This is a genomic window from Streptosporangium sp. NBC_01755 (assembly GCF_035917995.1).
Lineage (GTDB): Bacteria > Actinomycetota > Actinomycetes > Streptosporangiales > Streptosporangiaceae > Streptosporangium.
The window spans coordinates 7413640-8149094 of sequence record NZ_CP109131.1 but is presented as its reverse complement, the minus strand read 5'-3'; the positions used below and the strand labels follow the sequence as shown (position 1 = coordinate 8149094).

The following is a 735455-nucleotide window of genomic DNA, read 5'->3' as shown; positions in this document are numbered from 1 at the left end:
GATCAGCAGCACGAGGTCGAAGGTTCTCGGCAGGGCCAGGGTCTGGATCGGGGAGCACACGGTCTCGGTGCCGCGGATGTGGGCGAGCATCTCGGGTGACTCGTCGACCGCGACGACCTCGTGTCCGAGTTCCAGCAGGCGGTGGGTGATCCGGCCCACGCCCGCGCCGAGCCGGCTCCCTCAACCCCTGCACCAGTCAAGCCGCGTCATATGGTCCGCTGGATCATAGCGAACTTCGACCTCCTACGTGCCATGGCTCTCCGCAACTGATCACCGAACGTGATCGCTCCCCATAGATCGCGCTAGGGCCCAATTGGGCGACCGCTGACACTACCGGCTCTGCCATGTGGGGGTGTCGTCCTCGTCCCACTCCAGTTCGTCGATCAGGTCGACCACCCCGTGGACCCGCAGTGCCATCCGGGCCGCGATCAGTGTGTCACTGCGCCGTGCCATGCGGCCGCTCAGCTTCGCGATGCCCTGGTGCACCGTGACCTTCACCTGGGAGGTGTCCACCCACAGGGAGTGATCGAGAACGTCCTCCCTGATCTCGCGGGCGATCTCGTCGTCCTGACGCAGGAACACCTTGAGCAGGTCCTGACGGCTGACGATGCCCTCCAGCCTGCCCTCCCGGTCGACCACCGGCAGGCGCTTGACGCCGTGCTCGTCCATCAGCCGCATCGCGGACACCACCGGGGCGTTCGGGGCGATGGTGACGGCGGGCGCGGTCATCAACTCGGCGGCGGTGTCGCCGTGGGCCTTCTGCTCGGCCGAACGCCCCTCACGGCTGAGCCGGTACCGCAGCCGGGCGCGCAGCGGCGGCCGGTAGCCCTCGCGGTAGTACTGCTCCTTGAACTCCTCCTTGGCCAGCAGATCCGCCTCCGAGACGACGCCGAGGACGTGGTTCTCGGCGTCGACGACCGGCACCGCGCTCACTCCATGGGCGATGAGCACCTCGGCGACGTCCTTGAACGGCGTGCTGCCGTTGACCGACGCGACAGCTCGCGTCATGACCTCGCTCACCTTTACGCGCATCGTTTCCTCCTCAAAGGGTGGAAGCTCCTCTTTCATTGGACAGCGGCACCCGTCCCGTGTTGAGGGTCGGAAGTCCTTCATCGGCGGTCTTTCGGTCCTGGTACCGCGGTCGATGTTCGGGGCTGATTGACAATACGCAAAATGTGATGTGCAATATTTTGCATGCCGGTCCCGAAAAGCCGAGGTCTCGTCGCCAAGTCCCTGTTGCGGGAGGACGCCTACCGCGCCCTCCGTGACGCGATCGTCGACGGCACTCTCGCGCCCGGCGAACGCCTCAACGACGCCGACCTGATCAGCTGGCTGGGCATCAGCCGCACACCGATCCGCGAGGCACTGGTCCGTCTCGAACAGTCAGGTCTCGTACAGACGAAACCGGGCCGGTTCACCATCGTCAGCCCGCTGGACGACAGAGAGACCCGCAGCGCCCAGTCCGTCGCCGCGGCCATGCACGAACTGGCCGTACGCGAAGCGGTGCCGGTGCTGTCGGACGGGGAACTCGATCTGATGCGCCAGGCCAACGAGCGATTCGCCGTGGCGCTGCGGCGCGGTGACGTCGACGGGGCGCTGGCCGCCGACGACGATTTCCACGCGGTCGCCGTCACGGCGTGCGCGAACAACGTGGTCGGGTCGGTGCTTGAGCAGGTCACTCCCGCGCTGCGCCGAGTCGAGCGGCTGCGCTTCTCCTCGCTCACCGGCCGGGGGTCCGTGGAAATGCACGACGAGATCATCGCGCTGTGCGCGGCCGGGGATGTCGAAGGCGCCGCGCTGGCCGCGCGGGCCAACTGGCAGACCCTCGCACCGCTGCCGGACTCGGCGACCGGGGACACGGCCGGCAGCACGTGGAAACTCTCAAGCTGAATCACCCCGGAAATCCAAGGAGCACGACATGTCCCTCGCGGACTTTCCCCGCCATCCCCTGCTGTTCGGGCCGAGCCCGGTGCACCCGCTTGATCGACTCACCGCGCACCTGGGCGGAGCGCGAATCTGGGCCAAGCGGGAGGACTGCAACAGCGGTCTCGCCTTCGGCGGCAACAAGACCCGCAAGCTGGAATACCTGATCCCCGAGGCACTCGCCCAGGGCGCCGACACCCTGGTCTCCATCGGCGGTGTGCAGTCCAACCACACCCGCCAGGTCGCGGCGGTCGCGGCCAAGCTGGGGCTGAAGGCCCTGCTGGTCCAGGAGAGCTGGGTGGACTGGCCCGACTCGGTCAACGACCGGGTCGGTAACATCCTGCTCTCCCGGATCATGGGTGCCGAGGTACGGCTGGTCGACGAGGGGTTCGACATCGGCTTCAGGGACAGCTGGGAGCAGGCCCTCGCGGAGGTGCGGGAGGCGGGGGGCGTACCGTACGCGATCCCGGCAGGGGCATCCGACCACCGCCTCGGCGGTCTCGGCTTCGCCAACTGGGCCTACGAGGTCCAGCGGCAGGAGCGGGAGCTCGGCGTGTTCTTCGACACGATCATCGTCTGCAGCGTCACCGGTTCCACCCACGCCGGGATGATCGCCGGCTTCGCCGGTCAGGAGCGTCCCCGCCGGGTGATCGGTATCGACGCCTCCGCCAAGATCGAGGCGACCCGGGCGCAGGTGGAGAGGATCGCCCGTAACACCGCCGAGCTGATCGGCCTCGGGCGTGACCTGCGGGAAGACGAGATCACCGTGCTGGAGGGCTGGGCCGGTGACCTCTACGGCATCCCGGTCTCCTCGACGCTGGACGCGATGCGGCTCACCGGTGGCCTGGAAGGCATGATCATCGACCCGGTGTACGAGGGCAAGTCCATGGCCGGGCTCATCGACCTGGTCAGGAGCGGTGAGATCGGTCCGGACTCCAACGTTCTCTACGCCCACCTAGGCGGGCAGCCCGCCGTCAACGCCTACAGCGCCCTCTTCCGCTGACCTCCGCGTCCCCTGACGACCCGGCTTCCGGAAACGGAAACCTCGTCGCACAGGTCCAGGAACGCCGGGCGCGGCCGGAGAGCACCGTGCCGATGCTTCCCGGGTCACAAAGTCAGCAGTGCCGCGTAACGGTCGAGGTCGACGTTGCCCCCACTGATGATCACGCCGACCCGCCGCCCGCGCAACTGGGGGGCGAGGTTGCGGACGGCGGCGAAACCGAGGCATCCGGTGGGCTCGACGACCATTTTCATGATGGACCCGAAGATCCGCATGCCCTCGACGAGTTCGGCATCGGTGGCGGTGAGGATGTCGTCGACATCGCGGCGGATGATGTCGAACGGGTAGGTGCCCAGGTGCTGGGTCTGCGCGCCGTCGGCGATGGTCTTCGGGGTGTCGATGTGGACGATGCTGCCCTGGCGCAGCGATCGCCGGCCGTCGTCGCCCGCTTCGGGTTCGACGCCGTACAGCGCGCACCCCGGTGACAGCGCCCGGGTCGAAAGCGCCGTGCCGGAGAGCAACCCGCCGCCGCCCAGAGGTACGAAGAGTGCGTCGAGCTCACCGACCTCGTCGAACAGTTCCTTGGCGGCGGTGCCCTGACCGGCGATCACGTGAGGGTGGTCGTACGGGGGGATCAGCGTGAGGCCGCGGTCGGCGGCCAGCGCGCGGCCGATCTCCTCCCGGTCCTCGGTGTAGCGGTCGTAACGGACGACCTGCCCGCCGTAGCCCTCGGTGGCGGTCACCTTCGCGGCCGGCGCGTCGTGCGGCATGATGATCGTGGCCGGGATGTCCAGCAGCCGGGCGGCCAGGGCGATCGCCTGGGCGTGGTTGCCGGAGGAGTAGGTGATCACGCCGGAGCGTCGCTGGTCGGGGGTGAACCGCGACAGGGCGTTGAACGCGCCGCGGAACTTGAACGCGCCCACGCGTTGGAAGTTCTCGCACTTGAACACCACGTCGGCGCCGACGCGTTCGTTGATCAGTCGCGAGCGCAGCACCGGGGTGCGGTGGGCCTGTGACGCGATGCGGGCGGCGGCGCTCCGGACATCGTCATAGGTCGGCGGCTGGGGCATCGGCTGGCTCTTTTCTGTCGGACACGGCTGGGGCCACACCTTGACGACCTGGGGCCGGGGGTGATCCGCGTTCCTCCTGCAAAGGCAGGATCTTACCCAGAGCGCGGAAAGCGCCCCTTCCACTCCCTATGGTGGTGACAAGCTTGACATGTTCTCGATAGTCAATCGAACGTATTTCCCGAAATGCGCGCTCACCGCTCAAGCGCGTTCTAATATTTCCTGGCGCGCTCAGAGGCGGCCCCCATGCGGTGAGCACCAAACCGCCGCGCGATGTCGACTCCACCGTCCCGGCGAAGGACCAGACCCAAGGAGAACCGCATGATCGATGTCACCCGGCAGATCAATGCCGTACGGCGACAGGTCGGCAGCCGCGTGCTCGAGGCGGGTGAGGCGCGTGTCGTGACCGTCAGCCAGACATACGAAACCGAGATCGAAGACCTCTGGGACGCCTGTACCAATCCCGAACGCATCCCCCGGTGGTTTCTGCCCATCTCCGGTGACCTGCGGCTCCACGGCCGCTATCAACTCCAGGGCAACGCGGGCGGAAGGATCGAGCGTTGCGACCCGCCCAAGAGCTACGCCGCCACCTGGGAGTACGGCGGAGACGTCAGCTGGATCGAAGTCCGGCTGACGGCCGAGCCCGGGGGCGGGACGCGTTTCGAACTGGAGCACACCGCTCATGTCGACGACGAGAGGTGGGAGGAGTTCGGGCCCGGCGCGGTCGGCGTCGGCTGGGACATGGGACTCATCGGCCTGGCCGTCCACCTGTCGTCCGGACAGGCCACAGACCCGCAGGAGGTCGCGGCATGGGCGGCCTCCGACCAGGGCAGGCGGTTCATGTCGCTCAGCAGCCTGGGATGGTACGAGGCGGATGTCGCGGCAGGAGCGGACGAGGCCGGCGCGCGGGCCGCGGCGGATCGGGTCACGGCCGCCTACACCGCCCGCTGAGGGATCGGGCGAGCCCTGACGCGTCGGGCCCGGCCGGGAGATCGGCGAACGGGTGGTGAAAGCGGCAGAGGTGGACGTGGACCGATGCGCGCGGTGCGCCGTCCGGGCTAGCATCGGGTCGTCCGGTCTGAACGGGTGGGGCGGATCCGGCCCCTCGGCGGGTCCCGGCATGGGCGGCCGGTGCCGGAACCGCCCCGTGGATCCGGTTGTGGGGTGCCCGAGCCGGTCGGGCGGTGGGAAGGTCGATTGATGAGGAGGAGAGTGGTGATCCGGCGCGGCAGGCAGGCCGGATCCTTGGGCCGGAGGGTTCCGGCAGGATCAGATAGAGCGTTGCGATTCTCTGTGTAGGTGGTGTTGTGGTGGCAGTCGGTACGATCCTTCGTTTCGACGAGGTACGCGGATACGGTTTCATCGCCGCTGTCGGAGGGGGCGAGGATGTGTTCTTCCACGCCAACGACTTCGGTGAGAACCGGCATGTGGTTCAGCCCGGTCTCCGGGTGGAGTACGAGGTCATGGAGGGTGAGCGCGGCCTGAAAGTGTCGACGGTCAGCCTCGTGGACCCGCCGCCGACGCGGCGGCCGGTCGCGGTGACGCCGTCCTCGGTCGCCTCCCAGCAGCTCGGCGACGACGACGGCGTGTGTGACGTGCTGTCGGCGAAGTCCTTCAGCGGTGCGGTGACCGAACTGCTCATCGAGCACGCGCCCACGCTGACGGGCGCGCAGATCGGGCAGGTCAGGCAGCATTTCCTGGCGTTCGCCCGATCCCACGGCTGGGTCGACGACTGACGCCTCTCGCGGTGGGTCCTGCGCGTCCTCCTGGATGCGCGGGCCGTGGCCGGTTCGGTTGCCGAACGAGAACCAGCCGATGTCGGCGAAGCCGGTGGGGTGCCCGCCGGTGAAGATGGGCCGGGCCGTCTCTCCGCTTCGCGGACTGAGCGGCGGAGCGAAGATCATCAGGGCGCCGATCCCGGCGTGGCCCGAGATCCGGTCCGAGATCCGGTCCGAGATCCGGTCCGAGATCCGGTCCGAGATCCGGTCCGAGATCCGGTCCGAAACGGCAGGCGCCGTGGCCCGTCGGGTGTTAGGAGGGCCGAGGGGTCTCCGTCGAGGGCTGCACGACCACCAGGGACCTGTCCACCGGGATGGAGGCGACCAGGAGCCGGGTCGCCGCGGCGTATCTGGACAGGACGACCACCTTGTTGCTCTTCACGTCGATGTAGCGGACGCTTCCTCCGGTCGGGTGGTTCGGCAGAGACTCGTCGAGTTTCTGTTTGATCGCCCTGAGCTTCGCGAGCGACGCGGTAACGATCTTGGGTTGGGCGCCCGCCGCGACGATCCGGGGGATGTCGGCTGTGCTGGTGGTGGCCACCACGAGGGTCTCGGAGAGGGTTCCCATGAGCCAAGATCCGCCGAAGCAGTCGCGGAGCATGTCGCGGAGTCCCGCCTCGACCACCGTCAGCCGGGCCTCGTTGCGCAGCCGGGTCTCTGCCTGTTTCCTGGTGAGACCGAAGTCGCGTTGGAGTGCTTCGATCACGCCCGGTGGTAGCCGGTCGATGGGATCCGGCGGTGGCTTCCGTTTCCCGGCGGTCAGGACGGCAACGGCGCCGGCTTCCCGGACCGGGACGACAGCCGGGATGACCGACGGCGTAAGCGCGGTGAGCGTCAGAACGCACCCCGCGGTGACGATGTGCCTACGGGACATGAGTCTCTCCTCGACCCCGGCTTCTCCGGACGTGAGGGGACCCCGTATCCGCGGTCAACGACGCGATACGGGTGATGTAACTCTAATTCAGCCGTCGCCGGTCACGACCGCAGGGGTCGGACGCCACGCGGGTGGCGATTTCGAACGGAGCCACCGGCGCGTCGCGGCTCCCGCGGGGAAAGCCGGCCTGCCGGTCGCCGCCGGAGACTCCCCTCGGGGGCGGCGACGCCACGCCACGCCACGCCTGAACAGCGCGGATGCCCGCCTGGGGAGTCCGTTTCACGCACACTGTGACTGATCCGTTGGAACAGGTCGGGGCTGCGCCGTGCCGTGGGCTCTCGCTGATCGGTGTGGAGTGGTTCGATGAGCTTGTCCAGGCGTGAGATGGTCGCCGGGCTGGGTGTGCTGGGCCTGCCCCTCGCCCCGCGGCCGCCGGTCCCGCCCTCAGCGGAGCCCCGATCGACGGCCGCCGCCCTACCGGTCGTTCCCGCCGGTGTCGCTCCCGAGCGGCTCGCCCGGGACGAGGGCTTCTGGAACACCGTGGCGCGGCAGTACCGGGTCAGCCGGGATTTCGTCAACCTGGAGAACGGCTACTACGGGATCATGCCCGAGCCGGTGCGCCGCGCCTACCATCGCAACACCGACCACCTCAACGAGGTGAGTTCCTACCTGCTGCGCAACACCTACAAAGGGCAGGCGGACCAGGTCAGGAAACGCATCGCGACCATGCTCGGAGTCTCCATGGAGGAGATCGCGCTCACCCGTGGCGGTACCGAGGCCCTGCAACTGCTGATCGCCGGCTATCTGCGGCTGCGCCCCGGCGATTCGGTGATGTACGCCGACCTGGACTACCACAGCATGCAGTACTCCATGAACTGGCTGCGCGACCGGCGCGGCGTCCGGGTGGAGCGGCTGGTCATCCCCGAGCCGGCGACCCGCCAGGCGGTGCTGGACGCCTACGCCCAGGCGTTCCGCGAGCATCCTCGGGTCAGGCTGCTGCTGCTCAGCCACATGAACAACCGCACCGGGCTGGTGGTGCCCGTGCGTGAGATCGCCGCGATGGCCCGCGAGCGAGGCATCGACGTGATCGTCGACGCCGCTCACTCCTGGGGGCACCTGGACTTCACCCTGGGCGACCTGGACGCGGACTTCGCCGGGTTCTCCCTGCACAAGTGGATGGGTATGCCGCTGGGAGCGGGGTTCCTCTACATCCGCAAGGATCGCCTGGCCGACATCGACGTCGCCTTCGGCGACGAGACCTTCCCGCGTGACGACATCCGTTCCCGGGTGCACGCCGGCACCCTGAACGTCGCCCCCGTCCTGACCGCCGACGCCGCTCTGGACTTCCACGACACCTTGGGCGCCGCCGCCAAGCAGGCACGGCTGCGCTTCCTGCGCGACCGCTGGGTGGGCCAGGTGCTCGACATCGACAACCTGGAGATCCTCACCCCCGAGGAGCCCGCCATGTACGGCACGATCACCGCGTTCCGGATCACCGGGCGTACCTCCGAAGCCGAGAACGTCGCGATCGCCACCGACCTGATGAAGCGGTACCGGATCTTCACCGTCAACCGCGGCGGCCCGGCCAGAGGCTCCTGCGTGCGGGTGACACCGGCGCTCTTCAGCACCTGTGACGACGTCGACCTGCTGGCCGTGGCGGTGCGTGACATCGCGGGGCGGATGCGCGGCTGAAGGTCTTCGCGGTCTGGAACATCGCCGGCACCGCCAACGCCTGCCACTCCTGCGCCGACCTGCGGCGCTGACCCGTTCCCCGACCCGCTCCCGCTCCCGCTCCCGCTCCCGTTCCCCGACCCGCTCTCGCCGCGGCCCGGTGGGAGCGGGACGGGTCCGGTCATCCCGGCCGCCACTCGTGTTTCCCGCAGTGGGCGAGTGACCCGGCCGTGCCCTCCGGGGCCCTGCCCTGCCGGGCGGCGCGCAGGGCGTCGGCGAACCGGGCGAGGTCCAGTTCCCTGGCGGGCAGGTCACCGTTGACCACCGCGCGGGCGCATCCGCGAAACACCTCACTGAAAGCGGAGTAGTAGGAGTACTGCGGCCGCGATTCGGCCTTGCACAGGGCCTGGTGGATCTTCCCGGCCAGCTCCTGAAGCATGGGGGCGGTGATCTCAGGGTTCTCACCGAAAGGTCCGGCGGCGCTGTCCGCCCCCGCCGTGGGACTCACTCCCGCCCTCGTCGTGCAGTCTTTTCTCCCGGAGAAGCCCGTTTCCGTCCCGGGGGAGGTGGACAGCTGGTCGCAGGTGCGCGGGTCGCGCCGGTACTCCTCGTAGACGGACTCGAGCACGGGCGGATAGCCGCTGCAGGCGAACAGCCGAGCCTGGGCCTGGTGGCCGGTCAGGAAGTCGATGAGCATCCGTGCTTTTTCTGGATTGTCGGAGTGTGCGGAGATCGCCAGGTTGAAACCACCGAGGATGCCGACGCCGGGGAGTGCGGCCATGCCGAAGCGCAGGCGCCGGTGGCCGTCGTACATCGAGCGGTCTGTGGCCAGGCGGTGGAACGCGAACGGCCAGTTGCGCATGTAGGCCGCCTCCTCGTCGCGGAACGCCTGCAGGCTGCTCTCCTTCGCGGAGTCCTTCGGGCCTCGCGCGAGGAATCCGTCCCTGAAGGCGTCGAAGGTGTCCTGCTTGGAGAAGTTCTCCGCCCCGCGTGTCAGGGTGCCGTTCTCCAGCAGCGCTCGCCAGCGCGCGAGCGCCTCGCGCACCCGCTCGCCGTGTACTCCCTCGTCCGCCACGATCCGGTCACCGTCGGTGATCCTTCCGCCGGCGGACCGGACCGCCTCCAGCAGGTTGACGGTGCCCCCCTCGTAGTCGCCGAGCTGTACGGCGTACCCGCCGTTCGCGGCGGCGTACTTCCAGAGCTGCTCCGTCGTGGTGGGCACGGGCACGCCGCGGCGGTGGAACAGCAGGGGCACGTCGGTGACGAAGGGCACCGCGTACTGGACGCCGTCCACCCGGCCCGTCTTCAGGTGACAGGGTTTCGGGGACGGTGCCTTGGCATGAGATGAGCGGGGAGCGGCTTTTCCCGGCTCGGCTCTGGCCGCGTCAGATCCTAATCCGAAGGTCCGTCGAATGCGGCGGATACCTTGATTTCGCTGTCTTTTTTATCGAAACTAAACATTGATTCGGACACGCGGTATTCTGCTCGGCTTATAGCCGCATTTAGTGACAGGGGAAGCGTTTGCGGCAAACCACTGTCCGCGGCCTGGCCGTGCGCGGCGGCCCTCTGGGAGGGCCCTGGCCGCTGAGGGGCGTGGCCGGCCCGGCCGGCGACTCGAAAGAGATGGCCGAGGGTGATCGTGGCGACACGGAAAAAGATCTTCGTTGAATGTGAGTCGGAATGGCCGGTGTCGGTGCTGCGGACATAGCAGCGCAAAGCGTGAAACACGGCTTTCTGTGCGCGCGTTAATTACCTGAACCTCGGTGATTCAACTCAGCGGCAATGGGGAACAGATATCGTGCGTCCAGGGTTCCCAGCGCCCGTCGGGGCAGGGGTAAGCACTGTCGAGGTGATCGTTGGCTCGTCGCACAAAAAAACTCGCCGATATGGCAACGGCACTTCTGGTAATTGTTGGAATCCTGGTCGGACTGCCAGTTGGAATGGTCGGAGAATATTTCCCGGAAACGGTGGCCGAGCACCGGATAACATGGGTCGCGATTTTCGGATTGACCGCCTTCCTCATCGTCCTGCTGACCCGGCTGACGCCGGGACTGGTGAAGTCGCGCGCTCGCGGCGGGCTCTTCCAGGCGCCCGAGAGGAAGGCGGGGTGGGTCCGCAGAACCGAGTTGGACGATGTGGTCTCCACCCTGACGATGAGGAGTTCGGGAACGGTCGGCCTGACCACCGGCATCGCGGGGGCGGGCGGTTTCGGTAAGACGTCCCTGGCCGTGGAGGCGTGTCACAGCGGAGAGGTAAGGAAGCGGTTCAAGGACGGCGTCATATGGGTCACCGTGGGTCGCGACCGCGCCGGTGTCGACATCGCGGCGCTGGCCAACGACGTCACGGAGGCCGTGACGGGCAGCCGGCCGGAGTTCTCCAGTCCCGAGCAGGCCGGCCACCGGATGGCCGAGATCCTGGCGGAGCGGGGCCAGGTGCTGCTGGTGGTCGACGACGTGTGGAGCCTGTCGCAGCTGAGACCCTTCCTGGCCGCGGCCGTGCGGTCCCGGGTGCTGGTGACGACCCGCCTGCCCAGAGCCCTTCCCCCGAACGCGATCGCGATGATCGTCGACGAGATGGCGCCGCGGGTGGCCGTCCAGTTGCTGAGCCGCGGGCTACCGCCGATGAACCCCGGCGTCGTCAACAGCCTGATGGGCCTGACGGGAAGATGGCCACTGCTCCTGGACCTCGTCAACGCGCGCCTGCGGGACGAGCACGGCAGCGGGATGAACGCCGACGTCGCCGCCCGCCGGGCGGTCGAGCGGCTCGGCCGGGCCGGACCCGCCGTCCTGGACGTCACCATCCCCCGCCGGCGGGAGACCGCGGTGCGCGTGACGGTCGAGTACGGCCTCGAAGCTCTCGGCGCGTTCGACCGTGCTCGCTTCCTTGAGCTGGGTGTCTTCCCACAGGACGCCGACATACCGGTCGGCACCGTCGAGCTTCTCTGGCGCGCCACCGCCGGACTGACCTCCGAGCAGACCGAGCATCTCTGCGCGAGGCTGCACGACCTGTCACTGATCGGCAGGCAGCAGGCTGAGGGAACGGTGCCGTCGATCACCGTCCACGACGTCATCCGTTCCCACCTCCGCTCGGAGTACGGGCTGGGAAGAGAACGCGTCGAGGCGGCCAACCGGGACTTCCTCGACGAGGCCCGAAACCTGGTACCCGGCGACGACCCCGCGGCGGACGCCGAATGGTGGAGGCTTCCCGGGGAAGTGCCCTACCTCTGGGACCACCTGCTGTTCCACCTCGCCGAGGGGAGAAGACATCGGGAGCTGGAATCGCTCCTGCACGACGTGCGATGGTTCGTCACCCGGATACGCGCGTCCGGGGTGGCCGCGGCGGAGTCGGATCTGCTGCTGTCGACCTCCCGCTCCGTCGCCGGGGTCCGGCAGCTGATCGCCCGGAGCACCCACCTGCTCGCCCCCTTCGAATCGGATGCCGTCTCCACCGCGAACCTGCTGGCCCGTCTGTACGCGTTCCCGCCGATGCGGGCGTCGATCGAGCGCTACAGCCAGGAGACCGAGACTCCCTTCCTGAGAACCCGCTGGCCGCTGCCCGACATCGGTGCCACCTGCCTTTTGAGAACACTGACCTCGACGACGAAACGGCTGAGGGACGTGTCGATCACACCGGACGGATCGAGATTCGTCGTCCACGGCCGCGACGGTGTGCAGGTATGGAAGACCGACGGCACTACCCGGACAACGCTGGCCACGCACAAGAAGCCGGTTCACGAGGTCGCCGCCGCGCCGGACGGCTCATGGCTGGTGACCCGTTCCGGACGCCGGAGGGTGCAGGTCTGGGGGATCGACGGCACCCAGAAGGCGCTCCTGGAGAACGGCCTCGGCAGGCTTGCCGGGATGGTGGCCGCGCCGGACGGCTCGTGGCTGGCGACCCTCTCCGCGAGGGGAAGGGTCGCCCTGTGGAACGCCGACGGGAGCAGGCGTGCCGTCCTGAAGAGCGGGATCGGCAGGCTTGCCGGGATGGTGGCCGCGCCGGACGGCTCGTGGCTGGCCACCTTCTCCGCGAGGGGAAGGGTCGCCCTGTGGGACCCCGACGGGAAGAAGCGCCTGACCCTCAGGAGCCAGGTCCGGGTGAGAACCAAGTCGCGAACCCTGAGGGACGCCCTGCTGATGCGCGGCTGGAACCAGGAGAACGAGAAGGTCTCCGGCCGCAGCAGACCGATACGCGAGGTCTCCAGGATGGCCGTCTCGCCTGACGGCGGCTGGCTGGCGACCCTGTCCGGAGATGGGAGCGTGCGCCTGTGGGGAGTCGACGGCGACGAGCGGGCCGTCCTGACCGGGCACACCGGAGCGGCACCCGGGATACGCATCGCCCCCGACGGCACCTGGCTGGCCACTTGGACGTCCACCGGCCCGGTCCGTCTGTGGGAGTCCGACGGCAGGCAGCGGGCCGTCCTGACCGGGCATGCCGATCCGGTGCGTCAGGTGGTGATCGCCCCTGACGGCGGCTGGCTGGCGACCCTCTCCGAAGATCGGAGCGTGCGTCTGTGGGAGTCCGACGGCAGGCAGCGGGCCGTCCTGACCGGGCATGCCGATCCGGTGCGTCAGGTGGTGATCGCCCCTGACGGCGGCTGGCTGGCGACCCTCTCGGGGGAACAGAGCGTGCGGTTGTGGGAGTCCGGCGGCAGCGAACGGGCAGCTCTGACCGGGCATGCCGATCCGGTGCGTCAGGTGGTGATCGCCCCTGACGGCGGCTGGCTGGCCGCCTGCTCGCAGGACGGGGAGATCCGGATCTGGCAGTCGGAGCGCCCCGGGCGGCAGAGCCGCAGGGGCCGGACCGGGATGGTGCGCCGGGTGACGATCTCCCCCGAGGGGAGCTGGATCGCCACACACTCCGGCGACGGGTCGGTGAAGCTCTGGAACGGGGACAGGATAGAAGGGGCGACCCTCACCGTTCCCATCGAGGCCGGCCATTACGGCACGATCTCGCCGGACAAGACCTGGCTGGCCGTCTGGTCCGGCGATCACGTGATCCGGATACGCGGAGCCGGTGGCCGCAGGCGGGCCATTCCGACGGAGCACACCGGACGTGTGCGAGGAGTGGCGATCGCCCCCGACAGCACCTGGCTGGCCACCTGGTCGGCCGACCGGACCGTACGGCTCTGGGGCGCGGGCGGCAGCAGGAGGGCGGTGCTGACCGGTCACACCGGGCCGGTGCGCGAGGTGGTGATCGCCCCCGACAGCACCTGGCTGGCCACCTGCTCGGAAGACGGCACCGCGCGTGTCTGGTGGGCCGACGGCACCGAGCGGGCCGTCCTGATCGCGAACGTCCGGGCGACCGCGCACCTCCTCATCTCACCGGACGGCGCCTGGCTCGCCACCCTGTCCATCTACGGAAAAATCCAACTCTGGAAACCGGACGGCCGGCGGTACGCCACCCTGAAAAGCAGGGTGGAGGCCATGGACGAGATCACCGTGGCCCCCAACGGCAGGTGGTTCGCCATCGTCTCGGTCAACGGGGCGGCGGGCCTGTGGGGAGCCGACGGAAAGCTGCGGGCCTCGCTCAAGGGATGCCCGGGGGCGGCACGGCAGGTGGCGATCGCCCCCGACGGCACCTGGCTGGCCGCCTGCTTCGAGAACGGCGCCGCACGCGTGTGGTCGGCCGGCGGCAGGGACCGGGCGACGCTGCCCACCGGCCTGGGAAAGATCCGCGGCGTGGCCGTCTCCCCGGACAGCAACCTGCTCGCCACCTGCTCCGACGACGGCACCATCCGGCTGTGGGACAGGTACGGAGAGTCGGTCGGCGCCGGCACCCGCGTCGAGGCGGGCCTCAACTGCCTGGCCTGGTTCCCCACCGGCTTCGGCCTGGCGGCAGGCGGCGACCAGGGCCTGTACGGCTTCGACCTCTACCCGCCACCCGCCTGAACCAGGGGCGAACGGCTTTCGGCGGAGGTGATCGCGGCGCAGGCTGGATCAACGGAAGGTAGAGGTCCGGTGGAGCACGACGGTGGAGATACGCCCGGCCACCTCGGCGACCAGCGGCCCATAGGAGGCGCGAGTGGTCTCGTCGAAGCGGGTGATCGGGCCGCAGATGGAGACCGAGCCGAACACCGTGCCGTCCGAGCGGAGTACGGCCGCCGCCACACTGCCGGCGGCCGACTGGCGTTCGCCGGCGCTCTCGGCGTGGCCCAGGCGGCGGATCCGCCCGACCTCCGCCAGCAGGGCTTCCAGGCGCCCGCGTATTACACGGGATACGACTTCCACCGCCAGGACGGCGGCATCTGGCGCGACGACCGCGGCGCGCTCGTCTACGCCCTCGGCGCCCGTCTCGTGCACGCGGGCCGGCGTGCGCCCTCGGCTCTGCACGACGCTCTGACCGCCGCGATCCCCGAGGATCTCGCGCCGCGCCGGGTGATCGATATGGGCTGCGGGTTCGGCAAGACCACCTTCTCCCTGGCCCGCCGCTATCCCGACGCCCAGGTCTCCGGTGTGGACCTGTCGCTGCCCGTGCTGCGGCTCGGCCGCAAGATGGCGACCGAGGAGGGACTGGCCGTCGACTGGGTTCAGGCGGACGCCGAGGCGCTGCCCGGCCCCGAGGGAGGCTCGGACCTCGTGGTGGTCTCGATGGTGCTGCACGAGATGCCGCTCTCGTCCGTCGAAGGGGCCATGCGTGAGGCCAGGCGGGTGCTGCGGCCAGGCGGGGTGTTCGTCGCCCTGGAGACCAGGTTGATCGGCGACCCGTTCCGCGACGTGCTCGGCGCCTACCACAGCGAGATCACCGGCGAGCCGTACATCAATGCCTTCCGGGCGCGTGAGTTCGGTTCCTTCGCCCGCGCGGCGGGCTTCGACGACGTGACCGTGCGCGGTTTCGCCCCGCCCGGCGCGCCGGAAAAGGTGGACCGGCACATTTGGTCCACTCCGTGGGCGCTGCTCACCGCCCGTAATTAGGCGCGAACCAATGAACGAACGAGACGATGAGAAAGGCGCAGCGGTGAATTTGCCGAGAGGGGACGCCGAGAGTGATCGACTTGATCTCGCCGGGGTCGAGCCCCCGCGCCCGCAGTGCCAGGGCCGCGTCGATGGCGGTGTGGGTGAAGTGGTTGGCCGGGTACGGCTTGAAGAAGATGCCGGGTACGGCCCATGCGGTGCCCAGGCCGCAGGTGATCTCCTCGGCGTCGAACTCGCCGCGCAGGAAGGCGGTGAAGAAGCCGAACCTGCCTTCGAGGACGGTCGGCGGCCCGGTGATGCCCCGCTGGACGAGCTGGGTCGCCGTCACCCCGGAGTGCGCGGCCCAGCCGCAGTGCGTGCGCTTGACCGTGCCGCCGGTGCGGTTGGCCTCGATGATCCCCGAGGACATGGTTGGCCAGCGCCGCGAGCGCGGCGGGCACGGGCTCGGGCTCGCCGATCACGTGGCTGTCGCGCCGCCCGCCCTGGTCGGTGACATATCCGAGCACCGCCTGGCTGGAGGGCAGGCCCCTGGCCGCCAGGCACAGGCCGAGGATGTCGAGGACCCGGCTGCGGACGCTGTCGGTCACATCGGGGGGCAGTTCGTCGTAGCGGCAGGCCGCCGCGAAAGCGGCGATCCGCTCCGCGAGGGTCTTCTCACTCACCGATTTCTCCAGAGATTGTTCCGATATTTGTAACCTTGTACCACTATGCGGACCGGGGGCAAGGTGGCCACTAGATCACACCCTGGTCCCGGAGCCCGCTCAGTTCCCCGGCCGACATGCCGAGGCGTTCGCCGTACACCTCGTCGTTGTGCGCGCCGAGCGCCGGCCCGGTCCACCGGATCGAGCCTGGCGTCCGTGACAGGCGGAACAAGACGTTCTGCATTCTGATCGGCCCGAAGTCGGGGTCCTCGACCGTGGTGATCGAGTCCAGCGCCTGGTACTGCGGGTCGGCGAAGACGTCGCGGATGTCATAGATCGGGGCGACCGCCGCCTCGGCCTTCTCGAAGGCCGAGACCACCTCGGCGACATCGCGGGCGGCGATCCAGTCGCCCACGTGGGCGTCCAGTTCGTCGCCGTGCTCGGCGCGGCTCTTGCCACCCTTGAACCACGGCTCGTCGATGACCTCGGGATGGCCGACGAGGCGCATCACCCGCTCGGCGATGTTCTGGGAGGAGGTCGAGACCGCCACCCATTTGCCGTCGCGGGTCTTGTAGGTGTTGCGCGGGGCGTTGTTGATCGAGCGGTTGCCGGTGCGCGACGGCACCTCGCCGAGCTGGTCGAACGCGAGGGGCTGCGGGCCGAGGATGGTCAGCAGTGGCTCGATGATCGCGAGGTCCACCACCTGGCCCTGGCCGGAGCCGTGGTCGCGGTGGTAGAGCGCCATGGTGATGGCGTTGGCGCAGACCAGGGCCGATATGCCGTCCGCCAGGCCGAAGGGCGGCAGGGTCGGCGGGCCGTCGGGCTCGCCGGTGATCGCCGCGAAGCCGCTCATCGACTCGGCCAGCGTGCCGAAGCCGGGCCGCCGGGAATAGGGCCCCTCCTGTCCGAACCCGGTGACCCGGGCGATGACCAGGCCGGGGTTGATCGCGTGAAGCTCGGCGGGGGACAGGCCCCAGCGCTCCAGCGTGCCGGGCCGGAAGTTCTCGATCAGCACATCGGCCTGCTCCACCAGCCGACGCAGCAGCTCGACCCCCTCGGGCCGGCCGAAGTCGCAGGTCACCGCCCTCTTGTTGCGGGAGAGCATCTTCCACCAGAGCCCCACGCCATCTTTGGCCGGGCCGTGCGATCGCGAGGGGTCGCCCTTGGCCGGGTGCTCGACCTTGATGACGTCCGCACCGTAGTCGCCGAGGATCGTGGCGGCGAGTGGTCCGGCGAAAAGGGTGGCGATGTCAAGGACGACGACGCCGTCCAGAGGGCCACTGGCCATGTTGGGCCTCCTAATGTTCCTTTTTTTGGAATATTGTTCCGAAATATACTGAGATGCTGATGGCGTGCACGACGCGCGGCCCGATGCGAAGATCTGTTGAGCCCCTGTGAAAACGGAGTCAGCCCATGTCCGAAGACGACCCGGCCCAGCCCACGAGTCAGACGGCATCGACGGTCGAGCGGGCGGCCGACGTGCTCGTGCTGTTCGCCGAGTCGGCCACGCCTACCCTGGGCGTCACCGAGATCGCCGACCGGCTGTCCCTCTCCAAGGCCGCCGTGCACCGGATCCTCGCCTCGCTGCGCAGCCGTCAGCTGATCGAGCTGGACGAGGAGACGCGCAGATACTCGCTCGGCGTGATGTCGATGCGACTTGGCCTCGCCTACCTCGACCGTATCGATATCCGGGGCGTCGCCGCCCCGGAGCTCGCGGCGCTGTCGGCCGAGACCGGGGAGACCGCGACGCTCTCGGTGCGCAGCGGCAAGGGCCGGATCTACGTGGAGCAGGTCACCCCCGCACGCGAGGTCCGCATGTCGGTGACGCTCGGTGTGCCGTATCCCCTGCACATCGGGGCCTCCTCCAAGGTATTCCTCGCCTTCCTGCCGGACGCCGAGCGCGACGGCTATCTCTCGCGGCACGCTTCCGGCGAGCAGACCACGCTGCGGGAGCAGCTGGAGCACATCCGCCAGGTGGGTTACGCGGTCTCCTACGGTGAGCGCCAGCCCGGCGCGGGCTCGGTGGCGGCCCCGGTCTTCGACCACGCGGGGCGCCCGCTCGCCGTCATCAGCGTCTGCGGACCTCTTGAGCGGTTCAGGAGCGAGGCCGACGGCTGTGCCGACGCGCTGGTCAAGGCCACCGCTCGCGTCTCCGGCCGACTGGGGTACATGTCCTGATCCGCGGCTCACGGTCTAGAGCACCGGTCAAGTAAGGACCAAGCGGTGTCCGGCCTTCGGGTAAACCCCGGGTCGCAACAGGTCGGCCTGGCCGCATCTGGTGTTGATCAACGCTCCGTGCGGTTACTTGACCGGCTCTCTAGGCCAAGGCGGACGTCTCGACGACGGCCAGTGCCATCTTGAACCCGGGATGGTTCGGCGAGGTGGGCATGCCAGGCTCCAGCGGCTGGGATAAGTCGAAGATCCGCACTCCTCGCCGGGTGATGTCCAGCAGCCCGCCGGGCATTGTCGATCTCTCGTGCGCCATGTCCCTCGTGCTCAAGACTCAGCTCGGCCATGACCGGTTTCTCCTTATTTGGGGGGTATGCCCTTTCGGTCTGGCACGGATGGGCTCAAATATGAAACACTGTTCCTATAAGAGGGACGGTCGGGCTAAGAGGAGCGGCTGGGTTAGGAGGAGCGGTTTAATTAACTTCCGGGGGTGAGGACTCGCACACGCTCGTCGCCCTGTTCAGCGGCCTGGCGCAGGTGCTGCCCGCCGAGGGCCTGGCACGTGCTGCCCGCCGAGGGCCTGGTCGGCGAGGAGTTCCCGTGTCAGCGCGCCACTGGGCCGCCGGAGCTCACCGCACTGCTCGTCGGGTACCCGCCGGACCGGGTGGCCGCTCTTGCAGTGAGCCCGGCCGGTGCCTCACGGACCAGACGCCTCCCACACCTCGTATGCGATGCTGACGTCGCTCAAGCACGGTGCTTCCCGGCCACGAGGCTCAGGGGCAGGGACGCTCCCCATGGGTTCGATGCGAGAAAGTCGCAGATTGCGGGGTAAGTGTGTCGGTCGGAGGGAATTCGCAGACGGCGAGGGGAGAGCCACGGCTGTACGGTCGGATGATCGTGCTGGCCGCGGTGGTCCTTCTCGCGGACCAGGCTTCGAAGGTCTGGGCGATCTCGGCGCTTTCGGGCGGCGAACGCATCCCGGTGATCTCACAGCTGATCCAGCTACGGCTGCTGTACAACCCCGGTGCTGCGTTCTCGATCGGGACGGGGGCGACGTGGGTGTTCGCCCTGGCGGCGGCCGTCACGGTCGCCGGCATCCTGTACGCCGGGCGGCGGCTACGCTCGCCTGCCTGGACCGTCGCGCTGGGTGGGCTCCTGGGCGGCGCCTTCTCCCACCTACTCGACCGCCTCTTGCGTTCCCCCGGGTTCGGCCGGGGTCATGTCGTCGACTTCATCGACTATGGCGGACTGTTCGTCGGTAATGTCGCCGACATCGCTCTCGTGGGAAGCTGTGCCCTGCTCGTGCTGCTCAGCCTGCGTGACGTCCCCCTCGGGGGCATAGCCGACAAGGGGCATGCCTGAACCACGTCCTCGATTCTCGTCGGGGACTCCGCTGGTCAGGACGGTTCGGATCGGTGTTTCGAGGCTGCCCCGGGCGAGTCGTGGGGTGATGGTGACCTTCAGTTCACCCGGCACCTGCGGGCCGCCTGCATGTCATGTGGTGGCGTGTCTGCTCCTAAACTCCAAGGTGTGACGAAATACCTTGATGTGCATCCGGACGATCCGCAGCCTCGGCTGATCCACCAGGTGGTCGAGCTTTTGCGCGCGGACGGGCTGATCGCGTACCCGACGGACTCGTGCTACGCACTGGGATGCCGACTGGGCAACAAGGAGGGCATCGACCGGATCAGGGAGATCCGCCAACTGGGCAGTGACCACCACTTCACCCTTGTCTGCGGGGACTTCGCCCAGTTCGGCCAGTTCGTTCATGTGAGCAATGCGCTGTTCCGCTCGGTCAAGGCGGCGACACCCGGCGGATACACGTTCATCCTGCCCGCGACCAAGGAGGTGCCGCGACGGTTGCTGCACCCCCGGAAGAAGACGGTCGGCGTTCGGATCCCCGACCACGTCATCACACAGGCGCTACTGGCCGAGCTCGGCGAACCGCTGCTGTCGAGCACCCTGCTGCTGCCCGATGAGACCGAGCCCCTGACGCAGGGCTGGGAGATCAAGGAGAGGCTCGACCACGTGGTGGACGCCGTCATCGACTCAGGCGAGTGCGGAGCCACCCCGACGACGGTCGTCGACCTTTCGCAGGGCGAGGCTGAGATCCTCCGCCGGGGCACCGGAGACCCGTCCCTCTTCGAGTAAGGCGACCGGCACCATTCGTCCCATGTCTCACAAGAGTTTGACAGAGAGGGTGATGGAGGCCAGAGCGTTGGCCGCGTGAGCATACAGCTCGTTGTGCCCGGCCTGGTCAGCATGTTCGAGAGCGTCGATGGCGTAGGCATGGGCAGCGGTCGAGTTGCCCAGTTCGTGAGCCAGCCAGGCGAGCTCCTGCGAGAGCCAACCGGCGTACACGTACAGCTCGCGACTTTCCTTGAGCGTGTGCAGGCTGCGGATGAGCTGATCTATCCGTTGTCGGTAGGCGTGGGCCACTGTGAACATGTCGGCGGGTGAACTGCGGTTGACGTTTGTGGCGATGTCGGTGATCACGACCTCAAGATGATCCAAGGTGCTCTGCCCGACAGCGGACTGGTCGGCGCGGCGGGTGAATTCCATGGCCTCGTCGGCGGCGTCGCCCAGGACTCGTCCCATCGCGGCGGCCAGGCCGACTCTGAGCACGTCTCGGCGGTTCGTAGGATCACCTTCTCCCTCGACAGGTTGGTGCTCGGGTACCGCGCAGATGTCACGGTGGCCGGGTGAGTGGCTGCGAATTCCCACTGTCTCGACCGCACGGGCTCCTACGAGTCGGTCGACGTATCGGCCGTTCCCGATGAGACGATCTTCCCGGGACCGGCTTCCAAGACCGTGGAGTTCCATTCCGAGCCGTTCCGGGCGATGATCTGGTGGACATCGGCACCCTCCGGAGCCTTCCAGATCGTCCAGCGGCGCCAGTCCGGCTGGGTCGACTGGGGGACGAACGGCGAGAACGAATGCCCGGAACTCCCGGGGGGCGTCGAGATCAAGACCGCGTACGGCATGTTCAAGAACTTCTGGAGAGACGTGGCAGACCAGCTCGAAACCCCTCCCACGGTGACGACGGCCCATCCGGGATCGGCGACCCGCGTGCCGGGCGGCACGCCGTGATCAGCGTCATCGGCGAGTCGGTCGTCGACATGGTCGCCGAGGACGACGGCCGGACCTACACCGGGCATCCGGGCGGCAGCCCGCTCAACGTCGCGGTCGGTCTGGCCCGCCTGGGCGACCCCACCGCGTTCGTCGCCCGCCTCTCCTCGGGGGTGCTGGGCCAGACGCTGCGCGCGCACGCCGCGGCGAACGGGGTGGACCTGCGCTGGGCGGTCACGGCGAGCGAGCCGGCCACCCTCGCCATCGTCTCCGTCGACGAGGCGGGCCAGGCCGCCTACGACTTCTACGTCGAGGGCACCGCCGACTGGCAGTGGCGGGACGGTGAGCCGCACCTGCCGGCGGAGACCCAGGTGGTCCACACCGGGTCGGTGGCCGCCTGGCGGCCGCCCGGCGGTGACCGGATCGCCGACGCCGTCGCGCGGGCAAGGGCCGAAGGCCGCGTACTGATCAGCTACGACCCGAACATCCGGCCCGCCCTGCTCGGCGACCCGGTCTCCGCGCGTCCACTCGTCGAGCGGTATGTGACCCTCGCCCACGTGGTCAAGGCGAGCGAGGAGGACCTGGGCTGGCTCTACCCGGAGCGGCAGGCGAGCGAGGTGGCCGAGGGATGGCTGGCCCTGGGCCCCGACCTGGTGGTGGTCACCTACGGTGGTGAGGGCTGCCTGGGGCTGACCCGAGGCGGCCACGCGCTCCGGCGACCGGCGATCCCGGTCCAGGTGGTGGACACCGTCGGTGCCGGAGACGCCTTCACCGCCGGCCTGCTCGACGGGCTGCTGCGGGGCGGTCGTGCCACCCCGGCCCTGATCGGCGAGTTGTCCGAGGCGGAACTGGTCGGCATCCTCGACCGGGCGACCATCGTGGCGGGCCTCACCTGCAGGCGCGCCGGAGCGAACCCGCCGACCCGCGCCGAACTGGAGGCCGCCGGTTGGGCGACGACCGTCCAGAGGACCTTCAGCTGAGAGCCTTCTCCAACTGCGCCTTGCTCATGGTCGAGCGGCCCTTGACGCCGCGGCGCCTGGCCTCCGCGTAGAGCTGCTCCTTGGTACGGCCTCCGGCCCCGGAGTGCGAGCGCAGTCCGCCGCGCCGGGACGAGGAGATGTCCTGGGTCGAGGTACGGCTCGCCGTCCGGGACTCCCCGGCGCGGGCACGTTCCTTGTTGACCGTCCGGGCCGCGATCTCCTCGGCCCGGCTCTTCTTCTCCCCGCGCCGCAGCGCGCTCTCCTTGACGCGCTTGTACTGCCGCTCGCGCTTGGAACTGGAACCACGCGGCATGGCGATCACCTCTTCGCATCGTTCACTTATGCCTTACCACTCCGCTACCCGCGCCGTCCCGCCTGACACCGGTATCACCGCCGTCCCAGACCGACTTTTGACGATGACCATTCCGCGCACGGAGACGTGAAGAACTCTCGCTACGTGATCAACACATAGTCAGTCACCGGACGTGCGAACGCCCGAGGTCGGTTGCCGGATGCAGGCCACCGGGTGCCCCGTGCCCCGTTCGATCAACGCCGGTGGGTGCTCCGCGCAGGCGTCGACGGCTTGCCGGCACCGGGGACGGAACGAGCAGCCGCTGAGCGACTTCATCGGGCTTGGTGGATCGCCGCGCAGGATGATCCGCTCACCCCGGTGGTGCGGATCCGGTACCGGCGCCGCAGACAACAGAGCACGCGTGTAGGGGTGTGACGGCTGCTCGAAGATCTCGGGTGCCGTGCCGATCTCCACGATTTTTCCCAGGTACATGACCGCGACCCGGTGCGAGATGTGCCGCACCACGGCGAGGTCGTGCGCGATGAAGACGTAGGCCAACCCGAGGTCGCGCTGCAGTTGCCGGAGCAGGTTGATGATCTGAGCCTGGATCGACACGTCCAGTGCGGACACCGGCTCATCGCACACAAGGACATCGGGACGCAGCGCGAGGGCACGTGCGATGCCGATGCGCTGCCGCTGCCCACCGGAGAACTGATGCGGGTACCGGTCGATGTGTTCGGGGTTGAGCCCGACCGTCTTCAGCAGCTCCCGCACCCGGCGGCGCCGGTCGGTCGGTGCCGGCTCGCGGTGCACCGCGAACGGCTCCGCGATGATCTGGCCGACCGTCATCCGGGGATCCAGCGACGAGTACGGATCCTGGAAGACGATCTGCACCTGGCGGCGCAGGTCGCGCAGTTCCCGCCCGCGCAACGCCGCGATGTCGGTACCCCGATACCGGATGTGCCCATCGGTCGGCTGCTCCAGCCGGATGAGCAGCTTCGCGAGGGTCGACTTGCCGCACCCGGACTCGCCGACGATGCCCAGCGTTTCCCCCGCCCGCAACTCGAAGGACACGCCGTCGACCGCCTTGAGCACGCCGGCCGACCGCTTGATGATCTGCCCCCGGCGTATCGGGTAGTGCTTGGTCACTCCCTCGACCGCCAGCAGCTCCTCGCCCGTCACGACGCGCTCCGGCGAGGCCGGCCGATGACGAACCGGATATCCATACCGGTGACCACGTGGGCGTGGATGGCGACGTCCGACCCGTCGAGGTCGGTCGGCACCGGGTACCGGAACAGCTCGCGCCGCCCGGCGGCGCCGCGCAGGGGAGAGGACATCAGCGTCACATCCTTTCGACAGTCAGGTGCAGGCAGGCGGCGAGGTGCCCGGCGGACACCTGGCGCAGGTCGGGCTCGCTCTCGGCGCACTCGGCGGTACGGATCGCGCAGCGGGGCGCGAACGCGCAGCCGGCCGGCAGCGCGGTCATGGTCGGTGGCGAGCCGGGGATCGCCCACAGCTCGTCGTCGGCGGGCCGGTCCAGCCGGGGTATCGAGTCCAGCAGGCCACGGGTGTACGGCATGGCGGGGTGGTCGAAGACATCGACGGCGGTACCGGTCTCCACCAGCCGGCCCGCGTACATCACCGCGATCCGGTCCGCCACCTGGGCCACGATCCCCAGGTCATGGGTAATCAGCAGGATCGCCGCCCCGGTACGTTCCCGGACGGCGCGCAATGCCGCGAGCACCTGCGCCTGTACGGTCACGTCCAGCGCGGTGGTCGGCTCATCGGCGATGATGAGGTCCGGATCATTGGCGATCGCCATCGCGATCACCACCCGCTGGCGCATCCCGCCGGAGAACTGGTGCGGGTAGTCGCGCAGCCGGTTGCGGGCGTCGGGTACGCCGACGACATCCAGTAGTTCGACGGCCCGGTCGCGGGCAGCGGCCCAGGAACAACCCTGGTGTACCCGGACGGCCTCGGCCACCTGGTCGCCGATGGTGTGCACCGGGCTGAGCGAGGACATCGGGTCCTGGAACACCATCGCGACGCGCCGGCCGCGCAGCCGCCGGTACTGCGGCTCCGCCAACCCGATGACCTCCTGCCCGGCAAAGCGAATGGAACCGCTGACCGTGGCGGTGGGCGGCAACAGACCCATGATCGCGGCGGCGCTGACCGACTTGCCTGAGCCGGACTCCCCGACCAGGCCGACCACCTCGCCCCGGCGTAGGTCCAAGTCCAGCCGGCGGACCGCCGGCACGTCACCGCCGTCGGCTGCGAACACCACCCTCAGGTCCCGAATGGACAGCAACACCTCATCGGGTATCACGTCGGTGCGCTGCGCCGGCTGGGCCAGGTACCGGCGCCGACGCGGACCCCTCGTGTGCGCCGGGTCCAGCGCGTCACGCAGCCCGTCCCCGATGAAGTTGATCGACAGGGCGATCAGCAAGATGACCACACCCGGCGAGTAGAACAGCCAGGGCCGGGTACCCACCGCGGACTGGGCGTTGGCGATCAGCAGGCCGAGCGAGGTGTCCGGCGGCTGGACACCGAAGCCGATGAACGACAGCGCGGTCTCGGCGAGGATCGCGCCGGCGACCAGGATGGTCACCGACACGATGATCGGACCGGCCACGTTGGGCAGGATGTGCGAGGCCATGATCCGGACGTTGGACGCGCCGAGCGAACGGGCGGCCGCCACGAACTCGCGTTCCCGCAGGCCGAGCACGACCCCCCGGACCACCCGGGCCACCGTGGTCCACATCAGGGCGGCGAGCACCGCGGCGATGAGGAACCAGCCGCTCTCGCCGGCGAAGTTGTGCCCGAGCACAGCGGCGACCGCGATTGTCGGGACGGTGAGGAACAGATCCACCACCCGCATCAGCACCGCGTCGGTGCGGCCTCGGTAGAAGCCGGCGACGATGCCGGTCACGGTGCCGATCAAGGCCGCACCCAGGGCCACGCTCAGCGCGATGAGCAGCGACTGCTGGGTACCGCGCATCACCTGAGCCAGCAGGTCGTGACCGAGCGAGTCGGTACCCAGTGGGTGGGTCGCCGACGGCGGCTGCGAGTTGTCCGGGGTGATCTGGTCGTACCGGTAGTGCCACAGCAGCGGTCCGACAAAGGCGAACAGCGCGACGAGCACGAGCACCACGAGCGAGACGACGGCGAGCCGGTGCCGGCGGAACCGGGCGATGACGGTGCGCCACTGGCCGGGCTCGGCACCGGCCGCGGGCATCGGTGAGGATTCAGCGGACACTACGGATCCTCGGGTCGAGAGTGGCGTACAAGATGTCGGCGAGCAGGTTGAACACCACCACCGCCAGGGCCGCCACGAGCAGCCAGGCCATCACGGCGTTGACATCCCGCGCGTTGATGGACGACAGCAGGTAGTCGCCCATGCCCCGCCACTGGAAGACCGTTTCGGTGATCACCGCGCCGGCGAACACCGCGGTGAAGTCCAGCGCGATGATCGTGATCAGTGGGGTGAGCGCGGTGCGCAGCGCGTACTTGCGCAGCACCGTGCGCCGTGGCAGTCCCTTGGCGGTGGCCAGCTTGACGTAGTCGCTGTTGAGGACCTCGAGCATGGACGAGCGCTGGAACCGGCTCCACACCGCGAAATGGATCAGCACCAGGGTGATGGTCGGCAGGATCATGTGCCCGGCGATATCGGCTATCTGTGCGCCGAGGGTAGGCGGTGGTGGCACAGACCTGTCGCCGATCATGTAGAAGGTCTCCGTGCCGGTCGCCCGGTTGAACTGGATGCCGCCCTGCTTGAGCAGGATCGCCAGCCAGAACGACGGCATCGCCAGGAACAGGAAGCCGGCCGAGGTGAACAGATAGTCCAGCCAGGAGTACTGGCGGACCGCGCTGACGACCCCGACCAGGATCGCCAGCACGGCCGCGATCAGCATCGCGATGAGCACGAAGCGCATGGTCATGCCCAGGCGCGTGCCGATCTCCGTGGCAATGTGGGCGTTGCGGTTGACCGACGGACCGAAGTCGCCCTGCACGACTCCGGTCAGCCAGTGCCAGTACCGCTCCAGCACGGAGTGGTCCAACCCGAGCCGCGTTTCCTCGGCGGCGATCGTTTCCGGCGGCACCGGTGGTTGACGCTCCCGGAGCTCGGCCAGCGGGTCACCCGACCCGGCGACTGTGAGGAAGATGAGGAACGTCGACACGAGCAGCACCGGGATGGCGACCAGCAGCCGCCTCAGGGCGAAGCCCAAGATCTCCATGAGGAATCTCCGCGCTCGTTATCCGTTAGCCTTCGCCGCCGGTGATCTTCCGGATCCGGCCCCAGTGCCAGAACGGCACCCGGAAGTCGATCTGGTCGGCCCACCCGGAGAACTCGTTGCTGCGTAGCAGGTAGATGCAGTACCAGAAGAGCGGGATCACGCTGACGTCGCGCGCCCACACCTCCTGCAGCCGCCAGTAGTGCGCGATCCGCTCGTCCTGGTCGATGGTGCTCCGGGCGGCGGCATAGCAGGCGTCGGCGTTCGGGTTCGACAACTTCAGGTGGTTGCGCTGCCCATCGGTGGCCAGCCGGCTGGCGGTGATGTCCGGGTCGGGCATCATGTTGCCGCCGCTGATCGTCAGGTCGAAGTCGCCGATCGACATCCTGTGCGGCCAGAACAGACAGGACGGCGGGACGATCCGACTCGACGGCCGCGTACTGAGTGGTCGCCCGGGGCGCCGCAGCCGGATGGGTCTGGCGCGCACGTTCCAGCAGCCGCAGGTCGCCGATGACCTGACCCTTGCCGAGAACATCAGCGTCGGCCTCGCCGGGAGGGAGCTGCCCGGCCTGCTCCGGATCCTGTCCCGGATGGGGCGCGACCTCTTCCTCCCCGCCCGGCGGCTCGACCCGCGCGTGCGGGCCGCCGCCGAATCCGTCGGTCTGGAGCAGCTCGACCGGCTGGTGGGCGGTGTCTCCTTCGGCGAGATGCGCCTCGTCGAGGTCGCGCGGGCGCTGGTCGCCGAACCGGCCCTGATGATCCTGGACGAGCCGTTCCCCGGTGTGGGTGACCGAGGTCTCGAGTCGACCCTGGCCGCACTCCGCGGGCTCCGCGAGGCCGGTCACAGCGTGCTGCTCGTGGACCACAACATCGACGTGGTCCTCGACCTGGCCGACCAGGTCAGCCTCCTCGCCAACGGGCGGATCGCGTTCGAGGGGACGCCAGAGGCGTGCCGGTCGAGCCAGGTCTTCAGGAACGTCTACCTGGGGGAGGTCCCTGCATGAACAGCACATCACGCCTCGAGGCAGAGAACCTCGTCGTCACCTACGGCCGGGCGCGCGCCGTGGAGGGGGTGAGCTTCACGCTCATCCCCGGCAGTACCACGGCCCTGATCGGACCCAACGGCGCCGGCAAGTCCAGCGTGCTGCACGCGCTGGTCGGATCCGTCCGCGGTGCCTCCGGGCACGTCCGCATCGGAGGTGACTCCCTTGACGGGCTGGACCCCAATGGGCGCGCCGCACGAGGGCTGACCCTCGTGCCCCAGGGGCGCCACGTGTTCAAGACACTCACCGTCGAGGAGAACCTCGCGGTCATCGCCGACTCCCAGCGGCTTGATCGCAGCACGGTCGACGAGGCGCTGAACCGCTTCCCCATTCTGAGGCAGCGGCGCAAGATCCATGCCGGGCTGCTCAGCGGCGGCGAGCAGCAGATGCTCGCCATCGCCCGCGCACTCATGTCGAAGCCGCGGGTACTCCTCCTCGACGAGCCTGCCCTGGGCCTTGCGCCGGGCATCGTCGACGAGCTGATGTCCACTGTCGCGGCGGTGGCCGGGGCGGGGGCCGCCGTACTGATCACGGAACCCTCCACCGCCACCCTCCGCACGCACATCGACCATGGTCTGGTGCTGCAGCGCGGCCGCCTCGTCGGCAGGTGCGGGGGGGAAGAGCTGGCCGAGACCTACCACCGCGCCCTGGGCAGGCACGTCTGACCGGGACACCAAAACCGGCCGAGACCTACCACCGCGCCCTGGGCAGGCACGTCTGACCGGGACACCAAAACGCGCAGCGCGACAGGGCTGCGAGGAACATCCACAGAAAGCAGAGAAAGTCATGGCGCTCGCCATCAACGGAGTGAACATCGCGGTCAAGGACCTGGCCGCGGCGACCGAGAAGTATGAGCAGTTGTTCGGGGTGAAGGGCGAGTACGTCGGAGAGGGCGGCTTCGCCTTCCCCGGTCTCAAGGGGACCAGACTCGACATCGGCGGCTTCGTCGTCAACCTGATAACCTCCGACGTCGAGGACACCTCGGTGAGCCGGTTCCTCGAGCGCAAGGGTGAGGGCTTGTTCCTCCTCTCGGTCAAGGTCAACGACATCGACAAGGCAGTGCAGGCAGTGTCGGAGCAGGGGATGTCACCGCTACTCGAGAAGTCCGCCCGCGGCTCCTACGGCGCCGTCAACTTCGTCCACCCGCGCGACATGAACGGCGTGCAGCTCGAGCTGATCGAGCTCCCCTGACAGATTCGCACCGGCCGTCCATCGGGGCCGCCCGGGCGGCCCATCGGCGCTCGGCGAAGCGGAGAGGCGGTTCGGCGCACGCGGTCAGGCGCGTACCCGCGCACGCCGACCGGCTGCGCGAGGCCGGTCACCACGCAGAGGAGGAGCCAGAATGTCGGTCCGGAACACAGTGATGCGCGAACGCATCACCAGCGCTGCAGCCCGGCTGTTCCAGTCCGAGGCATCGGCGGCGTGAGCATGCAGGAGGTCGCCAAGGAGGTTGGTCTCTCGAAGGCTGCGCTCTACCACTACTACGACAGCCGTAACGACCTGCTGCGCCACCTCTTCGGCGACTGGGCACGCCGTGAGCTGGAAGGGGCGCGCAAGATTGCGGAGTCTGAGGCTGACCCCGGAGCCAAACTCACCCAGTTCATCACGCTCCACCTCAACTCGATCGCCGACAACCTCGACCTCTACTCGCTCTCCTTCCGTGAGGAGGAGCAGTTGCCCGACGACGTGCGTGAGGAGTTCCGTGGCCTCAAGCACGAGAACGACCTCCTGGTACGTCAGATCATCCGGGAGGGCGTCGAGGCGGGTGCCTTCGAGCCGGTCGACGAAACGCTCACCGTCTTCGCCATCATCGGCATGTGCAACTGGCTGTGGAAGTGGTATCGCCCCGATGGTGCCAAGCGGCCTGACGAGATCGCCGAGACTTTCTCCCACCTCGTCCTCCGCGGGCTCATGTCGACCGATCACGAGCTCGCCGCCCACGCCGATCAGGGTGAGGCCCCGATGGCCGCGGCGACCTAGCAGGTGAGGGTGACGTCTTCATCTCCGCCGGTGTCGAGACCGTCAGTCGCTTCGGCAAGGGCATGGCCGACGACATGCTCGACACCCACAACCCCGTCATGGGCGGGGCGGAGCAGCGTACGGCCGCACTTGCCGAGGGGGCCGCACCTGGGTCGACCCGCGCGAGCAGGGACTGCTGCCCGATCTCTACATCGCCATGGGACAGACCGCCGAGAACGTCGCCCAGCACACCGGCGTGAGCCGCGACGACCAGGACGAGTTCGCCCTGCGCAGTCAAAACCGCGCCGAGAAGGCCATCGCCAACGGCTTCTTCGCCCGCGAGATCACCCCGGTCACCCTCCCCGACGGGTCGACCGTCTCCGCCGACGACTGCCCCCGCGCGGGCGTCACCAAGGAAGCCGTCGCCGGCCTCAAGCCCGTGTTCCGCCCCGACGGCACCGTCACCGCGGGCAACTGCTGCCCGCTGAACGACGGCGCTGCCGCACTGGTCATCATGAGCGACACCAAGGCCGCCGAGCTGGGGCTCACCCCGCTGGCTCGTATCGTCGCCACCGGCGTGTCCGGTCTCTCACCCGAGATCATGGGGCTCGGTCCGGTGGAGGCCAGCCGGCGCGCTCTTGCGCTCGCGGGCATGACCATCGACGACATGGACCTGGTCGAGATCAACGAGGCGTTCGCCGCCCAGGTGATTCCGTCGGCGCGCCAGTTGGGTATCGACTTCGACAAGCTCAACGTCAACGGTGGTGCGATCGCACTGGGGCACCCCTTTGGCATGACCGGCGCCCGGATCACCACCACGCTGCTCAACGCGCTACAGGAGCGGGATAAGCAGTTCGGCCTCGAGACGATGTGTGTCGGTGGCGGCCAGGGCATGGCGATGATCCTGGAGCGACTGTCGTGAACGCACTCACCTTCGACTTCACCGGCCGCACCGTGCTCGTCACCGGGGCCGCCCGCGGCATCGGACGTGCCATCGGCGAGTTCTTCGTGGCAGCCAAGGCGGACGTGTACCTGCTCGACTTCGACGAGGCCGAGGTCAAGACCGCCGCCGACGAGATCGGGGCACGGGCGATCTGCTGCGACGTCTCGCAGACCGACTCGGTGGAGGCTGCTGTCGAGCAGGTCGTCCGCTCCACCGGCCGCATCGACGTACTCGTCAACAACGCCGGCATCCTGCGCGACCGGGTCCTGTGGAAACTCAGTGACGACGATTGGGAGCAGGTGCTCGCAGTGCACGCGGGCGGCACCTTCCGGATGACCCGGGCCTGCGTGCCGCATTTCCGCGAGGGCGGCTTCGGACGGGTCATCAACGTCACCTCCTACAGCGGCCTTCACGGCAACACCGGCCAGGCCAACTACGCGACGGCCAAGGCGGGCATCCTGGGCTTCACCCGCACCGCGGCCAAGGAGCTCGCGCGCTTCGGCATCACCGTGAATGCCATCTCGCCCAACGCCGAGACCCGGATGATCTCCTCGATACCCGAGGAGAAGAAGGCCGAGATCGCCGCCACCATCCCCATGGGCCGTTTCGCCGACCCCGGTGAGATGGCCGCAGCCATCGGCTTCCTCGCGTCGCCGGAGGCCGGCTACATCACCGGTGCGGTCCTGCCGGTGGACGGAGGGCTGTCGATGTGACCGCCCGACGACTCGAAGGCCGGACCGCGCTGGTCACCGGCGCCAGCCGCGGCATCGGTCTCGCCATCGCCCACCGGCTCGTCGACGAGGGCGCTCGAGTCTGCATCACCGCCCGCAAGGAGACGGCGCTCAAGGAGGCCGTCGAGGAGCTTGGCCCTGACGTCGCCTTCCACGTCGCCGGCTCCGCCGCCGACCCCGATCACCAGCAGGAGGCCATCGACCGCGCTGTCGAACGGTGGGGCGGTCTCGACCTGCTGGTGAACAACACCGGCATCAACCCGGCATACGGCTCACTGCTTGAGCTTGAGGATTCCGCGGCGCGCAAGATATTCGAAGTCAATCTCCTCGGCACGCTCGGTTGGACACGCCGGGCCTGGCATACGGTGCTCGCCGACCGGGGAGGTGCCGTGGTCAACGTCGCCTCCGTCGCCGGTCTCCGTCCCGCCGGCGGAATCGGCTTCTACGGCGCGACCAAGGCAGCCCTGATGCACCTCACCCAGCAGCTCGCCGTCGAGCTCTCGCCGACCGTGCGGGTCAACGCCGTCGCGCCCGCCGTCGTCCGCACCCGCTTCGCCACCGCACTCTTCGAGGGCAAGGAGGACGAGGTCACCGCCGCCTATCCGGTCGGACGCCTCGGCGAGCCCGAGGACATCGCCGCAGCCGTGGCCTACCTCGGCTCCGACGACGCCGCCTGGACGACCGGCCAGACCCTCGTGCTCGACGGAGGCCTCACTCTCAACGGAGGAGTCTGATGACCACCCTTGACGACACCGCCAGCTGAGGGAGCACCACCGTGGAACATGAGCTGCTGTCACGACGAGACCTCGACTTCCTGCTGTACGACTGGCTCGACGTCGAGTCCCTGACCCGATGCGAACGCTTCGCCGACCACTCTCGCGACACCTTCGACGCCGTCCTCGACCTCTCCCAGGAGCTCGCGGCCGAGCAGTTCGCCACCCACAACGCCGCTAGCGACCGCACCGAGCCGGTCTTCGACGGCGAGACCGTCACCGTCATCCCCGAGGTCGGCCAGGCGCTCAAGGCGTTCGCCGACTCTGGGCTGATTGCCGCGGCCATGGACGCCGACGCCGGTGGCATCCAGCTGCCCTACATCGTGCACCAGGCATGCTTCGCGTGGTTCCAGGCCGCCAACATCGCCACCGCCGCATACCCCATGCTCACCATGGCCAACGCCAATCTGCTCCAGGCGCATGCCTCCCCCGAGCAGGTCGCGAGGTTCGTGCCGCCCATGCTCGAAGGACGCTGGTTCGGCACCATGTGCCTCTCCGAGCCGCAGGCCGGCTCCTCACTCGCCGACGTGGCGACCCGGGCCGTGCCGCAGGGCGACGGCACCTATCGCCTCTTCGGCAACAAGATGTGGATCTCCGGCGGCGAGCACGAGATGGGCGACAACATCGTCCACCTCGTGCTCGCCCGCGTCGAAGGCGCACCCACCGGGGTCAAGGGGCTCTCGCTCTTCGCCGTACCCAAGCGGCTGGTCGGCGCCGACGGTGAGTTCGGCGAGCGCAACGACGTCGTGCTCGCCGGCATCAACCACAAGATGGGCTACCGCGGCACCGTCAACACGGTGCTCAACTTCGGTGAGGGACGACATCGCCCCGGCGGCTCCGCCGGTGCCGTCGGCGAGCTCGTCGGCGACCAGGGACGCGGGCTCGCCGTCATGTTCCACATGATGAACGAGGCCCGCATCGGCGTCGGCGCAGGCGCCGTCGCGCTCGGCTACGCCGGTTATCGCACCGCACTCGCCTATGCGAAGTCGCGTCGGCAGGGCCGACCGCTCGGCGCGAAGGACCCGTCGAGCGCCCCCGTGCCGATCATCCGGCACGCCGACGTGCGTAGGATGCTGCTCGCCTCGAAGTCCTACGTCGAGGGCGGGCTCGCGCTCGTGCTCTATGCCGCCCGCCTCGTCGACGAGCAGCGTACGGCCGAGACTCCTGCCGAGCGGGCGGCGGCCGGTGAGCTGCTCGACGTGCTCACCCCCATCGTCAAGAACTGGCCGTCGCAGTGGTGCCTCGCCGCCAACGACCTGGCCATCCAGGTGCACGGCGGCTACGGCTACACGCGCGAATATCCTGTCGAGCAGCTTTATCGCGACAACCGGCTCAACCTCATCCACGAGGGCACCCACGGCGTCCAGGCCCAGGATCTCCTCGGCCGCAAGCTCGTCATCGACGGGGGCCGCGGTCTGCGGGTCCTGCTCAAGGCCGTCGACGGCACCGTCACGCGTGCACGGGCCGCCGGGCTCGAGGTCTACGCCGATGCTCTCGCTGCGTACACCGCCGGGCTCGGCGACCTCGTCGGCGAGGTGTGGGCCGAGGGCAAGCCCGAAGAGGCGCTGGCAAATGCCTCGACGTTCCTCGAGGCCGCCGGCCACATCGTCGTCGCGTGGATCTGGCTTGAGCAGCTGGTCGCGGTGGGGGAGCGCGAGGGGGACTTCTTTGCCGGGAAGCGTGCTGCGGGGCGTTATTTCCTGACCCACGAGCTGCCGAAGGTCGGCCCGATGCTCGATCTCGTCGGCAGCGGGGACCAGCTGTTCAACGAGATCCGGGAGGCGTGGTTCTGACTCGCGGCGTCCGACACGGCCGTGGTCGCGGATGTTCGACGCCGTCATCACGTTCAACGGCGAGCGCCACCGGCGGTCCCGCAGGCTGCTGATGCCGATCGTGCACAGGACCGCGTTGGAGCACTACCGGGAGGTCTTCGCCGACACCTTCAAGCAGTCCCGGTTCGCGTCGGCGGACCGCGAGCCGTTCGACATGGTCGCCGAGTTCCTCCGCATCACCCGGGCCAACCTGCTCACCTGCCTGCTCGGGCTCGAACCGGACAGGAGGAACGTCGCCCTCGCGCAGTCCGTCAGCGACCTGTTGCAGGCCACCCTGAACCCGATGGTGTTCATGTACCAGAAGGACCGGGACTGGACGCCCTACGGCCGGTGGGTGCGGCGGGTCGCCGGGGTGTACGACGGGTTCGAGGCGATCATCGAGCGTAAGCGGGCCGAGGAGCCCCGGCCGGACGCGCTGTCCATCCTGTGCCACACGACCGATGAGGACGGCGACTCACTCAGCACGCCGGAGATCGCGGGGGAGTTACACGGGTTGTTCGCCGCCGGGTTCGAGACGACCGCGATGTCGATGACGTGGGCCATGCTCACCATCCTCGGCACGCCGGAGCTCACGGTCTCCGACGAGGAGACGCTGGACACCGTCGTCAAGGAGTCCCAGCGGCTCATCCCGACCGTTCCGCTCTCGTTACCCCGGCGGGTCATGCGCGAGGTGGAGATCGACGGCTCGCCGCCGATCCCGCGGGGCGCGCTGGCGTTCGCCGCGCCGTTGCTGGAGCATCGCGATCCCGCGGCGTTCCCGGACCCGGACGTCTTCCGGCCGTCGCGGTGGGCCGACTCCCGGCCCTCGCCGTACGAGTTCCTGCCGTTCGGCGTGGGACAGCGCCGCTGCCTGGGCGCGTCCTTCGCCGACCTGCAGATCCGGACGACCCTCGGCATGGCGCTGGAGTACGGTACGCCGGAACTGCTCACCACCGAGGTCGACTACCGCATCAAGTCCGGCGCCACCGCGTTCCCGAAGAAGCCGATCATGATCGGGGTAGGCCGGGACGGGTCCTTCGCCCAGCCGTGTGTCACCGGCAGCGTCACCAAACTCTGGAACCGGCTCCCGCCGCCGTGAGCGCGGTGGCCGACGATAAAAGCCTGTACTGTCCTTCCTGACACCGATATCACCGCCCTCTCAGGCCAACTCTTGACGATGACCATGCTCTGAGCCGAGGTCCATCAGGCCTGCCGCTGCAGGCCGATTGCCGAGCGGGTTGGCGGGCGCCCTGCCGTGAATTTTGGTGATCCGGGACATCGACTCGGCGTACGACCGTGCCTTCACCCCGGCAGCCAGAGCATCACCGGCTTGATTAAGTCGCCCCTTCTCGGCCTGCCGCTTTAAAGCGGACGGTACAAATATGTTGCCGGTGGCACAAGTGATTCACAAGTCTGTTCCAAGCTCGCGCTCAATCGCATGTGCAATCCTCCATCGCAACGGCGAAAAGCCAGCGGGGATGGCGGCCGAAATGCATCCTGCTCGCGACCGGAGACGTCACGGTCCGCGACGAAGGGCAATTTTGAGCTGCTGGCTCATTGGTTCCCAGCCGGATCTCGTTCATTGTTTCAGTCCCATGGAGGGTAATTAATGCGGGCATCCAAAATGCTGGTGGCGACTTTGGCTGCGACGGCGGTGGTCACCGCCGGAGCCGTACCGGTCCACGCCGCCGGCATTCGGCCGGTCACCGCGGCCGAGGCTTCGAGCACGCTGCCGTCCTATGACGGAAAGACCGTCTATCGCGGCCTGATCCTCGGAATCGGTCCGGTGGCCGAGAAGTTCCCCGAGATCGCGCGCCCGGCCGGTCCGATAACCGCCGCACAGGAGAAGTTCGCCAACGCGGTCGTCGCCGCGGTCGACGCCAAGGACCCGGCCTTCCTGACCTCGTTCGGCCTCGACATGACCAGCGGCGACCGGGTCCGGGTCGACCGGGCGTTCGTCGCCGCGCAGAAGATCACCCGCGAGGTGCTGACGGAGCGCTTCGGGTTCCGTGCCGACTCGTCGGCCACCGACCAGGCAGCCGGCCTGGCGTTCTTCGTGTTCGCGATCTACCTCGGCAACGTCTACGAGATCGTCAACGTCTACAAGGTGGCCAACGCGGTCCGGGAGTCCAACGTCTACGAGATCGAGAACTGGACCGAGTCCATGGTGAGCAAGGACATGGCCAGGATCGACCGTGAGCGCTTCGTGAACCTCGTCGCCGAGCGGCTCGCCGCCTGACCTCCGGCCCCCGGCCTGGCGTCCCGGGCCGGGGGCCCCATCAACTCACGGAGCCTCCGTTGACCGAAAACACCATGGCGAGGCGTCTCGGGTGGGCCCTCGTCGCCATCGTCGCCTTCTGGGTATCAGTGATCTTCTACGTGGTCCACTCCCAGCTGCCGAGCAATGCCATCCGGCTCCCGGGGCAGGAGCAGTCAAGGCTGACCATCACTACCCTCACCCCGCAGGGCTGGGCCTTCTTCACCAAATCACCACGCGAACCACAGATCGGCGTATGGCGGCTCGCGGGCGCGAGTGGCTGGCAGGACGCGCGCCTCGGCCCGCACTCCGAGCTCTGGAACGTCCTGGGATTCGACCGACGGTCCCGGGCCCAGGGCCTGGAGCTGGGCATCATGCAGACCGCCGTTCCCCAGGGCAAATGGACGCCCTGTGACGGCGCCGACGTCCACGCCTGCCTCGCCCGGACGCCCAGCGTCGTGACGATACGCAACCTCGCGCCGAATCCCATCCACTGCGGCTCGATCGGCCTGGTCCAACGCGAGCCGCTGCCCTGGGCGTGGGCCGGAAGCCGGACGGTCATGCCCGCCACCGTCGCCCGTTTGGAGGTCACATGCTGACCAGAGTCGGCCTCGCGGCTGCGCGCCTCACACGAGTGTCGCCCTGGACGAACGTCTACGGCCTGGCCCGTACCCTGATGGCGCTCGGCACGCTCGGAACACTCCTGTTCAGTCACAGCAGTTCGATCCTGCGCCCCGCGCAGGGAATGCCGACCTTCCCCAACTGCGAGGGCCTGGCCCGGTTCAGCGTCTACTGCGTGGTCCCCGACGGTCAGCTGGAGCTCGCTCGTTTCGTGTCGATCGGCCTGCTCCTGCTCGTGGTCATCGGCTGGCGGCCCCGTTTCACCGCTCTCGGGCACTGGTGGGTCACGGTCAGCCTGATGGCGTCGGCCACCATCCCCGACGGGGGCGACCAGATCAGCTCGGTCATCACCCTGCTACTGCTCCCCATCGCGCTGCTGGACGGGCGCAGGTGGCACTGGGGGCCACCCGTCGACGTGGCCGACCGCCCGGTCCGCTCGCTGCTGGCCTGGAGCACCTTCTTCGTCATCCGCCTCCAGGTCGCCGGACTCTACTTCCAGGCCTCGGTGGCCAAGCTGAGCCACACCGAATGGGCCGACGGCACGGGACTGTGGTACTGGCTCACCGACCCGTTCTTCGGCATGCCGAGCTGGGCCAAACCCTGGCTCACCCCGGTCCTGGTCAACCCGGTCGGCGTCACCGCGATGACCTGGGGACCGCTCGTCATCGAGTTCGCGCTCGCGCTCGGCATGATCGCCCGCCGTCCGGTCAGGCCGTACCTGCTGGCCGCGGGATTCGCCTTCCACATCTCGATCGGGCTGCTCATGGGCCTCGGGAGCTTCATGTTCGCGATGCTCGCCTGCCTGGTGCTCCATCTACGCCCGGTCGACCTCCCGGTCCGGCTGCCCCACCTCGCCCTCCCCGACCGGGTATGGGCGGCATGGCCGGCCTCGCCCCGCCCCGCGATCGCCGCCGCCGGTGACCTCCCAAGCGTGACCGAGCCGTCTCCCGCCGTCCCCGCCCAGGTCGGCCCGGCTGTGGAAGGACGCCCATGACGCCGGACCCCCTCCTCGTCTACGACGGAGACTGCGGCTTCTGCGCCGCCTCACTGCGCAGGCTCCGCCGTACCCTCCCCGCCTGGCCAAGGACCTCCGCCTGGCAGACCCTCGACCTCGAAGAACACGGCCTCTCCCCGGAACAGGTAACCAGGGCCGCCTGGTGGATCGAACCGGGAAAAGCCCCGGCCGGCGGCGCGAGGGCTTTCGCCGCCCTGCTCACCTGGCAATCTTCCCGCAGGTGGCGCGGGATGGGGAGGCTTCTGTCGACCCCCCCGGCCTCCTGGGCCGCCGAACTGGTCTACACGGCGGTGTCTCGCTCGCGGCACCGCTTGCCCGGCGGCACTCCCATGTGCTCGGTACGCGGGGACGGTCGGGAACCGTAGGCCGACCTCGTTGACGCCATGATCACGGCATCTAGGTCGTACGTGGCCACGTGGCCGTTGACATTTTTGACCGGCTCGCTGTGGGCGGATTCCAGCGATCATTGCAACACGTGATCATTTGACTGTTGCGACGAGCTTAGCGAAGAGCTCGGCGGGCGTTCGCCAGCCGAGGGTCTTGCGGGGGCGGTTGTTGAGTTCGGCGGCGAGGGCAGCGAGCTCTTCGGCGCTGTAGACGGACAGATCGGCGCCTTTGGGGAAGTACTGGCGGAGCAGGCCGTTGGTGTTCTCGTTCGAGCCGCGCTGCCAGGGGCTGGCCGGTTGAGGTCTGAGCTAGCCGGCAGGGTCGCCCATCAGCCGCAGGTAGTCGCGGATGTAGTCGGCTTGGCCATGAGCAACACAGAGCCCAGTCGTCGACACTGTAGTTGTTGGAGCCCGCCTTGAGGTCGACCGTATGCAGTTCGAGCAGCGTCTCGATCAGCACCGACGGGAGCCGTCGACTGCCAAGGTCGCCTCGGACGGGACGTCAGGCGACGCTCCCTCGCAGAGGTCTTCACCTTGTCGATTGATCCTCGATCCCGTGATTGTGGACCGCTGGGCAGCTCTCGACGTCGACGAGCAGGTGCTCTGGAATGGGCACACAACGGGCGCCTGGTCGGCTGGCTGAGCGCAGGCGCAGCTGCTGTTCGGTCTTGACCTCCGTGGAGTCAAGCACCCGGTTGATGGGCAGGTCGAACTCGGCGGCGAGTGCCACCACCTCTCCTGTGCTTCGCAGTGCGAACTCCTGCTCCAGCCGGCTTCTGACGCCTTCCGCGTCGGCTTGCCTGGCTCGATAGTGCTCCAGATGGTGCTTCGCCGACCAACTCGTCAACCTGAGCGCCCGACACAGACGCACCCACATGTCGTCCTCAAGGAGCGCCAACACGAACACGTCCCCATCGCGCGACATGAAAGTCCCGTAGCTGGGCTCGATGTCGGACACGGCGCGTGGCTTTACCGCCGCCCACGAAGCAGCCAGGTCGAGCATGGCCAAATCCAGATGGACGCCCACGCCTGCGTGCCAGTATGCGGCGATCGCCAAGGCGGCTGTGGTGGCCGTTCCGAGGTCGACCCAGGGCACGCCGATACGGTCCAGCCGGGCGAACCTCGGTATCGCCCCAACCATGGCTTGGAGGTTGAGATCGTGGGTCGGATGCCCGGCCAGCGGGCCCTTCTGGCCATAGCCGCTGATCGAGCAATAGATAAGAGAGGGGTTCAACGCGTGCAGATCCATGGCGGAGCACCCCAGCCGGTCCATAACCCCTGGGCGGAAGCCCTCGATGAAGACATCCGCGCTGGTCATCATCCTGTGTAGGGTCTTGCGGCCGACATCGGACTTGAGGTCCAGGCGCACTGAGACCTTGCCATGATTGACGGCCTCGAACATGTCAGGGTCCAAGCTTCTTGCCGCGTCTCCCCAAGGTGGCTCAACCTTGGTCACATGGGCGCCGAGCGAGGCCAGGAGCAGGCTCGTGTATGGCCCGGGCAGTTGTTGCGAGAGGTCGACGACCCGCATGCCCTTCAGCGGTCCGGTGGGGTCCTGCACGTCACAGCACCGCCACAGGACACACCGGTGCCGCGGTCGATCCTTGGAGCGGCAAGGGTGCGACGACGAGTGCGAACACCGATCGCCCGCGTTGACGAAGCGCCTCGGCCAGGCGGCTTAGGTCAAGGTTCTCGAGCATTGGCACACCAAACTTATGCAGCAAGCAGAGATGGACCGGAAAGGAAGTGCCAGGCGCGCTGGGCTGCTGCTCGATCGCGTAGTTGTCCGCGCCGACCAGGCTCACGTCCTGCTCAGCTAGGAACCAAGCCGCAGCGAGGTCGATCCCGGGCTCGGCCCGGTGATAGACCTCGGCGCTCAGGCCTCTCTCCCACCATCCGGTCCTGATCAAGACGGCGTCGCCGGGTTCCAGATGCACGCCGCGCTCGTCCAGGCACAACCGGAGCAACTGGGCGGTGACGGCTTCACCGGCTTCCAGGGGGCGGCCCAAGTGCTCCTGCATATCCACCAGGACCCCCCGCGTGACGACCGGTCGGAGAGCCTCGGCCCCACAGCGGTCGGCTCCGCGCGTCGACCTGACACCGCTGGCGGGATGACCATTGTAAAGAGCATCTCCCTCCCACACATGGCACAGCGCGTCGAGATGGGTCCCGCTGTGGGTCGGAAGCTGCACGGTGTCCTCGGCGAACCTAAACCCATGAGGGGCACGAGCACCCAAGGCGTAGTCACCGGCGTCTCTGTCCATGAACCGCGCAGGCCGACGTCGATGCGGAGATACCATCCCGTCCGGCCCGCATGGCTGCGCGAGCGATACCACCTCCCCGTCGGTCGCCGCCTGTATCGCCACTCGGACCTGGGCTGCTTGAACAAGGTTGAGCGCACCCGCCTCGTCCTCGGTGCCCCAACGCCCCCAGTTACCGACACGGCTACGCACTCGGTCGTCCGCACTGTGGCCGGGCCGCAACTCAGGCAACGGTACGCACCACCTTCCGAGCCTCGTCCAGGAGCGCCTTGCGCGCGAGCTTGCCGGTGGAGGTGAGCGGGAGTGCGGGCACCAAGACCACTCGAGCGGGCATCTTGTAGGAAGACAACGCGTTTCGACAATGCTCGGTCAATTCGGCCTCGCTCGTAGATCCTGACGTTACGACAAAGGCGATCGGCACCTCGCCCCGCCGCGGGTCCGGCGCCGCGACCACGGCAGCCTGGACCACAGCTGGATGGGCGCGCAGATGGGCCTCGATCTCGGCGGGCGAGATATTGATACCGGACGTCTTGATCATCTCGGAGTGCCGCCCGACAAAGACCAAACGTCCGTCCTCCCGGATGAAGGCCGTGTCACCCGTGTCGTACCAACCATCACTCGTGATTGGGTCCGGAACCTGCTGCCCGTCTGCGGTAGGCAGATAGCCGGGCATGACCCTGCCACGGACCTGGAGATGCCCCGGCTGGGTCCTGGGAACCACTGCTCCGCTCTCGTGGTCGACTACCCGAATCTCCACTCCTGGCAGTGGTAACCCCTGCGAGACCATACGGATATCGAGAGGGTCGTCCGCATCGGTAACACAGCAGTTGCCGTAGACCTCCGTTGAGCCGTAGATGTTGCAAATAGATTTGATGCCGAGCTCATCCACGATGCACTTCAGTTCGTCGGGGCGACCGATGGTCAGCCCAGTACGAAGGTGGTCGAGCTTCGCGACGACGTCGCGCGCACTGCTCCGGATGGACTCCACCATTGCCGGCAACAGATACGCCACCGTACAGCGTTCGCGACGCATCGTCTCCGCGGCCCGCTGGGCATCGAACCGGTCCTCGAGCACAAGGCAGGCCCCGTGAGTGAAGGTGGCCATAGCCGCGTTAGCGATGCCGTAGCTCCAGAAGAGAGGACTACCGAGCCACACCCGGTCGTCGCGCCTGAGGTGCATGCGGGTCCCTATGGCAAAGCCGTTCTCGATCATGTCGAACTGAGTGAGCGGCACGGCCTTGGGAAACCGGGTCGACCCGGAGGTATAGACGACGACGGGTGCCTCCGTCGGACGACTGTCATCTGCTCGGAGCGGGTCAGCTTGTCCCGCGAGTGGGCCCCAGCACTCGAAACCGCTTACTGAGCACTCCCCGTCAAGGATCGCGACAGTCCTCAGATGAGGGTACCTATCACTGGACCAGCCACCTGGTGCGTCTAGCTGCGCCTCCTGGAGCAGTCCGGCCAAGGTGCCGAGGATGTCGTTCGAGGCGAAGCCGGCAGCGCTGACCAGGAGCTCGGCCCGTGACGCTCTGAGCAGGTAGTCCAGCTCGCTCGGCTTCACCCAGGTATTGAACACATGGACCTGAGCACCGGCGCGTACGGCGCCGATGGTGAGCGCGAGCCAGTCGACAGAGTTGGGGGCGAGCAGTCCGACGACGCTGCCGCGCCCAACCCTCAACCCCCTGAGGGCAGCGGCAACCCGCTGGCTGCGCTCCGCGAGCTCACCGTAGCTGATCTCGCGTCCCTCGAACACGACAGCCGGCCGATCCCCGTGGGATTCGGCGAACGAGTCAATGAGTCCGGGGAGGGTTGAGATTGCCGGTCGCGGAGCCGTCGCGGGCCACTGTATCGGACCGACATGGCTCAGTGCCGGTGACGCCGAGCTAGCCATTGGCCCCGACACTCGGGTCGGCGGAATCCGTCTCGAGCTCGAACCAGTAGTCGGCGACACTGCCGACCGAGTTCTCGGCGAAGGCGACCCGGACCCGCGTTCCGATGGCCAGCGTCTTGGTCACCGCCTCGACGTCGGTCAGGTCGAGGCCACGGACATAGCCGGGGAGCGCGGTGTCCGCTCCGTCGAGCATGACGTACGCGAGAGCGTACGGCGGTTCGGGAAGCCCGCGGAAGGGTTCGTATACCACGGTGAACATCTCGATGACGCCGCTCGTGCTCACCTGGAGCCAGTCCCCGGTGGCGCGGTGGCAACGGTCGCAGAACGACCGTGCAGGGACAAGCACACGCCGACACTGAGAGCACGCGCGTCCGTACACCCGGCCCGCGGCCAATCCGGCAAGGAACCTGGAGGTGGTGTTACCGAGTGCGTGCCGGTACGACAGGTCCCAGGTCTGCTCGTAGAAGCGAGGGCCGGTGGACGGCTCGGGAATTACAACCGCCTGTGACCGGGGGGTGCTGGTCATGCGATCTCCTCCAGGGAGTTGGAAAGAACCATGGTCGAGTAGAACTGGTGGTCGCCACCGATGGCGCTGGCGATCGCGGTGGTGGCGCCAGGCACCTGGCGCTCCCCTGCCTGGCCGAGGACCTGCAGCGCGGCCTCACCCACCCGGATCACGCCGGTGACGGTGATCGGGTTCGAGCACTGGGTTCCGCCCGAAGGGTTGACCACGGGCCCTGCCGAGCCGAGGGTGAACTCACCGGCCGCGAGCCGCTTCGGGGCCTGGCCCTTCGCGGCCAGTCCGGCGGCCTCGATGACATGCAGTTCGACACTTGAGAACGGTGCGTAAATCTCGGCCGCATGGACCTGGGAGCGCGGGTCGGTGAGCCCTGCCATGTCGTAGGCACGCTGGAACGCCGTCGCCAACGCGTCCGCGTCGGCGTGGTCCCCCTGGGCCTTCGGGCCGACCCGGTCACCCATCCAGAACGTCTCGGTGTTCTGCCCTATGCCGCGTATCCAGGCCGCCCGGTGTCCGTGTGCCTTGGCGTAACGCTCGGAGACCAGGACCACGCCGGCCGCGCCCGTGGAGGCGGGACAGGCATCGCCGAGCTTGATGGGCCAAGCCAGCTGCCGGCTGTTCAGGACCTCCTCGATCGAGATCCGGTCGCGTAGGTGCGCGTACGGGTTCAGACTCGCGTGGTACCGGTTCTTGACGCTGACCCGCGCCATGTCCTCCTCCGTGGAATCGTAGAGGTACATGTAGCGAGCCGCGGACAGCGCGAGCATCGTGATGGTGTTGAGCGGCAGCGGCCGTTCGTAGCCGACGTCCCACATCTTGTTCAGAACGGACTGCGCCGAGCCGGACTCCGAGACCCGGTCGGCCCCGGCCACCAGCACCACGTCGAACATCCCGGAGGCGATGTGCGTCCAGGCGGTGAGGACAGCGCTCATGCCCGTGGCTCCGCCGTTGTTCACCCGCATAAACGGCTTGCCGACAGCTCCGACGGCGTCCACGCACCACCGTTCGCCGTTGCCGACGCCGACGAGCGCATCAGGAGCGAGCGGGAAGACGACCGCGTCGACATCATCGATGCCGATGCCGGCGTTCTCCAGCGCGAGGTCCGCTCCCTCCTTCACCAGCTCCGGGAATGTGACGTCCTCGCGGCGAGTCACATGCTTGGTTTGACCGAAGCCAATTATGCCCACGTTGCTCACAGGTTGCCTCCCTTCCCACCGAAGACCATGACTGCTGCTCCTTGTCCGGCGAATCCCTGGAGCCCGATGCCGGCGGAGATCGAGCCGGCGGGCTGGGAGTCGAGCGCGTCGACGGCTGCGATGAACCGTCCCAGACCGGACGTCGACGACGTCGACATGAAGTCCGCAGTGCTGCCGGCCGCGTTGATCCGTACGTCGTCGCGGAGGCCTAGCTTGCCGACCACCGCCCTCGTGGCCACCTCGCTCGGTGCGGCAATCTCGACGATGCTCCACCGGGCCGCACCGGGCACCCCTCGCTTCTCGATCTGCTGAAGCGCCGCGGCAAGTGCGGGCATCTCGGCGACGTCCCGGGTACCCATGTCATAGCCATCCATGGCCCAGCCCGCCCCGAGCACCCAGGCCAGCTCGGTTTCCGGCTCAAAGCTGCCTTCGGCAGCGAGGATGGCCGCGTAGACCACGTCGTTATCGGCAGGGAGGTCCGCGGCCGTCAGGGGCCATGCGGTAGCGCGCCCGGTTGCGGCGGTCGTCGTCATCCGGGAAGCCTGGAGCGCGGCTGCGATCGTGTCGTTCATCCCTACGCGCCGGAGCAGATACGGCTCGGCACTCACCAACTGCGCGTGCTCAGGTGACACGCCCTCGCTCGGTTTGCCCCAGCCGACCAGCAGGACGTTCTGGTCCTGACCGGCCAGCAACCGGAGATAGGCATAGATGAAGGCGTGCTCGCCCGATGACGCGATCATCGTGACGTCGCGGTCGACGCCGCCGGCTGGACCTGCACCGACCATGCACGAGATAACTCGCCCGTTCATCTGGTCGTTGCCGTAGAGGACAATGCTGCCGACAGTGGAGGCCTGGAGCCCAACCGCACTCAACGCCGCCGCGGCAACAGCAAAGATCATCTCTTCGAGACTGCGGTCGTCCTCCCGCGGAACAGCCAGCTGCCTCGTGGCCAGGACGGCGACTCTGGGCCGTTCGGGGGCTTCTCTAGGGCCGGTCGAGCTCCGCATCTCTTCTCCATCCATTCGTTTCTCCAAGCTTCAGGTGACCTCGTGGGGGCACATACTTCAGCGACGGTCGAATCCGCACGACTCCTGGGCCTCGAACACCTCGGTCCTGCTCTCGCCGTAGTGCAGCCGCTCCAGGACGTCGGCGCTCGCGAAGAAGCTGCGCGCGTCGAAGGGGTTGTCGAAGTACAGCTCCACGACGTGGTGGAAGGTCGGCACAGCGACGTACCGGTCCGAGGGCACGACCGCCTGGCCGACCGTGGTGCTCTCCACCTCGCCTATGACCTGGTTAACCAGAGCGAGCCTGCAGCCGACTGCGGACGATGCCGCTTCCATGAACTCGTCGACGGCGGCGCTCCTGCCCGATGCCATTTCACCCGCCGACGCGAACGCGACGACGTACTTGTTCAACGCGCTCTGGGCTCCCAGGGAGTCGTGAACGGTGACCTCACGTGCTTCGAGACGAGTGATCGCCGACAGGAAGTTGGGGTGGTCGAGTTCGACGACACGTTGCAGCTCGGGGTTGTTCGGACGGAAGGCGCGGCCGCCGCCCGCCTCCTCAGCCACCCCTCTGAGCAGCACAAGGCGCCAGCGGTCAGGCCGCTTGCTGAAGCCGCCCAGGGCGTCGTAGCCGGCGACGAGGCGGTTCTGGTAGTAGCTGACCCACCGCGGATCCTCTCTGAGGGTGCGCGCGATCAGCGGCACGTGCACCGTGCGGTAGTACTCCTCGCAGTAGTCCTCGGCCCCCGCGATGGGCTCGACGAAGTTGAGGATCTTGATCGTTTCTGACATCGTCCGATCCGCTCGTCAGGGCGCTCAGGCCCGGGTCGTCATAGGACGGGCTCGCCCGGCATCGCGTCGCGCGCACAGCGGAAGCCCATGTGCCCCGTGCTGCTGTCGGGGGTGTTGCCGCTCCTGGCCGCCGGCCGGTAGCGGAAGCAGTACGAGTCGTGGCAGAGATAGGAACCGCCTTTGATGACCCTCGCGGTTCCCTGCGGAGGGCCTGCCGGGCTTCGGCGCGTGTGTGGACGATCGACGGCGTGCCAGGTGTCGCTGAACCAGTCGGCGCACCATTCCCAGACGTTGCCGCACGTGTTGTAGAGGCCGTGCCCGTTGGGCTGGAAGGATCGCGCGGGGGCCGTGCCGACGTACCCATCGTCGGCCGTGTTGGCGCCGGGGAACTCGCCCTGCCAGATGTTGCACCGGTGCTCACCGCCCGGTGTCAGCTCGTCCCCCCATGGATAGACCGCGCCGTCCAGCCCGCTCCGTGCGCCGTACTCCCACTCCGCCTCGGTCGGCAGCCGCTTTCCAGCCCATCGGCAGTACGCGTTCGCGTCGTTCCAGGACACGTGCACGACGGGATGGTCCGCAAGCTCCTCCACCGGGGAACCATGGCCGTGAGGGCGCCGCCACGAGGCACCCTCGACGGCGACCCACCAGCGAGGCACGACACCGGGAGCGGCCTCCAGGCGCCGAGCGACTCGCCGGTCGACGAACCGCTCGAAGACAAAGCTCCAGCCGAACGCCTCCGCTTCCGTGACATAGCCGGTCTCCGCCACGAACTCCGCGAAGTCGGCGTTGGTAACGGCCGCCACGTCGATCCAGTACGGATCGACGATCACTCGCCGCGCCGGCGCCTCCCCGTCCCCACCGGGTCCGAGGCGCCGGTCGTCACCCATGGTGAACGCAACCCCGCCGAGCTGGACCATTCCCTGTGGATGCGGCCCGCAGTAGTCCCGGTCGGCAGGGCCGACAACACCGGACTCGGTTGCCCACAGAGAGGCCGGGGTGTTCGGGACAGACTCCCCACGGCCGGGGCTACAGCAGCTCGTCATCGTCGTACCCGGAGACGCCGTGACCGGCTAGCTCCGTGCTCCTTCCGCCACATAGTCCTCGTAGGTGATCGGCTTCTTGATCAGCCCCGTCTGGACGAGGTAGTCGAACGCCCGCTCGACTCGATCGCGGCGCAGCTCGAATCCGAAGACATCGATGTTCGTCTCCAGGAGTGTGTCCACAAGCTGGGCGTTGTCGGAGATGCGCTTCATGGCGATCTCTTTGACCTTCGGGCGGTTCGTGGGATCCGCCATGAACGCGAAGACGTCCTTCATGGCCGCCTGGAAGGCACCGATGGTGTCTCGTTTGGCGTCAACGGTCTTCGTGATTGAGGCCCACTGGTTGTAGGGCCAGTCCAGCTCGGTCAGCTCGCCGGGCAGCGGCGTCTTGCGAAGGTCGAGGACGACCTTCCCGCTCTGGTCGAGCGAGGTCAGGCTCGCGGCAGGCTCAATGGACATGTAGGCGTCGATCTGGTTCGCCTTCAGCGCCGGGACACCGGTGGCCGGCAGGCCGGCGCTGACCAGCGTGACATCCTTGTCCGGGTCAACCTTCGCGGCCTTGAGGACGTAGCGAAGCATCTGCTCGACACTGCCGCCCGTCGCCATCACGCCGATCTTCTTGCCCTTGAGGTCCTGCACCGAGCCGGGGAACCCGGCCTCCGCGTTCGGGGTGGCCAGCTTGGACCCTGCGAGCAGCGTGAAGACCGGACGCACGGTGTTCCCCGCGACGGCGACGATCGGCTGACCCTGCTCGATCACCAGGGCGTTGTTGTCGATACTGTTGAGCTCGATGTCGATACTGCCGCTCACCACGGCGGAGGTCATATTCCTGCCGTCGGAGATGTCGACCAGATCGACGTCGAGACCATGTTTCTTGAAGAGGCCGGCGTCGGCGCCGACGTACGCCGGCAGACTCATCAAGGCGCCCGGGTAAACACCGATTTTGAGGCCGGACGTGCTCGCCGTCTCACCGCTGGAGCCGCAGGCGGACAGAAGGGCCGAGGTGACGACAAGGGCGACGAGCGCCCCGGTCAGGGACCGTGGTCGTGACCGACGGGCTCCGCCCGTCGACGTGAGTGCGTGCATGTGTGGTCGTACCTTTCCGATGGGGCTGCGCTCTGGCCGAGGCCAGAGCGGGCTGCGTCGGGGCGGTCTAGAGCCGCCCGCGGTCCTGCCAACGCAGGAGACGTCGTTCGAGGAGCACCGTCGCGGTGTTCATGGCGGCCGCGATGAGCGCGAGCACGGCGAGCACCCCGAGCACGCCGGCTGTGTTGAACTGGCCAGAGTAGAAGGCGATGCGTTGGCCCAGCCCCGCCTCAGCCGCGATCATTTCGCCCACCACGACACCGAGAAGCGAGTAGATGACGGCCAGGTGGAGCCCGGCGGCGATGCTGGGTACGGCCGCCGGCAGGATCACCTTCAGAAAGAGCCGCCAGCCGCCTCCACCCAGCAACCTCGACACGGTCACAATGTCCGCCTCGACGTTCCTGACACCGGCCCGGGTGTTGATCAGGAGGATGAAGAACACCAGGCTTACGGCCAGCGCGACCTTCGACGCGCCGCCCAGACCGAACCACAGGAGGAACAGCGGGGCCAGGGCGACCCGCGGAAGCGAGTTGAGGATCGTGAGGAACGGGTCGAGGAGTTCGTTCAGCCACCGCACACTCGCCAGCACGAGACCCGCGGCAATCCCTGCAGCGCTGCCAATGATGAATCCGAGCAGTGTCGCCTGCAGCGTCACCCAGAGATGATGCCAGATGTCCCCGGAGCCGACGAAGTCGCGCAGGAACTTCCAGATCGCCTCCGGACTGCTTATGAACGCCGGGTCGAGCCAGCCGATCTCCACGCCGAACTGCCAGACGGCCAACACCGCTGCAGCCAGACCCAGGCGCGCGGCGGACAGCGTGACGATCCGAGGCACGGCAGGCAGCCAAGCCGGAGGAGCCTCCAGGGACGCTGTTGCGGTCTTCTCAGTCATCGTGTGAAACCTCGTCCTTCAGGGCATCCCAGATCTGGTGCGAGATCTCCTGGAACTTGGGGTCGAACCGGAGGCCGTCCAAATCGCGTGGTCGGTCGAACGGCATCATGAGATCTGCCTTGATCCGGCCCGGAGAGGCCGTCATGACGATCACCCGGTCGGCCATCGCAGCGGCCTCGACCAAGTCGTGCGTCACGAAGACCACCGTCTTCCCGGTGCCCTCCCAGATCCGGATAAACAGCTCCTGGATGACCAGCTTTGTCTGCGCGTCCAGGGCGCCGAACGGCTCGTCCATCAGCAGGTAGTCGGGGTCGAGGACCAGCACACGCGCCAACGCCACTCGCTGGCGCATGCCCTGGGAGAGCTCCGAGGGCAGTGATGCCTCGGACTTGGATAACCCGACCTGACGGAGCAGCTCACTGGCCATCTCCCTCGCGCGGGACTTGCTCACGCCGCGAAACTCCAGCCCCAGTTCGACGTTGCCCCGCGCGGTCCGCCAGGGCAGCAGGCCGGGACGGGCGAACATGTAACCCACGTTGCGGGCCAGCGAGGTGGCGGGGCGGCCATCGCGCGTCACCACTCCCGACGAGGCCTTGATGAGGCCGGCCATCATGTTCATCAGAGTGGTCTTGCCGCACCCACTCGGGCCGACGATCGCGAGGAACTGGCCGCGAGGAACAATCAGGTTGATGTCCTCGAGCGCGTTCATCCGCCCTCGGGACGTCGCATCGCCCCTGGATCGGCCGAACTCGTGCGTCACGCCACGAACAGTGATGGCTCCCTGCGCATCGTGGTTGTTGTTGTTCACGGCTCGATCTCCATGGTCTCGGGTGATCAGCACACTCACGGGCGCCTTTTCCGATATTTCGGAACTTTCTTCGTTGTACCGGAGAGACTAGGTTCACGAAAAGTGGCTGTCAATGCCTGATTCGATCGGTATCGACCCGTTGACGCCTGACAGTACTCAGGCTACGTTCCGAATATTCGAATGAGTGCTTCAGATAGCTGAAGAAGGGTGCCAGCAGGCATGAGCGGTGACAAGGTGGACCGGCTCGTCCGGGTCCTCGACTATGTGCTGAGGCAGAACTATGCTGGCGCTCCGCTCTCGCAGATCGCCGAGTCCGTGTCAGGGCCGTTGAGCAGCACGCACGACCTGCTTCGCTCCATGGTGAACGCTGGACTCCTGGTCATCGATGACCGGAAGCTCTACCGCGCCGGTCCGGTCTTCGTGCGACTCGCCGTGGCGGCCATCGAGCAGGTCGACCTGGTGAACGCGGCGCGACCACATCTGAAACGTCTCGTGCAGTCCATTGAGCACGATGCCTACCTGGCCGTGCGTGTCGGCAACACGGTGACCTACGTCGAGCGCGTTCCCGGTCTGCACCGGGCCGGTCTGGATATTCGACTGGGAGATCCCGTGCCGCTGCACTCCAGCGCAGTCGGCAAACTCTTCGCCGCCTACGACCCTGAGTTGGAGAAGGTCGCGACGTCATCGGATCTGGTGGCCTTCACTCCCAACACCATCACAACCAAGTCGGCGCTTCGATCAGAACTCGAAGCCATCCGGGAACGTGGCTTCGCCATGAGCATGGAGGAGACCATCAGCGGGATAATCGGCTTCGCGGCCCCCGTCCACGATCGCAACGGGGTCCTCATCGCAGCCGTGCACGTATCGGCCTTCAAGGACTACCTGGCCAACGCCGACATTCCTGAGATCACGCGCCAGGCAAAGCACTGTTCAGGAGCCATCCAGGAGCTGTTGACCCGAACCTCGGCCCCGGAGGAATGAGTGCCTGTCACCGGCTTCATCATCGACGGTTATATCGACGGCAAGGTCAGCAAGCTGTCAAGCAGAGAGCGGCTCGACACAATCAACCCGTCCACCGGCGAGGTACTCGCGGCGGTAGCGCACGGCTCCGCGGAAGACGTCGATGTCGCGGTGCGGTCTAGCGATCGCGCCCACCGGGCTTGGCGCAGGTGGAAGCCGTCGGCGCGCGGCCGCATCCTCCAGACGATCGCCGGCCAGCTCCGCGAGAAGCGCCAAGAGTTCGCACGCGTGGAGAGCCTTGACACCGGCAAGCCCCTGTCCCTCTCGCTAGGCGACGTTGAGGTCGCGGCCCGGTACTTCGAGTTCTATGCAGGAGCGGCGGACAAGCACCACGGGGATGTCATCCCGCTCGGGGCCGAGTGGCACGCCTACACCAGCCACGAACCCTACGGCGTCGTGGGAGTGATCCTGCCTTGGAACGCCCCCCTCCAACAGGCGGCCAGAGGCCTCGGTCCCGCCCTGGCAACTGGTAACACGGTCGTGGTCAAACCCGCCGAGGACGCACCGCTCACCTGCCTCATGCTGGCCCGGCTGGCCAGCGAATGCGGCCTCCCCGACGGTGTCCTCAATGTGGTCCCAGGCGACGGCCCGACCACCGGGCAGGCGCTGATCCATCACCAACTGGTCCGGCGGGTCATGTTCACCGGCTCCGCCGAGGTCGGCCGACTCGTCGCCCACGCGGCAGCGGACCGGCTCATCCCGGCCGGACTCGAGCTCGGCGGCAAGAGCCCCAACATCGTCTTCTCCGACGCCAACCTCGACGCTGCCGTCGAAGGATCCTGTCTGGCGATCACCTACAACTCCGGCCAGGCATGCTCGGCGGGAAGTCGACTCTTGGTGCACTCCACCGTCTACGACGAGTTCTTGTCCCGTCTGCAGTCGCGGCTGAGCGATGTCCGGGTCGGACACGCCCTCGACGACCCGGACATCGGGCCGATCGCCACCAAGGAGCAGTACGCCCGGGTCCAGGGTTACCTCGACCAGATCACCTCTTCCGGGGCTACTGCCCTGCTCGAGGGGCCGCCGAAGGTGCTCGAGAACTACCCGGGCGGGCTGTATGTAGCACCGACCCTGCTTGAGGCGCCGCACGGATCCCTGCTCACGCGTGAGGAGATCTTCGGGCCTGTCCTGGTAGCAACCAGGTTCAACGACGAAGACCAAGCCGTCGCCCTCGCCAACGACACGGACTACGGGCTCGTATCGGGTTTGTGGACCCAGGACATCGACCGGGCCCACCGCGTCGCGGCACAGCTGGAGTCGGGTCAGGTGTTCATCAACAACTGGTTCGGCGGCGGCGTCGAGACACCGTTCGGTGGCTACAAGAACAGCGGCATCGGCCGTGAAAAGGGCTTCGAGGCCCTGGCGCACTACACCCAGGTCAAGACAACCATCATCAGGCTCGCAGGCAAGTGAGGACACGTGACATGACAAAGCTCCTGCACGGAAAGATCGTTATCATCACCGGGGCGGCCTCGGGGATGGGCCGGGCCGGAGCCGTGCTCTTCGCAGCCCACGGCGCGAAAGTCGTGGTCGCGGACCTAAACACCGACGGCGCCAAGGAGACGGTCACCCAGATCGAGGAAGCGGGCGGACAGGCCAGGGCGTTCACCTACGACGCGACGAACGCCGCGGACAGCTCCGCCTTGGTCGACTTCACCAACGCGACCTACGGCCGCATCGACGGCGCGTGGGCCAACGCCGGTCTCCCTGCGCCTTTCTCAGCCTTGGAGGACTATGAGGAGTCTTTGTTCGACCGCTTGATGGCCGTCAACGTCAAGGGGCCGTGGCTGCTCGCGAAGTACGCCGCAGGGGCCCTCGAGGCGTCCAGGGGTTCCTTCCTCATCACCGCATCCCTATCCGGATTGAAGGGCCGGGCCCACCACTCGGGATATCAGGCATCTAAGGGCGGCACCGTCATGCTGACCCGGTCGCTTGCCAAGGAGTTCGCCCCGCGCGGCGTGCGCGTCAACTCTATCTGCCCCGTCGCCGCCGACACTCCCATGCTTCCCCAGTTTGTACCGGTCGAGGCGGCCGACCTGATGGACCGGGAGCGGCTGACAACCGACATCCCGATGGGACGGCTGGCTACCGCCGACGACGTCGCAAAGGCGGCTCTCTTCTTCTTGTCCGACCTGTCGGCGTTCGTCACCGGGGTCAACCTGCCCGTGGACGGCGGTGTGAGCGCTTGAGCAACGTCCTGCCCTCGTACAACGAACTCCCCCCGTCGACCGCGGCACCGAACTGGCGCACCGCCTGGGGCGTGTTCGGCGACCGGTCGCAGCTCGGAACGCTGGAGCTGCTGACACCCGAACGCCGGGCTCGGGCGCTCAGGCTGGCCACCGAGGGAATCTGCGTCAACCTCGACCACCCGTTGAGCATCCCCCTGTCGATCTTCAAGCATCGTCAGCAGTTCGTACACGACGTTTTCGAGATCATGCCGGGCTACTACGACGAGACCCTGGACAACTTCGCCCCGCAGTTGTCCAGTCAGTGGGACGGCCTACGCCACGTCCGCGGGCCCGACGGCTTCTACAACGGCCTGCTCCCTGACGATCGGGCGCTCGCCCCCGGACACAACTCTCTCGGGATCGACCAGGTGGCCGAGCGGGGCATCGTGGCGCGCGGCGTGCTGCTGGACCTGGAGCGGCACCTGCGGGACACACCGGAGGCGATCGAGCCGAACACGCGCAGGGAGATACCGCCCTCGCTGTTGGACGAGGTCGCCGCCGCCCAGGGTGTCCGCATCGAGGAGGGCGACGTACTGCTCCTGCGGTTCGGCGTCGACGCGTTCATCCGCAGCCTCAGCGACGGCACGACGACGACCGAGATGCGCTATGCGGCCCCAGGACTCCAGCAGGACGAGGAGACCCTGCAGTGGCTCTGGGACAAGCACATCGCCGCTGTGTGCGCGGACAACATCGCCGTCGAGGTGACGCCTCCGCGTGGTAAGGACACCAGACTCCACCCGGCTCTGCTGGGCTTGCTCGGTCTGACGCTAGGCGAGCTCTTCGACCTTGTCGAGCTGAGCGAGGCGTGCGCCGGACGCCACCGCTACGAGTTCTTGTTCATGGCGAAGCCCGTTCGCCTCCCCGGAGGCCTCGGCTCCCCGGCCAACGCAATGGCGATCTTCTAGGAGCGGACCAGCATGACCGATTCCCGACTCTCCAGAACCCACCTTCCGTCCCAGGAGGCCTACGCCTCCCGCATCGCCGAGACGACGGCCGCCTCAGTCCCGCACTTCCCCCGCTCGCTGACGGCCCCTGACGGCGCTCCCAATGTGGTCGTCGTGCTGCTCGACGACGTGGGCTTCGGCCAGCCCAGCGCGTTCGGCGGTCCGGTGGACATGCCCAACCTGGACGCGCTGGCCGGGCGCGGCCTGCGGTACAACCGGTTCCACACTGCGGCGATGTGCTCCCCGACGAGGGCGGCACTGCTCACCGGCCGCAACCATCACCAGATTGCGAACGGCGCGGTCGCCGAGATGGCCACCGGCTATCCCGGATACAGCACGATCTGGCCGCGCAGCGCCGCGTCCGTCGCCGAGGTCCTCCGCCTCAACGGGTACTCAACGGCAGCGCTCGGCAAGTGGCACAACACCCCGGAGTGGGAGATCAATCCCAACGGACCGTTCGACCGCTGGCCCACGGGTCTCGGATTCGAGATGTTCTATGGCTTTATGGGGGCGGACGCCAATCAATGGGAGCCCACGCTCTACCGGAACACGACGCCTATTGACACGCCCTACACCCCTGAGGAGGGCTACCACCTCGACCGGGACCTGGCCGACCAGGCCATCTCCTGGGTGCGCTTGCAGCGCTCCGTCGCCGCGCACCGGCCGTTCTTCCTCTACTGGGCCCCCGGCACGGCGCACACGCCACACCACGCCCCCCGCGAGTGGATCCAGAAGTACGCCGGCAGGTTCGACGCTGGTTGGGATCGGATCCGGCAGGAAACATTTCAGCGGCAGCTCGAGCTCGGCATCATCCCGGCTGACAGCCAGATCTCAGAGCGGCCCAAGGAGATCACCGCGTGGGACTCGCTGTCCGACGACGAGCACAGGCTCTACGCGCGGTACATGGAGGCATTCGCCGGCGCGTTGTCGCACTTCGACCATCAGTTCGGGCGGTTCGTCGCCGCCCTGGAGGAGCTCGGAGAGCACGACAACACACTGATCATCTTCGTTGCGGGAGACAACGGACCGGCCGCCGAGGGCACCCCCACCGGGCAGTTCAACAAGTGGTCGGTCATCAACAGCCTCCCGGAGGACCAGGCGGAGAACCTCCGCCGCATCGACGAGATCGGCAGTCCGACCAGCTACAACAACTACCCCGTCGGCTGGGCATGGGCCGGCGCGACCCCGTTCCCGTGGTTCAAGCAGATCGCCTCGCACCTCGGCGGCACCAGGAACGGAATGGTGCTGTCCTGGCCCGCCCGGGTGTCCGCGCGGGGCGACCGCAGCCACTTCGGACACGTCGTGGACCTGACGCCCACCATCCTCGACGCGATTGGGATCCCACGGCCGGAGGCGGTGCACGGAGCGGAGCAGTTGCCCTTCGCGGGGATCTCGCTGCTGCCCTCCGTCGACGACGAGGCCGGCTCCTGGGCGCCGCCACGCACGCAGTACTTCGAGATCCTCGGCAATCGGGGCGTCTACCAGGACGGGTGGATGGCGAGTGCGCGGCACGGGCGCCTTCCCTGGCAGTACACAGGTGGCTCCACCGGAATCTTTGAGCACGACCGCTGGGAGCTGTACGACCTGTCGTCGGACTACGCCCAGAGCCGAGACCTGTCCGCCGCGCAGCCTGGACGTCTGGAAGAACTCCGGAAGGTCTGGGACCAGGAGGCGCGGGACAATTTCGTCTATCCGCTGGACGACTCCCTGGGCGAACGGCTGGCGGTGGACCACAAGCCCAACCCCGGGAATGCGCGGCGGTCGTTCACCTACTACCCGGGCGCGGTGCGCATCCCCGAGGGTTCCGCACCCAACGTCAAGGGCCGTTCTCATCGCATCACCGCGCGCGTCACGCACGGCGCCGGCGACCGGGGCCTGCTGCTCTCCGCCGGGGGCCGGTTCGCCGGCTACTCGCTGTTCGTGGACGAGAACCGCTTGATCTACGCGCACAACGTGGCCGGCCGCGCAACGTTTGAGTTCGTCTCCGGCGTCGAGCTGCCCGGGGGTGAGCACACCCTGTGCTTAGACTTCGTGACGCACCGGCCGGTGCTCGGGTCGGGCGGTACGGTGCGGCTGCTCGTCGACGGCACCGAGGTCGTGGTGGGAGACCTGCCGCAGACCGTGCCGTATCGGTACTCCTACGCCGAGACGTTCAACGTGGGCCGCGACAGCGGGACCCCGGTGTCCTCACGCTACTCGGGCGCGTTCGAATACTCTGGAGTCATCCGCCGGGTCGACGTGGAGATCCTGTCGGAGCTCGGCGCCGTGGAGTCCGGACACGAGAAAAGCAAGGCCCTCGAACTTGAGATCGAGTCGCACTGAGCGGCATGGCGACGGTGATTCAGGTGAGGTGGACGGCGACGTGAGATTCGGGCTCTTCATTCCCAACTTCATGGCTCAGGGCATCGACGTGCCCGAGCTGACACGGCTCGCGGAACTGGCCGACAGGGCCACACGGTTCGACGACATCTGGGTGGGCGACCACATCGTGCTCGCAGACCGCATCCGATCCCGGCATCCGAACTTCGGCCGTGCCGTGCCCTCGGGGGCCCTGGAGGACTTCACCCAGGTGGGGCTGGGAGGCATGCCCGCCAGTGACCCTGTATTCGAGCCGTTGACGTTGTTGTCCTACCTCGCCGGGCTCACCTCGCGCGTCCGCCTTGGTATCGGGATTATGGTCACTCCGCTGCGCCATCCCGTGCTGGCGGCCAAGATGCTCGCCGCGATCGACGTGCTGTCGAACGGCCGGCTGATCGTCGGTACCGGGACGGGATGGCTGCGCGAGGAGTACGACGCCGTCGGCGCCACCTGGGCAGGGCGCGGCCCGCGGACGGACGACTACATCAAGTGCATGCGCTACCTGTGGGGCCCGTCGACCGACGAAGGCTTTCATTCTCCATCGGTGCGCGTCTCACCGGGCGTGCAGATGTATCCCAAGCCTCCGCAGGGCCGCGAGCTGCCGGTGTGGATCGGGGGCAACAGCGAGCCGGCCCTGCAGCGGGCTGCGCGCCTCGGGTCGGGGTGGCATGGGGCTCAACTGTCTCCAGACGCCGCTAAGAAGGCGGTGACTCGCCTTCGGGAGCTGCTCGAGGAGAACGGGCGACCTTCGGATGCGCTGACCCTCTCGCTCCGGCTGACGTCTTGGGTGCAGGCGCGGGCCAGGAGGGACAGCACCAATCCACTCGTCGGCAGTGAGCAGCAGATCCTAGAGGTCCTGTTTGAGTATCAACAGGCAGGGTTGCACCACATCCAGCTCGCGCCACCGCCAATGGTGGACCTGAAGGACCTCTCGGGCCAGACCGAGCGGCTCGACCGGATTACAGCCGAGTTTCGAGCGAGCGACGGTATCACTTCGTAACTAATTGCCGGTCAGTGACTCAGCCTGGCCGCATGGCGTCCTCCAGCGCTGCATGGGCTTCCTCCATCTGGGCGCGGGCCACCGACAGAGCCCCGCCGTGGAGCCAGGCGGGCGCCCGCTCAGCCAGCATGTCTGGGTCGACGTCGTCGAACATCTCACGCAGCCGCTGTTGTAGGTCGCCGGGAACATGGGTGCCCTTCTCCTGGATGGCCTCCAGAGTCTGGACCCGCACCGACGGCCGCTGTGCGGCCTCGAGCACCGGATGGGCGGAGCGGCCGAACCTGGCGGCGTCGTCGACCAGGACTTCGTCGACGGCGAGGGCGCGGACCAGCGCCAGCAGGGCTTCGACACCGGGACCGGGCTTGCCGACGTCGTAGCACTCGGCGTGGACGGCGCCTTTGCCTTCGCCCTCGATGTGGGCTCGTAGTTCGGCGAGCCGTGCCCGTACGGTGGCGGGCGCGGCCGCGCAGGTGTACAGGGACCTCGACCATCTGGCGGAGGTGTTGCGGGGCGCCGGAGTCGACGTGGACGGCCGCGTCGGCCACAACTCGGTCGGCGTCGCCTTCACGAACGCTCGGGCCGCGCTGGTGGGCCTTCACGACGCGCTGATGCGGGACTGGGACGAGTCCGTCGCCGACATGATCTAGACGCAGTCCCGGTGCTTCGCCTGCCAATCTCGGCTCCTCGGTGGTCGCCGTAGAGTGGGCCGGTCCGCAAGACTATTTCCTACGAATGGGTCGAAACTCATGGATAACGAGTTGACGTTAATGGCCGTTCACGCCCATCCCGACGATGAGGTGCTCGGCACAGGCGGTGTCTTCGCCAAGTACGCAGACGAGGGCGTCCGCACCGTCCTAGTCACCTGTACCAACGGTGAGCAGGGCGACGGCCCCGGTGGGGTGAAGCCGGGGGATCCTGGCCACGACGAGGCGGCGGTGAGCGCGCGGCGGCTGGACGAGCTCCGCGAGTCCGTGGCCCATCTAGGGATCGACCACTTGGAGTTGCTCGGCTACCGCGACTCTGGCATGGTCGGCTGGGCCGCCAATAAGGCACCGGATTCCTTCGCTAACATCCCGTTCGAGCAGGCCGTGGGCAGGCTCGTCGCGCTGATGGAGCATTACCGCCCGCAGGTCGTCGTCACCTACGACGAGAACGGTGGATACGGTCACCCCGACCACATCCAGGCACACCGGATCGCGGTCGCCGCGGCCGAGGCCAGTGGAATTCCCGGCAAGCTCTACTACACGGCGGTGCCCCGCGAGCGGATCGCCGAGATGTTCGCCTATCTCCGCTCGACCGGTGAGGCCCCCGAGGACCTGGAGCTTCCCGACGACTTCGGCGTTCCTGAGGAGGAGATCACCGCCGTGGTCGATGTGTCGGACCAGGTGGAGCGCAAGCGCAAGGCGCTGGAGGCGCACGCGAGCCAGGGCGAGAACATCTTCCTGCTGCGTATGCCCGCCGAGGCGCAGCACCAGGCGTTCGCGTACGAGTCCTTCATCCGCCACATCAACCGTGTCCCGGCCGCCGCCGACCGCGAGGACGATCTTTTCGACGGTCTCCGGTAGCCACGCTCCGGTACCGAAGTCCAGAAAAGCCTGGTTCACCACTGGTCATCACCTTTACGATCTTTTCGCTGGTGAGCAACCGTGGAAACCCAGGGGAGTAAACGGTTATGCGGGATCGACGGCTCCTCGTGCTGGCAGCCTCGGCGGTCGCGATCGTCGCCTTCGGTGTGTACGGGGTGATGGCGGCACCGGGGGCGGTGGTGGCCTCGCCGTCGCCGCGGTCCACCTCCACCGAGGAGTCGCGGCCCGACCAGAAGCTGACCCTGTCCGATCCGGCGCCGGTCACACCGACCCCGGTCACACCGACCCTGGTCACACCGACCCCGCAGGACGGTCCCGGGCAGGCCGGGGCGAGATACCTCACCGCCTGGCAGTCCGGTGATCTCGCCACCATGGCGGACCTGGTCGCCGATCCTCCGGCCGACTTCGCCGACCGGCACCGCCGGTTCGACGCCGATCTGCGGGCCTCGTTGTCCTCCCTCGCCCCCGGCGAGCTGCACCGTGAAAGCGAGGCGGCCGAGTTGTCCTTCACTGGGGTGAGGGAGGTCGCGGGTCTGGGCCGCTGGCCGTTCACCTCGGTCCTGCGCCTGGTGATGCGGGCGGACACCTGGAAGGTGCTCTGGAGTCCGGAGACGATGCACCCCGCGCTCAAGGACGGGGGGCGCCTGGTGCTGAAGGAGACGGAGGTCCGGCGCCCGGCCACGCTGACCCGCGAGGGGGTGCCGTTCCCCCGCGACAGCAGGGCGGGCGACTACTTCACCGGGCTGGGTGACACGGTCCTCGATGCGAAGCTGGAGGAGGAGAGCTCCGGCCGGGTGCTGCTGGCCTCCTCGCCCCGGCCGCCCTCGGGGAAGAAGACCACGATCTCCCAGCCGGTCCAGGCAGCTGCCGCCCGTGCCCTGGACGGTGTCGAGCAGCCCGCCGCGATCGTGGCGGTGGACATCAAGACGGGCCAGGTGCGCGCGGTGGCGGACGGGCTGGGCGGCAGGGAGGCGTTCAACGGCCTCTACCCGCCGGGCTCGACGTTTAAGGTGGTGACCGCGGCCGCGCTGCTGCGCAACGGCATGACTCCGGAGTCGCAGGTGGCCTGCCCGGCGGGCTACACGATTCCGAACGGCAGGAGTTTCACCGACTCCGACGGTGTCGACCACGGCACCGTGAGCCTCAGCACGGCCTTCGCGCTCTCCTGTAACACCACCTTCGCCCAGCAGGCGTACGAGCGGTTGCAGGACGACCGGCTGCGCGCCGAGGCGGCGGAGCGGTTCGGGTTCCGGGAGAAGCCGGGGTTGAGCTCCTGCCGGATTCAGCCGTACGAGGGCCCGGACCAGCTGGGTTCCGACGCCATCGGCCAGAACTCGGTGCAGGCCAGCCCGCTCTGCATGGCCGAGGTCGCAGCCGCGGTCGCGAGCGGCGTGTGGAGACCCGCGATCACGACCGCCGAGCCCCCTGCGGACTCGCCGCAGCCGGTGCCGCTGGACGAGGGGGTGGCCTCGGGCCTGCGGACGATGATGGGCGCCGCGGTCAGCCGGGGTACGGCCGCCGGGGCGGGCCTCCCACCGGACACCGCGGGCAAGACCGGCACCGCGGAGGTCGTGGACGGCGGGGACCACGCCTGGTTCATCGGCTACCGGGGCTCCCTGGCCTTCGCGGTGTTCGTCCGGCACGGCGGCGCCGGGGGCACGATCGCGGCGCCGATCGCCGCGAGGTTCCTGAATGCCCTTTGACGCTCTGGCCGTCCCGGCGTCAGGGGCGGGAACCCTGCCGTCGGCCGGTCGCGGGCGGAGAACGGGCTAACGTACACAGGGTGTATGTGAAGATCTGCGGGCTGCGCGAGCCCGGACATGTGACGGCCGCCGTCGAGGCGGGCGCCGACGCCATCGGATTCGTCCTCACCAGGAGCTCGCGACGGGTCACCCCAGCGCGGGCGCGTGAGCTGGCCTCGGCGGTGCCGCCACACGTGCTGACCGTGGCGGTGTTCGCCGGTGAGCCCTCCGAGGAGGTCAGGGCGGCCACCCTGGAGTCAGGGGTACGCGCCGTCCAACTGCACGGCGAGCACCCGCACGCGGACTTCACCGCGCTGAAGGACCTCGGCGTCATGCTGGTCCGCGCCGGGGCCGCGAGCACCGACCTGCGCTGCGGCGCCTTCGACGAGGACCTGCTCATTGTGGACGCGCCCAGGCCGGGCTCGGGGGAGCCGTGGGACTGGGCGGCCGTGCGCGGACGCCCGGAGGGCCGCTGGATGCTGGCCGGGGGCCTGACCCCGTCGAACGTGGCCGAGGCGATCACCGCGGCCAGGCCCTGGGGGGTCGACGTGTCGAGTGGCGTGGAGGTCGCCCCGGGGGTGAAGGACTCCGGGCTCATCAGGGACTTCATCGCCGCCGCCCGCGCGGGGTGAGATCGGCGGGTGCACGCTTGATCGTTTATGTTGATCGTTATGACGACTCACGAAGACATGTCCACGCGTGCCACCGTTGAGGAGTTGTGTGCTTTTGATGAGGAATGTCGCACTGGAGCGCATTCCCGTATCGGGGTGTTCGGCCATGGGGGACATCCGGTTGCCTGGTACAGCACCTCTGGCTGGAGTCGAACCAGCGGCCTCCTCCTCCGCAAGCAGTCAAAACACCTTTGTGTTCAGCACCATCGAGGGGGCCCACCTGCGAGAGCGGTCCGTGAAGGACCGTGAGAGTCCGCCGCCGTTCGCCATGGTTGTCACGCGCTTAGTCACGCAGAGCTGTGCCATGGTGATGTGGCTGTGGGACCCGCAATGAGGCCCGGCGGTGAAACCGGGATGGAGCCTCCGCGTCGCGGTCCTGGATGCCCTGTCCAAGCGGGTCCCGCAATGAGGCCCGGCGATGAAGTCGGGATGGAAAGGCTACGGGATTTCTGCGACGGACGCGGAGAAGGCGATCCCGCAATGAGGCCCAGCGATGAAGCCAGGTTGGAGGGTCGATTTTCTTGGTGCGGATGTTCCCGCAATGAGGCTCGGCTGGGAACGTGGGCCGGGGCCGCTTCTCCCGTCATGACGGTGAACGTGCGGCGTACCCCACAATGAAGGGGATGTCCTCTGATTTTCTTGTGCGTGCCACCGCGTCTCTTCACGGCCTGGCTCTGGGCGACGCCTTCGGTTCCCAGTTCTTCGTTCCGGCCAACCAGCATGCTCTGTCCGGCCGTCTGCTCCCGCCCGACCCGTGGCAGTGGACCGATGACACCGAGATGGCGTGTTCCGTCTACCGCGTCCTGGCTGACCACGGCACCGTCGACCAGGATCGGCTCGCCGCCGGCTTCGCCACCCGTCACGACTTCGACCGCGGGTACGGCCCGGCCACCAACCGAATGCTCCGCCTCGTCCGTGAGGGCGGTGACTGGCGGATGCTCTCGGCCGAGCTGTTCGACGGCAAGGGCTCATGGGGCAACGGCGCCGCGATGCGGGTGGCGCCGCTCGGTGCCTGGTTCGCCGACGATCTCGCGAACGTCGTCCACCAGGCCGCCCTGTCGGCACAGGTCACCCACACCCACCCTGAAGCGGTGGCCGGCGCGATAGCCGTGGCCGTGGCCGCGGCGACGACTGCCACGGAGCCTGGTCTCTCGCCAGGGGGGTTCCTGGACAGGATCAGGGAACACGTGCCCGCGAGCATGGTTCGCGACGGCATCGCCGAGGCCAGGCGACTCCTCACCATCAGTGATCCCGGCCTCGCCGCCACGATGCTGGGTAACGGGCGACAGGTCAGCGCGCACGACACGGTGCCCTTCACCCTCTGGGTCGCCGCTCGCGAACGCCAGGACTTCGAAGCGGCCATGTGGACCACCGCAGCGGCAGGTGGTGACATCGACACCACCTGCGCCATCGTCGGCGGCATCATCGCGGCTTCAGGGAGCGCCCGTCCGCCTTCGGAGTGGAGGAGGCGATGCGAGCCTCTACCGGCCTGGGCAGGCGCCCCCCTCGGCCGTGAGCCGGGTGCCTCGGACGGTTCTCAGACGTAGGGCTGGAATGCTGGGGGAGCGATGATCGATCCTGATCCCGTGGGAAGGCATTGGGAAGGATCAGCCGCAAACGCCCGGCGCCAACTGTAGACGGCCGGACATGAAGAACCCTCGCGTGCCTGCGTCGCCGCAGGTCAGGCAAGGGTTTTCGCTGGTCCTGATCGCGCACCCTGCAGGATTCGAACCTAATGACTTCGTACGGCCCCGAGTTTCCCGGCTCGGGGGCTCATCCCGCTGCGACCGTCGGATTAGAAGTCCGATTCCATGCCGTTTCTATTGTTGCTTACCATGATCTAACGGTGCCAAAAACCCTGGTTATTGCCCTTTTGCGTTGCCTACCGAGACCGAGGATTACCGACCGGCGCGCTCCCGTCTCCGGGCCACGCGCGCCTGCGGCCGCCGACATCTGCCCGGTCACCGGCCGCGGCCGGCTGTCCTATCCGCGGGCCGAGTACCTGTTCAAGACCGCTTCCGCCGAGCTCGACCCGCACGGCCAGGGCTGGAAGCTGCACCAGCTGCGCCACAGCGCGCTCCAACATCTGGCCCAAGCCGGGCGCACCGCGCCGGAGTTGCAGGCCAAGAGCCGCCACCAGCACCTGGCCAGCCTCGGCCGCTACGTTCGCCTGGGCGAGGAGACCTCCGCCCGTATCACCGCCGAACACGATCCGGCAGCACGCCGACGCTCCCGCTGACGACCTCCTCCAGTCTCAATGCTCGAGGCTTGGGGGTGAAAAGGCGAGCACATCGGGAAGGGGGCTGTCGTAGCGCTCAACGTCGACCAGCGCACTGAGAGCACTCGGTCCTTGGGACAGGCGCGAGCACGGCCGATCCGCGGTGAGAACGTTCGGATTACCGTGGCGGTCCAATCTGAGGTGCTCCAGAGATTCCGGACAGGCCGCTCGCTAGGGTGGTAACAGTCCGAAGGAGATAGAAACATGCCGAAAGGTTCCAGGCGTAGGTTCAGCCAGGAGTTCAAGGACGAAGCTGTGCGCATGGTCCTCGACGGCCCCCGTACGATCGCCGAGGTCGCCAGAGAGTTCGGCGTCCACGACACCACGCTCGGCAATTGGGTGAACACCTACAAGCGAACGCGCGCGGAAGAAGAACCGCACTCCCTCAGCGGCCCCGAGCGCGCCCGGCTGCGCGAACTCGAGCGAGAAAACTCCGAACTCCGCGAGAAGCTTTCCTTCCTAAAAAAAGCCGCGGCCTTCTTCGCGGCCGAGAACAATCGGTGACCGCGAAGTTCGAGTTGATCGACGCGGAGAAGGCCAACCATAGGATTGTGAAAATGTGCGACTGGCTGGAGGTGTCCCGCTCGGGGTATTACGAGTGGCGCGACCGGCCCGCCTCGGCGACCGCGCAGCGTCGCGACCTGCTCCAGGACCTGATCGCGGGCATCTTCTACGAGCACGAGGAGGTGTACGGCTACCGGCGCGTCCACGCCGAGTTGCTGCGCCGCGGTGAGCGCTGTTCGGCTGAGTTGGTGCGGGTGTTGATGCGCGAGCTGGGCCTGCTGCCGGCGCAGGTGCGGCCCTTCACGCCGAAGCTCACCGAGCAGGGTGCTTTCCGGGGCATTCCCGACCTGGTCAGACGCGATTTCACCGCCGTCCGGCCCGGCGTCAAGCTGGTGGGCGACATCACGTACATTCCGACCTGGGAGGGGTTTTGCTACCTGGCCACGGTGATCGACTGCTACAGCAAGGCCGTGGTGGGGTGGGCGATGGCCGATCACTACCGCACCGAGTTGATCACCGAGGCGATCGAGAACGCGGTACAGACCTTCACCATCGAAAAGGACGCGATCTTCCACTCCGATAGAGGGTCGAACTACACGTCCGATGAATTCGGCACCGTGCTGAAGAGGCTGGATATCCGGAGGTCCGTTGGCCGTACCGGCATATGTTACGATAATGCCATGGCCGAATCGTTCTTTTCGGCATTGAAGAATGAATGGCTGAAACGGTACGTTTTCACCAGCCGGGCGAAGGCTCGCCGGGCCGTGATCCGTTATATCGAGGGCTTCTACAATCGGCGCCGACTTCATTCATCCGTTGGTTACCGGACACCGTTCGAAGTCCTCGACGAGTACACAGCGCTTCAGTCGGTTGCGTAGTTCGCAGCCGCAGATTCCGCTGTCCGGAATGATCTCAGCCCCTCACCCGGCCAAGCCAGGGGTTACGTGGACAGGGTGCGCGCCCCGTCCGGCCGGATGCCCTTGGCAGAGTCCGTCGGCCGGACGCGGCGCCTTCCACCAGACTGATCCGCCGACATCTGCGAAGGTAGTGAGAGGTTCCCGCCCCGCATGGGCGACCTGGTCGCCCGCAGCGGGCGCCCAAGCCGCCTTCAGACGGGGGTTTGACCGCATCACGCGGCAGGCAAGCAATCTTCGACAGCGCGCGGCGCATCCAGCGTCCAGGCCCGTGGCACCCCGGCGGAGGTAGACGTGAGCGTCCAGTCGACGAGGCGATCAAACCCGGTGCACGGCATCTCCTGCGGCCGAGCCCAGCGCGAACGCATACTCGGCCAGGCAGGATCCCCCGACCCTGTGCCCTCAGCACTGGTCGCGGTGATCGCCGCTCAGATCGCCGAGCACTGCGGGCACCGGCTCCTCAAATGCCGCCGCCTGGCCATGGGCTGGACAGTCGCTCAAGCCGTCAAAGCCACCCACGATTTCGTCGAACAGGAGTGCCTGACCAGCGTCGGGTTGACCGTGCGCTCATGGAAAGACTGGGAGGCAGGCCAGCCGCCCAACCCTGACTACCAGGACCTGCTGTGCCACCTGTTCACCACCAACCCGGTCGAGTTGGGCTTCGCCCGCGACTACTCTCCTGCCCCGCCGCAGCACAACAGCCCGCATTGGAACACGGTACGAGGGGATATAACACTTTCAGAAGGAGGGGCCGACCACGCCGGCATGGGACCGCAGACCATGGAGGTGGAGGAGACGAAGCGTCGTGACGCGCTGAAGTTCGCCGGGCTGGCCCTGACCGCCCCGGCCGCCGCAGCGCAGATCTTGCAGCAGGCCGCCACCGAAGCGATGGAGTTCACCCGGCAGGCCGAGGCAAGCGCGTTGGGCTCCGGAACCCTCGACCACCTCGACCTCGCGGTCACCGAGTTCAACCACGCCTACTCACTCAAACCTCCCCAGCAGGTCTTCGGCGCCGTACTGGACTACCGGCGCAAGGTCGACGGCCTGCTCAAAGGTAAACACACCCACCCGCAAGGCCGGGAACTACTCGCCTTCGCCGGGTGGCTGTCGGAACTGCTGGCCTGGCTCGCCCACGACCTGGGCGACGCCCACACCGGCCTCGCTTTCGCGAACGACGCGTTCATCCACGCCCAGCAGGCCGGACATGGCCAGCTGTGCGCATGGGCGATGGACGCGGCCGCCTCCATCAACCTGTACGAACAACAGCCCGGCAAAGCCCTGGCCGCCGCCCGCAAGGGCCTGGCCGAAGCCCCCGTCGACCATCCGCTGACCGTGCGGCTACACGCCCAAGCCGCCCGCGCGGCCGCCGCCGCCGGAGACACCGCAGGCTTCACGGCTGACTTCCAAGCAGCCGAGGACGCCTATCGGCTCCTGCCGCCCCGTTCACCCCGCCGGTTCGGCATGGATGTGCTGCCGCTGGCCGACTACGCACTCACCTCTTACCCCGCGACCTCCTTCATCTGGCTCGGCCAGGCCGAACAGGCCCGCCGACATGCCGAACACGTTCTGTCGGTATACGAATCGGCTCCCGAGACGTCCCGATCGCCCAGCCGGGAAGCCATCGCCCGTATCGACCTCGCCCTTGCCCACGCCCAACTCGGCGACCCCGACGACGCCGTTGCCCTTGGCCACCAAGCCCTCGACTCCACCCGCATCGTCGGCTCCGTCTTGGGCCGGGCTGGCGACCTCACGTCCTTCCTCGCCCGCCGATACCCCCGCCAGGCGGCCGTGGAAGGACTGCGTGAACGCCTGGCCGCAACCGGCGCGGCCGCCCGTCCCGTAGCCCGACCCTGAGAGTGAAGGAGACCAATGGCTTCCCAGCGGCCGCAGCCTCACGAGTACTCGATCACCATCCGCAGGCCGTACTTCGAGCTGATCGCCAAGGAAGCCAAGACCATCGAGGTGCGCGTCGGCTACCCCAAGATCCGTAAAATCTCCGCTGGAGACACGCTGTGTTTCGTCTCCGGGGAGGACTCCTTACGCGTCCGGGTCACTGCGGTGAAGGAGTACCCGTCGTTCGAGGCGATGCTGGACGCCGAGGACAACACCATGATCGGCGGCCAGGGCATGACCCGCGACCAGCTGCTGGCCGCGTGCCGTGACATCTACCCGCCTGAGAAGGAAGCCCTCGGCGTCTTCGCCATCCACCTGGCACCGCTGCCCGACGCCTGATATCCGCCCGAGCACGTGGGTGCGGCCCTCGCCTCCGCGGGGTGAAGCGAGGTCCGCCCGGCCTGGGGGCCGGTCAAACACGGTGGTCTTCACCCCGGGAAGGTGAGGCAGGACCACCGGCCCTTGCCGCCACGTGACCTGAACGACGCGGCGGCCGGGCGATGTGAGGCGCGGCGGCACGGCATGGGGGTCCGACGCCGCCGCGCCGGCTTAAGCGGGTGCAGCCGAGGTCAGGAGTTGACGCGCAGGACGCGGGCGATCGCGTCAGCGGCGGGCCCGATGTCCTCGCCGGCACCGAAGCGCTCGGTTTCGGGGTCGCCGGCACTGCGGAACTCGCTTCCCCAAACCCATGACCAGGCGTAGGCACGTGTCTCGCTGCGTCGTTGGGAGTCGGGGGTGAGGACGACGGTCTGTGACAGGGCCGGAACGTTGGCGAGTCCGCCTTCGATGGTGTCGCCGCCACCAGAGGCCGCTGGTTGGATCACGTGCAGGATGACGGCGTTGGTGGTGTGTTTGCCTTTGACCTGCAGGTCTCGCCTGTGGAGTTCGGAGATCAGCGCGGTGACCAGCGCATGCGGGTTGCGAGGGTCTACGGCCTGTATGGGCCTTTCAGCCGCGGTCATGAGAGGGTTCCTTTGATGGGCTGTCTGTCCCCGGGGAACTGCTCACTGAGCGTATTGACGCGACTGCGCAAAGAAGGGGCAGGGTTTCTGCCCCTTCGATGAGGTCAGACCAGAAGCCCGATTCGGTCCGCGAGACTGCGCGCCTGCGCCTGAAACGCCGCAGGGCCTTCGGCGAGTTCCAACAGCATCCGCCGCGCATACCCGTTGTACCGAATCGTCTCCGGGGCGGCCTGCTGGGCCAGCTGCAACGTGCCGAGCACCGCCGCGTGATCACGCTGCAAATGGTGAGCTCGGGCGACCTCGATCAGATGGCGGCCCCGGCGCGGCCGAGACGGGATCGGCGCCGCCAGCGCACCACTGGCCTGCCGGGCCGACTCGCCGCCCTGGTGCAGCTCCACGGCGATCGTGACGGCGTGCGGCGCCATGATGACCTGCGAGAAACTGGTCCACGGCTGGTAGTAGCCCTCGGGGAGACGTTCGGCGATGCGCGCCGCCTCCTCCCAGTGCATCCAGGCGTCGCCGGCGTCGCCGAACCTCGACGAGGTGTGCGCCAGCTCGAAGTTCAACGCCCCCACATCGCCCGCAGGTCGACGCCCGCCTCGTCCATCGCCGGGGCGAGCGCCGTCATACCGTCCTCGTTGATGTCGTGGGCGGCCTCCAGATCACCCGCGTCCCGGTGCGCCGCGGCGAGGAACCACACCGCGCACGACAGGGCGAGCGGATCCTCGGACTCCTGAGCGGCCAGCAAAGCCCGATCAGAGACGCGCCACACCAGATCCCGGGCGGGCTGGAAGGCCAAGAACATCTGAGACAAGCCGTAGGTCTCGGCGAGCAGGGCGTTCGCGCGCCGCCTGTTGGCGCCGTCGTACATGGTGGCGGCGAGTTGCATATCCCGGATGAGGTCGGGCAGGAGTGCGCCCAGCGCGGTCCGGTGATCAGGGGAGGAATGCCGGGTCCGCCAAGCGGCATCCAGGCGAGCCTGCGGCGTGACCAACGGTTGCACGGTGCCAGCCGGCAGGAGTAGCGCGGTGGCGTTGATCGCCGCCCGGACTGCGGGGAGCGCGGGGTGGCCGGGGCCGGTGAACATGCGTACCGGGACGGACTGGTCGCCGGTCAGTTCCGATAGATCCCGGACGCGGAGAGCTCCGGCGAGAGGGAAGGACGGCCGTGCACGACATACTTTCAGGACACAACGAATCACATCACGGACCGGCCGCTCACATGTCGCGAGTTAACCAGCAGGGTCTAGCACCTCTGGCTGGAATCGAACCAGTGGCCTCCTGCTCCGCGAGCAGGCGCGCTCTCCACTGCGCCACAGAGGCTTGGTAGCGGGTGCGGGAATCGAACCCGCCCACAGCGGCTTATGAAACCGCCGAGCACACCAGCGCCCTCACCCGCTCCAAGGAAAGAGCCGTCTCGGACCGTGCGGTCCGGGACGGCTCGCGTCGTGACGGCGGGTGTCAGACGCGAGCCTCCCGGGGCATGCGCATACGGCGACGAGCACGCATGACGCGACGGCTCCGACCGTGATTGCGGCGCATGATCCCTCCTGGTGAAGCTCGACTGACCTGATATGAGGATGCCGGATCTCCGGAACCGGCCGCAACGCGTTTTCTCCAGGAGCCCCGGCGGAAGAGGAGCAGGCCTTGTCGGCGGCCGGAGCCCGGCGGGCTCCGGCCGCGCCCACTCCTCATCGGTCAGATCGTGCCGCTTCAAACGGTCCTCAGTCACGGAGCGGACCTATCAGACGAACCCCACCAGGATCTACTGAACAGGCCCCGGTCGAACCCTCGCTGCCTAGAACTCACTGTCTTCTGAAGTGCTCAACCAGGCGTGAGTAGCCGTCGTTGGCATGGCCCTCTGCGACGGCCTTGGCCACCAGTGCCCGGGTGTAGCCGGGAAACTCATCATTGATGCTTCGCGCCCGGCTCTCCCGGACCAGGTCCTCGACCGACGGCAGGTGATGCTGGAGCGCCCCGTACTCCGCCGCGTGTTCGCCACGATCGACCTCATCGGCGATCGACGGCAAGACTGCCGACAGCGCGGAGATCGATGCGCCGGCATGGTCCAAGAACCGCTTCACCTCTATGCCCTCGCTCGACAGCAGCGCGGCCGCGTGCAGGAATCCGTCGAGCGTTCCCCACATGGTGCCGTGCACGGCCATCTACAAGGCCGGTATGCCGGCACCGGCCGCGATCAGGCCCCCTCGGCCACCGAGAAGCCGAAGCGTCGAGCGATAGCGGTCGTACACGGCGCCCGCGCCGCCATAGAACACCACTGTCTCCGGGTGCCCGACACCCGGGGCGATCGTCATGATCTGTCCGTGGAGGTACTCCGTTCCTTGGTCCGCGGCCCACTCGGCCACTGCCCTGGCCTCCGCTGATGTCCCATCCGTCAGGTTGACCACGGCGCGGCCGGCAAGAGCGTCGCCCGCCGATTCCAGGATCCGACGGGCGGCGGCGTTGCCCTTCACACTGATGATCACGAGCGGGCCGGCGGCGACCGCATCACGGACGGTCGCGGCCCATCGCGCCCCCTTGGCGACCAGAGCGTCGGCCTTTCCCGGCGTACGGTTCCACACCGTGGTCGGGTGCCCGCTGTCCAGGAACACCCCCGCAAGCGCAGAGCCCATCTCCCCCAAGCCGATCACAGTCACGGCCGATCGAGTGCTGGTATTTCCAGAGGTAGTGGTCATGAATGTTGCTTTCTCTCGAGTTGCCGGGGCGCCGGTTCCCTGTCCGGGGTCACTGCGGCCTGTCAATCAAGAACCACGCTAGAAACTCAGCCACACTTGAGGTCAAGGGCCGATCTTGGGCAGGAACCCTTGGGGGCGTCGCTTTCCTCCGGGTAGCGCATCGCGGCCGGCGGCCAGGTATGCCAGGTCGACGCGGCCGAGGCGTTTGAGCGCGCCGCGAGCCAGGATGTACGCGTCGGATTCAGGTTGGAATTCGGAGCCTTCTCCGTGCGAGGGCTTGGTGGTTGTGGCCACCTCGGAAGACGTCGATGTCTCCGTAGGGGAGTCCGGCCTCGATCATTGCCAAAGTCGTCAACCATGTTTACTATATAGACAACCGTGTTGACGATATTGTCTCAGCGTGCGTCCGCCGGGCCCGTCTTCGGCGTGCCCGGAGAATCCAGAGAGAAGGTCCCCGTGTCCCACGACGTCTTCGTCACCCACACCGCCGAGAGCGCCCCTGCCGACGCCCGCGCCACGGTCGAGGGAGTGGAGCGGAAATTCGGCTTCATCCCCGCGCCGGTCGGCCGGATGGCCACCTCCCCGCAACTACTCAAGGGGTTCCTGACGGCCAGCGCCGTCTTCGAACAGACCACCCTGGCCCCGATCGAGCGCGAGATCGTCATTCTGACGGTCGCCACCCGCAACGGCTGCCATGTCTGCGTGGCGATGCACACCGTCACGCTGGTCAGGCTGGAGGCTCCGGCCGAGGTCATCGAGGCACTGCGGGCACAGAAGCCCCTCGCGGACGCCCGCTCGGAGGCGCTGCGGTCGTTCACCCTCGCGGTGATGGATCACCGCGGCGCGGTCGGCGACGAGGAGACGCGGGCGTTCCTCGGCGCCGGCTACACGCCGCAGAACGCCCTTGAGGTCGTCCTCGGTGTCGGTGCCTACACGATCTCCACGTTCGCCAACCGGCTGATCGACGCCCCCCTCGACCCGCCGTTCCAGGCCTACGCCTGGGACGGCGACGACGCGTAAGAGTCCCTCCGATTCGACCACTGTGCGCACCGGGGAATCCCACGATGTGTGAGGGTATTGCCGCACTGAATTAACGTGATCCGACCTGTCGGGAAATCTGGCCTCCCTAGTTTATGGCCCATGGATACGGGGCTGTATACAGAGCGGGATACGCCGATCAGGCTGCGCCGTGATCAGGTGTACGGCGAGCTGCGCCGCAGGCTCATGCTGGGCGAGTTCGCGATCAGGACCCGGCTGGTCGAGGAACGGGTCGCCTCGCTGCTCGGGGTCTCCCGGACCCCGGTGCGCGAGGCCCTCGTCCGGCTGCTCGCCGACGGCCTTGTCGAGCGTGGCTCCGACGGCGGCTACTACGTCGCCCAACCCGACCTGTCCGATCTCAGAGATCTGTACGAACTGCGGATCACCCTGGAGCTGCGCGGGATCAGCCGTGCCCTGGATGCCAACGTGCAGGGGCATGACGCGGCGATCCTGGAGCCGCTCCGGGACCAGTGGCGGGCGATGCGGGACGACCAGCCCGAACCCGACCCGCAGTTCGTGCTGATGGACGAGGACTTCCACATCACGATGAGCCGCGCCTCGGGGAACGCGGCCCTGACCGGCACCCTGGAATCCGTCAACGCGCGGATCCGGGCGGTGCGCATGTACGACTTCCTCACCGCGGACCGCATCACCCTCACGATCCTCCAGCACCTGGAGATCGCCGAGGAGGTTCTGGCCGGGCGGCTCGCCGAGGCCCTGACCGCGATGCACCGCCACGTGGGGGAGTCGATGGACGTCGTGGAGCGGCGCGCCGCTCACGCGATCACTCAGATGGCCCTCAACCGAGGCAGGCGCCATGACCCTGACCGAAGCTAGTCCCACCGACATCATCGACCTCCCCCTGCTCGCCGTGCGCGGACTGACCCGCAGGTTCGGCGAGGTCCTGGCCAACGACGCGATCGACTTCGACGTGCGGGCCGGGGAGGTGCACGCCCTCGTCGGGGAGAACGGCGCGGGCAAGAGCACCCTGCTCAAGCTCGTGTACGGCCTGCACCGCCCCGACTCCGGGGAGGTCTCCGTGGACGGCGCCCAGGTCCGCATGACCAGCCCGGCGCGGGCCCGCTCGCTCGGCATCGGCATGGTCTTCCAGGACCTCCGCCTGGTCCCGGCCCTCACCGTCGCGGAGAACATCGCCCTGGCCCTGCCGGGCAGGCCGAGACCGGCCCGGCTGTCCAGGCGGATCACCGAGGCCGCCGCCGAACACGGGCTGGCGGTCGACCCCCGGGCCCGGATCTCCCACCTGTCGATCGGGGAACGGCAACGTGCCGAGATCCTCAAGGTCCTGATGACCGGGTCACGCGTGGTGATCCTGGACGAGCCGACGAGCGTGCTCGCGCCACAGGAGGTCGGCGCGCTGTTCACGGTGGTACGGCGACTGCGTGCGAGCGGCTACGGAGTGGTGATCGTCACGCACAAGCTGAACGAGGTGCGGGCGATCGCCGACCGGGTGACGGTGCTGCGTGCCGGCCGGGTCGTGCTGAACGGTGTCGATCCGACGGCGTACGACGACGCCGAGCTGGTCGAGGCGATGGTCGGCCGGGCCGTACCCCCGCTGCCGGACAGCCGCCCGGCACCGCGGGACGCGGGCCCCCCGGCCCTGCGCCTGGCCGGGGTCAGCGCGTACGGCGAGAGCGGGGTGCTGCGGCTGCGGGATGTCAGCCTGGAGGTGATGCCCGGCGAACTCGTCGGGGTGGCCGGCGTGGCGGGCAGCGGGCAACGGGAGCTGTGCGAGGTCGCCTGCGGGCTGCGGCCGGCCGCCTCGGGCACCGTGACAGCGGCCGGAACGGGGCTGACCGGGCCCCGGCAGGCACTGGCGGCCGGGGTGGCCGACGTGCCGGAGGACCCGGTCGCCGACGCGGTGGTTCCGGGGCTGAGCGTCGTGGAGCACATGGCGCTGGGCCTGCCGGAGATCCCCCGCCGGTGGCTGAACGTGGACTGGCGGCAGGTCGGCACATCGAGTGACGAGCTGGACGGGCGGGTCTCGCTGCGGATGGCCCCCGGGCATCGGCGGGTGGCCGAACTGTCCGGCGGCAACATCCAGCGGGTCATGCTCACCCGGGCGCTCGGCAGGAAGGACACCGTGCTGGTGGTGGCCGCCTACCCGAGCCGGGGACTCGACGTCGCCACCACCCGGCGCACCCAGGAACTGCTGCTGGAGCGGCGGAACGCGGGGGCCGGAGTGCTGGTCGTCTCCGAGGACCTGGACGAGCTGATCGCCATCAGCGACCGGATCGCGGTGATGCACAACGGGGAGATCGCCGGAATTGTCCCCGCCGGGGACGCCGACCGTCAGGAGATCGGCCGGCTGATGCTGGGTGGGGTGTCGTGACCGCCGCCGGGACGAACCGGAAGGACGGGGTCCGATGACGGTGACCCTCACGCCCGTGGAGCCGGCTCCAGCCCGAACCGCCGATGCCGTGCGGGCGATACGGCGATGGGTGGGGGCCCTGGCCGGAGCGGTGGCGATCTTCAGCGTGCTGTTGCTGGTCAAGGGGGCCGATCCGGTCACCGCGCTCGCCGACATGGTCGTCTCGACCTTCACCGCGGCCGGCGTCGAGCAGATCGCGATCAAGGCGACCCCGCTGATCCTCGCGGCGATGGCCGTGGTGCTGCCCGCACGGGCCGGACTGGCCAACGTCGGCGGGGAGGGGCAGGTGATCATCGGGGCGGTGTGCGCGGCGGGGGCGGGCCTGGCGTTCGACTCGACCGGGCCGGTGGCTCTGGCCGCGATGCTCGTGGCCGGGGCCCTCGGCGGGGCGCTCTGGGCCGGGATCGCGGCGGTGTTGCGGCTCACCGTCGGCGTCAACGAGGCCGTCACGACCCTGCTGCTCAACTATGTCGCGCTGGACGTGATGCTCTACCTGATCTACGAGCCGTGGAAGGACCCCGCCGGCTCCGGCCAGCCGGCGACCAGACCGCTGGAGGTCGCGGCGAGGCTGCCGCTGCTCGGCGGCACGGCGGTGCACGTGGGCCTCGTGGTCGCGGCGGTCGCGGCGGTCGCGGTCTGGCTGGTACTGCGCGGCACCGCCTTCGGATTCCGCCTCGGCGTCATCGGGGGCAACCCCGAGGCGGCGCGGCGGGCCGGGCTGCCGGTGAAACGGCTGCTGCTGACCGCGATGCTGCTCGGCGGGGCGCTGGCCGGGCTGGCGGGCATGGTCCACCTGGCCGGGGTGGAGTTCAAGCTCCGCCCGGGGCTGACCGCGAACATCGGTTACATCGCCTTCCTGGCCGCGTGGCTGGCCAGACACCAGCCGCTGCCCGCCGTCGGCGGGGCGTTCCTGCTGGCCGCGATCAGCATCGGCGGGGACAGCCTCCAGCTCGACAGCGGTCTGCCCGCCGCCGCGGTGAACGTCCTGATGGGCCTGGTACTGCTCGCCGTACTCGGCTGGGCTGCGAAGGGAACGGGAAGAGGGACGGATGCTCTTCGTTGACGTGCTCGCGGGCGGCGTCCGCGGCGGAACCGCGATCATGTTCGGTGCGCTCGGGGAGACGGTGTCCGAGCGTGCCGGGGTGGTGAACCTCGGCACCGAGGGATGCATGCTCGTCGGTGCACTCGGCGGGTACGCGGTGGCCGCCGAAACCGGAAGCCCCTGGCTGGGAATACTGGCGGGTGCGGCGACGGGCGCGCTGCTCGCCTTGGTCCACGCCCTCCTGGTGGTCTGGCGGGGAGCCGACCAGTTCGCCACCGGCCTGACGCTGATGTTCCTCGGCCTGGGCCTGACCAGCCTGTACGGGGCGGCCTACGTAGGCGAGGCCGCCCCGGGCTTCGCTCCCGTCCACGTGCCGCTGCTGGCCGACCTCCCGGTGGTCGGCGAGGTGCTGTTCCAGCACGACTGGATCACCTACCTGTCCTTCGTCGCGGCCCCGGCGCTCTGGTGGTGGCTGCGGAGCACGAAGGGCGGACTGCTGTTGCGCACCGCGGGGGAGCGTGCCGACGTGCTGCACGTCCACGGCTACCGGCCCGGCCTGATCAGGGGCCTGGCGGTGGTCGCCGGAGGCGCGCTGGCCGGGATCGGCGGCGCGCAGCTGTCCACGGCCTACGCGCACGCCTGGTTCGAGGGGATGACGGCGGGCCGGGGATTCATCTCCGTCGCCCTGGTGATCTTCGCCGCGTGGCGGCCGCTCTGGGTCATGGCGGGTTCCTACCTGTTCGGGACGGCGCTCGCGCTGGCCCCCGCCCTGCAGGCCCGGGGGTACGCGCTCAACCAGTTCGCGCTCGACGCCCTGCCCTTCGTGATCACTCTGGTGATCCTCGCGGTCCTCGGCAAGCGCACGCTGCGCGCGGCCCCCGAGGAACTGCGCCGTGTCTTCGAATCCGTTTCATCCAGGTAGGAGAGACCCCTTATGCGAAAGATCGTTACTCTCGGGGCGCTGGCCGTGCTGGCGACCGCCTGTTCGGCCAACACCGCGGGAACCACCCAGGCCGCACAACCCGGCGGGGCCACCGGTGCCCCCGGCAAGGACGCTACGTCCGTCGGCTTCGTCTTCGTCGGCCCCAAGGACGACTACGGCTACAACCAGGCGGCCTACCAGGGCAGCCAGGAGGTGGCGAAGGCGTTTCCCGACCTGGAGGTCATCACCGCGGAGAACGTGCCAGAGGACGACAACGCCGCCCGGGTGATGAACTCGATGATCGCCAAAGGCGCGAAGATAATCTTCGCCACCTCCTACGGACACCTCGACGCGGCGCTCAAGGTCGCCGCCGAGCACCCGGACGTGGTGGTGGTCCAGCAGGGCAATCTGATCACCGGGGCCGCCCCGAAGAACGCGGGCACCTTCTTCGGCACCGTCTACGAGCCGGTCTACCTGGCCGGGATCGCGGCGGGCAAGGCCACGAAGACCGGCAAGCTCGGCTACGTCTACGCCTTCCCGATCACCCAGACGATCGACAACATCAACGCCTTCCAGCTCGGAGCCCAGTCGGTCAACCCGTCGGTGAAGACCTACACGGTCAACACCTCCTCCTGGTGCGACCCGGCCAAGCAGGCCGAGGCGGCGGCGAACCTGCTCAAGCAGGACGTGGACGTGATCACCCAGCATCAGGACTGCACCGCGACGGTCATCAAGGCCACCGAGGCCGCCGGGAAGTTCACCGTCGGCTACCACGCCGACGCCTCCTCGATCGCCCCCAAGGGCTGGCTGACCGGTTCCCAGTGGAACTGGGGCCCGCTCTACGCCGACATCGTGAAGACCGCACGGGCCGGGACGTTCACCGGGTCGAAGTACAACGCCAACTTCCGGGTCGGCTACAAGACCGGGGACAACCCCTTCGTGCAGTCGCCGTACGGACCGCCGGTCGACGCGGAGACCAAGGCGGCGATCGAGAAGGCGAAGGACGGGCTGGCCGCGGGTTCCCCGTTCGCCGGGCCCGTCGTGGACCAGACCGGCACGGTCCGCGTCCCCGAGGGCACCATCCCCGACTACGAGGTGATCGAGAAGATCGACTACTTTGTCGCCGGTGTCGTCGGCTCCCTGCCGAAGTCGTGACCTTCGTCGAGGGGACGACCCCGTACCCGTGGCCCTGGGACGGCGGCCTCGACCCGGCACGGCTGGCCCTGCTGGTCGTGGCCTGCCCCCTCCACCCGGGACGGGAACGGCCCACCGACGCCGATCACCCGGCCGAGACGCTGGCCGCGGCCGTGCGGCGGGCCGGAGGGCGGGTGCTCTCGGTAGGCGTACGGCCCCCGATCCAGATGTCCGTACGGCCGAGGCCCAGGCCGGTCGCGCCGGGGACGGACGATCCCGTGCTTCACCCCGGCCGGCTGATCCGGGCGGCCGGGTGGGACGGCTTCCACGGCAGTCGTCTGGACGCCGTGCTCCGGGGCGCCCAGCGGGATCTGCTGCTGATCGCCGGGTGCTGCCTGGAGACCGGCGTGCACTCCACGATGCGGGCGGCCAACGACCGAGGCTACGAATGCCTGCTCGTGACCGACGCCTGCACGAGCGCCGAGCCCGATCTCACGGCGGCGGCACTGTCCACGATCGAGATGTCGGGCGGGATCTTCGGAGCGGTCGGCGACAGCGGGGCCGTCGTGGAAGCCCTGCACACCCTGATGACCGAGAGGACGACCTCATGAGATATCCACAGATAGAGGCGGAGCCCTACGGCTGGCCGTTCAACGGAGGGCCGGACCCCGCCACCACTGCGGTGATCTGTATCGACTGGCAGGTCGACTTCTGCGGCCCCGGCGGTTACGTCGACCGGATGGGCTATGACCTCTCTCTCACCCGGGCAGGCCTGGAACCCACCGCCGCCGTGCTCGCGGCCGTACGGGAACGGGGCTTCCTGGTGATCCACACCCGTGAGGGCCACCGTCCCGACCTGTCCGACTGCCCGCCCAACAAGCTCTGGCGGTCACGCAGGATCGGCGCGGGGATAGGTGACCTGGGACCGTGCGGGCGGATCCTGATCAGGGGCGAGCCCGGGTGGGAGATCGTGCCCGAGGTGGCCCCGATCGAGGGCGAGCCGATCGTCGACAAGCCCGGCAAGGGCGCGTTCTACGCCACCGACCTGGATCTGCTGCTGCGCACCCGCGGGATCACCCACCTCATCCTGACCGGCATCACCACCGACGTGTGCGTGCACACCACGATGCGGGAGGCCAACGACCGGGGCTACGAGTGTCTGCTGTTGACCGACTGCACCGGAGCCACCGACAAGGGCAACTACGAGGCGGCGCTGAAGATGGTGACGATGCAGGGCGGGGTCTTCGGCGCGATCGCGCCCTCGTCGGCTCTGCTGCGGGCGCTCGGGGCGGGGGAGCGTGTCGGCTGAGCACGGGAGAGTCCGCGGGACCGGAGAAGCCAGGGAAGGCGGAAGGGCCGCAGGGACCGGGGAGAGCCTGGAGGTTTGGAAGGGCATGAAGGCCCAGACGGCGAGAAGAGGCGGAGAGGACCTGGCGGCCAGGGTCACCGAGATCTTCCGGAGGATCAAGGAGCGAGGCGACGACGGGGTGTGGATCACACTCAGGCCGGAGGAGGAGGTCCTCGCCGACCTGGCTCGGCTCGACCCCGACGGCCCGCTGTACGGGGTGCCGTTCGCGGTCAAGGACAACGTCGATGTCGAGGGACTGCCCACCACGGCCGCCTGCCCGGCCTTCGCCTATCATCCGGCACGTTCCGCTCCCCTGGTGGAGCGGCTGGTCGCGGCCGGGGCGCTGCTGATCGGCAAGACCAATCTCGACCAGTTCGCCACCGGGCTGTCCGGCACGCGCAGTCCCTACGGGGCGTGCGAGTCGCCGCTGGTGGCCGGGTTGATCTCAGGCGGATCCAGTTCGGGATCGGCGGTCGCGGTGGCCGCGGGGCTGGTGGACTTCGCCGTCGGCACGGACACGGCGGGTTCGGGCCGGGTCCCCGCGGCGATGACCGGGACGGTCGGGCTCAAGCCGTCCCGAGGTCTGGTCCCGACGGTGGGCGTGGTCCCCGCGTGCGCGTCGCTGGACTGCCCGAGCGTGTTCGCGAACTCGGTGTCCGTCGCGGCCGCCGCGCTCGCGGTCATGGCCGGGCCGTATCCGGGCGCCCCCTGGTCCCGGGAACTGCCCTCGCCCGTCCCCGTCGCCCCCGCGCGGGGGCGACGGATCGGCGTGCCCCGGAGTCCGGAGTTTCTCGGCGATCCGGGCGCGGCGGCGGGCTTCACCGAGGCGACCACGCGCCTGGCCGAGCTCGGTCACGAGATCGTCCCGATCGACCTGACGCCGTTCCTGGAAGCCGGGAGGCTGCTCTACGAGGGACCATGGCTCGCCGAGCGGTTCGCCGCGGTGGGGGACTTCGTCGCCGCGTATCCCGACGAGGTGCATCCGGTGACCCGGCAGGTGCTCGGATCCGGCTGGGAGATCACCGGGGTGGAGGTGTTCCGCGGGCTGCACCGGCTCGCGGAGTTGCGCGCGGAAACCGCCCCGGTGTGGCGGGAGATCGACATGCTGGTCGTGCCGACCGTGCCGACCACGTTCACCCTGGCCGAGATGGCCGAGGACCCCATCCGGCGGAACGCCGCCCTCGGTCTCTACACGACCTTCGCCAACCTGCTGGATCTGGCGGCGGTGGCCGTACCGGCGGGCATGACCCCCGCGGGCAGGCCCCACGGAGTGACCCTGCTGGCCCCCGCGGGCTCCGACGGTCTGCTCGCGGGTCTCGGCGCGGCCTTCCTCGACGAGCCCGCGGAACCCCTCGGTCCCGCGAAGTCCCTCGGGCCTTCCCACCAGGTGACGGAGACCTCCGCCTTCCCGGATCGGGTGGCCGTGGCCTCCCTCGCGAGCCGGACTCCGCCGGAACCGGCGGACGTCACGCTGCTGGCGGTGGTCGGCGCCCACCGCACCGGCCAGCCCCTCCACCCCCAGCTCGTCGCCCTCGGCGCGGTCCGCCACGGCCTGGCCCGTACGGCCTCCGCCTACCGTCTCCACGACCTGGGCGACCGTCCCGGAATGATCAGGGATCCCGCGGGAGCCCACATCGAGGTCGAACTCCACCGGATGACCCCCGAGGCTCTCGGCAGGCTTCTGGTGCGGATCCCGCCCCCGCTCGGCCTGGGAACCGTGGAACTGGAGGACGGCCGTCAGGTTCACGGCTTCCTCTGCGAGCCCCACGCGCTCACCCACGCCCCGGACATCACCGCCCACCAGAGCTGGCCCGCCTACCTTGATTCACGCCTTTGAGCCGCGCGGGCCGATCACCGCCGAGGGGGTCGACCACCTCCGGCCTCGGCCGGTGGGGGAGACGGCGGTCGTGCCCCCTCCGCTGTGAGACGGGTGAACGAACGCGGGCCGGTCAGAGCGGGGAACCGGACGGGGCGGGCGGCTGCCCGCCCGGTTCCCCCTCGATGTCGCGCCTGGCGAGCAGGGCCGCGTGGGTGGGGCCGTCCGGCACCTCGGCCGGCCTGCCGGCGGCGAACTCCCCGCGCAGTACCGGGACGACCTCCTCGCCGAGGATGTCGAGTTGCTCCAGCACCGTCTTGAGCGGGAGCCCGGCGTGGTCCATCAGGAACAGCTGACGCTGGTAGTCGCCGAAGGACTCCCGGAAGGTCAGGGTCTTGTCGATGACTTCCTGGGGGCTGCCCACAGTTACCGCCCACCGCCACCGTCGCACAGGCCACCACCGCCAGGACCCAGGTCAGTGAGTGGCGTCGTCCGCGCCGCGAGCGCGGATCGCAGATCAGCGCGAACCGGTCCAGAAGCTCCAACCGAGTGACGGCGGGTCAGCGCCTACTGGTCCTCCTCACGGGTAGTCGCGGTCAGATGGATCTCCACGGGAATGCCGAACGGCAGCGATGCGACGCCGATCGCGGTCCGGCTGTGCGCCCCACGGTCAGGCCCCAGGACGTCGATCAAGACGGCCGAAGCCCCATCGGCGACCGCAGGATGCTCGGTGAAGTCCGGTGTCGAGCGCACGAAGACCTGGACGTGCAACATCTGCTCCACGAGGTCGAGAGAGCCGAGTTCCTCATGCAGGCTGGCCAGCACCAGGAGCATCGTCGACTCGGCAGCAGCACGCCCCTGCTCCACGCTCAGGTCGAGGCCCAGGGTGCCCACGGTGGCCACTCCTGGCCCATCCACCGGCCCGTGACCAGAGGTGGCCAGCAGCTTCCCCGAGCGAGTGATCTCCTGGTACCGCCCCGCAGGGCGGGCAGGGGGCGGCAGGGTCCAGCTCCCTGTCGAGGTGACGACGGTGATCGGCTCGGGGTTCATCTGGCCCCCTCCATGAGGGGCCGCCAACCGAGCTCGCGGGAGAGCTTCCCCGCGAACTCGCAGACGGTCCCAGCGTGCTCGGCGACCTGATCCGGGCTCATCTGGTCGGTCACGAATGTGATGCCCAGGGCGGCGACGGGCTGAGCCTCATGGTCGTAGACGGCTGCCGCGACGCAGGTGATCCCGGCGGTGGTCAGGCCCGACTCGAGCGCATAACCCAACTCCCGGACCTGTCTCAGATCCTCGATGAGCTCGCTGACCGTCCGGGGACCCAATGTCGTGCGTCGCGGGAAGGGGTAGTCGCGGTAGAGGTCGCGTAGCTCCGCATCACTCGACGTTGCCAGCAGGGCTCTGCCAACAGCGGTCAGGTGGGCGGGCAGCCGGATGCCGGTCTCGGTGACGAGCTGGGTCATCGCGCTCCCGGTACGTTGCTGCTGCTTGTCGATGTAGAGCACCTCGGCCCCGTCGCGAACTGCCAGGTGAGAGGTGGTCGAGGTCGCCTGGCACACTTCGATCAGGATTCCGCGGCCTATCTCCTCCAACGGCCTACCCCGGCGATATGCGGCACCGAGCTCGAACAACGCCACTCCCAGCGCCCAGGTGCGCTTCACCGGGTCGTAGCGCACGAAGTTGCGGGTAGCCAGATAGTTGAGCAGCTGATGAGTGCTGCTCTTCGGGATGTTGCAGGCCGCGGCGATCTCCAAGGCTGTCAGCTGCGCATCCCTGTCTCCTAGGAGGGTCAACAGGTCGACGATGCGCTCAGCGGTACGCGACGTCGCCGGCGCTGCGATCTTCTGGGGCACACCACTCCTTAGGTTCGCGGGGACGATTGACCTGCCCGGTTTGTCCTGTCTAGGATTGCGGAGTCTAGTCTAACATTTGAGACAGTCTGTTCGAGACAGGGGAACCCAATATGACACGCCAGCTGACCGGCTTCGGAGGTCCGCTCATCGATGTACGTGGGGCGATCGACATGCACGTCCATTCGCACCCCGACATCTTTCCCCGACTTGGTGACGACATCGATCTGGTGACCGCGGCCCGCGACGCAGGACTCCGGGCGATGGTGATCAAGTGCCACCATGAGAACACCGTCAGTCGCTCCTACTTCGCCAACGGGGCCGTCCCCGGGATCGAGGTCTTCGGGGGCGTCGTGCTGAACTCCTATGTCGGGTTCGCGAACCCTGCAGCCGTCGAGGTGGCACTCAAGCTGGGCGGGAAGTTCGTCTGGATGCCGACCGTGGACGCCGCCTACCACGCCGAGGTCCACGGCGGCACCGGCACGCTGGTCGGACTCAGCGGCGGCCGAGTCGGCGGGCCCACCTATACCGTGCTCGACGAACACGGTGCCCTCAAGCCGGAGGTCATCGAGATCATCGGCCTGATCGCCGAACACAACGGCGTTCTGGCCACCTCGCACCTCTCCCCTGCGGAGATCAAGCCACTGCTGATCCGCGCCAAAGCCGACGGCGTGGCCAACGTGGTCATCACCCACCCCTTCTACAAGGCACCCGGCCTGTCCATGGACGAGCTCAAGGAACTGGTGCAGCTCGGCGGCATTGCCGAACTCGGCTACTGCGACTACTCGGCGATGTGGCATGTCGGCCTCGTCGAGGAGGTCGTCGAAGCGGTCAACGTGCTGGGTGCTGAGAACTGCGTGCTGGTCTCCGACTGCGGCCAGCGACACAACCCCCTGCCGAGTGAGGCGCTGCGCATCTACGCCCAGACGGTCTTCGAGAAGGGCGTGTCCGAGGAGGACGTCTACACGATGATTCGAGACGTGCCGGCTCGGATCCTCGGACTCGACAACGGCGCTCAGCCGCCGCGCCCAGCGGTGCCCTACTGGAGCCATGACGAGGACTGACTGTCGACGATCGCGCCAGAGCCCAATATCGAGATAGTTGACAGACCTGACTCCTCCCGCCCGGCCGGCTGCCCACCCGCCAGAGTCCGACGGGTGGACAGCCACGCTCAGCCGTCGGCACCCAGATATGCCCGGGCGATCAGGTCAGCGGTGGTCGGCCACACCTCGGCGTCGGCCATCACCACTGACAGCACTTCTTCCAAGTAACGATGCCGAGAGGGCTGGTTGGCAACGAAGGGGTGGATCGGCAGCGGCAGCACCCGCCCCGTCTGCGGCAGGTCGAGCTTGAGCTGGTCCAGCCAGTCCAGACACATCCGCACGTACTGCTCCCCGGGCATCGCCTTGTCCAAGAAGACGCGAATGTCATTGAGTTCCACCGAGTACGGCACCGTCACGAACTCCCTGAGCCCCGCGACCGCTCCCGGCTGATCATCGTGACACCAGTCCAGAGTGTAGTTCAGACCCAGATCGGCCAACAGCGGCAGCGTGGCCTCGGTCTCGGTTAGGGCGGGGCCGAGCCAGCCCATTGGCCGCGCCCCGGTCGCAGCGCAGAGCACGTCCAGCATCTGCTCGAGATGGGCTCGCTCCTCTGCGGGTGAGGAGAAGCCGGTGTGCAGCCGCGAGCGCGACGTGCCGTGCGCGACCCAGCACCAGCCGCGCTCGATACCGGCCTCGATCACCTCTGGGTAGTGCGCGCAGACATCGGAGTTGACGATCGCGGTCACCGGCACGCCCAGCCGGTCAACGGTCTCCACCAATCTCCAGATACCGACCCGGAGTCCGTAGTCACGCCACCCGTGGTTGAGGGGGTCGACAGGCAACCCGGCGGTCGCCGGGACGATCGAGGTCGACGGCACCCCCGGCACGAAGTGCTCCAGGTTGACTGCCAGATAGAACGCCACACTGGCACCCCCTGGCCAGTCCAGCCGCGGACGCGCCGGAAGCGCGGAGTAACGGTACGGCGGAAGCGAACCTGCGGGGATCTCCGACTCGGGATTCATCCATGACTCCAAGGGCGTCGGCACCGGTCCAGCCGCGACGACGACCGGACACAGGTGATTTCGAGGGTTGACCGGCCACCACACCACGGTTAGCCTGGGCGCCTCAGTCCAGAATGTCAGGCTTTTATCTAGAATATCAGACACTTGGGGTCGAGAGAAGGAACCATGCGTCCACGCCTTTGGGTCACCGCCCTCACTGCTGCAGTGCTGGTGATCTCACTCACCGCCTGCGGCGGTACCGAGAAGAGCTCCTCGGAGAAACTCACTGATATCGGGTTCCAGACCTCCTTCCTCTTCGGCGGCTGGGACATCCCGTTCTTCCTGGCCCTGGACAAGGGCTACTACCGGGACGAGGGGCTCAACGTGACCATTCGCGAAGGCACAGGCTCCTCGGCCTCGATCCAGTCGCTGCTGGGCGGCGCCAACCAGATAGTGGAGTCCGACGGAGGGTCGACGGCGATCCTCGCAGCCGAGGCCGGCGGGTTCGTCTCGGTCGCCACCTTGGCGGACAGATTCGGCTCCACCATCGTGTCCTACAAGTCCGACGGCATTCAGGAGCCGGCCGATCTCAAGGGCAAGAGCATCGGCATCTCGATGGGCGGCACCGACGCCAAGCTGCTGGACTCCTTCCTCAAGGTCAACGGGGTGGATCCGTCGACCGTCACCATCCAGAGCCTGCGACCCGACCAGAAGGCTCAGTACCTCAAGGCCCGCAAGGTCGACGCGATCACCTTCGTGGACTACTCCGCAGTCAGCATCGAGCCGTTGGAGAAGCTGAACCTGATGCGACTCTCCGAGCACGGGATCAGCCAGACCGGGCTGAACCTCGTCGTACGCAACGACTGGCTTGAGGAGCACCCCGACGCCGTGCGCGGCTTCCTGCGCGCCACCGCCAAGGCGTTCGCCGAAGCTCGTCAGGACCCGGGCCCCGCTGTCGACGCGCTGATGAAGCGGAGCCCGGTCATGCCTGCCGCGGCGGCCACCACACAGTGGAAGCTGTATCAGGAGTCGTTCGATCTGGATCCGGAGTCCAAGGAGAAGGGCTTCGGCCGGCAGTCCGACACCAGCTGGTCGGCCATGCTGGACAGCCTGCTCGGCGCCAAGCTCATCTCCACCACGAAGCCGCTGAGCGACTACTTCACCAACGACTACCTGTCGGGTGAACGATGAACCCGACCATCCCAGAGACCTCCGATGACGGCGGGCACTCGCTGATCGTCATCGGAGCCGGCACCGCAGGTCTTCCCTGTGCGATCGGCGCCGCCGCTGCCGGAGCCAAGGTACTCGTCATCGAGAAGAGCCACCGTATCGGCGGCACCCTGCACTACTCGACCGGGCATCTGTCTGCCGCCGGCACCTCACTGCAACGCAAGCGCGGGATCACCGACACAGTTGAAGACCACCTCGCCGACCTTGACCGGATCAGCCACTGCCTGTCCAGGGCCGACCTGGTCCGCCAGGCCGTCACCGCGGCGCCCGACGCCGTGGAGTGGCTGCTGGATCGTGGCTTCGACGTCGACCCGGAAACACCACGAATCCTCTACGGGCACGAGCCTTACTCGATCCCGCGCACCTACTACGGCCGTTCGGGAGGGCTCTCGATCCTGGAGGTTCTCCACGGCGAACTGGAGAAGTGGCAGCGGCGCGGTTCGATCGAGGTCTGGTTGGCGACCGCCGTAGTGGGCTTGCGAGCCACCGCCTCCTGCATCGAGATCGAAACCGAGGGACGCCACGGCAGTCGGCTTCTCACCGCCACCGAGGTGGTGCTGGCAACCGGTGGGTTCGCCAGCAGCCCCGAACTCCTTGCCGAGTTCGACGGGGCCCCGGCAGCCGTCTCCGCCGCCTCGCCGACCTCTACCGGCGACGGCCTTCTCCTCGCCCAGGAGCTTGGCGCTGCCGTCGCGAGCACCGGACGACAACTGCCCGGCTTCGGCTGCCTGGAGCATCCGGGGACTTCCGGCCGGATCGACCGAACGGTCGAGCGCGTCGCTTTGATCGCCCAGGAGCGGGAGCCGGCCGAGATCTACGTGACCGAACAGGGCCGCCGGTTCATCGCGGAGGACGACCCGAGCATCGATCGCAAGGAGCGTGCTCTCGCGGCACTTCCCGGCTGGCAGTTCTGGGCCGTCTTCGATGCCGCCGCACTGGAGCTGCCGGGGCCCCGGCTGGTCCCCGGCTGGTCGGTGGCGGACTTCACTCGCCACGCGAACACCCGGCCTGACCTGGTCATGGCCGACTCCATCCCCGGGCTGGCCGAAGCAGCCGGTCTCCCCACCGGACGGTTGAACACCACGATCGAGGACTTCGATCGGTTCGCCGGCGGAGCCGCCGACGATCCGCTGGGCCGCCTGCGCGGACGTCACCCGATCGGCCGGGCTCCGTACTTCGCACTGCGCCTGCGCGGACAGGTCTCGGTCTCCTTCGCCGGCATCGATGTCGACTCCCAGCTTCGGGTCAGGCGCACCGACGGCAGCATCATCCCGGGCCTAAGCGCAGTCGGCGAAGCGATCGGATGCGGCGCCACCGGGGGTGACGCCTACTGCGGCGGAATGATGGTGACTCCGGCGCTGAGCCTGGGCCGCGCCCTGGGAGAACGATTGGCGAACCGAGCCTGCGCTCCTCGGGACCGTTCGGTCGCCGACCTCCAGACTCCACCAGAAGAAAGAGCAGACCGATGAGCTATTCCGATCCGAGCGCGGTCGCCTTGGTCGAACGCTACCTCCAGCACTACGAGGACCGCGATCTCGACGGCGTCTTGTCGTGCGTCAGCACCGATTTCACCATCGAGTTCCCGGGTCCGGTGCTGTTCGGCTCCGTGGCACACCTGATGCACACCGCCGCACAGATGTTCCGCAGCCTGCGCAAGCATCGAGATCACTACGCCTGCGGCACCGACGACCAGGGGCGGACGGTGGTGACCTCGCGGGGCCGACTGTACGGCGAGTGTCATGACGGCAGCCGGATCGACGACGTCCGCTACTGCGACGTGTTCCTCGTGGCTGACGGCCTGATCGTGCAGCAGTTCGTCTTCAACGACATGGCCGTGGCCGCCCCCGGGTCCGTGCTTGGCATCGACCCGGCCTAGCTCCGTGCGTCCGACGCACGTTGGCACAGAAAATCCTATAAGTCTATTTTTGTGCTTATATGTCTGATATTTCAGATCTTTTGGAGAGGAAGTCCATGAATGCGGTAACCGGAGTCGGTGGCACCGACGACGGCAAGCACGTCGAGGTCGCAGACGACATCGTGACCCTGTCGGAGGTGTCGAAGACCTACCGGACGGCGACCGGCATCACTCACGCCCTGTCGCCGACGACACTGAACATTCGCCGCGGCGAGTTCTTGTCGGTCGTGGGCCCCTCAGGATGCGGCAAGTCCACCTTGCTTACGATGATCTCCGGTCTGGTGCCACCGAGCTCCGGCGAGGTCCGTATCGATGGTCGGCTCATCGACAAGCCCTACCACCAGTGCGGGATCGCCTTCCAGACCTCCGTGCTCCTGGAGTGGCGCTCGGTCCTGGACAACGTCCTGCTCCAATTCGAGATGCGCGGCATCGACCCGGCGCCGCATCGGGACAAGGCAATGGCCTTGTTGGACTCCCTCGGCCTGGAGGGCTCGGCGCGGCTCTACCCGCGCGAGCTCTCGGGCGGAATGAAGCAGCGGGTCAGCATCGCCCGCGCCCTGATCCATGATCCTCAGCTACTGCTGATGGACGAGCCGTTCTCAGCGGTGGACGCCCTCACCCGCGACCAGCTCTCGATGGACCTGCAACAGGTATGCGTGGAGCGCGGCCGCGACCTGACGGTGCTGTTCATCACCCACCACATCGAAGAGGCGGTCTTCCTCGGCGACAGGGTGCTGGTGATGACCCCCCGGCCGGGCATGATCGCCGAGATCATCGACATCGACCTTCCCCGGCCGCGTCGCCTCGAAGACACCGGGCGCGAGAAGCAGGCTCAGTACGCCGCGCACATTCGCGAGACCTTCACCCGAGTCGGGGTCTTCCGTCAGGCCAAGACCGAGCAGCCCGAAGGAAACACGGCATGACCGAGGAAGCCCGCCTGCGCAGACGCGCCAAGATCATCAATCTTCTCTCGACTACGGGCTATCCCACCGCGCTCTGCCTCGTCCTGCTGGTGCTGTGGCAGATCCTGGTACCCGCCTTCAACGTCAAACCGGCGATTCTGCCGGTTCCCAGCGACATCGTCTCGGCGGGTTGGGAGAACCGGTCCCTGATCCTCGAGCACACCTGGCCGACTCTGATCGAGACCGTTGCCGGCTTCGTGATCGCGGCCGTGCTGGGCATCATCGTCGCGGTCGCCATCACCTCCGTACCGGCTATTCACAAGACCATCTACCCACTCCTGGTCGGCTCCCTGGTGGTGCCAAAGATCGCCGTGGCTCCGTTGTTCGTGATCTGGTTCGGCTTCGGCTACACCTCGAAGATCATCATGGTGGTGCTGATCGCCTTCTTCCCTGTCGTGGTGGACATGGCTCTCGGCTTGACCTCCATCCCGTTGGAACTGCGGATGCTGAACCGCTCGATGGGCGCCAGCCGCTGGCGGGCGTTCTGGAAGATCTCGTTCCCATTCGCTCTCCCGAACCTCTTCGTCGGTCTGAAACTCGCGATGGCGCTGGCCATCATCGGCGCGATCGTCGCCGAATTCGTCCAGTCCTCCCAGGGCCTCGGGTACCTGCTCCTGCAGGCCAACAGCACCCTGCAGACCTCGTTGTTCTTCGCCACCATCGTCGCGCTCACTGTGCTGGGCGTAGCTCTCTACATGGTGATCGAGGTCCTCGAGTCAATCATCCTGCGCACCCGTAAGCGCTGAGTCGCACAAGAAAGGCACACATGAACATCATTGGGTCTACCCAGGGACCGGTGCGGCGTGGCACGACGCTGCTCAGGACCCTCCTCACCGCAGTGTTGGCGCTCGCCCTCACCGCCTGCGGCAGCGGGAACAGCGAAGGCGCCACCAAGATCGGCTTCCAGACCAGCTTCTTGTACAACGCTTGGGACGCCCCGTTCTTCCTGGCGCTGGACAAGGGCTACTACAGCGACGAAGGCCTGGACGTGGAGATTCGCGAGGGCCAGGGCTCCGGCGCGGCCATCCAGTCGCTTCTCGGCGGCGCCAACCAGATCGTCGAGGCCGAGCGCGCGGCCATGTCGATCCAGGCGACAGAGGTGGGCAACCTGGTTTCGGTGGCCGGCCTCAAGACCTCCAACGGGTTGGCGATCGTCTCCAACAAGGACCGGGGCATCAAGACTCCGGCGGACCTGCGCGGCAAGACGATCGGCATTACCTTGGGCAGTAGCGAATCGGGCATCTTGCCGGCGTTCTTGAAGCAGAACGGCATCTCCCTGGACGAGGTCAAGATCGAGAATCTCGCTGCCAGCCAGAAGGCCCAGTTCCTCGCCGCGGGCAAGGTCGACGCGATCAGCTTCGTGGACTACTCCGCGGTGAGCATCGCTCCACTCGACGAGCTGAACATGATCACCTTCACCGACTACGGCCTGACCCTGCTAGGGACCGGCTTGATCACCACCACCGAGTTCGCCAAGGACCATCCCGACGCCGTCAAGGCATTCAACCGAGCCACGATGAAGGCGTTCAACGAGGCGATCGCCGACCCGGATGCGGCCATCGACGCCCTCCTCAAGCGCACCAAGGTGCTCAGCCGCGACGCGGCCATGACCCAATGGACGCTGTACGTCAAGGGGGCACCGAAGCCCTTTACCGGCGCCCAGGACGCGGCTGAGTGGACCGCGATGCTGGCCAGTCTCAAAGACGCCGGAGTGATCAAGGCGCCGAAGCCGACTGATCAGTACTTCACCGACGACTTCGTCTCCTAGCCCCGGCCTTCCGACTTCCGCCGGACTTATCCACCATCCGGCCCGTTCCCTGGGAGGAACCCGTGTCCGCTCTGCCCTTGTCATTCGCCTGCGGCTCCTACGACCGCACTCGCGCCCTGCGCGACGGCCGAGTGCCGGTGCATGGAATCGACCTGAACTCGATGGAAATCGGCCCGGTCGAACTGTTCTGGCGGCAACTGCGCCATCTGGAGTTCGAGATAGCCGAGATGTCCCTTTCGGCGCACATCATGGCCACCGCGAACGGCACCTCGCCGTTCGTCGGGCTGCCTGTCTTCCCTTCGCGAGTCTTCCGCCGCGCCTACGTCTTCCTGCACGCCGACGCCGGGATCACCCGCCCCGAAGACCTCGCCGGCAAGACCATCGGCGTCCCGGAATATCACATGACCGCAGCCCTGTTCATCCGCGGCTTCCTCAGCGACGACCATGGTGTCCGCGCCGAGCAGGTCCAGTGGGTGCAGGGCGGCCAGGAGGTTCCCGGACGGCTTGAGCGGATCGAGCTGAACCTGCCCGCGTCGATCTCACTGCGGCACGAGCCCGACCGCGGTCTCGACGAGATGCTCGTCGACGGCGCCATCGACGCGTTGATCACCGCATCTCCCCCACCGAGCTGGCTGGCCGGGAACCCAGCGGTCACCAGGCTCTTCGCGGACCCGCGGGCCGCCGAGGTCGAGGCGTATCACCGTACCGGGATCTTCCCGATCATGCACATGGTCACCGTCCGCCGAGACGTGGTCGAGCGGGCACCCTGGGTGCCGGGCAACCTGGTCACCGCCTTCGCACAGGCCCGCGACCTGGCCTACCAGGAGAGCCGCGATCACGGAGCATCCTCGAACATCCTGCCGTTCTACCAGCTCGAGCACGAGCGGACGCTCCGCGAGTTCGGCGAGGACTACTGGCCCTACGGCGTCGAGGCCAACCGGGCGACCCTCGAGGCCGCCGTACGGTACTCCTACGAGCAGGGCCTCTCCCAGCGGATCTGCGACATCGAAGAACTGTTCAGCCCGGCGCTGCTTGAGAAGCACCGGGTATGACCGAGAGCAACGGCTGGATCCATGGTGACCATCAGGCGAACGTACGCCGCACGTTGGCGGCGGTGGAGCACCTCGAGGACCGGGTCAGCGCGTGGGCGCACCTGGACCGTTCCGGGCTCCTCGCGCAGGCCGATCGCCTCGGCCAGGACAACCAGCCATCGGCCGAGCAAGGACTGCTTCGCGGCCTCCCTCTGGGTGTCAAGGACACCATCGACGTCGCCTCGATGCCCGCCGAGCGCGGCTCTGCCGCCTTCGCCGGCCGACGCCCGGAACATGACGCGGAGGTTGTGCGCCGTGCGCGCGCCGCCGGCGCGCTGATCGCCGGCAAGACCGTCACCACCGAGCTCGCGGTCACTTTCCCTGGCCCGACCACCAACCCGCATGACTCCGCCCGGACACCCGGCGGCTCTTCCAGTGGTTCTGCCGCGGCTATCGCGGCCGGCATGGTTCCACTCGCGCTCGGCACCCAGACAATCGCTTCGACTCTTCGTCCGGCGTCGTTCTGCGGCGTCGTCGGATTCAAGCCGACCCATGGCCGAGTCCCGATCGACGGAGCCTTGTCAATGAGCCCAGAGGTCGACACCATTGGGCTGCTAGGGGCGGATGCCACCTTGGTATCGGCACTCTTCAGCGCGGTAGCCGACTCAGTGCGGGATGTGTCACCGATGCCACGACACCCAGTGGTCGGTGTGCTGCGGACCCCCTGGTGGCACCATGCGGAGCCCAGCTCCAGGGCTGCTGTCGACGACACCTGCGACGCGCTGGCCGAGACCGGCGCCCAACTGCGGCAAGTGGATCTGGACGCCGAGCTTGTCGCCGTCATCCCCGCTCATTGGGACGTGGTGCGCAGCGGCATCGCCCGGCAGATGGGGGCGGTCGCCCGAGCACAGCCTGAGCTGCTGAGTCCGGAGCTGCGGCAGGTCGTTGACCTCGGTGCCGCGATCGACCGGCGAGTGCTTGAAGGCGCGCGACGGACGCTGAGAGATCTCGCCACCACAGTCGCCGACCGACTCGGGGAGTGCGACGTGGTAGTCACGCCCTGCGTCGTCGGTGAGGCTCCCCGCGGGCTGACCTGGACAGGCGATCCGATCTTCTGCCAGCCCTGGTCCGCCTTCGGGTTCCCGGCCATCTCCCTCCCCCTGGCTGTCGGAAGCGCGGGACTGCCGATCGGCGTACAGTTCGTCGCCGCTCCCGACCGGGATGAACACCTGCTCGCCTTCGCACGGGCATGGATGGAACGTGATCCGAGGATGGCACGCCGATGACCCTAGCTCCGCGCCCCTGGATCTTCGACGTGCCGGCGTACGTGCCCGGCCGCCCCGCGAGGGACGAGGAAGGCTCGTTGGCCTCCAACGAATCCCCCCTCGGCGCCTCACCCGAGGTGGGCACGTCGATCGCTCGAGCGATCCGTCGAATCCACCGCTATCCCGACCCATTGGCAAGCGAACTCAGGTCGGCATTGGCCGACTACCATCGCGTCGACCCCGAGCAGATCCTGGTCGGCAACGGCTCCGACGAACTGATCGTGCTCGTCGCCACGGCGTATCTCGCTCAGGGTGGGCACGTGGTGACCGCAGATCCTGCTTACCGGATCGACGAGATCAGCGCCAGGCTGGTTGCCGGCACGGTGACCGGCGTGCCCCTGGTCAACGGGGTGCACGACCTCGACGCGATGGCCAAAGTGGAGGCCGACATCGCCTATGTGGTCAACCCGCACAACCCGACCGGAACCGCTCACCAACGACCGGAGATCGAGAACTTCCTGCGAGCGGCACGCTCTACGTTCACGATCGTCGACGAGGCATACATCGACTTCTGCGACGAGCCCGAGAGTGCCTCGGCGGTAGGTCTGCTGGATCTCGGCGGCTTCGCCGTGCTGCGTACCTTCTCCAAGGTGTACGGCCTGGCCGGTCTGCGAATCGGCTACCTGATCGCGCCGACCGAGGTGATCTCGATCCTGCGGCGCGTACGCACGCCGTTCTCTGTCAACAGCCTGGCGCAGGCAGGTGCTCTGGCCGCGCTGCGGGATAGGGCGCACTTCACCCGAGTGCGCGAGCATGCGATCAAGGCGCGTCTGGAACTCGTCGACGAACTCCGGGCCATTGGCCTCCAGCCCTACCTCTCCCAGGCGAACTTCGTCTTGGTACCGGTTCCGGACGAGAGCGCCGCAGCGGCCCACCTGGGCAGCCACGGGGTCCAGGTCAGACCCGGCACCGCATTGGGCGTTCCCGGCCACCTCCGGATATCGGTCCCGACGCCGCGGGGAATGGACCGCCTCCGCGCGGCTATCAGGACTTTGTCAGTTGGAGGTCTCAGGTGAGACGATCTCCGGGCGGCTCCGGCTGAGTCGACTGAGGCGCGTGGCCGTCTCAAGGACTTCGCAGGCGAAGCGTTCACCGCGTTCACCCGTCGCGACCGGCGGGCCAACGGCGGGTTGTACCTGCTTGGTCTGATCCTGGATGGCCGGCGCAAGTCAATGGTGCCGATGGCTGAGCGGCTGGGGGGATCACCGGCGGCTGCAGTAGTTCATCACCTCCTCGACCTGGGACTACACGGCGGTACGGCGTCGCCTGGCGGGCTGTGCCGCCGACCTGGTCGGCGCGGGCATCCTGGACAGCCGGAGCGTCAAGACCGTTACCTGCCCCCGCCGCCTCAGATACGGCGCTGCCCGGCCCGCCAGACGGCGGCGACGAGGGGGACGCCGGGGCGGTAGGCGAGGTGGACGTGGGACGGGGCGTCCAACAGGACGATGTCGGCGCGGGCGCCGGAGGTGATACGGCCAACATCGGTACGGCGTAGGGCCGCGGCACCACCGGCGGTCGCCGACCAGACCGCCTCGTCCGGAGTCATGCCCATCTCCCGTACCGCCAGGGCTATGCAAAAGTGCATGGAGCTGGTGAACGACGAGCCCGGGTTGCAGTCGGTGGACAGGGCGACGGTGACGCCCGCGTCGAGGAGACGACGCGCATCCGGATACCGCGCACGCGTGGAGAACTCCGCTCCGGGAAGGAGCGTTGCGACGGTGTCGCCCTGCGCAAGGGCGTCGACGTCGGCATCGGCGAGGTGGGTGCAGTGGTCGGCGGCGGCCGCCCCGAGTTCGACGGCGAGTTGGATGCCGGGACCATAGGACAGCTGGTTGGCGTGGATCCTCGGCATGAGCCCGCGGCCGGTTGCGGCCCTGAGGATGGCCCGGGCCTGGTCACCGTCGAAAGCGCCATCCTCACAGAAGACATCGGCCCAGCGGGCGTGCGGCGCGCAGGCGTCCAGCATCGGGCCGGTCACCAGGTCCACGTAGGCGGCCGGGTCGTCCGCGTACTCGGGAGCGACGATGTGCGCGCCGAGATAGGTGAGCTCTTCGGTGTGAGCGGCAGCGATGCGCAGAGCACGTGCCTCGTCCTCGACCGTGAGGCCGTAGCCGGACTTGCACTCGATGGTCGTCGTTCCCTGGCGCAGCGCTTCGGCGACGTAACGGGCGACGTTGGCGTCCAGTTCCGCGTCGGTCGCGGCGCGCGTGGCGGCGACGGTGGAGCGGATGCCGCCCGCGCTGTAGGGACGGCCGGACATTCGGGCGGTGAACTCAGCGGTGCGGTCGCCCGCGAAGACCAGATGCGCGTGAGAGTCGACGAAGCCGGGAATGACGGCGCGGCCGTCGGCGTCGACGTGGTCGTCGGAGGCCGGGGCATGGGCCGTCGGGCCGACCCATGCGATGAACTCACCGTCGATGACGACTGCGGCGTTCTCAATCGTGCCCAATGAAGGATCGTTGGTGAGCAGGCTGCCAATGTTGGTGATGGCGGTGGCCATGGGCAGGTCTCCGTTCATCCGCGGCAGGCTTGGGCGATCGCGTCAGCCAGGGCAGCGGGGACGTTTTCGACGAGCTGGTGGATGCCGTCGCGGACGATGGTGCGACCGCCCACCACGACGTGGCGCACGTCGGCAGCGGACGCGGCGAAGATGGCGATCTCCGCACCGAGTCCGGGCGGCGGGCCGGCGGTGCGTACCGAGTCGAGGGCGATGGTGGTGAAGTCGGCGAGCGCGCCCGGTTCGAGTCGGCCGGCTTCGTTCCAGCCCAGGGAGGCGTGCCCATCCTCGGTGGCGGCCCGCAGGAGCTGGGCAGCGGTCCAATGGCCGCGGCGCCGTATGCGCAGCCGTTCGTTCAGCTCCACCGCCCGCGCCTCTTCGAAGAGGTCGATAACCGCGTGGCTGTCGCTGCCCAGGCTGAGCGGCGATCCCGCATGGGCGAGGGCGGCAGCCGATCCTATCCCGTCCGCAAGGTCCCGCTCTGTTGTCGGGCACATGCAGACAGTGGTGGAGGACTCGCCGAGCATGCGGACGTCCTCGTCGGTGAGGTGCGTGGCGTGGACGGCCGAGGTGCGGGGTCCGAGCACCCCGTGGTCCTCCAGAAGCCGCGTCGGTGTGCAGCCGTAGGCTTCGAGGCAGGCTTCGTTCTCGGCGGTCTGCTCGGAGAGGTGAATGTGCAACGGGGCGTCGCGGTCGCCGGCCCACCGGGTTATCGTGGCCAATTGGCTCGCGGGCACAGCGCGCACCGAGTGGATCGCCGCGCCGACCCGAGCGTGCTCGCGCCCCTTGAGTGTTGATGCGCGCGCTGCCCAGCTCTCCGCGTCGCCGTCACTGAACCGGAGCTGATGCTCGTTCGGCGCGGCACCGAAGCCCGAGGACAGGTAGCACGTGTCAAGGAGCGTGATCCGGATGCCGGCCTGGGCGGCGGCCTCGATCAACACCTCGCCCATCGCGTTCGGGTCGGCGTACGGCATGCCTCCCGGCGCGTGGTGGAGATAGTGGAACTCCCCTACGCAGGTGATGCCGGCGAGCGCCATCTCGGCGTAGACCGCGCGGGCCAGGGTTAGGTAACCTTCCGGGTCGAGACGGCTTGCCACGCCGTACATGATCTCGCGCCAGGTCCAGAACGTGCCGGAACGCCCCTGCGCGGTGCCGCGCAGAGCGCGGTGGAACGCGTGCGAGTGCGCGTTGGCGAGACCGGGGACAGTCAGGCCGCGCAGGACGACGGCACCGGGCGGCGGCGCCGCGACGCCCTTGCGCACGGTGGTGACGCGACCGTCGGCGACCTCGATGACGACACCGGATTCGACGGCGGCGCCGACCCATGCGTGCTCGGCGAAGTACGTCACCCGCATGCGAGGCCCTCCAACACGTCGGCGAGTGCGGCGACCCCGGCGAGACAGTCATCCTCCAGTGCGCTCTCTGCCGGGGAATGGGAGATCCCGGTGGGATTGCGCACGAACAGCATGGTGGTGGGGATGGCCGCGGACAGGATTCCCGCGTCGTGTCCGGCGCCCGTGGGCAGGACCGGCACCTGGTACGGCCGGCGCTCGGCCAGTAGTCCGGCGACTTCGTCCCGCAGCCTGTGTGCGAACTCCACGAGGGGCGTGAACGACTCGCGGGTGACCGCCACATCGATCCCGTCCCGCTCACCCCATTCCAGCGCTGCACGCTCGATCCCGGCGACGACGGCGGCCAGGGTCTCCTCATCGGCGGCGCGGGAGTCGAGCCAGCCACGCACCAGACTCGGGATGGCGTTGACGCCGTTGGGCTCGACGGACACCTTGCCAAAGGTGGCCAGCGCCCTCGCCGCCCGGGCCTGGGCCCGGGCGGCGAGGACGGTGTTGGCGTAGGTCAGCATCGGATCGCGCCGGTCTTCGATCCGAGTGGTTCCGGCATGGTTCGCCTCACCGCGGAAGTCGAACCGCCAACGCCCATGCGGCCAGATCGCGGACGCGACACCGACCGGTGAGGGCGTCTCCGCGAGGTAGCGACCCTGCTCGATATGGAGCTCGACGAATGCGCCGATGCGGGAGAGCCGTTCGGGGTCCGGGCCGATGGCGTCGGGGTCGTAGCCCGCGCGCTCCATCGCCTGGGCGAGCGTGACTTCGTCGTCGTCCCGCAGCTTTCGCGCCTGCTCGGGGGTGAGCTGTCCGGCCGTGAGTCGCGAGCCGACGCAGGCGAGACCGAAACGGGCGCCCTCTTCGTCCCCGAAGTTGACGACCGCCAGCGGCCGGTTGAGCATGGCCCCGCGCAGGCGCAGCTCATCGAGCGCGGCGAATGCGGACACGACGCCGAGCGGACCGTCGAACGCGCCACCGTCCGGCACCGAGTCCAGGTGGGAGCCGGTCACGACCGCGTCGCCGGCTGCGGGGTCGCCAAGCCACGCCCACTGATTGCCGTTGTGGTCGACCTCGTAGGTGAGCCCGCGCGCCTGCGCCTGGGCTTGAAACCAGGCGCGGCAGTCCGCGTCGGCCGCCGTCCAGGCGAAGCGGCGGTACCCGCCGGAGGCGGAACCGCGGCCGATCGGCAGCAGCTCCGCCCACATCTGGTGGAACGTGGCGGACATCAGCTCTCTCCCATGGGCACGCGGACTCCGCGCTCGGTTGCGACCTCGTTCGCGCGGTCGTAACCGGCGTCGACGTGCCGGATGACGCCCATGCCAGGGTCGTTGGTGAGCACCCGGCGAATCTTTTCGCCGGCCAGGGAGGTGCCGTCCGCGACGGTGACCTGGCCGGCGTGGATCGAGCGGCCGATGCCGACTCCGCCGCCGTGATGGATGGAGACCCAGGACGCACCGGAGGCAACGTTGACCATGGCGTTGAGCAGCGGCCAGTCGGCGATGGCGTCCGAGCCGTCGAGCATTGCCTCGGTCTCTCGGTACGGCGAGGCGACCGAGCCGCAGTCGAGGTGGTCGCGGCCGATGACGATGGGGGCGCTCAGTTCACCGCTGGCCACCATGTCGTTGAACCGTTCGCCGGCCTTGTCGCGTTCGCCGTAGCCCAGCCAGCAGATGCGCGCGGGCAGGCCCTGGAAGCGGACCTTCTCTCTCGCCATCGCGATCCAGCGCGCGAGCGACTCGTTCTCGGGGAAGAGGTCGAGGACAGCGCGGTCGGTGGCGGCGATGTCCTTCGGATCCCCCGACAAGGCCGCCCAGCGGAACGGGCCCTTGCCCTCACAGAACAGCGGGCGGATGTAGGCGGGGACGAAGCCGGGGAACGCGAACGCCCGATCGTAACCGGCGAGCTGTGCCTCGCCGCGGATCGAGTTGCCGTAGTCGAAGACCTCGGCACCGGCGTCCATGAAGCCGACCATGGCCTCCACGTGCCGGGCCATGGACTCACGGGCCCGCTGCGTGAAGTCGGCCGGCTTCTCGGCCGCGTACGAGGCCATGTCGTCGAAGTCGACGCCGATCGGGAGGTAGGACAGCGGGTCGTGGGCCGAGGTCTGGTCGGTCACGATGTCGATCGGCGCGCCGTCGGCGAGCAGGCGCGGCAGCAGGTCGGCGGCGTTGCCGAGCAGGCCGATGGACAGCGGGCGCCGGGCGTCACGCGCCGTAGTGGCGAGTTGGAGGGCGTGCTCCAGACTCTCGGCGCGCACATCCAGGTAGCGATGCTCGATGCGCCGTTCTATGGCACGCGGGTCGCAGTCGATGCAGATGGCGACGCCGCCGTTCATGGTGACGGCGAGCGGCTGGGCTCCGCCCATGCCGCCCAGGCCGGCGGTCAGGGTGATCGTCCCTGACAGAGAACCGCCGAACCTTTTCGCGGCGACGGCCGCGAAGGTCTCATACGTGCCCTGGAGGATGCCCTGGGTGCCGATGTAGATCCAGGAGCCGGCCGTCATCTGCCCGTACATCGTGAGTCCGAGCTGCTCCAGACGCCGGAACTCCTCCCAGTTCGCCCAGTCGCCCACCAGGTTGGAGTTGGCGATGAGCACGCGCGGCGCCCATTCGTGGGTGGTCATCACGCCGACCGGGCGGCCGGACTGGACCAGCATCGTCTCGTCCTGCTTGAGCGTCCGCAGGGTGCGGACCATTGCCTCGAAGGATCGCCAATCACGGGCGGCCTTGCCCGTACCGCCGTAGACCACCAGATTGTCCGGGTGTTCGGCGACCTCCGGGTCGAGGTTGTTCTGCAGCATTCGCAGCGCGGCTTCCTGCTGCCATCCCTGAGCGGTGAGACCCGAACCACGAGGAGCGCGGACTGGGCGGGCGCCTTTCATAGTGTCTTCCCTGTCTGAACTTTCATAGTGTCTTCCCTGTCTGAAGTCGAAAGAGTTTTCAGTGCAGCGGTCCGGTGACCGACTCGGCCGCGGCGAGCGCCTGGCCGGAGGCCACGTAGCCCACGGTCGATTCGATTTCGGGAGCGAGATAGCGGTCGGTGCCGGGCCCAGGCACGTGCTGCCGAAGTCCGGCACGCACCGCCGCCGTGGCCGGCGCGGGAGCCAGGGACGCGCGCAGGTCGAGGGCGCGGGCGGCGGTGAGCAGCTCCACCGCGATCACCTGGGTGAGCCCGTCCACGGCACGACGCAGCTTGCGCGCCGCGGACCACCCCATCGACACGTGGTCCTCCTGCATTCCGCTGGAGGGAATCGAGTCGGCCGATGCCGGTACCGCCAGGCGCTTGAGTTCGGAGACGATGGCGGCCTGGGTGTACTGGGCGATCATGTACCCGGAGTCCACTCCCGGATCATCGGCCAAGAAGGCGTTCAACCCATGGTTGCGCGCCACGTCGAGGAACCGGTCGGTACGCCGCTCCGCGATGGAGGCGACGTCGGCGGCCGAGATCGCGAGGAAGTCCAGGACGTAGGCCACCGGGGCGCCGTGGAAATTGCCGTTGCTCTCCACCCGGCCGTCCAGGGTCACCACCGGGTTGTCAATGGCGCTGGCCAGTTCCCGGGACGCCACCAGTTCAGCGTGCGTCAGGGTGTCCCGGGCCGCGCCGTGCACCTGCGGCGAGCAGCGCAGCGAATACGCGTCCTGCACCCGGGTGCACTCCGGGCCGCGGTGGCTGGCCACGATCGCCGAACCAGCCAGCAGGGCGCGCAGATTGGCCGCGCTGGCGGCCTGGCCCGGGTGCGGGCGCAGCGCCTGCAGATCGGCGGCGAACACCGCGTCGGTGCCCAGCTGCGCTTCGACACTCATGGCCGCGCTGATATCGGCGGTTCGCAGCAGCTTCCGCAGGTCGTGGCAGGCCAGCACCAGCATGCCGAGCATGCCGTCCGTGCCGTTGATGAGGGCGAGGCCCTCCTTTTCCCGCAAGGTGACCGGCTTCAGGCCCGCAGCGGCGAGGGCCTCTCCGGCCGGGCGCAGCACGCCGTCGGCATCGCGTACCTCGCCCTCCCCGGTGAGCGCGAGCGCGCAGTGCGCGAGCGGGGCCAGATCGCCGGAGCAGCCGAGTGAGCCGTACTCGCGCACCACCGGGGTGATGCCGGCGTTGATCAGGTCGGCGTAGGCGCAGGCGGTCTCCAGCCGAACCCCGGTTCTTCCGGTCGCCAGAGTCGACAGCCGCAGCAGCATCAACGCCCGCACGACCTCGCGTTCCACTTCGGGCCCAGAGCCCGCGGCGTGCGACCGTACCAGGCTGCGCTGCAGCTGAGCGCGCAGCTCCGCCGGAATTTGCCGGGTAGCCAAGGCCCCGAAGCCGGTCGAGACGCCATAGTGCGGCTTGGCATCCTCGGCGAGCCTCTCAATCACATTACGGCTACGAGTGATCTCGTCCCCCGCCTCGGGCGTCAGAACCACTCGTGCGCCGTGGCGGGCGACCGACACGACATCGTCGGCGGACAAAGGGCCGACTCCTATGACAACTTCAGGCATGAGTCCATGAAACGACAGGTCACAGCCCTGATGTCACGGCCGAGATCGACCCTCTGTCTGGGATCCAAGACATTAGGGTTATTCTTGGAAAATGTCCGTCGTTCCCGCCGCCGCCCAGGTGCTGGCCATCTTGCGCTACCTCGCGGGTCAGGCCGGCCCGGTGTCGGCCGCCGCCATCAGCCGTGACGTGCGCCTGCCCCGCTCGACGACGTACCACCTGCTGGATACGCTGGCCCGCGAAGGATTCGTCGTGCATCTGCCCGAGGAACGGCGCTACGGCCTGGGCGTGAGTGCCTTCGAGCTCGGTTCCGGATACAGCCGACAGGCCCCGCTCCAGCGGCTGGCCCGGGTGCCGCTGGCCGGGCTCGTCGATCGCACCGAGCACAACGCGCACCTCGCCGTACTGCACGGCCGTGAGGTCATTTACATCATCGAGGAACGTGCACCCGGGCGCGCGCCGCTGGTCGTCGAAGTCGGGGTACGGCTACCGGCGCACCTGACCGCCAGCGGCCGGGCCATGCTGGCGTGTCTCTCGCAAGCCCAGGTGCGGGCGGTGTTTCCCGATCCCTCGGCTTTCATTATGCGGACCGAGGTCGGACCACGCTCACCGTCCGCGCTCCGCCACCTGCTGGTCGACGTACGGCGCCGCGGGTATGCGACAGAGGAAGGGGAGGTCACGACAGGCTTTTCTTCCGTCGCCGCCGCTGTACTGGACCACAGGGCCTACCCGATCGCGGGAATAGCGGTCACTTTCCCCGTCGGCGATGTCGAGTCGGCGCAACGGGAGGAGATCGCGGGCCAGGTCGGGCGGACCGCTCACGAGCTGAGCCGCCGCATCGGAGGCATGGCCGACACCGTGAGTCGCATGCGAAAGTGAGAAGCGAGGGGGAGACGGGGGCGGAACCGGATCTGGACGCCTGGTGCCGTGCGCGACTGCCCGCCTACATGGTCCCGGCGCACCACGTACCGCTGCCCGCGATCCCGCTCAACGCCAACGGCAAGGTCGACCGCAAGGCGCTGCCGGAGCCGGGCGACCTCGGCCGACGGAGCACGTCGCCCCGCGCACCGACGCTGAGCGGCGCGTCGCCGAGCTCTGGGCCGATGTGCTCGGCGTCGCCGAGCCCGGCGTTACCGACGACTTCTTCGCTCTCGGTGGTCACTCCATCCTCGTGGTACGGATGGTCGCCCGGCTCAGGGAGATCTTCGGGACGTCGTATGTGGTTCTTGTTGCTGGGGGTGGGGTGGGGTGGGGGAGGGGGAGTTGCTGGAGTGGTTGCGGGGGCGGTTGCCGGAGTATTTGGTGCCGTGGCGGGTGGTGGTGGGTGGTGTTCCGTATGTCGACCTTCTCGTCCGTATCAGCTCCACAGTGGGCTCAATGTAGCTGTGCTGCGGCGGCCGCGGCCCCTTTCGCGGCCAACGCGGCAAGTAGTCGCCAGGCCTCTGGTAAAGGGCATCGGACCTGGGTAAAGTGCCGCACCGGCCCCGTTCCCGAGGCGGCGGGGTGTGAGCAGGTGGCGGCCGCCGACCCGGCGTTCTTCCGAAAACGCGAGGTGGGTCCGAGCAGGCCGTACCGGCACTGCTCGGACCCACCTCGTGCCCCCCGCCCGGGCCCCGGGCGTTCGCGACCCTCAGGTGGCGCCGGCCCGGTCCCGGGGTTCCGTCAGCGGCGGCGGAGAGCGGGATTGGTCAGGGCGGGCGGCAGGTAGCCGACGTCGTCGGGGCTGATGTTCGTCCCCGGCGGGACCAGCTCGTCGATCGCGTTGAGGATCTCCGGTGACAGCCGCACCTCGTCCGCGCCGAGCTGGCTGGTGAGCTGCTCCAGCGTGCGCGGGCCGATCACCGCCGAGGTGACGGCCCGATGGGAGAGCACGAAGCCCAGGGCCAGGTGGATCATCGAGATGCCCGCCTCGTCGGCCAGGACAGCCAGCTTCTCGGTGACGTCGAGCTTGCGGGCGCGGACCTCCTCGGCCTTGAAGTCGAAGTGGTCGCCGTTGCGGGAGGCCCGGGAGCCGTCGGGCAGCGGCGCGTCCCGGCGGTACTTGCCGGTCAGCCAGCCACCGTTCAGCGGGCTCCAGACCATCACCCCCAGGTTGTGGCGCTCGGCCACCGGCAGGACGGCGGCCTCGGCGTGCCGGGCGAGGATCGAGTACGAGGGCTGCTCGGTCGAGAACCGCTCGCGCTGCCGGTGGTCGGCGACCCACTGGGCCTCGACGATCTCCTCGGCGGGGAAGGAGGAGGTGCCGATCGCCCGCACCTTGCCCTGGCGCACGAGGTCGGACAGGGCGCCGAGGGTCTCGTCGATGTCGGTCTGCGGATCGGGACGGTGCACCTGGTAGAGGTCGATCCAGTCGGTGCCCAGGCGGCGCAGGCTGTCCTCGACGGCCTGCATGATCCAGCGGCGGGAGTTGCCACGCCGGTTGGGCGAGTCGCCCATCTGGTTGTGGAACTTCGTCGCCAGCACGATCTCGTCCCTACGGCCCTTGATGGCCCTGCCCAGGATCGTCTCGCTCTCGCCGAACGCGTACACGTCGGCGGTGTCGATGAAGTTGATGCCCGCGTCGAGCGCGGTGCCGACGATGCGCTCGCACTCGTCGTAATCGGTGTTTCCCCAGGCCCCGAGCATCATCGTGCCGAGACAGAGCGGGCTGACCTGGATGCCGGTGCGGCCAAGCGTGCGATGGTTCACGGCCCGATCCTGCCAGTCGGCCTTCGGCCACCTTCGCGCAGGGGTCGTATGTACCATCCTGTGCCGTTTCGGGGGGATCGTGTGGCAGAGCTGTCCGACATCGGACACCGGTTCCGTTCACCGGGCAGGGGGCCAACAACGCCGCCAAGTGCGCGGCCTCCTAACCGGATCGCGCGACATCCGGACCAGCACTGCGAGACCCGCCACGAGCAGCAGTGACCAATAGAGATGGGCCACCACCCAGTCCTGTGGCCGGAGCGTGGACATCGCGACCGGCCCCGGCAGAATGAAGATCAGTAGCCATGCGCCCGCCGCACCGGGCGCCGCCACGACACCCGGCTCCCGCATGCCGAGCCTCCCGGCCAGCATTGCGGCGCCTGCCAGCCCTGTGGCGAGCAGTCCCGCCGGCTCCACCGTCGACCACAGGACCCACACCGCCGACATACGCGGTGCCAGAACCAGCAGCGATACCCCCCACACCGGAACAATCCAGACCAATGTGAACCCCACCCGCGGCGCGGTCCGCGCCCCCAGCGGCAGCGGCATCGGCGCCAGCACGTCGGCCGCCGCGTTGTCCAGCACGAACACCGCGGCCAGCGTGACCAGAACGGAGATCACCCGCAGCGACCAGACCGCGCCCTTCCACGTGAGCGGTTCGTCATGGGGCCAGGCCAGGACCACGCCGCTGAACAGGAGCGAGTCCAGCATCGGCTGCCATCGGACCACTCTGCCGCTCAGCCGCGTCATGGCGATGGACCTCGTACTGTGGTCTGACTGTCCTCCGCGAGGCCACTCGGAAGACGCGGAAGCGGTGGAACAGCTCGTAGGCGCCGAATGCCCTGAAGGGGTCATCCGCAGCATCGCCGTAGTGCCGACAGGTGAGATCGCTTACGCAAGGTGCCGTCCACATCGTCGCAGCCGATGGGGACTGCGGGAGACTTGGGAGGTGACAATCGAGAACGCCCGTCCAGGTCCGCCGGAGACCAGCCCTTCCATCGTGCTGCTCACGCTGGCGCACCGGATCGAGTCCGAGCTCGGTGCCGCCCTCGCGCCGATCGGCCTGACGGTCAGCAGGCTCGGCCTGCTCGGGCACATCGCCGGTGTGCCCGGCGCGTCGTTCAGCGACTTGGCGCGGATGTCCGGAATCACCGTGCAGAGCGTCCATACGGCGGTGAAGGCGCTGTCCGGCGCCGGGCTCGTTCGGGACAACACCGCCCGTGCGGGGTCCGCTTCGGCCATCGAGATCACACCTGAAGGCGCACATCTCATGCAGGAGGCGATGAAGGCCGTGGCGGTGGTCGACGAACGGCTGTTCGGCCCGGACGCCGATCCGATCCAACGTCAGATCGCCGACGCCGTACGCGCCGCGTTCGGGGGCCGTTCACCGCTCTGACCTGATGGGTGAGAGGCCCCAGACGGTATGGGGCACAGCTCCGCTGCAACCTTCAGACAGACTGAAGCCTATGTTAGGCTTCAGTCTGTCTGAAGGTAATGGAGAGGGGTGCCTGTGGAAGGCGTGTTGTTGTCGGTCCATGTACTGGCCGGCATTGTGTTCGTCGGAGGATCGGCCGTCGCCGCAAGCCTGTTCCCCCGCTATGCCCCGGTCGCCACGAGCGTCGCGGCCGGCCCGGCCACGGCGGGTGCGCTCCTCGACCCGCAGCTGGAGACCCAGGGAGACCGCAATCGGGCCGTGGCTGTCGCGCTGCACCGCATCACCCGCGGTTACGGCGTCTTCGCTGTCGTCGTGCCCGTCGTGGGGATCGCCCTGGCTTTCGTCCAGGGCAGGATGGGCGAGATCTGGATCAACATCTCCATGGTCCTCACCACCGCCGCGGGCGGGTTGCTCGCCCTGCAGATCTATCCGCGCCAACGTGATGCCCTCGCCGCCCCCGACGACGGCAAGCGGCTGCGTACCTTGAGCATGCTCGCCGGAATCTACAACCTGCTGTGGGCGATCGTCGTGGTCCTTATGATCGTCCGCCCAGGGGCCTACTCTTGAGCGCCTGCCCCGGCACGAGGCCAAGTCTCCCGATGACTTCGTGCTGGACCAGAGCGATCTCGATGGACGGGTGCTCTGGACCTGTGTTCAGCAGATCGCGGACTCGCGGGTGAACCCGCCGGAGGCCGTAGACGATGTGCTCGACGCTTTGGAGAAAGCAGGTCTGGTCGAGTCGGTCGCCGCCCTCCGGGCTGGTTGGCGGATCGTCGAGGCTGGGGTGACAGTCGGTTTCCGAGGAATCGAGGGGATCACATATCCATCATTGTTCTCTGTGGGTACGTAACGTATGTTCCGGCTGTATACCGTCGATAGTCAGGGAGAAGTCGTGTCCGAAATCGTGGCTCCCCAGCTCGTCGTCAACAGCCGGATGATCTACTTTGGCTGGGTGCCGGCCGATCCCGAAGCCGTTGCGGCCCTGGTGCCTGACGGTCTGAAGCCCATGGCCAACCGCCAGGTCTTCATGAACCAGTACGTCGTCGACCGGCCTGAGCAGACTTCAGGCTTCGGCGCGTACTCGCTCACCTACATTGGGCCGGACCTGGAGGACGCCTACGCTCCCGACGGTGTGACCCCCGGCCGCTGGTGGACGCACTACTTCAACTCCAGTGTGGCGGTACGTGAGTACGCGGCCGCCCGAGGTGTGCCCGCCACCGCGGGCCGTACCACGATCGAGGTCGAGGGCAGGGATCTGGTCGCGACGACCGAGTCGGACGGTGTGCCGGTGATCCGTACGACTGCGCGGGTCGGTGACACCGGTATGGCGGTCAACCGTGGCCAGTTGCGCTACATCACCGAGGTCGGCGGGCAGAAGCTCAGCGGGATCTATCCGTTCGTGGCGGAACCGGTCGACCCGTTCGAGATCGTGTCACTGGAGTTTCTGGAGCCGAGCCACCCCGTCTATGCTCTCCGCCCCGCCGAGCCGCTGCAGATCGTGTGGGGCTTTTACTCGCCTCGGTCGTCCTTTGCCTATCCCGGTGGGGAGTCGGTAATGGTCTGACGCCCGTCACCGGGTGAAAAGCAAAGCCAGGTCATGACAGGTCTGTGATGCCGCCGCGGGTGGTCTGGGGAGTGCTCGTCGCGCACGAACCTTGTGGCTACCGCGGTTTCGATGGGACCGGGGTTGCGTGCCCCGCGAGACCGACCTCCGGCGACGCGTAGACCTGCGAAGACAGCCGAAACTTGGCCCAGGTCGGCCCGGTCCATCCGGTGTCGATTTGGGACTGGTGTCGTTTTCGGCGAGGAGTTTCATTACAGGGTTGAAGGCGCTCCGCCTGTGGCGTCTCGCCGCGCGTCAGGCGGTCGACGACCGTGCTGCGGTTCTTCGGCCGGTCGCAGCCGGCGCCGCCCACCATCCCTTTAGGGGCTCTTCGATGTTGAGGGTGAACATCCCCCTCAACATTGAAGAGCCGGATTGCCGACTCCTGAAAAGAATCTTCCCGGTGCGGTTGAGGATATGCTGGCCAGTCTTGAAAGAAACGGCCTTGTCCAGTCGGTCGCCGAACCGAGGGCTGTCTGAGAAAAACCGACTCTCCGCAGGTGGGCAACATTTTTCGAAGTGCAGCGGTCACTACGGCCTCGGCGGAGCCGGTGTGGCCGGTCCTGTCGGCCTCAGCGCAGACAAGACCGGCCATTCCGCAAGCGCATCATTCACAACGTCAGACACGTCGAAACCGAGCAACTGATCCGAGTCGGACAGTGACCGACTGTGAAGACCAAGCCTTGTGAAGGTGTTGCCCCGCTGGAGGGGTGATCGGTTGGAACGGTCGTGGCGCGCATGGCCATGCCCCTGGTGACATGCCTTCACTGAACCTGAAAGCTCGACGTGACACGCGATCATGCCTCTGACCTGCAGTGACAGGCGCGTTCCGGGTGGCGTCGACCTTTGATCATCAGTAAGCGTCACCTCAAGAGTTTTCGCAATAAAGCAAGTCCTGTGTTCCTGGTGGAGTAATCGTCTGTCGACCCCCGGAAAGGGAGACGAGTTATGAAGATCGATATCAAGTTAGTCGTCGGGCTGGTGGGCCCGCTGGTCATGGCCACGGGGCTCTGGCTGGTGGCCGGCGGCAACGAGGGCATGGGCCTTGGGAACGGCGCCGACACCGGCGGTTACGGAAACAACGGCGGGGACAAGGAGGCGAGAGACCTCAAGGGCTTGAGGATGGTGTCCGTGTCCGCTCCCGCACCGGTCATGACCGTGCCGACCGGCCCCGGCATGGTGCGCTGCCCGCAGCCGACCAAGACCGTCGGCAGCGCCGATGAGCTCCAGCAGGCGCTCAGGTCGGCCCGGGCGGGCGACGTCATTCGACTGCGCCCGGGCACCTACAGGGGCGAGTTCGTCGCCCAGAGGTCAGGAACACGGGGTAAGCCGATCTTTCTGTGCGGCACCGCCCAATCGGTTCTGGAGGGCGGCGGCATCAAGAAGGGCTACGCCTTCCACCTCGACAGGGCGAGTTTCTGGCGGTTGGTGGGCTTCACCGTTCAGAACGCGCAGAAGGGCGTCATGGCGGACAGGACCAACGGCTCGATCATCCAGGGCCTCACCGTGCATGACATCGGCGACGAGGCCGTCCATCTGCGCAATTTCAGTACCGGCAACATGGTGCAATACAACAAGATCTACAACACTGGCCTGCGCCGTGCGAAGTTCGGCGAGGGCGTCTATCTCGGATCGGCAGAGTCGAACTGGAAGAAGTATTCCGGCGGGCAGATGGACAAGAGCGACAACAACCTGGTACGCGGAAATGTGATCCGGGCCACGGCTGAGGCCGTGGACATCAAGGAAGGCACCAGCGGGGGCCACATCGTCGGCAACGTCTTCGACGGGTCGGCACTCGGCGGGGACAAGCTCAACGACTCCTGGGTCGACGTCAAGGGCAACAACTATGTGATCGAGGGCAACACCGGAAAGAAGACGCCGCAGGACGGCTTCCAGACCCACGAGATCGTCGATGGCTGGGGCACCGGCAACGTCTTCCGCAAGAACACCATCGATCTCGCCGGCGGCAGGGGCGTCGGCATCAACGACACCGTGGGCGGCAACACGATTGCCTGCGACAACAAGGTCATCGGCGGTCAGCTCACCAAGAAGGGCAGCTGTTCCTGACGCTCCGGCGGCGGCATCGGGCTGAGGTGATGCACTGGTTCTGCAAACCTCGCCCGAGCCACCGCACGCATCAACTCCACCTGGTTCCGTAGGGGGAGCGCAGGGCCGCCAGGCCCGAGCACCGGAAGCGGGGTGAGCCTATACCGGCCGCCTCCCAGGCTGCCTGAAGTCTCCTCCGAGGGCGCGGGTGTCTACTCGGTTGACGTCGGCGCGTGGGAGGCGTGGCCGCGACCGGCCGAAGAGCAGCAGCGCGGCTGGCATCCGCCCGCCTGCGGCGGGTCGCCGCAGGCCGCGGTGCCCGGTACGTTCGGGCACACGTAGCGCGGCACGCCGGAGCGGGGGCGGCCGTTCATCCGCCGGCCGCACCGGCCGCACCGCAGAATCCCGGACAGTAAATAGGTCCGCCCGGTGGCGGCCTGGGCACGGAAGTCACGGGCCGGATCACTCAACAGGCTGCTAAGCCGATCCGAATCGGTGGCACTGATGATGGCGGGCCAGACGGCGTCGGCCACGATCTCCCCCAGCAGTGGGCGCGTGGTCTCGGAAGTGCTGCGGGGTGTGTGCTCGCGTCGTCCGCTGATCCGCGCCGACGCCAGCAGCCGATGCAATGTCGTCGGGATCCAATGACCCCCGGTAGGAGTCGTGATCTCACGCGTGCGGAAGTCTCGACACACGCTCGACAGCGACTCTCCGGCGAGCAACCGTCGAGCGGCCTCCCGGATCACCTCGGTTTCCTTGTCGATGACCGTGACGCGGTCCTCGGCGTAGCCGTACGGGCGCATCCCCCGCCGGAGACCTTGCCCGCCTCGGCACTCTGGCGCCGCTGACGCCTCTGCCGCTCGGCCTTGTGCTCGGCCTCCTGGCGGGCGACGCCCAACCCTGCGCCCTCGCGGTCCTGGCTGATCCGGCAGTAAATCGCGGCTCGTCACATGGGTCACATAGATACACGTTGGTAGGACCGGGCGTTGCCGGACCCTTCGTGCGGAAAACGGCTCCCGAGGTGACGCCGAAAACAGCGGGTATATGGTGGAAAACGGGCAGAGAACCATTGTCTCCGGTCCGGACTCGGCCGTCACAGCCCCCTCGCAGGTCCCCTCGCGGGCGACGACCGGCTGCTCCACGAGCATCACGCGGAAGGGCGCCACGAGGAAACACGGAGGACGTCATGCCGAGCAACAAAGCCGTCTCCTACCAGGGACCGGGCAAGGTGGAAGTCCAGAACATCGACTATCCCGAGTTCGTCCTCAAGGACGGGCCGGGGGTCAACCCGGCCAACGTGGGCCGCAAGGTGCCGCACGGGGCGATCGTCAAGACCGTCGCGACGAACATCTGCGGCAGCGACCAGCACATGGTCCGTGGCCGTACCACCGCGCCCATCGGTCTCGTCCTCGGCCATGAGATCACCGGCGAGGTCGTCGAGATCGGCGGCGACGTGGAGTTCACGAAGGTGGGCGACCTCGTCTCGGTGCCCTTCAACATCGCCTGCGGCCGCTGCCGCAACTGCAAGGAGGGCAAGACCGGGATCTGTGAGAACGTCAACCCCGACCGGCCTGGCTCGGCGTATGGCTACGTCGACATGGGCGGCTGGGTCGGCGGGCAGGCTCAGTACGTCCTGGTGCCCTATGCGGACTGGAACCTGCTCAAGTTCCCGGACAGGGACCAGGCGATGGAGAAGATCCTCGACCTGGCCATGCTCACCGACATCTTCCCGACCGGCTTCCACGGTTGCGTCACCGCCGGGGTGAAGCCGGGAACGACCGTCTACATCGCGGGCGCGGGCCCGGTCGGGCTCGCCGCGGCGGTCTCGGCGTTTCTCCTCGGGGCCGCCGCGGTCATCGTCGGCGACCTGAACAAGGACCGCCTGGAGCAGGCTCGCAGCTTCGGCTGCGAGACCGTCGACGTGTCGCGGGGTGAGCCGAAGGACCAGATCGAGCAGATCCTCGGCGTGCCGGAGGTCGACTGCGGCGTCGACGCCGTCGGCTTCGAGGCGCGCGGCCACGGCGCCGACGCGGCACAGGAACGCCCGGCCACCGTGCTCAACTCGCTCATGGAGATCACCCGCGCGGGCGGCGCGCTCGGCATCCCCGGCCTGTATGTGACCGGTGACCCGGGTGCCCATGACGAGGCGGCGAGGCAGGGATCGCTCTCCATCCGGCTCGGCCTCGGCTGGGCCAAGTCGCTCTCCTTCGGCACGGGGCAGTGCCCCGTCATGCGCTACAACTACTACCTGATGCAGGCGATCCTGCACGACAGGGTGCAGATCGCGAAGGCGGTCAACGCGGTGCCGATCCCCTTGGAGCGGGCGCCCCAGGGGTACGAGGACTTCGACCAGGGCGCCGCGTCCAAGTTCGTGCTCGACCCCAACGGCGTGCTTGGCACGACGGGCTAGCGATCCGTCATCGACGCCGGATCCCGCGTGCGGGCGGGGTGAACCGGCAGATCATCCCTCGATGACGGGTCACCGGCCCCTTTCTCGCGCGTGCCGTGTCACCGCTTCCGGTGGTCGCTTGGGGGCGAGTCCCGGATTCAGAGGGCTTCGACGAACAACTCGGCCTCGCGCTCGCCCATGCCGGTCTCACCGCGCACCAGATAGACCGCCTGCTCTGCGCGGCCGGCGGCCTTGAGCTCGCGCACGCGGGTGGCCAGGTCGGGGACCGCGGCACCGGCGTGCGGCAGGGCCGTGGGCTGGGAGGGCTTGAACCGGGCCATGGCGGGTTGGCTCCACAGATCGTGTCCCATGGCCACGTCGTCGACGATCATCTTTGATTCTCGCAGGCTGAGCCCGGTGTGGTGGCGCAGCTCCTTGATCGCCTCGATCTTGCGTCCCCGGCGCGTCAGCTCGGTGACGAGCTCGTGCAGCCCCTGCGGCGTCGCCATCGGTATCGGCATCGGCATCGGCACCCGGCTGCCCTTTCTGGCGGCCATGACGACCCCGATGACGATCACCAGGATCACCGCGAACAGGACGGCGACGACCAGCAGTTCCATTGGTCCGATGTTCGGCATGTGCGGCATCGTACGACGCGTTCGCGCGAGCCGTACAGGTGACGAGGGAGGGCGGAGACCGCCCTCGGGTGCCGATGGGACACCCGCGGGCGGTTTCTCCTCCGGTTCCCCGCTCCCTTCCCCGCTCCCTTCCCCGCTCCCTTTTTCCGCTCCCTTTTCCGCTCCCCGCGAATTTCGCCGGGCCGTCAGAGGTCCAGGACCAGGCTGGGCGACGACGAGCGGCCGACGCAGATCATCATCGTCCGGCTCGCCTCCCGCTCCTCGGCGGTCAGCAGCGAGTCGCGGTGCTCGGGCGTCCCCGCGAGCACCCGGGTCTCGCAGGCGCCGCAGTACCCCTTCTCGCAGTCGTAGGAGAGGCCGGGGGCGACCTCGCGGATCGCCTCGATGAGGCGCTGGTCGGACTCGACCCGTACGGTCTGCCCCGTCCTGGCGAGGTGGACGTCGAAGGCGGTGTTGGCCGCCGGGTCTGTGACCACCTCAGGGGCGTCACCGGCGGTGAAGCGCTCGACGTGCAGCCGGTCGCCGATGCCCAGCCGCTCGCAGGCCCGCTCGACGGCCTCGATCATGCCGGAAGGGCCGCAGCAGTAGATCGCGGTGGCCGGCCCCGCCGAGGCCAGGATCACGTCCAGGTCGGGAAGGCCGAACTCGTCCTGTGGCACCAGTTCGGCGCGCTCGCCCGCGCACTCCACCAGTTCGTCGCCGAAGGCCATGGACGTGCGGGACCTCCCGCCGTAGACGGCGCGCAGGGCGCCGCCCCGGCGGGCGACGGCACGGGCCATGGCCAGGATCGGCGTGATGCCGATGCCTCCGGCGATGAACAGGTAGTCCTCGGCGGTCACCAGGGGGAAGTGGTTGCGCGGTCCCCGCACACCGACGGTGACACCCTCGCGGGCGATCTCGTGCAGCTCGGCCGAGCCGCCGCGGCCGTTCTCCTCGCGCAGTACCGCCACCCGGTAGCTGTCTCGCCGCCCGGGGTCGCCGCACAGGGAGTACTGCCGGACGCGGCCCGACGGCAGGCGGAACTCCAGGTGCGCGCCGGGCTCCCAGGCGGGCAGCTCGCCGCCGCCCGCCCTGGCCAGGGTCAGCGCCAGCACACCGTCGGCGACCGGCTCGGCTCGGGTGACGACCGCCTCGAAGGAGGCGGCCGGGGTGAAGGCCGACTGGGTGCCGGGCGCGGATCCGGCACCCAGCCGGGGTCCCGGCGGGAAGATCGCGGGGATCGCGTCCCAGCCGGACTGGTTCCCCCGCGTGGGGTAGGCGACGAGCCCGTCCTCGAGCACCTGGAATTCCGGCAGCCTGGTCAGCACCTGGGTGATCATCTCGCGGAACATGGCGCGGGCCAGGTGGGCGCCGGCGCAGCGGTGCGTGCCGATGCCGAAGCTGAGGTGCCTGGTGGCGTCCCGGTCCAGGCGCACCTCGGCCGGGTCGGGGAAGACGGCCGGGTCGTGGTTGGCGGCGACCCACGGGATCAGCACGCGCTCACCGGCTCGCACCGGGCACCCGCCGATCTCGGTGTCGGCGCGTACGGTGCGCGCCATGGACTGCGAGGGGGCGAACGCCCGCAGGAACTCCTCGGTGGCCGTGTCGAGCAGGTCGGGCGACTCGATCAGGCGGCGCCGCTGCCCGGGATTACGGCTCAGGTGCACGAGGACGGAACCGGTCAGCGACGTGGTGGTGTCGACACCGCCCGCGATGAGCAGCCCGATCACCGACACCAGTTCGTCCTCGCCGTACGGGGTGCCGTCGGGACGGTGCTGCGAGGCCAGGACGCTCGTCGCGTCCGAGGTGGGCTCGGCCCGGCGCAGCCGGACGATCTCGCGGATCCGCCGTTCCATGTAGGCGAGGCCCTCGGCGCCCTTGCGGGCCCTGTCGCTGTCGGCGGGCGCGGCGAAGATGTCGTGGATCGGCCCGGCCAGCCGGGCCCAGTCCTCCTCGGGGAAGCCCAGCCAGTCCAGGGTGACCGCGGCGGGCAGCGGGTTGGTCAGGTCACGGACGAAGTCGGCCGAGCCGTGTTCGATGAACGCGTCGACGACGCGCGTCGCGTGCCTGGCGATCATCGGCCGTAGCCGGTCGACGGCGTCCGGGGTGAGCAGAGGGTTGATCAGGTCGCGGTACCCGGTGGCCTCTGGCGGGTCCAGTTCGATCGGGTACTGCTCCAGGCCCGGCCCGCTGGGGATGACGATCGCGACCCGGTCCTCGCCGGAGGAGGCCCGGGAGGAGGAGAAGGTGTCGTCGTCGCGGGCGATCCTGGTCACGTCGGCGTAGCGGGTCGTGTAGACGAAGCCGCCGTGGGCCGAGGTCCGGCCCACCGGGCACTGCTCGCGGAAGGAGTCGTAGTAGGCGACCGGGTCCGCGGTGCACGCCGCGGAGTGGTGGTCGAAGTCAACCTGCTGGGTCATGGCGCACAGGCCCCATATCCATACGAACGATGCGCGGTGTTGCCCAGCCGCGCCACTGGGTGTCTGGGTGCCGGAAGTCTACTCACGTGCGGATCACGAGACAATGTCTCGTATATCGCAGCGATGTCTCGCGGTCTCCGGCGAAGAGCGCGAGGTCAGAAGGTTAGGACGGCCTTCGCTGTCCTGCCGGCGCGCAGGTCGGCGATCGCCTCGTTGATCTGCTCGAAGGGGTAGGACGTCATCATCCTGTCCACGGGGAACCGTCCCGCGACGTACAGATCGAGCAACTTGGGCAGGAACACCTGGGGGAGGCTGCTGCCGCCGATGATCCCGGTGACGGTGCGCCCGTTGAGGATGCTGCGCCAGTCGAAGCTCATCTCCTCGCTGGGGCCGACGCCGATCACGCCGCACCGGCCGAGCGGGCCGAGTGCCTCGACGGCGGTGCGCAGCACGTCCTGGCGGCCGGTGGTGTCGATGACGAAGTCGAAGCCGTGCGGTGCGATCTCGCGCAGCGCCTCGGCCGAGCCGGAGGCCGAGGAGTCGACCGTGTGCGTCGCGCCGTAGGAGCGGGCGGCCTCCAGCTTGGCGGGGTTGACGTCGACCGCCGCGACGATCGAGCAGCCGCTGATCGCCGCCGCGATGATCGCCGCTACCCCCACCGCGCCGGCCCCGAAGACGGCGATCGAGGAGCCGGGGGACGGGCGCAGCACGTTGAACACCCCGCCCGCTCCGGTCTGCAGGCCGCAGCCGAACGGGCCGACATGGGTCAGGTCGATGCCCTTGTCGATGGGAACGACGGCGCGCTCGGTCGCCACGACGTGTGTGGCGAAGGACGACTGCCCGAGGAAGTGGCCGTTGACCGGCGCGCCGTCCAGGGAGAGCGCCGAGGAGCCGTCGGGCCGCCTGCCGCCGAAGTTGAGGGCGTCGAAACTCCGGCAGTAGGCGGGGGAGCCGGTCAGGCAGAGGGGGCAGGCCCCGCAGGAGGTGAAGCTCATCGCCACATGGTCGCCGGGGGCCACCGAGGTCACCCGCGGGCCGACCCGCTCCACGACCCCGGCGCCCTCGTGGCCGAGCACCGCGGGGGTGGGGAAGAACGTGGCGAACTCCAGGTCGGTGCCGCAGATGCCGGTGCTGCTCACCCGGACCAGTACCTCGTCGGGGCGGGGCTCTTCGAGTTCTGTCTCCCGGAGGGAGAAGGACCCTCCGGCGGTCTCCAGAACGGCGGCGGTGATACGCACGGGTCCTCCACAACTATTTTCATAAAACGAGATGGCATCTTGACATGCAGAACGAGGGGGGTCAAGGATTCCGGCATGGCCGAACTTGCGATCCCTTCCGCCCAGCAACTGATCGACGGAGAGTGGGCAGCCGCTCATGACGTCGGTGAGCTCCACGTCGCCGACCCCGCCACCGGCCAGACCATCCAGACGGTGGCCTGCGCGGGCCGAGCGGACGTCGACGACGCGGTGGAGGCCGCCAGGCGGGCCTTCCCCGGCTGGGCCGCGACCTCGGCCTCCGAGCGTGGCAGGCTGCTGCGCCGCTGGTCGGAGCTGATCGGTGAGCATGTCGAGGACCTCGCCCGCTTCGAGGCCCGGGACGTCGGCAAGCCGCTGTCGGGCGGCCGGACGAACATCTTCATCACCCAGGGCATCGTCGAGTACTTCGCGGGCGCCGCCGACAAGCTGACCGGAGTGACGCTCCCCACCCGCACCCCCGACTATCTTGGGTACACCCTGCAGGAGCCGTACGGCGTCTGCGCGGTCATCATCCCTTGGAACGTTCCGGCAGTGCTCACCGCGGCCAACGTGGCCCCCGCGCTGGCCGCGGGCAACACGGTGGTGCTCAAGCCCTCTGAGGTGGCGCCGCTGGCGCCGTTCGCGCTGGCGGAGCTGGCCCGGCGGGCCGGTTTCCCGCCGGGCGTGCTCAATGTGCTCACCGGAGTCGGCGCCGACGCCGGTGCCGCGCTCACCTCCCACGCAGGGGTGAACCACATCAGTTTCGTCGGCTCCACGACCACCGGTCGCGCGATCATGCGGGCCGCGGCGGAGAACCTGGTGCCGGTCAAGCTGGAACTGGGTGGCAAGTCGCCCAACGTGCTCTTCGCCGACGCCGATCTCGACGTCGCGATCCCGGCGATCGTGGGCTCCATCACCGAGAACGCCGGGCAGAACTGCTACGCGGGGTCGAGGCTGCTCGTCGAGGCGTCCATCAGGGACGAGGTCGTGGAGCGGGTGGCGGAGCGGATGCGCGCCGTGCGGATCGGCCCGTGGGACGCCGACCTCGACATGGGGCCGCTGGTCAACGAGGCGCAGTACCGCCGGGTGCTCGGCTTCCTGGAGGGCGCCCCCGCCGAGGGGGCTCGCCTGGTCACCGGGGGCGGGCCCGCCGAACGGGCGGACGGCGGCTGGTTCGTCCCGCCGTCGCTCTTCGACGGCGTGGACCCGCGCTCCCGGCTGTCCAGGGAGGAGGTGTTCGGCCCGGTGCTCGCCGTGCAGGAGTTCTCCGGCGCCCGGCAGGCGGTGGAGATGATGAACGACACCGACTTCGGACTGCTGGCGTGCATCTGGACGAGCGACGTCTCCCGGGCGCTGCGCCTGGCCCAGGAGGTGCGCTCGGGGCAGGTCTCGGTCAACCAGTTCGCCGACGCCGGGGTCATCGGCTTCCCCTTCAACATGCAGAGGGACAGTGGCTTCAGCCGTGGCGGCGGGTACGCCGCCATGCGGGAGTACACGCAGGAGAAGGCTGTCGCGGTACGTCTGCTCGACCGGTCACCTGTGGAATGAACATGGCAGCAGCGGGGCGGCTGTTAAATGGCAGCGTTCCAACCTGCACATATTCACGCCACGAGGCACGCAGGTAACAAGCATGTGACGCGCGGGGCAGTTGGCTCCGGGGGCATTGACACGCCTATCGGAGCGGCGGCAGAGTACGACGCGTTACGGGCGATGAATCACAATGCGAGATGCCATCGTGAATAACGATCGCTTGGAGGGGTAGAGTTGCGAGCACTTGTCCAGACGGCCTTCGGAGGCCCGGAGGCGGTGAGCGTTCAACAGGTCGCCGACCCCGAGCCCGGTCCGCGCGACGTGGTCGTCAAGGTCAGCGCCTGCGCCCTCAACCGGCTCGACCTGCTTCAGCGGCGCGGTCCCGGAGTGCTCCCCGGCTTCAGTCTGCCGCACATCGCCGGCATGGACATCGCCGGCCACGTGGCGGCGATCGGATCCGCGGTCACCGACCGTCAGGTCGGTGACCGGGTCGTGATCGATCCTACGATGGGCTGCGGATCGTGCTCGCACTGCCTGGCCGGCGACCGCGGCCACTGCGCCCACCTGCGGGTCATCGGCGGGAACGTGCCGGGCGGCTACGCCGAGTTCGTGGCGGTCCCCGCCAACCTGGCGCACCCGGTGCCGGGCCACGTCGACCTCGACGAGGCCGCGGCCCTGCCCACCCCGTGGAGTACCGCCTGGAACGCCACCTACGCCGTCGGGGAGGTGGCCGCCGGTGACTGTGTGGTGATCCAGGGTGCCGCCGGCTCCGTCAGCATCGCCGCCGTCCAGCTGGCCAGGCGGGCCGGTGCCCGGGTGGTGGCCGTGGCCGGCAGCGACGAGAAGCTCGCCGTCGCGGCCGGGCTCGGTGCCGACCTGCTGCTGCGCAACGACGCCCCGATAGCCGACGCCGTCCGCGACTACACGGGCGGCAGGGGTGCCGACGTCGTCCTCGACCACGTGGGCGCCGCCACCTGGCGGCAATCCCTGAGCTGCCTGCGGATCGGCGGCAGGCTGGTGACCTTCGGCAACACCAGCGGCGACCAGGTCGCCCTCTCCCTCGCCGAGATCTACCACCGAGGGCTCCGCCTGCTGGGCGCCGGCGCCTATGCCCCGGCGGACTTCGCCGCGATGCTCGACGCGTACTTCGCAGGAGGCATGCGCACCCTCCGCGCCGCCGAGTGCGGCCTGGGAGACCTGCACGAGAGCTTCGGGCTGGAGCGCTCACGCGATCTGGTCGGCAGGGTGCTGGTGCGGCCATGACGGCAGGACAGGCAGGACAGGCAGGACAGGTGGAACAGGCGGAGCAGGCGGAGCGAGCGGGTCGCGACGACGTCCTGCTGATCGTCGGCGGGGACGTGGTGACGATGTCGCCGCGCCGGGAGGTGGTCACCGGCGCCACCGTCGCCGTCACCGGCGGGCGCATCGCCGCGATCGGTCCCGCCGTCACCCTGCGGAAGGACTTCCCCGGCGCCGCCGAACTCGACGCGAGCGGCTGCGTCGTCATCCCGGGCCTGATCAATGCCCACCAGCACACCACCACCGACCCGCTGGTACGCAGCATGATCCCGGAGGACATCGACTCCCAGGAGGCGATCTTCGACTGGGCCGTCCCGCTGCACGGCCAGGTCACCGGCGACGACGACGAGCTGTCCGCCACCCTGACCGCCGTCGAGTCGCTCCTGCGCGGGGTCACCACCATCCTGGAGCCGGGCACCGTCGCCCACCCGCTGCGGGTGGCGGCGGGGCTTCGGGCAGCCGGCATCCGCGGCCGGGTCGGCAGGTGGGGCTGGGACGTGCCAGGCGCCCCCCACGCGCTGCCCGCGGCGGAGACCCTGGCACTACAGGAGGAGACGGTACGCGCGCTGCCGCCGGGCGGGACCGTCACCGGCTGGGTCACCCTGGTGGGGCATGACCTGGCCAGTGACGAGCTGTTCACCGGTGCCGCCGAGCTGGCCGAGCGGCTGGATGTCGGCCTCACCTGGCACATCTCGCCGGGCGAGGCGGACGTCCACGCCTACGCGCGGCGCGCGGGAAGGCGACCGGTGCTCCACTTCGAGCAGCTGGGCGTGCTGGGCCCGAGGCTGGTGCTCGGCCACGCCGTCTGGCTCGACGACGCGGAGCTGGACGCCCTCGTCGAGACGCGGACCGCGGTGGCATCCTGTCCCGGGGCGTACCTGCGCCTCGGCCAGGGTTACACCCGCGCCGGCCGGCACGCCGAACTCGTACACCGAGGCGGCAGGGTCGCCCTGGGATGCGACTCCCACAACGCGGGCGACGTGCCCGATCTGCTGCGTGCCGCGTGGCTGCTGACCGCGCTGGAGCGCGACCGCGACGTGCGGCCCGTCCTCCGCGCCGACCAGGCGTTCGCGCTGGCCACGATCGACGGCGCCGCCGCGGTGGGCCTGGGTGACCTCGTCGGCTCGATCGAGGTCGGCAAGGCCGCCGACCTCGTGATCCTGGACACCGGGGACCCCGTCTGGGCCCCGCGCGGTGACCTCGCGACCCATCTCGTCTGGGGCGCCCCGAGCCACACGGTCCGGGACGTCCTCGTCGACGGTCAGGTGGTCGTGCGCGACCACCAGATCACCACCGTCGATCTCGAAGCCCTGTCGGAGGAGGCGGAGGCACGGTCCGCCGCGCTGCTCCGCAGGACCGGCATCGACGTTCCCCACCGCTGGCAGGCTCTGTCGGCGGAAGAGTACCTCCAGGGAGTACGCGGATGAGGATCATCGATCTCGCAGACAGGACGCCGGCGCAGAAGCAGGGACTGCTCTCCCAGCTCGTCGTGCCGCGCCCGATCGCGATGATCACCACGGTGGACGCCGAGGGTGGTGTGAACGTCGCCCCGTTCAGCTACTACATGCCGGTCTCCGGGGAGCCCCCGCTCGTCGCGGTCACGGTGGGCTCGGTCAGGGAGGCGACGGACGAGCCCAAGGACAGCTGGGTGAACCTGAACGCCTCGGGCGAGTTCGTGATCAACGTGACCACGACCGCCCTGGCCGACCACATCGAGACGGTGGCCAGGGAGTATCCTGCCGGCGTCGACGAGGCCGGGCTCGTCAGCTGGCGGACCGTGCCGTCGCAGGTCGTCCGGCCCCCGTCGCTGGCCGACAGTCCGGCGCACCTGGAGTGCCGGGTGCGCGAGGTCATCGACCGGGGGGATCCGTCCTCCTGCTTCTCCGGTGTGCACATCGTGCTGGCCGAGGTGGTCTGCATAACTGCGGACGAGTCGATCATGGCGTCCCCTACCAGGATCGATCCGACCAAGGTGCACGCGGTCGGCAGGATGGGCTTCCCGTGGTTCGTCGCGGCGTCGTCGGAGTCGACCTTCAGCCAGGATCGCATCGCCTACGCCGACCTGCCGGGTGGCGAGGAGGTGCTCGCCTGACCTGCCGCGCGGGCAGGGGAGAGGCTCCGCTGAAGCCCGCACCCCCGCCGGCGATCAAGATTCGTCCCCCACTCGCGCACCGTGGGCGGTGCGCGAGCATTCAGATCGAGAGGATCGTCATGGCCGCATACTATCGAAAGGGCCGGGCCACGGCCGCACTGACCGCCTGCCTGAGCGCGCTGGCGCTCGCCGGCTGCGCGAGCAACGACGCCACCGCGCCCCAGGCCACGGCACCCGCCCCGGCCGACGCGAGCGCGAAGACCGACGGCGGCAACGTGCTGGCCGGTCAGCCGGACATCAACGGCGACGGCAAGGTCGTCATCGGGGTGCTGAGCCCCGGTGACATCAACGACAAGGGCTACTACCAGAGCTTCGTCGACACGGCGGAGCAGTTCGCCACCTCGAAGGGCTGGACGATCATCAAGCGCGGCAGCGTCAACACCAGCGAGGCGCTCAACGCCGCGCGGGCGCTCTGCCAGCAGAAGGTCGACATGGTGGCCCTCGGCGCCTCGGAGCTCAGGGACGCGATCCCGGCCTCGGAGGAGCCGGTGTGCGCCAACACCGCCTGGTACGTGCCGTCCTCGGCCAACATCCTGCAGACCCCGAAGATCATGCTCTCCACCGACCGGGCCGACCAGAGCATGCTGGCCGCGGGGTACGCGGCGGGCCTGGTCATGAAGGACAACGGGGACACCAAGGCCGGGTTCGTGACCGGCCCCGAGGCCGACTTCACCACCACCGCGGCCGCCGCGTTCAGGGCCGGCATCCGGCTGGTGATCCCGGAGGCCACGATGACGACCACCTACAGCGGAGACCTCAACGACTCCGCCAAGGCCAAGGAGGCCACCCAGGCTCAGATCAGCCAGGGCGTCAAGGTCATCTACCCCTACCTGGGCGGTGCCACCGACGCGTCGGCGGAACTCGCCAACGCCAACGGCGTCCTCACCCTCACTCCCGGTACCGACCGGTGCGACTCCACCAAGCCCAAGTTCGACATCTCGGTGCTCTTCAGCCCCGGAGACTACTTCAAGGCCGCACTGGAGGAATTCGCCGCCGCGAAGCTGCAGATGGGCGTGGAGAAGGTCTGGACGCTCGGCGTCGACGCGTTCCCGACCGTCAAGATCTGCAACGGCACGCCCGAGCAGAACAAGAAGCTGGAAACCTTCATGGCCGATGTCGGCAGCAAGAAGATCGACACCCAGGCGACAGTGAAGAAGCTCGGCTCCTGAGATGACAGAGGACGAACGGGCGAGGGAGCTCACCCCGCCACCGGCGCCCGCGCTACGGCTGCGGGGAATCAGTAAGAGCTACGGTCCGGTCGTCGCCTGCGACGCCGTGGATCTCGCCGTGCACCAGGGCGAGATCCACGGTCTGCTCGGTGAGAACGGGGCCGGCAAGTCGACGCTCATGAAGATCCTGCTGGGCCTCGTCCAGCGGGACGCCGGGACCGTGCTGCACCACGACGGGCCCGTCGAGATCGGCAGCCCGCAGGAGGCCGTGGCGCTCGGCATCGGCATGGTGCACCAGCACTTCAGCCTGATCGAACCGTTGGCCGTCTGGGAGAACGTCATCCTGGGCGACACCGGGAAGATCGACAAGGCGGCCGCCTGCGACCAGGTACGGGAGGTCTCCCGGCGCTACGGCCTGCCGATCGACCCGCTGGCCAGGGTCGCGAGACTCTCCGCCGGCGAGCGGCAGCGGGTCGAGCTGATCAAGTGCCTGCGCAGGGATCCGTCGGTGCTCATCCTCGACGAGCCGACATCCGTGCTGACCCAGGCGGAGTCGGCCGAGCTGTTCGGCGTGCTGCGCCGCGTGGTCCGCTCGGAGAACCGCGCGGTCATCCTGATCAGCCACAAGCTGGCGGAGATCACCGCGGCCACCGACCGGGTGACCGTGCTGCGCAAGGGGAAGGTCGTCTTCCATAGCGCGACCGCGGACACGGGTCCGCAGGAACTGGCCCGCCAGATGGTCGGCAGGGAGGTCTCCCTGGGCACCGAGGCCGCCGCCCTCGGCCTGCTGCCGGTGGAGGCCCCGGAAACCCGCGAATCCGAGGCCGGTGCGCCGGGTGCGGAGAAGGCGGCCGCGCTGCGGCTGCGCGGCCTGACCGTCACCGTCGACGGTGTGCGCGTCCTGTCGGACCTGGACCTGGACGTCGCCCCCGGCGAGATCGTCGGTCTGTACGGGGTCGAGGGCAACGGCCAGTCGAACCTGGGCAACGTGCTGTCCGGGCTCGTCCTGCCGGACTCCGGGTCTGTCGAGATCTCCGGCAGGCAGGTCGACCTGAACCGGCCCGGGGCCCTGCACGCGGCTGGGCTCGGCATCGTGCCGGAGGACCGGCACAGCTCCGGGGTGGTGCTGGACATGAGCGTCGCGGAGAACCTGGTCATGAAGTCGCTGGACGCCGTGAGCGGCCGCGGCTTCGTCAGCCGGAGTAAGGCGCACGCCGTGGCCCGCCGCCTGGTGGCCGAGTTCAACATCGTCACCCCGTCGATGGACACCCCGGTGCGCAGCCTGTCGGGAGGCAACCAGCAGCGGGTCGTGCTCGCCCGCGAGCTCTCGGCGGGACCGCTGGTGCTGGTCGCCGCGCAACCCACGCACGGGCTGGATGTGGGCGCCATTGAGGACATGTACCGGCGATTGCGCGACGTCGCGTCAGGAGGGGTGGCAGTGCTGCTGATATCCACCGAACTGGAGGAGGTCATGGCGCTGTCCTCCCGGATCGCGGTGATCTCCTCCGGGAGGATCACCGGAGTGCTCTCCACCGGTGAGGCCACGGCCGAACGGCTCGGGATGCTGGTGGGCGGGGTGGCCGCATGAACGAAGTCCGCCAGGAATCGCTCGATCGAAAGCCCGGCCCGGACGCGTCCGGGCGTCGTCTGCTGGCCTTCCTCACCCCGAGAGGGGGCGGCTGGCAGACCGGCCTCGCGACCACCCTGGGCGTGGTCGTGGCGCTCGGCCTGTCGTCGCTGCTGATCGCCGTCACCGGCGGATCCCCCCTGGCGTCGGTGCAGGCGCTCTTCGAGGGCAGCATGGCCACCTGGACGGCCTGGACCTCCACCCTGCTGTACGCGGCGCCGCTGCTGTTGGTCGCCGTGGGCGCCTGCGTCAGCGCCCGATCGGGCACGTTCAACATCGGCCAGGAGGGCCAGGTGCTGATCGGCGCCCTCTTCGGGGCCTGGGTCGGCCTGCGCCTGGCGCTCCCCGGCCCGCTGCTACTGGTGATCGTCCTGGTGGCCGCCGCGCTGGCGGGCGGCGCGTGGGCGGCCCTCAGCTCGCTGATGTACCGGATCCGCGGTGTCAACATCGTGGTCAGCACACTGCTGATGATCTTCATCGCTCAGCAGGTCGTCGCGTTCGCGGTGAACACGCCGTGGCTGCTGCAGGAGTCGCGGATCGGGGACGCCATCGTCTCGCCGCAGTCCAACCCGCTGCCGGCCGGCGCGCTGCTCGGCTCGGTCGGTGAGTACCCCAACCTTCAGGTCAACGGGGGTCTGCTGCTGGCGCTGGTCGGCGCCGTGGTGGTCGCGGTGGCGCTCGCCCGCACCCGGTGGGGTTTCCGGCTCACCATGCTCGGTCTCAACCCGCTCGCCGCCAAGCACGCGGGGGTACGCGTCAACGCGCTCGGCGGTATGGCGCTGGCCATCTCCGGCGCCTTCGCCGGCCTGGCCGGGGCTGTGCTGCTGGCCAGCCCGGTGGGAGTCAACCGGCTGCAGCCGGGCATAGCGATGAACATCGGCTGGGACGGCCTGCTGGTCGCCCTGGTCGCCCGCAACCGGCCGCTGCTGACCATACCCGTCGCCCTGCTCTTCGGCGTGCTGCGTTCCGGCGGAGGCTTCCTCGCCGCGACCGGTGTGCCCCCGTTCCTCGTGGACGTGGTCAAGGCCCTGCTGGTGCTGGCCTTCGTCGCCCCACCCGTCGTCATCGCCATGATCCGGCGTCGCAGGGCCGGTGTCCGTACCGCGCGCGCCGAGTCCCGGCCCGCGCCCGTCGCAGAGAGGGTCGCCCTGTGATCGGCGCAGACGACATCTCCACCATCCTGTCCAGCGGGATCAGGCTCACCGTTCCGCTGGCCTTCGCGGCGTGCGGGGAGTACCTCGCCGAGCGGGCCGGCGCCATGAACATCTCCGTCGAGGCGATGATGCTGGGCGCCGCGTTCGGCGCGGTCGCCACGGCCAGTGCCACCGGCAGTGCCACCACCGGGCTGGTCGCGGGCGTGCTGATCGGGCTCCTGATCGGGTTCGTGCACGGCAACCTCTCACATCGGCTGGAGATCAACACCTTTGTGATCGGCCTGGTGCTGAACGCGCTCGTGCTCGGGCTGACCAGCTACCTGATCACGATCAGCTCCTTCGACTCCCACCAGGTGTCGCAGGTCAGCATCCCCTGGCTGCGCGACATCCCGGTGATCGGCCATCCGTTGTTCGTCGAGCGCTGGCCGGTCTACCTGCTGATCGTCATCGTCCCGCTGACCTGGTGGCTGGTGGAACGCAGCAGATGGGGCCTGGAGTTGCGGGCGGTCGGCGAGCAGCCCCAGGCCGCCGACGTCACCGGCATCCGGGTCAACCTGCGCCGCCGCCAGGCGCTGCTGTGGTGCGGCGCGCTGGCCGGGCTGGGCGGCGCGTACCTGGCGGTCGGCGAGGTCGGCTCGTTCAACCAGAACATGACCGCCGGGCGCGGGTACATCGTCATCGCGGCGGTGATCTTCGGTGCCTGGCGGCTACGGCGGACCCTGATCGGCTGCGCGCTCTTCGGGCTGGCCGACGCCATGCGCCTGGCGCTGCCGGCGCTGGGCCTGACGATGAACTCGCAGCTGCTCGTGGTGGCGCCGTACCTGTTCGCGCTGCTGGCGATGCTGCTCTTCGCAAACCAGAACCGTGAACCCAGGGCGCTCGGCCAACCCTTCGAACGGGGATCCACCTGACGAGTGGGCCGAGCCCCGATGACCATCCGTAGTGAAACACCCGATATTTGGAGGAATCAATGAGTAACCTGACCCAGGCGAGATGGACCCACGTCGCGCTGCCCACCGGCGATCTCGACAAGGCGATCGAGTTCTACACGTCGCTGACGCCACTGGTGGTCGTCGAGCGTTTCCGCGACGCCGACGGCGAGAGCGCCTGGCTCTCCAACGACAAGCAGGTAGAGACCCCGATGGTCCTGGTGCTCGTCTCGTTCAACAAGGACAAGGGCGGGCAGCTGGGGCTGCTGACGCCGTTCGCGCACATCGGCATCGAGGTGCCCGAGCGCACCGACGTGGACGGTGTCGCCGAGCGGGCGCGCGAGCTGGGCTGCCTGCACTGGGAGCCGCGCGACATGCCCGACCCGGTCGGCTACATCTGCGCGCTGAAGGACCCCGACGGCAACGTCATCGAGATCTCCCACAACCAGCAGGTCTTCAACACGGTGCGCAAGCTGTGGGCGAACCCCTCCTGAACGGAGAGCTCACCCGGGCCGCGGTCGCACGGTACGTCGAGGCGCTCAACGCGCACGACGCCGACGCGATCGCGGCCTGCGTGAGTGAGGACTTCGTCAACGAGCACACCTCGGTCCTGGGGCGGAACGTGACCGGCAGGCACCGCTACCGTGCCAACCTCACCGGTTTCCTGGCCGATTTCGTGGACCTGCGCTACGAGGTCGAGGACCTCCTCGTCGAGGGCGACCGGGCGTCGCTCGCCTACCGGATGTCGTTCCGGCTGGCCTCGGCGGGTGGCAGACCGGTGGGGGTACGTGGGGTGTTCAGGTTCCGGGTCGACGCCGACGGCATGATCGCACACCGCATCGACTACTGGGACAGCGGCGAGGTACGGCGACAACTCGACACCTAACCCTAAACGCCCCTAAATCGCCCGTGAGGGTTTATTGAGGCCTCAGGGGCTTGCCCCGCCGGAACAGGCGCCGGCAGCCCCCTGAGAGGTTCCGGGGGTCGTAAAAGGCCCTGAACGAAAGACGGCCGGTGGGAAGAACCCCACCGGCCGTCTCCTCCGTATGGCGCGGGTCAGTTGCCCCAGTCCTGGTTGGGCACGACCGCCTCGGAGATGCGGAAACTGCCGCCCGGCAGCGGCTTCTTGTCCTCCTCGTCGCCCCGCGCCTTCACGACGTTCTTACCGAACCCCGCCACGAGCGGGCGGCCCACGTCGCGCTTGAGCCACAGGCGCAGCAGGTGCCGGCGGCGCTCCGGCTCGGGCCAGTCGACGTAGCCGGTCCGCGAGTGCAGGGCGGCGTAGTTCAGCAGCCACTGGACGTCGCCCGGCTGGAAGTCCATGTCGAGTGCGAGCCCCGGCTCCTGGGTGATCTCGTCATAGAGGTGCAGCAGCTCGATCTGCGCCTCGGTGAGCGGCGGCACGCCGGGGTACTTCTGGGCGGAGAAGATCATCGTGCTGCCCGCGTAGGTGCTGAAGATCCCGTCGACGTGGCTGCAGATCGGGGAGACGTAGGTGTCCGCGAGGGAGTCGGGGTCCTGGCCCCGCCAGTCCCAGTGCCAGGGCTCGAACAGCAGGGGAGCGAGGTCGGGGCGTCGGCGCAGGACCTCGTTGTAGATCGTCGTGCCGCTCACCAGACTGCTGGAGCCGCCCTCCTTCGACGCGCGCAGGCACATCAGCGCGACCACGTCGGAGCTGTCGGAGTGGAAGGGCAGCCGGTCGCGTACCCGCGACGGCAGCGCTCCGGGATCGTCGAGCGTCTTGTTGGAGGTCGCGATGACGTGGTCGAGCACATTGCCGAGCTGGTTCTGCTCCATCGGCGTGCCGAGGTGCAGGCCCATCAGGAAGAAGATCGCGCCGGCCAGCGTGTCACCGTACTCCTCGGTGCGCAGGCCTCGGACCAGGATGAAACCGCGCCCGGCGTCCATCTGCCGTGCGCACTCCTCGATCATGCCGCGCGCGGCGACGAGCGGGTAGCTCTCGGCGGCCACGTTGCGCAGGTCGGGGTCGTCCTCGACGAACCGGCGGCCGAGGGTTTCCAGCTCCTCGCGCTCGGCGTCACCGAGAAGGTAGATCCACTGGGTCGATCCGGCCAGTTCGTCACCGCGCCAGGCGGAGGGGCCGGTGATGGGGGATGGGGAAAGGTCTGTGGTCATGATGCGCTCCGAGTGCTCAGGGTCGTCTCAGAAAGTGCTCGCCGGGGCGATATACGCGTGATCCGGGAGGAAACGCGACGGGAGAGGCCGCACGAACCGATCGTGCGGCGGACCCGCCGCGACGCCAGGGTCAGAAGGGAGTCTGTGGATCCCCGGCGGCGGTACCTGGGCGCAGGCCCTTGCGCGGCGGGCTGATCCGCATCGGATCCCTACGGCAGGGCAGGCTGGACCCGGAGCCTGGCACGGCTACCTGGGTCATGGTTCTCTCCTGCGGCTGGTGGTTCTCCCGCCACGCTAGACCGGTCCCGGAGGTTCCGTCAATAGAGATGTCGTCTCGCCCTCCGTTACGCCTGTGTGCTGTCGACCGCTGCCTGCGCGCCTCGTCGGCCCTCCAGGCGGTGACGGCTTCGGGCAGGCGGACTCCGGTCGCGGGGGAGGGGTCAGCGGGCCTCTCCGGCGCGGCGCTCCCGCTTTCCCCGGACGATCTCGGTGCCCAGGGCGTCGAGGTGCTGGGTCCAGAAGTGCCGGTAGCGATCAAGCCACATGTCCACCTCCCGCAGCGGGGCGGGGTCGACGGCGTACAGACGCCCTGTTCCCTGGGCACGCACGGTCGCGAACCCGTTGTCTCGGAGCACGCGCAGGTGCTGCGAGACACCGGGCTGGGAGATCCCGAACTCCTCCTGCACCACGGCGCTGATCTCGCCGGCCGCGCGCTCGCCGTCGGCGAGCAACTCCAGGATCCGGCGCCGGACCGGGTCACCGAGAACGTCGAGTGCGTGCATGGCCTCACTATCTCAGCGTCAACTCATCTGAGGGAATTCCGGAGCCGACTAAACCGTCCAGCCGACCTCATTGTGCCCCCCACCTGGACGTATGCGTCACAGGATGGTGCCATGGAAGGAGAGGATGCCCGGAGAACCGGCACCTGCGATCCAGGAGGCCACAGTGAAGGCAACCATAGGTGACAAGCTGATCGTGGAGGGCACTCACAGCGGCGATCCCCGCAAGGTCGGGTGCATCGTCGAGCTCCATCACCAGGACGGGAGCCCGCCCTACGTGGTCCGCTGGGAGGGCGACGAGCACGAGAGCCTCGTCTTCCCGGGGCCTGACGCCCATGTGGTGTCCAAGACGCCGGACTAGGCGGCGTTTCACACCCGATTGGGGAAAATTTCCTATGGCGGAGCGGCCGGGACCGCTCCGCCTCGGGGCCTCTCCGCCCCGGGCGCCGGTGATCCCGCGGGCCGGCTCCGGGCGCACCCGGCCATGCGGCTGGTGCGCCTGCGTCCGGCCGTCAGGGAAGCAGTGCCCGGCGCAGCACGACCATCCGCTCGTCGGCGGCCCGGCGACTGATCTCCGCCTGCGGAATCATCCCGTCGAAGCCGTGGAAGGCACCCGGGTAGAGGTGGAACTCGGTGGAGACGCACGCCCGGACCAGCCGCAGGGCATAGTCGATGCACTCGTCCCTGAAGACCTCCAGCTCGCCGACGTCGATGTACGCCGGGGGCAGCCCCGACAGGTCGGCCGCCCTGGCCGGGGCCGGGGAAGCGGTGAACGGTGAGCGGGCGAGGTGAATTCCATGCCGGCCGCGGCGGCCACCGCCGGAAAGAAACCCCGGTGAAAATCATTGGCGCCGGGGGCCGCCTTTGCCCTTCAATGAACAAAGGCCGGGACGCCCGTTCCGGCCCAGGAAAAGGAGTAACCGTGAACCACGGCGCATCGCCGGCGTGGCAGGAGAAGCTCTTTGAGTTCCCCCTGTTCGGCAACTTCGGCCATGCCCCAGGGTGGTCAGGCGGATAATCTTCGCGAGAGAAACCGTCGAGCCGCCCATTCGCAGGCGGCTTCTCCATTTCCGCAACCGGGTACCACCGCTTTCACGGCGATAAGCCGGATCGCTGTTTTCCGAGATTGACAACTGCACAGCGCAGCACTTTGAACGCGAATCCGTTCGGCCTCCCTTCGAAAGGGCGCGAAAGGATTCACGCCCGGGATCTTCCGGGAGACACGCCGCAGAGGCCGAACAGGTAAGGCAGCCGGCTTCCACCCGGCAGGACGGGGTTCGAGGCCCCGCTGCGGCTCCGCCCTGAAAGAAGAGGGCCATGGGACTGGGACTCGGCGACGGGAGTGGCGACCCCCGCCCGGTCGGCAGGCCCGCAGCGCGTCCGGTACGGCCCACGCCAACCGGCCCGGACGCGTGACGGGACGTAGCTCAGCAGGAAGAGCATCCGGCCAGGGACCGGAAGGCCGCAGGTTCGAGCCCTGCCGTTCCGACGACGCCGTGTCACCGCGACACGGCGACCGCCACGGAGAGCGGACCTGTGGGTCTGTGGACCTATACCCGCTCACCCCCGCACGGCGGCGGGAGCCTGTGATCGGGTGTCAAGCGGTCGTCAAGGTCTGCCGGGCACTGTGTGGGGGAGGCGTCAAGCCTGGGTGCTGGGGCTTATGGAAACCGTCAAGAGGCGCAATAAGCACAGAAAACAGCGGTTTTATTGCATGTGCCTCGCCCGTCGGGTGGTGGTGAGAACAAATCCCGGATGCGAGGAGTGGGGATGGCAGACGTCATCTTCGTCGCCCTGACGATCGCGGTCTTCGCGATCCTCGGGCTGGTCGTCAAGGCGGTGGAACGGTTGTGAGCGCCGTCAACGCGGCCGGTCTGGCCGTGGTCGTCGTTCTGGTGGTCTTCATGGTCGCGGCACTGCTCTTCCCGGAGCGCTTCTAATGTCGTCGAGCACAGCCGGAATCCTGTTCATCGGATCCCTCGTCGTCGCTCTCGCGGTGGTCCACCGGCCGCTGGGCGACTACATGTACCGCGTCTACCACGACACCGGGCACCTCGCCCCCGAGCGGGTGATCTACCGGTTCGTCGGCGTCCGGCCGGACGCCGAGCAGAGGTGGGACCTCTACGCCCGCAGCCTGCTGGCGTTCTCGGCGGTCTCCGTCCTGCTCCTCTACGGGCTGCAGCGGCTGCAGGACAGGCTGTTCCTGTCGCTGGGCCTCCCGCCGGTGACCGACCACGTCGCGTGGAACACCGCGGTCAGCTTTGTCACCAACACCAACTGGCAGGCCTACGCCGGTGAGTCGACCATGGGCCACCTGGTGCAGATGTCCGGCCTGGCGGTGCAGAACTTCGTGTCCGCCGCGGTGGGCATGGCGGTGGCGATCGTGCTGGTCCGCGGCCTCGCCCGCAGGAAGACCGAAGAACTGGGCAACTTCTGGGTGGACCTGGTCCGCGGCACCTTCCGCGTCCTGCTGCCGCTCGCCCTCGTCGGCGCGGTCGTGCTGCTGGCGGGCGGGCTGGTGCAGAACCTCGCCTCCCCGCACGAGGTGACGACCCTGACCGGCGGCACGCAGGCGATCACCGGTGGCCTGGTGGCCAGCCAGGAGATCATCAAGGAGCTGGGCAACAACGGCGGCGGGTTCTACAACACGAACTCGGCCCACCCATTCGAGAACGCCACGAGCTGGACCAACTGGGTGGAGATCTTCGCGATTCTGCTGATCCCCTTCGCGCTGCCCCGCACCTTCGGCCGCATGGTCGGTGACAGACGGCAGGGCTACGCGATCGTCGCGACCATGGGGATCCTGGCGCTGGCCGGCGTCGCGCTGCTGACCGGGCTGGAGGTCGCCCACGGCGGCACGGTCCCGCAGGCGGTGGGCACCGCGATGGAGGGCAAGGAGGTGCGCTTCGGCGTGCCCGGCTCCGCCACCTTCGCCGCCGCCACCACCCTGACCTCCACCGGCGCGGTGAACTCCTCCCACGACTCGTTCACCGCGCTCGGCGGCATGATCGCGATGTTCGACATGATGCTGGGCGAGGTCGCCCCCGGTGGCGCCGGCGCGGGCCTGTACGGCATGCTCGTGCTCACGATGATCACGGTCTTCGTGGCCGGGCTCATGGTCGGCCGTACCCCCGAATACCTGGGCAAGCGGATCGGCTCCCGCGAGATCAAGTTCGCCGCGCTGTACTTCCTGGTCACGCCGGTGCTGGTGCTGACCGGCACGGCACTGGCGATGGGCTCGGCCGAGCGGCGGGCCGGCATGCTCAACAGCGGCCCGCACGGCTTCTCCGAGGTGCTGTACGCCTTCACCAGCGCGTCCAACAACAACGGCTCCGCGTTCGCCGGCCTCGCCGCCAACACACCCTGGTACGACGTGGCTCTCGGCCTGTGCATGGCCTTCGGCAGGTTCCTGCCGATCATCTTCGTGCTCGCCCTGGCCGGTTCCCTGGCCGTGCAGGCGCCGGTGCCCGTCTCCGCGGGCACGCTGCCCACCTACCGGCCGCAGTTCGTCGGCATGGTCGTCGGCGTGACGGTGATCCTCGTCGGGCTGACCTTCCTGCCCGCTCTGGCGCTCGGCCCGCTCGCGGAGGGACTCCGATGATGTCCGCCCAGACGCTCCAGAAGCCGGGCCGTGCACCCACCCCCGGGAGTGGCGGCACCCTTCTCGACCCCAGGCAGCTGATCACATCGCTGCCCGAGGCGCTCAGGAAACTCAACCCGGCCACGCTCTGGCGCAACCCGGTGATGCTGATCGTCGAGATCGGCGCGGTCTTCACCACGGTGCTGGCGGTGGTGACCCCCTCGTTCTTCGCCTGGGCCACCGCGGCGTGGCTCTGGCTGACCGTGCTCTCCGCCAACCTGGCCGAGGCCGTCGCCGAGGGGCGCGGTAAGGCACAGGCGGCCACGCTGCGCGCCGCCAAGCGCGACACCACGGCGCGGCGGCTGCGCGGCCGCGACTCCACCGAGTGGGACGTCGTCGAAGCTCAGGAACTGCTGCGGGGAGACTTCGTCGTCGTGGAGGCCGGGGAGATCATCCCCGGTGACGGCGATGTGGTCGACGGCATCGCCTCGGTGGACGAGTCGGCCATCACCGGCGAGTCCGCCCCGGTCATCCGCGAGTCCGGCGGCGACCGCTCGGCGGTGACCGGCGGCACCAAGGTGCTGAGCGACCGGATCGTCGTGCAGATCACCCAGAAGCCGGGAGAGAGCTTCATCGACCGGATGATCGCCCTGGTCGAGGGCGCCGACCGGCAGAAGACGCCCAACGAGATCGCGCTCAACATCCTGCTGGCCGCCCTGACGATCATCTTCCTGGTCGCCACCGCCACCATGCAACCGCTGGCGATCTACGCCAAGGCCCAGAACCCCGGCGTGCCGGACTCACCGGCCCTGACCGGGGACGGCGTCACCGGTGTCGTGCTGGTCGCGCTGCTGGTCTGCCTCATTCCGACAACCATCGGGGCACTGCTGTCGGCGATCGGCATCGCCGGCATGGACCGCCTGGTCCAGCGCAACGTGCTGGCGATGAGCGGCCGCGCGGTCGAGGCCGCCGGCGACGTCAACACCCTGCTGCTGGACAAGACCGGCACCATCACACTGGGCAACCGGCAGGCGTCGGCGTTCCTGACCGCCCCCGGAGTCTCCGCCGACGAGCTGGCAGAGGCCGCACAGCTGGCCAGCCTCGCCGACGAGACCCCCGAGGGCCGCTCCATCGTGGTCTACGCCAAGCAGGAGCACGGGCTGAGAGAGCGCCTGCCGGGAGAACTCGCCCGAGCCCAGTGGATCGGGTTCACCGCGCAGACCCGGATGAGCGGCGTCGACCTCGAAGGCCGTCAGGTCCGCAAGGGCGCCGCCACCGCGGTGATGAAGTGGGTCCGCGACCACGGCGGCCATTCCGTCGAGGCGGTCGGCGGCATCGTCGACGCCGTCTCCGGCTCCGGCGGCACCCCGCTGGTCGTCGGCGAGATCGCCGACGGCACGGCGCGGGTGCTGGGGGTGATCCATCTCAAGGACGTCGTCAAGCAGGGCATGCGCGAGCGCTTCGACGAGATGCGCCGGATGGGCATCCGCACCGTCATGATCACCGGTGACAACCCGCTGACCGCCAGGGCCATCGCCGACGAGGCCGGCGTGGACGACTTCCTGGCCGAGGCCACCCCCGAGGACAAACTCGCCCTGATCAGGTCGGAGCAGGAGGGCGGGCGGCTGGTCGCGATGACCGGCGACGGCACCAACGACGCCCCCGCGCTCGCGCAGGCCGACGTCGGGGTGGCGATGAACACCGGCACCTCGGCCGCCAAGGAAGCCGGCAACATGGTCGACCTGGATTCCAACCCGACCAAGCTCATCGAGATCGTGGAGATCGGCAAGCAACTGCTCATCACCCGGGGCGCGCTGACCACCTTCTCCATCGCCAACGACGTCGCCAAGTACTTCGCGATCATTCCGGCGATGTTCGCGGCGGTCTATCCGGGCCTGGACGCGCTGAACGTCATGCGCCTGTCCAGTCCGCAGTCGGCGATCCTGTCGGCGGTCGTCTTCAACGCGATCATCATCGTGGCGCTGATCCCGCTCGCGCTGCGCGGGGTGCGCTATCGCCCCTCCAGCGCCTCCAAGCTGCTCAGCCGCAACCTCTACGTATACGGTCTGGGCGGCATCATCGTGCCGTTCATCGGCATCAAGCTGATAGACCTGCTCATCCAGTTCCTTCCGGGGATGTCGTAATGGAACGCCTGCCCAGCTGGCTGCGCCAGCATCTCGCCGCGCTCCGCGCGCTGCTCGCCCTGACCCTGCTCACCGGTGCCCTCTACCCGCTGGTGGTCACCGGCATCGCCCAGGTCGCCTTCAACGGCGGGGCCAACGGCTCCCTCGTGGAGAAGGACGGAAGGGACGTGGGCAGCGCGATCGTCGGCCAGAACTTCACGGACGCCGGAGGCAGGCCCGTCGGGAGGTACTTCCAGAGCCGGCCGTCCGTGGCCGGTGACGGTTACGACATGCTCTCCACCGCCGGGAGCAACCTGGGGCCCGAGGACATCGTGGACGTCCTGCCCGTCCCGGGTGCCGGGGGCGGCGAGGGCAGGCGGAGCCTGCTCACCCAGGTCTGCGCCCGGTCCAAGGCGGTCGGGGAACTGGAGGGCGTCTCCGGGGCCAGGCCGTACTGCACGCCGGACGGCGTCGGCGCGGTGCTGAAGGTCTTCCCGGCGGTCGGCACCCCGACCAGGGCCGTCAGCGTCAACCAGGCCTGCCCCACGCCCCCGTTCGTCGCCGAGTACCGTGGTGTCAGGGTCGAGTGCGGTAGACCCGGCGAAGACTACGCGGTCGGCCGCACCGTTCCGGTCCGCGGCACGACGGCCCTGGCGGTCGTGCCCGCCGACGCGGTCACCGCCAGTGGCTCCGGCCTCGACCCGGACATCTCGGTCGCCTACGCCGAACTCCAGGCGGCCCGCGTGGCCAGGGAGCGCGGAGTCCCCGTGGCGAGGGTCAGGCAGCTGATCGCGGAGAACACCACGGGCCGTTCCCTAGGCTTCATGGGCGAACCGGCGGTGAACGTCCTCGCGCTCAACCTGGCGCTCGACCGGAGTTGACCTCCTCCCCGGGCCGAAGACCCGAGGTCGCCACGCTCAAGGAGATGTGATGAACAAGAGAAGGGGGCGGCTGCGCATCTATCTCGGAGCCGCCCCGGGGGTCGGCAAGACCTACATGATGCTCTGCGAGGGCCACCGCCGTCTCATGAGAGGCACCGACGTGGTCGTGGGCCTCGTGGAGACCCACGACCGTCCCCGTACCGCGGAGCTGCTCAAGGACCTGGAGATCATCCCACGCAGGAGCATGGCCCACCGCGGGTGCACGTTCACCGAGCTCGACGTGGACGCCGTCATCGACAGGAGGCCCAAGGTGGCGCTGATCGACGAGCTGGCGCACACCAACGTGCCCGGCTCGCGCAACGCCAAGCGCTGGCAGGACATCGAGGAGGTCCTCGACGCGGGCATCGACGTCATCTCCACGGTCAACATCCAGCACCTGGAGTCGCTCAACGACGTCGTCCAGGAGATCACCGGGGTGGCCCAGCGTGAGACGATGCCCGACGAGGTGGTGCGCCGGGCCGACCAGGTGGAGCTGGTGGACATGGCCCCGGAGGCGTTGCGCCGCCGGATGGCGCACGGCAACGTATACGCGCCCGAGAAGGTCGACGCGGCGCTGTCGAACTACTTCAGGGTCGGCAACCTGACCGCGCTGCGCGAGCTGGCGCTGCTGTGGGTCGCCGGCAAGGTCGACGACCAGCTCGACCGCTACCGCGCGGAACACGGCATCTCCGGCACCTGGGAGACGCGGGAGCGCGTCGTGGTCGCGCTGACCGGCGGCCCGGAAGGCGACACGCTGGTGCGCCGGGCCGCCAGGGTCGCGGCCAGGAGCAAGGGAGCCGACCTGCTGGCCGTGCACGTCACGCGCGCCGACGCGCTGGCCGGAGCGGATCCGGCGAGCATGGCCCGCCAGCGCACGCTGGTGGAGGACCTGGGCGGCACCTACCACCAGGTCGTCGGTGACGACGTGCCGCGAGCCCTGCTCGACTTCGCGCGCGGTGTCAACGCCACCCAGCTGGTGCTGGGGGCGTCCCGGCGAGGCAGGTTCGCCCAGATCCTCTCCCGGGGGGTCGGGGTGACCACGATCGCGCAGTCGGGGTCCATCGACGTTCACATGATCACACATGAGGAGGTGAGGAGAGGGCGCGACCGCGCCCCGTCGCAGGCCGCGCTGACCCGCCCCCGGCGGCTGGCCGGCTGGGCGCTCGCGATGCTCGGGCTGCCGATCCTGACCCTGGCGCTGTACCTCTTCCGCAATGATGTGAACCTGCCGAGCGACATATTGCTCTTCCTGCTCACGGTGATCCTGGTCGCCCTGGTGGGCGGCATGTGGCCGGCCGTCACCGCGGCCGTGTTCGGCTTTCTGCTGCTCAACTACTTCTTCACGCACCCGCTCGACGGCTTCACCATCGCCGACCCGGAAAATCTGTTCGCGCTGAGCGTCTACGTGCTGGTGGCCGTCATGGTGAGCGCCGTCGTCGACCTCGCCGCCCGCCGGACCCGGGAGGCGGCCCGAGCCCGTGCCGACGCGGAGGTCCTCTCCACCCTGGCAGGACACGTGCTCCGCGGCGAGCATGTGCTCGCCTCGCTGCTCGCCCGGCTGAGGGAGACCTTCAACCTGGCCTCGGTCACCCTGCTGGAACGGACCGGAGAGCCGGTGCCCGAAGACCAGTCCGACCCCGAGGCGTGGCGGATCGTCGCCGCCGCCGGCGTCGACGTGCCCTGCACCTCGCCGGGCGCCGCGGACACCGACGTGGTCATCGACGAGCAGCTCGTGCTCGCCATACGGGGCAGGCTGCTCGAGGCCTCCGACCGGCGGGTGCTGGAGGCGTTCGCCGCCGAGGCGGCAGTGGCCCTGCGGCAGGACCGGTTGGAGGAGGAGGCGGAGCAGGTCAGGCCGCTGGCCGAGGCCGACAGGATGCGCACCGCGCTGCTCGCCGCGGTCAGTCACGACCTGCGCACCCCGCTCGCCTCGGCCAGGGCCGCCGTGGAGGGCCTGCGAGCCACCGACGTCGACTGGTCCCCCGAGGACAGGGAGGAGTTGCTCGCCACCGCCGACGAGTCCCTGGTCAAGCTGGACCGCCTGGTCGCCAACCTGCTCGACATGAGCCGGCTGCAGGCGGGGGTGCTCGGGGTGACACTGGAGGCGACCGCACTGGAGGAGGTCGTGCCGCGCGCCGTCGACGACCTCGGCGACCTGTCCCGGCGGATCGAGTGGGACGTCTCCGCCGAGCTGCCCGAGGTCGTCGCCGACCAGGTGCTGCTGGAGCGGATCCTGGTCAACCTCATGTCCAACGCCGTCCGCTACAGCCCCGAGGACACGAAGGTCCTCGTCACGGCCAGCAGGCACGGCGACCAGGTGGAGATCCGCGTCGTCGATCGCGGCACGGGCATACCGTCCGAGGCCTACGGCCGGGTCTTCATGCCCTTCCAGCGGCTCGGCGACCGCGACAGCCACACCGGTGTCGGCCTGGGCCTCGCACTCTCCCGGGGGTTCGCCGAGGCGATGACCGGCACCCTGCTGCCCGACGAGACGCCCGGAGGCGGTCTCACCATGATCGTGACGCTTCCCGTCTCTCCGGACTCGCGGGCGCACCTCGTCGAGGAGGACCTGTGATCCGCGTCCCGGTCGCCAAGGGCCGCCCCTCCCCGGCATGGACGGGGTGGACGGCCCGCGCGGCCGGGCCGGCGTTCCGCTAAAGCGGGCCGGCGTTCCGCTAAAGCGGGTCGGCGCTGCCCGTCTGGGACTGTTTCGACCAGGCGAGCTGCTCGTTCCTGCGCAGCTCCTCCTCGGTGGTCTGCTCCACCCTGGCCATGGCCCAGCGCAGGATCGGCGGAGCCATGAGGGAGGTCACGATCGCCACCAGCACCACGATCGTGTAGACCTCGACGCTGAGAATGCCCAGCCGCAGGCCCACCATGGCCACGACCACCTCGATGACGCCTCGCGCGTTGAGCCCGGCGCCCAGGGCCAGGGCCTCCCACCGGTTGAGCCTGCTCTTATGCCGCAGTTTTGTGCGAGGTATCGCCTCATTGATCACACTTCACATGCCGGTTCCGGTGGAGGTGTGTTGGGGCTCGACACCGTCAGCCTGGCCACCCTCCTGTCGCCGGTGGTCGAGGGCGTGAGGCGACGCGGGGCCTGACGGCGGATATCAACCGAGATGACAGCGCTTGTGAGACAAAGGTGTCCACGAGTTGAGACGCCTTACCCGAAACGTGACTTGACGGCACCTTGAAGTTCAATCACTATAATTCCTATCAACAGAGTAGGGAAAATAGGAAGGGGGGCGTCGTGCGTGCGCTCATCCTCTTAGGCCTGGTCGGCTTCGCGGCGCAGCTCGTCGACGGCAGCCTCGGCATGGCCTACGGTGTCACCTCGACGACGCTACTCCTGGCCATCGGCACCAACCCCGCTGCCGCCTCGGCCACCATCCACCTCGCCGAGATCGGCACGACCCTCGCATCCGGCGTGTCCCACTGGCGCTTCGACAACATCGACTGGAAGGTCGTCGCCAAGATCGGTCTCCCCGGCGCCGTCGGCGCGTTCGTGGGAGCCACCTTCCTGTCCGGCCTCTCCACCGAGGTCGCCGCCCCGGTCATGTCGATCATCCTGCTCGCGCTGGGCGTCTACGTCCTGATCCGCTTCACGGCCTTCGGCCTCCCGCGCGGCAACCTGGGCAAGCCGCTGCGCAAGCGCTTCCTCGCCCCCCTCGGCCTGGTGGCCGGATTCGTCGACGCCACCGGCGGCGGCGGCTGGGGTCCGGTCGGCACCCCGGCGATCCTGGCCAGCGGCCGCCTGGCACCGCGCAAGGTGATCGGTTCCATCGACGCCAGCGAGTTCCTGGTCGCCGTCGCCGCCAGCCTCGGCTTCTTCGTCGGCATCGGCTCGGAGAACATCGACTTCTCCTGGGTGGCCGTCCTGCTGCTCGGCGGCGTCATCGCGGCCCCCATCGCCGCCTGGCTGGTCCGCCACATCCCGCCGCGCATCCTGGGCTCCGCCGTCGGCGGCGTCATCGTCCTGACCAACGTGCGGACCCTGCTGCGCAGCGACTGGATCGACGCCTCCGGCGGCGTCCAGGCGGCCGCCTACATCACCATCGCCGCCATCTGGGCCGCCGCCATCGCCTACTCGCTCCGTGAGTACCGCCGTGACCGCGACAACGAGATGGCCGAGGCGCTCGAGGCAGAGGAGCGGCGCCGCACCGAGGAGCAGGAGACCGCCGGCTCCCCCAGCTGAGCCCGGCGGCGCGAATCCGGCCGTGGTTCCGCGTGAAGGCCTCCCTCGCATGTGGCGAGGGAGGCCTTCCGCGTGCCGGGCCCCGGTCGAGCGCCGCCGGTGCCGGGCGTCGCGCGAAGGTCGTACGCCACCCGTACGAGGTCGTACGAGGTCGTACGAGGAAGCCGGAGGTGTCAGCCAGGGAAGGCGGAGAGGCCCTGCGGGCGGCGCTGGTGCCGATCTCACTGCCGATCTCATGCACATGAGGGATTACCTCCCGGCGGCGTGGTGCGGGTGCGCGCTTCATGTGGCGCGGGCCGATCACCAGGCGTCGCAGGAAGGGGCGAGCGGCCGGGGCAGGTGCTGGAATGTCGCGTGGGCTGAGCCGTACGGCAGAGCGGGGCAGGGCGGTCGGTGCGGCGGTGGCGCGGGGCCGGTCGCCGGGGTCCGTACGGCGGGGCGGGCACCTCGGATCGTCGCCGTGAGGTGCCCGCACGCTTCGGGGTCAGGGGGTGATGGCCACCTTGACCGCTTCGGAGTCAGGGGGTGATGGCCACCTTGACCGCTTCGGGGTCTTCGGTGGCGTAGGTGAAGGCCGCGTTGATCTCAGCCAGGGGGAAGCGTCGTGAGACGGCGCCGCCGAGCCGTACGGTGCCGTCGTTGATGAGCGCGGCGGCCTGGGCGAACTCCTCGTCGTTGTAGCCGAACGAGCCGCTCACCTGCACCGGGTGGGTAAGGGTGGGCACCGGGGCGGGGCCCAGGGCGGTGATGGAGATCCGCCCTCCCGGCCGGGTGGACTCGATGGCCTGGCGCAGGGCGGCGGGTGTGCCGGCGGCAATGACGGTCCAGGGGTATCGGCCGGTGAGGTCGTGGGGCAGGTGGACCGCCGAGGCGCCGGCGGCGTGGGCGGTGGCGTGGCGGGCCTTTCGTGGTTCGACGACGGTCACCTTCAGTCCGCGCGCGGCCGCGGCGGCGGTGGTGCAAAGGCCGAGAGGTCCGGCGCCGATCACCAGGAGCGGGTCTGCGGGGCGCGGGCCGCCCAGGGTGTTCAGGCTGTGTACGGCCACGGCCAGCGGCTCGGCCCACATGCCGTCGGTGATATCGGCTTCCTCGGCCAGGGGTAGGGCGTCGCCGGGTTCGGCGTCGCGCAGGATCACCTCCTCGGCGAAGCCTCCGGGGCGTTGGAAGGACAGGGTGAGTTCTTTGGAGTGGTCGCACAGGTGGGTGTGGCCGGAGGCGCAATACCAGCAGCGGTGGCAGGAGCGCATGGGGCGCAGCATGACCCTGGTGCCGGTGGGCAGGTCGGTGGCGCCGCCCGTCTCGGTGACGTGCGCGACGATCTCATGGCCGAGCACCTGGTGGGGGTCGGCGTCTCCGCTTCGGTAGGTGGCCAGGTCGGTGCCGCAGATGCCTGTGGCGAGTACGGCAAGGCGCACGTCGCCGGGTCCCAGTGGCGTTTCGGGGCCGGGGCCGACCTGGAACCTGCCGGGGGCGGCCAGCAGTGCCCGGCGGGGGCCGTGGTCAGCCATGGAGTTCTCCTGAACGGGTGAGGGCATCGGTGAGCGGGGCGATGGCGCCGCAGGGGTCGCGCAGGGACACGATGCTCACTTCGCGGGTGACCAGGGTGTCCAGGGCGGGCATGATGGTCTCCCCCGCGCAGGTCAGGCTCGCCACGCGTCCGCCTCGTCGTACCCAGCGGGAGGCCAGGTCGAGCCGTCCCCGCAGGGAGACGATGGTGTCGGCGCGGCCGGTGCCGCTCTGTCCGGCCATCGCGGCCCTCGCCGCCGCGAGGGAGAACTCGTCGTCGCCGGTGAGGGTCTCATCGGCGACGTGTACCGCGCCGATGCGGGCGTGTGCCAGGACCACACGCAGGGGTGTGAGCACCTGGGCCGGCCCAAGGACCAGCAGTGTCGTGTCGCCGGGATGGGCCGTGGTGTCCTGGGCGAGGATGTCCAGGCAGCCCAGGGCCGCGGCCAGGGCGTGTTCCATGCGCGGACGGTGGGGCACGTGGGGGGCGAGGGGTTGCCAGTGGCCGGGCGCCGGTGCGGTGGTGCACCAGGCGCTCCAGCCCGAGCGGCAGTTGTCGCAGGCGGAGCAGGCGCCGCACCAGGCGAAGGCGCGCCGGTCGCTGTCGATGCGGACGGCGGGCAGTGATCCGGGGGCGCTCATCGAAGGCCCGCCAGCAGTTCCTCGGCGCGGTTCATCATGTACGGCGCGGCGTCGCCGAGTACTTCCCAGGCCGGGTCGGGGCGGCGGCCGGTGCGGTGCAGGCGCAGGCCCATCGCGGTGATGCAGCTGAGGCGAAAACCCGCCAGGGCGCGGAACCAGTCCAGGTCGGGTACGGCGGGGCCGCCCGCGGCCAGGTAGGCATCGACGAGGAAGTCCGGTTCGGGTGACCACTGGGACCATTGGTGGCGGGCCGGGCTCCAGCTCTTGGGGTCGTACATCATGCAGATCCACCCGATGTCGAGTCCGGGTGATCCGATGGAGGCGATCTCCCAGTCCAGGACGGCGGTCAGGCTTCCGTCGGCGAACAGCCAGTTGTTGGAGTAGAAGTCGCCGTGGACGATGCTCATGAGGGGGGTGTGGGGTCTGGTGGCCAGGAGCCGGTCGTGGATCTGCATCCCTTGGGAGATCCATTGGGGGTCGTCGGATTTGAGCAGGCTGGGGGTCCAGAAGGAGATCTCGGCCTCCAGGTCCCTGGGGGTGGACCAGCCGGGGAGCTCACGCCGCCAGTCGATCTGGTGGATGGCGGCGAGTACGCCCATCGCTTCGACGAATACCGGTTCGAGGCCGGTGCCGTCGATCTGTTCGGCTCGTCCCTTGTCGAACATGTGGGTGGAGGTGCCGCGCATGTGCTCGACCATGTGGTATGGCACGCCGAACCATGACTCGTCCTCGTCGTACCAGCGGACCTCGGGCACGGGCAGGCCGGCCCGTTTGAGCGCCTGCAGCAGCGGGACTTGGCGCATGATGTCGGTGTTGCCTTGCCGTACGACGCCGGGTGGGGTCAGGCGTACGACCAGGCCCTCGCGGTCGCCGTGGTGGGTGATGTCGAATCCGTAGCTGATTCCGGAGTTGCCCGGCATCCGGCGTACGTCGCCTACCACCGCTTGTGGCCCGTAGTGGGTCTGTGCCCACGTGCTGAGCCGTTCGGTGAAGATGGCTTGGTCGGTCGGTGTTGCGCTCACGGACAGCCTCTTTCTTGGTCTTTGAGCCACGCCCTCGTCTCTTTTCCGGTGCGGGCGAAGCGCGGTGATCGCGCCGTGAAGCGGTGGCCGAGGTGTGCGCGGGCCACCGCCGGGCGATGGAGCGGCGAAGGCGCCGGGCTGCGGCGGTTCTTCGTCCTCGTCGTCGATCGTCATGTTCGGTGCGGTCATGAGGGCGCCCGGATCCGCCGGCACGAATCGATCGCGGGTGCCCGCGCTGCGCGAGGGCAGCGAAGTGGTTGTCAGGGAGTGGTTTTTCAGTAGGCGAGGAGTCGTTCGACGGCGCGGATGACTGCGGCCTGGTCAGGCAGCCACAGGCGTTCCAGGCCGGGCGCGTAGGGTGCGGGCATGCGGGTGGCGCCCACGCGGGTGATGGGCGCGTCGAGCAGTTCGAAGGCGTGCTCGCCGATGTGGGCGCTGATCTCGGCGCCGACGCCGAAGTCGGTGATGGCCTCGTGGGCGATGAGCAGGCGGGAGGTCTTGGCCAGCGAGTCGATGATCGTCTGGTAGTCCAGGGGGGTGATCGTGCGCAGGTCGACGACCTCGCATTCGATGCCGCGCCCGGCCAGTTCTTCGGCCGCCGCCAGGCAGACCTGGGCCATCCGCGAGTAGCTGACGATGGTCACGTCGGCGCCTTGGCGGGTGATGTGCGCCCGGCCCAGTTCGAGGTGTTGGCGGCGGTCGGGTGCGGGTCCGGAGGTTTCGTACAGGAGCCGGTTTTCGATGAAGACGACGGGGTTGGGGTCGCGTACGGCGGCGCGGAGCAGGCCGTAGGCGTCGGCGGCGGTGGAGGGCATGACGACTTTGAGGCCGGGGATGGCCGCGAGCAGGCCTTCCAGGCTCTGTGAGTGCTGGCTGCCCGAGGAGCGTCCGGCGCCGAACTGGGTGCGGATGGTGAGGGGCACCTGGACGGCGCCTCCGGTCATGAAGCGCATCTTGGCTGCCTGGTTCATGATCTGGTCCAGGCAGACCCCGACGAAGTCGAGGTACATGAGTTCGACGATGGGCCGCATGCCGGACATGGCCGCTCCCACGCCCATGCCCATGACAGCGGTCTCGGAGATCGGGGTGTCGATGAGGCGGCCGGGGAAACGTTCGTGCAGTCCCCGGGTGAGGCCGAAGACGTTTCCTCCGGCGGCCACGTCGATGCCGGCCAGGAAGACCGTGGGGTCGGTGGCCAGTTCGTCTTCCAGGGCGGTGCGGATGGCGCGGCTGGTCTTGATGGTGGGGGTCGGTGCGGCCGCCTGTGCGGGGACGGGCAGCGGGGATCTGGGGCCGGGGTCGGCGTAGACGTGGTCGCTCAGGGTCTCTGGGGCCGGCGGCGGGGAGGAGCGGGCGAAGGCGATGGCCTGCTCCACCTCGCGTTCGACCTCTTCGGTGATCTTGGTGAGCAGGTGGCCGTCGCCGTCGGCGTTGATCCGTGCGGCCAGGATGGCCAGCGGGTCGTTGGTCTCGCGGGCGGCCAGGTCCTCAGGTGCGCGGTATCTTTGCTGGTCGCCTTCGTAGTGGCCGCGCGCGCGGTAGGTCTCGGCCTCGACCAGGACGGGGCCGGCGCCTGAGCGGGCGTGGGCGATCTGGCGGGCCATGACGGCGGCCACGGCCTCCACGTCGTTGCCGTCCACGTGGGCATAGGCGATGCCATAGCCGCGTGCCCGCCCTTTGAGGGAGATCTCGCGGATGATGCTGGCGTCGGAGAACTCGGCGAAGTGGTTGTTCTCGCACAGGAAGACGATCGGGAGGTCTTTGACCGAGGCCAGGTTGACCGCTTCGTGGAAGGCGCCTTGGGCCACCGCGCCATCGCCGAAGAAGGCCACGGCGACCTGGGGGCGCTCGCGCAACTGCATGGCGGTGGCCGCGCCCGCGGCGATGGGGAGGCCGGCGCCGACGATGCCGTTGGCGCCGAAGACTCCCACGGCCAGGTCGGCGATGTGCATCGATCCGCCGCGGCCGCGGCAGCTGCCGTCGGCGCGGCCGAACAGTTCGGCGAACATTTGGCCCATGTCGGCGCCTTTGGCCAGGACGTGTCCGTGGCCTCGGTGGGTGGAGGTGATGATGTCGTGGGTGCTCAGGGGTGCGCAGGCGCCGACCGCGACCGCTTCCTGCCCGACTGAGACGTGGACGAAGCCGGGGATCTGCCCGTCGCGGTAGAACTGCGCGGTGCGCTCTTCGAAGCGGCGGATGCGCAGCATGCGCCGGTAGAGCTCGGCTCGTGGGAGGGATTCGTTCATGAGGGCGCCTCGCTTTCGCCGGGTGTGGTCTGGTGGATCGTTCCGTCCCCGGCGAGGTCGTCGATCTCGGCCTGGGTCAGTCCCCAGGCGGTCAGCGCGGAGACGGTGTGCTCGCCGGGCGAGGGGGGCGGTGTGGGCGTCTGGGGGACGGTACGGCTGAAGCGCGGCGCCGGCGCGGGCTGCGTGGCCGAGCCCACGCGCACGAAGGAGTCCCGTTCGAGGCTCAAGGGGTGCTCGGCCACCTCGGCCAGGGGCACGACCTCGGTCAGGCAGGCGTCGGTGCCGGCGAACACCGCCAGCCACTCGGCCTGGGGCCTGCTGCGGAACACCTCGGCCATGCGCTCGCGCAGATGCGGCCACAGGTCCTGGCGGTGCTGGCCGTGGGCGAACTCGGGATCGGTGTCGAGTCCGAGGCCGGTCAGCAGCCGGTGGTAGAACTGCGGCTCGATCGCGCCCGCGGCGACGTGGCGGCCGTCGGCGCATTCGTAGACGTTGTAGAAGTGGGAGCCACCGTCGAGCACGTTGGTGCCGCGTGCCGGCGACCAGACACCCTGGCCGGCCATGGCGTGGAACATGGTCATCAGGATGGAGGCGCCGTCCAGGATGGAGGCGTCCACCACCTGGCCCTGGCCGGAGGCGCGGGCCTCGTACAGGGCGCAGACCAGGCCGAAGGCCAGCAGCATTCCCCCGCCGCCGAAGTCGCCGGCGACGTTGAGCGGAAGCACGGGGGTCTTGGGGGTGCCGATGGAGTCGAGCAGGCCGGTCAGGCCGATGTAGTTGATGTCGTGGCCGGCCATGGGCGCGTGCGAGCCGTGCTGTCCCCAGCCGGTCATCCGTCCGTAGACGAGGCGGGGGTTACGCGCGGCGCAGTCCTTGGGCCCGATGCCGAGACGTTCCACGACGCCGGGGCGAAAGCCTTCGAAGATGATGTCGGCCGATTCGACGAGCCGAAGCACGGTCTGGGCACCGCGCGGGGATTTGAGGTCGATCGCCACCGACCGGCGTCCCCGGTTCATCAGGTCGGCCTGGGGCGGCAGCAGGTTGGCCGGGCTGTGATAGCCGGGCCGGTCCACGCGCAGCACCTCGGCGCCCATGTCGGCGAGCATCATCCCGCAGAACGGTCCTGGACCGATTCCGGCGATCTCGATGACCCGCACTCCGCTCAGCGGTCCTGCGTTCACAATGTCCACCCACCATCTGCACTCAGCACCGTTCCGGTGCAAAACGTCGCGTCTTCCGCGAGAAAGACCGCGGCGCGGGCGATCTCCTCGACCGTGCCGAAGCGGCCGAGCACGGTACGGTCCAGAATCCGGTTCCGTGCCTGTTCGCTGATGTCGGCCGTCATGTCGGTCTGGACGAATCCGGGTGCCAGGACGTTGACCCGGGTTCCTCCGGCGTTCTCTTTGGCCAGTGCGCGGGCCAGGCCGGTCATGGAGGCCTTGGCGCTGGCGTAGGCGCTGTCGCCGGGGAAGCCGATGATCCCCACGGCCGAGGACACGAACACCAGCGATCCGGCCGCCGACTGCCGCAGCAGGGGCAGTACGGCACGGGCCAGCAGATAGTTGCCGCGCAGGTTGGTCTCCACGACCCGCCACCATTCCTCTGGCGGCAGCGTCTCGATGCGTCCGCCCTGCCACATGCCGGCGTTGAGGATCACGATGTCCAGCCCGCCCAACCGCTGTTGGCAGCGGGCGGCCAGTGCCTGGGCGTCTCCGCCGAGCAGGTCGTACGGCTCGGCCACCACTGTGGCGGTGTCGCCGTCGTGGACGTCGGCCACGGCCTGGGCCTGGGCGCCGGCCTGCCGGTAGGTGAACATGACGTCCACGCCACGGGAGGCCAGTTCGGCCACGATCGCCTGGCCGATCCCCCGTGCTCCGCCCGTCACCAGAGCACGCCGGCGTGCGGGGCCCACTACCGGCCCGCCATGCCGTTGAGGATCAGTGTCAGCAGTCGTTCGGCTATCTCATCGACCGAGGTCGGGCCTTTGGGGTCCAGCCAGACGTAGGTGTAGTTGAGCATGCCGAGTACGCCCATGACGTCGATGGGGCTTGCGGCGTGAAAGGTACCGGCGTCGGTGCCTCGTGCGAAGACCTCCTCGAACAGGTTCTGGTATTCGCGGCGCAGGGCGCGCAGCCGTACGGCGCGCTCCCCGGTCAGCGAACGCATCTCGTGTTCGGCGACGATGACGTCGTCGCGGCGTTCGGCCAGGGTGTTGAGGTGGGCGTGGACGAGCCGCCGCAGTTGTTCCTGCGGCTCGTCGGCGCTGTCCACCGCGGCCCGGCCTCGGGCGAGGGCCTCATCGACGTGGCGTTTGCACAGGTCGAACAGCAGATCTTCCTTGGATCCGATGTGGTAGTAGAGGGCGCCGCGTTGAATGCCCGCTGCCTCGCCGAGTTCGGACATGCCCGTCCCGTGGTAGCCCTTTTGGGCGAAGATCCGGGTCGCCGCTTGCAGGATGCGGTCGCGGGTGTCCATGGGTTGGGGTGGCTGGCCGGACAAGGATGCGTCCTCCGTCTCGTCGGGATGCTGGGTGGTCATCGGTCAGTGGGCCCTCGTCGCGGTCTCGGGCACGGTCGCGGACGGGACGGGGTGGGTGGCGGTATGGGACTTCAGCACGGCGCGGGCCACCGACTGGCGGTGGACCTCGTCGGGGCCGTCGTAGATCCTGGCCGACCTGGCGCGGCGGTACATGTCCTGCAGGGGCAGGTCGGTGGTCAGGCCCAGCGCGCCGTGCACCTGCATCGCGCGATCGATGACGTCGTGCAGCATCTGGGCGCCGCGGAACTTGATCGCGCTGATCTCGGTGCGGGCCTCCTTGACACCGTAGTTGTCGATCTTCCAGGCGGCGTGCAGGGTCATCAGGCGGGCCGCGTGCAGGTCGGCCCAGGATTCGGCGATCCAGTTCTGCACGGTCTGCTTGTCGGACAGCAGGGAGCCGTGGCTGTAGCGGGTGAGCGCGCGTGCGCACAGCAGTTCCAGCGCCCGGCCGGCCTGACCGATCCAACGCATGCAGTGGTGGATGCGGCCCGGCCCCAGACGTTCCTGGGCGATGCGGAATCCCTGGCCGCGGGGGCCCAGCATGGCGTCGGCGCCCACACGGACGTCCTGCAGGATCACCTCGCTGTGGTTTTCCAGGCGTCCCCATTCGGGGCGTGAGTCCTCCAGGGTGCCGATCTCCCGGACGATCTTCAGGCCTGGGGTGGTGGTGGGAACGATGAACTGGCTGGCGCGTTCGTGGGGCCGGGCGTCGGGGTCGGTGACCGCCATGACGATCATGAAGTCGGCGGCCGAGGCGTTGGTGATGAACCATTTCTCGCCGTCCAGGCGCCAGCCGCCCTCCACCTGGGTCGCCCGGGTGGCCAGCAGGGTGGGGTCGGCTCCGGCGCCGGGTTCGGTCATGGCGTAGCTGGAGCGGATGCGCCCGTCCAGCAGCGGGACCAGCCACTGTTCACGCTGTTGCTCGGTGGCGTGCAGGGCGAGGATCTCGCTGTTGCCCGAATCGGGTGCCTGGTTGCCGAACACGTAGGGCGCCACGACGCAGCGGCCGATGATCTCGTGCATGAGGCCGAGCTTGAGCTGGCCGAAGCCGCGCCCGCCGAGCTCGGGGGAAAGGTGAGCGGCCCACAGACCGCGTTGCTTGACGGTCTCTTGCAGCGGGACGATGAGTTCGGCGAACTCCTGCCGGTCGGGCCGGTGGGACTCGATCGGCACGATCTTCTCGTCGACGAAGGTCTTCATCCAGTCGAGTTCGGCCTGGAACTCGGCGTCGGTCTCAAAGCTCCACATGTGATGTCCCCTCCGTCGCCGGGATGCTCCGCAGCGTCGACTTCTGTACCTTGCCCGAGGTGGTCCGCGGCAGCGGTTCCGGTCCGATCGCCCACACTCGGGGCACCTTGTAGCCCGCCAGGCTTTGCCGTACGTGGTCTTCCAGGTCGGCCGCCGTCGCGTTCTGGCCGGGGGTGAGCACGACGTGGGCCCGCCCGACCTCGCCGAACCGCTCGTCGGGGACGCCGACCACGGCGACCTCCCGCACGGCCGGGTGGGTGAGCAGGACCCGTTCGATCTCGGCGGGATAGACGTTCAGGCCACCGGAGATCATCATGTCCTTGGCGCGGCCGGCCACGTAGAGATATCCCTCGGCGTCCAGGGAGCCGTTGTCGCCGGTGTGCATCCAGCCCTCGTGCAGGGTCTGCGCGGTCTGGACCTCGGAACGGTGGTAGCCGATCATCGATCCGGGTGACTGTACGACGATCTCGCCGATCTCGCCCACGTCGGCGGTGGTGCCGTCGGGGCGCCTGATCTGGATCGTGGTCATCGACATCGCGCGCCCGGCTGAGCCGCGTTTGCGGACGGCGTTGGCCTGATCGAGGAATGTCATGATCATCGGCCCCTCGGTCATACCGTAGCATTGCGACACCCGGCATCCCGGGAGCGCCGCTTCGAACTCTTCGATGAGTTCCACCGGCAGCAGTTCACCGCCGGACATGAGCAGCCGGATCGTGCCGCAGGCGGCGGGCGAGACCAGGCCTGAGCGCAGCACCATGCGCAGCACCGAGGGCACGAGGACCACGATGGTGACCTGGTGGCGTACCAGCAGGTCGCAAAAGGCCGCGGGGTCGAAGGAGCGGCTGGGCATGAGGCTCACCCGTCCCCCGGTCCACAGCAGCGGCAGGGTGAAGTCGTGGAACCCGGCCGCCCAGCACAATGCGGGGACGCACAGGTAGGAGTCGCTTTCGGTCAAGGAGAAGTCGACGACCTGCTGGACCATGTTCCACATCAGGCTGTTGTGGGTGTGCACCGCGGCCTTGGCCAGGCCGGTGGTGCCTGAGGTGTATTGCAGCAGCAGCACCTCATCGAGGGCGATCAGCGGCCGGTGCTCCAGGGTGCCCGCGCCGCGCAGCACCTCATAGTCCTGGTGGCCGGATCCGGGCTGGGCCGCGCCCCGCGTGAAGACGCGCATGCGTGACAGTTCCGCCTGCTCGATCCCGGCCAGGCGGTCGGTCATCGAGGCGTCCACGACGATCCAGCCGGCCTCGGAGTCGTCACGGATGTGACGTACCTCCTCGGCGCTGAGCAGGTAGTTGACCGGGACGATGACCCCGCCCAGGGTCGCGATCGCATAGAACAGTTCGACGTATTCGACGCAGTTGGGCAGCACCACCATGACGGTGTCGCCCCGCTGGAAGTCGAGCACGGCCAGGCCGGCCGCGACCTGGTCGATGCGCGTGCCGAGCTCACGGTAGGTGATCTGCTGCTCTCCGAACGTCAGGGCCACCCCGTCGGGTGAGCGGGCGGCGCCCACGTCGAGTGTGCCGCGCATCGTGAAGCCGCTCATCGTTGTCCTTTCCGTTGGCGCGTCGTGGTCTTGTTCCGCGCGTTTCTCAGTGCACGGCCGCGAACATGACCGATTCCTCGGTGGCGGTGTCCGGGGAGAACTCGGCCACGATCCGGCCACCGCGCGCCACCAGGATCCGGTCGGACAGGGAGAAGATCTCCGGCAGATAGGACGAGATCAGCACGACCGCGACGCCTTGGTCGGCGATCTGGCGGATCAGCTGGTGGATCTCCTCGATCGAGCCGACGTCCACTCCCCGGGTCGGTTCGTCGAAGATGACCACGCGCGGGTCGCCGGTGAGCGACTTGGCCAAGACGACCTTCTGCTGGTTGCCGCCCGACAGTTCGATCACGCGCGCGTTGGGGTTGATGGCGCGGATCTGGAACCGTTTGATGAACTTGGCCGCGACCTCCTTGACCCGGCGCGTGCCTCGTAGCAGGGCCAGTCTCTTGGCCGAGGCGGCCTCACCGATCGCGATGTTCTCGGCGATGGACATGGTCTCGAAGAAGCCGTTGACCTTGCGGTCTTCGGTGATGTAGACGATGCCGTCCTGGATGGCCTGGCGCGGGACGCGGTAGCGTACGGGCCGCCCGTCGAGCAGGACTCTGCCGCCGTTGACGCGGTTGCGTTTGAGCGCGCCGGTCACCACCATGCAGGCTTCGGTACGGCCGGAGCCCACCAGGCCCGCGATGCCGACGATCTCGCCGGCGTAGGCGGAGAAGGACATGTTCTTGACCGTGGTGCCCATGGTCAGGTTCTCCACGCTCAGCACCTTGGGGCCGCGTACCGTGCCTTCTTCGGGCGGGCGGCGGGCGTATTCGACCGACCGGCCGACCATGAGGCGGATGATCTCGTCGCGGCCGATGTCGGCCGCTGCGGTGGTGAGCTGGTGGCGGCCGTCTCGCAGGATGGTGACCCGGTCGGCGATCTGCAGGGATTGTTCGATGGCGTGGGAGACGAAGATGACTCCGGCGCCGGAACGGGTGAGCTGGCCGATGGCGCCGAACAGTTGCTCGGTCTCTTCGGGGGTGAGGGTCGCGGTCGGCTCATCGAAGATCACGATCTTGGCGCGTCGGCGGATCGCGCGGGCGATCTCCACCATCTGCTTTTGCGCGCTGCCCAGTGAGGACACCAGCGAGGTGACCTGGACGGGGAAGTTCATCGACCGCATCAGCTGGCGGCCTTCGATGTTGAGCGAACGAAAGCGTGACAGCAGGGCCTCATCGCCCAGCCGCAGGTTCTGGGCCACGGTCATCGTGGGGACCAGGCTGGTCTCCTGATAGACCATCGCCACACCGTCGCGCAGGGCCTGGCTGGGATGGGTGTACTCCCGCTTGCGGCCCTCGATGTCCAGCCGCCCGCCGTCGAGCCGGACGGCGCCCGCGATGACCTTGCACAAGGTCGATTTGCCCGCGCCGTTCTCCCCCAGCAGCGCGTGCACCTCGCCGGGGTAGAGGGTGAAGTCGATGTCCTGGATGGCCCGCACACCGGCGTAGCTCTTGGATCCGGCGCTGATCTCCAGCAGGGGTTGTGGCGTCATCGTGGCTCCTCCTGTTCGGCGAGCACCATCCGCCCTCCTTTACTGACCATGACGATCCGGCCGCCGACGGCGTGGGCGGAGGTGATCCCGGTGCGGGCCGACCCCGTCCGGGCGTGCCAGCTTCGGGTGAAGGTGCCGTCGGGCTCCATCTGTGCCAGCAGGCCGTAGGCGCGTGAGGGCGCCCAGGGTTTGGTCTGGTTGAGATGCTTCATGGAGCCGATCTGCAGCGGCTCCCACCGCTCTCCCGTCGAGCGCAGCGCGGGTGAGATCCAGAACTGCGGCGGGACGGTGCGCACCATCTCCTCGCGGAAATAGTCCTCCCGCAGCACGAAGTCGATCAGGTGGGTGCGCAGCGCCATGAAGGCGAGCAGATATCCGCCGCGGCCGTCAGGTGACAGGCGCATGGGGTAGCCGGGCAGGTTCGGCAGCAGCGTACGGCCCGCGCCGCCGTTGAGGTCGAACGTCAAGACGCGGTGGCGCCAGGACTCCGACACCAGCAGCGTGGAGCCCGTGGGCCCTGCGGTGACCCCGGCCGGCCAGGCCAGGCCCGAGGCCAGGGTCTTGGCCCGCCCGGAGGAGAGGTCGATGCGCAGCAGGCTGCCCGAGGCGCCCTTGCTCATCAGGTCGTGCGCCCACTGCTGCGCGGAGAACCCCGTACTGCCCTGGGTGACATAGACCGAGCCGTCCACGCAGGTGAGGCTCGTCGCGCAGGACAGGGGGTGTTCGCTGACGCGCGTGACCCGGCCGTCGCGGGCCGTCAGCCGGTGAAGGCCTTCGCCTTCCACGGCCACAAAGTGGCCGCCGCTGCCGTCGGCGCAGATCGCCGAGGCCGGGCCGGGCAGCGAGGCGACCTGGCTGGTCTGCCCGGATCGCAGGTCCAGGCCGTGTACGGCGCGGCCCACGGTGAACAGCACCGAGTGCTCACCGGCGGGCGCCATGTCGTCGGGTTCCTCCTCGGTGCTCGACCAGTGGGCGCGCAGGGAGTCGATGGCGTCGTTGGCGGCCAGGCCTCCGTCCAGGGAGGGGATGGCGCGGTTCTCCGCCCGTGAGGGCATGAGGAACTCGGTGACGATGTTGAGGCTGCGGCGCAGCTCGGCAGTCAGATTCACGGGGTGCTCACCGCCCGCGCGTGACGCCGGGCGCCGTTTCGCTCTTGTGCGGTCAGCCGTACCCGGCCCAGGCGGTCGTTGGTGAGCCCGCCGAGGTAGAGGTAACCCTCGTGTTCGCGCATGGAGGTGATCACGGCGTGATCCTTCTGTTGTCCGTCCCACATGGACTCGACCACCTCTCCCTCCTCGGTGATCTTGATGACGCATGACGTGTTCAGGTTGGGGACGAGCCATTCGTCGAAGGGCAGTTCCTTGACCATGCGCCTGCGGAACTTGGGCATGGAGATGGCCAGGTCCCACACCGGTGTGCGCATGCCGGCGAAGGCCACCCAGTAGCCTCCGTCGGAGGCGCGGTTGATGTTGTCGGGGATGCCCGGCAGGTTCTCGATGAACGGCTCCAGCCGGCCCGCCTTGGGCCCGGCGATGTAGAAGCGGTCGATCCGGTAGAGGTTGGAGGAGTTGATGAGCACCGACATGCCGTCGTGGGAGACGCAGATGCCGTTGGGGAAGGCGTAGTTGCGCAGCGCGACGCTGGTCTGGCGGGTCTTGGGGTCGTAGCACAGCAACCGGCCGTTGGGCCGCGACTCGATCAGGTCCAGGAAGTACTCATCACCGTCGAACCTGGTGCTGGCGTCACTGAAGTAGATCTTGCCGTCGGGTGCCATGTCCAGGTCGTCGGCCAGTCGGATCGCCGAGTCGTCGTTGATGCGGTACCAGGTGCGTTTGACGTCGGTGGCCAGCGGCTTGACCTCGCCTTGCGGGCTGATGCCGTACAGACCCATGCCTGCCACGCAGATGGCCACATCGCCGCCGGCGTCCATGACCACACCGAGCGGGTGCCCGCCGATGCGGGCCACCAGTTCGGGCTTGGCGGCCGGGTCGTCGATGCGCCACAGCCAGCCGCGCCGGTCACCGCAGTACATGCGCCCCTGGTCGTCGACCACCACGTCCTCAGGGCCGTCGAGTTCCCCGGTCCCGATGGCCTCGGCCCCGGTGAGCCGGTCGTTCAGTGCCCACACGCTGCCCTTCTCATAGATGTCGGGCGAGGCTTTGAGCCGGAAGCGGCCGGGCGCCATGTAGATCTTCTGGATGGCCTTGCCGCGGTTCTTGCCCCATTTGAGGTCGAAGGCGGCGAACAGCAGCAGGATCACGGCCAGCACCATCGAATACACGTAGCGCGGCTGGGCCTGCAGCGTCAGTCCTTGAGAGATCGCGACCACGGCGAGCGCGCCGATGAGGGCGCGCATGGCCGTACCGCGGCCTCCGGCCAGGCTGACGCCGCCGAGCACGACGGCCGTAAGGACCGCGAACTCCATGCCCACGCCGGTGGAGGCCGAGCTCTGCTCCAGCCTGCTCGCGGTCAGCAGCCCGGCCGCGCCGGCCAGCGCGCCGGCGGCGGCGTAGGTGCTGAAGGTGATGCCGGGAAGGTTCATACCGGCCCGGCGGGCCGAGGTCCTGGAGGAGCCGATGGCCGTGATCCGCCATCCCCAGCGGCTGCGGCTGAGCAGGACGTGCACCACCATGGCCACGACGATCAGCCACACGAACTGGGTGGTCAGACCGGCGATCTGTCCGGCGCCCAGCATGTCCCAGGCGGGGTCGATCCGAGTGGTGGTGGTCAGTTCGGGACTGTAGGTCGCGTCGATGTACTCGGCCACCGTGCGATAGGCGAGCAGGGTCACCAGCGTGGTGATGAAGGGCCGGGTCTTGGCGTAGGCGATCAGCAGGCCGTTGACCGACCCGAGCAGCGCGCCCAGCGCGATGGCGGCGACGGCGACGACGGCGACCGGCCAGCCGAGCAGCTTGTAGCCGATCAGCGCGAAGCCGTTGACGACCGCGAAGACCGAGCCGACGCTCAAGTCGATGCCGCCGCCGATGAGCACGATCGTCATGCCGAGCGCGACCAGGCCGAGCTCGGCGAAGTTCTGGGACAGCGTCGAGGCGTTGTCCGGGGTGAAAAAGCCCTCGGTGGTGATGCTGAAGTACGTCAGGACACCGACCAGCAGCAGGCAAGGGACCACCGCCTCCATCCAGCGTTTGCCGAGAAGTTCGGCAAGGGATCGCTGGAAGGAGAACCTGTGTCGCCAGGACATACCGGTGAGAGCGAATGCATCCTTGGGCACGTGTCGTTCCCCATTCGTGAAGCGTGAATACCCCCAAAGGCCCGCAGGTGGAAGGGCGCCCACCCGCGGGCCCACCCGGGGGCCGGGTGGCGGTGGGGGCTACTGCGCCGTCGCGGCGTAGCAGGAGCCGACGCGCTGGTAGTTGGTCTTGTCGATGATCTGGGTCGGGGTGAACAGGGCGGTCTTGACGCCGCCGGGGGTCAGTCCGCTCTGCAGCAGATACTGGGTCAGGGCCACCGCGTTGTCGCCCATGGTGGTTCCGCCGCCGTAGTTGACCGCGGCGGCCATGGTGCCCTTGCCGATGCCGTCGCAGGCGACCTGGCTGGAGTCGGTGGTGTAGACGCCGACCTGGCCGATCTTGCCGGCCTGGGCCACGGCGTTGGCGGCGCCGGTCATCATGCCGTCCCAGTTGCCGAGGACCGCGCACAGGTTGGGGTGCTGCTGCATCAAGGTACGGGTGATCTCGTTGGCCTTGGTGGGGTCGTATTGGCCGGGCTGGCTGGCCACCAGGTTCATGCCTTGTTCCTTGAAGGTCTTGGTGGCCGCCTCGACCGTCAGCAGCGAACCGGTGTCGGATCCGAAGCCGTTGATGATGGCGACGTCTTTTTTGTTCATCGCCTTGCAGTCCGAGGAGGCGCGTTCGGCCAGCTCCGACACCATCGATAGCCAGTTGGGGCCGATGTAGGCGTCGCTTTGGGCGTTGGAGCCGAGGTTCATCACGATGACGTAGATGCCGCTCGCCTGGGCCTGCTGGATCAGTTTGGCCAGGCCGCTGAGGTCGGCGTTGTGCAAGATGAGGGCGGCGGGCTTTTGGTCGATCGCCGTCTGCACCTGCTGGGCCAGGACCTGGGTGTCGAAGTTGGCGGTGATGGCGGTGAAGTCGACGCCGACCTCCTTGAAGCCCAGTGCGGCGCGTTCACGCCAGGCGCGGGTCAGCGGGGCGCCGTCGCCGCTGATGGTGATCATCTGCACCTTCTTGCCGCGCATCGCGTCCAGCGACTTGGCGATGACTTCTTGGGGGGCGGCGACGGCGGGCAGCCCGCCGGTCCCGCTCGCCGGGGTTCCGTTCGCCGGGGCGGGGGAAGCGGCGTCTCTAGTGGTGGTGCAGCCTGTCAGAGCGAGCGTCAGGACCATCCCCGCGGCGATGGTCGCCGCGCGTGCCTTCTTACGGATGCTCATTGCTACCTACCTCTCCAATGAGCTGAGTTGCCCTGGCGGGGCCTTGCTACATATCTCCGACTCGTGCGGTCTCTTCATCACGCGGATGCAGGAGACTGTCGAGCACGATCGCCAGAAGGACGATGAACGCCTTCGACAGGGACTGTTCGATGACGCTCATGTTGAGCAGGGTCATGGCGTTGCCGATGACCCCGAGCAGGAGTGCGGCGCACACGACGCCGCCGATGCTGCCTCGCGCACCCGCGAGGCTCACTCCGCCGATGACCACGACGGCGATGACGTCGTAGAGCGTCGTGCCGGTGGCCGCCGCCCGCAGGTCATAGGCTCCCGCCACCGAAACCCCCACCACGCCGGCGATGAACGCGGCGCTCGCGGACACGAGGTAGGTGGAGACCAGCAGCGGGCGGGTGGGCAGGCCGAACAGCGAGGCAGCGGCGGGGTTGTCGCCTTGCGATCGCACGAAACGGCCGTAGTTGCGGGACATGAACCAGGTGGCGGCCGCGGCCGCCACGGCCAAGACCAGCACCGGGCTGGGGATCCCAAGCACCGTTCCATTGCCGAGCCAGTTCATGGCCGTGGCGCTGGAGAGGATCGCCTGTTGGTCCTTGGGAAGGAAGAAGATGCGGAAGAAGCCGAGGTAGAGCAGGCTGGTCGCCAGGGTGACGAACAGCGGAGGCACCTCGACATAGGCCACCAGGAGACCGTTGATGAGCCCCAGGGTGAGCGCGATGAGCAGGCCGGCGGCCAGCGAGACGAGTTCGCCGTGACCGGCGATCATCAGCTCCACGGCCATGGCGCAGCTGACGCCCATGATGATGACGACGGACAGGTCCAGGCCTCGTGCGATGACCACCACGGTCATGCCGATGGCCAGCAGCCCGAGCGTCGAGGCGCTTCTGGCGGCGTTGAGCAGGTTGTCGGTGGAGGAGAAGCCCGGCAGCGTGACGGAGAACAACACCACGAGGGCGAGGAGTACACCCGCGACGATGTATCCCTGATCCATCGAGGCGAACCGTCGGCGGACGACGCCGAGTGGGGACTTGGAGATCGTTGAGCTTGTCACCTTGGGCTCCTTGGACGTCCCAATGTACTGACTGATCGGTACACATCATGTGGCGCTTTTCGGCTGGACCGCAATAGCACCTTGTGGCCGTTATGTTTTCGTTGTTTTTCGGGGAATTGCCGGCCCACGGCTACGCCCACGGAGGCCCCGACAACCTCCGTGGGCGCTTCTGAACCGCGGGTTCAGAAGTGGTAGCCACCTCCGCAGACGAGCGTCTCGCCGCTGACGTAGTCGGATTCGGGCGAGCAGAACAGGTAGACCGCGCCGGCGGCCTCCTCCGGAGTGCCGGCACGTCCCATCGGGATGGCCTCCTCCAGCATCGAGACACGGTCATCGGTCATGCCGACACGGATGTCGTGCCCCTCCACGCTGATGTGGCCGTCGGCCACCGAGCGCGCCTGGGTGAGACGGGTCTGGATGTAGCCGAAGGCGACCGCGTTGACGGTCACGTCGTAGCGACCCCACTCCTTGGACAGCGTCTTGGTGAGACCGACCACGGCGGCCTTGGCGCTGGAGTAGTTCGCCTGGCCCGGATTGCCGTCCAGCCCCGAGATGGAGGAGATGTTGACGACCTTGCGCGTACGGCGGACCCCGGCCTCCCGCTCCGCCTTGTGCATCCGGCTGATCAACGGCTGGGCGGCGCGCAAGATCTTGAACGGCGCGGTCACGTGTACGGCCAGCATCGCCTCCCACTGCTCGTCGGTCATCCGCTGGATGACCGCGTCCCAGGTGTATCCGGCGTTGTTGACGATGATGTCCAGGCCCCCGAAGCGCTGCATCGCCGTGTCGACGAAACGCCCGGCGAAGCCCTCCTCGGTAACGCTGCCCACCACCGCGACCCCGGCCGCACCGGTCTTGGCGACGGCCTCCACCGTCTCGTGCGCCGCCTCGGCGTCGATGTCGTTGACCACGACCCGCGCGCCCTCGGCCGCCAGCTTCAGGGCGATCGCGCGCCCGATCCCTTGGCCTGCCCCGGTGACCAGAGCCACCCTGTCTTGAATCGAACCCACTGATGTTCTCCTCTTGGCCCGCCTTGCCGCGGGCCCGTTCCGATCCGCCCCACCGCGCCGGGTGGCGCCGCCGTGGGTGTCGTGCTCTGGCTAGCCGAGCCGTTCGATGATGGTGGCGTTGGCCATACCGCCGCCCTCGCACATGGTCTGCAGGCCATACCGGCCGCCGGTCTGCTCCAGGTGGTTGACCAGCGTGCACAGCAGGCGTACGCCCGAGGCGCCCAGCGGGTGCCCCAGCGCGATGGCGCCGCCCCGGGGGTTCAGTCGTTCAAGGTCTGCGCCCAGTTCATGGGCCCAGGCCAGCGGCACCGGCGCGAACGCCTCGTTCACCTCGAAGGCGTCGATGTCGGCCATGGACAGGCCGCCGCGCCGCAGCACCTTACGTGTGGCCGGAATGATCGCCGTCAGCATCTCCACCGGATCATCGCCGGTGACGGAGAAGGAGTGGAACCTGGCGCGCGGGCGTAGGCCCAGGCGCTCGGCCATCACGTCGGTGGTGATCAGCGCGGCGGCGGCGCCGTCGGTCAGCGGGGAGGAGTTGCCCGGGGTGATCCGCCAGTCGTCGATCTCGGGGAACCTGCACCCCATCGCCTCGTCCTGGAACGAGGGCCGAAGGCCCGCCAGGCCGTCCGCCGTCGTGGTCGGCCGTACCGTCTCATCGGTGACGTGCACGGTCTCGACGCCGTCCTCGCCGGTCACCGTCAGCGGGATGATCTCCCGCTCGAAGCCGCCCGATGCGGCGGTCCGGGCGGCGAGTTCATGGGAACGCGCCGAATACTCGTCCAGCATCCGGCGGTCCAGCTTCCAGCGCGCCGCGACGAGTTCGGCCGAGATGCCCTGCCCCACCAGCCCATCGGCGTAGCGGGCGGCCAGCCTCTCCCCGTAGGGGTCCTCGCCCATCTTGCCGGCGAACATCGGGACCCGTGACATGGACTCCACGCCGCCCGCGATGACCATGTCATAGGCGCCGGCGAGGACGCCCTGTGCGGCGAAGGCGACGGCCTGCTGACCCGAGCCGCACTGCCGGTCCACGGTCGTGCCCGGCACGCTTTGGGGCAGCCCGGCGGCCAGCGCCGCGTTGCGGGCCACGTTGACCGACTGCTGGCCGGCCTGGGTCACACATCCGGCGATGACGTCGTCGAGGGCGCCCGGGTCGATGCCCGTGCGCTCGACGAGGGCGGATATCACGTGGGCGAGCAGATCGGTCGGGTGCACGCCTGACAGCGCACCGCCAGGCTTTCCACGGCCGGACGCCGTCCGTACGACGTCGACCAAGACGGCTTGAGGCATGAGGTCTCCCTATGAGGGGTGGGCGCCGGGTACGGCGATCGAGCCCGGCGGCACTCACGGGCCCGTTGACTTAACGGTCGCTAAAGTAGCCTGAACAATGTTCTTCGCACAAGACCCGCCCCGAAGAGGCGGCACAATTGACGGGGAAGCAGATCAGGGCCGGGGACGCCTGCCCGGACGAGGAAGAGAGTGGACCAGATGGAGCTCGTGGAAGAGTCGGCGCACGTGCAGGACTCACTGCCGCCCATCGGCCACTGGCGCGACTTTCCCCCGTTGGAGTTGCCGGGCATCCTTCTCGGCGCCCTTGAGGTCTTCACCGCGCGCGGATATCACGGCAGCTCCGTACGCGACCTGGCGAGCAAGGCCGGGGTGACGGTGCCCGGTCTCTACTATCACTACCCGAGCAAACAGGCCGTGCTGGTCGCCCTGCTGGACACCTGCATCAGCGAACTCGTCGCCCGGGCCAGGGCCGCCCACCAGGCGGCCGAGGACACCCCGCGCGCACGTTTCGCCCACGTCGTCGAGAGCATCGTGCTCACCGTCGCCCACCGGTCGTCGCTGACCGTCCTTGACTCCGAACTGCGTTACCTCGATCCGGAGAACCGGCGCTACTACGCCGGCATGCGCAAGGAACTGGAGAACCTGCTGCTGGAGGTGGTCCGGGCCGGTCAACGCGATCACAGCTTCGCCGTCTCCCTGCCCGAGGACACGACCAGGGCCCTGCTCGGCATGTTCCAGGCCGTCGCCACCTGGTATGACCCGGACGGCCCGCTCCCCCCCGAACAGATCGCCCGGCGCTACGTCACCATCTCCCTGCACACAGTCGGCGCCCGGCCCCCCGCCTAGTCGGCGGTTTGTTGACGTGGGGCTGATGCCGCAGTAAGCCAGTGGATAGGGCTTGCGGTCGCGGAGCATGGCGTGGGTGACGTCTGAACGGCGACGGGCGAGGCAGATCAGGGCGGCGTTGTGCTTTTTGCCCTCGACGCGCTTCTTGTCGTAGTACTCCCTGCTTTCGGGGTTGGACAGGGACGCGAACGCGGCGAGGAACATGGCCCGTTTCAGTACGACAGGGGCAATCGGTCATGCCGGGCCGGGTGACCTGGCTCCCCGACTCTCATCGGGGAGGATCAAAAAGGTAACAGGACAGTTGTCAGCCGGTCCCCGCGGTGTCGGAGCCGAGGGTCTTCTCGAACCAGTGGTGGGCGTAGGTCTCGTCGTTGAACGCGTCCACCTCGCGGAATCCGGCCGTGCGGTAGAGCCCGATCGCTTCGGACAGGGCGCGGTTGGTCTCCAGTCGGAGAGTGCGCACGCCGTGGACCGCGGCCTGAGCCTCGAGTTCGGCGAGGAGCCGACGGCCCAGTCCCAGCCCGCGCACGGTGGGGGAGATCCACATCCGCTTCACTTCCGCGGAGGTGTCGTCCTGGTGGAGCTTGAGCGCGCCGCAGCCGACCGGGTCGCCGTGCAGTGTGGCGACCAGCAGCAGGCCCGCCGGTGGGGTGAGTTCCTCATCGTCGGCGGAGATGCTGAGGTCCGGGTCGAAGCCGCTGTCGAACCGGTGCGCCAGCTCGGCGAAGTAGGCGCGGAGGCAGTGGCGGGCGTCCGGGTGGCAGGGGTCGACGACGGCGACGTGAACCTGGGACGCGGCCAGCAGGCGCTCGACCTCGGCCATGGCGGCGACGAGCCGCTCGCGCTGGTGGCCGGTGAGCGGCTCGAGGATGGACGTGGCCAGATCGTCCGAGCATCGGTCCAGTTCGGCTCGCTCGGCCAGCCCCGCCCGCGTGAGCCGTGCTGTGCGTACCCGTCCATCGGCGCCGTTCGCGTCGACCGCGACCAGCCCGTCGGCTTGCAGGGCGCGTAGCAGCCGACTCAGATAGCCGGAGTCCAGGCCGAGTCGCGAGCGCAGCGACCGCACCTCACTTCCCTCGGCACCGATCTCCCATAGCAGGCGCGCCTGCCCGAGCGGGCGGCTGCGAGAGAGGAACGTGTCGTCAAGGGCACCTATCCGCTGGGTGACGGTCCGGTTGAACCGTCGCACCCGATCGATCAACATGGATTCCATTCTCTGACCTTAGTCAGAGAATTGAATCCATGTCACCCCGCATCGCTCGCTAATCCGGCCTTGCCGGTGGGAACTCGACCGGCGTTGGCCTGCCCGCCGGGGGCGGGGTGCTTGCCGCCCAGAGAGAGTCGAACAGGCCGGACTACAGCTCGGCGTACTCACTGCTGTCGATCATCATGGCGAAGTTCTCGCGTCGTGAGGAGATCACCGCCACCGAGTCGGAGCCGATGTGGGCGAAGAACGCGGTCGAAGGAAGATCGCCGTGGCGGCCGTCCAGGCGGCACCCGTATTCCTCGACGTCGAACGGACCCTGGACAAAGTGGCGGAGCTGGTCTCCGCGGCATCGCATCAGGGCGCCGATCCTGTTGCCTCCGGCGAGAGCTTCGTCGCTGGATACCCGCTGTGGGGCGGGGTCCTCCCGGCGGTTCGGCAGCACACGCTCTACGAGGAAGAGGAGGGTGAGGCGACCTCACCCTCCTACTCGATCCGGGCCCCGGTCGATCGCCGCCGGTTCCGGGTGCCCGCGCGAAGGTCGTACGCCGCTCGTACGAGCGTTCCACCGGGGCGTCGAACGCGTCGACTTCGCCGTCGCCGGTGGATGGTCAGTGCATGTGCCGCCTTGAAGTAAAGGTCAAGCACCGGACCCCGTACAGGCTCTGTGCGCCAACCCAGGGCGATGGCACCGGCCGTAGGATGGTTCAAGAACTGAAACATTGTGGGGCAGGGGGATCGTGTCGGAGACGCGCATCGAGTGGCCGGATCCCGAGGGGCAGGAGATCGTGGAGCGGCTGTTCGCCGCGGATGTGGCCCTTCGCGCGCACTTCGAGGAGACCGCCGCCGCCGTCGGCCTCAGCGTGCCTCAGGCTCACACACTGCTCCAACTCCAAGAGCCCCAGCGTATGGGGCAAATAGCCGGACAGCTGCGATGCGAGCCCTCGCACGTTACCGGGCTCGCGGACGCCCTTGAAGAGTGCGGTTTCCTGCGCAGAGAGCCCGACCCAGACGACCGCCGAGCAAAACGGCTGACCCTTACGACGCGAGGGCAGGAGCTCAGAGACCGTCTCCTGAGTCGTTTGTTCGACACGGCGCCGATCATCTCGGTGCTCGACGCGGAGCAGCGGGCCAACCTGCTGGCGCTGTTGCGGGTATCTCAATCAGCGACCGGGCACGACACCCGGCGCTGACTTCCGGCTACGGCCGCGGCTGCCCCCTCTCCGCGTCTCCCTTCCGATAACAGCGGACGCGCGCGGCGTTGGCCGTCCTGCCTCGGCTGCCCCGCGGTGTGCCGCACCCATGCCCGCCAGTCGGCTCTCACATCTCGTCAACGGTGACCCCTCGTCTGCGGCCCGAAATTATTTCTGCTAAAACATAGTTCATTCGCTGAAGTATATCGTCAGCCGCGAGGAGACCACGATCATGTTCATAGCCATAGCCGTCTTGTCCGTCCTGCTGGCGCTCGCCTTCGCCGGAGCCGGTTTCCCGAAACTCTCCGGCAAGAAGGACATGGCGGCTCAGCTCGCCCAGCTGGGTGTGTCCGCCGGGCTGATGCGTGTCATCGGTGGGCTGGAGATCCTTGGAGCCGTTGGGCTGGTCATCGGTCTGTGGATCGAAGGCCTCGGCATCGCGGCCGCGGCCGGCCTGGCGCTCCTCATGGCCGGCGCCGTCCTGTACCACGTCAAGGCCCGCGACACCGCGAAGAACACATCGGCATCGCTGGTTCTGCTGGTGCTCAGCGTGGTCACGATCGCCCTCAGGCTGGCCAGCCTCTGAAGCGCCACCGGGTGACGCCGATGCTTTCGCGATCGGTGTGTCAAGCCCCGGCCCGTCACGCCGCCTAACACAAACCAACACGAAGGACTGTGATGACCACTCCGACCACGACCGAGACCGGCCTCGCGATCGACACCCGGTTCCAGCGGCCCGCGACGGAGGAGCGGCTCCAGCGAGCAGCGGCCGCTCTTCGCGAGAAGGGTTATGCCGTCGAGATCGTCGACACCCCGGCGGAGGCCCGTGCCGCCGTCAACCGGATGCTGCCCGACGACGAGAGCATCCTCACCGTCTCCAGTGAAACGCTCCGCACATCGGGCCTGGACGACGACATCAACACATCCGGCCGGTTCGATGCCGTACGCCCCAAACTCATGCGACTCCGGGAAGAAGAGCGACTCCACCAGATGCGCGCCATCGGCGCCGCCCCCGACGTTGTCGTCGGCAGCGTCCACGCACTGACCGAGGACGGGCGGCTGCTGACCGCCTCGGGTAGCGGAAGCCAGCTCGGCCCCTACAGCTTCGGCGCGGGCCGGGTCATCTGGGTCGTCGGCTCCCAGAAGATCGTGCCCGATCTCGATACGGCACTGCGCCGCATCGAAACGTACGCCTACCCCCGCGAGGACGTACGCGCCCGCGAGGCCTACGGCGTACCGGCCACGCTCTCCAAGATCCTCATCGTCAACAACGAGATGTTCCCCGGCCGCATCACCGTAGTCCTTGTCCGCGAGCCCATCGGCTTCTGATCACGTACATCCCTGAACGAGGACTTCATGACTGACTTCCCCCGAAACCACGCGATGCCGATCGACGTCCACTTTGAAGATCCGGTCCGATCGGCCGACGTCAGGAGCCCGATCGGCGGACGGGCAGGAGTCGTACCGTGTTGAGACGGGTGCCGTACAAGTGGCTGGTCGCCACCGCGTTCGTGTTCGGGCTGTTCATGGAGATCCTTGACATGACGGTGCTGAACACGGCGTTGCCCGCGCTGGGCCGGCATTTCGGCGCCGGGACCGAGACTCTGCAATGGCTGGTCACCGGTTACCTGGTGAGTATGGCGGTGTTCATCCCCGCCTCGGGGTGGGTGGCCGACCGGTTCGGCACCAAACGCACCTTCCTGTTCGCGCTGGCGGTCTTCACCGCGGCCTCGGCCTGGGGCGGTTTCGCCGGCTCCCTTGGCGAGCTGATCGTGGCCAGAGTCGTCCAAGGCGTCGGCGGCGGACTGCTCACCCCGGTCGGCACCGCGATGCTGTTCCGTGCCTTTCCCCCGGCCGAGCGGGCCAAGGCGTCGGCGGTGCTGTCCATACCGACCACCATCGCCCCGGCCTTCGGCCCGGTGCTCGGCGGGTGGATGGTCGACAACATCAGCTGGCGGTGGATCTTCTTCCTCAAGGTGCCGATCGGCGTGCTCGGTATCCTCTTCGCGGCGGTGGCACTTCGCGAAGAACGTGCGGACCATCCTGGTCGCTTCGATGCCGCCGGGTTCCTGTCCGGCGGCGCCGCGCTCGCGCTGCTGCTCCTCGGCCTCGACCGTGGCGCCCGAGAGGGATGGGGTACCCCCGCAGTGCTGGTGCCACTGGGCGCCGGCCTCGCACTGGCGGCGGCGTTCTGCGTGATCGAGTTGGCCCGTGCCGAGCCGATGATCGACCTGCGCCTGTTGAAGGACCGGCTGTTCCGGACCGGCAACCTGCTGATGCTTCCGGCGTCGGGAGCGCTGATGGGCGCGTTGTTCCTGGTGCCGCTGCTTTTGCAGTACCAGATGGGTGTCGACGCGACAGGCTCCGGCCTGGTCACGATGTTCCAGGCACTGGGAATGGTGGCGCTCCTTCCGCTGGCAGGCCGCCTGTACCCGAAACTCGGACCACGCCGCCTGCTGGCGACCGGATTCGCCGTCATCGCCGCGGCACAGGCGATACTGATCACGGTGGATCCCGGCACGACCCTATGGGTTGTCCGGCTGTCACTCTTCGTGATGGGCGCGGGCATGGCACTCACCGTCATCCCGCTGCAGGCCGCCTCCTTCGCCACGATCACACCGGCGGCGATCACACGAGCCTCATCGGTGTTCTCCACCACCCGCCAGGTCGCCAGCGCCGCCGGCGTGGCCGTGGCCGCCACCCTGCTCACCACGAGAACCGACTCCAGACTCGGCGACCTCGGCGACCGCGCCGCCGATCTCACCAGCAGGCAGGGAGCGCTCTTCGCCGCCTACCACGACATCTTCCTCGTCACCACCGCGCTCGCACTGCTCGGCTTCCTCGTCGCTCTGCGCGTTCGCGACGCCGACGCCATCACCAGCATGCGTCCGGCCCCGGCAGTGACGGGCGCCGACCGGTAGGTACCCGACGGTGAGCGCTCGTTGTCCCGAGGGACTCCGAGCGCTCACGGCGGCCTGGGAACATCCGTATCCCGCACGTGCGCGACCGCGTCCGGGTCGGCGAACGTGCATGATCGGCCCAGGTCGGGACTTCCGGCCTCGCGGCGCCCCGGCCACGCCTCGCACGAGACGGCTCCGGGTCCGAAGTACGCAACCGAGCTCTTGCGGCTCGCCGAGGCGGGTGGGGTCAGGTTTCGTAGTGCACGACGACGGAGACGCAGCGGACGATGCCGTCGGTCATGTTCCTGTACTGATGTGGGGTCGCGGGGTTGAACGCCAGGGAGTCCCCGGCTTCGAGTACGTAGGTCTCGAAGCCGATGTCCGCGTGCAGAACCCCCTCCAGTACGAGTTGGTACTCACGTCCATCGTGGCGGATCGGATATCGAGAGTCGGTGGAGCGCCCGAACGGCTGGTACACGACTTCGAGGAAGTCGACCTGTGCGTCTTTCTGCGGGGTGAGGCGCTCCCAGCGGACACCGCTGGCAAGGTCGATCGTGTGTCGAGATCCGCCGAGCTGCAGGATGCTCGTGACCGCCGGCGGGAGTTCGGGGCCAACAGACATCGTCGTCGCGGCTGTGTGGCCATTGAGGGGTGCCCGGTCATGGTTCTGCTCGGCTGTCTGTACGGCTGAGAGCAGCTGAGGGAACTCGGAATGCCCAGGGGAATCACCCTCACCCGCGCCGAACAGGTAGCCCAGCGGGATGTCCAGTTCGTTGGCCAGTGCGTACACCACGCCGGCGGATGGAACGGTCTGGTCTCGCTCGACCTGCGAGATCAGGCTGGCGGAACAGCCGGCGCGCTTGGCGAGCTCGCGCAGGGAAAGTCCGCGTTGCATGCGAATGTTCCGTAGCCGCTTACCGAGCCCGGAACTCCCCCTGGCCTTGGGAGAGTGCATCAAGCCTCCTCAGGCATGAACGATCCAATCATAGGGACACCATCGAACCGTACAAGATCCTGATCGCGGGCACATGTCTGTGCACGGCCGAAACCCCCTCCAGTCTGCGACCAAAACGGTCAATGTTCAACTATTGACATCGATACTGCACATGCGTTCACTATAACGCACAAGCTGTTTACGAGATCACACAGAGCCCCCACGGCTCTGCGGAGGTGCTTGCGGTGTTGTACAGAGGTTCACTACGCGATACCGGTACGGCCGGCCGCAGGGTGTTGATCGGTCTGTGCGGAGTGATGGCCGCCACCGTCCTGGCGGGGTGTGGTGGTGCGGACCCGGCCTCGCCGCCCGCGGCCGTGTCGGGGGAGGGCCCAAGCGGAACCCTCCGGTTCGGCACCAACCAGCGGCTGGACGACTGGGAGACCATCACCAAGCAGAACGCGACGTACACCGCGCTCGTCTATGAGGGCCTCCTGTCCCTCGCCAAGGACGGCTTCACCATCGCGCCCCAGCTCGCGACGGGCTGGAAGGAGAGCGGTCGCGAGGTGACGTTCACGCTCCGCGAGGGAGTCTTCTTCCACGACGGTACGCCATTCGACGCGGACGCCGTGGTCAAGAACCTGGAGCGGGTCAGGAGCACACCCAGCGCGTACCGAGGGGATCTCGAAGAGATCACCAGCGTGACCGCGACCAGCCCCACGGAGGTGGTCATCAAGCTCAAGCGGCCGGCGCCCAGCCTCCTGACGAACCTGGCCCGCCTGGGCACGTACATGGTGTCGCCCAAAGCGCTGGACGACGGCAGCTGGAAGACGAACCCGAGCGGGACCGGCCCGTGGAAGTTCGATCCGAAGGGGTCGGTCAGGGGGCAGAAGGCCGTCCTCACCTACTTCGACAAGTACTACGACCCAAAGAGCGTGGGCGCCGCCAAGGTTCAGGTCACCTATATCAACGACGCCGACAGCCTGTATAACGCGCTGCGCACCGGCCAGATGGACGTCGTCTGGACCACTCCGACCCTGGCCGCCAAGGCCGAGACGGAGGGGCTCAAGTCGGAGTGGTTCCCCTCGGTCCTCTGGCACCCCGAGATGTTCGACACGGTCAACACGTTCAAGGAGAAGAAGCTTCGTCAGGCCATGTGCTATGCGCTGAACCCCAAGGACTACATAGACGCGGTCCTCGGAGGCAAGGGCAACGTGCATCTGCAGCGGTTCAGCGAGGGACAGCCGGGCTTCAACCCCGACGTTCCCGGATATCCGTTCGACCTGATCAAGGCCAAGCAGCTCATGCAGGAGCTGGGCAACCCCAAGGTGTCGTTCACCCTGATCAGCTGGGACACCCAGCGTCCGATCGCCGAGCTCTTCCGCAGCCAGCTGGCCCAGATCGGCATCGACGTCAAGCTTGAGGTTCCGACCTTTCCCCAGTTCCTGAGCACCTACGAGAGCGGCAAGTACCCGCTCGCGATCCTGTCGGACGGCTCGCGCGCCGGCGTGGACGACTACTACAACAAGAAGTTCGCCCCCGACGCCTCGGGCAACCCGTTCAAGGTGAAGTACCCCGAGATCACCGCGGCCGTCGAGGAGGGACTGAACGCCGAGACGCCCGAGGCCAGGGACGTGGCCTGGCGCAAGGTCACGAAGATCGTCTATGACGAGGCCCTCGACTGCGGCTACTTCGACTACACCGCCTTCTGGGCCTACAACCCGAAGAAGGTCGGCAACATCGTGTCCACGAACAATGACGTCGCGGTGTTCCGTTACAAGGAAGCCCAGGTCAAGGAGTGACCGCCACAAGCGGTCATCCCACTCGTCATCACAACCAAGACGGAGACACCATGGTTCTGCCCTCGCCTGCGCACCATACGCCCGACCTGATAGTCGTCAACGGCCGGATCACCACGATGGCGGCCGGTGACGACCCCGCCGAGGTGGAGGCCGTCGCCGTCGTCGGCGACCGCATCTCGGCCGTCGGAACCACGGACGAGATCAGGAGTCTGGCCGGACCGGCCACATCCGTGGTCGACGTCCAGGGCAGGCGGGTCATCCCCGGCCTCATCGACTCGCACGTCCACATCATGCGAGCCGGACGCACCTGGAACGACGAGGTGCGCTGGGAGAACGAGCAGACCCTCGACTCGGCTCTCGACGCCATCCGGCGGCGGGCCGCCGCGCTGCCCCCCGGCACCTGGATCAGGACCATCGGCGGCTGGCACCCCGGACAGTTCTCCGAGGGACGCGGCCCGACCCGTGAAGAGCTCGACGCCGTGGCCCCCGACCACCCGGTCTACGTGCAGTTCCTCTACGACTGGGCGGTCCTGAACACCGCGGCGTTGAGGGCGATCGACCTCGACGACGAGCTCGTCCGCGAACTCGGCGCCGAGCACTTCGAGACCGACGCGGACGGCGAGCTGACCGGCAAGGTCACCGGCACGCAGATGATGAAGTGGTTCTACCGGAGGATGCCCACCCCCACCTTCGAGGAGCAGATCGCCTCCACCGCGGCGATGGCCCGCGAGCTGAACAGGCTCGGCATCACCGGAGCCATCGACGGCGGCGGCATGAACAGCGGCCCCGACACCTACCGGGCGATCTACGAGACGTGGCGGCGTGGCCTGCTGACGGTACGTACCCGCCTGACCGTGCATCCCTCCGAAGCCGGCACCGAGTTCGAGGAGTTCGCGGGCTACCAGCGGTTCACCCCGCTGGACCTGGGCGACGGGATACTCAGCGTCCTCGGCGCGGGTGAGCTCATCCTGTACCGCTCACTCGACAAGATCAGCCAGCCCGCCGACGTCGGCGAGGGCGCCCGGCACGATTTCCTTCAGATCTTCCGCGACCTGGCCAGGAGCCGCTGGACGATCCACGCCCACGCCCACCAGCACGAGACCATCGACGCGATCCTGTCCGCCTGGGAGAAGGTGCACGCCGAGTACGACATCAGCGGCCTGCGCTGGTCTCTCGTGCACGCCGAGCCGCTCAAGCCCGTCGACCTTGAGCGGCTGAAGGCGCTCGGTGGCGGCGTGCTCGCCCAGGGCCTCTTCCGCTTCCAGGGCGAGGACGCGCTGAAGATCTGGGGAGCGGAGGTCGTCGCCGAGGCGCCGCCGTTCCGGAAGATGCTGGAGATGAGCCTTCCGGTGGGCCTCGGTTCTGACGCCATGCGCGTCGCGTCCTACAACCCCTTCACCACGCTCGCGTGGTTCCTCACCGGTCTCACCGTCCACGGCAACCGGACACTGGCCCCGCACAACCTGCTCTCCCGCGAGGAAGCACTGCGCGGCTACACCGCCTCCGGTGCCTGGTTCAGCTTCGAGGAGGCCGAGCGCGGTCGCCTCCAGCCCGGTTACCTGGCCGACCTCGCGGTCCTCAGCGAGGACTACTTCGCAGTCGAGGTGGAGCGGATCCCGCTCCTTGAGTCCCTTCTGACCATCGTCGGCGGCCAGGTCGTGTACCGCGCCGAGCCGTTCGACAACCTGCCCGTCACCACCGTGACCCGACCCCTGGGAGTGTCTCGTGTCTGAACGTCGCCTGCTCGTCAAGGGCGGAATCGTCCTCACCATGGACCCCGTGCTGGGAGACGTCCTGGGTGACGTCCTCATCGAGGACGAGCACGTCACGGCGGTAGGCTCCGGCCTGTCCGCGGAGGGCGCCGAGGAGATCGACGCCCGAGGCATGATCGTGCTGCCCGGTCTCATCGACACGCACATGCACTCGTGGCAGACGCCGCTCAAGGGGCTCTACGCGAGCGGGTGGACCTCCGAGGACTACCAGGACAACGTGTTCTCGCTGCGGGAGAGCTTCACCCCCGCCGACATGTACGACGCCACGTTCGCGGCGGGCGTCGAGATGATCGACGGCGGCGTGACCGGCGTGCTCGACTTCTGCCACAACATCATGTCGCCCGAGGCCGCGGACGCGTCGCTCCGCGCCCACCGTGACAACGGCCAGCGCGCCCTGTTCGGCTTCGGCATGCTGGGCAGCTTCGACCAGCTCGGCGTCGACCACCAGTGGCGCCTGGACAAGGTCCGCGACCTGCGAGGCGAGGTGGGCACCGACCCCGCCTCGCTCATCCGGATCGGCATGGCCGTGTCGTCCATGGAGTACCGCTCGGTCGAGCAGGTCGAGGCCGAGGTCTCGATGGCCCGCGAGCTGGGCCTGCCGATGACCTTCCACCAGAACGTCGGCGGCCAGATCCGCGAGCTGCACGGCCTCGGCCTGCTGGGCGGCGACATCCTTCCCGCGCACGCCAACGTCGCCGCCGACGACGAGCTGGAAATGCTCGCCGACTGCGGAGGGGGCATCTCCTTCACCCCGGAGGGCGAGTTCGGCGGTGGGCGCTCCATGACCGTAATCGGCCGTGCCCTGCGCGCCGGGGTCACCCCGAGTCTCGGTGTGGACACGGCGGCGCGGAGCAACGTCGACCTGTTCGCCCAGATGCGGCTCACCTTCGCGCTGATGCGCTGGATCCAGGCCGCTGAGGAGCGCGAGGCGGGCCGGCCGCAGACCAGGCGGCCCGGCGTGCCCTTGGTCGACCCCCGGCACATGCTGGAGTTCGCCACGGTCAACGCCGCCCGTGCCATCGGCCTTGGCGATCACCTGGGCAGGCTGGCCCCCGGCTACCTGGCCGACCTGATCGTGGTGGACCCCGGCCCCTACGGCATGGGCCTCGGGGACCCGGCCGACCACGTCGTGCTGCGGACCTCCCCGGCCGACGTGGACAGTGTCGTGATCGGTGGCGTCGTGCGCAAGCAGGGCGGAAAACTCACCGACCTGGACGCGGGTGACGCGGGCGCGGCCGTGCAGCGAGTCAGGAAGCGGGTGCTCGGCGAGAGCCACCGCGCCATGCCGCCACACCTCAGGAAAGAACCGGTCGCGTGATCAAGTTCGTCGCCGGACGGCTGCTGTCGGCCCTGCCCACGCTGCTGCTGGTCTCGTTGTTCGTGTTCCTCCTCGTCCACGCGGCGCCGATCGACCCGGTCGCGCAGATCCTTGGTGAGGGGGCCTCGATCGAGGACAAGCGGATGCTCGCCGAGCAGCTCGGCCTGGGCAGGCCGGTCGCGGAGCAGTATGTCTCCTGGCTGCTGTCGGCACTGGGCGGCGACCTCGGCGCATCGCTCTACACCAGCCTTCCGGTGTCACAGTCGATCGCCGACGGCATCGGCATCACGCTCTCCCTCGCCGTGGGGGGCATGGCCATCGCGCTCGTCATCGGCATTCCCCTCGGTGTCCTGGGCGCGCTGCGCCCGGGCAGCCCGGCCGACCGTCTCCTGACGGTGCTGGTCTCGGTGGCCCTGGCCGTCCCGAGCTTCTGGCTGGCGCTGCTGCTGGCCCTTGTCTTCGCGGTGAACCTGGGGTGGTTCCCGGTCATCGGATACACACCGCTCACCGAGGATCCGGTGGCCTGGCTCATGGGCCTGGTGCTTCCGACGTTCGCGCTGGGCGTGCACACAGCCGCGGTCATCGCCCGCCAGGTGCGCAGCGCGATGATCGAGGCCCTGGACTCGCCCTACGTGCAGACCCTGCTGGCCAGAGGGATCCGCCGGAGGACCATCGTCCTGCGCTACGCGACGAAGAACGCGATGGTGCCGGTGCTCGCCGTCGTCGCCATCCAGATGTCGGTGCTCGTCGCGGTCAGCTTCGTCATCGAGCGCATCTTCGCCGTCCCCGGCCTGGGGACGCTGCTCATGGACAGCGTCGTACGGGCCGACTACCCGGTGCTGCAGGGCACGATCGTGGTGGTCGCGGTCATCGTCCTGCTGGTCAACCTCGCCGCCGACATCGCGTACGGCCTGATCAACCCGAAGGTGAGGCCACAGTGACCACAGAACCCGTCGCCCTCGCCGCCGCCGGCGCGACCTCCGGCGACGCCCCGGACGTCCCGCGCACGTCCGGAATGTTGCGCCGGGCCCTTCGGCAGCCGGTCACGCTCGTCTGCCTGGCCATTCTGGCGCTCCAGCTCGTCCTCGCCGTGGCGGCTCCGCTGGTGGCGCCGTACGACCCCCTCCAACCCGATGTCCAGCACAGGCTGGCAGGTCCCAGCGGCGTCCATCTGCTGGGCACCGATGACCTCGGCCGGGACACCTTGTCGCGTCTTGTATACGGCACCCGGACGGCGCTGATCGCCTCAGCGCAGAGCGTGGCGATCGGTCTCGTTCTGGGGGTGGGCCTCGGCATCTTCGTGGGATACCGCGGAGGCTGGTGGGACCGGGTGGGCATGCGGATCGCGGACGTCATGCAGTCGATACCCGCGCTGCTCATGGCCCTGGCTCTAGTGGCCGTCATCGGCAACGGCCTGGGCAAGGCGATGCTCGCCGTGGGCATCGTCTTCGCGGAGAGTTTCATGAGGATCTCCAGGGCGGTCGTCCTCGCCGAACGCGAACGGCTCTACGTGGACGCGGCCAAGGTGGTGGGCCTGCGACCGTCGGCGATCATGTTCAGGCAGGTGCTGCCCAACATCGCCCCGCCGCTCATCGTGCAGGCCTCGATCGCCCTCGGTACGGCCCTGCTCATCGAGGCGACCCTGAGCTTCCTGGGCATCGGTGTCGACTCCACCCAGGTGAGCTGGGGGTCGATGCTCGACGCCGCGCGACAGCACGTCAGCGAGCAGCCACTGCTGGCGATCCTGCCCGGGGTGGCCATCACCCTCAGCGTGCTCGTGTTCAACCTGCTGGGCGACGGCCTGCGCGACGTCGGCTCCCCGCGCGGCTCCGCCACCCCCGTCAAGAAGGCGCGGCCGCTGTCGGTGAAGGAGCGGCCGGCCGAGGCCAGGACCGCAGCCGACGCTCCGCCCGCCGACGCGCTGCTCGCCGTCCAGGGGCTGACCGTCACCGGCGGCGCGGGCGCCGAGCTGGTGTCAGAGGTGTCGTTCCACATCGGACGCGGAGAGACCTTCGGCCTCGTCGGAGAGTCGGGGTGCGGCAAATCCATCACCGCTTCCGCCATCCTCGGGCTGCTGCCCAAGGGCGTCGCCGTCTCCTCGGGGTCGGTCAGGCTCGGCGGAACCGAGCTCACCGGGCTCGATGGCGACGAACTCCGCCGGACCCGCGGGCGCCGGATCGGCATGGTGTTCCAGGATCCGATCTCGGCGTTGTCCCCGGTGCACACCGTGGGGCGCCAGCTCGCGGACTCGATCCGGGCGCACAGTGACATGTCCCATGCCCAGGCGGAGGAACGGGCGGCGGAACTGCTCGCACTGGTCGGCGTTCCCGCACCGCGCAAGCGGCTGCTGGACTATCCGTACCAGTTCTCGGGAGGCATGGCCCAGCGCGTCGTCATCGCCGGTGCGCTGGCCTGTGACCCCGAGCTGCTCATCGCCGACGAACCGACCACGGCGCTCGACGTCACGCTCCAGGCGCAGGTGCTGGATCTGCTGGCCGAGCTCCGTGAACGCCTGTCGATGTCCGTCCTGCTCATCACCCACGACCTCGGAGTGGTGGCGGACCTGTGCGACCGGGTCGGCGTCATGTACGCCGGGCAGGTCGTCGAGGTGGGCACCGTGAGAGGGACGTTCACACAGCCCCGCCACCCCTACACCGAGGCGCTGCTCGCGGCCATGCCGCACGGTGACGGCCACGGCACGACGCTCGCCACCATTCCGGGACGGGTGCCACCCGCCTGGGCGTGGCCGCAGGGCTGCCGGTTCCACCCGCGTTGCGCGTACGCGGTCGAAACGTGCGCGACCGACGCCGTACTGCTCGACGACGGAGTACGGTGCCGCAGGACCGCCGAGCTGAAGCTGGCAGGTGCTCGATGAGTGGCGAACCCTTGCTGTCCGTTCAGCACCTCACCGTCAGATATCCGCTCGGCCGGAGCATCGTCGGACGCTCCACCACCCTCACCGCCGTACGCGACGTCAGCTTCGCCATCGGGAGCGGGGAGACCCTGGGGCTCGTCGGGGAGTCCGGATCCGGCAAGAGCTCAATCGGCCGGGCCATCCTGCGGCTGGCTCCGATCTCCGGGGGGCGCGTCGTGTTCGACGGAAACGACGTCGCCGCCTTCGGCCGCAGACCCCCGCTCTCCTTCAACCGCGACGTGCAGGTGGTCTTCCAGGACCCGATGTCGTCGCTCAACCCCCGCCAGACGATCGGCGTGACCATCGGGCAGGTCATGCGACGTCACCGACGTCTATCGAGCCGGGAACGCGACCGCGAGGTCGTCTCCGTGCTCGACAGCGTCGGACTGCCCGCCTACCACGCACACCGCTACCCGCACGAGCTCTCGGGTGGGCAGCGCCAGCGCGTGGCCATCGCGCGAGCGCTGGCGACCAAGCCCCGGCTCATCGTCTGCGACGAGCCGGTCAGCGCTCTCGACGTCAGCACCCAGAGCCAGGTGATCAACCTGCTCATGGATCTCCAGCGGGATCTGGGCGTCAGCTACCTGTTCATCGCCCACGACCTCGACGTCGTGCGCCACGTCAGCGACACCATCGGTGTGCTCTACCTCGGGCGCCTCGCCGAGCTGGGACCGGCGAAGCAGGTCTACGACACCCCGGCGCACCCCTACACACAGACGCTGCTGGCCTCGACCCTCGTCGCCGACCCTGACCGCCAGGCAGAAAGAACGGCCCGGCGCAGGGAACTGGGGCCCGGATCCGAACCCCCCAGCCCGCTCGACCCCCCACCTGGCTGTCCCTTCCACACACGCTGTGCCTGGGCCGATGACGTGTGCAGGACGACGGCACCGCGTCCGGAGGCCTTCGAGTCACCGGACCGCCTGGTGGCCTGCCACCACGCCGCCCTCGTACGCGGCTGATCACCCGATCGACAGAAGTACGGTCCGTGCCGGAAGACCGGCACGAGCCGTGCGTCTTCGCCAATCCCTCAGGAGATACATATGACCGTTCCAAGCATGCCCGTGGCTCCGGCTCCCGGTCACGCGCTCGTCGACTTCGAGGAGCGCGTCAACTTCGACCGGCTCCGGCGCTACCGGATCGAACGTATCCAGCAGGCGCTGGAGGCGTCCGAGCTCGGCGCGGTGCTGGTGTTCGACAACAACAACATCCGCTACCTGACCGGCATCGCGATCGGCGAGTGGACCAGGGAGAAGCTGTCCCGTTACGCCGTTTACACCCGTACCGGCGAGCTCATTCTGTGGGACTTCGGATCGGCCGCGGTGCACAACCGGATGTATGCGCCGTGGATGAAGCCGGAGAACTGCCTGTCGTCGTGGACCACCATGCGCGGCGCCGTGCCCCCGGCGGCCGATCTGATGGCGAACGCGGTGCGGGAGATCAAGGGCCGTCTCGCAGACGCGGGAGTGGGCGGGATGCCGATCGGCGTGGACATCGTCGACATGCCGATGCTGACCGAGCTGGGTCGGCAGGGCGTCGAGGTGCGCGACGGCCAGCAGGTGATGCTCGACGCTCGCCAGATCAAGAACCGGGACGAGATCACCCTGCTGTCGATGGCCGCCGCCATGGTCGACGGCGTCTACCAGGACATCGTCGAGGCGCTGAAGCCGGGCATCCGTGAGAACGAGATCGTCGCCCTGGCCAACAAGCGTCTGTACGAGATGGGCTCCGACGACGTCGAGTCGATCAACGCGGTCTCCGGAGAGCGCTGCAACCCTCATCCGCACAACTTCTCCGACCGTATGATCCGCCCCGGCGACCAGGCGTTCTTCGACATCATGCACTCCTACAACGGCTACCGGACCTGCTACTACCGCACGTTCAACGTGGGCCGGGCGACCTCCGCGCAGCGGGACGCCTATGTCCGGGCGCGCGAATGGATGGACGTCGCGATCGATGCGATCAAGCCGGGCGTCTCCACCGCCGACGTCGCCCGGCTGTGGCCGACCGCCGCCGAGATCGGCATGGAGGACGAGAAGACCGCCTTCGGACTGCTGTTCGGGCACGGCCTCGGGCTCGCGCTGCACGAGCGGCCGATCATCAGTCGCCTCACCTCGCTGGAGAGCCCCATGCAGATCCAGGAGGGCATGGTCTTCGCCCTGGAGACCTACTGCCCGGCCACAGACGGGGTGTCCGCCGCCCGGATCGAGGAGGAGGTCGTGGTCACCGCCAACGGTGTCGAGGTGCTGACGAAGTTCCCAGCTGAAGAGCTCTTCATCGCCAACGAGTACTGATCGGAGCAGACGCAACCATGTTCACCGACGCCACGCACACACCCGCGGGTACGGACGACGACGAGGCGATCTCGACGGAGATCGCGCTGGCCATGTACCGGACGATGAGCACCGCCCGCAAGTTCGAGAAGCGGGCCTACGACCTCTTCCTGCAGAACCTGGTGAAGGGCACCACCCACCTCGGGATCGGGCAGGAGGCCGTAGCGGCGGGTGTGGCCGCCGCCATGCGGAAGGACGACTACTCCTTCATCACCTACCGCGGCCACAACCACCTCATCGCGCGGGGAACGCCCCTGCCTCCGCTCATGGCCGAGCTACTCGGCCGGGACAACGGCCTCATGCACGGCAAGGGCGGGTCGATGCACCTGATCGACGTCGAACGCGGGATCCTCGGCTCCTACGCGATCATCGGTGCCCAGCTGGTCATCGCCAACGGCGCGGCATGGTCCGCCCAGTACCGGGGGAGCGGGCAGGTCACCGTGTGCTTCTTCGGTGACGGCGCCACCAACATCGGGGCCTTCCATGAAGCCCTCAACTTCGCCGTCATCTGGAAACTCCCGGTCGTCTTCGTCTGCGAGAACAACCTCTACATGGAGTACACGAGAATCGACGGTGTCACCGCGGTCGCCCACCCGGCGGCCGACCGCGCGAGCGCCTACAACCTGCCCTCGATCCTCATCGACGGCAACGACCCCGACGAGGTCTACCTCACCGCGAAGCGGGCCGTCGACCAGGCGCGAGCCGGTGGCGGGCCGTCCCTCATCGAGGCGGTCACCTACCGGCACGGCGGGCACTCCAGGGCGGATCCGGCCAAGTACCGCGATCCGGAAGAGGTACGTGACTGGCTGACCAGAGACCCGCTCCCCGCCTATCGTTCGAGGCTCGTCGCGAGCGGTGTCCGGGAGGCGGTGCTGGACGCGATCGACGCAGAGATCATCACGCAGGTCGACGAGGCGACCGAGCAGGCCAAGGCGGGGGCATGGCCCAGGCCGGAACGTCTCCACACCAATGTCTGGAGTGATGGTGGAGCGACCTGGCGTAACTGAACACCGGGCGGGCGGCAGGCCATCCTCACGGCCGGGCCGTACGTCCGGCCGCAACATGAAAGTGGGACACACACCGTGACTTTGCTGACCTACCGGAGCGCTGTCGCCCGCGGCATCGCCCAGGAGATGCGCCGAGACCCCAACGTGGTGTTCTTCGGCGAGGACGTCGCCGCCGCCGGCGGCGTTTTCAAGACGACCGTCGGCCTGCTGGAGGAGTTCGGCCCGGACCGCGTCCGCGACACCCCGATCAGCGAGCAGGCCATCCTCGGCGCGGCCATGGGCGCGGCCATGACCGGTCTGCGGCCGATCGCCGAGATCATGTACAGCGATTTCTTCGCGGTCTGCTGGGACCTCGTCGCCAACGAGATCGCCAAGAGCAGGTACATGTCCGACGGGCAGGTGTCCTTTCCCCTGGTGATCCAATGCGGCAACGGGGCCGGGCTGAGGTTCGGCGCCCAGCATTCGCAGTCGATCGAGAACTGGGCCATGGCCATCCCGGGCCTGAAGGTCGTCGCCCCCGCCACGGCCGCCGACGTCGTGGGCCTGATGGCAGCGGCGGTCCGTGACGACGATCCAGTGATCTTCTTCAACCACAAGGCCCTGTACGCCTCCAAGGAGGAGGTTCCTGATGGGGAGATCGTGGACCGGCTCGGCCGGGCCGTCGTCCGGCGCGAGGGCGGCGATGCCACCGTCGTGGCGCTTGCCGCGATGGTCCCCAGGGCGCTGGCCGCCGCGGAGCGCCTCTCCAGCGAACAGGGCATCGAGTGCGCGGTCGTCGACGTGCGTAGTCTGGTCCCACTGGACACCACGACCATCCTGGCGGAGGTCGCCAAGACCGGGCGCCTGTTCACGGTGGAGGAGAACCCGCGGCTGTGCGGCTGGGGCGCTGAGATCGTCTCCATCGCCACCGAAGAATGCTGGGCGTCGCTGACCGGCGCACCGGTACGGATCACCACCCCGCACATTCCGCTGCCCTCCGCCGATTCTCTGGAGGATCTCGCGATCCCCTCGGTGGACCGGATCGTCGACACGGTCTCCACAGCACTGTCCCGATGACCCGGGCGCTTTCCACACAACGCAGATGACCGAACGTAAGGAACGAACGATGAACAGCAATTTCTCTGACAGGCTCGGCTGGCTCGGCACCGGGCGCATGGGCGCCGTGATGGTCGAACGCCTCCTCGCCGGGGGCGCCGACGTGACCGTCTGGAACCGTACCCGGGCCAAGACCGAGCCCTTGGTCGCCAAGGGGGCCAAGGCCGTCGACGTGAAGGGCGATTTGCGAGACGCGGACATCGTGTTCGTCATGGTGTCGGCATCGGCCGACCTCCTCGACGTGACTCTCGGCGAGGGCGGGCTGCTCGACGGCGAGCGGCTGCCGGCCGTCATCGTCGACTGCTCCACCGTGTCCGCCGAGGCGTCGGCGGAGGTACGGCAGGCCGCCGCGGAGCGGGGTGTGCAGTTCCTGGCCTCCCCGATCAGCGGCAACCCGCACATGGTCGCCGAGGGCGGCGGTGCCATCGTGACCTCCGGTCCCGAGGAGACCTTCGAGCGCGTGCTGCCCTACCTGAAGCTCATCGCCCCCACGGCCGTCCACGCCGGTCCGGACGAGCAGAGCAGGCTGGTGAAGATCTGCCACAACCTCATGCTCGGCATGATCACCCAGTCGCTGGTGGAGGTCACCGCGCTTGCCGAGAAGGGTGGCGTGCCCCCGGCGGCGTTCGTCGACTTCATCAACGGCTCCGTGCTCGGCTCGGTCTTCATCAAGCACAAGGGCAGGGCGATCGTCGAGCGCGACTACACCCCGACCTTCAACAACAAGATGCTGCGCAAGGACTTCGACCTCGGCCTTGGCGCTTCCCGCGCTCTGGAGGTTCCGATGCCGGTCGGCGCCATCGTCCACCAGCTCATCCAGACGGCCATCGGCCACGGGTTCGCGGAGTCGGACTACGCGGCCCTGTACGAGGTCGAAGCACGCGCGGCCGGCCTGCGCCCGCAAGAAGCCCGATAGGCGACGCCGGAGGTCGGCGTCGAAGCGGAAGGACCAGAGATGACCCGCAAGCCTCTCGGGGGTATCGCCGCGATGTCTCGCGGGAGTCCTGGTCACCGCATGTTCCGGTGCCGACGGCGGGTCCTCGCCAATTCGTGACAACCCCGTGGAGGCGCGGTGCCGCAACCCACCCGGGCCGGGGCTTCGGGCGAACGACCGCGGTCGCCCGGAGCCCCAAGGAGGACATATGACAACAACCGATCCGTACTCGCCGCCCGCCTCACCAGCGGGCGCCACCGGAATGGACGTGGAACGATGAGCACACTGAACGCGCTGGAACGGTGCCCCACCGAGCTGCTCATCGACGGTGAGTGGCGCCCCTCGTCCGACGCGCACCGCCTCGACGTCGTCGACCCCGCCACCGGCGAACGCCTCGCCGAGGTCGCCTCGGCCTCGCAGGACGACGCGGTCGCCGCCGTGGACGCGGCCTCGCGTGCTCTGCCGCGATGGGCGAAGACGCCATCGAGGGAGAGGTCGGTCATCCTGCGCCGTGCCTTCGAGTTGATGACGGCACGCGCCGAGGAGTTCGCGACCCTCATCACCCTGGAGAACGGCAAGGCGCTCTCGGACGCCCGCGCGGAGGTGAGCTACGCGGCGGAGTTCTTCCGCTGGTACTCAGAGGAGGCCGTACGGCTCGCGGGAACCGTGCAGACCGCCCCATCCGGCGACTACCGCATTCTGGTGGAGCGCGCTCCCATCGGGGTGGCCGTGCTCGTCACGCCGTGGAACTATCCGGCCGCAATGGCCACCAGGAAGATAGGGCCCGCCCTGGCGGCCGGCTGCTCCGTCGTGCTGAAACCCGCCAGCGACACCCCGCTCACCGCCCTGGCGATCGGCGCGCTCCTGCTGGAGGCCGGGGTGCCCGCCGGGGTGGTCAACGTCATCCCCGCGCACCGCTCCGGGACGGTCGTCAAGACCATGCTGGACCAGTCGGCCGTGCGCAAGCTCTCCTTCACCGGCTCCACGGAGGTCGGGCGGTTGCTGCTGCGCGACGCGGCGGACCGGGTGATCAGTACCTCGATGGAGCTCGGGGGGAACGCGCCGTTCCTCGTCCTTGAGGACGCGAACCTCGACGCGGCGGTCAAGGGGGCGATGGTCGCGAAGATGCGTAACGGTGGGGAGGCCTGCACCGCGGCGAACCGGTTCTACGTCCACGAGTCGGTCGCCGACGAATTCGGTGCGAGGTTCGCGGAGGCCATGCGCGATTTGCGGGTGGGGCCGGGACTGGACGAGGACACCCGGTTGGGGCCGCTGATCAACGCTTCGGCGCGGGAGAGGGTACACGATCTCGTGTGCGACGCGGTCGAGCGCGGAGCCAAGGTACTTACCGGCGGCCGGATCCCGGATCGGCCGGGCTACTACTATGAGCCGACGGTTCTGGACGGGGTCACCGCCGGCTCCGCGATCCTGAAAGAGGAGATCTTCGGCCCGGTGGCGCCCATCGTCAGGTTCGGCAGCGTCGCGGAGGCGGTCGAACTCGCCAATGACACCGAACACGGGCTGGTCTCCTATGTGTACACGGCGGACCTGCGCCGGGGGCTCCAGCTCGCCGAGGCGCTGGAGACAGGGATGGTGGGGCTCAATCGAGGCGTGGTCTCCGACCCGGCTGCCCCGTTCGGCGGGGTGAAGGCGAGCGGCCTCGGGCGCGAAGGCGGCCACGAAGGAATGCTGGAGTACACCGAGACCAAGTACATCGCGACCTCCTGGTGAATCCCTCGGGGTGTATCGCGCCGTGGCGTCCGCTGATCTCCTGGTCGGCGTAGCCCGGTGGCAGGGCCGGTTCAGGGCGGTTACTCCAGGTCAGAAGGGGTAGCCCATGCCTGACGACACCGAGAGTGAGCGATTGGCGACGATGCGCCGTCTGTTGGCCGCATGACTCACCATGACTGAGGGGAGCTGCCGTGATGACCAGCGAGCGCATCCGAGATCCGGAGACCGATGAGCTTTTGACGCCGAAGAACGCGGCGGTTGTCATCATCGACTATCAACCGGTCCAGGTGAACTCGATCGCTTCGATGGACCGCCAGTCGCTTGTCGACAACATCGTCGGGCTGGCGAAGATCGCACGCGCCTACGAGTTGCCGATCGTGCACTCGACGGTCAACGTCCAGACCGGGCTCAACAAACCACCGATCCCGCAACTGCGGCAGGTCCTCGGTGACCTACCCACGTACGACCGCACGTCGATCAATGCCTGGGAGGACCGCGAGTTCGTCGACGCGGTCAAATCCACCGGCCGCGGGAAGCTGGTGATGGCGGCTCTGTGGACGGAGGCCTGCCTGACGTTTCCCATGCTCGACGCGCTGCGTGAGGGCTACGAGGTCTATCCGGTCGTGGACGCCGTCGGTGGCACGTCGCTGATCTCCCACGAGGTCGCGCTGCGTCGAATCGAGCAGGCCGGAGCACGACCGATCACCTGGGTGCAACTGTTGTGTGAACTGCAACGCGACTGGTCCCGCAAGGAAACCGTTGGTGATTTCACGAGGCTCTTCATCGAGACAGGCGGTACCGCGGGCCTGCAGTTCGCCTACGACCGCGACGAACGCTGACCGACCAACCGTGAGGCTCGCAGAACTACTCGGCGGCCGGGGTCACGTGGGGCCCTCATCGCCCCTGACACCCGGACGCCCCGGAACGCTCCGGCACCTCGAAGTGCTCCGACACACGCTCGGCGTTGAAGGCGCCGCGCTCGGTCACGATTCTGGTCACCAGGTGCGGAGGGGTGGCGTCGAAGGCGGGGTAGTGGCCGGTCACGCCCTCGCCCGCGGTGCGCTTCCCCAGCACGTGCAGGACCTCGTCGCCGTCCCGCCGTTCGATGACGACGTCGTCGATTCCCGGCGCCTGGGGGTCGGGCGCCGGGATCAGCACGTAGTACGGGACGTCGAAGGCGCGGGCGGCCAGTGCCACCCCGAGGGTGCCGACCTTGTTCACCACGTGGCCGTCCATCGTCACCCGGTCCGCCGCGGTCAGCGCCACGTCGGCGAGCCCGTCGGCCAGCACCGAGGCGACCATCCCGTCGGTGATCAGGGTGGGCCGGTAGCCCATCTCCACCAGCGTCGGCGCGGTCAGCCGCGCTCCCTGCAGGTAGGGCCGGGTCTCGGTGCAGACGAACTCCAATCGCTTGCCCGCCTGCTGTGCGGCCTCGACCGTCGCGATCAGGTAGGCGTCGGCCCAGCAGTGGGTGAGGACGCGGGCGCCGTCCTCCAGCAGCGCCGCCGCGTGCCTGCCCAGGGCCGCGCTGCTCGCCTGGTAGGCCGCGTCGTGCTCGGTCGCGGCCCGGGTCACGGCCTCCACCAGTTCCTCCCCCGACGCCTCGGATAGCGGCCCGTCCACGGTGGCGGCCAGGATCGCGTGGACGGCGTCGCGGATGTGGTTGTTCGTGGGCCGGGTCGCGATCAGCCGGTCGCCCGCCCCGCGCAGCCGGGCCGCCGCCAGGATCGGCGGCTCGGCACGCGCCTCACGGGCGGCCAGGGTCATCCCGGCGGTCGCCGCGAAGGAGGGGCCGGTGCTCTGCGTGACCATTCGCTCGATGGCCACCGCGACGTCCTCGCTGGTGGCGCAGCGCACCCAGCGATGCTCGAAGGGGTAGACGCGGCGGTCGAGGATCTCCACGGCGTCGTCGGTGATCCTGACGGAGTCGGCGAGGAGGGGTCGTCTCCGGGTTATCTTCATCAGATACCTCCAGCGGTGGGCGGGACCCGATCACAGTACCGGCGCCGCCTGGCGTCACCGCGATCCGGTCGTGCCCCGCGCTGCTGCCCTCTTCCGCTCTGTTCGAACGGTGACATGCCACCAGGGTCCAGGTGTGGCCCTGTCGGTTATCGGCGAATGGGCGGATCTGCGCGTGCGGCCTCCCGGTCCCAGGTGGCCGGGGTGATCCCGGCCTGTCTGAGGTGGAACTTCTCCACCTTCTGCGTCGGCGTCTTCGGCAGCCGGTCGAGGAACTCCACGTACCGGGGGACCATGTGCGGAGCGGCGTTGTGGGCGCAGTGCTCGGTGAGCTCCTCGGCGGTGAGGCTCGCGCCGGGGCGCAGCACCACGCAGACCTTCAGATCCTCCTCGGTCAGCTCGCTGGGCACGCCGACGGCCGCGGCCTCCAGCACGCTCGGGTGCCCCTCCACGACCTGCTCGACCTCGTGGGCGGAGATGTTCTCGCCCCGGCGGCGGATCCCGTCCTTGGCGCGGCCGCAGAAGTAAAGGTGGCCGTCCTCGTCGAGGCGGCCGAGGTCGCCCGTGCGCAGCCACTCGCCATGGAAGGCGGCGGCGACCTGCCTGGCCGCCCGCGCCGCCGCCCGAGAAGCGGCCGGGATGTTCGGTGACCACCTGGACCAGTGCCTCGTTCAGCGCCTCCGGGGGCTCGCCGCACTCGGACTCGGCGTGCATGATCGCCCGGTCGACGCCCTCGGAGTCCATGGCGGCCAGCAGGTCGGGCAGCGTGCCGTCTTTCATCTAAACCCTTCCAGCGTGGAGACCCCCACCTCTAGGCGTGGGGAGGAAACACGGCACACTGCCGCGCGGATGGAGTCGAACGTACTCGCGAGGCCTAACGGATCGTGCAGGATGTGAGGCATGGCGCAGACGGTGAAGCGGGCTTTCAAGTTCCGTTTCTATCCGACCCCTGAGCAGGCTGCTGAGCTTGCCCGGACGTTCGGCTGTGTCCGCCTGGTCTACAACAAGGCGCTGGCGGAGCGCAGTCGCGCTTACACCCTCGAAGGGCGCCATGTCTCCTATGTGCAGTCGTCGGCGGAGCTGACGGCGTGGAAGCGCACCGATGAGCTGGCGTTCCTGAACGAGGTGTCGTCGGTCCCGCTCCAGCAAGCCCTGCGTCACCTTCAGGCGGCGTTTGCGAACTTCTTCGCCAAGCGGGCCAAGTATCCGACGTTCAAGTCCCGCAAGAAGTCGCGGGCCTCGGTCGAGTACACCCGCTCCGCGTTCAAGTACCAGGGCGGTCAGCTCACCTTGGCAAAGATGGACGGCCCGCTGAACATCGTGTGGTCGCGCCCGCTGCCGCAGGGGGCCGAGCCGTCGACGGTGACGGTGTCGAAGGACGCGGCCGGGCGGTGGTTCGTGTCCATCCTGTGCGAGGACAGGATCCGTCCCCTGGACCCGATTGACGACATGGTCGGCATCGACGCCGGGATCACTTCCCTGCTCACCTTGTCGCGGCCGATCGCCGGTGTCACCGACGAGGCGGGGAAGGTCACCAACCCCCGGCATAAGCGCGCCGACCGCGACCGGCTGGCCCGCGCGCAGCGCGCCCTGGCCCGCAAAGAGAAGGGCTCGAACAACCGGGCCAAAGCGAAGGTGAAGGTCGCGCGGGCGCACGCCCGGATCAGCGACCGGCGCCGTGACCACCTGCACAAGCTCACCACCTCGATCGTCCGCGAGAACCAAGTGATCGCGATCGAGGACCTCACAGTGCGTAACCTGGTAAAAAACCGCCGACTGGCCCGCGCCATCTCTGATGCCTCCTGGCGTCAGGTGCGGTCCATGCTGGAGTACAAGGCCGCCTGGTACGGCCGGGAGCTGCTGGTCGTGGACCGCTGGTTTCCGTCGTCGAGGCTGTGCTCGGCGTGCGGCAGCATTGCTCAGTCCATGCCGCTTGGTGTCCGCGAGTGGGTGTGCGCTTGCGGCGCGGTCCACGACCGCGACGTCAATGCCGCGAAGAACATTCTCGCCGCCGGGCTGGCGGAGAGGTGAAACGCCTGTGGAGGGCTGGTAAGACCCGACCCGCGAAAGCGGCGAGGGCGCGGCCCGGTGAAGCAGGAAACCCGACCCGTGAGGGTTGGAATCCCCCGGCTTCAGCCGTGGGGAGGAAGTCAACTTGCCGGTCAGTCCCAGCACGCGGTCGTACTGTTCGGTCTGCCGAGAGGGGGTTATGAACTGCTGATTGTTGCGTCAGCATTCGTCGGTTTTTCCCCGTGTCCTTCGGCACGGTGGACGGACGCCGTGGAGGGAACGGCACGCGATGCCGGGGTGGACACCACCACGAGGGCGGACTCCGTGCTTGGGGCGAGAGCGACCATTCCCCAAAGCTAGGCTCTCCGTCATCGAACGACGGCAATGAGTAAAAGGCGGGGTAGGGAGGTGCGGTCCACCGGCCGCCGGTGTCTCTTCGGTGGGACGTGCCCGGATGGTGGTGTAGCGAAAACCAAGCCTGTCCTGTCTGGGCGCACCCGCGGTCGCACCGGGTGGTGTTCTGGGCCCGGGGCGGGAGTTGAGCGTGGCCCGTCCTTCAGCCGTTTGCGTGGTCTCGACGTCGCCCAGAGTTGCGGGGAGACGCCAAACGCCCGTGGAGGAGCGGTAAGACCTGGCACTCGTGTCGGGCACGCACCGATGAAACGGGAACTTCCGAAAAGGAGAACGCAGCCGCGGCAACGCGGCGGCTCGCTGAGCCTCGCAGGAAAACACCGAGAATCAGCGAACGGCGTTGTAGGTTGCGGTCTTGCGCAGATGCTGGGGAACCGGACCTGCGCGTCGATGATTCTCATACGGAGGACTTCGGGAAGCGGAATGACAAAAATATCAATCGGTTGATTAGTGCAGAAGCGCTCCTGGATCTTCTGGGCTCCATGATTTCTCAGCCGGAGGCGACCTGCGGGAAGAGCATCGATCGATTGGCCACCCTTGAACCGGTGGTGCGATGGCCCACTCCTAGGCCATCGCACCGGTCTCCTGACGCGGGCCGACGGGTCAGCCGGGAAGGTCCCGGTGGTCGGAGATGCTGTCGATCCAGGCACGGTGCAGGTCGGCGTAGCGCCCCGCCCGCCCGGCGAGCTCGCCTGGTGATCCGTCCTCGATGATCCGGCCGCCGTCCATCACCAGCACCCGGTCGGCGATCTCGACGGTCGACAGGCGGTGCGCGATGATCAGGGCGGTCCGGTCCGCCAGGATCGTCCGCATCGCCCGCTGCACCAGCCGCTCGCCGGCGACGTCCAGGCTGGACGTCGCCTCGTCGAGGATCAGCACCGCGGGGTCGGCCAGGAACGCCCTGGCGAACGCCACCAGCTGCCGCTGCCCCGCCGACAACCTGCCGCCGTGCTTGCCGACCTGCGTGTCGTACCCCTCGGGAAGCGCCGAGACGAACGCGTCGGCGCCGATCGAGCGGGCCGCGGCCACGATGTCGGCCATGCTCGCGCCCGGCCTTCCAAATCCGATGTTGTCCGCCACCGAGCCGCTGAACAGGAAGTTCTCCTGTGTCACCAGGACGATCGCGGCGTGCCGCGACTCCTCGCCGAGGTCGCGCAGGTCGACCCCGTCCAGCAGCACCCGCCCCGCCACCGGGTCGTAGAACCTGGCGACCAGTTTCGCCAGCGTGGTCTTGCCCGCCCCGGTGGTGCCGACCAGCGCCACGGTCTGCCCGGCGGGGACCAGCAGGTCCAGCCGGGGCAGCACCGGGGTGCCGTCCAGATAGGAGAACTCCACCTGCCGGAACTCGACCCTGCCGTGCGGCCGCTCCAGCGCCACCGGGTCGCCCGGCTCGGCCACCGCGGGGCGCTCCTGCAGTACGCCGGAGAGCTTCTCCAGCGCGGCCCCCGCCGACTGGAACGTGTTATAAAATTGCGAAATCTCCTGCATCGGCTCGTAGAACTGGCGAAGGTAGAGCAGGAACGCGGCCAGCACGCCCACCGTGACCTCGTCCCGGATCGCCAGCATGCCGCCGTAGAGCAGGACCGCCGCGACCGTCACGTTCCCGATCAGCTTGACGCCCGGTGAGAAGATCGCGATCAGGCGCATGCTCCGCAGGTTGGCGTCCCGGTAGTCGGCGTTCAGCTGGGCGAAGATCGCCTGGTTGCGCGGCTCCCCGCGGAACGCCTGGACCGCGCGCATGCCGGCCATCGACTCCACGAAGTGGACGATCACCAGGGCCACGGTCTCCCGGGTCCTGCGGTAGATGATGCTCGACTGCCGCCGGAACCACCCGGTGAACAGCACCAGGACCGGCAGCGGCAGTAGCGCGACCACGCCGAGCTGGACGTCCAGGACGAGCAGCAGGACCGCCGTGCCGACCAATGTCAGCACGGCGGTGACGAGATCGTCGAAGCCCGACTGGAGCATCTCGGAGATGGCGTCGATGTCGGAGGTGAGGCGGGAGACGACCCGGCCCGAGGTGTAGTCGTCGTGGAAGGACAGCGACAGCCTCTGAAAGTGGCCGAAGACCCGCCGCCGCAGCTCCAGCAGGATGCTCTGGCCGATGCGTCCGGCCATCCTGAGGAACACCTGCCGGGTCACCAGCTGGATGACCGCCGCGGCCAGGATCGCCGAGACGACGGTCAACAGCGTCTCCGGCCCCGCGCCCGCGACCATCGGCGGGATGCCCGCGTCGATGCCCACCTTGACCAGGTAGGGGATGGCGAGCGAGGCGACGTTGCAGGTCACGATGATCGCGACGAGCAGGACGATCTCCCCGCGGTACGGGCGCAGCAGCTCGCCCAGCAGCCGCCTGGACCTGCTGCGCAGCAGGAACGACACCTGCTCCGACAACTCGTCCTGGTTCTCCGCGGCGACCCCGCGCCATTCCCCGTTCCCTTTCCCGTTCCCTTTCCCGTTCCCTTTCCCTTTCCCTTTCCCTTTCCCTTTCCCGTTCCCTTTCCCGTTCTCGCTCTCGCTCTCGCGCCTTCGCCCGTTGCCGGAAGGCGCTCCGGGAGCGGGCGCGGTGGAGCTCCCGTTCTCGGGGACGTGTCCGGCCTGCACCGGGGGGTCCGTCCTGCTCACAGCCGTGCCTCCTCGGCGTCCGGGTCGGCCGACAGCAGCGCGCGGTACTCGGACACGCTCGCCATGAGCTCGTGGTGCCGGCCGACGTGCGCGATCGTGCCGTCCAGCAGCAGCGCCACCCTGTCGGCGAGCAGCACCGTGGAGGCCCGATGGGCGACGACGATGCCGGTCGCCTCGCGCAGCACATGCCGCAGCGCCTTCTCGACCAGGGCCTCGGTCTCGACGTCCAGCGCCGACAGGGTGTCGTCCAGCACGAGGATCCTGGGACGGCTGAGGACCGCCCGGGCCAGTGCGAGCCGCTGGCGCTGGCCGCCGGACAGGGACATGCCCTGTTCGCCGATCCTGGTCTCCAGGCCCCATGGCAGCTCGTACGCGAATCCGGCCTGGGCGATCCGCAGCGCCGTCGCGATCTCCTCCTCGGCCGCGTCGTGCCGCCCCAGCGTGAGATTCTCCCTGACGCTCATCGAGAACAGCGTCGGCTCCTCGAAGGCGGTGGCGACCAGCGAGCGCAGCTCGGGCAGCGGCAGATCGCGGACGTCGACGCCGTCGATCGTGACCCGGCCCGCGCTCACGTCGTACAGGCGCGGCACCAGGGAGGTCAGGGTGGTCTTGCCCGACCCCGTCGCCCCCACGACCGCCACCGTCTCCCCTGGTCGCACCTCCAGCCAGACATCGTGAAGCACCGGCTCGGCGGCGCCGGGGAAGCGGAACCCCGCGCCCTCGAAACGCAGGTGTCCACGGGGCCGCCCGATCACGCGGACGCCCCCGACGATCTCCGGTTCGGTGTCGAGCACCTCCATCACCCGGTCCGCCGCGGTCATCGCCTCCTGGCCCATCGTCAGAATGAAGCCGAGCGCCGAGATGGGCCAGACCAGCTGCAGCATCAGGGTCGTGAAGGCCACCAGCGTGCCCAGCGTCAGGGTGCCGGAGCCGGCCGCCAGGGCGCCGAGCAGCAGCACGAGCGCGAGGGTGATGTTCGGGATCACCTCAAGAAAGGTGAAGAACCTCGCCGACAGGCGGACCTTCTCCATCGAGGTCCGGTAGACCTTCACGGCTCCCTTCTCGAAGATTCCCAGGACGTGGCGACCGCGGCCGAACGCCTTGATCGTCCGGATGCCAGCCGCCGACTCCTCGACGACGGTGGCGAGGTCGCCCTGCTCGTCCTGGACACGGCGGGAGATGAGGATGTACCTGCGCTCGAAGTGCAGCGAGGTGAGCACGATCGGCACCGCCGAGGCGACGACCAGCAGCCCGAGCGGCCAGTACATGCGCAGCAGCAGCCCGGTCACCGTCACGATCTGAATGGTGATCAGGACGAGGAAGAGCAGGCCGAAGCCGAGGAAGCGCCGGATCGCCGACAGGTCGGTCGTCGCCCGGGACAGCAGCTGGCCCGACTGCCAGGAGGCGTGAAACCCCATCGGCAGCCGCTGCAGGTGGCTGTAGAGGTCGTCACGGATGCTGGTCTCCAGGCTCAGGACCGCGTCGGCCAGCAGCCATCGCCTCAAGAAGACGAGCAGTGCCTCGGCCGTGCCCAGCCCCAGGGCGAGCAGCGCGAGGGGGAGCAGGGCCTCGCTGTCCCCCCGGGCCACGGGGCCGTCGATGATCTCCCTGCCGATCAGCGGGATGGCGATGCCGATCCCGACCGCGGCGAAGGCCGGTATCCAGATGAGGACCAGGCGGGTGGCGTAGGGGCGCAGGTAGGACTTCAGCCGCCACAGGGAACGGGCCCCGCCACGGCGAGGGAGGGGCGGGGATTGTCGGGTTCGGGATTCTGTTTCTGTGTCCGAGGTATCAGGAGGCATCAACAGGCGGCACGCTCCTCACGGTGCTCACACCAGGTGATCGCCGCTCGAGGGCATGGCGAACCGGAGGCCCATCCCCGCTCAACCGTTCTCCCGCACCACCGCTCCAGGTGGACGCCCCGTCGGATCACCCTCACCCGCACGGCGCGGGCGACCATTCAGTTTCCGTGCCCGAATACGGGGTCGGCAATTGATGTGACGGCTCCCATCCTGTAACCGCCAGGTCAGAAAGGCCGATGACCTCATGCCTTCCACCGAGCCCGCGGCCCGGGGGATTGCCGAGGGAACGGACACCCGTACCCCGCAGGAAAAAGGGGAGGCGGCGACCGGCGAGGCGGTTGTAGGGTCGGCACCATGACCTGGCGACATTGATCCTGAACCAGAGGCCGGTCCGGCGCGCGCTGCCGCGGACCCCCGGAGATGCCGAGCATCCCGAGTCCGCACAGTCCCCGCGAGAAGGACCTCATGACCATTTCTTCCTTTCGCGCGCCCGGCGGGCGCGCGAAGCGCCTGGCCGCGACGCTCTACACCTACGCGTTCCTCGATGAGTTCGTCCTGCTCTATCCGTTCTACGCGCTGCTCTTCGTCGACACGGGCCTGTCGACCGCGGAGATCTCCTCGCTCCTGGCGATCTGGTCGCTCACCTCCGTCGTGATGGAGGTCCCGTCGGGGGTGTGGGCCGACACCGCCTCGCGGCGCGCCCTGCTCGCCCTGGCGCCGCTGGCGGCCGCGATCGGCTTCGGCCTGCTGGTCGCCGTCCCCACCTACTGGGTGTTCGCCGCGGGCTTCGTCCTGTGGGGCACCTCGGGAGCGCTGCAGTCGGGCGCGCTGGAGGCGCTGGTCTACACCGAGCTCGACCGTCTGGGCGCCGCCGGCCGCTACGCCGCGATCATGGGCCGGGCCCGTGCGATCGGCACGGGCGCCGTCATGGCGTCCATGGCCGTCGCCGCCCCGGTGTTCGCCCTGGGCGGCTACCCGCTGGTCGGCGCCGGCAGCGTCCTGGCATGCGTGCTCGCCACGGCCGTCGCACTGACCTTTCCCGAACATCGCGTACGAGGGCAGCGGGAGGAGACCTCGCCGGGCGGCTACGCCGCGACCCTGCGCGCCGGGCTGCGGGAGGTACGCGCCGACCGGACGACGCGCCGGGCGCTGCTGCTGGTGCCGGCGGTGACGGCCCTGTGGGGGTCGCTGGAGGAGTACGTCCCGCTGCTCGCGGTCGGTGCCGGGGTCGCCACGCATGCCGTGCCGCTCGTGGTGCTCCTGGTCTCCGCGGGCATCGCGGTCGGCGGCCTGTTCGCGGCGGCCGGGCGGGGCTTCACCGACAGGGAGCTCGCGGCCCTCCTCGCGTTCGGGGCGCTGGCGCTCGGCGCGGGTGCGGCCGGCGGGGTCGCGGTGGGGTTCGTCGCCGTCGCGGCCGCCTTCTGCGCCTTCCAGATGGCGAGCGTGCTGGCCGACGCGCGGTTGCAGGAGAGCATCACGGGCCCGGCCCGCGCCACCGTGACCTCGCTGGCCGGGCTGGGCACCGAGGTGGGCGCCGTCCTCGCCTACGGCGGCTACGCCGCCGCCTCGGCGCTGACCGACCACGCCACGATCTTCACGGCCTCCGCGGTGCCGTACGCGGTTCTCGCCCTGGTGCTGTTCCTCGGCGGGTCTCGCTCACGGAGGGCCGCGGCCGTCCGGGCACCGCTCGGTGGCCCGTGAACCGGGGCAGGCCGAGCTCGGCGAAGACCGGGCGGTGGTCGGTGTCCGGCAGGGAGTGGACGCCGAAGGTGTTGACCGCCATGCGCGAGTCGGCGAGCACGTGGTCGATCGTCACGCCGGGGAGGGACTCCCAGCCCAGCTGCGGCCAGGTGGGCTGGTCGCCCTGAGCGCCGCCCACACCGCGAGCGGCAGCACCGCCGGCCAGACGAGCAGCAGGTCCACCCATCTCGATCTGATCATAAAGCGGGAGCGTAACGACCTTGTGTGCAGATTCAATGGAGATTGGCGGCTTTATCCGCGCACGTCGGTGGCCTCAGATGAGGCCGTACGCCTGGGCGATCAGCTCGTAGGAGCGGATCCGGTCGGCGGGGGAGTGCACCATCGTGGTGATCATCAGTTCGTCGGCCTCGGTGCGCTTGCGCAGGTCCTCCAGCCCCTGCCGCACCTCGACGGGGTCCCCGATCACCACCTTGGACAGGTGGTCGTCGAGGAAGTCCTTCTCGATCGGGCTGTAGGGATATGCCTCGGCCTCCTCGGGCGTGGGGACCGGCTGCGGGGCCCCGCGCCGCAGCCGCAGCATGGACAGAGCGCCCGGGCGGGCCAGGCGCAGCGCCTGCTCGGAGGTGTCGGCGGCGACGGCGGAGACGCCGATCATCGCGTATGGCCGGCCGAGGACGGCGGAGGGCCGGAAGGCCGACCGGTACAGCTCCAGGGCGGGGATGGTGTTGTTCCCGCTGAAGTGGTGCGCGAACGCGAACGGCAGGCCGAGCATGCCGGCGAGCTGGGCGCTGAAACCGCTGGAGCCCAGCAGCCAGATCGGCGGGCGGCCCGACTCGGGGGAGCGGGGTACCGCGACGACCCGTTCGAGCGAATGGCCCTGCGGGAACGAGCCGTCCAGGAAGGCGGTCAACTCGGCCAGCTGCTCGGGGAAGTCGTCGGCGTCCGGACCGTTCCTGCGCAGCGCCCGCGCGGTGGCGGGGTCGGTGCCCGGGGCCCGGCCGAGCCCGAGGTCGATGCGGCCCGGGTGCAGCGCGTGCAGGGTGCCGAACTGCTCGGCGACGATCAGCGGGGCGTGGTTGGGCAGCATGACGCCGCCGGATCCCAGCCGGATGCTCCTGGTCGCGGCGGCCAGATGGGCGATCAACACGGCGGGGGAGGAACTGGCCACGGACGGCATGCCGTGGTGCTCGGCCACCCAGATCCGGTGGTAGCCCCACTCCTCCGCGCGCCTGGCCAGCTCGGTGCTCGCCTCCAGGGTCTCGGTGGGCGTCACTCCCGAACCGACGACGGCCAGCTCGAGGATCGACAGGGGGACCTCGGAGGAGCCGCGGGCCGTGCCGCAGATGGTGTCTTCAGCCATGCAGGCGGCAACCCGTGCCAAGCGGAAGTTTATTCCGATTAGCCGGATTATCGGTTACTGAAGTTGCCGCTGGAGGGGCAATTCGACCACAGGCGGGCGGGCGTCGATCAGCACTGCGGGAACCCCCCCGCCACCCGGACGGGAGGGATGCCGCTCCAGCAGGTGATGTCAACCCTCGCCCGGCTCGCCGGAGACGTCCTCTGCCGGCCGCTCACTCGCCCGGACCCCGGTGTACACCAGGGCGGGCGGCACGTTGAACCAGATCGGGCCCAGGGTGCCGACGGTGGCGAAGGCGTTCTCCATGAGGCCACGGAAGTGCCGGAAACGCTGTAGCGGCAGCACGGTCAGCGTCGTGATGGTGCTGAAGGTGCCGCCGGGGGCGAGCGAGGCCGAGATCTCCTCCAGGATGCGCTCCTGCCGCGACTCCTCGAACAGGGTCCAGGGAAGGGAGGAGACGATCGAGTCGGCATGGGACAGACCGGCCTGCCTCAGCAGCTTGCCCAGATCCCCCGCGTCACCGGCGACCACCTCAAGCCAGGGCCTGCTGCGTCGCAGGTGGCTCACCATGCCCTCGTTGACCTCCACGGCGAGCTGCCGCCCTCCGGACGGCAGGCGGTCGCGGATCGCGTCGCTGATCACCCCGCCGCCGGCACCGAGCTCGACGACCACGGCTCCGGGAGTGGCCGGGATCACCGACGCGGCCAGGCGGGCGACGGCCTTCGAGCTGGGGGCGATCGCCCCCAGCTGCTGGGGATTACGCATGATCGCGCCGAGGAAGGCGAGAGTGTCCCCGCTGGCGGGACGAGTTTGAGAGAGCACCGACAGCTCATTCCCCCAGATGAGGGGGTTATGCCAGTTTGGCGGGCTTTGATGATCGAAATTCCGCCGCCGTACCGGGGAGGACGGCCCGGAAGTCGTCCGCGGGCTCCCGCCACCACCTTGTCGCCGGGCCGCCTCTGCCCGGTGGCGGCGGGGCGAGGTACCGTCGTCTTATCGGATCCCGGTCAAGAGGGGAGCCGCCATGCCAGACGATTCCGATCACGTGCTCGACTCCATCGACGGCGCCGTCGACGAATGGCTCGCCATGAGTGACGACTCGATGCGCTGGACACCGCCGGAGAAGGCCCACCCCAAGTCCCAGTCGGGCCTGCCGGTGCCACCGCTGCCGCAGGTGCTGGAAGACCTCCTCCAGGAGGTCGGCAGCCGCCTTGGTCCGCCTGCCCAGGCCGTGGTCGACGCGTTCCGACCCCTGGGGGAGGGGGTGGTCGAGGCCGTCTCCACGTTCCTCGACAGGCCGCCCGTGCGGCAACTCCTCGACCCGTCCGACCCGTCGGAGGATCCGGAGACGCTCGGAGAGCGCGCCTTTCCCGACACGTTCGGTCCGTCGCCCGAGGAACCGCCCGAGGAACCGCCCGAGGAACCGCCCGAGGAACCGCCCGAGATTCGATGAGGTTGCCGGACCGCCGAGACAACGACTCCCTTGGCCGCCGTCGAGGGAACCTCGCCGGGTGCCTCCGGGCTCCCTGCCGATGACCGGTGCTGCCCGGGCCTCAGAGGGCGGGGGACTCCCCGATCGCCGAGGCGGCAGGTCAGAGCGTCGGCCGGACGGTGAGCCGGAGCCCGAGGTGGGCGTAGGTGCCCAGCAGCCACGCCGCGCTGACGTAGGTCGACACGATCGAACCGCCGAAGATCTGGGCCAGCATGGTCACGGGGAACCAGAGTCCCGCCAGCAGCGGCAGCCAGCGCAGCAGCCCCTGGTAGCGGCCGGTCACCGCGACCGCGATGCCCTGAACCAGCATGCCGAGCATGCTGAGCGGCCAGCAGGCGTCGAGGATCATCAGCGCGAGCGGGAAGTCGTCGTGGGTCGCGTAACCGAAGGAGAACACGTTCAGCAGGAACGCGCCGGGAAGCAGTGCCAGCAGCCCGGCCGGGATCACCCGGCTCCACCCGTCGCCTGTCCCCCGGGTGGCCAGGACCACCCGGACCAGGGCGAAGACCCCCACGATGAAAAGCATTCCGGTGACGGTGTCGAGTGTCTGGATGCCTTCCTGGATCTTGTCACCCACGATGACCGTACCGGCCCCCCATGCCGTGGCCCCGATGGCCAGGAGTACCCCGGCGATGCGGATCTGCTGCGGTGCCGCGGCGGCGAAGGGCGCGGCGGCCCCGTCCGGATTGACGTTGCTCGGCTGTATGTGAACGGACACGGTCTTCCTCCTTGATTGCTGGAGGTACCACTGTCTCCGCGCCGCGTCCCGGGCGGCCAGGGAGCGGGGTCATGCCGGGAGTCCTGGATCTTCCTGGCTCCAGGGGACTTCTGTCCCGGGTGGGGCGGGACACGGCTCCCCTGCCGGCGAAGTCGGACAGGAGACGCTGCCCGGATCGGATGGTGGTCGCCGGACACCTTTTGGCTGCGGCGGGGCGCCTGACCCGAGGTCGGGGCTTTCGTGATCGTGATCGTGGTCGAAGGGCCATCTTTACTGGCTTTCTACGTCATATGATCTCTCGGATCACCCCGAGATCACGAGGAAAGGACCCCTGTGACCGACAAGAGGGATGAGCGGGACGTCGGCATCGACACGACCAGGCCCAGCATCGCCAGGGCCTACGACGTCGTCCTCAACGGCAAGGACAACTTCGAGGTCGATCGGGCCTTCGTCGCGGAGATCGTGAAGATCGTCCCCGAGATCTACGACGTGGCGACCTACAACCGTCAGGTCCTCGGCCGGGGGGTGCGGTTCCTGGCGAAGCAGGGCATCACCCAGTTCATCGACCTCGGCTCGGGGTTGCCGACCGTGGAGAACACTCACCAGGTCGCCCAGGGCGTGAATCCCGAGGCGCGGGTCGTCTACGTCGACAACGACCCGATGGTGCTGGCCCACGGCCGGGCGCTGCTGGCGGAGAACGACCGTACGGCGATGGTCACCTCCGACCTGCGTGACACCGAGGCGATCCTCGCCGACCCGGCGGTCAAGCGGCTCATCGACCTCGACCGGCCGGTGGGCGTGATGCTGGTCGGGGTCCTGCACCACCTGCACGACGACGACGACCCCCGGGGAATCGTCGAGACCTACATGGCGGCGGTCCCGTCGGGCAGCTACCTCTTCATCACCCACTTCTGCGCCTCCAGCCAGGACTCCCGTGACGCGGAGCAGAAGTACCTCGCGCTGCTCGGCACCGGCCGGTTCCGGACGCCGGAGGAGATCACCGCGTTCTTCGACGGGTTCGAGCTGCTCGAACCGGGCGTCGTCGCGCTGCCCCTGTGGCGACCCGACGGGCCGATCCCGGCGCAGCTGACCGTCGGCCAGCGGCTCATGTACGGCGGGATCGCCTACAAGCGATAGTCCCGCGGATGCCCCGGTCGACCTTCGCGCCAGGCATACCGGGGACGAGATCCAGCCCCATGTCGCACTCGTTCGCCGGTTGATCGGTGGCTCACCATCGCCCCTGCCGGTCGTAGCCGGCCAGGCCCACGGCGATGTCCGGTGCCTGGTCGAGGCAGGCGGCCAGAACGACGGCGTCTTCCAAGCCTGGCAGGCGCCCTGCCCCGCCACGCCGGCGGGAAGGCCACGCCGAGAGATTTTAAATCTACATTGTAAAGGTCGCAGGCCGCAGGGTGACGGTAACGACCCGCACCGTCCCCTGCGGCTCGCGCGGTCTGGTCGGCAAATCCAAGTTGAGAATCAGCTTTTGGTGCAGTCATCCCTTTTTCGGTACCCTCGGTTCTCAGGTCGAGAGGCGCTGCAACGGACTCAGGTCCGCCACGCTCGGCCTCGATCGTTCACCAAGGGCGCCTCCCACAGTGGGAGGTGGTCTGGTGGACAGGTCCTTGAACAACGGCGACGAGCACGGGCGTGACAGCGGGGCGTGTCGCGGAAACGGCACTCCAGCAGCCGACGGCGGCGCACAGGCCCTGCGAGAGCTGCTGGACCGGCGGATCGCGGTGCTCGACGGGGCCTGGGGCACGATGCTGCAGGGCGCCTCGCTCACCCCGGCCGACTACCGTGGGGAGCGGTTCGCAGAGCACCCGCGTGACGTGACCGGTGACCCTGACCTGCTGAACCTGACGCGCCCCGACGTCATCCTGGACATTCACCGTCAGTATCTCGCGGCGGGCGCGGACATCACCACCACCAACACCTTCACCGCGACCGGCATCGGCCAGGCCGACTACGGGCTGGAGTCGCTGGTACGGGAGATGAACCTGCGGGGCGCCCAGCTGGCGCGTCAGGCCGCGGACGAGGCGGGCGGGCGTTTCGTGGCCGGCTCGATCGGCCCGCTGAACGTCACGCTGTCGCTGTCCCCGCGCGTCGAGGACCCGGCCTACCGGGCGGTGTCGTTTGACGAGGTCCGTGCCGCCTACGCCGAGCAGATCCAGGCGCTGGCCGACGGCGGGGTCGACCTGCTGCTGATCGAGACGATCTTCGACACGCTCAACGCGAAGGCCGCGATCGCCGCCGCGCGCGAGGTCGCCCCGCACCTGCCGCTGTGGATCTCGGTGACGATCGTCGACCTGAGCGGGCGCACGCTGTCGGGGCAGACCGTCGAGGCGTTCTGGAGCGCGATCCGGCACGCCGAGCCGCTGGTGGTCGGCGTGAACTGCTCGCTGGGCGCCGAGGAGATGCGCCCGCACGTCGCCGAGCTGTCGCGCCTGGCGGGCACCTACACGGCCTGCCATCCCAACGCCGGTCTGCCCAACGCGTTCGGCGGCTACGACCAGACCCCGGCCGAGACCGCGGCGCTGCTCGGCGAGTTCGCCTCGTCGGGAATGGTCAACGTCGTCGGCGGGTGCTGTGGGACCTCGCCGGGGCACATCGAGCGGATCGCGGCCGCCGTGTCCGGCCTCCCGCCTCGCGAGATCCCGGCACCGGCGGCCCGTACCCGGTTCAGCGGCCTGGAGCCCTTCGAGATCGGCCCGGACACCGGGTTCGTCATGATCGGGGAGCGCACCAACGTCACCGGTTCGGCGCGTTTCCGGCGCCTGATCGAGGCGGACGACCACCAGGGCGCCGTCGACGTCGCGCTGGAACAGGTGCGCGGTGGGGCCAACCTGCTCGACGTCAACATGGACGCCGACCTGCTCGACAGCGTGCGGGCGATGACCACCTTCCTGAATCTGATCGCGACCGAGCCTGAGGTCGCCCGTATCCCGATCATGATCGACAGTTCGCGGTGGAGTGTGCTGGAGGCCGGGCTCAAGTGCGTGCAGGGCAAGGGCGTCGTCAACTCGATCAGCCTCAAGGAGGGCGAGGAGCCGTTCCTGGAGCAGGCGCGGATCATCCGGGACTACGGTGCCGGCGTGGTGGTCATGGCCTTCGACGAGCAGGGGCAGGCCGACACCGTCGAGCGTAAGGTGTCGATCTGCGCCCGCGCCTACGACCTGCTGACCCAGCAGGCCGGGTTCGCCGCCGAGGACATCGTGTTCGACCCCAACGTGCTCGCGGTCGCCACCGGCATCGCCGAGCACAACGGCTACGCGAAGGCGTTCATCGAGGCGCTGCCGCTGATCAAGCAGCGGTGCCCGGGGGCGCGGACCAGCGGTGGCATCTCCAACCTGTCGTTCTCCTTCCGGGGCAACGACGTCGTGCGCGAGGCGATGCACTCGGCGTTCCTGCTGCACGCCGTGCGTGCCGGTCTTGACATGGGCATCGTCAACGCGGGGCAGCTCGCGGTCTACCAGGACATCCCCGCGGACCTGCTCGAACTCGTCGAGGATGTGATCTTCGACCGGCGCGAGGACGCCACCGACCGGCTCGTCGCCTTCGCCGAGACGGTGAGCGGGTCCGGCACGCGTCGGGTCGTGGACCTGTCCTGGCGGGACGCGCCGGTGGAGCAGCGGCTGGCGTACGCCCTCGTGCACGGCATCGTCGACTTCATCGAGGCCGACACCGAGGAGGCCCGGCAGCGAAAGGCGAGCCCCCTGGAGGTGATCGAGGGGCCGCTCATGGACGGCATGAAGACCGTGGGCGACCTGTTCGGCGCGGGGAAGATGTTCCTGCCGCAGGTGGTCAAGAGCGCGCGGGTGATGAAGCGCTCGGTCGCCTACCTCGAGCCCTACATGGAGGCGGAGAAGGAGCAGGCGCGGCTGGAGGGACGCCTCGACACCGGTCGCGGTCAGGGAAAGGTGGTGCTCGCGACCGTCAAGGGCGACGTGCACGACATCGGCAAGAACATCGTGGGCGTCGTCCTCGGCTGCAACAACTACCAGGTCATCGACCTCGGGGTGATGGTTCCGGCCTCCGTCATCCTCGACACCGCGATCGCCGAGGGCGCCGACGTCGTCGGGCTCTCCGGGCTGATCACCCCGTCACTGGACGAGATGGTCACCGTCGCCGCGGAGATGCGGCGCCGCGGGCTGAAGCTGCCCCTGCTGATCGGCGGCGCCACGACGTCGCGACAGCACACCGCGGTCCGTATCGCCCCCGCCTACGACAACACCACGGTCCACGTGCTCGACGCCTCCCGCGTCGTCGGCGTGGTCTCCGACCTGCTGGACACCGAGCGGGCCGGAGAGCTGGACGCGAGCAACCGCGCCGACCAGGAGCGCCTGCGCGAGCAGTACGCGAGCAAGCAGCGCACCCCGCTGCTGACCGTCGCCCAGGCGCGCGCGAACCGTGAGCGGGTCCCGTTCGACGACCTGCCCGTCCCCGACTTCACCGGCGTCCGCACCGTGCGGCCGGACCTGGCCGCCCTCCGGAAGATGATCGACTGGCAGTTCCTCTTCCTGGCCTGGGAGCTGAAGGGCAAGTACCCGGCGATCCTCGACCAGCCGGTGGCCCGCGAACTTTTCGACGACGCGAACACCCTGCTCGACCAGATCATCGCCGAGGGCCACTTCCAGGCCCTGGGCGCCTACGGCTACTGGCCCGCCCACTCCGAGGGCGACGACATCGTCATCGACGCCACGCTCGACGGCGTGCTCGATACCGTGCTCGACGACGGTACGGCGGGTGCGAACGGTCTTCGCCTGCCGATGCTGCGCCAGCAGACGGCCAAGCCCGAAGGACGGCCCAACAGGTGTCTCGCGGACTACCTGGCTCCGGCCGGGGATCACCTCGGCGGGTTCGCCGTGACCGTCCACGGCGCCGAAACCCTCTCGGCCACCTACGAGGCCCAGAATGACGACTACCGGGCGATCATGGTGAAGGCCCTCGCCGACCGCCTGGCCGAGGCGTTCGCCGAGCACATCCACCTGCAGGCGCGGCGGGCCTGGTACGAGCCGGACGCCGACCCCCGCATCGAGGACCTGCACGCCGAGCGCTTCCGCGGCATCCGCCCCGCGCTCGGCTACCCCGCGAGCCCGGACCACAGCCAGAAGCGGGACCTGTTCGGCCTGCTCGACGCCGAGCGGATCGGCATGGGCCTGACCGAATCCTTCGCGATGACCCCCGCGGCCAGCGTCAGCGGGCTGCTCTTCGCCCACCCGTCGTCGCGGTACTTCACCGTGGGGCGCGTCGGCAGGGACCAGATCGAGGACTACGCCCGGCGGCGGGGCCTCGACCTCGCGGAGGTCGAGCGCTGGCTGCGCCCCAACCTCGCCTACGACCCCGAATGATCCGAACCGGCGGCCGGCGTCGCCTGTGACCGGTCTCGACACCGCCGTCGAGCACTTCACCGCATTTCTTTATCTTTGCGGCCTGGTGCTGATAACAGATCGGTAAGACCGTACTGTCATGTGCCGCATACAGTGTGTGATTTTTGCCAGGCTAGGGGAGGTCGGACGCGATACGGGAGGCGAGATGTACGGTGAGCACGATCGGACTCACGGCCACGGCCTCAACGCCAGACCGCGAGGACGCATGCCGTACAGCGACTCGCGGCTCCGGCCGGCAGATCCTCCGCACTCCGCCGGGCCCGCGACCCTTCCCGAACCCGATGGACGGTGGCAGGAGGAAGCACCGACACCCCACGGGATCGCGCGGCACGGGAAGGACGAGCAGGCGGACGAAGAGACCGCCCGGCCACCGGCCCGTCATTCCTGGACATACCTCGACAGCAGGCCTTTCTCCATGCCGCCGCCGCCCAGCCCCTGGCAGCGGCCGTGGTCGAGGCTCTCGCGCGACCAGCTCCTGGGGCCGGCGCTGGTCGCCGGGTTCCTCGTCGCCGCAGGGGTCGGCGTCTGGTCGTCCGGCTGGTCCCCGTGGGCCGGGACGCCCACCGCGAGCAGGGCGCCGGCGCCTCCCGCGGAGCGCCTCCTCGCGGATCACGACATGGTGATCACGCCACCGCGAGCCCCGGCGGCGGCCGGGGCCCCCGCGGGAGAGCGGAAGGCTCCGGTGGGCAGGGGAAGGGGGCCGCACCGTGACCCGGTGCGGGTCCTGCCGGCTGAGCGGGCCCTTTCCGGCACCGCCGGCGGTTCCCGGAACGAATGGGTCAAGCGAGTCAAGCGGAACCGCGAGAGCCGGGAGGACCGGGGCTCCGCGCGGGCCGGCGCCACGCCGGTGACCGGCAACGCCAGGCAGGCGAACGGAAGCACCGGCCAGGGGGTCGGCGACGCCGCGGGGAACACCGCGAACACCCTCGGGAACGCGGGGAACGCGGGGAACGCGGGGAACGCGGGGAACGCGGGGAACGCGGGGAACGCGGGGAACACCGCATCGAGGCGGTCGCGCCCCGGGGCGCGGAAGGCACGGTCGCAGTCCCGTACGACCAGGGCGGGCGCACCGGTCACCAGGTCGCCCTCGCCCTCGGTGTCCAGGAGCCGGCCGTCGGATCCGGGTGCCGGGGGCGGGAGCGCCGCCGGAATCAGCGCCGCCTACGCCTGCCGCCACCTGCCCCCCGGCGACTGGCGCTACGCCTACTGCGTGCGGGTCTGGAACGACTACAAGAGCAGGAACGGCCTGCCCTAGCGAGCCGGTCGGGAGATCGGCTCGCCGCCGACGGGATACGTCGGCGGCCGGGTGTGGGACCGGGCCGCCCGAACAGGCGAGGTCGGCATCGCCCGGTAGCACCGCATGTCTTCCCGAACCGTCGACGGCGGGAACGCGGTACGTGCACCGAGGGCCACGCGGTGGAGGGCGGCCGTCGGGAGTGGCGAATTGTGGCCGATGTCCCGGCTGGGACCGCGGGGGTGCGCGGGGCGCACGATCCTTGGTGTGAACTTGAGGTATCCCGGCGATTACTCATGGTCATCGCGGTGCATGAGGTCCCGTGCAGATCAACCCTCAGCACTAACGGGAGTACCCATGCACATCCGCATCGCCGCGACGGGGCTCGTCGCCGTCGGCCTTCTCGCCACCCTGGCCACCGCAGGTGTCGCCGCCACCACTGCCACCGCCACTGCCGCCACCGCCGCGGTCGTTCCCGCTCCGGCCGCGTGTGCCCAGGAGCATCTCGCGCTGCTGGACGCCGAGGACGCCATCGCGGGCGTCGAGGCGGTCCCGGAGGTCAAGGTCGCCCATGACGCCTTGGCGAAGGCCGGCGCCGCCGCGGACGTGGACAAGCTCTCTTCGAAGACGGCCCCGCAACCGCTCGGGGCAGGCGCGCCGGAGGCGGATCCCGCCACCGCGAAGGCAATGGAGGCGTACAACGCCGCCGGGGCCAAGTATCTGCAGGCGCGCGACGCGGCGCTCTCGAAGGTCGCGCCACTGCACCGGAGCTCCAGGGACGCGCTCAAGAAGTGCCTCAAGGTCGGCTCCGCCTGAACCCGATGACACAGGCCGGCGTCCCCCAAGCCGTGACCAGGGCGGATGGCCCATGGTGGCCGGGGACTCCGGCGGGAGGTGACACAAGCCGGTACAGATCTTCTGCCTCCGTGACGGGGAGGATCGCCCCGCCCTCCGCCACATGACCACTTCGCACCGGAGGGCGGAGCCTGAGGAGGCGCCGGAGTCCGGGCGGCCACACCGGTATCGCCCGGGCCTGTCGCGCCTCTTTGTGTCCTTCCGGTACCCCTCGTGGTTCCGGTTGCGTCGTTCGGCGTGAATACGGATGTCCGGTCGCGGTAATCTCCAACAATCCCGCAAGTGGCGCCGTGTTCGGCTGCGCACGCAAAATAAGACTGGACATCCCATGATAAATACTGCTGAAATGGTGTTTTTCGTGAATAAGTAATTCACCCTACGCAAGGGGCAGTCGGACACTCCCTGATGGTGGCGCATGGACACTGCTCTGTCGTTTCGCGTTCTCGGTCCACTTGAAGTCCTGGTAGGTGAGCAACGGGTCTCGATCGGAGGGTCACGCCAGCGAATTATTCTCGCCACGCTCATCCTGCGCGCGGGGCGGGTCGCCCCCGTCGACCTGCTCGCCGGGGCGATATGGGGTGAGCGCCCGCCGCCCACCGCCCGCAGCCAGGTGGTCATCTGTGTCTCCGGGCTCCGCCGGGCCTTCGTGGAGGCGGGCGCCCCGGCGAACCTGCTCGGTACCTCCTCGCCCGGGTACATCCTGCAGGCCGACCTCTCCCAGGTCGACGTCCTGCTCGCCGAGCGCCTCGCCGCCAAGGCGAGGGCCGCGGAGAGCGCCGGCGACCTCTCCGGCGCCGCCCGGCTGTTCGCCGAGGCGTGCGGCCTGTGGCGCGGCCCGGTCCTGGCGGGTATCGAGAGCGCGTTCGTCGAGTCCGAGGCGCGACGGCTGGACGATCGCCAGCTGACGCTGACCGAGGAGCGCGTCCAGCTGGAGCTCGCACTCGGCCGGCACCGGGAGCTGATCGACGACCTCGCCGTCTTCGTCGACGCCAACCCGCTGCGCGAGCGGCTGCGCGCCCAGCTGATGCTGGCCAGATACCGGTGCGGGCGGCGGGCGGAGGCGCTGGACACCTACCGGATCGGGCGGATGCACCTCGTCGAGGAGCTCGGCATCGAGCCGGGCACCGAGCTACAGGTCCTGCACGACGCCATCCTGCGCGACGCCCCCGAGCTGACCCCGGCACCCGCCCGGGTGACCGTTCCCGCCTCCGTTCCCGCCTCCGTTCCCGCCTCCGTGCCCGTCTCCGAGGCCGCCACCGGATCGGAGCTCGCGCCCGCGGAGCCGGTGGCCCCGGTCGAGCACGGGGTGGTGCCCGCGCAACTGCCCGCGGACGCGCCCTGCTTCGTCGGCAGGACCATCGAGATCGCCGAGTTGGACGCCCTGCTGGACAAGCGGATCGGCCAGGGGCTGCTCACCATCGCGCTCATCACCGGGGTGGGCGGGGTCGGAAAGTCGGGGCTCGCCGTGCACTGGGCGCACCGGGTCGCCTCCCGCTTCCCCGACGGCCAGCTCTTCGTGAACCTGCGCGGCTACGACCTCAACGCCCAGCCGCTGGCCCCCGGCGCGGTCATGGACCGCTTCCTGCGGGCTTTCGGCATCGCCGGCGAGCGCATTCCCGAGGATCTGGACGAGCGCGCCGGCCTGCTGCGCACCGTCATCGGCAGGCGCCAGGTGCTGCTGCTGCTGGACAACGCCCGGGTCATCGACCAGGTCAGGCCGCTGCTGCCCGGCTCCGGCACCTGCTGCGTGATCGTGACCAGCAGGGACCCGCTGGGCGACCTGGCCGCCAGGGAGGGGGCCAGCGTGATCCATCTGGAGGTGCTGGGCGCTGCGGACTCCGCCGCGCTGCTCGCCGGGGTCGCCGACTCCGTGGTCATGGACGAGGACCCCCAGGCCGCCGCGCTGCTCGGCGAGCTGTGTGACGGGCTGCCGCTGGCACTGCGGATCGTGGGCGCCCGCCTCACCACCCGCTCGTACTGGACCCCGGCCCGCCTGGCCAAGCGTCTCGCCGACGAGCGGCGCCGGCTGGACGAGCTGAGTTACGGCCAGCTGACCGTACGGGCCAGCTTCGCCCTCAGCTACCGCGACCTGAGCTCCGAGGCGGCGCTGATGTTCCGCAGGCTGGGGCTGCTTGAGGCGCCCGACTTCGCCTCCTGGGCGGGCGCGGCGCTGCTCGACATCGACGGCCTCGACGCCGAGGACCTGATCGACCAGCTGGTGGACGCCCAGCTCGTCGAGGTGCTCGGTCCCGACGGCGCCGACCAGGTCCGCTACCGCTTCCACGACCTGGTCCGGCTGTATGCCAGGGAGCGGGCCCATGAGGAGGAACCGCCCGAGGACCGGCTCGCCGCCGTCACCCGCGCCCTGAGCTGCTGGCTCGTGCTGGCCGAGGAGGCACACCAGCGGGAGTACGGCGGGGCCTTCACCCAGCTGCACGGCTCGGTGCCCCGGTGGCGGCCGGCCGACACGGACGAGCTCCTGGAGCGGCCACTCGACTGGCTGGACGCCGAACGCGGCGCTCTCGTCGCCGCCGTCTCCCAGGCCGCCCACCTCGGCGCGTCCGAGCTGTGCTGGGACCTCGCCGTCACCGCCACCACCCTGTTCGAGGCCCGGAGCCACTTCGATGACTGGCGCACCACCCACGAGACGGCCCTCGCCGCCGCTCGCCGGACCGGCGATCTGCGCGGTGAGGCGGCCGTTCTCTGCTCGACGGGAAGCATGTATCTCTTCCAGCAGATGCCGGAGCGGGCGGGCGAGTGCCTGTGGGCGGCGCGTGAGCTGTTCGAGCGGCTCGATGACTCGTACGGGATGGCGCTGGCGCTGCGCAACATCTCACTGCTGGACCGGCTCGCGGGCCGCTTCGACACGGCGCTCGAGGGGTTCCTCACCGCGAAGAGGATCTTCGCCGCGGTCGGGGACCGCTTCGCCGAGGCCCACGTGCTCGGGGGCATCGCCCAGGTCCACGTTGACCAGGGGAGAGCGGAGCTCGCCGAGCCCCTGTTGAGACAGGCCCTGGAGGTCTTCCGGCAACTGGGCAGTGAGCGGGGTCAGGCGCAGATACTCAACAGGCTGGGGGAGACACTGCTGCGCCAGGACAGGCCAGGGGAGGCGGAGGCGACCTCCCGGGCCGCGCTCGCCCTGGTCAGGGAGCGGCAGGACGGCATCGGGCAGGCGTACATCCTGTGTGGGCTGGGGGAGATACAGGTCCGCCAGAACCGGCTGGAGGCCGCCGTGGAGAGTCTCGACGAGGCGCTGGCCATCGCCCAGGAGGTGCGCGAGCGCTTCGTGGAGGCGCGGATTCACCTGGCCTTCGGCCAGTTGCACGCCCGGCGCGGCCGGTTCGACGAGGCGGTGGCCCATCTGCTTGAGACCTTCGAGATATCCACCGAGCTGGATACCCGGCTGTGGCGGTTCAGGGCACTGTCCGCGCTGGGGGAGGTGTTCCTCCTCAAAGGGGACGAGGCCGCCGCCTCCGATGCGCTGAATCGCGCCCTGGATTGTGGCACCGATACCGATTCCGAGGATTACCGGCGAATCAGGGCGCGACTGGCTACTTTATCGGGAATTTCTGCTGAATCATCAGGTCCATGTGCTGTCGCCGGTGATGTGAGCGACTGATGACGCTGCGGTGATCGTACCCTGAACGACGGCCACAGGCAGGGTGAAGAGCGCGGCACTGGCGGTGACCTTCGCGACCCAGGTAATCCACCGAGACATTTTCTACCTCATTCATCCGTGGTGTTTTCTTTCCTTCTTCCGTTCTGTGACAAACGTAGAATGGGACGCGATCGAGTCGATATCACATCGGCTACCGCTCGATATCCGGGGTCGCGTCGCGCATCAGCACCGCCGTGAGCAGCACGTCCGCTCCCCACGCCAGGTGCTCGGGGGCGGTGTACTCCCCGGGGGCGTGGCTCACCCCGCCCCTGCTCGGCACGAATATCATCCCGACGGGCGCGATCCGCGCCACGATCTGCGCGTCGTGGCCGGCGCCGCTGGGCAGGCGGTGGTAGGGCAGGCCCTGCCCGGCCGTGGCGCGGGCGATGAGCTCCCGCAGGCCCGCGTCGCAGTCGACCGGCGCGGTGCGCGCGCCGGGGACGACCGTGACGCGGGTGCCGGTCGCGCCGGCCACCTCGGCGGCGACCTCGGCCAGCCGCGTCAGTGCCGCGTCCAGTGCCCCGGCCGAGGTGTCGCGGAACTCCACCCCGAGCCGGACCCTGCCGGGGACGACGTTCCACATGCCGGGCTCGACGGCGCATGTCCCGGTGGTGGCGCGCAGCACCAGTCGCTCGTCGGCGGCGATGGCCCGCACGGCCAGCACCAGCCGGGCGGCGCCGTCCAGCGCGTCCGCCCGGTGCTCCATGGGCGTGGTGCCCGCGTGCCCGGCCACGCCGTCGACCGTGATCGAGACGTTCACCCGCCCGGTGATCGTCTCCACCACCCCGATCGGTACGCCCAGGCGTTCCAGCACCGCTCCCTGCTCGATGTGCAGCTCCAGGTAGGCGGCGATGTCGCGGGGTGACCAGGCCGCCTCGGCCAGCCGGTCGGCGTCGCCCCCGACCGCGGCCAGCAGGTCGGCGACCGGGACGCCGCGATCGTCCAGGGCGCGCGCCGCGCCGGGCGGCAGCACCCCGGCGAAGCCGTGCGAGCCCAGCATGCCCATCGTCCCGTGGGCGCCCTCCTCGTCGCAGAAGGCCACCACCACGAGCGGGTGGTTCAGCCGCACGCCCTCCTCGTGCAGGGTCCTGGCCACCTCGATGCCGGCCAGCACCCCGTAGGCCCCGTCGTAGGCGCCGCCGTCCGGCACCGTGTCGATGTGCGAGCCCAGGACCAGCGCGGGCGCCCCCGGTGCGGCGCCGGGGCGGCGGCCGATCAGGTTGCCGGCCGCGTCGATCCGCACGGCCAGGGCGGCCTCCTCCATGAGCCGCGCGACGTAGGCGCGACCCTCCACGTCTCCGGGGGTGAACGCCAGCCGCGTCACCCCGCCGCCGGGCACCGCGCCGATGGCGCCGAGCCTGGCCACCTGCTTCACCAGACGTCCGGCGTTGACACGGGGCCGGGTCCCCTGCAGGACGGTCATGGCGTACGCAGGGATTTAGGGCGCATGTCTGTCCAGACCTGCTCGATGCGGGCCAGGCAGTCGTCCCGGCCGCCGAGGGTTCCGGTGGCGGTCCACCCGGCGGGCAGGGCCCGGTCGTGCGGCCAGATGGAGTACTGCTCCTCGTGGTTGACCACCACTACGTAGGTGCTCACGTCAGACCTCCAGGTCACCGATCGTGGTCGAGTCGTCCCGCACCGCGTCCGTCCGGGAAGGACGGCACCGCCCGCGCGGTACGCCGTGTCATCTCGCAAGGGGAAGGCCGGGGCCGGACACCAGGGCGGTGATCGACCGCTCCAGTTCGCCGGCCATCGCGGCGACCGTCTCCGGAAGGAACAGCGCCGTGTCGTACTCCAGGACCGCGCGCGCGTGGCCGCCCAGGTCGGTGACCTCCAGGGCCAGGTCGAACTGCGAGGTGCCCAGCGGCATGACCAGCCGGTCGGCCGTCACCCCGGGCAGCCGGTCGTCGGCCGACTCCAGCAGGCGCCGGTCGTGCAGGGTGAACAGCACGTCGAACGGGCTCCTGCGGTCCCTGCCCAGCTCCGCGGTCAGCTTCGACAGCGGCAGCTCCTGGTGCTCGTAGGCGCCCAGCAGGCTCTGCCGGACCCGGTCGACGACCTCGGTGAAGGTGTGCGCCTCGGCCAGCGGGGTGCGGACCGCCACCGTGTTGACGAAGTGCCCGATCAGGTCGGCGACCTCGCTTCTGGAGCGGCCGGACACCACCGAGCCGACCGTCACGTCCCAGACGCCGGTGCGGCGGGCCAGCCAGACCTTGAAGGCGGCCAGGTAGACCATGTGCGGCGTGGTGTCGGTGGCGCGGCACAGCCCGCGTACGTCGACGGGCAGTTCGAAGGCGTGCTGGGCGCCCTGGAACAGCGGCCGTCTGGGGCGGGGCAGGTCGGGGCGGAGCGCGGTGCGCGGTGCGCCCGCCAGCTGCTTTCGCCAGTAGTCCACCAGGCCGGACAGCCGCTCACCGGTCAGCGACTCGCGTTCCCAGACGGCGAAGTCGACGTACTGGGTGCCGGGCGGCGCCGGTTCGGCCGAGCCCTCGACCCGGTTGCGGTAGAGGGCGCACAGCTCCCGCCAGAAGATCGCGGTCGACCAGCCGTCGAAGACGATGTGGTGCGCCAGGACGAGCAGCACGTGCTCGGTGGGGGAGACCCGGTACAGCACGGGCCGCAGCAGCGGGCCGCCGGCGAGGTCGAACGGTCTGCGGTACTCCTCCAGGATGAGCCCGGCGGCGTCGGCCGTCTCCACCACCGGCAGCGGCACCGGCGCCGGGTCCGCCACCCGCTGCACCGGCCCCTGCCTGGTCGTCGTGAACGTGGTGCGCAGCGACTCGTGCCGGGCGACCACCCGCCCGATCGCCCACTCCAGCGCCTCGACGTCCAGGTGTCCCCGGAGCCGGAACGCGTGCGGCGCGTTGTAGGCGGGGCTCGCCGGGGCCAGCTGGTTCAGCACCCACAGGCTCTCCTGGGCGTGGGAGAGCGGGTATCCGGCGCCGGGCGTCCTGGGCAGCGGGCGGGGCCCGGTCCCGGCGGGACCGGCCAGCCAGGCGGCCAGCTGGGCGGCCGTCAGGTGGTGGAAGACGTCGGAGATCGACACCTGCACGCCCAGCCGGTCCTGGATCCGCATCGCCACCTGGACCGCGGCCAGCGAGTGGCCGCCCAGGCCGAAGAAGTCGTCGTCCGGGCCGATCTCACCGGGTTCCAGATCGAGTACCTCACTCCAGACGGCGGTGACGACATCCAGCAACTCGGCCGGAACCCGGCCGGTCGTGCCCGTGTTCCCGGTCGCGACGCTCTCCCCGGCCGGGGCGCCCGCGCGCGGGGCCGGACCGTGCGGGATCGCCGGGGGACTCACCACCGCGGCGGCCGGGTCCCCGCTCGGTACTCCGGCACCGGGACGGGGCTCCCACGGGAACGCCGCCACCGGACGGCCGGGGTCGCCGGCCGCGAAGTCCAGCACCCGCAGGTAGCCCTCGGCGAGCCAGGCGATCGTGTCCGCGTCGAACAGATCGGTGTTGTAGCGCAGCAGGCCGGAGATCTCGCCGTCCGCGGCGACCAACTCCAGCTCCACGTCGAAACGGACGGTCCGCTGGTCGAGGGGGTAGGTCGACAGGGTCAGCTCGCCCAACCGCAGCAGCATGCCCCGCTCGCCCGCCGAGGAGGCGCCCAGCGGCGACGCCGCCTCGGGGGACTCGGTCCGGACGATCTCCCCCCGGTGCGAGGCGCGCAGCGTGAACGCCACGTCGAACAGCGGGGAGCGGCTGGGGTCGCGGTGCGCGCCCAGCCGCTCCACCAGCAGCGGGAACGGGTAGTCCTGGTTGTCCAGGGCGCCGAGCACCGCCCGCCGGGTGCGGTCGAGCACCTGCGAGAAGCCGGGGTTCCCCGACAGGTCGGCGCGGAGCACGACCGGGTTGACGAAGTAGCCGGCGACGTCGGAGAACTCCGGGCGGCTGCGCCCGGAGGTCCAGGTGCCGAGCAGGAGGTCCCGCCGGCCGGAGGCCCGGCCCAGCAGCACCTGGAAGGCGGCCAGCAGCGTCGTGTACAGGGTGGCCCCGCCGCCCGCGGCCAGCTCCCCGACCGCCGCCGACCGCTCGGCGCCCAGCCGGAAGGCGTGCGAGGCGCCCCGGAAGGTCTGGTCGGCAGGGCGCGGCCGGTCGGCGGGCAGCGCCGGCCCCGGCGGGGGATCGGCCAGCAGCTCCGTCCAGTACGCCGCCATCCTGGCCCCGTCCGGCCCGGCCAGCATCGCCGCCTGCCAGGCCACGAAGTCGGCGTAGGTCGCGGCGGGTGGCGCGCAGGTGGGCTCGGAGCCGCCGCGCAGCGCCGTGTACGCCTGCCCCAGCTCCTCCAGCAGCGCGAACAGCGACCAGCCGTCGATCGCGATGTGATGGGTGACCCAGAACAGCACGGGCGCCGCCGCCGGGCGCCGTACCAGCACGACCCGCAGCACCGGGCCGCGCTCCAGGTCGAACGGGCGGGCCGCCTCGGCGCCGAGCAGGGCCGCGAGGTCCTGGTCGGATGCGAGGGCGACGACGCGGAAGTCCAGCTCCCCCTGCGGGGCGACCCGCTGCACCGGCATGCCCTTGACGTGCCCGTACGTGGTGCGGAAGATCGGGTGCCGCGCCACCAGCCAGGCGAACGCGCCGCGCAGCGCCTCCGGGTCGGCCTCACCGTGCACCGTCCAGGCGAACGGCATGTTGTAGGCGACGCCGGCCTCGCTGCGCATCCGGTCCATGAACCACAGGGACTGCTGGCCGTAGGAGAGCGGAAAGGGTACGGCGCCCGATTTCATCAGCTTGGCGAGCAGGGCGCGCTTGTCCGCCTGGGACAGCGGCGCTCGGGTCTCCATCGAGGTCCTCCAGTGGGGGTCAGGTCGCCGGGACGGTCAGGCGCTCGACGAGGGAGACGGCCTCCTCGGGGGAGGTGACGGAGTGGAACATCGGCTGCCCGGCCCGGGAGATCAGCTCGAACCGCCGCAGGGTCTCGACCAGGCTGATGAAGCCGTCCCAGACGCCCTCGGCGTTCACGATGACCAGCGGTTTCTCGGACATGCCCAGGTAGGTGGCGGAGATCACCTCAAGGATCTCGTCCAGCGTCCCGTAGCCTCCGGGCAGCGCGATGAAGGCGTCCGCGCCGCGCAGCATGTGCTCCTTGCGCCGGTGCAGGCTGTCGGTCAGGTGCGTCTCCTGCGCCGGAGCGGCGATCGCCTGCTCCCGCTCGTACAGGAACCGGGGGATGATCCCCCGGATGGTCGCGCCGGTCTCCGAGGCGGCCCACGCCACCTCGCCCATCAGGCCGGAGCCGCCACCGCCGTAGATCAGGCGGTGGCCGCGCTGCCCGATGAGCCTGCCGGTCGCCCTGGCCATGTCGACGATGACCTGTGAGTTGCTTCGGCCCGCGCCGCAGAAGACGCAGATCTCCAGTGGTTTGCCGCCCCCGCGCACACCCGCGCCGGGTTGGAGGATCGTCGAGGTCATCGTTGTCTCCCTAGGAGGACCGGTAGCGCGTGATCGCCGGCAGGTGCCGTTCGCGGAGTTCGTGGTCGCGCACGCCGAGACCCTCGGCGGGGGCGAGGCAGAGCACGCCGATCTTGCCCTGGTGGGTGTTGCGGCGGACGTCGTGCACGGCCTCGGCGCTCTGCTCCAGGGCGTAGGTGCGCGACAGGGTCGGGTGGACGCGTCCCCGGATGACGAGCCGGTTGGCCTGCCAGGCCTCGTGGTAGTTGGCGAAGTGCGTGCCGACGACGCGCTTGAGGCTCATCCACAGGTAACGGTTGTCGAAGGAGTGCATGAACCCGGTGGTGGAGGCGCAGGTCACGACCGTCCCGCCGCGCCGGCAGACGTAGACGCTGGCGCCGAAGGTCTCCCTGCCGGGGTGCTCGAACACGATGTCGGGGTCGTCGCCGCCGGTCAGCTCGCGGATACGGCTGCCGAAGCGCCGCCATTCGGCGACGTCGGGGGTGTGCTCGTCGAGCCAGAAGGAGAACTCCTCCGCGGACCGGTCGATGATCAGGGAGGCGCCCGCCTTCCTGGCCAGCTCCGCCTTCGCGGGGGAGGAGACGACGCAGATCGGGGTGGCGCCGCCGTTCAGCGCGTACTGGGTGGCGTAGGAGCCGAGCCCGCCGGAGGCGCCCCAGATCAGCACGGTGTCGCCCTGCTTCATGGCCGCGCCGTTGCGCGAGACCAGCTGCCGGTAGGCGGTGGAGTTGACCAGCCCGGAGCAGGCGGCCTCCTCCCAGGTCAGGTGGGCGGACATCGGCATCAGCTGGTTGGCCTTGACCAGTGCCAGCTCCGCCAGGCCGCCGAAGTTGGTCTCGAATCCCCAGATCCGCTGCTGCGGGTCGAGCATGGTGTCGTCGTGCCCCTCGGGGTCCTCCAGCTCCACCGACAGGCAGTGCGCGACGACGCGGTCACCGGGCTTCCACTTGGTGACGCCGGGGCCCACCCGCAGTACGACGCCGCTGACGTCGGAGCCGAGCACGTGGTACGGGAGGTCGTGGCGGCGGGCCAGCTCGCTGCGGCGGCCGTAGCGGCGCAGGAACCCGAAGGTGGGCACCGGTTCGAAGATCGCCGACCAGACGGTGTTGTAGTTGACCGAGCTGGCCATCACCGCCAGCAGCGCCTCGCCGGGACCGACCTCGGGGGTGGCGACCTCCTCGATGTGCAGCGATTTGCGCGGGTCCTTGTCCTCGCCGCGCATCCCGGCGAACATGTCGACCTCGTCGGCGTGCACGGTGACGCCCCAGTAGGACTCCGGTACGGCCAGCGCTTCGAAGTGGCCGGGGTCGCTCTCGCCGGACAGGATCGCGTCTCGGATCGCGGTGGTCATCGAGCTGCCTCCAGGGCGAGTCGGTCGAGCTTGCCGTTGGGGTTCAGGGGGAGGAGGGGAACGGTGCGGAACCGGGCGGGGACCATGTGCGCGGGCAGCCGCTCGCCGCACAGGGAGCGCAGCTCGCGGGGGGAGAGCGGGGTGCCGACCAGGTAGGCGACGATCAGCGGCTCGCCGCCGGGCGGGGTCCGCACGATCACGGCCGCGTCGCTCACGCCGGGCGTGCGCCGCAGCACGGCCTCGATCTCGCCCAGCTCGACGCGGAACCCGCGGATCTTGACCTGGGAGTCGATGCGGCCCAGATACTCGAAGGCCCCCGACTCCAGCTGCCGTACCAGGTCGCCGGTGCGGTACCAGCGCCGCCGGCCGTCGCCCAGGTCGGCCACCGGGAACTTCTCGGCGTTGAGCGCCGGGCGGCCGACGTAGCCGGTGGCCAGGGCGGTGCCGCCCACCCACAGTTCGCCCTCGGTGCCGGTGGGCACCGGGTGGCCGTCCGCGCCGACGACGGCGGTGCGGACGTGGCGCAGCGCCCGGCCGATGTTCGTGGGCCCCGAGGTGTCCTCCACCATCGCGCGGTCCACGACCGTGCAGGTGGAGAAGACCGTCGTCTCGGTGGGACCGTAGATGTTGACGATCTGTTCGCGCCCGCCGGTCAGGTCCATCCAGGCGCGGATGGTGTCGCGGTCGATGGCCTCGCCGCCGAAGATCAGGTAGCGCAGCGCGAGCGGCCGGGGGCTCTGCTCCATGGCCCAGGCCAGATACCTGAACATGCTGGGCACCTGGCAGAGTACGGTCACCCGCTCGGTGTCCAGTGTCGTCAGCAGCAGCCGTGGGTCGCGCCCGGCCGCGACCGGGATGGCGACCACGCGCCCGCCGTGCAGCAGCGCCCCCCACATCTCCCAGATCGAGAAGTCGAAGCAGTGGCTGTGAAACCAGCTCCACACGTCGCCGGGGCCGAAGGAGAACCGTTCGCGGGCGGAGCGGAACAGCTCCAGCACCGCGCCCTCAGGGGTGGCGACGCCCTTGGGGGTCCCGGTCGAGCCGGAGGTGTAGATGATGTGGGTGGGGATCTCACCGGAGCGCTCGACGGGCGGCAGCACGTCTCCGGTCGCCCCGGTGATCTCGACCCTCGGCACCCCGGCGAACGGCCATGGCCCGTCCGGGTCGGCGCAGATCGCGCGCAGCTCGCTGTCGCCGGCCATGAACCGCACCCGCTCGGCGGGGTAGTCGGGGTCGAGGGGGACGTAGGTGCAGCCGTGGCCGATCACCGCCACGATGGCGGCGACGACCCGCCAGGAGCGCCGCATGAAGATGCCGACCCGGTCGCCGGGGACCAGTCCCAGCTCGTCGAGCGAGCGGCGGATCTCGGAGGCGGCGCCCGCCAGTTCCGCGTAGCTCACGGATCGGTGTTCGTCGGTGACGGCGAGTGCGCCGGGCCGCCGCCGCACGTGCTCGTAGAAGGCCGAGGCCAGGGAGCCGAATTCTTCGTCCACAGATCAGGACGATCTCCAATAGCACGACATATGGGTATTCGTCGGAGGGCTAGGCTTCCCCCGGCGACCCGGCCGGGAGGCTAGGTGCCGTCCGCGTCCCGCGACGGAAGACGCCGGAGCCGCGCCTGGCGATGCTTCTCGGCATGAACGGTGTCGTTTTCGTCTTTCCCGGCCAGGGTGCCCAGTGGCGTGGCATGGGAAGTGCCCTGCTGGAGCAGGAACCGGTCTTCGCCGCGGCGATCCGGGAGTGCGAGATCGCGCTCGAACCGTACACGGACCGATCCGTCACCGACGTGCTCGCGGGCAGGGCCGACGCCGACCGGATCGACGTGGTCCAGCCCGCTCTCTTCGCCCTCCAGATCGGGCTGGCCAGGCTCTGGGCGGCCAACGGCGTAGTACCCGCCGCGGTGGTCGGGCACAGCCTGGGCGAGATCGCCGCCGCCCACGTGGCGGGCGCCCTGACCCTGGCGGAGGCGGCCAGGGTCGTCGGCGTACGCAGCCGGCTCTACCGCAGGCTCAGCGGGGCGGGCGCCATGGCGCTGGTCGGCCTCGGCTGGGAGGAGACCGCCGCCCTGGTCGCCGAGCAGAACGGCCACCGTGGGGCCGCACCCGGCATTCCCGGGGTTCCCGGTGGCGGTGGAACCGGCGCCGGCCGGATCTGCCTGGCCGCCGCCAACGCGCCCGGCTCGACGGTGGTGGCGGGCGACCACGACGCGGTCCACGCGCTCGTCGAGCAGCTCCGCTGGGAGGACGTCTTCTGCCGCCTGGTCGGCGCCGACGTCGCCGGCCACAGCCACCACGTCGACCCCCTCCTGCCGGAGCTGCGCGAGGAACTGGCCGCCCTGGTGCCGAACCGCGCGGGGATCCCGCTCTGGTCGACCGTCACCGGCCGCCCCGGCGCGGTGCTCGACGCCGACTACTGGTGCCGCAACCTGCGCGAGCCCGTCCTGTTCTGGCCGGTGATCCGGCAACTCCTGGACGCGGGCTACGACACGTTCGTCGAGCTCAGCCCGCACCCCACCCTGCTGTCCGGGCTGCGCGACGTCGACGCCCGGCTGCTGGCGTCCGTGCACAAGGAGGACGGCGCCGCCTTCGCCGGCTCGCTCGCCCGCCTGCGCGAGGTGGAGCTCACCGCGGACGGCCCTCTGGGCGACCACCGGGTCGAGGGCCGGCCGGTCTTCCCCGGCGCCGGATACCTGGCGGCCGCCCTGGAGCACTCCGGCGCGCTGGCCGGGGTGGAGTTCCACGCCCCGCTGCTCCTGGACGCGCCGCGCCGCCTGGCCACCCGGCTCGACGGTGACTCGATCGACCTCACCGTCGAGGGGCGGACCCACGCCTCGGCCTCCCGCGCGACCCCGCAGACCGTGGCGCACCTGGAGCTGTCGCCGCTCAGGTCCAGGTGCGCCACCCGGATCGCAGCGGAGGAGCTGTATTCGGGCTTCACCGCCAGGGGCATGCGCTACGGCCCGGCCTTCCAGCGGATCGAGGAGGTCTGCACCGCCCCCGGAGAGTCCCTCGCCCGCCTGCGCGCCGCCTCCCCCCTCTCGCGGGCCCGCGACGGCGAGCTCGCCTCCGGCCCCTGGCCGTACCGCCTCGACGTGGCGCTGCTGGACGCCTGCCTGCAGGCGGCGGCGCCCATCCTCGCCGAAGGCGACGACCTCTACCTGCCCCGGGGGGTGGCCCGGGTGTCGGTGCTCGGCGAGGTGGGCGCGGCCCGCTGGGCGCACGCCAGGGTCGCGTCCGCGACGGGTCCCGGCGACGACATCGGCGACGGGGGCGGCGACGTCGGCGACAGGGCCGGCGACAGGGCCGGCGACAGGGGCGGCGACAGGGGCGGTGCCGGGGGCGGTGCCGGGGGCGGCGCGCACCCGGAGGCGGACGCCGCTCCGTACCAGAACGCCGGAACGGGTGACGGGGCGGAGGTGACGCTCGACATCGACGCCTGCGACGAGGACGGCCGGGTGGTACTGGCACTGCGCGGGGTGCGGCTGCACCGGATCGCGCGCGGCGCCGGGACCGGCGGCTGGACGTACAGCACGTGCTGGGTGCCGGTGGAGATGGGCGCGGACGAGCCGTTCGGCGGCGTGGTCCACCGGGTCGAACCGGGACGGCCCGCCGAGGAGGCGCTGCGGTCGCTGCTGGACCTGACCCGGGAGCTGATCGCCCAGCCGGAGCCGGACCGGCTGTGGGTGGTGACCAGGAACGCCCAGCCGGTCGAGCCGGGCGACCCGGTGGACCCCGACGCCGCCGCCGTGTGGGGGATGGCGCGCACGATCAGGCACGAACACCCCGAGCTGCGCTGCACCCTGATCGATCTGGACGGCGAGCACGAGCCGTCCTGCTGGACCCCGGCCGACCTGGGCGCGGGAGGTGGATCGTCCTCCCGGATCCCGGGCGACACCGACGCGGGGAACGAGTGGTCCTCCCCGGACTCGGCCGACCTCGGCGGCGGGCATGAGCCGTCCTCCAGGATCCCGGCCGACGCCGAGGACGAGCGGCCCACCTGGAGGCTCGCGGGTGAGAACGAGGTCGCGTTGCGAGGCGGCAGGCCGTTCGCGCCGCGCCTCACCCCGCGACCGGCCGGGCCGCGCGGCCCGCACAGGCTCGTCCAGCGTACCCGGCAGGACCTGGCCACCCTCTCTCTGGCCGAGGACGTTCCCCGGGCGCCGGGGGCGGGAGAGGTACTGATCCGGGTACACGCCGCCGGGCTCAACTTCAACGACGTGCTGCGCGGGATCGGCATGCTGGGCGAGCAGCCGGAGCCGTTCGGCTACGGCCTGGAGTGCGCGGGCGAGGTGACCGCCGTCGGCGACGACGTCACGGGCCTGGCCGTAGGCAGCCGGGTGGTGGCCCTGGTCGCCGAGATCGGCGCGATGGCCTCGCACGTCACAGTGGACGCCCGGCTGGCCGTGCCCATCCCCGGTGATCTGGACTTCACCGCGGCGGCGACGCTCCCCGCGGCGTACGTCACCGTGGTCTACGGCATGGAGCGGCTGGCCCGGCTGGAGGCGGGGGAGCGGGTGCTGATCCACGCCGCGGCCGGAGGCGTCGGCCAGGCGGCGGTACGGCTGGCCCGGCGGGCGGGCGCGGAGGTCCTCGCCACCGCGGGCTCGCCCGGCAAGCGGGCCTGGCTCAGGGAACAGGGCGTCCGGCACGTCTTCGACTCGCGCTCGCTGGACTTCGCCGACCAGGTCCTGGAGGTCACCGGCGGCGCCGGGGTCGACATGGTGGTCAACTGCCTGGCCGGACAGGCCGTCGACGAGGGACTGCGGATCCTGGCGCCCTTCGGCCGGTTCGTCGAACTCGGCAAGCGCGACATCGCGGAGAACCGGCCGCTGCCGCTCGCCCCCTTCGCCAAGAGCCTGTCCTTTCACGCGGTGGAGGCGTTCTCGCTGGCCGGACGGCGCCCGGCGCTGGTCGGCGCGATGCTGCGCGAGGTGGTGGACGCGGTCGGGGCGGGCGAACTCGGCCCGCTGCCGGTGACGGCCTTCCCCGCGGCGGAGGCCGAGGCGGCGTTCCGGCACATGGCCTCGGCCAGGCACATAGGCAAGGTGGTGCTCACCTTCGACCGGCCCCGGCTGCGCGCCGACGGCACCTACCTGGTCACCGGAGGTCTGGGCGGTCTCGGCCTGGCCGCGGCCGAGGGGCTGGTACGGCAGGGAGCCAGGCACCTCGCCCTGCTGGGCAGGAGCGAGCCAGGGCAGGCCGCACGGGAGCGGATCGCCGCGCTCCGCGAGCAGGGCGTGCGGGTCGTGGTGCTGGCCGCCGATGTCGCCGACGCGGGCGCGCTGGAGCGGGCGCTCGACGGGCTTCGCGCCCAGGCGCCGCCCATCCGTGGTGTCCTGCACGCCGCCGGGGTGCTGCGCGACCGCACGATCGCCGCCGTCGACCTCGACGAGGTGGCCGAGGTGCTGCGCCCCAAGGTGGCCGGCACCCGCAACCTGCACCGGCTGACCTGCGACGACCCGGTGGAGCTGTTCGTGCTGTTCTCCTCGGCGGCCGGGCTGCTCGGCTCCGGCGGCCAGGCCGGTTACGCGGCGGCCAACGCCTTCCTGGACGGTTTCGCGCACTGGAGGCGGCGGCGGGGCCTGCCCGCCACCAGCGTCGACTGGGGCGTCTGGTCACAGATCGGGCTCGCCGCCCGGCCGGACCGGGCGGGCAGGCTGGCCGACCGGGGCATGGGTTCCATCGACACCGCGTCGGGCCTGCGGATCCTCGCCGAGCTGCTCGCCGAGCTGCCGGCCCAGGTGGCGGTCGTCCCGCTGGACGCGCCCACCTGGTTCGCGAACAACCCGGGACACGAGCACTGGTCGATCTTCGCCGGGCTGGCGGCCGGCCACGCCGGGGCCGGCCGGCTGAGCATCACGACCCCCCAGGAGCTGGAGCGGGCGCTCGTGGAGTGGGTGGCGGGGGTGCTGCGCACCTCACCGGCCGCGATCGACCCGAAGACGTCGCTGACCCGGCTGGGACTGGACTCGCTGATGGCCGTCGAGTTGCGCAACCTCCTGGAGGCCCGGCTCGGGGTGCGCCTGCCGGCCCCGGCCTTCCTCGACGGTCCCACCGTCACCGAGCTGGCCGGGCGGGTGAGCGCCCATCTGGACGACAGGCCGGTCGGCGAGATCGATACCCGTGACCCGATGGCGGCGCGGCTGGACGCCCTGTCCGACGCCCAGGTGGACGCCCTGCTGGACGAGCTTCTCAACGACCACATCGGAGGTATGGCATGACATTTCATGATTCGGTGCTGGCGTCGCTGCTGAGCACCGCCGACGAGCACGGTGAGCGCCCGGCGCTGACCTTCCTGGGCAGGGGCGAGAGCACCCGGTGGACCTTCGCCGAGCTGGCGCTGCGTGCCCGCCAGGTCGCCACCCGCCTCACCGAGGCCGGCGCGTGCGGCGAGCGCGTGCTGCTGGTCTGCCCCTCCTCCGCCGAGTACGCGCCCGTCTTCTACGGCTGCATGCTGGCCGGCGCCCTGCCCGTGCCCGTCTACCTGCCCTCCCTCGCGCACTTCAGATCCGCCTGGTCGAAGATCGCCTCCATCGCCCGCGACTCCGGCGCCGCCTACGCGATCGCCCCCGAGCCGCTCCCCGACGCGGACGCGCCGGCGACCCTGCCCGGCTTCCGCGGCTGGCTGCACTTCGCCGACCTGTTCCTCGGCGACGCCGCCGACCACTGGGTGCTGCCCGCCCCCGGCGACCTGGCGTTCCTGCAGTACACCTCGGGTTCCACCGGCAACCCCAAAGGCGTCATGGTCACCCACGGCGGCCTGACGCACAACGCCCGCGCGGTGGCCGCCGCCGTCGGGGCCGGCCACGAGACGACCACGGTCTCCTGGCTGCCGCTCTACCACGACATGGGGATCATCGGATCGCTGCTGTCGCCGCTGCTGTGGGGAGCGCACGTGGTGAAGATGTCGCCGCAGGCGTTCGCCGCGCGGCCGTTCGCCTGGCTGCGAGCCATCTCCGACCACGGCGGGCAACTCTGCTACGCGCCCAACTTCGCCTACGAGCTGTGCGCCCGCAAGGTCACCGACGCCGAGATCGCCACCCTGGACCTGAGCGGCTGGCGGGTGGCGATCAACGGTGCCGAGCCGATCAGGCGGGACACCCTGCGGCGCTTCGCCGAGCGGTTCGCCCCCGCCGGGTTCGACGCCGCGAGCCTGCACGTCGGGTACGGCATGGCCGAGGCCACCCTGGTCGTCTCCACCGGGCCGCTGTCGGTCGCCGACCCCGGCGTACAGGTGGGGGAGCGCCACTACGTGCGCTGCGGCACCCCGCTGGACGACACGGTCGTCCAGATCGCCGACCCCGACACCGGGCTGGCGCGGGAGCCCGGCGAGGTGGGCGAGGTGTGGGTGTCGGGGCCCTCGGTGGCGGCCGGCTACTGGCAGCGCCCCGACGCCACCGCCGAGACCTTCCACGCCCGGCTGCCGGGGCGCGAGGAGAGCTTCCTGCGTACCGGAGACCTCGGCGTGCTGGACGGCGACAGCGTGGTGATCGTCGGCCGGCACAAGGACCTGATCGTGCTCAACGGGGTCAACCACTACCCCCAGGACGTCGAGTACACCGTCGAGCGGGTCAGCCCCGCCGTGCGGGGCGGCTGCGGCGCCGCCTTCGCCACCGAGCCCACCGGCGACGTGCCGCAGGCCGAGGCCGCGGTGGTGGTCGCCGAGGTCACGGCCGCGACCGCGGGGGATCTCGGCGAGCTGATCACCGAGATCCGCCTCGCGGTGGCCAGGGAGCACGACGTGCTGCTCGACGGGGTGTTCCTGGTCGAGCCGCGCAGCGTCCCCAAGACCACCAGCGGAAAGATCCGGCGCCGCGAGTGCAGCGCCATGCTGGCGGAGGGCCGCTTCACCGTGCTGGCCGGATGGACCTCACCCGCCCTCGCGGACGCCGACCCGGTGGCGGCCGGGCGATGAGCCTCCTGGACCTGCTGACCTCCCTGGTCGCCGAACGCGCCGGCCTGGCCGCTGTCGACGCCGACCGGCTGTTCATCGACTACGGCATCGGCTCGGCCGACGCGGTCGCCCTCGCCACCGAACTGGAGGCCCGGCTGGGCACCCCGTTGCCGAACACGGTCTTCTACGACCACCCCACCCCTCGCGCCCTGGCCGAACATCTGGCGGGAGCCGTACGGCAGCCGGACCCTCCGTTACCGAACACCGTCCTTCCCGACCGCGACACCTCCCGCGCTTCGGAGGGGCCGCTACGGCAGCCCGACCGCGAGACCCCCGCCTACTCCGTCGAACCGGTGGCGATCGTCGGCATCGGCTGCCGCCTGCCGGGGGCCGACGGCCCCGGGCGGCTCTGGCGGCTGCTGGCGGACGGCGTCGACGCGGTCGGCACGGTGCCGGGCGAGCGGGCCGCGCACCACCCGGGCTGGCGCGAGCCGGGGGTGGGCGAGGGCGGGTTCCTGCCGGACGTGGAGGGCTTCGACCCGGCGTTCTTCACGGTCAACGCCCGCGAGGCGGAGGCGATGGACCCGCAGCAGCGGATGCTGCTGGAGGTCGCGCACGAGTCCCTGCAGGACGCCGGGCTCCGCCTCGCCGATCTGGCCGGGAGCCAGACGGGCGTGTTCGCGGGCATCAGCAGCGGGGACTTCCTGGTCCGCAGCTTCAGCCCCGGGCCCGCCGCGGCCGAGCCCGGCCTCTACACCCCGACCGGCGTGGCGCACAGCGTGGCCGCCAACCGCATCTCCTACGTCTTCGACCTGCACGGCCCCTCGATGTCCGTCGACACCGCCTGCTCGTCGTCGCTGGTCGCCGTCCACCAGGCAGTGACCGCACTGCGGACGGGTCAGTGCGACACCGCCCTCGCCGGCGGGGTCAACGCCATCCTCTCGCCGGACATCGGCCTGTGCTTCCGTACGGCGGGCGTGCTGGCCCCCGACGGCCGGTGCAGGTCCTTCGGCGCCGGGGCCGACGGCATGGGCCGCTCCGAGGGCGCCGTCATGGTGACGCTCCGGCGCCTGGGCGACGCGATTGCCGCCGGAGACCGGATCTACGCGCTCATCCTCGGTGGCGCGGTCAACAGCGACGGGCGTACCAACGGTCTGATGTCGCCGAGCGCCCCCGCGCAGGTACGGCTGCTGCGCGCGGCGTGCCGCGCCGCGGGGGTCGACCCCGGTGACGTCGGCTACGTCGAGGCGCACGGCTCGGGCACCCGGCTGGGCGACCTGATGGAGCTGCGCGCCCTGTCGGAGGTGCTGGGCACGGCGCCACGCCGTGCCGCGCTGCGGATCGGCTCGGTCAAGAGCAACCTGGGGCACCTGGAGGCGGCGGCCGGCGCGGCCGGCCTGGCCAAGCTGGCCCTCGCGCTCTTCCACGGCACGCTGCCGGCCAGCCTGCACGCCACCGACCTCGCCGAGGATTTCGACTGGTCCGGCGGCGGCCTGCGTGTGCAGCGGAGCCTGGAACCCTGGGCCGGCCGCCTGGCCGGCGTCAGCTCCTTCGGTTTCGGCGGCACCAACGCCCATCTGATCCTCCAGGCGCCGCCCGAGCGGCGACGCACACCCGTCACGCCCGTCACGCCCGTCACGCCTGGAGGCGCTCCTGCCCGGCGGCAGGACTGGGAGGACTGCGAGGGGGGACCGCCCGCCGAGACGTGGTCGTATCCGCCGACAGCGGTTTCGCGCACCCGCCACTACCTGCCGCTCTCGGCGCACACGCACGCCGGGCTGCGGGAGCTGGTCGTGCGCTGGCGGACCGCGCTGGACGATCCGGAGCTGGACCTGGTGGCGGCCTGCCACACGGCCGGGGAACGGCGCGACCACCACGCCTACCGGGTCGGGGTGACCGGCGCCGACGCCGCCGAACTGAGCCGGGAGCTCGACAGGGCACTGACCGACCTGGCCGCCGCGACACTCGGCGGCGCGGCACCCGGCGGCCTGGCCCTGGTCTTCGCCGACGAGCCGGCCGCCGGGACGGCCGCCGTGCACGCCGACCTCGCCGCCGAGCTGCGCCGGGCGGGCGTCCGTCCCGACCTGGTGATCGGCCACGGCGCGGGGGAGGTCGCCGCCGCCCGCTACCGCGGCGTGCTGTCGCTCACCGCCGCGGACGCCGTCGCCGGGCACCGCGCCAGGCTGCTGGCCGGGCCTGCGCCGGTGCATGCCCTGCGGGTGCGGCTGGCGCGCAGGCTGGCGGAGGCGCTGTGCGCGCGAATCGGTCCCGCGCTCGCGGTGGCCACCGTGGAGGACGCGCAGACCTGTGTCATCGTCGGCCCCCGGGCCGCGCTGGCCACCCTGGCCGCCACCCTCACCGCGGGGGACGTGCTCTGTGGCGACCTCGGACCCGCCACCGCCGACCACAGCGCGCTGGCCGCGCCACTCGCCGCCGAGCTGGAACTCGCCCTGGAGGGGCTGCCGGTCAACGCAGGTGAGACGGTGGCGCTGTCGACGCTCACCGGCGGGCCGATCGACGGCCATGCGCAGGGTGCCTGGCACTGGGCGCGCCACCTGGTCACCCCGAGCCTGCTCGGCGACGCGCTCGCCGTCGCACTGGACCGGGGAGTACGCACCTTCGTGGAGATCGGTGCCGCCGAACTCGGCCCCCGGCTGCGCGGCGCCCCGGGTGGCAGACAAGCCCGCGTGGTGCGCTGCGCCACCGCGAGCGACCTGCCCGGTGTGCTGATCCGCCTCTACGAGCTCGGCCACGACCTCGACTGGGCCGCGCTCAACCCGCCGGGGGCCGTGGCGTCCATTCCGCTGCTTCCCTGGTCTCGCGAACGGCCCGCGCACCTGCCCGCGCACGGCCACATCGGCACCGTCCCACAGGAGATGGTCGCGTGAACACCGTCCCGGATGAGGTGGCCCGGCAGGGAGACGACCGCGTGAACACCATCCCGGATGAGGTGGCCCGGCAGGGAGACGACCGCGTGAACACCGTTCCGCATGAGGTGGCCAGGCAGGAAGACGACCGCGTGAACACCGTTCCGCATGAGGTGGCCCAGCAGGAAGACGACCGTATGAACACCGTCCTGCACGAGGTGGCCCGGCAGGTGAGACGCGCTCCCGGCGCGGTCGCCGCCCTCGACCCCGCCTCCGAGCTCACCTACGGGCGGCTCGCCGCCCGTGCCAACGCGGTGGCCGGCATCCTGCGAGAGAGGGGTGCGCGCCCCGGTGACGTGGTCGGTGTCGCGCTGCCCCGTTCGGCCGACTACGTGGCGGTGATCCTGGGCATCTGGCAGGCCGGCGCGGTCTTCCTGCCCCTCGATCCGGCCCTGCCACCCGAGCGGCTGCGCTTCCAGCAGCGCCAGGCGGGCATGAGCCTGCTGCTCGACTCCGTACCGCGCACCGGGGACACGCGCGAGCCGTGCGAGGACACGGACGAGCTGCGGACCGGTGACGCCGAGCCGGAGCGGTGCGCGTATGTGATGTTCACCTCCGGTTCCACCGGGCGGCCCAAGGCGGTGCGGGTCTCGCACGCCTCGCTGCACAACTGCGTGCGCGCCGTCGCCGAACTACTCGTCCCCGGTCCCGCCGACCGGTACGCCGCCAACCAGACCTTCTCCTTCGACATCGCGCTGCTGGAGATGTTCGTCCCGCTCAGTCACGGCGGTGCGACCCTGGTGACCTCCGAGGCGCTCCAGGCCGCCCCGGAACGGCTGGTGGGCTGGCTGGAGAGGCACCGGGTCACCGTCGTGCACGCCACCCCCACCGCCTGGCACTTTCTGCTGCCGTACCTGACGCCGGGGCGCGAGGAGTTGCAGGCCGTCTGCGGCGGCGAGGTGCTGACCGCCCGGCTGGCCGCCGAGCTGGCCGGCCGCGCCGGGCGCGTCTGGAACTTCTACGGTCCCACCGAGGTCACCGTGTGGTGCACCGCCGGGCTCGTCACCGCCCAGGAGCCGGACCCGCTGCCGGTGGGCAGGCCGCTGGCCGGTTACCGCGTCGTCCTGCTCGACGACGCCGGTGAGCGGGTACCGGACGGCGAGCAGGGCGAGATCCACGTCGGCGGGCTCGGCGTGGCCCTCGGCTACGGTGGCGCCCCCGAGCTGACCGCCGAACGGTTCGTCGACCACCCCGAGTACGGCAGGCTCTACCGGACCGGTGACCTGGGCCGGCTGCGCCCCGACGGCCGGCTCTGGTTCACCGGACGCCGCGACCGGCAGGTCCAGCTGCGCGGCTACCGGATCGAGCTGGGCGAGATCGAGTGCGTGGCCCAGGAGCACCCGCTGGTCGAGCTGGCCGCCGCGCACGTCGTGGACGAGGGCCTGCTGCTGTTCGCCCAGGGAGACGTCACCCCCCGGGCGCTGCGCAGGCACCTGGCCGCCCACCTGCCCGCGTACATGATCCCGTCCAGGATCGAGGTGCGCGGCGCCTTCCCGCTGACCCCCACCAAGAAGATCGACCGCGTCGCCCTGCTGGCGTCGGCGAACCGTTAGGAGAAGTCGTGGCCGGATTGCACGAGCTGGTCGAAGCCCAGGTGGAGCGGACCCCGCGCGCCGTGGCCGTCATCGATGCCGACGGCCACACCCTGACCTACCGCGAGCTGGACCGGCGTGCCAACCAGCTCGCCCACCACCTGCGCGAGCTGGGAGTGGTCGCCGACACCCCCGTGGCGGTGTGCGTGCACCGGGGACTGGACCTGGTCATCGCGCTGTGCGGCATCCTCAAGGCGGGCGGAGCCTACCTGCCGATCGACCCCGACGCACCGCCCGCCCGGGTGCGGCTCATGGTCGCCGAGGGCGCGGCGCCGGTGTCGGTGGGCGAGCAGGCACTCGCCCACCTGCTGCCCGGCGACCTCACCCGCGTCGTGCTGCTCGACCGCGACAGCGCGCTGATCGACCGCCACCCGACGACCCCCGCCGACTCCGGGGTACGCCCGGGCGACCTGGTCTCCCTCTACTACACCTCCGGCTCGACGGGCATCCCCAAGGGGGTCGCCAGCACGCACGGGGGCTGGGTCAACCGGATGCGGTGGATGCAGGCCGAGTACCGCCTCGAACCAGGCGAGGCCGTGCTGCACAAGACCACGCTCAGCTTCGACGACTCGGCGGTGGAGGTGTTCTGGCCGCTGTCGACCGGCGGGGTGGTGGCGATCCTGCCGCCGGGCGAGCACCGGGACCCGGTGGCGCTGCTGGAGGCCACCTCGCGCTTCGGCGCCGTCGTCGTACAGTTCGTGCCCAGCATGCTCGCACTGTTCCTGGCGGCGCATCGCCGCGCCGGGCTGCCGCCGCTGCCGCACCTGCGCCACGTGATCTCCAGCGGGGAGGCGCTGACCGCACCCCTGGCGCTCGCCTTCCACGAACAGATCGGCGTGTACGGCTGCGGGCTGCACAACCAGTGGGGCGCCACCGAGGTGTCGATCGACTCCACCATGTACACCTACGACCCGCACGACCCGCACGCGGGCCCGGTCGTCTCCGTCGGGACGCCCTTCACCGGCAACACCGTGCACGTGCTGGACGAGGCGGGAGACCTCGTACCCGACGGGGCGGCGGGCGAGCTGTTCATCGGCGGGATCGGCCTGGCACGCGGCTACCACCGCAGGCCCGCGCTGACCGCCGAGCGCTTCGTCCCCGACCCGTACGGCCCGCCGGGCTCGCGGCTGTACCGCACCGGCGACCTGGGGCGGCGCCGCCCCGACGGCGCCCTGGACTTCCTCGGCCGCACCGACCACCAGGTCAAGATCCGCGGGGTACGGGTCGAGCTGGGCGAGATCGAGGCCACCCTGGACGCCCACCCCGGGGTCGAGCGCTCCGCCGTCACGGTCGCCGGGGAGCGCCTGCTCGGCTACGTGGTGGCCTCCGGCGCCGCCCCCGACCCGGCGGAGCTGCGGGCCCATCTGGTCGACCGGCTCCCGCCGTATCTCATCCCCGCGCAGCTCGCGGTGATCGACCGGATGCCGCTGACCAGCAGCGGGAAGGTGGACCGGGCCGCGCTGCCGGAGATCGCCCCGCCCGCCGAGCGGGCCGAGGGGAGGCCCCCGGTCACCGCCGTGCAGCAGACGCTGGCCACCATCTGGGCCGACGTCCTGGATCTGGACACGGTCTGCCTGGACGACAACTTCTTCGAGCTGGGCGGCAACTCCCTGCTCGCCACCCAGGTCATGTTCCGCATCCAGGACGACCTGCGCATCGACTTCCCGCTCTACCTGCTCTTCTCCGCCGAGTCGCTGGAGGAGCTCGCCGAGGAGGTGGCCGAGACTCGCGCCGAGCAGCTCCCGCCGCTGCCGAGGGTGTCCCGCGAGGGGACACTGCCGCTCTCCTACGGTCAGGAACGCCTCTGGTTCCTGCACCGGCTGGCGCCGGGCTCGACCGCGTACAACGTGCCGACCGCCTGCCGCCTGCACGGCCACCTCGACGTGGCGGCGTTCCGCCAGGCGTTCGACGAACTGGTCGCCCGGCACGAGATCCTGCGGACCCGGTACGTGGAGAGCCCCGCAGGCATTCCCGAGGTGCGCATCGACGCCCGCGGACCCCGGCTGACGGTCGGCGTCGCGCCCGGCCAGACCCGCATCGCCCGGGAGAGCGCCGCCTCCGACGCCCTGCAGGCCGACTGGGAAACCCCCTTCGACCTCGCCGCCGCCGCGCCGGTGCGAGCCAGGCTGACCCGGTTGGACGCCTACGAGCACGTGTTCTCCCTGGTCGTCCACCACGTCGCCTACGATGCCGCCTCCGAGCAGGTGCTCTGGCAGGAACTGGCCACCCTGTACGAGGCCGCGCTGGCCGGGCGGCCCGCGGTGCTCCCCGAGCCGGCCGCGCAGTACGTGGACTACGCCGCCTGGCAGCGCGAGCACGCCGCGGGCGGCGAGCAGTTCGACTACTGGCGCGGCCGGCTGGCCGGGATCACCCCGGCCGAGTTGCCCGTCGACCGGCCGCGCCCGCCGGTGCAGACCTACGCGGGCGCCAGGGTCTCCTTCATGATCGACGAACGGGTCACCGAGGAGCTGCGCCGGCTCGGCCGCGAGGCGGGCACGACGCTCTTCGCCGCCCTGCTCGGCGCCTTCCAGGCCACGCTCTTCCAGGCGTCCGGCGGCGCCGACGTCGCGGTGGGCTCCCCGGTACCCGGCCGGACCCGCCCGGAGACCGAGCAGATGATCGGTTTCTTCGTCAACACGCTGGTGCTGCGCACCCCCTGCGGCGGCGACCCGACCTTCGTCGAACTGCTCGGCCGCGTCCGTGAGGTGGTCCACGGCGCCTACGCCCACCAGGACGTCCCGCTGGAGCGGCTGGTCCAGGCGCTGCGCCCGCCGCGCGCCCCCGGCCGCTCCCCCTTCTTCGACGTCATCTTCAACGGCGTCCCGCTCAGCGCGCTCACCGGCGCCGAGGGCGTACGCCTGCCACAGCTGACGGTGACCCCCATCGACCTGGCGACTCGTACCACGGTCGCCGACCTCGTCTGCTCGGTCGCGGAGACCCCGGACTCGATCATCGGCGAGGTCGCCTACAACACCGGCCTGTTCGACGGACCCACCGTCGAGAGTCTGGTGGATGCATGGCTGCATCTGCTGGGAGCGGCGGTGCGTGACCCGCACGCGCCGCTCTCGGCACTGTCACCGGTTCCCCATGCGTGAACGGAAGTTCGAGATGCTGCGCACGATGTTCAAATCCAAGATCCACCGAGCGACGGTCACCCACGCCGACCTGCACTACGTCGGCTCGGTGACGATCGACGAGGAGCTGATGGAGGCCGCCGACCTGATGGACGGCGAGCAGGTTGCGATCGTCGACATCACCAACGGCGCCCGCCTGGAGACGTACGTCATCACCGGGGAGCGCGGCAGCGGGGTGATCGGCATCAACGGAGCCGCCGCACACCTGGTCGCCCCGGGGGACATGGTGATCCTGATCTCCTACGGCCAGTACTCGGGCGCGGAGTTGCGAGGCTACCGGCCCCGGGTCGTCCACGTGGACGGGGCCAACCGGATCGTCCACATCGACCACGACCCCGCCCGCCCGGTGCCGGGGGCCGAAGACCAGTTCGCACCCGCGGGTGCGGCCAGGAGGCCACGATGAACACGCACACCCCCGTCCACCGGGCGCTGGCCGACGACTGGGCGCTACTGCTCGGCCTGGAGAGCGTCGGTCTCGACGACGACTTCTTCGAGGCCGGGGGGCACTCGCTGGTCGCCATCCAGCTTGTCGCCAGGATCCGGGCACGGCACGGCGTCGAGGTGCCGGTCGCGGACGTGTTCACCCACCCGACGGTGGCCGAGCTGGCGCAGGTCGTCATCGACCTGCTGGAAGACGGGGCGTCACCGCACCCGTCGCACTCGTCGCTGGAGGTGGAAGGTGCCGGTCGTAGCGCCTGAGACTGGGCCATCCTCGTCCGGGGTGTCCCCCGCCGGGACGCCGACGCCCGAGTCCACGCTCCCCGGGACGTCCTCGCCCGGAGGGCGGCCGCTCGGGGGAGGGCTCTCGTACGCGCAGGAACGGATGTGGCTCAGCCACCAGCTGGACCCCACGGGGACGGAGTACAACGTCTGCCTGGCGCTGCGCCTGCGCGGCCCGCTGGACGTCCCGGCACTCGCCGGTGCGCTCGGTGACGTCGTCGCCCGCCACCAGGCGCTGCGCACCGTCTACCCGAACGTCGAAGGACGGCCGGTGGCCTCGGTGCTGCCACCGGCGCCGGTCGAGCTGCCGGTACACCCCATGGCGTCGGAGGAGGAGGTCCGCAGGACGGCCGTCGCCGAGGCGCGGCGGCCGTTCGACCTGGCCGCCGGGCCGGTGCTGCGCGTCCAGCTCGCCCGGCTGGCCGCCGACGACCACGTCCTGGTGCTCGCCGTGCACCACATCGCCTTCGACGAGTGGTCCATGGGCGTCTTCCTCGGCGAGCTCGACGCCCTCTACCAGGCCCGCCTCGCGGACCTGCCCGACCCGCTGCCCCCGCTGCCCGCCGGGTACGACGAGGTGGTGGCCGCCGAGCGGGCGGTGGATCCGGCGCCCGCCCTGGCGTACTGGCGCGGCGCCCTGGCCGGCCTGCCCGCGCTCGACCTGCCCACCGACCGCATCCCCGCCGCGAAGATCTCCGCGGAGACCTCCGCGGAGACCTCGACGGAGACCTCGGCGCAGGGAGAGACGGTGACCTTCACCGTGCCGGCCGCCACCGCCGCCGCGCTCGGCGCCGTCGCCCGGCGCTGCCGGGCCACCCCGTACATGGCCGGGCTCGCCGCGTTCGCAGCGCTGTTGTCGCGCCACTGCGGCCAGGACGACATCGCGCTCGGCAGCACCGTCGCCAACCGCGCCGCGCCGCACTCCGAGCACCTCGTCGGTGCCTTCTTCAACACCGTGGTGATGCGCGCCGACCTGTCGGGTGCCCCGAGCTTCACCGAGCTGCTCCGCCGCGTCCGCGCCTACTGCCTGGACGCCCTCACCCACCAGCACCTGCCGTACCCGATGCTCGCCCAGGGCCGTGCCCCGCTGTTCCGCGTCCTGTACGAGCTGCACGCCGGCCTGTCGGGGACCACCAAGCTCGGCGACCTGGGAGTGGAGCCGTTCGAGTTCCCCGACACCGCCGCCAAGTACGACCTCGCACTGTCCCTGATGCCCGAGGGCGACCACCTGCTGGGTCACCTGACCTACCGCGTCGACCTGTTCGAGCCCGGCACCGCCCGGCGGCTCGCCGAGTCCTTCGTCCACCTGCTCACCCAGGTCGCCGCCGCACCCGACGTACCGCTCAGCGCCCTGGAGATCCTCCCGCCCGCCGAGCGCGAGGCGCTGCTCGCGGCCTGCCGGGGGCCGGAACCGCTGGGTTCACCGGAGGTCTGCGCGCACGAGCTCTTCGAGCGGCAGGCCCGGCTTACCCCGCAGGCCGTCGCGCTGACCTTCGGCGGAACCCGGCTGAGCTACCGGGAGCTGAACGCCAGGGCCAACCGGATCGCGCACTGGCTGCGCGGCAGGGGCATGGGCCCGGAGAGCATCGTCGCCGTCCGCCTGCGACGCTCCGACTGGCTCGTCGCCGCCTTCCTCGGCATCTGGAAGGCCGGGGCCGCCTACCTGCCGCTCGACCCCGGGCTGCCGGCCGCCCGCCTGGAGTACATGCTGGCCGACTCCGGTGCCCGGCTGGTACTGGACGACGCGGGTGCCCTGGAAGCCGAGACCGCCGGATGTCCCTCCGGTGACCCGGACCCGACCGCCGCGTCCGGCAACCTGGCCTACCTCATCTACACCTCCGGCTCGACCGGGCGCCCCAAGGGCGTCATGGTCCCGCACCGGGGCCTGGTGAACTTCCTGCGCTGGTGCGTGTCGGCCTACGCCGTCGGTGGCGTGGGCGGGGCCCCGCTGTTCTCCTCGGTCGCCTACGACATGGTCGTGCCCAACATCTACACCCCGCTGGTGGTGGGCCAGTGCCTGCACGTCGCCGCCGAGGACACCGCCCTGGACGAGCTGGGCACCGCGCTGTCGGCCCGGCCTTACGGGTTCGTCAAGCTCACCCCCGGACACCTGGAGGTCCTGGCCGGGCAGCTCTCCGCCGAGCAGGCCGCGGGCCTGGCCGGGGTCCTGGTGGTGGGCGCCGACGCCTTCCCCAGCCGGGCGCTGGCGTTCTGGCAGGCGCTGGACCCGGCGCCGGTGCTGCTCAACGAGTACGGTCCGACCGAGGCGTCCGTCGCCAACTGCGTGCACACCGTGACCGGCCCGATCGGCGGCGAGCTGGTCCCCATCGGCAGGCCCATCCCCGGCACCGCCATGTACGTGCTGGACGAGACCATGCGCCCGCTCCCGATGGGGGTGCCCGGCGAGCTCTACATCGGCGGCGAGTGCGTGGTGCGCGGCTACCACGGCAGACCCGCGCTGACCGCCGAGCGCTTCCTGCCCGACCCTTTCGGCCCGCCGGGCTCGCGGCTCTACCGCACCGGGGACCTGGGCAGGCTCCGCGCCGACGGGGAGTTCGAGTTCCTCGGCAGGCTTGACGACCAGGTGAAGATAAGGGGATTCCGTGTCGAGCTGGGAGAGGTCGAGGCCGCCCTGGACGAACTGCCGGGCGTCGACCAGTCGGTCGTCATCGCCGCACCCGTCCCCGAGCCCCGGCCTGGAACCGTACCTGTCCCCGAGCCCCGGCCCGGATCCGGAACCGTACCCGTCCCCGAGCCCCGGCCTGGACCTGGAACCGTACCCGTCCCCGAGCCCCGGCCCGGATCCGGAGGAGGGCGAAGGCTCGTCGCCTACGTCGTCGGCACCGCCACGGCGGCCGAGATGCGCGCGGGTCTGGCCCGGAGCCTGCCCGAGTACATGGTGCCCTCGGTCTTCGTGCCGCTGCCCGCGATCCCGCTCAACCGCAACGGCAAGGTGGACCGATCCGCGCTGCCGGAGGTGAACGCCGCCACCGCGCGGGACGCGGAGGAGGAGCCCGCTCCGCGCCGGGCGCGCACCGCCGTCGAGGGGCAGATCGCCGACCTGATCGCCGGACTGCTCGGGATCGGCTCCGACGACGTCGGCGCGGACGAGGACCTGTTCGCCAGGGGTATCGACTCCCTCGGCGCGGTACGGCTGATGGCGAGTGTGGAACAGCGCCTGGGCGTGAAGGTCAAGCTCCGCAGGTTCCTCGCCAACGCCACAGTCAGCGGCCTCGCCACTCTCGTGTCGACCGCCCTCCCCGACCGAGGCCCCGAGCGCACTTCCGCCGTACCACTTCCCGTGATCACCCCGCTGGTCGTCTCCGCCTCCGGCGGAGACCCGCTCTACTGTTTCCACCCGCTCGGCGGCTCCGCGCTCTGCTACGCGGGGCTGGCCGCCAGGCTCGCCGCGCACCGGCCGGTCTACGCACTACAGGCGCTGGAATCGGGGGTGAACGCCGGGTCACTGCCGTCCATGGCCGCCAGGTACGCCGCGGAACTGGCGGAATCAGGCCTGGACCTGGCGCGTCCGTACACGCTCGCCGGCTGGTCCGCGGGCGGTGTGCTGGCCTTCGAGACGGCCAGGCGGCTACAGGCGCTCGGCCACCACGTCGACCACGTGGTGCTGATCGACTCGGTGCTGCCCGAGGTGTTCGTGACCGACCTGCTGGGCGAACTGGCCGAGCTGGAGGCGCTGATCGACCGGCTGGCCCCGCTGGGCGTGGCCGAGGCCCGGCAGGCCCTGCTCGACTCGAAGGTGGGGTTCTTCGCCGGGCTGGGCATGACGTCCTCCCAGGTGGCCGCCTACCACGAGGCGTACGGGCCGGAGCTGCTGGGGCTCTGGCGCGACAGCCTGCGCGGCCTGGCCGACTACCGGGCCGGCTGGTTCCACGGCCGGGTCACCCTGCTGGTCAGTGAGTCGCACCCGCCCGCGCTGCGCGCCGTCCAGGAGGCGGGCTGGCGCCAGACCGTCTCCGAGCTGACCGTCCACGAGGTCCCCGGTGAACACCACGAACTCCTCCGCGCCCCCCACGTCAACCTGATCAGCCGTTTCCTCACCCCCTGACGTCGGTGGGGCCGCCAGTTCGAGCGCACCAAGAAGGCGATCCTGGACATCTACGACGCGATGCGGGATGCCATCGACGGGCGACAGCCGTACCGGACCCCGCTCAGCCTCCACCCGGACACGGCCGGGGGACGTAGCTCACCCCGATGACCGGCGGCGGAGTTCGGCCAGGCCGGGGTGGAGGTCGGGGCGTGGGGGAAATATCAGGCGGTTGCCCGACAGGGTGGGGAGGGCGAAGGCGACGGCCTTGCCGGGGGTGGCGGTGGTGAGGGTGATGGCCGGGTAGGTCTGGCAGTGGCCGCCGGAGAGTTGGTGGGCCAGGAGCAGGCCGCGGCCGTTCTCGGCGAGCAGGGGCAGGCCGATCTCCCGTACTGAGTGCAGCAGGTTAAGGATGAGGCGGATCTCGTGGGTGTTGGGGTCGCCGTCGACGATCTCGCACCAGCTGGGGATGCCGTCCAGACTGAAGACGCGCAGCTCGTACGGGGGACGGGCGTGCTTCTCGGCGTTGGCGGCCAACTCGGCGACGATGAGTTCGGCGGTGTCGATGTCGTCCTCGGGCAGGCCCGCCCGTTGAAGCACGTCGCGGACGACGGCGCGGGCACGGCGTGAGGCGGAGCCGGGCCGCAGCACCTTGACCAGCGCACGGATATCACTCTGCCCCGCCGCGTCGCTGTCTCGTCCCGTCGTTGTGCCGCTGTATGGCTCCGTCGCGCCGCCGGCCCTTCCCGGGGTTTCGGTGTCTTGTCTCGGCGTCTCGGTGTTCCGGCCCGTCGTTCCGGTGCCGTACATCGGCGGGGTGGCCGCTCCGGCCGGAGTGAAGGGCTTCCAGTTGTGGTCGGGCGGGGGAGCCGGGCTTTCGGCGGGGTGGTGCGGGGCGCCTGAGGGGATGTCGCCGGCTGGTGGCATGGGCGTGCTCCGTTCGCTGTGGGGCTGTGCCCAGCAGGAAACGCCAGCATGGGGACGAGGGTGAACGTCGACACCTGATCGTTGATCACTGTCCGATGAGACCCGGCCAACGGCGAACGTGGCTGGGTGTCAGCCGGTCGTATCGAGCGTTGGTGGGCGAAAATCTGTCGTTTGGCTGGGCGGATGGTGGCCGGGGGCCTGCGGACATCACAATGAGTGGTGATTCGACTACCAAAGGAGAGTGATCATGGGGAAGGCAGGCGGCGGGAAGGGGCGTCCGGATCTGCTGAGGGCGCGCCTGGAGCGGGGGATGACGCAGGAGGAGGCGGCGGCCGCGGTGGGGGTGGCCGTGGGGACCTGGGGGCGGTGGGAGCGGAGCGAGCAGGGAATCCGGCCGCACAGTCGCAGGAAGATCGCGGCGGTGTTCGAGGCGGAGTCCGCCGAGGTCGAGCAGTGGATAGAAGGGTGGGCCCTCGGGGAGACATCTTCGTGGCCGGTCGCGGAGTACGGCGACACGTCGACGGCGGCTAGCGTGAAGTCGGCCGCCCTGCTGTGGAGGTATGAGATGGACGAATCCCGTCGCCACCTGCTGGCCACGTTGCCGTTCGTGCCTTCGGTTTTGGCGGGGTGGATAACGGCGTGGAACTATAGCGACCCGCCTCAGGCGGTCGCGCAGCGAGGAAACAGGCGCAAGGTGGGCCAGACCGACATCGACCGGATCAACGAGGCGCGCAAGGTTTTCAGTAACCTGGACGACCAGTTCGGGGCCGGTCTGGTCCGCCCGACGGTGGTTCGGTACCTGGACACCACGGTGACCCCGTTGCTGCGAGGCCGCTACGACGACCAGGTGGGATCGGCGCTGATGTCGGCGGCGGCCGGAATGACTTGGTTGGCGGGCTGGACGGCCTTCGACCTGAACCAGCACGGTCAGGCGCAGCAGCACTTCGGTCAGGCGCTGCGGCTGGCGAAGACGGGGAATGACCCGCTGACCGGTGTCTGGATACTGGTGACGATGACCTCGCAGGCGCTTCATTTGGAGCAGGCCGCACTGGCGGTGTGGCTGGCCAGAGCCGCGGCCGACACCGCACGCCGCGCACAGGCATCTCCGCACGTCATGGCGCTGATGCTGACCAAGCAGGCATGGGCGACGGCCATGCAGAGTGGGGCGGCCGAGACCCACGACAGGCACGGCGCCAAGCAGGTTGAGCGGTTGCTCGTCGAGGCCGAGCGCGCGTACGCCCAGGGGACCATCGACCGCGACCCGGCGTGGATCGCCAGGTATGACGAGGCAGAGTTCAAAGCACAGATCGGCCGCTGTTGGAGCCTGCTCGGCGAGCATAGGCGGGCTGCGGACTGCGCGGAAGCGGCCGTGGCGGAGTTCGGCAACCGTTTCCCGCGATCCGTCCAGCGCAACAGGCTGCACACGGCCGAGGCGTACCTGGGGATGGGCGAGCTGGAACAGTCCCTCGCCGCCGCCCGAGCCGCGATCCCGGCGACGAAGGCACTGACCTCCGCCCGCTCGACCGACCTGATCCGGCAGTTCGCCGACCGGCTTGAGCCGTACAGGGGCAGCATGATGGTCCGCGAGTTCCGCGACCACCTCAACCATGAACTCGCCGCCTGAACACCATCCGCCAAGCCACCAGGTGGTGGCCCTTGCCGCGGCGCCAGGGGCTGGAGAGGCATCTCGCGGGTTGTGGCAATACTGTGACGGCAACTAGCAACGAATTTGCATGCAAACTGCATGCTAACGTGGAAGGATGGGAATCATTCAGATTCGAGATGTCCCCGAAGCGACCGAGCGGACGCTGAAGGCGCGAGCCGAGCGCGAGGGCAAATCACTGACGGCCTACCTACGTGACCTGCTGAACGAGGAGGCGGCCACCCCGGCGCTGGACGAGGTGATGGCCAAGATCGCCGCCGATGAGCCGGTGCCGTACGACCCCGATTTCGTCCGCGAGACGCTGCGCGAGGGCCGCCGGTGAGTCTGGTCGTGGACGCCTCGATCGTTTTTCGTCTGCTGGCCAATGTGAAGGGCGACGACCTTCTCCGCCAGCGGTTGGCGCGCAAGGTGCACGCCCCAGCGTTGATCGATGTGGAGATCGCCTCGGTGGTGCGCGGCCATGTGATCACCGGTAAGCCGGAGGTACGGATCTCCGAGGCACGGGGCCGGATCATGCTGGAGCGCTATGCCCAGCTGCGGATCGTCCGGCATCCGATGCTGCCTCTGCAGCCGCGGGTGCTGGAATTGCGCAACAATCTCACCGCCTACGACGGCATGTACGTGGCCCTCGCTGAACTGCTGGGAATGCCGCTGCTGACCGACGACGCCAAGTTCGCCGGTGCGACGGGACACCGAGCGGAGATCCACCGCTACCCACCCCCGCTGCCGTAACCACGAAACGCCGTAGCCACGACGGGAGAAAGCGCGAACGCCGGGCTCCCGATCCCACGGGGGAGTTCCCGGCGCCACTTCCGCGCCCAGAGGACACGCTTATCGCACTATGCCGTCGGGGCCCACTCGGTGGCGAAGGTTTCCATCTGCTTGAGGACGAGGTCCACGGCCGCGCGTTCCTCGTCCGGCGGATAGTCGAACCGTGTGAGCAGGCGTCGGATGCGGTTGCGCAGCTTGGCGCGTACCGGCTCGCGGGAGAGCCAGTCGACGGTCAGGTTCTTGCGGATGTCCGTGACCAGTGCGCGGGCGATCTGTGCGAGGGTGTCGTCGCCCATCAGGGCCTTCGCCAGGCCGTGGTTGGCCACCGCGTCGTAGAAGGCCAGTTCGGCGTGGTTGAGCGGAGGGTCGAAGCGCTCGCCGCGCCGGGCTTCCGCGGAGACCTCCTTGGCCATGGCGACCAACTCGGCGATCATTTCGGCGCTGCTGAGCTGCTGCCGCATGTAGCGGATCATCAGGTCTTCGAGCTTCTCGGCGAAGCTCTCCCGGCGGATGATGTTGTGCCGGGTCGCCTCGCGCATCTTCTGCTCGATCAACCGGCGCAGGGCCTCGGCCGTCAGGTGCGGGGTCTCGGTGTTCTGGAGCTCGCGCAGATGTTCGCCGTTGAGATGGGTGATGTCGAGGTTGCCGAGGCCGGCCTCGGCGTACAGATCGGTGATCGTGTCGGCGTCGACGACGGAGGCGGCGAGCTGGGAGAGGTAGACGTTGACCTCCGAGGCCAGCGGCTTGCCACTGGCCTCGCGGTCCGCGGCGTCCAGTTTCACCATCCAGGCGCGCACCTCCCGGAAGAAGGCGATGTCGTTGCGCCATGAGGTGAGGTCTTCGAAGCGCTCCGAGATGTCCCTGCTGGCCGCGCAGAGCCGGTAGAACCGCTCCAGGCGCGTGGCGCTCTCCTTGAAACGCGTGGCAAGCGTCTTGGCGCCCTGCTCGACTTGGTTGCCGGGGGTGCGCGGGTCGCGCAGATGGTTGGCGGTCATCCGCAGGGCGCGCACGTACGGCTTGGGCCTGGAAGTCTCGGCCAGTAGAGCCCGCCAGGGGATGCCGGAGAGCAGGCCGCAGATAGTGGTGTGCTCGTTGCGGACCTCGGTGATGGCTCGGTCCACGTCCCGGCCTAACGTCTGGTCCTGCTGGTCACCGGGGCTGTATTCGCCAAGAGCCTTCTTGAGGTTCTCGGTGAGCGGCGCGTAGCCGACGAGCAGGCCGTCCTGCTTGCCGCGGAAGCGGCGATTGACCCGGGCCAGGGCCTGCATCAGGTTCGCCCCCCGCATGGGGCGGTCCATGTAGAGGGTGTGGATCGGCGGGGCGTCATAGCCGGTGAGCAGCATGGAGTGAACGATGAGCAGCTCAAGCTCGTCGTTGGGGTCCTTCGCGCGCTCCTGAACGATCTTTTGCCCGGAGGGGCGCAGGGCATGAGCTTTCAGCTTCTGCTTATCACTGGGGCCGCTGTGAAAGACGATCTTCATTTTGCCGCTGTGCGGGTCTTCGCCCACCCAGTCGGGCCGCAGCTTGGCGAGGGCGTCATAGACCCGGACGCAGACCTCCCGGGTGGCACAGACGATCATCGCTTTGCCGGGGCCGCCGATCTGCGGGCGCATCAGCTCCGAACGTTTCTCCCAGTGCGTCACCAGGTCCTCGGCCAGGGTCCTTACCCGGTCGGGTGCGCCGTAGATGTTGGTCATCTGCATGGCGTAGTGCAGCGCGCGGCGGCGCTCGGCATCGTCCATGTCCGCAGTCAGCGCGTCGGCCTGCTCGTCGATGGCCTCCGGGTCGACGTCCGGGGGCAGCGAGACCGGGATGAGCCTCGGCTCGTGGTAGACGCGGACCGTTGCCCCGTCATCCACGGCCCGCTTCAGGTCGTAGACGTCGATGTACGGCTTGCCCGCGCCGAAGACCTCCCGGGTATTGGCGTCGGCCTTGGAGATGGGTGTGCCGGTGAAGGCGATGAGCGTGGCGTACGGCAGAGCCTCACGCAGGCGGCGGGCGTAGCCGTTGAGGTTGTCGTAGTGGCTGCGGTGCGCCTCGTCGACGATGACCAGGATGTTGCGCCGGTCGGACAGCAGCGGATGATCCGCACCGGAGTCCTTTTCCTGCTTGGTCCGGCCGAATTTCTGCAGGGTGGTGAAGATGATGCCGCCGGTGCGGCGATTAGTCAGCTCCGTGCGGAGCTCCTCGCGGGTCTGGACCTGCATCGGGGTCTGGCCGAGGAGGACCTGGCTGTCCTGGAAGGTGTTGAAGAGCTGGTCGTCGAGGTCGTTGCGATCGGTGATGACGACGATCGTGGGATTGTTGAGCGCCGGGTGTCGGGAGGTCAGCGCGCTGGTGCACACCATCTCCTCGGACTTCCCGGAGCCCTGCGTGTGCCAGATCACCCCGGCCTGCCCGTTGCTCCGGGAAGCCTCGACGATCGCATCCACCGCGCTTTTGACGGCGTAGAACTGGTGCGGTTTCGCGATGCGCTTGCCCTTGGGGGTGAAGTTGACGAAATCCTGGGTGAAGGAGAGAAACCGCGACCGGGTGAACAGGCCAGCCAGGGCGAGGAACAGCGCCTCCGGCCCTTCGTGGTCAGGCGCGTTGGTGTTCACCGGTTCGCCATCGTCGTCCACGTTCCAGGGTGCGAAGTGCTCGTACTCGGTAAACGGGGTGCCGTACTTGGCGGTGATCCCGTCGGAGACCAGGCAGAGCACGTTGTAGCGGAACACGAGGGGAAACTCGTCGACATAGGTACGGAGCTGGGCGTGCGCGTCCTTGAGCGTGGCGTGCTCGTCGGCGGCGCTTTTCAACTCGACGACGGCGAGGGGGAGACCGTTGACATAGAGAACAAGGTCGAAGCGGCGCTCACACTCGCCGTCTATGACGGTGACCTGGTTGACGGCGCGGTAGGTGTTCGCCTCGGGGGTGCGCAGGTCGACGAGGCGAACGGTGGGGGTGTGTTCCGCGCCGAACTCGTCGGTGTAGGTGACGGCCCGGATACCGGAGGTCAGGTACCCATGGGCGAGCCGGTTCTCGGGGAGCGGGTCACGGGAGGTCGGGGTGGTAGCGACGGAGAGGGCTTCGTCTATGGCGTTGGATGGCAGGGCGGGGTTGAGGCGCTCGATCGCCCCGCGCAGATCGTCGTGCAGGATCAGGTTGTCCCAGGTCATCCGCCTTTCAGAACCGGGAGAGATCTCCTTGCCCGCCATGGGCTCCCAGCCAAGCTGGGCAAGCTCGTCCAGGGCCAGTTTCTCCCAGGTGGCCTCGGTCATCTTGCCGCTGTTCTTGTCGGTCGTCATAAGGCGTCCTCGACGATTTGCTCCGCGTCACGAATACGGAGGCGACCGGACATGAGTTGAGGTAGAAGGGTGTCGCGCAGGGCCACAAGGGTGTGGCTCTCGCTCGCTGCCTGAAACGCCTTGGAGATCAGTGGGGATACTGTCGCGTTAAACTCCGCTATGCGGTCCAAAGGAGGCTCTACGACAGGGATTCCCTTGACTGCTGTCGAATTGATCCCGGGAATTGCAGCCCCTGTACCCCGCGTTCGCATTTCATCCATGATGGGCCCAGAAGAGAGCCAGTAGTAGCCGAACGCTTGCCCTAGTTCAGTTTTCATCCGAATTCGGTAGACGTGCTCATTGATGCACATCCGATCGAAGGGGAATCCGTCGCCAAACATGGAAACATGAGGTTTGAAATCGCCAGGTTTTCCACCATCTTTGTATACTAGAATGTCGCGATCCCGAACGATTCCGCGCTTCATTGAGGTGAAAAAATCCTCCGGCACATACTTGGCTTTGGAAAAATCGAACTGCGCCATACGGATGATGCTCTCTGCTCCAATACTAGGAACGCCTTTGGCATAGCCGGCTACGCCACCCTTTGGTCGTTTTCCTGTTTCAAGAATTTCTGTAGTTTCACCGAGGGTGGCCACACTCCATCCAACTGGTAGCGTTGTTCCATTTGCTATTTTTTGCAGTGCTTCAGCGAAATGCCCTTCGAAGTGCGCTCTGCCAAGCAGCTCAGCAATGAGCGTAATACGGTCATTGACCGCAATCTTGTCGTCCAGCCCGCCAAGGACATCAGCGATGGCTCTCTGCTCGAAAGTAGGTGGCGAAAGAACTGGAAGGGAGCGAATCGTAGGCAGATTGAGACGTTCGGCGACAGAGCCGTCTCGAAATCCATGGATATGTGCTGCCATCAGGGGGGAGTTAAGCCAATAGCGTAGGAAGCGGAAGTCCACGCGCTTGCGATCAGGTCTAATTAGAACCATCCGCTGCCCCAGGCAGACTTGAGTTTTCTTTGGGACCTCTGCCGCAATACCGAAGTATGTTCCTTCCCGACTATAAAGCAGGTCACCTGGGCTCGGAATAGCGCGCCTTGTGCGCTCTGCATAGGTCTCCTCTGAAACATGTGCCGCTTTTTCTGTGCGGAATATTCCAGAGGAGATGTCCTGAGTCCGGGCAATATATGGACCCACCTGGGTTATTTTCGGCGTCGAATGAGGGCAATCGTAGATTCCCTGGCACAGATCATCGAGAGGTGCCCATGACCACCCATCGGGCAAGTCGCCATAGCCTGTCGGGATGTTAAGCTTCCGAGTGACAGTGGTTGTATCAATGGTCATAGTGCAGGCACTCCAACCGCTCGCGGATGACCTGTCCAAGCCGCGCCGACTCGTCGAGGTGTACAAATATTTCCTTCGTCAGACGCGCGATTCGCTCTTCTACTGGTTCCGCGCCCGGGTTTTCCTCGACTTTCGTTGCACCGACGTATCGCCCTGGTGTAAGCGCGAAGTCATGCTCGCGGATCTCCTCCAGCGTCGCGGAGTAGCAGAAGCCGACCTCATCCTCGTATTTCACGTCCTTGGCCTTGGCGGATGTGGTCCCGCGCCAGGCGTGGTAAGTGCCGGCAATCTTGACGAGGTCCTCATCCGTCAGGATGCGCTCGGTGCGGTCGATCATCGTTCCCAGGTTTCGGGCATCAATGAACAGCACCTCGCCACGCCGTTCGGCGAGTGCCTTCGCGCCCTGTGGGGTCTTGTCCTTGGTCAGGAACCACAGACAAACCGGGATCGCCGTAGTGCGGAACAGGTTGCCGGGCAGCGCCACCATGCATGCCATCAGGTCCGCCTCGACCAGCGCCGCACGGATCTCGCCCTCGCCTGACTGCTTGGAGGACATCGAGCCGTTTGCCAGGATCACGCCAGCGCTGCCGCGCTCGCCTAGCTTGGAGACGATGTGCTGGAGCCAGGCGTAGTTGGCGTTGGACTGCGGGGGGACGCCGAACCTCCAACGGGGGTCCTTCGTGTTCCTCGCCCAGTCGGACAGGTTGAACGGCGGGTTGGCCAGGACGAAATCGGCCTTGCGGTCAGGGTGCTTGTCCTCGACGAAGGTGTCGGCCCAGCGGTCGCCCACGCCCCTGGGGTCCATGCCATGGATGGCGAGGTTCATCTTCGCCAGCCGCCAGGTACGCTCGTTGGCCTCCTGGCCGTACACCGCGATGTCGTGGCTGTGGTCCTTGCCGCGCCGCTCGGTGACGAACTTGCCCGACTGCACGAACATGCCGCCCGAGCCACAGCACGGGTCATACACCCGCCCCTCGTATGGCTCCAGGATCTCCACCAGCAGTCGCACCACGCTCGCGGGGGTGTAGAACTCCCCGGCACGCTTGCCCTCGGCGCGGGCGAACCGCTCCAGGAAGTACTCGTAGGTCTCGCCGAGCACGTCCTGCGCCGGACGGTCGCCGTGGCCGGTGAAGCGGGCGTCGCTGATCAGGTCGACGAGTTCCTTGAGGCGCTTCTTGTCGACGTTGTCCCGGTTGAAGATGGTCGGAAGGACACCGGTGAGGGTCGGGTTCTCCTTCATGATCGCGTTCATCGCGTCGTCGAGAAGCTTGCCGACGCCGTCCACCGCGCTCTGCGCGTTGTCGGAGATGTGGTCCCAGCGGGCGACCTGCGGAACCCAGAAGACGTTCGCCTCGGTGTACTCGTCTTTCTCCTCAAGGAAGGCGGCGCGGCGGTGCTCGGAGATCTCGGCCAGCTCCGGGTCCGCGGCGAGCTGGGCACGGCGCTCGGCGAAGGCGTCGGAGACGTACTTGAGGAAGACCAGGCCGAGGACGAACTCCTTGTACTGGGAGGCGTCCATGGAGCCGCGGAGCTTGTCCGCCGCCTTCCACAGGATGTCCTGGATCTCCTTGGTGCTGGACATGCCGAGCAGCTCGCCCTGGCCGGGCGTCGCTCGTTTGCGCGGGGGCATCGGTTCTCTTCTCCGTAGGGGGTTGGGAGTCGGGTGGGATCAGGGGTCGTCGATGGTGAGGGTGCTGTCGGCGAGACCGGCGACGGTCAGGCGACGGATCTCGGTGAGCGTGTCGTCCTGGGTGTGCAGCAGCTCCTGCCGTCGCTCGATGTCAGCGAGGAAGACATCGGCACGCCTCATGTCCGTCGGGTCCAGGTCCGGGACGACGAAGTCCTCGATCGACCGTGCGGCCCGTACCGCGCCGGGGCTGCGACCGGTGTTCCTGGCCGCGCCGAGCAGGGCGGCGAGCACGCGGGGGGCGAGCGGGCATTCGGAGTCGGGGACGACGCGCAGGATGCGGGCGGGGAACGCGACGATGGAGAGGCCCTCGTGGTCGACCATCAGGCCGAACCGGGGCGAGGTGGTGTAGACGATGTCGCCAGGTTCGGTGAAGGCCGCGTTCCTGTACGTGGCGAGGACGGCGCGGTCGATGCGCCGCGCGCCGACCGGCCCACCGCCGATCTCCTCGGGGCCGAGCACGGTGTGATGACCGTCCGGCACGACATGTTCCGGGGCGAGACGGTGACCGCTGACCTTCGTGATCCGCCGCTCGGCGACGAGCGTTCGGACCGTGGTGGTCGCGGGCCTCCTGCCGGTGCGCCGCACGACGTTGACCCGCGAACGGACATGCTCGTCGGCGTACTGCCGGGCCTGCTCGCCGGCCCGCTCCAACCGGCCCTCGGCCTCGGCGATCAGCGCGGGGCGTTCGGTCACCGTACGAGACAGGGTCTGGGAGGCGGGCGGCCCTGGCGGGGTGAGCGGACCGCCGAACTTCTCGTCGAGCGAGGCGACGGAGACGACATGCCCGTAGCGGGGATCGTGCCCGGAGCGATGACCTTCGGCCCGCCAGATCAGGACGTCCTCGGCCAGCCTGGCACGTACCTGCTCGTTCGGCGGCTCGGCGCTGACGTCGGCGAGCAGCACGTACCCGTGTGCGGCCTGGACCGGATCGCGGGTGAGCACCCAGAGCGCGCAGCGGTAGCCGGGCCGGTACGGGGTCACGCCGCCGGGAAGGTCGATGACCGCCTCGACGACGCCGCTCCGCAGCAGGGCGGAGCGGAGCTGGGCCTCCTTGATGTCGGACAGCTCGTCGACCAGGGCATCGGCGGGACCGAGCACGAGCGCGGTACGGCCGGGTCCCAGCAGGTCGGCGACTCTCTCGATGCCCGCCAGCGCGGTGAACTTCGACCGGGTCTCGGCGGCCTGGTAGGGGAGCTGGGTGATGATCAGGTCCGGGTCCGCCAGCCTCTCCTCCAGGTCGAGGCCCACCTGGACGTCGAGGTCGACGTCCTCGACACCGGCGAGCAGCAACCGGCGGCGGACGAGGCGGGCAAGCCGCTCGTCGGGCTCTGCGGCCAGGGCACATATCGTCGCGGGATCGTCCACGGCGTGCACGACCGCCGCCAGCAGATCTCCGGTCCGGGCGTGCGGGTCGGCGACGGTGATCTGCTCGCGCCGCTCTACCACGGAACGGGGATCGACGAGCTGAACGAGGAGTTCCCGTAGGTCGGGGGTCAGGGCCTCGGTGGTGAGCTCGGTGAGCCCGAGGCGCCCCCGCAGCTCCAGGAGACGTTCGTACGCGCCCCCGACGGTGTAGGCGGCCTCGATCAGATCCTCGGTGAGGTACGCCAGCACGACCGCCGAACTGTCGGCGGCCCGCAGCTCGCGGAGCACGAACTCATCTTCCGGATCCATCCGTTCGGCCCTGTGCTGGATCTTCTCCCACTCTTTGCCCGCATTTATCTGCCCATCATCTGCTTTGTCGGAAATAAGGGGTTTTTGGGCGAGATGGCGAAGGCAGAGCAGGCTGCCGACAATCTCCACAAGGCGGCGGGGGCCGAAATGGTCTTTATGGCCGGAAATAACATGAAGGGCCAACTCTGCGCGAAGATGGGCGGGATCGGCATTCCCTAACCCGGTGGCCAGCAGCCACTCGACCACCTCCCGCCCGTCGAACCAGGAGCGCCCCGCCTCCTCTGCGACGACGTCGGGAAACTCGCTGTACCTGCGACGCCAGGTGGAGACCACTGAGCGCTGGACCTGCGCCATCACCGCGATCTCAGCCATCGAGACCAGTGAGACGGCGGAGCTCTCCGGGGGAGAAAGCGGCGGCTGTGCCATGCGGACTCTCCCTCCCGTGATCGCTGTCGGCCTTCGACCTCGCACACATTACGACCAAAAAGGAAAATGCGGACCGCTTTCCTTGATAACGGGGGTTGTCAGCAATTCAGCCCTCATGGCGAAGAAAAAGATGTCACTCTCGACCCACACCGTCCCGGTACTCATTCGGGCTTGCGAATGTGTCACGCGGTTAGCCGTCATCCCGATGGCCGCACACGGGGCACCGCAGATCAGTCCCACTCGGTGAACAGCATCACCAGTCCCGCAGGCGCCCGAACACGGCCCGAATCAGCGGACTGGTCCATCCCACCCACAGGAGAACGACGTGAACGACGACCACGAGATGATCGCCCCTGACCCCACTGATCAGAAAGCCGCTCCTCTCACGAGGCGTGCCACGCTGCACCTGCTTCAGGATGTGGAGGCCGCCGTCGCGGATATGCGTGAGGCGCTGAACCTGAAGTACGAGGAAGAACACGACTTCACGATCAAGGAGGTGAATGTCGGTTCCATCGAGGGCCTGCTCTACACCGGGGTGATCGGTGGTGGCCGCCCTCCGGAATGGGGTGAGGCGGTGCACCTGCTCACAGGTGTTCGCCCCACGGTGGAGAACCGGACGGCGGCGGGGGTGCTGCTCATTCCTGTAGAGGGTGAGGTGTTCGCCATCACCTACGGGATGGGGCATCTCCTCCTCGACCACTCCCACGTGACGTCCGGCTTCGGCTTCGGGTTCGCCCTCAGAACTCTCAAGCCCGACGCCGTACGCCAGGTCACCCACAGCATGATGGACGCGCGTGGGCGGACCGACCGGAAGTCGGCGGCTCAGGATCAGCACATCCGCGCCTTCGCCATCGAGGAGTATGGAGAGGTGGTCAGCCGTCTCGCCGGCAAACTGGGGGATATCTCGCTCACCCTGAGCAAGGGGCGCAAGCGGCCCGTGCAGATCGCCGGCACCGACGCACTCAAGATTCATCTGGGGTCCGCGCCGGGGGAACTGCTCTCCGACCTGGCCGAGATCAACCGGATCACCGCCCAGGTATCACCCGAGCCCGCGTTCGACGTCATCGCCCGGGTCCGGAGGCTCAAGACCGGAGACGGCCGAAAAATCGAACTCGACCGGCGTCTCGACGAACTGCTGGGAGACCCGTCACGCGGCAGCATCGCGCTGACGGCCCCCACGGGCTGTCTCGACGAAGCGGACAGCGCAGCGTCACACTGGGTCAAGATCGGCCCGCGGCGGGAGTCCGTTCACGACCTGGACCTGGATCATGTCCTGATGAAGACGCAGAGCTTGCCGGCCGGAAAACGACTGACCGCGATGATCAAGGGGCACATCCAGCTCTGCCGGGACGAGGCCGGCCGGGAGCCGGCCAGTACCAAGATTCCGGCACAGAAGTGGCTGGTGGCCGAGATGGCGCTCGGAACAAGCCGCTTTTTTTACCACGAGGGCCACTGGTACGAGGTCGGCGATCGGCACCTGGAGAGCATGCGGGAACAGGTCCATGAACTGCTCTCCGCCTCGGCGGGAGTCTCGCTGATCGACTGGACCGCCGATCTCAAGGACGAGGGAGCGTACAACAGGGCGGCGGCAGACGCAGGCGGATTCGTCTGCATGGACAGGAAGCTCATCAACACCGAGCAGCACCCGCGCGGGTTCGAGTCGTGCGACCTGTTCGGTATGGAGAACGAGCTCATCCACGTCAAGCGTGCCGAGTCGACGGCGCCGCTGAACCACCTCTTCGCCCAGGGGCGCGTCTCCGCGGATGCCCTGCGTCTGGACAGTTCAGCTCGTCAGAAGTTCCTCAGGCGGGTGAGGGCGGAGGACTCCGGTCACCCCGTCAAGGACGACTTCGTGCCCAAGAAGGTGATCTATGCGATCTCACTCAAGAGCGGGAAGCCTCTGACCGTTGACAATCTGTTCACTTTCGCGCAGGTGTCACTTCTCCAGGCCGCCTCGGCGCTTCGCAGCGTCGGCATTGAGGTTGCTGTGGTCAACATCCCCACCGTCCCGTAAATGGGTAGGCGGGAAGACACCGCCGACGCCCTTCTGCACCCCGACACCGAGTACGGCTGCAAGATCCGCGGCTGGTAACTAAGGTCACGGCCGGTCCGGGGCATGCCGCTTCACGGTGTGTCCCGAACCGGCACCGTCAGGAGGAGACCTCACTCGATCGCAACAGCGGTGGGACCAGCAGCGATGCGGGCCCCCGGCGGTAGAGGGCCGCGGGCCTGCCGGTTTCGGGAAAGCGGCGCTCGCCCGTGGCTTCGAGGAACCCCTCCGTCCGCGTCACCTTCCTACGAAAATTACTGGGATCCAGTTTGAATCCCCAGACGGCCTCGTAGATGTGGCGCAGGTCGCCGACGGTGAAAGGCTCAGGGCAGAACGCCGCGGCCACCGTGGTGTGCTCAAGCTGCGACCTTGCCCGTTCCAGCCCATCGCGCAGTATCGCGGCATGGTCGAAGGCCAGCGACGTGTCGTTGGCGAGGGCGGATGAGATCGGCTCCCAGCGTGCCGCTGTGGCATCCGTGCCCGCGACGGGCAGTGGCATATCGGGTCCGAGTGCCAGGTAGGCCACAGTGATGACCCTGCCTCGTGGATCACGGCCCGGATCGCTGTAGGCGTGCAACTGCTCCAGATGCAGCTTGCGGCCGTCAAGCCCGGTCTCCTCGCTCAACTCCCGGAGCGCGGTCTCGTCCAGCGTCTCCCCGTCACGGACGAAACCGCCTGGCAACGCCGACTGCCCCAGGTATGGCTGATTGCCCCGATCGATCAGCAGGACCCGCAGCTGATCCTGCCGGACGGTGAGGATCACCAGGTCAACGGTTACGGTGACCGATGCCCGGCTCAGACTTGATCTTTCCATCACGAGAACACTGTAGCTAAAGGTCGTCTTGACTTAAAGTCTCCAGCGACTTATGGTCAAGTGGACCTAAACGAGTAGAGGGAGGGCGATGTGGCCCGATCTACGACGAAGCTCGGCGAGCAAGGACACCTCGGGTTCCTGAGGGAGGACACGGCCACCCGGCATCTCTGCGCGGGCATTTATCTTGACCCCGACTTCTGTCGCGTCGTCCTTCGCCAGGTGCACAACGACTCAACGCGTATGGTCGCCCCCTCGTACGGCTTCGATCTCGTTCCGATCGTCAGGCACGCCTGGTGGGCGTGGGGTCTGGAGATGGTGCAGCACGTATGCGTCCTGGCAGTGTTCACGACCGGTTTCGTCGTCGATCCACTGGCCACTCTTGCCGTCGCAAGCGGACTCGGATTCTGGTGCCTGTCCCGTCTGGCGATCAGCAGCGCCCGGGTGGTACTCCCGCTTCGGGTTAAGGCGGTGCTGAACAGCCGGGGTTCCGCAGTTGATGTAGCGGGATAGTCCGCGAATCTGGGGATTGACATGCGGAAACATGCCGTCTGCTGGCGGGACGGCGTGTATCTAGGGGCTGGGGTTCGGCCTGGTCAGCGGCTGGGCGGGGTGAGCTGGTAGATCCTGGGCGGGGCATCGATTTTGAGGGCGTGGAGCAGATCGCGCTGGGCTTTGGTGATCTCGGTGCGTTGCCGGAAGGTGCCGGCGGGGCCGGTGAAGGTGCCCAGAGTGATCCGGTCGAGCTCGCGGCGCAGGGCGGGCCAGGTCTGCCCGGTGGAGGTCTCGGCGATCCGGGCCAGCAGCAGCGCCAGCCAGCAGAGCAGGACGTGCGCGCGGATGCGCTGCTCCTTGCGGTGGAAGACCGGCCGCAGATCGATGATCTGCTTCATGTCGCGCCAGCCCCGCTCAACCTCGAGGAGCTGCTTGTAGCCGAGCGCGATGTCCTCAGGAGTCATCTTCGGGTCCGAGGTGCGCAGCAGGTACTTGCCGTCGAGGTTCTCCTCGGCCTTGATTCTCGCGGCGTCGATGCGCAGCAGCCCGCCGGGCGTGGTCCGCAGGTACCGGTTCAGGCCGGGCTTGGTGGAGATCACCCCGCGCAGCTCCGCACGTTTGGTCGCGTTCAGCCGATCGGTGCCCTCGATCAAGGTCGCGAGCTGGGCGAGCAGTCGTTCCCGGACCTTCTCGTCCCGCTGCGCGGCCTCGGGGTTGAAGCAGATGATGAACCGCTCGTCCTCGCGGATCCGAACCTCCTTGACCCGCAGGTTGTCGCGGATCTCCTGGTAGCGGCCCTGACGGGCGAGTGCTTCGGTGGCCTCGGCCGATCCGGAGCGGAGCTTCTCTCCGATGATGTAGTGGTGGTCGCCCTTGCGCAGGTGCAGCCGGTTGCGCTCGGAGGCGAAGCCGCGGTCGGCGACCCACACGATCCGCGACAACGTCCAGTCCCGCATATCGTCCTTGACCTGCCGGATCAGCGCGGAGTCGCCGGTCGCGCCGGGCCAGGACCACACCCGGACGGGGATGCCGGTGCGGGTGACGGCCATCCCGATCACGACCTGCGGCAGGTCATCGCGGTGGTCCTTGGACTTGCCGAACGACCGGAACCCCTTGCGCTTGTGATCGTCGGTGGCGTCCTGCTCGGGCACGACCTGGCCGAACGCGTCGCGAGGCACGGCTTCGTCGGCGTCTTCGGTCTCGAAGTAGGTCGAGGTGGTGTCGAAGAACAGCAGATCGACCTCGAGGTTGAGGAGGTTTGCGACCTGGTGGAACACCTCTTCCTCGAGCTTTCCGGAGATCTCGATCAGCCAGTCCATCGCCCGGTAGCAGGCGTCGTCGCTGGTCGCGGGCAGCAGGCCGTCGATCGCCACGTCCTCGTTCACCCAGCGGGCCGCCGCGAGCTTGGAGCAGGGGGCCAGGGCCCGGTTGGCGACCAGCGCGAACAGCACCCGCTCCGCGGCCGGGTCGAGCCGGCGGCCCTTGAGCAGCCGTTTCATCACCTTGCCGATCTCCAACTGCCGCCAGAGGGCATCCAGCACCCATGTGCCGCCCAGAGGTCGGGACTCGGTGAACGCCAGCCCGTCGGTCGCCGCCGACAAGGCGGCGTCGGGATCGAGGAACCGGGTGACCGAGGCGATCAGGCGCTGCAAGGCTTCCCGGTTCGCGGCATCCTCGCGGCCGAAGTTGTAGACGACCTGCACCTTCGACCGCTTCAACACCGGATCCCACACGTTGTGCGCGAGCTGCAGGTATCGGACTTCCGTCCCGTCCTTGTTCCGGCGAGGCGTCGACCGCAGATACATGGACTAGACGATAACGCCATAACCCTTGGCAGGCCTAGGAAACGGCGAATATGCGTGTATCTAGGCAGAATCGAGAATCCGACCAGTCCCCACCCCTCTGACCAGCATCTACACCTTCAGCCGTGGCCCAGAACCCTGATTAGCTGCGGAACCCAGGAACAGGTGGTTGCGGAAAACGAGGTGGCAGAGCGAAACGGACAAACTGCGGCACCAGACGCGCCTCCTGCGTCTCAGCGGCACAGGATGCGCCGTCCTTGCCATGACGCCATTCCTTATAGCGGGGCTCTCCCGTGTCCCGCTGGACGACATGACGAGGGCGACGGGACTCTTCGCGCTGCTGATCGCCGCTGTGGTGGGCGGAAGAGGCGCCGCCTATCAACTGAGCCTCAATCGCATGCATGGAGCAGACTCGCTGGAACCTCGGAAACGCACCCGGCGAGAGAAAGTGATCGACGACCAGCAGTCCCACCCTTATGTGGTCTACCGCAGGCCTTTGTCGCCGACAGTCGAAACGGACCCGGAAGATCTCGTCTTCGAACTGATCGATGAGGACCGGAGCCCGTTCGTGGGCAGCGGTGAGCTTGTGCACCGCTGGCTTCCCCCGCTCACCATCCAGCTCTTGCAAGCGACGAAAGACCCGGTGGATGTCCTGGACCACAAACCGATGGAAGAGCTGGAGTATTCGACACCCCCTTTCCAGGCCCATGAGCTTGTGGCTTACCTGAAGACCGCAATGGCTCCGATGGGGGACGTCGACGATCCAACCGGGCTACGCGGGTTCACCACGCGGGACCGTCTCTACATCGCCGAGACCGACGTACTGCCCCATCTCGAATGGTTGCGGAATCGACCTGAACAAAGGGGCATAGACAAGATCATCGATGACCCTTATGGTGCCGTTCACCACTTTCTGGAGATCTGCGCCAGCGCTACCGGGGAGTTGGTTACGACGGTCTTCCTTCGGGTCACCGTCAAAGGCCGCGGGCTCAGCCTCGATTTCGCCGCCTGCGCGCTGACCCGCACTCCCCCCGAATATCACCTGCTCAACGGTTTCAGGGAGAGCGGTGCGAGCGCAGTGGTGCGCTCCACATTGAAGAGACTGTTCAACCTTCCCGTCGAAGTCGCAGGAATGTGGCGTCTCAGCGAGATTCCGCGTCTCTTGACCGGTGCCGTACGAGCCCGGAACAACCGAATGCTCAAACCTCGACGAGGGATGACCATCGGAGCCCAGCTGAGCATCCGGGAAGAGAAGTCCACCCCGTGGAAGCAGGCGCAACTGGACGAGGTCACGATCCACGAATACATGAAACTCATCGAACAGCGCCTACTCAAGGCGGTCGAGGACTTTCTTGAGTCACACAAACTCGACACCTCCGCGTTCAAGAAGAGAGCGACCAGCATCGTCAATACGGGCGTGCTCAACATGGGTGGAAAGACCGAAATCAAGCAGTCGGCGATCGGCACCAACGCGCAGGTCCGCCCAGACGCTCGCGAACCCGACAAGAACACCGAGCAGCCCTCGAAAAGCGAAGGAGATCACTGATGACCGGCAACAGTGGCGTCGTCAACAACGGAGGATCCATGAAGATCGGCAAGTCTGCGATCGGACATGGAGCGACGGTCAACGTGTCGGCCGACCGCGAGCGGAAAGCACGACATGCCAAGCGTGCCGACGTGGGGGTGATCACCGTACTCGGGAAGGAGGCCAAAGCTGTCTACAAGGTGCTTGGCCTGCAACGTGCGCAGGGCGGCGACCTCCCCTTCTTCGAAGGGATCGTGAACGTCCGGGACACGATCACCAGAGTCGCTGCCATCCGTGCGCTCTCCCAGGGCCAGCGGTCGACCGTCGTGGCCTTTGACCACCTCCGTAGGCACTACAACCCCGCCGTCGTCGTATTGGTTGGAATCGGTGGAGGCATCCATGCGGGCATCAAGATCGGCGACGTCGTCGTGACTCCTCGGGTCGTTTATTACGACCTACGCAAGGAGACCCCCGACGGGCAGCAGCGCAGAGGCGAGGAGCGCGAAGCACCGGCTGCGATCGGCCATGCGGTCAACTCCTTCTTCATTGACTACGACGAGCCGGCCACGTTCCAGGCCACCGATGACAACGGCATCACGCGCGAATACCGGGCGCTCACCGGGCCGATCGGCTCGGGCGAAGCAGTGATCGCGGATGCGGAGTCGAAGATCATCCGCTACCTAAGAGAGTTCAACAACAAGATGCTCGCCGTGGACATGGAAGCCGGCGGTCTGACCCAGGCATTCCACGAGCAGGACGGTTCCCAGGCCGTACGTGGCTGGCTTGTCGTGCGAGGGATTTCCGACGATGCCAGCTCGACCAAGAACGACGATTACCACGACATCGCCGCACTGCACGCGGCGACGATCCTGCGCAGTCTGCTGCCTTACCTGCATCTGTCGACCGACAGGACGTGACGTCCCGACTCTCCCCGGCGGGCGTTGATGAAGGAGACGGACATGAACGAGTTCGTGCTCGGAGTGGTGAGCTCCCTCCTCGCCACAGCTCTCACCGTCGCGGGAGGTTGGGCCTTCTCCATGCGGTCCCGCCAGTGGCCGGTCGTGCTTCTCTCCCGGCTGACAGGGCTGGGGGTCCGGCGCGTCATCTCGCGGCAACGCCTGGCCTCTGGGGAACTGGCAGCCGAGTTGACTCGTGCACGTTGGGTGCGCGTTCTCGCCGGACGCGGGAACGAATTAACGCGCGACGGCTTCGCGACCGTCTGGGAAGCCGTGGGCAGGCGGTTGGAATCGGTACAGGTTCTTCTGCCCGACGCCGACCTCGGTCCCGACTCCTGGCTTTCCAGACGGGAGGAGGAGATGCGCCGTGTGGATCTGGGCTTCTCCTCCGGCCTGCTCGCCGAACAGGTGAGGGTCAACGCCGCTTACGTGTGCGAGGTCGCCCGGCATCGAGAGAACGTCTCGCTGCGCTTCTACGACCTGCCCAACGTGCACCGCGTCATCATCACCGACAACGTCGCATACCTGACCATTTATCAGCAGGCAGAACATGGCCGTAACTCGCCCTGTATCGTCGCGCGGCGCCCTGGACTGATGTACGACTACGCCTTACTCCTTTTTGGCACCGCCTGGGAGCACAGCCGTCCGGCGAAGTGATCCGTGCCGATAACGGTGGCTTTCGCTCTGCTCCGGTGCCGGATGGCGGTCGATCCGATTCCACGGCCATAACGCTTATCCCGACGACCAGCGGCGGAGGTCGGGGAGTGGTGGAAGATCAGGCGGTTGCCCGACAGAGTGGGGAGGGCAAGGTGAGGTTACATTCGGCGTTGGTGAACGGTCCCGAAACCTCATCCACCGCCCTCGCTGCATTTTTCACCACCTGCGACACCGTTTCCCTTATCGGTGCAGGACTTCGAAGGTCAGGCGTTCACCACATGTCGCCCCGGCCGCCGTCTACCCGCGACGAATGCCTCCGTAGCCGAGGCGACGCGCTTTCGACCACTCACCTACCGCGAGCGTCCGGTCCGGCCGCTCCTGCAGTGAACGTCAGTTGGCGGTGGTGATCGTGACCGTGATCGCGGAGACGAGAGTGACGCAGATGATTTTGCATGGATACAGAGCGGCGTCCGGTGGAAGAGGCAGGACCGAGCTGGCCATCGTCTCCGAGCGGTTCCGGTAGCCGCCAGGAGGTTCGCTCAGCGGAGGCACCCGCGTCCTCATTCGCCGCTCGCGGTCCTGCGGTGGCCTCGTGCCGGATCTCCGGCCTCCCCGCCGCGCAGGATGAGAGCCGCAGCGAGCAGGGAGAACGCGGCGGTGGACCAGAAGACGGCGGGCAGGCCCGCCAGGGTGGCGAGGAGACCGGCGGTGGCGGCGCCCAGCGGCATGGCGCCCATGCCGATCAGGCGGCAGGTGGCGTTCACCCGGCCGAGCAGCCCCTCGGGGATGAGCCGCTGGCGCAGCGAGACGGAGACGACGTTGGTGACGGCGTTGGCCGCGCCGATGCCCGCGGCGGCGGGGAAGACCGCCAAGGGAGAGGGGAGGAGGAGAGGCACCAGCAGCAGCAGGGCGTTGAGCAGCGTGACGCCCACCAGGGCGCCGTTCTCGCCGGTCAGGCGGGTGAGTGAGCCGGAGAGCACCGAGCCGGCCACCGCTCCGGCGGCCAGGGTCGCCGCCAGGAGGCCGTACTGGCCGGGGGTGAGCCCCACCCGGGAGCCGTCGCCGACCACCCAGAGCACGAAGACGGCGAAGTAGGCGCCGTAGGCGAGGTTGAGCACGCCGGAGTAGGCGGCCAGGCCGCGCAGGGCGCGGTGTCCCCACAGGTAGCGCATGCCGTCGGCGATGTCGGCGCGCAGCGCCTGGGCGGGGGCGGCCTCCGGGCGGAACCGGCCGCGCATGCCGAGCAGCAGCAGCGCGCCGGCGGCGTACAGCAGGGCGGCCGTGCCGAACACGGCGGTGGTGGCGACGCCGACCAGCAGGCCCGCGAGCGGGGCGCCGAGGAAGTGGTTGCCGAGGGTCTGGGTGGCGACGAGCCGCCCGTTGGCCGCGCCCAGCCGGTCGCCGGTCACGATCATCGGCAGCGCCGACTGGGCGGAGGTGTCGGCGAACACCTCGGCGGCGCCGGCGAGCAGCACCGCCGCCACCAGCACCGGCAGGCTCAGCAGGTCCAGCCAGGCGGCGGCGGCCGTCGCGGCCAGTACGGCGGCGCGGGACCAGCCCGCCAGGACCATGATCCGGCGCCGGTCGAGGCGGTCGGCGATCGCGCCCGCGTGCAGGGCCAGCAGCAGCCACGGCAGCGTCGTCGCGGCGCTGACCAGCGCCACCTGCGCCGGTGAGCGAGTGAGGGAGACGGCGAGCAGGGGGACGCCGACGAGCAGGAGGCCGTCGGCCAGGTTCGACAGGCCGGACGCCGCCCACAGGTGATGAAACGAGCGCCCCAGCCCCGGACGGTTCACGTTTCCCCCGGCCCGCTGTTTCGATGCTTCGTTCTCCGTGCTGCTTGCCGCTCGTTGTTCCACAGGCCGGTTCCCGTCGGTGTCCGCTGTCGACTGTGCCGACGTGCTGCTTTCGTCCGTTCGCATGGTCTCCCCGCCCCGGTGGATTCTCATCGGCCGGTGGGGGCGAGCAGTTCGGCGAAGACCCCGATCGCCCGGTCGACGGCGTCCGCGGTGACCCCCGCGTGGGTCACCGCCCGGATCCGCCCGTGCCCCAGCTCCTCCACCCGGACACCTCTGCGCCGGGCCGCCGCGATGAACGACCGGGTGGTGTAGCGCTCGTCACGGACCCGGAAGAACACCATGTTCGTGATCGGCGGGCCGGGGTTCAGCCGTACGCCGGGCAGCCGTGCCAGTCCGCGGGCGAGGCGGGCGGCCTTCTCGTGGTCCTCGGCCAGCCTGCCGGTCATCTCGGTGAGGGCGATGATGCCGCAGGCCGCGATCATTCCGGCCTGCCGCATGCCGCCGCCGAGCATCTTCCGCATCCGCCTGGCCTGGGTGATGATCGCCCGGTCGCCCACCAGCACCGATCCGATCGGCGCGCACAGGCCCTTGGACAGGCAGATCTGCACGGTGTCGGCGTAGAAGGCGATCTCGGCGGGGGTGACGCCCAGCGCGACCGAGGCGTTGAAGATGCGCGCCCCGTCCAGGTGCAGCGCCACGCCGTGCGAGCGGGTCAGCTGGGCCACCTCGGCGAGGTAGTCGAGCTGGAGCGGCAGGCCGCCGCACCGGTTCTGCGGCGTCTCCAGGCTGACCAGCGCCGGAGGGGCGATCTGCGGGTCGGTGCGGTCGACGGTGCACGCCTCGGCGATGTCCTCCAGGCTGATCGTCCCGTCGGGCAGGTTGGCGAGCGGCTCGTAGACGATGCCGCCGCACATCGAGGCGCCCCCGGCCTCGTAGACGTACAGGTCGGACTCGTGGCCGACGATCGCCTTGCCGCCGCGCGGGCAGTGCGCGAGCAGCGCGGCGAGGTTGGCCATGGTGCCGCTCGGCATCAGGCAGCCCGCGGCCTTGCCGAGCAGGTTGGCCGCCAGCCGTTCCAGCTTGGCCACCGTCGGGTCCTCGCCGTAGACGTCGTCGCCCAGCGGCGCGTTCGCGGCGGCCTCCAGCATCGCGGGGGTGGGCAGCGTGAAGGTGTCGCTGCGCAGCTCGATCTCGCCGCCGTCGTCGTTCTCTCCGGCGACCAGGTGGGGGGTGTCCAGCACGCTCGTCATGGGACTTCCAATCGGGGGAGTTCTGAGTACGGAGGCCGGGTTCACGCGGGAAAGCCGGTGAACGTTCGGAAGCCGAGGACGGTCAGGGACAGTCGGGGACGGCAGGGGAAAGCCGGTGGCAGCCGCGGGGCGGAGACTCAGGAGAACGAGGTCCGGTACTCCTGGCGGGGGATCTCGATCGGCGGAAACTCGTGGAGCAGCACGGGCCGCAGGTGGCCGAGCGCGGTGTTCAGCGTCTCGTCCAGCTCGCGATGGCCGGACGCGTGCGCGATCACATAGCCCAGCCGGTCGTAGCTGCTGCGGGCCGGCCGCACCTCGGAACCCTGCGGCGCGGTGACGGCCACCGTGTCGACGCCCGGCACGGCGCCGGCCTCCCGCATCCCGGCCACCTCCCGCAGGACGGCCTTCCCCCGCCCGGTCGAGGCGTGGTCCGGGGGCAGCAGGAAGGCGATCCCCGCCGGGGCGAACCGCTCGGGCAGCGGCAGCTGGTCCAGGTCGACCGCGGCCCGTAGGTGGGCGTCGAGCAGGTCGAAGCCACCCGCCCTCGCGATGACCTCGGGGATCATGCCTCCCGCGGGACGGGCGTTGATCTCCACGACGTACGCGTGGCCGTCGATGAGCTTCATCTCGATGTGGGTGGCACCGTGGGTGACGCCGACGGCGGCCAGCGCGCGGAACGCGGTTTCGGCGAGGATCCGGGTCTCGTTCGCCGGAAGCGGCGCGGGGAAGACGTGCCCGCGCTCCACGAAGTACGGCGGCGCCGTCACCCGCTTGGCGGTGACGCCGACACACCGGTGCGATCCGCCGGAGCCGACCGTCTCGACGCTGTACTCGGGGCCTGCCAGGTAGCCCTCGATCAGCGCGGTCCTCGCGGTGGCCTGGCCCCGCACGTTGACGGCGGCCGAGGTGATCCGGCGGCAGTGGGCCGCCACCTCCCCGGGCGTGTGACAGAGCACCACGCTCAGCGAGCCGGTGTCGTCGACGGGCTTGACGACGCAGGGCAGCGCGATCCGCGACAGCGCGATCACGACCCGGGTGTCGATGTCGTCGCGGGGGCCGACCAGTTCGAAGGCGGGGGAGGGCAGCCGGGCGGCGGCCAGGATCCGGCGGGTCCGTCCCTTGTCCCGGCAGGCGGCGACGGCCTCCGGTGGGTTGCCGGGCAGCCCGAGGTCGGCGGCCAGCCGGGCGACCGCGACGGTGTAGAACTCACTGGTCGTGGTGACCCCGGCGATCTCGCCCAGGGCGCGGCGCAGTTCTGTCGCCAGGGTGGCGGGGGAGTCCGTGTCGCAGGTGACGACCCGCACCCCGGTGGCCGCCGGCCCGGTGTAGCGGGCCGGGTCGGCGGTGGCCAGCACCGGGGTGAACCCCAGCGCGGCGGCCTTGGCGAAGGCCAGCATCCCGGAGCCGGTGGTGTTGGACTCGACGAAGACGAGGACGGGGTTCATGCGTACTCCAAGGACCGGCCGAGCGTCGCGTAGGACCAGGTCACGGCGGTGTCGGTGAGCTGGATCGGTTCGGGGGCGAGCGGCGGGCGCAGGTCGGTCAGGCCGTGCGCCGCCCGGTACCCGGCGCTGTAGATGGTGTTGACGTACCGGTCGCCCCGGTCGGGGAAGATCACCACCACTGACACGTCCGGGTCGAGCCGCGAGCCGAGCCAGCGCGCCACCTGGTAGGCGGAGCCGGAGCTGTTGCCCGCGAAGACCTTCTCGTGCGAGGCGAGCTCCAGGGTGGCGGCGAAGGCCTCCCGATCCGACAGCCAGTGGACCTCGTCGATGACCGAGAAGTCGACGTTGGCCGGAACCAGGCTGTTGCCCAGGCCGCTCTGCAGCCGCTTCGGCACGTCGGGCTGGCCGAAGATGGCGCTGCCGACGGCGTCCACGGCGACCACCCGCAGCGCGGGGTTGGTCCGGCGCAGCGCCCGCGCCGTCCCGCACAGCGAGCCGCCGCTGCCCACCGCGCCCACCAGCACGTCGACCCGGCCGATCTCCGAGGTCACCTCCTCGGCGAGGCGGTCGTAGGCGGCGGGGTTGGCCGGGTTGTCGTACTGCCTGGGCCAGAACGCGCCGGGGTTGGCGGCCAGTACGGCCCGCAGCCGCTCCAGCCTGGCGCTCTGCCAGCCGTTGCCGGTCATGGCGGGCACGATGTCCAGGGTGGCGCCCAGCGCTTCCAGCTTGGCCATGGTGATCGGGTCGATCCGGGGGTCGGTGACGATGTGCACCTCGTGGCCGAGATACGTGCCGACCAGCGCGACCCCCATGGCCAGGGTGCCCGAGGAGCTCTCCACGATCAGGCCGCCGTCGGCCAGTACCCCCTCGGCCCTGGCGGTCAGGATCGCCTGCCTGGCGACGCGGTCCTTCATTCCGTACGGGTTGGCCAGCTCCAGCTTCGCGTGGACGGTCGCCCCGCCGGTCGCGCGCAGCCGCATCAGCGGAGTCCGGCCGATGGCGTCGATGGCGTCGGTTCTGAGTGTCATGTCCGGCTCGTGCTCCTACAGACGATGAGGGGCCGCCCCAGCCGCTCCAGCTCCGTGAGGGCGCGGGCCAGCCGGGGACCGTGCTCGGGGTCGTGCCTGGCCAGCAGGATGCCCAGGCACGTACCGCTGTGACCGACGACCGTGCCGAGTCCGCCGACGTCGTGGCAGATCTCCTCCACCGCCGCCAGGTGGGGTTTGGGGTTGAAGGTCTGGAACAGCCGCGCACTGGCGGTGGCGACCTGGCCCACAGCGGCCAGGTCGTGGTCGCGTACCGCGTGGGTGAGCTGGTCGAGCAGCTCGCCGTAGCGCACCGCCCAGTGGGCGGGGATCGGCTTCCTCGACCGGTTGAAGGCGACGGTGTCGACGCTCTCCCCGTCGTCGATCCCGGCGATGGTCAGCTGGGGGAGCGTGCCCATCCGCCGGTGCAGCCGCACCTGCCGGTGGAAGAACGCGGTGATCCCCGGATGCATGACCCCGTCGGACGGCTCGATCTCGGCCATCATCTGTTTCAGCAGCCGGTTGGGGAGCTTGAGGCGGAAGGCCGAGTCCACCGCGCGCGCGGTGGCGACCAGGTCGGCGGTGGAGCTGGCCATGCCCTTGCCCTCGGGAAGCGCGCTGTTGAGCATCAGCCAGCCGCCGGTGTGCACCCCGTAGTGGGACATGATCCCGGTGGCGAGGCGCCGTGCCTTGTTCTTGTGCGGCGGTGAGACGACCACCTGGTCCAGCTGGGGATCGGGTTCGAACACGGCCTCCACGTACAGGTCGACGGGGAAGGTCACCAGGAAGTCCGTACCGGATCCCAGGATCCCCTGCAGAAGTTCGCCGAAGGTGCCTGGGGCACGCCCCCGGCCGACCCCTCCGCTGCGGCCGTCGCTCTCCCGGGTCGGCATCTGGATGGTCATGTCAGCTCGCCCGCCTTCGTGCCGGTGGTGTGCTCCCAGGCGTCTCGCAGCCATCGGGACCGCTCGGCGGCTCCCTGGTCGACGGCGGCCAGCCGGTCGCCGACCTGCTCCAGGAGGAGATGAACCTGTTCGGGATGGGTCGAGCCGGCGGTCTGCTTGCGCCACACGCCCGCCTCCGCGTCCAGCAGCTCGCGCACCTCCTCCTCCGTGAGGGCCAGGGTGAAGCCGAGCCGTTCGCCCGCGGCGACCAGGTCCGGCGCCGAGAGCAGGCCGGGGGTGAGGTTGTCCGCGGGGCCGAGCCGCTCCAGGGCGGCCGAGATCCACGCGCCGACGAGCACCTGCGCGTCCCTGGCCGGCACGCCGTGCTCCAGGGTGAGGTGGTTGGCGACGGTCGAGGCGGCCATCAGCTCGTCCCGCACCACCCGGCGGGCCCGCTCCGGGTGGAACCGCACGTCCGTGACCACCCGTTCGAACAGCGCCAGCATCGTGTGGCAGGTCGTGAAGAGGTCCTCCAGGAAGCGGGTGCTCTCCTTGGAGACCTCCACGAGGTTGGTGTAGCCGGTGTTGCGCTGACCGATCATGAGGTCGTACGAGAGCCCGACCAGGTGGCCGCTCATCCCGCGGATCCGTTCCAGGATCGGGAAGTTGCGCTTGTGCGGCATCGCCGAGGAGATCCCGGCGAGCTCGTCCGGCAGGTCGATGAAGCGGCAGCTCGACCCGCTCCACCAGATCAGGTCGGTCAGGAAGCGGCTCAGCGTGGTGCCGAGCACCGACAGCTCCCCGGCCGTGCGCAGCACCCAGGAGCGGGAGGCGACCGAGGTCAGCGCGTGCGGCTGCGGGCCGTCGAAACCCAGCGCGACCGCGATCCGCCCCCGGTCCCAGGGCAGCTCCAGACCGGCCATCGCCCCGGCGCCCAGCGGGCAGAGGTTGACCGCGTCGAACAGCGCGTGCAGCGACTCGGCGGCACCGGTCACCGCCTCGGCGAGCGCGGCCAGGTAGAAGCCGAAGGTCATGGTCTGCGCGGTCTGGTGCTGGGTGTAGCCCGGCATGATCGATTCGGTGTGCCCGGCCGCGGTCTCCAGCGTGGCGCGGGCCAGCCGGCTCACCGCGGCCGCGGTCTCCAGCAGCCGTTCCCTGCCGAGCATGAGCTGGGCGCACGCCTGGACGTCGTTGCGGCTGCGGTCGACGTGCCAGGCGTGCGCGCTCTCGGGTACGTGTGCCTGGACGCATCTCTCCAGGGCGAACAGCGGATCCGACATGGCCGCCGCGCGCTCGGCGCGGACCTGCTCGGGCGTCAGGTCCAGCACCGCCCGGCGGATCCGCTCGGCCGCGTCCCGGTCGAGCAGCCCCATGCGGGCGTACTCGCCGGTGTGGGTCAGCTCGATCCAGCGGTAGTGCCGCAGCAGGGTGCGCGTCTCCCAGTCGAACCGCTGGGTCAGGACCGCGTCGTCCAGTAGCGGCGCCGGGCCCCGTCGTATCCGTCCTGTCGGAAGCATGCATCTCACGCTGCCAGCGCGCATGGGGGGGTGACCAGGAGGAATGACCGGCGATATCGAGACGATAGCCGATGATTACCGGCGCTTCCTACGTTGACGGCATCTGATCGTCACCGGGAGGATTCACGTGAGGTCTGCACTGTTGTCCGACAGCCTGGGATTCGCTCAGCTGCTGCGCACCCATCGCGACAAGGCGCGGCTGACCCAGGAGGAGCTGGCGGAACGCGCCCGCCTGAGCGTGCGCACACTGCGTGACCTTGAGCGGGGCCGCACCCGCTACCCGCACCGCACCTCGGTGCGCCGCCTGGCCGCCGCCCTTGAACTGACCGGTGAGGACCGGGTGACCTTCGAGGCGGCGCCGCCCCGCTCGCTCGGTGCTCCCGCCGTGGCGCCGCCCCCGGAGTGGGGCCTGCCCTCGGTGAGCGGCACCGTCGCGCTGAGCCGGCTCCCGCTGCTGCGGGAGGTCGAGGACACGGTGTCGGTCGCCTCCGGTGGCGGGGAACCCGCGCTGGTGACCGTCACGGGCCCGGCCGGAGTCGGCAAGACCACCCTCGCCGTCCAGTGCGCCCACGTGCTGCGCCAGCGGATGGCACTGGACGTGCTCTTCCTGGACCTCGGCCGGGACCGGCGCGGCCCCGGCGAGCTGCGCACCGCCGTGCGGCTGGCGCGCATCGGCCGCATGACGTCCCCTGCCTCGGGCGGGCGGTGCCTGCTGCTGGTCGACGACGCCGACGGCGCGCGGGACGCCGACCGCCTGCCGTCACTGCTGACGCTCGGCTTCACCGCCGTCGTCGTCACCGGCAGGGAACCGCTCGCGGGGCTCGTCCCGTCCCGGCACCTCGTCCTCGCACGCCTGAGGTGAGCGGGAGTGAACAGCGCGAACACCGACATCCGGGTCCTGATCTGCTACTCGGAGAGGCTGCTCCGTACGGCGCTGTGCTCGATCCTCGCCGCCGAACCGGGGCTGCGCGTCGTGGGGGACGCCGGTGACGGATTCGAGGCGGTCTCCAAGGCCCGCGGCCTGCGGCCCGACGTGGCACTCGTCGACGAGCGGCTCACCGGCCTCGACGGCATCCAGGTCACCGAGCGGCTCCGCGCCGACTCCCTGGCCGGTCCGGTGCGGAGCGTCATCCTGACCGAGCAGCCGGAGGCCATGTTCGACGCGGTACGCGCCGGAGCCCGCGGCTTCCTGCTGCGCTCCAGTGACCAGGACGAACTGGTGGGGGCGATCAGGGCCATCGCGCGGGGGGAGGCGTTCTTCGCGCCGCAGGTCGCCAGCAGTTTCCTGCGGCGGTTCGAGAACGGGCTGCCCTACCGCCCGCCCGAGGCCGTCAAGTCGCTCACCGAGCGCGAGCACGAGGTGCTGGTCCTGGTCGCCGACGGGCTGAACAACACCGAGATCGCGAGCAGGCTGTACGTGAGCCAGGCGACCGTCAAGTTCCACGTCTCCAACCTGCTGTGCAAGCTCAACCTCCGCGACCGCCTGCAGATGGCCGTCTTCGCGCACAAGGCCGGCGTCGTGTGACCCGCTCGCCGCGCCGCAGCGCCAGGTCCTGTTCGAGCGCGCACATCAGGCGGCTCCTGCGGCCGGGCGGGTCATCGTTTCCGCGGGGTCGACGACGACGCCGATGACGTCCAGGTCTCTGAGCATGCCGCTCAGGGCGGGCTCGCTGAGCCGTACCCACTGCTGGTCGGAGCCGAGCACCTTGGCCAGGAGCAGAGGGGAGGTGAAGGCGACTGCGGTCTTCTTGCCCGCGGCGGTGCGGAACAGCCGGAGCGAGGCGCTGAACCGGCCCTGTCGGACCGGGACGAGTAGCTGCACTTCTGACATGTGATTCCTCCTGGGGAGCTCGTACAGACAGGGACGCTATGGCGCGGACATTCGGGCTGGTGGGTTTGATACGGGATCTGAACGGCGACCGCCGAAAACCTGACGCGTGATTGACGCCGGACCTCAGGTGGATCGATCAGCATCAATATCGCGTCAGGATTCGTCATCGAAATGGAGGGATGTCGTAGTGATTCGCCATGCGCTTCCCGGAATGCGGTGGCGCGTCAAGTTGATGCATCGATTCTGGAGCTCGGCGTAGCGAACTCATCAAGGGTGGTTGTCGGCCGATGGCGACAGGACTTCCATGTGCCAGACAGATGGAAGAGAAAATTCGTGACTATTGAGAACTCTGTCGGCTTGTTCATATCGATCGCCGTACTCGGCTACCTCGTCCGGTTCATCCCAGGAATTTGATCATGAAATGCGTGCTGGCCGCCCTCCGGGTGGTCCTGATGCTCACCGTCACCGTGGGCCTGCTCTACCCCTTGGCCATGACCGGCGTCGCCCAGGCGCTGTTCGCCGACCAGTCCAACGGCTCCAGAGTGGGCGACCACGGCAGCAGGCTCATCGGGCAGTCCTTCACCGACAAGGAAGGAAACCCGATCAGGACGTACTTCCAGAGTCGCCCGTCCGCCGCGGGCGATGGCTACGACCCGACGTCGACGGGAGCGAGCAACCGCGGCGCGGAAGACGTCGTCGACACGCCGGACCGTCCCAGCCTGCTCACCCAGGTCTGCGACAGGAGCAAGGCCGTGGGCGAGTTGGAGGGGGTCAGCGGGGCCAGGCCGTACTGCACCCAGGACGGCGTGGGCGCCACGCTCGGGGTCTTCCGCGACAGTGGGCTGAGCGGTCGTGTCACCCGCGCGGTCAGCCTGAACCAGCCCTGCCCCGCCAGGCCCTTCGTGCAGAGCCACGCGGGCGTCGCCGTGGAGTGCGCCGCCAAGGGTGAGGACTACAGCCGCGCCCTGATCGTGCCGGTGCGCGGTTCCGCGGGGACGCCCGCCGTACCCGCCGACGCCGTCACCGCCGGCGGCAGCGGCCTTGACCCGCACATCTCGCCCGCCTACGCCGAACTGCAGGCAGCGCGGGTCGCGAAGGCGCGCGGGTTGAGCCTGGGCCAGGTCAGGGTGCTCATCGAGGAGCACACGGCCGGTAGGGCGCTGGGCTTCCTCGGGGAGCCCGCCGTGAACGTGCTGACCCTGAATCTCGCCCTCGACGGGAAGACATGATCATGCTGCAGGCACTGTTCATCCTGACGATCCTCCTGGTCGTCCACGTCCCGCTCGGCGACTACATGGCCAAGGCGCTTGACGGCGGCCGTCACCTCAGGATCGAGCGCGCGCTCTACCGGATCTGCGGCGTCGACCCCGACGCCGAGCAGGACCGGCGCCACTATCTGCTCGCGCTGCTGGCGTTCTCCGCGCTCAGCGTCGTGTTCCTGTTCGCACTGCTGACCTTTCAGGGCTCGCTGCCGTGGTCGGGCGGCCACGAGGGCATGCCGTGGGAGCTGGCCCTGCACACAGCGGTCAGCTTCACCACCAACACCAGCTGGCAGAACTACGCGGGCGAGTCTCCGATCGGCCACACCCACCTCGCGGTGATGGCGGGACTCGGCGTGCAGGCCTTCGCCTCGGCCGCTGTCGGCATGTGCGTCGGTCTCGCGCTGATCCGCGCCCTGGTACGGCGCGGCGGCACCGGCCTCGGCAACTTCTGGGTGGACCTGATCCGCAGCGTCTTCCGCGTCCTGCTGCCCCTGGCGGTCGTCTTCGGCCTGGCACTGATCGGCCTGGGCGTCCAGCAGAACCTGGCAGGAGCCGAGACCGTGCGGACCATCGCCGGCGGCACGCAGACCCTGCTGGGCGGGCCCGTCGGCTCGTGGGAGTCGATCAAGCTGATATCCGGTGACGGCGGCGGCTTCTTCAACGCCAGTAGCGCCCACCCCTTCGAGAACCCATCGGCCATGACCAATGCGATCGAGATCCTGCTCATGCTGCTGGTCCCGACCGCCTTCATCCGGCTGTTCGGCCGCATGTCGGGCGACCTCAAACTTGGCTGGACCCTGCTCGTCGTGGTCGGCATCCTGTTCGGCCTGCTGCTGACCGCGGGCACCCTCGCCCAGGGCGCGCAGACCGGGACGGTGGCGCAGGCGGTCGGTGGCCAGTTCGAGGGCACGGAGACCCGTATCGGCGTCCCGGGCAGCACGCTGTTCGGCGTCGCGGCCACCGCCAGCGCCGACGGAGCGCTCAACGCCTCCTACGACAGCTTCTCCAGCCTGGGCGGTGGCGTGCTGCTGGCGGCCATGATGCTGGGCGAGATCGCCCCCGGCGGCACGGGCAGCGGCCTGTATGGGCTGATCATGGCGGTGCTGATAGCCGTGTTCCTGGGCGGTCTCATGGTCGGCCGCACGCCCGAGTTCATGGGCAAGCGCATCGGCTACGTCGAGATGCGATACGTGGTGCTCTACTCCCTGGTCGCCCCGACGCTGATTCTGGGTTTCACCGCCCTGGCCGTCGCCCTGCCCGAGGGGCGGTCGTCGATGGGCAACGTGGGCGCGCACGGGCTCACCGAGGTGCTGTACGCCTACACCAGCAACGTCACCAGCAACGGCAGCGCCATGGCGGGGCTCAACGGCAACACGATGTTCTACAACCTGACCATGACGGCCGCGATGGCCCTCGGCAGGTACCTGCCCATCGCGTTCGTCTTGGCCCTGGCGGGGCGGCTGGTGCACCGGCAACCCGTCGCGATCACCGCGGGTACCCTGCGCACCAGCGGGATCAACTTCGTGGTACTGGCCACGGGAGCCGCGTTGATCCTGGCGCTGCTCAACTTCCTGCCCGCCCTCTCACTCGGCCCGCTGGCCGATGGCCTGCTGGGATAGAGCACCCCGCCGTCAACATCTTTCTGCGCCGCCTGCAGTTCGCCGTCCGCCACGATGCCGTCCTCCACGTTGCTCACCACGCGGGGACACGACGTCGCCGCGGCCGTGGGCGACGGTGTCGCGCTGCGCGCCGCGGTGGACGAGCACCGGCCGGACGTCGCCGACGTCGGCGACTTCTTGGCCGCGCTCCTGCGGATCGCGGCGGGCGAGACCGTGCTGGACCCGGAGGTGGTCACCCGGATGACGGCGACCGGCAGGCGCGCCGACGCCCTCGACACCCTCACCTCCAGGGAGCGCGAGGTGCTCGTCATGATGGCCGACGGCCGCTCCAAGTCCACTATGCCTGGCTTCCGTGTCGGATCCTGGGAGGGCCGGTCCACCTCGTTAGTTGGGGGAAATTATCCGTTGATATCGAGCGAGTTTGATAATTAACTGCTTGATATCCTTGTTCGGTATTTATGGTGGAATGATCGGGAATGCGATCAGGGAGATCATGGAACCGACGTCACCGGGAACAGGGCCGCTGTCGCCGGACTTCGCCGGCATCGACCCGGGTCTGATGCAGAGTTTCATCCCCGCCCTGGAACGGGGCCGTGACGTGATCGGCGAGCAGTCCGAGCGGATCCGCCAGTTGCTCGTGGCGGCGGAGGTGTCGGCATCCGGTCTGCAGCCGATCAAGCAGATCGAGGGCTGGATCGACGACGAGCTGCCGGGGCTGCGACAGCGCCACTCGACGATCCGGGAGAGCGACAGGTTCGCGCTGTGGCTGCCCGGCGCAGGACCGATCGCCTACGACGAGAGCCGTTCCAGGACCGCGGAGGAGTCACGCAAGCAGGGCACGACGCTGGGTGAACGTCTACTGGCCATCGGTCCCGTCGGATTCTGGTCCCACCACGCCAACGTCGAAAAGTACGTCAAGGTCCTCGCGGAGCTGGACGCCAACAAGAACGACGCCGACTTCACCGCTGCCTTCTTCGCCGCTCTCGGTACGGAGGTGGCCCTGAACCTCCCCGTGCTGCTGCGGGAGAGTGTGCACACGGAGCCCTTCCGGGGGGTCGCCAGCCCGCCTGACCCCGACGAGCCGATGCTCCGTACGTTGAGCCAGGCCTTCGGCAGCGCGGTCATGGGAGGGGCGCGGGTCCCGGGGTTCGCCAAGATCAAGACTGCGGTCCAGAGTGCGAACCCGTCCGACCGGGGCGCCGCCGATCTCCTGCTGACCACGGGGGAGTTCCCCACCGAGTGGCTGGCGGGGGTGGCGTCGGCCTGGGGCGGGCTGGCGGACCCCCGCAAGATCACCCCAGGACTCCTCTACGCCCTGGGAAACAATCCGGCCGCCGCCCGGCTGGCCGTCGAGAAAGTGACGGGGGCATACACGAAGGACCAGTCGAAGCTGAAGGAGTTCCTGAAGAAACTCAACGAGCATGCCGGGGGCAGGTACGCGGGCGGAGCCCAGAAGGCGGACGCCTTCGGCCGCATGCTCGCCGCCGCCTCCGGAGCCTACGACGAGCAGGACGGCAGGCACAGCAAGGAGGCCGCCGCGTTCGCCTTCGCGGTGATGACGACGCTGGACGAGGTCAGGATCGGGGAGGCGGCCCGGGTGCACATGGCGGAGATCGCCGGCGCGTACACCACCGAGATCACCGAGGGCGCCAACATCGGCGACGCCAACATGACCGATTCCAGCGCACTGAAACCGACGACCTCGGCGCTGGGCCTGAAATCGGCGTTCACCCTGAGCCCGGGGGACACCTACGCGTTCATGAAGGTCTTCGCCGACACGGATGAGAACCTCGCCCCGTTCGAGGAGGGGATGGGACGGTTCTCCCAGCGACTGATCGCCGACACCCTGGCGACGACCAAGCAGGGCCGGGATACCGATTCCCTGGAACAGGCGCTTGATGCCCTGGGCAACGTCCGGGGCTTTGAGATGGCCGCAGCCGAGAAGGTCCGGGGCACCATGGACGTGGCCGACGCGCAGGCCCAGAAGCTCAACAGCTTCGCCATCGGCGCGACGCTGGGGGTGACCGGTCTCGGTGTGCCGGGCATGGCCGGTCAACTGACCTGGCTGGCACTGGGCACGGGCTTCTCCGGTAAGGACGCCTTCCTGTCGGAGGACCAGAAGCGGGTGGACAAGCTCGACAAGGCCGACGGGAACGCGACGCTCGGCCGTCAGCATGCTCTCGCACAGACGCTCATCGCCAACGGCTTCGCGCCGAAGGTGACGCCCGCCGAATATCAGGCGACCTGCCCGCCGGGCGTCGCCATCGCCGACGACGAGGGCAACCTCAGGCCGTTCCCCGACTTGCTCAAGCAGGGTGACAAGGGCCTGGTGGCCTTCGAGAAGTGGGCCGACGCCAACGGGATGGGTGGCCGCGACAGATTTTCGGTCGGGAACCTGTCCAGCCGTATGGCGAACTGGTTCGAAGGCGGCAACGGACGAGGCAGACAACGAGCCTTGGTATTTGACAATTAGGGCCTGGCTCAGCGCGTTGTCGGAGAGCCTCGACCCTGGCAAAGGGAGCGGTTCCCGGCAGCCTGGCTGACGTTATTGAATGACCGGATTACGAGGTTGGGAGACACTCGGTCTCGCCGCGAACCCTGAATTGTCCGTCGGCCGTCGATTCCAGGATGAGCGCTGTCTTGGCCGTCTTGCTGGCCAGCTTGATGGGAGCGTTGCCCGGGTCTTCGGTGATCTCGTAAGAGGCGACGGCGGAGAGCGCGCCTACCATGAGCCCGTTGAGCCCGTCCGCGTCAGAGTGCGGTTCGGTGTCCTGGCCAGTGGCTGCGAAGGTCCGTTTGGCCCGGCCCTCACCGCAGGGAATGTCCCTCTCCCCGGGATCAGTGATCTTGACGTCCAACGCCTGGCTTCTCTTCATCAGCCCGGTGATATGGAGCTTCAGGGTCTCACCGGCCTCGGCGGCGGTGGGCTCTTTTTCGGCGCAACCGGAAATCGCCAATAAAACCACCACACAAATCATGACGCCCTGCCGTACGAGACGTGCCATGAAGTCCTCCAGGGGCTGATCGATTTCCTGCTGGTTTCATAATGTCCAACGGATCGGCCCGGCGCCTCCACCTGAGTGGAGGGATGCTCGCCGGGACGGTTCCTGGCTGGAGCGGAGTCCGGTGCACGGGGAACAGACTTCGGTGGGGATCAAGGCGCTCCGGCGGCTGCTGGAGCAAGTGGGTGCCGGGCGAGGGGAGGGGATTTCTGGTCGTTCTTCCAGGTGTCTCGCTCGTCGCCGAGAGCATTTGGGACGTCGTGGTGGCCTGCCTGGGTTGGTTGCGGGTCACCATGAACCGGGAGGTGTGACCTTCGCGCAGGTCAGGTCTCGGAGAGCCGGAACCACACCACCCGGCTGGTCGGGGTTTCGTACCACCCCCAGGCGGTGGACAGTTCCTGGACCAGCCAGAGGCCGCGTCCGCCGCTGCTGTCGGGGTCGACGTCCGGGCAGATCCGGGGCACCTGTCCTGGGGTGCCCCGATCTTTCCGGACACGGACCCAAGTAGGGTTTGCGCTAGGGCCCCGGCCGGCAGCCCCCCAACGGTATCGGCCACGGAGGCGGACCGGAGCGGCGGATCGACGACCTGGTCCTGCGAGACATACCGCTGTACATGTGGAACTTCGGTAGCTACCAGCACGGCGCCACCCCCTTGGGCGAGCAGAACCGCCACGCCTTCGGTGGCCTGACCGACGCGGTCTTCCGGATGATCCCCTTCTGGAATCCGGCCGCACCGCCGACTGGCCTTTCCCATGATCCACTGACATTGCCGTAGCCGAGTGTAATGATGGCCTCACGTACTGCCATTGACTCATCTCGGTGGCGAGTGAATGCCGGTAAGGGCCGAAAATGACTGATAGGAGTAGCGTGGCACTGGGACAGATCATGGGAGGCGCGGTGATGAGCAGGTCTCTTGAGTCGCCCAACCCCCTGGCCAGTTCGGTTCTTGCGATGCTGAAGGTGGCTCGTGATCTGGACGTCGAGCTCACTCCGGAGACGCTGGCGATGCTCCTCTATCTCGCCGACCTGGATGCCATCGAGTCGGGGCGGACGCAGTTCAGCGGGGCCACCTGGCGATGGGACGACTCCGGTCCCTACGATCACGCGCTGATGCGGGCCGAGGAGTGGGTGGTGGAGAGCGAACTGGTGGAGCGGAGAGAGGCGCCGCACGCCGATCGCGATTCGTACGTGCTCACCGTGACAGTCGACATCGAGGATCCGTTGAACGCGGCAGACATGGAGTGCGTCCGGAGCGTGGTGCGCCTCCACGGCGGTAGAGGTGTGACCGGCCTGGAAGAGCTGTCCGCCGAGACCGCGCCCGTGATCGAGGCCCAGGTGGCGGGAGATCGGGGGGTGCTGCTCGATCTCAACCGGGCACGGCGCCGTCAGCAGGTGAGGACGCGTCTTGAGCGGTTCCGATCGCGGCGTGCGGCACGGCCTCCGGTGGAGGACTCTCCCGGAGTGGATGACGCCCTCAGGGCGGAGTTCCTGGAGATGAGAGCCGGTCTCCGGCGAGTCAACGTGAAGATGCTGGATGACCAATGAAGGGATCCATCCGCAAGGGTGGCGTCTACCTCGTCTCCGACCGGTCGCTCACGATGCCCCCCAACGATCAGCGCAACTACCACCTCAAACGGCCGGTGATCATTCTCAGCGGCGATGCGAAGAACGAGCAGGCCACCTGGTCTCTGGTCCACGTCGTCCCCACGTCGACATCGACCACGCTCAGGACCGAATACTGCGTCAAACTTGCCCAGGGGACCGGCAACCTACCGAGCAAATGCTGGGCGAGGACGATATGCGCACAGCCCTTCCTCAAGGAGGAACTCGGCGACTACCTCGGGCAACTGTCTCCCCAGGCCCTCCTCCTGATCGAGGAGAACTTGTTCGCCTATCTGGGCAGCACCGACTGAGATCGTGGGCTTTCCAAGCCTGCACCGATCTCGGCGTTGGCCGGATTCCCCACCTGGATGTTCCTCGACGAGGACGCCCGATCGCTGTTCGTGGAATGGCAGGATCAGGCCTGGGCCGCGGCCGAAAGCTTGCGATCGGCATGGTCAGGGGGCGGGCCGGTCCGGTACGGCGATGGAGGTCACCGCCAGGCCGTCGGCCACCAGCCAGCGGCCGGTGAAGCCGGTCAGTTCCCGGCCCGCCACCAGGGGGCCCGGGACGAGAAGGCGGGCGGTGAACGTACCGGACGGGTCGAAGACGAGATGGGCCTCCTCGAAGCCGAGCCAGCGCCTGGCCAGTGGGAACCACGCCTTGTAGACGCTCTCCTTGGCGCTGAACAGCAGCCGGTCCCAGTGCACGCCGCGGTCGAGCCGCGCGATCGCCGCCCGCTCCTCGTCCAGGGAGACCGCGTCCAGGACGCCTTCGGGGAGCGGCTCGTGCGGCTCGGCGTCGATACCGACGGTCAGCGCGTCACGGGAGACGGCCGCGGCACGATACCCGACGCAGTGCGTGATGGCGCCCACCACCCCGCCGGGCCATCCCGGGGCGCCGCGCTCGCCGGGCAGGATCGGCGTCGGCGGCAGCCCGATGCGGGCCAGGGCCTGGCGGGCGCAGTGGCGCGCGGTGGTGAACTCGCGCCGCCGCTTGTCCACCGCGCGGGCGATGACCGCCTCCTCCTCGGGGAACAGCGTCACGCCCGGCGGGTCGTCGAAGGACTCCGCGCTCGCCACCCACGGCGGCAGGATCTTCTCGATCATGCGACGGGCTGCGGGCTGGGCAGGATGCGCCGCAGCCGGCCGGGCGCGGTGGAGCGGCGACGCCATTCGCGCGGATAGCCCAACGAGACCTCCTCGAAGCGGACCCCGTCGTGCCAGGTGGTCCGGGGGATGTGCAGGTGACCGTAGACGACCGTGGCGGCGTCGAAGCGCAGGTGCCAGTCGGCGGTCCGCTCGGTGCCACACCAGATCGCGAACTCCGGGTGATGCAGAATCAGGGTGGGCTCGCGCACCAGCGGATAGTGGTTGACCAGCACCGTCGGAACGCCGGACGGCCTGGCCTCGAGGCGTCGCTCGGTCTCGGCGATCCTGGCCTCGCACCACGCGTCCCTGGTCGGGTACGGGTCGGGGTGGAGCAGCATCTCGTCGGTGCAGACCACGCCCTTGTCGTACGCGCGGGCCAGCGCCTCCTCCTTCGTCGCCACGCCGGGCATCCGGAAGGTGTAGTCGTACAGCACGAACAGCGGGGCGACGGTGACCGGGCCACCGGGCCCGGTCCAGGTCGGGTACGGGTCCTCGGGCGTGGCCACCCCCAGGTTCCGGCACACCTCGACCAGGTGCCGGTAGCGCTCCTCGCCGCGCAACTGGACCGGGTCGCTGGGATGGGTCCACAGCTCGTGGTTGCCAGGCGCCCAGACCACCTTCTCGAACCGGCCGGCGAGCAGCCCCAGGGCCCACTCGACGTCGGAGACCTTCTCTGAGACGTCCCCGGCGACCAGCAGCCAGTCGGAGGCGGAGGTGGGCCGCAACTCCTCGAGGATGCGCCGGTTCTCCTGGTAGCCGATGTGCAGGTCGCTGATGGCCAGCAGTGACGTCATGCGTGGCCCGTCCCCGATGAGGCGGCCGCCGCGGGCCGCCCGTCGCGCGCCGGCACCGGAAGTGCCCCCGGTACCTTCTCGTCCCCAAGCATCATCGCCTCCGTCCCGCCCGCTTCCCCGGGCACGGTCCCGCCCCCGTGATCACCAAGCAAGAGAACCTTCTCACGATCGCTCCCCGGAGGCACACCCCGGTCCGCCACGCAGTTGTCTCCGGCCGGTGCCATCCGAGTACGGCGATACTCATGCGTTTGCCGTGGATGGCGATGATTCTTGGCGTATGACTACCTTCGACAGCATGCCCGCGTGCTGCATCGCGCCCCCCGACCTGCTTGAGGCGGTCGCCGAGCAGGGCACCCCCGAGGAGCGGGAGGCCGCGCTCCGGACCCTGACCGCATCGGAGACCTCCCGGGCTCAGCGCGCGTCGGTCACCGGCGCGCTGAGCCGGCTCACCCTCACCATCGCCGACGTGGCGCCCGCCCCCGGCATGGTCCGTACCGTCTACGACGCGGAGAACGGCGGCGACTTCGACCTTCCCGGGAAGAAGAGGCGGGGGGAGGGCGATCCGCCGTTCGGTGACGCGGCGGTCGACGAGGCGTACGACGGGGCGGGGGCCACCTACGACTTCTACCGGACCGTCTTCGGGCGCGACAGCATCGACGGGCGGGGGTTGGAGATCGTCTCCTCGGTCCACTACGGGAACGACTACGACAACGCCGCCTGGATCGGCTTCCAGATGATCTACGGTGACGGCAGCGGGCAGATCTTCACCAAGGGGTCCCTCACCAAGGCCGTGGACATCGTCGCCCACGAGCTGACCCACGGCATCACCCAGTTCACCGCGCACCTGGTCTACAGCAAGCAGTCCGGGGCGCTCAACGAGTCGTTCTCCGACGTCTTCGGATCCCTCGTCAAGCAGTACGGCCTCGGGCAGAGCGCGGAGCAGGCCGACTGGCTGATCGGCGAGGGCATCCTGGGCAGCGCCCTGCGTGGGACGGCCCTGCGGTCGCTGAAGGCGCCGGGGACCGCCTGGTCGACCCCCACGGGCGGCCGCGACCGTCAGCCCGCGCACATGCGCGACTACCTGGACCTGCCCGACGACGGCAACCCCTCCAACGACCACGGAGGCGTCCACCTCAACTCCGGCATCCCCAACCACGCCTTCTACCTCGCCGCCACCGCCATCGGCGGCAACGCCTGGGAGCGCGCCGGCCGGATCTGGTACGTCACCCTCACCGAGCGGCTCCGGCCGCGCTCCAACTTCCGGCAGGCCGCGGAGGCGACGGTGGAGGTGGCCGGAAAGCTGTTCGGCGCCGACGGCGACGAGCAGCGCAAGGTACGCGCCGCCTGGCAACAGGTCGGGGTTCTCCAGACGGGGCCGGTTTAGGATCGTGCCCATGTTGCGTCCTGGAAGCTGGTCCAGGCCTGCGGGTGGAAGTCCCGTCCGGGTAAGCACTGGAGCGCCCGGTAGCAGGCCCCGGTTCGTTGTGGAGACATGGCGGGCTGAGCGGGGCGTCAAGAGCCTCTTTGGAGGGAGCAAGCACGCGGGCCGTAGCGTAAAGCGAACCTTGCAGCCTCGTCAGATTCACAATGGAGAAGCCGAGCCGCTCATGTCACGGCGAAGGCCATGTCCGGTGGGCCTTGTTCCAGGGTCGGTCTGCCAGGTTCTCCCGGGGTATGGAGGATGGCACGTGTGCATGGTCTGGGCCGGAACAGGAGAGACCCGTCTGACCACGCCTTTCGTCGGGCACGAGACCGGGCGTATAAGCCGATGGTGAAGTCGTCCGGAGGGCAGCGGGAGTCCGAGGGGGCCGTAGTACCGCTGATCGGCGTGCAACATAACGCGCCGGGAGGGAAGGGCCCCCACTTTGATCACGTCCGTGGCGAGGGTAAGCGCGAGGGCATGGCCGGGGTGACCCGGTCCAACCACCCCGATGGGCGAGCGTCCATCGTCAAAGTGCGAAAACTTCAACGCGGGCTATGGGCTGCGGCCAAGCAGTCTGAGGAGCGGCGCTTCCACGCCCTGTATGACCGTATCCACCGGGGTGACGTCCTGTGGGAGGCGTGGGAGCGAGTCCGGAGTAACCGGGGAGCGGCTGGGGTGGATCGGATCACCCTGGCGCATGTGGAGGAGTACGGGGTCGGGCGGATGCTTGCCGGACTCCAAGACGATCTCCGGGCAGGTGTGTACCGTCCCGCGCCGGCCAGGCGAGTGGACATTGCTAAATCCTCAGGTGGCAAGCGGCCCTTGGGGATTCCGACGATTCGTGACCGGGTGGCGCAGGCGGCGGCCAAGCTCGTGCTGGAGCCCATTTTCGAGGCGGACTTCTTGGAGGTCTCCTACGGGTTTCGGCCGAAACGGTCGGCGTTGCAGGCCAAGGAGATGATCCGTAAACGGTTCATCGAAGGCCACACTCATGTCGCCGAGTTTGACATCGCCAACTTCTTCGGGGAGATCGACCATGGTCGGTTGCTTGCCGAGGTGGGGCGGCGGGTGTCGGATCGCCGGGTTCTCAAGTTGATCCGCTTGTGGCTTCAGGCGGGGGTGATGGCGGATGGGGAAGTCACGCGGTCGGTCGCGGGCACGCCTCAGGGTGGAGTGATTTCGCCTCTGTTGTCCAATATCTACCTGCACCTTCTCGATATCGAGCTGAGTAGGCGAGGGGTGGGGGTGCTGGTGCGGTACGCGGATGACGGTGTTGTCTGCTGCCGGTCGGCTGCCCAGTCCCACGCCGCGCTCGTGGTGGTGGAGGAGGTCCTCACTTCGCTGGGGTTGAGGCTGCATCACGGCAAGTCGAAGGTTGTTGACCTCAGGGAAGGCCGGGAAGGCTTTGACTTCCTGGGCTGTCATTTCCGGGCTCGTTTTTCGGGCCGGATGTGGGAGAAGTACGGCATGGTCCGCTACTACCTGCATCGCTGGCCCTCGGCGCAGGCGATGAGCCGCTTGCGCGAGAAGGTCCGGGTACGGACGGGCCGCCGCCGGTCGGGAACGGATATCCGGGTGATCATCGCGGATCTCAATCCGGTCCTGCGCGGCTGGGGTAACTACTTTCGCACCGGGAACGCCGCCAGAAAGTTCGGCCAGGTGGATGACTACGTGGTGTGGATGCTGTGCCGCTTGATGATCAAGAAGCGGGGTCGCAATCTGCGGGCGGGTCAACACCAGGCATGGACTCGTGAGTGGTTTGAAGGGCACGGCCTGCTCCGCCTACGCGGGACCGTCCGCTATCCGAAGGCAGCGTAACCATGTCAAGAAGATCATCGGTAAGCCGTATGCGGGAAAACCGCACGTACGGAATTGAAAGGGGGATGGGGAACCGGGCCTTCGGGCACCGCGCCCCTGACTACCAATGAAGGTGTCGATCGTCCGGGGTGGCGGCATCGCCGGTCTGGTCACGGTCACCACGGTCGACTCGGCGTCGCTGGCGTCGCAGCAGGTCGCCGAGTTGCGCTCCAGGGTGGAGCGGGCCGGGCTGTCCGATGCGCCGGAGCGCTCCGGTGCCTCCGGCGGGCAGCCCGACCGCTTCGACTACGAGCTGACCGTCGAGGACGGCGGCCAGGCGCACACGGTGCGCGCCGGCGAGGGCGACCTTTCCGGCCCGCTCCGCGCGCTCATCTCGTACGTGACCTCGCTGCCGGGCAGGCAGGAGCGGATCGGCCCGCCCGGCTGACGAGCGGGTGCGACCCGTTGCGGTGGTGTCCGGACGGGCCGCACCGCGAAGCCGCTACTCGGTGATGCTCGGCTACTGGGACGAGCCCGTCAGGACCGCCGAGGCGATCGACGCCGCCCGCTGGATGCACACCGGCGACCTGGCCACCATGGACGACGACGGCTACGTCAACGTCGTCGGACGCATCAAGGACATGGTGATCAGGGGCGGTGAGAACGTCTACCCCCGCGAGCTGGAGGAGTTCCTGCACGGCCACCCGGACATCGACGACGTCCAGGTGATCGGTGTGCCCGACCCGAAGTACGGTGAGGAGCTGATGGCCTGGATCGTCATGCGGCCGGGGGCCGTCCCGCTGACGGCCGAGGCGGTCAGGGACTTCTGCGCCGGGCGGCTGGCCCACTACAAGATCCCCCGCTACGTCCACCTGGTCGACGGGTTCCCCATGACGGTGACGGGCAAGATCCGCAAGATCGAGATGCGCGAGCAGGCGATGCGGCTGCTCGACATCTGATCCCCGTCCTCGCTCCCGCCGAGCCGGACAGCGGCGGCACTTCACCGGAGTCGCGGCTCGTTCACCATGCGTCGGCTCCCCGGCCCGGAGGGGCCGGGGAGCCGACGCTGTCTTTACGCCTTCTTGCGCGATGAGTTGATTTATCCGCAGCCCGGTCCGGGGATGGGTCGTCCGACGCCATTGATCATGGGCCGTGCGCCCGCCGCCGGACAGACACATCCGAACGCGTACGCGCAGACCCTGCGGACCTGGCGACGAGGAGGAGCGCGTGCGCCATGTCGTGGTGATCGGCGCGGGTCTCGGCGGCCTTGCCGCCGCGGGGCGGGACGTCACGATCGCGGCCGGCCGCGCCGAACGCCTGCTGATCGCCGAGGTGCCGTGAACCGGCCGGGTGGGGCCGGTACGAGGTCGTCCAATGCCGTCGTCGGGAGGGTGTGATGTCGGAGCCGGTGGCCGTCGACGCGATGGGCGGAGACCACGGACCAGGCGAGACGGTCGCCGGGGCGGTCGCGGCCCGGCGCGAGTTCGGAATCCCCGTGGTGCTCGTGGGCCGCTCCGGCGCGGTCCGCGCCGAGCTCGCCCGCCACGGCGCCGCCGACGAGATCGACGTGGTGCATGCCGAGGACGTCGTCCCGATGACCGAGCGGGGCGCGGGAGCGGTCTTCTCCACCATGACCAGTTTGATGGTCGGTTGCGACCTCGTACGGCGGAAAGAGGCTTCGGCGTTCGTGTCGGCCGGTTCCACCGGCGCGGTCGTCTCGTGCGCCATCCACAGCATCGGGCGCGCCCTGGGCGTCCTGCGGCCCGCCCTGGCCATCGCGCTGCCCTCGGCCACCGGCGGCGCGACCGTGCTGATCGACGCCGGGGCGACCTCCGACCCCACCCCGGAGATGATCGCCCAGTTCGCGCTGCTCGGCGCCTCCTACGCCCAGCTCCTGCTCGGTGTCGCCGACCCGTCGGTGGGCTTGTTGTCGATCGGCTCGGAACCCGGCAAGGGCAACCGGCTGACCCGCAGGGCCGGTGAGCTGCTCGACGGGCTGCCGTTGCGCTTCTGCGGCAACGTGGAGGGACACGATGTGCTCGCGGGGACCGTCGACGTGATCGTCACCGACGGTTTCACCGGGAACGTGGTGCTCAAGAACGTCGAGGGTTCGGTAAGGGCCGCGCTGACGCTGGTGGCGCGTTCCGGTGCCGCCGGGGCCGAGGAGTTGCGGGCGGTGGCCCGCCGCTACGCCCCGGAGGCCCATGGCGGGGCGGCGCTGCTCGGCCTGATCGGCACTGTCGTCGTCGTGCACGGTTCCTCGCGAGCGGTGACGATCGCGCGTGCCTGCGCGGTGGCGCACGATCTCGCCGAGGGCGGGGTCGTCACCCGGTTGGCGGACCGGTTCACCGCGGAGGCCGCCCGTTGAGCGGCGTGGCGGAGCCTCGTCGAGGCGGGGCGACGGAGCCGAACCGGCGTCGCCGCCGGGCGAGGTCAGCGGAGCGAGTTTGCCGCCGAGGTGGGAGGCCGCTCGTACAGGCGCACCCGATGCCCCCTGCGGGCCGGCAGCAGGGCGCAGACCATGCCCCCGGCACCGCCCCCGATCACCGTCACCTCCAGCGGTGCATCGTCCGCTTCGTTTCCTTGCCGTTCTTGTCGTAGGTGACCCATTCGCCGGTCTTCTTGCCGGCGTTGTACGTGCCCTCGTCCAGCAGGTTGCCGTTGTCGTGCCGGCGGCGCCACGGGCCGTGCTGCAGGCCGTCCACGAAGGCACCCCGCTGCAGCAGGCCGCCGCCCTCGCGGTGCCAGACCCACTCACCGACGAGCTGTCCGGCCTGGTAGGCTCCCTCAGCCTTCAGTCGGCCGTTCCGGAAGTAGAACGTCCACGGTCCACTTCGCTGACCGTCCGAGTAGTCACCCCTGCCCAACAGGGTTCCGTCCTTGAAGTGCTCCTCCGCCATGCCGACAGCGTAGAAGCGATCATGTGGAGGAAGATGGCGTTTGGGACCAGGGCGGTGCCGTGTGATTGGCTGTCCCTCCGTGAACGTCGCTGAGGTGCTGGGGTTGTTCGGAGCCGGGGTGCTGGCCGGGGTGGTCGGAACGGTGGTGAGCCTGGCCTCGATCATCTCCTACCCGGTGCTGCTGGCGTTCGGCCTGCCGCCGGTGACCGCGAACGTGACGAACACGGTCGCGCTGACCTTCAACGGGGTGGGCGCGGCGTTCGGGTCGCGGCCGGAACTGGTCGGACAGGGCGCGAGGGTCCTGCGACTCGGCACGATGACCCTGCTCGGCGGGGCGGTGGGGGCCGGGTTGCTGCTGGCGACCCCCTCCGACACGTTCGAGGTGATCGCGCCCTGGCTGATCGCGTTCGCCTCGCTGCTGCTGCTCCGTCTGCCGAACACGATGACGGGGTACGGCGGCGAGGACGGGTGGAAGGCGCGCGCCGCCATGTTCACCGTCGCGATCTACATCGGCTACTTCGGGGCCGCCGGTGGGGTCCTCATGTTCGCGGTGCTCTCGGCCATGCTCGACCAGCCACCCGTCAGGATCAACGCCCTGAAGAATGTCGTCTCCGCCCTGGCCAACGGAGTGGCGGCGATCGGCTTCGCCCTCTTCGGGCCGGTGGAGTGGGCGGCGGCGGTGCCCCTCGCCCTGGGCTTCCTGCTGGGTGGCCGGCTTGGCCCGGTGATCGCCCGCCTCCTGCCCGGCCGTGCCCTCCGCCTCGGCACCGCCGCCTGCGGCCTGCTCGTCGCGCTCAAACTCGGCGTCGACGCCTACACGTGAGCTGTCCTCGTCGTACGAGCATCCAGAGTTCGGGAGCTGTCCTGGAAGCCGGTCACCGTCGAAAGGCGCAGTGCCGCGCCTGGTGGTCGCCACGGCGGTGGCGTAGGTGATCTCGTCGGGGTCGGCGAAGGTCTGCTCGGCCAGGGCCTGGCGGCGGAAGATGCGCCACCAGGCTTCTTGCAGGTTGAGCCAGCAGGCGCCTTTGGGGATGAACACCTGCTGGATCCGTGGATGCTCAGTGAGCCATTGACGGGTGGAGATGCTGTTGTGGCTGGAGAGATTGTCGGTGATCACCGCAATCGTGCCGGTTGGGTTGCTCTTCTCCAGCAGGGCCAGAAAGCGCTGCCAGCCAATACTGTTGCGCGATGCGGCGGTCTCGGACGTTCGTGGCTGTGTGTAACTGTGCTGGAGATGGAGGTAGGCCCTCCGGGATCGCCTTGCAGGAGGAGGCCCCAAACCACCGCATGCTGCGTCGGTTAAGAGCCGGGGTGGTGAGCGATGCGGAAACGGCGCGGCGGGACCGCGTCAGGTAGGGATCAAGAAGGCGAGCGCGAGCGAACCATCGCTGAAGTGTCGAAAGAAACAGACGACGTCGAAACCGGGGGCTGCTCTTGCCTTCGGGACAAGCCCGGGGGATACCTGTCTACCGCTCGGGCGGCGTCCGGCATGGAGATGGCGCGAGCTTGATCTGGGCTCTGGCATGGAACGCGGGAACCTGTCGCCCGTGAAAGTGTCCCCGGCGGCCGGTCGGGGCGAGAGGGAGAACCCCAAGGAGCGATGAGCTTGCAAGGGGCTGAGTACCGGTGGCCGGGCACAGGGGCGGACCGTCTCGTAGTAGCGGTGAAGCGCCGTAATGGGCGTGGAGCGAAGGGGACGGGTCATTCAGGTTTGTCTGATGGTCAACCGAAGTTCTCGGGAGGAGCCGGATGAACGAGCCAGGCTCGAAGCCGTACGACATCTCCAAGCAGGTGTTCGTGACGGCGTTTGAGAAGGTCAGGAGTAAGAAGGGGGCGGCCGGGGTCGATGGCGTGACGGTCGAGCAGTTCGAACAGGGCCGCAAGGACAACCTGTACAAACTGTGGAACCGGATGTCGTCGGGGAGTTACTTCCCGGCCCCGGTGCGGATGGTGGAGATCCCCAAGAAGAGCGGCTCGGGATCGAGGATTCTTGGAGTGCCGTGCGTTGCAGATCGCATCGCGCAGACGGTGGCGGTCGCCTATCTGGAGCCGTTGGTGGAACCGATATTTCACCAAGACTCCTACGGGTATCGGCCAGGCAGGTCGCCGCTGGATGCGGTGGCCACCTGCCGGGAGCGCTGCTTCCGGTACCCCTGGGCGATTGATCTGGACATCGCGGGTTTCTTCGACAATCTCGATCACGATCTGATCCTCAAGGCGATCGCTGCCCACACCGCCGAGGCGTGGATCCTGCTGTATGTCGAGCGGTGGCTGAAGGCCCCGCTGTCGATGCCGGACCGAACGCTTGCCGCGCGGGATCGGGGCAGCCCCCAGGGCGCGTCGATCTCCCCGCTGATCGCCAACCTGTTCATGCATTACGTCTTCGATGCCTGGATGGCCAGAGAATTTCCGGCTGTGCCGTTCGAGCGGTTCGTCGATGACGTGATCGTGCATTGTGTGAGCGAGCAGCAGGCCTGCAGGGTGAAAGAGGCGATCGCCTGGCGACTGGCGGAGTGTGGCGGGTTGCAGCTGCACCCGGACAAGACCCGCATTGTGTACTGCAAGCAGACTGGACGCTACGGCAGGCACGACACCGTGTCGTTCGACTTCCTGGGGTACACCTTCAAGCCGCGGATGGCCATTCAGAAGGGTGGAGCGCTGTTCACGACCTTCTCTCCGGCCATCAGCGGTAGCAGTGCTAAAGCGATCCGGCAGGAACTACGCCGGATGCGATTTCACCTGCGCAGCGACCTGAGCTTCAAGGACATCGCCAAGTTGATCAACGTCAAGGCCGGGCCGTGGGCCGCCTACTTCGGGCGCTTTCGCCCGTCGGAGGCTGCTCATGTGCTGTCTCACATCGATCAGTATCTCGTTCGGTGGGCCCGACGGAAGTACAAGCACCCGCGGCGCTCTCCACGTCGGGCGTGGGAGACCCTGAAGAAGATCATGAGATCTTATCCGGGGCTCTTCGCGCACTGGAAGCGGAATGCGCTCAGGAGATCAGCAGCGGCGCGAGCTGGATGACAGGAGCCGGATAAGTCGAGAGGCTTACGTCCGGATCTGTGGGAGCCGGAGGGTGAGATTCCCTCCGGCCACCCGACCGTCAGAGGCGGCCTGAAGTTGACCGGTGGCAAGAATTAAAGGAAACCACTGGCCTTCGTGGCCCACTTCCGCCGTAATAAGCACATGCCGCCTTGCCAAATGAACATCATGTGAACACGACCAGGTTCCGGTGAACCAATCCGGTGTGTTTGCTAGTGATTTCCTTAGAAAAGGCCGGATATGGTGCGCCTTGGTGAGCAAGTCTCAACCTACAGGGCGCACGGTTATTCCTGCCCGGTCGGCGCATGATCCCTGGTCTTGGTGTCAGCGAGCGGCGGGTCCAGTTCGATGAGTCCCAGTGTGTCGAGGAGCTTGTGGAAGATGAATGAGCTGCAGGGTTCAGGTTCTAGTTTGCCGTTGTCGGCTGCCCAGCTGGAGGTTTGGTTTGCCCAGCAGCTTGATCCTGATAATCCGATCTGGAATATCGCGGAGTATTACGTTATTGAGGGTGAGCTTGATGTAGCGCTGTTGGAGCGGGCTGTGCGGATGGCCGTGAGGGAGGCGGAGTGCCTGCGGGTCCGGTTCGGCATTGTTGGTGATGAAGTGCGGCAGACGGTGGTTCCTTGTGAGGATTGGGAGTTCTCGGTCGTTGATTTCACGGGCGAGGTTGATCCTGATGGGGCGGCGCTGGGGTGGATGCGGGCTGATGCCGGGACTGTGGTGGCATTGGATGCGCCGGTGTTGTTCCGGTTCGCGTTGCTGAGGGTTGGCCCGGATCGTGCGGTGTTGTATCAGCGTGCTCATCATTTGTTGTGGGATGGTTTTAGTGAGGCTTTGTTTGTCGCTCGTGTGGCGGGGATTTATACCGCGGTTCAGGAGGGCCGGTCGTACGGGGATGGTGTGTTTCCGCCGTTGGCGGGTTTGATCGAGGAGGAGCTGGCCTACCGGGAATCGGCGCGGTTCGAGAAGGATCGCGGGTTTTGGGCGGGGAGGTTCGCGGGGCCGGTGGAGTTGACGAGCATGTCGAGCCGGCCGATCACCGCGGTGCGCACCTTCGTGCGTCGTGGTGTGACTTTGGGGGTGGGGGTTGCGGAGCGGATGCGGGCGGTGGCGTGGGGGCATCGTGTCGCGTGGCCGACGTATCTGATCGCGGCGACGGCGTGTTATGTGCAGCGGGTTACCGGGGTTGGTGATGTGGTGTTGTCGTTGCCGGTGACCGCGCGTACGTCGGCTGTCGCCAAGGCGACTCCTGGTATGCGTGCGAATTTGGTGCCGTTGGTGTTGGCTGTTCGGCCGGGGATGGGCCGGGGTGATGTGCTGGCGCACGCGTCGCGGGAGGTGGGTCTCGTTGTGCGTCATCAGCGTTTCCGGACTCGGCAGATCCGGCAGATGATGGGACTTTCACCCGAGGACCGTCGTCCGGTTGGTCCCGAGGTTAACGTGGCGAATATTTTCGGCCGGATGAGCTTCGGCACCGCGACGGTGAAGGTGTTCGACCTGACAACCGCGCCCAGTGACGATCTCACGATTCTTATGCACGACAGTGAGGACGGCGGCCTGCGCGTAGAGATGAATGCGAACACCGACCTGTATGACGTGGCGGATGTGGAGGCGCATCTCGCGCGTTTCACCGCGTTCCTGGACACCTTTACCGCTGCGCCCGCGGACCAGCCGTTGAGTGCGATCGATGTGCTCGGGCAGGAGGAGCGTCGCCGGTTGTTGGTGGAGTGGAATTCGTCGGCGGTCGAGGGTGGTTTCGCGGGTGTGGTGGAGCGGGTTCGTGAGCGGGCTGTGGCTGCTCCGGATCATGTCGCGGTCACCGATGATTCCGGCTCGGTGTCGTATCGGGAGCTGGTGGGTCGGGCGAACGCGGTGGCCAAGAGGTTGCCGGCGGGTGTGCTGGTGGGGTTGCTGGGCGATCCGGGGGTCCGGTATGTGTCGGCGGTGCTGGGGGTGCTCGGCGCCGGGGGGGCGTATGTGCCCTTCGATCCGGGTGCGCCGGTGGCCCGCACCGCGGCCCTGGTCGCCGACAGCGGTGTTGAGGTGCTGATCGTCGCGCCGGAGTATCTGGATCTGGCCCGCGAGGCCGTCGGGGCCGGTGGTGTGCGGGTGCTGGTGTTCGACGATGCGGTGGACGGTGATCTGGCCCCGCCGCTGGGGGGTGAGGACGACCTGGCGTATGTGATGTTCACGTCGGGGTCGACGGGCCGGCCCAAGGGGGCGATGGTGCACCGGCGCGGGATGGTCAACCATCTGCTGGCCAAGGTCGAGGATCTCGGGCTGAACCCCTCCGATGTGGTGGTGCAGAACGCGCCGCTGACGTTCGACATCTCGGTGTGGCAGATGCTGGCCGCCCTGATCGTCGGCGCGCAGGTGCGGGTGGTCTCCCGCGAGACCGCGATGGATCCGCAACGGTTGTTCGGCATTCCGGGTGTGACGGTGCTGGAGGTGGTGCCCTCCCTGCTGCGGGCCGCCCTGGATACCAAAGTGACGGTGGCTGAGCCGGGGTTGCGGTGGCTGCTGGTCACCGGGGAGGCGCTGCCGGCGGAGTTGTGCCGCCGCTGGCTCCAGAGTTACCCGGACGTCCCGGTGATGAACGCCTATGGCCCGACCGAGTGCTCCGATGATGTCACTCATGCGGTGATCCGTAACCCCGGTGAGGTTGCGGGCTCGCGTACTCCGATCGGGCGGCCTGTCCGCAACACCCAGCTCTATGTGCTCGGTGATGATCTGCAGCCGGTTCCGGTGGGGGTGTCGGGTGAGTTGTATGTGGGGGGTGTGGGTGTCGGCCGCGGATACCTGAACGACTCGGCTCGTACGGCGGCGGTGTTCGTGGCCGATCCGTTTGGTGGGGGCCGGTTGTATCGGACGGGTGACCGGGTGGTGTATCGGCCGGATGGGCAGTTGGAGTTCCTGGAGCGTCGTGATTTCCAGGTGAAGATTCGTGGACACCGGATCGAGCTGGGTGAGATCGAGACCGTGATCCGGTCGGCCGACGGGGTGCGGAACGCGGTGGTCACCGCCGATCGGCAGCGCCTGGTCGCCTATGTGGTGGGCCAGGTCGAGCCCGGCGCACTCCAGGCACATGTCGCCGCCCTGTTGCCGGATTACATGGTCCCCGCGGTGGCCGTGATTCTCGACGCTTTGCCGCTGACCTCGAACGGCAAGCTGGATCGTAAAGCGTTGCCAGCGCCGGACTTCACGGCCACCGCTGAGGGGCGTGGGCCGCGTGATCCGCGTGAGGAAGTGTTGTGTGCCTTGTTCGCCGAGGTCCTCGATGTGGACTCGGTGGGTATTGACGACAGTTTCTTCGATCTGGGTGGGCATTCACTGCTCGCGGTGAGGCTGATCAGCCGGGTCCGTGGCGCGTTGGGTGTTGAGCTGTCGGTCCGGGATGTGTTCGACGCGCCGACGGTGGCGGGTCTGGCCGGGCGGATGGGTGATGAGGGCCGGAGCCGGCCGGTGCTGGTGGCCGGGCCGCGGCCGGGTGAGTTGCCGTTGTCGTTCGGCCAGCGGCGGTTGTGGTTCCTCAACGTGCTCGAAGGGGCCTCGGCGACCTACACCATTCCGGTGGCCTTGCGGTTGAGTGGTGAGCTGGACCGGGACGCATTGGCCGCTGCCCTGGCCGATGTGGTGGAGCGGCATGAGGTGCTGCGCACGGTGTATCCGGAGGTCGACGGCCGGCCGGTGCAAGAGATCAAGGGCCAGGGGCCTGAGCTGGTGATCAGCGAGGTGATCGAGGCGGACCTCCCGGCCGCGATCGAGACCGCATGCTTGGCCGGGTTCGATCTCACCGGCGAGTTGCCGATCCGTTCTCAGCTGTTCATCCTCGGTCCGACCGAGTCCGTGTTGCTGTTGGTGATCCATCACATTGCCGGTGACGGCTGGTCGATGGCGCCGTTGGCGCGGGATTTCGCGGCGGCCTATGAGGCACGCTGTTCGGGGATGGTGCCGGGGTGGAAGCCGTTGCCGGTGCAGTATGTGGATTACGCGTTGTGGCAGCGGGAGCTGCTGGGGAGTGAGGATGACGAGCGGAGTCTGATTTCGGAGCAGCTGGGGTTCTGGACCAGGGCGCTGGAGGATCTGCCGGAGGAGATCGCGCTGCCGGCCGATCGGCCGCGTCCGGCGATCGCCAGCTACCGGGGTGACGCGTTTGAGTTCGTGCTCGCTCCGGAACTCACGGCCGGGCTGGGCGTGCTGGCCAGGCAGAACAACGCGAGCCTGTTCATGGTGTTGCAGGCCGGGTTGTCGGTGTTGTTGAGCAAGCTGGGTGCGGGCACGGACGTCCCGCTGGGCAGCCCGGTGGCGGGCCGGACCGATGACGCCCTCGATGATCTTGTCGGGTTCTTTGTCAACACGCTGGTGTTGCGTACCGACTTGTCCGGTGATCCGACGGTGCGGGAGTTGCTGGGCCGGGTGCGGGATGCCGATCTGGCGGCGTTCGCGCATCAGGATGTGCCGTTCGAGCGGCTGGTCGATGTGCTCAACCCGGCCCGGTCCAGGTCGCGGCACCCGTTGTTCCAGGTGATGATGGCGCTGCAGAACAACGCGGCCGCACGGATCGAACTGGCCGGCCTGGAGGTGAGCACCGAACCGCTCATCAGCCCGGCCATTGACGACGACTTGTTCGTCGAATTCACCGAGCACGGTGATGGCAGTGTCGGTGTGCTGGTCACGTATGCCACCGACCTGTTCGACCGCGCGACGGTTCAGCGGATGTCGGAGCAACTGGTCCGCGTTCTCGACGGCATGGCATCTGGCGTGGATGCGGCGTTGAGTGCGATCGATGTGCTCGGGCAGGAGGAGCGTCGCCGGTTGTTGGTGGAGTGGAATCCGCCTGCGGTCGAGGGTGGTTTCGCGGGTGTGGTGGAGCGGGTTCGTGAGCGGGCTGTGGCTGCTCCGGATCATGTCGCGGTCACCGATGATTCCGGCTCGGTGTCGTATCGGGAGCTGGTGGGTCGGGCGAACGCGGTGGCCAAGAGGTTGCCGGCGGGTGCGTTGGTGGGGTTGCTGGGCGATCCGGGGGTCCGGTATGTGTCGGCGGTGCTGGGCGTGCTCGGCGCCGGGGGGGCGTATGTGCCCTTTGATCCGGGCGTGCCGGTGGCCCGCACCGCGGGTCTGGTCGCCGACAGCGGCATCGGGGTGCTGATCGCCGCACCGGAGTATCTGGATCTGGCCCGCGAGGCCGTCGGGGCCGGTGGTGTGCGGGTGCTGGTGTTCGACGACGCGACGGACGGCGATCTGGCCCCGGTGCGGGGGGTTGGGGACGACCTGGCGTATGTGATGTTCACGTCGGGGTCGACGGGCCGGCCCAAGGGGGCGATGGTGCACCGGCGGGGGATGGTCAATCATCTGCTGGCCAAGGTGGAGGATCTCGGGCTGGATTCGTCGGATGTGGTGGTGCAGAACGCGCCGTTGACGTTCGACATCTCGGTGTGGCAGATGCTGGCCGCTCTGATCGTGGGCGCGCAGGTGCGGGTGGTCTCCCGGGAGACCGCCATGAACCCGCAACAGCTGTTCGGCATCTCGGGTGTGACCGTGCTGGAGGTGGTGCCCTCCCTGCTACGGGCCGCTCTGGATGTGTGGGATGCGGGTGTCCCGGTTCCCGAGCTGGGGTTGCGGTGGCTGGAGTCAGCCGGGGAGGCGCTGCCGGCGGAGCTGTGCCGCCGCTGGCTTCAGCGTTACCCGGCTGTGCCGGTGATGAACGTTTATGCCCCGACCGAGTGTTCCGACGGTGTGACGGGTGCGGTGATCCGTAGCCTTGATGAGGTTGCGGGGTTGCGTACCCCGATCGGTCGGCCTGTTCGCAACACCCAGGTCTATGTGCTGGGTGATGATCTGCAGCCGGTTCCGGTGGGGGTGCCGGGTGAGTTGTATGTGGGCGGTGTGGGTGTCGGCCGCGGGTATCTGAACGACTCGGCCCGGACTGCGGCGGTGTTCGTGGCCAGCCCGTTTGGTGGGGGCCGGTTGTATCGGACCGGTGACCGGGTGGTGTATCGGCCGGATGGGCAGTTGGAGTTCCTGGAGCGCCGTGATTTCCAGGTGAAGATCCGCGGGCATCGGATCGAGCTGGGTGAGATCGAGACCGCGATCCGGTCGGCCGACGGGGTGCGGAACGCGGTCGTCACCGCCGGCGAGCAGCACCTGGTCGCCTACGTGGTACCGGCGGCCGGGCCGTTGGATACTGCTGTGTTGAGGGAGTATCTGACCGGTTTGCTGCCGGAATACATGCTGCCTGCGGTCTATGTCACGCTGGATGAGCTGCCCTTGTCGTCGAACGGCAAGCTGGACCGCAAAGCGTTGCCGGCGCCGGACTTCACGACCCCGGCTTCGGGCCGTGGCCCGCGCAACCCGCGGGAGGAGGCCCTGTGTTCGGTGTTCGCCGAGGTCCTCGATGTGGACTCGGTGGGTATCGACGACAGCTTCTTCGATCTGGGTGGGCATTCACTGCTCGCGGTGAGGTTGATCAGCCGGATCCGTGGCGCGTTGGGTGTTGAGCTGTCGGTGCGGGATGTGTTCGACGCGCCGACGGTGGCGGGTCTGGCCGGGCGGATGGGTGATGAGGGTCGGCGCCGGCCGGTGCTGGTGGCCGGGCCGCGGCCGGGTGAGTTGCCGTTGTCGTTCGGTCAGCGGCGGTTGTGGTTCCTCAACGTGCTCGAAGGGGCCTCGGCGACCTACACCATTCCGATGTTGCTCCGGCTGAGGGGCAGCCTGGACCGGGACGCGTTGGCCGCTGCCCTGGCCGATGTGGTGGAGCGGCACGAGGTGCTGCGCACGGTGTATCCGGAGGTCGACGGCCGGCCGGTGCAAGAGATCAAGGGCCAGGGGCCTGAGCTGGTGATCAGCGAGGTGATCGAGGCGGACCTCCCGGCCGCGATCGAGACCGCATGCTTGGCCGGGTTCGATCTCACCGGCGAGTTGCCGATCCGTTCTCAGCTGTTCATCCTCGGTCCGACCGAGTCCGTGTTGCTGTTGGTGTTGCATCACATTGCCGGTGACGGCTGGTCGATGGCGCCGTTGGCGCGGGATTTCGCGGCGGCCTATGAGGCGCGTTGTTCGGGGATGGTGCCGGGGTGGAAGTCGTTGCCGGTGCAGTATGTGGATTATGCGTTGTGGCAGCGGGAGCTGCTGGGGAGTGAGGATGACGAGCGGAGTCTGATTTCGGAGCAGCTGGGGTTCTGGACCAGGGCGCTGGAGGATCTGCCGGAGGAGATCGCGCTGCCGGCCGATCGGCCGCGTCCGGCGGTTGCCAGTTACCGGGGTGACGCGTTTGAGTTCGTGCTCGCTCCGGAGCTCACGGCCGGGCTGGGCGTGCTGGCCAGGCAGAACAACGCGAGCCTGTTCATGGTGTTGCAGGCCGGGTTGTCTGCGTTGTTGAGCAAGCTGGGTGCGGGCACCGACATCCCGCTGGGCAGCCCGGTGGCGGGTCGGACCGATGACGCCCTGGATGATCTTGTCGGGTTCTTCGTCAACACGTTGGTGTTGCGTACCGACTTGTCCGGTGATCCGACGGTGCGGGAGTTGCTGGGCCGGGTGCGGGATGCCGATCTGGCGGCGTTCGCGCATCAGGACGTGCCGTTCGAGCGGCTGGTCGAGGTGATCAATCCGGCTCGGTCTCAGTCGCGGCAGCCGTTGTTCCAGGTGATGATGGTGCTGCAGAACAACGCGGCCGCACGGATCGAACTGGCCGGCCTGGACGCCGGTGTCGACCCGCTCCGCCCCTCGGTTTCGGACTTCGACCTGACTTTCGGTTTCGCCGAGCACGGTGATGGCAGCATCGGTGTGCTGGTCACGTATGCCACCGACCTGTTCGACCGCCCGACGGTTCAGCGGATGTCCGAGCGACTGGTCCGCGTTCTCGACAGCATGGCGTTTGATGCGGATGCGTCGTTGAGTGCGATCGATGTGCTCGGGCAGGAGGAGCGTCGCCGGTTGTTGGTGGAGTGGAATTCGTCGGCGGTCGAGGGTGGTTTCGCGGGTGTGGTGGAGCGGGTCCGTGAGCGGGCTGTGGCTGCTCCGGATCATGTCGCGGTCACCGATGATTCCGGTTCGGTGTCGTATCGGGAGCTGGTGGGTCGGGCGAACGCGGTGGCCAAGAGGTTGCCGGCGGGTGCGCTGGTGGGGTTGCTGGGCGATCCGGGGGTCCGGTTTGTGTCGGCGGTGCTGGGGGTGCTCGGTGCTGGGGGCGCGTATGTGCCTTTTGATCCGGGCGTGCCGGTGGCCCGCACCGCGGGTCTGGTCGCCGACAGCGGCATCGGGGTGCTGATCGCGGCGCCGGAGTATCTGGATCTGGCCCGTGAGGCCGTCGGGGCCGGTGGTGTGCGGGTGCTGGTGTTCGACGACGCGACGGACGGCGACCTGGCCCCGGTGCGGGGGGCCGAGGAGGATCTGGCGTATGTGATGTTCACGTCGGGGTCGACGGGCCGGCCCAAGGGGGCGATGGTGTCTCGGCGGGGGGTGGTCAATCATCTGCTGGCCAAGGTGGAGGATCTCGGGCTGGGTTCGTCGGATGTGGTGGTGCAGAACGGGCCGCTGACGTTCGACATGTCGGTGTGGCAGATGCTGGCCGCTCTGATCGTGGGCGGGCGGGTGCGGGTGGTCTCCCGGGAGACGGCGATGGATCCGGAGCGGTTGTTCGGCGTTTCGGGTGTGACGGTGCTGGAGATGGTGCCGTCCTTGTTGCGGGCTGCTTTGGATGTGTGGGATGCGGGTGTCTCGGTTCCTGAGTTGGGGTTGCGGTGGCTGCTGGTGGCCGGGGAGGCGTTGCCGGCGGAGTTGTGCCATCGGTGGCTCCAGCGCTACCCGGCCGTCCCGATGATGAACGCCTACGGCCCGACCGAGTGCTCCGTCGGCGTCACTCAGGCGGTGATCCGTCACGCCGATGACACCACGGGCTCGCGTACTCCGATCGGGCGGCCTATCCGTAACACCCAGCTTTATGTGCTGGGTGATGATCTGCAGCCGGTTCCGGTGGGGGTGGCGGGTGAGTTGTATGTGGGTGGCGCCAGTGTCGGCCGCGGGTATCTGAACGATGCCGCCCGCACCGCGGCGGTGTTCGTGGCCAGCCCGTTTGGTGGGGGCCGGTTGTATCGGACGGGTGACCGGGTGGTGTATGGGCCGGATGGCCGGTTGGAGTTCCTGGAGCGCCGTGACTTCCAGGTGAAGATTCGCGGGCATCGGATCGAGCTGGGTGAGATCGAGGCCGCGATCCGGTCGGCCGACGGGGTGCGGAACGCGGTCGTCACCGCCGGTGAGCAGCACCTGGTCGCCTACGTGGTGGGCCAGGTCGAGCCTGGCACAGTCCAGGCACACGTCACCACTTTGCTGCCGGACTACATGGTCCCCGCGGTGGTCATGATCCTCGACGTTTTGCCGCTGACCTCGAACGGCAAGCTGGATCGTAAAGCGTTGCCGGCGCCGGACTTCACGACCCTGGCTTCGGGCCGTGGCCCGCGCAACCCGCGGGAAGAGGCCCTGTGTTCGGTGTTCGCCGAGGTCCTCGATGTGGACTCGGTGGGCGTCGACGACAACTTCTTCGATCTGGGTGGGCATTCACTGCTCGCGGTGAGGTTGACCAGCCGGGTCCGTGGCGCGTTGGGTGTTGAGCTGTCGGTGCGGGATGTGTTCGACGCGCCGACGGTGGCGGGTCTGGTCGGACGGATGGGTGATGAGGGTCGGCGTCGGCCGGTGCTGGTGGCCGGGCCGCGGCCGGGCGAGTTGCCGTTGTCGTTCGGTCAGCGGCGGTTGTGGTTCCTTAACGTGCTCGAAGGGGCCTCGGCGACCTACACCATTCCGATGTTGCTCCGGCTGAGGGGCAGCCTGGACCGGGACGCCTTGGCCGCTGCCCTGGCCGATGTGGTGGAGCGGCACGAGGTGCTGCGCACGGTGTATCCGGAGGTCGACGGCCGGCCGGTGCAAGAGATCAAGGGCCAGGGGCCTGAGCTGGTGGTCAGTGCGGTGATCGAGGCTGAGTTGCCGGGCGCGATCGAGGCCGCATGCTTGGCCGGGTTCGATCTCACCGGCGAGTTGCCGATCCGTTCTCAGCTGTTCATCCTCGGTCCGACCGAGTCCGTGTTGCTGTTGGTGTTGCATCACATCGCCGGTGACGGCTGGTCGATGGCGCCGTTGGCGCGGGATTTCGCGGCGGCCTATGAGGCGCGTTGTTCGGGGATGGTGCCGGGGTGGAAGTCGTTGCCGGTGCAGTATGTGGATTATGCGTTGTGGCAGCGGGAGCTGCTGGGGAGTGAGGATGACGAGCGGAGTCTGATTTCGGAGCAGCTGGGGTTCTGGACCAGGGCGCTGGAGGATCTGCCGGAGGAGATCGCGCTGCCGGCCGATCGGCCGCGTCCGGCGGTTGCCAGTTACCGGGGTGACGCGTTTGAGTTCGTGCTCGCTCCGGAGCTCACGTCCGGGCTGGGCGTGCTGGCCAGGGAGAACAACGCGAGCCTGTTCATGGTGTTGCAGGCCGGGTTGTCTGCGTTGTTGAGCAAGCTGGGTGCGGGCACCGACATCCCGCTGGGCAGCCCGGTGGCGGGTCGGACCGATGACGCCCTGGATGATCTTGTCGGGTTCTTCGTCAACACGTTGGTGTTGCGTACCGACTTGTCCGGTGATCCGACGGTTCGGGAGTTGCTGGGCCGGGTGCGAGATGCCGATCTGGCGGCGTTCGCGCATCAGGACGTGCCGTTCGAGCGGCTGGTCGATGTGCTCAACCCGGCCCGGTCCAGGTCGCGGCACCCGCTGTTCCAGGTGATGATGGTGCTGCAGAACAACGCGGCCGCACGGATCGAACTGGCCGGCCTGGACGCCGGTGTCGACCCGCTCCGCCCCTCGGTTACGGACTTCGACCTGAATTTCGATTTCACCGAGCACGGTGATGGCAGCATCGGTGTGCTGGTCACGTATGCCACCGACCTGTTCGACCGCCCGACGGTTCAGCGGATGTCCGAGCGACTGGTCCGCGTTCTCGACAGCATGGCGTTTGATGCGGATGCGTCGTTGAGTGCGATCGATGTGCTCGGGCAGGAGGAGCGTCGCCGGTTGTTGGTGGAGTGGAATCCGCCGGCGGTCGAGGGTGGTTTCGCGGGTGTGGTGGAGCGGGTTCGTGAGCGGGCTGTGGCTGCTCCGGATGGTGTCGCGGTCACCGATGATGCGGGGTCGGTGTCGTATCGGGAGCTGGTGGGTCGGGCGAACGCGGTGGCCAAGAGGTTGCCGGCGGGTGCGTTGGTGGGGTTGCTGGGCGGCCCGGGTGTCCGGTTTGTGTCGGCGGTGCTGGGGGTGCTCGGTGCTGGGGGTGCGTATGTGCCGTTCGACCCGGGCGCGCCGGTGGCCCGCATAGCGGCCCTGGTCGCCGACAGCGGCATCGGGGTGCTGATCGCGGCGCCGGAGTATCTGGATCTGGCCCGCGAGGCCGTCGGGGCCGGTGGCGTGCGGGTGCTGGTGTTCGACGACGCGGTGGACGATGATCTGGCCCCGGCGCGCGGGGCTGAGGATGATCTGGCGTATGTGATGTTCACCTCGGGGTCGACGGGCCGGCCCAAGGGGGCGATGGTGCACCGGCGCGGGATGGTCAACCATCTGCTGGCCAAGGTCGAGGATCTCGGGCTGAACCCCTCCGATGTGGTGGTGCAGAACGCGCCGCTGACGTTCGACATCTCGGTGTGGCAGATGCTGGCCGCCCTGATCGTCGGCGCGCAGGTGCGGGTGGTCTCCCGCGAGACCGCGATGGATCCGCAACAGCTGTTCGGCATCTCGGGTGTGACGGTGCTGGAGATGGTGCCCTCTCTGCTGCGGGCTGCTCTGGATGTGTGGGATGCGGGTGTCCCGGTTCCCGAGTTGGGGTTGCGGTGGCTGGAGTCGGCCGGTGAGGTGCTGCCGGCGGAGTTGTGCCGCCGGTGGCTTCAGCGTTTCCCGGCGGTCCCGGTGATGAACGTCTACGCTCCGACCGAGTGCTCCGACGGTGTGACGGGTGCGGCGATCCGTGACCTGGATGACGTCGCGGGGCTGCGTACCCCGATCGGCCGGCCTATCCGTAACACCCAGGTGTATGTGCTGGGTGATGATCTGCAGCCGGTTCCGGTGGGGGTGGCGGGTGAGTTGTATGTGGGTGGCGCCAGTGTCGGCCGCGGGTATCTGAACGATGCTGCCCGCACCGCGGCGGTGTTCGTGGCCAGCCCGTTCGGTGGGGGCCGGTTGTATCGGACGGGTGACCGGGTGGTGTATGGGCCGGACGGCCGGTTGGAGTTCCTGGAGCGCCGCGATTTCCAGGTGAAGATCCGCGGGCATCGGATCGAGCTGGGTGAGATCGAAACCGTGATCCGGTCGGCCGACGGGGTGCGGAACGCGGTCGTCACCGCCGGTGAGCAGCACCTGGTCGCCTACGTGGTGGGCCAGGTCGAGCCTGGCACAGTCCAGGCACACGTCACCACTTTGCTGCCGGACTACATGGTCCCCGCGGTGGTCATGATCCTCGACGCTTTGCCGCTGACCTCGAACGGCAAGCTGGATCGTAAAGCGTTGCCGGCGCCGGACTTCACGACCCTGGCTTCGGGCCGTGGCCCGCGCAACCCGCGGGAAGAGGCCCTGTGTTCGGTGTTCGCCGAGGTCCTCGATGTGGACTCGGTGGGCGTCGACGACAACTTCTTCGATCTGGGTGGGCATTCACTGCTCGCGGTGAGGCTGACCAGCCGGATCCGTGGCGCGTTGGGTGTTGAGCTGTCGGTGCGGGATGTGTTCGACGCGCCGACGGTGGCGGGTCTGGCCGGGCGGATGGGTGATGAGGGTCGGCGCCGGCCGGTGCTGGTGGCCGGGCCGCGGCCGGGCGAGTTGCCGTTGTCGTTCGGTCAGCGGCGGTTGTGGTTCCTCAACGTGCTCGAAGGGGCCTCGGCGACCTACACCATTCCGATGTTGCTCCGGCTGAGGGGCAGCCTGGACCGGGACGCGTTGGCCGCTGCCCTGGCCGATGTGGTGGAGCGGCACGAGGTGCTGCGCACGGTGTATCCGGAGGTCGACGGCCGGCCGGTGCAAGAGATCAAGGGCCAGGGGCCTGAGCTGGTGATCAGCGAGGTGATCGAGGCGGACCTCCCGGCCGCGATCGAGACCGCATGCTTGGCCGGGTTCGATCTCACCGGCGAGTTGCCGATCCGTTCTCAGCTGTTCATCCTCGGTCCGACCGAGTCCGTGTTGCTGTTGGTGTTGCATCACATTGCCGGTGACGGCTGGTCGATGGCGCCGTTGGCGCGGGATTTCGCGGCGGCCTATGAGGCGCGTTGTTCGGGGATGGTGCCGGGGTGGAAGTCGTTGCCGGTGCAGTATGTGGATTATGCGTTGTGGCAGCGGGAGCTGCTGGGGAGTGAGGATGACGAGCGGAGTCTGATTTCGGAGCAGCTGGGGTTCTGGACCAGGGCGCTGGAGGATCTGCCGGAGGAGATCGCGCTGCCGGCCGATCGGCCGCGTCCGGCGATCGCCAGTTACCGGGGTGACGCGTTTGAGTTCGTGCTCGCTCCGGAGCTCACGGCCGGGCTGGGCGTGCTGGCCAGGCAGAACAACGCGAGCCTGTTCATGGTGTTGCAGGCCGGGTTGTCTGCGTTGTTGAGCAAGCTGGGTGCGGGCACCGACATCCCGCTGGGCAGCCCGGTGGCGGGTCGGACCGATGACGCCCTGGATGATCTTGTCGGGTTCTTCGTCAACACGTTGGTGTTGCGTACCGACTTGTCCGGTGATCCGACGGTGCGGGAGTTGCTGGGCCGGGTGCGGGATGCCGATCTGGCGGCGTTCGCGCATCAGGACGTGCCGTTCGAGCGGCTGGTCGAGGTGATCAATCCGGCTCGGTCTCAGTCGCGGCAGCCGTTGTTCCAGGTGATGATGGTGCTGCAGAACAACGCGGCCGCACGGATCGAACTGGCCGGCCTGGACGCCGGTGTCGACCCGCTCCGCCCCTCGGTTTCGGACTTCGACCTGACTTTCGGTTTCGCCGAGCACGGTGATGGCAGCATCGGTGTGCTGGTCACGTATGCCACCGACCTGTTCGACCGCCCGACGGTTCAGCGGATGTCGGAGCAACTGGTCCGCGTTCTCGACAGCATGGCGTTTGATGCGGATGCGTCGTTGAGTGCGATCGATGTGCTCGGGCAGGAGGAGCGTCGCCGGTTGTTGGTGGAGTGGAATTCGTCGGCGGTCGAGGGTGGTTTCGCGGGTGTGGTGGAGCGGGTCCGTGAGCGGGCTGTGGCTGCTCCGGATCATGTCGCGGTCACCGATGATTCCGGTTCGGTGTCGTATCGGGAGCTGGTGGGTCGGGCGAACGCGGTGGCCAAGAGGTTGCCGGCGGGTGCGCTGGTGGGGTTGCTGGGCGATCCGGGGGTCCGGTTTGTGTCGGCGGTGCTGGGGGTGCTCGGTGCTGGGGGCGCGTATGTGCCTTTTGATCCGGGCGTGCCGGTGGCCCGCACCGCGGGTCTGGTCGCCGACAGCGGCATCGGGGTGCTGATCGCGGCGCCGGAGTATCTGGATCTGGCCCGTGAGGCCGTCGGGGCCGGTGGTGTGCGGGTGCTGGTGTTCGACGACGCGACGGACGGCGACCTGGCCCCGGTGCGGGGGGCCGAGGAGGATCTGGCGTATGTGATGTTCACGTCGGGGTCGACGGGCCGGCCCAAGGGGGCGATGGTGTCTCGGCGGGGGTGGTCAATCATCTGCTGGCCAAGGTGGAGGATCTCGGGCTGGGTTCGTCGGATGTGGTGGTGCAGAACGGGCCGCTGACGTTCGACATGTCGGTGTGGCAGATGCTGGCCGCTCTGATCGTGGGCGGGCGGGTGCGGGTGGTCTCCCGGGAGACGGCGATGGATCCGGAGCGGTTGTTCGGCGTTTCGGGTGTGACGGTGCTGGAGATGGTGCCGTCCTTGTTGCGGGCTGCTTTGGATGTGTGGGATGCGGGTGTCTCGGTTCCTGAGTTGGGGTTGCGGTGGCTGCTGGTGGCCGGGGAGGCGTTGCCGGCGGAGTTGTGCCATCGGTGGCTCCAGCGCTACCCGGCCGTCCCGATGATGAACGCCTACGGCCCGACCGAGTGCTCCGTCGGCGTCACTCAGGCGGTGATCCGTCACGCCGATGACACCACGGGCTCGCGTACTCCGATCGGGCGGCCTATCCGTAACACCCAGCTTTATGTGCTGGGTGATGATCTGCAGCCGGTTCCGGTGGGGGTGGCGGGTGAGTTGTATGTGGGTGGCGCCAGTGTCGGCCGCGGGTATCTGAACGATGCCGCCCGCACCGCGGCGGTGTTCGTGGCCAGCCCGTTTGGTGGGGGCCGGTTGTATCGGACGGGTGACCGGGTGGTGTATGGGCCGGATGGCCGGTTGGAGTTCCTGGAGCGCCGTGACTTCCAGGTGAAGATTCGCGGGCATCGGATCGAGCTGGGTGAGATCGAGGCCGCGATCCGGTCGGCCGACGGGGTGCGGAACGCGGTCGTCACCGCCGGTGAGCAGCACCTGGTCGCCTACGTGGTGGGCCAGGTCGAGCCTGGCACAGTCCAGGCACACGTCACCACTTTGCTGCCGGACTACATGGTCCCCGCGGTGGTCATGATCCTCGACGTTTTGCCGCTGACCTCGAACGGCAAGCTGGATCGTAAAGCGTTGCCGGCGCCGGACTTCACGACCCTGGCTTCGGGCCGTGGCCCGCGCAACCCGCGGGAAGAGGCCCTGTGTTCGGTGTTCGCCGAGGTCCTCGATGTGGACTCGGTGGGCGTCGACGACAACTTCTTCGATCTGGGTGGGCATTCACTGCTCGCGGTGAGGTTGACCAGCCGGGTCCGTGGCGCGTTGGGTGTTGAGCTGTCGGTGCGGGATGTGTTCGACGCGCCGACGGTGGCGGGTCTGGTCGGACGGATGGGTGATGAGGGTCGGCGTCGGCCGGTGCTGGTGGCCGGGCCGCGGCCGGGCGAGTTGCCGTTGTCGTTCGGTCAGCGGCGGTTGTGGTTCCTTAACGTGCTCGAAGGGGCCTCGGCGACCTACACCATTCCGGTGGCCTTGCGGTTGAGTGGTGAGCTGGACCGGTACGCGTTGGCCGCTGCCCTGGCCGATGTGGTGGAGCGGCACGAGGTGCTGCGCACGGTGTATCCGGAGGTCGACGGCCGGCCGGTGCAAGAGATCAAGGGCCAGGGGCCTGAGCTGGTGATCAGCGAGGTGATCGAGGCGGACCTCCCGGCCGCGATCGAGACCGCGTGTTCGGCCGGGTTCGATCTCACCGGCGAGTTGCCGATCCGTTCTCAGCTGTTCATCCTCGGTCCGACCGAGTCCGTGTTGCTGTTGGTGTTGCATCACATCGCCAGTGACGGCTGGTCGACGGCGCCGTTGGCGCGTGATTTCGCGGCGGCCTATGAGGCGCGCTGTTCGGGGATGGTGCCGGGGTGGAAGCCGTTGCCGGTGCAGTATGTGGATTATGCGTTGTGGCAGCGGGAGCTGCTGGGCGGTGAGGATGATGAGCAGAGCCTGATCTCCGGGCAGCTGGCGTTCTGGACCAGGACGCTGGAGGGCCTGCCGGAGGAGATCGCGCTGCCGGCCGATCGGCCGCGTCCGGCGGTTGCCAGTTACCGGGGTGACGCGTTCGAGTTCGTGCTCACTCCGGAACTCAAGTCCGACCTGGATACCCTGGCCAGGCAGAACAACGCCAGCCTGTTCATGGTGTTGCAGGCCGGGCTGTCTGTGTTGTTGAGCAAGCTGGGTGCGGGCACCGACATCCCGCTGGGCAGCCCGTTCGCCGGTCGGACCGATGACGCCCTCGATGATCTTGTCGGGTTCTTCGTCAACACGCTGGTGTTGCGTACCGACTTGTCTGGTGATCCGACGGTTCGGGAGTTGCTGGGCCGGGTGCGGGATGCCGATCTGGCGGCGTTCGCGCATCAGGACGTGCCGTTCGAGCGGCTGGTCGATGTGCTCAATCCGGCTCGGTCTCAGTCGCGGCAGCCGTTGTTCCAGGTGATGATGGTGCTGCAGAACAACGCGGCCGCACAGGTCAAGATGACTGGCCTGGACGCCGCCGTGGTCCCGCTCCGCCCTCCGGTTACGAAATTCGACCTGAATTTCGATTTCGCCGAGCACGGTGATGGCAGCATCGGTGTGCTGGTCACGTATGCCACCGACCTGTTCGACCGCCCGACGGTTCAGCGGATGTCCGAGCGACTGGTCCGCGTTCTCGACAGCATGGCGTTTGATGCGGATGCGTCGTTGAGTGCGATCGATGTGCTCGGGCAGGAGGAGCGTCGCCGGTTGTTGGTGGAGTGGAATTCGTCGGCGGTCGAGGGTGGTTTCGCGGGTGTGGTGGAGCGGGTCCGTGAGCGGGCTGTGGCTGCTCCGGATGGTGTCGCGGTCACCGATGATTCCGGTTCGGTGTCGTATCGGGAGCTGGTGGGTCGGGCGAACGCGGTGGCCAAGAGGTTGCCGTCGGGTGCGCTGGTGGGGTTGCTGGGCGATCCGGGGGTCCGGTTTGTGTCGGCGGTGCTGGGGGTGCTCGGTGCTGGGGGCGCGTATGTGCCTTTTGATCCGGGCGTGCCGGTGGCCCGCACCGCGGGTCTGGTCGCCGACAGCGGCATCGGGGTGCTGATCGCGGCGCCGGAGTATCTGGATCTGGCCCGTGAGGCCGTCGGGGCCGGTGGTGTGCGGGTGCTGGTGTTCGACGACGCGACGGACGGCGACCTGGCCCCGGTGCGGGGGGCCGAGGAGGATCTGGCGTATGTGATGTTCACGTCGGGGTCGACGGGCCGGCCCAAGGGGGCGATGGTGTCTCGGCGGGGGGTGGTCAATCATCTGCTGGCCAAGGTGGAGGATCTCGGGCTGGGTTCGTCGGATGTGGTGGTGCAGAACGGGCCGCTGACGTTCGACATGTCGGTGTGGCAGATGCTGGCCGCTCTGATCGTCGGCGGGCGGGTGCGGGTGGTCTCCCGGGAGACCGCGATGGATCCGGAGCGGTTGTTCGGCGTTTCGGATGTGACGGTGCTGGAGATGGTGCCCTCTCTGCTGCGGGCTGCTTTGGATGTGTGGGATGCGGGTGTCTCGGTTCCTGAGTTGGGGTTGCGGTGGCTGCTGGTGGCCGGGGAGGCGTTGCCGGCGGAGTTGTGCCATCGGTGGCTCCAGCGCTACCCGGCCGTCCCGATGATGAACGCCTACGGCCCGACCGAGTGCTCCGTCGGCGTCACTCAGGCGGTGATCCGTCACGCCGATGACACCACGGGCTCGCGTACTCCGATCGGGCGGCCTATCCGTAACACCCAGCTTTATGTGCTGGGTGATGATCTGCAGCCGGTTCCGGTGGGGGTGGCGGGTGAGTTGTATGTGGGTGGCGCCAGTGTCGGCCGCGGGTATCTGAACGATGCCGCCCGCACCGCGGCGGTGTTCGTGGCCAGCCCGTTTGGTGGGGGCCGGTTGTATCGGACGGGTGACCGGGTGGTGTATGGGCCGGATGGCCGGTTGGAGTTCCTGGAGCGCCGCGATTTCCAGGTGAAGATTCGCGGGCATCGGATCGAGCTGGGTGAGATCGAAACCGTGATCCGGTCGGCCGACGGGGTGCGGAACGCGGTCGTCACCGCCGGTGAGCAGCACCTGGTCGCCTACGTGGTGGGCCAGGTCGAGCCTGGCACAGTCCAGGCACACGTCACCACTTTGCTGCCGGACTACATGGTCCCCGCGGTGGTCATGATCCTCGACGCTTTGCCGCTGACCTCGAACGGCAAGCTGGATCGTAAAGCGTTGCCGGCGCCGGACTTCACGACCCTGGCTTCGGGCCGTGGCCCGCGCAACCCGCGGGAAGAGGCCCTGTGTTCGGTGTTCGCCGAGGTCCTCGATGTGGACTCGGTGGGCGTCGACGACAACTTCTTCGATCTGGGTGGGCATTCACTGCTCGCGGTGAGGCTGACCAGCCGGATCCGTGGCGCGTTGGGTGTTGAGCTGTCGGTGCGGGATGTGTTCGACGCGCCGACGGTGGCGGGTCTGGCCGGGCGGATGGGTGATGAGGGTCGGCGCCGGCCGGTGCTGGTGGCCGGGCCGCGGCCGGGCGAGTTGCCGTTGTCGTTCGGTCAGCGGCGGTTGTGGTTCCTCAACGTGCTCGAAGGGGCCTCGGCGACCTACACCATTCCGATGTTGCTCCGGCTGAGGGGCAGCCTGGACCGGGACGCGTTGGCCGCTGCCCTGGCCGATGTGGTGGAGCGGCACGAGGTGCTGCGCACGGTGTATCCGGAGGTCGACGGCCGGCCGGTGCAAGAGATCAAGGGCCAGGGGCCTGAGCTGGTGATCAGCGAGGTGATCGAGGCGGACCTCCCGGCCGCGATCGAGACCGCATGCTTGGCCGGGTTCGATCTCACCGGCGAGTTGCCGATCCGTTCTCAGCTGTTCATCCTCGGTCCGACCGAGTCCGTGTTGCTGTTGGTGTTGCATCACATCGCCGGTGACGGCTGGTCGATGGCGCCGTTGGCGCGGGATTTCGCGGCGGCCTATGAGGCGCGTTGTTCGGGGATGGTGCCGGGGTGGAAGTCGTTGCCGGTGCAGTATGTGGATTATGCGTTGTGGCAGCGGGAGCTGCTGGGGAGTGAGGATGACGAGCGGAGTCTGATTTCGGAGCAGCTGGGGTTCTGGACCAGGGCGCTGGAGGATCTGCCGGAGGAGATCGCGCTGCCGGCCGATCGGCCGCGTCCGGCGATCGCCAGTTACCGGGGTGACGCGTTTGAGTTCGTGCTCGCTCCGGAGCTCACGGCCGGGCTGGGCGTGCTGGCCAGGCAGAACAACGCGAGCCTGTTCATGGTGTTGCAGGCCGGGTTGTCTGCGTTGTTGAGCAAGCTGGGTGCGGGCACCGACATCCCGCTGGGCAGCCCGGTGGCGGGTCGGACCGATGACGCCCTGGATGATCTTGTCGGGTTCTTCGTCAACACGTTGGTGTTGCGTACCGACTTGTCCGGTGATCCGACGGTGCGGGAGTTGCTGGGCCGGGTGCGGGATGCCGATCTGGCGGCGTTCGCGCATCAGGACGTGCCGTTCGAGCGGCTGGTCGAGGTGATCAATCCGGCTCGGTCTCAGTCGCGGCAGCCGTTGTTCCAGGTGATGATGGTGCTGCAGAACAACGCGGCCGCACGGATCGAACTGGCCGGCCTGGACGCCGGTGTCGACCCGCTCCGCCCCTCGGTTTCGGACTTCGACCTGACTTTCGGTTTCGCCGAGCACGGTGATGGCAGCATCGGTGTGCTGGTCACGTATGCCACCGACCTGTTCGACCGCCCGACGGTTCAGCGGATGTCGGAGCAACTGGTCCGCGTTCTCGACAGCATGGCGTTTGATGCGGATGCGTCGTTGAGTGCGATCGATGTGCTCGGGCAGGAGGAGCGTCGCCGGTTGTTGGTGGAGTGGAATTCGTCGGCGGTCGAGGGTGGTTTCGCGGGTGTGGTGGAGCGGGTTCGTGAGCGGGCTGTGGCTGCCCCGGATGGTGTCGCGGTGTCGGATGATTCCGGTTCGGTGTCGTATCGGGAGCTGGTGGGTCGGGCGAACGCGGTGGCCAAGAGGTTGCCGTCGGGTGTGTTGGTGGGGTTGCTGGGTGATCCGGGGGTCCGGTTTGTGTCGGCGGTGCTGGGGGTGCTCGGTGCCGGGGGGGCGTATGTGCCTTTTGATCCGGGCGTGCCGGTGGCCCGCACCGCGGGTCTGGTCGCCGACAGCGGCATCGGGGTGCTGATCGCGGCGCCGGAGTATCTGGATCTGGCCCGCGAGGCCGTCGGGGCCGGTGGTGTGCGGGTGCTGGTGTTCGACGACGCGACGGACGGCGACCTGGCCCCGGTGCGGGGGGCCGAGGAGGATCTGGCGTATGTGATCTACACGTCGGGGTCGACGGGCCGGCCCAAGGGGGCGATGGTGCACCGGCGCGGGATGGTCAACCATCTGCTGGCCAAGGTCGAGGATCTCGGGCTGAACCCCTCCGATGTGGTGGTGCAGAACGCGCCGCTGACGTTCGACATCTCGGTGTGGCAGATGCTGGCCGCCCTGATCGTCGGCGCGCAGGTGCGGGTGGTCTCCCGCGAGACCGCGATGGATCCGCAACAGCTGTTCGGCATTCCGGGTGTGACGGTGCTGGAGGTGGTGCCCTCTCTGCTGCGGGCTGCTCTGGATGTGTGGGATGCGGGTGTCCCGGTTCCCGAGCTGGGGTTGCGGTGGCTGGAGTCGGCCGGTGAGGTGCTGCCGGCGGAGTTGTGCCGCCGGTGGCTTCAGCGTTTCCCGGACGTCCCGGTGATGAACGTCTACGCTCCGACCGAGTGCTCCGACGGTGTGACGGGTGCGGCGATCCGTGACCTGGATGACGTCGCGGGGCTGCGGGTGCCGATCGGCCGGCCTATCCGTAACACCCAGCTTTATGTGCTGGGTGATGATCTGCAGCCGGTTCCGGTCGGGGTGGCGGGTGAGTTGTATGTGGGTGGCGCCAGTGTCGGCCGCGGGTATCTGAACGATGCCGCCCGCACCGCGGCGGTGTTCGTGGCCGACCCGTTTGGTGGGGGGCGGTTGTATCGGACCGGTGACCGGGTGGTGTATCGGCCGGATGGGCAGCTGGAGTTCCTGGAGCGCCGTGATTTCCAGGTGAAGATCCGCGGGCATCGGATCGAGCTGGGTGAGATCGAGGCCGCGATCCGGTCGGCCGAGGGTGTGCGGAACACGGTGGTGACCACCGGTGAGCAGCGGCTGGTCGCCTACGTGGTACCGGCGGCCGGAACGTTGGACACTGCGGTGCTGAGGGAGCATCTGACCGGTTTGCTGCCGGAATACATGCTGCCTTCGGTCTATGTCACGCTGGACGCGCTACCGCTGACTCCGAACGGCAAGCTGGACCGTAAAGCGTTGCCGGCGCCGGACTTCACGGCCCTGGCTTCGGGCCGTGCCCCGCGCAACCCGCGGGAAGAGGCCCTGTGTTCCGCGTTCGCCGAGGTACTCGACGTCGACACCGTGAGCATCGACGACAACTTTTTCGATCTGGGTGGGCATTCACTGCTCGCGGTGAGGCTGATCAGCAGGATCCGCAACACAGTCGACGCCGAACTTTCCATTCGAGACCTGTTCGACACGCCGACGGTGGCGGGCCTGGCCGGGCGCGCGGATGTCAGCTCGGTCAACTCGTTTGAGGTGTTGCTGCCATTGCGGGTGACGGGGCGTCGTACGCCGATTTTCTGCGTGCACCCGGTGGGCTGCGTCGCCTGGCCGTATATCGCGCTGACCGCGCAGCTCGGCCCGGACTTTCCGGTGTACGGCCTGCAGGCGCGGGGCATGCTGGAGCCGGACCGGGTACCGGAAAGCATCGAGCAGATGGCGGCCGACTATCTGGAGCAGGTCCGCACGGTCCAGCCCGAGGGGCCGTACCACCTGCTGGGCTGGTCATTCGGCGGTGTGGTCGCCCATGAGATGGCGCGGCAGTTGCAGCAGGCAGGGCAGACCGTCGCGTTGCTGGCCAGCCTGGACAGCCACCCGGTGGCCGAGGCAGGCGAGGTGGGGCTGACCAGCGATACCGAACTGCTGCGAGCCATCCTTGCCTTCTTCGGGCATGCGGCGCCGCAGCGGCCTTCGGCGGCCGAGGTACTGGAGATCCTCAGGCACGAGCACAACCCCGCGGGGATGGCGACAGAGGAACAGTTGATGAACGTGGTCGCCGCATGGCGTGCGAACGTCGAGCTGAACCTGGCTCACCGGCCCGGCAGGGTCCGAGGCCGGATGTTGCACTTCGTGGCCGGCCGCGAAAACACCCCGGGCGATTGGACGCCGTTCGCGGAGACCGTCGACAACCACCGGATTGACTGCGTACACGGCGACATGCTGCAGCCCGAGCCGCTGGCTGAGATCAGCCGAGTCCTCGCCAAGGAAATCATCCCGAAGGAAAAGGAGGCCGATCGTGCCTGACGCACTGATCCTGTGGCGGGGCAAAGCCATTGTCGCGACAGCGGATCGTGAAAGAGATTCTGAATAGGGAAGGTGTGGAGCACTACCACCCTTGTCGTCGAGCGAAGCCTGGGCTGGATCATGCTGTACCGTCGCCTGGCCCGCGACTATGAAACCCTCCCCGCCAGTTCCCCGTTCGACCTGGGCGATCAGGCTCTTGGAACAGGGCACCCGGTCAGCGAGTCGCTGCCGCGTCAGACCGCGCAGCTTACGAGCCTGGGCGATCCGCCGTCCGACAGCTTCTTCGGCGGCTGGGCCATTCGTACTGCCGTCGCGCATGAGCAGGCCCTACACGTATCTGTAACGGTTCAGGCTACGTGCGGAGCCTTTGGTGTGTCAGGGGAACGTCGTGCGGATCGGTTGAGTGGCGATGGCGGGTGCGCCACTCGGCCTTCGCGTGACCATGGGGAAGACCCTTGACAGTGGGATTTCCGGAGGTCACGCTGTTGCGTATAGCGCTGCTTGTTCTGCTTTACGAAACCGGGGTTTGTTGCGATGATCCCTGTCTGCCCCCTCGCGGCCCTTCCTCCGGGTGAGGCCCATCGGCTCGACGTCGACCCGCCCATCGCGGTCTTCCACACCGAGGACGGCGAGATCTACGCCGTGGACGACACCTGCACCCACCAGGACGCCTCGCTCTCCGACGGGTGGCTGGAGGGGTGTGAGATCGAATGCCCGCTGCACGCGTCGAGCTTCGACCTGCGGACGGGACGGCCGAGCAGTCCCCCTGCCAAGCTGCCGCTGCGCACCCACCGGGTGGTGGTCTCCGACGACACCGTCTACGTGGTGCCCTCCGAGGAGCCTCCGAACCTGCCGCCCGGCGTGCGCGCGGGTACGGCATGACGCGGGCGCGCGGGCGAGGGTTCGCGCCGGGCCGCGCCCTCCCCGTCAACGGCCGCCCCAACCCGTCAACATGGCAGACCAGGGAGCGATCGTGACCGCGAGAAGCCTGCCGCCCAGTGTGATCGCCACCTTGCCCGGCGGCTACTACACCGACGAGAACGTCTTCGCGCTGGAGCAGGCCCGCATCTTCGAGTCGATGTGGTTCTGCGTCGCCAGGGCCTCCGACCTGGGAAAGCCGGGAGCCTTCAGAACCGTCCAGGTGGGCCGGGAGAGCATCCTGGTCACCCGGGCCAGGGACGACTCGATCCGGGCCTTCCTCAACGTGTGCCGCCACCGCGGCGCCCGGATCCGCACCGAGGAGTCCGGCGAGGTCAAGCGGGCCTTCCAGTGCCCGTACCACGCCTGGACCTACGACCTTGAGGGCAGGCTGATCGCCGCGCCGAACCTGACGAAGATGCCCGACCTCGACCGGGCCGAATACGGGCTGGTCAACGTGGCGGTGCGCGAGTGGATCGGGTACGTGTGGGTCTGCCTGGCCGATGAGCCGCCGTCGTTCGAGGCGGACGTGATCGGTGAGGCGACGGCCCGGCTGGGCGACGAGCGGGCCATCGAGAGCTACGACATCGCCAACCTGGCGGTGGGCCGCAGGATCGTCTACGACGTGAAGGCGAACTGGAAGCTCATCGTGGAGAACTTCATGGAGTGCTACCACTGCGCCACCATCCACCCCGAGCTCACCGAGGTGCTGCCCGAGTTCGCCGACGGGTACGCGGCGCAGTCCTTCGTCGGGCACGGGGCGGAGTTCGGCGAGGAGATCCGGGGTTTCACCGTCGACGGCTCGGCGGGGGTGGACCGCATCCCGGGGGTCGGCGAGGAGCAGGACCGCCGCTACTACGCGATCACCATCAAGCCGCAGGTCTTCGTCAACCTGGTGCCCGACCATGTGATCCTGCACCGGATGTTCCCGCTGGCGGCCGACCGGACGATCGTGGAGTGCGACTGGCTCTTCCTCAAGGACGTGGTGGACGCGGGCACCGACCTCGGCCCGTCCGTCGAGCTCTTCCACCGGGTCAACGAGCAGGACTTCGCGGCCTGCGAGAGGTGCCAGCCCGCGATGAACTCCCGGGCGTACGCTCAGGGTGGGGTCCTGGTGCCCAGCGAACACCACATCGGGGCCTTCCACGACTGGGTGATCAACAGACTGAGGGCCGGATCCGGTTGACGGCGGGCAGACGCCTATAGTGTGCGAAACCCTCCGTTTCGGGACGCAGGGCGATCGGAAGGGGGCGCGAGGATGGCCAGGAAGGCTCCGCGCGACGACGTCAACGAGGACGGCATTGAGATCGGGCCTCCCAAGGAGTGGGCAGCCGGCATACCAGGGGTGACCCGGTCGCTACTGACCGCCAACGCCCAGATGGGAGTCGGCCGCACCCTCCTCACCCTGGCCGGGGTCAACCAGAAGGAAGGCTTCGACTGCCCGGGCTGCGCCTGGCCCGAGGGCGAGCACCGCAGCCCGTTCGAGTTCTGCGAGAACGGCGCGAAGGCGGTGGCCGAGGAGGCCACCGTCCGCAGGGTCACCCGCGACTTCTTCGCCCGGCACACCGTCGACGACCTGGCCGGGCACACCGAATACTGGCTGGGCCAGCAGGGGCGGCTCACCGAGCCGATGCGTAAACCCGAGGGCTCCGACCACTACGTGCCGGTGAGCTGGGATGACGCGTTCTCCCTGATCGCGCGGGAGCTGCGCGCGCTGGACAGCCCGGATGAGGCGCTCTTCTACACCTCGGGGCGCACCTCGAACGAGGCCGCGTTCGCCTACCAGCTCCTGGTGCGCAGGTTCGGCACCAACAACCTGCCCGACTGCTCCAACATGTGCCACGAGTCCAGCGGCTCGGCGCTCAACGAGACCCTGGGCATCGGCAAGGGCACGGTCTCGCTGGAGGACCTGTACCGGGCCGACCTGATCTTCGTGGTCGGTCAGAACCCCGGCACCAACCATCCGCGGATGCTCTCGGCGCTGGAACGGGCCAAGCGCGAAGGCGCCCGGATCGTCGCGGTCAACCCGCTGCCCGAGGCCGGACTGCTCCGCTTCAAGAACCCGCAGCGGCCGTCGGGGCTGGTGGGGCGGGGGACGACGCTGTCCGACAGGTTCCTGCAGATCCGGCTCAACGGCGACCTCGCGCTCTTCAAGGCGATGTCGCTGCTGCTACTCGAAGCCGAGGAGGCCGCCCCCGGCACCGTGATCGACCGCGACTTCGTCGAGGCCCACACCCACGGCTTCGACAAATGGGCCGAGGACCTGCGCTCCCTGGACTGGGCGGAGGTAGAGGAGGCGACCGGGCTGGGCCGCCCGGCCATCGAGGAGGCCGTACGGGAGGTGCTCGGCGCGAAATCGGTGATCGTGTGCTGGGCGATGGGGCTCACCCAGCACAAGAACTCCGTCGCCACCATCAGGGAGGTCGTCAACTTCCTGCTGCTCCGTGGCAACGTGGGCCGCGCGGGCGCGGGGGTCTGCCCGGTCAGGGGCCACTCCAACGTCCAGGGCGACCGCACCATGGGCATCTACGAGAAGCCGCCGGCCCGCTTCCTGGACGCGCTGCGCGACGAGTTCGGCTTCGAGCCGCCCCGCGAACACGGCTTCGACACCGTGGAGGCGATCAGGGCGCTCCGCTCCGGGCAGGCGAAGGTCTTCATCGCGATGGGCGGCAACTTCGTGTCCGCCACCCCCGACACGGCGGCGACCGAGGAGGCGATGCGCCGGGCCAGGCTGACGGTGCAGGTCTCCACCAAGCTGAACCGCTCGCACGCCGTGTGCGGGCGGGAGGCGCTCATCCTGCCCACGCTGGGACGCACCGAACGCGACGGCGACCGTTTCGTCACGGTCGAGGACTCCATGGGCATGGTGCACGCCTCGCGGGGCAAGCTGCGGCCCGCCTCCGACGACCTGCTCTCCGAGGTGGAGATCGTCTGCCGGCTGGCCGTGGAGCTGTTCGGCGCCGACCCGCACGTGCCGTGGCAGGAGTTCGCGGCCGACTACGACGCGATCCGCGACCGCGTCTCCCGGGTGGTGCCCGGGTTCGACGACTTCAACGCCCGGGTCCGCGCTCCCGGGGGCTTCGCGCTGCCCAACGCACCCCGTGACGAGCGCCGCTTCCCGACCGCGACGGGCAAGGCCAACTTCACGGTCAACGACCTGGAGGTGCTGCGGGTGCCGCCGGGGCGGCTGCTGCTCCAGACGGTCCGCAGCCACGACCAGTACAACACCACGATCTACGGCATGGACGACCGCTACCGGGGCGTGCGCAACGGCCGCCGGGTGGTCTTCGTGCACGCCGACGACCTGGCCGAGCGAGGTCTGGCCGACGGGGACATGGTGGACCTGGTCAGCGAGTGGCCCGACGGGGAGCGCAGGGCGGAGTCCTTCCGCGCGGTCGCCTACCCGACCGCGCGTGGCTGCTGCGCCGCGTACTTCCCGGAGACCAACGTGCTGGTGCCGCTCGACTCGGTCGCGGAGACCTCCAACACCCCCACCTCCAAGAGCGTGGTGGTCAGACTTGTCCGGCGTAGCCCAGACGGTGGCTGATGTCGCGGGCGCCGGCGATCACGAGCGGTGCCAGCTCGTGCAGCCGGTCCTTGCCGAAACGGTAGGCGGGGCCTGACGCGCTGACCGCGGCGACGATCTCACCGTCGTAGGAGCGGATGGGCGCGGCGATGGCGTTCAGGCCGATCTCGTACTCCTCGACGGTGACCGCGTAACCCCGCTCGCGGGCCTGGAGAAGCTGCTTCTCCAGGGCGGCGGCGGAGGTGATCGTGTTCGGGGTGTAGCGCTCCAGGCCGCCCGCGGTGACCAGCTGGTCCCGGTGCGCCTCGTCGAGGTGGGCCAGCAGGACCTTCCCGCTGGAGGTGGCGTGCAGCGGGGTGAGCTGGCCGACCCAGTTGTGCGTGGTGACCGCCGCGGGACCGCGTACCTGGTCCAGGTTGACCGCGTAGTGGGAGCGCAGCACCGCCAGGTTCACCGTCTCGCCGAGCTCCTCGGCGAGACGGCGGCAGACCGGGCGGCTCTGCTGGGTGAGGTCGAGCCGGGAGGCCACCCCGCCCGCGAGGCGGATGAGCCCGAAGCTGAGGCGATATTTTCCCCGGTCCTCCGCCTGCTCGACTAGGCCGCGCGCCTCCAGCGCGCCCAGCAGCCGGAACGCCGTCGACTTGTGCACCGATATCTCCTGGGCTATCTCGCTCACCCCGGCCTCGCGGCGCTCGGAGAGGATCTCCAGGATGGTGATGGCCCGGTCGACGGACTGGACTCCACCGCTGCTGTCGGTGCGACCGCCGAGAGGATCGTTGCCCATAGCGCAACTGTAGGCGCTGGAAAGGGAAGGAACGTCAGCGGGGCCGACAATGTTTGTTGCGAATAGTGCACTATATTGCGCTATTAGCTACAATTTCGGACACTGTTCCTGCTTGAGCGAGGCGAGGTGGACATGTACGACTTTGTCATCGTTGGAGGTGGCTCGGCCGGCAGCGCCCTCGCCAACCGGCTCTCCGCCGACCCCGCCAACCGGGTGCTGGTGCTGGAGGCGGGCCGCCCGGACTACCCGTGGGACGTCTTCATCCACATGCCGGCCGCGCTGCCCTTCCCCATCGGGAACCGCTTCTACGACTGGAAGTACGCCTCCGAGCCCGAGCCGCACATGAACGGCCGCCGGATCTACCATGCCCGGGGCAAGGTGCTGGGTGGCTCAAGCAGCATCAACGGCATGATCTTCTAGCGGGGCAACCCGCTGGACTACCAGCGCTGGGGCGCCGACCCCGGCATGGAGACCTGGGACTTCGCCCACTGCCTGCCGTACTTCAAGCGGATGGAGAACTGCCTGGCGGCCGACCCCGCCGACCCGATGCGCGGGCGGGGCGGCCCCCTCGTGCTGGAGCGCGGGCCGGTGCGCAATCCGCTGTTCGGGGCCTTCTTCGAGGCGGTGCAGCAAGCCGGATACCCGCTGACCGACGATGTCAACGGCTACCGGCAGGAGGGCTTCGCCCGGTTCGACCGCAACATCAGCAGGGGGCGCCGGCTGTCCGCCGCCCGCGCCTACCTGCACCCGGTCGCCGGCCGCCCCAACCTGGAGATCAGGACGCGGGCGCACGTCACCGGAATCCTCTTCGAGGGGAGGCGTGCCGTCGGAGTTGAGTACGACGGCCGGACGGTCCGCGCGGGCGAGGTCATTCTCTGCGGCGGCGCGATCAACTCCCCGCAGCTGCTCCAGCTCTCCGGCGTGGGCAACGCCGCCGAACTGGGCGCCCTCGGCGTCGACGTCGTGCACGATCTGCCGGGCGTCGGCGAGAACCTCCAGGACCACCTGGAGGTCTACATCCAGTACGGCTGCAAGCGGCCGGTGTCGATGCAGCCCGCGATGAAGTGGCGCAACCGGCCGTGGATCGGCGCGCGCTGGCTGTTCGCGCGGAGCGGCCCCGGCGCTACCAACCACTTCGAGGCGGGCGGCTTCACCCGGAGCAACGACGACGTCGACTATCCCAACCTGATGTTCCACTTCCTGCCCATCGCGGTCCGCTACGACGGCTCGGCTCCGGCGGGCGGGCACGGCTATCAGGTGCACATCGGGCCGACTTCCGCCTGGCATGCCAGGCTCCCGCCGGGGTGCCGCTCGCCCGAGCCCTGAAGAAGCCGGCTGTCGTGCCTGTTCACCGATCGGACAATGACGGCGGGTGAGGTTTCCTGCGATGCCGTGCCCGGTCCCTGCACCGGCGGGTACGGCCCGTTCTTGACAGCGCCGCACGCAAAAGGACAATCTGTTGCGGGAAGCGCACCGCGTTCCGGACTGTGCAACGACGGAGGTGGGTATGGCAGGCCAACGCGTCGTCATCATCGGAGCCGGTGTCGTCGGGGCGGCCCTGGCCGACGAGCTCTCGGCGAAGGGCTGGGACGACATCACGGTCGTCGACCAGGGCGCCGTGCCCGCCACCGGTGGATCGTCCTCCCACGCGCCAGGGCTGGTGTTCCAGACCAACCCGTCCAAGACCATGACCGAACTGGCCCGCTACACGGTCGAAAAACTTGTCGCGCTCGACTGCTTCCTCCAGGTGGGCGGCCTGGAGGTGGCCACCACGCCAGAGAGGCTCGCCGAACTGCACCGCCGCCACGGCTGGGCCACCGCCTGGGGGGTCGAGGCGCGCCTGCTCACCCCCGAGGAGTGCGTGGAGCACCACTCCCTGCTCGACGGGGCCAGGGTCCTCGGCGGGCTGTTCGTCCCGACCGACGGCCTGGCCGGAGCCGTACGCGCCGTCGAGGTCCAGCTGGAGCGAGCACGGGAGCGGGGCGTGCGCGTGCTGGACCGGCACGAGGTGCGAGACATCCGGGTCGAGGACGACCGGGTGGCGGCCGTCGTCACCGACCGGGGCGAGATCCCCGCCGACCTCGTGGTCTGCTGCGCCGGCATCTGGGGCCCCAAGGTCGCGGGCATGGTCGGCGCATGGCACTGCCGCTGACCCCCCTGGCCCACCAGCTCGCCTGGACCGGCCCCCTCCCCGCACTCAGCGGGCAGAGCGCGGAGGCCGTCCGGCCGATCCTGCGCCACCAGGACGCCGACCTGTACTACCGGGAGCGATTCGAGCGGCTCGGCATCGGCTACTACGGCCACCGCCCGATGCCGATCACCCCGGAGGAGATCCTCCCGGTCGCCGACGCGGAGGTCATGCCCTCGGTGCTGCCGTTCACCGGCGACGACTTCGCCCCCGCCTGGGCCGAGACCCGGGCGCTGCTGCCCGCCGCCGAGCAGGCCACCCTCGAAGAGGGCGTCAACGGCCTGTTCTCCTTCACCACCGACAACATGCCACTGCTGGGGGAGTCACGCGAGGTACGAGGCTTCTGGGTGGCCGAGGCGGTGTGGGTCACCCACTCGGCGGGGGTGGGCCGGGCCATGGCCGAATGGCTGGCCGACGGCCACTGCTCCTCCTTCGACCTGCACGAGTGCGACGTCAACCGGTTCGAGGCCCACCAACTGGCCCCCGAGTACGTGCGCACCCGCGACTGCCAGAACTTCGTCGAGGTCTACGACATCATCCACCCGCTCCAGCCGGCCGAGAAGCTGCGCCCGCTGCGTACCAGCCCCTTCCACGCCCGCCAGCGCGAGCTTGGCGGGTACTTCCTCGAGGCGGGCGGCTGGGAGCGTCCCCAGTGGTACGACGCCAACGCGCCACTGCTCGAAGACCGCGACATCCCCCGGCCGAACGACTGGGCCGCCCGTTACTGGTCACCGATCGTCGGCGCCGAGGCCCAGGCCTCGCGCGAGGCCGTCGCGCTCTACGACATGAGCGCGCTCAAGCGGATCGAGGTCGCGGGCTGGGGAGCCGCCGTCTTCCTCCAGCGGATCTGCACCGGCGACGTCGACAAGTCCGTCGGCTCCGTCACGTACTGCCTGCTGCTCGATCACGACGGCGGTATCCGCAGTGACATCACCGTGGCCAGGCTGGGTCGCGACCTGTTCCAGGTCGGTGGCCCTGAACCTGGCTGGAGCGGCTACGGATCCGACCGGGACTCGCGGTCACCGCGACGGCGGACGTAACGCCTACCGTCCGTGAGCGGCCGGGCAAGGAGGCGGGCCACTGTCCGTCCCGCGGACGTGGCCCTCGCGCCTCTCCCCGGGCGGTGACCACCCGGCAGTGCGGACGCCGTTACGGCATGGGGACCTCCTTTGTGCTCGCGCCTTCGGCTCCGAGCGCGAGGGGCGGCCGACGTGTTCTCGGCCTCTCCCGGCGACGTCCCGCGAACTTCCAGCCGCGGGACGTCGCAGGGAGAGGTGTACGACATCCTGGGGAACCGAGAAGAAACGCGCTGATCGTGGCTTTCGCGAGCTAACGAGGTGTTCTCGCGTTATCCGGCGTCGACGACGGCCGCGCCGATGTCCACGGCCATGGCGCGGCTTCCGGCCAGGAGGCCGCCGTCCACGGGCAGGTCGATCCCGTTGATCCATGATGCGCGGTCGCCCGCCAGGAACGCGACGGCCTCGGCGACGTCGTCCACGGTGCCGACCCGTCCCATCGGGTACCACGAGGCGGCCTTGTCCAGGGCGTGCGGATCGGTCGCGAGCCGCTCCTCCCAGATCGGGGTGGCGATCGTGCCGGGCGACACCGAGTTGACGCGCACGCCGTACGGCCCGTACTGGGCGGCCAGACCGCGGGTGAGGTTGAGCAGCCCGGCCTTGGCCGCGCTGTAGGTGTCGTTGCCGAAATAGCGGTGGCCGTTGACCGAGGCCACGTTGACCACGGCTCCCCGCCGGGCCTCGCGCATGCCGGGCAGAACCGCCTGGCACAGGCGGATCGCCCCGCCGAGGACGACGTCCACGTCGACCGACCAGACCGGTTCGGGCACGGACTCGAACTCGAGGTTGCTGCAGACGGCGGCGTTGTTGACCAGGACGTCCACCGGGCCGTGGCGCGAGGTGATCGAGCCGATCGCCGAGCGGACGGACTTCTCCGAGCGCACGTCGAGGTGGACCGCCTCGGCGCCCTCGATGGTGTCCGCGGTCGCGCGCGCCGCGTCCAGGTCGACGTCGGTGACGATCACCGTGGCGCCGCCGGTGTGCAGGACCCGCGCGATCGCCGCCCCGATTCCCCCGCCGGCGCCGGTGATCAGCGCGCGGCGCGGTGACGTCGTGTCCCGAGGACCAGATGACATGAATCTCCCTCTCTCCGCTGTGGCTCAGCCCTTGAGCGCGCCGGCCGTCAGCCCCTTGGTGATCTGTTTCTGCAGTACGGCGAATCCCAGCAGCACGGGGGTGACCGTGATCATCATCCCGGCGAACAGCGTGGCCCAGTTGGTGCCGTAGTCGGCGGCCTGGCCCAGCTGGAACAGCCCGAGCGGCAGGGGCATCTTCTCCGGAGAGTGGATCAGCAGCAGGGCGTAGAAGAACTCGTTCCAGTTCTGCAGGAAGCTGATGATGGCGACCGACGCCAGCCCGGGCCCCATGAGGGGGAGGATCACCGAGAGGAACGTGCGTGCCGGGCCGGCCCCGTCCATCGCCGCCGCCTCCTCCAGTTCGTACGGCAGGGTCTTCATGAAGCCGACCAGGACGAAGACGTTGAACGGCAGGTTGTAGGTGGCGTAGACGAGAATCAGGCCGAGCCGGCTGTCGAGAAGCCCGAGATCCTGCATGATCAGGTAGAGCGGCGCGAAGGTGACCATCCACGGGATCATCAGCCCGAGCAGGAAGGTGCTGAGCACCACGCCGCTGAACCTGAAGGCGATCCTGGCCAGCGGGTAGGCGGCGAACACGGCCAGCACGACGCCGACCGCGGTCGAGGCGACGCTGATGACCACGCTGTTGCCGAAGAACAGGCCGATGTTCGCGCGGTCCCAGGCGTTGGCGTAGTTCTCCCAGCGCCACGTCTCGGCGACCTGCCAGGGAGGCGAGGAGACGAACTCGCTGTTGGTCTTCATCGACACGTTGAAGACCCAGGTGTATGCACTGATCGAGGAGAGCGCGACCACGCCGAGCAGCAGGTAGAAGAAGAGATGGTGCGGGCGGAACGGCGCACGGGGCCGGGGTGGGTCACTCCTCCGCCGCGAGGTGGGGGCGGACGGGCGGGGCGTGTCCGCGGGACCGGCCGGTGTGGGGGGCGCCGTCAGGTCAGTACTGGAGGTCATCGCGCTTCATCACCTTGTTGAGGAGCTTGGCCACCGTCAGCATGACCACCACGAGCACGACGCCGATGGCAGCGGCATAGCCGAAGTCGGCCCGGTCGAAGGCGACGCGGTACATCAGCGTGCCGACGGTGTCGGTCGAGCCGAAAGGGCCGCCTCCGGTCATGATGTAGACGAAGGCGAAGGTCTGCAGGCTCTGCACCACCCACAGGATGGCGAGCATGCGCAGCAGGTCGCGCATCATCGGCAGCATGATGCTCCAGAAGACCCGCCACTCGCCCGCCCCGTCGATGCGCGCGGCCTGCAGCACGTCGGTGGGCAGGCGCTCGAAGCCGGCGCACAGCAGCACGATCCAGATGCCGATGCCGTGCCACACGGACACGAACGTCACGGCGGCCAGCGCGGTGGCGGGGTCGCCGAGCCAGATCTTGGCCAGGGTGCCCAGTCCCATGGACTCCAGCGCGGGATTGATCAGGCCGAGGGTGGGGTGGTAGAGGAACTTCCACATCAGCGAAACGACGGCGACCGACAGGACGACCGGGGCGAACACCACGAACCTGAAGAAGCGTTCGCCGTGGATCCGCTGGGACAGGGCCCAGGCGATCGCCATGGCGGGCGGGAACAGCATGCAGCTGCCGATGATGGTGATCAGGAACGTGTTCTTGAGCGAGTTGAAGAAGGCGGGGTCGCCTGCCAGCAGGCGATACTGCTCAATCCCGACGAATCGCATCGTTCCCGTGCGAGAGAACTCGTTCAACGACAGGTCCACCGTCTTGACCAGCGGGTAGAGAAAGAAGACCCCCAGCAGCGCGAGCGCGGGTATCAGGAATGGGATGATGATGCGTCGCTGGGCCGCCTTGAGCATGTGGCCTCCCGGGGTTCACACCTGCCACGGGCTCCGGCTCGAAAAGAGGAGCCCGTGACGGGTTTGGTGGACGGGGTTCAGTTGCCGTAGACCCGGCGCAGTCCCTTGTCGAGGTTGTCGAGAGCCTGCTGCGCGTCCTGCTTGCCGAACAGCAGCTTGGCGATCTCGGGATAGACGACCTCCTTGGCCTTGGACTCCATCAGGCCGTAGTAGCTCGCCTGGAGCCGGTCGGCCTTGGCCACGACGTCGGAGATGCCCGGCAGTCCGGGAGGGCTCGCCACTCCCTTGACCCCGGAGACCTCGCCGATCTCGTTGGCCCTGCGGGTCTGGGTCTCCACGCTGGTGACCCGGCGGATCCACTCCAGCGAGAGCGGGATGTTCTCGCTCTTGGCGGACACCGACATCAACTGGGCGGCGGCGAGCATGCTCTCCTGGTCACCGGTCCCGCCGGTCACGGTCGGGAACTGCAGGACGCCCAGCTCGAAGTCCTTGGGGATCACGTCGGCCATCTCGCTGACGAGCCAGCTGCCCATCATGATCATTCCGGCCTTGCCCTGGAAGAACTGGGCCTGGGCCGCGGTGAAGTCGGTTCCCTCGAACCCCTTGAGGAAGCCCTTCCTGTCCCGCAGGTCCTGGAGCATCTGCAGCCCCTTGAGGAAGCCCGGGTCGTCGACGATGCTCCCCTTGCCCTCGGTGACGACGTCGTGGACCTTGTCGTATCCGACGGTGCGCAACCAGATGTTGTCGCTCCACATGCCCATGTAGGGCTCGAACAGGCCGGTGACCGCGATCGGGTCCACCCCGGCGGCCTTGAGCCCGTCGGCGGCCTGGATCAGTTCGTCCCAGGTGGCGGGCGGGGTGATGTTGTGCTTCTTGAAGAGCCCCGCGTTGTAGAACAGCACCTGCAGGGACAGCTCGGAGGGGATGCCGTAGATCTTCTTGCTCGTCGGGTGCTGCATGAACTGCATGACCGCCGGACTGAACTGGTCCAGCCAGGGCTTGCCGGTGGTCGTGTCGACCTGGTCCAGGTAGGGCTTGAGGTCGAGCAGGGCGCCGCTGTCGGCCCACTCCAGCAGCGCCGGGTTGGTGCCGTCGAACATCGTGTAGTCGACGTCGAGCCCGTCACCCGCGCGCCACCTTTGTTCCAGGGCCGCGCGCGCCTTGGTGTTGGCGAAGGTCTGCTTCAGGTCGGCGCCGGCGTGGTCCTTCTCGATCCCGGCGGCGATGTCCTCCATGAACTTCAGGGAGGGGGTGCCGACGGCCGGGAGCACACCGACCTCGATCGAGCCGCCCTTGATGTCCTGCTGCCAGCTCTTGGCGTCGGGAGCCTGCTGGGGGGCCTGGTTCGCGCCGGTCGCGCCGCCTGTGCCGCACGCGGTCAGAACCAGGCTGGGCACAACGATCAAACCGACCAGTACCTTACGTGCAACTTTCACCGAGAAACCTCCATTCTTAGTGATATCGGGTTTAGTGTCGTTATTTCTAGATTTTTGTCTCATTTACCTAGCCTCGTCCGGACAAATCGGGCAGCAGGTCCGCGAACTCCTGGAGAAAGACCTCGATCCGGCGCAGTTCCTCGGCGTCGAGCAGGTGGGCGGGCCGGCGGCAGTGGGCGCTGTCGATGAGGCCCCGGCGGAACGAGATCTGCTTCTCGGCGGCGATGATGAGCTCGGTGTCGAGCATCCAGTAGGAGATGTAGGGCAGCAGCCGCCGGTGCAGGTCCTCGCCACCGGCCTCGTCGCCCGAGGTGAGCCGGCGCCAGATCTCGACGTAGATCTCGGTGAACGAGCATCCGGGCTGGCTGCCCACCGCGCCGCGCCGCCAGGCGTCTGGGAGTTGCACTCCGGCGTAGCCCTCAAGCGAGGTCACCGGCGGGTCGAGGGCGGCCAGCTCACCGATGAGCCGCCCGGGTGGGTTGGACTCCACCTTGATCAGCCGGAGGTTCGGGTGGGTGCGCACCAGGGCGGCGATGGTGGCCGCGTCCAGGCTGCTTCCCGTCTCGTTCGGGGCGTACTGCAGTACCACCGGGATCGGGGCGACCGCGTCCAGGACCGTTGTCACGTGCTCGATCTGGGAGCGGCGTGAAGGGCTGAGAAAGTGCGGCGCCAGCAGGTTGATCAGGTCCGCCCCGGCGGCCACGACCTCGCGGGCACGGGCGACGGCCATCCGGGTGGTGTGGTCCTGCACCGCGACGATCGCGGCGAGGCCTCGCCGGTGGGCGGTCCGCCGCAGGAGGATCCCGGTCAGCTCGCGGCGCTCGTCCTCGGTGAGTTTGTAGTACTCCGAGGCGAACCCCGGAAACATCACGCTCGTCACGCCCGTGCCGAGGACGTGGTCGACGACCCGGCCGAATCCCTCGAAGTCGACGTCTCCGGTGTCGGTGAACGGAACCCCGAGGACGGGCGAGATCCCCCGGACGAGGGTCGAGGCGTCAGTGAGGCCATCGGCGCCGAGAGGAGTCGCCATGGGTGAGGCACTCGTCTGGACGTTCATTCGCCCTCCTGTCTCAATGAAGCTTGATGTACGAAATACCGAAAATATTTTCTTAAATAGGAACGATAGACGCCCCGGCCCGCATCCGACAAGGGGGTGCGGGGGAGACGATCGTCAGCCGAGAGGAGGTGGCAAAAAGGAGTTGCGGGGGAAACGACTGTCAGCCGAGAGAAGGTGGCAAAAGACGCATGACGGTGCCGCCGAGCACCTCGCGCCGCGCGTCGTCGTCGATCGGCCAGTCCAGCACCCGGCGCAGTTCGGAGCGCGGCACCGCGTAGGGGGCGTCGGTGGAGAAGACCAGCCGCGACGGGCCGATCTGCGGATCCCGGCCCAGCTCGACCAGGACGGTGTCCCACGGCGCGTAGCTGGTGTCGCCGTAGAGGTTCGGCGCGTAGCGCAACGCCGGCGCCGCGTCGATCCAGAAATCGGTGGCACCGCTGCGGCCCATCACGAACGGCGTCTCCGGCCGGCGCCGGGCCAGGCTGGCCAGGGGCAACGGCAGCGCACTCGGGGGAGTGCCGGTGCGGACGTAGACGGGCCAGCTCGCCTCGGCCGCGAAGTCCAGCAACGGGTCCAGGAGCCCGTCGAGAAGATCGAAGCCCTGAAGCACGCTGTCCACGTTGAGAGCGCGGGCACCGGCGTCCCTGGCACGTTCCAGCTCCTCCACGGCCGCTCGTCCACGCCATGGATTGGCGACCGCGTACGGGATCAGCCGTCCCTCCGACGCGGCCGCGGCCGCGGCCACCCGCTCGTTGCCGGCCCGGTTGTCGTAGGCGATACAACGTTCGTCCGGTGCCACCAGGGCCACGTCGATGCCCAGTGAGTCCATCGTCGCGATCAGCTGATCGGCCTCCAGACCGGCCTCACGTCCCTGCCCCAGCCGTACATGCGCGTCAACGATCAACGGGTTCTCCCACGGTCAGGCCGAGGGCGGAGAGCGCGTCGGCGTGGATGATCTGCTCGATGAGTTCGGCCGGCACGCGCGGCAGCGCGGTGCCCTCCAGGATCCTGTTGACGCCGCGCAGCCCCGCCATCGCCTCGCCGGTGTTGGCGATCGGGTAGTCCGAACCGAGCAGGAGCTTGTGCGTGCACCCCCATTCGACCGCGGCCAGCAGCGACTCGTAACAGACCCACGGCCGCAGATAGATCGAGGAGACGTCGGCGTAGACATGGGGGTGCTTGCGGATCGTCGCCACGGTCTCCTTACCCCAGGGATGGCCCATGTGGGCCATGACGATGCGCAGCTCGGGGAAGCGCAGCGCGACCTCGTCGGTCACCAGCGGGTAGGTGTAGCGCAGCGGCGCCGCGCGGATCGGCGACGCCCCCTGATGAAAGAGGATGGGCAGCGCGTTCTGCTCGCAGTAGGCGTAGAACGCCAGCGCGGGCTCCCCGAGCGGATCGAAGTTCTGGTAGTTCGGGCCGAGCTTGACGCCGACGAGTCCCATCTCACGACATCGCTCGGCCTCCTCCAGGCAGTCGGCGGACGTGGGGTCGACGGACATGAACCCGATGCGGCGGGCGGGATCGTTCGCCACGAACTCCGCGGTCGCGTCGTTGGTACGTTCCGGAGCGTGCGGTATGCCGGTCGCGGCGGCCGGGTCGGCCACCGCGATGTTGAACACGATCGCGACGTCCACCGCGGACATGGCGCTGTCGAAGTCGGCCCAGCTGTTCGTGGTGACGACGGGACGGTCGGTGCGCCAGGAGGTGAAGACGCACGCCTCCTCGGCCGGCACCGCGTCACGGTGGGTGGGAGTGTGGGCGTGCACATCGACGATCATTGGAATTTCCTCATCAGGTCCGCTCGTGGCCGGACTCCCAGTCCGGGTGAGTCGCCGAGCTTGACGCGGCGGCCGTCGCTGTCCAGTGGCTCGGCGAGGATGTCCTCGGTGTAGTAGTGCGCGCCGATGATGTCGGAGGGGAACTCCGGTGACAACGCCGGCAACGCGCAGGCGACGTGGAGCTGTGCGGCGGCGCCGATGCCCAGCTCGCCGTTGGAGCCCAGGAGCGTGTCGATTCCGAAGGACGAGGCGAGCCGCCCCATCTCCACGGCGCGCCCGGGCCCGCCGCTCTTGCCCACGTACAGGCTGACGCAGTCGGCGGCCTGTGCCCGTACGAGCGCGGCCAGGTCGGCCAGGCCGAAGACCGACTCGTCGGCGATCACCGGCAGGCCGAGGTCTCGCAGCTGCCGCATGCCGTCCAGATCGGCCGGTGCGACCGGTTGCTCGACGAACGAGACGCCCTGTTCGGCCAGTGCGGGGATCGCCCGGGCCGCCTGGCTGCGGGTCCACCCTCCGTTGGCGTCGGCTCCCAGGAAGGCCGCGGGACCGGCGAGCTCCCGGGCCCGGGACACCCGGGCGACGTCACCGGCGACGCCGAGCCCGACCTTGACCTTGAACGCCTGGAATCCGGCCGCGGTCGCCGCACGGAAGACCGAGTCCAGCGCCGTGGCGTCGCCGGACAGGGAGAGCTTGATCGGGACCTCGTCGCGGTACGGGCCGCCGAGCGCCACGGCGAGCGGGACGTCGAGGGTCCGGGCGAACGCGTCCCACAGCGCGATGGACACGCCCGCCTTGGTGAACGGGTTGCCCGCGAGCAGCCGGTCCATCAGGAGCTCCAGGCCGCCGACCGGCGCGAGCGGCCGGCCCACCAGGGCGGGGGCCAGGATCTCGCGGATGAAATGGGCGGCGCTGACGCCGTCCTCGCCGCTCCACAGCGGCGTCGCGCTGACCTCGCCGTACCCTTCGACGCCGGTGCTGGTCACCACGCGGACCAGCAGGAAGTCCGAACGGGCGTGGGTTCCCCTGGCGCCGGTGACGACCAGGTCCGGATGTACCTGGAGGCTGATCGCCGCGGTGTGGACCGCGGCGACGGTCGGTCTCACCGCCCCGCCAGCAGTGCGCGGGGGTTGTCGACCAGCATCGCCCGGCGCTGCTCGTCGGTGATCCCCCACCCGTCGATCTCGGCCACCCGGGCCACCGCGTAGTCCTGGCTCTTGCGGTCCGACAGCCCGGCGTCGGTGCCGAACAGGACCTTGTGGGAGGGCGCCCGGGAGAGGATCTCGCGCGCCGCGTAGGGCGGCGTGCCGCAGATGCAGATGTAGAGGTTGGGGGTCTCGATGGTGAGGGCGAGCGACTCCCGCCAGGTGTCGTGCAGCCCGGCGTGCCCCAGGACGACCGGCAGGGAGGGGTGCCGCCGGGCCAGAGCCGCGATCTGACCGCCGGTGGAGTAGGGCGGTGTCCCGTCATGGCTGAGCAGAATGCCGCCGCTCTGGGCGAGAACGTCACAGATCGGGTCGAGCGCCGACTCGTGCATGCTGAAGCCCTGCAGCCACGGATGCAGCTTGAGGCCGCGCAGCCCGAGCTCGTTGAGCATTCGGTCGACCTCTCCGGGGGCGTCCGCGCGACGCGGGTGCACGGTCCCGAAACCGGCGAGTCGCTGCGGGTACTCCCCGACGAACGCGGCGAGGTCGTCGTTGGCCTCGGGAGTGGCGTCGAAGAGGCCGTCGTGGCTGAGGACCACCGCCTGGTCGATGCCGGCCGAGTCCATGAAGGCGACGAACTCGTCCGCGCCGAACGTGACGCCGCCCAGCCAGCTGGTGGTGCGCCAGGTGGGGGTGTGGGTGTGGAAGTCGATCACAGGACGCCCGCCAGCTCGACCAGGCGGTCCGCCGCCCGGCCGACGAGGTCTTCCAGCCGCCGTTTGCCCTCGTCGGCCTGGGCCAGTTCGGGCCGGTCGGTGAAGCCGTCGATCCGGCGCCACACGGCACCGGAGTGCAGGTCCACTCCCTGGACGGTCACGACCTCGGGCGCCTGGGGCCGGGGGGCGCGCGGGCCGACCAGGCCGGGCCGGAGGGCCAGGACCATCGAGGTCTCGAACTCCCCGGCGTGTCCCGGCACCGGCGGCTCGCCCTCGGTGTCGGCGAGCCGCCAGTAGTCCAGGTGCGCGACGGACAGGTCGAACCGGGTCGAGCCCGCGGCGGCCGCGGCGTGGCAGACCCCGACGTTGCCGCCGTGCCCGTTGAGCAGGACCACCCGCCGCCCGCCCTGCGCCGCGATCGAACGGAACAGGTCGCAGATCACGGCCAGCAGCGTCTCCGGTGACAGGGAGAGCGTCCCGCCGTAGGGCAGGTGGTGATCCGAGGCACCCCAGTCGATCGCGGGGGCGACGATCAACGGCCTGTCGCTACGACCGGCCGCCGCCGTCGCCGCGCCGTCGGCGACCGCGGCGGCGATGAGGGTGTCCGTCGAGGTCGGCAGGTGCGGCCCGTGTTGCTCGGTCGCACCGACCGGGATGATGACGACGGCCTCGGGCAGGTGCCGCCTTAGCCGGTCACGATCCGTTTCGGACCATCGCAGAGCTATCGACACATCAAACATCCTTCGATATATCGTATTTATTTCCGATACATCGAATCTTAGGAGCCGACGAACTCGGATGGCAATGACCCGCTCCGACATCCGAGCCGCCGGGAGATCACGATGCCGAGATGGACGACGCCCGCCGCGGCGGCGTCGCGCCGGTCACCGATGAAGTCACGGGCGAAACCGGTCACCCCGACCGCCCCGGTGATCCGGCCCTCGGCGTCGAAGAACGGCGCGGCCAGGCAGGAGATCTCGGCCTGTTCCTCTTCCTCCTCGATGGCGTAGCCGTCGGCGCGCACCCTCTCCAGCAGTTCCATGAACGCCTTCGAGTCGGACTCCCGGGCCCGCGGTCCCTGCCCGGCCGCCAGTCGTGGCAGCAGGACGGCGAGTTCGTCGGCGGGCAGGTGGGCCGCGATGGCCCGGCCCAGCGCGGTCAGGTCGAAGGGTGCGACCTTGCCCGGATAGGTGTCGAACTGGATGAAACCCGGGGTCGCGGCCTTGGCCACGTAGACCACCGACGCGCCGTCCAGGACCCCGATGTGGACGGGCATCCCCAGCTCCTCGGCGAGCGCGCGCATCTCGGCGGTCGCGATCTGCGACAGGTCGACCTTGCGCACCAGCTGGCTGGCCAGACTGTAGAGCCGCAGCGTGGGACGCCAGAAGTGACTGCGCCCGACCACCCGGCGGGTGGCGTACCCGCGGTGCTCCAGGGTGTAGACGATGCTCGCGCAGGTCGCCAGCGGGATGCGGGTCACCTTGGCCAGTGCGGTCAGCGTGAGGTCCTCGTCGGCCGTCACCAGCTGCTCAAGAACGGTCAGCGTGCGGTCCACACCCGGAGACGCCGGACGCTCCGCCCCACTGCCACCATCAGACATCGATCGGTCCTACCTTTCGGCTCGTCGTTCCCGTGCCCCACGGCGCCGGCGTCGGTGGCTGCCTCTCGGAACGGGGTTCGATATTCTGGTATTCCGATAATAATTTCATCATATCGAAAGGATGGGATTCATGAGCGCCGAACACACGAACCCGGGGCCGGCCGTTTCCGGTGTCGTAGCCATCATCCGCCTGCGTGAGGGGGAACCCGACGACGCCATCGCGACCGCCCTGCTGGATGGCGGGGTGGAGGTCATGGAGGTGACCCTGCCCACCCCCGGGGCACTCGCCGCCATCCGCCGCTGGAACACGCACCCCGACGTTCTCGTCGGAGCCGGAACCGTGCGCACCGCCTGCGACGCCGGCGCCGCGATCGCCGCGGGCGCCCGCTTCCTGGTCACCCCCACCACCATGCCGGACGTCCTGGCCGTCGCTCACGCCGCCGGCATACCGGTGGTGTGCGGTGCGCTCACCCCGACCGAGATCGACCTGGCCTGGTGGCACGGCGCCGCCGCGGTCAAGGTCTTCCCCGTCTCCGCCCTCGGTGGCGTCGGCTACCTGCGGGCCGTGCGCGAACCGCTCGACGACGTTCCCCTGCTGCCGACCGGCGGGGTGAGGCTGGAAGACCTCGTCCCCTATGCCCGGATGGGGTGTGTCGGTGTCGGTGTCGGCGGCGCGCTCGTCTCGGCGGACCTCGTTGCGGACCGCCGTTGGGGGACGATGACCGAACGCGCAGCCGCCTTCGCCGCGGCGTGGCACGAAGGGCTGGTACGACGAGATGCCTGATGTCCTGACACTCGGTGAGGTCATGGCCTGCCTGCGGGCCGACGGCCAGGTCCGGCTCGGGGGAACCGCCCGCATCGGCGTCGCCGGCGCCGAGGCCAACGTCGCCATCGGCCTGACCCGGCTCGGGCACGACGTCGCGTTCGTCGGCGCCGTCGGACCCGACCAGCTCGGGGAGCTGGTACGGCGCACCCTGCGCGCCGAGGGGGTCGGCATCGCCGCGATCCGGACCGACCCGGCGCAGACCGGCATCGTGGTCTTCGAACAGCGCGTCGCCGGGCTGACGCGGGTGGACTATCACCGGCACGGCTCGGCCGGCGCGAGGCTCTCCGTCTCCGACGTGGAGGAGGCGTTCGCGGCGATCCCGGCCCCACCGCGAATCCTGCACATCACCGGGGTGACCCCGGCCCTCGGTGAGGGCCCGGAGCGGGCCGTGCGCGCCGCGGTGCGCCTGGCCAGGGCCGCCGGTGCGAGAGTCTGCCTGGACGTCAACCACCGCAACCGGCTCTGGTCCGAGACCACGGCCCGCCAGGTGCTGACCGAACTGGCCGCCGAGGCCGACATCGTCATCGCCTCCGACGACGAGCTCACGCTCGCCGCGGCCGGTGACGACGAGGCGAGCAGGGTACGGACGCTGCTCGCCGGGGGAGTGGCCGAGGTCGTCGTCAAGCGCGGGCCGGCCGGTGCCACGATGTTCACCGCCGACCAGACGCTCACCCTTCCGGCCAGGCCCGTCACCGCCGTCGATGTGATCGGCGCCGGTGACGCCTTCGTCGCCGGATACCTCTCCGGGCTGCTGGACGGCCTGCCGCCGGCCGGACGGCTGGGGCGGGCGATCACCACGGGAGCCTTCGCGGTCGCCGGCCACGGCGACTGGGAGGGAGCGCCGACTCGCGCGGAGCTGTCCATGCTCGACCTGCCGGACGGCACAGCGGTCCGGTGAGGGCAGGCCACCCGGGGTAAAGCACGGCCTTGGCATCCGGCGGTCGCGGACGGGCGCCCACGTTGCGGGCGAGCCCGGACTCCGGCGACATGGCGCGCCTCAAGCCCGCCAGGGGAGGGCCGCCGCGCGGCGCCGCCGATTCGCGATGCCGCCGATTCGCGATGCCGCCGGATCCGCCTGCTGTCACCGGATCCTGACACTGCCCAGTGCGAGTTTCATGCTATCCGTCTGACAAATCCCGTCGCGGGCGAATTGTCGCTTACTGTGACGCACCCCCTTGCCTTTCCCGGATACCGGTGCCACAGTTTCCAATTATCGATACTCCGAATATATTTTCGGAATGCCGAAAAAACCTTCCCCCCTGTCATCACGTCCGGCACCGACGCTGTGCGAGTGCCGTTCGAGGAGGCTGTCCAAGTGACTGAACCATCCAGGCGCCGAATGCTCCAGATGACCGGCGGAGCCGTCGTCGCCGGAGGCGCGTTGGCCGCCACGACCCCCCTGACCGGACTGTCGGCCGCACACGCCGACACGTTCGTGCCGACCCCCTTGGCCGCGACCGACCCTGAGCCGAACATCGAGCGCTCCAAGCACTGGTGGCCGGCGCAGCGCAACGTGTGGACGCCCATCGGCTGGAAGGGCCACCTCTTCCGGTTCAACGTCGTCTACAACGGCGCGCTCATCTGCGACCCCAGCTGGGTCATGGCGGCCAAGCCCAACACCCAGCCCTGGCACGGGAAGAACTTCCAGACGACCGTCGTCATGCCCATGCGCGGCGGCGGCTTCCGGCCCTTCCCGACCTTCCAGTACGAGGTCTGGGACGACGACCTCGGCCAGGGCAAGCAGGGCTGGGAGGAGGACAGCGACACCCCGGTCCTGTGGACCGAACACCGCCGCCAGGAGGGCCTGGTCATCAAGCAGTCGATCTTCGCGCACGTCCCGGGGGAACAGGCCGTCCAGACGGCGACCGAGCCGATGTACTCCTGGACCCGCTTCGAGGTCACCCACGTCGACCCGGTCAACGCGGTCAAGGACTTCGTGTTCCAGCTCTGGCTCAGCGGCTCGTACATGAAGCCCGCGGGGCCCTACCAGGACGAGGACGGCGTGCCGCTCACCGTCTTCCCCGAGACGGCGCCGATCCTCGCCGGCCTGACGATGGGCCGGGTGTGGAACCCGACCGGCAAGCCCATCACGGTGCCCATCACCGACAACGAGGGCAACGTCAAGGTCATGGTGACCACCGCCGACAAGGGCTCCATCGCCATGACCGAGAACAAGGTCAAGGGTGTGTACGACCTGCGGCTCGGCCTGCCCGCGACGGTCGGGGCCTACATCGACGTGCTGATTCCGATGATCCCCGCGCCGCTCGCCGACGCCAAGGCCGAGGCCGCGCTCGGCCGCGACGCGGCGCTCGCCAAGTGCCAGGCGTTCTGGAAGGAGAACGCGGCGTCCATCGCCGTGGTCGACACCCCGGAGAACTACATCAACCAGGTCATGCGCCGTGGTCCGCAGCTCGCTCAAGTGGTCGCGGAGAAGAGCCCCGACACCGGGTTGTTCACGTTTCTGTCCGGCTCGTACGCCTACGACGTGCTGTGGAGCACGCCGACCTCCATGGTCAGCCACATGTTCATGGACCGGCTCGGCTACCACGACGTCGTCGAGAACCACATCGAGATCTACGCGGCCACCCAGGGAACGCGGACGCCACCCGGCGCGGTCTTCGCCGGGGGAACCTACCCGGGATACCTGTCGACCCCGAAGACGCTGCAGGCCGTCGACTGGATCAGTGACCACGGCGCGATCCTGGAGATCCTGTCGGTTCACGCGCTGCTGACCAACCGGCCGGCGTTCATCGCCAAATGGACCGACGTCATCGTCAAGGCCTGCGACTACATCGTCCAGGCCTGCGGGCTCACCAACCACAGCGGCGTCCAGGGCCTGATGCCCCCCGGTCACTCCACCGACGAGGGCGTCGAGACCCAGGGCTTCATCAGCCAGTGCTTCACCTACAAGGGGCTCGCCTCCGCCGTCGAGTTCCTGCAGCGGATCAAGCACCCCCGGGCCGCCGAGTTCGCCACGTTCGCGAACACCTTCCGTACGACGTTCGTCCAGGCCGTTCGTGACCTCGCCGACCGGTCGGTGAAGTGGACCGACGCCAAGGGCAAGCAGTGGCCGGTCTTCCGGCCGCAGTTCGCGGGCGAGGGCGTCTGGGACGCCTTCACCATGCTCGACACCGGCGCCCTGATGTCGGTGTGGGCCGGACTGATGCCGGCCTCCGACCCGATGATGAAGTCGTTCGTCGAGTTCTTCCGGGTCGGCCCCAACACCCTGGTGTTCGACGCGGTGCACCACAACGCGCTGGACCGCGCCGTCCTCGACCACGAGCAGTCCTCGGCCGAGCCCTGCTACAGCTGGAACATGTTCCACACCTGGCAGCTGGGGGAACGGGCGCCCTTCATCGAGGGGTTGTACGGCCTGCTCACCGGCGGCCTCTCGCAGGACACCTACATCTCCAGCGAGCACCGCAACGCGATCTACGGCAACCTCTTCTCCCACCCCATCATCACCTGGTCGCTCCTGCACGCGGTCATCGACGACAGCCTTGTCCCGAACCAGCTGCAGCTGCTGCGGCTCTGCCCGCTGGAGTGGCTGTCGGGCAAGAAGCAGACCCGCTTCGAGAAGGTCCCGACCAAGTTCGGGCCGGTAACGTTGCGCTTCAAGCTGGAGGGCGGCCGCGGCCGCGATCGGGACGACGACCGCCACGTCGACGACGACCGCAGCGGTCACGACACGCTCAAGGTGGAGTTCAGCGGGGACTGGCACCACAAGCCGGGGCGCGTGATCGTCGAGACACCGCCGCTGCCGGGACTGAAGTGGATCGTCGTGAACGGAAACAGGTACCGCGCCGGACGAAGGATTGAACTCTGATGACGACGTCGATTCGCGCGACCGCGGTCGCCGCGGCCCTCGCCCTCGCGGTCCTCACCGTCGCCCCGGCCGCGCACGCGGCGCCCGGCGACGACCGCAAGCGGCCTGCCCCCGGCCCCACCGAGTCCTACCACTCCGGCAAATCCGGTAAGCCCGGCAAGCCTGGTAAGGCTGGCAAAACCAAGAAGTGGGACGTCAGCGGAATTCGTGCCAAGACTCTGGCCGTGGCCCCCGAGCCGGCCACCCGCTCGGGCTCGTCCCGCACCGCCGCGACCCCGTCGCCGGCCGCGAACGACGTCACCGGCGACGGCCGGGCCGACCTGGTCGCCCAGCTGTCCGGCACCGACGCCGGAGCGCTGCGCGTCTACACCGGCAACGGGGCCACCACCTCCAATCCGTGGGAGACGACCTACACCGCGACGCCGCCGCAGTGGGAGTTCGCCGACACCCTGATCGTCGCCGACGTCACCGGCGACAACCGCGCCGACGTCGTCGTGCGCGACCCTTCGGCGAACAACGGCACGCTGTACATCTACCCCAACGACGGCTCCGGCTCGGCGAACCCGTGGCCCGGTCGTTTCGCCGCCGGCACCGGATGGAACATCGTCGACCGGATCCTCGTCGGCGACGTCACCGGCGACGGCAAACCCGACCTGCTGGCGCGCAACCCCACCGAAGCCAGCGGAACCCTCTACGTTTACCCGAACAACGGCTCGGTCACCTCCAACCCGTGGACCCAGTCTCCGATCTGGTCGGGCAACGGGTGGAACCTCGCCCAGATGATGATGCTCGACGACGTCACCAATGACGGCAAACCCGAAATCGTCGCCCGCGACACCACCGGGGCCCTCCTGGTCTACCCGCACAACGGGTCGACCACGTCGAACTTCTGGACCTCGATCGTGTACGGGAGCACCGGCGGCTGGAGTGGCGCCGACCGGCTGTCCATGGACGACGTCACCGGCGACGGGCGTCCGGACGTGATCTCGCGGGACCCCTCCGGCGCCCTGTGGATTCACCCCTGGCAGAGCGCCACGGCGGGCTCGATGTGGTCGCCGACGACCCGCTTCGCCGCGGGCACCGGCTTCGAGTACGCGCTCGACGTCGTGACCGGCGACGTGACCGGCGACGGCAAGCTCGACCTGGTCGCCCATGTCGCCCGCAGTGGCGATCTGTGGCTCCTGCCGAACACCAAGGCGGCCACCGGCAATCCCTGGCCCGACAGGGTCAGTGCCGGAACCGACTGGGGCTTCGCCTCGCAGGTCCTCCTCGCCGACGTCAACGGCGACCGGCTTCAGGACGTGCTCGCGGTCGACAAACGCCTGTCCAACGGCACCCTGTGGATCTACCTCAACAACGGGTCCACGACCGGCCTGCGCTGGACCGGCCGCTACTTCGGCGGAACCGGCTGGAACATCTTCAACCACCTGATGGCCGGGGACGTCACCGGCGACGGCCGCGCCGACCTCGTCGGACGCGACAACGCCGGCGACATGTACGCCTACCCCGGCAACGGATCCAGCACCGCCTTCCCGTGGACGCCGCGCGCGTGGGTCGGCAGCAACTGGCAGACGGCCACCCGGCTCGCCCTGGGTGACGTGGACCGCGACGGCATCGCCGATCTCGTCGACCTGGAGAACGACGGATCCCTGTGGGTCTTCCCGACCGGCGCGTCAACCGATCCGATCGTGGTGCCGGGCAACTGGACCGGAACGCGGTCGCTCGGCCTCGGCTATGTGACCGGCGGCTCCGGGCCGGACCTGGTGGTCGGCGACGCCTCCGGCGGACTGTCGATCTACGCCAACAACGGCGCCACCTCGGGCAACCGCTGGTCCAGCACCCCCAGATCGGGCGGCACCGGCTTCCAGAGCGCGCTCTCCCTGGTGCTTTAGTGCCCGTGACACCACCCTTGCCGGGAAAACCGGTCCTGGTAGGAGCCGGTCACCCGGCGGCGACACCCGGTCGACCTTCGGAGCCGGCACCGGCCATCGAGAGGAATCAGGCATGACAGATCATATGAAGGTGGGTATCCACACCGACCAGGCTCCGCCTCCGCGAGGCGCCTACTCCCAGGCGGTCGTCGTCGGAGATCTCGTCCACACCGCGGGCTTCGGGCCGGTCGACCCGGTGACCCGGACGATCGTCGGCGACGACGTCGCCGAGCAGACCCGCCAGACGCTGCGCAACGTCGCGGCCGCACTGGAGGCGGCGGGCGCGGACCTGCAGGACGTCGTCAAGGTGACCGCGCACCTGGCCGACATCGACAACGACTGGGACGGTTTCGACACGGCCTACCGCGAGTTCTTCGACGAGCCGCGCCCGGCCCGCACGACCGCTGGATCCAGCCTCGGCGGAATCCTCGTGGAGATCGACGTCGTCGCGGTCAAGGGCAGCCGCCGACGGTCCTGATCCTCACCGCGCGCGCCGAGCCGGCCTTCGGGGCCGTCGGCGCGCGCGGTGAGAAGGACCTGGCCGGACACGCCGGACTCCGTCCTGATCAAATGAACGGGCCGACGAGGCCGGCGAACTCCTCCGGGCCGACGAGGCCGGCGAACTCCTCCGGGCCGACGATCCGCACGCCCAGGCTCTCGGCCTTGGCCCGTTTGGAGCCCGCCTTCTCCCCGGCCACCAGCAGGCTGGTCTTCTTCGAGACGCTGGAGGAGGATTTGCCTCCGGCGCGTTCGATCAGCTCGTTCATCTGGTTGCGGGTCAGCGCCTCCAGCGCTCCGCTCATCGCGCCGGTGACCACGACGGACATCCCGGCCAGCGGACCCTCGGCCGTGCCCCTCGCCTCCGCGTCGGCGCGGGCCTCGGTGTCAGGACCGGCAGGTGGCGTCCAGCCCGGCTCGGTCATGGTGACCCCGGCCTTGACCAGCTTGTCGATGAGGTCGGCGAGCTCGACCAGCTCGGCCACCACCACCGGCGCCTTCTCCGGGCCGATGCCCTCCACCGCCTGGATCGCCTCGGCGTCGGCCGCGCGGATGGCGTCCATATTGCCGAAGTGCCGGGCGATGCGGCGGCTCATGGAACGGCCGGTGCCGCGCACGCCCAGCGCGCAGAACACCCTGCTGAGCGGTTGCGCCTTGGCCCGCTCGATGGCGGCCAGCAGGTTGTCGGTGCTGGTCTCGCCCATCCGTTCCAGGCCCAGCACCTGCTCGCGGGTCAGATAGAACAGGTCGGCGAAGTCGGCGATCAGCCCGGCGTCCAGCATCTGCTGGATGCGGTTTTCGGCCAGGCCCTCGATGTCGAGCTGGTCGCGGCCGGCGGCGTAGCCGATGGAGGCGATCGCCCGGCAGGCACGTCCGCGTACGCACCGCCACCGCTCCTGGGAGGCGTCGATCGCGTCGCCGCAGGACGGGCAGACCTGCGGGATCGCGATCGGCTGCTCGTCGCCGGTGCGCAGGTGCACGACCGGGGCCTCGACCCGGGGAATCACGTCTCCGGCCTTGTAGACGACCACGCTGTCGCCGAGCATCAGACCGTGGCGGGTGATGTCGGCGACGTTGTGCAGCGTGGCGTAGGTGACGATGCTGCCGTCGAGCTCGACCGGCTCCAGCACGGCGCGCGGGGCGATGACGCCGGTGCGGCCGGTGTTCCACTCGACACCGATCAGCTTGGTGATCTTTTCGGTGGCGGGCAGCTTGTAGGCGATCGCCCACCGGGGCGCACGCGAGCTGAAACCGGCCTCTGCCTGGTCCGCGGCGAGATCGCACTTGATCACGATGCCGTCGATGCCGAAGGCCAGATCCGCCCGTTTGGCGGCGATCTGTTCGACTCGCTCCTGGACCTGTTCCAGGGTGGCGGCGACGATCCCGCCGACGTCGGTGACGGCGGGAGTCTGCACGCCCTGCCCGGCGACCCAGGCCATGACCTCGCTGTGCGGCAGCTCGCGCAGCCGCACGGCCGGCTCGGAGGCGTCGTCGGGGTGTGGCAGCGCGCCGTAGCCGAAGAACGTCAGCTCGCACACGTACGGCCGGTCCTGTGCGCGCAGTGTGCCGGCGGCGGCGCTGCGCGGGTTGGCGAACGTGCTGCCGTCGTGCGCGTGGCGCTTGGCGCACGCCTGCTCGAACTGCGACGCGGTCATCATCACTTCCCTGAAGAATGAGTATGTTCAAGGGACAGCGGAGGTGAGTGCGTGGGCGAGTGGCGTGTGGTGTGGGTTCCCGATCCGGAACGGTTCGGCGCGGATGACACTCCTGGCGGCCGGGCTGCGGTGTGGACCTTGCCGCAGCCGCAGGCCACCGTGTGCAGGTTGTGCTGGATGGTGGTGGCGCTCATCAGCGGTACCTCGACCTGCTGATGGCGGGCCGTGACACCCAGATCGGCCGCGCCGGTCAAGGCAGCGCCGCATCCGCACATCCCGGACGGGAAATGATCGAGGGTGTCGTCAGGATCATCCGACCAGGCCAGAGTGGCTCCCGGCGCACCAGGTTGTTTACCCGGACGGCGTTTCGCGCCGCGGCCGGGCTTGGCCTTCGGCTGCGTCTTGCCGGGCAGATCGTCACCGGCCGAGGACATCCCGGAATTGCCACTGTTGCGCGAGAGCAGCCGCTCCAGTCGCGTGACCCGTTCGCGGAGCTCGGTGTTCTCCTTCTCCAAGGCGGTCACCCGCTCGGTCAACCGGGCGTTCTCGGCCAAGAGAGCCCGCGACAGAGCGATCAGCTCCTCGCGTGACATCTCCTCCAGGCCAGACACCGGATGATCTCACCACGATCCGCACACTTGATCAAAGTGACGCAACGTGAGAGACACGGCTCACTCGTTACTCATCGCGCAGGGGATGAATGCTTACAGGTGAAGTTGTAGTAGGTGACGCCTTTGGCGCCTTTGCCCTTGCCGAAGTACTTGGTGTTGGGCCCGGCGTTGATCGTTTTGACCGGGACGATGAACCGCAGCCCGTCGGCGGAGGCCAGCTCGCCGCCGCCCCAGGCGGCGACCAGCCCCAGGCGGGCGTGGTGGTCGACCAGGGCGGCGTTGGCGGCGGTGATGGTGGCGGCGCGGATGTAGTTCTGCTCGACCCAAAACAGCCGGTCGACGCTCAGGGCGGGGTCGCCGTCGCTGACCATCGGGCCCATGCCGACGTTCATCGCCTGGGCGACCAGCACCGCGGCGATCGAGGTGGTCATGTCGTCTTTGCGGGAGGGGGCGTGGGACAGGTGGACGAAGTGCTCCAGGCAGCCGGTCCACGAATGCACCTCCAGCAGCGCCTCGGGCAGGTCGACGGCGGGGATGCGGGCGTCGACGTCGGCGCGTAGCGCGGTAAGAGAGGCGGGTTCGTCGAGTTTGTCCAGACCGGTCAGCGCGAGATGGTCCTTGCCGTCACGGTGCTCGATGCGCACCGAGGGGTTGAGGGCGAGCTCGCCGCGGTAGCCCGCCAGTTGGCCACGGTGGGCGTGGCATCGGACCCGACGCCGTTCAAGGCCGCCGCCATCGCTGCGGTCAAAGTGCTGATGGCCGCGGTGGCCGACCCGGTGATCGTGCAGGCGGCATGGCGTGATCTGGGCAAGGCGTGTGAGCCGTGTACGTCGACGGCCCAGACCACGGCCCAGACCATCGCGCTTCGCCGCGACCTGTTCCTGCTGCTGGCCCGTCGTAGCGGGCGCAACGTGGAGGATCTGTGCCGCGCGCTGGCCGGGGTACTGGCTGATGAGCCGGTCGCCGTCTACGCCGCGCGGGTGGCGGTCGGTGACCAGGAGCCGGTCGGCTCCGGTCTGAGCCATCTCACCGTGGGGGCTCTGGCGGGCTTGAAGGTCACCCAGCAACGTGATCTGTGCCTGCGCCTGCTGGCGTTGCCCCTGCGCACCGGCGGGCATGTGGTGTGGCTGGCCTTCGAGCGGGCCCGGCTGCGTACTGGTGTGCTGCGCGCCGAGCGGGTGATCTTCTTCGACAGTGAGCGCATACCGGCCACGCCGGAGGCGGTCACCGCCGCCTACACCTCGCTGGTGCCCGAACTCAGCGAAGAAGACGCCACCGTGATGGCCGAGGAATTGCCGCACGCCAAGGGTGTGGTGCTGGCCCGCGTCGACCTTCCCGCGGGCATCTACAGCGACCCGGTAGCGGTGGCCGCCGATCAAGTCGACGCGCTGGTCACGGTCGCGACTTTCCACAGCGGCCACATCACCGAAGATCACTGGCGGCTCATGAGCGGGTACTCCCACCTCAGCGCTCGCGGCTCGGCCTGGCAACGTTTCACCCGCCCCTCTGACCGCCTCGGGGCAGGATCTGGCCGCGTCCACGACGAGATCGCCGTGAACGCCGCGAGCGTCTTGTCCCGGCTGTCGGCGGCCGAGGAGTCAGTGGCGCAGGCGCTGGAGATTCTGCGCTGGTGGCGCCGCGCACGCGAGCAGTCCTCCCCCGCGGGTGTGATCTTGAATGTGCGGGTGCTGGAACTTCTCGGCGCCCGCCTGCATGCCCCTGCCTGGGAGCGCTATGTGCGTGACTACCTGCGCGCGGCGTGGATCACCAACGCGATGCGCGAGGAGGTGACCAACACGGTGTTGCGGGCGGTGGGCGCCGGCTCCGATGGACTGCCCGAGCAGGAATGGAAGCGCCTGAAGGTCCTGCGTGGCCAGGTGCTGGAGATCGATGATGACAGGTGGCGGGCGCTGCTGGTGGCGGGCAGTAGCCGGACCGCCTTGGCGGAGCTGGTCTCCATCTATCCCCTCCACCATCCGCAAGGACGCCGGGTACACACCCTGGCCGCGCGGCTGCACGACCGAGCCTCCGTCATCACCTGGCAAGATGAGCTGGGCCAGCGATGGATCTGTCTGTTGTCGCGCCTGGCCCGGATCCGTAACGCGATCACCCACGGTGGCCCCGTCACCGTGGCAGCGGCAGACACCGTCTTCGGCTTCAGCGATCAGCTGGCCGGACAAGGCGTGTCACTGGCGTTGAAAGCCGCAATGGACGGCTCCCCCCTCGCCGCCACCCACGCGGCCTTCCGCGCAACCTCCGACGGCCTGTTCAACGACTTGTGCACGGTAGGTGATCCCGCGTCGTTGCTTCACACCTGAGGCCGCCATCCGGCACAGCTCGTTCAGTGGTCGGTGATGAGCGCCTCCAGGGCGGCGGCGCGGTCGGCCGAGGTGGGCAGGGTGTACTGGCGGGTGGTGTCCAGGCGCTCGTGGCCCATGAGCTCGGCGACCAGGATGAGGTCTTTGCCGGCGCGCACGAGCTGGGTGCCGAAGGTGTGGCGCAGTACGTGCGGGCCGAACGGCTCGGCCACATCGTCGTTGATGCCGGCCGCGGCGCCCAGACGCACGATGATGTCGCGGGCGGCCCGGTCGCTCAGGCGGCCGCCGCGGACGTTGAGCACCAACGCCGCACCGGCGGCGCCGGGCCAGGTGGCGCGCTCTTGCAGCCAGGCCTGCAACGCGGTACGCAGGTCCGGGTGGAGGTCGACGGTGCGGATCTTGCCGCCGCCGTGGCCCTTGCCGAGCACCCGCAGCTCGCCCTTGCGCGCCGACAGCCGCACATCAGCCACCTCCAGGGCGACGACCTCGCCGATGCGCAGGCCCGCCAGGTAGGGCAGCAACGCGATCACCGCATCCCGGGTGGAGGCGTTCTTCTCCACCTCGCGCAGGTAGCGGCGCACCCGGCGCTCGTCCAAAGCCTTGGGCGCGGTGCGCCGGACGGCGCGCTCACGCCGCGCAGGGGTGACGGCCAGAGCCGCGCGGGCGTGGAAGTCATCGACGGCCGCCAGCACGTTGTCGATCGTGATGGGCGCACGACGGCCGTTCTTCAAATGGCGGCGATAGTCGCGCACCGCCCAGGCCGCGGCCGCGGGGTCGGCGAGCGGGTCACCGTCCAGCATGCCGTCGGCTGAGGCCTCGGCGACGAAGGCGAGGAACCCGCGCACCCGCGACAGGTACTTGGCCCGGCTGGAGTCGGCCAGCGGCGAGCCCTCCAATGCGATGCCGTAGTCGGCCAGCGCCCGATCGTAGGGCGGCGGGAGTTGAGCAGGGCGGCGGCCCCGCAATCGCGGCTGCGTGTTTCCGGAAGTCGTTTCGAGCCCCTGCGCTACCGGCTTCTGCGCGTTTCCGGAAGTCATACCCGGAGTCTGCTTCCGGAATTGAACAATTCCGGAAGCAGACCGCGAAGATCGAGCGGAGCCGAAGGTGTTGCCCCGCTCATCTTAATCGATTATCGTCGATTTTCGATGAATGAGAAGCTGAAGCCGCTGGACCGCGAGGCGGCCGAGGAGTACGCGAGCTGGTTCAAGGCGCTGGCCGATGGCACGCGCATCCAGATCGTGTCGTTGCTGGCCCGGCGGCGCGAGCCGATGAGCGTCGGGGAGATCGTCGCCGCCGTCGGGATCGGCCAGTCGACGGTGTCGCACCACCTGAAGATCTTGTCGGAGGTGCGATTCGTCCTGGTGGAGCGGCACGGCACCTCCAGCCTGTACCGGATCAACGAGGACTGCGTGAGCTGCTTTCCCACCGCCGCCGACGTGGTGATGGGCAATCCCGTTCCCGCGATGCCCGCCTGCGACTGAACTTAGGAGCACGTTCATGGAACACGACGAGGTCGTCACCCGCTACTCCGGCCTGGCCCGCGCGGCACTGGCCGGTGAGACCGTCGCCGACTGCGGCGCCGACGCCTTCGAACGGGGCCGATTCGGCGCGGCCGGCTACGACGACACCGCGGGCCTGCCCGAGGGCGCGCTGCGCGCCAGTCTCGGCTGCGGCAACCCGGTCGCCGTCGCCGCGCTGCGTGCGGGTGAGAGCGTGCTCGACCTGGGCAGCGGGGGCGGCATCGACGTCTTGTTGTCGGCGCGCCGGGTCGGCCCGCACGGCAAGGTCTACGGCCTGGACGCCAGCGCGGACATGGTGGAGCTGGCCCGGCGCAACGCCCGCGAGGCGGGCGCGACCAACGTCGAGTTCATGTGCGGCGCGATCGAGGCGATTCCGCTGCCCGATCACGCGGTCGACGTCGTCATCTCCAACTGTGTGATCAACCTGTCCAGCGACAAAGCCGCCGTGCTGGCCGAGACCTTCCGGGTACTGCGGCCAGGCGGGCGCCTGGGCCTCAGCGACGTCGTCACCGAAGGCGCCCTCGATCCTGAGCTGCGGGCGGCCACCGAACATCGGGTGGGCTGCGTCGTCGGCTCGCTCAGTGTCGCTGAGTACCGCCAGCTGCTGGCAGCGACTGGTTTCGTGGCCACCTCGATCACGCTGACCGCCGAGCACGGCGACGGTGTCCACTCGGCGATCATCCAGGCGGTCAAGCCCGCGATCTCGCCCGGCCTGGAGATCCGGCCGATGCGCGACGCCGACGCCGAGCAGGTATTGACCATCTACCGGGCGGGCTTGGAGAGCGGCCACGCCAGCTTCGAAACCGTCGCCCCCAGCTGGGAGGGCTTCACCTCGAGCAGGCTCGCACATCTGCGCTACGTCGCCGTCGATACCGACAGCAGTGAGGTCGTCGGCTGGGTGGCCGCCTCACCGGTGTCGGCGCGGGCGGTCTACGCCGGAGTCGTCGAGCACAGCGTCTACGTCCATCCCGGCTGCCAGGCTCATGGGATCGGCCGGGCCCTGCTGAGCGCGTTCATCGCCGCCAGCGAGGACGCCGGGATCTGGACGATCCAGTTCGGGATCTTCCCGCAGAACGCCGCCAGCCTCTCCCTGCACCAGGCGCTCGGCTTCCGGGTGGTCGGCACCCGCGAGCGCGTCGGCCGCCACCACGGCACCTGGCGCGACGTGGTCATGATGGAGCGGCGCAGCACGACCGTCGGGCGATGAACCCCGAGGCAGGCCGGGAGTGAGGCGCGGGAACATCCGGCGGCCGGTGGTGGTCGTGCATCTCGTGGCCGGTGTGCCCAGTGTCCCCGGGCCTCACCTATCGCCTTCGCGGAATACCGTTCGGCTGGAGCCGCGTTGCGCATTTCGCCGAGAGGCGACCTGCACACCGGTACGCACACGTTGAACCGAAGGCCCCGCCCTTAAGGGCGGGACTTTCGGCATGTCCGACGACCGTGTGACCTGCGGGCCGCACGCCCGTAGCGCGGGCCAATGCCCCTCAGGCCTGGGCAAAGGTGCACGTCTGCTGTTCATCCGCCGTTTACCCACGCTGGGATCGATAGATGCCAATATCAGCAAGAGTCGAATTAGACACTCATCGATTCCATAAGCGGACGCCCTGGGAGCCAGCGATGACCAGTACCGACAAGCGCGACGACTTGACCATCGACCAGCAGCTGGCCATCGCCACCGCGGCCCGCCGACTGGGTGAGGAGTTCGCCGGCACCTTCTCGGTCGAGACGATCGAGCGGTTCCTGCACGCCAGCTACGACCAGTTCGCCACCCGCGCCGCGGTGGCCAACTTCCTGCCGCTGCTGGCCGAGCGGTTCGCCCGCCAGCGGCTGCACGCCCTGGCCCGCGTCGAGGGCAAAAGCGACGGGCGGCCGATCGTGTTGTTCTTGTGCGTGCACAACGCCGGCCGCTCCCAGATGGCGCTGGGCTTCTTCTCCCATCTGGCCGGTGAGCACGCGGTCGGCTGGTCGGGCGGCTCGGAGTTCGCCACGGAGATCAACCCGGCCGCGATCACCGCGATGGCCGAGCGCGGCATCGACATCTCCCGGGAGTTCCCCAAGCCGTGGACCGAGGAGATCGTCCGGGCCGCCGACGTCGTGATCACCATGGGCTGCGGGGACACCTGCCCGATCTTTCCCGGCAAGCGCTACCTGGACTGGGAACTGCAGGACCCCGCGGGCAAGAGCGCCGAGGAGGTATGCCCCATCCGCGACGAGATCGAGCGCCGGGTGCGCGCGCTCCTTGACGAGCTCGGCGTGCCGGTCAGCTGACCCCCGCACACCGGGCACTCATAGACATCTGTCAATATAGACAATGCATGACTTCGATAAGCATCTATGTCCGGAGGTCTGATGGAGCTGCTGGAGATCCTTGAGTGCAGCCCGCCGCTGGTCCGCGAACCCTTGGACGCCGGGCAAGCCGCCGGGATCGCCCCGGTGTTCAAGGCCCTGGGCGACCCGGTCCGGCTGCGGATCTTGTCGATCGTGGCCAGCCACTCGGGCGGCGAGGTGTGCGTGTGCGACATCACCGGCGCCTTCGAGCTGTCCCAGCCCACCATCAGTCACCACCTCAAAGTGCTCAAAGAAGTCGGGCTGCTGACCTCCGAGCGGCGCGCCTCCTGGGTCTACTACCGCCTGGTCCCCGAGACCTTGACCGAGCTGTCGGCCCTGCTGAACACCCCCGCCACCGTCTGACCGCGCACCATTGCACCGTTAGGGAAGATCCATGTCCTCAACCCCGTCCCCGACCCCGGCCGTCGTGAGCCAGAGCGGCGTGATGGGCGCCCTATCCACCCTGGATCGCTTCCTTCCGGTGTGGATCGGCCTGGCGATGGCCGCCGGGCTGCTGCTGGGGCGCCTGGTGCCCGGCCTGAACTCCGCGCTGGAGACGGTCAGGATCGGTGAGATCTCGCTGCCGATCGCCCTGGGCCTGCTGCTGATGATGTACCCGGTGCTGGCCAAGGTCCGCTACGACCGCCTCGATACGGTCACCGGCGACCGTCGCCTGCTTCTTGCCTCCCTGGTGCTCAACTGGGTGCTGGGCCCGGCGCTGATGTTCGCGCTGGCCTGGCTGCTGCTGCCCGACCTGCCCGAATATCGCACCGGTCTGATCATCGTCGGACTGGCCCGATGCATCGCCATGGTGCTGATCTGGAACGACCTGGCCTGCGGCGACCGTGAGGCCGCCGCCGTCCTGGTCGCGATCAACTCGGTCTTCCAGGTGGTCGCCTTCGGCGTGCTCGGCTGGTTCTACCTCGAGGTCCTGCCCGGCTGGCTGGGCCTGGGCGAAGGCACCGCTCTGCAGGTCTCGGCCTGGGACATCGCCTGGTACGTGCTGATCTTCCTCGGCATCCCCCTGGCCGCCGGATACCTGTCGCGCACGCTCGGCGAACGCGCCCGCGGCCGCGACTGGTACGAGGAGCGCTTCCTGCCGAGGATCGGGCCGATCGCGTTGTACGGGTTGTTGTTCACCATCGTCATCCTGTTCGCCCTGCAGGGCGAGACGATCACCTCCCGGCCCGGGGACGTGGCCCGCATCGCGGTGCCGCTGCTGGCCTACTTCGCCCTCATGTGGGGTGGCTCCTTCCTGGCCGGCCGGGCGATCGGCCTGACCTACGAGCGCACCACCACGCTCGCCTTCACCGCGGCGGGCAACAACTTCGAGCTGGCCATCGCGGTCGCGGTCGGCGTGTTCGGCGTCACCTCCGGCCAGGCCCTGGCCGGGGTGGTCGGCCCGCTCATCGAAGTGCCCGTCCTGGTGGCGCTGGTCTACGTCAGCCTCTGGGGCCGCCGCCTGTTCACCACCACCACCTCCACCACCTCTGAGGGATCGGTTCATGCCTGATACGCCCAGCGTGTTGTTCGTCTGCGTGCACAACGCCGGACGCTCCCAGATGGCCGCCGGCTGGCTCACCCACCTGGCCGGAGATCGCGTCGAGGTCCGCTCCGCGGGCTCGGAGCCCGCCGAGAACATCAACCCGGCCGCCGTGGCGGCGATGGCCGAGGTCGGCATCGACATCACCGGCCAGAGGCCGAAGATCCTCACCACCGAGGCCGTCCAGGACTCCGACGTGGTCATCACCATGGGCTGTGGGGACGCCTGCCCGTTCTTCCCCGGCAAACGCTATGAGGACTGGAAGCTCGACGACCCTGCCGGCCAGGGCATCGAGGCCGTCCGGCCGATCCGTGATGAGATCCGAGCCCGCATCGAGAAACTGATCGCCGAGCTCGACACCAAGTAACCACCGCCCGCTGCCCCGCCCCGCCTGGTCCAGGCGGGGCGGGGCAGCCCCTGCTAGGCCTGCGGCGCCTCGGCCAGCAGCCACACGGTGGCCACCAGCAATCGTGCGGCGGCCAGCAGCGTGTCCGGCTCGACGCGCTCGGGGGTTTCGGCGGGGGTCTGGTAGCCGGGCATGCCCATCCCGATGCCGATCGCGGCCAAACCGTGCGCGGCGTAGCGGCGGTTGTCCGAGGCCATCGCCCCGGCCCGCAACGCCACCCCGGTGCGGCGCCCGGCCTGGTCCAAGACGGACAGCAGCCCATGGGCCGGGCCGCCCGCCTCGACCGCGGCCGCCTGGTGCAGCTGCGCGGCTCCGTCCAGGTTGATGGCCTGGGTGTCCGGCGCCACAGCAGGGGCGTGGTGGGCCGAACCCCATGCGCCAGTCTCTTCTGCGTCCAGGAAGGACACCGACAGATTCAGCGGCGCTCTCAACGAAGCACGCAGGACGCGGGCGGCCTCCAACACCGCGGCCACCCCGGAGGCATTGTCGGCCGCGGCGGGCAGGCGACGATCGGGGTCATCACCCACCCCGTCGAAGTGCGCGCTCAGCAGCACCCGCGGCCCACCTTCCGGGTCCCGCGCCATCGCCTCGTCCGCGGCGTCCTCCCCGATCGGCAGGTGGCCGTGGACGTTGATGCCCTGGCCAGGTGCTCGACGAAATCGCGGCGATGCTCCAGCTGTCGGACCGTCGTATCGGTGCTCCAGCTCAGTGCTGGCGTGCGATACAGCTCCCGCACCTCGGCGACGTCGAACGCATCGAGCCGCACCTGGGCGCCCAGCCCGGCCAGTTGCTCAGCGAGCCAGGAGGCGGCGGCCCGGCCACCGGGGGTGCCCACCCGCCGGCCCGCGTAGGCCTCGTCGGCCAGGTGTTCGACGCAGGCGAGCATCCGCTGCGCGCTGACCTGCTCCAGCGCGGCCGCCAGGCCGAAATCCTCGACCATCTCCGCCGCCACGGGCGGGGAGACCGCAGGGGTGGAGGGCGGAGAGCTCATCCGCAGCACCCGGCGGCGCCACCGGCCGCGCTACCTGAGGGAGTCGCCGCGACCGGTGCCTGCCCGCAGCATCCGCTCTGAGCCGCCTGCTCGGCCTCAGCTGTGCTTCCGCAACACGACACCGCCGCGGCGTCGGCGAAGGCGGGCGTGGTGGTGGCAGGGGCGGAACCTCCGCAACATCCTCCTGCCGCGGGCGGAGCGAAGGCCTCCTGCAGGTTCCCGATGAATCCGCCCGCGCGCTGATCTGCCATGATGTGCTCCCCTTTTTGGAGTGGCGGCAGGTGTCTTGGCGCCGCGCAAACCCCACTCGGATTTGACATTCATCTAAGTAGGAGCAGCGTCTCACCCTGATTAGAGAAGCGTCAAGTTAGAAGAGTATCTAAATAATGGAGCCTTCTTCTCCTTTGGAAAGCGCTGGTCCCGGGATCACCCCCGCGGCGCGTACATGATCACCGCGACATCGGCCAGGCAGACCAGGGCGCCGATGCGGTGAGGGGCACGGTAGAGGGCGTGCGGTGGTCGTGGTGGGTACTCACGTCGATCAGCTCTCCTCGGAGGTGCGGTTCGCGGCCAGGTCGGCGAACGGCAGGGGACAGTCGGGGCAGGTGCACCTGGTCAGGCTGTCGCAACCAGCGGAGACCACCGCGCTGAGCGCCCCCCGGATGGTGGCCAGGTCGGCGATCTTCGTGTCCACTTCGGCGATCTTCGCCTGGGCGCGGGCACGCAGGTCGGGGGTGGGGTGGCCGCGCCGTCCGGTGGCGATCAGCTCGGCGACCTCCTCCAGGGTGAAGCCGAGCCGCTGGGCGACTTTGATCACGGTCAGCAGGGTGACGGTCTCGGGCGGGTAGGCGCGGTGCCCGCCGGGGCTGCGCGCCGGTTCGGCGATCAGCCCGCGGCGTTCGTAGTAGCGCAAGGTCTGCGGGTTGACCCCGGCGGCCTCGGCCACCTGCCCGCTGCGCAGGTACGGGCCGCCCGAGCCCTGCAGCATGACGTCTTGCCTCATACCGGCAGCCCCGCTTAGGCGGTGGCTGCTGCGGCGCGGGCCTGCAGCGCGTCCAGCACCTCCACCTGCTCCGGTGGCACCGCGACCTCCAGCGCCAGGTGGCCGCCCGTGATGGTCAGGGTGAAGGTGAAGAAGGAACAGCAGCCGTTCTCCCGCGCCGTCAGCCCGGCGGCCTGGGCGGCGTGTTCCGGGCTGAAGACGAGCTCCAGCCGCAACCGGGTGCGCTCCGGGCGCGCGATGGCCTGCACCGCGTCGGCGAACAAGGCATCGAACTCAGCCACCCGCAGCGGCTGCTCGGCGGTGGGCAGCGTGCACGCCGCAGGAGCCCATCCCTGTTCAAGGGAGATGTTCTGTGTCATACCCCGACGGTAAGCCTGTACCCAGGTACCGAATGCAAGCCCCCAAGCGCCAAAATCCGGACCGATCCTCTCCGCAGCCTTCACAACAGATCGCGGGCGATGTCGTTGACGGCATCGCGGGCCAGCTGAGGAGCGGCGCCGTCCACATGATGACGGATGACCATCTCCAGCTGAGGGCGGACTTTAGCGGCGATCTCAGCGGCCAGATCCTTGGCCACCGCCCGGTCGGCCGGGCGGGGCCGCTAACGGTGAGGCCCCGCTCACCGCGGGGCGAACACTAAGGCGCCGTAGGCCGGGGCGGCCGCACCATCAGGCATGGCCCGCCCGCCTCACGGCCGACCGGCCGCTTCCCCTGGCGCTGGCGGGCTCACACGCTCGCGGACTCGGCCAGCGGGGTGAACAGCGCACCCAGCCGGGCCACGGCAGCCGGGACGATCCAGTAGTAGACCCAGGTGCCACGGCGCTCAGAATCGATCAGCCCGGCCGTCCGCAGCACTTTGAGGTGGTGGGAGATGGTGGGGCCGCTCAAGTCGAAGGCGGGGGTCAGGTCGCACACGCACGCCTCGCCGCCCGCGTGGGAGCCGATCATCGACAGCAGGCGCAGCCGGACCGGGTCGGCGACGGCTTTGAGCATCACCGCCAGGTCGGCCGCGTCATCCTCCGACAGTGGCTCGCGGGCGATCGGCGCGCAGCACTGGGCGGTGGTGGCGGTCATACGGCAACTCCCCTGCTTCGACGTTCGTCTAAATCATACGCGGTGGTAGGCGACCAGCGCGAACGCGGCGACGGCGCAGGCCACCGCCACGGCCGCCATCACGCACGTGTAACCGGCCGCCTGGGCCAGCGCGACCGCGCCGAGAGGAGCCAGCGCCTTGTCGGCGACGGAGAAGGCGGCGACCCGTCCCGACAGCGAGGCGTAGGCGCTGGTGCCGTAGCGCTGCAGGAGCAGGTGCGGCAGGGTGATGGAGGCGATGCCGAAGCCGAGCCCGAATCCGAGCACGCAGCCGATGGCGCCCGGCACCGTCCGCCCGGCCGGCGGGAGCAGCGCGGCGGCGACGCCCTGCAGGGCAAAGATCGCGGCGGCGATGAGGGCGGCGGGCAGGCGGCGCTGCAGGCCGGTGGTGAGCAGGCGGCCGGTCACCGACAAAACCCCCAGCAGCCCGGCCAGTGTGGCGGCCAGAACCGGTGAGTGACCCAGGTGGATGAGGTAGGTGATGAGCAGGACGGCCATCACCGCCACCGCGCCGCCGTTGGCGGTGAAGGCGATCACCAGCAGCCAGAACGGCCGTCGGCGGGTGGCGGCTTTGACGATTTCGGCCCGCTCGCGGGTTGTGGCCGCCCGGCGCCCGGCGCGGGCGGGGCGGCGTACGACGAGCGCGTGCAGCGGGATCGCTGCCACGCCGTAGATCGCGGCCAGGACCACCAGGGCGGTGCGCCAGCCGTAGGCGTCGACCAGCAGGCCGGTCAGTGGCAGGAAGATGGTGGAGGCGAACCCGGCGACGACGGTGAGCGCGAGCAGGGCGTTGGCCCGGCCATGGCCCTGGCTGTGGTCGGGGCCGTCGAACCAGCTGACGATGACGGCGAAGGCGCTTTCGTACAGCACCATCGCCGAGGCGATGCCGATCGCGGCGAAGACCGCGTACAGCTGGGCCAAGTTTTCAACCTGCGACCAGGCCAGGACGGCGAGCGTGCCGATGACCGATCCCGCGGTCATCAGGCCCCGGCCGCCGCGGGCGTCCAGCAGGCGGCCGACCAGCGGGGCGCACAGCGCGGCGATCAGGATCGAGCCGGTCAACGCGGCCGCGACCTGGGCGCTACTGACGTGCAGGTCGGCGGTCATCGGGGTGAGGAAGACGGAGAAGGCGTAGTAGAGCACGCCGTAGCCGATGGTCTGGGTGACGGCCAGGGCGGCGACGATCCGCCAGCCGCGCCCCGAACGCGGCTGGCCGCCACCCCCGGGAGCGGGGGCGGCGGCCTCAGTGGCAGCCTCGGTGGCGGGTTCAGCGGCGGAGCTCACCGAAGCGTCCCGGCGCAGCCGATCAGCCGGCGTCCATCGGTCGTGGTCATCCAGCGGCCAGGTGATGGGTCTTCGGCGATGAACCCCTGGACGTGCAGCCGCCAGGCCAAGGGTCCAGCCGTCCGGGCGATCGCCGGGGCGAACGTGGGGTTGCTGCTCGGCCCGCGGGCGGCGACCAGGCACTCACCCAGCCGGTGGGTGTCGATCGGTCCGTGCTCGCAGATCAGGCGCAAGACTTCCCTCTGGGCGGCGGTGGGGTATCCCTCAGACATCTGAAGCTCCTTGTCGGTGCGGCTTCGGCGCTGGTCGATGGCAGGTGGTCAGCCGCAGCAGCCACCACCGTCGCCATCGCCGCCGCCGACGGTGACCAGCGGGAGCGAGGTGGCCAACAGGCCGCCGCTGATCCCGGTGGCCAGACCGACCCGCCGCTCTTGTGCCTCGACCAGCCCCGAGGAGCACACGCCGGTCTCGGGCAGGTCCAGCTGCACGTCGCGGGCGGCTTCCCAGTCGCCGGCCAGCGCGGCGACAACGGAACGGACCTGCTCGTATCCGGTGGCCATCAGGAACGTCGGGGCGCGGCCGTAGCTCTTGACGCCGACCGCGTAGTAGCCGGACTCCAGGTGGGTCAACTCGTCGACGCCGTGCGCGGGGACGGTGCCGCAGGAGTGCTGGTTGGGGTCGATCAGCGGGGCCAGGGCGCGGGTGGAGCCGAGGATCGCATCCAGGTCCAGGCGCAGCTCGGCGGCGATGGAGTGGTCGGGCCGGTAGCCGGTGGCGGCCACGATGCGGTCGACGGTGACCGACTGCTCGGCGCCCGAGGGGTCGCGGCTGATCACCGTCACCTGGCCGCCATTCTCCGTGATCGAGTGGGTGTAGAAGCCGGTGATCAGGGTGATGCGGCCCGAATCGACGTGCGCCCGCAGCCGGGTGCCCAGCGCGCCGCGTGCCGGAAGGGCATCGGCCTCGCCGCCGCCGTAGGTGCGGTCGGCGTTGGTGGCGCGAATCGCCCAGGTGATGGGGGTGTCCTCCAGCTCTGCCAGGGCCAGTAGCGTGGTGGCCGCCGAATGGCCCGCCCCGACGACCAGGGTGTGCTTGCCCTGGTAGATCTCGCGGTCTGCGCCCAGCACATCAGGCAGCGCGTGGTCGATGCGCGCGGCCGCCTCGTGCTCGCCGTAGGCGGGCAGGCCGCTCGCGCCCAGCACGCTGGGGGTGGTGTAGGTGCCCGAGGCGTCGATGACCGCCCTGGCCCGCAGCTCTTCACCATCGGACAGCCGCAGCAGGAAGGGGACGTCGTCTCGGCCGGTGCTGCGGACCCGGTCATATCCCAGGCGGCTGATCGCGGTCACCTTCACCCCGAGGCGCAGCCGGGGCGCGATGGCCGGGTGCTTGGCCAGCGGAGCCAAGTAGTTCTCGACCAGTTCGGCGCCGGTGGGCAGCCAGTCCGGATCCGGGGCGCTCCAGCCATCGGCTTCCAGCAGTTGGCGGGCGGCGCCGTCGATGTTGTAGCGCCACGGACTGAAGACCCGCACGTGGCTCCACTGGGCGACCGAGGCGCCGACCTGCTGCCCGGCCTCCAAGATGAGGAAGTTCAGGCCGCGCTCGGCCAGGTGCGCCGCGGCGGCCAGGCCCACCGGGCCCGCCCCGATGACCACGATCGGCAGCGCATCGGTCTGCGCGGGAGCGAGAAACTGCTCGATCTCGACCGCGGCCGGGCCGCAGCATCCATCACTCATGGCTCTTCTCCTGAAAACGCGTAGTGATCGTCAAGGACCAGTGGATCGACAGGCTTATGGACGTGAGCGCTGACTCCGTCAGCGCGGCGGCTCGCCTCACCCCTCTGAGGCGGGGCGTGTCGAACGTGACGGCTTAACGTCCTGGCGGGCTGGCGGGCTGGCGGGCTGGCGGGCTGGCGGGCTGGCGGGCTGGCGGGCTGGCGAAACAGAGCACACCCCACACCTCCTGATTAGAAGAGTGTCGAATCAAGAGATAGGTTGCCTCACTGATTCGAAATCTGTCAAATCAGGAGAGTGTTATTTTGAAGATCACGGTGTCGTCCGCCTCGCAGGAAGGGCGCGCTTGAGCGCGCGGGCGACCAGCGGAAGTCCAATGAGGCTGGGCAGTACCCAGTAGCTCCAGGCGGGGAGCCGGTCCCAGAGTGGCAGGTTGGGGCCATTGTCGACGTAGAAGCCGGTCAGCAGCGCGACGTAGGACAGCCCCATCCCCATGATGTGGACATGCGGTCGGCGCCGCCGGTTCAGGTGGCCGGCCAGGCCTGCGGTGAAGGCCAGCGAGCCGATGGCGAACAGGTGGGCGTTCTCCCGCCAGCGGATCACCGCCAAGATCGTCATCGTGGCGAAGATGATCGCCAAACCCCAGATGTAGATCCGGCCGAACCGCAGGTGCCGGGCGCCGCCCTTGCGCGACAGCGCGGCCACCGCACCGCAGATCACGCAGACCAGACCGGCGACGACATGGACGGCCAGCGCCGCCAGGAAAACCGGCCCCGCGTCCGGGACCGGGAGGCCGAAGACGGTGATCTCGTCCATGCCGCACTCCATGCGTAGTGTTGCTATATATAGCGACGCTACTCCGGTGATTGCCTGGGCGGAAGAGCCGATATAGCGTTACTACCTATGAGGGCCGAAGCGCTCAAAGGACATCTGGACGGCCTGCTGCTCGCCGCGCTGGAGAGCGGGCCGATGCACGGGTACGCGGTGAGGGAAGCCCTTCGGGAAGCGACGCAGGGGCGCATCGATCTGCCCACCGGCACCGTCTATCCGGCATTGCACCGCCTGGAACGGGCCGGACTGATTTTCGGGAGCTGGTCGGTTGTCGCCGGCCGGCGACGCCGCAGCTATGAACTCACCAGCGCCGGACGTGCGGCGCTCGGCGGTGAGCGGGCCAACTGGCAGGAGTTCGCGAGCGCGGTCACCGCGGCGCTGGGGGCACGGCCATGGCCGGCCACGACCTGATCACGGCCCAGCTCGACGTCCTCGCGGCCCGGCTGCCCGCCCAGGTGGTGGAGGAGCTCGCCGACGGGCTCGAGGAGGCCTACGAACTCCATCTCGACGCCTGCGGCGATCCCGCGCAAGCCGCACGGGCCGCCATCGCGGAGTTCGGCGACGCCGACATGGTCACGGCAGCCTTCTTGCGTGAATCACCGTGGCGGCGCACCGCCCTCATCCTGCTCCTCACCGGCCCCCTCATGGCCGCCGCCTGGGCTTTCACACTGCTCACGGCGGGCGCGTGGGCCTGGCCCCTGCCGCTTTTCGCCAAGATCTCCTACGGTGCGGCACTCGTGACGATCGTGTGCGCCCTGCTCTTCGTGGTCCGGGAGAAGCTGGCCTATCGACGAACGCGCCTGGCCATGATCGGCAGCGTCCTGGGGTTGATCGTCCTTGACGTGCTCATGCTGACTGCGATCGCGGTCATGACGCCGGTGCCGGTGTGGCCGATGGCGGTAGTCGTACCGGCAAGTGCGATCCGGATTCTGGCCGTCGCGCGCAGGCTTCCCGCGGTCATTGCCTCATAACTACGTCGCGTCGCTCACCGGCGAAGGCGGCCAGCTGCAGGGCGGTGACCGGCTCGATGCCGAGTTCGGTGGCCGACGCCGCTGGGATCATCGCGCTCTATGCCGCCGGCGCCGATGATCTGCACGGAATTCCTGCGACTGTGATCGGCCGATCTATGTCGACGTGCCGGCAAGCCGGGATTCACCCGCAGGCGGCGTCCGAGGTGCAGGCGTTCGGCGGGCAACACGCCTGCAAGCTGAGCTGCAGATCGGCCAGGGCCTGGCCGATCCGGCCGGGATCAGCGCGGTAGTAGACCGTCTTCCACTCCCGCCGGGCGCTCAGTACCCCGCCGTCGCGAAGCGTCGCCAGATGAGTTGAGGTGGCCGATTGGGCCAGCGCCATCCGTTCGGCGACCTCGCCCACTGTCAGCTCGATCCCGCCGGCGAACAGCATGAGGATCTGCTGGCGGGTGTCGCTGGCCATCGCCTTGAGGAAACCACGCGCGGCGTCGGTCAGCTCGATGTCGGTGTTTCCCGTCTCCATGGAGCGATTCTATCCGTCATATTGTCATTTCTTGATTTGACGATACGATCCCGGTTCATGGACACCATCGTCATCGGCGGCGGCCAAGCCGGACTGACCGCCACCCGGGCTCTTCTGGACGCCGGCTTGACCCCGGTGCTCCTGGAGGCAACAGACCAGACCACCGGCTCCTGGGGCCGCTACTACGACAGCCTCACCCTGTTCTCACCCGCCCGCTACAGCTCCTTACCCGGCTTTCCCTTCGGCGGTGATCCCGACCGCTACCCCCGCCGCGACGAGGTCGTCGACTACCTGGCCCGCTACGCCCGCGATCTCGGCCGCGGGGGCGCCGAGATCCGCACCGGCGCCCGCGTCACCGCCGTCGAAGCCGACACCCATCGCGGTGCCCGGGGCGGTGGCTTCGCCGTGCATCTGGCCGACGGCAGCACACTGAACGCGCCCACCGTGATCGCCGCCAGCGGATCCTTCGACCGTCCTCACCTGCCCGTCCTGCCGGGCCGCGACGGCTTCACCGGCCAGATCCTGCACGCCGCCGCCTACACCGGCCCCCTGCCATACGCGGGCCGGCGCGTCGTCGTGGTCGGCGCCGGCAACTCCGCCGTGCAGATCGCCTACGAACTCGCCGAGACCACCACGGTGACCCTGGCCACCCGCACGCCGATCCGCTTCGTCGACCAGCGCCCCCTGGGCAAGGACCTGCACTTCTGGTTCACCCTCACCGGCTTCGACCGCCTGCCCGCCCGCCTGGTCACCACCCCGCCCACCGTCCCCGTCCTGGACGAGGGCGCCTACCGCCAGGCACTACGCGACGGCCGACTCGATCGGCGCCCGATATTCACCCGCCTCGACGAAGGCGACGTGGTGTGGGCCGACGGCAGCCGCGAACCCGTCGACGTCGTACTGCTCGCCACCGGATACCGGCCCAACCTCGACTACCTCAACGGGCTCGGCGCCCTGGACGAGCGCGGCCACCCGCGCCATGACCGGGGCCTGTCCACCACCCATCCCGGGCTGGGCTTCCTCGGCCTGGAATGGCAACGCACCCCCGCCTCCAACACCCTGCGCGGAGTAGGCCGCGACGCCCGCCACCTCACCGGCAAACTCACAACCCACCTCAACACCCGCCGCTTTCGGGCGGGCGTATGACGAAGGCCACCTCCCCAGCTCTCCGCCGCCGAGAACGCCCCATCGGCCTCTGGGGAAGATGAGGGCAGAAATTAGCGGTAGCTGCCTCGCACCGCCCGACCCGGCAGTATGGGGCCATGGCCTATCTGGACACCGAGGACCCCGTCGCGGCCGCGACGGCGAAGGCGATTCACTCCGGCGACACCACCGGGCTCCGGAGGCTGCTGGAGACTCATCCTGGGCTGGCGACCGTCCGGCTCGGTGACGAGGGCGGCATGTCACGGACTCTGCTGCATGTGGTGACCGACTGGCCCGGCCATTACCCGAACGGCCCGCAGACGGTGGCGGTTCTGGTCGCAGCCGGCGCGGACCTGAACGCCCCGTTCGAGGGCGGCCACACCGAGAGGCCGCTGCACTGGGCGGCCAGCAGCGACGACGTGCCGGTTTTGGACGCGCTCCTGGACGCAGGCGCGGACATCGAGGCTCCCGGGTCGTGCATCGGCACCGGCGGTACCGCGATGACCGACGCGTGCGCGTTCGGCCAGTGGAACGCCGCCCGCCGCCTGGTGGAGCGTGGCGCGTCCACCACGCTGTGGGAGTCGGCGACCCTCGGTCTGATGGACCGCATCATCACGCACTTCACCGGCGGACGGCAGCCGGACGCCGAGACGATCACCCATGGCCTGTGGTCGTCTTGCCACGGCGGCCAGCGGGCGTCCGCGCAGTTCTTCCTGGAACGCGGCGCGGACATCAACTGGGTTGGCTACGACGATCTGACGCCTCTTGACGCCGCCCTGCGCACCGGCGCCGCCGACCTCGCCGCCTGGCTGCGCACCCAAGGAGCACGCTCAACGGCCGACCTCACCTGAGACATGGGCTGGCCCCCTCCCGAGCACGGCCGCAATCGGGGCGGCACCTGCGTGGCTTCACGCCTGCTCCAGTGCTCGGCGCAGGGCCGTCACCGAGGGCGCGCCGCCGGTGGAGCCGGTTTCGTCGCGGTAGAGACGACACGACACACTGGTCGGGGTGCCCGCCGAGGCAAACACATCGACGCCGTTGATCAGCAAGGTCGGGGAGCCATGCATGCCCAGCGCGGCCGCTGACACCTCATCGTCGATCACGTGCTGGGTGATCATCGACGCTCCGGGGTGCCCGGCCAGCGCCTGGGTCAGGCGCTCGTGCAGGACAGCCGCGTTCGGGCAGTCCTGCACGGTCAGCACGGTGAGCTCCAGCATGCAGGCCTCCTGCAGGATCGGGCGGATGACGGTCACCATGCACGGTAGAGGCTCCAGCGCGCCAGGGAGTCACCGAGGGCGCCTGCTCCGCGAGAGCGTGGTAGGCCCTCAATCAGGCCAAACTTGCCCGGCACAGAACTGAGATGAAGATCAACCCGAATACCGATCTGGAGTACACGAAGCCAACCGTGTTACAGGAAGTCCCATCGCTGCCGCAGTTTCCGGGATTCCATACCTCACACGGAACTCCACCGCCTCCTCCGGTGATACTGCCGACGCTGCCGATTTCTGTGGTATTAGTGCAGCCGCCGAAGTTGGCCGGCCGTGATGCAACGCCATTGCAGTAGTTCTCATCTGCGGTCGGCACCGGCACCGGCACCGGGATCGGCTTCGGGGTCGTCGGGGCGGGCTTCGGGGTGGGCTTCGGAGTGGGCTTCGGAGGCGTCGGGGTGCGCTTCGGAGTGGGCGGGGTAATCGTTGAGGTCTTAGCAGTTCTTCTGGAGCCGGGGTTCCGCAGTTGATGTAGCGGGATAGTCCGCGAATCTGGGGATTGACATGCGGAAACATGCCGTCTGCTGGCGGGACGGCGTGTATCTAGGGGCTGGGGTTCGGCCTGGTCAGCGGCTGGGCGGGGTGAGCTGGTAGATCCTGGGCGGGGCATCGATTTTGAGGGCGTGGAGCAGATCGCGCTGGGCTTTGGTGATCTCGGTGCGTTGCCGGAAGGTGCCGGCGGGGCCGGTGAAGGTGCCCAGAGTGATCCGGTCGAGCTCGCGGCGCAGGGCGGGCCAGGTCTGCCCGGTGGAGGTCTCGGCGATCCGGGCCAGCAGCAGCGCCAGCCAGCAGAGCAGGACGTGCGCGCGGATGCGCTGCTCCTTGCGGTGGAAGACCGGCCGCAGATCGATGATCTGCTTCATGTCGCGCCAGCCCCGCTCAACCTCGAGGAGCTGCTTGTAGCCGAGCGCGATGTCCTCAGGAGTCATCTTCGGGTCCGAGGTGCGCAGCAGGTACTTGCCGTCGAGGTTCTCCTCGGCCTTGATTCTCGCGGCGTCGATGCGCAGCAGCCCGCCGGGCGTGGTCCGCAGGTACCGGTTCAGGCCGGGCTTGGTGGAGATCACCCCGCGCAGCTCCGCACGTTTGGTCGCGTTCAGCCGATCGGTGCCCTCGATCAAGGTCGCGAGCTGGGCGAGCAGTCGTTCCCGGACCTTCTCGTCCCGCTGCGCGGCCTCGGGGTTGAAGCAGATGATGAACCGCTCGTCCTCGCGGATCCGAACCTCCTTGACCCGCAGGTTGTCGCGGATCTCCTGGTAGCGGCCCTGACGGGCGAGTGCTTCGGTGGCCTCGGCCGATCCGGAGCGGAGCTTCTCTCCGATGATGTAGTGGTGGTCGCCCTTGCGCAGGTGCAGCCGGTTGCGCTCGGAGGCGAAGCCGCGGTCGGCGACCCACACGATCCGCGACAACGTCCAGTCCCGCATATCGTCCTTGACCTGCCGGATCAGCGCGGAGTCGCCGGTCGCGCCGGGCCAGGACCACACCCGGACGGGGATGCCGGTGCGGGTGACGGCCATCCCGATCACGACCTGCGGCAGGTCATCGCGGTGGTCCTTGGACTTGCCGAACGACCGGAACCCCTTGCGCTTGTGATCGTCGGTGGCGTCCTGCTCGGGCACGACCTGGCCGAACGCGTCGCGAGGCACGGCTTCGTCGGCGTCTTCGGTCTCGAAGTAGGTCGAGGTGGTGTCGAAGAACAGCAGATCGACCTCGAGGTTGAGGAGGTTTGCGACCTGGTGGAACACCTCTTCCTCGAGCTTTCCGGAGATCTCGATCAGCCAGTCCATCGCCCGGTAGCAGGCGTCGTCGCTGGTCGCGGGCAGCAGGCCGTCGATCGCCACGTCCTCGTTCACCCAGCGGGCCGCCGCGAGCTTGGAGCAGGGGGCCAGGGCCCGGTTGGCGACCAGCGCGAACAGCACCCGCTCCGCGGCCGGGTCGAGCCGGCGGCCCTTGAGCAGCCGTTTCATCACCTTGCCGATCTCCAACTGCCGCCAGAGGGCATCCAGCACCCATGTGCCGCCCAGAGGTCGGGACTCGGTGAACGCCAGCCCGTCGGTCGCCGCCGACAAGGCGGCGTCGGGATCGAGGAACCGGGTGACCGAGGCGATCAGGCGCTGCAAGGCTTCCCGGTTCGCGGCATCCTCGCGGCCGAAGTTGTAGACGACCTGCACCTTCGACCGCTTCAACACCGGATCCCACACGTTGTGCGCGAGCTGCAGGTATCGGACTTCCGTCCCGTCCTTGTTCCGGCGAGGCGTCGACCGCAGATACATGGACTAGACGATAACGCCATAACCCTTGGCAGGCCTAGGAAACGGCGAATATGCGTGTATCTAGGCAGAATCGAGAATCCGACCAGTCCCCACCCCTCTGACCAGCATCTACACCTTCAGCCGTGGCCCAGAACCCTGATTAGCTGCGGAACCCAGGTGGAGGGAATGTCGTCAGCGCGGGAAGTGGTTTTGGTGGCCGTTGTGGTTGTCGGCGGTGAGGAATCTCGGGTGTAAACCGGGTTGCGTCTGAGATGTTCAGCCGCTGTCAATGCGCCGACTGCAGCCACAGCCGCAACGGCCAGCTTCCAAGCAGGAATCGCCAACAAGAAGGGCAGGTGTCCTGTTGGGTCGATCCCGACCAGCGGACTGGCGTTGGCGTAGGTGTAGCGGTTGGCCTGAACGGACGGCTCGGGGTTGAGGGTCCAGTCGTCGCGGGAGACAAAGGCGCCGGTGCCGGGCTGGTACCAGCGGGCGTGCATGTTGATCTTGCCGGTATCGGGGTCGGTGTACTCGCCCTGATAGCCGAGGGCGCGCTGGGCACCGGAGCGGTGGGTGACGGTTCCGAATGGGTCGTAGGCGACCGAGTCGACCAGGGCGGTGCCGGAGAAGGTGCCCACCACATCACCGTGCAGGTCGGTCATGGTTCCGAGGGCCGGCCCGGTGCCTTCTTGCAGGCTGAGCAGGCCACCGAAGGGGTCGCGGCCGTACTTGGCCTGCAGAGCGCCTGCGCCGTCGCTGACGGCGACGATGTCGTTTTCCAGACCCGAATAGGTGAAGCGCTGCTGGTCGGCACCCTTGGTGCGCGACATCATCCGGCCCAGCGCGTCGTAGCCATAAGAGGCGTCGCCGTCGTTGACGAGCCGATCGAAGGCATCGAAGACGAGGTTGCGGGTGACGCCGGCCTTGGTCTCGGTGGCGGTGGTGCCGCGCGGGGTGTAGGTGTAGTCGACTCCGGCGCCGGAGATCAGCCGGTTGCGCTGGTCGTAGACGAAGGTCTCGGCCCCGGCCTTGGTGCGGTTACCGGAGGCGTCCCATTCGTAGGCGGTGACGGCGCCTCCGGGGGCGGTTTCGGCCTACTACTCCGACCTGATCGGCCGCCGCAATGTGATGCTCATCGGCACCGTCTTGTCGATCGTCGCCGGCCCCGCCGCGTTCCTCATCATGAAGCCGGGAGACGCGGTGTCGTACTTCCTCGCGCTCGGCCTGCTGATGGTGGTGATGGGCATCCCCTACGGACCGGGCGCCGCCTACCTGCCCGAAATATTCCATGCCCGCTACCGGTACACCGGCGCGGGCATGGGCTACAACCTCGCCGGCATCCTGGGGGGCGCGGTCCCGCTGATCATCGCCCAACCACTGGTCGCCAAGTACGGCGCCATCAGCCTCGGCTACTACCTCGCCGTCCTCGGCCTGATCAGCACCGTGTGCGTGCTGGCCATCGGCGAGACCAAGCACCGATCCATCGACGCCGATACCCACTCCGCGCCCACCACTTGAGCAGACAGCCGGAACGGTGATGCGGAATCCCACGGGGCCACCGGGTGGCGGATCGCCTGCGGGGCTGCCTGCCGCGCTGGGGCGGATGATCATTCCGGGGCGAAGTGCCTCGCCACGATGCGGGTGTGCAGCGGGAATGCCAGCTCTCGCGGCCCGTCGATCAGCAGCCACTCCGTCGTCTCGGCTGTGGGCGTGACCGGTGGGAGGGTGGCCGAGTCGGTCCTCGGCCCCAAGGCGAAGATCAGCACGGTGCCGTCGGGAGCGCTGAGCACGTCCAGGAGGCGCACGTCGTCCGCCCCGACGACGACCCCCGTCTCCTCGCGGAGCTCCCGGACGGCCGCCTGCTGCCAGGATTCGCCCATGTCGATGAAGCCGCCGGGCAGGGCGAGCCCGCCCCGGTGCGGCTCGATGCCGCGGCGGACCGCCAGCAGGCCGTCGTCCACCGGCAGCACCATCACCGCGACCGGGAGTGGGTTGAGGTAGGAGGTGTTCCGGCAGCCGGCACAGGTGCGCGGCCAGGTCTGGCCGGGGGTGAAGGCCTCACCGCAGAAGGAGCAGTGCGAGTTCCTGATCGTCACGATCGTGAGACTAGAGCAGAACGGTCGCGAAGCACCCGGTCATGCCACATGTGATCGACCACTCACCCGGCCGTCACCGTCAGGAGGCCGCCTGTGAGGCGTTCTCCGGCGGTTTCGTCAGGAAACGCCTCATCCGGTTGGGTGACCTGCGATCATCGGCCGTGAGCCTGGCCGATGCCATGGTCGCGGGCCCGGTATCGCGCTAGACGGCGCGGGCGACGGCGATCGTCGACCGGCTCCGCTGGCCGGCCTCGTAGAACATGTACTCCACGCCGCCGTCGGTGCCGAAGGAGGCGGCGGCGCTGCGGCCGCTGTCGGGAGCCCCGGCCAGGGGCCGGTGGAAGACGCCGAGATGGACCTCCCGATCGAATGAGTTGCCCACCTCGGTGAGGAACATGTTCCCGCTGTTGCCGTGGTAGACGACGTACGCGGTGCCGTTGCGCTTGAGGAGAGCAGGTGCGGCGATGTCGCTCTGCCCGTCGGGGCCGGGAGAGACCAGCGGGGTCGGGTCGAACTGCCAGTTCTTGCCGGTGGACGACCAGGCCCAGAAGATCTTGCGGGAGCCGTTGGTGACGCCCATGAAGATCATGACGTACCTGTTGCCGAGCCCGGGGACCGTGTGCTCGAAGACCCGCGCGTAGGAGGTCTCCGTCGTGCCCGGGATGACCCCGGTGTGCAGCACTCTGCCGTGGTAGGTGAAATGCACGCCGTCGGTGGACCAGGCCATCCGGGTGGTGGTGTTCTCGCCGTGGAAGTACAGGTAGAACTGCCGGTTGTCGGGGTTCCAGATGATGTGCGGTGAGGAGACGTGGCTGACCGAGTAGTGCGGTGACCAGTTGTTGGAGACGATCGGGTTGTTCGGGTACTCGGTGAACCGGTCGCTGAGCGAGTTGCCGTAGGCCAGGCAGATGCCGCCGGGCGCGTCGTGCGGGGCGTAGTAGAGGTAGTAGCGCCCCAGCGGGCTGGTGATCTTGTCGTACACGCCCCGGACGCAGGGGAAGATCAGCTCATTGGTCGGGTTGTAGCGCAGGCTCGCCTTGGCGAACGGCGTGCCGATGTACTGGTAGGTGGGGAAACCGGCGGGTCCCGCCAGGGTCGACGCGGACGTGTCCACGATCGCCGCCGTGGCCGTCTGGGGCAGGCCGAGGCCGAGGCCGCCGGCCACACCGGCGCCGACCGCCGCGCGCAGCAGCCCGCGGCAGTCCAGGAGAGGTTCGGTCATCGGCGATCCCTTCGCGACGACTTTCACGGTGAGTGATGGTGAGCAAATCTCTCTGATCGCAAAGGTTCGGCCAGGTGTGCTCGCCCGTCAAGGCACTAATACGAATTATCACGGGTGAGATTTCCTCGGAACGGTCCCGGCGCCGCGCTCTTGACAGGGGCGCGTGTTCGCTTGCAAGATGACGACCCGACTCCGCTAATGCGCATTATCACCAGATGGGAAGCTACGGATCGTGACTGCTCCCGGTCGCCGACTCACCCAGCAGGACATCGCCCGCATCGCGGGGGTGAGCCAGACCACCGTGTCGCTGGTCCTCAACAACAGGACCGACGCCGAGGTACGCATCGCCCCGGAGACACGTGAACGGGTGCTGAGGGTGATCAGGGAGACCGGGTATGTCGCCGACCCGGTCGCCCGGAGGCTCGCCGAGCGGCGCAACCGCATCCTGGGCGTCTTCACCTACGAGGCGGTCTTCCCGACCGCGAGCGCCGACTTCTACCACCCCTTCCTGCTCGGCATCGAGGAGTGCGCCGAGGAGATGGGCTGTGACCTGCTGCTGTTCACCAGCGCCAGGGCCGTGGGGGAGCGGCGCCGGATCTTCAACGAGGACAGCCGGGTGCGGCTGGCCGACGGCTGCGTCCTCCTTGGGCGCACGGTCGACCGCGACGACCTGGCCCGGCTGCTGGCCGAAGGCATCCCCTTCGTCTCCATCGGCCGCCGCGACGACGCCGGCGCGCCGGTGCCGTACGTGGGCGCCGACTACCCGCCCGCGGTGCGCGCCCTGGTCGACCGGGCGGCGGGGTTCGGCCATCGGCGGCTGGCCTACGTCGGCGCGGGAGCGGGCGCGGAGTCACCGGCCGACCGCATGCGCGGCTTCCGCGAGGCCGTGGCCGCGGTCGGAGCCGAGGGGGTGCACGTGCAGGTCACCGGCAGGACCTCCGAGGAACTGCTGGAGGAGTTGTCGGCGGCCCGGGTGACCGCCGCCTTCGTCGAGGAACCCGCCGATGCCTTGGCGATCACGCACGCGGCGCGCGAACGGGGTCTGGCGATCCCCGGAGACCTGTCGATCCTCGCGCTGGGCGCTCCGACCAGGCCCGTCCACGTCGACCTTACCGGGTTCCGCATCCCCCGCCGCGAGATGGGTCGCAGAGCCGTCGAGCTGCTGGCGGAGCTGTTGGAGAGCGGCGGGGGGACACCACAGGAACTGCTGGCCTGCGAGCTGGTCGAGGGATCCACGCTCGCACCGATTCCAAGCTGATCGAACGCTGATCGAAGAATGATGGGAGAGGCCCCCGACGTGGTTGAGATATCGGCGGATGCGGTGGTCGTCGGCGGAGGACTGGGTGGCGTCGCCGCCGCCCTGGCACTGCTGAGGGCCGGGCGCACCGTTGCTACCGCGACCACTATCCGCTGACCGAGCGGTCGCGGGCCTGGCGGGAGCTGAACCCCGGAGCCGGACACGTGAGCCGCCTCTGTCACGAGCCGCGCGTCGCGGTCGCGGTGATCGAGGCGATGCTCACGCCGTACCGGGGCTCGGGGCGGCTGCGCGTCCTGCAGCCGTACCGGCCAGTCGGCGCGGAGATCGACGGCGACCGGGTGCGGGCGGCCCGTCTGGAGCACCGGGACGGAGCAGGTGAGGTCACGGTCGTCGCGCCGTACGTGCTGGACGCCACCGAGACGGGCGAGCTGCTGCCGCTGACCGGCACCGAGTACGTGACGGGGTTCGAGTCGCAGGGCGACACCGGCGAGCCGAGCGCGCCCGCCGAGGCCCAGCCGATGAACATGCAGGCCGTCTCGGTCTGCTTCGCGATCGATCACGTCGACGGCGACCACACCATCGACAGGCCCGGATCCTACGAGTTCTGGCGGAGCTACCAGCCCGGCTTCTGGGGGGACCGGCTGCTGTCCGGGCGCTGCCCGCACCCCAGGACCCTGGAGATCGTGGAACGCTCCTTCACCCCCAATCCCGACGACGACCCACTGCTCGTCGAGGCCGACCAGCGGCTCAACCCCGGCGACGCGAACCTGTGGACCTTCCGCAGGATCGCCGCGCGGCGCAACTTCGCGGACGGCGCCTACGCCAGCGACATCACCCTGGTCAACTGGCCGATGATCGACTACCTGGAGGGCCCGGTCATCGACGTGCCGGACGCCGCCGGGCACCTGGCCGCCGCCCGCGAGCTCTCCCGCTCGGTGCTGTACTGGTTGCAGACCGAGGCGCCGCGCCTCGACGGCGGGACCGGGTTTCCCGGCCTGCGCCTGCGGGGCGATGTCACAGGCGGTGGCGACGACGGCCTGGCCCAGGCCCCCTACATCCGCGAGTCGCGCCGCATCCGCGCCGTGTACACCGTGGCCGAGCAGGACCTGTCGCTCGCAGTGCGCGGAGACAAGGGCGCGGTGAGCTACGCCGACTCGGTCGGCGTGGGGATGTACCGCATCGACCTTCACCCCTCCACCGGGGGCGACAACTACATAGACGTGGCCAGCTCGCCGTTCGAGATCCCCCTCGGCGGTCAAGCTCTGGCAGGCCGAGGGCAAGCTGTACGCCTACCCGTTCTCCACCTCGCCGTTCGGGGTGTTCGTCAATACCGACCTGCTCAGAAAGGCGGGCCAGAAGACCCCCGCTGAGATGATTAAGGACGGTGCGTGGACCTGGGAGAAGGTGGTGGCCCAGAACGCCGCGGTCGCCTCGAAGACCGGCAAGACGGGCATGGTCATCCGCGACTTCGACTACAAGAGCTGGGACAACCTCGCCTCGGTGTGGGGCCGCTGGGGCGCCCGGGCATGGAGTGAGGACGGCAGGACCTGCGGGTTCGACAGCCCCGAGATGGTCGAGGCCATGACGTTCCTGCACAGGGCGGTCTTCACGGACAAGGCGTTCCCCGGTCCTGGCACCACGGCGGACTTCTTCGCGGGCGACGCGGCGATGACCATCACCCAGATCTCCCGCGCCTCGCTCCCGCAGGACGCGAAGTTCGGCTGGGACCTCGTCCCGCTGCCCGCGGGTCCCAAGAGCGAGTACTCGGTGATCGGCCAGGCGGGCCTGGGCGTCTTCAGGAAGTCCGCGAACGCCGCGGCGGCCGCCGACTTCCTGGCCTTCTTCACCAACCCGGCCAACTCCGCCAGGCTCGCCGCCTACTTCCCGCCGCCCCGGGCCTCCGAGCTCACCGCGGACACCCTGGCCAAGAGCAACCCGCTGCTCAAGCCCGACCAGCTCCAGCAGGTCGTGATCGGCGGCATCGAGAAGGGCGTGGTCAAGCCCAGAGACATGAGATGAAGACGCTCCTGTACGGCCTGCTGTGCCTGTTGTGCGTGCCGTTCGTCTTCCCGACCTGGTGGATGGTCACCTCGTCGTTCAAACCGGTCAGTGAGATCTTCGCCTTCCCGCCGAGGCTGCTTCCCGCGGACTTGGACATCTCGGCCTACGGGCAGGTCTTCCGGCTGCAGCCCTTCGCGGACCAGTACCTCAACGGCCTCTACATCGCCCTGGTCGTCACGGCCGGGACGATGGCGGTGGCGGCCATGGCCGGTTACGCCTTCGCGCGCATCCGCTTCCCCGGCCAGAACGTCCTCTTCGTCGTGGTGCTGCTCGGACTGCTCATCCCAAGCGAGGTCACGATCGTCCCGCTGTTCCAGATGTTCCACGGGCTGGGGCTCACCGACACCCACTGGCCGCTGATCCTGGTGCCGATCCTCGGCGCGCCCAGCGTGCTGGCCACCTTCATCATGAGGCAGTTCTTCAACAGCCTGCCAGGTGAGCTGGAGGAGGCCGCCCGCGTCGACGGGCTCGGCAGGTTCGGCACCTTCTACCGGGTCGCGCTGCCGCTGGCCCGCCCCGCGCTCGGCGCCGTCGCGATCTTCACCTTCCTGCACAGCTGGAACCTCTGCCTCGAACCCATCGTGTATCTCTCCTCGCCGGAGAGGTTCACCCTGCCGCAGGCGCTGACCCAGTTCGTCGACGCCTACAGCGGGCCGATGTGGAACGTCCAGCTCGCCGACGCCTCGATGACCGCTCTGCCGGTGCTGGTGGTGTTCGTCCTCGCGCAGCGGCAGTTCATCGAGGGCCTGGCCCACACCGGCCTGAAGGGCTGACCTCGACGCGCACGCGGGTCGGCTGTCCGTGGAGGCCAGGCGGAGGCGTACGGCGTCTACTTCCCGGCGGCCCCCGCGCCGAGCCTGTCCCAGATGAGGCGGCCTCCCACCAGCACCGCCAGGACGGGCTCCGGGTCGGCGGGCACATCGGCGAGGCGAGTACGCAGGACGACGAGGTCCGCCGGCGTACCGGGACGGATCCGCCGGGCCGCCCCGCCCGGCTCGCCGGGCGGGGCGAGGTAGGCGCCGAGGGCCTGGGAGAAGGTGAGCCGCTCACCCGGACCGGCGACCCGCCCGGACGGGGTGTGCCGCCGGGTCGCCGCGCCGATGACGGTCCAGGGGTCGAGCGGGCCGTAGGGGGCGTCGCTGGACAGCGCGACGGGCACGCCCGCCCGGACGAACGCGGCGCAACGGTACAGGTCGTGGTGGTCCTGCTCGGGGAGATCCCGCAGGAAGTCGTCGCCCCGGTGCGCGAGGAAGCCCGGCTGGGTGACGACACGCAGGCCGAGGCGCGCCATCTCCGGGAGGAGTTCGGCCGGTACGAGCGCGGCGTGCTCGACCCGGTCACCGGGCAGGGGGCCGGCGTCGTCCAGCGCGACCAGTAGCAGGACCAGCGCCTCGCGGGTGACGCAGTGCACGGCGACCGGGCGCCCGGCGGCGTGCGCGGCCCGGATTCGGCCGGTGAGCTCGTCGAGTGCGGGCAGCCCGGAATCGGCGATCACGATCTTGTACGGCCCGACGGCCGGGCACGGTGGCCCCGTGGGGTCACCCTCCCGCCCGGCCGGGGTGTCCAGCGGGGCACCGAGCAGGTGGACGCGCTGGGGCAGCGCCCCGCCACGCATGGCCTCGGTGATCGCCGTGACGGCGCCGGCGTCGAGATCGGGGGTGGCGTCGGTGACGGCGGTGATGCCGAAGCGGGTGAGGGCGGCGCCGATCGGGGCGAGGTCGGGGGGACCGGCGGGCGGCAGCCGGGACCGCAGCCAGCCGTCGGCGCGCCAGAGCCGTCCGGTGGGGGAGCCCCGGCCGTCCCGCTCCACACCCGGGTGATCGGCCCCGGCCAGGCCGGTCGCGGTGATGGCCGCGGTGTTGAGGGTCCACAGCGCGCCGCTGCGATGCTGGACGCGGACCGGGCGGTCGGAACGGAGGCGGTCCAGCGCGGTGGCGTCCAGGTCGCCGGCGACCGTCTCCGCGTACCCGACGCCACGGATCCACCCGTGCCCGTCAGGGACGGCGGCGGCCAGCGCGGCGGCCAGCGCGGCGGGACCGGTCACCTCGGGAGGGCCGCAGCGCACCGAGGTGCTCCAGGCGGCGAGCGCGTGCAGGTGCAGGTGGTGGTCGCAGAGCCCGGGCAGCAGCGCGCCGCCCCGGCAGTCGTACCAGGCCTCTTTGGGCCGGCGGCCGAGGGCGGTGCCCACCTCGACGACCTGGCGGCCTTCGACGCGGACGTCGACCCCGGTACGCCCGCCGAGCTCGGCGTCGTGCAGCAGCAGGCCGGTCACGGGGACACGATGCCCAGCTCGCGCAGCACCCCGGCGGTGTGCTCCCCGCTCCGGGGCGCGATCCCGGGCGCCGCCCGCCGCCGGGGGACGGCGACGTCGACCGGCCCGGAGCGGGCGTCGACGACCCACCCGCCGTTCCGCGACCGGGCGGCCACCGAGCTCGGTGGCGTTTCTGCGGCGGGATCCAGCGTGGCGGCGACCACGTCGGACATGGAGACGTCCCACAGCGCGCCCGTGCCGTCCGGCGGCGCCGTCGCGGCGAGGACGGCGGCGGTCAGGCCGGTGAGTGGGTCGGCGATCGCGTCGCCGCAGAACAGCGGGATCCCGTCGGCGTCACGGGCGACCAGGCCGCTCGCCGCGGCGACATCGTCGCCGAATCCGACCCGGTCGCTTCCGCGCCCGTATGCGGTGATCGAGATCCAGACGGTACCGGCGGCGATCGCGGCCTCGGCGTCGAGCCCGAAACCGGCCAGCGCGCGGGGCCGGGACGCCTCGATGACGATGTCGGCGGCGTCGACCAGGGCGGCCATGGCATGCCGCCCGGCGGGGGTGCGGGGATCGAGAACGACGGAGCGGTGTCCGGCGTGCAGCAGCCGGTAGAACGCGCCGTTCCCGCCTCGGGCACCGTCCGGGCGCCACGGGGTCTCCACCTTGACGACCCGGGCGCCGGCCAGACCGAGAAGGTGGGCGCAGAGCGGACCCGCCCACAGCGCGCTGAAGTCCACGACCAGCAGACCGTCCGGCTGCCGGGGCGCCGCCGGTTCGGGCGGGGTGAGCGGGATGGGGGGAACGGCCCGATGCAGGAGCGGGCCGGCGGCGACGCCGAGGAGCGCGGCCCGCTCGGCGAGCTCGGCACCGGTGTGCTCACGCAGCCAGCCGGTGACCGCCGGCCACGGGTCGTCGCCCACCTCCGCGCAGACCAGCGCTCCCAGCAACGCCGGGTCATCGGGGCGGGCGCAGGAGACCGCCGCCCAGCCGTCGGCGGTGCGCAGCAGCCGGCACGCGCCTCCGGCCGACACGGTTCCACCTCGCCGGTGGCCGGTGAAGGCGGCGCGCTCCGACAGCAACCGGGCGCCGTCCAGCCGCACTCCGGTGAACTCGGTGAAACGGCCGGCCAGCTCCCGCGCCACGGTGGCGGCACGGCCCGGCGGCACCAGCACGGGGCCGCTCTCGCGGCCGGTCAGCGCGACGACGCCGCTGCGCGCCCAGTCGGCCGCCGGATCGGCTGCTGCCCCGTTTCCCGGCCGGACAAGAGGGCTGTAGCAGGCATAAAACGACACATTATGACGATACACGTCCAGATCTGGAAAGATCATATTTTGTTCGCGATGGCCGGTTCGCGGTGGACTGACGGAACGCCTTGCCGCCGGGCTCGACCATGGCTCCGGCCACCGCGTCGACCGCGTCCGGCAGCGCGTGCAACGCCGGTACCGGTACCGGCACCTGCTCGGCCAGGGCGCCTGGTCACCCGCCGCGGATGCCGATCTCGAAAGGGAGCCGATGCGGCCGTCGGCCGTGGCCTGGACGAGCAGGTTTCCCACGGCGGTCGCCTCCACGGGGCCGACCGGCACGGGCCGTCCGGCGAAGTCGGCGATGAGCCGGCACAGTGTCTCACCGGAGGCCCCGGCCCCCACGAGGTGCACGGCCTCCACTCGCCGATCGCTGAGGAACTCGGCCTGCTCCGGGGCCCAACCGAACAGTTCTACCCCGGCGACGCCGACACGATCACCGCCGAGCTCTGCGCGCGGGCCGGGCCTACACGAACGGGCCTACACGAACGGGTGTACGCGAACGGGCGGATTCGCGAGGGTGGCCGAGGTCTCGGGAGAGCCTCCCGTCAGGTGAAGCATCCCCCCACGCCCCGGCGCGCGCCCCGGTTGAAGGCGCTCAGGCGCTGGGAGGCGTTGCCGTGGTCGCTCACGTCGGTCCAGGGGGTGTCGTCGGCGTGCTGCCGCAGCGCCGCCGCGATCTCCTGGGTGTCGCCGGTCTCGAAGAACAGGATGCCGTCCTCGGCGGCTCCGAAAAGGGTCGCCCCGGCGAGGCAGTCGGCCTGGAGTTCGAGTTGCCGTGACAGCAGCCTCCGTGGAATGCGGGCCTGGACGGCGTGGCCCCATTCGTGCGCGATGATCAGATAGACCCAGGCGTCCCCCTGCCGATATCCCATTCGCATCAGGTCGACGTCCCACGCGATGAAGTCGTAGGGCGGCCAGCAGTACAGGGCGTTGTCATCGGGAAGGGGAGACCCCTGGCATCTCGGCACACTGCTCCGCGCGCCGTCGTACCCGCCGAGAACACGCGGGGGTGAATACCAGCCGGGGAAGAAGTCGGACCAGTGTGTGGCCCAGAAACGATTGACGACGTACTGGGCGCTGCGAATGTCCTGGTTGATGTCGTCGAGGTTTCTCGCGGCGGAGGCGCTCACTGGGGCGTTCCCGCTCGTCGCGGCGGTCGTGGTCCCGGTGAGGCCCGCGATCAGAACGCCGATGAGCAGCGAGACGAGTGTGAGGCGAGTGATTCTCCATCGTGAAGCGGCCATGGCTTCTCCCCTGTCACTGGTGGCCACATACCGGATGTAAGGGTTTATTTTTCAGGGGCTTTCCGGGGCAGAGCCACCATATGGGAAAAGGTAATGGTAGAAAAGCGTCATCGCGAGATTGCATGAAATATCGCGGTAATTCGCCGCAGGAGTTGGAGGGGTTAGGGGCGCGTCGTAATCGGTGTGAAGCAGAGGTGACGTCAGGGGGCTCCCGTGGGGGTGCTCCGGAGGCGACCACAGCGGGCCGCCGGTGAGACTCGGCGGGGGAGCGGAGCTCTCGCGGACGACGAGGTCGGTGGAGAGTTCGACCCGGCGGGGCTCGGGAGCCTCGCCGCGGGAGATGTCCAGGCCGCCCCGGCGAGCCACCCGTAGCTCAGCTCGGACTCGCTGAAGTCGTCCCACTCCTCAGGTTCCTACGGAGTGGGACGAGTGCCATGATCCTGCCGCCTGCCGCCTGCCGCCTGCCGCCTGCCGCCTGCCGCCTGCCGCCTGCCGCCTGCCGCCTGCCGCCTGCCGCCTGCCGCCTGCCGCCTGCCCGGGTGGCGCGGGTGTCCGGTTCTTCGGCGCCTCCGGGCTTACGTCGTCCCCCGTTCCTTCGCCGGGGCAGGCGTCCCCCGGCGAAGGAGTGATCGTCCGGCTCGCGGGGACGGCGCCCCGAAGGGTAAACGGGGAATGAAGGAAAGCTACAAAATGTTCCATAGAAGTGGAGTTTATTGACGCAACCGTCAAGGTGAACGTAAGGTCCGGACAACACCGGATACCCCCACATAGATGCCCTGACCTCGGAGAACACCCCACGGAGCGTTCATGAAGCGACTAGTAGCGGCAGCTGCCTCCCTCTGCCTCGCCGCCGTCACCGCGGCCTGCGGCGGCGCGAACGGCGCCGACAGCTCCGCCTCGGTGGGGGGCGGCGTCTTCACCACGATCGACGCGCTCAAGCCGGGCATCGACGCGAACGCGCCGATCAACCCGTACAACCCCAAGGGCAACGCCTTCCGCGGGTACAACGCCGAGTGGCTCGGGTGGACCAAGAACCACCTGACGGACCCGGACCGGTTCTACCCGGGCGTCGCGAAGAGCTGGCAGATCGCCCCGGACCGGTCCTCGATCACCATCAGGCTCCACCCGGACGGGAAGTGGTCCGACGGCAGGCCGATCACCGCGGAGGACGTGAAGTTCTCCATCGGCCTGGCCTACACCCAGGGCGGCACCGCCTATGCCCTCGACCCGTCCGCGGCCGGTGCGGCCTCCGACATCAAGATCGTGGACGACAGGACGATCAAGATCACCCAGACGGCGGAGAACCCGAGCTCCACCTTCGTCCGCGGTGTCATGGAGACCGTCATCGTCCCCAAGCACATCTGGGGCGGCGTGCTGCCCGCCGACTTCTGGGAGAGGCTGAAGGTCGCGCAGAGCGACGCCCCCGGGGCCGAGGCGGCACGGGCCGGGATCACCAGCCTCGCGGAGAAGGTCATCTCCTTCGCTCCGGCCCAGGACGTCTCCGCAGGACCGTTCGTCCTGAAGCGCGTCAACCCGGGCGAGGCGTTGCTGGTCAAGAACAGGCACTTCCACAACGCGGCCAACGTCGCCGCCGACCAGGTGCGCATCCTCAACTACACGGGCAACGAGCAGGTCTGGAACTACCTGGTAGCCGGCAGGCTGGACAGCGCGCCGTTCACCGCGGTCCCGGCCGGGGTGATGAGGCGCATCATCCAGACCCCGGGCAACGCCGTGGTCAGGGGCTACTCGCCGGTCAGCGAGGCGCTGGCGTTCAACCAGTCCAAGAAGCCATACGACAACGTGCACGTCCGCCGGGCGCTGGCCTACCTGATCGACCGCGAGCAGGTCACCAAGGTCGCCTCCCCCGAGGGCGGCACGGCCTCGGTCACCACCTCGGGCCTGCACCAGGAGGCCGCGAAGGCGTGGCTGGGTGACGGCTTCGCCGCACTGGAGCCGTACCGGACCGACCCCGCCAGGGCCGAGCGGGAGCTGCGGACCGCGGGCATGAAGAAGAAGGACGGCAGGTGGACGATGCCGGACGGCAGCCCGTGGAAGATGACCATCAACGTGCCCGCGTCCTTCTCCGACTGGCTGGCCGGCGCGAAGGCCGTCACCAGCCAGCTCAACGACGCCGGCATCGACGCCGAGGTCGTCACCACCGCCGACTACCCGCTCTACCTGGAGGAGATGGCGGCGGGCAAGTACGACCTCGGGTTCTGGCTGGTGGCGCTCGGGCCCGCCCCGTACAACATCTACCAGCGCCTGTACGGAGCCCAGAACGGCTGGCAGCTCTTCGGCGGCAAACTCACGCACGTCGCCCCCGGTACCAAGGGCAACTGGATGGGTGGTGCCGAGACCGTCGACCTCGCGGGCGAGGGCAGGATCAACCCCGGAGAGCTGACGGTCAAGCTGAACTCCGCGCCGGAGGCGGAGCAGAGGAAGATCGTCTCAACCCTGGCCAGGGCCGCCAACCAGGACCTTCCGGTGATCCAGCTGTGGGACTACGTCAACACGCAGGTGGTGAACACCACGCGCTTCAGTGGATTCCCCGGTGACGACAGCGAAGCGCTGCGCCTCACCGCGGGAGTCTGGCTCCAACTCGGCATGGTCAAGAGGAAGTAGCGACATATGACGGTCATCGCACGCCGCCTCGCGGGCCATCTCGCCCGAGGGTTCGTCATGATCCTGGTGGTCACCACGATCAGCTTCGTGATCATCAGAAACATTCCCGGCGACCCCATGCGGGCCCGCTACGAGAAGCTGGTCGAGCAGGGCATGTCGCCCGACCAGGCCGAGCGCGCCACCGCCGTGCTGTACGGCTTCATGCCCAAGGGCACGATGTGGGAGCAGTACGTCGACTACATGAAGGGACTGCTCCGGCTCGACCTCGGCCAGTCGCTGAGCGTCCCCGGCACGGGGGTCACCACACTGCTTGCCTCGGCGGCCACGTGGACGATCCTGCCGGTCCTCGTCGGCACCCTGCTCAGCTTCGCGGTCGGCATCATCATGGGCGTATACGCGGCGATCAAGCGCTCCAGCAAGCTGGGGGACGTCCTGGCCGTCTCCGGCTCGCTCCTGCACGGCCTGCCGCAGTACGTCCTCGCGCTGCTGCTGAGCGCGGTCTTCACGACCCTGCTGCCGATCTTCCCCACCGGAGGCACGGCCGACGTCACGCTGGAGCCGGGTCTCAACGCCGCCTATGTCGGCTCGCTGATCCAGTACGCCACGATGCCGGTGCTGACCTACGCGCTGGCCGGCTACGGGGGCTGGATCCTGGCGATGAAGTCGAGCGTGGTCACCGTGCTGGGCGACGACTTCATCCTCGCCGCCGAGCTGCGTGGTTTGAAGCGAGGCTTCATCTTCCGCTACGTGGCACGCAACGCGATCCTGCCGCTCTTCACCATCCTGGCGCTCTCGCTGGGCCTGCTGTTCGGCGGCGCGATCTTCATCGAGCGGATCTTCACCTACCCGGGGCTGGGTCTGCTGCTGCTCAACAGCATCACCGACCGCGACTACACGTTGATGGGCGGGGCCTTCCTGCTGATCACAGTGGCGATCGTCATCGCCAACATCGTGGCCGACATGCTCTACACCGCGATCGACCCACGGGTCCGCTCCGGACAGGAGGCTTCATGAACGGGCGAATCACGACAGCCGACAGGCACCGCCTCCCGGGCGGGCGGCCGGTGGGGGAGATCGCATGACCGCCCCGACCATCGCCGGGGGCAACACCCGCGCGACGCTGCGACGTAACTTCCGGCGCGGCGTCTGGCGGGCACTGCGGCGCAAGCCCAGCCGGATGATGGGTGTGGTCATCCTGGGCGTGTTCACGTTCATGGGCCTCTTCGGGCCGCTGCTCTACCCCGAGCGGCTGCCGCGCGACGACAACGCGCTCTATGCCGCGCCCAGCTGGGCGCACCCCTTCGGCACCGACTTCGAGGGCACGGACGTGCTCGCCCTGGTGATCACCGGGGCACGGTACGTCCTGCTGACCGCCCTGGTCACCGCGGTCATCACGGTCGCCCTGGGCACCGCCATCGGACTGTTCGCCGGGTTCAGGCGCGGACGCTGGGACGCCGTGCTCATGCGGATCACCGACATGAAGCTGACCATCCCCGCACTCCCGCTGCTGCTGGTCCTGTCGACGATCTGGAAGTTCACCAGCGCGATCGAGATGGGGCTGGTGCTCGGGTTCCTCGGCTGGGGCGGGGTGGCACGCGCCGTACGGGCGCAGACCCTCTCGCTGCGCGAGCGCGGCTTCGTCGAGGCGGCCAGAGGGCTCGGCCTGTCCACCAGGCACATCATCGGCAGGGAGTTGCTGCCCAGCATGGCCCCCTTCATCGCGATGAACACGCTCATCGCGGTGACCGGCGCGGTGTACGCGCAGGTGGGTCTGTTCTTCCTGGGGGTCCTGCCGTTCGACGCCAACAACTGGGGGGTCATGCTCAACCTCGCGGTGTTCGGCGGCGGCGCGCTGACGACGACCACCGCGCTGCCGTACATGCTGGCGCCACTGCTGGCGATCCTGCTGCTCACCCTGGGCATCGTCCTCGTCGTCGACGCCATGGACGAGATCTTCAACCCCCGGCTGCGGGAGGAGTGACCGATGTTCGTACCTGCTGAGAAGGTGTCCATGACACCGGGCGAGCGGCTGTCCGCCGCCGTGGGCGTCCGGAGCGACCGGAGCGTCGAGGTCGCCCGGAACACCGGCGGAGCCGCGGGCACCCGTGACGTGGAGACGAGCGGGCCGCCGGGAGTGCGGATCAGGGACCTGTCCGTCGTCTACCGGACGGGGGCGGGGGAACTGCCCGCCGTGTCCGGGATCGACCTGGAGCTACTGCCCGGGACGATCACCGGGGTGGTCGGCGAGTCCGGGTCCGGCAAGTCCACCCTGGCGTTGTCGCTGCTCAACGCGGTCCAGCCGCCCGGCAGGATCAGGTCGGGCAGCGTGGAGATAGACGGCCTCGGCGACGTCACCGGGTTGCGGGGCGACGACCTGCGCAGGGCGAGGGGCCGGCACATCGGATATGTCTTCCAGGCCGCCCAGAACTCCCTCAACCCGCTCAAGACCGTCGGCAAGCAACTGCTTGACCTGGGACGCTCACATGAGATCCGGGACCTGCGAGCGCTGGTCAGGGATGCCAAGGACCTGCTCGGCCGGATGGGCATGGACGGCGCGCGAGTGCTCGACTCCCACCAGCACGAGCTGTCGGGCGGGATGCGCCAGCGGGTCGGCATCATGCTCGCGCTGGTGCTCAACGCCCACCTCGTCGTGCTGGACGAGCCCACCACCGCGCTCGACATGATCACCCAGGCCACGATCCTGCGGATCATCCGGGAGGTCCACGAGGAGCGCGGGCTCACCACGTTCATCATCACCCACGACCTCGGCGTGGCGGCCGAGGTCGCGGACCGGCTGGTCGTCGTGTACGGCGGCCGGGTGGTGGAGCAGGGACCGACCATCGAGGTGCTCGGCGCGCCCCGCCACCCCTACACCCAGGGCCTGATCCGGGCCATCCCGCGTCTGGTCGGCGACATCGGGGAGGCCAGGGCGCTGCCCGGCCGCCCGCCGACGCTTGGGACCGTTCCCCCCAGGGGATGCGTCTTCAGGGAGCGCTGCGACCTGCGCATGGACATCTGCGAGACCGAGGAGCCGCCCGCCGTCTCGCGCGGCGAGCGGATCGTGGCCTGCCACGCCGTCGCCGCCGGCGACGCGGGCACGAGGGGGGAGAAGGCGTGATCACCGGGCAGAGAATCACAAAGACCTTCAAACAGCGAGGCGGTGTGCTCGCCGGACGGGAGGTGAAGGCGCTGCGCGGCGTCGACTTCGCCATCCCGAAGGGCGGGGCGGCGTCGTTCATCGGTGAGTCCGGCTGCGGCAAGACGACGCTCGGACGGATCATCGCCGGGCTGGAGAGTCACGACTCCGGAGAGATCACCATTGACGGCACGCCCATGTCGTCGCTGCGCCCGCGGCAGCGCGAGCCGTACTTCCGCCGCATCCAGCTCATCCACCAGGACCCCTACTCGGCGCTCAACCCGACCCGCACCGTGCACCAGACGCTGGACGCGCCGCTGTCGCTGCGGGCAGGGCAGACCGGCCGTTCACGGTCATGGGCGGACGGGCGCGCCAGGGAGTTGCTGGAACTGGTCGGGCTCGACCCCGACTACGTGCTTCCCCGCTACCCCCACCAGCTCTCCGGCGGCATGCGCCAGCGGCTCGTCATCGCCCGCGCCCTCACCGTCGATCCCGAGATGCTCGTCGCGGACGAGGCCGTCTCCATGATCGACGTATCGCTGCGGCTCGGCATCCTGGCCCTGCTCAAGGACCTGCGCGAGAGACTCGGGGTGAGCGTGCTGTTCATCACCCACGACGTGGCGACCGCCCGCTACATCGGCGACGACGGTGAGCTGTACGTCATCTACCGGGGGCAGGTCGTCGAGCGCGGCCATGTCGAGACGATCATCTCCGGCCCCGTGCACCCGTACACCCAGTCGCTGCTGTCGGCCATCCCGGTGCTGCACGGCTTGGAGCGGCCCGGCGAGCAGCCGGTGACGCCGGCAGCGGCGCTCGACGAGAGCCGCCACGACGCGGGCTGCCTGTTCGCCCGCCGCTGCCCCTTCCGCACCGGTCGTTGCGAGTCCGAGCATCCGGTGCTCGGTCACGGCGGGGACACGCCCCAGGAGCATGCCTGCTTCCATCCCATCCCCCGCAACGTCGTCGCCATGCCGGTAGGCCGGTCGTGAACCCGCTGGGGAACGGGCCAGGGACGCATGAGGTGTCCGGGATCCGCGAGGCCGTCGCGGCCGACGCGGCGGCGCTCGCCGGGATCGCCGGGGCCGCGCTCACCCTGGACACCGGGGAGGCGGCGAGCCTGGTGGCCAGGCTGGCCGCGCCGCCCGAGTACCGGTGCTGGACGGCGCTGGTGACAGGCGACCTCGACGGTGTGGTGTTCGCCTCCATGTCGGCGCGCGACCCGCACGCGGGCCACGTCGACCTGTTCGCCGTGTGTCCCGAGGCCCGGGGGGCGGGGCTCGGCCGGGCACTGCTCGCCGCGGCCGAGGACTGGCTGCGCGGCCAGGGGGCGACGGAGGTCCGCCTCGCGGGCAACCCGCCCGCCTACGCCTGGCCCGGCATCGACGTGCGCTACACCGAGGCGGCCTGCCTGGCGGAGAGTCTCGGCTACGAGCGTTACGACGTCGCCTGGAACATGACCGCCGACCTCACCGGCGACCTGTCCGTCGACGCCGACATCGCGCGGCTGGCGGGCTTGGGGGTCACCGTGCACGCCGCCGCCCCCGGGGACCGTGCCGCACTGTCGGCCTTCGTCGGGGAGCGGTGGAACGGTAACTGGGCGTGGGAGGCGGAGCAGGCCGTCGGCTGCCACTACGCCGTCAGGGAAGGGGAGATCCTCGGCTTCGCGGCGTGGGGTGCCAGGCCCACCTGGTTCGGCCCGATGGGCACCGCGCCGGCCGCGCGGGGCCTGGGCGTCGGCCGCGTGCTCCTGCGCCGCTGCCTCGCCGAGCAGCGGGCCGCGGGCATGTCGAGCACCCAGATCGGCTGGGTGGGGCCGCTGCACTTCTACGCCCGGGCGGCCGGTGCGCACGCCGAGCGGGTCTTCTGGCTCTACCGCCGTGACCTGCGGTGACGGCCCCCGCCCGCTGGTGCGGCCCGATGAGTCTCGCTCAAGCCGGACATAAGCCTACAACGCCCTCATTGTCAAAAGATCAGCTACTTGACGATAGCGAGACAGGAACTCCAATGACATTGGACGCCATGAGTGATTCGCTTCCCACGCTTTCCACCGAACAGAGCGATCCTCGCTACAACCGGATCGACCTGCTCCCAACCGAGCAGGTGGCCCGGTTGATGAACGCCGCGGACGCCACGGTGCCCGCGGCGGTGGCCGCGTCGATCCCGGAGATCTCGGCCGCGATCGACGCGATCGCCGCCCGGATGAAGGCGGGCGGCCGCCTGTTCTACGTGGGCGCGGGGACGTCGGGCCGGCTGGCGGTGCTGGACGCCTCCGAGTGCCCGCCGACCTTCGGCACCGATCCCGAACTCGTGCAGGGCGTCATCGCGGGAGGTCCTCCCGCGCTGACCCGTTCCGTCGAGGGTGCCGAGGACGACCGGCAGGAGGGAGCGACCGCCCTCGGGGAGAGGGAGGTGGGCGCGCTCGACTCGGTGGTGGGCGTCTCCGCCAGCGGCCGTGCGCCCTTCGTGCTCGGCGCCCTCGCCGAGGCGAGCCGCCGCGGCGCGCTGACCGTGGGACTGTCGTGCAACGCCGCGACCCCGCTGTCGGCGGCCGCGCTGCACCCCATCGAGGTGGTCGTCGGCCCGGAGGTGGTTACCGGCTCCACCAGGCTCAAGGCGGGGACCGCGCAGAAGCTGGTCCTCAACATGATCTCCACGATCGCGATGGTCAGGCTGGGCCGTACCTACGGCAACACCATGATCGAAGTGTCGGCGATGAACTCCAAACTGGCCGACCGGGCGGCCCGGATGGTCAGCGACATCACCGGGGCCGCCCTGCCGGCCTCCCGCTCCGCGCTGGAGGCGGCCGAGTGGCACGTGAAGGTCGCGGTGCTGATGATCGAGCACGGCCTCGACGCCGACGGCGCGCGGGTCCTGCTGGAGCGGCACGGCGACCGTCTGGAGGCGGCACTGGAGGGGGTCCGGGGTGCCTGAACCTCCGGTGGACCCTCCTGACCGCCCTCCGGCGGTGGAGTCCGCGGCGGTGTCTGTTTCCGGGGAGGAGGGCAGGCTCGCCGAGGTTCCCGGAACGGCGATGAAATCTGCGGCGGTGTCCGTTCGCCGAGAGGGGGCCGGGCTCGCCGGGATTCTGGGGGCGGCGGTGCCGCGCGTCTGTTCGGCGGCGGTGGCCGCGATCGCCGTCGGCGGTGTCACGGTGGCCGCCGCGGCGGTGGGGGAGAACGTGCGCTACTCGTCGGCCTCGGAGCAGCTCGCCGCCGACCGGCCGCCCGCCCGGCGCGACTCGATCTTCGATCTCGCCTCGGTCACCAAGCTCTTCACGACCGCCGTCATCCTGTCACTGGTCGAGGAGGGCCGCCTCGGCCTGGACGAGCCTGTCGCCGCCTGGCTGCCCGCCTGCTACGGCGGCGCCCCCGAGGTCACTTTGAGGCACCTGCTCACCCACACCGCGGGCCTGCCACCGGGCCGCAGGGCCCACGAGGAAATCCCCGGTAGCGGCCCCAAGGTCCACGCCAGGCGGATGGCGCGGATTCTCTCGACGTCGCCGATCGGCCCCGCGGGCGGGCGTTACCTCTACTCCGACGTCGGGCTGATCACGGCCGGCCGGGTGGCGGAGATCGCCGGGCGGGCGCCCCTGGACGAGCTCGCCCGCGCTCGGATCACCGGCCCGCTGGGCCTGTCCGACACCGGCTACCGTCCGGCCGCGTCCCTGCTGCCCCGGATCGTCGCCACCGAGCACAAGCCCGAGCGCCCGGGGCCCGGATGCGTGCGCGGCGAGGTCCACGACGAGACCGCGCACGGCCTGGGCGGGGTCGCCGGGCACGCGGGGATCTTCTCCACCGCCGACGACCTCCTGCGTTTCGCCGAGACGCTGCGTACCGGGGGCGCGCCGATGCTGCGCCCCGCCACGGTCGCCGAGATCACCCGCGACCACGGCGTCGAGGGCACGGACTTCCGGCATGGCCTGGGCGTGCGCATCGGCGACCCCGCGATCGTCGGCCCGCTCGCCGACGCCTACGGCCACTCCGGCTTCACCGGCACCTCGCTCGTCGTCGACCCAGGACGTGCCCTCGCCGTCGTCCTGCTGACCAACAACGTTCACCCGCTGCGCGGCCGCGCGGGCATTCGCGACCTGCGCAACGCCGTCGCCATCGAGGCCCTGCGCCTGTCCTGAGCCCGCGTGTCCTGAGCCCGCGTGTCCTGAGCCCGCGTGGACGCCGGACCCCGATCGTGCGATCGTTCCGCCCTCGCCGCGGAGGGGCGGCCCCTACCTGCCCCGGCGGCGGTGGTCGGTTCTGAAGCCGTCGATGGCGTCCCTGGTGGCCCGCAGCGCGGCGTCCGAGGCCTCGAAGGTGCGCTGCGCGATGCCGACGAAGATGCAGTCGACGATCAGAAGCTGGCTGATCCGGCTGGCCAGCGCCCCCGGGCGGAAGACCGTCTCCCTGCCGGCCGAGACCAGGACGTGGTCGGTGAGCTCGGCCAGGGAGGAGCGGGGGTTGTTGGTGATGGCCACCGTGGTCGCACCCGCCCGCTGCGCGACGCGCAGGGGCGCGAGCACGTCGGGGGTCTCACCGGTGCAGCTCACCACCACCGCGACGTCGTCCGCCCGTACCAGTGCCGCGCTGGTCAGTGCCAGGTGCGCGTCGGTGAAGGCGTGGGCGGGCAGGCCGATCCGCATCAGTTTCTGCGCCATGTCGGCCGCCACCAGCCCGGAGGCACCGACTCCGTAGACGTCGATTTTGCGCGCCGCGATCAGTGCCTCCACCACCGCGCCCAGCCGGTCGGGGTTGAGCTGCGCCGCGGTGTCGGCCAGCGCCTCCGCCTCGGCCCTGGCCACCTTCGCGATCACGTCGGTCAGTGGATCGTCGGGGCCGAGGTCACCGGGGACCAGCCGCTCGGGCTGGTCCCTGGCCACCGCGGCGGCCAGCGCGAAGCGCAGCTGGGAGTATCCGGCGAAGCCCAGGGCCCTGGCGGTACGCACGATCGTGGCCTCGCTCGTCCCGGAGACCGCGCTGAACTCGGTGATGGTGCTGCGGGCCACCATGCCGGGGTCGTCGAGTATGAGGCGGGCGATGGCCTGGGCCGCGGGGGTGAGCGAGGGCAGGACGGCTCTCACTGTGGCCACCAGGTTCACGGGGGTGGGGCCGTCGAGGACGTTCATCAAATCTCCTTGAGCGTGGAGACCCCGAGCTCTGGTTCTGGGGAGGAAAGGCGGCGCGGTGCCGAATGGTTTTGTGGGGTTTTCGGCAGTGGCGACAACCAAGCTACCGAAACATGGCGTGTGCTGCTTTCGCCGTCGGGCCGGCGGAGAGACGAAACGCCTGTGGAGGTGGCGTGGGGCCTGACCGGCTCAGGCTGGGCGGGCGGTTGCCGGTGAGGCGGGAGGCCCGGCCCGTGAGGGTGGGAATCCCTCGGCCTCAGCCGTGGGGAGGAGGTCAACGAGTGCCTTTCGGGTCAGGAGTCAGCCCGTCGGCCGCCGGCCGCCGGTCAGCCAGTGGGCGACGGCGCGGGCCGAGGCCCGGGAGATGCCGTTGGTGGTCACGTACACGGCTCCGGTGGGCTCGCCGGGCATTCCGGTCTCGACCACGACGGCGTCGGGGCGTAGTACGGTGGCCCGCGCCAGCAGATCCCTGACCCAGGGGTGGCGCCAGGCGTCGTGTACCACCAGGACCAGCGGGCGTCCCTCGTCGCCGGGGCCGGACAGCTCGGGCGGTTCGGGTGTCTCCACGGTGACGATGTGCCCGGTGGTGCCCGGCATCAGCTCGGTGAAGGCGCCGATGAGGCCGGTGGGCGTGCCCGGCTCGACCGCCTGGCTCAGCCGAGGGGCGATGTCGACGACCAGCGGTGGTCCGGAGAGCACGGGTGGGGTGCCGACCACGCGCATGGCCGCGCGGGCGGTCCGCAGGCCGAGGTCCTCGTCTCCCGGGTCATGCCCGCCCCACGCCCGCGCGGTGTTCCGGGCCGTTCGGGCCTCCGCGGCGCCGCTCGCGGCGTACCAGCGGGACAGGGCCAGCACGCGCGAGGCCGCTTCGGCCAGCCGCTCCTCGGTGAGCCTGCCCTCCCGTACGGCGTCCACGATGGCGTCGCGCAGCTCGTGGACGTTCTCGCCGCCGGGGGAGGAGATGCCCGCGCAGATCGCGTCGGCCCCCGCCGCCAGGGCACGGACCGCGATCTCCCCCGGCGGGTGCAGAGCGGCGACGGCGCGCATCTCGATGGCGTCGGTGACGATCATGCCGTCGAATCCCATCTCCTCGCGGAGCAGCCCGGTCATGATCCGTCGGCTCAGCGTCGCGGGGTTGTCCGGGTCGAGGGCGGGGACCAGCAGGTGCCCGCACATGACGGCCCGTACTCCGGCTGCCACCGCGGCGCGGAAGGGTGGCAGATCACGCTCGGCGAGGAGCTCTGCGGAGGCGTGCACGGTCGGCAGGGCCCGGTGGGAGTCGGTGTGGGTGTCGCCGTGACCGGGGAAGTGCTTGGCGCAGGCGGCGACCCCGGCGCCCTGGAGTCCAAGGATCCAGGCCGCGGTGTGCCTGGAGACCAGCTCTGGGTCCGGCCCGAAGGAGCGGACGCCGATCACCGGGTTGGCGGGGTTGGCGTTGACGTCCGCCACCGGGGCGTAGTCGAGGGTGATGTCGGCCGCGGCGAGGAGACGGCCGATCTCCTGGGCGACCAGCCGGGTCTGCTCGACGTCGTCACCCACGCCCAGCGCCCGGTTGCCCGGCCATGAACTGCCCGTCGTGGCCTGCAGCCGGGTGACGGACCCGCCCTCCTCGTCCACCGCGACCACCACGGCGGGGTTCTCCGCGCGTAACCGGGCGACGAGATCGGCCGTATGGGCGGGGCCTGCGAGGTTGCGGGCGAACAGCACGGTCCCGCCGAGGCCCTCCTCGCCGAGCGCGCGGCGCAGCCAGCCGGGAGGCTCGGTGCCGTCGAAGCCCGGCTGGAGGACGGTCATGGCCAGCCGGGCCAGGTCGGGGCTGCGGTGGGGCATGCGGTCACCTTCTCGGTCGAGGGAGGCGTCTTCGGACAGGTCGGTGGAGAAGGGCGTCTCAGAGCAGGTTACCCATTGATGGTACTTTTCTTCACAGTGACTGCTATGAAAGTAGCTTTTTATCACTCTCTCGATCGAGATCCACGCTGTCGGCGCCGGCGGCCGCCGAGTGGTGTTCGCTCTTGACCTTCATCGTGGTTGAGGTCCCATCCTGGGATGAGGACTTCCGAGGAAAGAGGATCGCCGTGAGCGAGGATCTGGTCGACTTCTGGTTCGATCCCGGCTGCCCCTGGGCCTGGATCACCTCCCGCTGGATCGTGGAGGTGGGCAAGGTACGTCCCATCACGATCAATTGGCGGGAGATGAGCCTGGCGGTGCTCAACGAGAAACAGGAGATGGCCGAGGAGTACCGCGAGATCGTCGAACTCGGCCGGGGCACCATCCGGGTGTTCGCGGCGGCGCGCGAGACGGTGGGGAACGTCGCCGTCGGTGACCTCTACACCGCGCTCGGCATCCGCTATCACGGAGAGGACGGCCTGTTCCAGCGGTCCCGCGCCGCCGACGGCGGCCTCACCGACTGGCGGGCCGCGATGGAGGGCCTGGCATCGGTGATCGCCGCCGCGCTGGCCGACGCCGGGTTGCCCGCCGGGCTTCTCGCCGCGAGGACCGACGCCACCTGGGACGACGCGATCCATGCCTCGCACGCCCTGGTGCCGGCCGGGAAGCGGAACCAGTCGCTGATCGGCGTCCCGACCATCTCGGTGAACGGGCACGCCGGGCAGTTCGGCCCGGTCATCAGCGAGATCCCGGTCGGTGAGCGGGCCGGGCGGCTCTGGGACGCGTTCAAGGTGCTCGCCACCGAGGAGGCGTTCTTCGAGCTCAAGCGGGTAACGGATCGGGCGGCTCCCCGCACCTTCCAGGAGGCCCCCTAGCGCGGGGCTGGGCCTCTCGCCCAGCGTCCTCGCCGCCCTTTACGGAGAAATAGCCCGTTCTTTCGCGAACGACATGCCCCATCGTGTTCGTCGCCCCTGCCTGAGGGCAGGCCCCCGAGTGTGATGGAGCGTGAGGTTCGCCGGTGCCGCGCTGCCGAGGTTCATGGCGGGAGCGGGATCGGCGGCATCTCCGTCGTGGACGGTTCCCCCGCTGGGGTCCGCCCCCATGGCAGGTCCCCCCGCGAGAGCCCCACCTGACCGCTGTCCGCCGGGCCCCTGGGCCAGGCGGGCAGCGGGGCGACCGCCGCGCCTTGCGTTACGAAGGGATGGGGGAGGGAGGCCGCCGTGGGTAAATCCGGCCAGGAGGTGGCGCTGCGAGCCCTCGGCGCCGCGCTCGACCTGCACGCCCCGACGGCACGCCACGGCGTCAGGGCGTTTCCCGAAGGCACGCCGTTTCTGTGGCTGATCGTTCCCGGTGCGGGCGGGGCCACCGTCTTCCTTGACGAGCGCCAGTGGATCTGCCTGAGCGAGCCGGAGCGGGGCGGGGTGACCGTCCAGCTCGCCGCCGGCGGGATCGACGACGACCCCGCCCTCGTCGTTGGCCGGATCATGACCGTCATGGTGCCGGTGCCCCGCAGCAGGGGCCGGCTGTCGCGCGCGCTGGGAGCGGGGGCGCTCGGCGTCGTGGGAGGCGCGGGTGCGGGGCTGCTGGCCGCGCTGCTCATGGCCGTCCTCGTCGCCGGCAACGGCTACACCTCTGATACGACCATCGGCGTGGTGTACGCCCTGGCCGCGCTGATCGGCGTCGGGTCCGGGTGCTGGGTGGCCCTGCGCTGCTGGCGGCTGGGCGCCGGGCCGCGCGATCGAGGCCCCCGCGGGCGGGGACCGTAGGAGCGCGCGGCCCGGCTGCCGGCGATCTACAAAGCGTTCACCCGGGGGGCACCGGACGGATCCACCCCGTCACCGCCCGCGCAGAGACGCCGAGACCAGGTCGCGTGCCTCCCGCTGGACCTGTGCCAGGTGCTCGGTTCCCCTGAAGGATTCGGCGTAGATCTTGTACACGTCCTCGGTGCCCGAGGGCCGGGCGGCGAACCAGGCGCTCTCGGTGGAGACCTTGAGTCCGCCGATGGCGGCGCCGTTGCCGGGGGCGGAGGTGAGCACCTGCGTGATCGTCTCCCCGGCGAGGGTGCCGGCGGTGACCTGCTCGGCCGAGAGCCTGGCGAGCACCGCCTTCTCCTGCCGGGTCGCGGGGGCGTCGACGCGGGCGTAGGCGGGGTCGCCGAACCTGGCCACCAGGTCGGCGTAGTGCTCGCTCGGCGAACGGCCGGTGGTCGCGATGATCTCCGAGGCGAGCAGCGCCAGGATCAGGCCGTCCTTGTCGGTGGTCCACACCTCACCGTCGCGCCTCAGGAACGATGCTCCGGCGCTCTCCTCGCCGCCGAAGCCCAGCGAGCCGTCCAGCAGGCCCGGGACGAACCACTTGAACCCGACGGGGACCTCCATCAGCCGCCTGCCCTCATCCGCGGCCACCAGGTCGATCATCCGGCTGCTGACCAGTGTCTTGCCGATCCCCGCGTCCGCGGGCCAGCCGGGCCGGTGGGAGTAGAGGTAGGAGATGGCCACGGCGAGGTAGTGGTTGGGGTTCATCAGCCCGGTGTCGGGGGTGACGATGCCGTGCCGGTCGGCATCGGCGTCGTTGCCGGTGGAGACGTCGAAGGCGTCGCGGTTGGCGATGAGCGAGGCCATCGCGTACGGCGACGAGCAGTCCATCCGGATCCTGCCGTCCCAGTCAAGCGTCATGAACCGCCAGGTCGGATCGGTCAGCGGGTTGATGACCGTCAGGTCCAGCCGGTGCCGTTCGGCGATCTCCCCCCAGTAGGCGACGCTTGCCCCGCCCAGCGGGTCGGCGCCGATGCGCACCCCCGCCTCCCGGATGGCGTCAAGGTCGAGCACCGAGGGCAGGTCGTCCACATATTGGCCGAGAAAGTCGTAACGGCCGGTCGTGTCGGCGGCCAGCGCCTTGGTGTACGGGAGTCGCCTGACCTCTTTCATGCCTCCGGCGATCAGCGCGTTGGCCCGGTCTTGGATCCACGTGGTGGCGTCGGTGTCCGCCGGGCCGCCGTGCGGCGGGTTGTACTTGAAGCCGCCGTCGCCGGGTGGGTTGTGCGAGGGGGTCACCACCACGCCGTCGGCGCGTCCCGCGGTACGCGCCCGGTTGTGGGTCAGGATCGCGTGGGAGACCGCCGGTGTCGGGGTGTAGCCGTCCCGGCTGTCGATCATTACCGTCACCCCGTTGGCCGCGAAGACCTCCAGCGCGGAAACCCGGGCCGGTTCCGACAGCGCGTGGCTGTCGGCACCGAGGAACAGCGGGCCGTCGACGCCCTGGGCGGCCCGGTACTCCACGATGGCCTGGCTGGTCGCGAGGATGTGGTCCTCGTTGAACGCGACGTTCAACGAGGAGCCCCGGTGTCCCGATGTCCCGAACGCCACTCGCTGGCCGACTTCGCCCGGATCGGGGTGCAGGGCGTAGTAGGACGTCACCAGGTGCGCCACATCGACCAGATCGGACGGTCCGGCGGGCTGTCCCGCGCGTTCGTGCGTCATCACAGTCTCCTCACGTCACTCCTGAGCTAACCGTATCCACCTTTGAAGCGGACAGTTTTCGCAAATTGTCCGGCTCCTGTGGCGGACCGGGGCTCCGCACTCCCGCGTGTCGTTGACAACGTTGTCAATACCGTCATACCTTCAGCCTGTTTGCCCGATCGCCGGGGGAACGTACCCTTTGTTCCATTGACCAGCGGAGGATCCCCTTGCGCCACGTGGTGGTCACGGTGGCCGTCTGCCATCCCCCCGTGCCCCGGCGCGCCGGCGGAGCCGGCCGGTGACCGCCCTCGCGATCGACATCGGCGGCACCAAGTTCGCCGCCGCGCTGGTCCGGCCGGACGGCACCATGGTCCGCAGGGCGGAGCTGCCGGTCGGCCACGACCCCGCGGCGACGCTGGTCTCGCTGGTCTCACTGGTCCGAGGTGTCGGCGCGGACGCCGGCACCGGCACCGGCGCCGGAGAGCTGAGCGGGGTCGGCATCGGCTCCGCGGGCCCCCTTGACGCCGTCGCCGGCACGGTCAGCCCGGTGAACATCCCCTCCTGGCGTGACTTCCCGCTGGTCGGCACGGTGAGCGAGCTCCTTCCCGGCCTCCCCGTCAGGCTCGCCGGAGACGCGCAGTGCATGGCGCTGGGGGAGTGGTGGCGGGGCGGCCACGGCTCGCGCTCCCGGGCACTGCTGGGCATCGTGGTCTCCACCGGAGTGGGCGGCGGGCTGGTTCTCGGCGGCGTGCCGTACCTGGGACCGACAGGAAACGCCGGGCACATCGGGCACATCTCCGTGGACCGTGATGGCGAGCTCTGCCCCTGCGGAGCGATCGGCTGCCTGGAGACGATCGCCAGCGGCCCCAGCATGGTCCGCTGGGCGCTGGCCAACGGCTGGGGCGACCCCGGCATGCCCCCGGACGCCCGCACGCTCTCGGCCGACGCCACGCGGGGGGTCGCCGTCGCCCAGATGGCCTTCCAACGAGCCGCCGACGCGCTGGCCGTGGCGATCCTCAGCACGGCGGCGCTCTTCGACATCGACGACGTCGTCATCGGAGGCGGCGTTTCCGGGGCGGGCGAGACCCTGCTCACCCCGCTGCGCCAGGCGGTCGCCAAACAGGCGGGCCTCGGCTTCCTGCGCCGCCTGAACGTCGAGCGCACCCGTCTGGAACGCGACGCCGGTCTGTACGGCGCCGCGGCCCTGGTCCTCAAGGAGAACCGATGAGCCCACCGGCCGTCCACCGGCCGCGATCCGTTTCGGCTGATTCCCGGACGGTCGCGGCCGAACGGTCAGGGGACCTGGTCGGCGGGGGCGACGGCCTTGGGGTCGTCCTGGGAGGACTCCTCCAGACGGGCGCGGAGGCGGGTGCGGATCTCATCGGGGGTGTAGGCCTGCCGGCGGCGCTGGGCTCGCGCGATCACCACCCCCGTGGCCGCGACACCTGCGACACCTGCCAGACCGATTACCTTCCACCATCGCATGTGCCTACGCTAGCGGAATGTCCGGCAAGAGCATCAGCCTCGATGAGGCAGTCAACCTGACCCGCACCGGCGACGTGTGGCTGTTCCGCGGCCGAACGGTGCCCGATCGAGCCATCCAGACCATGACGAACAGCCCCGTGAACCACGTCGGCATGTCGGTGGTCATCGACGACATGCCCCCCATGATGTGGCACGCCGAGCTGGGCCGGTCCCTGCCCGACCTGTGGTCTGGGACCCACCAGCGCGGCGTCCAGTTGCACGACCTGCAGGAGGCGGTCACGGTCTGGGCCACCAGATACGGCCAGCGCGGCTGGCTGAGGCAGCTGGAGCCGCAGACCACCCGAGAGATGGAGGACGCCGTCCTGCGCACCGTCGCCCGGCTGGACGGCACGCCGTTCCCGTCGACGGCCAGGCTCGCCGGTCGCTGGATGAAGGGGCGGGTGCCCAAGATCTTCAAGCGGGGTACGGGGGAGAGCGCCCTGGAGAGCGCCTACTGCGCCGAGGTCGTCGCGGTCACCTACGAGGCCATGGGGCTCCTGCCCGGCGGCCGCAGGCCGAACTGGTACGACCCCGGCCGGTTCTGGAGCGGTGACGACCTTGAGCTGACCGGCGGTTTCCGGCTCGGTGGAGAGATCACCGTGAAGCTGGGGTAGGGGCCCGTACCGACCCGAGGTGATGCTCAGGCCAGCCGGGCGGGGAAGCCTCCCGTGGCGATCGGGCCCCAGCGCTCGGGGGTGAGGCGCAGCAGCGACTTGCCCTGCCGGGTCATGGCCGCACGGTACTCGTCCCAGTCGGGGTGCTCGCCGGAGATCGACCGGTAGTAGTCGACCAGGGGTTCGAGGGCGTCGGGCAGGTCCAGGACCTCGGCCGTGCAGTCCACCTGCACCCAGGGGCCGTCGAAGTCCTCCGACAGGACCACGACGCTCACCCGGGGGTCACGGCGGGCGTTCGAGGCCTTGGCGCGCTCGGGGTAGGTGGACACCACGATGCGGCCCTCGGCGTCGACGCCGCAGGTCACCGGGGATGCCTGTGGCCTGCCGTCGCGCCGCGTCGTGATGACCAGCGCGCGGTGGCGATCACGGAGGAAATCCAGAAGCCGGTCGCGTGAGACGACCTCGTTGGTCGCGATCTTCGGGCTCATGCCCCCACTGTACGGGGATACGGCGCGTCTGAATTAACGCTCTGCCGGATGGAAAATGGCCCTCTTTCTCGGGAGATATGTGGTCAAGAGTCTTCTAATGGGGCATTTAGCGCCAAATCTCAGGGAATTGATCTCCAATACAGCACATGAGTGGCTCGGGAACCGGCCGACGGACCCCGATGGCTCATCCGTCCAATCAAGGAGATAACCGTGAAGCAGAAGTCTCTTCTGGCATCGGCCCTGACGGTGCTCGCCCTGACCGCCGTTCCCGCAGCGCAGGCGGTCGCCGCCCCCGCGCGCATCACCTCTCCCACGCCGGTTCCGACGGACATGGCCCCCAGCCCGCCGACGGAGAGCCCCGCACCCACGGAATCCATGATGCCCGGCGAGAGCGGGTCGCCCGAGCCGTCGGGCGTGATGACGGAGCCGTTTGGCCCCGGCTGCGCGTCCCTGCCCACCAGCGGGGCGGGAAGCCCCAGCGAGATGGCGACGCAGCCGGTCGCCACCGCCATCGCCTCCAGCCCCGACCTGTCCACGCTGTCCAAGGCGATCGAGCAGGCCGGTCTGACCGAGAAGCTCAACTCCGCCAAGGACATCACGGTGTTCGCGCCCACCAACGCCGCCTTCGACAAGATTCCGAAGGAGAAGCTCGACAAGATCATGGGCGACAAGGAGAAGCTGACCAAGCTCCTGGGCCACCACGTCGTCGAGGGGAAGAAGACTCCGCAGGACCTCGCTGAGGGCGAACTGACCACGATGGAGGGGGGCACGCTGAAGGTCAAGGGTTCCGGTGAGGACTACACGGTCAACGACGCCAAGGTCGTCTGTGGCGACATTCAGACCTCCAACGCCGTCGTCTACCTCATCGACGGGGTGCTCAAGCCCGAGTGATCGTGGTGGTCGCGATCCGGCGGCCCGAGCCGTGATCCGACCGGAGGAGGGGTGCTCACGGGGGGCGCCCCTCAGCCGTGGCCGTCTCGTGCCCGCTCCCCGGCCGTTCTTTGCGCGTCCGACAGGGGAACGGGCGACACGGTCAGGATTCGTCCTTGCGGCCCACTCCGCCGACGACCCAGATGGAGTCCGGCCGGTGGGGCACCTCGCCCTCCGGTCGCCACTGGGTGATGTAGACGAGGCCCGGCTCGACCGGTTTCAACCCGTCGAGGAAAGGCTCGACCTCGGCTCTGGTCCGTAGGTTCGCGCGGCGGGGCCCGGTGATCGACCCGCGGTCCTGATAGAGGTCGGCGAGCTTCGCGGTTCTTTCCGGACACAGGTCCGAGACCGCGTGGGAGATGGCCATGTGGCTGCCAGGGGCCATGGCCTTCCGCAGAGTGGCCGTGACCTGCGCGGCCTCGGCGTCGTCCGGGAGGTCGGTCAGGAACGAGAAGAGGAGGAACGCCACGGGCCGGTCGAGGTCGATCATGCCGGTGAGGTCGGGATGGGCCAGGAGGCCTTCCGGGTCGCGGGCGTCGGCTTCGATGACCGTGGCCCGGCTGTCCTCCTTCAGGAGGGCCTGGGCGTGGACGACGACCATCGGGTCGTTGTCGACGTAGACGACCCGCGCGTCGGGAGCGATGCCATGCAGGATCTGGTGCACGCTGCCCTGGGTCGGCAGGCCGCAGCCGATGTCGACGAACTGGCGTATGCCGGTCTCGGCGAGAAACCGCACGACGCGGCCGAGAAACCTGCGTCCCTCCCTCGACAAGGCGGGGAGTTCGGGGGCCAGTTCGAGTGCCACCCGTGCGGCGTCGCGGTCGGCGGCGAAGTTGTCCTTGCCGCCCAGAAAGTAGTTGGAGATCCGGCCCGCGTTCGGGATCGTGGGGTCGAACCTGAGGCGTTCAGGCTGTGGCGGCCCCATGATGTCCTCCGTCCGGCGGTGCGGTTTTCAGCGGACATTATCGGCTTTCCGGCCGCGGTGTGCCGTGTTTCCGGTGGATAATCCTTCTGGGGGCATCTTCTCGGTACCCGGCCGTCTGCGCTCCGGTTGGGCTCCGTCTCGCCGGTGACGGACCGCGTCGTGGTCAGTGGCAGGCCTCCAGGTGGCGTTTCCCTCTTCCCGGGAGGGCGAAGGCCGCCCACACCGCCTTGCCGCGGGTCTCCAGGGGAGCCCAGCCCCACATCTCGCTGACGCCGTCGACCACCTGTAGTCCCCGGCCGCTCTCCGCCTCGTAGTCGGGCTCGCGCAGGCAGGGCTCCTGGTCGCTGGGGTCGGTGACCGCGCACAGCATCGAGCGTTCGGTGTGGCAGAGGATCACCTTGACCTCGGGGCAGGCCCGGGAGTGCGGGACGCCCCGCGTGCCGTGACGCACGGCGTTGGTCACGAGTTCGGAGACCACGACACCGGTGTCGTCGATCAGTTGCTCGAGCTCCCAGGCGCGCAGGGCGCCGGCGGTGAACTCGCGGGCGGTCCGCGCGGCGTACGGGTCGTGGCGAAAGCTACGCACGGCCATCTGCAGCCGGTCGACGTGGCCCTCGCCGCCGGCCCAGGGGGGCAGGCCGCTCGGGGGCAGTAGGTGATCGAGCATCGACAACCACCGTTCCCACCCTCCGATCTCAGCTCGGATGGGTGTGGCTTCGTGTCTCTGGCAACCAGTCATCGACGACCTTGGGGGGTGGGCGATCGTGCGGCAAGGGCGATCCGTATAGTCATCTTGCACGCCGTAATGTGCATAGGCAAGTACAGATGCACGTGCATCTGCACAAAAAGCTCTATGCTCGTGTTGTTGTTTCCCTCCCTAATCGGTGAGAGGCGAGGATGAACCAGCTGTACAACGGCATGTCGGCAGCCCTGATGGGCGGCATCGTCTGGCGAAAGAGCCACTTCAGCAACCCCAGCGGCAACTGTGTTGAGCTCGCGGAACTCCCCGATGGCAGGGTCGCGATGCGCAACTCCCGCGATCCCGATGGGCCCGCGCTGATCTACACGCGCCGGGAGGCCGACGCCTTCGTCCGAGGGGTGAAGGGCGGGGAGTTCGACGACCTGATCACCTGACCGTCGGCGGGGGATGGTTGAAAACTAAAATTCTCTATGGTCCGGGTTTGGCGAGCGGAGTACTGTGAAAGGTCGCGATCGCCACAAGGAAGTGGGAACAGGCTCGCGTTCCGTGCCCAAAGGACTGTAGATGATCACACCTCACGCCGACGGTCAGCCGGTCGTTCCAACACCCATGGCCGTGCCGAGGGACAGTTCCACGGTGCTGCGGATCGTCCTGGGAGCACAGCTTCGCCGCCTGCGCGAGCACCGGGGCATCACCCTGGAGGATGCGGGGCGCGCCATCCGGGCCTCGCACTCGAAGGTCAGCCGCATGGAGCACGGCAGGGTCAGCTTCCGGATCAGGGACGTCGCCGACCTGCTCACCCTGTACGGCGTGACCAGCGAGAACGAGCGGGAGCCGCTGCTGTCCCTCGTCGAGAAGGCCAACCTCGCCGGCTGGTGGCACAACTACAACGACGTGCTGCCCAGCTGGTTCGAGACGTACGTGGGTCTGGAGGAGTCGGCCAGCGGCATCCGCAACTACGAGGTCCAGTTCGTGCCGGGGCTGCTGCAGAGCGAGGGTTACGCGCGGGCCGTGGTGCAGCTGGGCTTCCCCTCCGCCTCCCCGCAGGAGCTGGATCGCCGGGTGCGGCTGCGCATGGCGCGCCAGCGGCTGCTGCGCGGCTCCGCACCGCCCTACCTGTGGGCCGTGCTGGACGAGGCCGTGCTGCGCCGCCCGCTCGGCGGGATCCAGGTGATGTGCGAGCAGATCGACCACATTCTGGAGGCGCTCGAACTGCCCAAAGTGACAGTCCAGATCGTGCCCTTCAGCGTGGGCGGGCACGCCGCGGCCGGGGGGCCCTTCAGCATCCTGCGGTTCGCCCAGCCCGACCTGCCCGACGTGGTCTACCTGGAGCAGCTGACCAGCGCCGTCTACCTGGAGAAGCGTGACCACGTCGACAGCTACCTGGAGGTCATGGAGCGCCTGTGCATCGAGGCCGAACCGGCCACGCGCACCCGCGAGATCCTGCTGGGAATCCGCGAGGACCTGCGGCGGCGGCTGTGAGCCGGAAGCGGTGAGCCGGGCCCGGCCGCGACCGCCGGGTGGGGTCGTACGAAGATGGTCGAGTGAGATGTCTCGTGACCGGCGCGGCCGGATACATCGGAGGGCGGCTCGTTCCCGAGTTGCTGGACGCGGGTCACGAGGTCCGTTGCATGGTGCGCTCGGCGCACCGCCTGCGCGACCAGCCGTGGATCTCCCGGGTCGAGGTCGCCCAGGCGGACGCGGCCGACGCCGAGCGGGCGGACGAGGCGCTCGAGGGCATCGACGTGGTCTACTATCTGATCCACACGATGGGCGGGGGGAGCGACTTCGCCGCCGCCGACCGCGAGGCGGCCACCGTCTTCGCCGCCGCGTGCGAGCGCGCGAGGGTCCGCCGGGTCGTCTACCTCGGCGGCCTGGCCCCTGACGAGAAGCTCTCGCCGCACATGCGCTCCCGCGCCGAGGTGGGGGAGATCTTCCTGCGCTCCCCGGTGCCCGCTGTGGTGCTGCGGGCGGCGGTCATCATCGGTTCCGGCTCCGCCTCCTTCGAGATGCTCCGCTACCTCACCGAGCGGCTGCCCGTGATGACGACGCCGCGGTGGGTCGGCACCAGGACGCAGCCCATCGCGATCCGCGACGTGCTGCGCTACCTCGTGGCCTGGGCCGATGTCGAGGAGGAGGTGAACCGGCCCTTCGACATCGGTGGTCCGGACGTGCTGACCTACGCCGACATGATGCGGGTCTACGCCGAGGTCGCCGGGCTGACCCGCCGGCTGATCATCCCGGTCCCGATGCTCAGCCCCGGCCTGTCGAGCCACTGGGTGGGGCTGGTCACCCCGGTTCCCGCCGGGCTGGCCCGCCCGCTGGTGGAGTCGCTGCGCAACGAGGCGGTCTGCGCCGAGCACGAAATCGCCCGCTATGTGGAGGACCCGCCGGGCGGCCTGGTCGGGCTGAGAAGGGCGATCGAGCTCGCCCTCCAGCGGGTCAGGGAGGCCAAGGTCCTCACCCGCTGGTCCTCGGCCTCCACCCCGGGCGCGCCGAGCGACCCGCTGCCCACCGACCCCGCCTGGGCGGGCGGCAGCCTCTACCTCGACGCGCGGGCCCGCCGCCTCGACGCCTCCCCGGAGGCTCTCTGGACCGTCATCGAGGCGATCGGCGGTGAGATGGGCTGGTACTCGCTGCCCCTCGCCTGGCGCCTGCGCGGTTTTCTCGACCGGCTGGCCGGCGGGGTGGGGCTGCGCAGGGGGCGCCGCGACCCCCGGCGGCTCCGGGTGGGCGACTCGGTCGACTTCTGGCGGGTGGAGGAGGTCGAGCGGGGACGTCTGCTGCGGCTGCGCGCGGAGATGCGCCTGCCCGGTGTCGCCTGGCTGGAGCTGCGAGTGCTCGAACATCGGGGCGAGACCGTCTACGGCCAGCGGGCGATCTTCCACCCCTGCGGCCTGGCCGGGCATCTTTACTGGTGGGCGGTCACCCCCTTGCACACCCTGATCTTCGGTCGGATGCTGCGCAACGTGGCTGCGACCGCCGAGCGCGCCGAGGTGTCGCCGCCGGGGGAGGGCCACGCCCCCGGCGCCGTCCCGCGCCGCGATTTCGAGGACGCCGTCCGCAGCTGAGCGCGGCGGCGTCAGGAGGCGTCCGGGATCTGGGCCGTCACCCTCCGTGGGGGGCCACGAGGACGTCGACGATGTCCTCGTACCCGAGTCCCTTGTGCGCGAACTGCCCGGCCACCGCGAGTTCTGCGAGGCCATGGGCCGTCGAGATCAGGGCCATCACCTGGGCTTTGAGCACCGGCCCCTCCCCGGCGCCCGCCATGCCGAGCGCCGTCGTCACCTGGTCGTCCGCGACGGGCTCGGCCTCACCGGCGCCAAGGCCGTCTGCCGCACCGGAGTCTGCGGCGCCTGCACGGGCATGGTGGGCGGCACGCCCCAGGCGAGTTGTCTGCTGCCCGCCGCCGTCCTGGAGGAACGCGAGATCGTCACTGCGGAGGGCCTCGACCACCCCGTCCAGCGGGCGTTCGCGGTCCACGACGGCCTGCAGTGCGGCTACTGCACGCCGGGGTTCGTGGTGGAGGCCGCGGCCTTCGTCGACGCCTGGCGCGCCGAGCACGGCGACGTCGCTCCGGCCGGGTACATGCCCGCGTCACCTCGGTGACCGCCGACACCGCACACGTCATCGACCTGCTGCCGCCCGACCACACCGTCCGCTACGCGGGCCAGCCCGTCGCCGCTCCCACCCGCCGCGAGGCGCTGGCGATCGCGGAGGCCGCACGGATCGGCTACCAGAATGCGGGCCAGTGCTCCGGCCTGAAGGACTCCGTTGTCTAATTCGGGGTGTCTTCTTCGCGTTGATCGTTTTCTGGTCCAGGATGTGCTGTCTCTGCTCGGGTCCCCCTGGCCGGGCGGTGGAGAGGAGCCTGTGGTGTCGATGCGGCCGCGGCCTTGGCCAGAGATTCCCGAGATGACCGCGCGGGTTCGGCATGGACGCCTTCGCCGTCGACTTCGACCGGCAGCACGCAACCTGCCCGGCGGGCCATACCGGCAGCAGGTGGCGGCAGGAGCTCAGCCGCGGCGCACCGGTCATCAAGATCGCTTTCGAAGCCGTGACTGCGGCCCCTGTCCACTGCGCTCACAGTGCACCACCGCCACGATCGGGCTACGCCGGCTCACCGTCCGCCCCCGCGACCAGCACGAGGCGCTGGAACACGCCCGGCACGAACAACACACCGACGCCTGGAAAGAGCGCTACAAGATCCGGGCAGGAGTCGAAGGAACGATCTCCCAAGCAGTCCGCGCGGGTATGCGCCGATCCCGCTATATCGGCCTGGCCAAGACCCACCTCGGTGTCATACTCACCGCCTCCGCGATCAACCTCATCCGCGTTCAACGACGGGCTGCGCGCACGGCAGGAAGCCCGCGAGCAGGGCTTGCCGTACATCTCGGACGGGGACCTGTCCAAGCGGGTCATCACGCAGGCCAAGGCCACACCGGACCGGGAGTGGTTGGGCGAGGTGTCGGCGGTGGTGTTGCAGCAGGCGCTCGCGGACCTGAACACCGCGTATCGCAACTTCTTCGCCTCGATCTCCGGGAAGCGAAAGGGGCGCAAGGTTGCCGCACCTCGGTTCCGGTCGCGGAAGGATTCCCGGCAAGCGATCCGGTTCACCAAGAACGCCCGGTTCGCAGTCACGCCGGGCGGGAAACTCCGCCTGCCGAAGATCGGGGACGTTCCGGTTCGCCGGTCCCGATCACTGCCGTCCGATCCATCGTCGGTGACGGTGGTCAAGGACCCGGCGGGCCGATACTTCGCATCGTTCGTCGTCGAGACCTCGCACCAGCCGCTGCCCGAGACGGACTCCGAGATCGGTATCGACCTGGGTCTCACTCATTTCGCGATCACCTCGGACGGCCGGAAGGCGGCGAATCCGCGCCTCCTTCGGCGAGCGGCACGGGGAAACGGACCGGTAGCAACACCGGCACCGCGCCCCGTGCCGACTCAACAGACCGGGACTTGTCCCGGCGCAGCGCGGCGAAGCAGTAACCCACCCGAAGCCCACGCGGCAGGCGGGAATCTCCGTCCTTTAGGACTCCGTTGGGAAATCCGCAAACCGCTGATGACGGACAGTCGAGGCTGCCACGATCGCTCTGTTCGCCGATCGAGGAGGAGTCCGGATGTCGCTGGAGCCGCGGGCCGATCAGGGTGTACCGGAGCTGACCGCTCGGATGGTGCGGGCTTCGTTTCCCAAGGGGACACTGGCGATCCGTATCCGTGAGGCGCTCGGCCCGCTGCTCGCGGATGAGTCGTTCGCCGAGGCGTTTCCCGCCCGGGGTCGGCCTGCGATCTCGCCGGGAGCGCTGGTGTTCGCCTCCACCCGGGGGACGTCATCCCCGGGGCCCGCCTTTCCGCGCCGTGGCCGCCGCCGTCGGACCCGGGGGCGAGCGCGAAGTGCCCGCCGTGGCCCGACGCGGACGCGCCCCGCCTCACGAGAGCCTCGACGGCATGATCGAAGTCATCAGGCTGACCAAACGCTACGGTGAGAAAGCCGTGGTGGACGGGCTGTCGTTCCAGGTGAAACCGGGTCTGGTCACCGGCTTCCTCGGCCCCAACGGCGCGGGCAAGTCGACCACCATGCGTGTCCTGCTCAGCCTGGACGCCCCCACCTCGGGCCACGGGCTCGTCAACGGGCGCCGCTACGCCACGATGCGGTACCCGATGCACGAGGTCGGCGCGCTGCTCGACGCGAACGTGGTGCACGGCGGTCGCAGCGCCCTCAACCACCTGCGCTGCCTGGCGCGCGGCAACAGGATCGGGATCTTCAGGGTGATGGACGTCCTGGAGCAGGTGGGCCTGGCAGGGGTGGCCCGCAGGCAGGTCGGCGGCTTCTCGCTCGGCATGCGTCAGCGGTTGGGGATAGCGGCGGCACTGCTCGGTGACCCGGGCGTGCTGATGTTCGACGAGCCGGTCAACGGGCTCGACCCGGAAGGTGTGCGGTGGATCCGCCATCTGATGCGCTCGCTGGCCGCCGAGGGACGCACCGTGCTGCTCTCCAGCCACCTGATGAGCGAGATGGAGCTCACCGCCGACCGCTTCGTGATCATCGGACGTGGCAGGCTGGTCACCGAGACCACGGTCGGAGACCTGGCCGCCCGCCATGACCGGGGCGCTGGTGCGCTCCCCCCGGGGCGCCGAGCTCACCGGCGTACTGGAGGCCGCCGGGGCGACAGTCGAGACGGAGCCCGGCGGGGGACTGGACGTCAGGGGACTGGACGTCGCGGCGATCGGTGACCTGGCCGCGGGGGGCGGCCTCGCCGTGCACGAGGTCACCCCGCGCAGCGCCTCCCTGGAGGAGGCGTACATGGAGCCGACCGGTGCCAGCGTCGAGTACCGGGCAGGCGGGCGATGACCGGCCTTTCGCGGCGCCAGGGGCCGGGTGGCCTGCCGGCTGTCGATGTACTGGCCGCGGAGTGGCTGCTCCGCACGGTCCGCTCCACCTGGTACGTCCTCGCGGTCGTCGCGGTCTTCGTCGTGCTCGCCCGCAGGGACGTGTGACCTCCGGGTGCCAGGTCTGTGGCTTACTTTGTAAAGGCGGTGGCTCCGATGCCCCTCAGAACGGGAACCGAACATCGGCACCGATCATGAAGGGCCGGCCGGGGGAGTCTCACCTGAGTGTGGCCACAAGATATTTGGCCAGGCCCTCACTGGCGGCCTCGACCATCTCCAGCACCTCGGCGAAACCCTCCTGCTCGCCGTAGTAGGGGTCGGGCACCTCGGAGCCTTCCGGGGCCGCGGGATCGAAGGAGCGGAACAGGCGCACGTCCGCGCCGTCCGGGGCGAGGCGGCGCAGGGCGCGCAGGTTGTCGGTGTCCATGGCCAGCACCAGGTCGACCCGGCCGTACCAGTCGCGCAGGAACTGCCGGGCCCGATGCCGCGAGCCGTCGTAGCCGTGGTCGGCGAGTATCTCGGCGGCCCGCGCGTCCATCGGACTGCCCCGGTGCCAGTCACCGGTGCCCGCGCTGTCGACCGTGACGCGGTCTCCCAGGCCGTGGTCGTCGAGGATCTTTCTCAGTACGACCTCGGCCATCGGGGAACGGCAGATATTTCCCATGCACACCAGGCATATGCGATAACTCATGCCTACCAGGATGCCGCCTGCACGGGGGGCGGCGACCGAACGCGCGGGCTGTCGGGGGATCGTCGCCGAAGTGGATTCCGCACCGGAGACGTCGCCGGTGGAGATTTCCGACCGGCTACCGGCGGGACGCGTGCCCGGTTCCGCGAACCGCCGACGGTTTCTCGGGGGAGGCGGAATCGATCACACGCGAACGATGTTCGATTGCCCTGTAGGCATCGTCCGTGACCTGGAGGTCCCTGTGGGAAAATTGAGCGAAGACGCGAAGAATCTGCTTAAGCAGCCGATCCATGCCTGGGTGACCACAGCCAGGCCGGACGGTTCGCTGCACAGCACGGTCGTGTGGGTCGACGTCGACGGAGACGATGTCGTCTTCAACACGGCTGTGGGCCGGGCCAAGGAGCGCCACCTGCGCGAGGATCCGCGCGTGTCGGTGAGCGTCCTGGACCCCGAGAACGCCTATCGCCTGGTCAGTGTCTCGGGGAAGGCCCGGTTGGAGCCGGAGGGCGCGGACGAGGTCATCGACGGCTTGGCGCACAAGTATCTCGGTGTGGAGTCCTATCCCTTCAGGAAGCCGGATGAGCAGCGCATCACCGTGCGGATCACGCCCGACGACGTCATCTTCAATCCGGGAAGCTGAGCGGCGGCGAGCGGTCGGGCACACCGGCGACTCGGCGCCCCCCTTCGAGGAGGACCTGGTCAGACCGGCGCACGGCTGACCGGCGCCGGGTCCGGCGGCGCGATCCGCGGCCGGCCCCGGCGCCGGGCTAGCATGTCGCCCGGTGGAGCGGTAGAACGGCGTCGGGAAGGAGCGGGTGTTGAAGGACTGCGAAGAGGAGTTTCGCGCCTTCTGGCGGGAACGTCATCTGTGCACGCTCGTCGTGATCGAGATCCGTCCCACCCGGGTGCTGGGCAATGTCTGATCTCGTCACCGTCGTCGGCATCGGAGCCGACGGCTGGGCCGGACTCTCCCCGGAGGCACAGCGCGAACTGCACGCCGCCGAGGTCCTGATGGGGGGCGCCCGGCAGTTGGAGCTTGTCCCCGAGCCCGGCGCCGAGCGCGTCGTCTGGCCCTCCCCGCTGCTGCCCGCCCTGCCCCATCTGATCGCCTCCCACCGGGGGCGCCGGGTGTGCGTGCTGGCCAGCGGCGATCCCATGTTCCACGGTATCGGCGCGACCCTGGTACGGCTGCTCGGCGCCGACCGGGTCCGAGTTCTGCCGCACCCGTCGTCGGTCTCCCTGGCCTGCGCCAGGCTCGGCTGGGCGGTCGACCGGATCGAGGTGGTCAGCCTCGTCGCGCGTCCGGTCGAGGTGCTGCACCCCGCCGTCCACGACGGCCGCCGCCTCCTGGTCCTCAGCGCCGACGGCCACACTCCGGCCAGGGTCGCCGGGCTGCTCGCCGCCCGAGGTTACGGCGCGAGCGCGATGACGGTCCTGGAACGGCTGGGTGGCGCAGCGGAGCGCGTGATCTCCGGTACGGCCGGCCAGTGGTCCCTGCCGGTGACCCACGCTCTCAACGTCGTCGCGGTGGAGTGCCGTGCGGAGGCCGGGACCGTTCCCCTGCCCCGCCTTCCCGGTCTCCCGGACGAGGTGTTCGAGCACGACGGCCGGCTCACCGGGAGCGAGGTGCGCGCGGTCATCCTGTCCCGGCTGGCGCCCGCCCCGGGCGAGCTGCTGTGGGATGTCGGGGCGGGGGCGGGAGGCGTCGGTGTCGAGTGGATGCGCGCCCATCCGGAGAACCGGGCCGTCGCGGTGGAGTCCCACCCGTCACGGGCGGCCGTGATCGCCCGCAACGCCGCGGCGCTGGGAGTTCCCGGTCTCGACGTGGTGACCGGTGCCGCCCCCGCCGCGCTCGCCGGGCTGGAGTCGCCGGACGCCGCCTTCATCGGTGGTGGGGTGACCGTTCCCGGGGTGGTGGAGGGCTGCTGGAAGGCGCTGCGGCCGGGGGGCAGGCTGGTGGCCGGCGCGGTGACCGTCGAGTCGGAGGCGGTGCTGGCCTCCTGGCAGGGGGAACTCGGTGGAGACCTGCTCCGGCTGGCGGTCAGCAGGGCCGCCCCGGTCGGTGGTTTCACCGGCTGGCGGCCCATGACGCCCGTCACGATCTGGACCGTGGTCAAGCCGCCGGTTCCGGAGAGCGCCCGCTGAGCCGGCCGGTTGGGGCGCGGGGCGTGTTCATACCCGAGCGCCGTGGTCCGGGGATCAGCCGAGGGCGTGGTCGAGGTTGAAGGCGGCGCTGATCAGTGAGAGGTGGGTGAAGGCCTGCGGGAAGTTGCCGAGCTGCTCGCCGGTCTGCCCGATCTCCTCGGCGTACAGGCCGAGGTGGTTGGCGTAGGTGAGCATCTTCTCGAACGCCAGCCGCGCCTCGTCCAGGCGCCCGGCGCGGGTGAGCGCCTCGACGTACCAGAACGAGCAGATCGAGAACGTGCCGTCCTGCCCGCGTAGCCCGTCCGGGCTGACCGAGGGGTCATAGCGGTAGACCAGCGAGTCCGACACCAGGTTCGCGCCGAGCGCGTCAAGGGTGGACAGCCACTTGGGGTCGGTGGGGGAGATGAACTTGGCCAGCGGCATCATCATCACCGAGGCGTCGAGGACGTCGTCATCGAAGTGCTGGACGAACGCCCGCAGCCGCTCCGACCAGCCACGCCGCATGATCTGCCGGTAGATCGCGTCGCGGGCCAGCTGCCAGCGCTGCGTGTCGGCGGGCAGGCCGCGATGGGCGGCCATCCGCATGGCCCGTTCGATCGCCACCCAGCACATCAGCCGTGAGTAGACGAAGTTCTTGCGCCCGCCGCGCGTCTCCCACACGCCCTCGTCCGGCCGGTCCCAGTTGTCGCAGACCCAGTCCACCAGGATGTGGACCTCTTCCCAGAGCGCGCTGGAGATCGGCCGGTACCACTTGTCGTAGAGGTAGACCGAGTCGAGGAGGGCGCCGTAGATGTCCAGCTGGAGCTGGCCCACGGCGGCGTTTCCGACGCGCACCGGGGCCGAGCCCTGGTAGCCCTCCAGGTGGGGCAGCTCGACCTCGGGCAGTTCGGTGCGTCCGTCGATGCCGTACATGATCTGCAACGGCCCCGAGGGGCCGCCGCAGTCGCGGCTGACGTGCTTGGACAGGAAGCCCATGAACGCCTCGGCCTCCTCGCCGAAGCCCAGCCTGAGCAGCGCGTACACGCAGAACGCCGAGTCGCGGATCCAGACGTACCGGTAGTCCCAGTTGCGCTCCCCGCCGATCCGCTCGGGCAGGCTGGTCGTCGCGGCGGCCACGATCCCGCCGGTGGGCGCGTAGGTGAGGAGCTTCAGCGTCAGCGCGGAGCGGTGCACCATCTCCCGCCACCGGCCGCGGTAGCGCGACGCCGACAGCCAGCGGCGCCAGAACGCGACGGTGGCGGTGAACTGCTCCTCGGCCTCCTCGATCGGGCACGGACGCGGTGCCACGTCGGCGCCGAACCTGTCGAGGGCGAACACCGCCCACTCGCCCTCGTTGAGCTTGAACTCCGAGCGCACGTCCTGGCCGTCCGCCTCCAGGGTGGTGCTGGAGGAGAGGGCCAGGCAAAGCGACGGTGACTCGAAGACCGCCCGGCCGCCCCGCATGCTCAGGACGTGGGACTGCCTGCCGTAGTCGAACCGGGGAGCCACCCGCGCCCGGAACTGCAGCGATCCCCGCACGCACCTCACCCGCCGGATCAGCCGGTGCCGGTCGCACTCGCCGCAGTCGTCGGTGACCGGCATGAAGTCCTGGATCTCGCCCACCCCATCGGCCGCGGAGAACCGGGTGATCAGCACGTTGGTGTCGGGGAAGTAGAACTGTCTGGTCCTTGCGGGCACATCGGTGCTCAGCTCGAACGATCCGCCCCGGGTGGCGTCCAGTATCGAGCCGAACACGCTCGGCGCGTCGAAGCGTGGGCAGCAGTACCAGTCGATCGTGCCGCCGGTGTCCACCAGCGCAACGGTGCGCAGGTCACCGATCAGCCCGTGGTCGGCGATGGGTGGGTATCCGGGGGTGCCCGCCGGATCCTCGGGGACGGACCGTGCTGCTGTCATGTCGGCCCTCCCAGGTCGCGAGCAGGGCATCCTACGCCCTCAAGCTACGCGGCCCGGGCACCCGTCCGGCTCCGTCCCGGGTCAAGGAGTCGGCAGATTTTCGGGTAAGGAGTGGTAAAGGCCCCGGTGACGACCTGGGTTCACTGCCGCACCACAGGGATCGTCGCGACACCGATCCGTTCGGGGGCCGTTCAGGATCCGTTCGGGGGTCGCAACGACCCCTTGGATCCGCTCGGTCGTGTGTCACCGGGGGCCTTTACCGGCGGACTCAGGCGCTCTCCGCCCGTCCCAGCCGCCAGTAGCCCATGAAGGCCACCGCGGAGCGGTCGATTCCCGCCTCCCGTACCAGTTGGCGGCGGAGCAGCTTGACCATCCCCGCCTCGCCTGCCAGCCAGGCGTACAGGCCGTCGCCCGCGGAGGAGTCCGGGACCTCCCAGAGGATCTCCGCGTCGACGTCGACGTCCTCCAGCGGGGCGGCGTCGGGGACGGTGCCCGCCGGGGCGACGAGCGCGCTCAGGGCGTCGCGGACGGCGGGGATGAGCAGGTCGCCGTGGCGGGCACCCTCGCGGGGCAGCCAGGTGACCCGCACACCCGGCCGGACATCGAGGGTGAGCGCGTCGGCGGCCTCGGGGACCTCCAGCAGCACGGTGGCGGGCACGGAGCCGGAGAGCGACTCGGCGATCGTGGCGATGGCGGGCACGGCCGTCTCGTCCCCGGCCAGCAGCAGGTGGGACGCCCCGGCGGGCGGTGCCCACTCCTGGCCGCCGATGGGGCCGGGGTAGGCGGCGTTGGGGCCGACCACCACGGCCCGGTCGCCGGGGGTCACATGGGTCGCCCACCGGGAGGCGGGGCCGGTCTCGCCGTGCAGGACGAAGTCGACGTCGATCTCGCGCCGCTCCGGCCGGACGGCTCGTGCGGTGTAGGTGCGGATCGGGTTGCGCAGCTCCTGCGGGAGCGCGCGCCACCGCCGGTACCAGTCGTCCCCGTCGCCCAGGGGGGTGAGGCTGCCGTCCGGCAGCGGGAGGATCACCTTGATCCGCTGGTCGAAGCCCTTGTCGGCGAAGCCCGCCAGGTCCTCGCCGCCGAAGGTGACCCGGACGAAGCTCGGGCTGAGCCGCGCCGTCCGCAGAACCTCCACGTGGTGGCCTCGATAGACCGGAACCTCCGCCGTGCGCTCCAGGGTCTGCTCGCCGCCCGCTGTCATCATGCCGCCTTTACTGGGAGATGCCGTTCCCAGTAACTTAGCTTTGCCTAACCTTATTAATCAACCCGTGAGTCTGTGCCCGCCGGGGAGTCACGCGGCCCGGCACGCCTCCGTCTCGGGGGCGGAGGTCTCGGGGGCGGAGGTCTCGGGGGTGCGTCCGATGACGGACCGTGGGCGGCCGGCGCGCTCCGCGCGGTACGGCTCGTGCGCCCAGCCCGGCCTGCTCACCCGGAGCGTCTCGTAGTTGTGGGGAGTGGTGTCCGGTCTGCCCGTCCTGTCTCGCTCGGATGCCCCGGTCAGGGAGAGTGCGGCCTCGGCCTTGGACGCCATGGCCGGGGAGAGCGCGATCTCGGCCTTGGATGCCCCGGCCGGGGAGAGCGCGATCTCGGCCTTGGATGCCCCGGCCGGGGAGAGTGCGGCCTCGGCCGGGGGCGCTCCGCCGGTTGATCGCTCCGCCCGCCGCCGAGGTTCCTGCCGCCCGCTCCTCATGCGGTGCCGTCCCGCCGAGACGCGGGGGCGCAGCCGGGACAGGACGAACGACGTGCCGAGGACGAAGGTCAGCAGCCCCGCGACCATGGCGGTCTCCACGGAGACGGGAGACATGGCGGAGGTATCGGCCAGGGCCGTGGAGCCCGGGGCGGGTGCCGGGCGGACCTCGATCCGGCCGACCGTCTGCGGGGTGCTGCCGTCCGTGTCCGACGCGGCGCCCGTCAGGTTCTCCTTGACCTTGCGCGGCAGGCCGTAGCCCACGACCTTGCTCTGGTCGCGTGTCTTGCGTTTCAGCCAGACCCGGTCGACGTTCCCCTCGATGGTGTGGATCGTTCCACCCTCGACGCTCTCGACGACACCGACGTGGTCGATCCCCTTGATGTCCTTGCCGCCCGACCAGTCGAAGAAGACCAGGGCACCCGGCTCGGGTGTCCGTGACCAGGCGCCGTTCGTCTCGAACCAGCGGGCCTGCGACGGGGTCCAGGCGAACTGCCCGACGTACTCCGGCACGCCGGCCCTCTCCGCGGCCCAGGCGATGAACATCGCACACCAGGGGGCCGTTTCGTACTGCGGGTCCTGAACCACGTTGGCCGCGTACCACTCACCGAACTTGCTGTGCCGGCCGGGCCCCTCCCGGTACCCGATCTCGGGCCTGATGATTCTGAGCAGATCGTCACCGATCGGATCCATGGCCGTGAGCCACCCCGTCCACTCTCCTCCGCCCTTCCGCGAAGGGGGGCGCCGTCCGATAGAGCTGGACTGTATTCGCAGAAAAACTGAGAAGTGAGGCTATTTGCATAAAAAGCAGGGTTGCAGGGCTGTTGAATACCGTATTCGACAAAAGGGATGAAACCCGGCCTCGCGTCCTTTAGTATCGACCGGTGGCCGGGGCGGGCACGGCGTGCGAGAGTACGAGGTCACCTCGGGTGACCGGGGGCACACCAGGATCCGCCCATGCCCATCGGGTCGAATAGCATGTGATCGCACATGCGCGGTATGCGCGGGTGCCGACGTCGAGACCCGACCTCCCGGTCCGGCGAAAACACCGGACGCGAAGGCGGAGTGGGTTTCCATGTTCGACGACAAGACACAGGAGACCCTCCGCCGCCTCCTGGACCTCGCCGAGCACCCCGCGACCCCGCAGGCCGAGCGTGTCCTGGCCGTCGCGCGGGTCCGGGCCCTCATCATGGTGCCGGAGGGCGACGCCCGCAGGGCACCGGTCACCCCGGCGATGGAGGCCGGGATCCTCAGCAGGGTCAGGCCGCTCGCCCACCGGGTCGAGGAGGGTCCGGTGAACGCGGTGCACGGGGACCTCTACGCCTTCAGCACCCGCTACCGGGTGATCGGCGAACTCGCCGAGGAGATCGCCCTCCTGCTGGAGCGCTGGAGCGCCGCCGTCCCGCAGAAGCGTCACCGGCACGAGGAGGCCGTCAGGCTCGCGGCCTCGAAGCTCGTCTACCTGCTGGAGCGGCGCGACCTGTTCCGCAAGCCCAGGTGGGGCAACCGCCCGAGAACCAGGTAGACCTCTCAGCGGTCCGGGCGGTCGGCGAGCAGGGGGAGCAGCGGGTTCCACGCCGTACCGTCCCGGGCGTCGCGCCGCCGCCGGGCGATCGCGCTCAACGCCTCGAGAACCACGCGGTTGGCCAGCGCGGCGGTGATGTCCGCGTGGTCGTAGGGCGGGCTGACCTCCACCACGTCGACTCCGACGACCGGCAGCTCCAGGCAGATGCGCCGTACGGAGTCGAGGAGCTGGCGCGCGGTGATGCCGCCGGGCTCGGGCGTCCCGGTGCCCGGCGCGTGACCCGGGTCGCACACGTCGATGTCGACGGACAGGAAGACACCGTCGCACTCGTCGGTCGCGATGGCGAAGGCCTCGGTGAGGCACTCCGTCAGGCCGCGGTGCACGATCTCGGTCATCTCGTACGAGCGCATCGAGCGCTCCGCCATCCAGTCCAGCGTCTCCGGCGGCGGCCAGTAGCCGCGCAGGCCGATCTGCAGGAACCGGTCGCCGCGCAGCGCCCCCGACTCGATGAGCCTGCGCATCGGTTGCCCGTGCCCCCACAGCGAGCCGAACTCGATGTCGCCGGTGTCGGCGTGGGCATCGAAGTGGATCATCGAGATCCGGCCGTGCCCGAGGACGTTGGCCACGCCCTTGGCATCGGGGAAGGCGATCGAGTGGTCACCGCCCAGGATCACCGGGATGGCTCCGGCCCGGGCCACCTTCTCGACGGCGGCCTCCAGCGCGGCCAGCGCGGCCAGGATGTCGCCGGGCGGCATCTCGACGTCACCGGCGTCCAGGACGCGCAGGTCGCGCAGCCCGTCGGTGCGCAGTGCCAGGCTGGGGCGCGCCCCGTCGTGCGGCAGGTAGTCGGTCATCCGGATCGCCTGTGGCCCGAAGCGCGCTCCCGGCCGGTGCGAGGTGCCGCCGTCGAACGGCGCCCCAACGATCACGATGTCGGCGCCCGCGTAGCTCGCGGGCTCTTCCAGCGAGCACCGTTCGACGCCGAGGAAGGTGATGTCGGGCCCGAACTGGGCCCCGTAGCGGTTCGTCAAGGCCTCTCCGGCGCATGTGATGGGTGGTGGCCGTGGCCCAGGGAGACTTTCCGCCTCGGCGAGGCGTGACCTCGCGGGAGCCGGTGATTCTTCCCGGGGCCACGGCGTGTGAACTGGCGGATCCCGGTGTCCGGGGGGAAGGGCGGCCGGTCACCGTCTCGATGAGGTGAAACCCGCCAGAGCTCTCCGTCGACGCGCCGTACGGGGATGTGACCCGCCGTCTGGCGGCATCGCACAACCGTGACGGTAAGCAGCTCTGGCCGGCCGCCTCAATGATGTTGCAGGATGTTGCGCGGGATTCGCCGTCGTGCTCGGGGGCACGGGCCGTTCCCTCGATCAGCGAAACCCGCGCAACCAGTCCTACCTGCCTGTCGGCTCGCCGACAGGGTCGTCGGCCTCGCTCTCCGGCGCGGGATCGTCACCGGCGCCCAACTCCTTACGCAACCGGTCAAGATCCATGCTGTGGCTGCTGTACTTCAGCTCGCGAGCAACCTTCGTCTGCTTCGCCTTGGCTCGGCCCCGTCCCATTGGCTGTACTCCCTCACGCAGGCCGTGCTCGGCCTCTCGTCACTGTCGCATCGCCGGCTGGCGCGCTCTGACGCCGCAGGTCAGCCCGCGGTAGCCGTACCAAGTATCCCGCTTCGCGGTCGATCCGTCATTGATCGGGCTCGAACCGGCCGGAGACCTGTGGAAAACGGCTCCGGCCATCATAGCCAACGTCATTACGATTTGAAGAATTATGCAATTTGGCACATCATCAGGAAGGGTGTACCGGTAAACCGGACGCCGGAGGATTGACCTGGTCCACAGGAGGTGGGGGCGTGAGCGAGTTCGCGGCGGAGTTAAGAGCGCGCATAGCGGATGTCGACGGCGAGTTGGAGCTCATGCGCCAGGCTTCCGACGATCACGGGGTCGAGGTCCTGTCCGGAAGGCTGGAGAACCTGCTGCGCATCGCCGACCGGCACGGCGTCGAGGTACGACACTCCGATGGCGGGCCAGCCGTCGGGGCCGCATGATCATGCCGGTGCCACTGCACCAGGCCAAGGCCGAGCTCTTTCGCACCCTCGGCCATCCGGTCCGCGTCCGGGTGCTGGAGCTGCTGCAGGACAGCCCCCTGCCGGTGCGGGATCTGCTGAGTGCCATCGATGTCGAGGCGTCCAACCTCTCCCAGCAGCTGGCGGTGCTGCGCCGCGCCGGGCTCGTGACCGCCACCCGGGACGGCGCCACCGTCGTGTACGCGCTGTCCACCCCGGACGTGGCCACCCTGATGTTCGCGGCGCGATCGATCCTCACCGAACTGCTCGCCGGGCAGGGTGAGCTGCTCGCCGAGCTGCGCGCCGAGGCTCGCGGGTGAGCACGTCCACCGCCGCTGGACGGTGGTGGGCCCGCCTGTCGGGTCTGCTGCCCACTCGCGCCGACTGGGCGCCCGCGCGCCGTGATCCGCGACGGGATCTGCTGGCCGGGCTGACCGTGGCGGTCGTGGCGCTGCCCCTCGCGCTGGCCTTCGGGGTCAGTTCGGGGATGGGGGCACAGGCGGGTCTGGTCACCGCGATCGTCGCCGGGACGCTCGCGGCGGTTTTCGGCGGGAGCAACCTGCAGGTCTCCGGGCCGACCGGCGCGATGACCGTGGTGCTGGTGCCGATCGTGCACCAGTTCGGCGCACGCGGTGTGCTGATGGTCGGGCTGCTGGCCGGGGTGGTGCTGGTCGGGCTCGCCGTGGCCAGGGTCGGCCGCTACGTTCAGTTCATCCCCACCTCGGTCATCGAGGGGTTCACCGCCGGGATCGCGGTGGTGATCGCGCTGCAGCAGGTGCCCGCCGCCCTCGGGGTCTCGGGAGTGGAGGGGGAGCAGGTCTGGCGGGTGGCCGCCGAGGCCGTCGCCCGTTTCGCCGCCGCCCCCGACCCGGTGCCCGTGGTGATGGCAGTGGCGGTGGCCGCCCTTATGCTGGTCGGCGCCCGCCTACGGCCCGGCCTGCCCTTCTCGCTGATCGGTGTGGCGCTGGCGACCATGGTCACCGCCTTCGCCGGCCTTGATGTCGCCCGCATCGGAGCGCTTCCCGCCGGCCTGCCGGCCCCCTCGCTGGGCTTCCTCGACACCGGCGCGATAGCCGCGCTGCTTCCCTCGGCGCTGGCCGTCGCCGCGCTGGCGGCCCTGGAAAGCCTGCTGTGCGCCTCCGTGGCCGACGGGATGAGCGTCAACGAGAGACACCACCCCGACCGCGAGCTTTTCGGCCAGGGCATCGCCAACCTGGCCGCGCCGCTGTTCGGCGGCATCCCGGCCACCGCCGCCATCGCCCGCACCGCGGTCAACGTCCGTTCGGGCGCCCGTTCCCGCCTTGCCGCGCTCACCCACGCGGTGGTGCTGGCGGTGATCGTGTTCGCCGCGTCCGGAGTCGTCGGGCACATCCCGCTGGCGGCGCTGGCCGGTGTGCTGCTGGCCACGACGGTGCGGATGATCGAGGTCGGCTCGCTGCGCGCCATCGCCCGCGCGACACGTGGTGACGGGCTCGTCATGCTGCTCACCTTCGTCGTCACGGTCGTCGTGGACCTGGTGACCGCGGTCGCCGTCGGCATTGGCACGGCGATCGTCCTGGCGCTGCGCGCCATCGTCAGGAACGCGCAGGTGCAGCGGGTGCCGTTGGAGAGCGGTGACCACAGCGAGGAGGAGTACCGGCTCCTGCGGGAGCACATCGTCGCCTACCGGTTCGACGGGCCGCTGGTGTTCGCCGCCGCCCACCGTTTCCTGCTGGAGCTGTCGGAGGTCGCCGACACGCGCGTGGTGATCCTGCGCATGTCCCGTGTCTCCACTCTCGACGCCACCGGGGCGCGGGTGTTGGGGGAGGTGATCACCGATCTGGAACACCGCGGCATCGTCGTGCTGCTGTCCGGCATCCGGCCCGGTCACGATCAGGTTCTGGCCGCGCTCGGTGTGGCCGACCATCTGCGTCGCGATGGCCTGATCTTTTCCGACACCCCCGCCGCCATCATGCACGCCCGTGACCTGCTCACCGGTGTCGCCGAGGGAGGGCCGCGGTCGAGGACGTCCGCCGAGTGCCGGGATGATGTCACGGCCGGACCGTGAACGGCCGGGCGCGCCGCTGAGCGCCGCGAAGGGGAATCCGCCCCGCCCGCCGACTGCCCCGTTATTTTGTTTCCCGGCTGGACGAACATCAAGATCAAGGAGTTCTTCCTCGCCCTCGTGATGATCGCCCACAGGTTCCTGGGCGGGGTGCGCGAGGTGCGGTGACCGCCGCGCCGCCGGGCTCCCGCCCCGGGCAGGCGGGAGCCCGGCCGCCCGGCCGGGTCGTTCAGCCTGCCATGGTCGTCTCGGGGTCGTGGCCGTAGAGCCAGGCGTTCTGCCGGAGCGGGTCGCCGCCGGCGAAGGCCGCGTCGCGCTCCAGCTGGGCGGGCCCGTCGGGCAGGTGGTTCTGTACCTCGCGGCCACGGCTCATCAGCTGAACCTGCGAGGCCCGGGGCCGGCGGATCTCCTCGTAGCGGACCAGCGCCTGTGCCACCGTCTCGCGGGTGGCGTCGCGCAGGCAGCTCGCGAGGACCACCGCGTCCTCGACCGCCTGGGCGGCTCCCTGGCCGAAGAAGGGCAGCATCGCGTGGGCGGCGTCACCCAGCAGGGCCACCCGCCCGGATGTCCAGCGATCCAGGGGGCTGCGGTCGTACAGGGCCCAGCGCCTGGTCTCGGTGGCCGAGGCGACCAGTTGCCTCAGCCGAGGGTCCCAGGTCTCGAACTCGCGCGCCAGGTCTCCGATACGCCCCTCAGCGGTCCACGACTCGACACGCCACTCGCCGGCGGGCACGATCGCGACGATGTTGATCAGCTTTCTGTCCCTGATGGGGTAGTGGACGAAGTGACGGCCCGGGCCCAGCCAGAGCGTCTGCACCCGGCGCAGCGCCAGCTCCGGTGCCTGCTCGGCCTCGACCAGGCACCGGTAGGCGCACAGCCCGGAGAAACGCGGCGGCGCCTCCTCGACGACCGTGGGCCGTACCGCCGAGTGGATGCCGTCCGCGCCGATCACCCCGTCGGCGGTCACCGTCGTCTTCTCGCCCCGGCTGTCGGTGAAGACCAGTTCGACCTCGGAGCCGTCCTGGCGCAGGGTCTCCAGCCGCCGGTCGGCCCTGACCGTGTCCGAGGGCAGCGCCTCCAGCAGCATCTCCAGCAGGTCGGCCCGGTGCGCGACGTAGCAGTCGGTGCCGTACATCCGCCGGCACTCCTCGCCCATCGGCTGGGAGAACAGCACCCGGCCGTCCTGCCAGCGCCGGAACTCCCAGCCGGCCTCCAGTGGTACGGCGAAGGACGCCAGTCGCTCGCCGAGCCCGGCCCGCGCCAGGGGGCGGACCATGTTGGGGCCCACCACGATCCCGGCGCCGACCTCACGCAGCTCGGCGGTCTGCTCGTACACGACTGCCTCGACACCGGCCTGCCGCAGCAGCAGGGCAGCGGCCAGCCCGCCGAGACCTCCGCCGATGATGGCGATTCTCACTCTGGAGATCTTCGTACATTCCATCCCAATACGGTAATGGGGCAGGAGGAACAGGTGATCACGGTGGTGCGAGGGGCCCACCTCGCGGCCGCCCGGCGCGGGTGCCCTTCCGCCCGTCCTTGTCGCACGGGTGAACGCGTCCGCCGCATCGAGATTGGAATGCCTCAGCGGAGGAATTGTCGATGTATGGACGCACTCGCGCACGTCGACGCCTACTGGCGCGCCGCCAACTACCTGTCCGTCGGTCAGATCTATCTGCTGGCAAACCCGCTGCTGACCGAGCCGTTGCGACCCGAGCACGTCAAGCCCAGGCTGCTGGGGCACTGGGGGACCACGCCGGGGCTGAACTTCTGCTTCGCCCACCTCAACCGGATCATCACCGAACGCGACCAGGACATGATCTACGTCGTCGGTCCCGGCCACGGCGGTCCCGCGGCGGTGGCGCATGCCTGGCTGGAGGGCTCCTATACCGAGAAATATCCGGATGTGGGGCAGGATGCTCGGGGGATGCAGCGGCTGTTCCGGCAGTTCTCCTTTCCCGGCGGCATACCCAGCCACGTCGCGCCCGAGACACCGGGGTCGATCCACGAGGGCGGTGAGCTGGGCTATGCCCTGGCCCATGCCTACGGAGCCGCGTTCGACAACCCGGACCTGGTGGTGGCCTGTGTCATCGGTGACGGCGAGGCCGAGACCGGGCCGCTGGCGGGCAGCTGGCACTCCAACAAGTTCCTCGACCCCGCCTGCGACGGGGTGGTGCTGCCGATCCTGCACCTGAACGGTTACAAGATCGCCAACCCGACCGTGCTGGCCCGGATCCCCGAGGAGGAACTGGTCAAGCTGATGGAGGGGTACGGCTACCGGCCGCACTTCGTCTCCGGCGACGACCCCGAGGTCATGCACATGCTGATGGCCGAGACCCTGGAGCGGGTGTTCGACCAGATCGCCGACTACCGGCAGGGACGGGCCGACCGCCTGCCGATGATCGTCCTGCGGACGCCGAAGGGGTGGACGGGGCCGCGCGAGGTCGACGGCCTGCCGGTGGAGGGGACATGGCGGGCGCATCAGGTGCCGTTGACCAGGGTGCGTGACAGTCCCGAGCATCTGGCGATGCTGGAGGAGTGGATGCGCTCCTACCGGCCGGAGGAGTTGTTCGACGGCCGGGGCCACCCGGTGGCGGAGGTCCTGGAGACGGTCCCCGAGGGGCCGCTGCGGATGAGCGCCAATCCGCACGCCAACGGCGGTGAGCTGCTGCGGCCGCTGGAGCTGCCCGACTTCCGCGACTACGCGGTCGAGGTGAAGGCTCCCGCTCGCGTGTCGACGGAGCCCACCCGGGTGCTGGGGACGTTCCTGCGTGACGTGATCGCCGCCAACCCCGACAACTTCCGGTTGATGGGTCCCGACGAGACGGCGTCCAACCGGCTGTCGGCGGTCTTCGAGGTCACCGACCGGGCCTGGGACGCCGAGATCCTGCCCACCGACGAGAACCTCGCCAGGGGCGGGCGGGTGATGGAGGTGCTCAGCGAGCACCTGTGCCAGGGCTGGCTGGAGGGGTACCTGCTGACCGGCCGTCATGGGCTTTTCAACTGCTACGAGGCATTCATCCATATCGTCGACGCGATGTTCAACCAGCACGCCAAATGGCTGGAGGCCTGCCGTAAGATTCACTGGCGGCGGCCGATCGCGTCGTTGAACTACCTGCTGTCATCGCATGTGTGGCGTCAGGATCACAACGGTTTCAGTCATCAGGATCCGGGATTCCTGGATGTGGTGATGAACAAGAAGGCCGAGGTGGTGCGGGTCTACCTGCCGCCGGACGCCAACACGCTGCTGTCGACGGCGGATCACTGCCTGCGCTCGCGTGACTACGTCAACGTGATCGTGGCGGGTAAGCAGCCGGTGCTGGACCTGCTGCCGATGGACAAGGCGATCGCGCACTGCACCCGGGGCCTGGGCATCCTGGAGTGGGCCGGCAGCGATGCCGGCACCGAGCCGGACGTGGTGCTGGCGTGCGCGGGGGACGTGCCCACGCTGGAGACGCTGGCGGCGGCGGCCCTGGTGCGCGAGTACCTGCCCGAGCTGAAGGTGCGGGTGGTCAACGTGGTGGACCTGATGCGGCTGCAACCGCCGAGCGAGCATCCGCACGGCATGTCGGACGCGGAGTTCGACACGCTCTTCACCGCCGACAAGCCGGTCGTCTTCAATTTTCACGGCTATCCGTGGCTGATCCACCGGCTGACCTACCGGCGCCACGGCCATGACAACATCCATGTGCGCGGCTACAAGGAGGAGGGGACCACCACCACCCCGTTCGACATGGCCATGCTCAACGACATCGACCGTTTCCACCTGGTCATGGATGTCATCGACCGGGTTCCCGGGCTGGCGGAGCGGTCGGCGCATCTGCGTCAGCACATGATGGACCGCCGGCTGAGCGCTCGCGCCTACACCCGTGAGTACGGCGAGGACCCCGCCGAGATCCGCGACTGGACCTGGCCGTACTGACCGGCGCCCCTGACCGCGACCCTGCCCCCGGGACCGCACCGTTCCCCGGGGAGGTCGGGCACCCTCCCCGGGGAACGGTGCGTCCACAGGGACGGTGAGAAAGGGGCCGCGGTCCCCGGCTCTCAAGCGCGTGAACGTGCCGGCCCCCATGGGGGCCGGCACGCGTGCCGGTTTCACGGCGGATGGTCAGTGAGGCTGTTCGGTGACGAGAAACGCGACGCCGCCACCCTCGTCGACGTCGGCGTCCAGTGACTTGTCGTCCAGCATGTCCACGACCTGCGGGTCGAGGAAGATCCGTGCGCCTGCCGACTCCACCACCCTGTCGGCGGACTCGGGGTGTTCGGCGATCGAGAGCATGAGCGATCCGGTGCCGTCGCTCTGGGACGAGATGCGGACCCCGGTATCGGGAGAGTCCGTCACCTGTGAGCTGAGATCCCGGATTACCTGGGCTGCGATGTCCGTCAATGTGAGCATTGCTACTCCTTGTCGGTATCGGGAGTTGAACTCTTCGCCCTTGCCCGCTCTCATCCGGCCCAACCATCCGCCCGGATTTTCCCGCGGCGGTCACGCCCCGGTTGTGCCGGCGGATCAGCCCTTTTGGCCGAGACGCTCGATGTGCCCGGCCGCCTTGCGCAGGCGATCAGGGCGGGGTCCCACCCGGGGGCGAACCGGGGACACCGCGGCGGGAGGCGTATCGGGCTCCGTTGGGCCCCCTGGGGCGGTGCGGCGCCCAGCAACCGCTTGCTGAAAGTTCCGACAGGAAAATGACGTCATCAAGCATCTTCTTGCATGCGGATGACTCCATTCCGTGTCACCACTGTATATCCGCAGGTCATAGCGGTTGTTCGCTCACGACGGGGTGTTGCGGCGAGATGGCCGGCCGATCGCTGTCATTTTTTTGCATCTGAATTGACGGCCTCTTGCTACTTCCTGCGCGTCTCTATATGTTTCTCGCAACCGACCCGCCAAGGAGTGCCTCGGATGAAATCTCCCAAGCTCTCGATGCTGCTCGCCGCAGCCATCGCGCTCACCGCCGCCGGGTGCGGCAACGACGACAGCGGATCCAAGGCCGCCGAAACCAGTCCGAGCGCCGCTGGGGCCGATGCTCCGGTCACGATCTCCGTCGGCTGCCAGCCGCCGAAGAGCAACCCGCTGGAGCGAACCGCCTGGGACGAGGACGTCGCCGCGTTCCGGAAACTGCATCCGAACATCACGATCGACAGCAAGGACGCCTTCCCCTGCATCAACCCGGACACCTTCCAGGCGAAGCTGGCCGGCGGCACGATGGAGGACGTCTTCTACGTCTACTACACCGATGTAAAGAAGATCATCACGGCGGGCCAGGCGGCCGACATCAGCCCGTACGTCGGCAGTGTCACCAAGCTGGGCGACCTGCGGCCCGACGTCATGAGCATCTTCAAGGAAGGCGACAAGGTCTACGGCCTTCCCAGGAACAACTACTCCATGGGCCTGGTCTACAACCGCAAGCTGTTCACCGAGGCGGGTCTCGACCCCGCCGCGCCGCCCAAGACCTGGGCCGAGGTGCGTGAGGCCGCGAAGAAGATCTCCGGGCTCGGTGCCGGATATGTTGGATTCGGTGAGTACAGTGCCGGCAACACCGGCGGCTGGCACTTCGCCGCCTCCCTCTACGGGCGTGGCGGCGAGATGGTCACCCCCGACGGCAAGACCGCGGCGTTCAACAGCCCGGAGGGCAAGGCCGTCCTGGAGAACCTCAAGACCATGCGCTGGACCGACAACAGCATGGGTACCAAGCAGCTCCTCCAGTGGGAGGACCTGATGAGGATGATGGGCGGCGGCAAGCTCGGCATGATGATCGGCGCCCCGGATGTCGTCCAGACGGTCAACAACGACTTCAAGGGCAAGTTCGAGAACTACGGGGTCACCGCCCTGCCCGAGGCCAGGGCCTCGCTCAACGGCGGCGACGGATACATGATCAACCCCAAGGCCACGCCCGAGAAGATCAAGGCCGCCATGCTGTGGCTGGAGTTTCACGAGCTGACCCCGGGCCAGGGCCAGTTCGACTACGCGCGCAGCAAGCAGCAGGGCCGCCCGGTCGGCCTGCCGATCCCCGACCTGTACGGCGACACCGCGCCCGGCAAGGAGATCACCGAACTGCGCAAGACGAACGCCACGGTGCCGGTGGAGAACTTCACACCCTTCGTGGAGGGATCGGCGACCATCCAGAACAAGCTTGAGCCGCCCAAGTCCCAGGAGCTCTACGCGATCCTCGACGTGCCCATGTCGGCGGTGCTGACCAGGCAGGACGCCGACATCGACAAGCTCCTGGCCGACGCCGAGGCCAAGGCCAACAAGGTTCTCGCGAAGTCGAGCTGACCTTCTGACACCCGGGGTGCCGGCCCGACGGGCCGGCACCCCGACACTCATGTCGAAATCGGGAGTCGACCGATGACCACAATGACCGTGAAAGGCTCACGGAGGCGGGGGCCGGGAGCGTTCCGGCGCGGGCTGCGACGCAACCTGACCGCCTACGGGTTCCTCTGCGCGGCGCTGATCTGCTTCGCCTTCTTCTCCTGGTACCCCATGGTGCGGGAGGTACTGCTCAGCTTCCAGCAGACGAACTTCGTCGACGATCCGACCTGGGTCGGCCTGGAGAACTTCCGCACGGTGACGGAGGACTCGGCGTTCGCCGACGCGTGGCTCAACACCCTCGCCTTCACCGGTCTTGCGCTCGTGTTCGGCTACGTCATCCCCTTCGTGGCGGCGATCGTCCTCAACGAGCTGCGACACGCGCGGGCCTACCTGCGGTTCATCGTCTACCTCCCGGTGATGCTGCCGCCGGCCGTCGGGGTGCTGCTGTTCAAGTGGTTCTACGACCCGGGCGCCGGACTGTTCAACCAGATCCTGGATCTGGCGCACCTGCCGGCCCTGAGCTGGCTCGACTCCACCGACACCGCGCTGATCTCCCTCGTGATCGTCTCCACCTGGATGAACCTGGGAACCGGCACGCTGATCTACCTCGCCGCGCTGCAGAGCATCCCGAGCGAGCTGTACGAGGCCGCCGAACTGGACGGTGCCGGGATCTTCAAGAGGGTCTGGCACGTCACGATCCCGCAGACCAGGCTGATCCTGCTGGTGATGCTGCTGCTGCAGATCGTGGCGACCATGCAGGTCTTCATCGAGCCGTACCTGCTCACCGGCGGCGGCCCGGAGAACGCGACGCTCACCGTCGCCTACCTCATGTACCAGTACGCCTTCAACTTCGGTGACTTCGGCGCCGGAGGCGCGCTCGGGCTGATGCTCATGGTCGTGCTGATGGTGTTCTCCGCCTTCTACCTGCGCCTGTCGCGGGACGACCAGAGCTAAGGAGGCAGCCGAGCCGATGTCGAACCTCGCAGTCCAATCACCTCGCCCGGCTCCCGCCCTTCCTCCGAAGCGCGGCTCCGGAGGAAGGGGCAGGCGGCCGCGCGCGGCCAAGGAGGCGCCCAGGGAGTTTCGCAGCCTGGTCTCCCCGCACACGCTCAACACCCCGCGCGGGCGGCTGATCTACCGGATCACGCTGACCCTGGTGGTGGTGGCCTTCACCGCCGCGTTCGTGTTCCCGCTCTACTGGATGGTCACCGGCGCGCTGAAGACCCCCGAGGAGCTCGCCCAGATCCCGCCGAGCTTCTTTCCCACCTCCTTCGACTTCGGGGTGTACGCCGAGGCGTGGGACCAGCTCGACCTGGGGCTCTTCCTCACCAACACCGTCGTCTACGCCGGCGGCGCCTGGCTGTTCACGCTGGCCATCGACGTCTCGGCCGCCTACGCGCTGTCCAAGCTGCGGCCCGTGCTGGGCAACGTGGTCCTGGCGCTGATGCTGGCCACACTCATGATCCCGCCGATGGTCATCCTGCTGCCCGCCTACCTGACGGTCAAGGACATGCCGATCTTCGGCTGGGACCTGCTGAACACCCCGTGGGTGATCTGGTTGCCCGCGGCGGCCAACGGGTTCTTCATCTTCCTGCTCAAGCGTTTCTTCGACTCGATCCCCCGGGAGTTGCTGGAGGCCGCCCAGATCGACGGCGCCTCTCCCGCCCGCATCCTGTGGTCGATCGTGCTTCCCGTCTCCCGGCCGATCCTCGGAGTGGTGTCCATCCTCTCGGTGGTCAACGTCTGGAAGGATTTCGTCTGGCCGCTGCTCGTGCTGCCTGACGGGGAGAAGATGACGATCAGCGTGGGCATCGCCTCGCTCTCGGCGCAGATGCCGCAGAACGTGCTGATCGCCTCATTGGTGATCGCGAGCATCCCGACCATGGTGGTCTTCTTCATCTTCCAGCGCAGCATCATGGCCGGCCTCACCGCCGGCAGTCTCAAGGGCTGACCTCGTTATCCACTTCAACCGCAAGGAGTTGTTCCAGCATGTCCGGCAGCACCTTCCCGGGAGCGACCCCGGACCCCGAAGCATGGTGGCGGGGAGCCGCGATCTACCAGGTCTATCTCCGGAGCTTCGCCGACGGCGACGGCGACGGGATCGGCGACCTCGCGGGACTTCGCGCGCGCCTGCCATACCTCTCCGACCTGGGCGTCGGCGCGATCTGGCTCAACCCCTGGTACCCGTCGCCGATGGCCGACGGTGGATACGACGTGGCCGACTACCGTGACATAGAGCCATCGTTCGGCACGCTCGCCGAGGCGGAGGAGTTCATCGCCGAGGCGCATGCCCTGGGTATCAAGACGATCACCGACATCGTCCCCAACCATGGCTCCGACCAGCAGAAGTGGTTCGTGCGCGCGCTGGAGGCCGGTCCCGGATCGCCCGAGCGCGACCGCTTCCTGTTCCGTGAGGGAAGGGGAGCGGGCGGTGAGCTGCCACCCAACGACTGGCAGTCGATCTTCGGCGGCTCCGCGTGGACCCGGGTCGCCGACGGCCAGTGGTACCTGCACCTGTTCGCCCCCGAGCAGCCCGATTTCAACTGGGCCAACCCCGAGGTCGTCGAGGAGTTCCACGACGTGCTGCGCTTCTGGTTCGACCGGGGTGTGGACGGCATCCGGGTCGACTCGGCCGCCCTGCTGGTCAAGGACATGGACGGCGGGGGAGGACAGGAGGCATACACGGACCTCGACGGCGTACACGACATCTACCGAGGCTGGCGCCAGGTGGCCGAGGAGTACGACGACCGGATCCTGATCGGCGAGGTGTGGCTGCCCGACCAGGAGCGCTTCGCGCTCTACCTGCGCCCCGACGAGATGCACACCGCTTTCAACTTCGACTTCCTGGCGTGCACCTGGGACGCCGACGCGCTGCGCCGGTCGATCGAGGAGACCCTGGCCACGCACATCCCGCTGGGCGCGCCCCCCACCTGGGTACTGTCCAACCACGACGTGACCCGCCCGGTGACCAAGTACGGCAGGGCCGACACCTCCTTCGACCACGCCGACCGCAAGCACGGCATGCCGTCGGATCCGGTGCTGGGCGAGCGGCGGGCCCGTGCGGCCGCTCTGCTGGCGATGGCGCTTCCCGGCGGGCTCTACGTCTATCAGGGCGAGGAGCTGGGGCTGCCGGAGGTGGAGGACCTGCCGGACGAGCTGCGCCAGGACCCGATCTGGGTCCGTTCCGACCACACCGACCCCGGCCGCGACGGCTGCCGGGTGCCGCTGCCGTGGTCGGGTGACGAGCCGCCGTTCGGGTTCGGCGCGGGGCAGCCGTGGCTGCCGCAGCCGCCGGAGTGGAAGGCGCTGACGGCCGAGGTGCAGGCCGCGGACCCGGCGTCCATGTTCACCCTCTACCGCACCGGGTTGCACCTTCGCCGTGAGCTGCTCGGTGACGGCACGCTGGCCTGGCTGGAGGCGGGGGAGGGGGTGCTGGCCTTCCGCCGGGAGTCGGGCCTGATCTGCGTGGTCAACCTCGGCTCGGAGCCGGTGTCCCTGCCGGAGCACGAGTCGGTCCTGCTGGCCAGCGGCCCGCTGGAGGGTGACAGGCTCCCCTCCGACGCCGCCGTCTGGCTCCGGGTGACCTGAGCCGCGCCCCCGGGGGGCGAGGGCAGGGGAGTGCCGCCATCGGTGCCGATGTCGGGGACCGCGCGCTCTTCTGTCGTCAGGCGCGGTGGGGGTTCTCTCCGGCGCGGGTGATGACCACTTCGGGGACGACGGTGCGGGCGGACAGCCGGGTGAGGCTGAGGGCCGGTTCGGCGATGACCAGGCCGATGCCGCGGGAGGCGCCGGTGACCAGTGCCGAGGGGCGTGTGTTCATGCTGTTGCCGTCTTCCTGTTCAGGGCGCGCAGCCCGGCCGCGGCCAGCTGCGGGACCGCCGCTCCCACGGTGTCGAAGCCTTCCCCCACGGTCAGGCCCTGCCGGTGCCGGGCGTAGATGCCTTCGGCGATCACGGCGATCTTGAAATAGCCCAGGGCGAGATAGAAGTCGAGCCGGCCAAGATCACGACCCGAGACTCGGGCGTACCGCTCGGCCAGGTCCTCGGGTGCGGGCAGCCGCTCGCTCGTGGAGGCGGCCGACCCGGCGAGCACCGGCTCGAACGCGGGATCGCGGTAGACCAGATGCAGCGCCAGATCGGTCAGCGGGTCGCCGAGCGTGGCCATCTCCCAGTCGACGAGCGCGCGCATCGTGCCGAGGTCGTCGTCGGCGAAGATGGCGTTGTCGATGCGGAAGTCGCCGTGCACGACGGCGGCCCCACCGGTGGCGGGCGTCGTCTCGGCCAGCCTGCCGCGCAGCGCGTCGATGTCGCGCAGCTCACGGGTGGCCACCCGCTGCCACTGGTCGGACCACCTGCCGACCTGCCGCGCCAGGAACCCCTCCGGACGCCCGAAACCAGACAGGCCAACGTCGCCGTACGGCACAGCGTGCAGAGCGGCGAGCACCTCGATCAGCCCGTGCGCGCAGCGGGCCAGCTCGGCGGGGCCGTACCGGTCGAGGTCCTCGCGGCTTCGGACGACCGCGCCTGACACGTACTCCACGAGCGAGAACGCGCATCCCAGGACCGACGGGTCCTCGCACAACGCCACGGCGCGGGCGACCGGGACGCCGCTGCCGTACAGGGCGGCGACCACGCGGTACTCGCGGGCCACGTCGTGCGCCGAAGGGGTCAGGCCGCCGAGCGGCGGGCGGCGCAGCACCCAGGAGGTGCGGCCGTCGCTCAGCCGGTAGGTGAGGTTGGAGCGGCCGCCGTGCACCAGGTCGGCGCTGATCGGGCCGGACGCCTCCGGGACGTGCAGGTCGAAGTACTGCTGCAGGGCCGGAAGGTCCAGCCCCGGCAGGGATCCGGTCATCGCGCGGACCCGGCGGCGCGGCGCAGCGCGCGGCGGGCGATGGCCCAGCGGTGGGTTTCCGTGGGGCCGTCGTAGATCCGGAAGGGGCGGATCTCGCGCAGGAAACGCCCCAGCAGCACGTCACCGGAGATGCCGAGCGCGCCGCAGATCTGCACCGAACGGTCCACGACCCGCCAGACGGCCTCGGCCGTGAAGGCCTTGGCGATCCCGGTGGACTGCGCGCCGGAGCCGCCGTTGTCCAGCTCCCAGCAGGCCTGCAGCGTCAGCGCCCTGGCCGCGGCGAGGTCGATCTCGGAGTCGGCGATCATGCCCTGCACCATGCCGAGGTCGCCCAGCCTGGAGCCGAACAGCCGACGCTCCGAGGCGCGGGCGAGCGCGATCTCCTGGGCCCGCCGCGCTATGCCGAGCCAGCGCATGCAGTGCGTCATCCGCGCCGGGCCGAGCCGTACCTGGGCGTAGTCGTAGCCCTTGTCCACCTCGCCGAGCACGGCCTCGTCGGGCACGACGCAGTTGTCGAACACCACCTCGCAGTGCCCGCCGTACATGCTCTCGTCCAGGGTGTCGATGTGGCGGACGATCTTCATTCCGGGGTTGGCGGCGTCCACCAGGAACATGGTCGCGCCGCCGCGGTCGCCGGGGTCACCGGAGGTGCGGGCCATGCAGATGGCGAAGGCCGCGCCGTCGGCGCCGGTGATGAACCACTTGCGCCCGTCGATCCGCCAGCCGCCGACGACCCGGCGCGCCATCGTGCTCAGCGCGGCCGGGTCCGAGCCCGCGCCCGGAGCCGGCTCGGTCATGGCGAAGCAGGACCGGATCTCGCCCTGGGCCAGCGGGCGCAGGTAGGTCTCCTTCTGCGCCGGGCTCGCCACAGCCTCCAGGAGGTGCATGTTGCCCTCGTCGGGGGCGGCGATGTTCAGCGCGAGTGGCCCGAACAGCGACCAGCCCGTCTCCTCGAAGACCGCCGCGCGGCCCCGCATGTCCAGGCCGTGCCCGCCGTACTCGGGCGACACGTGCGGTGCGAACAGGCCGGCCTGCTTGGCCGCGCTCTGCAACCGGGTGCGCATCGCGTCACCGCCGGCCGCCGCGACGCCGCCGAAGCGCTCCTCCTCGGGCACCACGACCTCACGCACGAACTGTGCCGTTCGCTCGGCCAGTTCGGCCACGCGTGGCTCATGCGACAAATCAACAGGCATCGGATCCCCCTATCATTGGCTAATGAGTATTAGCCTCATTCTTAGACAGCTGATCCTGTGAGGTCAAGAGGTCCTCTGAACAGCGTTTTTCGCGACCCGAACTCGGCTACGATCAATTAGCCAGATAGGACGAGGTGGTAGTCATGACGGGGCGGGCCGCAGACATCAAGGCGGCGGCGCTGGCGCTGTTCGCCGAACGCGGGTATCAGGCGACGACGATGGCCGACATCGGGGCGGCCATCGGAATCCGCGGGCCGAGCCTGTACAAGCACGTCGGATCCAAGCAGGAGCTGCTCGTCCAGATCATGACCGCGACGATGGACACGCTGCTGGCCAACCATCGCGCCGCGATCTCAGGGTGCGACGACGTGGCCGAACGCCTGCGGCGGGCCGCCGAGGCACACGTGCGCTTCCACGCAAGGCACCGCCTGGAGGCGTTCGTGGGCACCCGCGAGATCCGGAGCCTCGAAGACCCGCACGACACCGAGGTGCTGGAACGACGTACGCGGTACGAGCGCGGGTTCCGGAAGATCATCGCCGAAGGGGTCGAGGCAGGGCGTTTTCAGGTCGCGTCGGTCAAGCTGACCTCGTACGCGATCCTCGACCTCGGCATGGGCGTCTCGGTCTGGTATCGCGAGGACGGTGAGCTGACCGAGGATCGGCTCGTCTACCAGTACGGCGACTTCGCCCTGCAACTAGCCGGCGCACGCTGAGCCGGTGCTCCGGCGTCGACCTCGTTCAGGGGATGTGCGCACCGGCAGTCGCTTGATGCCGTGGGCGAATCAGCCACTGCTTCCGCTCGGGTTCTTGGGCGGCGCCAGGATCGTGTGCGAGGTGATCTACTTTGTAAAGGGCGTGGTTCTGAGTGCCTTCGCGGCCAGAGCGACGAAAAGGGCCAGCAAGGCGGGGATGGCCAGCGCGCGGGGCAGACCCACCAGCTCGGCGGCGCCACCGATCAGCACGGGGCCGGTGAGGAATCCCGCGTATCCCAGGCTCGACACCCGGGCCAGCGCCTGTCCTGCGCGGGCCGGGGCGCGGCGACCGGCCGCGGAGAAGACCTGGGGGACGATGCAGGACAGGCCCGCCCCGAAGCAGCCGAAACCGATCACCGCGGCGACCTGGTGGTCGGCCAGCAGGGCCAGGCCGAGCCCGGCGGCGGCCAGCGCGCCGCACGCGCGCACCAGGTTCACCGGCCCCAGCCGGGCGGCCAGCCTGTCGCCGGCAAGTCGGCCGGCGGTCATCATGACCGAGAAGGCGGCGTAGGCGGCGGCGGCGAACCCGTCGGAACTGCCAAGGCTCTCGCTCAGGTAGACCGAACTCCAGTCGGCCGCGGCCCCTTCTCCGATCATGCAGCAGAAGGCCAGAACACCCAGCAGCATCACGCCTCCACCCCCGCCGGGCGCCGGTCCCGTCCCCGAGGGGATGGCCTGTGCGGTCAGGGTGAGCGCCCAGCGGGCCGCCCAGAGCGCGAACGCGGCGATTACCACGGCGACCGCGATGAACGTCGCTCCCGGGCTGAACGAAGCCTGGGCGAGCAGCCCGCCGGAGGTGGCGCCGAGGAACCCGCCGATACTGAACACCGCGTGGAAGGATGACATGATCGGCCGGCCCGTGGCCTGCTCGACCTCGACGGCGCCCGCGTTCATCGCGACGTCCAGGGTGCCGTGCACCGCACCGAAGGCGAACAGTGCGGCGGCCAGGCCGACCAGGTTCGGCATGTAGGCGGGCAGGATCAGCGCGACGCTCTGGGCGAAGGCCATCGGCAGCATCACCTTGACACTGCCGTAGCGGTCGATCAGGCGGCCGACCACCTGCATGCCGGCGATCGCCCCGGCGGCGATGCCGAGCAGCGCGATGCTGAGCTCGCCCTCGCTCAGCCCCAGCCCCTGTTTGATCGACGGGATGCGTGCCGTCCAGGTGCCGATGGCCATGCCGGAGAGCAGGAAGAGCAGGTAGATCGCCACCCGGCCGCGCAGCAGCGCGGCCCGGTCGAGAGGGGTGACGTGCATGGGGGAGGGCTCCAGTCGGGTGGCGCGGATCAGAGGGTGTGGACGAGCCGGGAGCCATCGGCGCGGGCGCCGAGCAGGGGCTTCGGTCAGACGGTGCGGACGGTGACGCCCGCCGCGACCATGGCGTCGTGCTCGGCGGTGGGGAGTGCGGTGTCGGTGACGACCATGTCGAGGCGGTCCAGCGGGCAGACCGCGCCGAACGCGGTGCGGGTGAACTTGCCGGAGTCGGTGGCCGCGATCACGCGCCGGGCCGAGGCGATCGCCGCCTGCTTGACGGCGACGTCGGACAGGTCGTGAGCGGTGAGGCCGTGTTCGGCGGACAGGCCGCAGCAGCCGATGACCGCGGTGTCGAAGCGCAGGGAGCGGATGGTGCTCTCGGTCAGTGGGCCGGTGAAGCTCAGCTCGCCGGGGCGGACCTCCCCGCCGGGCAGCACCAGGCGGATCCGGGCGGCGGTGCTGAGCTCGGTGGTCACCTGCAGGCAGAGCGGCAGGACCGTCAGGCGGCGGTCACGGATCGCGCGGGCGATCTCCAGGGAGGTGGTGCCGCTGTCGAGCAGCACGGCCTCGCCGTCGGCGAGCAGGGCAGCGACCTCGCCCGCGATCCGCCGCTTGGCCTCCGTCGCCTCGCGTTCGCGTACCACGAAGGGTGGTTCCTCTCCGCGCAGCAGCAGGCTCACCGCGCCGCCGCGGATCCGCCTGACCACGCCCTGCTGGGCGAGCTCGTCGAGGTCGCGGCGGATGGTCATCTCCGAGACCGCGTGCTCGACCGCAAGTTCCGCGACGGAGACGACGTCGCTGGCGCGCAGTGCCGACATGATCGCGCGAATGCGATTGTTACCTTCCATGTGTTCATTTGAACATGTGGTGTGTGAGGTTGGCAAACGTGCGGAACAATGGCCGCCATGCGCGCGAGTCGTCTGCTCTCCCTCCTGCTGCTCCTGCAGACGCGGGGGCAGCTGACGGCCACCGAACTGGCCAGGGAACTGGAGGTCTCCGTCCGCACGGTCTACCGCGATGTGGAGGCGCTGTCGTCGGCCGGGGTGCCGGTCTACGCCGACCGAGGGCCCGCCGGTGGATATCGCCTGCTGGACGGCTACCGTACCCGCCTTAACGGCCTGACCGCCGAGGAGGCATCCTCGCTGTTCCTGGCGGCGCTGCCCGGCCCCGCCGCCGAACTGGGGCTGGCCGAGGTCGCGGCGAACGCCGAGTTGAAGATGCTCGCCGCACTGCCCCCCGAGCCGCGCTTTCACGCCGCCAGGATGCGCGAGCGCTTCCACCTGGACGTGCCCGGCTGGTATCGCGACGCCGACGCGGTCCCTTTCCTGGGCGAGGTCGCCGAGGCGGTGTGGGAGCAGCGCCCGTTGCGCATGACCTACCGCCGCTGGGGTCCCCGCGACGTCGAACGCCTGGCACACCCGTACGGCCTGGTCCTCAAGGGGGGAGCGTGGTACATGGTGGCCGTCGCCGGTGAGGGGGAGCCGCGTACCTACAAGGTGGCGCGGATCGTGAGTGCCGAACTCCTGGCCGGGCGTTTCGAGCGCCCCGCCGGCTTCGACCTGCCCGCCTTCTGGCAGCGTTACACGGCCGGCTTCCGCGAGCGGATGTACACCGGCGAGGCGCTGGTGCGGATGGCGCCCGGCACCGAGGGGATGCTGCGTCACACGGTCGGCGCCGAGGTCGCCGAGGCCGCGCTCGCCGCGGCGGGCCCGCCCGACGAGCTCGGCTGGGTGCTGCTGCGCCTGCCGACCGAGTCCATCGGGCACGCCCACTGGCTGCTGCTGCGCCTGGGGGCCGACATCGAGGTGCTGGAGCCGCCCGAGCTGCGTGAGCGGATGGCCACCACCGGCGCAGACCTGGCCACGCTGTACGGCACGAGTTTCGGCTGATCGTTCGCCTGCCCGCCCCGCCCCCCATCGCGGCCACTCTGCTTCGCCGCATCGCAGAGTGGATCGACCAACGCACCCTCGCTGCCTCCCCTCAGGCGGCTCCGGCCAGGCCCCGCACGGCCAGCCCCATGCCGAGCGCGACGACGGCGACGGCGGTGCCGAGCGGGGCGAGGGACGACAGGCGGGCCGCCAGGCCGTTCCCCGCCACCGCCATGCGGTCGAGCCGTCCCGCCAGCCTGACCAGGAGCAGGCCGGTGATGGTCAGGGTGCCCGCCATCCCGATGCCATAGGCGAACACCAGCGCGATCCCGAACCAGGTGCGGCCGAGTGCGATGGCGCCGAGCAGGACGACGAGCGCCGAGGGGCTGGGTACCAGGCCTCCCGCCACTCCCATCCCGACCAGCCCGCGCCGCGAGCGCGCGGTTTGCTCGGCCCGAGCGGACGGCTCCCGGTCCAGCACCGCCGTCGGGGCGACTTCGCGGGCCGGGGGTGTGCGGCCCTGCGGGGAGCCGCCGTCCTCGTGACCGGAATAGCCGGGGCGCCGGTCATGTCCTTGAACGGAGGGCGCCTCCTCGTGCCCGTGTCCGTGCCTGTGCCCGTGCCCGTGTCCGTGCCTGTGTCCGTGCCTGTGTCCGTGCCTGTGTCCGTGCCTGTGTCCGTGCCTGTGCCTGTGTCCGTGCCCGAATGGGCCGTGTCCGGAGAGGGCGCCGCCGCAGTGAGCACGCCAGGCCGACCGCAGGAGAGCGGCGCCGATGACGGTGATCAGCAGGCCGCTGGCCAGTCCGAGCCAGCCGAGCACGCCCTCCCCGGTGAGGGTGGAGAAAGCGCTCAGTAGCAGGCCGACCGCGAGGACGCCCAGCGTGTGGGTGGCCGTCACGGTGGCGCCGACGACCAGCGCGTCGCGTGGGCGCCCTCTGCGTCCGGCGAGGTACGCGGCCATGATGGTTTTGCCGTGGCCCGGGATGAGAGCGTGGCCCGCGCCGAGCACTGCGGCCAGCAGCACGGCGAGCAGGCCCAGCGGCACGGTCAGTGACTCGGTGCCGACCAGTCCGGTGAACAGGCGGTCCAGCGCTGCCAGCGCGTCTGCGATGGGCCCGCCCGACACCAGCGGCAAGGCGACTGCCGTCGAACCGGTCCCGGAGGTCACCGCCAGCTCCACCGTGCGCTGGTCGAGCGGGCTGGCCAGTAGATCGTCGGGGTAGGCCCGCAGTTGCCGGCTCGCGCTCGCGCCGGGTACGGGCGGCCGCACCAGCCGTACCCCTCCGGAGGACACCGCGGTGATCTCTCGCCAGCCCAGCCGGTCGGTCAGGAAGTCATCGCTGAAGCCGACCGTCCCGTTCCCCGCCGGCCCCCCGGACGTCGTGGCCCCGGAGCCGGAGGCCGCAGGAGTGGCGGGTGTCCGGAGCGGTTCCGCGGTGGCGGTCAGGCGGCATGTCAGGCGGCTGGTCTGCAGGCCGCCCTGGCCGGGCTCGTAGGCGAAGACGGCTTCGGAGACCCGCCATGGTGTCGCGGCCCCGTTCACCGTCAGATGCTGCGCGGCGGCGAGTTCGGTGCACCGGGCGGTGCCATAGGACGACCGTTCGGCCTGCGAGACCGTTCCCGACCGGTCGGCGTCCACTGTGGGGCGGGCCTGGAGGGTGGGCAGCTCGGCGCTGTCCACGATCGCCAGGTTCTCCACCCGGTCCGGGGTGATCCGCAGGCCGTTGTAGTGGTTGATGGTGAAGTTGCCCAGGGGATGCGTCACCTGGGCGAGGGCGGGTGCGGCGGGCAGGAGAAGCGCCGCGCATACCGTCAGGCCGGAAACAGCCGTGATGACCGCGGTCCGGGTTGCCTTGTCGCGCATCATGAGAACCTCGCCAGGGCGGGAAGATCGGGGGAGAAGGCGGGATCGGCGTCGCGGACCCGCGCGGCCGATCTCCTGGACTCCGCGCCCAGACCGAGCGCGCGCTCGATCTCGGCGCGGTGGTGGTGGAGCAGGGCGTTGCGCCAGCCGGTGGCGGTGGCCTTGCGCGCGTACGGCAGAGCCTGCCGGTCGCGGCCGTCGCGGTGCAGAGCCCAGGCCAGGGCGTCGGCGGCGATCACGTTGGGGTTGCGGGCGTACTCGGCCTCGGCGTGTTCGACGGCCCGCGCGGCAGAGCCGTGATCGGCCTCGAACTCGGCCCAGGTCAGGTCGTCCCTGACCTCGGCCGCCTTCATCAGCTCCCGCTGCGCGCGCAGCAGTGCCCACTGTTCGGCGGGATCCTTTCCCGCCGCGGACAGCACCTCGGCGTACTCGATGATGTACTGGGCCAGGGGTAGCCGCCCGACCACGGCGGCGTAGAGCTCGGCGGCCTCGGCCGGCCGGCCGTCGAGCGCCGCGGCCCTGGCGGTCCCGGCGAGGGCCGGGGTGAAGTCCGGGGCGGCCCGCAGCGCGAGACGGTATTGCTCGGCGGCTCCGGGCAGGTCGCCGGCGTGCAGGGCCAGCTCGCCCAGGTAGTAGCGGCAGTAGGCGACGTCGGCGGGGGAGAAGGCGTCATCGAGGGCGTGCTCCAGCATGCGGCGCGCCGTCGCGCGGTCACCCCGGAGTTCGGCGGCGTAGGAGGCCCGGGTGAAGGCTGCGACGCCGGGACGCAGCTCCATCATCCTGTCGATCGCTCGGGTGGCCTCGGCGTAGCGGCCGAGCTGGGTGTAGGCGTCGGCCAGCACCGCTTGGGCGCCCTGGCCATAGGGGTTGGCGGTCTGCGACAGCTTGGCCAGCCGTACGGCCTCGGTGAAGTCGTGCCGACCGGCGGCGAGCGCGGCCTGGCCGGTCAGCGCGGCGAAGTTGCCGGGGCTCAGCGCGGCGGATCTGGACAGCGCCTGCTTGGCCTTCGGGTAGAAGGACGGGTCGGCGCTCAGGCGTGCCTGCTGGACGTAGGCCGAGCCGAGCTGTGCCCAGGCCTGATGGTCGCCCGGCAGCCGCCGGAGCCGGGTGGCCAGCGCTTGGATCGCATCGGTGAGGGAGGCGGCCGAGACCGGGGTCTCGACCGGCTGGAGCGGGGCGTCGGCGGCCGGCGGCGGTTGTCCGCCGGGGATCAGGGCCGCCCCCGCACTCAGCGCCGCCGCCAGGCTGAGCACGCCCGCGGCGAGCCGGGCTTTTGCGGATGTCTTCATGGTGATCACTCCCAGGGCCGGGTGCGGGACCCGCGAGGAGCGGGTCCCGCGTCGTCGAGTCAGCTCTCGTTGACCGACGTGTTGCCGGGCAACGGGATGTAGGGGAACCTCGTGCCGGACGGCCTGTCGTTCTGGTTCACCTTGTCGCCGGTGGCCAGCGCGTCGACGAGCTTGCCGCTCTGGGCGGCACCGGCCATCGCCTGCAGGGCGATGTCGATCACGTCGTCCCCGAGTCGGCGGCCGTTCGGGAAGCCCTGCAGGTCACCGGCGAGCACGCCCAGCCGGTTTGGTGTGGCTGCGGGCGCGATGGCCATGTTCAGCCGCAGCATCTCCGACGGGCGCAGCTTGCCCGCGTCCTTGTTGAGGCTCTGGGAGTTGAGGTCGGCCTTGATCGGGCCGTTGGCCTTGGCGATACCGGTCAGGAAGATCTCGACCAGGTCGGCTCTGGGGGTCTTCGGCGCGTTGAGGCCGTAGATGGCCTCAAGGAGCCGCGGAACCTCAGGGTGGGTGACGCGCTTGACCACGGCGGCGACGTCGGCGTCCCTGTGCGGGGGCAGCGCGTTGAAGGCGTCCTTCAGCCCGGCCGGGACCACGACCTCGTTGACCAGCGGCTGGCCCAGGCGGGAGACCTGGACGTAACCCCTCGGGCTCCACTTGTCCACGGTGGACCAGACACCGATGACCGGGTTGCGGCCGGCGTCGCCCTTCAACGCGACCTCGTTCTTTGGCACCTGCACGGCCAGGCTGTGCACGTTGTAGCCCTTGAGGGTGTCCTGGCCGACTTCGGACAGGTTGCCGCCGTAGAGCAGGTCGAAGACCCTCAGGTCGGCGAAGAAGGCCTCGTCGGCCTGGCCGGCGAAGGCTTTCCCGCCGCCGGGCAGAGCCTTGATCGACTGGGTGCGGAGCGAGCCGTAGTCGGGCATCGAGGCCGGGCCGGTGTTGCTCGGGGCCACCACGCCGTCCTTGACCAGGGTGCGCGTCCCCCAGTGGGTGATCTTCTTGAGCGTGTAGTGCTGCCTGAACAGCAGGTTCTCATCGTTCAGCGAGGTGATCGGGCCGTTGTTGTACAGGAAGGTGGCCGCGCCGCGCCTGTCCTCGTCGCGGAACGTCCACTGGTAGACGGTGTCGGGCTTCGCGTCACCGTCACTGTCGATTTTGATGCTGTAGCGCGACCTGGTGTCGAACTGGTAGAAGTTCGGCCCGCCGTTCGGTTCCTCGAACGGGATGAAGTTGGCCATCAGGGTGACGGTGTCGGGCCTGTCCGGGCTGACGAAGGCGTACACGTCGGTGTTGTCGTTGCGGGGGTCACCCGCGATCATGGGCGCCTCGCGGTGCGAGGAGGCCACGCCGGTCTCTGCTCTGAGCAGGGCGAACGAGGAGGCGGTGAGTACTCCCGCGACGCCGATGCCGATCAGGGCGCGCCGGTTGATTCGGAGCTCCATGTGTCAGTCGGTCCTTTCGGCTGCCGGTCACGGGGGTGACCGGCCTATGGGTTGTGGGGAGGAAGCATCCGGTCGGATTCCCCGGCCCCTTATTCGTCGTTGGACCGCCCTTGGATTGGTCGATTTTTTTCGGGTCATGGATCATCGCAAGATGAATGGAAATTTCAGTGATCCCACTGGTTAGAGCGCTAATGTGTCCTGAGGTTGGTGTGCTGGATCCTCCGCGCCCGCGACAGATCAAGCGCGGCGTGCGCGCACTCCGCGGCGGAGGTCGGCCGTCACCGGCCGGTGCGACGTCTTCGACATCCATGTCGGCCTCGATGACGCGTTGCGTGCCGTCGGCGGCGTCGACCGGCCCGCCGATCACCCGGGCTCCCGGCCGATCCCGATGGCGCAGACCAATCCATCCGCCGTACCGCTCCGAATGAGCGGTGGACCGCGTTGTGCGCGCATGGCAGGGAGAAGACATGAGACCCAGAGGGGTGCCGAGGCCGGTGGAGGGCCGCGACTTTGCTCAAAACGGGCTGGAAGACCTGCTCGAACATGTGGCACGGGGAGATCGCGCCGCCTTCGAACGGGTCTACGACCTGATCGCCGGCCCCGTCTACGGGCTGGTCCTGCGCGTGCTGCGCGACCCCGCCCAGAGCGAGGAGGTCGCCCAGGAGGCCCTCGTCGAAGTGTGGCGCAACGCCGCCCGCTACGAACGCGTCCGCGGCTCGGCCACGGCCTGGGTCATGACGATCGCCCACCGCCGCGCCATCGACCGCGTCCGCGCCGCCCAGGCCGCCGTCGACCGCGAGGAGCGTGTGGCCAGGCTGGAGGTGCGCCGTCCTTTCGACGAGGTCGCCGAGTCGGTGGAGACCCGTCTGGAACGCGAACGGCTGCGTCGCTGCCTGGCCGGGCTCACCGAGCTGCAACACCAGTCCGTCACCTTCGCCTATTACGGCGGATACTCCTACCGTGAGGTCGCCGAGTTGCTGAAGGTGCCGCTGGCGACGGTGAAGACCCGGATGCGTGACGGGCTGATCCGCATGCGCGACTGCCTGGGGGTGGAACGATGAACGGCATCGAGAGCGGCAGGGACCCGCACACGCTGGTCGGCGCCTACGTCCTGGACGCCATCGACGACCACGCCGACCGGCTGCTCTTCGAAGAGCACCTGGGTCGCTGCGCCGAATGCGCGCAGGAGGTGCGTGGCCTGGCGGAGACCGCCGCCAGGCTCGGCCAGGCAGAGGCCGCCGACCCGCCGCCGGCGCTGCGCGAGCGGGTGATGGCCCAGATCGATCACGTCCGTCAGGTGCCGCCCGCCTTCGCGCACGTACCCGGCTTGAGGAGCGGGGTCCGGTGGTGGCCCCGCCTGGCCACGGGCCTGGCCGCCGTCGGCCTGGCCGCCGCCGTGTCGCTGGGCCTGGTCGCCATCCGCCTCCAGGATCAGCTGGAGCAGGTCCAGCAGCGCGATCGGCAGATATCCGCAGTCCTGGCCGCCCCTGACGCCCGCACCCTCACCGCGACCGCGCAGCGAGGCGGCACCGCCACCGTGGTGCTCTCCCGCGCCCGGGGAAAGCTGGTGTTCCTGACCAGCGGGCTACCCGCCCTACCCGAGAACGGCACCTACCAGATGTGGCAGATCGGACCCGCGGGCATCCACTCGGCCGGGCTGATGCGCCCCGACGCCTTGGGCCACACCCCACCCGTCGTCACCGCCCCCGCCGCCACCACCACCCGGCTCGGCGTCACCGTCGAACCCGAAGGCGGCTCCACCCGGCCCACCACCCAGCCCCTGTTCCTGGTCGACCTGCCCGCCATTTGACCGCGGCATAGGGGTGGCCGCTGTCATCGCGCTCGCCGATTCACCGCTCATGTCCCACGTGGGCTCTTTGAGTAAAGACGATCTCATCGGAGCCGGGGCTGACGGCCAGGTGCACACCAGCGAGGACGCCGGTGAGAGCCGGCAGGCGGTGGGCCGGCTGCCGGGTCGGGCCTCCGCCTTCACGGCTGTCGACCGGCGGCGCCTCCTCGCGGCCATGGAGGACGGAACCATCGTGGAGTCGACGGACGGGGGAGGTCGATTCTCCGTGGTCTACCGTCCCGCCTCGAAGTGAGAGCTTGCTGGGCGGTTTCGATGGTCTTGGCGAGATCCTTGGCCTTGGGGTCGGCTCCCGGTGCCTGCTCCGTCCTGGCCATCTCGATCGCTCCCCCTGTGGTGAGCGATCATCAACTCGGAGAACATCCGGTCGAATCGCGTGCCCTTGACCGTCTGGAGCTTGCCCATGTCCTCCTCGGTCGTCATGCCGGGCATGCCGTGCCCGCCGTGGTCTCCCTCAGGAGCCGCGGGTTGGCTCCAGGCCGGTGCGACACCCGCGACGTGGACCGGCCCGAGTCGCCCGTCGTTTTCCCCTCACAGTCGCGGCCTGCCCTTTCCAATCATTCTACTATCCATAATAGTATAATGATTCGGCGTAGACATATGGCAGGAGACCTTCAAAGGGGCGGCCTGCCCCTCCTTGGGCCCGAATGCCGGCGGTGCCCCACGAGGATCGCGTTTCGTAGCGGAATCCACGATTGGCGATGGGAGAGGTTCGATCTCGGCACCCTCCGGCATTAAGGAGAAAGGCCCATGGCGGATCATATGGACACCCGGCGCGGCGACGGGAAGGACCGCAGCCGGCCTTCTCACCGGCCCAGGAGACGAATATGGCACACCACGGGGCCTTGGCGTAGCCGCGCACGTTCCCGCCGTCGCGAGCCACGGTCTCCTTGGCCCGGGGTGAGGGCATGTACCAGTCGTGGAACGGGGTGCCGCCGCCGCTGGCGTTCTCGGTGGTCGGGCGGCTCTTGCCCGTTCGCCCTGGCAACTTAAGATCTTCAGGGAGAAATCCCAGTTTGAACCAGCGACCTGTTCGCGGGCCGGAGAGATCGACCGCAGAACCCCATGAACCCCTGACGGGTAGGCCGATCGCCCTTGAGGCAAACTCCTACTAGGATCGATAATAGAGAGGATCATGATTCAAGCCTCTGCGAAAACCGTTATTCGGAGATCGATTCGGTTCGTCGAGATGACTGCGATCGAGTCCGCCCAAGAATCTTGGGCGGGTGCGTCGGTTCGGGACCCCCTTTCTTGCCGACCGTTGTCTCATCGGGGATATCGGCGACGGTCACACTTTTCAGGTCGTTCGTTGCGGGCTGTCGCACGACCGTCGGTGCGGGCTCGGCTCCTGACCGAACGCCGGCGCGGCCGGAGACGACCGTCGTCTCCGGCCGCACCGGCGTTCCGCTATTTGAAGTTGCGCAGGCGCAGGCTGTTGCCGACCACGAAGACCGAGGAGAACGCCATCGCGGCTCCGGCGATCATCGGGTTGAGCAGGCCGAGCGCGGCCAGTGGCAGGGCGGCCACGTTGTAGGCGAAGGCCCAGAACAGGTTGCCCTTGATGGTGCCCAGCGTCCGGCGCGACAGCCGGATGGCGTCCGCGGCCACCCGCAGGTCGCCGCGGACCAGGGTGAGGTCGGAGGCCTCGATGGCCGCGTCGGTGCCGGTGCCCATGGCCAGGCCGAGGTCGGCCTGGGCGAGGGCCGCGGCGTCGTTGACGCCGTCACCGACCATGGCCACCGACCTGCCCTCGGACTGCAGGCGCTTGACCACGTCGACCTTGTCGGCGGGCAGCACCTCGGCGATGACCTCCTCGATGCCGACCTCGGCCGCGACCGACCGTGCGACGGTCTCGTTGTCGCCGGTGAGCAGCACCGGCCTCAGTCCCAGGGCGCGCAGCTGCCGGATCGCCTCGGCCGAGGTGGGCTTGACGGTGTCGGCCACCGTCAGGACCGCGCGGGCGTGGCCGTCCCAGCCGACCGCGACGGCTGTGCGGCCCGCCGCCTGTGCCTCGGTGAGCGCTCGCTCCAGGTCGGCGGGCAGGTGCTGGGACCACTCGGCGAGCAGCGTGGGGCGGCCCACCAGCACGGCGTGTCCGTCGACGACGCCCTGCACGCCGAGGCCTTCGAGGTTGGCGAAGTCCTCGGGGGTGGGCAGCTCGCCCACTTGCTCGGCCGCGCCTCGGGCGACGGCCTGGGCGATGGGGTGTTCGGAGGCGTGCTCCAGGGCGCCCGCCAGGCGCAGCACCTGCGCCTCGTCCTCGCCGTCGGCGAGGTGGACACTGGCCAGGGTCATCTTGCCCTCGGTGACGGTGCCGGTCTTGTCGAGCACGACGGTGTCGACGGCGCGGGTGGATTCCAGCACTTCCGGGCCTTTGATCAGGATGCCGAGCTGGGCGCCGCGCCCGGTGCCGACCAGCAGGGCGGTCGGCGTGGCCAGGCCCAGGGCACAGGGGCAGGCGATGATCAGCACGGCGACCGCGGCGGTGAAGGCCGCCCCGGCGCCGCCGCCGGTTCCCAGCCAGAAGCCGAGCGTGCCGACGGCCAGTGCGATCACGATCGGCACGAAGATCCCGGAGATGCGGTCGGCCAGCCGCTGAACCTGGGCCTTACCGGTCTGAGCATCTTCGACCAGCCTGGCCATCTGGGCGAGCTGGGTGTCGGATCCGATGCGGGTGGCGCGGACGAGAAGGCGGCCACCGGCGTTGACGGTCGCGCCGGTCACCGTGTCCCCGGGGCGTACCTCCACCGGAACCGACTCGCCGGTGAGCATGGAGGCGTCGACCGCGGAGGTCCCCTCTTCGATCACACCGTCGGTGGCGATCTTCTCGCCGGGCCGGACCACGAACCGCATCCCCACCTTGAGCTGGTCGGACGGGATGCGGGTCTCGACACCGTCGCGCAGGACGGCGACGTCTTTTGCCCCCAGCTCCAGCAGCGCCCGTAGCGCGGCGCCCGCGCGGCGTTTGGAACGGGCCTCGAAGTAGCGCCCGGCCAGGATGAACGCCGTCACTCCCGCCGCGGCCTCCAGGTAGATGTTGCCTGAGCCGTCGATGCGCTCGATCGTGAACGCGAACGGGTGGGTCATCCCCGGCGTGCCCGCCGTGCCGAAGAACAGCGCCCACAACGACCAGCCGAGGGCGGCGATCGTGCCGAGCGAGACCAGGGTGTCCATGGTGGCGGCGCCGTGACGCAGGTTCGTCCAGGCCGCCTTGTGGAAGGGCCAGCCGGCGTATACCACCACCGGGGCGGCCAGGGTGAGCGAGAGCCACTGCCAGTTGGTGAACTGCAGCGCCGGGATCATCGCCATGGCGATCACCGGTACGGCGAGCACCATGGAGGTGATCAGTCGCTGTCGCAGCGACTGAAATTCGTCCTGCGGCTCGTTCTGTGATTCATCGCGTTCCGCACCGCTCTCGGGCTTCGCGGGAAGCGCGGCGGTGTAGCCGGTTTTCTCCACCTCGGCGATGAGGTCCTGGGGGTCGATGCCCTGGTCGAAGGTGACCTTGGCCTTCTCGGTGGCGTAGTTGACGGTCGCGGTCACGCCGTCGAGCTTGTTGAGCTTGCGCTCGATCCGGTTGGCGCAGGACGCGCAGGTCATGCCACCGATCGAGAGTTCGACCGTGCCTTGTGGTCTGTCATCGGTGAGGGAGGACATCACCTGCCCCTTTCGCTCGTCATGCCAGGTGTCAGTGGTCGTGGTCGCCGTGCGAGCCGGGTGTGGCCGGTGCGGTCTCCGGTGTCGGGCCCGAGGTCGTGGCCGGTGCCGGGAGCTCGCCGGCGCGGACGGTGAAGTCGGCGGTGCGCACGGTTCCTTCGTGCTGGAAGTCCAGGAACAGCCGGTAGTCGCCGCGGCTGGGCACCTCGGCGTAGAAGGTGATCTCCGGACCCGGGGGAGTCCTGCCGTCGCCCGGCTCCCCGTCGGGGTGCACGTGCAGGTAGGCCAGGTCCCCGGCGCGCAGGGCGACCAGGTGCCCGTATGCGCCCAGGTAGGGCTGCAGGTCGGTGACCGGATGGCCGTCCTTGCCGACCTTGAGGGTGAGCTTGCTGGACGCGCCGGGTGTCAGGGCCCCGTCCAGGGTGACGGTGTAGCCGTCGACCGTGGAGGTACGGCTTGCCGCGGGCAGCGGCCTGGGGTCATGAGCGCCGGGCGCCTGCACGTCGGTGCCCAGGGTCAGCCCGCTGCCACCCTCGGGGGTGAAGTCCGCGAACACCCGGTACGCGCCCGCTTCCGGCAGCGTCAGCTTCACCGACCACACACCGTCACCGGTCAGTTCGGGGTGCAGGTGCTGGAAGCCGCCCAGGTCGCGGGAGACCACGATGAAGTGCAGCTTCTTGCCGTGCTGTGTCCGATAGGCGGTGACGGGCCCGCCGTCGGGGCCGATCACGCTGAAACGAAAGTCCGTCGCCTGACCGGGCTCGACCGTGGTGGTCTCGGGGATCAGGGTGTAACCGTCCTGGGACACTTGAAGCCCTCCGGGAATGAATTTTCCAGCCGTCGGCGGGCTGGAGGTCGGCTCGGTGTGGGTTTCATGGCCGCCGGCCTGGCTCGGAGACGGGGTCGAGTGGATCGTGTGACCGTCGGCCGTGGGCTCGAGGCCGGTCGTGCCCACCGCGCTGCCGGCCCCCAGAGCCCCAGCGAAGATCACAGCGAGTCCGAGGACGTAGGCGCTCAATCTGACCGGTGTGTTCACGACGGAGTCACCACTTCGTACCCGGCCTCCTTGACCGCGGCCGTGATCCCCGCCGCGTCGATCGGGCTCTCGCTTCGTACGGTCACCAGGCCGGTGGCCAGATCCACCTCGACTTCGGTGACACCGGGGACCTCGCCGACCTCCTCCTTGACGGAGGAGACGCAGTGGCCGCAGGTCATGCCCTTGACGGTGTAGGTGGTGGTGATCATGACGATCACTCCTTCTGCTCGTTGGTTTCGTCGATCAGGAGCGGACGAGGCGGGCGATGGCCTCGCTGGCCTCCTTGACCTTCGCCTCGGCCTCGGCGCCGCCCTTGGCGGTCGCGTCGGCCAGGCAGTGCGCCAGATGCTCTTCCAGCAGGGACAGGGCGAAGGACTGCAGGGCCCGGTTGGCCGCCGACACCTGGGTGAGGATGTCGATGCAGTACTTGTCCTCCTCGACCATCCGCTGCAGGCCGCGGGCCTGGCCCTCGATCCGGCGCAGTCTCCGCAGATGGTCCTGCTTGTTGTCGGTGTAGCCGTGCATCTCTCCCCCTACGCTCAGCTTCTTCCCACCATAACACCATACCCCCCTAAGGTATTCCGGGTGGCTTCGTGAGACAGGCATCCGAGCGGGGGGCGACGGGGGCGTGCCGGGGCACACCCACGAATCGCGTCACACCTGTACGGCCTCGGGCTGATCACCTGCCTCGGCTGCGGCTGCCCGCTTCGGCCTGCGCATGAGCAGCAAGGCCAGTACGGCGCCGGCGCCGGCGGCGGCCACGGCTCCGGCTCCGATGAAGGCGGCCTGGAAACCACCGGTGAGCGCGGGCAGGTTCCCCAGCTCCGCAGCACCCCGGGAGGTGGCGATCGCGGTCATCACGGCCAGGCCGAGCGCGGAACCGATCTGGTAGGTGGTGTTGACGATCCCGGAGGCCAGACCGCTCTCCTCGGGCCGCATGCCCGACAAGGCCGACATCATGGCCGGAATGTATGCCAGGGACATGCCGACCGCGGCGATCAGTGAGGCGGGCAGCACATCGGTGGCGAACGTCCCGCCCGGCCTGGCGAGCGACAGCCCCGCCAGGCCCACGGCCAGGACGAGCAGGCCGACGACGATCAGCGGCTTGCATTCCTGATTCCTCGCATCCACACCGTGGTGGCAGGATGCGTCATGGGGGTTGGGTGTGATGTCGAAGTCGGACCGGCCCCGCGGGTGGGCGTGCATGCCAGTGCACGCCCACCGTCTGTTCTTTCGGGCGAAGTCGCCCTAGGAGGCGCTGACCGGCGAGGCGTCGGCCAGCGCGTAGCCCGCCTGGTCCACGGCCGCGCGGATCTCCTCGTCGGAGAATCCCGCCCCGCTGACGGTGACGGCGCCGCTGGCCAGGTCGACCTGGACGCCGGTCACGCCGCCGACCTTGCCGATCTCGGCGGAGACCGACGAGACGCAGTGCCCGCAGGTCATCCCGCTGACCTGGTAGGTGGTTCCGCCGTTGGCCTCCGCCTGTGCGGAGGTGCTGTCCGCGGTGCCGCACGCACATGCCGTGCACATATGGCTCTCCTCTCGCATGTACCCCATGGGGGTATCTCGGCTTGCGACCTTAACATACCCCCTAGGGGTTCAATTCCCAATAGGGGGTTGAGGTTTTCAGTGAGAAACGGTGCGTTATGCCGGCGAGCCTGGCCGCGCACGGCGTCACCACCGGTGGCGACGTAGGCGGAGACGCCTCCGTCGAGAGGGTGGAGGCCGGCGGGCTGGGCATCGGCCCCGAGAACCGCTCCCGTCTTTCGCCGTTGCTGTTCGAGCACATCAATTTCCACGGTTTCTACCCGTTCAACCGTCCTGACCTGGGGTGGAGGGCTCCGCGAGCCGCGCGACCCCAACGTCGCCGACGAACAGGAGTAGTCCACCTGGGGGAGACATGCCAGGGCCTGGGCGAGACGGCCTCCCCTGCCGGGGCCTGGAACGCCGGTAAAGGAGAACTCTGAGGATCGCGGGCTTCGGCCCGGCGGCGCGGCGGCTTGTTTGAGGATCTGGATGCTTGCGATCACTCGCGTTAAGCAACTCATGTTGACCAATCCCAAATTAGTCAACTAGGGCTGCTTACATGTCCGGTGCTGAGACTCCCGTTCCTCAAGAGCCCGCTGATGCGCTGGCGGCTGTGGCGGCGTTGAGACACCTGGCCGACCAGATAGAGGACGCCGCCGTCGAGCAGCATGCGAGGTGGCTGGAGGTGGCCACAGGTCGCCGAGGCGCTCGGCGTGAACCAGAAGGAAAGGCGAGACGATGACGACGAGCGAAGTCGTGCTCGATGTCGACGGCCTGCGCATGCGCTACGGCACGACCGACGTCCTGCATGACGTGAACTTCCGAGTACAGCAAGGAGAAGTGCTGTGCCTGCTCGGGCCGAACGGCGCGGGAAAGACCACCACGATTGAGATCATGGAGGGTTTCCGGATGCGCTCGGCAGGCCGGGTCGAGGTGCTCGGCACCGATCCGGCACACGGCGACGAGCGATGGCGGGCGAAGGTCGGGATCGTCCTGCAGTCCTGGCGTGACCATGGCAAATGGCGGGTCCGTGAACTGCTGGAGCATCTCGGTTCGTATTACGCCGCCTACTCCACCGAGTTGGTCAAACGGCCGCGGGAGGTGGATCGACTCGTCGCGGCGGTCGGCCTGACCGAGCAGGCGGACAAGAAGGTCAGGATGCTCTCCGGCGGCCAGCGGCGCCGGCTGGATGTGGCGATCGGCCTGGTGGGCCGCCCGGAGCTGGTGTTCCTCGACGAGCCCACCGCTGGGCTGGACCCGGTGGCCCGGCGTGGTTTCCATGAGCTCTCGGCGTGCCCTACGCTGAGCGCGAGTCCTTCCAGCATTACGCGATCGCGGTGAACGACAACGACGCCACACCACCTTCCACACCACCTTCCACGCCACCGACACCGCCATCACCATCGGCATCCAAGGCCCCGACGCCCAAGAACGCATCAACCAACTCCGCGACGCGCTGTCCAAACTCATCCTTCAGGAGCAGGTCAGACCTGTCGGGCGAGGCCCTTCTCGACCGCCTCGATGATCCGCGGCCGCAGCGCGGCGCAGCTGATGATCGCGTCCACCGAGCCGACGTCGACCGCCCGCTGGATGCTGTGCACGCGGTCGAACTCGGTGGCCACCTCGGTGAGCTTCTCGGCCCGCACGGACGACCGCAGCTCGGCCAGCTCGGCGGCCAACGCGGCACGCGTGGCAGCCGGTGCCTTCGCGACACGGACGGCGAGCGCGAGCACGCGGGGGTCGTTGCCGGTCCGCTTGTCGACGTCGCGAGCGAAGACCACCGCGGCGGCCGGAGCACCGCCGAGCACCGAGGCGAACGAGCCCTCGACCGCGAGCACGGTCATGTTCGGGTTGAGCGCCTTGGAGAACACCACGAACGCGCCGCCGTGGTACCGCGAGATCACGCAGAACACGACGGGGCCCTTGAAGTTCACCACCGCGCGGCCGATCTCCGCGCCGTACTCCAGTTGCAGCCTGCGCATCGACTCGGGCGACCCGTCGAACCCTGACAGGTTGGCCAGCACGACCAGCGGACGGTTCCCGCTGGCGGCGTTGATGGCCCGAGCGGCCTTCTTGGACGACCGCGGGAACAAGGTGCCCGCGGTGTAGGTGTCCGGGCCGTCGGTGGGAGGGAATCCGCGACGTGGCACGGGCCGGGACTCGATGCCCAGCAGGCACACCGGTCGACCACCGAGGTGGACGTCCTGGACCGCGGCGGTGTCCGCGTCGGCCATGCCCGCCCACCGCTCCAGCACCGGGTGGTCCTGATCGGACAGCGCGCGCATCACTGTGCGGATGTCGAACGGCTTCTTGCGGTCCGGGTTGGACTCGATGGAGAAGATCTGGCCCACTGTCGTGAAGTCGCTGTCCGGCACGGAGTGCGGGAACGTCGACACGTCGCGGTCCACCGGGTCGCTGGTGACCGTCTTGCGCGGTCGGCTCTCTCCCGGCGCGACGTAGCTGTGGTCGTAGTAGGACATCAGGACTTCCCGCGCACCGCGGATGTCCGGCGCCCAGTACTGCGCCTGGCCGTTCGGGCCCATGATCCGGTCGTACCCGCCGATGCCATGGTTGTCCTCGGCCGACACACCGCCGGAGAAGTCGAGCGACTGCTTGCCCGTCAGCACCATCGCGGAGTCCGGCGTCATCACCAGGATGCCCCTGGTGTGCATGAGCATCGTGGCCTCGGCGTTCCAGTACGGCTGGGCGCCGACGTTGATGCCCGCGACCACGATGTTGATCTCGCCGCCGTCCTGGGTGAAGTTCACGATCCGCTTCAGCGCGGCCGCCACCCAGTCCATGTTCTCGGTGCCGGACGACATCGAGATCCGGGCGCCCGCGGAGAGCGCGAACCACTCCAACGGCACCCGCATCTGCTCGGCCAGGTCGAGCGCGGCGATCACCCGCGCACACTCGGGCTCGGACAGCGCGCCGAGCGCCTTCGTCGGGTCGCCCAGCAGCACGACGCGGGTCATGCCCTCCGGGTGGCGCGGCGTGGGCGTGCTGACGACACCCGCGACGAGCGCGGCGGTGTTGCGCCCCTTGGGCCGGTTCACCGGCACCAGCTTCGAGTGCTCGTCCAGGTCGTACTCGGTGAACGAGCCGGACGGCCCGGCGAGCATGCCGGTCAGCTCGTACGGGTAGTGCGTGCCGCGACTGTGCGCGCGCAGCACTTCCTGGCGGTAGTCGTCCAGCGGCTCGATGGGCTCGGTCGGCGGCGGCATGACGGACAGCCGCACGCCGGAGCCCACGTCGTAGCCGATCCGGACGGCGATGTCGACGAGCTCGCCGGTGGCGCTGTCGCGGCGCCTGCCGAGGAACAGCACCTCCTCCAGACCCGCGCCCGCCGTCGTCGGCAACACGCGCTTCGCCACGGTTTTCAGGTCGTCCGGCGAGAGATCGGTCGGCGGCCACACGTAGATGACGATCCGGTTCGTGGCGGACGTCTTCGCGCCGGGCTTCTTGGCCCGCCGGATCGCGTCAAGGCACGCGGCCAGGATGTCCTCGGCTGCGGGCAGCGCGACGAGCCTGCCCTCGTCGTCGCGCAACGGGGTCAGGTCGCGGACCTGACCCAGGGCGACGAGGCGCTCGTCGGACGGGTTCTGCCGTGCCGCGGCCCGGAAGAGGTAGACCTCCTCGTCGGGCGAGGGCAGCCGGGTGAGGTCGAAGTCGCGCAACCGCTCCAGCTGCATGCGCTCGGCGATGCGCGGATGCAGACCGCGCAGCAGCCGTTCCTCCACGAAGCCGTCCGCGGACGGCCGGAAGGTGAAGTGGTGGTGCATCACGGCGCCGCTGTTGCCCGCGACGGTCGCGGCGATGCGGCCGACCCGGTTCGACGGCTGCTGCGCGACCAGGACCTCGCGCAGGCGCGTGGCCATCTCGTCGGGGTCGCTCGGACCGTCAGGCCAGGTCAGGTAGACGTCCGCCACCAGCTCGCCGTCACCGGCGAACTCGTCGACCGCCTTGACCGCCTCGGCCAGCGACAGGAAGTCGACCGCGGTGGCCACGACGCGGCCGCGGCCGGTCGCGGTGCGGTGGTCGGCGACGACGAACGTGCAGCCCGCGACCTTGCTCACCCGGATGTCGTTAAGCGCGCGGTTGCCGTAGTAGCGGCGGCTCAGCACCTCCAGCAGCGGCACGGGGTCCACGTCTTCGCGGCCGATTCGCTGGCCGACCAGCCGGACGAGCGGCTCGGCGCTGGCGACCATCGCGGAGATCCGCTCGGCGCGGTCGGGCGCGTCCGGGTGCTGGTCGAGGTGGCGCAGGTGCTTGCGCACGGCCGCGTAGACCTTGGCGCGGGTGCGGCGCCGCAGCGGCTGGGTGAACCAGGCGAACACGACGCCGCGTGCCAGGTCGGCGACGGCCGGGAACCGGACCTGGGTGGCGGCGACCAGGTGCTCCAGCGCCAGGCCGACGGTGACGCGGTCCGCCTGGGCGGGCGGGGCCTCGTTCACCCACTGGCGCAGCAGGGTCGTCACCACGGCGGCGTCGGCGGACGCGCGCTGCTGGGCCAGGAAGATCCGGAAGACCGCGTCCTCCAGATCCGGCGTGCGCTCCAGGCCTTCGACGCCGTAACGGGACAGCACGTGCGTGAGCCGCTGCTGGAAGCTCTCCGACAGCCCGGACCGGTCCGAGTCGAGGCACTGCAGGTAGGTGTGGAAGTACTCGCGGGGGCTGTGCACCGAGGAGGCGGACTTCGACTCCTCGCCGGCGGGCCGGTTGCGGCTCAGTTCGCTCAGGTCGGCGAACAGGCGCAGCAGCTCGACCTCACCGGCCGGCTCGTGCTCGCCCTCCGCGACGAGCTCGGCGCGCACGGCCAGGTAGTTGGCGAGCAGGCGCTTCTCGTCCTGCGAGTCGATGTCGAAGCCCAGCAGGAGACTGCGCAGGTCCTGCAGACCACGCGCGGCCCGCTCGGCCGCGGGCACGTCCACCGGCTCGGACGGCAGGTCCAGCTCGACTTCCGTCGCTGCGGCCGCGGGACCGGCCGTCTCGTCGCCGTCACCCAGCGGCTCCAGGCGGAGCAGGCGGGCACCCACCTCCACCTGGCTGCCGACCGACACCGCGAGCTCCCGCACGCGGCCGCGGAACGGCGCGCGCAGCACGGTCTCCATCTTCATGCTCTCGACCACGAGCAGCGGCGCACCGGCCTCGACCTCGTCGCCGGCCTGCAGCGGCGTGGCCACCACGAGCGCGGGCACGGGCGAGCGCACGATGCCGCCCTCGTCGCGGCTGATCCGGTGCGTGATGCCGTCGACCTCGACCAGGTGGATCGGGCCGTGAGTGCTCGTGACGACCTTGAAGCGGGCGCCGTTCACGGTGATCTGGCCGCTGTGCTCGTCGAAGCGCTCGATGTCGACGTCGGCCGCGTGCTCGGGGCCGCCCGCCGAGATGCCGATACGAAACCGGTGGCCACCGGTGCGGGCGACATGGACGCGGTAGCCGACGTCGCGGAGCTTGAGCTCCAGCGCGCGGCCGCTCTCGTGCTGCGACTGCGGACGGCCGCCGTGCGCGGCGGACAGGAAGCGCTGCCGCGTCACGGCCTCCTCGTCCTCGTAGGCCTCGATGGCGGCGGCGATCAGCGCGATCGCGGAGTGCTGGTGCGACACAAGGGCGCCCTGGGCACGCACCCGGTCGATCCAGCCGGTGTCGGCGGACCCGTCGATCACCGCGGTCTCGTCGAGCAGCATGCGGACGAAGCCCTTGTTCGTCACGCCGCCCTCGATGATGACGGTCGTCTGCGTCATCGCGCGGCGCAGGCGGGCCAACGCCTCCGTGCGGTCACGGCCGTGCGCGATGATCTTGGCGATCATCGAGTCGAAGTCGGCGGGGATCGCGTCGCCCTCGCTGAACCCGGTGTCCACCCGGATGCCGGGGCCGCTGGGCAGCGCCAACCGCGCGATCCGGCCGGGTGAGGGTGCGAAGTCGCGGTCGGGGTCCTCGGCGTTGAGGCGCGCCTCAACGGCGTGACCCCACTCCTCGGGCGCGTCACCCTCGAGCTTGCCGCCCGCCGCGATGTGCAACTGGGCCTTCACCAGGTCGACGCCGGTGGTGATCTCGGTGATCGGGTGCTCGACCTGCAGGCGCGTGTTGACCTCGAGGAACGCGAACAGTTGCTCACCGGGGTGGTAGAGGAACTCGATGGTGCCCGCGCCCTGGTAGTCCACCGCGAGCACGAGCCGCTCGGCCGACGCCTTCAGTTCGGCGACCTGCCCGGCGTTGAGGACCGGGGAGGCGGACTCCTCGATGATCTTCTGGTTGCGCCGCTGCACGGAGCAGTCGCGCACGCCCAGCGCCCACGCGGTGCCCTGCCCGTCCGCGATGACCTGCACCTCGACGTGCCGGGCACCCGTCACCAGGCGCTCCAGGAACACGACGCCACTGCCGAACGCGCGTGAGGCTTCCTGGCGGGTCAGCTCGTAGGCCTGGGCCAGCTCGTCGGCGTCGGAGACCATCCGGATACCACGACCACCGCCGCCCGCGGTCGCCTTCAGCATCAACGGGTAGCCGATCCGGTCCGCCGCCGCCTTCGCGTCCTCCAGCGTCTCCACCGGACCGCGGCTCCACGGCGCGACGGGCACACCGACCTCTTCGGCGATCAGCTTCGAGCCGATCTTGTCGCCCAGCTTGCGCATCGCCTCGGCGCTCGGGCCGACGAACGTCACGCCGATCTCGGCGCACAGGTCGGCGAACGCCGGGTCCTCCGCCACGAAGCCCCAACCGACCCAGGCCGCGTCCGCACCGGTCTCGACCAGGGCTTTCCTGAGGGCCGAGTGGTCCAGATAGGGCCGGTTCGCGGCGAGCCCCAAGTCGTAGGCGATGTCCGCCTCGCGAACGAACGTGGCCGTCCGGTCGGAGTCCGTGTACAGGGCGACGGTCTCGATCCGTGTCCCTGTCTCCGCGGCTAGGTCCCGAACGGCGTGAATGAGCCGCATGGCGGCTTCACCGCGGTTGACGATGGCGACACGACTGAACACTGAGGAGCCTTTCGAAGACGGTGAACGCGGCGGCCATCCCCGCCCCAACCGGGGTACATACTCTCGGTTGCCCCCGGATACCGGAACGGCGGGGACTAAGCGTGTTTCGCGGCCGGAGTTGTGGGGATCGCACAAACGCGCCCGTCGGGGTGGTGTGTGACATGCGGCTGGTGCGACCTTGGTCGCACAGCGGCCCGTGAACTCGGGGGTCCGTTCGGACGGGTCAGGCGGCATCGGTTCGCGCCGCGGTGACCGTCACCGTGGCGTGGCGCATCGTCCCGAGTCGCGCCCAGCGCACCGCGGCGGAGCTGTGGACGCTTCAGGAGAGGGTGTAGGGGGAGATCCAAGGGGCAACGTTGAGCCCGGCGCCGCGGGTCGGGAAGGTATTTCCGGGCGTTCCGGGCTGGGCCTCGACGCCTGCGGTGGATCAGCTCTTCTGATCAGCTGCCGAGTCTGGCGAGTAGGTCCTGGATCGCTTGGAGGATGGCGTCGGGACGACGGAAGATGACGGAGGCGTGTCCGGCGTCGTCGATAATGCGGTTCTCGCCGTGTGAAACCGATTTGGCCAGCGCGGTGTAGAGCCGCGTCTTGGCTTCGTTCTCCTCGTGGAGGAGCGATTTGGGTATGCCCTGGGTTACCGCTTCTTTGAAGGGGTCGATCGCCGTGGCGGTGAGCACTATCAGTGGGACGTCGGGCATCGGTCCCGCGCTGCGTACCTCGTCATGGAGTTGGTAGCGGTTGGCCGCCTCCCGGCCGCCGATCCTCAGCCATTCCGGGCTGATGTGACGTGCGATCAGCGGTTCGCGGATCTCCTCCGGCCAGTCGGCCATCTCCCGTGCGAACAGGTCGCGGTAGAACTGGATGATTTCGGCGGGCAACTCGTCGGGCAACGCCTCGCCGGGGTCCCATGCCTGGTACAGCTCGTTCAGTTTCTGGGGCATGTAGGAGTCGTAGTCCTCGTGTTCGGGCTCCACCAGGACCAGGCCCGCTACCTCGTCGGGGAAACGCTGTGCATGGTGGCGTGCGTAGAGGCCGCCGAGGGAGTGACCGACCAGCAGGTAGGGAGCGGGCACGTCGGCGATCCGCAGCAGTTCGCGCAGCTCGTCGGTGACCTGGGTGGAGGTGCGTGGCAGCTCGACCCGGTCACTCCACCCCGTTCCGGCCCGGTCGTAGACCATGCTCGTGGTGAGTTCGGCGGCTCGCTGTTGAACGGTGAAGCCGTCCATGCCGGACGAGCCGCCCCCGGGTAGGAACACCACCGCCGGGCTCCCGCTGCCTGATCGGTGGAGAAACAGTCTCCGGTCCTTGTATCGTGCACGCCATGTCCGGCGGGCGCACACGTACCACGTCCGACCTTTGTGCCGGCCTGACCGATGTCCCCAAGACCACCGTGTACCGGCACGTCGGCCTGCTCGCCGAGGCGGGAGTGCTGGAAGTCGTCGACGAGCAGCGCGTGCACGGCGCCGTCGAACGCCACTACCGGCTACGCCGCGAGCACGCGGGGATCGACGCCGACATGGCCGCGTCGATGTCCCTGGACGAGCACCGCCACGGGTTCGCCGCGGCCATGGCCGCTCTTCACGCCGAGTTCAACGCCTACCTCGACCGGGAGGGAGCCGACCCGACCGCCGACTCCGTGGGCTACCGGCAGGGCACTTTCTGGCTCGCCCCCGACGAGCTCGCCGAGATGATCGACGCGCTGCGCGGCGTCCTCGCGTCAAGGGCGGGTAACAAACCCGCGCCCGGCCGCAGCCCCCACCTGCTGAGCATGATCCTGTTCCCGGCGGAGGAGTCACCGTGGCACAGGACTGGCCGGCAGGCCGGCCACCACCCCTGAGTCCATAGCCGGACGGGATCAGGGCGACCGTTGCGGCCACCACGGACGACGTGAGCACCACGGGCCGTGATGACCGCAACCTGGCCGCCTCGCGAAGAGCGGTGACGTTCTCAGGGGACCAGTCCCGATTCCTTGATGAGCGCGATCGTCGCCTCGAGCTGGTCGAGGTCGTTCAGGTCGACCGAGGGAACCTTCAGCTCGTCCAGGGCGGGTACCCCCGCGGGCGGTGCGGCGTCGGCCAGGACCGGGTACTCGAAGGTCTCCTCGGCGAAGTACTTCTGCGCCTCGGCGCTGAGCAGGTAGGTGACGAATGCCTGCACGTCAGGATTCTGGGCGGCCTTCTTCAGCACGCCGACGCCCGCCACGTTGACCAGGGCGCCGCTGTCGCCGTCGGGGAAGAAGTGCAGCTTTGCGGTGAGTGTGTCGGGCGTCTTGCCCTTCTCCTTGGCCAGCTCGCCCAGGTAGTAGTGGTTGATCAGGCCGACGGCGAGTTTGCCGGAGTCGACCTCCTCCAGGATCGGGCCGTTGCCCTCGCGGATCTGCGGGTCGTTGGCCTTGAGGCCGGCGAGGAAGTCCTTGGCCTTGGCCTGTCCGTGCTGCACCGTCACAGCGGTGACGAACGCCTGGAAGGACGCGTTGGTCGGGGCCACCCCGACCTTGCCCTTCCAGGCCGGATCGGTGAGGTCGAACACCGAGGTGGGCAGCTGGGCGGCGGGTACCAGGTCGGGGTTGTAGACCAGTACCCGCGAGCGGGCGGTGACACCGACCCATTCCCCGCTCTTGGCACGGTAGGTCGCCGGCACCTTGTCGAGTACGGTGGCCGGAAGCGGCGCGAACATGCCCTTCTTGGCCACGGCGCCGAGCGCGCCGGCGTCCTGGGCGAAGAAGGCGTCCGCCGGTGACTTCTCTCCCTCTTCGAGGAGCTGGGCGGCCATGGCCGCGGTGTTGGCGTAGCGGGCCTCGACGGCGATGCCGCTCTGCGCGGTGAATTTGTCCAGCAGGGGCTTGACCAGGGACTCGCTGCGCCCGCTGTAGACGGTGATCTTCTTGTCGGCCGTCGGACCGGCAGCGGCTCCGGTGGTGTCCGCGGATTCGCCACCGCAGGCGGCCAGTCCGAGGACGAGAGCACCGGTGGCGGCCAGTGTGAGCACGGTTTTGGGGAGGAACGTCGGCACCGCGGTGCTCCTTCGGTCATGGAGAAGAATTCCGATTACAACCACATCGCTGTAGAAGTTAGCAGAGCCTAACCTAAGTGTTTGCCGCAGGGCTAGCGCCGGTAACGGTAAGGGGCCTGGCGGCGATATGGCGACGCCATGTGCAGAGGTGGCGCCGGCACTACTCGTGTGTCCGCGACACGCGGCCCCAGGGGAGGTCCCCGGCTACACCCGTCGTACGAGGCGAGGCGGGGCGAGGAGCGCGCCCGGCCGTGGGCCTCCTGGGATGATCATCGGGGGGTTGTCCCGGCCTTCACCGCCCCGCCTGCGCGCAACGGGCCGATCACTTCCGGCGTCGGCGAGAAGAAGAGCGTGTCATCGCCATACCGGCCTGGGCGGAGCCAGTGGCGGCGGGTATCGGCGTCGCCGAGGTCTACCGCTCGCAGGGGCCTCCGGGCTGCGTCAGGTCGACGATGGCCTCTCCGGTCCAAACCACCGATCCCGCTGCCACCAGGACGGGAACCGCGAGCAGGAAAGCGCCGCGTGGGCTGGGCAGTGGTTTGAGCAGGGCGGCGATCCGGCGCGGGACGGGCCCGGGACCTCGCAGGCCCGAGAACGGCACCGCCCCGAACGGCACCTCGCCATCGGGGGACAGCAGGGCCGCCTCGCCGATCGCCCGGGCCGTTGCCCTGCGGTCACCGGTCTGCTCGGCGGCCCGCTCGTCGGCCCAGCGCTCGATCATGTATCCCACCAGGTGGCGGACCTGCCACAAGAAGGGGTGTGCCGCCACGGCCAGTCGGCTGGCCAGCAGCCATCGGTGATGATGGCCGCTCAGATGGGCGTGCTCGTGCGCCATGACCACCGCGTGACTCTCCTCACCGAGAGCGTCCAGCATGCCCTGGGTCACCACGATCCGGCCCGGCCGCCCGGGGAGGGTGAAGGCGGCCGGTCGTTCCTCGGCCACCACCACGACGACATCCCCGCCGGGAAGGGCGGCGGCCTGCTCGCGAGCGGCGCACAGCGACCGCCGCTCCCGCCGGGCGCCGCCGGCGAAGCTCGCGACGGCGATCGCGAGGAAGGCCAGGGCGGTCCAATACGGCCATTCCGGCAGATCGCCCTGGATGAGGACCAGGAGGGTATGGATCGAGACAGCCGCCACGCTCACCGAACTCGCGGCCGCGACCACGACGGCTGAGGATACGAAGGCCACCGCCGCCTGTGCCGGATGTTGCCGGTCGACCAGCGCCGCCATCGAGACGACCAGTGCCGCGGGAGCCACGAGCGTTGACAGCAGGAAATGGTCGATCATCGGGTTTCGCTCTCGTCTTCACCCAGCAGTAGTCGCCGGACCAGTTCTTCGTCGCCGGCCGAGAGCCCGGAGATGAAATGCGTCAGGACAGGTGCGTGGTCGGCCTCGGCGTCGAGCAATCGTCTCATCCGCCAGGCGACCAGCCCCGAGGGGGCGGCGGGCGCGGCATAGCGGTAGGCCCGCCCGGACCGCTCGCGCGTTACGATGCCCTTGTCGTGCAGCCTGGTCAGGGTGGTCACCACGGCACTGTAGGAGAGCTCTCCGCCCCCTTTGCCGCTGAGCAGGTCACGTACCTCCCCTGGCGACAGGGTGCCGGATGCCTCGTGAAGCACGGTGAGAATCTCCGCTTCCAGGACCCCCGGGGATCGGCGAGAGCTCATCGGACGACCATAGCGGCCTCTGCCGCCGGCCCGGAAGTGGTCACCTTCCGATGTTCCTCAACCCGCGTATCCCGAAGGGAGCCGTTTATTGGAGGGGCCCGACAAGGTGGTCGTGAGCGTGGAGAGTAGAGCGCTTCCGAGCACGAACGTCCAGAGAGTGAACGGATCGAGCGCAAGTCGTTCCAGGGCCCCGAACCAGTCGGCGGACAGTTGGAGGCTGAGGCCACGCCAGCGCCACGACAAGCTGCACCGGGAAATAGAGGATGGTCGCTATCCACGCCACGGCGCCAAGCCGGATTCGGGTTCGGGTAGCCGGCATGTCGGCGGGTCCTATCGGGCATCCCGCAGTCCAACCTCGGCATCTCCATGCGCGCCGGCATCGACCTGCTCACCCGCAGGAACGCCGAGCCGGGCAGCATCTTCCACAACCGCGTCGACCTGGAGCACATCGGCGCGTCGGGCCACTCCCAGGGGGGCGCGGCAGTTCCCCGTAAAACGGCACCTCCGCCGCGCAACGCGCGACCACGGCCGCGGTGAGGTCACCGACCCGGGAAGCCGGCCGGGCGTGTAGATCGGACACCGGCGAATCGTCACATTGCCCAAACCTCGCCGTCAATCACTGCTCCGTGCGCGGAGACGACCGGCAGGGTCGATCAGGTCATCCCTGGTCGGCGGCGTGTGGCGATCAGTTGTGCCCGGCGGTGATGTTGAGGTCGCGCGGGACGAGCCACCAGACGACGAGCGCGGTGGCGAGCATGAGCACGCTCCCGGCCAGCCCGGTCATCTCCAACGACAAGGTGAACGCCGCCTTGGCCTGCTGGGCCAGGTGTGCTCCTGTGGCTCCGGCCTGGTGGGCGGCCTCGATCGCGGCGGCCAGCGACTCGCGGGCGGCATCGCCTGCGGCGGCCGGCAGCGCCTCCCGGTACACGGCGGAGGCGACGCTGCCCAGCACCGCGACGCCGAGTACGCCGCCCAGCTCGTAGCTGGTCTCCTCGATCGCGGCGGCGCTGCCCGCCTTCTCCAGCGGCGCACCGGCCATGATGACCGCCGAGGCGATCGCCAGCGAGCCCATCCCCAGCCCGATCAGCAGCAGCGACACGGCGATCCACGGATAGGTGACGGGCGCGGCGTACAGCACGCCGAATCCCAGCCCGGACACCGCCAGCCCTCCGGCCAGCACCGGGCGGGTCCCGACACGCACCGCCAGCGAGGGCGCCAGCGGCGACAGCACCAGCGCGCCCAGCGCGGTCGGCAGCAGCCGCACGCCGGTCTCCAGCGGGGAGTAGCCGCCTGCGAGCTGCATCCACTGCGCCATCAGCAACATCATCGCCGCCATCGCGATCGACGTGCTCAGCGCGGTGATCGTGCCCGCGGTGAACGGCCGGCTGCGAAACAGGCGAATCTCCAGCAGCGGGTCGGACCGGTTCAGGCAGCGCCGGACGAACCAGGTGAGGGCCACCACGGCGAGGCCGAGAGCGACCCACGAACCGACGCCGACAGGGCCCTCCTTACCGAACTGCTTGATCGAGTAGACCAGGGCGACCATCCCGGTGATCGACAGCGCCGTGGCGAACACGTCCCAGCGGCCCGGACGCGGGTCGCGTGACTCGGGCAGCAGGAAGAGGCCGGCGACGATCGCCACCGCCATCACCGGAACGTTCACCAGGAACGCCGCGTGCCAGCTGAAGTGCTCCAGTAGCAGCCCGCCCAGAATCGGCCCGAGCGCGCCGCCCAGGGCGGCCATCGCGGACCAGACGCCCAGCGCGGTCGCCCGCTCTCTGGGGTTGGGGAACAGGGTGCGGATCATCGACAGGGTGGAGGGCATGATCATGGCGCCGCCGACGCCGAGCATCGCCCGTACCGCGATCACTTCGCCGGGTGAGTCGGCCCAGAGCACCGCCGTGGAGGCCAGACCGAACAGTGAGAAGCCGGTGAGCAGCATCTTCTTGCGGCCCCAGCGGTCACCGAGCGCGCTCACCGTGACCAGAAGGCCGGACAGCACCAGCGCGTAGACGTCCACCATCCACAGCAACTCGACCGAGCCGGGACGCAGGTCGGCTGAGATCGCGGGCAGGGCGACATTGAGGATGGTCATGTCCATGACCACCAGCAGCAGACTCGCCGACAGTACCGCCAGCCCGGCCCAGCGCCGACGCCGCGACACACCGGGCTTCGCCGGCGGCGCGTAGGAGGTGCGGGTCATGCCCTCCTCCCGCCCTGCGGCCCACGTTCCCCGGCACTGCTCGGCGAAGCGCCGCCCGGCGGCCGCTCACCGCGGCCATGGTGAGGATCGTGCTCGCCGACGCCGCGAAAGAAGGTCTCGTGCAGCACCCTGGGAAGGTCGCGCCGTGCGACGTCGCCCCGGTTCAGGCTTTCCCGTACGGCGAGCAGCAGGCCGTACACCGTATTGCTGATCCACCGCACCGGCAGGTCGGCCCGCAGGGCCCCGGCGCGCTGGGCCGCCTGGTAGAGCGCGATCTCCCTGCCCTCCAGCTCGTCACCGCGTTCCCGCAGTTCGGGCACCACCGACATCACCAGGTCGGTGAGCGCGAAGTTGTACTCCTCGGCCTCGCCGATCAGACCACTCAGCATCTCCCGCAGAGCGGCGATGATCACTGCCGGTTCCGTGGAGTGGGCGGCCTGCTCGATCCCGGCCCTGTCCTGGGCCTCCTCCCATCGATCCAGCGCGCGGTGACCGAGCGCGAGCAACAGTTCTTCTCGGCCGGCGAAGTGCCGATGCAAGGTGGCGCGGCTCACTCCGGTCGCCTCGGCGATGTCGGCCATCGACGCGGCCGGGTCGTGGTTGAGGTGCTGAATCGCGGCGACGATAATCTGATCGCGGCTCACGGCCATCAGTCAACTCCGTATTGTTTGCGACATTTTTATCTCAAATGATAGCTAATCGTCTGAATCTCGTGCGTTGCCGGTGGGTCGATCGACTCGTTCACCCGCCTTCCCTGACTCCTGCGGCAGACGCGGCGCGCGACCGGCTGGTTCTACGCCCCCGACCTGCATTCGGCGATCCTGCCGAGGCTGTGCGAGCGGATCGAGGCCGAGCGGCCGTCGGATTCGGCCTGTCGCTAAGGAAGCCGTCATCAAGTACAGGCGAGCGTGTCGAGCCTGGTCAGTGAGGTCTTCGTCGGCTTCTTGCGGATCTTCGGGTCCAGCCGAGATGCGGGTAAAACCGGCCATGAGTCGATCTTGACGCCCGTTTGCGCAGGCAGGCGTACGTTAGCGGTCAACCGTGATCAGCTTGAGGGCGTCTTCCTTGTCCTTGTCGGACGGCAAGCTGTAGCGGCGGGTGGTCTCCAGGCGGGCGTGGCCGAGGATCTCGGCGACCAGGACCAAGTCGGTTTTGCCGCGGACCGGCGTGGTGGCGAGCGTGTGGCGCAGGACGTGTGCCGTGGTGGGATCGTCCAGCCCGGCCGTCTGGGCGTTCTCGGCGATGAGACCGTCGGCGGCGCGGGCGGTCAACTGTCCGCCCTTGGCGTCGAGGAACGACGAACAACCCCAAATACCGGCCTCGACCATGGGGTGAACAGGCAGTTCTCCAAGGATCAGCGGCTCTTTGGCCCCTGGTCGTAGCTATAGGAGTTTCGACATCGAGTGGTTGGCCGCCGGTGCCGTGGGCTCCAATGCGTGGTCAGGCTTGGCCGGGCGCGCAGGCGGTTTCGTGTGGCCGTCCGTCCTCGACCCTCGCGATGGGCTCGCCGATGAGATCTTGCAACGCGCTCTTCGGCGCGGTCCGAGCCGAGGGGGTGAGGTCGGCCAGGAGCCGGTCCTCTATTGCCTCGATGTTCCCGCGGGCGGCTTTGAGGGCACGGCTCCCCTCGGAGGTGACCTCGATGATGCGCGCCCTGCGGTCGGCGGGGTCCGGCCGGCGGCGCACCAGGCCGGCGCTTTCCAGTTCGTCGAGGATGAGGACCAGCTTGCTCTTGTTGAATGTGAGGCAACCTTGTGACGCATCTTCTGCATCTGGACGCCGGCGGACGCAGCGACTCGTTCTCGCGCAGACTCGGCAAGGCTTCGTGGCCGACTGGCGGGCGACCCATCCCGATGGGGTCTACACCTACCGCGACCTGGTGGCGGACCCGGTGCCGCCCATCGACGAGGACCGTGTCCACCTCGCCACCCAGCGGTCATCGCGATCGCGGATGGCGTAGTGCTCCGGCGGATGCGGCCATGAAGACCGCGAGCAGGGCCGGGATTCCCAGGGCGGCGGGCAGGCCGATGAGTTCGGCGGCGCCGCCGATGATGGCGGGGCCCGCGACGAGCCCGGCGTAGCCGACGGTGGCGACCTGGGCGATGGCCTGCCCGGCGCGGGCGGGGTCATGGTTTCCCGCGGCGGAGAAGACCTGGGGGACGATGGTGGCCAGGCCCAGGCCGAAAAGGGCGAATCCCGCGAAGGCGACGGGGATCTGGCCGATGAGCAGTGCGCTGCCGAGGCCGAGGGCGGCGATGAGGCCGGAGTAGCGGACCAGGCGTACCGGGCCGAACCTCTGGGCTAGGCGGTCTCCCGCGAAGCGGCCGATGGTCATGGCGGTGGAGAAGACGGCGAATCCGGCGGCGGCGACGGCCTGGGGGGCGCCGAGGTTCTGGAAGAGATAGACGGCGGTCCAGTCGTTGGCGGCGCCCTCTCCGACGAGCCCGGCGAAGGCCACGATTCCCATGAGGATGATCCAGTTGGTCCATGGGACGCGGCGTGGGGCGATGGTGTGGGTGGTGGGTGGTGGGGTGGCGGGGAGGAGATGGCGCCGGGCGTACAGGGAGGCGAGGGCGAGGGGGATGCCGACGGCGGTGAGGGTGGCGGCGGCGCTGAGGTCGAGCCAGGCGAAGAGGCCTCCGATGCCTGCGCCGATGAGTCCGCCGATGCTGAACATGCCGTGGAAGGAGGACATGACGGGGCGGCCGTAGGCGCGTTCGACTTCGACGCCGTGGGCGTTCATGGAGACGTCGAGGGAGGCGTTGACGAGGCCGAAGAGGAAGAGGGTGGCGATGAGGATCGGCAGGGTGGGGGCGTAGCCGGGGGGGATGACGGTCAGTGAGGTGGCGATGGCGGCGGGGGTGATGAGGCGGGCGCTGCCGAGGCGGTCGGTGAGGTGTCCGGCGAAGCGCATGCCGGTGATGAGTCCGATGGCGACGGCGAGGAGGCCGTAGCTGAGCTGGCCGTCGCTGAGGTCGAGTGTGTCCTTGACGGCGGGGATGCGGGCGGCCCAGGCTCCGGAGACGGTGCCGAGGAGGATGAAGAAGTAGGAGACGGCTCGGCGGGCGTTGGTGGGGTGCTGGTGTGTGGTGGTCATGGGCGTCCCCGGGTGTGTTGGATCCGGGGCGTTATTCAATCATGGTGGGTTCTTGATGTGTGGGCGGGTTCGGCTGCCCGTGGCGGGTCGCGATGGGTGTCTTCCTCGACGTCTTCCTCGACGGCGCGACTCAGGCTCTCCCGATAGTTGCGTGCCGCCTGTGACCATCTGTGACCATGACGGGGCGGCCCTTGGGTGAGGGTGGGCCCGGCATGCCGGCGCCGGAGATGTGGGCCGCCGTATGGGTCGGTGAGCCGCTCAGTGGACGGAGAGGCCGCCGTCGACGCAGATGGCCTGGCCGGTGATGTAGGCGCCGGCGTCGGAGGCGAGGAGGACGGCGATGCCGGCGAAGTCGGCCGGGGTGGCGTTGCGGCCGGTCATGGAGCGTGCGGCGAGTGCTTCTACGTGGCCGGGGATGGCCTGGGCGGGTTCGGTGAGGGGGGTGAGGACGAAGCCGGGGATGATGGTGTTGACGCAGACGCCGTGGCGGGACCAGGCCTCGGCCTGGGAGCGGGTGAGGCCGGTGATGGCGGCTTTGGAGATGCCGTAGGCGCCGCTGTCGCCGAAGGCTCTGTGGGATTGCTGGGAGCCGAGGTTGATGATGCGGCCCCAGCCGCGCCGGGCCATTCGGGGGCCGAAGTGCTGGCCGAGCAGGTAGGGCGCGGTGATGTTGACGGCCATGGTCTGGTCGTAGTCGTCGTTTGTGAGGTCGGCCATGGGGCGGCGGATGTTGTTGGCGGCGTTGTTGACGAGGATGTCGATGTCGCCGAAGAGGGTGGGGGCCTGGTGGCAGAGGCGGGTGATGTCCTCGGGGTTGGCGAGGTCGGCGGTGATGGCGGCGGCGGTGATGGCGTGGTCGTGGAGCTCGCCGAGGGTGCGGTTGAGTTGTTCGGTGCGGCGGGCGACGATGACGACGGCCGCGCCGGCGCGGCCGAGGGTGTGGGCGATGGTGTGCCCGATGCCGGAGCTGCCGCCGGTGACGAGGGCGGTGCGGCCTGAGAGGGAGAAGAGGTCGTCGATGGGCGTGGTCACAACGATGGAACCTATCATCCCACCTTTTCGTGTGTGGGGTGGTCCTGGAGGGTGTAGGCGGCCCGCTGAATTCTCTCCATGACGCTGGACAGGTCCCGCAGGGTGGTGGTGTCCAGGTGGTGCAGGACGCGGCGGAAGTCGGCGAGGCCCGCCTCGGCGATCTGCCTGGTCAGGGCGTGGCCGGCGGGAGTGAGTTCGACGCGCCGGACGCGGCGGTCGTGGGGGTCCTCGCGGCGGGTGACGAAGCCGTGGGCGACGAGGCGGTCGACGATGCCGGTGACGGTGCCGAGGCCGACGCCGAGGTGGCCGGCGAGTTCCTGGCCGGAGGCGGAGTCCTGGCCGGAGAGGATCATGACGACCTTGAGTTGGCGCATGGTCAGGTTGGAGTCGAAGAGGGGGGAGGAGGGGCGGTGCTGGGCGAATAGCCGCCCTAGGTCGTGCTGTATGGCACCGATCTGGTCGATCAGTCTTTCGCGGTCGTCGTTCACGCTCACCTCTCGCTTCCTGAGAAGGTTATCGGGAAAGGTAAGCTTTGCGAAATATTCGCATGAGGCGAAGTGTTAATCTGGGGCGAATCTTATTATGACATCCCTTTAGGAGTCCCGCCCCCATGACCTCCTTGGCCAGGTTGAGCCTCGCCAACCGCAGCCTCGTCATAATGATCGCGCTGGTGCTCAGCGCGTTCGGCGCCTTCGCGATCCCCTCCCTGAAACAACAGCTGCTGCCTTCGCTCTCGTTCCCGGGGGCGTTCGTGGTGGCCCCGTATCCGGGCGCCTCTCCCGAGATCGTCGAGGAGCAGGTGACCGAGCCGATCGAGAACAGCTTCCAGGGGCTGGCGGGGGTCACGGAGGTGACCTCGACCTCCCAGGAGGGCATGGCGCAGATCCAGGTGTCGTTCGAGTACGGCACCGACATCGACGCGGCGGTCTCGAAGATGCAGCAGGCACTGTCGCGGATCGGGACGCAGCTGCCCTCGGGGGTCGAACCGCAGGTGCTGACGGGCGGGACCGACGACATTCCGGTGCTGGTGCTGGCGGTGGGCGACGGCGGCGACCAGCGGGTCATGGCCGAGCGCCTGAATCGGCTGATGGTGCCGGAGTTGCAGGGCATCGAGGGAGTGCGCGAGGCGACGGTGACGGGCACCCGCGACGAGGTGGTGACGATCACCCCGAACGTCTGGAAGCTGGCGGCGCTGGGGTTGACGCCGATGGCGGTGGCCGACCTGCTGCACGCCAACGGGCAGCCGATTCCCGCCGGCAGCCTGAACGAGGACAAGGCGTCACTGACGGTGCAGGTGGGTGCGCGGGTCTCGACGCTGCAGGAGCTGAAGGACCTGTATCTGACGCCGGCGGCGCCGGCTCAGGCCCCGCAGGCACAGCGCCCGGCGCCGACCCCCAAGCCGGTGCGGCTGGGGGACGTGGCGACGGTGGAGCGCTCACTGGCCGAGGGAACGTCGCTGACGCGCACCAACGGGCAGCCGAGCCTGGGGGTGTCGGTGACGATGACACCGGACGGCAACGCGGTGGCGATCTCGCAGGCGGTGCGTGAGAAGATCCCGTACATCGTGCGGGCGATCGGTGACTCCTCGCAGGTGACGGTGATCTTCGACCAGGCGCCGTACGTGGAGCGCTCGATTCACGACCTGACGACCGAGGGGCTGCTGGGTCTGACGTTCGCGGTGCTGGTCATCCTGGTCTTCCTGTTGTCGGTGCGCTCGACCCTGGTGACGGCGGCCTCCATCCCGCTGTCGGTGATCATCGCGCTGATCGCGCTGTGGGCGGGCGACTACTCGCTGAACCTGCTGACGCTGGGGGCGCTGACGATCGCGGTGGGCCGGGTGGTCGACGACTCGATCGTGGTGCTGGAGAACATCAAGCGCCACCTCGGCTACGGCGAGGCCAAGCGCAAGGCGGTGTTGGAGGGAGTGCGCGAGGTCAGCGGCGCGGTGACGGCCTCGACGCTGACGACCGTGGCGGTGTTCGTGCCGATCGCGGTGGTGGGCGGCATGGTGGGGCAGCTGTTCGCACCGTTCGCGATCACGGTGACTGTGGCGCTGCTGGCGTCGCTGCTGGTGTCGCTGACCGTGGTGCCGGTGCTGGCCTACTGGTTCCTGAAGGCCCCGGCGCTCTCACCCGAGCAGGCGCGGGCGGTGCGTGAGGAGGCCGAGGCCAAGGAACTGCGCAGCCCGTTGCAGCGGGCCTACCTGCCGGTGCTGCGTTTCGCCACCCGCCGGCGGCTGGTGACGATCCTGGTCGGCTTGGTGATCTTCGCCGCGACGATGGGGCTGGCAGGGCGACTGGAGACCAACTTCATCGACTCCTCCGGGCAGGACACGGTGTCGATCAGCCAGCGGATGCCCACGGGCACGGACCTGGCGACGACGGACGCCGCGGCCAAGCAGGTCGAGAAGGTTCTGGCGTCGCTGACGGGCGTGCGCGACTACCAGGTGAACGTGGGTGGCGGCGACGGGTTCCAGGGCGCGGCCGGCGGTGGCGACCGGGCCTCCTACTCGGTGACGGCCGCGGAGGACGCCGACACCGATGCGTTGCAGGAGACGCTGCGCGAGCGGCTGAAGGAGCTGCGAGACGTCGGGGAGATCACCGTGGGCGGCGCCCAGGGCAGCCCCGGCGGCGGCACGACCAACCAGCTGCAGGTGATCGTGCAGGCGCCGGATGTGGCGACGCTGCGCACGGCGGCCGAGACGGTGCGCACGGCGATGGCCGGCCTGGGCGGGCTGCGGGACGTGGCCTCGAACCTGGAGGCCGGCGGCGCGCAGCGCGTCGAGGTGCGGGTCGACAGGGAGAAGGCCGCGGCCAGAGGGCTGACCGAGACGCAGATCGGGCAACTGCTGGCGCAGAGGTTCCGGGGGATGGCCCTGGGGGATCTGACGCTGGACGGGCGCGCCGGCGCGGTGGTGCTGCGAGTCGATGAGGTACCCGAGGACCTCAAGACGGTACGCGCGATGAAACTGCTGACGGCGACGGGCGTGATCAGCCTTTCGCAGGTGGCCGAGGTCGCCAAGGTCGACGGTCCCGCCCAGGTGACCCGGATCGACGGTGCGCGCAGCGCGACGGTGTCGGGCACGGCCGTCGGCAGCGACCTGGGCGCTGTGACCACCGAGCTGACCGCGAAGCTGGACGGGCTGGAGATGCCGGCCGGGGCGAGTTTCACCGTGGGCGGGGTCAGCGCCGACCAGGCCGAGGCGTTCGGGCAGCTGGGGCTGGCGATGCTCGCGGCGATCGCGATCGTCTTCATGATCATGGTGGCGACGTTCCGGAGCTTCGTGCAGCCGCTGATCCTGCTGGTGTCGGTGCCGTTCGCGGCGACCGGCGCGCTCGGGCTGCTGCTGGCGACGGGCACGCCGATGGGCATACCGGCCCTGATCGGCATGCTGATGCTGATCGGCATCGTGGTGACCAACGCGATCGTGCTGATCGACCTGATCAACCAGTACCGCGAGCAGGGGCTGGGCATCGTGGAGGCGGTGATCGAGGGAGGCCGGCGACGGCTGCGCCCCATCCTGATGACCGCGGTCGCGACGATCTTCGCGTTGATCCCGATGGCGCTGGGACTGACCGGCTCCGGCGGGTTCATCTCCCAGCCGCTGGCGATCGTGGTGATCGGCGGGCTGCTGTCGTCGACACTGCTGACGCTGGTGCTGGTGCCGACCCTGTACGTGATGGTGGAGCGGCTCAAGGAACGGCTGCGGCGCACCCCCAAGGAGGAGGGCTCGCGTCCGGAGCTGAAGATCTACGACAAGGACGGGCTGGCGCCGGCCAGGCAGTAACCCGGAAGCCCGGTGAGCCCGGTGACCGGCTTTTCCGTGCCCGCCCCGCCCGGCCCGCGACCCCTGGACGGGGCGGGTGGGGACGGCGGAATATACTGACGCAACGTGACTGCCAAGCCGCGTATCCCCAATGTCCTTGCCGCCCGCTACGCCTCGCCGCAGCTGGCCCGTCTGTGGTCCTCCGAGTACAAGGTGGTGGCCGAGCGGCGCCTGTGGCTGGCCGTGCTGGCCGCGCAGGCGCGGCTGGGGGTGGAGGTCCCGCCCGAGGCGGTGGCCGATTACGAGAAGGTCGTCGAGCGGGTCGATCTGGAGTCGATCGCCGCCCGTGAGCGCGTCACCCGCCACGACGTCAAGGCCCGCATCGAGGAGTTCAACGCGCTGGCCGGGCATGAGCAGGTGCACAAGGGCATGACGTCGAGGGATCTGACCGAGAACGTCGAGCAGCTGCAGATCCGCGACAGCCTGGTGCTGGTACGGGATCGGTGCGTGGCGCTGCTGGCGGGGCTGGCGGGGCTGGCGGGGCTGGCGGCCGAGCACTCGCACGTGGTGATGGCCGGGCGCTCGCACAACGTGGCCGCGCAGTCCACCACGCTGGGCAAGCGTTTCGCCTCGGCCGCCGATGAGCTGCTGGTGGCGTTCGCCCGGCTGGAGGAGCTGCTCGGCCGCTACCCGCTGCGCGGTGTCAAGGGTCCGGTCGGCACCGCCCAGGACATGCTGGACCTGCTGGGCGGGGACGCGGCCAAGCTGGCCGCGCTGGAGGACGAGGTGGCCGCGCACCTGGGGTTCACCCGTCGGCTGACCAGCGTGGGGCAGGTGTATCCGCGTTCACTGGACTACGAGGCGCTCACCGCGCTGGTACAGCTGGCCGCGGCTCCCTCCTCGCTGGCCAAGACGATCCGGCTGATGGCCGGGCACGAGCTGGTCACCGAGGGATTCGTCCAGGGGCAGGTCGGCTCCTCGGCGATGCCGCACAAGATGAACACCCGCTCGTGTGAGCGGGTCAACGGGCTGACGGTGATCCTGCGCGGGTATGCGTCGATGGCCGGGGAGCTGGCGGGCGACCAGTGGAACGAGGGCGATGTGTCGTGCTCGGTGGTGCGCCGGGTGGCGCTGCCGGACGCGTTCTTCGCGTTCGACGGCCTGGTGGAGACCATGCTGACGGTGCTGGGGGAGTTCGGCGCCTTCCCCGCGGTGATCGATGCCGAGCTGGAGCGCTACCTGCCCTTCCTGGCCACGACGAAGATGCTGATGGCCGCGGTGCGTGCCGGGCTGGGCCGCGAGAGCGCCCACGAGCTGATCAAGGAGCACGCGGTGGCCTCGGCGCTGGCCATGCGCGAGGGCGCCGCCGGTAACGAACTGCTCGCCCGCCTGGCGGCCGACGATCGCTTCCCGCTGGACCGGGCGGCACTGGAGGGCCTGCTGGGGGAGCCGCTCTCCTTCACCGGCGCGGCCACCTCCCAGGTGGCGGAGGTCGTGGCCCGCGTGGAGGCGGTCGTGGCCCGCTACCCGCAGGCGGCCGCCTACCGGCCCGGGGCGATCCTCTGAGCCGTGCGCCGAGGGTGCCGAGGGTGCTGCGCGAGGTGGCCGAGGTGGCCGCCGCCTGCGCCGGCGATCCGCTCGTGCTGTGGGGCGCCCAGGGGATGAAGGAGAGCGTGCGGGCCTGGGCGCTGGGGGAGGCGGTCGCGGTGGCCTGTCCCGATCTCAACCGCCGTGACCGTCTGACGGTGTGCGGTGAGCCCGAGCAGGTGGCCGCGCTGGCGGAGTGGGTGCTGGGGCAGGTCGGCCCCTCCTACCGGGTGGTGGGCAGCCGGGCACTGGTGCGGCAGGTGGCCGCCCGCTCGCCGAGGCTTGGGTTGCTGGGGACGTTCGAGTGGATGGACACCCACCGGCTGAGCCCCGCCCTCGGTGCGAGACCGGGACGGGCACGGTGGCTGGGCCAGGAGGAGGAGGAGGGGAGGTGAGCGCACTGCTCGCGGCCGCGGCGCCCTCCTCGTGGGCGGCGCCCGGTGTGGCCGGCGTACGCCGCTGGGCGGGCGTGCGCGGCGACGACGGCGACCTGGTCGCGGTGGCCGCCGACGCCTGGTCCTGCCCGCAGGTGGGCTTCGTCGCCGGGGTCGCCACCGCCGCGCGCCGCCGCGGCACCGGGTACGGCGAAATGGTGTGCCGCCTGGTGCTGGGCGACCTGCTCGCCTCATGCGGCCGCGCCGCGCCGATGGTCGACACCGCCAACCATGCCGCGCTCGCCCTGTACGAGCGGTTGGGGCTGCGCGTCCGCCCGCTCGCCGCCGCGGCCTTGGAGGGCGCCTGAACCCGCTCGGGCAGGCGGTGGGAAAACCTGGTGCGGGGCGAGGTCGCGGCAGGCAGAGTGGACGAAATGATGTCTGGTTTCATACCTGGTTTAGAGCTTTCTCGCGCTTTCTACATCCAGGTCGTGCGGCCGATCATGGCCGATGTGCCGCACAGCGCCGCGCTGATCGGCGCCGGGTCGGAGGTATTGGCGTTCGACACCGAACGCTCCACCGACCATGACTGGGGTCCCCGGGTGGTGGTCTTCGTCGAGGAGCACCGAGTCCAGCAGGCCCGCCGCGCCGTCGACGGCGGGCTGCCGGAGGTTTTCCGCGGCTACCCCACCGCCGTGACCGGCGCCGGCCGGCATGGCGTGCAGGTCGGTGATGCGGCGACCTGGTTCACCGGGCGGCTCGGCTTCGACCCTCTGCGGGGGGTGAGCGTGCTGGACTGGCTGTCGACCCCCTGGCAGCGGCTGGCGGAGGTCACCTGCGGGGAGGTGTTCCACGACGGCCTGGACGTCATGGAGCGCGTCCGCGCCGCGTTGGGCTGGTACCCGCCGGATCTGGAACGCTACGTGCTGGCCGGGCAGTGGAGACGCCTGGCCCAGCAGGAGGCCTTCCCCGGAAGGTGCGGGGAGGTCGGCGACGATCTGGGCTCCGCCCTGGTCACCGCCGGCCTGGCCCGTGACCTGATGCGTCTGGTGCTGCTGATGCGCCGCCGCTACCCGCCGTACGCCAAATGGCTGGGCAGCGCCTTCGCGCGGCTGTCGGGCACGGCGGAGTTGGCAGACGCCCTGTCGGCGGCGGTTGCGGCCACCGGGTGGCGGCAGCGGGAGGAGCACCTGGGGGTGGTCTACCGGCGGGCGGCGGCCCTGCACAACCGGGTAGGGGCGGGTCCGGCGCTGGAGGGGAGCCTGCGGGCGTATCACCGGCGGCCCTTCCAGGTCATCGACGCCGGCCGGTTCGCCGACGCCCTCAGCGGCGCCATCACCGACACCCGCGTGCGGGCGCTGCCGCCGGTGGGTTCGGTCGACCAATTCGGCGACTGCGTCGACCTGCTGACCGACCCGCGGCGCTGCCGGGCGGCCACCCGCGCGATCCTGGACCTGTGAGACTCCGCTGAGACTCCGCCATCCGGTTCGTTTCAGATCTTCGTGACCCGCGTCCCGCATCGGGTGACGACATCGGGGGCCGGCCGAAATCGGCCGGCAGCGTCCTGCGAGGCCGGAGGGTCAGGCCGGCCGACAGGGTCAGACGACAGGGTCAGACGGTCGCCGGCCGGCGGTGACGGGCCAGGAGCCGCCGCTCGAACCAGAGCGTGGCCAGCGGCGGCACCGAGCAGGCCAGGCCCACGAGGACCGTGCCCAGGCTCCAGCGGGCCTGGCGAGCGGCGACCAGCACCGCGACCACGTAGAGAACGAACAGGGCGCCGTGCACCGGCCCGAAGATCTTCACCCCGACATCCCCGGTGGCGGCGACGTACTTGAAGTACATGCCGATGAGCAGTCCCGTCCAGGAGAACGCCTCGGCGAGCGCCACATAACGAAACAGGCGGAGTTCGATCGGCACAGCGAGTACACCTTCCCAGAAAGGGGTCATCCGAAAGCAGAGAATCCGGACGTCGGGGGAAACGGCCTCCAGCCTAGGGGGACCAGGTGCCGGTCCCCTCCGCGGGCCCTCAACCGCGCCGTCCCGGCCTCGCACGGCGGCCGTTCCCACTGCCGCGGATGGCCTCGCACTCCCTCCTGGAAACACCGGAATCAGAAACACCGGAAGCGGAACCGGAAACGCCGGAAGCGGAACCGGAAACGCCGGAAGCGGAGGGCGCGTCCGGGAAAGGCGCCCCTTGACCTCAAGTCAAGTTCAGCTTTTAGGGTCGTATCCTGGCGCCGCGCACCGGCTTTCCCCTCGCGGGGCCTCGAAGCCGCCACCGGCACAGACACCCCGCACAACGAGCACAGGAAACGTGGTGGCGCGTGATGAACATGGAAATGGCCGCCTGGCATTCGCTGTACGGTGCGATGAACGCCCAGCGCGACCGGCGGCCGTTCTCGGCCGCCACACTGCGGCGCATCGTCACCTTCGCACGCCCGCACCGCACGCTACTGGCCTGGTTCCTGCTGCTGAGCGTCGTCTCGGCGGTGCTGGCGGTGGCCACCCCGGTGCTGGCCGGGCAGGTGATCGACGCGATCGTCACCGGCGCCGCGGTGAGCGTCGTGGCCGGCCTGGCGGGACTGATCGCGGTGATCGCCCTGGCCGAGGCGGCGCTGGGACTGGTGACGCGCTGGATGTCGGCGAGCATCGGCGAGGGGCTGATCCTGCGGCTGCGCGGCGCCGTCTTCGACCACGTGCAGCGCATGCCGGTCGCCTTCTTCACCCGCACCCGCACCGGTGCGCTGGTCAGCCGCTTGAACAACGACGTCATCGGCGCCCAGCGCGCCTTCAGCGACACCCTGTCGGGGGTGGCGGGCAACCTGGTCACCCTCGCCCTGACCCTGGTGGTGATGATCGGCATCTCCTGGCAGCTGACCGCGCTGGCACTGGTGCTGCTACCGGTGTTCGTGGTGCCGGCCCGGCGCGTCGGCGCCCGGCTGGCACGGCTGGAGCGCGAGGCGGCCGACCACAACGCGGCGATGAGCACGCAGATGACCGAGCGTTTCTCCGCGCCCGGCGCCACCCTGATCAAGCTGTTCGGCCGTCCTGAGCGGGAGTCGGCCGAGTTCCTGGCACGGGCGCGGCGGGTGCGTGACATCGGGGTACGCACCGCGATGGTGCGGTCGGTGTTCGTCACCGCCCTCACACTGGTCTCGGCGCTGGCACTGGCACTGGTGTACGGCCTGGGCGGCTTCTACGCGCTGAGCCGGCAACTGGAGCCGGGCGCGGTGGTGGCGCTGGCGTTGCTGCTGACCCGCCTTTACGCACCGCTGACGGCGCTGGCCGGCGCCCGGGTGGAGGTGATGAGCGCCCTGGTCAGCTTCGAGCGGGTCTTCGAGATCCTCGACCTGAAACCCCTGATCACCGACAGTCCGGACGCCCGGGCGGTGCCCGAGGGGCCGGTGAGCGTGGAGTTCGACCAGGTCGGCTTCGCCTACCCATCGGCCGAGAAGGTGTCGCTGGCCTCCCTGGAGGAGGTCGCCACGCTGGACGCGCGCGGCGGCGAGGCGGTGCTGCACGGGGTGTCCTTCCGCGCCGAGGCCGGCCAGCTGATCGCGCTGGTGGGATCCTCCGGAGCCGGTAAGTCGACGATCGCGCAGTTGCTGGCACGCCTGTACGACGTCGACAGCGGCGCGGTACGCCTTTCGGGGGTGGACGTGCGCGAGCTGTCGGCGACCTCGATCCGCCGGACGCTGGGCATGGTGACCCAGGACGGGCACCTGTTTCACGACTCGATCCGGGCCAACCTGCTGCTGGCGCGGCCGCAAGCCGAGCCCGAGGAGCTGTGGGAGGTGCTGCGGCGCGCCCGGCTGGCCGAGCTGGTCGCGGCACTGCCCGAGGGCCTGGACACCGTGGTCGGCGAGCGCGGCTACCGTCTCTCGGGGGGCGAGCGCCAGCGGCTGACCATCGCCAGGCTGCTGCTGGCCCGGCCGCGGCTGGTGGTGCTGGACGAGGCCACCGCGCACCTGGACTCCACCAGTGAGGCCGCGGTGCAGGAGGCGTTGGCCGAAGCGCTGGCCGGGCGGACCGCGCTGGTCATCGCCCACCGGCTGTCGACGGTCCGCGCCGCGGACCTCATCCTGGTCGTCGAGAACGGGCGCATCGCCGAGCGCGGCACGCACACCGCGCTGCTGGCCGCCGACGGCCGCTACGCGCAGCTGTATCGCACCCAGTTCGACCAGCGGGCCGTCCCCCTCGAAGACCTGGGAGACCCGGGAGACCCGGGAGACCCGGGAGACCCGGGAGACGGGCTCGGAGCGGGGGAGGAGTCCTCCGCCGTACCCATCCGCTGAGCGTCGCCTTCACCTGAGCGTCGCCTTCAGAAGTGCCGGCGACGACGTGCTCGGCGGGAGCGTCCCGCCGAGCACGTCGTCGCCGGTATCGGGTCAGACCTGCGCCGTGCGCCCGCACCCTCACAGCAGGGTCAGCACGCGCGGCCCGTCGGCGGTGACGGCCACCGTGTGCTCCACATGCGCCGCCCGGCTGCCGTCGGTACTGGACAGCGCCCAGGGGATGCCGTGCACGATCACGTCGTTGACCGAGGCGCAGATCACCGCGGGAAACGGTGTCGGCGCGAAACCGGGCTTGTAGCCCAAGGCGGAGTCCAGGAGACCTCACGGCCGGGGGAGCGGCGCACTCAACCCGACACCGGGCCACGCAGCAACGGATGCGAACGCATCGCCACCTCCAGCTCCCCGGGCAGCTCATCGCGGTAACGCCCCAGCGTCGCCAGATCACTGTGCCCCAAAACCCTTCGCACCGCGTCCATGTCCACCGCGTCGGCCAGCAGATGGGTGGCCGTGGTGTGCCGCAACCCGTGCGGCGTCACCGAACGCCGCCGATCGGGATCCACCCCCCGCTGCACCCGGTCGATCACCGCCTGCACATCCCCGCGCGCCAGACGCCGCCCCCGCCACGACAACAGCAACGCCTTGTCGGCCGAGACCATCCGCCCCCGCGCCAGATAGGCCTCCAGCACCAAGGCCACATCACCGGGCAGCGGCACGTCCCGCGTCTTACCGCCCTTACCAAAGATCCGCCAGTAACGCACCCCGTCATTGGTGTAGAAATCCTCCACATTGGCCCGCACCAGCTCCGACACCCGCGGCCCCATCGTCGACAACATCAACACGATCAGCCCGTCACGCAACTCGGTGCGCTGGTCACGACGCCGCGCCCGCCCCGCGCCCGCCACCTCTCCCGGCCCGCCGCTCAGGTCACGCGCCGCACCGATCAACCCCTGCGCCTGCTCACGGGTCAGCGCCCGCCGCTCCGGCCGCAGCCCTCCGCGCTCCCTGGCCGTGACCGTAGCCGTCGCCATCGGATTGATCTGCACCCACCCGACCAGCACCGCGTGCTTGAACAACGCCGAGACCGACCGCCGAAACCGCGCCTGCGAGGAGGCGGACTGCAACGCCCCCGACCTGGCCTCCGGCTGCGAGCGCCGCCGCCCATCCGGCTTGCGCGCGAAGGCCAGCAGAACGGCATCCACCTCCTCACCCGTCAGGTCATCCAAAACCACCTCCTCACCGACCAACTGCACAAAGGTGGCCACATCCCGCGCGTACACCTCCGCCGTCGACATCGACAGAGCACCGGTCAGGGTCTTGGCCCGCACCAGCTCCACATAACGGTCGGCACACTCACCCACACCAAGACGATTCAGATCAGCCGGCCGCATGATCCCGACGACACCCCTTTCGCACCCAGGCCACCCCGAAGCGGCCACTCACCTCACACCGGCACCGCCCACCGGCAAGGACGAGGCCACGAACACGAAACGGCGGCGCGGGGGCGCCGCCCCCGCGCGGGCCCGTCCTGCCCGCCAGATCACCGATCATGTCCACCCCCCACGGTAAACGAATGCCCGCACCCGGGCCTCCCCCCACAGCCCGAAGACCCGCCCCCCCGAAAGAAGACCGAGCACGACATCGACCACACGACCTTTCGCCGAGCGCCGGAAGCAGTCGAAGAACCTCACGGACGGCAGCTCTCCTCGATCTGGGTGTGCGCCCCGCTGGGGGAGGGGCGCGCGCTCGCACCCGGCATTCGCCTGATATCGGATGAGAACCCGTAAGGCCCCGTACCTCCGCACGCGTCAACGTTCTCCGGCCCCGGCCGGTGACCGCCTCGGAGCCGGAAGGGTCGCAGGTCCCGGCTCGCCGGGACCTGCGACCCTGGCCGGGGCCGGCCGGTCACGGTTGCATGAAGACTTTCGCCACCGGGGCCACGGGACGGATCACGGAGGACCCCATGACATGCCGGCAGTCGTTTTCTCGCATCCTGGTCGGCTTCGATGGTTCGGCCGCCGGGTGGGCGGCATTGAGTTGGGGCGCCTGGGAGGCCCGCAGCAGCGGCGCGGAACTGGTCGTTCTCCACGCATGGGGCGACGTCACGCGGTGTAGATCACCCCATGTGCCCGCCTGGGCGCCCACCGAGGAGACAGATCGGAAGGCGATTGCCGAAACCGTCGTGAGCCGAGCGGTCGCGACGGTCCGCGCCGGGTATCCGAAACTCGTCGTGCGCCCGCTACTCTGCCGTGACAGGGCCGCGCGAGCGCTGCCGCGCCACTCCGACACGGTGTGCCGTTCTCGCCGTGCTGGACGCCGTGCCAGGCGGCGACCTCCTGCAAGCCTACGGAGGCGTCGCGGGAGACATCGGTCCTTGTAGCGGGTGACGTTCGGCCGGTGCCGGAACCCTCCTGCGGGTGTGCGATGGAGGTGAAGATACAAGGACTCTCCGACATCACCGAGGAAGCAGGCGAGGTGCGGACCGTACTGGTCCGCATCGAGCCCGTGCCGCTCTCAACCAAGGAGCACTCATGACACGTTCGCACAAGCGCTGGCGTGACCTCTCCGACCGGCAACAGGCGGCGATTTTGACGCTGGTCTCCATAGAGCTGTCGCTCACTGCCACGGCGGCCGCAGACCTGTGGTGCAGGCCCGCTGGACAGGTCCGGGGACGTAAGGCGCTATGGTGGCCGTTGCTACTCGTCCAGCCCTTCGGCCCGATCGCCTACCTCACGCTGGGCCGCATCCCCTCGCCCCACTAGAGCCTGTCTGACAGCGGATCTTCTCCGTGATCCGGGCGTCTTCGGCCGCTTTGGCCTGGCAGGCGGGTTTCCGCTTGAGCCAGGCATGGTAGGCGTTGCGGCGGATGTTCAAGACCCTGCACAGCCACGCGATGCCGTAGCCGGCAACGGCGCATCAATGCTCTCAGCGCGGCGGCCCGGCGCAAGTCCGAGGCAAAGGTGCAGGCGGCCGAGGCGGCCATCAAGCGTCTGCTCAGGAAGGGCGCGCCGGTGACGTTTCAGGCTGTGCAGCGGGAGGCGGGGGTTTCTCATTCGTTTCTGTACGGCCACCAGGTTCTGCGGCGGCGTATCGAGCAACTTCGCCAGCGCTCCACACCGGTGCGGGCGGTCGTCGCGGATGAGTCCGATAAGGGTGGTACTGCGGACAATGTGGTTCTCGCTTTGACGGCGGAGATCACCCGGCTGAAAAGCGCTCATCGCCAGGAGGTGGCCGGGCTGCGTCAGGCGTTGGAGCGGGCGCACGGTGAGAACTTGATCCTGCGCCGGGAGTTGACGTATCGCGGCTGGAGCGGGTCGCCGCCGGCTGAGTAGGCGTTGAGATGATCATTTCTCTAACCATACAGAATCAACCTTCTGTATGGTTAGAGATGTTTTATGCTGGTAGGGCCTGTCTGGTGTGCCGTGCGGGTCTCTATCCGCCGAGTGCTCCCCGCCGCGGGAAAGCGGAGAACGGTGCGGTTTCCTCCCGGGTGCGCCATGGCGCCCGGAGTCCCTTTCCGTGCATGATCACCCTCTCTTGACTGTTTCGTCAAACAAGATCCACAAGCTGCCGGACCGTCAAAAATGATCAAGAGGTGGCGAGGTTCCGCCGGTGTGTGCAGCGCGGGACCGTCCCGTCAATGTTTAATGTCCTGTGATATGGAGAATTGTCGGGTAAATAGCGGTTTTGGCTAGGCCTGGGGCGGAGTCTCGTCGGGCTCTCAGGCCGCCTCGCGCAGCAGGAACATGGTGTAGGCGGCGATCGAGCCGCTGTCGGTGATGGCGCCGCATAGGATCATCCGCTCCAGTTCCGTTCGCGAGACCCACTCCTGGCGCATGTCCTGCTCGGTGTCCTCGCGGTCGGGGGTGCCCGCGGTCAGGCCGGTGGCGAGGAAGATGTCGAAGTGCTGGCCCGTTGTGCCGTGGGCGTTGTGCAGGCGGCCCAGGTGGGTCATCGAGGCGGCTCGCAGGCCGGTCTCCTGGGCCAGTTCGGTGCGCGCCGTGACCAGGGGTGAGGGGCTGTCCTTGACCCCGCCCTGGGGGAAGTTCCAGGTGCGCCGTCCCACCGGGTAGCGGTACTCCTCCACGAGGTGGAAACCGTCGTTCTCCATGGGCAGGACGAGGGCGAAGTCGAGCTGGTCCACCACGCCGTAGATGCCGTGGGAACCGTCGGGGCGTTCGATGCGGTCCTCGCGCACGCTCATCCAGGGGTTGGTGTAGACGACCGTCGAGTCGAGTGTGCGGATCGTCGGTCCGTGTACGTCGGTCATGGCGCGCAGCCTACTGGTGTCACGGCTCCCTTCGGGGCGCTGTGGCCTGGTCGGCGTCGCGCGGGTGGTGCGGGTCGAGGCCGGGTGGGGCGAACGGCAGGACGGAGGTCACCGCGGTGACCGGCAGCGGCCCGTAGATGTGCGGGAACGCCTCGGAGGAGTCGGCGGGCACTTCCATGCGCACGTCCAGCCCGCGCGGGTCGACGCTGAGCAGTACGAGGGGGGCGGTGACGTCGCTGTAGAAGCGCTCCACGACGCCGCGTAGCTGTTCGTGGCTCGCGCAGGCGTGGATGAAGCCCTCTTCGTCGAGGGTGCGGCCGATGGTGGAGACGCGGTACTCCCCCGTTCGCCGGGCGGCGTCCCAGTCGGAGGCCAGGGCCAGATGCAGGATGGTCATCGTAGACATGGTGCCCTCCGGGGCCCTGTCGTTCAACCGTGCCCTCTCGCGGGGGCCGGGTCGGGCGGAAGCGGTGGTCGTCAGCGCCGGGCGCGCCATTCCTGCTGCAGGATCGCGTAGTCGAGCTCGCTGGTCCATTCGCCCTTGACCATCTCGTTGTCCACCAGGTGTGCCTCGCGGCGCATGCCCAGTTTTTCCAGCACCCGGGCCGAGGCCTCGTTGCGGGCGTCCAGGCGTCCGATGATCCGGTGCAGGTCGAGGCCGTCGAAGCCCAGCTCCAGCAGGGCCAGGCCGGTCTCGGTGGCGTATCCCTTGCCGTGGTGGGCGGGGTGGAAGACGTAGCCGATCTCGCCGCTGCGGTGGGTGCGGCTGTGCCAGATCAGCATGCCGTCGCCGAGCAGTTCGCCGGTGGCGGCCAGTTCCACCGCCAGTGTCAGGATCTGGCCCTCCTCGAGCAACGCCGTCTGTGCGATCTTGGTTTGCAGTGCCTCGCCGGCCTGTTCCCGGTCGCGTGGTTCCCAGTACAGGTAGCGGGCCACCTGCGGGAGCGACTGGATGGCGTGCAGGGCGTCGAGGTCGGCCGGGGTGTAGGGGCGCAGGATCAGGCGGTCGGTTCGGATGGGGTAGGAGGGCTTCAGCATCAGGTCAGGGTAGGGCAGATGTTCCGCGGTGGGCGAGGCGTTATTTCCGGCCGGGTGTCAGTGGGGGCTGCCGGTCAGGTTGAGCACCACGACTCCGCCGATGATCAGAATGATGCCCGCGACCTTGGCCAGGCTGATCGTCTCGCCGAGGAACAGTACGCCGATCGCGGCGATGGCCGCGGTGCCGGCTCCGGCCCAGACCGCGTAGGCGGTGCCGACCTCCAGTTGTAGTTTCAGCGCCTGGGCCAGCAGGATGAAGGCGGCGGCGTAGCCGGCGACGACCAGGGTCGCCCAGCCCTTGTGTGCGAAGCCGTCGCTCAGTTTGAGGGCGGTGGTCGCCGCGATCTCGGCGATGATCGCCCCTGCCAGGATCAACCACGCCATGACCACTCCCCCAAAATCGGCACGAACGTATCATTTCATCCGATCAGGTGTTCCGGGGCCGCACCGGTTGCCCGGCGACGCCGTACCTGAGAAGGTCCGCCACTGCCTCGAGGGCGGATATCCGGTGCCCGCGCCGTGTCCGGATCCACTTGCGAGCGGTGTCGAAAGCGTGTTCCACTGAGCCGTATGCGATGGGACGCGCCTTCCCTGCTCGCCGCGCCGCCCGATGCCAGGCCGCGGATCGAGCGCTCCGCACTGGTCAGGGTTCACGGGGCGCTGACCTGCTACGAGGTGCAGGCGCGCACCGCGCTGGAGCGCACGCCCGAGGGGTGGAGCGTCAGCCCGTATCGGGGGTGTGCACAGGCCTGCCGCTACTGCTCGGTGCGCCGGGGACATCGTTACCTGGGGCTGGACGCCGGCGGCGACTTCGATTCGCGGATCGTGGTGCGTACCAACATCGTGCGGCGGCTGCGCGCGGAGCTGGCCTCGCGCTGGGACGGTGAGCATGTCACGGTGGGGGTGGGCGGTGACTGCTACCAGGGCGCCGAGGACATCTACCGGTTGATGCCCGGTCTGGTCACCGCGTTGCGTGAGGCCGGGGCGCCGTTCACCGTCCACACCAAGAGCCGGTTGATCCTGCGCGATGCCGATCTGCTGGCCGCCACTCCGGGCGCGGGGGTGGTCGTCTCGATCGCGTTCGTCGACGATCGGATCCGCCGCAGTGTGGAGCCCGGCGCCCACAGCGCGCAAAAGCGCCTGGAGCTGGTGGCCGAGCTGAACGAGCGGGGGGTGGCGTGCGGGGTGGCGATGGCGCCGATCCTGCCGCTGCTGACCGACTCCCCCGACCAGCTCGCGGCCACCGTGCGCCGGGTCGCCGACGCCGGGGCCGTCAGCCTCGTCCCGCACGTGCTGCGCCTGCCTCCCGGCGCCCGTGAGTGGTATCTGGCCTGGCTCGGTGAGCACCATCCGGCGCTGGTGGCCCGTTATGCCGAGCTGTACGCGAGGAGCGCCGACGCCGAGAGCGGCTATGTGCGCCGCGTCACCGACCAGGTCCTGCAACTGGCCACCCGCTATGGCATGGGCCCGGTGCGGCCCGAGCAGCCCCTGCCGCTGGCGCTGCCGCGCCAGGCCCAGCTCACCCTGCTCTAGCCTTGCTCCGGCGCGGCCGCCGTCGCCATCGCGGCCGAGTTCGCGGTGGCGACGGCGGGAGGGAGGGGTCAGGCCAGTGCGCTGCCCTTCTTCCACTGCGCGTACGGCATCTGCCAGAAGCCCCAGCCGTTGTTCCACTCCATCTCGCGGTCGGTGCCCCTGATGGTGATCACGTCGCCGCGCTGGACCTGGTCGTAGTACCACTTGGCCTGGTCGGGGCGGGAGTTGATGCAGCCGTGGCTGACGTTTCGGCGCCCCTGGGCCCAGACGTTGTTCAGCGCGTGCACGTACTCTCCGCTGTTGGAGAAGCGGACCGCGTGGTTGATCATCAGGTCGTAGTAGCCGGGGTCGCCCTTCTTGCGGCCGGGGGAGATCATGCGCTCGGGGTTGGCCTTGCCCATCGCCAGGTGGATGCCGCTGGTGGTGGTGTACTCGCGGGTGCTGGCGTTGCCCGCGCTGATCAGCATGGTCTGCACGACCTTGCCGTCGCGTTTGACGATCATCTTGTGCTTGCGGGTGTCGATCGTGGCGATCTGAGCCGCGCCGATCCGGATGACCTTGGTCATGTCCTTGACACCGTACATGTCCTTGCCGCCCTGGACGCCTTTGAGGCGGGCGGTGAAGGTCACCTTCTGGTGGGGCTGCCAGAATTTCTCGGTCCGGTAGATCACGGTCGTGTCGTTGATCCAGCGCCACGCGCCCTGGACCGGTTTTTCCGCCTTGACCTCCAGGGCCTTCTCCACTCCGGCCTTGTTGGCGATCTGCTGGTTGAAGGTGACGATGATCGGCGCCCCCACGCCGACCTTCTCCCCCTTGATCGCCGGGGTCACGTCCGCCACCTCGAGCTCGTGCTCGGGCTTGAGGGTCCGGAAGGAGCTGCTGGCGGTCGTGCCGTCCACCGCGCGCGCCGAGACGGTGTAGTCGCTGGCGGGGATCATGGGGGTGGTGGAGATCCACTTGGTTCGTTTGGCGTCGAAGTCGCCCTCCAGTACCTGGCCGCCGCTTTCCACGGTGACCTGCTCCAGTGCCCCGCTGGAGGCGCTGACGACGACCCTCTTGTTGGGCCGTACGGTCTTGCTGCCCTTGGCGGGGCTGATCCTTATCTCCGGTGCCGCCGGAGCACTGGAGGCGTCGGCGCCTGAGCCGCCGCCTGAGCCGCCGCCCGAGCCAGCGGCGGGAGCCTTCGTGTCCGCCCCTGTAGAGCAGGCGGTGGCCAGCACCGCCGCGGTCGCCAGGGCCAGAGCGGCCAGTGGCGTCCTGTGGCGTTCCACGGTCAGCACAATTTCTCTCCCCCACTACAGCAAACTGCCCTTAAAACACTAATGGGAGATGCATGGTGACTGCACATGGTTGCGACCGATTTGATAACGTTTCGGTCTCTTCTTAAAGCCGGAAAAATGCCGACCGGGAGTCAGATGAGAGCGGCCGCGCAGAGCCGGGTACGGGGTGCGGAGAGGGATGTTTCGGCCGGTGCCGAAGCGTCCGGGGCCGATGATGGCTGGACGGGCGCGCCTGGAGCGCCGGAGAGCCCGGCCCGGCCCCGCCTGGACTGGACCGGGCGCTGCACCACCTGGCCGGCAGCGCCGGGGCCGTGCTCTGCGCGACCGCGCTAGGGCCGGCGCAGGCGGTGGGTGAGGCTGGTGTGGCGGCGCCCGGCGCCGCGGGTGCGCACAGCCTGGGCCAGCGCGCGGCGAGAGCCGACGATGACGACGAGCTTCTTGGCCCGGGTGATCGCGGTGTAGAGCAGGTTGCGCTGGAGCATCATCCACGCGCTGGTGGCCAGCGGGATCACCACCACCGGGTATTCGCTGCCCTGGGAGCGGTGGATCGACACCGCGTAGGCGTGGGCCAGCTCGTCCAGTTCGTCGAAGCCGTACTCGACGTTCTCGTCCTCGTCGGTCAGCACGGTCAGCTTGTGCTCGTCGGGTTTGATGTCGACGACCAGGCCCACGGTGCCGTTGAACACCCCGGCGGCACCCTTTTCGTAGTTGTTGCGTAGCTGGGTGACCTTGTCGCCGACCCGGAAGACCCGCCCGCCGTAGCGGCGCTCGGGCATGCCCTCGCGCGAGGGGGTCAGCGCCTCCTGCAGCGCGTGGTTGAGGTTGCCCGCCCCGGCCGCGCCCCGGTGCATCGGGGCCAGCACCTGCACGTCGCGGCGCGGGTTGAGGCCGAATTTGCGCGGGATGCGGTTGGTGACCACGTCCACGGTCAGTGCCGCGATCTCCTCGGGTTCCTCGCACGGGAACAGGAAGAAGTCGCTCATGCCCTCCAGTGCCGGGTGCAGGCCGGTGTTGACCCGGTGGGCGTTGACGACGACCCCCGACTCCTGTGCCTGGCGGAAGATGTGGGTCAGCCGTACCCGGGGGATCTCCTTCTCGGCGGCCAGCAGATCCCGCAGCACCTCGCCCGCGCCGACCGAGGGCAGCTGGTCGACGTCGCCCACGAAGAGCAGGTGCGTGCCCGGGGCGACGGCCTTGACCAGCTTGTTGGCCAGCAGCAGGTCCAGCATCGAGGCCTCGTCGACCACGACCAGGTCGGCGTCCAGGGGGTTGTCGCGGTCGAAGGTGGCGTCCCCGCCGGGGCGTAGCTGCAGCAGCCGGTGCACGGTGGTGGCCTCGTGGCCGGTCAGCTCCGCCAGGCGCTTGGCCGCCCTGCCGGTGGGAGCGGCCAAGATCACCTTGGCCTTCTTCGCCCGGGCCAGGGTGACGATGGAGCGCACGGTGAAGCTCTTGCCGCAGCCCGGGCCTCCGGTCAGCACCGCGACCTTGCGCGTCAGCGCCAGCCGCACCGCGTGGGCCTGTTCTTCGGCGAGGTCGGCGCCGGTCTGGGTGTGCAGCCATTTGAGCGCGATGTCCCAGTCGACCGAGCCGAAGACGCCCATCCGGTCGTGCTCGCAGGTCAGCAGGGTGCGCAAGGAGCCCGCCAGGGACAGTTCGGCGCGGTGGAAGGGCACCAGGTAGACCGCGGGGACGGTGCCGTCGCCGACCGGGACCTCCTCGGCGACCACGCCTTCTTCGGCGATGAGCTCCTGCAGGCACCGTGTGGTCAGCTCGGCGGCGACCTCCAGGATCTTCACGGCGTCGGCGACGAGGTTGGGCGCTGGAAGGTAGCAGTGGCCGTCGTCGGCGGCCTGGGACAGGGTGTAGCGCAGGCCCGCCTTGACGCGCTCGGGACTGTCGTGAGGGATGCCCACGGCCTGGGCGATGGTGTCGGCGGTCTTGAAACCGATGCCCCACACGTCGTCGGCCAGCCGGTAGGGCTCGCTTTTGACGACGGTGATGGAGTTGTCGCCGTACTGCTTGAAGATCCGGACCGCGATCGAGGTGGACACGCCGACACCCTGCAGGAAGATCATCACCTCTTTGATGATCTTCTGTTCCTCCCAGGCGACGCCGATCATCTTGGTTCGCTTGGGGCCGAGCCCGGGGACCTCGACCAGCCGCTCGGGGGTGGCCTCGATGACCTCAAGGGTGTCGACGCCGAAGTGCTCGACGATCCGCTCGGCCATCTTCGGCCCGATGCCCTTGATCAGCCCTGAGCCCAGATAGCGCCGGATGCCCTGCACGGTGGCGGGTAGCACGGTGGTGTAGGACCACACCTCGAACTGCTTGCCGTACTTGGGGTGGGAGGTCCAGCGTCCGGTCAGCCGCAGTGACTCGCCGGGCTGGGCCCCCAGCAGCGGCCCGACCACGGTCAGCAGGTCGCTGGAGCGGCCCGCGGCCACCCTGGCGATGGTGTAGCCGCTCTCCTCGTTGGCGTAGGTGATGCGTTCGAGCACGGCCTCCAGCACGGTGCCGGGAGTGGGTTGCGCCGGAGGGGTGTTCATGGCGGGTATTGTGCCGCAGCCGACCTCCTGCTCCAAGCCGGGGAGCGCCCGGCGGCGGGTGCGCGGGCCGGCTGATTTCAGGTTTGGCTTATATAAGTCCACACCGAGACGCTGTCGCCCGTACACGCGCTCCACGCTCCGGCCGCCCCGGGCTCCGCCGGTGACGCCCCTCGCCGGAGCGCCGGGCCCGGTGGGGGGTGCGCGACCACGCGGGACCGCCGGGTGCGAGGTTTCGCCGGTTTCGCCGGGCCTGGTAGGCGTGCGGGCAGGGTGGGTCGCAGACACGCCGGCCTCCCCGCCCCCCTTCGCGGGCCAGGGCGTCGCCGTGTGTGATGGAGTCTCTCCGATCCGTAACGGCTTTGCCGCCGAAGTCCGGGGGCACACGGCACCCGGCCGCGAAGGAGAGGCACATGCGAAGGACACTCACCGCCCTGATGATGGTGCTGGGCACGGCGGTGCCGGCCGGTGCCGCGGCGGCACCGGCCGGCGGGCGGCCCGGCATCGACGTCATCGGGCTGACCGGCGACCAGCGTCTGGTGGGCTTTGCGATCCGCTCCCCCGGCCGCACGCGCGACCTCGGCAGGATCCGCGGGCTCGACGGCGACACCCGGCTCGTGGGCATCGACTACCGCGTGCAGAACGGCAGGCTGTACGGCGTCGGAGACCTGGGCGGCGTCTACACGCTCAGCGGCCCGGCCAAGGCGGCCAAGGTCTCCCAGCTGACCGTGGCGCTGCGGGGCTACCATTTCGGCGTCGACTTCAGCCCCGCGGCCAACCGGCTGCGGGTGATCAGCGACACCGGGCAGAACCTGCGGCACAACCTCGACGACCCGGCGGGTAGCCCGGCCGCCGGGCAGACCGTGGCCGACCGTACGCTGACCGCCCCGCCCATCTCGCCGGCCGTCGTGGGAACGGTCGCGACCGGCCTGTCAGGTGCCGGATACACCAACAACGACCTCAGCCCGGACACCGCCACGACACTCTTCGCGGTGAACACCACCACCGGCCAGGTGAGCCTGCAGTCGCCCGCCGGCGCGGGCACCCTGGTACCGACCGGTGGCCTGCGCGTGGCCGCGACCGGCGCGGCGGGCTTCGACGTCCACAGCTCGCTGCGCGACGGTGTCACCGTCTCCAACAGTGCCTTCGCCACGCTGAGGGTCGCCGGCCGCTACGGGTTCTACGGCATCAACCTGCTCACCGGCGCCGTCAACTACGGCTACGGCGCCTTTCCCGCCAACCGCCAGGTCCTCGACATCGCCATCCGGCTCGACCGCGGCTGAGTTCGATCCCAGCGGCCGCGATCGCCTCGCCGGGCGGTGGCGACGGCCGGCGCCGAGGGGACAGCCGGCGCCGAGGGGGCGGCCACGGGGTTTCCGGGGCGGGGGCGCGGCGTGCCAGGCGGCTCCGCGTGATCTCGGGTCTTCCCAATCCCCGCACCTGCATGCGCCACCGCCACCACGTCTACTGGCGCTTCGACTTCGACGTGGAGGGCTCGGCCAACGACGTGATCGAGCAGTTCGACGACACCGGCTCGACCGAACCCCAGGCGGTGGCGATCGTGCGGGAGGGCGAGAGCGTCAGCGCCACCAACGTCGTCGTCTGGTACGCCGGGCACTTCCGGCACGAAGGGCGTCAACCCTGCTTCGGCCTGTGCCATCGCTGGTCGGCGAGGGACCACGCTCTCTCCCACTCGGCGTAGCGGTACCGGTTCAGCAGCAACCGGAGGCCGACCAGGAAGAGCAGCAGGATCATCGCGATCCACACCATCACTCCGATCGCGGTGAGCGCGGCGACCGTGACCGTCTCCAGGCGGCTGTGCGGGGGATCGGTGGGTGTGCCCGCGGCATCCAACCAGATCTCGGTGCGCAAGCCGACCGGCACCGCCGTGGGAAGCACGACCTGGCCGGTGCGCGGGGTCCCGTTCGCCGCCGTCCAGCGCACCGTGCGCGCCCGCTCGCCGAGGCCGGGCTGCGCCGGGCGGACCGTGTCCACGACCTCGGCGGCGACCAGCCGCCGGTGGGGGGCGGCGAGCTCGGCCCGCAGCCCGTCCTCGTAGGCCTGCCGGCCGAGCCCGGCCGCCGGCCACAGCCCGGCGGCGAAAAGCAGCAGGCTCATCAGCACGGCTGCTGTCTCTATCCGGTCCGAGCGCCTGCGCAAAGGGTTGCCGTCGAACCGGCGCAGGCGCAGGCGGCACCGGATCCGGTAGCCGAAGGACCTCATTGGGCCACCTCCCCCGTGGTGTTGCCTCCACTGTGTGGCGTGTGCACCCGGCGTACCAGGGTCCTTGGCTCGTTGCGGTCAGAGCCGAAAGTCCCTTTCCCCGGCGATAGCGGGCGCCGCCGGGCGGCCGGTCGAACAGCGTCACCCGCTTGATCGTCTCCGGCGACGGCTTCCGGGGCTGAGCGGCCCGGCGAAGCCGCGTCCCCCCGCTGACCGTGACGCACCGGGCGGGGCCGCCGGCGATGCTCTCCAGGATCGAGCGGCACTAACCTGGGGACACTTTTGTCGTGTCGGGGAGGAGCCATCTCATGTCGCCGGTTCTGGAGAGTACGGCTCGCGCGCTGCTGCGCAGGGTCGCGCTGGAGCAGTCCCAGGGGCGCCTGCCCTCGCTGACCGCCGCGGTGGTGCGCGACGGGGAGCCGGCCTGGTTCGGCGCGCGAGGCCGGGTGGAGGGGGCCGCCCCCACCCTCCTCACCCAGTACCGCATCGGCTCGATCACCAAGAGCCTGGTCGCGGTCGTGGTCATGCGCCTGCGCGACGAGGGGAAGGTGGAACTGCTCGACCCGGTCGCCAAGCACGTCCCCGGTCTCGGGGGCGGTGTCGGCGAGGTGACCGTCGCCCAGTTGCTGTCGCACACCTCCGGACTGAGCGCCGAGTCGCCGGGCCAGTGGTGGGAGCGGACCCCCGGCGTGCCGGCCAAGGATCTGGTCGCCGCGCTCGGACCCGACGCCGCCAAGCACCGTCCGGGGCGCCGCTACCACTACTCCAACCTGGGCTTCGCCCTGCTGGGCGAGCTGGTGGCCCGCCGGCGCGGCGTGAGCTGGGCGAGGGCCGTGGACGAGGAGATCCTGCGGCCGCTGGGCATGCGCGACACCACACCCCGGCCGCGCGCGCCGCACGCGTGCGGCTACGCCGTGCACCCCTGGGCGGACGTGCTACTGCCCGAGCCCGAGCACGACGCGGTCGCCATGGCCCCCGCCGGGCAGCTGTGGTCCACTCCCGCCGACCTTGCCCGGTGGGCGGCGTTCGTGGCCGGTGACACCGGCGGCGTGCTCGCCCCGGCCACCGTGGCGGAGATGCGCGAACCCGCGACCGTCGACGACGGCGACACCTGGACCGGCGGGTATGGTCTGGGCCTGCAGCTGGCCCGCGCGAACGGCCGTCGCCTGGCCGGTCACACCGGTTCCATGCCGGGATTCCTGGCCACGGTGTGGGCCGACCCGTCCGACAGGGTCGGCGTGCTGTTCATGGCCAACTCCACCTCGGGCGTCAGCCGCGGCCTGCTGACCGACCTGCTGGCGATCCTCGACCAGCACGAGCCGCGCCTGCCCCAGGAGTGGGTGCCCGTCGCCGACAGCGCGGGCCTGCTGGAGCTGACCGGTCCGTGGTACTGGGGGCCCAGCGCGTACCTGCTGCGGCTGCTGCCCGAAGGCGGTGTCTCCCTCAACCCGGTCGGCGGCGCCGGCCGGGCCTCCCGGTTCACCGCCCAGGCCGACGGGACCTGGCTGGGACTGGACGGCTACTACGCGGGTGAGACCCTGCGCGTGGTCCGCGGGCCCGACGGCTCGCCCAGCCACCTGGATCTGAACACCTTCGTGTTCACCCGTACCCCCTACGACCCGCGGGCGGAGGTGCCCGGCGGGGTGGACGAGGGCGGCTGGCGCGGCTGAGCGGCGAGCGCGGCGGCCTGGCCCGCGGGCTCGGCGTACAGGACCTCCACCCGGTGCGGCACCCGCGGTGCGGTCAAGGCCGGTGTCCACGGGAGGGTGCCGTGGGCGCCCGTGATTCACGGGGCTCCGGGTGATGCCGAGGGCTCCGGGAGCGTTACGGCGAGATCGAGGACAGTTCGAGGGCCTTCACGTCGTGGAAGGATGTCACACCGACTGGTAGAGGAACTCCAGTCCAAGAGGCGTGAGCCGGTGCCTGACGGTGTTTCCGCACCGCTCGCCGGCCACGAGCCCCGCGGCACGCGGGAGCGAGGCGTGCTCACTCGCCGAGGCCATCGAGATGTCCGAGGGTCCGCGCGATCTCCCCCGTCGTGCGGACGCTGTCTCTCAGCGTCCGCAACACCAGTGCGCGCGTGCGGCCGAACAGCCGCCGCAGCACCTCATCTGACCTGCAACTCCTTCACCGGCAGGAACTGCGTCGTCACCGTGCGGACGACCCCGGGGACCGCCACGCTGATGGAGGCGTACCTCAGGCGATCCTCCGCTTCCACCTGGACCAAGGACAGCGGCAACTACACCACCTACGCCGGCCCCGTCTACGTGTCGGCGCCCGGTGAGTGCGTCGACTGGGGCGGCACCATCGGCACGGCCACCCAGTTCCGCTACGACACCAACTGCGGCTGATCCGAACAAAGAACATTAAACGACCGGGAAAAGGAGAACAATGACGCCCGTCAAGAAGACCATCACCGCGGCCGCTTTCGTTGTCATCGCACTCACCGGTGCGCTCGCCACCGCGTCACCCGCGGCCGCGGAGACCTACGGAGGCGAGTGCGGATCCAGCTACAGCGGCGATTACTTCACCAGCTACGCGGGTCCGATCTACCTGGCCGCGGCGGACAGGTGTGTGGACTGGATGGGCCGCATCAGCGGCACCGAGGGTGGCAAGCGCGCAACGAACTGCGACTGACGCCCGTTCGCGGCAGTCCTGGGGTCGCCCTCTTGCCCGTCCGCGCCAGTCGCCGGTCAGCAGGGCGGTCAGGTCGTCGTTGATGGTCTGGGCGGCGACGATGAAGGCTGTCGCGTAACTCGTCCAGAACGACCGGCAAGACTGCTGACCCTGTGTGTCCTGGCTCTCTGAAGATGGGGCGGGGCGGGGTAGTGTCACAGCCAGGCTCCGTCAACCCGCGGGACCCGAGGAGGCGCGTTGTGCGTTACGACGACTGGGGCAGGCGTTCGCCGCGCTGGGCGGGAATCCGTAGTGAGATGGTCGACCTCCAGGGCACGAGGGTGCATTTCCTGCATGCGCGGGGGCCCGCCGACACGCCCACTCAACTACTGGTCCATCCGATGGGTGCCACTGGGACATTCTGGCTGGACGTCATCCCGCTGTTGGCCGCCCACGGGCCGGTCATCGCGCCTGACCTGCCCGGCACGTTCACCGGCCACACAGAAACACCGCATCCCCGCGCGGCCAGGGCGCATCTCAACGCCAGGTTTCTGCAGGCGTTCACCCGCACGCTTGGACTGGAGCGCGTGATCGTTCACGGCTGGTCCATGGGCGGGCTGGTGAGCCTGCTGTTCGCACAGCGCGCAAGCTGCGTGGAGCGGCTGGTGCTCACCAGCCCAACCCTGCCCGGCCCTCTCACCACGCCGGAGGCGCTCGGTTGGCAGACGCTGGGCCGGCTCACGCTGCTGGCCGCCGTGCCGGCCCTGCGCGGCACCCTGCGCCTGTACGGCAGGCAGTTGCTGGAGGCCAAGCTACGCGGGGGCGACCCCGTGACCTCGCCCGGCGGCGGGCTGGATCTGGCGGGCGGTGACCTGAGGCGCGTCTCGCCCGAACTGGTCGCGCTGCAGACCGAGGAGCGTCAGGAGATGCGTGGCCGGCCGGACAAACTGGCCGATGCCATCGTCGCCTTCGCCTCGGCCTTGTCGGCCATGTACATCGACCGGCGACCCGTCCTCGATGCGATCGATCGGGTGCGCGCACCCACACTGCTGCTGTGGGGCGACCAGGACCCGCTGATCGAGCGCCCGGTAGTCGACTACCTGCTCAAGTGCAGGCCCGACTGGGAACTGCGCGTGTTCGAGGGGGCGGGGCACCTGATGCCGATGGAGATCCCCGCCGCCTACGCCGAGGCCGTGGCAGGCCGGCACATCCCGCATCCATAGCCGCGCTCACCCTGACCTCACGCCTCTCACCGGCACCGGTCATATCTCCAGACCGTAGGGCCGGCGTACTGGTCCAGCAGGACGCGGGCGTGGTCGTGGCCGGGGCGGTGGCGTTGACCGCGAAGATCCGCTCGAACTGCGCCCTGGTCACATGCTCGATACCGGGCTCGTCGTTGAGGATGCCCGCGTTGTTGACCAGGATGTCCAGCCGGTCGGCGCGCGCGTCGAAGGCGGCCCACAAATTCTCGGCGTCCCCGGGCATGCCCAGCTCGGCCTGCAGGGCGAAGGCTTGCCCGCCCGCTGCCTCGATCGCGGCGACCGTTTCCCTGGCCGCCTGCTCGTTGCCGCCGTAGTGAACGGCGACGCGGGCGCCGTCGCCTGCCAGGCGACGGGCGATGGCCTGGCCGATTCCCCTGCTTGCGCCGGTGATGAGTGCGGTCTTGCCGTGGAGAGTGCTCATCATGTCTTCCTGCTGGTCACGGGGTGATGAGGTGGACGGGGGTGACGCGGCGATGGTGTCCGACGAGGTCGAACCAGTCGCCGAACAATCCGCCGGACAGGTGCTCCGCAGGGTCCTGGGCGGGCCCGATCAGCGCCTCTCAAAGCGTCGGCATACCTTTGTCGGTGATCGAAGGAGTCCTGGAGTACGTGCCGCACGACGTTGCGCCCACCCGGGAGCTGTGGCTGAAGGCGTCGGAGTGCTGGAGCGAGGCCATCAACACCCGCATCGACAAACTGGAGCGCATGCGCGACCGGTTCACCGAGTGCATCGGGTGCGGCTGCTTGTCCTTCGGCCAGTGCCAGTTGGTCAATCCCGGTGACAAGCTGGCCGGGCAAGGTGCCCGACCCCTCCTTGAACCCTGACGCGGAAGTGGTCATGCAGTACCCCGGTTGGTCGCAGGGGTGCGGGCCGAGTCGCAGATGGCGATCAACGACCGTCTGGTGGAGCAGAGGCCGCTGGGGATGCGGCGGGAGCTGCCGGACACCCTGGTCGTCCCCACGGGAAGAAGGTCTGGAACTCGCTCTACATCGACGCCGTGGTGAAGAGACTCGCGGCCGGCGGCATGAAGATCAGCCCGGAGCTTCGGGCCCACCTGTCCCCGCTGCAGTGGGAACACATCAACTTCGTGGGCTCCTACCCCTTCAACCGGCCCGAACGTCCCGGCTGGCTGCGTGAGCGGAGGGCCGTCTCGACTCGTGCACCGAGTGGGCTGAGGCGCTCGGGCAGGTAGCGCAAGAACGGGATCGCGGCGCTGTCGTCGCCCAGCAACGTCGCCCATTCTGCTCGACCGCATCGTGTACGACAACCCTGAAGCGATGGTCACTCTGGCGGCCATCGCAGGGGCCACCTCACGGATCCGCGTACAGACCGAAGTGCTGATCCCGCCCTTGCGTGCGACCGCCCTGCTCGCCAAGCAGACCGCGACCCTGGATCGGATTCCCGGTGGTCGCCTCACCCTCGGCGTGGGGATCGGGGCACGCGAGGACGACTACCGGGCCGTGGACGTCGAGGTCCGTGGCCGGGGGCGCCGCCTGGATGAGCAGATGGCAGCTCTTCGGCGCGTCTGGAAGGGCGAGCCGTACGCCCAGGACATCGGACCGATCGGCCCTGCCCCGGCTCGCCGGGGCGGCCCTGAAGTGCTGTTCGGAGGCTTCGTTCCCGCCACCGTCGAGCGCATCGCTCGCTGGGGCGACGGATTCCTCGGTGCTCACCTCACCCCGGAACAGATGGGGCAGTTCTACCGGGCCGTCGAGGCATCGTGGCAGGCCGCCGGGCGTGCCGGTCGTCCTCGGCTGGTGGCCCAGTTCAACGCCGCCCTCGGCCCCGAATCAGTCGTGGACGAGGCGCAACATGCCCTCGGTGGCTACTACAGCTTCATGGGGGACGGCGCGAACAAGGTGGTCGACGAGATGCTCACCACGCCGGAAGCGATCCGGCAGGCCGTCACCGTGTACGGCGAGATCGGCGCCGACGAGGTCATGCTCTACTGCTGGTTGGCCCGTCCGTTTGTTTCTTTCGCCATGACATGGGCATTCCGTGCATTCCGGCTGACATTTACGCGGTTTTGGTCGTGAGTCTTCCCGGGAGCGGCAAGGGGTCGCCATAGGGGCGTGCGTCTGCTCTTGAGGGGAGGATCAAGGTGAGCACGTGGCATGGGTGCTCCATCAGGACCCGCTTGAGCGTGGTGGCCGGCGCCGTCATGGCGCTTATCTGCACTGTTGTCGCGGTGTTCGCCCTGCTGGCGGTACGGGAGGCCTCCGTCGAGGACCGGACGAAACGGCTCGTCACCCACGCCGTGGAGATGGCCAGGCAGATACGCCAGAGCGGCGTATTCCCCCGCATGCTGTCGGACGGGCACAACGAGGCGGTTCAGGTGTTCGACCCGGCCGGCACGCTGGTCGCCGCCACCTCGGGCTTCGGGTCGCGTGAGCCGCCGATAGCCATCCTTCGCCCCGATGTCGACTCTTATGCGGTTGCGCTGTTGTGTGATCTGCATGCGTTCCCCGGCCAGTGCAAGATCGTGATCTCTTACCCCTTCCACAGGGCCGACGGCGTCTGGTTGCTCAACATGGCCGTCGCCGATGTTCCCTGGTACGTAGGCCCTCGGCTGCTGATCCTGCTCGCCACCGGCTGGCTCTTGCTGGTCGGGGCGACCATGGCGGGCACCTACCGGACCGTGAGCAAGACCCTGGAGCCGGTGGGCGCGATCAGCGGCAAGCTCGCCCAGATCACCGCGAGTGATTTCGGCCACCGGGTGCCGGTACCGAAGTACCGAGACGAGCTGCGCGACCTCGCCGAGATCGCGAACAAGACCCTGGACCGGGCCCAGTCGGCGGTTGAGCAGCAACTGCGGTTCGCCTCGGATGCCTCCCACGATCTGCGCAACCCGCTGGCCGCCATGCGCGTGCAGATCGATGAGGCGCTCATGTACCCGCAGGAGACCAACTGGCCGCAGACGGCGAACGCGCTGTTGGACAGTGTGGAACGGCTTCAGGACCTGGTCACCGACCTGTTGCAGATCGCCCGGCTGGACGCGGGCATCAGCGGCCGGCACGATCCCATCGACCTGACCGGCCTGGTGGCGGCCGAGGTGGACAGGCGGCCACGCCGGGTCGCGGTGATCCGCCACCTCACCCCCGGCGTGATGATCAATGGGGAGCGGATCGGCCTGGCCCGGCTGCTGAACAACCTGCTGGACAATGCCGAACGCCACTCCGACTCCGCCATCACGGTCACTGTCACGCTCGAATCGGGCACGGCGGTGCTGGAGGTGTGTGACGACGGCGAGGGCATCGCCCCCGACCAGCAGGAGGTCATCTTCCAGCGGTTCGCCCGCCTGGAGGCCTCCCGCAGAAAGGACTCAGGCGGCACGGGGCTCGGCCTGCCGATCGCCCGGCAAATCGCCGAAACCCACGGCGGCACCCTCACCATCGAAGACAGTCCCCGCGGCGCACGGTTCGTGCTGCGCCTCCCCGCCCCCCGCTGATCACGCTCACCTGCCGGCCCTACGGTAGTAAGCAGCGCGAAAACAACGATTAGCTACTGACCTTGGCTTGACCTGTTGGTTTGGCAGGTCTGGTCCCCATAGGGTGCGTCGATCTTGGTGATCATCGACGGTGGGGCGGCCCGGGTGTGGTCGACGATCGAGGTGCCGCGGGCGTTGTTCGACCGCGCCGTGGTGCACATGCTGCGCGAGGGCATTCTGCTGCCCGCAGGGATCACGACGCTAACTCGGCTGATCAGCGAGGTACGCCGGACCTGGAGACCTCCTCGGTCGATGACGCCCTGGACGTGCTGGATCTGCTGATCACCTCCAACCTGCTGGCTCGGGCGGAGCGGGCGGGCAAGGCCGAGCAGCTGCGGACGTTTTCCAAGCTGCGTAAGGCGGCGCGCACGATCGCCTCGGCGGTGGGGGTGCTGATGTCGGCGCCGGAGGCAACCGAGGATCGGCTGAGGTGTTGAGCGCGGTGACGTCGATGGGCGGCTTGTCATGGTCGATCATTGACGCCCAGTTCTCCGCGGTGAGCGTCGCCGGGTCGACGCCATCCTTGAGGGCGCTGGCAACGTAGGTCGTGGGATGCGGGTGGAGATAGCCTGTGGCGTCGGCGGGCCGTACGTAGGTGTGGGTCAGGTCGAGCGGCCGGATGACTGTGCGTTCGACTTCGGCGGCGTAGGCGTTGCCGGTGACCTTCTCGATGATCGCGCCGGCCAGGTAGTAGCCGCCGTTGGAGTAGATGAACTGCTCGCCCTGCTCGCCGACCGGCGGCTGGGACACCGCGAGCTTCACCAGCTCGGAGGTGGTCCAGATGTGGGTTGGCTGAGTGGCGATGCTGTGCTGTGGTTCCGGTGCGAGGCCGGTGAGGAACAGGCCGCTGGTGTGGTTGAGCAGATGTCGGGATGCCTTTTGGAGGAGAACCATTCGGAGGAGAACACGCGGTCTGCAGATGCCTGGAGCGTTCAGCGTCCTCTGCGCATGTAGGCGCGGAGCGACAGCGGGACGAAGATCACCAGCAGCGCGGCCGACCAGAGCAGGACGGCGGTCACCGGATGCGCGAGTGGCCAGGCCACGTCTCCGGACGGCGCCCCAGGATTGCCGAACAGCTCCCGTGAGGCGGCGGTGAGCGCGCTCACCGGGTTCCAGTCGGCCAGGAAGCGCAGCCAGCCCGGCATGCCGTCGGTCGGGACGAACGAGTTGGACAGCATCGTGAACGGCAGGAACAGCGGCACCATCGCGTCGGCGACCTGGTCGTTCTTCACCGCCAGGCCCACGTAGACGCCCACCCAGCTCAGCGCGTACCGCAGCACGATCATCAGCAGGAATGCCCCGGCCGTGGGGATCAGGCCGCGGTGCGGCTGCCAGCCCACCAGCAGGCCCGCGCCCACCATGATGGCCAGCATCAGCAGGCCGACCAGGGAGTCGGCGCCGGTCTGCCCGAACGGCACCGCCAAGCGCGCCATCGGCATGGAGCGGAACCGGTCCATCACACCGAGGGAGGCGTCGGTGGCCATCCGCGTCATGACCCCCATCACCGCGGAGAAGGTCACCATCGCGAACAGGCCGGGCATGAGGTACTCGCGGTAGTCGCCGCCGTCCGGCACCTGGATCGCGCTGCCGAAGACGTACCCGAACAGCACCACCATGACGGCCGGGAAGATCAGCGCCGCGACGAGTTCGCCGGGATCGTGTCGCAGCCGTCCCAGCTCGCGGCCGACCAGGGTCAGCCCGTCGGTGAACGTCCAGCGCAGGCGGCGGCCCAGCGGCGGGGCGAGGTTGGTCACTAGGGCGTGTGCGGAGTCCGGATCACTGGATCGGTCATTCCCTCCCCGGGAGGGGGCCGACTGCGGTAGACCAGTGGCGTGACGCGTGGTGACCTGACAGATGCCGAGTGGGGGTTGATCGAGCCGCACCTGCCGCTGGGGGCGTCCGGGCCGATCCCTGACCTGCGGAATTATTTCAACGCGGTGGTGTGGAGGTTCCGGACCGGTAGCCCCTGGCGGGACGTGCCCGAGAGCTACGGCTCCTGGTCGACGGTCTACGACCGGTTCCGCCTGTGGGCACGCGGCGGGGTCTTTCAGGCACTCATGGAGGCGATGATCGCCGAGGCCTCGGCCCGCGGCGACGTCGATCTCGGCCTGGTCAGTGTGGACTCCACCGTTGCCCGCGCCCATCACCACGCGGCCGGGATGGTGGTCGGCGCGGAACTCCTGGAAGAGCTGGAGAAGGCCGTGGCGGAGGAAAAGGGGCTCCGAAAAAGGGGCGGAACGACCCCGTAGGCGAGGTGCCCGAGAGTGGAGAGGACCCCGATCGGGAACAGCGCCGGATTCTGCGCCGACGCCGCAAGGCGCGGCTGAAGGCAGCCGAACTCGGCCGTTCCCGGGGCGGGTTGACCAGTAAGGTCCATCTCGCGACCGACCGTCGCTGTCGCCCCCTGTCCATCATCCTCACACCTGGGCAGGCCGCGGACAGCCCACGCTTCATCCCGGTTCTGGCCAAGATCAAGGTGCGCGGACCCGCCGGCCGCCCCCGGACCCGGCCGGACGCGGTCGCGGCAGACAAGGCGTACTCCTCCCGCGCCAACCGCGCCTACCTGGGGTCACCGTAGTCTTGGCCGAAAATCCAACGAACCCGCCTCCGACCTGCGATAACTCGGGTCTTCGCAGTCGTTGATCCTCATGCTGGATCCCGTGGCAAGGGGCACTCGCTACCGGCTCCACGCGTCCGGCTCGCGTTCAGACGCCCGAATCGGCCTCATGAGCCCGCACCCCGGGCGCCCCGGGTCAAGCAACAGCGGAAAATCCAACGAACCCACCCATGACCAGGGGATTCATGCTGCTACAGGACGAGGTACTCGCGGAGCTTTCCGCGCTGGTGCGGGCGGGGGTCACCGACCCGCAGGCCGAGGGCGGGGAGCTGCTGGGCGATCTGGAGGTCGGTGAGCGGGGGGCTGACGGGGACGTCGCAGTAGCTGCGGTCGTCCTCCCGCCACTTGCTCTTGTCGCCGTCGACGGCGCGGACGCGGGCGACGGTGCCGCCCGCGACGTAGACGATCGCTTTGACGTGGGGGCGGCGGGCCGGGGCGATCGGCCACCACTTGCGGTCGGCCTCCAGTTGGACGGACTCGCTCTGGCCGGTCTCGCCGAGCCGCCGGTTGCCGGCGTCGGTTTTGGCCTTGGCGTTGCGGTAGACCACGAGGGCGCAGGGGCGGCCCTCGTGGTGGGCGGTGAGGTGCCGGTAGAGGGTGGGCCGGGAGACGTTGAAGGTCTGCGCGATCTCCTCGACGGTGTGCTGGCCGCTGTCGTACATCTGCTGGGCCTGGTCGAGCTGGCGTTGGGTGAGTTTGGGTTTGCGGCCGCCGACCCGGCCGCGGGCGCGGGCGGCGGCCAGGCCGTCGAGGGTGTTGGCGACGATGAGCTCGCGCTGGAGTTCGGCCAGCACGGACAGCATGCCGAACATGGCGCGGCCCTCCATGGTGGCGGTGTCGATGCCCTGCTCGATCACGTGCAACCCGATGTCCTCGGTCCTCAGGTCGGCGCCGAGGTTGATCAGGTGCTGGACCGAGCGCGACAGCCGGTCCAGCCGGGTGATCTTCAACGTGTCGCCCGGCGCCAGCAGTGCCAGGACCTCGTCCAGGCGGGGGCGGGAGGCCTTGGCGCCGCTGGCGGTGTCGGCGAAGATGTTCGCCCGCTCCACGTCGGCGCGCATGAGCGCGTCGATCTGGTGATCGAGGTTCTGATCGGCCGTCGAGACCCGGGCATACCCGTAGATCGTCATGCTTGAAGGGTCTCCTTTTCGGCCCATGAACGTTCTCGTTACGTTGATTCCGAGATAGCCAATCGAGACTGATCTTAGCTGGGGTTACGTCACGGCGGTAGATGGGTCTCGATAACGACTGTTCACAAGACCCATCTATCGGGGCGTCAGCGGCCGCCACTCCGGCCTGGTCCGTCCGGAAGTTGCGGACACCGCTCTTGAGAGGGAGGACTTACCGGGCGAAGCTGTCGATACTGGGGCGATGGATCTCGTCCGCAGGGCCCAAGGGCAGGTGGCCGCCGACGCGGCGATCGCGGTCGATCTTCGTCCTCGTCCCGGTGGACGCTGGCGTCGAGAGCTCGGCGGGCGGTGTAGACCGTGGCGGCGGCTGGCGCCTCGTGGGCGGCGCCGTCAATCACGGGGCCGTGGGCTTGGGCGACTACGGCAAGCCCGAGGGATTCCTGGAGCGGCGGGTGCCGCGCTGGACGGCCGAGCTGGAGGGCTACGCGATCGCACTCGGCCTTGTTCCAGCGGGCCCTCAGGTTCCAGGCCGCCGGAACGGTTTGAGCCGCACCCCCTCCAGGCTGTCGGCGATCAGCTGGTCCAACCGCCGCTCGCGAGTCTCGGCCCGCTTGGCGCTGTTGACATGATGGACGGCCAGCTTGCGGTAGGACGGCGCCTGCCCGCTGAACCAACCCCACGCCTGCGGTTCGGCCTGGAAGCGGGCCAGCTGCGCCGCCTCGAACACCGCGACCGGTTTCTCCTCGCGGTCCCGGTCACGGGCCTCGAACACCGCGATACCGGCCGGCCGCATGAGCCCCTGCGCGGTCAGCTCCTCGATCTTGCGGAGGTTGACCAGGCTCCAGTTGCTGCGCGGCCTGCGCGGGGTGAACCGGATCGTCCAGGAAAAGTCGTCGATCGGGTTCTGCCGGCCGTCGATCCAGCCGTAGCACAGGGCCTGGTCAACCGCCTCCGACCAGCTCAGCGTGGGCTTGCCCGTTTCCTTCTTCCACATGCCCACCCGGCATTCGGAGGCGGTGGCGTGGTGCTCCTCCAGCCAGTCCCGGAACTCCCCAGGACTTGAGAAGAAGATCCACTCCATGCGCGGTTCTCCCGTCGGTCGTCTCGTCGGTTCCATTGAACCTGGCGTGCACGACAATTCCCGAGAGGACCACCGCGCCACCCGCGATCTGCGCCGGGGTGGGCAGCTCGCGGGCCGTACTGCCGCCCAGACCAGCGCCAACAGCGGGATGAGACCGACCAGGACGCCAGCCGGTCCGGCTCCGAGCCAGGAGACCACCCGGTTGAACCTCAGCCTGGATCCACGGCGTGATTTCTGGTGATCGGTTTCCGGTCCGATTCCTCTCCGAGGGTGGGTTCCGCAGGTGAGAGCGCTGTTTCAGGGCGTGGGAGGGCCGCCGCGCGCGGGTCGCGGCCTGTCCGGTGTTCTTCAATCGGGGCTCAGGGGTGTGCGCTCGGCGCGGGTGACCGTCGGGTCGTCATGGCTGCGGTGACCAGGGGGTTGGCGGGTCAGGCCGGGAGTGCGGGTGGCGGGTCGTGGGCGGCGGCGAAGGCGTTCATCCAGGCGTGCTGCCAGCGCCAGCGGGCGGGCAGGTGAACGGTGAGGTGGCCGCGTCCGTGCCGGGCGATGCGGGCGGGCACGCTGATGAGATGGCGGCGCAGGGTGGCCCCGCGCGCCCGTGCGTGGAAGGAGTCGGCCAGGCAGCCCAGGGCGCGCAGCAGGTTGTGGGTGATCGCCGTCAAGGTGAGCCAGGCGGCATTGGCGGCGAATCGCCCCGAGGGCAGGTGCGCGAGCGGCCCGTCGATCAGGTCGGCGTTGACCTGTTCCTGCACGGCGTGATCACGGTGCTGTTCCTCGGCCTGCACCAGCGTGTACGGACTGTCGGTGAAGATCGGGTAGTGGCGGTGGGTGGTGAATAGGGTGTCCTGGCCGCGTTCGGCCTGCTCGTTGAGACGCTTGACCCGGCGCACGAGCAGCCGGGCGGTGACCGTCCGGCCTTTCTTGCTCGCGAACGCGGTGTAGCGGGTTTCGGCGACCTCGGCGTCGGAGACCCAGCCGCCCGCCTGCTCGTCCCAGATCGCCCTCGGGTACTTGATCGGCGTCCACGCGGTCTCGGGGATGGCCTCGATCGCCGCCTTGACCTTCGGGTCCAGCTTGGCGGTGACGGAGAACCGGGTGTCTTGGCCCCGGCAGGCGCCGATGACCTCGGCGCTGTAGAAGGCGCTGTCGCCGCGCAGTATCAGGGTGCCCAGGCAGCCCGCCTGCCGGGCGGTGGGGATCGACTCGCGGACCAGCGATGCGGCGCCGCGTGCGGAGCCGGCGTTGCCGCCGCGCAACCTCGTTGCGGCCACCACCGGCGCGGTCAGCGGCGTGGACAGGGTCACGGCCAAGACGTTCAGCCCGCGTACCAGCACACTCTTGCCGCCGATCTTGGTGTGGCCGAAGCCGGCGCCCTGCTTGGCATAGCCGTACGTGCGCCGCTGCATCGAGTCGATGTCGAGGAACGCCAGCACCTCGGCGCCGGGCAGCAGCGGCGTGTGAGCGGCCAACGCGGTCAGTACCTGCCGGGCGACCTTCTCCAGCTGTCGCACGTTGCCCCAGGTGAAGGCGCGCAGGAACGCCCCCAGGGTGGACGGCGCCCGGATGCCGTCGAACACCTTGTCCATGCCGCCGTGCCGCAAGAGATCCAGGTCGTCGATGCTGTCGGCGCCGCAGGCCATCCCGGCCACGATCGAACAGACCTTGGCGGGGGCGTTCACCCCGTCGCGGGCGGTGCTGGTCACGTGCGCGCCGACCAGGTCGCCCAGTCCGCAACGCTCGGCCGGCCGCATCGTGGGGGCGAGCCCACCGTAGGCGATCACATGCTCGTCATCGAAGATCGCACGCGTCTTGGCTGCGTCATGGAAGAATTGCACTTACGAGGTGTCCTTCGGAACGGGCTGATGGAAGCGTTGAGAACTCCCATCTTCCCAGGCCAGAGGGCACCTCGCCCTATTTCAAGCAACCCGCTTCAGATTCCCAGCCGTGGATCCAGGCTCAGCCGCCCTGGAGGCGTACGGTCGGCCGCTGAGCGGTTACCTGCCCGACTTCCTGCTGGTCAAATGCCTGTTCTTCCTGGCCCTGATGCGGCCCGCCGACCCGCAGCGCCGTGACAAGCACCTCAAATGGCACTACCGCCGCGCCCTTTTCCAGATGGGACTGGAGCACTATGAGGACTGCACCACGATCGACACCGCCGCCTTCCCCACCCTGGCCGAGTTCACTGCCGGCGCCGCCACCACACCTCGATAACCCGCTGGAGAACCCGCTCGGTGGCCCGCTGCCGCTGGTGCGTGATCGCGACTACCTGATGGACCAGCACAGCGTGGTCTTCAAGGTCATCGGTGATATCCACCCGGCCAGCCACTACCTCGGCTACGTCAAGTACCACCCCGACCCCCACGGTGACCGGCAGCTGCTGGGCCGCGCCTACCGGCAAAACAGCGTGGTGTCCAAGTCCTTCGGCATCCTGGCCGAGCGGCCCGAATGCTACGTCTACTCCGACGTGCTGGGCTGCGTCATGGCCCTCCGCTCCCGAAGCTGCCCCCAGCCCCAAAGTAGCTAAGTGAGTGATAACGATTACGGTTCGTAGTCGTTGCGGGTGGGTGAATGGGGCTGGTTGGTCGGGGTTTCTGCTTGATCGTATTCGTGTCGGAGACGGTCGGGTGGAGGGTGGGTTCGGGTGCGTCGGGAGTGGGAGCCGGAGGAGCTGATCGCGGCGTGGACGCTGCTGGACGGTGACTGGGGGCTGGTGGGGAACAAGACGGGGGCGACGCGTCTGGGCTTCAGCCTCTTGCTGAAGTTCTTCGAGCAGGAGGGCCGGTTCCCCCGGCACGGAGGCGAGGTCCCGAAGGCCGCGGTCGACTACATGGCGGGGCAGGTGAAGGTCGATCCAGCGCTGTTCGCGGAGTACCGGTGGTCGGGGTCGACGATCGAGTATCACCGGGCGCAGGTGCGTCAGGCGCTGGGGTTCCGGGAGTCGACCCGGGCGGATGAGGACGTGCTGGCCGAGTGGCTGGCGGACAAGATCTGCCCGATGGTGTTCACCGACGAGGGCCTGCGGGCGGCGCTGCTGGCTCGCTGCCGGACGTTGAAGATCGAGCCGCCGGGCCGGGTGGACCGGATCGCAGGAGCGGGCCGGGCGCGGTTCGAGCGGGAGTTCTGCCAGCATGTGCTGAACGGGCTGTCGGCGGACTCGGCGCGGTCGCTGTGGGAGCTGGCCACGGGCGAGGACGGGTTCCTGCTGGAGCTGAAGTCCGACCCCGGACGGCTGGGCCTGGAGACGCTACTGGAGGAGATCGTCAAGCTCCGGCGGGCCAAGGCTCTGGGGCTGGCAGTGGATCTGTTCGGCGGGTATTCGGATCGGCTGGTGGCCTCCTGGCGGGCGCGGGCGATGGCCTCGCATCCGTCGGACTTCGCCACGAACCAGCCGCCGATCCGCCTGACGCTGGTGGCCGCATTGGCGTGGTCGCGGACGACGGAGATCACCGATGCGCTGGTCGATCTGTTCATCGGCCTGGTCTCGAAGATCAACACTCGGGCGGAGCGGAAGGTCGAGCGGGCGATCGAGGCCGAGGCCAAGAAGGTGCACCGCAAGACCGAGAAGCTGTTCTCCATCGCCGAGGCGTCGTTGCGGGCCCCGGAGGGCACGGTCCGTCAGGTGGTGTTCCCGGCCGTTGCGGGTGGGGAGGCGACGCTGCAGGCACTGGTGGCCGAGGCCAAGGCCGACCAGCGCGCTTACCGGGCGCGGGTACGGACAGTTCTGACCAGTTCCTACACCTCCTACTACCGGCGGATGCTGCCCAAGCTGCTGGCCGCGATCGAGTTCAAGTGCAACAACACCGCCTACCGGCCGGTGATGGATGCCCTGGACCTGCTGCAGCGCTACGCCGACATCCCCAACACCACCCGCCACTACGACGCAACGGAGAACGTCCCCATCCAAGGGGTAGTACCGGACGGCTGGTTGGAAGCGGTCGTCGACGCCGACGGCATCATCGAGCGGGCCTCCTACGAGCTGTGCGTGATCGTGTCGCTGAAGGACGCGCTGCGCCGCCGCGAGATCTACGTCGCCGGCGCCCGCCGCTGGCGCAACCCCGAGGAAGACCTGCCGACCGATTTCGAGGACAACCGGGACGTCCACTACGAGAATCTGCGCCAGCCTATGGACAGCAGCGTGTTCATCGCCACGCTGAAGGAGGCGATGCGCGCCTCGATGGCGGTGTGCGGCCGGGCGGTCAGCAGGAACAAGGCCGGCGGCACGAAGGTGAAGACCCACCGCGGCGAGCCGCGCTGGCACATCCCCGACCTGGGCAAACTGAAGGTCCCGGAGAACCTGCGGGCGCTGCACACCGAGGTCGCCGCCCGCTGGGGGATCATCGACCTGCTGGACTTCCTGAAGGAGTCCGACTTCGTCACTGACTTCACCGACGCCTTCACCACGGCCGCCACGAGGGAGGCGACTCCGCGGGAGGTGATCCGCAAACGGCTGCTGCTGGTCTTGTACGCGCTCGGCACGAACGTAGGGATCAAACGAGTCGCCGACGGCGGCCGCCACGGCGAGACCGAAGCGGCCCTGCGGGCGACGCGGCACCTGTTCGTCAACCGCGACAACCTCCGCGCGGCGATCGCGACCCTGGTCAACGCCACCCTGAAGATGCGGGACCCGCTGTGGTGGGGCAACGGGACCGCGTGCGCCTCGGATTCGAAGAAGTTCGGGTCGTGGTCATCGAACCTGATGACCGAGTACCACGCCCGGTACGGCGGCCACGGCGTGATGATCTACTGGCACGTGGACCGCAAGTCGGTGTGCGTCTACTCCCAGCTTCGCTCCTGCAACGCCTCCGAGGTCGCCGCGATGATGGAGGGCGTGCTGCGGCACTGCACCGACGCCACCATCGACCGCCAGTACACAGACAGTCATGGCCAGTCCCTGGTGGGATTCGCGTTCTCGCACTTGCTGGGGTTCAAGCTGCTGCCGCGGATCAAGAGGATCGCCCACCAGAAGCTGGTGAAGGCGGACGCCGATGACCAGGTCCCGGCCTGTTTGGAGGGCATGGTGGCGGACAAGCCGATCGACTGGGAGATCATCGCCCAGCAGTACGATCAGATGGTCAAGTACGCCACCGCGCTGCGGTTGGGCACGGCCGAGGCTGAGCAGGTGCTGCGCCGCTTCACCCGCGGCGGCCCCAAGCACCCCACCTACAAGGCCATCGAGGAACTCGGCAAGGCGGTCAAGAGCGTGTTCGTCGCCGAATACGTCGCTTCCGAGGGGCTGCGCCGGGAGATCCACGAGGGCCTGCAGGTCGTGGAGAACTGGAACTCAGCCAACACCGACCTGTTCTACGGCAGCGCTGGCACCCTGCCGGGCAGCGATAAGGAGCATCAGGAGGTCTCCATGCTCTGCCTGCACCTGCTGCAGTCCGCGCTGGTGTTCATCAACACCCTGCTTGTCCAGTCCGTCCTCAAAGACCCCGCCTGGCAGCAGCGACTGACCGACGCCGACAAACGCGGCCTGTCCCCGCTGTTCTGGTCCAACGCCAACCTCTACGGCACCATCGACATCGACATGGGCCACCGCATCGACCTGGGCCTCGCCGCCTGACCCGTCTTCATCGATGCCTTCGCAGCCAAGGTGGGCGGGGCTGTGCTGAGGAACCTTCGCCCGGGGTCAGCGTCCTTCGGGTGCGGGGTGTTGGGGTAGGCGGATGAGGGTCTGCTGGCCCGCGGCCACGAGGGTGCGCTGTTGGCCGTCGACGGCGAAGACCTCCAGCTGGCAGATGGACAGGGTCCGGCCGGGTTTGAGGACGGTGCCGATGGCCTCGATGTGGTCGCCTGTCGCGGGCGCAAGGAGGTTGATCTTGTATTCGACGGTGAGGACGGCGGTGTCGTCGGGGAAGAGGGTGTAGGCGGCGTAGCCGCCGGCGCTGTCGGCGATGGCGCTGGTGGCGCCGGCGTGGATGTAGCCGTCCTGCTGGGTGACCTCGGGCCGGGCGGGCAGGGTGATGACGACCTGGCCGGGGCCGATGTGGGCCAAGTGTGCGCCGAGGTGGCGCATCAGGCCCTGGCGTTCGAAGCTGGCCCGGATGCGTTCCTGCACCTCGGGGGTGGTCTGCTCGTCGGTCATCCCGTACTCACTCTCCTTCGTTCGGCCGTGGACGGGCCGTCAGGCGGCCAACTGCTCGGCCAGCAGCACCATGCCCAGGACGATCATCGCGACTCCCGACAGGCGGGTCACCCACAGGGCCGCGGCCGGGCGAGCACGCAGCACCAGGCGCGCTCCCGCGCCGACTCCGGTGTAGACCACGCCACAGCCGGCCACGTGCACCAGGCCCAGCATCATGATCTGCGCCGCCACCGGCCAGGCCGCGCCGGGGACGGTGAACTGCGGCAGTAGCGCCAGGAACAGCAGGAACACCTTCGGATTGAGGCCGCTGACACCTGCCCCCTTGACCGCCTGGCGGACCCACGAGCCGGACGCCCGGTCCTGCTCGCTTTCCCGCGGCGTCGAGGGGTGGCGCAGCGCGCCTGCTCCCAGCCACACCAGATAGGCCGCGCCCGCTGCGGTAAGCGCAGTCATCACCAGAGGCGAAGAAGCCACCAGTGCCGCCACCCCGGCGGCCACCACCACGGTCGCGATCAAGTGCCCTACCAGCATCCCGCCCACCGCTGGCAGCACCGTGCGATGACGCAGCCCCGCAGTGATCGCGTACGCCCAGTCCGCCCCCGGCGTGATCACGAACAGCAAGGACACCGCCCAGAACGCGGCCACCGCACCCACCGGCATGATCCACCCTCTTTTTTTCACGGGGCACCCCACCACGAGAAGCCCCGCTGAGAAGGTTATGTCGAATCACCTGAAATAGGCTTCCAAGTTCTCCCTCCTCACAACGGATATGAGGGAGAATCTTCCTCATGGACGATGTCGACCGTGCAATCCTTGCCGAGCTCCAGTCCGACGGGCGGCTCACCGTCACCGACCTGGCCGAACGCATCGGCCTCAGCCTCTCGCCCTGCCACCGGCGCCTGCGTGCCCTGGAGACCTCCGGCGCGATCAGCGGCTACCACGCGCGCCTGGACGCCCACGCCCTCGGCCTCACCTTCGAGGCCCTGGTCTTCGTCACCATGCGCAGCGCCGACCGCGACACCCTCACCGCCTTCGAGCACGCCGTCACCGGCATCCCCCACGTCCTGCAAGCCCAGCGCCTGTTCGGCGACCCCGACTACCTGCTGCGCGTCATCACCCGCGACCAGACCGCCTTCCAGCAGCTCTACGACGACCACCTGTCGCCCCTCCCCGGCGTCCAGCGCCTCACCTCCACCCTGATCATGAAAAGCGTCGTGGAGAACCGCCCGCTGCCCCTGCAGAGAGGACGGCCGTGATAGGCCGAAAAGCGGCCATAGCGATCTTGGTTGACGCGCGGGCTTGAGTGGGTGGATCCTCAGGCGACCGGGCCAGGCTGGTCGGGTAGCAAGTCGCCCAGCGCGGTGCGCACGGCGGCCCTGCTCACGCCCCGGGCGCGCGCCAGGGCCGCGATCGAGGCGCCGTCACCCCGGAAGGCCGCTCTCACTGCCTCGCGTCGTGCGCCGTCCAGCGCGGGCGGGCGGCCACGGAAACGCCCCTCGCCCTCAGCCGCGGTGACCCCCTCGGCGGTGAGCTCGTTCTGCAGGTCGCGCTGGAACTGCCCCACCGCGGTGATCACGTTGATGAGTAGCGCCGTGGTCGCGTCATTGGCCGCGAGGTCGTGGAAGTTCGACAGGGGCCCGGACAGGACGCGCAGAGCGACGCCCCGCGCGGCGCACCAGTCGCGGACGGCGTGGATGTCAACCAGATCGCGGCAGAGCCGAAACAGCTCCGACACCGTCAGGACGTCGCCGGGGTGCGCAGTCGCAGCGACCTTGGCGAACGCGGGCCGCTCCAGCGCCGGGATCTTCGAGGTCGTCGCCGGGTCCTCGAACAACAGCACGCCCTCGGCGGGGCGGAACCCCTCGGCCACGCCCTCGGTCCGCACCAGGAGGCCGGCCTCGGTCAGGATGTGCCGCTGGCGCAGCAGCGACTGGGTCGCGGTAGACACGCGGGAGTAGATGATCCGCACCAAGCGCTCCTGGAGTGTCGATCCCCGAAGCCGTGCGCACGGCAGGGAAGGCCGGATCCTCCTTCTATCTGTCGGGAAATCCTGTCGTCAATTCAAGCTCCAAAACATCCGCTTGGAGGGGAGTTTCGTCACCCGGAGTCCGGTTTTCCGGGGCTCGGTGCCGGGCGCGGCGGGGATGTCGTTAAACCTTCTAATCCCGACACCCCATGAGCGCAACCGCTCCAAGCGCAATTCCTACTTTGGGGCTGGGGACACGTTCGGGAGCGGAGGGCCGGGTCAGCGGCAGCCGATGGGGGGCGTTGACTGGAAACTACGGGCGGCCCACCCACGATGCCAGATCGTTCTCAGCGCCAACGGCTGTTCCTGGACTCCTCAACCCCGTACTCAGGCCGGTCCAGGCCGGTCCAGGCCGGCCCGCAACTCCGCGGTCACCGCGCGCTCTCGTAGCTGGGCGGCCTCGGCGCGCAACACCTGCGCCTGCTCGCGCAGGTCGAACAGCCGCATCTGCTCCATGGCGAGCTGCATTCGCGCCTCGTCGCGTTCGGCCTGCGCCTTACTCACCAGCGCCGCGGCATGCTCACGCGCCTCGGCGATCTCCTTGGTCGTGCGCCTGTCGGTCTCGACCAGCTGCCGCGCCGTCCGCCTCTCCGACTCGGCCGCCTGTTTTTGCGCCCGGGCCGCCTGGGCGCGTGCCTCAGAGGTCTCGGCCGCGGCCTCGCCACGCGCCCGGGCCTCGGTGTCGGCTCGCGCCATCGCCCGATCCCGCTCGGCCTCGATCGCCTGGGCACGGGCGGCCTCGGCCACAGCGGCCCGCTCGGCCTGGGCCCTGGCCTCCTCGGCCTCCCCCGCCGCCTGGTGCGCCCGATCTCGTTCCAGGCGCGCTTGCTCGGCCTGCCGCCGATCCTGTACGGCCTGCGCCCGGGCCGCGCGTGTCTCGGCCTCGGCGGCCTCCACCCGCTCGGCCATTTCCCGTACCGCGGCGTCGCGGGCCCGTTCGGCCTGCTCGGCTCTGCGTCTGGCCTCCTGCTCGGCGTGCTTGGCCTGGCGCTCGGTGACGGCCGCCTCGTGCAGGGCGGCCAGCGCCTGCTCTCTGGCGGTCTCCGCGTCGGCCAGTGCGGTGTCACGTTCGGCGTTGGCCTCCTCCACCTGGCGCGTCATCGCATCCCGCTCGCGCCGGGCGTGCTCGGAGGCCTCGCGTGCCAGCCGTACCTGCTCGAAGGCCTGTTCTCGCTCGGTGCGCGCGATCGCCACCCGGGTGTGCGCCTCGGCCTGCACCGCGCTCACCTTGGCCTCCACCCCAGCGGGGCTCAGCTCTTCGGACAGTACCTGTGCCAGCGGCGCTATCGCCGCGATCATTCCCTTCTCCATGCGCTCGTAGAATTCCTCGGCTCTGGCCAGCGCCCCCTCAAGCCCCGGTGTCGCCCGCCGCATCTCGCGTTCGCGCTTGGCCACCGCTTGGCAGTCACCTTGCGCGCAGTACGCCCTTGGCCGCCCTCGCCCCGGCTGCTGCTCGATCGGCGTCCCGCAGCGCTTACATGGCGTCACCGTGCCTGACTCTCGCATGGCCTCAGCGTAACACTTCTGATTTTCCAGAAATTTAAAATCAATAAATAAGATCTGTTGCGTCTACCTCATGTGGCTGTAACTACCGGGAATGTGAATTCCCGCAAGTTAGGGTCTGTGAGGGGTCTGCAAATCTGCAGCGAGATGTCAGTGGGATCCACCACTTCACAGGCATGGAGTTTCGTCGCTGGGATTCGTCGGTTCGCCGATGTCCTGTCTCACTCAAGCTGAGGCAGTCTCACTCAAGCTTAGGTATTCAGTGGTTTGTCTCACCCATCTGAGGCATGATCGCTGACGGGCTGTGCGACGCCAAAGGCTTGTTCTACTGATTGAAAGTGCAGGCCAGGAGCGGTTTCTCCGTCATGGTTAGTCCTACTGACGTGACTATTCAGGTCCCTGTCGTCGTGCGGCTGGCGTGGCGTGGGTGTGATCGAGCTCGTGGGATGATCTTTGGGTGATTCCGGCTGGGGGTGAGCATCCGTCATACGGCGAGCTCGCGGCTCTGGTCGTGACGCTGACCGCCCGGTTGGATGTGCTGGAGGCGCGGGTCGGTGAGCTGGAGACCGAGAATGCCCAGCTCAAAGCAGAGAACGCTGAACTGCGTGCCGAGAACGCTGATCTGCGGCGACAATTGGGGCGTAACTCGCGGAACTCCTCCCAGCCGCCGTCGGCTGATGGGCTGACCAAGCCGCCGCCACGGTCGATGCGGGGCACGAGCGGGCGCAAGGCGGGCAAGCAGCCCGGCACCCCGGGGACCGCGTTGACGCAGGTCGCCCACCCGGCGCGGAGCGTGCCCCATGTTCCGGCTGAATGCGAGGGCTGTGGGGCCGATCTGGCCGATGCCGCGCCGGCGGGCACGCCGGTGATCCGGCAGGTGTTCGACATCCCCGAGGTCAAGGTCGAGGTCAAGGTCGAGGTCACCGCGCACGAGTTGCACGCCCGCGCGTGTGCCGGCTGCGGGATCATCACCCGTGCTCAGGGCCCGATGTTCGCGACAGCCCCGGCTGTCCACGGGCCACGCGTGAGGTCGCCGGCCGCCTACCTGTCGGCCCAGCACCGTGTTCCGGTGGGCCGGGTCGCTGAGATTTTGGCCGATCTGGCGGGGATCGAGGTGTCGACGGGCTGGGTCGCCGAGGCGGTCACGAAGATGGCGCAGGTCCTGGCCCCGCTCAACGACCGGATCCGCGATGCGATCGCGGCCGGTCCGGTCGCGCACTTCGATGAGAGTGTCACTCGCGTGAACGGCAAGAACCATTGGCTGCACGTCGCCGCGACCGCCACGCTGACCGCTTACCACATCGACGAGCACGGCCGCGGCGCCGAATCGATCACCGCGTTCGGCATCCTGCCCCGCTTCACCGGGGTCGCGATCCATGACGCCTACCGTCCCTATCAGGCCTATGGCGGCTGCACGCACGCCTTGTGCAACGCGCACATCGTGCGTGAGGCCACCGGGATCGGCGAGTTCGATCCGACCGCGCGGGCCGATGGATGGGCCGAGGCGCTGGTGTTGCCGCTCGGTGACGGCTATCGGTGGGTGGCCGCCCGGCGCACCAACGGGCAGGACCGGCTCCCTGATTTCAAGCTCGACGATCTGTCGCGCCGCTATGACGAGCTGGTCGAACGCGCGCTGGCCGCGCATCCACCCCGCGGCTCGGGCAAACAGAGCCCGGCCCGGAACCTGGCCCTGCGGCTACACGACCGCAAGAGTGAGGTGCTGCGGTTCGCCGCCAACTTCACCGTCACGTTCTCAAACAACGTCGCCGAGCAGGCCATCCGCATGATCAAGGCGAAGACCAAGGTCAGCGGCGGCTTCCGCACGCTCAAAGGCGCTCAGACCTTCCTGGCCATCCGCGGCTACATCTCCACCGTCCGCAAGAACGGCCTGCGCGCTGCCCATGCCCTTCATGACGCGCTACTCGGCAACCCCTGGATACCCGCACTCACGCCGTGACCTGAATAGTCACCCTCGCGTATACCTTCCCGTCTCGCTCACCGCGCCCGGCCCATCCGGTAGTGCTGAACCGACGCGACTTTGTCGAGGCTGCTCCCGTCCTCCCCGGCGAACCCCCGGATTAGACTTCCTCCAGCTTTGATTCGCCGCTACGACGACGAAAGAATGGGCGGTCTTCCACCCCCATCCGGAACATCAGCGCCTCGTGGCGCACCACTTGGAGAGATACCCCCCGTGCCACCCGTATCAAGCGCATCGCCGCCGTGCACGAAGGCGGCGCTTTCCTGCGGTGGTTCGACGATGTCCTGTTGCTGCTCATGATCGTCCTGGTCGCCCTGCTGGCCGCCGTCGGGCTGGAACACCTCAGCTTCATCACCGGCCTGCTGGTCGGCCTCACCCTGACCCAGGTGCTGTTTCACCGCTTCACCCGGCCGCTCGTGCCGGACCACGCGCCTCCACCACCCCTCACGCCGATCAAAACCATGTCGTACGCCATCCAGGCCCATCCCCAGCTGGCCTGGTGCGACATCCTCCTGCAGGGCACGCTGCCCATCTGGGCGCTGTTCATGCTCATCACCCAGCGATGAAGGAGCACCTTATGGGCAGCTCAGCGGCCCCGGTCATCGCAGTGGCCGGCCTGACCAAGCGCTACACCGACGTCCTGGCCGTCCACAACGTCGGCCTGAGCCTGCAAGCGGGCCAGATCTACACCCTGCTCGGCCTCAACGGCGCCGGTAAGACCACGCTGATCCGCATGCTGCTCGGCATGATCGCCCCCACCGCCGGATCGGCCCGGGTCCTCGGCACGGTCGTCTCCGCCGGACAGCATTCAGCCCGACAGCGTTTGACCTGGGCCCGCACCGGCTACCTGGTCGAGGCCCCGGCCGCCTACCCCGAGCTGACCGTGGCCGAGAACCTGCACCTGTGCGCCCGCCTGCGCCAGCTGAAACACCCCGGCCGGCACGTGGAGGACATCATCGAACGGCTGGCCCTGACCCCCTACGCCGGGCGGCGCGCCCGCACCCTGTCGATGGGCAACCTGCAGCGCCTGGCCCTGGCCAAAGCCCTCCTCCACCGTCCCGAACTGCTCATCCTCGACGAACCCGTCAACGGCCTGGATCCCGCCGGCGTGGTGGAGATCCGCACCCTGCTGACCAGCCTGGCCCGCGAGCACGGCACCACCGTGCTGATCTCCAGCCACCTGCTGGCCGAGGTCGCCCGCCTGAACGGCCGCATCGGCATCCTGCACCAGGGCCGGATGCTGGCCGAACACGACGCCGACAGCCTGGACGCGCACCGGCGCCGCCACCTGAGGGTGACGACCCGCGACGACGCGACAGCCCACCGGGTACTGCGCGACCACGGCTACCGCCCCGACCCCGGCCTGCTGCTGGCCGACGAACGCGCCCTGGCACGACCCGAGGAGGTCGCCACCTCTCCTGGTCGAGGCCGGCGTGCCACCCGCCGAACTCCACCTGGTGGAAGAAGACCTGGAAGCCTACTTCTTGCGCATCGTCGGAGCCGACCATGCGTGAGGCGCTGTGGAGCGAACTCCTCAAGGCGCGACGCAGCCGCCTGCCCTGGCTCACCGCGCTCGCTTTCACCCTCGTCACCCTCGTGTGCGGCCTGTTCATGTTCATCCTGGCCGACCCCGCCCGCGCCCGCGCGCTGGGATTGCTCGGCGACAAGGCCCAGCTGTCCGGCGCGAGCGCCGACTGGCCCGGCTACCTGGCCCTGCTGGCCCAAGCGGTCGCCGTCGGCGGCCTGCTGGTCTACAGCATGGTTGCCATCTGGCTGTTCGGCCGCGAGTTCAGCGACCACACCGCCAAGGACCTGCTCGCCCTGCCCGCCTCCCGCACCGCCATCGTGACCGCCAAGTTCGCCCTCGCCGCCGCCTGGGCACTGCTGCTCGCCGCCGGCACGGCCGCCGGCGGCCTGCTGCTCGGCGCGCTGCTGGCCCTGCCCGGCTGGTCGGTGCAGGCGGTCACGGCCGGGGTGGCGCGGATCCTGGCCGCCGCCGCGCTGTCGGCCGCGCTGACCACGCCGCTGGCGCTGGCCGCCAGCATCGGTCGCGGCTACCTGGCCGCGGTCGGCGTGCTGTTCGTGCTGGCCTTCGCCGCCCAGATCGTCGCCGCGCTCGGCTTCGGCGCCTGGTTCCCCTACTCGGTCCCCGGCCTGTACGCAGGCATCACCGGCCCCAACCACGACCCGCCAGGACCCATCAGCATCCTGCTCGTCCTGACCACCGGCGCAGCCGGCATGGTGGCGACCCTCACGTGGTGGCGCAACGCCGACCACGACCGCTGACCCGAGCTGACGCTGCTGTCAGTCAACTGGTGCCGACGCCCAGGGGTGCCGTGGCGAACTCCCGCATTCCCTCGGCGAACCCGATCCCCGCGCGGAACCCGAGATCACGCGCGGCGCGGTCGGGGGCGGCGACGATGTGCCGCACGTCGCCGAGACGATATTCGCCGGTCGTGACCGGCGCGGGGCCCCCGTGCTCGGCCGCGAGGGCGGAGGCCATCTCTCCGATCGTGTGCGGCTCCCCGCTGGCCACGTTGCAGGCCGTCAGCGCTCCCGCGGGGGTGATCGCTTCGAGGGCCGCGAGGTTGGCGCGGGCCACGTCCCCGACGTGCACGAAGTCACGCCGCTGGCGGCCGTCCTCGAACACCCGGGGGGCCCTGCCCGCCTCCAGCGCGGATCGGAAGATCGCCGCCACTCCGGAGTAGGGGGTGTCCCTGGGCATCCTCGGCCCGTAGACGTTGTGGTAGCGCAGCGCGACCACCGTGCCGCCGATCTCCCGGGCCCAGTTGGCGGCCAGGTGCTCCTGGGCGAGCTTGGTCGTGGCGTAGGCGTTGCGGGGGTCCAGGGGCGCGTCCTCGTCGATCACGGCCGGGGTCAGCTCCGCTCCGCACCGCGGGCAGCGGGGCTCGAACCCGCCGCGGGCGAGATCCTCCCGCGAACGCGGGCCGGGCCGGACCCGGCCGTGTCCCGGGCAGTCGTAGGCGCCCTCGCCGTACACCACCATCGACGAGGCCAGGACCAGCCGTCCCACGTCGTGTTTCGCCATGGCCGCGAGCAGTACGGCGGTGCCGTACACGTTGATCGACGCGTAGTCCGGCAGATCGGAGACGTCGACTCCGAGGCCCACCTTCGCCGCCTGGTGGACCACCGCGTCCATTCCACGCAACGAACGGGTGAGCGGCTCGGTGTCGCGCACGTCGCCGACCAGGTGCCCGGCCCGGGGCCGGAGGTCGAGACCGGTGACCTCGTGGCCGGCCGCCTCCAGCAGCTCGGCCACATGACTTCCGATGAACCCGGCCGTGCCGGTTACCAGTACCCTCATCCCGCCGACGTTATTGCCTGATCCAGTGGCGGGTGGAGAACGGCGCGAAGGGTTCGCGACCCGTAAGGACTTGGCCCCGGTTCCGCGGCGAACACGGTCGGCCGGTTACGCGCCCCATACGCCGGTTCGGCCGGCCGCCGCACCCCGCCTCGCGCCGTCGCTCACCCAGCCGCCCCGGTCGTCTTCGGTGGCCGGGCAGCCACCTGGGTGAGCACGCCTCGATGACTTTCAGGTCAAGATTCATGACGTTAAGTCATAATGCCTAGAAGGGCATTTTTATCGGAAGCGGGACCAGGGGCTGTTCTGAGTTCGGATCATGCTGCGGGGTGGAGGCTACGGAGCCAGATGACCGCTCCGCGTAAGTGGAGTCCGGCGAGGTAGCTGGCGGGGGTCTTGTCGTAGCGCGTGGCCAGCCCTCGCCACTCCTTGATCTTGTTGATACCGCGCTCGACCGTGTTCCGGTCCTTGTAGAGTCCGGCGTCGTGGGAGATTGGGCGGCCGCCCCGCGAGCCCCGCTTCTTCCGGTTGGCGGCCTGGTCCACCTTCTCCGGGATCACCGCCCGGATGTTGCGTCGGCGCAGGTAGACGCGGTTGGCGCGGGAGGAGTACGCCTTGTCGGCGGCGACCGCGTCGGGCCGGGTGCGGGGCCGGCCGACCGGTCCGCGGACCTTGACGCGGTCAAGGACAGCGGCGAAGCGCGGGCTGTCGGCGGCCTGGCCGGGCGTCACCACGAAAGACAGCGGGCGACAGCGGCGGTCGGTGGACAGGTGCGTCTTGACGGTCAGCCCGCCCCGCGAGCGGCCCAGGGCGGCGGCTTTGAGGCGGACCTTGAGGCGTCGTCGCACCCGGCGGCGCTGGACGCGCATGGCCTCTGCCTCGGCGTCGGCCGTGTCGTCCGTTGCCGTCACCGGGGCGGTTTGTCCCTTTGGCGCAGTCCCTTTTCCTCCTCGGCGGCCTTCTCCAACTCCTGGAGCAGCTTGGGATCGATCGCCATGCCGGCGGCGTGGTGGTGGTGGTGGGCGCGCGCGACGGTGGAGTCCACGCTGACCAGGCCGAGATCGACCTGCCCGCGCCGGGCGGCCTCGGCGATCATCTGCTCCATCGGCGTCTCGAAGGTGCCATTGAGCGCCCACTGCCGGAAGCGGCCATAGACGGTCGACCAGGAGCCGTAGCACTCGGGTAGGTCGCGCCACGGGCTTCCGGTACGGAACCGCCACATCACGCCGTTCAGCTGCTTGCGCAGGTCAGGGATCGGTCCGCGCTCACCCAGCGGCAAGTGCGGCTCGATCAACTCCCACTCGGAATCCGTCGGATCGCCACGCGTCACTCAAGACGTTTACCAGTCCGAGGGTGATCAGATGGCCGGTTCAACCGAACAGTGATCTGAACCTGGAACAGGCCCTAGCTCCGCGATTTCAAGATCGCGGGCTGACCAGGCTTCCCGGCTCACCGACGTTCGCGTCCCCGCTTGGGGCGCGTTCCTACAGTCGCCTGAAATGTAGCACCTGGCCGCGCGCCCGGCCAGGTGCCGCACGACCTCAGCCCTTGATGAAGCGACGGGTCATGTACCGCCGAACGGGAGGCAGGGAGGCCAGCCGCAACGGCAGCAGGCTCAGCCACAGCAGCACGGGGTTGGCGGGGGCGTAGACGCCTTTGACGCGACGGCCGAGTTTCTGTTTGCGTTCGGCTTCGGGCCGGATGGCGGCCTCCCACGCGGTCAGCGCGGCGGGGATGTCGCCGGGGTGGGCGGCCAGTTCGGTGCCGAGCCGGTCGGCGCCGCCGACGGCCAGCGCCGAGCCGTACCCGGCGAACAGGGTGACGCACCAGGCCGCGTCGCCGAGCAGCACCACCCGGCCGCTGCTCCAGGACGGTGCCACGACCTGGCTGATGGTGTCGTAGTAGACCGAATCGGCCCGCTGGAGCCCGGCGAGGGCTTCGGGGATGACCCAGCCGAGGTCGCCGTAGACGCGTTCCAGCTGGGTGGCGACGTCCTCGTCCGGGCGGGCGTGGTCGGCGCGGTAGCCGAAGAAGGCGACGTTGCGGCCGTCGCCGACGCTGATGACCGCCGCGGTACGGCCGCGCGAGGACAGGGTGCCGGTCGCGCCGGGCGCGATGGTGGCGGGCCGCCGGTCGAGCATGAAGACGGCGACCTTGTGCTCCAGGTCGAGCAGGAACTCCTCCTCCGGGCCGAACAGCAGGGCGCGGGTGGCCGAGTGCAGGCCGTCGGCGCCGATCAGCAGGTCGGCCTCCTCGACGGTGCCGTCGCTCAGGGCGACACTGACGGCGTGCTCGTCCTGGTCGATGGCGGTGAGGGTGGCGCCGAAGTAGATCTTGGTGTGGTCGCGGACCCTCTCGTACAGGACGGCTTCGAGGTCGCCGCGCAGGATGGTGATCGAGCGCGGCCCGGTGGTGGCGGCGATGGTGGCGCGATCGAGGGCGAAGCGGCGCGAGCCGTCGCTCCTGTGATAGACGAGCTCGGTGGTGTCGAAGGACTTGGCTCGCAGGGCGGGCAGGATGCCCATGCGTTCGGCGGCGTCGTAGCCGATGCCGCCGAAGGTGACCGCGTAGCCGCCGCCTCGGCGGGCAGGGGCGCGTTCGACGATGAGGGTGTCCCAGCCGATCTGGTGCAGACGCAGGGCGGTGGCCAGACCGGCGATGCCGGCTCCGATGATGATGGCGCGCATGAAAGTCGTCGAGTTCCTTAGTGGGAGAGCTGGTCGAGCAGTCGCTGTTCCGCGGCGGCGTCGAGCCAGGTGTCGGGGGAGGGCGCATCGGCGCGGGGCACCGGGTCGCCTTCGGCTTGGAGCCAGGCCCAGGTGTCGGCGAGGGTCTGGCGCAGCGGCCGCGTGATGAGCCCTTCGGCCTGGGCGGCGCTGACGTCGGCGTCGTGCATGCCGCTCGGCGCGCTGCCGTCGGGCAGCCGTAGCCCGAGCTCCATGCCGAGCGGCAGGCCGTGCCGCAGCAGCAGTTCCGGCGGCGCCCACACCGGTTCGGTGTCGAAGCCGGTGACGTCCAGCGCCGTGGTGAGCAGGTCGCCGAGGGTGATCGCGCCTGGCGGGCCGGTCGTGGTGAAGGCGCCGCTCAGGCCGCGTTCGGCCGAGCGCAGCATCCAGGTGGCCAGGTCCCGGACGTCGAGGTACTGCAGAGGCGTCTGGGCCGGGGCGGGGGCCAGGACGCGCCCGCCCTTCTCCAGGCGGCGCAGCCACCACGGGATGCGGCCGACGTCCTCGTACGGGCCGAGGATCATGCCTGCTCTGGCCAGCAGCGCCGCTCCGGGGAAGGATTCCAGAACGGCGAGCTCGCCGCCGCGCTTGGCGGCGGCGTAGTCGGCGGCTTCCCCGCTGGCGGGGTCGCCGTCGACCAGGGGCGCCTGCTCGTCGGCGCCCGCGGGCCAAGGCCAGCGGTGCACGCCTCGGCTGGAGACGTAGCCGTAGTGCCCGGCCCGGCCGGCCAGCAGGCGGGCGCTGTCGCGCACCACCCGCGGCGCCCAGGCCCACGTGTCGACGACCGCGTCCCACTCCCCGTCACCCAGCGCCAGCCGTACGGACTCGGGGTCGGTGCGGTCGGCGATGAGTGCCCGCACGCCGGGCGCGGGGGCGCGGCTGAGGCCGCGGTTGAGCGTGCTCACCTCATCGCCGCGCTCCAGCGCGGCCTCGACGATGGCGCGGCCCACATGGTGGGTGCCGCCGAGAACGAGTAGTTTCACGATGCTCCTGGAGTGAGGGGCAGCCGGAGGGCTGACGGGTGCTGGTGGTTATGGAAGGTCTCGCGTTCCGAGGCGCGCGGGCCGCGCCCGGCCGCGATTGGTTCGCCGGTGCCGGGGTTGCGGCCGAAGCGCGGGTGGGCGCCGCTGGAGACCTGCGGCCGGATACGGTGGCCGCGCCGGAAGCGGTGAGCTATCGGCCACAGGGCCATGTCGGCCCCCCGGACATCGCCCGCCCGGGTGACGCCGGGTTCTTGCAGCCGGACGACGCCGTCGCCCACATTGAGCGATCGGCCGCCGCTGGCCTGCCGGGTAGTGGCGCGTGGCCGGCAGCCGCACACCGTCGGAGGCGGGGGTCTTCACATTCCGCCGGACACGCACCCGGTGACGTGGGGCGGGGCGCACGCCGTACATACGGCTGAGCAGGGTCATGGCTGGCCAACTTCCTGTCGAGGCTGATGGGAGGTCACATCGCCGACCAGGCTTCCCGGCACACCATCGGACCTCTCGCGAGAGCCCGATATAAGGAATATACCGAATTTTCAGAAATTTCTGAAGAGTCGGGTTGTTCGGTATCCTGGTTCTCCTCAAGGAGGCGAGCACGTGGACGACCGGTATGAGCAGTGGCAGGCGGCGGAACGACTGGCCCTGACACTGACCGAGGGCGGGCTGCAGCGCATGGCCGCGCGCACCCTGGCGATCTTCCTGTTCACCGACCAGGACAGTGTCACCGCCGGCGGGATCGCCGGCCGGCTGGAGGTCAGCGCGGGCTCGGTCTCCGGCGCGGTCAAATCCCTGCTGACGGTCGGGCTGATCGAACGCCTGCCCGCCCCCGGGAACCGCCGCGAGCACTACCGGCTCCGCGACGACGCCTGGGCCACCTTGTTCACCAGCCAGAACACCGTCATCCAGGCCATGCTCCAGGCCGCGGCCGCCGGAATCGCCGCCACCGATGAGGACGATCCCGCCCATCAGCGCCTGGCCCAGATGCACGCCTTCTACGAATTCCTGCTCGGCGAGCTCCCCGCCCTGCTGCACCGCTGGCACCGGCAGACCGGCTGACCCCAGCCCGAGACTCGAGAACCGAGCAGACTTCCCGGCGCACCTGTAGGGACCTGTCAACGAGCGTCAAGATCGGCGAGAGCGCCGTGCCCCATGGTCCAGCCTCGGACTACCGCCCGAAACGCCTCACCACGATCCCAAGCGCTCGCCTCCGGCCTGCTGGCCGTCTACGCCGTCTCGGTCAAGGCGCGGTGAAGTCGATCGCGGGTAGGTCGGGGTCGAAGACATCGCGTATGCCGGGTCCATGTTCCGACCCTGGGTGGTCATGACCCGTCCCGGGCGCTTGCGAGCTCACCGGGCCGTCACGGCGGGTACCGGCACGCGAGTCCGGTGGATCACCACGGGGAGATGACGAGGCCCTGCAGCAGGAGTCCGGTCAGGACCTGGACGGCGAGCCACCGGCGGCCCGGTGCCCCCTGTGACTTCGGCGATTCCTGCGACCTCGGCGACCTCGGCGACCAGGCGGCGGCCAGGACGATCCAGGTGGCGTAGGGAACCCAGATGCGCTCGACCTCTCCCCTGGTCACCCCGCTGACGTCGAGCGCGAGCACGGCCACGAGCGCCGCCGCGACCAGGGCGCGCACGCCACCGGGCGTCATCCGCGCCAGGCCCGCGGCGGTCGCCGGGCCGGCCAGCAGGGCCAGTACGGCCAGATTGGCGATCAGGAAGTAGAGGTAGGGCCGGGCCGCGCCGGGGTCGGCGGCCCACTCCGCGTGGGTGGCGAGCACTCCCGACGGCCACAGGAAGCCGCCCGCGGCGAAGACCGCCGTGACCGCCGCCGCCCCCGCCAGGCAGGCGACCGCGGTCGCGCGGGAGATCCGCGCGACGGCGGCGGCGACCACCGGGATCAGCAGGTAGGGCACGAGGCCGTAGCTGAGGTACGGCAGGGCCCCCAGCAGCACTCCCGCCGCCACCCCCGGGAGAACGCGAGCCCCGCCCCGGGCGCTCCCGGACACCAGCAGTGCCACCCCCCAGGCGCCCACACCCGCGAAGAGGGCGTCCATGCTCGTGGCGATCCAGACCGCGACTGGGCTCAGGGCGAGATACGGCAGCACGCGCCGGGCCGTTTCCTCTCCCGCGAGCCGTCGTACGGTGAGCACTACGGCCACGACCGCCGAGCAGCCGACCACCACGACCAGCACCGCCGCCCAGAACGGGCCGGGCAGCCCCACCCTGGCCAGGGCCCACAGCACCAGCACGGGCAGCGGCGGGTGCCCCCGCACATGGGTGGGATAGCTGGGAAGCCGCTCGGTGAAGGAGGCCAGCCAGCCCAGCGGGTCGTCCCCGACGGCGGGCAGCACGGCCAGGTACTCGTACCGGCTGGTGAACGGGTGGGCCAGTCCCTCGCCGGAGACGGCCAGCAGCACCGTCCAGGCCAGGGTGGTGCCGTACGCGACGAGCAGGGCCGCGCCGAAGCGAAGCCGTGCGGTCAGGGCGGGCAGCACGGCGACCGCGAGGACGCCGAGGAGCAGGGGCGGCAGAAGCGAGACCGACGGCGTGCGGAAGTGCCCGTGCAGGGGCGGCAGGTGGTCGATGGGCAGCATGCCCAGCGCGTGCAGGACGGCCCCGGCGGCGAACGCCGCGACGACGAGCGAGGCCCAGACCGCGAGCGCCGGCCCGCTCCGGCGGCCACCGGGAACGGCACCCGCCCACGCCGCACGCAGGCCCCTGACCCCCCGCCGGAAGTGTTTGATCACCCTCCTACATTAGGGATGAGCTGGTATTTTCCCGCGACACGTCACCACTCCGTAAGGGTTGACAAGCCCTGCCGACCTTAGCGTCTCAAGCGATGAGCTGGTATTTTCCCGCGACACGTCACCACTCCGTAAGGGTTGACAAGCCCTGCCGACCTTAGCGTCTCAAGCATGGAGATCGATGTGGTGCTCCCGTGCCTGGACGAGGAGACGGCCCTGCCGTGGGTGCTGGAACGCATGCCGGACGGTTACCGGCCGATCGTGGTGGACAACGGTTCCACGGACGGATCGGCGCATGTCGCGGCCGAGCTGGGGGCGCTGGTGGTGAGCGAGCCCCGGCGCGGGTTCGGCGCCGCCTGCCACGCGGGACTGCTCGCCTCGACCGGCGAGGTGGTGTGCTTCATGGACGCCGACGCGTCTCTGGACCCGGGCCAGCTCCCCCGGGTGACCGGGCCGGTCGTCTCGGGTCACGCCGACCTGATGCTCGGCAGGCGGGTCCCCGTGCCGGGAGCGGCCTGGCCGCTGCACGCGCGGCTGGGCAACGCCTTCCTCGGCCGGCGGCTGGCCAGCCGTACCGGCACGAGGCTGCGCGACATCGGCCCGATGCGTGCCTGCCGCCGCGCGGACCTCCTGGCCCTGAACCTGGCCGACCGGCGCTTCGGCTACCCGCTGGAGATGGTGCTGCGGGCGGCCGACCGGGGCTGGCGGATCGCCGAGACCGGGGTGGACTACCTGCCCCGCGCCGGACGGTCCAAGGTCACCGGCACCGTACGCGGCACGCTGCGCGCGGTCGGCGACATGCGCAAGGTCCTGGGCGAACCGGGCGGTACACGATGACCGGCGACCCGAGCGCGTCGCGGCGGGGCGCACACGCTCGTGACGACCGGAACGCGGCACAGCAGACCGTACCCGCCCGCGACGGCGGGCGGCGTGACGCGGCCCGCGCGGGGAAGGACGGCCGGGCGGGTAGGGAGCGGGCCGGTCACGAGTGTGACGGTCAGATCGTCGTCATCGCCAAGGAACCGGTGGCCGGGCGGGTCAAGACCAGACTCACCCCGCCGTTCAGCCCCGAGGAGGCCGCGCTTCTGGCCACCGCAGCGCTGGCCGACACCCTGGGCACGGTGGCCCGCGCCCCGGCGCGCCACCGGGTGCTGGCGCTGCGCGGCGGCACCGGCCCCTGGCTGCCGCCGGGCTTCGCCGTCCTGCCGCAGCGGGGCATCGGGCTGGACCAGCGGCTCACCGCCGCCTTCGAGGACGCCTACCGGGCTCATCCGCTGCCCGTGGTCCTGATCGGCATGGACACCCCGCAGGTCACCCCGGCGCTCCTGGCCGGCGCGCTGGCCGCGCTGGCCACCCGCGACGCCGTGTTCGGCCCCGCCGCCGACGGCGGGTTCTGGCTGCTCGGCCTGCGCCGGCCCGACCCCGCGCTCCTGCTCGGTGTGCCGATGTCGCAGCCCACGACGGGCGCCGCCCAGCTGTCGCGGCTGCGCGCGGCGGGTCTGTCGGTGGGGATGCTGCCCCTGTTGCGGGACGTGGACACCGCGGGCGACGCCGCGGCGGTGGCGGCCGAGGCGCCCTCGTCCCGCTTCGCCGCCGCTCTCGCCGCGCTCGGGACGGGAGCGACCCGAGGAACCCGGCCCGCGCCCGGCCGTACGTCGGAGGAGGGGGTCCCGGTAGTAATGAAGAAATTTCCAACGAAGTAGCCTCTGACCTGCTGCGACCCCGGACCCCTATGACTAAGGTCTCGATCCGCTTATGGTGTGAGCCGTGAGCGACGATCCTCAGTTCGGGTACGGCGCAGGGGGCAGGAAAACAAGCGTCAAAAGGGCAAGGCGCAGGTCAGAGGCGCTGTAAGTGTCCGAAGGGCAACCCGGATGGGGCTGGCCAAGGTACGCCGGAAATCCGCCGTGGGGTGTGGCTGACCGGCGACCGGTCAAGGGCACTCGCGGCAGCCGATCGGCTTACCGGATCCGACGGCGAGCGGCCGGGTCGCGGCTGGCCACGTGGTCGGCGACGGCGTCGACGCCGGGGCGGGCGTAGCGCTCCAGGGAGCGGACCGAGGCGTGCCGGGAGCGGGCGAGCAGGGTCGGGGTGTTGGTGCCGTCTTCGGCCTCGTGGGTCAGCGCGCTGTGGCGTAGCCGGTGCAGGGACCAGCCGCTGCACTTAGTTGCGCGGGCCGCAGCGGCCGCCAGCCGCTGGTGTCGAGCTTAGCCAGTTCCGCCTCGACGTCGACGTTGATGACGCCGAAGAAGTTGATGTTGTCGCTGTGGCCGGGCGAGATATGCGACAAAATCCCATCCGGCACCTCTCGGCCCTGGGAGCGCAGCTCCAGCACCGCTCTGGAATAATATTCCGTTGTCCAGGCGACCACCGAGTTGGTCAGCAGGGTCAAGCACCACGCCTGCTCGGTCTGCTGCTCCAGATGCGGGCGAGTGATCGTGCCCTGCTGGGCGTAATGCAGGTCCCGGCGCAGAGCGTGCAGGCTCTCGCCCTTGTTCAGCTGGCGGGAGATCTTCCTTCTGAAGGCCGGGTCTGAGAGGTATTTGGCCAGGTGGACGGTCCTGCGTAGCATGCCCCACTCCTTCAGCGCGGCCGCCAGGGTGTTCTGCCGGGAGGCGGCCGACCACTTGCCGACGATCAGCGAGGCGGTGGCCTGGCCGTACTTCAACGAGCCGGCCATCCGCAGCAGGTCCGGCCAGCAGTCGGCCACCAGATCCTCATTTCAGCACGCGCCCAGCAGCGGCCCGGCGTGCGGGTAGCGCTTGGCGATCTCGGTCGGGGTGTCGTCACGGACCAGGGTGACCCGGGTCAGGTCCCGCATCCGCGGGGTGAGCGCTTTGCCGACCAGGTCGAACAACGCGAAGTTGATCAATGTGGCTCCGTGACTGTCGGTCGCGTGCTCGACGATCGGCAGATCGGTGGCATTGCCCAGGAAGTCGTCCAGGACGAAGTGCGCCTCCCGCGCCGTCGGCACGATGATCTTCGTGCCGTAGGTGGACCACTGATCCGAGACGTGGGTGTAGGTCGAAAGCACCTGCCCGCCGTGAATCACCATCGTGCGGGCGCTCAGGCTCTTGCCCCGCACAGGGAACCGCTGACCGTCGGAGGAGCTCATGGTGCCGCCGCCGAACACCTTGGCCAGCTCCAGCTGGTAGTGGTGGTCGACGATGACCGTGTTGGCCTCGCGCAGCGTCTCCTCCCGGATGTACCACTCCATCGTCCAGGCCAGCACGTCATAGGACACCCCGCAGGCCTCCGACATGCGCGCCAGGCCCAGGTTGGTGGCCATCGCGATGAGCACGGCCAAGATATTGCGCTTGGTCTCGGCCGACGTGCTCAGCTTGCGCCCACCCGCGTGGGTGAAACAGTCCAGGAAATGCGTGCGAGCGTCCAGCTCGATCAGCAGCGAGGCGATCGGCGCGAACGGCAGCATCGCGGCCAGCTCCTCCTTCAGCGCCTTGGCCTCGGCCGGGGCGTCCTCGGCCGACAGCGGCGCCACCACCAGGTGGGCCTCCTCATCGAGGCGGACCGTCCCGGTCTCATCCGATGCGGCGCCGGCCAGCGTCTGCTCCAGCTCCGCCAGCGCCGCGTGCAGTTCCTCCTTGCCCTGCTCCAGCGCCTGGGCCGCGTTCGACGCCTTGCCCACCAGACGGCAGTACTCGCCCTGCCGGGGCGCTCACTGCTCGGGCGTGTACAGGTAGGTGGCAGGGTCGGCGTAGCGGCGCGAACCCGGCACGAACACATCCCCGCTGCGCAACCCGTCCCGCAGACACAAGATCACACACAGTTCCCAGAAGTGGCGGTAGGCGGTGTCCTCCCCAGACCTGCGGGCCTTGGCCAGGTAGTCGGCGTACCGGGCCGGCACGAACGCGGTCGGCGCCCTCGCGGGCACCTTACGGCCGCCGAGCCGGTTCATCTCCTTCAAGATGGCCACCGCCTCCATCAGCTCGCCCGTGCCCGGCCCGCCCTGAAAATCGATCGCGGCCAGCACGTTCGGGGTGAACTGACGCAGGTAGGTGTAGGAGGACTCCAGCTCCGACAGCCGCCCGTGGTCCCGGGGCAGCGGCTTCCACACATCAGAGATGATCTCCCGCAGCCTCTGCATGCCGATCCGCTCACGTAGCAGGCCACCGACCTCGTCGTCGGCAACCAACGGGTCGGCCAGCACCGGAAGGATCTCCTCCATCAGCAGTTGTTGGACCTCGCCCCGCTTGGCCCGCTCGATGAGCGCCTCGTCGGTCTTGGATTTGGCCCGCGACTCCCGCGCTGAGACCGCCTGGTCGAACAGGGCCACCACCTCATCGAGCTGGTCGACCGCGGCCTGGGCCACGAACGCCAGCAGGATCGGGGACTTACGCTCCTTGCGCCGCTCCAGCCCCTGGTTGGTCGAGCGGCGTGCGACCTGGGCCAGGAACCGGCGGCGCTCGTTCGGCAATACCGACACATCCATCTGGTGGGCGTCGATCGCGCGCAGCCAGGCCAACTTGTCGATCGCGCTCTTCACCGACGTCGCCGAGGCGTCCCGGGCCGGGGTGACCAGCCACTCCAGCCGGGTCATCCCCAGCCCCGCATCCACCACCAGCATCCGCTCCAGGTCGGCGCGGACCTCCTGCGTCAGCAGGTGCCCTACCAGCTGCGAGGTCAGATCGGCGGCGCCCTTGCGGGCCGTGCCGACCATCTTGGCCAAGACCAGGGCGCCGGGCCGGATCACTTTGGCCGCCATCAGATACTCGCGCGCCAGGTTGAACAGCAGCGTCGGCGAGTCGTGTTCCATCGCCCGATCCAGCAGGAACTGCTCCAGCTCCTTCATCGCCTGGCCCTCTGCGGGAGCGCTCTTCCACTCCAGGTACCTGGCGACCTGCGCCAGGTGGTCCGAGCGGGTCTGGGCCCGGTGCCCGTACAGTCGCAGCGCCGCCGGTGGTACGCCCAGCCGCTGCGCGACCCGGGCCACGGCCGCCGGCGGCGCCGAGGCCACATCGTCGGGCACGAATCCCAGCCACGGCAGCGTACACAGCTGGACCAGCATGCCCAGCTGATCCACCGAGCGCCGCCCACGACCGGGGTCGACGAACGCCACGTCAGCCGACGTCGGCGTGAAATATCGGATCAACTCATCGCTGCTGATCTCCGGGAACGAACGCAGTTGCTCCAACTGCTCCTCGGAGAACATCTTCTCGGACAACGCACCACCCCACCTGCCGTACCGGACAAAACCGGAACGAACGTAGCGGCAGTGATCACCAACCGCCACAGGCGGTCAAACACCTCCGTTATCACAGGTCAGAGGCTACTTCGTTGGAAATTTCTTCATTACTACCGGGACCCCAGGAGCGGCTGGCGCGACAGGTCAGTTCGTGATCAGAATGGGCAGGGTCAGGGCGATGAGCAGGACCAGGGTCCAGAGCGCGGGGGCCGAGCCGAGGGTCTGCTCGCGCAGGGCGGTCCTGCGTTCGGCGTCGGCCTGGCCGCGGGTGAGCCACCACGGGCTGGCCCGCTGTTCCAGCCGCTGGTAGAGAGCGCCGAGGACAGCGCCGTAGGCCAGGTGACCGATCAGGACGGGGAAGGCCCCGGCCAGGTCGGCAGCGGTCCACCGCGCGGGCCCGCCCAGCAGGACCGGCGTCAGGGTGAGGGCGCCGAGGATCCACCACAGGAAGCCGTAGGAGACGCCCCAGCCGAGCCCGGACGTCAGGTCGAAACTCCTGCCGCGAAAGAAGGTCGCGTAGGAGACGCCGACGGCCATGGCGATCACCAGGTGGGCCAGGAGGCCGGGCATGGCGGTGGTGGCGCCCACCAGGCGGGCCACGGTGGGCAGCAGGCCGCTCGGGAACAGCACCAGGGCGAAGACCAGGCCGCCGGCCAGGCCGGACACGGCTCCGTACCCGGCGGCGCGCAACCTGCCGGGACCGAACGTCTGCGGGCGCAGCCGCCGGACGTCCTCCTCCAGCAGAACGCGCGCGAGGCCGCCGAGCCAGACGAAGAGGGCGGCGGTCCCGGCCCCCAGGAGCAGGTGGGCGGGCAACTGGGGCACCGCGTCCCGCACGCCGGTGAGGGACCACTTCAGCGTCCCGTCCGAGATCAGGGAGGGGATCGTCAGGGCCACGAGGATCCACCAGGCGAAGCCGTAGGCCATGCCGCGGATCAGCGCGGGGCCGGTGCCTTCCGGCCGGTCGCCGAAGAGCAGCGGGTATCCGGCTCCGAGGAGAAGGCCGGTGGCCGGCAGGCCGTAGGGCACCGCTTCGGCCATGACGCGCAGGCCGACGACCAGTACCAGGGCGGTGAGGGCCCCCGCCGCAAGGCCCCGGACCACGCTCGCGACCCGCGGCCGCCGGGCCCCGGGCGCCTTCGAGCGTCTCAGGAACGCGAACGCCGCCGCGGTGACCGTGCCGTACACAAGGTGGCCGATGAGGCTCGGCAGCAGGTTCTGGCCGCTGGCCAGATCCCAGGTGACCGGCTTGCCGAGCAGGATCGGCAGCAGGGTGAGCGGGCCGAGGAACCACCACAGGGCCCCGTAGACCAGGCCCCAGAACAGCAGTTCGCTGGCGTGGGTCCGCTGCCGCACGACGAGGATCCCGAAGCCCGCTCCGATGATCGCCGCGAACAGCATGTGCACGGTGAAGGCCACCGGGATCGAGTCGGTCCTGACGATGGCGGCGACCGTGGGCAGGAAGCCGATCAGCGCCATGACGACGCCGAAGACCAGCCCACCGGCCAGTCCGGCCACGGCTCCGGGCAGCACCCCGGACGGGGTGCCTCGGCCGCTCCGCGTCAGCTCGCCGGTCGGCTCACTCATGGTCTCCTCCGGGAAGGGAAGGTGCGGGCCCCTCGGGCCTCCCGGGCTCCCCGCCGCTCCCGGGTTCACCGGAGCCGGCGGGAGGTGCGGGTGTCGTGCCTAGGCGGGAGGGAGGCGGGGAGGGGGTGAGGGTGATGTCGCGGGGGAAGGCCAGGTCGATCAACCAGTCGGCCAGGACGCGCACCTTCCGCTCCCCTCCGGGAAGCTTGGCCAGGTAGATCGCCCGCCACATGATCCAGGCGAGCAGCCCTGACAGCCGGTGGCCGCGGATCTCGGCCACAGCGGTTCGGTGACCCAGCGCCACCAGGATGCCGAGACCCCGGAAGCGGAACTCCGCGGGCGGGCGGCCACGGAGTACGGCGGCGATGTTGTCCGCGGCCGTCCGCCCTTCGCGCAGCGCGTGTTGCGCGGTCGGAGGGCAGGGCAGGCCGTCGGTGCCTGGGATGCGCGCGCAGTCGCCGATCGCCCACAGGCCGTCGATCCCGGTGACCCGCAGGAACGGGTCCGCGACGACGGACCCGCCGCGGCCGTGTTCGGCGGGCAGCGCCCCGGCGAGAGGGTGCGGGCGGTTGCCCGCCGTCCAGGCGAGCGTGCAGGTGGGGATCGTCTGCCCGTCGCTCAGCCGTACCGCACCGGGGCTCGCCTCGGCGACCCGGGTCTTCAGATGGAACTCGATCCCCCTGCCGCGCAACTTCTCCAGCGCGTACGCGCCGAGTTCGGCGGAGAGTTCCGGCAGGATGCCCTCACCGGCGTGCACGAGGACGAAACGCGGTTCGCGGTCGCGGATGTTCGGATACTGGTGGAGCACCCCGTGCACGAGGTCGAACAGCTCGGCGATCAGCTCCGTCCCGGCGAAGCCGCCGCCGGCGACGACGATGGTCAGCAGTTGCGCGCGTCGCACCGGGTCGGGTTCGAGGTCGGCGTCCTCCAGCGCGCCCAGCACGTGGTTGCGCAGGCGGGTAGCGTCGCCGATCGTCTTCAACGCGAAGGCGTGCTCGGCCAGGCCGGGCAGGTCGAAGTAGTGCGGCACGGAGCCGACGGCCAGGACCAGATGCTCGTAGGGCACCGCCGCCATGCCCTCCTCCCCGGTCGTCACGTGCACGACGCGGCGTACCGTGTCGATCGCGTCCACGTGCCCGTGCAGGAACGCCGTGTGTGACAGGGCGGCGCGCACCGGGGCGCTGACGTGCCGGGGCTCCAGCGCGCTGGAGGCCACACCGGCCAGCATCGGCGTGAAGAGCAGGGCGTTGGTGTCACTGATCAGGGTGACCTCGGCATGCAGCCCCCGGGCGGCATGGCGGTCCAGCCTCCGCGCCGTGCTCACCCCGCCGAAGCCGCCGCCGACGATGACGACCCGGGGCGGCGCGACCGGCGCGGCGGGCGCGGATCGCGTCGCCGCCAGGCGGTGGGCGGTGAGTGCTCCGTACAGCAGTGCCCCGGTGATCCCGCCCAGGAGGACGTTCCCGACCAGGACGTGGAAGGACCGGTCTCCGGAAGTGATCGTCCAGGTGGGGATCTCGCCCGCGAGGAGAGGCCGCAGCGTCAGGTGCCACACCACCCAGTCGAGCAGGCCGACGAGTATGCCGCAGGAGAAGGCCGTGGCCAGGTCCCGTGCCCGCTCCCCGGCGACGGCTCCCAGCACGGCGCCGAGGATCACCGCGTGGACGACGAAGGACGCCCAGCCGGCGGGGCCCACCATGCCCTGGTAGGCCATGAGGGAGCCGATGATCAGGCCGCCCGCGAGCCCCGCGACCGCGCCCAGCAATACCCGGGTCCTTTCCCTCGGCCGGGTGCGCAGGCGGGACACGACCATCGCGCAGGCGGCGGCGAGCGCGATCACGGCCAGGACGGCGGCCAGGTTGCGGCCGTAGTCCAGGGGCAGCAGCGAGGGGTTGTCGGCCCTCCTGCCGATGCCGAGGACCGCGGGAAGGGCCACCAGGCAGAGGATTCCCGCGGTGACCAGTGCGGCGCGCACCGGTGACAGGAAGGGCTCGCGCAGCCAGGCGGTGGCCGCGCCGGCCAGCAGGACCAGCGGCACGATGAGCGCGTCGTGGGCCACGATCAGGCCGCCGAACCACAGTGCCCAGCCGAGCGGATCGGTCCGGTCGGCCTCCAGCAGCAGGCCGGTGAATCCCATGATGATCAAAGCGGCGCCCACGCCGTACGCGGACCGGCGGCGGATCCTCCCGTTCATGACACCACCACCCTGGTGACCCACTTGGTCTGCAGGACTCCCGGCCGGTTGGGCGCGATCAGCCGGAGCGGGTAGCCGTGGTCGGGGTCCAGGGGGCTGCCGTCGATCCGCAGGGCCAGCAGGGTGAGCGGGTCGTTCCAGTGCGGCGCCCGCACCTCACTGGAGTTGTAGGCGCCGGACCGTTCGAGCGACTCGACCACCAGGACGGCCTCCGGTGCGACGCCGGCGCGCTCGGCGAGGTCGCGCAGCCGCACCCCGCCCCACTCGGCCTCGGCGCTCCACCCCTCCACGCACGAGATCGGCAGCCGGGCGGTGTGCTGCGGCATCGCCGCCAGCTCGGCGAGGGTCAGTGACAGTTCGGCGCGCACCGCCCCCGTCATCGCGAGCCGGAAGTCCGGGCGGCGGATCGTCTCGGTCACCCCGGCCGCGACCGCCGTCCTGTTCACCGGGACGCCCTGCGGGCCCGCCTGCGGGGCCCGCGGCGCCAGAACCGCCAGCTTCGACAGCGGCGCGAACGTCTCGCCGACGGTGACCATGACGGTGAGCCCGCAGGCGGCGGCGACCGTGCCCAGGAAACGGCGCCGCGACCGGGTCACCTCCGGTGCCTCGACGCGCTCGCGGGTCCACAGGTTCGCGCGGACCTTCGCCCATTCGTTGACCACGTGGATGAGAAGGGCGCCGTAGAGCACATACGACGTCCAGTAGTGCGCCGCGGGGAAGGAGAACGGCCACAGGTAGGCGTAGGAGATGTTCAGCAGGCCGGTGACGAGCTGGAACAGCGCGCCACCGACGAGTAGGAGCACCAGCCCCCGCTCCACGGCGTGCGAGAGGGACCGGAAGGGCGGCCATTGCCACAGCCTGGGGTAGACGCTCCACAGCTTGGCCAGGAGCAGCGGGATCGTGGCCAGCCCGCCGATGACGTGCACCCCCTGCGTGACCCGGTACAGGTTGACCGGCCGCGAGGGCCACAGCATCCACGGCGGCGGATGCTGCATGAAGTGGCTGATCAGGCCCGTCACCAGGGCGACGGTGAAGCTGATGCCGAGCCATATGCCGAGCTGGGCGGCCACACGCTCGGAGTGCAGGGGGCTGGTGAAGCGCCCGGGCAGGCTCCGGACGAGCGCGGTGGCCGCCTCGACGGGCCTCCTTCTCGCGGGAGGGTCGTTCGTGACGGGGTCGTTCATGACAGGGTCACGAACCATCGCCCGGCCTCCTTCCAGCGCTCGGCGCCGGGGAATCCACAGCGCCGGGCGAGCGCGCCGATGTCGTCGGCGGAGACGGTCGCCCAGGCGAACCAGTCCTCCGCCCGCTCGTCCTGGCGCAGCCGTACGCGTTCCACCGTGCTGCGCGACCCCGGTGGGGAGAGCTCGGCGATCACCGCACCGCCTGGCCTGAGCAGCTCCCGCAGGCGCCGCAACAGGGCCTCCGGGTCACCGCCGATGCCGATGTTGCCGTCAGCCAGCAGCGCCTCGGACCACCGGCCGGTACCGGGAAGGGGGTCGAAGACGCTGCCGCGCAGGGCCAGGCCGCCGGCGCGCCGTGTCAGGCTGACGGCCAGCGGGGTGACGTCGATGCCCAGGACGGGAACGCCCATCCGGGTGAGCGCCACGGTCAGCCTCCCGGGCCCCGAACCGACATCGAGGGTGGGCCCGCCGCATCGGGCCAGGATGTGCTCATCGCCCTCGATCGGTCGCAGCCAGCGTTCGGAGACGAGCGGCCGGACGCGGCCGTCGGCATACTCGATGTGCACGCTTCCTCCTCGCAGGGAATCCTCATAGAAGGCGCCGATCACGCGACTTTCCCGCCCCCACAGAAAACACTGGAAAAATCATTGAGGCGTACGGTATTTCCCCCGAATAATGCATTCTCGGAATGCGATTCCAATGAATCGTTAAGGCGACTTTCGGCGATCATTGGTAGTCAGGGGCGCGGTGCCCGAAGGCCCGGTTCCCCATCCCCCTTTCAATTCCGTACGTGCGGTTTTCCCGCATACGGCTTACCGATGATCTTCTTGACATGGTTACGCTGCCTTCGGATAGCGGACGGTCCCGCGTAGGCGGAGCAGGCCGTGCCCTTCAAACCACTCACGAGTCCATGCCTGGTGTTGACCCGCCCGCAGATTGCGACCCCGCTTCTTGATCATCAAGCGGCACAGCATCCACACCACGTAGTCATCCACCTGGCCGAACTTTCTGGCGGCGTTCCCGGTGCGAAAGTAGTTACCCCAGCCGCGCAGGACCGGATTGAGATCCGCGATGATCACCCGGATATCCGTTCCCGACCGGCGGCGGCCCGTCCGTACCCGGACCTTCTCGCGCAAGCGGCTCATCGCCTGCGCCGAGGGCCAGCGATGCAGGTAGTAGCGGACCATGCCGTACTTCTCCCACATCCGGCCCGAAAAACGAGCCCGGAAATGACAGCCCAGGAAGTCAAAGCCTTCCCGGCCTTCCCTGAGGTCAACAACCTTCGACTTGCCGTGATGCAGCCTCAACCCCAGCGAAGTGAGGACCTCCTCCACCACCACGAGCGCGGCGTGGGACTGGGCAGCCGACCGGCAGCAGACAACACCGTCATCCGCGTACCGCACCAGCACCCCCACCCCTCGCCTACTCAGCTCGATATCGAGAAGGTGCAGGTAGATATTGGACAACAGAGGCGAAATCACTCCACCCTGAGGCGTGCCCGCGACCGACCGCGTGACTTCCCCATCCGCCATCACCCCCGCCTGAAGCCACAAGCGGATCAACTTGAGAACCCGGCGATCCGACACCCGCCGCCCCACCTCGGCAAGCAACCGACCATGGTCGATCTCCCCGAAGAAGTTGGCGATGTCAAACTCGGCGACATGAGTGTGGCCTTCGATGAACCGTTTACGGATCATCTCCTTGGCCTGCAACGCCGACCGTTTCGGCCGAAACCCGTAGGAGACCTCCAAGAAGTCCGCCTCGAAAATGGGCTCCAGCACGAGCTTGGCCGCCGCCTGCGCCACCCGGTCACGAATCGTCGGAATCCCCAAGGGCCGCTTGCCACCTGAGGATTTAGCAATGTCCACTCGCCTGGCCGGCGCGGGACGGTACACACCTGCCCGGAGATCGTCTTGGAGTCCGGCAAGCATCCGCCCGACCCCGTACTCCTCCACATGCGCCAGGGTGATCCGATCCACCCCAGCCGCTCCCCGGTTACTCCGGACTCGCTCCCACGCCTCCCACAGGACGTCACCCCGGTGGATACGGTCATACAGGGCGTGGAAGCGCCGCTCCTCAGACTGCTTGGCCGCAGCCCATAGCCCGCGTTGAAGTTTTCGCACTTTGACGATGGACGCTCGCCCATCGGGGTGGTTGGACCGGGTCACCCCGGCCATGCCCTCGCGCTTACCCTCGCCACGGACGTGATCAAAGTGGGGGCCCTTCCCTCCCGGCGCGTTATGTTGCACGCCGATCAGCGGTACTACGGCCCCCTCGGACTCCCGCTGCCCTCCGGACGACTTCACCATCGGCTTATACGCCCGGTCTCGTGCCCGACGAAAGGCGTGGTCAGACGGGTCTCTCCTGTTCCGGCCCAGACCATGCACACGTGCCATCCTCCATACCCCGGGAGAACCTGGCAGACCGACCCTGGAACAAGGCCCACCGGACATGGCCTTCGCCGTGACATGAGCGGCTCGGCTTCTCCATTGTGAATCTGACGAGGCTGCAAGGTTCGCTTTACGCTACGGCCCGCGTGCTTGCTCCCTCCAAAGAGGCTCTTGACGCCCCGCTCAGCCCGCCATGTCTCCACAACGAACCGGGGCCTGCTACCGGGCGCTCCAGTGCTTACCCGGACGGGACTTCCACCCGCAGGCCTGGACCAGCTTCCAGGACGCAACATGGTCTGACGTTACCGCGACAGGACGCCGCAAACTCTTACAAACCCATGACGGACCTTCTTCTCCCCGCTGTGCGCGCACGCACCGAAAGCGCCACGAAGATCTTTCTTCATGGCGCGAAAAACATGTACTGAGCCGATCATAAGTTTTGGTACGTGCTGGGTGGCGGTGGGAGATCGATTTCCGGCGAGCACATGCTGGGGGTATGGCCAGAAAAGGTCGCAGAGCGACGTTCGAGGAGAAGGTCTTCGCCCTCCGGTTGCTGGAGCAGGGCATGTCACCCGATCGGGTGGCCGACGCGCTGGGCGTGGGCCGCGAGTCGGTGTTCCGGTGGAAACGCCAGGCGCGGGCGGGCGGCCTCGAGGCGCTGCGGATCAAGAAGGCGCCGGGCCGGCCGCGGCGGCTGACGCCCGGCCAAGAGCAGACCGTCAAGGCGGTGGTGCGTGATGTCACCCCCCCGTCAGGTGCTGGGCACGGCTGTGGCACTGTGGACCAGGGCACTGGTGGCGATGGTGATCGCGGCCTGGTTCGGCATCGGTCTGTCGGTGGCGGCGGCCGGGAGGTTGCTGCGCGAGCTGGGCCTGTCGCCGCAGCGCCCGGTCTATCGGGCGTGGCGGCGTGATGCGGTGGCCGTCACCGGGTGGACGACGGTGGTCTTTCCCGAGATCCGCCGACAGGCGCGCAGGCGGGGGGCGGTGGTGCTGTTCGCCGACGAGATGAGCATGCGTGTCGATCACCGGGCCGGTACCACCTGGGGGGTGGTCGGGCGGACCCCTGTGGTGCGCGCCGGGGCGGAGCACCGGTCGGTGAAGATGTTCTCGGCGGTCGGAGCCGACGGCACGCTGCGCTACCGGCTGAGGCACGGGTCGATGGACCGGTGGGCGTTCCTGGGGTTCTGCGCGCACCTGCTGCGGACCGTCACCGGGCCGATCCTCCTGATCGTCGACGGCTCCTCGATCCACACCGCCCGGGCGGTCGGTGATTTCGTCGCGCGTACCGGCGGCCGGTTGCGCCTGTTCTTCCTGCCTGCTTACTGAGCCGATCATGTGCGCCCAGTAGAACTGGAGGTGAAGCCGTGACATAGCGGCTGATCTGCATGTTCGTAAGCTCGTCGTCGCTTGCCGGTGAAAGTCCGGTCCGGGTAGCTGCCAGGAGGCCCGGTAGCAGGCTGGCGGCTTCGTCTGGAAACGGGCGGGGTCGAAGCCCAGCGTCAAAAGCCCTTAAGGGGGAGCGACGATGCGGTCCGTAGCATGACGCGAAGCCTGCGGCGTCGTTACTCAGCCGTCTTCGGACGGGACAAGGGAGAGCCGAGCCCCTCGTGATCGGGGTGAAGGCCATGGAAGCGGCGAAGAGCCTGGAAATTGCAGCCGCGAAGAACTCCCCGGCGTATGGGGCGCGGAACGTATCGATAGTGACGGCGGGAACTGGGGAGGCCCTCCCCGGCCCGGTGACCTGCGGAAGGTGTTACCGGAGCGTGGCGTCCTATAACCGGTCAACGCCGGGAAGTGGATTGCTGGCCGGGTGGGCGTCGGAGGCGGCCGTAGTACTGCTTGAGCCGACCGGACAACATAACCGGCGGTGAGGGAAGGGCCGCTACTTCGTCGATGCATATTGAGGTGGAGGAGGGGCTCGGTGAGTGCCGTTTTGGCTATTCCCGCCGCCGTGGGGCCGCGTGTTCCGCGTGATCCGGTCCGCGCCTTGCAGCATGTGCTCTACCGGGCGGCCAAGGCCGATCCCGGACGTCGGTTCCACGCGCTCATGGACAAGGTCTATCGCAGAGACGTTCTGGAGCGCGGGTGGGTCATGGTGCGCAGCAACAACGGCGCACCGGGCATCGACGCGACCACGCTGGCCGACATCGAGGAGTACGGGATCGTCCGGCTTCTTGAGGAGTTGGCCGCGGAACTTCGGCAGGGCCGGTATCGGCCATTGCCCGCGCGCCGGGTGATGATCCCCAAGCCTGGGCTGAAGGACGAGTACCGGCCGTTGTCGATTCCCGCTGTTCGGGATCGGATCGTGCAGGCCGCTGTGAAGATCGTGTTCGAACCGGTCTTCGAGGCGGACATGGCTGATTGCTCATTCGGGTTTCGCCCGAAGCGCTCAGCACACGATGCTCTGCAAGTGCTCATTGAGGAGCAGGCGCGGGGCCGCCGGTGGGTGGTCGAGACGGACATCGCCAACTGCTTTTCGGCGATTCCGCACGATGAGTTGATGCGTGCGATCGAGGAACGCGTCTGCGATCAGTCGCTCCTGAAGCTCCTGCGGGTGATTCTGCGCGCCGGGGTGATGGAGGACGGACAGATCCGGCGAGAGGTCACCGGCACGCCACAAGGCGGCGTGGTTTCACCCGTCCTCTGTAACGTCTACCTGCACCGATTGGATCGGGCGTGGGACGAGGCGGACGGCGTGCTGGCCCGCTATGCCGACGACGCGATCGTGATGTGCTGGTCCCGCGGTCAAGCCGAGCGGGCCCTGGCCCGCCTGACGGAGCTGCTGGCGGCACTCGGTTTGGAGCCGAAGGCCGCCAAGACCCGCATCGTGCACCTGGAGGTCGGTGGGGAAGGCCTGGACTTCCTGGGCTTTCACCACCGGCTGGTGCGCTCACGCGGGTTCAACGGGAAACGGCCGTTCGTTTTCCTCGCTCGCTGGCCCTCAGACAGGGCGATGCAACACGCCCGCGACCGGATCCGTGACCTCACGGACGGCCGCAGGCTGCTGCTTCGCACCGAAGCGATCACCAAGGAGGTCAACCTGTTCCTGCGGGGATGGGCTGGCTATTTCCGGTACGGGCATTCTGCCCGGCGCTTTAGCAAGATCAGAGAGTTCGCCTGGATGCGCCTGGCGCTGTTCCTCAGCCGAAAACACCGGCGCAGCCGGAGCTACGGCCGGGGCGTGCTGAAACGCTCGCTCAGCGATCTCGGCTTGATCAGCCTGTATGGAATCGTCGTCGCGCCCAGGGCGGGCAAGCCCTGGCGGGAAAGGCCGAATGCCGGCGGTGAACGACGTCGGTGAGCCGTGTGCGGGAGAACCGCATGCACGGATCGAGGTGGCGGGGGTTGGAAACGGAGCGAAGAACCTGGTCACGGCCACTGGGGTGGCACACCCGTCCGGGAAACCGACGGAAGGAAGGCCCCAGGCCCTCCCGCCAGGAGAAGCCACCGCGCCAGCCCCCGACCCTACAAGTTTTGGTACATGCTGGGTGGCGGTGAGAGATCGAGTTCGGACGGGCGCATGCGTAGATTTTGCGCTCCTGCGGGTCGATCTTGGTTATGGTGCCGGCCGGCAGCACGACCTTCTTGCCGAAGACCCAGAAACCGGTGTCGACGACGAGGTAGCTGTCGCCGACGGCGTTGCTGTCCTCGTCCACCGAGCCGATCTTGCCGTCGGTGGCTTCCACGTCGAACCCGGCCAGGTCCAGGACCTGCTCGCCGCGGACCTCGGGGCGGTAGTTCCACAGGTTCTCGGTCACGGCGTTTCTCCTCGTCAGCGAAGGTAGGAAACCCACAGCTCTACCCCTGGCGCTTTCGGTAAACAGGTCGCGGAGACCTGCCCGCGAACTTCGTTGATCTTGTTCGGGAGACGACGGCGACCTCAAACAAGATCATTGCTGTGCAGTGTGGCGCGCGGTGTTGACCGCCGGGTGAAAGTTCGCGATCAGGGCAATGATCCACCGGCATGTTCGAAGGGGTGCGCTTCGGAAAGGTGTCCAGACAGTGATCGTGATGGCTGGGGCATGTCGGCGAATCTGTCCGCCGTGCTCGCGTCATCGGTACGTCGAGTCGAGGAGATGGTCCATGCGGGCGCTGGTGCTGAACTGCACGTTGAAGGCCTCACCCGAGCCGTCCAACACCGAACGGCCGGCCCAGGTGGTGATCGACGCGCTGGGAGTACAGGTCATGGCGTTGCGGCCGGCCGACCTGGACATCCCGCCCGGCGTGGTCACCGACCTGGGCGACGGCGTCGACCAGTGGCCCGTAGTGCACGCGAGGCTGCTCGAATCACAGATCCTCGTCGTGGTCACCCCCACCTGGGTCGGGCGGCCGTCCTCGCTGGCGCAGCGGATGCTGGAGCGGATGGACGCGATGATCTCCGAGACCGACGAGGCGGGGCGGCCGGTGGCCTACAACCGGGTCGCCGGAGTGCTGGTCACCGGCAACGAGGACGGCGCCCCCCACGTCATCTCCGAGATCGCCGACGGGCTCGGCGACATCGGCTACACCGTCCCAGGCCAGGTCTGGACGCGGCGTTGCGGGCAGCCGACGGCCGCCCAGATGACCCAGTGATCCGTTAACTGAGGCCCGGTTCTGCCGGTTCAGGCCCCGCGTCTCACAGGCGCAGCCGCTCATGGGCGTGGCCGTGCCATTCCACCAGTAACACCGTGGCGTCGTCTTGGAGGTGACCGTCGTGGTAGTCCAGCACGCTGCGCACCAGGCGGCGCAGTGTCTCGGGCGCCGGCAGGCCGTCGGTGGTGCGGCGAATGATGAAGTCGACGAAACGGTTCAGGCCGAACTCCTGGCCGGCGGCGTTGCGGGCCTCGATGATGCCGTCGCTGTAGAACACCACCCGATCCCCGGGCTCCAACTGCTCGCGGCACATCGTGACCGCCAGGCCCAGATCCAAGCCCATCGGATGAGCCGGCCGGCATTCCAACGTGGTGACCCAACGGCCACCGCGGATCACCACCGGCGGGTGGTGACCGCGGTTGACCCAGGACAACACCCCGGTGCAGGTATCCAGATCGGCCAAGATCGCGGTGACGAAACGAGTGGCCTGACCGAACTCGGTGATCAGAACCTGCTCGGCGGCCTCGCTGGTCGCGGCCAGGTCGGCGCCCTGGCGGCGGTTGTTGCGGCAGGCGGCCACCGCCAGGTTGGCGCTCAGCCCGGCCGAGACGTCGTGGCCCATCGCGTCGAAGATCCCCACATGCACGACATCACCGGCGAGAGCGTAGTCGAAGGCGTCCCCGCCGACCTGGTAGGCCGGCTCCAGCGCCGCGGCGATGGTCACCCGGTGGTCGGCGAAGGTCAGCGGCGGCATCAACGTCCACTGCATCTCCGCGGCCACGTGCATCGGCCGGGTACGCACCAGTCGGGCGTAGGAGTCACTGCAGGGACGTTTGTCGACCAGCAACAGCGCCACCAGCGACGCCAGGTCCCGCATGTTGTCTTGGCTCTGCTTGTCTTGGCTCTGCGCGTCGGCGCCGGCCTCGATGCTGATGCGCAGCACCCCCAGGCGTTCGGTGCCGTCCAGCAGCGGCACCCACCACCGCTCCACACCACCGACATCCTCGTCGGTGCCCACCTCGGCACCGGCACCGCCGCCGGTGCCGGCCAGGATCCGCACCTCCTGGAAGGCCCGCCCGGCCAAGGTCGCATCGACGCGCAACTCGGCGACCTCCGTGCTCGCGTCCTCCCCGGCGCTTTGGCCCTCACCGGTCAACAGGCGCAGCATGTTCTGCTGCAGATCCGCCAGGTAGATCAGCACCTCGGTCATGCCCGCGGACGCGGCATGCTCACCGACCAGGCCCGGAACCTGCTCCAGAGCCGCCAGGTGACTGGCCCGCAACAGCCCCACCAGCATCCGCTCGGGGCCAGGAGAGGTCTTCACCTCCGCGCTACCGCCGACATACGCTTACCCACCTTCGCTGACCATTCATCCCTTATATTCCCTTAAGAGACAATTATCCGCTTTACTGTAGACTTCTCTTGGATCGGCCGTGTCCGAAGGTGCCTTCGGACACGGCTGCCATCCACCTCGGATCGCCGCCTTTCGGACGTTTCTTACCCATCGGTCTCAAGTCGGAACTGGTCGGCGAGTAGAGGGTGCCTGCGGCATTTCACCGGTCTCGCCCCGCAGTGCCAGGTCGCGCTCCGCCTGCCGCAGGGCGCGTACCGCCTCTCTCAGGTTCTCCGCGACTTCGAAGTGATCCGTCATACGGGTCAGCTTGAAAAGACGCCGGGAGACGGCTTTTCGGAGCGAGGATCACGATCAGGCGTCCCCCGCGCTCGCCGACCTGTTCCCGAATCTCCAGCAGCAGGCCCACCCCTGTCGAGGCTATGAAGGTCAGCTGGGTGAGATCCACGATCAGCCTGAGCTCACGGCGGGCGAGCACCACCTCATCGAGTCTGGCGCGGACGCGGAGGGCGGTGAAGGCGTCCAGCTCACCGAGGAGGCGAAGAATCCGCAGCGACTCCAGTCGCCAGGTCCGTATCTCCAGCAGCGCGCCAGGATCATCGGCCGTGGCGGCGAGGATGAGAAGATCGGGCCGGCAGACATGGCGTTCACCTTCGCGAGCAGGGCGGAAGGCGGCCGCGTCTCTGGACCAGAGCCCACCATACCCGTCCCAGGCGGCGTAACCACTCCTACGGGCGTGCAAGGCTGGAAGGGTTACCGAGGGCACTTCGCACGCGTCGTTCAGACCTCTCGTCGCCGGTGGCCGTTGGGCCGTAGCCCCGGAAAACCGCAGGCGAGCCATGGCTTCGCCGTTCACCGCCGCCTGGCACGACGTGCGCAGCGAGGACATCAACACCTACCTGTACGAGCTCTTCGGCATGGAGGTCACAGCGAAGGACTTCAGAACCTGGCACGCGACCGTACTCGCCGAGGTAGGGCTGGCGGTCTCCGCACCCACCGCTTCGACCAGAGCACGCAGACGCGCCGTTGCCCGGGTCATGGCAGAGGTCGCCGATTATCTCGGCAACACACCGCCTTGGTCCGGGCATCCTATGTGGATCCTCGCCTGATCGATCTGTACGAAGAAGGACGCACCATAGCAGCGATGCTGCCGAAACTTGGAAAAGGCGTCTCTGGCGGCGATATGGCCACCCACGGCGAAGCCGAACGGGCGGTCATCCCGTTGCTGGGCCGTGCATGACCGCCGTACTTCAAGCGCGGGGCGGCCTGCGGCTCCCACGGCGGAGCCGAGCGCTCAGCGTAGTGCCTTCTCCAGTTGGGCCTTGGTCATACTGGAGCGGCCCTTGACGTTACGTCGCCTGGCCTCCTGGTTGCGGGGTGAGGTAGCGGTGCAGGGAGGTTTTGGGGATGCCGGTCTTGGCCGCGACCTGGCCGAGGGTGTGGCCTTGGGCCTTCAGTAGCCGGGCGTACTCGATTTTGTCGGCCGGGTGGGCGACGGGGCGGCCGGTGCTCTCGGCGACGGCGCGGGCGTGGGCGGCGCGCTCGGCGGTGAAGGTGCGTTCCATCTCGGCGAACAGGGCCAGCAGCAGGAAGGCGATGCGGCCCATGCCCTCGTCGGTGGTGTTGATCGGCAGTGGAACAGCCTGCGAACGATCGCCGACCGGGGTGATTCTGATGGAATGAGCTCATCCGAGGCCCAACGGCCGGATGATCCGGTTGCCGCGCTCGCCGAGCTGACCAGGAACAGCGGCAGCAGGCCGTGCGCCGCTGGCGGCTTCTCCACCCCCATCTGGAAGACGGGGTCTCGATCCGCCGGCTCGCCGCCGACACCGACGCCTCGTCGCGGACCTTGCACCGGCGGCTGACCGCCTACCGGAACCACGGGCTCGCGGGCCTGACCCGCCGCCCGCGCGTGGACAAGGGCCGAGCCGGCCCTCGCCTGCCACCTCTGTTGTTTGATCCAAAAATGGATATTTGGGGGTTTCGGGGGGCCATCCGGGCCCTTTGACTGGACCTGTAGAGGTCGGAGAGCGGAGGGCTGATCTTTGGGCTGTGGCTGATGGCGCGTGACCGAGGCTTCTCGGTAGCCGGAACAACCAACCAGCAGGGGGTTGATCCATGAGAACCCGAGACATCCACGAGAGCCACAAGACGGTGCTGGCGACCTACGCACCTACGAGATCTTGGTGGACCCGGAGTTCCCCGATGAGGCCCGGCACGTGTTCAACACCGCCCGGGTGGCCACAAAGACCTTCAACAGACCGACGCAGCCGGTCGCGGAGTCGCGTATATGGACCCCCTGGTTCGGAGCGTCCGACGGCACATTGCGGCCGAGATCAGCGGAACCGGGCAGGGATGGGCCGAGAAGAACACGCGGGATCGTGAGGGGATAGGGCGATGGCGAATGCAGTAGGCATCGATCTGGGCACGACGAACTCGGTGATCGCGACGACTGAGGACGGCCATCCGATGGTCATCCCGAATGCCGAAGGGTCGCGGACCACACCGTCGGTGATGGCTTTCACCGACCAGGGTGAGGTCCTGGTCGGCCAGATGGCCCGCCGCCAGGCGATCCTGAACCCGAAGGGGACGATCTATTCGGCCAAGCGGTTCATGGGCCGGCGGTTCGAGGAGGTTCACGACGAGATCAAGGCGGTCTCGTTCGACGTCGCGACTGGTCCCGACGGGGCCGTGCGGTTCAAGGTCAAGGACAGGCAGTACGCGCCGGAGGAGATCTCGGCGTTCGTGCTGAGGAAGCTCGTGGCCGACGCGGCGAAGTTCCTGGGTGAGAAGGTCACCGAGGCCGTCATCACCGTGCCCGCCTACTTCAACGACGCCCAGCGGCAGGCCACCAAGGACGCCGGGAAGATCACCGGCTTGGAGGTCCTGCGTATCATCAACGAGCCGACCGCGGCCTCCCTGGCCTACGGCCTGGACAAGAAGGGCAGGGAGGCCGTCCTCGTCTTCGACCTGGGCGGCGGGACCTTCGACGTCAGCGTCCTCGACATCGGCGAGGGCGTGGTCGAGGTCCGCGCCACGGCGGGGGACACCCACCTGGGCGGCGACGACTTCGACCGCCGGATCGTCGACCACCTGGCCGACGAGTTCCAGCGTCAGGACGGCATCGACCTGCGCGCCGCCCCCCAGGCCCTGCAGTGGCTCTTCGAGGCGGCCGAGAAGGCCAAGGTGGAGCTGTCGGCGGTCAGCCAGACCCAGATCAGCCTCCCGTTCATCACGGCGGACGCGAACGGGCCCAAGCACTTGAACACCACGCTGATGCGGTCCACGTTCGAGCAGATCACCGCCGACCTGATCGAGCGGGTCAAGGGTCCGGTCGAGCAGGCCATGGCCGACGCCAAGCTGACCTCGGCTGATCTCGACGAGGTGATCCTGGTCGGCGGGCTTCGACCCCGTCTACGGCGCACGGCCGCTGCGTCGCTTCATCGCCCGCGAGGTCGAGACCCGCGTGCCCGCGCCCTGGTCGCCGACGACGTCCTCGACGGCGCGGTCATCCGTGTCGGAATGACCGGCGGCACACTCTCGGTGACGTACGAGAATCCGGAGGTCTGACCATGCGGTCACAGGCCAAGGACGCGAGCGTCATCCCATGCTCGAAATGCGGACGGAAGAACCGGCTGCCCAGTGCCGCCTCGGGGATCCCGCAGTGCGGCGACTGCCACCAGCCGCTTCCCTGGGTCACCGAGGCGGGGGACGATGACTTCAGCGAGGTTGTCGAGGCGGCCCGGATCCCGGTGGTCGTCGACTTCTGGGCACCCTGGTGCGGGCCGTGCCGCATGGTCAGCCCGGCGCTGGAGCAGGTCGCGGCCGATCTGGCCGGTCGCCTGAAGCTGGTGAAGGTGAACGTGGACGAAGCGCCCCGGCTCTCGGAACGCTTCACCGTACAGGCCATCCCGACGCTTGTCGTGATCGATCAGGGCCGGGTCGTCACCCGGCGGTCGGGCGCGGCGCCGGCTCCCGCCCTCCGCGAATGGGTGGACGATGCGCTGGCCGCCTGAGCTTTCCGAGACGCCGGACCCGCAGGGGGCCTACCCGCGGCTGAGCGACGCGCAGCTCCAGGCGCTGGCCCCGCACGGCGAGCGGCGCCGCGTCCGCCGAGACGAGGTCCTGTACGCGGAGGGTCTTCCGTGCACCGAGTTCTTCGCGGTCCTGGCCGGCAAGATGGTCCTGGACAATGTCGCGACGGGCGGCCAGGCGGGCACCTCCTCGCGGATCGAGAACTACCTCGGCTTCCCGTCCGGGATCTCCGGCGGCGAACTGGCGGAGCGGGCGGCGATCCAGGCCGGCAAGTTCGGCGCGCGTTTCTGCGTCCCCGCACAGGCATGCGGACTGCGCCTGGACGCGGGCGATCACATCGTCACCGTAGGGGAGGGCGGCACGATCCACGCGCGCACCCTGATCGTCGCGACCGGCGTCCGCTACCGGAGGCTCGATGTCCAGAATCTGGAAAGGTTCGAGCCCACGAGCGTCTACTACGCGGCGACCATGTTCGAAGCCCAGATGTGCAAGCGGGACCCGATCGTCGTCGTGGGCGGAGGCAACTCGGCCGGCCAGGCCGCCTTCTTCCTGGCCCGGCACGCCGCCCGCGTCCGGCTGCTCGTGCGCGAGGACGCGCTGTCCAGGAACATGTCCCGCTACCTGGCCGTCGAGATCGAACGGCACTCCCAGATCCAGATCATGCTGAACACCGAGGCCCGGGAGCTGATGGGAGAAGAGAGGCTCGCCGCGGTCATCGCCGAAAACAACGTCACCGGCGAGCGTTCCACGATCGAGGCCCGCGCGATGTTCATCTTCATCGGCGCGGCGCCGTACACCGCCTGGCTGGCCAACGAGATCGCGCTCGACCCGCGGGGCTACATCCTGACGGGCGCGGACGCCACCCGGTCCGGCAAGGAAGGCACACCCGACTCCGCCGACCGGCCGTTTCCGCTGGAGACGAGCAGGGCGGGCGTGTTCGCGGCCGGGGACGTGCGGAGCGGGTCGATCAAGCGGGTGGCCGCAGCGGTCGGTGAAGGCGCCATGGCCGTACGACTGATCCACGACTACCTCCAGGCCGGACAGTGACTCCGGGCCGGAGGGAAGGAAGGAGACCTCCATGGCTGTCATGGCGGTGCCGAGATTCGAACGCTTCTTCCGCAGCGCCGCAGGTGTCGACGTCGACAAGGACGACCTCCGGCGCTACAGCGACTTCGTGAACGACAAGCTCTACGACCTTCTGGTGATCGGCCAGGCCCACGCCAAGGCGAACCGTCGCGACATCATCGAACCCTGGGATCTACCCGTCACCAAGGGCCTCCAGGAGAGCATCCACCGGTTCCGCCTCCTCGACGAGGACATCGAGCTGAAACCCATCCTGGAGCAGCTCGCCACGCTGCCTCCGCTCGACCTGTCGGTCGGCGAGGAGACCGCCGGCCGCCTGCCCGAGATCGTCGGCGGCCTGTCAGCGGCACTGGCTCAGACTTTCAAGATCGTGGATCCGGAGGTGAAAAACCCCGCGACCGAGCAGTGGGAACGCACGATACGTGTCTTCGACCTGCTGCTCTGAGGCGACCGGGACGGCCTCGGCGATCAGCTCGGAACGGCCCGCCCCGGACGCCCGGTGAATCCGGCGCCGAGCCCTCCCAGGGGCGCGGCCGCGGCGAGCAAGGAAGAAGGAACGAACCGTTGACCTGTTGTACGGCGTAGAACCTCTCGCCCCGTCGTCGACGGGTAAGGCGATCCTTCGCATCGAAGGGGTGATGACCATGGGCGACGCTCGCGCGCTCAAGGACAAGCTGCTCGAGGCCTTCAACGCCCAAGATCTGGATCGTGTTCTTCAGTGCCACAGCCAGGACGGGGTCCTGGTGACCCCGGAGGGCGTCGCGGAAGGACACGCTCAGATCGCCTCGTTCTACGAGGAGGTCTTCAAAGGGTTTCCGGACCTGCGCATGACGGTCTGGCACACGGTGTTCTGCGCCGATCCCGCGGTGACCGAATGGATGCTCACCGGCACGCATAACGGGCCTTTCATGCTGCCCGGCGGGGGTGTGCTGGACGGAACCGGCCGTTCCGTCGCCGTTCGCGGCACCAGCACCTGCTCCGTCGGCAACGACAAGATCATCGCTCATCGGATCTACTACGACCAGCTGGAGCTGTACAGTCAGCTTGGTGGCGAACTCGTCTTCGACGATCGCTCATCATCCGCAGGCGAGGGACGGCCGTCGCCCGGCGACTGAGGATTCGATGTCGCCGCCATTTGGCGTGGCTGTCGGGCGGCTCCGCGGGCATCCGCCGGTCACTCCGCTGACGGTCCGCCGCCGGTTCCCGGCCGCCTGTCGGTACCACCCCCGACGGACGGTCCCTGATCAGCCACCCGCTGGGACCATCGCGCGACGGCCAGCGCGGCGACCAGCAGGAACGCCACGCCTGCGTAGACGGCCAACTCGATCCACTGCGCGCGGCTCTCGGCCGCGGTCATGGACACGGCGAGCCGGACGACCACCGACAGGATGTGCCGGACCACCGCGATGACGCCCACGATGATGAAAGGTTCCAGCTGGAGCCGCCCGCCTTCGAGATGCGCCAGAACGGTGACGAAGATCTCCAGAATGATGAGGACGAGAAGCAGTTCTTCGATGACGGTGATCGTCTTGGTCGTCCACGATCCGGAGCTCTGCGCCACTGTGATCCACATGAAGACGATGACGGCCGCGGCGACGACGAGCAGCATGAGCGAGACCAGATAGAGCACCACACGCTCGGTCCAGACGAGGAAGCGCAGCATCTTCTGCTCCGACCCGTTCCGCATGATCTCGGTCACCCGGGAACCCCGCCTGCCCCTGGGCAGCTGCCCGCCCTCCATGGCCTCGCCGCTCTCCTTGGACGCTCGCGCGGCCGGAATGCCGTGGAGGATGGCCGCGCCTCCGATGCCGCGACCCGCCAATTGCCGCTCCACGGCACGCAGGTATGCCCCGACAGGAGGTTAGATACCCGTCCACCATCGGGGCCGTATCCGTACCGCACCCTTTTGCCGTGCTTCGACCAAGACGTGACAGCTTGTTAATGGTCGACGCATATCCGACGCGTCGACCATCGTGCCGCTGAGGGTTCCCAGCCAGCCGGTCCGGCGCCGCCTGGTGTCGTGGCTGGCGGTGATGTGTATCGGTCCCGTCGTCGGGGTCGCAGTCACCAGTGCTACCCTCACCCGACGCGGCGGAGCCGCTGTTGGTCGCTGTCGTCGCGGGAATCCTCGCCCAAAGCTGTACGGGTCAGCTTTCGAGCCGCCTTCCACCAGCGGCCCCGTGTGTTCCGGCTCTCGCCTCCTGTGACTGCCATCGCAACGGCCGCGGCGGTCACGGCGTTGGCCGTCCACCTCACCGGCTAAACCACGGTACTTCAGGCGGTCGTGCTGCGTGCACGATCGCACATCGCGTAGGAACAGAGAGTCAGCTGCGCAGTGCTTCCAATGCGCGACGGCAGGCGTCGGCCGCACGATGTGTGGCGGCCGCCCCCTGGCCCGTTGTGGACCGGGCAGCGCGGCCCGCTCACCATCTCCGGAATCGTCCAGGCCGTCCTGTCCATCGGCCAGGCCGCCGGCCCGCCTGGGCTTCGACTAACGCCACTGGCCGATTGGTTGCTGCTCAAGTCTTGAACTGCCTGGTAGTGTGGAATACCACCTACATCGACGACGCCCTCACCCATGTAGCGGCCGTCGACGCCGGAAAACGTCTCTCCCAACGCCGTGCCCGCCCCGGCTCGGAGGTACGGGTATCGAGTGTGCTGCGACTGCGTTCTGATCGAGATCGACTTCACCGCTCTCGCCGAGGCAGCGTAGGCGATGTAGGCGATCAGGACAGGCCGACGGGGAGCGGCTGAGGACACCGGTTCCGCGACCACGGCACAAGCTGGACGCGGCGGCCTACCTCAGGTGCATCGATGGACGGCGCATATCGGGAGCGCTCGGGAGCCCCGCCTCCTCTCCAGCCGAAAATGGCCCCGAAGGCTTGTCTCCCGCGCGGGTGCGCAGTGCGCTGATCCCCCGGCAGGCTATGTAGATGGTGAAGGAGATGGTGGTGACGTACGGGCTGATCGGGATGCTGCTGCCCAGTGCCAGCAGGATGCCGCCCAGCATCGAGGTGAGGGCGAACACGACGCTGAGCAGCGTGACGAGGCCGGGTGAGGCGCTGACCCGCATGGCCGCGGCGGCGGGGGTGACGAGCAGGGCGAGGACCAGTAGCGCGCCTACGACCTGGATGGAGACGGCCACCGACAGGCCGAGAAGGATCATGAAGAGCGAGGACAAGGTCCGGACGGGGACACCCCTGGCTGCGGCGACGTCGGGGTCGAGGCTGGCGAACGTGAGGGGCCGCCACAGCACGCAAAGGCCGATCAGGACCACCAGGCAGGTGCTGATCAACCAGGTCGTCTGCACCGTGTCGACCGCGACGATCTGACCGGTCAGCAACCCGAACTTGTTCGCGGCCCGTCCCTTGTACAGGGCCAAAAACAGCACACCCAGGCCGAGACCGAACGGCATCAGCACCCCGATGATCGAGTTGCGGTCCCGGGCGCGCACCCCCAAAGCGCCAATGATCAGCGCCGCGACAATCGAGCCGGCCAGCGACCCCGCGGCGACGTTCACCCCGGCCAGCAGCGCCGCGGAGGCGCCGGCGAAGGAGAGTTCCGCGACCCCGTGTACGGCGAAGGGGAGGTCGCGCATCATGACGAAGGTGCCGATGACGCCGCCGACCAGGCCCAGCATCGCTCCCGCGATGAGGGAGTTGCGGACCAGGAACAACAGCTCGCCGTAGTTGTCGTAGTTGAAGATCTGGTGCCAGATGTCACCGGTCATGCTGCAGGCTCTCCGCCGTGGTCGTGGGAACCGGGGGCGCCGACGACCACGAACCTGCCGCGGACCTGAAGCACCTCCACCGGGCTTTCGTACAGGTCGGACAAGGTCTGCGAGGTCATGACCTCCTCAGGGGTGCCGATCAGAAACCGCCCTCCGGCGAGGTAGAGCACCCGGTCGACCATCTCCAGAACCGGGTTGATCTCGTGCGTGACGAACACCACCGAGGTGGCGCAGGAACGTCGCCGCGCGTTCACGAGGTCGGCCACCACCTGCTGGTGGTGCAGGTCCAACGACAACAACGGCTCGTCGCAGAGCAAGATGGCCGGATCGGTGGCGAGAGCTTGAGCGACCCGCAGCCGTTGCTGCTCACCACCCGACAACACCGACAGGGGAATGTCGGCGAAGGCCGTGGCGCCCACGGCCTCCAGAAGTTCCTCCACCCGCCGACGGCTGCGTCGACCGCCGACGGAAAAACCCCAGCGGTGCCCGTCCACGCCGAGCCGGACCAGGTCGCGGCCCCGCAGCGGGGTCTGCGCGGCGACAGCCCGCTGCTGCGGAATATAACCGATCAGGTCACTCCCCCGGCGGGCCGGCCGTCCGCCCACCAGCAGCGTGCCCGCCGACAGCGACTGCTGACCGAGAAGAACGCGCAGGAAACTGGTCTTGCCTGATCCGTTCGGTCCCAAAACCGCGACGAACTCACCCCGCCGCAGATCCAGGTCCAGGCCCTGCCACAGGACCCGATCACCATAGGCGAGCTCCGCGCCGACGAGGCTGAGCATGACGTCGCCATCGGCCATCGCCTTCTCGCCGTGCGAAGCCGTGACCTCAACAGGCTTGGTCATTTGGCCAGAGCGGCCTGGAGCGCGTCGAGGTTGGCGCTCATCCAGCCGATGTAGTCCTTGCCCTCAGGCAGGGTCTCGGTGACCGCCACCACCGGGATGCCGTTATCGTCGGCCGCCTTCTTGAGCTGCTCGGTCTGCGGCCCGCTCGTCTGCTCGTTGTAGACCAGGGCTTTGACCTTCTTGCCGCTGAACAGGGCGAGCGTCTCCCGCAGGACCTGAGGGGAGACATCGTCGCCTTCCTCGATGGCCTCGCTGAACTCCTCCGGAGTGAGGTTCTTCAACCCCGTGGCCTCCAGGATGTACAGCGGGACGGGCTCGGTGATGGCCACAGTGGCGCCGTCCGCCTCAGCGGCGATCTTCGCCTCGTGTTCGACGAGCGGCTGGAGCTTCTGCTTGAAGGCATCGGCGTTGGCGGTGAAGGTGGCCGCCGAGGCGGGATCGGCCTTGGTCAGAGCCGCGGAGACCTGGTCGGCGATCTTGGCGACCGAAGGGAAGTCGTACCAGATGTGCTCGTTGAGTTCGCCGCCGGCGGGTGCGGTCTTGCCGGAGACGGTGACGGCGTTGATGACCTGCGCGGAGGGGTTGCCGCTGGAGGCGAGCATGGTGTCGATGAAGTCGTCATAGCCGCCGCCGTTCTCGACGACCACCTTCGCCTTGGACAGCGCGAGCTGGTTTTGGGTGTTGGCCTCATAGGAGTGCGGATCCTGCGCGGGATCGGAGATGATCGAGGTCACCGCGACCTTGTCGCCTCCCACCTGCTTGACGATGTCGCCGTAGACGTTGGTCGAGGCCACCGCGGTGACAGGCGTTGAGGGCGACGAGGTCCCGGCCGCGGGGGACACCGGCTGCGGCGAGGGGGAGGAGGACGCGCCGCATCCGGCCATCAGCAGCGCCAGGGCACAGAGAGCGGCGGAGCGCATGAGGTGCATGCGGGACCTTCCTAGATCAATAACGGTTTTCATTTCAACCTGGTGCTTTCGTGGACAACCCTGTAGAAAGTGAAAACCATTGTCAAGCTGGAGTGGCGATCGACATGCAACAGGTGCCGTGGTGGCACACCCGACTCAACGAAGCCGGCATCCGGGCAACCAGAAAACGCGTACTGGTACTGGAGGTACTACTCACCGAAGCCCAGCCCATCACCGCCGCGAAACTGCACGGCGAACTCCTGGGACGAGGCAACACCGTCGGCCTGACAACCGTGTACCGAGCGCTGTCCTCACTCGTGGACGCAGGACTCGCCCACGCCTTCACCCAAACAAGCGAGACCACCTACCGCATCTGCGGCCCCACCCGGCACCACCACCTGATCTGCCGCACCTGCGGCCTGGTGACAGAAGAGGCGACCAAGAAACGACCAGACGGCTTCCGCGTCGAAGAGGTATACGGCATCTGCGGTGACTGCGCGGCCTTCCTCCAACCGGCGAACCCGGGTTAAGGCCCCGGCCCCGGGAACTGCCGACTGTCAACCCGATCCGGCCACCGCCTCCGCGCCGCCCCCCAAACTGGTCGCGCAGACCGAGCGCACCCTCAACAAACACACCGGTGTGCGGTGGTCAGGCTGAGGCCGCCGGCCGAGATGACGCAGCAACAGAGCGGACGTGGGACTCGCCGATCCCATTGATCCAGCCCATGAGTCGGCGGACAACAGGCGAGCCTCCAAGAGTATAAATATGGTTATCATTTCCACTAGCCTGTATCGAACGCCGGCTCCGCACCCGGTTCGGCCGACGCGTGCAACCACTGCTTTTCCTACTCGTCGCGGTCAAGGGCAACGGCATGACAGTCCAGCTCAGGGAAGGGAAGGGATCTTGGCAATCGACCCGGGACCGCTCGAGACCGATTCCGAGTGGTCAGGTATCGAGGTGACCGTGGAGGCGGGCGTCTGTGTCGGCGCCGGACAATGCGTGCTCGCCGCCCCCGAGGTCTTCGATCAGGGCACCGACGGGCTGGTGGTCCTTCTCGACGAGACTCCGCCCCCTTCTCTGCACGCCGCCGTGCGAGAGGCCGCACGTCGGTGCCCGTCCGGTGCCGTCACCGTCGGCGACAGCACGGCCCGCTGAGAAGACACGCTCGGCGGTCGCCCACCGAACCGCTTTCCGCCCCCGCCCCCGTCCAGAGCCGCTGAGGCGGCACGCGTCTGCCTCATGAGCAGCCCGGCTCCCCGAACACCCACCACCGCAGTGCCCCCATATCAAGGAGAACCATGTCCCGCCCATTCGACCGCCGTCGTTTCCTCCGCCAGGGAGCCCTGACCGCCGTGGCTCTGGCCGCCGGGCCTGGTTTGATCACCGCCTGCTCCGCCGATGGCTCCACCGCGTCACCGAAGGCCGCTGCGGCTTCCGGAACATCCCGGGCCGGGGGCACCCTCCGGGCGGCCTTCGTCGGTGGCGGCGCGTCCGAGACCCTCGACTTTTTCAACGGCCCCACCCCGCTGGACCTGGTACGAGCCCGCGCCTGGCACGCCACCCTCGGCAATCTCGATCCCACCGCCGAGGACGGCGTTCGCTACGGGATTCTCAAGGGCATTGATGTGTCCGAGGATCTGTCCACGTACACCCTGCACCTTCGACCCGATATCCGTTTCACCGACGGCTCCGCGCTGACCTCGGCCGACGTCCTGCACTCCCTGGCGACCCTTGCGGCGGGCAGCACGCTGCCGGTGTTTCGGATGGCCTCGCTCAACTTCGACCTCGCTCGCGCGAAGGCGGACGGCGCCCTCAAAGTGATCCTGCCGACCGTTCGTCCGATCGCCGACGGTCGTCTGATCCTGTGCCAGGGCAATTTCCTCGTCGTCAAGGACGGAACGAAGCAGTTCTCCACCGGCATGCCGAGTTGCGGTCCGTTCACGCTCACCGAGTTCACCGCCGGGCAGGGAGCCGCCTTCACCCGCAACGACGACTACTACGGGGCCGCCCTGGGGCAGGGACCCCGCCTTGCCGGTCTGGAACTGCGTTCGATCGCCGACTCCGATGCCCGGGCCGGTGCGCTGACGAGCGGCGAGGTCGACTTCGTGCACGACCTCTCCCCCGTCACCGCTCGTACGCTGTCCGCCAACGAGAAGTTCGACCTCGTATCCTCCAGGAGCCCTTACCTGGTCGGCCTGTCCTTCCGGATGAACATGAACGTCAAGCCGTTCGACGACGAGCGGGTGCGCGAGGCGTTCAAACTCGCCGCGGACCGCGAGGCCATGGTGAGGACGGTGTTCTACGGCAACGCCACCGTGGGCAACGACCTGCCCTCAATGGGCTTCCCCGACTACGTGGAGGGGCTCGCGCAGCGGGCGCACGACCCTGACAAGGCCCGCTCCTTGCTCAAGGCCGCCGGCGCCGAGGGGATGGAGATCGTGCTGACCACGGGGCCGGAGACGCCGGGCATGGTCGAGGTGGCGACCCTGTATGTCGAGGACCTGAAGAAGATCGGGGTGAGGGCCTCGCTCAAGGAGCTGCCCGCCGGCCAGCTCTTCGCCGACTTCGCCGCCTACACCCGGCTACCGCTGGCCGCCTCCTATCAGGTGCCGGTCCCGGCTCTGTCGACCTACCAGATCGGCACGGCCGGTGGCGCGCCGTCGGCGTTCGGCTGGAAGCGCCCCGATGTCGACGCGCTCGTCTCCAAATCCCGCGCGCAGAGCGAGCCCGCGGAGGCGAAGAGGATCGGAACCGAGGCACAAAAGGAGCAGTGGGAGGACGGGAACACGGTGCTGCCGGTGTTCAAGCCCTACGTCAACGCCCAGGCGAAGGGGGTCACCGGCATCCAGGACGACCTGTTCGAGCAGTTCCCCGGTTTTTCCCGGGCAGCCCTGACGTGAGCTGGGCGGTCTTCGTCGGCCGCCGGGTCGTCGGCGCGGCCGTGCTGCTCGTACTGCTGTCCGGCGCGGTGTTCGCCGCCACGGCCGTGCTGCCGGGAGACGCGGTCAGCGCGGTGGCGGGCACCGATGCCTCCATGGCGGAACGCGCCCGGGTCCGGGCCGCCCTCGGCCTGGACCGGCCGGTGGCCGAACGGTATGCCCAGTGGGCACTCAGCGCGGTCCGCGGCGACCTGGGCACCGGATTCGTCGGGCGTCGGCCGGTCGCGGAGGTGCTGGGAGCCCGGCTCCCCAACAGCCTGCTGCTGGCCGGCCTGACCCTCGTCCTCACCGTTCCGCTCGCGGTGCTGCTCGGCCTGTCGGCCGGGCTTCGGGCGGGCGGTACCGCCGACCGTCTGCTCTCCTCCCTCGCCCAGGTCGCGGCGGGGATACCGGAGTTCGTGTCGGCGGCGCTGCTGATCGCCGTGCTGTCGGTGCAACTGGACCTGCTGCCACGGGTATCCCTGGTGCCGTTGGGCGGCACCCCGCTCGACGCCCCGCAGAGCCTGGTGCTGCCTGTGCTCACCCTCACCGCGGTCGCTCTGGCCACGGCCACCCGGCTGATTCGCGTCTCGGCGGCGGACGTGGCGGCCTCCCCGTACGTGGAGACGGCCCGGCTCAACGGGGTGCGTGGCCTGCGCCTGGCCCTGCGTCATGTGCTGCCCAACGCCGTCGGTCCCGCCGTGCAGGCCCTCACGCTCATCACCGGTGTGCTGGTCGGCGGGGCCGTGGTCGTGGAGAGTGTCTTCGACTATCCCGGTATCGGTCGCGAGCTTCAACAAGCCGTCGCGGCCAGGGACATACCGATGGTGCAGGGCATCGCCACGGCCCTGGCCGCGGTGATGCTGCTGATCCTGCTGCTGGGCGACATCTGTGGACGGCTGCTCGATCCGGTGGGCGGGGATCGGCGATGACGGGTGTCCTGATGCGGGAGGGACGACTGCGGGCGGGCGGCTCTCTGCTGCGACCATGCCGCCGATGGCTGCCGCTGCTCGCCGGGGCCGGGGCGCTGTTCGTGGTCGTGGTCGGGCTGTGCGGGCCGCTGATCGCTCCGCACAGCCCGACCGAGCAGCTGGGGACGCCCTTTCGGTCACCGGACGGCATCCATCTGCTGGGTACCGACGTCCTGGGCCGGGACGTGCTGAGCCGCGTGCTGTGGGGAGGGCGGGTGATCGTCCTCACCGGGCTCGGCGCGACGCTGGTCGCCGGAGCCGCGGGAATGGCCGCGGGTGTGTTGACGGGGCTCGCGCCCCGCCGCGTCGGCGATCTCGTGCTGCGGCTCGTGGACGCCTTGGCGGTGCTTCCCGCGCTGTTGCTCATTCTCGTGCTGGCGGCCGGTTTCCCCGGCAGCGACCTGGCGGTCGTGGCCGCCGTCGCCCTGGCCACCACTCCGTTCTCGGTACGTGTGCTGCGCGCGGCCACCCGGCAGGTCGTCGTCACCGGCTACGCGGAGGCGGCGTATGCCCGTGGCGACAGCAGATGGGCCGTGCTGGGCCACGACATACTGCCCAACATCGCCGGACCGGCACTGGCGGACACGGCCCTGCGGCTGGTCGCGTCCGTCCACCTCACCGCCACCGCCGGCTTCCTCGGTCTCGGCCGCGGCGCGCCGGCCCCGAACTGGGGACGCATGATCAACGAGAACATACCCGGTGCCTCTCTGACGGTCGCGCCCTTCCTGGCGCCCACCCTGTTGATCGTGCTGCTCTCGGTCTGCGTCGGCCTGCTGGCCGACTGGTTCGCCGACGCGGCATCCGGGGAGCGGCGATGACCAGCGCGGACGGCGAGGAACTGCTCCGCGTCACGGGGCTGACGCTGGCCCCGGTCGGCGGCGGCCTCCCCGTTCTGCGGGAGGCGACGCTGACCCTCGCCTCCGGGCGGGTGCTGGGGGTGGTCGGGCGGTCAGGCTCCGGCAAGAGCAGCCTGGCGCTGAGCCTGCTCGGCCACGTGCGCCCCGGCCTGGAACGGCGCTCCGGCACGGTGCGGGTGGCCGGTCTCGATCCGTTCGACCGGTCGGGAGCCCGCCGGTTGCGTGGCCGGGTGGTGTCGTTCACGGGGCAGGATCCGGCGGCCTCCCTCAACCCCGCGCTACGGATCGGGGCACAGGTCGCGGAGGCGGTACGGCTGCGCTCACCTGGACTCTCCGACGTCGCCGGGCAGGTCCGGTCGCTATTGTCGTCGGTACGGCTGCCGGCCGACAGGGCGTTTCTGCGGCGCCGTCCCCATCAGGTCTCCGGCGGGCAGGCGCAGCGGGTGGCACTCGCCGCCGCCCTGGCGGGCAGGCCGCGACTGCTGGTCCTGGACGAGCCGACGGGCAGCCTGGACACCGTGCTGGCCCACCAGATGCGTGAACTGCTGACCGAACTGGTGCGAGACGGTGACCGCACGGCGGTGCTGGTCGGTCATGACCCGGATTGGGTCGCGGCGCTGGCGGACGAGGTGATCCGGCTGGACGACGGGCGGATCACCGCCTCCGGCCCGCCGCGGACGGTACTGCCGGTCGGGCCGCACGTCACCGCGCCCGCCGACCGTGCGGATGCCGAGGCTCCCCGGACGGCCGTTGGCGAGAACCGGGGCGAGCTGCGGGTATGCGACCTGTCGGCCGCGCACGGCCGCAGAGTCGTCCTGCACGAGGTCTCGCTGACCGTCCCCGCCGGCACGTGCACAGCTGTGGTGGGGCCGTCCGGTTCCGGCAAGACCACCCTTGCCCGCTGTCTGGTCGGCCTGCATCGCGCGGTGCGGGGCACGGCCGGCTGGAGGGACGGGTTCGACGGGCCGCCTGTCGCTTCGGGGCGCGGCCGTGCGGTGCAGTTGGTGGCCCAGGACTCCCGTGGGGCGCTCAATCCGCGAGAGTCCGTGCGGACCGCCCTGATGCGGCCGCTGACCGGCCTGCGAGGAATGTCAGCCGAGGAGGCCGCCGCCGAGGCCGGCAGGACGCTCGGGCTGGTCGGCCTGGCGCCGGCGATCCTGTCACGCCGGCCAGGCGAGTTGTCCGGCGGGGAGCGCCAGCGGGTCAACCTGGCGCGGGCCCTGGCCGGTGCGCCGCAGGTGCTGGTCTGTGACGAGATCACCTCGGCGTTGGACCCGGAGATCGGGGCCGGCGTCCTGGACCTGCTGACCTCGTTGCGCCGGACGCTGGGGCTGACGGTATTGCTGGTGACCCATGACCTGACCGAGGTGGCACGGTACGCGGACCGGGTCGTCGTCTTGGACGGCGGGCGGGTGGTCGAGTCGGGCCCACCGGGCCGGGTGTTCGCCCGGCCGGAGCACGCGGTGACACGGGAACTGGTTGGCTGCTCCCGGGTGGGCCCGGCACGAGACCCGGTGTAGCCGCAGAAGGCAGGGGCGAAGGAGACGCCGCAGGCGTGTGAGGGGAGGGGGCGCGGGCCGCCCTCTCCCCTTCCCGGCCCTGTCATGTCGGTGAGAGCGTCCCGGCCAGGGCCTTCTTGTCGATCTTTCCGACCGCGGTCAGCGGCATGGCCGCGATTCCTGCCACCTGGTCGGGTGCCTTGTACTCCGCCAGCCCGCGCCCTCTGAGGAAGGCGGCCAGTTCCCGCGTCCCCGGGATCGGCCCGGCGCAGACCAGGAACGCCACCGACCGCTCGCCCCACTTCTCGTCGGGAACCCCGACCAGTGCCGCCTCCGTGATCAGCGGGTGGGTGAGCAGGTGCTCCTCCACCTCGGTCGCCGCGATCTTCTCGCCGCCGCGGTTGATCTGGTCCTTGATCCGTCCGACGACGACCAGGTGGCCGGAGGGAAGCCGGCGTACGACGTCCCCGCTGCGGTAGAAGCCGTCGGGGGTGAAGGCGACGCGGTTGTGCTCCTGCGCACGGTAGTAGCCGCGCAGGGTGTAGGGGCCCCGGGTGAGCAGTTCGCCGGGGAGACCGTCGGCGACGGGCCGGCCGTCGGGGCCGACGATGAGGACCTCGTCGTCCGGGCAGATCGGGCGCCCCTGGGAGGTACAGATGAGATCCTCGGAGTCCTCCAGGCGGGTGAGGCTGATCAGTCCCTCGGCCATGCCGAAGACCTGCTGGACCGTCACGCCCAGCGCGGGGCCGAGCTTGCGGGCGACGTCGTCGGCAAGCCGCGCTCCCCCGACCTGGAGCACCCTGAGGCTGTCGAGGTCCGCTCCGCCGCGGGCACCTTCCTCCATCCAGTACGGGACCAGGGGCGGGCTGAGCGAGGTGATGGTCACGCGCTCGCGCTCGATCAGCGCGAAGGCGGTCTGCGGGCTCGGATCGGGCGACACGACGACGGTACCGCCGGCGGCCAGAGTGCCCAGCACGCCGGGGCAGGCCAGCGTGAAGTTGAAGGCGATCGGCAGGACGGCGAGATAGACGGAGTCCTCGTCGAGACCGCAGATCTCGGCGGCGGCGCGGGCGTTGTAGGCGTAGTCGTCGTGGGTGCGCGGGATGAGTTTGGGCAGGCCGGTGGTGCCGCCGGAGTGCAACAGCAACGCCAGGTCGCCGGCGACGGGATCCTCCGGGTCGGTCGCGACGGGTGGGGCGTCGTCCGCCAGGTCCGCGAAGCGGATGAAGTCCCGGTGCGCGCCCGGGTCGCCGACCACCACCACGTGGCGTAGCGTGCCGCTTTCCGCCTGGTCGGTGAGGATGTCGCGGAGCAGCCCGCGGTGGTCGAAGCGGGCGTGCCGGTCGGGGATGACGCAGGCCACCGCGCCCGAGATGCGAACCAGGTGGCCGATCTCGGCGCGGCGGTGTCCCGGCATGGCGTGCACGGGTACCGCGCCGAGGCGTTGAAGGGCGAACCAGAGCTGGACGAACTCCGCGCAGTTGGGCAGTTGGACCACGACACGGTCGCCTTTGCGCAGGCCCAGCCGCCGCAGTCCGTGCGCGAGCCGGTTCGCCTCGGCGTCCAGGTGGGCGTAGGTCCAGCGGCGCTCGCCGTCGACGAGCGCGGTTCGCTGCGGGCGCTGCGCGGCCCAGTCACGTAGGTGCGCGCCGAATGTCCGGCCACTCCAGTAGCCGGCGCGGCGGTAACGCTCCGCGTCGGCGTCCGGCCAGACCGGATGGGTCTGGGTCTGGGGCTGGGTCATGGCGATCCCCTTCGTCGTCTCCCGCTGGGAGTGGCATATGCCTCGTTCATCCGTTTAGGATGCACGAGTAGAAATGATAACCATTTTTACTGCATTGCTCCATCGGCACGTCCTTCCGCTGACGCAACGCCACAGGCAAGCACCACGAACATCCGAGCCCACACCGGAGGGAAACCCACCCTTGAGTGACGAACACTCCGTCCCAGAGCAGCCGTCGACCCCCGCAGAGCCGCCTTCGCAAGCACCGGCGTTCGCGCCGGACGACGTACGCGAGGCGGTCGCTCAGGCGCTGGAGATACCGGCGGACGAGATCGACCAGGAGCGCGACCTGTTCGAGCTCGGTCTCGACTCCCTCGCCGTGATGAGACTCGCCGGCGAGTGGCGTCGCCGCGGTATCGCCGTCACCTTCCGGGACCTGGTCCAGGACCCGGTGCTCGGCTCCTGGAGCGCCCTGCTGACGGAGAGGGCACAGCAGGCCTCCATCGACATGCCCTCCCCCGCCCTCACCCCGGACACCGGTTACGACGAGGAGGCGCCGTTCGCGCTGGCGACGATGCAGCACGCCTACTGGATCGGCCGGCAGGACGGCCAGCCGCTGGGCGGCGTCGCCGCCCACTTCTACGTCGAACTCGACGGCGAGGGAGTGGACCCCGTACGGCTCGAGGGGGCGCTGCGCGCTCTGAGCGAGCGGCACGGCATGCTGCGGGCCCGCTTCGACGACGAGGGCCGCCAGCACTACGGCGCGCCCGGCACCGGCCTGGTCGTCCACGACCTGCGGGAGCTGCCCGCCGACGAGGTCACCGACACGCTGGAGACGTTGCGCGAGCGCCACACCCACGGCCGCCTCGACATCGCGGCGGGCGAGGTCTTCCGGGTCTCCCTGTGCCTGCTGCCCGGCGGGCGAACCAGGCTCCAGCTCGACCTGGACATGATGGCCGGCGACGCGCTGAGCCTGCGCGTCCTGCTCACCGACCTGCACCGGCTGTATGAGCGCCCCGATGTGTCATTGCCCGCCTTCGGCCTCGACTACGGCCGCTACCTGGCCGAACACGCTCGGCGTCGTGGCGCGGAACGCGAGCGGGCCGCCCGGTGGTGGCGCGACCGGCTCCCCGATCTTCCCCGGGCGCCCCGGCTGCCCACGACGGTGGATCCGCTGCGGCCGGTGTCGGCGGCCGACTCCGCGCTCACCCACTCCAGGCGTCTGCACCACTGGCTGGACCCGGACGCCAAGGCCGCCCTCCTGGCCCGGGCACGCCTGCACGGCATCACCCCCGCAGCTGCCCTGGCCACCGCGTTCGCCGAGGTCATCGCCGCCTGGAGCGACACCCACCGCTTCCTGCTCAACCTCCCGCTGTTCGACCGGGAGATGCTCACCCCCGACGTCGCCGGCCTCATCGGCGACTTCAGCGGCTCCGTCCTGCTCGACGCGGACATGAGCGCCGCCCTGCCCTTCACCGAACAAGCCCGGCTGCTGCAGGACGGTCTGCAGGCGGGGGTCGCCCACGGCGCGTACGGCGGCGTCGAGGTGCTGCGCGACCTCGCGCGCCTCGAAGGCGCCCCCGTCCTCGCGCCCATCGTCTACACCAGCGCCATCGGCCTGGGCGAGATCTTCACACCGGACGTCCAGGCGACCTTCGGCCGCCCGGTGTGGATCATCTCCCAGGGCCCCCAGGTCTTCCTGGACGCCCAGGTCACCGAACTCGACGGCGGACTCCTTCTCAACTGGGACGTCCGCGACGGCGTGCTCGCCCCCGGCGTGCCGGACGCGGCCTTCGACGCCTACCGCCGCCTGGTCACCGACCTCCTCACCACCTCAGAGGCCTGGCTGCTGCCCGTCGGACCGCTGCTGGCCGCCGACCGGCTCCCGGTCCGCGCCGTCGCCGCCCTGCCTGCGGCCCCGCAGCCCGGCCACGTTCTGCACACGCGCTTCTTCCGGCTCGCCGACGAGCGGCCCGGCCACCTCGCCGTCGTCAAAGAGGACGGATCCGCGCTGACGTACGCCGAACTCGCCCTGGTGGCGCGGAAGGTGGCGACCCTGCTGCGGCACCACGGTGTGCGGGAGGGCGACACCGTGGCCATCACCCTGCCCAAGGGCGCCGACCAGATCGCCGCCGTCCTCGGGGTTCTCGCCGCGGGAGCCGCCTACGCGCCCGTCGGGGTGGAGCAGCCCGCCATCCGGCGCAGCCGCATCCACGCCATGGCCGGCGCGGCCGTTGTGCTCACCGACGACGCTCACGCCCATCTATGCGCCGATCTGCCTGAAGTAGCCGTGCTGCGCCTGGCCGACGCCGAGGAACTCCCCCCCGGGCCCGTCGCCCACCCCGGACCGGACAGTGCCGCATACCTGCTCTTCACCTCCGGCTCGACCGGGCTGCCCAAGGGGGTGGAGGTGTCACACCGCGCCATCGTCAACACCGTCGACGCGATGGGGGATCAGTTCGGCGTCGGTCCCGGCGACCGCACGCTGGCGATCTCCGCCCTCGATTTCGACCTCGCCACCTACGACATCTTCGCCCCGCTGTCGGTCGGCGGGCAGGTGGTCGTCGTCGGCCAGGAGCACCGGCGTGACGCCCACCACTGGGCACACCTCGTCCGCGAGCACAAAGTCAGCATCGTCCAGTGCGTTCCCGCACTGCTGGACCTGCTCATGGCGGCGGGCGGGGACGCGGGACTCGGTGACACGCTGCGCCTGGTCCTGCTCGGCGGCGACTGGGTCGGGCTCGACCAGCCCGCCCGGCTGCGCGCCCTCGTCCCCGGCTGCCGCTTCGTGGCCCTCGGCGGCATGACGGAGGCCGCCGTGCACTCCACCGTCTTCGAGGTCGACGAGGTCGACCCCTCGTGGAAGTCCATCCCCTACGGCGTGCCGCTGCGCAACATGCGGGCCCGCGTCGTGGACGGGCGTGGACGCGACTGCCCCGACCAGGTGCCCGGTGAGCTGTGGATCGGCGGCCCAAGCGTCGCCACCGGCTACCGCGGCGATCCTGAGCGCACCGCGTCCCGGTTCGTCGACCATGACGGCGACCGCTGGTACCGCAGCGGTGACCTGGCCCGCTACCGGCCGGACGGTGTCCTGGAGTTCCTCGGCCGCGCCGACCACCAGGTGAAGATCGGCGGGCACCGCATCGAGCTCGGCGAGGTCGAAGCGGCACTGGAAGAACATCCGGACGTGCTGCACGCGGTGGCCACCGTGCTGGAGACCCCGGTCCGCCGCCTGGCGGCGGCCGTGTCGGTCATATCGCCCACGGGCGGCCGCCCCGACCCCGACCTCCTGCGGAGCCGGGCGGCCGAACAGCTACCCGCCTACATGCTTCCCGAGCATGTCCTGGTCATGGACACGATGCCGCTCACCTCCAACGGCAAGCTCGACCGGGCGGCCGTGCGGCGTGTCCTGACGGCCTCCGCACGCGAGCACCCCGTAGCGGCGCAGGCCCCGTCCGGCCCGGTGGAGACCGTGGTCGCGGGCGTGTGGGCCGAACTCCTCGGGGTGCGCGACGTGAGCCGCGGCGACGGCTTCTTCGCGCTCGGCGGGGACTCGCTCATCGCGACCCGCATGATCGGCCGGCTGCGCGCCGCCGGCGTCGGCGGGGCCCGCGTGGCCGCGCTCTTCGCCAACCCGATCCTTCGGGAATTCTCCGCGCTGCTGACACTGCGGCCCGACACCCCCGGCCCGAGCACCGCACCGAGCACCGCACCGACCACCGTCCTCTCTTCTGACCCCGGCCACGCCTACGAGCCTTTCGCCCTCACCGATGTCCAAGCCGCCTACCACACCGGACGCGACCCCGGTTTCACCCTCGGCGGCGTCGGAACCTGGCACTACAGCGAGTTCGACGGCGCCCAGGTCGACCTGGGACGGCTGGAGCGGGCCTGGCAGACCCTCATCCGACGGCACGGCATGCTGCGCGCCGTCGTACGAGAGGGCACGCAACAGGTGCTGGAGGCCGTCGCACCGTATCGGATCGACTGCCAGGAGAGCGACGCCGCCGGAACCGACGAGGCCCTCGCCGCCCTGCGCGAGCGGATGTCCCGCCAGGTCCGCGACCCCGGCCACTGGCCGCTCTTCGCCGTCGCGGCGGTGCGCTACCCCGGCCCCTCGGGATCCGTCCGGACCAGGCTCGCCATCGGCCTGGACTACCTCGTCCTGGACGCACTGTCGATCACCACCCTGTACGCCGAGCTCAACGCCCTGTACGCCGACCCCGACACCTCACTCCCGGCGATCGAGCTGTCGTTTCGCGACTACCTCACCCAGCTTCCGGCCGACCCCCGCTCCACCGAACGGGCCCGCGCCCACTGGCAGGCGCGGCTGGAGGAACTGCCCCCCGTCCCCGCCCTGCCCCTGGACCGCAATCCGGCACTGCTCGAGACGCCCAGGTTCACCCGCAGGCAGCTGCGCCTGGACGCCGCCGCCTGGCGCACCGTCAAGGAGCGCGCCGCCCGGCACCGCCTGACACCCTCCACCGTGCTGCTCGCCGCCTACGGGGAGGTCCTGGCGACCTGGAGCGGAACCGACGCCCTCACCCTGACCCTGACCCTGTTCAACCGGCGTGAGGTGCACCCGCACGTCCACCGCGTCCTGGGAGACTTCACCTCCCTGTCCCTGGCCGCCTACCGCCGATCCGGCGACGGCTGGCTGTCGGCCGCCGCCGCGCTGCAGCGGCGGCAGGCCGAGGACCTCGACCACCAGGACGTGCCGATCGCCTGGCTACTGCGGGAGTTCGCCCGCCGTACCGGCATTCTCGACGCCGCCGCGCCGGTGGTGTTCACCAGCGCGCTCGGCGTCGGCGACGCCGGACTGTCCGACCCGGCCTCGGGCTTCCCGCCCAAGGTGTGGGGAATCTCCCAATCCCCCCAGGTCATCCTGGACAACCAGGTCACCGAGGAATCAGGCGAGCTGGTCGTCACCTGGGACGCGGTGGAGGAACTGTTCAGCGACGGCGTGCTCGACGCCATGTTCGACGCCCACACCCGGCTGATCCACCACCTGGCCGACGGCGACTGGACGGCACCGATCCCGGACCTGCTGCCCGCCGCGCAGCGGCAGCGGCGTACGGCGGTGGCGCTGGAGGAGGAGGGCGACCCCGTCACGCCCCGGCTCCTGCACGAGGCGTTCTTCGAACGCGCCGCCGCCGAACCGGACCGGACGGCACTGGTCACCTCCGAGGGCGGCACCACCAGCTACGGCGCGCTCGCCGACGGGGCGCTGCGCACCGCCGCCACCCTGCTGGAGCGCGGCGTGCGGCCAGGCGACCTCGTCGCAATCAGCCTGCCCAAGGGGCCCGAGCAGATCACGGCCGTACTGGGCGTCCTGGCCGCCGGCGCGGCCTACGTCCCGATCGGCCTGGACCAGCCTGCCGCCCGCCGCGACCGGATACGAACCGCCGCGGGAATCGGCCTGACCCTCGGCGAACGGCCCGCACCACCGCGAGCCAACACGCCGGACGACACCGGGGCACACCAGGTGATGTCCCTTCAGGAGGCGCTGAGCCATGAACCGCTGGAGCGAGCACATCGCGTGCCGGTCGAGGCACTCGCCTACGTGATCTTCACGTCCGGGTCGACGGGTGAACCCAAGGGAGTGAAGATCTCCCACACCGCGGCCTGGAACACCGTCGCCGACATCGGAACGCGCCACGACATCGGCCCCGGCGACCGCGTGTTCGCCCTGTCCGCGCTGGACTTCGACCTGTCGGTCTACGACATCTTCGGGCTGCTGTCGGCCGGCGGCTCACTGCTGCTGCCCACAGACGAGCTCCGACACGAACCTCGGCGGTGGCCCGCCCTCGTGCACCGCCACGACGTGACGGTGTGGAACACCGTGCCGGCGCTCCTGGACCTTCTCCTGGACGCGGCGGAGCACGCCGTAGCCGACAGCGAAACGCTGCGAGGGCTGCGCGTCGCACTGGTCTCCGGCGACTGGATCGGCCTGGACCTGCCGGGCCGGTTGCGGGCACTCACCGTGCGGCCCTGCCGGTTCGTCGCCATGGGCGGCGCGACCGAGGCGTCGGTGTGGTCCAACACCCTCACCGTCGAGAAGGTGGACCCCAGCTGGGCGTCCATCCCCTACGGGCGCCCGCTGACCGGGCAGCGCTACCGCGTCGTCGACGGCTTCGGCCGCGACTGCCCCGACTGGACGCCCGGCGAACTGTGGATCGGCGGCGCGGGGCTGGCCATGGGATACCTGGACGATCCGCGCCGCACCGCGGAGAAGTTCCCCACCCACGACGGGCAGCGCTGGTACCGCACCGGCGACCTGGGCCGCTACCGCTCGGACGGGCTCCTGGAGTTCCTCGGCCGGCTGGACACCCAGCTGAAGATCGCCGGGCATCGCATCGAGGCCGGCGAGGTCGAGGCGGCCATCGAAGCCCACCCGGACATCTCCCGGGCCGCCGTGGTGGCCGCGGGAGAGCGCACCGCCCGGCGGCTGGTCGCCTTCGCCGTTCCCCGCGAGCTCCCCGACGATCCCCTCATCGCCCACGACGCTGCCGGCCCGGACGCGACACGACTTGCCGACCGGCTCCATCGCTGGCTCGGCGAGCGCTTGGCCGCCTACGCCATCCCCTCCCGGGTGCTGCTGCTCGCCGCGCTGCCGCTGACCGCCAACGGCAAGATCGACCGCGCCGAACTGGCCCTGCTGGCCGCCCGGGACACCTCCTCGGCCAATGCCGAGCCGCCCCAGGGGGAGGTGGAGACCGCCCTCGCCGGGCTGTGGGACGCCCAGCTGCCCGGCTCGGCGCTGGACCGCAACGCCAACTTCTTCACCACCGGCGGGGACAGCCTGTCCGCGATCCGCCTGGTGTCAGCGATCGAACGCCGTTTCGGGACCGGCATCACGATCCGCACCCTCCTGGCCGCACCGACCATCGCCGCGCTCGGCGCGGAGATCACCGCAACGGTCGCCGGCGCGACCGACGTCGAAATCGGAGAACTGTGAACATCACCGAGCTGCTGGCCGGATACGCACGTGACGGCGTGGTCGTGTGGGCTCAGGACGGGCAACTGCGCTTCCGGGCACCCAAGGGCTTCCTCACCGACGAGCGGCGCGCCGAGCTGCGCGCCCACAAGGACGCGATCCTGCGACACCTGGCCGACGAGCAGAACAGCCGCCCCCTGCACCACGACGAGGCCGGCCGCCACGACCCCTTCCCCCTGACGGGCATCCAGGCCGCCTACCTGATCGGCCGGGCCGACGCCTACGCCTACGGCGGTGTCGCCTGCCACGCCTACGTCGAGCTGGACTACGCCGAACTCGACACCGACCGCGTCACCGCCGCCTGGCAGCACCTGATCGAACGGCACGACATGCTGCGCGCGGTCGTCCACACCGACGGATACCAGCAGGTGCTGCCGCAGACCCCCGAGCTGCGCGTCACCGACACCGCTACCGCCGACACGGCGCAGGCCGACGCCGCCCTGAACGACGCCCGCGCCAGGATGTCGCTGCGCCGAGGACCCACCGACCGCTGGCCGCTGTTCGACGTGCACATCACCCGGGTCCCCGGGCGTGCCGTGCTGCACCTGTCGTTCGACATGCTCACCGTCGACCACGCCAGCCTGCGCATCCTGCTGGCCGAGTTCCACCACCTGTACCGGGACGGCACCGGCGCACCGGCCCCGCTCGGCATCACCTTCCGGGACTACGTCCTGGCCCGGCGAGCCCTGACGGACACCCCCGCCTACTTGCGGGACCGGGAGTACTGGACGGCGCGGCTGGAGGAGCTGCCGCCCCCGCCGGAACTGCCGACCGCCGAGACCTGGGCCGCCACCGAACACCCAGACGACGGTGACGTCCGTTTCCGCCGCCTGGAGCGGCCGCTGCCGATGGCCGCCAGGCAGCGCCTGACCGAGCGCGCCGGACGACGCGGACTGACCGTCTCCACGGTGCTGCTCACGGCGTACGCCGAAATCGTCGGCCGCTGGTCGCGCACCGCGCGCTTCACCCTCAACGTGCCGACCGTGGACCGCCCGGCGCTGCACGAGGACATCGGCCGCCTCGTCGGTGACTTCACCTCGGTGGAGCTGCTCGCCGTGGACCTGACCGCGCCGGCCTCCTTCACCGAGCGGGTCCGGGAGACCGGCGCCCAACTGCTGGAAGACCTGCAACACCCGCTGTTCACCGGCTCGGAGGTGCTGGCCGAGTTGTCGCGCCGGGCCGGCGCCCCCGTGCTGATGCCGGTCGTCTTCACCAGCGCCCTGGGCGGCGCCGGAGCACCGGGCGGCATCCCGCCGGAGGTCTCCTACGCACTCACCCAAACTCCGCAGGTGTGGCTGGACTGCCAGGTCATGGAGCGGGGCGAGAGGCTGGTCATGTCCTGGGACATCCGCGAGGGCGCCCTGCCCGACGGCGTCGCCGAGGACATGTTCGGCGCCTACGTCACGCTGGTCGAACTGCTGGCGGCCGAAGGCGCCGACGCCGAGGACGCCTGGGAGCAGCCGGCCCGCGTCGAACTGCCCGCGGCGCAGGCTGCCCGCCGGATCGAGGTCAACGCGACGCAGGGCCCGTTGCCGGACTCACTGCTTCACGAGCCGGTCCTGGCCCGTGCCCTGGCCACCCCCAACGCGGTCGCGGTACAGTCCCCGGACCGCGCCTTGACCTACCGTCAGCTGCTCGGACGGGCAGCGCAGGTGGCCGACCTGCTGGTCGCAGCCGGGCTGCGCCCCGCCGAACCGGTGGCCATCTGGATGGACAAGGGCTGGGAGCAGGTCGTCGCCGTGCTGGGCACGCTGCTGGCCGGCGGCGCCTACCTGCCCGTCGACACCGCGCAGCCCCCGGCCCGCCGCGACACGATCCTCGCCGACGCCGCCGTCCGTACCGTGCTGACCCAGTCCTGGCTGGCGGAGATCGACGATCTACCGGACGGCGTGTCGGCCGTCGTGGTGGACCGGCTGCCCGAGGCCGTCGCGCCCAACGCCGCCCCGCCGCGCCGCGCCGCCCCCGACGATCTGGCCTACATCATCTACACCTCCGGCTCCACCGGCACGCCCAAGGGCGTGATGATCAGCCACCGGGCCGCCCTGAACACGGTCCAGGACATCAACCACCGCTACGCCCTCACCGGTGACGACCGCGTCCTCGGCATCGCCGCGCTGGGCTTCGACCTGTCGGTCTACGACATCTTCGGTCCGCTGTCGGCAGGCGGCACGCTGGTACTGCCCGAGGCCGGGCGCCGCGGCGACCCCTCTCACTGGGCCGACCTCATCTCCGCCCACGGCATCACGGTGTGGAACTCAGTGCCCGGCCAGTTGCAGATGCTCTGCGACTGGCTGCGCTCGGAGCCTCCCGGCCAAGACGGCACGCTGCGCCTGGCCCTGCTGTCTGGCGACTGGATCCCGATCACCCTGCCCGACGAGGCGCGGACGATCCTGCCCGGCCTGGAGGTCATCTCCCTGGGCGGCGCCACCGAGGGCTCCATCTGGTCGATCGCACACCCCGTCGGCGCGGTGGACACCAACCGGCCCAGCATCCCCTACGGCCGTCCGCTGACCAACCAGCGCCTCACCGTACTCGACCACGCCCTGCAGCCCCAGCCCGACTGGGTCACCGGTGAGCTGTACATCGGCGGAGCCGGAGTGGCCATGGGCTACTTCGGCGACCAGGCCCGCACCGCGGAACGTTTCATCACCGATCCGGCCACCGGTGAACGGATCTACCGCACCGGCGACCTGGGCCGCTACCTGCCCGAGGGGGACATCGAGTTCCTCGGCCGCGAGGACGCCCAGGTGAAGATCCGCGGCTACCGGGTGGAACTCGCCGAGATCGAGGCCGCCCTACAGGCACACCCCTCGGTAGGCGTGGGGGCGGTCCTGGTCGACGACTCCGCCTCAGGCGGGCGCCGCCTGGCCGCGTTCGTCGAAACAGCACACCACGGGTCCGACGAACCCGCCCCCCCGTCCGCCACCCGCGCACGCCAGGCCGCCGCGCACGCCGTACACGAGGCCTCCGCCAAGATCGACAGCAAACGGCTGACCGCCTTCCTCGACACGCTCGACGAGGTCGCGCTCTCGGTGATGAGCCGGGTGCTCACCGGCGCCGGCCTGTTCGCCGATACCGCCGGGCACACCGCCGAGGAGATCTACACCGCGCTGCGCTCCACCCCGCGTCACCGCCATGTCCTACGCCGCTGGCTGCGCGCACTCACCAGCCGGGGCCGGCTGTCGCACGACGACGCCGCCGCGACCTTCGGCGGGCTGCACCCGACCTCCGCAGCAGATCTGGAGCACACCTGGCAGCGCGCCACCGCACTGGAGCGAGAGGTCGGCTGGAGCACCGAACTGCTCGAGGTCATGCGCACCTGCGCCGACCGGCTGCCCGAACTCATCTCAGGCGACCTCGACATCCGCGCGCTGCTCTTCCCCGGGGCGGCCACGGAGGCCGCCGACGCCGCCTACCGTGACAACCTGGCCATCCGCCACCTCAACCAAGCCCTGGTGGCCGCCGTGCGAGAGATCGCCGCCGACCACGCGGGCGAGGAGCGGCTGCGCGTGCTGGAGGTCGGCGGCGGCGTCGGCGGCACGACCGGCGAACTGGTGCCGCTCCTCGCCGAATACGGCGTGGACTACGTGTTCACCGACCCGTCGGCGTTCTTCCTCAACGAGGCACGCGAGCGCTTCGCCGACCACCCCTGGGTGCGCCACGAACGCCTCGACGTGGACAACGACATCCGCGAACAGGGATTCATCCCCAACTCCTTCGACGTCGTGGTGTGCGCCAACACCCTGCACGCCGCCTGCGACACCGAGGCCACACTCGCCCGGCTTCGTGAGCTGCTGGTACCCGGCGGCCACCTGGTGTTTGTGGAAAACACCCGCGACGACCACTACCCGCTGCTGGTGTCCATGGAGTTCCTGGAGGTCGCCGGACGCACCTGGACCGACCACAGGGCACACAACGGGCAGTCCTTCCTCACCCGGCCACAATGGCTGGACCTGCTGGACCGGCACGAAGCGGTGGACGTCGTCTCGCTTCCCGAAGTGGGCGACCCGCTGGCCGCCACCGGCCAGGAACTCTTCCTCGCCCGCCTGAAGGCCGACCGCGCCCACGTCACGGCGGGCGAGCTGACACGCGGTGTGTCCACCCGGCTACCCGAGTACATGGTTCCGTCGCTGTGGCAGATCGTCGACGCCCTGCCCCGCACGGCCAACGGCAAGACCGACCGCAACCAATTGCGCTCCTGGCTGCCCCGCGAGGGCACGCAGGCGGCTCCGGCCGCCGACGAGCGGCCGATGGACGAACTGGAGAGCAAACTCGCCGAATTGTGGGCGCAACTGATGGCCGTGGAGCACGTCGGCCGCACCGACGACTTCTTCGCCCTGGGCGGAGACTCCCTGCTCGTCGCCCGCATGGTCGGCCGGCTACGAGAGCGGATACCGCAGGCCGCCGACCTGGAGTGGGAGGTCGTGCTGAGGCACATGCTGCGGCGCCCGACGGTGGCCGGCCTCGCCGCCTTCCTGCGCGGCCTCACCGGCGAGTCTCCGGCCGACCGGCCTGACGCGCCCGTCGATCCCGTCATCCACCTGCACGGCGCCCGTTCGGCGGACGAGCCCACCACCGTCCTCGTCCACGCAGGAACCGGGACGATCATGCCGTACCGGGCGCTGGTCACCGAGATCAGGCGGCGCTCCCCCGGAGTCGCCGACGTCGTGGGCCTGGAGGTCCCCGGCCTCGACCGCTATCTGGCCGCCCCGCCCGAAGGGCTCATCGAGCAACTCGCGGCCGACTACGCCCGCGCGCTGACCGCGGGCGGCGGCAGGCGCTTCCACATCGTGGGGTACTGCCTGGGCGGCCTGATCGCCACCGAGGTGGCCCGCAACCTGGCCGAGTCCGGCGCCCAGGTGGAGAGCCTGACGGTCATCAGCAGCCACAGCCCGAGGTTCCGCCTCGACGACGAACTGCTGTCGGAGTACTCCTTCGCCGTGATGATGGGCATCGACCCGGCCGACCTCGGCTTCCCCGACGACCAGTACCGAGTGGCGGCCGCCACCGACGCCGTGCTGGCCGGCAGCCCCGGCGTCCTGCCCGACGGCGGACTCGCCGCCCTCACCGGAAAGTACGCCGACGTCGCCGCCTGCTTCCGGAACCTGGCCACGGTACCCCGCGCCACGCGCATCGCCCGGATGTGCGAGGCGGTACCCGCCTCGGCCGGCAGCTACGAACCGGACCACATGACCCGGCTGTTCTCCGCCTACCGCCAAAGCGTCTTCGCCATCACCCGCTACACCGCCGAACCCTACGCCGGCGACATCACCTTCCTGCGACACGACGGCGCCTACCCGTTCCCCGGCAGCAAGGCCGCCGTCACCGAGTACTGGCAGGAGCTCACCCTGGGCGACCTGGAGATCGTCGACATCGGCGGCGACCATTTCAGCTGCCTGTCGGCCGAGCACGCCCCCGCGGTGCTGAAGATCCTCACCGAGCTGACCAACGGCGCGGTGACCCGATGAACGGCACGCGCATCATCGGGGTGCTGGGCGCCTCCGGAGCGGTGGGCCGGGCCGCGGTCCGCGAACTGCGCGACCTCGGCCACGGCGCGCTGCGCCTGGGCGGGCGCCGGGTGGACGCGCTGCGGGCCGTGGCCGACCAGGAGCTCGCCGGCCGCGGCGACATCGTCCGGACCGACGTCGAAGATACCGCGAGCCTGGCCGCCTTCGCACAAGGATGCGACGTTGTCCTCAACTGCGTCGGCCCGACCTACCGGCTCAGGGCCACCGTGGCCTCGGCCGCGCTGGCCGCCGGAGCGCACTGCGTCGACGTGGCCGGCGACGACCCGGCCGCCGAAGACCTGCTCAACGACGGCGACCCGGCCCGCGAGGGCCGCAGTGTGATCCTGTCCGCGGGAGCGCTGCCCGGCCTGTCCGCCATCCTGCCGCGCTGGCTCGCCCGCCAGGACCTGGACGAGGTATCGGCGCTGACCGCTCACTGCGGCGGCCTGGAGTCCTGCTCCCCGACCGTGGCCGTCGACCTGATGCTCTCCCTCACCGCGGGCGGCGCGAACGGCGCCGCCTACGGGGAACCGCTGGCCGCCGTCCGCGGCGGGCGCCGCCTCTCCCGGGCGCTGCGGGCCGTCGAGGACGCCGAAATCCCCTGCTTTCCCGGCCGGGTGGCCGTGCAGCCCTTCCTCAGCGGCGAGAGCGAACGCTTGGCCACGCGTCTTGGGCTGGATCGGGTGGACTGGTTCAACGTCCACCCCGGCCCGCAGGTACGCGCCCTGCTGAACCTGTTGCCGGGCCGCCTCGCTGCGGGAGCCGACCTCGGCGAACTCGCCGCCCGGCTGATCTTGGCCGCCAACCTCGACCTGGCCGGGCGCACGCCCTACTACGTACTCGACTTCCAGCTGACCGGCACCTCGGCCGGCCGGCCCGCGTGGCGCCGGCTGACGGTACACACCGCCAGCAGTTACCGGCTCACCGCCGCCGTCGGGGCGCTGGCCGTGGACGCGATCCTGCGCGCGACCGTCCCGCCCGGCGTGCACTTCGCCTGCGATGTGCTCGACCCGGACACCGTCGCCGACTGGCTCCGCGGCGGCGGAGCCGTCGATCGGTTCGAGCTGTCCAGGTCCGCCGATGAGCCGTGCGCCGACGATCCGGCCGAGGAGGGCGTCCTGTGAACGGGCACCCCCCGCTGCGGATGGTCGTCTGCGGCACCAACTTCGGCCGCTTCTACGCCGAAGCCGTCCTGGCCCACCCCGGCTACACCTTGGCCGCGATCCTCAGCCGCGGCTCCGCCGCCTCCCGCGCCTACGCGCGGCGCCTCGGCATCCCCCACCACACCGAGGTCGACCAGCTACCGGATGACATCGACGCGGCGTGCGTCGTGGTCGGCTCATCGATATCGGGAGGAGAGGGAACCGCACTGGCCAAGGCCCTGATCGGCCGCGGCCTCCATGTCCTGCAGGAACACCCCGTTCATCTCGACGAGCTGACCGAGTGCCTGAAACTCGCCCGACGCCACCGCGTGCAGTACCGGCTCAACACGCACTACCCGCACGTCGAGCCGGTGCGCGCGTTCATCCAGGCCGCCCGCAGGCTCACCACCCGCCAAAAGCCGCTGTTCATCGACGCCGCCACCCCCGTCCACCTGATGCAACCGATGGTGGACATCCTCGGGCGAGCCCTCGGCTCGCTGCGCCCCTGGCGGTTCACCGACCCCTTGACCCTGCCCGCGGAGGTCGGCACACAGCCGTTCCGCCTCCTGCAGGGAGTCCTCGGCGGGGTAGCGCTGACCGTGCGAGTCCACCACCAGCTCGACCCCGCCGACCGCGACAACCACGCCCTGCACTGGCACCGGGTATCGCTCGGCACCGAGGGTGGGGTCCTCACCCTGGCCGACACCCACGGGCCGCTGCTGTGGAGCCCACGCCTGCACGTCAACCGGGACGCCGACCGCCGGTTCGTACTCGACGGGCCGGGCACCGACGACCTCGACCTCACGACGACCTCGGTCATCGGCGACACCGGGACGTTCCGCGAGGTGTTCACCGAGTTGTGGCCCCAGGCCGTCGGCCGCGCGCTCGACGGGCTGCGAGCGGCCGTGACCGACAGCGAAGACGTCCTGCGGGCGGCGCAGTACGACCTGACGATGTGCCGCATCTGGTCCGATCTGGCCGCACGACTCGGGCCACCGGAAATCATCAGGCCCCCCGCGCCACACCCCCTTCCAGCCGGCGAGCTGTTCCCCGCTCCGCCGGCCCCGGCTGAAGCGCGAAAACCGATCCCCTCCCCCGAACCCCCCACGGACACCGGATCCCGGCCGGCCCCCCCATCGGAGTCGTCCGCAGACACCGAGGCGGCGCCTCCGTACACGCCGTCGGCCGAGTTCTTCGATCTCATCGCCACCGAACACACCGCCGGCGCGAGCGCTCCCGCCGTCGCACGGGCACTGGCCGGCGCGGACCTCTCACACGGACCGGTGCTCGACATCGGAGCCGGTACCGGCCTGCTGACCGAGGCCGTCGCCCGGGCCCGGCCCGACGCGGAGATCCTCGCCTGCGAACCGGCCACCGGCATGCGGGCCGTCCTGACCAGCCGCGTCTTCAGCGACCCGTACCTGCGCCCCAGGGTGACGATCACCGCTGACGCCGCTCCGGAGCTGGAGCTGCCCGACCACGTCAGCGCCGTCCTGCTGTGCGGTGTACTCGGCCACCTGGACGCCGGGCAACGCCGACGGCTGTGGGAGCGCCTGCTGCGACGCCTGTCCCCGAAGGGCGTCGTCATCGTCGAACTCATGGGGATGGAAAAGCCTCTACTCCTTCCCGAGACCCGGATGGCCACCGCCCGAGCCGGCCACCACCGCTACGAATGGTGGTTCTCCGGCGCCCCCGACCAGGACGCCCCCGCCACGATGCGGCTGCACACCACCTGGCGGGTGTACCTCGACGACGAGGACATCCCGCTACGCCTGGTGCACGACTCCTACCGATGGATTCCCTTCGGGCTGCGGCAGGTGGCCGAGGAGGCTGGGCTGCACGCGCGGCTGCTGCCCACCCGGCCCGGTGCGCCGCCGCTGGCCGAGCTCACCCGCCAGCCGGTCGTTGCCTCCCCTGTTCCCACCCCAGGCCCCGCTCTCCCCTGACCCTCTCCTCTCTTCTTTCTCCCCTCCTCGCCAACGACGAAAGATGACCGATGAACCCGCCCACACCTTCCAGCGTGCCCTCCTCCGCACCCGCGTCTGCTACGGGCGAGGCCGCCTCCATCCCCGCGCTGGACGCCCCCCGCCCGCAGAACTTCCCCATCCGCCGGGGCTGCCCCTTCTCCGCACCCGAGGAGTACACCCGCCTGCGCACCCTCGAACCCGTCGCCCGGGTCACCCTGCCCACCGGACGCGAGGCCTGGGTGGCCTCCCGCTACGAGGACGTCCGCGAACTGCTCGCCGACCCGCGGATCAGCGCCGACATCCGCCGCCCCAACTTCCCCGCCCTCGGCGAGGGCGAGCAGGAGATCGGGGCCCGGCTGCGCCCCTTCATCCGCACCGACGCCCCCGAGCACACCCGCTACCGCCGGATGCTGCTGCCGGAGTTCACCGTCCGCCGGATCCGTGCCATGCGGCCCGCCGTGCAGACCATCGTGGACGGCCTCCTGGACTCCATACTCGCGACCGAAGCACCCGTCGACTTCATCCCCCTCTACGCCAACGCCGTCTCCACCTCCGTGATCTGCGAACTGCTGGGCATCCCCGCAGAAAACCTGGAGTTCTTCCGCGACGTCACCCGCATCTCCGGCTCCCGCCACAGCACCGCCGAACAGGTCGCCGAGGCACTGGGCGGACTGTTCGCCCTGATCTCCGACCTGGTGGCCCAGCGGCAGGAGCAACCGGGCAACGACCTGCTCTCCAAACTCGTCGTCAACCACCTGCAGACCGGCAACGTCACCCTGCCCGAACTGCTGTCCACCGTGGGCATCACCATCAACGCCGGACGCGAGACCAGCACGAACATGATCGCCCTGAGCACCCTGCTGCTTCTCCAGCGGCCGAATCTGATGGAGGAACTGCGAGCCGACCCCTCCCTGATGCCGGCCGCCGTCGACGAGTTCCTGCGGGTGATGTCGATCGCCGACTCCATCCCGCTGCGGGTCGCCGCCCAGGACATCGAGATCTCCGGCACGGTGATACCCGCCGACGACGGCGTCATCGCTCTGCTGGCCGGCGCCAACCACGACCCCGAGCAGTTCCCCGACCCCGACCGGGTCGACTTCCAACGCCCGGACAACCACCACGTCGCCTTCGGCTACGGCGTCCACCAGTGCATCGGCCAGCACCTGGCCCGGCTGGAGCTTGAGGTGGCCCTGGAGACACTGATCCGCCGCGTGCCCACGCTGCGCCTGGCAGCCCCGGACGAGGAGATCGACTTCAAACACGACTCCGCCACCTTCGGCATCGAGCGGCTGCCGGTGACGTGGTGAGTGCCCATCCCGGCGTGCCCGCCCCGTGGACAGGCACCAAACCCCACCCGGCGCCGCGGCGTTTCGGCCCGTGGATCCGGTGCTGGAGCCCGCGGCCGGCGGCCCGGCTACGGCTGATCTGCCTCCCGCACGCCGGTGGCGGCGCCAGTTTCTACCGCCCCTGGGCGGCCCTGCTGCCGCCGGAGGTCGAGCTGTGGGGCATCCAGTACCCGGGCAGGGAGGACCGCTTCGAAGATCCCCTGGTGGACCGGATGGACGAGCTGGTCACGGCCGTCACCGACGCCTTGGTGCCGTTACTCGACCGCCCCTACGCCCTGTTCGGTCACAGCATGGGCTCGGCCGTCGCCTGGGAGGTGGCCCGCGACCTACGGCGCCGCGAGACGCTCGGCCCGCGACGGCTGTTCGTGTCCGGCCGCGAGGCCCCGGGCACCGCCACCGTCGGCGAGGTCCACCGGCAAAGCGACGACCTCCTGTGCCGGGAACTGCAACGGCTCGGCGGCACCAGCGACGAAGTGCTGGCCGATCCCGATCTGCGCCCGGTGGTACTCGGCTACGTGCGCAACGACTACCGCCTCATCGAAACCTACCGCCCGATCCCCCTGCCCCCGCTGCGCTGTCCGATCGAGGTGTTCACCGGCGAGACCGATCCGGAGCTGACCCCGCAGAGCGGTCGCGACCGCGCCGGCGGATGGGCGGATCTCACCACTGCCCGCACCGAGGTCCACACCTTCCCCGGCGACCACTTCTACCTCGCTCCACGACGCCAGGAGGTCGTCACGGCGATACTTCGCCGCCTGGATCCGTCGCTGGCCATGGGCGCTCACCGGTGGCCCAGCACCCCCTGACCACCCGGCCGCGTCCGCACAACCAGGAGAACCCCATGATCGACTACTACTCACCCTCGGCCGAGTTCTACGAGATGGTCGCCACCCGCCACACCGCCAGCAGCGGACCACCGCTCACCCGTGTACTGGCCCACGTCGACGTCTCCTACGGCCCCGTCCTGGAAATCGGCGCCGGCACCGGCCGGATCACCGAGGTCATCGCGGCCGCGCTGCCACAAGCGGAGATCATCGCCGCCGAGCCCTCCGCCACCATGCGGGCCGTCCTCACCTCTCGAATCGCCCGGGAGGCGGACCTGCGCCGCCGCGTCACCGTCGTCGACGGCTCGGCGCAGGACCTCCAACTCCCCGAACGGCTCTCCGCGGTAGTGATCTTCGGCGTGGCCGGACATCTCACCACCACCGAACGCGGCGCCCTGTGGCGCAGGCTCCGCGACCGGCTACCCGACGGCGGTCTCATCGTCGTCGAGTTAATGGGGGTCTCCGCTCCACGCGTCATCCCACCGGTGATGTCCCTGCGAGAGACCATCGGCCGCCAGACCTATGAGTGGTGGATCGGCGGCGAGCCCGCCCAGGACGACGCCATGCGATTCACCACCACTTGGAAGGTCCTGCGAGATGGTCGCACCGTTCGCGAGGTCACCGACAGTTATGACTGGCACACCTTCGACGTCGCCCGGCTCGCCCGCGAGGCGGGAATGACAAGCCGCCGCATCACCGAGGCCGGCGGCCAGGCCATCCCCGAAATCGGAGTCCTCGTCAAATGACCCAACCCACCTCACGCCACCGAGGCCCGCAGCAGCCCGGCGCGCCCGGTCTACACAGCGTCCCCGACGCCTCCGGCGCTCCCGACACACCCGGCGCCTCCCCGGGCCCGGCCCCGTCGGACGCCCCGAAAGTGCCACCGTTGCGCGGCATCCTGCGCCAGGTCCGGGGCCGCCTCGCCCTGGCCGTCGCCCTGCAGGCCGCCGGCGCGCTGGCCGGAGTCATCCCCTTCATCGCCGTCGCCCGGATCGCCGTCCACCTCACCAACGGCTCCCCTCCCCTCGGCGAGGACCTCTGGCCGCTGGTCACCCTCGCGTGCCTGTCCGGCCTCGCGGCCCTGCTCCTCGGATCCGCCGCCGGGGTGGTCAGCCATCTCGCCGACAACGACCTGCAACTCGCGCTGCGCCGCCGACTGGCCGAGCACACCGGCCGCCTGCCGCTGGGATGGATCACCTCCAGGGGCGCGGGGGAGATCAAACGCGCCGTACAGGACGACGTGCACGCTCTGCACACGCTCGTCGCCCACACCCTCCTTGACGTCACCGCCGTCCTCACCGCCCCGCTTCTCGCGCTGGTCTACCTGTTCACCCTCGACTGGCGGCTCGCGCTGCTCAGCGTGCTACCCCTGACCCTCGGCGCCTACCTGTTCAGCCGGGCCATGGCCGGAGCGGCGGCGCAGATGGCCGAGTACGGGGCGGCCCTGGGCCAGATCTCCTCAGCCGCCGTAGAGTTCTCCAACGGCATCGCCGTTTTGAAGACCTTCGGCCGAAGCCGTAAGGTCCACGAACGCTTCCTGACCGCCACCGACGGCTTCTCCGACTTCTTCACCTCCTGGGTCCGCACCACGCTGGTCACCTCCACCGCGGCCCTGCTCGTCGTCTCCCCGGCCGTCGTCCTGCTCCTGCTGGCCCTGGTGGGAGCCGTGTTCGTCACCGGCGGATGGACGACCGCCGCAAACCTCATACCGTTCATCCTGCTCGGACCGGCCGTCGCCGCCCCCATGGGCGTGGTCGGCCCCCGGATCCAGCAGATCCGAGCCGGCCAGGCCGCCGCCACCCGCATCTCCGCCCTGCTCGACACCCCGGTCCTGCCACAGAGCACAACACCCGCCATCCCCCAGGACTCCCGCATCTCGATGCGCGAGGTGTCCTTCTCCTACGACGGCCGCACCGACGCCCTGAGCGGCATCGACCTCGACCTGAAACCCGGCACCGTCACCGCGCTCGTCGGCCCCTCCGGATCGGGTAAATCCACCCTCGCCTCACTGCTTCTGCGTTTCCACGACGTCACGGCAGGCACCATCACCATCGGTGGTGCCGACGTCCGCAACATACCCGCCGCCGACCTCTACCGCCACGTCGGCTTCGTCCTGCAGGACGTGCGACTGCTACGGGCCTCCGTCGCCGACAACATCCGCCTCGGCCGCCCCTCCGCCGACGACGACCAGGTCGAACAGGCCGCCCGCGCCGCCCAGATCCATGACCCGATCACCGAACTGCCCGCCGGCTACGCCACCGAGGTCACCACCGGCGTCTCCTTCTCCGGTGGCGAACAACAACGCCTGTCCATCGCCCGCGCCCTACTCGCCGACGCCCCCGTCCTCGTCCTGGACGAGGCCACCGCCTATGCCGACCCCTACTCCGAAGCGCTGATCCAGAACGCGCTGTCCACCCTGGCCGCCGGTCGCACGCTGCTCGTCATCACCCACCGGCTGGCGACCGTCCGCCACGCCGACCAGATCGCGGTGCTCGACGGCGGGCAGATCGTCGAACAAGGCCGCCACTCGGACCTGCTGGCCGCCGAAGGCCGCTACGCCCAGCTGTGGAGAGCCCAGGAGGCGGCACAGGCCGGCGACGAAACAGCACCCACCCCCACCACATCAGCCGCCCTGGCCCCCACGGCACTAACCGTCCGCGGCAACCTCGACGCCTCCCCAGGGAGAACCCCGCGATGATCCGTCATCTCTACCGTGTCCTTGGACCCGAGGGATCCGGTTTCCTGAACCGTCTCCTCGTCGTGCTGGCGGGCGCAGCCATCCTCCAGGGCCTCGCCTTCACCCTGCTGGTGCCGGTGCTGCGTGCCCTGCTCGGTGAGAACCCGGGCGAGGTGTGGCCGTGGCTCACCGTCCTGACGGTCTGCTCACTGGCCTACGCCGCCCTCCAAGCCGTCGCTCTGAGCAGCGGCTTCACCGTCGGCTCCCGACTCTCGCGGGTGCTGCACCGGCGACTCGCCGACCGCGCCCTCGACCTGCCCATCGGCTGGTTCACCCCCGGGCGTGCCGCCGAACTCAGCCGCCTGGCCGGCCAGAACATCATCCAGGTGATGAACATGCCGGCGCACCTGCTGCGTCCGCTGACCAGTTCGGTCCTCACCCCACTCACCATCGTGGCCGCTACCTTCTTCCTCGACGGCCGGGTCGCGCTCGTGCTGCTGCTGTGCGCACCGTTGCTACTGGCGGTACACCTGTGGAGCACCTCCGTGATGAGCAGGCTGGATCGGGGACGCGACACAGCGATCGGCGAATCAGCCGACCGTGTCCTGGAGTTCGCGCAGAACCAGCCGATACTGCGCGCCTTCGGCCGGACCGTCGACGGCTACGGGGCACTCGACGACGCCCTGGCGGCGGAGTCGCGTGCCGACCGCCGACTGATTCACCGCGGCGTACCGGGTCTGGTCTCCTTCGCCTTCGCCACCCGTACGGTCTTCGCCCTCCTGCTGGCTTTGGGAGTCTCCTGGACTCTGGGCGGCTCCCTGGACGTGGCGACCCTGCTGGCCCTGCTGGTGCTCGTCGGCCGACTCACCGACAGCCTGTCCAGCGCGGCCGACCTGGGCGCCGGGATGCGGATCGCCCGCAACAGCCTGGAACGGCTGGACGCCGTACTCGGCCGGCAACCGTTCCCGCAACCGGCCGAGCCCCGGCTGCCGGATGGAGCCGACGTGGAGTTCGACGCGGTCCGCTTCGGCTACCGGCACGACACCATGGGCGGCTCCACCTCTCTCACCGATCCAGAAGCCGAGTTGCTCTCCGATGTGAGCTTTCGCATCCCCGAGCGCAGCATGACCGCTCTCATTGGGCCCTCCGGCGCCGGCAAGACCACCGTCGCCCGACTGCTGGCCCGCTTCTGGGACACCACCGGCGGCACGATCCGCATCGGGGGAGTCGATGTCCGCGACATCACCTCCGAGGACCTGGCCGCGACCGTCTCGATCGTCTTCCAGGACGTCTACCTCTTCGAGGGCACGATCGAGGACAACGTCCGCGTCGGTGATCCAGACGCCAGCGAGGAGAAACTGCGCCGCGCCGCGGTCATGGCCGGGCTGGACCGGGTGGTGGAGGAAATGCCCGACGGCTGGGCCACCCGGGTCGGCGAGGGCGGTACCGCCCTGTCCGGCGGACAGCGTCAGCGTGTCTCCATCGCCCGCGCCCTGCTCAAGGACGCGCCGATTCTCATCCTGGACGAGGCGACCGCCGCGCTCGACCAGGAGAACGAGGCCGTGCTGACGTCCACGGTCCAAGCCCTGGCCACCGAGAAAACACTGCTCGTCATCACCCACCGCCTCAGTACCGTACTGGCCGCCGACCAGGTCCTCGTCATGGAGAACGGGCGGATCACCGAACGCGGCACGCACGCTCAACTCACCACCGCCGACGGCACCTACGCCGACTTCTGGCGACAGCGCACCAACGCGGACGGCTGGCGGCTGGAAGTGGCCCCGTGACCGCAGCGGCCCCGACCGGCACGTCCACCGAAGCACGAGAACACCGCACGGCAAGGAGCACAACGATGACCGCCAGGCAATCCGAACCATGGGCGGACTGGGCGCGGGCCGTACCCGCCCTCAAATGCACAGCCCTGCTTCACACCCCGGACAAACCGGCCCGCACGGCCGTGCACCTCACCAGGGCCGGCCTCGACGAGCAGTACGCCGTCTACGAGCACGCCGGGGTCTGGTACTTCGTGGCAGGCTCCGCCGTCACGCTCACCGCAGACGCGACCGAGGTCGTCGCCCGCGCCGACGGACACACGTGGACCGCGGCCACCGAAGGCCGACCACTGGACAGAATCGCCGAAGCACTCACAGCACTCGGGAACCGCGCTGACGGAACCCGTTACCTGTACGGATGGGCCACCTTCGAACTCGCCCACCTGCTGCACGGTGATCCCACCGCCGCAGGAACGCAACCACTCCTGTCGTTCCTGGTTCCCTGCGTGGAGGTAGCCCTCAGCCCAGGGAAGGCCGAACTACGAGCCGTCGACGAAGCCTGGGCCGCGAAGGTCACGGCCCTGCTCCAAAACCCGGACGATCCCGTTCCGGCCGATGCGACGATGACCACACCGGCCGCAACGGAAGCCGAACGCCTCATCGCCTCCGACGCGTCCGCATACCGCCACGCCGTCGCCCGCAGCGTCGCCGACATCCACGCGGGCCTCCTGGAAAAAGCCGTTCTGTCTCGGATCGTCGTACTGCCCGAAGGAAACGAGCCCGACTTCGCCGCCTCCTACCTCGCCGGGCGCCGAGCCAACACCCCCGCGCGTTCCTTCCTGCTGAACCTCGGCGGCCGGCGAGCCGCCGGCTTCAGCCCGGAGACCATCGTCGAGGTGGAGGCGAACGGCCGAATCCGCACCCAGCCACTCGCGGGCACCCGAGCCCTGGGACCCGACCTCGCCGAGAACGACCGCCTGCGCGAGGAACTCCGCACCGACCCGAAGGAGGTGCACGAGCACGCGATCTCGGTACGACTGGCCGCTGAGGAAATGGAAACGATCTGCCGGCCCGGCTCGGTGCTGATCGAGGAGTTCATGACGGTCAAAGCACGTGGCTCGGTACAGCATCTCGCCTCCCGGATCGCCGGGCAGTTGCGTGAGGATCTCGGCCCCTGGTCGGCGTTCGCGGCACTTTTCCCGGCGGTCACCGTCACCGGCGTACCAAAGAGCGCCGCCCTCGCGGCCCTGAACCGCCACGAACCCGAACCCCGAGGACTCTACGGCGGGGCGGTGTTCCGAGCGGGAACCGACGGCTCACTGGACGCGGCACTGGTCCTGCGCACGCTGTTCGCGCATGGTAACCGCACCTGGCTCCGTGCCGGGGCAGGCATCATGAGCCAATCCACCCCGGAACGCGAATACGAGGAGACCTGCGAAAAGCTACGAAGCGTCGTCCCGCACCTGCGGTTCCATCACACGTGAAGGAGCCGCACGTTCCTCGGGCATCGGACTTACTCGTTCAACTCCTACGCCCCCGAATCCTCTCCGGCACGGCCCCGGCCCGATGCGTTCGCGTGGTTGTGGAGTCCGCCGACACCTCCTCATCCAACCGGCTCGTAGCGTCTTCGATGGCCTGGCTGGAGGGCGCCGGCCACCTGCACTGCTACGTCCCGGCGATGCGCCGGGACAGCCCTGTTTTGCCTGTTGAGATTCGGTCTTTAGTCGACCGCGTTCGTGGCGGCCTCGATGACCGCGTTCTCCCCCACCGCGAAGCTGGCCTTCCTGGTGGTCGGGCCGATGGTCGACCTGAAACTGATCGCGCTGCAGGCCGGCACATTCGGCGGCGCTTTCACAGCCAGGTTCGTCCCGCTGACCTTCGCCCTCGCCGTCCTGGTGAGCACCCTCTTCGGGTGGTTGCTGCTATAGGCTCCACACCTCACCGCCCCCTCGCCCCGCGCCCCCAGGCACGCCACGGCTCGGCCTCGGGCCCCGGCACGATGGAAGGAATCCGCGCCCCCCCGATGAACCGTGTGACCCAGAACCTCCTCCTGACCCTGCTGGGCTGCGCCGTGCTGCGGATCTCGGCGTTCTCCACGACCTACCTCAACTACGTCAAACCCGGCTTCCGGCCATTCCTGATCGGCGCCGGGGTAGTGCTGGTGGGCCTTGGGGTCATCGGGCTGCTCCAGGCGTCCCGGACGAAGGAGAACCCAGCCCAAGACGAACCACGTGACCATTCAGACAGCCATGATCACTTACCCGCCGACGACCGCTCGCATGATCGCGACCGGTCCGACGGTGACGGGCACGACCACGCGCACGGCGGCCCCCGGGTCGCGTGGCTGCTGTGCCTGCCGGTGTTCGCGATCTTCCTGATCGCGCCGCCCGCGCTGGGCTCGTTCGCCGCCTCCCGCGACGACACCCCACCGCCCCGCGACCAGACCCTGAGCTCCTTCACCCCGCTCACCGGCACCGGCGCTGTGGAGATGACCATCGGCGATTTCATCGGCCGTGCCTGGGACGACGACAAGAAGTCCCTCACCGACCGCGAGGTCAAACTGACCGGCTTCGTCTCCCCCGCGAAGAAGAAGGGGCAATGGTACGTCACCCGCATGCAGATCGCCTGCTGCGCCGCGGACGCGTTCCCCCTGAAGGTCGCGGTCAAAGGACTGCAGGCGCCGCCCGCCGACACCTGGGTCGAGGTCACCGGCACCTGGATCCCGCAGACCTTCGGCAAGATGACCACCGGCGTCATCTACCCCCAGCTCACCGGCAAGAGCCTCACCAGGATCGAACCCCCCGACGAGCAGTACGAGTAACGCCAAAAAGCATGTACAAGCTCAGGTTCCCCTTCCCGAGCATGGTCGGCCACCAGGCAATACGACGTCATCAGGTCTTGGCGGACCATCCACAGATGCCGGTGATCCACCGCTGATTCGGGCCGGTCCGGGAAAAAGCCCGGTCGACCAGGTCAGCGGCGATCCGGTCGGACGTGGAACGACGCCACCCGGGCCGACCAACGACCGGTGATCAAGCTGCGATCTACTGCGGCACCGGCTACACCTACGTGACCCGCAAGAACCTCCGCAATGACCCCGACCGGCTCACCCTGCGCAAATACGACCCGGTCATCCGCCAGCACGTGCTGTTCCGAGAGGACCGCTGAAGCGATGAAAAAAGACATCCACCCCGACTACCACCCTGTTGTGTTCCGCGACCCGAGCGCGGGCTTCGCCTTCCTGACCCGCTCCACCATCACGAGCGGCAAGACGATCGAGTGGGAGGACGGCAACACCTACCCGCTCGTCGACGTCGACGTCTCCTCGGCCAGCCACCCCTTCTACACCGGCCGCAGTCGCGTCCTCGACACCGCGGGCCGGGTCGAGCGGTTCAACCAGCGCTACGGCAAGACCTGACCCCGCCCCCTTCGGGAAGGAAACCGCATGTCCGCCCACTGCCAGCTCACCGGCCTCAAGCCGGTGTTCGGCAACAACGTCTCCCACTCCCACCGGCGCACCCGCCGCCGCTGGAATCCCAACATCCAGCCACGGCGCTACTGGCTGCCCACCGAGGGTCGCTTCGTACGGCTGACGCTCAGCGCCAGAGCCGTCAAGACCATCGACAAGATCGGCATCGAGGCCGCCGTGGCCCGCATCCGCGCCCGGGGAGAACGCATCTGATGGCCAAGAAAAGCAAGATCGCAGCCAACGAGCGACGCAAACGCGTTGTCATCCGCTACGCGGAGCGCCGGGCCGAGCTCAAGGAGATCATCCGCACCGGCTCCCCCAACGAGCGAGTCCAGGCCGTCCGCGAGCTGAGCCGCCAGCCACCCGACGCCAGCGCCACCCGCGTGCGCAACCGCGACAGCACCGACGGCCGCCCCCGCGGACACCTGCGCAAGTTCGGGCTCTCCCGGATCCGCTTCCGCGAACTGGCCCACCGCGGCGAACTGCCCGGCGTCACCAAGTCCAGCTGGTAGGAGCACCACGACATGGCAGTCCCCAAACGCAAGACCTCCCGCAGCAACACCCGCCACCGCCGCTCACAGTGGAAGGCCACCGCACCCGACCTCGTCCCGATCACCATCGACGGGCGCGAACTGCTGGTGCCGCGCCGACTCGTCCGCGCCTACCGGCGCGGCCTCCTCACTCCCTGAGAACCGGCCCGCACCCCGAACCCCCACCGTGAACCCGCACCCCGAACCCCCACCGTGAACCCGCACGGTGAACCCCGCACTACGAGAGGAGCTGTCATGTCCGTCCCCGTCGTCATCGTCTCCGGACTGTATCCCCAAGCGCGCTCGGCCCTGGTGGACCACCTGGGCCTGTAACCTCAAGTGTGTAAAGGTGATCTTGTGGTGTTGAGATCGTTTTTTACCCGATTCGTCCTGGATAGGCGATAGCGAGTTCGTTGAGGGCCTCACACCAGCCGTGAGTCCTTTGCCCCTCGATGAGACGCCCGGGGTAACCGGGGCGATGCCTGTCCCGGCCGCGGTGGGCGGCACGTTCGCGGGCGCGTTTGTCCTCGATGTTGACGATGGCCGGCCAGAGCAGCTTGACGACGGCGTCGTCGCCGGGGAAGTGCCCCCGAGCCTTGATCACTTTGCGCAGCTGGTAGTTGAGGGACTCGATGCTGTTGGTGGTGTAGAGCAGCCTGCGCACCGCCGGGGTGAAGGCCAAAAACGGCGTCACCTGTTCCCAGGCGCTCTCCCAGACCCTGACCGCCTGCGGGTATCTCGCGCCGAGGGCGGTGGCGGCGAAGGCGGCCAGGGCCTCAAGGGCCGCGTCGGCGTCCGGCGCGGTGTAGATCCTCTTCATCTCCGCCGCGACCTCGGCGCGTTCCTTGCGCGGCACCAGCCGCAGGCTGTTGCGGATGAGGTGAACGATGCAGGTCTGCACGGTGGTGTGCGGGAAGGTGGCGCAGATGGCGTCCTCGAACCCCGACAGGCCGTCACAGCAGGCGATCAGGATGTCGGTGACGCCGCGGTTACGCAGATCGGTGACCACGCCGCGCCAGAAACCGGCGCCCTCCCCGGCGACGCGGGCGCCCGGTTCGGTCTTGGCGGTCCAGATGCCCAGGACGTGCTTGTCGCCGTCGGTGTCCACGCCGACGGCCAGGTAGGCGGGCTTGTTCCGCACGACGTGGTTGTCGCGCACCTTGACCATGATCGCGTCCAGGAACACCACCGCGTAGACCGCGTCGAGCGGCCGGCGCTGCCAGGCCTTGACCTCCTCCATCACCTGCTCGGTGATCCGCGAGACGGTCTCGGCCGACAGGTGGGTGTCATACACCTGCTCCAGGTGGTGGACGATGTCACGCACGCTCATCCCGTGCGCGTACAGGCTGATCACCATGTCGTCCAGGCCGCCCGCGACCCGGCCGGCGCGCTTGGGCACCAGCACCGGCTCGAAGCTTCCGGCCCGGTCCCGTGGCACCGACAGTTTTACCGGGCCGACCGCGGTCTGCACCGTTTTCCTGATCGCTCCGTTGCGGGAGTTGCCGGAGTTGTAGCCCTCGCTCGCGTGCCTGGTGTAGCCCAGATGCGCGGTCAGCTCGGCCTCCAGCGCTCGTTCCAGGACCGCTTTGACCAGGTCGCCGAGCATGCTGTTCTCGCCGGTCAGCCGTAACCCTCCGGCCTCGTCGCGGGAGCGGGCCAGGAGTTCGTCCAGTTGGCGGTCGTCGATCAGTTCACGGATCGGACGCCTGGTCACTTCAGATACCGCAGACGAAAGATTACTCACAGTAGTCGACGTTGTGCCGTCGACACCCTCGATCACAGACATGACGGTGCTTCTCCCCCCGAAGAAGTGGGTGTCCCCACAGGTCACGGGGCTTGAGCAGCAATGGAACGGCCAGTCACGTTAAGGAGCCTGGTGGGCGTCTCTTAGCGTGACTGGCCGTTCCGATGTGGGCGGAGGTAGATCGGGTAACGGTTCGGTGGCTCTGCGTTGGTTACCGGTGGGTCGGTCCTACTTTGCGGCGTATGCCGGTGGAGTTCTTGACCGATGATGAGGCGGCGGCGTACGGGCGGTTCGCGGGGCCGCCGGCGCGGGCTGATCTGGAGCGGGTGTTCTTCCTCGATGACGAGGACCGGGCGCTGGTCGGGCGGCGGCGCGGTGAGCACATGAAACTTGGGTTCGCCCTTCAACTTGTGACGGTGCGTTGGCTCGGGACGTTCCTGGAGGATCCCCTGGATGTGCCGGGGGTGGTGCTGGAGTTCGTGGCCGAGCAACTCGGCGTCGAGGACCCGTCGCAGGTGAAGCGGTACACCGAGCGGCGGCCGACGCCGTTCGATCATCAGCAGGAGATTCGGCAGGCCTACGGGTGGAAGGACTTCGCCTCGGTCGAGCCGGAGTTCGTCGCGTGGGTGGCGGCGAGGTCGTGGACGTCGGGGGACGGCTCGAAGGCGATCTTCACCGACGGGGTGGGGTGGCTGCGGGAGCGGAAGGCGCTGCTGCCGGGCGTGACGACTCTGGCGCGGCTGGTGGCGAAGATCCGCGAGGACACGACCAAGCGGCTGTGGGGCGCGCTGGAAGGGCTGCTGACGATCGGGCAGCGGTACGTCCTGGACCAGATGCTGGAAGTGCCGCCCGGGTCACGGGTGTCGGATCTGGAGCGGTGGCGCAAAGGGGTGGCGCCGCGGGCGTCCGGCCCGACCATCATCAAGGCCCTGGACCAGGTGGCGGAGATCTGCGGTTTGGAGCTTGCGGAGCTCGGCGCCGAAGCGCTGGTGCCGCAGCGCCGGTTGGGCGAGCTCGCGAAGTATGGGATGCGGGCGGACGCCTCGGCTTTGCGCCGGCATCCGGACAGGGCCCCGGCGTTGAATTGTTATGTCCAAGTCCGTCCTGTTGATCAGATGTTGTAGACGGCGAATGCGGCATCGTGGTCGAGGAGATCGCGGCGAGCGTGGGCGATGTTGGCCCGGCCGGCCAGACGGATGGTGCTGATCGCCAGATTCCGGAGGCTGGCTAGGGTTCTGGGTGCGGTACCCGTCCTGACCTGGGAATGATCCTCCGCGAATGTGACGTCCCTGACCCAATTCAGCCGGTTTTCCACCCCCCAGTGCGCCCTTTCGTAGTGGTTGAGGTGCGCGGGGCCTGCCAATTCAACGGGCAGGCTGGTGATGCCGAACACGATCTCCTTGCTGGTCCAGGCGCCATCCAATTCGCCGACGTCGCGGCGGAGCCGGAAGGCTTGCCGGGCGCCGGGGAAGAGGCCGTCATCGGCAGAGGCGGTGCGGATGGTGCGGCGTTCCCTGCGGCCGTGCCCGTGATCGTCATCGACCGCGGTGGTTTGCGTCCAGTCGGCATCCGGCCCGGACAACAGCGCGTGCGCGGCGGCGCGTGCCAGCGGTTGATTGCCCTTGAGGATGAGGACGTAGTGGCCGCCCAGCTGGGTGATCAGACGGGCGGTGGTCTTGGTGGTGTGCAGGGCGTCCAAGGTCAAGACCATCCCGGCCACCCGCAGGTGGGGCAGCATCGCGCGGGCGGCGGGACCCTCGCCTTTCTTGCCGGCGACCTGACACTGGCCCAGGATCACGCCGTGCTCGTGGCTGATCGCGCCGACCAGGAAGACCCTCCCGTCTTCGCTGGTGCGTGCCCCGCGCAGGGCCTTGCCGTCCAGCGCCGCTGCGGGCAGCAGCCCGGCCGGGGCGGGATGGCTGAGCCGGCGTCGTGCCGCGCGGCGCTGTTCCCGTTCGGCGGGGCCGGGAGTGTCGGGCAGTTGTGGCGTCAGAGCCTCCTGCCGTATCACCTCGGCGACATAGCCGCTGATCGCGGCGTCCAGCGCATCGGCGTCCAGCTCCGCCAGAACACGGCGGAAGGTACGCTCACTGGGCACGAGGAACAACCCGGTGAACAGATCACGGTAGGCGCCCAGCCGCTCCAGCGCCGCTTGCGGGCTTCGGGCGGCCCACTGCCAGATCGCCGCGACGCTGTCGCCGCCGACGACCAGGGTCGCGCACGCGGCCAACGTCAAGATGGCCACCAGCGGATGGCGCAGACCGCAAGCAGACCGCCGATCGGGAACCGTCGCCAACCGGCGCATCAACGCCGATTCCACCACGACCGGATCGGGTGCCAGTTCGGACTCCCACAATGCCAAGTCGGCGAGCTGGTCAAGACACGAGACATGCGGGGAACTGGTCAGAGAAGATGGGGACACGAGCGCGACTCCTGCGATGATCTCCGGATTTCGACACCCGAAAGATCAGCAGAAGTCGCGCTCTTTCGCGTTCCACCTGGCCAAACGCTCAACGTCGGCATACCGCATCAGAACCCGGGAACGCCGGGGCCCTGGGCATGACGCGTGGAGGGAAACGGTGGCTCGGCGGCGGCGTCGAGCCCACACGAACGAATTCTGTGTGCGCCGCCCTTCCACTCCGTCGCTTTTGTGCGGTGCGGTGCGGTGAACTCGCCTGCACTGCCGGGAGAACGGGGGGGTCCGACCAGTGGAGAAGCCGCGGAGAGAACGCACCGGAGCAATGGGTTCGGCGGTGATCGGGCGATTTGGCCGCTACCCGGATTTGCGCTAGGTGAGAAAGGCGCATGGTCGGTGTGTCCAAAAGGTAAGTAGGCGGTGTCTCCCCGCTCCGAGATCATGAGGCGCTTGTTTCTCTCGGCGGCCCCGGCCGCCTCGGCGGGCTTGGAGATGCGCACATGGTGAGTCAAGAATCGTCGCCCGACTACACGAGCCTGTTCGGCGAACTGCGCTTTCCCGAACGCGATGACGCGCGTTCCGTGTGGTCGCCCGCCGCTTACTTCGTGGAGCTCCTGGGTCTGCTGGAGGGGACGTTCGGGCGCCCGGAGCTGCTCGACCGGCGGCCCGATCTGACCCGGATCGTGCTCGACAAGGAGAACACGTTCACCGAGACCGCCTACCTCGACATCGTCAACGAGGTGCTGGAGCGGCTCGTCGGGGACCAGCCGTACGAGACGCTCCGCAAGGCGGCGCACCCGTTCGGGCTGCCGTTCTCGCTGAAGTCCGAACGGCTGCGGGTCTGCCTCGAACAGCTGAAAGCGACACCGGAGGAGCTGTACCGGCTCTTCGCCGCCCAGGTGGATCACGACGTCGCCGCGCGCGAGTACCTGGGCCTCACTCCGGAGGACGTCGCGGTGATCACCGGGGCCGACGTCCAGGCCGCAGCGCTCGGCCAGCGGTACGGCCTCGCGGCGGGCGAGACCCTCGCGGCCCTGCGCGACACCCGCCGGTTCGCCGAGGCCACCGGCCTCACCGACGCCGAACTCCGCGAACTCGTCGCGATGGCCGGGCAGGCCGTTCCGGAAGGGCGCGTCACGCTCAACACCGGCGAGACCTCGCTCGTCCCGCCGTCCGGCGCCGACCTTCCCCCGGCCTGGCTGGACCGGGCGCACCGGCTGGTCCGCCTCGCCCGCAAGACCGGACTGACGCTGACCCACCTCGACCTCGTCCTGACGTCGTGCGCGCAGGGTCGCCTCGATCCTCCCGCCCTGCGCGCGGTGGCCGCCGTCGTCCGGCTCGGCAAGGTCCACGGGCAGACGGTCCCGGAGGTGTGCGGACTCATCGTGCCGTGGAAGCCGGATCCCAAGGTGACGGTCGAGACGTGCTCGGGCGACATCCTCACCCCCGCCAACCGCGACTACCGGTTCCGGCTGGCCCGGCTGATCGGGGTGGCGGAGCCGGACATCGTCCGGCTCGTCCTGCGGTACCGGGAGCGCTACGCCGACCGGGAGCCGAGCCCGTTCGACCGCGGGCAGGTCGGCCTCGCCGAGATCTCCTTGCTGCGCCGGGCTGGCCTGCTCGCGGCGGCGCTCGGCGTCGGCCCCGACGAGCTCTGCGACGTGCTCGTGGCGTTGGAAGGCGACCCCTCCGTCCAGCGCTACAGCACGTTCGCGGTGCTGGGCGGGCCCGCTCCGGAGACGCGCGACTTCCACAAGGTGCTGGAGGGCGGCGCACCGGAGCAGGCGCTGTGGCTGGCCCAGACCCTGTTCGCGGTGATCACGTGGATGCGCGCCGCGGGATTCGACGGCGCGGAGCTCGCCGGCATCCTCGGCGGCCGGCCCGACCCCGCCACCGGGGATCCGCACGGCCTCGCCGCACTGTTCGCCAGGCTCCGCGACGCCCTCGACCCCGTCGCGCTCGGCCCCGACGCGCTGCGGTCGGACAGGTTCGGCCCCAGGGCGGCCCGGGTGATCCACGACGTGCTCGCCGCCTTCCCCGACGGGGTCGTGGCCGCCGTCGGCAGCGGGCTGCTGGAGGTCCACCGGGAGAAGGCCGAGAAGGCCGCCTACGAGGCGGTCACCGACCTCGGCGTCGTCTTCCCCTCTGACCTCACCGGGCTCGGCCTGGGCGACCGGCTCCAGGCGAAGATCTTCCGCAATCTGGTCCTGCGCGGCGTGCTGGGCGCCGACGGAGGGCTCGCCGCGCCGCCCGAGCGGGAGCCGGACCTCGCCGGCGACTTCACCGGCCACCGGGACGCCCTGTTCGAGATCATCGCGGACGAGGTGGACGGCCCCGCGGAACTCCACCCCTCCCACTTGGAGCGCCTGCCGGGCCTGAGCCCGCAGGAGCGCCGGGAACTGTACGACAACCTCGTCTACCGCCGCCATCTCGGCGAGGACGGCACGGTGCTCGACCCCGACTTCTTCCGCGACCCCGACAACGCCGGGGACCTGTCGGTGAACGTCCCCCTCGCCGACGCGGCCGCGCCGGTCGCGGAGCTGCTTCGCGAGCGCCTCGCGGAGTTCCGCACCTTCCCTCTCACCCTCGACTCGTCAGTCCTGGCGGGGCTCCGCCTCACCGACGCGCAGTTCGGCAGGCTGGTCGACAGCCTCCGCTTCAACGGCCACCTCGACGCCGAGCGGCGCTACACCGACAAGGAGGCGCTGCTGCGCGCCGCGCCCGCCGACTTCGGCCTGGCCGCCGAGTTCGCCGCCCTGCGCCCGGCCGTCCTGGCGGCGCTGCGCGGCCAGGTCGCGGAGTTCCATGCCGGGCTGACGACCTTCACGGCCGAGGATTTCGCCGACCTCGCCGACGACCTCGCGGCACACCGCGTCCACCGTGCGCTCGACGACGCCTGGCTGGACGAGGGGCAGATCGCCGACCCGGGCGAGTTCGCCGAGCCCGGCGGCGCCGTGGACCTCGGCTCGGGGTTCACCGGCGCGGACGAGAGCGCCGTGTTCGACGCGATGGCGGCGATCGCCGCGCAGGAGGCGCCCTACCGGGTCTCCCGGAGCGCGTTCACCGCCCTCGGGCTCACCGATCTCCACGCCGACCGGCTCCTGGACCGCCTCGTCACCGCCGGGCACCTGACCGAGCGCCACGCCGTGGCGCGGGACCGACTCGCCTACTTCGCCAACGCCGACAACTCCCTCGACTTCACCCTCCCCGACATGGTGGACTTCGCCCGCGAAGTCTTCTTCGTCCTGCACGACACCGCGACGGCGCTGATGGCCGCCGTCACCGAGGCGACCGACCGGGTCGCCGAACTGGCCGGCAAGCAGGACCAGGCCCTGCACGCCTGCCTGTCCGACGTCCTGGGTCTGGACGCGGCCGCGACCAGGGCCGTGGTGGAGTGCGTCGCGGGGAGCGCGCGGGAGGCGCGGGCCTTGTTCGCCCGGCCCGCCCTGGACACCGACGGGACGCCCACCGATCCGCGCGTTGTCCTGGCCCACCGGCGGATCCGCAGATTCGCGCTGCTGGCCGCCAAACTCGGGCTGCGCGCCGCCGAGATCCGTGCGGTCTTCGCCGACCAGGACCTCACCGGCAAGTACCCCGAGCCGCTGACCCTGCCGCCGGGCGTCGCCCGCATCCAGGCGCTGCTCGACGCGGGCGACGGCGTGATCCTGCTCTTCGGCGACGACGGCGGTTACTGGACGTACTCCGCCGCCACCCGCGCCCGCACGAGCCCGGCGCGCCGTCCGCTCACCGACCTGTCGCCCCGGCTCTCGGCCCTGGCCGCGGTGGACGCCGCGTTCGTGCGTCCCGACGGCACCTCCTGGCTCGTCGGACGCGACGCCAAGGGCGCCGCGCTGGCCTTCACCAGGGAGAAGGGCGGCACCCGGTGGGCGCCGCGGGCACAGAGGTGGGGGAAGGTCAAGAACGCGTTCGCCGACCCGGTCCGGATCGACGGCGCGTTCACCGACAACGACGGCCGCGTCTACCTGTTCGCCGGTGACCAGTACGTCCGCTACTCCGCGGGCTACGACACCGTGGACGAGGGGTACCCGCGCGACGTCGCCGAGTGGCGCTCCCGCGAGGGCCTGCCCGCCCCGCGCGTGCGCGAGGCGGTGGACGCCTGCTTCCAGGACCTCGACGGCGTTGTGCACGTCTTCGCCGGGGACCGCTGGATCACGACGGCGGAGGAGCGGCCCGCCGCCGAGGTGTGGGGACGGGTGGAGACCCGTTTCGCCGACCTCAAGTCCGTCGACGCCGCCTACACGACGGCGTCGGCCGTCCACGTGCTGTCCGGCGGGGAGATGCTGCGGTACTCCGACAGCATCGAGAACGCCGGCGTCCTCGCCGACGAGGGCGTGCCGCGCCGCCGGCGCGACCTGCCGCCGCAGTTCGAGGGCGGCGTCGAGGCGGCCTTCACCGACCCGTCGGGCGTGCTGCACCTGTTCAAGGCGGGCCGGACCGTCGCGCTCGACGGCGCCCGCGCGACCACGGCCGTGACGGCGGAACGCTGGGGCGCGCTGTCCCCCGCGCTGACCGCAGGCCGGGTGGACGCCGGCTTCGCCGGGCTCGACGGGCGCACCTACCTCTTCAGCGGCGACACCTACCTGCGGTACTCCACCGCCGACTACACCACGGTCGACTCCGGCTTCCCCCGCCGGATCGCCGACGACTGGGGCGGGCTCACCCGTGTGGACGCCTCGTTCGTCATGGACGGCAGAACGTACCTGTTCGGCACCGGCGGCCTGGTCCGCGAGATCCCCGCCGACCACCAGCCCGACCTGGACGCCGGACGGCTCACCCCCGCGCTGCGCGCCCTGTTCGCCGAGCACGGCCTCACCGTCACCGCGCTGCGCGGGAGCGCGCCGCGCTGGGAGCTCACCACCGGGGAGGGGGTCGCGCTGACCGTCGTCGGCGAAGGACTCCGGCTGAAGGCGCGGGGAGACGGCGCGGCGTTCTACGTCCGCTACTCCGCGCGCGACTACCGCACCCCCGACCCCGGCTTCCCCAAACCACTGGCCGACAACTGGTGGAACATGCCGGAGGGCATGCGGCTCGGCCCTGTCGACGCCGTGTTCACCGGCCGCGACGAGCGCACCTACCTCTTCTCAGGCGACAGGTTCGTCTGGTTCGACGCCCGGCACCGGTGGTGGTCGGAGCCGGTGGCGCTGCGCGAGCGGTGGGACAGCCTGCCCTTCGCGCGCGTCGACGCGGCGTTCGTCGGCGCCGATGGCCGCACCTACGTGTTCTCCGGCGACCGCCACGTCCGCTACTCCACCGCCGACCGCACCCAGGTCGACGACGGCTACCCGGCGCAGAACGCGGGCCGGTGGGGCCGCGTCGCGCACACCCTCGCCCGCACGGGCCGGGTGGACGCCGCGTTCGTCCTGGACGCCCCCGAACAGGTGGACGGCGTCGAGGTCGTGCGCACCCGCACCTACCTGTTCTCCGGCGACCAGTACGTGCGCTACACCGGCGCCGCGCTCACCGTCGTCGACCCCGGCTACCCGCGCCGGATCGCGGAGCTGTCCGGCGAGCCCGGCCTCGCCGCGCTGCCCGTCACGCTCGACGGGGTGGACGCGGCGTTCGCCGACCGGCGCACCGCCTACCTGTTCCGGGGCGGCGAGTGCCACGCGGTGTCCACCGCGGGCCACCGCCGCTACACCGACCTGCCGGTCGGCGGGGTGCGCTGCGCCTACGTCGAGGACGGCTCGCTCGTCGTCGAGACCGCCGACGGATGGCGGCGGCTGTCGGCGCTGGAGGGCAGGACGGTCGCGGCGGCCCCGTTCCGGCCGCGCGCCCTGCGGACCGTCCCGGCGCGCTTCACCAGCGGCCTGGACGCCGTCCTCACCGGCGCGGACGGCGTCACCTACCTGTTCCGCGGGCCGTCGTGCTTCAACACCCAGGTCGGCCGCGACTACCCGATCGCCGAAGAGTGGGGCAGGCCCAGGGACCTCCTGCGCGAGACCGGCGAGGTCGACGCGGCGTTCGTCGCCCGCGACGGCAGGATCCACCTGTTCAGCGGCGACCAGTACGTCACGCACGCGCCGGGCGCGGCACTCGCCGAGGGCGACCCGAAGCCGATCGCCGACCGCTGGGCCGGACTGGAGGGCGTCGCGCTGGCCTACGTGCACCGCGGCAAGACGCACCTCTACGGCAAGCCGGACGCCGCCGGCAGGGTCCGCCACGTCGTTTACTCCGACGAGTCGTGCGCCGCGCCGGACCCGGGCTACCCGGTGACGATCGAGGCGGCCGCGGCCTTCCCCGGTTCGCCGCTGCCCTTCCCCGACGCCGTCCTGGTGGAGGACACGGCGCTGGTCCTGCTCGCCGGCAAGCGGTGCGCCACCTACAGCGACCGGACCGGGGTCTGGTCGGCGGTCCGCCCGATCGAGCGGCTGTACCCCGGCTTCGGCGCGGGCCTCGACGCCCCCGACGGCCTCAGGTCGGCGCTGCGGACCGCCGACGGCGCCGTCTGGTTCTTCTTCGCCGACACCTGCGCGCCGTTCCAGAACGAGGCGTTCGGCCCGCGGGTCAAGGTCCGCGACCAGTGGGGCCGCTCGCCGAACCCGTTCCTGGCGCCCGGCGCGACCGTCGATGCGGCCTTCGTGTGGCGCGGCGACCGCACCTACCTGTTCTCCGGCGACCGCTACGTCCGCTACACCGGCCGCGTCTACCGGCACGTCGACCCCGGCTACCCCAAGCCGATCGCGGGCAACCTCCGCCGCGAGGAGCCGTTCGCGCGCCTTCCGGAGACCTTCGAGGACGCCCTGGACCGGCCGCTGGACGCGGTCGTCGGCAACGACAGGACCGTCCACGTCCTCGTCGGCGGCGTCTGCCACACCGCGTCGAGTGAGCTCGCCGCCACGTTCGGCACCGGCCGGCTCGGCGCCCTCCGCAACAACCTCGCGGCGACCGGCAAGGTGGACGCCGCGCTCGTCGCCGACCGGCGGATCTACCTGTTCTCCGGGGACCAGTACGTCCGCTACTCCGGCGCAGACCGCACGTTCGTCGACGACGGCTACCCGCGCGCCCTTGCCGACCTTCCCGGCGACCTGAGCCTGGCCGCGCTGCCGTCCGCGTTCCAGGACGGCGTCGACGCGGCGTTCCGCGGCGCCGACGGCGTCGTCCGGCTGTTCCGCGGGCGCGAGTTCTTCGCCGCCGGGACCGCCGGCCCCGTGGCGGGCCGCTGGGGCAAGGTCCGCAACTCCTTCGACACCGGCCCGCTGGACGCCGCGTTCACCGCCCCTTCGGGAGAGCTCTACGCGTTCAGCGGCGGCCAGTACGTCCGCTACCCGGCCACCGGAACCCTCGACCACCCCGAGGCCGGCTACCCCCGGACCGTCCGCGACGACTGGGGCGACGCCCCGCAGGACTTCGAGGACGGCCCCGACGGCGCGTTCACCCTCGACGGCCGCACCTACCTGCTCAAGGGAGACCGGTACCTGCGCTACTCCGGCCCGTACCACCAGGTCGACCGGACCTTCCCGCAGCAGTTCCGGCACCGGTGGTCCGGCACCGCCGACCACCGGCTGAGCGACCTGCACACCATCGTCCGCTTCGCCGCGCTCTGCCGGGGCCGCGATGGCCTCGCCGCGTTCTTCCTCGACGGCGCCGAGGACCCGTACGCCTACCTCGCCTCCGCGTTCGGCTGGCCGCTGGAGGAGGTGCGCTGGGCCCGGCGGAACATGGGCCTGCTGCGGCCCGGCACCAGCGAGGAGCACCTGTTCGAGATCGAGTTTCTGCTCACCCTCGCAGACGCCTTCGGAGCCTCGGCCAAGACCGGCATCGGGGTCCCCGAGCTGTACGGCGTGTGGGCGAAGATGTTCGGGCCCGCGCCCGACCTCGACGGGGCGGCGGCCGCCGTGCGCGCCGCGATCGAGCGGAGGGCGTCGCCGCAGGAGTGGCCGAAGATCTCCGCCGCCATGCGCGACAGGCTGAACGTCCGCAAGCGCGACGCGCTCGTCGCCCGGCTGACCCCTCTGCACGGGAACGCCCGCGACCTGTACGAGCGGTACCTGATCGACGTGGAGATGGGCGGGCAGGGCACCACGTCCCGCGTCCGCGAGGCGATCGCCGCGACCCAGCTCTACCTCCAGAGGTACCTCCTCGGCCTGGAGAAGGTCACCCTGCCCGCCGGCGTCGATCCCGAGGCCGTCCGCGCCAGGCTGCGCACCTGGTGGGGGTGGATGCGCAGCTACCGCACCTGGGAGGCCAACCGGAAGGTCTTCCTCTACCCGGAGAACTACCTGCGGCCCGAGCTGCGCGACCGCAAGACCCCCGCGTTCTCCGCGCTCCAGGACGACCTCCTGCAGGGCGACATCACGGAGAAGGCCGTCCAGGCCTCCTACAAGCGCTACCTCGACGAGTACACCGAGGTCTCCCGCCTGACCATCGCGGGCGGCTACGTGTACCGGCCCGAGGGGACCGCGGCCGAGGTGCGCAGGCTCGTCCTGTTCGGCAGGACCCGCACCGACCCGCGCCGCTACTACCACCGCACCGCCGAGTTCCGCGACGGCGGCAGGCTCTCGGCCGCCTGGGACGCCTGGGAGAAGGTGGACGTCCAGATCGCCGCCGACCGGGTGGACCCGGTGCACGCCTTCGGCAGGATCTTCGTGTTCTGGTCGACGGTCGAGCCCGTCCCGCCGGCCGACCCGTCCAAGGTCACCGTCACCGCCAAATCGTCGGGCTCGGATCAGAAGGTGAGCGGGCCGCCGCCGCGCTACCAGGTCAAGATCCGCTACTCCTTCCGCAACCTCGACGGCGCCTGGGTCGCGCCCCAGGTGCTCGCCTCCGACGCCGAGCGGGAAGGCCAGATCACCGACGTCAGCCTGTACGTGCAGGCTTCCCGCAAGGTCCCCGGCGTCAGCGAGCACGACTCGATCATCGTGCAGTGCTCCTACACCGTCGGCTCGACCGCCCACTCCGCGGCGTTCACGCTCACCCCGGAGCTGTACGCGCTGCCCGCCGCGACGGTCACGCCGCCGCCCCGCGCGGCCGACCTGTCCGCGCTGTTCGCCGAACCCGCCGAGACGCCCATCACCCCGGACCGGGTCGTGCGGTTCAACGCGCCCGCCGACAGCGAGGACGGCCCCTGGTTCAGCGTCGACCACAAGGGCGGCAGCTTCCTGTGCCGCCCCGTCGCGGCCCCCGCGGACCCGGCGCCGGTCCAGCCGTTCAAGGGTAACGCCGACAGGCTGCCGACCACCTGGGACCGCGTGGACGCCGCGGTCCGCCTGCCCGACGGCACCCTGTACTTCTTCGAGTCCGCGACCGGCATCCACGTCGCCGTGCCGCCGGACAAGGTGACGTCGCGGCAGACCCGCCAGCCCACCGGGGACAGGTTCGGCGCGGTGTCCACCCGCATCCTGCGCACGGGGGCCGTGGACGCCGGGTTCTTCCGCACGCACACCTACCTGTTCAGCGGGGACGAGTACTACCGCTACCCGGTGATCTCGGGTCCGTCGGTCCTCGGCCCGCTGGAGACCGGCTACCCCAAGAAGCTCGCCGGCAACACCGAGCGCCTGCCGCAGTGGCAGGCGATCGACGCCGCGGTCACCCTGCCGGGCGGCACCGAACTGTTCTACGCCAAGGCCGTCGGCTTCGTCACCGGCGACGACCTGGCCAACGCCCGGTCGGCCGCCGCCGAATGGCGGGTTCCCGCGGGCGCCGCCGTGGACCGCTTCCACGTGGCCGATGGCAAGGCCTACGCCGTCTTCGGCGACAGGTACGTCAAGCTGCGGTCCGACCTCGCCGCCGAGCACCCGCCCAAGGCGCTGGCCGGCAACACCGACGGCGTCCCGGAGCAGCGCCCGCCCGGACCGGTCGTGCACGCGGGCCGCGCCACCCTGGCGTTCGACAACGCCAACGCCGTCTTCAAGCAGAGCGGCAGCGGCAGCTCCGAAGGGCTGCGCGACACCCGCGGGCTCGGCCGCGCCACGACCGAGTTCGGGCGGACGGGCGAGGTCACCGCCGCGTACCTCGCCGACGGGAAGCTGTACCTCGTCGGGCCGCGCGAGTTCGTCAGGTTCACCCTGGCGGCCGACGGGACGGTCCCGGACTTCGCCGACGACGGCTACCCGAAGCCGACCGCCCAGCAGATCCGCGGCGTGCTGTCGCGCGGCGACCAGCGGTTCGCGTTCGGCCCCGCCGGCTACGCGCCGATCCCCAAGGGCTGGGAGCCCTCGACCCCGCTGACCTTCCTGCCCTACCGGGGCAACTGGCGCGGCCTGCCCGCGGGATTCCCCGGCGACTTCACCGGGCTGCTGGAGGGCGACACCCACCTGTACCTGTTCCTCGGCCAGGGATACGCCGCCCACCCCTACGCCGACGCCGCCCCGCGCCCGTTCGAGGTCGCCTCCCTGCCGACCCAGCTCATCCGGCTCACCTCCAGCACCGCGGCCGAATTGAACCGGAGGCTGCTCACCGGCGGCGTCCCCGCCCTGCTCGACCCCGCCACGCAGGAGCTCGACGAGCTGCCCGCCTTCAGCACCACGGCGTCGAACGCCTCGACCATCCGGATCAAGCCGCGGATCGCGCCCCACGCGCCCGTCAGCTCCCACCTCGACTTCGACAGCGCCAACGGCCCGTACTACTGGGAGATCTTCTTCCACGCGCCGCTGCTCATCGCGCAGACCCTGAACGGCGGGCAGCGCTTCGAGGACGCCCGCCGCTGGTACGAGTACGTCTTCGACCCGACCCGGATCGCCCGCTACTGGCGGTTCCTACCGTTCCTCGCCGCCGACGTGGACGCGCTCGTCGCCCGCACCCGCCAGGACCTGACCGAGCTGGCGTCGCCCGGGATGGAGACCCGGCTGAACCCCGTCCTCACCGCGCTGTCGGCGCTCACCCCCGCGTTCCGGCGCGCCCGCGACCTCACCGGCGCCGAGCTGGCGTACCTGGCCGACCTCGGCGGGACGGGCCTCGACCAGGTCAGGGCGGCCCTGGCCGCCCTGACGCCCGACGCCCGCACCGCCGCGCTCGGCGAGCGCATCGAGATGATCGCGCGGCTGCGCCGCCAGTACGACCTCATGGGCGACCGCCGAGCTCTCATCCAGGCCTACCTCGACGACCCGTTCGACCCGCACACCATCGCGGCGCTCCGCCCGGAGGCCTACCGGCGCGCCGTCGTCATGGCCTACATCGACAACCTCCTCGACTGGGGCGACATGCTGTTCCGGCAGTACACCGCCGAGACGGTCGACGAGGCGCGGATGCTGTACGTCTACGCCTACGACCTGCTCGGGCCCCGCCCCGTCACGCTCGGCCCCGCCGCGCTGCCGCCCGCCGCCCCCTACGCCCTCACCGAAGGCGACGGACCCGGCGAGACCGGCCACCTCACCGCCGACGGCACCCTGCTCAAGGACTCCGGCGCCGTCCACGCCGGCATCGCCAACCCCTACTTCTGCGTGCCGGGCAATGAGCTGTTCCAGGAGTACTGGACCCGCGTCGAGGACCGGCTCACCAAGATCCGGGCGTCGCTCGACATCCTCGGCGTCGCCCGGCCGCTCCCGCTGTTCGACCCGCCCCTCGACGTCATGGCGCTCGTGCGCGGCGCGGCCGAGGGCGGAGGGCTCGACGCGGCGATGGCGGCGGCGGCCGTGCCGGTGCCCGTGCACCGGTTCGACTTCGTGCTCCAGCGGGCCCGCGAGCTGACCGACCGGCTCCGGCAGCTCGGCACCGACCTGCTGGAGGCGGTCGACCGGCGCGACTCCGAGGAACTGGCCCTGCTCCAGCAGCGCCAGCAGGGCGAGATCATCGGCCTCACCCGCAAGATCAGGGAACTCCAGGTCAAGATCGCCGAAGAGGGCGTCGCCGAGGCCCGCGACGCCAGGACCGCCGCCGAAGCGCGGGTCGCGCACTACCAGAAGCTCATCAACGACGGCATGTCGCCGCTCCAGCAGGCGCAGATCGCGATGATGTCCCTCGGCGCCATAGGCCAGTTCGTCTCGGCCGGCCTGAAGATCGGCTCCGGCATCGCCGCGGCCGTCCCGCAGGCCAAGCTCGGCCCGTTCATCGTCGGCGCCGAGACCGGCGGCCTCCAGCTCAGCAAGGCCCTCGAAGCCGCGGGCGAGGTGTCCGCGAGCTTCGGCGAGGGCTTCAGCATGATCGGCGAGGTCCTCGGCCTCCGGGCCGAGTTCGACAGCCAGGTGGAGGACTGGCGGTTCCAGCTCGACACCAGCCGCTCCGACGTCGTCCAGGTCGGCCACCAGATCACCACCGCCGACCTCCAGCTCGCCATCGCCCGCCGCGAGCTGGAGATCCACGACCGGGAAGCGGCCCAGCACGCCGCCGTCACCGACTTCCTCACCGCCAAGTTCGCCGGCCCCCAGCTGTACGGCTGGATGGTCGGGCAGATCTCGGGCCTGTACTTCCAGACCTACAAGCTCGCCCACGACATGGCCCGCGCCGCCGAACGCTCCTACGAGAGCGAGCGCGGTGCGTCCCCCGGCCTGATCCGGGCTGCGTACTGGGACTCGCGCCGCAAGGGCCTGCTCGCCGCCGACCAGCTCGCCCTCGACCTCGACCGGCTCGGCCAGGCCTACTACGAGACCGACGCGCGCGGGATGGAGATCACCAAGCGGGTGTCGCTGCTCGGCCTCGACGCGCCCGCCCTGCTCGCGCTGCGCGACACCGGACGCTGCGAGTTCGCGCTCACCGAGACCCTTTTCGACCGCGACTTCCCCGGCCACTACCAGCGGCGGATCAAGTCCGTCAGCGTCGCCTTCCTGACCGCCGAAGGCCCCGTTCCCGTCAACGCGACCCTCACCCAGATCGACAACAAGACGGTGCTCGCGGCCGACCCCAAGGCCGTCCGCTTCCTCCTCGACCCGAAGGGGCCGCCGCCGGAGAGCGTGCGCGGCGACTGGCTGCCCGGGCAGCGCATCGCCCTGTCGGAGGTCCAGGACGGCGAGGACAGCGGCGTGTTCGACCTGCGCTACGACGACCAGCGGCTGCTGCCGTTCGAGGGGACCGGCGCGGTCTCGCGGTGGCGGCTGGAAGCACGGCGCGTCCCCGCCGGGCTCGTCGACGTGGCCGTCACCGTCCGGTACACCGCGCGCGACGGCGGCGAGACCTTCGCCACGGCCGTGCGCGGCATGCTCAAGCCCTACCCGGCGGCGATCCTCCTCGACGTGGAGAGCCGCTTCCCCAAGGAGTGGGAGGCCTTCCTTGGGGACGGCGGCGAACTGCTCCTGCCGATCACCCAGAACCTCTTCCCCGGCATCTCGGGGCGGCAGGTCACCGGGATCGTCGCCCAGTACGCGGCACCGGACACCGAGGCGAGGTTCCTGCTGCACGGCGACCCGGCGCTCGCCCTCGCCGCCGGCCGTCTGGTGCAGACGCCGGGACTCAACGCGGACAACCGCCCCTGGCGGCTGACCGCCTCCGGCGACCCCGCCGGACTCGCCGGCTTCTCCCTCATCCTCCTCTACCGCGCGCTCCCCTAGGAAGGCGACCATGGCCAACGACAAGACCTCCGCGCAGCGCAAGAAGAAGAGGAAGAAGTCCTCCGACGGCGACAGGACCTCCGCACGGGCGGGCTCGCCCATGGACGTCGACAGCTCCTCGTCCGGCACGGACTCCGGCGACGAGTCCGACACGGGCGGCAGCACCGGAAGCAGCGCCAAGAAGCCGCGACTCAGCTCCACGTCCTCCTTTGGTTCCTTCGGCGGCGCAAGCCAGTCCGGATCTCCGGCGTCGCGGCAGAACACCCCGGCACAGGCCGGCGGGACGACGAGCGGCCCCACGCAACGGAAGATCCCGCAGCTCGCCTCGAAACCGACGTTCCCCGCCGCCGGTTCCCGGCCCCCGGCGAACGGCACGCTCGCGGGTCGCGCGGTCACAGGCGCCGCGGACGGTTCGGATGCGGCGGGCACAGGTGCCGCAGGTACCGGGGTTGCCGCAGGCGCTGTGGGCGCCGCAGGTACTGCGGGTGCGGCGGTCGCTGCGGGTGCTGGGGGCACGGCAAATGCCGCCAGTGCTGCGGGCACTGGCGGCGCTGCGGGCACTGGCGGCGCTGCGGGGGCGGGTGCCGGGGGCGCGGGTGGCGGCGGCGGGAGAGGTGGTGGCGGGGGCGCGGGGGCCGGGGCGGGGGCTCCCGTGAAGCGCAGGATCGTGATCCAGGAGGACCCGGGGCTGTCGCCCATGCGGAGGGTGAAACTCGTTCCGCGCGTCAAGCTCGGCGACGGAGTGATCAAGGGCATCCGTTTCGGCCGCGCCCGGACGCCGTCGCCCTTCGGCGGCCCCATGGGCGATCACACCAGTTCGTGGGCGAGTGTGGTGGACTCCGTGCACGCCTCCCTGTACGGCAGATCCCTCCCCGACGCGTTGCAGAAACTCTCGGCCATGCAGGACGCCGTGCAGGAGTGGATGAACAGCGACACCTCAGAAGGCAGCAAGCTGTTCGACACCCTCGCCCCGGAGGACCAGGACAAGCGCGAGAAGGCCCTGGGGCACTACGCCGCCACGGTCAAGCGGCTGGTCGGAGAAGCGAAGCAGCACCTCGGGCAAGCGCCGCCGAACGACCCCGCGGCCCAGTCCGCTGCGCAGGCCGCGGCGGCGAAGCTCCTCGCCGACGCGGTCGGGCACCACCTCGCCTACGTGAACTTCCTGCCGTTCGCCACCGTCCGCGCCGGCAGCGACCGGGGATCGATCGGATCGGGCGAAGGGGAGGCCCGCGCCGCGGTGCTGGACGCGGAATTCGCCAGCGAGGAGAACCTGGACGAGGTCGAGGCCCAGAATCCCGGCCACGGAAGGCACCGCAACTGGCGGGATTCCCTGGTCACGCTGGGAACGCAGAGTCCCGATTTCGTGCTCCGCGCTGAGATCTGGAAGCTGTTCTCGCTGGAGGCGGCGGTGCGTGCGGCCGACCTGGAGCACGTCGTCGCACCGGAGCGGGCGAAGAAGACGGCGGAGAAGCTGGACGCCCTGAAGACCATGGGCGATGGTCTGGGGGATCTGGTCGACGTCCTCCTCGTCGAGGACGGAGTGAAGGGGCCGGACGGAAAGACTTCGAGGCGAACGAAGAAAAAGGACTTCACGTTCCCCGACGGAGGGGTGAAGATCACGCTGCCCGCCCGGACAGGGCAGGGGGCGACAGGGGTGCCGAACGGGCCGGAGGTGGTGGCGATCGGTTCCCTCCAAGATCTGGCGAGAGTGCTGGACAAGATCGAGGGTCGCGCCGTGGCACAGGTGCCGGATCGCAGCGGTGCCCCCGAGCTGTGGCAGATGCGGGTCCAGGTCACCGGGCTCACGAAGAAACTGCGCGGCATCATGGGCGAAGTGACGCCCGGTCTCTCCGACGAGCTGCGCGCGTTCAAGGACGGCATCAAAAGCACGGGCGACGACATGGCGGAGGAGTCCCGCCGCCTGCGGGAGGATCCCGACCGCACGCGGGAGGACCCCGCCCGGATGCTCGCGCACCTGCTGCACGACTTCCAGTCGATCGTGGTCCGCAGCTATCCCGGCGCGGCGTCCAAGGCCGGCTTCCTCGGTGGCAGCGCGGCGGATTCGGCCGTCAACGTGCTCAAGGAGCATCTGGATAAGGCGGGGCTCGCCGTGGAGCCGGCGATGCTGGACGCCTTCCTCGACAAGGTCAAGGAGTTCCACACCGAACTCGGCGAGCCCGAATACGCCGTGGACGCGCGCTGGATCGCCGAGGCCGGCGGCGGCGGCCTCCTCGTCGCGATCCGCAACGGCAAGCTCGAATTCGGGGGCAGGCCCGACGCTCCCGTCGGCATCGCCGGCATGGGGTCGCACACCACGTCGTGGGTGACCGAGTGTGCCGCCGTCGAGCAGTGGTTCAAGGAGAAGGGGGAGGCCGGGATCGGCGACCACCTGCGCAAGCAGGTCATCAAGGATCTCAAGGGCGAGCTGATGACCGACCTCGCCCCCCTGCTGCCCAACGACCAGCTCAGCGCCGACCAGCTCACGGACATCTTCGAGGCCGCCCGGGCGGCGCTGGAGGCCGAGGCCCCCGAGGACACGATCGAGGCATACCTGAGCTTCCGCAACCTTCTGCCCTACGCCACGGTGGACGCGGGCAACCGCGACGGCCAGGGAGAGCGGGCCACCGCGTCCAAGGGCGTGAACTTCGATGAGGAATCGCTGGAGGCCGCCATGGCGCTCAAGCAGGACGAGCTCGACAATCCCGGCACGGCCATCGCCGTGCTCCAGGCCGCGGCCACCTCCCTCAGGAACGTCGCCCCCGACCTGGCCGGCCCTGCGGCCCCGAAATGGCAGAAGGACTTCCTCGAAGCGGTCGACACCACGATCGCCGGGCTCGACCACATCGTGAGGAGGCTGAAGAACTCGGTGCCGCAGAAGGCGCCTGCGGCTCCGCCGACCGACCCGACCGGAAAGACGAAGAAGAAGGAGAAGGAGAAGACCAAGGCCGAGATGAAGAAGGAAAGGCTGGCCAGAAAGGCGAACGACGAGCCGCCGAGCGTCGATGACATCCTTCAGATGCGCGATGCGGAGCACAACGCGGTCTGGAAGGCGGGGCATCCGGGCAAGAAGACGACGCGGCCTGCCGGTGCCGCCGCGCAGAGCCCGCCCTGAGGCCCGTTCTCGTGCGGTGGGCGCGGCTCACCGCCTGAGGGGTTTGCGTTTCCGGAGATAGTCGGTGAGGCGGACGTCGGCCTCGAAGGCCAGGTCGGCGTCCGGTTCGGGGTCGAGCCAGAGTTCGGAGACGCGGTGCCAGGCGGGCGGTCCGAGGAAGGGGCCGGCGACGGGGTCGGGCCCCAGGGCCGGTCGTAGGGGCCGGTGTCTGGATGGCCGAACTCGCCGTCTTCGAGGAACACCTTCACGAGGCCGTGGCCGGTGGCGGAGAGTCTCGCGGGCCTCCCGGACCGCGGCGGGCAGGAGGTCGATCGTGGTCACGGCACCGTCTGTGCCGACGAGGACGTCCAGGAGCGCCGCGTTGCAGCCGGTGCCCGCACCGATCTCCAGGACCCGGTGAACCTGGCCCTCGCGCTGGCCGAGGACCGGTGCCGCGACATCGTCAAGAAGACCAAGGACGGCCTTGAGTCACCCGCCGCCAGGGCAAGGTCGGCGGGCGCCGTCCGGTCGTCGACGACGACAAACGCGCCGCGATCCTCGACCGCCAGCGGCGCGGGGAGTCCATCCGGACCATCGCCGCCGGGGTCAAGGTCTCCATCGGCACCGTCCACAAGACCCTCAAGGCAGCGGCCGAGGACAACCCCACCGACCGACCACAGCCACCTGCCGCATCGGAACGGCCAGTCACGTTAAAAGCCGCCCACCGAGCTCCTTAACGTGACTGGCCGTTCCATTGCTGCTCAAGCCCCGTCACTTGCTTCCCTCTAGATCACCCCTTACAGTTGGGTCGGGCCGCAGCGCCCTGCCGGGGTTGCCCCCAGTGGGTTTCTGCGACCCGCCCGCCGCACCCGACGTGCGCGTCTCCGCGCATCGGGCGCTCCACGTGTCTTGCCCGCTGGTCAGCCGCCAGCGTCGGCGGCTGCCGGCTTCGGGGTCCATGGGGTCGCGATGGCGCTGCCGCGGTAGCGGTAGCGGGTCACTGGGACGCTGGATGCGCCGGTGAACACGACTCCGTTGTGGGCGAACCTCCACCCCTTGTCGCAGAAGCGACGACGGAGTTCCCTCATGCTCAGCCCGGTCCTGCCCGCGTACTTGGCCCGTATCCAGCGCATCAACCGGCCCCACGCGTGGTGGTCGATCGAGCTGAACACGTCCTTGGACACTCCGTGCCGGAAGTAGTTCGCCCACCCCGCCATTGACCTGTTCAAACTGATGATCAGCTCGTCCAGGTCCAGGTGGAGGGTTGACCTGTACGTCTTAGGGCCTGTTCCAGGTTCAGATCACTGTTCGGTTGAACCGGCCATCTGATCACCCTCGGACTGGTAAACGTCTTGAGTGACGCGTGGCGATCCGACGGATTCCGGTCCCGGTGAGGATCTCCAGGTTGATGTCCCGGGCGTGCAGTTCGTCCTCCAGCAGCACGAGCAGTTCCTTGCCGCCGCCGAGAGCGGCGACATCGGCCAGTAGGTCATCCCCGGCTGAACCCGCCGCCCCGGCCACACCTGAACACGGACTCCACCCGTCTGAGCGCACCTTCACCCACGCGTGACCTGTCTGAACGCGATTCGACTTGAGCGTGGTCGGGGCGTGGTCTACGATCAGGGCAGTCGTACAGGGCGATCGCCCTAGTTTGGAGTGAATGATGGTCTCCCCAGCGGCCGAGCGCGGGCGCGCGGTTCGGGAACGGCTGATGAACGCGGCGGCGGAGCTCATCCCCGAACGCGGCTGGGCGGCGGTGAGCACCCGGATCCTCGCCGAGCGCGCCGGGGTGACGCCGAGCGTGGTGCACTATCATTTCCCTTCGCTGTCGAGCCTGCTGAACGAGGCCGCGACCAGCCGGATGCGGGAGTTGCTGGCCGGGCTGAACGATCTGCTGGAAAACACCCGGTCGCCTGCCGACGCGATCGAGACGATGCTCACGTCGGCCGAGGAGTACACCGGCGCCGATGCCACCTCGCTGCTGTTCATCGAGGCGTGTCTGGCGAGCGCCCGCGATGACGAACTGCGCGAGCGGATCGCCGGGCTGGTAGCTGAGTTCGGGCAGCGGTTCGGCGGGTGGCTGGAGCAGCACGGGGTGCCCGCCCCCTTCGAGACCGCCGCCGTGTTGGCGGCCTCCTTGGACGGCGTTCTGCTGCACCGCGGCCTGGGCCTGAAGGCGAACGCCCCCTCGGCGGTGCTGCGCAGGCTCGTTTCCACATCCTCCGGGGAGGAATGACAGTGCGAACAGTGATCTGCGGGGCCGGGATCAGCGGCCTGGCCCTGGCGCACCGGCTCGCCGCCCATGGCGGCGAGGTCGTGGTGATCGAGAGGGCCCCCGGGCCCCACCCCCAGGGATACATGATCGACTTCTTCGGTCCCGGGCTGGAGGCGGTCGAGGCCATGGGGCTGCTGCCCGCGTTCGAACGGGCGGCCTACCCCTATGACGAGGGGCACCTGGTCGATCGGAACGGTCGCCGCCGCGCCACCCTCCAGACCAAGAGCTTCTCGCGAGGCCCGTTGCTGAGCCTCATGCGCCCCGACATCGAGGCCGTGCTGCGGGAGAACCTTCCGGCCGAGGTCGAGCTGCGCTACGACACGGTGCTGACCGAGGTGGCCAACCGCACCGACGGCGTGGCGGTGACGCTGGAGGACGGCACCGTCTTCGACGCCGATCTGCTCGTGGGCGCCGACGGGATCCATTCGACCGTCCGCCGGCTGGTGTTCGGGCCGGAGGATCGCTACCTGCGCTACCTGGGTCTGCACACGGCGGCGTTCACCTTCGACGCGCCGGACGTGCACGCCGCCACCAAGCGCGCGTTCTGCCTCACCGACTCCGTCAACCGGCAGCTGGGCTTCTACGCTCTCCGCGACGGCCGCGTCGCCACGTTCGCGGTGCACCGCAGCGCCGACCCCACGATCCCGGACGACCCGCGGGTGGCGATCCAGCGGGCCTACACCGGCCTGGGCTGGGTGACGCCGCGCGCGCTGGAGCAGTGCCCGCCGGCCGAGGAAATCTACTACGACCAGGTCGCGCAGATCGAGCTTCCGGGGTGGAGCACCGGCCGGGTTGTCCTGCTCGGAGACGCCGCCTACGCCGTGTCGCTGCTCGCCGGGCAGGGCGCCTCGCTCGGCATCTCCGGCGCTTTCCTGCTCGCGGACCGGCTCGCGCACGCCCCGACCGTCGAGCGGGCCACCGCCGGGTTCGAGCGCCTGTGGCGGCCCGTGGTCGAGGAAAAGCAGCGCAACGCCCGGTCGATGGCCCGCTGGTTCCTGCCCTCCTCACCGACCGATCTACGGGTCCGGCGCGTGATGCTCGGGCTGACCCGGGTGCCCTTCGTCATGGGTTACGTGAACTCCATCCTCGCGGGCAAGAACACCAGGCTCGCCGACGTCATGCGCCAGGCCTCCGGCGCCGCGACCGAACCGGCGGTCCCGTAGCGCCACCGCTCCGGTCCACGGTTGGTCTTCCTCTCGCCGTGCTTCTTCACCGCCGGCGGATCACCGATTCCCAGCTGCTCGGCCAGGTAGTCCACCACCGGCCACGGCACCGCCAAAGGATCTTCCTGGATTCCTCAGCCCCGTACACCGCGGCGACGTCGGCGACGTCGGCGACCTAAACTCACTGCCTGTCCAGGGTATGCGCCAGGTGTGATCCGAGGGGTTATGGCGTGAGGACCGTCTTGCCGATGGTGGTGCGTTCTTCGAACGCTTTGTGTGCGGTGGCGGCCTGGGCCAGCGGAAGGGTGGCGCCTGCCGCCTCCCGTACGCGCTCGCGCCAATCCGGTGTGCTGTAGTCGATCGCCGCGTCCGCGCCGAGTCGCTTGGCCACGTCCAGCTTCTGTTCGCCTCGGGCGACGGCGATCACCCTCGTGCCGGCGTGTTTGGCCAGTTGTACCAGTAGACTGCCGACGCCGCCCGCGGCGGCCTCGACCAGCACCGTCTCTCCTGGCCGGAGGGCTGCCGCCTCGGCCACCCCGACCGCGGTCGTCCCCTGCCCGAGCAGAGCCAGGGTCGTGTGGTCGTCCAGCGTGCCGGGCCGCGACAGGGCCACCGCCGGAAGGACCGCCTTCTCGGCGTAGCCGCCGCCTGCGGTGGCGCCGACTACCTGCCGGCCGATCTGTACGGGGTCGACATCCGGGCCGACGGCGATCACCGTGCCCGCCACTTCGAAACCCGGCGAGTACGGCAGCGGGAGGTCGGCGAGCACCGATCGCATCAGGCCGGCCCGTATCTGGATGTCGGCGAAGCCGATCCCGGCTGCGGTGACCCGCACCGGGATCTCGCCGGGGCCGGGCTCTGGGTCGGGAACCTCGTCCACCTGCAGCACGTCGGGGGGACCGTATTCATGGAACCGAACAGCACGCATTGATGGTCCTTCGCATCGGGGAGATGTGATGCGGCGGATGCACCGCCATCGCGAAGGTATCGATGAGATACTGGTTACTTCAAAGGTATCTAACTACCGTGAGGGTACTTATGGATCCGCTCGCCCCGGACATGTTCGACCCGGCCTGCCCGAGCAGCATCACGCCGATCCGGATCGGCGACAAATGGTCAGCGGGGGTCATCCAATGCCTGGAACAGGGGCCACGACGGTTTTCTGAGATCCGTGTCCCGCTCCGAAATGCCACGCCCAAGGTGCTCACTCAGACTCTCCGTGCCCTTGAACGCGACGGGATGATCACTCGCACCGTTTATGCCGAGGTCCCGCCACGAGTGGAGTACGAGCTGACCCCGCTGGGGCGTACCCTGCTCGACCTCATCGCCGCCTGTTGGCACTGGGCAGAGGAGAACATGTCCACTCTCCTCGCGGCCCGTGATGCCTACGAGAACACCATTACCGACGCCGTCTGATCGAACCAGCACAGCGCGCCGCACGGCCCCGCAAGCAGCTTCCGCCGGACACCTGCGACCGGGAATGCCGCTTCATTATCCGCCACGGTGTCCGTTAGAGGATCCCTCAACGAGACAACCCGGGCAGCCGTCGCGCGAGGACGCGGCCTGCGGGAACGTCATCTCATATAGCCGGCCCGCTCGGTCCCGGACGCCCGCGACATCGGCGACACCCTCGTCGCCCGGGGTGTCCGCCTCTCGCCTGGCGGGAGCATCTACGACCCCGCGGACCCGATGTCGAAGATGTTCTTCAACTCTTGAGAGGGGGCGATCGCGGTGGAATGATCACTCGTGCTCTTTCGCCTGGCCTACCTGACCGTGGAGTCCTCCACGAGTACTCACGTGCCGTTCGAACTGCACGGATGCAATTTCGAGCCGGACTGTCTTGTCCTGGACCGGTTGCCGTGTGTGGCCGGCGTGGGCCGGGATCGTGTCAGCCGAGGTGGGCGGCGGCTCCTGCGGTGAGGTTGCCGTCGGTCATGGTCAGCACGCTGTCCACCATGGCGAGTGTGGCCAGGTCGTGGGTGACCATGACGGTGGCCACGCCGTTCTGCTTGGTCAGGCCGGCCAGCAGAGAGACGATCTGCTCGCCGCGCCGGTGGTCGAGGGCACTGGTGGGCTCGTCGACCAGTAGTATCTCGGGTTCGTTCATCAGCGCGCGGGCGATGTTCGCCCGCTGCCGCTCGCCGCCGGAGAGCTGGTGCGGCCTCTTGTCCTGCTTGCCCGCCAGGTCTACGGCCACCAGGAGTTCGCGCGCCCGCTTGGTGGCCTGCCGTGTCGAGCGGCCGGCCAGGTCGGCCATGACCAGGAGCTGGTCCAGGACGGTGAGCGAGGCCAGCAGGTTGGGCTGCTGGAAAACGATGCCGATGTGGTCGCGCCGGATGCGAGTCCGGTCGGCCGGGCTCGCGCCGGACACGTCGTACCCGGCCACGGTCACCGTGCCGGACTCGGGGGTGAGGAGGGTGGCGGCGACGGCGAGCAGGCTGGACTTGCCCGATCCGGACGGGCCGACGACGGCGGTGAACTCGCCGGGGGCCACCGAGAGGCTGACGTGGTCGAGCGCGGTGAGCGTGCGGTCGCCGTCGGGGTAGGTCAGGATGATGTCGGTGAGTTCGAGGGTCATCGGGAGGCTCCCAGCGCGGTCAGCGGGTCGACAGAGGTGATCTTGCGGATGGCCAGTGCCGCGCCCAGCGCGCCGAGCAGGATCATCACGGCGACGGGAACGACGGTGGTGGCCGCCGACAGGACGAACGGGACGGTGCCCTCGGCCAGCGAGCCGAGCCCGGCGCTGAGAACGCCGCCGAGCCCCGCGCCGAGCAGCAGTACGATCACGGCCTGGGCGAGGGCGTCGCGTAGCAGGTAGCCGGTGCTCGCGCCGAGCGCCTTGAGCACGGCGACGTCACCGGCCCGCTGGATCGTCCACACCGTGAAGAACGCGCCGATGACCAGTGCCGAGATGGCGAACAGGAAGCCGCGCATGAGCTGCAGCGAGCCGTTCTCGGAGGAGAAGGAACCAATCGCGGCCGGCGCGTCGGCCAGTGAAACGGTGGTGGTGTTCAGGCGCCCGTCGGTCGTGGAGAAGTCCGGCTCTCCGGTGGTGCGCAGGGCCAGGACGGTGGCGACCGTGTCGGCGCCGCTCTGGCGGCCCATCCACTCCCAGTCGCCGATACCGATCCACGCGACCGGCACGTGGCTGTAGGCGGCCGCGGCCGCAGTGCCGGCGACGGTGAAGTCGCGGCCGAAGATCTGCACCTTGTCCCCGGCGGCCAGCCCGCTGTCGTCGGCCAGGCCGGAGGAGAGCACGACCTTGCCTGCGCCGAGGGCGCCGCCCAACGGTCCGGCCAGGTCGCCGCCGGGCTCGACACCGAACACTGCGGCGCCTGTGCTGTCTTGCCCGGAGGCGATCCTCCCCATCGTGATCCCGAGCCGCTCGGCGGTGACGACGCCGTCCGCCGTGCGCCACTCCTGCCAGGTCTTCTCCGTGATCCGGCTGTCGGAGAAGGACGGCTTCTCGGTGCGGGAGAAGACGATCCGGTCGGCGCGCAGTCCGCTGACGGCCGAGATGTTGTCTTGGGCCAGCCCGGCGGTCAGGCCGGACAGCATGGTCACCAAGAGCGTGATGAGCAGGACGACGGTACCCATCAGGGCGAACCGTCCTTTGGCGAAACGCAGGTCTCTGAGCGCCACGAACACAGGCGATCCCCCCGTTGGATGTGGGTCGATCTGGACGCCTTCCAGACTCCAGGAACGGGTGTTTCCGGCACATCGTGAAAACGGGCGGCGCGGGCGCCTTCTTTTGGTCGGCCGGAAATCAACCTTTTGAAGGATGCATCCCATCGAACCCCTTCACCTACTCTGGGGGAGAAATGATGGACTTCCCGTTCCCGCCGACGCTCAAGCTGCTCAGGTGGGCCATTCACGGCACCTTCGCGGTCCTGCTGGCGATCGCCGTCGCCGGGGCCGCACACGAGGGCCACGCCGCCGTCGCGACCTGCGGTGTCCTGCTCGGCGTGCTGTACGCGGCAGGAATCGTCATCGAAGGACGGCTCCCGCGCTTCGGCGGCCCCGCGCATCTGCTGCTGGGACGCATCTGGCTGCTGATCGTCACGCTCGGCTGGGCCGCGCTGGCCCTGAACTCACCGCTTTTCGTATGGCTGGCCTTCCCGCTCTTCTTCGCCTACCTGCACGTGCTGCCCCTGATGGTCGCGCTGCCCGGCGTCGCGGCGCTCAGCGTCGCGGCGATCGCCACAGCCGGCCGGCATACGGGCGGGGTGAGCGCGCCCCAGGTGATCGGGCCGTCCATCGGCGCGGCGGTGGCCACGCTCATGGGACTGGTCTACAAGGCGCTCTACAGCGAGAGCGAGCAGCGCCGCCTGCTGATCGACGACCTGGTCCGCACCAGAGGCATGCTCATGCAGGCGGAGGCCGACACGGCCCGCCTGGCCGAGCGGGAACGCCTGGCCAGGGAGATCCACGACACCCTCGCCCAGGGCATGTCCAGCATCATCCTGCTGCTGCGCGCAGCCCGCCGCGATCTTGCCACCCGGCCCGGGGACGCCGAGCAGCGGATCGCCGAGGCCGAGCACGCCGCCCAGGACAACCTGGAGGAGGCACGCAACTTCGTCCGTGCCCTGGCACCCCCCGCGCTGCAGCACTCCTCGCTGACCGCCGCTCTGCGCAGGATCAGCGCCTCAGCCGCCGCGGGCACCCCCACCCGGGTCGGGTTCGAGATGTCGGGCACGCCGGTGCCGCTGTCCGCCGACTACGACCTGGCGCTGCTGCGCATCGCCCAGGGGGCGCTGGGCAACGTCAGCCGCCACGCGCAGGCCGCGCATGCCACCGTGACGCTCACCTACCTGGACGACATGATCGTGCTGGACATCGTCGACGACGGCTGCGGCTTCGTCCCGGCGCAGGCCCCCGCCGAGACCGCGAGCACCGGCTACGGTCTGCGCACCATGCACGACCGGGCAAGGGCGTTGGGCGGCAGCCTCACCATCGAGTCCGCCCCGGGAGAGGGCACCGCGGTCGCCGCCACACTGCCGCTGCCCGAAGGGGCGGCCCGGTGACAGCGCCGATCAGGATCCTGCTGGTGGACGATCACCCCGTAGTGCGCTCGGGCATCCGTGCCATGCTCGCCGGACAGCCCGACTTCGAGCTGGTCGGGGAGGCGGCCACGGGCGAGGACGGCGTGGAGGCGGCACGTGCCCTCGCACCCGACGTCGTCTTGATGGACCTTCAGTTCGGGACGGGCATCCACGGCAGCGAGGCGACCCGGCGAATCGTCGCGCTCGGCGGTCCCCGCGTCCTGGTGCTCACCACCTTCGACACCGACGCCGACATCGTGGCGGCCGTCGAGGCGGGCGCCACCGGCTACCTGCTCAAGGACGCCCCCTCCGACGACCTGCACGCCGCGATCCGCTCGTCCGCCACGGGCACCAGCGCGCTGGCCCCCAGCGTCGCCTCGCGGCTGCTGGGCCGGGTCCGCACCCCGGCCACCACGCTCAGCCCAAGAGAACTGGAGGTGCTCGGCCACGTCGCGGCCGGCCTGTCCAACCGGCAGATCGGCAAGCAGATGTTCCTGAGCGAGACCACTGTCAAGACCCACCTCGTGCACATCTACGCCAAGCTCGGCGTCGACTCCCGCACCTCGGCGGTGGCCGCCGCCACCAGAAAGGGGCTCATCCGCCCGGCGTGATCTCACCGTCCCACGCCGCTTGACCGCCGGCGCAAGCGCCCCGGCGCCCGGCCGGGCCGAGTTCGTGGCGGAGGGCGGAGCGGCAGTCCGGCCGTTCCTGGTGACCTTCACCGGGCCCGGGAGCGGTGCGCCCCAGGGTGGTGACGGCCAGAAGCAGGTCCTGGAACTCAGCACGCTTCCGGGTGTCGAGAATGTGGCGCCGGCTCCGTCCCAGGGACACCAGCGGCCACGACAGGCCGCGCGGCGAAGAAGGAGAACCACCATGATCGAACGGATGGACCACGTGGGCATCGTCGCCGACCTGCGAGCCCGCGGCGCGGAACTCGTGGGCGAGCTGGAGCGCTACGAGGACAGCTACCGGCTCTGCTACGTCCGCGGCCCGGCGAGGATCATCGTCGAACTGGCGGAGCAGATCAGCTAACGGTCCGTCGCGGCCGACCTGCGACCAACCAGAGCGATCCGACTCGCGTTCCGCACTCGGATCCTCTTGCGGGAGGCCGGTGTGGCGCCCCGCAGCAGCCGCATGGTTACTCGAACCGGCCGTCGGAGCGGCTTCACCCACACCGACTCCCCCAGCAGGGTGCGGCAGTCCACCAGGGCGCCGACACCGGACACCACCACAAGCCCGATCATGAGGGCCACGTGCGCCATCAGCGGGCGGCGCCATTCCCGCCATGGCCTCGACACACTCATCGTCTCCCCCGGCATCGAACGATTCCGGGCGGCTATTCCACGTCCCAGGTGACCGGGAGGCTCTTGATCCCGTAGATGTCCGCGGTCTCCGGGCGCAGGTCAACCTCATCGGCAGGTACGGCCAGGCGCAGCGTGGGGAAGCGGGTGAGCAGCGCGGGGAAGGCGACCCGCATCTCGACGCGGGCCAGTTGCTGACCCAGGCACTGGTGGATGCCGTGGCCGAAGGCCAGGTGCCCGCCGTCCTGCCTTCGGAGGTCGAGCACGTGGGGATCGGCGAAGCGCTCGGGGTCGCGGTTGGCGGTGTTGTACGACAGGATGACCGCCGTACCGGCCTCGATGGTCCGGCCGCCCAACTCGACGTCCTCCAGCGCCGTCCTCATGAACGTCTTGGCGACGCTCAGATACCGCAGCAGCTCCTCTACGGCCCGGTCGGCGAGCGCGGGATCGGCGCGCAGCGCGGCCAGTTGCGCCGGGTTGCGCAGCAGGGCGAAAGTGCCCAGCGCCAGCATGTTCGCGGTGGTGTCGAGCCCGGCCGCCAGCAGGATCAGGGCGACCCCCCTCAGCTCCTCGTCGGTCAGGTCGCTGTCGGTGAGGTCACTGAGCACGTCGTCGGTGGGGTTCGCGCGCTTGGCGACCACCAGCTCCGCGAGGTAGTTCTGGGTCGCGGTGTAGGCCGCTATCAGGTCCTCGTCGCTTGTCTCCCCGCTGAGGAACGAGTCGACCTGCTCCTGGAAGGAGCCCCGGTCCTGGTACGGCACCCCCAGCAGCTCACAGATCATGATGGCGGGGATCGGCTTGGCGAACGCGGTCACCAGGTCCGCCGGCGACCCGGCCTTCTCCATGGCGTCCAGGTGGTCGGCGGTGATCTGCTCGACGCGCTCGGTGAGCTGTCGCATCCGCCGTACGGTGAACTTGCCCACCAGCGGTTTCCGATAGCGCCCGTGCTGTGGCTCGTCCATGAGGAGGAACTCGCCGGGCGGCGCCGGAGGGACCTCGATGTCGCCTAGGTCGATGGTCGGGTGGTGGCGCATGAGCTCCTTGCGCGAGCTGAACCGCGAGTCGGCCAGGGCCGACCGGACCAGGTCGTATCCGGTGATCAGCCAGCCCTGGTGTCCGTCGGGGAAGGGGTAGCGGCTGATTGGGCCGTGCTCGCGGGCCTGGATCAGCTCCTTGGGCGGGTCAAAGGGACAGCCGGGCTGACGCGCGGTCGGCAGCGTGGTGACGGTGTGTTCCATGGTCATTCCTCTCATCGACCTAGGTTGAAGTCGCGATATTACGTGTTTGTCGTGGCTCGAAAGATACGTTGCATTTAGAATTTCCGCCAACCACAGGAAGTGCATTCAGACAGATAATTAGCGCTGATTAAGGCAATGATGCTGCGTGCGAATGCAATGTTGCGTTGCAATGAGCTTGGCAGCGCGAGCGCAGCGGGCAGCCGGTTTGCCCTCCCCGTTCCTGTGGCGGATCGAACGGACAGCCCTCGGGGCGGGTGACGGGCAGCGAGTCGACCGGCGAAACCTGTTGGTGCTGCATCGTTTCTCCTTGGCCCAGGTGCGGCTTAGCGGGTGGACTCGCGGTTGAACAGCCTCTTCGACCACAGGTAGCCGCCGAGCGCGATGACGACGCACCAGCCGACCGCGATGACGGCGTTGTTCCCGATCGGGGTGCCCATCAGCAGGCCGCGCAGGGTCTCGATGAGCGGCGTGAACGGCTGGTACTCGGCGAACCAGCGCAGCACGGTGGGCATCGAGTCGGTCGGGACGAACCCGCTGCCCAGGAACGGCAGCAGCAGCAGCGGCATACCGACGTTGCTTGAGGACTCGACGGTCTTGCTGGCCAGGCCGAACGCGACCGACAACCAGATGAAGGCGAAGGCCATCATCACCAGGACGCCGATGAGGGCGAGCCAGTCGCCGGGCCCCGCCGACGGCCGAAAGCCGATGAGCAGCGCGACGCCGATGACCGCCGCGATGCTGAGCATCGTCTGGATGAGGCTGCCGATGACGTGTCCGGTCAGGACGGACACCCGGGCGATGGCCATGGTGCGAAACCGGTCGACGATGCCCTCGGTCATGTCCATGGCGATCGAGATGGTGGTGCCCTGGACCGCGGCGGTGATCGTCATCAGGATGATCGCGGGGGTGACGTAGTTGACGTACTGCGCACGTCCGCCGGAGCCGCCGGAGACGCCGCCGAGTCCGGCGCCGAGGGTGCCGCCGAAGACGTAGACGAACAGCAGCAGGAAGACGATCGGCATGCCGATGAGCATCAGTGTCATGGACGGGTAGCGCATCATGCGCTTGAGGTTGCGGCGAAGCATCGTCGCCGAGTCGCTCAGGGTGTGCGACACAGTGCTCGCAGTGCTCGCAGTGCTCGCAGTGCTCGCAGTGCTCGCAGTGCTCGCAGTGCTCATGGTGCTCATGGTGCTCATGGTGTGGTCACCTTCTCCTGGTTGCCGGTGAGAGCGAGGAAGACGTCGTCGAGGTCGGGGGTGTGCACGCTCAGCGAGTCGACCTTGACCGCGTTGTGGTCGAGCCGGTCCAGCAGCGCCTTCAGCGATTTGAGGCTGCCGTCGTGCGGTACGCGCAGGGCGAGCGTGTCGCTGTCGCGGGAGGACTGGCCCACGGCGCGCGCGGCGGATTCGAGGTCGCGCTCGTCGGTGAACCGCAGCAGGACGTGGCCGCCGGGGATGCGCCGCTTGAGCTCGTCCGCGGTGCCCTCGGCGACGATCTTCCCGTGGTCGAGCACCGCGATCCGGTCGGCGAGCTCGTCGGCCTCCTCCAGGTACTGGGTGGTGAGGAAGATGGTGACGCCATCGGCCACGAGTTCTCGCACGATCTGCCACATGGCGCGGCGGCTGCGCGGGTCCAGCCCGGTGGTCGGCTCGTCGAGGAAGATCACCTGTGGTGAGCCGACCAGTGTCATCGCCAGATCGAGCCGCCGCCGCATCCCGCCGGAGTAGGTCGCCGCCGTCTTTTTGGCCGCGTCGACGAGGTCGAACTGCTGGAGCAGCCGGGCGGTCTTGTGCCTGCCGGCCTTGCGGCCGAGGTGGTGCAGGTCGGCCATCAGGGTCAGGTTCTCCTGACCGGTCAGCAGGTTGTCGACCGCGGAGAACTGGCCGGTGACGCCGATCGCGGCACGCACCGCGTCCGGCTCGGCCGACAGGTCGTGGCCGGCGATCCGCGCGCTGCCCGCGTCGGCGCGGATCAGGGTGGACAAGATCTTGACGGTGGTGGTCTTGCCGGCGCCGTTGGCGCCGAGCAACGAGAAGACGGTGCCATGCGGAACGTTCAGGTCGATGCCGTCGAGCACGACGTGGTCGCCGTAGGAGCGGCGCAGGCCGGTCGCCGTGATCGCGGATGGGGATGGCTGGGATGGCCGGGATGGCCGGGATGGCATGGTCATGAGAGGCCCCCTTTTTCGGGATCTGGTCGGGAAGGGCGGGATCCGGTCAGGAACGGCGGACGGTGATGTCGCCGAACGAGGTGCGCGCGCGTACCTCGACGCTCTGCTCGGAGGTCTGCGGTGCGTGGCCGAGAGCCTCCAGCGCGTTCTCCACCCGCCCGTGCGCGGTGTTCAGGTCGAGCCAGGCGGCGGTGCCGGCGGCGATGCCGATGTCGAGGTGGCCGGTCGCGGTGTTCAGCGTGACGGTGCCGCGCCTGACCTGGCCGAGGCGGATGCCTCCGTTGGAGGTTCTGGCCTCCACCGTGGCCTCGGCCCGGTCGACGCGGATGTCGCCGTTGGCCGAGCGCACCTGCAGGTCGCCGGTGACGGTGGCGAGGTCGGTGTTGCCGTTGGAGTTCTTGATGACGGCGCTGCCGTCGATCTCGCCGATGTGCACGCGCCCGGTGCCGGTGGAGACCTCGGCGTTGCCCGCGATGGCCTCGACGGTGATGTCGCCGCCGGAGGTGCTCAGTCGAAGCGGCCCGGTCCGCTCCAGGCGGAAATGCCCGACCGAGGCCTTGAGTCGGCACTCTCCCAGCGTGCCGATGCCGCGCAGGTCGGCGACCGACAGGTCGGCGTGCACGTGCGAGCCGGCGGGAAGTTCGATCAGCACGTCGACCGACCTGGTCTTCTTGGAGAGGTCGAGGATGCGGGCCTTGGGCCCGCGGATCGTCAGGGTGCCGTTGGCGTACTCGACGCGTGTCTTGTGCGCGGCGTCCACGTCGGAGTCGTCGCCGGCGTCGCTGGGCCGTACCTCGACGACGGTGTCGCTCCGGTCGCCGGCGATGATCTGCACGTCGCCGACGGAGAGTTCGATCGTGGCGGAGATCGGTTCGGGTGTGGCGAAAACAGGCATGGCTATCCCCTTGGAATGGGTCAGAGGAACATTTCCGCTGGTCGCAGGTGTGTGAGGAAAGTGGTTGTGTCGGGGTGGGTTAGCGGGCCCAGCCGGTGTAGCGCTGCGCGCTGCGTTTGCCGCGCGGTCCGGAGCCGTGGTCGCGCTCGGGGGCGTGCGGCGCGGCGCGCAGCGCGGTCGAGGCGGCCCGGACCAGCCAGGCGTTGAGCGAGCGGCCTTCCTTGCCCGCGGCCTCCTCGATCGCGGCCTTGAGCTGTTCGGGGAGGCGGACGTTGATCCGGGCCACGGGGCCGTCCTCGAAGCTCGCCGCGGCGTCGTCGGCTGAGACCGCGCCCGACACCGCGCCCGGCTCCGGGGTGTCGTGGAGGGGCTGCTGCGTCTGCCGGGCCGTCACGACGAAGTTCGGGTCACGTCCGCGCAGGTGGACCTGGACCGAGCCGGGGGCCAGGTCTCGGGTGATCTCGTCGGCGGCCGCCGACAATGCCTCGAGCAGGGTGAGCCGGATCGCCGACTCCATCGACACGGTCAGCCGCTCGATCAGCGCGCCGGCGTCGCCGTCGCCGGTCTCGGCGGCGGTCAGCAGTTCGCGGCCGAGGGAGGCCACGTACGGGGTCAGGTCCATGGCATCATTATGGCACAGTGTGATGCCATCATCAAGCCATATTGGCTCAGATTGGCATCACTCTGGCTCAGGCTGGATGTTCAGCCGATCACGACACGACAGACCGACTCCGGAACTCGCACGTCAGAGGGTGCGCTCGGCGCGCCGATACCCTTCCGACGCGCGGGGCGGAGCCGAAGCCCTTCCGGATCACAGCCGCATTCATCCCGTCCTGGTTCCCGGTCGCCGCAAGATCACGCGCCCCGCGAGCGCTCATCAGCAGTGATCGCCTCGCCGGGCCTCGCGTCCACGGACATGGTGTACGAGCATCCGAATCCGGTAAGCCGGTCACGGTGGAAAAGCGCGGCGTCGTCCGTGGTGAAAAGCGCGGCGAGGGTGGTGGAGTGGCCCCAGACCGCCCATCGGTACGGGTCCGCCGCGGTGCGGAAGGATCCGGGGCCGCTCCTCGCCGCCGCCTCGCGCGGGGCTCTCGCCGTGCGGGGCTCTCGCCGTGCGGGGCTCTCGCCGTGCGGGGTACGAAGGTCCGCGGGGCGTCCGGTCACGGGCCGCCCCCGGCCGGGTGCGGGGACGAACCGGGCCTTCCACCACGAAAAGCGGCCCACCCAGGGGGGCGGCAGTGGCCTTCCTTGATCTGGGTGAATCCGCACGCCCCCAGCGTGCCAACTCATCCAGATCATGGAAAATCCCCGATCGTCACCACCACGGCCCCGCCTCCACGCCCGCCATGACCCGCTTTGCCCCCTCCCGGAGCTCCACCGGCCCGCCCCCGGTCACCCACACCCGCCCAACGCCCGCCACCACCCCGCACGATGCGATACCGGTGAGCGGCCCCCAACCACTCCACCACCCTCGCCGCGCTTTTCCCCACGGACGACGCCGCGCTTTTCAACGGCGATCAGCCAGGCGCGACGCAGGTACCGATCTCAAACACTCGTACACCACCTGCGCGGACGCGACCGTTTCCCCTCAGTCCAGCCAGTAGGTGGCTACACGGTCGGCTTGGAGCCTGCGCTCGGCGACGTGGGGGCGTGGGGGCGGTGACGCGCAGGCCGGGCCCGGGAGTGGCAACCGCCCGGCCCCGCGTCAGGGCAGGGCCAGGTGCGGTTCCGGTCAGCCTGGGGCCTTGCGGCTGAGCTCTTCCCATGCCTGGTAGAGCTCGGCTCTGGCCCGGTCCAGTTCCTGGACCTGGTCGTAGGACCGGCCGCCGACGATGAGCCGCCGGGGCGGTTCCGGCAGCGCGGCCAGTTCCATGATGACGGGGGCGGCCGTGCTCGGAGCCGGCCCGGTCTCCTCGCCCCACATCTCGGCCAGCTCGGCGCGCAGGGGATCGTAGTGCGGGAGGGCCTCGGTCTCCGTGGTGCCCTTGGTGAACAGGCCGGTGTCGTAGCCGCCCATCTCCACGATGGTGACCTTGATGCCGAACCGCTCGACCTCCATCGCCAGCGCCTCGCTGACCGAATCGAGCGCCACCTTGCCGGCACCGTAGAAGCCGACGGACGCCATGCCGCCGGCGGCGCCCATCGAGGTGACCTGCAGGATGCGGCCGGAGCCCTGCGCGCGCAGGTGGGGCAGGACGGCCTGGGCCACCCAGACGGCGCCGAAGAAGTTGACGTCCAGATGCGCCCGGATCTGCTCTTCCGTGGCCTCCTCCACCATCCCGTAGAGCAGTCCGCCGGCATTGTTGACCACGACGTCGAGCCGGCCGAAGATGGCGACCGCGCGGTCCACACCGTCGAACACGGCCCGGCGGTCGGAGACGTCCAGCGGGAGCCGGACGAGAGCATCCGGGTACTCGCCGGCCAGGGCCGCGAGCGGCTCGACATTGCGGGCCGCGGCCACGACACGGTCCCCGGCGGCCAAGGCCGCCTCGGTGAACGCCCTGCCCAGGCCCCGTGAAGCGCCGGTGACGAACCAGACTCTGGCGGTCGTCATGGAATCCCACCTCCTAAAACGAGACGGTACGTCTCGGTTCGCTCCAGTCTGCAAGGCGGTAGCGACCTTGTCAAAACGAACCGGCTCGTCTCGTTGAAGTGCTAGCTTGAGCCCATGCCCCAAGCCAGGAAGCCGGACCGCTCCCGGCGCAGCGAACGTTCGCGGCAGGCGATCCTCGAGGCGACCCGCGCGCTGGTCTCCGAGGTCGGGTACGGCAAGGTGGCGATCGAGACCATCGCCGCCCGGGCCGGCGTCGGCAAGCAGACGATCTACCGCTGGTGGCCGTCCAAGGGCGCTGTGATCTTCGACGCCTTCCTGGCGCTCAGCGAGGGCACCGAGGGGCAGGGCATGGCGCTGCCGGACACCGGCGACATCGAGGCCGACCTCACGACGGTCATGCGCGCGACGGTCGCCGAGTTCGCCGACCCGGAGTTCGAGAAGCCGATCCGGGCGCTCAACAACGAGATCATCAACGATCCCGACCTTGCCGCGCAGTACCACGAGAAGCTGGCCCGGCCCGTGGACGACGCCAAGAAGGAGCGACTGCGCAGCGCGCAACGAGCCGGCCAACTGGCCGTGGACGCCGACCTCGACCTGGTCCTGGAGGTGCTCTACGCACCCCTGTTCCAGCGCTGGCTGCACCGCTCGGGCCCGCTGACCGCCGAGTACGCCGACTCGCTCGTCGACGTCATGCTCAGGGCCTTTCGGCCCTGAACCCCGAGCATGGCCCCAGGAAAGGCAACCCGCTGCCCGACAGCAGACTCCCCGGGGCTTGATCCGCAGCCCGCTCGTGCCCGCTGGCGTCGACCTCGATGCCCCACATCGCAGCGGCAGTCTGCACGCACGACCCGCACCGGCGCGGCTGGACGCTCCATCAACTCCGCCCTGCAGCACCTGGCGGCCGCCGACCGCACCGCCGCTATCGTGCGTTGCGTATCCCGAGAATGTATGCCGCAGTAAGCGCAACGGCACGGTCTTCGTCATGTGACAGATCTGCGAGGGCACGTGACGCGGTGATTCCCGGGATATCCGCGAGCGCCTGTGCCAGCCGTCGACGTGCAGACGATTCAGCGGTGCCGTGGGCGAGGCGATCAACGAGCCTGGTAGCGATCTGATCCGCCAACGCGGGACGACTCGCCAGCGCGCTCAGTGCATCGGCTGCATCAACGTCATTCGTCCCCTCGACGACCATATCGATGAGCGTCGGGACCGCGTCGGCTACTCCACGTGCCCCGAGCGCCAGAGCTGCATACCTGCGGACCACGATGTCGGGATTCGCGAGGGCGTCCCGCAGCAGTGCGGTCGCCTCACCATCCGGAATCTCAGCGATGGACTGGACGGCACGTTTCCGCACCTCGGCTACCGGTGAGCCGAGGCCCTCCGCCAGCAGCGCCAATCCGCCATCGCCCAATTGCGCCAAAGCCCATCGAAGGGCTCCGGCGACGTTCGGGTCCGTCTCGCTCAGCGCCGCCTCGACCAGTGCTTCCACTGGCACCGGAACCTCTTCAACTGAGGACAAGGCCGCGCGCTGGCGCTTCCCAGCGCTCTTTGACCCCAACGCCTGGAGGAGTGCGACGATCTGGAGGACGTCCTCCCAGCCGGCGGGTTCCGCGGCACCGATCCGACGGAGTCGCGTGAGCAGTTCCGTCTCACCTGCAATGCGTTCTCGCGTCTGGCGGATGAGGTCGTCGACGAGCTCTGAGGGCGTGAAGCCGGGATCGTCGAGCGCGCGCCTGACTTCACGCAGCGACAGCCCCAATGACCGCAGGCTCTCGATATGGAAGATCCGCCGGACGTCCTCGCTGGAGTACTCTCGATAGCCGGCGTCGGTACGACCCGTTGGCCGCACCAGGCCGAGCGAGTCGTAATGCCTGAGCATGCGGGCACTGACCCCGGACCGTCGTGCCACATCACCGATCAACACTGCCTATCACTCCTCCTGGCTGGTCCTGCCGAGGGCCACGACGCGCTTCGCCTCCTCGATCGCGAACTCGAATCCAGCGTCCGGGTCGCGCAACAGCCGTTCTGTGGCGATCGCGTGCGCGCGCACGCGAGGGTCGAGATCCGTCATCGCAGCGCGCAAAGTTGGCAAAATCACCTCACCGAGCGCGACCAGCGCCCGGCTGAGGCTCAGCTGCATCTCACGTTCACCGCGCCCGAGCTGTGCCGACAACACTGCGGCCAGCTCGGGCTCTTCACCTTCGGGCACGAGCACGACCGCTGCCCGCCAAGCGCTCCGCGCCACCTCATCGTCGGCGTCGGACAGAAGCGCCCGTGTGATCGTCGGCCACGCTTGCCGATCCCCAATCTTGGACAGCGTGTGCAACGCCTGGCTTCGTGCCTGTGCACGCTCCGAGCGGACTTCATTGAGAAGCTCTGGGACCGTCATTGATACTGAGTGGCGGGTGAGTGCCCACGTAAGCATGTCGCGCACATAAAATTCGGGTTCGATCGCGCATCGTTCGATGAGCTTGTCGATGAACCGCGGGTCAGGGGTCGTGCCGGCCGCTAGCGCTGCCCGCAGCCGCACTGACGAGCGGCTGTCCTCCAGCCCCTGGAAAACTCGAATCGTATCCGTGTCCTGTTTCGGCATGGTCATCGGGACCACCTCCTTGGCTACAGTGAAGACCTTGTCACTGTGTCAAGGTCAAGCGGGGTCACGCCGCGAGATCACCAGGCACCCTCTGTCCCCACCACCGAGGCCGAGATCCGCAGCTACTACACCACCGTGTGGGCCGCGCGCCGTACCCGGCGACATCGTGCTCATCAAGACACTGCTTTACACCGGCGTCCGCGTCGCCGAACCGGTCAAGATCCGCATCGACGACGGCGACCTGGGCGTGAGCGGCTTGCTTGTCGCCACCCGCAGCGGCCGCGCTACAGGATTCCTTTCTACCAGGCGCGGGCCCGCGAGCAACGCGTCTCGCCACCATCGTCGACCCCGACGACTGACCCCAAGGATCGGTCGATCCTCACCAACGACCTAATGGAACGCGAAGTAGTGGTGGTTCACGGCCGAGATGCGATCGTTGAACCCCTTGGCTCCCAGGTTGGCGATGCTCTGGAAGGGCTGCACGTGCAGCTTAGATCCAGGCGGCAAGCCGTAGGTGGCAGGATAGACGTGCTCCCACAAGGTCAGCCAGCCAGATCCGGCTCTCACGGAGGAGATCTGGTCGTTCCAGCTGGTCCACGACCACAAGATCCCGGCCATGTGTACCTCGGTCAGGTCCGGTAAGACGTGGCCGAGATCCAGGTTGATGCTCCAGCCGGAGAAGTCGGCGTGCTCCCACAACGTCGCGGGCGTGCCGTCGACGTGGTGGAAGGCGGAGGCGGGGGTGCCGGGTTCGCCCGCAGAGTGGGCGTCGGTGTCGGGGGACACGGTCCGCACGGGTTGAGCGCGCATGTAGTCCAGCGCTTCCTGGGGTACGGAGAAGGCACGAAGGACCTGACGTTCGGCGGCTGCGTCGTCCCATACGTAATCCAGCGCGAGGCCATCCAGCGCGAGGCCATCCAGCGCGGCCACCTCGCCGGGTGCGATCTCGTGCTTGTCATCCAGCAGTATCGGCAGCTGGGCGGGCCGGTGCCGGTAGGGGCCGCTCGTACGCCCGGCCCGCCAAGGCAATGCGGCGGAGGCGGGCTGGGCGAGCCCGACCGGCTTGCCGCTGGCCCGGCGGTAGAGAATGTCCTCCTCAGAGGCTCCCGTGCGGTCGGCCTCGGCCAGCAGCAGCCCCACCAGGTCGTCGAGGGAGTGGACCCCTTCCCGCCGAAGCAACTCCAGGGCCCGGAGACGGCGGTCAGCGTCGTGCGGTGCACTCATGGGATCCCCTCGCAGCGAGAGCGTCTGCTGGCTTCACTATCACGCAGATCACGGATCGCGCCGGGGGCGAGCTTCGGCAGCAGGAGGCTGTAGGCGGGGCGGCGGACCAGCAAGGAGCCCAAAGGAAGTGCGGGTTTAAGAAAATTAAGATCAACATCTTGAAAACTGAAGATTAGGCGAGTATATCTTTAGATATGACAGAGCAGGCGATGGAGTGGCAGGAACTCACGAACCTGACCCGGGGCCAGCCGTTCGTCGTCGAGCGGGTGCGCCTGGCAGGCAGCGGCGTCGCGATCGAGGGCGAGTTCGAGCTACCGCAACTGGCTCAGCTCAACGTCGAGGACCAGGTCTTCGTCACGGCGTTCGTGCGGTGCCACGGCTCCATCAAGGAGATGGAACGAATCTTCGGGGTGAGCTACCCGACGATCAAATCACGACTGAAGCGGATCACGCAGATGCTCGACTTCGTCGAGACCGATCCGGCGCCGTCACGGGCCGACATCATCGATCGGTTGCGCCGCGGCGAGATCACCGCACAGCAGGCATTGTCCGAGTTGGAGGGCCGGACGTGATGCCGCAGTTGCTGACCGTACGGGTCAAACGCCCGGACCGTCATCCCATCCGGATCTGGGTCCCGGTACTCCCGGTGGTGTTCGTGTTCTCACCGATCGCGGTTATGGCCGTCCTGGGGGCGGCCGTGGCCTGCCACGTGTACCGCGTCGATGTGGTGCGGGCACTCGGCACCGGCTGGCGCATCGTCTCCGCGTTGCCCGGCACCCAGGTCGACATCGAGTACAGCCGTACGGCTGTACTCGTAGCCATCCGATAGGAGAGGTTGCGATGAACGAACAGCGCAAGGACATCCTCGACATGCTGGCCGAGGGCAAGATCACCGCAGAGGAGGCGGAGCAGCTCATCGCCGCGCTCGAACGGGACCAGCCGCCGCCGGCGTCGAGTCCCGGAGCCCGGCCGAAGGGCAGGGCGAAGTACCTGCGGTTGATGGTGGACACCCTTGATGAGAACGGCGAGCCGGGGCGGATCAACGTGCGGGTGCCGCTGCAGCTGCTGCGGGCCGGCGTACAGCTGACGGCCCTGATCCCGCCGCAGGCACTGGCCGCGGCCAACGCCAAACTGGACAAGTCGGGCGTGCCGTTCGACCTCACGCAGCTCAAGCCCGAACACCTCGAGGCGCTCGTGGACCACCTCGACGAACTGACCATGGAGGTCGACCAGCCCGATGCCCAGGTGCGTATCTTCTGCGAGTAGGCGCCGTCCCGTCGGACGAACCCCCGAGAGGGTGCTGGAACACCCTCCCAAGGCCGCACCCGCAACAGCAGAGCACGGGTTGAACTACCAACCTGAAATCCAGCCGCTCATCGGCGCGTAGCGGCGGAGGGCCACTCGGACGAGTGGCTGCGTGAACCCGCCGAAGATTTCGATTGCCGGCTTCGCCGTCGCGGACGCGGCGGGAGCACCGGCGACCACGACCGCGGCCGCAAGGGCGACTGCGGCCGGTCGAGGACAAGAGGCGCTACCGGCAGTACAAGGCGCGCACGCAGCAGCTTCCCGCGAACCATCACACGGCGATCGATGCGCTGCAGCGGTACACGGAGTCCTTCAGGCCGGGGAAGGCGGACAGCCTGCTGATGCTGGCCGATCTCGCCGATCTCTTCGAGCAGAGCGCGGCGAACGCAACCCCGATCCGCGAAGTCGTCGGCGAAGACCCTGTTCAGTTCGCCGAGGCGTTCCTTCGGACCTACCGGAGGGTCAGTGGATCAACCGTGAGCGGGAACGGCCGACCAACAGCATCGAGCGCGTCACGGGCGACGAACCGTGACCAAAGAGAGAAGGGACATCCGGATGACAGCCAATCAGATTCAGGGGCCTGCGATCCACGTGCAGGGCCTTGAGAAGTCGTACAAGACGCTGCGGGTGCTGCGCGGCGTGGACTTCGACGTGGCGCGGGGCAGCATCTTCGCGCTGCTCGGCTCCAACGGGGCGGGCAAGACCACGGTCGTGAAAATCCTGTCCACGCTGCTCAAGGCCGACGCCGGGACGGCCGGCGTCAACGGCTTGGACGTCGCCACGCAGGCTGCCGACGTGCGGGAGTCCATCAGCCTCACCGGACAGTTCGCCGCCGTCGACGAGATCCTCAGCGGGCGGGAGAACCTCGTGCTGGTCGCCCGGTTGCGGCACCTCAAGAACCCGGGCACGATCGCCGATGACCTGTTGAAGCGTTTCTCGCTCACCGACGCGGCCGCGCGGAAGGTGTCGACGTATTCGGGGGGCATGCGCCGCCGCCTCGACATCGCGATGAGCCTCATCGGCGATCCGCCGGTCGTCTTCCTCGACGAGCCGACGACCGGGCTCGACCCCCAGGCGCGCATCGAGGTGTGGCAGGCCGTCAAGGAACTCGCCGGCCGGGGTACGACGGTGCTGCTCACCACGCAGTATCTGGACGAGGCCGAACAACTCGCCGACCGGATCGCGATCCTGCACGAGGGCCGGATCATCGTGAACGGCACCCTGGCCGAGCTCAAGCGGCTGCTCCCGCCCGCCAAGGTCGAATACGTCGAGAAGCAGCCGACCCTCGAGGACGTCTTCCTCGCCATCGTCGGCGCCGGCGGCAAGGACGCGACGCCGGCCATGACCGCAACATCTGCACGGACGAGTAAGGAACAACGATGACCAAGCATTTCTTCGGCGACACCGCCGTCCTGCTGGAACGATCCCTGCGCCACATCACGCGCAGCGTGGACACCGTCGTCACGACCACGATCATGCCGATCGCCATGCTGCTGATGTTCGTCTACGTGTTCGGCGGCGCGATCAACACAGGGTCGGAGTCGTATGTGAACTACCTGCTGCCCGGCATTCTGCTCATCACGGTTGCCTCGGGCGTCGCCTACACCGCATTCCGGCTCTTCATGGATTTGAAGAGCGGCATCTTCGAGCGATTCCAGTCCATGCCGATCGCACGCTCGTCCGTGCTGTGGGCACACGTGCTGACCTCGCTGGTCGCCAATCTGATCTCGCTCGTGGTCGTCGTGCTCGTCGCCCTGCTCATGGGCTTCCGCTCGGCGGCGGAAGTGTCGGCGTGGCTCGCGGTCGTCGGCATCCTGACCCTGTTCACGCTGGCGTTGACGTGGCTGGCCGTCATCCCCGGTCTGACCGCGAAGTCCGCGGACGGCGCGAGCGGCTTCTCCTTCCCGCTCATCTTCCTGCCGTTCGTCAGCTCGGCGTTCGTGCCCACCGCCACCATGCCCGGCCCGGTGCGCGCCTTCGCCGAGCACCAGCCGGTGACCTCCATCGTCAACGCCATCCGCGACCTGTTCACCCAGCAGCCGGTCGGCACCGACATCTGGATCGCCCTGGCCTGGTGCGTCGGCCTCCTCATCGTCGCGTACGCCTTCGCCATGGCCACTTACCGCCGCAAAATCGCCTAGGTTGTCTCCTTAGACCGATCAGTCAGCAATTTCGGTGGCGCGGTGCCACCACCTCGCCGCCGAGGAGGCCGGATGCCGGCAGATCCGCCCAGCTCACCCGCGCTGCGCGCGTCCGACGCGGACCGCGACAGGGTCATCGAACTGCTGCGCGCCGCCGTCGCCGACGGCCGGCTCGACCCGGTCGAGTTCGACGAGCGGCTGGACGCGGCGCTGGTCGCCCGCACCATCGACGCGCTGACCCCGCTCGTCACCGATCTGATGGCGGTTCCAGGCAGCGACGGCGCACTCACGCTGCCGTTCGCTGGGACGCCGGCCGAGTCGGCCGCCGAACTGCTCACCATCAAGGAGCGGCACGGCTCGGTGCGCCGTGACGGCCGGTGGACGCTGCCGTACCGGCTGGCGCTGCGCACCGCGTGGTGCGACGTGCTGCTGGACCTGACCAGCGCGGTGCGCAGCGCGCCCGAGCTCGTTATCGAGCTGCGGGTGAGCGGCGGCAACGTGGAGTTGGTCCTCGCGCCGGGCATGGTGGTGGACGCCAACGAGCTGTCGGTGCGGCACAGCACGCTGGCGATCAGCAGGGACGCGGGCGACAACACGCCGGAGACGCTGCGCGTCCGCTTGGTAGGCCGAATGCGGCACGGCCGGCTCGACACCCGGTGGCAGGCGCCGCGCCGGTGACGCGGCAGGGCCCGGATACCGCGGTATCCGGGCCCTGCCATCTCGCTTCTGCTTGTCGGCCTCCCGCAGCGCCGACGAAGTGCTTGACCCGGCCCACCACCGCGACGATGCCGGGGCAAGTAGGGAACGGGGAACAGCAGGGGAGCACATCACCGTCGCGGCCGTCGGCTCACGGGGTGAGCCGACGGCGCGGCATCGCCAGGGCGAGATGCGCCTGATGAGAAGGTTGACAGGAAGGGCTCCAAGGATGCCCTGGTCAACCGCGGCGCGCGCTTGGTAGGTCGGCGGGTCAGGTCCCGGCGCCCTGTCGGCCAGATCATCCCTGATTGGCACACGGAGGCCACCATGGGTCAAGCTCTCGGGGACGTACTCGGCCTGGCGGCCGGCGTCGCGGTCAGCCCCCTTCCCATCATCGCGATCATCCTTGTCCTGGCCACGCCGCAAGGACGTCTCAACGGGCTGCTGTTCGCCCTCGGCTGGGTGGCAGGGCTGTCGGCCTTGGGCGGCATCATGCTGGCGATCGGCGGAGCCGGGGGCTCCTCCACCCACCATCAGCCGGCCACCTGGGTGGGAGGGCTCAAGATCGTCCTGGGCGTCCTGCTCGTCCTGTTCGGCGCCCGGCAGTGGCGGCACCGTCCCAAAGGCGCCACGCAGGCCGAGCTGCCGAAGTGGATGGCCGCGATCGATCGCTTCACCCCGATCAAAGTCTTCGGGCTCGGGCTGGTCCTGTCTGCGGCCAACCTCAAGAACGCCCCGCTGACCCTTGCCGCCGCCGCCTCGATCAGCTCGTCCGGGCTTCCCGCCGGACAACAGATCGCATCCCTGGCAGTCTTCGTGATCATCGGCTCGCTCGGGCTCCTGGCACCGCTCGGAGTGTTCCTGTTCATGGGAGATCGGGCCAAGACCGTGCTCGGCGGCTGGAAGGATTGGGCGGCACAGCACAACGTCGCCGTGCTGGCCGCCCTGTTCTTCGTCCTCGGCCTGAAGCTGCTCGGGGACGGCATCGGCATCCTCACCTCCTGAAACCAACGGCGCCCCCTGACGTGGCGGGCGGTCTGCGTCCAAACCCTGCCGTGCCGAGACGACCGTGCTGAGGACGCTCGGGCTGGAGGTGGAGCCGGCCGGGCACTGGCCGACTGGGCGCTGTGTCGGCGGGGAACCCGTTGTCGGCGACGGTGACCGCGATCCGGGACCTGTTCGGCAATCCAGGCCCGGCTGGGGAGTCCTGGGCTGCGCAGCACGCGCTGCCGCCGGCCACCGCCTGGCCGATTGAGGTGCACAGGATTTCCCGGACCGGCTTCAGCTTGGGGTGCCAGCGTTCGGCGTCCCGGGGGGTCGTCGAGGCCGGGGAACTTGGTGACGCCGCGGATGGTTTCGGCGATCTCGGCATGCTTCTGCGCCCAGATGGCGAACTTGCTGTAGCCGTTGAAGGCGATCTCCCCACTGGGGAAGTGCTCGATTAGTGATCTTCTAGTGGCACTGCGTTTGATGATCAACACCGGGGAAGTAGCTCGCCCACTGCTTGTTGGTGAGGTCTGGGTACGCCCTGGCACAGACGGCCGTGTCGACGAGGGTCGGATCAGTGCTCCACAGGCGGGCCGGGCGGTCGGCGCCGCCGCTGACCAGCAGGCGGCCCGCGAACATCAGGCCGACCACGGGGCCGTCACCGCCGGTCAGGATCGCCCAGCGGGTGGGAGCGCGGGGATCGGCGACATCCCAGAGGTGAACGATGGGCTCGCCACCACCGGTCGCGAGCAGGCGGCCGTCGCCGCTGAAGGCGAGCGAGTCAACGTAATTGCCGTGGCCGTCCAGGACCGCCAGGGAGGTGGGACGGCGGGGATGGGTGACATCCCACAGCCGGACGGTGGTGTCCTGGCCGGCGGTGGCCAGGGTTGTCGCGTCAGGGCTGAACGCGCCGTTGTACACGGCGTTGCCGTGGCCGCGCAGCACCGCTACCGAGGCAGGGCGGCTGGGATCGGTGAGATCCCACAGCCGGGCGGTCCGGTCGTAGCCGAAGGAGGCGAGCAGGCGCTGGGACGGGGCGAAGGCGATGGCGTTGACAAAGCCGGTGTGGCCGGCGAGCGGCTTCGTCTCACGCGGATGGGCGGGATCGCTGATATCCCAGATCCGGATCACGTAGTCGCGGGTGGCGGTGACGGCGAGCACCCGCCGGTCGGCGCTGAACTCCGCGCTGTCCGGGGGTGTCGCCGCTCCGTTCATGGTCGCCAGGAGCCTGGGGGCGGCTCCGATGAGGCTCCACAGGCGGATGCCTCCGCCAGGCCCTGCGGTGACCATGAGCGAGCCGTCGGCTGATAGTTTGACCAGCCCCTCGGTGGCGGTGAGCACCCGACTCACCGGGCGGTGAGGGTCGCCGACGTCCCACCGCAGCGCTCGATCGCCGTTGCCGGTCACCACCGTGCGGCCGTCGGGCGTGCCCCAGATCGGCCGCGTACGCGCACCACCCATCAGGGCGACGCCAGGAAAGTCCCACAGACGAAGCAGGTGGTCGTAGGAGCTGGTCGCGAGGGTCCGTCCGTCCGGGCTGAAGGCCACATCGGACATCGCCCCGGTGTCGATCGGCGCCCCCGGCCGGGGGCTGAGCACCTGCAGTTGCCGGCCGTCGAAGGCGTCCCACACGCGAGCGGTGTTGTCATCGCCCGCGGTGGCGACGGTGCGCCCATCTGGAGCGAAGACGGCTCCGTTCACCACCCACCGGTGGCCGGACAATCTGGCCTGGAGCCGTGGGCGGCGAGGATCGGCGAGGTCCCACAACCGCGGCGTGCTGTCCTCGCCCGCGGTCACCAGGTGCTGCCCGTCCGGGCTGAAGGCCACCGACAGGACCCTGCCGGTGTGGCCGGTCAGCGTCGAGAGGAGGCGGAAGCGGGTCAGGTCCCACAGCCGCGCCGTACCGTCGTGCCCGGCGCTGGCCAGGATCTGGCCGTGCACGGCCAGTCGCCGCACCGCGCTCTGGTGCCCGTGAAGCGTGGCCAGCGGCCGGCCGGTGGCCACGTCCCGCAAGAAGATCGTGCCCTCGGCGTTCCCGCTGGCTAGGAGCCGCCCGTCCGGGGTGAAGGCCAGGCCTCGGACCGCGCCACCGCGGCCGGGCAGTGTCGTCAGGGGCCGGGCGGTGGCCACGTCCCACAGGCGGATGGTCCCGTCGTCGCCGGCGCCGGCCAGCCGCCGCCCGTCGGGGGTGAAGGCGAGCGCGGTGACCTCGCCGGTGTGTCCGGCCAGTACGGCAAGCGGGCGCGGCCGGTGCGGGGTGGCCATGTCCCACAGCCGCACAGTCCGGTCCTTGCTCGCGCTGGCCAGGATCCGGCCGCCGGGAGCGTACTCGACATCGTGCACGTAGTCCGTGTGACCGCTCACCCGGATGTTGAACGGCACGCCGAAGGCGCTGAGCAGCCCGCCGCGCGCCTCCATGGTGGGCGCGAGCGCGTAGGCGGCCTGGGCGAGCCGGGCGGCCAGCGCCGGGTCGGCGGCACGGACGGCGGACGCCTGCTGAGCGACCTGGCGGGAAAGGGCGATGTCCCGCTGCTCGCGTGCGGTCGCGGCAGCGTCGAGTGCGGCGATTCCGCTGAGGCAGGCCAGTACGAGCAGCACGACCAGGCCGGCCACCAACCGCCTTAGCCGGCGCGCGCCGGCGCGGGCGGCCGCCGCCTGCCGGTGCTCCAGAGCAGTGGAGGCGTCGAGGAACTCGGTGGCGAGCGCGCCGGGCGGATGATCCGTGGTCGCGCTCCACTCCTGGGCGGCGGCCAGACGGGTGCCCCGGTAGAGCGAGGCGGGGTCACGCCCTTCGTGATCCCAGGCGGCGGCGTCCTCGGCCAGGCGGCGGCCGGCCAGGAGCCCGGCCCGGTCCTCGGCGAGCCATGACCGCAGCAGCGGCCAAGCGGTGAGCAGAGCTTCGTGGCTGATCTCGACGGTCCCGTCGTCGGCGGTCAGGAGCCGTTGGGCGATGAAGCGGCCCAGGACGTCCTCGGCACCCGCGGGCAGATGTTGCCTGGCCACGCGGCGGCGGGTGTCAGCGGTGTCTTCGGCGACGTGCACCAACTGCAGCAGCAGCCGCCGGGCCGGCGTGCGCTGCGGTTGGGTCAGCTCGGCGTAGGCGGTATCGGCGCTGACCGCGATCGCGCCGCCGATGCCGCCGACCGCGTGGTAGTCGGCGACGGTCAGAGCGGGGCCATGACCGTGCCGCCAGGTGGCGTACAGAGCGTGCGAGAGCAGCGGCAGCGCGCCTGCGGCCGGGGTGAGATCACGCAGGATCAGGTCGATCAATCCGGCTTCGAGATCGAGGCCGGCCTTGCGGGCCGGTTCGGCGATGGCCGCCCGCAGGCCCGCCTCGTCCATCGGGCCGACCGTGAGCTGACCCTCGGTGATGGCGGCTACCAGTTCGGGATGGCTCAGCGCCTGGGTGTAGAAGTCGGAGCGCAGGCCGAGCACGACGATGTTGTCTCGCGCCAGGGCGTGCACGGCGGTGACGAAGGCGCGCCGCTCCCCTTCCTCCTGGCACAAGGTGAACAACTCCTCGAACTGGTCGAGCACGATCAGCGGGCCCGCCACGCCCGCGAGTGCGTCCGCGGGCCGTACCCCTGGGGTTCGGATCGTTCCCGTGCCCAGGGTGGCGAGCAGACCCGCGCCGATCAGGGAGGATTTACCGGATCCTGAGGGCCCGACCAGGACCTGGATGCCGCCGCCACGCTCGCGCAGTTCGGTCACCCGGGCGATCAGGCGCGCGGTCAGGTCGGATCGGCCGAAGAACCAGTCGGCGTCCTCGGGCTGGAAGGGGGCCAGGCCACGGTAGGGCTCGGGCCCGGAAAGGCGCGAGCCGCGCCTGTGCCGGGCCTGCCGCCAGCCGGTCAGCCAGTCGTCGATCCGGGCCCGGTCGTCTTCGCCGCACGCGCGAAGCACCTGGATCAACAGCTCGCGGGAGGTGGTGGACGGGAGTCCCCGCCCGGCGAACCAGTCGCCGATCGTGCTGTGCGCGCCCTGGACGCCGACCGCGGCCGCCACCTGGCGGACTGTCAGGCCCGCACGCTCTCGCAGCAGGGTCAGCTCATGGGCGAAGTCGCGACGGGTCCGGATCCGTCGCGGCTGCGGATCGTTGGCCTTGGGCACACCTGCATGTCGGCACGAGCGGGGAAAGGGTTACACGCCGCGTACGGACTTGTACGGATATCCCGGCCGGTCTCGGCCCACCAGCGGAGTTTCCCTACGGTCGAGGCGTGCGATTCTCCATCGGGCGTGGCCTGACCGCCCTGCTGCTGACACTGGTCTGCGTACTCGTGGGAACTCCGGCCTCGCCGGCCTGGGCGGGTGAGATCTGCCAACTGGAGATCGTCCTCAAGACCGGTGACGTCGGCATCCGGGACGACTCCATGGAGATCTTCCGGGTGGGCGAGAAGGTGCTCCTGTTCCAGGGCGGCCCGCCGCCCGCACCGGCCCGGCCCTACCATCAGGGCGGCGGCGACCTGGCGGACTTCGAGCACATCTGGATGGCGCATCTGGCGGTGTGCGCCACCACCGCCGATCTGGCCAAGGGTTTCACCATCGAGCATGTCACCTACGCGTCCGACCTCGAAGCCGACAACTGGAGTCTGGCGGCCCTGACCATCAAGGACCGGGCTACCGATACCGTGCTCGTCAACCGGACCGCTCCCCCGGGCGAGGACCTCCACGTGTTCTCCAAGAACTCCAACCAGATCCTGGCCATCCCCGTCGACGTCGGAAACCCGCAGGAGCCGGTCGGCGACCCGGACCGGAAGATCTGCCGGTTGAAGTTCATCGTCACGACCGGCCGGGACGGGATCCGGGACGACTCGACGCAGATCATCAGGCTGGGTGGGCAGGTGATGCTGTTCGACGACCGCCCGTCGTACGCCCCGCCCAGGCCCTTCCTGCGAGGCGGGACCGGCGATCGGACGAACACCGAGTTCACCTGGAACACCCGGCTGGCGGTGTGCGCCACCGCCGCCGAGCTGGCCACCGGTTTCACCTTTGAACATGTCAACAACGCCGACAATCACGAAGCCGACAACTGGAGCCTGCTGAAGCTGCGCATCGAAGACCTCGACACGCACGCCGTTCTCGTCGACCAGGTCACACCGCCCGGCGTGTACGAGCTGCACCGGTTCTACAAGAACAGTGGTCAGATCTTCAGCACGCTCGACCTGGACAGCGACGGCGACGGCCTGACCGACCGCGTCGAACTGAAGGGCATCGACCAGGACACCTGGCTGCCGGACCACGGAGCCGACCCCTGCCGCGACACCATCGCGGTCGAGCTCGACTGGCTCGTGGACACGGAAAACGGCATCAGCGACAAGCCCGACCCCGCCGCGATCGGCGAGGCGATCGCCATGTTCGACAAGGCGCCCCGTCAGGCGGAGGCCACCTGCCCGTACGGGCAGGACCTCAAGCCGGGCATCCAGCTGCTCGTCCACGTCGACGGGGAGATCCCGGTCAACCGCGCACAACGCGTGCGACCACTCGCCCTCGAACGGGACGGGCAACCGCGGCCGTTCGACTCCTTCCGAGCCGCCAACTTCACCCCCGGCCGCTCCGGCCTGTTCCGCTACAACCTGTGGGGCTTCAGAAGCGACAACACCAACGAGAGCGGCTGGTGCTGCGCCGGAAGAGACTTCGCGGTCACCCTCGGCACCATGCCGAACGCTCCGGTACGGGTACAGAGCGGGACCTTCGTCCACGAACTCGGCCATGCGCTCGGCCTCGAGCACGGCGGCACCGACGTGGTGAACCACAAGCCGAACTACCTGTCGGTCATGAACCACACCTACCAGATGGTGGGTATCCCCGACTACAGCGCGTGGCAGGCGCGGCTGGCTGAGATCGGCCCCGCCACTGACATGAGCGGGCGCCTGCTGTCGACACTCGACCAGGTCAGCACGCTCGACTACTCCAAGAACGCGCTGCCCCCGCTCGTCCGTGACCGCCTCGACGAACGCCGGGGCATCGGCACCAACAGTCACGCCATGGCGGCCTGGTGGGACAACCACGGCACCCTGCGAGTGGGCGACGGCTCCACCCCCCTGGACTGGGACCCCGACGCGCCAGAAGACCGGCACATAGTCGAAGTCGACGTCAACGGCGCGTTCCAGGAATGCGTCGAGGGCACCGACCCGAGGCCCACCCCGCCCCACAACGACGCATTGGAGACCCGGCCCTTGCCCGGGATCGACCTCCGGCGGTACGGGAAGATCTACGCCGGTGTCGATGGGCGATGCCAGACCCCGCCCGAGCCGGGTGACCAGGCCGCGCTCCTGCCGGGCGACCGGGGCAGGGTCCCGCTGGGCTTCGACTACCCCCGGGAGTTCGACCACGACGAGCACGGTCTGGTCGGCGCCGACGACTGGGCGCGCATCAAGCTCGACTTCAGCAGCGGCGAGGGCGGCGGCGCCCCGGCCTCCGGCGAGGTCCCCGAGATGACCACCGAAGAGATCACCAGCTACCGGGCGCGCCTGGTCGACGCCCTGGTCGCGGCGAGCGGCCCGGTGCCCGCAGCAGCACCGCGCTGGGGTTATGCGTACATGGACCGGGCCACCACGGCCGAGGCGCCCATCGGTGCGGTGACCCAGCTCACCCCGTCCTGGCAGTGGAGCACCGGTCGGCTCGACCCGGCCACCGCCGACCGGCGCGCCACCGTCGTGCACACCGGTACCGGCACCTACGAGGTACGCCTGCCCGGGGTGGCGTCAGCGGCCGGGATCGCGCACGTGACCCCCTACCGGACCGCATACCGCGGCCGCACCTGCGGCGTCGCCGGGTACGCTCCCGACGGCCCCGACCAGCTGGTCCGGGTGCGCTGTTTCAACGAGGCCGGCGCGCCGGTGGACTGGTGGTTCACCGTCTTCTTCGCCGCGCCGGGCACCGGCACCTCCCCCTACGCGACGGTCCGGTACGACGACGGCGCCGGAGGCACCACCACGGTGGACCCGGTTCACAACGCGGGCACGGTGAATTCCGGCGGCGGCGTCAACCGCGTCACACGAGAAGGCATCGGACGCTACCGGGTAACCCTGGAGGGCGCGGCGTTCACCGCCGGTACCGGATACGTCCAGGTGACGCCGTACGGCGACGGGGCCGCGACACGATGCAACCCACTGGGGGCCACACCCGGCGACGACCGCGTGGAAATCACTGTGGTCTGCTACACGATCGGCGGCGCGACACCCGCCCAGCCCGCGGACTCGCCCTGGCTGCTGTCCTACGTGGACGGCGCGGGCCTGCACCGGGATGCCGCCACGCCGGCCGCGTACGTCACGGTGACCGGTAGTCCGGCCGCCCCGGCCGTGGACACAGCCCGCTCCTTCAGCAGCAACGACGAGGTGCCCGCGCTCACCCGGCTCGGCATCGGCCAGTACCGGCTGACCTGGAACACCCTGGGCAAGACCGGCGACAGCGTGCAGGTCACCGCGACCGGACCGGACAGCGGATACTGCCACCTCGGAACCATCGACTCCTACTCCGCACCGCCTCGGCTGTCCATCCACGTCTGGTGCCACACCGCCGCGGGAGTCCCCGGCGACAACACCTTCGCTCTTGCCTACCTTCGAGCACCGTGATCCCCGAACACCGTGATCCCCGAGCACCGTGACCCCGAGGACCCCGCCGCGACCATCAGCGCCGCGATCGACACCAATGCGGCACGAGAGGAAACGCGGCGGTGTCAAGCTCGGTGGCGACGCTCAACCCACGCCCTCCCCATCACCGCTTCGGGAGGAGCTCGTCCGTCCGCGCTCGGCCTGCACGCGCGCAGCGTCGAGGTGATGGACCGCCGAGGTCGGCGCGGTCCGGTGCCGTACACATCCGGAGATCTTCGTATTGATCGACTACCGGCTATGGTGTGTCACCGCCCTGATGGTGTACGAACGTGTCGATTCAACGTGTGGATTCAGGGCAGCCAGTCGATGGCGGCGGCCAGCGTGGAGGGCGCGGTCCCGAAGTTATGCCGGAAGACCCGGGTGAAATGTGACCCGTCGGCGAATCCGGCGCTGTGGGCGGCCATCGTCAACGTCTCTCCTGCGGCTACCAGCCTGATCGCATGTTTTCACCGTCCGCTCCCATGCCGGCGAGAGCTTCGGCCCGGTCGGCACGCTACGAGAGAGCGAGACGCCGGTCGCCGGCGCCTGCGCGAGCGTCAACGGCTGGGTGCGGGTCAAGACCGCCACCGGTGTGACCGGCTGGGTCTTGGCCCGTCAGACCGGCCAAGAGAGCGGCCGACTGTCCAAACGCCACCTGACCGTGCCAATGCTCAGATCGCCTCGGTGAGATCTTCCGCGCCGATCAGGGCGGTCAGCAGGGCGCGGCCGGTCGCGGTCAGGTGGTACATCACCAGCTTGCCATCGCGGCGGGAGACGGCCAGATCGGCGTTGCGCAGGACGCGAAGGTGGTGGGAGGCCAGATTCTGGGCGAAGCCGCATACCCAGGCCAGGTCACAGACACACATCTCACCACCGGCGGCCATGGCCAGCGCCACCCGCAGCCGGGAAGGATCGGCCAGGGCCTTGGCGCGCTCGGCCGCCGAGGCCAGGTTCGGCGCGGCAGCCAGACGGGCGCGGACCTGTTCGGCGTGGGGAAGGTCGAGGCAGAGAAGGTCGCATCGCTCGTCGCTCACCCGATCACGCTAACAGCCGGTTGGGGATGTTCGGATCGGCGTCCACCGAGTGCGGCGATGTCGGGCGGATTCGACCCGAACACATATCAACATCCATCACACTCACCGTCGAGAAGATCGCGCTGTTGAAGGACGCGGCCTACGTGCCCAGCTGCAGCATCAACCCAGTGCTGTCGTGCGGGTCGGTGATGACCACGCCGCAGGCCGAATTGAGTTCGGGCGCGTAAGCGGGAAACCGGTAGACCAGCAGCCAGTCGGCGTGAGCGTCGATGAACGCCCGCGTCGCGGCACAGACGTGCGCGGGCAGCCCGTCCCAGACGACCAGGATCGGCCCGCCCAACTGGTGGTGCGCCGCAGTCAGCAAGGCGGTGAAATCACCCGGCCCGAACCCCTTCTTCTCTCCCTTACGGCGGTGGTAGGTGATCGTCCGGTTTATCCGGTGGACGCTCCGCAGCGGTCAGGTGGTCAGCAGGGCGGCCAGATCGGGCGGCACGGGCATGGGCTGGGTGAGCTTGGCGGCGGCGCGGCCGGTGTTGCCTTCGGGGTAGCGGCCCAGCACCGAGCCGGGAGCCGCCACGATGATCCGCACCACCTGGCCCAGCACCTCGCGGCGGTCCCGCTGGCGCACCGCAAGAACGAACATCGCCAGGTGGTTGCGGGTGTGCGGCCAGGGCCAGGGCTGAGACAGGATGTGGGCGCGCTCCAGATGCCGCCGGCGGGCCCCGGGGGCGCTGGCGGTGCGGGCAGCGCTTATCTCATCGCGGTAGGCGGCGCGAACGGCCGCTGACATGGGACGGGACATGGTGATCTCCGGGTGGTGGCTCTGCGGGTGCGGACGGCAGGCGCTCGGGGCGCCGGTGTGGAGGGCGGCCCGCATGCGGACGGGTACCTGGCGAAAGAGCGTTTCACCGGCGGTTCTTCCTGCCCGGAATGGTGATGCTAATCGGGGTTGTGGTGCCGCAGCCGTCGGCGCAGCTGGGCCCACATCCGCACGCATCCGTCCCCACCGCGGCAACGGCAGGAGCAGCCGTGGCGGCAGACGTGGTAGCGGGGGTGGCGGGATCGGCCGGCTGACGGTCCTGGCGTGCAGGGGACACCTGCACCGGGGGCGCGCTCGTCTCCGGTGCAGGTAGCGGGGCGAGTGCGGGGACGCCTCTGGCCGCGCGGATGGCGTTGGCGATCACGAACACCTCGGCCAGTTCGTGGATGAACACCACGGTGGCAAGGCCCAGCACGCCCGCGATGGCCAGTGGGATGAGCACGGTGATGATGGCCAGGGAGAACCCGATGTTCTGCAGCATGATGGTGCGGGCGGCCCGGGCGTGTCCCAGCGCCTGGGGCAGGTGGCGCAGGTCCTCGCCCATCAACGCCACATCGGCGGTTTCGATGGCGACATCGGTGCCCATCGCGCCCATCGCGATGCCGACGTCGGCGGTGGCCAGCGCGGGCGCGTCGTTGATGCCGTCGCCCACCATCGCCACCGGCCGGGTCTGGCCGAGCGCGGTGATCAGGGAGGCCTTGTCTTGGGGCCGCAGTTCGGCGTGCACCTGGTCGATCCCGGCCTGGCGGGCCAGAGCGGTCGCGGTGGCCGTGTTGTCCCCGGTGAGCATCGTGGTGGAGATGCCGAGCCGGTGCAGGGCGGCGACGGTGGCCGCCGCCTCGGGCCGCAGCTCGTCGCGGACGGCCAACGCCCCGACCAGCCGGCCGTCGTGCTCGACCAGAACCACGGTGGCTCCCGCCTCCTGCATGCGGGTGACCTCGGATGCCAGCGGGCCGGCGTCGATGAATCCGGGCCTGCCCAGCCGGACGGCGCGCCCGTCGATGCGGCCCTCCAGCCCGTTGCCGGGTACCGCGGTGACATCCTCGGCGGGTGTGGCGTCGGGGAACGCGGCCAGTACGGCGCGGGCCAGTGGGTGCTCGCTGCGCGCCTCCAGCGCGGCGGCCATTTTCAGGATCTCCTCGGCCGAGCGCGCCCCGGCGGGCACCGTCTCCACCACGACGGGGGCGTTGCGGGTCAGGGTGCCGGTCTTGTCCAATGCCACCGCGCGGATCCGGCCGAGCTGTTCCAGCGCCGCACCGCCCTTGATCAGCACACCGGACTTGCCGGCGGCGCCGACGGCGGCCACCACGGTCAGCGGCACCGAGATCGCCAGCGCGCACGGGGAGGCGGCGACCAGCACGATCAAGGCGCGCTCGATCCACAGCTGCGGCTCACCCAGCAGGGCGCCGATGACACCGACCAGGGCGGCCAGCATCATGATGGCGGGCACCAAAGGCCGGGCGATGCGATCAGCCAGCCTTTGTGAGGTGCCTTTTCGTTCCTGGGCCTCCTCGACGATGTGCACGATGCGGGCCAAGGAACTGTCGGCCGCCCGCGCGCTGACCTCGACCTCGATCACGCCGCCGCCGTTGATCGTGCCGGCGTGCACCACATCCGCGGGCCCGGCCTCGACCGGGACGGACTCACCGGTGATCGCTGAGAGGTCCAGCGCGGTACGGCCGGCCCGGATCACGCCGTCGGTGGCGGCCCGCTGCCCGGGTTTGAGCACCATCACCTCGCCCACCCGCAACTCCTCGGGCGCGACCGTCTGCTCGCGGCCGTCCCGCAGCACCGCGACCTGCTCGGGAACCAGATCCAACAGGGCGCGCAGGCCTCGCCGGGTCCGGGTGACGGCGTAGTCCTCCAGCCCTTCGGAGACCGAGAACAGCACCGCCAGCATGGCGGCCTCGCCGTAGGCGTCCAGGACGATCGCACCGCCCAGCGCGATCGTCATCAGCGTGCCCACGCCGATCCTGCCGCGCCGCAGCGCGCGCACGGTTCCCGGTACGAAGGTCGCCCCGCCGACGGCGGCGGCGGCGAGCTCCAGCACCATGGCGGCCGTGCCGGCACCGAACCGGCCGGCCGTCCAGCCCACCCCCAGCAGCAACGCCGCCGCGGCCGCGAGTCGCAGGTGACGGACCTGCCAGAGCTTCTCCTGCGCACGGTCCTGTCCGGCGTCCGCCGGGCCGCTGGAGTTTCCGCTCGCGCCGTCACCGCAGCATGCGTCACTCATCGAATCGACTCCTCTCGCGACGGATCTCCCGGTCCGGTGGTCGTGGCGGGCAGCACCACCGACAGCAGCGTTCGTCCCCGATCGGTCAGCGTGTACATCACCAGGCGGCCCTCCCGGCGCGAGGTGACCAGCTCCGCGCCGCGCAGCAGGCGCAGATGGTGAGAGACCAGGTTCTACGCCAGCCCCGTCACCCAGGCCAGGTCGCACACGCACAACCGGGCGCCGCCGGTCAGTGCGGCGGCGATCCGCAGCCTGGTCGGATCCGCGAGCGCCCGCGCGGTGGCGGCAGCACGCCCGGCCACCCCCAGGTCGGGCAGACAGGATCGGATGCTCTCGGCGAGGGGAAGGCCAAGACACAGCAGATCGCAGTGATCGGCACGCTCCTCAATCATATCAACATACTAACAGTCATTGATATAACCGGCTAGCGTCAACTGCTACGAGAGCGTCAGGGCGTGGGCGTTCGGCTCGTCGCGCCTGATGCTCCTAGCTTTGACCACATACGTTCACCGGGTTGGGTGATCACGCGGCGAGAGGGAGAGGGCGTCCGCCGAAGCGGATGCCCTTTTCGCTGCGGAATCGCCGACAGCCGCGCCAGTACACCCGGGTTCACCCAGTCCAGGACCCTGCGGCCCCGTGTGCCTGCAGGCCGGACACGCAGGCCCCCGGTCGGCCGGTCAGCGCCGCAGCGAGCACCGGCTGCTGTTGACGACCCGCGGGAGATCACTCCTACCCGCCGCGGCCTGTGCCTTGGCGGAGTTCCCGCGCACACGCCGGTGCCGGTGCCGGTGCGGATGATTATGCGCCCACAGGACCCGCTCGCCTTCCCACGTCCAAGATAGGAGCCCCGGGCCGGGAAAGGTCCTACGCGGCGCAGAACTCGTTGCCTTCCGGGTCCCGCATGATCCACCAGTGTCCGGCAGGCCCCTTGTTCACTTCGCGGACGCGGGTCGCGCCCAGGTCCTCCAGCCGTGCCACCAGCTTATCGAGGCCACCAGGCTCGCCGTGGACGTCAATGTGCAGGCGGTTCTTGCCGGCCTTGCCCTCGGGGACATCCTGGAAGAGCAGCCGCCGCCCGCGGCCGATGCCACTGGTCTCGTCGAACGGATCCTCGGGGTGGCGGATAGCGGCGTAGCCGCGGAAGATCTTGCGGCCGTGGTGTTCGGCGATCACTTCCTCGTTGATGTGGCCGGCGGCCAGCAGCCGCTCGATGAGCGCGCCGGGATCTTCCACTTCGTAGCCCAGCGCCGCGGCCCAGAAGTCCGCGAGTGCGGGTGCGTTCGTGCTGTCGACGACAAGTTTCCAGCTCAATGCCATGTAACCAGTTATATTGGTTACATGGGCTTCGCCGCAACCCGAGGGCTCACGCTGTACTCCCACACCGGCGTCGCCTACCGGTTCGACCCCGGCGCCCCCCGGCAAATCCCAACCGAGCCCCCGAAGGCCGCGGCACCCGACAGAGACAAGATCTTCATCGGTCTTCTACCAGGCGTTTCGTCACCGCCGCCGGCCGAAGATCGCCACTCGGGGCCTGACCTGGTCGTCAGGGTTTGCTGACAGGTCGGCACAGGCCCCAGAATCCCCTCCTGGGGGATCCATGAGGCGGAGAGTGGACGCGGCGCGGGCCGTGGCCCTATCCCTGGGCACGCTCGGCCTCGCGGCGCTGGCCGCGCACGTGATCATCGAGCTCGCGATCAACCCCCGGCCGCCCGGCGTCGGCGACACCGGTCCCGCCCAGGCGCTGGAGGCGGCGGTGCGGGCGGTGGCCGACGGCCTGGCGGTGACCGGGGCGGCGGTCCAGACCGAGGAGAGCCACGTCGTCGGCGAGCTCGGGGACGACCCTCGCAAGATCCCCCTGGTGTGGCACGGAGAACCCGCCGGGACGCTGCTCCTCGGCCCGCCCGGGGCACGGCGCTTCCCCCGGGCGTACAAGCGGCGGATGCTGGCCGTCCTGGTGCCGATCGTCGCCGAATCGGGCTGGAACGGTCGATCCGGCTGCTGGCGGTGGAGGTGCCGGTCACCGTCAGGGGGAGCCTGGAGGGGCTGCCACCCGTGGTGGAGGTCGCGGCGTACCGGATCGTGCAGGAGGCGCTGACCAATGCCCGGCGTCATTCCGGTGCGGAGGTCATCACCGTGACGCTGGAGCGGGCGGGCGACCTGCGGGTGCGGGTCACCGACGATGGGGTGGGCGTCGGCGCGCCGGCTCGGGGCTCGGGCTCCGGCCTGTCGACGATGCGCGAACGGGCCGCCGAGGTGGGCGGCACCTGCTCGGTCCGTGGCGGCGAGCACGGCGGCACCGTGGTCGAGGCTGTTCTCCCCGTCCCGATATGACCGGTGCGGGCCGGTGGGTGCAGGTGGCCGGGAGTTGCACGAGGTTCAGCGCCGGGCTCAGGGACACCTGTGTCACCTGGATGGGCGGCAGAGCGAAAATCCATCCGGTGGGCCGACCTCGCGGTCGCGGCGTGGAGCACCGAGTGGAACTACGGCCCGGGGTACGACGGCGTCGTGTACGACGCGTACGGGATCGCCCCGGACCCGGAGCGCATCGCCTATTACCGCCTGCTCTGGGACATGGCATGACCGGTAGGCCCGCACGATGATTCGCGATCCGATTGGCGTGTACCTGCGCGATCTTGGCGCCGATCTCGGGGTCCTCGTCGTCGGTGAGGCCCCGGGAGATCATGTTGGCCACCAGCGGCAGGCCGAGCGCGTCGATCCGGCGGTGCAGCGGGTCGTACATGTAGGTGCGGTAGGCGTCTTCCTGCCCTGCCTGCCCGAGGGGGCGCTGGTCGTCATCGCCGGGCGCGTGCCACTGATCCGAGTGAGCCCGGACCCATGGTGGCGACGAACCTGTCCGCCCGCGCGGCAGGTGCGACGTGGAACGATGGTGGGTATGGGCCTTGAGCATGCGGAGGCGCAACGTTTGCGCGACATTGCCGTGATACGTCGTGTCCGCGACCGAATCGATCGTGAGTACGCCAAGCCACTGAACGTCGAGGCACTGGCCCGTGGGGCGCACATGTCGGTCGGGCACCTGAGCCGAGAGTTCCGCCGCGTCTACGGTGAGTCTCCGTACTCGTATCTGATGACCCGACGGATCGAACGGGCGATGACACTGCTGCGCCGCGGAGACCTCAGCGTCACCGAGGTTTGCTTCGCGGTGGGCTCCTCCTCGCTGGGCACGTTCAGCACGAGGTTCACCGAACTGGTCGGTGTGCCGCCGAGCGTCTACCGCCGCGACCACTCCCAAGCCGGGGCGGGAATCCCGCCATGTCTGGCCAAGCAGGTGACCAGACCGGTCAGGAATCAAGAAGCCCGCACCCGGTAGCTCTGCTTAGTGAGATGGACATGAACATCACCATTCACTACGCCTTCCTCCCGCACACCGACCCCGAAGCCGCTCTGGACTTCTATCGCGACATCCTGGGCTTCGAGGTCCGCAACGACGTCGGCTACGAAGACATGCGCTGGATCACCGTCCAGGCACCGCCCCCAAGGCCGTTTCTGTAGTTCAGCGGGAAAGCAGGTCTCGAAACGCTGCCGTCCAAGCTCATCTTGGACACCGTCCACTTGGCGCGTGAGCACGAGACACGATGTAGGCGCGCCCGCTGGGTCAGTCGTGCCGGGGAATGCCGGAGATCTCATGACCGGCATGGAAGAGAGCCTCGTTGATCAGGGCTCGGACGTGCGCGTCGCGGGCCCGGTACAGCATGCGGCGGCCATCTCGCCGGGTCTGCACCAGCCCGGAGAGCCGTAGCTTGGCCAGGTGCTGGGAGACCGAGGGCCTGGCCACGCCGATCGCCATGGCCAGCGATCCGACGTCGAACTCGCCTGTGGACAGCAGCCACATCAGCCGCAACCGGGTGGCGTCGCTGAGCATGCGAAAAGCCTCCACCGCAGCTTCCACCTGCGCGCTTGTCGGTTGTTCCTGCGCAGAGGTTGCACCTGATTCATTGTCGCGTGCATACATGACTACCTATAATCCGCGCAAACGGGCCAAAAGCAAGCGAGGCACGCGAATGGCGCATCAGGATTCCCCTCAACACGGCCATGGACACGGGCATGGACACGGGCATGGCGGCGGGCTCAGGCGGCTGGCGGCGAAACTCGGCCACGCCGTCACCCCGCACAGTCACGACAGCGCGGACAAGACCGACACCGCGCTGGAATCCAGCAGTCGCGGCATGCGGGTGCTGGCCATCTCGTTCGCCGTGCTCGTGGTCACCGCCATCGCCCAGGCGGCCATCGTGGCCGTGTCCGGCTCGGTCGCGCTGCTCGGTGACACCCTGCACAACTTCGCCGACGCGTTGACGGCCATCCCGCTGGCCATTGCCTTCTCGCTCGGGCGGCGGGCGGCCACACGCCGCTTCACCTACGGCTACGGCAGAGCCGAGGACCTGGCCGGCATCATCATCGTGCTGTTGATCGCCGCCTCCGCGGGCTTGGCCGGCTACGAGGCCGTCAAGCTCTTGATCAACCCCGAGGACATGCGGGCACTCGGCCTGGTGGCCGCCGCCGGCGTGGTCGGCTTCCTCGGCAACGAATGGGTCGCCCGCTACCGGATCAAGGTCGGACGCGAGATCGGCTCGGCCGCGCTGGTGGCCGACGGCCTGCACGCTCGCACCGACGGCTTCACCTCACTGGCCGTGCTCCTCGGAGCCGGTGGCGCCGCACTCGGCTTCCCTGTCGCCGACCCGATCGTCGGCCTGCTGATCACTGTCGCGATCCTGTTCGTCCTGCGCGACGCCGCCCGCGAGATCTATCACCGGCTCATGGACGCGGTCGACCCCAAGCTGGTCGCCCAGGCCGAGCGCATCCTCACCGGGGTGCCCGGGGTCGAGCGCGTCGGTTCGGTACGGCTGCGCTGGCTCGGTCACATGCTGCGAGCCGAGGTCGAGATCGTGGTGCGTCACGATCTTTCGCTGGTCCAGGCGCACGCCGTGACCGTGGAGGCCGAGCACCGGCTCATCCACGACCTGCCGCGGCTGTGCGCCGCCACCGTGCACGCCGACCCCGACGGCCCGGTCGGCACCGACCATCACGCCGCCCTCCTCACTCACCGTTAACGGGTCGGGCGCTGTCGCACCATCCCGGTACCGCACAGACGAAAAGCCAGGTCAGTCCACATTTTCGGTAGCAGGTGCGAACGGCTGGAGTGCACCATCGGACCCTGGTCGCACCGGCGGCGTCATGCTCGGCCAGCACGGCCCCGCGTAGGTGATCAAGCTCTTCCCTCGCGGGGCGCCGGGTGAACATTTGCCCACCCACGTCGGCCACGGCCGGAAGAAACGGCCGCACCTGGTCCGCGCGGACGAGCCTGATCTCATGACGTGCGGCACCCGCCGCACCGGCCTGGCCACACCAGGCCGGCCGGCGGGCGCCGCACTCACGAGATCAGGCACCCTTGACCGCGGTGAAGCGGGCGATGACGTCGTTCCAGTTGATCAGGGTCCACAGCTTCTCGACGTAGCATGAATCCGAATGGTGCGCCGCCATCGCAGCTTGGGCGGACGGCAGTACAAGGAGCGGCTAGGTCGTCGGGAGGCCGACCGCGTTGGACGCGTCGGCCTCGAAGTATTCCGTCGTGGCGAAGGGGCCGGCGTGATCCTCGAAGAAGCTCCTGACTCCGTCGATCGAGTCATGGACGATGACGTTCACCGCCTTGGTCCCGTCGGTGCTCGCCACCGCCAGCGTCCACTTGGCACCCTTGGGAAGCTGGCCGTACGCCTTCTTCAGGGAATCCCAGAAACCGTCGTTGTCAGAAATCGTGGAAACAGCCATGACGTGCACCGTGGCACCCTCCTCATTGACTCTCGGATTCACTCGACAATTGATGTGAAGATACTGTGCGGCACCATTCTTGAAGTCGTAGATCGCGACGGTCTGAGGGTCCTCGAGCGGATCGTCCGAAGGCATCAAGAAGTGGGTCTCGCTGATCGGGGACAGCTCATAGTCGAGCTGTTCTGGTTTATTGAGGAGTTGCGCCTCCATGGGGTTCAGGGTGAATTTGAGGTGGAGTTTTCCGCGTTCGGCCGCCACTTCGTAGCGGGTGCCGGGGCGCTCGTAGGAGCCTTCGTACCTGGACAGATCGAGGGCCAGGGTCGGGTCGGGCTCCGGCAGGTCGGGGATCGTGACCGCGCCGAGGTCGGCCAGGATTTCGTTGAACACCTTCCGATAGAAGCTGTCGCGCGGCCCGGCGTTCGCCAGCATCGAGACGGCGATGTTCGATTCCGGCAGGATCCGCAGGCGAGCGCTCTGGCTGACTGCACTGCCGTCGTGGGCGTAGACGGTTTGGCCACGCCAATCGCACACGATGAGGCCGAGTGCCCATTCCGGCCCGAACATGTACGGGTCAGGTATGGGGACCCGCGACTCCGTCATCTCGCGGATGATGCCGGGTGAGACGATTCTGGTCCCGTTCGGCGCCTTTCCTGCGTTAAGGAAGACGTACGCCATCATGAGCAATTCCCGGGCTGTCGTGTTGACGTTGCCTCCGGGGCCGAAGGAGCGCGGCAGGTGACCCAGCGGTGAGAGGATGGGCCCCTCTTCGAGGGATCGGATCAGGTATCCGGTCGCGGCCCGGTTCTGGTCCGCGTGCTCACGCCGGCTGCTCGTCGAGGTCAGTCCCAAGGGGTCGAACAGGCGATCCTTCATGATGTCGTCCCACCGCTTGCCGTCGATCACCTCCATGATGCGGGCGAGGATCGCGTAGCCCAGGGCCGCGCTGTAGCCGTGAGTGTGGCCCAAGGGGTGGACCTGGCACGCGCCGGCGATGTTCTCCACCATGCGCCTGTACACGTCGTCGTCCTCACCCGGATCTCCGTAGTTCTCCTCGATGCCGTTGGTGTGGTTGAGGAGATGGCGGGGTGCGACCTTGGCGCTGACGTCGGGGTCGGCGACCCGGAAATCAGGAAGGTAGGTCCGCACCGGCTCATCCAGGGCGACTTTCCCCTCGTCGACGAGCTGCATGAAGGCGAGGGCGGTCCATGTCTTGGATACGGAGCCACACTGGTAGATGGTGTCGGTCGTCGCGGGCTCCCGCGCGGAGACGTTCTTGACGCCGACCGCGAAGTCGGTGATCTCCCCGTCGCTGAGGACTCCGATCGCGGCACTCGGAATCCGGTACTCCGCGAGCAGCTCGGAGACGCGAGCTCGTATCCGGGTCACATCCAACGCTCTTGCCATAAGGGGTTCCTCGTCCTGTCCGACTCTTTCCAAGAAGGAAAAAGCTACGTTGCATTTCAAGTCTCGTCAACGAGAAACCTCCAATGATGTGCTTCAATACTGGGCTTTTATGCCGATCGTTGCAACAGAATTGTTGATAAACGCAATCCACGCCAACCAGCCGTTGCAATGTACTGTTGGTGAACGCACCCGTGAACCCGAACCGAAAGGAGACGAGCCGATGCCCGGAGGCAGGCTGACCCACGAGGATCGCCGACAGATCGCGATCTGGCTGGCCGAAGGGCTGGGATACGCCGAGATTGCCAGGCGGCTGGGCAGACCCACATCCACGATCAGCCGCGAAGTGGCACGCAACAGCGCGCCCAGCGGCTACCTGGCCGACCGCGCCCAGCAGGCCGCCGGGCAGCGCGCCCGCCGCCGCAGACCGGTTCAGGCCACGGAGCCACCAGCCGACGGGCGGCCGGCCAAGTCCGTGCGCGATTTCGTGGAGCAGTTCGCGACGCTGCTGGTCGGGACCGGCCTTCCCCGGATGCCCGCTCGCGTGTTCGTCTGCCTGCTCACCTCCGACTCCGAGGGCCTGACATCCACCGAGCTCGTACGCCGCCTACAGGTCAGCCCGGCATCGGTGTCCAAGGCCATCGGCTACCTCGAGGCGATCGAGCTGGTCAGACGCACACAGGATTCCGGCCGCCGAGAGCGGTACGTCATCGACGACGAGGTCTGGCTCCGGGCGTTCAAAGCCGACACCGGGGCACACGCCGAGGTCGCGGCGACCGCGCGGTACGGGATCGAGATCTTCGGCGCCGACACGCCCACCGGCACCCGGCTGGGCCAGATGGCTCAGTTCTTCACCTGGATCAGCGAGCAGATGAACAACAGCGGCCTCACCGACGCCGTCGTCCGCGATGCGCTGACAGTGCTGGCCGCGCTGGTGTACGCCGCTCGGCCACTCACCGTGGACGAACTCGCCACGGCACTGGACTGGCCCATCCAGCGGGCGGCCGACGCCGTGGACGCGATCAGCCGTCGTCCGATCCTCTCCGACCCGCTCACCGTGGAGCAGGTCGGGCGCGGCGCGTACGCCATCACCCCGAGGCCTGACCGCCTGAGCTCCGCACAACGCGACGCACTGATCGTCAGTCCGTGCTCGACCCGAGGGACTCGAAAATGACGAAGCCGGATAGATGTCGCAACCGCGATCCCTCCGGCCACACCTGCGCGCCTGCCAGACAGCGTCGCAGTTCCGATGGCTGCGCGCGGTCGAGGCGCACCTGTCCCCACGCGACCGGCGCATCGCGCTGATCCCCTGGGAGGCGAACATGTCGAGCAGCGGTTGCGGTGCACGCTCGTTGAAAATGACCTCAAGTCCTTCCGCCGACTCCCGCGCGGTCTCTTCGCTACCCGGGTCGCAGACCACATCGGCCCCACCGTCGGAGAACTCGCGGGCCGCGTCCTTGCCGTATGGTGCGGCAGAGTGAGGTCGGTGTGGCTTGGTGAGTTTTAGTTTTTGGTGGTAATGGATTTTTAATGATCTTGAAGTCGGCCGAGCGCCTTTACTATGTAGATTAATAACTCGGAGGCGGGTGTACTGCGGCACGATGCCCAGCCGGGCGTGCCAGGCCTCGCCGTCATCGTCCGGGATGCCCGCATGGTCACATGCTGCGGCAGGGGCGGCACCCCTCCCCCCGATCAGGTCCGGGACTCCTACAGCTACGGTGAGCCGCAAGGTAGGCGTTGATCCTGTGGTTTACCTGGGGTTTTCCGGGCCGGCGAGCGCGTGCCTCCGCACCGTGTCACCGTCACTCGGCCTCAGGGTTCGCGAGCGCAGAGGTACGCGTCCAGGTCGGCGGCGCCCTTGAGCATGGCGCGGCCCCGGGCGGACAGGCGGGCCTGCCAGTCACGCAGGGTCGACTCCAGCGGGGCGACGCCTCCGGCGGAGCGGACCTGAGCGATCAGCGGGGCGATCCGCTCCAGCAGGTAGCCGCCCCGCCTGAGCTGGTGGGCCAGCCGGACGTCCCGTACGTCGGCCGCACTGTAGATCCGGTAGCCCGTCTGCGGATCACGGCGCGGCCGGACCAGCCCGGCGTTCTCCCATTTGCGCAGGGTGGCAGGGCGGATGCCGAGCCTCCTGGCCAGAGGGCCGATGAACGTGTCGCCGCGCTCCTGCGGCACGGGCGCCAGATCGCGGAGCGCGGCTTCGACGGCCTGGAGGGTGCGGCGGTCGTCGAGGAGCTGACCGTGGCTCTCGTCGATGAGCCGCAGCGCGTCCTCGGTCGCGTCCCGGTTGACCGCCTGCATGATCGACGTGGCCGTCCGGTGACCGTGCCCGGGCACGAGGGCGAGGAACGCACGCAGGGCTTGCGCGTGCAACGGCGTATAGGTGCGATAGCCGTGGACGGTGCGTTCGGCGGCGGGCAGGATGCCGGCGTCCTCGTAGTTCCTGATCGCCTGGGTGGACAGGCCATGCTCGCGCGCCAGGTCCACTGGCCTCATGGATGCATCGCCGATTGAAGGTCCATCTCGATGAGAGCGGGGATTTCCAGGGAAAAGTTTACACCGAGAGTTCAGAGATACCGTTGAAGGAATGGATATCAAGGACACGGCCCGGCCACTCGACGGCGCGAGCGTCTCGGCATTCCTCCGGTCGCTTCCCGCCAAGCCCCTGCTGCTCGGCCTGGGCGAGGCCAGGCACTTCGTGGAGGAGCTGGGCGAACTGCGCAACGAGATCTTCCGACACCTCGTCGAGCACGAGGGCTACCGGTCGTTCGCCATCGAGAGCGACTGCCTCATGGGCCTCGTGGTGGACGACTACATCACGACAGGCGCGGACACGCTCGATGACATCATGGAACGCGGCTTCAGCCACAACTTCGGCGACTCCCCGGCCAACCGCGACCTCGTGCGCTGGATGCGGGCGTACAACGAGGAGCATGACGAAAAGCTTCGGTTCTTCGGGTTCGACGGCCCTCTGGAGTATTGGGCGGCGAGCCCGCGCCATGCGCTCACCGCCCTCTACGCCCTCCTCGACGGCACGCTCCCCTGTACCCGGGAAACCCTCGACGCGCTGCTCGGCCCGGACGACCGGTGGTCGAACGAGGCCACGGTCATGGATCCGTCCCAGTCGATCGGCCAGTCCGCCGACGCCCAGCGGCTGCGACTGATCGCCGACGACCTGGTGGCGCTGCTCGACACGCAGGCGCCGCGGCTGAGCGCGGAGGACAGGGAGCGTGCGGCACTGTACGGGCGCACCGCCGTCGGCCTGCTCCGCTACCACCACTGGATGGCCGACACGTCACCGGGCCGCGTGGCGCGACTGTCGGGCCAGCGGGACGCGATGATGGCCGCCAACCTGCGTGCCGTCGCCGAGCAGGGCCCGGCCCTGGTTTTCGCCAGCAACCTTCACCTGCAGCGGAACAAGAGCCTCATGCGGCTCGGCGACCAGCTGCTGGAGTGGTGGAGCGCGGGGGCGATCACCGGGACGCACCTGGGCGACCGGTACGCCTTTCTGGCCTCGGCCCTCGGCACGGTCGGCGACGACATTCCGTCCCCGGACACCGTCGAGGGCCTCCTGTCCACGCTCCCCTGGGACCACTCTCTCATCGACGCCCGCCGCCTGGCCGAGGCCGTCACGAAGCCCACCCCGCGCACCTCCCACGATTTCGCCTATTTCCCGCTGGACCCGGCCCAGCTCGACATGATCGACGGCGTCGTCTTCCTCAAGCAGGCTGTCAGGCTGAAAAAGCTGGGTTGACAGGCGCGTGCGTGTCAGGCTGTGCTGACACGCACGCGTATCAATCACACCATCCATGCCGGGCGCCCCCTCACCGAAGGCGGCGCCCGGGATCGCCAGGCGATTGCTGCTGTGCGGGCTGGTCGTCGGCCCGCTTTGTCTCACCGGCCTTGGCTACGGGCGTACGGGTAGGTTACGCGGGTTTGTTCCGGCCTGACCTGGCCGATGGACGTCGCCCAGGGCGGCGCGGATATCGCGGAGGTGGGCGGTGGCCTCGGCGGCCTGAGCACAGGTGAGGTCGGCCAGGCCGAACGAGCTCTCGTTGAGGGCCTCGGTCGCCCGCAGTGCCAGAGCCTGCCCCGCGGAAGTGATCCTGGCCAGGACCACGCGCCGGTCGTCGGGTGAGACCCGCCGTTCCACGAGCCCGCGCTGCTCCAGGCGGGTGACGACGTTGGTCACGGAGGCGGGATGCACCATCAGCCGCTCCCCCATCTTTCCCATCGGCAGCGCTCCCCGCGCGAACGCCAGCAGTTGCAGCGCCTCGTAGGCCGCGAAGGTCAGGCCGTACGGCTTGAGGGTCTCCTCGATCCGGCTCAGCAGCAGTTGCTGCACCCGCATGACGGAGGTGACGGTGGCCATGTGGTCGGCATGCTCGGGCCAGCGGGCGTTCCACTGCCGGTGAGCTTCGGCGATGGAATCGAAAGAGGGTGAACTAGGCACCGGCTCACGGTACTTGACCGGATCCCGATCACCTATGTACTTTAATGTCAAAATATTTGATGTCCAAGGATTCATTACCCTCCAGGAGAGTCCGGTGCCACGCTCCGACGACCACTCCCGCGTCAACGACTCGCTGCACGTTCCCGCCCACCCGGTGCGTTTCGTCACCGCCGCCGCGCTGTTCGACGGGCATGACGCGGCGATCAACATCATGCGGCGGATCCTGCAGGCCCAGGGAGCCGAAGTGATCCATCTGGGTCACAACCGCTCGGTGCGGGAAGTGGTCGACGCGGTCATGGAGGAGGACGCCCAGGGGGTGGCGGTCAGCTCCTACCAGGGTGGGCACGTCGAGTACTTCGAATACCTCGCCTCGGCGCTCGGCCAGGCAGGGCTGGGACACGTCCAGATCTTCGGTGGCGGCGGTGGCGTCATCGTGCCGGAGGAGATCGCCCGGCTGGCCGAGTCGGGGGTGCGGATCTTCTCCCCCGAGGACGGCCAGCGGTTCGGCCTGCCGGGAATGATCAATCGGCTCGTACGCGAGTCGGACGTCGATCTCGCCGCGCGGCCGGCACCGGTCGAGAGCGTGCTGGCGGGTGAGCGGACGGCGCTGGCGCGCACGATCACCTGCCTGCAGGGCGGGACACTGCCGGAGGCCGACCGGCGGGTACTGGCGGACGCGGCCGCCGGCCGCCGGGTTCCGGTGCTCGGCATAACCGGCACCGGCGGCTCAGGCAAGTCCTCCCTCACCGACGAACTGGTACGCCGGCTCCGCACCGACCAGCAGGACAAGCTCCGGGTGGCCGTGCTGGCGGTGGACCCGACCCGGCGCCGTGGCGGCGGCGCGCTGCTGGGCGACCGAATCCGGATGAACACCCTGGACGGCGACCGCGTCTTCTTCCGTTCCCTGGCCACCCGGGGAGCCCGCGAGCTGCCCGAGAACATCGGAGCGGTGATCGAGGCGTGCAAGGCCGCCGGATACGACCTGGTGATCCTGGAGACTCCGGGCATCGGCCAGGGTGACGCCGCGATCGTCCCCCTTGTCGACGTCGCACTGTATGTGATGACGCCCGAGTTCGGCGCGGCGTCCCAGCTTGAGAAGATCGACATGCTGGACTTCGCCGACGTGGTGGCGATCAACAAGTTCGAACGGCGCGGCGCGGCCGACGCGCTGCGCGACGTGTCACGGCAGCTGATCCGCAACCGGGAGGCGTTCGGCGCCCGGCCCGAGGACATGCCGGTGTTCGGTACCAGCGCGGCCACCTTCAACGACGACGGCGTCACCGCCCTGTACCAGCACCTGAGCGGCCTGCTGGCCCAAGGCGGCCTGCCGCTCCAGCCCGGTGTCCTGCCCGAGGTGAGTGGCCGCGTCTCCACCGGCGCGGCCCAGATCGTCCCGCCCGGCCGGGTCCGCTACCTCGCCGAGATCGCCGAGACCGTACGCGGCTACCACGCCGAGACCGCCCGGCAGATCGCGGCCGCCCGGCGCCTGCAGCGGCTGACCGAGGTGGCGGCCGAGCTCACCGGATCACCCGCGACGGCCGTCGCCGAGCTGGCCGATCAGGCCCGAGCCGACCTCGCACCGGCCAACGCCGAGCTCATCGACGGCTGGCCCGCCGTCGTCGAGGCGTACTCGGGCCAGGAGCAGGTGGTGCGGGTCCGCGACCGGGAGTCGCGCACCCTGCTGACCCGCGAGTCGCTCTCGGGCAGCACGATTCCACGGGTGGCGCTGCCGCGCTACACCGATCACGGGGAACTGCTGCGCTTCCTGCGGAGCGAGAACCTGCCCGGCCGTTTCCCGTTCACGGCCGGGGTCTTCCCGTTCAAGCGCGAGGGCGAGGATCCGGCCCGGATGTTCGCCGGCGAGGGGGACGCCTTCCGCACCAACCTGCGCTTCAAACTGCTGTCGGCCGACAGCGAGGCGACCCGGCTGTCCACCGCGTTCGACTCGGTCACCCTGTACGGCCGCGACCCCGGCCAGAGCCCCGACGTCTACGGCAAGGTCGGCACCTCCGGCGTGTCGATCGCGACCCTGGACGACATGAAGGCGCTCTACGACGGGTTCGACCTGGCCGCACCGGCCACGTCGGTGTCCATGACCATCAACGGCCCCGCCCCCACCGTCCTGGCCTTCTTCCTCAATGCGGCCATCGACCAGGCGCTCGATCGCCACCGCGACACGCACGGCTGTGAGCCCTCGCCCGAGGAGGCGGCGAAGCTGCGCGCCCGGACACTGGCCACCGTGCGCGGCACCGTGCAGGCCGACATCCTCAAGGAGGATCAGGGCCAGAACACCTGCATCTTCTCCACCGAGTTCTCGCTCCGGATGATGGGCGACATCCAGGAGTGGTTCATCCACAACGGGGTGCGCAACTTCTACTCGGTGTCGATCTCCGGTTACCACATCGCCGAGGCCGGGGCCAACCCCATCAGCCAGCTCGCCTTCACCCTGACCAACGGCTTCACCTACGTGGAGTCCTACCTGGCCCGTGGTATGAAGATCGACGACTTCGCGCCGAACCTGTCGTTCTTCTTCTCCAACGGCATGGATCCCGAGTACAGCGTGCTCGGCCGGGTCGCGCGGCGGATCTGGGCGGTCGCGATGCGGGAGCGCTACGGCGCGAACGAGCGGTCGCAGAAGCTCAAATACCACATCCAGACCTCCGGCCGGTCGCTGCACGCCCAGGAGATGGATTTCAACGACATCCGCACCACACTGCAGGCCCTGATCGCGATCTACGACAACTGCAACAGCCTGCACACCAACGCCTACGACGAGGCCGTCACCACCCCCACCTCCGAATCGGTACGCCGCGCCCTGGCCATCCAGCTCATCATCAACCGCGAGTGGGGCCTGGCGATGAACGAGAACCCGTTGCAGGGCTCGTACATCATCGACCAGCTCACCGACCTGGTCGAGGAGGCCGTGCTGGAGGAGTTCGACCGGATCAGCGAGCGAGGCGGCGTGCTCGGCGCGATGGAGACCGGCTACCAGCGTGGCCGCATCCAGGACGAGTCGATGCGCTACGAGCAGCGCAAACACGACGGCAGCCTGCCGATCATCGGCGTCAACACCTTCCGCAATCCCGACGCCGACGCCCGCAACGCCGGGCCGGTGGAACTCGCCCGCGCCACCGAGGCCGAGAAACGCTCCCAGCTGAAGCGGGTCGGCGCCTTCCAGGAACGCCACCGCGGGCAGGCGCAAGCCGCCCTGGTCGCTCTCAGGGACGCCGCCCACGACGGCGGGAACATGTTCGCCGTGCTGATGGACACCGCCCGCGTGTGCAGCCTGCAGCAGATCACCGACGCGCTCTTCGAGGTCGGCGGCCAGTACCGGCGCAACGTCTGAGGCACCGCGAACATCCGCTCACGTCCAGTCGGGGGTTTCCGGTATCCGGGGGCCATAGAGCGAGTTGAACCCCTTCGCCGGTTTGACGGCCCGGTCGCCGACGGCGGTCATGCCGATCGGGCCGAAGACACGCCGCCTCAGGTAGGCGAGCTGCCGCGCCGACGACCGCGCAGGCGTTTTGGCCGGTCCGGCGCACAGCCCACACCGGGCCCCCTCGTCCGCCGTGCGTCGCGGCCGGTTGCGCGTCGCGGCCGGTCGTGCATCGCGGGAACTCCACAACGCCCCATCGCCGTCGGCATCAGCGTCGTGCTCGGCGGCACGGCCCTTGCCGACAGGGGCGCGGACGGAGCCTCGACGCCCGTGGTGACGCGCGCCGGCCTCGACCCGTCGCTCGTCGCGGGCCGGGGCGCGGATGTCGACTTCGCCGAGCAGGAGGCGGAGAACGCCGCGACGAACGGCACGATCATCGGCCCGGACCGCACCGCGTACACGCTGCCGGCGGAGGCGTCGGGCCGCAGAGCGGTCAGGCTGACGCCCGGACAGCACGTCGAGTTCACCCTGCCGAGCGCGGCCAACGCGATCACCGTGCGCTACAGCATCCCGGACGCCCAAGGTGGCGGCGGCATCACCGCACCGCTCAACGTCATGGTGAACGGCGGAGCCAAGAAGTCCATGACCCTCACCTCACGGTACTCGTGGCTGTACAACCAGTATCCGTTCTCCAACGACCCGAACGCCGATCTGCTGCACCCCGACTGGTGGATCACCGGATGAGGGCCGCACCGATACGTGGGACTTTCGACTCTCCAGACCCACCCGGGAGGGTCTCGCACAGGCGCACGCCCTCGACACGATCCTCGGCGCCACCACCTGATCCCGCACGGGGACACCCCAGGTCAGGGCAGGAGATGCTCGTGACGCATCCGGGCGAGCAGACCGGTGAAGCTCTCATGGGAGTCCACGCAGTCATGGAAGCCGGCCCGGCGGATCTTGACGGTGCTCTGCACGGAATCGAAATCGCGGGCCAGGATCTCATCGGCGAAAGGCCAGGACGCCATCTGCGCGTAGGGGGTGGGAACAAGGTCACGCTCCCGCACCAGCCGCTCCCAGACCGGGGCCTTGTCGGCCATGTGCTCCTCCAGCGACATCGGCTGAGGAGCGGCGGTGGGCATCTCGAAGACCTCGGCGATCTCAGACCACAGATGCTCCCAGCGATACAGATCACCATTGGTGACGTTGAACGCCTCGTTACGTGCGCTCTCAGCGGTCAGCGACCAGTGCGCGGCCGAGGCGAGGATGCGGGCATCGGTGAACTGGTGCAGCATCCTCCAGTCGGCCGGTGTACCGGGGAAACGCAGCGGAACACCCACGTCCTTGCAGACCGCGGCATAGACACCGACGGAGTTGAGCAGACTCATCGGGGATCCGATGGCAAAACCGATGACGACATCGGGACGCAGCACCGTCCAGGTGAAACCGCGCTCGTCACCGCGCCGGACGAGCAGGTCCTCCTGGTCGTAGTGGAACATCGGACCCAGGATGCGCGGATCACTCTCCTTGGCCGGCGTCTTGTAATACCCCAGATGCCGGCCGTACCCCTTTCCGCCGGTGATCAGGGTCACGTGGGCCAGCCGTGCCCCCGCGCCGTGCAGACCGTTGAGGGTGTTGGCGAGCATCGCGGTGTTGTCACGCACCATCTCGGCCATGGTGGACCGCTCGGCATACCCGGCGAAGACCAGTCGGGTGATATGCCCCAGGCCGGCGAAGGCCGCGTGCGTGGCCCTCGGATCGATCAGGTCGACGCCGAGGTGACGTTCCACCCCCGGGGCGGGCTCGGCCTCCCGCCGCGAAACCGTGATCAGCCTCACCTGCGGATCCTCACCCAGCCGGACGCGAATCGCACTACCGGACACCCCGTGCGGGCCGATCAGCAGAACCTGCGATGCCATGCCCACTCCTCGGATAACGCACCGATCACCGCCGGAACTGGCTGTGCCCCACTGAGACAGGTGAAACGACCCTAACCGCCACCCCCTGGATGAGGCCGGATATCCCCTGGTCACAGCCTGGCGTGTCACCGCGGCGGCGGGCGGGGCGGCGGATGAAGGCGTCAGCCAGGCGGCTGAAACCCTGCGGGAGGTTCGTGGCTAATGGCCCTCGGAGATCTCGGGCGGCCGGTCACCCGCCGAACCGCGGCAGGTGTGACCGGATCCGGCCACCACCTGCTCTCCTGGTCGCCGCCTTCACGATCCCCCCTGCGAAACAGCGGCGCCCCTGATCGGGCGCATGAACCGGCACGACCTCGTACGTCGAAACGCGCCGAGGCTCACCGAAACGGTTCAACCGGTCCGAAGTTGGTTGAGGGTGTGGCCGGTGGCCCGCTTGAACAGATATTCGGCCCGTTCGTAGGAGAGCCTGCGGCGGCCGGTCTCGGGGCACAGGTCGCCGGGGGCGGGCCGCCGACCGGGACCGGGCCTGCGCTCGGACAGGAACAGCGGGCCGCGACGACGGCTCGCGATGAGCTGGGGGATGAGCTCGGCGGTGCCCGACCGCCAGTGAATCCAGCGGGACCCCGGCGCCCGGCCGCGCATCCCCGCCAGGTCGAGGTCCTCGACGTTGAGCGCGAGCACCGAGCCGATCCCGGCCGCGCTCTCGTGGAGCATCAGCCACAGGGCGCGCTCGCGCGGGGCGAGGTCCTGCCGCTCCCACAGCGCCTCGACGCGTGGCGGCTCCATGGGGCGGGTGCGCGACCGGGGCTCGGGCCGGCGAGCGATCCCGGCGGCCAGGTCTTCGCTCGGCCGGCCCCGGTCCGCGGCCCAGGCGGAGAAGGAGCGGACGGCACCTCGGTGCCTGTTCCACGTCGCGGCGGCGGCGCTCTCCCAGGCGGTGGCGAAGACCTCGGTGACCTGTCCGGCGGTCACACCCCGCAGCGGGATGTCGTCGCCGAGGTCGCGACGGAGCCGGCTCATGGTCTGGCCGTAGGAACGGACGGTCGCGGCGTCCAGGTCGTCACGGGCGAGGAAGGCGGTCGCGGCCTCGGCCAGGGTGACCGCGGTCCCCGGTGTGGCAGCGTCCGCGCAGGCGGCGGCGCGTTCCAGCAGGATCGTTCGTTCCGGCACGTTGAGAGTGAGCGCCGCGGCCCGTTCGAACTCCCGCCGGGCCTCCTCGTGGCGGCCGAGCCTGGCCAGCAGATCGCCGCGCACGCTGGGCACCCGGTGGTAGCCCTCGAGCACCGGCTCGGCCACCAGGGTGTCGACGAGCACCAGCCCCGCCCCGGGACCGTACGCCATGGCCAGCGCGACCGCACGGTTGAGCTGCACGACCGGAGTGGGCAGCACCCGGACGAGCGTTTCGTAGAGGGCGGCGATCTGCGCCCAGTCGGTCTCCTCCGCCGTACGGGCCCGCGCGTGACAGACCGCGATGGCGGCCTGTAGCACGTACGGGCCGAGAGGTCCGCCGAACCGCTTCGCCCGCAGCAGCGCCGCGAAACCGCGACGGATGAGGAGCCGGTCCCAGCGTCCGCGGTTCTGCTCGTGCAGCGCGACGGGTTCCCCCGATGGCCCCGTCCTGGCGGCCAGCCGGGACGCCTGGAGCTCCATCAGTGCGACCAGGCCGTGAACCTCGGCCTCGCCTGGCGCGAGCCCGGCCAGCAGACGGCCCAGGCGCAGCGCCTCCTGGCAGAGATCCTGGCGCATCCAGTCGTCACCGGCACTCGCCGCGTACCCCTCGTTGAACACCAGGTAGATGACCTCGAGAACCGACGACAGGCGCGCCGCCCGGTCCGGCCCCACGGGGACCTCGAAGGGGACCCCGAGTGCGGCGAGGGTGCGTTTGGCCCGGACGACGCGCTGCGCGACGGTCGGCTCGGGGACGAGAAAGGCCCTCGCGATCTCGTCGGTACGCAGGCCACCGAGCAGCCGCAACGTCAACGCCACCCGGGACTCGGCAGACAGCGCCGGGTGGCAGGAGACGAACATCAGGCGCAGGACGTCATCGCCCACCTCATCGTCGAGTGCCGCGTCGGTCTCGGCCTCGGTGCTGTCCGGCCGGATCGCGAGCTCGTGGGCGAGCTGCTCGTGCCTGCGTTCGAGCCGCTCGTCGCGCCGCAGGTGGTCGATGGCGCGACGTTTGGCGACGGCCATGAGCCAGGCGCCCGGACTGTCCGGAACACCTGAGTCAGGCCACTGTTCGAGGGCGGCGAGGAGCGCGTCCTGCGCGAGCTCCTCGGCCAGCCCCACGTCGCCCACCATCCGGACGAGCCCGGCGATGATCCTCGCCGACTCCATCTTCCAGACCTCGTCAACCGCGCGATGGGCGTCCCGGGACATCACGGGCTCGATCACAGCACCCGCCGGGCAGGTGTGCAAGCGCCCGATCAGTCCTCCGGGCCGAAGACCTGCTGGATGATGCCCTCACCGTCGCCGATGATCTTCCAGAAGCGCCGGGCGAGCTCGATGGCCTCCTCCTTCGAGCGCGCCTCGATGAGCGCGAAGCTGACGATGGCCTCCTTCGCCTCGGTGAACGGCCCGTCGGTGACGGTCATCTCGCCGCCGGAGGCCGAGACGTGAAGGCCGGCCGGGTCCAGGCCACCGGTCGCCAGCAGCACCCCCGCCCGGGTCATCTCCTCGACGAACGCGGCCATCTCCGCGTAGACCGCCTCGCTCGGGGGTGCCGTGTCGCCGCCCTTGGTCGTCATCAGAAATCGCATCGCTGTATCTCCTTCAGGTGATCAGAGAACCGATCCTCGCCGGTTTCCGACTACGCGTCGATCCGGACCCGCAGAAATCGACACGTGTCATCTGACCAGGGCGGCGACCCTATGTGACAGGGAATGCACGCGGATCCACTCGTTCGCGATCCGGTGGCATCGCTTCCCGTTCCCCATCCGACGCGTCAGCAGACCTCGCCACCTCAGGGGTCCCGGACTGGAGCAATGAAGAAATTTCCAACGAAGTAGCCTCTAATGGGGGTGAATCGCCCAGAGCACCCAGCGCTCCGACGCCCACCTGCCCGGCGTCGAGGAATGCCTCGTGCTCACCCATGGACACGTCACCACCGGCCCGGCCGATTCCCCCACCGACCTGGCCGAAGGCGATTCCATCCGGTTCAATGCCGCTCGCCCGCACCTGTACCGAGGTCACGCCGCGCACAATCGCGCTGTCCTTCTCATGCTGCATCCGGAGAACTGACCAAAGCATCGGCGCGCCGGCCGACGAGCACGGCGAGCACAGCCCGGAGATCGCCGGCTGGAGGAGGTCGTACCGCACCACCGCAAGGGCTGGAAGTACAAGATGGCCAAGCACATCTTCGGGACCCCCGGTGGGATCGGCGATTTCCGCTCAGCCGCCCGGCGCCACGAGGTCGAGCACTCCCTGGGCCAGGACGAAGGCGGCCACGACGAAGACGAGGTAGGCGAACCAGCGGCGCAGGCGCTCGGCGTCCAGGTGGCGGCCCAGGCGGGCGGCCGCCAGCGACCCGGTCACCGCGGCCGCCGTGAAGGCCCCGATGACCGTGTAGTCCAGGCCGGCGCCACCGGCGTGGGCGGCGAACCCGGCCGCCGAGTTGACCACCACGATGAGCAGCGAGGTACCGACCGCGGCCGTCATCGGCAACCCCAGCGCCAGTACCAGCGCCGGGATGATGAGGAACCCCCCTCCGACGCCGAACAGGCCGGTCAGCACGCCCACGGCCGCGCCGGCGGCGACGGCCTTGGGCAGGCAACCGCGCCAGTTCACCCCGCCGCCGGGCAGCGCGCAGGCCCCGCCGGTCGGCGTGTTGCCGGCCAGCATCCGCCAGCCGGCCACCACCATGAGCACGGCGAACCCGATCAGGATCGCCTGTGGGGGCAGCATCCGGTTGATCGCGGCGCCACCGAACGCGGCCAGGGCCCCGGCGCCGCCGAACACCGCGGCGATGCGCCGGCGCACCTGTCCGGCCCGGATGCGGGGCAACACGGCGGCGGCCGAGGAGATGCCCACCACCAGCAGCGAGGCCGGTACCGCCGAGGCCGGTGGCAGGCCCGCCCCGTACACCAGGGCGGGTACCGCCAGGATCGACCCGCCGCCGCCCAGCAACCCGAGCAGGATGCCGATCAGCGCGCCCAGGCCGAGTGCCGCGGTCAAGGGGTCGTCTCCCGTTGCGCCAACCGGCTCAGCACCGCCTCCAGGTCGGGCCGGCGGGGGCCTCGGTTGTAGGGGAGTTTGGCCAGCAGCATGCCCATCGCGCAGGTGTTGGACAGCGCGGCGAAGGTCAGCCCGCCACCGATCGCGGCGGCGAGCCACTTGGCCGGCGGAAACAGCGTGCCGGCCAGGATCGAGGTCAGCACGAGGGATCCGGCCACCAGGCGTACCTGACGTTCCAGCTCCCAGCGGGCCCGGCCGGTACGGAGCGGCGCGCCGGCACCCTGCCAGGCGAGGATCCCCCCTTCCAGAACACGCGGGCCCACCGGTCCCGCTCCGGCCAGGGCCGCCGCGGCCTGTGCGGCGCGCTGCCCGGAGCGGCAGACGAGCACAACCTGCTCCCGCTCGGAGCCGTCGAGGTGGGCGCGCAACCGCTCACGGTGCTCGCGCAGCAGATCCAGCGGCACGTTGACCGAGCCGGGGACGTGGGCGGTCTCGAACTCACCGGGGGTGCGCACGTCGATCAGCCGGGGCGCGGACCCGGAGTCCATCAGGTGGCGCAGGGCGGCCACATCCAGCGTGGCGGGCGTGTCGGAGCGAATAGTCATGAGGTCTCCTCGATGGTCAGGCCGCTTTCGGCCGCTTGGGAGTAGTTGTCGTCGATGTGTACGACCCGGCGGCCGCCGCGAGCCAGCAGGCTGCTCGCGGCGGCGGCCCGGTAGCCGGAGCCGCAGTGCACCCACACCGTCCCGTCCGGTATCTCGGCCAGGCGGTGCGGCAGTTCGGGCAGCGGGATGTGCGTCGCGCCGTCGATGTGCCCGGCGCGCCATTCGTTGCGCAGCCGCACGTCCAGAACGACGTCGGGGCTGGGCAGGCCGCGTGTGGCGCGGCCCTCGCGTACGGCGGCCAGCTCGGCGAACGTGGCGACGGTCAGCTCACCCAGCCTGGCGCCGTCGCCGCCGGCCCACTGCTCGGGGGTACCGGTCGCGGCGGCGGCCGGACGATCGACGCCGATGCGCGCCAGCTCGCGCTGGGCGGCGGCCACCTGCTCCGCCGACTCGCCCAGCAGCGTGATGGGCGCCCCCCAGGGTGCCATCCAGCCCAGCCAGGTCGACATCGGGCCGTCCAGGCCGAAGCTCAGCGTTCCGGCCAGGTGCCGTTGGGTGAACGCCTTACGCGAGCGCAGGTCCACCACCCATTCACCGGCGTCGATACGTGCGCGCAGTTCGGCGGCGTCGGCCCGCCGGGCCGGGGTCAGGTCGATCAGGTCCGCGCCGGCGGTGTTCCTGGCGCCCATGTGGGCGTAGTAGGCGGGGTAGGCGTCCAGCCCGGCGAGGGTCTGGGTGACGAAGTCGTCGGCCTCCAGCCGTAGCGCCGGGTTGGCGCCTCGCTCACGTCCTATCGTCGAGGATGAGGCGTCGCTCTGGGTGGCCGAGCAGAAGCTGCCGAACCCGTGGGTGGGCCAGACCCGCGTACCGTCGGGCAGCAGATCGGCCAGCCGCCGCACCGAGGCGTGCTGGTGATGAGCCAGGGCGTGGGCGTGCCGGGCGCCGAGCAGGTCTGTGCGGCCGGTGGTGCCGAACAGCAACGATCCGCCGGTGAACACCCCCACCGCCCCGCCGGGACCGCCGAGCACGTAGGACAGGTGGTGGAAGGTGTGCCCGGGGGTGGCCACCACGGAAAGGCGCATCGACGGCGACAGCGCCATCTCGTCGCCGTCGCTCACGGACACCCGGTCGAAGGCGACCTCGTCGGCCGCCGCCACCAGGTAGGCCGCACCCGTCAGCCTGGCCAGGGCCGGCCCACCGGAGACGTAGTCGTTGTGTAGATGGGTCTCGGCCACGTGGGTGATGCGCACGCCCAGCCGACCGGCCAGGGCCAGGATCCGGTCGATGTCGCGTTGCGGATCGACCACCAGCGCGACCTGCCCGTCATGGGCCAGGTAGCTGCGGTCCCCCAGCGAGGAGGTCTGCACCACCTCTGTCTCGATCGTCGTCATCGTCGTCTCTCACTTTGTCTCGTCGTTGCTGTCTTCGCCGGCGGGTGAGGGCCGGCCACGCCCGGGTTTCGTGCCGGCCGGCGGCCCGGCGGCGAGCTCTCGCCGGATGTGCGTCCGGCGGTGTCGCGGCGGCCCGCCGGAGTGCGCGTCACGGAAGGCGTTCCCCCGACTCCGGCGCGAATATACCCAGGGGGGTATACGTCGGACAGAGGAACGCCCCGCCTCTCATCGTGCCCCGCCCGCCGCGTGGCGTGCGGGGCACGATGGTGTCACGACAGGGCCAGGAACAGTTTCTCCAGCCGCTCCTGGCTGATCGGCGGCTGATCGCCGCGCTCACGCGCCATCTGGCACTGCTGCATGCCCGTCGATATGATCTTGAATCCGGCCCGGTCCAACGCCTTGGAGACCGCCGCCAGCTGGGTCAGCACCCGCTCGCAGTCGTCCCCGTTCTCGATCATCGCGATCACTCCGCCCAGCTGCCCCTGGGCCCGTTTGAGTCGTGTCAGCGCATCCGACAGGACCGTCGCGTCCATCTGCATCCCGCCTCACCTCCGCACCCAATATACCCCCGGGGGTACATGGGTCGAACGCGGAGGGTCTCACCGTTCACCGATTCCCGACGGGAGACGTGGCTTCTGGGGAAGCGCCGCAGCCCGAAAGCTCTGAAGATTTCCTAAATTCTCGCGAATCGCGAGCGGGGTCCCCCGCTCCGGACGTCGAACCGGACCCCTCCGGCCCCCGATTCGACGGTGTTCTCCTCTCCATGGAGACGACCCCCAAGGGGTGCCATCCGGGACGGAACAGCCCCTGCGTCATGGTGATGCGGATCCCCGCCGGTTTCGCCGGCGACGTGGATGTCAGGCTGGGACACCAGGCGAAGCCGGGGGAGGAACACGCGAATACGGGGCGTCCATCGCGGGGCGTCATCACGGAGGGAAGGCTCCCCGGAGCGGTCGTGGGCGGGGTGAGGTCGAGCCTCCGGTCACCGCACCGGGTAGGGCTTGACCGTCGGATACGGACCGATGGCGGCCAGATCCTCACGCTCGGTCACCTCGTCCCGATCCTCGTCCTTCAGGACGAGGTGGCCGTCAAAGGTCGCTCTGATCGCTACCGAAGTGACCGGTGAACCAGTCGCGGGCCAGGACGGCGACGCGCTCGAGCGCCCCCGGCTCTTCGAACAGATGTGTGGCGCCGGTGATGATCCGGAGCATGCTCTCACCGTGTAACCGTCCCCGTGCCGCCCGGTTGAGGTCGAGCACCACCCTGTCGTCACCTCCCACGATCAGCAGGGTCGCCGCCCGCACCTCGGTCAGCCGAGGCCAGGCCAGATCGGGCCGTCCGCCCCGGGAGACGATGGCGGCGACCTCGCAGCCCGGCTCCGCCGCCGCCCACAGCGCGGCCGCGGCTCCGGTGCTCGCCCCGAAATAACCGACGGGGACGCCCGCCGCCCAGGGTTGATCGCCCAGCCAGGCGGTCACCCGGATGAGCCTTTCGGCCAGCAGCCCGATGTCGAACACGTTGCCCCTGTCGTATCCCTCCTCCGGGGTGAGCAGGTCGAACAGCAGCGTCCCCAGACCCGCGTCGTTGAGCACGGCGGCCACATGCCGGTTACGCGGGCTGTGCCGGCTGCTGCCGCTGCCGTGCACGAACACCACCACTCCACTGGCGCCGCCCGGGAGGACGAGCTGACCGGGCAACCTGACCCGCCCGGCGTCCACCAGAACCTCCTCGTCGAGGCAGGGTGGATTGGACGCCGTGCTCTCGTCGGGCTCCCCCACCCCGGGCGCGGCCCTGCGGAGCAACGAGGCCACCTGCTCATCGGTGGTCTGGGCGAAATCGACATACCAGGCGCCGACCGCCAGAAGGTGCTCCGGTGTCCGCAGGCAGACCACCTCGTCGGCGACCTCGCGAAGGCTCTCGATCGTGTCCGGTGTCCCCACCGGCACCGCCAGCACCACCCGTGAGGCACCGCGCGCCCGAGCGGCCTGGCAGGCGACACGCGCCGTCCCGCCGGTGGCCACCCCGTCGTCCACCACGATCGCCGTGCGGCCCGTCAGGTCCGCCGGGGCGCGGTCGCCGCGCAGCCGGCTCGCCCGGCGCAGGACCTCGGCCCGCTGGCGCTCCTCCACCTCGGCCGTCTCCTCGTAGGTGAGCTGCGCGAGCCGTACGATGTCCTGGTTGACGACGCGTATCCCGCCCTCTCCCACGGCGCCGAACCCGAGCTCCGGCTGGAACGGCACCCCGAGCTTGCGGACCACGATCACATCCAGCGGAGCGCCAAGGGCCCGGGCGATCTCGAACGCCACCGGCACGCCGCCCCTGGGCAGGCCCAGAACGACCACTTCCTCGGCGCCGGCGAGCCCGCGTAACCGCTCGGCCAGCCGTACGCCGGCATCCTGACGATCGGCGAACACCACGCCACCCCCTTCCGGCACTCTGCACACCTCCGCTCACCGGCGGAGCTTCGAGATCGCGGCGCGCGGCCGAAAACGGCGTCGATGCCCGCGCCCGGCTCCGCCGGGCAACCGGCCGCTCATCGGTCGCCGCGGCCTCCTCACAGCCGACGACGGCGAGTCTTCACCCCTCAACCCCCAATGTCAGCCACCAGGGCATCCTGGCGGTAGGGCTGAAGGCCCCGATTCAGAACCCCATATAAGGGAACAACCGGCCGGACGCCCCCATTTCAATCGTCGTCCCGTCCGCTACCGGGGCCGGCGGCTGAACAGTGAGGGAGCCCCCTGCGAGGCCAGGCCGACGGCGCGGCCTGAACCGTACCTGCCAGGTACGGCGAGGAGCCGCGAGCTCGGCCTCTCTCGATCTCGGCCATGGTCACGATCATCACATCGGCAGGAGCCCCGGTAGCCCGGGGGCAAGAGCACCAAGACGGCGACGCCTACCGCTGTCCCCCGGAAGGCCGAACACCGCCAATGACGGGACTTTAGCCCCTAACGTCCCTGGTGCGCCGACGGGCAGCCTGAAGGCATGAAGCTCGACTCGGCAGGCCTTGAAGTGCTTTCCCGGCCGGAGTGCCTCGAACTCCTGGGCTCGGTCTCGATCGGACGGATCGTGTTCACCGACCGTGCCCTTCCGGCCGTACAGCCGGTCAACTTCGTCCTCGACGGCGAGACCGTGGTGATCCGCACCACCATCGATTCCAAGCTCGCCGCGGCGGCCCGCGACGCGATCGTCGCCTTCGAGGCCGACGACTTCGATTCTTCGGCGCGCACCGGCTGGTCGGTCACCGCGGTGGGGCCCGCCCGAGCCGTGTACGAGTCGCAGGAGATCGAGCGCCTGGCCCGGCTACCCCTGACCGCCTGGGCGCCGGCAAGCCGGGACCACTACATCCTGGTGCAGACGGGGCACCTTACCGGCCGCCGCATCTCCTCCAGGCCCGTCGACTAGAGCGGCACGCTCCAGCTCAGCCTGGTGCCCCCCGCCTCCGGCGAGATGATCTCGAAGGAGCCGCCGAGCCGGGCCGCCCGCTCCTGCAGGTTCCGCAGGCCGCTGCGCCTGCCGTCGCCGGCCAGCCCGATACCGTCGTCCCGCACGACGAGGGTGAGCCGGTCGTCCAGCGCCTCGACGGAGACGTCGATCCTCCCTGCCTTGGCGTGCCGTACCGCGTTGGACAGGGCCTCGCGCAACACCGCGAGCAGGTGGTCGGCGATCTCGGGCGGCACGCGGTTGTCGAGCTGCCCGTCCATTCGCAGGCCGGGCATGAAGCCCAGGTGGCCACGGGCGCCTTCCACCATCTCGACGATGCGGGTGCGCAGGCTGGGGGCGCTGTCCCCGCTGGGCGTCTGGAGGGCGAAGATGGTGGAGCGGATCTGGCGGATGGTCTCGTCAAGCTCGTCGATGGCGCCTTTCAGGCGGCTGGAGGCCTCTGGTCTCTCGACCAGCCTGACCGTGCTCATCAGCGTCATGGCGATGGCGAACAGCCGCTGGATGACCACGTCGTGCAGGTCCTTGGCGATGCGGTCGCGGTCTTCGAGCAGGCCCAGCCGTTCGGCGTCCTTGCGGCTCTCGGCCAGCTCCAGTGCCACCGCCGCCTGCGCTGCGAAGGCGTGCAGGGTACGCAGCTCCGACTGGACGAACGGGGTGCGGCCCGAACGCTTGCCGAGTGACAGCACGCCGCGCGCGACGCCCGCCGCGCCCAGCGGGACGGCCCCCACCGGGCCCATCGGCAGATGGTCGGAGAACACGCTCCGCAGTCCGGTCTCGTCCGGATCGTTGACCATGAAAGGCTCGCCGTCGGCGAAGGCCCGTCCGGCCAGGGATCCCGCGGTCTGGATCTCCACCTGTTCCAGCTGCCCGGCGTTCTCGCCGTCGGCGATCGCCACCCGCAGCACCTGCCCGTTCGCCTCCGGCAGCAGGATCGCCACGACGTCCGCGTCGGTCATCTGACGGGCGTGCCCGGCCATCAGGGTGAGGACCTCCCGGGGGTCCGCGCCGGACAGCAGGCTGGTGGTGATCTCCGATGACGCGGCCAGCCACGTCTCCCTGCGGCGGGTCTCCTCGAACAGGCGGGCGTTCTCGATCGCCACACCGGCCGCGGTGGCCAGCGCGACGACGATCGCCTGGTCCTCCTCGTCGAACTCGCCGCCGCCGCGCTTCTCGGTGAGGTAAAGATTGCCGAACACCTCGTCGCGCACCCGGACCGGCACACCGAGGAAGGAGCCCATGGGGGGATGGCCCGGAGGGAAGCCGTAGGACTCGGGATGGTCGGAGATGCGCGTCAGGCGCAGCGGTCGCGGCTCCTTGATCAGCAAACCGAGCAGGCCGAGCCCGTGCGGCCAGTGCTCGATCCTGGCGATCTCCTCCTCGCTGAGCCCCACCGGAATGAACTGCACCAGCGTGTTCTCCTGGCCGACCACTCCCATCGCGCCGAAGCCGGCGTCCACCAGCCTGGTCGCGGTCTCGACGATGCGGCGCAGCACCGTCTCCAGGTCGAGGTCGCTGCCGACCGCCACGACCGCCTCGAGCAGGGCGTGTACGCGGTCGCGGGTGGCGAGTACCGCTTCGAGCCGGAGTTGCAGCTCCGACAGCAGCTCGTCCAGCCGCATGTTCGGAAGCAGGGAATGGGAGTCCGTGTCTGCCATGTCCGCGAGTCTCGCACCAAGACGGCAAAACGCCCACCCCGATCATGGGGTGGGCGTCGTGGTGGCCCGGTTAGCGCAGGACGGGGTAGTTCCGCACCAGGGAGGTGTTGCTCCACCACCTGCCGATGCCGAGGGTGTCGCCGGCGCCCGCCATCGCCAGCCCGGCGAGCACGACGATGTAGACGATGTGATCGTCCATGAACGGGTTGGTGGTCAGGGGCAGAGCGGCGGCCCACATCAGGATCAGCATCAGGCCCCCGGCGACGGCGGCGATCCGCATGCCGGCCCCCAGGATGAGGGCGACGCCGACCCCGAGCAGGCCGAGCATGAACAGCCAGTCCACCCAGGCCTGACCGGCCAGGCCGGAGAAGAGGCCGCCGAGGGCGTTCTCACCGGTGCCCTTGAGGAACCCGGTCGTGGGGCTGCCGCCGGAGATCCAGGCGCGGTCGGCGGGGGTGGCGAACCCCCAGCCGAAGGTCTTGTCGAGGAACGCCCACAGGAAGATCCATCCGATGGAGATGCGCGCGATCGCCCAGACGTAGTCGACCGGGCGTGTCGCCGCCGGAGGGGTGACGTTCGGGACGGACTGCTTGGAGGGAACGTCCCGACCGTGCCTGGTGGCCATGACGGCCCCTTTCGGTAGTGTTTCGCGGTCTCTGTGGTGTCTCCATCACATCGTTTTCCGGGGCCGCTCCGCAGTGCCGTACGGCTCGCGCCCGGGCTGCGAAAGTCATCGCGTTCATGGGACCTTCGGCCTATCCGGCACGGGGATGCCCCGGTCGTATCCGGCTACGACCTGACGACGGCGACGGAGCAGCGGGCGTGATGCAGAACGCCCCGGCTGACCGAGCCCAGGAACAGCGAGCCGAGGGCGCCGCGGCCGTGGGAGCCGACGACGATCAGGTCACAGGTATCGGAGGCGTCGCTGAGCGCCTCGACCGGGTGGGCGCGGCGCACGTCCTCGATCACCTTCACCCCGGGGTACCTCTCTCGCCACGCGGCGAGCCGGTCCGTCACGACCCGGTGATGGGCGGCGCGGAACTCGTCCATGTCATAGACGATCTCCGGGGCGTAGATGTGCACGGGCACCTGCCAGGCGTAGAGGGCGCGCAGGGTGCTGCCGCGCAGCCTGGCCTGCTCGAAGGCGTAGGCGAGGGCGGGCTCGCAGGCGTCGGAGTCGTCGAGGCCGACCGTGATCTCGCCGTGTACCCCGGTCTGGCCGGGACGGACGACGACGACCGGGCAGCGCACATGACCGGCGACGTGGATGCCGACCGAGCCGATCACGGCTCCGGCGAACCCGCCGAGGCCTCTGGTCCCGACGACGATCTCCGTGGCGTCCTTTTCCTGCTCGCGCAGGACCAGCGCCGGCGGTCCCTCGACCAGCGCGGTGGTCACCTCGATGGCAGGTTGCCCGGAGCGGGCCGTCTCCTCCGCGGCGGCCAGCACCTTCTGGGCGGACTCGGTCACCGCGTCCTCCCACTCGGGAGCGGGGAACTTGGGGATGTCGTTCGGCCAGCGCTGCACGGCGGTGACGATGCGCAACGGCAGGCCCATGCGGGCGGCGTCGTCGGCCGCCCACTGGATGGCAGCGGTCGCGGTGGTGGAACCGTCGGCCCCAACGATGATCAGACTAGACATAAGTCCTCCTTCTCTCCTATCCGACCTCCGTCAAACCTGCGGCCCCAGGGCCGGAAGTCCCTACCGGCCCACGTGATGGCAGGGCCTTTCGTCACTCCGCGACGGAACCGGCCGGCGTTCCGACATCAAAGACACCGGGGGGTGAAACCCCGTCTTCCTGCCCCGATGCCAGGGAACCACCGCATCGTGCCGTTGTCGCTCGCCGCCGGCGGGCGGATACAGCCTTGTCGCTCGCCGCCGGCGGGCGGATACAGCCGTCAACGGCTGTCCGATCAGGCGCGCCGGGGTGCCGCCGTGGCGGGTGTCACGACCAGCGGGCAGGCGGCGTGCTGCAGCAGCGAGTGGCTGACCGAGCCCAGCAGCAGCCCCGCCAGGTTCCCGCGGCCGCGTGACCCCACGACCAGCAGGTCGGCGTGTGCCGAGGCGTTCTTCAGAACCTCCACCGGATGCCCGCGCTCCACCTGCTCGGTGACCTTGACATCCGGATGACGCTCGCCCCGGCCCGCCAGCGCCTCGGCCAGCAGTCGCCGCTCGCCCTCGGCCGTCTCCTCGGCAGACGCCTGGAACGGCCCACCGACGGGCCGGTTCCAAGCGTGCACCGCCCGCAGGCCGGCGCCGCGCAGGGATGCCTCGGCGAAGGCGAACTCGATGGCGGACGCACCTGCCGCGGAGCCGTCGACTCCGACGACCACCTCGCCCACCCCGGCGTGTGACCGCTCGGGCGCCTTCCGGATGACGGCGACCGGGCAGGCGCTGTGTCCGGTCACGCCCAGCGCGACCGATCCCAGCAGCATGCCGGAGAAACCGTCCCGCCCGTGACTGCCGACCACCAGGAGGTCGGCGTCCTTCGCGGCCTCGATCAGGACGTCCCTGGGGTCGCCCGGCAGCAGCAGCGGCTCCACCTTGACACGCCCGTCCTTCTCGCGGGCCCGGTCCAGCGCGTCCGTCAGCATGGACATGGCCCCATCGCGCATCCACCGGCCCACGTCGGCGTACGGGGCGTCCTCGGTCATCTCCAACGGCCAGGCCACCATGGCGTGCACCACGCGCAACTCGGCACCGCGTAGCCGGGCCTCCCGTACGGCCCAGCTCACGGCCTCAAGCGCGGCCTGCGAGCCGTCGACTCCCACCAAGATCACAATATTCCCCTTTCGAACCTCTGGCCGCCCCTGCGGCCAGAGCCGTTGAAGGTCTCCTACCCCCGAAACCGCCGGTCACCGGACGTTGATCCGACAACCGCCACAGGACAGCGAGCATGGTGGAGAATCTCACGGCTGACCGATCCCAGCAGGATCGCTCCGACGGCGCCGAGACCGCGAGAGCCCACGACGAGCAGGTCCGCCCGCGCCGAGGCGGCCAGCAGTGTCGGCACCGGGCGCGCGCGCGTCACATCCGGGACGACCTCGACGGCGGGGAACCGTTCCCGCCAGCCGGCGAGCCGGTCCTCGGCCACCCGGCGCTGTGCCCGCCGGATCTCATCGGTGTCCCCGCCCGCCTGCCAGGCGTAGACCGCGCGCAACCCGCAGCCGCGTAACGCGGCCTGCTCGAAGGCGAACCCGAGAGCGGGTTCGCACTCGGTGGAACCGTCGACGCCCACGACCACCTCACCGTGCGCCTCGGCGAAACCCCGCCTGACGACCACCACGGCGCCGGGTACGTGACCCGCCACCCGGACGGGGACCGAGCCGAGCGGCGACCCGGCGAAACCGCCCAGGCCGCGACTGCCGACCACCAGTTCGACCGCCGTTTCCGCCTGCCCGCACAGAACCTCGGACGGCGTTCCCTCGATCAGCTCGGTGGTCACCCGGACATCCGGCCCCCGTTCCGTCGCCGCCTTGGCCGCTTCGGTGAGCACCTGTTCGCCGAAGCGCGCCAGCCGGCCGGGCCGCCCCGGCAGGGGGAACTCGACCAGGTCGGATGGCCAGCGGTCCATGGCGTGCACGATCCTCAGGGACACCCCCCTGCGGACGGCGTCGTCGACCGCCCATTCCAGGGCCACTGCGGCGGCAGCCGAGCCATCCGTTCCGACAGTGATCGATTCGGTCATCACTTTCCCCCGCTGCCCATCGGATCGCGGCACGGACGGTTTCCCCAGGGACGATCGTCCCCGGGCACGGGGACCTTCGTCCTCTCCCCGGCGAGAAGAGCCGATCTTCGGACGAAGGTCCCTGAACCATAGGGCCGATCAGCCCTAAGAGGACCGTGAACACTGCCGTACCGTCCGGGTGGAAGGGGGTACCCAATGACTCTCCCGGCAGTCAGGGCAGTCCGCTCCGGTCCCGTCACCGGCATCGACCGGCGCCGGCCTCGTCGTCGCCGGCCTCGTCGTCGCCGATCCGGCACAACCACGATTTTACGGGAGAAGACGTGAACCCCTGGCTCCTCACCTATGACGGCTTCGACCCCGCCCGGGAGGGGGTGCGAGAGGCGCTGACGACGCTCGGTAACGGCTACTTCGCCACCAGGGGCGCCGTACCGGAGTCACACGCCGACGGGGTGCACTATCCCGGCACCTACGTCGCCGGCTGCTACGACCGGCTCGTCTCCCAGGTCGCGGGCCACCCGGTGAAGAACGAGGACCTCGTCAACGTGCCGAACTGGCTGCCCCTGACCTTCCGCGCCGACGGTGGCGACTGGTTCGCCCCAGGACACGCCGAGATCCTGGCCCATCGCCACACGCTCGACATGCGCCAGGGAACTCTCAGCCGGTTCCTGCGGGTACGCGACTCCCACGGCCGGATCACCCGGGTGGAGCAGCACCGTCTGGTCTCGATGGACGACCCGCACCTGGCCGCTCTCACCATGACGATCGTTCCGGAGAACTGGCACGGGCTGCTGGAGATCCGCTCGGCACTGGACGGGCGTGTCACCAACGCCGGAGTCGCCCGCTACCGCGATCTGGCCGACCGGCATCTCGTCCCGATCTGCGGGCACGCCGCCCACGGCGTGATCGAACTGCTGACCCGCACCGCCACCTCCCGCGTGGAGATCGCACTCGCCGCCCGCACCGCACTGGCCGACGGGCACCGCCGTACCGGCGTCGAGGAGGGCTGGGTGGGCGACGAGCGGGCCGTCGAGGTGAAAGCCGGCGACGAGGTCGCCGTGGAGAAGATCGTGGCCCTCTACACCTCCCGGGACAGGGCCATCGCCGAGAGCGAGGCCGCCGCGAGAAGCGCCGTCGTGCGCGCGGGCGGCTTCTCCACCCTCCTCAAGCGGCACGTACGGGCCTGGGACCGGCTGTGGCAGCGGGCGCACGTCACCGCCGAGGACACCGAGGTGCAGCAGATCCTCAACCTGTACGTCTTCCACCTGCTGCAGACGGCCTCCCCGCACATCGCGGAACTCGACACCGGGCTGCCCGCCCGGGGCCTGCACGGCGAGGCCTACCGAGGCCACGTTTTCTGGGACGACCTGTTCGTCGTCCCCTTCCTCGCCCCGCGCCTGCCGGAGATCACCCGGGCACTGCTCAGGTACCGGTGGCGCCGCCTGCCCGAGGCACGCTGGGCCGCCCGTGCCGCCGGATACGCCGGAGCGATGTTTCCCTGGCAGAGCGGAAGCGACGGCCGGGAGGAGACACCGCACCTGCACTTCAACCCCCGCTCCGGCCGCTGGCTGTCCGACCGCTCGCACCTGCAGCGCCATGTCGGCCTGGCCATCGCCTTCAACGTGTGGCAGCACTACCAGGCGACGAAGGACACCGCCTTCCTCGCGGGCTTCGGCGGCGAACTGCTCCTGGAGGTGGCCCGCTTCTTCGCCTCACTCGCGACCTGCGAGAAGGGACGCTACGCGATCCGCGGCGTGATGGGCCCGGACGAGTATCACGACGGCTACCCCGACCGCACCGAGCCCGGCCTGGACAACAACGCCTACACCAACGTCATGACCGCATGGCTGATGCGCCGGGTCCTGGACATGATCGGCCTGGTCGGCGCCGAGGAGGTCGGCGAGCAGGAGATCGAACTGTTCACCGGCATGACCCGGCGGATGCGGGTGGACTTCCACGACGGAGTGATCAGCCAGTTCGAGGGATACGCGGGCCTGGAGGAACTGGACTGGGCCGCCTACCGGCGCGAGTACGGGGACATCCGGCGGCTGGACCGCATCCTCGACGCCGAAGGCGACACACCAAACCGGTACAAGGCCTCCAAGCAGGCCGACGTGCTCATGCTCTTCCACCTGCTCGGCGAGGAAGGGCTCGACGAGATCCTGACCGGTCTCGGCTACGAATGGAACGCCGAGATGGCCAGGCGCACCGTGGACTACTACCTGGCCCGCACCTGCCACGGCTCGACGCTGAGCGCCGTCGTCCACGCCGGAGTGCTGGCACGCCTGCGCCCCGGCGCCTCGCACCCCTTCCTGGTGGAGGCGCTGAACAATGATGTGAAGGACCTCCAGGCGGGGACCACCTCCGAGGGGATCCACCTGGGAGCGATGGCGGGAGTGGCCTGCCTGTTCGCGGCAAAGACCTGATCACCGGTCATCGCCCCCGAATTTGCCCGATGCTGACAATCGGCACCTTGATCCCTGCATCCGACACACCGGAAAGGCTAACCTTCAGAACATGATTCGCGTGTTCCTGGTCGACGATCACGAAGTGGTACGGCGCGGTGTGGCCGCGCTGCTGGAGTCCGAAGGCGACATCGAGGTGATCGGCGAGGCGGGAACCGCCGAGTCGGCGGTGGCCCGTATCCCGGCGCTACGGCCGGACGTCGCGGTCCTGGACGTACGCCTGCCCGACGGCAACGGGGTGGACGTGTGCCGCGAGGTCCGCTCCAGAATGCCGGAACTGGCCTGCCTGATGCTGACCTCCTTCGCCGACGACGAAGCCCTGTTCAACGCCGTGATGGCCGGCGCCTCCGGCTACGTGCTCAAACAGATCCACGGATCAGACCTGGTCGGCGCCGTACGCACGGTGGCGGGCGGCGAGTCGATGCTGGACCCGCAGACGACCTCGGCCATGCTGGCGCGACTACGCGAACAGGCCGTCAGAAAAGACCCCCTGGCCGCCCTGTCGGATCAGGAACGCCACATCCTGGAACTGATCGGCGAGGGCCTGACCAACCGGCAGATCGGCGAACGGATGTACCTCGCCGAGAAAACGGTCAAGAACTACGTCTCCAACCTGCTGTCCAAACTGAACATGCAGCGCCGTACCCAGGCCGCCGCCCTGGTGACACGGCTGAAGAACAACCGCCCCGAATGAGCGGGCCTTCGGCTAGGTGAGGGACGCGCTCCAGATCAGGCGGGTCCCCGCCTCCGGGGAGGATTCCACCGAGAAGGAACCACCGAGCCGCTCGGCCCGTTCCTTGAGATTACGCAACCCGCTGCGCCTGCACTCCCCGGGCAACCCGGCCCCGTCGTCCGCCACGGTCAGGACGAGCCGATCGCCCTCGATCTCAACCGTCACCCCGGCCCTGGAGGCCCTGGCATGGCGCACGATGTTGGACAGAGCCTCCCGCACAACGGCCAGCAGATGCTCCGCGACCTGTTCCGGCACGCCGCCGTCCAGCGGGCCCTCCATCACCAGACCCGGCATGAAACCCAGGTGGGCCCGGGCGTCCTCGACCAGTTCCACGATCTGCGCACGCAGACCGCGATCACCTTCCTGGTGCGGGGTCTGCAGGGCGAAGATGGTCGAGCGAATCTGCCGGATGGTCCCGTCCAACTCGTCGATCGCGTTCTGTAGCCGGTCCGAGGCCTCAGACCGCTCCACGAACCGCGCAACGCCCATCAGCGTCATGGCGATGGCGAACAACCGCTGGATCACCACATCGTGCAGATCCTTGGCGATCCGGTCACGATCTTCCAGCAGGCTCAGCCGCTCGGCGTCCACCCGCCTTTCCGCCAACTCCAGGGCGACCGCGGCCTGCCCGGCGAAGGAGTGCAGGGTGCGCAACCCCGCCTGACCGAACGGGATACGGCCCGGCTGCTTACCCAGCAACAGCACGCCCCGCACCCCTCCCGCCGCGCCGATCGGCACCGCGGCCACCGTACCCAGCGAGACATGCTCGGCGAGCATCATCGGAATCTCCGCCTCGGCCGAATCGGCGACCATACGCGGCTCACCGCTGGTGAAGGCCAGACCGGCAAGGGAGTCGGCGACAGACGTCTCCGCATGAACCGCCTGGTCGCCGTCCGGCCCGTCGGCGAGAACCACCCGCAGGACCTGCCCGCCCTCGTCGGGCAACAGGACCGCGACAAGATCGGCATCGGCCATCTGCCGCGCCCGCCGCGCGATCAACGCGAGCACCATCTCCGGCTCGGCCCCCGACAGCAGGCTGGTGGTGACCTCCGCCGAGGCCTGCAGCCACATCTCACGCCGCCGGCTGTCCTCATACAGCCGGGCGTTCTCGATGGCGACCCCGGCGGCGGTGGCCAGCGCGGTCACGATCGCCTCGTCCTCGGCGTCGAACTCTCCTCCCCCACGCTTCTCGGTGAGGTAAAGATTTCCGAAAACCTCCCCACGCACCCGGATCGGCACCCCCAGAAACGACCCCATCGGTGGATGGCCGGGGGGAAAACCGTACGACTCCGGATGATCACAGATGTGAGCCAGCCTCAGCGACTGCGGCTGCTTGATCAGCAGACCGATCAGGCCCAGGCCGCGCGGCCAGTGCTCGATGCCGGCGATCTCCTTCTCGCTCAACCCCACCGGGACGAACTGGACCAGCGTGTTCTCCTCACCGATCAGGCCCAGGGCACCGTAGGTGGCGTCGACAAGGGGGATGGCGGCCTCCACGATCCGGCGCAGCACGGTCTCCAGATCAAGTTCTCCGCCCACGGAGACGACCGCGTCCAGCAGCGCGTGCACCCGGTCACGGGTGGCGAGCACCGCCTCCAGACGCACCCTCAGTTCCGCCAGCAGCTCGTCCAGCCGCATGTGCGGTATCAACGCGCCGGGCTCGAACTCCCCCATACTGCGAAGTCTCGCACCCCGGCACGGGGCGGGCGCTCGCGCACCCGGTGTACCCCCACATCAGGATCGGCAAGTGCCGGACCAGCGAAGACGCGCCCCTGAAGGTCAAAAGAGCACAGCCGCGCCAGGCGGGTACATAGCCCCCATACGGGCTCGGCCCGACTCCAGTCCCAAGGTGGTGACCATGACAGAGCCCATCGTCGTCGGCGTCGACGGCTCGGCCTCCTCACTCCGGGCCGTGGCCTGGGCCGCGCGGGAGGCCGCCTTACGGAACGCGCCGCTGCACATCGTGCACGTCACTCTCCGCTGGGCCTACGACGTCCCTCTCGTCCCGCAGCCTGCCCACTGGGGGCCGTCGGCGGAGTCCGCCTCCCGGAAACTACTGCGCCAGGCCTCCGAGCAGGCCCATGCCGACGCCCCCACCGTGACGGTCAGCACCGAGATCGCCGACGGCGCCACCGCGGAGGCGATCATCGCCGCGGCCGAGACCGCACAAATGATCGTTGTCGGCAGCCGGGGTCTCGGCGGATTCGCCGGGCTGCTGCTGGGCTCGGTCAGCCGTACCCTCGCCGACCGATCCCCCTGCCCGGTGGTGGTCGTGGGCGAACCCCGCACCGAGCACGGCACTGAGATCGTCGCCGGCGTCACCGGACACCCCGGCCAGGAGCACATCCTGGAGTTCGCCTTCCGCGAGGCCACGCTGCGCGGCCTGCCCCTGCGGACGGTGCACGCCTGGACCCATCCGGCCCTCAGGGCACCCGGCGACATGCAACCGCTCGTCTTCGACGTCGAAGCCGTCGGTCAGGAGGAGGCGCGTCTGCTGGCCGAGTCCATCGGCGGCTGGCGGGAGAGGTTCCCCGACGTGCCCCTCGTCGAGCAGGTGGTGCACGAGCATCCGGCCAGAGCGCTCATCGACGCCTCTGTCTCCGCCGAACTGGTCGTCGTGGGCGCCCCCGGCCCGATGAGGATTCTCGGATCGACGGTGCACGGCCTGCTCCCCCACGCCCACACGCCCGTGGCCGTCGTCCCGCGCCCTTCTTCGCACGTGCGCCGGGCCTGAGCCCTCGCTCCGCACCGTCCTGCCGGCCGGCACCCCGGCCAGGAGAACACAGCTGTCTCCCCCGGCCGGGGTGCCGTTCAGCCGACGCTCGCCGGTTCGAACGCGGCGGCACTCTCACCTCGGTCACATGAAGTAGCGCAGCCAGACGTACGCCCAGGCCATGAGCGTGCTCAGCACCGTCACCACGATTCCGTACCTGGTGAACTGCCAGAAACTGATCGGGTGACCCGTCCGCGCCGCGATCCCGATCGCGACCACGTTCGCGCTGGCCGCCACCGCCGTACCGTTGCCACCGAAGTCGGCGCCCAGCGCGAACGCCCACCACAGCGCCTGTCCGGTCGCCGCGTCGGGGGCCTGCGCCACGATCCCCTCGACGACCGGCGCCATCGTCGCGACATACGGGATGTTGTCGAAGAACGCCCCCAGCACGCTGGAGCCGAACAGCAGCGATGTCGCCGCGAGGAAGTAGTCGTCGCCGACCGCCTCGATCGCCCACGTCCCCACCGTCGCGATCACGCCGGTCTCGACCAGACCCGCGACCATCACGAACAGTCCCATGAAGAACACCAGCGTCGGCCACTCGACTTCCGCCAGCACCTCGGAGACCGAGATCCGCGACAGCAGGAGCATCACTCCCGCCCCCACAAGCGCCACGATGGACGGCTCGATGTGCAGCACCGCGTGCAGCCCGAACCCGGCCACCACCGCGGCGAGCACCGCCAGGCACCGTACGAGCAGCTTGGGGTCGGTGATCGCCCGCCGCTCCTGCAGCGCCATCACCGCGGCGACGCGCTCGGGGTTGTACTGGAAGGACCCTTTGAACAGCACCCTGGTCAGCAGCACGAAGGCGACGAAGATGACGACCACGACGGGCGCCATGTGCACCAGGAAGTCGTTGAACGTCAGCCCCGCCCTGCTGCCGATGATGATGTTGGGCGGGTCCCCGATGAGGGTCGCCGCGCCGCCGATGTTGGAGGCCAGCACCTCCGCGATCAGGTACGGCTGGGCCGGAATCCGCAGCCGGTCGCACACGACCACCGTGACCGGCGCCACCAGCATGATGGTGGTGACGTTGTCAAGGAAGGGCGAGGCGACGGCGGTGATCACCATCAGCATGACCATGAGCCGGTAGGGATCGCCTTTGGAACGCTTCGCCGCCCAGATGGCCAGGTAGTCGAAGATCCCCGTCTGCTTGACGATCCCTACGATGACCATCATCCCGAGTAGCAGGAAGATGACGTTCCAGTCGATGCCCTCGTGCTCGGAGAAGAACACCTCGGAGCCCGGTATCAGCCCCAGAACCGCCATCGCGCCCGCGGCGACAAGGACCACCTTGACCTTGTCCACCTTTTCGGTGGCGATGAAGAAGAACGCGACGAGGAAGATCCCTAGGGCGAGCAGCGCGCTCAAGACTCACCGAGGCCGAAGACGGCCAGGCTGGTGAGGAGCCGCTCCAGGGTGATCGCCCCTGCCAGCGAGCCGTCCCGTTCCACCACGGCCACGATCGGACTGCGTATCCTGGCCATCAGCGCGGCCACCTCAAGCAGGTTCGCGTCCACCGGGACGGTCACCGGCCTGGCGTGCTCGCGCGGCAGGCAGTCACCGACCGTGCGATTGCCCAGGTCCTGCCAGAACCGGTCCGCGTAGGCCTCGTCGATGGTCCTGGCCAGCGCGGGATCCTCCTGGTAGGAGCCGGGCACGGCCAGCCGCAGCACCTGGGTGCCCGGAAGTACCAGCTTGGGCCGCGAGCGGTCGTCCACGATGATGAGTCCGGGCAGGCGACCTATCACCATGACCCGTACCGCCTTCGCGACGGAGTCACTCGTGGTGACCGTCGGAAGGCTCACCGCGATGTCGCGCGCTTGCATGGCACCTTCCTGTCGGGTGAGATGGCGCACGGCGGGTGGTGTGCTCACCGTGCGCCTCCGGTGATCTCGGCCAGCCGCTGTTCGAGGGTGGCGAGCCTGTCGTCCACCGACCGGCTGTGCAGGACCTGGGCGACCTGATCGGCCTCGTCCTGCGCCAGGTGGATGGCCTGCGAGGGCTCGTCGCCCCCGCCGTACACCAAGATCCGCCGGGATCCGTTCCTGTCCACCAGGACCGCCAGGTTCTGGCCGTCTCGGGTGGCGAAGTGGAACAGGACCCCTTCACCGGGCACGGTCGTACGTGTGATGTTCATATCGGTGGTCACTCCCTTCCACTCGAAGCCGCGGTCACGAGGCGAGGCGTTCCGCCCGGCGGATCAGGTCCTCCTGGAGTCGCACCTCGCCCCTGTTGGTGTCCGCCGCCCCTCCATCCCATCGGCGCCGTCCCCCTGCCACCATCGGGGCCGGCACCCATCTGATCAGGGGTGGAACATGCAGAAGCGACGCGGAAAGATGGGAGACGCCCCCCATGGACAGGCCGTTCGGCGACCGGGAGGCTGATGAGATGAGCGAGCGCCCCGACAAGACGGCAGGAGCGCGCAGTCCGGTGCGCATCCTGTTCAAACGCCTGTTCGCGATCAACGGGCTGGTCTTCACGGTCGGCACGCTGGTGCTCGCCCTCTCCCCCGCCACCGTGTCCTCGCCGGTGCTGCTGACCGAGATCCCGGTGCTGACGGTCGGCCTGGCGCTGATACTGGCCGCCAACGCGCTGCTCCTGCGCACCAGCCTGGCCCCGCTCGACGCGCTCACGACCCTGATGCAGCGGGTGAACCTGCTGCATCCGCTGGACCGGCTGCCCAGCAACGGCAACGGCGACCTGACCCACCTGATCGACACGTTCAACGCGATGCTGGACCGGCTGGAGGCCGAGCACAGCGCCAGCAGCGCCCACGCCCTGGCCGCGCAGGAAGGCGAGCGACGGCGCATCGCCCGCGAGTTGCACGACGAGATCGGCCAGAGCCTCACCGTGGTCCTGCTGAGCCTCAAACACGCCGCCGACCGCGCACCCGACGATCTACGCGAGGAGTTGCGCGGGGTGCAGGAGAGCGTCCGCGCGAGCCTGGACGAGGTGGGGCAGGTCGCCCGCCGCCTGCGTCCAGGAGTACTGGAGGACCTTGGCCTGCAGAGCGCCCTCAGCGCGCTGAGCAGCGACTTCTCCCAGAGCAGCGGCGTTCCCGTGACCCGCAGGGTCGATCCAGACCTGCCCTCGCTGAGCGAGGACGTCGAGCTGGTCCTTTACCGCATCGCCCAGGAGGGCCTGACCAACGCGGCCAGGCACGCCTGCGCCTCCCGGGTCGAACTGGCCCTGACAGCGGAGCCCAGCGGCCTGGAGTTGCGCATCACCGACAACGGCCGCGGTGGCGTGCGTCAGGACGGGGCTGGGATCCGCGGGATGCGCGAGCGCGCCATGCTCATCGGCGCCCGCCTGAGCGTGACCTCTCCGCAGGGCGGCGGCACCGACGTCCGGCTCACCGTACCGGCCGAGAACAGGCAGGGAAGCCGATGAACCCCACGAGGATCCTGCTGGCCGACGACCACGCCCTGGTCCGCCGCGGGCTGCGGCTGATCCTGGACGCCGAGCCCGACCTCATCGTGGTGGCCGAGGCGGCCAACGGCGCCGAGGCGGTGGAGGCCGCCGTACCCGAGGCGGTCGACCTGGCGATCCTCGACATCGCGATGCCGCGGATGACCGGCCTGCAGGCGGCCCGTGAGATCTCGCGGCGCGCGCCCGGCATCCGGCTGCTGATCCTGTCGATGTACGACAACGAGCAGTACTTCTTCGAGGCGCTCAAGGCGGGGGCCTCTGGGTACGTGCTGAAGTCGGTGGCCGACCGCGACCTGCTGGAGGCGTGCAGGGCGGCGATGCGCGGCGAGCCGTTCCTGTACCCGGGCGCCGTCACCGCCCTGATCCGGCACTACCTGCAGCGCGACAGGCTGGGAGAGGCGATGCCGGAGAGCATCCTGACCCCGCGCGAGGAGGAGATCGTCAAACTGATCGCCGAGGGCAACTCGGCCAAGCAGATCGCCGAGACCCTGTTCATCAGCGTGAAGACGGTCGACCGGCACCGGGCCAACATCCTGCAGAAACTCGGCATGCGCGACCGGCTCGACCTCACCCGGTACGCCATCCGCGCGGGCCTGATCGAGCCGTGAGAGCGCCGGCCGTCCCCGCCTGTCCGCCCCTGTCCTTCGGGTCAGCCCGGCCCGCGTTCTTCCAGCACATCGGTGACCGGCCGCCGGACGCCCTCGCTCTCGTCGGAGGTGAAACCCAGGCGCATGATCATCTGGGGGTACTCGCCGGACAGCAGTTCCTGCCGCAGGAACTCCCGCAGGTGGAACATCTCCAGCGCCTGGGTGTGGAAGGCCGCGCTGATGTCGTAGGCGGAGGCGTGCAGCAGGATACGCTGCAGCGCCTGGCCCGCCGCGACCCAGTCCTCGCGGGAGTCCCCCGGCGTGGTCAGCACCGCCACGGTTCCGGTGGATGTGGAGAGGAACTGGTCGGTGTCGCTGCCCCAGGAGTGACCGTGGGTGTAGTCGCGCTGGGCGAAGTGCGGATGGGTCCGCCTGGGCTCGCGCGGGTAGCCCTGCGCCGAAACCCCGTCTTTGCGGGGGCTTCCCGGCGGCTGGGCCCAGCGGATCATCTCCAGGGTGAGCAGCCGGTCCTGGGACTGCACGTCCTCGGCGGCGCAGGTGAGCGCGGCGAGCACCCGGACGGCGGCCTTGGACCTGACCGGCGTCAGCCGTGCCCCCTCGGCACTCGCCTGGCAGACGAACGCCTCGACGAGGCGGTCCGCCACGGGCACCTCGGTGAATCCGGCGCGGTGGGTGCGGCGGCGTTCGATCTCGGCGTGCAGCAACCGGGTGTGCTCGTCCGGGGCGACGGCCGCCCCCACCCGTACCGTCGCCAGCAGAGCGGGACGGTCGGGGTCGGGCAGCACGCGCACCTGCGGTTCGCGGCCGAACCTGCGCAGCGCGAGCCGCACGTTCATCAGGGCGGCACCGCAACTGATCAGCATTTCCCGGCCCTCGGGATCGCCGAGCCGTAGTCTCCTGTCACTGTCGGCCCGCAGAGCGATCTCCTCACCGTCGATGGAGAAGGACCACGGTTGAGTGTTGTGCACCGATGGTGCCCACACGGCGGCCCCGACCGCCGTACGGATCGCCGAGGTGATCTCCTCGGTGGTGTGAGCGCTCATGACTCAGCCTCCGTCACGGGTAAAGGGATCGTCGGCCCCGCGGGACCGGGGCAGGACGGGGACCAGACGGAACATTCCCGTCATCAGCTCCGGCGGCCCCTCCTCTTCGGTGATCCGGCCGGCCACGGCCCGCAGCACGTCGGTGGAGGTCACCATGCCCACCAGCCTGTTGGACTCCCCCAGAACGGGGATCGCGTCGACACCGGCGCCGATCATGGCCGCCGCCGCGTCGGTCAGGCGCGCGTCGAGGGTGGTGTGCGGGCAGCGGTGCTCGGCCAGCAGCGAGCGGACTCGCGCGCGTGACTGCTCGGCCGGGCCGCCGGACCAGCGGGCGGCGAGATCCTCCCAGGTGAGAACACCGCGCAGGCAGCCGTTCCGGTCGACGACCGGCAGGTGGTGGACACCCGCGCGACGCATGATCTCCCAGGCCATGAGCGGGGACTCATCGGGTTCGACGACGACCAGCGTCCGGCTCATCACCCGCGCCACCGTGAGGTTTTGCACGTCCATCACGCCTCACCCCGGGTGTGGCACGTCATCGAACCCGGCATGGCCTCATCGGCGGCCCATGCGGAAGGTGAGCCTTCCGTGCCCGCCACTACCTGCGCTGTCATCTTCTCCCCCTTGCGCCTCTCCCCCCATCAGACCGCTTCCCCCCCGTTCTCCGCAGCGGCCGAAAGACCCGCCCACCTGGGACTTCCGGCCCCGTCTTCGTACCCCGCCCGTGGTGGAACACCGGCTGAGGGGAACATCCCCTGCGAGGGTGGTTCGGCCCGAGGCGGCCCGCTGCCCCACCGGGTACTGTTTTCCCTTCGGAAGGGGAGAGGGGCGGTGGCCGAAGAACCCGCGGAGCCCGTACACGGTCGGATTGACGACGCCCGGCGTGCGACGATGCCAAACCTTTGATCGTTTTGTTCTCACAGGAGATTTTGATGACCGAACATATGACGACCCCGGGCGACCCCGCCCCCGCCCACCTGGAGAAACTGCAGGCCGACGAGTGCCTGCGGCTGATCGCTCCCGGTGGTGTCGGCAGGGTGGCCTTCGAAGAGCCCGCGGGACTGACGATCCTGCCGGTCAACTACGTACTGCACGACAACTCGGTGATCGTCCGCACCGCTGTCGGAGGTCCCCTCGACAGCAACCTGCGCACCGGCGTCCGGGGCGTCGAGTTCAAGATCGCATTCGAGATCGATCGGATCGACGAGACCGCCCGCGAAGGATGGAGCGTGCTCATCCGGGGTGGCGCCCACCATGTCTCCGCCGACGAGCAGGCCGAGGCATCCGCCTCGGGAGTCCAGCCCTGGGCGGGCGGCGACCGCGAGCTCTATCTCAGGATCATCCCCAGCGAGATCACCGGACGGCGCATCCAGCACGCCCGCTGACGGCCGGAAGGACATTCGCCCGCCGCTGAACCGGCGGGCGACACCTCCGCCCCGCCAGAGCCGTTCCCCGGGGAAAATCGGCCCATTCCCTTACCGTGGCCAGGCTGAGCAGCGCGTATATCCACCCGGCGGCCGGGCAACAGGTGATTGTCCAGTGGTCGGCCGCTCAGGAGTACGGATATGTCAAGCGAGGAAACGGCGAAGAGCCGCAGGAGTTCACCTCGGCGCGTTTTCTGTGCGACACCTCGCTCACGACGCCGGTGTTCGTCAGGTTCTCCACGGTGGCGGGCTCACGCGGCTCGGCCGACACGGTGCGGGACGTGCGCGGTTTCGCGACCAAGTTCTACACCGAGCAGGGCAACTTCGACCTGGTCGGCAACAACTTCCCCGTCTTCTTCATCCAGGACGGCATCAAGTTCCCCGACTTCGTGCACGCGGTCAAGCCCGAGCCGCACAACGAGATCCCGCAGGCGCAGTCGGCCCACGACACGTTCTGGGACTTCGTCCAGCTCCAGCCGGAGACACTGCACATGGTCATGTGGCTGATGAGTGATCGGGCCATCCCGCGCAGCTACCGGATGACGCAGGGCTTCGGAGTGCACACCTTCCGGCTGGTCAACGCCGAAGGGTACGGTACGTTCGTCAAGTTCCACTGGCGGCCCGAGCTCGGCACCCACTCGCTGGTGTGGGACGAGGTGCTGCGCCTGCAGGGCAACGACCCCGACTTCAACCGGCGTGACCTGTGGGACACGATCGAGGCCGGTACCCCGGCGCGCTGGGAGCTGGCCGTGCAGCTCGTGCCCGAGGAGCGGGAGCACAAGTTCGACTTCGACCTGCTGGACGCGACGAAGATCATCCCGGAGGAGGTGGTGCCGCTGCGCCCGGTGGGCACGCTGGTGCTCGACCGCAACCCCGACAACTTCTTCGCCGAGACCGAGCAGGTCGCCTTCCACGTGGCCAACGTGGTGCCGGGCATCGACTTCACCAACGACCCGCTGCTGCAGGCCAGGCTGTTCTCCTATCTCGACACGCAGCTCATCAGGCTCGGTGGCCCCAACTTCGCGCAGATCCCGGTCAACCGGCCTGTGGTCACGGTGAACAACGACCAGCGCGACGGTTACCACCAGGACGTCATCCACACCTCCCGCACCAGTTACTCGATCAACTCGATCAGCGGCGGCTGTCCCATGGCCGGGGACGGCTACGTCCACTACCAGGAACGGGTGGACGGGCAGAAGATCCGCGAGCGCAGTCCCAGCTTCGCCGACCACCACGGCCAGGCCAGGATGTTCTGGAACAGCATGTCGGGCTGGGAGCGCGACCACATCGTCGCGGCCTTCCTGTTCGAGCTGGGCCATGTGCGGCGCAAGCCCGTCAGGGAAGGCGTCCTCGCCCAGCTCGCCGGTGTCCACGCGGACCTGGCCACTCGGGTGGCCCAGGGGCTGGGCCTGCCGGTCCCGCCGGCCCAGGACGGTCATGACCTGGCCTCTCCCGCGCTGAGCCAGGCCGCCCGCCCAGCCGCCGGCCGGTATCGCCACCCGCAAGGTCGCGATCCTGGCGGCCGACGGAGGCGACGCGGACGCCCTGAACCCGGTGCGGCAGGCGCTCGAAGACCGGGGAGCGATCTGCGAGGTGCTGGCGCCGCACGAGGGCCAGACCGGACCGCTGAGCGTGGACCGTTCTTTGGGGATGGTCTCCTCGGTGCTCTACGACGCGGTCCTGCTGACCGACGGCGCGGCCCTGTCCGCCGTCGGGAACGCCGTCCACTTCGTCAGGGAGGCTTTCAAACACGGTAAGGCCATCGGCGCGGTCGGCTCGGGCGCGACGCTGCTGGAGGCGGCGGCGCTCCCCGGCTCCCAGGGGGTGGTCAGCGGAGACGACGGCCTCATCGAGGCGATCGCCGTCCACCGCCACCACGACCGCGACATCACCGGCTTCGCCGCCTGACGGCGTCAGGGGTCGGGAACCCCGCCCCCCCTGTGATCGTTTGCTCTTCGGTCAGGTTCAACGACAAGCAGGAGAGGAAGCCGTGATCTTCAAACGGATGCTGGGAGCCTTCGGTGTCGGGGCCCCGTCGGTGGACACCGTCCTGTCCACCCCACGCGTGCAACCCGGCGGGCTGCTACGCGGCGAGGTAAGGATCAAGGGCGGCGACTTCGACGCCGACATCGAGTACATCGCGCTTGGACTGGTCACCCGGGTGGAATCCGAGCACGGCGAGGGTGAGCAGATCGGCCTGATGGAACTTCACCGTACACAGGTCTCTGGACCGTTCCGGTTGCGCAGCGGAGAGGACAAGACCGTCCCCTTCCAGTTCCCGGTCCCCTGGGAGGCGCCGATCACCGAGATCGCCGGGCAGCACCTGCACGGCATGGGCATGGGAGTGCGCACCGAGCTGGCGATCGCCGCGGCGGTCGACAAGGGCGACATGGATCCGGTCGAGATCGAGCCGCTGGCCTCCCAGGAGGCGTTCCTGCGGGCGTTCTCCCAGCTCGGCTTCCACTTCAAGAGCGCCGACCTGGAGCATGGCCACATCCACGGCGTGAGCCAGCGGCTGCCGTTCTACCAGGAGATCGAGTTCTACCCGCCACCCGCCTACTCCGGGCAGATCAACGAGGTCGAGCTGACCTTCATCACCGGCCCCGGCGGACTGGACATCATCGTGGAGGCCGACAAGCGCAGCGGCCACCATGGATCCGGCACCGACGCCTTCGGCCGCTGGCAGACCGGTCACGACCAGGCCGCGTACCGCGACTGGGCCGCTGAGATCAACGGCTGGCTGGCCGCGCTGTCCCAGCGGCCCCATTACGGCGGTCATGACGGCGGCCACTACGGCGGCCACTACGGCGGCCACGACCCGTACGCCCACCAGGGTGGTCACCACGACTCCCACCACGGCCACTACGAGCAGCGCGGTGGTCCGGGAATGGGCGCGGTGGTGGCCGCCGGCGCGGCCGGCCTGGTCGGCGGCTACGTGGCCGCCGAGGTGGTCGACGAGATCTTCGAAGACGAGGAAGAGGAGGAGTGACCGTGCCGGGTCCCGCCCGGTGAGCCGAGGCGGGATGGAACGGTGACGGCCCGCCCCGCGACATCGCGGGGCGGGCCGTCGTCATCCGTGTTGTGCGCGGAGAAACTGGACACACCCGCTGAAATCTCCAGTGCGGACTGTCCGGGACGTCATGTGGCGGGCGAGATTGCAGCGCCGTTCTTCCGGTAGGTGCGTGTTCGGGTGTATAGGCGGAAACCCATGCTCTGGTAGAGGATCTGCGGCACGGGATAGGCGTCGTCGCCGCGCGGGTAGACGATGGCGTTCTTGCCGCCCTCCTCGGCCAGCGCGTGGAGGGCAGCGGTGCAGACGGCTCGGGCGAGGCCGAGGCGGCGGAAGTCGAGATGGGTGCCGACGGGTTCGATGAGGCCGATCTGGTGGAGGTCGTCATGCCAGATCAGGCAGTTGGCCGCGAATCGGCCGTCGGGGGCCTCGATGACCCAGTCCAGTTCGGGCCGGTAGGGCCAGGCGGCCATCACGTTGCGGTAGGACTCGAGCGTCACACGGGTGGAGTTCCAAGCTGCTTGGTGGACCGCGACTCGCCTGTCCAGGTCTTCCTCGCTGCGGACGGCTCGTGCGGTGAATCCGTCCGGCAGCACCGGCTCGGGCAGGCCGGTCAGGTCGCGCGAGTGGTAGGCGAAGAAGGGTGCTTCATCTTGGGGCTTGTATCCGTGCCGCAGCAGGGCGGTGTGCAGGTCGGGTTGGGCGTCTAAGGGGTTGATCTCGCGGGGGTGGTCGCCGGCCAGGTGGTCGAACCAGTTCAAGATCTCGGGTAGCAACTGAGAGTGCGCCGGGTCGACCTCGAGCCGTAGGTCGTCCGGCAGTCGGGCCCAGGCCCAGGCGACCACTCTGCCCTGGGACTCCCAGAGCGCGATCGGCCAGTCGGCTTGCTGTGTGGTGAACATGAAGCGACCCCAGGCCAGGTCACCGACGTGGTGCGAACCGGAGGTCGACCACATGCGTTGTGTCAGGTCCTGCATCGTACGCAGGTCGGCGGGCCCTGTGTAGCGGCGCATGATGATCGTCATAGTCGCCCTCGCTGGCAAGCTGTCGAGGTCGGCAGATGCCCACTCCTTTGCGATGGACTCGGCGTCCTGCGATTGGTCATGCTGTCGCTCCGATCTGGGTGGGTTCGGGGTGGAGGCGATCGCGGTTGGTCTCGTAGTTGCGGGTGGCGCGGCGGTCGAGGACGACGGTGTCGAGGATGTCGCGGGTGAGGCGTTCTTCCTGGGTGAGGATGGCGCGGATGGCGCCTTCGCGGATCAGGGCGGACAGGCTGGCGATGCTGCCGCTGGTGCGGTGGTGGAGGTAGTGGATGTCGTCGATGATGACGAGTTCGGTGCCACAGACCCGGAGTGCCTTGAGGACCAGGTCGGTGACCTTTCGTTTGGTGTTGCTGCGGGTGAGGGGAATGCCGAACCATTCGGCGAACGCCGCTGACAGGTCCTTGGGGGTGGCCTGGGAGGGGATGCTGAGATAGACGACCGGGGTGTAGTCGGCGACGTAGCCGTCGCGTCGGCTGGGGAGGAAGTTCTCGGGGTGCTTGCGGCGGAGATTCTGCTCGAAGTCGGCGGCGAACATCTTGACCAGGGTGGATTTGCCGACGGTTGGCGGGCCGTCGATGACCACGCTGCGGCGGGCGCCGGCGGGCTGGTTCCGGTTGGCCAGGAGCTTGATCTGGATCTCGGTGTGCAGGAACTTCACCGGGGGTGTGCGGATGACGATCCAGCGGGCGCGGCGTGGCACACCGACTCCGCCCCGTGCGGCCGGATCGCCGGGCTGCCGCACGGAAGACGAGCTCGTCGAGATGGCGGTCAGGTTGGGGCTGCCGAGGATGACCGCGCGTGCACCTCGATCTGCTGCTGTCTGAGGAGGGCAGGCGCACCGCGGCCGAGTTGACCCGCAGACTGAAGATCAGCCCGGCCTCCGTCTCCGTGGCCGTGAACTACCTGGTCGAGCAGGGGTTCGTCCGGCGCGAGCGCGATCCGCAGCGGCGTTGCGACATCTACGTGGTGGACGACGACGCCTGGTACAACTCGATCGTGACCAGCAGGCGGCAGACCCTCGAGACGGCGCAGGCCACGATGGCGGCAGTCGAGACGTTCGGGCTCGACAGCCCCGTGGGGCAACGGCTGGCCAAGGCAGGGGCGTTCCTGGAGCAGATCAGCCTGGACATGATCGAGTCGGCCGACCGCTGGCGCGCCCTCCTGGCGTGATGGGGCTCAGCCGAACCACCTGAGGAGCCGGCTGACCAGTTCCTGCTGATCGTCACTGCCCGACGCCGCTTCCCGTGGCTATGTGACGGCTGCCCGCTGCACGAGCGGTGCACCACCGCCAAGAACAGCCGCGTGGTGCAGATCCGCCCACACCATGACCTGCAGGCCGCCGCCCGCCGCCAAGCCGCCACCGACCCGGACTGGCAGAACGACCACCGGCGCCGGCGCCCACCCGTCGAACGCGCCGTCGCCTGGATCGTCGCCCGCGGCAACCGGCGCTTCGGTACTCCGGCAACTTCACAGGATCCATTCCCGGCGTGCTCCGCTCTGGTCGAGACGGAACCCAAAGGACTCGTTGACGTGCAGCATTGCGGCGTTGCCGATCGCGTTCCAAGTCGTCACGGTCGCCAGCTCAGGTTCGTGTTCAACGGTCCACGACAGATTCGCGCGTTTGAGGACCACTCCCAGGCCCCGGCCTCGGTGGGACGGAAGCACGATGGTGTCCCACTGGCTCGCATGCCGCCGGTGCGAGTCGGCCATGCCGAGCGCCGAGTATCCGACCAGCAGTCCGGTCTCGCGATGCCGTACGGCGGTCAAATAGGTGCGATATCCCCATGCGTGAAGGACGGCGTAAAGCTCTTGAATTTTGTCCTCGTCGAAGTCCTCAGGCACCTGGTCGCTGCCCGAACGCGCCGCCTCCTCGACTGCCAGACGGGACGACATCGCGGCAAACGCCGCCCGATATTCTGCGGGGACGCCGTCCCGCCAATGCAGTAGTTCACATCCGGCGCCGGTATCGCTGTCGGCGGCCGGCCTGGTCGGGCCTATGCGCAGCGACAGCCGCTGATAGCGCAGGATGCACGCCGCCCCGGTGGCCTCGGCGAACGCATCCCCCGCTCCCGCGCCGTCCGCAGGGCCGGAGGTGAAGACGGTCATCTTCTGGACACCAAGTCCGGCCAGGTGGCCAGTGGCCGTGGCCAGGAGTCGGCTCCCGACACCTGCCCGGCGGACATCCGGATGGACGACGAAGTGCACGACGTCCGCGGTCCGTCGCTGGTCGGGTTCCGGCACGCCGACCGCGCACAACCCCACCGGTCGTCCGCCCATCCGTGCGCCCCAGGCCAACACGGAATAGACCCGATAGGAGGGCGCGGAGTACTCACCACCCCCGCATCGACTGTCGCTAACGCCCCACGGCCAAGTCCCCGGCACTCATCGTGATCACCATGGTCACAATAGCTCCGGCCTTCAAAAACACGCTCTGAACGCTGCCCGTCCGACCACTGGGCGGCCCCCCACTCGGGTCCGCGTCAGACGACGATGCCCCGGGTGTCGGTCTGGGCGGCATGTGAGAATCCGCTCCCCGCCCACATGGTCGGACGGGGAGCGGATTCATGTGGTGCGAGGTTTGAACTGCTATCCGCCGATGTGCGGTGCGCGTGCGGCGGCGGAGCCGTCCCGTATCACCTCACCGGTGAGGTTGCCGTTGGCTCCCGAGCCCAGGAAGACGATGAGGTTGGCCACATCGTCGGAGTGGGAGAGCCTGTGAGTGGGGGTGGCGGCGGCGAGGGCATCGGTGACGAACGCCGGAATGTCGGGGCGGCTGTCGGTGAGGGTGAAGCCCGGCGCCACGACGTTGACCAGGATGCCGTCCCTGCCACCGTTCCAGGCCAGGCTGCGGGCGAGCCCGTACAGGCCCGATTTGGCGGTCCCATAGGGGCCCGGCCCGGGCAGGCCCTCCTCCGCGACACTCGAGGAGATCAGCACGATCCGGCCCCAGCCCCTGGCGCGCATGCTGGGCAGGACCGCGCGGACCGAGGCCGCTGCCCCGATCAGGTTGGCACTGATCATCGCGTCCCACTCCTGCAGCGGCACGTCCTCAAACCGGATGCTGGGGTCGGGCGGCCCGTCGCCGCCCCAGCGCACGGTATTGGCGACTAGGACGTCGATCCCGCCCCAGCGCTCGACGACGCTCGCGACGGCGTGGTCAATGGTCGGCAGGTCTTCAAGGTCGAGCCGGACGACGTACGCCTGCCCGCCGGAGGCCTCGACGTCGGCGGCCACCTTTGCGGCGCTGTCCGGGTTGTTCCGATAGGTGATCGCCACCCGAGCGCCTTCGCGCCCATAAGCGCGGGCGGTCGCGGCTCCTATCCCGGTCGACGCGCCGGTGACCAGGACCACGCGGCCGTTGAGATCTGTGTTCATGGTGCGGTTGTCCTCTTGTCTTCGCTGATCGGGTAGAAAGTCACGTTCAGGACGGCGTCGCGGCGCGCACTCGGGTCGCCAGGGTGTGCACCGCGTCGAGCGCCGCGGCGTGGGAGGCCTCATGCTGCTCGCGGAACTGCGCGAGGAAGGGCATGACCGTGGCATGCGTGAACTCGGCATGGACGAACTCCACGTCGTCCAATCCGAGCACGGAGAAGTAAGCGCGCAGGTAGGGCTCCTGGAAGTCGAACTGCTCGCGGGGCGTTCCCGGCCCGTAGCCCCCGCCGCGCGCACTCAGCACCACGGCCGACTTTCCCTTGAGCGGCAGCCAGGGAAGGGTCACGCGGTCGATCCAGGCCTTGAGCGCGGCAGGCACCGAGAAGTTGTACATCGGAACGCCCAGGAGCAGGACGTCTGCCGCGAGGAGTTGCTCCACCAGCGGGCGGGTGGCTGCCCAGCTCCTGGCCGGCTCGGGGGCGCCGGCGGCCACCTTGTCCATGGCCTCGATGTCGCGCACCCCGTTCACGGACGACTGGGTGGCGAGGTGGACACGGTCCTCGTCGATGGGCGGCACCGGGTCCGCCACCAGGTCGCGGTAGGTGTAGACCCCATCGGGATGGGTCGCCCGCCAGTCGGCCACGAAGGTCTTGCCGAGCCTGCGCGAGAACGAGTCGCTGCGTCCGCCGGCGTCCAGATGCAGAAGATGCGTCACAGGGTTGCCTCACATTCAAGATGATCTGGATTCACAATCAATATAGAGCAAGATGGTTTCGAGTCAAGAACATCTTGGCTTGCTATCATGCTGTCCATGGCCATCTCTCCCGCACCCGAAGGCTCGCCCGGCAGCTGGTTGCACCGGGATCTGCATTGGCTGTTCGCGCGGCTGAAGCAAGGCCTGGCCACAGCGGAGACCGCGGCCGTGCGTGAGCACGGCATGACTCTGTGGGGCTACACGGTGTTGATGGCGATCGTTGAAGCCCCCGCCCGCACCCAGCTCGCCCTCGCCCAGGCCGTGTCGGTCGACAAGAGCAAGCTGGTCCTCATCCTCGACGAACTGGAAAGTGCCGGCCTGGTGCGCCGCCGGCCGGACCCCGCCGACCGCAGGGCGCGCATCATCGAGGTCACCTCCGAGGGGAGCCGTGCCCTCAAAGCCGCCCGCGGGAACATCGAGGCAATAGAGGACCGGCTCCTGGCCGACCTCACCCCCTCGGCTCGGACCGCGCTGAAGAGCGCGTTGCAAGATCTCATCGGCGAGCCCATCGCGAGGGTCGAGGACGGACGGCCACACGAAACCGTCTGCGCGCCCGGCCAAGCCTGACCACGCATTGGAGCCCACGGCACCGGCGGCCAACCACTTGATGTCGAAACTCCTATAGCTACGACCAGGGGCCAAAGAGCCGCTGATCCTTGGAGAACTGCCTGTTCACCCCGAGCCGCTGATCCTTGGAGAACTGCCTGTTCACCCCGTGGTTGAGGTCGGCATTTGGGGTTGTTCGTCGCGTTCGCGTAGCAGGCGCAGAACGGTGGCGGGTGAGGGATGTCGGCCCTTCCTCTTGCCCTTGGTGATGACAAGCCGGGCGGCGATGTCGCGCAGGCCGAGGTTCTGCTCGCGCAGGTTGAGGTACATGTCGACGCCGGCCGGCGTGGTGGCGATCGGCAATTCGCGCGCGGTGACCTCCCTGGTCCATCCGCCCTCCTCGATCCGGATGTGCGCCATGGAGAAGGAGAATTTCATGTTGGGCACGGTGCCGTGGCCGGTGACCGGCGGCGTGAGCAGGTCCGGATTCTGAATGTCCAACTCGATGTTCCGGGGCCCGTGTCGACGCCTCCCTGGCCGTTTCGTTGGGGCTGCGGAATGTTCTTGTACGTACGGTCGCGCATGCGAGCTCATCCTTTGTATCGGCATGATGGATAAATGACGCGGGTGACTGACATAGGGGCGACCGGCAGCGACCTCCGTGCTGTTTCGGGAGTGAACGGGGGCTTCAGAAAAGGAGCGTGAACGGCAGGCAGACGCCGAGCGCGGCCACAATCGCGCCCGTCACCCCGGCGACCCGCGTGGTGAGCGGGGCGTTGACGAGCGGGCCCATCAACGCCCGGTCCCGGCAGAACCAGACGAGGAGAAACAACGCCACCGGTACCCCCAGCGAGATCACCACCTGGCTCGCGATCAGCAAGCCGGTGAGGGGCACGCCGATGCTCAACGCCAGCACGGACGGCGCCATCGTCACGACCCTGCGCACGTGGGGGGACACCCGCCAGCCGAGGAATCCGTGCATGACCACATCCCCCGCCAACGTGCCGACCCCGGCCGACGAGATCCCGGAAGACAGTAGTGCCACGGCGAACGCCAGGGCGGCGAAGCCGCCGACCCGGCCGGCCAGCTCGGAGTGTGCGTCGATAAGGTCGCCGGTCCACGTCCCGCCCGTCGCGACACCGAACCCGGCACCCAGAGCGATCATCGACACGTTGACGCCGGTGGCGATGCCCAGGGCGAGCACGCAGTCGAGGCGCAGTGCGCGACGTACGAGCCCGGGCTGCCTGCGGACGGCATCGGCCGACATCCCGCGGCCCTGGACCAGCGCGGAGTGCAGATAGACCGCATGCGGCATGAACGAGCCAGGCGAGCAGCGTTGGAATCGGCCGGCGTCCATTGTTCGTCGCGGGAGAGAGGCAGGATCTCCCCGCTAATTACGTCGGAGTACGCGTGGGCGGCCAGCGAGCGAGTACGTTTATGTTGATTTATGTTGATTTATGTCAAAACTGGGCGCATGACGGGGGCGGTGCGTGTAGTGCGGCCGCCGGTCGCCGGATGAGAGACGGGGGTACGGATGAGCACTGGCACTGGGCAGCCGATATGAAGGCCGTCGTCTTCGCCGGCACCCGCTCGGTCGCGGTCGAGGACGTCCCCGACGCGGTGCTCGAGGAACCCGAAGACGTCGTCGTCCGGATCAGCTCGAGCGCGATCTGTGGGACCGACCTGCACATGTACGACGGGCGCACGGGAGCCACGCCCGGCCTGATCCTGGGGCACGAGCCTCTCGGCGTCATCGAGCAGGCCGGTTCCGCGGTCGAGATGGTCAAACCCGGGGACCGGGTGGTGATCCCGACCCACGTGTACTGCGGAGTGTGCGTCAACTGCGCTCGGGGACTGTCGGCCGCCTGCCTGCGGGTGCGCCCGGGCGGCTTCGGCGCGGCGTACGGTTACGCGGGCATGGGGCCTTACCGCGGCGCGCAGGCCGAGCTGCCGAGGGTGCCCTTCGCCGACGCCAACTGCATCCCGGTGCCCGGGGAACCGGGCGACGATCGTGAAGACGATCTGGTGTTGCTGGCCGACGCATTCGTGACCGGATGGCATGCGACCGAGTTGGCGCAGGTGACCGCGGGCGCGACGGTCGCGGTGTTCGGCGCCGGGAGCATCTTGTTCCGGGCCTTCGACCAGCGCGTCGACGGAGTCATCAAGGCCGTCCTGCGGCCGTGACAGCCGGCGCATCGGGGGTGGACGGTGATGGTGGAGCCGGGGCGGGAGGTGATCCCGCAGGCGGTGCCGAGCCCGCTGACGAGGGCGGCACTCTCCCTCATGGGTGATCGCTTCTTGGCGCTAGAGAAAGGGCAATCATGAGTGACATTCCCCGCAGCAAGCAGGTCAGGGTCGTCCACCGCGAAGCCCTCGACAGAAACACGACGCAGACTCCTGGACTGATCCGCGAAGTGGCCTTCGATGCCCGGAACCCGGACGCAGCACATCTTTCGGCGTTCCTGAGCACGGTCAAACCCGGCGCGGCAACCGGAGCGCACCATCACGGGGAGCAGGAAACCGTCCTGTACGTCATCAGCGGCACGGCCCGGTACCGGTGGGAGGACCGGCTGGAGAACGTGGCGGAAGCGGGACGCGGTGACTTCGTGTTCGTCACCGCCCATGTCATTCACCAGGAGATCAATGCCTCCGCCGAGTACGAGACGGTCTGGACAGTTGTGCGGTCCGGCGTGGACCCGATCGTTGTCAACCTCCCTGAGCTCGACGAATACATCGAGGCGCCGGCGGTCGAGTACACCGTCCCGGAATAGACCACTGAGGACGGCTCGAATGACAACAATCCCTCGCATCCACCGACATCATCTCCGCGCGCAACAATCCGCGCCGTACCGCCCTGCCGGGAGGTGCCGGGTGCCGGGAGGGCCTCACTCACCGGGGTGGCCAGGCGCAGCCCCGGCAGCCGCGGATCAGTCCGGTAGGTCCAGGCTGTCGCGCAGCTTGGTCGGCTTGAGGAAGAGCACCGCGACGACGCCCACCGCGGCGATCGCGGCGGAGATCAGGAAGATGTGCCCGGTGGCGTCGCCGTACGCCGCGCGCACGACGGTCCTCGCGGCTTCGGGCAGCGCCTCAAGGTTGAGGGTGCTGCCTCCGGAGCCGGATGGCCGGGTGCCCGCCTTCGCGAAGCCCTCGGCGATACCGGTGGCCACCCGGTTGGCCAGGACCGCGCCCAGCACCGAGACTCCGATGGTGCCGCCCAGCGAGCGGAAGAAGGTGATGGCCCCGCTGGCGGCGCCCAGCTCCCGCAGCGGGACGACGTGGCCCAACCCTTCGACAGGGAGTGAGCCACGTCCACCCGCCACCGGTTCTGGCGCCGCTCTCGAAGACCCGGCCGTCGATGGGGCCACCCGCACGAAGTTTCCCGGCTCTTCACGCGAGAGGCTCGCCCAGGCGATCTTCGCGCGAGAGGCTCACCCGAAGATCGCCTGGGCGAGGGTGAGACCGGCGAACACGGCTCCCAGGCCTGCGACGATCGAGGCGACGACGTTGGCGACGGCGAGGAGCATCGCGCCGGCCTCGGCCAGCCGCAGCGTCTCGTAGGAGAACGTCGAGTACGTGGTCAGCGCCCCGCAGAAGCCGGTACCCAGCAGCAACTGCACGCCGGTGCCCGCCGCCCCGGACAGCACGGCCCCGGTCAGGATGCCCAGGATCAGCGAACCGGCCACGTTGACCGCGAAGGTGCCCCAGGGGAAGACCGTGTCGTGGCGTGCCTGCACGGCCCGGTCGGTCAGATAGCGCAACGGCGCGCCGACCGCGCCGCCGAGCAGCACCAGCAGCCAGTTCACTTCGCCCGCCCGCGGTGGGGGCGAACGACCTCGACCTCGTCCAGAACGGCCAGGCTCTCGGTGAGCAGGTCGTCCAGCCGGGGCAGGAAGGCGCGGATCCGCTCCTCGGTATCGATGATCACGATGCTCACCGGCAGGTCGTCGGTCATCGACAGCAACCGGGTGGTGTGCACGATCGAGCCGGCTCCGAAACCCTCCACACCGTGGAAGACCGATGCCCCGGCCAGCCCGGCGGCATGGGCGCGATGCACGATCTCGCTGTACAGGGGGCGGTGATGCCAGGTGTCGGTGTCGTCGACGAAGATCGTCAACCGCAGCGCCCGTTCAGGCGGGATCATCGTGCTCTCCTCGCTGCCCTCACCAGGAGCCGGCGGGTGGTCCACGCGCCGGTGACCACCGCGGCCAGGGCCGCCAGGACCGTCGCCGCCAGGTAGCCGAGCGCCAGGCCGGTCCTGCCGCCGGAGACCAGGCGCTCGATGTCCAGGCAGTAGGTGGAGAAGGTGGTGAACCCGCCCAGCACTCCGGTGGCGAGGAACGGCCGCACCCAGGCCGGTGCCGTCCACACCTCGGTCAGCGCCACCAGCAGGACCCCGATCAGCAGGCAGCCCGCCACGTTGACGCAGAACGTGGTCCACGGGAAGGAGCCGGCCGCGGTCGGCCACAGCAGGGCGGCGCCGTAACGGGCGCCCGCGCCGATCGCACCGCCGGCGGCGATCGCCGCCAGGACACCGTGGTGCGAACGGCTCGGCTCGGGGGAATCGACGCCGGGGTCAACGCCGGGGTCGACGGGCTCGGTCACTGTCTCGAACCTCGTCTGTTTCGAGCGCATGCCTCTCCCTACGCGTGGTGGCTGCCCGGCGTGACCGCGGACACGACCTGTCACGAGTAGGGACCGTTGGCGGCGACGGGGTGCCGCGTTTCCGGGGCGGGCAAGCCGCACCGGCGCGGATCCCCGGCCCTTCCCAGGCTAGCGCGATCACGTCACGATCACCGTCATCGCCGCTCAGGGCGCCGCACGGCAGGACCGTCCAGCCGCCGAAGGTACCCGATAACGTGCATTAAATCCCATAGGTCACAATGATCGCCGGAGGTGGTGACGGTGATGCGGCGAGGGGTGGCGGCGACCCTGGTTTCGGCGGCGGCGTTCGGGCTCATGCCCGTCTTCGCCTCCTTCGCGTACGGCACGGGGATGTCGGTGACGACGCTCCTCATGCTGAGGTTCGCGATCGCGGCGGCGGTGTTCCTCGGATGGCTGGGAGTGCGCTGCAGGCTCGGGCGGCTGACCGGACGGCAGTGGGCGACCCTCGCACTGCTGGGCGGCGGCATGTACGCGGCCCAGTCGCTGCTGTACTTCACAGCGGTCCAGCGCATCTCACCGGCTCTCGCCGTGCTGCTGCTGTACCTGTATCCGGCGCTCGTGTCGATCCTGTCGGCGATGGTGGAGCGCACCCGCATGAGCTGGACCGTCGCCGGGCCGATCCTGGTTTCACTGGCCGGGCTGACCCTGGTGGTGGGCCGCCTGGACACCGGCCTCGACGTTCCCGGCCTGCTCGCGGCGGCCGGGGCCGCCGTGGCCTACGCCCTCTACATCATCGTGGGCAGCCGGGTCTCCGCCTCGCTGTCTCCCGCGGTCACCACGGCCTACCTGTCGATGTTCGCCACGGGCTCGTTCGCGCTGCTCGGGCTGGCATCCGGCGGGCTGGACCTCGGCTTCGCGCCGGCGGGCTGGGTCTGGGTGACGGCGGTGGCGCTGGTGTCGACGGTGCTCGCGATCGCCCTGTTCTTCGTCGGGGCCACGACGCTCGGCCCGGTGCGCGCGTCGATCCTCAGCATGCTGGAGCCCGTCGTGACGGTGCTCGCCACCTGGCTGCTGCTGGGCGGGACCCTGACCTGGCAGCAGCTCTCGGGGGGCGCGGTGGTGCTGGCCGGCGCCCTCTGGGGCATCCTGGCGAGCTCGGCCCGCGGCACCTCCCCTGCCACGGAGGAGACCGCCGTGCCGGCATCCTCCTGACCTCGCACCAACCCCCGTACCACCCCTGTGCGTCCCGAGCACCGGCGCCCACGGCGAGGTCCGCGCCTCCCCGCAACTCGCGGCTGTGGCCACGCCGGCCGAGGCAGCCCGCGGGCGAGGTCCTGACGTGGTCGGTGGTCCGGCGTCTCGCCGGAATCGGTCGTCGCGGCGACACGCGGGCGTCGGGATCCGCGCCCCCGCTGTTCCGGCTCAACATAATGTGTTTGCGTCGCGGTCCGGCTCGGATAATGTTGCCCTCTCCAGCAATGGACCTATCGAGGAGGTGAGACCCATTACCGCTGTGTCAGGTCGGGTGCTCTCATCTCACGACCGTGCGGTTCACCGGGCATAGGTGACCGGGAGAGCACCCTTCGGCATCCCGAAAGGCTCTCGTGTCGTTTTCCCTGTCCCCTTGCCATCGCTCCGTCATCGTCACCAGGCTCCGGGCCGCCGGTTGCGTGTTCGCCGAGGACGAGGCGCACCTGCTCCTCTCCACGGCACGGACTCCGTCCGATCTCGCCGCCATGGTGGACCGCCGAGTCGCCGGCCTGCCCCTCGAACACGTCCTCGGCTGGGCGGAGTTCTGCGGACTGCGGATAGCCGTGGACCCCGGAGTCTTCGTCCCCCGACGGCGTACCGAGTTCCTCGTCCACCAGGCCGTCGCCGTCCGAGAGCGCCAGGCCCTCATCCGGCCGCAGGTCGTCGTCGACCTGTGCTGCGGCTCGGGCGCGGTGGGCGCCGCGCTGGCCGCGGCCCTGGAGCGGGTCGAGTTGCACGCCGTCGACATCGACCCCGCCGCGGTGCGGTGCGCCCGCCGCAATGTCGCCGCCGACGGTCAGGTGTACGCAGGTGACCTCTACGAGCCGCTGCCCGGCACGCTGCGGGGGCGTGTCGACCTCCTGGTCGCCAGCGCGCCCTACGTACCCACCGAGGCGATCGGGCTGCTGCCCGCCGAAGCCCGCGTCCACGAACCGCGGGTGGCGCTCGACGGTGGCGAAGACGGCCTTGACGTCGTGCGGCGCCTGGCCGCCGCGGCGCCGCTGTGGCTGGCGCCGGGCGGCCACCTGCTGGTCGAGACGGGCGAGCGTCAGGCGCCGCTGACCGTCGAGGCCTTCACCCGCAACGGGCTGATCCCGCGTGTGGCCGGTTCCGACGAGCTGGACGCCACGGTCATCGTCGGCACCGGGCTCACCCCCCGTCCCCTGAGCTGATGACCTGGGCGAGGTCGGTACCCGCGCCGTTCGGATACCGACCTCCGCTTGACACGTCCCCTCAACGGTTGAGCGTGCCGGAACGCGGGAGGATCGGGCCGGGTCCGGCCATCAGAGGAGCACGGGCAGTGACGCCAGACGCCAGGTGCCGGGGTCTGGGGCACGTCCCGCGTCCTGTGGCGAGGCGGCGAGAACCAGGTCCGGGAAGCGGCGCAGCAGTGCCGCGAGCGCGACCTCCGTCTGTACGCGGGCCAGCGAGGCTCCCAGGCAGAAGTGTGGCCCGTGGGAGAACCCGAGATGTCCGGGCGATGCCGCGGCCCGGCCGACGTCGAGCCGGTCGGGGTCGGCGAACGCGCGCGGGTCGCGGTTGGCGGCGGCGATCGCGGCGGTGACGGGTTCGCCCTTGCGCACCAGCGTGCCGCAGAGCTCGACGTCCTGGCGCGCGTAGCGGGGTATCGACAGCAGCGTCGGACCGCACCAGCGAGTCAGCTCCTCGACGGCGCGTGGCATGAGGGTGGGATCCTCGCGCAGCACGGCGAGCTGGTCGGGGTGGGAGAGCAGGACGTCCACGGCGTTGGCGATGAGGTTGGTGGGCGTCTGCCCCGCGAGGACGAGATGCCAGACCAGGGTGACCAGTTCGGTGTCACCGAGCTTGTCCCCGTCTTCCGCCTGGGCGCGGATGAGGTCTGAGAGCAGGTCGTCACCGGCCTCGTCGCGCCGGCGCGCGACCGCCGCCTTGGCACCTCGCATGATGCCGGGTATGGCCTCGGCGAAGCTCTGGCCCGCGCCCGTGACGACGGTGACACCGTACTCGCGCCACTGCGGGCGGTCGGTCTCGGGAATGCCGACCAGCTCGCAGATGACGTCCATCGGCAGTGGTCTCGCGAAGTGCCGCAGCAGGTCCACCGGGCCGTGCTCGGCGTGGGCCTGCAGGCCGTCGAGCAGGTTCTCGACGATCGGCTCGATCCGCGGCCGGAACTCGGCGGCGCGGCGCGCGCTGAACGCGGGCGAGACCAGCCTGCGCAGCCGTGTGTGCTCCGGCCCGTCCATCTCGCTCATGGTCCGCATGTAGGGCAGGCAGTCCTCGGGCACGTCGGGCCGCATGAAACTGGCGGCGTTGATCTCGAACCGCGGATCACCCAGCATCGCCCTGGCGTCCTCGTACCGGGTGAGGGCCAGCATCGGGCCGAAACCGGGCGCCACCAGCCGCGCCAGCGGCGAGCGCTCCCTGGCGCGCCCGTAGGCGGTGAAGGGGTCGCGTAGCACCTCACCGTCGGCGAGGTGGATCTCGGGGATGTCGATCATGGATCCTCCGGAACTTCAAATGATATAAACAGATGATCTCATCATCCGAGTGGTCACGGTATCTTGGATTGGGATGGGCGGCAACGCCGGAACCAGGGGGACGATGGGGACGAGGGGTCGGCTCAGCAGGGCTCAGCTACAGGAGCACAACCGTGCCAAGGTGCCGGCCGCGGCCAGGGACGAGTTCGCCGGGCACGGTTTCCGCGACACCAAGATCGACAGGATCGCCGAGCGCGCCGAGCTCACCCGCGGCGCCGTCTACTCCGACTTCCCCGGCAAGCGGACCCTCTACTTCACCGCCGAGCGCGCACCCGAGCCGTCGCACCTGGAGGCGGGCCCCCGCGAGGCACTCGGCGTGCTCGCCCGCGCGCTGGCACCGCCGGCCCGGCTGGCCGTCGGTCAGGTCCAGAGGTCACCGGCGAAGCATCGCGAGTAGCCGCCCGACCACCTCACCGGAAGACTTTCCTCGCAGGCCGGAGCGGCACCGGTCACCGCGGGTGTCCGTGAACCGCAGCTCCGGCGCTCACGCCGACGCCTCGATACCTGCGCTCCCGTCACGGGGCTCCGAGCTGAGCGACACGGTGACGATCTCGGGCCCGCACTCCGCACGGCCGACCAGCCGGGAGCCGACCAGCCTGCAGGCCAGCTCGACGAAGCGGTCCTGGAGCTGGGCGACCGACAGCCGGCCGTCGGGGCGGTACCAGACGGCGACCCCGTTGCACATCTCCAGAAGTGCCAGCCTGGCCACCCGCAGGTCGGTGATCTGGAACGCCCCCGTACGCACCCCCCGTTCCAGTACACGCTGGAACATGGACTCGTAGTCGTCACGCATGGCGACGATCTCCGCATGGTTGTCCCCGGTCAGCGCCCGCACCTCACGGTCGGTGACCTGGCAGGTGAGCGGGTTGACCGCCTCCGTCGCGACCTGGGCGAGCACCAGCCTGGCGAGCTGGACGGCCGGGTCCGCGCTGGGCTCCAGGGCCTCGCGCCCGGCGCGCAGGAGCTCGCCCAGGCCCGCGCGCATGATCCCTGCCAGCAGCTCCTCCTTGCCGCCCGCGTAGTGGTACAGCGTGGCCGAGTTCAGCCCGGCCGCGCGGCCGATCTCGCGGATGCCCGTGGCCGCGAAGCCCCGTTCCGCGAAGAGCCCCACCGCGGCCCGCTGGATCTGCTCGAGGTTTGACACGGCATCTCTCAATCGAACGATTGATTAGACATCGCACCCTAGCAGGGCACGCCACGAGCGGCACCGCTTGACGGCCCGCAGAAAAAATGATGCAATCCCGCCTCAGCGTCGCAGTGCACCCGGCAAGAAGACCGCCGAGGGCATGGAGGCGCCGAAATCATGGGACGACACCATGGAAACCATCGAACCGGACGGCCGCCTCACGGCGTTCGGCAACCAGCTGATCGAAGTTCATCTCTGGCTCCGCGAGGAGCTGTCCAGGCTCCGCGAGGACGTCGACTCCGCCGTCGAAGGCCGCGGCGGGCGTCCACGGGAGCTGCGGGCACACTGCCTGGCGTTCTGCTCCGCGCTGAGCCTGCATCACACCGGTGAGGACGGCGGGGTGTTCCCCGCCCTGGCAGAGCGGTTCCCCGAGCTGCGCCCCGTGCTCGAAGAGCTGGAGCACGACCACCACGTGGTGACCGAGATCCTGCTCAGACTCCAGGAACTGCTCGGTGGCCTGGGAGCGGAGGCGATTCCGGATCCGGACGGGGCACGGCAGGTGCGAGCCGAGCTGGACGGCCTGACCGCCCTGCTTGAGTCACACTTCCGCTACGAGGAGAAGAAAATAGTCGCGGCCCTCAACGCGCTGGAGGTCCCGGGCTGGAAAGCCTCGAAGACCGACTTCTTGCTGAGGACCGCCCGCGCGGCGGATCAGAGGTAGTAGCCCTCGACCGGGAGGCGTGCCTCGTCGAACAAGGCGGGGCCCTCCTGGCGCGCGCCGGCGCCGGTCGCGGCCGGTTTGAGGCTCGCGAGCTGTTCGTTGGAGAGCGCGAACACCACACGGCCGAGTCCGGAGCGTTCGATCGCGCCCGCGCACATGGGGCAGGGCTGGCAGCTGGTGTACATGGTCGTGGCGGCCGCGGTGGCGGGGTCGAGCTCGCGGGCCGCCCACCTGGCCAGCTTGAGTTCGGGGTGGGCGGTGATGTCGGCGTCGGTGAGAACCGTGTTGCGGTCCTCGGCGAGCACGGCACCGTCCGGGCCCACCAGCAGCGACCCGAACGGCGGGTCTCCGGCCGCCCGCGCCGCGGCGGCAAGCTCGATGGCCCTGCGCAGGAGGTGTTCGTCGTCGCGCGTCATGGTTACCTCGTCTCTGAGTGATGTGTATCCGGATACCAACGGGCGGTCACGGTGGCGAGCGCCTGCCACGCCACCCGCGGGTGACGTGTCTCGTCCGGGTCGCCGTTGAACGGATCGAGCACGACGGTGTCGGAACCCAGGAGGCGCAGCTGTTCGAGGTCGTCGAGTACCTGGTCGATCGTGCCCTCCCCGGCGAGCCGCCCGGGGTCGGTGACCGGTGCCTCGGTGAGCCGCAGGGCGATCCGGGGGACCAGGGCGGGCACCGGCCGCCGGGACTCCCCGGCGATGGCCTTCAGCCGCTCCAGTGCCTCGCGCAGCCAGGGCAGGGTGACCCGCAGTGGATGCCACGCCTCGCCGAGGCGTACCGCCCGGCGCAGGCCGGTGTCACTGTTGCCGCCGACCCAGATCGGTATCCGCCCGGCGCGGTAGTCCTTGTCGTCCTCCCAGGCGGCGCGGATCGCCCGAAGGTGGTCGTCGGTCAGCGCCCCGCGCCGCTGGAACGGGACACCGAGCGCGTCGAACTCCTGCCGCGCCCAGCCGACGCCCACCCCGAGGACGAGCCGCCCTCCACTGAGTTGGTTGAGGTTGGCGGCCATGCGGGCGACGAGCAGCGGGTGCCGGTACGGCACGATGAGCACCGTGGTCCCGAGCCGGACCCGGCTGGTGATACCGGCCAGCCAGGCGAGGGTGGTGAAAGGCTCGTAGAACGGCGCCGGATACTGCTCGGCGACGTCGGGTGTTATCGCGATGTGGTCGGAGACCATGAGCAGGTCAAAGCCCAGGCCCTCCACTGTCTGCGCCCAGTCGCGCAGTACACCGGGGTCGGTTCCTGGCCCAAAATTCGGGACATTAACGCCTAATTGCACTACTTCAGACTATCCAGCCGTTATTTCCTATTGGAAGAGAGTTTTCCCGGCACAATAGTCGATATGCCGTGAATATGCCGGTACCTTTGCCGGATGACCGAGAGCCTCGACGCCACCGACTGGTCGATCCTGGTCGAGGTCCAGCGAGACGGCCGCATCCCGTTGACCGAGCTGGGGCGGCGGGTGAACCTCAGCGCCTCCGCCACGACCGAGCGGATCAGGCGCCTGGAGGCGGCGGGCGTCATCACCGGCTACCACGCCCACGTCGACCTGGCGAAGGTCGGCTTCGCCGTGCTCGCCGTGGTACGCCTGAAGTATCCGGGCAGCCGGCACCAGCCCCTGCACCGGCTGCTCGACGAGCGCTCCGAGATCCTGGAGTGCCTGCGGACCACCGGCGATGACTGCTACGTGCTGAAGATGGCCGCGACCTCCATGGCCCACCTCGAACAGCTCGTCGACGAGCTGGCCCAGTTCGGCAGCACCACCACCAACCTCGTCTACAGCCAGACCTTGCCCTACCGCGGCCTCCAGGGACCCTGAACGCGTGCGGACTCCCTCCTGCGCCCCGCGGAGCGCCGTCTGACCGCTCCTTTCCACGGCAGGACCCGCGGGACAGGCCCCATGTGATCAGTGGTCATAGGCGATCAGCGATCGGGTGACCAGAGCTCCGGTCTTGTTGTTGTGTCAGATCGCGGAGGGCATGGCGAGGATGCGTTGGGTGACCCGGGTTACGACGCCTTCGAAGGTTCGCCCCCAAGTCGGCGAGCGGCCGGATGCTGCCCAAGACGCAGATCGCGCTGGGCCTCCTCCACCCAGAACCGGGCGGCAAGCACCCGATCCCACCTCCGCTCACAGAGAGCCACCAACAAGGGATCGCTCGCTGTGACGAAGCGAGAACACGATTCCGCTTAACTTCGGAGAACCTGTCGCGGTAGCGATATCGCGTCACAGCGACGCTGGAGGCGATATCGCTACCGCGATGCAGTTGTGGGCAATTCTCCAGTCTAGATCGCAGAGCCGGTGGCGGATCTCGTTCTATCTGAGGCGGTGGTGCTTGTGGTGAAGCCAACGCACGATGCGCCACCACGCGTGGTGACAGGCACGCACTCATCTGTCAGCCGTCACCGACCGCACGATCGGCCGCCCTCGATTCCTTCGACGAATTTGACGACAGCCAGGCCCTCTATGCCCGGTGGCCGGGACGCATCGTCGACCATGTCCGTGGCTCTTCTATTGCGACCTTCTCGCTTGGACCGCAGGAACGATCAACGAGGGCAGGAGCGTTACAGGGACGAAGCGAGCGGCGGATTTACACGGCAGTCGAGAATCCGCTTGATTTCGAGGACCTTGTCGCTGGCGTCACCGGCGGCCGCGTTCCTGGTGTCGGCCGCGTTCCTGGTGTCGGCCGTGTTCCTGGTGTCGGCGGCGTTCCTGGTGTCGGCCTCGGCCTTGTTCCCGAGGGCGGCGTTGATGTTCTTGTTTCGGGCGTCGTTGTAAGCCCTGTTCCTGGCGTCCGCCTCGGCCTTCTGCCTGGCCTCAGCCTCAGCCTTGGCGTCGTTGTAAGCCTTGTTCCTGGCCTCAGCCTCGGCCTTGTTCCTGGCCTCAGCCTCAGCCTTGTTCCTGGCGTCCGCCTCGGCCTTCTGCCTGGCCTCAGCCTCAGCCTTGTTCCTGGCGTCCGCCTCGGCCTTCTGCCTGGCCTCAGCCTCGGCCTTGGCGTCGTTGTAAGCCTTGTTCCTGGCGTCCGCCTCGGCCTTCTGCCTGGCCTCAGCCTCAGCCTTGTTCCTGGCGTCCGCCTCGGCCTTCTGCCTGGCCTCAGCCTCAGCCTTGTTCCTGGCGTCCGCCTCGGCCTTCTGCCTGGCCTCAGCCTCGGCCTTGGCGTCGTTGTAAGCCTTGTTCCTGGCGTCCGCCTCGGCCTTCTGCCTGGCCTCAGCCTCAGCCTTGTTCCTGGCGTCCGCCTCGGCCTTCTGCCTGGCCTCAGCCTCGGCCTTGGCGTCGTTGTAAGCCTTGTTCCTGGCGTCCGCCTCGGCCTTCTGCCTGGCCTCAGCCTCAGCCTTGTTCCTGGCGTCCGCCTCGGCCTTCTGCCTGGCCTCAGCCTCGGCCTTGGCGTCGTTGTAAGCCTTGTTCCTGGCGTCCGCCTCGGCCTTCTGCCTGGCCTCAGCCTCAGCCTTCTGCCTGGCGATGGCGTCGGCGAGACTCTTGGAGTCGGCAGAGGTGTCCAGATGGAAGTTGACCCTCTGGTCAAGCCTCTGCGACTGCAGCGACCGCTGGAACTGGCGCTGCCAGCTCCGCTGCCGCTGGAACTGCTCCAGCAACTGATGCCGCCAGGAACGGCTGCAACCCTGGTTGCAGCAACCGTGGTTGCAGCTGAACGAAGCAACTCGGACGGCACTGGCCGTGGCTGTGGTGATGGCGGTTGCGGCGCCGAGGCCAACGACTCCGCCTGTCAACACCGTGCTGCTGGCGGCGAATGCTACGACGACGCTCTTGAGTTTGGACATTGAGTGTTCCCCTTGAAAGGATCGATTGCCCCCTGCTTCGACGTTCTCCAAATCGGCCAGAAAACGTCGCCATAACCCTTACGGATCATTCTTGCGCCACCTTGATTTCCTTGCACATCACGGAATAAACGGCGATCTCCCGCTTCTTTTGTTCAATTGCCCTCCCGTTGATGATGTTGGACTTATCCGTTAACTTACACATGTCCACGCCAAGACATAATTTCGCCAAGCTTGCGATCTTTTCAGTAAGTAGTCGAAATTACAAGCTTTTAGCCTTGAATCCGACAACTCGTATTACGCACCAAATGTTCCTTTTAGATAAGACCCATTGAGGTGAGATTTATCCGCCATAAAATATGCTTTGATGCCGCTAGCTGGCGGATTACAGACCCTGATCATCCGACTTCACAAAGGACGTTTATCTGACATATATCCGATTTAATGGACCAACGCTGGATGCGGGTACACATTCACGAGGAACGCCGCTTTTGTCCCCGCTCCGCCCCGATCGGTCTTCGTCGGCTTCCGCCACATCACGGCCACCTTCCTCGACGGTCCGTGATGGGGGTAGACGGCATGTCGGCTCAGTATTCGACAACCACTGGATCGTCGACTCCACGCCGGTGCCGTGCGGAATGTCGCGCCCGGCCGTACGGCGTTCGAGCCTGATGGGTTGGCCGCCTACAGCTACCGTGCCTCGCACTTGCGGTTCTTCCGGGGCCTGCGGCTGTATTTGGCGTGCACCCCGACCGGCATGCCGATCCTGTGGGCTCTGGCCACCCCGAAAATCGGCGAACGCGAGGTGCCGGCCGCGATTCCGCCACGCGATGCGGATCTGCCCGGTCGGAGCCCCCAGCCTCGAGGTTGCTCACACCCAGCCTCCGCCCTGACTCCTCCCTCGACTCAAAAGGTCAGTCGGTGTCGTGGGAGACCAGCAGGCTCAGCACGTTCCCGCGCGGGCTGAGCGCGCCGACCGCGAGCTTCTGGTCCGTCCAGTACGGTGTGCGCCTGGTGATCCTGAACACCAGCCACCGCCATCGGGCCGCGAGTTCGTTGACCCGGTGGACGGACGCCTCGGCGGGGGCGCGCACCAGACCCGCTATCGACCGCCACACCGCCCCCCCCCCTGCCGAGCCTCAGCGGCAGCCCCGCGAGAGGATGCCCCGACTCCCGCAGGGCGTCGGCGCACCGCACCGCCGCCGGCACCCGGGTCAGGTTGACGCGACGCACCACCAGTTCCTGCGCCAGGCAGGCGATCAGCTCCGCCCAGGTGTCCGGCTCGACGGGAACACGCCCGAACAGCGGCAGCAGGTGATGGACCGGCCGGGACTCGGCCAGCAGCGCGGCCAGGTCGCGGACCTCCCGAAGCCACCGCTCACCGACATAGTGACCACGTACCAGCTCGGCCAGCGGCCCGGCGTCGCCGGGAATCCGCGCCAGGATCAGCCCGTGCGGCCCGTCAACGATCCCGTGTGAGATCACGAAGGCTCTCCCGGCGACCTCACCCGCATACTCACCCCTCCTCGTGCCGAAAACCCGCCCTTTGCCAATCGGATACCATTACACTAAGTAATCGAGTGGTGACTAAAGCAGTGTCGTCCCGTTTGCGGGCCAGAGCGTGCCGGTCAACACGGAGGCAGAAGACAGTCGACAAAGGGATCCGGGCGTTCAGGTGACTGACGATCATGACGGTGACTGCGGAGTTGAGCAAGGGGTCCACCTCGGCCGCGTCGTGGTACGCAGCACCGGCCGGTTCAACATCACCACCCGGCACGGCCTCGTGCAGGGCATCGGCCACCGCCCCGTCCGCCCGCTCCAGCGAGCAGACGGTTACGGCTACGGCACCGCGAAGGAAACCACCATGCAGCACCGTTCCACCTTTCCTCCCGGCCCTGAAGGACCGGGTCTCCACACTGGAGGTAACTGATGAACACAGGCCGTCGCGACGTCTCCGGCCCCCTGGAGAAGCACAGCGGTTCCACAAAGGCAGCCCGCGTTCGCGCGCTGCTGGCGGTCGGCGCGATCACCGGTATGGCCCTGCTGGCGACAGGCGCCCCTGCCTCCGCCGTTTCGGTCACCACCTCCGAGGCCGGGGCGCACACGGTCACCGCACGGGCCGGCGCGGTCAGCAGGCTGCCCGCCGGCGACGATGTGTACCGCGACTGGTTCTCAAGCCACTCCAACTGCGTGGCAGCCGGCCAGGGAGGAATCGACCGAGGCCACTGGGAGCACTACACCTGCTCCGAGGGCGACTGGTTCTGGCATCTGTGGACCAACCGCTGAACTCTCCCCATCAAAACCTTCGCAAGGCAGCAGCTTCGCCGCCCTGCGAAGGTTTTGAGTATTGCCACGTGATTTGTGACGCCACCGGCTGGAACCTCGTATCTGTTGTTCACCAGCCCGACGCCTTTACAATGTAGATCAAAAGGGTCGATCCGGTCCGGCCCAGCCCACACGGGGCGAGAATTTTAGCCGACGGATTCCCGCCGGTGAGCGGGCGTGATGCAGGCGCCGGCTCTGTTGTGTGCAATGGCCCCATGGCTGCTGTACCGATATGGACTGACCTGCTCCAGAGCCGATCCGCCCTCTGCCTGGGACTCGCCCCCTCCCCCAGGTGGCTTGCGGCGTGGCGGATGCCCGACGACGTGGGCGGAGCCCGGCGGATGTGCGCGACGGTGCTGGGGGCCGCGGGCGAACGGGTGTCCGTCTACCGGATCCAGGCACCGTTCTTCACCCGGTTCGGCACCGCGGGCACCGCCCTGCTGCGTGACGTCGTCGACGGCGTGCACGAGCGGGGCTCGCTGGCGGTGCTGGACGCGAACTCGACTTCATCGGCCGGGTGGACCACCAGGTCAAGCACCGCGGCTACCGGATCGAGCTGGGCGAGATCGAGCAGACGCTGCGGGCCTGTCCCGGCGTGGACGACGCGGCGGTGGCCCTGGAGGACGACCAGCTGGTGGCCTACGTGGCCGTCCCCATGCCCGCTTTCGCATCTGCACGAGCCTCCACCTCGGGGGCCACCTCCGCCTCCGGACCCGCCTCCGGATCCACCTCCACCTCCGCCTCCGGATCCACCTCCACCTCCGCCTCCGGATCCACCTCCACCTCCGCCTCCGGATCCACCTCCACCTCCGCCTCCGGATCCACCTCCACCTCCACCTCCGCCTCCGGATCCACCTCCACCTCCGCCTCCGGATCCACCTCCGCTTCCGGACCGGTGACGGCGAAGGACGCCAGAGCATGGGCGGCCGGGCGGCTGCCCGGTTACATGGTGCCGGGGACCGTACGCGTGCTGGACGAGCTACCGCTGACGAGTGCGGGCAAGATCGACCGTCGCCGGCGGCCGACCATGAAGGCGTTCACAGCGGAGCGACCCCGCTCTCCGCCCCCGGGCCGGGCAGCACGTCGATGTCGGCGGCGCGCATGGGCCGGTCGCAAGGCTCCGTAGACCCAGGTCTTCTCCGGTCCGCGGGCATAGTCGAGCTCGGAGACGAACGTCGCACTAGGTCAGAGCAGCACTGTTCCACGCCCCGCCCCCATCAGCGAACGTGCGACATTCGTCGAATGACTGCTCGTCATCGGCGTCAATACTCTCGGGGCAGTTGTCAACGTCGAGAACGGAAACCGAGCCGATGACCCCCTCAGAGCTACCGCGTCCCCCTCGTGGACCGGCGATGGGCATCCTCGCAGAGGACCTGCAGGGCTCTGTCGCGGTCGCCTGCCGGCTGCGCCAGCGCGGGCTCGACCCGGTGATCGTGCGCGACCCCGCATCTGTCGTCTCCGATGCGGATGCCATCGTCGTCGACCTCGATCTGCACCACGCCGCAGGCGCCGCCGAGGCGCATATCCGCGAGTGGGCGGCCTGGCTCGACGACCACGGCTGCGAGCGGGTCGAGGTGAAGCTCAACGCCGAGCTGCGCGGATCTCCGGATGCGCTGATCGCCGGGATCGACGCGGGGCAGGACGAGAACGGCATCCTTCTCGTCGTCCCGGCCTATCCGACCGCCGGCCGTGTCTGCGTCGACGGCCATCTGCTCGCCCCCATGCCGGTGGGCAACGGGCTCGACGTCGACGTGCGGTCCGCGATCCGCACCGAGGACGCCGAGCTGATCGGGCTCACGGTGCTGAACCAGGGTGCCGATGCCGTCACCGCGCGCATCCTCGAGGCCTTCGCCCGCGGCATCCGGCGGTTCGTCCTCGACGGCACGGTCGAGGCGCACCTCGGCACCGCGGCGCAGGCCGCGACCCGGCTCCGCGAAGAGGGGCACGCCGTCGCGACCGCGAGCACCGGCGGCTGGCTGAGGTTCTACCCTGACCTCGGCCGCGACGGTTTCGTCGTCGTCGTCACCCCCGGCAACCACGACACCGACCGCGCGCAGCTGCGCCGGCTCGGAGCGGCCTACGGCTCCCGTGCGCTGATCACCACCGCCGCGGAAGCCGCAAGTTGGGGGGCGGATGCCGCGCACGAGGTGCTTGCCTCGCATCGGATCCTCGCGCTGCACGAGACCGACCGCGACGACCCCGACCGCTGGATCGTCGCGGAGCAGCTCGCCGGGGCGGTGCGCAGCCTGCTCGACGCCTCGGCCCGCAGCGAGAACAAGTGCCTCGGCGTGGTCGCCAGCGGTGGCCTGACGACAACGGCGCTGGTCCAGCAGCTCGGCGGCACGAGCCTGCGTGCGGGGCTCGAACTGGAGCCGCTGTGCCCGACCGCTCACATCACGGGGGGCGACTTCGACGGCCTGCGGCTGCTCTGCAAAGCCACCGGGACCGGCTCCGAGGAGACCCTGCTTCGCATGACCCGTCAGATCCTCGGGGCCTGACCCCGCTCGCATCCCATGGAAGGACATCGTGTGACCGACATCGATCCGCTGCGCACCGCGCTCATCCTTATCGACCTGCAAGGCTCGAACGCCGACCACCCCGTGCACCCGCACCCCGCAGGGGACGTCGTCGAGCGCTGCATCCGGCTGATCGACGCGACTCGGAACGCGGGCGGCCTTGTCGTGCATGTGCGCACCAGCTTCCTACCGGACGAGGGTGATTCGCTCGGCGGCAAGCTGCTCACCGATGTCGAACGCCCCGCACGCCCGGTACGGCGGCCCGGCTGGGACCGCTTCCTCCCCGGCGTCGATCCGCTGCCCACCGAGCCGGTGATCGTGAAGCGTAGCTGGAACGCGTTCCACGGCTCCGACCTCGACCTGCAGCTGCGCCGGCGCGGGGTCACCACCGTGATCATGGCGGGAATCTCCACCGGATTCGGCGTCGAGGGGACCGCCCGTGCGGCATACGACCACGCCTACAACATCGTCTTCGTTCCCGAGGCGATGTCGGCCTACGCCGCCGAGCAGCACCACCACTCGGTGCACGCCGTCTTCCCGCAGCTCGGCCGCGTCCGCAGCCTGGACCAGGTCGTCGAGGCGCTACCCCCTCAGCCCGCGACCGTGCCCTGAAGCAGATACGGAAAGAACCAGTGATGGACGAGTTCCTCAGCTACCGGCCCCTCGACCGGCGGGAGAGCCTGACCCTGCCCGACGGCAAGCGCGTCGCCGTGAACGTGGTGATGAACATCGAGCACTACGAGTACCTTCCGCCGACGAACCCGCACCGAGACTACTTCTACCGCGTTCCGGCAAAGCCGGACATCGTCGGCTACTCGTTCCGCGACTTCGGCAACCGCGTCGGCTTCTGGCGGATGCTGCCGGTGCTCGACGACTCCCCCGTGCAGGTGACCTGCTCGCTCAACTGCGAGGTGCTGCGCCTGTACCCCGACATCGCGGAGGCGATGGTCGACCGGCGGTGGAGCTTCATGAGCCACGGCACCTACAACAGCCGTCTCCTGTTCGGCGAGTCCGAGAGCTCGGAACGCGAGTTCTACGACTACACCATCTCCACCGTGCAGGAGCTCACCGGCTACCGCATGCGAGGGATGCTGGGACCGTCGTTCAGCGCCACCCCGGCCACCTACCGGCTGATGGCCGAGGCGGGGATGACCTACACGACCGACTGGTTCATCGACGACCAGCCGTTTCGGCTCGACGGGCCGAGCGGCGGGGGACTGATCGGCGTGCCCTACTCCCGCGAGGTCAACGACGCGTTGATCTTCCCCGGGTCGCCGATGTTCGGTCTGGACAGCGACTACTTCGCCGAGATCGTCCAGTCGCAGTACGAGGTGCTCGCCGCCGAGGCCCACGAACGCGACACCGCGTACGTCATGACGATCGCGCTCCACCCCCTCTACATGGGCATCCCGCACCGGATCGGCCACCTGGCGCGGATGTTCGAGCGGCTGAGCTCGCACGACGACATCTGGTGGACCACCCCGGAGCAGATCGCCGCCCACGTCGATGAGATCGGATGGTGCTGACATGCGGCTTGTGAGAGCTTTGCACGAGACCGAAGGCGGATCCCGCCTCGCCCCGAACCGCGGCTGGCCCAGCGGCGCGCGCCTGGCCGTGGTCGTGCTGATGCATCTCGACCACGTGCCCGCACTCCCCGGCTCCGCGCCCGGCCTCCCGCCCTCGAGCGTGGCGATGCGCGGCCCGTACCCGCAGATCATGGACGTGCACACCACGTCGCAGCACGAATACGGGCTGCGAGTTGGAGCGTTCCGGATCCTCGACCTCCTCGACGAGCTGGAGATCGCCCCGACGGTCGCAATCGATGCCTTCTCCGCCCGGCACCGTCCCCGCCTGGTGGAGCGCATCGCCGAGTCCGGTGCGGAGTTCGCGGCGCACGGGCTGGACGGCGCCGGCATCCTGCACGACGGGATGGGTGCCCAAGGGCAGCGCGCCCACCTCTCCGAGTCGATCGACGCCGTGGCCGAGGCCAGCGGCATCCGGCCGATCGGCTGGAGCGGCCTGGACTACGCGCAGTCCACGACGACCCTGGAGGATCTCGCCGACCTCGGCATCCGCTGGACTGCCGACTGGCCCAACGACGAGGCGCCGAACATCCTGGCCACGTCCCGCGGCGACATCGTCGACATCCCAGTGAACATCCACCTCGACGACGTGTTCTCCCACCTCAAGCGCGGCACGCCGATCCGCACGTGGGCCGACAACATCACCGCATCCGCACGGCGGCTGCTCGACGAGGACGCACCCCGCACCCGGACGCTGGTGCTGGGGCTCCACCCCTGGCTCATCGGCCAGCCGTTCCGGTTCGCGCACCTGCGCGAGACGCTGCGCACCCTGCGCGGCATGGACGCCCTGTGGTGGGCGCGCGGCACGGATGTCGTCGCGCATCTGGACGGCGAGGCACGGAACGACGAAGGAGACCGACGATGACCCTCAACCTGCTGGCCCGTGAGCTCGGGGCATCCGTGGTGGACTGCTCGGACGAGTTCTTCGGCGCGGCCGACGCCCTGCTCCTCTCCACCCCGCCGCAGCGCCCCGGCACCTACGGACTGCGTGGAGCGGATGTCGACGGGTGGGAGAGCCGCCGGCACAACCCCGACCACGACTGGGTCGTGATCCGCGCCGCCCATCCGGGCCGGATCGAGCAGGTCGAACTGGAGACCACCGGGTTCCGTTTCAACGCCCCGCGGCGCATCAGCGTCGACATCTCCGACGCCGCCGACGGCCCATGGCACGAGATCCTCGCCGACGCCGAGGTGCAGCCGAACTCCGTGAACGAGTATCCGGTCGCCGACGCCGGGCGCTCGGCCGCCTTCGTCCGGCTGCGCATCATCCCCGACGGCGGAGTCGCCCGCTTCCGCGCGCACGGCATCGTCGACGTCTCCCGCAGCCGCCCGCCGGAGGGCGTGCGCCTCTCGGATATCCGGCTCGGATGCCGCGTGCGCGCGTCGGAAGGCTCCTTCGGGGACCCGTGGTCGGTGATCTCTCACGCGATGCCGCGGAACACGCACGACGGCTGGGAGACTCCCCGGCGGTCCGACGCCGATCGGCATTTCGTCGAGCTCTCCTGGCCGGAGCCCGTCCGGCTGCGGACGCTCGAGGTCGTCGCCACGCCGTTCCGCGGCAACTGCGCGGCCCGGATCGCCGTCGAGGCGCGGGCGGACGACGCGTCCGGCTGGGCGGCACTGGGAACCTTCGAGATCGCCTCCGGGGCGACGACCGCCATCGAGCTGGCCGCCACCGACGCGCAGCAGGTCCGCGTGCGCGCCCTGCCCGACGGCGGATTCTCCCGCCTCTGGTTCTACGGCGCTCAGCTTCCCCTCACCCACACCCAAGATCAGGAGTAACGATGAAGTTCAAGAAGACCGGGGTCATCGCGGTCGCCGGCGTGACGCTCCTGACCTCGTGCTCAGGGGGAGGCGACACGTCCGACAAGGGCACCGGCGGCGGATCGACCTCCAAGGTGCTCGTGTTCGGCGCTGCGGGCGCCCCGTCTCTCTTCGACCCGTTCTACACCTCGGACGGCGAGACCGCCCGGGTGAACAACCAGATGTTCGAAGGACTGCTCAGCCTCAAGCCGGGCACGGCCGACCCCGCACCCGGCCTGGCGGTCTCATGGGAGCAGAACGAGGGCGGAAAGCAGTGGACGTTCCAGCTCCGCGAGGGCGTCAGCTTCCATGACGGCACAGCCTTCAATGCCGCCGCCGTCTGCGCGAACTTCGACCGGTGGTACCGGCAGCCCAAGATCGCGCGCACCTCGGCGGTCAGCCACACCTGGGTGAACGACTTCGGAGGCTTCGAGGGCGACAAGACTCCCTCGCTGTACGCCGGATGCGAGGCGCAGAGCGAGTCCACGGTGGTGCTGAGCCTGACCAATTCGAGCTCGAAGTTCCCCACCATCCTCGCGCACGGCACCTACGCCATGTCGAGCCCGACGGCGATGGAGAAGTACAACGCCAACGGAGTCGAGGCCAAGGGCGAGGGCTTCGCCTTCCCGGAGTACGGCCGCCTGCACCCGACCGGAACCGGCCCGTTCACCTTCGTCTCGTACGACGACTCGACCGGCACGGTCAAGCTCGCTCGCAACGACAAATACTGGGGCGACGCACCGAAGATCGCGGGCATCGAGTTCCGCACGATCCCGGATGAGACGGCGCGCCGGCAGGAGCTCGAGGCCGGCACCATCCACGCCTACGACCTGCCGGCCCCTCGCGACTGGAAGAGCCTGAAGGACGGCGGGTTCCAGGTCGTCACCCGGCCGCCGTTCAACGTCATGTACCTCGGCCTGAACGCGACCACCGTGCCCGAGCTCAAAGATCTCCGTGTCCGCCAGGCCATCGCCTGGGCGATCAACAAGCAGCAGATCGTCGACACGCTGCTGCCCGAGGGCTCCGAGACCGTGACGCAGTTCGTCCCCCGTTCCGTCGAGGGCTACGACAGCGGCGTCGAGGGGTACCCGTACAACCCGGACAAGGCGCGCGCCCTGCTCGCCGAGGCCGGCGTGCCGAACCTCAAGATCGAGCTGTGGTACCCGACCGAGGTCACTCGCCCGTACATGCCCGAGCCCAAGCGCTTCTTCGATCTGATCAAGGCCGATCTCGAGGCAGTCGGCATCCAGATCGAACCGGTCGCGAAGTCATGGGCCGGCGGCTACCTCAGCGGTCGTGAGGCGGGCCAGGCACCGGTCTACCTGCTTGGCACCACGGGGCACTACAACAGCGCCCAGAACTTCCTGGGCATCCTGTTCGGCGCCACCGACAACGCGTTCGACACCGGTCTGCTCGGCTTCGGCCAGGAGCTCGTCGACGACCTCAAGGCGGCGGACCGCGAGCCGGATCCGCAGAAGCGCGTCGACATGTACCTCGAGATCAACCGAAAGATGGCCAATGACTGGCTGCCGTCGATCCCGATCGCCAGTAGCCCCTCCGCGCTGGTGTTCGACGGCAGCGTGCGCGGCATCGTCGCCAGCCCGGTCGGTGGCGAGCGCCTGGCCACGGCTACCCTCGACAAATAGTCCCACCCGGGTGCGGGCCGCGCGCAGGCGCGCTCCGCACCGATTGGATAGACATGTTCCGGTTCATCCTCCAAAGAACGCTCCAGGCGGTCGCGACCTTCGCCGCCCTCACGGCGATCCTGTTCGTCTGGCTGCGCAGTCTCCCGGGCGGACCGCTCGATGCGCTGCTCGGCGAGAACGCCAGCCCGCAGGACCGCGCCAAGCTCGTCGAGTCGCTCGGCCTGGACGAGCCGCTGTGGACGCAGTACCTGCGCTACCTGGGGCGGTTCTGGACCGGCGACCTCGGCGTATCGACGGGCGTCTGGCGCGGCGCGCCCGTCACCGAGGTGATCCTCACGCGGGCGCCCGCCACGATCGAGCTCGCCCTGAGCGCGCTGATCGTCGGCGCCGTGCTCGGCATCGCCGCCGGCTACTGGGCGGCGAAGAGGCGCGGCGTGTTCGACGTCGCCTTCCTCAGCTTCTCCGTGCTCGGCCTCGCCGTGCCGGTCTTCTTCACCGCGTTCATCCTCAAGTACGTCTTCGCCGTCCGCGCGGGATGGCTGCCGCCGTCGGGACGGGCCGACCTGAGCGGCTCCATACCGACGACGACGGGGCTGACGCTCCTGGACTCGCTGCTCGCCGGGAGCGGGGCCGCGTTCGCCGAGAGTCTCACCTACCTCACGCTGCCGACGATCGCCCTGGCGATCATCCCCTTCGCCGTGATCTTCCGGCTGACCCGGGCGTCCGTGACCGAGACGCTCCAGCAGGACTTCATCCGCACGGCGAACTCCAAGGGCCTGCGGAACCCGACGATCGCCGGGCGCCACGTGCTGCGCAACTCGCTGCTGCCGGTGATCACGGTGATCGGGTTGCAGGCCGGCGGCCTGTTCTCCGGCGCCGTGCTCACCGAGACCGTCTTCAACTACCGCGGGCTGGGGCAGTCGATGGCGCTGGCCTTCACCACGCGCGACTACGCGGTGCTGCAGGCCCTCATCATGCTCGCCGCCGTCCTGTACCTGGTCATCAACATCGTCGTCGACATCGCCTATGCGCTGTGCGATCCGAGAGTGAGGACGCCATGACCGCCGCCCCGGCCGTTCCGCGCCACCGTGCCGCGACCGGACGACCGGGCGCGCAGACCCTGAGGCGGCTGCTCCGCCAGCCGGCGTTCCTGATCGGCGGGGCGATCACATTCGTGTTCGTCCTCGTCGCGGTCACCGCGCCGGTGCTGGCGCCGCACGACCCGGCCGCCCCGTTGCTGCTCGATCAGGTGCGCGCCCAGTCGAACCCCGTTCCGCTCCCGCAGGAGGGATTCTCGCTGGGCGGGGATCCCGCCGGTCGCGATCTGCTGTCCCGACTGATCGCCGGAGCCCGGCAGACCCTCATCGTCGGGGTGATGGCGACGCTCGGCGGTTTCGTCGGCGGCATCGCGCTCGGTCTCGTCGCGGGCGTGTTCGGCGGCAAGGTCGACACGCTCGTGATGCGGGCGGTGGACGTGATGCTGGCGATCCCGTCGCTGCTGATGGCCTTCTCGATCGCGGCCCTGTTCGCCAACCCCAACGAGTGGACCCTGATCCTCACCATCGCGATCGTGCAGGTGCCGGTCTTCGCCCGGCTCATGCGCGGATCGATGCTGGTGCAGCGCGGCACCGACCATGTGCTGGCCGCGCGGGCGCTGGGTGTGAAGCCGGGGGCCATCGTCTTCCGGCACATGGTCCCCAACGCGCTCGGGCCGGTGATCGTACAGGCGACCCTGAGCCTGGCCGTGTCCATCCTCGACGCCGCCGCCCTGTCCTTCCTCGGGCTGGGCAACCCCGACGACGGCCGGCCGGAGTGGGGGCAGATGCTGGGCGGCGCGCAGCAGTACTTCAACTCGTTCCCGCATCTCGCGATCTACCCGGCGCTGTGCATCATCGTCGTCGCCCTGGGCTTCACGCTCATGGGCGAGTCGCTGCGCGAGACCCTCGACCCCCGCACCCGGAGGTGATGCAGATGAATGCGCATGCGCACCAGACCCGGCTCGGAGCGGATCCGCTGCTGGTGGTCGAAGACCTGTCGGTCACGTTCTCACGACCTGGCCAGGAGCCCTTCACAGCCGTGGACGGGGTCGGGTTCGAGGTCCGTCCCGGCGAAGTGGTCGGTCTGGTAGGCGAGTCCGGCTGCGGTAAGTCCGTGACCTCGCTCGCCATCATGGGGCTCCTGCCCCGCCGGGGGACCCGCGTCAGCGGCAGGGCGGTCTTCGACGGCGTGGACCTGCTCTCACTGTCCGATCGTGAGCTGCGCGATCGCCGTGGCGCCGACGTGGCGATGATCTTCCAGGACCCGTTGTCCTCGCTGAACCCCGTCGTGCCGCTGGGAGTGCAGGTGGCGGAGGTCATCCAGCGCCATCGCCGGATGAGCCGGTCCCGGGCGACGCGGCAGGCGCAGGAGATGCTGGAGCGGGTCGGCATCCCCGATCCCGCCCGGCGGATGCGCGAGTACCCGCACCAGGTCTCCGGCGGCATGCGCCAGCGCGTGCTGATCGCCATCGCCCTGGCCTGCGAACCGCGGCTGCTGATCGCGGATGAGCCGACCACGGCGCTGGACGTCACGATCCAGGCCCAGATCCTCGCGCTCCTGAAGGAGCTCGTCGTCGGCTCGGGCACCTCGTTGATCATGATCACCCACGATCTCGGCGTGGTCGCCGGCCTGTGCGACACGGTCAACGTGCTCTACGGCGGACGCATCGTCGAGCGGGCGGACCGCTATTCGCTGTTCGACGCGCCCCGGCATCCTTACACCGGAGGGCTGCTGGAATCCGTGCCGGCATTGGGTGACGGGGAAGAGCGGCTGCGACCCATCCCGGGTTCCGTCGCCGACAACATCCCGTGGTCGCAGGGGTGCGCCTTCGCGCCGCGCTGTCACGTCGCCACCGACCTCTGCTTCCGGGAGGGGCCTGCCTGGTCGGCCGACGGCGAGCGGCGATCGCGCTGCCACCACCCGCTGTCCGATCCGATCATCGTGGCGAAGGAGACGACTTCATGACGACGGTCGCCGTTCCGACCCGACCGGGCGCCGGGGAGCAGCCCCTCCTCGACGTCCGCGACCTCAAGGTCCACTTCCCGATCCGCCGAGGGGTGCTCATGGACCGGACCGTCGGCCACGTCCACGCGGTCGACGGCGTCGACCTGCGGATCATTCGTGGGGAGACCTACGGCCTGGTCGGGGAGTCGGGGTGCGGCAAGTCGACGTTCGGGCGCGCCGTGCTCCAGCTGACCCCCGTGACCTCGGGGGAGATCCGCTTCGACGGAATCGACCTGCGGTCGCTGCGCGGTGAGGCGCTGCGCCGCCGGCGCCGCCACATGCAGATGGTCTTCCAGGATCCGCTGGGGAGCCTGGACCCCCGGCAGAGCGTCGAGCAGATGTTCCGTGAGGGGATGGCCGCGCACGGGCTGGCGAAGGGAGATGTCTCCGGGCGCCTCGACGAGCTGCTCGACTCGGTGGGGCTGCCGCGGACGGCGCTGCGCAAGTACCCGCACGAGTTCTCCGGAGGACAGCGTCAGCGCATCGGCATCGCCCGGGCGCTCTCGGTGGAGCCGCAGCTGATCGTCGCGGACGAGCCCGTCAGTGCCCTGGACGTGTCGGTCCAGGCGCAGGTCATCAACCTTCTCGAGGACGTCCAGGCCGCATACGGGCTGACCTACCTGATCATCGCGCACGACCTCGCCGTGATCCGGCACATGAGCGACCGGATCGGGGTGATGTACCTCGGCGGGATGGTGGAGGAGGCGCCCACTGCGGAGCTGTTCGCCGAGCCGCTGCACCCCTACACGCGGGCGCTGCTCTCCGCCGTGCCGCAGCCCGACCCCCGGTACGAGGATTCTCGCGAGCAGATCCTGCTCCGCGGCGATCTGCCCAGCCCGGCGGACCCGCCGCCCGGATGCCGGTTCAGCACCCGTTGTCCGTGGAAGCAGCAGACCCGCTGCGACACCGAGCGCCCGCAGCTGCGGACCGTCGGGGTTCCGGGGACGACCGCCGCCCACCGGGTCGCCTGCCATTGGGCGGAGGGCATCCGCGACGGTGCGATCCGGCCGACGCGGTCGACCCGCGTCGGCGCCGCCCTGCCCGTCGGCGCGGCTGCATCATCGGGGTCGGCGTCCGGCACCCCGCCGGCGACCGGCGGGAGCTGACCGCTGTGCCGGCGACGCGGGTCGGGACAGGGCCGAGGGCGCTCGGGCGGAGGGGAGCGGCGTGAACGGCGTCCTCACGCAGCACCTCCACGAGCTCGTGCATTCTCTCAGCGCATCGCTGGACGTGCCGGTCGAGGTCACCGACGTGCAGTTGAACCGGATCGCCCGGTCGATGCCGAACTCCTCCGCGGACGAGGACTTCGCCGAGGCGGTGTCGCCTCGGCACCTCGGATTGAGCGCGCGCTCCGTGGCCCTGATCTCCGAACCCGTCTACATCGGCGGGAGCGCCGACCTCGGGATGCCCCTGACGCTGGTGATCCCGGTGCGATCGCCCGGTTCGGCGCCGTCGCTGCTGCTCTGGATCACCTGCGCGCGAGGGCCGCTGTCGCCCGAGCGGATCGAGAGCGTGGGACGGATCGCGGAGGCCACCGTCTGCGCGCTGGAGACAGCCGGGCTGCTCGTATCGCCCGAATGGGCGGACGACCACGTCGGCCGTGCCTTCGCTTCGGGGGATCTGGACGGACTGGACTCGCTGCTGGGCCGGGCCATCCGCGACGGAAAGCTGCTGCACGACGGGACCTTCGTCTGCCTTGCGCTCTCGATGCCCGCGGCGCTTGACCCGGACTCGTCGGGATCGGCGGCGCAGCGACGGCTGACCGCCGTGACGAACCGCTTCGCCGAGGGCCATCTGCGCGACCGGTGCCTCATCGCGTTCAGCGGCTCCGTCAGCTTCGCGCTGCTGGCACCTCAGCCACGCGACGTCCAGACGACCCTGCCAGGGCTGCTCGCGACGAAGACCGTTGACCTGATCTTCCGGTCCCGGCGGAACGGCATCGACCTCCCATGGCTCGTCGCTGTCAGCACGATCGTGGCCGATCGCGCGAGTGTCGCCGTCTGGCAGGCCAGGCAGAGCCTGGACCTGGCCGAGAGCATGGGCTGGAAGCACCAGGTCGTCCACTGGGAGAGAACCGCGCACATGCGCGGGCTCGCCGCAGTGCCCACGGACGTCCTCGTGCGCCACTTCATCAGCCCGTCCCTGCGATGGCTTCTCGAAGACGAGTCGGCGGAGGACCTCGTCCGGACTCTCAGGGCGTTCCTGACCACGGCGGGGAACGTCAAGCAGGTCGCGGCAGACCTGTATCTTCACCGTGCGACCGTCTACCACCGGATCAGGAAGGTCGAGGCGAGGCTGGGAGTAGACCTGTTCAGCGGTGCAGGGCGTCTGGAGGTCCACGCCGGTCTTCTCGCTGCAGAGATCGTCGCGAGCCGGACGACGGCGGGGCGAGAGCTGCCCGGCCGCCTCACTCCGCGGCCGACCCCTTCTTCTCCCGCCTCAGCGCGTGCAGGATCGCTCGGTGTACCCGTTCGGCTGGGCGGCGCCCTCGAGGATGAGCCGACGGGCGGCGACGAATGCGATCCCGGGCTCGGCGTCGAACGCGAGCGGCTCGTAGGCCGCATCCCCGGCGTTCTGCGCGTCGACGACTGCGGTGAGGCGGCACAGGCTGACGTCGACCTCGTCCTCGGAGATCACGCCGTGTGCCAGCCAGTTCGCCAGCAGTTGGCTCGAGATCCGCAGCGTCGCGCGGTCCTTCATGAGCGCGGTGCCGTGGATGTCGGGCACCTTCGAGCATCCGACCCCTGGTCGATCCAGCGGACGACGTAGCCGAGGATCGACTGCACGTTGTTGTCGAGCTCGGTCGCGACGACCTCGGGGGGGAGAGATCGTCGTCGCCGACGAGCAGGATATCGATCCGGCGCGCCTGGCTCACATCGAGGGCTCCGCGCCCGGGGCCGGGGGTGTGGTCTTCGGTTCGCGGCGCAGCATGGCCCGCAGTCGCTTCTCGATCGGATATTCGTACAGCCGGTACAGCCCCCATGACAGCAGCACGCTGACGGCCAGGCCGGCCAGCGCGTACGGCAGGTGCGCCCAGCTGGGCGGCGGGAAATCGTACAGCGACCGCCGACCGAACGCGTGCTTGGCGATCGGGAAGAGCACCAGGAAGTGCACCAGGTAGAAGGCGTAGGACCACTGGCCGAGCGCCACCAGCGGGCGGGAGCCGAGCAGGCTGCGCCGACCGGCCAGGTCGTTGGTGGCCGCCGCCGCGATGAGCGGCGCGAACACCACGATGCTGCCCCACCGGCTCTCACACGGCCACTGCCACGTCTACGCCACCACGATCCACACCACCGCCACCCCCGGCAAGGCCGTCGCCTTCGCCCTGCCCACCCCCACGGGCACCCGCCTGACCTTCCCGCCCCTCCCCGACCTCCGCCCCGGCCTGGCCCGCCTGCACGAGTGGACCGACCACCACCCACCCGTGGAAGGGCGGACTCCAGCCGAGAACAGTTGAACGCCCCGGTCGATCTCAACCCACCCCTCCCGGCGCCAGCCGGGCAACAGGCGCCGTTGGTGAAAATCTCCTGGATATCGGCGAGCCAGGTGACCCGGAACCCGCTCTCCTGGCTTCCTTCCCGTCATCCTGTCGAACGCCGGAAGGCACCCGTCGTCGGTTCTGACTGGTGAGTGTCGATTTGAACAGTACCGAGTCGCTGATGCCCCTCCCCCAGCGCTGGGCGGCGGGTGCCGGATACAACACTCGGAGATGTTCCAAGAGCAGCGGAAACGTCAGGGTGGTGTGTGCTAAAAAAGGCGCGTCGGCCCAGCTCATTGGGGATTGCCGAGGGATCGGCGAACCCGGGTGAGCGGGCGGGCCAGCACGACAGGCCGTGCCACGGCGCCCGGAAGGGCGTGAGCGAGCCGGTCACCCGGAGAAAGAAAGACGGCCCCGAGCCGGTGCGACCAACACCGTCCCAAGGCCTTGATCAATTCACCCTGCCAAACCAGGAGAAAGATCTGTGCTCGACTGTACTCGCGCGCCCGCGCCCATATCAAACATCCGCTCCCGCCAGACGATCGTCTTCTCGGTCTCGGAGGGCGGGCGATGAGCATCCAGCCGACGAAGCCGCCCTCCGACCGGTTCACCCGGATATCCAACCTTTGGATCCGTGACCTGCGGCTGTCGTGGAAGGCGCGCGGCCTGCTGGCCTGGCTGACCTCGCACGCGACCGGCTTCCGGGTCTCGGAGAAGACCATCGTCTGCGCCGCCCCGGACGGCCGGGACGCGGCCCGGGCCGCCATCGGGGAACTGGAGGCGTACGGCTACCTGGTGCGCGAACGCGAACGGGGCCGCGACGGCAGGCTCGGCGGCGTCACCTACATCATCTGCGACCCCTGGTCACCGCGGCTCACCGCTGCCAAACCCAGGCCGGAAAACCCGTTGCTGGCCCCGACCAGTGCGGACACCGCGAAACCGCAGGTGGCAGCCTACGACGGGAAACCCAACGTAGGAAAACCCACCCGTATAAGAAGACCAGAGAAGCAAGAAGACCAGAACCCCGAGAAGATCAGCGAAAACCCCCCTCTTCTCGCCGTAGGCGAGCCTGCGGACCGTAGGGGGCCGGGCGCCGCGCCGACGCCTGCGGCGAATCCGGAAGAGTTGTCCCGGATGGCCGCCGAGTTGCTCGGCAGGCTGCCCGACCACTACCGCCGCGCCCCGGCCTGGCTGCGCTCCCGGCTGCTGAAAAAGATCTCCGAGGCCCTCACCCGGCACTCCCCTCCGGCCATCGCCGACGGCACCGCCTGCTCCGGCTGCGGACGCGATCCCCGGCATCCGTTCTGCGACGCGGAGGTGGGAGATACGTCCGCCCGGCCAGGCCCCGAGGTCCCCCCGCATCCGTCCCGCGAGGCGAAAGCGGCGAGCGCGAAGGCCCCACCCGGTTTGGGCCTTCTGCCCTACTCGTCCTCGGAGCCCTTGGCCAGTGTGGAAGCGAGTTGGAGACAAACGCGTCCTGGCCCTGGTCTTCTCGAAGCGGACGCGGGGACGGTCATCGGCTTCGCTCATGCCGATCCGGCAGAACCGCGTCTCACAACAGGTAGGCGTTGTGGGGGTTGAACCTGGTTCCCGCCACCTGGACGCACTTGTGCGAGCTGATGTCGAGGTTGGAGCCGTCGTAGGTGTCGCCGGTGACGCGCTGCGGGTAGACCCACGTGTCGCCCACCGTGTAGCGGCCGTTGAGCGCGAGCCGGGTGACCGCCGTGGGCAGCGACCCGCGCGAGCGGTGCATGCAGCGCTCGCTGAAGATGACATATTCGCCGGCCTTCATCGGGACTGTCTGCGTGTCGCCCGGCTTGACCTTGAAGGGCTCGGTGACGACCGCGAACAGGTTCTCGCAGAACGCATCGAGCATGTCGAAGAGCTCCTCCAGCGAGTACTTGTCGGGGTCCACCCCGGAGAAGACGTTCCGCGTGTCGATGTCGAGGATCACGCTGTTGTTGGCGGCGCGGTCGAGCAGCTCCTCCTTGGTCTTGATCCGGTTGCGCGGATCGACGTAGGCGCCTGACTCCGCCAGCCGTACCATCCGCTTGGGGTAGGAGTTACGCTGGGAGCCCTTGACGAACTCCATGACGCCGTCATCCTCCGAGACGTCCGTCAGCGCCAGCCACACCGTCCAGTCCCATTCGCCCGCGGGATTCATGGGGAACAGCGCTGGGCGATGCCCGCCGACCTCTTCGCCGTCGAAGTAGCCGTACTCCTGGTGCCAGTCGATCGGACCGCCGCCGGGGAACTTCTCGAACAGCTTGGAGCGCCACAGGATCAGCGAGTCCGCCCTGGTGACCTCCTGTACCGTCTGGGCCAGCTCCGGAGCCGTCAGGATCTCGCGGACGGTTTCATTGGCCAGGTGCCAGTCACGCACCGAATAGCGGCCGTAGAGCGGGTGCGTGGGCGCCTCGTGCAGAACATTGCCGAAGAACTCCCGCAGTTCCTCGAGGACCGCGGAGGAGGCGAAACGTGGGAAGGGACCCACGAAGCCGTTTCTGACCAGGGACTCTTGGGGTGACATGTCCATCAGGGACCGGCCTTTCTGTCGCTACGAGGGGACGGTGAGGGTCGGGAGCCCGCGGAGAACCGGCCGGCCTTGGCGGCGACGTCGCCGCCATAGAGGCGCAGCACCTGCTCCAGGGCGAATTCGGCCAGATAGCGCCGCAGGTCGTCGGGAGGTTCCTCTACCAGCAGGAGCCGGGCGCCGCCGATGGTGTCGGCGTGGGCTGGTCGTACACTTCGTGCCCGTTCAGGGTCAGTTCGTTAACGCCTGCGGGTGTGATGGCCACGCGGTACTCGTTTTTGACTTCCTTCGGGACAGCGATGAGCATTGCCCACCCCTTTATCGGGAAACAGCAATGATGGTGGCGGGTCCTTTGATAAGGCGCCATAACATCGCAAGAACTAGCGATATCTCAGCAGATACTCGCCCATCGTTCATTCATGAGTCCTTCTCGACCATCGAGTCCGAATCCTGTGCGACCGTTCCGCGGCACTCCGGCAGCGCTGGATGACGTGGATCGACGGCTGCTCCATGAGCTGGCCGAGGACGCGCGCATCCCGAACAACACGCTCGCCGGCCGAGTCGGGATCGCTCCATCGACGTGCTCGCTGAGGTTGAGACGCCTGCGTGAGATCGGAGCAATCCGTGGCTTCTACGCCGACATCGCCCCTGAGGCCCTCGGCCTGCCGATCCAGGCCATGATTGCCGTGCGCGTGCAACCAACTGCGCGCTCCCGCATCGGTGAGATGACCGCCAAGCTGGCCGCACTGCCAGGAGTGCTGAACGTCTACTTCCTGGCGGGATCGGTGGACTTCCTGATCCAGGTGACGGCCGCGTCGCCCGACGCGCTGCGCGAGTTCGTCACGCTACACCTCAGCGCCTCACGGGAGTATGCCTCGACTGAGACCAGCCTGGTCTTCCAGCACATCCGCAGCGGGCTTCCCGGCTAGTGCGACGTTCCTCACCGGAAGTAAGGCCTCCACCTGGACGTCCAGTACCTTGGCCATCTCGCTGACCTGGCTTTTGGAGATGTGTTTGATGCCGAGCTGTTCGACCCGCTTGTCCACCCGCCGGGTGGAGACCCCGATCAGGTAGCCGGTGGCCACCACGCTGATCAGGGCTTGCTCGGCCCGGCTGCGCCACTCCAGCAGCCAGTCGGGGAAGTAGGAGCCTGAGCGTAGTTTCGGGATGGCGAGCTCGACGGTGTGGCTGTTGCCTTTTCGGTACGGCCTGATTCGAGGCCGCTTGGATGGTCGAGCGGCCGGTGCCGAGTGGATTGGCGCATGGTCAGCCTGCCGGTCGGAGCCGGTAGCGGTGGGGCCGGGACGCTGGTGAGTCCATGGGGTGTCGCCGCCGTTCAGGTGGTGAGTGCGGCTGAGCGCCGGGCCGGGTCCAGGCGGCAGAGCTTGCCGAGGTTGAGCACCATGGCGGCGAAGGTGAGCTCGGCTTGGCAGGCGGTGGGGTCCACACTGTTGGGCACGGCCATCGCTTTCTTCTCCTTCGATCTTGGTTTCGCAACCTGAAGGATCACGCGATGGCCGTCCTCATTTCACGGCGCCACACCATCTAACTGGGGAAACTCATCCACCACGTCCGCGGACGCAACCCGGTGTCGCACCGCCACGGCGGCCGCGGCCAGCGGGATCAACCCGCACACCGCCGCCTGCAAGGTGAGGTAACCGGCGGGCCCGACGACGAGCCGGCCGCCGACGGCCACGACCGCCTCTTCGTCGCCTCTCGCGGGCCGCAGATGGCCCGGGTGCCTCAACGCTACTCCAGAGCTGGGGCGGCCCCGGTCCTCACCAGGGCCGGCAGTCGCACGCCCCTTGGAGTGTCGGCTCATGCCTCATCTGGCAGCACCTGGCTGAGGATCTCCATCGAATGCCGGCGACCGCTCCTGACGTGTTCCGATGCGAGCGCGGCAGCTGATTCAGCGTCGCCCTTCTCGATCGCAGCGAAGAGCTGCTGATGCTCATGGCACAGTGACGTCGGGTCGCGTTCCGCCGTCAGCCTGAAGAGCCAGCGCACCCGGCCGCTGATCATGGCCATCATCCGTTGCAGCAAGACATTGCCCGAGATCTCCACGATGCACTCGTGAAATGCCGCGTTGGCCGAGCTGATCACCCCAGGGTCATCGGTTTCGGTGGCCGCCTCGGCCTGCCTCAGGGCCTCCTTCAGTTGCTCGATCTCCTCGGCCGAGGATCGCTGGGCAGCGAGCTGGGCCGCCAACCCCTCCAGAGATATCCGAACGCTGAAGAGCTCATCGGCATCACGCATGGTGAGCTGTCGTACCACCGCACCGCGACGCGGGATGAGGTCGATGAATCCGTCCAGCTGGAGTCGGACGAATGCCTCGCGCAGCGGCACCCGGGAGACATCCAGGCTCAGCGCCAGGTCACGCTCGATCAGACGCGTCCCCGACGGGAACACGCCCTCGATGATCTGCTCGCGCAGGCGCGCGTACACCTGCTCGACCAACGACCTGTCGGCGGACCCGAGCGACGTCTCCGGTGCGATCATGCGGGCCATCCGCCCGACCCCGGGATATCAGCTGTCACCGTCACAATTCCTCCAGTTTCGAATTGACCGCGTCCGGGCTGGCAACGCCAACCGATGGCAAGCGAGCGTCGAGATCTTCTGCCAATAGTGCATAGCACTCGGGTCGACGGTCGTCCAGAAAGCTCTGTCCTATGCCGCTGTGGGTCCGCGCCGCCGATATCTCCTCGGCGAGGTCCGCGGTGTGCACCACCAGGCACTCGTCCACCTCGGCCCGAGCAACGACCGTTCCCCGGGGGTCGACGATCTGGCTCCCCCCGTAATAGTCGAGGCGCTCCGAGTAGGCCCCCTGTTCACAATGATTCGACACCACCATCCAGGTCTGGTTGAAGAAGGCCGTGGATCGGGCGCACAGGTCCATGTATTCGCCGGTCCCCTGCGATTCTCCCATCCTGGTGGGCCATGCGGTGGAATAGAGCAACAACTCGGCGCCCTGCAATGCGTACAGCCGGCTCAGTTCGGGAAATAGCAGGTCGGCGCAGATCAGACTGCCTACCCGGGTATCACCCGCCATCGTCACGTCGGATCGGTGCCCCGGTTTCATGTAGGGGTACTCGGGCTTGTTGTGCATCTTGCGGAAGGAGTGCACGACACCACCGGGACCGACGATGGCCACCGAGTTGTACAGCACGCTGCCGTAGCGACCAGCCTCGATGAGTCCGAACTGCACGAACATGTCATGTCGTGCGGCCAGCTCGCCGAGCGCCTCGGTCGCGGGCCCGGGAATCGTCTCCGCGGCCTCGAGGAGGCGCTTGGTCTGATCCGCCTGCGCCGCTGTTCCACGCGGGATAGCGAAGTCCACGTACCCCTGGAGAGATGCCTCGGGGAAGACCAGGAAGTCCACCCCGCGGCTGCCGGCCTCGGCGATCAGCTCACTGATCTTCTCGAGGTTGGCCTGCTTGTCACGCGTCACCTTCATGTTCGCGGCCGCAAGCGTGGTCATCGTCATCGACGACTCTCCTCGCGATGACGAGCCGCTGGAGTGGCCTCGACACCATCCTGTCGGGCGACAACACGACCTGCCTTCACCACCAGCAGCGGACGTTCCGGCCTCGACACCGCCTCCGCGGCTGACTGCGCCCGGGCCACGAGGAAGTCGGCTCGGTCGCCCTTGGCGAGACCGTATCCGGATTCGATACCCAGTACCCGAGCCCCTCCCCGCGTGGCGATGTCCAGGCAGAGCTCGAGATCCTCATCGCGGCGGAAGCCGCACCTGTAGGCGACGAGCATCGCGCGCTCCAGCATGCTCCCGGTACCGAAGGGCCCCCAGAGGTCGCGCACTCCGTCGTTGCCACAGCACACCCGTACGCCGTGCTCGCTGAGGAGCTTGATCGGGATCATGGCGTGTCCTCCGGGCGCGACCGTGGCGATGCCCACGCCGCTGTCCGCCAACTGCTCGGCGAGCTCATGCTGTCGCGCGACGCCGACGTCTCCGAGAGCGAACGCATGACTCACCGTCACCTGCCCGGACATGCCTCGAGCACGCGTGTTCTCCGCGATGAGCTCCAGTTGCCACGCCCCGAGCTCACCACCATCGTGCAGGTGGATGTCCACCGGTGCGCCGTGACGCTCGGCGATGCCGAAGACACGGGAGAGGTGCGCCACCGGGTCGCGGTCGAACCCCGCGGGGTCGAGTCCACCGACGATGTCGGCACCCGCGGACAACGACTTCTCCAGCAGCTCGGCAGTGCCCGGGCGACGTAGCAGGCCACTCTGCGGGAACGCCACGATCTGGACGTCGATCTGTCCCTCCAGGGAGCGCACCGCCCGGGCGACGCCCTCCACGCTCTCCAGACCGTTCTCGTCATCGACGTCGACGTGCGTGCGCATCGACGTCGTGCCCTGAGCGATGCACTCGGTCAGCAGCGCCCGGGCCCGATCCTCAACGGTCAGGCCGAGCCGGCCACGGACCCGGCGCTCGTTGTCGGTGAGATCGAGCAGAGTCGGCCCGGCGGAGTGCGGACGATACGGGAGGCCCCAGGTGGTCTTGTCGACGTGTGCATGCGCGTCGACGAGACCGGGGATGAGATACCCCCCGTTCCCGTTGAGCACCGGCGACCCGTCGGCGTGCTCCACCTCCGGTGCGATGTCAGTGATTAGTCCGTCGATCACCTGGACGCAGCCGATCGATGCGTCTGGCAGACGGACATCGCAGATGTGCAGGTCGGCCATAGTCGATACCTCTCTCATTGACGACTCAAAACCTTTCTCCCCTTGGGCTCCCTCGGACTGTCCTGTCCCACCCCGATCTCGTCGGGATCGACACCTACGCGTTCCCGCAGGCCATCACCGACGAAGTTGAAGGCCGCGACCACGCATACGATCGCGATTCCCGGTACGAGACTCGCCCACGGCGCGGTGGACATGTATCCCTTCGCTTCGGAGATGATCGTTCCCCAACTCGGTGTCGGCGGCTGGACACCGAATCCCAGATAGGACAACGACGACTCCAGCAGCACCAGGTGGGCCAAGTCGTAGGTGAAGTAGACCAAGATCGTCGGCCATGAGTTCGGCAGCAGATGCCGGCCCAGGATCTTCACCGTGCGAGTGCCGGAGACGCGTGCCGCGTCGACGAACAAGCGCTCGCGCAGGGTGAGGGCGGCACCATGTGCCAACCGGGCATAGGGCGCCGCGGAGGCGATGCCCAGAATCAGGACGAGATTGGTCAGGCTGGGCCCGAAGGCGGCGATCACCGCGATCAGCAGGATCAGCTGCGGGAAGGCCAACTGGACGTCGACGAGCCGCATCAGGATTCCTTCGCACCAGCCACGGAAGAAGCCTGCAGACAGACCCACGGCGACACCGATCAGCAAGCCGATCAAGGCGGCTCCGGCGACGACCATCAAGGTGTAGCGCGCTCCCACGACCATCATGCTGAAGATGTCCCGGCCCAGCGCATCGGTGCCCAACGGGTAGCTGCCCAGGCTCGGCGAGGTGAACCGAACACTCGGATCGGTCTGGAAGGCGTCATGGGGAAGCCACCCGTGGGGCCACACGGCGCACACGATGAGCAGCACAAGGACTGTCCAGCCTGCTCGGCGCGCGATCCTGCCGCCCATCCTGCCCCGGGCGCGCCCCTTCGCCTGTCGGCCGATCATCGCCGGATCCTCGGGTCGAGCAGTGCATAGATGACGTCGACTATCTGGTTGATGGCGATCACTCCGAACGCTGCGAACAGGGTGATCCCCTGGACCACCGGGAAGTCTCGGGTCGAGATGGCGTTCACCAGCAGTTGGCCGATCCCTGGCCACCCGAACACGGCCTCGGTGATCACGGCCCCACCGAGGAGGTAGCCGAACTGCAGCCCGAGAACGGTCACGATCGGGATCATCGCGTTCCGCATCACGTGGATGGTGAGGACCCGCGTGGGACTCAGGCCCTTGGCGCGGGCGGTACGGATGAAGTCCTGCTGCTGCTGCTCGAGGATGCTGCTGCGGGTGACCCGCAGCAGCAGCGGGATCACGAACAGTGACATCGAGGAGGCCGGCAGCACCAGGTGTTCCCAGCCCCCGGTGCCGACGGTGGGCAGGAGACCCAACTGCACTCCGAACACGAAGATCAGCAGTGTGCCCGAGTAGAAGACCGGGACCGACTGGCCGAGCACGGCCAGCCAGCGCCCGAGATTGTCGATCAGTGATCCCGGCCGGAGCGCGCCGAGGATTCCGAGCGGGAGCGCGACAGCGGCCCCCATGGCAAGGGCGGTCAGACCCAACTCGAGCGTCGCGCCGGCTCGTTCGAAGATGAGCGAGGTGACCGGCGTCTGATAGCGGATCGAGTCTCCCAGCTGGCCGTGGACGATGTCCCCGAGGTAGGCGATGAACGAGCCGATCAAGCCTCGATCGAGCCCGTGCGCCTCTCGGAAGTGCGCGATCACCTCCGGCGGAGTGTTGATCGGCAGCAGGATGGCAGCGGGGTCACCGGTCTGGCGAACGATCAGGAACACGGCGATCGTGACCCCGAGCAGCGTGAGCGCCATCCGGGCGACTGCCCGGACGCTGGACATCACCAGGGGTAGATATGTGCTTCTCATCGCACCTCCCCCTGTGTCTGCAATGCCGCGGCCTCGACGAAGTGACACGCCACCGCGTGCCCGGCGTCGATGGCGCCCAACTCGGGCTTCTCCGTCCTGCACCGTTCCGGCGCGCCCAACTGCTCATAGAGAGGGCAGCGAGACCAGAACGGGCAGCTGTTCGTGTCCGGAGTCTCTCCTGGAGCCGGCAGCGGGCCCGGAGCGTGGGTGAGCTCGGGGTCGATCTGCTGGTGGTTTCCCGGAACCGCCGCCAGGAGACGGCGGGTGTAGGGATGCAGAGGGGAGGCGAAGAACTCGTCTCGTGATCCGATCTCCACCAGGGTGCCGGCGTACATCACCGCGATCCGGTGGGACATCCGACGAACGACGGCCAGGTTGTGGGAGACGAACAGGTACGTCAGGGTTCGCTGCTCCCTCATCGACTTCAGCAGGTGCAGCATCTGAGCTTGGACTGAGACATCCAGAGCACTGGTCGGTTCATCGCAGACGATGAAGTCCGGCTCGGAGGCCAGCGCTCGGGCGATGGCGACGCGCTGCTGTTGCCCCCCGGACAGTTCCCGAGGGAAGCGCTTGGACCAATCCGGGTCGAGGCCGACCTGCCGCAACAGGTCGCGAACCCGAGATCGCACCTCACCTCCGGTGGCGAGTCTGTGCGCCACGATCGGCTCGCTCACGATCGCCTCGAGCTGCATGCGCGGGTTCAGGGACGCGTACGGATCCTGGAAGACCATCTGCATCCGCCGCCGGGCGTCACGGCGTTCCCCACGCGGGGCCGTGGTCATCGAGACCCCGTCGAAGACGATCTCCCCGGATGTCGCGGGCTGCAGTCCGATCAAGGCCCGCCCGAGGGTGCTCTTCCCGGATCCGGACTCACCGACCAGTCCGAGAGTCTCGCCGCGCCGGATCGTCAACGACACCTCGGCAACTGCGCGCTTCGATCCCGATCCGCGTCGTCCCCCGAAGTCGACAACGACGTCGCGAGCCTCCACCAGCGTTTCCCTGCTGGATTGATTCACAACCAGCCTCCCGCCTGTGCTCCGATACATCGCGCCAGGTGCCCCTGTGCGAACTCGGAGAGTTCCGGCACTCCGTCATTGCATTCGTCTCGCGCCGCCGTGCAACGCGGTTGGAACGAGCACCCCGGCGGCAACGCGAGCAGGTTCGGAGGACTGCCCTGAACCGGAGCAGCCAGGGCCTCGAGGTCCTCGTCCAGTCGCGGGATGCAGTCCAGCAGCGCCTGGGTGTACGGCATTCGTGCTCCGCGCTCGACGACCCGAGCGGGTGCCATCTCGACGATCCGACCGGCATACATGACGGCGATCCGATCGCAGAAGTCCGCCGCGGCAGCAAGATCGTGCGTGATCAGCAGAACCGCCGCGTCGGTGTCGCTGACGAGCTCGGACAGCAAGCTCAAGATCTGGCCCTGCACGCTGACGTCGAGCGCAGTGGTCGGCTCGTCGGCGATGATCAGCTTCGGCTTGCAGGCGATCGCCATGGCGATCGCGACTCGCTGCCGTTGCCCACCGGACAACTGGTGCGGATAGGAGCCGAACCTCCGAGCGGGCTCCGGGAGCCCGACCCGGTCCAGGAGATCGATCGTCTCCGCCCGCGCCGTGCGCTTGCTGCGCCCGCGATGGATCCGCAAGCTCTCGGCCACCTGGTACCCCACAGTGAGCGTTGGATTCAGGCTGGTGGTGGAGTCCTGGAAGACGAAGCCGATCCGGCCCCCCCGAAGACGCCGCATCTCCGCTTCGGTGAGAGTCAGCAGGTCCGTCCCCTCGAACAACACCTCGCCAGATCGCACTCGTGCCGGCGGCGGAAGGAGCCGCGCCAGGCTGAGCGCGGTAATGCTCTTGCCTGACCCGGACTCCCCCACCAATCCCAGTCTTTCTCCGGGCCGCAATGCGAAGGACAGTCCGTTGGAGGGCCGGATCTGACCATCAGCCGTGTTGATGCTCACGGTCAGATCCCGCACATCCAGCAGCGGCATATCATCGCTCGACGCCATCGGAACGACCTCAGCTCGTAGTCGGGCTGGGCAGCCATTGAGCCGAGCTCTCCTCGGCCAACCCGAACGCGAAGCACCCTGGGCGCACGGGATAGGACCGAGCGGTCCAGTACAGCCACCCGCCGACGGGCGCGGTCAAGGTCTCCAGGACCTCGAAGGTCTGCGGACACACCACCACACCGAGCTTCTGACCCGGCTCGACTCGCGGCAGGAGGTCGATCACCTCGGGCTCGGGCAGGAGCAGGCCTCCCACCGACGGATGCACCCTCGTGGTCTTGCTGAAGTGCAGCAGTTGATCGGGGAGCTTCATCGGCTCGGTTCGCATCCCGAGCTGGGTCATCACATTGAGCACACCGGTGGTGTTGGCCTCGATCCACCGCTGCTCCTCGGCCAGTCCGAAGCCTGCTCCGCCGATCCCTCCCGAGATGCAGGGGATCCCCAACCCGATTCCGGCGTATGCGGCCAGCGTTCCGGATCCAGGATGCTTCAGGCCCGCGCGCCTCTGCACCGAGCTGCCGAATGCGATGCACATGTCGCGCCCCTGCTGGGTGACCTTGTCGTCCGGCAGGTCCTCACTCCACCACGCGTTGGCCATCAGCACGCCCCACTGACCAAAGTGCAGGTCTATCAGCGCGTCACAGCTCTCCACGAAGGGAACCAACGCCTTGACCAGCAGGTCCGTGATCCAGGTGAAGCTCCCCGGCCAGACCCGGTTCATGTCCGGCGCGTCCGACTCGATCTGGGTGTTGCGAACCCCGTCTCGCAACGAGACCGGGTTCGCCACCGGAATGACGATGACCTTGCCGCGGAACTCCTCCTTTCCCAGCTGCTCGACGGTATGACGCAAGGCGGAGACCGTGAGCCACTCGTCTCCGTGCTGGGTGCCGATGACACCGAGCGTCGGGCCGGGTTCGCTCCCGATGAACTCATGCACCCAGATCCGGACGTCGGAACCGTCGAGGTCCCGCATCACGGTTACTTCCTTGATGTTGTGTTCCATCACTTGATCTCCAGCTCGTAAGGCACGATCAGTTGGGTGGCGTGCGGCGTGAATCCCGTGATGCGCTTCGACACGCCGTAGTTGTCAGCGCTCTGGAACAAGGGCACCCAGGGCGGATCCTCCCGGAGGCGATCCACGAGCTGCTCGAAGACCTTCTGCCGCTTGTCGGGGTCCGCCACGCTGTAGGTCTCATCGAGCAACCGGCCGAACTCGGCATCCTGGTACACAGCGTCCGGCCCGGGACGCCACACGTCATACATGAAGCTCGCGTCCGGTGGCGGCAGGTAGCCGACCATGTACATGTCTCGCAGCGTGTGTGCGTTGTGCTCGGTCAGAAAGGCCCCGGCCTCGAGCCCCGTCTGCTTGACCTTGATGCCGACCTTCTCCAACTGGCCGGCGATCACCTGAGCGATTTCCTTGTCCTGCGGGAAGAGTCCGATCGCATACTTGAAATCGATCGTGAAACCGTCGGGATACCCGGCTTCTGCAAGCATCTGCTTGGTCTTGTCCGGATCGAAGTCGTAGACCGAGGCCGGCGTGTCCGGGACGTAGCCGGTGAAGTTGGGCGTCACCATCTGCCCCTCGAGCAGCTCACCCTTGCCGCCCAGCTGCTGATCGATCAGCGACCGGACATCGATCGCGTGCCAGAGCGCCTGTCGCACCTTGGGGTTGCTCAGCGGAGACTTGTACCTCTGGTTGAAGACCAGCGCGACACAGCGCATTCCCGGCCGACTCACGAGGGTCGAGTTCGATCCCGACGCCACCGCATCGAACGAGCCGACCTCCACCTTGGCGACGAGATCGACCTCACCGCTCTGCAAGGCCGCGATCTGCGAGGACGGGTCCGGAATGATCTTGAAGTCCAACTCGTCGTACTTGGCCTTGCCGGCCCAGTAGTCCGGATTGGCGGTCATCTGGATGCTCTCGCCGCGGTTCCACTTCTTCAGAACGAACGGCCCGGTGCCGATCGGCTCCACCCCGAACTTCTCTCCACCGACCTCGGTGTAGTACTTCTTCGGGAACTGATAGCTGCTGTAGGCGAGTCCGTTCATCACCAGCGGCGACGGCCGCTGGGTCTTCACGCGAATCGTGTAGTCGTCGACTGCCTCGACTGTGGTGATCGGTTGCAGCATCGACTTGTACGGATTCGCGTTCCGCACCAGGTCGAGGCTGTAGACGGCACTCTCGGCGTTGAACGGCTCTCCGTTGGTGAACTTCACACCCTCGCGCAGCTTCAGTTCCACGGTGAGGGGGTCGATCTGCTTCCAACTGGTGGCCAACACGGGTTCGAAGCCCGTCGCCTCCGGGTCGAAGCGCAGCAACCTCTCGGTGACGTTCTCCGAGACGTTCATCTCCGCGCGGTTGTCGCGAACGGTCACGTTGAGGCTGCCCGGATCGCTCGACTGGGCGATCACGATCCGGTTCTCAGCACCGGATCCCGAGGAGGATCCGGCACCACACCCGGCAGCGGCCACGGCGATCACCGTCACCGCGGCGACTTGCCCGAGAACCCTTCTGCCGACGAACCGGCGGACGCCTGCCGGTCCGCCCCCTTGCGGGACTGATTCTCGTGTCACTGCACACCTCCGGTGCCGTCGTTCCTCAGCTCCTGGAAACTGTTTGGTATATGAAGTACCATGCCGGAACCGTAGCGACATAGGTCACACCCCGCAAGCCCCAATGAAAGGGCCGAAAGCATGCCCACCGAACCTGAGTCCGATTCCTCAGGCACTCCTGCGCTCGATCACGGGTCCCCCGGCGAGCTCGCGGGCGACGGCGCGTTCGCCTGGTCCGTCGCAGACTCGCCCCGGTTCCTCCTCCACAGCCACGTCCTCCGGGGCATCGGATGGGGCGCCATCGGAGTGGACCGAGGCCAGATCGGTCCGTCCCGAGCGTGCCGTGCGGACGCCACCGAGGACGGGTGGGCGATCGTCGCCGAGAACACCACCTACGGACTCAGCACAGCCTCCGCCACCGCCCAGGGAGTCCTCCACGGCGCGGCCACGCGCGCCGCGCGAGACTCGTTCCCCGAGTCTGTCCTCGTGCACGCCGCCTCCGGCGAAGCGAGAGCCTCCGCTGCTGAAGCCGGCGCGACGCCCACGAACGGAGGAAGGCCCGGGAGGGGGACCTTCGACCCCACCGCGCTCGCTCTTCTCGATCACCTCCAACTCGCGCAGCTGCTCACCCGCCACCACGGGATCCCGTATGAGCTCCGGCCGGAGCTCAGTCGCGTCGTCCACCGCCAGTGGTTCGACGAGATCCTCGTGCTCGACGCTGTCGTCACCTACGGCGTGAGCGCCGAGGTGCCCCCGGAAGGTCCGGTCGGCACCTTGGGGGAACCGGCTGCCGAGCCGACGAATCACGGCTACCCGGCCCCCGGGGATACCCTGTCGATCACCCAGCGGATCGCGTTGCGCCCACTGCCCGAGCCGGGGTTCTCACCGGTTCGCATGCACCCCAGGCAGGGATCGATCGGCGACGTGGAACTGTTCCGCTTCGACCGGATCGGAGAAGAGGACGCGCGCGAGGCCCTCGCGCCCGTATTCCGCCTCACGCCCGGTGCGGACAACCCACCGATCGTGTTCCGCCTGGACCCCGGGATACCGGAGCCGTATCGCTCCGCGATCCTCAACGGGGCGAACTGGTGGCGAGAGGTGTTCGAGGCCATCGGGCAGCCCGACTTCTACCGCGTGGAGGTGTGCCCCGAAGGGGAGGACCTCTTCGACCCGCGCTATGGAACGATCGCCTGGACGCATCGCCTTGACCGCGGGTGGGCGTTCGGTGCGATCCACACCGATCCGCGCACCGGCGAGATCATCAAGGGGTGCGTGTCGCTGGGATCCAAGCGCATCGAGGACGTCCGCACGCTCGCCCAGGCCATCCTCGGAGAAGCGGACGCTCGTCGTGACGAGGTGGAGGCGATCGTGCTGCAGCGAGTCGAGGAAGTCGCGGCACACGAGGTAGGACACACGTTCGGATTCCAACACAACCTCGCGTCGCACTGTCACTCGGTGCCGTCGGTGATGGACTATCTGAGCCCGGTATTCGATGTCACCGACGACGGCCGCGTGGTGTCCGGGGACGCTCAGTCTCCGGGCCAGTCGTACGGGAACAAGCTCGGACCGTGGGACCACTGGCTCGTCAAGGCGCTCTACGCGCCACAGCTCCTCGACTCAGCCACGGCTCCCGGCGGCGTCGACGACGTACTCACGTACACCTCGAACGAGGATTCGCGACACGACTACATGGCCGACGCAAGCGGTGGTAGATGGCATGCCCCGGGGCGCCCGCTGGAGTCGTTCGCGCGCATTGTAAGGGTGCGGCAGGTAGCGCTTGCCCGATTCTCCGCGTCGAGTGCGCCGGCCGGTGAGGACTCGAACGAGATCCAGCGAAGGTTCCGGTTGCTGTACCTCATCCACCGGTACCAGGTGGTGTCGGTCATCAAGGCAGTGGGCGGAACCGTCCGCAAGTACGCACAGGCCGGCGAGACGACGCCGGATGGCAGGTTCGCCGGCGAATGGTCGCCCGTGCCGGAGGAGGATCAGCTCGAGGCGCTACGTGCAGTGGTGGATCTGTTGTCGCCCGAGTTCCTCGAGGTGCCCGCTCATGTAGATCCACTACTGGTACCGCCGTCGGGTGGAGTGAGCGAGAAGCCGGGCGGATTCGAGAACCGGTTCGCCGGGATGGTGGACATTCCCTCGATCGTGCAGTCCGGCGCGGATGTGATCCTTGGCCCTCTGCTGACACCGGAACGGCTCGGCCGGGTGGTCGAGCAGTCGACGGTGGTGTTGCACGAGTTGCTGGATCAGACAGTGCGCAAGGCACTGCGGGTGCTCGACGATGCTGCTGCAAGGGTCGACGGGTCGAACGATGTCGCGACCTTGATCGCATGGGCGGTCATCGGACGGTTCAAGAACTCGATCACCTCACCGTTGCTGCACGCGCATGCTCGTTTCGCGATCCTCCTGCACCTGGAGGACGTGGAGGTCAGCTCGCGGCTGCTCCAGAAGAAGTGGGACGCGGTAATCGATGCCGCGCTGAACCTCGAGGACACACCGGTCGTCCCCCCGCCGGGAAAATTCATCCTATGACCGGCGAAGCCGCCCTCCGACCGGTTCACCCGGATCTCCAACCCCTGGCTCCGTGATAGGAGATATGGCCCCCCCGCACCCGCACCCGCTTCGCGAGGCGAAAGCGGCAGATACGCAGCCCCCACCCGGCTGGGCCTCCTGCCCGCCCCGTCCTCCCGGTCCGCGACGTCGCAGGCGGCCACAGTGACGGTGGCTCCCAGTGCGGTGAGTTCGTCCCGCAACCCTGGCGCGTCACCCCGGCGGCTGACCAGGACCAACTGTCGCACCCCGTGCACGGTGACCAGGTGACGGGCCAGCAGCCCGCCGAGCGTGCCGGTCCCACCGGTGATCAGCACGGTGTCCTCAGCTCCGGCGAACTTCGCCGGCCCATGTGGGAAGGCCCGCACCAGGCGGCGCGCCAGCAGCTGCCCGCCCCGCACGACGACCTCCGGTTCGTTCGAGGCCAGGGTAGCGCTGATCGTCAGTGGGGTGATCTCGTCGGCGTCCAGCAGGACGAACCGGCCGGGTTCCTCGGTCTGCGCCGACCGAATCAGGCCGATGACGGCCGCGCCGGCCAGGTCGCTGACGTCGTCGCCGGTCCTGGCCGCCACCGCGCCCGACTCGCCGCTGAGTCCGAGAGCGTGCAGAGCGGAATCCAGAAGTGCCGGGTGGACTTGGCGACTGGCTGGTGTTACTGGTGCTGGGGTGGAAGGGCGGACTCCAGCCGAGAACGGTTGAACGCCCCGGTCGATCTCCCCTTTCCAACGCCGGTCGAGCAGCGGGCGCCGTTGGTGAAAATCTCCGAGATACCCCGATCGGGGGCTACCGGTGCTCTCCGGAAGCCGGTCCCCGGAGTCGCGGCATTTCAGAAGTGCCGTTGACGTCGGCGGTTCAGTCGGTGCCGAACTCCATCGCGGCGTGGTCGAGCATCTCGTCGTCGCCGGAGACCTCGCCGCGTGAGGCGATGACCTCGGCTCCGCCCTGCGGCATCGCGCCGATCAGTTCGGTCGAGGCCGCCTGGACGGCGCCGATGAGCGCGGCATGGGCGGTGCCGACCATGCCGAGGCTGGCGTACTGTTCGAGCTTGGCACGCGAGTCGGCGATGTCGAGGTTGCGCATGGTGAGCTGGCCGATCCGGTCCACCGGGCCGAACGCCGAGTCCTCGGTGCGCTCCATCGACAGCTTGTCCGGGTGGTAGCTGAAGGCCGGGCCTGAGGTGTCCAGAATCGAGTAGTCCTCACCGCGCCGCAGCCGCAGCGTCACCTCGCCGATGACCGCCGTGCCGACCCAGCGCTGCAGCGACTCTCGCAGCATCAGCGCCTGCGGGTCGAGCCAGCGGCCCTCGTACATCAACCGGCCGAGCCGCCGGCCCTCGGCGTGGTAGCTCGCCAGGGTGTCCTCGTTGTGGATCGCGTTGACCAGCCGTTCGTACGCCGCGTGCAGCAACGCCATCCCAGGCGCCTCGTAGATGCCCCGGCTCTTGGCCTCGATCACCCGGTTCTCGATCTGGTCCGACATGCCCAGGCCGTGCCGCCCGCCGATCGTGTTCGCCTCCATCACCAGGTCGACCGGGCTGGCGAACTCCTTGCCGTTGATCGTCACGGGGCGGCCCTGGTCGAAGCCGATGGTCACGTCCTCGGCGGCGATCTCGACCGCGGGATCCCAGAATCGCACGCCCATGATCGGGTCCACGGTCTCGATGCCGGTGTCAAGGTGTTCCAGGGTCTTGGCCTCGTGGGTGGCGCCCCAGATGTTGGCGTCGGTCGAGTAGGCCTTCTCGGTGCTGTCGCGGTAGGGCAGGCCGTGGGCGAGCAGCCACTCCGACATCTCCTTGCGGCCGCCGAGTTCGGACACGAAGTCCGCGTCGAGCCAGGGCTTGTAGATGCGCAGGTGGGGGTTGGCGAGCAGGCCGTACCGGTAGAACCGTTCGATGTCGTTGCCCTTGAACGTCGAGCCGTCGCCCCAGATCTGCACGTCGTCCTCGATCATCGCCCGGACCAGCAGGGTCCCGGTGACGGCACGACCTAGCGGCGTGGTGTTGAAGTAGGCGCGCCCGCCCGAGCGGATGTGGAACGCACCGCAGGTGAGCGCGGCCAGGCCCTCCTCGACCAGCGCCGCGCGGCAGTCGACCAGGCGCGCGATCTCGGCGCCGTACGTCAACGCGCGGCCGGGTACCGAGGCGATGTCGGGCTCGTCGTACTGGCCGATGTCGGCGGTGTAGGTGCACGGAACGGCACCCTTGTCGCGCATCCACGCGACGGCGACCGAGGTGTCGAGGCCGCCTGAGAAGGCGATGCCGACGCGCTCGCCGGCGGGCAAGGAGGTGAGAACCTTGGACATAAAACAAGATTATGCACCGTGTTGCATGGTCATGCAAAATCGCGACCCGCGGCTCGCGATCTTACGCGGAGGCCATGGCCATCCGCGCTGTTCACCGAACGCCACCCACCCGTGGAAGTACGGACTCCCCGCCCGGCGCGAGTCGGTCACCCGGAGAAAGAAAGACGGCCCCGAGCCGGTGCGACCAACACCGTCCCAGGGCCTTGATCAATCCACCCTGCCGGACCAGGGGAAAGATCCGTGTCGACCGGGGGAGACACGATCGCCCGGCCTACACGCTCGATGCCGTCTTTGCGGGCTCCGGTGGCCCGTGGGTGGTCGTCCGTCCAGCGCACGACCTTGTCCATCCAGGTGCCGGGGGCGCGACCGGCCGTCCGGGCCTGACGTTCGACTTCTTCAGGCCGGTCCCGGCCGACCCGGCCACGTCAATCAAGATCACATAAATGCGACCGAGTGAGGCCTTGATCAGCTTTCTGAATTGTGATGAAAGGTTCTCCGGAACCTTTGATCCAGCGGACGCTCTCATCGGATAATCCTGACATGATCGGCTCTCGATGGGTACTTGTGATCACTGGTCTGGTAGTGGCGGCACTCGGTGTAGCTCTCGCTGTGACCAGCGCAGAGAGCGCAAATAGATTGTCTGGAGCGGTGGGCGGGATCGCCGGGGTCGCAGCTCTTGGATTCTCGATCTGGGTGTGGGTGGAGGAACGATCCTCACGGCCCCATGACGGCCCTCGTCGCGAATCTGCACCTCTGCGCATCGGTCATACTTTGCCTCCTTCCGGGAATACTCTGGCAGAGCGGCTGAGCCTTAGAACTCCCCGTCTGGCCACCATCTGGGGCATTCCTGTAGGAATAGTTGTCGCGATCGATGATGGAATGCCGGTAAGCCTGATAGTTGGATTTATATTCGTGCTACCCTACGCGCTGTTGTGGCTGTATGGACTTCGCAGAAAATCCAAGTCTGGTCGCTGGATAATTGATGCCGTGGTCGGCCTCATGGTTTTCGGTTGGACTATTTTGATTAGCGGCCTGCCATTTGAGACATCCGGCCCGAATCACCTTTGGATCACCCCTCCAACCCTTCTCGTTTTGGCCGGAATCGGCTGGGTAGCGACCGGAAGTTGGCTCGCGCGCATAATTAGAGATCTTCGCAAATAGGGGGCGCTTTGCGCCGGCAGGGCAGCCCTCGAGCCGATCGGCGGCGGGTAGGCGTCGGTGGTGTCGCTCATGACCGATTCCCCGGTGTGCAACCCGCCCACGCCGCGCGCAGAAGGGTCTCGATGGATTCCTGGGAAACGGGTGCGGGATTGGACGGCGGTACGACCTTCATGACCCGGGCCGCCGTGTCGGGGATGTCGAACTCCGCCATTGGGAGATACGGCCCCCCGGCCCGACTCCGCGAATGGACCGAACATCACCCACCCGCAGAACGTCCGATTCCAGCCGAGACCGGTTGAACACCGTTCGCCCTACGCGGCCCGCGCAGACGAGGGGCAACATCACCGGGCACTTGGTCGTGGTGGACGAAGCACACTCGCTCCGCAACGCCAACACCCGGCGGGCCGAGGCGCTACGCAGACTGCCCCCGGGTAGCCCCCCGAAGCGGCTGGTGATGCTCACCGCGACCCCGGTCAACAACAGCCTCTACGACCTGTACGACCTGATCTCCTATGCCTTGTCGGCCAGTTCACCTCGTCGCACCATGAACGATAATCCAACTGCACCTGGGATGATCATTTATAGACAGGCCCCAGGGGGACCGGTCGTCCCGAGGTGGTGGAAACGAGCAGATGGTCGAGACCGGCTTCGGAGAAGGCGGCGTGCACGTCCGCCTGGTCCTCGGTGAAGTGGGTCCAGCCCTCGACATGGAGCGGCACGACGTGCCGGGCTTTCAGCAGGCGCGCGGCGATCACCATCTCGGTGGCGTTCAGGGTGAGCCGCCCGTCGATCATGGGCGTGCGGACGGCGCCGCCGAACAGCAACGCGATGTCGACGGCCGGGAACCGCCCGGCGATGAGCTCCACGTACTCCAGCGAGGCGTTGTCCCCGCTGATGTAGACGGTGGGCAGCCCGTCGCCGGTGAGCACGAAGCCGGTGACCTGACCGACGATGGGCTCGCATCCCGGCGGGCCGTGCAGGGCGGGAACGGCGGTGACGCGAACCCGGCCGACGTCATGGTGCTGCCAGGGGTGCATCGGGGTGACCCCGATGCGCGCGGCGGCCTCGGGCGTGCTCAGGGTCAGCGGTGCGGCGGACATCATCTGGCGCCCCAGCCTGTCCAGGTTGTCGGGATGCTGGTCGTGGCTGAGCAGCACCAGGTCCACCCGGCCGACGTCGGCCGGGGAAAGGGCCGGGCCGATGGTCTTGGTGAGCGTGAGCGGCCCGACGGGGTGATCTCCCGGCGGATCGAAGGTCGGATCGGTGAGGATGCGCAGCCCGCCGAGTTCCAGCAAGGCCGTCGGGCCGCCGATCACGGTGATGGTGGTCGTCATGGGCGGGTCCGTTCGCTGCGCGGTCGGGCATCGTCTGGATCATGCTAGCCCTGTTTTCCGCCGATGACCCCGATTGACGTGGGGTGATTACCCGCTGCACCGGATCAGATGCGGCTGCCGACCTGCAACGACGATCGGCCGCGCGCCGGTCGGTCATGGTCGCCGCCCGGCGGCGACCATGACCTCCACCTCCGCCTTCACCGCACCGCGCTCGCGGCCCCGGAGACCGTCAGACGGGCATTACCCGCAGGGCGGGATAGCGGGCCGAGTTCAGGTACAGCTTGTCGGTGCCGTGTTCCTTCTCAAGCTCCAGGACGAACCGATAGCGGTAGAGCCCCGGCCGGGCGTCGCTCATCACCGCCCCGGCCCAGTAGTAGTAGACGGCGGTGTACTGGTCGCGCATCCGGTCGGGAGCGCCGTAGATCTTGAGCTCGGTCATGATCCGGCGTTCGGCGACGTCGTCCTCGTCGCCCTTCTCGATGTCGAGGAAGACCAGGTTGTTGATCTTCGGCATCGGCGGCCAGGTGCCGTCCGGACGGCGGTGCATGTCGATCGGGCGGATGATCCAGTTGATCACCTGCCCCTGCTTGCAGATGGTCTCCAGGTGGTCGGTGCCCTGCCCGACCCCGCCGACGCTGTTGTCCATCATGTAGAGGCAGCCGTCCAGGGACTTCGTCGCGGCGGCCTTCTCCATGTCGACGAGGGTCACCACGTTCAGCTGGACGGAGTTGAGCTGGCCGCGATCGGCGAAGTCCGCAGCCGCGTATTCCTGGGTCATCGGCCTCCCTTTCCCTCGTTGGCGGGACCGGCCAGGACCGGCCGGGCGGTGGGGGTGAACGGCGTGCTCACGGTGCCGAGCAGGAACGAGAGCCGGTACGGGACCGGTTCGGTGAGGTCCTGCTTGACCTCGGCGGTCCAGAACACGATGTCGGTGCCTGGATACACCTTTCGCGTGGGCTCGGCGATCCGCTGGTCGATCTCGATGTCGATGAGGGCCGCGTAGGTCTCGCACTCCAGCGGGATCACGTTCCACAGCAGGGTGTCGCCCTTGCGTACCCGGCTGTACAGCTCGGGGGTGCCGAAACCGGTGGACCCTGCGGCCCTGTTGGTGTCATAGAGATAGAGGTTGTCGTCCAGGTTCTCCGACGCGAGCGCGGCCACGGGGTCGACCACCGCGG

638 protein-coding genes, 5 tRNA genes, 37 pseudogenes and 1 riboswitch (1 of these 681 running past the window's edge) are annotated in these 735455 nt (G+C 69.3%); of the genes and pseudogenes, 355 read left to right on the top strand and 325 right to left on the bottom strand.

Going from position 1 to position 735455, the window contains the following annotated elements; all coding sequences use genetic code 11:
• Positions 1 to 15 precede the first annotated feature (15 nt).
• A pseudogene (locus OG884_RS37805) lies at positions 16 to 159 on the bottom strand (hypothetical protein); the annotation flags it as partial.
• Positions 160 to 330: 171 nt separating this feature from the next.
• Positions 331 to 1032 carry a CBS domain-containing protein gene (locus OG884_RS37350; protein ID WP_326640830.1) on the bottom strand — a complete coding sequence of 234 codons (702 nt, stop codon included), beginning with the start codon at positions 1030 to 1032 and terminating at the stop codon, positions 331 to 333.
• A gap of 162 nt (positions 1033 to 1194) precedes the next feature.
• Between OG884_RS37350 and OG884_RS37345 the strand changes: the two genes are divergently transcribed.
• Both OG884_RS37345 and OG884_RS37340 read left to right on the top strand, forming a co-directional pair.
• Entirely contained in the window at positions 1195 to 1890 is a 696-nt protein-coding gene (locus tag OG884_RS37345) for a GntR family transcriptional regulator (RefSeq protein ID WP_326640829.1), read from the top strand.
• A gap of 28 nt (positions 1891 to 1918) precedes the next feature.
• Positions 1919 to 2926 (top strand): 1-aminocyclopropane-1-carboxylate deaminase, encoded by a 1008-nt coding sequence (locus OG884_RS37340; RefSeq protein WP_326640828.1) that lies wholly within the window; start codon positions 1919 to 1921, stop codon positions 2924 to 2926.
• Positions 2927 to 3030: 104 nt separating this feature from the next.
• Here OG884_RS37340 and OG884_RS37335 read toward each other — a convergent pair whose 3' ends face one another.
• Entirely contained in the window at positions 3031 to 3993 is a 963-nt protein-coding gene (locus OG884_RS37335) for a threo-3-hydroxy-L-aspartate ammonia-lyase (protein ID WP_326640827.1), read from the bottom strand.
• A 318-nt stretch (positions 3994 to 4311) separates the two neighbouring features.
• Here OG884_RS37335 and OG884_RS37330 point away from each other — a divergent pair, with 318 nt between their 5' ends.
• Both OG884_RS37330 and OG884_RS37325 read left to right on the top strand, forming a co-directional pair.
• Positions 4312 to 4941 (top strand): SRPBCC family protein, encoded by a 630-nt coding sequence (locus OG884_RS37330; protein ID WP_326640825.1) that lies wholly within the window; start codon positions 4312 to 4314, stop codon positions 4939 to 4941.
• Positions 4942 to 5300: 359 nt separating this feature from the next.
• A complete protein-coding gene (locus tag OG884_RS37325) occupies positions 5301 to 5726 on the top strand; it encodes a cold-shock protein (protein WP_326640823.1) in 426 nt (141 codons plus the stop codon).
• Between the two features lie 295 nt (positions 5727 to 6021).
• Here OG884_RS37325 and OG884_RS37320 read toward each other — a convergent pair whose 3' ends face one another.
• Complete coding sequence (locus tag OG884_RS37320; protein ID WP_326640821.1) at positions 6022 to 6642, bottom strand: S1 family peptidase; 621 nt, start codon at positions 6640 to 6642, stop codon at positions 6022 to 6024.
• Between the two features lie 363 nt (positions 6643 to 7005).
• On the opposite strand from OG884_RS37320, the gene OG884_RS37315 reads away from it, so the two are divergent.
• Complete coding sequence (locus OG884_RS37315; protein WP_326640819.1) at positions 7006 to 8334, top strand: aminotransferase class V-fold PLP-dependent enzyme; 1329 nt, start codon at positions 7006 to 7008, stop codon at positions 8332 to 8334.
• A 160-nt stretch (positions 8335 to 8494) separates the two neighbouring features.
• On the opposite strand, the gene OG884_RS37310 is transcribed toward OG884_RS37315, so the two are convergent.
• Entirely contained in the window at positions 8495 to 9607 is a 1113-nt protein-coding gene (locus OG884_RS37310; protein WP_326640817.1) for an extracellular solute-binding protein, read from the bottom strand.
• A 712-nt stretch (positions 9608 to 10319) separates the two neighbouring features.
• On the opposite strand from OG884_RS37310, the gene OG884_RS37305 reads away from it, so the two are divergent.
• Entirely contained in the window at positions 10320 to 14201 is a 3882-nt protein-coding gene (locus OG884_RS37305) for an NB-ARC domain-containing protein (RefSeq protein ID WP_326640815.1), read from the top strand.
• Between the two features lie 48 nt (positions 14202 to 14249).
• Here the strand turns inward: OG884_RS37305 and OG884_RS37300 are convergent, their stop codons facing one another.
• Positions 14250 to 14540, bottom strand: a complete 291-nt coding sequence (locus tag OG884_RS37300; protein ID WP_326640813.1) for an IclR family transcriptional regulator domain-containing protein — start codon at positions 14538 to 14540, stop codon at positions 14250 to 14252.
• Between OG884_RS37300 and OG884_RS37295 the strand changes: the two genes are divergently transcribed.
• The gene (locus OG884_RS37295) at positions 14460 to 15224 is read left to right on the top strand and encodes a class I SAM-dependent methyltransferase (protein WP_326640811.1); all 765 of its coding nucleotides are present in this window, start codon (positions 14460 to 14462) and stop codon (positions 15222 to 15224) included. The two genes, OG884_RS37300 and OG884_RS37295, sit on opposite strands and share 81 nt — an antisense overlap.
• Here OG884_RS37295 and OG884_RS37290 read toward each other — a convergent pair.
• From OG884_RS37290 to OG884_RS37280, 3 genes and pseudogenes are all read right to left on the bottom strand, one after another.
• Positions 15208 to 15633, bottom strand: a complete 426-nt coding sequence (locus OG884_RS37290; protein ID WP_326640809.1) for an MmgE/PrpD family protein — start codon at positions 15631 to 15633, stop codon at positions 15208 to 15210. The genes OG884_RS37295 and OG884_RS37290 overlap by 17 nt on opposite strands.
• A gap of 60 nt (positions 15634 to 15693) precedes the next feature.
• Positions 15694 to 15811, bottom strand: a pseudogene (locus OG884_RS37800) (hypothetical protein); the annotation flags it as partial.
• A gap of 145 nt (positions 15812 to 15956) precedes the next feature.
• Complete coding sequence (locus OG884_RS37280; RefSeq protein WP_326640805.1) at positions 15957 to 17153, bottom strand: CaiB/BaiF CoA transferase family protein; 1197 nt, start codon at positions 17151 to 17153, stop codon at positions 15957 to 15959.
• A 125-nt stretch (positions 17154 to 17278) separates the two neighbouring features.
• On the opposite strand from OG884_RS37280, the gene OG884_RS37275 reads away from it, so the two are divergent.
• Positions 17279 to 18043: an IclR family transcriptional regulator gene (locus tag OG884_RS37275; RefSeq protein ID WP_326640804.1), complete on the top strand. Its 765-nt coding sequence runs from the start codon at positions 17279 to 17281 to the stop codon at positions 18041 to 18043.
• A gap of 139 nt (positions 18044 to 18182) precedes the next feature.
• Here the strand turns inward: OG884_RS37275 and OG884_RS37270 are convergent, their stop codons facing one another.
• Positions 18183 to 18350, bottom strand: a complete 168-nt coding sequence (locus OG884_RS37270) for a hypothetical protein (RefSeq protein WP_326640802.1) — start codon at positions 18348 to 18350, stop codon at positions 18183 to 18185.
• A 575-nt stretch (positions 18351 to 18925) separates the two neighbouring features.
• Here OG884_RS37270 and OG884_RS37265 point away from each other — a divergent pair.
• Together OG884_RS37265 and OG884_RS37260 are read left to right on the top strand one after the other, a co-directional pair.
• On the top strand, positions 18926 to 19396 hold the full coding sequence (locus OG884_RS37265) for a signal peptidase II (RefSeq protein ID WP_326640801.1): 471 nt from the start codon (positions 18926 to 18928) through the stop codon (positions 19394 to 19396).
• Positions 19397 to 19564: 168 nt separating this feature from the next.
• A complete protein-coding gene (locus OG884_RS37260) occupies positions 19565 to 20185 on the top strand; it encodes an L-threonylcarbamoyladenylate synthase (protein WP_326640800.1) in 621 nt (206 codons plus the stop codon).
• Between the two features lie 27 nt (positions 20186 to 20212).
• On the opposite strand, the gene OG884_RS37255 is transcribed toward OG884_RS37260, so the two are convergent.
• On the bottom strand, positions 20213 to 20659 hold the full coding sequence (locus tag OG884_RS37255) for a hypothetical protein (protein WP_326640797.1): 447 nt from the start codon (positions 20657 to 20659) through the stop codon (positions 20213 to 20215).
• Positions 20660 to 20740: 81 nt separating this feature from the next.
• Between OG884_RS37255 and OG884_RS37250 the strand changes: the two genes are divergently transcribed.
• On the top strand, positions 20741 to 21124 hold the full coding sequence (locus OG884_RS37250; RefSeq protein ID WP_326640795.1) for a hypothetical protein: 384 nt from the start codon (positions 20741 to 20743) through the stop codon (positions 21122 to 21124).
• On the top strand, positions 21121 to 22083 hold the full coding sequence (locus OG884_RS37245; RefSeq protein WP_326640793.1) for a carbohydrate kinase family protein: 963 nt from the start codon (positions 21121 to 21123) through the stop codon (positions 22081 to 22083). Before OG884_RS37250 ends, OG884_RS37245 begins: the two co-directional genes overlap by 4 nt.
• Here OG884_RS37245 and OG884_RS37240 read toward each other — a convergent pair.
• The 6 genes from OG884_RS37240 to OG884_RS37215 all read right to left on the bottom strand — a co-directional run bounded on the left by OG884_RS37240 (position 22076) and on the right by OG884_RS37215 (position 26992).
• Positions 22076 to 22396 carry a plasmid stabilization protein gene (locus OG884_RS37240; protein WP_326640792.1) on the bottom strand — a complete coding sequence of 107 codons (321 nt, stop codon included), beginning with the start codon at positions 22394 to 22396 and terminating at the stop codon, positions 22076 to 22078. The two genes, OG884_RS37245 and OG884_RS37240, sit on opposite strands and share 8 nt — an antisense overlap.
• Positions 22397 to 22555: 159 nt before the next feature.
• Entirely contained in the window at positions 22556 to 23557 is a 1002-nt protein-coding gene (locus tag OG884_RS37235) for an ABC transporter ATP-binding protein (RefSeq protein ID WP_326640791.1), read from the bottom strand.
• Positions 23554 to 23712 carry a hypothetical protein gene (locus OG884_RS37230; RefSeq protein ID WP_326640789.1) on the bottom strand — a complete coding sequence of 53 codons (159 nt, stop codon included), beginning with the start codon at positions 23710 to 23712 and terminating at the stop codon, positions 23554 to 23556. The genes OG884_RS37235 and OG884_RS37230 overlap by 4 nt, the downstream gene beginning before the upstream one ends.
• 5 nt (positions 23713 to 23717) lie before the next feature.
• Positions 23718 to 25631, bottom strand: a complete 1914-nt coding sequence (locus tag OG884_RS37225) for a dipeptide/oligopeptide/nickel ABC transporter permease/ATP-binding protein (protein ID WP_326640787.1) — start codon at positions 25629 to 25631, stop codon at positions 23718 to 23720.
• Positions 25621 to 26604, bottom strand: coding sequence for an ABC transporter permease (locus OG884_RS37220; protein ID WP_326647109.1), 984 nt, complete (start codon positions 26602 to 26604; stop codon positions 25621 to 25623). The genes OG884_RS37225 and OG884_RS37220 overlap by 11 nt, the downstream gene beginning before the upstream one ends.
• Positions 26605 to 26635: 31 nt before the next feature.
• Positions 26636 to 26992: a hypothetical protein gene (locus tag OG884_RS37215; protein WP_326647122.1), complete on the bottom strand. Its 357-nt coding sequence runs from the start codon at positions 26990 to 26992 to the stop codon at positions 26636 to 26638.
• Between OG884_RS37215 and OG884_RS37210 the strand changes: the two genes are divergently transcribed.
• From OG884_RS37210 to OG884_RS37150, 13 genes and pseudogenes are all read left to right on the top strand, one after another.
• Positions 26931 to 27611, top strand: coding sequence for an ATP-binding cassette domain-containing protein (locus OG884_RS37210; RefSeq protein ID WP_326640785.1), 681 nt, complete (start codon positions 26931 to 26933; stop codon positions 27609 to 27611). The genes OG884_RS37215 and OG884_RS37210 overlap by 62 nt on opposite strands.
• A complete protein-coding gene (locus tag OG884_RS37205; protein ID WP_326640783.1) occupies positions 27608 to 28315 on the top strand; it encodes an ABC transporter ATP-binding protein in 708 nt (235 codons plus the stop codon). Before OG884_RS37210 ends, OG884_RS37205 begins: the two co-directional genes overlap by 4 nt.
• Before the next feature lie 121 nt (positions 28316 to 28436).
• The gene (locus OG884_RS37200; RefSeq protein WP_326640781.1) at positions 28437 to 28841 is read left to right on the top strand and encodes a VOC family protein; all 405 of its coding nucleotides are present in this window, start codon (positions 28437 to 28439) and stop codon (positions 28839 to 28841) included.
• 3 nt (positions 28842 to 28844) lie between these two features.
• The gene (locus tag OG884_RS37195) at positions 28845 to 29630 is read left to right on the top strand and encodes a TetR/AcrR family transcriptional regulator (protein WP_326647108.1); all 786 of its coding nucleotides are present in this window, start codon (positions 28845 to 28847) and stop codon (positions 29628 to 29630) included.
• A pseudogene (locus OG884_RS37190) lies at positions 29630 to 30531 on the top strand (acetyl-CoA C-acyltransferase); the annotation flags it as partial. The gene OG884_RS37195 and the pseudogene OG884_RS37190, both read left to right, overlap by 1 nt.
• Complete coding sequence (locus tag OG884_RS37185; RefSeq protein ID WP_326640779.1) at positions 30528 to 31265, top strand: SDR family oxidoreductase; 738 nt, start codon at positions 30528 to 30530, stop codon at positions 31263 to 31265. The pseudogene OG884_RS37190 and the gene OG884_RS37185, both read left to right, overlap by 4 nt.
• Positions 31262 to 32017: an SDR family oxidoreductase gene (locus tag OG884_RS37180; protein WP_326640777.1), complete on the top strand. Its 756-nt coding sequence runs from the start codon at positions 31262 to 31264 to the stop codon at positions 32015 to 32017. Before OG884_RS37185 ends, OG884_RS37180 begins: the two co-directional genes overlap by 4 nt.
• A gap of 41 nt (positions 32018 to 32058) precedes the next feature.
• Positions 32059 to 33849, top strand: coding sequence for an acyl-CoA dehydrogenase (locus tag OG884_RS37175; RefSeq protein ID WP_326640775.1), 1791 nt, complete (start codon positions 32059 to 32061; stop codon positions 33847 to 33849).
• A 31-nt stretch (positions 33850 to 33880) separates the two neighbouring features.
• Positions 33881 to 34966 carry a cytochrome P450 gene (locus tag OG884_RS37170; protein WP_326640773.1) on the top strand — a complete coding sequence of 362 codons (1086 nt, stop codon included), beginning with the start codon at positions 33881 to 33883 and terminating at the stop codon, positions 34964 to 34966.
• Between the two features lie 510 nt (positions 34967 to 35476).
• The gene (locus OG884_RS37165) at positions 35477 to 36106 is read left to right on the top strand and encodes a hypothetical protein (RefSeq protein WP_326640771.1); all 630 of its coding nucleotides are present in this window, start codon (positions 35477 to 35479) and stop codon (positions 36104 to 36106) included.
• Between the two features lie 59 nt (positions 36107 to 36165).
• Positions 36166 to 36723, top strand: a complete 558-nt coding sequence (locus OG884_RS37160) for an SdpA family antimicrobial peptide system protein (protein WP_326640770.1) — start codon at positions 36166 to 36168, stop codon at positions 36721 to 36723.
• Positions 36717 to 37739, top strand: a complete 1023-nt coding sequence (locus OG884_RS37155) for a sporulation-delaying protein SdpB family protein (protein WP_326640768.1) — start codon at positions 36717 to 36719, stop codon at positions 37737 to 37739. Before OG884_RS37160 ends, OG884_RS37155 begins: the two co-directional genes overlap by 7 nt.
• On the top strand, positions 37736 to 38125 hold the full coding sequence (locus OG884_RS37150; RefSeq protein WP_326640765.1) for a thiol-disulfide oxidoreductase DCC family protein: 390 nt from the start codon (positions 37736 to 37738) through the stop codon (positions 38123 to 38125). Before OG884_RS37155 ends, OG884_RS37150 begins: the two co-directional genes overlap by 4 nt.
• A 114-nt stretch (positions 38126 to 38239) precedes the next feature.
• On the opposite strand, the pseudogene OG884_RS37145 reads toward OG884_RS37150, so the two are convergent.
• The 12 genes and pseudogenes from OG884_RS37145 to OG884_RS37090 form a co-directional block, all read right to left on the bottom strand.
• Positions 38240 to 38443, bottom strand: a pseudogene (locus OG884_RS37145) (transposase); the annotation flags it as partial.
• A gap of 232 nt (positions 38444 to 38675) precedes the next feature.
• Positions 38676 to 39707, bottom strand: a complete 1032-nt coding sequence (locus tag OG884_RS37140) for a CaiB/BaiF CoA transferase family protein (RefSeq protein ID WP_326640763.1) — start codon at positions 39705 to 39707, stop codon at positions 38676 to 38678.
• Position 39708: 1 nt separating this feature from the next.
• Positions 39709 to 40410 (bottom strand): cyclase family protein, encoded by a 702-nt coding sequence (locus OG884_RS37135; RefSeq protein ID WP_326640761.1) that lies wholly within the window; start codon positions 40408 to 40410, stop codon positions 39709 to 39711.
• A gap of 220 nt (positions 40411 to 40630) precedes the next feature.
• Positions 40631 to 42298: a class I adenylate-forming enzyme family protein gene (locus OG884_RS37130; protein WP_326640758.1), complete on the bottom strand. Its 1668-nt coding sequence runs from the start codon at positions 42296 to 42298 to the stop codon at positions 40631 to 40633.
• Complete coding sequence (locus OG884_RS37125) at positions 42291 to 42824, bottom strand: Zn-ribbon domain-containing OB-fold protein (RefSeq protein WP_326640756.1); 534 nt, start codon at positions 42822 to 42824, stop codon at positions 42291 to 42293. The genes OG884_RS37130 and OG884_RS37125 overlap by 8 nt, the downstream gene beginning before the upstream one ends.
• A complete protein-coding gene (locus OG884_RS37120) occupies positions 42821 to 44005 on the bottom strand; it encodes a thiolase family protein (RefSeq protein WP_326647107.1) in 1185 nt (394 codons plus the stop codon). The genes OG884_RS37125 and OG884_RS37120 overlap by 4 nt, the downstream gene beginning before the upstream one ends.
• A gap of 5 nt (positions 44006 to 44010) precedes the next feature.
• A complete protein-coding gene (locus OG884_RS37115) occupies positions 44011 to 44913 on the bottom strand; it encodes a hypothetical protein (protein WP_326640754.1) in 903 nt (300 codons plus the stop codon).
• A 165-nt stretch (positions 44914 to 45078) separates the two neighbouring features.
• Positions 45079 to 45810: a hypothetical protein gene (locus OG884_RS37110; RefSeq protein WP_326640752.1), complete on the bottom strand. Its 732-nt coding sequence runs from the start codon at positions 45808 to 45810 to the stop codon at positions 45079 to 45081.
• 38 nt (positions 45811 to 45848) lie between these two features.
• The gene (locus tag OG884_RS37105) at positions 45849 to 46727 is read right to left on the bottom strand and encodes a formylglycine-generating enzyme family protein (RefSeq protein WP_326640750.1); all 879 of its coding nucleotides are present in this window, start codon (positions 46725 to 46727) and stop codon (positions 45849 to 45851) included.
• Positions 46728 to 46880: 153 nt separating this feature from the next.
• A complete protein-coding gene (locus OG884_RS37100) occupies positions 46881 to 47936 on the bottom strand; it encodes an ABC transporter substrate-binding protein (RefSeq protein ID WP_326640748.1) in 1056 nt (351 codons plus the stop codon).
• A 67-nt stretch (positions 47937 to 48003) separates the two neighbouring features.
• Positions 48004 to 48828, bottom strand: a complete 825-nt coding sequence (locus tag OG884_RS37095; protein ID WP_326640745.1) for an ABC transporter permease — start codon at positions 48826 to 48828, stop codon at positions 48004 to 48006.
• Positions 48821 to 49636 (bottom strand): ABC transporter ATP-binding protein, encoded by an 816-nt coding sequence (locus OG884_RS37090; RefSeq protein ID WP_326640743.1) that lies wholly within the window; start codon positions 49634 to 49636, stop codon positions 48821 to 48823. Before OG884_RS37090 ends, OG884_RS37095 begins: the two co-directional genes overlap by 8 nt.
• A 234-nt stretch (positions 49637 to 49870) precedes the next feature.
• Between OG884_RS37090 and OG884_RS37085 the strand changes: the two genes are divergently transcribed.
• Genes OG884_RS37085 through OG884_RS37060 form a run of 6 tightly spaced genes read left to right on the top strand, consistent with a single transcriptional unit; the run spans position 49871 to position 57186 of the window.
• On the top strand, positions 49871 to 50617 hold the full coding sequence (locus OG884_RS37085) for an IclR family transcriptional regulator (protein WP_326640741.1): 747 nt from the start codon (positions 49871 to 49873) through the stop codon (positions 50615 to 50617).
• Positions 50618 to 52069, top strand: coding sequence for an aldehyde dehydrogenase family protein (locus tag OG884_RS37080; protein WP_326640740.1), 1452 nt, complete (start codon positions 50618 to 50620; stop codon positions 52067 to 52069). It abuts the gene before it with no gap.
• Between the two features lie 11 nt (positions 52070 to 52080).
• Positions 52081 to 52845: an SDR family NAD(P)-dependent oxidoreductase gene (locus tag OG884_RS37075; protein ID WP_326640738.1), complete on the top strand. Its 765-nt coding sequence runs from the start codon at positions 52081 to 52083 to the stop codon at positions 52843 to 52845.
• Positions 52842 to 53789, top strand: a complete 948-nt coding sequence (locus OG884_RS37070; RefSeq protein WP_326640736.1) for a cyclase family protein — start codon at positions 52842 to 52844, stop codon at positions 53787 to 53789. The genes OG884_RS37075 and OG884_RS37070 overlap by 4 nt, the downstream gene beginning before the upstream one ends.
• Positions 53790 to 53801: 12 nt before the next feature.
• The gene (locus tag OG884_RS37065; RefSeq protein WP_326640734.1) at positions 53802 to 56150 is read left to right on the top strand and encodes an arylsulfatase; all 2349 of its coding nucleotides are present in this window, start codon (positions 53802 to 53804) and stop codon (positions 56148 to 56150) included.
• Between the two features lie 28 nt (positions 56151 to 56178).
• A complete protein-coding gene (locus tag OG884_RS37060) occupies positions 56179 to 57186 on the top strand; it encodes a TIGR03619 family F420-dependent LLM class oxidoreductase (protein ID WP_326640732.1) in 1008 nt (335 codons plus the stop codon).
• 19 nt (positions 57187 to 57205) lie between these two features.
• On the opposite strand, the gene OG884_RS37055 is transcribed toward OG884_RS37060, so the two are convergent.
• Positions 57206 to 57733 (bottom strand): hypothetical protein, encoded by a 528-nt coding sequence (locus OG884_RS37055; protein ID WP_326640730.1) that lies wholly within the window; start codon positions 57731 to 57733, stop codon positions 57206 to 57208.
• On the opposite strand from OG884_RS37055, the gene OG884_RS37050 reads away from it, so the two are divergent.
• The 5 genes from OG884_RS37050 to OG884_RS37030 all read left to right on the top strand — a co-directional run bounded on the left by OG884_RS37050 (position 57711) and on the right by OG884_RS37030 (position 62732).
• Positions 57711 to 57833 (top strand): hypothetical protein, encoded by a 123-nt coding sequence (locus tag OG884_RS37050; RefSeq protein ID WP_326640728.1) that lies wholly within the window; start codon positions 57711 to 57713, stop codon positions 57831 to 57833. The genes OG884_RS37055 and OG884_RS37050 overlap by 23 nt on opposite strands.
• 120 nt (positions 57834 to 57953) lie before the next feature.
• The gene (locus tag OG884_RS37045; RefSeq protein WP_326647106.1) at positions 57954 to 58751 is read left to right on the top strand and encodes a PIG-L family deacetylase; all 798 of its coding nucleotides are present in this window, start codon (positions 57954 to 57956) and stop codon (positions 58749 to 58751) included.
• Between the two features lie 107 nt (positions 58752 to 58858).
• The gene (locus OG884_RS37040) at positions 58859 to 60475 is read left to right on the top strand and encodes a penicillin-binding transpeptidase domain-containing protein (protein ID WP_326640726.1); all 1617 of its coding nucleotides are present in this window, start codon (positions 58859 to 58861) and stop codon (positions 60473 to 60475) included.
• Between the two features lie 80 nt (positions 60476 to 60555).
• Positions 60556 to 61146 (top strand): phosphoribosylanthranilate isomerase, encoded by a 591-nt coding sequence (locus OG884_RS37035; protein WP_326640724.1) that lies wholly within the window; start codon positions 60556 to 60558, stop codon positions 61144 to 61146.
• Between the two features lie 662 nt (positions 61147 to 61808).
• Positions 61809 to 62732, top strand: a complete 924-nt coding sequence (locus tag OG884_RS37030) for an ADP-ribosylglycohydrolase family protein (RefSeq protein ID WP_326640722.1) — start codon at positions 61809 to 61811, stop codon at positions 62730 to 62732.
• A 164-nt stretch (positions 62733 to 62896) separates the two neighbouring features.
• Here the strand turns inward: OG884_RS37030 and OG884_RS37025 are convergent.
• Positions 62897 to 63035: transfer RNA gene (locus tag OG884_RS37025), tRNA-OTHER, on the bottom strand.
• Here OG884_RS37025 and OG884_RS37020 point away from each other — a divergent pair.
• The 4 genes from OG884_RS37020 (at position 63032) to OG884_RS37005 (ending at position 67113) form a co-directional block, all read left to right on the top strand.
• Positions 63032 to 63424: a hypothetical protein gene (locus OG884_RS37020; RefSeq protein WP_326640720.1), complete on the top strand. Its 393-nt coding sequence runs from the start codon at positions 63032 to 63034 to the stop codon at positions 63422 to 63424. The genes OG884_RS37025 and OG884_RS37020 overlap by 4 nt on opposite strands.
• A 243-nt stretch (positions 63425 to 63667) precedes the next feature.
• A protein-coding gene (locus OG884_RS37015) for an IS3 family transposase (RefSeq protein WP_442811606.1) occupies positions 63668 to 64845 on the top strand; the annotation gives its coding sequence in 2 pieces (ribosomal slippage) (positions 63668 to 63926 and positions 63926 to 64845; 1179 coding nt in all).
• A gap of 330 nt (positions 64846 to 65175) precedes the next feature.
• A complete protein-coding gene (locus OG884_RS37010; protein WP_326640716.1) occupies positions 65176 to 66735 on the top strand; it encodes a tetratricopeptide repeat protein in 1560 nt (519 codons plus the stop codon).
• A gap of 15 nt (positions 66736 to 66750) precedes the next feature.
• Positions 66751 to 67113 (top strand): ASCH domain-containing protein, encoded by a 363-nt coding sequence (locus OG884_RS37005; RefSeq protein WP_326640714.1) that lies wholly within the window; start codon positions 66751 to 66753, stop codon positions 67111 to 67113.
• Between the two features lie 230 nt (positions 67114 to 67343).
• Here OG884_RS37005 and OG884_RS37000 read toward each other — a convergent pair whose 3' ends face one another.
• The 7 genes from OG884_RS37000 to OG884_RS36970 all read right to left on the bottom strand — a co-directional run bounded on the left by OG884_RS37000 (position 67344) and on the right by OG884_RS36970 (position 70431).
• The gene (locus OG884_RS37000) at positions 67344 to 67736 is read right to left on the bottom strand and encodes a hypothetical protein (RefSeq protein ID WP_326640712.1); all 393 of its coding nucleotides are present in this window, start codon (positions 67734 to 67736) and stop codon (positions 67344 to 67346) included.
• Between the two features lie 104 nt (positions 67737 to 67840).
• Positions 67841 to 68302 carry a hypothetical protein gene (locus OG884_RS36995; protein ID WP_326640710.1) on the bottom strand — a complete coding sequence of 154 codons (462 nt, stop codon included), beginning with the start codon at positions 68300 to 68302 and terminating at the stop codon, positions 67841 to 67843.
• Positions 68299 to 68823: a hypothetical protein gene (locus OG884_RS36990; protein ID WP_326640708.1), complete on the bottom strand. Its 525-nt coding sequence runs from the start codon at positions 68821 to 68823 to the stop codon at positions 68299 to 68301. The genes OG884_RS36995 and OG884_RS36990 overlap by 4 nt, the downstream gene beginning before the upstream one ends.
• Positions 68824 to 68985: 162 nt before the next feature.
• Positions 68986 to 69058 (bottom strand) — tRNA-Arg (locus OG884_RS36985).
• A gap of 1 nt (position 69059) precedes the next feature.
• Positions 69060 to 69135 (bottom strand) — tRNA-Met (locus OG884_RS36980).
• A gap of 405 nt (positions 69136 to 69540) precedes the next feature.
• Positions 69541 to 69900 carry an imine reductase family protein gene (locus tag OG884_RS36975; RefSeq protein WP_326640706.1) on the bottom strand — a complete coding sequence of 120 codons (360 nt, stop codon included), beginning with the start codon at positions 69898 to 69900 and terminating at the stop codon, positions 69541 to 69543.
• Positions 69901 to 70431: an NAD(P)-binding domain-containing protein gene (locus OG884_RS36970; protein ID WP_326640704.1), complete on the bottom strand. Its 531-nt coding sequence runs from the start codon at positions 70429 to 70431 to the stop codon at positions 69901 to 69903.
• Positions 70432 to 70887: 456 nt separating this feature from the next.
• Here OG884_RS36970 and OG884_RS36965 point away from each other — a divergent pair, with 456 nt between their 5' ends.
• The 9 genes from OG884_RS36965 (at position 70888) to atzF (ending at position 80141) form a co-directional block, all read left to right on the top strand.
• Positions 70888 to 71451 carry a carboxymuconolactone decarboxylase family protein gene (locus tag OG884_RS36965; protein WP_326640702.1) on the top strand — a complete coding sequence of 188 codons (564 nt, stop codon included), beginning with the start codon at positions 70888 to 70890 and terminating at the stop codon, positions 71449 to 71451.
• Positions 71452 to 71571: 120 nt separating this feature from the next.
• Positions 71572 to 72306: a GntR family transcriptional regulator gene (locus tag OG884_RS36960; protein WP_326640700.1), complete on the top strand. Its 735-nt coding sequence runs from the start codon at positions 71572 to 71574 to the stop codon at positions 72304 to 72306.
• Positions 72287 to 73819, top strand: a complete 1533-nt coding sequence (locus OG884_RS36955) for an ABC transporter ATP-binding protein (protein WP_326640699.1) — start codon at positions 72287 to 72289, stop codon at positions 73817 to 73819. Before OG884_RS36960 ends, OG884_RS36955 begins: the two co-directional genes overlap by 20 nt.
• Before the next feature lie 34 nt (positions 73820 to 73853).
• On the top strand, positions 73854 to 74921 hold the full coding sequence (locus tag OG884_RS36950; RefSeq protein WP_326640697.1) for an ABC transporter permease: 1068 nt from the start codon (positions 73854 to 73856) through the stop codon (positions 74919 to 74921).
• Positions 74908 to 75822 carry an ABC transporter permease gene (locus OG884_RS36945; protein ID WP_326640695.1) on the top strand — a complete coding sequence of 305 codons (915 nt, stop codon included), beginning with the start codon at positions 74908 to 74910 and terminating at the stop codon, positions 75820 to 75822. The genes OG884_RS36950 and OG884_RS36945 overlap by 14 nt, the downstream gene beginning before the upstream one ends.
• Positions 75823 to 75834: 12 nt before the next feature.
• On the top strand, positions 75835 to 76977 hold the full coding sequence (locus OG884_RS36940; RefSeq protein WP_326640693.1) for a BMP family ABC transporter substrate-binding protein: 1143 nt from the start codon (positions 75835 to 75837) through the stop codon (positions 76975 to 76977).
• Entirely contained in the window at positions 76974 to 77567 is a 594-nt protein-coding gene (locus tag OG884_RS36935; protein ID WP_326640691.1) for an isochorismatase family protein, read from the top strand. Before OG884_RS36940 ends, OG884_RS36935 begins: the two co-directional genes overlap by 4 nt.
• Positions 77564 to 78265 (top strand): biuret amidohydrolase, encoded by a 702-nt coding sequence (biuH, locus tag OG884_RS36930; RefSeq protein WP_326640689.1) that lies wholly within the window; start codon positions 77564 to 77566, stop codon positions 78263 to 78265. The genes OG884_RS36935 and biuH overlap by 4 nt, the downstream gene beginning before the upstream one ends.
• Positions 78266 to 78350: 85 nt before the next feature.
• A complete protein-coding gene (gene atzF / locus OG884_RS36925; protein ID WP_326640686.1) occupies positions 78351 to 80141 on the top strand; it encodes an allophanate hydrolase in 1791 nt (596 codons plus the stop codon).
• A gap of 112 nt (positions 80142 to 80253) precedes the next feature.
• Here the strand turns inward: atzF and OG884_RS36920 are convergent.
• The 3 genes and pseudogenes from OG884_RS36920 to OG884_RS36910 all read right to left on the bottom strand — a co-directional run.
• A pseudogene (locus tag OG884_RS36920) lies at positions 80254 to 80550 on the bottom strand (5,10-methylene tetrahydromethanopterin reductase); the annotation flags it as partial.
• A gap of 137 nt (positions 80551 to 80687) precedes the next feature.
• Positions 80688 to 81170: a RidA family protein gene (locus OG884_RS36915; RefSeq protein ID WP_326640685.1), complete on the bottom strand. Its 483-nt coding sequence runs from the start codon at positions 81168 to 81170 to the stop codon at positions 80688 to 80690.
• Positions 81167 to 81973 (bottom strand): IclR family transcriptional regulator, encoded by an 807-nt coding sequence (locus OG884_RS36910; RefSeq protein WP_326640683.1) that lies wholly within the window; start codon positions 81971 to 81973, stop codon positions 81167 to 81169. Before OG884_RS36910 ends, OG884_RS36915 begins: the two co-directional genes overlap by 4 nt.
• A 110-nt stretch (positions 81974 to 82083) precedes the next feature.
• Between OG884_RS36910 and OG884_RS36905 the strand changes: the two genes are divergently transcribed.
• A complete protein-coding gene (locus tag OG884_RS36905) occupies positions 82084 to 83034 on the top strand; it encodes a DUF6282 family protein (protein ID WP_326640681.1) in 951 nt (316 codons plus the stop codon).
• 107 nt (positions 83035 to 83141) lie between these two features.
• On the opposite strand, the gene OG884_RS36900 is transcribed toward OG884_RS36905, so the two are convergent.
• Positions 83142 to 83936, bottom strand: a complete 795-nt coding sequence (locus OG884_RS36900) for a polysaccharide deacetylase family protein (protein ID WP_326640679.1) — start codon at positions 83934 to 83936, stop codon at positions 83142 to 83144.
• Positions 83937 to 84200: 264 nt separating this feature from the next.
• On the opposite strand from OG884_RS36900, the gene OG884_RS36895 reads away from it, so the two are divergent.
• From OG884_RS36895 to OG884_RS37795, 10 genes are all read left to right on the top strand, one after another.
• Positions 84201 to 85205, top strand: a complete 1005-nt coding sequence (locus OG884_RS36895) for an ABC transporter substrate-binding protein (RefSeq protein WP_326640677.1) — start codon at positions 84201 to 84203, stop codon at positions 85203 to 85205.
• Positions 85202 to 86713 (top strand): FAD-dependent oxidoreductase, encoded by a 1512-nt coding sequence (locus OG884_RS36890; RefSeq protein WP_326640676.1) that lies wholly within the window; start codon positions 85202 to 85204, stop codon positions 86711 to 86713. The genes OG884_RS36895 and OG884_RS36890 overlap by 4 nt, the downstream gene beginning before the upstream one ends.
• Positions 86710 to 87120 (top strand): nuclear transport factor 2 family protein, encoded by a 411-nt coding sequence (locus tag OG884_RS36885; protein WP_326640674.1) that lies wholly within the window; start codon positions 86710 to 86712, stop codon positions 87118 to 87120. The genes OG884_RS36890 and OG884_RS36885 overlap by 4 nt, the downstream gene beginning before the upstream one ends.
• Positions 87121 to 87215: 95 nt before the next feature.
• Complete coding sequence (locus OG884_RS36880) at positions 87216 to 88082, top strand: ABC transporter ATP-binding protein (protein WP_326640673.1); 867 nt, start codon at positions 87216 to 87218, stop codon at positions 88080 to 88082.
• On the top strand, positions 88079 to 88867 hold the full coding sequence (locus tag OG884_RS36875) for an ABC transporter permease (protein ID WP_326640671.1): 789 nt from the start codon (positions 88079 to 88081) through the stop codon (positions 88865 to 88867). Before OG884_RS36880 ends, OG884_RS36875 begins: the two co-directional genes overlap by 4 nt.
• Before the next feature lie 20 nt (positions 88868 to 88887).
• Positions 88888 to 89889, top strand: a complete 1002-nt coding sequence (locus OG884_RS36870) for an ABC transporter substrate-binding protein (protein WP_326640669.1) — start codon at positions 88888 to 88890, stop codon at positions 89887 to 89889.
• A gap of 62 nt (positions 89890 to 89951) precedes the next feature.
• Positions 89952 to 90941 (top strand): hypothetical protein, encoded by a 990-nt coding sequence (locus OG884_RS36865; protein ID WP_326640668.1) that lies wholly within the window; start codon positions 89952 to 89954, stop codon positions 90939 to 90941.
• On the top strand, positions 90938 to 92206 hold the full coding sequence (locus tag OG884_RS36860) for an amidase (RefSeq protein WP_326640666.1): 1269 nt from the start codon (positions 90938 to 90940) through the stop codon (positions 92204 to 92206). Before OG884_RS36865 ends, OG884_RS36860 begins: the two co-directional genes overlap by 4 nt.
• The gene (hisC, locus tag OG884_RS36855) at positions 92203 to 93261 is read left to right on the top strand and encodes a histidinol-phosphate transaminase (protein ID WP_326640665.1); all 1059 of its coding nucleotides are present in this window, start codon (positions 92203 to 92205) and stop codon (positions 93259 to 93261) included. Before OG884_RS36860 ends, hisC begins: the two co-directional genes overlap by 4 nt.
• Positions 93262 to 93375: 114 nt before the next feature.
• The gene (locus OG884_RS37795; RefSeq protein WP_442811605.1) at positions 93376 to 93654 is read left to right on the top strand and encodes a hypothetical protein; all 279 of its coding nucleotides are present in this window, start codon (positions 93376 to 93378) and stop codon (positions 93652 to 93654) included.
• Here OG884_RS37795 and hutI read toward each other — a convergent pair.
• From hutI to hutH, 5 genes are read right to left on the bottom strand one after another with little or no spacing between them, the layout of a single operon-like run.
• Positions 93594 to 94763: an imidazolonepropionase gene (gene hutI, locus OG884_RS36845; RefSeq protein ID WP_326640663.1), complete on the bottom strand. Its 1170-nt coding sequence runs from the start codon at positions 94761 to 94763 to the stop codon at positions 93594 to 93596. The two genes, OG884_RS37795 and hutI, sit on opposite strands and share 61 nt — an antisense overlap.
• Entirely contained in the window at positions 94760 to 96097 is a 1338-nt protein-coding gene (locus OG884_RS36840) for a formimidoylglutamate deiminase (RefSeq protein WP_326640660.1), read from the bottom strand. Before OG884_RS36840 ends, hutI begins: the two co-directional genes overlap by 4 nt.
• A complete protein-coding gene (locus OG884_RS36835) occupies positions 96088 to 97311 on the bottom strand; it encodes an allantoate amidohydrolase (protein WP_326640659.1) in 1224 nt (407 codons plus the stop codon). The genes OG884_RS36840 and OG884_RS36835 overlap by 10 nt, the downstream gene beginning before the upstream one ends.
• Positions 97311 to 98966 (bottom strand): urocanate hydratase, encoded by a 1656-nt coding sequence (gene hutU / locus OG884_RS36830; protein WP_326640657.1) that lies wholly within the window; start codon positions 98964 to 98966, stop codon positions 97311 to 97313. The genes OG884_RS36835 and hutU overlap by 1 nt, the downstream gene beginning before the upstream one ends.
• A 58-nt stretch (positions 98967 to 99024) precedes the next feature.
• A complete protein-coding gene (gene hutH, locus OG884_RS36825; RefSeq protein ID WP_326640655.1) occupies positions 99025 to 100563 on the bottom strand; it encodes a histidine ammonia-lyase in 1539 nt (512 codons plus the stop codon).
• A gap of 91 nt (positions 100564 to 100654) precedes the next feature.
• On the opposite strand from hutH, the gene OG884_RS36820 reads away from it, so the two are divergent.
• Positions 100655 to 101440 carry an IclR family transcriptional regulator gene (locus OG884_RS36820; RefSeq protein WP_326640653.1) on the top strand — a complete coding sequence of 262 codons (786 nt, stop codon included), beginning with the start codon at positions 100655 to 100657 and terminating at the stop codon, positions 101438 to 101440.
• A 64-nt stretch (positions 101441 to 101504) separates the two neighbouring features.
• Here the strand turns inward: OG884_RS36820 and OG884_RS36815 are convergent, their stop codons facing one another.
• Positions 101505 to 101723, bottom strand: coding sequence for a hypothetical protein (locus OG884_RS36815; protein WP_326647121.1), 219 nt, complete (start codon positions 101721 to 101723; stop codon positions 101505 to 101507).
• On the opposite strand from OG884_RS36815, the gene OG884_RS36810 reads away from it, so the two are divergent.
• Positions 101667 to 102269, top strand: a complete 603-nt coding sequence (locus OG884_RS36810; RefSeq protein WP_326640651.1) for a phosphopantetheine-binding protein — start codon at positions 101667 to 101669, stop codon at positions 102267 to 102269. The two genes, OG884_RS36815 and OG884_RS36810, sit on opposite strands and share 57 nt — an antisense overlap.
• On the opposite strand, the gene OG884_RS36805 is transcribed toward OG884_RS36810, so the two are convergent.
• Entirely contained in the window at positions 102224 to 103249 is a 1026-nt protein-coding gene (locus OG884_RS36805; RefSeq protein WP_326640649.1) for an aldo/keto reductase, read from the bottom strand. The genes OG884_RS36810 and OG884_RS36805 overlap by 46 nt on opposite strands.
• Positions 103250 to 103366: 117 nt before the next feature.
• Positions 103367 to 103996, bottom strand: coding sequence for a hypothetical protein (locus tag OG884_RS36800; protein WP_326640647.1), 630 nt, complete (start codon positions 103994 to 103996; stop codon positions 103367 to 103369).
• Positions 103997 to 104195: 199 nt separating this feature from the next.
• On the opposite strand from OG884_RS36800, the gene OG884_RS36795 reads away from it, so the two are divergent.
• The 4 genes from OG884_RS36795 to OG884_RS36780 all read left to right on the top strand — a co-directional run bounded on the left by OG884_RS36795 (position 104196) and on the right by OG884_RS36780 (position 108351).
• Positions 104196 to 104642, top strand: coding sequence for a MarR family winged helix-turn-helix transcriptional regulator (locus tag OG884_RS36795; protein ID WP_326640645.1), 447 nt, complete (start codon positions 104196 to 104198; stop codon positions 104640 to 104642).
• Positions 104643 to 104756: 114 nt separating this feature from the next.
• Positions 104757 to 105248, top strand: a complete 492-nt coding sequence (locus OG884_RS36790; RefSeq protein ID WP_326647105.1) for a hypothetical protein — start codon at positions 104757 to 104759, stop codon at positions 105246 to 105248.
• A 325-nt stretch (positions 105249 to 105573) separates the two neighbouring features.
• Positions 105574 to 106245: a hypothetical protein gene (locus OG884_RS36785; protein ID WP_326640644.1), complete on the top strand. Its 672-nt coding sequence runs from the start codon at positions 105574 to 105576 to the stop codon at positions 106243 to 106245.
• A gap of 987 nt (positions 106246 to 107232) precedes the next feature.
• A complete protein-coding gene (locus tag OG884_RS36780; RefSeq protein ID WP_326640641.1) occupies positions 107233 to 108351 on the top strand; it encodes a right-handed parallel beta-helix repeat-containing protein in 1119 nt (372 codons plus the stop codon).
• A gap of 191 nt (positions 108352 to 108542) precedes the next feature.
• On the opposite strand, the gene OG884_RS36775 is transcribed toward OG884_RS36780, so the two are convergent.
• A complete protein-coding gene (locus OG884_RS36775) occupies positions 108543 to 109133 on the bottom strand; it encodes a recombinase family protein (protein ID WP_326640639.1) in 591 nt (196 codons plus the stop codon).
• A gap of 383 nt (positions 109134 to 109516) precedes the next feature.
• On the opposite strand from OG884_RS36775, the gene fdhA reads away from it, so the two are divergent.
• Positions 109517 to 110740: a formaldehyde dehydrogenase, glutathione-independent gene (gene fdhA / locus OG884_RS36770; protein WP_326640637.1), complete on the top strand. Its 1224-nt coding sequence runs from the start codon at positions 109517 to 109519 to the stop codon at positions 110738 to 110740.
• A gap of 137 nt (positions 110741 to 110877) precedes the next feature.
• Here the strand turns inward: fdhA and OG884_RS36765 are convergent, their stop codons facing one another.
• The 3 genes from OG884_RS36765 to OG884_RS36755 form a co-directional block, all read right to left on the bottom strand.
• On the bottom strand, positions 110878 to 111357 hold the full coding sequence (locus OG884_RS36765) for a hypothetical protein (RefSeq protein ID WP_326640634.1): 480 nt from the start codon (positions 111355 to 111357) through the stop codon (positions 110878 to 110880).
• Between the two features lie 185 nt (positions 111358 to 111542).
• On the bottom strand, positions 111543 to 113756 hold the full coding sequence (locus OG884_RS36760) for a cytochrome P450/oxidoreductase (RefSeq protein WP_326640632.1): 2214 nt from the start codon (positions 113754 to 113756) through the stop codon (positions 111543 to 111545).
• Positions 113757 to 113911: 155 nt separating this feature from the next.
• Complete coding sequence (locus OG884_RS36755) at positions 113912 to 114994, bottom strand: NAD(P)-dependent alcohol dehydrogenase (RefSeq protein WP_326640630.1); 1083 nt, start codon at positions 114992 to 114994, stop codon at positions 113912 to 113914.
• A gap of 75 nt (positions 114995 to 115069) precedes the next feature.
• Here OG884_RS36755 and OG884_RS36750 point away from each other — a divergent pair, with 75 nt between their 5' ends.
• The 10 genes from OG884_RS36750 to OG884_RS36705 all read left to right on the top strand — a co-directional run bounded on the left by OG884_RS36750 (position 115070) and on the right by OG884_RS36705 (position 125737).
• Positions 115070 to 116539 carry an aldehyde dehydrogenase family protein gene (locus OG884_RS36750; RefSeq protein ID WP_326640628.1) on the top strand — a complete coding sequence of 490 codons (1470 nt, stop codon included), beginning with the start codon at positions 115070 to 115072 and terminating at the stop codon, positions 116537 to 116539.
• Positions 116540 to 116797: 258 nt separating this feature from the next.
• A complete protein-coding gene (locus tag OG884_RS36745; protein ID WP_326640626.1) occupies positions 116798 to 117784 on the top strand; it encodes a zinc-binding dehydrogenase in 987 nt (328 codons plus the stop codon).
• Positions 117781 to 119247 (top strand): amidohydrolase family protein, encoded by a 1467-nt coding sequence (locus tag OG884_RS36740; RefSeq protein ID WP_326640624.1) that lies wholly within the window; start codon positions 117781 to 117783, stop codon positions 119245 to 119247. The genes OG884_RS36745 and OG884_RS36740 overlap by 4 nt, the downstream gene beginning before the upstream one ends.
• Positions 119244 to 119912, top strand: a complete 669-nt coding sequence (locus tag OG884_RS36735) for a flavin reductase family protein (protein ID WP_326640622.1) — start codon at positions 119244 to 119246, stop codon at positions 119910 to 119912. Before OG884_RS36740 ends, OG884_RS36735 begins: the two co-directional genes overlap by 4 nt.
• Before the next feature lie 119 nt (positions 119913 to 120031).
• Positions 120032 to 121141 carry a BMP family ABC transporter substrate-binding protein gene (locus tag OG884_RS36730; RefSeq protein ID WP_326640621.1) on the top strand — a complete coding sequence of 370 codons (1110 nt, stop codon included), beginning with the start codon at positions 120032 to 120034 and terminating at the stop codon, positions 121139 to 121141.
• Between the two features lies 1 nt (position 121142).
• A complete protein-coding gene (locus OG884_RS36725) occupies positions 121143 to 122729 on the top strand; it encodes an ABC transporter ATP-binding protein (RefSeq protein WP_326640619.1) in 1587 nt (528 codons plus the stop codon).
• The gene (locus OG884_RS36720; protein ID WP_326640617.1) at positions 122726 to 123922 is read left to right on the top strand and encodes an ABC transporter permease; all 1197 of its coding nucleotides are present in this window, start codon (positions 122726 to 122728) and stop codon (positions 123920 to 123922) included. The genes OG884_RS36725 and OG884_RS36720 overlap by 4 nt, the downstream gene beginning before the upstream one ends.
• Positions 123919 to 124833 carry an ABC transporter permease gene (locus OG884_RS36715; protein WP_326640615.1) on the top strand — a complete coding sequence of 305 codons (915 nt, stop codon included), beginning with the start codon at positions 123919 to 123921 and terminating at the stop codon, positions 124831 to 124833. The genes OG884_RS36720 and OG884_RS36715 overlap by 4 nt, the downstream gene beginning before the upstream one ends.
• Before the next feature lie 59 nt (positions 124834 to 124892).
• Positions 124893 to 125345: a VOC family protein gene (locus tag OG884_RS36710; RefSeq protein ID WP_326640613.1), complete on the top strand. Its 453-nt coding sequence runs from the start codon at positions 124893 to 124895 to the stop codon at positions 125343 to 125345.
• On the top strand, positions 125327 to 125737 hold the full coding sequence (locus tag OG884_RS36705; protein ID WP_326640611.1) for a nuclear transport factor 2 family protein: 411 nt from the start codon (positions 125327 to 125329) through the stop codon (positions 125735 to 125737). Before OG884_RS36710 ends, OG884_RS36705 begins: the two co-directional genes overlap by 19 nt.
• 170 nt (positions 125738 to 125907) lie before the next feature.
• Here the strand turns inward: OG884_RS36705 and OG884_RS36700 are convergent, their stop codons facing one another.
• Positions 125908 to 126987, bottom strand: a complete 1080-nt coding sequence (locus OG884_RS36700) for a TauD/TfdA family dioxygenase (protein WP_326640609.1) — start codon at positions 126985 to 126987, stop codon at positions 125908 to 125910.
• Positions 126988 to 127427: 440 nt separating this feature from the next.
• A complete protein-coding gene (locus OG884_RS36695; protein WP_326640607.1) occupies positions 127428 to 127769 on the bottom strand; it encodes an ArsR/SmtB family transcription factor in 342 nt (113 codons plus the stop codon).
• Between the two features lie 163 nt (positions 127770 to 127932).
• On the opposite strand from OG884_RS36695, the gene OG884_RS36690 reads away from it, so the two are divergent.
• Positions 127933 to 128127: a DUF1918 domain-containing protein gene (locus OG884_RS36690; RefSeq protein WP_326640605.1), complete on the top strand. Its 195-nt coding sequence runs from the start codon at positions 127933 to 127935 to the stop codon at positions 128125 to 128127.
• A 151-nt stretch (positions 128128 to 128278) separates the two neighbouring features.
• On the opposite strand, the gene OG884_RS36685 is transcribed toward OG884_RS36690, so the two are convergent.
• Positions 128279 to 128479 carry an alpha/beta hydrolase gene (locus OG884_RS36685; RefSeq protein WP_326647104.1) on the bottom strand — a complete coding sequence of 67 codons (201 nt, stop codon included), beginning with the start codon at positions 128477 to 128479 and terminating at the stop codon, positions 128279 to 128281.
• A 511-nt stretch (positions 128480 to 128990) separates the two neighbouring features.
• On the opposite strand from OG884_RS36685, the gene OG884_RS36680 reads away from it, so the two are divergent.
• From OG884_RS36680 to OG884_RS36650, 7 genes are all read left to right on the top strand, one after another.
• Positions 128991 to 129062, top strand: a tRNA-Gly gene (locus OG884_RS36680).
• A gap of 120 nt (positions 129063 to 129182) precedes the next feature.
• Positions 129183 to 129255 (top strand) — tRNA-Pro (locus OG884_RS36675).
• Between the two features lie 361 nt (positions 129256 to 129616).
• On the top strand, positions 129617 to 129706 hold the full coding sequence (locus OG884_RS36670; RefSeq protein ID WP_326640603.1) for a potassium-transporting ATPase subunit F: 90 nt from the start codon (positions 129617 to 129619) through the stop codon (positions 129704 to 129706).
• Positions 129706 to 131367 carry a potassium-transporting ATPase subunit KdpA gene (kdpA, locus tag OG884_RS36665; protein WP_326640601.1) on the top strand — a complete coding sequence of 554 codons (1662 nt, stop codon included), beginning with the start codon at positions 129706 to 129708 and terminating at the stop codon, positions 131365 to 131367. The genes OG884_RS36670 and kdpA (OG884_RS36665) overlap by 1 nt, the downstream gene beginning before the upstream one ends.
• Positions 131367 to 133490, top strand: coding sequence for a potassium-transporting ATPase subunit KdpB (gene kdpB / locus OG884_RS36660; protein ID WP_326647103.1), 2124 nt, complete (start codon positions 131367 to 131369; stop codon positions 133488 to 133490). The genes kdpA (OG884_RS36665) and kdpB overlap by 1 nt, the downstream gene beginning before the upstream one ends.
• Positions 133490 to 134350 (top strand): potassium-transporting ATPase subunit C, encoded by an 861-nt coding sequence (locus OG884_RS36655; protein ID WP_326640599.1) that lies wholly within the window; start codon positions 133490 to 133492, stop codon positions 134348 to 134350. Before kdpB ends, OG884_RS36655 begins: the two co-directional genes overlap by 1 nt.
• Before the next feature lie 49 nt (positions 134351 to 134399).
• A complete protein-coding gene (locus tag OG884_RS36650) occupies positions 134400 to 136964 on the top strand; it encodes a DUF4118 domain-containing protein (RefSeq protein ID WP_326640598.1) in 2565 nt (854 codons plus the stop codon).
• 100 nt (positions 136965 to 137064) lie between these two features.
• On the opposite strand, the gene OG884_RS36645 is transcribed toward OG884_RS36650, so the two are convergent.
• Positions 137065 to 137388 carry a cation:proton antiporter domain-containing protein gene (locus tag OG884_RS36645; RefSeq protein ID WP_326640595.1) on the bottom strand — a complete coding sequence of 108 codons (324 nt, stop codon included), beginning with the start codon at positions 137386 to 137388 and terminating at the stop codon, positions 137065 to 137067.
• 254 nt (positions 137389 to 137642) lie between these two features.
• On the opposite strand from OG884_RS36645, the gene OG884_RS36640 reads away from it, so the two are divergent.
• Positions 137643 to 138587 (top strand): sulfite exporter TauE/SafE family protein, encoded by a 945-nt coding sequence (locus OG884_RS36640; protein WP_326640593.1) that lies wholly within the window; start codon positions 137643 to 137645, stop codon positions 138585 to 138587.
• 518 nt (positions 138588 to 139105) lie between these two features.
• On the opposite strand, the gene OG884_RS36635 is transcribed toward OG884_RS36640, so the two are convergent.
• The 16 genes from OG884_RS36635 to OG884_RS36560 all read right to left on the bottom strand — a co-directional run bounded on the left by OG884_RS36635 (position 139106) and on the right by OG884_RS36560 (position 158652).
• The gene (locus OG884_RS36635; protein ID WP_326640592.1) at positions 139106 to 140095 is read right to left on the bottom strand and encodes a zinc-dependent alcohol dehydrogenase; all 990 of its coding nucleotides are present in this window, start codon (positions 140093 to 140095) and stop codon (positions 139106 to 139108) included.
• The gene (locus OG884_RS36630; protein ID WP_326640590.1) at positions 140088 to 140735 is read right to left on the bottom strand and encodes a hypothetical protein; all 648 of its coding nucleotides are present in this window, start codon (positions 140733 to 140735) and stop codon (positions 140088 to 140090) included. Before OG884_RS36630 ends, OG884_RS36635 begins: the two co-directional genes overlap by 8 nt.
• Positions 140732 to 141757 carry a phosphotransferase family protein gene (locus tag OG884_RS36625; protein ID WP_326640587.1) on the bottom strand — a complete coding sequence of 342 codons (1026 nt, stop codon included), beginning with the start codon at positions 141755 to 141757 and terminating at the stop codon, positions 140732 to 140734. Before OG884_RS36625 ends, OG884_RS36630 begins: the two co-directional genes overlap by 4 nt.
• 275 nt (positions 141758 to 142032) lie before the next feature.
• Complete coding sequence (locus tag OG884_RS36620; RefSeq protein ID WP_326640585.1) at positions 142033 to 144003, bottom strand: alpha-ketoacid dehydrogenase subunit alpha/beta; 1971 nt, start codon at positions 144001 to 144003, stop codon at positions 142033 to 142035.
• Positions 144000 to 145184: a CaiB/BaiF CoA transferase family protein gene (locus OG884_RS36615; protein ID WP_326640582.1), complete on the bottom strand. Its 1185-nt coding sequence runs from the start codon at positions 145182 to 145184 to the stop codon at positions 144000 to 144002. Before OG884_RS36615 ends, OG884_RS36620 begins: the two co-directional genes overlap by 4 nt.
• Positions 145181 to 145888, bottom strand: coding sequence for an SDR family NAD(P)-dependent oxidoreductase (locus tag OG884_RS36610; RefSeq protein ID WP_326640580.1), 708 nt, complete (start codon positions 145886 to 145888; stop codon positions 145181 to 145183). The genes OG884_RS36615 and OG884_RS36610 overlap by 4 nt, the downstream gene beginning before the upstream one ends.
• A 26-nt stretch (positions 145889 to 145914) precedes the next feature.
• Positions 145915 to 146541, bottom strand: coding sequence for a TetR/AcrR family transcriptional regulator (locus tag OG884_RS36605; RefSeq protein ID WP_326640578.1), 627 nt, complete (start codon positions 146539 to 146541; stop codon positions 145915 to 145917).
• Between the two features lie 3 nt (positions 146542 to 146544).
• The gene (locus OG884_RS36600) at positions 146545 to 147789 is read right to left on the bottom strand and encodes an acyl-CoA dehydrogenase family protein (RefSeq protein ID WP_326640576.1); all 1245 of its coding nucleotides are present in this window, start codon (positions 147787 to 147789) and stop codon (positions 146545 to 146547) included.
• Entirely contained in the window at positions 147776 to 149338 is a 1563-nt protein-coding gene (locus OG884_RS36595) for a class I adenylate-forming enzyme family protein (RefSeq protein WP_326640574.1), read from the bottom strand. The genes OG884_RS36600 and OG884_RS36595 overlap by 14 nt, the downstream gene beginning before the upstream one ends.
• 46 nt (positions 149339 to 149384) lie before the next feature.
• Positions 149385 to 150878, bottom strand: a complete 1494-nt coding sequence (locus OG884_RS36590; protein WP_326640572.1) for a sugar ABC transporter ATP-binding protein — start codon at positions 150876 to 150878, stop codon at positions 149385 to 149387.
• Entirely contained in the window at positions 150875 to 151987 is a 1113-nt protein-coding gene (locus OG884_RS36585; RefSeq protein ID WP_326640570.1) for an SMP-30/gluconolactonase/LRE family protein, read from the bottom strand. The genes OG884_RS36590 and OG884_RS36585 overlap by 4 nt, the downstream gene beginning before the upstream one ends.
• Positions 151984 to 154110 (bottom strand): ABC transporter permease, encoded by a 2127-nt coding sequence (locus OG884_RS36580; RefSeq protein ID WP_326640569.1) that lies wholly within the window; start codon positions 154108 to 154110, stop codon positions 151984 to 151986. The genes OG884_RS36585 and OG884_RS36580 overlap by 4 nt, the downstream gene beginning before the upstream one ends.
• 99 nt (positions 154111 to 154209) lie before the next feature.
• On the bottom strand, positions 154210 to 155289 hold the full coding sequence (locus tag OG884_RS36575) for a sugar ABC transporter substrate-binding protein (RefSeq protein ID WP_326640567.1): 1080 nt from the start codon (positions 155287 to 155289) through the stop codon (positions 154210 to 154212).
• Positions 155290 to 155335: 46 nt separating this feature from the next.
• Positions 155336 to 156352 carry an ABC transporter permease gene (locus OG884_RS36570; protein ID WP_326640565.1) on the bottom strand — a complete coding sequence of 339 codons (1017 nt, stop codon included), beginning with the start codon at positions 156350 to 156352 and terminating at the stop codon, positions 155336 to 155338.
• 182 nt (positions 156353 to 156534) lie between these two features.
• Positions 156535 to 157362, bottom strand: a complete 828-nt coding sequence (locus OG884_RS36565) for an SDR family NAD(P)-dependent oxidoreductase (protein WP_326640563.1) — start codon at positions 157360 to 157362, stop codon at positions 156535 to 156537.
• 90 nt (positions 157363 to 157452) lie between these two features.
• Complete coding sequence (locus OG884_RS36560) at positions 157453 to 158652, bottom strand: thiolase family protein (protein WP_326640561.1); 1200 nt, start codon at positions 158650 to 158652, stop codon at positions 157453 to 157455.
• Between the two features lie 198 nt (positions 158653 to 158850).
• Here OG884_RS36560 and OG884_RS36555 point away from each other — a divergent pair, with 198 nt between their 5' ends.
• A complete protein-coding gene (locus OG884_RS36555; RefSeq protein ID WP_326640559.1) occupies positions 158851 to 159498 on the top strand; it encodes a TetR/AcrR family transcriptional regulator in 648 nt (215 codons plus the stop codon).
• 45 nt (positions 159499 to 159543) lie between these two features.
• Here OG884_RS36555 and OG884_RS36550 read toward each other — a convergent pair.
• The 3 genes and pseudogenes from OG884_RS36550 to OG884_RS36540 all read right to left on the bottom strand — a co-directional run.
• Positions 159544 to 159714, bottom strand: a pseudogene (locus OG884_RS36550) (IS110 family transposase); the annotation flags it as partial.
• 88 nt (positions 159715 to 159802) lie between these two features.
• Entirely contained in the window at positions 159803 to 160711 is a 909-nt protein-coding gene (locus OG884_RS36545) for a bifunctional helix-turn-helix transcriptional regulator/GNAT family N-acetyltransferase (protein ID WP_326640557.1), read from the bottom strand.
• A 142-nt stretch (positions 160712 to 160853) separates the two neighbouring features.
• Positions 160854 to 161147 carry a hypothetical protein gene (locus tag OG884_RS36540; protein ID WP_326640555.1) on the bottom strand — a complete coding sequence of 98 codons (294 nt, stop codon included), beginning with the start codon at positions 161145 to 161147 and terminating at the stop codon, positions 160854 to 160856.
• Here OG884_RS36540 and OG884_RS37790 point away from each other — a divergent pair.
• The 5 genes from OG884_RS37790 (at position 161031) to OG884_RS36520 (ending at position 164816) form a co-directional block, all read left to right on the top strand.
• The gene (locus OG884_RS37790) at positions 161031 to 161339 is read left to right on the top strand and encodes a hypothetical protein (RefSeq protein ID WP_442811603.1); all 309 of its coding nucleotides are present in this window, start codon (positions 161031 to 161033) and stop codon (positions 161337 to 161339) included. The genes OG884_RS36540 and OG884_RS37790 overlap by 117 nt on opposite strands.
• A gap of 103 nt (positions 161340 to 161442) precedes the next feature.
• Positions 161443 to 161895: a MarR family winged helix-turn-helix transcriptional regulator gene (locus OG884_RS36535; protein WP_326640553.1), complete on the top strand. Its 453-nt coding sequence runs from the start codon at positions 161443 to 161445 to the stop codon at positions 161893 to 161895.
• Positions 161896 to 162127: 232 nt separating this feature from the next.
• The gene (locus OG884_RS36530; protein WP_326640551.1) at positions 162128 to 162481 is read left to right on the top strand and encodes a DoxX family protein; all 354 of its coding nucleotides are present in this window, start codon (positions 162128 to 162130) and stop codon (positions 162479 to 162481) included.
• Positions 162482 to 162573: 92 nt separating this feature from the next.
• Positions 162574 to 163224 carry an LUD domain-containing protein gene (locus tag OG884_RS36525; RefSeq protein WP_326640549.1) on the top strand — a complete coding sequence of 217 codons (651 nt, stop codon included), beginning with the start codon at positions 162574 to 162576 and terminating at the stop codon, positions 163222 to 163224.
• A gap of 137 nt (positions 163225 to 163361) precedes the next feature.
• The gene (locus OG884_RS36520; protein ID WP_326640547.1) at positions 163362 to 164816 is read left to right on the top strand and encodes an MDR family MFS transporter; all 1455 of its coding nucleotides are present in this window, start codon (positions 163362 to 163364) and stop codon (positions 164814 to 164816) included.
• Positions 164817 to 165042: 226 nt separating this feature from the next.
• On the opposite strand, the gene OG884_RS36515 is transcribed toward OG884_RS36520, so the two are convergent.
• Positions 165043 to 165750, bottom strand: coding sequence for a helix-turn-helix domain-containing protein (locus OG884_RS36515; RefSeq protein ID WP_326640544.1), 708 nt, complete (start codon positions 165748 to 165750; stop codon positions 165043 to 165045).
• 224 nt (positions 165751 to 165974) lie between these two features.
• Here OG884_RS36515 and OG884_RS36510 point away from each other — a divergent pair, with 224 nt between their 5' ends.
• The 12 genes from OG884_RS36510 (at position 165975) to OG884_RS36455 (ending at position 181471) form a co-directional block, all read left to right on the top strand.
• Positions 165975 to 167531, top strand: coding sequence for an ABC transporter substrate-binding protein (locus OG884_RS36510; RefSeq protein WP_326640543.1), 1557 nt, complete (start codon positions 165975 to 165977; stop codon positions 167529 to 167531).
• 50 nt (positions 167532 to 167581) lie between these two features.
• Entirely contained in the window at positions 167582 to 169264 is a 1683-nt protein-coding gene (locus OG884_RS36505) for an amidohydrolase (RefSeq protein WP_326640541.1), read from the top strand.
• Positions 169257 to 170621, top strand: coding sequence for an amidohydrolase family protein (locus OG884_RS36500; protein WP_326640539.1), 1365 nt, complete (start codon positions 169257 to 169259; stop codon positions 170619 to 170621). The genes OG884_RS36505 and OG884_RS36500 overlap by 8 nt, the downstream gene beginning before the upstream one ends.
• Positions 170618 to 171562, top strand: coding sequence for an ABC transporter permease (locus OG884_RS36495; RefSeq protein WP_326640537.1), 945 nt, complete (start codon positions 170618 to 170620; stop codon positions 171560 to 171562). The genes OG884_RS36500 and OG884_RS36495 overlap by 4 nt, the downstream gene beginning before the upstream one ends.
• Entirely contained in the window at positions 171559 to 173496 is a 1938-nt protein-coding gene (locus tag OG884_RS36490) for a dipeptide/oligopeptide/nickel ABC transporter permease/ATP-binding protein (protein ID WP_326640535.1), read from the top strand. The genes OG884_RS36495 and OG884_RS36490 overlap by 4 nt, the downstream gene beginning before the upstream one ends.
• A complete protein-coding gene (locus OG884_RS36485; RefSeq protein WP_326640533.1) occupies positions 173493 to 174494 on the top strand; it encodes an ABC transporter ATP-binding protein in 1002 nt (333 codons plus the stop codon). The genes OG884_RS36490 and OG884_RS36485 overlap by 4 nt, the downstream gene beginning before the upstream one ends.
• Positions 174495 to 174575: 81 nt before the next feature.
• Positions 174576 to 175826 (top strand): M24 family metallopeptidase, encoded by a 1251-nt coding sequence (locus OG884_RS36480; RefSeq protein WP_326640531.1) that lies wholly within the window; start codon positions 174576 to 174578, stop codon positions 175824 to 175826.
• Between the two features lie 17 nt (positions 175827 to 175843).
• Positions 175844 to 176872, top strand: coding sequence for a thiamine pyrophosphate-dependent dehydrogenase E1 component subunit alpha (locus tag OG884_RS36475; RefSeq protein ID WP_326640530.1), 1029 nt, complete (start codon positions 175844 to 175846; stop codon positions 176870 to 176872).
• 75 nt (positions 176873 to 176947) lie between these two features.
• The gene (locus OG884_RS36470) at positions 176948 to 177928 is read left to right on the top strand and encodes an alpha-ketoacid dehydrogenase subunit beta (RefSeq protein ID WP_326640528.1); all 981 of its coding nucleotides are present in this window, start codon (positions 176948 to 176950) and stop codon (positions 177926 to 177928) included.
• 25 nt (positions 177929 to 177953) lie between these two features.
• The gene (locus OG884_RS36465) at positions 177954 to 178883 is read left to right on the top strand and encodes an NAD(P)-dependent oxidoreductase (protein ID WP_326640526.1); all 930 of its coding nucleotides are present in this window, start codon (positions 177954 to 177956) and stop codon (positions 178881 to 178883) included.
• 294 nt (positions 178884 to 179177) lie between these two features.
• Positions 179178 to 180632 carry an NAD-dependent succinate-semialdehyde dehydrogenase gene (locus OG884_RS36460; RefSeq protein WP_326640525.1) on the top strand — a complete coding sequence of 485 codons (1455 nt, stop codon included), beginning with the start codon at positions 179178 to 179180 and terminating at the stop codon, positions 180630 to 180632.
• 194 nt (positions 180633 to 180826) lie between these two features.
• A complete protein-coding gene (locus OG884_RS36455) occupies positions 180827 to 181471 on the top strand; it encodes a hydrolase (protein ID WP_326640523.1) in 645 nt (214 codons plus the stop codon).
• A 55-nt stretch (positions 181472 to 181526) separates the two neighbouring features.
• On the opposite strand, the gene OG884_RS36450 is transcribed toward OG884_RS36455, so the two are convergent.
• Complete coding sequence (locus OG884_RS36450; protein WP_326640521.1) at positions 181527 to 182594, bottom strand: hypothetical protein; 1068 nt, start codon at positions 182592 to 182594, stop codon at positions 181527 to 181529.
• A gap of 146 nt (positions 182595 to 182740) precedes the next feature.
• The gene (locus OG884_RS36445) at positions 182741 to 183043 is read right to left on the bottom strand and encodes an AMP-binding enzyme (RefSeq protein WP_326640520.1); all 303 of its coding nucleotides are present in this window, start codon (positions 183041 to 183043) and stop codon (positions 182741 to 182743) included.
• On the opposite strand from OG884_RS36445, the gene OG884_RS36440 reads away from it, so the two are divergent.
• Both OG884_RS36440 and OG884_RS36435 read left to right on the top strand, forming a co-directional pair.
• The gene (locus OG884_RS36440; RefSeq protein ID WP_326640518.1) at positions 183032 to 183241 is read left to right on the top strand and encodes a hypothetical protein; all 210 of its coding nucleotides are present in this window, start codon (positions 183032 to 183034) and stop codon (positions 183239 to 183241) included. The genes OG884_RS36445 and OG884_RS36440 overlap by 12 nt on opposite strands.
• A 250-nt stretch (positions 183242 to 183491) precedes the next feature.
• Positions 183492 to 184697 (top strand): annotated as a pseudogene (locus OG884_RS36435) (RNA-guided endonuclease InsQ/TnpB family protein); the annotation flags it as partial.
• 918 nt (positions 184698 to 185615) lie between these two features.
• On the opposite strand, the gene OG884_RS36430 reads toward OG884_RS36435, so the two are convergent.
• Together OG884_RS36430 and OG884_RS36425 are read right to left on the bottom strand one after the other, a co-directional pair.
• A complete protein-coding gene (locus OG884_RS36430) occupies positions 185616 to 187406 on the bottom strand; it encodes an ABC transporter ATP-binding protein (protein ID WP_326640515.1) in 1791 nt (596 codons plus the stop codon).
• A 227-nt stretch (positions 187407 to 187633) separates the two neighbouring features.
• A complete protein-coding gene (locus OG884_RS36425) occupies positions 187634 to 189439 on the bottom strand; it encodes an ABC transporter ATP-binding protein (protein ID WP_326640513.1) in 1806 nt (601 codons plus the stop codon).
• 465 nt (positions 189440 to 189904) lie between these two features.
• On the opposite strand from OG884_RS36425, the gene OG884_RS36420 reads away from it, so the two are divergent.
• Entirely contained in the window at positions 189905 to 191140 is a 1236-nt protein-coding gene (locus OG884_RS36420; RefSeq protein ID WP_326640511.1) for an MFS transporter, read from the top strand.
• A gap of 111 nt (positions 191141 to 191251) precedes the next feature.
• On the opposite strand, the gene OG884_RS36415 is transcribed toward OG884_RS36420, so the two are convergent.
• The 3 genes from OG884_RS36415 to OG884_RS36405 form a co-directional block, all read right to left on the bottom strand.
• Positions 191252 to 191380, bottom strand: coding sequence for a hypothetical protein (locus tag OG884_RS36415; protein ID WP_326640509.1), 129 nt, complete (start codon positions 191378 to 191380; stop codon positions 191252 to 191254).
• Between the two features lie 73 nt (positions 191381 to 191453).
• Complete coding sequence (locus tag OG884_RS36410) at positions 191454 to 192500, bottom strand: LLM class flavin-dependent oxidoreductase (protein ID WP_326640507.1); 1047 nt, start codon at positions 192498 to 192500, stop codon at positions 191454 to 191456.
• 168 nt (positions 192501 to 192668) lie between these two features.
• Positions 192669 to 193319, bottom strand: coding sequence for a class I SAM-dependent methyltransferase (locus OG884_RS36405; RefSeq protein WP_326640505.1), 651 nt, complete (start codon positions 193317 to 193319; stop codon positions 192669 to 192671).
• A gap of 202 nt (positions 193320 to 193521) precedes the next feature.
• Here OG884_RS36405 and OG884_RS36400 point away from each other — a divergent pair, with 202 nt between their 5' ends.
• A complete protein-coding gene (locus OG884_RS36400) occupies positions 193522 to 193950 on the top strand; it encodes a hypothetical protein (RefSeq protein ID WP_326640503.1) in 429 nt (142 codons plus the stop codon).
• Between the two features lie 139 nt (positions 193951 to 194089).
• Here the strand turns inward: OG884_RS36400 and OG884_RS36395 are convergent, their stop codons facing one another.
• The gene (locus tag OG884_RS36395; RefSeq protein WP_326640501.1) at positions 194090 to 194707 is read right to left on the bottom strand and encodes a hypothetical protein; all 618 of its coding nucleotides are present in this window, start codon (positions 194705 to 194707) and stop codon (positions 194090 to 194092) included.
• Positions 194708 to 195040: 333 nt separating this feature from the next.
• On the opposite strand from OG884_RS36395, the gene OG884_RS36390 reads away from it, so the two are divergent.
• The 5 genes from OG884_RS36390 (at position 195041) to OG884_RS36370 (ending at position 205802) form a co-directional block, all read left to right on the top strand.
• Complete coding sequence (locus tag OG884_RS36390) at positions 195041 to 195844, top strand: SAM-dependent methyltransferase (protein ID WP_326640499.1); 804 nt, start codon at positions 195041 to 195043, stop codon at positions 195842 to 195844.
• Positions 195845 to 196227: 383 nt separating this feature from the next.
• Positions 196228 to 196302: riboswitch (S-adenosyl-L-homocysteine riboswitch) on the top strand.
• A 15-nt stretch (positions 196303 to 196317) separates the two neighbouring features.
• Positions 196318 to 200055 (top strand): methionine synthase, encoded by a 3738-nt coding sequence (gene metH, locus OG884_RS36385; protein ID WP_326640497.1) that lies wholly within the window; start codon positions 196318 to 196320, stop codon positions 200053 to 200055.
• A 244-nt stretch (positions 200056 to 200299) separates the two neighbouring features.
• Positions 200300 to 201349, top strand: a complete 1050-nt coding sequence (locus OG884_RS36380; RefSeq protein WP_326640495.1) for a hypothetical protein — start codon at positions 200300 to 200302, stop codon at positions 201347 to 201349.
• Positions 201350 to 201685: 336 nt separating this feature from the next.
• Complete coding sequence (locus OG884_RS36375) at positions 201686 to 202144, top strand: hypothetical protein (protein WP_326640493.1); 459 nt, start codon at positions 201686 to 201688, stop codon at positions 202142 to 202144.
• Between the two features lie 454 nt (positions 202145 to 202598).
• Positions 202599 to 205802: an AfsR/SARP family transcriptional regulator gene (locus tag OG884_RS36370; RefSeq protein ID WP_326640491.1), complete on the top strand. Its 3204-nt coding sequence runs from the start codon at positions 202599 to 202601 to the stop codon at positions 205800 to 205802.
• 190 nt (positions 205803 to 205992) lie between these two features.
• Here OG884_RS36370 and OG884_RS36365 read toward each other — a convergent pair whose 3' ends face one another.
• The 6 genes from OG884_RS36365 to OG884_RS36340 form a co-directional block, all read right to left on the bottom strand.
• Positions 205993 to 207264 carry a Zn-dependent hydrolase gene (locus OG884_RS36365; protein ID WP_326640489.1) on the bottom strand — a complete coding sequence of 424 codons (1272 nt, stop codon included), beginning with the start codon at positions 207262 to 207264 and terminating at the stop codon, positions 205993 to 205995.
• Complete coding sequence (locus OG884_RS36360; protein WP_326640487.1) at positions 207261 to 207437, bottom strand: MbtH family protein; 177 nt, start codon at positions 207435 to 207437, stop codon at positions 207261 to 207263. The genes OG884_RS36365 and OG884_RS36360 overlap by 4 nt, the downstream gene beginning before the upstream one ends.
• Before the next feature lie 88 nt (positions 207438 to 207525).
• Positions 207526 to 210636 (bottom strand): condensation domain-containing protein, encoded by a 3111-nt coding sequence (locus tag OG884_RS36355; RefSeq protein WP_326640485.1) that lies wholly within the window; start codon positions 210634 to 210636, stop codon positions 207526 to 207528.
• Between the two features lie 19 nt (positions 210637 to 210655).
• Entirely contained in the window at positions 210656 to 211264 is a 609-nt protein-coding gene (locus OG884_RS36350) for a TIGR00730 family Rossman fold protein (protein ID WP_326640483.1), read from the bottom strand.
• A 10-nt stretch (positions 211265 to 211274) separates the two neighbouring features.
• Entirely contained in the window at positions 211275 to 212615 is a 1341-nt protein-coding gene (ccrA, locus tag OG884_RS36345; RefSeq protein WP_326640481.1) for a crotonyl-CoA carboxylase/reductase, read from the bottom strand.
• Positions 212612 to 214108, bottom strand: a complete 1497-nt coding sequence (locus OG884_RS36340) for an amino acid adenylation domain-containing protein (RefSeq protein WP_326640479.1) — start codon at positions 214106 to 214108, stop codon at positions 212612 to 212614. Before OG884_RS36340 ends, ccrA begins: the two co-directional genes overlap by 4 nt.
• A 143-nt stretch (positions 214109 to 214251) precedes the next feature.
• Between OG884_RS36340 and OG884_RS36335 the strand changes: the two genes are divergently transcribed.
• Genes OG884_RS36335 through OG884_RS36300 form a run of 8 tightly spaced genes read left to right on the top strand, consistent with a single transcriptional unit; the run spans position 214252 to position 232947 of the window.
• On the top strand, positions 214252 to 218835 hold the full coding sequence (locus OG884_RS36335) for an SDR family NAD(P)-dependent oxidoreductase (RefSeq protein ID WP_326640477.1): 4584 nt from the start codon (positions 214252 to 214254) through the stop codon (positions 218833 to 218835).
• Complete coding sequence (locus OG884_RS36330) at positions 218832 to 220529, top strand: fatty acyl-AMP ligase (RefSeq protein WP_326640475.1); 1698 nt, start codon at positions 218832 to 218834, stop codon at positions 220527 to 220529. The genes OG884_RS36335 and OG884_RS36330 overlap by 4 nt, the downstream gene beginning before the upstream one ends.
• The gene (locus tag OG884_RS36325; RefSeq protein WP_326640473.1) at positions 220526 to 223396 is read left to right on the top strand and encodes a beta-ketoacyl synthase N-terminal-like domain-containing protein; all 2871 of its coding nucleotides are present in this window, start codon (positions 220526 to 220528) and stop codon (positions 223394 to 223396) included. Before OG884_RS36330 ends, OG884_RS36325 begins: the two co-directional genes overlap by 4 nt.
• Positions 223393 to 224988 carry an amino acid adenylation domain-containing protein gene (locus OG884_RS36320; protein WP_326640471.1) on the top strand — a complete coding sequence of 532 codons (1596 nt, stop codon included), beginning with the start codon at positions 223393 to 223395 and terminating at the stop codon, positions 224986 to 224988. The genes OG884_RS36325 and OG884_RS36320 overlap by 4 nt, the downstream gene beginning before the upstream one ends.
• Positions 224989 to 224996: 8 nt before the next feature.
• Positions 224997 to 228122 (top strand): amino acid adenylation domain-containing protein, encoded by a 3126-nt coding sequence (locus OG884_RS36315; protein WP_326640469.1) that lies wholly within the window; start codon positions 224997 to 224999, stop codon positions 228120 to 228122.
• Positions 228123 to 228135: 13 nt separating this feature from the next.
• Positions 228136 to 228564: an aspartate 1-decarboxylase gene (panD, locus tag OG884_RS36310; protein WP_326647102.1), complete on the top strand. Its 429-nt coding sequence runs from the start codon at positions 228136 to 228138 to the stop codon at positions 228562 to 228564.
• Entirely contained in the window at positions 228561 to 228860 is a 300-nt protein-coding gene (locus OG884_RS36305; RefSeq protein WP_326640467.1) for a phosphopantetheine-binding protein, read from the top strand. The genes panD and OG884_RS36305 overlap by 4 nt, the downstream gene beginning before the upstream one ends.
• 22 nt (positions 228861 to 228882) lie before the next feature.
• Positions 228883 to 232947 (top strand): amino acid adenylation domain-containing protein, encoded by a 4065-nt coding sequence (locus OG884_RS36300; protein ID WP_326640465.1) that lies wholly within the window; start codon positions 228883 to 228885, stop codon positions 232945 to 232947.
• A 138-nt stretch (positions 232948 to 233085) separates the two neighbouring features.
• Here the strand turns inward: OG884_RS36300 and OG884_RS36295 are convergent, their stop codons facing one another.
• Positions 233086 to 233853, bottom strand: a complete 768-nt coding sequence (locus OG884_RS36295) for an ATP-binding protein (RefSeq protein WP_326640463.1) — start codon at positions 233851 to 233853, stop codon at positions 233086 to 233088.
• A 247-nt stretch (positions 233854 to 234100) separates the two neighbouring features.
• Between OG884_RS36295 and OG884_RS36290 the strand changes: the two genes are divergently transcribed.
• The 3 genes from OG884_RS36290 to OG884_RS36280 all read left to right on the top strand — a co-directional run bounded on the left by OG884_RS36290 (position 234101) and on the right by OG884_RS36280 (position 236248).
• Entirely contained in the window at positions 234101 to 235477 is a 1377-nt protein-coding gene (locus OG884_RS36290) for a helix-turn-helix domain-containing protein (protein ID WP_326640461.1), read from the top strand.
• Positions 235478 to 235613: 136 nt separating this feature from the next.
• Entirely contained in the window at positions 235614 to 235838 is a 225-nt protein-coding gene (locus OG884_RS36285) for a FitA-like ribbon-helix-helix domain-containing protein (RefSeq protein WP_326640459.1), read from the top strand.
• Positions 235835 to 236248, top strand: coding sequence for a type II toxin-antitoxin system VapC family toxin (locus OG884_RS36280; RefSeq protein WP_326640457.1), 414 nt, complete (start codon positions 235835 to 235837; stop codon positions 236246 to 236248). The genes OG884_RS36285 and OG884_RS36280 overlap by 4 nt, the downstream gene beginning before the upstream one ends.
• Before the next feature lie 107 nt (positions 236249 to 236355).
• Here OG884_RS36280 and OG884_RS36275 read toward each other — a convergent pair whose 3' ends face one another.
• Genes OG884_RS36275 through OG884_RS36260 form a run of 4 tightly spaced genes read right to left on the bottom strand, consistent with a single transcriptional unit; the run spans position 236356 to position 244266 of the window.
• Complete coding sequence (locus OG884_RS36275) at positions 236356 to 239574, bottom strand: type I restriction endonuclease subunit R (protein WP_326640455.1); 3219 nt, start codon at positions 239572 to 239574, stop codon at positions 236356 to 236358.
• The gene (locus OG884_RS36270; RefSeq protein WP_326640453.1) at positions 239571 to 240902 is read right to left on the bottom strand and encodes a restriction endonuclease subunit S; all 1332 of its coding nucleotides are present in this window, start codon (positions 240900 to 240902) and stop codon (positions 239571 to 239573) included. The genes OG884_RS36275 and OG884_RS36270 overlap by 4 nt, the downstream gene beginning before the upstream one ends.
• Positions 240892 to 242532 (bottom strand): class I SAM-dependent DNA methyltransferase, encoded by a 1641-nt coding sequence (locus OG884_RS36265; protein ID WP_326640451.1) that lies wholly within the window; start codon positions 242530 to 242532, stop codon positions 240892 to 240894. The genes OG884_RS36270 and OG884_RS36265 overlap by 11 nt, the downstream gene beginning before the upstream one ends.
• Before the next feature lie 39 nt (positions 242533 to 242571).
• A complete protein-coding gene (locus OG884_RS36260; RefSeq protein WP_326640449.1) occupies positions 242572 to 244266 on the bottom strand; it encodes an N-6 DNA methylase in 1695 nt (564 codons plus the stop codon).
• 12 nt (positions 244267 to 244278) lie between these two features.
• Here OG884_RS36260 and OG884_RS36255 point away from each other — a divergent pair, with 12 nt between their 5' ends.
• Together OG884_RS36255 and OG884_RS36250 are read left to right on the top strand one after the other, a co-directional pair.
• Positions 244279 to 244485, top strand: coding sequence for a hypothetical protein (locus OG884_RS36255; RefSeq protein ID WP_326640447.1), 207 nt, complete (start codon positions 244279 to 244281; stop codon positions 244483 to 244485).
• Between the two features lie 532 nt (positions 244486 to 245017).
• Positions 245018 to 246706: a DUF6119 family protein gene (locus OG884_RS36250; protein WP_326640445.1), complete on the top strand. Its 1689-nt coding sequence runs from the start codon at positions 245018 to 245020 to the stop codon at positions 246704 to 246706.
• A gap of 136 nt (positions 246707 to 246842) precedes the next feature.
• Here the strand turns inward: OG884_RS36250 and OG884_RS36245 are convergent, their stop codons facing one another.
• Positions 246843 to 247556, bottom strand: coding sequence for an NUDIX hydrolase (locus OG884_RS36245; RefSeq protein ID WP_326640443.1), 714 nt, complete (start codon positions 247554 to 247556; stop codon positions 246843 to 246845).
• Between the two features lie 90 nt (positions 247557 to 247646).
• Between OG884_RS36245 and OG884_RS36240 the strand changes: the two genes are divergently transcribed.
• Positions 247647 to 248066, top strand: a complete 420-nt coding sequence (locus tag OG884_RS36240; protein ID WP_326640441.1) for a hypothetical protein — start codon at positions 247647 to 247649, stop codon at positions 248064 to 248066.
• Between the two features lie 83 nt (positions 248067 to 248149).
• Here OG884_RS36240 and OG884_RS36235 read toward each other — a convergent pair whose 3' ends face one another.
• Positions 248150 to 249853 carry an IS1634 family transposase gene (locus tag OG884_RS36235; RefSeq protein ID WP_326639544.1) on the bottom strand — a complete coding sequence of 568 codons (1704 nt, stop codon included), beginning with the start codon at positions 249851 to 249853 and terminating at the stop codon, positions 248150 to 248152.
• Positions 249854 to 250112: 259 nt separating this feature from the next.
• Between OG884_RS36235 and OG884_RS36230 the strand changes: the two genes are divergently transcribed.
• The 3 genes from OG884_RS36230 to OG884_RS36220 are packed head-to-tail and all read left to right on the top strand — an operon-like array spanning position 250113 to position 252988.
• The gene (locus OG884_RS36230; protein WP_326640439.1) at positions 250113 to 251396 is read left to right on the top strand and encodes a hypothetical protein; all 1284 of its coding nucleotides are present in this window, start codon (positions 250113 to 250115) and stop codon (positions 251394 to 251396) included.
• On the top strand, positions 251396 to 252292 hold the full coding sequence (locus OG884_RS36225; RefSeq protein WP_326640436.1) for a 5'-methylthioadenosine/S-adenosylhomocysteine nucleosidase family protein: 897 nt from the start codon (positions 251396 to 251398) through the stop codon (positions 252290 to 252292). The genes OG884_RS36230 and OG884_RS36225 overlap by 1 nt, the downstream gene beginning before the upstream one ends.
• 42 nt (positions 252293 to 252334) lie before the next feature.
• Positions 252335 to 252988 carry a hypothetical protein gene (locus tag OG884_RS36220; RefSeq protein ID WP_326640434.1) on the top strand — a complete coding sequence of 218 codons (654 nt, stop codon included), beginning with the start codon at positions 252335 to 252337 and terminating at the stop codon, positions 252986 to 252988.
• Positions 252989 to 253548: 560 nt separating this feature from the next.
• Here OG884_RS36220 and OG884_RS36215 read toward each other — a convergent pair.
• The 6 genes from OG884_RS36215 to OG884_RS36190 all read right to left on the bottom strand — a co-directional run bounded on the left by OG884_RS36215 (position 253549) and on the right by OG884_RS36190 (position 260908).
• Complete coding sequence (locus OG884_RS36215) at positions 253549 to 254784, bottom strand: MFS transporter (RefSeq protein ID WP_326640433.1); 1236 nt, start codon at positions 254782 to 254784, stop codon at positions 253549 to 253551.
• Between the two features lie 149 nt (positions 254785 to 254933).
• Positions 254934 to 256037 carry a GntG family PLP-dependent aldolase gene (locus tag OG884_RS36210; RefSeq protein WP_326640432.1) on the bottom strand — a complete coding sequence of 368 codons (1104 nt, stop codon included), beginning with the start codon at positions 256035 to 256037 and terminating at the stop codon, positions 254934 to 254936.
• A gap of 137 nt (positions 256038 to 256174) precedes the next feature.
• Positions 256175 to 257482, bottom strand: a complete 1308-nt coding sequence (locus tag OG884_RS36205; protein ID WP_326640431.1) for an ATP-grasp domain-containing protein — start codon at positions 257480 to 257482, stop codon at positions 256175 to 256177.
• On the bottom strand, positions 257479 to 258510 hold the full coding sequence (locus OG884_RS36200; protein WP_326640430.1) for a PLP-dependent cysteine synthase family protein: 1032 nt from the start codon (positions 258508 to 258510) through the stop codon (positions 257479 to 257481). The genes OG884_RS36205 and OG884_RS36200 overlap by 4 nt, the downstream gene beginning before the upstream one ends.
• Positions 258507 to 259412: a GHMP family kinase ATP-binding protein gene (locus OG884_RS36195; protein ID WP_326640427.1), complete on the bottom strand. Its 906-nt coding sequence runs from the start codon at positions 259410 to 259412 to the stop codon at positions 258507 to 258509. Before OG884_RS36195 ends, OG884_RS36200 begins: the two co-directional genes overlap by 4 nt.
• Complete coding sequence (locus OG884_RS36190) at positions 259409 to 260908, bottom strand: argininosuccinate lyase (RefSeq protein ID WP_326640425.1); 1500 nt, start codon at positions 260906 to 260908, stop codon at positions 259409 to 259411. Before OG884_RS36190 ends, OG884_RS36195 begins: the two co-directional genes overlap by 4 nt.
• Positions 260909 to 261035: 127 nt before the next feature.
• On the opposite strand from OG884_RS36190, the gene OG884_RS36185 reads away from it, so the two are divergent.
• Both OG884_RS36185 and OG884_RS36180 read left to right on the top strand, forming a co-directional pair.
• Positions 261036 to 261770, top strand: a complete 735-nt coding sequence (locus tag OG884_RS36185) for a helix-turn-helix domain-containing protein (RefSeq protein ID WP_326640423.1) — start codon at positions 261036 to 261038, stop codon at positions 261768 to 261770.
• A 6-nt stretch (positions 261771 to 261776) separates the two neighbouring features.
• Positions 261777 to 262433, top strand: a complete 657-nt coding sequence (locus OG884_RS36180) for a response regulator transcription factor (protein WP_326640421.1) — start codon at positions 261777 to 261779, stop codon at positions 262431 to 262433.
• A 45-nt stretch (positions 262434 to 262478) separates the two neighbouring features.
• Here OG884_RS36180 and OG884_RS36175 read toward each other — a convergent pair whose 3' ends face one another.
• Positions 262479 to 262739 (bottom strand): SAV_915 family protein, encoded by a 261-nt coding sequence (locus OG884_RS36175; protein WP_326640419.1) that lies wholly within the window; start codon positions 262737 to 262739, stop codon positions 262479 to 262481.
• Between the two features lie 416 nt (positions 262740 to 263155).
• Between OG884_RS36175 and OG884_RS36170 the strand changes: the two genes are divergently transcribed.
• From OG884_RS36170 to OG884_RS36155, 4 genes are all read left to right on the top strand, one after another.
• On the top strand, positions 263156 to 263968 hold the full coding sequence (locus OG884_RS36170; protein WP_326640417.1) for a potassium-transporting ATPase subunit C: 813 nt from the start codon (positions 263156 to 263158) through the stop codon (positions 263966 to 263968).
• Positions 263969 to 263970: 2 nt separating this feature from the next.
• Positions 263971 to 265620, top strand: a complete 1650-nt coding sequence (gene kdpA, locus OG884_RS36165) for a potassium-transporting ATPase subunit KdpA (RefSeq protein ID WP_326640415.1) — start codon at positions 263971 to 263973, stop codon at positions 265618 to 265620.
• 54 nt (positions 265621 to 265674) lie between these two features.
• Positions 265675 to 266052 carry a hypothetical protein gene (locus OG884_RS36160; protein ID WP_326640413.1) on the top strand — a complete coding sequence of 126 codons (378 nt, stop codon included), beginning with the start codon at positions 265675 to 265677 and terminating at the stop codon, positions 266050 to 266052.
• Positions 266053 to 266113: 61 nt separating this feature from the next.
• A complete protein-coding gene (locus tag OG884_RS36155) occupies positions 266114 to 268093 on the top strand; it encodes a DUF6571 family protein (RefSeq protein ID WP_326640411.1) in 1980 nt (659 codons plus the stop codon).
• 88 nt (positions 268094 to 268181) lie between these two features.
• On the opposite strand, the gene OG884_RS36150 is transcribed toward OG884_RS36155, so the two are convergent.
• Both OG884_RS36150 and OG884_RS36145 read right to left on the bottom strand, forming a co-directional pair.
• A complete protein-coding gene (locus OG884_RS36150; RefSeq protein WP_326640409.1) occupies positions 268182 to 268625 on the bottom strand; it encodes a hypothetical protein in 444 nt (147 codons plus the stop codon).
• 320 nt (positions 268626 to 268945) lie between these two features.
• Positions 268946 to 269086: a hypothetical protein gene (locus tag OG884_RS36145; protein ID WP_326640407.1), complete on the bottom strand. Its 141-nt coding sequence runs from the start codon at positions 269084 to 269086 to the stop codon at positions 268946 to 268948.
• A 403-nt stretch (positions 269087 to 269489) separates the two neighbouring features.
• Between OG884_RS36145 and OG884_RS36140 the strand changes: the two genes are divergently transcribed.
• On the top strand, positions 269490 to 270167 hold the full coding sequence (locus OG884_RS36140) for a hypothetical protein (RefSeq protein WP_326640405.1): 678 nt from the start codon (positions 269490 to 269492) through the stop codon (positions 270165 to 270167).
• Entirely contained in the window at positions 270164 to 270535 is a 372-nt protein-coding gene (locus OG884_RS36135; RefSeq protein WP_326640403.1) for a type II toxin-antitoxin system PemK/MazF family toxin, read from the top strand. Before OG884_RS36140 ends, OG884_RS36135 begins: the two co-directional genes overlap by 4 nt.
• A 144-nt stretch (positions 270536 to 270679) precedes the next feature.
• On the opposite strand, the gene OG884_RS36130 is transcribed toward OG884_RS36135, so the two are convergent.
• Positions 270680 to 271330 (bottom strand): 4'-phosphopantetheinyl transferase family protein, encoded by a 651-nt coding sequence (locus tag OG884_RS36130; protein WP_326640401.1) that lies wholly within the window; start codon positions 271328 to 271330, stop codon positions 270680 to 270682.
• Positions 271327 to 272166, bottom strand: a complete 840-nt coding sequence (locus OG884_RS36125; RefSeq protein ID WP_326640400.1) for a metallophosphoesterase family protein — start codon at positions 272164 to 272166, stop codon at positions 271327 to 271329. The genes OG884_RS36130 and OG884_RS36125 overlap by 4 nt, the downstream gene beginning before the upstream one ends.
• 277 nt (positions 272167 to 272443) lie before the next feature.
• Between OG884_RS36125 and OG884_RS36120 the strand changes: the two genes are divergently transcribed.
• From OG884_RS36120 to plsX, 5 genes and pseudogenes are all read left to right on the top strand, one after another.
• Positions 272444 to 273550, top strand: coding sequence for a M4 family metallopeptidase (locus OG884_RS36120; protein ID WP_326640399.1), 1107 nt, complete (start codon positions 272444 to 272446; stop codon positions 273548 to 273550).
• 636 nt (positions 273551 to 274186) lie between these two features.
• Positions 274187 to 275407, top strand: coding sequence for a group II intron reverse transcriptase/maturase (gene ltrA / locus OG884_RS36115; RefSeq protein WP_326647101.1), 1221 nt, complete (start codon positions 274187 to 274189; stop codon positions 275405 to 275407).
• 106 nt (positions 275408 to 275513) lie between these two features.
• Positions 275514 to 275834 (top strand): protealysin inhibitor emfourin, encoded by a 321-nt coding sequence (locus OG884_RS36110; RefSeq protein WP_326640397.1) that lies wholly within the window; start codon positions 275514 to 275516, stop codon positions 275832 to 275834.
• Positions 275835 to 275889: 55 nt separating this feature from the next.
• Positions 275890 to 276345, top strand: a pseudogene (locus tag OG884_RS36105) (AMP-binding enzyme); the annotation flags it as partial.
• A gap of 437 nt (positions 276346 to 276782) precedes the next feature.
• Positions 276783 to 277754, top strand: coding sequence for a phosphate acyltransferase PlsX (gene plsX / locus OG884_RS36100; protein WP_326640395.1), 972 nt, complete (start codon positions 276783 to 276785; stop codon positions 277752 to 277754).
• Between the two features lie 65 nt (positions 277755 to 277819).
• On the opposite strand, the gene OG884_RS36095 is transcribed toward plsX, so the two are convergent.
• Together OG884_RS36095 and OG884_RS36090 are read right to left on the bottom strand one after the other, a co-directional pair.
• Positions 277820 to 277939: an NAD(P)-binding protein gene (locus OG884_RS36095; RefSeq protein ID WP_326640393.1), complete on the bottom strand. Its 120-nt coding sequence runs from the start codon at positions 277937 to 277939 to the stop codon at positions 277820 to 277822.
• Positions 277936 to 278286, bottom strand: coding sequence for a toxin-antitoxin system YwqK family antitoxin (locus OG884_RS36090; protein WP_326640391.1), 351 nt, complete (start codon positions 278284 to 278286; stop codon positions 277936 to 277938). Before OG884_RS36090 ends, OG884_RS36095 begins: the two co-directional genes overlap by 4 nt.
• 79 nt (positions 278287 to 278365) lie before the next feature.
• Between OG884_RS36090 and OG884_RS36085 the strand changes: the two genes are divergently transcribed.
• Entirely contained in the window at positions 278366 to 279109 is a 744-nt protein-coding gene (locus OG884_RS36085; protein WP_326640389.1) for a sulfite exporter TauE/SafE family protein, read from the top strand.
• A 120-nt stretch (positions 279110 to 279229) separates the two neighbouring features.
• On the opposite strand, the pseudogene OG884_RS36080 reads toward OG884_RS36085, so the two are convergent.
• Positions 279230 to 279565: pseudogene (locus tag OG884_RS36080) on the bottom strand (transposase); the annotation flags it as partial.
• A gap of 470 nt (positions 279566 to 280035) precedes the next feature.
• Here OG884_RS36080 and ltrA (OG884_RS36075) point away from each other — a divergent pair.
• From ltrA (OG884_RS36075) to OG884_RS36060, 4 genes and pseudogenes are all read left to right on the top strand, one after another.
• Positions 280036 to 281310, top strand: a complete 1275-nt coding sequence (gene ltrA, locus OG884_RS36075) for a group II intron reverse transcriptase/maturase (RefSeq protein ID WP_326640388.1) — start codon at positions 280036 to 280038, stop codon at positions 281308 to 281310.
• Positions 281311 to 281709: 399 nt separating this feature from the next.
• Positions 281710 to 296079 carry a non-ribosomal peptide synthetase gene (locus OG884_RS36070; protein ID WP_326640386.1) on the top strand — a complete coding sequence of 4790 codons (14370 nt, stop codon included), beginning with the start codon at positions 281710 to 281712 and terminating at the stop codon, positions 296077 to 296079.
• Complete coding sequence (locus OG884_RS36065; RefSeq protein ID WP_326640384.1) at positions 296001 to 304226, top strand: non-ribosomal peptide synthetase; 8226 nt, start codon at positions 296001 to 296003, stop codon at positions 304224 to 304226. Before OG884_RS36070 ends, OG884_RS36065 begins: the two co-directional genes overlap by 79 nt.
• A gap of 93 nt (positions 304227 to 304319) precedes the next feature.
• A pseudogene (locus tag OG884_RS36060) lies at positions 304320 to 304397 on the top strand (IS5/IS1182 family transposase); the annotation flags it as partial.
• Positions 304398 to 304442: 45 nt separating this feature from the next.
• Here OG884_RS36060 and OG884_RS37785 read toward each other — a convergent pair.
• A pseudogene (locus OG884_RS37785) lies at positions 304443 to 304544 on the bottom strand (hypothetical protein); the annotation flags it as partial.
• A gap of 216 nt (positions 304545 to 304760) precedes the next feature.
• Here OG884_RS37785 and OG884_RS36055 point away from each other — a divergent pair.
• The 3 genes from OG884_RS36055 (at position 304761) to OG884_RS36045 (ending at position 308691) form a co-directional block, all read left to right on the top strand.
• Positions 304761 to 305108, top strand: coding sequence for a bifunctional 3-phenylpropionate/cinnamic acid dioxygenase ferredoxin subunit (locus OG884_RS36055; protein WP_326640382.1), 348 nt, complete (start codon positions 304761 to 304763; stop codon positions 305106 to 305108).
• A gap of 70 nt (positions 305109 to 305178) precedes the next feature.
• Positions 305179 to 306330, top strand: a complete 1152-nt coding sequence (locus OG884_RS36050; protein ID WP_442811601.1) for an aromatic ring-hydroxylating oxygenase subunit alpha — start codon at positions 305179 to 305181, stop codon at positions 306328 to 306330.
• Positions 306331 to 306402: 72 nt separating this feature from the next.
• Positions 306403 to 308691: an FdhF/YdeP family oxidoreductase gene (locus OG884_RS36045; RefSeq protein WP_326640378.1), complete on the top strand. Its 2289-nt coding sequence runs from the start codon at positions 306403 to 306405 to the stop codon at positions 308689 to 308691.
• Here the strand turns inward: OG884_RS36045 and OG884_RS36040 are convergent.
• A complete protein-coding gene (locus OG884_RS36040; protein WP_326640376.1) occupies positions 308657 to 309454 on the bottom strand; it encodes an IclR family transcriptional regulator in 798 nt (265 codons plus the stop codon). The two genes, OG884_RS36045 and OG884_RS36040, sit on opposite strands and share 35 nt — an antisense overlap.
• A gap of 132 nt (positions 309455 to 309586) precedes the next feature.
• On the opposite strand from OG884_RS36040, the pseudogene OG884_RS36035 reads away from it, so the two are divergent.
• From OG884_RS36035 to OG884_RS36025, 3 genes and pseudogenes are all read left to right on the top strand, one after another.
• Positions 309587 to 310780, top strand: a pseudogene (locus tag OG884_RS36035) (choline dehydrogenase).
• Between the two features lie 181 nt (positions 310781 to 310961).
• Positions 310962 to 311606: an NAD(P)/FAD-dependent oxidoreductase gene (locus tag OG884_RS36030; RefSeq protein ID WP_326640374.1), complete on the top strand. Its 645-nt coding sequence runs from the start codon at positions 310962 to 310964 to the stop codon at positions 311604 to 311606.
• Positions 311591 to 312682 (top strand): FAD-dependent oxidoreductase, encoded by a 1092-nt coding sequence (locus OG884_RS36025; RefSeq protein WP_326640372.1) that lies wholly within the window; start codon positions 311591 to 311593, stop codon positions 312680 to 312682. Before OG884_RS36030 ends, OG884_RS36025 begins: the two co-directional genes overlap by 16 nt.
• A gap of 308 nt (positions 312683 to 312990) precedes the next feature.
• On the opposite strand, the gene OG884_RS36020 is transcribed toward OG884_RS36025, so the two are convergent.
• From OG884_RS36020 to OG884_RS35970, 11 genes are all read right to left on the bottom strand, one after another.
• Positions 312991 to 313794, bottom strand: coding sequence for an SDR family NAD(P)-dependent oxidoreductase (locus tag OG884_RS36020; protein WP_326640370.1), 804 nt, complete (start codon positions 313792 to 313794; stop codon positions 312991 to 312993).
• A gap of 24 nt (positions 313795 to 313818) precedes the next feature.
• Positions 313819 to 314763 (bottom strand): carbohydrate ABC transporter permease, encoded by a 945-nt coding sequence (locus tag OG884_RS36015; protein WP_326640368.1) that lies wholly within the window; start codon positions 314761 to 314763, stop codon positions 313819 to 313821.
• Complete coding sequence (locus OG884_RS36010; protein ID WP_326640366.1) at positions 314747 to 315625, bottom strand: carbohydrate ABC transporter permease; 879 nt, start codon at positions 315623 to 315625, stop codon at positions 314747 to 314749. The genes OG884_RS36015 and OG884_RS36010 overlap by 17 nt, the downstream gene beginning before the upstream one ends.
• A 77-nt stretch (positions 315626 to 315702) precedes the next feature.
• Positions 315703 to 317061 carry an ABC transporter substrate-binding protein gene (locus OG884_RS36005; RefSeq protein WP_326640364.1) on the bottom strand — a complete coding sequence of 453 codons (1359 nt, stop codon included), beginning with the start codon at positions 317059 to 317061 and terminating at the stop codon, positions 315703 to 315705.
• Positions 317062 to 317128: 67 nt separating this feature from the next.
• Positions 317129 to 318118: a dihydrodipicolinate synthase family protein gene (locus OG884_RS36000; protein WP_326640362.1), complete on the bottom strand. Its 990-nt coding sequence runs from the start codon at positions 318116 to 318118 to the stop codon at positions 317129 to 317131.
• A 160-nt stretch (positions 318119 to 318278) separates the two neighbouring features.
• Positions 318279 to 319022, bottom strand: a complete 744-nt coding sequence (locus tag OG884_RS35995) for an amidohydrolase family protein (RefSeq protein WP_326640360.1) — start codon at positions 319020 to 319022, stop codon at positions 318279 to 318281.
• Entirely contained in the window at positions 319012 to 319899 is an 888-nt protein-coding gene (locus OG884_RS35990; RefSeq protein WP_326640357.1) for an amidohydrolase family protein, read from the bottom strand. Before OG884_RS35990 ends, OG884_RS35995 begins: the two co-directional genes overlap by 11 nt.
• The gene (locus OG884_RS35985; protein ID WP_326640355.1) at positions 319896 to 321002 is read right to left on the bottom strand and encodes a mandelate racemase/muconate lactonizing enzyme family protein; all 1107 of its coding nucleotides are present in this window, start codon (positions 321000 to 321002) and stop codon (positions 319896 to 319898) included. Before OG884_RS35985 ends, OG884_RS35990 begins: the two co-directional genes overlap by 4 nt.
• Complete coding sequence (locus tag OG884_RS35980; RefSeq protein ID WP_326640353.1) at positions 320999 to 321757, bottom strand: amidohydrolase family protein; 759 nt, start codon at positions 321755 to 321757, stop codon at positions 320999 to 321001. Before OG884_RS35980 ends, OG884_RS35985 begins: the two co-directional genes overlap by 4 nt.
• Complete coding sequence (locus OG884_RS35975) at positions 321754 to 322488, bottom strand: creatininase family protein (protein ID WP_326640351.1); 735 nt, start codon at positions 322486 to 322488, stop codon at positions 321754 to 321756. The genes OG884_RS35980 and OG884_RS35975 overlap by 4 nt, the downstream gene beginning before the upstream one ends.
• Positions 322489 to 322535: 47 nt before the next feature.
• Positions 322536 to 323357 (bottom strand): IclR family transcriptional regulator, encoded by an 822-nt coding sequence (locus OG884_RS35970; protein WP_326640349.1) that lies wholly within the window; start codon positions 323355 to 323357, stop codon positions 322536 to 322538.
• 130 nt (positions 323358 to 323487) lie between these two features.
• On the opposite strand from OG884_RS35970, the gene OG884_RS35965 reads away from it, so the two are divergent.
• The 5 genes from OG884_RS35965 (at position 323488) to OG884_RS35945 (ending at position 330418) form a co-directional block, all read left to right on the top strand.
• Positions 323488 to 324141, top strand: coding sequence for a bifunctional 4-hydroxy-2-oxoglutarate aldolase/2-dehydro-3-deoxy-phosphogluconate aldolase (locus tag OG884_RS35965; RefSeq protein WP_326640347.1), 654 nt, complete (start codon positions 323488 to 323490; stop codon positions 324139 to 324141).
• A complete protein-coding gene (locus OG884_RS35960; RefSeq protein ID WP_326640345.1) occupies positions 324134 to 325081 on the top strand; it encodes a sugar kinase in 948 nt (315 codons plus the stop codon). The genes OG884_RS35965 and OG884_RS35960 overlap by 8 nt, the downstream gene beginning before the upstream one ends.
• Positions 325082 to 325498: 417 nt before the next feature.
• The gene (locus tag OG884_RS35955; RefSeq protein WP_326640343.1) at positions 325499 to 328009 is read left to right on the top strand and encodes a hypothetical protein; all 2511 of its coding nucleotides are present in this window, start codon (positions 325499 to 325501) and stop codon (positions 328007 to 328009) included.
• Positions 328009 to 329901: an FG-GAP repeat domain-containing protein gene (locus OG884_RS35950; protein ID WP_326640341.1), complete on the top strand. Its 1893-nt coding sequence runs from the start codon at positions 328009 to 328011 to the stop codon at positions 329899 to 329901. Before OG884_RS35955 ends, OG884_RS35950 begins: the two co-directional genes overlap by 1 nt.
• A 112-nt stretch (positions 329902 to 330013) precedes the next feature.
• The gene (locus OG884_RS35945) at positions 330014 to 330418 is read left to right on the top strand and encodes a RidA family protein (protein ID WP_326640339.1); all 405 of its coding nucleotides are present in this window, start codon (positions 330014 to 330016) and stop codon (positions 330416 to 330418) included.
• 88 nt (positions 330419 to 330506) lie between these two features.
• Here the strand turns inward: OG884_RS35945 and ligA are convergent, their stop codons facing one another.
• The 3 genes from ligA to OG884_RS35930 form a co-directional block, all read right to left on the bottom strand.
• Positions 330507 to 332096, bottom strand: a complete 1590-nt coding sequence (gene ligA / locus OG884_RS35940; RefSeq protein WP_326640337.1) for an NAD-dependent DNA ligase LigA — start codon at positions 332094 to 332096, stop codon at positions 330507 to 330509.
• The gene (locus OG884_RS35935) at positions 332096 to 332647 is read right to left on the bottom strand and encodes a DUF6444 domain-containing protein (RefSeq protein WP_326640335.1); all 552 of its coding nucleotides are present in this window, start codon (positions 332645 to 332647) and stop codon (positions 332096 to 332098) included. The genes ligA and OG884_RS35935 overlap by 1 nt, the downstream gene beginning before the upstream one ends.
• A 128-nt stretch (positions 332648 to 332775) precedes the next feature.
• Positions 332776 to 333348: a Tn3 family transposase gene (locus OG884_RS35930; protein ID WP_326640333.1), complete on the bottom strand. Its 573-nt coding sequence runs from the start codon at positions 333346 to 333348 to the stop codon at positions 332776 to 332778.
• Between OG884_RS35930 and OG884_RS35925 the strand changes: the two genes are divergently transcribed.
• Positions 333334 to 335022, top strand: coding sequence for a hypothetical protein (locus OG884_RS35925; protein WP_326640329.1), 1689 nt, complete (start codon positions 333334 to 333336; stop codon positions 335020 to 335022). The two genes, OG884_RS35930 and OG884_RS35925, sit on opposite strands and share 15 nt — an antisense overlap.
• 23 nt (positions 335023 to 335045) lie before the next feature.
• Here the strand turns inward: OG884_RS35925 and OG884_RS35920 are convergent, their stop codons facing one another.
• On the bottom strand, positions 335046 to 336059 hold the full coding sequence (locus OG884_RS35920) for a tyrosine-type recombinase/integrase (protein WP_326640327.1): 1014 nt from the start codon (positions 336057 to 336059) through the stop codon (positions 335046 to 335048).
• A 108-nt stretch (positions 336060 to 336167) separates the two neighbouring features.
• On the opposite strand from OG884_RS35920, the gene OG884_RS35915 reads away from it, so the two are divergent.
• The 6 genes from OG884_RS35915 to OG884_RS35890 all read left to right on the top strand — a co-directional run bounded on the left by OG884_RS35915 (position 336168) and on the right by OG884_RS35890 (position 340780).
• The gene (locus OG884_RS35915; protein ID WP_326640325.1) at positions 336168 to 336503 is read left to right on the top strand and encodes an ArsR/SmtB family transcription factor; all 336 of its coding nucleotides are present in this window, start codon (positions 336168 to 336170) and stop codon (positions 336501 to 336503) included.
• Positions 336504 to 336519: 16 nt separating this feature from the next.
• A complete protein-coding gene (gene arsM / locus OG884_RS35910; protein WP_326640323.1) occupies positions 336520 to 337749 on the top strand; it encodes an arsenite methyltransferase in 1230 nt (409 codons plus the stop codon).
• A gap of 410 nt (positions 337750 to 338159) precedes the next feature.
• Complete coding sequence (locus OG884_RS35905; protein ID WP_326640321.1) at positions 338160 to 338810, top strand: arsenate reductase ArsC; 651 nt, start codon at positions 338160 to 338162, stop codon at positions 338808 to 338810.
• 81 nt (positions 338811 to 338891) lie between these two features.
• Entirely contained in the window at positions 338892 to 339233 is a 342-nt protein-coding gene (locus OG884_RS35900) for an ArsR/SmtB family transcription factor (RefSeq protein WP_326647100.1), read from the top strand.
• 31 nt (positions 339234 to 339264) lie between these two features.
• Positions 339265 to 340383 (top strand): ACR3 family arsenite efflux transporter, encoded by a 1119-nt coding sequence (gene arsB / locus OG884_RS35895; protein ID WP_326640319.1) that lies wholly within the window; start codon positions 339265 to 339267, stop codon positions 340381 to 340383.
• Positions 340376 to 340780 carry an arsenate reductase ArsC gene (locus tag OG884_RS35890; protein WP_326640317.1) on the top strand — a complete coding sequence of 135 codons (405 nt, stop codon included), beginning with the start codon at positions 340376 to 340378 and terminating at the stop codon, positions 340778 to 340780. The genes arsB and OG884_RS35890 overlap by 8 nt, the downstream gene beginning before the upstream one ends.
• Positions 340781 to 340833: 53 nt before the next feature.
• Here OG884_RS35890 and OG884_RS35885 read toward each other — a convergent pair whose 3' ends face one another.
• The 10 genes from OG884_RS35885 to OG884_RS35840 all read right to left on the bottom strand — a co-directional run bounded on the left by OG884_RS35885 (position 340834) and on the right by OG884_RS35840 (position 347735).
• Positions 340834 to 341373 carry a M28 family metallopeptidase gene (locus OG884_RS35885; RefSeq protein ID WP_326640315.1) on the bottom strand — a complete coding sequence of 180 codons (540 nt, stop codon included), beginning with the start codon at positions 341371 to 341373 and terminating at the stop codon, positions 340834 to 340836.
• The gene (locus OG884_RS35880) at positions 341364 to 341810 is read right to left on the bottom strand and encodes a hypothetical protein (protein ID WP_326640313.1); all 447 of its coding nucleotides are present in this window, start codon (positions 341808 to 341810) and stop codon (positions 341364 to 341366) included. Before OG884_RS35880 ends, OG884_RS35885 begins: the two co-directional genes overlap by 10 nt.
• Positions 341811 to 342351: 541 nt before the next feature.
• Entirely contained in the window at positions 342352 to 342813 is a 462-nt protein-coding gene (locus tag OG884_RS35875; RefSeq protein ID WP_326640311.1) for a MerR family transcriptional regulator, read from the bottom strand.
• A gap of 14 nt (positions 342814 to 342827) precedes the next feature.
• Positions 342828 to 343172, bottom strand: a complete 345-nt coding sequence (locus tag OG884_RS35870; RefSeq protein ID WP_326640309.1) for a hypothetical protein — start codon at positions 343170 to 343172, stop codon at positions 342828 to 342830.
• Between the two features lie 80 nt (positions 343173 to 343252).
• A complete protein-coding gene (locus tag OG884_RS35865; protein WP_326640307.1) occupies positions 343253 to 343390 on the bottom strand; it encodes a hypothetical protein in 138 nt (45 codons plus the stop codon).
• A 149-nt stretch (positions 343391 to 343539) separates the two neighbouring features.
• The gene (locus OG884_RS35860; RefSeq protein ID WP_326640306.1) at positions 343540 to 343887 is read right to left on the bottom strand and encodes a metalloregulator ArsR/SmtB family transcription factor; all 348 of its coding nucleotides are present in this window, start codon (positions 343885 to 343887) and stop codon (positions 343540 to 343542) included.
• Between the two features lie 33 nt (positions 343888 to 343920).
• Complete coding sequence (locus OG884_RS35855; protein WP_326640305.1) at positions 343921 to 345189, bottom strand: MFS transporter; 1269 nt, start codon at positions 345187 to 345189, stop codon at positions 343921 to 343923.
• Complete coding sequence (locus OG884_RS35850) at positions 345186 to 345461, bottom strand: hypothetical protein (RefSeq protein WP_326640304.1); 276 nt, start codon at positions 345459 to 345461, stop codon at positions 345186 to 345188. Before OG884_RS35850 ends, OG884_RS35855 begins: the two co-directional genes overlap by 4 nt.
• 48 nt (positions 345462 to 345509) lie before the next feature.
• The gene (locus tag OG884_RS35845) at positions 345510 to 346922 is read right to left on the bottom strand and encodes an FAD-dependent oxidoreductase (protein ID WP_326640303.1); all 1413 of its coding nucleotides are present in this window, start codon (positions 346920 to 346922) and stop codon (positions 345510 to 345512) included.
• A gap of 309 nt (positions 346923 to 347231) precedes the next feature.
• Positions 347232 to 347735, bottom strand: coding sequence for a hypothetical protein (locus OG884_RS35840; RefSeq protein ID WP_326640302.1), 504 nt, complete (start codon positions 347733 to 347735; stop codon positions 347232 to 347234).
• A gap of 87 nt (positions 347736 to 347822) precedes the next feature.
• On the opposite strand from OG884_RS35840, the gene OG884_RS35835 reads away from it, so the two are divergent.
• Entirely contained in the window at positions 347823 to 348161 is a 339-nt protein-coding gene (locus OG884_RS35835; RefSeq protein WP_326640301.1) for a PadR family transcriptional regulator, read from the top strand.
• Positions 348143 to 348721, top strand: coding sequence for a hypothetical protein (locus OG884_RS35830; RefSeq protein WP_326640299.1), 579 nt, complete (start codon positions 348143 to 348145; stop codon positions 348719 to 348721). Before OG884_RS35835 ends, OG884_RS35830 begins: the two co-directional genes overlap by 19 nt.
• Before the next feature lie 181 nt (positions 348722 to 348902).
• Here OG884_RS35830 and OG884_RS35825 read toward each other — a convergent pair whose 3' ends face one another.
• Positions 348903 to 349244 (bottom strand): ArsR/SmtB family transcription factor, encoded by a 342-nt coding sequence (locus tag OG884_RS35825; RefSeq protein ID WP_326640297.1) that lies wholly within the window; start codon positions 349242 to 349244, stop codon positions 348903 to 348905.
• Between the two features lie 57 nt (positions 349245 to 349301).
• On the opposite strand from OG884_RS35825, the gene OG884_RS35820 reads away from it, so the two are divergent.
• Both OG884_RS35820 and OG884_RS35815 read left to right on the top strand, forming a co-directional pair.
• A complete protein-coding gene (locus OG884_RS35820) occupies positions 349302 to 350390 on the top strand; it encodes a flavin-containing monooxygenase (RefSeq protein ID WP_326640294.1) in 1089 nt (362 codons plus the stop codon).
• Between the two features lie 116 nt (positions 350391 to 350506).
• Positions 350507 to 351238 carry an ankyrin repeat domain-containing protein gene (locus OG884_RS35815; protein ID WP_326640292.1) on the top strand — a complete coding sequence of 244 codons (732 nt, stop codon included), beginning with the start codon at positions 350507 to 350509 and terminating at the stop codon, positions 351236 to 351238.
• 57 nt (positions 351239 to 351295) lie between these two features.
• On the opposite strand, the gene OG884_RS35810 is transcribed toward OG884_RS35815, so the two are convergent.
• The 3 genes from OG884_RS35810 to OG884_RS35800 all read right to left on the bottom strand — a co-directional run bounded on the left by OG884_RS35810 (position 351296) and on the right by OG884_RS35800 (position 354737).
• Positions 351296 to 351643, bottom strand: a complete 348-nt coding sequence (locus OG884_RS35810; protein ID WP_326640290.1) for a thioredoxin family protein — start codon at positions 351641 to 351643, stop codon at positions 351296 to 351298.
• Between the two features lie 578 nt (positions 351644 to 352221).
• Positions 352222 to 353925, bottom strand: coding sequence for an IS1634 family transposase (locus OG884_RS35805; protein ID WP_326639544.1), 1704 nt, complete (start codon positions 353923 to 353925; stop codon positions 352222 to 352224).
• Positions 353926 to 354041: 116 nt separating this feature from the next.
• Positions 354042 to 354737, bottom strand: a complete 696-nt coding sequence (locus OG884_RS35800; protein WP_326640288.1) for an RHS repeat-associated core domain-containing protein — start codon at positions 354735 to 354737, stop codon at positions 354042 to 354044.
• Between the two features lie 232 nt (positions 354738 to 354969).
• Between OG884_RS35800 and OG884_RS35795 the strand changes: the two genes are divergently transcribed.
• Positions 354970 to 355422, top strand: a complete 453-nt coding sequence (locus OG884_RS35795; RefSeq protein WP_326640286.1) for an MFS transporter — start codon at positions 354970 to 354972, stop codon at positions 355420 to 355422.
• A gap of 89 nt (positions 355423 to 355511) precedes the next feature.
• Here OG884_RS35795 and OG884_RS35790 read toward each other — a convergent pair whose 3' ends face one another.
• Together OG884_RS35790 and OG884_RS35785 are read right to left on the bottom strand one after the other, a co-directional pair.
• Positions 355512 to 356000 carry an NUDIX domain-containing protein gene (locus tag OG884_RS35790; protein ID WP_326640284.1) on the bottom strand — a complete coding sequence of 163 codons (489 nt, stop codon included), beginning with the start codon at positions 355998 to 356000 and terminating at the stop codon, positions 355512 to 355514.
• Between the two features lie 202 nt (positions 356001 to 356202).
• A complete protein-coding gene (locus tag OG884_RS35785) occupies positions 356203 to 357222 on the bottom strand; it encodes a hypothetical protein (protein WP_326640283.1) in 1020 nt (339 codons plus the stop codon).
• Between the two features lie 232 nt (positions 357223 to 357454).
• Between OG884_RS35785 and OG884_RS35780 the strand changes: the two genes are divergently transcribed.
• The 4 genes from OG884_RS35780 (at position 357455) to OG884_RS35765 (ending at position 361314) form a co-directional block, all read left to right on the top strand.
• Entirely contained in the window at positions 357455 to 358480 is a 1026-nt protein-coding gene (locus OG884_RS35780; protein ID WP_326640282.1) for a LacI family DNA-binding transcriptional regulator, read from the top strand.
• 203 nt (positions 358481 to 358683) lie between these two features.
• On the top strand, positions 358684 to 359850 hold the full coding sequence (locus OG884_RS35775) for an FAD-dependent oxidoreductase (RefSeq protein WP_326640280.1): 1167 nt from the start codon (positions 358684 to 358686) through the stop codon (positions 359848 to 359850).
• The gene (locus OG884_RS35770; protein ID WP_326647098.1) at positions 359762 to 360499 is read left to right on the top strand and encodes an extracellular solute-binding protein; all 738 of its coding nucleotides are present in this window, start codon (positions 359762 to 359764) and stop codon (positions 360497 to 360499) included. The genes OG884_RS35775 and OG884_RS35770 overlap by 89 nt, the downstream gene beginning before the upstream one ends.
• Positions 360496 to 361314 (top strand): carbohydrate ABC transporter permease, encoded by an 819-nt coding sequence (locus OG884_RS35765; RefSeq protein ID WP_326640279.1) that lies wholly within the window; start codon positions 360496 to 360498, stop codon positions 361312 to 361314. The genes OG884_RS35770 and OG884_RS35765 overlap by 4 nt, the downstream gene beginning before the upstream one ends.
• Positions 361315 to 361370: 56 nt before the next feature.
• On the opposite strand, the gene OG884_RS35760 is transcribed toward OG884_RS35765, so the two are convergent.
• From OG884_RS35760 to OG884_RS35750, 3 genes are all read right to left on the bottom strand, one after another.
• Complete coding sequence (locus tag OG884_RS35760; protein ID WP_326640277.1) at positions 361371 to 362813, bottom strand: amidohydrolase family protein; 1443 nt, start codon at positions 362811 to 362813, stop codon at positions 361371 to 361373.
• Entirely contained in the window at positions 362810 to 364093 is a 1284-nt protein-coding gene (locus OG884_RS35755; protein ID WP_326640275.1) for a CoA transferase, read from the bottom strand. Before OG884_RS35755 ends, OG884_RS35760 begins: the two co-directional genes overlap by 4 nt.
• A gap of 557 nt (positions 364094 to 364650) precedes the next feature.
• Positions 364651 to 365349 carry a neutral zinc metallopeptidase gene (locus OG884_RS35750; protein WP_326640273.1) on the bottom strand — a complete coding sequence of 233 codons (699 nt, stop codon included), beginning with the start codon at positions 365347 to 365349 and terminating at the stop codon, positions 364651 to 364653.
• An 807-nt stretch (positions 365350 to 366156) separates the two neighbouring features.
• Here OG884_RS35750 and OG884_RS35745 point away from each other — a divergent pair.
• From OG884_RS35745 to OG884_RS35710, 8 genes are all read left to right on the top strand, one after another.
• Entirely contained in the window at positions 366157 to 367971 is a 1815-nt protein-coding gene (locus OG884_RS35745) for an ABC transporter substrate-binding protein (RefSeq protein ID WP_326640271.1), read from the top strand.
• 6 nt (positions 367972 to 367977) lie between these two features.
• Positions 367978 to 368985 carry an ABC transporter permease gene (locus OG884_RS35740; protein WP_326640269.1) on the top strand — a complete coding sequence of 336 codons (1008 nt, stop codon included), beginning with the start codon at positions 367978 to 367980 and terminating at the stop codon, positions 368983 to 368985.
• A 64-nt stretch (positions 368986 to 369049) separates the two neighbouring features.
• Positions 369050 to 369952, top strand: coding sequence for an ABC transporter permease (locus OG884_RS35735; protein WP_326640267.1), 903 nt, complete (start codon positions 369050 to 369052; stop codon positions 369950 to 369952).
• A gap of 3 nt (positions 369953 to 369955) precedes the next feature.
• On the top strand, positions 369956 to 371089 hold the full coding sequence (locus tag OG884_RS35730) for an ABC transporter ATP-binding protein (protein ID WP_326640265.1): 1134 nt from the start codon (positions 369956 to 369958) through the stop codon (positions 371087 to 371089).
• On the top strand, positions 371086 to 372096 hold the full coding sequence (locus OG884_RS35725; protein ID WP_326640263.1) for an ABC transporter ATP-binding protein: 1011 nt from the start codon (positions 371086 to 371088) through the stop codon (positions 372094 to 372096). The genes OG884_RS35730 and OG884_RS35725 overlap by 4 nt, the downstream gene beginning before the upstream one ends.
• Positions 372097 to 372128: 32 nt before the next feature.
• A complete protein-coding gene (locus OG884_RS35720) occupies positions 372129 to 372998 on the top strand; it encodes a GNAT family N-acetyltransferase (RefSeq protein ID WP_326640262.1) in 870 nt (289 codons plus the stop codon).
• A 128-nt stretch (positions 372999 to 373126) separates the two neighbouring features.
• Positions 373127 to 374038, top strand: a complete 912-nt coding sequence (gene murQ / locus OG884_RS35715) for an N-acetylmuramic acid 6-phosphate etherase (RefSeq protein ID WP_326640260.1) — start codon at positions 373127 to 373129, stop codon at positions 374036 to 374038.
• Positions 374039 to 374087: 49 nt separating this feature from the next.
• Entirely contained in the window at positions 374088 to 375236 is a 1149-nt protein-coding gene (locus tag OG884_RS35710; RefSeq protein WP_326640258.1) for a serine hydrolase domain-containing protein, read from the top strand.
• Between the two features lie 93 nt (positions 375237 to 375329).
• Here OG884_RS35710 and OG884_RS35705 read toward each other — a convergent pair whose 3' ends face one another.
• Positions 375330 to 376223, bottom strand: a complete 894-nt coding sequence (locus OG884_RS35705) for a MurR/RpiR family transcriptional regulator (protein WP_326640256.1) — start codon at positions 376221 to 376223, stop codon at positions 375330 to 375332.
• A gap of 300 nt (positions 376224 to 376523) precedes the next feature.
• Positions 376524 to 378053 (bottom strand): glycoside hydrolase family 3 protein, encoded by a 1530-nt coding sequence (locus OG884_RS35700; protein ID WP_326640254.1) that lies wholly within the window; start codon positions 378051 to 378053, stop codon positions 376524 to 376526.
• Between the two features lie 245 nt (positions 378054 to 378298).
• Here OG884_RS35700 and OG884_RS35695 point away from each other — a divergent pair, with 245 nt between their 5' ends.
• Together OG884_RS35695 and OG884_RS35690 are read left to right on the top strand one after the other, a co-directional pair.
• A complete protein-coding gene (locus OG884_RS35695; protein ID WP_326640253.1) occupies positions 378299 to 378985 on the top strand; it encodes a DsbA family protein in 687 nt (228 codons plus the stop codon).
• Positions 378986 to 379330: 345 nt separating this feature from the next.
• On the top strand, positions 379331 to 379876 hold the full coding sequence (locus OG884_RS35690; RefSeq protein ID WP_326640251.1) for a hypothetical protein: 546 nt from the start codon (positions 379331 to 379333) through the stop codon (positions 379874 to 379876).
• 69 nt (positions 379877 to 379945) lie between these two features.
• Here OG884_RS35690 and pgm read toward each other — a convergent pair whose 3' ends face one another.
• Complete coding sequence (pgm, locus tag OG884_RS35685; protein WP_326640250.1) at positions 379946 to 381589, bottom strand: phosphoglucomutase (alpha-D-glucose-1,6-bisphosphate-dependent); 1644 nt, start codon at positions 381587 to 381589, stop codon at positions 379946 to 379948.
• 277 nt (positions 381590 to 381866) lie between these two features.
• Between pgm and OG884_RS35680 the strand changes: the two genes are divergently transcribed.
• A complete protein-coding gene (locus OG884_RS35680; RefSeq protein WP_326640248.1) occupies positions 381867 to 382796 on the top strand; it encodes an ROK family protein in 930 nt (309 codons plus the stop codon).
• Between the two features lie 65 nt (positions 382797 to 382861).
• On the opposite strand, the gene OG884_RS35675 is transcribed toward OG884_RS35680, so the two are convergent.
• Positions 382862 to 383053, bottom strand: a complete 192-nt coding sequence (locus OG884_RS35675; RefSeq protein ID WP_326640246.1) for a hypothetical protein — start codon at positions 383051 to 383053, stop codon at positions 382862 to 382864.
• Between the two features lie 17 nt (positions 383054 to 383070).
• Here OG884_RS35675 and OG884_RS35670 point away from each other — a divergent pair, with 17 nt between their 5' ends.
• Positions 383071 to 383706, top strand: a complete 636-nt coding sequence (locus tag OG884_RS35670) for a hypothetical protein (RefSeq protein WP_326640244.1) — start codon at positions 383071 to 383073, stop codon at positions 383704 to 383706.
• A gap of 26 nt (positions 383707 to 383732) precedes the next feature.
• On the opposite strand, the gene OG884_RS35665 is transcribed toward OG884_RS35670, so the two are convergent.
• Positions 383733 to 384194, bottom strand: coding sequence for a PPOX class F420-dependent oxidoreductase (locus tag OG884_RS35665; RefSeq protein WP_326640242.1), 462 nt, complete (start codon positions 384192 to 384194; stop codon positions 383733 to 383735).
• A gap of 210 nt (positions 384195 to 384404) precedes the next feature.
• Here OG884_RS35665 and OG884_RS35660 point away from each other — a divergent pair, with 210 nt between their 5' ends.
• Complete coding sequence (locus OG884_RS35660) at positions 384405 to 385085, top strand: fasciclin domain-containing protein (RefSeq protein WP_326640240.1); 681 nt, start codon at positions 384405 to 384407, stop codon at positions 385083 to 385085.
• 142 nt (positions 385086 to 385227) lie between these two features.
• Here the strand turns inward: OG884_RS35660 and OG884_RS35655 are convergent, their stop codons facing one another.
• Both OG884_RS35655 and OG884_RS35650 read right to left on the bottom strand, forming a co-directional pair.
• Entirely contained in the window at positions 385228 to 386049 is an 822-nt protein-coding gene (locus OG884_RS35655; protein WP_326640239.1) for an SAM-dependent methyltransferase, read from the bottom strand.
• 163 nt (positions 386050 to 386212) lie between these two features.
• Positions 386213 to 386716, bottom strand: a complete 504-nt coding sequence (locus OG884_RS35650) for an ATP-binding protein (protein WP_326640237.1) — start codon at positions 386714 to 386716, stop codon at positions 386213 to 386215.
• Between the two features lie 230 nt (positions 386717 to 386946).
• On the opposite strand from OG884_RS35650, the gene OG884_RS35645 reads away from it, so the two are divergent.
• From OG884_RS35645 to OG884_RS35635, 3 genes are all read left to right on the top strand, one after another.
• Complete coding sequence (locus OG884_RS35645) at positions 386947 to 387183, top strand: DUF397 domain-containing protein (protein ID WP_326640236.1); 237 nt, start codon at positions 386947 to 386949, stop codon at positions 387181 to 387183.
• Positions 387184 to 387313: 130 nt separating this feature from the next.
• Positions 387314 to 388231 carry a helix-turn-helix domain-containing protein gene (locus tag OG884_RS35640; protein WP_326640234.1) on the top strand — a complete coding sequence of 306 codons (918 nt, stop codon included), beginning with the start codon at positions 387314 to 387316 and terminating at the stop codon, positions 388229 to 388231.
• Between the two features lie 62 nt (positions 388232 to 388293).
• On the top strand, positions 388294 to 389820 hold the full coding sequence (locus OG884_RS35635; protein WP_326640232.1) for an SDR family oxidoreductase: 1527 nt from the start codon (positions 388294 to 388296) through the stop codon (positions 389818 to 389820).
• Positions 389821 to 389857: 37 nt separating this feature from the next.
• Here OG884_RS35635 and OG884_RS35630 read toward each other — a convergent pair whose 3' ends face one another.
• Entirely contained in the window at positions 389858 to 389995 is a 138-nt protein-coding gene (locus OG884_RS35630) for a hypothetical protein (protein WP_326640230.1), read from the bottom strand.
• A 22-nt stretch (positions 389996 to 390017) separates the two neighbouring features.
• Here OG884_RS35630 and OG884_RS35625 point away from each other — a divergent pair.
• From OG884_RS35625 to OG884_RS35605, 6 genes and pseudogenes are all read left to right on the top strand, one after another.
• A pseudogene (locus OG884_RS35625) lies at positions 390018 to 390328 on the top strand ((2Fe-2S)-binding protein); the annotation flags it as partial.
• Positions 390329 to 390354: 26 nt separating this feature from the next.
• Positions 390355 to 390531: a hypothetical protein gene (locus tag OG884_RS35620; RefSeq protein WP_326640229.1), complete on the top strand. Its 177-nt coding sequence runs from the start codon at positions 390355 to 390357 to the stop codon at positions 390529 to 390531.
• A gap of 100 nt (positions 390532 to 390631) precedes the next feature.
• Positions 390632 to 391027, top strand: a pseudogene (locus OG884_RS37780) (transposase); the annotation flags it as partial.
• Between the two features lie 19 nt (positions 391028 to 391046).
• A pseudogene (locus OG884_RS35615) lies at positions 391047 to 391652 on the top strand (RNA-guided endonuclease InsQ/TnpB family protein); the annotation flags it as partial.
• A 548-nt stretch (positions 391653 to 392200) separates the two neighbouring features.
• Entirely contained in the window at positions 392201 to 392986 is a 786-nt protein-coding gene (locus OG884_RS35610; protein ID WP_442811600.1) for an ABC transporter ATP-binding protein, read from the top strand.
• A gap of 114 nt (positions 392987 to 393100) precedes the next feature.
• Positions 393101 to 393250, top strand: coding sequence for a hypothetical protein (locus tag OG884_RS35605; RefSeq protein WP_326640227.1), 150 nt, complete (start codon positions 393101 to 393103; stop codon positions 393248 to 393250).
• A 109-nt stretch (positions 393251 to 393359) separates the two neighbouring features.
• Here OG884_RS35605 and OG884_RS35600 read toward each other — a convergent pair whose 3' ends face one another.
• Entirely contained in the window at positions 393360 to 393833 is a 474-nt protein-coding gene (locus OG884_RS35600; protein WP_326640226.1) for a low molecular weight protein-tyrosine-phosphatase, read from the bottom strand.
• 70 nt (positions 393834 to 393903) lie between these two features.
• On the opposite strand from OG884_RS35600, the gene OG884_RS35595 reads away from it, so the two are divergent.
• Positions 393904 to 394470 (top strand): TIGR03618 family F420-dependent PPOX class oxidoreductase, encoded by a 567-nt coding sequence (locus OG884_RS35595; protein ID WP_326640224.1) that lies wholly within the window; start codon positions 393904 to 393906, stop codon positions 394468 to 394470.
• A 275-nt stretch (positions 394471 to 394745) separates the two neighbouring features.
• A complete protein-coding gene (cbiE, locus tag OG884_RS35590) occupies positions 394746 to 395975 on the top strand; it encodes a precorrin-6y C5,15-methyltransferase (decarboxylating) subunit CbiE (protein ID WP_326640223.1) in 1230 nt (409 codons plus the stop codon).
• A 54-nt stretch (positions 395976 to 396029) separates the two neighbouring features.
• Here cbiE and OG884_RS35585 read toward each other — a convergent pair whose 3' ends face one another.
• From OG884_RS35585 to OG884_RS35575, 3 genes are all read right to left on the bottom strand, one after another.
• Positions 396030 to 397868 carry a glycoside hydrolase family 15 protein gene (locus OG884_RS35585; protein ID WP_326640221.1) on the bottom strand — a complete coding sequence of 613 codons (1839 nt, stop codon included), beginning with the start codon at positions 397866 to 397868 and terminating at the stop codon, positions 396030 to 396032.
• Positions 397869 to 398136: 268 nt separating this feature from the next.
• Positions 398137 to 399075, bottom strand: coding sequence for a siderophore-interacting protein (locus OG884_RS35580; RefSeq protein ID WP_326640219.1), 939 nt, complete (start codon positions 399073 to 399075; stop codon positions 398137 to 398139).
• An 87-nt stretch (positions 399076 to 399162) separates the two neighbouring features.
• The gene (locus OG884_RS35575; RefSeq protein WP_326640217.1) at positions 399163 to 400251 is read right to left on the bottom strand and encodes a CHAP domain-containing protein; all 1089 of its coding nucleotides are present in this window, start codon (positions 400249 to 400251) and stop codon (positions 399163 to 399165) included.
• 382 nt (positions 400252 to 400633) lie between these two features.
• Between OG884_RS35575 and OG884_RS35570 the strand changes: the two genes are divergently transcribed.
• The gene (locus tag OG884_RS35570) at positions 400634 to 401083 is read left to right on the top strand and encodes a hypothetical protein (RefSeq protein WP_326640215.1); all 450 of its coding nucleotides are present in this window, start codon (positions 400634 to 400636) and stop codon (positions 401081 to 401083) included.
• 5 nt (positions 401084 to 401088) lie between these two features.
• Here OG884_RS35570 and speB read toward each other — a convergent pair whose 3' ends face one another.
• Both speB and OG884_RS35560 read right to left on the bottom strand, forming a co-directional pair.
• Positions 401089 to 402114 (bottom strand): agmatinase, encoded by a 1026-nt coding sequence (gene speB / locus OG884_RS35565; RefSeq protein WP_326640213.1) that lies wholly within the window; start codon positions 402112 to 402114, stop codon positions 401089 to 401091.
• Positions 402115 to 402474: 360 nt separating this feature from the next.
• Positions 402475 to 402642, bottom strand: a complete 168-nt coding sequence (locus OG884_RS35560; protein ID WP_326640212.1) for a DUF3073 domain-containing protein — start codon at positions 402640 to 402642, stop codon at positions 402475 to 402477.
• 293 nt (positions 402643 to 402935) lie between these two features.
• On the opposite strand from OG884_RS35560, the gene OG884_RS35555 reads away from it, so the two are divergent.
• Genes OG884_RS35555 through OG884_RS35545 form a run of 3 tightly spaced genes read left to right on the top strand, consistent with a single transcriptional unit; the run spans position 402936 to position 405195 of the window.
• Positions 402936 to 403130 carry a hypothetical protein gene (locus OG884_RS35555; protein ID WP_326640210.1) on the top strand — a complete coding sequence of 65 codons (195 nt, stop codon included), beginning with the start codon at positions 402936 to 402938 and terminating at the stop codon, positions 403128 to 403130.
• A gap of 2 nt (positions 403131 to 403132) precedes the next feature.
• A complete protein-coding gene (locus OG884_RS35550) occupies positions 403133 to 403468 on the top strand; it encodes an ArsR/SmtB family transcription factor (RefSeq protein ID WP_326640207.1) in 336 nt (111 codons plus the stop codon).
• The gene (locus OG884_RS35545) at positions 403465 to 405195 is read left to right on the top strand and encodes a SulP family inorganic anion transporter (RefSeq protein WP_326640205.1); all 1731 of its coding nucleotides are present in this window, start codon (positions 403465 to 403467) and stop codon (positions 405193 to 405195) included. The genes OG884_RS35550 and OG884_RS35545 overlap by 4 nt, the downstream gene beginning before the upstream one ends.
• Before the next feature lie 226 nt (positions 405196 to 405421).
• On the opposite strand, the gene OG884_RS35540 is transcribed toward OG884_RS35545, so the two are convergent.
• The gene (locus tag OG884_RS35540; RefSeq protein ID WP_326640203.1) at positions 405422 to 406609 is read right to left on the bottom strand and encodes an FAD-dependent monooxygenase; all 1188 of its coding nucleotides are present in this window, start codon (positions 406607 to 406609) and stop codon (positions 405422 to 405424) included.
• Between the two features lie 186 nt (positions 406610 to 406795).
• Here OG884_RS35540 and OG884_RS35535 point away from each other — a divergent pair, with 186 nt between their 5' ends.
• Positions 406796 to 409111 carry a phosphoketolase family protein gene (locus OG884_RS35535; protein WP_326640201.1) on the top strand — a complete coding sequence of 772 codons (2316 nt, stop codon included), beginning with the start codon at positions 406796 to 406798 and terminating at the stop codon, positions 409109 to 409111.
• Positions 409112 to 409297: 186 nt separating this feature from the next.
• On the opposite strand, the gene OG884_RS35530 is transcribed toward OG884_RS35535, so the two are convergent.
• Positions 409298 to 409585, bottom strand: coding sequence for a Fe-S cluster assembly protein HesB (locus OG884_RS35530; protein ID WP_326640200.1), 288 nt, complete (start codon positions 409583 to 409585; stop codon positions 409298 to 409300).
• 507 nt (positions 409586 to 410092) lie between these two features.
• Here OG884_RS35530 and OG884_RS35525 point away from each other — a divergent pair.
• From OG884_RS35525 to OG884_RS35510, 4 genes are all read left to right on the top strand, one after another.
• On the top strand, positions 410093 to 411466 hold the full coding sequence (locus OG884_RS35525; protein ID WP_326640198.1) for an ABC transporter substrate-binding protein: 1374 nt from the start codon (positions 410093 to 410095) through the stop codon (positions 411464 to 411466).
• 72 nt (positions 411467 to 411538) lie between these two features.
• Positions 411539 to 412456: a carbohydrate ABC transporter permease gene (locus tag OG884_RS35520; protein ID WP_326640196.1), complete on the top strand. Its 918-nt coding sequence runs from the start codon at positions 411539 to 411541 to the stop codon at positions 412454 to 412456.
• 16 nt (positions 412457 to 412472) lie between these two features.
• Positions 412473 to 413453 carry a carbohydrate ABC transporter permease gene (locus OG884_RS35515; RefSeq protein ID WP_326640194.1) on the top strand — a complete coding sequence of 327 codons (981 nt, stop codon included), beginning with the start codon at positions 412473 to 412475 and terminating at the stop codon, positions 413451 to 413453.
• A gap of 38 nt (positions 413454 to 413491) precedes the next feature.
• Positions 413492 to 415090 carry a glycoside hydrolase family 13 protein gene (locus OG884_RS35510; RefSeq protein WP_326640192.1) on the top strand — a complete coding sequence of 533 codons (1599 nt, stop codon included), beginning with the start codon at positions 413492 to 413494 and terminating at the stop codon, positions 415088 to 415090.
• Between the two features lie 76 nt (positions 415091 to 415166).
• Here OG884_RS35510 and OG884_RS35505 read toward each other — a convergent pair whose 3' ends face one another.
• Genes OG884_RS35505 through OG884_RS35495 form a run of 3 tightly spaced genes read right to left on the bottom strand, consistent with a single transcriptional unit; the run spans position 415167 to position 417546 of the window.
• A complete protein-coding gene (locus OG884_RS35505) occupies positions 415167 to 415322 on the bottom strand; it encodes a hypothetical protein (protein WP_326640190.1) in 156 nt (51 codons plus the stop codon).
• A complete protein-coding gene (locus OG884_RS35500) occupies positions 415319 to 416353 on the bottom strand; it encodes a phosphotransferase family protein (RefSeq protein WP_326640188.1) in 1035 nt (344 codons plus the stop codon). Before OG884_RS35500 ends, OG884_RS35505 begins: the two co-directional genes overlap by 4 nt.
• Entirely contained in the window at positions 416350 to 417546 is a 1197-nt protein-coding gene (locus tag OG884_RS35495; RefSeq protein WP_326640186.1) for an acyl-CoA dehydrogenase family protein, read from the bottom strand. Before OG884_RS35495 ends, OG884_RS35500 begins: the two co-directional genes overlap by 4 nt.
• A 143-nt stretch (positions 417547 to 417689) precedes the next feature.
• Here OG884_RS35495 and OG884_RS35490 point away from each other — a divergent pair, with 143 nt between their 5' ends.
• Positions 417690 to 418259: a TetR/AcrR family transcriptional regulator gene (locus OG884_RS35490; protein WP_326640184.1), complete on the top strand. Its 570-nt coding sequence runs from the start codon at positions 417690 to 417692 to the stop codon at positions 418257 to 418259.
• A 126-nt stretch (positions 418260 to 418385) separates the two neighbouring features.
• On the opposite strand, the gene OG884_RS35485 is transcribed toward OG884_RS35490, so the two are convergent.
• Positions 418386 to 419555, bottom strand: coding sequence for an MFS transporter (locus OG884_RS35485; RefSeq protein WP_326640183.1), 1170 nt, complete (start codon positions 419553 to 419555; stop codon positions 418386 to 418388).
• A gap of 86 nt (positions 419556 to 419641) precedes the next feature.
• Positions 419642 to 420400, bottom strand: coding sequence for a DeoR/GlpR family DNA-binding transcription regulator (locus OG884_RS35480; protein WP_326640182.1), 759 nt, complete (start codon positions 420398 to 420400; stop codon positions 419642 to 419644).
• A 57-nt stretch (positions 420401 to 420457) separates the two neighbouring features.
• Here OG884_RS35480 and OG884_RS35475 point away from each other — a divergent pair, with 57 nt between their 5' ends.
• Positions 420458 to 421441 carry a helix-turn-helix transcriptional regulator gene (locus OG884_RS35475; RefSeq protein ID WP_326640181.1) on the top strand — a complete coding sequence of 328 codons (984 nt, stop codon included), beginning with the start codon at positions 420458 to 420460 and terminating at the stop codon, positions 421439 to 421441.
• A gap of 91 nt (positions 421442 to 421532) precedes the next feature.
• Here OG884_RS35475 and OG884_RS35470 read toward each other — a convergent pair whose 3' ends face one another.
• Genes OG884_RS35470 through OG884_RS35460 form a run of 3 tightly spaced genes read right to left on the bottom strand, consistent with a single transcriptional unit; the run spans position 421533 to position 426015 of the window.
• A complete protein-coding gene (locus OG884_RS35470; protein ID WP_326640180.1) occupies positions 421533 to 423287 on the bottom strand; it encodes a nickel/cobalt transporter in 1755 nt (584 codons plus the stop codon).
• Positions 423284 to 424573: a tetratricopeptide repeat protein gene (locus OG884_RS35465; protein WP_326640178.1), complete on the bottom strand. Its 1290-nt coding sequence runs from the start codon at positions 424571 to 424573 to the stop codon at positions 423284 to 423286. The genes OG884_RS35470 and OG884_RS35465 overlap by 4 nt, the downstream gene beginning before the upstream one ends.
• Positions 424574 to 424632: 59 nt before the next feature.
• Entirely contained in the window at positions 424633 to 426015 is a 1383-nt protein-coding gene (locus tag OG884_RS35460) for a DUF4331 domain-containing protein (protein WP_326640175.1), read from the bottom strand.
• A 467-nt stretch (positions 426016 to 426482) separates the two neighbouring features.
• On the opposite strand from OG884_RS35460, the gene sigK reads away from it, so the two are divergent.
• The 3 genes from sigK (at position 426483) to OG884_RS35445 (ending at position 428117) form a co-directional block, all read left to right on the top strand.
• Positions 426483 to 427076, top strand: a complete 594-nt coding sequence (gene sigK / locus OG884_RS35455) for an ECF RNA polymerase sigma factor SigK (protein ID WP_326640173.1) — start codon at positions 426483 to 426485, stop codon at positions 427074 to 427076.
• A complete protein-coding gene (locus OG884_RS35450; protein ID WP_326640172.1) occupies positions 427073 to 427825 on the top strand; it encodes an anti-sigma factor in 753 nt (250 codons plus the stop codon). The genes sigK and OG884_RS35450 overlap by 4 nt, the downstream gene beginning before the upstream one ends.
• 67 nt (positions 427826 to 427892) lie before the next feature.
• On the top strand, positions 427893 to 428117 hold the full coding sequence (locus OG884_RS35445) for a hypothetical protein (protein WP_326640169.1): 225 nt from the start codon (positions 427893 to 427895) through the stop codon (positions 428115 to 428117).
• Here the strand turns inward: OG884_RS35445 and OG884_RS35440 are convergent.
• From OG884_RS35440 to OG884_RS35410, 7 genes are all read right to left on the bottom strand, one after another.
• Entirely contained in the window at positions 428096 to 428305 is a 210-nt protein-coding gene (locus tag OG884_RS35440; RefSeq protein ID WP_326640166.1) for a DUF305 domain-containing protein, read from the bottom strand. The genes OG884_RS35445 and OG884_RS35440 overlap by 22 nt on opposite strands.
• A 984-nt stretch (positions 428306 to 429289) precedes the next feature.
• On the bottom strand, positions 429290 to 431539 hold the full coding sequence (locus tag OG884_RS35435; protein ID WP_326640164.1) for a heavy metal translocating P-type ATPase: 2250 nt from the start codon (positions 431537 to 431539) through the stop codon (positions 429290 to 429292).
• 31 nt (positions 431540 to 431570) lie between these two features.
• Positions 431571 to 432347 (bottom strand): hypothetical protein, encoded by a 777-nt coding sequence (locus tag OG884_RS35430; protein WP_326640162.1) that lies wholly within the window; start codon positions 432345 to 432347, stop codon positions 431571 to 431573.
• 224 nt (positions 432348 to 432571) lie between these two features.
• Positions 432572 to 432784, bottom strand: coding sequence for a heavy-metal-associated domain-containing protein (locus OG884_RS35425; protein ID WP_326640160.1), 213 nt, complete (start codon positions 432782 to 432784; stop codon positions 432572 to 432574).
• 34 nt (positions 432785 to 432818) lie between these two features.
• On the bottom strand, positions 432819 to 433100 hold the full coding sequence (locus OG884_RS35420) for a metal-sensitive transcriptional regulator (RefSeq protein ID WP_326640157.1): 282 nt from the start codon (positions 433098 to 433100) through the stop codon (positions 432819 to 432821).
• Positions 433101 to 433229: 129 nt separating this feature from the next.
• The gene (locus OG884_RS35415; RefSeq protein WP_326640156.1) at positions 433230 to 433706 is read right to left on the bottom strand and encodes an MFS transporter; all 477 of its coding nucleotides are present in this window, start codon (positions 433704 to 433706) and stop codon (positions 433230 to 433232) included.
• Between the two features lie 117 nt (positions 433707 to 433823).
• Positions 433824 to 434105 (bottom strand): heavy-metal-associated domain-containing protein, encoded by a 282-nt coding sequence (locus OG884_RS35410; protein ID WP_326640154.1) that lies wholly within the window; start codon positions 434103 to 434105, stop codon positions 433824 to 433826.
• Positions 434106 to 434221: 116 nt separating this feature from the next.
• Here OG884_RS35410 and OG884_RS35405 point away from each other — a divergent pair, with 116 nt between their 5' ends.
• Complete coding sequence (locus OG884_RS35405) at positions 434222 to 434542, top strand: hypothetical protein (protein ID WP_326640152.1); 321 nt, start codon at positions 434222 to 434224, stop codon at positions 434540 to 434542.
• 298 nt (positions 434543 to 434840) lie between these two features.
• Positions 434841 to 435389: pseudogene (locus tag OG884_RS35400) on the top strand (ABC transporter ATP-binding protein); the annotation flags it as partial.
• A gap of 197 nt (positions 435390 to 435586) precedes the next feature.
• On the opposite strand, the gene OG884_RS35395 reads toward OG884_RS35400, so the two are convergent.
• Positions 435587 to 441076 carry an ATP-binding protein gene (locus OG884_RS35395; protein ID WP_326640149.1) on the bottom strand — a complete coding sequence of 1830 codons (5490 nt, stop codon included), beginning with the start codon at positions 441074 to 441076 and terminating at the stop codon, positions 435587 to 435589.
• A gap of 440 nt (positions 441077 to 441516) precedes the next feature.
• The gene (locus OG884_RS35390; RefSeq protein WP_326640147.1) at positions 441517 to 442335 is read right to left on the bottom strand and encodes an alpha/beta fold hydrolase; all 819 of its coding nucleotides are present in this window, start codon (positions 442333 to 442335) and stop codon (positions 441517 to 441519) included.
• Between the two features lie 62 nt (positions 442336 to 442397).
• Here OG884_RS35390 and OG884_RS35385 point away from each other — a divergent pair, with 62 nt between their 5' ends.
• Entirely contained in the window at positions 442398 to 442913 is a 516-nt protein-coding gene (locus OG884_RS35385; protein WP_326640145.1) for a helix-turn-helix domain-containing protein, read from the top strand.
• Between the two features lie 110 nt (positions 442914 to 443023).
• On the opposite strand, the gene OG884_RS35380 is transcribed toward OG884_RS35385, so the two are convergent.
• From OG884_RS35380 to OG884_RS35370, 3 genes are all read right to left on the bottom strand, one after another.
• On the bottom strand, positions 443024 to 444088 hold the full coding sequence (locus OG884_RS35380; protein ID WP_326640143.1) for an iron ABC transporter substrate-binding protein: 1065 nt from the start codon (positions 444086 to 444088) through the stop codon (positions 443024 to 443026).
• A 412-nt stretch (positions 444089 to 444500) separates the two neighbouring features.
• On the bottom strand, positions 444501 to 445376 hold the full coding sequence (locus OG884_RS35375; RefSeq protein WP_326640141.1) for a M56 family metallopeptidase: 876 nt from the start codon (positions 445374 to 445376) through the stop codon (positions 444501 to 444503).
• Positions 445373 to 445756 (bottom strand): BlaI/MecI/CopY family transcriptional regulator, encoded by a 384-nt coding sequence (locus tag OG884_RS35370; RefSeq protein WP_326640139.1) that lies wholly within the window; start codon positions 445754 to 445756, stop codon positions 445373 to 445375. Before OG884_RS35370 ends, OG884_RS35375 begins: the two co-directional genes overlap by 4 nt.
• Positions 445757 to 446122: 366 nt before the next feature.
• On the opposite strand from OG884_RS35370, the gene OG884_RS35365 reads away from it, so the two are divergent.
• On the top strand, positions 446123 to 446293 hold the full coding sequence (locus OG884_RS35365) for a hypothetical protein (RefSeq protein ID WP_326640137.1): 171 nt from the start codon (positions 446123 to 446125) through the stop codon (positions 446291 to 446293).
• A 148-nt stretch (positions 446294 to 446441) separates the two neighbouring features.
• Here the strand turns inward: OG884_RS35365 and OG884_RS35360 are convergent, their stop codons facing one another.
• The 4 genes from OG884_RS35360 to OG884_RS35345 form a co-directional block, all read right to left on the bottom strand.
• Positions 446442 to 447959 (bottom strand): MFS transporter, encoded by a 1518-nt coding sequence (locus tag OG884_RS35360; RefSeq protein ID WP_326640134.1) that lies wholly within the window; start codon positions 447957 to 447959, stop codon positions 446442 to 446444.
• Entirely contained in the window at positions 447956 to 448603 is a 648-nt protein-coding gene (locus OG884_RS35355) for a TetR/AcrR family transcriptional regulator (RefSeq protein WP_326640132.1), read from the bottom strand. The genes OG884_RS35360 and OG884_RS35355 overlap by 4 nt, the downstream gene beginning before the upstream one ends.
• A gap of 384 nt (positions 448604 to 448987) precedes the next feature.
• Positions 448988 to 449287: a tyrosine-type recombinase/integrase gene (locus tag OG884_RS35350; RefSeq protein ID WP_326640130.1), complete on the bottom strand. Its 300-nt coding sequence runs from the start codon at positions 449285 to 449287 to the stop codon at positions 448988 to 448990.
• Between the two features lie 112 nt (positions 449288 to 449399).
• A complete protein-coding gene (locus OG884_RS35345; protein ID WP_326640128.1) occupies positions 449400 to 449645 on the bottom strand; it encodes a hypothetical protein in 246 nt (81 codons plus the stop codon).
• A 139-nt stretch (positions 449646 to 449784) separates the two neighbouring features.
• Here OG884_RS35345 and OG884_RS35340 point away from each other — a divergent pair, with 139 nt between their 5' ends.
• The gene (locus tag OG884_RS35340) at positions 449785 to 449919 is read left to right on the top strand and encodes a hypothetical protein (protein ID WP_326640126.1); all 135 of its coding nucleotides are present in this window, start codon (positions 449785 to 449787) and stop codon (positions 449917 to 449919) included.
• On the opposite strand, the gene OG884_RS35335 is transcribed toward OG884_RS35340, so the two are convergent.
• The 3 genes from OG884_RS35335 to OG884_RS35325 all read right to left on the bottom strand — a co-directional run bounded on the left by OG884_RS35335 (position 449896) and on the right by OG884_RS35325 (position 452582).
• Positions 449896 to 451056, bottom strand: a complete 1161-nt coding sequence (locus tag OG884_RS35335; RefSeq protein ID WP_326640124.1) for an MFS transporter — start codon at positions 451054 to 451056, stop codon at positions 449896 to 449898. The genes OG884_RS35340 and OG884_RS35335 overlap by 24 nt on opposite strands.
• 258 nt (positions 451057 to 451314) lie before the next feature.
• Positions 451315 to 452088 carry an SDR family NAD(P)-dependent oxidoreductase gene (locus tag OG884_RS35330; protein ID WP_326640122.1) on the bottom strand — a complete coding sequence of 258 codons (774 nt, stop codon included), beginning with the start codon at positions 452086 to 452088 and terminating at the stop codon, positions 451315 to 451317.
• 14 nt (positions 452089 to 452102) lie between these two features.
• Positions 452103 to 452582, bottom strand: coding sequence for a MarR family winged helix-turn-helix transcriptional regulator (locus tag OG884_RS35325; protein WP_326640120.1), 480 nt, complete (start codon positions 452580 to 452582; stop codon positions 452103 to 452105).
• 116 nt (positions 452583 to 452698) lie between these two features.
• Between OG884_RS35325 and OG884_RS35320 the strand changes: the two genes are divergently transcribed.
• From OG884_RS35320 to OG884_RS35300, 5 genes are all read left to right on the top strand, one after another.
• Positions 452699 to 455875: an efflux RND transporter permease subunit gene (locus tag OG884_RS35320; protein ID WP_326640118.1), complete on the top strand. Its 3177-nt coding sequence runs from the start codon at positions 452699 to 452701 to the stop codon at positions 455873 to 455875.
• Positions 455876 to 455980: 105 nt separating this feature from the next.
• Positions 455981 to 457420: an adenylosuccinate lyase gene (gene purB, locus OG884_RS35315; RefSeq protein WP_326640116.1), complete on the top strand. Its 1440-nt coding sequence runs from the start codon at positions 455981 to 455983 to the stop codon at positions 457418 to 457420.
• 23 nt (positions 457421 to 457443) lie between these two features.
• Positions 457444 to 457836: a hypothetical protein gene (locus OG884_RS35310; protein ID WP_326640114.1), complete on the top strand. Its 393-nt coding sequence runs from the start codon at positions 457444 to 457446 to the stop codon at positions 457834 to 457836.
• Positions 457833 to 458183 (top strand): GNAT family N-acetyltransferase, encoded by a 351-nt coding sequence (locus tag OG884_RS35305; protein ID WP_326640113.1) that lies wholly within the window; start codon positions 457833 to 457835, stop codon positions 458181 to 458183. Before OG884_RS35310 ends, OG884_RS35305 begins: the two co-directional genes overlap by 4 nt.
• A 123-nt stretch (positions 458184 to 458306) precedes the next feature.
• On the top strand, positions 458307 to 459275 hold the full coding sequence (locus tag OG884_RS35300) for a DUF4037 domain-containing protein (RefSeq protein WP_326640111.1): 969 nt from the start codon (positions 458307 to 458309) through the stop codon (positions 459273 to 459275).
• Positions 459276 to 459426: 151 nt separating this feature from the next.
• Here the strand turns inward: OG884_RS35300 and OG884_RS35295 are convergent, their stop codons facing one another.
• The gene (locus OG884_RS35295; protein ID WP_326640109.1) at positions 459427 to 459732 is read right to left on the bottom strand and encodes a DUF3817 domain-containing protein; all 306 of its coding nucleotides are present in this window, start codon (positions 459730 to 459732) and stop codon (positions 459427 to 459429) included.
• 410 nt (positions 459733 to 460142) lie between these two features.
• Here OG884_RS35295 and OG884_RS35290 point away from each other — a divergent pair, with 410 nt between their 5' ends.
• Positions 460143 to 462110, top strand: a complete 1968-nt coding sequence (locus OG884_RS35290) for an ABC transporter ATP-binding protein (protein WP_326640108.1) — start codon at positions 460143 to 460145, stop codon at positions 462108 to 462110.
• Positions 462111 to 462230: 120 nt separating this feature from the next.
• On the opposite strand, the pseudogene OG884_RS35285 reads toward OG884_RS35290, so the two are convergent.
• Positions 462231 to 462317 (bottom strand): annotated as a pseudogene (locus tag OG884_RS35285) (type I methionyl aminopeptidase); the annotation flags it as partial.
• A gap of 137 nt (positions 462318 to 462454) precedes the next feature.
• Positions 462455 to 463468 (bottom strand): tyrosine-type recombinase/integrase, encoded by a 1014-nt coding sequence (locus tag OG884_RS35280; RefSeq protein WP_326640106.1) that lies wholly within the window; start codon positions 463466 to 463468, stop codon positions 462455 to 462457.
• Positions 463469 to 464022: 554 nt separating this feature from the next.
• Between OG884_RS35280 and OG884_RS37775 the strand changes: the two genes are divergently transcribed.
• The 3 genes from OG884_RS37775 to OG884_RS35270 all read left to right on the top strand — a co-directional run bounded on the left by OG884_RS37775 (position 464023) and on the right by OG884_RS35270 (position 465439).
• Complete coding sequence (locus OG884_RS37775) at positions 464023 to 464487, top strand: universal stress protein (protein WP_442811598.1); 465 nt, start codon at positions 464023 to 464025, stop codon at positions 464485 to 464487.
• A gap of 151 nt (positions 464488 to 464638) precedes the next feature.
• On the top strand, positions 464639 to 464869 hold the full coding sequence (locus tag OG884_RS35275) for a hypothetical protein (protein WP_326640104.1): 231 nt from the start codon (positions 464639 to 464641) through the stop codon (positions 464867 to 464869).
• Between the two features lie 153 nt (positions 464870 to 465022).
• Complete coding sequence (locus OG884_RS35270) at positions 465023 to 465439, top strand: DUF6262 family protein (protein WP_326647097.1); 417 nt, start codon at positions 465023 to 465025, stop codon at positions 465437 to 465439.
• Between the two features lie 389 nt (positions 465440 to 465828).
• Here the strand turns inward: OG884_RS35270 and OG884_RS35265 are convergent, their stop codons facing one another.
• The 4 genes from OG884_RS35265 to OG884_RS35250 all read right to left on the bottom strand — a co-directional run bounded on the left by OG884_RS35265 (position 465829) and on the right by OG884_RS35250 (position 467799).
• The gene (locus OG884_RS35265) at positions 465829 to 466377 is read right to left on the bottom strand and encodes an NUDIX hydrolase (RefSeq protein WP_326640102.1); all 549 of its coding nucleotides are present in this window, start codon (positions 466375 to 466377) and stop codon (positions 465829 to 465831) included.
• Positions 466378 to 466396: 19 nt separating this feature from the next.
• Complete coding sequence (locus OG884_RS35260) at positions 466397 to 466774, bottom strand: DUF952 domain-containing protein (RefSeq protein WP_326640100.1); 378 nt, start codon at positions 466772 to 466774, stop codon at positions 466397 to 466399.
• 80 nt (positions 466775 to 466854) lie between these two features.
• Positions 466855 to 467415, bottom strand: a complete 561-nt coding sequence (locus tag OG884_RS35255) for a GNAT family N-acetyltransferase (protein WP_326640098.1) — start codon at positions 467413 to 467415, stop codon at positions 466855 to 466857.
• A gap of 57 nt (positions 467416 to 467472) precedes the next feature.
• Positions 467473 to 467799, bottom strand: coding sequence for a DMT family transporter (locus tag OG884_RS35250; protein ID WP_326640095.1), 327 nt, complete (start codon positions 467797 to 467799; stop codon positions 467473 to 467475).
• Positions 467800 to 467985: 186 nt separating this feature from the next.
• Here OG884_RS35250 and OG884_RS35245 point away from each other — a divergent pair, with 186 nt between their 5' ends.
• Positions 467986 to 468948: a radical SAM protein gene (locus OG884_RS35245; RefSeq protein ID WP_326640093.1), complete on the top strand. Its 963-nt coding sequence runs from the start codon at positions 467986 to 467988 to the stop codon at positions 468946 to 468948.
• A 68-nt stretch (positions 468949 to 469016) separates the two neighbouring features.
• On the opposite strand, the gene OG884_RS35240 is transcribed toward OG884_RS35245, so the two are convergent.
• Positions 469017 to 470228 carry a L,D-transpeptidase gene (locus OG884_RS35240; protein ID WP_326640091.1) on the bottom strand — a complete coding sequence of 404 codons (1212 nt, stop codon included), beginning with the start codon at positions 470226 to 470228 and terminating at the stop codon, positions 469017 to 469019.
• Between the two features lie 329 nt (positions 470229 to 470557).
• Positions 470558 to 472774, bottom strand: coding sequence for an SF1B family DNA helicase RecD2 (gene recD2, locus OG884_RS35235; RefSeq protein ID WP_326640089.1), 2217 nt, complete (start codon positions 472772 to 472774; stop codon positions 470558 to 470560).
• Between the two features lie 410 nt (positions 472775 to 473184).
• Here recD2 and OG884_RS35230 point away from each other — a divergent pair, with 410 nt between their 5' ends.
• On the top strand, positions 473185 to 474054 hold the full coding sequence (locus OG884_RS35230; protein WP_326640086.1) for a DUF4394 domain-containing protein: 870 nt from the start codon (positions 473185 to 473187) through the stop codon (positions 474052 to 474054).
• A gap of 128 nt (positions 474055 to 474182) precedes the next feature.
• Positions 474183 to 474473, top strand: coding sequence for a hypothetical protein (locus tag OG884_RS35225; RefSeq protein ID WP_326640085.1), 291 nt, complete (start codon positions 474183 to 474185; stop codon positions 474471 to 474473).
• Here OG884_RS35225 and OG884_RS35220 read toward each other — a convergent pair.
• Positions 474407 to 474994: an Rv1733c family protein gene (locus OG884_RS35220; RefSeq protein ID WP_326640084.1), complete on the bottom strand. Its 588-nt coding sequence runs from the start codon at positions 474992 to 474994 to the stop codon at positions 474407 to 474409. The genes OG884_RS35225 and OG884_RS35220 overlap by 67 nt on opposite strands.
• Before the next feature lie 308 nt (positions 474995 to 475302).
• Here OG884_RS35220 and OG884_RS35215 point away from each other — a divergent pair, with 308 nt between their 5' ends.
• Positions 475303 to 476664 (top strand): serine hydrolase domain-containing protein, encoded by a 1362-nt coding sequence (locus tag OG884_RS35215; RefSeq protein ID WP_326640083.1) that lies wholly within the window; start codon positions 475303 to 475305, stop codon positions 476662 to 476664.
• A gap of 204 nt (positions 476665 to 476868) precedes the next feature.
• Here OG884_RS35215 and OG884_RS35210 read toward each other — a convergent pair whose 3' ends face one another.
• On the bottom strand, positions 476869 to 476997 hold the full coding sequence (locus OG884_RS35210) for a hypothetical protein (protein ID WP_326640081.1): 129 nt from the start codon (positions 476995 to 476997) through the stop codon (positions 476869 to 476871).
• A 150-nt stretch (positions 476998 to 477147) separates the two neighbouring features.
• Between OG884_RS35210 and OG884_RS35205 the strand changes: the two genes are divergently transcribed.
• The 3 genes from OG884_RS35205 to OG884_RS35195 all read left to right on the top strand — a co-directional run bounded on the left by OG884_RS35205 (position 477148) and on the right by OG884_RS35195 (position 478833).
• Positions 477148 to 477345 (top strand): hypothetical protein, encoded by a 198-nt coding sequence (locus OG884_RS35205; protein ID WP_326640079.1) that lies wholly within the window; start codon positions 477148 to 477150, stop codon positions 477343 to 477345.
• A 40-nt stretch (positions 477346 to 477385) separates the two neighbouring features.
• Positions 477386 to 477631: a hypothetical protein gene (locus OG884_RS35200; RefSeq protein WP_326640077.1), complete on the top strand. Its 246-nt coding sequence runs from the start codon at positions 477386 to 477388 to the stop codon at positions 477629 to 477631.
• A gap of 239 nt (positions 477632 to 477870) precedes the next feature.
• Positions 477871 to 478833 carry an alpha/beta fold hydrolase gene (locus OG884_RS35195; protein WP_326640075.1) on the top strand — a complete coding sequence of 321 codons (963 nt, stop codon included), beginning with the start codon at positions 477871 to 477873 and terminating at the stop codon, positions 478831 to 478833.
• Here OG884_RS35195 and OG884_RS35190 read toward each other — a convergent pair.
• Positions 478715 to 479293 (bottom strand): SDR family NAD(P)-dependent oxidoreductase, encoded by a 579-nt coding sequence (locus OG884_RS35190; RefSeq protein WP_326647096.1) that lies wholly within the window; start codon positions 479291 to 479293, stop codon positions 478715 to 478717. The genes OG884_RS35195 and OG884_RS35190 overlap by 119 nt on opposite strands.
• 26 nt (positions 479294 to 479319) lie before the next feature.
• Between OG884_RS35190 and OG884_RS35185 the strand changes: the two genes are divergently transcribed.
• From OG884_RS35185 to OG884_RS35165, 5 genes are all read left to right on the top strand, one after another.
• Positions 479320 to 479697, top strand: coding sequence for a MerR family DNA-binding protein (locus tag OG884_RS35185; RefSeq protein ID WP_326640073.1), 378 nt, complete (start codon positions 479320 to 479322; stop codon positions 479695 to 479697).
• Entirely contained in the window at positions 479694 to 480065 is a 372-nt protein-coding gene (locus OG884_RS35180; protein ID WP_326647095.1) for a Tn3 family transposase, read from the top strand. The genes OG884_RS35185 and OG884_RS35180 overlap by 4 nt, the downstream gene beginning before the upstream one ends.
• A gap of 85 nt (positions 480066 to 480150) precedes the next feature.
• Positions 480151 to 480909 (top strand): LLM class flavin-dependent oxidoreductase, encoded by a 759-nt coding sequence (locus OG884_RS35175; RefSeq protein WP_326640070.1) that lies wholly within the window; start codon positions 480151 to 480153, stop codon positions 480907 to 480909.
• Between the two features lie 65 nt (positions 480910 to 480974).
• On the top strand, positions 480975 to 482321 hold the full coding sequence (locus OG884_RS35170) for a sensor histidine kinase (RefSeq protein WP_326640069.1): 1347 nt from the start codon (positions 480975 to 480977) through the stop codon (positions 482319 to 482321).
• A 114-nt stretch (positions 482322 to 482435) separates the two neighbouring features.
• Positions 482436 to 482642, top strand: coding sequence for a hypothetical protein (locus OG884_RS35165; protein ID WP_326640067.1), 207 nt, complete (start codon positions 482436 to 482438; stop codon positions 482640 to 482642).
• Here OG884_RS35165 and OG884_RS35160 read toward each other — a convergent pair whose 3' ends face one another.
• On the bottom strand, positions 482643 to 483254 hold the full coding sequence (locus OG884_RS35160; protein WP_326640065.1) for a serine hydrolase domain-containing protein: 612 nt from the start codon (positions 483252 to 483254) through the stop codon (positions 482643 to 482645).
• A gap of 38 nt (positions 483255 to 483292) precedes the next feature.
• Positions 483293 to 484114 (bottom strand): ABC transporter permease, encoded by an 822-nt coding sequence (locus tag OG884_RS35155; protein WP_326640063.1) that lies wholly within the window; start codon positions 484112 to 484114, stop codon positions 483293 to 483295.
• 78 nt (positions 484115 to 484192) lie between these two features.
• Here OG884_RS35155 and OG884_RS35150 point away from each other — a divergent pair.
• Positions 484193 to 484926: pseudogene (locus tag OG884_RS35150) on the top strand (transposase); the annotation flags it as partial.
• Between the two features lie 242 nt (positions 484927 to 485168).
• On the opposite strand, the gene OG884_RS35145 reads toward OG884_RS35150, so the two are convergent.
• The 3 genes from OG884_RS35145 to OG884_RS35135 form a co-directional block, all read right to left on the bottom strand.
• Positions 485169 to 486107 (bottom strand): recombinase family protein, encoded by a 939-nt coding sequence (locus tag OG884_RS35145; RefSeq protein WP_326640061.1) that lies wholly within the window; start codon positions 486105 to 486107, stop codon positions 485169 to 485171.
• Between the two features lie 517 nt (positions 486108 to 486624).
• On the bottom strand, positions 486625 to 487188 hold the full coding sequence (locus OG884_RS35140; RefSeq protein WP_326640059.1) for a YdeI/OmpD-associated family protein: 564 nt from the start codon (positions 487186 to 487188) through the stop codon (positions 486625 to 486627).
• Between the two features lie 428 nt (positions 487189 to 487616).
• The gene (locus OG884_RS35135) at positions 487617 to 489023 is read right to left on the bottom strand and encodes an IS1380 family transposase (protein WP_326640057.1); all 1407 of its coding nucleotides are present in this window, start codon (positions 489021 to 489023) and stop codon (positions 487617 to 487619) included.
• A gap of 109 nt (positions 489024 to 489132) precedes the next feature.
• Between OG884_RS35135 and OG884_RS35130 the strand changes: the two genes are divergently transcribed.
• The 3 genes from OG884_RS35130 to OG884_RS35120 all read left to right on the top strand — a co-directional run bounded on the left by OG884_RS35130 (position 489133) and on the right by OG884_RS35120 (position 492751).
• Positions 489133 to 489399 carry a hypothetical protein gene (locus OG884_RS35130; RefSeq protein WP_326640055.1) on the top strand — a complete coding sequence of 89 codons (267 nt, stop codon included), beginning with the start codon at positions 489133 to 489135 and terminating at the stop codon, positions 489397 to 489399.
• A gap of 37 nt (positions 489400 to 489436) precedes the next feature.
• A complete protein-coding gene (locus tag OG884_RS35125; protein ID WP_326640053.1) occupies positions 489437 to 489712 on the top strand; it encodes a hypothetical protein in 276 nt (91 codons plus the stop codon).
• Positions 489713 to 489829: 117 nt separating this feature from the next.
• Positions 489830 to 492751: a Tn3 family transposase gene (locus OG884_RS35120; protein WP_326640051.1), complete on the top strand. Its 2922-nt coding sequence runs from the start codon at positions 489830 to 489832 to the stop codon at positions 492749 to 492751.
• Positions 492752 to 492817: 66 nt separating this feature from the next.
• On the opposite strand, the gene OG884_RS35115 is transcribed toward OG884_RS35120, so the two are convergent.
• Complete coding sequence (locus OG884_RS35115) at positions 492818 to 493273, bottom strand: PaaI family thioesterase (RefSeq protein WP_326640049.1); 456 nt, start codon at positions 493271 to 493273, stop codon at positions 492818 to 492820.
• A gap of 39 nt (positions 493274 to 493312) precedes the next feature.
• Positions 493313 to 493933: a LysE family translocator gene (locus tag OG884_RS35110; RefSeq protein WP_326640047.1), complete on the bottom strand. Its 621-nt coding sequence runs from the start codon at positions 493931 to 493933 to the stop codon at positions 493313 to 493315.
• Positions 493934 to 494061: 128 nt separating this feature from the next.
• Between OG884_RS35110 and OG884_RS35105 the strand changes: the two genes are divergently transcribed.
• Positions 494062 to 494529: an Lrp/AsnC family transcriptional regulator gene (locus OG884_RS35105; RefSeq protein ID WP_326640045.1), complete on the top strand. Its 468-nt coding sequence runs from the start codon at positions 494062 to 494064 to the stop codon at positions 494527 to 494529.
• A gap of 59 nt (positions 494530 to 494588) precedes the next feature.
• On the opposite strand, the gene OG884_RS35100 is transcribed toward OG884_RS35105, so the two are convergent.
• Positions 494589 to 495242, bottom strand: coding sequence for a recombinase family protein (locus OG884_RS35100; protein WP_326640043.1), 654 nt, complete (start codon positions 495240 to 495242; stop codon positions 494589 to 494591).
• A 384-nt stretch (positions 495243 to 495626) separates the two neighbouring features.
• Positions 495627 to 496694, bottom strand: coding sequence for a hypothetical protein (locus OG884_RS35095; protein WP_326640042.1), 1068 nt, complete (start codon positions 496692 to 496694; stop codon positions 495627 to 495629).
• A 565-nt stretch (positions 496695 to 497259) separates the two neighbouring features.
• Here OG884_RS35095 and tnpC point away from each other — a divergent pair.
• The 4 genes and pseudogenes from tnpC (at position 497260) to OG884_RS35075 (ending at position 501066) form a co-directional block, all read left to right on the top strand.
• The gene (gene tnpC, locus OG884_RS35090; protein WP_326640040.1) at positions 497260 to 498759 is read left to right on the top strand and encodes an IS66 family transposase; all 1500 of its coding nucleotides are present in this window, start codon (positions 497260 to 497262) and stop codon (positions 498757 to 498759) included.
• A 263-nt stretch (positions 498760 to 499022) separates the two neighbouring features.
• The gene (locus OG884_RS35085; RefSeq protein ID WP_326640038.1) at positions 499023 to 499346 is read left to right on the top strand and encodes a hypothetical protein; all 324 of its coding nucleotides are present in this window, start codon (positions 499023 to 499025) and stop codon (positions 499344 to 499346) included.
• Positions 499343 to 499909, top strand: a pseudogene (locus OG884_RS37770) (ABC transporter ATP-binding protein); the annotation flags it as partial. The gene OG884_RS35085 and the pseudogene OG884_RS37770, both read left to right, overlap by 4 nt.
• Positions 499910 to 500286: 377 nt before the next feature.
• Complete coding sequence (locus OG884_RS35075; protein WP_326640035.1) at positions 500287 to 501066, top strand: ABC transporter permease; 780 nt, start codon at positions 500287 to 500289, stop codon at positions 501064 to 501066.
• Between the two features lie 22 nt (positions 501067 to 501088).
• Here the strand turns inward: OG884_RS35075 and OG884_RS35070 are convergent, their stop codons facing one another.
• The 5 genes and pseudogenes from OG884_RS35070 to OG884_RS37765 form a co-directional block, all read right to left on the bottom strand.
• The gene (locus OG884_RS35070) at positions 501089 to 502105 is read right to left on the bottom strand and encodes an NAD-dependent epimerase/dehydratase family protein (protein ID WP_326640032.1); all 1017 of its coding nucleotides are present in this window, start codon (positions 502103 to 502105) and stop codon (positions 501089 to 501091) included.
• Between the two features lie 314 nt (positions 502106 to 502419).
• A pseudogene (locus tag OG884_RS35065) lies at positions 502420 to 503432 on the bottom strand (IS5 family transposase).
• 211 nt (positions 503433 to 503643) lie between these two features.
• Positions 503644 to 504789 (bottom strand): FAD-dependent monooxygenase, encoded by a 1146-nt coding sequence (locus tag OG884_RS35060; RefSeq protein WP_326640031.1) that lies wholly within the window; start codon positions 504787 to 504789, stop codon positions 503644 to 503646.
• Between the two features lie 17 nt (positions 504790 to 504806).
• On the bottom strand, positions 504807 to 505811 hold the full coding sequence (locus OG884_RS35055) for a reductase (RefSeq protein ID WP_326640029.1): 1005 nt from the start codon (positions 505809 to 505811) through the stop codon (positions 504807 to 504809).
• A complete protein-coding gene (locus tag OG884_RS37765; RefSeq protein WP_442811596.1) occupies positions 505808 to 506089 on the bottom strand; it encodes a CocE/NonD family hydrolase C-terminal non-catalytic domain-containing protein in 282 nt (93 codons plus the stop codon). Before OG884_RS37765 ends, OG884_RS35055 begins: the two co-directional genes overlap by 4 nt.
• A gap of 322 nt (positions 506090 to 506411) precedes the next feature.
• On the opposite strand from OG884_RS37765, the gene OG884_RS35050 reads away from it, so the two are divergent.
• Positions 506412 to 506870 (top strand): GbsR/MarR family transcriptional regulator, encoded by a 459-nt coding sequence (locus OG884_RS35050; RefSeq protein ID WP_326640028.1) that lies wholly within the window; start codon positions 506412 to 506414, stop codon positions 506868 to 506870.
• A 335-nt stretch (positions 506871 to 507205) separates the two neighbouring features.
• On the opposite strand, the gene OG884_RS35045 is transcribed toward OG884_RS35050, so the two are convergent.
• Positions 507206 to 508567 (bottom strand): hypothetical protein, encoded by a 1362-nt coding sequence (locus tag OG884_RS35045; protein ID WP_326640025.1) that lies wholly within the window; start codon positions 508565 to 508567, stop codon positions 507206 to 507208.
• A gap of 168 nt (positions 508568 to 508735) precedes the next feature.
• Between OG884_RS35045 and OG884_RS35040 the strand changes: the two genes are divergently transcribed.
• Complete coding sequence (locus OG884_RS35040) at positions 508736 to 509401, top strand: glycosyltransferase family 2 protein (protein WP_326640024.1); 666 nt, start codon at positions 508736 to 508738, stop codon at positions 509399 to 509401.
• Positions 509398 to 510267, top strand: a complete 870-nt coding sequence (locus OG884_RS35035; RefSeq protein ID WP_326640022.1) for a TIGR04282 family arsenosugar biosynthesis glycosyltransferase — start codon at positions 509398 to 509400, stop codon at positions 510265 to 510267. Before OG884_RS35040 ends, OG884_RS35035 begins: the two co-directional genes overlap by 4 nt.
• Before the next feature lie 416 nt (positions 510268 to 510683).
• Here the strand turns inward: OG884_RS35035 and OG884_RS35030 are convergent.
• The 7 genes and pseudogenes from OG884_RS35030 to ltrA (OG884_RS35000) all read right to left on the bottom strand — a co-directional run bounded on the left by OG884_RS35030 (position 510684) and on the right by ltrA (OG884_RS35000) (position 520759).
• Positions 510684 to 511997 (bottom strand): annotated as a pseudogene (locus tag OG884_RS35030) (transposase).
• Between the two features lie 243 nt (positions 511998 to 512240).
• The gene (locus OG884_RS35025) at positions 512241 to 513746 is read right to left on the bottom strand and encodes a DUF4158 domain-containing protein (protein ID WP_326640020.1); all 1506 of its coding nucleotides are present in this window, start codon (positions 513744 to 513746) and stop codon (positions 512241 to 512243) included.
• A gap of 165 nt (positions 513747 to 513911) precedes the next feature.
• Positions 513912 to 515354 carry a hypothetical protein gene (locus tag OG884_RS35020; RefSeq protein WP_326640018.1) on the bottom strand — a complete coding sequence of 481 codons (1443 nt, stop codon included), beginning with the start codon at positions 515352 to 515354 and terminating at the stop codon, positions 513912 to 513914.
• Complete coding sequence (locus tag OG884_RS35015) at positions 515347 to 517548, bottom strand: NAD(P)/FAD-dependent oxidoreductase (protein WP_326640016.1); 2202 nt, start codon at positions 517546 to 517548, stop codon at positions 515347 to 515349. Before OG884_RS35015 ends, OG884_RS35020 begins: the two co-directional genes overlap by 8 nt.
• Entirely contained in the window at positions 517545 to 518750 is a 1206-nt protein-coding gene (locus OG884_RS35010; protein ID WP_326640014.1) for a molybdopterin-dependent oxidoreductase, read from the bottom strand. The genes OG884_RS35015 and OG884_RS35010 overlap by 4 nt, the downstream gene beginning before the upstream one ends.
• Positions 518729 to 519298 (bottom strand): methyltransferase domain-containing protein, encoded by a 570-nt coding sequence (locus OG884_RS35005; RefSeq protein ID WP_326640013.1) that lies wholly within the window; start codon positions 519296 to 519298, stop codon positions 518729 to 518731. The genes OG884_RS35010 and OG884_RS35005 overlap by 22 nt, the downstream gene beginning before the upstream one ends.
• Positions 519299 to 519568: 270 nt before the next feature.
• Positions 519569 to 520759 carry a group II intron reverse transcriptase/maturase gene (ltrA, locus tag OG884_RS35000; RefSeq protein ID WP_326646953.1) on the bottom strand — a complete coding sequence of 397 codons (1191 nt, stop codon included), beginning with the start codon at positions 520757 to 520759 and terminating at the stop codon, positions 519569 to 519571.
• An 859-nt stretch (positions 520760 to 521618) separates the two neighbouring features.
• Between ltrA (OG884_RS35000) and OG884_RS37760 the strand changes: the two are divergent.
• The 3 genes and pseudogenes from OG884_RS37760 to ltrA (OG884_RS34990) all read left to right on the top strand — a co-directional run.
• Positions 521619 to 521825: pseudogene (locus OG884_RS37760) on the top strand (helix-turn-helix domain-containing protein); the annotation flags it as partial.
• Positions 521826 to 521859: 34 nt separating this feature from the next.
• Complete coding sequence (locus tag OG884_RS34995; protein ID WP_326640012.1) at positions 521860 to 522450, top strand: IS630 family transposase; 591 nt, start codon at positions 521860 to 521862, stop codon at positions 522448 to 522450.
• A gap of 595 nt (positions 522451 to 523045) precedes the next feature.
• On the top strand, positions 523046 to 524425 hold the full coding sequence (gene ltrA, locus OG884_RS34990; RefSeq protein WP_326636118.1) for a group II intron reverse transcriptase/maturase: 1380 nt from the start codon (positions 523046 to 523048) through the stop codon (positions 524423 to 524425).
• Here ltrA (OG884_RS34990) and OG884_RS34985 read toward each other — a convergent pair.
• Positions 524340 to 524882 carry a PRC-barrel domain-containing protein gene (locus OG884_RS34985; protein WP_326640010.1) on the bottom strand — a complete coding sequence of 181 codons (543 nt, stop codon included), beginning with the start codon at positions 524880 to 524882 and terminating at the stop codon, positions 524340 to 524342. The genes ltrA (OG884_RS34990) and OG884_RS34985 overlap by 86 nt on opposite strands.
• 325 nt (positions 524883 to 525207) lie before the next feature.
• On the opposite strand from OG884_RS34985, the gene OG884_RS34980 reads away from it, so the two are divergent.
• Positions 525208 to 525696: a flavodoxin family protein gene (locus OG884_RS34980; protein ID WP_326640008.1), complete on the top strand. Its 489-nt coding sequence runs from the start codon at positions 525208 to 525210 to the stop codon at positions 525694 to 525696.
• Between the two features lie 43 nt (positions 525697 to 525739).
• On the opposite strand, the gene OG884_RS34975 is transcribed toward OG884_RS34980, so the two are convergent.
• The gene (locus OG884_RS34975) at positions 525740 to 527020 is read right to left on the bottom strand and encodes a PP2C family protein-serine/threonine phosphatase (protein ID WP_326640006.1); all 1281 of its coding nucleotides are present in this window, start codon (positions 527018 to 527020) and stop codon (positions 525740 to 525742) included.
• Between the two features lie 229 nt (positions 527021 to 527249).
• Positions 527250 to 527789, bottom strand: a complete 540-nt coding sequence (locus OG884_RS34970) for an STAS domain-containing protein (RefSeq protein ID WP_326640004.1) — start codon at positions 527787 to 527789, stop codon at positions 527250 to 527252.
• Positions 527790 to 527886: 97 nt separating this feature from the next.
• Between OG884_RS34970 and OG884_RS34965 the strand changes: the two genes are divergently transcribed.
• Entirely contained in the window at positions 527887 to 528156 is a 270-nt protein-coding gene (locus OG884_RS34965) for a hypothetical protein (RefSeq protein WP_326640003.1), read from the top strand.
• 240 nt (positions 528157 to 528396) lie between these two features.
• On the opposite strand, the gene OG884_RS34960 is transcribed toward OG884_RS34965, so the two are convergent.
• The gene (locus tag OG884_RS34960; RefSeq protein WP_326640002.1) at positions 528397 to 528654 is read right to left on the bottom strand and encodes a helix-turn-helix domain-containing protein; all 258 of its coding nucleotides are present in this window, start codon (positions 528652 to 528654) and stop codon (positions 528397 to 528399) included.
• Positions 528655 to 529444: 790 nt separating this feature from the next.
• On the opposite strand from OG884_RS34960, the gene OG884_RS34955 reads away from it, so the two are divergent.
• From OG884_RS34955 to OG884_RS34935, 5 genes are all read left to right on the top strand, one after another.
• Positions 529445 to 530617, top strand: a complete 1173-nt coding sequence (locus OG884_RS34955) for an Hsp70 family protein (protein WP_442811595.1) — start codon at positions 529445 to 529447, stop codon at positions 530615 to 530617.
• A gap of 2 nt (positions 530618 to 530619) precedes the next feature.
• Entirely contained in the window at positions 530620 to 531063 is a 444-nt protein-coding gene (gene trxA / locus OG884_RS34950) for a thioredoxin (protein ID WP_326640001.1), read from the top strand.
• Positions 531047 to 532129 (top strand): NAD(P)/FAD-dependent oxidoreductase, encoded by a 1083-nt coding sequence (locus OG884_RS34945; RefSeq protein WP_326639999.1) that lies wholly within the window; start codon positions 531047 to 531049, stop codon positions 532127 to 532129. Before trxA ends, OG884_RS34945 begins: the two co-directional genes overlap by 17 nt.
• A 31-nt stretch (positions 532130 to 532160) precedes the next feature.
• Positions 532161 to 532610 (top strand): DUF1931 family protein, encoded by a 450-nt coding sequence (locus OG884_RS34940; protein WP_326639998.1) that lies wholly within the window; start codon positions 532161 to 532163, stop codon positions 532608 to 532610.
• 193 nt (positions 532611 to 532803) lie between these two features.
• Positions 532804 to 533280: an ester cyclase gene (locus OG884_RS34935; protein ID WP_326639996.1), complete on the top strand. Its 477-nt coding sequence runs from the start codon at positions 532804 to 532806 to the stop codon at positions 533278 to 533280.
• Positions 533281 to 533339: 59 nt separating this feature from the next.
• Here OG884_RS34935 and OG884_RS34930 read toward each other — a convergent pair whose 3' ends face one another.
• The 4 genes from OG884_RS34930 to OG884_RS34915 form a co-directional block, all read right to left on the bottom strand.
• A complete protein-coding gene (locus tag OG884_RS34930) occupies positions 533340 to 533999 on the bottom strand; it encodes a phosphate-starvation-inducible PsiE family protein (protein WP_326639994.1) in 660 nt (219 codons plus the stop codon).
• A 963-nt stretch (positions 534000 to 534962) separates the two neighbouring features.
• Positions 534963 to 535895 (bottom strand): metal ABC transporter permease, encoded by a 933-nt coding sequence (locus tag OG884_RS34925; RefSeq protein WP_326639993.1) that lies wholly within the window; start codon positions 535893 to 535895, stop codon positions 534963 to 534965.
• Positions 535892 to 536740, bottom strand: a complete 849-nt coding sequence (locus OG884_RS34920; RefSeq protein ID WP_326639991.1) for a metal ABC transporter ATP-binding protein — start codon at positions 536738 to 536740, stop codon at positions 535892 to 535894. The genes OG884_RS34925 and OG884_RS34920 overlap by 4 nt, the downstream gene beginning before the upstream one ends.
• Positions 536737 to 537669, bottom strand: coding sequence for a metal ABC transporter solute-binding protein, Zn/Mn family (locus tag OG884_RS34915; RefSeq protein WP_326639990.1), 933 nt, complete (start codon positions 537667 to 537669; stop codon positions 536737 to 536739). The genes OG884_RS34920 and OG884_RS34915 overlap by 4 nt, the downstream gene beginning before the upstream one ends.
• Before the next feature lie 50 nt (positions 537670 to 537719).
• On the opposite strand from OG884_RS34915, the gene OG884_RS34910 reads away from it, so the two are divergent.
• The 6 genes from OG884_RS34910 to OG884_RS34885 all read left to right on the top strand — a co-directional run bounded on the left by OG884_RS34910 (position 537720) and on the right by OG884_RS34885 (position 543914).
• The gene (locus tag OG884_RS34910; RefSeq protein WP_326639989.1) at positions 537720 to 538178 is read left to right on the top strand and encodes a Fur family transcriptional regulator; all 459 of its coding nucleotides are present in this window, start codon (positions 537720 to 537722) and stop codon (positions 538176 to 538178) included.
• Between the two features lie 373 nt (positions 538179 to 538551).
• Positions 538552 to 538803: a ferredoxin gene (locus tag OG884_RS34905; protein WP_326639988.1), complete on the top strand. Its 252-nt coding sequence runs from the start codon at positions 538552 to 538554 to the stop codon at positions 538801 to 538803.
• A 143-nt stretch (positions 538804 to 538946) separates the two neighbouring features.
• Positions 538947 to 540548 carry an ABC transporter substrate-binding protein gene (locus tag OG884_RS34900; RefSeq protein WP_326639987.1) on the top strand — a complete coding sequence of 534 codons (1602 nt, stop codon included), beginning with the start codon at positions 538947 to 538949 and terminating at the stop codon, positions 540546 to 540548.
• Positions 540545 to 541498: an ABC transporter permease gene (locus tag OG884_RS34895; RefSeq protein ID WP_326639986.1), complete on the top strand. Its 954-nt coding sequence runs from the start codon at positions 540545 to 540547 to the stop codon at positions 541496 to 541498. The genes OG884_RS34900 and OG884_RS34895 overlap by 4 nt, the downstream gene beginning before the upstream one ends.
• Complete coding sequence (locus tag OG884_RS34890) at positions 541495 to 542355, top strand: ABC transporter permease (protein ID WP_326639985.1); 861 nt, start codon at positions 541495 to 541497, stop codon at positions 542353 to 542355. Before OG884_RS34895 ends, OG884_RS34890 begins: the two co-directional genes overlap by 4 nt.
• A complete protein-coding gene (locus OG884_RS34885; protein ID WP_326639984.1) occupies positions 542352 to 543914 on the top strand; it encodes an ABC transporter ATP-binding protein in 1563 nt (520 codons plus the stop codon). Before OG884_RS34890 ends, OG884_RS34885 begins: the two co-directional genes overlap by 4 nt.
• A gap of 82 nt (positions 543915 to 543996) precedes the next feature.
• On the opposite strand, the gene OG884_RS34880 is transcribed toward OG884_RS34885, so the two are convergent.
• The gene (locus OG884_RS34880; RefSeq protein ID WP_326639982.1) at positions 543997 to 545637 is read right to left on the bottom strand and encodes a (2,3-dihydroxybenzoyl)adenylate synthase; all 1641 of its coding nucleotides are present in this window, start codon (positions 545635 to 545637) and stop codon (positions 543997 to 543999) included.
• Positions 545638 to 545818: 181 nt separating this feature from the next.
• On the opposite strand from OG884_RS34880, the gene OG884_RS34875 reads away from it, so the two are divergent.
• The 17 genes and pseudogenes from OG884_RS34875 to rpmF all read left to right on the top strand — a co-directional run bounded on the left by OG884_RS34875 (position 545819) and on the right by rpmF (position 572003).
• Positions 545819 to 552571 (top strand): non-ribosomal peptide synthetase, encoded by a 6753-nt coding sequence (locus OG884_RS34875; protein WP_326639981.1) that lies wholly within the window; start codon positions 545819 to 545821, stop codon positions 552569 to 552571.
• Positions 552568 to 558078, top strand: coding sequence for a non-ribosomal peptide synthetase (locus OG884_RS34870; RefSeq protein WP_326639979.1), 5511 nt, complete (start codon positions 552568 to 552570; stop codon positions 558076 to 558078). Before OG884_RS34875 ends, OG884_RS34870 begins: the two co-directional genes overlap by 4 nt.
• Positions 558075 to 559241 carry a saccharopine dehydrogenase NADP-binding domain-containing protein gene (locus tag OG884_RS34865; RefSeq protein WP_326639977.1) on the top strand — a complete coding sequence of 389 codons (1167 nt, stop codon included), beginning with the start codon at positions 558075 to 558077 and terminating at the stop codon, positions 559239 to 559241. The genes OG884_RS34870 and OG884_RS34865 overlap by 4 nt, the downstream gene beginning before the upstream one ends.
• A complete protein-coding gene (locus tag OG884_RS34860; RefSeq protein ID WP_326639975.1) occupies positions 559238 to 561205 on the top strand; it encodes a Gfo/Idh/MocA family oxidoreductase in 1968 nt (655 codons plus the stop codon). The genes OG884_RS34865 and OG884_RS34860 overlap by 4 nt, the downstream gene beginning before the upstream one ends.
• Positions 561206 to 561255: 50 nt before the next feature.
• A complete protein-coding gene (locus tag OG884_RS34855) occupies positions 561256 to 562533 on the top strand; it encodes a cytochrome P450 (protein ID WP_326639974.1) in 1278 nt (425 codons plus the stop codon).
• Entirely contained in the window at positions 562530 to 563378 is an 849-nt protein-coding gene (locus OG884_RS34850; protein WP_326639972.1) for a thioesterase II family protein, read from the top strand. The genes OG884_RS34855 and OG884_RS34850 overlap by 4 nt, the downstream gene beginning before the upstream one ends.
• A 35-nt stretch (positions 563379 to 563413) precedes the next feature.
• On the top strand, positions 563414 to 564142 hold the full coding sequence (locus tag OG884_RS34845) for a class I SAM-dependent methyltransferase (protein WP_326639971.1): 729 nt from the start codon (positions 563414 to 563416) through the stop codon (positions 564140 to 564142).
• A complete protein-coding gene (locus OG884_RS34840; RefSeq protein WP_326639969.1) occupies positions 564139 to 566094 on the top strand; it encodes an ABC transporter ATP-binding protein in 1956 nt (651 codons plus the stop codon). The genes OG884_RS34845 and OG884_RS34840 overlap by 4 nt, the downstream gene beginning before the upstream one ends.
• On the top strand, positions 566091 to 567860 hold the full coding sequence (locus tag OG884_RS34835; protein ID WP_326639967.1) for an ABC transporter ATP-binding protein: 1770 nt from the start codon (positions 566091 to 566093) through the stop codon (positions 567858 to 567860). The genes OG884_RS34840 and OG884_RS34835 overlap by 4 nt, the downstream gene beginning before the upstream one ends.
• Before the next feature lie 65 nt (positions 567861 to 567925).
• Positions 567926 to 569329, top strand: a complete 1404-nt coding sequence (locus OG884_RS34830; RefSeq protein ID WP_326639964.1) for a salicylate synthase — start codon at positions 567926 to 567928, stop codon at positions 569327 to 569329.
• Between the two features lie 246 nt (positions 569330 to 569575).
• A pseudogene (locus OG884_RS34825) lies at positions 569576 to 569773 on the top strand (permease); the annotation flags it as partial.
• Between the two features lie 95 nt (positions 569774 to 569868).
• A complete protein-coding gene (locus OG884_RS34820) occupies positions 569869 to 570666 on the top strand; it encodes a TIGR03943 family putative permease subunit (protein WP_326639962.1) in 798 nt (265 codons plus the stop codon).
• A gap of 207 nt (positions 570667 to 570873) precedes the next feature.
• Positions 570874 to 571013: pseudogene (gene rpmG / locus OG884_RS34815) on the top strand (50S ribosomal protein L33).
• Positions 571014 to 571017: 4 nt separating this feature from the next.
• Complete coding sequence (locus OG884_RS34810; protein WP_326639960.1) at positions 571018 to 571263, top strand: type B 50S ribosomal protein L31; 246 nt, start codon at positions 571018 to 571020, stop codon at positions 571261 to 571263.
• A gap of 27 nt (positions 571264 to 571290) precedes the next feature.
• On the top strand, positions 571291 to 571527 hold the full coding sequence (rpmB, locus tag OG884_RS34805; RefSeq protein ID WP_326639958.1) for a 50S ribosomal protein L28: 237 nt from the start codon (positions 571291 to 571293) through the stop codon (positions 571525 to 571527).
• A complete protein-coding gene (rpsN, locus tag OG884_RS34800) occupies positions 571527 to 571826 on the top strand; it encodes a 30S ribosomal protein S14 (protein WP_326639957.1) in 300 nt (99 codons plus the stop codon). The genes rpmB and rpsN overlap by 1 nt, the downstream gene beginning before the upstream one ends.
• Positions 571827 to 571838: 12 nt before the next feature.
• Positions 571839 to 572003, top strand: a complete 165-nt coding sequence (gene rpmF, locus OG884_RS34795) for a 50S ribosomal protein L32 (RefSeq protein ID WP_326639955.1) — start codon at positions 571839 to 571841, stop codon at positions 572001 to 572003.
• A gap of 217 nt (positions 572004 to 572220) precedes the next feature.
• On the opposite strand, the gene OG884_RS34790 is transcribed toward rpmF, so the two are convergent.
• Positions 572221 to 573630: an IS256 family transposase gene (locus tag OG884_RS34790; RefSeq protein ID WP_442811594.1), complete on the bottom strand. Its 1410-nt coding sequence runs from the start codon at positions 573628 to 573630 to the stop codon at positions 572221 to 572223.
• Between the two features lie 200 nt (positions 573631 to 573830).
• On the opposite strand from OG884_RS34790, the gene OG884_RS34785 reads away from it, so the two are divergent.
• A complete protein-coding gene (locus tag OG884_RS34785; protein WP_326639954.1) occupies positions 573831 to 574712 on the top strand; it encodes a DUF4158 domain-containing protein in 882 nt (293 codons plus the stop codon).
• Here OG884_RS34785 and OG884_RS34780 read toward each other — a convergent pair.
• Positions 574700 to 576010 (bottom strand): ISAs1 family transposase, encoded by a 1311-nt coding sequence (locus OG884_RS34780; RefSeq protein WP_326638736.1) that lies wholly within the window; start codon positions 576008 to 576010, stop codon positions 574700 to 574702. The genes OG884_RS34785 and OG884_RS34780 overlap by 13 nt on opposite strands.
• 494 nt (positions 576011 to 576504) lie before the next feature.
• On the opposite strand from OG884_RS34780, the gene OG884_RS34775 reads away from it, so the two are divergent.
• From OG884_RS34775 to OG884_RS34765, 3 genes are all read left to right on the top strand, one after another.
• Positions 576505 to 589443 carry a hemopexin repeat-containing protein gene (locus OG884_RS34775; RefSeq protein ID WP_326639952.1) on the top strand — a complete coding sequence of 4313 codons (12939 nt, stop codon included), beginning with the start codon at positions 576505 to 576507 and terminating at the stop codon, positions 589441 to 589443.
• Positions 589444 to 589859: 416 nt separating this feature from the next.
• Entirely contained in the window at positions 589860 to 590099 is a 240-nt protein-coding gene (locus OG884_RS34770) for a hypothetical protein (protein WP_326639950.1), read from the top strand.
• Positions 590096 to 592555, top strand: coding sequence for a hypothetical protein (locus OG884_RS34765; RefSeq protein ID WP_326639949.1), 2460 nt, complete (start codon positions 590096 to 590098; stop codon positions 592553 to 592555). The genes OG884_RS34770 and OG884_RS34765 overlap by 4 nt, the downstream gene beginning before the upstream one ends.
• A gap of 27 nt (positions 592556 to 592582) precedes the next feature.
• On the opposite strand, the gene OG884_RS34760 is transcribed toward OG884_RS34765, so the two are convergent.
• A complete protein-coding gene (locus OG884_RS34760; protein ID WP_326647093.1) occupies positions 592583 to 592945 on the bottom strand; it encodes a hypothetical protein in 363 nt (120 codons plus the stop codon).
• A gap of 509 nt (positions 592946 to 593454) precedes the next feature.
• Positions 593455 to 593793: pseudogene (locus OG884_RS34755) on the bottom strand (group II intron maturase-specific domain-containing protein); the annotation flags it as partial.
• 97 nt (positions 593794 to 593890) lie between these two features.
• Here OG884_RS34755 and OG884_RS34750 point away from each other — a divergent pair.
• The 3 genes from OG884_RS34750 to OG884_RS34740 all read left to right on the top strand — a co-directional run bounded on the left by OG884_RS34750 (position 593891) and on the right by OG884_RS34740 (position 595972).
• Positions 593891 to 594022: a hypothetical protein gene (locus OG884_RS34750; RefSeq protein ID WP_326639948.1), complete on the top strand. Its 132-nt coding sequence runs from the start codon at positions 593891 to 593893 to the stop codon at positions 594020 to 594022.
• Positions 594023 to 594194: 172 nt separating this feature from the next.
• Positions 594195 to 594770 carry a TetR/AcrR family transcriptional regulator gene (locus tag OG884_RS34745; protein ID WP_326639946.1) on the top strand — a complete coding sequence of 192 codons (576 nt, stop codon included), beginning with the start codon at positions 594195 to 594197 and terminating at the stop codon, positions 594768 to 594770.
• Positions 594767 to 595972, top strand: a complete 1206-nt coding sequence (locus tag OG884_RS34740; RefSeq protein WP_326639944.1) for an FAD-dependent monooxygenase — start codon at positions 594767 to 594769, stop codon at positions 595970 to 595972. Before OG884_RS34745 ends, OG884_RS34740 begins: the two co-directional genes overlap by 4 nt.
• Before the next feature lie 223 nt (positions 595973 to 596195).
• On the opposite strand, the gene OG884_RS34735 is transcribed toward OG884_RS34740, so the two are convergent.
• On the bottom strand, positions 596196 to 596900 hold the full coding sequence (locus tag OG884_RS34735; protein WP_326639943.1) for a quinone oxidoreductase family protein: 705 nt from the start codon (positions 596898 to 596900) through the stop codon (positions 596196 to 596198).
• A 110-nt stretch (positions 596901 to 597010) separates the two neighbouring features.
• On the opposite strand from OG884_RS34735, the gene OG884_RS34730 reads away from it, so the two are divergent.
• A complete protein-coding gene (locus OG884_RS34730) occupies positions 597011 to 597388 on the top strand; it encodes a winged helix-turn-helix transcriptional regulator (protein WP_326639941.1) in 378 nt (125 codons plus the stop codon).
• 472 nt (positions 597389 to 597860) lie between these two features.
• Here the strand turns inward: OG884_RS34730 and OG884_RS34725 are convergent, their stop codons facing one another.
• A complete protein-coding gene (locus OG884_RS34725; RefSeq protein ID WP_326639939.1) occupies positions 597861 to 598550 on the bottom strand; it encodes an ABC transporter ATP-binding protein in 690 nt (229 codons plus the stop codon).
• Positions 598547 to 599614, bottom strand: coding sequence for an FtsX-like permease family protein (locus OG884_RS34720; protein WP_442811593.1), 1068 nt, complete (start codon positions 599612 to 599614; stop codon positions 598547 to 598549). The genes OG884_RS34725 and OG884_RS34720 overlap by 4 nt, the downstream gene beginning before the upstream one ends.
• Before the next feature lie 179 nt (positions 599615 to 599793).
• On the opposite strand from OG884_RS34720, the gene OG884_RS34715 reads away from it, so the two are divergent.
• The 3 genes from OG884_RS34715 to OG884_RS34705 all read left to right on the top strand — a co-directional run bounded on the left by OG884_RS34715 (position 599794) and on the right by OG884_RS34705 (position 602046).
• Positions 599794 to 600996, top strand: coding sequence for a sensor histidine kinase (locus OG884_RS34715; RefSeq protein ID WP_326639935.1), 1203 nt, complete (start codon positions 599794 to 599796; stop codon positions 600994 to 600996).
• On the top strand, positions 600993 to 601625 hold the full coding sequence (locus tag OG884_RS34710; protein WP_326639933.1) for a response regulator transcription factor: 633 nt from the start codon (positions 600993 to 600995) through the stop codon (positions 601623 to 601625). Before OG884_RS34715 ends, OG884_RS34710 begins: the two co-directional genes overlap by 4 nt.
• Before the next feature lie 262 nt (positions 601626 to 601887).
• Positions 601888 to 602046 carry a hypothetical protein gene (locus tag OG884_RS34705; RefSeq protein WP_326639930.1) on the top strand — a complete coding sequence of 53 codons (159 nt, stop codon included), beginning with the start codon at positions 601888 to 601890 and terminating at the stop codon, positions 602044 to 602046.
• On the opposite strand, the gene OG884_RS34700 is transcribed toward OG884_RS34705, so the two are convergent.
• From OG884_RS34700 to OG884_RS34665, 8 genes are all read right to left on the bottom strand, one after another.
• Positions 602043 to 602318 (bottom strand): hypothetical protein, encoded by a 276-nt coding sequence (locus OG884_RS34700; RefSeq protein WP_326639928.1) that lies wholly within the window; start codon positions 602316 to 602318, stop codon positions 602043 to 602045. The genes OG884_RS34705 and OG884_RS34700 overlap by 4 nt on opposite strands.
• Before the next feature lie 32 nt (positions 602319 to 602350).
• Positions 602351 to 603553: a cytochrome P450 gene (locus OG884_RS34695; RefSeq protein WP_326639927.1), complete on the bottom strand. Its 1203-nt coding sequence runs from the start codon at positions 603551 to 603553 to the stop codon at positions 602351 to 602353.
• Between the two features lie 323 nt (positions 603554 to 603876).
• Entirely contained in the window at positions 603877 to 604638 is a 762-nt protein-coding gene (locus OG884_RS34690) for an ABC transporter permease (RefSeq protein WP_326647092.1), read from the bottom strand.
• Positions 604639 to 604745: 107 nt separating this feature from the next.
• Positions 604746 to 605717 carry an ATP-binding cassette domain-containing protein gene (locus OG884_RS34685; protein ID WP_442811754.1) on the bottom strand — a complete coding sequence of 324 codons (972 nt, stop codon included), beginning with the start codon at positions 605715 to 605717 and terminating at the stop codon, positions 604746 to 604748.
• Between the two features lie 52 nt (positions 605718 to 605769).
• A complete protein-coding gene (locus OG884_RS34680) occupies positions 605770 to 606618 on the bottom strand; it encodes a DUF4097 family beta strand repeat-containing protein (RefSeq protein ID WP_326639924.1) in 849 nt (282 codons plus the stop codon).
• Between the two features lie 79 nt (positions 606619 to 606697).
• Positions 606698 to 607240, bottom strand: coding sequence for a toxin-antitoxin system HicB family antitoxin (locus OG884_RS34675; protein WP_326639922.1), 543 nt, complete (start codon positions 607238 to 607240; stop codon positions 606698 to 606700).
• A gap of 233 nt (positions 607241 to 607473) precedes the next feature.
• A complete protein-coding gene (locus tag OG884_RS34670) occupies positions 607474 to 607782 on the bottom strand; it encodes a hypothetical protein (RefSeq protein ID WP_326639920.1) in 309 nt (102 codons plus the stop codon).
• Between the two features lie 568 nt (positions 607783 to 608350).
• Positions 608351 to 609172 (bottom strand): SDR family NAD(P)-dependent oxidoreductase, encoded by an 822-nt coding sequence (locus OG884_RS34665; RefSeq protein ID WP_326639918.1) that lies wholly within the window; start codon positions 609170 to 609172, stop codon positions 608351 to 608353.
• A 114-nt stretch (positions 609173 to 609286) separates the two neighbouring features.
• On the opposite strand from OG884_RS34665, the gene OG884_RS34660 reads away from it, so the two are divergent.
• A complete protein-coding gene (locus tag OG884_RS34660; protein WP_326639917.1) occupies positions 609287 to 609886 on the top strand; it encodes a TetR/AcrR family transcriptional regulator in 600 nt (199 codons plus the stop codon).
• A gap of 205 nt (positions 609887 to 610091) precedes the next feature.
• Here the strand turns inward: OG884_RS34660 and OG884_RS34655 are convergent, their stop codons facing one another.
• The 3 genes from OG884_RS34655 to OG884_RS34645 form a co-directional block, all read right to left on the bottom strand.
• Positions 610092 to 611096, bottom strand: a complete 1005-nt coding sequence (locus OG884_RS34655; protein WP_326639916.1) for a HEAT repeat domain-containing protein — start codon at positions 611094 to 611096, stop codon at positions 610092 to 610094.
• Positions 611097 to 611102: 6 nt separating this feature from the next.
• Positions 611103 to 611771 carry a HEAT repeat domain-containing protein gene (locus OG884_RS34650; protein WP_442811592.1) on the bottom strand — a complete coding sequence of 223 codons (669 nt, stop codon included), beginning with the start codon at positions 611769 to 611771 and terminating at the stop codon, positions 611103 to 611105.
• Between the two features lie 384 nt (positions 611772 to 612155).
• Positions 612156 to 612989 carry a hypothetical protein gene (locus tag OG884_RS34645; protein ID WP_326639915.1) on the bottom strand — a complete coding sequence of 278 codons (834 nt, stop codon included), beginning with the start codon at positions 612987 to 612989 and terminating at the stop codon, positions 612156 to 612158.
• Positions 612990 to 613183: 194 nt separating this feature from the next.
• Here OG884_RS34645 and OG884_RS34640 point away from each other — a divergent pair, with 194 nt between their 5' ends.
• From OG884_RS34640 to OG884_RS34605, 8 genes are all read left to right on the top strand, one after another.
• Positions 613184 to 613561 carry a DUF2089 domain-containing protein gene (locus tag OG884_RS34640; RefSeq protein ID WP_326639913.1) on the top strand — a complete coding sequence of 126 codons (378 nt, stop codon included), beginning with the start codon at positions 613184 to 613186 and terminating at the stop codon, positions 613559 to 613561.
• Positions 613558 to 613818: a hypothetical protein gene (locus tag OG884_RS34635; protein ID WP_326639912.1), complete on the top strand. Its 261-nt coding sequence runs from the start codon at positions 613558 to 613560 to the stop codon at positions 613816 to 613818. Before OG884_RS34640 ends, OG884_RS34635 begins: the two co-directional genes overlap by 4 nt.
• 11 nt (positions 613819 to 613829) lie before the next feature.
• Complete coding sequence (locus OG884_RS34630; protein ID WP_326639911.1) at positions 613830 to 614255, top strand: SHOCT-like domain-containing protein; 426 nt, start codon at positions 613830 to 613832, stop codon at positions 614253 to 614255.
• Positions 614256 to 614428: 173 nt separating this feature from the next.
• On the top strand, positions 614429 to 614899 hold the full coding sequence (locus OG884_RS34625) for a DUF1048 domain-containing protein (RefSeq protein WP_326639909.1): 471 nt from the start codon (positions 614429 to 614431) through the stop codon (positions 614897 to 614899).
• A complete protein-coding gene (locus tag OG884_RS34620; RefSeq protein ID WP_326639908.1) occupies positions 614850 to 615677 on the top strand; it encodes an ABC transporter ATP-binding protein in 828 nt (275 codons plus the stop codon). Before OG884_RS34625 ends, OG884_RS34620 begins: the two co-directional genes overlap by 50 nt.
• The gene (locus tag OG884_RS34615) at positions 615674 to 616435 is read left to right on the top strand and encodes an ABC transporter permease (protein ID WP_326639906.1); all 762 of its coding nucleotides are present in this window, start codon (positions 615674 to 615676) and stop codon (positions 616433 to 616435) included. The genes OG884_RS34620 and OG884_RS34615 overlap by 4 nt, the downstream gene beginning before the upstream one ends.
• A 72-nt stretch (positions 616436 to 616507) precedes the next feature.
• The gene (locus OG884_RS34610) at positions 616508 to 617113 is read left to right on the top strand and encodes a DUF1707 SHOCT-like domain-containing protein (protein WP_326639905.1); all 606 of its coding nucleotides are present in this window, start codon (positions 616508 to 616510) and stop codon (positions 617111 to 617113) included.
• Positions 617114 to 617458: 345 nt separating this feature from the next.
• A complete protein-coding gene (locus tag OG884_RS34605) occupies positions 617459 to 618136 on the top strand; it encodes a GAP family protein (protein ID WP_326639903.1) in 678 nt (225 codons plus the stop codon).
• 447 nt (positions 618137 to 618583) lie between these two features.
• Here the strand turns inward: OG884_RS34605 and OG884_RS34600 are convergent, their stop codons facing one another.
• Entirely contained in the window at positions 618584 to 622228 is a 3645-nt protein-coding gene (locus OG884_RS34600) for an nSTAND1 domain-containing NTPase (protein ID WP_326639902.1), read from the bottom strand.
• A gap of 107 nt (positions 622229 to 622335) precedes the next feature.
• Between OG884_RS34600 and OG884_RS34595 the strand changes: the two genes are divergently transcribed.
• Positions 622336 to 625692 carry a hypothetical protein gene (locus tag OG884_RS34595; RefSeq protein ID WP_326639901.1) on the top strand — a complete coding sequence of 1119 codons (3357 nt, stop codon included), beginning with the start codon at positions 622336 to 622338 and terminating at the stop codon, positions 625690 to 625692.
• Between the two features lie 329 nt (positions 625693 to 626021).
• Here the strand turns inward: OG884_RS34595 and OG884_RS34590 are convergent, their stop codons facing one another.
• Both OG884_RS34590 and OG884_RS34585 read right to left on the bottom strand, forming a co-directional pair.
• On the bottom strand, positions 626022 to 626162 hold the full coding sequence (locus OG884_RS34590) for an AraC family transcriptional regulator (RefSeq protein ID WP_326647090.1): 141 nt from the start codon (positions 626160 to 626162) through the stop codon (positions 626022 to 626024).
• Positions 626163 to 626381: 219 nt separating this feature from the next.
• Positions 626382 to 626744 carry an ArsR/SmtB family transcription factor gene (locus OG884_RS34585; protein WP_326639900.1) on the bottom strand — a complete coding sequence of 121 codons (363 nt, stop codon included), beginning with the start codon at positions 626742 to 626744 and terminating at the stop codon, positions 626382 to 626384.
• A gap of 101 nt (positions 626745 to 626845) precedes the next feature.
• Between OG884_RS34585 and OG884_RS34580 the strand changes: the two are divergent.
• Positions 626846 to 626953: pseudogene (locus OG884_RS34580) on the top strand (vitamin K epoxide reductase family protein); the annotation flags it as partial.
• A gap of 56 nt (positions 626954 to 627009) precedes the next feature.
• Here OG884_RS34580 and OG884_RS34575 read toward each other — a convergent pair.
• From OG884_RS34575 to OG884_RS34555, 5 genes and pseudogenes are all read right to left on the bottom strand, one after another.
• Positions 627010 to 627084 (bottom strand): annotated as a pseudogene (locus tag OG884_RS34575) (hypothetical protein); the annotation flags it as partial.
• 117 nt (positions 627085 to 627201) lie between these two features.
• Positions 627202 to 627621, bottom strand: a complete 420-nt coding sequence (locus OG884_RS34570; RefSeq protein WP_326639899.1) for a DUF3703 domain-containing protein — start codon at positions 627619 to 627621, stop codon at positions 627202 to 627204.
• A gap of 28 nt (positions 627622 to 627649) precedes the next feature.
• Complete coding sequence (locus OG884_RS34565; protein WP_326639898.1) at positions 627650 to 629797, bottom strand: heavy metal translocating P-type ATPase; 2148 nt, start codon at positions 629795 to 629797, stop codon at positions 627650 to 627652.
• Between the two features lie 173 nt (positions 629798 to 629970).
• On the bottom strand, positions 629971 to 630189 hold the full coding sequence (locus tag OG884_RS34560) for a hypothetical protein (protein ID WP_326639896.1): 219 nt from the start codon (positions 630187 to 630189) through the stop codon (positions 629971 to 629973).
• 472 nt (positions 630190 to 630661) lie between these two features.
• Positions 630662 to 631114, bottom strand: coding sequence for a VOC family protein (locus tag OG884_RS34555; RefSeq protein ID WP_326639895.1), 453 nt, complete (start codon positions 631112 to 631114; stop codon positions 630662 to 630664).
• Between the two features lie 280 nt (positions 631115 to 631394).
• On the opposite strand from OG884_RS34555, the gene OG884_RS34550 reads away from it, so the two are divergent.
• From OG884_RS34550 to OG884_RS34530, 5 genes are all read left to right on the top strand, one after another.
• On the top strand, positions 631395 to 631892 hold the full coding sequence (locus tag OG884_RS34550) for a hypothetical protein (RefSeq protein ID WP_326639893.1): 498 nt from the start codon (positions 631395 to 631397) through the stop codon (positions 631890 to 631892).
• On the top strand, positions 631850 to 632128 hold the full coding sequence (locus OG884_RS34545; protein WP_326639891.1) for a sensor histidine kinase: 279 nt from the start codon (positions 631850 to 631852) through the stop codon (positions 632126 to 632128). Before OG884_RS34550 ends, OG884_RS34545 begins: the two co-directional genes overlap by 43 nt.
• Before the next feature lie 69 nt (positions 632129 to 632197).
• Positions 632198 to 632377 carry a hypothetical protein gene (locus OG884_RS34540; RefSeq protein ID WP_326639888.1) on the top strand — a complete coding sequence of 60 codons (180 nt, stop codon included), beginning with the start codon at positions 632198 to 632200 and terminating at the stop codon, positions 632375 to 632377.
• 313 nt (positions 632378 to 632690) lie between these two features.
• A complete protein-coding gene (locus tag OG884_RS34535; RefSeq protein ID WP_326647089.1) occupies positions 632691 to 633125 on the top strand; it encodes a helix-turn-helix transcriptional regulator in 435 nt (144 codons plus the stop codon).
• 20 nt (positions 633126 to 633145) lie between these two features.
• Positions 633146 to 633307: a VOC family protein gene (locus OG884_RS34530; protein ID WP_442811591.1), complete on the top strand. Its 162-nt coding sequence runs from the start codon at positions 633146 to 633148 to the stop codon at positions 633305 to 633307.
• Between the two features lie 103 nt (positions 633308 to 633410).
• On the opposite strand, the gene OG884_RS34525 is transcribed toward OG884_RS34530, so the two are convergent.
• Positions 633411 to 633767 carry an ArsR/SmtB family transcription factor gene (locus OG884_RS34525; RefSeq protein WP_442811590.1) on the bottom strand — a complete coding sequence of 119 codons (357 nt, stop codon included), beginning with the start codon at positions 633765 to 633767 and terminating at the stop codon, positions 633411 to 633413.
• A gap of 49 nt (positions 633768 to 633816) precedes the next feature.
• Between OG884_RS34525 and OG884_RS34520 the strand changes: the two genes are divergently transcribed.
• Positions 633817 to 634863, top strand: a complete 1047-nt coding sequence (locus tag OG884_RS34520) for a cation diffusion facilitator family transporter (protein ID WP_326639886.1) — start codon at positions 633817 to 633819, stop codon at positions 634861 to 634863.
• 463 nt (positions 634864 to 635326) lie between these two features.
• Here the strand turns inward: OG884_RS34520 and OG884_RS34515 are convergent, their stop codons facing one another.
• Entirely contained in the window at positions 635327 to 636982 is a 1656-nt protein-coding gene (locus OG884_RS34515) for a serine hydrolase (RefSeq protein ID WP_326639885.1), read from the bottom strand.
• 220 nt (positions 636983 to 637202) lie between these two features.
• Here OG884_RS34515 and OG884_RS34510 point away from each other — a divergent pair, with 220 nt between their 5' ends.
• Complete coding sequence (locus tag OG884_RS34510; protein ID WP_326639884.1) at positions 637203 to 638153, top strand: GbsR/MarR family transcriptional regulator; 951 nt, start codon at positions 637203 to 637205, stop codon at positions 638151 to 638153.
• Between the two features lie 638 nt (positions 638154 to 638791).
• On the opposite strand, the gene OG884_RS34505 is transcribed toward OG884_RS34510, so the two are convergent.
• A complete protein-coding gene (locus OG884_RS34505) occupies positions 638792 to 639475 on the bottom strand; it encodes a TioE family transcriptional regulator (RefSeq protein WP_326639883.1) in 684 nt (227 codons plus the stop codon).
• 91 nt (positions 639476 to 639566) lie between these two features.
• On the opposite strand from OG884_RS34505, the gene OG884_RS34500 reads away from it, so the two are divergent.
• Complete coding sequence (locus OG884_RS34500) at positions 639567 to 640733, top strand: erythromycin esterase family protein (RefSeq protein WP_326639881.1); 1167 nt, start codon at positions 639567 to 639569, stop codon at positions 640731 to 640733.
• Between the two features lie 153 nt (positions 640734 to 640886).
• Here the strand turns inward: OG884_RS34500 and OG884_RS34495 are convergent, their stop codons facing one another.
• Positions 640887 to 641432: a MarR family winged helix-turn-helix transcriptional regulator gene (locus tag OG884_RS34495; RefSeq protein WP_326639879.1), complete on the bottom strand. Its 546-nt coding sequence runs from the start codon at positions 641430 to 641432 to the stop codon at positions 640887 to 640889.
• A 94-nt stretch (positions 641433 to 641526) separates the two neighbouring features.
• Between OG884_RS34495 and icmF the strand changes: the two genes are divergently transcribed.
• Both icmF and OG884_RS34485 read left to right on the top strand, forming a co-directional pair.
• Positions 641527 to 644778: a fused isobutyryl-CoA mutase/GTPase IcmF gene (gene icmF / locus OG884_RS34490; protein WP_326639877.1), complete on the top strand. Its 3252-nt coding sequence runs from the start codon at positions 641527 to 641529 to the stop codon at positions 644776 to 644778.
• A gap of 306 nt (positions 644779 to 645084) precedes the next feature.
• Entirely contained in the window at positions 645085 to 645552 is a 468-nt protein-coding gene (locus OG884_RS34485) for a hypothetical protein (RefSeq protein ID WP_326639875.1), read from the top strand.
• Positions 645553 to 645674: 122 nt separating this feature from the next.
• On the opposite strand, the gene OG884_RS34480 is transcribed toward OG884_RS34485, so the two are convergent.
• From OG884_RS34480 to OG884_RS34440, 9 genes and pseudogenes are all read right to left on the bottom strand, one after another.
• Complete coding sequence (locus OG884_RS34480; protein ID WP_326639874.1) at positions 645675 to 646727, bottom strand: SDR family oxidoreductase; 1053 nt, start codon at positions 646725 to 646727, stop codon at positions 645675 to 645677.
• Positions 646728 to 647855: 1128 nt separating this feature from the next.
• Positions 647856 to 649106: pseudogene (locus OG884_RS37755) on the bottom strand (RNA polymerase sigma factor); the annotation flags it as partial.
• 47 nt (positions 649107 to 649153) lie between these two features.
• The gene (locus OG884_RS34470) at positions 649154 to 649486 is read right to left on the bottom strand and encodes a YciI family protein (protein WP_326639870.1); all 333 of its coding nucleotides are present in this window, start codon (positions 649484 to 649486) and stop codon (positions 649154 to 649156) included.
• Between the two features lie 109 nt (positions 649487 to 649595).
• A complete protein-coding gene (locus tag OG884_RS34465) occupies positions 649596 to 649955 on the bottom strand; it encodes a hypothetical protein (protein WP_326639868.1) in 360 nt (119 codons plus the stop codon).
• 162 nt (positions 649956 to 650117) lie between these two features.
• Positions 650118 to 650900, bottom strand: a complete 783-nt coding sequence (locus tag OG884_RS34460) for a sulfite exporter TauE/SafE family protein (protein WP_326639866.1) — start codon at positions 650898 to 650900, stop codon at positions 650118 to 650120.
• Entirely contained in the window at positions 650897 to 651505 is a 609-nt protein-coding gene (locus OG884_RS34455) for a rhodanese-like domain-containing protein (protein ID WP_326639864.1), read from the bottom strand. The genes OG884_RS34460 and OG884_RS34455 overlap by 4 nt, the downstream gene beginning before the upstream one ends.
• Positions 651502 to 652896, bottom strand: a complete 1395-nt coding sequence (locus OG884_RS34450; RefSeq protein ID WP_326639861.1) for an MBL fold metallo-hydrolase — start codon at positions 652894 to 652896, stop codon at positions 651502 to 651504. The genes OG884_RS34455 and OG884_RS34450 overlap by 4 nt, the downstream gene beginning before the upstream one ends.
• Positions 652897 to 653165: 269 nt before the next feature.
• Positions 653166 to 653435, bottom strand: a complete 270-nt coding sequence (locus tag OG884_RS34445) for a metal-sensitive transcriptional regulator (RefSeq protein WP_326639859.1) — start codon at positions 653433 to 653435, stop codon at positions 653166 to 653168.
• Positions 653436 to 653984: 549 nt separating this feature from the next.
• Positions 653985 to 655331 carry a phosphoribosyltransferase gene (locus tag OG884_RS34440; protein ID WP_326639857.1) on the bottom strand — a complete coding sequence of 449 codons (1347 nt, stop codon included), beginning with the start codon at positions 655329 to 655331 and terminating at the stop codon, positions 653985 to 653987.
• Positions 655332 to 655878: 547 nt separating this feature from the next.
• Between OG884_RS34440 and OG884_RS34435 the strand changes: the two genes are divergently transcribed.
• A complete protein-coding gene (locus OG884_RS34435) occupies positions 655879 to 656298 on the top strand; it encodes a pyridoxamine 5'-phosphate oxidase family protein (protein ID WP_326639855.1) in 420 nt (139 codons plus the stop codon).
• Here the strand turns inward: OG884_RS34435 and OG884_RS34430 are convergent.
• The 5 genes from OG884_RS34430 to OG884_RS34410 all read right to left on the bottom strand — a co-directional run bounded on the left by OG884_RS34430 (position 656295) and on the right by OG884_RS34410 (position 661680).
• The gene (locus OG884_RS34430) at positions 656295 to 657992 is read right to left on the bottom strand and encodes a sensor histidine kinase (protein WP_326639854.1); all 1698 of its coding nucleotides are present in this window, start codon (positions 657990 to 657992) and stop codon (positions 656295 to 656297) included. The two genes, OG884_RS34435 and OG884_RS34430, sit on opposite strands and share 4 nt — an antisense overlap.
• Before the next feature lie 70 nt (positions 657993 to 658062).
• Positions 658063 to 658617: a hypothetical protein gene (locus tag OG884_RS34425; protein WP_326639852.1), complete on the bottom strand. Its 555-nt coding sequence runs from the start codon at positions 658615 to 658617 to the stop codon at positions 658063 to 658065.
• A 164-nt stretch (positions 658618 to 658781) separates the two neighbouring features.
• Positions 658782 to 659633: a universal stress protein gene (locus OG884_RS34420; protein WP_326639850.1), complete on the bottom strand. Its 852-nt coding sequence runs from the start codon at positions 659631 to 659633 to the stop codon at positions 658782 to 658784.
• Positions 659634 to 659905: 272 nt separating this feature from the next.
• On the bottom strand, positions 659906 to 660772 hold the full coding sequence (locus OG884_RS34415; RefSeq protein ID WP_326639848.1) for a universal stress protein: 867 nt from the start codon (positions 660770 to 660772) through the stop codon (positions 659906 to 659908).
• 56 nt (positions 660773 to 660828) lie between these two features.
• The gene (locus OG884_RS34410; RefSeq protein WP_326639846.1) at positions 660829 to 661680 is read right to left on the bottom strand and encodes a universal stress protein; all 852 of its coding nucleotides are present in this window, start codon (positions 661678 to 661680) and stop codon (positions 660829 to 660831) included.
• A gap of 320 nt (positions 661681 to 662000) precedes the next feature.
• Between OG884_RS34410 and OG884_RS34405 the strand changes: the two genes are divergently transcribed.
• Positions 662001 to 664103: a glycoside hydrolase family 65 protein gene (locus OG884_RS34405; protein WP_326639844.1), complete on the top strand. Its 2103-nt coding sequence runs from the start codon at positions 662001 to 662003 to the stop codon at positions 664101 to 664103.
• A 91-nt stretch (positions 664104 to 664194) separates the two neighbouring features.
• A complete protein-coding gene (locus OG884_RS34400) occupies positions 664195 to 664836 on the top strand; it encodes a response regulator transcription factor (protein ID WP_326639842.1) in 642 nt (213 codons plus the stop codon).
• 12 nt (positions 664837 to 664848) lie between these two features.
• Here the strand turns inward: OG884_RS34400 and OG884_RS34395 are convergent, their stop codons facing one another.
• Complete coding sequence (locus OG884_RS34395) at positions 664849 to 666549, bottom strand: sensor histidine kinase (RefSeq protein ID WP_326639839.1); 1701 nt, start codon at positions 666547 to 666549, stop codon at positions 664849 to 664851.
• A 184-nt stretch (positions 666550 to 666733) separates the two neighbouring features.
• Here OG884_RS34395 and OG884_RS34390 point away from each other — a divergent pair, with 184 nt between their 5' ends.
• Positions 666734 to 667609 carry a universal stress protein gene (locus OG884_RS34390; protein WP_326639837.1) on the top strand — a complete coding sequence of 292 codons (876 nt, stop codon included), beginning with the start codon at positions 666734 to 666736 and terminating at the stop codon, positions 667607 to 667609.
• Between the two features lie 123 nt (positions 667610 to 667732).
• Here the strand turns inward: OG884_RS34390 and OG884_RS34385 are convergent, their stop codons facing one another.
• The 3 genes from OG884_RS34385 to OG884_RS34375 are packed head-to-tail and all read right to left on the bottom strand — an operon-like array spanning position 667733 to position 669788.
• Positions 667733 to 669019, bottom strand: a complete 1287-nt coding sequence (locus OG884_RS34385; protein ID WP_326639835.1) for an ArsB/NhaD family transporter — start codon at positions 669017 to 669019, stop codon at positions 667733 to 667735.
• Positions 669016 to 669477 (bottom strand): CBS domain-containing protein, encoded by a 462-nt coding sequence (locus tag OG884_RS34380; protein ID WP_326639833.1) that lies wholly within the window; start codon positions 669475 to 669477, stop codon positions 669016 to 669018. Before OG884_RS34380 ends, OG884_RS34385 begins: the two co-directional genes overlap by 4 nt.
• A gap of 44 nt (positions 669478 to 669521) precedes the next feature.
• On the bottom strand, positions 669522 to 669788 hold the full coding sequence (locus tag OG884_RS34375; protein ID WP_326639831.1) for a hypothetical protein: 267 nt from the start codon (positions 669786 to 669788) through the stop codon (positions 669522 to 669524).
• 215 nt (positions 669789 to 670003) lie between these two features.
• Here OG884_RS34375 and OG884_RS34370 point away from each other — a divergent pair, with 215 nt between their 5' ends.
• Together OG884_RS34370 and OG884_RS34365 are read left to right on the top strand one after the other, a co-directional pair.
• Entirely contained in the window at positions 670004 to 671041 is a 1038-nt protein-coding gene (locus OG884_RS34370) for a HAMP domain-containing sensor histidine kinase (RefSeq protein ID WP_326639829.1), read from the top strand.
• Positions 671038 to 671688: a response regulator transcription factor gene (locus OG884_RS34365; protein ID WP_326639827.1), complete on the top strand. Its 651-nt coding sequence runs from the start codon at positions 671038 to 671040 to the stop codon at positions 671686 to 671688. Before OG884_RS34370 ends, OG884_RS34365 begins: the two co-directional genes overlap by 4 nt.
• A gap of 41 nt (positions 671689 to 671729) precedes the next feature.
• Here the strand turns inward: OG884_RS34365 and OG884_RS34360 are convergent, their stop codons facing one another.
• Both OG884_RS34360 and OG884_RS34355 read right to left on the bottom strand, forming a co-directional pair.
• Positions 671730 to 672731 carry an Acg family FMN-binding oxidoreductase gene (locus OG884_RS34360; protein WP_326639825.1) on the bottom strand — a complete coding sequence of 334 codons (1002 nt, stop codon included), beginning with the start codon at positions 672729 to 672731 and terminating at the stop codon, positions 671730 to 671732.
• A 3-nt stretch (positions 672732 to 672734) separates the two neighbouring features.
• The gene (locus tag OG884_RS34355; RefSeq protein WP_326639823.1) at positions 672735 to 673241 is read right to left on the bottom strand and encodes a CBS domain-containing protein; all 507 of its coding nucleotides are present in this window, start codon (positions 673239 to 673241) and stop codon (positions 672735 to 672737) included.
• A 422-nt stretch (positions 673242 to 673663) separates the two neighbouring features.
• Between OG884_RS34355 and OG884_RS34350 the strand changes: the two genes are divergently transcribed.
• The 3 genes and pseudogenes from OG884_RS34350 (at position 673664) to OG884_RS34340 (ending at position 677144) form a co-directional block, all read left to right on the top strand.
• Positions 673664 to 674116 carry a pyridoxamine 5'-phosphate oxidase family protein gene (locus OG884_RS34350; RefSeq protein WP_326639821.1) on the top strand — a complete coding sequence of 151 codons (453 nt, stop codon included), beginning with the start codon at positions 673664 to 673666 and terminating at the stop codon, positions 674114 to 674116.
• A 146-nt stretch (positions 674117 to 674262) separates the two neighbouring features.
• Positions 674263 to 676063: pseudogene (locus tag OG884_RS34345) on the top strand (catalase); the annotation flags it as partial.
• A gap of 82 nt (positions 676064 to 676145) precedes the next feature.
• On the top strand, positions 676146 to 677144 hold the full coding sequence (locus tag OG884_RS34340; RefSeq protein WP_326639819.1) for a sporulation protein: 999 nt from the start codon (positions 676146 to 676148) through the stop codon (positions 677142 to 677144).
• 149 nt (positions 677145 to 677293) lie between these two features.
• Here OG884_RS34340 and OG884_RS34335 read toward each other — a convergent pair whose 3' ends face one another.
• Positions 677294 to 678178 (bottom strand): hypothetical protein, encoded by an 885-nt coding sequence (locus tag OG884_RS34335; RefSeq protein WP_326639817.1) that lies wholly within the window; start codon positions 678176 to 678178, stop codon positions 677294 to 677296.
• Positions 678179 to 678266: 88 nt separating this feature from the next.
• Positions 678267 to 678908: an ATP-binding protein gene (locus tag OG884_RS34330; RefSeq protein WP_326639815.1), complete on the bottom strand. Its 642-nt coding sequence runs from the start codon at positions 678906 to 678908 to the stop codon at positions 678267 to 678269.
• A 98-nt stretch (positions 678909 to 679006) separates the two neighbouring features.
• Between OG884_RS34330 and OG884_RS34325 the strand changes: the two genes are divergently transcribed.
• Both OG884_RS34325 and OG884_RS37750 read left to right on the top strand, forming a co-directional pair.
• Entirely contained in the window at positions 679007 to 679378 is a 372-nt protein-coding gene (locus OG884_RS34325; RefSeq protein WP_326639813.1) for a GbsR/MarR family transcriptional regulator, read from the top strand.
• Positions 679379 to 679420: 42 nt separating this feature from the next.
• A pseudogene (locus tag OG884_RS37750) lies at positions 679421 to 679651 on the top strand (transposase); the annotation flags it as partial.
• 24 nt (positions 679652 to 679675) lie between these two features.
• Here the strand turns inward: OG884_RS37750 and OG884_RS34320 are convergent.
• From OG884_RS34320 to OG884_RS34310, 3 genes are all read right to left on the bottom strand, one after another.
• Complete coding sequence (locus OG884_RS34320; RefSeq protein ID WP_326639812.1) at positions 679676 to 680506, bottom strand: GNAT family N-acetyltransferase; 831 nt, start codon at positions 680504 to 680506, stop codon at positions 679676 to 679678.
• A 288-nt stretch (positions 680507 to 680794) separates the two neighbouring features.
• Positions 680795 to 681583, bottom strand: a complete 789-nt coding sequence (locus OG884_RS34315) for an SDR family NAD(P)-dependent oxidoreductase (protein ID WP_326639810.1) — start codon at positions 681581 to 681583, stop codon at positions 680795 to 680797.
• 46 nt (positions 681584 to 681629) lie between these two features.
• On the bottom strand, positions 681630 to 682295 hold the full coding sequence (locus tag OG884_RS34310) for an FMN-dependent NADH-azoreductase (RefSeq protein WP_326639808.1): 666 nt from the start codon (positions 682293 to 682295) through the stop codon (positions 681630 to 681632).
• 96 nt (positions 682296 to 682391) lie between these two features.
• Between OG884_RS34310 and OG884_RS34305 the strand changes: the two genes are divergently transcribed.
• Positions 682392 to 682901: a MarR family winged helix-turn-helix transcriptional regulator gene (locus tag OG884_RS34305; RefSeq protein WP_326639806.1), complete on the top strand. Its 510-nt coding sequence runs from the start codon at positions 682392 to 682394 to the stop codon at positions 682899 to 682901.
• Positions 682902 to 683042: 141 nt separating this feature from the next.
• Here OG884_RS34305 and OG884_RS34300 read toward each other — a convergent pair whose 3' ends face one another.
• Together OG884_RS34300 and OG884_RS34295 are read right to left on the bottom strand one after the other, a co-directional pair.
• Positions 683043 to 683381, bottom strand: coding sequence for a hypothetical protein (locus OG884_RS34300; RefSeq protein WP_326639804.1), 339 nt, complete (start codon positions 683379 to 683381; stop codon positions 683043 to 683045).
• 187 nt (positions 683382 to 683568) lie between these two features.
• Positions 683569 to 684195, bottom strand: a complete 627-nt coding sequence (locus OG884_RS34295) for an Nramp family divalent metal transporter (protein ID WP_326639802.1) — start codon at positions 684193 to 684195, stop codon at positions 683569 to 683571.
• A gap of 245 nt (positions 684196 to 684440) precedes the next feature.
• Between OG884_RS34295 and OG884_RS34290 the strand changes: the two genes are divergently transcribed.
• Both OG884_RS34290 and OG884_RS34285 read left to right on the top strand, forming a co-directional pair.
• Complete coding sequence (locus OG884_RS34290; RefSeq protein WP_326639800.1) at positions 684441 to 685064, top strand: alcohol dehydrogenase catalytic domain-containing protein; 624 nt, start codon at positions 684441 to 684443, stop codon at positions 685062 to 685064.
• 137 nt (positions 685065 to 685201) lie between these two features.
• Positions 685202 to 685651 carry a cupin domain-containing protein gene (locus OG884_RS34285; protein ID WP_326639798.1) on the top strand — a complete coding sequence of 150 codons (450 nt, stop codon included), beginning with the start codon at positions 685202 to 685204 and terminating at the stop codon, positions 685649 to 685651.
• A gap of 156 nt (positions 685652 to 685807) precedes the next feature.
• Here the strand turns inward: OG884_RS34285 and OG884_RS34280 are convergent, their stop codons facing one another.
• The 4 genes from OG884_RS34280 to OG884_RS34265 all read right to left on the bottom strand — a co-directional run bounded on the left by OG884_RS34280 (position 685808) and on the right by OG884_RS34265 (position 687512).
• A complete protein-coding gene (locus OG884_RS34280) occupies positions 685808 to 686164 on the bottom strand; it encodes a hypothetical protein (RefSeq protein WP_326639796.1) in 357 nt (118 codons plus the stop codon).
• Between the two features lie 144 nt (positions 686165 to 686308).
• Complete coding sequence (crcB, locus tag OG884_RS34275) at positions 686309 to 686683, bottom strand: fluoride efflux transporter CrcB (protein ID WP_326639794.1); 375 nt, start codon at positions 686681 to 686683, stop codon at positions 686309 to 686311.
• Complete coding sequence (locus tag OG884_RS34270) at positions 686680 to 687021, bottom strand: DUF190 domain-containing protein (protein WP_326639792.1); 342 nt, start codon at positions 687019 to 687021, stop codon at positions 686680 to 686682. The genes crcB and OG884_RS34270 overlap by 4 nt, the downstream gene beginning before the upstream one ends.
• Positions 687018 to 687512 carry a fluoride efflux transporter FluC gene (locus OG884_RS34265; RefSeq protein ID WP_326639790.1) on the bottom strand — a complete coding sequence of 165 codons (495 nt, stop codon included), beginning with the start codon at positions 687510 to 687512 and terminating at the stop codon, positions 687018 to 687020. Before OG884_RS34265 ends, OG884_RS34270 begins: the two co-directional genes overlap by 4 nt.
• Positions 687513 to 687785: 273 nt before the next feature.
• Between OG884_RS34265 and OG884_RS34260 the strand changes: the two genes are divergently transcribed.
• Both OG884_RS34260 and OG884_RS34255 read left to right on the top strand, forming a co-directional pair.
• Complete coding sequence (locus tag OG884_RS34260; RefSeq protein ID WP_326647088.1) at positions 687786 to 688694, top strand: DMT family transporter; 909 nt, start codon at positions 687786 to 687788, stop codon at positions 688692 to 688694.
• 392 nt (positions 688695 to 689086) lie between these two features.
• A complete protein-coding gene (locus OG884_RS34255; protein ID WP_326639789.1) occupies positions 689087 to 689905 on the top strand; it encodes a putative protein N(5)-glutamine methyltransferase in 819 nt (272 codons plus the stop codon).
• A 111-nt stretch (positions 689906 to 690016) separates the two neighbouring features.
• Here OG884_RS34255 and OG884_RS34250 read toward each other — a convergent pair whose 3' ends face one another.
• Complete coding sequence (locus OG884_RS34250; protein WP_326639788.1) at positions 690017 to 691210, bottom strand: cytochrome P450 family protein; 1194 nt, start codon at positions 691208 to 691210, stop codon at positions 690017 to 690019.
• Between the two features lie 103 nt (positions 691211 to 691313).
• On the opposite strand from OG884_RS34250, the pseudogene OG884_RS34245 reads away from it, so the two are divergent.
• Positions 691314 to 691586: pseudogene (locus OG884_RS34245) on the top strand (helix-turn-helix domain-containing protein); the annotation flags it as partial.
• A gap of 147 nt (positions 691587 to 691733) precedes the next feature.
• On the opposite strand, the gene OG884_RS34240 reads toward OG884_RS34245, so the two are convergent.
• Positions 691734 to 692393: a TetR/AcrR family transcriptional regulator gene (locus tag OG884_RS34240; RefSeq protein ID WP_326639787.1), complete on the bottom strand. Its 660-nt coding sequence runs from the start codon at positions 692391 to 692393 to the stop codon at positions 691734 to 691736.
• 172 nt (positions 692394 to 692565) lie between these two features.
• Between OG884_RS34240 and OG884_RS34235 the strand changes: the two genes are divergently transcribed.
• Entirely contained in the window at positions 692566 to 693096 is a 531-nt protein-coding gene (locus OG884_RS34235; RefSeq protein ID WP_326639786.1) for a hemerythrin domain-containing protein, read from the top strand.
• Here OG884_RS34235 and OG884_RS34230 read toward each other — a convergent pair.
• Together OG884_RS34230 and OG884_RS34225 are read right to left on the bottom strand one after the other, a co-directional pair.
• The gene (locus OG884_RS34230; RefSeq protein WP_326639784.1) at positions 693087 to 693512 is read right to left on the bottom strand and encodes a nucleoside deaminase; all 426 of its coding nucleotides are present in this window, start codon (positions 693510 to 693512) and stop codon (positions 693087 to 693089) included. The two genes, OG884_RS34235 and OG884_RS34230, sit on opposite strands and share 10 nt — an antisense overlap.
• Before the next feature lie 2 nt (positions 693513 to 693514).
• The gene (locus OG884_RS34225; protein WP_326639782.1) at positions 693515 to 694378 is read right to left on the bottom strand and encodes a TIGR03619 family F420-dependent LLM class oxidoreductase; all 864 of its coding nucleotides are present in this window, start codon (positions 694376 to 694378) and stop codon (positions 693515 to 693517) included.
• 93 nt (positions 694379 to 694471) lie between these two features.
• Here OG884_RS34225 and OG884_RS34220 point away from each other — a divergent pair, with 93 nt between their 5' ends.
• On the top strand, positions 694472 to 694918 hold the full coding sequence (locus tag OG884_RS34220) for an Lrp/AsnC family transcriptional regulator (protein ID WP_326639780.1): 447 nt from the start codon (positions 694472 to 694474) through the stop codon (positions 694916 to 694918).
• Between the two features lie 743 nt (positions 694919 to 695661).
• Here OG884_RS34220 and OG884_RS34215 read toward each other — a convergent pair.
• On the bottom strand, positions 695662 to 696876 hold the full coding sequence (locus tag OG884_RS34215) for a hypothetical protein (protein ID WP_326639779.1): 1215 nt from the start codon (positions 696874 to 696876) through the stop codon (positions 695662 to 695664).
• 593 nt (positions 696877 to 697469) lie between these two features.
• Here OG884_RS34215 and OG884_RS34210 point away from each other — a divergent pair.
• Positions 697470 to 697714, top strand: a pseudogene (locus tag OG884_RS34210) (IS982 family transposase); the annotation flags it as partial.
• A 73-nt stretch (positions 697715 to 697787) separates the two neighbouring features.
• Here the strand turns inward: OG884_RS34210 and OG884_RS34205 are convergent.
• Together OG884_RS34205 and OG884_RS37745 are read right to left on the bottom strand one after the other, a co-directional pair.
• Positions 697788 to 697991 (bottom strand): DUF6183 family protein, encoded by a 204-nt coding sequence (locus OG884_RS34205; RefSeq protein ID WP_326639776.1) that lies wholly within the window; start codon positions 697989 to 697991, stop codon positions 697788 to 697790.
• A gap of 67 nt (positions 697992 to 698058) precedes the next feature.
• A pseudogene (locus OG884_RS37745) lies at positions 698059 to 698358 on the bottom strand (DUF6183 family protein); the annotation flags it as partial.
• Between the two features lie 190 nt (positions 698359 to 698548).
• Between OG884_RS37745 and OG884_RS34195 the strand changes: the two are divergent.
• From OG884_RS34195 to OG884_RS34130, 14 genes and pseudogenes are all read left to right on the top strand, one after another.
• Complete coding sequence (locus OG884_RS34195; RefSeq protein WP_326639773.1) at positions 698549 to 698803, top strand: hypothetical protein; 255 nt, start codon at positions 698549 to 698551, stop codon at positions 698801 to 698803.
• Positions 698803 to 699159, top strand: a complete 357-nt coding sequence (locus OG884_RS34190) for a hypothetical protein (RefSeq protein WP_326639771.1) — start codon at positions 698803 to 698805, stop codon at positions 699157 to 699159. The genes OG884_RS34195 and OG884_RS34190 overlap by 1 nt, the downstream gene beginning before the upstream one ends.
• A 556-nt stretch (positions 699160 to 699715) precedes the next feature.
• Complete coding sequence (locus OG884_RS34185; RefSeq protein ID WP_326639770.1) at positions 699716 to 700324, top strand: hypothetical protein; 609 nt, start codon at positions 699716 to 699718, stop codon at positions 700322 to 700324.
• Positions 700325 to 700550: 226 nt separating this feature from the next.
• The gene (locus OG884_RS34180) at positions 700551 to 701696 is read left to right on the top strand and encodes a four-carbon acid sugar kinase family protein (RefSeq protein WP_326639768.1); all 1146 of its coding nucleotides are present in this window, start codon (positions 700551 to 700553) and stop codon (positions 701694 to 701696) included.
• Between the two features lie 30 nt (positions 701697 to 701726).
• On the top strand, positions 701727 to 702326 hold the full coding sequence (locus OG884_RS34175) for an isochorismatase family protein (RefSeq protein WP_326639766.1): 600 nt from the start codon (positions 701727 to 701729) through the stop codon (positions 702324 to 702326).
• 23 nt (positions 702327 to 702349) lie between these two features.
• Positions 702350 to 703240 carry a polysaccharide deacetylase family protein gene (locus OG884_RS34170; RefSeq protein WP_326639764.1) on the top strand — a complete coding sequence of 297 codons (891 nt, stop codon included), beginning with the start codon at positions 702350 to 702352 and terminating at the stop codon, positions 703238 to 703240.
• A gap of 1 nt (position 703241) precedes the next feature.
• Positions 703242 to 704162 carry a hypothetical protein gene (locus tag OG884_RS34165; protein ID WP_326639763.1) on the top strand — a complete coding sequence of 307 codons (921 nt, stop codon included), beginning with the start codon at positions 703242 to 703244 and terminating at the stop codon, positions 704160 to 704162.
• Positions 704159 to 705079, top strand: coding sequence for a hypothetical protein (locus OG884_RS34160; protein ID WP_326639762.1), 921 nt, complete (start codon positions 704159 to 704161; stop codon positions 705077 to 705079). Before OG884_RS34165 ends, OG884_RS34160 begins: the two co-directional genes overlap by 4 nt.
• Positions 705080 to 705081: 2 nt before the next feature.
• A complete protein-coding gene (locus OG884_RS34155; protein ID WP_326639761.1) occupies positions 705082 to 706746 on the top strand; it encodes an ABC transporter substrate-binding protein in 1665 nt (554 codons plus the stop codon).
• Positions 706747 to 706799: 53 nt separating this feature from the next.
• Positions 706800 to 707807 (top strand): ABC transporter permease, encoded by a 1008-nt coding sequence (locus OG884_RS34150; protein WP_326639760.1) that lies wholly within the window; start codon positions 706800 to 706802, stop codon positions 707805 to 707807.
• Positions 707780 to 708712 carry an ABC transporter permease gene (locus OG884_RS34145; RefSeq protein ID WP_326639759.1) on the top strand — a complete coding sequence of 311 codons (933 nt, stop codon included), beginning with the start codon at positions 707780 to 707782 and terminating at the stop codon, positions 708710 to 708712. The genes OG884_RS34150 and OG884_RS34145 overlap by 28 nt, the downstream gene beginning before the upstream one ends.
• Positions 708713 to 708717: 5 nt before the next feature.
• Positions 708718 to 709749, top strand: coding sequence for an ABC transporter ATP-binding protein (locus OG884_RS34140; RefSeq protein ID WP_326639758.1), 1032 nt, complete (start codon positions 708718 to 708720; stop codon positions 709747 to 709749).
• Positions 709746 to 710894, top strand: a complete 1149-nt coding sequence (locus tag OG884_RS34135; RefSeq protein WP_326639757.1) for an ABC transporter ATP-binding protein — start codon at positions 709746 to 709748, stop codon at positions 710892 to 710894. Before OG884_RS34140 ends, OG884_RS34135 begins: the two co-directional genes overlap by 4 nt.
• Before the next feature lie 172 nt (positions 710895 to 711066).
• A pseudogene (locus tag OG884_RS34130) lies at positions 711067 to 712131 on the top strand (PucR family transcriptional regulator); the annotation flags it as partial.
• A 96-nt stretch (positions 712132 to 712227) separates the two neighbouring features.
• Here the strand turns inward: OG884_RS34130 and OG884_RS37740 are convergent.
• Together OG884_RS37740 and OG884_RS34125 are read right to left on the bottom strand one after the other, a co-directional pair.
• The gene (locus tag OG884_RS37740) at positions 712228 to 712488 is read right to left on the bottom strand and encodes a hypothetical protein (RefSeq protein WP_442811753.1); all 261 of its coding nucleotides are present in this window, start codon (positions 712486 to 712488) and stop codon (positions 712228 to 712230) included.
• Between the two features lie 171 nt (positions 712489 to 712659).
• Positions 712660 to 713019 carry an acyltransferase family protein gene (locus tag OG884_RS34125; protein ID WP_326639755.1) on the bottom strand — a complete coding sequence of 120 codons (360 nt, stop codon included), beginning with the start codon at positions 713017 to 713019 and terminating at the stop codon, positions 712660 to 712662.
• Between OG884_RS34125 and OG884_RS34120 the strand changes: the two genes are divergently transcribed.
• Positions 713000 to 713245 (top strand): hypothetical protein, encoded by a 246-nt coding sequence (locus OG884_RS34120; protein ID WP_326639754.1) that lies wholly within the window; start codon positions 713000 to 713002, stop codon positions 713243 to 713245. The genes OG884_RS34125 and OG884_RS34120 overlap by 20 nt on opposite strands.
• A 591-nt stretch (positions 713246 to 713836) precedes the next feature.
• Complete coding sequence (locus OG884_RS34115) at positions 713837 to 714847, top strand: hypothetical protein (protein WP_326639753.1); 1011 nt, start codon at positions 713837 to 713839, stop codon at positions 714845 to 714847.
• Here the strand turns inward: OG884_RS34115 and OG884_RS34110 are convergent.
• Entirely contained in the window at positions 714819 to 715796 is a 978-nt protein-coding gene (locus tag OG884_RS34110) for a phytanoyl-CoA dioxygenase family protein (protein WP_326639752.1), read from the bottom strand. The genes OG884_RS34115 and OG884_RS34110 overlap by 29 nt on opposite strands.
• Positions 715797 to 716007: 211 nt before the next feature.
• A pseudogene (locus tag OG884_RS34105) lies at positions 716008 to 716106 on the bottom strand (hypothetical protein); the annotation flags it as partial.
• Between the two features lie 184 nt (positions 716107 to 716290).
• On the opposite strand from OG884_RS34105, the gene OG884_RS34100 reads away from it, so the two are divergent.
• Positions 716291 to 716728, top strand: coding sequence for an Lrp/AsnC family transcriptional regulator (locus tag OG884_RS34100; protein ID WP_326639751.1), 438 nt, complete (start codon positions 716291 to 716293; stop codon positions 716726 to 716728).
• Positions 716729 to 716752: 24 nt separating this feature from the next.
• Here the strand turns inward: OG884_RS34100 and OG884_RS34095 are convergent.
• The 13 genes and pseudogenes from OG884_RS34095 to OG884_RS34035 form a co-directional block, all read right to left on the bottom strand.
• Positions 716753 to 716983: pseudogene (locus OG884_RS34095) on the bottom strand (transposase); the annotation flags it as partial.
• A 152-nt stretch (positions 716984 to 717135) separates the two neighbouring features.
• Positions 717136 to 717264, bottom strand: a complete 129-nt coding sequence (locus OG884_RS34090; RefSeq protein ID WP_326639749.1) for a hypothetical protein — start codon at positions 717262 to 717264, stop codon at positions 717136 to 717138.
• A 63-nt stretch (positions 717265 to 717327) separates the two neighbouring features.
• Positions 717328 to 717546 carry a hypothetical protein gene (locus OG884_RS34085; RefSeq protein WP_326639746.1) on the bottom strand — a complete coding sequence of 73 codons (219 nt, stop codon included), beginning with the start codon at positions 717544 to 717546 and terminating at the stop codon, positions 717328 to 717330.
• Between the two features lie 71 nt (positions 717547 to 717617).
• Entirely contained in the window at positions 717618 to 718256 is a 639-nt protein-coding gene (locus tag OG884_RS34080) for a GntR family transcriptional regulator (protein ID WP_326639743.1), read from the bottom strand.
• 82 nt (positions 718257 to 718338) lie between these two features.
• The gene (locus OG884_RS34075; RefSeq protein ID WP_326639741.1) at positions 718339 to 719283 is read right to left on the bottom strand and encodes a carbon-nitrogen hydrolase family protein; all 945 of its coding nucleotides are present in this window, start codon (positions 719281 to 719283) and stop codon (positions 718339 to 718341) included.
• Positions 719280 to 720506, bottom strand: coding sequence for an amidohydrolase family protein (locus OG884_RS34070; RefSeq protein WP_326639738.1), 1227 nt, complete (start codon positions 720504 to 720506; stop codon positions 719280 to 719282). Before OG884_RS34070 ends, OG884_RS34075 begins: the two co-directional genes overlap by 4 nt.
• Before the next feature lie 14 nt (positions 720507 to 720520).
• Positions 720521 to 721393 (bottom strand): ABC transporter permease, encoded by an 873-nt coding sequence (locus OG884_RS34065; protein WP_326639736.1) that lies wholly within the window; start codon positions 721391 to 721393, stop codon positions 720521 to 720523.
• A 35-nt stretch (positions 721394 to 721428) separates the two neighbouring features.
• The gene (locus tag OG884_RS34060) at positions 721429 to 722364 is read right to left on the bottom strand and encodes an ABC transporter permease (RefSeq protein ID WP_326639734.1); all 936 of its coding nucleotides are present in this window, start codon (positions 722362 to 722364) and stop codon (positions 721429 to 721431) included.
• Positions 722361 to 723281 (bottom strand): ABC transporter ATP-binding protein, encoded by a 921-nt coding sequence (locus tag OG884_RS34055; RefSeq protein ID WP_326639733.1) that lies wholly within the window; start codon positions 723279 to 723281, stop codon positions 722361 to 722363. Before OG884_RS34055 ends, OG884_RS34060 begins: the two co-directional genes overlap by 4 nt.
• 95 nt (positions 723282 to 723376) lie before the next feature.
• Positions 723377 to 724372: an ABC transporter ATP-binding protein gene (locus OG884_RS34050; RefSeq protein ID WP_326639731.1), complete on the bottom strand. Its 996-nt coding sequence runs from the start codon at positions 724370 to 724372 to the stop codon at positions 723377 to 723379.
• 10 nt (positions 724373 to 724382) lie between these two features.
• Entirely contained in the window at positions 724383 to 725372 is a 990-nt protein-coding gene (locus OG884_RS34045; protein ID WP_326639728.1) for a succinylglutamate desuccinylase/aspartoacylase family protein, read from the bottom strand.
• Entirely contained in the window at positions 725372 to 726862 is a 1491-nt protein-coding gene (locus OG884_RS34040; protein ID WP_326639726.1) for an ABC transporter substrate-binding protein, read from the bottom strand. Before OG884_RS34040 ends, OG884_RS34045 begins: the two co-directional genes overlap by 1 nt.
• Positions 726863 to 727096: 234 nt before the next feature.
• On the bottom strand, positions 727097 to 727735 hold the full coding sequence (locus OG884_RS34035; protein ID WP_326647120.1) for a hypothetical protein: 639 nt from the start codon (positions 727733 to 727735) through the stop codon (positions 727097 to 727099).
• 117 nt (positions 727736 to 727852) lie between these two features.
• Here OG884_RS34035 and OG884_RS34030 point away from each other — a divergent pair, with 117 nt between their 5' ends.
• Positions 727853 to 729463, top strand: a complete 1611-nt coding sequence (locus tag OG884_RS34030) for a zinc-dependent metalloprotease (protein ID WP_326647087.1) — start codon at positions 727853 to 727855, stop codon at positions 729461 to 729463.
• Between the two features lie 161 nt (positions 729464 to 729624).
• On the opposite strand, the pseudogene OG884_RS37735 reads toward OG884_RS34030, so the two are convergent.
• Together OG884_RS37735 and argG are read right to left on the bottom strand one after the other, a co-directional pair.
• A pseudogene (locus OG884_RS37735) lies at positions 729625 to 730053 on the bottom strand (KR domain-containing protein); the annotation flags it as partial.
• Between the two features lie 280 nt (positions 730054 to 730333).
• Positions 730334 to 731782: an argininosuccinate synthase gene (gene argG, locus OG884_RS34020; RefSeq protein ID WP_326639724.1), complete on the bottom strand. Its 1449-nt coding sequence runs from the start codon at positions 731780 to 731782 to the stop codon at positions 730334 to 730336.
• Between the two features lie 1405 nt (positions 731783 to 733187).
• On the opposite strand from argG, the gene OG884_RS37730 reads away from it, so the two are divergent.
• Positions 733188 to 733631 (top strand): SNF2-related protein, encoded by a 444-nt coding sequence (locus tag OG884_RS37730; protein WP_442811588.1) that lies wholly within the window; start codon positions 733188 to 733190, stop codon positions 733629 to 733631.
• Here the strand turns inward: OG884_RS37730 and OG884_RS34015 are convergent.
• From OG884_RS34015 to OG884_RS34005, 3 genes are all read right to left on the bottom strand, one after another.
• Positions 733519 to 734277: an MBL fold metallo-hydrolase gene (locus OG884_RS34015; RefSeq protein ID WP_326639722.1), complete on the bottom strand. Its 759-nt coding sequence runs from the start codon at positions 734275 to 734277 to the stop codon at positions 733519 to 733521. The two genes, OG884_RS37730 and OG884_RS34015, sit on opposite strands and share 113 nt — an antisense overlap.
• Positions 734278 to 734506: 229 nt before the next feature.
• A complete protein-coding gene (locus OG884_RS34010; protein ID WP_326639720.1) occupies positions 734507 to 735055 on the bottom strand; it encodes a hypothetical protein in 549 nt (182 codons plus the stop codon).
• Positions 735052 to 735455, bottom strand: the 3' portion of a protein-coding gene (locus tag OG884_RS34005; protein WP_326639719.1) for a hypothetical protein. 64 nt of this gene lie beyond the right edge of the window; the window shows 404 of its 468 coding nt (coding positions 65–468); the start codon falls outside the window, past its right edge — the gene reads right to left on this strand; its stop codon occupies positions 735052 to 735054. The genes OG884_RS34010 and OG884_RS34005 overlap by 4 nt, the downstream gene beginning before the upstream one ends.

Coding starts and splice junctions, on each gene's coding strand:
- OG884_RS36355 (WP_326640485.1), bottom strand. CDS start 210,636: ATGGAGACCCGAGCGCCGCTGTCCCAGGCGGACAAGCGCGCCCTGCTC.
- OG884_RS35075 (WP_326640035.1), top strand. CDS start 500,287: ATGCGTGAGGCGCTGTGGAGCGAACTCCTCAAGGCGCGACGCAGCCGC.
- OG884_RS36055 (WP_326640382.1), top strand. CDS start 304,761: ATGATCCCTGTCTGCCCCCTCGCGGCCCTTCCTCCGGGTGAGGCCCAT.
- OG884_RS37200 (WP_326640781.1), top strand. CDS start 28,437: ATGGCGCTCGCCATCAACGGAGTGAACATCGCGGTCAAGGACCTGGCC.
- OG884_RS36695 (WP_326640607.1), bottom strand. CDS start 127,769: ATGCACGCACTCGACGTTCTCGGTGACCCGGTCCGGCGCCGGATCCTG.
- OG884_RS35470 (WP_326640180.1), bottom strand. CDS start 423,287: ATGATGCGCGACAAGGCAACCCGGACCGCGGTCATCACGGCTGTTTCC.
- OG884_RS34820 (WP_326639962.1), top strand. CDS start 569,869: ATGAACCGTGTGACCCAGAACCTCCTCCTGACCCTGCTGGGCTGCGCC.
- OG884_RS36870 (WP_326640669.1), top strand. CDS start 88,888: ATGAACATCATTGGGTCTACCCAGGGACCGGTGCGGCGTGGCACGACG.
- OG884_RS37230 (WP_326640789.1), bottom strand. CDS start 23,712: ATGTCCTCTCCCCTGCGCGGCGCCGCCGGGCGGCGCGAGCTGTTCCGG.
- OG884_RS37315 (WP_326640819.1), top strand. CDS start 7,006: ATGAGCTTGTCCAGGCGTGAGATGGTCGCCGGGCTGGGTGTGCTGGGC.
- OG884_RS34065 (WP_326639736.1), bottom strand. CDS start 721,393: ATGGGCGGCAGGATCGCGCGCCGAGCAGGCTGGACAGTCCTTGTGCTG.
- OG884_RS36750 (WP_326640628.1), top strand. CDS start 115,070: ATGGCCGAACTTGCGATCCCTTCCGCCCAGCAACTGATCGACGGAGAG.
- OG884_RS37110 (WP_326640752.1), bottom strand. CDS start 45,810: ATGTCAGAAACGATCAAGATCCTCAACTTCGTCGAGCCCATCGCGGGG.
- OG884_RS36950 (WP_326640697.1), top strand. CDS start 73,854: ATGACGGTGACCCTCACGCCCGTGGAGCCGGCTCCAGCCCGAACCGCC.
- OG884_RS36760 (WP_326640632.1), bottom strand. CDS start 113,756: ATGACCCAGCAGGTTGACTTCGACCACCACTCCGCGGCGTGCACCGCG.
- OG884_RS37125 (WP_326640756.1), bottom strand. CDS start 42,824: ATGACCAGCACCCCCCGGTCACAGGCGGTTGTAATTCCCGAGCCGTCC.
- OG884_RS36110 (WP_326640397.1), top strand. CDS start 275,514: ATGAAGGTGTCGATCGTCCGGGGTGGCGGCATCGCCGGTCTGGTCACG.
- OG884_RS36560 (WP_326640561.1), bottom strand. CDS start 158,652: ATGCCTCAAGCCGTCTTGGTCGACGTCGTACGGACGGCGTCCGGCCGT.
- OG884_RS35360 (WP_326640134.1), bottom strand. CDS start 447,959: ATGACCCGCACCTCCTACGCGCCGCCGGCGAAGCCCGGTGTGTCGCGG.
- OG884_RS35845 (WP_326640303.1), bottom strand. CDS start 346,922: ATGAGTGATGGATGCTGCGGCCCGGCCGCGGTCGAGATCGAGCAGTTT.
- OG884_RS34980 (WP_326640008.1), top strand. CDS start 525,208: ATGCGGGCGCTGGTGCTGAACTGCACGTTGAAGGCCTCACCCGAGCCG.
- OG884_RS34390 (WP_326639837.1), top strand. CDS start 666,734: ATGACAGAGCCCATCGTCGTCGGCGTCGACGGCTCGGCCTCCTCACTC.
- atzF (WP_326640686.1), top strand. CDS start 78,351: ATGAAGGCCCAGACGGCGAGAAGAGGCGGAGAGGACCTGGCGGCCAGG.
- OG884_RS34120 (WP_326639754.1), top strand. CDS start 713,000: ATGAGCGGCGCGAACACCACGATGCTGCCCCACCGGCTCTCACACGGC.
- OG884_RS37275 (WP_326640804.1), top strand. CDS start 17,279: ATGTCCGAAGACGACCCGGCCCAGCCCACGAGTCAGACGGCATCGACG.
- OG884_RS35905 (WP_326640321.1), top strand. CDS start 338,160: ATGACCAGTACCGACAAGCGCGACGACTTGACCATCGACCAGCAGCTG.
- OG884_RS36230 (WP_326640439.1), top strand. CDS start 250,113: ATGACGCCATTCCTTATAGCGGGGCTCTCCCGTGTCCCGCTGGACGAC.
- OG884_RS35060 (WP_326640031.1), bottom strand. CDS start 504,789: ATGCGCGCCATCATCATCGGAGCCGGCATCGCCGGTCTGGCCACCGCC.
- OG884_RS36190 (WP_326640425.1), bottom strand. CDS start 260,908: ATGCTTCCGACAGGACGGATACGACGGGGCCCGGCGCCGCTACTGGAC.
- OG884_RS35485 (WP_326640183.1), bottom strand. CDS start 419,555: ATGCACGTCACCCCTCTCGACCGGGCCGCGCTGCTGCGCGGCCGGGTG.
- OG884_RS34535 (WP_326647089.1), top strand. CDS start 632,691: ATGGGCCTTGAGCATGCGGAGGCGCAACGTTTGCGCGACATTGCCGTG.
- OG884_RS35385 (WP_326640145.1), top strand. CDS start 442,398: ATGTCCGGCGGGCGCACACGTACCACGTCCGACCTTTGTGCCGGCCTG.
- OG884_RS35810 (WP_326640290.1), bottom strand. CDS start 351,643: ATGGTGACCGTCATCCGCCCGATCCTGCAGGAGGCCTGCATGCTGGAG.
- OG884_RS35490 (WP_326640184.1), top strand. CDS start 417,690: ATGACGGGGCGGGCCGCAGACATCAAGGCGGCGGCGCTGGCGCTGTTC.
- OG884_RS34470 (WP_326639870.1), bottom strand. CDS start 649,486: ATGCGATTTCTGATGACGACCAAGGGCGGCGACACGGCACCCCCGAGC.
- OG884_RS34260 (WP_326647088.1), top strand. CDS start 687,786: ATGCGGCGAGGGGTGGCGGCGACCCTGGTTTCGGCGGCGGCGTTCGGG.
- OG884_RS35335 (WP_326640124.1), bottom strand. CDS start 451,056: ATGACCACCACACACCAGCACCCCACCAACGCCCGCCGAGCCGTCTCC.
- OG884_RS34140 (WP_326639758.1), top strand. CDS start 708,718: ATGAATGCGCATGCGCACCAGACCCGGCTCGGAGCGGATCCGCTGCTG.
- OG884_RS37270 (WP_326640802.1), bottom strand. CDS start 18,350: ATGGCGCACGAGAGATCGACAATGCCCGGCGGGCTGCTGGACATCACC.
- OG884_RS36600 (WP_326640576.1), bottom strand. CDS start 147,789: ATGTGGAGCTTTGAGACCGACGCCGAGTTCCAGGCCGAACTCGACTGG.
- OG884_RS35010 (WP_326640014.1), bottom strand. CDS start 518,750: ATGGTTCGTGACCCTGTCATGAACGACCCCGTCACGAACGACCCTCCC.
- OG884_RS34610 (WP_326639905.1), top strand. CDS start 616,508: ATGCCGGCAGATCCGCCCAGCTCACCCGCGCTGCGCGCGTCCGACGCG.
- OG884_RS35875 (WP_326640311.1), bottom strand. CDS start 342,813: ATGAGGCAAGACGTCATGCTGCAGGGCTCGGGCGGCCCGTACCTGCGC.
- OG884_RS35640 (WP_326640234.1), top strand. CDS start 387,314: ATGATCACACCTCACGCCGACGGTCAGCCGGTCGTTCCAACACCCATG.
- OG884_RS36020 (WP_326640370.1), bottom strand. CDS start 313,794: ATGTCATCTGGTCCTCGGGACACGACGTCACCGCGCCGCGCGCTGATC.
- OG884_RS35990 (WP_326640357.1), bottom strand. CDS start 319,899: ATGATCGTCGATGTGCACGCCCACACTCCCACCCACCGTGACGCGGTG.
- OG884_RS36480 (WP_326640531.1), top strand. CDS start 174,576: ATGACCGTTCCAAGCATGCCCGTGGCTCCGGCTCCCGGTCACGCGCTC.
- OG884_RS34290 (WP_326639800.1), top strand. CDS start 684,441: ATGAAGGCCGTCGTCTTCGCCGGCACCCGCTCGGTCGCGGTCGAGGAC.
- OG884_RS34265 (WP_326639790.1), bottom strand. CDS start 687,512: ATGCGCTCGAAACAGACGAGGTTCGAGACAGTGACCGAGCCCGTCGAC.
- OG884_RS34940 (WP_326639998.1), top strand. CDS start 532,161: ATGGCTGTCATGGCGGTGCCGAGATTCGAACGCTTCTTCCGCAGCGCC.
- OG884_RS37205 (WP_326640783.1), top strand. CDS start 27,608: ATGAACAGCACATCACGCCTCGAGGCAGAGAACCTCGTCGTCACCTAC.
- OG884_RS35040 (WP_326640024.1), top strand. CDS start 508,736: ATGGAGATCGATGTGGTGCTCCCGTGCCTGGACGAGGAGACGGCCCTG.
- OG884_RS36325 (WP_326640473.1), top strand. CDS start 220,526: ATGAGCCTCCTGGACCTGCTGACCTCCCTGGTCGCCGAACGCGCCGGC.
- OG884_RS35450 (WP_326640172.1), top strand. CDS start 427,073: ATGAACGGCATCGAGAGCGGCAGGGACCCGCACACGCTGGTCGGCGCC.
- OG884_RS34695 (WP_326639927.1), bottom strand. CDS start 603,553: ATGGAACACACCGTCACCACGCTGCCGACCGCGCGTCAGCCCGGCTGT.
- OG884_RS36605 (WP_326640578.1), bottom strand. CDS start 146,541: ATGACCACCCAGCATCCCGACGAGACGGAGGACGCATCCTTGTCCGGC.
- OG884_RS34775 (WP_326639952.1), top strand. CDS start 576,505: ATGGTGAGTCAAGAATCGTCGCCCGACTACACGAGCCTGTTCGGCGAA.
- OG884_RS34730 (WP_326639941.1), top strand. CDS start 597,011: ATGGATCCGCTCGCCCCGGACATGTTCGACCCGGCCTGCCCGAGCAGC.
- rpmB (WP_326639958.1), top strand. CDS start 571,291: ATGTCCGCCCACTGCCAGCTCACCGGCCTCAAGCCGGTGTTCGGCAAC.
- OG884_RS35535 (WP_326640201.1), top strand. CDS start 406,796: ATGGACGCACTCGCGCACGTCGACGCCTACTGGCGCGCCGCCAACTAC.
- OG884_RS37335 (WP_326640827.1), bottom strand. CDS start 3,993: ATGCCCCAGCCGCCGACCTATGACGATGTCCGGAGCGCCGCCGCCCGC.
- OG884_RS35425 (WP_326640160.1), bottom strand. CDS start 432,784: ATGATCACCACCACCTACACCGTCAAGGGCATGACCTGCGGCCACTGC.
- OG884_RS36840 (WP_326640660.1), bottom strand. CDS start 96,097: ATGCGGGTGACGTACTTCGCCGAGCACGCATGGGTCGGCGCCGCCGTC.
- OG884_RS37135 (WP_326640761.1), bottom strand. CDS start 40,410: ATGGACAGAGACGCCGGTGACTACGCCTTGGGTGCTCGTGCCCCTCAT.
- OG884_RS34375 (WP_326639831.1), bottom strand. CDS start 669,788: ATGAACATCACACGTACGACCGTGCCCGGTGAAGGGGTCCTGTTCCAC.
- OG884_RS37730 (WP_442811588.1), top strand. CDS start 733,188: ATGGACCGAACATCACCCACCCGCAGAACGTCCGATTCCAGCCGAGAC.
- OG884_RS35655 (WP_326640239.1), bottom strand. CDS start 386,049: ATGGGGCCGCCACAGCCTGAACGCCTCAGGTTCGACCCCACGATCCCG.
- OG884_RS36595 (WP_326640574.1), bottom strand. CDS start 149,338: ATGAGCGGCTTCACGATGCGCGGCACACTCGACGTGGGCGCCGCCCGC.
- OG884_RS36575 (WP_326640567.1), bottom strand. CDS start 155,289: ATGAGCATCCGTAAGAAGGCACGCGCGGCGACCATCGCCGCGGGGATG.
- OG884_RS35265 (WP_326640102.1), bottom strand. CDS start 466,377: ATGACCGACGTACACGGACCGACGATCCGCACACTCGACTCGACGGTC.
- OG884_RS35785 (WP_326640283.1), bottom strand. CDS start 357,222: ATGACCGAACCTCTCCTGGACTGCCGCGGGCTGCTGCGCGCGGCGGTC.
- OG884_RS35460 (WP_326640175.1), bottom strand. CDS start 426,015: ATGGAGCTCCGAATCAACCGGCGCGCCCTGATCGGCATCGGCGTCGCG.
- OG884_RS35915 (WP_326640325.1), top strand. CDS start 336,168: ATGAATGAGAAGCTGAAGCCGCTGGACCGCGAGGCGGCCGAGGAGTAC.
- OG884_RS34620 (WP_326639908.1), top strand. CDS start 614,850: ATGACAGCCAATCAGATTCAGGGGCCTGCGATCCACGTGCAGGGCCTT.
- OG884_RS35570 (WP_326640215.1), top strand. CDS start 400,634: ATGTTCGACGACAAGACACAGGAGACCCTCCGCCGCCTCCTGGACCTC.
- OG884_RS35475 (WP_326640181.1), top strand. CDS start 420,458: ATGCGCGCGAGTCGTCTGCTCTCCCTCCTGCTGCTCCTGCAGACGCGG.
- OG884_RS34645 (WP_326639915.1), bottom strand. CDS start 612,989: ATGAGTGCACCGCACGACGCTGACCGCCGTCTCCGGGCCCTGGAGTTG.
- OG884_RS35375 (WP_326640141.1), bottom strand. CDS start 445,376: ATGATCGACCATTTCCTGCTGTCAACGCTCGTGGCTCCCGCGGCACTG.
- OG884_RS36365 (WP_326640489.1), bottom strand. CDS start 207,264: ATGACCGTCCTGCAGGGGACCCGGCCCCGTGTCAACGCCGGACGTCTG.
- OG884_RS35110 (WP_326640047.1), bottom strand. CDS start 493,933: ATGCCGGTGGGTGCGGTGGCCGCGTTCTGGGCGGTGTCCTTGCTGTTC.
- OG884_RS34675 (WP_326639922.1), bottom strand. CDS start 607,240: ATGGACCTGACCCCGTACGTGGCCTCCCTCGGCCGCGAACTGCTGACC.
- OG884_RS35920 (WP_326640327.1), bottom strand. CDS start 336,059: ATGACTTCCGGAAACGCGCAGAAGCCGGTAGCGCAGGGGCTCGAAACG.
- OG884_RS34180 (WP_326639768.1), top strand. CDS start 700,551: ATGGGCATCCTCGCAGAGGACCTGCAGGGCTCTGTCGCGGTCGCCTGC.
- OG884_RS34560 (WP_326639896.1), bottom strand. CDS start 630,189: ATGATTGAGGAGCGTGCCGATCACTGCGATCTGCTGTGTCTTGGCCTT.
- OG884_RS37345 (WP_326640829.1), top strand. CDS start 1,195: ATGCCGGTCCCGAAAAGCCGAGGTCTCGTCGCCAAGTCCCTGTTGCGG.
- OG884_RS36700 (WP_326640609.1), bottom strand. CDS start 126,987: ATGACCACAGACCTTTCCCCATCCCCCATCACCGGCCCCTCCGCCTGG.
- OG884_RS35275 (WP_326640104.1), top strand. CDS start 464,639: ATGACACGTTCGCACAAGCGCTGGCGTGACCTCTCCGACCGGCAACAG.
- OG884_RS36940 (WP_326640693.1), top strand. CDS start 75,835: ATGCGAAAGATCGTTACTCTCGGGGCGCTGGCCGTGCTGGCGACCGCC.
- arsB (WP_326640319.1), top strand. CDS start 339,265: ATGTCCTCAACCCCGTCCCCGACCCCGGCCGTCGTGAGCCAGAGCGGC.
- OG884_RS34530 (WP_442811591.1), top strand. CDS start 633,146: ATGAACATCACCATTCACTACGCCTTCCTCCCGCACACCGACCCCGAA.
- arsM (WP_326640323.1), top strand. CDS start 336,520: ATGGAACACGACGAGGTCGTCACCCGCTACTCCGGCCTGGCCCGCGCG.
- OG884_RS36335 (WP_326640477.1), top strand. CDS start 214,252: ATGAACGGTGTCGTTTTCGTCTTTCCCGGCCAGGGTGCCCAGTGGCGT.
- OG884_RS34505 (WP_326639883.1), bottom strand. CDS start 639,475: ATGAGGCCAGTGGACCTGGCGCGCGAGCATGGCCTGTCCACCCAGGCG.
- OG884_RS35320 (WP_326640118.1), top strand. CDS start 452,699: ATGACCTCCTTGGCCAGGTTGAGCCTCGCCAACCGCAGCCTCGTCATA.
- OG884_RS34785 (WP_326639954.1), top strand. CDS start 573,831: ATGCCGGTGGAGTTCTTGACCGATGATGAGGCGGCGGCGTACGGGCGG.
- OG884_RS34015 (WP_326639722.1), bottom strand. CDS start 734,277: ATGACGACCACCATCACCGTGATCGGCGGCCCGACGGCCTTGCTGGAA.
- OG884_RS34705 (WP_326639930.1), top strand. CDS start 601,888: ATGATCGAACGGATGGACCACGTGGGCATCGTCGCCGACCTGCGAGCC.
- OG884_RS35250 (WP_326640095.1), bottom strand. CDS start 467,799: ATGGCGTGGTTGATCCTGGCAGGGGCGATCATCGCCGAGATCGCGGCG.
- cbiE (WP_326640223.1), top strand. CDS start 394,746: ATGTCTGATCTCGTCACCGTCGTCGGCATCGGAGCCGACGGCTGGGCC.
- OG884_RS35850 (WP_326640304.1), bottom strand. CDS start 345,461: ATGTCTGAGGGATACCCCACCGCCGCCCAGAGGGAAGTCTTGCGCCTG.
- OG884_RS35970 (WP_326640349.1), bottom strand. CDS start 323,357: ATGTCTGATGGTGGCAGTGGGGCGGAGCGTCCGGCGTCTCCGGGTGTG.
- OG884_RS36210 (WP_326640432.1), bottom strand. CDS start 256,037: ATGACGAGCGTGCTGGACACCCCCCACCTGGTCGCCGGAGAGAACGAC.
- OG884_RS34920 (WP_326639991.1), bottom strand. CDS start 536,740: ATGACCAAGCCTGTTGAGGTCACGGCTTCGCACGGCGAGAAGGCGATG.
- OG884_RS36200 (WP_326640430.1), bottom strand. CDS start 258,510: ATGACACTCAGAACCGACGCCATCGACGCCATCGGCCGGACTCCGCTG.
- OG884_RS36125 (WP_326640400.1), bottom strand. CDS start 272,166: ATGACGTCACTGCTGGCCATCAGCGACCTGCACATCGGCTACCAGGAG.
- OG884_RS36160 (WP_326640413.1), top strand. CDS start 265,675: ATGCCGTCCTCCACGTTGCTCACCACGCGGGGACACGACGTCGCCGCG.
- OG884_RS36765 (WP_326640634.1), bottom strand. CDS start 111,357: ATGCCGAACATCGGACCAATGGAACTGCTGGTCGTCGCCGTCCTGTTC.
- OG884_RS34450 (WP_326639861.1), bottom strand. CDS start 652,896: ATGACGACGATCGAGACAGAGGTGGTGCAGACCTCCTCGCTGGGGGAC.
- OG884_RS34305 (WP_326639806.1), top strand. CDS start 682,392: ATGGCCATCTCTCCCGCACCCGAAGGCTCGCCCGGCAGCTGGTTGCAC.
- OG884_RS35435 (WP_326640164.1), bottom strand. CDS start 431,539: ATGTCCTCCCTCACCGATGACAGACCACAAGGCACGGTCGAACTCTCG.
- OG884_RS36725 (WP_326640619.1), top strand. CDS start 121,143: ATGACAGAGGACGAACGGGCGAGGGAGCTCACCCCGCCACCGGCGCCC.
- OG884_RS35945 (WP_326640339.1), top strand. CDS start 330,014: ATGACAGATCATATGAAGGTGGGTATCCACACCGACCAGGCTCCGCCT.
- OG884_RS34160 (WP_326639762.1), top strand. CDS start 704,159: ATGACCCTCAACCTGCTGGCCCGTGAGCTCGGGGCATCCGTGGTGGAC.
- OG884_RS35200 (WP_326640077.1), top strand. CDS start 477,386: ATGACGCCCGTCAAGAAGACCATCACCGCGGCCGCTTTCGTTGTCATC.
- OG884_RS34235 (WP_326639786.1), top strand. CDS start 692,566: ATGGAAACCATCGAACCGGACGGCCGCCTCACGGCGTTCGGCAACCAG.
- OG884_RS37095 (WP_326640745.1), bottom strand. CDS start 48,828: ATGACTGAGAAGACCGCAACAGCGTCCCTGGAGGCTCCTCCGGCTTGG.
- OG884_RS36905 (WP_326640681.1), top strand. CDS start 82,084: ATGACACGCCAGCTGACCGGCTTCGGAGGTCCGCTCATCGATGTACGT.
- kdpA (WP_326640601.1), top strand. CDS start 129,706: ATGTCGTCGAGCACAGCCGGAATCCTGTTCATCGGATCCCTCGTCGTC.
- OG884_RS36120 (WP_326640399.1), top strand. CDS start 272,444: ATGACTACCTTCGACAGCATGCCCGCGTGCTGCATCGCGCCCCCCGAC.
- OG884_RS36135 (WP_326640403.1), top strand. CDS start 270,164: ATGAAGGGATCCATCCGCAAGGGTGGCGTCTACCTCGTCTCCGACCGG.
- OG884_RS36555 (WP_326640559.1), top strand. CDS start 158,851: ATGGAGCTCGTGGAAGAGTCGGCGCACGTGCAGGACTCACTGCCGCCC.
- OG884_RS35645 (WP_326640236.1), top strand. CDS start 386,947: ATGAACCAGCTGTACAACGGCATGTCGGCAGCCCTGATGGGCGGCATC.
- OG884_RS34685 (WP_442811754.1), bottom strand. CDS start 605,717: ATGCCATCCCGGCCATCCCGGCCATCCCAGCCATCCCCATCCGCGATC.
- OG884_RS34445 (WP_326639859.1), bottom strand. CDS start 653,435: ATGCAGATGGACGCGACGGTCCTGTCGGATGCGCTGACACGACTCAAA.
- OG884_RS34410 (WP_326639846.1), bottom strand. CDS start 661,680: ATGACCGAATCGATCACTGTCGGAACGGATGGCTCGGCTGCCGCCGCA.
- OG884_RS35465 (WP_326640178.1), bottom strand. CDS start 424,573: ATGAAGACATCCGCAAAAGCCCGGCTCGCCGCGGGCGTGCTCAGCCTG.
- OG884_RS37165 (WP_326640771.1), top strand. CDS start 35,477: ATGCGGGCATCCAAAATGCTGGTGGCGACTTTGGCTGCGACGGCGGTG.
- OG884_RS35650 (WP_326640237.1), bottom strand. CDS start 386,716: ATGCTCGATCACCTACTGCCCCCGAGCGGCCTGCCCCCCTGGGCCGGC.
- OG884_RS35600 (WP_326640226.1), bottom strand. CDS start 393,833: ATGAGTTATCGCATATGCCTGGTGTGCATGGGAAATATCTGCCGTTCC.
- OG884_RS35575 (WP_326640217.1), bottom strand. CDS start 400,251: ATGGATCCGATCGGTGACGATCTGCTCAGAATCATCAGGCCCGAGATC.
- OG884_RS36030 (WP_326640374.1), top strand. CDS start 310,962: ATGGCAGGCCAACGCGTCGTCATCATCGGAGCCGGTGTCGTCGGGGCG.
- OG884_RS35740 (WP_326640269.1), top strand. CDS start 367,978: ATGACGGTCATCGCACGCCGCCTCGCGGGCCATCTCGCCCGAGGGTTC.
- OG884_RS36260 (WP_326640449.1), bottom strand. CDS start 244,266: ATGGATCCGGAAGATGAGTTCGTGCTCCGCGAGCTGCGGGCCGCCGAC.
- OG884_RS35210 (WP_326640081.1), bottom strand. CDS start 476,997: ATGGCCTCGGCGAGTGAGCACGCCTCGCTCCCGCGTGCCGCGGGGCTC.
- OG884_RS36045 (WP_326640378.1), top strand. CDS start 306,403: ATGGCCAGGAAGGCTCCGCGCGACGACGTCAACGAGGACGGCATTGAG.
- OG884_RS36265 (WP_326640451.1), bottom strand. CDS start 242,532: ATGCCCCCGCGCAAACGAGCGACGCCCGGCCAGGGCGAGCTGCTCGGC.
- OG884_RS34715 (WP_326639935.1), top strand. CDS start 599,794: ATGATGGACTTCCCGTTCCCGCCGACGCTCAAGCTGCTCAGGTGGGCC.
- OG884_RS35965 (WP_326640347.1), top strand. CDS start 323,488: ATGAGCGCCGAACACACGAACCCGGGGCCGGCCGTTTCCGGTGTCGTA.
- OG884_RS36835 (WP_326640659.1), bottom strand. CDS start 97,311: ATGTCCGCCACGTTCCACCAGATGTGGGCGGAGCTGCTGCCGATCGGC.
- OG884_RS34190 (WP_326639771.1), top strand. CDS start 698,803: ATGAACACAGGCCGTCGCGACGTCTCCGGCCCCCTGGAGAAGCACAGC.
- trxA (WP_326640001.1), top strand. CDS start 530,620: ATGCGGTCACAGGCCAAGGACGCGAGCGTCATCCCATGCTCGAAATGC.
- OG884_RS36195 (WP_326640427.1), bottom strand. CDS start 259,412: ATGACCATCCAGATGCCGACCCGGGAGAGCGACGGCCGCAGCGGAGGG.
- OG884_RS34270 (WP_326639792.1), bottom strand. CDS start 687,021: ATGATCCCGCCTGAACGGGCGCTGCGGTTGACGATCTTCGTCGACGAC.
- OG884_RS34550 (WP_326639893.1), top strand. CDS start 631,395: ATGAGGCGGAGAGTGGACGCGGCGCGGGCCGTGGCCCTATCCCTGGGC.
- OG884_RS34110 (WP_326639752.1), bottom strand. CDS start 715,796: ATGTCACCCCAAGAGTCCCTGGTCAGAAACGGCTTCGTGGGTCCCTTC.
- OG884_RS36655 (WP_326640599.1), top strand. CDS start 133,490: ATGGAACGCCTGCCCAGCTGGCTGCGCCAGCATCTCGCCGCGCTCCGC.
- OG884_RS37280 (WP_326640805.1), bottom strand. CDS start 17,153: ATGGCCAGTGGCCCTCTGGACGGCGTCGTCGTCCTTGACATCGCCACC.
- OG884_RS36150 (WP_326640409.1), bottom strand. CDS start 268,625: ATGGCACGTCTCGTACGGCAGGGCGTCATGATTTGTGTGGTGGTTTTA.
- OG884_RS36710 (WP_326640613.1), top strand. CDS start 124,893: ATGAGTAACCTGACCCAGGCGAGATGGACCCACGTCGCGCTGCCCACC.
- OG884_RS34890 (WP_326639985.1), top strand. CDS start 541,495: ATGACGGGTGTCCTGATGCGGGAGGGACGACTGCGGGCGGGCGGCTCT.
- OG884_RS36875 (WP_326640671.1), top strand. CDS start 88,079: ATGACCGAGGAAGCCCGCCTGCGCAGACGCGCCAAGATCATCAATCTT.
- OG884_RS35145 (WP_326640061.1), bottom strand. CDS start 486,107: ATGACGATCTACGGGTATGCCCGGGTCTCGACGGCCGATCAGAACCTC.
- argG (WP_326639724.1), bottom strand. CDS start 731,782: ATGTCCAAGGTTCTCACCTCCTTGCCCGCCGGCGAGCGCGTCGGCATC.
- OG884_RS34435 (WP_326639855.1), top strand. CDS start 655,879: ATGAAGCTCGACTCGGCAGGCCTTGAAGTGCTTTCCCGGCCGGAGTGC.
- OG884_RS35870 (WP_326640309.1), bottom strand. CDS start 343,172: ATGACACAGAACATCTCCCTTGAACAGGGATGGGCTCCTGCGGCGTGC.
- OG884_RS35840 (WP_326640302.1), bottom strand. CDS start 347,735: ATGGACGAGATCACCGTCTTCGGCCTCCCGGTCCCGGACGCGGGGCCG.
- OG884_RS34285 (WP_326639798.1), top strand. CDS start 685,202: ATGAGTGACATTCCCCGCAGCAAGCAGGTCAGGGTCGTCCACCGCGAA.
- OG884_RS36350 (WP_326640483.1), bottom strand. CDS start 211,264: ATGACCTCGACGATCCTCCAACCCGGCGCGGGTGTGCGCGGGGGCGGC.
- OG884_RS36040 (WP_326640376.1), bottom strand. CDS start 309,454: ATGGGCAACGATCCTCTCGGCGGTCGCACCGACAGCAGCGGTGGAGTC.
- OG884_RS34650 (WP_442811592.1), bottom strand. CDS start 611,771: ATGACCATGCCGAAACAGGACACGGATACGATTCGAGTTTTCCAGGGG.
- OG884_RS36860 (WP_326640666.1), top strand. CDS start 90,938: ATGACCGAGAGCAACGGCTGGATCCATGGTGACCATCAGGCGAACGTA.
- OG884_RS34840 (WP_326639969.1), top strand. CDS start 564,139: ATGACCCAACCCACCTCACGCCACCGAGGCCCGCAGCAGCCCGGCGCG.
- OG884_RS34250 (WP_326639788.1), bottom strand. CDS start 691,210: ATGATCGACATCCCCGAGATCCACCTCGCCGACGGTGAGGTGCTACGC.
- OG884_RS34170 (WP_326639764.1), top strand. CDS start 702,350: ATGGACGAGTTCCTCAGCTACCGGCCCCTCGACCGGCGGGAGAGCCTG.
- OG884_RS34790 (WP_442811594.1), bottom strand. CDS start 573,630: ATGTCTGTGATCGAGGGTGTCGACGGCACAACGTCGACTACTGTGAGT.
- OG884_RS35805 (WP_326639544.1), bottom strand. CDS start 353,925: ATGTATCTGCGGTCGACGCCTCGCCGGAACAAGGACGGGACGGAAGTC.
- OG884_RS36820 (WP_326640653.1), top strand. CDS start 100,655: ATGTCCGTCGTTCCCGCCGCCGCCCAGGTGCTGGCCATCTTGCGCTAC.
- sigK (WP_326640173.1), top strand. CDS start 426,483: ATGAGACCCAGAGGGGTGCCGAGGCCGGTGGAGGGCCGCGACTTTGCT.
- OG884_RS36285 (WP_326640459.1), top strand. CDS start 235,614: ATGGGAATCATTCAGATTCGAGATGTCCCCGAAGCGACCGAGCGGACG.
- OG884_RS34220 (WP_326639780.1), top strand. CDS start 694,472: ATGACCGAGAGCCTCGACGCCACCGACTGGTCGATCCTGGTCGAGGTC.
- OG884_RS34630 (WP_326639911.1), top strand. CDS start 613,830: ATGAACGAACAGCGCAAGGACATCCTCGACATGCTGGCCGAGGGCAAG.
- OG884_RS35495 (WP_326640186.1), bottom strand. CDS start 417,546: ATGCCTGTTGATTTGTCGCATGAGCCACGCGTGGCCGAACTGGCCGAG.
- OG884_RS36070 (WP_326640386.1), top strand. CDS start 281,710: ATGAATGAGCTGCAGGGTTCAGGTTCTAGTTTGCCGTTGTCGGCTGCC.
- OG884_RS36000 (WP_326640362.1), bottom strand. CDS start 318,118: ATGAACGTCCAGACGAGTGCCTCACCCATGGCGACTCCTCTCGGCGCC.
- OG884_RS35900 (WP_326647100.1), top strand. CDS start 338,892: ATGGAGCTGCTGGAGATCCTTGAGTGCAGCCCGCCGCTGGTCCGCGAA.
- OG884_RS34395 (WP_326639839.1), bottom strand. CDS start 666,549: ATGGGGGAGTTCGAGCCCGGCGCGTTGATACCGCACATGCGGCTGGAC.
- OG884_RS37240 (WP_326640792.1), bottom strand. CDS start 22,396: ATGCCGCGTGGTTCCAGTTCCAAGCGCGAGCGGCAGTACAAGCGCGTC.
- hutU (WP_326640657.1), bottom strand. CDS start 98,966: ATGAAAGGCGCCCGCCCAGTCCGCGCTCCTCGTGGTTCGGGTCTCACC.
- OG884_RS37265 (WP_326640801.1), top strand. CDS start 18,926: ATGATCGTGCTGGCCGCGGTGGTCCTTCTCGCGGACCAGGCTTCGAAG.
- OG884_RS37150 (WP_326640765.1), top strand. CDS start 37,736: ATGACGCCGGACCCCCTCCTCGTCTACGACGGAGACTGCGGCTTCTGC.
- OG884_RS34090 (WP_326639749.1), bottom strand. CDS start 717,264: ATGGCCGTGCCCAACAGTGTGGACCCCACCGCCTGCCAAGCCGAGCTC.
- OG884_RS34350 (WP_326639821.1), top strand. CDS start 673,664: ATGACCGAACATATGACGACCCCGGGCGACCCCGCCCCCGCCCACCTG.
- OG884_RS35230 (WP_326640086.1), top strand. CDS start 473,185: ATGCGAAGGACACTCACCGCCCTGATGATGGTGCTGGGCACGGCGGTG.
- OG884_RS36525 (WP_326640549.1), top strand. CDS start 162,574: ATGACCACTCCGACCACGACCGAGACCGGCCTCGCGATCGACACCCGG.
- OG884_RS36380 (WP_326640495.1), top strand. CDS start 200,300: ATGCCGTACAGCGACTCGCGGCTCCGGCCGGCAGATCCTCCGCACTCC.
- OG884_RS34770 (WP_326639950.1), top strand. CDS start 589,860: ATGCGGCGGGCACAGGTGCCGCAGGTACCGGGGTTGCCGCAGGCGCTG.
- OG884_RS36270 (WP_326640453.1), bottom strand. CDS start 240,902: ATGACCATTGATACAACCACTGTCACTCGGAAGCTTAACATCCCGACA.
- OG884_RS36425 (WP_326640513.1), bottom strand. CDS start 189,439: ATGCCTCCTGATACCTCGGACACAGAAACAGAATCCCGAACCCGACAA.
- OG884_RS36410 (WP_326640507.1), bottom strand. CDS start 192,500: ATGGCTGAAGACACCATCTGCGGCACGGCCCGCGGCTCCTCCGAGGTC.
- plsX (WP_326640395.1), top strand. CDS start 276,783: ATGTCGGAGCCGGTGGCCGTCGACGCGATGGGCGGAGACCACGGACCA.
- OG884_RS37290 (WP_326640809.1), bottom strand. CDS start 15,633: ATGTCCTCGGGGATCATCGAGGCCAACCGCACCGGCGGCACGGTCAAG.
- OG884_RS37040 (WP_326640726.1), top strand. CDS start 58,859: ATGCGGGATCGACGGCTCCTCGTGCTGGCAGCCTCGGCGGTCGCGATC.
- OG884_RS36990 (WP_326640708.1), bottom strand. CDS start 68,823: ATGTTCACCGGCCCCGGCCACCCCGCGCTCCCCGCAGTCCGGGCGGCG.
- OG884_RS34420 (WP_326639850.1), bottom strand. CDS start 659,633: ATGTCTAGTCTGATCATCGTTGGGGCCGACGGTTCCACCACCGCGACC.
- hutI (WP_326640663.1), bottom strand. CDS start 94,763: ATGAACGGAGACCTGCCCATGGCCACCGCCATCACCAACATTGGCAGC.
- OG884_RS36460 (WP_326640525.1), top strand. CDS start 179,178: ATGAGCACACTGAACGCGCTGGAACGGTGCCCCACCGAGCTGCTCATC.
- OG884_RS34520 (WP_326639886.1), top strand. CDS start 633,817: ATGGCGCATCAGGATTCCCCTCAACACGGCCATGGACACGGGCATGGA.
- OG884_RS37340 (WP_326640828.1), top strand. CDS start 1,919: ATGTCCCTCGCGGACTTTCCCCGCCATCCCCTGCTGTTCGGGCCGAGC.
- OG884_RS35070 (WP_326640032.1), bottom strand. CDS start 502,105: ATGAGGGTACTGGTAACCGGCACGGCCGGGTTCATCGGAAGTCATGTG.
- OG884_RS37170 (WP_326640773.1), top strand. CDS start 33,881: ATGTTCGACGCCGTCATCACGTTCAACGGCGAGCGCCACCGGCGGTCC.
- OG884_RS34570 (WP_326639899.1), bottom strand. CDS start 627,621: ATGCGGGCCGCCCTCCACACCGGCGCCCCGAGCGCCTGCCGTCCGCAC.
- OG884_RS35015 (WP_326640016.1), bottom strand. CDS start 517,548: ATGAACGGGAGGATCCGCCGCCGGTCCGCGTACGGCGTGGGCGCCGCT.
- OG884_RS36630 (WP_326640590.1), bottom strand. CDS start 140,735: ATGAGCGCCCCCGGATCACTGCCCGCCGTCCGCATCGACAGCGACCGG.
- OG884_RS34525 (WP_442811590.1), bottom strand. CDS start 633,767: ATGTATGCACGCGACAATGAATCAGGTGCAACCTCTGCGCAGGAACAA.
- OG884_RS35880 (WP_326640313.1), bottom strand. CDS start 341,810: ATGAGCTCTCCGCCCTCCACCCCTGCGGTCTCCCCGCCCGTGGCGGCG.
- OG884_RS36175 (WP_326640419.1), bottom strand. CDS start 262,739: ATGTCAGAAGTGCAGCTACTCGTCCCGGTCCGACAGGGCCGGTTCAGC.
- OG884_RS35480 (WP_326640182.1), bottom strand. CDS start 420,400: ATGGAAGGTAACAATCGCATTCGCGCGATCATGTCGGCACTGCGCGCC.
- OG884_RS34925 (WP_326639993.1), bottom strand. CDS start 535,895: ATGACCGGTGACATCTGGCACCAGATCTTCAACTACGACAACTACGGC.
- OG884_RS34965 (WP_326640003.1), top strand. CDS start 527,887: ATGGCTTCGCCGTTCACCGCCGCCTGGCACGACGTGCGCAGCGAGGAC.
- pgm (WP_326640250.1), bottom strand. CDS start 381,589: ATGACGCACGAACGCGCGGGACAGCCCGCCGGACCGTCCGATCTGGTC.
- OG884_RS35365 (WP_326640137.1), top strand. CDS start 446,123: ATGCGCGCCGGCATCGACCTGCTCACCCGCAGGAACGCCGAGCCGGGC.
- OG884_RS36530 (WP_326640551.1), top strand. CDS start 162,128: ATGTTCATAGCCATAGCCGTCTTGTCCGTCCTGCTGGCGCTCGCCTTC.
- OG884_RS37350 (WP_326640830.1), bottom strand. CDS start 1,032: ATGCGCGTAAAGGTGAGCGAGGTCATGACGCGAGCTGTCGCGTCGGTC.
- OG884_RS36970 (WP_326640704.1), bottom strand. CDS start 70,431: ATGACCACTACCTCTGGAAATACCAGCACTCGATCGGCCGTGACTGTG.
- OG884_RS34070 (WP_326639738.1), bottom strand. CDS start 720,506: ATGGCCGACCTGCACATCTGCGATGTCCGTCTGCCAGACGCATCGATC.
- OG884_RS36245 (WP_326640443.1), bottom strand. CDS start 247,556: ATGGAAAGATCAAGTCTGAGCCGGGCATCGGTCACCGTAACCGTTGAC.
- OG884_RS34295 (WP_326639802.1), bottom strand. CDS start 684,195: ATGCCGCATGCGGTCTATCTGCACTCCGCGCTGGTCCAGGGCCGCGGG.
- OG884_RS35705 (WP_326640256.1), bottom strand. CDS start 376,223: ATGAACGTCCTCGACGGCCCCACCCCCGTGAACCTGGTGGCCACAGTG.
- OG884_RS34500 (WP_326639881.1), top strand. CDS start 639,567: ATGGATATCAAGGACACGGCCCGGCCACTCGACGGCGCGAGCGTCTCG.
- OG884_RS34915 (WP_326639990.1), bottom strand. CDS start 537,669: ATGCACCTCATGCGCTCCGCCGCTCTCTGTGCCCTGGCGCTGCTGATG.
- OG884_RS37155 (WP_326640768.1), top strand. CDS start 36,717: ATGCTGACCAGAGTCGGCCTCGCGGCTGCGCGCCTCACACGAGTGTCG.
- hutH (WP_326640655.1), bottom strand. CDS start 100,563: ATGCCTGAAGTTGTCATAGGAGTCGGCCCTTTGTCCGCCGACGATGTC.
- OG884_RS35175 (WP_326640070.1), top strand. CDS start 480,151: ATGGTCACTCTGGCGGCCATCGCAGGGGCCACCTCACGGATCCGCGTA.
- fdhA (WP_326640637.1), top strand. CDS start 109,517: ATGCCGAGCAACAAAGCCGTCTCCTACCAGGGACCGGGCAAGGTGGAA.
- OG884_RS34995 (WP_326640012.1), top strand. CDS start 521,860: ATGTCACCCCCCCGTCAGGTGCTGGGCACGGCTGTGGCACTGTGGACC.
- OG884_RS35185 (WP_326640073.1), top strand. CDS start 479,320: ATGAGGTGGACGGGGGTGACGCGGCGATGGTGTCCGACGAGGTCGAAC.
- OG884_RS36465 (WP_326640526.1), top strand. CDS start 177,954: ATGACCGAACGTAAGGAACGAACGATGAACAGCAATTTCTCTGACAGG.
- OG884_RS36800 (WP_326640647.1), bottom strand. CDS start 103,996: ATGACGCGGCTGAGCGGCAGAGTGGTCCGATGGCAGCCGATGCTGGAC.
- OG884_RS36735 (WP_326640622.1), top strand. CDS start 119,244: ATGAGGATCATCGATCTCGCAGACAGGACGCCGGCGCAGAAGCAGGGA.
- OG884_RS35260 (WP_326640100.1), bottom strand. CDS start 466,774: ATGACCATCCTGCATCTGGCCCTGGCCTCCGACTGGGACGCCGCCCGG.
- OG884_RS35750 (WP_326640273.1), bottom strand. CDS start 365,349: ATGGCCGCTTCACGATGGAGAATCACTCGCCTCACACTCGTCTCGCTG.
- OG884_RS34430 (WP_326639854.1), bottom strand. CDS start 657,992: ATGGCAGACACGGACTCCCATTCCCTGCTTCCGAACATGCGGCTGGAC.
- OG884_RS35825 (WP_326640297.1), bottom strand. CDS start 349,244: ATGGAGACGGGAAACACCGACATCGAGCTGACCGACGCCGCGCGTGGT.
- OG884_RS36415 (WP_326640509.1), bottom strand. CDS start 191,380: ATGATCAGATCGAGATGGGTGGACCTGCTGCTCGTCTGGCCGGCGGTG.
- OG884_RS36220 (WP_326640434.1), top strand. CDS start 252,335: ATGAACGAGTTCGTGCTCGGAGTGGTGAGCTCCCTCCTCGCCACAGCT.
- kdpA (WP_326640415.1), top strand. CDS start 263,971: ATGCTGCAGGCACTGTTCATCCTGACGATCCTCCTGGTCGTCCACGTC.
- OG884_RS34515 (WP_326639885.1), bottom strand. CDS start 636,982: ATGGCAAGAGCGTTGGATGTGACCCGGATACGAGCTCGCGTCTCCGAG.
- recD2 (WP_326640089.1), bottom strand. CDS start 472,774: ATGAACACCCCTCCGGCGCAACCCACTCCCGGCACCGTGCTGGAGGCC.
- OG884_RS35560 (WP_326640212.1), bottom strand. CDS start 402,642: ATGGGACGGGGCCGAGCCAAGGCGAAGCAGACGAAGGTTGCTCGCGAG.
- OG884_RS34835 (WP_326639967.1), top strand. CDS start 566,091: ATGATCCGTCATCTCTACCGTGTCCTTGGACCCGAGGGATCCGGTTTC.
- OG884_RS36455 (WP_326640523.1), top strand. CDS start 180,827: ATGACCAGCGAGCGCATCCGAGATCCGGAGACCGATGAGCTTTTGACG.
- OG884_RS36235 (WP_326639544.1), bottom strand. CDS start 249,853: ATGTATCTGCGGTCGACGCCTCGCCGGAACAAGGACGGGACGGAAGTC.
- OG884_RS34010 (WP_326639720.1), bottom strand. CDS start 735,055: ATGACCCAGGAATACGCGGCTGCGGACTTCGCCGATCGCGGCCAGCTC.
- OG884_RS35610 (WP_442811600.1), top strand. CDS start 392,201: ATGATCGAAGTCATCAGGCTGACCAAACGCTACGGTGAGAAAGCCGTG.
- OG884_RS35215 (WP_326640083.1), top strand. CDS start 475,303: ATGTCGCCGGTTCTGGAGAGTACGGCTCGCGCGCTGCTGCGCAGGGTC.
- rpsN (WP_326639957.1), top strand. CDS start 571,527: ATGGCCAAGAAAAGCAAGATCGCAGCCAACGAGCGACGCAAACGCGTT.
- OG884_RS36740 (WP_326640624.1), top strand. CDS start 117,781: ATGACGGCAGGACAGGCAGGACAGGCAGGACAGGTGGAACAGGCGGAG.
- OG884_RS34740 (WP_326639944.1), top strand. CDS start 594,767: ATGACAGTGCGAACAGTGATCTGCGGGGCCGGGATCAGCGGCCTGGCC.
- OG884_RS37130 (WP_326640758.1), bottom strand. CDS start 42,298: ATGGCTAGCTCGGCGTCACCGGCACTGAGCCATGTCGGTCCGATACAG.
- OG884_RS34640 (WP_326639913.1), top strand. CDS start 613,184: ATGACAGAGCAGGCGATGGAGTGGCAGGAACTCACGAACCTGACCCGG.
- OG884_RS35105 (WP_326640045.1), top strand. CDS start 494,062: ATGGACGATGTCGACCGTGCAATCCTTGCCGAGCTCCAGTCCGACGGG.
- OG884_RS34865 (WP_326639977.1), top strand. CDS start 558,075: ATGAACGGCACGCGCATCATCGGGGTGCTGGGCGCCTCCGGAGCGGTG.
- OG884_RS34745 (WP_326639946.1), top strand. CDS start 594,195: ATGATGGTCTCCCCAGCGGCCGAGCGCGGGCGCGCGGTTCGGGAACGG.
- OG884_RS35700 (WP_326640254.1), bottom strand. CDS start 378,053: ATGCCCCACCGCAGCCCCGACCTGGCCCGGCTGGCCATGACCGTCCTC.
- OG884_RS35605 (WP_326640227.1), top strand. CDS start 393,101: ATGACCGGCCTTTCGCGGCGCCAGGGGCCGGGTGGCCTGCCGGCTGTC.
- OG884_RS36420 (WP_326640511.1), top strand. CDS start 189,905: ATGACCATTTCTTCCTTTCGCGCGCCCGGCGGGCGCGCGAAGCGCCTG.
- OG884_RS35765 (WP_326640279.1), top strand. CDS start 360,496: ATGAAGACGCTCCTGTACGGCCTGCTGTGCCTGTTGTGCGTGCCGTTC.
- OG884_RS36305 (WP_326640467.1), top strand. CDS start 228,561: ATGAACACGCACACCCCCGTCCACCGGGCGCTGGCCGACGACTGGGCG.
- OG884_RS36090 (WP_326640391.1), bottom strand. CDS start 278,286: ATGGCGGAGGAGCACTTCAAGGACGGAACCCTGTTGGGCAGGGGTGAC.
- OG884_RS34735 (WP_326639943.1), bottom strand. CDS start 596,900: ATGCGTGCTGTTCGGTTCCATGAATACGGTCCCCCCGACGTGCTGCAG.
- OG884_RS35035 (WP_326640022.1), top strand. CDS start 509,398: ATGACCGGCGACCCGAGCGCGTCGCGGCGGGGCGCACACGCTCGTGAC.
- OG884_RS34465 (WP_326639868.1), bottom strand. CDS start 649,955: ATGCAGCATGAGAAGGACAGCGCGATTGTGCGCGGCGTGACCTCGGTA.
- OG884_RS36155 (WP_326640411.1), top strand. CDS start 266,114: ATGGAACCGACGTCACCGGGAACAGGGCCGCTGTCGCCGGACTTCGCC.
- OG884_RS36890 (WP_326640676.1), top strand. CDS start 85,202: ATGAACCCGACCATCCCAGAGACCTCCGATGACGGCGGGCACTCGCTG.
- OG884_RS36955 (WP_326640699.1), top strand. CDS start 72,287: ATGACCCTGACCGAAGCTAGTCCCACCGACATCATCGACCTCCCCCTG.
- OG884_RS36945 (WP_326640695.1), top strand. CDS start 74,908: ATGCTCTTCGTTGACGTGCTCGCGGGCGGCGTCCGCGGCGGAACCGCG.
- OG884_RS34660 (WP_326639917.1), top strand. CDS start 609,287: ATGCCCCAAGCCAGGAAGCCGGACCGCTCCCGGCGCAGCGAACGTTCG.
- OG884_RS36485 (WP_326640533.1), top strand. CDS start 173,493: ATGAGTGGCGAACCCTTGCTGTCCGTTCAGCACCTCACCGTCAGATAT.
- OG884_RS35255 (WP_326640098.1), bottom strand. CDS start 467,415: ATGCTGAAGCCCTCCTACCCCATCCGAACCGACCGCCTGATCCTGCGC.
- OG884_RS34365 (WP_326639827.1), top strand. CDS start 671,038: ATGAACCCCACGAGGATCCTGCTGGCCGACGACCACGCCCTGGTCCGC.
- OG884_RS34400 (WP_326639842.1), top strand. CDS start 664,195: ATGATTCGCGTGTTCCTGGTCGACGATCACGAAGTGGTACGGCGCGGT.
- OG884_RS34370 (WP_326639829.1), top strand. CDS start 670,004: ATGGACAGGCCGTTCGGCGACCGGGAGGCTGATGAGATGAGCGAGCGC.
- OG884_RS35670 (WP_326640244.1), top strand. CDS start 383,071: ATGTCCGGCAAGAGCATCAGCCTCGATGAGGCAGTCAACCTGACCCGC.
- OG884_RS34115 (WP_326639753.1), top strand. CDS start 713,837: ATGAGCATCCAGCCGACGAAGCCGCCCTCCGACCGGTTCACCCGGATA.
- OG884_RS34380 (WP_326639833.1), bottom strand. CDS start 669,477: ATGCAAGCGCGCGACATCGCGGTGAGCCTTCCGACGGTCACCACGAGT.
- OG884_RS36295 (WP_326640463.1), bottom strand. CDS start 233,853: ATGCCACCAGCCGGCGACATCCCCTCAGGCGCCCCGCACCACCCCGCC.
- OG884_RS35665 (WP_326640242.1), bottom strand. CDS start 384,194: ATGAGCCCGAAGATCGCGACCAACGAGGTCGTCTCACGCGACCGGCTT.
- OG884_RS35160 (WP_326640065.1), bottom strand. CDS start 483,254: ATGGTTCTCCTCCAAAAGGCATCCCGACATCTGCTCAACCACACCAGC.
- OG884_RS34855 (WP_326639974.1), top strand. CDS start 561,256: ATGAACCCGCCCACACCTTCCAGCGTGCCCTCCTCCGCACCCGCGTCT.
- OG884_RS36025 (WP_326640372.1), top strand. CDS start 311,591: ATGGCACTGCCGCTGACCCCCCTGGCCCACCAGCTCGCCTGGACCGGC.
- OG884_RS34215 (WP_326639779.1), bottom strand. CDS start 696,876: ATGTCCAAACTCAAGAGCGTCGTCGTAGCATTCGCCGCCAGCAGCACG.
- OG884_RS35420 (WP_326640157.1), bottom strand. CDS start 433,100: ATGCACGGCTACACCGACAACAAGCAGGACCATCTGCGGAGACTGCGC.
- OG884_RS35190 (WP_326647096.1), bottom strand. CDS start 479,293: ATGAGCACTCTCCACGGCAAGACCGCACTCATCACCGGCGCAAGCAGG.
- OG884_RS35525 (WP_326640198.1), top strand. CDS start 410,093: ATGAAATCTCCCAAGCTCTCGATGCTGCTCGCCGCAGCCATCGCGCTC.
- OG884_RS36290 (WP_326640461.1), top strand. CDS start 234,101: ATGGGGAAGGCAGGCGGCGGGAAGGGGCGTCCGGATCTGCTGAGGGCG.
- OG884_RS34355 (WP_326639823.1), bottom strand. CDS start 673,241: ATGGACGTGCAAAACCTCACGGTGGCGCGGGTGATGAGCCGGACGCTG.
- OG884_RS35510 (WP_326640192.1), top strand. CDS start 413,492: ATGTCCGGCAGCACCTTCCCGGGAGCGACCCCGGACCCCGAAGCATGG.
- OG884_RS36170 (WP_326640417.1), top strand. CDS start 263,156: ATGAAATGCGTGCTGGCCGCCCTCCGGGTGGTCCTGATGCTCACCGTC.
- OG884_RS36545 (WP_326640557.1), bottom strand. CDS start 160,711: ATGGAATCCATGTTGATCGATCGGGTGCGACGGTTCAACCGGACCGTC.
- OG884_RS36010 (WP_326640366.1), bottom strand. CDS start 315,625: ATGCTCAAGGCGGCCCAGCGACGCATCATCATCCCATTCCTGATACCC.
- OG884_RS35830 (WP_326640299.1), top strand. CDS start 348,143: ATGGCCGGCCACGACCTGATCACGGCCCAGCTCGACGTCCTCGCGGCC.
- OG884_RS35290 (WP_326640108.1), top strand. CDS start 460,143: ATGAACATGGAAATGGCCGCCTGGCATTCGCTGTACGGTGCGATGAAC.
- OG884_RS37045 (WP_326647106.1), top strand. CDS start 57,954: ATGGCCGTTCACGCCCATCCCGACGATGAGGTGCTCGGCACAGGCGGT.
- OG884_RS34615 (WP_326639906.1), top strand. CDS start 615,674: ATGACCAAGCATTTCTTCGGCGACACCGCCGTCCTGCTGGAACGATCC.
- OG884_RS34945 (WP_326639999.1), top strand. CDS start 531,047: ATGCGCTGGCCGCCTGAGCTTTCCGAGACGCCGGACCCGCAGGGGGCC.
- OG884_RS34050 (WP_326639731.1), bottom strand. CDS start 724,372: ATGGCGTCGAGCGATGATATGCCGCTGCTGGATGTGCGGGATCTGACC.
- OG884_RS37065 (WP_326640734.1), top strand. CDS start 53,802: ATGACCGATTCCCGACTCTCCAGAACCCACCTTCCGTCCCAGGAGGCC.
- OG884_RS35530 (WP_326640200.1), bottom strand. CDS start 409,585: ATGCTCACATTGACGGACATCGCAGCCCAGGTAATCCGGGATCTCAGC.
- OG884_RS34360 (WP_326639825.1), bottom strand. CDS start 672,731: ATGAGCGCTCACACCACCGAGGAGATCACCTCGGCGATCCGTACGGCG.
- OG884_RS36370 (WP_326640491.1), top strand. CDS start 202,599: ATGGACACTGCTCTGTCGTTTCGCGTTCTCGGTCCACTTGAAGTCCTG.
- OG884_RS37320 (WP_326640821.1), bottom strand. CDS start 6,642: ATGTCCCGTAGGCACATCGTCACCGCGGGGTGCGTTCTGACGCTCACC.
- OG884_RS34230 (WP_326639784.1), bottom strand. CDS start 693,512: ATGACGCGCGACGACGAACACCTCCTGCGCAGGGCCATCGAGCTTGCC.
- OG884_RS35735 (WP_326640267.1), top strand. CDS start 369,050: ATGACCGCCCCGACCATCGCCGGGGGCAACACCCGCGCGACGCTGCGA.
- OG884_RS37740 (WP_442811753.1), bottom strand. CDS start 712,488: ATGAAGGACCGCGCGACGCTGCGGATCTCGAGCCAACTGCTGGCGAAC.
- OG884_RS34565 (WP_326639898.1), bottom strand. CDS start 629,797: ATGAGTGACGCATGCTGCGGTGACGGCGCGAGCGGAAACTCCAGCGGC.
- OG884_RS34135 (WP_326639757.1), top strand. CDS start 709,746: ATGACGACGGTCGCCGTTCCGACCCGACCGGGCGCCGGGGAGCAGCCC.
- OG884_RS34690 (WP_326647092.1), bottom strand. CDS start 604,638: ATGCTTCGCCGCAACCTCAAGCGCATGATGCGCTACCCGTCCATGACA.
- OG884_RS36915 (WP_326640685.1), bottom strand. CDS start 81,170: ATGAACCCCGAGCCGATCACCGTCGTCACCTCGACAGGGAGCTGGACC.
- OG884_RS36515 (WP_326640544.1), bottom strand. CDS start 165,750: ATGCACTCTCCCAAGGCCAGGGGGAGTTCCGGGCTCGGTAAGCGGCTA.
- OG884_RS37075 (WP_326640738.1), top strand. CDS start 52,081: ATGACAAAGCTCCTGCACGGAAAGATCGTTATCATCACCGGGGCGGCC.
- biuH (WP_326640689.1), top strand. CDS start 77,564: ATGAGATATCCACAGATAGAGGCGGAGCCCTACGGCTGGCCGTTCAAC.
- OG884_RS36375 (WP_326640493.1), top strand. CDS start 201,686: ATGCACATCCGCATCGCCGCGACGGGGCTCGTCGCCGTCGGCCTTCTC.
- OG884_RS37100 (WP_326640748.1), bottom strand. CDS start 47,936: ATGCACGCACTCACGTCGACGGGCGGAGCCCGTCGGTCACGACCACGG.
- OG884_RS35890 (WP_326640317.1), top strand. CDS start 340,376: ATGCCTGATACGCCCAGCGTGTTGTTCGTCTGCGTGCACAACGCCGGA.
- OG884_RS35020 (WP_326640018.1), bottom strand. CDS start 515,354: ATGAGTGAGCCGACCGGCGAGCTGACGCGGAGCGGCCGAGGCACCCCG.
- OG884_RS34480 (WP_326639874.1), bottom strand. CDS start 646,727: ATGGCATCGCAGGTTCTGCTGATCGGCCCGCACGGGGTGTCCGGTAGT.
- panD (WP_326647102.1), top strand. CDS start 228,136: ATGCTGCGCACGATGTTCAAATCCAAGATCCACCGAGCGACGGTCACC.
- rpmF (WP_326639955.1), top strand. CDS start 571,839: ATGGCAGTCCCCAAACGCAAGACCTCCCGCAGCAACACCCGCCACCGC.
- OG884_RS36775 (WP_326640639.1), bottom strand. CDS start 109,133: ATGCGCCCGTACGGCTACGCCGAGGACCGCGTCACGGTCATCGACAAG.
- OG884_RS34155 (WP_326639761.1), top strand. CDS start 705,082: ATGAAGTTCAAGAAGACCGGGGTCATCGCGGTCGCCGGCGTGACGCTC.
- OG884_RS35440 (WP_326640166.1), bottom strand. CDS start 428,305: ATGACGACCGAGGAGGACATGGGCAAGCTCCAGACGGTCAAGGGCACG.
- OG884_RS35370 (WP_326640139.1), bottom strand. CDS start 445,756: ATGAGCTCTCGCCGATCCCCGGGGGTCCTGGAAGCGGAGATTCTCACC.
- OG884_RS36400 (WP_326640503.1), top strand. CDS start 193,522: ATGCCAGACGATTCCGATCACGTGCTCGACTCCATCGACGGCGCCGTC.
- OG884_RS36275 (WP_326640455.1), bottom strand. CDS start 239,574: ATGACGACCGACAAGAACAGCGGCAAGATGACCGAGGCCACCTGGGAG.
- OG884_RS35815 (WP_326640292.1), top strand. CDS start 350,507: ATGGCCTATCTGGACACCGAGGACCCCGTCGCGGCCGCGACGGCGAAG.
- OG884_RS36975 (WP_326640706.1), bottom strand. CDS start 69,900: ATGGCCGTGCACGGCACCATGTGGGGAACGCTCGACGGATTCCTGCAC.
- OG884_RS35500 (WP_326640188.1), bottom strand. CDS start 416,353: ATGACCGGATCCCTGCCGGGGCTGGACCTTCCGGCCCTGCAGCAGTAC.
- OG884_RS36450 (WP_326640521.1), bottom strand. CDS start 182,594: ATGAAGATAACCCGGAGACGACCCCTCCTCGCCGACTCCGTCAGGATC.
- OG884_RS35505 (WP_326640190.1), bottom strand. CDS start 415,322: ATGAACACACGCCCCTCGGCACTGGTCACCGGCGCCTCCCGCGGCATC.
- OG884_RS36895 (WP_326640677.1), top strand. CDS start 84,201: ATGCGTCCACGCCTTTGGGTCACCGCCCTCACTGCTGCAGTGCTGGTG.
- OG884_RS34680 (WP_326639924.1), bottom strand. CDS start 606,618: ATGCCTGTTTTCGCCACACCCGAACCGATCTCCGCCACGATCGAACTC.
- OG884_RS37330 (WP_326640825.1), top strand. CDS start 4,312: ATGATCGATGTCACCCGGCAGATCAATGCCGTACGGCGACAGGTCGGC.
- OG884_RS35950 (WP_326640341.1), top strand. CDS start 328,009: ATGACGACGTCGATTCGCGCGACCGCGGTCGCCGCGGCCCTCGCCCTC.
- OG884_RS34425 (WP_326639852.1), bottom strand. CDS start 658,617: ATGGCCACCAGGCACGGTCGGGACGTTCCCTCCAAGCAGTCCGTCCCG.
- OG884_RS34885 (WP_326639984.1), top strand. CDS start 542,352: ATGACCAGCGCGGACGGCGAGGAACTGCTCCGCGTCACGGGGCTGACG.
- ligA (WP_326640337.1), bottom strand. CDS start 332,096: ATGATGACCGCGTCGCAGTTCGAGCAGGCGTGCGCCAAGCGCCACGCG.
- ltrA (WP_326640388.1), top strand. CDS start 280,036: ATGAACGAGCCAGGCTCGAAGCCGTACGACATCTCCAAGCAGGTGTTC.
- OG884_RS37115 (WP_326640754.1), bottom strand. CDS start 44,913: ATGATCTTTGCTGTTGCCGCGGCGGCGTTGAGTGCGGTTGGGCTCCAG.
- murQ (WP_326640260.1), top strand. CDS start 373,127: ATGAGTGATTCGCTTCCCACGCTTTCCACCGAACAGAGCGATCCTCGC.
- OG884_RS34605 (WP_326639903.1), top strand. CDS start 617,459: ATGGGTCAAGCTCTCGGGGACGTACTCGGCCTGGCGGCCGGCGTCGCG.
- OG884_RS34960 (WP_326640002.1), bottom strand. CDS start 528,654: ATGGGCCGCATCGCCTTCCTGCTGCTGGCCCTGTTCGCCGAGATGGAA.
- OG884_RS34060 (WP_326639734.1), bottom strand. CDS start 722,364: ATGAGAAGCACATATCTACCCCTGGTGATGTCCAGCGTCCGGGCAGTC.
- OG884_RS36050 (WP_442811601.1), top strand. CDS start 305,179: ATGGCAGACCAGGGAGCGATCGTGACCGCGAGAAGCCTGCCGCCCAGT.
- OG884_RS36720 (WP_326640617.1), top strand. CDS start 122,726: ATGAACGAAGTCCGCCAGGAATCGCTCGATCGAAAGCCCGGCCCGGAC.
- OG884_RS35820 (WP_326640294.1), top strand. CDS start 349,302: ATGGACACCATCGTCATCGGCGGCGGCCAAGCCGGACTGACCGCCACC.
- OG884_RS34700 (WP_326639928.1), bottom strand. CDS start 602,318: ATGAGTGTGTCGAGGCCATGGCGGGAATGGCGCCGCCCGCTGATGGCG.
- OG884_RS35800 (WP_326640288.1), bottom strand. CDS start 354,737: ATGATGTCGCGCACCAAGGGTGCCGACCAGCAGCGCTTCACCTATTCG.
- OG884_RS35580 (WP_326640219.1), bottom strand. CDS start 399,075: ATGATGACAGCGGGCGGCGAGCAGACCCTGGAGCGCACGGCGGAGGTT.
- OG884_RS34935 (WP_326639996.1), top strand. CDS start 532,804: ATGACCATGGGCGACGCTCGCGCGCTCAAGGACAAGCTGCTCGAGGCC.
- OG884_RS36590 (WP_326640572.1), bottom strand. CDS start 150,878: ATGACGCCACAACCCCTGCTGGAGATCAGCGCCGGATCCAAGAGCTAC.
- OG884_RS37030 (WP_326640722.1), top strand. CDS start 61,809: ATGTCCTCTGATTTTCTTGTGCGTGCCACCGCGTCTCTTCACGGCCTG.
- OG884_RS34845 (WP_326639971.1), top strand. CDS start 563,414: ATGATCGACTACTACTCACCCTCGGCCGAGTTCTACGAGATGGTCGCC.
- OG884_RS36225 (WP_326640436.1), top strand. CDS start 251,396: ATGACCGGCAACAGTGGCGTCGTCAACAACGGAGGATCCATGAAGATC.
- OG884_RS34665 (WP_326639918.1), bottom strand. CDS start 609,172: ATGACGACCGCCAGAGTCTGGTTCGTCACCGGCGCTTCACGGGGCCTG.
- OG884_RS35835 (WP_326640301.1), top strand. CDS start 347,823: ATGAGGGCCGAAGCGCTCAAAGGACATCTGGACGGCCTGCTGCTCGCC.
- OG884_RS35115 (WP_326640049.1), bottom strand. CDS start 493,273: ATGACCGACGAGCAGACCACCCCCGAGGTGCAGGAACGCATCCGGGCC.
- OG884_RS36880 (WP_326640673.1), top strand. CDS start 87,216: ATGAATGCGGTAACCGGAGTCGGTGGCACCGACGACGGCAAGCACGTC.
- OG884_RS37000 (WP_326640712.1), bottom strand. CDS start 67,736: ATGACCGCGGCTGAAAGGCCCATACAGGCCGTAGACCCTCGCAACCCG.
- OG884_RS36620 (WP_326640585.1), bottom strand. CDS start 144,003: ATGAACGAATCCCTCCCACGAGCCGAGCTCTACCGGCGCATGCTGCGC.
- OG884_RS36635 (WP_326640592.1), bottom strand. CDS start 140,095: ATGGCTGACCACGGCCCCCGCCGGGCACTGCTGGCCGCCCCCGGCAGG.
- hisC (WP_326640665.1), top strand. CDS start 92,203: ATGACCCTAGCTCCGCGCCCCTGGATCTTCGACGTGCCGGCGTACGTG.
- OG884_RS35410 (WP_326640154.1), bottom strand. CDS start 434,105: ATGTGCACGGCATGTGCGTGCGGCACCGCGGACAGCACCTCCGCACAG.
- kdpB (WP_326647103.1), top strand. CDS start 131,367: ATGTCCGCCCAGACGCTCCAGAAGCCGGGCCGTGCACCCACCCCCGGG.
- OG884_RS34900 (WP_326639987.1), top strand. CDS start 538,947: ATGTCCCGCCCATTCGACCGCCGTCGTTTCCTCCGCCAGGGAGCCCTG.
- OG884_RS37005 (WP_326640714.1), top strand. CDS start 66,751: ATGGCTTCCCAGCGGCCGCAGCCTCACGAGTACTCGATCACCATCCGC.
- OG884_RS35675 (WP_326640246.1), bottom strand. CDS start 383,053: ATGCGATGGTGGAAGGTAATCGGTCTGGCAGGTGTCGCAGGTGTCGCG.
- OG884_RS34045 (WP_326639728.1), bottom strand. CDS start 725,372: ATGGAACACAACATCAAGGAAGTAACCGTGATGCGGGACCTCGACGGT.
- OG884_RS36330 (WP_326640475.1), top strand. CDS start 218,832: ATGACATTTCATGATTCGGTGCTGGCGTCGCTGCTGAGCACCGCCGAC.
- OG884_RS36780 (WP_326640641.1), top strand. CDS start 107,233: ATGAAGATCGATATCAAGTTAGTCGTCGGGCTGGTGGGCCCGCTGGTC.
- OG884_RS35140 (WP_326640059.1), bottom strand. CDS start 487,188: ATGGAGTGGATCTTCTTCTCAAGTCCTGGGGAGTTCCGGGACTGGCTG.
- OG884_RS37210 (WP_326640785.1), top strand. CDS start 26,931: ATGTCCGGGTCGGGCATCATGTTGCCGCCGCTGATCGTCAGGTCGAAG.
- OG884_RS34555 (WP_326639895.1), bottom strand. CDS start 631,114: ATGGCATTGAGCTGGAAACTTGTCGTCGACAGCACGAACGCACCCGCA.
- OG884_RS34075 (WP_326639741.1), bottom strand. CDS start 719,283: ATGACGATGACCACGCTTGCGGCCGCGAACATGAAGGTGACGCGTGAC.
- OG884_RS36960 (WP_326640700.1), top strand. CDS start 71,572: ATGGATACGGGGCTGTATACAGAGCGGGATACGCCGATCAGGCTGCGC.
- OG884_RS34725 (WP_326639939.1), bottom strand. CDS start 598,550: ATGACCCTCGAACTCACCGACATCATCCTGACCTACCCCGACGGCGAC.
- OG884_RS36130 (WP_326640401.1), bottom strand. CDS start 271,330: ATGATCGAGAAGATCCTGCCGCCGTGGGTGGCGAGCGCGGAGTCCTTC.
- OG884_RS36650 (WP_326640598.1), top strand. CDS start 134,400: ATGAACAAGAGAAGGGGGCGGCTGCGCATCTATCTCGGAGCCGCCCCG.
- OG884_RS34315 (WP_326639810.1), bottom strand. CDS start 681,583: ATGAACACAGATCTCAACGGCCGCGTGGTCCTGGTCACCGGCGCGTCG.
- OG884_RS36205 (WP_326640431.1), bottom strand. CDS start 257,482: ATGAACCCCGTCCTCGTCTTCGTCGAGTCCAACACCACCGGCTCCGGG.
- OG884_RS34455 (WP_326639864.1), bottom strand. CDS start 651,505: ATGACTATTCGCTCCGACACGCCCGCCACGCTGGATGTGGCCGCCCTG.
- OG884_RS36730 (WP_326640621.1), top strand. CDS start 120,032: ATGGCCGCATACTATCGAAAGGGCCGGGCCACGGCCGCACTGACCGCC.
- OG884_RS35220 (WP_326640084.1), bottom strand. CDS start 474,994: ATGAGGTCCTTCGGCTACCGGATCCGGTGCCGCCTGCGCCTGCGCCGG.
- ccrA (WP_326640481.1), bottom strand. CDS start 212,615: ATGACCACCGCGATCCGAGACGCGATCCTGTCCGGCGAGAGCGACCCC.
- OG884_RS36475 (WP_326640530.1), top strand. CDS start 175,844: ATGTTCACCGACGCCACGCACACACCCGCGGGTACGGACGACGACGAG.
- OG884_RS35515 (WP_326640194.1), top strand. CDS start 412,473: ATGTCGAACCTCGCAGTCCAATCACCTCGCCCGGCTCCCGCCCTTCCT.
- OG884_RS34165 (WP_326639763.1), top strand. CDS start 703,242: ATGCGGCTTGTGAGAGCTTTGCACGAGACCGAAGGCGGATCCCGCCTC.
- OG884_RS37105 (WP_326640750.1), bottom strand. CDS start 46,727: ATGGTCCAGCTCGGCGGGGTTGCGTTCACCATGGGTGACGACCGGCGC.
- OG884_RS35960 (WP_326640345.1), top strand. CDS start 324,134: ATGCCTGATGTCCTGACACTCGGTGAGGTCATGGCCTGCCTGCGGGCC.
- OG884_RS34830 (WP_326639964.1), top strand. CDS start 567,926: ATGACCGCCAGGCAATCCGAACCATGGGCGGACTGGGCGCGGGCCGTA.
- OG884_RS34955 (WP_442811595.1), top strand. CDS start 529,445: ATGGCGAATGCAGTAGGCATCGATCTGGGCACGACGAACTCGGTGATC.
- OG884_RS34335 (WP_326639817.1), bottom strand. CDS start 678,178: ATGCGCCGCTACACAGGGCCCGCCGACCTGCGTACGATGCAGGACCTG.
- OG884_RS35350 (WP_326640130.1), bottom strand. CDS start 449,287: ATGGTCGAGGCCGGTATTTGGGGTTGTTCGTCGTTCCTCGACGCCAAG.
- OG884_RS34810 (WP_326639960.1), top strand. CDS start 571,018: ATGAAAAAAGACATCCACCCCGACTACCACCCTGTTGTGTTCCGCGAC.
- OG884_RS35745 (WP_326640271.1), top strand. CDS start 366,157: ATGAAGCGACTAGTAGCGGCAGCTGCCTCCCTCTGCCTCGCCGCCGTC.
- OG884_RS35405 (WP_326640152.1), top strand. CDS start 434,222: ATGCCGGCGAGCCTGGCCGCGCACGGCGTCACCACCGGTGGCGACGTA.
- OG884_RS34150 (WP_326639760.1), top strand. CDS start 706,800: ATGTTCCGGTTCATCCTCCAAAGAACGCTCCAGGCGGTCGCGACCTTC.
- OG884_RS36015 (WP_326640368.1), bottom strand. CDS start 314,763: ATGACCTCCAGTACTGACCTGACGGCGCCCCCCACACCGGCCGGTCCC.
- OG884_RS35520 (WP_326640196.1), top strand. CDS start 411,539: ATGACCACAATGACCGTGAAAGGCTCACGGAGGCGGGGGCCGGGAGCG.
- OG884_RS36885 (WP_326640674.1), top strand. CDS start 86,710: ATGAGCTATTCCGATCCGAGCGCGGTCGCCTTGGTCGAACGCTACCTC.
- OG884_RS35585 (WP_326640221.1), bottom strand. CDS start 397,868: ATGACAGCAGCACGGTCCGTCCCCGAGGATCCGGCGGGCACCCCCGGA.
- OG884_RS35730 (WP_326640265.1), top strand. CDS start 369,956: ATGTTCGTACCTGCTGAGAAGGTGTCCATGACACCGGGCGAGCGGCTG.
- OG884_RS37775 (WP_442811598.1), top strand. CDS start 464,023: ATGAAGACTTTCGCCACCGGGGCCACGGGACGGATCACGGAGGACCCC.
- OG884_RS36505 (WP_326640541.1), top strand. CDS start 167,582: ATGGTTCTGCCCTCGCCTGCGCACCATACGCCCGACCTGATAGTCGTC.
- OG884_RS37215 (WP_326647122.1), bottom strand. CDS start 26,992: ATGTCGATCGGCGACTTCGACCTGACGATCAGCGGCGGCAACATGATG.
- OG884_RS34880 (WP_326639982.1), bottom strand. CDS start 545,637: ATGACCCAGCCCCAGACCCAGACCCATCCGGTCTGGCCGGACGCCGAC.
- OG884_RS34510 (WP_326639884.1), top strand. CDS start 637,203: ATGCCCGGAGGCAGGCTGACCCACGAGGATCGCCGACAGATCGCGATC.
- OG884_RS35550 (WP_326640207.1), top strand. CDS start 403,133: ATGCCGGTGCCACTGCACCAGGCCAAGGCCGAGCTCTTTCGCACCCTC.
- OG884_RS35245 (WP_326640093.1), top strand. CDS start 467,986: ATGCGATGGGACGCGCCTTCCCTGCTCGCCGCGCCGCCCGATGCCAGG.
- OG884_RS35860 (WP_326640306.1), bottom strand. CDS start 343,887: ATGACCGCCACCACCGCCCAGTGCTGCGCGCCGATCGCCCGCGAGCCA.